Origin of the sequence: Paenibacillus sp. FSL L8-0333 (assembly GCF_037965665.1) — a bacterium.
In the GTDB taxonomy this organism is placed as follows: domain Bacteria; phylum Bacillota; class Bacilli; order Paenibacillales; family Paenibacillaceae; genus Paenibacillus_AQ; species Paenibacillus_AQ odorifer.
Window position 1 is genome coordinate 5131935 of sequence record NZ_CP150186.1, and the last position, 922746, is coordinate 6054680.

At 45.1% G+C, this 922746-nt stretch carries 766 protein-coding genes, 29 tRNA genes, 5 rRNA genes, 1 other RNA gene, 2 pseudogenes, 5 riboswitches and 5 other annotated features (2 of these 813 running past the window's edge); of the genes and pseudogenes, 173 read left to right on the forward strand and 630 right to left on the reverse strand.

Annotation, left to right across the window (positions count from 1 at the left end; genetic code table 11):
• The 3 genes from NYE72_RS22935 to NYE72_RS22945 all read right to left on the reverse strand — a co-directional run.
• Window positions 1-542: the 5' portion of a sugar ABC transporter permease gene (locus tag NYE72_RS22935; RefSeq protein WP_339210513.1), read on the reverse strand. Its footprint begins 367 nt before the window's first position; the window shows 542 of its 909 coding nt (coding positions 1-542); it begins with the start codon at window positions 540-542; the stop codon falls past the left edge of the window.
• 778 nt (window positions 543-1320) lie between these two features.
• Window positions 1321-2376 carry a LacI family DNA-binding transcriptional regulator gene (locus NYE72_RS22940; RefSeq protein ID WP_339210515.1) on the reverse strand — a complete coding sequence of 352 codons (1056 nt, stop codon included), beginning with the start codon at window positions 2374-2376 and terminating at the stop codon, window positions 1321-1323.
• Window positions 2377-2500: 124 nt separating this feature from the next.
• A complete protein-coding gene (locus NYE72_RS22945) occupies window positions 2501-3745 on the reverse strand; it encodes a hypothetical protein (RefSeq protein WP_076315991.1) in 1245 nt (414 codons plus the stop codon).
• A 384-nt stretch (window positions 3746-4129) separates the two neighbouring features.
• On the opposite strand from NYE72_RS22945, the gene NYE72_RS22950 reads away from it, so the two are divergent.
• From NYE72_RS22950 to NYE72_RS22965, 4 genes are all read left to right on the forward strand, one after another.
• Entirely contained in the window at window positions 4130-4510 is a 381-nt protein-coding gene (locus NYE72_RS22950) for a sigma factor-like helix-turn-helix DNA-binding protein (RefSeq protein ID WP_339210517.1), read from the forward strand.
• 69 nt (window positions 4511-4579) lie between these two features.
• A complete protein-coding gene (locus NYE72_RS22955) occupies window positions 4580-4789 on the forward strand; it encodes a helix-turn-helix domain-containing protein (RefSeq protein ID WP_339210520.1) in 210 nt (69 codons plus the stop codon).
• A gap of 482 nt (window positions 4790-5271) precedes the next feature.
• The gene (locus NYE72_RS22960; protein WP_339210523.1) at window positions 5272-5544 is read left to right on the forward strand and encodes a helix-turn-helix domain-containing protein; all 273 of its coding nucleotides are present in this window, start codon (window positions 5272-5274) and stop codon (window positions 5542-5544) included.
• A 77-nt stretch (window positions 5545-5621) separates the two neighbouring features.
• The gene (locus tag NYE72_RS22965; protein ID WP_339210525.1) at window positions 5622-6827 is read left to right on the forward strand and encodes a site-specific integrase; all 1206 of its coding nucleotides are present in this window, start codon (window positions 5622-5624) and stop codon (window positions 6825-6827) included.
• 168 nt (window positions 6828-6995) lie between these two features.
• On the opposite strand, the gene NYE72_RS22970 is transcribed toward NYE72_RS22965, so the two are convergent.
• The 3 genes from NYE72_RS22970 to NYE72_RS22980 form a co-directional block, all read right to left on the reverse strand.
• A tRNA-Leu gene (locus NYE72_RS22970) sits at window positions 6996-7081 on the reverse strand.
• 158 nt (window positions 7082-7239) lie between these two features.
• Entirely contained in the window at window positions 7240-7716 is a 477-nt protein-coding gene (locus tag NYE72_RS22975; RefSeq protein ID WP_052097266.1) for a WGxxGxxG-CTERM domain-containing protein, read from the reverse strand.
• A 75-nt stretch (window positions 7717-7791) separates the two neighbouring features.
• A complete protein-coding gene (locus NYE72_RS22980) occupies window positions 7792-8478 on the reverse strand; it encodes a M15 family metallopeptidase (protein WP_036683338.1) in 687 nt (228 codons plus the stop codon).
• A gap of 117 nt (window positions 8479-8595) precedes the next feature.
• Here NYE72_RS22980 and NYE72_RS22985 point away from each other — a divergent pair, with 117 nt between their 5' ends.
• A complete protein-coding gene (locus NYE72_RS22985; protein WP_169744799.1) occupies window positions 8596-8760 on the forward strand; it encodes a hypothetical protein in 165 nt (54 codons plus the stop codon).
• Here NYE72_RS22985 and NYE72_RS22990 read toward each other — a convergent pair.
• Both NYE72_RS22990 and NYE72_RS22995 read right to left on the reverse strand, forming a co-directional pair.
• On the reverse strand, window positions 8757-9092 hold the full coding sequence (locus NYE72_RS22990; RefSeq protein ID WP_036683341.1) for a YolD-like family protein: 336 nt from the start codon (window positions 9090-9092) through the stop codon (window positions 8757-8759). The two genes, NYE72_RS22985 and NYE72_RS22990, sit on opposite strands and share 4 nt — an antisense overlap.
• Before the next feature lie 207 nt (window positions 9093-9299).
• On the reverse strand, window positions 9300-9860 hold the full coding sequence (locus NYE72_RS22995) for a hypothetical protein (RefSeq protein WP_036683343.1): 561 nt from the start codon (window positions 9858-9860) through the stop codon (window positions 9300-9302).
• A gap of 117 nt (window positions 9861-9977) precedes the next feature.
• Here NYE72_RS22995 and NYE72_RS23000 point away from each other — a divergent pair, with 117 nt between their 5' ends.
• Entirely contained in the window at window positions 9978-10466 is a 489-nt protein-coding gene (locus tag NYE72_RS23000; RefSeq protein WP_036683346.1) for a PH domain-containing protein, read from the forward strand.
• A gap of 73 nt (window positions 10467-10539) precedes the next feature.
• On the opposite strand, the gene NYE72_RS23005 is transcribed toward NYE72_RS23000, so the two are convergent.
• The gene (locus NYE72_RS23005; protein WP_036683349.1) at window positions 10540-12015 is read right to left on the reverse strand and encodes a glycosyl hydrolase; all 1476 of its coding nucleotides are present in this window, start codon (window positions 12013-12015) and stop codon (window positions 10540-10542) included.
• A gap of 174 nt (window positions 12016-12189) precedes the next feature.
• Window positions 12190-12606 (reverse strand): cytidine deaminase, encoded by a 417-nt coding sequence (locus NYE72_RS23010; RefSeq protein ID WP_036683351.1) that lies wholly within the window; start codon window positions 12604-12606, stop codon window positions 12190-12192.
• 106 nt (window positions 12607-12712) lie between these two features.
• On the opposite strand from NYE72_RS23010, the gene NYE72_RS23015 reads away from it, so the two are divergent.
• Window positions 12713-13144 carry a NucA/NucB deoxyribonuclease domain-containing protein gene (locus tag NYE72_RS23015; protein ID WP_036683407.1) on the forward strand — a complete coding sequence of 144 codons (432 nt, stop codon included), beginning with the start codon at window positions 12713-12715 and terminating at the stop codon, window positions 13142-13144.
• A gap of 81 nt (window positions 13145-13225) precedes the next feature.
• Here NYE72_RS23015 and NYE72_RS23020 read toward each other — a convergent pair whose 3' ends face one another.
• Window positions 13226-13375 carry a hypothetical protein gene (locus tag NYE72_RS23020; protein WP_155288175.1) on the reverse strand — a complete coding sequence of 50 codons (150 nt, stop codon included), beginning with the start codon at window positions 13373-13375 and terminating at the stop codon, window positions 13226-13228.
• Window positions 13376-13524: 149 nt separating this feature from the next.
• Here NYE72_RS23020 and NYE72_RS23025 point away from each other — a divergent pair, with 149 nt between their 5' ends.
• The 3 genes from NYE72_RS23025 (at window position 13525) to NYE72_RS23035 (ending at window position 14644) form a co-directional block, all read left to right on the forward strand.
• Window positions 13525-13701, forward strand: coding sequence for a YjfB family protein (locus NYE72_RS23025; protein WP_076098563.1), 177 nt, complete (start codon window positions 13525-13527; stop codon window positions 13699-13701).
• A 163-nt stretch (window positions 13702-13864) separates the two neighbouring features.
• A complete protein-coding gene (locus NYE72_RS23030) occupies window positions 13865-14416 on the forward strand; it encodes an ImmA/IrrE family metallo-endopeptidase (RefSeq protein ID WP_036683410.1) in 552 nt (183 codons plus the stop codon).
• Window positions 14417-14482: 66 nt separating this feature from the next.
• Complete coding sequence (locus tag NYE72_RS23035; protein WP_155288176.1) at window positions 14483-14644, forward strand: hypothetical protein; 162 nt, start codon at window positions 14483-14485, stop codon at window positions 14642-14644.
• An 83-nt stretch (window positions 14645-14727) separates the two neighbouring features.
• Here the strand turns inward: NYE72_RS23035 and NYE72_RS23040 are convergent, their stop codons facing one another.
• On the reverse strand, window positions 14728-14874 hold the full coding sequence (locus NYE72_RS23040; RefSeq protein WP_155288177.1) for a hypothetical protein: 147 nt from the start codon (window positions 14872-14874) through the stop codon (window positions 14728-14730).
• 109 nt (window positions 14875-14983) lie between these two features.
• Between NYE72_RS23040 and NYE72_RS23045 the strand changes: the two genes are divergently transcribed.
• From NYE72_RS23045 to NYE72_RS23070, 6 genes are all read left to right on the forward strand, one after another.
• Entirely contained in the window at window positions 14984-15319 is a 336-nt protein-coding gene (locus NYE72_RS23045) for a hypothetical protein (RefSeq protein WP_036683354.1), read from the forward strand.
• A 445-nt stretch (window positions 15320-15764) separates the two neighbouring features.
• Entirely contained in the window at window positions 15765-16259 is a 495-nt protein-coding gene (locus tag NYE72_RS23050; protein WP_036683356.1) for a sigma-70 family RNA polymerase sigma factor, read from the forward strand.
• Window positions 16256-17245: a hypothetical protein gene (locus NYE72_RS23055; protein ID WP_036683358.1), complete on the forward strand. Its 990-nt coding sequence runs from the start codon at window positions 16256-16258 to the stop codon at window positions 17243-17245. The genes NYE72_RS23050 and NYE72_RS23055 overlap by 4 nt, the downstream gene beginning before the upstream one ends.
• Before the next feature lie 86 nt (window positions 17246-17331).
• Entirely contained in the window at window positions 17332-17535 is a 204-nt protein-coding gene (locus NYE72_RS23060; RefSeq protein WP_339210529.1) for a hypothetical protein, read from the forward strand.
• A gap of 555 nt (window positions 17536-18090) precedes the next feature.
• Window positions 18091-19649, forward strand: a protein-coding gene (locus NYE72_RS23065) for an IS3 family transposase (RefSeq protein ID WP_094903917.1) whose coding sequence is annotated in 2 segments (ribosomal slippage) — window positions 18091-18724 and window positions 18724-19649 — 1560 coding nt in all. Because the reading frame shifts where the segments join, the coding sequence is not laid out codon by codon here.
• Window positions 19650-19872: 223 nt separating this feature from the next.
• Complete coding sequence (locus tag NYE72_RS23070; protein ID WP_076317116.1) at window positions 19873-20547, forward strand: hypothetical protein; 675 nt, start codon at window positions 19873-19875, stop codon at window positions 20545-20547.
• Between the two features lie 288 nt (window positions 20548-20835).
• Here the strand turns inward: NYE72_RS23070 and NYE72_RS23075 are convergent, their stop codons facing one another.
• The 14 genes from NYE72_RS23075 to lspA all read right to left on the reverse strand — a co-directional run bounded on the left by NYE72_RS23075 (window position 20836) and on the right by lspA (window position 37948).
• Complete coding sequence (locus tag NYE72_RS23075; protein ID WP_076098561.1) at window positions 20836-21339, reverse strand: hypothetical protein; 504 nt, start codon at window positions 21337-21339, stop codon at window positions 20836-20838.
• Window positions 21340-22038: 699 nt separating this feature from the next.
• Window positions 22039-22112, reverse strand: a tRNA-Ile gene (locus NYE72_RS23080).
• 44 nt (window positions 22113-22156) lie between these two features.
• A tRNA-Met gene (locus NYE72_RS23085) sits at window positions 22157-22233 on the reverse strand.
• 359 nt (window positions 22234-22592) lie between these two features.
• A complete protein-coding gene (locus NYE72_RS23090) occupies window positions 22593-24080 on the reverse strand; it encodes an extracellular solute-binding protein (RefSeq protein WP_339210531.1) in 1488 nt (495 codons plus the stop codon).
• Window positions 24081-25131: 1051 nt separating this feature from the next.
• Window positions 25132-25770: an orotate phosphoribosyltransferase gene (gene pyrE, locus NYE72_RS23095; protein WP_036683370.1), complete on the reverse strand. Its 639-nt coding sequence runs from the start codon at window positions 25768-25770 to the stop codon at window positions 25132-25134.
• Entirely contained in the window at window positions 25767-26513 is a 747-nt protein-coding gene (gene pyrF, locus NYE72_RS23100; RefSeq protein WP_036683371.1) for an orotidine-5'-phosphate decarboxylase, read from the reverse strand. The genes pyrE and pyrF overlap by 4 nt, the downstream gene beginning before the upstream one ends.
• Before the next feature lie 111 nt (window positions 26514-26624).
• Window positions 26625-29852 (reverse strand): carbamoyl-phosphate synthase large subunit, encoded by a 3228-nt coding sequence (gene carB, locus NYE72_RS23105; protein ID WP_339210533.1) that lies wholly within the window; start codon window positions 29850-29852, stop codon window positions 26625-26627.
• A 1-nt stretch (window position 29853) separates the two neighbouring features.
• Window positions 29854-31035, reverse strand: coding sequence for a glutamine-hydrolyzing carbamoyl-phosphate synthase small subunit (gene carA, locus NYE72_RS23110; protein ID WP_051491286.1), 1182 nt, complete (start codon window positions 31033-31035; stop codon window positions 29854-29856).
• Window positions 31036-31150: 115 nt separating this feature from the next.
• The gene (locus tag NYE72_RS23115; RefSeq protein ID WP_339210535.1) at window positions 31151-32434 is read right to left on the reverse strand and encodes a dihydroorotase; all 1284 of its coding nucleotides are present in this window, start codon (window positions 32432-32434) and stop codon (window positions 31151-31153) included.
• 109 nt (window positions 32435-32543) lie between these two features.
• The gene (locus tag NYE72_RS23120) at window positions 32544-33449 is read right to left on the reverse strand and encodes an aspartate carbamoyltransferase catalytic subunit (protein WP_036683376.1); all 906 of its coding nucleotides are present in this window, start codon (window positions 33447-33449) and stop codon (window positions 32544-32546) included.
• Between the two features lie 4 nt (window positions 33450-33453).
• A complete protein-coding gene (gene pyrR / locus NYE72_RS23125) occupies window positions 33454-34017 on the reverse strand; it encodes a bifunctional pyr operon transcriptional regulator/uracil phosphoribosyltransferase PyrR (protein WP_036683379.1) in 564 nt (187 codons plus the stop codon).
• A gap of 995 nt (window positions 34018-35012) precedes the next feature.
• Window positions 35013-36266 carry an LL-diaminopimelate aminotransferase gene (locus NYE72_RS23130; protein WP_076141842.1) on the reverse strand — a complete coding sequence of 418 codons (1254 nt, stop codon included), beginning with the start codon at window positions 36264-36266 and terminating at the stop codon, window positions 35013-35015.
• 205 nt (window positions 36267-36471) lie between these two features.
• Window positions 36472-37443 carry an RluA family pseudouridine synthase gene (locus NYE72_RS23135; RefSeq protein ID WP_038572843.1) on the reverse strand — a complete coding sequence of 324 codons (972 nt, stop codon included), beginning with the start codon at window positions 37441-37443 and terminating at the stop codon, window positions 36472-36474.
• Window positions 37436-37948 (reverse strand): signal peptidase II, encoded by a 513-nt coding sequence (gene lspA, locus NYE72_RS23140; RefSeq protein WP_036683603.1) that lies wholly within the window; start codon window positions 37946-37948, stop codon window positions 37436-37438. Before lspA ends, NYE72_RS23135 begins: the two co-directional genes overlap by 8 nt.
• A 246-nt stretch (window positions 37949-38194) precedes the next feature.
• Between lspA and NYE72_RS23145 the strand changes: the two genes are divergently transcribed.
• A complete protein-coding gene (locus NYE72_RS23145; protein WP_036683605.1) occupies window positions 38195-38917 on the forward strand; it encodes a TraR/DksA C4-type zinc finger protein in 723 nt (240 codons plus the stop codon).
• Between the two features lie 92 nt (window positions 38918-39009).
• Here the strand turns inward: NYE72_RS23145 and NYE72_RS23150 are convergent, their stop codons facing one another.
• The 38 genes from NYE72_RS23150 to NYE72_RS23335 form a co-directional block, all read right to left on the reverse strand.
• Entirely contained in the window at window positions 39010-39306 is a 297-nt protein-coding gene (locus tag NYE72_RS23150) for a DUF5665 domain-containing protein (protein ID WP_051491300.1), read from the reverse strand.
• Between the two features lie 329 nt (window positions 39307-39635).
• Window positions 39636-42728: an isoleucine--tRNA ligase gene (ileS, locus tag NYE72_RS23155; protein ID WP_036683608.1), complete on the reverse strand. Its 3093-nt coding sequence runs from the start codon at window positions 42726-42728 to the stop codon at window positions 39636-39638.
• Window positions 42729-42756: 28 nt separating this feature from the next.
• Window positions 42757-42972, reverse strand: a complete 216-nt coding sequence (locus NYE72_RS23160; RefSeq protein WP_339210537.1) for a hypothetical protein — start codon at window positions 42970-42972, stop codon at window positions 42757-42759.
• Window positions 42973-43547: 575 nt separating this feature from the next.
• Window positions 43548-43822 (reverse strand) — a binding site (T-box leader).
• 185 nt (window positions 43823-44007) lie between these two features.
• A complete protein-coding gene (locus NYE72_RS23165) occupies window positions 44008-44520 on the reverse strand; it encodes a DivIVA domain-containing protein (RefSeq protein WP_051491297.1) in 513 nt (170 codons plus the stop codon).
• Between the two features lie 227 nt (window positions 44521-44747).
• The gene (locus tag NYE72_RS23170) at window positions 44748-45530 is read right to left on the reverse strand and encodes a YlmH/Sll1252 family protein (RefSeq protein ID WP_038572849.1); all 783 of its coding nucleotides are present in this window, start codon (window positions 45528-45530) and stop codon (window positions 44748-44750) included.
• 9 nt (window positions 45531-45539) lie between these two features.
• On the reverse strand, window positions 45540-45806 hold the full coding sequence (locus NYE72_RS23175) for a YggT family protein (RefSeq protein WP_036683616.1): 267 nt from the start codon (window positions 45804-45806) through the stop codon (window positions 45540-45542).
• A 7-nt stretch (window positions 45807-45813) separates the two neighbouring features.
• Complete coding sequence (sepF, locus tag NYE72_RS23180) at window positions 45814-46254, reverse strand: cell division protein SepF (RefSeq protein WP_036683619.1); 441 nt, start codon at window positions 46252-46254, stop codon at window positions 45814-45816.
• A gap of 11 nt (window positions 46255-46265) precedes the next feature.
• On the reverse strand, window positions 46266-46952 hold the full coding sequence (locus NYE72_RS23185; protein WP_038572851.1) for a YggS family pyridoxal phosphate-dependent enzyme: 687 nt from the start codon (window positions 46950-46952) through the stop codon (window positions 46266-46268).
• 3 nt (window positions 46953-46955) lie between these two features.
• Window positions 46956-47813, reverse strand: a complete 858-nt coding sequence (gene pgeF / locus NYE72_RS23190) for a peptidoglycan editing factor PgeF (RefSeq protein ID WP_076103786.1) — start codon at window positions 47811-47813, stop codon at window positions 46956-46958.
• 104 nt (window positions 47814-47917) lie between these two features.
• Window positions 47918-48262 carry a YlmC/YmxH family sporulation protein gene (locus NYE72_RS23195; protein WP_036683628.1) on the reverse strand — a complete coding sequence of 115 codons (345 nt, stop codon included), beginning with the start codon at window positions 48260-48262 and terminating at the stop codon, window positions 47918-47920.
• 130 nt (window positions 48263-48392) lie between these two features.
• Window positions 48393-49175 carry an RNA polymerase sporulation sigma factor SigG gene (gene sigG / locus NYE72_RS23200; protein ID WP_036683631.1) on the reverse strand — a complete coding sequence of 261 codons (783 nt, stop codon included), beginning with the start codon at window positions 49173-49175 and terminating at the stop codon, window positions 48393-48395.
• Between the two features lie 78 nt (window positions 49176-49253).
• Complete coding sequence (gene sigE, locus NYE72_RS23205; protein ID WP_036683937.1) at window positions 49254-49976, reverse strand: RNA polymerase sporulation sigma factor SigE; 723 nt, start codon at window positions 49974-49976, stop codon at window positions 49254-49256.
• Between the two features lie 92 nt (window positions 49977-50068).
• Window positions 50069-51016 (reverse strand): sigma-E processing peptidase SpoIIGA, encoded by a 948-nt coding sequence (gene spoIIGA / locus NYE72_RS23210; RefSeq protein WP_036683940.1) that lies wholly within the window; start codon window positions 51014-51016, stop codon window positions 50069-50071.
• A 269-nt stretch (window positions 51017-51285) separates the two neighbouring features.
• Window positions 51286-52407, reverse strand: a complete 1122-nt coding sequence (gene ftsZ, locus NYE72_RS23215; protein WP_076129065.1) for a cell division protein FtsZ — start codon at window positions 52405-52407, stop codon at window positions 51286-51288.
• A 61-nt stretch (window positions 52408-52468) separates the two neighbouring features.
• Window positions 52469-53731 carry a cell division protein FtsA gene (gene ftsA, locus NYE72_RS23220; RefSeq protein WP_036683637.1) on the reverse strand — a complete coding sequence of 421 codons (1263 nt, stop codon included), beginning with the start codon at window positions 53729-53731 and terminating at the stop codon, window positions 52469-52471.
• A gap of 343 nt (window positions 53732-54074) precedes the next feature.
• Entirely contained in the window at window positions 54075-54830 is a 756-nt protein-coding gene (locus NYE72_RS23225) for an FtsQ-type POTRA domain-containing protein (RefSeq protein WP_036683639.1), read from the reverse strand.
• Window positions 54831-54894: 64 nt separating this feature from the next.
• A complete protein-coding gene (gene murA, locus NYE72_RS23230) occupies window positions 54895-56178 on the reverse strand; it encodes a UDP-N-acetylglucosamine 1-carboxyvinyltransferase (protein WP_036683642.1) in 1284 nt (427 codons plus the stop codon).
• A 206-nt stretch (window positions 56179-56384) separates the two neighbouring features.
• Window positions 56385-57497, reverse strand: a complete 1113-nt coding sequence (gene murG / locus NYE72_RS23235) for an undecaprenyldiphospho-muramoylpentapeptide beta-N-acetylglucosaminyltransferase (RefSeq protein WP_036683645.1) — start codon at window positions 57495-57497, stop codon at window positions 56385-56387.
• Window positions 57498-57502: 5 nt separating this feature from the next.
• Window positions 57503-58600: a stage V sporulation protein E gene (gene spoVE, locus NYE72_RS23240; protein ID WP_036683647.1), complete on the reverse strand. Its 1098-nt coding sequence runs from the start codon at window positions 58598-58600 to the stop codon at window positions 57503-57505.
• 49 nt (window positions 58601-58649) lie between these two features.
• A complete protein-coding gene (murD, locus tag NYE72_RS23245; protein WP_076098548.1) occupies window positions 58650-60071 on the reverse strand; it encodes a UDP-N-acetylmuramoyl-L-alanine--D-glutamate ligase in 1422 nt (473 codons plus the stop codon).
• 3 nt (window positions 60072-60074) lie between these two features.
• On the reverse strand, window positions 60075-61040 hold the full coding sequence (gene mraY, locus NYE72_RS23250) for a phospho-N-acetylmuramoyl-pentapeptide-transferase (protein ID WP_036683653.1): 966 nt from the start codon (window positions 61038-61040) through the stop codon (window positions 60075-60077).
• A 21-nt stretch (window positions 61041-61061) separates the two neighbouring features.
• Window positions 61062-62468: a UDP-N-acetylmuramoyl-tripeptide--D-alanyl-D-alanine ligase gene (murF, locus tag NYE72_RS23255; protein WP_038572862.1), complete on the reverse strand. Its 1407-nt coding sequence runs from the start codon at window positions 62466-62468 to the stop codon at window positions 61062-61064.
• Window positions 62465-63952 (reverse strand): UDP-N-acetylmuramoyl-L-alanyl-D-glutamate--2,6-diaminopimelate ligase, encoded by a 1488-nt coding sequence (locus NYE72_RS23260; RefSeq protein ID WP_036683658.1) that lies wholly within the window; start codon window positions 63950-63952, stop codon window positions 62465-62467. Before NYE72_RS23260 ends, murF begins: the two co-directional genes overlap by 4 nt.
• Before the next feature lie 55 nt (window positions 63953-64007).
• Window positions 64008-65933, reverse strand: coding sequence for a stage V sporulation protein D (locus NYE72_RS23265; RefSeq protein WP_036683661.1), 1926 nt, complete (start codon window positions 65931-65933; stop codon window positions 64008-64010).
• A 79-nt stretch (window positions 65934-66012) separates the two neighbouring features.
• On the reverse strand, window positions 66013-68247 hold the full coding sequence (locus NYE72_RS23270; protein ID WP_076141838.1) for a penicillin-binding transpeptidase domain-containing protein: 2235 nt from the start codon (window positions 68245-68247) through the stop codon (window positions 66013-66015).
• A 46-nt stretch (window positions 68248-68293) separates the two neighbouring features.
• A complete protein-coding gene (locus NYE72_RS23275) occupies window positions 68294-68686 on the reverse strand; it encodes a septum formation initiator family protein (protein WP_036683668.1) in 393 nt (130 codons plus the stop codon).
• A 23-nt stretch (window positions 68687-68709) separates the two neighbouring features.
• Window positions 68710-69663, reverse strand: coding sequence for a 16S rRNA (cytosine(1402)-N(4))-methyltransferase RsmH (gene rsmH, locus NYE72_RS23280; protein ID WP_036683671.1), 954 nt, complete (start codon window positions 69661-69663; stop codon window positions 68710-68712).
• Between the two features lie 36 nt (window positions 69664-69699).
• Window positions 69700-70137 carry a division/cell wall cluster transcriptional repressor MraZ gene (mraZ, locus tag NYE72_RS23285; protein WP_036683674.1) on the reverse strand — a complete coding sequence of 146 codons (438 nt, stop codon included), beginning with the start codon at window positions 70135-70137 and terminating at the stop codon, window positions 69700-69702.
• Between the two features lie 263 nt (window positions 70138-70400).
• Complete coding sequence (locus NYE72_RS23290) at window positions 70401-71672, reverse strand: adenosylhomocysteinase (protein ID WP_170914265.1); 1272 nt, start codon at window positions 71670-71672, stop codon at window positions 70401-70403.
• A 165-nt stretch (window positions 71673-71837) separates the two neighbouring features.
• Window positions 71838-73469 (reverse strand): bacillithiol biosynthesis cysteine-adding enzyme BshC, encoded by a 1632-nt coding sequence (gene bshC, locus NYE72_RS23295; protein ID WP_036683679.1) that lies wholly within the window; start codon window positions 73467-73469, stop codon window positions 71838-71840.
• Window positions 73470-73699: 230 nt separating this feature from the next.
• Window positions 73700-74620 carry an ATP-binding cassette domain-containing protein gene (locus tag NYE72_RS23300; RefSeq protein WP_036683682.1) on the reverse strand — a complete coding sequence of 307 codons (921 nt, stop codon included), beginning with the start codon at window positions 74618-74620 and terminating at the stop codon, window positions 73700-73702.
• Window positions 74617-75612 carry an ABC transporter ATP-binding protein gene (locus NYE72_RS23305; protein ID WP_036683686.1) on the reverse strand — a complete coding sequence of 332 codons (996 nt, stop codon included), beginning with the start codon at window positions 75610-75612 and terminating at the stop codon, window positions 74617-74619. Before NYE72_RS23305 ends, NYE72_RS23300 begins: the two co-directional genes overlap by 4 nt.
• A gap of 11 nt (window positions 75613-75623) precedes the next feature.
• Window positions 75624-76559, reverse strand: a complete 936-nt coding sequence (locus tag NYE72_RS23310; protein ID WP_036683689.1) for an ABC transporter permease — start codon at window positions 76557-76559, stop codon at window positions 75624-75626.
• Between the two features lie 3 nt (window positions 76560-76562).
• A complete protein-coding gene (locus NYE72_RS23315) occupies window positions 76563-77495 on the reverse strand; it encodes an ABC transporter permease (RefSeq protein ID WP_036683691.1) in 933 nt (310 codons plus the stop codon).
• A gap of 221 nt (window positions 77496-77716) precedes the next feature.
• Window positions 77717-79426: a peptide ABC transporter substrate-binding protein gene (locus NYE72_RS23320; protein WP_036683694.1), complete on the reverse strand. Its 1710-nt coding sequence runs from the start codon at window positions 79424-79426 to the stop codon at window positions 77717-77719.
• Between the two features lie 150 nt (window positions 79427-79576).
• Window positions 79577-79963: a DUF3397 domain-containing protein gene (locus NYE72_RS23325; protein WP_036683696.1), complete on the reverse strand. Its 387-nt coding sequence runs from the start codon at window positions 79961-79963 to the stop codon at window positions 79577-79579.
• Between the two features lie 21 nt (window positions 79964-79984).
• The gene (locus tag NYE72_RS23330) at window positions 79985-80947 is read right to left on the reverse strand and encodes a 2-dehydropantoate 2-reductase (protein WP_036683699.1); all 963 of its coding nucleotides are present in this window, start codon (window positions 80945-80947) and stop codon (window positions 79985-79987) included.
• 107 nt (window positions 80948-81054) lie between these two features.
• Window positions 81055-81705: an RsfA family transcriptional regulator gene (locus tag NYE72_RS23335; RefSeq protein ID WP_036683702.1), complete on the reverse strand. Its 651-nt coding sequence runs from the start codon at window positions 81703-81705 to the stop codon at window positions 81055-81057.
• A 345-nt stretch (window positions 81706-82050) separates the two neighbouring features.
• Between NYE72_RS23335 and NYE72_RS23340 the strand changes: the two genes are divergently transcribed.
• Complete coding sequence (locus NYE72_RS23340; protein ID WP_036683705.1) at window positions 82051-82287, forward strand: DUF2626 family protein; 237 nt, start codon at window positions 82051-82053, stop codon at window positions 82285-82287.
• Between the two features lie 140 nt (window positions 82288-82427).
• Entirely contained in the window at window positions 82428-83555 is a 1128-nt protein-coding gene (locus tag NYE72_RS23345; RefSeq protein WP_235219499.1) for a hypothetical protein, read from the forward strand.
• Here NYE72_RS23345 and NYE72_RS23350 read toward each other — a convergent pair.
• Together NYE72_RS23350 and NYE72_RS23355 are read right to left on the reverse strand one after the other, a co-directional pair.
• A complete protein-coding gene (locus NYE72_RS23350; protein WP_036683707.1) occupies window positions 83547-84773 on the reverse strand; it encodes an extracellular solute-binding protein in 1227 nt (408 codons plus the stop codon). The two genes, NYE72_RS23345 and NYE72_RS23350, sit on opposite strands and share 9 nt — an antisense overlap.
• Before the next feature lie 380 nt (window positions 84774-85153).
• Window positions 85154-86485 (reverse strand): PhoH family protein, encoded by a 1332-nt coding sequence (locus NYE72_RS23355; protein ID WP_036683710.1) that lies wholly within the window; start codon window positions 86483-86485, stop codon window positions 85154-85156.
• Between the two features lie 107 nt (window positions 86486-86592).
• Here NYE72_RS23355 and NYE72_RS23360 point away from each other — a divergent pair, with 107 nt between their 5' ends.
• Entirely contained in the window at window positions 86593-87168 is a 576-nt protein-coding gene (locus NYE72_RS23360) for a YhcN/YlaJ family sporulation lipoprotein (RefSeq protein WP_036683713.1), read from the forward strand.
• A gap of 56 nt (window positions 87169-87224) precedes the next feature.
• On the opposite strand, the gene NYE72_RS23365 is transcribed toward NYE72_RS23360, so the two are convergent.
• The 6 genes from NYE72_RS23365 to NYE72_RS23390 all read right to left on the reverse strand — a co-directional run bounded on the left by NYE72_RS23365 (window position 87225) and on the right by NYE72_RS23390 (window position 92824).
• Window positions 87225-87677 (reverse strand): pyridoxamine 5'-phosphate oxidase family protein, encoded by a 453-nt coding sequence (locus NYE72_RS23365; protein WP_036683715.1) that lies wholly within the window; start codon window positions 87675-87677, stop codon window positions 87225-87227.
• Between the two features lie 101 nt (window positions 87678-87778).
• Window positions 87779-88879, reverse strand: a complete 1101-nt coding sequence (locus tag NYE72_RS23370) for an LCP family protein (RefSeq protein WP_036683718.1) — start codon at window positions 88877-88879, stop codon at window positions 87779-87781.
• A gap of 82 nt (window positions 88880-88961) precedes the next feature.
• On the reverse strand, window positions 88962-89258 hold the full coding sequence (locus NYE72_RS23375) for a YlaH-like family protein (RefSeq protein WP_036683721.1): 297 nt from the start codon (window positions 89256-89258) through the stop codon (window positions 88962-88964).
• A 129-nt stretch (window positions 89259-89387) separates the two neighbouring features.
• On the reverse strand, window positions 89388-91229 hold the full coding sequence (gene typA, locus NYE72_RS23380) for a translational GTPase TypA (protein WP_036683723.1): 1842 nt from the start codon (window positions 91227-91229) through the stop codon (window positions 89388-89390).
• Between the two features lie 205 nt (window positions 91230-91434).
• On the reverse strand, window positions 91435-91944 hold the full coding sequence (locus NYE72_RS23385; protein WP_076146036.1) for a hypothetical protein: 510 nt from the start codon (window positions 91942-91944) through the stop codon (window positions 91435-91437).
• Window positions 91945-92164: 220 nt separating this feature from the next.
• Entirely contained in the window at window positions 92165-92824 is a 660-nt protein-coding gene (locus NYE72_RS23390; RefSeq protein WP_036683728.1) for a TerC family protein, read from the reverse strand.
• Window positions 92825-92996: 172 nt separating this feature from the next.
• On the opposite strand from NYE72_RS23390, the gene NYE72_RS23395 reads away from it, so the two are divergent.
• Window positions 92997-93689, forward strand: coding sequence for a TerC family protein (locus tag NYE72_RS23395; protein WP_339210541.1), 693 nt, complete (start codon window positions 92997-92999; stop codon window positions 93687-93689).
• A 66-nt stretch (window positions 93690-93755) separates the two neighbouring features.
• Here the strand turns inward: NYE72_RS23395 and thiI are convergent, their stop codons facing one another.
• From thiI to NYE72_RS23425, 6 genes are all read right to left on the reverse strand, one after another.
• Entirely contained in the window at window positions 93756-95036 is a 1281-nt protein-coding gene (gene thiI / locus NYE72_RS23400; protein WP_256721462.1) for a tRNA uracil 4-sulfurtransferase ThiI, read from the reverse strand.
• Window positions 95037-95045: 9 nt separating this feature from the next.
• Window positions 95046-96197 (reverse strand): cysteine desulfurase family protein, encoded by a 1152-nt coding sequence (locus tag NYE72_RS23405; protein WP_339210543.1) that lies wholly within the window; start codon window positions 96195-96197, stop codon window positions 95046-95048.
• Window positions 96198-96279: 82 nt separating this feature from the next.
• A complete protein-coding gene (locus tag NYE72_RS23410; protein WP_038572880.1) occupies window positions 96280-96984 on the reverse strand; it encodes a lytic transglycosylase domain-containing protein in 705 nt (234 codons plus the stop codon).
• A 187-nt stretch (window positions 96985-97171) separates the two neighbouring features.
• Window positions 97172-97582, reverse strand: coding sequence for a hypothetical protein (locus NYE72_RS23415; RefSeq protein WP_339210545.1), 411 nt, complete (start codon window positions 97580-97582; stop codon window positions 97172-97174).
• 12 nt (window positions 97583-97594) lie between these two features.
• Complete coding sequence (locus NYE72_RS23420) at window positions 97595-97816, reverse strand: DUF1540 domain-containing protein (RefSeq protein WP_036683762.1); 222 nt, start codon at window positions 97814-97816, stop codon at window positions 97595-97597.
• A 165-nt stretch (window positions 97817-97981) separates the two neighbouring features.
• On the reverse strand, window positions 97982-98479 hold the full coding sequence (locus tag NYE72_RS23425) for a YpuI family protein (RefSeq protein ID WP_036683764.1): 498 nt from the start codon (window positions 98477-98479) through the stop codon (window positions 97982-97984).
• Window positions 98480-98795: 316 nt separating this feature from the next.
• Between NYE72_RS23425 and NYE72_RS23430 the strand changes: the two genes are divergently transcribed.
• The gene (locus NYE72_RS23430) at window positions 98796-100730 is read left to right on the forward strand and encodes a S8 family peptidase (protein WP_339210547.1); all 1935 of its coding nucleotides are present in this window, start codon (window positions 98796-98798) and stop codon (window positions 100728-100730) included.
• Between the two features lie 5 nt (window positions 100731-100735).
• On the opposite strand, the gene NYE72_RS23435 is transcribed toward NYE72_RS23430, so the two are convergent.
• Window positions 100736-102166, reverse strand: a complete 1431-nt coding sequence (locus NYE72_RS23435; RefSeq protein WP_339210549.1) for a PLP-dependent aminotransferase family protein — start codon at window positions 102164-102166, stop codon at window positions 100736-100738.
• Window positions 102167-102259: 93 nt separating this feature from the next.
• On the opposite strand from NYE72_RS23435, the gene NYE72_RS23440 reads away from it, so the two are divergent.
• Complete coding sequence (locus NYE72_RS23440) at window positions 102260-103480, forward strand: PLP-dependent aminotransferase family protein (protein ID WP_076103770.1); 1221 nt, start codon at window positions 102260-102262, stop codon at window positions 103478-103480.
• Between the two features lie 1219 nt (window positions 103481-104699).
• On the opposite strand, the gene rnpB is transcribed toward NYE72_RS23440, so the two are convergent.
• The 30 genes from rnpB to NYE72_RS23590 form a co-directional block, all read right to left on the reverse strand.
• Window positions 104700-105102, reverse strand: an RNA gene (rnpB, locus tag NYE72_RS23445) — RNase P RNA component class A.
• Between the two features lie 64 nt (window positions 105103-105166).
• A complete protein-coding gene (locus tag NYE72_RS23450; protein ID WP_339210551.1) occupies window positions 105167-106282 on the reverse strand; it encodes a Nif3-like dinuclear metal center hexameric protein in 1116 nt (371 codons plus the stop codon).
• Entirely contained in the window at window positions 106258-107028 is a 771-nt protein-coding gene (locus tag NYE72_RS23455) for a class I SAM-dependent methyltransferase (RefSeq protein WP_076098591.1), read from the reverse strand. The genes NYE72_RS23450 and NYE72_RS23455 overlap by 25 nt, the downstream gene beginning before the upstream one ends.
• 5 nt (window positions 107029-107033) lie before the next feature.
• The gene (locus NYE72_RS23460; protein ID WP_036683797.1) at window positions 107034-107858 is read right to left on the reverse strand and encodes a hypothetical protein; all 825 of its coding nucleotides are present in this window, start codon (window positions 107856-107858) and stop codon (window positions 107034-107036) included.
• A 111-nt stretch (window positions 107859-107969) separates the two neighbouring features.
• Window positions 107970-109103, reverse strand: coding sequence for an RNA polymerase sigma factor RpoD (rpoD, locus tag NYE72_RS23465; protein WP_036683799.1), 1134 nt, complete (start codon window positions 109101-109103; stop codon window positions 107970-107972).
• A 40-nt stretch (window positions 109104-109143) separates the two neighbouring features.
• Window positions 109144-110964: a DNA primase gene (dnaG, locus tag NYE72_RS23470; RefSeq protein WP_036683805.1), complete on the reverse strand. Its 1821-nt coding sequence runs from the start codon at window positions 110962-110964 to the stop codon at window positions 109144-109146.
• A 45-nt stretch (window positions 110965-111009) separates the two neighbouring features.
• Complete coding sequence (locus tag NYE72_RS23475; RefSeq protein WP_036683807.1) at window positions 111010-111483, reverse strand: DUF188 domain-containing protein; 474 nt, start codon at window positions 111481-111483, stop codon at window positions 111010-111012.
• A 162-nt stretch (window positions 111484-111645) separates the two neighbouring features.
• Window positions 111646-113721 (reverse strand): glycine--tRNA ligase subunit beta, encoded by a 2076-nt coding sequence (glyS, locus tag NYE72_RS23480; RefSeq protein WP_339210553.1) that lies wholly within the window; start codon window positions 113719-113721, stop codon window positions 111646-111648.
• Window positions 113714-114601, reverse strand: a complete 888-nt coding sequence (gene glyQ, locus NYE72_RS23485; protein ID WP_036683820.1) for a glycine--tRNA ligase subunit alpha — start codon at window positions 114599-114601, stop codon at window positions 113714-113716. The genes glyS and glyQ overlap by 8 nt, the downstream gene beginning before the upstream one ends.
• Before the next feature lie 420 nt (window positions 114602-115021).
• Window positions 115022-115777 carry a DNA repair protein RecO gene (gene recO / locus NYE72_RS23490; protein WP_036683821.1) on the reverse strand — a complete coding sequence of 252 codons (756 nt, stop codon included), beginning with the start codon at window positions 115775-115777 and terminating at the stop codon, window positions 115022-115024.
• 36 nt (window positions 115778-115813) lie between these two features.
• The gene (locus NYE72_RS23495) at window positions 115814-115957 is read right to left on the reverse strand and encodes a YqzL family protein (RefSeq protein ID WP_076098533.1); all 144 of its coding nucleotides are present in this window, start codon (window positions 115955-115957) and stop codon (window positions 115814-115816) included.
• Between the two features lie 113 nt (window positions 115958-116070).
• The gene (gene era, locus NYE72_RS23500; RefSeq protein WP_036683823.1) at window positions 116071-116964 is read right to left on the reverse strand and encodes a GTPase Era; all 894 of its coding nucleotides are present in this window, start codon (window positions 116962-116964) and stop codon (window positions 116071-116073) included.
• A gap of 674 nt (window positions 116965-117638) precedes the next feature.
• Window positions 117639-118058: a cytidine deaminase gene (locus NYE72_RS23505; protein WP_036683825.1), complete on the reverse strand. Its 420-nt coding sequence runs from the start codon at window positions 118056-118058 to the stop codon at window positions 117639-117641.
• A 305-nt stretch (window positions 118059-118363) separates the two neighbouring features.
• A complete protein-coding gene (locus NYE72_RS23510) occupies window positions 118364-118759 on the reverse strand; it encodes a diacylglycerol kinase family protein (protein WP_036683827.1) in 396 nt (131 codons plus the stop codon).
• Window positions 118759-119256: an rRNA maturation RNase YbeY gene (gene ybeY, locus NYE72_RS23515; protein ID WP_076103762.1), complete on the reverse strand. Its 498-nt coding sequence runs from the start codon at window positions 119254-119256 to the stop codon at window positions 118759-118761. The genes NYE72_RS23510 and ybeY overlap by 1 nt, the downstream gene beginning before the upstream one ends.
• Window positions 119253-121508, reverse strand: a complete 2256-nt coding sequence (locus NYE72_RS23520; protein WP_036683831.1) for an HDIG domain-containing metalloprotein — start codon at window positions 121506-121508, stop codon at window positions 119253-119255. Before NYE72_RS23520 ends, ybeY begins: the two co-directional genes overlap by 4 nt.
• A gap of 14 nt (window positions 121509-121522) precedes the next feature.
• Window positions 121523-122494: a PhoH family protein gene (locus tag NYE72_RS23525; RefSeq protein ID WP_036683834.1), complete on the reverse strand. Its 972-nt coding sequence runs from the start codon at window positions 122492-122494 to the stop codon at window positions 121523-121525.
• A gap of 15 nt (window positions 122495-122509) precedes the next feature.
• Window positions 122510-123691 carry a sporulation protein YqfD gene (gene yqfD, locus NYE72_RS23530; RefSeq protein ID WP_036683842.1) on the reverse strand — a complete coding sequence of 394 codons (1182 nt, stop codon included), beginning with the start codon at window positions 123689-123691 and terminating at the stop codon, window positions 122510-122512.
• The gene (yqfC, locus tag NYE72_RS23535; RefSeq protein ID WP_076098530.1) at window positions 123688-123981 is read right to left on the reverse strand and encodes a sporulation protein YqfC; all 294 of its coding nucleotides are present in this window, start codon (window positions 123979-123981) and stop codon (window positions 123688-123690) included. The genes yqfD and yqfC overlap by 4 nt, the downstream gene beginning before the upstream one ends.
• Window positions 123982-124153: 172 nt before the next feature.
• Window positions 124154-124732, reverse strand: a complete 579-nt coding sequence (locus tag NYE72_RS23540; RefSeq protein WP_076098529.1) for a hypothetical protein — start codon at window positions 124730-124732, stop codon at window positions 124154-124156.
• A gap of 18 nt (window positions 124733-124750) precedes the next feature.
• Complete coding sequence (gene floA / locus NYE72_RS23545; protein ID WP_036683849.1) at window positions 124751-125755, reverse strand: flotillin-like protein FloA; 1005 nt, start codon at window positions 125753-125755, stop codon at window positions 124751-124753.
• A gap of 55 nt (window positions 125756-125810) precedes the next feature.
• Window positions 125811-127196, reverse strand: a complete 1386-nt coding sequence (locus NYE72_RS23550; RefSeq protein ID WP_076141827.1) for an NfeD family protein — start codon at window positions 127194-127196, stop codon at window positions 125811-125813.
• A 118-nt stretch (window positions 127197-127314) separates the two neighbouring features.
• Window positions 127315-127758: a GatB/YqeY domain-containing protein gene (locus NYE72_RS23555; RefSeq protein ID WP_036683862.1), complete on the reverse strand. Its 444-nt coding sequence runs from the start codon at window positions 127756-127758 to the stop codon at window positions 127315-127317.
• A gap of 15 nt (window positions 127759-127773) precedes the next feature.
• Complete coding sequence (gene rpsU / locus NYE72_RS23560) at window positions 127774-127947, reverse strand: 30S ribosomal protein S21 (protein WP_036657994.1); 174 nt, start codon at window positions 127945-127947, stop codon at window positions 127774-127776.
• A gap of 139 nt (window positions 127948-128086) precedes the next feature.
• Window positions 128087-128446 carry a histidine triad nucleotide-binding protein gene (locus NYE72_RS23565; RefSeq protein WP_036683863.1) on the reverse strand — a complete coding sequence of 120 codons (360 nt, stop codon included), beginning with the start codon at window positions 128444-128446 and terminating at the stop codon, window positions 128087-128089.
• Between the two features lie 354 nt (window positions 128447-128800).
• Window positions 128801-132217, reverse strand: a complete 3417-nt coding sequence (locus NYE72_RS23570; protein ID WP_339210556.1) for an AAA family ATPase — start codon at window positions 132215-132217, stop codon at window positions 128801-128803.
• Between the two features lies 1 nt (window position 132218).
• On the reverse strand, window positions 132219-133400 hold the full coding sequence (locus tag NYE72_RS23575) for an exonuclease SbcCD subunit D (RefSeq protein WP_036683873.1): 1182 nt from the start codon (window positions 133398-133400) through the stop codon (window positions 132219-132221).
• Window positions 133401-133440: 40 nt separating this feature from the next.
• A complete protein-coding gene (gene addA / locus NYE72_RS23580; protein WP_076213986.1) occupies window positions 133441-137484 on the reverse strand; it encodes a helicase-exonuclease AddAB subunit AddA in 4044 nt (1347 codons plus the stop codon).
• Between the two features lie 2 nt (window positions 137485-137486).
• Window positions 137487-140999 (reverse strand): helicase-exonuclease AddAB subunit AddB, encoded by a 3513-nt coding sequence (addB, locus tag NYE72_RS23585; RefSeq protein WP_076103755.1) that lies wholly within the window; start codon window positions 140997-140999, stop codon window positions 137487-137489.
• 843 nt (window positions 141000-141842) lie between these two features.
• On the reverse strand, window positions 141843-143267 hold the full coding sequence (locus NYE72_RS23590; protein ID WP_076098526.1) for a class I SAM-dependent rRNA methyltransferase: 1425 nt from the start codon (window positions 143265-143267) through the stop codon (window positions 141843-141845).
• Between the two features lie 99 nt (window positions 143268-143366).
• On the opposite strand from NYE72_RS23590, the gene NYE72_RS23595 reads away from it, so the two are divergent.
• Window positions 143367-144353, forward strand: a complete 987-nt coding sequence (locus NYE72_RS23595; protein ID WP_339210559.1) for a Na/Pi symporter — start codon at window positions 143367-143369, stop codon at window positions 144351-144353.
• Between the two features lie 54 nt (window positions 144354-144407).
• Here the strand turns inward: NYE72_RS23595 and NYE72_RS23600 are convergent, their stop codons facing one another.
• From NYE72_RS23600 to NYE72_RS23615, 4 genes are all read right to left on the reverse strand, one after another.
• Window positions 144408-145238, reverse strand: coding sequence for an energy-coupling factor transporter transmembrane component T (locus tag NYE72_RS23600; RefSeq protein WP_339210560.1), 831 nt, complete (start codon window positions 145236-145238; stop codon window positions 144408-144410).
• Window positions 145235-146941, reverse strand: coding sequence for an ABC transporter ATP-binding protein (locus tag NYE72_RS23605; protein ID WP_339210562.1), 1707 nt, complete (start codon window positions 146939-146941; stop codon window positions 145235-145237). Before NYE72_RS23605 ends, NYE72_RS23600 begins: the two co-directional genes overlap by 4 nt.
• An 82-nt stretch (window positions 146942-147023) precedes the next feature.
• A complete protein-coding gene (locus tag NYE72_RS23610; RefSeq protein ID WP_036683889.1) occupies window positions 147024-147584 on the reverse strand; it encodes an ECF-type riboflavin transporter substrate-binding protein in 561 nt (186 codons plus the stop codon).
• A gap of 151 nt (window positions 147585-147735) precedes the next feature.
• On the reverse strand, window positions 147736-149961 hold the full coding sequence (locus tag NYE72_RS23615; RefSeq protein ID WP_036683896.1) for a hypothetical protein: 2226 nt from the start codon (window positions 149959-149961) through the stop codon (window positions 147736-147738).
• Window positions 149962-150170: 209 nt separating this feature from the next.
• Between NYE72_RS23615 and NYE72_RS23620 the strand changes: the two genes are divergently transcribed.
• Window positions 150171-150905, forward strand: a complete 735-nt coding sequence (locus NYE72_RS23620; RefSeq protein WP_036683898.1) for an AzlC family ABC transporter permease — start codon at window positions 150171-150173, stop codon at window positions 150903-150905.
• Window positions 150896-151222, forward strand: a complete 327-nt coding sequence (locus tag NYE72_RS23625; protein WP_036683900.1) for an AzlD domain-containing protein — start codon at window positions 150896-150898, stop codon at window positions 151220-151222. Before NYE72_RS23620 ends, NYE72_RS23625 begins: the two co-directional genes overlap by 10 nt.
• A 343-nt stretch (window positions 151223-151565) precedes the next feature.
• Here NYE72_RS23625 and mtaB read toward each other — a convergent pair whose 3' ends face one another.
• The 7 genes from mtaB to NYE72_RS23660 form a co-directional block, all read right to left on the reverse strand.
• Window positions 151566-152909, reverse strand: a complete 1344-nt coding sequence (mtaB, locus tag NYE72_RS23630; RefSeq protein WP_038572916.1) for a tRNA (N(6)-L-threonylcarbamoyladenosine(37)-C(2))-methylthiotransferase MtaB — start codon at window positions 152907-152909, stop codon at window positions 151566-151568.
• A gap of 3 nt (window positions 152910-152912) precedes the next feature.
• Window positions 152913-153677 carry an RsmE family RNA methyltransferase gene (locus NYE72_RS23635; protein ID WP_076098522.1) on the reverse strand — a complete coding sequence of 255 codons (765 nt, stop codon included), beginning with the start codon at window positions 153675-153677 and terminating at the stop codon, window positions 152913-152915.
• A 179-nt stretch (window positions 153678-153856) separates the two neighbouring features.
• Window positions 153857-154540 carry a site-2 protease family protein gene (locus NYE72_RS23640; RefSeq protein WP_036683904.1) on the reverse strand — a complete coding sequence of 228 codons (684 nt, stop codon included), beginning with the start codon at window positions 154538-154540 and terminating at the stop codon, window positions 153857-153859.
• A 2-nt stretch (window positions 154541-154542) separates the two neighbouring features.
• Complete coding sequence (gene prmA / locus NYE72_RS23645) at window positions 154543-155595, reverse strand: 50S ribosomal protein L11 methyltransferase (RefSeq protein WP_076098521.1); 1053 nt, start codon at window positions 155593-155595, stop codon at window positions 154543-154545.
• 145 nt (window positions 155596-155740) lie between these two features.
• Window positions 155741-156319, reverse strand: a complete 579-nt coding sequence (locus NYE72_RS23650; protein ID WP_038572920.1) for a DNA-3-methyladenine glycosylase I — start codon at window positions 156317-156319, stop codon at window positions 155741-155743.
• Between the two features lie 104 nt (window positions 156320-156423).
• Entirely contained in the window at window positions 156424-158100 is a 1677-nt protein-coding gene (locus tag NYE72_RS23655) for a DUF4179 domain-containing protein (RefSeq protein ID WP_339210565.1), read from the reverse strand.
• On the reverse strand, window positions 158060-158620 hold the full coding sequence (locus tag NYE72_RS23660; protein WP_036683913.1) for an RNA polymerase sigma factor: 561 nt from the start codon (window positions 158618-158620) through the stop codon (window positions 158060-158062). Before NYE72_RS23660 ends, NYE72_RS23655 begins: the two co-directional genes overlap by 41 nt.
• Window positions 158621-158774: 154 nt before the next feature.
• On the opposite strand from NYE72_RS23660, the gene NYE72_RS23665 reads away from it, so the two are divergent.
• From NYE72_RS23665 to NYE72_RS23675, 3 genes are read left to right on the forward strand one after another with little or no spacing between them, the layout of a single operon-like run.
• Entirely contained in the window at window positions 158775-158951 is a 177-nt protein-coding gene (locus NYE72_RS23665; protein WP_155986568.1) for a hypothetical protein, read from the forward strand.
• Between the two features lie 5 nt (window positions 158952-158956).
• Window positions 158957-159229 carry a hypothetical protein gene (locus NYE72_RS23670; RefSeq protein WP_051491299.1) on the forward strand — a complete coding sequence of 91 codons (273 nt, stop codon included), beginning with the start codon at window positions 158957-158959 and terminating at the stop codon, window positions 159227-159229.
• Complete coding sequence (locus NYE72_RS23675; RefSeq protein ID WP_268748658.1) at window positions 159226-159354, forward strand: hypothetical protein; 129 nt, start codon at window positions 159226-159228, stop codon at window positions 159352-159354. Before NYE72_RS23670 ends, NYE72_RS23675 begins: the two co-directional genes overlap by 4 nt.
• A gap of 87 nt (window positions 159355-159441) precedes the next feature.
• Here NYE72_RS23675 and NYE72_RS23680 read toward each other — a convergent pair whose 3' ends face one another.
• The 5 genes from NYE72_RS23680 to NYE72_RS23700 all read right to left on the reverse strand — a co-directional run bounded on the left by NYE72_RS23680 (window position 159442) and on the right by NYE72_RS23700 (window position 162141).
• Complete coding sequence (locus NYE72_RS23680) at window positions 159442-160353, reverse strand: methyl-accepting chemotaxis protein (protein WP_076098520.1); 912 nt, start codon at window positions 160351-160353, stop codon at window positions 159442-159444.
• Between the two features lie 499 nt (window positions 160354-160852).
• Complete coding sequence (locus NYE72_RS23685; RefSeq protein WP_155986569.1) at window positions 160853-161005, reverse strand: hypothetical protein; 153 nt, start codon at window positions 161003-161005, stop codon at window positions 160853-160855.
• A gap of 91 nt (window positions 161006-161096) precedes the next feature.
• Window positions 161097-161468, reverse strand: coding sequence for a hypothetical protein (locus tag NYE72_RS23690; protein ID WP_036683921.1), 372 nt, complete (start codon window positions 161466-161468; stop codon window positions 161097-161099).
• A 97-nt stretch (window positions 161469-161565) separates the two neighbouring features.
• On the reverse strand, window positions 161566-161745 hold the full coding sequence (locus NYE72_RS23695; protein ID WP_036683923.1) for a YfhD family protein: 180 nt from the start codon (window positions 161743-161745) through the stop codon (window positions 161566-161568).
• A 36-nt stretch (window positions 161746-161781) separates the two neighbouring features.
• Entirely contained in the window at window positions 161782-162141 is a 360-nt protein-coding gene (locus tag NYE72_RS23700) for a hypothetical protein (RefSeq protein WP_036683926.1), read from the reverse strand.
• A 283-nt stretch (window positions 162142-162424) separates the two neighbouring features.
• Here NYE72_RS23700 and NYE72_RS23705 point away from each other — a divergent pair, with 283 nt between their 5' ends.
• Window positions 162425-166981 (forward strand): S8 family serine peptidase, encoded by a 4557-nt coding sequence (locus NYE72_RS23705; RefSeq protein ID WP_036683929.1) that lies wholly within the window; start codon window positions 162425-162427, stop codon window positions 166979-166981.
• A gap of 1624 nt (window positions 166982-168605) precedes the next feature.
• Here the strand turns inward: NYE72_RS23705 and dnaJ are convergent.
• The 16 genes from dnaJ to gpr form a co-directional block, all read right to left on the reverse strand.
• Window positions 168606-169730 (reverse strand): molecular chaperone DnaJ, encoded by a 1125-nt coding sequence (gene dnaJ, locus NYE72_RS23710; RefSeq protein ID WP_036677487.1) that lies wholly within the window; start codon window positions 169728-169730, stop codon window positions 168606-168608.
• 253 nt (window positions 169731-169983) lie between these two features.
• On the reverse strand, window positions 169984-171831 hold the full coding sequence (dnaK, locus tag NYE72_RS23715) for a molecular chaperone DnaK (protein WP_036677488.1): 1848 nt from the start codon (window positions 171829-171831) through the stop codon (window positions 169984-169986).
• A 176-nt stretch (window positions 171832-172007) separates the two neighbouring features.
• The gene (gene grpE, locus NYE72_RS23720; protein WP_036677491.1) at window positions 172008-172589 is read right to left on the reverse strand and encodes a nucleotide exchange factor GrpE; all 582 of its coding nucleotides are present in this window, start codon (window positions 172587-172589) and stop codon (window positions 172008-172010) included.
• 48 nt (window positions 172590-172637) lie between these two features.
• Window positions 172638-173669 (reverse strand): heat-inducible transcriptional repressor HrcA, encoded by a 1032-nt coding sequence (gene hrcA, locus NYE72_RS23725; protein ID WP_036677493.1) that lies wholly within the window; start codon window positions 173667-173669, stop codon window positions 172638-172640.
• Between the two features lie 103 nt (window positions 173670-173772).
• Window positions 173773-174264, reverse strand: a complete 492-nt coding sequence (locus tag NYE72_RS23730) for an N-acetyltransferase (RefSeq protein WP_051490987.1) — start codon at window positions 174262-174264, stop codon at window positions 173773-173775.
• A 93-nt stretch (window positions 174265-174357) separates the two neighbouring features.
• On the reverse strand, window positions 174358-175530 hold the full coding sequence (gene hemW, locus NYE72_RS23735; RefSeq protein ID WP_036677494.1) for a radical SAM family heme chaperone HemW: 1173 nt from the start codon (window positions 175528-175530) through the stop codon (window positions 174358-174360).
• A 185-nt stretch (window positions 175531-175715) separates the two neighbouring features.
• Window positions 175716-177992, reverse strand: a complete 2277-nt coding sequence (locus NYE72_RS23740; RefSeq protein ID WP_076099002.1) for an FAD-dependent oxidoreductase — start codon at window positions 177990-177992, stop codon at window positions 175716-175718.
• A gap of 19 nt (window positions 177993-178011) precedes the next feature.
• The gene (locus NYE72_RS23745; RefSeq protein WP_036677500.1) at window positions 178012-178839 is read right to left on the reverse strand and encodes a carbohydrate ABC transporter permease; all 828 of its coding nucleotides are present in this window, start codon (window positions 178837-178839) and stop codon (window positions 178012-178014) included.
• A gap of 63 nt (window positions 178840-178902) precedes the next feature.
• Window positions 178903-179787: a sugar ABC transporter permease gene (locus NYE72_RS23750; RefSeq protein WP_232061438.1), complete on the reverse strand. Its 885-nt coding sequence runs from the start codon at window positions 179785-179787 to the stop codon at window positions 178903-178905.
• 91 nt (window positions 179788-179878) lie between these two features.
• Window positions 179879-181183, reverse strand: a complete 1305-nt coding sequence (locus tag NYE72_RS23755; RefSeq protein ID WP_038572941.1) for an extracellular solute-binding protein — start codon at window positions 181181-181183, stop codon at window positions 179879-179881.
• A gap of 95 nt (window positions 181184-181278) precedes the next feature.
• Window positions 181279-182046: a response regulator gene (locus NYE72_RS23760; protein ID WP_036677509.1), complete on the reverse strand. Its 768-nt coding sequence runs from the start codon at window positions 182044-182046 to the stop codon at window positions 181279-181281.
• A complete protein-coding gene (locus NYE72_RS23765) occupies window positions 182031-183836 on the reverse strand; it encodes a histidine kinase (RefSeq protein ID WP_235219398.1) in 1806 nt (601 codons plus the stop codon). Before NYE72_RS23765 ends, NYE72_RS23760 begins: the two co-directional genes overlap by 16 nt.
• Window positions 183837-183941: 105 nt before the next feature.
• On the reverse strand, window positions 183942-185756 hold the full coding sequence (gene lepA / locus NYE72_RS23770; RefSeq protein WP_036677511.1) for a translation elongation factor 4: 1815 nt from the start codon (window positions 185754-185756) through the stop codon (window positions 183942-183944).
• Window positions 185757-185896: 140 nt separating this feature from the next.
• The gene (locus NYE72_RS23775; RefSeq protein ID WP_036677514.1) at window positions 185897-186382 is read right to left on the reverse strand and encodes a hypothetical protein; all 486 of its coding nucleotides are present in this window, start codon (window positions 186380-186382) and stop codon (window positions 185897-185899) included.
• 35 nt (window positions 186383-186417) lie between these two features.
• Window positions 186418-187758, reverse strand: coding sequence for a stage II sporulation protein P (locus NYE72_RS23780; protein ID WP_036677516.1), 1341 nt, complete (start codon window positions 187756-187758; stop codon window positions 186418-186420).
• A 156-nt stretch (window positions 187759-187914) separates the two neighbouring features.
• On the reverse strand, window positions 187915-188916 hold the full coding sequence (gene gpr, locus NYE72_RS23785) for a GPR endopeptidase (RefSeq protein WP_036677518.1): 1002 nt from the start codon (window positions 188914-188916) through the stop codon (window positions 187915-187917).
• Between the two features lie 304 nt (window positions 188917-189220).
• On the opposite strand from gpr, the gene rpsT reads away from it, so the two are divergent.
• Window positions 189221-189493 (forward strand): 30S ribosomal protein S20, encoded by a 273-nt coding sequence (gene rpsT, locus NYE72_RS23790; protein ID WP_036677521.1) that lies wholly within the window; start codon window positions 189221-189223, stop codon window positions 189491-189493.
• A 158-nt stretch (window positions 189494-189651) separates the two neighbouring features.
• On the opposite strand, the gene NYE72_RS23795 is transcribed toward rpsT, so the two are convergent.
• The 6 genes from NYE72_RS23795 to NYE72_RS23820 all read right to left on the reverse strand — a co-directional run bounded on the left by NYE72_RS23795 (window position 189652) and on the right by NYE72_RS23820 (window position 194637).
• Entirely contained in the window at window positions 189652-190140 is a 489-nt protein-coding gene (locus NYE72_RS23795; protein ID WP_038572946.1) for a hypothetical protein, read from the reverse strand.
• A gap of 36 nt (window positions 190141-190176) precedes the next feature.
• Window positions 190177-191196, reverse strand: a complete 1020-nt coding sequence (gene holA / locus NYE72_RS23800; protein ID WP_036677525.1) for a DNA polymerase III subunit delta — start codon at window positions 191194-191196, stop codon at window positions 190177-190179.
• A 276-nt stretch (window positions 191197-191472) separates the two neighbouring features.
• The gene (locus NYE72_RS23805; protein ID WP_076099001.1) at window positions 191473-192735 is read right to left on the reverse strand and encodes a zf-HC2 domain-containing protein; all 1263 of its coding nucleotides are present in this window, start codon (window positions 192733-192735) and stop codon (window positions 191473-191475) included.
• Entirely contained in the window at window positions 192732-193280 is a 549-nt protein-coding gene (locus tag NYE72_RS23810) for a sigma-70 family RNA polymerase sigma factor (protein WP_036677530.1), read from the reverse strand. The genes NYE72_RS23805 and NYE72_RS23810 overlap by 4 nt, the downstream gene beginning before the upstream one ends.
• Window positions 193281-193520: 240 nt before the next feature.
• A complete protein-coding gene (locus tag NYE72_RS23815) occupies window positions 193521-193757 on the reverse strand; it encodes a hypothetical protein (protein WP_036677533.1) in 237 nt (78 codons plus the stop codon).
• A 238-nt stretch (window positions 193758-193995) separates the two neighbouring features.
• A complete protein-coding gene (locus tag NYE72_RS23820; RefSeq protein ID WP_036677536.1) occupies window positions 193996-194637 on the reverse strand; it encodes a bifunctional 2-keto-4-hydroxyglutarate aldolase/2-keto-3-deoxy-6-phosphogluconate aldolase in 642 nt (213 codons plus the stop codon).
• A 345-nt stretch (window positions 194638-194982) separates the two neighbouring features.
• On the opposite strand from NYE72_RS23820, the gene NYE72_RS23825 reads away from it, so the two are divergent.
• On the forward strand, window positions 194983-195933 hold the full coding sequence (locus NYE72_RS23825) for a sugar kinase (RefSeq protein WP_036677538.1): 951 nt from the start codon (window positions 194983-194985) through the stop codon (window positions 195931-195933).
• Between the two features lie 472 nt (window positions 195934-196405).
• On the opposite strand, the gene NYE72_RS23830 is transcribed toward NYE72_RS23825, so the two are convergent.
• The 7 genes from NYE72_RS23830 to NYE72_RS23860 form a co-directional block, all read right to left on the reverse strand.
• Window positions 196406-197422 (reverse strand): LacI family DNA-binding transcriptional regulator, encoded by a 1017-nt coding sequence (locus NYE72_RS23830; protein ID WP_038572957.1) that lies wholly within the window; start codon window positions 197420-197422, stop codon window positions 196406-196408.
• Window positions 197423-197494: 72 nt separating this feature from the next.
• On the reverse strand, window positions 197495-198613 hold the full coding sequence (locus tag NYE72_RS23835; RefSeq protein ID WP_076272404.1) for a hypothetical protein: 1119 nt from the start codon (window positions 198611-198613) through the stop codon (window positions 197495-197497).
• Window positions 198610-199149, reverse strand: coding sequence for an RNA polymerase sigma factor (locus NYE72_RS23840; protein ID WP_052097267.1), 540 nt, complete (start codon window positions 199147-199149; stop codon window positions 198610-198612). Before NYE72_RS23840 ends, NYE72_RS23835 begins: the two co-directional genes overlap by 4 nt.
• A 133-nt stretch (window positions 199150-199282) precedes the next feature.
• Complete coding sequence (locus NYE72_RS23845) at window positions 199283-201346, reverse strand: glycosyl hydrolase 115 family protein (protein WP_326046895.1); 2064 nt, start codon at window positions 201344-201346, stop codon at window positions 199283-199285.
• An 866-nt stretch (window positions 201347-202212) separates the two neighbouring features.
• Window positions 202213-204888, reverse strand: coding sequence for a ComEC/Rec2 family competence protein (locus NYE72_RS23850; protein WP_326046896.1), 2676 nt, complete (start codon window positions 204886-204888; stop codon window positions 202213-202215).
• Between the two features lie 113 nt (window positions 204889-205001).
• Window positions 205002-205520, reverse strand: a complete 519-nt coding sequence (locus tag NYE72_RS23855; protein ID WP_036677545.1) for a dCMP deaminase family protein — start codon at window positions 205518-205520, stop codon at window positions 205002-205004.
• Between the two features lie 114 nt (window positions 205521-205634).
• On the reverse strand, window positions 205635-206372 hold the full coding sequence (locus NYE72_RS23860) for a ComEA family DNA-binding protein (RefSeq protein ID WP_254924571.1): 738 nt from the start codon (window positions 206370-206372) through the stop codon (window positions 205635-205637).
• Window positions 206373-206559: 187 nt separating this feature from the next.
• Between NYE72_RS23860 and comER the strand changes: the two genes are divergently transcribed.
• Entirely contained in the window at window positions 206560-207411 is an 852-nt protein-coding gene (gene comER / locus NYE72_RS23865) for a late competence protein ComER (RefSeq protein WP_036677548.1), read from the forward strand.
• A 61-nt stretch (window positions 207412-207472) separates the two neighbouring features.
• On the opposite strand, the gene leuS is transcribed toward comER, so the two are convergent.
• The 6 genes from leuS to NYE72_RS23895 form a co-directional block, all read right to left on the reverse strand.
• Window positions 207473-209923 (reverse strand): leucine--tRNA ligase, encoded by a 2451-nt coding sequence (gene leuS, locus NYE72_RS23870; protein ID WP_339210573.1) that lies wholly within the window; start codon window positions 209921-209923, stop codon window positions 207473-207475.
• Between the two features lie 516 nt (window positions 209924-210439).
• On the reverse strand, window positions 210440-211507 hold the full coding sequence (locus tag NYE72_RS23875; protein WP_036677553.1) for an AI-2E family transporter: 1068 nt from the start codon (window positions 211505-211507) through the stop codon (window positions 210440-210442).
• A gap of 179 nt (window positions 211508-211686) precedes the next feature.
• A complete protein-coding gene (locus tag NYE72_RS23880) occupies window positions 211687-211896 on the reverse strand; it encodes a hypothetical protein (RefSeq protein ID WP_036677557.1) in 210 nt (69 codons plus the stop codon).
• A gap of 14 nt (window positions 211897-211910) precedes the next feature.
• Window positions 211911-212432 carry a PRC-barrel domain-containing protein gene (locus NYE72_RS23885; RefSeq protein WP_038572961.1) on the reverse strand — a complete coding sequence of 174 codons (522 nt, stop codon included), beginning with the start codon at window positions 212430-212432 and terminating at the stop codon, window positions 211911-211913.
• 92 nt (window positions 212433-212524) lie between these two features.
• A complete protein-coding gene (locus NYE72_RS23890) occupies window positions 212525-213676 on the reverse strand; it encodes a cysteine desulfurase family protein (RefSeq protein WP_038572963.1) in 1152 nt (383 codons plus the stop codon).
• Between the two features lie 128 nt (window positions 213677-213804).
• Window positions 213805-214260, reverse strand: a complete 456-nt coding sequence (locus tag NYE72_RS23895; protein ID WP_339210575.1) for a DUF523 domain-containing protein — start codon at window positions 214258-214260, stop codon at window positions 213805-213807.
• Window positions 214261-214416: 156 nt separating this feature from the next.
• Here NYE72_RS23895 and NYE72_RS23900 point away from each other — a divergent pair, with 156 nt between their 5' ends.
• A complete protein-coding gene (locus NYE72_RS23900; protein ID WP_339210577.1) occupies window positions 214417-215085 on the forward strand; it encodes an SOS response-associated peptidase in 669 nt (222 codons plus the stop codon).
• 113 nt (window positions 215086-215198) lie between these two features.
• Here the strand turns inward: NYE72_RS23900 and NYE72_RS23905 are convergent, their stop codons facing one another.
• From NYE72_RS23905 to NYE72_RS23915, 3 genes are all read right to left on the reverse strand, one after another.
• Window positions 215199-216296 (reverse strand): glycosyltransferase family 4 protein, encoded by a 1098-nt coding sequence (locus tag NYE72_RS23905; protein WP_036677572.1) that lies wholly within the window; start codon window positions 216294-216296, stop codon window positions 215199-215201.
• A gap of 26 nt (window positions 216297-216322) precedes the next feature.
• Window positions 216323-217531, reverse strand: coding sequence for a glycosyltransferase (locus tag NYE72_RS23910; protein ID WP_339210580.1), 1209 nt, complete (start codon window positions 217529-217531; stop codon window positions 216323-216325).
• A gap of 159 nt (window positions 217532-217690) precedes the next feature.
• Complete coding sequence (locus NYE72_RS23915; RefSeq protein WP_036677578.1) at window positions 217691-218065, reverse strand: hypothetical protein; 375 nt, start codon at window positions 218063-218065, stop codon at window positions 217691-217693.
• A gap of 167 nt (window positions 218066-218232) precedes the next feature.
• Here NYE72_RS23915 and NYE72_RS23920 point away from each other — a divergent pair, with 167 nt between their 5' ends.
• Entirely contained in the window at window positions 218233-219477 is a 1245-nt protein-coding gene (locus NYE72_RS23920; RefSeq protein WP_051490984.1) for a sialidase family protein, read from the forward strand.
• 204 nt (window positions 219478-219681) lie between these two features.
• Here NYE72_RS23920 and NYE72_RS23925 read toward each other — a convergent pair whose 3' ends face one another.
• Window positions 219682-219831 carry a hypothetical protein gene (locus tag NYE72_RS23925; RefSeq protein ID WP_155288181.1) on the reverse strand — a complete coding sequence of 50 codons (150 nt, stop codon included), beginning with the start codon at window positions 219829-219831 and terminating at the stop codon, window positions 219682-219684.
• A gap of 289 nt (window positions 219832-220120) precedes the next feature.
• On the opposite strand from NYE72_RS23925, the gene NYE72_RS23930 reads away from it, so the two are divergent.
• On the forward strand, window positions 220121-220564 hold the full coding sequence (locus NYE72_RS23930; RefSeq protein WP_036677583.1) for a carboxymuconolactone decarboxylase family protein: 444 nt from the start codon (window positions 220121-220123) through the stop codon (window positions 220562-220564).
• Between the two features lie 167 nt (window positions 220565-220731).
• Here NYE72_RS23930 and NYE72_RS23935 read toward each other — a convergent pair whose 3' ends face one another.
• Window positions 220732-221184: a MarR family transcriptional regulator gene (locus NYE72_RS23935; protein ID WP_076105880.1), complete on the reverse strand. Its 453-nt coding sequence runs from the start codon at window positions 221182-221184 to the stop codon at window positions 220732-220734.
• A gap of 128 nt (window positions 221185-221312) precedes the next feature.
• On the opposite strand from NYE72_RS23935, the gene NYE72_RS23940 reads away from it, so the two are divergent.
• The 3 genes from NYE72_RS23940 to NYE72_RS23950 are packed head-to-tail and all read left to right on the forward strand — an operon-like array spanning window position 221313 to window position 222898.
• A complete protein-coding gene (locus NYE72_RS23940) occupies window positions 221313-221759 on the forward strand; it encodes a GNAT family N-acetyltransferase (RefSeq protein WP_036677591.1) in 447 nt (148 codons plus the stop codon).
• A complete protein-coding gene (locus NYE72_RS23945) occupies window positions 221756-222400 on the forward strand; it encodes a YitT family protein (protein ID WP_036677593.1) in 645 nt (214 codons plus the stop codon). The genes NYE72_RS23940 and NYE72_RS23945 overlap by 4 nt, the downstream gene beginning before the upstream one ends.
• Before the next feature lie 42 nt (window positions 222401-222442).
• On the forward strand, window positions 222443-222898 hold the full coding sequence (locus NYE72_RS23950; RefSeq protein ID WP_339210582.1) for a GNAT family N-acetyltransferase: 456 nt from the start codon (window positions 222443-222445) through the stop codon (window positions 222896-222898).
• Window positions 222899-223090: 192 nt separating this feature from the next.
• On the opposite strand, the gene NYE72_RS23955 is transcribed toward NYE72_RS23950, so the two are convergent.
• Entirely contained in the window at window positions 223091-223510 is a 420-nt protein-coding gene (locus tag NYE72_RS23955) for an Rrf2 family transcriptional regulator (protein ID WP_036677599.1), read from the reverse strand.
• 294 nt (window positions 223511-223804) lie between these two features.
• On the opposite strand from NYE72_RS23955, the gene mnmA reads away from it, so the two are divergent.
• Window positions 223805-224926, forward strand: a complete 1122-nt coding sequence (mnmA, locus tag NYE72_RS23960) for a tRNA 2-thiouridine(34) synthase MnmA (RefSeq protein ID WP_076105478.1) — start codon at window positions 223805-223807, stop codon at window positions 224924-224926.
• A 363-nt stretch (window positions 224927-225289) separates the two neighbouring features.
• On the opposite strand, the gene NYE72_RS23965 is transcribed toward mnmA, so the two are convergent.
• The 20 genes from NYE72_RS23965 to NYE72_RS24060 all read right to left on the reverse strand — a co-directional run bounded on the left by NYE72_RS23965 (window position 225290) and on the right by NYE72_RS24060 (window position 253167).
• Window positions 225290-228274: a glycoside hydrolase family 48 protein gene (locus NYE72_RS23965; RefSeq protein WP_081384419.1), complete on the reverse strand. Its 2985-nt coding sequence runs from the start codon at window positions 228272-228274 to the stop codon at window positions 225290-225292.
• A 32-nt stretch (window positions 228275-228306) separates the two neighbouring features.
• The gene (locus NYE72_RS23970) at window positions 228307-231039 is read right to left on the reverse strand and encodes a glycoside hydrolase family 9 protein (protein ID WP_038572972.1); all 2733 of its coding nucleotides are present in this window, start codon (window positions 231037-231039) and stop codon (window positions 228307-228309) included.
• Between the two features lie 290 nt (window positions 231040-231329).
• Window positions 231330-233180: an oligopeptide ABC transporter substrate-binding protein gene (locus NYE72_RS23975; RefSeq protein WP_036677608.1), complete on the reverse strand. Its 1851-nt coding sequence runs from the start codon at window positions 233178-233180 to the stop codon at window positions 231330-231332.
• 19 nt (window positions 233181-233199) lie between these two features.
• Window positions 233200-234105 (reverse strand): ABC transporter permease, encoded by a 906-nt coding sequence (locus NYE72_RS23980; protein WP_051490985.1) that lies wholly within the window; start codon window positions 234103-234105, stop codon window positions 233200-233202.
• 27 nt (window positions 234106-234132) lie between these two features.
• Window positions 234133-235095 (reverse strand): oligopeptide ABC transporter permease, encoded by a 963-nt coding sequence (opp4B, locus tag NYE72_RS23985; protein ID WP_036677612.1) that lies wholly within the window; start codon window positions 235093-235095, stop codon window positions 234133-234135.
• Window positions 235096-235099: 4 nt separating this feature from the next.
• Complete coding sequence (locus NYE72_RS23990) at window positions 235100-236035, reverse strand: ATP-binding cassette domain-containing protein (RefSeq protein ID WP_036677615.1); 936 nt, start codon at window positions 236033-236035, stop codon at window positions 235100-235102.
• Window positions 236022-237038, reverse strand: coding sequence for an ABC transporter ATP-binding protein (locus NYE72_RS23995; RefSeq protein WP_339210585.1), 1017 nt, complete (start codon window positions 237036-237038; stop codon window positions 236022-236024). The genes NYE72_RS23990 and NYE72_RS23995 overlap by 14 nt, the downstream gene beginning before the upstream one ends.
• A gap of 380 nt (window positions 237039-237418) precedes the next feature.
• A complete protein-coding gene (locus NYE72_RS24000; protein ID WP_036677622.1) occupies window positions 237419-238723 on the reverse strand; it encodes a replication-associated recombination protein A in 1305 nt (434 codons plus the stop codon).
• Window positions 238724-239018: 295 nt separating this feature from the next.
• Entirely contained in the window at window positions 239019-239300 is a 282-nt protein-coding gene (locus tag NYE72_RS24005; protein WP_036677625.1) for a CD3324 family protein, read from the reverse strand.
• A 391-nt stretch (window positions 239301-239691) separates the two neighbouring features.
• Entirely contained in the window at window positions 239692-241875 is a 2184-nt protein-coding gene (locus NYE72_RS24010) for a UvrD-helicase domain-containing protein (protein WP_076141543.1), read from the reverse strand.
• A gap of 1059 nt (window positions 241876-242934) precedes the next feature.
• The gene (locus NYE72_RS24015) at window positions 242935-244233 is read right to left on the reverse strand and encodes an NCS2 family permease (RefSeq protein WP_339210587.1); all 1299 of its coding nucleotides are present in this window, start codon (window positions 244231-244233) and stop codon (window positions 242935-242937) included.
• Between the two features lie 238 nt (window positions 244234-244471).
• Window positions 244472-245227: a tRNA threonylcarbamoyladenosine dehydratase gene (locus tag NYE72_RS24020; RefSeq protein WP_036677632.1), complete on the reverse strand. Its 756-nt coding sequence runs from the start codon at window positions 245225-245227 to the stop codon at window positions 244472-244474.
• 61 nt (window positions 245228-245288) lie between these two features.
• Window positions 245289-247067, reverse strand: coding sequence for an aspartate--tRNA ligase (aspS, locus tag NYE72_RS24025; protein WP_326046904.1), 1779 nt, complete (start codon window positions 247065-247067; stop codon window positions 245289-245291).
• Window positions 247068-247122: 55 nt separating this feature from the next.
• Complete coding sequence (hisS, locus tag NYE72_RS24030) at window positions 247123-248376, reverse strand: histidine--tRNA ligase (protein ID WP_076098993.1); 1254 nt, start codon at window positions 248374-248376, stop codon at window positions 247123-247125.
• Window positions 248377-248568: 192 nt separating this feature from the next.
• Window positions 248569-248706: a hypothetical protein gene (locus NYE72_RS24035; protein ID WP_155288182.1), complete on the reverse strand. Its 138-nt coding sequence runs from the start codon at window positions 248704-248706 to the stop codon at window positions 248569-248571.
• Between the two features lie 367 nt (window positions 248707-249073).
• The gene (locus NYE72_RS24040) at window positions 249074-249523 is read right to left on the reverse strand and encodes a hypothetical protein (RefSeq protein WP_036677637.1); all 450 of its coding nucleotides are present in this window, start codon (window positions 249521-249523) and stop codon (window positions 249074-249076) included.
• 48 nt (window positions 249524-249571) lie between these two features.
• Window positions 249572-250081, reverse strand: a complete 510-nt coding sequence (locus NYE72_RS24045; RefSeq protein WP_036677639.1) for a type 1 glutamine amidotransferase domain-containing protein — start codon at window positions 250079-250081, stop codon at window positions 249572-249574.
• A gap of 150 nt (window positions 250082-250231) precedes the next feature.
• Entirely contained in the window at window positions 250232-250387 is a 156-nt protein-coding gene (locus NYE72_RS24050; RefSeq protein ID WP_155288183.1) for a hypothetical protein, read from the reverse strand.
• A 134-nt stretch (window positions 250388-250521) separates the two neighbouring features.
• A complete protein-coding gene (dtd, locus tag NYE72_RS24055) occupies window positions 250522-250965 on the reverse strand; it encodes a D-aminoacyl-tRNA deacylase (RefSeq protein WP_036677641.1) in 444 nt (147 codons plus the stop codon).
• A gap of 21 nt (window positions 250966-250986) precedes the next feature.
• The gene (locus NYE72_RS24060) at window positions 250987-253167 is read right to left on the reverse strand and encodes a bifunctional (p)ppGpp synthetase/guanosine-3',5'-bis(diphosphate) 3'-pyrophosphohydrolase (RefSeq protein ID WP_036677643.1); all 2181 of its coding nucleotides are present in this window, start codon (window positions 253165-253167) and stop codon (window positions 250987-250989) included.
• Window positions 253168-253480: 313 nt separating this feature from the next.
• On the opposite strand from NYE72_RS24060, the gene uraA reads away from it, so the two are divergent.
• Complete coding sequence (uraA, locus tag NYE72_RS24065) at window positions 253481-254794, forward strand: uracil permease (RefSeq protein WP_036677645.1); 1314 nt, start codon at window positions 253481-253483, stop codon at window positions 254792-254794.
• Between the two features lie 242 nt (window positions 254795-255036).
• Here the strand turns inward: uraA and NYE72_RS24070 are convergent, their stop codons facing one another.
• The 6 genes from NYE72_RS24070 to NYE72_RS24095 form a co-directional block, all read right to left on the reverse strand.
• The gene (locus tag NYE72_RS24070; protein WP_036677647.1) at window positions 255037-255555 is read right to left on the reverse strand and encodes an adenine phosphoribosyltransferase; all 519 of its coding nucleotides are present in this window, start codon (window positions 255553-255555) and stop codon (window positions 255037-255039) included.
• 144 nt (window positions 255556-255699) lie between these two features.
• Complete coding sequence (gene recJ, locus NYE72_RS24075; protein ID WP_038572989.1) at window positions 255700-258102, reverse strand: single-stranded-DNA-specific exonuclease RecJ; 2403 nt, start codon at window positions 258100-258102, stop codon at window positions 255700-255702.
• A gap of 29 nt (window positions 258103-258131) precedes the next feature.
• Window positions 258132-259082: a cation diffusion facilitator family transporter gene (locus tag NYE72_RS24080; RefSeq protein WP_036677651.1), complete on the reverse strand. Its 951-nt coding sequence runs from the start codon at window positions 259080-259082 to the stop codon at window positions 258132-258134.
• A 143-nt stretch (window positions 259083-259225) separates the two neighbouring features.
• On the reverse strand, window positions 259226-260128 hold the full coding sequence (gene secF, locus NYE72_RS24085) for a protein translocase subunit SecF (protein ID WP_052097271.1): 903 nt from the start codon (window positions 260126-260128) through the stop codon (window positions 259226-259228).
• Window positions 260118-261368, reverse strand: a complete 1251-nt coding sequence (gene secD / locus NYE72_RS24090; protein ID WP_036677653.1) for a protein translocase subunit SecD — start codon at window positions 261366-261368, stop codon at window positions 260118-260120. The genes secF and secD overlap by 11 nt, the downstream gene beginning before the upstream one ends.
• Window positions 261369-261590: 222 nt before the next feature.
• A complete protein-coding gene (locus NYE72_RS24095; protein ID WP_036677655.1) occupies window positions 261591-261842 on the reverse strand; it encodes a post-transcriptional regulator in 252 nt (83 codons plus the stop codon).
• 196 nt (window positions 261843-262038) lie between these two features.
• Here NYE72_RS24095 and spoVB point away from each other — a divergent pair, with 196 nt between their 5' ends.
• A complete protein-coding gene (gene spoVB / locus NYE72_RS24100) occupies window positions 262039-263637 on the forward strand; it encodes a stage V sporulation protein B (protein WP_339210590.1) in 1599 nt (532 codons plus the stop codon).
• 4 nt (window positions 263638-263641) lie between these two features.
• Here spoVB and NYE72_RS24105 read toward each other — a convergent pair whose 3' ends face one another.
• Window positions 263642-264406 (reverse strand): DUF421 domain-containing protein, encoded by a 765-nt coding sequence (locus NYE72_RS24105; RefSeq protein WP_036677658.1) that lies wholly within the window; start codon window positions 264404-264406, stop codon window positions 263642-263644.
• Between the two features lie 226 nt (window positions 264407-264632).
• Between NYE72_RS24105 and NYE72_RS24110 the strand changes: the two genes are divergently transcribed.
• Both NYE72_RS24110 and NYE72_RS24115 read left to right on the forward strand, forming a co-directional pair.
• Window positions 264633-265025, forward strand: coding sequence for a TIGR04086 family membrane protein (locus NYE72_RS24110; RefSeq protein ID WP_036677660.1), 393 nt, complete (start codon window positions 264633-264635; stop codon window positions 265023-265025).
• Window positions 265026-265119: 94 nt separating this feature from the next.
• Window positions 265120-265959: a phosphatase PAP2 family protein gene (locus NYE72_RS24115; RefSeq protein WP_254924631.1), complete on the forward strand. Its 840-nt coding sequence runs from the start codon at window positions 265120-265122 to the stop codon at window positions 265957-265959.
• 96 nt (window positions 265960-266055) lie between these two features.
• On the opposite strand, the gene yajC is transcribed toward NYE72_RS24115, so the two are convergent.
• The 11 genes from yajC to NYE72_RS24170 all read right to left on the reverse strand — a co-directional run bounded on the left by yajC (window position 266056) and on the right by NYE72_RS24170 (window position 278926).
• On the reverse strand, window positions 266056-266376 hold the full coding sequence (gene yajC / locus NYE72_RS24120) for a preprotein translocase subunit YajC (RefSeq protein WP_036677664.1): 321 nt from the start codon (window positions 266374-266376) through the stop codon (window positions 266056-266058).
• A 50-nt stretch (window positions 266377-266426) separates the two neighbouring features.
• Complete coding sequence (tgt, locus tag NYE72_RS24125) at window positions 266427-267563, reverse strand: tRNA guanosine(34) transglycosylase Tgt (protein WP_036677666.1); 1137 nt, start codon at window positions 267561-267563, stop codon at window positions 266427-266429.
• Window positions 267564-267584: 21 nt separating this feature from the next.
• Complete coding sequence (gene queA / locus NYE72_RS24130; RefSeq protein ID WP_094903196.1) at window positions 267585-268613, reverse strand: tRNA preQ1(34) S-adenosylmethionine ribosyltransferase-isomerase QueA; 1029 nt, start codon at window positions 268611-268613, stop codon at window positions 267585-267587.
• Between the two features lie 9 nt (window positions 268614-268622).
• Window positions 268623-270725 (reverse strand): SpoIID/LytB domain-containing protein, encoded by a 2103-nt coding sequence (locus NYE72_RS24135; protein WP_339210593.1) that lies wholly within the window; start codon window positions 270723-270725, stop codon window positions 268623-268625.
• A 32-nt stretch (window positions 270726-270757) separates the two neighbouring features.
• Window positions 270758-271765: a Holliday junction branch migration DNA helicase RuvB gene (gene ruvB, locus NYE72_RS24140; protein WP_036677672.1), complete on the reverse strand. Its 1008-nt coding sequence runs from the start codon at window positions 271763-271765 to the stop codon at window positions 270758-270760.
• A gap of 36 nt (window positions 271766-271801) precedes the next feature.
• On the reverse strand, window positions 271802-272419 hold the full coding sequence (gene ruvA / locus NYE72_RS24145; protein ID WP_036677675.1) for a Holliday junction branch migration protein RuvA: 618 nt from the start codon (window positions 272417-272419) through the stop codon (window positions 271802-271804).
• Window positions 272416-272919 carry a crossover junction endodeoxyribonuclease RuvC gene (ruvC, locus tag NYE72_RS24150; RefSeq protein WP_036677679.1) on the reverse strand — a complete coding sequence of 168 codons (504 nt, stop codon included), beginning with the start codon at window positions 272917-272919 and terminating at the stop codon, window positions 272416-272418. The genes ruvA and ruvC overlap by 4 nt, the downstream gene beginning before the upstream one ends.
• 244 nt (window positions 272920-273163) lie before the next feature.
• A complete protein-coding gene (locus tag NYE72_RS24155) occupies window positions 273164-273889 on the reverse strand; it encodes a BofC C-terminal domain-containing protein (protein ID WP_036677682.1) in 726 nt (241 codons plus the stop codon).
• 749 nt (window positions 273890-274638) lie between these two features.
• Window positions 274639-276765, reverse strand: coding sequence for a CocE/NonD family hydrolase (locus tag NYE72_RS24160; RefSeq protein ID WP_339210594.1), 2127 nt, complete (start codon window positions 276763-276765; stop codon window positions 274639-274641).
• 11 nt (window positions 276766-276776) lie between these two features.
• Entirely contained in the window at window positions 276777-277937 is a 1161-nt protein-coding gene (locus tag NYE72_RS24165) for a membrane dipeptidase (RefSeq protein WP_339210596.1), read from the reverse strand.
• 14 nt (window positions 277938-277951) lie between these two features.
• A complete protein-coding gene (locus NYE72_RS24170) occupies window positions 277952-278926 on the reverse strand; it encodes an ornithine cyclodeaminase family protein (RefSeq protein ID WP_339210598.1) in 975 nt (324 codons plus the stop codon).
• A gap of 183 nt (window positions 278927-279109) precedes the next feature.
• Here NYE72_RS24170 and NYE72_RS24175 point away from each other — a divergent pair, with 183 nt between their 5' ends.
• The 3 genes from NYE72_RS24175 to NYE72_RS24185 all read left to right on the forward strand — a co-directional run bounded on the left by NYE72_RS24175 (window position 279110) and on the right by NYE72_RS24185 (window position 282841).
• The gene (locus NYE72_RS24175) at window positions 279110-280045 is read left to right on the forward strand and encodes an aldo/keto reductase (protein ID WP_339210600.1); all 936 of its coding nucleotides are present in this window, start codon (window positions 279110-279112) and stop codon (window positions 280043-280045) included.
• 522 nt (window positions 280046-280567) lie between these two features.
• Window positions 280568-281758 carry an enoyl-ACP reductase FabV gene (gene fabV, locus NYE72_RS24180; RefSeq protein ID WP_036687496.1) on the forward strand — a complete coding sequence of 397 codons (1191 nt, stop codon included), beginning with the start codon at window positions 280568-280570 and terminating at the stop codon, window positions 281756-281758.
• Between the two features lie 162 nt (window positions 281759-281920).
• Window positions 281921-282841, forward strand: a complete 921-nt coding sequence (locus NYE72_RS24185; protein ID WP_038573011.1) for an aldo/keto reductase — start codon at window positions 281921-281923, stop codon at window positions 282839-282841.
• 208 nt (window positions 282842-283049) lie between these two features.
• Here the strand turns inward: NYE72_RS24185 and NYE72_RS24190 are convergent, their stop codons facing one another.
• Complete coding sequence (locus NYE72_RS24190) at window positions 283050-283832, reverse strand: hypothetical protein (protein WP_076225225.1); 783 nt, start codon at window positions 283830-283832, stop codon at window positions 283050-283052.
• Entirely contained in the window at window positions 283829-284770 is a 942-nt protein-coding gene (locus NYE72_RS24195) for an ABC transporter ATP-binding protein (protein ID WP_170914311.1), read from the reverse strand. The genes NYE72_RS24190 and NYE72_RS24195 overlap by 4 nt, the downstream gene beginning before the upstream one ends.
• Window positions 284771-284926: 156 nt before the next feature.
• Here NYE72_RS24195 and NYE72_RS24200 point away from each other — a divergent pair, with 156 nt between their 5' ends.
• The 3 genes from NYE72_RS24200 (at window position 284927) to NYE72_RS24210 (ending at window position 287976) form a co-directional block, all read left to right on the forward strand.
• Entirely contained in the window at window positions 284927-285664 is a 738-nt protein-coding gene (locus NYE72_RS24200; RefSeq protein WP_339210602.1) for a LytTR family DNA-binding domain-containing protein, read from the forward strand.
• Window positions 285657-286946: a sensor histidine kinase gene (locus tag NYE72_RS24205; RefSeq protein WP_076148069.1), complete on the forward strand. Its 1290-nt coding sequence runs from the start codon at window positions 285657-285659 to the stop codon at window positions 286944-286946. Before NYE72_RS24200 ends, NYE72_RS24205 begins: the two co-directional genes overlap by 8 nt.
• Before the next feature lie 544 nt (window positions 286947-287490).
• Window positions 287491-287976 carry a DUF1906 domain-containing protein gene (locus NYE72_RS24210; protein ID WP_254924658.1) on the forward strand — a complete coding sequence of 162 codons (486 nt, stop codon included), beginning with the start codon at window positions 287491-287493 and terminating at the stop codon, window positions 287974-287976.
• Window positions 287977-288340: 364 nt separating this feature from the next.
• Here the strand turns inward: NYE72_RS24210 and NYE72_RS24215 are convergent, their stop codons facing one another.
• From NYE72_RS24215 to NYE72_RS24235, 5 genes are all read right to left on the reverse strand, one after another.
• Complete coding sequence (locus NYE72_RS24215) at window positions 288341-290032, reverse strand: M56 family metallopeptidase (RefSeq protein WP_339212113.1); 1692 nt, start codon at window positions 290030-290032, stop codon at window positions 288341-288343.
• Window positions 289998-290315: a BlaI/MecI/CopY family transcriptional regulator gene (locus NYE72_RS24220; protein WP_076098984.1), complete on the reverse strand. Its 318-nt coding sequence runs from the start codon at window positions 290313-290315 to the stop codon at window positions 289998-290000. Before NYE72_RS24220 ends, NYE72_RS24215 begins: the two co-directional genes overlap by 35 nt.
• Window positions 290316-290658: 343 nt before the next feature.
• Window positions 290659-291666 (reverse strand): iron ABC transporter permease, encoded by a 1008-nt coding sequence (locus tag NYE72_RS24225; RefSeq protein WP_076098983.1) that lies wholly within the window; start codon window positions 291664-291666, stop codon window positions 290659-290661.
• The gene (locus tag NYE72_RS24230) at window positions 291663-292712 is read right to left on the reverse strand and encodes an iron ABC transporter permease (protein ID WP_094903496.1); all 1050 of its coding nucleotides are present in this window, start codon (window positions 292710-292712) and stop codon (window positions 291663-291665) included. The genes NYE72_RS24225 and NYE72_RS24230 overlap by 4 nt, the downstream gene beginning before the upstream one ends.
• A complete protein-coding gene (locus NYE72_RS24235; protein ID WP_235219551.1) occupies window positions 292699-294693 on the reverse strand; it encodes an AraC family transcriptional regulator in 1995 nt (664 codons plus the stop codon). Before NYE72_RS24235 ends, NYE72_RS24230 begins: the two co-directional genes overlap by 14 nt.
• A 642-nt stretch (window positions 294694-295335) precedes the next feature.
• Between NYE72_RS24235 and NYE72_RS24240 the strand changes: the two genes are divergently transcribed.
• Window positions 295336-295626 (forward strand): AAA family ATPase, encoded by a 291-nt coding sequence (locus tag NYE72_RS24240; RefSeq protein ID WP_076142380.1) that lies wholly within the window; start codon window positions 295336-295338, stop codon window positions 295624-295626.
• A 382-nt stretch (window positions 295627-296008) separates the two neighbouring features.
• Here NYE72_RS24240 and NYE72_RS24245 read toward each other — a convergent pair whose 3' ends face one another.
• From NYE72_RS24245 to NYE72_RS24265, 5 genes are all read right to left on the reverse strand, one after another.
• Window positions 296009-296818 (reverse strand): hypothetical protein, encoded by an 810-nt coding sequence (locus tag NYE72_RS24245; RefSeq protein WP_143766603.1) that lies wholly within the window; start codon window positions 296816-296818, stop codon window positions 296009-296011.
• A gap of 419 nt (window positions 296819-297237) precedes the next feature.
• Complete coding sequence (locus NYE72_RS24250) at window positions 297238-298383, reverse strand: hypothetical protein (RefSeq protein ID WP_076142377.1); 1146 nt, start codon at window positions 298381-298383, stop codon at window positions 297238-297240.
• A gap of 18 nt (window positions 298384-298401) precedes the next feature.
• On the reverse strand, window positions 298402-299610 hold the full coding sequence (locus NYE72_RS24255; protein ID WP_076142376.1) for a hypothetical protein: 1209 nt from the start codon (window positions 299608-299610) through the stop codon (window positions 298402-298404).
• On the reverse strand, window positions 299603-300466 hold the full coding sequence (locus tag NYE72_RS24260; RefSeq protein WP_076142375.1) for an ABC transporter ATP-binding protein: 864 nt from the start codon (window positions 300464-300466) through the stop codon (window positions 299603-299605). The genes NYE72_RS24255 and NYE72_RS24260 overlap by 8 nt, the downstream gene beginning before the upstream one ends.
• Window positions 300456-301124 carry a hypothetical protein gene (locus tag NYE72_RS24265; RefSeq protein ID WP_076142374.1) on the reverse strand — a complete coding sequence of 223 codons (669 nt, stop codon included), beginning with the start codon at window positions 301122-301124 and terminating at the stop codon, window positions 300456-300458. Before NYE72_RS24265 ends, NYE72_RS24260 begins: the two co-directional genes overlap by 11 nt.
• 461 nt (window positions 301125-301585) lie before the next feature.
• Here NYE72_RS24265 and NYE72_RS24270 point away from each other — a divergent pair, with 461 nt between their 5' ends.
• The gene (locus tag NYE72_RS24270) at window positions 301586-301852 is read left to right on the forward strand and encodes a transposase (RefSeq protein WP_076142373.1); all 267 of its coding nucleotides are present in this window, start codon (window positions 301586-301588) and stop codon (window positions 301850-301852) included.
• A 954-nt stretch (window positions 301853-302806) separates the two neighbouring features.
• Here the strand turns inward: NYE72_RS24270 and NYE72_RS24275 are convergent.
• The 39 genes from NYE72_RS24275 to NYE72_RS24465 form a co-directional block, all read right to left on the reverse strand.
• Window positions 302807-302885: transfer RNA gene (locus tag NYE72_RS24275), tRNA-Leu, on the reverse strand.
• A 19-nt stretch (window positions 302886-302904) separates the two neighbouring features.
• Window positions 302905-302981 (reverse strand) — tRNA-Arg (locus tag NYE72_RS24280).
• Window positions 302982-302991: 10 nt separating this feature from the next.
• Window positions 302992-303066 (reverse strand) — tRNA-Gly (locus tag NYE72_RS24285).
• Between the two features lie 36 nt (window positions 303067-303102).
• Window positions 303103-303175 (reverse strand) — tRNA-Lys (locus NYE72_RS24290).
• 14 nt (window positions 303176-303189) lie between these two features.
• Window positions 303190-303267: transfer RNA gene (locus tag NYE72_RS24295), tRNA-Asp, on the reverse strand.
• A gap of 25 nt (window positions 303268-303292) precedes the next feature.
• Window positions 303293-303369 (reverse strand) — tRNA-Met (locus tag NYE72_RS24300).
• An 89-nt stretch (window positions 303370-303458) separates the two neighbouring features.
• Window positions 303459-303534: transfer RNA gene (locus NYE72_RS24305), tRNA-Val, on the reverse strand.
• A gap of 89 nt (window positions 303535-303623) precedes the next feature.
• A tRNA-Glu gene (locus tag NYE72_RS24310) sits at window positions 303624-303698 on the reverse strand.
• Between the two features lie 621 nt (window positions 303699-304319).
• Window positions 304320-304436 (reverse strand): 5S ribosomal RNA (rrf, locus tag NYE72_RS24315).
• Between the two features lie 146 nt (window positions 304437-304582).
• Window positions 304583-307508 (reverse strand): 23S ribosomal RNA (locus NYE72_RS24320).
• Between the two features lie 232 nt (window positions 307509-307740).
• Window positions 307741-309298, reverse strand: a 16S ribosomal RNA gene (locus NYE72_RS24325).
• The 16S, 23S and 5S rRNA genes sit together here, the layout of an rRNA operon.
• Window positions 309299-309751: 453 nt before the next feature.
• The gene (locus tag NYE72_RS24330; RefSeq protein WP_339210606.1) at window positions 309752-311491 is read right to left on the reverse strand and encodes a LysM peptidoglycan-binding domain-containing protein; all 1740 of its coding nucleotides are present in this window, start codon (window positions 311489-311491) and stop codon (window positions 309752-309754) included.
• Window positions 311492-311795: 304 nt separating this feature from the next.
• Complete coding sequence (gene ilvE / locus NYE72_RS24335; RefSeq protein WP_036685189.1) at window positions 311796-312677, reverse strand: branched-chain-amino-acid transaminase; 882 nt, start codon at window positions 312675-312677, stop codon at window positions 311796-311798.
• Between the two features lie 4 nt (window positions 312678-312681).
• Window positions 312682-313569, reverse strand: a complete 888-nt coding sequence (gene pheA, locus NYE72_RS24340) for a prephenate dehydratase (protein ID WP_076101002.1) — start codon at window positions 313567-313569, stop codon at window positions 312682-312684.
• Window positions 313566-314543, reverse strand: coding sequence for a homoserine kinase (gene thrB, locus NYE72_RS24345; RefSeq protein ID WP_036685186.1), 978 nt, complete (start codon window positions 314541-314543; stop codon window positions 313566-313568). Before thrB ends, pheA begins: the two co-directional genes overlap by 4 nt.
• Before the next feature lie 59 nt (window positions 314544-314602).
• Window positions 314603-315889: a homoserine dehydrogenase gene (locus tag NYE72_RS24350; protein ID WP_036685184.1), complete on the reverse strand. Its 1287-nt coding sequence runs from the start codon at window positions 315887-315889 to the stop codon at window positions 314603-314605.
• Window positions 315890-315922: 33 nt separating this feature from the next.
• Window positions 315923-316360, reverse strand: coding sequence for an ACT domain-containing protein (locus NYE72_RS24355; protein WP_036685183.1), 438 nt, complete (start codon window positions 316358-316360; stop codon window positions 315923-315925).
• Between the two features lie 158 nt (window positions 316361-316518).
• Window positions 316519-317880: a hypothetical protein gene (locus NYE72_RS24360; protein WP_076101000.1), complete on the reverse strand. Its 1362-nt coding sequence runs from the start codon at window positions 317878-317880 to the stop codon at window positions 316519-316521.
• Between the two features lie 66 nt (window positions 317881-317946).
• Window positions 317947-318723 carry a hypothetical protein gene (locus NYE72_RS24365; RefSeq protein ID WP_076100998.1) on the reverse strand — a complete coding sequence of 259 codons (777 nt, stop codon included), beginning with the start codon at window positions 318721-318723 and terminating at the stop codon, window positions 317947-317949.
• 14 nt (window positions 318724-318737) lie between these two features.
• Entirely contained in the window at window positions 318738-319484 is a 747-nt protein-coding gene (locus NYE72_RS24370; protein ID WP_076100997.1) for a hypothetical protein, read from the reverse strand.
• Window positions 319485-319494: 10 nt separating this feature from the next.
• The gene (locus NYE72_RS24375; RefSeq protein WP_076100995.1) at window positions 319495-320817 is read right to left on the reverse strand and encodes an SPFH domain-containing protein; all 1323 of its coding nucleotides are present in this window, start codon (window positions 320815-320817) and stop codon (window positions 319495-319497) included.
• Between the two features lie 210 nt (window positions 320818-321027).
• A complete protein-coding gene (gene obgE / locus NYE72_RS24380; protein ID WP_036685174.1) occupies window positions 321028-322338 on the reverse strand; it encodes a GTPase ObgE in 1311 nt (436 codons plus the stop codon).
• Window positions 322339-322353: 15 nt separating this feature from the next.
• Window positions 322354-323094, reverse strand: coding sequence for a Spo0B domain-containing protein (locus NYE72_RS24385; RefSeq protein ID WP_036685172.1), 741 nt, complete (start codon window positions 323092-323094; stop codon window positions 322354-322356).
• Between the two features lie 243 nt (window positions 323095-323337).
• Window positions 323338-323649: a 50S ribosomal protein L27 gene (gene rpmA / locus NYE72_RS24390; RefSeq protein ID WP_036685171.1), complete on the reverse strand. Its 312-nt coding sequence runs from the start codon at window positions 323647-323649 to the stop codon at window positions 323338-323340.
• Between the two features lie 17 nt (window positions 323650-323666).
• Window positions 323667-324002, reverse strand: a complete 336-nt coding sequence (locus NYE72_RS24395; protein WP_036685168.1) for a ribosomal-processing cysteine protease Prp — start codon at window positions 324000-324002, stop codon at window positions 323667-323669.
• Between the two features lie 12 nt (window positions 324003-324014).
• Entirely contained in the window at window positions 324015-324326 is a 312-nt protein-coding gene (rplU, locus tag NYE72_RS24400; protein WP_036685166.1) for a 50S ribosomal protein L21, read from the reverse strand.
• A 14-nt stretch (window positions 324327-324340) separates the two neighbouring features.
• Window positions 324341-324427 (reverse strand) — a sequence feature (ribosomal protein L21 leader region).
• Complete coding sequence (locus NYE72_RS24405) at window positions 324342-324509, reverse strand: hypothetical protein (RefSeq protein ID WP_155288184.1); 168 nt, start codon at window positions 324507-324509, stop codon at window positions 324342-324344. (Overlaps the previous feature by 86 nt.)
• Complete coding sequence (locus NYE72_RS24410) at window positions 324490-325731, reverse strand: Rne/Rng family ribonuclease (RefSeq protein WP_038573035.1); 1242 nt, start codon at window positions 325729-325731, stop codon at window positions 324490-324492. The genes NYE72_RS24405 and NYE72_RS24410 overlap by 20 nt, the downstream gene beginning before the upstream one ends.
• A 54-nt stretch (window positions 325732-325785) precedes the next feature.
• Window positions 325786-326628, reverse strand: a complete 843-nt coding sequence (locus tag NYE72_RS24415; protein WP_339210609.1) for a M50 family metallopeptidase — start codon at window positions 326626-326628, stop codon at window positions 325786-325788.
• Window positions 326621-327517, reverse strand: coding sequence for a M23 family metallopeptidase (locus NYE72_RS24420; protein WP_076142055.1), 897 nt, complete (start codon window positions 327515-327517; stop codon window positions 326621-326623). Before NYE72_RS24420 ends, NYE72_RS24415 begins: the two co-directional genes overlap by 8 nt.
• 202 nt (window positions 327518-327719) lie before the next feature.
• Window positions 327720-328514: a septum site-determining protein MinD gene (gene minD, locus NYE72_RS24425; RefSeq protein ID WP_036685156.1), complete on the reverse strand. Its 795-nt coding sequence runs from the start codon at window positions 328512-328514 to the stop codon at window positions 327720-327722.
• 5 nt (window positions 328515-328519) lie between these two features.
• Complete coding sequence (minC, locus tag NYE72_RS24430) at window positions 328520-329179, reverse strand: septum site-determining protein MinC (protein WP_036685154.1); 660 nt, start codon at window positions 329177-329179, stop codon at window positions 328520-328522.
• A 79-nt stretch (window positions 329180-329258) separates the two neighbouring features.
• Complete coding sequence (mreD, locus tag NYE72_RS24435) at window positions 329259-329789, reverse strand: rod shape-determining protein MreD (protein WP_080742577.1); 531 nt, start codon at window positions 329787-329789, stop codon at window positions 329259-329261.
• Window positions 329789-330667 carry a rod shape-determining protein MreC gene (gene mreC / locus NYE72_RS24440; protein WP_036685152.1) on the reverse strand — a complete coding sequence of 293 codons (879 nt, stop codon included), beginning with the start codon at window positions 330665-330667 and terminating at the stop codon, window positions 329789-329791. The genes mreD and mreC overlap by 1 nt, the downstream gene beginning before the upstream one ends.
• A gap of 62 nt (window positions 330668-330729) precedes the next feature.
• The gene (locus NYE72_RS24445; RefSeq protein WP_036685150.1) at window positions 330730-331764 is read right to left on the reverse strand and encodes a rod shape-determining protein; all 1035 of its coding nucleotides are present in this window, start codon (window positions 331762-331764) and stop codon (window positions 330730-330732) included.
• 38 nt (window positions 331765-331802) lie between these two features.
• Window positions 331803-332492 carry a DNA repair protein RadC gene (radC, locus tag NYE72_RS24450; RefSeq protein ID WP_036685147.1) on the reverse strand — a complete coding sequence of 230 codons (690 nt, stop codon included), beginning with the start codon at window positions 332490-332492 and terminating at the stop codon, window positions 331803-331805.
• A 25-nt stretch (window positions 332493-332517) separates the two neighbouring features.
• Window positions 332518-333114, reverse strand: coding sequence for a Maf family protein (locus tag NYE72_RS24455; RefSeq protein WP_036685146.1), 597 nt, complete (start codon window positions 333112-333114; stop codon window positions 332518-332520).
• 34 nt (window positions 333115-333148) lie between these two features.
• The gene (locus NYE72_RS24460; RefSeq protein ID WP_036685144.1) at window positions 333149-333394 is read right to left on the reverse strand and encodes a DUF4321 domain-containing protein; all 246 of its coding nucleotides are present in this window, start codon (window positions 333392-333394) and stop codon (window positions 333149-333151) included.
• 199 nt (window positions 333395-333593) lie between these two features.
• The gene (locus tag NYE72_RS24465; RefSeq protein WP_076142053.1) at window positions 333594-334832 is read right to left on the reverse strand and encodes an SPOR domain-containing protein; all 1239 of its coding nucleotides are present in this window, start codon (window positions 334830-334832) and stop codon (window positions 333594-333596) included.
• A 216-nt stretch (window positions 334833-335048) separates the two neighbouring features.
• On the opposite strand from NYE72_RS24465, the gene NYE72_RS24470 reads away from it, so the two are divergent.
• Window positions 335049-336035, forward strand: a complete 987-nt coding sequence (locus NYE72_RS24470) for a diaminopimelate dehydrogenase (protein ID WP_038573038.1) — start codon at window positions 335049-335051, stop codon at window positions 336033-336035.
• A gap of 92 nt (window positions 336036-336127) precedes the next feature.
• Here the strand turns inward: NYE72_RS24470 and NYE72_RS24475 are convergent, their stop codons facing one another.
• From NYE72_RS24475 to hemB, 10 genes are all read right to left on the reverse strand, one after another.
• The gene (locus NYE72_RS24475) at window positions 336128-337315 is read right to left on the reverse strand and encodes a glycosyltransferase (protein WP_036685141.1); all 1188 of its coding nucleotides are present in this window, start codon (window positions 337313-337315) and stop codon (window positions 336128-336130) included.
• A gap of 337 nt (window positions 337316-337652) precedes the next feature.
• Complete coding sequence (locus tag NYE72_RS24480; protein ID WP_036685140.1) at window positions 337653-338810, reverse strand: GGDEF domain-containing protein; 1158 nt, start codon at window positions 338808-338810, stop codon at window positions 337653-337655.
• Window positions 338811-338843: 33 nt separating this feature from the next.
• A complete protein-coding gene (locus NYE72_RS24485) occupies window positions 338844-340010 on the reverse strand; it encodes a GGDEF domain-containing protein (RefSeq protein ID WP_036685138.1) in 1167 nt (388 codons plus the stop codon).
• Window positions 340011-340218: 208 nt separating this feature from the next.
• Entirely contained in the window at window positions 340219-341595 is a 1377-nt protein-coding gene (murC, locus tag NYE72_RS24490; protein ID WP_036685137.1) for a UDP-N-acetylmuramate--L-alanine ligase, read from the reverse strand.
• Between the two features lie 6 nt (window positions 341596-341601).
• Complete coding sequence (locus tag NYE72_RS24495) at window positions 341602-342978, reverse strand: folylpolyglutamate synthase/dihydrofolate synthase family protein (protein WP_339210611.1); 1377 nt, start codon at window positions 342976-342978, stop codon at window positions 341602-341604.
• A 5-nt stretch (window positions 342979-342983) separates the two neighbouring features.
• Window positions 342984-345683 (reverse strand): valine--tRNA ligase, encoded by a 2700-nt coding sequence (locus NYE72_RS24500; RefSeq protein ID WP_051491372.1) that lies wholly within the window; start codon window positions 345681-345683, stop codon window positions 342984-342986.
• 103 nt (window positions 345684-345786) lie between these two features.
• Window positions 345787-346070 (reverse strand) — a binding site (T-box leader).
• A gap of 194 nt (window positions 346071-346264) precedes the next feature.
• Complete coding sequence (locus NYE72_RS24505; RefSeq protein WP_339210613.1) at window positions 346265-347635, reverse strand: LysM peptidoglycan-binding domain-containing protein; 1371 nt, start codon at window positions 347633-347635, stop codon at window positions 346265-346267.
• Between the two features lie 332 nt (window positions 347636-347967).
• A complete protein-coding gene (locus NYE72_RS24510) occupies window positions 347968-348903 on the reverse strand; it encodes an RluA family pseudouridine synthase (protein WP_256717082.1) in 936 nt (311 codons plus the stop codon).
• Window positions 348900-350186: a glutamate-1-semialdehyde 2,1-aminomutase gene (gene hemL / locus NYE72_RS24515; protein ID WP_076099463.1), complete on the reverse strand. Its 1287-nt coding sequence runs from the start codon at window positions 350184-350186 to the stop codon at window positions 348900-348902. The genes NYE72_RS24510 and hemL overlap by 4 nt, the downstream gene beginning before the upstream one ends.
• A gap of 97 nt (window positions 350187-350283) precedes the next feature.
• A complete protein-coding gene (gene hemB, locus NYE72_RS24520) occupies window positions 350284-351282 on the reverse strand; it encodes a porphobilinogen synthase (RefSeq protein WP_076129402.1) in 999 nt (332 codons plus the stop codon).
• A 430-nt stretch (window positions 351283-351712) separates the two neighbouring features.
• On the opposite strand from hemB, the gene NYE72_RS24525 reads away from it, so the two are divergent.
• Window positions 351713-352162: a hypothetical protein gene (locus NYE72_RS24525; protein ID WP_143763176.1), complete on the forward strand. Its 450-nt coding sequence runs from the start codon at window positions 351713-351715 to the stop codon at window positions 352160-352162.
• Between the two features lie 58 nt (window positions 352163-352220).
• Here the strand turns inward: NYE72_RS24525 and cobA are convergent, their stop codons facing one another.
• From cobA to NYE72_RS24700, 35 genes are all read right to left on the reverse strand, one after another.
• Window positions 352221-353768 (reverse strand): uroporphyrinogen-III C-methyltransferase, encoded by a 1548-nt coding sequence (gene cobA / locus NYE72_RS24530; protein ID WP_036685196.1) that lies wholly within the window; start codon window positions 353766-353768, stop codon window positions 352221-352223.
• Between the two features lie 5 nt (window positions 353769-353773).
• Window positions 353774-354727 carry a hydroxymethylbilane synthase gene (gene hemC, locus NYE72_RS24535; RefSeq protein WP_076224600.1) on the reverse strand — a complete coding sequence of 318 codons (954 nt, stop codon included), beginning with the start codon at window positions 354725-354727 and terminating at the stop codon, window positions 353774-353776.
• Window positions 354728-355582: 855 nt separating this feature from the next.
• Window positions 355583-356230, reverse strand: a complete 648-nt coding sequence (locus NYE72_RS24540; RefSeq protein WP_076099451.1) for an NAD(P)-dependent oxidoreductase — start codon at window positions 356228-356230, stop codon at window positions 355583-355585.
• 5 nt (window positions 356231-356235) lie between these two features.
• Window positions 356236-357063 (reverse strand): cytochrome c biogenesis protein CcsA, encoded by an 828-nt coding sequence (gene ccsA, locus NYE72_RS24545; protein ID WP_036685126.1) that lies wholly within the window; start codon window positions 357061-357063, stop codon window positions 356236-356238.
• Between the two features lie 5 nt (window positions 357064-357068).
• Complete coding sequence (gene hemA, locus NYE72_RS24550) at window positions 357069-358466, reverse strand: glutamyl-tRNA reductase (protein ID WP_076099450.1); 1398 nt, start codon at window positions 358464-358466, stop codon at window positions 357069-357071.
• An 841-nt stretch (window positions 358467-359307) separates the two neighbouring features.
• Window positions 359308-359913: a YdcF family protein gene (locus NYE72_RS24555; RefSeq protein WP_339210618.1), complete on the reverse strand. Its 606-nt coding sequence runs from the start codon at window positions 359911-359913 to the stop codon at window positions 359308-359310.
• A 42-nt stretch (window positions 359914-359955) separates the two neighbouring features.
• Window positions 359956-360951, reverse strand: a complete 996-nt coding sequence (gene rfbB / locus NYE72_RS24560; RefSeq protein WP_076272789.1) for a dTDP-glucose 4,6-dehydratase — start codon at window positions 360949-360951, stop codon at window positions 359956-359958.
• Window positions 360952-360979: 28 nt separating this feature from the next.
• On the reverse strand, window positions 360980-361540 hold the full coding sequence (gene rfbC / locus NYE72_RS24565) for a dTDP-4-dehydrorhamnose 3,5-epimerase (RefSeq protein ID WP_076129409.1): 561 nt from the start codon (window positions 361538-361540) through the stop codon (window positions 360980-360982).
• Window positions 361541-361560: 20 nt separating this feature from the next.
• The gene (rfbA, locus tag NYE72_RS24570) at window positions 361561-362439 is read right to left on the reverse strand and encodes a glucose-1-phosphate thymidylyltransferase RfbA (RefSeq protein ID WP_036685112.1); all 879 of its coding nucleotides are present in this window, start codon (window positions 362437-362439) and stop codon (window positions 361561-361563) included.
• 22 nt (window positions 362440-362461) lie between these two features.
• Window positions 362462-363487: an SDR family NAD(P)-dependent oxidoreductase gene (locus tag NYE72_RS24575; RefSeq protein ID WP_076215589.1), complete on the reverse strand. Its 1026-nt coding sequence runs from the start codon at window positions 363485-363487 to the stop codon at window positions 362462-362464.
• Between the two features lie 17 nt (window positions 363488-363504).
• Window positions 363505-364860, reverse strand: a complete 1356-nt coding sequence (locus NYE72_RS24580; protein WP_111505355.1) for a UDP-glucose/GDP-mannose dehydrogenase family protein — start codon at window positions 364858-364860, stop codon at window positions 363505-363507.
• A 16-nt stretch (window positions 364861-364876) separates the two neighbouring features.
• The gene (locus NYE72_RS24585) at window positions 364877-366298 is read right to left on the reverse strand and encodes a hypothetical protein (protein ID WP_339210623.1); all 1422 of its coding nucleotides are present in this window, start codon (window positions 366296-366298) and stop codon (window positions 364877-364879) included.
• Between the two features lie 40 nt (window positions 366299-366338).
• The gene (locus tag NYE72_RS24590) at window positions 366339-367253 is read right to left on the reverse strand and encodes a glycosyltransferase (RefSeq protein ID WP_162636822.1); all 915 of its coding nucleotides are present in this window, start codon (window positions 367251-367253) and stop codon (window positions 366339-366341) included.
• Between the two features lie 71 nt (window positions 367254-367324).
• Window positions 367325-368551, reverse strand: a complete 1227-nt coding sequence (locus tag NYE72_RS24595; protein WP_162636824.1) for an O-antigen polymerase — start codon at window positions 368549-368551, stop codon at window positions 367325-367327.
• A gap of 251 nt (window positions 368552-368802) precedes the next feature.
• A complete protein-coding gene (locus NYE72_RS24600; protein WP_172628858.1) occupies window positions 368803-369906 on the reverse strand; it encodes a glycosyltransferase family 1 protein in 1104 nt (367 codons plus the stop codon).
• 13 nt (window positions 369907-369919) lie between these two features.
• Window positions 369920-370474 carry an acyltransferase gene (locus NYE72_RS24605; protein ID WP_339210628.1) on the reverse strand — a complete coding sequence of 185 codons (555 nt, stop codon included), beginning with the start codon at window positions 370472-370474 and terminating at the stop codon, window positions 369920-369922.
• A gap of 36 nt (window positions 370475-370510) precedes the next feature.
• A complete protein-coding gene (locus tag NYE72_RS24610) occupies window positions 370511-371620 on the reverse strand; it encodes a glycosyltransferase family 4 protein (protein WP_332097238.1) in 1110 nt (369 codons plus the stop codon).
• Between the two features lie 14 nt (window positions 371621-371634).
• A complete protein-coding gene (locus NYE72_RS24615; protein WP_111505365.1) occupies window positions 371635-372498 on the reverse strand; it encodes an NAD-dependent epimerase/dehydratase family protein in 864 nt (287 codons plus the stop codon).
• A 1-nt stretch (window position 372499) separates the two neighbouring features.
• Window positions 372500-373126: a sugar transferase gene (locus NYE72_RS24620; protein ID WP_038573056.1), complete on the reverse strand. Its 627-nt coding sequence runs from the start codon at window positions 373124-373126 to the stop codon at window positions 372500-372502.
• Between the two features lie 91 nt (window positions 373127-373217).
• On the reverse strand, window positions 373218-374237 hold the full coding sequence (locus NYE72_RS24625) for a stalk domain-containing protein (RefSeq protein ID WP_339210632.1): 1020 nt from the start codon (window positions 374235-374237) through the stop codon (window positions 373218-373220).
• Window positions 374238-374239: 2 nt separating this feature from the next.
• A complete protein-coding gene (locus tag NYE72_RS24630) occupies window positions 374240-374935 on the reverse strand; it encodes a hypothetical protein (protein ID WP_076148188.1) in 696 nt (231 codons plus the stop codon).
• 24 nt (window positions 374936-374959) lie between these two features.
• Window positions 374960-376792, reverse strand: coding sequence for a nucleoside-diphosphate sugar epimerase/dehydratase (locus NYE72_RS24635; RefSeq protein WP_076148190.1), 1833 nt, complete (start codon window positions 376790-376792; stop codon window positions 374960-374962).
• A 41-nt stretch (window positions 376793-376833) separates the two neighbouring features.
• A complete protein-coding gene (locus NYE72_RS24640) occupies window positions 376834-377520 on the reverse strand; it encodes a CpsD/CapB family tyrosine-protein kinase (protein ID WP_036685074.1) in 687 nt (228 codons plus the stop codon).
• The gene (locus NYE72_RS24645) at window positions 377501-378280 is read right to left on the reverse strand and encodes a Wzz/FepE/Etk N-terminal domain-containing protein (RefSeq protein ID WP_036685072.1); all 780 of its coding nucleotides are present in this window, start codon (window positions 378278-378280) and stop codon (window positions 377501-377503) included. The genes NYE72_RS24640 and NYE72_RS24645 overlap by 20 nt, the downstream gene beginning before the upstream one ends.
• Window positions 378281-378399: 119 nt before the next feature.
• Entirely contained in the window at window positions 378400-380391 is a 1992-nt protein-coding gene (locus tag NYE72_RS24650) for an S-layer homology domain-containing protein (protein ID WP_339210634.1), read from the reverse strand.
• Window positions 380392-380526: 135 nt separating this feature from the next.
• Window positions 380527-381309, reverse strand: a complete 783-nt coding sequence (locus NYE72_RS24655) for a CpsB/CapC family capsule biosynthesis tyrosine phosphatase (RefSeq protein WP_076142033.1) — start codon at window positions 381307-381309, stop codon at window positions 380527-380529.
• A gap of 104 nt (window positions 381310-381413) precedes the next feature.
• Window positions 381414-382082, reverse strand: a complete 669-nt coding sequence (yihA, locus tag NYE72_RS24660; protein ID WP_036685063.1) for a ribosome biogenesis GTP-binding protein YihA/YsxC — start codon at window positions 382080-382082, stop codon at window positions 381414-381416.
• Window positions 382083-382094: 12 nt separating this feature from the next.
• Entirely contained in the window at window positions 382095-384458 is a 2364-nt protein-coding gene (gene lon / locus NYE72_RS24665; protein WP_076099438.1) for an endopeptidase La, read from the reverse strand.
• 234 nt (window positions 384459-384692) lie between these two features.
• Entirely contained in the window at window positions 384693-386402 is a 1710-nt protein-coding gene (gene lonB / locus NYE72_RS24670; protein ID WP_076224629.1) for an ATP-dependent protease LonB, read from the reverse strand.
• A 1519-nt stretch (window positions 386403-387921) separates the two neighbouring features.
• Complete coding sequence (locus NYE72_RS24675; protein WP_076212918.1) at window positions 387922-388593, reverse strand: BlaI/MecI/CopY family transcriptional regulator; 672 nt, start codon at window positions 388591-388593, stop codon at window positions 387922-387924.
• A gap of 133 nt (window positions 388594-388726) precedes the next feature.
• On the reverse strand, window positions 388727-389854 hold the full coding sequence (gene ispG, locus NYE72_RS24680) for a flavodoxin-dependent (E)-4-hydroxy-3-methylbut-2-enyl-diphosphate synthase (RefSeq protein ID WP_036685055.1): 1128 nt from the start codon (window positions 389852-389854) through the stop codon (window positions 388727-388729).
• A gap of 112 nt (window positions 389855-389966) precedes the next feature.
• Window positions 389967-391223, reverse strand: coding sequence for an ATP-dependent protease ATP-binding subunit ClpX (gene clpX / locus NYE72_RS24685; protein WP_036685052.1), 1257 nt, complete (start codon window positions 391221-391223; stop codon window positions 389967-389969).
• Window positions 391224-391235: 12 nt separating this feature from the next.
• A complete protein-coding gene (clpP, locus tag NYE72_RS24690; protein ID WP_036685049.1) occupies window positions 391236-391826 on the reverse strand; it encodes an ATP-dependent Clp endopeptidase proteolytic subunit ClpP in 591 nt (196 codons plus the stop codon).
• Window positions 391827-392212: 386 nt separating this feature from the next.
• On the reverse strand, window positions 392213-393547 hold the full coding sequence (tig, locus tag NYE72_RS24695) for a trigger factor (RefSeq protein ID WP_036685045.1): 1335 nt from the start codon (window positions 393545-393547) through the stop codon (window positions 392213-392215).
• 98 nt (window positions 393548-393645) lie between these two features.
• Window positions 393646-394491, reverse strand: coding sequence for a hypothetical protein (locus NYE72_RS24700; protein ID WP_256715929.1), 846 nt, complete (start codon window positions 394489-394491; stop codon window positions 393646-393648).
• A gap of 279 nt (window positions 394492-394770) precedes the next feature.
• On the opposite strand from NYE72_RS24700, the gene NYE72_RS24705 reads away from it, so the two are divergent.
• Window positions 394771-394844 (forward strand) — tRNA-Arg (locus NYE72_RS24705).
• Window positions 394845-395818: 974 nt separating this feature from the next.
• Here the strand turns inward: NYE72_RS24705 and pstA are convergent.
• The 4 genes from pstA to NYE72_RS24725 all read right to left on the reverse strand — a co-directional run bounded on the left by pstA (window position 395819) and on the right by NYE72_RS24725 (window position 400078).
• Window positions 395819-396700, reverse strand: a complete 882-nt coding sequence (gene pstA, locus NYE72_RS24710) for a phosphate ABC transporter permease PstA (RefSeq protein WP_036685040.1) — start codon at window positions 396698-396700, stop codon at window positions 395819-395821.
• Window positions 396697-397644 carry a phosphate ABC transporter permease subunit PstC gene (pstC, locus tag NYE72_RS24715; RefSeq protein ID WP_036685038.1) on the reverse strand — a complete coding sequence of 316 codons (948 nt, stop codon included), beginning with the start codon at window positions 397642-397644 and terminating at the stop codon, window positions 396697-396699. Before pstC ends, pstA begins: the two co-directional genes overlap by 4 nt.
• Window positions 397645-397726: 82 nt before the next feature.
• On the reverse strand, window positions 397727-398587 hold the full coding sequence (locus NYE72_RS24720; protein ID WP_038573065.1) for a phosphate ABC transporter substrate-binding protein: 861 nt from the start codon (window positions 398585-398587) through the stop codon (window positions 397727-397729).
• Window positions 398588-398641: 54 nt separating this feature from the next.
• Entirely contained in the window at window positions 398642-400078 is a 1437-nt protein-coding gene (locus NYE72_RS24725) for a stalk domain-containing protein (protein WP_038573066.1), read from the reverse strand.
• Window positions 400079-400374: 296 nt separating this feature from the next.
• Here NYE72_RS24725 and NYE72_RS24730 point away from each other — a divergent pair, with 296 nt between their 5' ends.
• The 7 genes from NYE72_RS24730 (at window position 400375) to NYE72_RS24760 (ending at window position 407996) form a co-directional block, all read left to right on the forward strand.
• A complete protein-coding gene (locus NYE72_RS24730; protein ID WP_256718535.1) occupies window positions 400375-400503 on the forward strand; it encodes a hypothetical protein in 129 nt (42 codons plus the stop codon).
• A 336-nt stretch (window positions 400504-400839) separates the two neighbouring features.
• Window positions 400840-401037, forward strand: a complete 198-nt coding sequence (locus NYE72_RS24735; protein ID WP_038573067.1) for a hypothetical protein — start codon at window positions 400840-400842, stop codon at window positions 401035-401037.
• Between the two features lie 60 nt (window positions 401038-401097).
• Window positions 401098-401535 carry a hypothetical protein gene (locus tag NYE72_RS24740; protein ID WP_038573068.1) on the forward strand — a complete coding sequence of 146 codons (438 nt, stop codon included), beginning with the start codon at window positions 401098-401100 and terminating at the stop codon, window positions 401533-401535.
• Between the two features lie 510 nt (window positions 401536-402045).
• Window positions 402046-402777 (forward strand): ABC transporter ATP-binding protein, encoded by a 732-nt coding sequence (locus tag NYE72_RS24745; protein ID WP_339210640.1) that lies wholly within the window; start codon window positions 402046-402048, stop codon window positions 402775-402777.
• Window positions 402774-403823: an ABC transporter permease gene (locus NYE72_RS24750; protein WP_339210642.1), complete on the forward strand. Its 1050-nt coding sequence runs from the start codon at window positions 402774-402776 to the stop codon at window positions 403821-403823. The genes NYE72_RS24745 and NYE72_RS24750 overlap by 4 nt, the downstream gene beginning before the upstream one ends.
• Before the next feature lie 57 nt (window positions 403824-403880).
• Window positions 403881-404570, forward strand: coding sequence for a TetR/AcrR family transcriptional regulator (locus NYE72_RS24755; RefSeq protein ID WP_036685015.1), 690 nt, complete (start codon window positions 403881-403883; stop codon window positions 404568-404570).
• A gap of 81 nt (window positions 404571-404651) precedes the next feature.
• Window positions 404652-407996 (forward strand): SNF2 helicase associated domain-containing protein, encoded by a 3345-nt coding sequence (locus NYE72_RS24760; protein WP_339210645.1) that lies wholly within the window; start codon window positions 404652-404654, stop codon window positions 407994-407996.
• Window positions 407997-408069: 73 nt separating this feature from the next.
• On the opposite strand, the gene NYE72_RS24765 is transcribed toward NYE72_RS24760, so the two are convergent.
• The 3 genes from NYE72_RS24765 to NYE72_RS24775 form a co-directional block, all read right to left on the reverse strand.
• Window positions 408070-409488: an exosporium glycoprotein BclB-related protein gene (locus NYE72_RS24765; RefSeq protein WP_339210647.1), complete on the reverse strand. Its 1419-nt coding sequence runs from the start codon at window positions 409486-409488 to the stop codon at window positions 408070-408072.
• A 431-nt stretch (window positions 409489-409919) separates the two neighbouring features.
• Window positions 409920-412019 (reverse strand): collagen-like protein, encoded by a 2100-nt coding sequence (locus NYE72_RS24770; protein ID WP_339210648.1) that lies wholly within the window; start codon window positions 412017-412019, stop codon window positions 409920-409922.
• Window positions 412020-412064: 45 nt separating this feature from the next.
• Window positions 412065-412424 (reverse strand): hypothetical protein, encoded by a 360-nt coding sequence (locus NYE72_RS24775; RefSeq protein ID WP_076099427.1) that lies wholly within the window; start codon window positions 412422-412424, stop codon window positions 412065-412067.
• Between the two features lie 570 nt (window positions 412425-412994).
• On the opposite strand from NYE72_RS24775, the gene NYE72_RS24780 reads away from it, so the two are divergent.
• Window positions 412995-414533, forward strand: a complete 1539-nt coding sequence (locus NYE72_RS24780) for a class I SAM-dependent methyltransferase (RefSeq protein WP_339210650.1) — start codon at window positions 412995-412997, stop codon at window positions 414531-414533.
• 138 nt (window positions 414534-414671) lie between these two features.
• Here NYE72_RS24780 and NYE72_RS24785 read toward each other — a convergent pair whose 3' ends face one another.
• The 3 genes from NYE72_RS24785 to NYE72_RS24795 are packed head-to-tail and all read right to left on the reverse strand — an operon-like array spanning window position 414672 to window position 417367.
• Window positions 414672-415325 (reverse strand): acetyltransferase, encoded by a 654-nt coding sequence (locus NYE72_RS24785; RefSeq protein ID WP_339210653.1) that lies wholly within the window; start codon window positions 415323-415325, stop codon window positions 414672-414674.
• Window positions 415322-416458, reverse strand: coding sequence for an aminotransferase class I/II-fold pyridoxal phosphate-dependent enzyme (locus NYE72_RS24790; RefSeq protein WP_339210655.1), 1137 nt, complete (start codon window positions 416456-416458; stop codon window positions 415322-415324). Before NYE72_RS24790 ends, NYE72_RS24785 begins: the two co-directional genes overlap by 4 nt.
• A gap of 48 nt (window positions 416459-416506) precedes the next feature.
• Window positions 416507-417367, reverse strand: coding sequence for a glycosyltransferase family 2 protein (locus tag NYE72_RS24795; RefSeq protein ID WP_076099423.1), 861 nt, complete (start codon window positions 417365-417367; stop codon window positions 416507-416509).
• A gap of 136 nt (window positions 417368-417503) precedes the next feature.
• On the opposite strand from NYE72_RS24795, the gene NYE72_RS24800 reads away from it, so the two are divergent.
• On the forward strand, window positions 417504-419030 hold the full coding sequence (locus tag NYE72_RS24800) for a glycosyltransferase (RefSeq protein WP_339210657.1): 1527 nt from the start codon (window positions 417504-417506) through the stop codon (window positions 419028-419030).
• A 280-nt stretch (window positions 419031-419310) separates the two neighbouring features.
• Here the strand turns inward: NYE72_RS24800 and NYE72_RS24805 are convergent, their stop codons facing one another.
• From NYE72_RS24805 to NYE72_RS24815, 3 genes are all read right to left on the reverse strand, one after another.
• Window positions 419311-420363 (reverse strand): hypothetical protein, encoded by a 1053-nt coding sequence (locus tag NYE72_RS24805; RefSeq protein WP_339210659.1) that lies wholly within the window; start codon window positions 420361-420363, stop codon window positions 419311-419313.
• A 32-nt stretch (window positions 420364-420395) separates the two neighbouring features.
• On the reverse strand, window positions 420396-421211 hold the full coding sequence (locus NYE72_RS24810; RefSeq protein WP_339210661.1) for a hypothetical protein: 816 nt from the start codon (window positions 421209-421211) through the stop codon (window positions 420396-420398).
• Window positions 421212-421334: 123 nt separating this feature from the next.
• Entirely contained in the window at window positions 421335-421688 is a 354-nt protein-coding gene (locus NYE72_RS24815; protein ID WP_076297420.1) for a hypothetical protein, read from the reverse strand.
• Between the two features lie 272 nt (window positions 421689-421960).
• Window positions 421961-422179: a binding site (T-box leader), on the forward strand.
• 40 nt (window positions 422180-422219) lie between these two features.
• Here NYE72_RS24815 and argS point away from each other — a divergent pair.
• Window positions 422220-424085, forward strand: coding sequence for an arginine--tRNA ligase (argS, locus tag NYE72_RS24820; RefSeq protein WP_339210664.1), 1866 nt, complete (start codon window positions 422220-422222; stop codon window positions 424083-424085).
• A gap of 61 nt (window positions 424086-424146) precedes the next feature.
• Here the strand turns inward: argS and NYE72_RS24825 are convergent, their stop codons facing one another.
• From NYE72_RS24825 to NYE72_RS24855, 7 genes are all read right to left on the reverse strand, one after another.
• A complete protein-coding gene (locus NYE72_RS24825; RefSeq protein ID WP_339210666.1) occupies window positions 424147-427491 on the reverse strand; it encodes a cellobiose phosphorylase in 3345 nt (1114 codons plus the stop codon).
• Between the two features lie 46 nt (window positions 427492-427537).
• Window positions 427538-429706, reverse strand: a complete 2169-nt coding sequence (bglX, locus tag NYE72_RS24830; protein ID WP_036686991.1) for a beta-glucosidase BglX — start codon at window positions 429704-429706, stop codon at window positions 427538-427540.
• A 109-nt stretch (window positions 429707-429815) separates the two neighbouring features.
• Entirely contained in the window at window positions 429816-431420 is a 1605-nt protein-coding gene (locus tag NYE72_RS24835) for an extracellular solute-binding protein (RefSeq protein WP_076101011.1), read from the reverse strand.
• A 57-nt stretch (window positions 431421-431477) separates the two neighbouring features.
• Window positions 431478-432377, reverse strand: a complete 900-nt coding sequence (locus tag NYE72_RS24840) for a carbohydrate ABC transporter permease (RefSeq protein WP_036686985.1) — start codon at window positions 432375-432377, stop codon at window positions 431478-431480.
• A 17-nt stretch (window positions 432378-432394) separates the two neighbouring features.
• The gene (locus NYE72_RS24845) at window positions 432395-433318 is read right to left on the reverse strand and encodes an ABC transporter permease subunit (RefSeq protein WP_036687012.1); all 924 of its coding nucleotides are present in this window, start codon (window positions 433316-433318) and stop codon (window positions 432395-432397) included.
• Window positions 433319-433380: 62 nt separating this feature from the next.
• Window positions 433381-434130, reverse strand: coding sequence for an alpha/beta hydrolase family protein (locus NYE72_RS24850; protein WP_339210668.1), 750 nt, complete (start codon window positions 434128-434130; stop codon window positions 433381-433383).
• 24 nt (window positions 434131-434154) lie between these two features.
• Window positions 434155-435168: a LacI family DNA-binding transcriptional regulator gene (locus NYE72_RS24855; RefSeq protein ID WP_076101014.1), complete on the reverse strand. Its 1014-nt coding sequence runs from the start codon at window positions 435166-435168 to the stop codon at window positions 434155-434157.
• A gap of 444 nt (window positions 435169-435612) precedes the next feature.
• Between NYE72_RS24855 and NYE72_RS24860 the strand changes: the two genes are divergently transcribed.
• Complete coding sequence (locus tag NYE72_RS24860) at window positions 435613-436521, forward strand: serine hydrolase (RefSeq protein ID WP_339210670.1); 909 nt, start codon at window positions 435613-435615, stop codon at window positions 436519-436521.
• 1092 nt (window positions 436522-437613) lie between these two features.
• On the opposite strand, the gene NYE72_RS24865 is transcribed toward NYE72_RS24860, so the two are convergent.
• Window positions 437614-437687 (reverse strand) — tRNA-Arg (locus tag NYE72_RS24865).
• 209 nt (window positions 437688-437896) lie between these two features.
• The gene (locus tag NYE72_RS24870) at window positions 437897-438253 is read right to left on the reverse strand and encodes a hypothetical protein (RefSeq protein ID WP_036686975.1); all 357 of its coding nucleotides are present in this window, start codon (window positions 438251-438253) and stop codon (window positions 437897-437899) included.
• Window positions 438254-438397: 144 nt separating this feature from the next.
• Between NYE72_RS24870 and asnB the strand changes: the two genes are divergently transcribed.
• Window positions 438398-440242 (forward strand): asparagine synthase (glutamine-hydrolyzing), encoded by a 1845-nt coding sequence (gene asnB / locus NYE72_RS24875; protein ID WP_076099465.1) that lies wholly within the window; start codon window positions 438398-438400, stop codon window positions 440240-440242.
• 113 nt (window positions 440243-440355) lie between these two features.
• On the opposite strand, the gene NYE72_RS24880 is transcribed toward asnB, so the two are convergent.
• From NYE72_RS24880 to NYE72_RS24895, 4 genes are all read right to left on the reverse strand, one after another.
• Window positions 440356-441192, reverse strand: a complete 837-nt coding sequence (locus NYE72_RS24880) for an aldo/keto reductase (protein ID WP_076099466.1) — start codon at window positions 441190-441192, stop codon at window positions 440356-440358.
• 155 nt (window positions 441193-441347) lie between these two features.
• Window positions 441348-441803: a cupin domain-containing protein gene (locus NYE72_RS24885; RefSeq protein ID WP_036686965.1), complete on the reverse strand. Its 456-nt coding sequence runs from the start codon at window positions 441801-441803 to the stop codon at window positions 441348-441350.
• 102 nt (window positions 441804-441905) lie between these two features.
• Entirely contained in the window at window positions 441906-442841 is a 936-nt protein-coding gene (locus NYE72_RS24890; RefSeq protein ID WP_036686962.1) for an SPFH domain-containing protein, read from the reverse strand.
• A complete protein-coding gene (locus NYE72_RS24895; RefSeq protein ID WP_036686960.1) occupies window positions 442841-443275 on the reverse strand; it encodes an NfeD family protein in 435 nt (144 codons plus the stop codon). The genes NYE72_RS24890 and NYE72_RS24895 overlap by 1 nt, the downstream gene beginning before the upstream one ends.
• A 603-nt stretch (window positions 443276-443878) precedes the next feature.
• Between NYE72_RS24895 and NYE72_RS24900 the strand changes: the two genes are divergently transcribed.
• Window positions 443879-445822 carry a glycosyl hydrolase family 18 protein gene (locus NYE72_RS24900; protein WP_076099467.1) on the forward strand — a complete coding sequence of 648 codons (1944 nt, stop codon included), beginning with the start codon at window positions 443879-443881 and terminating at the stop codon, window positions 445820-445822.
• Between the two features lie 60 nt (window positions 445823-445882).
• Window positions 445883-448285 (forward strand): glycosyl hydrolase family 18 protein, encoded by a 2403-nt coding sequence (locus tag NYE72_RS24905; protein ID WP_076099468.1) that lies wholly within the window; start codon window positions 445883-445885, stop codon window positions 448283-448285.
• 412 nt (window positions 448286-448697) lie between these two features.
• Here NYE72_RS24905 and NYE72_RS24910 read toward each other — a convergent pair whose 3' ends face one another.
• From NYE72_RS24910 to NYE72_RS24920, 3 genes are all read right to left on the reverse strand, one after another.
• Complete coding sequence (locus tag NYE72_RS24910) at window positions 448698-449354, reverse strand: XTP/dITP diphosphatase (protein ID WP_038573081.1); 657 nt, start codon at window positions 449352-449354, stop codon at window positions 448698-448700.
• 1 nt (window position 449355) lies between these two features.
• Window positions 449356-450114, reverse strand: coding sequence for a ribonuclease PH (gene rph / locus NYE72_RS24915; protein ID WP_036686952.1), 759 nt, complete (start codon window positions 450112-450114; stop codon window positions 449356-449358).
• A gap of 163 nt (window positions 450115-450277) precedes the next feature.
• Window positions 450278-451411 (reverse strand): GerMN domain-containing protein, encoded by a 1134-nt coding sequence (locus NYE72_RS24920; RefSeq protein ID WP_339212114.1) that lies wholly within the window; start codon window positions 451409-451411, stop codon window positions 450278-450280.
• A 269-nt stretch (window positions 451412-451680) separates the two neighbouring features.
• On the opposite strand from NYE72_RS24920, the gene NYE72_RS24925 reads away from it, so the two are divergent.
• The gene (locus NYE72_RS24925) at window positions 451681-452289 is read left to right on the forward strand and encodes a phosphatidylglycerophosphatase A (protein WP_036686950.1); all 609 of its coding nucleotides are present in this window, start codon (window positions 451681-451683) and stop codon (window positions 452287-452289) included.
• Between the two features lie 1137 nt (window positions 452290-453426).
• Here the strand turns inward: NYE72_RS24925 and NYE72_RS24930 are convergent.
• From NYE72_RS24930 to NYE72_RS24950, 5 genes are all read right to left on the reverse strand, one after another.
• Window positions 453427-454437 carry an MBL fold metallo-hydrolase gene (locus tag NYE72_RS24930; protein WP_339210673.1) on the reverse strand — a complete coding sequence of 337 codons (1011 nt, stop codon included), beginning with the start codon at window positions 454435-454437 and terminating at the stop codon, window positions 453427-453429.
• Window positions 454438-454475: 38 nt separating this feature from the next.
• Window positions 454476-455210: a class I SAM-dependent methyltransferase gene (locus NYE72_RS24935; protein ID WP_076099469.1), complete on the reverse strand. Its 735-nt coding sequence runs from the start codon at window positions 455208-455210 to the stop codon at window positions 454476-454478.
• A gap of 151 nt (window positions 455211-455361) precedes the next feature.
• Window positions 455362-457053, reverse strand: a complete 1692-nt coding sequence (locus tag NYE72_RS24940; RefSeq protein WP_339210675.1) for an alpha-glucosidase — start codon at window positions 457051-457053, stop codon at window positions 455362-455364.
• A 71-nt stretch (window positions 457054-457124) separates the two neighbouring features.
• Window positions 457125-458780 (reverse strand): response regulator, encoded by a 1656-nt coding sequence (locus tag NYE72_RS24945; RefSeq protein ID WP_038573084.1) that lies wholly within the window; start codon window positions 458778-458780, stop codon window positions 457125-457127.
• Window positions 458781-460601, reverse strand: coding sequence for a sensor histidine kinase (locus tag NYE72_RS24950; RefSeq protein ID WP_076099471.1), 1821 nt, complete (start codon window positions 460599-460601; stop codon window positions 458781-458783).
• 238 nt (window positions 460602-460839) lie between these two features.
• Between NYE72_RS24950 and NYE72_RS24955 the strand changes: the two genes are divergently transcribed.
• From NYE72_RS24955 to NYE72_RS24965, 3 genes are all read left to right on the forward strand, one after another.
• On the forward strand, window positions 460840-462216 hold the full coding sequence (locus NYE72_RS24955) for an extracellular solute-binding protein (protein ID WP_036679562.1): 1377 nt from the start codon (window positions 460840-460842) through the stop codon (window positions 462214-462216).
• A 207-nt stretch (window positions 462217-462423) separates the two neighbouring features.
• A complete protein-coding gene (locus NYE72_RS24960; protein ID WP_036679565.1) occupies window positions 462424-463308 on the forward strand; it encodes a sugar ABC transporter permease in 885 nt (294 codons plus the stop codon).
• Between the two features lie 27 nt (window positions 463309-463335).
• On the forward strand, window positions 463336-464226 hold the full coding sequence (locus NYE72_RS24965) for a carbohydrate ABC transporter permease (RefSeq protein WP_036679567.1): 891 nt from the start codon (window positions 463336-463338) through the stop codon (window positions 464224-464226).
• Window positions 464227-464318: 92 nt separating this feature from the next.
• On the opposite strand, the gene NYE72_RS24970 is transcribed toward NYE72_RS24965, so the two are convergent.
• The 10 genes from NYE72_RS24970 to nifB all read right to left on the reverse strand — a co-directional run bounded on the left by NYE72_RS24970 (window position 464319) and on the right by nifB (window position 475252).
• Window positions 464319-465449 carry a homocysteine methyltransferase gene (locus NYE72_RS24970; protein ID WP_038573087.1) on the reverse strand — a complete coding sequence of 377 codons (1131 nt, stop codon included), beginning with the start codon at window positions 465447-465449 and terminating at the stop codon, window positions 464319-464321.
• Complete coding sequence (locus tag NYE72_RS24975; RefSeq protein WP_038573088.1) at window positions 465446-466198, reverse strand: HesA/MoeB/ThiF family protein; 753 nt, start codon at window positions 466196-466198, stop codon at window positions 465446-465448. Before NYE72_RS24975 ends, NYE72_RS24970 begins: the two co-directional genes overlap by 4 nt.
• Window positions 466199-466236: 38 nt before the next feature.
• Complete coding sequence (locus NYE72_RS24980) at window positions 466237-466803, reverse strand: DUF269 domain-containing protein (protein ID WP_038573089.1); 567 nt, start codon at window positions 466801-466803, stop codon at window positions 466237-466239.
• Window positions 466787-467191 carry a NifB/NifX family molybdenum-iron cluster-binding protein gene (locus NYE72_RS24985; protein WP_076099472.1) on the reverse strand — a complete coding sequence of 135 codons (405 nt, stop codon included), beginning with the start codon at window positions 467189-467191 and terminating at the stop codon, window positions 466787-466789. The genes NYE72_RS24980 and NYE72_RS24985 overlap by 17 nt, the downstream gene beginning before the upstream one ends.
• Window positions 467166-468494, reverse strand: a complete 1329-nt coding sequence (gene nifN / locus NYE72_RS24990; RefSeq protein WP_076099473.1) for a nitrogenase iron-molybdenum cofactor biosynthesis protein NifN — start codon at window positions 468492-468494, stop codon at window positions 467166-467168. The genes NYE72_RS24985 and nifN overlap by 26 nt, the downstream gene beginning before the upstream one ends.
• The gene (gene nifE / locus NYE72_RS24995; RefSeq protein ID WP_038573091.1) at window positions 468484-469848 is read right to left on the reverse strand and encodes a nitrogenase iron-molybdenum cofactor biosynthesis protein NifE; all 1365 of its coding nucleotides are present in this window, start codon (window positions 469846-469848) and stop codon (window positions 468484-468486) included. Before nifE ends, nifN begins: the two co-directional genes overlap by 11 nt.
• A 77-nt stretch (window positions 469849-469925) precedes the next feature.
• On the reverse strand, window positions 469926-471467 hold the full coding sequence (nifK, locus tag NYE72_RS25000) for a nitrogenase molybdenum-iron protein subunit beta (RefSeq protein WP_076099474.1): 1542 nt from the start codon (window positions 471465-471467) through the stop codon (window positions 469926-469928).
• A complete protein-coding gene (gene nifD, locus NYE72_RS25005) occupies window positions 471464-472927 on the reverse strand; it encodes a nitrogenase molybdenum-iron protein alpha chain (protein WP_036679590.1) in 1464 nt (487 codons plus the stop codon). The genes nifK and nifD overlap by 4 nt, the downstream gene beginning before the upstream one ends.
• A gap of 75 nt (window positions 472928-473002) precedes the next feature.
• A complete protein-coding gene (nifH, locus tag NYE72_RS25010; RefSeq protein ID WP_235219430.1) occupies window positions 473003-473872 on the reverse strand; it encodes a nitrogenase iron protein in 870 nt (289 codons plus the stop codon).
• 3 nt (window positions 473873-473875) lie between these two features.
• Entirely contained in the window at window positions 473876-475252 is a 1377-nt protein-coding gene (gene nifB, locus NYE72_RS25015) for a nitrogenase cofactor biosynthesis protein NifB (protein ID WP_076099475.1), read from the reverse strand.
• A gap of 662 nt (window positions 475253-475914) precedes the next feature.
• On the opposite strand from nifB, the gene NYE72_RS25020 reads away from it, so the two are divergent.
• A complete protein-coding gene (locus NYE72_RS25020; protein WP_036679597.1) occupies window positions 475915-476742 on the forward strand; it encodes a TerC family protein in 828 nt (275 codons plus the stop codon).
• Between the two features lie 78 nt (window positions 476743-476820).
• Here NYE72_RS25020 and NYE72_RS25025 read toward each other — a convergent pair whose 3' ends face one another.
• The 6 genes from NYE72_RS25025 to NYE72_RS25050 form a co-directional block, all read right to left on the reverse strand.
• Window positions 476821-478482, reverse strand: coding sequence for a response regulator (locus NYE72_RS25025; RefSeq protein WP_094902097.1), 1662 nt, complete (start codon window positions 478480-478482; stop codon window positions 476821-476823).
• Entirely contained in the window at window positions 478460-480223 is a 1764-nt protein-coding gene (locus tag NYE72_RS25030; RefSeq protein WP_339210679.1) for a histidine kinase, read from the reverse strand. Before NYE72_RS25030 ends, NYE72_RS25025 begins: the two co-directional genes overlap by 23 nt.
• A gap of 83 nt (window positions 480224-480306) precedes the next feature.
• Window positions 480307-481194 carry a carbohydrate ABC transporter permease gene (locus tag NYE72_RS25035; RefSeq protein WP_076179393.1) on the reverse strand — a complete coding sequence of 296 codons (888 nt, stop codon included), beginning with the start codon at window positions 481192-481194 and terminating at the stop codon, window positions 480307-480309.
• A gap of 19 nt (window positions 481195-481213) precedes the next feature.
• The gene (locus NYE72_RS25040; RefSeq protein ID WP_036679607.1) at window positions 481214-482119 is read right to left on the reverse strand and encodes an ABC transporter permease subunit; all 906 of its coding nucleotides are present in this window, start codon (window positions 482117-482119) and stop codon (window positions 481214-481216) included.
• Window positions 482120-482302: 183 nt separating this feature from the next.
• Window positions 482303-483955 (reverse strand): extracellular solute-binding protein, encoded by a 1653-nt coding sequence (locus NYE72_RS25045; RefSeq protein WP_076179392.1) that lies wholly within the window; start codon window positions 483953-483955, stop codon window positions 482303-482305.
• Between the two features lie 732 nt (window positions 483956-484687).
• Complete coding sequence (locus tag NYE72_RS25050; RefSeq protein ID WP_036679615.1) at window positions 484688-487060, reverse strand: YcdB/YcdC domain-containing protein; 2373 nt, start codon at window positions 487058-487060, stop codon at window positions 484688-484690.
• Between the two features lie 113 nt (window positions 487061-487173).
• Between NYE72_RS25050 and NYE72_RS25055 the strand changes: the two genes are divergently transcribed.
• Window positions 487174-488169 carry a serine hydrolase gene (locus NYE72_RS25055; RefSeq protein WP_081383658.1) on the forward strand — a complete coding sequence of 332 codons (996 nt, stop codon included), beginning with the start codon at window positions 487174-487176 and terminating at the stop codon, window positions 488167-488169.
• 148 nt (window positions 488170-488317) lie between these two features.
• Here NYE72_RS25055 and NYE72_RS25060 read toward each other — a convergent pair whose 3' ends face one another.
• From NYE72_RS25060 to NYE72_RS25175, 24 genes are all read right to left on the reverse strand, one after another.
• Window positions 488318-489094, reverse strand: a complete 777-nt coding sequence (locus NYE72_RS25060; protein ID WP_036679618.1) for a Cof-type HAD-IIB family hydrolase — start codon at window positions 489092-489094, stop codon at window positions 488318-488320.
• A gap of 131 nt (window positions 489095-489225) precedes the next feature.
• Window positions 489226-490314, reverse strand: a complete 1089-nt coding sequence (locus NYE72_RS25065; protein WP_036679744.1) for a low temperature requirement protein A — start codon at window positions 490312-490314, stop codon at window positions 489226-489228.
• 208 nt (window positions 490315-490522) lie between these two features.
• Entirely contained in the window at window positions 490523-491515 is a 993-nt protein-coding gene (locus NYE72_RS25070; RefSeq protein WP_051491074.1) for a carbohydrate ABC transporter permease, read from the reverse strand.
• A gap of 3 nt (window positions 491516-491518) precedes the next feature.
• Window positions 491519-492394 carry a sugar ABC transporter permease gene (locus NYE72_RS25075; protein WP_051491075.1) on the reverse strand — a complete coding sequence of 292 codons (876 nt, stop codon included), beginning with the start codon at window positions 492392-492394 and terminating at the stop codon, window positions 491519-491521.
• Window positions 492395-492398: 4 nt separating this feature from the next.
• Window positions 492399-494771, reverse strand: a complete 2373-nt coding sequence (locus NYE72_RS25080; RefSeq protein WP_036679621.1) for a DUF5696 domain-containing protein — start codon at window positions 494769-494771, stop codon at window positions 492399-492401.
• 18 nt (window positions 494772-494789) lie between these two features.
• Window positions 494790-495404 carry a YIP1 family protein gene (locus tag NYE72_RS25085; RefSeq protein ID WP_036679624.1) on the reverse strand — a complete coding sequence of 205 codons (615 nt, stop codon included), beginning with the start codon at window positions 495402-495404 and terminating at the stop codon, window positions 494790-494792.
• Window positions 495401-496894 carry an NHL repeat-containing protein gene (locus NYE72_RS25090; RefSeq protein WP_143766876.1) on the reverse strand — a complete coding sequence of 498 codons (1494 nt, stop codon included), beginning with the start codon at window positions 496892-496894 and terminating at the stop codon, window positions 495401-495403. The genes NYE72_RS25085 and NYE72_RS25090 overlap by 4 nt, the downstream gene beginning before the upstream one ends.
• Window positions 496895-496902: 8 nt before the next feature.
• The gene (locus NYE72_RS25095; protein ID WP_036679629.1) at window positions 496903-497763 is read right to left on the reverse strand and encodes a carbohydrate ABC transporter permease; all 861 of its coding nucleotides are present in this window, start codon (window positions 497761-497763) and stop codon (window positions 496903-496905) included.
• A 1-nt stretch (window position 497764) separates the two neighbouring features.
• A complete protein-coding gene (locus tag NYE72_RS25100) occupies window positions 497765-498730 on the reverse strand; it encodes a sugar ABC transporter permease (RefSeq protein WP_051491076.1) in 966 nt (321 codons plus the stop codon).
• A complete protein-coding gene (locus NYE72_RS25105; RefSeq protein ID WP_339210682.1) occupies window positions 498727-501657 on the reverse strand; it encodes an extracellular solute-binding protein in 2931 nt (976 codons plus the stop codon). Before NYE72_RS25105 ends, NYE72_RS25100 begins: the two co-directional genes overlap by 4 nt.
• Before the next feature lie 167 nt (window positions 501658-501824).
• A complete protein-coding gene (locus NYE72_RS25110) occupies window positions 501825-503261 on the reverse strand; it encodes an extracellular solute-binding protein (protein WP_339210685.1) in 1437 nt (478 codons plus the stop codon).
• A gap of 75 nt (window positions 503262-503336) precedes the next feature.
• On the reverse strand, window positions 503337-505916 hold the full coding sequence (locus NYE72_RS25115; protein WP_339210687.1) for an alpha-L-arabinofuranosidase C-terminal domain-containing protein: 2580 nt from the start codon (window positions 505914-505916) through the stop codon (window positions 503337-503339).
• A gap of 471 nt (window positions 505917-506387) precedes the next feature.
• Entirely contained in the window at window positions 506388-507140 is a 753-nt protein-coding gene (locus NYE72_RS25120) for an ABC transporter permease (RefSeq protein ID WP_081383954.1), read from the reverse strand.
• Window positions 507134-507910, reverse strand: coding sequence for an ABC transporter ATP-binding protein (locus tag NYE72_RS25125; RefSeq protein WP_076103674.1), 777 nt, complete (start codon window positions 507908-507910; stop codon window positions 507134-507136). Before NYE72_RS25125 ends, NYE72_RS25120 begins: the two co-directional genes overlap by 7 nt.
• Complete coding sequence (locus NYE72_RS25130) at window positions 507891-508883, reverse strand: ABC transporter substrate-binding protein (RefSeq protein ID WP_094902111.1); 993 nt, start codon at window positions 508881-508883, stop codon at window positions 507891-507893. Before NYE72_RS25130 ends, NYE72_RS25125 begins: the two co-directional genes overlap by 20 nt.
• A 235-nt stretch (window positions 508884-509118) precedes the next feature.
• Complete coding sequence (locus NYE72_RS25135; RefSeq protein WP_339210689.1) at window positions 509119-509592, reverse strand: YhcH/YjgK/YiaL family protein; 474 nt, start codon at window positions 509590-509592, stop codon at window positions 509119-509121.
• A 30-nt stretch (window positions 509593-509622) separates the two neighbouring features.
• Entirely contained in the window at window positions 509623-510477 is an 855-nt protein-coding gene (locus NYE72_RS25140; RefSeq protein ID WP_051491079.1) for a MurR/RpiR family transcriptional regulator, read from the reverse strand.
• A 23-nt stretch (window positions 510478-510500) separates the two neighbouring features.
• Window positions 510501-511379, reverse strand: a complete 879-nt coding sequence (locus NYE72_RS25145; RefSeq protein ID WP_076099487.1) for an ROK family protein — start codon at window positions 511377-511379, stop codon at window positions 510501-510503.
• Window positions 511380-511402: 23 nt separating this feature from the next.
• The gene (locus NYE72_RS25150; protein WP_036679646.1) at window positions 511403-512092 is read right to left on the reverse strand and encodes an N-acetylmannosamine-6-phosphate 2-epimerase; all 690 of its coding nucleotides are present in this window, start codon (window positions 512090-512092) and stop codon (window positions 511403-511405) included.
• Window positions 512093-512116: 24 nt separating this feature from the next.
• Window positions 512117-512959 carry a carbohydrate ABC transporter permease gene (locus NYE72_RS25155; RefSeq protein WP_080742596.1) on the reverse strand — a complete coding sequence of 281 codons (843 nt, stop codon included), beginning with the start codon at window positions 512957-512959 and terminating at the stop codon, window positions 512117-512119.
• A 13-nt stretch (window positions 512960-512972) separates the two neighbouring features.
• A complete protein-coding gene (locus NYE72_RS25160; RefSeq protein WP_036679648.1) occupies window positions 512973-513848 on the reverse strand; it encodes a sugar ABC transporter permease in 876 nt (291 codons plus the stop codon).
• 84 nt (window positions 513849-513932) lie between these two features.
• The gene (locus NYE72_RS25165) at window positions 513933-515339 is read right to left on the reverse strand and encodes an extracellular solute-binding protein (RefSeq protein WP_094902113.1); all 1407 of its coding nucleotides are present in this window, start codon (window positions 515337-515339) and stop codon (window positions 513933-513935) included.
• Between the two features lie 148 nt (window positions 515340-515487).
• A complete protein-coding gene (locus NYE72_RS25170) occupies window positions 515488-516129 on the reverse strand; it encodes an SGNH/GDSL hydrolase family protein (RefSeq protein WP_076099498.1) in 642 nt (213 codons plus the stop codon).
• 4 nt (window positions 516130-516133) lie between these two features.
• Window positions 516134-517045: a dihydrodipicolinate synthase family protein gene (locus tag NYE72_RS25175; protein WP_339210691.1), complete on the reverse strand. Its 912-nt coding sequence runs from the start codon at window positions 517043-517045 to the stop codon at window positions 516134-516136.
• Between the two features lie 506 nt (window positions 517046-517551).
• Between NYE72_RS25175 and NYE72_RS25180 the strand changes: the two genes are divergently transcribed.
• Entirely contained in the window at window positions 517552-517737 is a 186-nt protein-coding gene (locus NYE72_RS25180; RefSeq protein WP_036679656.1) for a hypothetical protein, read from the forward strand.
• A gap of 201 nt (window positions 517738-517938) precedes the next feature.
• Here NYE72_RS25180 and NYE72_RS25185 read toward each other — a convergent pair whose 3' ends face one another.
• Window positions 517939-518868, reverse strand: a complete 930-nt coding sequence (locus tag NYE72_RS25185; protein WP_076146417.1) for a phosphotransferase — start codon at window positions 518866-518868, stop codon at window positions 517939-517941.
• 248 nt (window positions 518869-519116) lie between these two features.
• Here NYE72_RS25185 and NYE72_RS25190 point away from each other — a divergent pair, with 248 nt between their 5' ends.
• The 4 genes from NYE72_RS25190 to NYE72_RS25205 all read left to right on the forward strand — a co-directional run bounded on the left by NYE72_RS25190 (window position 519117) and on the right by NYE72_RS25205 (window position 522994).
• Complete coding sequence (locus tag NYE72_RS25190) at window positions 519117-520328, forward strand: sugar efflux transporter (RefSeq protein WP_052097297.1); 1212 nt, start codon at window positions 519117-519119, stop codon at window positions 520326-520328.
• 103 nt (window positions 520329-520431) lie between these two features.
• Window positions 520432-520980, forward strand: a complete 549-nt coding sequence (locus NYE72_RS25195) for a hypothetical protein (protein WP_036679659.1) — start codon at window positions 520432-520434, stop codon at window positions 520978-520980.
• Window positions 520981-521304: 324 nt separating this feature from the next.
• Complete coding sequence (locus NYE72_RS25200; RefSeq protein ID WP_076212876.1) at window positions 521305-521838, forward strand: sigma-70 family RNA polymerase sigma factor; 534 nt, start codon at window positions 521305-521307, stop codon at window positions 521836-521838.
• Entirely contained in the window at window positions 521825-522994 is a 1170-nt protein-coding gene (locus tag NYE72_RS25205) for a DUF4179 domain-containing protein (protein WP_339210693.1), read from the forward strand. The genes NYE72_RS25200 and NYE72_RS25205 overlap by 14 nt, the downstream gene beginning before the upstream one ends.
• 121 nt (window positions 522995-523115) lie before the next feature.
• On the opposite strand, the gene NYE72_RS25210 is transcribed toward NYE72_RS25205, so the two are convergent.
• Window positions 523116-523250 (reverse strand): hypothetical protein, encoded by a 135-nt coding sequence (locus tag NYE72_RS25210; RefSeq protein ID WP_339210695.1) that lies wholly within the window; start codon window positions 523248-523250, stop codon window positions 523116-523118.
• Window positions 523251-523292: 42 nt separating this feature from the next.
• Between NYE72_RS25210 and NYE72_RS25215 the strand changes: the two genes are divergently transcribed.
• Window positions 523293-523979: a hypothetical protein gene (locus NYE72_RS25215; protein WP_339210697.1), complete on the forward strand. Its 687-nt coding sequence runs from the start codon at window positions 523293-523295 to the stop codon at window positions 523977-523979.
• A 173-nt stretch (window positions 523980-524152) separates the two neighbouring features.
• Here the strand turns inward: NYE72_RS25215 and NYE72_RS25220 are convergent, their stop codons facing one another.
• From NYE72_RS25220 to NYE72_RS25260, 9 genes are all read right to left on the reverse strand, one after another.
• On the reverse strand, window positions 524153-524617 hold the full coding sequence (locus tag NYE72_RS25220; RefSeq protein WP_036679666.1) for a hypothetical protein: 465 nt from the start codon (window positions 524615-524617) through the stop codon (window positions 524153-524155).
• Window positions 524618-524709: 92 nt separating this feature from the next.
• Window positions 524710-525609: a hypothetical protein gene (locus NYE72_RS25225; RefSeq protein WP_076146383.1), complete on the reverse strand. Its 900-nt coding sequence runs from the start codon at window positions 525607-525609 to the stop codon at window positions 524710-524712.
• A gap of 403 nt (window positions 525610-526012) precedes the next feature.
• Window positions 526013-526327: a hypothetical protein gene (locus NYE72_RS25230; protein WP_076146385.1), complete on the reverse strand. Its 315-nt coding sequence runs from the start codon at window positions 526325-526327 to the stop codon at window positions 526013-526015.
• 152 nt (window positions 526328-526479) lie between these two features.
• Complete coding sequence (locus NYE72_RS25235; protein ID WP_081390308.1) at window positions 526480-526896, reverse strand: hypothetical protein; 417 nt, start codon at window positions 526894-526896, stop codon at window positions 526480-526482.
• A gap of 32 nt (window positions 526897-526928) precedes the next feature.
• Entirely contained in the window at window positions 526929-528668 is a 1740-nt protein-coding gene (locus NYE72_RS25240) for an ABC transporter ATP-binding protein (RefSeq protein ID WP_076146388.1), read from the reverse strand.
• Window positions 528665-530446 (reverse strand): ABC transporter ATP-binding protein, encoded by a 1782-nt coding sequence (locus NYE72_RS25245; protein WP_038574818.1) that lies wholly within the window; start codon window positions 530444-530446, stop codon window positions 528665-528667. The genes NYE72_RS25240 and NYE72_RS25245 overlap by 4 nt, the downstream gene beginning before the upstream one ends.
• Before the next feature lie 175 nt (window positions 530447-530621).
• On the reverse strand, window positions 530622-531647 hold the full coding sequence (locus NYE72_RS25250) for an AraC family transcriptional regulator (protein ID WP_076146391.1): 1026 nt from the start codon (window positions 531645-531647) through the stop codon (window positions 530622-530624).
• 192 nt (window positions 531648-531839) lie between these two features.
• The gene (locus NYE72_RS25255; RefSeq protein ID WP_038573123.1) at window positions 531840-532601 is read right to left on the reverse strand and encodes a SagB/ThcOx family dehydrogenase; all 762 of its coding nucleotides are present in this window, start codon (window positions 532599-532601) and stop codon (window positions 531840-531842) included.
• 167 nt (window positions 532602-532768) lie between these two features.
• Complete coding sequence (locus NYE72_RS25260) at window positions 532769-532993, reverse strand: LuxR C-terminal-related transcriptional regulator (protein ID WP_019908812.1); 225 nt, start codon at window positions 532991-532993, stop codon at window positions 532769-532771.
• Between the two features lie 215 nt (window positions 532994-533208).
• Between NYE72_RS25260 and NYE72_RS25265 the strand changes: the two genes are divergently transcribed.
• The 8 genes from NYE72_RS25265 to nagA all read left to right on the forward strand — a co-directional run bounded on the left by NYE72_RS25265 (window position 533209) and on the right by nagA (window position 542462).
• Entirely contained in the window at window positions 533209-533376 is a 168-nt protein-coding gene (locus NYE72_RS25265) for a hypothetical protein (RefSeq protein ID WP_169744806.1), read from the forward strand.
• An 824-nt stretch (window positions 533377-534200) separates the two neighbouring features.
• Entirely contained in the window at window positions 534201-535088 is an 888-nt protein-coding gene (gene efeO, locus NYE72_RS25270) for an iron uptake system protein EfeO (protein WP_038573125.1), read from the forward strand.
• 5 nt (window positions 535089-535093) lie between these two features.
• Window positions 535094-536431 carry an iron uptake transporter deferrochelatase/peroxidase subunit gene (gene efeB, locus NYE72_RS25275; RefSeq protein WP_076141524.1) on the forward strand — a complete coding sequence of 446 codons (1338 nt, stop codon included), beginning with the start codon at window positions 535094-535096 and terminating at the stop codon, window positions 536429-536431.
• Between the two features lie 400 nt (window positions 536432-536831).
• Window positions 536832-538274 (forward strand): FTR1 family protein, encoded by a 1443-nt coding sequence (locus NYE72_RS25280; protein WP_254924636.1) that lies wholly within the window; start codon window positions 536832-536834, stop codon window positions 538272-538274.
• A 197-nt stretch (window positions 538275-538471) separates the two neighbouring features.
• Window positions 538472-539452 (forward strand): LacI family DNA-binding transcriptional regulator, encoded by a 981-nt coding sequence (locus tag NYE72_RS25285; RefSeq protein WP_076141523.1) that lies wholly within the window; start codon window positions 538472-538474, stop codon window positions 539450-539452.
• Between the two features lie 228 nt (window positions 539453-539680).
• Entirely contained in the window at window positions 539681-540559 is an 879-nt protein-coding gene (locus tag NYE72_RS25290) for a MurR/RpiR family transcriptional regulator (protein ID WP_036679688.1), read from the forward strand.
• On the forward strand, window positions 540559-541287 hold the full coding sequence (gene nagB, locus NYE72_RS25295) for a glucosamine-6-phosphate deaminase (RefSeq protein ID WP_036679689.1): 729 nt from the start codon (window positions 540559-540561) through the stop codon (window positions 541285-541287). The genes NYE72_RS25290 and nagB overlap by 1 nt, the downstream gene beginning before the upstream one ends.
• Complete coding sequence (gene nagA, locus NYE72_RS25300) at window positions 541275-542462, forward strand: N-acetylglucosamine-6-phosphate deacetylase (RefSeq protein WP_036679691.1); 1188 nt, start codon at window positions 541275-541277, stop codon at window positions 542460-542462. Before nagB ends, nagA begins: the two co-directional genes overlap by 13 nt.
• Before the next feature lie 78 nt (window positions 542463-542540).
• Here the strand turns inward: nagA and NYE72_RS25305 are convergent, their stop codons facing one another.
• Window positions 542541-543590 carry a YhcN/YlaJ family sporulation lipoprotein gene (locus NYE72_RS25305; protein ID WP_339210701.1) on the reverse strand — a complete coding sequence of 350 codons (1050 nt, stop codon included), beginning with the start codon at window positions 543588-543590 and terminating at the stop codon, window positions 542541-542543.
• Between the two features lie 201 nt (window positions 543591-543791).
• On the opposite strand from NYE72_RS25305, the gene NYE72_RS25310 reads away from it, so the two are divergent.
• On the forward strand, window positions 543792-544859 hold the full coding sequence (locus NYE72_RS25310) for a glycosyltransferase family 4 protein (RefSeq protein ID WP_036679693.1): 1068 nt from the start codon (window positions 543792-543794) through the stop codon (window positions 544857-544859).
• Between the two features lie 76 nt (window positions 544860-544935).
• Here NYE72_RS25310 and NYE72_RS25315 read toward each other — a convergent pair whose 3' ends face one another.
• From NYE72_RS25315 to wecB, 8 genes are read right to left on the reverse strand one after another with little or no spacing between them, the layout of a single operon-like run.
• Window positions 544936-545973 carry a glycosyltransferase family 4 protein gene (locus NYE72_RS25315; RefSeq protein ID WP_076146400.1) on the reverse strand — a complete coding sequence of 346 codons (1038 nt, stop codon included), beginning with the start codon at window positions 545971-545973 and terminating at the stop codon, window positions 544936-544938.
• Window positions 545970-546692, reverse strand: a complete 723-nt coding sequence (locus NYE72_RS25320) for a glycosyltransferase (protein WP_036679696.1) — start codon at window positions 546690-546692, stop codon at window positions 545970-545972. Before NYE72_RS25320 ends, NYE72_RS25315 begins: the two co-directional genes overlap by 4 nt.
• Before the next feature lie 34 nt (window positions 546693-546726).
• Complete coding sequence (locus NYE72_RS25325) at window positions 546727-547302, reverse strand: class I SAM-dependent methyltransferase (protein WP_038573134.1); 576 nt, start codon at window positions 547300-547302, stop codon at window positions 546727-546729.
• Between the two features lie 5 nt (window positions 547303-547307).
• Window positions 547308-548024: a glycosyltransferase gene (locus tag NYE72_RS25330; protein ID WP_036679699.1), complete on the reverse strand. Its 717-nt coding sequence runs from the start codon at window positions 548022-548024 to the stop codon at window positions 547308-547310.
• Window positions 548021-548992 (reverse strand): NAD-dependent epimerase/dehydratase family protein, encoded by a 972-nt coding sequence (locus tag NYE72_RS25335; RefSeq protein WP_038573136.1) that lies wholly within the window; start codon window positions 548990-548992, stop codon window positions 548021-548023. Before NYE72_RS25335 ends, NYE72_RS25330 begins: the two co-directional genes overlap by 4 nt.
• Window positions 548989-549828: an SDR family oxidoreductase gene (locus tag NYE72_RS25340; RefSeq protein ID WP_036679702.1), complete on the reverse strand. Its 840-nt coding sequence runs from the start codon at window positions 549826-549828 to the stop codon at window positions 548989-548991. The genes NYE72_RS25335 and NYE72_RS25340 overlap by 4 nt, the downstream gene beginning before the upstream one ends.
• A complete protein-coding gene (locus NYE72_RS25345) occupies window positions 549825-550811 on the reverse strand; it encodes a polysaccharide biosynthesis protein (protein ID WP_036679704.1) in 987 nt (328 codons plus the stop codon). The genes NYE72_RS25340 and NYE72_RS25345 overlap by 4 nt, the downstream gene beginning before the upstream one ends.
• Window positions 550801-551895 (reverse strand): UDP-N-acetylglucosamine 2-epimerase (non-hydrolyzing), encoded by a 1095-nt coding sequence (gene wecB / locus NYE72_RS25350; RefSeq protein ID WP_038573138.1) that lies wholly within the window; start codon window positions 551893-551895, stop codon window positions 550801-550803. Before wecB ends, NYE72_RS25345 begins: the two co-directional genes overlap by 11 nt.
• A gap of 72 nt (window positions 551896-551967) precedes the next feature.
• Between wecB and NYE72_RS25355 the strand changes: the two genes are divergently transcribed.
• The gene (locus NYE72_RS25355; RefSeq protein ID WP_339210705.1) at window positions 551968-552483 is read left to right on the forward strand and encodes a hypothetical protein; all 516 of its coding nucleotides are present in this window, start codon (window positions 551968-551970) and stop codon (window positions 552481-552483) included.
• Window positions 552484-552599: 116 nt separating this feature from the next.
• On the opposite strand, the gene NYE72_RS25360 is transcribed toward NYE72_RS25355, so the two are convergent.
• The 4 genes from NYE72_RS25360 to NYE72_RS25375 form a co-directional block, all read right to left on the reverse strand.
• Window positions 552600-554072 carry a glycosyltransferase gene (locus tag NYE72_RS25360; protein ID WP_052097299.1) on the reverse strand — a complete coding sequence of 491 codons (1473 nt, stop codon included), beginning with the start codon at window positions 554070-554072 and terminating at the stop codon, window positions 552600-552602.
• A gap of 169 nt (window positions 554073-554241) precedes the next feature.
• A complete protein-coding gene (locus NYE72_RS25365) occupies window positions 554242-554412 on the reverse strand; it encodes a hypothetical protein (RefSeq protein ID WP_155288192.1) in 171 nt (56 codons plus the stop codon).
• A gap of 53 nt (window positions 554413-554465) precedes the next feature.
• Window positions 554466-555581, reverse strand: coding sequence for a glycosyltransferase (locus NYE72_RS25370; protein ID WP_036679773.1), 1116 nt, complete (start codon window positions 555579-555581; stop codon window positions 554466-554468).
• Between the two features lie 54 nt (window positions 555582-555635).
• The gene (locus NYE72_RS25375; protein WP_038573142.1) at window positions 555636-556736 is read right to left on the reverse strand and encodes a DUF3880 domain-containing protein; all 1101 of its coding nucleotides are present in this window, start codon (window positions 556734-556736) and stop codon (window positions 555636-555638) included.
• Between the two features lie 254 nt (window positions 556737-556990).
• Between NYE72_RS25375 and NYE72_RS25380 the strand changes: the two genes are divergently transcribed.
• Complete coding sequence (locus NYE72_RS25380; protein ID WP_038573143.1) at window positions 556991-557749, forward strand: AAA family ATPase; 759 nt, start codon at window positions 556991-556993, stop codon at window positions 557747-557749.
• Between the two features lie 145 nt (window positions 557750-557894).
• Here NYE72_RS25380 and NYE72_RS25385 read toward each other — a convergent pair whose 3' ends face one another.
• The 5 genes from NYE72_RS25385 to NYE72_RS25405 all read right to left on the reverse strand — a co-directional run bounded on the left by NYE72_RS25385 (window position 557895) and on the right by NYE72_RS25405 (window position 564629).
• Window positions 557895-559310 (reverse strand): hypothetical protein, encoded by a 1416-nt coding sequence (locus NYE72_RS25385; RefSeq protein ID WP_038573145.1) that lies wholly within the window; start codon window positions 559308-559310, stop codon window positions 557895-557897.
• A gap of 8 nt (window positions 559311-559318) precedes the next feature.
• Window positions 559319-561217, reverse strand: coding sequence for an LTA synthase family protein (locus tag NYE72_RS25390; protein ID WP_038573147.1), 1899 nt, complete (start codon window positions 561215-561217; stop codon window positions 559319-559321).
• A gap of 206 nt (window positions 561218-561423) precedes the next feature.
• Window positions 561424-562593, reverse strand: a complete 1170-nt coding sequence (locus tag NYE72_RS25395) for a hypothetical protein (RefSeq protein ID WP_143761267.1) — start codon at window positions 562591-562593, stop codon at window positions 561424-561426.
• Window positions 562590-563162 carry an RNA polymerase sigma factor gene (locus tag NYE72_RS25400; RefSeq protein ID WP_038573152.1) on the reverse strand — a complete coding sequence of 191 codons (573 nt, stop codon included), beginning with the start codon at window positions 563160-563162 and terminating at the stop codon, window positions 562590-562592. The genes NYE72_RS25395 and NYE72_RS25400 overlap by 4 nt, the downstream gene beginning before the upstream one ends.
• Window positions 563163-563291: 129 nt before the next feature.
• A complete protein-coding gene (locus NYE72_RS25405; RefSeq protein WP_036679719.1) occupies window positions 563292-564629 on the reverse strand; it encodes a 5'-deoxyadenosine deaminase in 1338 nt (445 codons plus the stop codon).
• Window positions 564630-564699: 70 nt separating this feature from the next.
• A riboswitch (purine riboswitch) is annotated at window positions 564700-564798 on the reverse strand.
• A gap of 1197 nt (window positions 564799-565995) precedes the next feature.
• Between NYE72_RS25405 and NYE72_RS25410 the strand changes: the two genes are divergently transcribed.
• Together NYE72_RS25410 and NYE72_RS25415 are read left to right on the forward strand one after the other, a co-directional pair.
• Window positions 565996-566313 carry a transposase gene (locus NYE72_RS25410; RefSeq protein WP_076316116.1) on the forward strand — a complete coding sequence of 106 codons (318 nt, stop codon included), beginning with the start codon at window positions 565996-565998 and terminating at the stop codon, window positions 566311-566313.
• 11 nt (window positions 566314-566324) lie between these two features.
• Window positions 566325-567188 carry an IS3 family transposase gene (locus tag NYE72_RS25415; RefSeq protein ID WP_244886534.1) on the forward strand — a complete coding sequence of 288 codons (864 nt, stop codon included), beginning with the start codon at window positions 566325-566327 and terminating at the stop codon, window positions 567186-567188.
• A gap of 559 nt (window positions 567189-567747) precedes the next feature.
• Here the strand turns inward: NYE72_RS25415 and NYE72_RS25420 are convergent.
• From NYE72_RS25420 to NYE72_RS25440, 5 genes are all read right to left on the reverse strand, one after another.
• A complete protein-coding gene (locus NYE72_RS25420) occupies window positions 567748-568278 on the reverse strand; it encodes a GNAT family N-acetyltransferase (RefSeq protein ID WP_076142554.1) in 531 nt (176 codons plus the stop codon).
• 142 nt (window positions 568279-568420) lie between these two features.
• Window positions 568421-568861, reverse strand: coding sequence for a hypothetical protein (locus tag NYE72_RS25425; protein WP_339210708.1), 441 nt, complete (start codon window positions 568859-568861; stop codon window positions 568421-568423).
• Window positions 568842-569144, reverse strand: a complete 303-nt coding sequence (locus tag NYE72_RS25430) for a hypothetical protein (protein WP_051491084.1) — start codon at window positions 569142-569144, stop codon at window positions 568842-568844. Before NYE72_RS25430 ends, NYE72_RS25425 begins: the two co-directional genes overlap by 20 nt.
• A complete protein-coding gene (locus NYE72_RS25435; RefSeq protein ID WP_036679724.1) occupies window positions 569141-569485 on the reverse strand; it encodes a hypothetical protein in 345 nt (114 codons plus the stop codon). Before NYE72_RS25435 ends, NYE72_RS25430 begins: the two co-directional genes overlap by 4 nt.
• Before the next feature lie 24 nt (window positions 569486-569509).
• A complete protein-coding gene (locus tag NYE72_RS25440) occupies window positions 569510-569797 on the reverse strand; it encodes a hypothetical protein (RefSeq protein WP_036679726.1) in 288 nt (95 codons plus the stop codon).
• Between the two features lie 195 nt (window positions 569798-569992).
• Here NYE72_RS25440 and NYE72_RS25445 point away from each other — a divergent pair, with 195 nt between their 5' ends.
• Complete coding sequence (locus tag NYE72_RS25445) at window positions 569993-570508, forward strand: GNAT family N-acetyltransferase (RefSeq protein WP_339210710.1); 516 nt, start codon at window positions 569993-569995, stop codon at window positions 570506-570508.
• Between the two features lie 65 nt (window positions 570509-570573).
• On the opposite strand, the pseudogene NYE72_RS25450 reads toward NYE72_RS25445, so the two are convergent.
• From NYE72_RS25450 to NYE72_RS25470, 5 genes and pseudogenes are all read right to left on the reverse strand, one after another.
• Window positions 570574-571304 (reverse strand): annotated as a pseudogene (locus NYE72_RS25450) (sugar phosphate nucleotidyltransferase).
• Between the two features lie 47 nt (window positions 571305-571351).
• Entirely contained in the window at window positions 571352-572089 is a 738-nt protein-coding gene (locus NYE72_RS25455; RefSeq protein ID WP_036679731.1) for a glycosyltransferase family 2 protein, read from the reverse strand.
• Window positions 572086-573006, reverse strand: coding sequence for a glycosyltransferase (locus NYE72_RS25460; protein WP_094903705.1), 921 nt, complete (start codon window positions 573004-573006; stop codon window positions 572086-572088). The genes NYE72_RS25455 and NYE72_RS25460 overlap by 4 nt, the downstream gene beginning before the upstream one ends.
• On the reverse strand, window positions 573003-573845 hold the full coding sequence (locus NYE72_RS25465) for a glycosyltransferase (RefSeq protein ID WP_305953534.1): 843 nt from the start codon (window positions 573843-573845) through the stop codon (window positions 573003-573005). The genes NYE72_RS25460 and NYE72_RS25465 overlap by 4 nt, the downstream gene beginning before the upstream one ends.
• 632 nt (window positions 573846-574477) lie before the next feature.
• Window positions 574478-579166: a WIAG-tail domain gene (locus tag NYE72_RS25470; protein WP_038573161.1), complete on the reverse strand. Its 4689-nt coding sequence runs from the start codon at window positions 579164-579166 to the stop codon at window positions 574478-574480.
• Between the two features lie 217 nt (window positions 579167-579383).
• Here NYE72_RS25470 and NYE72_RS25475 point away from each other — a divergent pair, with 217 nt between their 5' ends.
• Together NYE72_RS25475 and asd are read left to right on the forward strand one after the other, a co-directional pair.
• Entirely contained in the window at window positions 579384-580478 is a 1095-nt protein-coding gene (locus NYE72_RS25475) for a YheC/YheD family protein (RefSeq protein ID WP_036679737.1), read from the forward strand.
• Between the two features lie 86 nt (window positions 580479-580564).
• Window positions 580565-581356: an archaetidylserine decarboxylase gene (asd, locus tag NYE72_RS25480; RefSeq protein ID WP_038573164.1), complete on the forward strand. Its 792-nt coding sequence runs from the start codon at window positions 580565-580567 to the stop codon at window positions 581354-581356.
• A 1033-nt stretch (window positions 581357-582389) separates the two neighbouring features.
• Here asd and gpmA read toward each other — a convergent pair.
• The 3 genes from gpmA to NYE72_RS25495 form a co-directional block, all read right to left on the reverse strand.
• Window positions 582390-583133 (reverse strand): 2,3-diphosphoglycerate-dependent phosphoglycerate mutase, encoded by a 744-nt coding sequence (gpmA, locus tag NYE72_RS25485; protein WP_036679780.1) that lies wholly within the window; start codon window positions 583131-583133, stop codon window positions 582390-582392.
• Between the two features lie 781 nt (window positions 583134-583914).
• Window positions 583915-584700, reverse strand: a complete 786-nt coding sequence (locus tag NYE72_RS25490) for an AraC family transcriptional regulator (RefSeq protein ID WP_036679782.1) — start codon at window positions 584698-584700, stop codon at window positions 583915-583917.
• A gap of 251 nt (window positions 584701-584951) precedes the next feature.
• Window positions 584952-586457 (reverse strand): PLP-dependent aminotransferase family protein, encoded by a 1506-nt coding sequence (locus NYE72_RS25495; RefSeq protein ID WP_339210713.1) that lies wholly within the window; start codon window positions 586455-586457, stop codon window positions 584952-584954.
• Between the two features lie 143 nt (window positions 586458-586600).
• Here NYE72_RS25495 and NYE72_RS25500 point away from each other — a divergent pair, with 143 nt between their 5' ends.
• The 3 genes from NYE72_RS25500 to NYE72_RS25510 all read left to right on the forward strand — a co-directional run bounded on the left by NYE72_RS25500 (window position 586601) and on the right by NYE72_RS25510 (window position 588901).
• The gene (locus NYE72_RS25500; protein WP_339210716.1) at window positions 586601-587218 is read left to right on the forward strand and encodes a pyridoxamine 5'-phosphate oxidase family protein; all 618 of its coding nucleotides are present in this window, start codon (window positions 586601-586603) and stop codon (window positions 587216-587218) included.
• Between the two features lie 111 nt (window positions 587219-587329).
• Window positions 587330-588631, forward strand: coding sequence for an aminotransferase class I/II-fold pyridoxal phosphate-dependent enzyme (locus NYE72_RS25505; protein ID WP_076212747.1), 1302 nt, complete (start codon window positions 587330-587332; stop codon window positions 588629-588631).
• Window positions 588632-588781: 150 nt separating this feature from the next.
• Window positions 588782-588901 (forward strand): YjcZ family sporulation protein, encoded by a 120-nt coding sequence (locus tag NYE72_RS25510; RefSeq protein WP_212592220.1) that lies wholly within the window; start codon window positions 588782-588784, stop codon window positions 588899-588901.
• A 558-nt stretch (window positions 588902-589459) separates the two neighbouring features.
• On the opposite strand, the gene NYE72_RS25515 is transcribed toward NYE72_RS25510, so the two are convergent.
• From NYE72_RS25515 to NYE72_RS25540, 6 genes are all read right to left on the reverse strand, one after another.
• Window positions 589460-597307, reverse strand: coding sequence for a glycoside hydrolase family 3 N-terminal domain-containing protein (locus NYE72_RS25515; RefSeq protein ID WP_339210718.1), 7848 nt, complete (start codon window positions 597305-597307; stop codon window positions 589460-589462).
• 263 nt (window positions 597308-597570) lie between these two features.
• On the reverse strand, window positions 597571-598791 hold the full coding sequence (locus NYE72_RS25520) for an ABC transporter permease (RefSeq protein ID WP_076103716.1): 1221 nt from the start codon (window positions 598789-598791) through the stop codon (window positions 597571-597573).
• Window position 598792: 1 nt separating this feature from the next.
• Window positions 598793-599539 carry an ABC transporter ATP-binding protein gene (locus NYE72_RS25525; protein ID WP_036679788.1) on the reverse strand — a complete coding sequence of 249 codons (747 nt, stop codon included), beginning with the start codon at window positions 599537-599539 and terminating at the stop codon, window positions 598793-598795.
• The gene (locus tag NYE72_RS25530) at window positions 599536-601044 is read right to left on the reverse strand and encodes a DEAD/DEAH box helicase (protein WP_076099367.1); all 1509 of its coding nucleotides are present in this window, start codon (window positions 601042-601044) and stop codon (window positions 599536-599538) included. Before NYE72_RS25530 ends, NYE72_RS25525 begins: the two co-directional genes overlap by 4 nt.
• 97 nt (window positions 601045-601141) lie before the next feature.
• The gene (locus NYE72_RS25535; RefSeq protein WP_036679791.1) at window positions 601142-601918 is read right to left on the reverse strand and encodes an SDR family oxidoreductase; all 777 of its coding nucleotides are present in this window, start codon (window positions 601916-601918) and stop codon (window positions 601142-601144) included.
• Window positions 601919-601946: 28 nt separating this feature from the next.
• The gene (locus NYE72_RS25540) at window positions 601947-602402 is read right to left on the reverse strand and encodes a chemotaxis protein CheX (RefSeq protein ID WP_036679793.1); all 456 of its coding nucleotides are present in this window, start codon (window positions 602400-602402) and stop codon (window positions 601947-601949) included.
• A gap of 254 nt (window positions 602403-602656) precedes the next feature.
• Between NYE72_RS25540 and NYE72_RS25545 the strand changes: the two genes are divergently transcribed.
• Window positions 602657-603559, forward strand: a complete 903-nt coding sequence (locus NYE72_RS25545; RefSeq protein ID WP_038573173.1) for a LysR family transcriptional regulator — start codon at window positions 602657-602659, stop codon at window positions 603557-603559.
• 71 nt (window positions 603560-603630) lie between these two features.
• Window positions 603631-604440 carry a histidinol-phosphatase gene (locus NYE72_RS25550; protein ID WP_339210721.1) on the forward strand — a complete coding sequence of 270 codons (810 nt, stop codon included), beginning with the start codon at window positions 603631-603633 and terminating at the stop codon, window positions 604438-604440.
• Window positions 604441-604583: 143 nt separating this feature from the next.
• Here NYE72_RS25550 and NYE72_RS25555 read toward each other — a convergent pair whose 3' ends face one another.
• The 7 genes from NYE72_RS25555 to NYE72_RS25585 all read right to left on the reverse strand — a co-directional run bounded on the left by NYE72_RS25555 (window position 604584) and on the right by NYE72_RS25585 (window position 611389).
• The gene (locus tag NYE72_RS25555; protein ID WP_254924580.1) at window positions 604584-605315 is read right to left on the reverse strand and encodes an NADPH-dependent oxidoreductase; all 732 of its coding nucleotides are present in this window, start codon (window positions 605313-605315) and stop codon (window positions 604584-604586) included.
• Window positions 605316-605525: 210 nt separating this feature from the next.
• Window positions 605526-606068, reverse strand: a complete 543-nt coding sequence (locus NYE72_RS25560; RefSeq protein ID WP_051491088.1) for a GNAT family N-acetyltransferase — start codon at window positions 606066-606068, stop codon at window positions 605526-605528.
• A gap of 38 nt (window positions 606069-606106) precedes the next feature.
• On the reverse strand, window positions 606107-607036 hold the full coding sequence (locus NYE72_RS25565) for a metallophosphoesterase (protein ID WP_081382462.1): 930 nt from the start codon (window positions 607034-607036) through the stop codon (window positions 606107-606109).
• Window positions 607037-607093: 57 nt separating this feature from the next.
• Window positions 607094-607885, reverse strand: a complete 792-nt coding sequence (locus tag NYE72_RS25570; protein WP_051491089.1) for a DUF3891 family protein — start codon at window positions 607883-607885, stop codon at window positions 607094-607096.
• A 210-nt stretch (window positions 607886-608095) separates the two neighbouring features.
• The gene (sdhB, locus tag NYE72_RS25575; RefSeq protein ID WP_036679800.1) at window positions 608096-608860 is read right to left on the reverse strand and encodes a succinate dehydrogenase iron-sulfur subunit; all 765 of its coding nucleotides are present in this window, start codon (window positions 608858-608860) and stop codon (window positions 608096-608098) included.
• Between the two features lie 75 nt (window positions 608861-608935).
• Window positions 608936-610678 (reverse strand): succinate dehydrogenase flavoprotein subunit, encoded by a 1743-nt coding sequence (gene sdhA / locus NYE72_RS25580; protein WP_036679802.1) that lies wholly within the window; start codon window positions 610676-610678, stop codon window positions 608936-608938.
• A gap of 45 nt (window positions 610679-610723) precedes the next feature.
• Window positions 610724-611389, reverse strand: coding sequence for a succinate dehydrogenase cytochrome b558 subunit (locus NYE72_RS25585; RefSeq protein ID WP_036679804.1), 666 nt, complete (start codon window positions 611387-611389; stop codon window positions 610724-610726).
• A 402-nt stretch (window positions 611390-611791) separates the two neighbouring features.
• On the opposite strand from NYE72_RS25585, the gene NYE72_RS25590 reads away from it, so the two are divergent.
• On the forward strand, window positions 611792-612694 hold the full coding sequence (locus tag NYE72_RS25590; protein WP_036679806.1) for a LysR family transcriptional regulator: 903 nt from the start codon (window positions 611792-611794) through the stop codon (window positions 612692-612694).
• A 523-nt stretch (window positions 612695-613217) separates the two neighbouring features.
• Here NYE72_RS25590 and NYE72_RS25595 read toward each other — a convergent pair.
• A complete protein-coding gene (locus NYE72_RS25595) occupies window positions 613218-613889 on the reverse strand; it encodes a TrkA family potassium uptake protein (RefSeq protein ID WP_036679808.1) in 672 nt (223 codons plus the stop codon).
• 13 nt (window positions 613890-613902) lie between these two features.
• Entirely contained in the window at window positions 613903-615261 is a 1359-nt protein-coding gene (locus NYE72_RS25600; protein WP_076206382.1) for a TrkH family potassium uptake protein, read from the reverse strand.
• Window positions 615262-615324: 63 nt separating this feature from the next.
• Window positions 615325-615500: riboswitch (cyclic di-AMP (ydaO/yuaA leader) on the reverse strand.
• Window positions 615501-615820: 320 nt separating this feature from the next.
• Here NYE72_RS25600 and NYE72_RS25605 point away from each other — a divergent pair.
• Window positions 615821-617497, forward strand: a complete 1677-nt coding sequence (locus NYE72_RS25605) for a CPBP family intramembrane glutamic endopeptidase (protein ID WP_076216153.1) — start codon at window positions 615821-615823, stop codon at window positions 617495-617497.
• Window positions 617498-617595: 98 nt separating this feature from the next.
• Here NYE72_RS25605 and uvrC read toward each other — a convergent pair whose 3' ends face one another.
• Together uvrC and trxA are read right to left on the reverse strand one after the other, a co-directional pair.
• Complete coding sequence (gene uvrC, locus NYE72_RS25610) at window positions 617596-619548, reverse strand: excinuclease ABC subunit UvrC (protein ID WP_305953825.1); 1953 nt, start codon at window positions 619546-619548, stop codon at window positions 617596-617598.
• Window positions 619549-619669: 121 nt separating this feature from the next.
• A complete protein-coding gene (gene trxA, locus NYE72_RS25615; protein WP_036679814.1) occupies window positions 619670-619987 on the reverse strand; it encodes a thioredoxin in 318 nt (105 codons plus the stop codon).
• A gap of 354 nt (window positions 619988-620341) precedes the next feature.
• Between trxA and NYE72_RS25620 the strand changes: the two genes are divergently transcribed.
• Window positions 620342-620500: a YqzM family protein gene (locus tag NYE72_RS25620; protein WP_094902239.1), complete on the forward strand. Its 159-nt coding sequence runs from the start codon at window positions 620342-620344 to the stop codon at window positions 620498-620500.
• 474 nt (window positions 620501-620974) lie between these two features.
• On the opposite strand, the gene dnaI is transcribed toward NYE72_RS25620, so the two are convergent.
• The 3 genes from dnaI to NYE72_RS25635 form a co-directional block, all read right to left on the reverse strand.
• Window positions 620975-621931 carry a primosomal protein DnaI gene (dnaI, locus tag NYE72_RS25625; RefSeq protein WP_036685219.1) on the reverse strand — a complete coding sequence of 319 codons (957 nt, stop codon included), beginning with the start codon at window positions 621929-621931 and terminating at the stop codon, window positions 620975-620977.
• An 18-nt stretch (window positions 621932-621949) separates the two neighbouring features.
• On the reverse strand, window positions 621950-623488 hold the full coding sequence (locus tag NYE72_RS25630) for a DnaD domain protein (RefSeq protein ID WP_076134189.1): 1539 nt from the start codon (window positions 623486-623488) through the stop codon (window positions 621950-621952).
• Between the two features lie 240 nt (window positions 623489-623728).
• Window positions 623729-624025, reverse strand: a complete 297-nt coding sequence (locus NYE72_RS25635) for a YuiB family protein (RefSeq protein WP_036685224.1) — start codon at window positions 624023-624025, stop codon at window positions 623729-623731.
• Between the two features lie 307 nt (window positions 624026-624332).
• Between NYE72_RS25635 and hemQ the strand changes: the two genes are divergently transcribed.
• Entirely contained in the window at window positions 624333-625091 is a 759-nt protein-coding gene (hemQ, locus tag NYE72_RS25640; protein ID WP_036685226.1) for a hydrogen peroxide-dependent heme synthase, read from the forward strand.
• A 65-nt stretch (window positions 625092-625156) separates the two neighbouring features.
• Here the strand turns inward: hemQ and NYE72_RS25645 are convergent, their stop codons facing one another.
• Together NYE72_RS25645 and NYE72_RS25650 are read right to left on the reverse strand one after the other, a co-directional pair.
• The gene (locus tag NYE72_RS25645) at window positions 625157-625435 is read right to left on the reverse strand and encodes a hypothetical protein (RefSeq protein WP_076103726.1); all 279 of its coding nucleotides are present in this window, start codon (window positions 625433-625435) and stop codon (window positions 625157-625159) included.
• A 1-nt stretch (window position 625436) separates the two neighbouring features.
• Window positions 625437-626630, reverse strand: a complete 1194-nt coding sequence (locus tag NYE72_RS25650; protein WP_036685230.1) for an NAD(P)/FAD-dependent oxidoreductase — start codon at window positions 626628-626630, stop codon at window positions 625437-625439.
• 331 nt (window positions 626631-626961) lie between these two features.
• Between NYE72_RS25650 and NYE72_RS25655 the strand changes: the two genes are divergently transcribed.
• A complete protein-coding gene (locus NYE72_RS25655; protein ID WP_036685581.1) occupies window positions 626962-627936 on the forward strand; it encodes an NAD(P)/FAD-dependent oxidoreductase in 975 nt (324 codons plus the stop codon).
• A gap of 132 nt (window positions 627937-628068) precedes the next feature.
• Here NYE72_RS25655 and sda read toward each other — a convergent pair whose 3' ends face one another.
• Together sda and NYE72_RS25665 are read right to left on the reverse strand one after the other, a co-directional pair.
• The gene (sda, locus tag NYE72_RS25660) at window positions 628069-628212 is read right to left on the reverse strand and encodes a sporulation histidine kinase inhibitor Sda (RefSeq protein WP_036685584.1); all 144 of its coding nucleotides are present in this window, start codon (window positions 628210-628212) and stop codon (window positions 628069-628071) included.
• Between the two features lie 315 nt (window positions 628213-628527).
• A complete protein-coding gene (locus tag NYE72_RS25665; RefSeq protein ID WP_339210724.1) occupies window positions 628528-629190 on the reverse strand; it encodes a YheC/YheD family protein in 663 nt (220 codons plus the stop codon).
• 333 nt (window positions 629191-629523) lie between these two features.
• Between NYE72_RS25665 and NYE72_RS25670 the strand changes: the two genes are divergently transcribed.
• Window positions 629524-629733: a hypothetical protein gene (locus NYE72_RS25670; RefSeq protein WP_036685233.1), complete on the forward strand. Its 210-nt coding sequence runs from the start codon at window positions 629524-629526 to the stop codon at window positions 629731-629733.
• Between the two features lie 463 nt (window positions 629734-630196).
• On the opposite strand, the gene NYE72_RS25675 is transcribed toward NYE72_RS25670, so the two are convergent.
• From NYE72_RS25675 to NYE72_RS25685, 3 genes are all read right to left on the reverse strand, one after another.
• A protein-coding gene (locus NYE72_RS25675) for an IS3 family transposase (protein WP_094903917.1) occupies window positions 630197-631755 on the reverse strand; the annotation gives its coding sequence in 2 pieces (ribosomal slippage) (window positions 630197-631122 and window positions 631122-631755; 1560 coding nt in all).
• 89 nt (window positions 631756-631844) lie between these two features.
• Entirely contained in the window at window positions 631845-632297 is a 453-nt protein-coding gene (locus NYE72_RS25680) for a GNAT family N-acetyltransferase (protein ID WP_036685234.1), read from the reverse strand.
• A gap of 101 nt (window positions 632298-632398) precedes the next feature.
• Window positions 632399-632758 carry an iron-sulfur cluster assembly accessory protein gene (locus NYE72_RS25685; RefSeq protein WP_036685235.1) on the reverse strand — a complete coding sequence of 120 codons (360 nt, stop codon included), beginning with the start codon at window positions 632756-632758 and terminating at the stop codon, window positions 632399-632401.
• A gap of 458 nt (window positions 632759-633216) precedes the next feature.
• Between NYE72_RS25685 and mqnE the strand changes: the two genes are divergently transcribed.
• Both mqnE and NYE72_RS25695 read left to right on the forward strand, forming a co-directional pair.
• On the forward strand, window positions 633217-634323 hold the full coding sequence (gene mqnE, locus NYE72_RS25690) for an aminofutalosine synthase MqnE (RefSeq protein WP_036685236.1): 1107 nt from the start codon (window positions 633217-633219) through the stop codon (window positions 634321-634323).
• Between the two features lie 51 nt (window positions 634324-634374).
• Window positions 634375-635436 carry an NAD(P)/FAD-dependent oxidoreductase gene (locus NYE72_RS25695; RefSeq protein ID WP_076099373.1) on the forward strand — a complete coding sequence of 354 codons (1062 nt, stop codon included), beginning with the start codon at window positions 634375-634377 and terminating at the stop codon, window positions 635434-635436.
• A 410-nt stretch (window positions 635437-635846) separates the two neighbouring features.
• On the opposite strand, the gene NYE72_RS25700 is transcribed toward NYE72_RS25695, so the two are convergent.
• A complete protein-coding gene (locus tag NYE72_RS25700; protein WP_076105303.1) occupies window positions 635847-636101 on the reverse strand; it encodes a YuzB family protein in 255 nt (84 codons plus the stop codon).
• Window positions 636102-636182: 81 nt separating this feature from the next.
• Here NYE72_RS25700 and NYE72_RS25705 point away from each other — a divergent pair, with 81 nt between their 5' ends.
• A complete protein-coding gene (locus NYE72_RS25705; RefSeq protein WP_036685249.1) occupies window positions 636183-636431 on the forward strand; it encodes a NifU family protein in 249 nt (82 codons plus the stop codon).
• Window positions 636432-636589: 158 nt separating this feature from the next.
• Here NYE72_RS25705 and NYE72_RS25710 read toward each other — a convergent pair whose 3' ends face one another.
• The 13 genes from NYE72_RS25710 to NYE72_RS25770 all read right to left on the reverse strand — a co-directional run bounded on the left by NYE72_RS25710 (window position 636590) and on the right by NYE72_RS25770 (window position 651004).
• A complete protein-coding gene (locus tag NYE72_RS25710; RefSeq protein WP_036685252.1) occupies window positions 636590-637456 on the reverse strand; it encodes a MetQ/NlpA family ABC transporter substrate-binding protein in 867 nt (288 codons plus the stop codon).
• A gap of 57 nt (window positions 637457-637513) precedes the next feature.
• A complete protein-coding gene (locus NYE72_RS25715) occupies window positions 637514-638173 on the reverse strand; it encodes a methionine ABC transporter permease (RefSeq protein WP_076141971.1) in 660 nt (219 codons plus the stop codon).
• Window positions 638173-639189 (reverse strand): methionine ABC transporter ATP-binding protein, encoded by a 1017-nt coding sequence (locus NYE72_RS25720; protein ID WP_036685258.1) that lies wholly within the window; start codon window positions 639187-639189, stop codon window positions 638173-638175. The genes NYE72_RS25715 and NYE72_RS25720 overlap by 1 nt, the downstream gene beginning before the upstream one ends.
• Window positions 639190-639291: 102 nt before the next feature.
• Window positions 639292-639427, reverse strand: a riboswitch (SAM riboswitch).
• Between the two features lie 102 nt (window positions 639428-639529).
• The gene (locus NYE72_RS25725; RefSeq protein WP_036685261.1) at window positions 639530-640264 is read right to left on the reverse strand and encodes a Cthe_2314 family HEPN domain-containing protein; all 735 of its coding nucleotides are present in this window, start codon (window positions 640262-640264) and stop codon (window positions 639530-639532) included.
• 155 nt (window positions 640265-640419) lie between these two features.
• A complete protein-coding gene (locus NYE72_RS25730; protein ID WP_326046884.1) occupies window positions 640420-641403 on the reverse strand; it encodes a COX15/CtaA family protein in 984 nt (327 codons plus the stop codon).
• A 102-nt stretch (window positions 641404-641505) separates the two neighbouring features.
• Window positions 641506-641850, reverse strand: a complete 345-nt coding sequence (locus NYE72_RS25735) for a thioredoxin family protein (RefSeq protein ID WP_036685265.1) — start codon at window positions 641848-641850, stop codon at window positions 641506-641508.
• Window positions 641851-641928: 78 nt separating this feature from the next.
• Window positions 641929-643557, reverse strand: a complete 1629-nt coding sequence (locus tag NYE72_RS25740; protein WP_038573188.1) for a polysaccharide biosynthesis protein — start codon at window positions 643555-643557, stop codon at window positions 641929-641931.
• A gap of 26 nt (window positions 643558-643583) precedes the next feature.
• Complete coding sequence (locus NYE72_RS25745; protein WP_038573189.1) at window positions 643584-644069, reverse strand: DUF456 family protein; 486 nt, start codon at window positions 644067-644069, stop codon at window positions 643584-643586.
• 58 nt (window positions 644070-644127) lie between these two features.
• Window positions 644128-644895: a Cof-type HAD-IIB family hydrolase gene (locus NYE72_RS25750; RefSeq protein ID WP_036685270.1), complete on the reverse strand. Its 768-nt coding sequence runs from the start codon at window positions 644893-644895 to the stop codon at window positions 644128-644130.
• Window positions 644896-644971: 76 nt separating this feature from the next.
• Complete coding sequence (locus tag NYE72_RS25755; protein ID WP_076105304.1) at window positions 644972-647077, reverse strand: penicillin-binding transpeptidase domain-containing protein; 2106 nt, start codon at window positions 647075-647077, stop codon at window positions 644972-644974.
• Window positions 647078-647108: 31 nt separating this feature from the next.
• Complete coding sequence (locus tag NYE72_RS25760; RefSeq protein WP_339210728.1) at window positions 647109-649184, reverse strand: penicillin-binding protein 2; 2076 nt, start codon at window positions 649182-649184, stop codon at window positions 647109-647111.
• A gap of 173 nt (window positions 649185-649357) precedes the next feature.
• Window positions 649358-650503: a transglutaminase-like domain-containing protein gene (locus NYE72_RS25765; protein ID WP_036685274.1), complete on the reverse strand. Its 1146-nt coding sequence runs from the start codon at window positions 650501-650503 to the stop codon at window positions 649358-649360.
• A gap of 63 nt (window positions 650504-650566) precedes the next feature.
• Window positions 650567-651004 (reverse strand): hypothetical protein, encoded by a 438-nt coding sequence (locus tag NYE72_RS25770; protein ID WP_036685280.1) that lies wholly within the window; start codon window positions 651002-651004, stop codon window positions 650567-650569.
• 270 nt (window positions 651005-651274) lie between these two features.
• On the opposite strand from NYE72_RS25770, the gene NYE72_RS25775 reads away from it, so the two are divergent.
• Both NYE72_RS25775 and NYE72_RS25780 read left to right on the forward strand, forming a co-directional pair.
• Window positions 651275-652462: an MFS transporter gene (locus NYE72_RS25775; protein ID WP_038573195.1), complete on the forward strand. Its 1188-nt coding sequence runs from the start codon at window positions 651275-651277 to the stop codon at window positions 652460-652462.
• Between the two features lie 133 nt (window positions 652463-652595).
• Window positions 652596-652943 carry a DNA primase gene (locus NYE72_RS25780; RefSeq protein WP_036685586.1) on the forward strand — a complete coding sequence of 116 codons (348 nt, stop codon included), beginning with the start codon at window positions 652596-652598 and terminating at the stop codon, window positions 652941-652943.
• 96 nt (window positions 652944-653039) lie between these two features.
• On the opposite strand, the gene NYE72_RS25785 is transcribed toward NYE72_RS25780, so the two are convergent.
• Together NYE72_RS25785 and cyoE are read right to left on the reverse strand one after the other, a co-directional pair.
• Complete coding sequence (locus NYE72_RS25785) at window positions 653040-653657, reverse strand: SCO family protein (protein WP_141118578.1); 618 nt, start codon at window positions 653655-653657, stop codon at window positions 653040-653042.
• Between the two features lie 23 nt (window positions 653658-653680).
• Window positions 653681-654613 carry a heme o synthase gene (cyoE, locus tag NYE72_RS25790; RefSeq protein WP_036685285.1) on the reverse strand — a complete coding sequence of 311 codons (933 nt, stop codon included), beginning with the start codon at window positions 654611-654613 and terminating at the stop codon, window positions 653681-653683.
• Between the two features lie 232 nt (window positions 654614-654845).
• Here cyoE and NYE72_RS25795 point away from each other — a divergent pair, with 232 nt between their 5' ends.
• Both NYE72_RS25795 and NYE72_RS25800 read left to right on the forward strand, forming a co-directional pair.
• The gene (locus NYE72_RS25795) at window positions 654846-655847 is read left to right on the forward strand and encodes a metal-dependent hydrolase (protein ID WP_076105306.1); all 1002 of its coding nucleotides are present in this window, start codon (window positions 654846-654848) and stop codon (window positions 655845-655847) included.
• Window positions 655848-655951: 104 nt separating this feature from the next.
• Window positions 655952-656140 carry a hypothetical protein gene (locus NYE72_RS25800; RefSeq protein WP_038573198.1) on the forward strand — a complete coding sequence of 63 codons (189 nt, stop codon included), beginning with the start codon at window positions 655952-655954 and terminating at the stop codon, window positions 656138-656140.
• 1 nt (window position 656141) lies between these two features.
• Here NYE72_RS25800 and trpS read toward each other — a convergent pair whose 3' ends face one another.
• Complete coding sequence (gene trpS / locus NYE72_RS25805) at window positions 656142-657128, reverse strand: tryptophan--tRNA ligase (RefSeq protein WP_036685592.1); 987 nt, start codon at window positions 657126-657128, stop codon at window positions 656142-656144.
• A 63-nt stretch (window positions 657129-657191) separates the two neighbouring features.
• Window positions 657192-657431: a binding site (T-box leader), on the reverse strand.
• A gap of 134 nt (window positions 657432-657565) precedes the next feature.
• Here trpS and NYE72_RS25810 point away from each other — a divergent pair.
• Together NYE72_RS25810 and NYE72_RS25815 are read left to right on the forward strand one after the other, a co-directional pair.
• Window positions 657566-658540, forward strand: coding sequence for an aldose 1-epimerase (locus NYE72_RS25810; RefSeq protein WP_076105307.1), 975 nt, complete (start codon window positions 657566-657568; stop codon window positions 658538-658540).
• A gap of 201 nt (window positions 658541-658741) precedes the next feature.
• The gene (locus NYE72_RS25815; RefSeq protein WP_036685295.1) at window positions 658742-658972 is read left to right on the forward strand and encodes an alpha/beta-type small acid-soluble spore protein; all 231 of its coding nucleotides are present in this window, start codon (window positions 658742-658744) and stop codon (window positions 658970-658972) included.
• Window positions 658973-659125: 153 nt separating this feature from the next.
• Here the strand turns inward: NYE72_RS25815 and NYE72_RS25820 are convergent, their stop codons facing one another.
• Together NYE72_RS25820 and NYE72_RS25825 are read right to left on the reverse strand one after the other, a co-directional pair.
• Window positions 659126-659536, reverse strand: coding sequence for a hypothetical protein (locus NYE72_RS25820; protein WP_036685297.1), 411 nt, complete (start codon window positions 659534-659536; stop codon window positions 659126-659128).
• A 613-nt stretch (window positions 659537-660149) separates the two neighbouring features.
• A complete protein-coding gene (locus tag NYE72_RS25825; RefSeq protein ID WP_339210730.1) occupies window positions 660150-661949 on the reverse strand; it encodes a M3 family oligoendopeptidase in 1800 nt (599 codons plus the stop codon).
• Window positions 661950-662067: 118 nt separating this feature from the next.
• Between NYE72_RS25825 and NYE72_RS25830 the strand changes: the two genes are divergently transcribed.
• Window positions 662068-662259 (forward strand): YycC family protein, encoded by a 192-nt coding sequence (locus tag NYE72_RS25830; protein WP_076105309.1) that lies wholly within the window; start codon window positions 662068-662070, stop codon window positions 662257-662259.
• Window positions 662256-662486 carry a hypothetical protein gene (locus NYE72_RS25835; protein WP_036685307.1) on the forward strand — a complete coding sequence of 77 codons (231 nt, stop codon included), beginning with the start codon at window positions 662256-662258 and terminating at the stop codon, window positions 662484-662486. The genes NYE72_RS25830 and NYE72_RS25835 overlap by 4 nt, the downstream gene beginning before the upstream one ends.
• Before the next feature lie 79 nt (window positions 662487-662565).
• Here NYE72_RS25835 and NYE72_RS25840 read toward each other — a convergent pair whose 3' ends face one another.
• Both NYE72_RS25840 and NYE72_RS25845 read right to left on the reverse strand, forming a co-directional pair.
• The gene (locus NYE72_RS25840; RefSeq protein WP_038573205.1) at window positions 662566-663282 is read right to left on the reverse strand and encodes a DUF2225 domain-containing protein; all 717 of its coding nucleotides are present in this window, start codon (window positions 663280-663282) and stop codon (window positions 662566-662568) included.
• 36 nt (window positions 663283-663318) lie between these two features.
• Window positions 663319-663702: a globin gene (locus tag NYE72_RS25845; protein ID WP_038573207.1), complete on the reverse strand. Its 384-nt coding sequence runs from the start codon at window positions 663700-663702 to the stop codon at window positions 663319-663321.
• Between the two features lie 412 nt (window positions 663703-664114).
• Here NYE72_RS25845 and ylbJ point away from each other — a divergent pair, with 412 nt between their 5' ends.
• The 4 genes from ylbJ (at window position 664115) to NYE72_RS25865 (ending at window position 669106) form a co-directional block, all read left to right on the forward strand.
• Window positions 664115-665377 (forward strand): sporulation integral membrane protein YlbJ, encoded by a 1263-nt coding sequence (gene ylbJ / locus NYE72_RS25850; protein ID WP_339210732.1) that lies wholly within the window; start codon window positions 664115-664117, stop codon window positions 665375-665377.
• Window positions 665378-665451: 74 nt separating this feature from the next.
• Window positions 665452-666255, forward strand: a complete 804-nt coding sequence (locus tag NYE72_RS25855; protein WP_076105311.1) for an NAD kinase — start codon at window positions 665452-665454, stop codon at window positions 666253-666255.
• 146 nt (window positions 666256-666401) lie between these two features.
• Window positions 666402-667586: a copper amine oxidase N-terminal domain-containing protein gene (locus NYE72_RS25860; protein WP_036685319.1), complete on the forward strand. Its 1185-nt coding sequence runs from the start codon at window positions 666402-666404 to the stop codon at window positions 667584-667586.
• Between the two features lie 80 nt (window positions 667587-667666).
• Window positions 667667-669106 (forward strand): S41 family peptidase, encoded by a 1440-nt coding sequence (locus NYE72_RS25865; RefSeq protein WP_339210734.1) that lies wholly within the window; start codon window positions 667667-667669, stop codon window positions 669104-669106.
• A gap of 588 nt (window positions 669107-669694) precedes the next feature.
• Here NYE72_RS25865 and NYE72_RS25870 read toward each other — a convergent pair.
• On the reverse strand, window positions 669695-670429 hold the full coding sequence (locus NYE72_RS25870) for a YutD family protein (RefSeq protein WP_339210736.1): 735 nt from the start codon (window positions 670427-670429) through the stop codon (window positions 669695-669697).
• Window positions 670430-670631: 202 nt separating this feature from the next.
• Window positions 670632-671537: a lipoyl synthase gene (lipA, locus tag NYE72_RS25875; protein WP_036685320.1), complete on the reverse strand. Its 906-nt coding sequence runs from the start codon at window positions 671535-671537 to the stop codon at window positions 670632-670634.
• Between the two features lie 254 nt (window positions 671538-671791).
• Here lipA and NYE72_RS25880 point away from each other — a divergent pair, with 254 nt between their 5' ends.
• Entirely contained in the window at window positions 671792-672892 is a 1101-nt protein-coding gene (locus NYE72_RS25880; RefSeq protein WP_339210738.1) for a M23 family metallopeptidase, read from the forward strand.
• A gap of 38 nt (window positions 672893-672930) precedes the next feature.
• Here the strand turns inward: NYE72_RS25880 and NYE72_RS25885 are convergent, their stop codons facing one another.
• Complete coding sequence (locus NYE72_RS25885; protein ID WP_339210740.1) at window positions 672931-674631, reverse strand: glycoside hydrolase family 13 protein; 1701 nt, start codon at window positions 674629-674631, stop codon at window positions 672931-672933.
• A 123-nt stretch (window positions 674632-674754) separates the two neighbouring features.
• On the opposite strand from NYE72_RS25885, the gene NYE72_RS25890 reads away from it, so the two are divergent.
• Window positions 674755-675783 carry a LacI family DNA-binding transcriptional regulator gene (locus NYE72_RS25890; protein WP_094903751.1) on the forward strand — a complete coding sequence of 343 codons (1029 nt, stop codon included), beginning with the start codon at window positions 674755-674757 and terminating at the stop codon, window positions 675781-675783.
• A gap of 455 nt (window positions 675784-676238) precedes the next feature.
• Here NYE72_RS25890 and NYE72_RS25895 read toward each other — a convergent pair whose 3' ends face one another.
• The 4 genes from NYE72_RS25895 to NYE72_RS25910 form a co-directional block, all read right to left on the reverse strand.
• Entirely contained in the window at window positions 676239-679262 is a 3024-nt protein-coding gene (locus NYE72_RS25895; RefSeq protein WP_339210743.1) for a carbohydrate binding domain-containing protein, read from the reverse strand.
• A gap of 243 nt (window positions 679263-679505) precedes the next feature.
• Window positions 679506-680174 carry an alpha/beta fold hydrolase gene (locus tag NYE72_RS25900; RefSeq protein WP_038573215.1) on the reverse strand — a complete coding sequence of 223 codons (669 nt, stop codon included), beginning with the start codon at window positions 680172-680174 and terminating at the stop codon, window positions 679506-679508.
• Between the two features lie 155 nt (window positions 680175-680329).
• On the reverse strand, window positions 680330-680911 hold the full coding sequence (locus NYE72_RS25905; protein ID WP_339210744.1) for a hypothetical protein: 582 nt from the start codon (window positions 680909-680911) through the stop codon (window positions 680330-680332).
• 18 nt (window positions 680912-680929) lie between these two features.
• Entirely contained in the window at window positions 680930-681466 is a 537-nt protein-coding gene (locus tag NYE72_RS25910; protein WP_076128012.1) for a hypothetical protein, read from the reverse strand.
• Between the two features lie 254 nt (window positions 681467-681720).
• On the opposite strand from NYE72_RS25910, the gene NYE72_RS25915 reads away from it, so the two are divergent.
• The 5 genes from NYE72_RS25915 (at window position 681721) to NYE72_RS25935 (ending at window position 689174) form a co-directional block, all read left to right on the forward strand.
• A complete protein-coding gene (locus NYE72_RS25915) occupies window positions 681721-682188 on the forward strand; it encodes a DUF6385 domain-containing protein (protein ID WP_076274251.1) in 468 nt (155 codons plus the stop codon).
• A 28-nt stretch (window positions 682189-682216) separates the two neighbouring features.
• Window positions 682217-683632 carry a DUF6385 domain-containing protein gene (locus NYE72_RS25920; protein WP_256718526.1) on the forward strand — a complete coding sequence of 472 codons (1416 nt, stop codon included), beginning with the start codon at window positions 682217-682219 and terminating at the stop codon, window positions 683630-683632.
• Between the two features lie 113 nt (window positions 683633-683745).
• Window positions 683746-685791 (forward strand): glycosyltransferase, encoded by a 2046-nt coding sequence (locus tag NYE72_RS25925; RefSeq protein ID WP_339210746.1) that lies wholly within the window; start codon window positions 683746-683748, stop codon window positions 685789-685791.
• Window positions 685788-687209, forward strand: coding sequence for a glycosyltransferase (locus tag NYE72_RS25930; protein ID WP_339210747.1), 1422 nt, complete (start codon window positions 685788-685790; stop codon window positions 687207-687209). The genes NYE72_RS25925 and NYE72_RS25930 overlap by 4 nt, the downstream gene beginning before the upstream one ends.
• A 15-nt stretch (window positions 687210-687224) precedes the next feature.
• Window positions 687225-689174 (forward strand): glycosyltransferase, encoded by a 1950-nt coding sequence (locus NYE72_RS25935; RefSeq protein ID WP_339210749.1) that lies wholly within the window; start codon window positions 687225-687227, stop codon window positions 689172-689174.
• A gap of 25 nt (window positions 689175-689199) precedes the next feature.
• On the opposite strand, the gene NYE72_RS25940 is transcribed toward NYE72_RS25935, so the two are convergent.
• From NYE72_RS25940 to NYE72_RS25975, 8 genes are all read right to left on the reverse strand, one after another.
• Complete coding sequence (locus tag NYE72_RS25940) at window positions 689200-689937, reverse strand: glycosyltransferase (RefSeq protein WP_339210751.1); 738 nt, start codon at window positions 689935-689937, stop codon at window positions 689200-689202.
• Window positions 689930-691132 (reverse strand): hypothetical protein, encoded by a 1203-nt coding sequence (locus NYE72_RS25945; protein ID WP_339210753.1) that lies wholly within the window; start codon window positions 691130-691132, stop codon window positions 689930-689932. The genes NYE72_RS25940 and NYE72_RS25945 overlap by 8 nt, the downstream gene beginning before the upstream one ends.
• Window positions 691129-692613, reverse strand: a complete 1485-nt coding sequence (locus NYE72_RS25950; protein WP_339210754.1) for a hypothetical protein — start codon at window positions 692611-692613, stop codon at window positions 691129-691131. Before NYE72_RS25950 ends, NYE72_RS25945 begins: the two co-directional genes overlap by 4 nt.
• 69 nt (window positions 692614-692682) lie before the next feature.
• Window positions 692683-693762 carry a sporulation protein YunB gene (gene yunB / locus NYE72_RS25955; RefSeq protein ID WP_076141798.1) on the reverse strand — a complete coding sequence of 360 codons (1080 nt, stop codon included), beginning with the start codon at window positions 693760-693762 and terminating at the stop codon, window positions 692683-692685.
• A gap of 154 nt (window positions 693763-693916) precedes the next feature.
• Window positions 693917-694528, reverse strand: a complete 612-nt coding sequence (locus NYE72_RS25960; protein WP_036685356.1) for a VTT domain-containing protein — start codon at window positions 694526-694528, stop codon at window positions 693917-693919.
• 287 nt (window positions 694529-694815) lie between these two features.
• Window positions 694816-695685 carry a glycine betaine ABC transporter substrate-binding protein gene (locus tag NYE72_RS25965; protein ID WP_038573223.1) on the reverse strand — a complete coding sequence of 290 codons (870 nt, stop codon included), beginning with the start codon at window positions 695683-695685 and terminating at the stop codon, window positions 694816-694818.
• Between the two features lie 13 nt (window positions 695686-695698).
• Window positions 695699-696532 carry a proline/glycine betaine ABC transporter permease gene (locus NYE72_RS25970; RefSeq protein WP_036685360.1) on the reverse strand — a complete coding sequence of 278 codons (834 nt, stop codon included), beginning with the start codon at window positions 696530-696532 and terminating at the stop codon, window positions 695699-695701.
• A complete protein-coding gene (locus tag NYE72_RS25975; RefSeq protein ID WP_036685362.1) occupies window positions 696532-697725 on the reverse strand; it encodes a glycine betaine/L-proline ABC transporter ATP-binding protein in 1194 nt (397 codons plus the stop codon). Before NYE72_RS25975 ends, NYE72_RS25970 begins: the two co-directional genes overlap by 1 nt.
• 256 nt (window positions 697726-697981) lie before the next feature.
• Here NYE72_RS25975 and NYE72_RS25980 point away from each other — a divergent pair, with 256 nt between their 5' ends.
• A complete protein-coding gene (locus NYE72_RS25980) occupies window positions 697982-698539 on the forward strand; it encodes a transcriptional regulator (RefSeq protein ID WP_036685364.1) in 558 nt (185 codons plus the stop codon).
• Window positions 698540-698615: 76 nt separating this feature from the next.
• Here NYE72_RS25980 and NYE72_RS25985 read toward each other — a convergent pair whose 3' ends face one another.
• Window positions 698616-703871 carry a carbohydrate binding domain-containing protein gene (locus tag NYE72_RS25985; RefSeq protein WP_339210756.1) on the reverse strand — a complete coding sequence of 1752 codons (5256 nt, stop codon included), beginning with the start codon at window positions 703869-703871 and terminating at the stop codon, window positions 698616-698618.
• Window positions 703872-704177: 306 nt separating this feature from the next.
• Here NYE72_RS25985 and NYE72_RS25990 point away from each other — a divergent pair, with 306 nt between their 5' ends.
• Window positions 704178-705194, forward strand: a complete 1017-nt coding sequence (locus NYE72_RS25990; protein ID WP_036685366.1) for a LacI family DNA-binding transcriptional regulator — start codon at window positions 704178-704180, stop codon at window positions 705192-705194.
• Between the two features lie 124 nt (window positions 705195-705318).
• On the opposite strand, the gene NYE72_RS25995 is transcribed toward NYE72_RS25990, so the two are convergent.
• The 3 genes from NYE72_RS25995 to NYE72_RS26005 form a co-directional block, all read right to left on the reverse strand.
• Complete coding sequence (locus NYE72_RS25995; protein ID WP_036685367.1) at window positions 705319-706329, reverse strand: ketoacyl-ACP synthase III; 1011 nt, start codon at window positions 706327-706329, stop codon at window positions 705319-705321.
• Between the two features lie 131 nt (window positions 706330-706460).
• Window positions 706461-707177, reverse strand: a complete 717-nt coding sequence (locus NYE72_RS26000) for a DUF3153 domain-containing protein (RefSeq protein ID WP_076141799.1) — start codon at window positions 707175-707177, stop codon at window positions 706461-706463.
• Between the two features lie 767 nt (window positions 707178-707944).
• Window positions 707945-709345 (reverse strand): MATE family efflux transporter, encoded by a 1401-nt coding sequence (locus tag NYE72_RS26005; RefSeq protein WP_076213680.1) that lies wholly within the window; start codon window positions 709343-709345, stop codon window positions 707945-707947.
• Between the two features lie 159 nt (window positions 709346-709504).
• Between NYE72_RS26005 and NYE72_RS26010 the strand changes: the two genes are divergently transcribed.
• Window positions 709505-710386, forward strand: a complete 882-nt coding sequence (locus tag NYE72_RS26010) for an AraC family transcriptional regulator (RefSeq protein ID WP_076213683.1) — start codon at window positions 709505-709507, stop codon at window positions 710384-710386.
• 75 nt (window positions 710387-710461) lie between these two features.
• Here the strand turns inward: NYE72_RS26010 and NYE72_RS26015 are convergent, their stop codons facing one another.
• The 3 genes from NYE72_RS26015 to NYE72_RS26025 form a co-directional block, all read right to left on the reverse strand.
• The gene (locus NYE72_RS26015; protein ID WP_143763133.1) at window positions 710462-712072 is read right to left on the reverse strand and encodes an extracellular solute-binding protein; all 1611 of its coding nucleotides are present in this window, start codon (window positions 712070-712072) and stop codon (window positions 710462-710464) included.
• Window positions 712073-712140: 68 nt separating this feature from the next.
• Window positions 712141-713034, reverse strand: coding sequence for a carbohydrate ABC transporter permease (locus NYE72_RS26020; protein ID WP_036685379.1), 894 nt, complete (start codon window positions 713032-713034; stop codon window positions 712141-712143).
• Window positions 713035-713045: 11 nt separating this feature from the next.
• The gene (locus tag NYE72_RS26025) at window positions 713046-713921 is read right to left on the reverse strand and encodes an ABC transporter permease subunit (protein WP_143763134.1); all 876 of its coding nucleotides are present in this window, start codon (window positions 713919-713921) and stop codon (window positions 713046-713048) included.
• Between the two features lie 503 nt (window positions 713922-714424).
• Here NYE72_RS26025 and NYE72_RS26030 point away from each other — a divergent pair.
• Window positions 714425-716659, forward strand: coding sequence for an AraC family transcriptional regulator (locus tag NYE72_RS26030; protein WP_038573230.1), 2235 nt, complete (start codon window positions 714425-714427; stop codon window positions 716657-716659).
• Between the two features lie 86 nt (window positions 716660-716745).
• Here NYE72_RS26030 and gtfA read toward each other — a convergent pair whose 3' ends face one another.
• Window positions 716746-718188 carry a sucrose phosphorylase gene (gtfA, locus tag NYE72_RS26035; protein WP_076141801.1) on the reverse strand — a complete coding sequence of 481 codons (1443 nt, stop codon included), beginning with the start codon at window positions 718186-718188 and terminating at the stop codon, window positions 716746-716748.
• Between the two features lie 374 nt (window positions 718189-718562).
• On the opposite strand from gtfA, the gene NYE72_RS26040 reads away from it, so the two are divergent.
• Both NYE72_RS26040 and NYE72_RS26045 read left to right on the forward strand, forming a co-directional pair.
• Window positions 718563-719555, forward strand: coding sequence for a LacI family DNA-binding transcriptional regulator (locus NYE72_RS26040; protein WP_036685385.1), 993 nt, complete (start codon window positions 718563-718565; stop codon window positions 719553-719555).
• A 202-nt stretch (window positions 719556-719757) separates the two neighbouring features.
• Complete coding sequence (locus NYE72_RS26045; RefSeq protein WP_339210758.1) at window positions 719758-721572, forward strand: exosporium glycoprotein BclB-related protein; 1815 nt, start codon at window positions 719758-719760, stop codon at window positions 721570-721572.
• A gap of 1247 nt (window positions 721573-722819) precedes the next feature.
• On the opposite strand, the gene NYE72_RS26050 is transcribed toward NYE72_RS26045, so the two are convergent.
• The 12 genes from NYE72_RS26050 to NYE72_RS26105 form a co-directional block, all read right to left on the reverse strand.
• A complete protein-coding gene (locus tag NYE72_RS26050; protein ID WP_036685387.1) occupies window positions 722820-723629 on the reverse strand; it encodes an alpha/beta hydrolase in 810 nt (269 codons plus the stop codon).
• 105 nt (window positions 723630-723734) lie between these two features.
• Window positions 723735-723921, reverse strand: a riboswitch (cyclic di-AMP (ydaO/yuaA leader).
• A 320-nt stretch (window positions 723922-724241) separates the two neighbouring features.
• Window positions 724242-724415 (reverse strand): hypothetical protein, encoded by a 174-nt coding sequence (locus NYE72_RS26055; RefSeq protein WP_169744809.1) that lies wholly within the window; start codon window positions 724413-724415, stop codon window positions 724242-724244.
• Between the two features lie 84 nt (window positions 724416-724499).
• Window positions 724500-725258, reverse strand: coding sequence for a Nif3-like dinuclear metal center hexameric protein (locus NYE72_RS26060; RefSeq protein WP_249267744.1), 759 nt, complete (start codon window positions 725256-725258; stop codon window positions 724500-724502).
• Window positions 725259-725318: 60 nt separating this feature from the next.
• Window positions 725319-727373 carry an alpha-glucuronidase family glycosyl hydrolase gene (locus NYE72_RS26065; RefSeq protein ID WP_339210760.1) on the reverse strand — a complete coding sequence of 685 codons (2055 nt, stop codon included), beginning with the start codon at window positions 727371-727373 and terminating at the stop codon, window positions 725319-725321.
• Window positions 727374-727455: 82 nt separating this feature from the next.
• Entirely contained in the window at window positions 727456-728475 is a 1020-nt protein-coding gene (locus NYE72_RS26070; protein WP_339210763.1) for an endo-1,4-beta-xylanase, read from the reverse strand.
• A 44-nt stretch (window positions 728476-728519) separates the two neighbouring features.
• The gene (locus tag NYE72_RS26075) at window positions 728520-730052 is read right to left on the reverse strand and encodes a glycoside hydrolase family 43 protein (protein WP_081386566.1); all 1533 of its coding nucleotides are present in this window, start codon (window positions 730050-730052) and stop codon (window positions 728520-728522) included.
• Window positions 730053-730099: 47 nt separating this feature from the next.
• Window positions 730100-731002: a carbohydrate ABC transporter permease gene (locus NYE72_RS26080; RefSeq protein WP_076098843.1), complete on the reverse strand. Its 903-nt coding sequence runs from the start codon at window positions 731000-731002 to the stop codon at window positions 730100-730102.
• Between the two features lie 59 nt (window positions 731003-731061).
• A complete protein-coding gene (locus tag NYE72_RS26085) occupies window positions 731062-732030 on the reverse strand; it encodes an ABC transporter permease subunit (protein WP_076098803.1) in 969 nt (322 codons plus the stop codon).
• 84 nt (window positions 732031-732114) lie between these two features.
• On the reverse strand, window positions 732115-733821 hold the full coding sequence (locus tag NYE72_RS26090) for a sugar ABC transporter substrate-binding protein (protein WP_076098804.1): 1707 nt from the start codon (window positions 733819-733821) through the stop codon (window positions 732115-732117).
• 115 nt (window positions 733822-733936) lie between these two features.
• Window positions 733937-735472, reverse strand: coding sequence for a response regulator (locus tag NYE72_RS26095; RefSeq protein ID WP_076104888.1), 1536 nt, complete (start codon window positions 735470-735472; stop codon window positions 733937-733939).
• Between the two features lie 17 nt (window positions 735473-735489).
• A complete protein-coding gene (locus NYE72_RS26100; RefSeq protein ID WP_036685623.1) occupies window positions 735490-737292 on the reverse strand; it encodes a sensor histidine kinase in 1803 nt (600 codons plus the stop codon).
• Window positions 737293-737311: 19 nt separating this feature from the next.
• Entirely contained in the window at window positions 737312-738850 is a 1539-nt protein-coding gene (locus NYE72_RS26105; RefSeq protein WP_076104887.1) for a response regulator, read from the reverse strand.
• A gap of 261 nt (window positions 738851-739111) precedes the next feature.
• On the opposite strand from NYE72_RS26105, the pseudogene NYE72_RS26110 reads away from it, so the two are divergent.
• Both NYE72_RS26110 and NYE72_RS26115 read left to right on the forward strand, forming a co-directional pair.
• A pseudogene (locus NYE72_RS26110) lies at window positions 739112-740313 on the forward strand (MFS transporter).
• Window positions 740306-740971 (forward strand): TetR/AcrR family transcriptional regulator, encoded by a 666-nt coding sequence (locus NYE72_RS26115; protein WP_076104885.1) that lies wholly within the window; start codon window positions 740306-740308, stop codon window positions 740969-740971. The pseudogene NYE72_RS26110 and the gene NYE72_RS26115 overlap by 8 nt, the downstream one beginning before the upstream one ends.
• Window positions 740972-741009: 38 nt before the next feature.
• Here NYE72_RS26115 and NYE72_RS26120 read toward each other — a convergent pair whose 3' ends face one another.
• From NYE72_RS26120 to NYE72_RS26160, 9 genes are all read right to left on the reverse strand, one after another.
• On the reverse strand, window positions 741010-742080 hold the full coding sequence (locus tag NYE72_RS26120) for a trifunctional transcriptional activator/DNA repair protein Ada/methylated-DNA--[protein]-cysteine S-methyltransferase (RefSeq protein ID WP_076104884.1): 1071 nt from the start codon (window positions 742078-742080) through the stop codon (window positions 741010-741012).
• Window positions 742081-742087: 7 nt separating this feature from the next.
• Window positions 742088-742876 (reverse strand): isocitrate lyase/phosphoenolpyruvate mutase family protein, encoded by a 789-nt coding sequence (locus tag NYE72_RS26125; protein ID WP_076104883.1) that lies wholly within the window; start codon window positions 742874-742876, stop codon window positions 742088-742090.
• Window positions 742877-743038: 162 nt separating this feature from the next.
• Complete coding sequence (locus tag NYE72_RS26130) at window positions 743039-743965, reverse strand: DMT family transporter (RefSeq protein ID WP_081386569.1); 927 nt, start codon at window positions 743963-743965, stop codon at window positions 743039-743041.
• Between the two features lie 208 nt (window positions 743966-744173).
• Window positions 744174-751550: a pectinesterase family protein gene (locus tag NYE72_RS26135; protein ID WP_339210766.1), complete on the reverse strand. Its 7377-nt coding sequence runs from the start codon at window positions 751548-751550 to the stop codon at window positions 744174-744176.
• An 80-nt stretch (window positions 751551-751630) separates the two neighbouring features.
• A complete protein-coding gene (locus NYE72_RS26140; RefSeq protein ID WP_076213695.1) occupies window positions 751631-753217 on the reverse strand; it encodes a glycoside hydrolase family 43 protein in 1587 nt (528 codons plus the stop codon).
• Between the two features lie 75 nt (window positions 753218-753292).
• Window positions 753293-754663 carry a glycoside hydrolase family 28 protein gene (locus NYE72_RS26145; protein ID WP_038573243.1) on the reverse strand — a complete coding sequence of 457 codons (1371 nt, stop codon included), beginning with the start codon at window positions 754661-754663 and terminating at the stop codon, window positions 753293-753295.
• A gap of 5 nt (window positions 754664-754668) precedes the next feature.
• Complete coding sequence (locus NYE72_RS26150; protein ID WP_218918661.1) at window positions 754669-755826, reverse strand: glycoside hydrolase family 88 protein; 1158 nt, start codon at window positions 755824-755826, stop codon at window positions 754669-754671.
• A gap of 94 nt (window positions 755827-755920) precedes the next feature.
• Window positions 755921-757477 carry an extracellular solute-binding protein gene (locus NYE72_RS26155; protein ID WP_038573245.1) on the reverse strand — a complete coding sequence of 519 codons (1557 nt, stop codon included), beginning with the start codon at window positions 757475-757477 and terminating at the stop codon, window positions 755921-755923.
• An 89-nt stretch (window positions 757478-757566) separates the two neighbouring features.
• Window positions 757567-758532, reverse strand: coding sequence for an ABC transporter permease subunit (locus NYE72_RS26160; RefSeq protein WP_339210769.1), 966 nt, complete (start codon window positions 758530-758532; stop codon window positions 757567-757569).
• Window positions 758533-758807: 275 nt separating this feature from the next.
• Here NYE72_RS26160 and NYE72_RS26165 point away from each other — a divergent pair, with 275 nt between their 5' ends.
• On the forward strand, window positions 758808-759692 hold the full coding sequence (locus NYE72_RS26165) for a carbohydrate ABC transporter permease (protein ID WP_036685426.1): 885 nt from the start codon (window positions 758808-758810) through the stop codon (window positions 759690-759692).
• Window positions 759693-759757: 65 nt separating this feature from the next.
• Here the strand turns inward: NYE72_RS26165 and NYE72_RS26170 are convergent, their stop codons facing one another.
• The 8 genes from NYE72_RS26170 to ascB form a co-directional block, all read right to left on the reverse strand.
• Window positions 759758-762004 (reverse strand): helix-turn-helix domain-containing protein, encoded by a 2247-nt coding sequence (locus NYE72_RS26170; protein ID WP_094901823.1) that lies wholly within the window; start codon window positions 762002-762004, stop codon window positions 759758-759760.
• A gap of 199 nt (window positions 762005-762203) precedes the next feature.
• Window positions 762204-764873, reverse strand: coding sequence for a copper amine oxidase N-terminal domain-containing protein (locus NYE72_RS26175; RefSeq protein ID WP_176462575.1), 2670 nt, complete (start codon window positions 764871-764873; stop codon window positions 762204-762206).
• A 177-nt stretch (window positions 764874-765050) separates the two neighbouring features.
• Window positions 765051-767078 carry a penicillin-binding transpeptidase domain-containing protein gene (locus tag NYE72_RS26180; RefSeq protein WP_254924551.1) on the reverse strand — a complete coding sequence of 676 codons (2028 nt, stop codon included), beginning with the start codon at window positions 767076-767078 and terminating at the stop codon, window positions 765051-765053.
• Between the two features lie 587 nt (window positions 767079-767665).
• On the reverse strand, window positions 767666-769723 hold the full coding sequence (locus NYE72_RS26185) for an iron ABC transporter permease (protein ID WP_076104898.1): 2058 nt from the start codon (window positions 769721-769723) through the stop codon (window positions 767666-767668).
• An 8-nt stretch (window positions 769724-769731) separates the two neighbouring features.
• Entirely contained in the window at window positions 769732-770754 is a 1023-nt protein-coding gene (locus NYE72_RS26190; protein WP_076104875.1) for an iron-siderophore ABC transporter substrate-binding protein, read from the reverse strand.
• A 149-nt stretch (window positions 770755-770903) separates the two neighbouring features.
• The gene (locus tag NYE72_RS26195; RefSeq protein WP_076104874.1) at window positions 770904-771743 is read right to left on the reverse strand and encodes a PRD domain-containing protein; all 840 of its coding nucleotides are present in this window, start codon (window positions 771741-771743) and stop codon (window positions 770904-770906) included.
• Between the two features lie 130 nt (window positions 771744-771873).
• The gene (locus NYE72_RS26200; RefSeq protein ID WP_076104873.1) at window positions 771874-773718 is read right to left on the reverse strand and encodes a beta-glucoside-specific PTS transporter subunit IIABC; all 1845 of its coding nucleotides are present in this window, start codon (window positions 773716-773718) and stop codon (window positions 771874-771876) included.
• Window positions 773719-774002: 284 nt separating this feature from the next.
• A complete protein-coding gene (gene ascB, locus NYE72_RS26205; protein ID WP_038573257.1) occupies window positions 774003-775415 on the reverse strand; it encodes a 6-phospho-beta-glucosidase in 1413 nt (470 codons plus the stop codon).
• A gap of 112 nt (window positions 775416-775527) precedes the next feature.
• Between ascB and NYE72_RS26210 the strand changes: the two genes are divergently transcribed.
• Together NYE72_RS26210 and NYE72_RS26215 are read left to right on the forward strand one after the other, a co-directional pair.
• Window positions 775528-776496 carry a LacI family DNA-binding transcriptional regulator gene (locus NYE72_RS26210; RefSeq protein ID WP_036685445.1) on the forward strand — a complete coding sequence of 323 codons (969 nt, stop codon included), beginning with the start codon at window positions 775528-775530 and terminating at the stop codon, window positions 776494-776496.
• Window positions 776497-776585: 89 nt separating this feature from the next.
• A complete protein-coding gene (locus tag NYE72_RS26215) occupies window positions 776586-777179 on the forward strand; it encodes a YdeI family protein (RefSeq protein WP_036685448.1) in 594 nt (197 codons plus the stop codon).
• A gap of 20 nt (window positions 777180-777199) precedes the next feature.
• Here NYE72_RS26215 and NYE72_RS26220 read toward each other — a convergent pair whose 3' ends face one another.
• On the reverse strand, window positions 777200-778111 hold the full coding sequence (locus NYE72_RS26220; RefSeq protein ID WP_076296424.1) for a LysR family transcriptional regulator: 912 nt from the start codon (window positions 778109-778111) through the stop codon (window positions 777200-777202).
• Window positions 778112-778246: 135 nt separating this feature from the next.
• Here NYE72_RS26220 and NYE72_RS26225 point away from each other — a divergent pair, with 135 nt between their 5' ends.
• The 7 genes from NYE72_RS26225 to NYE72_RS26255 all read left to right on the forward strand — a co-directional run bounded on the left by NYE72_RS26225 (window position 778247) and on the right by NYE72_RS26255 (window position 784354).
• Window positions 778247-779860 (forward strand): carboxylesterase family protein, encoded by a 1614-nt coding sequence (locus NYE72_RS26225; protein WP_076296423.1) that lies wholly within the window; start codon window positions 778247-778249, stop codon window positions 779858-779860.
• Between the two features lie 44 nt (window positions 779861-779904).
• On the forward strand, window positions 779905-780702 hold the full coding sequence (locus tag NYE72_RS26230) for a sulfite exporter TauE/SafE family protein (protein ID WP_036685644.1): 798 nt from the start codon (window positions 779905-779907) through the stop codon (window positions 780700-780702).
• A 197-nt stretch (window positions 780703-780899) separates the two neighbouring features.
• Entirely contained in the window at window positions 780900-781397 is a 498-nt protein-coding gene (locus NYE72_RS26235) for a DedA family protein (protein ID WP_076296422.1), read from the forward strand.
• A 30-nt stretch (window positions 781398-781427) separates the two neighbouring features.
• Window positions 781428-781991, forward strand: coding sequence for a methyltransferase domain-containing protein (locus tag NYE72_RS26240; RefSeq protein WP_076274643.1), 564 nt, complete (start codon window positions 781428-781430; stop codon window positions 781989-781991).
• Between the two features lie 31 nt (window positions 781992-782022).
• The gene (locus tag NYE72_RS26245; RefSeq protein WP_076296420.1) at window positions 782023-782703 is read left to right on the forward strand and encodes a response regulator transcription factor; all 681 of its coding nucleotides are present in this window, start codon (window positions 782023-782025) and stop codon (window positions 782701-782703) included.
• Between the two features lie 55 nt (window positions 782704-782758).
• On the forward strand, window positions 782759-783793 hold the full coding sequence (locus NYE72_RS26250) for a HAMP domain-containing sensor histidine kinase (RefSeq protein ID WP_143759046.1): 1035 nt from the start codon (window positions 782759-782761) through the stop codon (window positions 783791-783793).
• Between the two features lie 6 nt (window positions 783794-783799).
• A complete protein-coding gene (locus tag NYE72_RS26255) occupies window positions 783800-784354 on the forward strand; it encodes a methyltransferase domain-containing protein (RefSeq protein ID WP_081383878.1) in 555 nt (184 codons plus the stop codon).
• A gap of 182 nt (window positions 784355-784536) precedes the next feature.
• On the opposite strand, the gene NYE72_RS26260 is transcribed toward NYE72_RS26255, so the two are convergent.
• Entirely contained in the window at window positions 784537-785322 is a 786-nt protein-coding gene (locus NYE72_RS26260; RefSeq protein ID WP_038573277.1) for an RNA methyltransferase, read from the reverse strand.
• Window positions 785323-785363: 41 nt separating this feature from the next.
• Window positions 785364-786023, reverse strand: a complete 660-nt coding sequence (locus NYE72_RS26265) for a TrkA family potassium uptake protein (RefSeq protein ID WP_036685517.1) — start codon at window positions 786021-786023, stop codon at window positions 785364-785366.
• Between the two features lie 235 nt (window positions 786024-786258).
• Here NYE72_RS26265 and NYE72_RS26270 point away from each other — a divergent pair, with 235 nt between their 5' ends.
• Window positions 786259-786495 (forward strand): small acid-soluble spore protein SspI, encoded by a 237-nt coding sequence (locus NYE72_RS26270; protein ID WP_036685520.1) that lies wholly within the window; start codon window positions 786259-786261, stop codon window positions 786493-786495.
• A 100-nt stretch (window positions 786496-786595) separates the two neighbouring features.
• Here the strand turns inward: NYE72_RS26270 and NYE72_RS26275 are convergent, their stop codons facing one another.
• From NYE72_RS26275 to NYE72_RS26320, 10 genes are all read right to left on the reverse strand, one after another.
• The gene (locus NYE72_RS26275; protein WP_036685523.1) at window positions 786596-788194 is read right to left on the reverse strand and encodes a peptide chain release factor 3; all 1599 of its coding nucleotides are present in this window, start codon (window positions 788192-788194) and stop codon (window positions 786596-786598) included.
• Window positions 788195-788750: 556 nt separating this feature from the next.
• The gene (zwf, locus tag NYE72_RS26280; RefSeq protein WP_036685526.1) at window positions 788751-790301 is read right to left on the reverse strand and encodes a glucose-6-phosphate dehydrogenase; all 1551 of its coding nucleotides are present in this window, start codon (window positions 790299-790301) and stop codon (window positions 788751-788753) included.
• Window positions 790302-790506: 205 nt separating this feature from the next.
• Window positions 790507-791322, reverse strand: a complete 816-nt coding sequence (locus tag NYE72_RS26285) for a YwmB family TATA-box binding protein (protein WP_076272252.1) — start codon at window positions 791320-791322, stop codon at window positions 790507-790509.
• Between the two features lie 192 nt (window positions 791323-791514).
• Window positions 791515-792168 carry a response regulator transcription factor gene (locus NYE72_RS26290; protein WP_036685532.1) on the reverse strand — a complete coding sequence of 218 codons (654 nt, stop codon included), beginning with the start codon at window positions 792166-792168 and terminating at the stop codon, window positions 791515-791517.
• A gap of 18 nt (window positions 792169-792186) precedes the next feature.
• Window positions 792187-793221 (reverse strand): sensor histidine kinase, encoded by a 1035-nt coding sequence (locus tag NYE72_RS26295; protein WP_036685535.1) that lies wholly within the window; start codon window positions 793219-793221, stop codon window positions 792187-792189.
• A 30-nt stretch (window positions 793222-793251) separates the two neighbouring features.
• A complete protein-coding gene (gene liaF, locus NYE72_RS26300) occupies window positions 793252-793899 on the reverse strand; it encodes a cell wall-active antibiotics response protein LiaF (protein WP_036685537.1) in 648 nt (215 codons plus the stop codon).
• Between the two features lie 194 nt (window positions 793900-794093).
• Entirely contained in the window at window positions 794094-794798 is a 705-nt protein-coding gene (locus NYE72_RS26305) for a PspA/IM30 family protein (protein WP_036685540.1), read from the reverse strand.
• Window positions 794799-794801: 3 nt separating this feature from the next.
• A complete protein-coding gene (locus NYE72_RS26310) occupies window positions 794802-795269 on the reverse strand; it encodes a PspC domain-containing protein (RefSeq protein WP_036685653.1) in 468 nt (155 codons plus the stop codon).
• A 4-nt stretch (window positions 795270-795273) separates the two neighbouring features.
• Window positions 795274-795951 carry a PspA/IM30 family protein gene (locus NYE72_RS26315; protein WP_036685541.1) on the reverse strand — a complete coding sequence of 226 codons (678 nt, stop codon included), beginning with the start codon at window positions 795949-795951 and terminating at the stop codon, window positions 795274-795276.
• 44 nt (window positions 795952-795995) lie between these two features.
• Window positions 795996-796301 (reverse strand): hypothetical protein, encoded by a 306-nt coding sequence (locus NYE72_RS26320; RefSeq protein ID WP_036685544.1) that lies wholly within the window; start codon window positions 796299-796301, stop codon window positions 795996-795998.
• Window positions 796302-796718: 417 nt separating this feature from the next.
• On the opposite strand from NYE72_RS26320, the gene NYE72_RS26325 reads away from it, so the two are divergent.
• From NYE72_RS26325 to NYE72_RS26340, 4 genes are all read left to right on the forward strand, one after another.
• A complete protein-coding gene (locus NYE72_RS26325) occupies window positions 796719-797402 on the forward strand; it encodes a response regulator transcription factor (RefSeq protein ID WP_339210774.1) in 684 nt (227 codons plus the stop codon).
• Window positions 797399-798436: a HAMP domain-containing sensor histidine kinase gene (locus NYE72_RS26330; RefSeq protein ID WP_339210776.1), complete on the forward strand. Its 1038-nt coding sequence runs from the start codon at window positions 797399-797401 to the stop codon at window positions 798434-798436. The genes NYE72_RS26325 and NYE72_RS26330 overlap by 4 nt, the downstream gene beginning before the upstream one ends.
• Window positions 798437-798538: 102 nt before the next feature.
• Window positions 798539-799237: an ABC transporter ATP-binding protein gene (locus NYE72_RS26335; RefSeq protein WP_036685550.1), complete on the forward strand. Its 699-nt coding sequence runs from the start codon at window positions 798539-798541 to the stop codon at window positions 799235-799237.
• On the forward strand, window positions 799234-801768 hold the full coding sequence (locus NYE72_RS26340) for an FtsX-like permease family protein (RefSeq protein ID WP_339210779.1): 2535 nt from the start codon (window positions 799234-799236) through the stop codon (window positions 801766-801768). Before NYE72_RS26335 ends, NYE72_RS26340 begins: the two co-directional genes overlap by 4 nt.
• Window positions 801769-801857: 89 nt before the next feature.
• On the opposite strand, the gene NYE72_RS26345 is transcribed toward NYE72_RS26340, so the two are convergent.
• The 9 genes from NYE72_RS26345 to NYE72_RS26385 form a co-directional block, all read right to left on the reverse strand.
• Complete coding sequence (locus NYE72_RS26345) at window positions 801858-802688, reverse strand: MetQ/NlpA family ABC transporter substrate-binding protein (protein WP_036685556.1); 831 nt, start codon at window positions 802686-802688, stop codon at window positions 801858-801860.
• Between the two features lie 42 nt (window positions 802689-802730).
• Window positions 802731-803393: a methionine ABC transporter permease gene (locus tag NYE72_RS26350; protein ID WP_036685560.1), complete on the reverse strand. Its 663-nt coding sequence runs from the start codon at window positions 803391-803393 to the stop codon at window positions 802731-802733.
• The gene (locus NYE72_RS26355; protein ID WP_080742734.1) at window positions 803386-804147 is read right to left on the reverse strand and encodes an ATP-binding cassette domain-containing protein; all 762 of its coding nucleotides are present in this window, start codon (window positions 804145-804147) and stop codon (window positions 803386-803388) included. The genes NYE72_RS26350 and NYE72_RS26355 overlap by 8 nt, the downstream gene beginning before the upstream one ends.
• A 486-nt stretch (window positions 804148-804633) precedes the next feature.
• Window positions 804634-806031: an ADP-ribosylglycohydrolase family protein gene (locus tag NYE72_RS26360; RefSeq protein ID WP_339210781.1), complete on the reverse strand. Its 1398-nt coding sequence runs from the start codon at window positions 806029-806031 to the stop codon at window positions 804634-804636.
• A gap of 3 nt (window positions 806032-806034) precedes the next feature.
• Window positions 806035-806991: a nucleoside hydrolase gene (locus NYE72_RS26365; protein ID WP_339210784.1), complete on the reverse strand. Its 957-nt coding sequence runs from the start codon at window positions 806989-806991 to the stop codon at window positions 806035-806037.
• 40 nt (window positions 806992-807031) lie between these two features.
• Window positions 807032-807970 (reverse strand): ABC transporter permease, encoded by a 939-nt coding sequence (locus NYE72_RS26370; protein WP_036685567.1) that lies wholly within the window; start codon window positions 807968-807970, stop codon window positions 807032-807034.
• Window positions 807967-809013, reverse strand: a complete 1047-nt coding sequence (locus NYE72_RS26375) for an ABC transporter permease (RefSeq protein ID WP_036685569.1) — start codon at window positions 809011-809013, stop codon at window positions 807967-807969. Before NYE72_RS26375 ends, NYE72_RS26370 begins: the two co-directional genes overlap by 4 nt.
• Entirely contained in the window at window positions 809006-810568 is a 1563-nt protein-coding gene (locus NYE72_RS26380) for an ABC transporter ATP-binding protein (RefSeq protein WP_036685571.1), read from the reverse strand. The genes NYE72_RS26375 and NYE72_RS26380 overlap by 8 nt, the downstream gene beginning before the upstream one ends.
• Before the next feature lie 117 nt (window positions 810569-810685).
• A complete protein-coding gene (locus tag NYE72_RS26385) occupies window positions 810686-811825 on the reverse strand; it encodes a BMP family ABC transporter substrate-binding protein (protein ID WP_076272246.1) in 1140 nt (379 codons plus the stop codon).
• A gap of 329 nt (window positions 811826-812154) precedes the next feature.
• Here NYE72_RS26385 and NYE72_RS26390 point away from each other — a divergent pair, with 329 nt between their 5' ends.
• Window positions 812155-812910, forward strand: coding sequence for an AraC family transcriptional regulator (locus NYE72_RS26390; RefSeq protein ID WP_038573295.1), 756 nt, complete (start codon window positions 812155-812157; stop codon window positions 812908-812910).
• A gap of 136 nt (window positions 812911-813046) precedes the next feature.
• Here NYE72_RS26390 and NYE72_RS26395 read toward each other — a convergent pair.
• From NYE72_RS26395 to NYE72_RS26485, 19 genes are all read right to left on the reverse strand, one after another.
• Window positions 813047-813125, reverse strand: a tRNA-Leu gene (locus NYE72_RS26395).
• Between the two features lie 14 nt (window positions 813126-813139).
• Window positions 813140-813213: transfer RNA gene (locus NYE72_RS26400), tRNA-Cys, on the reverse strand.
• Between the two features lie 10 nt (window positions 813214-813223).
• Window positions 813224-813298: transfer RNA gene (locus tag NYE72_RS26405), tRNA-Gly, on the reverse strand.
• Window positions 813299-813304: 6 nt separating this feature from the next.
• A tRNA-Gln gene (locus NYE72_RS26410) sits at window positions 813305-813379 on the reverse strand.
• A 19-nt stretch (window positions 813380-813398) separates the two neighbouring features.
• Window positions 813399-813474, reverse strand: a tRNA-His gene (locus NYE72_RS26415).
• Window positions 813475-813518: 44 nt separating this feature from the next.
• Window positions 813519-813594, reverse strand: a tRNA-His gene (locus tag NYE72_RS26420).
• A 23-nt stretch (window positions 813595-813617) separates the two neighbouring features.
• Window positions 813618-813691, reverse strand: a tRNA-Trp gene (locus NYE72_RS26425).
• Between the two features lie 6 nt (window positions 813692-813697).
• Window positions 813698-813783: transfer RNA gene (locus tag NYE72_RS26430), tRNA-Tyr, on the reverse strand.
• A gap of 5 nt (window positions 813784-813788) precedes the next feature.
• Window positions 813789-813864, reverse strand: a tRNA-Thr gene (locus NYE72_RS26435).
• Between the two features lie 28 nt (window positions 813865-813892).
• Window positions 813893-813968 (reverse strand) — tRNA-Phe (locus NYE72_RS26440).
• Between the two features lie 10 nt (window positions 813969-813978).
• Window positions 813979-814056 (reverse strand) — tRNA-Asp (locus NYE72_RS26445).
• Between the two features lie 25 nt (window positions 814057-814081).
• A tRNA-Met gene (locus NYE72_RS26450) sits at window positions 814082-814158 on the reverse strand.
• Between the two features lie 17 nt (window positions 814159-814175).
• A tRNA-Val gene (locus NYE72_RS26455) sits at window positions 814176-814251 on the reverse strand.
• Between the two features lie 55 nt (window positions 814252-814306).
• Window positions 814307-814381, reverse strand: a tRNA-Glu gene (locus tag NYE72_RS26460).
• A gap of 18 nt (window positions 814382-814399) precedes the next feature.
• Window positions 814400-814492 (reverse strand) — tRNA-Ser (locus tag NYE72_RS26465).
• A gap of 3 nt (window positions 814493-814495) precedes the next feature.
• A tRNA-Asn gene (locus NYE72_RS26470) sits at window positions 814496-814571 on the reverse strand.
• 61 nt (window positions 814572-814632) lie between these two features.
• Window positions 814633-817558 (reverse strand): 23S ribosomal RNA (locus tag NYE72_RS26475).
• A 232-nt stretch (window positions 817559-817790) separates the two neighbouring features.
• Window positions 817791-819348 (reverse strand): 16S ribosomal RNA (locus NYE72_RS26480).
• 426 nt (window positions 819349-819774) lie between these two features.
• Entirely contained in the window at window positions 819775-820653 is an 879-nt protein-coding gene (locus NYE72_RS26485) for a nucleotidyltransferase-like protein (protein ID WP_036680149.1), read from the reverse strand.
• Window positions 820654-820780: 127 nt separating this feature from the next.
• On the opposite strand from NYE72_RS26485, the gene NYE72_RS26490 reads away from it, so the two are divergent.
• The gene (locus tag NYE72_RS26490; RefSeq protein WP_036680151.1) at window positions 820781-821146 is read left to right on the forward strand and encodes a DUF2614 family zinc ribbon-containing protein; all 366 of its coding nucleotides are present in this window, start codon (window positions 820781-820783) and stop codon (window positions 821144-821146) included.
• A gap of 117 nt (window positions 821147-821263) precedes the next feature.
• Here NYE72_RS26490 and NYE72_RS26495 read toward each other — a convergent pair whose 3' ends face one another.
• The 20 genes from NYE72_RS26495 to NYE72_RS26590 form a co-directional block, all read right to left on the reverse strand.
• On the reverse strand, window positions 821264-822985 hold the full coding sequence (locus tag NYE72_RS26495) for a glycosyl hydrolase family 18 protein (protein ID WP_339210786.1): 1722 nt from the start codon (window positions 822983-822985) through the stop codon (window positions 821264-821266).
• A 210-nt stretch (window positions 822986-823195) separates the two neighbouring features.
• Window positions 823196-823627, reverse strand: coding sequence for a peroxide-responsive transcriptional repressor PerR (gene perR, locus NYE72_RS26500; RefSeq protein WP_036680160.1), 432 nt, complete (start codon window positions 823625-823627; stop codon window positions 823196-823198).
• 126 nt (window positions 823628-823753) lie between these two features.
• Complete coding sequence (locus NYE72_RS26505; protein WP_339210788.1) at window positions 823754-825655, reverse strand: DUF4097 family beta strand repeat-containing protein; 1902 nt, start codon at window positions 825653-825655, stop codon at window positions 823754-823756.
• Window positions 825656-825700: 45 nt separating this feature from the next.
• Window positions 825701-826171 (reverse strand): GNAT family N-acetyltransferase, encoded by a 471-nt coding sequence (locus NYE72_RS26510; RefSeq protein WP_339210790.1) that lies wholly within the window; start codon window positions 826169-826171, stop codon window positions 825701-825703.
• A 122-nt stretch (window positions 826172-826293) separates the two neighbouring features.
• Complete coding sequence (gene gatB, locus NYE72_RS26515) at window positions 826294-827727, reverse strand: Asp-tRNA(Asn)/Glu-tRNA(Gln) amidotransferase subunit GatB (protein ID WP_339210792.1); 1434 nt, start codon at window positions 827725-827727, stop codon at window positions 826294-826296.
• Window positions 827728-827750: 23 nt separating this feature from the next.
• Window positions 827751-829208: an Asp-tRNA(Asn)/Glu-tRNA(Gln) amidotransferase subunit GatA gene (gene gatA / locus NYE72_RS26520; RefSeq protein WP_036680165.1), complete on the reverse strand. Its 1458-nt coding sequence runs from the start codon at window positions 829206-829208 to the stop codon at window positions 827751-827753.
• 27 nt (window positions 829209-829235) lie between these two features.
• Entirely contained in the window at window positions 829236-829523 is a 288-nt protein-coding gene (gatC, locus tag NYE72_RS26525) for an Asp-tRNA(Asn)/Glu-tRNA(Gln) amidotransferase subunit GatC (RefSeq protein WP_036680166.1), read from the reverse strand.
• A 156-nt stretch (window positions 829524-829679) separates the two neighbouring features.
• The gene (locus NYE72_RS26530) at window positions 829680-830852 is read right to left on the reverse strand and encodes a DUF4179 domain-containing protein (RefSeq protein ID WP_326046237.1); all 1173 of its coding nucleotides are present in this window, start codon (window positions 830850-830852) and stop codon (window positions 829680-829682) included.
• 24 nt (window positions 830853-830876) lie between these two features.
• A complete protein-coding gene (locus tag NYE72_RS26535) occupies window positions 830877-831374 on the reverse strand; it encodes a sigma-70 family RNA polymerase sigma factor (protein WP_036680329.1) in 498 nt (165 codons plus the stop codon).
• A gap of 256 nt (window positions 831375-831630) precedes the next feature.
• Window positions 831631-832014: a hypothetical protein gene (locus tag NYE72_RS26540; RefSeq protein WP_036680170.1), complete on the reverse strand. Its 384-nt coding sequence runs from the start codon at window positions 832012-832014 to the stop codon at window positions 831631-831633.
• 147 nt (window positions 832015-832161) lie between these two features.
• Window positions 832162-832932, reverse strand: a complete 771-nt coding sequence (locus NYE72_RS26545) for an ABC transporter permease subunit (RefSeq protein ID WP_326046238.1) — start codon at window positions 832930-832932, stop codon at window positions 832162-832164.
• On the reverse strand, window positions 832929-833843 hold the full coding sequence (locus NYE72_RS26550) for an ABC transporter ATP-binding protein (protein WP_038573303.1): 915 nt from the start codon (window positions 833841-833843) through the stop codon (window positions 832929-832931). The genes NYE72_RS26545 and NYE72_RS26550 overlap by 4 nt, the downstream gene beginning before the upstream one ends.
• A complete protein-coding gene (locus tag NYE72_RS26555; RefSeq protein WP_036680175.1) occupies window positions 833843-834034 on the reverse strand; it encodes a PLDc N-terminal domain-containing protein in 192 nt (63 codons plus the stop codon). The genes NYE72_RS26550 and NYE72_RS26555 overlap by 1 nt, the downstream gene beginning before the upstream one ends.
• A 52-nt stretch (window positions 834035-834086) precedes the next feature.
• Complete coding sequence (locus NYE72_RS26560; RefSeq protein ID WP_036680176.1) at window positions 834087-834302, reverse strand: hypothetical protein; 216 nt, start codon at window positions 834300-834302, stop codon at window positions 834087-834089.
• Window positions 834299-834628 (reverse strand): YxlC family protein, encoded by a 330-nt coding sequence (locus NYE72_RS26565; protein WP_036680177.1) that lies wholly within the window; start codon window positions 834626-834628, stop codon window positions 834299-834301. The genes NYE72_RS26560 and NYE72_RS26565 overlap by 4 nt, the downstream gene beginning before the upstream one ends.
• The gene (sigY, locus tag NYE72_RS26570; protein ID WP_036680178.1) at window positions 834615-835160 is read right to left on the reverse strand and encodes an RNA polymerase sigma factor SigY; all 546 of its coding nucleotides are present in this window, start codon (window positions 835158-835160) and stop codon (window positions 834615-834617) included. Before sigY ends, NYE72_RS26565 begins: the two co-directional genes overlap by 14 nt.
• A 544-nt stretch (window positions 835161-835704) precedes the next feature.
• Window positions 835705-836334, reverse strand: a complete 630-nt coding sequence (locus NYE72_RS26575; RefSeq protein ID WP_036680180.1) for an MBL fold metallo-hydrolase — start codon at window positions 836332-836334, stop codon at window positions 835705-835707.
• Between the two features lie 4 nt (window positions 836335-836338).
• Entirely contained in the window at window positions 836339-836905 is a 567-nt protein-coding gene (locus NYE72_RS26580) for a thioredoxin family protein (protein ID WP_036680182.1), read from the reverse strand.
• Window positions 836902-837516, reverse strand: coding sequence for a DedA family protein (locus tag NYE72_RS26585; protein WP_036680184.1), 615 nt, complete (start codon window positions 837514-837516; stop codon window positions 836902-836904). The genes NYE72_RS26580 and NYE72_RS26585 overlap by 4 nt, the downstream gene beginning before the upstream one ends.
• Before the next feature lie 350 nt (window positions 837517-837866).
• A complete protein-coding gene (locus NYE72_RS26590; protein WP_339210795.1) occupies window positions 837867-838625 on the reverse strand; it encodes a glucose 1-dehydrogenase in 759 nt (252 codons plus the stop codon).
• Between the two features lie 216 nt (window positions 838626-838841).
• Between NYE72_RS26590 and NYE72_RS26595 the strand changes: the two genes are divergently transcribed.
• A complete protein-coding gene (locus NYE72_RS26595; protein ID WP_051491108.1) occupies window positions 838842-839180 on the forward strand; it encodes an autorepressor SdpR family transcription factor in 339 nt (112 codons plus the stop codon).
• A complete protein-coding gene (locus NYE72_RS26600) occupies window positions 839180-839836 on the forward strand; it encodes an SdpI family protein (RefSeq protein WP_339210797.1) in 657 nt (218 codons plus the stop codon). Before NYE72_RS26595 ends, NYE72_RS26600 begins: the two co-directional genes overlap by 1 nt.
• Here NYE72_RS26600 and NYE72_RS26605 read toward each other — a convergent pair.
• From NYE72_RS26605 to yyaC, 6 genes are all read right to left on the reverse strand, one after another.
• A complete protein-coding gene (locus tag NYE72_RS26605) occupies window positions 839825-842305 on the reverse strand; it encodes an O-antigen ligase family protein (RefSeq protein ID WP_339210799.1) in 2481 nt (826 codons plus the stop codon). The two genes, NYE72_RS26600 and NYE72_RS26605, sit on opposite strands and share 12 nt — an antisense overlap.
• Before the next feature lie 1206 nt (window positions 842306-843511).
• Window positions 843512-844702, reverse strand: coding sequence for an SAM-dependent methyltransferase (locus NYE72_RS26610; RefSeq protein WP_081384002.1), 1191 nt, complete (start codon window positions 844700-844702; stop codon window positions 843512-843514).
• An 88-nt stretch (window positions 844703-844790) separates the two neighbouring features.
• Window positions 844791-845651, reverse strand: a complete 861-nt coding sequence (locus NYE72_RS26615; protein ID WP_256717908.1) for a PhzF family phenazine biosynthesis protein — start codon at window positions 845649-845651, stop codon at window positions 844791-844793.
• Window positions 845609-846280 (reverse strand): DUF6483 family protein, encoded by a 672-nt coding sequence (locus tag NYE72_RS26620; protein ID WP_036680197.1) that lies wholly within the window; start codon window positions 846278-846280, stop codon window positions 845609-845611. The genes NYE72_RS26615 and NYE72_RS26620 overlap by 43 nt, the downstream gene beginning before the upstream one ends.
• A 194-nt stretch (window positions 846281-846474) precedes the next feature.
• Window positions 846475-847281 (reverse strand): alpha/beta hydrolase, encoded by an 807-nt coding sequence (locus NYE72_RS26625; protein WP_036680199.1) that lies wholly within the window; start codon window positions 847279-847281, stop codon window positions 846475-846477.
• A 108-nt stretch (window positions 847282-847389) separates the two neighbouring features.
• Window positions 847390-847914 carry a spore protease YyaC gene (gene yyaC, locus NYE72_RS26630; RefSeq protein ID WP_249267773.1) on the reverse strand — a complete coding sequence of 175 codons (525 nt, stop codon included), beginning with the start codon at window positions 847912-847914 and terminating at the stop codon, window positions 847390-847392.
• A 144-nt stretch (window positions 847915-848058) separates the two neighbouring features.
• Here yyaC and NYE72_RS26635 point away from each other — a divergent pair, with 144 nt between their 5' ends.
• Window positions 848059-848283, forward strand: a complete 225-nt coding sequence (locus NYE72_RS26635; RefSeq protein ID WP_036680203.1) for a DUF1128 domain-containing protein — start codon at window positions 848059-848061, stop codon at window positions 848281-848283.
• 130 nt (window positions 848284-848413) lie between these two features.
• On the opposite strand, the gene NYE72_RS26640 is transcribed toward NYE72_RS26635, so the two are convergent.
• From NYE72_RS26640 to NYE72_RS26655, 4 genes are all read right to left on the reverse strand, one after another.
• Window positions 848414-849418: an asparaginase gene (locus tag NYE72_RS26640; protein ID WP_036680204.1), complete on the reverse strand. Its 1005-nt coding sequence runs from the start codon at window positions 849416-849418 to the stop codon at window positions 848414-848416.
• Between the two features lie 308 nt (window positions 849419-849726).
• Window positions 849727-850563 carry a sugar ABC transporter permease gene (locus tag NYE72_RS26645; protein ID WP_036680210.1) on the reverse strand — a complete coding sequence of 279 codons (837 nt, stop codon included), beginning with the start codon at window positions 850561-850563 and terminating at the stop codon, window positions 849727-849729.
• Window positions 850560-851867 carry a sugar ABC transporter permease gene (locus tag NYE72_RS26650; protein ID WP_076100632.1) on the reverse strand — a complete coding sequence of 436 codons (1308 nt, stop codon included), beginning with the start codon at window positions 851865-851867 and terminating at the stop codon, window positions 850560-850562. Before NYE72_RS26650 ends, NYE72_RS26645 begins: the two co-directional genes overlap by 4 nt.
• Before the next feature lie 18 nt (window positions 851868-851885).
• Window positions 851886-853232, reverse strand: a complete 1347-nt coding sequence (locus NYE72_RS26655) for a maltose ABC transporter substrate-binding protein (protein WP_076179349.1) — start codon at window positions 853230-853232, stop codon at window positions 851886-851888.
• A gap of 453 nt (window positions 853233-853685) precedes the next feature.
• Between NYE72_RS26655 and NYE72_RS26660 the strand changes: the two genes are divergently transcribed.
• From NYE72_RS26660 to NYE72_RS26670, 3 genes are all read left to right on the forward strand, one after another.
• Window positions 853686-855446: a glycoside hydrolase family 13 protein gene (locus NYE72_RS26660; protein WP_076100639.1), complete on the forward strand. Its 1761-nt coding sequence runs from the start codon at window positions 853686-853688 to the stop codon at window positions 855444-855446.
• Window positions 855447-855699: 253 nt separating this feature from the next.
• The gene (locus NYE72_RS26665; protein WP_038573324.1) at window positions 855700-856197 is read left to right on the forward strand and encodes a YtxH domain-containing protein; all 498 of its coding nucleotides are present in this window, start codon (window positions 855700-855702) and stop codon (window positions 856195-856197) included.
• A gap of 148 nt (window positions 856198-856345) precedes the next feature.
• A complete protein-coding gene (locus NYE72_RS26670; protein ID WP_036680215.1) occupies window positions 856346-856678 on the forward strand; it encodes a DUF5665 domain-containing protein in 333 nt (110 codons plus the stop codon).
• A gap of 189 nt (window positions 856679-856867) precedes the next feature.
• Here NYE72_RS26670 and NYE72_RS26675 read toward each other — a convergent pair whose 3' ends face one another.
• The 9 genes from NYE72_RS26675 to NYE72_RS26715 form a co-directional block, all read right to left on the reverse strand.
• Window positions 856868-857638 (reverse strand): sigma-70 family RNA polymerase sigma factor, encoded by a 771-nt coding sequence (locus tag NYE72_RS26675; RefSeq protein WP_036680216.1) that lies wholly within the window; start codon window positions 857636-857638, stop codon window positions 856868-856870.
• Complete coding sequence (gene rsbW, locus NYE72_RS26680) at window positions 857635-858090, reverse strand: anti-sigma B factor RsbW (RefSeq protein ID WP_036680217.1); 456 nt, start codon at window positions 858088-858090, stop codon at window positions 857635-857637. The genes NYE72_RS26675 and rsbW overlap by 4 nt, the downstream gene beginning before the upstream one ends.
• 18 nt (window positions 858091-858108) lie before the next feature.
• Window positions 858109-858447 carry an STAS domain-containing protein gene (locus NYE72_RS26685; protein WP_036680220.1) on the reverse strand — a complete coding sequence of 113 codons (339 nt, stop codon included), beginning with the start codon at window positions 858445-858447 and terminating at the stop codon, window positions 858109-858111.
• Window positions 858448-858543: 96 nt separating this feature from the next.
• Window positions 858544-860214: a response regulator gene (locus NYE72_RS26690; RefSeq protein WP_036680222.1), complete on the reverse strand. Its 1671-nt coding sequence runs from the start codon at window positions 860212-860214 to the stop codon at window positions 858544-858546.
• A 21-nt stretch (window positions 860215-860235) separates the two neighbouring features.
• Complete coding sequence (locus NYE72_RS26695) at window positions 860236-861102, reverse strand: protein-glutamate O-methyltransferase CheR (RefSeq protein ID WP_051491113.1); 867 nt, start codon at window positions 861100-861102, stop codon at window positions 860236-860238.
• Between the two features lie 79 nt (window positions 861103-861181).
• Entirely contained in the window at window positions 861182-864850 is a 3669-nt protein-coding gene (locus NYE72_RS26700) for a response regulator (RefSeq protein ID WP_036680346.1), read from the reverse strand.
• Between the two features lie 2 nt (window positions 864851-864852).
• Window positions 864853-866019: a fused response regulator/phosphatase gene (locus NYE72_RS26705; RefSeq protein WP_038573328.1), complete on the reverse strand. Its 1167-nt coding sequence runs from the start codon at window positions 866017-866019 to the stop codon at window positions 864853-864855.
• Between the two features lie 237 nt (window positions 866020-866256).
• Window positions 866257-866781 (reverse strand): hypothetical protein, encoded by a 525-nt coding sequence (locus tag NYE72_RS26710; RefSeq protein WP_051491114.1) that lies wholly within the window; start codon window positions 866779-866781, stop codon window positions 866257-866259.
• A gap of 59 nt (window positions 866782-866840) precedes the next feature.
• The gene (locus tag NYE72_RS26715; RefSeq protein WP_076146325.1) at window positions 866841-867347 is read right to left on the reverse strand and encodes a DUF948 domain-containing protein; all 507 of its coding nucleotides are present in this window, start codon (window positions 867345-867347) and stop codon (window positions 866841-866843) included.
• A gap of 189 nt (window positions 867348-867536) precedes the next feature.
• Between NYE72_RS26715 and NYE72_RS26720 the strand changes: the two genes are divergently transcribed.
• Window positions 867537-867704 (forward strand): DUF1328 domain-containing protein, encoded by a 168-nt coding sequence (locus NYE72_RS26720; RefSeq protein ID WP_036680225.1) that lies wholly within the window; start codon window positions 867537-867539, stop codon window positions 867702-867704.
• Between the two features lie 223 nt (window positions 867705-867927).
• A complete protein-coding gene (locus tag NYE72_RS26725) occupies window positions 867928-868305 on the forward strand; it encodes a hypothetical protein (RefSeq protein WP_036680226.1) in 378 nt (125 codons plus the stop codon).
• Between the two features lie 221 nt (window positions 868306-868526).
• On the opposite strand, the gene NYE72_RS26730 is transcribed toward NYE72_RS26725, so the two are convergent.
• Both NYE72_RS26730 and NYE72_RS26735 read right to left on the reverse strand, forming a co-directional pair.
• Window positions 868527-869624, reverse strand: coding sequence for an SH3 domain-containing C40 family peptidase (locus NYE72_RS26730; RefSeq protein WP_076179351.1), 1098 nt, complete (start codon window positions 869622-869624; stop codon window positions 868527-868529).
• Between the two features lie 203 nt (window positions 869625-869827).
• Complete coding sequence (locus NYE72_RS26735; RefSeq protein ID WP_076104192.1) at window positions 869828-870697, reverse strand: cation diffusion facilitator family transporter; 870 nt, start codon at window positions 870695-870697, stop codon at window positions 869828-869830.
• Window positions 870698-870830: 133 nt separating this feature from the next.
• Here NYE72_RS26735 and NYE72_RS26740 point away from each other — a divergent pair, with 133 nt between their 5' ends.
• A complete protein-coding gene (locus NYE72_RS26740; RefSeq protein WP_036680230.1) occupies window positions 870831-871016 on the forward strand; it encodes a hypothetical protein in 186 nt (61 codons plus the stop codon).
• 325 nt (window positions 871017-871341) lie between these two features.
• On the opposite strand, the gene NYE72_RS26745 is transcribed toward NYE72_RS26740, so the two are convergent.
• Both NYE72_RS26745 and NYE72_RS26750 read right to left on the reverse strand, forming a co-directional pair.
• Window positions 871342-872967, reverse strand: a complete 1626-nt coding sequence (locus NYE72_RS26745; RefSeq protein ID WP_076179352.1) for an ATP-binding cassette domain-containing protein — start codon at window positions 872965-872967, stop codon at window positions 871342-871344.
• Between the two features lie 155 nt (window positions 872968-873122).
• Entirely contained in the window at window positions 873123-874088 is a 966-nt protein-coding gene (locus NYE72_RS26750; RefSeq protein ID WP_076104191.1) for an MBL fold metallo-hydrolase, read from the reverse strand.
• Window positions 874089-874311: 223 nt separating this feature from the next.
• Between NYE72_RS26750 and NYE72_RS26755 the strand changes: the two genes are divergently transcribed.
• Window positions 874312-875448, forward strand: a complete 1137-nt coding sequence (locus tag NYE72_RS26755; protein ID WP_076142234.1) for a virulence factor — start codon at window positions 874312-874314, stop codon at window positions 875446-875448.
• A gap of 101 nt (window positions 875449-875549) precedes the next feature.
• Window positions 875550-875755: riboswitch (Lysine riboswitch) on the forward strand.
• Between the two features lie 199 nt (window positions 875756-875954).
• Window positions 875955-877436, forward strand: a complete 1482-nt coding sequence (locus NYE72_RS26760) for an amino acid permease (RefSeq protein WP_076179353.1) — start codon at window positions 875955-875957, stop codon at window positions 877434-877436.
• 108 nt (window positions 877437-877544) lie between these two features.
• On the opposite strand, the gene NYE72_RS26765 is transcribed toward NYE72_RS26760, so the two are convergent.
• The 5 genes from NYE72_RS26765 to NYE72_RS26785 all read right to left on the reverse strand — a co-directional run bounded on the left by NYE72_RS26765 (window position 877545) and on the right by NYE72_RS26785 (window position 885162).
• Complete coding sequence (locus NYE72_RS26765) at window positions 877545-878684, reverse strand: transglutaminase domain-containing protein (RefSeq protein ID WP_076179354.1); 1140 nt, start codon at window positions 878682-878684, stop codon at window positions 877545-877547.
• Window positions 878685-878823: 139 nt separating this feature from the next.
• Entirely contained in the window at window positions 878824-881196 is a 2373-nt protein-coding gene (locus NYE72_RS26770; RefSeq protein WP_076179355.1) for a glycoside hydrolase family 95 protein, read from the reverse strand.
• A 115-nt stretch (window positions 881197-881311) separates the two neighbouring features.
• The gene (locus NYE72_RS26775) at window positions 881312-883069 is read right to left on the reverse strand and encodes an ABC transporter substrate-binding protein (protein ID WP_080742630.1); all 1758 of its coding nucleotides are present in this window, start codon (window positions 883067-883069) and stop codon (window positions 881312-881314) included.
• Between the two features lie 141 nt (window positions 883070-883210).
• The gene (locus NYE72_RS26780) at window positions 883211-884116 is read right to left on the reverse strand and encodes a carbohydrate ABC transporter permease (protein WP_036680237.1); all 906 of its coding nucleotides are present in this window, start codon (window positions 884114-884116) and stop codon (window positions 883211-883213) included.
• Between the two features lie 65 nt (window positions 884117-884181).
• Entirely contained in the window at window positions 884182-885162 is a 981-nt protein-coding gene (locus tag NYE72_RS26785; RefSeq protein ID WP_036680239.1) for an ABC transporter permease subunit, read from the reverse strand.
• 742 nt (window positions 885163-885904) lie between these two features.
• Between NYE72_RS26785 and NYE72_RS26790 the strand changes: the two genes are divergently transcribed.
• Window positions 885905-886306 (forward strand): hypothetical protein, encoded by a 402-nt coding sequence (locus NYE72_RS26790; protein WP_076316837.1) that lies wholly within the window; start codon window positions 885905-885907, stop codon window positions 886304-886306.
• 78 nt (window positions 886307-886384) lie between these two features.
• On the opposite strand, the gene NYE72_RS26795 is transcribed toward NYE72_RS26790, so the two are convergent.
• The 4 genes from NYE72_RS26795 to xylA all read right to left on the reverse strand — a co-directional run bounded on the left by NYE72_RS26795 (window position 886385) and on the right by xylA (window position 892927).
• Window positions 886385-887935 (reverse strand): response regulator transcription factor, encoded by a 1551-nt coding sequence (locus tag NYE72_RS26795; protein ID WP_076185438.1) that lies wholly within the window; start codon window positions 887933-887935, stop codon window positions 886385-886387.
• The gene (locus NYE72_RS26800) at window positions 887932-889719 is read right to left on the reverse strand and encodes a sensor histidine kinase (RefSeq protein WP_076128708.1); all 1788 of its coding nucleotides are present in this window, start codon (window positions 889717-889719) and stop codon (window positions 887932-887934) included. Before NYE72_RS26800 ends, NYE72_RS26795 begins: the two co-directional genes overlap by 4 nt.
• Window positions 889720-889926: 207 nt before the next feature.
• Window positions 889927-891423 (reverse strand): xylulokinase, encoded by a 1497-nt coding sequence (gene xylB, locus NYE72_RS26805; RefSeq protein ID WP_076128710.1) that lies wholly within the window; start codon window positions 891421-891423, stop codon window positions 889927-889929.
• Window positions 891424-891610: 187 nt separating this feature from the next.
• Entirely contained in the window at window positions 891611-892927 is a 1317-nt protein-coding gene (xylA, locus tag NYE72_RS26810) for a xylose isomerase (RefSeq protein ID WP_076128712.1), read from the reverse strand.
• A 268-nt stretch (window positions 892928-893195) separates the two neighbouring features.
• On the opposite strand from xylA, the gene NYE72_RS26815 reads away from it, so the two are divergent.
• Together NYE72_RS26815 and NYE72_RS26820 are read left to right on the forward strand one after the other, a co-directional pair.
• Window positions 893196-894356: an ROK family transcriptional regulator gene (locus NYE72_RS26815; RefSeq protein WP_076179356.1), complete on the forward strand. Its 1161-nt coding sequence runs from the start codon at window positions 893196-893198 to the stop codon at window positions 894354-894356.
• A gap of 192 nt (window positions 894357-894548) precedes the next feature.
• A complete protein-coding gene (locus tag NYE72_RS26820; protein ID WP_036680251.1) occupies window positions 894549-894749 on the forward strand; it encodes a hypothetical protein in 201 nt (66 codons plus the stop codon).
• A gap of 138 nt (window positions 894750-894887) precedes the next feature.
• Here NYE72_RS26820 and NYE72_RS26825 read toward each other — a convergent pair whose 3' ends face one another.
• The 7 genes from NYE72_RS26825 to deoC form a co-directional block, all read right to left on the reverse strand.
• Window positions 894888-895121 carry a glutaredoxin family protein gene (locus NYE72_RS26825; protein ID WP_076128716.1) on the reverse strand — a complete coding sequence of 78 codons (234 nt, stop codon included), beginning with the start codon at window positions 895119-895121 and terminating at the stop codon, window positions 894888-894890.
• A 32-nt stretch (window positions 895122-895153) separates the two neighbouring features.
• The gene (gene trxB / locus NYE72_RS26830) at window positions 895154-896095 is read right to left on the reverse strand and encodes a thioredoxin-disulfide reductase (RefSeq protein ID WP_076128718.1); all 942 of its coding nucleotides are present in this window, start codon (window positions 896093-896095) and stop codon (window positions 895154-895156) included.
• A gap of 183 nt (window positions 896096-896278) precedes the next feature.
• On the reverse strand, window positions 896279-898243 hold the full coding sequence (locus NYE72_RS26835; protein ID WP_076179357.1) for a heavy metal translocating P-type ATPase: 1965 nt from the start codon (window positions 898241-898243) through the stop codon (window positions 896279-896281).
• A 324-nt stretch (window positions 898244-898567) separates the two neighbouring features.
• Window positions 898568-899707: a 3-dehydroquinate synthase gene (aroB, locus tag NYE72_RS26840; protein WP_339210804.1), complete on the reverse strand. Its 1140-nt coding sequence runs from the start codon at window positions 899705-899707 to the stop codon at window positions 898568-898570.
• Between the two features lie 817 nt (window positions 899708-900524).
• Complete coding sequence (locus tag NYE72_RS26845; protein ID WP_339210806.1) at window positions 900525-901595, reverse strand: hypothetical protein; 1071 nt, start codon at window positions 901593-901595, stop codon at window positions 900525-900527.
• 206 nt (window positions 901596-901801) lie between these two features.
• Window positions 901802-903094: a homocysteine synthase gene (locus tag NYE72_RS26850; RefSeq protein WP_339210807.1), complete on the reverse strand. Its 1293-nt coding sequence runs from the start codon at window positions 903092-903094 to the stop codon at window positions 901802-901804.
• A 311-nt stretch (window positions 903095-903405) separates the two neighbouring features.
• The gene (gene deoC, locus NYE72_RS26855; RefSeq protein WP_036680262.1) at window positions 903406-904083 is read right to left on the reverse strand and encodes a deoxyribose-phosphate aldolase; all 678 of its coding nucleotides are present in this window, start codon (window positions 904081-904083) and stop codon (window positions 903406-903408) included.
• Between the two features lie 296 nt (window positions 904084-904379).
• On the opposite strand from deoC, the gene NYE72_RS26860 reads away from it, so the two are divergent.
• The gene (locus tag NYE72_RS26860; protein ID WP_076099934.1) at window positions 904380-904721 is read left to right on the forward strand and encodes a hypothetical protein; all 342 of its coding nucleotides are present in this window, start codon (window positions 904380-904382) and stop codon (window positions 904719-904721) included.
• Between the two features lie 10 nt (window positions 904722-904731).
• On the forward strand, window positions 904732-905724 hold the full coding sequence (locus NYE72_RS26865; RefSeq protein ID WP_339210809.1) for a ketoacyl-ACP synthase III: 993 nt from the start codon (window positions 904732-904734) through the stop codon (window positions 905722-905724).
• A gap of 75 nt (window positions 905725-905799) precedes the next feature.
• Here NYE72_RS26865 and NYE72_RS26870 read toward each other — a convergent pair whose 3' ends face one another.
• The 6 genes from NYE72_RS26870 to NYE72_RS26895 all read right to left on the reverse strand — a co-directional run bounded on the left by NYE72_RS26870 (window position 905800) and on the right by NYE72_RS26895 (window position 912144).
• The gene (locus NYE72_RS26870) at window positions 905800-906633 is read right to left on the reverse strand and encodes a prohibitin family protein (RefSeq protein ID WP_036680268.1); all 834 of its coding nucleotides are present in this window, start codon (window positions 906631-906633) and stop codon (window positions 905800-905802) included.
• 105 nt (window positions 906634-906738) lie between these two features.
• Window positions 906739-907512: a hypothetical protein gene (locus NYE72_RS26875; RefSeq protein ID WP_339210811.1), complete on the reverse strand. Its 774-nt coding sequence runs from the start codon at window positions 907510-907512 to the stop codon at window positions 906739-906741.
• A 193-nt stretch (window positions 907513-907705) separates the two neighbouring features.
• On the reverse strand, window positions 907706-908704 hold the full coding sequence (locus tag NYE72_RS26880; protein ID WP_038573362.1) for an LLM class flavin-dependent oxidoreductase: 999 nt from the start codon (window positions 908702-908704) through the stop codon (window positions 907706-907708).
• Window positions 908705-908725: 21 nt separating this feature from the next.
• A complete protein-coding gene (locus tag NYE72_RS26885) occupies window positions 908726-909208 on the reverse strand; it encodes an Rrf2 family transcriptional regulator (protein WP_036680276.1) in 483 nt (160 codons plus the stop codon).
• 218 nt (window positions 909209-909426) lie between these two features.
• The gene (locus NYE72_RS26890; RefSeq protein WP_256715447.1) at window positions 909427-910806 is read right to left on the reverse strand and encodes a SulP family inorganic anion transporter; all 1380 of its coding nucleotides are present in this window, start codon (window positions 910804-910806) and stop codon (window positions 909427-909429) included.
• 261 nt (window positions 910807-911067) lie between these two features.
• A complete protein-coding gene (locus NYE72_RS26895) occupies window positions 911068-912144 on the reverse strand; it encodes a bifunctional 3-deoxy-7-phosphoheptulonate synthase/chorismate mutase (RefSeq protein ID WP_036680279.1) in 1077 nt (358 codons plus the stop codon).
• A 623-nt stretch (window positions 912145-912767) separates the two neighbouring features.
• Here NYE72_RS26895 and NYE72_RS26900 point away from each other — a divergent pair.
• Window positions 912768-913313: a glutathione peroxidase gene (locus tag NYE72_RS26900; protein ID WP_339210813.1), complete on the forward strand. Its 546-nt coding sequence runs from the start codon at window positions 912768-912770 to the stop codon at window positions 913311-913313.
• Window positions 913314-913379: 66 nt separating this feature from the next.
• On the opposite strand, the gene NYE72_RS26905 is transcribed toward NYE72_RS26900, so the two are convergent.
• From NYE72_RS26905 to NYE72_RS26940, 8 genes are all read right to left on the reverse strand, one after another.
• Window positions 913380-913721: a 4Fe-4S binding protein gene (locus NYE72_RS26905; protein WP_036680283.1), complete on the reverse strand. Its 342-nt coding sequence runs from the start codon at window positions 913719-913721 to the stop codon at window positions 913380-913382.
• On the reverse strand, window positions 913718-915328 hold the full coding sequence (locus tag NYE72_RS26910; protein ID WP_339210815.1) for an FAD-binding protein: 1611 nt from the start codon (window positions 915326-915328) through the stop codon (window positions 913718-913720). The genes NYE72_RS26905 and NYE72_RS26910 overlap by 4 nt, the downstream gene beginning before the upstream one ends.
• Window positions 915329-915487: 159 nt before the next feature.
• Entirely contained in the window at window positions 915488-916546 is a 1059-nt protein-coding gene (locus NYE72_RS26915; RefSeq protein WP_076104183.1) for an ABC transporter substrate-binding protein, read from the reverse strand.
• A 47-nt stretch (window positions 916547-916593) separates the two neighbouring features.
• A complete protein-coding gene (locus NYE72_RS26920) occupies window positions 916594-916926 on the reverse strand; it encodes a ferredoxin family protein (protein WP_036680289.1) in 333 nt (110 codons plus the stop codon).
• Complete coding sequence (locus NYE72_RS26925; protein WP_076146304.1) at window positions 916923-918530, reverse strand: FAD-binding protein; 1608 nt, start codon at window positions 918528-918530, stop codon at window positions 916923-916925. Before NYE72_RS26925 ends, NYE72_RS26920 begins: the two co-directional genes overlap by 4 nt.
• Window positions 918531-918554: 24 nt before the next feature.
• Complete coding sequence (locus NYE72_RS26930; protein ID WP_036680293.1) at window positions 918555-919442, reverse strand: ABC transporter permease; 888 nt, start codon at window positions 919440-919442, stop codon at window positions 918555-918557.
• A 35-nt stretch (window positions 919443-919477) separates the two neighbouring features.
• A complete protein-coding gene (locus NYE72_RS26935; protein WP_036680294.1) occupies window positions 919478-920281 on the reverse strand; it encodes an ABC transporter permease in 804 nt (267 codons plus the stop codon).
• A gap of 106 nt (window positions 920282-920387) precedes the next feature.
• A complete protein-coding gene (locus NYE72_RS26940; RefSeq protein WP_036680296.1) occupies window positions 920388-921164 on the reverse strand; it encodes an ABC transporter ATP-binding protein in 777 nt (258 codons plus the stop codon).
• A 326-nt stretch (window positions 921165-921490) separates the two neighbouring features.
• On the opposite strand from NYE72_RS26940, the gene NYE72_RS26945 reads away from it, so the two are divergent.
• Window positions 921491-922746, forward strand: the start of a protein-coding gene (locus tag NYE72_RS26945) for an S-layer homology domain-containing protein (RefSeq protein WP_339210818.1). 1861 nt of this gene lie beyond the right edge of the window; the window shows 1256 of its 3117 coding nt (coding positions 1-1256); it begins with the start codon at window positions 921491-921493; its stop codon lies off the right edge, out of view.

The window sequence follows — 922746 nt, forward strand, 5'->3', positions numbered from 1 at the left end:
GTGTAACCCATATACCTCCAGAAGCTGACCGATGCGAGTGAAAAATTAACAAGAGAGGTATCTCCCAGCCAGCTGTGCTGAAGCGAAGACAAGCCAGCCATTCCGAGCAGCGCATTCAGCGAGCCGTTGTTCGTATCAAATACGTACTGGAACATGAAGGCGACCGCGACACCGTTCATAATATAAGGAACAAACAGCAGAACACGGAACAGATTGCGTCCTTTGATTCGCGAGTTCAGAATCACTGCAAACAGAATTGCAACGATATTTTGAAGCACCCCGCCAAGTACATAAGGGATCTGATGAATAAATACACCAAACAAATCCGGATTGGTAAATACCTCCTTATAGTTGTCGAGTCCCAAAAAATTTACCGTCTTACTGATTCCGTCCCAATCCGTGAAGCTGAGATACAGCAGTCTTACCGCTGGATAATAAGTAAAGAGCCCCAGCAGCCCCAGCGGTATAAAAAGAAATGTGAGTAATATGAGAATTCGTTGTCTGTTATAAGAGCTTCCCATCCGCCGCACCGTCCTTCTCATTGTTCAATATCCAAAAGCGCATGCCCAATCCCCCTGGTTAATTTTAGATATCGCTTACAGTAAAAATCACTCTTCAACTATTAATAAATTTTATTCGAAAAATATTAATAAAATATAACCTCCTATATATTCTGAATTCGTCTGCTTTTAAAACTTTATCATAATCATAATATTTCTTCAACTATTTTATTTGTTTCATTAAACTAATTGATTATGTTTAATTGATTATCGAGTAGGAGAGAGCGGCAAGCCCTCGTCCTATCAAACCACCCGTACCTGCGGGTCTGAATACACGGTTCCAAAAAATTCGCTACCGTTCCGTTAAATTATCCACTCCAGCAAAATGCTCCTCCTTTCTACATCTCTCCCTTGTACGTGAGTCGAAGGTTTTTTCTCCTTCGAACATATGATTCAACAAGTTTTTCTCTGCCTTGCGGAAGGAAGGGGCGTCTTGTTCCGACGATGAACCCGGCACTTTAGCATACCCTGGCGGCTTCACTGCATCTCTTTGCCGCAAGCTCTCTTGCGGGAAATTCTGCTGTCCTTACTCTTCATAAGAACGCGCCGGTTTCCTCTCTCCTTTCGGTTCAGTCCTTCCGTAAGCTTCCTTCAGATTCCGTCTCATTGCGGACACCCTTGCCCTTAGCTAACGCTACAACCTTGCCAGCCCCACTCGGACTTTCACCTAGAGATGACGCCTATGCTGGGCGTACACAAAAAAGAGCATCTCCATTTAGGAAAAGATGCTCCTTTTCTTTTTCTATACTAAAAGCTATTTTCAGGCTAATTCGGCCCTATCAAGAATTTTGACCGTAGAACGTTCGATCAGCTTTGTTGCTAGCAAGATTTGTTCCGCCACAGTTTCAGGGTGCTTGATCCGTTCAAAAATAGTCTTAACTGCTCTTGAGCCCATTTGTTCTTTAGGCACTTGGATTGTTGTTAGCTTGGGTATCATAAATTCCGACAGCGATAAATCGTCAAATCCAATGACCGAAAAATCGTCCGGACAACGGTATCCCCATCCCATCAGATATCGCAGCAACTCAATGGCCAGCATGTCATTGGCACAGAAGAAGCCGGTAACCTGTTGTTCCGTTATGGACAAACGCAGCTTGTCCATAAATTCTGAATTCGTGTAATTCCCCCTGCCGCTAACGCCGACGCCCCGTACCCAGGTTATGCTCGCCTGGTCTCCACCGGCCGTATTATGATCGTTAACCGCTTCTTCGAATCCCCGGTCCCGCTCCCTGAAGCTCCACGCGGTCTCAATATCGCCGACAAAAGCAAGCCTGCGGTGCCCGCATTCAATCAGCTTTTTGGTGGCATTATAGGCTCCAATGTAATTATTCGCGAGAATATGGTCATGCTCCGCACTTGGCACATTCGAGTCCACCAGCACAAACGGCAGCTCTATTACTTCCAGTGCTTTCATGTATGACTCAGGAATATGCCCCAGCAGCAGCGCACCATCGGCCTTTGCCTCACTTATACTAGAAGGCAGTCCCTCTTCCGGCTCAAGCGAAATATTGATTCCGGATAGGATCATACTGAAATCGTAGGCAGAGAGCTCCTTGTCAATCCCGCGGATGATTTTCCCCCAGTATTCTATATCATCCAGATAAGCCTCAGGCATTAGCACAGCGATGTTTCCGGTCTTGGTGAATTGAGATGATTTGCGCAGCTTGTCAAAACGGTATCCCATATCCTGAGCCATTCTCCATATTTCCTCGCGGGTACTATTATTGACCGCAGGATCATTGGAGAGTGCTTTGGACACAAGAGCTTTAGACACTCCAACCTGCTCAGCAATCATCTGTAAGGTAACTTTCTTCAATTTCCATGCTCCTTACGAGTTATTTTCTTAAGCATACTGTGTCTTTAAACTTTTTTCAACACAAATACCCTTGAATGGCCGGCAGCATGTGCCGGTTCATTTCAAGGGTGCTTATCGCCTAACCTTAAATCTGAATGGTATCTTGCTGAAGCAATTTACCCTCCTGATCATACTGGCGAATATGGTTTACCAGTTCCTCTAGGTTAACCCAGGAGATCCCTACTTTTTGGTCTGCAGCACCATAGGACATAATCAGTTCGCCATTCAGTACCACTCCCCCGGTGGTAAAGAGACACGGCGTCGGATAATCGGAAGGCATTTCCCATTCTCTTTCCGCATACATAAGCCTGTCGGGACAGCGGTGTATCAAAACGGGATAGTCATTATCCCGCTCTTTAATAATCATAAAAGATTGCGTGTACCCGAATTCCACATTTTTCTTCGCATGATAAGGAACCAGCCATTCTCTTTCTCCAACCTTAATAGGCGGCCAGCTTGCTCCCACACGATTCTCCTCCCAATCAAAAACCGGAGAAGCAAGCAACCGGTGCTCTGCCTTAGGCGAAGCAAAATCCGCTATGGCTTCTGCCGCCGCCAAGTAAATAGACGGCTTCTTTACACGTTCTCCTTCCGGGAAAGGCAAAACATTCATAGGCCTGTGCAGCATTAAATACTGATGTTTATCGCCAATCTTCATTTTTTCAGGAAACAAAAATACATCCCGGTTATCACTGACATGACCTTCTGTAAGCGGACCGATATAATGAAAAGCCTGTTCATAGTTTCCGTTTTTCAGCTGCTCCAAGTCAAGTTTGTAAAGCACCGTAACGGTATCATTGGAACGTGCTGTTTTGACAAACGGGTCCTCATCGCTGGCCTGCGAGATCCACTCCGGCACATACTCAAACCGCGTTTCTACCGGCGGATCTTGATCGCTTAGCCAGTAAGGCCCTGGCGGAAATGCCCGGCAGGCAACCGTCACATAAAGCTCTCCTTCTACCGGGAAAATACGCGGGTCCTCAATGCAGCCGTTGGCATAATTCCTAACCTTATTCCCGTGAATATCTGTAATATAAAGCTCGTCCTCCTCGTAGCCAAGGTTTGGTGCCAGGGCGGGTCTCGAGAAATCCGCATCCCATGTTTTGCCCAAATCATCGCTTTTGGCATACCCTAAAAAAATGGGATAAGGATCATGGCAACCCTCTCTTCTCTTTTGTGGCCACGGGCCTGTCGCACGGAAGAGCATATGAATCGTATCCGAATCCGGATCTTTTACGATCGCAGGATTCAAGACCATTTTGTCAGCCCATGAACAACCAGGTACTGGCTCTAGGGCAGGTTTATCCAAATAACGAAATTGCGGTTTCATAAGTTCCTCCTCCATAAAGCTCGAATTCTTTACGAGAGTCACATACTATTCGTTCGTACATAACACCCACGAGCCAACTTTATCACACACTCTTAATTCTTTCAATATTTTTTAATTGTTTAATGAAACTTTTTGGTTTTTTAAAAGTATACAAATTTATCTTGTCTTTTTCCAACTTTCTTTTAGACCAATTATTGCAATTTGTTTTGTTGTAGCGTAATTATTTTAATTTTATGTTTTTTATACACACACCTGAGCTAAAAATGTGGGGTCCAATCACAAAAATTATTTGAATTGTGAAATTTTAATGTATTACATAACAAAAAGTAGCATTTATCACCTTTATTATCCATTTAAATACAAAGGTGGTGGTAAATATGGCATTTGAGACTAACAGAGAGTTGTATTTTTCTGTCGAAAAAGGATTTAGTAGCTATATTAAGTCTTGCCTTGCTCATAAAAGCAGTAAAATATTTAAAAACTATGATCAGGAAAGGATTCGCTTCAGGTCTCTCAACGATTTTAATGAAAAAGCTCTCACAAGAAAATGGATTCACAACATTAACTTCAATTTCCGAAGAAGAGAACTCTTTATTTGAAGTATTACGTTCCTTGAATTTATTAGAAAGAAGACTTATTTATTTGAAATTCCATGAGGAAAAAACAGATTGGGAAATAGCTAAAACATTAGGGGTTAGTAGACAAGCTGTAACAAAAGCAAAGAAGAAGTTGCTAAAAAAAATGAAAACAAGATTAGAATTATAACAATATCCCTTGATGTTAACTTACAAATCGCCCTTCTTTTGATCTCTAAAAATGATAGGAGATACGAATATGCGCGAAGTATATGAACTTATCGTATTATCCCAAGGCGGGGATACGCAGGCAGAAGCGGAACTTATTCAAAGATATGAAGGGTTAATAAATAAAATGTCATGGCATAACGGAATTTTTCATGAAGATTGTAAACAGCAACTAACATTAGAGTTTATTTTGGCAATTAGAAGATTCGATCTTACACGTTATATAAATATATTCACATAATTTTTAAATTTTTGGCCATTGGGTTGCCATTTTTATACCGAAACTCTATTTAAAGTTGAAAACAATTTAATTTCACAAGCATTCCCAACAATACTACTTAAGATCCTTGATAACTTCAAATTTTAATATTTCAAGCACTTTCCCCTTGTTCCATTAAAAAAGGAAGCGACTTAGCGGATACGCCACGACCCTCTGAATCAGTATCTTTAGAGGCTAGCGACACCTCCTTCCGGCTTAAATCAATCTATGGTGGATTGAATCGCAATGACCCACAAGAGGGATAATGATACTTCTGCCCGGCCAACGTAACGGTACTGGGGGCAGCTCGCTCAGTTGAGGGAGAGTCTCTGAGAATGGTCAGAGCTATGTTGTCGCATAACCATCGACAGCCTGAAATATTATTTTTTATATTTTCAAACTTTTATCAAAAGAATCATCCATTCTCATATTTTTAATTATGCTATTTTATTCATGGAGGCCTGATGATGGACTATACAGCCCTTATATCAGTGAAACAACATAAAATGTATGATCTTTTATTTCAAGACTTTCCTGATGTAGTGAATATCACTGAAATGTGTGAAATGCTTGGCGGTATTAGTAGTAAGTCTGCTTACAAACTTCTGCAAGAAGGTAAAATTAGTTATTTTAAAATTGGTCGAGTATATAAAATACCAAAAATAAACATTCTTATGTATCTTGATTTATTCATTTTCAATTTTGATCAGCCTAACTTCAACACTTTACTGCATTGAATCGCCAAGTTTATACGTGTTATACTTAGTAAGTCAATGGTAGGATCAATGCGGGCTGCTATGAAGGAGGAATATCCATGGTAGCAGGCCACCTACAAGAAAAAAAGGGCCTTTTTTACATCGTTTTAAATTGTAAAGATGAGGAAGGTAAGCGAAAACCAAAGTGGATCCCAACTGGACTTACGGTAAAAGGAAACAAAAAAAGAGCTGAGGCATTGTTGCTGGAAACACGGATGAATTGGCCTCCTCCACTAGCCGAGGAAGAAGCGATAGTTCAAAAAAACATCATTCAATCCGCTGCCGAAGAGCAAATTGATAGAGGGCCGCTTTTTTGTGATTTTATGCTTCGTTGGTTAGCAATGATGAAACACAAAGTTGAATTTATCACTTATGCTTCATACTACAATGTTGTAACTAACCATGTCATACCTTACTTTGAAAGCAAAAAACTTCTTCTCAAAGAATTGTTACCAAGTCATATTCAAGATTATTATCAGTACGAGCTTGATGAAAATGGCGTGACTACTAATACAGTCCTCCACTACCACGCTAACATACGTGCAGCACTGCAGCATGCACTTAAAACTGATCTCATCGCCACCAATCCAGCCGACAAGATCGAACGTCCAAAGAAGAACGAATTCTTCGGCAGCTTTTATAATCATCAAGAAATTAATTTTCTTTTTGATAAGGTAAAGGGCGAATTAATTGAGCTAGCAGTAATTCTCGCTGCTTTTTATGGTTTGCGGCGAAGTGAAGTGGTCGGCTTGAAATGGACTGCTATTAATTTTGAAAACAAAACCATCAGTATTAGGCACACTGTAACTCCAGTGTATTTCGAAGGACAAGAACATCTTATTGAAAAAGACCGAACTAAAAACAAATCGAGTCGACGCACTTTACCTCTCGTGCCGGCCTTTGAGGATTTGCTACTGCGGATTCGTGAACTGCAAGTTCTTAACAAAGCCATATGCGGGAACTCTTACTGTAATGATTATGATGAGTATATCTATCTAGATAAGTTAGGACAGCGAATAAAACCTGGTTATATTACTCAAAACTTTACAAGAACAATAAAGAAATTAAAAATGCGAAAAATCCGTTATCATGATCTCCGTCACAGTTGCGCAAGCCTTTTACTTTCAAATGGCATCAGCATGAAAGAAATACAGGAATGGTTGGGCCACAGCAATTATTCTACAACAGCCAACATTTACTCTCACTTGGAATACAGTTCAAAAGTATCTTCTGCATCAACAATGAGCAATGTTCTGACATTTTAACACAAAGAAAGATCGCATGACTCTCAACATATGAGAGTCATGCGATCTTCTCCTCGTTCTCTCCTTCGGAAAAAGGAGAGAACTGCAGGAGAGAACTCGATAAAAAGTTCTCTCCTAAGTCGTTTTAAAAACCAAGGTTTTTCGGAAAAAACCCTTATAAATCAAGGATGCCGAGGACGGGGGTCGAACCCGTACGGTACTCACGTACCGCAGGATTTTAAGTCCTGTGCGTCTGCCTGTTCCGCCACCCCGGCATATTATGTGTTGAAGCTTCATACGTTGTTCACATATAACGCGACAAGAAATATAATATCATGAATATCGATAACGCGCAATCCTTTTTCGAAAAAAATTATTTACAATAAAAATAACCCGTTCAGCCTAAACCGACACGGGTTATTATAGACGGGGATTATCTACGCTCGTCACTTCTGCTTCTCATTCCGGCAAGACCCAAAAGTCCAAGCAGACCGAGCCAGCCCCAGTTAGATCCTTTGTTAGTCGCAGCATTCGTTGTTGTACTAGTTGCACGGTATTTGCCGGTCTGTGTAGTGTTGGTTGCCGGGTTAACAGTGCTGTTGGTTCTGTAGTTATTGCGGGTGTCATTGTAGTTATTGGTGTTGTAGTTGTTAGGTCTGTAATTATCATCGATGCGGATCTTATCTTTCATAATGCTCTCATGCTGATTCATTGTTCCCGTGGTGCCATTCATTAGATTGCCTTCCGTATTCATCATCCGAGTGTGTTCCGCAGTGCCATCCATTCCGGTATTCGCGGCTGGGATACCGCCCAATGCTGCTGATCCAACGGCATTTGATGCATAGCTAGCTCCCATTAGACTCATTGACAGTACAGTACCGCATGCAAGGCTTGTTATCAGCTTGTTCACAGTGTTATGCCTCCCTTTAAGGTTAGTTATCACTGATAATTTCCCCTTGGACGGCACTGTCTATGCATGATGATTTTACTCTTTTACTACATTAACTGTCTTGGTCACAGCATCATAAGTAACCTTTGCTCCAAGTGCCTCAGCCAGCGCACGTATGGGCACATAGGTTATTCCGGTATCGAGAACGCCATCGGTAAGCTTACGGCCGTTTAGGTTAATGGTCACTGTAACGTCTTTGTTCACCTGATCATCCCCTCCGGTAATCTTTTTTAAAGCCTCTTTGGCTTGGTCCGTCGTTGGACGTTTACCTGCCCGAAGTTGATCTATAGTTAAACCGAAAGTCATTTGCAGATGTGAATAATCTTTAAAAGAGGTCCAGTCCCCGCCCCATTCTAATCCAAGCCGCTTAGCCTCCTGTACAACCTCTTGCCAATCCGCAGTCTTATCTTTATCACCATCACGATTGATATCCCAAGAAAGGCTAGTGCCATTCGGCAGCAAAAGCGCAAAATCAAACGCAAGACCATAATTATGATAGCTGGTACCGCCTTTAGCGTTGGTAACTATCGGCCCCGGTTTGCTTCTACCCTGCGCATACAAAGCATTTTGCTCAGCGATGGTCCGTAGACCCTGAGTAATAACGATAGGGACTCCTCTCGCATGGCTTTGCTGAATCAAAACATTCGCACCTGCCGCCAAGACAGGATGAAGCCCGACCAGACGCGCCGCGGATTTTTCCCTCAATTGCTCCAAAGTCAGCATAGAATCACCCCTTTGGTATATTCAATGATGCCGCTGTCCTATTTGCCTGTACCCCTGTCCCCCTTAGGATGATTTCCACAAAAAAGGACAAAATATTTAACGAAAGGTGGGAGACATATGGATATTCATAGCGATAGCTATAAAGTTGCAGCCCTTAGTGAACAGGAAGAAGCACTGGAAATTATTCGGAATGCTGAAGCTTCCATTGCACATCTGACCGGTAACCCTACCGTTACCTTAATCGCTTATGAGAAAAGCGAAGGCAACGGTTCTCAGCATTAAACGATGTAGACCTCGACAATATCATCCACATCGATCCACTTCCATTCCTCCGCCCACTGCAGCTTAAACTCACGCGAGTGGGTGTGAATGGAAGTCACAAAGCCACTTAACATCGTATTTTCAAAAGGTTCAAACAGAACAACTGTCACTCGTACATGACTCCGCAACGACAAAGCCAGTGTACATTCGATCTCCTCCAGCTTTTGCTCATCCAGAATAGGCTTGATGCGGCGCAGCGTCTCCCGTTCATCTCTTATAATTCTTGTCTTATGCTCCGGCAGCATCATGCGGCTGCTTTCCCACAGCCCGTTTTTTTCCAGCTTTTTGCCCATGGTAACCCCTCCCTTATAATATATCTATTCTTCTGAACACGAACGTATGTTTGTATTATATCCGCATCTTCGCATATTAATCAATAATCAGGAAAAAGATACCTTTTTGAAGGAGCGCTTTTTATCCAAAAGATGTATATCAATGTATATCCATGTAAGCGCAGCAAAAAGACGCTGACAGATAAACTGTGCAGCGCCTGATTTGATTTATTCTTGAACAACATCTCCAGATACTGAGGTAGCTTCACCTTCGGAATCTATAAGTCCAGTTGCTTCTCTTGCCTCATTAAGCTTGGAGATACCGAACAACATCGCTATATCAGCTTTTTGATTCAATTCATTAAATTGCTCAGCCGTAACATTTGCGGAATCTGCGCCCTGAGAAGCCTCTTTTTTTAAAGAATAAGCACTTTCAAAGGAAATTTTAGACTCTTCAAGCAACTTACGAATGTCTTCAGGCAAGCTGGAGGAAATTTTTACTTTCTCGGCTTGATTCGATAAATCAGTTGCGGTAATCTGGAATTGCTTAATTTTCTTCTCCAACTGCTTGTCCGTGAGTTCTCCTGCTGAATAACCCGCAATGGCTTCATTGAACTCCGCTAAAGAAGATTTTCCCGACTCTTCAAGTTTAGACATTTCATTGTAGAAGTTTTGCACAGTCTCCTGCACTTCTTCTTCCGTGGCAGGTGCCGATGAAGTTGAATTATTGCTGCAGGCGCTAAGGATGACAGTCATCATCAGCATTCCTATTAGTAAAGCTTTTTTCATTATTTATCCCTCCACTTAACAGGATAATGTCGGTTTGTGTAAAGCGCAAATGAAATATATGTAAAATGACTGTTATGTTATAATTATTTTAATTGTGATCAGAAAAGGAGGGTATTTATGCCTTATTGCACCACCTGCGGAGCGGAATACAAGCAGGGCGCTAAATTTTGTGGAGAATGTGGAACCAGCCTTAACGGTACCGCTCCAGTGACCGCCCATCGACCAGCAGAAGATAATCATGTCAATCAAGAAGTTGTGCTCTGGAAAGGCAAACCTGCCGGCATCTCAGATCGACTTAAAGGAATTATAGCTCTTAACACAACTTCATATACCATTACAAGTCAGCGCATTATGTTAAAGACCGGACTTATCGGTAAAAATGTTGAAGAAATCGAATTGCTGCGCGTACGCGATTTATCCGTGAAACAGTCAATAATGGACCGGATGCTTGGCATCGGGTCATTAACTGTATTTTCTGATGATGCCTCAGCGCCTCAGCTTCTTTTTCGAAAAATCCATGATGCCCAAACCGTCAAAGATGTTCTGCGCAAAGCCGTTCGTGACGAGAAGATCGCCAACAACATTAGCTACCGCGAACAAATTTAAGACGCTCATACGTAAAAAGGCCCCGGAAAACCGGGGCTTTTTGCTTGCGCTTGTACACTTGAAGTACTCTTTTTTAAGGAAGATAAAATGCCCCCGCTGGGATAACCCCCTTGATCTGGCTAGGACTCTCCCACTGCAAAACAACCCGGGCGTCGCCCGCATTCTCATAATACTCCACCTTTATTTCATACGGCTTACCTGCTATCAGACTTATGCTTCCTTTTCGTTCCTGGCCGCTCTGATTCACCCAACTATCAATGACTAGCCCGCCATCAATCCATACCCGTATCCCATCATCAGAGTAGGAATAAATGGTATAAATCTCGCTAAAAGCAGCCGTCAGCTTCCCACTCCACCGCACAGAAAACGCATCTACACGAATGGCAGGATCAGGCGAACCTTGTCTCCATGAAAAGTTAATATTGGCATCCGTACGCAAAAGTGCAGGTGTGCCGCTAAGCGTCATGTTATTGTAGTATTGCCCACAGAGTCCACTCTCCAGCACACTATCCCCGATAGCAGCGAAAGCGGCGGCCTCAGCAGCATACTCCTCTCGTGTGAATACCATTTTGTCGTTCATAAAAGCTTTTATCACAGCATCGGTATTCTTCTCATAGAGGAGTTTCCCCCAGGTCAGCTGATAAGACCATTTGGGCTGCGTTTTGGACAACAGTTCAGCAGACGGAAGCTCTCCATTCTCACCAATCGCAATCAGCTTGCCACGACCCAGATCCCATAAATTATCATAATGGCTAATCTTGAAATCCGCGTCATAAATGTCGAGCGCCAGCACATCTACCTTATCACTGCCCGGATAGTATTCTGCCGGCTCATCACACCACTGATTTTTTGCATTTGGACTCCAAACCCACAATAAATTATGCAGCTTATGATAATTGGTAAAACGATCGAACATAAGGTTCCACAATGCAGCGTAATTGCTCTTTTGCCCCCACCAAAACCATCCACCATTCATTTCATGATACGGCCGCCAAAGTACAGGAATCCCTGCGTCATTAAGCTTTTTCAGCGACAGGGCTATCTTATCCAGATCAGCTAACAGCGCATTATACTGGGTGGTACCTGAGGTTATATATTTATCAAAATCAGCATTGCTTAGGCTCGTATTTACATTCCCCCAAGTTGGCGCTGTCCCCGGTAATGCAGCGTGATAACACATCGTTACGATCCCGCCGGCCCTAGACCAGCGTATCGCACTGTTGACGACCCAATTCCGCTGATTGTCAATTAGAGCCTGGGACTGATTATTGATTGCGCCCAGCTCGTAGCCATGAAGCGCAGCATATTGCCCACTGGTATTTTTAAGCTTCTCCATGAGCTCGTCTGCACTTTCCAAATAATCATGTTGGCCGCTTATCACACCCTTTCCCTGCAAGTAATAGAGGGTATTCAGCAATAGCTGAGCCGAGGACGACAGTCCCGAATCCGCCGGAGCCATTTGTAATCTGCGAAAAGCCATCTGCCACTGCACATCGCCCACGAACCTTGATGCTGAATCAACCATCTGACGAATAATCCGCTGCTCCATCTATTCTCACCATCCTTTTAAATCTTTTTAAGTTATAGTATGGGGACAATAGTGACATGAACTCAGCGAATGGACATGAAGTTGTAAAATAAGTTGGGACGATATAAGGAACTGCTGAATAATTTCACGGCTCAACAAAAAAAGGAGCTCAGCGGCTCCTCATTACTTTTTTTCTTATCTCGTGTACCTTAAAGGCAATAGCTCAGTGATTTCATATTTAGCTAATCGGTCATCCTCCGATACAATTATCTTGCTGTCTATTCCGTAATCCGCAATTAACTCTCGGCACATGCCGCAGGGAGAGACTACTTTAATCTCTTTTTCCTCGCTGTCTGGATCAGAATGCCTTACCGCAACAATCGTATCAAATTCCTTATAACCTTCGGATATCGCTTTGCCAATCACCATCGCTTCTGCACAGACTGTAATCCTCCCCATGCTGGCTTCCACATGTACCGCTGTAAAAATCTCTCCTGTTTTAGTACGAAGCGCTGCACCCACATGATGACGCCCCCATTCATAACGTCTGGTAATTATATCTTCGGCAGCCGTAATAAGCGTCTGATCCTCAATGGTAATTATGTACTCCATATCCAGTTACGTCCTCCTTTATTTTACCTAATTATATTAAATCGCACTGAATTATGATATAAGATATACTATTTTAAGTGCCAAAAAAGGAGGAGCAGAATTGAAAGTGAAAAAATGGATCTCCAGTCTCATCATTGTTGCATTACTTGCTTTGGCTAGTTACTGGTTTGAACAAAACGGAGAGCCTACAGACCCCTCGTCTCCATCCAATTCGAGTGTTGTTCAGCTAACCTTCCCATCAGACCGCTATCCTGAGACCGCCAAGCATATTCAGGATGCCATTGCGAAAGGTGAATCCGCCACATGTACGATTAACCGAGAGCAGGCTGAAGAGAACCGCAAAGAGTCCTTAAAAGGGATCCCTACTAAAAAGGGATATGACCGGGATGAATGGCCAATGGCTATGTGTGAGGAAGGCGGCGTTGGTGCCGACATTGAATACATAACGCCAAGCGATAACCGCGGGGCAGGAAGCTGGGTTGGCAATCAGCTGGAGGATTATGCAGACGGAACCCGGGTGGAATTTATGTTTAAATAACGATCTGTCTGACCATCCCCAGGCAACAGAATAGCCCCACCTGGCATTCGCCAGACGGGGCTACACTTCACATCAGCTAACTTAGAATAAGCAAGCTTTAGTGATGATAACCAGCAAGATGAAAAGTACCAGGATTGCTCCTGTAGAAGTCCAAGGACTACACACCGGACCTACTGATGCTGGACTTACTACCGGACCTACGTTACAACCACAACCATGTTCCATACCCATTTTCAATTCCTCCTAATGATTAATGACTACAGCACAAGATATGTAAAAAGGAGATAAGCCGTTTGGGCGAATTGGCAAACAAATGCCAATCACCTAATGAATTGAAGGCGGACAGTCGATAAACAGGATATACACAAAGGAGGTGCAATATGGATATAGCTGCATTATCAATGGCAATGAGCCAAGCATCCTTAGCTCAAAATGTTGGGATACAGGTCATGAATATTGCCAAGAATCAGGCTGAAACCCAGAGCCAAACTATGGTGGAAATGCTGGGCAAAAGCGTTGCTCCGAATTTGGGAAAAACACTTGATATTAGTGTGTAATTGCTTTATGCTAAGGGTACATGAGAACTAACGTTCCTATGTATCCTTAGACTTTTTTTACTCTACATAGCCCTTCGGGCTTTTCTTTTGCGCATTTATGCGAACATACGATCCCATTAGTGATTTATTAGTGATTTTAAACGAGGTGAATAAGTTGGAGAACATGAAATCATATTATCAAATGACTGTGCTTGAGAAATGGACGGAGGATCTATACAAGCGATTAAATCTTCATCAGCCTTCGCAAATTTCAATATCGTATATTGCAGAGCGGCTTAATATCTGGGTTCATTATTTGGATGTGAGAAGCAAGAGCATTGAAGCGTCTGCAGGAATGTACAGCCTGTTTATCGACAACCGCCTTCCAGCCAATCTTCAACGGCTAGAGTTTCTTCATGAACTGTGTCATCTACTTCGCCATGGCAGCGATAATCAGACCTTGATGCCAGAGCATTTCACGCGAGCACAGGAGGACGAATCAGAGCGTTTTATCTTGTATGCGGCGATGCCTTACTCCATGATCTCCCGCATGACATTGCCTGAGCAACGGGAAGATGCCATCTCCTATCTTGCAGCAGAATTCCAAGTACCTGCCGAGCTGGCCTTACAGCGGATTGATCAAATCCAAAGACGTGTGTTCCAAGGGCAATTATTGGCCGTGATGGGAAGAAACGAAGAACGACTGACACATATTCGCAACGGATCACGGAGATAATAAGCTTAGTTGCAATAGTTCTCTGCATATTCATTTATGGTGGAATTTCTCGTGAGGGGGAACGACATGGAAGCCATTAAAGTAATTGAATTATTACTGACTCATCCGGATTATAATGTAGATGCAGTACACCCCGAAATCCCGGATTTTGTGGGCATTGAGACGATTGAGGTGGATCACGAAACGGGGACCTTCTCCATTTTATTGCAAGAACCCAAAGAAGACTAAAAGAGAATCATTATTCTTCATAAGTTAAAAGGCAGCAAATATAGTATGTCCCGGCAATTCTTCGTTCGCCTACGCCTGGATTACTATCGGTATTTGCTGCCTTTTTGTATTACACAACCCCAAATTAAAAACCATAAGATTTTCATCCCCGGCAGCCTCGGACTTGCCTGGTTTTCCAGCACCTTAATTCGCTGCTCCAGCTCCAGTATTTTCTCTTCTTCCTGCGTCATATTCTTACCTCCTTTCTTATTTGTACATTTACAAGATATCTATGAATGACATAATAGTCCCTGTATATTATCTTATACTATATACAAATTATCTATATGGAGGGAATTAATGAAGAAAAATACAAAATTAATCTTCATCGTTCTAATCCTTTTAATCTGTGGAATAACATCCTTAGCCCTCCACTCCTTCCGAAATCATATGAACAGAGAAGTCATTCATTATCTAATAGAGACGAGAAATTATAAGAAGGAAGATTTTTATAAAGTATACACCCAGATTGCCAAAGCTCCCCTCGTAAGTACCACGGTGATTTTTGCAGACGAACCCTACGCAAGATACTTTTATCGAAAAGAAAATGGAAGGATCTATCAATACAGCAGGGCTCCTGTTAAAGGTAATGATCCTAGCTATACATATAAACATATCGAAGAGGATCTCCAGTGAAGGAGTCACTCTATTAAAAAGACGCGTTTGTCCAGCAGTCAGCACTTGGTGCTTGGGCAAATGCGTTTTTTTTGATCTCCTCTGTTCTAAATAAGTAACCATCGTTTGCGTAGACAATATTGGCGTGCTGCTTAGCAGCTATCGGACACAGTTGATCTTATGCGTAGCATAACCCTCCATTTCGAAGTGTAACGGACCCCATCGCCTTTATTGGCATGAGCAACACCTTACAAGGCCCACTTTTTAAGGAATAGCGTCACTGGGGTCCGCGAACCTGCTCAAAAGTCTATTTATATGCAAATAACGACTTCTGAGTCCATAACCCTCTGGCGATAATTTATGAATAGGCATCATCTACTCTCAAACACAAAGAAATTTTCTCAGGAACAAAATGTGACCTAATGCCGTCCTAAATGGTGTTATAGGTAAAGGGGGGCACAGTATCATGCAGCGATCCATGACCCGGCCGGGAAATCATGTGATGAAGAGTTACGAAATCTACGCAGATATGCTTTTCCGGATCGCTTTGGTCCATCTAGGCAGCCGGCAAGATGCCGAAGAAGCCACTCAGGATACCTTCATCAAGCTAATAGAAAAAGCGCCAAAGTTCAAAGATGCCGAACATCAGAAGGCATGGCTGATCCGGGTAATCACCAATCATTGTAAAACACTACTGGGCAGAGGCTGGCGCAAGCGCGAGGTTAAGCTGGAGAGCGCTGAGCCAATTGCGGCAGACAGCCCCGAGGATTGGGCTCTGCTGCAGTTAGTTATGGCGATGCCCATGAAGTATAAAACCGTAATCCATCTTTATTATTACGAGGACTACCCCATCCAGGAGATCAGCAAGATTCTGCAGATTAGTCAGTCTGCCGTGAAAATGAGACTTCAGCGGGGACGGCAACGGTTAAAACTGGAGCTGGAAGGAGCGGAACCACAGTGAAGGAAGATCAGTTTCGAACATCATATAAGAAAGCGGTGGATTCGATGAAGCCAGGTGAAGAAATGAAAAAAGAATTGTTCGACAAAATGGAGCAGCGGCAGGAGCGGAAACGTCCGCGCAAGACGGTTTATATCGCGGCAAGTGTCGTGCTCGCCGCAGGAATCGGTCTGGCTGGGCCTAGTATATGGCAGCAGTTGAACAGTCAGAGCTCCCCGGGGCAGGTTGCCCAGGTAACTCCGGGTGTAAGCAATGCTGGCAATTCGGGCACAGCTACATCGGGCAGCATTGTCATTCCCAAGCTGAAACTGCCAGATAAGGAATTTGGCGTGAAGGCAGATATGATCGCCTTGGTCGTGTATAAAAATAATATTTACACACAGTCAGCGACTCGCATCGACGCTGCCGATGCTGCCGCTCTGCGCGGTGACAAGTTAGGACGCACTACAGGCGGCATCAACGAATGGAGCGGTAACGACGAATATATTGAGTTAGCCTCGAACATCGGCGAAACGGATCTCTATTCCGTGAAGGGCTATGATTCCAGCTTCCTGATTATGTCCTATTCGAAAATCAACGGCGAGGTATTCGCTGAACTGTATGAGCACACGAACGGCATCACCATAAACAGCGGCGCCGACCTATTCGGCAAGCTGAATCTTGAAGGCCGAGTTACTTCAGCTCAGTGGGAAAGCTTCAACAGCTGGAACAACGGCCTCCAGCAGCAGGCGCCAATCGCCAATGGCGAGGCGCTTGATGGCTTCCTGACAGCACTCCAAGCGGCTAAACCGCTGACAGCAGAGCCGCTGATCGAGCAAGGCATCTACGACAGCGAAGACCGCAAGATCATCTATCTGCAGCTGGAAGACAACGCCCGAGTAGAGCTGACGCTGTTCGGTCAAGGACTTGTACGCTACGGTCAGGCACCGGTAATCTTCGAGGTCGAATCCGGGGCATTCCAGCAGCTGTGGGACAGCATGAAACTTTAGGGATGTTGGTGGATACCCAGGGCCTGCGGTTGGGACTGCGGTTGGGATTGGGACTGTGATCGGGACTGCGAAATGCGACTAGGAGTGTGATTGGGATTGGGATTGCGATCGGGACTGCGACTAGGGCTGTGGTTGGGATCGCGATTGCGATCGGGGCTGCAACTGCGGTTGGGACTGCGGTTGAGATCGCGATTGCGATTGAGATTGCGATTGGGCCAGCGGTCGGAAGCAATTGGGTACATCGTTTCGGTCGCCTTGCTCTCCATTGGAGGAATTTAGCTGACTGCTAACAAAAACGGCGCTGCTTCCAAACCATTTCATGGTTTGGAGCAGTGCCGTTTTGTGCTTTACTGTATGGTTTATGAGCTCGCATACTAGATATGCTGGTTGCAGAGGTGAAACTACTGATTGTTCCTTTATAGGCTACTTCTCATTGTAATTTCTGCAACTACATCTGCGAGGAGCATGGCACTAACGAGCTAACGAACTAACCTCCTTCACCTCGAGCTATCGGACCTAGATGCCGCTATTTGCTGATTTTCAGCCTTTGGAGCATGGTTTCGGACTCCATGGACGCTAATGCCTAGAAAGAGACTCAAATGCGGTACTTTTTATGCCAATAGCGACTATGGGGTCCGTTAGAATTGCAAATGTGGAGAAAAACCTCTTTAAGGGTCAGCTGGGTCCGATGGGAGCCTCATACCAAAAATGCTCCCTAATCAAACGAAGTTTGGTGTTTAGTATAAGTAAGTTTGCAGCAAGAAAGAGTGCCCCAACATGATATGCTCCCCATATAGTAGACAGGTGAAATAATAAAAACCTGTCGCTGTATGGGGAGCATTTTTATGGAACAAAAGAAGTATACAGCACTGGAAAAGTTAACGATTCTCCAAGAAATTGAACGGGGCGACATTGGTTTGAAAGCTGCGGCCCGGAAGTATGGAATATCCAAAAACTCTATAGTGAAGTGGCGGCAACGTTATCAATTGTATGGATACGAAGGGCTGGAAGTCCGAAGCTACAATCGTACGTATTCTGCAGAACTTAAACTCTATGCCGTTAAGGATTATCTCGAGGGAGGATTGTCGCAAAACCAAATCATCTGCAAGTATAAGATTGCAAGTGCAACCCAACTCGCCAACTGGATTAGGAAGTATAATGGTCATAGCAACAGCTTAACAGCTCATTCAGGAGGAACTAAAGCTATGACCAAAGGACGCGTAACCACTTGGCAGGAACGGATAAATATCGTGCTGTACTGCCTTTCGAACGGAGAAGACTATGCGAAGGCGGCAAGCCATTTTCACGTGTCTTACCAACAAGTATATAGCTGGGTAAAGAAGTACGAAGCAGGTGGTGAAGAGGCATTACGAGACGGTAGAGGACGCACCAAAGCGCCTGAAGAACTTACGGAAGCAGATCGCCACAAACTCGCGATGCAAAAGCTGGAATACGAGAATGCACGCCTGCGTGCGGAGAATGCTTTTCTAAAAAAGTTAGAGGAACTCGAAAAGAGGAGGCGTTAAGAACCATTCGCCAGGTGAATATCTACCTGGCCATTCAGGCTGTTCAGCAGGAACAGTCTTGCTCCATTCGGCTTTTGTGTGACATCGCAGGGATTTCACGGTCAAGTTATTACAAATGGTTGAATCGCAAACCCAGTTTTCGAGAGGCTGACAACGAGAAACTGACAGAGGCCATGCTCCTCTTGTATGAGAAGGTGGAACGAACCTTTGGGTATCGCCAATTGACCCTGCATTTGCGCAGACAAATGGATAAATCTATTAACGCAAAGCGAGTGTACCGGCTGATGAGATGCCAAGGTATCCAGTCAGTCATCCGCAGAAAGAGAAAGAAGTATGTAGGCTCCACGCCTCAGCAGGTTGCAGAGAATGTGCTGAACCGTAATTTTGAGGCTGAAGCTCCAAACCAAAAATGGGTAACGGATGTAACGGAATTCAAATACGGCAACGGCAAGAAGGCGTATTTAAGTGCAATAAAAGATCTGTATGACAAGTCCATTGTTGCTTACGTTCTGGGTCATTCCAATAATAATTCGCTAGTTTTTAACACACTGGAATTAGCTTTGCAGGCAGCACCGGAGAGCCGAACCTTACTCCATAGCGACCGTGGTTTCCAGTATACCTCTCTGCATTTTAAGAAGATGCTGGACGATGCAGAACTGAAGCAAAGCATGTCCCGAGTAGGCTGCTGCATTGACAATTCGCCGATGGAATCCTTCTGGGGAACATTGAAATGTGAGAAGTACTACTTACATACCTACCAGACCTTTGAAGAACTCCAAACAGATATTGATACCTACATTCACTTTTATAATAACGAACGGTTACAGGCAAAACTAAACGGCCTCAGTCCCATTGAATTTAGGACTAAGGCCGCTTAAACTACTTTTATTTTTTGTGCTGTCTACTTGACGGGGTGCAGTTCAACAGCTATTTTATCGGATACTGGATAACTCTTTCTTTTTTTCTGTCCATAACAAATCTTTCATACTCCAGAGTCCTTATGTTACTAATCCTCAGTCAAATACAATTCAAATTTCCTCACTATTAAACTATTTCACATGGTAAAATAAACCTGATTTAAATAAAAGGAGAGTACATAATATGGGATTTTTCAAAGGAGTATTACAGGGTCTTCTTACAATAATAGAAGATAGAGAATATCAGAAACTTTCGGAATCAAATACTATAAAAATCGATAATAAATTAACTTATACTCCAACAGTAAACAGACAATTCGCCATCATTGAAATTAAAGGTAATAATTATCTGCATAAAGATAGCATATTGAGCATGAAATTGAGTTCAGGATTTTTATCCATTGGAAACGTTATGATAAGTCGTTCATTAGTGTCAGGAAATCTTGATATGCTTAATTTATCGCAAGATGACTTTAACAATGGCGTTAACCTATATGGAATGATTTCCGATGAACGACAGAATGTAACAGAGATAGTATGTTGCTTGAAAAATGATATTTCCTTAATTCAAGGGTACGTTCAAGAAGCACTCGCTATTAAAAAGATTGAAGCTGAAAGAAAATTCATAATTCAACAAAATGAACAACTTAGGAAAGAAGAGGAAGAAAAACGAAAAAAATCACAAAAAGAATACTTCCAAACGCATATCAAAGAAAAACAAATTATGAAATATGGAATACGTCACACTAAATGCTGGAGATGTCATGCTCCTTTAGGCACTGAGACACACCCTATTCATTATTCTTGTGGTTGGCTCCAGTGTGACTGCGGTGCATGTAAATGCAATTATCACAGATAGTAAAAGAGTATTTTCGTTTTCATCGGTTACTTCTCCTTAGTGGGTACTTGTAAACTCAACCGCGGTGACCGGGGGCTAGAGTTATTGCTGGATTAATTCTTTAGGAAGCAATTCGCCCCAAAGGCAAATCAAAAGTACGCAGTATTTAGAGCATGCTTCTACATTGTGCGTTCAGTCATTCGCGAGCATCTCCTGTTGAGCATTATAATCCGACTACTACGACATAAAAAAGGAACGCCCACCATGGACGCTCCTTTTTTTCTTATTCGTCTACAAAATTCTAGCTAGTTACGCATTTACACTTTCCGTTTTTCGATCCTGTCTTGCGTGTAATGTTTTCATCGCAAATCTTGCTATCGGCTGCGCAACCAACAGTTCAATCCAAAATGCTATACCAAAGTTTCTTGGCCAGATGTGAAGGAAATTTTTAAGTGGATCCAGGCTTATTTGTTTCGTCCCAACCCATGTGCCGATAATTGATAGTAAGATAGATAACACCGTGACATTCAATAAAGTATTCAACAGAATCCTTGCATTAAATCCATCTGTTTGTCCCATGAATTTCGGCATCACTTTCCCAACAATCGGTCCTGCAACTAATCTTACAGATAAAACTACGATCATCCACATAAACGGAATAACCTTTAGTGTATCTATATACACTTCCTTACTGAAGCCACGTTCCAACCCCACAATAATAGGGGCAATAGTGTTTACTGAAATGATTGAAATAATGAGTAAAAATAGTATACCTTCTTTTCCGTTTCTGGGCAGTCTTTTGTCTCCATGCATGTTTGTCATCTCCGTGAATAATATTTCAGATGGCAGACGTATCATGAGACATATATTTTTGGCCCAACAAAAAAGACCAATATCTCTACACACTGATTTAATAATTATAACATTTATTCAAAATGAATGTCAGAACTTCTACTAAAATTTATTAAATCCCCCTACTAACAAAGAACAGCTACCTGCATGCGCCTTAACAAGAGCGGCAGTGGCAGAGAAGTAAACTGCCGTACTCTACAAACGACACTAGAAATATTCTAGATTGGCTACAATGATAACCAGTGGTACTTTGCAAGGTTTTTCAGAATATTATTGATGGTATTAAGGAACGCTATACGCAAATCGGGGCTAAAAAAAAAGAATACGAGGACTCATACAAGGAAATTGACTTAGTATGTTGCTACTCTGGTCGGAACTATATAAAGCTAAAGGTAGCTGCTGAACGACTGGGTATGACTCCAGCGATGTTCAACGAATAATACTCACACCTACTCCCAATCATGCAAGAAGAGGCCGTTGATAAAATTGAAGCAGAACTGAATAAATACGCTGAAAAACAGCTCGAAACTGCAGAAAAATAATTCCCGTTAGCAAATCCGTTAGCAAACTCAAAATTCTGTTCTTTATCCATTCTACTTTCTTATATTGCTAAGCTTATAGACAGCAAAAAACCCTTACAAAGTAAGGGTTTTTGATAAGTGGGCCCTGAGGGACTCGAACCCCCGACCAATCGGTTATGAGCCGACCGCTCTAACCAACTGAGCTAAGGGCCCGGATCTAAAAATATCCGAATGTACAATTGCTGTTGTAATAAAATTGGTTGCGGGGGCAGGATTTGAACCTGCGACCTTCGGGTTATGAGCCCGACGAGCTACCGGGCTGCTCCACCCCGCGTCAGAAATAATATTCAAACAGCGACAATAAATAATATACAGTACAAAATGGGTCTACGTCAAGGATGAATTTGTAAAAGTTCTCAAGGCAAAAATCTAACCCCATATCTTCCTTTGCGGGATCGATAAATTTCCACAAAACTTGGGTCATGGTAGCCATAAATCCAGCCATCTTGCTCCAACCTTTTTGCTAAACAACCTGCTTGAAATCTCGTTCTGAACAGTTTCGCGAAGTATATCCAATTCATGATGCCCTCTTCTCCTTTTTGCAAATTAATCTCACGCTGCTCTGAACTTATCATGCCCAAGTTCCACAAAATAAGCCACCGGAAATCCGGTGGCCGCTACATATTCCAAAACTTAATCCCCTATAGAGTCGAAATAATATGTGGGATCTTTTTCGAGCGTACCCAGCATGGTATTCCCTTGCTTCTCCCAAGCTTTGAGGGCACTCTCCACCGTTCTTTTGCCCTGATAAACTTCTGTGAATAGTTGGCGCCCAACATCGTTAATACGGCTAATTCCAGGCTTCTGTGTTTGTAGGACGTTCACCAAAGGATCATTGGCTGGTAATGGTTTGAGCGTATAGAAGGATTCCAGATTTACTGAAGGTACCTTCGTGGTAATGTAATCCTTACGGGAAGTTAGTTCCCCGCGGGTATGAGCTTTAATTTTGGCTACCTCATTACTGTTGACGAACTTGATCAAATCCCAAGCATCTTCCTTATTAGCAGCCATAGTGTTGATAGCCATCATATTACCTACCCAAGTACCTACAGCCACTCCTGGTTTCTCCTTAAAAGTAGGTACGGTAACGAAACCCCAATCGACGGGACTGTAATTTTTAATTTTTGCTGCATTGCGGCTCACACCTGCAAGCTCATTAAGATAATCGTATTCTCCAATTACCATTGCAGCTTTTCCGGTAAGGAATAGATCCCCTTGGACAGGACTATAGGTGCTCCGTTCTGTTTCTATAAAATCCATACCGTTTAACCCAGGTGTAATTTGCTTTTTCACCAATTGGCTGTAGGTCGTCCAAGCTTGACTCCACTGTGTTTGGTTTACCTCCATCTTATGTCCCTTGTTGTCATACATAGCAAGCTCAAGCGGTGAGACATAGGTCTGCATATCCCAGAAAGGATCGCTCATATAACGGTTCATCGAAAATCCATATATACGCTTATCTTTATTTGTCGATTTCTTGGTCACCTTTTCGGCCAGCGCGAACACTTCATCCCAAGTCATTCCGTCCGTCGGATAACCTACACCAGCAGCATCAAAAATACCTTTGTTAAAATATAACGCACTCGACATAAAGGTCGGCGCTAACGCGTAAAGACTTCCTCCACCCAGCTCACGTACTCCATTTAACATTGTAGGTGCCATATTGCTTAAATCATATTGATCTCGTGCGATAAGCGGCTCCAGCGATTGCACCAGATTATGCTTCACCAAACTCTTCACCAATGTACTATCACCGACGATTACATCAACTGGCTGTGCACCGCCCATAATTGCTCGGATATTCTCCAGATTATCTGGGTTAACCTCTGGATAGGTGCTGTCAAAACGAAGCTCATTCATATTGATGGCTGGAATAATCTCAAGTTTGATTTCAGGATGCTGCAATTCATACATATCTGTAAACTGCTGACGAAAAGAAGAATCGTCCTCTCCAGACCAGAGGCTGCCAATACGTAGTACACGCTGTTCTGTAGATGGCTTAGAAGCCTCCGCCCAAGCTGTGTGCCTGCTTTCAGAAATTAAAGGCAATAGCAGTGCAGCACATACTCCAAAGCTTAACCAGCGCCGCCATAGCCTTCTATTATTATTTATATGATTCATTCTTGAACCCTCCCATAAAATACTCAATCCATCCACCTTATGAATAATTACCCATAATTCTAGTAACAGTATATAGCTTTATTCAGGAGGGGAAGTTACAGGCTGTTTAAAGTTATGCTACGATTTCTTCATATTATTTCTATAAAAAACATTCCGGGAGTTTTCTGAGGATCCTGATATGCCTTTCTACGGTAAGATAATTGCACTTTGTGCAACTATTACAGCTGTGTGTGTTGCGCTTCTCCTTTTAATTGCACTATGTGCAGTTAAAAAACGTTATTAGGAGCTTTCGGCGGATTTCTGGCGGATATAATTGCACAAAGTGCAACTATATCCGCCAGATCCTCTAAGGAAGGTTAGTTTAAGTGCACGAACTGCAACTATTCTGCGTGTGTGACGACATTGCGATGGCATCACCGGGGCAGAATATAGTATTCCAGAGTGTCAGAGTGTCAGAGCGTTCAGAGTGTAGAGCGATAACGCATAGCTGCAGAGTTTCAGAATCCCGAGTGTCAGAGCGCAATATACCAGAGCGACAGTGCGCAGGTCAGCCAAATGTCAAAATGTGAATGTGAATGCAAACACCAAAACCCTACTCTCCACTCACTCTACTTTTCCTTTTACCAATACAGCATTTGCCTTCCCTACTAACTAACCTGCTGCCTTTCCTATGACCGGCACAAATCGCCCCTTCTACGCAGGATAATTGCACTTTGTACAACTATTAAAGCCGAATGTATTATGCTTCTTCCTTTTAATTGCACTATGTGCAGTTAAAAAACGTTATTAGGTGCTTTCGGCGGATTTTTGGCGGATATAATTGCACAAAGTGCAACTATATCGCCAGATCCTCTAAGGAATGTTAGTTTAAATGCACGAACTGCAACTATTCGGCGTTTGTGACGACAGCGCAATGGAATCACCGGGGCAAAGTATAGTATTCCAGAGTGTCAGAGCACCTTTTCCTTTTAATTGCACTCGGTGCAGTTAAAAAGAAAAGCCTCCCACCAAAATGTGAGAGGCCCGTCCAATCTATACTTAAATATTTAGTTTAAACGCCAAATGCGGAAGGATCTTTTCTCCAAGATTTCAGCAGTTCCACATCTGTAGCTGCGATCTCGCCTTGTGTAAGAGCCACATCAATCAATGTGCTGTAGTTGGACAAGCTTTGTAATGGCATTTCAGCGGCAGCAAAAGCATCGACCGCACGATCCAGCTCGTAGCTGAAGATTGCCAATACAGCCAACGCTTCTGCGCCTGCTTCTTGCACAGCTTGAGCTGCTTTGATGGAGCTTCCACCAGTGGAGATCAAGTCCTCGATAACGACTACCTTTTGCCCCGGCTTAATTAGGCCTTCGATCTGATTCTGCTTGCCGTGACCTTTAGCTTTATCGCGGATATAAGCCATTGGCAGATTGAGTTTATCAGCTACCCAAGCTGCGTGAGGAATGCCTGCGGTTGCTGTACCTGCGATCACCTCTGCATCTGGATACTGGCTTTTAATAAGCTCAGCGAAGGCATCAGCAATATAGTTACGTACCTCTGGGTAAGCCATAGTCAGACGGTTATCGCAATAGATCGGGGATTTAATACCAGAGGTCCAGGTAAAAGGCTCCTGCGGTCGCAGTGCCACCGCTCCTATCGTAAGCAGATAACTTGCTACTTGTTCACTTCTATTTAATGTACTCATGCTAGGGTCATCTCCTCAATAATATTTAGTGCTGCTTGACGTGGATCAGCTGCAGTTGTAACAGGACGTCCCACCACCAGGAAGTGGCTGCCTTGCTGAATGGCTTTGCCCGGCGTCATCACCCGGGACTGGTCACCTAGGGATGCACCTGCTGGGCGGATACCAGGTGTAACTGTGCAGAATGCGGGTCCACAAGCCTCTGCGATCGCTGAGGACTCTTGTGGTGAAGCCACTACCCCATCCAGACCTGCAGCGGCTGCCAGCTTAGCGTATCTGACTACAGTATCTGCTACGTCTCCTGCGATTCCAATTTCGTTATTCATCACTTCTTGGCTCGTGCTGGTTAGCTGTGTAACTGCGATAATCAAAGGCATTTTAAGCGTAGCATTCCCATTAACTACTGAAGCAGCGCCTTCACGGGCTGCAGCCATCATTGCCGAGCCTCCAGCGGCATGTACGTTAAACATATCTACACCGAGGTTCGTAAGGCTTTCTGCCCCGCCTTTTACCGTGTTAGGAATATCATGCATTTTGACATCTGCAAATACAGAATACCCCCGAGATTTCAGTTCATTAATGAATTCCGGTCCTGCTGCATAGAAGAGCTGCATTCCCACTTTCATATAACAAGGAATCCCTTCCAGCTTGTCAATCAAGGTTCTTGCCCCAGCAACATCAGGGTAATCCAAGGCGATCATCAAGCGATTCGCCATTTCATTCCACTTTGCATCTCCCTGTCCCATAACCGTTCTCCCATCCAGTGCAGACTTAAATCCACACTCTTCATTTATTAGCCCCTAGGCATAGCGGAACGGTCTGCGTAAACGCAAACCGCCCTATGCATCTTTATGAGATTAGTTTAATTGTCCGACAAAAGCAGGCATGGACTGTGACGAGAAGTTGATCGTCTGCAGCATTCTGAGCAGTGCCGTTACTGTATCGAGTGATGTCATACATACGACGCCATTCTCAACCGCTTCACGACGGATACGGAATCCATCACGCTCTGGTGTTTTCCCTTTAGTCAGTGTATTAAAGACGAAGTTGGCTTGCCCACCACGAATCAAGTCGAGAATGTTCGGTGCACCTTCATCCAGCTTGTTCACGTTCATTACGTTGAGACCTGCTTCTTCAAGCGCTTGAGCGGTGCCTCCGGTAGCAATGATCTTGTAACCCAGCGAGTGGAAGCCTTTCATAAGCTCCACAGCTTCTGCTTTATCTTTATCTGCCACTGTAACGATGATAGCGCCAGTTGCTGGAATTTTCATTCCTGCTCCGATTAGACCTTTATACAAAGCTTTTGCATATAATTTATCGCGGCCCATAACCTCACCCGTCGATTTCATTTCAGGTCCGAGTGTTGGTTCTACTCTACGCAGCTTGGCAAAAGAGAACACCGGCACTTTAACCGATACATAATCACTTTCCGGCCATAGACCTTCTGTATAACCATCATCTTTCAGCTTGCCGCCGAGAATGATTTTGGTTGCCAGATGCGCCATTGGAATTCCAGTTACTTTACTCAAGAATGGAACCGTACGCGATGAACGCGGATTTACTTCAATTACGTACACTTCATTCTGATAGATGACGAACTGGATGTTGACCAGACCAATCGTTTTCAGTTCCTTAGCAATCTTGATTGTGATCTCAGCAATTTTTGCTTTCAGACCTTCATCCAGATATTGCGGAGGATATACAGCGATGGAGTCACCGGAGTGAACGCCTGCACGCTCAACATGCTCCATAATCCCTGGAATAACTACCGTCTCACCGTCACAAATTGCGTCTACCTCAACCTCTTTACCAAGCATGTAACGGTCAATCAATACCGGATGCTCCGGATTCACCTTAACTGCTTCTACCATGTAGCTAAGCAATTCCGCATCATTATATACAATTTCCATTGCGCGTCCACCAAGTACATAGGAAGGACGTACCAGCACCGGATATCCAAGCGATTGTGCAGTTTCTACTGCTTGATCTACGTTGATAACCGTCTTACCTTTTGGTTGGGCAATATCCAGACGAGCCAGCAAAGCTTCGAATTTCTTCCGGTCTTCAGCTTCGTCAATACTGTCTAGGCTAGTTCCGAGAATCTTAACGCCAGCCGCACTTAATGGTGCAGCAAGGTTAATGGCTGTTTGGCCTCCGAATTGTACGATAACCCCAATCGGATTCTCTTGCGCAATTACGTTCATTACATCTTCAAAGAACAAGGGTTCAAAATACAACCGGTCCGAAGTATTAAAGTCGGTAGATACAGTCTCAGGGTTATTATTGATAATAACCGCTTCATAACCTGCCTTCTGAATCGCCCATACTGCATGCACAGTGGAGTAATCGAACTCAATCCCTTGACCGATCCGGATTGGACCCGATCCAAGCACGATAACCTTTTGTTTATCGGAATGGATGACTTCATTTTCAGTCTCATAAGTAGAGTAGTAGTAAGGTGTAGAAGCTTCGAACTCAGCCGCACAGGTATCTACCATTTTGAATACAGGCGTTAATCCTCGCTCTAAACGAAGCGCGCGTACATCAGCTTCATTGATGAATTTAACGTTCGCTTGTCCTTCTGCACGAATCTCAGCAATCGCACGGTCTGTAAAACCTCTGCGTTTAGCTTGATACAGGGTTTCTGCTGATAAGCTTTCATCCCCACGGATAACCTCTTCAAAGTTGATCAATCCCTCGATCTTGGACAGGAACCACCAGTCCACGTTAGTGATATCTTGGATCTCTTGCAAGCCAAATCCGCGGCGGAAGGCTTCCGCGATCAAGAACAACCGCTCATCATCAGGTTTTGCCAGACGTTCACGCAGGACGCTTTCTTCCAAATCTTCAGCGCCCGGCAGGCGGAAACGGTGTACACCGATTTCCAGGGAACGAATTGCTTTATGAATGGACTCTTCGAAGGTACGACCGATGGCCATAACTTCTCCAGTTGCTTTCATTTGTGTGCCCAGCTTACGGTTCGCATGAATGAACTTGTCGAACGGCCAGCGTGGGATTTTGCTTACGATATAGTCAAGTGTAGGCTCGAAGCAAGCATAGGTCTGTCCAGTAACTGGATTGACGATTTCATCAAGTGTGTAACCAAGCGCGATTTTGGCAGCCATTTTGGCAATCGGATAACCGGTTGCTTTCGAAGCCAAAGCCGAAGAGCGGCTGACACGTGGATTTACTTCGATTACATAATATTGATAGCTTTGCGGATCCAGTGCGAACTGCACGTTGCAGCCACCCTCGATATTCAGCGCACGAATGATTTTGAGTGAAGCGCTGCGCAGCATTTGATATTCACGATCGGATAACGTTTGGCTAGGTGCCACAACGATACTGTCACCTGTATGCACACCTACCGGGTCGAAGTTCTCCATGTTGCAGACAACGATACAGTTGTCGTTCGCATCACGCATAACCTCGTATTCAACTTCCTTCATACCGGCAATACTTTTCTCCACCAAACATTGTCCGATCGGGCTATAACGAATACCTGCTTTGACAGTCTCAAGCAGCTCTTCTTCGTTGTCGCAGATCCCGCCGCCGGTGCCGCCAAGCGTATAAGCCGGGCGTACAATTAGAGGGAAACCAATTTCCTCAGCGAATTTCATCGCTTCATCTACTGTGGTAATAATAGTGCTCTCTGGTACAGGCTGTTCCAGTTCGCGCATCAGATCACGGAACAAATCGCGATCCTCTGCTTTTTCGATGGACTCAAGCTGGGTACCTAGAAGCTTAACATTCTCTTGCTCTAGTACTCCTGCACGAGCCAATTCTACAGCCATATTAAGACCTGTCTGTCCTCCCAAAGTTGGCAACAAGCCATCTGGGCGCTCCTGACGGATGATGCCAGTTACGAATTCAAGGGTAATCGGCTCGATATAAACTTTATCAGCCATATTGGTGTCAGTCATGATAGTCGCTGGGTTACTGTTGATCAGCACAACTTCGACGCCTTCTTCTTTCAGGGCCTGACAGGCCTGCGTTCCGGCATAGTCAAATTCTGCGGCTTGCCCGATAACAATCGGTCCAGAACCGATTACTAATATTTTTTTAAGCTTTTCATTCTTAGGCATGTTATAGAGCTCCTTTCACGGCTTCAAGCTGTTTTACTGTAGGTTTTGGCGCCGTGATTCTGGCGTTTGCCGCAAGCTGCGCCTGGCGCGAGCTTACAGGTGTGTTAGCTTTATGATCAGCGATCATCTGTAAGAAACGATCGAATAAGTAGCTGCTGTCATGAGGTCCCGGTGCTGCTTCTGGATGGTACTGTACTGAAAACGCAGGATAACGGGTATGTTTAAGTCCTTCAACGGTCTTATCATTATTATTAATGTGAGTAACCTCTAGATCCGTGCTCTTCACAGAGTCTTCATTCACTGTGTAGCCATGGTTCTGAGAAGTAATGAAGCAACGTCCGCTCTCCAATTCTTTAACCGGATGGTTACCGCCACGGTGTCCGAATTTCAGCTTCTCTGTATCCGCGCCACAAGCCAGTGCAAACAGCTGGTGACCTAAGCAGATACCGAAGATTGGGTATTCACCAAGCAATTCTGAGATCGTCTTCACTGCGTGTGGAACGTCTTTCGGGTCCCCAGGGCCGTTGGACAGCTGGATACCATCTGGATTGAGGCGACGAATCTCATCAGCAGTTACGTCATGAGGTACAACTACAACATCACAACCGCGATTGTTCAACTCGCGTAAGATACCAGCCTTCGCTCCGTAATCTACCAGCACGATGCGTTCTTTAGTTCCTGGGCTATTGTACATGCTTGGAGTAGATGTGCGTGCTACCTGATTGCGCAGTTCTTCAATTGAAGTGTCGCCCATCATTTCCATCAATTCCTCTACCCGTTTGTTAGAGGTAGTCAGGATCGCCTTCATTGTTCCGTAGTGGCGAATAATCCGCGTCAACATCCGGGTATCAATCTCGCTGATTCCAGGAATATCGTATTCTTTCAGCAGGTCGTCCACACTGTATTCTGCGCGCCAGTTACTTGGAACTTCTTCATGACGACGCACTACAAAACCGTGTACGAAAGGTCGAACAGATTCGAAATCATCCCGCGTAATCCCGTAGTTCCCGATCAATGGGTACGTCATGGTAACGATTTGTCCGCAATATGAAGGGTCAGACAGCACCTCTTGATATCCTGTAATTCCTGTGTTAAAAACAACCTCGCCTGTCTTTTCACCTTCAGCGCCAAATGCGGTACCTGTAAATAAAGTTCCGTCTTGAAGCAGCAATCTCGCCTGCATTCCCTTCCACTCCTTCATGTTCTGTAGTCTGATACGTATGCCTTGCATGCCTTCCGGAGTGTACGCGCTCAAATTGCTGATCTGTAAAGATCAGCAATTTCGCCTCACCAGTCCGCTAGTTTTTCTCAGTCCATACGGCTTTGCCGTCCACCCAAGTTTTTACTGGCCAACCCTTAAGCTTCCAGCCGCCAAAAGGTGTGTTGCGTCCTTTGCTTGCGAAGGAACCTGGGTCTACTTCTTTTTCCTGCTCCAGATCGATGAGTGTCAAATCTGCAGGAGCTCCGATCTCCATAACCCCGGTGTTCAATCTGAATACCCGTGCAGGATCGGCAGTCATTCTTTGTACTAGTAAGGATAAATCCCATTTTCCGGTTTCTACAAACGCCGTGTATAAGAGGGGGAAAGCTGTCTCGAATCCAACGATACCAAAAGGTGCCAGCTGCATTCCTTTCGCTTTCTCTTCCTCACTATGTGGCGCATGATCTGTAACAATCATATCTAGTGTGCCATCAAGCAACCCTTCGATACACGCTTCAACATCGCGGCGGGAGCGCAGCGGCGGGTTCATTTTCCAATTGGCATCCAGGTCTGGAATATCGTCTTCAGCAAGAAGCAAGTGATGCGGACATACCTCAGCAGTTACTTTAATGCCGATCTCTTTTGCTTGGCGAATCAGCCGCACCGACTGTTCAGTACTGACATGGCATACATGGTAATGAACGCCTGTCGCTTCTGCCAGCAAAATATCGCGTCCAACATGGATCGCCTCTGACTCATTCGGAATTCCTTTGAGGCCATGCTTCTTAGCAAACTCACCTTCAGCTACACAGCAGCCCTCAACCAGCGAGTTATCTTCGCAGTGAGCAATGACTGGCATATCGAGCGATGCTGCGATGTTCATTGCATCTTTCATCATTTGAGCACTTTGTACGCCCACACCGTCGTCTGTATAACCAATAGCTCCAGCTTCTTTGAGCGCCGCAAAATCCGTCAACTCACGTCCGAGCTCATTTTTCGTAATGGCTGCATAAGGAAGCACTTTAACTAGTCCTGCTTCACGCGCCTTGTCTTTCACAAATTGCACGATCTCCGGGCTATCTGTCACCGGACGAGTATTTGGCATACATGCAATGGTTGTAAATCCGCCTTTAGCAGCTGAGCGACTTCCGGTTTCCACTGTTTCCTTGTGTTCAAATCCCGGTTCACGCAAGTGCACATGCATATCAATGAGTCCCGGAATAAGCAGCTTACCTTCAGCATCAATGATCTCCGTGGCTTCTCCGATAGCTTCATTTCCGTCGATTATAGCCGAGATCACACCATCCTGTAGTTCGATGTGTTTGCGCTCAAGCAAGCCTTCCTTATTCAATACGCTGGCGTTTCTAATAATCACTGTCATGATTCTACCTTTACCCTCAGATCACAGCTGCGGGCCCTCTCGTTATTATATAATAAAAATTCATCTTTGTGTATATTTATTAGTCTCTATACGTTAGCATTCCGTAAGCTTATAGTAAAGCTCTTTCGAGAACCGCCATCCGGACCGGTACGCCATTAGACATTTGCGGGAAAATCCGCGATTGACTGCACTCTACTACTGCATCATCAATCTCTAGATTCCGGTTAACCGGAGCTGGATGCATAATGATTGTGTCTTTGGCGAGCTTAGCTGCCCGCTCTTCTGTTAGACCATAGTGGCTACGGTAATCTTCAGCAGACAGCTTAATGCCGGAAGTATGGCGCTCAAGCTGTACTCGAAGCATCATTACTACATCCGCTTTAAGAGCTTCTTCCATAGTTACGTAAGGCGCATACTCCATAAGCTCAGGAGCCTTCATATTATCCGGTGCGCAGAACTGCACCTTGGCTCCCATTTTCGTAAGCCCCCAGAGATTAGAACGCGCTACGCGGCTATGCATAATGTCCCCAATGATGGAGACTGTCAGGCCTTTTAGTTCCCCAAAGGTTTTGGTCATGGTGTATAAATCAAGCAGCGCCTGCGTAGGATGTTCATTGTTACCGTCGCCCGCATTGATAAGCGGTATGGACACCTTCTCAGCTAACTGCTGCAGCACACCTGCAGGCTTCAAACGCACAACTCCGGCATCGATCCCCATCGATTCCAGTGTGCGCACTGTATCGTAGATCGACTCCCCTTTTTCTACACTAGAAGCTGCAGCCGTAAAATTAAGTACTTGCGCACCTAGTCGTTTCTCTGCCATCTCGAAAGAGAAGCGTGTGCGTGTGCTGTTCTCAAAAAACATGTTAGAAATAAAATGGGAGTTCAAGATGGGCGTCAGCTTTTCACTTTGATTGTCCCAAAATGCTGTTCTGTCAAGCAGTTGGATAATTTCCGACCGGTCAAGCTCTTTGATTCCCAGCAGACTACGTTCCTTTACCTTGGTAAGTGTCATGATGTTATCGTTCCTCCCGGTTTGAAATAATGTAGACCTCATCTTTGCCGTCGTATTCCTTCAGCGCCACTTCAATCTGCTCGTGCTTTGAGGTAGGTACATTCTTACCGATGTAGTCCGGCCGGATCGGCAGCTCGCGGTGTCCGCGGTCAGCCAGTACTGCCAGTTGAATCATTCGTGGGCGTCCGCAATCCATCAAAGCGTCCATCGCCGCGCGGATGGTGCGTCCGGTGTAAAGTACATCATCGAACAAAATGACTTTCTGATCATGGATGCCAGCACTTCCTGAAGTAATAACAACGTTGCTCTTCACTACTGCTTCACTGCCTTCCACTTCACGGTCATCCCGGTAATGTGTGATATCCAGCTCACCGTATGGAATCTCGACGCCTTCAATCTCCTTGATGCGCTCAGCGATACGCTGTGCCAGATACACACCTCGTGTCCGAATGCCGACCAGCAGACAATTTTCGATACCTTTGTTCTTCTCCAAAATCTCATGAGCAATACGCGATAAGGCCCGGCGGATCGCCGTTTCATCCATAATGACATTTTTCTCAGTAACCATAATCTTGTCACCCTCCAGCTTGTTCGCCTATTCAAGTTCCCGGAAATCAAAAAACTCCTTGCCTATAACAGGCAAGGAGTGAAATCCGCAGATGAGGAAGATGACGGCCGCGCGCATAAAAAGACAGTTCCGTATTTACACACGGATACCTTTCTAAGAGTCGCGAACCTCGATTCACGTTACCTTGCCAGCCTCACAGGACTGAATTAAAGGCGCTATTCATTTAACAAGAATTATGACAGAACAACCCCCTCATGTCAACTTTCTCTGCCTAAACTTTTGCACTTCTCTTCCTTACTTCTATTAACAACAAGGGGAAAGCGGTACTCAGTATATCTGCATAAAAAACGAGGCTGGTCCCAAATAGCCGTTTCATCACTTTTAGGACAGCCTCGTTTATGTTCTTAACACTACTTGATGTCCAAATGGTTCAAGAGGCGCACCTAGTAATGCTCCAAATGATGCAATCGTTGAGGTACTTATATAGTAATTAGGGAATTCCTCCCTGAAATTCAGAGATTTCTGTTCATCAGACTTGTAATTAGGGAAAACTTCCCTAATTATTGACCGATTCAGTAACTAATATAGAACCCCCCCTGATTATTAGGGAGGTTTTCCCTGATTTCGTTCATTTAGAGCGAATATCGGTTAATTTCAGGGAGCTTTTCCCTAATTAGTTTAAAACCCACTCTTTACTTCACACAAACACAGAACGCATATAGCTCACCACACAAGTCCGCCACACAAGTCCACCGCACAAGTCCACCGCACAAAGTCCACCGTCACAGCTACCACAAATCATCTACTGCAAGCTGTACGAAAATCACACACAGCCATTCATCCACCACCCACCCCAATAGTACAGAACACGACACGCGGCTTATAGTCATAAGGCACAGCAACATCTACAACATTTCCTATTCCATAAAAAAGAAGCTGCCCCAAAGTAGAATTCACTACTTTTGAGACAGCCTCATTAATTTCAATAACAATGCTTAAAATTCAAATTCCACATCGCTAAGACGTCTTTGAATTTCAGAGATGACACGTCTCTCTTCCTCTTCACCTTTAGCAATAAAGGTAACGGAGAAACGAACAAACGGACCTGCATCATCCCAAGGCACAGTGGAGATCAGCTTCTCACGAATCAGGAATTGGGAGAAATCTTCACCGGATTCAAAGCGACGGCCGTCTTTGATTCCCTTAGGTGCAGCGACATACAGGAAGAAGGAACCTTTTGGCTTCTCAGCTTTAAAGCCGAGGCTGTTCAGTGCATCAACTAGCAGGTTGTGACGACGGGAGTATTTATCCGCAATCGCTTCAGTAATCTCCGGATGAGCAAGACCATAAGCCGCTGCTTTTTGAATCGCGATAAATTGGCCGGAATCGTTATTATCCTTCACATCGCTGAAAGCTTTAACCACTAGCGGATTACCAGCCACAAAACCAATTCTCCAGCCCGTCATATTGTAAGACTTAGAAAGAGAATGCAGCTCTACACCCACATCCTTTGCACCTGGAACGGAGAGGAAGCTAAGTGGCTTCAAACCGTCATAAGTCAAGGCAGCATAAGGTGCGTCATGGATAACCACTACATCGTATTTTTTCGCCCATGCAACGACCTCAGCAAAAAACTCAGGAGTGGCACTAGCGCCCGTTGGATTGTTTGGATAGTTTAGATAAAGAAGCTTAGCTTTACGAGCAATGTCTTCTGGAATTTCGTTCAAATCTGGAAGGAATTTATTCTCCTTCTTCAGCTCCACTGTAAATACTTGTCCACCCAAATATTTAGTATGTGTACCCAAGACTGGATAACCCGGCACGGTCATAATCGTGATATCACCTGGATTGATAAAACAAGATGGCAACATAGCCAGCGCAGGCTTCGATCCGATGGAGTGAACTACTTCCGTTTCTGGATCAATTCCTTCCACCCGGAAAACTTCCCGCAAATATTCAGCAGCAGCAGTCTTGAATTCGGCAATTCCGTTGTCCGCATATCCGCGGTTTTCTTCCTTCGCTGCTTCTTCAGCAAGCTTAGCTACGATACCCGCATCAGCCATCTCATCCGGCTCGCCTACGCCCATATCAATTAGTTCAATGTTAGGAAAATCCTGTTTTGCGGATGCTTTAGCACGTTTGATTTTCTCGAATTTATAAATCGAAGTGTCTTTGCCATAATTGGCACCGCCGATGCGGTCTGCAAAATTAGTCTGAATGAAGCTATCTTGGTATTGTTCAATACTCATACTGTCATCTCATCTCCTGAATATCTATTCTACTTTTAAAAGAAACGGCTTCGCCGTCCCTTGGATGGCGTATGTTTCCGGATATCCGTTTCATTATAAAAATAAGGATAAAGAATAAGGCATTACCCTTTCTTTATCCTTATGTTTTTAAATATGCCGTAAAGTAGTGTTCAATACCATAGACTAATTATCACTTCATTTGTACTTATCTGCTGCGTAGTGTGAACAGGACTTCTTCCATGTCCTCCGGAATAGGTCTGCTGAATTCTTTATATTCACCTGTGGTAGGATGAATAAATCCGAGCACCGCCGCATGCAACGCTTGTCCATTCATCGTAGTGCCCTTGCTGCGTCCATATATCGGATCGCCTACAAGTGGATGGCCAATGAACTTCATATGTACCCTGATCTGATGCGTGCGGCCAGTCTCCAGCTGCAGCTCCAGCAGTGTACAATCTCCGAAGCGTTCCATTACTGTAAAATGGGTCACGGATTTCTTGCTGTTCTTTTCGGTTACTGTGTATAGCTTGCGATCATGTGGATCTCTGCCAATCGGTGCGTCAACAGTGCCCTTATCATGCGACAAGTTGCCGTGTACGACTGCAATATATCGGCGCGTAACACTATGCTCTTTAAGCTGTGCGGCAAGTGAGGCATGACTGGCATCATTCTTAGCCACCATGATAAGACCAGAGGTATCCTTATCGATCCGATGTACAATGCCTGGACGAATCTCACCGTTAATGCCGGACAGATCCTTACAGTGATACATCAGCGCATTTACTAAGGTGCCTGACGGATGTCCCGCAGCTGGATGCACAACCATGCCCCGGGGTTTATTAATCACAATGACATCGCTGTCTTCATATACAACTTCAAGAGGAATGTTCTCCGCGATCAAATCCGTTACTTCTGCTTCAGGGACAACAACGCTAACCACGTCGCCTTCCGATAGCTTATAGTTGGCTTTCACTGGCTTGCCATTAACCGTAACGTTACCGCCGCTGATCCACAGCTGCACCTGAGAACGGGAAATTTCTTCTTCCCATGATTCCGTAATATATTTATCGATTCGCTCCCGCGCGTTCTCTGCCGAAACGGTCCATTCCGTGACGTCCCTCTCTTCTTCGCTCGTAGATGCCGCTTGGTGATTGACGTCTTTATTCAAATCATTCATTCCCTTCTCTTACTTCCTTTGCTTCTTTTACTTCTTTTATTTCTGTAATTTCTTCGCCGTTTTTAAGGTCACGAAAAGAATCCAGAAGAATCAATCCAACCCCAATGACGATACAAGAATCCGCCACATTAAAAATCGGGAAGCTATAGCTCCCAAAATTGAACAGAAGGAAATCAACAACCTCACCATTGATTATCCGGTCCAGGAAGTTACCGATAGCTCCACCCAGTACAAGCCCTAGGGCAACAGATAACAGCTTCCGCGAGTGTCTAGTCTTGTTCAAATACCAAACGATACCACTAACCACTACAACCGTAACTAGAAAGAAGAACCATTGCTGACCTTCGAGAATCCCAAAAGCAGCCCCGCGATTGCGATGAGAGGTAATCAGGAAAAAATCTCCGATAACAGAAATCTGTTCTCCGATCTCCAGACGTGTAGCAATGAGATACTTTGTCCCTTGATCCACCAAAAATACAATAAGAGCAATCAAATAGTACACCACAGAAGTTGTCACTCCGTTCTTATTTTTCCCGCTAAATGCGGTACGAATACTGTTTAAAGACTTGTATATTGTAGCACAGCCCTTAAAGAATCGTCTATTGCGGGACATCCGCTAAGTTCAATCTTGGGGACTATTTTCCAGCGGTAAAATCCCTGCTCTCCGGTCAACCTAACAGAAGAACCATTCGGTGTTATCCGGCAAGTCGGAATGATTCTTATAAAAGGTACAGAAAGGAGCTTTCTCATTATGACGCACCTGACAGTACAGCAGCTCTCAGAGCTACGTGCACGATTGGAAAAAGATCGGGATACGATTCAGCGCAGGCTTCAGAATAATGAGCATTACGGCTTAGATGAATCCATGCGGGATGGTTCCGGAGAACTTTCCGAGAATGACAACCATCCAGGAGATGCAGCCACCGATTTGTATAATCGCTCCATGGACATTTCACTGTTAGAACGGGACGAGCATGAGCTGGACGATATTGAAGCTGCTTTATCCGCTATGGATAATGGCACTTATGGGATATGCAAGGCTAGTGGTGAGCCGATCCCTTTTGAACGTTTATCTGCCATCCCTTCCACACTTTATTGTAAAGAGCACAACCCGCGGCAAAACGCACCTTTCACTCGTCCAGTGGAAGAGGAGCTGTTATCTCCACCTTTTGGACGCACCAGTCTGGATGAGCGCGACGATCAAAACGGTTTTGACGGCGAGGATGCCTGGCAGATTGTTGAAAGCTGGGGTACCTCGAATTCTCCCGCCATGGCGGAGGGCAACAATATTGATTCTTATAATGATATGGAGATTGAAGCCGATGAGCTGGAAGGCTGCGTAGAGCCTTGGGAGAACTTTATCGCCACTGATATCACGGGCAACAATCTGATTGTAGTGCCGGGACGGAGCTACCAGCGTTATTTGGACAGTGACGAGGCAACCCATAGTCTTGATCCTCTCGAGGAAGACTAAACACAGATGTCCCATACACAAAATCATTTAAACGGCGTACTGTTCCAGTTTTAAGGAATGGTTCGCTGTTTTTAATCTTAACGTTTCGATGGCTATTTGAATTCTAGCTGACGCTGTACGATCCGCACAATATCCGCAATATAATCCCCAATGATCGGTAGATTGAGCGCGCCTAGTCCCTGAAGGATATAAATAATCGTTGCCGCAAAAAAAGTAAAACCCAGTGCAATCCCAACTCCCCGAGCTGCTCCAAATAAAATATTTCTCCAAATCAACCGCCAAGGTGAATATAGCAGATCCGTATATTGATAAATTCGGGATTTTTCCAAAATATGAGCCCACTCAAAGGTCAATCGGTACATTGTATTCATTTTTTCTTCCAGCGGAATATCCTCGGGATTACGTGGATCTGCTGTTAGATACTCAGGATTAACTTCAGGAAAAGCCTTATTCTCCTTTTCCTTGTCTGGGTTATTCTTATTGCCGGATGTCTTAATGGAGATTCTCCTCTTGTTTCCCTCCACAGCTACGGCTCCTCTCATATGTCTTTCCTTCGCTACAAAGTAAACGAGCCCGGCCAAAGAGAATTCATCTCCTTAAGCTCGGGACTCGTTAGTTTTGCGCCGAAATATAAAGACTATATTTCCCGCATAAACGGAAGATCTCCGTTTACACTTATGCCGCTAGTATATGCTGTTTTGGGACAGGTAATGCAGAATTATGCTTCGATATGGATACCGATGGATTTATCACCGACTTCTACCGTCTCAAAAGCATGTTCTCCATCAAAATCAACCGTAGTCACAAGTACATTGTCTCGCAGTACATTGTCAAATGCTGTAACAGCTGCTTTTAGCTCATCGTCTAACTTCAAAGTGAGTGCGATCCGTTTCTCGATCGGCAGATCCAGACGTTTACGGTAATCTTGAACCGCACGAATGATCTCACGAACCCAGCCTTCTTGTTCAAGCTCAGGCGTGATTTCGGTATTGAGCGCAACCGTAACTCCATATCCGGAAGCTGCGGCGAAACCTGCTTTGGCTTGTTTTTCAACAAGCAGCTCTTCAGAAGTGATTACAAGCTCTTCACCTTCAGGTGTCGCAATCGCGATTGAGCCGTCTTGCACCGCTTTACGGGTAGAGTCACTATCCATAGCTTTCAGAAAGCCTTGCAGGAAGCCTACGTTTTTACCGTATTTTTTACCGGCAACCTTAAGATTCAGCTTGAGTGTGAAATCAACAAATCCGCTGTCACTGTTCTCCAGCACGATGTTCTTGATGTTGATCTCGTCTTTGATGATCTCTTCATACTCAGACAAATGGAAGTCACGGTTCATCGAAACGATCAGCTCGGACAGCGGTTGACGATTCTTAATGCCTGTTTCGTTACGTACGTTACGCGCCAGCTCAACGATCTGTCTTGCACTTTCCATATCCTCTTCCAGCTCTTTATCGATCAAGTTCTCGTCAGCAACCGGGTAGTCTGCCAAATGCACACTTTCTCCGCCGCCAAGGTTCGTGAAGATATCTTCGGACAACATCGGTGTAAATGGAGCCATCAAAGTCGCTGTCGCCAAAAGCACATGAGTCAACGTACGGTAAGCATCCAATTTATCTTCACCTAGACCACTACCCCAGAAGCGGTCACGGGAACGACGGATATACCAGTTGCTCAGCTCATCCACAAAGTTCTCAATCGCTCTAGACGTATTTACGAAGTCATTTACCGCAAGTCCTTTATCCACCAAAAGAATCAAGCTGTTCAGACGGGACAGGATCCAGCGGTCCAACTTATGTTTTGATACCTTAAAAGGATGATCGGCTGGGTCGTATCCATCGATGCCCGCATAAAGCGTTAAGAAGGCATGTGTATTCACCAGCGTATCCACTACTTTAGATTTTGTCTCACCTACAAGACCACGCGAGAAACGTTTATTATTCCACGGTGCACTGTCGGACAAAATAGCCCAACGGAATGCATCCGTGCCGTAATCGTTCATGATTTCCCAAGGATCAATAACATTGCCTTTGGATTTGGACATTTTTTGACCATTCTCATCGAGGATATGACCGTGAGCAATAACTGCTTTATATGGAGCTTTACCCTTAAACAAGGTGGATACTGCAAGCAAGCTGTAGAACCATCCGCGGGTCTGGTCGATCCCTTCACAGATCATATCTGCCGGGTACTGATCATTCAGCTTATCCTCGTTCTCAAATGGATAATGGCTTTGTGCAAAAGGCATTGAGCCACTGTCGAACCATACGTCGATCACTTCCGATGTACGAACCATCTCTGCACCTTCGCTAAACGGACTGCGCAGCTTGATCTTATCCACGAAAGGTTTATGCAGCTCGATATCTTCCGGAACATCACCAATCGCCATCGCTCTTAGCTCTTCAATGCTGTGTGGTGCAAACTCTTTGCCCGTTTCTTGACATACCCAGACGTTGAGGGGTGTACCCCAATAACGGTTACGGCTGATATTCCAGTCAACCAGTTCATCCAAGAACTTCCCGAAACGACCTTCACGTACATGCTCAGGGTACCAAGCCACACTGTTGTTGTTAGCAATCAGCTGATCTTTGATCGCTGTAGTGTTGATGAACCAGCTGTCTGTTGCGTAATACAAAAGTGGTGTATCACAGCGCCAGCAGAACGGATAGCTGTGCTCGTATTTCTCTTTACCGTAAAGCAATCCTTTTTCAGACAAAACCTTAATGATATCCAGATCGCAATCCTTAACAAAACGTCCCGCAAAATCAGAAACTACATCCGTATACTTACCGGAATTATCAACCACATTTACGAAGCTGATGCCATTCTCACGGCAAGTCTTGTAGTCATCTTCACCATGTGCTGGTGCCATGTGTACGATCCCTGTACCACTGGAATCTGTAACGAAAGAAGCACCTACGATAACATTGCTTTTCTCTGCCTTAATATATCCGAATGGAGGTGCGTAAGTTTTACCGATAAACTCGGAACCTTTATGTGTAGAAAGGACTGTGTGCTCGCCTTTCATTACTTCTTCGACCAAGTTTTTAGCAACGATGTACACACCATCTTCTTGTTGCACACGTACATAATCCATGTCCGGGTTCATAGCTAGCGCCATATGGGCTGGCAAGGTCCAAGGTGTTGTCGTCCAAGCCAATACGTAGTCTCCGCTGTCATCCAGCTTGAACTTCGCAGTTGCACTGAGATCCTTAACGGTTTTGTAGCCTTGGGCAACTTCATGCGAGCTTAATGTAGTCTGGCAGCTCGGGCAATACGGGCTAACACGGTGTCCGCGGTAAAGCAACCCGTTCTCATGCACTGTAGCCAAGATGTTCCATACACTTTCGATATAGGTGTTATCCAAGGTTACGTAAGGATTATCTAGATCTGTCCAGTATCCAATCGCTTCTGTAAATTCGCGCCATTGCTTCTCATAACCGAAGACGCTGTCTTTACATTCCTGGATGAATTTTTCTACGCCATATTCCTCAATCTCTTGTTTACCGGAGATGCCAAGCTTCTTTTGTACACCTAGTTCTACTGGCAGACCGTGTGTATCCCAGCCTGCTTTACGTACCACGCGGTAACCTTTCATTGTCTGGTAACGACCGATGAAATCCTTGATTACCCGTCCCAGCACGTGTCCGATATGCGGCGCACCGTTTGCTGTTGGCGGACCTTCATAGAATACATAGTTTGGACGTCCCTCACGGTTCTCCATGGACTTGCGGAACGTATTCTCTTCGTTCCATTTCTTCAATATGCGGACATCTCTTGCCCGCGCCTTTTCTCTGACATCTACTTTTTGCATGTGATGGTCAATCCTTTCATGGATTAGTCTATAAAGCTCTTTTCGATCCTTGGGCGATCCTGCGCAGCAGCTGCCCCTTCTTTCCGGGCACCCGAGCTGCGATCCCGTAGGGCAGCAATAGCTCGGGGGCTTCGGCGGCATTGCGCAGCAACCGCCCCTTCTTTCCGGGCACCCGAGCTGCGATCCCGTAGGGCAGCAATCGCTCGGGGCGCCATTTCGCGACCTTGCGCAGCTGGTCGCGCACCGCTCTTGCCCTGGCTCCCGAGCCGCGATCCCGTTAGGGCAGCAATCGCTCGGGGCGCCAATGAGCGACCTTGCGCAGCTGGTCGCTCACCGCTCTTGCCCTGGCTCCCGAGCCGCGATCCCGCAGGGCAGCAATCGCTCGGGGCGCCAATGAGTGACCTTGCGCAGCTGGCCGCTCACCGCTCTTGCCCTGGCACCCGAGCCGCGATCCCGTTAGGGCAGCAATCGCTCGGGGCCATACGCGACCTTGCGCAACTGGTCGCACACCGCTCTTGCCCTGGCTCCCGAGCCGCGTTCCCGCAGGGCAGCAATCGCTCGGGGCGCCATGCGCGACCTTGCGCAGCTGGTCGCACACCGCTCTTGCCGTTAAGGCCCCGCAGGCGAACCCGCCAGGGGAGCCTAAGAAGGGCCGCTCGTTCAGCCACATGAGTCCGTTCGTTTCCACCACCGTACCTATTTGCACGAGGCTTTACTTTGCGGGTGTCCAGAGGGCGGCAGCCCTTGGGGTCCCCCTTAGAAAGGGGGATTTAGGGGGATGGCCGCCCCGGAACAACAAAATAAGCGTCATCCCACCCCCAAAGGGGCGAGACGACGCTCGCGATACCACCCTAATTCTGCGCATGAGCACATCCTTAAGGGGAGTGTATTCAGCACAATCTCAGTCCTGCGCGTAAATCTTGTGCACAGGTCCGGTGTAACGTCCGGCAGACGGTTAAGCTTACGCACGATCAACGCTTCAGCTTAACTTCTAGGGGAAGATCTTCCGGCAGGGCTCGAACAATCGGCTCTCAGCAATCGCCGACTCTCTGGAGAACGTTACCTTGTCGTACTTGTCCCGTCATCGAATACATATAAACATTATACAGATATGTTCTATTTATAGACTTTTTGAATCTAAATGTCAACAGCCATTCGCCCAATCTAGCTATTAAGGACGTACTTGCGCATGGAGTTCACTTTATTATGGTCTATTTTATCGGAAAATAAAAATAGAGGGAATAGCTCCCTCTATTTAGCCAATTATCGTCTGAAACCTTTAGATGCGATGAAGAACATCATCCTTGAAGGCTACGTTCTCGCTCGCCTCACGACTCTCTAAGGCATTCCAGTCATCCTGTGATAACAGCTCCAGCTGAGCTTCCACTAATGTCCGGAAACGAGTGCGATAGATCGAAGCTTGCTTACGCAATTCTTCAGTCTCAATAGCAACCTTACGGGATTTGGATAACGCTTCGTTAATAATCCGATCGGCGTTTTTCTCCGCTTCCTTGATAATGAGCTGGGATTCCTTCTTGGAGTTGTTCTTCACATCATCCGCCGCTTCCTGAGCGACTAAGATCGTCTTCGATAAACTTTCTTCAATATTCACAAAATGATCCAGACGCTCTTGAATAGACAAAAGCTGATTCTGCAGTTCCTTGTTCTCACGGATGACGCTTTCGTAATCCTTGATCACTTGATCTAGAAATTCGTTGACCTCGTCCTCATCATAACCGCGAAGTCTCCGAGAAAACTCCTTGTTATGTATATCGAGCGGTGTTAATGGCATGCTGTGCACCTCCTAGAAATTTCGGACCTTCTTTATCTCTAAATCGCAACTAAGCGGCAGACAAAGAAGAAAGACTGTACTTCAAGTAAAGGCAGAAGGTGTTTCTGTGTTCCGCCTGCCATTTATGGTCCGCCTCTTCTTTAAAGTATCGGCGTCCAGCTTTAAAAATGTTTGATTCCCTCGAAATAATCAATTTCGACAAGTAAGACCGTATTCCTGCAAGGGATTCACACAAATTTACCAATCTGAACACGGTATCGGCCCTTTTTCGTCAAACTGCCGACCTCTAGCACCTTGAAGCGACCGAAACCTTGAATAGATACCATGTCACCATCCTTAAGACTGCAGGATGGGTCTTCCTCCACTTTCCAGTTTACCCGAACGCGTCCAGCCTTGATGGGAGCAAGAATTTTGCTTCGGCTAAGCCGTGTTACATCTGCGGCAATGCCATCCAATCGCAGGGACGCTACAGTCAAATCCATCACTTCCAGCTTAACCTCACTATTACGCAAGGCGGAAAGGGGTAATACTTCCGTACTTACCTGTATCCGGTGCACTCCAGTTAAATTCATAGCTAAATAATCTGCAATATCAGCAGCGACTACAACATGACAACCATCGTCCAGAACATGAATATCACCGATTTTGCCTCGTTTAACGCCCAGCCCCAGAATAGAACCCATGTAGTCCCCGTGCTCCAAGGCCAGAAACTTCTGCTCCCCTGAGGTTATCGCAAGCACCTTCAGCTCCATGTCTTCCTGATCCAGATCACGATAATCAGGGGCGACAAGCGCTCGCTTCCGCTCTGCCTCAGCATGTCCACCCTCCCATTTAACAATCACGTCAGGATGGCGGTTAACTAAAGTTTGCAGAATAAAACCTTGGCGGGGATCGAGAAATTCAGTTAATTTAGTCTCATGATATTCTCCAGCGTTGGTAACCCATTCAAAGGCCTTGTCCACAAATTGACGTTCATCGGGATGAAAATGCCCGTAAACTTCGTTCTTCATCACAGATGCCTAAAAAATCAAATGCAGGATAGATTTAAGTCCGCCTGCTGCGAATTCCAAGACAAGTAATGCAATGATTGGAGAGATATCAAGTGTACCGAAGAGCGGTGGAATAAACCGTCTGAAAGGTGTTAAATACGGCTCTACGAGTTTGCTTAGCAGTTCTCCAATGAAGTTATCACGAACGTTGGGTAACCAGGACATTAGCACATAGAAAATAATCATGTAAAAATAAATATTAAACAAAATATCGATAATGTAATCAATTTGAAGCAAAGCCCATTCACCTCATTCTGTTATAGTCTTGATCGTCACCTAGGATTTCTGTAATGGAGCCTTGAATTTCAACAGTATCTGGAGTGCACATAAATATATTGCCCCCAATTTTAGAGATTCCTCCCCCAAGGGCATAAACAGTTCCACTGAGAAAATCAATAATTCTCATTGCTTGATCATTGCGAACACGCTGCAGGTTAATTACTACCGTCCGATGCGAACGGAGATGATCAGCAATCTCCTGTGCCTCATCATATGAACGTGGTTCATATAATACAACCTTGACATTTTTTTGCGAATGGATACTGACAACGTTGCCCCTTTGATTTTTGCGGGTTTCTACAGGGGCCGGCTCATACTCATCCTCTTCGTGGATTTGCTCCCGCTCCACAACTTCCTCTTCCTCCTGCAAGCCCAAAAAACTCATAAATCGGTTCATAACGCTCATCACGATCCCTCCTAATGGCCTACTAACACCGTACCCAGGCGTACCCAGGTAGCTCCTTCCTGTATCGCCACTTCAAAATCATTCGACATTCCCATGGACAGCTCCGTAATCGGCTCAGGTGTCAAAGCAAGTTGATTAAGCTCATCGCGCAGCTCACGAAGTCCGCGAAATACAGGACGGGTAAGCTCTGGATCACCTTCTAAAGGTGCCATCGTCATAAGTCCAATTACCTTAACGCGGTCCAAACTAGCGATTTCACGTAAAAATCCAGGTACTGCCTCAGGTGACAGACCGAACTTCGTATCTTCGCCAGAGATATTCACTTGAAGAAACACATTCACTTCCTGATCGGCGGCAAGCGCCTTTTTGTGTAATTCTTGCGCCAGAGACATCCGGTCCAAAGAGTGTATATATTGAAATTTTCCAATAACGTCTTTAACCTTATTGGTTTGCAAATGCCCGATAAAATGCCATGTCCCTTTGTCCCCTAAAACCTTCCATTTGTGCTCAGCATCCTGCCAGCGACTCTCGGCAATATGCTCTAGTCCTGCCTCCAATACGGAGGATACCATTTCCAGAGAAACATATTTCGTCACTGCAATTACCTTGACGTCATTACGATCCCGGCCGCTTGCCGCGCAGGCACGTGCTACACGTTCCTCTACCTCAGCAATTCTCTCCTGCAGTGTTAAAGACAACTTTCAACTCTCCTTTATTCCGATCCAGCTCGTCATTCTGCCTGTAATACCGTTTTCTTTGCGATATGAAAAAAACAAATCACGATTACAGCTTGTACACCATGTTGTACATTCGATATGAGTCGGCAATATTCCTGCTTTTATCATAATGCGTCGATTCATTTCTTTCAAGTTTAGCAAGTATTTACTCTGATCAGTCTCTGAGGCTCTGTAAAGCTCCACAGCATCGAAAGTTTCTATACCCTCATTCAAGCTGCCCTCCAACTGGCGAACATGCTCCATCACATAATCATCCACCTCATAACAGCAGTCGCCAATGGATGGACCGATCGCTGCCACAATATCATGTGGATTGCTGCCGTATACCGTTTGCAGCTTATTCACCATGGCTGCGGCAATCTGAGCCACCGTCCCTTTCCAGCCTGCATGCGCAAGACCGACGACTCTACGCACGGGATCATAAAAATAAAGGGGCACACAATCCGCATAAAAAGAAGTCAACAAAACCCCGGGCACATCCGTCAGCAGACCGTCCGTGGCTTGAAATGCCGATGCTCTGTCCTGTTGTCCCCGCCCACGGTCTACTTCCCTTACCACAGCTATCTCTGCCCCATGGGTTTGTTCTCCACAGGTCCATGCTTCCGGTTTGAAATCAAGAGCTTCGACAAGCGCTCTCCGATTGCTCAGGACAGCTTCAGGAGCATCCCCAACGTGAAACGCACAATTCAGGCTGTCATAGGGCGCCTTGCTAGCCCCTCCCTGTCTACCAGTAAACCCCGCTGTAATTTCGTTATGCTCCACTCGCCACGGCTCCAGATGGAGCAGCATAAGCATTTCTTTCCCCTGCACAAACGGTTCCATTTCCTCACCTCCGCCTTAGTGTACCACATGTAAATACCCGTACAAAGTGACGCTTAAGCCAGATCGCCTAAATTCTTAAATAAAAAAACAAAAAACGCACCTAATTAATAAGTGCGCCGTTCGCTGCGATCTCCCCGCTCCAGATACATCGTTTCCCGCTCTTCCTGTCCCGGAGACATCCGTGACTCTTCAATCTTCACGAGCACTACATCGGACCCGATCTTGACTATATTCCGCCATGGAATAATCAGATCTGTCCCGCCTCCGAACAATCCCATAAACCGAGTGTATCCGGGTATAACGATGGCATCTATGACACCACGGCGCAAATCAAGCTCCAGATCACTAATCTGCCCCAGCCGCTTGCCATCTACAATGTTGATAACATCCTTCGTCTGAAAATCAGAGATTTTCATTTTTTTGGCAGACCCTTGATAATCCTCGTTCATCTCACCACCCCTGTACAATCCGACCTATAGTCCAATATATGATACGGAAGCTTGTCTACATTCATTAAAAAGAGGAGATCGCCCAAAATCCTTAACCCGGATTCTGGAATATCTCCTCATGGCTACTGCTCTAAGATTTCACGTGTTTTTGCATTTGCTGAATCGCAGATTTCTCCAAACGTGAGACCTGTGCCTGTGAAATGCCAATCTCGTCTGCGACCTCCATCTGTGTTTTCCCTTCGAAAAACCGCATGGATAAAATTCGTTTCTCCCTTTGTCCTAACTTACGCATCGCTTCACGTAATGCAATTTCTTCGATCCACGACACATCCTTATTCTTATCGTCGCTAATCTGGTCCATTACATAAATAGGATCGCCGCCGTCATGATAGATCGGCTCGAATAAGGACACTGGATCCTGAATGGCATCAAGAGCAAATACAACATCTTCCTTCGGCACACCCAGCGCTTCTGATATTTCGAATATCGTCGGTTCCCGCGAGTTCTGATTGGTCAGACTATCACGTACCTGGAGCGCCTTGTAGGCGATATCTCTGAGAGAACGTGATACCCGAATCGGGTTGTTATCACGCAGGTAACGCCGAATCTCACCGATAATCATCGGAACTGCATATGTGGAGAATTTAACGTTTTGTGATAAATCGAAATTATCAATGGCTTTCATCAGACCGATGCAACCCACCTGGAACAAATCGTCAACAAATTCTCCCCTATTATTGAACCTCTGGATAACGCTTAGAACAAGTCTAAGATTACCGTTTACCAATTTCTCTCTGGCGGATCGCTCGCCCTGCTGCTGCAGCGAAGTGAACAGTTGCCGCATTTCCACATTCGTTAGAACAGGCAGCTTAGCAGTATCCACACCGCAAATCTCGACTTTATTACGGGTCATGATGATTTACCTCCCAAGGAGAAACATTACTGTACATTATCTCCCGGGCTCGCCATTTTATTCCTTGCTAATTTCACCTTACACCATCTTGTTAAACTCCTTGCGCAGCCGCTTGATAATTCTTTTCTCCAGCCGCGAAATATAAGATTGGGAGATGCCAAGCAGATCGGCCACATCTTTTTGTGTCTTTTCTTCGCCTCCGCGCAGGCCAAATCTCAGCTCCATAATGAGTCTTTCCCGGTCACTCAGCTTTTCCAGTGCCTTTTGCAGCAGCTTGCGATCAACCTGTTCTTCTATGTTCCGATAAATGGTATCATTTTCCGTTCCTAATACGTCAGAAAGCAATAATTCATTGCCATCCCAATCAATATTAAGCGGCTCATCAAAAGAAACCTCACTCCGTGTCTTGCTGTTCCGCCGCAGATACATCAAGATTTCATTCTCTATGCAGCGGGATGCATAAGTAGCCAGTTTTATTTTTTTCTCAGGATCAAAAGTGTTCACAGCCTTAATTAAGCCAATAGCGCCAATCGAAACCAGATCCTCGATATTGATGCCGGTATTCTCAAATTTACGAGCGATATATACTACCAAGCGAAGATTGCGCTCAATCAACATCGCACGAACAGCTGCATCGCCGCTAGACAGCCGCTGAAGCAGATACTCTTCTTCTTCCCGTGTCAGCGGTGGAGGAAGTGCCTCACTCCCGCCAATATAATAGATTTCCTGACTCTTCAGCCCTAGTAGAAACAGCATGCGGTAATATTGCAGCTGCAGAGCAATTTTCCATTTGACCATTATTTGTTCCTCCTCCAAGAAGTGCACGGTTCGCGTGTGAAGCTTTCAAATCCCGCTTTCAGCCATCAGAAGTTTGGTTCAGCTAGCTTTAAAGATTAGGAAGGCAGTGCTGCATCAATAGCGCTCTCTTTTTGAGTCAAATCAGGATGTATTACAGCCCGATAGGCTCCATCCCCCGACAATGTCCCACCATCCAGCCCGATCAAGACTCTTTTACAATAAAAGATATCTTCACCAAGCTTTATCGTCACCTGATCAGGCTTCAGTGCAAGCATAAATGATGCCCCCCGGTTAACTCCCCTGTAAGGCACCAGACGCATCCTGTCCTGCCAAGCAAACGACTGCCCGTCCGTTTCTAGTAAAAGTTTGTCCGCTCCGTCCTGAGTGAGTCTACCTTTCCATGTTTCAGGCAGATGTCCCTCCCAGAGCGAAGATTCCATAACCATCACCGGTATGCGGGTCAAAGGATCACAAAGCCGGTTACCTGTGTCTAGCAGGCCGGGACAGGAAACAGTCACTCCATCAATTTCTACTACCACCTCACCGATATAGGTTTCAAGCTGCTCCCTTCTGATTCGTGAGGAGTGCACTGCCTTGAAGCAGATTAACACCAGGGGAAATACTGCAATTACAAACCAAAAACCAATCTTTAGGCGGTAAGCATGCCCTCCTGAAGCAGTGAACATAATACCATTCCAAATATCACCGGAGCTCTGCAGCAAATAGTGAATACCTACAATCCCACCAGCAGCTGCAAAGTTGATAATATAAAAAGCTCCCATAGTGCGAAGGTAGCTTTGCAGACTCCCAAAACCAAAGGCAATCCATAGCATAACCACCGACAATCCAAACTTAATGAGGAAGGTATACATGAAAGACAACTCCGGCACAAACATCATCACCACATAGAGCGCACCAACCAGAGCTGAGAGGACTAGCCGCCACCATGATATCCTCAGCTTGACCATCCAGCCTGTCAGCCACAATAGAATTCCGTCGATCACTAGATTGGCGGCGAATATCAAGTCAATATAAACAACCAGTGCATTCACCTGCCTACTATGGCGGAATCTATCCTGTAGCCAAAATGGATCAGGCTCTGTTTTTTTGGACGATATGATTAGTATAAAAAGTCTCGCTTTCAAAGTCTGTCTAAACTTGGGGGGCATTCTTAAGGTTTTTTTGTCGAGTTATAGCGCGGGAGGGTTTTATTCCTACTGAACAACATTTCACATAAAAAAAAGCACCGCATTGCCCTAGCTCTATTAGCTGGGGAATACGGTGCTTCATATCTCTTAATAAAAATATTTAATTAGTCATTGTTGCCACGATTACGGTTACGCAGGAACGTCGGAATATCTAATTGATCTGACGTATTCTGATTCCCGAACGGACGCAGATTAGCAGCGTTCTTATCCGGTGCTGCCGCTGGCTCGTTATTCGTCGAGACCGGACGGCGTCCTGGTGCTTCAGGTGATGGTTTATGTTCAAAGCCAGTAGCAATTACTGTTACTTTGATATCATCCTTCAGGCCTTCATCAATTATCGCACCAAAGATCATATTCACTTCAGGATCAGAGGCGGATGTAACAATCTCAGCCGCTTCATTGACTTCGTATAGGGAGAGGTTAGATCCTCCCGTAATATTCATGATTACGCCGCGGGCGCCTTCAATAGACGTTTCCAAGAGTGGGCTCATGATGGCTTTACGTGCTGCTTCAGACGCACGGTTCTCACCATTTGCTATACCAATTCCCATAAGCGCTGAACCGCGCTCTGTCATGATCGTCTTTACATCCGCAAAGTCAAGGTTAATCAGACCAGGAACCTTAATTAGGTCAGAGATACCTTGAACAGCCTGCCGGAGAACATTATCTGCTTCACGGAAAGCTTCCAACATCGGTGTTTTCTTATCAACGATCTCAAGCAAACGGTCATTTGGAATGACGATTAGCGTGTCGACTTTTTCTTTCAAAGCTTCGATTCCAAGCATTGCCTGGTTATAACGTTTTCTTCCTTCAAAAGTGAACGGGCGAGTAACTACACCCACAGTCAGGGCTCCACATTCTCTAGCAATTTCAGCTATAACTGGCGCCGCCCCTGTACCTGTACCGCCACCCATTCCTGCAGTAACAAATACCATATCTGCACCTTTAAGGGTATTCGAAATCAGATCACGGGATTCCTCCGCTGCTTTCTTACCGACTTCAGGGTTGGCGCCTGCACCCAAACCACGGGTCAGCTTGTCCCCAATCTGCAGCTTGTGCTCCGATTTGGCCATATGCAACGCTTGGGCGTCTGTATTAACCGTAATAAATTCTACACCCTGAACGCCGTTTTCAATCATCCGGTTGACAGCATTACTACCTCCGCCGCCCACGCCGATGACTTTTATTTGCGCCAAGCTCTCCATTTCAAAATCAAATTCTAACATATTGTTCCATCTCCCCCTCAATGTGCTTGGATGGCCGGTCCAAGTATATCTGGACTTACACTTATATAAACTCGCTAAACATATTTTTTAGACGCTCCACAAATCCGGGCTTCTGAACAGTTTCCTGACTCGGAGTGGCGTTCTGCTTGCTCCGGTTGACCGTCTTTTTGTTGCTGCTTCCACCACTGTTTCTTGCTCGGAAACTACGGACAACATTATGCAGAATACCGACACCGCCGGTAAACCCAGGGTCCCGTACACCGATATAATCCGGCACGGCGATGCGTACAGATGCAGCCAGCTCGGTCTGAGCAGCTTTCAATACACCCGGCATCGAGACAGTCCCACCTGTAAGTATATAACCTCCAGGCAGTTCACTGTAACCAAGCCGTTTAACTTCTTGACGAATCAGGTGGAATATTTCTTGCACCCTTGGCTCGATAATTGCCGCCAGATCCTCTTGGTTAAATTCCTTCTCCACGTTACTGCCAATGCGCAATACCTTGAAGACAACGTCTGAGGCTGCATCGTCAATCCATGCGCAACCATATTTAAGTTTTACCTTCTCCGCTTGATCAGTAAGTGTCCGAAGTCCGTAGGCAATATCATTGGTTACGAATTCTCCTCCGATCGGAATCGTGGAGGTTGCACTAAGAGAACCCTCTTCGTATATGGCTATTGTTGTTGAGCCCGCACCAATATCAACCAGAACAGATCCCATCGATTTCTCGTCCTTGGACAGCGCCAATCCACCAGCTCCAAGAGACATCAGCACAAGATCCTTTACCTTCAGCCCTGATTTCTCAACACAGCGTAGTAGATTATGTATTGGCGTCTTAGCACCCGTAATGATTGTTGCCTCAACTTCCAGACGAACACCAATCATTCCGCGCGGGTCTTGAATTCCTTCAAGACCATCGACGATAAATTGTTTGGGAACAACATCAATCACTTCACGCTCCGGAGGCATAGCAATGACTTCCGCAGCTTTAATTACGCGATCGATATCATCATCGCCGATTTCACGATCCTCATTCTGAACGGCCACAACACCGTGGCTGGATTGCAGGCCAATATGATTACCGGAAATGCCTACATAAACCTCTGATATTTGAATACCCACCATCTGCTCTGCATGATCTATAGCACTTTTGATCGATTGCACAGTTTGGTCGATATCTACAATCGCGCCTTTACGTATTCCTTCCGAATCAGCAGATCCAACGCCAATAATATTAAAGGTTCCATTGGTAACTTCCCCAATTATTGCCCGAACTTTGGATGTACCGATGTCCAAACTAACAATGATGTCATTGTTGCTCAAGTCCTATGGCACCTCCTGTTATAATCATAATTAATTGCATTACCTTATCCCGGTCCCGGGAAACTTCTCTGTACATATTCAACATACCTAATCCTTTCCCTCTTTTTTCTACAAATTTTTTGAACGGAATAATATTCCAACATCCCCAAATGTGAATAGTTACTCATATGTTATTGTAAAAATAGCAATTATCACAAGAAATATCGGCCTAATTGGTCATTTCAACCAAATATAGTACTATATCTCAAAAAAATCGAAGAAAAAAGAGGGATATAGCTTCTTGCCCGTAACTCCGATTGTAGCATTTTTTTAACTCTATTAGTAGGGACTATTTACCTCCACACTAATCTTGCGCAACATCTTCTTCATCGCTTTCCACCTGAAAAGGAACATATGAATCGGCTTCTAGCATTTTAATGAGTCCAGGCTGTTCAGTCTCTATAATCTGATTCAAATAGGACACCTTGCTCTTTAGCAAAGAGATGGCTGTAATCACCTCAAAACGGGATCTAGTATAGAGCTTGATCCGGTCTGGAAAAGACAAGGTTGGCGAGGGAACAATCTCAGAGATATCACTTGTCAATTCATTAGGAATGCTTGCTAATGCTTGACAAAGCTTAGCCTTATTCGGATCTTCCGGGTCCCAGTTCGTTAATATAGGTTTCTCAACAGCAATTCCAGTCTCATTAACAGGCACTGCAGCTCCACTGGACAGAATCGCCTTTAAGAGGCCTCCCTGTTCCAGTTCATAAGCTACCGCAGGGAATTCCTCAATCTTTACTGTGATCACCCCGGGGAAATTCTTCTGCACGCTGACGTCTTTAATCGTCTTAAGCTTCAGCAGAGATTCTTCCACAGCTTTAGTTGATACAGCAAAGAATTGCCCACCTATTTTAATTCCACTTTGTGAGAGTAACTCTTCACTAGTAGAATACTTGCTACCTTGAAAATCTATCACTGTAATATGGCTAATAGACGATCTGAAAAAAATCACAGCAAGAAGCGCAGTGAACAGCAGCAGCAGGATCGCCGTAATCTTACGGCTCATTTTTTTCTTAGGCTTGTCCTCTTTAAGAAGAGGTAATCGGGTTGTAGTCATTCTCATATCTCCGTAATAAGGCCCTGTCTCCTTCTCTGAGAGATCTGGAAGGAGACAGGGAGCTTTAATTGGCCAAATCAAGTGGATCCGTTACAGGCACCTTACGGCTTATACGCGCGCCAAGCTTCTGAAACAGCTTCTCTATTCCATCATAACCACGGTCAATGTGATGCGCTTGCTCAACGACCGTAGTCCCTTGTGCAGCAAGCCCGGCAATGACCAGAGCTGCACCCGCCCTCAAATCAGTAGCTTCCACAGTAGCACCATACAATCTCTGAACGCCGCGAATAAACGCACGATTCAAATCGATAGAGATGTCAGCACCCATCCGGGCCATTTCTTCCACATGTTTGAACCGTCCCTCAAACACCGTTTCCTTGATCACACTAAAACCATCGGCGAGCGACAGCAGCACCATGACCTGAGATTGCAGATCCGTCGGGAAAGAAGGATAAGGAGAGGTTACGATTCTCTCAACCGCACGCGGACGTCCCATGCAGCTGACATTAATTATATCATTGCATACTGTGATTTGAACACCAGCCCGCTTAAGCACATGAATAAGCGAAGTCAGATGCCCGGCGTTCGTATGTGTCAAGGTCACATTCCCACGTGTAGCTGCCGCAGCAATCATTACAGTTCCAGCCACTATCCGGTCTGGGATTACCTCGTACGTACAGGGATATAAGTTTTTGACACCCTGGATCGTAATGGTATCCGTGCCTGCACCGATAATCTGAGCACCCATACTATTCAAAAATTGCTGTAGATCCTGTATTTCCGGCTCTCTTGCTGCTCCCGATATCGTCGTTGTCCCCTCTGCCTTGGCGGCAGCCATCATAATATTCTCCGTGGCTCCAACACTTGGATAGTCGAGATGAATATCACTCCCTACAAGCTTTGAGCCCCGACAGGATATTCGTCCGTTGCTTTCCTCGATCTCCGCCCCCAGTGCTTTAAGACCCTGCAAATGAAGATCGATTTTACGCTCCCCGATCGCACAGCCACCAGGCTGATAGATCGTTACCTCACCAAATCTGGATAACAGCGGTCCCATTAAAAAAATGGAAGATCTCATCTGCCGCATCAAATCCTCAGGTACATGAGATGTCCCCACGGCTGACGTATCTATCGTCACCGTATCCTCTTGATGCACGCACCTGCAGCCCAGCCGATCCAAGATGTCTAGCATAGTCTCGATGTCCAGCAGCTTCGGCACATTATGCAGTGAGTGAACTCCTTCGGCCAGCAGGCTTGCCGCTAGAATCGGCAGCGCCGCATTTTTTGCTCCATGGATACGAATGGTGCCTGACAGGGGACTTCCACCCTCAATCACCAATTTGTCCAATGTATCACCTCCGAGATTACCGCTCACCCACCACAAACACTTCCGATACAAGGTCATATGAAATGTACAAGATTATCCTGCACTACCTTTCAGGTTAGGAAGTGTTCTGGGTGATTGTCACGATTATAGGATTATCCTATGTTCGTTCCTCCAAGTGTGTGACAGAGAGCTGCCAATAAGGAAAATACCTCTCAAAGGTAAATGGCTTAAGACTGTTTACCGGCTAGTCTTCGGAGTTCGTTAGTGACAATGGCAGCAGAATCCCTTTTGCCCAGTCGTTTGGAAGCCTCGGACATTTTTTGGCGTACAGCTTCAGTTCCAATGATTGCTTGCACAGCTTCATAAAGCGCCTTACCATTCAAATCCTTCTCAAGCAGCACCACAGCGGCCCCTTCGCGTTCCAGCTGTCTTGCATTCGCCTCTTGGTGATTGTTCGTCACATTAGGAGAAGGGATAAGTACAGAAGGAATACCCAGCGCTGTAATCTCAGCGAGAAAGGATGCCCCCGCCCGATTTACGATTAAGGAGGTACAAGCCAAGACCTCCGGCATATTGTGAACATAAGGTAGGACATGCAGCCAGTTCGGTGTGCTACCCAGCTTCTGACGCAATTCAGCACGGGTATCCTCAAAATAAGGCTCACCTGTAACGTAAACATAATGAACACCATTACCCTTACCCACAAATGGGGCCATTTCAATCATGGCTTTATTAATAGCCTTAGCCCCTTGACTGCCGCCAACAACCAAAACAACCGTGCTGTTATCCGGAATGCCCAGCGAGGCAAACCCCCGTTGTGGACTAGCCGTAGTAACCGTCGTTGCCCGAGGATTACCTGTGTAGATTACGTGCTTGCTCCCCGGAAAAGCAGATTCTGTCCCTTCAAAGCTTACGGCCACTGTACTCGCGTAACGACTTAAAAAACGATTTGTTAAACCAGGGATAGCATTTTGCTCATGGATCAAGGTTGGGATACCCAGCCGGGATGCAGCGTAAACGACCGGACCACATACATAACCGCCTGTACCAATTACAACATCAGGCTTAAACTCTCTTAACATTTCTTTGGAAGCCTTAACGCCCTTTAAAAAACGCATCACCGTCTTGACGTTGTCCATGGACAGCTTGCGCCGAAAGCCAGTGATGTCGATAGATTTGAAAGGGATATTCTCTTGGGGAACAAGCTTGCTCTCTAAGCCACGCGTTCCACCAATATACAGGAAGGTAGATTCACTATCTTCTGCTTCCAGTTGTCTAGCAACAGCGACTGCGGGATAGATATGACCACCCGTGCCTCCGCCGCTTAATACGATACGCATGTCTTTCACCTCGCATAACGGGATAAGTTCAATAGAATGCCCAGGGAGGTTAACATCAGTGTAAGCGAAGAACCTCCATAGCTAATCAGAGGAAGTGTGATGCCTGTTACAGGCATTAGACCGATGACCACACCAATATTAATAATGACTTGCACAGCCACCATACAGACGATGCCAACGGCCAAATAGCTTCCAAAACGGTCAGGCAGACTCATCGCCACCTTCATTCCGCGCCAGATTAGAATAAGAAACAGGATCAACACAGCCAAACCACCGATAAACCCCAGTTCCTCGGCCAATATAGAAAAAATAAAATCGGTCTGCGGCTCAGGTACATAACTGTACTTCTGCCGGCTCATTCCAAGTCCGAGACCCCCAAGCCCTCCAGGGCCAATCGCGTATAGCGACTGAATAATCTGGTAGCCTGCACCGAGGGGATCGGACCAAGGATCAAGAAAAGCGGTTATCCGCTGCAACCTGTAAGGTGCTGCGGCAACCAAAGCAACAAACCCAGCCACGCCAGCTACTCCTAGTGAGAGTAGATGTTTCATTCTTGCCCCAGCTGTAAAGACCATCATCAAGGCTGCGCCAAACATAACGGTACCTGTACCCAGATCCGGCTGGAGCATAATCAGTGCAAAGGCTGATCCGATAAGCGCTAACGGTGGAAGTAAGCCACGAGTGAAGGAGGTGATATCATACTCTTCTTTTCCCAGCCAATTCGCCAGAAATAGAATCATCCCCATCTTCATGAACTCGGAGGGCTGAATCCCGAAGGAGCTGATTCCGAGCCAGCTGCGCGCTCCCCCGCGAACTACACCAATGCCGGGAATAAGCACCATAACGAGCAGGATAAAGCAGACAATCAGTGCCGGCTTAGCCAGCTTTTTTAACACTTTGTAGTCTGTATTCGCTGTAACAAACATTGCAACAAGTCCCAGTCCTGCAAACAAAAGCTGCCTCTTTACAAAGTAAAACGAATCTCCATAATTGCGGAAGCCCAAGACAGATCCGGCGCTGTATACCATCACCATGCCGATTACCAGCAAAGAAAGAATGGGAATCAGCAACCAAATATCGGGAGCATGACGAGTTTTGTTCATCAGGAGCACACCTCTTGCATCCGTAGTAGGGGCTTATCCACCCCCCTACTTAAAGGTTATGCACCGCCTCTTTAAAAATACACCCGCGCTCTTCATAGGATGTAAACATATCCCAACTAGCACATGCAGGAGACAGGAGAACGATATCTCCTTCTTCCGCCAGAGCGGAAGCTTCCCGCACAGCTGCTTGCAGCACGGCGGCGGCGCTCTCCCCATTATCGACGGAGATAATCTGCTTTAATCCTGCCAGCTGTGCTACATTTATTAGCTTGTCCTTGGTTTGTCCTAACGCCACCAAAGCTTTGACGCGTCCGCTCAGGACAGGCAGCAGCTCCATATAATCGGAGCCACGGTCTAATCCGCCAGCGATCAATACCACCGGACGCTGAAACGATGTCAAAGCCGTAATTGTCGCTTTGGAGTTCGTTGCTTTGGAATTGTTGTAATAAGCGGCTCCAGCCTTATCAGCTACATACTCCAGGCGGTGCTCCACACCACGAAAAGAAGAAAGCACTTCGCTTAATAGAGAGGGGTCAGCTCCAGCGGCAATAGCAATTCCACAGGCAGCCAGCGCATTCCCCACATTAAAGCGACCCGGAAGAGCGATGGAATCCACATCCGCGATTATCGTTTCCTTGTCCGCAGATTCGCGATAGATAATGTGGCGCTTCAGCTCATCATCTTGCCCCGTAATATAGGACGGGCTAACAAATACTCCATGAGGCAGCTCCTCAAACAAGGAGAATGGAAGAATCGAAGCCTTCACATAGGGCACAAGTTCCCGGCAGACAGGATCATCCCAGTTCAGCACTGCTGTATCCGTAGCTAATTGATTAGCGAACAGCTTGGTTTTGGAATCCACATAATCTTTCATGCTTCCATGATAATCCAGATGAGTCTCTGCAATATTCAGCAGACAGCCTATCTTTGGCCGGAAGGTCTCCGTACCTTTGAGTTGAAAGCTGCTAAGCTCGACCACCATCCAGTTATCCTCTGTAGCCTCTTGTGCAGCCTGACAAAGAGGCGTACCAATGTTGCCCGCAACTATAGGGTTCATTCCCGCAGCTTCCAGCATATGGCCTACCCAGGTCGTCGTTGTCGTCTTGCCATTGGAGCCTGTGATGCCGATCATCGGCGCTGCACAAAGTCGATAAGCCACCTCTACCTCTGTGACCACTTCAATTCCAAGCTCAATTGCCTTTTGTACAGGGGGCGCAGAATAAGGAATGCCTGGATTTTTGATTACCAGACTTACACCTTCATGAATAAGTCCTTCCGGATGCCCGCCGCATATAACACAAATTCCCAAAGATTCCAATTCGGAAGCTTCGGGACTTTGATCTCTTTCCTTTTTGTCGTTAACCGTAACTATAGCGCCGCGTTCATGCAGCACTTTAGCCACCTGGACACCGCTTTTAGCAAGCCCAAGAACCACAACTTCTTCACCATGATACATATCTGGATGTTTCATTCTCTACAACCCCTTGCTAATAAATAGTCCCACAGCAGCCAACACCAAGCTAACCGCCCAGAACGAAATTACCACACGCCACTCCGACCAGCCACCAAGCTCAAAATGATGGTGAATCGGGCTCATTCTGAATACACGTTTGCCACGGGTTTTAAATGAAACCACTTGAATCACAACGGATAACATTTCAATTACAAAGACACCGCCTATGATGAGAAACAGCAGCTCACTCTTCGTGACAATAGCAATAGCACCTATAGCACCACCAATACCAAACGAACCCGTATCCCCCATAAACACTTTAGCAGGGTGGGCATTGAACACAAGAAAGCCTAATACAGCACCAATCATTGCCGCAGCACATACACCTGCCGCAATAGACGTAGCCTGCATTGCCACCACCGCGTATGCGGCCAAGGCAATGGCACTGACACCAGACAACAGTCCATCGACTCCATCTGTAAAATTAACGGCATTCGTCACTGCCATCATCATAATAATGATGAATGGATAATAGAACCAGCCACCCCAATCAAAGCTGAAATCAGTACCTGGTACGCTGATACTTGTACTGTGTCCGGCATAAATCAGAAGACCGCACATCAGAGCACCAACCAGCAGCTGTCCAAATAACTTTTGACGTGCTGTGAGCCCTAAGGAACGCTTAAATACAATTTTGATATAGTCATCCAAAAACCCGATCAATCCAAAACCAAGCGTAGCTACGAGCAGTACGTAAAAATCTGTATTCACCACAGAAAATTTCAGATAAGACAAGGTAAAAGCTACGATAATCACGATACCGCCCATAGTCGGCGTTCCCGCTTTCTTCAAATGGGTTTGCGGTCCGTCATCTCGCACCTGCTGTCCGAATTTCATCCTGCGCAGAAGCGGAATGAAGAGCGGAGCGGCAATGACCGCAAGGATAAAGGAAACAGCAATAGTCAATAACAATAGTTGATAATCCATGGGTACACCCCCTCCAATGATTTAGGTCTGTTGAATATCTTTATTTAGGCTCTGAAGCACTTCCTCGAGCTTCATTCCTCTTGATCCTTTAAATAGAACAATATCCTTAGCACTGCATTTCTCTAGAAGGACAGCGGTTAGTTCCGCTTTATCTGTAAAAGCTTTTACGCGCTCTTTGCCGAATTTCTCTTCTGCTGCTTTGGCAATATGAACGGATAATGGTCCGTAAGTACATACAAAATCAGTTAATGAAGGGTCAAGGTAGTAGCCTATTTCTTGATGAAATTCTACTTCCTCCGGCCCAAGTTCCAGCATGTCCCCGAGCACAGCGATTTTATTGCCACTGCATTTCATAGATTGCAGGACATCTATAGCCGCCTTCATAGAAGTAGGGCTGGCATTATAAGCATCGTTTAAAAGCGTAAGTCCGGAAGAAGTTCGAATCACTTCAATCCGCATGCCCGTCAACTTGAGCTTGCTTAGACCGTCCTTCATATTCTGCTCCGTAACCCCATAATGACGAGCAACCGCTAGTGCAGCCAGAGCGTTAACAACGTTATGCTGACCTGGCAGCGGTAATGTAAAAGCATGTTCCTTATGACGGCTTGACGTGAACGTCATGCCACCAGTATGGGACATCATCCCTGTTGGATAATCATCATTATCCTCATTTAGACCAAAACGGAAGGTTCTCATCCCTTCTGGAGCCTTAAAAGTGGACTCTTGCATTACCTCAGTCAGCAGCGGTTCGTCACCGTTATAAATCAGCAGTCCCCCCGGCTTCAGCCCCTCAGCAATCTCCAGCTTGGCGCGGGCTATTTCTTTACGTGACCCCAGCTGCAGTAAATGCGACTCGCCTACATTAGTAATTACCGCTACGTCAGGTTCAGCCAAAGAAGCCAGCAGAGCAATTTCTCCCCGCGAGCTCATCCCCATTTCAAGTACAGCGATCTCTGTATCCTCAGCCATGGATAAAATAGTAAGCGGAAGACCGATATGATTATTGAAATTCCCCGCTGTCTTGTGCACTTTGAACTGCACTTCAAGCAGAGACATAATGATATCTTTTGTTGTTGTTTTCCCGTTGCTGCCCGTAACAGCGACAACCTGCGGAGCCACTTCCTTCAGATAAGCAGCGGACAACTTCTGGAGAGCCTCCAGCGTATCTTCAACAATAATAACTCCGCCACCTTCAGGTACCGGTCCTTTATCGCGTTGCCACAAGGTTGCGCCAGCACCAGCAGCCAGTGCTGCGGCAGCATAGTGGTGACCATCGAATTTGTCTCCAGATAGAGGCACAAACAGGCAGCCGGGTGTGATCTTACGGGAGTCGGTAACGACTCCCGTAAGGGTTGTATTCATAGCTTCGACAGCAGCAGGTTCCCCTGCGCACATGGCAGCAATATTTTCAAGCGTTCTTGTAATCAATAGTTTCGGCCCCTTATAACTTCTTTAGCGACGATGCGGTCATCGAAATCATGAACCACTCCGCCAATCAGTTGATAGGTCTCATGACCTTTCCCCGCAATCAATACTACATCGCCAGGGCTTGCCATTTCAATAGCCTTCCCGATAGCTTCTCGGCGATCAACAATCATATGATACCGGTCAGAGGTGACTCCATCCTCTACTAGTCCTGCTTCTATATCCTTCAAGATTAGTTGAGGGTCCTCCGTCCGAGGGTTGTCAGAAGTTACGAATACCATGTCGCTATATCGTGCAGCGATCTTCCCCATTAATGGACGTTTCGTCCGGTCTCTGTCTCCGCCACAGCCAAACACTGTAAGCACTTTGCCGGTAGCAAATTCGCAGACCGTCTTTAATACATTCTCTAGCCCGTCTGGTGTATGTGCGTAGTCAACGATAACAGCAAATTCCTGACCTTCATCCACTGACTCCACCCGTCCAGCTACACCATCGATTGCCTCAAGACTAGTCTTGATATCAGCCAGAGAGACATCTTCCAATAAAGCAGCTGTAATCGCCGCGAGTGCATTGTAGACATTGAACTTTCCAACCATACGGAGCGAAATGTCCGTCTTCCCCTTAAACGTATCAACATGGAAAAAAGTTCCTTTTGCAGTGATCGATATTTGCGAAGCTCGGACATTAGCGTTGTTATCAATGCCATATGTAATCACTTCCGCCGCAGTTTGGGCTGCAAAATAGTGACTTGCTTCATCATCCGCGTTCAACACCGCATATTTGCGTTCTTCCTTCCACGGAGAGATCACATTTCCTAATCTGGAGAAAAAGAGCCCTTTAACCGCCCGATACTCCTCCATTGTATGATGATAATCCAGATGATCTTGGGTTAAGTTCGTAAAAATTGCCGTACGGAAGTCCGCACCCTTCACACGTCCTTGCTGAAGTGCGTGAGAGGATACTTCCATTACGCAACACTCCACACCTTTGGAAGCCATATCATGAAGGGACCGCTGCAGATCTAGCGACTCCGGAGTTGTTCCTGACATAGGGTAGCTTTTGCCGTCATAGCGCATTTGAATCGTTCCAATCAGACCTGTCTTCATATTCTGATCCTGCATAATCCGCTCAATGAGATAAGTCGTTGTTGTTTTGCCGTTTGTGCCCGTCACCCCGATCATTCTCATCCGGCTGCTAGGTGAGCCAAAGAAAGCATTCGACATGACAGACATCGCAAACCGGCAGTCATCCACAACAATCTGCGGGATATCAAGCTCCAGCTTGTGCTCACATACAATAGCCGCCGCTCCGGAGGCTACTGCTTGCGGCGCATATTTGTGCCCGTCCACGGTGTGGCCAGGCAAACAGATGAATAGATCTCCCGGGCCTACACGGCGGGAATCCGTCTGAAGATCAGTAATCTCCACATCTCCATCCCCGTATAGTTGCGAAGTAGCAAGACAAGCAGATAATTCGTTAACTTTCATAGTAATCCCTCACTCTACATTTTCGGATACGAGCTGAAACCTTATACCTTAATCATTATTCACTAGATGCTCCCATATAAATCCTGATGGTTGAGCCCTGTTCTACTCTGGCCCCAGCCTTAGGAGCTTGATTGATGACCGTATTTCCTGTGCCTGAACGTGCAAGATTAAAATTCATATTTAAATCCTCATAGATATCCTGCACCGTTGCTCCGGTAAGATCAGGTACGGTCACTATCGGAGTTTCGCCATACTTATAAGTTTTGGGAAGCTGATCACTGCGCTCCGGAACCTTCATATAGTGCAGTGAGTCTTCCAAAATATTTTGCACGATTGGAGCTGCAACCACACCCCCAAATTGAATCCCTTTCGGATTATCCACGGCAGTGTACACAACGATCTGAGGATCATCCGCTGGCGCAAAGCCAATAAAAGAAACAATGTGCTCTGTTGGAGAATAACGTCCATTTACAACCTTCTGTGCAGTACCCGTCTTGCCACCTACACGATAGCCGTCAATAAAAGCCGGCCGTCCTGTGCCTTTGGCAACCACGCTCTCAAGTGCTGCCCGCACCTTCTTGGATGTTTCCTCCGAAATGACCTGCCGCACAAGCTCTGGCTTCACCTCTGATACAGTCTCTCCCGTAACCGGGTTAACCCATGCTTTTGTTACATGTGGTTTATAGAGATTGCCACCATTGATAGCTGCGGATACCGCAGCTATCTGCTGAATAGGCGTAACCGAAACCCCTTGGCCGAAGGCTGTAGTCGAAAGCTCTACCGGACCTACTTGACTGAGCTTGAACAGAATGCCATTAGCTTCCCCATTCAGATCAATTCCCGTTTTACTGCCAAAACCAAAATCACGAATATATTTGAAAAGTGATTCTTTTCCCAGCCGTTGCCCTAAGGCGACAAACCCAGGGTTACAGGAGTTCTCAACTACCTGTAAAAAGGTTTGACTACCGTGGCCGCCCTTTTTCCAGCAGCGCAGCTTTGCGCCCGCTACCTCGATAAAACCCGGATCATAGAAATGATCGTTCTGAAGATCTACTTTACCTTCCTGCAGCGCAGCAGCCAGAGTAATGATTTTGAACGTTGAACCAGGTTCATAGGTCATCCAGATAGGCAGATTCCGGTTGTAAATCTGCGCATCATATTCCTTGTATGATGCTGGTTCATACCCCGGTCTGCTAGCCATGGCAAGTATCTCACCATTCTTCGGATTCATAGCTATAGCCCAAGCACCCTGCGCCTGATATTTTACCATAGCCTGATCCAGCTCACGTTCCATAATGGACTGGATCTGTTTATCAATCGTCAGCTCCAGATTAAGTCCGTCTTGAGGGGCAGAATATTTCTCAGATGAGCCAGGCATAAGTCTTCCGCCTGCATCAGACAAATAAGAAATATTGCCGGCTATGCCTTTGAGCAGATTGTCATATATACTCTCTACTCCTGTAATACCCTGGTTATCTATACCTGTGAAGCCTAAAATATGCGCGGCTAAATCGCCGTAAGGGTAATATCTTTTGCTATCCTCAGCGACAACGATGCCCGGCAGCTGCAAATCACGGATGCTCGCGGCAAGATCCATCGTAATTTTGCGGCCGCCGGGCTGAAGTTTCACCGACATTTCTTTTTTGGACAGCAATGTCATCAGCTTCTCCTCAGTCATCCCAAGCAGTGGAGCTAATTGCTGTGCTGTCTTTTGCTTCTCTTTTACCTGCACCGGTACTGCATACACTGTAGGTGTGGTGATATTAGAAACGAGCGGCACACCTTCACGATCCATAATTTCACCACGTTTAGCGGTAAAAGGAATATTGCGGCGCAAGGAATCTTCTACCTTCGCAGTCAATTCCTCGCCTTGAGATAATTGCACATACGCAAGACGCACGACCAGCGAACCGAATAACACTGCCAGTCCCAGCAATGTCCACAGCATTCTCCGCCGTGTTACGACTTTGGAAACCTTCATTCCGTTCTCCCCCACTTTCAACAATAGACATGAGCTCTTATCTTCATGACTATTCGGGACAAACAGGGGTTAGAACAAGCTATGTTCCGCTCTCGGAATCTGTCCCCTCATCAGCAGGCGGGGCCACGGGAATATCTTCGCCATAATCATTTAATGGCTTCATTTTCAAAGTGACCAAGGTCTTGCCATTTTGCGTTCCTACAATCTGTTCTGAGACGTAACCTTCTCCGTCTACCGCAATCTCTACTTTTAGTAGAGTTAGAATTTCAAGTGCATCACGCAGGGATTCCCCTTTTAAATCTGGAATGGTAGGCTGAGCCCCCTGCGGACTTAATAAATAGATCCGTTGCCCTGTAGCAAGCTTCGTACCTGCCTCAGGATATTGACTCTCTACAGCAGATCCTTCTCCGACCACTACATAATCGAAGCCTTGATCCAAAAGTGCTTCTCTTGCTTCCTTCATCGTCTTGTCTGTTAGATCTGGTGTAGTCCGAAGTGCGACTGTTTCAGTCTTAGCCGGCTTTTTGCTGCTGCTATCACTAGCCTCAGACGCCAGCTTAGGTACTCCCATGTATTGCAGAGACTGGGATACAATCTCTTTAAATACTGGAGCAGCTGCCTTACCGCCGCCAACCTCAACGTTCGGTTCATCAATAATGACAATAACAGCGATCTTTGGATCATCAACAGGAGCATAACCAATAAAGGAGACAAGTACTTTGGATTTCACATAATCCTTACCTTCAACCTTGATAGCCGTTCCTGTCTTTCCTGCCACGCGATAGCCGTCAATATAAGCGTTGCGGCCTGTTCCTTTTACTTGGTCAGCAACAACCTGCTCCAAATATTCACCCGTTTTCTTGGCGCTTTCCTCATCAATCACCTGACGCACTACACTAGGCTGAGTAACCTTTGTCTCACCAGTGTTAGGGTTTGTGACCTCCTTAACTACATACGGAGTCATCAACTTCCCCCCATTAGCGATAGCAGATACGGCAACGAGCTGCTGAAGTGGGGTTACTAGCACTTTTCCGTGTCCATATGCGAGTGTCGCAATTTCTATAGGACGTCCAACATTAGGGTTAACGACCCCGCTTGCTTCTCCTGGCAGATCGATTCCCGTTTTCTCATTGAAGCCAAAATCATTGATATACTGTAATAGCTTGTCCTGTCCGAGCATTTCATATAGCTTAACGAATAGAACGTTACTAGAACGTTTCACACCTTCAAGAAAACTGATTTGCCCCCATCCAGCATGATTAATATCATGCAGTGCCTTACTATATCCCTTTATCCGGATGGACCCGGACAAAAATGTCGCAACAGGATCAAAAAGCTTCTCTTCTACTGCGGCGGCAAGCGTTACAATTTTGAAGGTGGAACCAGGCTCATAAGTAGATTTAATAGCATGATTATAGAATCCTGCCCCTTCAGCCCCGGTCTTCCAAAATTCATTTGGATTATAGGTAGGCATGTTGGCTAATCCCAAAATCTCCATCGTGTTCGGATCAGCAGCAATGACACTCATACTTTTTGGCTTATATTGCGCATACGCCTTTTGCATGGCCTCTTCTATATAATGCTGGATCGTACTATCGATTGTAAGCTTGAAATTACTTCCATTTACTACTGGCTTATAGGTATCTTGTGAATCCGGCAATTTTACCCCTTGACCGTCACTTTGATAAAGCAGCTTGCCATCGGCACCCTTAAGCTCCGTATCAAAGTATTTTTCCAGTCCCATGATAGCATTGCCGTCCCTATCTGTATAACCTAAGATATGTGCAGCTAATTCATCTTTTGGATAATATCGTTTCTGCTCTCTAACAAGCCCAATACCGGTCTCTTGAATTTTATGTTCTTTACCTAGGGCTACATAAAATTCTTTCACCTTATCGGCAAGCTCCTGATCAATCTTCCAGCCTTCATTACGTATTTCACGGTTCTTGAGGTAAGCACCCGTCTTTTCGTCCTTGGCTTCAACCAGCTTACGCAGCTCATCCTCTGGTTTGCCTAGCAATTCGTGTAATCCTGTGATGACCTCTTCCCCGATGCCTTGTTGTTGAATCACTTCAGGATTCACCACCACGGTATAAGCAGGGACATCGCTAGCGAGCACACTCCCGTTACGGTCAGAAATCGTACCTCGCTCCGCTTTGATAGTTGAGGTATGTGCCCAAAGTGTGGCGGCCTTTTCCTGCCATTCCTCACCTTGCATAACTTGAATCCAGAACACTCTAACGATCAAAACAAGAAAAAAGAGGGTAATACACCCTCCTATAAACAGCGTGCGAAGTTTTATTCTTTTCAGCATAAGCGAACCTCACAACTTTTTTTATTGCGATCTTGCCAATCGCTCACTAATTATCACCTGGAGTCGTTGCCGAGCTTGCCGGAATATAGATTGTTGCATTCTCATCCGGAGACACATAACCAAGATCCCGTGCTTTTTGGGCGACTTTCTGCTCTAGATTCTGCTTTTCCATCTGATACGTAGAAATCTGCTTCTTGGCTGTTGCAATATCCTGATCTAATTTCTGAGCCTGCAAGTTCAAATCATAAATTTGGACGTAACGTGAAATCAGGGTGATCGCCACCAGAACGCATACTCCTAGCGTCAGCATATACAAAAGTTTCTCTTGCAGCGGAAGTACTCTTCGTCTGGTAACTACTTTTGTCTTCTCGCGGTAAAGGGGGTTTACCTCTTCTTTTCTTTTGGGCTGAACTGCTAAATTGCCGCGGGTATAGGCCATCTCTGACTCTCCTTTATCGTCAATTACAATTTTTCTGCAATGCGCAGCTTAGCTGAGCGGGCTCGGGTATTAAGCTCAAGCTCTTCTTCAGAAGGCACAAGCGGTTTACGATTGATTAACTTAAGCGTGCCTTTCGCGCCGCATACGCAAAACGGAAAGTCAGGCGGGCATGTACATCTGCTTAAATAGCTGCTAAAAATTTGCTTGCAAATTCGGTCTTCGAGCGAATGAAAGGTGATGACGGATACTCTGCCTCCTGGTGCAAGGCAACGTACTGCACTATGTAGCCCTTCTTCAAAAGCACCCAATTCGTCATTCACAGCAATCCTTAATCCTTGAAAGCTACGTTTAGCGGGATGCCCTCCTGTTCTTCGAGCAGCTGCCGGGATACCTTCCTTGATCAGTTCTGCTAATTCTCCTGTTGTCTCAATAGGAGCTTCTTCTCTTCTGTCTACAATTTTTCTAGCGATTCTCCGCGAGAATTTCTCTTCTCCATATTGGAAAAGAACACGGGCAATCTCCTGCTCGGACCATGTATTCACAATTTCAGCAGCCGTCAAAAGTGCTGACTGATCCATGCGCATGTCCAGCGGAGCATCATGATTGTAACTAAAGCCTCGTTCCCCTTCGTCAAACTGGGGAGAGGATACGCCAAGATCAAAGAGCACTCCATCTACTTGGGGAATACCATCTGTTTGTGGCACAAAGGGCACATCCTTAAGTACACTCTCCAGATCACGGAAGTTAGTCTTAATAGTCACAACCTTGTCTCCGTATTCCGCTAATCTTTCTTTTGCGTTCTCCAAAGCCCAATCATCTTGATCCAAACAGATTAAACGGCCTTCGCCGCTAAGCTTGGAAGCGATAAGTGAGCTGTGTCCCGCTCCACCGAGAGTGCAATCTACATAGATTCCGTCTTTTTTGATGTGCAGCCCTTCTGTCGCTTCTTCCTTAAGCACCGTGATGTGGTGAAACAAGCTGCATCCCTCCAGGACAGTATTCGTTATTGTGTTTTATAGATCAAAATTGAAATCCACCAATTTCTCAGCGATTTCGTTGAACGATTCCTCGGACTGTTCGAAGTACTGTTCCCAAAGCTCTTTGTTCCAGATTTCCACCCGGTTCGAAACGCCCAGAATGACACAGTCTTTGTCCAGTTTGGCATACTGCCGTAAATTAGCCGGCAGATTTACCCTTCCCTGCTTATCCCAAACACATTCAGTTGCACCTGAGAAAAAAAAGCGGCTAAATGCGCGGGCATCTGATTTCATCAGCGAAAGGCTTTTAAGCTTTTGTTCCATGATTGCCCATTCTTCCATGGGATAAACAAACAGGCAGGAGTCTAGGCCGCGGGTCGTCACGAAGGAGGTTCCGAGCAATTCACGGAGTTTAGCCGGAATAATGATTCGGCCTTTGTCGTCAATGCTGTGTTGATACTCTCCCATGAACATCCTTTTTCCCACCCCTAATCCCCGAATCCCCACTTTACCCCACTTTTCACCACTTAAGCATAATAGATTCGCCATTAAAAATCAAAAACCTTTTTCTGGCCAAGGAAATTTTTCCTAAATCAGATAGCTCGTTTCCCGAAAAACATTTCTCCACAGAAAAAAGCCATACAATCGGAATCTTGTCCGTTGCATGGCTTTGTTAAAAAAGTTGCTTCAGTTCAAGGTACACTGGTTAATACACTTTATTGTTATACGTTCAGTTATTAATCGTTCAAATTCCAGCTGTCCAAATAATCCACTTGTGCCGGAGTCAGGCTATCTATGTTAATGCCCAGACTTTCCAGCTTATAGCGTGCTACTTGCTCATCCAGCTCATAAGGAACATTTTCAACTTTTACGCCAATGCTCTTATAATTATCATTTACATATTTCAGCGACAGCGCCTGGAGCGCAAAGGTTGTATCCATAATTTCAGCAGGGTGACCATCAGCAGCACCCAGATTTACAAGTCTGCCTTCGGCAAGCAGATATAATTTACGTCCGTCACGAAGCTGGTACTCTTCGATATTTTTGCGAACGGTACGTTGGGATACGGATCTTTCCGACAACTCAGGCTTATTCACTTCAACGTCGAAATGGCCCGCGTTGCACATGATCGCTCCATCCTTCATCACATCATAATGTTCACCGCGAATTACATAACGGTTACCAGTTACTGTAACGAAGAAATCACCAACCTTAGCTGCTTCCAGCATTGGCATTACTTCAAAACCGTCCATATGTGCTTCAACGGCTTTAATCGCATCAACTTCTGTGACAACCACTTTTGCTCCAAGCCCTTTGGCGCGCATGGCAACACCTTTACCACACCAGCCGTAACCGACAACAACTACTGTTTTACCCGCTACGATAAGGTTGGTTGTGCGAATAATTCCATCCCATGCCGATTGGCCAGTGCCATAACGGTTATCAAACAAATATTTGCAGTAGGCATCATTAACCGCGACCATTGGGAACTTCAATACGCCTTGCTTTTGCAGAGCTTTTAGACGAATAATCCCGGTAGTTGTTTCTTCAGCACCCCCGCGAATATTCTCCATCAGATCAGGACGCTCCGAATGCAGCAATGTAGCAAAATCCCCACCGTCATCAATAATCAAGTCCGGTTTGCTCTCCAGTGCCTTGATATTAAGGGCTTTAAATTCTTCAGGAGACGGATTGTATTTAGCAAATACTGTGATTCCATCCTCCACAAGCGCTGCACATACATCATCCTGTGTAGAAAGTGGATTCGAACCTGTAATGGTTACATCTGCACCACCAGCTTTGACAACCTTCGCCAAATACGCGGTTTTAGCTTCCAAATGCAATGTAATCGAAACTTTTAGACCTTTAAATGGCTGTTCTGCTTCAAACTGCTCACGAATACGGTTCAGTACCGGCATATGCTGGCGAACCCAGTCGATTTTCAAATGCCCTTCCGGTGCGAGTGACATATCAGCCACGATACTATTTTGTTTAGATGAACTCATTATGAAACCTCCTAAAAGTTTTGTGAGCGTTACTACATTGAATCTACTTCGTACAAAACTTGCTTCGTAAGCATACGCTTTGTTTTGTGAGCGTTACTACATTGATCTACTTCGTACAAAACTCACTTCGTAAGCATAAGCTTAGTTTTGTGGAAAGCGATACTTCCATTACATATAAATGATGCGATGTGTTCCACTGTAATCCGGTTCAACCGTCATTAGCTCATCCAGCCAAGCAAGCCCGTACCGGTTCAAGTAATACATGATATTGTACACTCTTTCCTGCAGTTTACCCAGTGGCATTAATGACAGCTCGATTCGCTCCCATTGCCGGATTGCAGCTTCGTTCTGTTTTGCCATTGCATCTTGGGCTTTCGCCTGTAAAAAAGTAATCTGATCTAGAATCTTCTCTTTATTGTTATTCCCCAGCTTAAGCAGACCGGCCTGAACCGTTCCAAGCTGCTCAATCAGCGGTTCGTACATGGCGGCAAATGAGGTTTTGGTTTCTTCAAAACGGCGTTCAATCCCGAGCTCATCCTGTGCGGCCAGCCATTCATGTCTTTTATGATCCAGTCCTTGTCTTACATCCTCAAAGCTAAGTTGATATTTGTCCATATGCTTGTGCAGCGTACCTTCTACGACAGTAAAAGACATTCTAGGGATAATTAACGGCATTTCTCCCCCAATGGTCTCAAACGCACGGCGCGGAATGGCCCAGTAAGCAATCTCACCTTGACCCAGCACCGTTGCCAGAACAGGCAGCACATAATCCTGCATAAGTGGACGTGTCAGCACATTGTTGCTAAAGCGTTCCGGATGTGCCTGCACCTCCTCAAGTAATTCATCACGGGTAAAGGATACCTGACCCTTGCGATCCGTAAAGATTCCGTCCTTCTTGTGAAGCAGAAGCCGTGTACCTTCATGAATATAAAAGAGGTTAGCATTGCCAGCTGTAACATCAGCCTGAAGCTCATATCCAGCGCCCACAATATCAGAAGCAGAATTCATATACGCTGTTTCCAGTGCATCATTCTGCATAATTAGCGAAGTGAAAAATGGCTGTTCTAACTTACGTAAGTTGGGATCAGCAGAATCAAGCAGAATCAGACCAAATTTACCAAATAATGAACCCATCAGCTTGGCAAATGCATCCGTCATACTATCAGCTCTAAAAGAAGAAGTGCGAATGAATTCCATGATCTGCGGCTTAAAGTCGCTTTCCTGAAGCAGACCGTCTAACTGTTCTACTACCTGCTGCCAGCTTTCCTCTTCTACACGAATATCACTTACTGAGGAGCGTTTCTCTTCTGACTTTTCTATCTTAATCTTAGTAATCTCCTGCGTACGATTCAGTACATACGTATGATTCACTTCATCCCAGTCATGATCTTCACCTGCAATCCAGAATAAAGGAACTACAGGTCGGCCGAGTTGTTCAGCTGCTTCTTTTGCCGCCATAATGGTAGTTGCAGCTTTATATACCACTAACAGGGGTCCAGTAAATAGTCCGCTTTGCTGCCCACCTGTCACCACTAATGTCCCCGGCTGCTCTAAGAGCGCCAGCGAAGCCATCACCGCATCATGCGAATTATGCTTTTCATTATATTGTCGTAGACACCCAGCAATCTGAGTCCGGTCGGCACGAAGACTTTCTCTGCTATCTAGCCAATCGGCCCGTCTACTTCTACTTTCTTTATTGCGGAAATCCCCACCGTACAAATGACTAACCTTTTCAAAATGATCTATATAGTCGCGCGAGAGTGCAGATCCACCCTTGAGCGGTTCCGTTACAATATTCATTCGCTAGTGCCTCCAGTTCTACTAAGCAGTTATATGTAAATCCAAGTTCGTAAAAACTCTCTATGATTGTATCCAAAGTCAGGAGCCGCGTCAAAGCAAAACATGTCTTGATATCAGCAACACAGGTACAGCCAACTGTTCAATTATACTATAAAATCATTAAATAATATCCTAAATACATACAAGAGGCGAGAGCATAATGCTCCCGCCTTTGAAAACCTAAGTATAAATTATGCGAATTTTTTGCTGACAAAGTGGCCTTTAGATACTTCTACTAATTCAAAGTCACTGTCATTGGTCTTATCGTTAGCAGAATAAATAGGGCTGCCAAGCTCATCATGCAAGTGAATACGTTTTTTGTTGACTTCAATTTCCGGGTCCGGAACTGGAATAGCCGACAATAGGGATTTAGTATAAGGGTGGATAGGATTTGCATATAGCTCTTCACTTTCCGCCAACTCAACCATTTTACCCAAGTACATAACTGCTACGCGATCACTGATATGTTTAACCATGGACAGATCATGCGCGATGAAAAGATAAGTCAATCCCAGACGATCTTGCAATTCTTTAAGCAAGTTAACGACCTGAGCTTGAATGGATACGTCAAGTGCGGAAATCGGCTCATCACAAACGATGAACTTAGGATTAACCGCTAACGAACGGGCAATCCCGATACGTTGACGTTGTCCACCGGAGAATTCATGCGGATAACGGGTTGCATGGTCATGATTAAGACCAACCATATCCAGCAGTTCTTCAATCCGTTTCTTACGTTCTGCACGGCTGCCAGCCATTCCGTGAATGTCCAGTGCCTCGCCGATGATATCAGAAACCGTAAACCGCGGGTTAAGCGATGCGTACGGATCTTGGAAAATCATTTGCATGTCACGGCGCATAGCCTTCATTTGATTTCCAGGTAATTTATAAATGTCTGTACCATTATATTTCACACTTCCAGCAGTTGGCTCATACAAGCGAAGAATCGTACGTCCAGCAGTAGTCTTACCACAACCGGACTCACCTACCATCCCAAGTGTCTCGCCCTCACGGATCGTGAAGTTAATATTATCAACAGCCTTAAGAACCTTACCTTTACCTACATTAAAATATTTCTTAAGACCTTCTACCTCTATTAGGTTCTTACTCAAGAGTACTGCACCTCCTTGGCCATCGAATGCAGATTCCAGCAACGCGCCATATGCGTTTCGCTGAATTCTGTGGCGCCGGGATCGATTTGTTCGCACACATGCATCGCTTCATTGCAACGAGCAGTGAACGGACAGCCGATCGGCGGCTTGATCAGATCTGGCGGTGTGCCGATGATCGGAATAAGCGGCTCGCCTTTCTTTTGGTCCAGACGCGGCATTGAGCGCAGCAGACCTTTGGTGTATGGATGTTGTGGATTTTTAAAGATTTCCCATCTTGTTCCGGTCTCCACAACCTCACCTGCATACATTACAATCACCCGATCACACATGCCAGCAACTACGCCGAGATCATGTGTAATCAGAATAATGGAGGTACCTAGTTTTTGCTGCATCTCTCTCATAACTTCCATGATCTGCGCCTGAATGGTTACATCTAGAGCCGTTGTAGGCTCATCCGCTATCAGCAAAGCCGGACGGCAAGCTAACGCGATTGCGATCATTACACGCTGGCGCATACCGCCTGAGAATTCGTGGGGATATTGGTTAAAGCGAGCCTCCGCATTTTTGATGCCTACTAATTTCAACATCTCCATACCTTGCTTTTTCGCTTCGGCCGCTGACATTTTCTGATGTTTAATCAAAACTTCAGTGATCTGTTTGCCCACTTTGATGGTTGGGTTCAGAGAAGTCATCGGGTCTTGAAAAATCATGCCAATATCTTTACCGCGAATAGATTCCATTTCTTTCATGCTTTTGTCTAGCAGATTCTGTCCTTGAAAAATAATCTCTCCCTTTTTCACTTTAGAAGGTGGAGAAGGGATCAAACGCATAATCGATTGAGCAGTTACACTCTTACCGCTGCCGGACTCGCCGACGATGGCAACCGTTTCGCCTTTGCCAATTTCAAAATTCATACCACGGACAGCTTGTACTTCTCCGCCCTTAACAAAAAAGGAAATATGCAAATCTTTGACTTGTAAAATAGGTTCCATCCATATTCCTCCTATTTCTTCAGCTTAGGATCAAGCGCGTCACGAAGACCATCACCGAAAATGTTGAAAGAAAGCATTGTTAAGCTGATTAGGATCGCAGGGAACAAGAAGCGCCATGGATAATACAGCCAGCCGGTGAGTGAGTCATTGATCATCGATCCAAGTGAAGCAACAGGAGCTTGTACACCAAGACCCAAGAAGCTTAGGAAGGCCTCAGCAAAGATAGCATTTGGTACAGACAGTGTAATGGTTACGATAATCGGACCAACCGCGTTCGGCAGAAGGTGCTTGAACAACAGTCTCGCAGAACCAGCACCCATGGAACGGGATGCCAATACGAATTCGCGATTCTTGAGCTGCATAATTTCTCCACGTACAATCCACGACATCGTAATCCAGCCTGTAATGGTTAGAGCTAGGATGATTGTTCCAAGACTTGGCTCAAGAACGACCAAGAGCAAGATTACAACCAGCAAATATGGAATAGAATACAAAATTTCAGAGAATTTATTCATAATATTATCTACACGGCCGCCGAAGAAGCCCATAATGCCTCCGTAGATAACACCGATGAACAAGTCGATGGCTGCCGCAGCAAGACCAACGATCAAGGAGATCCGTGCACCGTACCAAGTACGAACAAAGATATCACGACCAAGATCATCCGTTCCAAACCAGTGATCGGAGGAAGGGGGCTTGTTGGTGCTCATCAAATCATTAGAATAATAGTTATATTTCGAGATAAAAGGTGCAAAAATCGCTGCAAGTACAATCAAACCCAGGATACCGAGCGCAGTCATCGCCATTTTATTTTGACGCAACCGTTGCCAAGAGTCTTTCCAAGCAGAGAGACTCTCACGCTGGATAACTTCGGCTTCTTTTTCATCCACACCGACTTTTTGAAAATCTTCCGGTTTTAGATTTAGCAAGTTATTTTCAGTAGCCACTCTTTAGCCCTCCTTTCCTCCACTTAATTTCATACGTGGGTCAATCAATACATAAGCAATATCAGTAATAAAGCGGGCAACCATGAGTAATACACCATAGAAAATGGTTATCCCCATAATAACGGTATAGTCACGGACACCAATCGCTTCCACGAACTGTTTACCAATACCCCCAACACCAAAGATCTGCTCGATAACAACCGAACCAGTTACGATGTTAGCTGTCATTGGACCCATATAAGTAACAACAGGTAGAATTCCGTTACGAAGTACATGACGGCTCAGAATAGCCATCCAGCTCAATCCCTTTGCTTTAGCCGTTTTGATATAATCCGCATTCAAAACTTCAAGCATGCTTGAACGGGTCAAGCGGGCGATAAAGGCGATCGGCTGTGCCGAGAGCGCGGCCACGGGTAAGAAATAATAGATTGGCCCTTTAAAACCTGAAACCGGTACCCAACCCAGTTTGAAAGCAAATACGTACTGCAGTAATGACGCGACTACAAAGCTCGGAACCGCAATCCCCAGAACTGCCAGCACCATAGCTGCGCTGTCAATAAACTTTCTGTGATAGAGTGCCGCCAACATGCCGAGAAATACTCCGACAATAACCGCCACAACGATTGCGACGAGTCCCAGCTTCAGCGACGCTGAAAAGGTTTGACTGATCAAATGTGATACATCTTGATTTAGGCGTTTCATTGAGACACCTAGGTCACCTTGGATAATATCACCTAAATACTTAAAATACTGATGAGAGAGCGGCTTGTCCAGACCATATTGTTCCATCAGACGTGCTTTAATTTCTGGCGGTACCTTCTTTTCAGAAGTAAACGGATCCCCCGGAATAGCTTTCATCAAGAAAAAGGTAGCTGAAATCAATACAAATAGAGAAACCAACATATAGAAAAATTTATTTGCGACATAACGAACCATCCCCATCACACCTCCTCCGACAATTTTTGATACACATAATAATGATTTTATGAAAAAAACGGATTTTTGTCTATTTTCTATATATGTTATTAATAACATTAATTAACAAATAGACAGGAGTACAAAAAAAAGGGATATATATGGAATTCCACATATATATCCCGAAGTATTCTGCAACTTCAGTCAACTAACTATTCTGTTGTAATTACTAAAGCAATATCTTAGTGCTCAAGCAAGTATCCGCGAGTCAAGTCAATTGCACCACTAAAGTCAAGAGTAACACCTTTAAGGTACTCTTTAGTCAGGGAGTTGTTAGTGTAGTAGTACAAAGGAATCAGAACCATATCTTGCTCGATGAGCAATTTTTCAGCTGCAGCAAACTTTTCTTGACGTACTGCCAAGTCAGTGCTTGTTTTAGCTTCGCTGATCAATTTGTCATACTCAGGGTTAGCGTAACCAGTATCATTGTTACCGCCACCTGTTACCCACATATCAAGGAAAGTCATTGGATCATTGTAATCCGCAGTCCAACCAGCACGAGCAACTTGGTAGTTCAGGTTTTGACGGTTTTCAATAAATACAGCCCACTCTTGGTTAACGGTTTGTACGTCGATACCAAGATTGTTTTTCCACATATCAGCAATCGCCAAAGCGATTTTCTTGTGACCTTCACTTGTGTTGTAAGTCAGGGAGAATGTAGGCAGTTTATCCATACCTTCTTCTTTCAGACCTTCAGCAAGCAATGTTTTAGCTTGTTCTAGATCTTCAGTGAAGTAGCTATCTTTAACTGCTGTACGGTATTCACCATCAGCACCAGCGATACCTGGAGGTACAAAACCGAATGCTGGGAATTGTCCACCTTGAACTACATTGTCAATCAAAGCTTGGCGGTTAAGCGCCATTGCAAGAGCTTTACGGATTTTAGCGTTTGTGAATGGTTTTTCAGTGATATTGAATTCGTAGTAGTATACGGAAGCAATACCTTTACGGCTGAATTCGTTAGGAAGTTCTTTTTGTACGATTGGAATTTGTTCTGATGGAATTTCACCAGTTGGTCCGCCCGCACGATCATATTCACCGTTCTTGTAGCTGAGCAGTTCAGTTGCACCGCTGTTTACAAGGGAGAAATCGATAGCGCTAAGTTTAATGGAATCTTTATCCCAGTATTTATCGTTTTTAGTTACAACAAGAGTTTGACCAGTAGTCCACTCAGTAAGAGTGAAAGCACCGTTAACGATCATAGAATCTTTGCTTGTTGCCCATTTAGGATTACTCTCAATGGATTTGTGTACAGGGTAATAAGTGTAGAAGGAAAGCAATCCAAGGAAGTAAGGAGTGGAGGATTCAAGAGTAACTTCAAGAGTTTTCTCATCAATCGCTTTGACACCTACTTGACTGAAATCAGTAATTTCCTTGTTGTAGTACTTTTCAGCATTTTTGATGTAGTACAATTGATAAGCGTAAGGCGCAGCAGATGCAGCAGCAGGATCGAGCACGCGTTTCCAAGCGCGAACGAAATCTTCTGTTGTTACAGGATCGCCGTTACTCCATTGTGAATCACGGAGTTTGAAAGTATATACCAGACCGTCAGCGGAAACTTCCCAGCTTTCAGCAACACCTGGTTCAGCTTGACCTGTTTCATCATTCATGCGAGTCAAACCTTCGTACATTGTTTTCAGGACAGTGTTAGCTTGGCTATCTTGCGCCAATCCTGGGTCAAATGTTGGAGGCTCAGAACTAAGGTTAATTCTCAATGTTTGGTCAGCAGCCAATTTTTCTTCTGTAGCTGCATTACCAGTTGCCGTGTTACCAGTGTTAGCATTGTTACCTTTATTGCCGCTGTTTGCATTGTTTCCGCCGCAGCCAGCAAGCACTGTGCCGATAACAAGTACTAATGCAATCATTAGCAATAGACTTTTACTCTTCTTCATCTAGCAGTTCCCCCTAAATAGAATGTGGTATATGGTTTATGATTATACAACCAGTGGTCAAAAAAATCTAGTGCAATGTTTTCAGAAAATATTTTTTTTTTAAAACTTTAAACTTTTGTGACGTTGACGCTTCACCGAAGCAGTGGAACGTTACATCGCTTGTGATATGTAGGTAATTAGCCCAACAAACATAAATAATAAATATCCGACGCTCATAAAAAAGAACGAAAGTCTCCAAACTGCCCGAAATAACCGCTTCCCATCTACCTTTCCTTTCATCCGATTTTGAGCTCCGCCAATCAGTCCAGCGGATATTAATACAATAATTAGTATAAGGTAAAACCCAAAACCGGAATTAAAGATGTTATTAAACAATGCGGAGACCGACAATAATAAAAAAAATGTGGTCACGTCCATAGCGAGCATAAAAGTTTTCTTTTTATCTTTTTTTAAGCCTTTTCCAATGAAAAAAACAATCAAAAACGGCACAATCGGAATAACGCTTAAAGTAATAACCGAATCCATCAGCAGTCCCATAGCTTCACCTCTCCCCAGAGATCATACCCCAATACCTTCTACTAATTGGCAGAGCCAGCGATTTAATGGTGCCGACACTCCAGATCGTTCTGCCATTTCTACAAGACTTCCATTGATCCAACGAATTTCTGTGGTTCTTGAAGCAAGTACATCTGCCAGCATAGATGAAATATTGCCAGACGTTAACCGGCACACCTGAAGGATGTTATCCCAAGCATCCTTATCATAAGTAATTTCACAGAAATCATACACCATTGTTGCTTCTTCAAAAACTTCCTTCATTAATTGGAGGCGTTGCTCTGAAGACAGCAGCTTCCCATTTGGAATACGCCAAATCGCCGTGAGTGGATTAATAACGGCATTGATCAAGAGCTTCCGGTAAATCATGGTATCCACTTCATTCGACAAAAAGGCTGCGAATCCTGCCATTATGAGAACTTCTATTAAATTATTCGCTTTTAAATCATTATGTATGCTATGAGCTTGTCCATCCCCTGAGCTCCATTTTCCTATCCACACCTCCCCTGCTCCTGCATGAATGACCTCAGTTAATGATTTGCGCTTCGCAGCCTCCGTAGTCACAGCTACATATAAATTGGCGTCCGGCAACAAGCCCCCCAACATCTCCATATGTCCTGTACCATTCTGAAAACATATCATATGTACTTGCTCTTCCTTAAGTAGGGATAGAAATTCAGGCAAATCATTATGTAGAGTATTCTGTTTAACCGTCACCACGATCCAATCACTCGGCTCTTCCAGATAAGCACCAGCGAACTCCCCTATTGGCGCGGATACAAACTGATCTTCCGAAATTGTTATCGGCTCGCGTTCATCCTCGTAGGTAACCGTTAAGCCATCACGCCCTAATCGTTGGCATTGTTCTACCCCTCGGCACCACAGTCTCACATCATTCCCGGCTTGGATCAATCTCCCTGCCAGCAGCAGCCCGAGTGAACCTGCACCAATTATATCAATTTTCATATAACCCTCCTGCTGATCTTAAGCACAATTTTTCTAAGTATACCAAAAACCCCGCAAATGGTGCTTAAAAAGCAGACCACTTGCGGGATTGTTAGTTAACCTATCGTTTATTCAATGCGTTCTAAATTTCCGTTACCATCCATTTTGAAACGAGTCTTCATTTCTTCTTCTTCTTCATTTAAGAAAGCAAGCCTGCGAGCACGATCCATAATCTGAATTAAAGCTTTGTAATCATCGTTGACTACCCGGTAGTCGCTTTGAGCAAGATTAACCTCTTTAGACAACCGCTCATTCTCAGATCGTAATTCTGTTAATTCATCTTCCTTCTCGCGCAGGTCTCTTTCCAGCATTTTCAGCTGACGTCCTGCTTCCTGAATCGTACCCTTCCATTGCCTTAAGAAACGAATGACCGCATCGATGGATAATGTGTTTTCACTTAATCCCTCACCGCGTCCAAATTCCTCATCGACATCACCCAGAATCAGACCAGCTACTTGCGCTCCTCTTACTGACGGCTGCTTTTTCAGGTAGCTACGCTTTTGACGCTGCCCTTTAGCAATACCGATTGCACCTTCATAACTTTTCCGAACACAACTGTTCCAGCGGAATCCGCAAGCGGCCGAAGTTCTGCCGATTTTTTCACCCACCTCTTCAAAAGCGGCAAGCTGTGTGCTGCCCTCCCGAATGTGTCGCAAAGTTACTTCTGCCAATATTAGATCATCTTCTGCACTCCAAGCGTCCTGTCTAACGGCTGTCATAAAGCCAAACCTCCTAACAACGTCATGAAATAACCATCTCCATAACCGGCAGTTCTGCCGGGTAGTGAATAGGGATAAAAGCTGCTTACTCCATTTCTATGCTTCTCATAGAGTTCATAGAATCTATTTGATACTAATTTGTATTTCCATTATCTGCGTACATCATACGCATAAAACTATAAATTCTCTTTTTTAAAGCGCTAATCACTCAGGTCAATTATAAAAATCACATTTTTTGAAGATTAGTGCATTTTTTTCAATGAATTCGTTTACACATAATTATGTTGAGGGTATAATAAATCGAAGGAATATTCGTGAGATACATACTGGAAGGGGGACTCTCTCTTGGACCGCATGTTTCGGGTATTAGGTTTTTTCACATTAGCTATTGGATTGATGGCTTTCGCCGGAGGTCTAACAGAAATGGCCTTGCTTTTCTTTTTGCAAACAGCATTTTTCGTAATACTTGGCTATATGAAATTTACTGAAAAAACTTATGTTCTTCTCTTCTGGGCATACATGATTCTGACTTTCACCGGATTTAGTTATTGGACGATCTTTCAAATGGGTCTTCCACTATAAATTGCAGTACTCTTTTGGAGCGGATGAGGTCCTTATCTTATAAGGATCACTTCCGTTTTTTTGTTTGTATGCTATTTTAGAAGGGTTAAACATATTATTAGTACATACATATATCATTTCAAAAAAAAGGTGGTGGTGTGGTGCGCTCCCGCAATTTACAAAGCCGCATGATTGCAACCATACTAATTCTCTTCTGCTGTACTTTGTTTCCGTTACAACCTGTGAAGTACTTGTCTGCCGATCCTAGCGGTGATTTTTTCAACTCTGCTATACCAGATAATGAAGAAACCCGTAAACTACTTGAACAGACCTTGTCTTCTGCAGAAATTGAACGTGAAATCATCAAGATTACAGCCGAACAAAAAGCGCTTGAACAAAAGGTAGAAAGCTTGAACAGACAAGCTACCCAGAAAAAAACAGCCATTGCTGACCAACAGGAACGGGCAGGTGCAGTTGTGCGTTCTTATTATATGGGGGATAGAGATAATCTTCTGGTCGCGTTTTTTTCAGCAAAAAGTATCAGCAGATTCCTGGCTCTGTTCGATTATTATGAGATTATTATTGGGAATGACCGTGATATTCTCTCACAATATGAAGAACAATATAAGGATTTGAAGGATACCATTCAGACTGCGAAGCGAAACTCGGAAGAGCTCGCCCGGCTGCGCACGGCTCTGGAGGAACAGCAAGTTCGGGTAAACGCGCTCAACAAGGAAATTGAGGGTGGGATTAAAAATAGCAGCGATCCTGAAAATATGAGTACTCTACTTAAAGAATTCACATTATATTGGGAGAATATCGGCCTGCACGAGGTAAAAACATATTTCAAGGCGTTATCCTCCGCAATGAATAAACTACCACAGTTTGTTCAGAATCGAGAGGGTGTACTGACTCGAAAGGGAATGACTTATGAGCTAAACTTGAAGGAAGAGGATTTGAATGAATTTTTGCAATCACAGAATTCGCTGTTTAAAGACTTCGCCTTTCATTTCAATGACGGTTCAATTACTGCCACTGGAAAAAGCGGAGCGCTAGCTCTTTCACTGACCGGTCACTACACCATTCAGGAAGAACCGATCAACGGCCTTATATTCCAAGTCGATCATATTGTATTTAATGGTCTTGAATTGCCTGACACGACAAGAAAAACGTTGGAAGAAGAATTTGACTTAGGCTTTTATCCTGGAAAAATAGTATCTTTCCTTCGTGCCACGGCAGTAGATAGCCAAGAGGGCGTCTTGCATGTTAAGCTTTCCATTTCATTTTAGACCTTCTTTTAGATATTCTTTGTAGCCTTCCGCATCTATCTGCCCTGTTAATAGTAATGATACAGCTTCAACAACCTTACTCCAGCCGCCCTGTGACTCATCCTCCGGGGCGGTTTCTTCTGTCAGCAATAGCTCAACATCGAAAGGAAGTTTGTATTTAAAAGCATGCTCCGAACGATAAAGAACATCAAGCGCCGGCAAGCTCCCCGTATTCTCCAACCAATCCAACTGAGCATCCTCTGAGGTGATAAAAGTCAGCCAATTCACAGCTTCCTTTGGACTTTGAGATTGAGCTGGAAGGGCAAAAGATCGACTGTAACAGGATTCAAACCCACCTCCGTTATTGGCAGTCAGCGCCGGAACAGCAGCAAGGGATGAATTACCATGCTTCTGCCACTCGGATAACGGTAAAGAAGCAACCGCGACACTACCTCCTTGTAGCATATCCCAGACATCTTTATTGTAGCGGCTGGTGAGATAAAAATAACTGCGGGCGTTCTGAGTCCAATTCAACACTTCTTGGTTATCTGCTAACAAGCTGCTATTCATGCTCTCCATTACCGCTGACAATCCATAAGGATTACGGGTATCCATCGCGAGTAAATATTTTCCTTGCTCTTTAAGCACATTCTGAAGCAGGATATTCCACTCTTCGAGGCTTTTGGGTAATGCATTAAAACCCAGCTCCGCCAGCCGTTGTGGGGAATAAACGAGCACGTAAGGATCTATATCTAACGGGACTCCCCAATTATATCCATTCCACTGCATCAAGGGGATCAACTGTGTTAACGGTGCACTCCCCGGAACGCTCTGATACACATCCATCGGCAATAAATATCCACGTGTGGCCCAGTCCAGTATGCTTCGTCCATCTGCCATGACTATATCCGGGCTGTCCCCGATCGTTAAATCATGCTTCAATACCTCATCGGCATCCTCAATATCCACATTGCTTAAAATAACCTTTACTCCACTTTCTAAGGTATAGCGGTTGCTAAGGAGCTCCAGTTCACTAAATTCTTCGCTATTTAACGATACTCTTATATGTAAGCTATCTATAGTTCCCTCATCTCCGGAAGAGGGATTGGTCGACTGACTTTGCGGTCTTTTCATAGGACGTGGATCGTTACTGGTACTCAATTCCATACTGGGCGACAGGCTTGTCAGCGATAGTAGTAAAATTGCAAAAAGCAGCCAATAATTTTTGCGTTTCAGCACGATTTCCCACCTTCCCTTTTGATTGGTCTCCCCTATTTTACCAAACCCTCCGGTGCTTGTCTTTAGTTTGTGAAACCGTTCTCTTTCTATTATATGGGTGAAACGCCAGAGGCATTAAAAATAGGAAGGTGATCTGACCGCCATTACAAGAAAGCTTTGGACTTCCGATCGCTGTTATCCTCAGATTTCCTGATTTAATTACCGCATCATGCGGTTAAAATCCGAGGATAAAGGCGAACGCTTCGCTTCTACAGTTCCAAACTTTCTTTCCATGGCTCTAATCACCACAACCAACTTTAAATTCCTCTGCCGTTTCCGGGCGGGCAGGAAAAAGCCGGGAGTGTTTGCTTCTCCCGGCTGAAAATTGGATTCATGAACGGCTAGAGTAGATCCGCGGCCAATTGCGCCAAGCGGGAACGTTCACCTTTTTCCAAAGTAATATGTCCGCTAATCCCTTGCTGCTTAAACTTCTCGACGATATAGCTCAGTCCGTTGCTCGCAGCATCCAGATATGGATGATCGATTTGCTCCGGATCGCCCATTAGAATGACTTTACTTCCTTCTCCCGCTCTGGAGACAATGGTCTTCACCTCATGACGGGAAAGGTTCTGCGCCTCATCAATAATAATGAACTGTGATGGGATTGAACGGCCGCGAATATAGGTTAAGGCTTCTACCTGTATACTGCCTAACCCCATTAAGATTTTATCGATATCGCCAGCTTTTTTGGTATCGAACAGGAATTCCAGATTATCATAAATAGGCTGCATCCAGGGTCTAAGCTTCTCATCCTTCTCACCGGGCAAGTAACCAATGTCCTTACCCATAGGAACAACCGGACGGGCGATAAGCAATTTTTTGTATTTATGTTCATCCTCCACTTTGAATAGTCCGGCTGCAAGCGCCAATAACGTCTTCCCTGTCCCAGCCTTACCCGTGATCGTTACGAGTGGGATTTCATCATTTAGCAGCAGCTCCAGTGCCATTCGTTGTTGAGCATTACGGGCGCTAATCCCCCAAACCGAATCATTGCCCAGATAGAGTGGCTCCAGACGTGTGGCATCACTATTCACTTTGAGAAGAGCTGATTTGCCAGTGCCAATCTCATCCTTGAGAATCACAAATTCATGAGGGTACAACGGATACGACAACGCGAGCTGTTTTACCGTCAGAGAGCGGTGACTATAATATTCATCAATCAATGCGGGATGCACCTGCAGAGATTGGTAACCAGTGTATAGTTCATTTAAGTCTCCAGTACGATCTGACAAATAATCCTCTGGCGTAATTCCAAGTACATCCGCTTTAATACGAACCAGTACATCCTTGCTCACAAGCACAACGGGACGCGGATCAGGCTTCTCATTCTCTTCATTCAAATAATTGAGCGCAACAGCCAAAATCCGATTGTCGTTAGACACCTCACCAAACATTTCCTGTACCTTCACAAAACTGCGATGGTTAAGTTCTACCTTCAGCTTGCCTCCATGCTCCAGTTCCACACCACTATGCAAATGACCTAGTTCCCGGAGTCCATCAAGCAATCGGGATACCGTACGGGCATTCCGACCGATTTCGTCAGCATTGCGCTTCTTGGAGTCGATTTCTTCCAGCACAACGGCCGGAATAACCACCTCATGCTCCTTGAAAGAGAAAATTGAATTGGGGTCGTGCAAAAGCACGTTGGTATCTAGCACAAATATCTTGTTCATATTATCCCCTCCACAGCGCCTGGTTTGATTGATCATACATAACTCTTTCCGCCAAGGGAAAAGATAAGGTACAGAAACGATTCATTGGCTGAAAGGAGTAATCACATATGAGAAAATCAATATGTCTGTTGCTGGTACTGCTGCTACTGACAAGCTGCGGTATCGCTAATAAAAAGACATCACCCTCTCCTCAGAATAAACAATCTGCGAATGCTGTAAAGGGTACGGGGAACCATGAGGTTCGGCAATTGTCCAATGATGGTGCGACTAATCCTAAAGCCACCTCAAAAGCTGGTCAAGCCGTCAATGTTAATGGAGAAAATGAAATTGCACTTAAGGATCATTTTGAACAGTTGGCCAAAAGAGTTCCCGGTGTAAATGGCGCACACTGTGTAGTCATGAACAAAGTTGCCATTGTTGGTCTTGATGTAGAAGGTTCTCTAGGCCGCTCACGTGTAGGAAGCATCAAATATTCTGTAGCAGAAGCTATCCGCAAAGACCCAAGAAGTGTACGGGCGCTTGTCACAGCGGATATGGATCTCTCCAGCAGATTAGCGGAAATGAGCCGCCATATCTCCAAGGGACATCCGATTTCCGGATTCTCATCCGAGCTGGCTGATATTATCGGACGAATCATGCCACAGCTGCCAGAGGATACCAAGCCGCAAAGAAATGCACAGTAGTGGATAAAGGACAAAAGAAGTCCTTAGAATTCAAAAAAAGCCCAGTGATATTTTCACTAGGCTTTTTTCATGGCAGCAAATACTTGTCCGTCCAACTTCTCAGCGGCACGTCCATCATAAACTTTCGCATATCTTGGGGCGGAGTCAAGCTGCGCGCCGTAAAAAAGCGCGTTGCGGACCGCTTTAATTTCAACATCAAAACAGCACATCTTAAAGGGAACATCCTCTAGCGGGTCCTGCCTTACAGCAGCACTACCGTTAATGGCATAGACAGTTCCTTCACCAAACACAGTTATAGTTATTAATGGATTAACCTTCATATTATTCACAAGTCTTGAACGATGATCAATAGCCAAACGCACAGTACTAGGACTAACAGCATAAAGCCACGAAATAGCTGTGGATGTAGGACCGCCTGTCTCCGCATCAACTGTGTTTAGAAGAACAAAGGTTTCCGATTGCAGCATCGATAGCAAAGTTTCATTCAGCTGAGCAACGGCTTCGGACATAAGTACTGGCCCCCTATGCGACGTTAATTCATTCGATTTATTATATTATAGCACAGGCTGAAACTTGCATTCAATTTTAGCTATGGAAGATATTAAGGTCCTCAAGGCGCCTCAGCAGTTGTCGAATCAGCTCCAGTGGAAATTCCTGCAATTCGATCCTGCAAGCTTTTCTTAGCGGCCTCCAACTCCTCATCATTAATATATACATATGGACTTCGCCACGTACCAGTAACCGGCTTGAATTCGATATTCTCTTTGGAAATCTTCCAATACGTCGCAATCATATCTTTGATTTGCGAATTTTCGATATCTGTCTTCATGTTACTGTCCACTGCATCAAGCACCTTGCCGATTTTCAATACGCCACCAAGCGATTGCATCTGATCCACCAGACTGTTCAGGACTTCGTTCTGGCGTTTGTTGCGATCAAAATCATCTGAAGCGTTAGTCTTAGGCTTGCAATTGGATTTACGATACCGCACATAGTCCAATGCATTTTTTCCATCCAGCTCTGCCGGACCCTTTTTCAGATTGATATTCGTGCCGTCCACAGTGTCTGTATAACACATATTTTCACTAATATTTACTTCGACTCCCCCAAGCTCGTCCACCACATCCCGGAAGCCCTGAAAATCAAGAATCGTTGTATAATCTACATCAATGTCCAAATACTTACCCATCATCGTCTTCATCTCGTCTTCAGCCAGTAGACCGGAGGATTTCTCCTTACCCTTGAAGCGAGCATAAAATTCATTAATCTTCGTTTTCTTATAGCCGCTTAGCTCCACATAGGTATCACGAGGAAGCGAAACAATGGTCGCTGATTTGGTCTTAGGATTAAGTGCTGCAACCATGATTACGTCAGTCAAATAAGACTCGTGTTTAGGTCTGTTATCCGTTCCCAGTATAAGCATCGTCAGTGGCTTTTCTGAAGCGGATTGCCCTGGAGCAACCGTACCCTCAACCCCTGCATTAAATACGCCATGCTCAAGCTTCCAATACAGATAACCGCCATAACCCAGCACGCCGAGGATCGCAATAATTAGCAAAGTTAACAATACTCTAACTAATCTGCCAAAAAAACCTCTCTTTTTCACTTTCTTTTTCGTTTTTTTCTTAGAAACACCCTTCACAGGCTGTTTTCTATTAGTAGGTTGTTGCCCGTTTGCTCTTGGAGGTAAACCGCTGTTTCTTGTACTCATAATAGAATAAAGTCCTTTTCATTTCATTTAGAATTAGAATTGCTACATTAATTAGACGATCCATAAGGTACAAAAGTTGCGATTACGATCTCTTCGCTGCTGCCGCAGCCTTTCTCTTCTGTCGAGCTTCTACTATATAACGTATCCGTACCATCAGCATTAATCCGACAGCAACCAACAGACATTGGATAATCGGAAGCTTATCATGTTGGAAAATGAGGAGCATGCCAGAGCCAATCGCCATCATTATGTAGAGCATGATTTCCTTGCCAATCGATAACTTTTGATTCACACGAAAGACTTGATTATAAACAAAAGTAAGCAATATAAAGATAACAATATAAGCGACGATTGGATGCTCAGCGAACCACACCTGCATAGATAACCGCACTCCTCCCAAATTTAAGATACGTTTACATTATATCATCAGTAGGGGAATTTTTTGTTTCTTATATTAAAAAAAGCCGCCGGATGCAATAATCCGGCGGTCTTATTCAAAAGCATGTGTTTACGCGTTGGCTTGTGCTGTTTTACGTTGTTTCTCTACACGTTCGCGTTCGCCTTTGTTCAGAATCTTTTTACGCAAACGAATGGATTTAGGTGTAATTTCACAATATTCATCATCGTTCAAATATTCAAGTGCGCCTTCCAAAGAGAAGGTGCGTGGTGTCTTCATTTTTACAGTATCATCTTTGCCTGAGGTACGCATGTTGGTAAGTGCTTTTTCCTTACAGATGTTAACGATAATATCGTTATCACGGGTATGCTCACCTACGATCATACCTTCATAAATTTCTGTACCTGCATCCAAGAAGAGAATACCACGATCCTCAACACCCACGATTCCGTATTGAGTTGTTGATCCAGTCTCACTTGCTACAAGCACACCTTGATGACGTCCGCCAACTTGACCAGCAACCAGTGGAGCATAGCTGTCAAAAGCATGGTTCATAACGCCGTAACCGCGTGTCAAAGTCAAGAAGTAAGTGTTGTAACCAATCAAACCACGTGCAGGAATCAGGAACTCCAGACGTACTTGACCCGTACCGTTGTTAATCATATTGACCATTTCGGCTTTACGAGTACCCAGACTCTCCATAACAGAGCCCATGCTTTCTTCTGGAATATCAATCATTAGACGCTCAAGCGGCTCCATTTTGACACCGTCGATTTCTTTAATGATTACTTGTGGTTTAGAAACTTGCATTTCGTAACCTTCACGACGCATATTCTCGATCAGAATACCAAGGTGAAGCTCACCGCGTCCAGAAACGATAAATGCGTCAGGACTATCAGTTTCTTCCACTCGCAAGCTCACATCTGTTTCAAGTTCTTTAAAGAGACGCTCACGTAGTTTACGGGAAGTTACCCATTTACCCTCTTTACCAGCAAAAGGACTGTTATTCACTAGGAATGTCATTTGCATGGTTGGCTCGTCAATCTTCAGAACCGGAAGTGCTTCAGGGTTTGCAGGATCAGCAATGGTCTCACCAATGTTGATGTCCTTGATCCCTGCAATAGCAACGATATCCCCTGCGCCCGCTTGCTCTGTTTCAATACGTTTCAAACCTTGGAAGCCGAACAATTTCTCGATACGTGCAGTTTTGCTCTTACCATCACGCATAATAACTGTTACAGATTGACCTTGTTTGATCACACCGCGGTTAACACGTCCAATCGCAATACGACCCAAGTATTCGTTATAATCCATCAACGTTACGAGGAATTGAAGCGGTTCTTCAACACTTTCGGTTGGAGCTGGAATATGTTCAACGATGGTTTCGTAGAGCGAAAGCATCGTTTCATCTTGTTTCTCAGGATCCATGCTTGATGTACCATTAAGAGCAGATGCATAAACAACCGGGAATTCCAATTGTTCGTCATTTGCTTCAAGTTCGATGAACAAATCGAGCACTTCATCAATAACTTCCTTAGGACGAGCAGCTGGACGGTCAATCTTGTTCACGACAACGATCGGTGTAAGTTTTTGTTCCAATGCTTTACGCAGAACGAATTTCGTTTGCGGCATGCAGCCTTCATAAGCATCAACAACCAGCAATACACCGTCAACCATTTTCATGATCCGTTCTACTTCGCCACCGAAGTCAGCATGTCCAGGTGTATCCACAATGTTGATCAAAAACTCTTTATAAGTAATTGCTGTATTTTTAGCTAGGATTGTAATTCCACGTTCCCGCTCGATATCATTAGAGTCCATAGCACGTTCTTGCAAGTGCTCATGGGCGCTGAAGATCCCCGATTGTTGAAGGAGCTGATCGACGAGTGTTGTTTTGCCATGGTCAACGTGGGCAATGATCGCAATGTTGCGAATATCTTTTCTTGAATGCATGATTTGTATCCAAATCCTCTCATTTATCAAATTAAAACTGTTAAAATTCATAGCATGTCACGGCAGTCTCACAAAAGAAGCGCCAGGCAGAAAGCCGACGCTTCAACATAACATTAATATTATAGTGAAAGTACCATGAAAAGCAAGTCTTTTTATGAAAAAACAGTTACCAATTTCCGTTTTTTTTCACAAGATCCTACAGCAATTAACTTCGGTACCATCTATTCCGGCCACGTGCTCTGCCTCGACCGGTAATCAGCCAAATTCCTGCAGCTATTAATACAATCCCGATCAGGTAGATCGCGCCGGTGCCCATAAGGTTGAAAATACAAAGTGCAAGGCTTAGTAAGCCTAATGTTACAGCAATTGCTGACAGTCCACCCGTCCGTCTTGGTTCATAGATAGAATATTCATACAAGCCCACGGCAAGACCAAGCAACAGCACAGGCCATAAGTTACTCATAAGCCCCCATCCCCAAATATTGCAAAGGCCAAACAACAAACCGTACACCGTTAATATCCCAGCAGGAACCAATACCGAGGCCGAAGCACGACGGCTGAAAAATAACATGTGCAGCACTATTCCTGGAATTAAAATCACTAGAGGCCAAAGCGCGCGGCCCAAAAATCCGAAGACGCCCAGCTTACCTAATAAAATCACGATGCCAGCAGCAACAATAAAAATTCCTAGCTGTATATCTTTCTTTGAAGACATCCTTCACCCATCCCTTCAATTTCACGTCTACCTCATTTCCTCGTCACCTTATAGCCTGAAAGCGACAGGATTCTTACTCATATATTATCCGAAACATACACAAAATGCCATCACTCCCTGTGATTAATCAGTGTCTATAAGCACTTCTGATCGCGCAAAAAAGACGGACAATTCCAATTTATGGAGATGTCCGTTTAGTATTGCCTTTTATTGCAGTTTATTAACCTGCAGATGTTTTTCTGCGTTTAATTGCTCCCGTAACCACAACTAATATGCCTAAGGCAATGGGCAAAAAGGAATGTAAGGAGGGGAATAAAAAGGAGAGCATCGTCCCTAATTTTGCATCCTGAAGCAACATATCCCCTGCTGTAAACGCCAATATATAAGCACCGATAAATACGAGCACTGGAAACCGATGCAGCCAGCCTACAATGATGCCGCTTCCCCACACTACTATCGGAATGCTAAGGGCAATCCCGATGACAATTAAAGCTAAATCTCCTTTAGCTACTCCCGCAATGGCTAGTACATTATCCAGGCTCATAATAAAGTCCGCTACAAGAATCGTTCGGATTGCTTTCCAGACTGAGGAAGATTCCCTTACTCTGAGATCCTCCTCTTCCTCCAACAGCAGCTTGAACGCTATCCATAGCAGCAGCATCCCCCCTCCAGCCTGAATATAAGGGATTTTTAATAGCAATACCGCAACAAAAGTAAGCAAACACCGCAGAACAACTGCGCCTGCTGAGCCCCACCATACCGCAGTCTTTCGGTGCTTCGCCGAAAGATCCTTGCTGGCCATTGCGATAACCATTGCATTATCTCCGCTCAGCACCAGATTGATCATCAATATTTCACCAAGGAGCAATAATGAATCCATTCGCACTTACCTCCCCGAGTCACATGTAACTACTTGTATGTTCGGAAATGACAAGCTATGCTTCCTGTCCAACTTTTTTTGAGCGTGAACGCATGTTGGCTCCTTTTTTTGCGTATACAAAACTAAGCATATTTTGCAGCTCAATCTAACAAAACTTGGGAGTGACTTCGCTTTGAATACATCCATCTGGGAGTTTATATTATCGCTGCTCAACATTATTTTTCTAGATCTTATTCTGGCGGGAGATAATGCCATTGTGATCGGACTTGCAGCGCGTAATTTACCGTCCGACACGCAAAAAGAGGCTATCGTATTTGGAACAGCAGGCGCTGTAGTGTTGCGGATCTTCGCAACGATTCTGGTCGTATGGCTGTTGAAAATCCCCTGGTTACTGCTTGCCGGAGGGATTTTACTCATTCTGATTGCCTATAAGCTGTTAACCAGTGAGAACACTTCAACAGATATCAAGGCAGGTCAAAGCTTGTGGTCCGCTGTAGGTACAATCATTTTAGCTGATGCTGCCATGGGCCTTGATAATGTGATCGCCATTGCCGGAGCTGCCAAGCATAATATCTCACTGGTTATCATAGGACTGCTGATCAGTGTTCCCATCGTGGTGTGGGGAAGTACCCTTTTTATTAAATTAATCAACAAATATCCATGGATCATTTATATTGGTTCTGCTGTCTTAGGCTTTACTGCTTCAAGTATGATGACAGATGAACATCAGCTTGCGCCATTTTTTGATCATCATCCGCTGCTCAAATATCTGTTTATAATCGTGATCATTATAGGTATCTTGGCAGCGGGACATTGGAAACGCCAATCAAAACCAGAAGAGCCTCAGGAGGGCACAATCGTCTAAACCACAAAAAACTGCCTCAGAACGTAGATTTCACTACACTCCAAGGCAGTTTTTTGGTTTATTATTTTAGAACCATTCTTCCTGTAATCCCGCCTCGACACTTACAACATCACTAGGCTTCTCATCTCCATAAGGAGTGATTAACACGGTCTCTGTGGCTTCAATCGCCGCTTCCAGAAGTTCAGAATATCCCGGAAGCGTAGCCTCTATCTTATCCACAATCCGTAAATTCGGATTTGTTGTAGGTGATTTTGGAACAAATAAAGTACAACAATCCTCATAAGGAAGGATAGACAACTCATAGGTGCCGATGTTCTTCGACAGGTCCACGATATCACTTTTGTCCATCATTACCAGCGGACGCAGAAGGGGGAGGGTTGTCGCCCGGCCAATCACGTTCATGCTTGGCAAGGTCTGGCTAGCGACTTGTCCCAGACTATCCCCGGTTACAATCGCCAATGCACCTTCGCGCTCCGCAAGCTGGGTAGTAATTCTCAGCATTGCCCGCCGCATCAGTGTAATAATCAGATTATCCTGGCCGATGCCGGTAAAGGAAGTCTGCACTTCTGTAAAGGGTACCAGATGCAGCTTGATTACACCCGCATAGCGTGACAATACTCGCGCAAGATCCACAACCTTTTGTCTAGCAAGCTCGCTTGTATAAGGATAACTGTAGAAATGCACGCACTCCACTTCAAGTCCGCGCCGCATGGATGACCAGCCTGCTACGGGACTATCAATGCCACCGGACAGCAATAACATCGCTTTTCCGTTAGTGCCTAATGGAAATCCACCTACACCGGCAATATTTTCACAGAAAATATAAGTATGTCCCTGACGAATTTCGACCCTCAGCTCTAATTCAGGCGATTTAACGTCTACGGTGAGGCCAGGATATCCTTGCAATAGTGGTGTCGCGATCAGTTTATTCATCTCAATGGAGCCGTAAGGGAACTCTTTCCATACCCGCCGAGCATTAACCTTAAATCTGGTGCCCGGAGCAGGCGCGATTATCTCCAAAAATTGACGGCTTACCGCTACAATATCCTCAAGCTCTGACTTAGAAACCTTCACTGGACTGACAGAAGCAATGCCAAAGACATTCTTCAGTGCTTGTACCAATTCAATCGCAGATTCCCCGTTCAGTTCCACGTAAATTCTTCCGAATTCCTTGCTCAGAACTACGTTTGGATAAGGCTTAATCAATTCCTTCACATGACGCAGTACGGTTTTTTCAAATCGGGTACGATTTTTGCCCTTTAAAGTAAACTCCCCAAAACGCAGGAGCAGCATATCAGCGTATTCTATACTATGGGCTCTGCCTTCTGCAGATTCCTTGTTCATCATGCTCATATGTTACTTCATTCCTCCTTCAGCAATCTTTAAAGCTTGTACCGCAGTGGTTAATGCTTGCTCAAGCGCAGAGACATCCTCATCTGTATGACTGTCGCCAAGGCTAATACGAATCCCACCTAAAGCACTGGAGACATCTTTACCCATAGACAATAACACACGACTAGGCTCAGCCAGTCGTGAGGAGCAAGCCGAGCGGGTGGAGACTACCATCCCCAGTTCCTCCAGCTTGCGGGCGAATACCTCTCCCTTCATGCCAGGGTAAGAGAAATGCACAATATGGGGAGCTCCATCCTCTCTGCTGTTTATAACAAATTCAGGAACGGTGCGCAAGAAGCGTAATAATCGATCTCGGAGTGGAACCAACTGGGCAACGAAGGGTTCGCGCTGCTCACCACTCATGCGGATAGCTTTGGAGGATGCGACAATCGCAGGTACATTTTCAGTTCCAGCGCGTTGTCCTTCTTCATGAGAGCCCCCTGTAAGCAATGGGAATAGCTTAATTCCATCTTTGATATACAGTAATCCCACTCCACGTGGGCCTCGAAGCTTATGAGGAGACAGGCTATAAAGATCCACCTGCCAATCCTTTAGATCAACTACAAGCTTACCATATCCCTGAACACCATCTACATGAAATAAGGTTCGCGGATTCACAGCTTTAATCAGCTTACCCATCTCTTTAAGCGGTTGTATCGTTCCAATCTCGTTATTGACATGCATCACACTAACAAGCACTGTGTCGCGCCGGACAGCAGCAGCTACGCGCTCAGGATCAACAACGCCAGTGCTATCGGGTGCTACAAAAGTAACCTCCCAGCCCATTCGCTGCAATTGCAGGAAACTCTCATATACAGAGGGATGCTCTATTTCTGTAGTTACCAAATGGCGGCCTCTAGTCTGATATTGCAGAGCAGCGCCTTTTATCGCCAAATTATTGCTTTCCGTTGCACCAGAAGTAAATAGAATCTCCTGCGGTTGTACAGATAAAGCAGCAGCGCATACTTCACGCGACCGTCTGATCAGCTTACCCGCTTCACTGCCCGCACGGTGTAAAGAGGAAGGGTTCGCATAATGCAGCTTCATAATTTGTTCCATCGTCTGCACCACTTCTTCATAGGGCGGTGTAGCGGCGGCATAATCCCAGTAAAGCATATGTCAAATGTCTCCTTTACTTCGTTGAGTGAACTTATTATCGAAAAAGGATCAAACGGTGTTTCCCGTTTGATCCTTTTTATTATACCGCGTATTGAGCGCGAGCGCGTTCTATTTTGAAGATATAAGACTGTGTCTCTTTTGGAAGCAGGCTAAGTTTCTCCAATAATTCCTGATCATTGGTTACTCCAAGATCTGTTACCCGTCCCGGCCCTGCGTTGTACGCTGCAAGTGCCATCTTTTCCTCTCCGCCAAAGCGTTTCAGTTGATAAGATAAATAACGTACGCCGCCATCAATGTTTTGCGCCGGATCGAACGAATCAGTAACCCCTAAGCCGCTCGCGGTGCCATCCATAAGCTGCATTAAACCTTTAGCCCCTGCCGAAGAGACCACATTAGGATTAAACGAAGATTCAGTATCAATCACTGCTTTGATCAGATCAATCGGCACGCCATATTTAGCACTCGCCTTCTGGATGAGATCATCATAGCTTGTAGGTGTAGAACCCGTTATTTCCCCGGAAATTATGTTATTGAAGGTTTCTGTTGTCCCACCTATCTGCTGCCATAACAAGCTGCTGACTGAAGTTGCATCCGGGAGAGAGGTCAAATAGCTTGAACTTTCACTACTCGTTGACATTGCCTGAAGCATTGTCGCAAATCCAGAAGCTGAAACCCCCGTTGACCGTTCATTTCCATTCGCGGAGCTAGTTTTTTCGGTTGTAGCCTTAAGGTTGATCCATTTAAGCTGCCCTAACCCGTCGGTTACAGCGGGATTGATCTGCATGCTGGCGCACTCCTTTTTTTGTCCTACTCGAATCATATATAAGGTTTCGCGTTGAAATTTCGATGAATTACGGCTTAATCTTACATTTTATCTGAGATTATTGCTATATGTTGGAATGAAAAAACAGACTTCAGACCCTGATATTTAGGTCTAAAAGCCTGTTTAGATCAAAGCCATTCAGTTCTTTTTAGCGCGCAAAGGGAATCATCACGAAGTAGCTTAGTGTCGCAACAATCCCTAAGCCCATTGCCCATGCCCCAAGCGTTTTTTGCTCTTTGACATAGGAATAATAACCAACTACGGCAGCGATGGGTCCGAGAATAAAGGACCAGATGAACAATGAGGCGATTCCCATCCCCAGTCCAACATACCCCATTATCCGGCTTCCACTATATTCCGCTTCACTGTCCTTGCGCTCTTCCACTATACGCGGGGCATCCCGTACCTGCATTGGAACCGGATTTACCTCAGCAGCGTATTCTTCGCGATGCTCTCTGTCCCGACGAGGATAGTCCACTCTCCGCGGACGAAGAATGACTTTTCTCGGAACGGATTGTTCCCGTGATGAGCTTGATTCATTATCCTTTTCTGTGTCCATTCTGGCGGCCTCCTAAGCGTTCGGCTTAAACGTCAGACAACATGTTGCAGATGATGTACTGGCATGATCGCGGTGACCTTCATTCGTCATTTCTTCAGCATATTCTTCCTTATAACCATTGCCTACGTGCTTATCGATCTCAATGACAATTTCTTCAGCCCGGCATAAATTATGCTCACCCCAATAATGACAATTGCTCACGCTACATTTTACTAATGGTTTTTCACTCGACATAATTATCACCTCGGCTTCATTATGTCCGCTCCATTTACCCGCTATTCGACAGAGTGGTTTCCAGTTGATGTATCGAGACAGGCTTTCAATCCACGCAAAAAAGGACCAGCTCATCGTCATTACAAAATGACAAAGTGCTGATCCCTTTAGATCACTATTTAGAAGTTAAACCTGATTTTGCATACGTTTCTCGGTCAAATAGTCGTTCTCATAATAAATGAGATCATCGCGAAGATCTTCATACGTTTTGGTGATTTCTAGGATGATATCACGTGCGGGACGTACTGGCTTTTTGCGGAAACGGATTGCATCCTGACCAGTATAAGCGTAACGGCCATCTTCAGAATAGCTTTCATTTTTCGGATAAAAGAAGTTGTTCACGCCATAGTGATATACATTATAAAGCGCTTTCTGTGCAAAAGATTCATCGAATGTCGCACGACGCAGCGCAACGCCTAATTTCTCATATGACATTTCCGAGAACACTAATAGATGACGAAGATCGGACAGAAAACCTTGGTAAAATTGTACAGTTTCCTCATCTCCCTCAACTACAAGCTGAGGCAATGCATGCTCATTTAGAAATACTTCCATTTTGTCGATTACCACTTTAAGTTTATCTCTCGTCGATTCACATAATTTCTGCACATTGGCTGCTGACATAGCGGTTGCTCCTCCTTATTATTCCCTGCTCTTGTAGTCAATAAAGTTAATCCTCTGAAAGAAACCGCCCTAAGGACGTATCTCTTTATTCTTGCAATATCAGGATGTGAACACAGAGAAGTCTAACCTTCTGAACAATTATTAAGAACAACATCTAATGAGGTATCTCTTACACAATCAAGAAGACAATTCGAGATACTTATTCTCTCTGATATTATCATAAAAAACGTTAGGAAGGTATCCTTTTCTAAGATGCATAAAAGATACGCTCTCTTCTAAACCTATAGACATTACATTGCATAGAGGAGCGGAAATCATGTCACGAAAAAATCTAACAGTTGCAGGTTTGGTTACAGCAGCTTTTACAGTTGGGTTACTTACCTTTGCCCTGCGGCCTGCCACTAATGGGACGACCAGAGATGCCGCTAAAGTCGCTGTTCAGAATCCGGTTGCAACTTCAGCTTTGCATTCACCTCCAAATCCCTCTCAGGAAAAAACATTAAAGAAAACCTCCTTAGGCCAGGATGTGGAGGCGACAGATCATCTGAATAGAGTCGATGTCAGTAGACATTTAACTAAACTCCTGTCTGAAACAGACGGGATGTCTTCGATTCATGATAAATCAGTGTATGCGAAACGATTGCAGCAAGACCACGGGTTTATCTCCATGCTGATGTGGATCGATTTTCGCACACAAAAGACTGAGACCTTTAAGTCATCTTTTCCAAAAGGAACCGAACAGGAGAACAAGCAGCTTCAAAAATATCTCAATACGGCAAAATCAGCAATCCACGGTCATCAATCCTATGAATCTCCAACGTTTACAATCGGTAAAGAAAAATATTACTTTATCGCTCAGCGGAACAAAGAAAAAAATGTAGGGATTATTGCACTTATCAACCAAAAGGTGCTTGGGCGTGTGGCAGACCATCAGCTGAAGAACCTGCGTCTCATTCCGTATCCTAAGGAAGGCAAATACCATGTGGAATCAGTCCATACCGATAACTTAAAGGACATTACGGTCAAGACAGGCCATGATAACGAAAATGCCAGCCATTTTTATGAGAATGAAATTGTAGTCCGTTTTCAGGGAAATGCTCCGACTCAAGGACAGCTCCAGACGATAGTCGCCGATATCCACTGCAAGCAGCCACGCAAGCTGGGATATGCCTATATCTTTCGCTCTGAGAAGATGACCTACTATCAGCTCAAATCCTATTTCACCAACAAATGGCATCCCGAATATACGGAACCTCACTATATGTATTTAACCAATGATACCATCACTAAAAACGCTGAAGGAACTGTCACTCCTAACGACATGTTATTCTCCACTTACCAATGGAACCTCCCGGCGATTGAAACCGAGCTAGGGTGGAATCTTTCCAAAGGCAGCAAAGAAGTGGTTGTGGCCGTGGTGGATACGGGAGTACAGATTAATCATCCTGATTTACAAGGTAAGCTTTTGACTGGTTATAATGCCATTACCAATGGTTCCACACCCGAGGATGATGTAGGTCACGGTACACATGTATCTGGAATCATTGGCGCACTTGTTAACAACGGGGAAGGTGTAGCTGGCATCAGCTGGTACAATAAGATCCTCCCTGTAAAAGCGCTAGATAACTCAGGTGCCGGAACGACTTATTCCGTAGCAGAAGGTATCATATGGGCAGCTGACAATGGCGCAAAGGTTATTAACTTAAGTTTAGGGAATTATGCCGACTCTCAGTTCCTCCATGATGCGATTAAATACGCCTACGACCGGGACATCGTGCTTGTGTCTGCAGCAGGCAATGATAATACAGAGCGGCCTGGATACCCTGCAGCTTATCCCGAAGTGATTGCAGTGGCTGCTACAAATGCTTCAGGGGAAAAAGCCTCCTTCTCCAACTACGGCGATTATATTGATGTCGCTGCACCCGGAGAAAGCATCGCAAGCACCTATCCGGACAGCCAATATGCCGCTTTATCCGGCACGTCGATGGCCAGTCCCCATGTCGCTGCGCTGGCGGGTTTGGTACGTTCACTGAATCCTAATCTGACGAATAAGGAAGTTATGGACCTTATGACCAAAAACGCTGTTGATCTGGGAACTTCCGGCCATGATAAATATTTTGGCTGGGGTCAGGTCGATATTTATAAAACGCTACAAGCGGCAAGCGGCAATCAAGTCCCATTGCAGCTTTTCCCTCAACATGTACGCCAGCAAATGAATCAATTAAAACAAAGAACAAATAACACCCCTTAACCGTGTCATTGCAAAAACCGGCCAAGTAAGCGCAGAAACCGCTGTAACCCTTCCTCCATTTCCGGTTCCTTCATTTGCGAATAGCAAAGACGGATGTGGCGGGAAGGCGTTTCCGCAGAGTAACAGACATCACCGGGTAAAAAAGAAATGCTCTCCTGCTCCGCCAAGTCATGCAGGCTTGCGATATCAGGAGAAGGGGGCAGCTCCAGCCAGAGATTAAGTCCTCCCTCTGGTAGAATATAGTTCACTCCAGGCGGCGCGTACAGCTTCAGAAGCTTCGCCGCCTTTTCCATACGACCACGGAGTGTAATTCGTAGCTGTGCTGCGTAGGCGTCGTATTTTTCAGCGATGAAGGGTAATACGGCCTTCTGTGTCAGCAAGGGACTTCCAAGGTCACTCGCAGATTTAGCGGCGATCAGCCGGGACAGAATATTTCCTTCTGCGGCTACACAGGCAATTCGGCAACCAGGTGCAAGTACTTTGCTAAAGCTTTTCATATAGACTACATGTCCATCGGGATCCATTGATTTAATCGCCCTAGGTGGAGGTTCATGGAAATATAAATCACTAAATGGGTCATCCTCAACAATGAGGCAACGGTAGCTGCGCGCTAATTCCAGCAGTCGTTGTCTTCTTGTGATGCTCATAGTTACGCCGCTTGGATTTTGAAAAGTAGGGATGGTATAAATTAGCTTTGGGGGTCTTTGATCACACATTTTTGTAAGAATATCCACCCGCATCCCTTCACTATCCGTAGGCACAAAAATCATCTCTGCACCTCGTCCCGCAAAAACATCAATAGCGCCAGTATAGCTAGGCGCCTCAAGATATACTGTATCTCCAGGACCAACAAATGTACGAGCCACCAGATCAATGCCTTGCTGGGTCCCGCTGGTTATCATCAAATCGGAAGAAGTTAGCGAAATCCCACGCGATTTCAAATGTTCTCTCATGACATTCCGCAGCTTAAGATCTCCCTGAAAATTTCCGTAGGTCGCCATAAGCTCCGGTTGCTCTTTGACCAAGGACGCGTAGGTGTCACCAATATCTTGAAGTGGCAGCAGCTCACTGTGGATGGCGGCTATATGAAAGGGATATTTCACTTCCGAAACATCAAAATTCCGCCAAAGCTGAGCCCGCGGCAAATAATCATCATATAAATCCTGCCAGCAACCCTCTTCTTGACGTCTATTATGGGTTGGATCGGCTACAAAGCAGCCTTTACCCTGTCTGCAGTAAATAAGTCCTCGTCTCTCAAGCATATCGTAAGCCTTGCTTACTGTAACCTGACTCACGTTCAATGTTATAGCTAGACTTCTAACGGAGGGCAGCCGGACACCTTGCTGAAGCAGTCCTGATGAGATCCGCTGACTGAGGGTTTCACTGATTTGATGGGGCAGAGTTTTGCTGCCGCTGCGATTCAAATCGATATGCATGAACCCTTCACCTCCACTGTTATATTCAACGCTTTACTGTTATACAGCACTCCTATTATGATAGCATCAAATCGAAAGGTGGAGAACTAATTTATGGATATCAAATACTCAACGGCAGCCAATCATCTAGGGTCATCAGCAGTTCGGGAGATTCTAAAAGTTACACAGGGCAATGACATCATTTCACTTGCAGGCGGGCTGCCTGGGGAGGATTTGTTTCCCTTGGAGGCCGTACGTGATGCCTATAATCGCGTGCTCTCCAGCGACACCTCAGCGCTTCAATATGGGCTTACTGAGGGTTTTACTCCACTACGTGACAAAATCGCTGAAAGGCTTACCCGTCAAGGTATCCCGGTTACAGCCTCTGAGATGGTATTGACTACAGGCTCACAGCAAGCTATAGATCTGTTATGCAAAATATTGCTGGATCCCGGCGATGCAGTTTTTGTGGAAGCGCCCACCTATTTGGCAGCACTACAGGTACTCGGTTCTTACCGGGCTGCTATTCATTCGATACCAAATGATGAACATGGCATTCTGCCGGATCAGTTGGAAGAGCAGATTCGGATACATCGGCCAAAACTGCTATACGCAGTTCCGACCTTCAACAATCCGTCTGGAGCAACCTGGAGTAAAGAACGCCGCGAGAAGGTGGTTGAAATCTGCCGCCGTTACGGTGTTCTTATTCTAGAGGACAATCCCTATGGAGAAATAACCTTTGATGAAGATAAAACTCTATATCCCCCCTCATTAGCCTCCATCGATAGAAGCTTCGGCGGGGATCATTGTGTAGTCTACACAGGGACCTTCTCCAAAATCGTCGCCCCTGCCCTGCGCACCGGCTGGATTATCGGCGATTCTGAACTAATCAAGACCATCGCCAAGGCAAAGCAAGCAGCCGATCTGCATTCCAGCACCATCGACCAGCGTGCTTTAGATGAGCTGCTGTTGCATTTTGATATTGAACAGCATATCCGCCTCATCTCAAAAGAGTATCATTCGCGTATGAAGCTCCTGTCCGCGGAGCTCAGATCACATAACTGGGAAGGAGCACATTTCCTCGAGCCAAGAGGCGGCATGTTCCTATGGCTTACCCTTTCTGAAGAGATTAACACTAAAGAATTACTCCCGCTGGCAGTGGAAAACGGAGTAGCGTTCGTACCCGGAGAGGTATTCTATTCAGCGGAGCCTCACAAAAACAAAATGCGCCTTAACTTCACGCATACGCCACCCGAACTAGTTCCTGCTGCTGTTCAACGTCTAGAGAAAGCATTGGTTCAATGGCAGCAAAATCAAAACATCGTTCGGTCGTGAATAACTGCTCATAATCAATAGCCACGATAGCTAATTAAAACGGCTTCTCCATCCTTTATTGGACGGAGAAGCCATTTTTTGTGAGCAGATTTCTGCGTCTTCACTTTTGCGCATTTGCAGAATGTTACCTTTACGCATTTCTGCAAATCAAATTTTCGCATTTCTACTTTTAGCGTTTTTGCAAATCTCATTTCGCAATTCCACATTTGTGTGTCTACACAGCTCATTTCTGATTTCCACATTTCAGCGTCTCTGTACAGCTCATTTCGTATTTTCACATTCGGCGTTTCTGCACAGCTCGTTTTGCATTTTCACATTCGCGTTTCTGCACATCTCATTTCGCATTTTCACATTCGCGTTTCTACCCTTTGCACATCATATATCCAATTCCCCACATTTCGCTTTCCGCATCACCAATTATCCTCTAGTTACTCAACACATCTACCACTCAATTAACCCCGATTTCACAGCGAAGTTACAGCCAGAGGTTACAATTGATATTTTGCTACTAACTCCAATCTTCCCGCAGAAGATTAGCCAAGCTCCGCATTGTTACAGTTTGCTAGCTACTAATCTAATTCTGGCTTCAAAGTAACTATGGAGTTCTGGAGTTCTGGAGTTCTGGAGTTCTGGAGTTCTGGAGTTCTGGAGTTCTGAGTTCTGGAGTTCTGAGTTCGGGAGTTCGGGAGGTTCGTATCGGACCCCAGCGCTCTTATTTGCATCAATTCCGCTCATTTGGTTTGCTATCGGACTCCATAGTCACTATTGGATTCAAAACGCCCGATATCCACCCTGTTTATGCCGAATAACGGCTCTCCAGTCCGAAACTCCTCCAAAAAGGCATAAAATACACAAATAGCTGCATCTCGGTCCGTTAGCATATCAGCTCATCAGCCCATCAGCCCATCAACCCATCAGCCATCAGCCATCAGCCATCAGCTCATCAACCACCAGTCATCAGCCCATCAGCTCATCAACCACCAGCCACCAGCCATCAACAATCAGCTCATCAACCACCAGTCATCAGCCCATCTGCCGCTAGCAATTCTTTTAAAAAATCCAATTTCTGCATATCACGTTACTAAACACCTGCATTTTCACGCATTCACTGCTTTATATATTTGCCTTATCCGCATTTGTCTGCAACAAAAAAGGCGGCGTAGCCGGGTTACCGGGATACGTCGCCGTTTGTATGGTGTTGTTATTATAACGTTGCAGTTAGGAAAGTTTGCCGTAAGCCGGGTTCTGTGCTCGTCGTGGTTCGATCGGGAACTACCCTCCCACCATAAGCGACAATCATCTATCTAGGCCATACATTACTGCACAGCTCCAGCGACCAACCTAGACGCGCCTCAGGCTAAGGCTGCTTATTCAGCTGCGTCTCATTAGGTCTTGCTCCAGATGGGGTTTACCAGGAACGAAGTCACCAGCGTTCCTCGGGGTCTCTTACACCTCGGTTCCATCCTTGCCTGTGCCGCCCTAAGGCGGCCATCGGCGGTCCATTTCTGTGGCACTATCCTTCAGCTCGCGCCGACTGGACGTTATCCAGCATCCTGCCTTATGGAGCCCGGACTTTCCTCCCGTGACGTCTTCACGTCACCGGCGATTGTCTGTCAAACTTTCCGAACAACATTATATATTATACAGACATCACATGTCTGGCACAAGCATTATTAAATGGCAATTTTATAGGAACTTAAATGGCTCCGTATTCACCTGCGAAGCATGTACAGCTGTATCATACTTATGCTCGGCCAGTTTTCCAGCCATCCACTCCGCTACTTTCTCTTTCATGATCTTCTCCGCATTATGTCCCGGATCAATCAGAGTGATTCCGGCGAGCGCAGCATCCTGTACTGTATGATAATCCAGATCCCCAGTAACCAGAACATCCGCACCGCGGAAAATAGCACTGTTATAATACTTTCCACCCGAGCCACCGAGAACAGCGGCTTTACGAATTGGACGGTCCAAATCACCAACAACCCGTACATGGTCTACCTTCAGACCTTTTTTTACCGTCTCCACGAATTGTCCAAGGGTTGTAGGCTCTTTGAGCTTTCCTACCCGCCCAAGTCCTAAGCTGCGGCCTTTAAGATCCATTGAATACAAATCATAGGCAACCTCTTCATAAGGATGGGCCTTAAGCATAGCCTGCACCACTTTATTGCGGATGGAGTGCGGGACGATCGTCTCAATACGAATTTCCTCGGCACGTTCCATCTTACCTTTTTCCCCGATATAAGGATCCGTGCCTTCTCCTGGAATAAAAGTACCGTATCCCTCGATATTGAAGCTGCAATGACTATAGTTGCCAATTGCCCCTGCTCCAGCATTCAGGATAGCATCCAGAACCTTCTGATGATGATCCTTCGGCACAAATACTACCAGCTTTGATAATTGCTCTGAATGAATGTCTTTGATGGGTACTCCGTTTTCTATGCCAAGAGCTTCCGCCATCCAATCATTCATTCCACCTTCGGTAACATCCAGATTCGTGTGGCTGATGTACACCGCAATGTCATTCTTGATTAATTTTTCATACATTTTGCCCGCCGGTGTGTCTGTCTGGATTCCTTGCAATGGACGGAAAATAATCGCATGATGCGCAATAATCAAATTGCAGCCTAGACGAATCGCTTCTTCAACTACCTCATCATTCACATCTAAAGCAACTAATACATTAGTTATTTCTTTTCGCAGCGTGCCCAGTTGAAGGCCGATTTTGTCCCAATCCTCAGCTAAATGCTTAGGAGCCAGTTGCTCCATATACTGAATTACTGTTTGTCCCTTGGCAAACATTGTAGCACCTCCGTAATTTCCCTGATCTGACCTTGAATCTGTTTCCGTTTATTCTCAGCAGATTCTAGTTCTGAACGTGACAACGATGTTAAAATGCCTTCCAATTTCTGAATCTCACCCTGCCACTTAGCAAAAAACACAGCATTTGGTGCTTGAAGCAACCATGGTCCCATTTGCAGCAAGGCCTCTTGCCCAAGGACCTTAGCGGAATCCCCCAAGGTTAATTCACGATATACACTTTCATTTGTAATTCCAGCGTCCGTATTTTCTGGTACAGCCGTCAATACTTCATATAGCTTCCCGTCTTCTTCCAAAATTCTCTCAGCTACGAGTACCCATTTATTATTTAATAACCAGCGGCGCAAAATATCCTCGCCTACATTCGGCTGAAGCAAAAGGGTTGTAACATCTTTTAGCTTACCTTGGCTTTGACCCCGGTCCAGAATCGCGGCAATTAATGCGCCTCCCATGCCAGCAATCGTGATACAATTGACTTCACCAGGTTCCAGAACCTCAAGGCCGTCTCCTCGGCGCACCGAGATCACCTTCCCTAGTCCAGCCTCTGCAACGCCCTTACAAGCAGCATCAAAGGGACCCGGGTTTACTTCACCTGCAATTGCAAACACAGCCTTACCGCTTTCGACAGCGGCCACAGGAAGCAAGGCATGATCGGAACCGATATCTGCTAATCTGCTTCCTTGCGGAATTTGCTCCAGCAATTGCTGAAGCCGATCTGATAATTTCACATTGTTCATGTTGCCACCCACGTTATCCATTTTTTTCGAAACCCAAACAACAAAGCTAACCCTGCTGCAATCTTTAGGATCAGCATCAATGAAATCCACTGCGGATAATCCTGTCTTAATAAAAGAGCGTCAAGCTCTGGCATGATCCAAAGCGATACTCCCACTGCAAAATAAACACTGGCAACACCCCTTACCTTATGATGCAAAAGCCAGCTTAACCATACCATCAGCACACACAATGGCAGCCATAGGAACTCCAGTTCAAATATAGAGGCTTCCGGGCTTCTTCCACCGAAGAACCCTGCATACAGTAATGCCCAAAAAGCAAAACCACAGTACTGCAACAAACCTATCCGGAGTAAAAATCCCAAAATACACCATAACAAGCCGCAGCACCCAATTAGAATAGGCCTCCAGAGCTGAGGATCCAGATCATGCAAATCAATCAGCCATAGCCCAAAACCAAGCGTTAAAACACTGCCCAGCCCCGCTAGGATAAGACTGATAACATTGTTCCGGTCCTTATAAACGGCGGAGTATCCATAACAAATAATTAATACAGATAGTGCGGTTGCAAGTTGCAAAGGCCAAGGAAAAACGCTAAAATAAAGACTAATCAAGAAAATCAAGGAAATAATTCCAAAAGAAAACAGCCAAATTTTGATGCTTCCCTGCTGTAAATTTCTCAGCGAAATTGGATTGTTATCCTTATTCGCATCCTCATCGTCATACAGATTGGTTAAGAAATCGCAATACTGCTCTGGCAGCAACCGGCTTTTTCTCCAATACTGAATCTCTTTTATAATGATGTCGCGTTTTTCCAAATTCACTGGTTCATCCTTCTTTCCAGATACACAAGGTCAACACATTTTTTACCAGCGTAAATTTCAAATAAAAGAACCTCCTGCCACTGAGCAGCAGAAGGTCCAGTTCATGAAATACTATTCAAGGAAATCCTTAAGCCGTTTACTGCGGCTAGGGTGACGAAGTTTGCGCAATGCTTTGGCTTCGATCTGGCGAATCCGTTCCCGGGTAACACCAAACACCTTGCCGACTTCTTCAAGCGTTCTTGTCCGTCCATCATCAAGGCCAAAACGCAGGCGAAGTACATTCTCTTCACGCTCCGTGAGCGTGTCCAGCACATCCTCCAGTTGTTCCTTCAGGAGTTCATAAGCCGCTGCATCCGCAGGAGCCAATGCTTCCTGATCCTCAATGAAATCTCCCAGATGAGAGTCATCTTCTTCACCAATTGGTGTTTCCAAGGATACAGGTTCTTGGGCAATCTTCATGATCTCTCTAACTTTCTCAACCGTCAGTTCCATCTCAGCCGCAATTTCCTCTGGGGAAGGTTCACGTCCCAGTTCTTGCAGCAATTGGCGAGAAACCCGAATCAGCTTGTTGATCGTTTCCACCATGTGTACAGGAATACGAATGGTACGCGCCTGATCCGCAATCGCACGAGTGATGGCCTGGCGAATCCACCAAGTAGCATACGTACTAAATTTGAATCCCTTATTATGGTCAAATTTCTCTACTGCTTTGATCAGACCCATATTACCTTCCTGAATCAGATCCAGGAACAGCATACCGCGTCCGACATAACGTTTCGCGATACTTACTACGAGACGCAGGTTCGCTTCTGCAAGACGGCGTTTAGCTTCTTCATCGCCATTCTTAATCCGCATAGCAAGCTCAACTTCATCGTCAGCCGACAACAAAGGAACGCGTCCGATTTCTTTTAGATACATACGGACAGGGTCATTAATCTTTATCCCTGGTGGCAGTGACAGATCGTCATCAAAGCTGAAATCATCGCTGTCTTTATCCTCATTATCCTCGCTTGGTCGGAGGCTGTTAACCTCTTCATCGTTCTCGTTTACAACCTCAATTCCCAAATCACTGAGTTGCTCGTAGAACTCCTCCATTTGCTCGGGGTCTTGATCAAACGGCGATAATTTCTCCATAATATCTTTGTAATTTAATGATGATCTTTTCTTACCTTGCTCAATGAGCTGATCCTTCACCTGATCCAAAGTAAATTCTGCTTCCAATTCAGTATGCTGATCGTTCGCCATAATTCGACTCCCTCCTCCCTAGGTACATCCTGTCAACATGTCATTGTCTCTCTAGGGCTATAATCTCACTTGCTATTTGTGCCGCACGCAAAAAGTCACCTGACTTTTCAGCCTGAATCATCTCTTCACGCTTCTGTTCCATTTTGCGTTGCAGTGGGTATTTCCGCACTTCACGAATACAATCATCTAGAACCTGCATATTCCAGTCCGGAGGGGTATCCATCATGGATATTGATGTCGCAGTTTTTTCCAGACGATCATCCTGAAGTGATGATAGAAACCGACTAATGCCGGGTGGTTTGCCTTGCGCGTAATAGGCATATAGATAAGCAGCAATTGCCGCATGATCAACGATGTTGAAATCTTCTCCGAGGCGTTCGCCCACATACGTGGCGGCTTCCGGGTCCTGAATCATAAAGGACAATAGACGCCGTTCCGCGACATGATAAGCGGGTAGTAAGGTCGGTGTCTGCACCTGCCCTTTTTTATGCCTACCATTATTCCACCTTTTGTCGTTATTATCCCCTTCAGGGATGTTTTTTTGCATCGATGCCCTAAGTAAATTACAATCCTGCTTCAAACTATCATATGAAAGTTCGAGTTCAGCAGCGATTTCCTTCAGATAAACCTCTCGCTCTGTTGAGGAATGCAGTGAAGCAATAACTTCTAAGGCTTCCTTGACATAGGCGATTTTGCCATCTTCCTCTAGGAGTATATGGTTTTTTTTCAGATATATAAGCTTAAATTTTATGGATGAAACTGCTGAATCAATAACCTGATCTTTAAATCTTTCTCCTCCATGCTTGGAGATAAATTCATCCGGATCCACCCCGCTTGGCAGTAAGGCGATCTTTACACGCAGGCCGCTGCCTTCAAGCATCGGAATGGCCTTCATGGCTGCTGCTTGTCCCGCCCGGTCACCGTCGTAAGACAGTATAATTTCATCAGCCAGGCTCTTCATAAGTGCCACATGACCCTCCGTCAAGGACGTTCCCATCGTTGCTACGCCGTTATGCACACCCGCTTCCCAGGATGAGATGACATCTCCGTATCCTTCAAACAGGACGATTTGTCGAGTTTTGCGAATGGATGCTTTGGACTGGTGCAAATTGTACAATATCCGGCTTTTGTTAAACAATCTACTCTCCGGAGAATTTAAATACTTAGGTTGACCCTCTCCAAGTATTCTTCCGGCGAATGCGATTACCTTGCCTGTACGGTTGGCAATCGGAAAAATAATCCGGCCACGGAAACGATCCAAATAGCCTTTGCCCTCACCGCGGGCTGACAGAAGTCCGCCTTTCTCCATTTCCGCAAGGTCAAAATTTCGTTTCTCCAAAAACTGCAGCAAAGTATCCCAGCGGTCCGGAGCATATCCGATCTGAAACTGGTCAATCATTTTATCACTGAAGTTCCGGCCTCTTAAATAGTCCATAGCGGCTTTGCCGTGTTCCGTATTCTTCAGCAAGTAATGATAGAACTTTGCCGACCATTCATAAGCTTGAATCAACCGGTCGCGTTCCGGATCAGGGGGAGACATCATACCTCCCTTACCTTCTGGAACGGGAATATCACTTTCTTCAGCCATTATTCTGACAGCTTCGGGGAAGGTTAATCCTTCGATTTCCATCCTAAATTTGATGGCATTTCCACCCATACCGCAGCCAAAGCAATGAAATACTCCCCGGTCGGGGGTAACAGTAAAGGAAGGGGTTTTCTCCGAATGGAACGGGCAGAGGCCCCATAAATATTTCCCCTGCTTGGACAAATGAACAACCTTACCGACTGTATCGACTATATCATGACGCGCAAGCACGCTTTCGATAACCTCTTCCGGAATATTGCCGTGTCCGCTAGCCACTTCAACCACCTTCATCTCTTAACAAATAAATATAATTCGCTATTGCTACACATTCTCCTGCAAAAGTATTAAAAGTTTTGTCAGTTTATGTTGAAAATAAGTTTTTTCTTCTGCCGTTATGGGTTTTGGACCCTTGGAATAATGTCCCCGTCTTCGTTCCACGGCCCTGGCATGTCTTCCCTCCAACATAAAATCCATCTTGGAATTGTCGTATTCCTGACCACGAAATGAAAGCACACTGCATCGTTTACCTAGTGCAAGTGCCGCAAGACCATAATCTTGAGTCAGTACCACATCTCCTGCAGTAATATGATTGGCAATATATAGATCGGCACTCTGATCTCCTCGATCCACCTGCACAACCGTTACACCCTCTTCAGCTTTCAGTGCATGGTCATAAGAAGATACCATAAGTACCGGAACACCAAAGGTGCGACCTACCTCAGCGATCTCTTTTTTGACCGGACAAGCATCCCCATCCACCACTATCGTTCTAGACTGGGACTTCTCCATGATCATCACCAATTTCCCGTGTAATATATATACGCCCTCTCCGCAAGAAATCCTTCTTTCTAAGCATAAATACGGAACGGATGTCAAATGACGCATTGGCACCGTTCCGTATATTTATACCCCAAACCAACATTCTATACCATAAGATTCAAATTTTCTTGATTAAAATTACCAGACAAGCTTCGCGAAATCAGCGAACGACTTGGAGTCAGCATCAATACCAGCAAGCAGAGCCAAACGGTTAGCACGCACTTGCTCGTCCTCAGCCATAACCATAACGGAATCAAAAAATGTTGTAACGGCGTCTTTTAGACCCGAAAGAATCCGAAGTGCTTCTTCGGCATTTTTTGCCGCCATAGCTTTCAGGTAAGGTGTGTGAAGCTCCTGCCATGTATTGAAAAGCTGCAATTCAGCATCTTCTTTAAGTAAAGCAGGATCAATCACTTCACTAGTTGCTTTACTTGCCAAATTACTGACACGAGTAAGCGAATCTACGGTAATCTTGAAATCTGCTTGGTCGGACACAGCAGCCATAAGAGCACGACTTCTGCCCACAACATCTACCACGTCGTCAAAACCAGCCGCTGTTACAGCGTCCACAACATCATAGCGTACATTGTCAGATAAAAGACGTTTTACACGCAGACCGAAGAACTCGTACAGGTTTATACGTAGTTCATCTCCAGAATGTTTCGTATTTCCTGAATTTTCATGAATTTCAATCGCCGCTTCAAAAATTTCGCGCAGCGTAATTGGCAATTTATGCTCAAGCACAATTTGGACAATTCCTGCAGCCTGACGGCGCAGCGCATATGGATCCTGAGATCCTGTCGGGATGATGCCGATGGAGAAGCAGCCAACAATCGTATCGATTTTGTCCGCTATGCTGACAACTGAACCTGCTTCTGTTGAAGGTACAGCATCTCCTGCAAATCGTGGCTGATAATGCTCGAAGATCGCTTTTGCCACAGTTTCAGGCTCGCCTGCTTTACGTGCATAATCTTCACCCATAGTTCCTTGCAGCTCAGGAAATTCATAAACCATTTGTGTGACAAGGTCGAATTTACAAATATCCGCAGTGCGACTTACTTCGGACACAGCAGTAGCTGACAGTCCAAGCTTCACAGCCAGACGATCAGAGATTTGGCGAATACGGCGCACCTTATCCCCTACGCTGCCCAAATCTTCATGGTAAACAATGTTCTCAAGCTTGGCTAACGCATCGTCAATCTTCATTTTTTGATCTTCTTGATAGAAGAATTTGGCATCTGATAGACGAGCACGAAGCACTTTTTCATTTCCCTTAGCGATAACATCCAAGGATTCTGCATTCCCGTTACGTACCGTTACGAAGAATGGCAGCAGTTTGCCAGCTGCATCAAAAACAGGGAAATAACGCTGATGCTCACGCATCGAGGTAATCAGCACATCCTGAGGAATCTCTAAGAAAGATGGATCAAAGGTTCCAAAGAGCACGGTTGGTGTTTCTACCAAGAACAGTACTTCTTCCAAAAGATCTTCTTTAATCGCAATTGTCCAGCTTTTCTCTTCAGCCAATTTGTTGATTTGATCCAGGATGAGCGTTTCCCGTTCCTTCACATCCACAAGTACATGCTGCGCACGCATGCTCTCCACATATTGTGCAGGCTCCGAAATTACAGTCTCTGTACCGAGAAAACGATGTCCACGGCTCACATTACCCGCTTTTACGTCCGTAATTTCCAAATCAATGATCTCTTTACCAAAAAGAGCAACCATCCAGCGAATCGGACGAACGAATTTAAAATCGTAAGCTCCCCAGCGCATATTCTTCGGGAAAGTCATCGCATTTACAATACCCAGAAGTCCTTCTGTGAGCAAAGAAGCAGTCTCTACACCCGCACTATTTTTTGTGGCATAAATATATTCCACGCCAGCTAGCTCTTTAAATGTAAATTGCTCTGGAGATACACCCTGACTGCGGGCAAATCCTAGTGCAGCTTTACTCCAGTCGCCGTTTGCATCCAACGCGATTTTGCGTGAAGGTCCTTTGACCTCTTCGCTAATATCCTCTTGCTTCTCAGCCGCGTCCTTAACAAATACAGCGAGACGACGCGGGGTAGCATATGCAGTAACTCCAGCATGGTTTATACGTGCAGAATCCAACCACTTGGACATTCTATCCTGCAGCTGTTCCATCGCAGCACGGATAAAACGTGCAGGAATTTCCTCCAGACCGATCTCAAACAGGATATCTTTAGACACGGTCAGCACCTTCTTTCTTCAGCAGCGGGAAGCCAAGCTTCTCGCGTTCCTCAAGATATGTTGCCGCTACGGAGCGGGCAAGATTACGCACACGGGTAATAAATCCAGTCCGTTCAGTTACACTAATTGCTCCACGTGCATCGAGTAGATTAAAGCTATGTGAGCATTTCAACACATAATCGTAGGCTGGGAACACAAGATGTTTCTCCATCGCTCTACGCGCTTCCTCTTCATACATGTTGAACAGCGAGAATAACATTTTTACATCCGATACTTCAAAAGTGTAGGTAGAATGCTCAAACTCCGGCTGATGAAAAACATCACCATAAGTCATACCGCTTACCCATTCAAGATCGAACACATTTTCTTTATCCTGAATGTAAGAGGCTAAGCGCTCCATACCGTAAGTGATTTCTACAGCAACAGGATTCGCTTCGATGCCACCTACCTGCTGGAAGTAAGTAAACTGAGTGATCTCCATACCGTCCAGCCATACTTCCCATCCCAGACCTGCACAGCCCAGCGACGGATTCTCCCAGTTATCCTCTACAAAACGGATGTCATGCAAGAGCGGATCAATACCGAGTGCTTTCAAGCTATCCAAATAGATCTCTTGAATGTTATCTGGTGAGGGTTTGATGATTACTTGAAATTGGTGATGCTGATACAGACGGTTCGGGTTCTCTCCATAACGACCATCGGAGGGACGACGTGAAGGCTCTACGTAAGCCACTCTCCAAGGCTCAGGACCTAGCGAGCGTAAAAAAGTCATAGGGTTCATCGTGCCGGCGCCTTTTTCTGTGTCATAAGGCTGTACGATGATACAGTTCTGTTCAGCCCAGAACTGCTGCAGTGTCAAAATCATCTGCTGGAAGTTCATAATACCGTCTCCTTCGCTTTACAAGTTTTTTACAACAGCTTGCCTAAAACTTTCTACCATGGAGGCGGCACTTTTAGCTCCTGACAGCAACAAAAAGCCCCCGCCCCCATGCCTGATTAACAGACATAGGGACGAGAGCTTAACTTATTCTCCCGCGGTTCCACCCTACTTGATTTCATACCTTGTATGAGCAAGTTTGCTGCCAAGACAAGAACGAAATCCACTTTCACTCGCCGCATCCGTACTCCCGGGTGCCATGTTCATGAACGTTGTCCCGCCAGGCTTCCACTGCCCCCAGCTCGCTGAATAACGACAATACAGTCCACTACTTTCCCGATCAATGCACGCCTCTCCCCAATTGGAGCATAACGACGATCATATAATAAACTGATCCTATAGTAACGGAAAAATCAGTTTTCGTCAAATCTTGTACTTGTCGAGCTGGTCTAGGAAACTTTGTGACTTCAGCTTTAATCCGAGTTGCACATCCATAAAGGCCCGCATAATTTTTTTCAGCTCATCCCGGCTGCTTTCCTTTACATCCACATTGCCTAGTCTAGTTAGGTCAAGTCTGGCGAATAATCGCAGCAGCTTCAACGCACGAGCAGAGACCTCCATGGCTGGAGGGTCATTATGTTTACAACTGCGGCACAGTGCTCCACCAAGGCGAGGGCTGACCAGCAGTTGATCATCCGGCTTCTCGGCACCACAAATTACACAAGAATCGAATTCAGGACCATAACCGGCTGCCTGTAAGATTTTCATTTCAAAGACATTTATGATAACGCCGGGTTCCTTGTCCTCTTCAAGTGCATTAAGACAGGCCGTAAGCTGGCGAAACCAGAAGCTTCCCGTTTCCTCATCATGCAGAACACGATCAAGCAGTTCACACGCATAAGACGCATAAGCAGCTTTGATCAAATCCTCACGGAGCGGATGGTGAGACTTCGTAATTTCGCCAGAATTCAGTGTCCCAAGTCCTCCATTATTTCTAAAAAAAACAAATTCCCCAACGGTGAACAGTTGGATCAATGCAGCATGGCGGCTTTTGACCTTCTTTGCGCCACGCACCAGAACCCCTACTTTTCCCGCGTTCTCGGTGCAAAGCGTAATAATTGCGTTCCCCTCGCCGTAGTCCATGCTGCGGATGACGATCCCTTCCACCCTGTGTAGCATGCCTCTTCCCCCAACCATTCGGCAAGCAACCAGTCCTTATTGCGCTTCTTCATCACAGGCCTTCTCTTCCTCCACTAGCTGTAATCCACTATCTTCAAGCGGATGGCCAGCTTCCTTATACAGCAGGTAAGCATCGACGTCTCCTGTCATTGCAAAATACTTCCACGAAAAGTTTCGCATTCGTATTCATCCTTTCTTGGGAAAGACGATGTCTCTTATCAAGAATTAGGATGGTGCGATGGAGCAGGTTCTATCCTTGCAATTCCTACCAAACGAGGAATAACGGAATTAACTTAAAGGTCTTTATGGAAGCCCAAATCCCGCAGAACGCGGTCCTGATTGCGCCAATCTTTTTTCACTTTTACCCATAGCTCCAGAAAAATCTTCGAACCCAGCAGGTTCTCAATATCTGTCCGAGCCCGTCTGCCGACCTCTTTCAGCATTGCCCCTTGCTTGCCGATAATAATTCCCTTTTGGGAATCACGCTCAACAAAAATAACAGCTGAAACATGTACTACTCCATTAGGCTCAACCTTCATATCTTCGATGGCTACAGCAATAGAGTGCGGCACTTCTTCACGAGTCAAATGCAGAATTTTCTCCCGGATTAATTCCGCGCAGACAAATTGCTCGGGGTGATCCGTGATTTGATCTTCCGGATAATACTGAGGGCCTTCCGGCAAGTACTTGGCAACCTGCTCTAACAGCGTGTTAACATTGCTGCCCATCTTCGCAGAAATCGGAATAATTTCGGCAAAATCATGCAGCTTGTTATATTGGGCCATAAGCGGGAGCAAAGCTTCCGGCTCTATTTTATCGATCTTGTTGAGCACCAGAATCACCGGTGTCTTCAGACCATTTAATTGCTCGGCAATGTAACGGTCTCCACCGCCCAAGCCCTCTGACGCATCCACAAGGAATAACACAGCTTCTACTTCACCCAGTGTACTCATTGCAGTCTGGTTCATGTAGTCGCCTAGCTTGGACTGTCTTTTATGAATCCCCGGTGTGTCCAGGAATACGATTTGTGAAGTGTTTGTTGTGTAAACACCATGAATTTTGTTTCTGGTTGTCTGTGGCTTATCCGACATGATGGCAATCTTCTGGCCAATGACCTGATTCATGAGTGTTGATTTACCTACGTTTGGTCTGCCGATAATTGCGACAAAGCCTGATTTGAATTTCATATTATCTTCCTTCCATACTTACCTTCTAGTTCAATCTTTTTCAATCATTCAATCTTTTTTTAAAAGCTTTTTCGCTCCCCCTGAATCTCCCTCAGCCAAGGGGGACCCCAAGGGCCGCGACCCTCTGGACACCCGAAAATAGGCGTACCCGCAACGTTCGACGGGATTAGAGGGACGGTTGTGCATGAGCGCTTTTGTCCCCTGTTGGGGACACGCTTCACTGTCGCTTATTAACACGGTTCGCATTAAGCTCACCATGGAGAAAAATTACTGAGATGCAGCTTACAAGCAGGGTTTCAAGTTACGATGGGCAAAGAATCGCTGGCGGCTTTTGCCGCGGCGCTTACCTCGTAATATTACTCTAATAACACATAGTTTGCACCAGTTTAGCCTAACTTGGTAGAACTAGAACACTTTTAATTGTATTTTGTACAACTAATTTTAGTTTGAGTTTATGTTTTGGTGCTTTAGTTGTATTCTGTGCAATTAAATCCTGTCTTAAGAGCCTAATATGGACTTTATCATAAATTTAATTGTACTATCTGCAACTAAATTCATTTTTGTGGGAAAGAGTAGCAATTTAACTGTACATTGTGCAATTAAAGTAGCAACCTTCGTCTAACTATGCCTAATTTGCCTTTATACGGGCACAGGCATTAAATCAAAACCTCATTTTATTCTGAAGCTTGTCCTTGCTTTAGATCTACGGGACCAAAAGCGCCTGGAAGCAATTCTCCCACCGTAGTCTCAACGATATCACCCTTCATGTTTCCAAGAATAACCTTCATATCTGGTGAACACAACTCAATCATTACTTGCCGGCACACACCGCAAGGTGAAACGGGGCCGTCAGAGTCAGCTACTACGGCAATTGCTTTAAAAGAACCAACAGCATGTCCATCCGCAATCGCACGGAATAATGCTGTCCGTTCCGCACAGTTGGTTGGGCCAAAAGCAGCATTTTCCACATTACAGCCGTGGTGAATATGACCATCCTGATCAAGAAGGGCAGCTCCCACTCCGAATCGGGAATATGGAATGTAAGCTTTAGCTCGTGCTTTAATCGCCTCTTGCATAAGAAGAGTAGAATCCATATTTTGTCCTCCTAAAGTTTTGTGAGTATTGACTTCGTTGATTTTTCTTCGCACAAAACTCACTTCGTAAGCATACGCTCTGTTTTGTTTATCGTAACTTCCTGTTATCACTTCAACAAAACTCACTTCGTAAACATCTAATTAGTTTCGTTTATCGTTATTTTCTCAGCATGCACTAAATTTTATCAGCGTACTTCATGAGATATATTCGGGTACATAACTCACTTCAAAATTATTCAGTAACGAAAGAGGCGGAATCGCAAAACGCGGGTCCGCCTCTCCCCTGAATTGATTTTGTATCCTGATTATGACATAAGTCCGCTAATCCAGTCCATCACAGGCTGGTAAAAAACATAGATCCCGACTAAGACAGCAAACACCGCCGTGAGAAGCACAGCTCCTGCGGCGGTATCTTTTGCTCTCTTAGCCAGTGGATGAATCTCTGGCGAGATCAGATCAACCGTCGCTTCAATTGCCGTATTGAGCAGTTCGGCAGTTAGGACAAGCGTGATCGAGAACAGCAGCAACATCCAACTGGCCAGCGGAAGTCTGAACACGGCAGCGGCAACTAGCACAACCACCGCTAAACAGCAATGCACCTTCATGTTAAGCTCGGATTTGAATGCCGACACTAAGCCTTGCGATGCAAACCGAAAAGAGTGCCAGAACTTCTTGTGCCCTACCGCCGTGTTCTTCACCATTAGCGCGTCAACCCAACCTGAGATAGTACTTTTTCTTGCTTGGACATCATTTCTGCTTCTGAGGTTTCATCCTGATGATCATATCCTAACAAATGCAGAAATCCGTGAACAAAAAGAAAACCAAGCTCTCGTTCCAGTGAATGACCGTATTCCAGCGCCTGCTCCTGCGCACGAGTTACGGAAATGATTATATCCCCAAGTACGTCTGGAACATCTTCCAGCGCCTCGCCTTCCTCTACCTCGTATATAATGTCCAGCTCGTCCTCTCCGCTTTCATTCATAGCAAAAGAAAGCACGTCCGTCGGACGGTCAATTCCCCGATATTCTAAATTCAACTCATGTATACGAGCGTTATCGACAAAAGTAAGAGCTACCTCGCCCCGATCGATCCCTTCCGCTTCACCTGCTTTTTGCAAAATACTCTCCAGCAGCGTAATGAGATCGTCCTTTATCTCGTATTCTTCTTGCTCGTTATCCCAAACGATCTCCAAACTCATGGGTTAGGTGCCCCTTCCTCTTTTTTCGGCTTACGCACATCTTCTGGGTATTCGATCCGTGAATGGAAAATTCCCATAACCGTCTCCTTCAGAGTCCGTGCAATAATATCCAATTCTTTAATCGTCAAATCACATTCGTCAAACTGATGATCATCCAGTCGACTTTTAATAATCTTCTCAATCATCGTTTCCACCTGCAGAACAGTTGGCTTACGCAATGATCTCACTGCAGCCTCGACACTGTCGGCAATCCCCACAACGGCTGCTTCCTTCGACTGGGCTTTCGGTCCAGGATAACGGAAATCTTCCTCGGTAAAATCAGCCTCGACACCTTTTTCTTCAGCCAGCTTCAGTGCCTTATGGTAAAAATAATGCAGGAACGTTGTTCCATGATGCTGCTCAGCAATGTCACGGATTGGTTTTGGCAGCTTATATTCTCGTTGCATTTCCACCCCGTCACGGGCGTGGGCAACGATGATAGATTTACTAAGCTTCGGTTCAATAGAGTCATGTGGATTTTCCATATTATTCTGATTCTCGATAAAATAAAACGGACGTTTTGTTTTGCCGATATCATGATAATACGATCCTACCCGGCATAATAAGCCATCTGCTCCAATTGCTTCCGCGGCAGCCTCCGACAGGTTACCTACCATTACACTGTGGTGATAGGTTCCCGGGGTTTCGGTAAGCAGCTTGCGCAGCAGCGGGTGGTTTGGATTAGACAATTCTACCAGCTTCAATGCTGATAGAATACCAAAGGTTGCTTCGAAGAAAGGCATTAGCCCAATCACAAGCACAGCCGTCAATAGACCCCCTGCAAAAGCAAAACCAACCGAATACAAGGTACCTACCTCTTTCCATGCCCCTCCGCCTAACAGTATCTGCATAAAAACTGTCAGACAGCCAAAAAGCGATACCATAATCCCGCCTTTAAGGAGCGTGGAGCGTTGACCCGCACGGTGAGTCGCAAAGATAGCCACGTAAGAAACCACGATGGCAAAGAAACCAAAGTTAAAATCAAAGATTGAGTTCTGCTGCACATTCAAAATAACACTCGCCAGTACACTGAATAGAATGGAGCAGAAATAGGCCAAAGGCATGTCCAGAAGCATTGCAATTAACATTGCGCCTATCGCCACTGGTGCCAGGAATCCGATATAAGATCGAACATCGGTCTGCAAAACAGCGGCCAGCCGCATAGAGATAATAGTTATAACAAATACAAGCACCAGCATCAATAGCTGAGAATTGTTGTACTTAAAGCCTGAGGTACCGCCAGAATAACGAATGAACGCAAGCAAACCGACGGAGAGCATCGCAGAGAGAATCAATAGGCCTAATTGGGGCCAGTAATTCACCTCATTGCTTAGTAGGCCATTCTCATCCAAAAGAGTGTAGAGCTCTGGAGTAATTAACTGCCCCTTAGCAACAAGCGTGTCCCCTTGCTCGATGAATACATCAGGTGTGTTCTCCCGAGCTTGTACCTTCGCTTCCTTGGTGGCATCCTCATCGTAGAACTTGTTACTTGTGATCACAAGACGTACAAGCTCCTGAACAACCTCACGCGCTGTACGCTGGCTTAGAGAACTAATACTGACCTGTTCCGCTACCTTGGCGCGAGCAGTCTGCGCATCCGTAATCTGATCATTCATCAGCCTAGTTACAATATCTCGGGCGACAGGCTTCATCTCGATAATGTCCTGAGAGGTCAGGCGCGGAATCTTAATGTAAGTCTCTTCCGGAATGACATAGGTCTGCTCTTTGATGACAGATTGCATTTCATCCAGAAGGTGATCTGAATAAGTAGCGCTGCCTCGATTGGAAGCTACGAAATTCAAGATGAAGTCGCTGGCTCTCTGCGGAATCTCATCACGATAAATCCCCGTCTTATCGCTTTGCGAAATCAGATCATCCTGATTGAGGCGATCTATCCGGTCCAGCAGTGAGGTCACAAGGTTGTCCGCCCTCATCGGGATAATTTTGTACTTGGGAGATACGCTTTCAGCCGCTTCCTCAGCCGCCTTTAACGTAGCTTTGGTGTCCTTAATTTGTTTCGGTGCCGTTATTTCCTTTGCACTGTAAGTATTCTCTTTAATATCATATTTCTTAGGTAGCAATTCTGGCGACAAGCTGAAGTAGAACACTAGTCCGAGTAACAGGAAAAGAGCATAGCGTGTCACTGCGCTATACTTCCATCCGTTGTTCGTATATACAAATCCGCTTAATTTAGATGGTTGCTTTGAAGCCATGAAGACAATCCCCTTTATTGGAGGTTTTCGGCAGAGCGGTCATAGGCAACGATAATTTTCTGCACCAGGGAATGCCGTACAACATCCTGTTCCGCGAAGTAGACAAAGCCAAGTTCTTCTATGCCGGATAAAATCGCTTTGGCTTCAATCAAACCGGATTTCTTGCCGCGGGGCAGGTCAATCTGGGTAACGTCACCTGTAATCACCATTTTGGACCCGAAGCCGAGTCGAGTCAGGAACATTTTCATTTGCTCAGGTGTGGTATTCTGTGCTTCATCCAGGATGATAAATGAATCATCCAGTGTACGTCCGCGCATATAAGCCAGCGGAGCAATCTCAATCAATCCCCGTTCAAGCGCCTTAGCCACCTGATCGGGTCCCATAACGTCGTATAACGCATCATAAAGCGGACGCAGATATGGATCTACCTTTTCTTGCAAATCCCCTGGAAGGAATCCTAGACTCTCTCCTGCTTCTACTGCGGGACGCGTAAGAACAATACGCTTAACCGAACCCTCTTTCAGTGCCGTAACTGCAAGCACCACTGCCAAGTAGGTCTTCCCCGTTCCTGCAGGACCGATTCCGAATACAATATCACGCTTCTTGATCGTTGTCACATAATGCTTCTGGCCGACCGTTTTGACACGGATAGGCTTTCCGCGAAAAGTTGTAGTAATTTCTCCTTTGAACAAATCGAGCAATTGATCAGCACGAAAATCTTTCGCCAGTTCCACAGCGTACTGCACATCACGTTCAGTAAGTATGTAACCGCTACGAATGAGGGACAGTAGCACATTAAACAATTGCCCCAGCATGTCTACTTCCCGCTCAGCTCCACGAATCGTTAGCTCAGCTTCACGCGAATCAATAATGGCGGGAATTTCACTCTCGATGATTTTTAAGAATCCATCCTGCGGGCCAAACAGCGATTGCGCTTCTCCCGCATTTTGCAAAGATATACGAATGCTTGCAGTCTGTTCTGACAAGTAGCCTCATTCTCCTCAATTGTTTACTATTGGCAGTTCTTCGGAAATTTTTTCTTCTACTTCAAAGATCACTTTCATATAAACTTTACCATTCTCTTTCTTCTCATGCAAAACTTTTTGACTTTTGATGACGCTATCAACACCATATCGAGCTAAAATATCATTCTTAGCCCGCTCAATTCCCCTCGCAACTCCGGCTTCTGGAGTTATCGTATCCTTTGTTTCATTGATCTCCATTTCTTTCTCAGTCATCAGGCCCAGCGGCAGCTCAATAGAGCGCCAAGACAGCGGATCATGCTCTGTGAGCGTCTTTGAATTCTCAAAGGCGGATTTGCCATAACCCCACAGCTGAATAGCCCATTTCCCCAACACAAGATAAGTGCGATCCTTACGCTCCCCAGTGTAGGTGCTATTTGTTGTTTTAAGAGGGACCTCGATATTGTACTCATGCCAAACCAAGCCCTTAACCTCACCCTTGGCTACCACATACTCTACATTTTCTTCGTCTCCAAGAGCACCGGAAATCAGGATATCTCCTTTTTTCACACGCGAATTACGCGCAACTACCGGTCTGCCCTGTTCCGCATATATTTCTGTTACCACCGCATCTGTTCGGCTAATTAAATGGCGCTGGCTAAGCAAAGGTTTGATGTCGGGCTGTTTAGCCTCTACAACCTGAATTTTGATGCTCGTCCCCGTCCGTTGCAGCCCTATCCAAGAAACACCCGGTAAATGGGCCAGCAGCCCCTTAGAGAGCTTGTCCGGCTCCTCCAGACGCCATATCCACTGAAAAGGGTACACCCCCTCCTGGCGAGCAGCAGCCAATATATCCTCAGAGGCAATCTTTTCATTTCCTTCGACTCTAATACTCCATACCATCGTAGATAACATAAAAAGTGTAATTCCAAACATTAAAATACCTATGCCAAAAAATTTCCTTTTCCACAGCCGTGCCATAAGAAATGGAAGTCCGCTTCTACCGGTAACGTGCATACGACAGCCTGTCTTTTTTAAAATCGGCCGGAGGACATAAAAATCATCCAGAAGCAGCTTAAGGGAAGCGCCGCCCTCAGCGGGCCTCACATCCCAAATCATGATTCCTGCTTCAGAAATGAAATTAATAAATCGCTCCACCTGAGGTCCCGTCACATGCAGTGTAACGAACCCCCGCAGTGATGACAGAGGTGGCTCCTTCATGATCTCTCCTCGCTTTCGTTATATCTGATCTCCCCGATAACGCCTTCTACAGCCAATTCCTGGCCTAGAATATTTCGGATGACAAGTCCCTCGCCTTTGATTTCAAGCGATCCTTTAGCTAACGCGAGCTTAAGCTGACCAGAGGAAAAATGCAGCACGCCGCGATGGTTCTCAATATGCAGTTCCTTATTGCCGATCAGGGTGATCCGGGGCATTTCCTGTAATAAGTCCTGTGGTAGATCCAGTACCCCGTTTGTCCATCCCCGCAGCCTGCGGCCAATACGGGTCATAAGTAGACGTTCCCCCTTCCTGCCTTCTGTACACCTTATGCGGCAACGCTTTTTTTTATGAGAAGAAGTAACAAAGGAGGACCCTTCTAGTGTGAAAAAAGCAAAAAAAGCCCCGGCAACCTATCGTAAAGATAGGAAACTGAGGCTTTATTGTTACTATGATCCGTAAATATTATCTTCGGGTAGAATGCGGCTGACGAGAACGCGGTGGTCCCAGAATCTCTGCCCAGACTACACCATTGCGCAGGTCGTCACGACTCCCTGTTCCATGTGTCTGGTCTGCCGCAGAGGGTGAGTTGGTGTTCTTAGTCTTATTTGACCTTTTGGAATCTGCACCCGCTATCCCGTCAAAAGCAGATTGAAGACGCCGCACCTCTTCTTGCATTCTTTGTGTGCGTAATTCAACTCCGTCATCGGCATGCTCCAAAGACATTCCTTCTCCAGTAGAATAATCTGGAGTTGGTATATACGCGGGTTCTGGAAAGGCAGGAGAGGCATCATACTCCCGGTTATCCTCTGACATCGACTGCCGGGAAGAGGTGTTAACAGGAGCAGGAAATCCACTGCCAGACTCCGCTTGGCGCCCTCCATCGATATCCGGGCGCTTTACCCGGCGGAGCGGAGAATCCTCTCCGCCCCCAAAAGTGGGCATCCCCCCGCGAGGAGCTCCTTTGGGCTTGTTTTTAGTTGCTTTATTCACATTGGATACGATCGCGAATATAATAACCGCAATAATATAGATCCAGCTCATGGAGATTCACATCCCCTTTTATTTATTATTGTTAGGACGGTTATTGTCGTCCTGATCATTCATTTTGCCGAGAGATCCCCGCATTTGGGTATCTGCCTCGATGTTTTTGATATTCATATAATCCATCACGCCGATTTGGCCATTTCTGAGCGCCTCAGCCATCGCCATAGGCACCTGAGATTCAGCTTCTACAACAAGAGCCTTCATCTCTACTACGCGTGCCTTCATCTCTTGCTCGTGAGCGACAGCCATCGCTCTGCGTTCTTCCGCCTTGGCTTGGGCAATACGTTTGTCCGCTTCTGCTTGCTCAGTTTGTAGATAAGCACCGATGTTCTTGCCTACATCGATATCCGCAATATCAATGGAGAGGATCTCAAAAGCAGTACCTGAATCCAGACCTTTGGACAATACCGTCCGCGAAATCAAATCCGGGTTCTCAAGGACATCTTTGTGGGAATCACTCGAACCTACTGTCGTTACAATCCCTTCACCAACACGGGCAATAATCGTTTCTTCACCCGCACCACCCACGAGACGGTCGATATTGGCACGAACAGTTACGCGCGCTTTTACCTTAACTTCAATCCCGTTCTTAGCAACAGCCGCAACAACCGGTGTCTCAATTACACGAGGGTTAACGCTCATTTGCACAGCCTGCAGCACATCACGTCCTGCAAGATCAATGGCTGCTGCGCGAGTAAATTCCAGAGGAATATCTGCACGTTGTGCTGCAATAAGCGCATTAACCACCCGGTCTACGTTACCACCTGCGAGATAGTGACTCTCCAGTTGATTAATGTTCAGTCCAAGACCTGCCTTGGTCGCTTTAATCATTGGGTTAACGATACGACTTGGGGTTACACGACGCAGTCTCATCGCCACCAGTGTAATAATACTGATTCTAACGCCCGACGCTAATGCAGAAATCCAGAGCATAACCGGGAAGAAACTTAAAAACACGCTTAATACAATAATCACCACTACCGCGATAAACAGAATAGGAATCAAAGATGCTTCACCCATACTATATAACCTCCGTAAATTTATTCTAGAACTGTTATTGGTTCCAGTGTTTACCTTATTCCTTGATTTCTTTCACAACAATCCGTCCGCCCTCTACTTTAATAATAGAGACCGGTGCATTAGCACTAATAAAACTACCTTCTGTAACAACATCCACACGTTCGCCGCCTATCATAGCCGTTCCTGATGGACGAAGCGGAGTAATACTGGTTCCTGTAGCGCCTAATAAGCTAAGCTTCTCTTCTACGGGCACAAATCCCTGATCTTTAGTAAGGCTTTCCTTCAAAATAAATCTGTTCCAGATCCCTCGTTCTTTAAAAATGACCGCAACAATTACTACAACTATAGTCGCAGCTACGAAAGAGATACCTAGACTGAGAAGTGCATGCTTATAGCTGTAAGCAGCTCGTACGACACCCGCTACAAGGCTAACAGAGCCGAGCAGCCCCAATATTCCGAAGCTAGGCACAAAGAGCTCCAGCACAAGCATGACAAGCCCAATGATAAACAAGAGCCAAGTTTCCGCTCCGGCGAATCCTGCAACATAGTTGCCGAAGAAATATAGCACAAAAGCCAATGTCCCGATAATTCCTGGCGCACCAAAGCCTGGAACAATCAGTTCAATTACAACGCCTGTAATCCCAATGAACAGCAGAATCGTCATAATAATCGGATTGGTCAGAAATTGCGACATTTTTTCCGCACCGGTATGCTCTACGCGAAAGATGTCGTCTGTAGTATATCCAAGCCAATGAATTGCTTCTTCAGGGGTATCTGTAATTTGATCAGCGTAACCAGCTTTTAAAGCTTCTTCACTAGACAAGGCAATGATTTCTCCCTGTGTCTTAGTCACACCAAGCTCTGGCTTATCCACGACCAAATTACTATCCACCATACCAGCGGCAATGTCTGGATCACGATCATTCAGAGCAGCAGCGCCAATCATTTTAGATCTCCAGTAGGATATCATTTTGGCATCATCGACTTTTTGACCATTCATGTCTACCAAAGAAGCAGAACCGATCATACTGCCCGGCTTCATGATTATTGCACCTGCATTAAGTGCTATGTAACTGCCTGCAGAAGCGGCATCACCTTTAATATAGGCAGCTGTTGGTATTTCACTCTCTCTTACCATCGTCCCAATCTCTTCTGCCGATTTCACCAGCCCTCCAGGTGTATCGACCTCTAGTAGAATAAGGACTGCTCCATAATTAGCGGCTTCTTCAAATCCTCTTTCCAAAAAGCTTTGCAAACCCCGTTCAATCTTTTGATCTACCGGAATAATAAACACGGGACCTTGTTTCAGCTCACTGTTCGTAACCCCCGGTGTTTTCGGGGCTGTCCCGTCAGCGCTTACATTCGTTGCAAAGGGTGTCAGGAGGAGTAACAGCAGGACCACAGGAATGCTAGCTAACAGTATTTTCCGTAATCTTCTCAATGATTTTACCTCCCTTCTTTAGCTTGACCCAGAACTCATAACCCTTAATACGCTGAAATTGGATTTACGTTTCATAACATAGAAAAGCACCCCTTTTACAAGGGGTGCTAGTGCTATATTATTGCAGAAATTGCAGAACCGCCTGGTTCACGAGTTTACCATCAGCGCGACCTTTGACCTTAGGCATCAGTGCGCTCATGACCTTCCCCATTTCGCTCTTCGAAGAAGCACCGGTTTCCTGGATGGTCTGCTGTACAATTACTTTAATTTCTTCTTCGGAAAGTTGCTCGGGAAGATATTTAATAATAATCTCGATTTCTGCTTTTGTACTCGCGGCAAGCTCGTCGCGACCCGCTGATTCAAATTCTTGGAGGGCATCTTTGCGCTGTTTGATTTCACGACTAAGGATATCAAGCACTTCGTTGTCGTCCAATGTTCTCTTCAGATCTATTTCAAGATACTTTATTGTAGAACGAACCATTCGAATCGTGGAGAGCGTGAACTTGTCCTTACTCTTCATCGCTTGCTTCATATCTTCGTTCAATCTCTCGCTAAGATTCATGCGTGGGTAATCCTCCTAAAACTTTCTCTTACGAGCAGCCTCAGACTTCAGCTTTTTCTTAACGCTCGGCTTTTCGTAATGTTTGCGTTTCTTCACCTCAGCCAAGACACCATCTTTTGCGATGGAACGTTTAAAGCGACGAAGTGCAGCATCAATTGTCTCGTTTTTGCGAACTTTCGTTTCAGACACAGGTTTCCCCTCCCTCCGACCATACCGTCCAAGAGCATAACACGGTTTATCAAACTCCATTATAGGTCAAACGGAAATAACGTGTCAACCTTCGTGCTATTCTTTTTTCTGGCAAGTTCTTCAACATTAAATGATTATGCTATGCGTGCGAAGCTGAGTTTCCAGTGAGAGCACCCAGCTTGGCTCCACCCAGCAGGTGATAATGAAGATGAGGCACAGCTTGTCCACTATCAGGCCCGCAATTATTGATTAAACGATAACCAGACTCAGCAATTCCAAGGTCTTTGGCGATCTGTTGGGCTACACTGTGGATTTCAGCAATTAGCGGAAGATCCTCAGGTGTAACATCATTCATTGAAGCAATGAACTTCTTGGGAATGATCAACACATGTACCGGTGCAGCCGGCTCGATGTCGTAAAATGCAAGAATACGTTCATTCTCAAATACTTTTTTGGAAGGAATAGTACCCTCAATAATTTTGCTAAACACGGTCTCCATAGAGTGCTTGCCTCCTAAAAATTGGTGAAATTCCACTTCATCATAAGATAATCATACAGGATAATCATCAATTACGAAAGCAGCAAGCAAACTCAGTATAATCAGCCCCAAACTGTATCTGTTACAGAATGAACCATTAAATAAATATATCAACACCGTTAGGCCTAAAAAAGACAAAAAAAAGAGAAACACCCTTCACAGCTTATAAAGCTGATTCGGCGGCGGACGTATGAAAAGGAGTTCATTCCCTACCATACGTCCGCCGAGGTGTTTCTAAAGTAATGTCGGCTTAGCTGTATTATAACAGCGCGTTGATACTGTATCTGTGATAAGAATCACACACATTGTAGATCTTCACATTTTTTCCAAAAGGATCCGAGATCCCCCTCCACCCTGTTCAGCAGGTACTACTACCAGCTTGCGTGGCAGTCGTGCCCGAAGCTCTGGAACATGGCTGATAATGCCGACAGACAGTTGGTCGTTATGCAGTCTTTCCAGTGAGGTAATTACCGTATCGAGCAATTCCGGATCCAGCGTACCAAAACCTTCGTCCAAAAAGAAAAATTGCAATGGATACTGCCCCCGCAGCTGAATCTGTGCCGAAAGAGCAAGTGCAAGTGACAAGGAAGTTAAGAACGTCTCTCCGCCGGAAAGCGTGGAGACCGGTCTTCTTACACCACCGTTTCCATCATCACGGATTACAAAGCCACCGCCCGAATCAACCTCCAGCGCATAACGCTGTTTGCTCAGGAAACGAAGCCGCTGAGAAGCAGACTGGCACACCTGCATCAATTGTTCCTCCGCAATATACTCAACAAAAGCATTTCCACGTAAAACCGTCTGCAATTTGGACAAATGATCCTGTAGGGAAGCATGTTCTAGCCGCTGGGCTTCAAGCTCCATCCAGCGAATATGCCGATGCCGCAGATCCTCTAGATCTCGCTCTGCACGCGCTCTTGCTTGCAGAGACATTTCATCCTCTGACTTACACGCGCTTAAGCTCTCCTGGCTAACTTGCCATTCCTCTTCACTTAAGCTGGCTCCATCAAGCTTCTCTTCAATATTGCGCAGCTGCAATGAGACTTCAGCTTCTTCAGCACGATGGGCACGTACCCGAGAAGATGAAATTTCCCGCTCTTCAGGTGCGAGAGCTGCTCCTTCAACCTCAGCGGCCGAACTAAACGGTGAAGAGGTTAAGCTTTGCTCCCACAGATGGCTTGAAGTCACATAATGCTCTCGAGCAGATTCTGCAGCCTGGCGGGTAATCGCTGCCTCCTTGATCTCATGCTGCGCTTTTTCCGCTGCCGTGAGATGTAATCGTTGGCTGGTCTCCACAGCTGCTAACAATTCCTGCAGACGACGCTCACACTCTGCTAGAAGTGGGGCAGCAGCGCGGCCATTAGTCCACTCTAGAAGACGCCGTTCTTTTTCACGCTGCAATTCTTCTTTGCCTTCCATCTGTGTATTCCACTGAGTAAGCTCTTTATCGAGTCCGGTGATAGTTTCCTGAAGATTCTGTACCGAAGCGCTTTTCTCATCCAGAAACTTGACACTGATTTCCAGTCGGGATCTAATTTCCTCAGCTTGAGCATCCTTGGCTAACAGCTCACGATAAGCTTTTTCTACCTCTTCCGGTGCCAAATCAGGGAACTGCTGTACCCAGTTCTGCCGCAAAGCGGTTAGTTGGCCACTCAGTTCCTTGGCTTTGGCGGTAAGACCTTCTACCCAGCTTCGCTCACCTTCGGCACCTGCTGCTTCTTTGAGGCATAGCTGCTGAACTTCCTGCATCGATTGCTGCCACTGTATCGCTGTACGGCGCAGTTCTCCAGACTGGCTTTTTAATGCTAAAAATGCAGCATCAAGTTCTGCCAAAGCTTTTTCATCTGGGATGGACATATCGGTAGAGGAAACCTCTGTAGTACTGACTTCTGAACCTGCCGCTGCAGGATGATTTACCGTATCAAAAGCTCCATCACCAAACACCTGCTCCAGCCAAACCAGGTCCTGCTCCCTTAAACCACGGAACATATGGCGTGCTTCCAAAGCACGTCTGGACAACACCCGAGCCTGTTGAAGCTTTGACTCCAGTTCCTGTTGCTCTAGGTTATCCTGCAATACAGCAGGGGTCGGGTGGTGTTCGCTGCCACATACAGGGCAAGGTTGTCCTGCTTCCAATTCTTTAGCCAATCCAAGCGACAGTCTGTGCAACTCATGCCCCTTGAGGGCTGCTTCCAAAGAACTGATATGTTGCTCCAGGCTTTCTGCTGCGGTGCGCGCAGCTTCTTCTGTCGCCAGCAGCTTCTCTTGATGCAGCGCCGCCTCGCGGATCAGCTGCCCGCGAGAAGCTTCCTGCTGCTCGCGACGGCCATCAGCCTCAGCGAGTCGCGCCTGCGCAGCCGCGAGTGCAGCGGCACGCTCGCGGCGCTCCTTCTCCGCCGAATCCCACTGGGATTCGGCGGAGTGCAGCCCTTGCAGTCTCTGCATCGCTTCTTGCAGAGACTGCCGCTCCTGGGAGCGGACACCGAGCGGCTGCAAGCTCTGCTGCAGCTCTTGCTGGCGCTTTTGGCCCTTGGCCAAAAGCTCACGCTCCCGGGCCATGCCCTCCCGCAGCTCCGCCAGCTTGCGGGAGGCCTCTTCGCGGCGCTCGCGCAGAGCCGCGAGTTCGCGCCGCAGGGCGCCGAGCTCGGACTCGAGCTCGAGCGCGCGGCGGTAGGTGTCGGCCCCCTGCCGGAGGGCCGGCTCTTCCGCCGCAAGCGCGGCCTGCGCAGCAGCCGCGGCCGCAGCGGCACGCGCCGCCTCCTGCTCGGCAGCGGCGGCCAGCACCTCTTGACCCTCCGCGCGGGTCAATCGGCTCTTGAAGGCTTCTTCCGCGCTTCGCCATGCTTTCAGCGCGGGAAGCCTAGCCTCGGCCTCGTCAGCTTGGCCGAGCTTCCGTTCAAGGAGGAGAATCTCCTCCTCCTTGGAAAGCAGTCCCTGCCGCTGCAATTCGCGGCGGGTCCGTTCCTCTTGCAGCTCGCGAATGCGCGTGAAACGCTCCGCGACCTGCAGCGCCGCCTCCAGCTTGCGGCGGCATTCCACAGCATGTTGGGCTGCTTGTTCGAGGCGCTCCGCCGCTGCCTCTACATCCTCTTTGCCTGCGCTGCCAAGCCCCTGCTGCTCCGCTTCGAGCGCGCGGAGCGCAGCCTCATTCTCCTTCACCCGCCGGCTAAGCTTCAACGCAAGCTGATCGCCATACTGTTCCAAATGGAACAGGCGCTGCAGCATTTGTCGGCGGTCTACGCCCCGAAGCGATAAGAATTCGGCGAATTTCCCCTGCGGCAATACAACTGCTCGCGTGAAGTCATCCATTTTGAGTCCAATATGCTCTTCCACACAACGTGTAACATCTGCGAGTTTATCCGCCATAACGTTATCCCCGTCAGGTGTGACTTCAATGAAACGGCTAATGGTGTTGCTGACTGTTTGCTCACCTGTCCGCTTGAACTTACGTTCAACACGATAACGATGTGCCCCAGCAGAGGAAGTGAGCTCGAAGGTAAACGCCACGCTGAGTGAATCCTCAGAGTGATTCATAATCCCCTGTGTCCCGTTAACGGCGCGCTCTACTTTCCCGTACATCGCCAAAGTAATAGCATCCAACAAACTGGACTTGCCGCTGCCCGTAGGTCCAAAAATCCCAAACAGCCCGGTCTCACACAGACTTTCAAAATCTATTTCCTGCATTTCTCTATAACTCTGCAATCCTGCAACTTTTAAAAAAATAGGCTTCACCTTAGTTCTCCTCTCCTTCCTCCGGCTGCTGCCGTTCTTCTTCGGTTAGCTGTAAGAACAGCTCAATCAAACGATCCTCCGGCTCCGCCCCGCCCGTCTGCCGCTGATAGAATTTACGGAACAATTCTTGTACAGGCATACGTGAACGGGAAATCTGTTCGAGCTCCAGCTCCATTTGCGGATAAATCGGACGAATATGAATGATCCCCTCACGTGATTTACGCAGGCGCTGAATATCATTCATCGACATAGCTTCACTGAGCCGAATCTCCAAATCTATAAAAGCAGAAGCATCTCTACCTTCATCCAACCAGTTATATACCTCTTGCAATCCACCCGTAGAGCTCCATCTTACAAGTGGACGCCCACAGCGTAGATAGATTTCTTCGAAGGTCGGCTCACCGCCCGGCGCGACATCAATCAGCGTCACCGACTTGGCTTGTCCTGCTTCCGAAAAGCTATATGCCAACGGGGATCCGCTATAACGGATCATCCCTTCCCCTTTAACACGCTGAGCGCGATGAAGATGGCCTAGGGCAGTATATTGCGCTCCACAGGATAAAGCAGAAGGATCTACAGTGTAAGCCCCACCCACTTGAATCGGGCGTTCCGAATCACTCTCTACACCACCCAGCACATAAATATGGCTCATCGCCAAATTTACGGTTTGTCGGGTAAATTCCCTTCCCAACAGCTGCATGAGTTTGCCTACCCGTGCGCTGTAAGCCAGTCGAAGCTCCTCTTCCCCGCTGTCCCCAGCAAGCAGCTCACCAAGACGTGCCTCTGAGGGATAGGGAAGGGCTGCGATTTTGGCAATCTCACCCGTGCGCGCAGCATGAACTGTCACTGGCTCTGAGGTTGGAAGTCCTACCAAGGTAATCCCCTGCCTTAATACAAGCGGGGAGACTGAAGATACGCGCTCCGGTTGGTCATGATTGCCGGCAATCACCACAAGGGGCCTGCCCCCTGAAGATAGCCTGGCAGCAGCCTCATAGAATAATTGCTCCGAAGCCGCTGGTGGATTAACGGAATCGTACACATCTCCCGCCATCATAATCAAATCCACCTTATGAAAATCGGCGATCTCCACCAATTCATCTATGAACTGCTCTTGCTCCTTCTGGCGGCTTCTTCCCTCCAGCGTACGGCCCAAGTGCCAATCCCCCGTATGCAATATCCGCATCTTCGTCCTCTTTCCCCGCTCCTATGCGGCAATGAATAATTTATAATTTCACAGCATGATCGCCGTCAAAAAAGTACAGCCAAATCTCGCTGATCGGTTCTCCCAAAATATCATGTAATGCCTTGCTGTATAACTCTAGCTGAAAACGATATTTTTCCTTAAGTGCTTCTAGGCCGCCCTGATGTTCTAATACAGAGTCCGTCTTATAGTCTAGCAGAATAATCCGGTCCTCTTCTCGGAACAGGCAGTCAATGACCCCTTGAATTAGCACAGCCTCACTAAAGCCTTCCTTATTGTTCTCAGGGGTAAGCTCCGAGACGGCTTCATTCATATAATCGAGCCCTCGATAAGCCTCACCTGCGGGAACCATATAACTGAATGGCATTTCTCTAAGCTTCCAAGAAGAAGCTATTAATCTACGTCCAAGTTCATTATTATAAAAAGCTTCTATCTGATCGGGAGCTACAGCCTCCACCTGCTCAGCAGTTAGAATAGCCACTCTCTGAAGTCGGGCTAAGGTTTCTTCCACAACCATAGGATCAACTGAACCCTCCAGCGGAATATGCTGCATGACTGTATGGTATGCTGTCCCGCGTTCCGCTGGGGTCAGACTGCGTTTTTCCATAAATTTCGGACGCCGCAAATGAAGACTGTCCGCACCTGCAACACTTGGACGTTTATCGTTTTCTATTGAGGTTGTAGAATTGCCTTCTTCCAGCAGATCAAAAGAGGGCTGCTCCTGTAATGACAACAACGCTTTTAACTCCGTAACAGAAGTTTTAGTCGGAATACCTGAGGCTGCCGCATACGGATAATTCCATTCCAGTCTTCTAGCAATTTCATCGCTAGTCTCTGTTTCATATATATTTACAGATTCACCCTTATGCAGTGCTTCGAGTACAGCTTGCCGTTCCTCTACCTTATCTTCAGTCTGATCCGTTGGCAGGAACGCCCCAGAATTAAGTTCGGAAGCATTTTGCACACTGATGCTCCAGTTGGAGACATCGTTGTGCAGCACCGTGGAGACGGTACCTTCTGAACCGCCCAGCTTACGAAGAATCGCCGCAGCAGGGTGCCGGATCAATGCCGGTCCAACCCAATCCAAATAGCTGCGCCCTCGGGCCAGCAGATGGTCTGCAAGCAGCAGCTCATCCCGGTTCTGTACGCTGCTCCAGCTAGCGATTTTGCGTGGCAAATCTCTTACGGTGCCCACTAGAATCATTTTATCTCTCGGACGAGTTAACGCCACATATAATACACGCATTTCCTCAGCTAATAACTCAAGCCGTGTACGCCGGTTAATAGCCAGATAAGGAAGTGTTGGGTAACTAACTCGCGTTTCCCGTTCCACAAAACGTGGCCCAAAGCCAAGCTCTTTGTGCATAAGAAATGGCGAATGCAAATCTTGTCGATTGAACTGTTTTGCCATCCCGGCTACAAAAACAACAGGGAACTCCAGACCTTTGGATTTATGGATGGTCATGATTCTGACGCCATTGCCTTCTTCACCGCCACCGCCAGCTACACCCAGATCTCCGCCATTCTCACGAAGCCGTGAAATGAACACCAGAAAACGGAACAATCCGCGTGCTGCGGTGTCATTCTCAAATTGCACAGCCCGATCATACAAAGCTTTAAGATTGTTCTGGCGCTGCGAGCCTCCAGGCAGTCCTCCAACCCATTCCAGATAGCCGCTCTCCCCATAGATACGCCAGATCAGCTCACTGAGACTACCTTGTCTAGCCGCATTTCTCCAGCTTTCCAGCTGTTCTAGGAAATGTTTAAGCTTGCGCTTCAGTTCTGGACTGATCTGCGGCAGATCTTTATCAGGTAAAACATTATTTTCGACGGTGCTTGCGGATTCAATCACATGAGCCGAGAAGAGGTCATACTCTTCTTCAGCCTCTTTTGCATCTTGCATATCCACCGCCATCTGTACTGCTTGAAAAAAAGGACCCTGACTACACATACGCACCGTAGCCAATTCTTCTTCCGTTAATCCGACCACAGGTGAACGAAGTACGCCAGCCAGCGGAATGTCCTGCTGAGGATTATCAACTATTTTTAAGAGGGAAAGTGCAATTTCCACTTCTGTAGCTTCAAAATAACCTTTATTCAGATCACCATAAGCAGGGATTCCTTCCATCCGAAGCTCTTCGATGATTAGAGGGGTCCAGATTCTTGCCGAGCGAAGCAGGATCACGATATCACCGTAAATAACCGGGCGCATAATCTTGAGTCCTTTATCGTAGATAAGCAGTGGCGATCCACCGGTCATCCCCGTCATTTGTGAAATACGCCGGGCAATTGCCCGCGCTTCCAGCTGCGCCGTCTCGCTCTCAATGGCTTCACTCTCCTGAAGTGGCGCCTCACCGTCTTCAGAGGTCTCTTCTGACTTCCCTGCTGCCGAACCACGATCAATCAATAATAACTCCGGTGCAAAAAAGATATCAGGCCCCTTCTCTGCTGCACCTGGGAAATTCGCTCCGTAAACAAGCTCAGCGCGTTCATCATAATTAATCTCCGCTACCGTCTCATTCATAATCTGCCGGAAGATCATATTCACGGCATTTACAACCTCCATGCGACTGCGAAAATTACGGGCCAGATCGATGACCGAACCGCTAGATGATTCATTAGTAATTTCAGATAGATCATCGATTTGGTGTGAGCCAAAGCTGCGGTATTTATCCAGGAATAGCCCCGGCTCCGCCAGACGGAATCGATAGATACTTTGCTTCATATCTCCGACCATAAACCGGTTACCGGGTGTTTCACGGGATATTAGCCGCACAATCTCCTCTTGCACACTATTCGTATCCTGATACTCATCCAGCAGAACCTCATCGAATTGAGCACGGTATTCCATAGCTGCATCAGAAGGCAGGGAATGACCGGGCGTAGAGTCCGGATGGCGTAGAATTTGCAGACAATAATGCTCCAAATCACTGAAGTCGACTAGACCTCTTCCTGCTTTTTCAATTCTATAACGTTCACCGAATGCTATCACTGTCTCTGCAAGCTCTGCCATCAGTGGAGCCGCTTCGTTCAGCTCTTTCAAAAAAACCTCAGGCGGACGGCCAAACAATGCTTTCTGAAGATCTAAAATACTCTTCTTCACACTGTCGCGCAGTTCCTTCACCATCTCCTGCAGTCCAGGATCTGTCGAATCCTTCTTACAAGCCTTTAATTTCCCAAAATATACTTCCATGAAAATATCATATAATTCTGCCCAAGGTCGTTCGTTTACGGCATCCTGCAGTGCATTTACCATCTCAAGATCAGCGGTTAAATTCTCAGCATAGGGTGCCGGACCGCCCGGCTGCAGTGCAATCTCCCGGCCTTGAATCAGCTGACTGGCTGCGCCCGCAAGTGTCAGCTTCGCTTCTTCAAGAATGCTCAGCACCCATGGCGTTCCACCCAGACTTTCGGTGTCTGGCAATGAGAAATCAGCTGCAGTATCACGGAGCCATTGCGCAGGCCAAGGATGGCTGCGGGCATAATCATGCAATCGCTGTATGAGCGCATGCACTGCATCATCACTGCGTTCACCACTGAACCAATCAGCGAGCTGCACAAATATACTATCCTCGCCATCCGCACCTGCTTCACCGTACTTTTCCTCCAGCAACTCTTCGAGCAGCTCCTGCCGCATCATCTCCGCTTCATGCTCATTTAATATGCGAAAACCCGGATCAATCGGAATCATTTGATAATAACGCCGGATCACTTCCAGACAGAAGGAGTGCAACGTTGTAATCGAAGCTTTGCCCAGCAGGGATAGCTGACGGCGCAAATGGTCGTTCTCCCCATTCTCCTCCAGCTCCCGATCAAGGGCTTCCCTGATCCGCTGCCGCATTTCGGCAGCCGCAGCTTTGGTAAACGTAGCTACTAATAGCCTGTCTACACTGAAGCCGTTCTCTTCCTTACTGATTTTTCGAATAATCCGTTCTACCAGCACCGCCGTCTTACCGGAACCTGCTGCCGCAGCAACGAGGATGTCATCACCGCTCTCCGCAATGGCGCGCCACTGGTCATCACTCCATATACTTCCTTCCGGTTTCGCTTCTATTTCAGCCTTCATACTCAAGGTGTAGTTCCTCCTTTGCGGGACAGCAGATCCCATATAACGTCCTTCCCTGGCTTACCCAGATTGTTATAGCTGTTGCCTTCCACAGCTTCATCGAACTGGCAGACAGGTCTAAAGGAACAGAATGTGCAGGCGGTCTCCTGCCCAATTCGGTACGGCTCAATCGCCACATCACCTTCTGTAATCCGTGTCCCGATATCCGAGATTGTCCCTCTAACGGAGGATAATAGATGACCCCACTGCTCTGGTGTAGCTACTGAAGCACTGCTATAAAAGCTGCCGTCAGCTTTTACTGCTACAGGCACGATAGAAGAATACCCTTTGTCTAAAGTGGTATCCATCAGGGAGACAACCTCACGATCTGCTGTAAGCAGTCCTTTCATCTTGAAGCGTTTCAACAGCTCTTGCTCAGCCTGTTCCTTGTTCATCCCATTGGATGAGGTCAACAACGGATCATGCACATGGAAATAAAGTGTGCCGGCTGGAAGTGCCGGCTGCCCCAGCCATTGCTCCGAATATGTTAGCAGCACATCCAAATAAGTCAGCATTTGCAGCGATAATCCATAATACACCTCATGCAGCTTGAGATCCTTTTGGCTCGATTTATAATCAATTACCCGCAGAAGAATTCCGTTCTCTCCACGGGCCATATCTACACGGTCAATCCGGCCAACAACCTCCATCACGCAGCCATTTGGCAGCGTAATCCTTAAAGGCGGCAACTCCTTATCCGGTCCAAAGTCCAGCTCCAGCCCTACTGGCTCAAAGCTGCCCCGGCGGGCATGCTCGCCCAGAATCACAGAAGCACGTCCAACAATATTCTTAAGTTTACGGGAGATGTACCCGTAACGTTTGGAGCTCATTAGGATTTCACCCTGCAACATCGGAGATAGCCGCTCTACTGTCTCACTGGCCTCACGCCGACATTCATCCGGAGACAAGCTGCCCCAGCCCCGTCCCTCTTGTTTCAGTCTTATCGCCATATCACTTAACGCAGCATGGAACAGCTGTCCAATATCAGGTGCTTGCAGCTTATATAGCTGACGCTCCTTCAGTCTTAGTCCGTAGGACGCAAAATGGGAAAATGAGCACGCAACAAATTTCTCCATCCGGGACACACTGCCCCGCAGTGTTGAGCCACCATACAATCTGAGGCTTGTGCCACGCTTTAGCTTCGTTCCCTCATTACGATAGAACAGTGAGCTTAGCAAACGTTCCAGTTGAAATTTACGATCTTCGTTCTTAGTAAACCAGTTATACACATCCCACCATAGCTCCGGAATTTCTGTCCCCTGGCGCCACTGCCGCAGCTGCATAATCAATGCGCGAAGACTCTGTTCTGGTTGACCAATGAAACCGAGATGAATAGAATTTCCGACTTCTGCCGGTAGTCCCGCAGGGGGAAGTGCTGACAAGCTATGCTCTTGAACCCTTGGGAACATTCTATGCAAATGCCGGATAACCTCAGAGGGAAGGAGAGCTTTGCCCTCATCATCTGCTGTAGCGTAGCTAATCCAGAGCTTTCGGCTTCCTGTCGTTAGCGCATTATAGATCAGAAACCGCTCGTCCAGCAGTTTACGAGAAGCGCCGGGAGCAAGCTCCATTCCAGCATTCTCTAGTACGGAGCGTTCACCTTCCGAGAGAATTCCATCTTCCTTAAACTGCGCAGGCACAACACCTTCATTAAATCCAAGCAAAAAAGCGTATTTAACCCCCGTTGGGCGAGTCCGATCCATATTGCCGACCAATACTTGATCCAGTGCGGGCGGAACTAGTCCCATTTTAAGCTCAGCAAGTCCTGTCTCTAGAACTCCGGTGAACACTTCAAACTCAAGTCTTTCATTGCCCATCATTTCTACTATCTGATCTAGCAGATCAAGTACCGCACCCCACAACTGGCTATGTTCCCTAGCCTTCTCGGGTTGGCCCTTCTCCATAGACTTAACACTGAGTTTCTCCAGCTTTCGTGCAACATCCGTCTCTTCAAGCAGCTTGTACATTGCCGTACATAGTTCAAGGCCGCTACGGCTTTTCTGGATTCGTTTCTCAAAAGCAAATAATGGTCCTGTTATACTAGCACGGCATCGTTCCATAGTAGCAAGCAGTTCATCATCCATCTGTCTGCCGCCTTCCAGCGACAAGCTAGGAATACCTTTCCATGAGCGGCCATCCGTCCAGCGATACCCTTGAATCCCACAAGCCAGCACATAGTTTTCTAAAGCATCCATATCCTCACGTGTAATACTACCGTCTAGCGGAAGCAAAAGCTCCGTCTTTACGCAACGGAATACATCCTCGTAACGCCAGCGACGACGCACTACATCCAGCGCGGAACGTATAAATTCCACTAGCGGATGATGCAGCTCATTTACCTTCTGGTCCAGAAAAAATGGCACTCCGTAATCTTGGAACAACGGTTGGATCAGCTGCTCGTAATCGCCAATATTGCGCATCAATACAGCCATTTCGCCATATTTTGCACCTTCATCACGCGCCAGTCTAGTCATTTCGCGCAGTGCTCCCTCAACCTCTGCTCTGTGCGAAACTGCGGCGCCTATGGATATAGCCTCTCTTGCCAGTTCATCCGCACCTATCCAGGCCTTCCGGCGATCATATCCCCGTTCAAGGTGAGCAAGTACTGGACTTTCTTCAAAACGCGGAAGAACCGTTGGCTCCAGCAGCTCGTCCCACACATCAATGCCCAGCTCTTCAGCTATTCCACGCAGTTTAATGTAAGTAACCGCAGTGGGGTGAAACAATTCAAGCTCATTCAACTGATCTCCATATGGGTAAGGACGATCAATTGTAAGCGAAACGGTCAGCTTCGAAGCTTGCTGCATCAATTCTCGAAGCACTACGAATTCCTGCGGAGTAAATCCATGGAATCCATCTACCCAAATCTCCGCCCCGCGAATGTAGGAGGAATCAGGAATATGCTCAGCCAGTTCTGCTAAACGATCCTCTTCATCGATATAGAGACGTGACATTTCCTTCTCTAAATCGCTGAATACCAGCTGCAAATCATCCAGCTTACCCTCAAGAATAGGACTTCTTGCAATAGCTCCTCGCATAGCGGACAACTGCTCTTCTAAATCAGTGGAACCCAAACAGCAACGCTTCATCTCCGTGTGCAGTTGGTTCAGACGTTCCACAAAACCCGGTCTGTCTGCTGAGGCACCGAACAATTTCAGTTCCTCTTTGCGACGACTGATGATTTTGTAAATTAACATTTTCTTACCTTCATCACTGATTGGCAGACTTGCACTGCCACCAGTTTCCTGCTTCACACGATAGGCAAGCCGCGAAAAACTCAGTGTCTGCGCCCGAAGGCTTCCCTTCACATTCCCTACGGTCAGAAGCCCCCGTTCTGCTCCAAAAGAACCTTGCTCTGGCACAAGAATAATAATCGGCGCACCAAGCGGTTCCTTCTCTAAGGAAGAAGAGATAGATTCCCATATTTTTGTTGTCTTGCCACTGCCCGAGCGGCCTAGTAAAAAGGTTACCGACATAAATGATAGACTCCTTCCGTAGCGGAGAAAATATATAAATTACAAGGTGAAATATCCACCTATTGATTACACTCCAATTAAAAAAGTTCAGTGATTCCTCGTCCCTTCAGTATATCATAACCACACTAATCGGAACATGTGTTTGCTAGTATTTTCTAATGTTTTACAAAGGATAACAGCTACGAGTACAAATAAAAAAAAGCAAACCTCCGGATTTTGGCGGCTTGCTTTTTAGAGTGTTTAGTTTGTTTTTAATGCCAGATGTGCAACGTTAGATTAGAGCTGCCAATGTCGGAGCATAGGGTCAATGTTAGACTGTTCGGTGTTCGGTGTTCAGTGCTCAACGTTCAGCGTCCAGCATCCAGCGTTCGTCATTCGGCATTCGGCATTCGGCGTTCAGCGTTCAGCGTTCAATACTCAACACTCAACATTAGCACTCTACGCCTATCGTTTTGTAATCCGCATTCCGCATATCATAATTCAATAAGCATCATTCGTTGTTTACCATTTAGTATTCTGCGTTCAAATTGCACATTTTCGGCTAGGCTTGTTTCATTAATTACTTACGGACCCAGAAGCCGTTATTCGTGGATTCAGTGCTGTTTTGGCAACTTTTCGGACCCCATTGACGCTATTCTTCGAAAATGTGTTGCATTACGGGTGTTTTAAGAGCAATAGCGCCTTTGGGGTCCGTAAGAATTCAATAATAGGCTGTTTACGCTAAATAGAGTCATCTGAGTCCGTTGGCAACTACTTGCCTTACAGTCGACTCACGGCCACCCTACGTCCAGCCCTTTTATCCTATTTGTTACTTGGCACTGTAAACCTTTTTGACCTTCAGGCTTATTTTTTACTCCGCACTTCAAAAATCGCAAACTTCAGATAGTGTCCTTCGTTAACGCCAAGTATTTGTGGGTGGTCTTTGCCTGCGGCCCGCCATTCCACAAGTCTCAACACCTTGCCAGCATCTTTAGCTGCATCGGCAATCGTTTCGAGGAACAGATCTGGCTGCATATGGTAAGAACAGCTTGCGGTAACCAAATAGCCGCCTTCGTTCACCAGCTTCATCCCGTGCAGATTGATATCCTTGTAACCACGGCAAGCGCCAGCTACTGCACTTTTGGTTTTGGCAAACGCCGGAGGGTCCAGGATGACTACATCCCAAGTTCTTCCTCCACCTGCCGTCATCGGCTTGGATGTGTCGGTTTTGGCTGTTTTGCCTCCGGATTTAGGATTTGCAGCAGCTGCTGCCGTCTCTGTTCCACTTGCAACTGTCGCCCGTTCAGAACGTTCCTCTAGTCCTTTAACCTGATTCCGTAAATATGCAAAAGCATCATCCACTACGAATTCAACACGATCGCTAAAGCCGTTCAGCTCCACATTCACTTTGGCACTCTCAATGGCATGCGCTGAAACATCGAGGCAGGTTACTTTTTTCGCGCCATACTTGCAGGCATGCAGCGTGAAGCTGCCCGTATGTGAGAAGCATTCCAGCACTGTCGCACCGTCCCAATAAGGGAACGTTACATGTTTACCGCTCTTATTAACTGGCAAGGTCTGTAGCGAACCCTCCTCAGTTTCAATTTCCTGTAGCGTAATGCCGCTTCGTCCTCCCCAGCCTTTCATGAGCGGAGCAATGGAAGCTCTATTCTCACGTTGGTCAAAGAAGTAACCTGTCTTCTGGCCTTCTTCAATATCAACGACCAGCTTCAGGCCATTCTCACTCACAGTTACATGCCGTGGACATTCCCCATACAGCAAACCCGTTGTCTGCTCCATACCTTCAAGCTCGCGCACACTAACATCACTGCGCTCATAGATTCCGCGCGGTGCCATAACCTGCACCAATGCTTCGACGATTTCTGCACGCCGCTTGTCCATTCCGAGCGTAAGCAGCTGCACAACCAAAATATCTCCGAATCGATCTACAATAAGCCCCGGCAAAAAGTCCGCTTCACCATAAACTAAGCGATAAGCATCCGCACCCGGAAGGAACCGATTTCTGTGTTGCAGACAATTCGCAAACCGTTCTGCAAAAAAGGCTGTGTCCATGATCGCAAGCGGTCCCTGTGATACAATTCTTACCCGAATCTGTGAGGCTGGATTGTAATATCCCACGGCCAAAAATCGGCCCTGATGATTAAGGACATCTACTAATCCCCCCGCTTCCGGATTTCCTTCTACCGATGCGACTTCACCTGCATAGACCCATGGATGGCCCTGTTCCAGTCTTTTTTTGCGATTGCGTTCTAAAATAACCGATGGCAATGACTTCAACTCCCTGTTTTTCTAAAAATGTTTTTATACATGTCCCATGCAATACATTCATATATTGGTGTACAACCCTCGTCCAAAGGAGTATGCCCTATGTTCAGTGATTTGCTGTTCCCTATCATATATGGTCTTGTTATCTTTCTAGCCGGCATGAAGCTGATGGAAACGGCGTTGTCCAAGCTAGCAGGCCCTCTATTAACTACAAGTCTAAATAGAGCTACCTCAACACCTATTAAAGGAATGATTGCCAGCAGCCTGTTGTCCGCCTTACTCCAGAGCAGTACTGCTGTAACGGTGTTGACTATCGGCATGGTCAATGCCGGCCTGCTCACCTATGCCCGCACACTTGGCATTATCTTGGGCAGCAACATCGGCACCACATTAACTACAGAATTGATCGGACTTCAGATCAATACCATGGCCACCCCCTTGCTGGCAGCCTCGCTCAGTCTGTGGGCAGCGGCAGTTATTGCAGGCGAACTGCCGCCTACATCGCGAGTGGCAGAGCTCTGCCACAAAATATCCCCGCCACTGCAATTTATCAGTCTGGCTGTATCAGGCTTCGCCCTCGTCCTATGGGGGATCGCTGTCATGCAGTCTATCGGCGGAACACTTCAGGAAAGTGGCTTATTCCTCTGGTTCCTAAAAAATGCCGCTACAAGTGCCCTATGGGGGCTCGCCGCTGGAGCGTGCCTAACAGCCCTGCTCCATAGCAGCGCTGCTGTCATAGCTATGGCTATGAGCATTGCCGCCTCGGGTGCCATGCCGCCTGAGCTAGGTATAGCCATAGTGCTAGGCGCCAACGTAGGCACCTGTGTCACAGCGGTCATTGCTTCCATCGGCGGCACGCCATCCGGCGTCTTCGTCGCTTGGTCCCATGTTGCGCTTAATGTAGGCGGTGCACTACTATTCTTGCCCATGATCGGGCTGCTACAAGCAAGTGCAGCATGGATTGGTGGAGGCCCTGCTTCACAAATCGCCCACGCCCAGACCATTTTCAACGTAGTCTGCTCACTTCTAGCACTGCCATTATGTTACCTGCCTATATGGACAAAACTGGAAAAACGTCTTCAGTCTTAGCTTAAAGGTACCGTTTTTTTATACCCCAGCTTTCCACAACTGTACTATTATACTTCAATCGAAAATATTATAAAACCGCGAACCGTCGTAAAAAGTGATCACCGTCGAGAAAATTCCAATCAGCACAAACAAAGCCAATGCAAAATAATCGTCTCTCGTGAACGGGCGACTGCTATACCAAGTTCGTTTTGTCTCAGTGCCAAAGCCGCGCAGCTCCATAGCGGTACTGATATTTTCAATTCGCTCGATACTAGTCAAAATTAGGGGCATCAGAATCGAAATGATATTTTTTAGCCGCTTAGGCAGCCTTTCTTTTCTGGAAATATCTATTCCCCTTGCTTGAGCAGAAAACGATATATTCTCATAATCTCGTTGAATATCCGGAATGTACCGTAGAGCCAGCGATACAGAATATGCAATTTTATAGTTCACTCCAACTCTGTTTAAGGATGCTGCAAATTCACTGGGATGGGTCGTTAGAAGAAACAATAGTGCCATTGGAATGACCACTGCATATTTGAGGGCAATATTGAATTGATAAAATAGCTGCTCCCAAGTTACCGTATACCGGCCTGCAATGTGCATAATATCATGACGTGTACCGTAAACACGTACGCCCTCCAAAGGAGAAAAGATAAAGATAGCTATATGATTAAGCAAAAAGAAAATCAAGATGAAATATAATACGAAAGCATAATCCTGAAATTGGACTTTGGAAATTCTAAAGGCAAGCAAACTAAATAACAGCATCACAATTAGACATCTTGTATCATATGTAATCATCCCCGTCACAGACCACACTACAAATAAAATCAACTTAGTAGCGCCGGTAAGACGGTGAATAGGTGAATCCTGCTTCGTAAAAGTTAACATTTTGGCCTTCATCCGCCTCGGCTCCTCCTATCATACGCAATGAACCTTCTAACGAACTCCTCAGGTTGTTTCAGTTCAGCTTTTACAGCTAGGGCAAAAAGCGAGGTTTCTTTCAAGTTCGCTTTTTTTACCACATCAGTATTCGTTAATATTCGCTCAGGGCTATCATCCGCAAGCTTCACGCCATCAGCTAACACTATAGCTCTATCGGCATATTCCAGCATCAAGTGCATATCATGCGTGATCATAATGACCGTCATCCCCTGCCCCCGCAGCGTCAAGAGAAATTCCATCATTTCGTTATAATGCCTGTAATCCTGAGCAGCAGTCGGCTCATCCAAAATGATCACTTCCGGCTCCAGTACCAGAATAGCGGCAATCGTAACCCGTTTCTTCTGGCCATAACTAAGCGCCGAGATAGGCCAGCTGCGAAAAACATAAAGTCCGCACACCTTCAAGACTTGATGGACACGTTCACGAACTAGCTCCTCAGAGCAACCTCGGAGTCTAAGTCCTAGAGCGACCTCGTCATATAAAAGTGTCTTAGAAATCATATGATTGGGATTTTGCATGACAAAACCGATCCGCTCTGCCCGCTCCTTAATCGTGTCCTGAGCAATATCACGCCCATGCATCCGTATTGATCCGGAAGTAGGTTTATAGAAGCCACAAATAAGCTTGGAAACTGTAGATTTTCCAGCTCCATTTCGCCCCGCTATACAGACCATCTCTCCTTTATGAACACAGAGATTGAGCTTATCTAGCACCTGCTGATTTTTTTCGTATCCAAAAGAAATATCGCTAAGCTCAAGGATGGGTGGGCTATCCAGCTTATCCTGGCGTGACTGATTGCACTCATACCAGATCTTTAGTTTATTAGAACACGCCTCCAACTCTATATCGTTCACATGCTGCGGATTCATATTTGCTGTAATCGAACATCCGGCATACTTTAAAGCCGTTAAATAGAGAGGTTCCCGAATGCCAACTTCTGAAAGTAGGGTTGTGCTCAACAGTTCTGCAGCCGGCATATCCGACACAATACGTCCTTCATGGATCACAATAATACGATCCACTGCCCGATGCAGCACCTCTTCAAGACGATGCTCGATCATAATAACGGTTTTACCTGTCTCTTTATGCACTCGATCAATAAGCTCAATCGCTTTTATACCGGTATAAGGATCTAAGCTTGCCAGCGGTTCATCAAAGAGCAGGATGTCCACATCACCTACCAGAACACCTGCCAAGGTCGTTTTTTGCTTTTGTCCACCCGATAACTCTTGAGGAGAAGAAGCCAGAAATTCGTGGATATCCACCGCTCTTGCGGCAGCCGCCACTTTACTCTTCATTTCTGTCTGCTGAACCACATGGTTCTCTAGACTGAAGGCGATATCCTCACCAACCGTTAATCCTACAAATTGTCCATCCGGGTCCTGCAATACGGTACCCACCTGATTGGACAGCTCTGCGATACTCAGATCCTTCTGCTCCTGGCCCATAATCCGTAATGAACCTGATATTTCCCCACTGTAAGCAAAAGGAATGAGACCATTAATACAATGAGTAAGTGTACTTTTCCCAGAACCTGAAGGCCCCACGATAAGTACCTTTTCCCCTTCAACAATCGTTAAGTTGATCCCCTGCAGTGTGGGTTCCTGCTGCGCCCGATATTGAAAGCTGAAATCCTTAAATTCAATCATTACTTTTTTCATCCGAGACCTTCCTCTGGGTTAATGTGAAGAGAAAAAAGCCGGTGATTTCCACCGGCTTTTTTAGCTTGGATTTGTATTCCACTCAAGCTTCTCTAGTTAAGCTGCCCTGTTTCGTTCTTGTCTTAGCATACGCAATGGCTAGTAAAGATCCGATCACTGCCACCGAAGCTATATTTAATGCACCTGCGGTCAGTCCTTGCGTAAATACTTTATTTACGGGTTCTGCATAGATCAGAATATCCAACACCGGGGCTACAAGGAACCATGCTACAGCATTCGCTGCAATCTGAGCCAGATTAAAGCGTATTATTTCCTTCCGTCCGAATTCCCCGTCATGAATAGCGATTCTAGCTACTAACAAGCCAATAACCAGCCCTACAATGCCAGATGATATGACCCAACTGAACCATGGCGATCCATAAGATATCGTATCCTTCAGGGTATGCCCGATCAGGCCTATAAATAATCCGGCAAACGGACCGTACAATAGGGAGAACAATGCCAGTAATGCGTATGTAGTCTCGATGTTAGTGTTTGGAATACCCGAAGGAATCGAGCCGAATCTCCCCAATATAACGAATAAAGCAGAACCAATACCAATCGCTACAATCGTCTTGATCGACAACACCTTTTGTTTTGCCATGTTCTCATCTCCCCCAACGCATCTATTATGTTTTATGTGATTATACATCGGAATAGTCGGAATTACTATAGAATCCAAATAAAAAAATCTGCAAAGCAACATAATGTTGGCTTTGCAGATTCATATTTGATTATTCAGATCATATTTTCTATTACTTCACTGTCACTGATACCGTAACTGTCTTGCCGCCTAGCTTTCCTTTAATGGATGTCGTTCCTTTACTCACAGCTACAATCTGACCGCTAGCAGATACTCTCGCTACAGAAGGCTTGGAGCTGGTCCATACCGCACTTCCAGTAACAACAGCAGTCTTACCAGTATCATACTGTGCAGTCACGACTACATTCTGAACGGCTCCCGGAGCCATTTTCAGTCTGCTTTCATTAACGGTTAGCTTTGTCAGTTTAGGAACTACAGTAATTTTGACACTAGCAGCAATCCCTTGGTAAGATCCTGTCAGCGTAGCAGTACCTTCTGTTACTGCTTTAACGGATGTAGCTTTAACCGTAGCAACCGCCTCATTCGAGGACTGCCAATTCATACTGCTGGAGACATTCCCCGTTTTACCATTAGAATAATAAGCCGTTACCTTTATCGCTTTAGAGCCTTTAATGTTCATTTCGATAGCAGTAGGTTCTACAACAAGCTTAGTAACCTTTTGTTCAATGGTAACTGGGATACTGATGGTTTTATTGGCGTAAGTTCCCTTTAAAGTAGCAGAACCCTTCACCAGTCCTTTGATTACCTTACCGGAAGTTGTTGTCTTGATAATTGCATTCGTACCGGTAAGCTCCCATTCCATAGTTCCAGTAGCATCAAGTTCACTGCCGTTTTCCATCACAGCTTTCACTTCAGGAACAGCCTTCTCTTCACCAGTAACAATCACCAGATTTTCTTCTGGTCCAAGCAAGACAAGGACTTTATCTTTCACTGTAACCTTTACTTCAACACTTTTTTCTCTTACAGCTGTTTTTGAAGTCGTTGGGTTTTCTGATTTTATTTTACCGATAACCTTCACAATACCTGCCGATTCAGCTACAATTTTACCGTCTTTAATGGTGGCAATCTCATCATCCGCAGAGGTCCACTCGATATCACTGCTAAGATCTAGCTTTGTTCCGTCAAGCTTTGTACCGTTTACTTTTGGAAGGCTTACGGTGTCATCTGTGTAAAGCTCCAGTTCCGTCTTGTCGGCTTCCAGTTCTGTAATCGTAGGATAAACTGTCAGCTTAAAGCTTTTATTAATTCCTCTGTACTCTGCTTTAATAACCGAAGTTCCCACTGCTTTAGCAGTCACTGCCGCGGTATCGCTACCAGGCGTAACGGTTGCCGCCAATTGGTTATCCGAAGTCCATACTGCGCTGCCTGAAATATTCGGAGTAGAATTCGCAGCATCGCGAACCTCAGCCTTAACGTTCAGGGTTTCACCCATAAACAGGAATTGATCTCCTGTAGGAGTAAGTAGTAGCGCTTCATAAGGAGCACGTACATATACGTCTACAGTTTGTGTAATCCCCAGATAGGATACTGTAATTACAGCTTTACCAGCAGACAACACTTTGATCTCGCCTTTGTCTACTGTAGCTACACTAGCACTAGAAGAGGACCATTCCGCTTTCGCTGAAATATCATTTGCGCTGGATTTTGTAGTTTCTTTAGTCTCTGCAACCAATTTCAAAGGTGCATCTCCAACTAGCATCTCTAGTTCTTTAACGATTTTGTCGTCATGTTTAAGCTCAATTTCAGAATAAGGCAATTTCACTACAGCCTTAAAGGTTGCTGTTAAGGTCTTGTATTTGGCAGTGATCGTTGCTGTACCTTCACCAGCCAAAGTGATCTTACCTTCTGCAATGGTCAATACGCTTGTGTTGGAGCTGCTCCAAGTAGTATCAGCCGTTACATCCTTAGCAGAAGTCGCTGTTTCTCCACCAATCGCATTGGCTTTGACCAGCAGTTTATCCTCATCATCACCCAATTTGTAGTTCCCTTCAGAACTATATTCGAGCTTCAGTTCTTTAACAGGATGTGCTACCTCAACTTCAATGGTAGCAAGTGCATGATTATAAGTCGCTGTAATAATAGCTTTTCCACTGTCTATCGGAGTCAGCAGGCCATTTACTACCTTTACAGCGTTTGTGTTAGAAGAATTCCATACAACTGCACCTGTCACATCTCTTTTAGATGAGGACCCTTCCACATTCGCATATACCTTAAGTTGCTTTGGCGTTTGTCCAACCGTAAGCTCTACTTTAGCTGAGCTTTCGAATTCAATCGAGTTGATATCGCCGGTCGCTGCAAAGACACTTACCGGAAAAACCGCAGTAGCTAACAATATCATGATGAGGAGCATTTTCGTCATTTTCCTGTACACAGTCATTTGTTCTCTCCCTTAGGCTATAATGTCGTTCGGTGGTTTATCCCCACACTCTTTTACTTATATCGACAATTGTACCCTAAGTGTTTACCCCCTGGCTCTATAAAGCGAAATTCGGGACTTTCAGACTAGATAATACGGTAAAGGTTGATCAAAATATTAGGAAGTAATATGCTAACTACTAAATTCTTTCTTGAAACAAGGGGGCTACGATGAGTGCAGAGAACGTCCAACTAGAAGCAATCCCGTCTCCTAAACAGGAAGATAGCTTCCTTAAAGGGGTAAAAGATTGTATTCCCACACTACTAGGCTACTTAAGCATCGGACTTGCAGCAGGCGTTGTTCAAAAGACAGCCGGACTCAGCATTGCTGAGATTGCCTTAATCAGCTTGATTCTTTACGCGGGCTCCGCTCAGTTTATAGCTGCTGGAATGATAGCCGTTAGCAGCTCGCCTGCGGCCATTATCATTACGATATTTATCGTGAATCTTCGCCATATTTTGCTTAGTGCAGCTCTTTCTCCTTATTTCCGCCATCTTTCCCCACTGAGAAATATGCTGGTTGGTTCTTTATTGACTGATGAGACCTTTGGAGTTGCCATCAATCAAGCTTTGAATAAGCAGCAAATCAGTGAAAAATGGATGCACGGTCTAAATCTCACAGCATATTTAAATTGGTTTCTTGCGAATGTAGCGGGAGCTTTTTTAGCCCAGTGGATCTCAGACCCTGATCAATTCGGTTTGCAGTTTGCCTTACCTGCGATGTTTATTGGCATTCTTGTAATTTCCATGATTGACCGTAATAAAATCAAACTAGATTTGGTTGTCGCAATCCTTGCCGTAATCATAGCAGTAGGAAGCTCTTTCCTATTCTCCAGTAGTGTTGGAGTGATTATCGCTACAGTTATTGCGTCAACGATAGGGATGGTGTTTGAAAAATGGAAGTGAGATGGGATGTATTTCTGATCATTCTAGGAGCAGCTTTTGTGACCTTTATTCCCAGGGTGGTTCCGCTTATGATCCTTAGCCGGTTTGAATTGCCAGAATGGGGAATGCGCTGGTTAAATTATGTTCCTATCTCTGTTATGGCGGCATTAATAGGTCAGGAGATATTTTTGAATGATGGAAAATTTTCGTCTTTAGCTAATAACATTGAGCTTTTTGCGGCATTGCCTACTTTTTTGGTTGCGATAAAAACCCGGAGCTTGCTAGGCACTGTACTGGCGGGGATTGTTTCAATCATGATCCTACGGATGTTTTTTTGATCCACTTCTACGCGTATGAAGTCACTATCGGACCCAGTTGACCTTATTCGCAGCAATATCCCACTTTTGGAACACTAACGGACACCATTGTCGCTATTGTCATGAAAAACACCTATTATGAACCACTTTCTGAGGAATAGCTGCACTGGGGTCCGAAACTAAGCATAAAAGGCAAAAAAATTGCAAATAACGCCATCTGGGTCCGAAAGCATCAGGAGATTGTTATGAATTGGTGGTCTAGGCAGCAGCAACTAAAAAACAGAGCAGCCCTTCCCCATTAACGGGAAAATGACTGCTCTGTTTTCTTTTTACTAATATTTATTGCTTAACGGATATTTATTGCTTAACGAACAGCCTGCTGAAGCCCAGTCTGACTAACCCCGATCAACTCGCCGCGGCATTCGTTCACGCCAGCTTCCGTTATCTTCACCTGACAAAGTTCTCCTTGGAGTGAATCTTCACCATCGAAGAACACCTGCAAATAGTTGTCGCTAAACCCATGCTGGATATTGCGGCCCGGAGCCCCTTTTGCGGCTCTTTCCGGAATAACACTTAATGTCTGACCTACAAATTTACGAGCATAAGCTATTTGCATTTCTTCTGAAAGATCAATCAGTTCCTGCACGCGTACATTTTTGATTTCTTCGTCGATCTGATTCTCCATCCGCGCTGCTGGAGTGCCCGTCCGCTTGGAGTAAGGGAATACATGCATCTCAGAGTAATTAATAGCCTTCATGAAATCGTAGCCGGCACGGAACATTTCATCGGTCTCCCCCGGGAATCCAACGATAACATCCGTAGTAATCCCGACATCTGGCATCGCCTGACGGATCAGCTGCATTTTGGCGTAATATTCTTCTGTCGTATATTTACGGCGCATTGCTTTCAGCACATCATTATGTCCGGCTTGCAGCGGGATATGCAGATGACGGCACATTTTAGAGGAACGGTTCAGCACCTCCAGCAGCTTCTCATCGATCTGGCTGGCTTCGATAGAACTGATACGTACCCGCTCCAGTCCATCCACCTTATCTAGATCCCACAGCAAATCGGCTAGACGGTAATTATCAAGATCATCACCGTAACCACCGGTATGAATACCCGTGAGAACAAATTCTTTATACCCTGCTTCTACTAATTGATGCGCCTGGGTTACGATGCTTTTGGGATCACGGCTGCGGGAAAGTCCACGTGACCATGGAATGATGCAGAATGTGCAGAAGTTGTTGCAGCCATCCTGAATCTTCATAAAAGCACGCGTCCGATCCGCAAAGCCAGGTACATCCATCTCTTCGAATTCACGTGTCTTCATAATATTACGAACAGCGTTGACTGGCTGACGTGAGGCTTCAATGTTCTTCACATGCGTCATGATCTGATCGCGGTCCTGGTTACCAATAACAAGATCGACACCAGGAATATCCAGAATCTCACCAGGAGAGGTCTGTGCATAGCAGCCAGTAACCGCCACGATAGCCTCCGGATTGCGGCGAACGGCACGACGAATCATTTGACGGCTTTTTTTGTCACCTGTATTAGTTACAGTACAAGTATTAATCAGATATACATCGGCGGGTCCCTCGAAATCGACCTGCTCGTAACCTTCATTTTTGAATAGCTGCCAGATGGCTTCGGTGTCATAAAAATTCACTTTACAACCTAAAGTATAAAATGCTACGGATGGCATCTCTTAAGCTCCTCCCATTTCTCCAGATTCATATAAAATACAAGCAGCGGCAACCATGCCCGCTGTCTCACAGCGCAGAATACGCCGTCCTAGTCCTACGGAAACCGCACCAGCTTCTTCTGCCTTTTGGCATTCCTCTGGTGTAAAGCCCCCTTCAGGACCTACCACAATCAATACCTTCCCACCAGCCTGCGGTGAAAGCGAGGATAACCAAGGGGCAACACTGCTGCGAAGCTGCAAGCCTTCTTCTTTTTCATAACAGAAATAAATTGCATCATACTCACTAAAAGTCTGGAGCAGCTGCTTCCAGGATAACGGTGAGCCTACAGCCGGAACGATGTTCCGGTGTGCCTGCTCGGCAGCTTCTTTACAAATTTTACGCCAGCGGTCCAGCCGCTTACTTTCCTTGCGTTCATCGTATTGTACAATCGTGCGCTCCGACAGAAAAGGAATAAAACCAACGGCTCCAATTTCTGTGCACTTTTGAATGACAGTTTCCATCTTATCAGCCTTGGGTAAGCTCTGAGCCACTGTGATTTTTATCCGCGGTTCATGCGTCATCTCCAGGGTTTCCAGGATATTCACTGTCACTTCCCCAATTTCGATCTGAGCAATCTCCACTAACGCTTCACGGGAGACGCCATCGCTGACAATAAGCTTGTCCCCAGCCTTACCGCGCATCACTTTGGCAATATGCCTTGCATCTTCCCCGTCAATTCTAACGTTATCTGCACCAAACTGCTCCGGTGTAACAAAATATCGCTGCATCTCTTCATCATCCTGTTCATGAATTCAGTAAGAAGAAACGGTAAAGACGCCTTAATAAAGACGTCACCCGTTTCTTAGAGAAATATAACTATGGATCAGGCGAAATTTAACTATCCTATTTTTCAACAAATTACATAATACAATGTTTAAGCAGGGTTGACCAGACTTCAGTCCCTACCTTAGCTGCCAAACATTCTTAGGAATAGCTGCACAAATGTTCTCGACATTTCACTAGCCCAGTGGCCAAGAGGATCAATGGTATAGGTTCGTAACCCTGGAATAAACAGAATTAATAAAAAGATAAATACAGCCCATTGCTCAAATTGCTGTAATTTGCCCCGAATGGAGCGAGGAGCAATATCCTCCACAATCCGGTAGCCATCCAGCGGAGGCAATGGAATCAGATTGAACAAGAATAAAAAGAAGTTCCATTGAATAAAGGTGCCAAAGAACAGATACACTGCCTCTAAAACGCGATCATTGGAGATCGACTCTAATACACCGGTTGCCGCAAGCACCCCATATATTAAAGCACCAATAATCCCTAGTAACAGGTTACTGATTGGGCCCGCAGCAGACACAATGACTCCCATCAGACGGGGGCGGCTAAAGTTATCGCGGTTTACAGGAACCGGACGCGCCCACCCGAAACCAGCAACCAGCAGCAGTAAAATACCAAAAAAATCGAAGTGTACAGCAGGGTTAAGCGTCATGCGTCCTAATAATCTAGCCGTAGGGTCACCGAACTTATTTGCGAAATAAGCATGACTGAATTCATGTACTGTAAAAGCAATTAAAATCGTAATAAGCAGAAAAGGAAGCTGATCCAAATCTACACGTATTATACTTTGCAATATATCCATTTTTACCTCTTTCCGGCTGTAAATGCCACCCAATCTTCTTCACGGGATACTTCCATAATCTCAAAGCCGGACTCTTGTAGTGCGTTAGCCACAAGCCCTTCTTTATCCTTGTAAATACCAGAGGTAATATACAAGCCTCCTGGCTGAAGTGCACGATACACATCATCCGTAAACAATACGATGATTTCTGCCAAAATATTCGCAACTACAATCTTCACTGGGAGTGTAACGCCAAGACTATCCACTGTTACTTGCTCAGCAGGTGTTCCCTCAAGAGTGTGACCCGGTCTAGCGGATGGCCACATTTCTCCAGCAGCCGTGTCAGCTACACCTTCACCGCCTAGCAAGGAGAGCAGGTCGCTTTCTTTTACCGTAATGAACTTCTCAAGTTTGTTCAGTGCTACATTCTCGCGCGCACTTTCAACAGCTACAGGGTCCAAATCTAACGCCAGCACGGATTTCGCACCGAGCAGCATCGCACCTACAGCCAATATTCCTGAACCCGTACCAACATCGATTACTTCTTCGCCGCCGCTAATATTCTTCTCGAGCGCACGCAGGCACAAAGCTGTTGTAGGGTGAGTCCCTGTACCAAATGCCATACCAGGGTCCAGCTCAATGATTGCTTCATCTGGGCGCTCAGGCGTATATTCCTCCCAAGTTGGTTTAATCGTGAGACGCTCCGATACCCTGAGCGGTTTAAAATATTGCTTCCAAGCATGCGCCCATTCGTCTTCATCTACGGTTTTCCAAGAAATCAGCGATTTGCCCGGATCAATACCGTACTCACGCAATTCTGCTACCCGTGGAGTCAGTTCTTCTATAACAGCATCCATATCCGTGGAATCGGCATAATAACCTTTGATTACCGCTTCCCCTTCTGGGATATCATTCAAGGGTTGGTCGTATAATTCACCGTAACGCGTATTCCGCTCTTTACTGAGTGTTCCGGATTCTTCAATAGAAACCCCACCCGCTCCTGCTTCATATAAAAAATTCGAAATCATTTCTTGTGCTTCTTCTGTTGTATGTATCGTCACTTCATGCCATAACATCTTTATGTGATCCTCCTAAAGTTTTGTGAGCGTTAGCTTCATTGATTGACTTCGTGCAAAACTGGCTTCGTAAGCATAGACTTAGTTTTGTGAGCATTCGCTTCATAGTATAACATTTCTTCTTGGGGTAACGCCAAACTACAGATCAACGCTCTGCTATGCCCGTGCTGCTCCTGCAAAAGCAATCGAGCGAATGATCATCTACCATCCCCGATGCCTGCATAAAAGCATAACATATGGTAGAGCCGACAAACTTCATGCCTCGCTTTTTTAATGCTTTACTCATTGCGTCAGACTGAGCCGTCGAAGCAGGGACATCCGCACGTGTCTTCCAATGGTTAATCGAAGGTGCACCCCCCACAAAACTCCAGAGATAATCTGCAAAGCTGCCTGTTTCCGCACTAATTTGCAAATATACGCTTGCATTACGAATGATAGAATCAATCTTTAAGCGATTTCTAATAATCCCGGGATCGTTCATCAGCTCAGCAATTTTCGGCTCATCATAATGCACAATCTTTTCCGGATCAAATCCATCAAATACCTCTCTGTAATGTGCCCGCTTTTTTAAGACGGTGTACCAGCTTAATCCTGCCTGCATGCCTTCGAGCATAAGTAATTCAAACAGCTTCCGGTCATCATACAGAGGTTTACCCCACTCTTCATCATGGTATGCGATATATAAAGGATCCTCATTAACCCAAGCACAGCGAGTGATTTCCATCCTTTTCTCTCCTTTACGCTAATCCTCCCTGAGTCCACTCAGCATCTACTCACTGTAAACGAAAAAAAGGGAAGAACACAAGGTTCCTCCCTAAAAAAAATTTTCTATGGCCGCAGCTGCACTCTTGTTTCTTTATCCGGATCGTCAGTCGTATAGAAGAATATATAAATAGAAGCTTCTGTACCTTTGAAACCCTTGTAAACATCAATGGCCTTATTGTTTCCATCCCCCGTGAAATTAACGGTCAGAGGTTTACCTAAAATACGCTCTTTCCCCAGTCCGATATGGGTCTGGTTAATTCCACCGAAGCGAGCATCTTCACTTTCAGTCTCTACATAAAGATCGGCACCCTGCATATAGTACGTCCATTTTACCGGATAACCACTAAGCTGCTGGATAAGCGTCTGTTTCTTATCAGATATATTCGTCAACAGAAGTGGTGTTTTTTCGTCCTTGTTAATTTTATAGCTGCCGTGCTGAGTCACCTTGTATTTAGCAACAAAGGTAATTGGCGTCTCTTCTGTGATTTCAAGGTCAACTGGCCGCTCAAAACGAAGCACTGTTAATTCCGGCTCACCTTCTGGAGATCTCCAGAAATTGCCCTCCAGCGTCTTGCCTGCTACTTCAAGAGTAGACTTTTGATACGGGAAATTGTTGCCTTTCTCTTTACTTCTAATGGCGATTCGAATTTGAGTAGGCGTCACTACCATTTTCTCCAGCGTGTAATTAGGTTCGCCCTCTTCTAGCGGCAGATTCAATGAAGTATTTATGGTTCCGCTCTCCATCTGCTTTTTGCTTAATTGAAGATCAAAAGCTAGTGGCCCCTCAACCTTTTTCTCTTGTTTCATGTACTGCAGCTTGTAATTCACTTCTCCGCTGGAAATATCAGCCGCCTTAAAATATTGCTGGGACGTATATTCCCCGTTTTCTCCCGGTGTACCGAAAGCACCTCCTGCCAGCGAATTTATGAGCGTTCCGTTTTTGTAAGCGACTATATTTGGAAAGGCCCATTCTTTTGCTTCTGGCTGATCAAAAATGATCGCTGAAGAGAATAATATTTTTTCTTGTCCTTGGGTAAAAGGTTTCACCTCTATGCTGCGCATCCCTTCCTGTCCAATAGGAAACTTTTGTGTCTCCTGCGATTGGATATCCAGCGGTAAATCTAACTCCTGTGTGCTAAAGGCTTGCAGATTATCTGCAACTAGTTGCACATTCACAGTGTCCTTTTTCGGTGTCCAATCACTCTCGAAATATCCGTTGTAATGTTGATTTTTCTCATCCCATAACACATAACTGAACTCACTGGGACCATTCGCCCCATCTGCGCCCTTCAAAGTCATTCCTTTAACATTCCAATTTTCATTTTCCAAGCGTTTTCCTACATCCAAAGTGAATAAGATAACCGTCCGATTCTCATCCACAATCGCTGTATGTAGCTTCAGAGTTACTCCATCCTGTGTCACCGACTGGTTCAGTTGTTGTCCGAGATTTTGGGCCAGCGCTGATTGAACGCCTCCTCTCCCATGGAGCAAATTATCCCAATCATAATGCACTGCCGCATATACGGGTGCCGCTGCAATAAGTACTGAAAATGAAGCAACCACAGCTATTTTACTCCAGTTTCTCCTTCTGTTCCCGCTACCATTGGCCATACGAAGTTGTAGGGGAGTCATTGTACTGTTTTCTTGCTCTAAACGTCCCCACATGCGTTCAAAATCTGGATAAGGCACGCCTTTATCTTCATTTAAACGATGCTCCAGCATATTTTCTAACTTTTTCAAAAGCTTCGCCCTCCTTTAGTTCAATTTGAACCCCAGCCTCCTGCAGGATTCTCCTCATTACCGTTAGTCCTTTATGCAGCCTAGATTTGGTCGTTCCAAGTGGAATGGACAGCAGATCCGAAATTTCAGCCAGACTGAAATCATGCATATACCTAAGTGTGAGCACCATCCTAAGTTTGATAGGGACCTGGCTCATATATTGCGCCCACTCGACCTCCGTCTCACGCTGCTCAATCTGCTGCTCCACAGCTGTTTCTGCCGTTTTATTAAAGAAATGAAGGTTGTCCGTTATCTTCTGTTGCAAGGTTCGTTTTCGTTTCAAATGATTGAGGCAATGGTTGACCGTTATTTTCATAATCCAAGCCTTGATATGCTCCACGTGCTCACGATTACTGCGAAATACGGTAATAAAGACATCCTGAGTCAAATCCTCTGCATCCGCCGCGTCATGCACCATATAGTAGCAAGTCCGGTATACATCTTTATTGTAGGTTTCAAATAACTCCCGGTTACTCTCCAAATCTTGCGCCCTCCTTTCTTGACTGAGATATCTATATGACAACCAATCCTTGGAAAAGGTTCGTTTTTCTGAGCATAAACTATCGCTACTCTTAAAGACATAGGGAAAATCAAACGGGCTTAATAATCTGAATGAAGCAAATGGAGGAAGGACAATGACTCTTTTAACTACTGGTCCGATAGAAAACAATGTTAACTCAGAAAACAACACAAGACTTACACAACAGGTCACGGTCAAAATTGCTAATGGTAGCGGTCAGATTGCTTCCACAGTTCTGATCGAAGGCTACTACATGAATGAGAAAGAATTCAATATGTATGCGATCTGCTAGATGTGATGCCAAATCAAGTAATAACTAAAAATTATTTTGCGGATTTTGATACTTTCGAATTTTTTTTCACAACTGCTAGTTTGCCAGATCATCCAATTCAACTCTCATTTTGGGGTAAAGACAGTGCAGAAAGATTAGTAGCCCCGCATCGATTAGTTACAGCAGAATTACTTGGGTATGATGGGGCAACTGGCGCGACAGGCGCTACTGGGGTGATGGGGCTAAAGGTGGGACTGGCTCTGATGGGGCGATTGGGGACACGGGAGTTACTGGAGTGACGGGAGCTACGGGCGCGACTGGAGTCACTGGCACGACTGGTGCTTCTGGTAACACCGGAGTTAACGGAGTCATCATAAATCATAGATATATGATTCCTACCTTGATTGTTAACAAAATCGGATAATACCAACAATTAAAAGGGTCTATCTCTCGCAAGTAGGAGACCGACCCTTTTTTGCTGATATTCAATCTATCAACATACATACTGCTGCTAGAGAATATCCATAACTTCACGCGCTTGTGTGTCGAGATTTTGTGCAGATGAAGCAATCTTCGAAAAATCCTCCAACGCCACCAGAACCTGCTGCTGACTATCTTCTATATTTTCTTGCACTTGATTTGTACCTATAGAGATCTTTCCAATTTCCAGCGTGATCGCATCCACACTATCCCGTACCTTTATGATCGAATCTTGTACCATGGAAGATAACTTTCTTACTTCTTTTGCCACCACCTCAAAACCTCGGCCATACTCCCCGGCATGCGCTGCCTCAATAGCAGCATTTAGGGCTAATAATTGCGTTTGCGAAGCAATATCGCGAATCGTTTGCACGATGCTATGAATCGATACAGCCTGCTTCTCAAGATTAGCTAGAGTATGTGTATTTTCTATCGATACTTCGGCGATTTTGTTGATGCTTCGTAATAATTCTTGACTGCGCTCAATACCTAAATCTGCTCTTTGATTCAAGCTGTCTGCCATCTCTTGCATCCGTTGTACAACATTACTCATGTTGCTTTGTCTTTGGGTGATATTAGTTGCTATTTTAGATACTCCGATGACTTGTTCATTGCTTTCATCAAACACTGGCATGTAGGTGGCTTCAAGCCAAACCGCATTTCCTTTCGAATCCATTCGTTCGATCTTATCCTGAAAACTCTTCCCTGTAAAAAGATCCTGCCAAAACCGTTCGTAACCTGGGCTATCTGCGAAATGTGGAAAACAGAACTCTTTATGATGCATTCCGTACATTTCATCTTTTTTATATCCCATGGAATTTGCAAAAACCTCATTCACATAAGCAACTCGGCGATCAAGGTCAAACCGGATAATGGCTAAATTTCTTTCTAAAGATCTAACAACAAGCTCATCAGTAACTCCTTGAGAGTGTACCAGCCCCATTCTAATTCCCCCTGAAAAAATTCAATACTTGATTGGTCGTAGTTAGTATATTCGAACAATTATACATCCTTAATTTGTAGTGTGATATTAGCTATTTTACTTAAAATATTTATAACATCTGCAGACGTTAATATAATTGAAAATAATGATAATTAGGGAAAACTTCCCTAATGATGTGCAAGATTCGAAGGTTGATCTATCTTTTAGGGAAATACTCCACCAAAAACTCATGAAATCAGGCTTTTTCTATCTTTTCGAGCGTTTTTCAGGGAGGTTTTCCCTAATTAATCATTTTCCAACCTCAATCATGCCGAAAATTATATCCAATTCCAACAGAAATGCATCTACAGCTACGTCGACTATGAGACGCCCAAATTCTTCTTAGCGGTAGCCTTACTTATAAGCTAAAAGCTTGCCCTAATTTAGTTCATTTTTCTGATCTCATAACAAAAAAACCCAGCTGCAAATATCAGCTAGGGTTCAACTCTCAATTTCATTTTCAAATTCTATCATTCTCAATCCCATTACTAATTTCAATTTTCAGATTCCAACCACAAAGCACTACTTCAGTCGTTCCCTCATTACGAGCACGCAGCAAAATATGGCAGTTCATCCGAATCAAATGCACTCCAGCCAGGCTGCGGTGCAGCAAGCTACGTCTACCTTCGCTTCATGCAGCAGTTGTCTGCGACCTGTGCGAATATATTCCTTCTCCCATTGTACGTACAGTCAAAAGTATCTTATTAATTGGATTTATAATCTTTTATTTTAATCCCCAAAACCATATCCTTCTGATATGCGTCAGCTTGCTTCAAACCAATAATCCTTGGGTCTGAAGGGTAGTGACGTTCAAGATATAACAAAAATGCGTGATGAAACCTAATTTCGGCATCCAATTTATTCAGTTCGTTCGGATGATTCTCTAGTTCGGTTAATTCTGCTTCCCATCGATACAAATCGCTCGCCTCAGAGCGCTCCATACGAACCTTCTCTGTCAGCTCCCGCAACTCACGATAGGCCCGTTTTACTTTTGGAGAGTACAACTGCTTCTGGTTCAAATAGGTTAATAGTGCGATCAATAAGGCTAATCCTGTCCACAAAATAACGTTATCCATCTTCTCCCCCCACACTTAAGCTCTTCGCCCTAATTATACATGCCCAAACACAAAAATACCCCACAAAGTGAGGTATCCGCCTTAGCTTTTTTAGCTGCTATTCTTTCTTCATAATCTCATTCAGCTGACGTTTGTCCGCTTCTTGTGCGCGATCCTGAGCTTCAATATCATCAAGATCGGCTTCCGCCGCCGAGAATTCTACATCCTCCGCTTTAGCTTCATATAACATTTTCAATTTCTCCGTCTTGGAGAAGATTTGTGAGTTTTCTCTATCCATTGTTCGTCTCCTTTCTTATTATTAATGAAGTGCCGATCAGACCATCCCGCCTGCTTCTTCAATTAAGCGCAGAGCCTGATCGTAGGACTCCGTATGCACAATAACCGTAAGCAAAATATCTCTCCCCGTTGGACCTCCGTTACCACCATGACTCATTCCGCTAGAGCTGGTGTCCGCAGCTGCAAGTATGCCTGTGTGTGCGTGCTCAGCAGTCATGGAGTCCATTCTGGCCACATTGCCTGTCACCGGATTTACCCCTGAGCTAAAGCTGGTACCTCCATATCTACTGAAGCGATCAATGGAAACTTCAATGGCCCGAAGTGCACGAAGCTTGCGCGCGACGCCTTCGGCTTCCTCTGGACTTTTAAAATATGCCAAAATATATCTTTCCGACATCTTATCCCCGCTCTCGCTTGAAATTCAGACATCTGTTGCATTCATTTATATTGTCTTAATTTCACTTGTTTTATGCTCTGATTTTCTTATATTCCACTTATCTACTGGGAATTCGACATTTTCCTCAACGCTTCGCTGCAATATGGTACTAAAGTTGTATATTCGATTTGAAGTTATAGCTGTAGAATAAATTTAATTTTCATAATTTTTTACATTTTATATGGAGGAGGAGAACCACAGACACATTGTAATACAAAAAATTCATTTGGGAGGATGAACTTATTTGAAACGTACCTTTAAACACTCTATTCAAAGATTTGCTATTGGAGCGGCAAGCTTCGGTCTGGCTGTGTCTGTTCTTTTTCCATCAGCTGCATTTGCGAACTCATCCCTTGAATCTTCAACCCTGGTTACGGATGTACAGTCTCAAAGTGTGACCCCTCATAACTATGCTGGAGTACTCAAAGGTTCAGCACCAGTTTCAGTGATTGTGGAATTGACTAATAAACCAGTCAGTGTGTATGTAAATGAGGCAAAAACTTATTCTTTACGATCCTCAGTCTCCTCACAACGCAGTAAAATTATCTCAGAGCATAAAAGCTTTATTTCCTCAACACAGAAAATCGATGCAAATATCGGTTTTGAATACAGTGAGATTTTTAATGGGTATTCCATTACGCTGCCAGCCAATCAAGTAAACAAGCTGTTAGAGCTTCCAGGCGTTGCCGCTATTTATCCGAATGAAGAAGTACATGCGTTAGCAGACAGTGTTGAAGTAGCGACATTACCTGTTACACGTTCCTATTCAGACAGCGGCAAGCTAATAGGCGCGGACAAACTACATGATTTAGGTTACACAGGCAAAGATGTACAGGTAGCGGTTGTCGATACTGGTATTGATAAGAATCACCCTTTGTTAAAAGATAATTATAAGGGCGGCTATGATGTATATGATCAGGATGATGATCCGGCTGAAACAGCCCCTGATGCTAACTTCCCTCCAAGAGCAGGCACTCCTTACGAAACCTCGCATGGTACACACGTTGCCGGGACAATTTTAGATGTGGCACCTGAGGTAGAATTGTATGCGTATCGCGTACTTGGTCCCTATGGATCTGGTTCCACAGCGGATGTAATTGCGGGTATTGAGAAAGCGGTCGATGACGGAGCAGATGTTATTAACCTTTCTCTAGGCTCTAGTGTCAACCAAAGCTATTCCGCGAGTTCAATCGCGATAGACAATACCGTAAAATCGGGCGTGAATGTTATTGTTGCCGCCGGTAACGCTGGACCGGATGCAGGAACACTGGGCGAACCCGCTGGTGCCCAACTCGCGCTTAGTGTTGGAGCTTCTACTACTCCGATAAATACCCCTTTCTTTGATATTGGCGATGTTAAAAAGATTCCCGGGACATTAGCCAGTTACTCCCCAGATTTAATCGATAATATTGCTGGCAGTAAGATCGTTTTCGCTGGTCTTGGAAGTCCTTCCGATTACAAAAATCTGGATGTCAAAGATAAGGTAGTGCTTGTCGATCGGGGCTCGCTGAGCTTCTCAGACAAATCTCTTAATGCCAAAGCTGCTGGTGCGAAGCTTTTGCTGATTGCCAATAATGAGCCTGGTGAAATCAGCCCCACCCTTGGTGCGCCTGGGGATTACATTCCTACCTACGGAATCAGTCAAGCCGATGGCAAAAAAATAAAAACTCAGATGGCTGCGGCTAAAGATATAATCAGTTACTATATAGCGCTTGAAGTAAATCAGTTAGCAAACTTCAGTTCTATGGGTCCGGGGATGCCCGATTATCTAATAAAACCTGATGTTGTAGCGCCCGGAGTCAATATCAACTCGACGATCCCTAGCTGGGATGGGAACTATGACCAAGCTTTCGGCTTAAAAAATGGCACTAGCATGGCAACTCCACACGTTGTAGGAGCTGTGGCTTTGTTACTGAGTAAAAACTCTGATCTGAAGCCAAATGAAATTAAAGCCCTGCTGATGAACAATGCTGATCCTATTTTTAAACGTGATGGGAATTCTTACTCCTTGTACCAACAAGGTGCAGGTTTAATTAATCTGGAGAAGTCGATAAACGCTAAATCCATTGCTAAAGTCGGTGAGATCCTTAACAGCGGTCTTCCGGGTACTGTTGAAATCCCTTATTACACAGGTTCCTTATCCTTCGGCTTACAGCCAAAGGGTGTTACCGTAACGAAAGCTGTCTATGTAGAGGACTTTAAAGGGAATGGAGAAACATACACCCTTTCCACCAAATGGCTGACAGAAGCTCCTAATGATATTAGTATTGATTTTGCACCAAACAGTGTTATCTCAGGGGTAAATCAATATGCACAATTTACACTCAATGTATCTAAAATAGCAAAAGAGGGCGCATATGAAGGCATCCTGTTACTTACCTCTGATACAGAAACCCTTCGTCTGCCATTTAACGTTGTTGTAGGTGACCAATTTAATGTAGCACCTATTAATCAGCTTTCTTTTGAAAGTCCACAAATTTCACCTAATGGTGATGGTCGCTCAGACGACACCACCTTTACCTTTTCTGTTAATGAAGAGCTGGAAAGCATAAGTTTCGTTGCCTCTTCAAAAGATGCTCCTGCAACAGTTTTAGGTGAAGTTTATGCAATCGACGAGAAGATCTATCGTGGCGTATACGAAGTTCCAAATTGGGATGGAACATTAACAGACCTGGAGACCTCCGCCAAGTCTACTTTAGCAGATGGTCACTACTACATCATTCCCGTGCTTCCCAATGGGCAACTGCTCGAGAAACAAAAGGCCGAGTTCACAATTGATACCGAGAAGCCGCTAGTTTCCGGCATCACCATTGAGGAGTATGAACGTGAAGCGCCAACCGATCCTGGCGTGGCACAAATTAGTGGTTTTATTGATGATGACCTAATGGCCTATTATATTTCTAATACAAACCCTATTGGAAACTGGTTTACCGTATATGCCGAAGGCAAACATTATGATGGGAATGCTTATAAATTTGGCGGTGTGATTGCAAATAACGGTGCCTTTACCATTGATGTTCCTGTTAACGAGGGGCTAAATGAGTACAAAGTCCATGTGGTCGATAAAGTGGGGAATGGTGCAGACGACGATGATTACGTTCAGCGGCTGCTTTATAGCACAGGGGATGGTACTTTCACAGTAACTCCGGCTCTTTCTGCATCCACCATTGAAGTAGGACAATCTGTGACCGTTGATTTAGATTATTCCGTGACAGACGAGGTTTATGGCGTCTATGGGGCTTCATTCGGTGTCATATACGATAATTCCCTTGAAACACCGGTAATCCAGCCAAGCGTACAGCTGGTTACGTATCAAGAGGAGCATTTCTCTAGTGTTCCACTTACAGAATATTCACAAACGTATGACCTTGGAGACGGCCACAAACTGACACAATATAGTGTCAATCTGTCAGGAGGTGCTTATCACGGCTCTGGCTCACTAGCCCAAATAACCTTCGAACCAGCAACAGCAGGAGATTATTCCTTTGAGCTATATGATGTTCAGATTTGGAATGATGCCACAACATCAACTATCCCATCTGGTTTGAGAACAGTAAGTGTAACTGTTAGCACACCTGAAAAACCGACACCGACACCAACGCCAACACCGACACCGACACCATCAGCAACGCCATCAGCAACGCCAGACCCAACAGAAACGCCAACACCGACACCATCACCTACGTCTTCTCCATCTTCTGAGACCTATGTATCTACAGCAACCAGCACTCCCACTCCTGGACCTTCTTTGAAATCCGGGAAGCTAGTAGAGACAGCCGATCCAGCTGGTGGTAAACCTTCAACGGTGTTTAACATCTTAGATGCTGCATTAACAAATTCGATCCAGAATGCAAAAGATAAGACTTCTGTACTTGATCTTAGCGATGTGAATTTCAATAAGTATAGCCAAGTCGTTATTACTCTTACCCCGGCGCAAGCCGAACAGTTGAAGAAATCGGAGAATGCACTCAGCCTTAACGGTAGTGGGTTCAATGTTCTTATTCCAGCGGCAACCCTTCCGGATTTCATTAGCAGCAGTGGTTTGTTGCTTACGATAAGTCTGGCTGATGCTAGCGATACAGCAGTCTTATCAGGAAGCTCAGCTGCGATCAATATTGGTTCTTCCATTCTGACCATTAAAAATGGTTGGACAACCGGAAAGCCGATTACCCTTCAGCTTAATCTAAAAGACAGCAGTCTACGTGATGCTCGAAAAACTGCCGCCTATGCAGAAACAAAGGATCATAAGTGGTCCTATCTGCAACCTGGATCTTTCTCTAAAGAAGGTATTCTACAGTTTACAGTTACTGGCGACGGCTCTTATAGCGTTGCATTCCGTAATGTAAGCTTCAAGGATATCGGCACTCACTGGGCTAAAGGCGATATCGAAGTTCTTGCTGCTCATGGTATCATTGCCGGCAAAGGAACCGATGGCAGCTTCAAGCCTACTGACACCTTAAATCAAGCGGAGCTACTAACGCTCTTCGACCGTCTACTTGGAAAAGGTGACACTTGGAATACTCGTATCAAACAAAGTGGTTCACGTGATGTGCTGACTCGCGAAGAAGCAGCTCTTATCATTGCTGAAGCTCTAGGTGCTGATCTTACAGTAGCTAAGACTCCTTTGAGCTTTAAAGATGCCGACAACATCGCTGCAGAAGCACGTAACGCCGTAGCCTATGCGGTAAGCAAAGGTTATCTCAAGGGCGTTGGCGCGGACAACTTCAATCCACAAGGTATTCTGACTCGGGCACAGGCAGCAACGATTCTGAGCCGCGTGTTCGAGGACCTACGTTCTTAAACAGTATCTAGTTGAACTCTCAAAGAAAGCCCCAGCAGCCAGATGGCTGCTGGGGCTTTCTCGCTTTAGGTCACATCTGCGGCGCATACGAGGCAACTATCGGACACAGTTGCACTTAAATGCTGGATTATGCGACATTTGCCATGCTAACGGACCCCATAGTCGCTATTAGCACGAAAAACACCAAATATAAGCGCTTTTCTGGGCAATAGCTGCACTGGAGTCCGAAACTTCGCTCAAAAGGAGAAAAATGTGCAAATAGCGCCAACTGGGTCCGTATGCCTCCAGCGTCTTCTGGGTCCTATCCACTCAGATGATTATTCTCAGCGCTATCGGACACAGTTGCACTTAAACGCTGAATTATGCGACATTTGCCATACCAACGGACCTCATAGTCGCTATTAGCACGAAAAACATCAAATATGAGCGCTTTTCTGGACAATAGCTGCACTGGAGTCCGAAACTTCGCTCAAAAGGAGAAAAATGTGCAAATAGCGTCTGCTGAGTCCGCAAGCCTCCAGCGTCTTCTGGGTCCTATCCACTCAGATGATTATTCTCAGCGCTATCGGACACAGTTGCACTTAAACGCTGAATTATGCGACATTTGCCATACCAACGGACCTCATAGTCGCTATTAGCACGAAAAACACCAAATATGAGCGCTTTTCTGGGCAATAGCTGCACTGGAGTCCGAAACTTCGCTCAAAAGGAGAAAAATGTGCAAATAGCGTCAGCTGAGTCCGCAAGCCTCCAGCGTCTTCTGGGTCCTATCCACTCAGATGATTACACTCAACGCTATCGGACTCAGTTGCACTTAAACGCTGAATTATGCGATATTTGCCATGCCATCGGACCTCATAGTCGCTATTAGCAGGAAAAACATCAAATATGAGCGCTTTTCTGGACAATAGCTGCACTGGAGTCCGAAACTTCGCTCAAAAGGAGAAAAATGTGCAAATAGCGTCAACTGGGTCCGTATGCCTCCAGCATCTTTTGGGTCCTATCCACTCAGATGATTATTCTCGGCGCTATCGGACGCAGTTGCACTTAAATGCTGGATTATGCGACATTTACCATGCCCACGTAGATAATTCAAAACAGATAGTGTGTTAAAAAAAGATGGAGACCAGTCGGGGGTTTCAAGGTTACAGGGTTCGGGGGTCGGGGTTCGGGGTCGGGGGTCGGGGTTCGGGGTTCGCGGTTCGCGGTTCGCGGTTCGCGGTTCGCGGTTCGCGGTTCGCGGTTCGCGGTTCGGGGTTCGGGGGTTCGCGGTTCGCGGTTCGCGGTTCGCGGTTCGCGGTTCGGGGTTCAGGGTTCGCGGACGGGATTCGGGTTCAGAGGTTCGGCGGGGTTTACCGGAGTTACCGGAGTTACCGGAGTTACCGGGCTTGCCGAGTTCACCACGAGCTGCCAGGCTTTTCCGGGTTTTCCGAGTTAGCCAAGCTCGCGAAATTCCCCAGGTTCCAGCATCACAGCTCCTCCAAAGAATTGCATGAGGTTAGTTAAATGGCCCTGCCCTAATCTCATGCTAAACAAAAACGCAGAGCAGCGATCCCCCAATAATGGGAGGATCGCTGCTCTGCTGTCTTTTTCTATTCATTTACTGAATGAATGAGTTAGGATATCAGTCCCCGCGAAACGCACGTTTCACACGATCAAAGAAGGACTGTTCGTGTTCATGTGTGTTTTCTCCGTTCAGAGAAGCGAACTGGCGTAGCAATTCTTTTTGCTCTTCATTGAGCTTGCTAGGTGTCACAACAATTACTCGTACATGCTGATCACCTTGGCCAGATCCGCGCAGACGCGGAACACCTTTACCTTTGAGGCGGAAGAAAGTGCCTGTTTGCGTTCCGGCAGGAATCTTCAGCTTCACTTTTTCGGTTAAGGTTGGAATTTCAATCTCATCACCAAGTGCTGCCTGTGCAAACGTAAGTGGAACCTCGCACATAATATCATCGTTCTCACGCACGAAGAAATCATGCGATTTAACACGGATAACAATATACAAGTCTCCAGCAGGACCGCCGCGTAAGCCGCCTTCGCCTTCGCCAGTCATGCGCAGCTGTGCACCGTCATCAACACCGGCAGGGATGCGCACATGGATCTTGCGTTGCTTTTTAACCTTACCCTGTCCGGCGCAAGTCGTACATTTTTCCTTAATAATCTTACCTGTACCACTGCAATGTGAACAAGGACGACGATTACGCATCTGTCCAAGCGGTGTATTCTGTACGAATTCCTGTTGTCCACTACCATGACATACGGAACAAGTCTCTGGTTTAGTGCCCGGTTTAGCCCCGGAGCCGTAGCAGGTATCGCAAGTTTCTGTACGTGGAATAGTAATATCGGTTTCTTTGCCGAATACCGCTTCCTTGAATTCAATGGTCATGGTATACTGCAAATCCCCACCGCGCTGCGGTGCGTTAGGATCACGGCGTCCGCCGCCTCCAAAGAACATATCAAAGATATCGCCAAGTCCTCCGAAGTCGCCACCACCGCCGCCTCCGAAGCCGCCCATACCTTGGTTAGGGTCAATATGGCCATATTGGTCATACCTAGCTCGCTGTTGTCCATCACTAAGAACATCATAAGCTTCTTTTACTTCCTTAAACTTAGCTTCAGCGTCATCTGCTTTATTCACGTCTGGGTGATATTGGCGCGCCAATTTCCGGTACGCTTTTTTCACCTCATCGTCTGAAGCATCTCTACTAAGGCCAAGCACTTCATAATAATCGCGTTTATCTGCCACTGCTTTCACCTCCGTGCATACATACTCAAATTCCTTATTACCTGTCAAACAAACCATTATACGATAAAACCTCAGGATCTGACCATCCAGATTCAGCGATGTTTATTCTTACAATATCAGAAGGCGCATTCGCAAAGAGTGTGCAATCTGATATTACAAAAGGAAAGTCAAAACACGGGATGACCCGGTTTTGACCTTCCCTTCTTAACTATATAAGAATTTATCAGTTTCCTATTACACTTATCGTATAAGGTTACCCTTGATTCTTATCTTCGTCAACAACCTCATAGTCAGCGTCAACTACATTATCTTTTTTAGGAGCGCCTTCAGCGGCTCCAGCGCCACCTTCAGCACCTTGCTCAGCTTGAGCAGCTTGTTCGTACAGCTTCATGGACAACTGTTGTACAATCTCAGTCAATGCTTCTGTAGCTGCATTGATTTCTTCAAGATTGTCAGTTTCAAGTGCTGCTTTAACTTTATCTTTAGCTTCATTTGCTTTTTCAACATCAGAAGCATCAGCTTTATCACCAAGATCTTTAATTACTTTTTCAGTAGAATACACGAGTTGGTCAGCACCGTTCTTCGCTTCTACCAGTTCTTTACGCTTACGGTCTTCCTCAGCGTGAAGCTCGGCATCCTTCATCATTTGTTCTACTTCTGCGTCGCTCAGGCCGCTGGAAGAAGTGATAGTGATTTTTTGGCTCTTGTTCGTGCCTTTATCTGTTGCAGATACATTTACGATACCGTTGGCATCAATATCGAAAGAAACTTCGATTTGTGGCACGCCACGTGGTGCTGGTGGAATCTCGTTCAGCATGAAGCGTCCCAGTGTCTTGTTGCCATTTGCCATTTGACGCTCACCTTGCAGCACGTGAATCTCTACGCTAGGTTGATTGTCAGCAAAGGTTGAGAATACTTGGGATTTGCTTGTAGGAATCGTAGTATTACGCTCGATCATCTTCGTGAACACGCCACCTGCAGTTTCAATACCCAGGGAAAGCGGAGTTACGTCAAGCAATACAACGTCTTTAACATCACCAGTCAATACACCCGCTTGAACAGCAGCACCAAGAGCTACTACTTCATCCGGATTCACACCTTTGTGTGGTTCTTTGCCAGTAAGCTTTTTGATAGCATCTTGTACAGCTGGGATACGTGTAGAACCACCAACCAGAACGATTCTAGTAAGGTCTGCAGGTGTCATACCAGCATCAGACAATGCTTGACGAGTTGGTCCCAAAGTACGTTCTACCAGACCAGCAGTCAGTTCATCAAATTTCGCACGAGTCAAGTTGATCTCTAAGTGCTGAGGTACGCCGTCAACCACAGTGATGAACGGAAGCGATACAGTTGTTGTCAGTACGCCTGACAATTCTTTTTTCGCTTTTTCAGCTGCATCTTTCAAACGTTGTACAGCAGATTTATCTTTGCTCAGATCAATGCCTTGCTCTTTTTTGAATTCGGATACCAGGTAATCCATAACCACTTGGTCAAAGTCGTCGCCACCCAGCTTGTTGTCGCCGCTTGTAGCTTTTACTTCGAAGAAGCCATCACCAAGTTCAAGGATGGATACGTCAAAAGTACCGCCACCAAGGTCATAGACTAGAATGGTTTGATCTTCGGATTTCTCCAGACCATATGCCAAAGCTGCTGCTGTTGGCTCGTTCACAATACGCAGAACTTCCAAACCTGCAATTTTACCTGCATCTTTGGTAGCTTGACGTTGGCTGTCATTAAAATAAGCAGGAACAGTGATAACTGCTTGAGTAACAGTTTGGCCAAGATAAGCCTCTGCATCGGATTTCAGTTTTTGCAGAATCATTGCCGAAATTTCTTGTGGGGAGTAGTCTTTACCATCAATGCTTTCTTTGTGGTTAGTACCCATGTGACGTTTAACAGAGCTGATCGTACGATCAGGGTTAGTAATCGCTTGGCGTTTAGCCGTTTCACCGACGATACGCTCGCCGTCTTTCTTAAAGCCTACAACCGAAGGGGTTGTACGCGCGCCTTCTGGGTTTGGAATTACTACGGCTTCGCCGCCTTCCATAACGGCAACGCAAGAGTTCGTGGTTCCTAAGTCAATACCGATAACTTTACTCACAATAATTTGCCTCCTCTAAAGTTATATGGAGCCTAAGCTCAATAAATTTATAAAAATATCAAAAAAATTCGATTGATAATAAAACTATCCGGGCAACAGCCTGCAATCGGATAAATAGTAGGCAAAAGCACTGCTGCTTTATGGCGAGCAGAAACTGCCCGTCCTATATAGACAGACTACATGCTGACTTTGACCATGGCCGGACGAAGAACTCTATCTTTCAGAAGATATCCTTTTTGAACCTCTTCTGTAACGATACCCTCTTCGTACTCCTCGCTCTCAACCTGCATAATAGCCTGATGGTATTCAGGATTAAAAGGCTGTCCTACTGTTTCCATAGCTGTAAGCCCCTCAGCCTTCAATACTCCATCCAGCTGACGGAAAATCATATTAACGCCCTTCGCGAAAGCTTCGGATTCAGGATTAGCTGGAGTAGTGACTAACGCACGCTCGAAATTGTCCAGCACGGAAAGCAATTCCGTCAGGAGCTTGGAGGTAGCATATTGAGCCAACTCTTCTTTTTCCTTCTGGGTACGACGACGGAAGTTATCAAAATCAGCTTGTGCACGCAGTGCACGACCTTGATATTCATCAGCAAGATCCTGTAGGCGTTTCACCTCAGCACCTGTATCTGAAGCACCTTCACTAACGTTTTCAGCTGTAAATGAGTCGGCATCTGAGACTACTTCAGCCACAGGCTCCTCATTGATCAATTCCTCTTTGAATTCATTAGAATCTTGAACTTGTTCCTTTTTCAAGTTGTCTTCACCTCCTTAAAATCATTCACGAAATCATGTTGACTCTGTTCACTTATACCAGTGCGCCAGCATCGCTGTCAAATCTCGGGATAAAATGCCCAAGATCCCCATCACTCTTGCATATTCCATACGGGTCGGCCCAAGGATTCCAATGCTTCCTAGTGCCTGCCCATCAAGTGAATAAGTGGCGGTGATCAGACTACAGTTAGCGAACGCTTCGTGATTGTTTTCTGTTCCTATTCGTACTTGAATACCTGTGCCACCCACTGTAGGGGCCAGCATTTTGAGCAGTGTCGGTGTCTCTTCCAGCAGATCAAGAATACTCTTCACCTTGTCTACGTCTTTGAACTCAGGCTGTGTCAGCATATTCGTTGCTCCGCTGAGATAGATGCGCTGCTCTTGATCGCTTTCCAGCGCGGTGTCCAGCACCTGCATTAATTCTTCATAATGTGAGATGTGACGCTGCATTTCTTCGCCAAGCTCGGAATAGAGCCGAGTCTTCAGCTTATAGAGTGGTACATTGACCAGTTTACTATTCAGTAGGTTAACCACTTTCTCCATCTCGGAAACAGAAATCTCCGGCGGAATGTTCACCGTACGATTCTCAACTTGCCCCGTACTTGTGACGATAATGGCCACAGCGGTTGTATCATCTAGTGGTAACAACTGAAAATGACGCAATGAAGTATGAAAAACCTCCGGTCCCAGCAGGATGGAAGTATAATTCGTCATATTGGAAAGAATCATCGCCGCATGTTGGATTACCTGCTCCATTGCATTTAGCTTCTCGGCAAAAAAAGCGCGGATCGTGCCCATTTCTGCCGTTTCGGCGGAATTCCACGGTACCAAATGATCCACATAATATCGGTATCCTTTATGGGAAGGAATTCTTCCCGCCGATGTATGAGGCTGCTCGAGATAACCTAAATCCTCCAGGTCAGCCATTTCATTTCGAATCGTAGCCGGACTGTATCCTACATCTCCCCGTTTAGAAATGCTGCGAGATCCTACTGGCTCTGCCGATGAAATATAATCATCCACAATTGCATTTAGTATCATTCTCTGGCGATCAGTTAACATGTTATTCCCTCCTATCGGCTGTGGCTCCGATTCGTTAGCACTCGACTCAGATGAGTGCTAACCACTAATACAAAAATACCAAACTGACATTGACGTTGTCAAGTCAGTTCAGTATCTTAAGCACTGCTATTTCATCGCAGGCATGCTGCTTTTTACAATTCACGCAATCTGTCCATACTTTTTCGGGGAAAATCTCTTTCTGGACGACTTCAAATCCATTTCTAAGAAAAAAATCAACAGCATAGGTTAGTGCCATTACCTTTGGGATTTTCTGGTTCCTAGCTTCCTCGACCAGCTTCGCCAATATCATGGAGCCTACGCCTTTACCCTTACCTTCATCATTCAAGCCAATCGAACGAATCTCTACGAGATCATTCCCGAGCTTGAAAAGTGAACCACAGCCTACGAATCTGCCTTCGATTTCAGCAACTACGAATTGATCGATCTGGCGTGTCAGCGCCTGCCGGGAACGGGGCAACATGATGCCGCGCTGTGCATACTCTTCTATCATTAGATACAATGGCTCAACGTCTTCTACCACAGCATTTCTACAAATTACCTGTGCGTCTCCCGCTGGAGACGAATGGCGAATCATTTCCGTCTTGGCAAGCACTTTGGTTCACCCCTCTGTTGATAATATGAATAAATATACAACAGAGTGAATTACAATTCAAGGGGTATTTTAAAATTAAACTTCTGTCAGGGCGCCTACAAATTCAGCAAAAACATCGTTCCCAAACAAGATTCCTTGCTTGCTGAGTCGGTAACCCCCTGCTTCTTGTTCCAACAGCCCTGCATGCAGCATTTTATGCAAGGATTTCTCGAATACTTCCTCTATTGAACGCCCGAATTGCGCCTGAAAAGCTTCATTAGAGACGCCCTCATGCATACGCAATCCGACCATCATAAAGTCTTCCATCGCTTCTGCTTCTGAGATTGGGTATGCATCCAGTCGTGGCAGCCCTTTACGTGTTGCTTCTACATATGGATTTACGCCCTTAACATTAATATGCCGCTGACGCCCCACATATCCATGTGCTCCTGCTCCTAGACCATAATAATCTTCATTACGCCAGTAGGTGATATTATGGCGGCTCTCCATTCCCGGTTTCGCGAAGTTACTGATCTCGTATTGATTGTAACCAGCTTCCTTCATAGAGGACATCAACAGGAGGTACATTTGCAATTCATCTTCTTCATTAGGAAGAGGAAGTTTGTTCTTATTAAACAGCGTGTGAAAAAGAGTATTCTCCTCCACCTTCAAGCTGTAAATAGAATAGTGGGGTAGATCCAGCTCCAACGCCTTGCGGATACTTTCGCCCAACATCTCAACAGTTTGATTAGGCAGCCCAAACATCAGGTCAACTGAAAGATTATTTAGTCCAACTGCACGTGCATTCTCTAGGCTCCGGTATACATCATCTACATTATGAATCCGGCCGATGCCTGTGAGCAGCTCGTTCTGAAATGCTTGAACGCCAAAGCTCACCCGGTTCACGCCGCCTTCTTTCATAACCGTCAGCTTGTCCAGATCCGTTGTTCCAGGGTTAGCTTCCATAGAGAACTCAATATCTTTATCCCAGTTTGGGAAATGCGTACGAACAGACTTTAAGAAATAAGCCATTTCATCAGGTTTTAAAACAGTGGGTGTGCCTCCGCCGACGAAGATCGTTTTGATAACACCCGGAGGGGTGTTCTTGACGGTCTGCTCCATCTCTCGATCCAAAGCTTCGAGATAATCCATAACTGGCTGATCCTTGAGTACATAGGAATTAAAATCACAATAAAAGCACTTATTGGTACAAAAAGGGATATGAATGTATACAGCCTCAGGGGGACGGCCATTAGTCTTCGTTGTCATTAGCTGTCTCCTTTATATAAAAATATCGTTTGAATAGTGTAATCTAAAAAACAAGAAAAGGGAAGCCTGACGGCTTCCCTTCGAGGGCGTTCAATTATAAATGAACTCTATTTTAGAATACAAGAAAGTATAAGTTTTACGTTATCCTATATATTTTGTATTTCCCGCAGAAACGGATACCGTCCCTATAAAGTCGGCAAAGCCGTTGCTTCTTGATAAATCCGCATTTCCACAAGTTCGGCATGTACTCCACCGTTAGTTTCATGAATAACGATCCGGACAGCATCTGTAAGGACAGGCTTCTCTAATCGATGAACATTCTTCCGGCGATGGTTGTCTTTGACACGGAGCATGACTTGCCACGCGCCATCAATGAGCAGCTCTACATCATAGTTCTTTACCAGTTCAGGAATCACTAGAAATGGCGTTTCATGGTGATGTAAGTTGATGAGATCTTCATTGACATCATCATTAAAGGTGAAATGAATTTCGGAGACTGGAGAAGCATCCGGGAGACGCGCCTCTACCCACTCCGATCTACCCGCGGTCATCGGCTCAGAAACCCAGCTATGCGGTCCCGCGAAAGGTCGAACATATCCATCAATGACTTTAGATGCAGCATATGCCGATGTTTCTACTGCAAAGCAGAAATGCCTGCGTACAAGTTGTTTCATGCTCCACTCTATCACCGGCTGATCTGGCTGATGATCCTCCAGCGATGAATCAACAACGGATTTAGCACCTCGCTCAAATGTAATGACACCAGTGATTGGGGTTTCTGAAATATGCAATTGAAGGTGTTCATTAGCTCGAATAATAGCGAAGATATTACATTCGCCGATTGGACTACATTTCTCCTCTTGTATCGGAACTTCAATCCATTGCTGCTCTCCAGCCTGTACTGTTATAACATCAACCTGTTTGCACTCCGCCGGCACGTAATTTTCCGCGCGTCCAGTCGTCCAGATCTCCACGGTCAGCTGCGTCTGAATACTTGCTGACACAAGCAGCCTTAACCCACGGATACTTCCTTCAACCGGAAACAAAATCCCTACATCATGAGAAAGCTCATAAGCTTCGGCTGGGCGATCCAGCAGGATACCATTCATCGTGCTGGATGCATGAATCTCGCTTTTTCTGGCGAGGTCCAGTGGATCTTCGTTACGTAATCCAATAATCGAAGCATCTTGCTTTAACATCACCTGTTGCAATTCATGCATATACTGCTCGCGAATTTCACGAGGGGTCACACCTTTGATGACGGATAAAGCGGCACCTGTTCCAGCTGCTTCACCCATGATTGCACAGGTTGCCATAACGCGTGTTGTTCCAAAAGCCACATGAGATGCACTGATATTACGACCCGCGAAGAATAGATTCCGTACATTCTTCGAATATAGCGAACCAAATGGAATATGGTAGATCCCGTCCGCATGCAGATGCTTGGAGCCACTCTCTTGTGCGTACATCCCCTGTGGTGGATGTAGATCAATTGACCAGCCACCAAATCCAATACGGTCTGCAAATTCACGCTGCGCGAGAATATCATTTTGCGTTAGAATCGTATCGCCAACAAACCGTCTGTATTCACGTTTACCCGGAATCGAGCCAACCCACTCAAGCGTCATATTCTCGGCATCAAAATGGCCCGAGTTTTTGATATAATCCCAAATCCCATAAATAACTGAGGATAACTCATCACGTATGCGTTCATTCTCATCCACCGTATCAAGCTCGCCGCCCCACTCAATCCACCAGTAGTGACAGCCTGAATCCCCACTCCGAATGACCCGGCGGATCGGGATAGAAGTTGTTGTAATATCCTTAGCGAATGAGGGTGCAACATAACGTACCGGTTTTCCAGTATCCTGTGTATAAAATAATAATGTACTGCCTAATGTAATATTATCAGGCACTTCTGGTGCCCATTCCTCATTAAATTCATGACGGGCTTCACGTCCTAATCGGAAATCCGCTCCTGCTAGGAAGCCAACTAAACCATCACCCGTACAATCGATGAAAGCATCGCTCTCGAACGTGATTAAACGCTCAGATCCCATCATCCAGCCGGTCACACTCTGAATCGTACGCTCCTCTGCCTCACCTTCCGCTTCCACTTCACGTACATCGGTATTTAGGAACAAGCTGATATTCGATTCTGCCTTCACCGCTTCGAGCAAGGTTAGATCCCATAGATATGGATTCCCTTCCGGGTTCCGGTATTGATTCTCGATGAACAGCTCACCCATAATGCCTGTCTCACGTGCATAGCGATTTACACCATGTCCTGTTGCACCACATACCCAAACCCGAACTTCTGAACTCGAGTTACCACCAAGTACAGGACGATTCTGTACCAGTGCTACCTTTAACCCAAGACGTGCTGCAGCAATCGCCGCGTTCATCCCTGCAAGTCCACCCCCGACCACTGTCACATCGGATTTAACCGTTTCTGTTCTCATGTCAGTATCCCTCCTATAGTTAGCCTTTCACAGCCGAGCTAGAAATCCCTTGAATAATATATTTCTGACCTATGAAGAAGATAACAATCATTGGAATGATCGCAGCCGACGAAGCGGCCATCATCCCGTTGTAATCCACATTGTTCTCAAGAATAAAATTCTGCAATCCAAGCGGAATGGTATATAGCTTAGGGCTCTGCAAAAATACAAGCGCATTCTCATAATCATTCCATTGCCAGGAGAAATCAAGAATAGCAAACGTAGCGATTGCCGGCTTCGCTAATGGCAGAATTAAGCGGAAAAATATTCTGTAATGCCCGGCTCCATCCAGAAAAGCAGATTCCGTGATTTCCTTAGGAATGCCCATGAAGAACTGCCGAAGCATAAATACACCGAAGATCGAGAACATGGCTGGAAGGATTAGGGCCAAGTGCGTATTGTAAATCCCAACCCAGTTAAACATGATAAACTTAGGAACAAAAAGTACCTGTGGTGGAACCATCATCATGGATAGATATATGACAAATAGGCCATCCCGCCCTTTAAACGAAGTACGTGAAAATCCGTAAGCGGCAAGGGCAGATAGAAACACAGCTCCCGCAGTTCCAATAATCGATATCTTAAGTGAATTTAAATAATACGGAACAAAATCATAACTTCCTGTCCACACCCGAATATGATTGCTCCAGTTGAGAGATGAAGGCAGCCATTCGTTAAACACCTCGGCAGGTGTCTGAAAAGACGTGCTGAGCATCCATAGAAAAGGCACAATCATAAATAGTCCTAGAACAAACATGATGATCGTTACTGGCAGCTTCACCTTCATGTTTCCTGCTTTTTCATTCATACCGCCTGCTCCTTTAATTTATGGTTTCGGGGCCTCCCGCAAAGCTCCACTTTGTGGATTCATTTAGTAATGAACCCAGCGCTTTTGGCCGATCCACTGAATGACTGTAATAACGAGAATGACGGCGAACAAGAACCATGAAATAACTGAAGCGTATCCCATATCGTAATAACTGAATGCTGTTTTATAAACGAATAGTGATAAGACCGTCGTACTTCCGCTAGGTCCTCCAGCCGTAATGGCTTGAATAATCGAGAACGATTTCATCGTCATAATTAATCCGGTAATCATTAATAAAAAAGTTGTTGGACTAACAAGAGGCCATACAATTTTCCATGTTGTTTTGAATGTGCTTGCACCATCGATCCGGGCAGCTTCTAGTTGTTCTGTCGAAATTTCCTGTAGTGCTGCTAAATATATGATCATATTGTAGCCAAGCATCAGCCAGATCTGTACGATATCAATGGCATACATTGCGGTTTCCGTATCTGCAAACCATCCTGGCGGCGATGTTATGCCAATCCAGCGAAGCAGTTCATTGATGGGTCCCTGTGAAGGCTGAAATAGCAGCATCCAGACAAATGCAACGGCTACTCCACTAGAGATATACGGTAAGAAAAACATTCCACGTAATACGCCTTTAAGATACACACTGCGGTTTAGAAATAGCGCCACAATAAAAGCGAGCACCATCGATACTGGAACCGATATCAGGAATATCACCGTATATTTGATCGAGGCATAGAAATTATCGTCATGGAACAACCGTTTGAGATTATCCAGCCCGGTAAATTGCCAATTCGGATTTGAAAATTGATAATTCGTAAACATCAGGACAAAGGAAAAGATTGCAGGAATCACAAAGAATAAGAGAATACCAATCATATTCGGGAGAATAAAAGTCATGCCGATCCAGCCTTGTCTGTCCATCCAGCTTCTCCGCTTCACGGTATCGCCGCCTTTCGTATGCTGAAAAATGGGTACACGAAAGAGAAGAACGAAGAATTCTTCCTCCTTCTCTTTTGTGCTAGCTATTTCTTTATTTCATTAACTCTTGCGAACGGGTTTGCATATTTTTCATCGTGGTATCAATATCTTGCTTATTTAAGAAGTATTTTTCATACTCTTCTTTACGTGCATCAATGGCTTGTTGAGGTACATTTAGCTGGAAGGATGGGAATTTGCCGAATACAATATTATTCATTGAATCTGTATCATATTTGTCTTCTACACCATTCAAGAGAAGGCTCATCGCTTCCTTACTGTCTACACTCTTAGAGGCTGGAATACGACCCCCGCTTGCCATTGGCAGCATACCGCCATCCGCATACCATTTTGCGAACTCCCAAGCTGCATCCAGGTTTTTGGACTTTGCATTAAGAGCAAGCATGTCACCCACACCGCCCGAATATTTATAATCCTTTTGATCCTTATTCACTTTTGGAATAGCGGCGAACGCAGTTTTGAAATCATGCGGATAGTCCTTCAAGTTGTTCGCATTTCTAAAAATAAATTCACCGGCTGCCAGCATTGCCGCTTTGCCTTGCAGGAACATGGTATCAACCGGCATTTTACTGGTCAGCTGCTCCCCATATTCCGGTGTGGATTTGTCCACGAACATCATGTTATGCAATATTTCCAGGTGCTGTTTCCAGAGATCATTCCCAAAGTTTGAGGTACCATCCGCCTGTTTCACACCCATTCCAGCCAGCGTACCGTCCATCGTTGTTGAGAAGGAGGAATCTGCCTGCAGTAATCCGTACACACCAGGCTTCGTTAGCTTCTTCGCATACTCCTCAAGATCTGACCAAGTCCAGTCCACCGCAGGAATCGGTAATCCTGCTGCATCCAGCATATCTTTGTTCAACCATACAAACGCCATGTTTTTCTTTGTAGGAATCCCATAGTACTTATCATTGATTTTCCACATTGCTGCGTCCTCGCCGATCTGGCTGTCGATGTCATAGTCTGTTTTCGTGCTTAGATCCAAGGCAACGCCTGCATCCATACGTTTCTGTAAATGAGCAAGATCGTAGTTCATGAAAAGGTCTATGTTTTGATTGGTCATCAATGCAGTGTCTAGCTTTAAGTTGCCTGCATCGTCATTTACATTACGGATATACTCGACCTGAATGTCTGGATGATCTTTATTCCAGTTATCAATTACAGCTTGAGGCCCGGCTTCGGCAGGAACTGCCCCCCACATCGTAAGCTTTATTTTCTCCTTTGCTGTTTCTCCATTTGCACTGCCCTGCGCCTCATTACTTCCACCACTCCCACAACCAGCCAGCATCGTACCTGCTAATAAGACAGAAAGCACTGCAGGATACCACTTTTTCTTCATAGATAGCTTCCCCCTTGGAAGGATTATGTGTTGTGCTCTACATCTATAACTTTATCATCAGAGCGGATTTTGGGGGATGAACTACATTTGGGAACTTATAGAACGTTTTTTGGTTCTTTACGGAATTCATTTGGCGTGACACCACACCACTTTTTGAAGATTTTTATAAAATAATTATCGTTCTCAAAGCCTACCTGCTGCCCAATCTCGCTAATCGTTAGCTTCGTTTCTGCAAGCAGCATTTTCCCAGCCTGAATACGGCGTTCTTGAATATAATTGGTCAACGTTTTCCCTGTCTTTTTCTTGAATAAGTCACTTATATAGCTGGCATCCATCCGGATCAACTCTGACATGGATTTGAGCGAGATGTCCTCAGCATAATGTTCTTCAATATAAGCTATAATTTTGTTCATCTCCACATGATCTGTCGGTCCCGTTTGTTGCTTCTCCGGAAACCATTTATCGGCTTTCTTCATCTTCACCATTCGCTCCAGCTCGGCCTGAACCTTACCCATGGTCTGCTTCAAACCTTGGAGATCTAAAGATAACTTCAAAATGTAATCCGAAGCCCCAAATACGAGCGCCTGGCGGGCGTATTCAAATTCACTCAATGCGGTCAACATTACAAACCGGCATTCGAAGCCTTCCTCTCGCGCAATTTGAAGAAGCTTCACCCCATCCATCACCGGCATATTGATATCCGTCACTACCACATCAGGCTGAAGCTCACGAATCATTTGCAAGCCTACTTCTCCATTCTCCGCCTCACCTATAATTTCAAACGGGATTCCAGCCTTTAAGAATAGCTTCCGTATACTTTTAACCGCAGGTTGTTCATCATCCACAATTAACGTTCTCCACATGTGAGCTTACCTCCATCGTAAGGTTTTGAAATAAGGAATGGAAAATGGATGATCACTTCAGTTCCTGTATCCGAAGATACAATGTCCATACCTGTCCGTTGATTCTTGAACAACAGCTCTAAGCTCTCCCTAATATTCTGAACACCGATTCCTTTACGTTTCCGTGTAGCCTTATTCAGCTGTGCTCTTTCTATCCCCATGCCGTTATCTCTAACCTGCAGGTACAGCTGTTGTCCAGTCACCTTAGCGGAGATATCAATTCTCCCTTGTTTTACTGACTGACCGAAGCCGTGAATCAAGCTATTTTCAATTAAGGGCTGCAGACAAAATTTAGGGATTAACGCGTATTGCAGCTCCTCGTTGATATCATATTGAATTTCAATCCCATGTCCAAAACGTTGCCGCTGTATCTCCATGTAAGATTCTATTAGTACGATTTCATCCTTTAACAGGATCAAATCCACTTCAGTATTTAAGGTTGTCTCCAATATTTTTCCTAGTGCAACACAAATTCCATAAATTTCATCATCATCTTTATCTAAGGCAATGCTCTTTATCGTATTCAATGTATTTAGTAGAAAATGCGGGTTCATCTGCGAAAGTAATACCTGAAACCGAACGAATTGCTTCTGTTTTTCTTCAAGCTGAAGACGCTGCAACAGCTCATTTAAATCATGAATCATTATATTGAAACTCTGAGTCAGGGCAAGAATCTCTCCCCGCCCTTGCTCGGGTAATTTCATTTTGAGATTCGTCTTAGCGGTCATTTCCATCTTCTTCTGTAGCTTCTTAAGCGGTACTGTAATCGTCGATGATATGAAATAAGTTAATAGAACAAATAGCAGCAGAATGATTCCAAATCCACCAAAAAACCGTCGTTTCTGCTTGTCTACTTCAAGAAAAAGCTGTGCTAGCTGCACCTTTTTAACAACATAGCCATTTAACTCCTCGATGTAGCTGTAGGTGTATAAGCTTTCCTCCTTCGGGTTGACAATGGATGCAGCACGCCCCGTCTGCCGCTGGTTGGCACTCTTCACAATACTCTGCGCAATATCAGACGAAAAAGCCTCATCCTTAAGGGGATTAAGCATCACTCCCCCCAAGGCATCGAGTAGAAATAAAGCCCCTTCCTGTTTACTCCCTAACGTTGATCTAGTAAACCACTCCTCATAATCGATACTTAATCTTGCATAGGCATAAATATTCAAATCATTATCACGCATAACCTCATAGAGACTAAGCATTTTCTTACTTGTTGTACTTTCCCGGACCACATTATTCTTGTCATTCGGATTCCATATATATCGATTCGTTCCTTCTCGCTTCAATGCTTGAACCCAATCCTCCGATTGGATTTCGTCGTAGCTCAAAGTTTCCTTTGGCATAAAGGAAGTGTATGCGTTTCCATGAAGGTCGATTAAAGTATAATACACCGTCGCTCCACTCATGAAGAATGTATTTTCAATCGCTCCAAACTTGTTTTCAACGAGTTTTTTTCTCGTGATTTCATCAGATTGCTCGGGATTCTTCATTATCGATAAAATCGTCGTATCTTGTTCGAGTAATGACCCTGTTTTCATCACGAGACTCATGAGATCAACAAAACCATTCTTAATACCAATAAGCTGCTCTATGTTCTTCGTTTCCGCATTATCCTGCAGCATTCGTTCTGTCTCTTTAAAGTTATATAGAACGAGTATGGCAATGGGTGTTAGTACCAACAGCAAGAAAGCTAACAAAATCCGATTCTTAAAGGTACTTGGCGTAAGTTTCAAATATAATCGCTTCACGAGGAATCCCCTCACTTTGTATGTGCTTACAATCCTTCCCCCTATTGTAATCTGCTCCTGCTCAAAAAAATAGAGCCGGGATATTCTCCCGGCTCTACCTATTTTTTACTCGTCGATCTTCAGTACTGCCATAAACGCTTCTTGTGGTACTTCTACACTACCCACTTGCTTCATGCGTTTCTTACCTTCTTTTTGCTTCTCAAGCAGCTTCCGTTTACGGGAAATATCACCGCCGTAACATTTAGCAAGTACGTTTTTGCGCATCGCCTTAACGGTTTCACGCGCAACTACCTTCGTACCCACAGAGGCTTGAATCGGCACTTCGAACATTTGACGAGGGATAATCCCACGTAATTTCTCACAAATGATACGTCCGCGGTTGTAGGCACGATCGCGGTGAACGATAAAGGACAAGGCATCGACCTGCTCATTGTTAAGCAAGATATCCATCTTGACCAGATTCGAACGACGGTATCCACAAATTTCATAGTCGTAAGAAGCATATCCTTTCGTACCGGATTTCAACTGATCAAAGAAATCATAAACGATCTCAGACAGCGGAATCTCGTACGTAATCGTTACACGATTAGTATCTAGATATTCCATATTTACGAACTCGCCGCGTTTGTTCTGGCACAGCTCCATTACAGTACCCACGAAGTCGTTAGGCACAATGATCGCTGCTTTAACATACGGCTCTTCAATGTAGTCAATCGTACCGATCTCCGGATAATGTGACGGGTTGTCGATTTGGATCATTTCGCCATTGGTCAGCATAATTCGGTAAATAACACTCGGCGCTGTTGTGATTAGTGGCAGATTGAACTCGCGCTCAATCCGCTCTTGAATGATCTCCATATGCAAGAGTCCAAGGAAACCGCAACGGAAACCAAATCCAAGCGCGCTTGAGCTTTCCGGCTCAAAGCTTAGCGAAGCATCATTTAGCTGGAGCTTCTCCAAGGCCTCACGAAGATCGTTATAATCGGAGGTCTCAATCGGATACAACCCGCAATATACCATCGGGTTGATCTTACGGTAACCCGGAAGCGGCTCAGCAGTAGGATTCTTTGCGTCAGTGACAGTATCACCGACACGGGTATCTCCAACATGCTTGATCCCAGCTACGATAAAGCCAACATCACCGATGTTCAATTCATCGACAATGGTCATACGCGGCATAAATGCGCCAACTTCAATGACCTCGAAGGTCTTCTCAGTTGCCATCATCTTAATCTTCGAACCCGCACGGATCTTCCCGTCCATTACGCGCACATAGACGATAACGCCTTTGTAAGGATCGTAGTGAGAGTCAAAGATCAATGCTTTAAGCGGCTCTTCTGAATTACCGGATGGCGCAGGAACCTGCTTCACCACCTGCTCCAGAATTTCCTTGATTCCGATACCGGCTTTGGCAGATGCCATAACCGCTTCACTGGTATCCAGCCCGATAACATCCTCAATCTCCTGCTTTACCCGGTCAGGGTCAGCGTTTGGCAAATCAATTTTGTTGAGCACAGGTAGGATTTCCAAGTTGTTATCCAGTGCTAAATACACATTGGCCAGCGTCTGTGCTTCAATTCCTTGAGCCGCATCCACGACCAGCAGTGCGCCTTCACATGCTGCAAGACTGCGGGAAACTTCATAGGTGAAATCGACGTGCCCCGGTGTATCAATCAAGTTGAGATAATACTCTACACCATCGTCTGCACGATAGGTTAAACGCACGGCTTGCAGCTTTATTGTGATACCACGTTCGCGCTCCAGATCCATCTGATCGAGTACCTGTTCCTGCATTTCACGCGTGGTTAGTGCCCCCGTGTATTCCAAAATGCGGTCAGCTAGTGTCGATTTACCATGGTCTATATGTGCAATAATCGAGAAATTGCGAATTTGTTGTTGTCTTTTCTGAACGTCAGTCATTCCTTACCCCCACAGACAGCCTGATATTAATCCACTTATTATAACAGTACAAGCTTACTCCATCAATCCCGCGCTGGCCCAAAACAAAAGAAACAGCTATACACGATCCCGTGAAATAACCGTTTCTTCTAAATTTGCTGTTAATTTTCTGCCGAAGCGAACAATGAAACTACCCAGCGGATTCCCTTCTGGGAAGCCTGCTGCAAGAGACCTGCCGTCTTATCTGCCAGAACATCGACTGTAGGCTTTTGCTCCTCAGGAATTAGAATTTGCTCCGGAGATTTCGTACTATAATCATCCACAACTTGCTGAGGAGGATCTGCGGCTGGCGTTGTATTGCTATTTTGAGGCAAAGGAGAAACAGCCGTATATGCACCTGTGACAGGATCGATTACCATTGGCACATATACATAAGTCTGCCCACCCTGTGTCACACCATTCTTTTGCAGTTGTGGCTGTGGCTGCATGCCTGTTACTTGACTGGTCTGCGTAGTCGGGCTGGCATTCCAGCCGGGTAGAATCTTAGAGACTGTTGACCCACCGCTTCCGCCGAACTGCATCCCTAAGAGGATGCCAATCCCTGCCCAAATCCCAACCATAACCAGTTTTTTTCCGAAACGCGACATGTACACCACTCCTTTTTGATCCTTGGTAATTTATTTTACGAAGCTCCGTTTGATTTCTTTGGTGTTGTAGTGGGATTCGCCACTTTTTCAGGTGCGTTCACCTTCTGAGCGTCATGACTGCTCCAGTACACATCAGCGATAGCATCTGCCAAAATATCAGCCGTCCGCTTTAATTCCTCAGCCGAGTTATCAATTCCGCCCACTTCAATCAAAACACTATTGGGAGACAGGGTCTGATTGTACTCTCCGTTGTTGCCTTTACCCGCAGCTTTTCCCCATATCCCACGAGATATTCCCGGGTAATTCTTTTCAAGCTGTTGATGAATCTTATTGGCAAACTCTTCGTTCTTCTTCCAGTCTTTATTTGCATGTCCAATGATAAAATAGACCTGTGCATAGCTTTTCCCGTCAATAACAGCTGTTGTTTTGCTATGACGCTGCGAATCACGGTGAATGTCGATAAAACTATCCATTTCCTCATTTGCGCTGAGTGCTGATTTAACCAAGATCCGGGAATATTTATAGGAAAAGTTCCAGTTATAGTCGGTGACTTTGGTCGGAAAATCTTCTTTGGCATGAACCGTACCAATCCCGAGCTGTTCCAGTCTTTTCGTAATATATGATCCTACCAGCATTACATTTTTAGTTGAAACTCCGGAGCTGGGATTTTCATTTGCTGCCCCTAACAGAGGATTGTAGGCTTCTCTAGGATGTGAATGATAGATTAGAATCCGTTTGATCGAGGTATCCTTAGTGCTGTCTGTGCCGCTTTGCGGATTACTCTTATCCGTCCCTTCCTCCGCCGCTGATGGATCAGGAGATGGTGCAACCGTCGCTTCAGGCTGCTGTGTTGTAACATCTTCTTGCTTGTCCCCTTCGTCCGGAACAGAAGTTTCCGCATCTCCACTACCCTCAGCCAGCTCATCAGTCCCAGGATGATAATCCACTGGTGCTCCTGTAGATCCACCTGAACCTTTCCGCAAAAGAAATGGATCATCCGCCGCCATCCCCGGCACTTCACGAGAGACTAGACTCTTAGGGTCACCTGGATTCACGCTGGTCAGCAACTGAAATACGAAAGAAGTTACCTTTTCACCTGAAAAAGCGGATGGCTCTTTACCCTGCGGTAAATGCGGCACCTCCATCCCCAGCAGCTCCATGAAAAAACCACTAGACAGGGAGGCGGCAAGCCCCTTCATTGAAGGAATGGGTGAAGAGCTAAGCTTCTGTCCGGCCAATCCACCAGCTCCAAGCAGCATAAAAAATACTAGTGAACCTCCGGCCAACAGCAGCATCGTTCTCCCCAGCGATAAAACATCCAGCATTTTTCCCCTTAAACGGCCGATGTTCCAAAGCTGAAACCATTTTTTATTCATTGTAGTTATTTCCTCCTCCAGCCCTCTGTAATCTCTTATACTCCAAATCTATGAGTGCAAGAGCAATACTAGAACCGAAAATGAGAGAATAGACATAAAGCCCGTACAGGATACCTTAATTCAGCATCCCGCCGGGCTTAACAAACCATAATTCAGTTAGTGGGTATAAGCGCCAACATTCTCAGGATCAACCGCATCATGTAAAGCCGCATTCAGACCACTGGCCACGATATTCGCGATCCCTTCAATAAATTCATCGATTTCCTTGGGAGTGACGATCAAATCGTGCCCCAAGGGTTCAAGCACTTCCTTCACTAATGACAAGCGTTCCTGCTCAGAGATATCGTCCAGCATCCCCATGATTTCCTTAGTATGGTTTGCTCCTTGCCCGAAGTGATTTTTCATCATCTCCAGCACATTATTTACAATAGTTGATGCATAGCAGACAGTGGGCACTCCGATTGCGATACAAGGAACACCCAGAATTTCTTGGGTTAATCCACGTCGCTTGTTGCCAATCCCCGAACCGGGATGGATCCCAATGTCCGCAATTTGAATCGTCGTATTGATACGCTCCAGTGACCGGGATGCCAACGCATCTATGGCGATAATAAGCTCAGGTTTCGTGCGATCCACGATTCCCTGCACGACCTCACTCGACTCAATTCCAGTCAGCCCAAGCACTCCAGGAGCAATAGCGCTCACCTTACGATAACCAGGGGAGATCTGATCCGGAACCAACTCATAGAACTGCCGTGTAATGAGTGAGTTCTCCACCACTAAAGGACCCAGTGAATCCGGTGTAACATTCCAGTTACCAAGACCAACAATCAACACAGATGCATCCTTGCCAATCCCAATTCTGATCAAAAAGTCCTCAAATTCGCGGGCAAAAACTTCTGCCACCTTTTGCTGCAAGCCTGTATCTCCGCCACGCAGAGCGGGTACCTCAAGGGTTACATAGTTGCCAATTGCGCGTCCTATTGCCTGTGATCCGGCAGCATTAGCTACACCAAGACGGGTCACTTTAATCCCATCAGACTCTTCCACTTCTTCGTTCACACCAGGGATTGGCGTTCGTTGTGGGCCTTGAGCCATTTCCTTTGCCTCTAACGCCAAATCGGTGCGCACAGAATATAGCTGCAGATCCGGTTCCATTGTGTACCAGCCTCCTAAAAGTTTTGTAAGCATACACTTCCATGAATTACTTCGAACAAAACTCACTTCGAAAGCAGCTGCTTAGTTTTGTAAGCATACACTTCCATGAGTTCATCCTCATTTGGCAAGCTTCTGCCTATGCTCTTTTGTCGATAGTGTGCGAGAGAAAGCCAATGTTTATGCAGGATACGGAGGTTTAATTTGAAAGCTTTAAGTATTGCTTTTTGCTACCGGTCATGCTAAACTATTTTAAGTTGTGAATCATTTGATAATGATTTCGAATGTCTTACAGGAGGTGAATGCAATGCCAAATATTAAATCCGCGGTTAAACGCGTAAACACGAACGAAAAACGCCGTGCACTGAATGCTTCCCAAAAATCCGCGCTTCGTACAGCTGTGAAAACTGCTGATGTAGCTCTGACTGGTACGGAAGTAGAAACTGCTCAAGCTGCTTTCCTAGCTGCTTCCAAAAAGCTGGACAAGGCCGTAAGTAAAGGTCTGGTTCATAAAAATGCGGCTGCCCGCAAAAAATCCCGCTTGGCGAAGAAATTGAACGCTCTTACGGCTCAAGCCTAAGACGACATTCATAATGAGCAATTGAAGAACCTGACCGCTATGCTTCATACGGTTAGGTTTTTTTGTGTCTATTAATTAATAATAAGTAGTGTTAGTTACTTTTAAGAGATGTGTGTTAAATGAAAGAAGACCACCTTAGAGAGGCGGTCTTCTTTCATTTATTTTTTCTCTTTTTTCATTTCATAATAGTTACCATCCCATAAGAAAATCATCGTTTGATCGTCTTTAACAATAAAACTGCTGCCGGGATTCGTCCAATTATTTATAGATACCGTCTTAACCGATTCCGTTTCGATCCCAAGGTCACTTAATTCATTTCTGTATTCGTTAAAATAGTCATCCTTAGTGATGTTCTCTTCCTTATATTCAGGGCTCATAATTTCATCTTTATCAAAAGATGCTTTTTCTATCGAATAAGTTACTCGCATTCCAATAAGCTTTTCATCCTCCGCTGCCGAGACAGGTGTAGAACCTACTATACTTTGTACACTCCATTCCCCAAAATAAGAAGGTGCATCTGCAGAGGTATTCGTATTCGCAGGCGAATCAGAGGCAGATCCTGACGGTGAATTAGTATCCGTTTTGCCACAGGAACTAATTAGTAGAACGAGTAAAAGCAGTGCCGAATATTGAAATATTCTTTTCATAGTCAGATCATCTCCAATACTCTTTCCCTTCTTAGCTCAGACACCTAAACGCAGCATGAACAGCTCCAGCCCTAGCACTTTGTCTATAGCCCCTGTTTTCATTTTATAATCCAGATCCGCCAATGCACTTAAGATTTGCCGCAATCGTTCACTGGAGAACTTATGGGCCTGCTCCCCAGCAAGCTTAACCGCATAAGGATGCAATCCGATCTGTGACGCAATCTGTCCCTGCGAATAACTATGTGCTGATAAATCCTTAACCTGCAAAATAATGCGGAACTGCCGCGCAACCAGCGCTGCGATCTTGATCGGTTCCTCACGCTGCTTCAGCAGCTCATATAATGTATCAAGCGCCTTATCAAGACGCAGATTAGCGATATCCTCAACAAGCGTAAACACATTTTGTTCTGTTCCACGATGTACCAGACTCTCTACGGCCCCCGCATCCACAGTGCCGCCCTTACCAGCGAATAAACAAAGCTTGTCCATCTCTGCAGATAAACCTTGCAAGCCGGTGCCTGCATTCGTTATAAGAATTTCTGCAGTGCCAGGTGCCATTACACAACCACGCTCACGAATTCCTTTTTCCACCCAGCGCAGCAGCTCTTCTGCTCCCAGCGGATTAAAGGCTAATACTGTGCCCACTGATTTGACAGTCTTCACAATTTTTTTACGCTCATCCAGCTTATCATTATTCACCATAAAGACGATCACACTGAAGTCTACAGGATGCTGCAAATAGTCACTTAAAAGATCTATACGATGCTCCAGTTTGGCATTTTCTTTGCCCGCTGTAAATAACGAGGCATCCCGCACCAGCAATAGTTTACGTTCTACCATAAATGGCACAGTCTCCGCTTCTTCTACCACAGCCTGCACCGGCGTCTCAGAGAGATCAAAGGGAATAACTGCGAAATCACGATCCTCTTTAGCAATCAGCTGTTCTTCCAGCAGTGCCGTGAATTCATTCATTCGAAATTTCTCACTGCCATATAAAACATACAACGGTGAGATCTTCCCTTGTTTGATTTCTTTTATCGCCGTTTTGGCATCCATCCCGCCACTTCCTTTTCCATTCATCTAGCCCATTTTGTCCAGAGTTCTATTGTAGCAAAAAAAACTACAAAAATGCATGCAAAAACGGAGAAACTCTGGCAGCCATGGCCAAAGCCTCTCCGTTTAAGCGGCGCATCTATATAAACGACGGAGTGCGAAGCTCTAGAAACTCCACATCCGGCGGTCATACCGATGTTCTGCAAAACCTATACTTTCTAGTTCCTGTCCTGTTGATATAGTATATTCAGAAACTTCGAAAAAAGTTCCAACCCCACTTTAATTTGTTGAAGATGAGGTTGGAGTGTTCGTTGGGGTCGCTCCAGGGGATGCAGCCGGACTTGAAGAAGCAGTAGCTGCTTCCTGTACAGTGTACACCTTGGTCACATTCACACCATCTTTTTCTGTCACGTACGTAAACTTCGAGCTGTCCGCGGACCATTCACCAGAAATCCAATTTCCTTCTAGCGGATAAGAGTTTACGGCTAACCGTTCTTCCGCTGAGCCCCCTGGCGACTTCTTATAAATTACAAGCTGCAACCCAACAAATTCTATAGCATACTGACCATCAGGAGAAGTCCAGGTCTGCACATTAGGATCTTCAGAACTGCTTAAGCTCATAACTTCCCGTCCGTAGTCATATGGAAACTTTAAAGAATCCTCCATCGGTGGAGCAGAATCGGCTGCGCTGTCTGAATTCATATCAGCAGTTTGCTCCTTATTATCCACCTTTAGCTGATTGCTACTGGCGTTGCTAGAATCTGAATTTTGAGATTTCGTGGCGACATCCTGCCTTGGCGGAGCAATCTTCTCTGTCGGCTTAGGATCTACGCTTTGAGGCGGTTCAGTGATCGACCGCCCTCCAGCTCCCGCTCCCGCATCAGCTGCATCCGCCGGTGCACTTGGCATCGAGGCAGGGTCCACTGGTCCCGTCGCTCTATCTAAAGCGGCGTTATCTTCGTTCATCTCCGGTGCATCCATCTTAAACTGCGCAGCGCCCTCGTTCTCTCCACCAGCGGCAGGTGAAGCTCCATCAGAGTTAGCAGTAATAGAAGCTTGCGATTCCATTGCTGTATCCTTAGTATCATCGCTGGCTGTTTTAGCGCTATCCTGCATCCTTTGTTCCACTTCTGCCCCAGGCATTTTATCGGGCATATTAAATATTGCGATCCCTAATAGAACGGCAGCTGCAATAGCTCCAATGCCTGTCCGTGTTGCTATAGAGGTTCCCTTGGCAGGTTTACCGCGGGAGCTTTCACGTGAAAATGGGACAACAACCGGCTCCTCAGATCTCACAGCACTTTGTTCACGACTGCTTCGATCCAATTCTGCAAGCTGAGGTAAAATAGAGTCAACCAGACTAAACGGGGGTTTCACGTCTGGCAACTGCTCCAATTCATTGGAGAGAAGTGTCAGGCGCTCAAAGACTTCCGCGCAGGAAGGACAATTATCGATATGACGGAACATTTCAATAATCTCATCTTGACTCAAATCTTTGTCTAAATAGCGGTGCATCCATTCCATCACCTCCGCGCATTTCATCCCGATACACCACCTTTCTGGTACTCCTGAAGTCTATTCTGCAGTTGCTGTCTAGCCCGAAATAAGTATGATTTCACTGTATTCAAGGGCAAATCCAGACAATCTGCAATCTCGTTGTAAGAAAAATCCTGTAAATAGCGCAGGACGATGACTGTCCGATGATGCTCGGGCAATTGATCAATTGCTTCACGTATATCCTCAGCTAAATAAGAGGATAGAACCTCACGTTCCACATTGTGTTTATCCTGAAACACCATTTCATGTTCATCAATAGAAACTGTAGGTTTAGTTCTTCTGAATTTATCAATGCAAATGTTAGTGACGATTCGCTGAACCCACGTTTTGAACTGGGCCTTCTCCTCATATGAGCCGATTTTTGTATAAACCCGGATCAAGGCTTCCTGAGATGCATCTAACGCATCTTGTTCATTATGCAAAATGTAGAAGGCCGTTTTATATACATGTCCTTCAATTTCTCGCAATAGGGTGATTAGAGCGTCGCGATCGCCCGCTTGAGCGGCTCTGATGAGTCCCTGCTCCACCACGAAGGTTCCCCCTCTCTATGCAATCTTACTGACGCGCAAGACTGCGAATTTGTTGCAACCGTGTAATTAATATTTTTAGCCAATAATTCCTACTAAGCATACAGGGGAAACAACAATCATTCAAATACTCTTTTTCACTATCTTAGTAACAAAAATGACATCAAAAGAAACGGCCTATCCCCTTGTCGGAAATGAAGCCGTCTGTCTTAAATATTACCCTCCGGAATCGGGCAAGAAACTCTATTTATAGAGCGCAATTTTGCAGAGCATGAAGACCGCGTAGTTTTCCCTAGTCTCATCATCCACCACATAGGCTTCTCCATTCTCAAATAATTGAGGGTTATTGTAATTGCGCTCTAATCTGTAGATCTGCCCTTCCGTCACCTTACAACCATGGAATGCCGACTCAATTTCTACGTACTCAGCATCATCTTCATCCGCTGCTTGATACAGCGCTTTGTCATTATAAGCAGGCATATACTCACTCCCGGCTGGATAATAGATCCTGACGTTCAGTCCATGTATCACTACTCTTCTATTATATAGTTTATTATCTTTATCCCGATTCTATACTTTCTAAAAAGCATAGAATAAAAGGAATATGGACAGCTCAAAGAAAATCAACATAAAAAGGCTGCATGGCCAACATCTGTCAGCCACACAGCCTATAAATAAAAACGCGAATCTGGATTTCAATCTCCGTTCGAACTATACATTAAATCCCTTTTATCTCTTTAAACTTCGCCACATATTGGGCAGCAAGATCGGTAATCTGATCGTATCGGCCATTCTTCGCCGGTGCAGTCAAATTCCCCCCAATGCCCACAGCCATGCAGCCGTTTGCAATCCACTTCTCCATATTGTTCAAATCCACGCCACCGGTCGGCATAATATTCACATGTGGCATAGGACCTTTAACCGCTTTTACATAATCCGGACCGAAAGCACTGCCAGGGAACAGTTTAAGCACATCCACGCCGTACTTCAACGCTTCCTTCATTTCATTTAATGTCATGCAACCAGGCATATAGGGAATGCCGTAAAGATTACACATCTTAGCTGTCTCCACTTCAAAAGAGGGACTAACGACAAACTCTGAACCTGCAAGAATGGCTATTCTAGCTGTTAATGGGTCCAAGACAGTTCCGGCGCCAATCACCGCACGACTCCCGTACTCTGCAACCAATCTCTTAATCGCCACGTCCGCGTCTGGTGTAGTAAAAGTTACCTCAATATTATTTAGACCGCCTTCTATACAAGCAACGGACATCTTAAAAGCTTCCTCAGCACTTTCTGCTCGAATAACCGCTACAACCCCGACGGATGCCACATTCTGTAATACTTTCATTTTCTTCATCAGTAGACTCCCTTTCTCTTGGACGATCATAGATAAACAGGAAATACTTTTTTAGATAAACTATTTTATTAAATTTACTAATTATTGCGTTTTGTTCTATAAGGAAATAGTAATAACAATACGATTAACAGTCAATACATTTTTATTACATCAGAGGGAAATAAGTAATAAAATCTAAGAAAAACCTTTATAAAACAAGGGTTTATGGAAACATTATTTTCTTTTTACGAAAAAAGTTTTTTGGTTAACAATCATTATTTTATTGTACAAAACCGATTTATGTGATAATTTCAAATTACAAATCATTATACTGGGATAAAATCATTACCCTAGGAGGAACTAAAAATGAGTAAACAGCTGGATGCCGTCACTTTCGGGGAGCCGATGGCGATGTTTTATGCGAATGAGGCCGGTCCTCTGCATGAAGTATTTTCGTTCTCCAAAGCATTAGCAGGTGCAGAAAGCAACGTGGCTACAGGCTTGTCGCGTTTGAATCATCCTACAGGTTATGTTACGAAGCTTGGCGAAGATAACTTTGGCACATTCATTGCTCAGGCGATGAAGAATGAGAACATTAATACGGACAATATTACTTTTACTAAAGAGTATTCAACAGGTATGCTTATCAAATCGAAAGTGGTTACCGGCGATCCAAAGGTCGAATACTTCCGCAAAAACTCCGCAGCCTCCACGCTTAGTCTGGAGGATTTTGACGAGGCCTACTTCAATTCCGCAGGACATCTGCATGTTACAAGTATCTCCGCCGCTTTGTCCAAGAACTGTCTTGAATTTTCTATTCACGCTATGGAATTTATGAAGAGTAAAGGAAAGACGATCTCTCTGGATCCTAATCTGCGTCCTAGCTTATGGCCGGATACAGAAACAATGGTGAGTACCATTAATGATCTGGCTACACGCTGCGACTGGTTCCTGCCGGGGCTCGGTGAAGGTAAAATCCTTACCGGACTGAGCACACCCGAAGAGATTGCTGACTATTACCTGGAGCGTGGCGTAAGCTTAGTCGTCATCAAGCTTGGCCCTGAAGGCGCTTACTATAAATCCTCTGCTGGGGAAGGTTACGTGGACGGATTCAAGGTGGAGCAGGTTGTTGATACGGTGGGTGCAGGTGATGGATTTGCGGTTGGCGTAATCAGTGCGATGCTGGAAAAGCTTCCGATTGCTGAGGCCGTCAAACGCGGCAATGCGATCGGTGCGTTAGCCGTCATGTCGCCAGGCGATATGGACGGACTTCCCACCCGTGAGGAACTTGCGAAGTTTATGCAACAAGAAGTCTAATAATCGCAAAAGAGCAGCGATTCTCCGTTATTGGAGGAGCGCTGCTCTGCTTTTTGGGTCGCTGATTGGCTGCTATGGCTATGCTATTGCTATTGCTATTGCTATTGCTATTGCTATTGCTATGCTTCAGCAATGTAATCACGTACCCCTGGGGCTTTCGGACCCAGAAGACGCTATTTGCGATTTTTTTACCTTTGCGGCGTAGTTTCGGACTCCAGTGACGCTATTCCTTATGAAAAAGGGCATTTAGCATGTTTTCCATGCCGATAGCTGCGATGGGGTCCGATAGTACTCCAAATATGGGATTATACTGCTTATAAGATCAGCTGAGTCCGATAGCGACTTCCTGCTCGAAAATATTACTCAATCAAACCCAAGTTTAGTGTTTAGATAAAGTTAGGTCCAATAAAAGGGGGAGTGCTCAACAAGCTAAGAAATAGCTGCTGGGCACTCCCCTTTTTATAGTTCGAACTTATTTGTAAGACTTCACCGACTGCCCTTGCTGCAAGGTCGGCGGGAAACGATATGTAATTGGAACAGAAGCTCCCTTATCCTCGATACAAGAGAGTATAATCTTGGCAGCCTGCATCCCCATCTCGTAAGCAGGCTGTCGGATTGTCGTAATGACCGGATTATATATTTGCGCGAATTCCGCATCATCTATCCCGATGACCGACAACTGTTCTGGAATAGAGATGGCATTTCGATTCGCATATTTCAGAATTTCCGCTAGTGTGATGTCGTTCGTAGCCAGCAACGCGGTCGGCGGCTCCGGCAGTGCTAATAAGTGTTCCAGCCCCGAAGCTAATTCCTCTTTGGATACACTGCAAATATACTCCTCACGCAGCGTTATGCCCGCTTCTTCCATCGCTTTTTTGTAGCCACTAATCCGCTCTTTCCGAGGGGTAATCGCATGCTCCCCAATTGGGAGGGACACCAGAGCAATCCGCTCATGACCTTGCTGTATTAGCTGCCCTACGCCTATCTTTGCCGCCATTTCATTGTCCAGCAATAGACTCTGCGTGGTGATTCCATCTACCAGACGATCCATAAAGACTAGCGGAAAATCAGCCTCTATCAGCTTGCTATAGGCAGACGGGTTATTCCCTGTAGGAAAAATAATCAGCCCGTCCACCTGACGTGCGATTAAGGTTTCTACATACTTGCTTTCTTTCTCCGCATTCTCATCCGCGTTGCATATGATCACTTGGATTCCGTGATGCTGCAGCTCATTCTCAATCGCCCGGATACATTGGATTGACAGCGTATAGTCAATATTGGCTACGATGATCCCGACCATATGCGTCCGATTCTGCTTCAGACTGCGCGCCAGACCATTCGGCTGATAATTAAGCTCCTCAATTACTGCCTCAATCCGGTTTTTCGTCGCTTCACTCATATATTTAAAACGTTTGTTCAAAAATTGGGAGACCGTACTTTTCGAAACTCCCGCTTTTTGAGCCACATCATCAATCGTTAACTTCTTCATCGCTTCGGCTCCACTCTTCTCAAAAGAAAATACTTTATCAAAAAGTATAGCTTTTATTTAGTGATTTATCTACTAGGGAGTATTGTTCATATAATCCATATAAAGCTTATTTTGCTGCTCTTCGGATAAAAAAGCCCAATTCTCATCCAGCCACCCCAATCCAGCTTTCGTAAGAATATCCGCTTTACGTTGTTCCCCACCCACTTTATAATCCATAATTAATGTTTCTCCCTTAATCTCTTTAAAACCAATTGCTGTAGCAGGTGTTGGAATGCTCATGGTCTCCATATCATAAAGTACGGTTTTCTCTTTGTACTTTTTATCCCCTGCATATTCTAAGTAACTAAGTACGAGTTGTCCATGCTCCTTATCAACAGCGATTAATGACTTGTATTCTAAAAGTGTATTATCGAAGGATGCAAGCGCTATTGGAACTACAGATTCTCCCGCCGCTGCTTTTTTAACATTAAGCATTGAAAATTTAACATCCTCATACATTCCTACACCAAGAGTCATTTTGAAGGAAATTAACAGGACGTAATCGCCTGCTCCAAAAAATCCACTCAAATATTGATACGTACTTGCCCCTCCCCCATAAAGAGGAAAAGTATAAATCCTAGTAGCCGAAGAAGCCGATAGCTCCGTCTGGTCCTTAGAGCTCAGGTAAAGAGTGAACGGTTCTGTAGGATGTGTGTACTTTGGCTTCTTGTAGTCAACCATCGGGGGTGGCGGCGACCAAAGAATTCCCGCTGTTGTCTCAACGGCATACGCTTTGCTCTTATCTCTGTTCATTGGCAAAGGCATGTAGTATTTCTTACCGCTAATCTCAAATTCTACTGGACTTGTCGGAGGCTCTAACGCTTTATCATTAGTTGCAGAACTAGAAGAAGGCAGTATGCCTGCGCCTTGTGACTGAACGGATGGCGAATGGATTGGCCCTGTGTTTTTCCATACACCCATAGGCAAGGTAAGCGCACCTATCAACAAAACCGTAGCCAGACTGGTTAGAAGCACATTTTTATTCATCCAATAACGTTTGTAACCTGAACTTTTATTCACAGCAGCCTGTTCGATCCGCATCATTAACTCAGGCGTGAAACCATCTTCAATGAAAGGTCTTTTGCCTGCTTCCGCATACCAATCCGTCTGCCCGATCATCACTGGATTACTATCATCCGCGTTGCGTTTCATTCCCTCTCCTCCTTCTGGATAGCCTCTTTAACCTTCTCTCTCGCCCGCGCGAGCCGAGATTTCACGGTTCCTTGTGCTACATTCAGCAAATCTGACATTTCGGCAATGGATAATCCATGTTGAATATCTAGCACAAGCACCTCTCTGTTCTTCTCTGGAAGGGTCATAATAATTTCCCAGATACGGTTCGCATACTGATTGCCGAGAGCTTCTTTTTCCGCAGAAGGAGCATTAACAGTAGTAGGTTGATCGCCCAAAGCTATGAATCTGCGCCAAAAGCTATTTTTGCTCCAACTGAAGGCCGTATTTCTGGTAATTGTAAGCAGCCAGGTTTTCATCGAAGATTGACCCCGGTATTTCCCAACATTCTTATACGCCTTCAAAAATACTTCTTGGCTGATATCATTTGCCTGCTCTCGACTTCTAGTTAAGAAAAAAGCATAATTCCACACATCCGAGCCATGCGCCTCCATCATTTCCCGCAAACTCATTGCGGGCGCGTACGCTGCTGTATATGGTATATCTTCGCTTAGCATGTTTCGCCTCACCCCTTGCCTAATAAGACTTTCCAAACTTGAAAAAGTTCCCTCTAAAATAAAAAAATAGGTCATTCATTAAAAAACACCACCGATGAACGTTTTAAGCGTTCACTAGTGGTGTGCGGATATTTTAAAGAGAGCTGAATTTCTCCTCCAGCCGCCGTGCAAGCTCATCGTCCGGTAACGGATTACGATGCGTATTTTCCAGATAGATATGCTTTTCAGTCTCGGGCATCAAATATTCCTTATACCATAAAAACATATCCGGACTATCCCCCTGAATCCGCAAAAATTTACGCGCTGTTTCTACATGATCTATAGTGTTGGCAATATTGGTCAACCAATCAGCCCGATAAAAATGCTTCCACTGACCGATCTCTGCCCGTAAAAGAGCCTGCTGGCCCTCCTTATAATCCCAAACCGCATGTGAAGCTTCGATAAACGCCTCTGGAAATCGCTCTTCTTGGTAACACATATACGCCTGGCAAAGAGAGGATAACCCTCTGCACCCGCTCCAATGCAGCTCAATTTGAACTAGCAGTTGAACATGCAGCCTGTTTCGCTCTTTTTCGGGTAAAAGTTCCATCACCTCTAGGCACTGCTTTCGCAGCAGATACCAGACTAGTACAACTCGCTCAGCTCGATCCCTGAACCATCGAACCTGCTCTACAAAAGGAACATCCCCTGCGGCCCAGCACAGACGTTCATCGCTCTCCGTCTTATTTTGCAGCCAATGCCCTATAATCTGCCTTGCCGGATGATGATAGAATTCATCGCCTGCGCGGTCGTCAGCATTAGGACCATATACTATGGTGTTTTTGAAGTAGCTTTTGTACAATTGGGCAATTCGCCCCTGCTGCGCTGTGTAGAAACGGTTAACGAAGGTCTGAAGCTGTTCATCAGCATCTGCTGTTCCATCCATCCACAACTTTGCTGTCAGATCTAATGTATAGAGATGAGGCAAAATATTCCCTGAATTCACCAGCAGATATTCACTAGCCCCTGCCGCAAATGCACCCTGTAATTCCTCCACTATAAAGGACGGATCCGTAGGGAATTGTGTTAGATGATTGGAGGCCTGCAAATCGTGGAAGGTGACGTGGTAATATACCCCGTTTTTGCCTTGATCTCCTGCCTCGGGTAGAGCAGGCACGCGCAGATTCAGATGGCCATGTCGTCGCGACACCATTTTGCCGTATCCGTTATCCGCCCATATTTTAATAACACCTTCTGGAACTTCGATCTTTCCCTGTTTATACAGCTCCGCAATTTCTCCGTACATCGCCATACAGCACACAGGCTGGTCCACATATTCACAGATCATATCGTATTGCTTGCGAACCACAAATGAGATCAAATCGCCCCGTTTCTCCGGAGTATCAAAAGAGGGGTCATTCTCCCAAAAAGGTTTATCGCCCTGTCCGCGGAAGGAGAGCACCCAGAGTGTTTTTTCATCTTTTTGCCGCTCGATGGCTTCTCTCCACAGCTGTTCAAACAATTCTGGATATTCTTTATAGCTAGCCTGCTTGCCCGGAAAAGCACGCAGGAACATTTGCGCGCCAAGCGGCTCCGCATGATGATGTGTGATCCACAGTCCCATATCCACCGCAAGCTGATGATGAACTCCGTCTCTCGGCAAATCCGTCCCCGGGATTACCATATTTCCACCACAGCGCAGCAGCGCTTCAAAAACAGGCTCCCATACCTCCGCCGTCGGAGGATAATCCTCCTTCCAGCCAATAAGACACACTTCATCATTCACGAACCAACCTCGGTAACGTACCTTTGGCTGAATGCTGTTGTAGTCAGAAACAGGCAGATTGATCGCATCTTTCTTAGCAGGAGGAAGCTCCGCCCAGAACCAGAAGGGATCGACACCAAGCACGTGGCGGCTGTAATGAAGCATCCCATAAATAATGCCCAATTCATCACGGCCGATAATATGCAGGACCCGATCCTCTTCACTACCTGCAAAATGCAAACAAAAACCCTCTGCCCATTCCGGGCAGCCATCATCCTGTGTTGCATAACGAATAATTACAGTAGCTGCTGCTCGTTGTAACGGAGCTTTTCCGAACACCTGCTCATGATCTCTGGCGATCATTCGCCAAGCATGTCCAATTGGATTACTACATTCCACTTGAACATCGTATACACTTTCCGCTGTGACTCTAAATTCTGCATATGTATTCACTATCGCTTCATCTCCTAATTCGCTACAAAACACGGAGGACATAAGCTTCTCACCACCGGGCTTTGAAACATAGTTTAAATAGGCATAGAGTTTACCAGAATCTTCTATCTCTATTATAAAGCGTTTACATAGATTGTGCATGCACGCGTAATAATTACTGGAGGAGGACGGCGGTTACTGGAGCTGGAGCTACTGCATTAGAGCAGTTGGTGCTAGACAGGACAACAGTTACGACAGTTACTGCAATAGAGCAGCTGGTGCTAGACAGGGACTACAGTTACTGCATTAGAGCAGGTGCTAGAACAAATGGACTGGGATCATCAGCAAGTAATCGGAATTTGGGTGGAAGTTAACATCGTTACAACGATAATATGTAACAGAGGCGCTTTGGTATGTTCATATGGAGCGTTCTATTGCACTTTGTGCAACTAAAAAAGATCTTTCCAGCTCATAAAGTGATTTAGTTGCACTTCATGCAACTATTTCTGTTCAAAATTAGAGAAATAGGCATTTTTCCAGATTCCAAGTGTACAAAGTGCAACTAAATGAAGATCCAGCTACTTTAAAGTGCGATCTATTGCACAAAGTGCAACTAAACGAGTTTTTAGGTTCTATGGTGTCTATGGGGAAGAATGCAACGGAAGGAGCTACATAGATTCTGCGATATTGATACATGATGACCTACTCTGCACTAACGCGACAGAAGGAGCTACTTGAGCTGTCTACTACCTAAATTAATTCGGATAGGAGCAACTTTGCCCGCTTACACAAACCGCAACAGTAGAAGTCCGTGTGCACTCACAAATCCCTCTTTCATACCCCAGCACTCAATCACATTACTCTACTACCTTCCTCTACTACCTTCCTTAATCCGCTCCCTCCGCCAACTTATGACGCACCATAATCCCGTCGGCCCGCACACGCATCTGAATCTCCCCCTGCTGATCCGTTCTAAAAATAGCAGCATGATTAACTTCCAAACGTTCCAATACCTCAGCTTTCGGATGACCATATAGATTATTTACTCCCGCAGAAATCACCGCAGCCGATGGATGCCAGAACTGCAGCCAAGACTCGCCTGTTGAAGTTTTGCTCCCATGGTGAGCTACTTTTAAAACGTCAATGGAAGGTCCTGCGTTAATACCCTTTTGCAGTGCTTGCTGCACAATCTCCTCCTCGGCTTCCAGATCCATATCTCCGGTAAATAGAAAATTTCTTCCGTTCATCTCTAAACGAAAAACTACAGAATCGTGGTTCTGATCCTCTAGCATTGGGATGCCATTCAGCATAGAAGAACCTGACGCTGCTCCCTCTCTATCTTGTTCCTCCGGCCATAAAAAGGACAGCTTTGTCTTATCATCCGGGGAAAGCCTCATTCCCTGATGCACGGCATACAGTTGAACATTGTTCTCCAGCGCAGTCCGCATCATCTCCATATAAGATTCACGGTCAGCGAGTGTGCCATTAAAAAGCAGTGCCGAAACCGGAATCGCCTCCATAACGGCTTGGAGTCCCCCGGCATGATCCTGATCCCCATGAGTCAAAATAATCGCGTCCAGACGGTGGATCCCACGTTTTTTAAGCAAAGGCACCAACACTTTAGCCCCTACCTCGAACGGGCTGCGGCGAATCCGCCATTCTTCTTTTTGCCCAAAATTTAACGTTCCTCCACCATCTACAAGAATATGAGCTCCTTTTGGTGTAGTGATGAGGATACTGTCGCCTTGCCCGATATCCAGATAACTAATCGTCCCTTTACCTTCCATTCTTTCTGACTGATAACCCTTGTACAGCATTAGGCCCAGTCCAACCGCAGATAGTAGAACAATCGCTCCGCTCCAACGTACAAACATAGGCGCATCCAAAAAATACTGTGCGCTCCCCGCTCCCCCAAACCCGCCGTGCTTGTTCACAGGTAAACCAATCTCAGCTAACGGCCTCGTCTCATCCTCCATATACTGCGGTGTTGCGCGGGCTTCCATTCTTAGCTTGGCAGCATACAACAGCCCGTACAACAAGACATAATACACTCCGATCCACAGCAGTGAAGGCGAGCGCCAAATCAAAACTCCACCAGCAAAACCATTGATCCATTCAACCGCATAAAAAGTAACGTTATTCAGCAGCTCCGTAATATGTGCCAAAAAAATTGCAGCATCTCCCCACAATCGTCCAAGCAGTAGCGCCAGCGTTCCTAAAGGCAATACAATAAAAGTAATAAAGGGCACAAAAACCAGATTAGCCACTAAAGACAGCAGCGAAAATTGATTAAAATAATAGATCGTCAATGGAAATGAGACCAACTGGGCAACTAGAGTCACAGAGACGGCGCTTTTAAGCCAGCGTGGCAGTGCCCTCAGCAGAGGGTCCATAAGCGGAACGTAGACCATTAATCCTAAGGTCACCAGAAATGACAACTGGAAACTGACACTGAGCAGCATGTAAGGATTCCAAATCAGCATAACCAGTGCCGCTGCAGCCAAAATATTCAGTCCATCCTTCAGCATGCCAACTCGTGCAGCGAGCAATGCAATCATACTCATTAATCCCGCACGTACGATAGACGGACCTGCACCTGTCAAAAGGACGTATATGGGAACGAGCACTAAGGTGACTGTTAGCGTGGTCTCTTTTGTCATCCGTAAGCGCCTGAATATAAATAAAAGAACACCAACATACACTGCAACATGCATGCCTGAAATGGCGAGGATATGTGTCAACCCAAGTTGTGAGAACTGCTTAAAGGTATCCGGATCGAGATCATCCTGCATCCCAATCACCAAACCCTTCATATATCCAGAGTGGCGCTCTTGAAACAGCCGATCCGTCTCTGCTCCAAGAACTGCCCGCGCTTTATCATTCCAGCGTAAGATCATTAACGGACGCCATGAATCTGGAGCCGTTGCTTGCACGTTCTCTGCCCCCTGACCCTTTAGAAGCCAGTGGATCTTCTGCGTATGTAAATAGGTTCGATAATCAAACCCTCCGTAATTCCGCGCTGTCGCTGGCTCTTCAAGTACGCCGTTTAGCGACACCTGATCCCCTCTGTGCCACTCCGCGGCAATAGCGATTTCTTGCTCGGCAAGAAGTTTGATCTGCACCATAATTAACTCCCCATGCCCCCTTTTATCTTGTTCGTCCCGCGGATCAGGCGAAGCGGCCTCTTCCTCAGTAATCAACGATAACTCTGAGAGCTTCATCGTAAAATCAACCCGGTCCCCGTCCCGTTCCACAACGGAAATAATCGTCCCCTTAGCCTCCACGGCAGTCTCATTCAACTCCGAAAATAATTTCCCCAGCACTTCAGGCAGGTGACTTACATTGCGGCCTTCATTCCATTCCCAATATCCAGCGGATATAATAATCGCCAAACAAAATACCGCCAGCTGTTTCCAGCTCATGTTCACCCAAACTCTCATACTAACCAGTAACAATAGTAATCCAGCCCCCGCCAACCACAAGCTAATCCCTGAGTATAAACACGCTGCTGCACTTCCAGTCACCCAACACACTGTAAAACTTAATAAGGGTCTCTCCTTCACGCCTCCATTCTCCTCCTTTCGCAAGATAAAAAAAGAACCTCTGCATACGCCATAAAAGCGTACGAGAGGTTCTTCCTCAAGTCATCTTATTCAATTAGGGTTGTACAATACAGCTAATCCGCTACTTTAATCATCGTTTCACTTGGCGGCTCATAATTTTCCAATTGGCGAAATACGATGCCTTTGGCAGCCATCATTGCCTCTACCTTTTCCATATCCTTACGGTAAGGACGATAATACACAATCTCCACAATACCGCTATTAGCCAGCATATTTGCACAGGTCCAGCAAGGCTCATCCGTCACATAGACGGTGCTGCCTTCCCGGTCAATCCGGTCTGTGAATAGCAAAAGATTCTGTTCCGCATGAATCGTGCGAATGCAGCGCTGTTTCTTCACCATAGTCTCTACGCCATCCACGATCTCCATCTCATATTGCTCCGAGAGCATACAACCTGCCTCTGAGCAATCAGGTACGCCCATTGGCGCCCCGTTGTACGCGGTACCAAGCAGCTTTTTGCCTTGCACCAGCACAGCACCTACATGTCGTCGTGAGCAGCGTGAACGAGTTGAGACCATACAGGCAATGTCCATGAAATAAGTATCCCAGTCTTTACGATAGGCAGTAGTCATAATCAATCTCCAAATCCTTCTAAATAGTTGTTAACTATTGTAGCACATCCCCGCAAGTTTTCACTAGGACAACGGTTGTAGCACATCCAGCGAGGCTTCAGTTCCTATTTATCTTCAAAATATTACTAATGCTTTTAACTTCTCCAGTATTTTGGGTCCTATCCCCTTCACCTTCCCCAGATCAGATAGGCTGCGAAAGGTCCCTACAAGGTTGCGGTAATCCATAATTGCCTGAGCCTTCTTTTCTCCGATGCCCGGAAGATCCATCAGCTCCTTAACACCCGCAGTATTCACATTTACTTTACCTTCCTGTGAAGCTGCTGATGCGGAAAGCTCAGTCGCCTCCTTAGCCGCAACAGCTTTATCCCCTGCCGACGTTTGCTTTCCTGCAATGTTTGGCGTTTGAACTTCTGCCCCTGTTGGTGTTTGACCTTCTGCCGTTGGTGTTTGGCCCGCTCCTTTTGCTCGCTCCCCCGCAGCGGCTGCCGTAGCTTTTTCATCTGCCGAAGTTTGGACAGCTTGTTCTGCTTGTTCTGCTTGTTCTGCTTCTTCTGCTTCTTCTGCTTGCGCAGCCTCCTTAACCTTCTCACCGTCTTCAACATTCCCAGCAGCTTCAGCCTGCCCTGCATCTTTCTCTAAATGTTGCTTATTTCCTTTCGTCTGATGACCTCCCTCACTGCCCCCAGCAGCTGGAGCGTCACCAGACTCAGCGATTCCAACAGCTTGCTCCATACCAACATTCAAAGTCTCCCACCCGGCAATCCCGGAATCGCCCTTGCTTCCCGCCGCCCAGAATAGCCCACTTCCTATTACAGCAGCAGCCACTCCGAGCACGATACTCCCTTTATTCATATCACTTTCCTCCTCACAAAAATTCTTCTTATGCCTTTTTGTGAATCTTCATACATTCCTGCGGCTGGAAACTCCTTTAATAATTCATACAAAACCTGTCATCTGTCCAAGTCTATCCTGCATACATATAACGAAGAGCATTCATGTCAGTTAGTAAAAAAGCAACGCTAGAAAGGAGGAACCACAGGTGAAAGTAGGATTTATCGGAACAGGCAGCATGGGCAGCCTGCTGATTGACGCCTTTCTTTCTTCCGGAGCCCTGAATCCGTGCGATGTACTCGCCAGCAACCGCAGTCTGAATAAACTGCTGGAGCTAGAAGATCGTCATCCCGGCATAAACTTATGCGGAAGCAATAGTGAAACAGCGACTGGAAGTGACATTGTTTTTTTATGTGTAAAACCGCTGGAATTCAAAACCTTAACAGATGAGATTGGCCCTTATCTCCGCAGCGATCAAATCGTCGTATCCATTACAAGTCCCGTTCAATTGCAACATCTGGAATCCGCTTTGCCGTCCAAAATAGCCAAGATCATCCCCAGCATTACACACTGTGTCAAAAGTGGGACATCACTGTGCATATTTGGCAGCAGGCTTAATAAAGAAGACAGGCTTGTGCTGCTGCAGCTGTTGTCTTTCATAGGTGTTCCTTTGGAAATTCAAGAGGCCCATACCCGAATCGCTTCTGATTTCTCCAGCTGCGGACCTGCGTTCTTGAGCTATTTCATTGAACGCTGGATTGAAGCTGCGGTGGAAGTTACCGGGATTGAAGAGACGTTAATCAGCCGGCTTGCAGGTGAAATGCTGCTTGGAACAGGCAAGCTGCTAACAGAAGGAGAATTCACCCCGCAAGAGCTCCAAGAACGTGTAGCTGTCCGTGGCGGGATTACCGCAGAGGCACTGAACCATCTTCGCATTAGCCTTGAGGGCGTATTCGAACGTCTCATCATGACTACGCATGATAAATACGATGAGGATGTCACCAAGCTGGATGCATTATTTGGGCATGACGGTATTATTCAAAGTCCTGTAGACCGTTAGAAAACAATAAAACCCGCAGCACGGAATTCTCCGTTGCTGCGGGCATTATTGCGTTCTTCGCTTAACCCACTACGATATTTACAAGCTTGCCAGGAACCGCAATGATCTTGCGTACGGTTTTACCTTCTACTGCTGCACTCACATTCGGGAGTGACAACGCATGAGCTTGCATCTCTTCTTGACCCATATCCTGCGGGATCAACGCGCGTTGTACGATTTTACCATTTACCTGAATAACGATTTCAACCTCAGCATCCACCGTCCATGCTTCATCATACGTTGGCCAAGCCACGTAGCTGATACTTCCTTCGTGACCGAGCAGCTGCCACAGCTCTTCAGCGATGTGAGGCGCCAGTGGTGACAACATTTGTACGAAGTGTTCAGCAGCTTCTTGGGACAAAGTTTCTTGCTTATAAGCATCGTTAATAAAAATCATCAACTGGCTAATTGAGGTATTGAAACGCAGATGCTCGAAATCATCAGTGACCTTCTTAATGGTCTTGTGCCAAGTGCGTTTGAACTCGTCAGTGCCACCGTCTGCTGTGATTTTGGTGCTCAGCTTACCATCTTCACTCACGAACAGGCGCCATACACGGGACAAGAAACGGTGAACTCCTTCTACACCCTTTTCATTCCAAGGTTTGGTTGCTTCCAGAGGGCCCATAAACATTTCATACACACGTAGTGTATCTGCACCAAAAGCTTCCACAATCTCATCAGGGTTGATGACATTTCCGCGTGATTTACTCATTTTTTCATTATTATTTCCAAGAATCATACCTTGGTTAACCAGCTTATGGAAAGGTTCTTTTGTTTCAACAACGCCGAGATCATAAAGCACCTTGTGCCAAAAACGTGCATAGAGCAAGTGAAGCACGGCATGCTCCGCTCCACCAATATACAGATCTACTGGAAGCCATGCTTTTTGCTTCTCAGGGGAGCACAGCTCTTGATCGTTTTTCGGATCAATATAACGCAGGTAATACCAGCAGCTGCCCGCCCATTGCGGCATGGTGTTCGTCTCGCGGCGAGCCTTCATGCCAGTCTCAGGATCAATAGTTTCCACCCACTCTGTTACATTCGCAAGTGGAGATTCCCCTGTACCCGAAGGTTTGATCGCATCTACATCCGGCAGTACCAGCGGCAGCTGATCAACTGGAACAGTCTTCATTGTGCCGTCTTCCAAATGCAGAATTGGAATGGGCTCTCCCCAGTAGCGTTGGCGGCTAAACAGCCAGTCACGCAGACGATAGGTTACTTTGCCTTTACCTACGCCCTTTTCTTCCAACCAAGCAATCATCTTCGCAATCGCTTCTTCATTCTTGAGTCCATTCAGGAAATCAGAATTGACATGCGGACCCTCTCCGGAATAAGCCTCTTCTTCAACGTTGCCGCCTTGAACGACTTCCACGATATTCAGGCCGAATTGTTTAGCAAATTCCCAGTCGCGTGTATCGTGACCCGGAACTGCCATGATTGCTCCCGTTCCGTAACCAGCAAGCACATAATCTGCAATCCAGATTGGCGCCTTCGCACCATTCACAGGATTAATTGCATATGCGCCTGTGAAGACACCGCTCTTCTCTTTTGCCAAATCCGTACGCTCCAGATCGCTCTTACGAGAAGCTTTTTCACGATATTCTGCCACAGCAGCACGCTGAGCTTCAGTGGTAATCACATCAACAAGCTCATGCTCTGGTGCCAGTACGCAGTAACTTGCTCCGAACAGTGTATCTGGACGTGTAGTAAACACGGTCAGGTTAGCCTCGTGACCTTCAATGTTAAAGTTCACTTCTGCACCTGTTGATTTCCCGATCCAGTTGCGCTGCATATCCTTGATGCTTTCGGACCAATCCAGTTCTTCCAGATCCTCCAGCAAACGCTCAGCGTACTCTGTAATTCTCAGAATCCATTGACGCATCGGTTTGCGCACGACCGGGTGACCGCCGCGCTCACTTTTACCATCGATAACCTCTTCGTTGGCAAGTACCGTACCCAATGCCTCACACCAGTTAACAGGTACTTCTGCTACATAAGCCAGGCCTTTGTTATACAACTGGATAAAAATCCATTGTGTCCATTTATAATAATCCGGATCTGTCGTGCTGATCTCGCGGTCCCAATCGTAGGAGAAACCCAGCGATTTGATCTGACGGCGGAAATTATCGATGTTCTTATCGGTAAAATCACGTGGATGCTGGCCGGTATCCATCGCATACTGCTCTGCCGGAAGTCCAAAAGCATCCCAGCCCATCGGATGCAATACATTGAAACCGCGCATCCGCTTGTAGCGAGAAACGATATCCGTTGCTGTGTAACCCTCTGGATGACCTACGTGCAGTCCTGCACCTGAAGGATACGGAAACATATCCAGTGCATAAAAATTGGGTTTTTCAGGATCTTCTCCTGTCTTAAAGCTTTTGTTCTCATCCCAGAACTTTTGCCATTTCGGCTCAATAGTCTGCGCCCGGTAACCACCAGCGGGTGTGCTATTTGTTTGATTGTCGCTCATTGTCTGCTCCTCCTTGGAGTGTTACTTCTTAGATTTCTTATTTCTTAACCAAGCATATACACCTTCGGTGTCCTTATAAGGACGGTAAGCGTTTATGCGGGAAATATAAGACATGAAGTATTGCGTAAAACGTATACTCTCTTATATTTACAAAAAAACCTCCCATCCCTAGCGTATTATCGCTAGGGACGAGAGGTTATAATTCCCGTGGTACCACCCTAGTTAGCGGCGAATATACTTTATTCTGCCACTCACTTTGCACCCTTTAGCGGGGGTGAGGCGACGGCGGTTCATTCATGACATCCATTATCTCTTATGGATATCCTGTAAACTTGCACCGTTACTCCGAGGTGAGTTCACTCTGTTCCGTTAACCGACTCGCACCTTAGTGTCGGCTCTCTGCAATAACGGTATAGAATTAATACTCCTCATCATCGAACAACTATATACTGAGTCATCAGTAATATTCCCCAACATTATATACAAAACTGTTATCAATAGTCAATGATTATCCCTTTATACGGGCTTTCGTTTGATTAAAAACGCCATAAAGTGTTGAATTACGACTTTTGCAGCTGCAAAGAACGGTACAGCAAGGATAAGTCCAATCATCCCTGCCAGTTCACCACCTACCAGCAATGCGAAGATAATAAGCAGCGGATGCAAATGTAGCGTCCTGCCTACGACCTGTGGAGAAATAATATTGCTCTCCACAATTTGGCATAAAGTGTTTACCACAGCAACCAGTAGAACTAATCGAAAAGAGACGGTCGAAGCCATCACAATGGCAGGTGCAGCCCCTAGAAAAGGACCCATATACGGAACAATATTAAATACTGCCACCACACTGGCGAACAGTAAGGCATAAGGCATTCCGACGATGGCATAGCCGATATAGGCAAGCACACCTATAATGATGCAGACCAGAAATTGTCCGCGAATGTAATTGCCGAGCGCAGCATCGATATCTTTTAACAAAGTAACAATAGACTTGCGGCGTGCGCGGGGCAGACAAGAGACCACCGTCCGTTCAAATACGTCAAAATCCTTCAAAATATAGAACACCAGAAACGGCACGATAAAAGCATTGAACAGCAAGTTAATCGTTGTCCCTATATTATCGAGAAAATGCGAAATCCCTTCGGCCAGACGATTCTCCAGTTGAAAAAACCAGTTGTTCATCCCCATTTCAACCCCAGGCGGTATTAGCCTTGTATTCATATGGCTCATCAGCCCCTGGGCTTGCAGTGTGATCTCAGGCAGATGTTCATTTAATTCTTCAAGCTGCTCAATAAACATCGGGATAAGGTTGATGGCGATCACGGTAATCGCCGTTAGAAACACTGCATATATAAGTAGAACAGCTACGCTACGCGGCATCTTCCGTCCGGCCAGCATACTAACCACGGGATTCAGCACATAGGAAATAATCATAGCTGCCAGAAATGGAGCGAGGATTGCCTTTAAAAATACAAAAATCCCCTGCAGCATCGGACGAAGCAACCAAACAAAATACAAAATGATCAGGGATAGCAGCACTCCGATCATCCAGCGGAACCATTTACTTTGGGACCATTGTTCCATGAGAGTACCCTCCTGCGGTAGAGCCTGGACTAGCTTCGTAAATAAGTATATGTATGGCCGCAGCAAAATAACCATCAAACACACAAAAAAGCGTCAATAACCTTGCAACTGATTTCAGCTGAAAGGAAATTGACGCTTAAGTACATAGAGCAGTCTTGCTTACAAAGCAAGATTCATAGTTAAGACGACGCATGAATTTGCGGGAAATCCTGAGTCATATCATCCCCGGAGAACAGGTCGTCCAGCGAGCTTAGTGTGCCGTCTTCTTCAACTTGATAAACCGACATTTTTTCGCCATTTACCGTCAATTCGATGAAACAGCCCCAGCAATAAAACTGGTGGGAACCGATCTTTCCGATATCTTTGGAGTTGCAGTTTGGACACTTCATATAATACATTCCACCTATCCGTTAACAATATTAATGGCTTTTTGTAGCCGTTCTTCGCTCATCGCAGGAACCATTAATGCATTCTCACCAATGGACATCTCGTCAGAACAAGGCAGCCATTTGCGGCCTTCGATCAAATCAGTGACAAGCCCGTCACTAATTTCCAGCGCTCCTATTGTGTTTCCCAACTTTTGGTCAAAATAAACATCAGATATTCGTCCGAGTATAGTTCCAGTTGTAGTTAGCACTTTCAAATCCTTAAGTTTGTTCTTTCCAAGTAGAAAAGTACAAGGTATATGATCGGCATCTATCTTATCAATCGACTCTTTATTACGAATCATGACAGCATCCTCGCCGTAGGCCACAATATCTTCCCATGCCACAAATTTCACATGGCCACCAAAAAAAGATTTGCTTTCCAGTTCAATACCCGTAATATTCCAGTTTGAATCGAGCAAAATATCGACAATTTTGCCGATTGCGTTACCCTCTTCAACTTCATATACAGCCAAGCCGATCAGATCTTGAAGTTTCATGGCTGCTCGGTCTCCTCACTTTGAGTGTAATTACGAGTTCTCAAAAAGTGAAAGCCCGAATGATCAGGATACCTACCATAGCCTAGAAGTAACTAGTCTCTGATACGCAGCCGATTCAGAATGGTTTCAACTTTTCGAGCAACGTACTCAATTTCTTCAGTAGTATTACCCAAACCCATGCTAAATCGAATCGCTGACCCTAAAATATTTTCTGGAAGCTCCATTGCTCTCAGAACATGGGATATTTCCAGTGATCCTGACGTGCAGGCTGAACCGCTTGCTGCCGCAATCCCGTCCATATCCAGGTTCATCAGCATAACATCTGTTCTAGCTCCCGGGAAGCTCAAATTCAGTATACTTGGCAAAAAATGCTCGGTATTGCCGTTAATTGAATAACTTTCCCGTCCAATCAGCGCATCCAGCTCTTCAAGTAGTCTATTGCGCAGGAGCTGCACTTTTTGTCGACGTTCTGATAGACCTGTAACTGCTATTTCAACAGCCTTGGCAAATCCAGCAGTACCTGCTAAATTTTCTGTTCCGGCTCGTCTGCCGCGCTCCTGAAGGCCACCGTGGAGTCTTGGATGCAGCGGTGCTCCACTCCGCACATAAAGGCCACCGATCCCCCCAGGTCCATTGATTTTGTGAGCTGTAAAGCTCATGTAATCTACCGGAAGCTCCCGCAGTGTGATCGGTAAGGCACCAAGAGCTTGTACAGCATCAACATGGAACAGAATACCCCGCTCTCTGGCAAACTGGCCAATTTCCTGAATCGGCTGAACGGTTCCTACCTCATTGTTGGCATACATTACACTGATTAGCACTGTGTCTTCCTGCACCGCTGCTTCTACATCTGCAACGGATACTCGGCCTGTAGAATCCACAGGAAGATAAGTAACCTTAAAGCCTTCCTTCTCCAGCTCTTCGCAGGTATGTAGCACTGCATGATGCTCTATCGCAGAGGTGATAATATGATTGCCTTTCTGGGCAACAGCAGCGACAGCTCCATAGAGTGCTAGATTGTCACTTTCGGTTCCGCCGCCAGTGAACACCCACTCTTCCGGCGAGCAGCCTAAAAAGGCGGCGATAGTATCGCGCGCCCCATTTAATATTTTCTTGGCTGAACGTCCGAACTGATGTACACTGGACGCATTTCCATATTGTTCTGTCATTATATTCAGCATGACCTTGGCCACCTCCGGATGAACCGGGGTTGATGCGGCGTGGTCCAAATAGATGGTTTTCATCATTCATTTCTCCACTTCTAGGGTATAGGAAAACAGTTCGTTTTTAAGAACTATTAAATTATACCGCGCGAGAAGTTAGTTTTCCACAAACTAAAGAACACAATATTGTAATCAATTCCCTGCACAGGCTAAGGTAATGACAGCCAATTCTCTTCAGAGGTAACTTCTATGCCGTTTTTTCTAAGTAAAGCTGCAGTCACGCCGTTCCCAGCGATCTTCTTCCCTTTGAACTCTCCGTTATAAATCATGGTGCTGCCGCAAGAAGGACTGTTTTCCTTGAGGACTACCATCGTAGCTGAAACTTCTCGAGCTTTTTCAAGCGTAATATAAGCCCCTTTTAAATATAGTTCTGTTACATCTATGCCCGATCGGTCCACTACTTTAGCCGTTCCTGCAAGCACAGCCTCACCATCCCCGCCGACAATTTCAGCTGGCTCTCTAGGCGTAGAGAATCCCCCTAATAATTCCGGACACACAGCAATAGCTTGATTCTCATTCAAAAGCTTCTGAATTTTCTCATCCAAACAATCCGTGCCATTATATCTTACCTTCATACCAGCTAAACAAGAGCTTACCAAAATCACCTATATGCACCGCTTTCTTCATTCATTGTGCTTCGTTTATAATAAGATACAACCCTTAACAGCCGTTCAAGCTAAGAAATATTTCGAGCATAACATGCTGATTACAAGCTGTAAACAAATCCAGCCTCAAAAACGACCGAATGGGAAGTGTATAAAATGTGCGGACGATATACGATAACCGTCACCATGGAAGAGCTGATGGTCAGATATTTTGCGAATGATTCAACCATTATCCACTATGCTCCAACATATAACGCAGCACCCATGCAGCAAATTCCGGCAGTCATTAACACAGGATCCAGCAATAAACTTGGGGAACTGCGCTGGGGTCTGGTTCTTTCATGGGCCAAAGATGACAAAATCGGCAGTAAAATGATCAATGCCCGGGCAGAGTCACTCCTTGAGAAGCCTTCTTTCAAGCGATTAGTAAGCTCCCGCCGCTGCATCATTCCATCTGATGGCTTCTATGAATGGAAGGTTCAGGACAATAGCAAACAACCCATGCGAATCGTGATGCGCGATGGGGGTATTTTTTCAATGGCCGGATTGTATGATATTTGGATGGACCCTGAAGGTAATAAATTAAGTACCTGCACGATTATAACGACTACCCCAAATGAACTTATGGCTGAAATCCATAACCGTATGCCAGTTATTTTGAAGCCTGAGGATGAGCCAGAATGGCTGAGCCGGGACAATCAGGACGCAACTTCGTTAATAAAGCTTCTTAAACCCTATGATCAGCATCAAATGAGAGCCTACCCGGTTTCTACTGCAGTGGGAAATGTTCGGAATAATACGAAGGAATTAATCAATGAGATATAGAAAACAATATTATTCAAATGGTAGGAATGATTATCACCCTTTTATTGACACTAATTCTGACCTCGTTGTTTATCCATGAAAAAACATCTTAACCCTGCGGATTAACCGCAGAGTTAAGACCAGCGCCGCTCAATATGAATTCTGCGTCCCATCAATTGATGATACATCTGTAGAAATCTGTCTGCATACAGCTCAGAGGATAGGTTAGTCCGGATATGCCATTCTCCATTCATCCTGATTCTGGCCCGTAGTTCTGGATCATTCATTAAGGATAGAGCAGCAACCACAGCTTCATCCAGCTGCCCTCTAGTGTATATTTTTCCAGTGTGATTGTTAATGACGAGTCTTCGAACGCCGTCTGAATCTGTAGTAAGTACAGGACAACGGCACAACATCGCCTCAGCAACCGCGTATCCAAACCCTTCCAAAATAGAGGTAGAAAGGAGCAAACCTCCCGAATCACCAATAATACTCATATAATCTGCCATTTGCTCATGAGGAATATTGGAATACGAAATCAACCGTGAAGAAATCCCCGTCTCAGCTACAAATTGATCAAAGCTTTCTTTTTGCTCTGGATCAAACAAAGTATCATCCTGAAAAATCCATAAATAAAGTTCGGGATGGATTGCCAGCAGCCTTTGCCCGATTTGCAGAAATTCCCGCCAATTCTTATTCGTTTGAATGCGTCCTACCCAGCCGAGGATAGGGAAACTTTTCGCGGGATAATTGGTATATCCAAACTGATCGCAATCGATCGGATCATCAAAACAATATTGTGGAATGGTTGGAAATCCGCCTTTGAAAAGCGCCTGCAAATGGGTTGTTTCTGGATACAGCAGTGCATCGGTGAGCCTGTAAATGCGCTCTGTAAAATTATTAACGACCTGCTCAGCTTCATCTAAGGTGCCTAAACCCTGCACTTCAAAAACAAGCGGCCCTTTATACCCAAACCCTCGAATCCGCTCTGCTAAGTTAATATCCGTACACACTACAATTAAGTCAAAAGCTTCACGAGCAAGCATTGCCCTGATCTCGTCATCGCTATTGGTAATATGCGTTTGAATGTTACGGATATTCTGCTGTCCTTTTCCATGGTGTGTATACAGTAAATGGCACTCTACACCGCGAGCATGTAACGCTTGGCAGCGAACTCGGTTCAGGGTTTGCATACCTCCACTCGGGTTATAAAAAGTGAACAAAATCTTCATTATGATCACTCATTCGCAAATTATTTTTAGGTAAAAGAGGTCTTCAACAAATCATACAGATCTGCGCTGCGAAACAGCTCATTATAATAGTGGCCTTTGGTCGATGGGACATGTCTGTGTCGAAATCCAATCAGGCTATGATCATCCGTATAGTAATTGGAAATCGTATCCCCGCCCGTAGTTACCAAAGCTTCCAGCATGTACTCAATATCGAGCGCTCCTATAAAAACTTTTGGACCTAAAACTATCGTGAATGGAGTGGATAGTTGTTCTATAGCACTGCAAATCGCGTGTGACTCCACAGCTCCAGGCAGCCAGGCGAACGCTGTCGCAGGATGAGGTATGGTTTCCAATAGAGCCGATGGCTGACGCGTAGTTGATAAATCCAACACCCGGCATTCATAATTGCTATACGTTTGTTCGTACAGATTCTCTATCCGCGTTATTTCATCCGCACAAGCATTCACTACAGGATATAGAACGGTAATCATCGCCGGAATTCCTCTGCGAAACCGTGCCTGATGGCGGGTCAAATGATAGGCATATCTCCATCTACGATGATTTTCAACCGAATGTAATTGGGCAGATACACTAAAGGTAGAATCCACACGATAATTCACCAGTTCCACCGGTATAAAGCGAATTTCACAATGTTCAGCCAGTCTCAGCCAGTAATCATAATCCTCCACCGGTTCCATTCCATAAGCTCCAACAAGCTTCGCAATCTGTGCTTTGTACATAAAAGAAACGCCAATAAGCGAGTAATCCAGCAATCTCTCTTTAGGCTGTGACTGATAATTACGCTGAGTAGCTAATTGATGTTCGTTATGAAGAAACCTTCCCTCGTTATCGATGCTTTGAAAAGAACTGTACACGATGCCTAACTCCTGTGGACCTCTAACTAGCGTCCCCCGAAGGATTTCGAGGAAACGGGGTTCATAAACATTGTCGCTGGAAACCCAACTTAGATATTGAATACTAGGCTCACTATACAAAAGATCAAAGCCGGTATTCAGTGCATGTGCTATACCCCTGTTCTGTACGTAAGAGATAACCGTTACCCTTGGATCTTCGACAATAATGGATCTCACGAGCGGTTCCATTTCTGGTGCACCATCGATCACAACAACCAGCCGAAAATTGGTAAAAGATTGGTGTAGAACAGACTGCAGAGCTTGCCGTAAGAACTCCGGCTTTTGGGTATACACAGGCATAACTACTCCTACATCCGCCATGATTTTTTACCTCTCTCTACATTGGAGTATAAAATCAGTATATTTTGATTCCTCCCATCTGACTGTGTGAATGCCCTTAAAATACTTTATTACGCCTAAAAAAGCAGCAATCGCCCTATTTCTTTCAGCGACTGCTGCTTAATGGTCTAAATATTACTATTATACAGGTATAGAAAGGGCGGTAATCTCCGTCATTTCAGATTGAAGCACCCGCTGATCGGTAACTAGATTTCCGAACTCATCCAGCCCATAAACAGAGGTGACTACTTCTGCCAAAGGATAAGGACTACTAATTTGCACCTCGTAAGCCAGATTCCCCCCAATGAAAAACTCTCTAATATCAGAACTCTTTGCAGGAACGAAATAACCTGTGACATAAAGCGGGGTAAGAGCTGGCAAGGAATATGGAACACCGAAGACTTCGACAATCATCATTGCACTCGCATTACTTGTGTTACGAACACTGACCACTACATTACTCGCTGCAGTACCAGTTGCTCTCGTATTCGTAATAAGACCTGTTGTATAAGGCATTTTCTCACTCCTCCTCTTGGTTTCTATCAACTTATTCAACAGCTAGCTTATAGTTGTGAGGCAAGAGGAGGGGTTAACACGTGGAATAATAGCCAAATAGACAGGTATACAGTTCCTTTCCCGCTTTTTTCATAACATAGATTAAAGATGAAAAAGGAGAGGTGACAATGACCAATTTCAATTTTCAGGTCACTACAGGTTTGCCACCAAAGTTTGAACCCTATGTTGCTGTGAATCTGCTTATTCCCGGGATCATGATTGCTGTAGCTGTAGACACTACAACCGGAGTTCCATTAATAGGGATGTATCGCTCGTTAGATGGCGGTGCCAACTGGTCACAAGCTTTACTGCCTCTGCCTCCAGGATTTACAGGGGCCGAAGCACCTGCTGTTGCGTACTCCTTTCCGAATACATTTGCCATTTCTGCACATGCTTTTCCAGGCGCTTCAGACGGAACAACTATATTCTATATTTCCACCAACAATGGTACTAATTTCAGCAGCCCTGTAATTGTAAGTAGCGGGTATGGAACCTACATTAATAATGACGAAACAAATATCACAATCGATGTAGGACAATCTAGCCCATATTTAGGAAATATCTATGTTTCTTACAATCATCAGTTCAATGTAGCTAACGGAGGTAACTCGACAGCTTTTCTTAGTCGATCTCGTGATAATGGAGCCACATGGGACACTCCCATCCTGCTTTCCAGTGAAGCTAATCAGGTAGAACGTCCCGATGTAGCTGTGGATTTGATAGGCAGCGTGTATGGAGCATGGATTACGACAAATCCGGAATTCCGATTTGTGATCAGAACTTCTTTGGATGGTGGAACAACGTTTGGCGCCCCTGTTCTTGTGTCCACGATCGTACCTGTGCCCATAGTCCTGCCCGTTCCCGGCTATGCTTTTCGGGTCTTAACATTTGCGAATATTTCAACCGATCGATCAGTCGGACCCTTTACCAACCGTGTGTATACCATCTGGCAGGATTTCCGCCAAGGGTACTCTGATGTATTCATGTCCATTTCAAACGACAGGGGCATGACTTGGAGCACTCCCGTTAGTATTACCGGTGCACCCGCGGGATCTCAGAACTTTTTTCCTGCGATCGATGTCGACCCTTTGACGGGCGTAGTAAATGTGATCTATTACAGCAATCAGGTTAACGGATTTTTGCTAGATGTATATGTTGCGCGATCCATTAACGGTGGACAGACATTTACCAACACTAGAATAACTAACGTTTCCTTCGATCCGAATGCTGGAGGTACAGGACCTGTAACCTTAATAGGGGATTATATTGATATCACTTCCGTTCCGCCTGGAGGATATATCGGCGTATGGACAGATACTAGTCCGGGAACACAGACTATTTTTGCGGGATATTCCGATGTAGTTATTACTTGATTGGGGCTGGCTGCCCACATCATAAAAAGTCTATTGCCGGGGATTAGGCGATAGGCTTTTTAGTGCAGGTAATGAAAAAGAAAATATTTTCATGAACTTGAACGCTGTTACGCTGAGCTTTCGCATCCGCATCATCGCCGATTCCCACTCTGGCAAGATCCATAGCATACTGGGCTTTGATATTACATATGTTCGATTTTTCAGTTAAAAAACCTTCTCTAATAAAGATCCAAAAGCATAACCAAATTCATATGTATTTCTTACCAGACTCTCCATTCCCTGAACTAATAACGTGACGCCCTTAAGCATTAGAGTAAAAATAAATATCACACCAAACATTCGAAATACTCCCATTCCTTTCTCGTGCCTCCAACGATAATTCTTGCCCATTTTAAAACACCTCATTTTGAGTATTATTATGTTAACTACGTCTCATTACGGGCTCCTATGTATTTCACATCATCCGTATAAAATCTTCTTACTAGAATACTAGATTTGGAACATTATGTATACCAATGCAGAGGTCATCGGGTGATTTCTGCCTTCTCATAAGTAAATAAGCACAAATGTTCGCATATAAAGAATAATAGTGTTAAAATAAAGTTATACTATTCCTAAACTAAAGCCTAAGGAGTCTTGCCAAATGAGTCAAAGAGTTGCCTACAATGAAGTTGCACCTGAGGGTATGAAAATCATGATGGATATGGAGATGTACACCAAAAAATCTACGATTAATCGGACTACAAGAGAACTTATCAAAATCAGAGTTTCTCAAATTAACGGATGTGCTTTCTGCATAGATATGCATACATCCGAAGCTCGTAAAATGGGTGAAACCGAACAACGAATTTATTGTTTAAATGTTTGGGAGGAATGTACTTTTTATACACCTGAAGAGAAGGTTGCTCTCGAACTATCTGAGCATATTACGCTAATCCCTTCCAAAAGAGTTCCTGATGAGCTATATAAACGAGTACGTGAACAATACGATGAGAAACAATATATTGATCTTGTACTGGTCATTAATCAAATCAACAGTTGGAACAGAATTTCTATTGCAATGGGAAATACACCCGCAGAACAATAATTACCCTCAAAGAACACCTTAGGGTGTTTTTTTTATTCTCCGCTCCGCACGTTCCACGGCTCCGTTGATATATAGATCATCACATTAACATGCCCTGCCAGTATTATCACTAGCAAGGCATTTTTTCATGCGATCGCGTTGGGTTAGTTCAATAACAATTGCTGATTTTAGTACTCTCTTTTATTTCCCTTCTTTACGTATTCCCACTCAACCTCAACATTTTTCCTAACCCTTTGCAAGAGTTGAAACAATACTTCCGTTTCTTTTTCAGATAATCCTGCTAACGCAACCAAATCGGTATGGTCCCCTTCTCTCTTCAGAAAAGAATAGGCTTGTTTACCTTTTTCAGTTGTGAATAACCTTTTTATTTTTTTGTTCGTTTCATCGTCTTTCTTTTCAATAAAACCTTGGATTTCAAGTTTCTGAATCGCACGCGCTGCTGTTGTTCGGTCCACCTTTATCATTTCCGACAGCTTTTCTTGAATAATACCTGGATTCTCATATATCCGGACCAGATATAAATACTGCCCCTTTGTAAGCTCTAATTCCTTGAACTCTATATTACTTATGGAATCTAATGCCCTCGCTATCATTCCAACTTCACGAAGTATCTCCTTCATTCAATCACCTACCAGTTCCAATAATGTTGTATTTACAACAATATTGATTATATATATACTTATAATTGTCGTTAATTCATTATGACGTTTTTCCTAAAAAAAACAAATACAGAATGGAGTAAGCAAGAATGAATCTTAAAAGAATTACACTAATCGAGGAACTTGAAGCTGCATTTTCAATAAGAAAAAAAGTATTTGTTGAGGAACAAGGCGTACCCCTTAATGATGAATTTGATGAATTCGATACGCTGAATGGAGAATGTGAGCATGTTCTCGCCTATTATGATGGGCAACCAGTTGCCACAGGAAGGATCCGCTTTCTTGATGGATTAGGTAAGTTAGAGCGTATTTGCATCCTAGAACCTTATCGTAAATTTGGAATTGGGAAAAGAATTATTTCTGCATTAGAAGAGATCGTGGTTGAAAAGGGGCATCAAAAGGTTAAATTGCACGGGCAAACTCAGGCAGAGGGGTTCTATAAGAAACTTGGTTATCGGGCTTCATCTACTGAATTTATGGAGGATGGCATCCCTCATCTTTTAATGATTAAAGATCTTTCTGCTTCAATAGAATGAAGAAGTTTAGTGTAACTACGTTTTCCATTTTCACTTGCGGAATTTTCATCTTAACCCTAGGCGTTTCACTAACAATAATCTCCGATCTTGGAGCGTCACCTTTTGATGCACTTTTAGTCGGTCTATCCCAAAATGTCGGTCTTACAGTAGGCAGTTGGGAAGTGCTGATCGCATGCCTATTGATTGGATGTAATTCATGTTTATCCAAGCAAAGACCAGAATTATTAGGGTTGGTAACTGCATTTATAGCAGGCATTGGTATCGATATGTGGCTTTTTTTGTTAAACAATCTGATCGAGCCTAATCTGTGGATCAGTAAAATCGCCTTTTATGGTTTAGGCTTAATTGCAATTGGATTAGGTACATCCATTTATTTGTACGCAAATTTCGCACCGATTCCAGTGGACCGACTAACATTAGTACTGCAAACGATAACTAGGCTTAGTATACTATTTACTAGAACAATCATTTATCTGGTTTTCTTATTTGCCGCCATTATTTTCAATGGGCCTATTGGGATTGGCACTCTACTTACCATTTGTTTAGGCGGCTTAATTCTTAATTACTTTATGCCACTTATACAGAAAGCCTTGGACCGATTGCTACAACATACAACAGCGGACTCCGCTAAAGAAATATGATATATAGAGCAAACCATAATCTTATCATTGGGAGTGAATAATATGGAGATTAGAATCGATAACTTAACCGGAACCGAAATCATAGCATTGATCAGTGAACATCTGCAGAGCATGTTTGAGCAATCCCCGCCAGAGAGTGTACATGCGTTGAATTTAGATAAATTAAAAACACCTGAAATTACCTTCTGGAGCGCCTGGGAGCAGGGCGAACTCTTAGGTTGCGGTGCTCTTAAAGACCTGGGTAGCCATCATGGTGAAATCAAATCCATGCGTACTTCTACCAAGCATCTTAGGAAGGGCATTGCATCTAAAATGCTTGCCCATATCATTAAGGAAGCTAAGCAACAAGGCTATCGGCGGCTGAGCTTAGAAACCGGATCCACTGAAGGGTTCGAAGCAGCTAGAAAATTATATGAACAATATGGATTTGAATACTGTTGTCCGTTTGCAGATTACATTGAAGACCCCTATAGTGTTTTTATGACGAAAGAATTATAAGCACTATGGAGGGGCTAACTTGACTACTAATCAATGGATACCGATTCTCGCAGCGTTCATCGGAGCCTCTTGCTGCTGGATCGCGCTCTTTAATAAGCGTAAGAACAAATAGAATCGCAGATAAAAAAAGACTCCCAAATGGGAGCCTAAACGTTGACACATTATTTTTTTGGAATATCTTTCATTCGAGGACTAAATATAGAACATGTAATTGTCAGCCAAACTCTCTTCTTTGTAGTTAATCAAATCATAAAGTGTTGTGGAATCCAGCACATCGGCAATGCTGTCACGAATACGCAACCATAAATCCCGTTTCGCTGCATCGTCCTCTTCCGTGAAGTCTACAGGAGAGATAGGGCCCTCCAGCACACGGATGATATCACCGGCAGTGATAGCGTTCGCCTCACGCGACAAAATGTATCCTCCATATGCTCCACGAATACTTTTTACAAGTCCTGCATTGCGCAAAGGAGCAATTAGTTGCTCCAGATAATGCTCGGAAAGACCATTTTTCTCAGCGATACTCTTAAGTGAAGTTGGTCCTTCACCAAATTTCAGTGCAAGCTCCATCATAATTGTTAGTCCGTAACGACCTTTGGTTGATATTTTCAAAGGGGCACCTCTTTCAGTTTAATGTCTGATTATTGTATACTATTGATTCGGCAAGTCATTTTGATTGTCATATCAAGGTATTCCGATAATTACTCTCAGTTTATGTTATCATATCCGAAGTCACAAATGAAATGGTAAACGAAACATTTTACGAGAATGTTCACCCCAGGTGGACATTTTGTTGTTTCCAGTCTCTTATTTCAGAGGTTTAGAGTAGACAGGTATGTTATAATACATTTTGAGCCGGGTGTTCCATGAATGACCGGTATTTTGGGTACAGAAATGGTGATTACGATGACAAAAGCAAAACAAGACACCCGTGTCGTCGTCGGCATGTCCGGAGGGGTCGATTCCTCCGTCACGGCGCTTCTGCTCAAGCAGCAGGGCTATGACGTCATCGGCATCTTCATGAAGAACTGGGACGATACCGACGAATTCGGAGTATGTACGGCCGAAAGCGATGCAGAGGATGTTCGCCGCGTATGCGAGCAGATTGATATTCCTTACTATACCGTTAATTTCGAGAAGGAATACTTTGATAAGGTATTTTCTTATTTTCTCGATGAATATAAGGCCGGCCGGACGCCAAATCCTGACGTCATGTGCAACCGCGAGATTAAGTTTGGAGAATTTTTGAACAAAGCTCTTCAGCTTGGTGCCGATTATGTCGCAACTGGACATTACGCACGTGTTATAGAAGAAGATGGTGTGTACAAGCTGCTCCGCGGCGTAGACAACAATAAGGATCAAACCTATTTCCTGAATGCACTGGGGCAACATCAACTCTCTAAAACAATGTTCCCTATTGGACATCTGCCGAAACCTGAAGTGCGGAGAATTGCTGAAGAAGCAGGACTTTACACTGCCAAGAAAAAAGATAGCACAGGCGTCTGCTTTATCGGCGAGCGCAACTTCCGCGAATTCCTCAGTCAATATCTCCCGGCACAAGCTGGCGATATGGTTGACATAGTAACTGGAGAGATCAAAGGCCGCCACGACGGACTTATGTATTACACGTTAGGCCAACGCCAAGGCCTTGGTATTGGTGGCTCTGGCAACGGCGAACCGTGGTTTGTAGCTGAGAAAGACCTTAGCCGCAACATTCTTTATGTAGTACAAGGAGACAAGCACCATAGCCTGTACTCCACTAGCCTGATTGCTTCCGGTGTTAACTGGATTGACGGTCAAGAGCTTGGGCAAGAGCCGCTGAAATGCACCGCCAAGTTCCGGTATCGCCAGCCAGATCAAGGCGTGACCCTTACAGCGCGTGAAGATGGAACAATAAATGTAGCCTTTGATGTTCCACAAAAAGCTATCACACCTGGTCAAGCCGTTGTCTTCTATCTCGGCGAGCAATGTCTCGGCGGCGGAACGATAGAATACGCGGAGAAGGTTGTTCCTTCAGCACAAGTGTGAATGTAAACCAAGCTTCTATAAAAGCTTGATCTACAAGTAATCGTAGTAACTCACAATATCTAACAAACGTACCAAAGCACGAAATAGTTGTATTTAATACAGCTATTTCGTGCTTTTTTATTTCTTTTTGGGTTTTAGTTGTATATTGTACAGTTAAACTGAGCTTATACCTCAATAAATACCCATATACTGATAAATAGTTGTATGAAGTGCAACTAAATTACGTTGGCGCGGCTAGGGTGTATTTTAGTTGTAAAAAATACAATTAAAATGGATATGAAGCCACATTTAGTCGCAGTCGCTAACTAGCCAATTACTAAAAAAAGCCCCAGCCAAATGGCTAGGGCTTCCCTTATTTAGACTTTAAGGCTCAAGTCCCCATGCTAGATCACCATTCAAATACAACGGCACATGATTCCATTCCGTGTACGATGTTTTGGCAGGATCATAAGAGTAGTCTCCAACCTCGTTGTAATTGCTCCAATCCGTTTTGTTGACCCGGATCTGGATATCACCCGTGTTGGCTCCCGGTGCAAGACTGCCTGCACCTGCGCCGAAGGAGATTTCTAAATAATAATCCGCTCCAGTTTTGGCAGGGTCCACCTTCACGAATGTTCCCTGTATATTACTTCCACCGATGTTAGCATAGTCAACATTAAATTGTTGAGGTTTATCGCCATCAATCGTGTAATAATACCGCAGCTTTACATCGCTAAGCGCTACAGCCGTATCCCCATTGTTAACAATTTGCAGCTGCGGGCGGAACTGATTATCTCCCGGATTGGTATCACTTGTCCGGTATTTCACCAGCAAATCTCCTTGTACCGGAATCGGCACATCAATAGGCTTGGCATGAACCTCAAGCGAATTTGGGCTCTCTCCAACCACGTTGGAAGCACTAACTACGTAGTAGTAATCCGTACCGTTAACCACTGAAGCGTCATTGTAAGTCGCCTGAGTGACAACAGCCACATCGCTGTAAGGGCCACCAGTTGTCGCAGCTCTTTTCACAGTGTAGCTAGTAGCTCCAGTTACGTTGTTCCAACTAAGATCTACAACTTTGTTACCAGCGACCACACTTGGTTTGGAAGGTGCTTTTGGAGCTACTGGCTCAGTAGGCACACTGCTGTTGATCAGTCGATCGTATTCAGCATAAGCAGTTGCCATATCTACTTGCGACCAGAAGCGATGGTAGGTAAATTCAGGGGCTCCATTGTCCCAAGTTTTAGTCACTTTATTAAAAGAAGTATTGTATTTGTCCAGCAAATATTGCCACTTGGAGTCATTCACGATATTTGGACGGATATCGGTATAGCTTGCGTATACCCCGTTTCCGCCTTTAGCTGGATCGGAAGGCACTGTAGATGAACCAGGGATCGTATTTCCTTGGCCGAATGTACCTGTCCAACCGCTTGGGAAATAGACTTCTTTAGTGAAATAGCGAGAATAATCTCCACGGCTTTCGGTAGTTGCAATACCAACTCCATCGTTATAACCCCATGCCGTGTCTAACAAAGATTTAGCCAGTACCTGAGCCTCTCCTCCCAGAGTACTGTAGCTGCCATGTTCAGCTTTGGTGCCAGCCGCATAGAAGGTAAGTGCCTTAATATAGCTGCCCAGTACACCTGTATCTTGGCTTGGACTCTTAGTTACGGCTTTCAGGTTACTGTTTGCTGCAGAACCACTGAAGCCATTCCACGTATTAGGTTGTCCTGTCCATTCCACATTACCTGGAATCCAGAACTCTCCTGGTGCAGAGACTGTTGCCACTTGTGGGTTGTCTCCTCCAAGAATTCGATTACCTTGACTGTTCAGGTAGTAACCTTCAGCATCCGTAACTGGACGTTTGTTGGCAAAGGCATAATCTTTAGACCAATCTACCCAATTTTCTATAACTTGTTTTGCCATTTGAAAGTTTTCAGATGTAGTGTCTCCGTTAGAAGCAAGGATATAGTACAGCTCTGCTACCCGCTCCACACTCCATGCCTGCATCCCGAACCAGTTATTGGATGGAGGATCGTGGTAGACTGGAGCTTCGTCATATGCCATGCCATAAAAAGTACTGGTTCCGGCTGGATAAGCCTTGTAGGCGCCTTGATAACTATTGGTCGCTCCTCCGGCAATTGCCCCTTCAGAGGACTGCAGCCAAGTATAGAATTCCAATTGACGTTTCAGAGAATTTTCCCAATCCTGTCCAGCTGTAGCTGATGACGGGATCAGACCACCATCCGAATCAGAAAGTGCGTAGGCAGCCACGACATTCTGATACCCTTGGTGGGCATGGCTCGCCCCGATTCTCCAAGCCCAGTTTCCTGTAGCTCCAAGTCCACCGCCCCATGCGGTATACCAAGCCAGAAGATATTGATTGGAATCTTTGCCAGTCCCGGCATCAGGTGTGCCGTCAGTAGCTGCACTTCCTACTTTTTGGAAGTATTTATCATACATACCGTACCGCAGGAAATCGCCCATTTTCTTAGCTTTATTCAAATACACTGTATTGTTGTAGCCGAGCTCTTTAGCCCAGTACATTGCTTGTACTGCCCGTGCATCGGCATCTGTAGCATTCGTGTAACGCCATTGAGCGGAAGGCACGTTAGCTTCTTTTGTGAACAGGCTCATGAAGCCTTCGTTTGCTTTTCCGAACGTTTTGTCATCTTGAGACGGGTGAGGGACCGCCTCCCAAACGGACTCTTGTTCACCCCGTTGGAATGTATTCACATAAGCGGCTGTATGCGTAGGATTCAGCAAGTTGCCGAAGCCGTACCAGTTGTCCACGTCTACCAGCCAGTGCATCAAGTAGGTCTGGTTGTTGCCATACGTCGCCTTCAATTCAGCATCTAGCGGATCTTTACCTGCTGCATACTGGCCACCTAGCTGACTTGGATACTGATCCGGCTGAGCATGCTCCGCTGCATACGTAGCCGGGCTGTTCGGATTGTAATAACTCATGGTTGGCTGCTCTTCCTTGCCATCACCTTCGTTAATAGGGATGATATACTTCTCCATGTTGTCCCAAGCTGATTCCAGCTTAGTCCAGTCCCCTGTGTGATAACCATAGAGTACCTCAAGCCACATCCAATAACTGTAAGCTTCTGAGGTCGTCATATGTCCGTAATCAGGGGCTTCACTCATCAAGGTCTCTACCGCATGATAAGGTACTCCTTCAGCAGAGAAATAACCATTTGCGGGGTCTTTTAGCTGCGCATATAATTGCAGAAATCGCGTCTGCTCCGTAGTAGAAGCGTGAGCAGTCTGAGGTCTAAAATTAAATAGACCGGTCATGAGTGAGAGAAACAGGACTGCGGCCATCATTACAGAAACAGGCTTCTTTATTAAGCTCAATTTCATCATCTTAGGCAAGCTCCCTCTCTTGGATATATTTATGGTTCTAAGCCCCATACAAGTGTTTCACCTTGATAAAGTGTAACTTTATTCCAATCGGCAAATGTCTGCTGAACCGCGCTGTAGGAATAATCATCCGTTTCATTGTAAGCCGTCCAGTCCGTCTTATTGGTGCGAGCCTGAATCTCGCCGCTATCTCCACCAGGCGCTACGCTTCCAGCCCCTGCACCAAAAGAAATCTCCAGATAATAATCCGCGCCCGTACTGGCGGGATTCAGCTTAACAAAACTGCCGCTTAAATTACCACTGCCCACTACAGCATAATCACAATGAAACTGTTGTGGTTTATCCCCATCCACAGTGAAATAATAACGCAGCTTCAAGCCGCTAAGTGCCACAGACTCGGTTCCTGTATTCATAATTCGGAACTGAGGGCGCAGCTGTCCATCACTGGCATTCGTATCATTCGTACGATATTGCACCTTCAAATTCCCCGTTGTGGGCTGTGTTGTTTCTTGGGGTTTGGCACTAACCTGTATAGATGGCAAGCTCTCCCCTACACTATTCGTGGCAGTGATCACATAATAATAAGTGGTTCCGTTCACCCGTCCACTATCCATGTAATCCGTTCCCATGACATTCTCAAGCACCGTATACGGGCCTCCACTCACTTCACTGCGTTTAACGGTATATTCACTAACCCCGCTAATGGCATTCCAAGTCAAATGGACAGTCCCATTACCTGCTACTGCCTGAACATTAGTCGGACGTGCAGGGACTTGAGGTTCTCCAGGTTGTCCACCACCCGCTGGAAGTTCTCCATACATGTGCACACCTGCATCAAACACCGGAATGTTCGCTGTTTTAACAGGAGTTGCTCCTTGAGCTGCCACACCTTGGAATGAAAAATCATTAGCATTATTCCAGAAGTTAGTGTTCAGCGGGGCTGCAATTCGGAATTGAATCTCCTTACGATGAGCAGATTGTCCACCCGGATAAATCAAAGTACCTGTAAAATCAACCTTAGTATAGTAGATATGGTTAGCTGCATCGTAAGGCTGAAGTGCAGACACCGTTCCACCCTGATTGTAGCCTCCCGCCGTAACCGTAATATCCTCAGGAGCATAACCAGCCGCTATCGCTTCACTAAGATCCACATAGTAGTTAAAAGACATCTCTTTACTGGCCCGTGCCGGCCAGCCCGTACGGTTATTCAGCAATGCTCGAATCTCTACGAAGTTGCTGCCACTAGCATTCACAGAGGCTTCGACAAACATCTCATCTTCACGTGTCTCTGCAGGTGGAAATTGTGCAAGCGGCTGTTGCCCTTGTCCATGCAGCAGCACCATTTTTGCAATAGCTCCTGTAAAAGCTGCATTGTAATCGGTTGCAACTTCATTCGAGACATAATCGTTAATGGAGTCGGTGTAGCTGTCTGTTTTGGACGGGCCTCCAACTAGCGCTCCGTACAAGACATGGCGATGATTTACCGGAACGGTCTGACTATCATTCCATGATCCATGTGAGGTTCGATGATGGGGATGCTGAGGAGAATTATTACCATAACCGATAACATAACTGCTGTTTCGTGGATTGTCGCCAAGCATATACGTAATTTGTCTCTCCGCGAAAGAACGCGCCGTATCTTTCTTCACCGGATCGCTCACCCAGTCCGAGTAAACGAAGGCCATAAAAGCCTGATTGGCTGCATAACGCAATGCGCCCCATTGATCCAGATGGGCTAGTCCGCCAGGTGTATAGGCAACACGGTCACTTGTTCCACCCACTCCAGTCGTCCAATACTGCATATTCCGTTCAGTGGATTGAATGAACTTGGTCTGCCCGGTGATTCGTGCCAACAGTAATTGAGCGCCATAATGCTTGTCGTCCCAAGACTGCGTCCACTGATAACCCCAGTTTCCAGCCTGATTCGTTCCCCATTGATCACTTGCTGCAATAGCCTTATTGAGATACTGCTGATCGTTAGTCGCCAAATACAACCAGACAGCCCCCCAGCTCAATTCATCCGCATAACCGCTCCAAGAATTATAATATTGTTTGGCATCGGTAATGCTGTCGGAATAGGAGCCGCGGTAAGTGTCAGCAAAATTGTAAAGCTGTTTAGCATGCAGCAGCAGCTTGTCCGCATATACGGCATCCGTATCCCTGAAAATAATGGATGCTGAAGCTAACGCTGCAGCTGTTTCTGCGGCAAGATCTGATCCGGGATGAGTGGCATCAATTTTGTAGGAAGGTCTCTGCATCTGCATGACTTCTGCGGGTCCCCACCAATTATGATCGGTTGTTCCGTTACCAACTTGTCCCCACAGCTCGTTAGGAGCGGTATGAGCTTTTACAAAATAATCGGTTGCCCAGCGAATATTGTCTAATATTTCCTCAAGCTGCCCAGACCCCTCATATCCTTGCTTGTACTCATAAACCGACCACGCCAGCATCGTCGTAGAATAAGCCATAGGCAGACCGAATTTAACGTGATCACCGGCATCATACCAACCACCAGTCAGATCATGTCCCACATCCGCCCCGTCCAAAAGACCGGAATCGCCCCGCCATTCCACCCGATTGTTATCTGGCAATTCACCAGACCGCTGGGTTTCGTAGAAATAAATAGATTTTTGAAGAACCTCCGCATAGTTGTAGTCTCCGGCCGCCGCCTCTGCTATCGCCGGTTGAAATGCAGCATTTGAACAAAATGTAAGCGTAAACAACAAACTGAACACCAGTCCTTGTTTCCTATACCTCTTGATCATTTCTACTGCCCCTCTCTTCAGTGAATGCCACAAGAAAGATTACACCTCAGTCCCGTAACACCTCCCTCACTTGAATCAGGTACCCGTCATTGCGATCATCCACTCACCTCTCTCTAAGAGCTATATTTAAGCGAAAGTTTCGCTCTCACCCAAAATATACCATATCTTTCATTAAAACACTATATTTTTACAGTAAATAATGCACAAAATATAGGAATTATTGTTAATTTAATGAAAAATAAAAAACAGCAGCTCAGGATCTCTCCGAACTGCTGTTCATTAATACCCTCTTACTGAGCTACCGCAGCTTTATCTGCAGAAACCGCAATGTCGTTATAATAGATTTCAACTCCATCACCAACAGCCCAATAATTCAGGACGCGGTTATTAACCGGCACTATTACAGCACGATAAAGTGTTGGGAATACTGGAATCTCATCAACCATAAATTGTTGCCACTCTTTATAGATTTCTTTACGTTTGTCTACATCAAATGCAGCCTCGGAGATCCCTTCGGCGAGCAAACGATCGTTCTCTGCACTCGAGTAACGCGGGAAGTTATAGATTGCATCTTTGCCATACAGACCTGATGGGTCAACGTCAATCCCTACACCCCAAGCGCCTTGGTACACATCAACAGTAGGATCATCCTCACCATTTTGACCTATGCGATCATAGAAGGTATTAAACTCTACCATTTCCAAAGTTACATTCAGACCAATCGCTTTCCAGGATTGTACATAATATTGAGCCAGCGGCTCAGCAATGTCTCCACCAGTCATCGAAATGAAATTAATCTTCAGCTCGCTGCCATCTGGATTCGTTCTAAATTCACCGTTTAGTTTGTAACCAGCGTCATCCAGGATCTTCTTAGCTGCTTCTGGATCATAAGCTACACCTGGATTGGAAGCATCATGGAATTCAGGATGGGAAGGTGGGATCAACGTAGTCGCATTCCAGCGAAGTCCATTATAAAACTTCTTACCGACAGTATCATTATCTACGGCAGCCCACATGGCTTTACGCAGATTTACATCCGCCATTTTAGCTTTAGGATCTGTTGCAACAACCTTTTTCTCTGCATCCCATTTACCAAGCTTAAAGCCTATATACGTATAAGCACGATCAACCGCACCCAGGAATTCAACGTTTGACATCTTTGCATTATCCGGGAATTGATCAATAGGGAAGGAATCCACCAAGTCAACTCCGCCAGATTTCAGTTCTTGTACAATCGTTGTTGGGTTGATAACCTTCAAAATTACTTTATCCAGTTTTGGGGCTCCGCGCCAGTAATCTTCATTCTTAACAAATACTACAGACTCACCAGGAACGATGCTCTCTACTTTAAAAGCTCCGAAGCCAATTGGCTTTTGGCGGACTTCAGGGGAAGAGGAGATTTTGGCAACATCCATGCCGCCAAAGATATGTTTGGCTAATGGATAAATCCATACGCTACCCGTTAACAAGGAAGGTGTAGATTGCTTATAAGTAATCTGCAGTTTCTTATCACCCAGCACTTTAATCCCGGATATGGTCTTGGCTTTACCGGAATGGTACTCATCCATGCCTTCAATATTAGTGAAGTCAGAACCATAACGAGGACCATCATAAGCAGGATTACCAATAACTTCATGGGCGAACAACCAGTCTTCAGCCGTTACTGGCTTACCATCCTGCCAGTTTACATTGTCGCGAATCGTAAAGGTAAACGTCCGTCCATCTTCTGCAACTTCATAAGTAGCCGCACCATCATTAGTATATACATAGTCTTTATCCCAAGTTAACAAACCTTCATCAAACCAGTTCAGAACTTGAGCATCTGGATCTCCAGAATAGAAGTTCCAGTTCAAAGTACCTTCAAATGGACTATCGGAAACAAGTCCAAATGTAATTGTCCCTCCGTCAATAGCTTCACCTTGGTTAGTCTTAACGTTACTAAAATCTTTAATGTTATAAAGTCCGTCTTCTGCCTCAGGCGCGGCCGTTGCTTCTGCAGTTGCCGCAGGTGCGCTGGCGCTAGGAGCTGCTGTTGATTCAGCCGCTTCGTTGTTGTTCTTGGAGCCGCAAGCCGCAAGAGCGAACAACATTACAAACATTAATGAAACTAGTAAAGCTTTTGAACGAATGGCTTTTCTCATTTAATCATTTCCTCCCTTATTATCCTTTTCTTTGTCTTGCGTCGGTCGCACGTTTAAGCGCTTGACCCACATTATTTATACTCAACATCAATACCAGGATCAGCAATGATGCGGGTAACCAGATCCACCATCTGAACTCAAGGGTCTGCGGATTTCTCGCATAGCTTACTAGAGTACCCAGACTGGGTGTACTTTCTGGAAAACCAAAACCTAGAAAGGATAGGCCTGATTCCAATCCAATATTAGCTGCCAGATTCAAGGTCATCGTTACGATAATGATAGAGCTTAAGTTCGGCAGAACTTGCGTGAACATAATTTTTAGATTGGAGGAGCCTAGGGTCTTAGATGCCTGAACATAATCCAATTCCTTCTCTTGCAATGTCTTGGAACGAATTAGCCTGGCAATCCCCATCCAAAGAAATGCTGTCATGATAAAGGAGAAGGTCAATGTATTGTACTTAGGCACTGCGCTGACAAAAGCTATAACAATCATTAGAAAAGGTAGAATCATGAAGAAATCCACAATACGCATCGCGACATTATCTACCGTTCCCCCAAAGTAACCTGAGACTAAACCTACCAGAATACCGATAATTCCCGTAAAAAAAGTAACCATAAAGGCAATAGACATGGAATTTCGTGTTCCTATAATTAATTGACCGAATACATCCCGTCCTCCATAATCAGTCCCCAGCCAATGCACAGCCGAAGGCTTCTCATATAGGGCGAACAAGTCAACCGTGACAATTTCTTTCTGATCTAAAAATAAGGAGATCCCATATACAGCAGCAATAATCGTAAATAGGAAAATCAATGAGATCAGTGCCAGCTTATCCCGCACCATCTCCCGCCAAACAATTTTGAAGCCCGATGGACTTTTATCAGTTTCCTGCAGCAGAGCTATCTCTGCGCTCGTCTTTGCCATTTCATTCACCCCAAAGTGTTCATCTTCTTATTTAATCCGGATACGAGGATCTACGATACTTAAAATAATGTCTGATAACAACGCACCGACGATGGAAGCAACCCCATACAGAAGAACAAGAGCTGTTACCACGCTGAAATCCCGAATCGTTATCGAACTTAGAAACAGCAAACCCATTCCTGGATAGCTGAAGATCGTTTCAACGAACACCGTACCACCGATTAGCCCAGTGATCTCATATCCAAAAAATGCAGCGATCGGCAGCAAGGAGTTTCTCAAAATATGACGATTGTATACGCGTGACTCCGAAGCCCCTTTAGCTCTAGCAGTGAGAATGAAATCTTTTTGCTTCGTATCAATGATCTCATTTCTCAGATATTGTACGGTCCCAACCGTTGCAATTAGCGCCATAGATAGCGCAGGCAGAAGCAGATGGTAGAATTTACTCCAGAAGTGACTTAGTGTACCTGGAACTTCCCCGGGACTGACACTGCCGCTGGTAGGAAACCAATGAAAATGAAATCCGAAAACCCATACCATTAAGAGTGCAAAAATAAACAACGGTGCAGCAAATCCAATATAGGTATAGCCAGTTATCAAGCGATCCAGCCACGAATCGTTATAACGTCCGCTGGTAATACCAAGCGGGATAGCAATAAGGTATGTAAGAATCAGCGTAACAATGGCCAGCCAAAGGGTATTCATCAGGCGTTGACCGATTAGCTCTGAGACCGGCATTTTGAAACGGAAGGACTGGCCGAAATCCCCTTGTATCGCTTTAGTGATCCAATCCCAGTACTGGATGTACCATGGATCATTTAAACCGAGCTTTTCTCTCATCGCATCAATGGCCGCCGGGTCAATATTCGGATCAAGCATTCCTGAAAGTGCGTCACCAGGCATCGCCTTCGCCATAAGAAAAACAAGAATACTTAATAGAACTACTTGAGGGATCATTATAAGAATTCTACGAACGATAATCTTCCACATATTCTCAACCTTTCTCAGGCAAGGCTACCAGATGAGTCTCGGAAATTGATTTTAAAGGATAAGCCATGCCTTCTTCATCAAAATAATTCCGGTGCGCTTGTTCATATTCCTTGCTTACTGATTTTCTAAACTCCGTCTGCTTTTCTCTCTGTTTCGGATCAATATCAGGAATGGCGGCAATGAGTCGTTTGGTATAAATATGCTGAGGATTGTCAAAAATATCTTTAGCAGTCCCTTGCTCCACATGTCGTCCTTTATACATAATCCCTATGTGATCGCACATATGCCTGATGATCCCGAGATCATGACTGATAAATAGAAAAGTAAGATTCAGCTCTTTTTGAATGTCCTGCATGAAGTTAAGCACTTGTGCCTGTACTGAGACATCTAGCGCAGATACCGGCTCGTCAGCAATAATAAGCTTTGGCTTGAGTGCAATTGCTCTGGCAATTCCGATCCGCTGCCGCTGGCCGCCAGAAAATTCATGCGGATATTTCAGGATGTTCTCAGGACTTAAGCCTACCTGTAAAAGCAATTCCTGCACCCGGCGTTTTTCTTCCCCTGGAGACATTTTTTCGAAATTACGCAACGGTTCTGCAATAATATCGAGTACACGCTTCTTAGGATTTAAGGAAGAGTACGGATCCTGAAAGATCATCTGAATGTCTTTGCGGACATTTCTTTGCTTACGTACACCCCTCAAGGCCAAATCTTGCCCTTCAAAAATCACGCTGCCGCTAGTAATAGAATTAAGACCTATAATCGCGCGACCCGTTGTCGTCTTTCCGGAACCAGATTCACCAACCAGACCATAGGTTTGCCCAGCTTCAATGGTAAAATTAACATTATCGACAGCCTTAACTACGCCAACTTCCCTTCGAAAAACACCGCCGTGGATCGGAAAATGTACTGCTAAATTTTTAACCTCAAGAAGTCCCATTGTGGATTGCCTCCTCGTTAGTATCAGGGAAATGGAAATTGTTATAACAGGTGCAGCGAACGAAATGTCCGGGTGCGACTTCATGCAGCTGTGGGTTCTCCTCATGCTCCGATTCAGGAATCCAAGGCGTCCGTGCCGAGAAACGGCAGCCCTTACGCGGAAGGTTTTGCAGTGGTGGAACAATCCCCTGAATCACATGCAATCTGGATTTCTCTTCTTTTGCCGTTGGAATGGAGTTTAATAAGGATCTCGTATACGGATGTTTCGGATTAGACGTCAACGTAAAAATATCTGCGATTTCGACGATTTGTCCGGCATACATCACCGCAACACGGTCAGCCATTTCGCTTACAACCCCTAAGTCATGAGTGATTAAGATAATGCCTGCTTCCATATCGTTTTTTAATTTTTTAATAAGTTCAAGGATTTGTAATTGGATAGTCACATCTAGTGCTGTAGTAGGTTCGTCGGCGATCAAAAGCTTGGGTCCATTGGCTATCGCAATGGCGATAACCACCCGCTGCCTCATGCCACCGGATAATTCGTGGGGGTACTGCTGATATGTATGCTCGGGACGGGAAATTCCAACCTTGGTCAAAAGATCAATGACCTTCTCTTTTCTCTGTTTCTTAGAAAGCTTGGAATCGTGTAGGATAAGTACTTCTTCAATCTGTGAGCCGATGATCATTAGCGGGTTTAAAGCGGATAAAGGATCTTGAAAAATCATAGACATTTCTTGGCCGCGCAGCTTGTTTAGTGCAGCAGGAGACATGGTAACGATGTCCTGGTCCTTGTATTTGATTTGTCCGTCAATTTTGGCTCTGGTGTGCAGCCCCATAATTGAAAAGGCGAGCGCACTTTTTCCTGAACCAGACTCTCCAACGATAGCCAGAATTTCATTTTTGCGAACAGACAGGGTAACATCATCAACCGCAGCATAATAGTCGTCTGCAATTCTGAACGATGTCGACAAATTTTTGATTTCTAGTAGTTCTTCGCCCATATTCATCACCCTAACGACAAGGATTTCAAAATTAACACAATGAAAATATTATGTAAATTTTGATATAAATAGTGTTGATTTTCATGAAACATTTTGAAATAACCAATGTGATGATAATTAACACCATTAAGAATACTACCAGTAGTTCAATCGGAAATAAAAATGAACATCTCGTAACTTTGTAGTTCATTTTAATTAACTTATGGTAAATTATCAATCTTTTCCTATAAAAAATTTTCAATCGATGTGATTAAAAGTAACGTAGGCAACAAAAAAACGGCTCTAGGCCGCCTTTTTTTGGGAATTATTTAGTTCGTCTGAAAGTTAAAATCTTTTGCTTTCCAGCATGAAATTGGAAGGTATTACAGTCGCTAGCTGGGTTACTGCTCCCGCCGAAGCTTTTGATTATGACGAATCTTAATCTCGTTGCCTTGCTCAGTTGCTTGATAAAAAACACGCTGAGAAATCTCCTTAGGCAAATACTCCTGCTTTACATAATGCCCCGGAAAATTGTGCGGATATTGATATCCTTCATGCCCTAACGCAGTTGCGCCTTTATAGTGCGTATCACGCAGATGCAGCGGTACCTCCGCTGATTTGATCTCATCCATACTTGCCATTGCATTGGAAATAGCCATAACCACAGCATTAGACTTCGGACTCTCCACGGCAAAAAGAATAGCTTGGGCAATGTTCAGCTTCGCCTCTGGCCAACCATTGTTTCGATAAGCATCCAGCGCACTCACCGCTTGAACCATAGCTTGGGGATTAGCCAGGCCGATATCCTCACTGCTGGCTGCAATCAGGCGCCGAATAAAAGTCATAGGGTCCATTCCAAGCTTTTCTACCGCATACAGAAACCAAAACAACGCGGCGTCGCTGGAACCGCGGATACTTTTATGAAAAGCGGATAGCACATCATACTGCGTAGATTCATCAGCCTTCACAATGGGGCGCCGAATGGATTCCTCCGCCACCTCCAGCGTAATATGAACACTTCCATCAACTTGCGGCGCGGTAGTCAGGGCTGCCAGCTCCAGCGCATTTAGTGCCCGGCGAATGTCTCCATTAGCCATAGTTGCAATATGCAACAAAGCCTCTTCATCGACCTGAAGCTCCATAAATCCAAGACCTTTATCTTTGTCCGCCAAGGCTCTGCGCATCGCGATCAGACTGTGTTCACTCGTTAATGCCTCCAGCTGAAATAAGGTGGAGCGGCTCATAAGCGCCCCATTAACATAATGGAACGGGTTCTCTGTAGTCGCTCCAATGAAGGTGATGGTCCCTTTTTCTACCGCTGGCAAAAGCGCATCCTGGCGTGAGCTATTAAATCGATGCACCTCGTCCAGGAACAGGATCGTCTTTGTGCCGTACAATGTTTGATTGTTCTGAGCTCGCTCAATAACCTCCCGTACATCCTTCACGGTAGCTTCCACCGCATTCAGACGTACGAATTCCCCTTGTGTGTGATGAGAAATAATATGCGCGAGTGTCGTCTTACCGCATCCCGGGGGACCATAGAGCAAAATCGAAGAGACTTGATCCGCCTCAATCGCTCTTCGCAGCAGCTTCCCCCGACCTATGATATGCTCTTGACCAATATATTCATCAAGATTCTCCGGTCTCATCCGGTCCGCAAGCAGCCGTCCGCCCCCGGTGTCCTCTCCGAAAGAAAATAAATCCATAACTCCACTTCCTTGCTATATTCTTGTAAAAGCTCAATATAAATCCCTCTCTATCATACCATATCACAGGGAAGGATTAGGATGTCCTGCCGGTTCAAGGTAACAGTATCAGCATAGACTTATTTTACGCCAAAATAAAAAGAGCATGATCTCGTCTTAGAAAGGCGGGAGCCATGCTCTTTTTTCAAAATATAAGAAAGTATAGGTTTCACGCTATACTTTATCCTTATGATTTCTCGCATAACGCTTACCGTCCTTATAGGGACGCCAAAGGCGTTTATGCTTGAATTGCAAGCTAGCAATTTACTGCCAGCCGCATTTTTGATATGATTTTACGAATGCTTTCTTCCGATAGATGGTACTTCTTCTGAAGTTCTGCTACGGAATCACCGCTTCGATGACAACTGAAAATTTCCTTGTTCCGGTTCGCTATTTCTTTCCTCGAACCGCTGTTCTCGCCCCATCGAACCCGCTCTTCCGTCCTCTTTGGGATGTAGAGCAGTTCACCTTGGATGTATCCCTGAAGCTCTTCGAGCAAGCCAGGGGGGAGCACATCCTTCCCATTTACATAACTCAACTTGCATTTCCTCCTTCAACAGGTGTGTCCCTATGCGTCGGTCAACTAAGTTTTTAGTTATAATCACGTCACCTGCCTCCTTTCTTCTCCTCATATTTGGAAAAATCCGTAATTTCATTATATAAAAACCTTTTGGTAGCGTCTACATTCGATTTCATAAATTTCGTTCTTATGGATAAGTGTGGTACTTCTTATGTTAGTAATAAGGAGGCCATAAGGCCTCCTCGCTTTAAGCAGGTTTCCGTCTTAAACGGAAACCACCTCGTATACTGAAATCATTTCAATCAGCCTCCTTCCAGAAGTGTTCTTGCCCGGCCGGACACTTATTATTAAGCCATACCTATGGGGGAGTTACAAGACCAAGAACAGTTATAACCATTCTCCACCAGTCTTACTCCCCCTCAGAATCGCTTCCAGCCGCCGTTTGCACATAGGAAGGAACTTCCCCATTATGGAGCAGCCACAGCTCATGGAGAGCACGTGTACAGCCGACATACATCAGCTTCGCGTCCCAAGCCGTCGCTCCGTAATGGTCTTGATCGGCATCTGCTAAGATCACTGCATCGAACTCCAAACCTTTTGATAAATAGACAGGCAGCACCGATAGCCCACCCTGATATTGCGTCATACTGCCATCAATCAGATGAATATCTTCAAAATGCTGTGACAGCTCCGCATATAGTTCTGCAGCCTCATGAAGATTTCTTGTTAGGACAGCCACCGTACGGTATTCCCTTCCTGACAGAGACTTCAGTGCAGAGGTTATTGTCCGCAAGCGAGCTTGCTCATCAGCTATCAGCTTCCCGTTATCCTCGCCGTAGGCGATCATACGCACGGGATCTCCACTACGAAACACAGGAACGGCCAGCAATGAGCTTTCCACACCTGAAGATAGAATTCCATTAGCGAAGTCTATAATTTCCATAGTAGAACGATAGCTGCGTGTCAGCGCATGATAAGCCGTGTTCTCAGGGGTAAACAACGTCTGCATCTCTTCCCACGCGTGTACGCCTTTATAGGCATGTATACCCTGCGAGAGGTCACCCAGGATCGTAAAGGAATGGCCTCGCACATATAAATCCAGAACGGCAATTTGGAAAGGTGAAAAATCCTGAGCCTCATCGATTACTACATGGTCAAAGCGAGTAACGCCCTCATCACCGTTCAAAAGATAATGGATATACAGCAGCGGAGGTAAATCCTCTTCACGTATGATGCCTTTTTTCAGCTCTTTTGCCGTTTCCTTCAGTACAGCTGCCGGAATTTCCTCAGGCGGTTCAATCGGCCAATCCTCAGGAAGTTTAGCTGCTCGGAAAATTTGCTTATAGATCGTTAATGGATCATATTTAGGCCATTTGGCACTATAAGCCTTCTCTCGCTGCGCGCCTTTTTTCTTGCGATCCTTCATAGCAGCAGCTGAAGGGCTCTTCTTCAGTTCCATCTCAATCCAGCGATGAATCCGCGCCATTACCCGTTCCTTGCGCTTAGCTGGAGGATAGGGAGCATACTCCTCATTATGCCAGCGCAAAATCATAGAACGGCGCAGCACCGCACCCTCCCACGGGCTAAAATCACCCTCAGGTACGGAGCTGCTTTCCAATAGCTTGATGCTGGACTCTATGATTCCCATCAGCACCGTGGAACCCTTGAAGCGCCCTGGTGTCTCTTCTGTAATTACCGGCATGCCGCCAGGGGTTTCGAACCAGCGGTTCATCGTCTCCGTCGCATCCTGTTCCGGCAATTCCAGTCCTAGTACATTAGCTGCCCAATCCGGAAATGTACTTTGAGCAATATTACCTACCCCGAGCTCAGGCAATACATCCGAGATGTAATCTAAAAACATCCGGTTTGGTGCAAAAATGATCATTTTTTCCGCAGAAACCTGATCCTTGTATTGATACAGCAGAAAAGCAAGCCTGTGCAGTGCAACGGTTGTTTTACCGCTTCCTGCCACGCCCTGAATGATCAGCGCTGTATTCTTGGCAGCACGGATAATCTTGTCCTGCTCCTCTTGTATGGTCGATACGATATCCCGTAGGCGATTATCCTTATTCTCCCCAAGTCGATAGACGAGAAACTCATCTGATACTATCGGTGCATCGCTTTCCCGATTGTACGTATCCGCGACCCGCTCCAGAATTTGCTTCCGAATCACGACGTTGCGTTTGAGGTATACCAGCCCCTCTATCAATCCCTCAGGAGCTTCATAGGAGGCTGGCTCGGTACCGCCGGTAAACGAATAGAACAGGCTTGCTACCGGTGCGCGCCAGTCGATGACTAGCGGACGGTCGCTTACCTGCTCACGGTCTACGCCGATTTTGCCTATATAGAGTGCCTTCCGTTCATTCTCATCATTGCCTTGAAAATCAAGCCGTCCGAAATAAGGCTCCTGCCTAAGCTTGGCAAGATCTTTGCGCTTCTGATCACGGTTCGCTTCCAGCACCTGTTCCGTATAGTCATGTCCCGTGTACACTGGTGTCTGCTGGAGCTTCTCCAGCAAAGTGTCAATTTCAGTAAGCGCTTGATTCAGCCTGTCTTCTTCCTCTTGATAGGCACTTTGAAAGTTGTCTTCCAATTTCAGTTACCTCCTAAAAGTTTATCGAGCTTAAATTTTCATGCTCCTACGTCCATTTCTCACGCAAAAGGATACCCATTGTAGCACAATCAGCACTTAAATACCAAATCTTTCAAATGATTTGACTAAACTTATAAGTTCTCCAACCTAAAACCCTTTGGTGCCCCTTAGCTCGCACAAGCGTCGAATATTTAGGACACACCAAAGGTGTTTTTGCCTTTGATTTCGGCGCTTACATACATTTAGCACGGATCAAAGGCATTTTTGCCTTTGGTTTCGGCGTACACGCACATTTAGCTCCAATCAACGGTGTTTATACCTTTGATTTCTTCGTCTATGCGCTTTTAGCTCGAATCTACGGTATTTATACCTTTGATCTCGACGTCTACGCGTATTCGGCTCCAATCAACGGTATTTATACCTTTGATTTCGACGTCTACGCGCATTTAGCTCCAATCAACGGTATTTATACCTTTGATCTCGACGTCTACGCGTATTCGGCTCGAATCTACGGTATTTATACCTTTGATTTCGACTTCTACGCGCATTTAGCTCCATTCAACGGTATTTATACCTTTGATTTCGTCGTCTACGCACATTTAGCTCCAATCAACGGTATTTATACCTTTGATTTCGACGTCTACGCGCATTTAGCTCCAATCAACGGTATTTTTCCCTTTGATTTCGTCGCCTACGCGCATTTAGCTCCATTCAACGGTATTTATACCTTTGATTTCGTCGTCTACGCACATTTAGCTCCAATCAACGGTATTTATACCTTTGATTTCGACGTCTACGCGCTTTTAGCTCGAATCTACGGTATTTATACCTTTGATCTCGACGTCTACGCGTATTCGGCTCGAATCAGCGGTATTTATACCTTTGATTTCGACGTCTACGCGCATTTAGCTCCAATCAACGGTATTTATACCTTTGATTTCGACGTCTACGCGCATTTAGCTCCAATCGACGGTATTTATACCTTTGATTTCAACGCTGGCTAATAGAGCTGATTAGTGAACAACAGTTCCCTCGTAATCAAAGAAACTGGATGCCGCACTATAGCACAGCCTGCAAAATAAAGTTAGCTACAAACAAACCAGCAATCCCATACAGCGCAGGTGGAACTTCCTTCCCTTTGCCCAGCGCCAGCTTCACAATTGGGTAGGTAATAAAACCAAAAGCCATACCATCCACAATGCTATAGGTGAATGGAATCATAACCATGATTAGAAAAGACGGGAACAGCTCGGTCAAATCACTCAAGTCCATCTCACGCACATTCTGTACCATAAGTCCGCCGATCACAATCAGGATCGGTGCGATCGCACTATCGGGAATATAGGTTAACAACGGAAGGAATAAGAAGGTCGCCCCGAATAGAAGCCCTGTCACCAGCGAGGTGAGACCCGAACGCCCGCCCGCAGCTATTCCTGCATTGGATTCTGCAGCGGCCACGACTGGACTGCTTCCGAAAAGACCCGCGGCGATATTGGCAAGCGAGAGCGCACGCAGGCTGCTTTTGAAGCGTTCTGGACGGCCTGCCATCATCGTCTGTGAGGCTACAAGACCGATATTTTCAAATACAACGATTAACAATAACAGGAATACAGCAATCCAGAACACAAGGCTCACAATACCGCTCCAGTCCATTCCGAAAAATAGGCCGCCATAACCTGAGAATACATGCCCTGAAGCTTGTTTTTCCGGTGCATGTGCAGCTCCCAGAAGATAGGCTAGTCCTGTACCAACCAGCATACTTATCAGCAGGCCGCCGTTAGTTCCCCGGATAAATAACACTAAAGCCAGCAATAAAGTCACACAGGATGTAATAACTGCAGGATCACTAAAATGTCCTATGGCAACAAAAGTAGTCTGATGGGCAATCACTATCCCGCTCTTTTGCAGCCCTATAAAAGTCAGAAACAGCCCTATACCGACTGTAATGGCATGCTGCAGGTTTTGGGGAATTGCCTCACTAAGAATACGATAAAGTGATGTGAAGGCCACGATAGCGAATAACACGCCTGTTATAACGACTACAGTAAGCGCCTCTCTCCAGTCCAGTTTCATGGAATGAACAAGCGTATAAGTGAAAAATGCGTTAATCCCCATCCCGGGAACCACGATGATAGGCGTCTTCCCGCCGAAAGCCATCAGCAGACAGCCGGTAATTGCGGTCAACAGTGTAGCCACCATTGCCGGTCTAAGCGGCATCCCCGCGTCATGGAGAATCGTCGCATTCACCATAACAATATAAACCGAAGCAAAATAGGAGAGAATCCCTGCAGCCCATTCCCGTTTCCAGTCATTCTCAGGCGCAAGCCCCACACTATTTCGCCAAAAATTCGATTTCATGTACAAAAACCTCCACTGATATTAAGTTCCGCAGGCGGATATTACCCGGATTATAAATCTTATAATCAGCCGTTCATCCCGGTTCAGCTATTATGCCTATTTATGGCCTGCTTATTGCAGAGCCCGCCTGTTAACGACAACAAAAGGGCGTACGCAGCCGGATTCCAGCTACTCGCCCTTTTGTCCATTACTCTAATCCTATATCTATAATTGAAACAGCCTCAGCTCAGCGATTCACTTACAAGCTGACGCCTCCAGCCTCAAGCAAATCACGCACGGCAACGCTGACCATGATTAGGCCGGCTACTGGTGGAACAAATGAATTGCTGGCTGGCGGTTGTTTCGCTTTACGTCGATCCGGCGCATTCTCCGGAACAATCTTGTCCGTAACATCCTGACGTGGCTTCATTGGCGGCTCCGTAGAGAAGACCACCTTCACGCCTTTCTTAATCCCATCCTTACGCAGCTTCTGGCGAATGACACGGGCAATCGGATCATACGTTGTCTTGGAAATGTCCGCTACCTGGAATCTTGTAGGATCCATTTTGTTGGCAGCGCCCATGCTTGAGATCATAGGAATTCCACGTGACAGACATTCTTTAATCAAATGGACCTTGTAGATAATCGTATCCGAGGCATCAATCACATAATCCGGTTTCAGCTTGAACAGTTCCTCATAGGTTTCTTCCGTATAGAACATGTTCAGCGCAATCGCTTCACATTCCGGATTAATCAGCTTCACGCGATCCACCATCAGTTCGGCCTTCTTTTGCCCAACCGTAGTAGTAAGTGCGTGAATCTGCCGATTCACATTGGTAATGTCGACAGAATCCTTATCAATCAGAATCAGTCTGCCGATCCCGCTACGAGCCAATGCCTCAACAGCCATACCGCCAACACCGCCGATACCAAGTACCGCTACTGTGCTGTTCTTCATAATCTCCAGACCTTCCGGTCCGATCGCCAGTTCCGTACGTGAGAACTGATGCAGCATGAGGTCAGCCTCCTTCAAAAGCTATGGCGAAGCAGAAATCTGCCTCGCCCGCTTTATTTAATTATTCTTTTTCTTTTTTTGGTTTAAGAGCCAGCTTAATATGCAGTTGCTCCAATTGTGAACCGTCTACTGCCGAAGGTGCATCCATAAGCAGATCCGTTGCACTTGCCGTTTTCGGGAATGCGATGGTTTCGCGCAGATTTGTACGACCCGCCAGCAGCATGATTAGACGATCTAAACCGAAGGCAATACCACCATGTGGAGGTGTACCATATTCGAACGCATCCATCAGGTAACCAAATTTCTCGTAAGCAACCTCATCTGAGAAGCCGAGAGCTTGGAACATTTTTTCCTGTACTTCACGTTTGTAAATCCGCATGGAGCCGCCGCCTACTTCATAACCGTTCAGAACGATATCGTAGGCTTGTGCACGAATTGCACCTGGATCTGTGTCGAACAGATGCAGATCCTCTTCACGTGGACGAGTGAACGGATGGTGTTCTGCTACATAACGTTTCTGATCTTCATCATAACCAAGCAATGGGAAGTCAGTCACCCAAGCGAACTTGAACACGTTATCGTCGATCAGACCCAGCTGACGTCCGATTTTGACACGAAGGGCACCTAGAACGTCCGCTACAACCTTTTTGGTATCAGCGGAGAACAACAGTAGGTCGCCTTCTTCAGCGCCTGTACGCTCCTTCACAGCGGCAATTTCTTCTTCAGTGAAGAATTTGACAATCGGCCCTTTGAACTCGCCGTCTTTCACTTGAATCCAAGCCAAACCTTTCGCTCCATAACGCGCAGCATAAGGTCCGAGATCATCGATTTCTTTACGAGTCCAAGTCCCACAGCCTTTAGCATTTAGACATTTCACTTCTCCGCCCTTTTCGATCACGGAAGCGAATACCTTTACGCCACTTGTGGCAACAATATCGTTCATTTCTACAAGCTCTAATCCAAAACGCAGGTCAGGTTTGTCTGAACCGTATTTGCCCATAGCCTCAGCATAAGTCAAACGTTGGAATGGAAGCTGAATATCCGCTCCTACAGTTTCTTTAAACAGACGTTGCATCAGGTTCTCCATCATGCCAAGCAGCTCATCCTGAGACAGGAATGAAGTCTCAATGTCCACTTGTGTAAATTCCGGCTGGCGGTCAGCACGCAAATCTTCATCACGGAAACAACGAGCAATTTGATAATAGCGTTCAATGCCACCCACCATCAATAGCTGCTTGTAGATTTGTGGAGATTGTGGCAATGCGAAAAATTCGCCTTCATGCACACGGCTTGGCACCAAATAATCACGCGCACCTTCCGGTGAGCTCTTAGTTAGGATTGGTGTTTCTACATCAATAAATCCTTCACTGTCAAGGAAATCGCGGAAAATCTTAGAAGCTTTCGAGCGTAGCAACAATGTTTTTTGCATTTCTGGACGACGCAGATCCAGGTAACGATATTTCAGGCGAAGAGATTCGTCTACTTCCACTCCATCTTCGATAAAGAATGGAGGAGTCTTAGCAGTGTTCAGCACTTCGATATCTGTAATTTGAACTTCAATCTCACCTGTTGGCAGATTGCGGTTAATGGTTTCTTCATCACGTTTAACCACTTTTCCTTTGACAGCCAAAACATACTCACTGCGAACCTTATCTGCAATTTGCAGTGCTTCGCCGGAGTAGTCCGGGTTGAATACAACTTGCACAATACCGCTTCTGTCACGCAGGTCAATAAAAAGTACGCCCCCAAGGTCGCGGCGGGTCTGGACCCATCCGTTTAAGGTTACCGTTTGTCCAATATGTTCTGGTGTTAATTGCCCACAGTTATGACTTCTTTGCATAATTCACCATTCCCCTTTTTATTTAAAAATACATTTCTACTTAAAAAGTCTTCTTCTATACCAACGCCTGAGCCAGCTCTTCGAGCTTCACAGTCTGCTGTTCCCCTGTGCTCATCGACTTCAGCGCAATTACACCATTCTTCAACTCGTCTTCGCCAAGAATCGCAGTATAACGTGCCGACATACGGTCAGCTGACTTCATCTGCGCCTTCATCTTCCGGCCGAGGTAGTCGCGTTCTGCCGAGAACCCTTGGCTACGCAGAAAGTATAGCTGCTTGGAGATTTCAATGTCAGCCTCTTCGCCAAGAGCTACAAAATACACATCCAGTGGCTTCGCAGTCTCCAGCTCTACCTTCTGATCCTCCAGAATAAGAAGAATACGCTCCAGCCCGATCCCAAAACCAATACCCGGTTGATCGGGTCCACCGATTTCTTCAACCAAACCGTTGTACCGGCCTCCGCCGCCTACGGTATCAATAGAGCCAATGCCAGCTGCTTTATATTCAAACGCAGTATGCGTGTAATAATCCAAACCACGTACAAGACGAGGATTAATCGTGAACTCTACACCCATAATGTCGAGATGCATCTTAACCTTCTCAAAATGAGTTATGCATTCATCATCCAAACTGTCCAAAATAGAAGGGGCATCTGTAAATTTATCCTGATCCACCTTGCAATCCAGCACACGAAGCGGATTACGCTCGATTCGACGCTGACAGTCACTACAGAGGTTATCCTTCATCGGTCTAAGGAATCCCAGCAGCTTCTCCCGGTAAGCCGCACGGCTTGATGCATTACCCACGGAATTAAGCTCCACTCTTACATTTTTAAGACCTAGATCCTTATAGAATTGATAGCCCATAGAGATTACTTCTGCATCAATAGCCGGATCCACGGCCCCAAACGCCTCAATCCCAAACTGATGGAACTGGCGATATCTTCCGGCCTGCGGACGCTCATAACGGAACATAGGTCCGATATAATACAGCTTGCTTACATCAGGTTCACCGTATAGCTTGTTCTGAACGTAAGCCCGCACGACACCAGCCGTTCCTTCTGGACGAAGAGCCAAATCACGGTCGCCTTTGTCCTTGAACGTATACATTTCGCCTTCCACAATATCCGTTGTTTCGCCTACTCCACGTTCGAATAACCCTGTGTGCTCAAACATAGGTGTGCGAATTTCCCGGTAGTTAAAACGGCGGCATAAATCTCTGGCCTTCCCCTCAATATACTGCCATTTCTCCACAGCACCCGGAAGCACGTCCTGCGTTCCTGTTGGTTTCTCGAATCTTTCTTTAGCCACAGTCTATCCCTCCTAAAAAATAACCCCTCTAAAGCTGTTCTCTTCATCTGTTTCTATTGCAGAAAAAGCAAAAAATCCCTCGCCCTGTTTTATAAAAAAACAGGGACGAGGGATTATCATAACCAATAATACACCACGTGGTACCACCCACATTCCGGATCAGTAAAAATATACTGAAGCCGCTCAAAGCGGTTAACGCCCGCCTACGCGTAAACGGCTACTGATCGCGGCAATCAACACTGCCCACTTTCGCCGTACGTTCTCGGGGAGGTCATTCATTCGCTCATCAACAGAATCCTTGCAGCCAAGCGATACCGGTTCATCATCCACTTAAGTAGATGTCATCCGAATCGACAAGGGATTCTTCTCTGGAGTTGTGGGTTCTCGAATTACTTGGTCCCGTCATCAAAACCATATGATAAAATCGTATATTGTTAATATTCTACTGAACTACTGCATTAAAGTCAAGGTAGTAAAAAGGATGCCTAGTATAAATTTTGACAGCTTCCGAGTTTTTTATTCAGCAATTATATTGTAACAAAAAAAATGACCTGCAGCCGAATGCTGCAGGTCCATCATCATATATTATTAAAAAGGGGGTCATGCCTTTATTATAAACACGCTATATTAAGGAATCATGTACGTAATATTACGATTATATTACATTCCATGAAAGCGGTTTATTTTTAATAGAATACTATTCGAATTGTTCAACATAAGCTCCTTTGCCCCGGAGGATTTCCACAACTTCATTATAATTCTCTTCTGCTATACTTAGCTCCATCACATAACGAAGTTCACTTAAATCCCCATCTTCGAGATCTCCTTCTGCCACGTTCGCACTAACCTGATCTTCATTCACACTATAATGCGTTTCAGGGTCAGCCCGAGTGTCGGAGGCGGCAATGCCAGGAACCAGCATAGCTCCAGCTGCAGGTGTGCTAGCCGTTCCAAGCGTTCCAGTTGTGCCTGCGACTACAGATGCACTATCCAGTGGAATGATTGGAAACAGAATATTACGATCATTGCCGATAGGGTCCGTGAGTGGCCAAACCTCCAAGCCATCCACCTTATAGCTAATCAATGCTGTTTTTGCGCCTTCTGCTTCATTTTCAGTTCTGAAATACGCTTGGATTTTTCTGCTCATTGCCATTACCTCCTTGGATTATAAGACTCTTATTTAAATATTGCTTATTTATTTCAGGACCTTCAATATTTCACGAACAAATGCAGGCTCATCTTTTGGTGTACGCGAAGTAATGTAATTGCGATCAACCACTACTTCCTCATCCTTAAACTCCGCGCCGGCATTCACAACATCATCCTTCAGCGGAGGATAAGAGGTAATGGTGCGTCCCTTAAGCAAGTCTGCACTGATCAGAATTTGCGGTCCGTGGCAAATAGAGGCGATAGGCTTGCCTGCTTCATTTGCTTCTTTTACAAACTTCAAAATATCGGCATTTTGCCGTAAATTCTCGGGGGAAGAACCACCCGGGATGACAATCGCGTCATAATCACTTGCTCGAACATCGGCGATCGCCTTGTCTGCTGCGTAGGAGACTTCTTTCTTTTTACCCAGCAGGGTCTCCCCTTTTTTCAAACCAATAATGTCAGCTTGATGTCCTGCCTTTATAATTTCATCATAAGGAACCTTCATTTCAGAATCTTCAAAATCATTAGCCAGTAAGAAAGCAACGTTACTCATGTGATAGTTTCTCCTCTCTGTCTTTAGCAATTAATGATGTTCTTATTATTCTTTCTTGTGGTCTATTACCCTTATGAGGATGCTTTCTAACCTTTAATCGGAAAATAGGCTTCATTCACAACACCGAAAAAGCCGCCTTTTCCACCCGCTTCAGGTACGCGGCAAGAGATTGCGGCTTCTTCCTTTGATTACTAATGGTTCGGTCTCGCCTTCTAGCTTTTTGGCTAATGCACAGGCTTCCATAGGACTCCCAGCCGGTAGTGCCGGGATACTTCTCCATACCCATGCCTTCTGTGATTGTCTCATTCTTAAACTCCCTGCCTTATGCGTGATATCTGCCTGCATTTAGTTTATCCAGCCCAAAGAAGCTCTATCCGCATAAAAAAAAGATGTCGAAAGTTAGCTCCGGCCAGAAGCAATCTTCGACATCCTCTATTTCGTTAGCTGCGGCTATCCAGAATGAGAGTAACTGGGCCCCAATTGGTCAGCGACACATCCATCATCGCTCCAAATATGCCCGTCTCCACCTGAAGACCTCCAGCTCTAAGCTCTTGATTAAAATAATCATAAAGACGCTCGGCCTCCGCAGGAGCTGCAGCTCCCATGAAATTCGGCCGTCTTCCCTTACGGCAATCTCCGTATAAAGTAAACTGGGACACTGAAAGAATAGCTCCGTTAGTATCCGTGACACTATAGTTCATTTTGCCAGCATCATCTTCAAAAATACGCAGTCCAGCTATTTTATCCGCCAAATATTTGGCATCTTTCTCCGTATCTTCATGGGTAACGCCGACAAGCAGCATCAGGCCATTGCCAATCGCTCCGGTCACTGTCTCATCCACGGTTACTTTGGCGTCCTTGCAACGCTGTACTACAACTCTCATCGCACTACTTCGCTCCTTGCCTTATTGCATGATCCGATTCACTGTATATACATCTTTGACTCGTTTCACTTTATCTACAACGGATTGCAGATGCTCCGTATTACGAATAAGGATGGTCATATGAATCATTGCCATCTTATTCTTGTCAGAGCGCCCAGTGACCGCTGAAATGTTCGTTTTGCTCTCGGACACTGCCTGCAGTACTTCATTGAGCAGTCCATTGCGATCATGGCCTGTAATCTCAATATCCACACTGTAGTTTGCTTCCATCGTGCCTTCCCATTCCACTTCAATCACTCTAGCTGCTTCTTCTCCGTCACCTTCACCCGGAATGTTAGGACAATCCTGGCGGTGTACAGATACGCCCCGGCCCCGTGTAACATAACCTACAATGTCGTCACCCGGAACCGGGTTGCAACATCGTGCAAAACGAACAAGTAAGTTTTCAATTCCTTTTACACTAACACCATTGGTAGGTTGATTACGTCTCTCGCCGGAAGACTTGATCTCTTTCATCTCTGAAGTAAGCTCCAAGTGATTAGCAGCTTCTTCCTGCTCCTTGCGCAGCTTCTCCGTCAAGCGGGAGGCAATTTGCGAAGCGGTAATCCCACCAAAACCAACGGCAGACAACATATCCTCTACATCATTAAAGGCAAATTTTTTCGCAGCTTCCAATAGTTTTTCATCAGAAATCCACTCGGAAACTTCGACATTCAGGCGCTTCAGCTCACGTTCAATCGCTTCGCGACCTTTTTCGACATTTTCCTCACGTTTTTCTTTTTTGAACCATTGCTTAATTTTGCTTCTTGCGTGAGAGGATTGTGCAATTTTGAGCCAGTCACGGCTAGGTCCGTAAGAATGCTTAGACGTCAAAATCTCAACAATATCGCCCGTCTTCAGCTTGTGATCAAGCGGCACGATCCGCCCGTTCACCTTGGAACCAATTGTACGATTGCCCACTTCTGTATGAATGCGGAACGCGAAGTCAAGAGGCACAGAACCCGCAGGAAGCTCAATAACCTCACCTTTAGGAGTAAATACAAACACCAGGTCTGAGAAAAAATCCATTTTCAGTGATTTTACGAACTCTTCGGCATCCTTAGCTTCATGCTGCAGCTCCAATATTTCGCGAAAGAAAGGCATCCGATTCTCCGGATTAGCATTATTACTGCTGCCTTCTTTGTATGCCCAGTGTGCGGCTATCCCGTATTCTGCCGTGCGGTGCATTTCCCAGGTGCGAATTTGCACCTCAGTAGGCTCTCCGCCTGGTCCTACCACAGTAGTATGCAGAGATTGATACATATTGGCTTTTGGCATAGCTATATAATCTTTAAAACGCCCCGGCATTGGCTTCCATAAGGTGTGAATAATTCCAAGGGTTGCATAACAGTCCTTGATATTATCCACAATGATACGAATGGCCAGCAGGTCATAAATTTCATTAAACTGCTTGTTTTTTGTGCTCATTTTGTTATAAACACTGTAAATATGCTTCGGGCGGCCGGAAAGATCACCTTCAATGCCCATTTCATCCAGCTTGGCACGAATACGGCCAATTACGCTGTCGATAAATTGCTCACGCTCGGCCCGCTTCTTATGCACCAGATTAGCAATCCGGTAATACTGCTGCGGGTTCAAGTAACGAAGCGCAATATCCTCCATCTCCCACTTGATCGCGGAAATCCCCAGCCGGTCAGCTACAGGACAGAAAATCTCCAACGTCTCATAAGAAATACGGCGCTGGCTCTCTTCAGATTGGTATTTTAACGTTCGCATATTATGCAGACGGTCCGCCAGTTTAATGACAATAACCCGGATATCCTGAGCCATAGCAATAAACATTTTACGGTAATTCTCGTTCTGCTGCTCTTCCTTTGAGCGAAAGCGAATGCGTTCCAGCTTCGTTAAGCCGTCAACAAGCATTGCGCAGGTATCGCCAAATTTAGCGCGGATTTGTTCCAGTGAGACCGTCGTATCTTCCACCACATCATGCAAAAGCGCTGCAACAATAGATATAACATCCATTTGCATATTGACGACAATATCTGCCACCGCCAGCGGATGCAGAATGTATGGCTCCCCCGACTTGCGGATCTGCCCGTGATGAGCCTGATCGGCAAATTCATAAGCTTCCCGGATGCGGAGAAGATCTTTATCTTTTATATAGGCGCCAGCCTTATCAATTAATCGCTCAATGCCCATTCTCGTCGTATCCGATTCCTTTCTATAATAAAATGAACCCGCAACTGTTCAAAAATCTGCAGGTTCCAATCATTTCATTTGTCCAAGCTTACTTACGCCCTTATTCAAAGTTGTCTATAATTATGAGGCTTAAGGAGGATTACGTCAACACTTGCCATCTCATGGGATTCCAGAAGTAAAAGTAATTAAATTCGGACAAATTAATAACACTTGTGAAAATGTTGTTGTAAAAAAGCCAAGTTCTATTTAATCTAGTAAAGGCGGATTTTCGCCGGACAACATAATATCAGATAAGAAAGAGGAGTGAACTCCATTGCAACGCGAAATTCAAGTTAACGAAAAACTTCCATGGGGCCCAGGCTTTCTATTAAGTCTCCAGCATTTGTTTGCCATGTTTGGCAGTACAGTGCTAGTGCCTAACTTGTTCGGGGTCGACCCTGGAATGATTTTGCTTATGAATGGTATCGGTACATTGCTGTACATTTGGATCTGTCGCGGTAAAATCCCTGCGTACCTTGGTTCCAGCTTTGCCTTTATTGCACCGGTATTATCAGTACTCAGTCGTTACCCAAATGATCACATGAAAGGATACTCGCTTGCTTTGGGTGCTTTTATCGTCACTGGTATTATATTCGTGCTCGTGGCATTGATCATTCGTTATGCAGGAACCAAATGGATTGATGTTGTTTTCCCTCCAGCAGTAATGGGAGCTATCGTAGCTACGATCGGACTTGAACTTGTACCTGTTGCCGCACGAATGGCAGGACTTATTGCTCCTGAAGGCGTTGCAGTTGCAGACTGGACGCCAGATGGCAAAACAATCGCACTTTCTATGGTGACGCTTGGTGTAACTGTAATTGGAGCTGTACTCTTCCGCGGTTTTCCAAAAATCATTCACATCCTTATTGGTATCGTCACTGGTTATGGTTTAGCATATATTTTGAAAATGGTGGATACCGCTGCTATCTCTAATGCAAAATTTTTAGCGCATCCTTCCATTGTTACTCCTTCATTTGATTGGAATGTAATATTCACTATTATCCCGGTATCATTAGTTGTTATCGTTGAGCATATTGGACATTTACTTGTAACAAGCAATATTGTCGGAAGAGACTTGGCAAAAGATCCTGGACTTGACCGCTCCCTGATGGGGAACGGGATATCTACAATTATCTCCGGTTTTATCGGTTCTACTCCAAATACAACCTACGGTGAAAATATCGGGGTTATGGCGTTGACTAAAGTATATTCGGTATATGTAATCGGCGGCGCAGCGGTGATCGCTATTCTGCTTTCATTCTCTGGTACTTTCTCCTCTGTTATCGCTAATATTCCAACCCCTGTAATGGGCGGTGTATCCCTGCTGCTGTTCGGTGTAATTGCGGCTTCCGGATTACGTATTTTCGTTGAGCAAAAAGTTGATTTTTCCAAAGCTACTAACATGATCATGGCTACGTTGGTACTCGTTGTCGGAATCAGTGGTACAACCCTTACCATGGGCAACGTTAAACTAAGTGGTATGGCGCTGGCTACAATTGTTGGTATCGTTCTGGCTCTGTTCTTCAAACTCATTGAAGTGCTCGGATTGTCTAATGAAGGCGGAGAAAGTGATAAAACTGCCCATTAATCGGTTATAAAAAATAGAATTTTAAAAAAGCTGCTCCAACGTCCATTTATGGACTTGGGCAGCTTTTTTTATTGACTCAGATACAAAACAGCAACTCTCCGCCAAAAGGCAGACAGCTGCTGTTATTATCTTACATTTTCCAATTAATGTTTAACTTCCACACTTTGCGTCTTTGCACTTTTCAGCATAATTCGAGAGCCGAATCCCCGTTTATTTCCCGGGAAAAGACAAACTTTACAAGATTAATCCTCGTAATTCACCAAGGAAAGAACTTCAACTCCAGAAAGCTTATTACGTCCAGCAAGCTCAACCAGTTCAATCAGAAAAGCAGCACCTACCACTTTACCGCCAAGCTGTTCTACAAGGTTAACCGAAGTAGCAATGGTTCCACCAGTTGCCAATAAATCATCAGCGATCAATACTTTTTGACCAGGCTTGATAGCATCCGTGTGAACAGCAAGTGTGTCCTTGCCATACTCAAGATCATAACCTACCTCTATAGTCTCATATGGAAGCTTGCCGCTTTTACGAATCGGCACAAAACCTACTCCCATCGCATAAGCAAGAGGTGCTCCAACTACGAAGCCACGTGCTTCTGGTCCAGCGATAACGTCGATTTCCAAGTGCGCTACGAGAGCTTTCAACGCGTCAATCGCTTGGCGGTAAGCCTCCCCGTCTTTAAGCAATGTGGTGATATCTTTAAAACTAATACCTTCTTTAGGGAAATCAGGAATCACACGAATACTATCTTTAAAATCCAAATTTATCATCTCCTATAAGTTTTGTTAGCATAGCTGCTTTGATTCAGATCGACAAAACTTGCTTCGTAAGCATACGTTTTGTTATATTGAGCGTTGCATTTTTATACACCGTTGGGTACGCTCAGCAGCTCATATTTGCATGGATTATGATACGCCTAAACGACGCGATAACATCCAGTCCTGTAACTCTGACAGGCTGCCCTCCATGAAGTATTGCTCCATTTCCGCCATCTGTCCCAGTCGGACAAAATGACTCGATGCTGTCAGACTTTTAGCTACTGGCTGAGTAATAAACGCCACACTTCCCTGACTTCTTTTAATAAAATCAAGCTCCTCAAACACATCAAGCATGTTGTTAAGCATGCGGATACTTAACGAGGACTGGCGGCTTAACCGCAGCAAAACTTCGTTCTCAGGTGTTGCAACTGAGGTGATCGAAGCCAACAGTTTATATAGTATTTTGAAATGATCCCGTGTCGGAGTAATAAGTCGTTCTCGGCCATCCTTGATAGAATGCAATAACGCAATATTATCAGCATTAGGGAAGGTTTCGAGCAGCGCATCCAGTTGTTCAGGAGTCTCCGGCATATCCAGTAAGCATAACAGGGAGACATGCCCTGATTCCTGAAGGGGCTCATCCTTAACAGCAGCGCTAATGCCAGCTTCTTTATCATATACCCATAAAGACATTCCTATCAATTCACTTGCAGGCGTACTACGTCCGTTCTGAAACACTGCAGCAGCTCGATACGGACCCGCACCACTATAAGGAAGAAGTAGTTCTCTAATATGTGCGGCTTGCCGTACGGCGTCAGCAGCACCACGAAGATCGAATAACTGAGCATCCTGCACAGATAAATCCTGCAGCATCAGCTGTGATTTGCGTGAGCCATTCCATTCATTGATCGACAGCTCAGCTAACACGTTGATCGTAGTACCCGCCGGTAGCAGCCTGGATAAAGCGCCTTTACCAAACGCCAAGGCTTCAATGCTGTTTTTCCCCTGCTGCAATACAATCTTCAGGTGTTTTCCATCTTGGCCCATTGTACGTGTCTCTTTCACGGTAGCCCCACGAATAATAAACTTCGGCAACGGATTAGACATTCCGAATGGTGCAAGCCTTTCCAATTCTAACGCGGTCTGCAGTGATAAATCTGAGATTGACACCTCTGCATCAGCGGAAGCAACAGGAACGAAATGCTCTGGCGTTAACACCCCGGACGCATATTCGTTTAATGCTGCAGCAAAGGCTTCTAATCCATCCCGATGCAGGCTCATTCCCGCAGCGGCTGGATGACCTCCAAAATGATCCATTAAATCAGAACAAGAAGAAAGTGCAGCGTAGATGTCAAGTCCAGGAATGGAGCGAGCAGAACCTTTGCACATTCCGGTCTCTGGATGTATATCCAGAATGATCACAGGCCGATAATAACGCTCCAGCAGTTTGGAAGCCACTATACCTACCACACCTACATTCCAGCCATGATCAGCAAGAACAATGATGTCTGGGATTTCGCCACCCTGTGTCATCTGCTCCAGCTTGGCAGTAGCCTCAACAACAATTCTTTCTACCACCAATTGGCGTTCTTTGTTAAGCAGGTCCAGCTCTCCAGCTAGCTGCTCTGCCTCAGCCGCATGCTCGGTAGTGAGGAGGGACACAGCCCGTCCAGCATGGTCCAGGCGACCACTGGCATTAATGCGCGGCGCCATGCCAAAAGCGATATTGACCGCACTCACAGTGCTCATGTTCACACCGCTGACAGCGAGTAAGGCACGAATCCCCGGGAAACTTGAATGCCGCATACTTTCCAAGCCATTTCTAACAATCTCACGGTTTTCGCCAAGCAGCGGCATTAAATCCGCAACCGTTCCTATCGCTGCAATCTCTGCCCATTCTGTGGGAGTTTCTTCCCCTAGAATAGCCTGAGCAAGCTTATAAGCCACACCTACACCCGCTAATCCTTTGAACGGATAAGGGCAGTCTGGCAGCTTGGGATTAATAAGCGTATAGGCCTCTGGCAAAAGCTCAGGGGGTTCATGGTGATCCGTAACGATCACATCGATCCCCAGTTCATTAGCGTAAGCAACCTGATGATAAGCGCTAATGCCAGTATCTACTGTAATGATTAAGGAGACACCTTGCTGTAAAGCCCAATCCAGGGCATGATTATGCAGCCCATAACCCTCATTAGAGCGGTGTGGGATATAAATATCAAAGGAAGCGCCTAAATAGCGCAGCAGATGAATCATAAGTGCTGTGCTGGACACCCCGTCGGCATCATAATCGCCATAAATAAGAATATGTTCTTCATCTTTTAAAGCCTTTCTAATTCTAGGAACCGCTTCAGCCATTCCTTTGAGTAGGAACGGATCATGCTGTTCTTCCTCACTGCCATCCATGAAGCTTAGAGCTTCATGAGGCGTGTTCATTCCTCTATTTACTAATAGTGAGGATAAGAGTGGAGAAATAGAAAGGCTCCGGGCCATATCCCTAACTGTGTCGGGATTGGCTGCCGGAGATTGCCATCTTGTTTTTGAATAAAGCAATAGAACTCACCTTTCTCTCACCTTGCAAACTACTGAAGCAACGTAGGAATATCATTATCCGGCAATTCATAATTGCTTTTGTACGGATAGCCGGGATCATAAGGAACAACGTCCATATGCACCTCACCGACATGAACAAACCGGTGCTGCAGCAGCTTCCTAGCGCATTCCGAAATATCCTGTGCTTCCATCACCGTAATCCGCGGATTCACACTGATCTTCACTTGAAGATTCACATAATTCCCTTGCTCAAGTGCCTTCAGATGTTCTACGCGAATGACGCCATGAACACGTTGCACCGTTTCAATAAAATTAGCGGCTTCCTCCGAAGGAAGCTCCTGCGCATTTTTAGTGTTAATAGAGCTAGCAATGAGTGAATAACCTTTACGAAGAATTAAAACTCCGGTTAAGAGTGCGGCAATAGGATCCATATAAGATAGAGGATGCCAATAGGTGCCACCCATGGATAACGAAATTCCGACTAATACTGTGATAGATGTATATAAGCTGAAACGATGACTATTAACATATGCAGCGTGACTGCCATCACCTATTTTTTTAAAGTAGCGATATTGATATTGAAATACAGCTTCTTTAAAAACAATAGATACTAAGACGGTTACAAACGCCAGCTGTCCGTGTGTAGATGATTTTCCATCCGTTAAGTCGCGGATTGCAGAGAATGCGATCTGCAGTCCCCCCATAAGAATAAATACCGAAAAAAGTATAGCCAACAGCGGCTCCTTAGTGCCCCGCCGTTCTTCGATCCGTTGCTTACTCTTTCTCCCTTGCTCAGAGCGCCACGGAAGAATATCCGCCAGTTTGGCTGCTGCGTCTGCTCCGGAATACAAAGCATCCCCCATTAATGCCTTGCTCCCTGAAATATAGCCAAAACTCCCCTTAGCTACTGCCAAAGTAACATCGCTAATGATCCCTGTCCAAGCAACCGTCTCGCTTTGCGGTGATCGTTCTTTATTCATACGAGGCCCTCCTTACCAATAGCAAGTAATCTCATGATGATTCAATACACATGACATGACCCTAAAGATTTCGAAAGCCGCGTCGCATTTGACGCGGCTTTCTTAAACGTATAAGAAAAGTAGAACTTCGATGCTAATTTCTTCTAACCTTTATTCGGGCTGCTCTTCACTTTAACCTTCTCACGCTTTTTAAGCACTAACCAGAGTGGACTGGCAATAAAGATGGAAGAGTAAGCTCCGAAGAGCAAGCCGATTACCATCGCAAGCGAGAACATCTTAATCGACTCGCCTCCGAACAATAACAGGAAGAACGCCGCAATGAATACGGTAAATGCGGTATAGAGAGAACGCATAAGCGTTTGAGCCACACTTTTATTCACAAGGTGTTTCAAGTCTTCATAAGTTTTCTGTTTACCAAAACGTAAATTCTCACGGATACGGTCAAAAATAACGATCGTATCATTAATGGAATAACCGATAATCGTAAGCACCGCTACAATGAAAGTCAAATCCACTTCCAAACGGAAGATAGAGAAGAGCGCGACTACGATAAAGGCATCATGGAGCAAGGCCACAATCGATGCCACGGCGAAACGCCATTCAAAACGAATACTTACATAAATAATAATCCCCAGACAAGAAATCAGAACTGCATAAATAGCATTACGTGCCAATTCTTTTGCCATTTCAGTGTCCACGGTATTAATTTCAAATGATGCTTTGTCATCCAGCTTAAGGATTTCAGCTTTTAGGGCTTCATCTTGAGCCTCATCAAGAACTTCGTCATAGCGGATATTCACACGCTGATCACCAAACGAGATCGTTGGTTCATGATCGACATCGATTGCACTAGTTGCAGTCTTAACCTGATCCAAGTTCAAATTCTTGGAAAGGGAGATGTCCACATTAGATCCAGCTTTAAAGTCAACGCTGTAATTCAGGCCAAATGTCGCCAGGAAAATCAATCCTGCTACTGTCAATGCGATAGAGAAAATATAGAAATATTTACTCAAATGTACGAAATCAAGCTCTTTCTTAAAGCGCACGGATTTCACTCTCCTTAACACCGAAGCTCTTCGGTTTGTTCAGCTTACCCGCTTTGACAAGCTGGCTAAGCAACCAGTGGGAGAAATAAAGATTCGTGGCGATACTCAGCACGATTTCTACAATCAGCACCAATGCAAAGCCTTTGACCGCACCTGTACCGAAGGCAAACATAACTGCTGCCACAATAATAGTAGTCACATTGGAGTCCATTACTGTCCGGAAAGAGGATTTATTCCCCGCTTTAACGGAGGACAGTATACTTTTTCCACTGCGCATTTCTTCCCTTATCCGTTCGTTGGTAATGATATTGGCATCGACCGCCATACCTATACCCAGAATAAATGCGGCTATACCAGGCAGCGTCAAGGTGAAGTCTGCGAAGACGAAGACCGCAATTAGCGCCCATGTATGCAAGAGCAAGGCAAAACTAGCCAAAAGACCTGGCAAACGATACATTCCGATCATGAAAATAAGGATAATCACAGAAGCCAGCAGACCTGCTCGAATCGTTTGATCAAGCGATTGCTTACCCAGGGTAGCACCCACACTTTGGGAATATTTCTCCGTCAGCTTCAGTGGCAATGCACCTAGGTTAATAGTGTCTGCAAGTTCACGTGCTTCCTTAATTGTATAGTTACCCGAAATAGAAGCACTGCCATCGGTAAGTACTGCTTGTACCGTAGGGTCAGATAATTTGTTCTCATCCAAGTAAATTGCGAGATTCTTTCCTAAGAGACGTTTAGTAATCTCTGCAAATTTGTCCTTGTCCTTAATCTTGATGCTGATGATTGGCTGATTCAGGTTATCCCGTCCAACTTCTGCAGCACCTTCAACAAAATCACTACCTACCAGTTCGATTTTGCTGTAAGTTCCCTCAGCGTCACCTTCAGCAGCACTACGGAAAGTCAGAACTGCAGGTTCCTTCATTTTTTTACGAACCTCGGCTTCATCCGTTACGCCCGCAATTTTCAAACGGATACGGTCCGTACCTTCAGTAGTTACCTCTGGTTCACTTGTTCCGAGCGCATTCGCCCGTTTTTCTAAGCTTTCCGCTGTCTTCAGCAGAGAAGCTCGGGACAATGCTGCTCCCGCTTCCATAGGCTCAGCATGATACAAAATCTCAAATCCGCCTTTCAGGTCAAGACCAAGTCTAACCTTGTCCAGCAGTCCAGGAGTAGTAAATGCCATAACGCCTGTCAAAACGAGCACGGTAATAAAAAAGCCCATTAGTCTCTTCATGCTCTAGCTAGTTCCCCTTTCATTAACTCAATATTCCTATTATAGCTACACGCGAAATGACCGTCAATTCACAGCATTGATAGAGCTATACTCACACAAAGAAACGGCCGCCCCTGCTTAAATCAGCAAGACATCCGTTTTTAATAGGAGATGTGGAGTTATTATTCTCTTACTTTACTGCTTTATCAGGCAGTTCGCAAAAAGAAATATGTGGTTTATTGTTCAGTTCAACCCCCGATAGGCCGCAATAGTCAAATAATTCATGTAACTATTGGCTTTCAAGGAATAAATGTCGTTTACCAGCTTATGTAGGGGAGGCAAGCCTTCCTTATCATAATTACGGCTGATGCAATCCCAGATATCCTTGCTGGTTACATACTCATAGCCGAGGAGCCGGAATTCTTCAGCTTTGCTGCGGCACATGGCTTCGATTTCTTCACTATGTTGATCATGATTCCACTGTTCCGATTCCACGTGTTGACACCTCCAAAGATCGCTCATGTTCGTATGCTCACCATAGATATTCGACTCTTGTTCTTCGCTTTCCTTCTTCCTTCACAAAAAGTTAAAGCTACTAAAACAAGGCATGCCGAGATAGGGGTATAGCATATCCATAAGAATAGACAAGTTCGCCAGCGTTTTATTTCATTTTGGGAAGAAGGCGTGACCTTTGAAGAAACAGAGCTTTATACAAGGAACTTTAATCTTGCTAGCCGCCGGCATCATTAATCGGATGCTTGGATTTATTCCCCGGATTGCTTTACCACGTATTATCGGAGCAGAAGGTGTGGGACTATATCAGCTCGCATATCCTTTTTTTCTCGTGCTGGTTACTGTCATTACAGGCGGGATTCCACTGGCGATAGCCAAGATGGTTGCGGAAGCAGAAGGAGAGAATCGGCCTGAAAAATCAAGGCTGATTTTACGTACTGGACTTGCCCTTAGTGTTGGACTTGCAATCTTCTTTACTTTGGTTGCTTTGGTAAGTGCCTCATGGGTCTCCAATGTTATCTTAACAGACCATCGAGTTTATTATACGTTTATTGCCATGATCCCAATGATTGGGATTGTCGCCGTATCTGCAATCTACCGCGGTTATTTCCAAGGCAAGCAGAACATGATTCCATCGGCGCTCTCCTCCATCTTCGAATCTTTAGTGCGAATATTCTTTATGCTATGGTTCTCCTGGTTGTTGCTTCCTAAGGGTATTGCTATGGCGGCGGCTGGAGCGATGTTAGGTGTGACGGTAGGAGAAATTGGCGGAATGTTAGCGATTCTGTGGCAATATTATGTCATTACTAAAAAAGATAAAAAGCAGACAAATCCGACTCCAGAGCACCCCGCTCTCGAGCCGGAGGTTATCTCATCTGATACACAAGGTGTGAAAGCCAACTCCCCCATATTACGGCGGTTACTAGGCATATCCATTCCCGTTACGGCAAGTCGGCTTGTCGGCTCTTTTTCGTATCTGCTGGAATCTATTATTACTGTGCGCAGTCTCGCCTTGGCAGGTATAGCCACCGCTGCCGCTACAGCCCAGTACGGGTCTTTACAAGGGATGGTTATTCCCTTATTGCTGCTGCCCGGGGCACTGACCTCGTCACTTGCTGTATCTCTGGTTCCTTCCATATCAGCAGCTGCCGCAAGAAAGGACTTGCCTACCATTCACAAGCGTATGCATCAAGCGTTGCGGCTTGCGCTGGTAACAGGTGCCCCATTTGCTGTTCTTATGTATATCCTGGCGGTCCCGCTTTGCAATTTGTTATATGGCAACGCGGATACAGCCCCTATGCTGAAGCTTATGGCTCCGTTCGCCTTGTTCATCTATGTTCAAGCTCCCTTACAAGCTGCGCTGCAAGCTATGGATCGACCGGGCAGGGCACTCATCAACACCTTTATTGGAGCAGTAGTCAAAATCATTCTGATTGTAATATTGGCATCCCAACCTGAATATGGAATTTACGGCGCTATCATAGCCATTATTGTGAACAGCATTTTGGTTACGTTACTACACGGATACAGTGTAGTCAGTCTCATTTCATTATCTTTAAGAGTAACCGAAACCATAAAAACCTTATGTGCAATGCTCATTATGGGAGCGGGCGTGCATTATGTATACACTTCCATTCCCATTGCAGATGTACAATGGATTCAATTTTTATTTGCCTCTGCGATAGGAATGGTCCTGTATTTTGGAATCAGTCTGTTAGCTGGCCTTATCTCACTGCGTGATTTGGACCGTCTGCCGTTTATCAAACGCAGGCTCTAAAAGGTTATCTGTTGTCCAAACGGTCGACATAAATTCTGCCCTTATGATCTATGGAGCATAGAAATACATCTTTGAAATCAGATACTCCCTTTTGGCGAATTTGAGTTCTTAGCCAAAATCTGGTTTTTCCAATCATCTCTAAATTCTGATCCTGCACCTTTCCATCCATAATCAGAGGGATTGGAAGTCCTTCATACCTGATCTTATTCTTCGGCAGTTCTATCTTACGGTTCTTGTTCCCTTTATTATCGTCACTCTTTTTATGCTCAGCAGCTGCACTGCTATTGCCTGATTGGTTAGAGGATGAACTCCCCTTCTCTTTCTCGAATACGGTTAGCTGTCCACTAGGCTCCAGGATCGCAAATTCCACGTCAGCAGGACTGGCGATGTTCTGTCCACGCAATTGCTGCAGCAGATCATCAATATTATATCTCTGCCTACGCATTTCGCCCCGGTGCAGCTTGCCTCCAGAAATGAGTATGCTCGGTTTGCCGTCCATTAAAAGTCTGAGCTTTCTGCTCTTAAGACTGAGTTGAGCCACAATTACCTGTATCAACACCAATGTTGCCATCGGAACGACTCCTTCATAGATCGGCCGATTGATATCCTCAAGCACAAATACAGCAATCTCGGCAATCATGATGGAGATCGTTAAATCAAATACAGACAGCTTACCTATTTCCCTCTTCCCCATGATGCGCATACACAGGAATATGAAGAAATACATCAGCACGGTCAAGAAAATATGGGTAGAGATATGCTGGAACATATAGCTTCGCTCCCCTCCATTCTCACCCGCAGACTTGTTTCCTCGGGTGGATTAATGTAACCCTATTCTGACCGCTCTGTGCAGGGAACATTCGGAAGCCGGCATATTAATTAATGGTAAAAAGGCTGCAATGCCCTTTCTTGTACTATTGGGGCAAGCCATCCCATACAATGAATAATAACTATGTTGATTCTTTTTTCTCAAAAAAACTTTAGGAGGTTGTACCATGTATTTAATCCGGCGCATGTTCTCGTGGAGAATAGCCAATCCTGTGTTATCTGGCCTATGTCGATCATTCCTTTGGATGCTGATGGGTGCGTTTGTCCTCTCTCTTTTGTTATGGGGCAGCAGTCTGAAGGAGCAGGATCTCTCAATGTACACATACATTGTACACGGCATAGCTGCAGCATTCGGAGGACTAACCGCCGGTCGCAGAGCCACGAGCAAAGGCTGGTATCAAGGAAGTCTTACAGGAGCATTTTATGGGATTATCGTTCTGTTAATCGGTTTTTTGGCACTGGATAGCGCACCATCTGGCGTAGATCTGCTATGGGTTCTCGCAGCTGCAGCAATTGGCGCTCTCGGCGGAATGTTTGGCGTTAATTTACAAAAAAGCTAAAATTATAATTCCATTAAATTCGAAACATTCCTTGAAAATATGTTAAACTGTGATCATCTGACTTCATTAAGAGATCAAGGAGGCTTCGATTGCTTTGTTTTACCAATCAATGAACCATATTGTTTTGTACACAGTTGCATTAGTAGTGATATTAGTATGGATTGGCTCTAAACGTAATCCAATCATGGCATTGGTTGAAATTGGGAAAGAGATGCTGCGATCTTATAAGTTTTTGTTGCTGATTGCAGGAATGTTTGGCGTATTAGCCATAAATAAATATGAACTGCAAATTGAACAAAAAATGCATCTTACCTCTGATTATACGCCGTTTATATTTGGCCTAGAGGGTCATTTTGTCCAAGCCGTTCAGGATATATTCTACAGTCCATGGTTAACACCGATCATCGTCTTTTTCTACATTTTCATGCTTCAATCCGTTCTAGCAGCTTCATTAGGGGTATATCTGTTAGATAAAAACCGGGTGATGTTATACGCAACCTGTTATGCTATTATTATCAACTATGCCTTGGCGATTCCATTCTATCTTTACTTCCCGGTAAACGAGGTTTGGTCCTATCTGCCGGCAGGCGTCAAATTTACTATGCTGGATGTATTTCCGAAATTTGAACAGGAATATAGACCGCTATCCGGTCTAAATAACTGCTTCCCGAGTCTACATACGTCCATATCTGTTACAATGGCACTTCTGGCCTTCCGTTCAGGGAACCGGCGCTGGATGGTCATCACTAGTATTTCCGCAGTTGTAATCGTCTTTGGAATCTTCTATCTGGGCATTCATTGGCTTACAGATATGATTGGTGGAACCTTGCTAGCTGTACTAGCCTCTACAGTTGGCGTTCAACTCGCCAAATTAACTTTGCGGGGACGTGAAGAATCGCTTACCGTTCCGAGCCGCGTAACAAATGTACGTTAAAGTTAAAGCTGCTAAATCTCAATAACCTTGAAGATCAAAAAAGCGGTGTCCTCTCCAATGAGAAGACACCGCTTTTTATGTACTTAAATAACAAGTCTATACTTTCTCTTCGACATCCGTAGCCACAGCGTGGCTGATGGAACCGCGATCAAAAGTCAGCTTAGTTACATCGTTGACCCGCAGAACCACGATATCATCGGAAATCTCCATGATCGTACCGTGAAGTCCTCCAATAGTAACGATTTTATCGCCCTTTTTCAGAGCTTTCAACATTGCGTTACGAGTTTTGGTCTTCTTTTGTTGCGGACGAATCAGCAAGAAGTAGAATACTACAAACATAAGGACAAAGGGACCTACCAGGCCTAGTATGCTACCTCCACCACCTGCGCCAGTTGCATATTGAAACGATTGAATCATATTTCTCCCCCCTTTCAAAGTACATTAAAGCATGACTCATAAATCAAACCCTAAAAGCCTTTAAGATTATCATATAATCCGTATTTGGCAAAAAACTCATCGCGAAAATCAAGCAGCCGATCTTCCTTGATGGCTTCACGCACTTTACGCATTAAATCCAACAAGAAGTGCAAATTGTGGTATGTCGTCAATCTAAGTCCGAAGGTTTCATCGGCTTTGATTAGATGGCGCAAATAAGCGCGGGAATAATTCCGGCATGTATAGCAATTGCACTCCGGATCAAGCGGCCCAAAATCACGGGCATACTTAGCGTTGCGTACAACGAGTCTTCCCTGACTGGTCATCGTTGTTCCATTACGGGCAATACGAGTAGGCAAGACACAGTCGAACATGTCCACTCCTCGGATTGATCCTTCCAGCAGCGCATCCGGTGAACCCACGCCCATCAAATAGCGAGGTTTGCCTTGTGGCAGCAGGGGAACTGTATAATCCAGCACTTCATACATTAGCTGCTTGGACTCTCCGACGCTGAGCCCCCCAATAGCATACCCCGGGAAATCCATGGAAGTCAAATCAGCCGCGCTCTGACGGCGCAGATCTTCATACATGCCCCCTTGCACAATAGCAAAAAGACCCTGATCGTTAGGACGAGCATGACTTTTCAGGCAACGTTCTGCCCAGCGCGTGGTGCGCTCCAGTGATTTTTTCACATAATCATACTCAGCCGGGAATGGAGGACATTCATCAAATGCCATCATTATATCTGAACCCAGGGAGTTCTGAACCTCCATCGCTACTTCCGGAGACAGGAATTTCTTATCCCCATTTAGATGGGAACGGAAATGAACTCCTTCTTCCGTAATCTTGCGCATGTCGCTTAACGAGAATACTTGAAACCCGCCGCTGTCTGTCAGAATCGGACGATCCCAGTTCATGAACTTGTGCAGTCCACCAGCTTCACGAACAATATCATGGCCTGGTCTTAGAAACAGATGGTAAGTATTGCTCAAAATAATATGGGCATCCATCTCTTTCAGCTCTTCAGGACTCATAGTCTTGACTGTAGCTTGTGTGCCGACTGGCATAAATGCTGGTGTCTCAATCACACCATGTGGAGTGTGGACTCTTCCAAGTCTGGCTCCGGATTGTTTGCACGTTTTGATGTGCTCATAAGTAATTGCTGCCATAAGTTAACCCATCCTCTTACCTTAATAAATAAACATTGCATCTCCAAAGCTAAAGAATCGGTACTTCTGCTCTATCGCTTCTTCATAAGCAGCTAGAATATGTTCCCGACCTGCCAAAGCGCTAACCAACATAACCAAAGTAGACTTTGGCAGGTGGAAATTGGTAATTAGCGCATTTACTACACTGAACTTATACCCTGGATAGATAAAAATATCCGTCCAGCCACTGCATTCCACAAGCGGACCACCTTCACATTGTCTTCCGACCGTTTCAAGTGTCCGACAAGACGTTGTGCCAACTGCAATAATACGGCCGCCTCGTGCCTTAGTAGCATTTATGGTATCTGCCGTCTCTTGAGACATTACGAAGTACTCAGAATGCATAACATGCTCTTCAACCTTCTCTACAGACATCGGACGAAAAGTACCGAGACCTACATGAAGGGTGATATAAGCGATATTTACACCCTTAGCCTCAATCTGTTCCAGCAATTCTCGGGTAAAATGAAGCCCTGCGGTAGGCGCAGCGGCCGATCCCTCATGCCGAGCATACACAGTCTGATATCGTTCACGATCATCCAGTGTTTCCTTAATATAAGGTGGCAACGGCATCGTTCCCAGCCTGTCCAGAATCTCCTGAAAAATACCCTGATATATGAAACGAAGCGTACGGCCGCCCATATCAGCTTCGTCCTCGATAACGGCACGAAGCTCATCGCTAAAGATGATCACCGCGCCTGTCTTGAGCTTTTTCCCTGGCTTTACAAGTGCTTCCCAGCGATCATCCCCAAGATTCTTCAGGAGGAGCACTTCCGCCTTAGCACCAGTATCTTCTTTCACTCCAAACAATCTCGCTGGAATGACTCTCGTATCATTTAGAACAAGCGTGTCTCCGGGATTAAAATAATCAATAATATCGGTAAAATGCCGGTGAGCCAGCTCTCCATCCTCCTTATTCACTAAAAGCAGTCTAGAAGCACTGCGATCAGCGAGAGGTGTCTGGGCAATCAATTCTTCCGGCAAATGAAAATCATAAGCATCTACATTCATGGTCTGTCTTCATTCCTTAACTATAGTAACGTTCTTATAATAGTGTTGCAATATTTGCTTGTAATCATACCCGCTGTCCGCCATGCCTTTCACGCCCCACTGCGACATGCCTAGACCATGGCCGTTGCCTTGTCCAATGAACAGAAAGCCCGAGCTGTTAGTGATCACTCTGGCTGCAGAATCTCCACCCATCACTACAGTTCCACTGCCATTTACATTAACCTTCCCCGATGCGGAAAGCACACCAGCACTCTGCGAGCTGCTAATTGTGGCGGTAGCGCCGTCAGCGCCTAATACAGTATAACTTCCGGGTGCCACAATATCAAACAAAGTACTAGGTAATCCATTAAACGCGGAGCGGAACATATCAGGATATTTCACATTCAGAGCCTGACCATTAGCTTTCACCTGAATCGCTCTTCCAGAAGGACCGCGCTGAGTAACTTGCAGGTTAGAGATGCTGGAAGGGAGCGTGCTTGTTGTTTTACCCTGCAAGCTTTTTAGAAGTTCAGCAGAGGTATACGGCCCTTTGATCCAGCTATAGCTGCCGGACTCATATACTTTATCCAGAGCCACAGCGTTCTCACCCGGATTCAGCTTTCCGACCGCACTAACACTGCTCTCAATAACTGGCAGAGGACGTATATTCACATCTTTGGTTGTAGCCGTAACTATATCGAGTCCGGCAGCAGTTTTGCTGCCCGTTAATTTAATATTATCTTCACGTGCATAACCAGAGGTACCATTCGCAAGCAGAACATAATACCACTTCTTAGCAGCAGCAGCAGCCGAAACATCTTCAACGCTTGGAACACTAGCAAATACATCGCCACCATTCGCCCAAACCTCTGAAGGGTCAGCTGTCACACCACCACTATTGGAAGAAAATACAGCCTCAACAACTTTACCACCGCTCATCAGCACTTCACCAGTAGTAGTATCTACAGCTTTGATAATGGAGGGAGCTTCAGACCCGATTCCGTTATATACCTGACTAAGAGTAGTATCTACTACATTCGCTACATCAAAACGGTTGCCTTGCGACAGCGCATAGCTGCGGGCGGCGACAGCCTGAGCTTTTAGCGCTTCTTCCGGCCAGCTGGAGGAAACCTCTCCTCCCACTACGGCATACAAGTATTGCTCCAGCGGCACTACATTAATTACAGCCAGCGATCCGCTCAAATTGCTCAGTTCCAAATTTCCGCGATATGTACGCTTGGATCTTTCCACTAACTGAATCCCAGCCTCGCTGCCTGCCGCAAGAAATTTAGCATTGCTTCCAGAAACCAGATAATGATCGGCTTGAGTTTCACTGCTAAAATCCAGCCCGGCATCCTTACGCAGTATTAATCCGGGCGAGGTGGCCACAGAAACCGTAAATTGTGGTGCCGCCGTAGACACAGCGGCCTGAACAGCTGTTAAATCACTATCGTTGGCAGCTTCGCCTACCCATACCTCTACTTGTGCACTGCCGTCGTTTCCTGCCAGAAACACCTTCCAAGCATCTAAACCAGCTGCAGTGAGGCTATTAAGCGCCACATCTGCTTCCTGCTCCGAAGAATAGCGGCCAGCTGATAAATGTTTATTGCCTTTCACCGCTGGGGTTTGGTCAGCAGGAATGCTCAGCCCTGCTTTGACTACACGGGTAAGCCCATCCTTGGCAGCTGCTTCACTAGCATAGACGCCCGTGTACAACTGATACACAGTCGCTCCATTTCTGGAGATTGCAAAAATCTGCGGTTTATCGGAGGTGGATTGGAGCTTTTTAGCTGCATCCGCTGCTGTCTGCCAGCTTGAAGCCTCCATCACCTTAACTCTATATCCGTCCAGACTTATACGAATTTGCTTCTGTCCTGGGACAGATACCAAAGGAGCACTTCCTGCTTGATCCGACAGCAAAGTAAAGCTTTGCGTTGATTGCAGTGTTACTGCTGGCACAGTGGATTTATATTTACTTCCAATATCAGCATAAAGAGCAACTCGTATCGTGCTATTAGAATCGGCATGACTGGCACCCGCAGGGATCAGGAAACTTCCTACAGCAAGCGCAGCCGCAAGCAATCCTTTGCTTAGCGGGGCGACCCCTCTCCATTTCCTCTTCGTATGCTTCATCCAGCATCCTCCTTTATAATTGTAGTGACGAACTAGTGCTGCTCCGGAGGGAGCGGAAGCCCTAAATGATGATAAGCGGCCGGGGTTACAATTCTTCCACGCGGACTCCGCTGCAAGAAACCTATCTGCAGCAGGTACGGCTCATATACGTCCTCAATCGTCTGACTTTCCTCACCAATCGTAGCTGCAATCGTATCCAGTCCTACAGGACCGCCGCGAAAGCTTGAAATCATAGCACTTAACATCTTGTGGTCAATACTGTCCAGCCCACGCGGGTCCACCTGAAGCATCTTCAATGCTTCCCCAGAAATTTCAGGAGTTATAATTCCATCTCCGCGCACTTGAGCAAAATCACGGACCCGCTTCAATAAGCGGTTGGCAATCCGCGGCGTTCCCCGCGAACGAAGTGCAATCTCTTCTGCTGCATCGCCAACAATCTCAATGCCTAGAAGATCCGCATTTCGAGATACAATGTAACTCAGCTCATCTATGTTATAGAATTCCAGGCGACTGACCACTCCGAAACGATCACGCAATGGCGCAGACAATAGTCCTGCCCGGGTTGTGGCACCTATCAGTGTGAACGGCGGCAAATCCAATCGTACCGAACGGGCACTTGGTCCTTTGCCGATCATGATATCCAGCGCGAAATCCTCCATCGCAGGATACATAACCTCCTCGACCGTGCGGTGCAAACGGTGAATCTCATCGATGAAAAGCACGTCTCCTTCCTGCAGATTCGTCAGCAGAGCGGCAAGGTCGCCTGGACGCTCTATCGCAGGGCCGGAAGTTGTTCGCAGGTTCACACCCAGCTCATTGGCGATAATATTAGCGAGCGTTGTTTTGCCGAGACCCGGAGGTCCGTACAGCAGCACATGATCCAGCGCTTCGCTTCTCATTTTGGCCGCTTCTATATATACTTTCAGGTTTTCTTTCACCTGAGTCTGGCCGATATATTCTCCCAGATAACGAGGGCGCAAGCTTAGTTCTACCGCCTGCTCGTCCATCATCAAATTCGCGGATATAATCCGGTCATCCATTTCCTATCGCTCCCTTTCTTTAGGATGTGTACGGCTTTACTTAGCTATATATAGCAGCCCTAGTGCTTTCTTCATCAGCACATCTACAGTTCCTGTTTCTGCTCCCTCTTTCTTCAAAGCGAGCCACACGCGGTCCAATTCGCTTTCGGTATAACCCAGCCCCTTAAGCGCATCCCGCGCCTCTTGCCAGGCCAATCCGTCCGTTGCCTCTTCCGTTGGCACTGCAAACAATCCCGTTTGCATTGAAGCCATACTGAGTCCGTCCAGCTTGTCCTTCAAATCAAGGATCATACGCTGTGCTGTCTTTTTGCCAATGCCCGGCAATTTCGTTAAGAACGTTATATTCTCTTGATAAATCGCTGAAATTAACTGATCCGGTGTTCCACCTGTCAGGATTCCAAGCGCAACCCTAGGACCGATGCCTGATACCTCTATCAGCTTGCGGAACAATTTTTGTTCCTCACGAGTCGGGAACCCAAATAATAGCGTAGCGTCCTCACGTGTTTGGTAATGAATATAGATCGTTACAGGTCCTTCTACTTTGGCAAAAGCATAAGGATTCGGGCAGAACACCCGGTATCCTACTCCCTGCACATCCAGCACCACATATTCCGACTCCAAATGAACAACGGGTCCTCTTAAGAAATCTATCATTTTCGCAATACCTCATTTAATTTAGAATTAAGACTGCTCGAATGGGCATGACATACCGCTACCGCCAGCGCATCCGCCACATCATCGGGTTTCGGAATCGCCGATAGCTTCAGCAGCAGCTTCACCATTTCCTGGACCTGCCGTTTCTCAGCCTTACCATAACCCACAACAGCCTGCTTTACCATCATAGGTGTATATTCCGAGACGGGGAGACCCCGCTGTACTGCAGCTAATATAGTCACACCGCGGGCCTGCGCCACTGGCAATGCTGTAGTAACGTTGCGAGCGAAAAACAGCTTTTCTATCGCCACAGCATCGGGTTTATATTTATCAATGAGCTGACCCATGCCTTCATAGACATGCAGCAGTCGTTCTTCCTCAGGCGTATGAGCCTCAGTCTGAATACAACCATATTGGACGGGGGTCAGTTTATGTCCTTCCTTATCCACAAAACCAAAGCCGACGATCGCCAGCCCCGGATCAATTCCCAAAATACGCAAACATGATCTCTCCTCTATAACAGGCAGATTATTCCACCGTTTTCATCCATTCCTCCGCCATGAAGCGAACATATGTATTCCTTCTAACCATTATAGCAAAAATCCCCCTTGCGGGAGAAAAAAAGTTTACCGTTTGCAGCGAAATGGCAACTTTAGGCCTACAGCTTAGACTCTTCCCCGTTTCATTTCACACAAAAAAGCTGCCCTCAGCCATTAATAATGACTTTTGGACAGCTTATCAAATCTATTGCTTGTTCTGCATGACATGCTCAGCAGCTTCGCGGGCATAATCACTGAAGGTAGACAGCACACTGTTGTACTCTTCAATATCCTGAACACGAATCCCCTCGTGAAGCTCTTTCCAAATATTTTCCGGCAATGAGGATTTCAGGGAACCCATATCCATTTGAAAAAAAGTCTTCAGTACCTTTTCCTGAACTGGCGGACCTTTAAACAAGGTCAAATTCCCAAACGCATCTACACCAATATAGGCTTCTTTTTTTATCATTGTCGATAAATCATTCACTTTTTGTTCCAGCCACAAATCCCCTTCTGAACTAATCCAACCGCTCCATTCAGGGTGTTCATTGATTATAGTCTTCAGCTGAAGCGGGTTCTTTACGCCTGGCAACGTCTGAATCTCTTCTCCGGACACATAGGTTGTTTTTAAATGAACGGTTCTGCTGAGCCCACTTTGGGAGATGGTTTGCAGCAGTTGTTCGTTATTTAAAGTGCCCTTCTCTTTTGCCTCATCACTGTCCTCGCCTACTTTAAAGACAGCTGCGGCTAACTCACTATCGGCACTATCCGCCCAGCTAGAATTCGTCAGCAGTCCACTGATTTCCTCAGGTACCTGCATACTGCGCCAAGCCAGTACAGTAAAAGCTATACAAGCAGCTCCTACCCAAAGCGCCTTTTTCCAACGTCTCCATCGCCGCCAAAGTTGTTTTTTTAAGCGAAACGCGTTCACGTTAATCCCTTCATTCTGGTTTTTCCCTATTGTGACCTAAGAAGGGAGCATTTATGCGCTTTTCTGTGAATAATCGACATTTCTCCAAAAATACAAGGTTAACCTTACAGTATGGTTCAAGGTTTATGGTATAAGTCTGGAAGGGCCATTCTGGGGAGAGGTTTCACATACCGGCCTTAGGTGATACCTATTTCATGACGATCGACCATTTTTTCCACCAAAACTTTTGCTTTGCCAATAGACTATTTAGTTCTTAGTGTGCTATGCCATTGGATTGGGCGTTTGGGATGGTAGCGATGTAGGCGTTCTGCGTTTGCGTGATGGGGGGATGCGTTCTGCGTTTGCGCGTTGTGCGGAGTGGATCTAAAACTAATTAGGGAAAAACTCCCTGAAAATAGCATATATTCGCTCTAAATGAACGAAATCAGGGAATTACTCCCTAATAAATAAGCTGTTTTCCTTAATTCCCGGGAATCAAACATATATTAGGGAGTTTTTCCCCAATTATATGTCTGACGACCAGAATCCAAAGAATTTCAGGGAGAAATTCCCTAATCGTTCTATAAGTGCTTTACCTTTTGCTTCATTTAAAGCTTAAGTTCGTTCTTCACTTATTATTTTACCTATGCCTCACTCGGTGCTCACTCGGTACGCCACTTGAAGCATCATTGGTCATCAAATGCTGCCTCAGCTTCAAGTGGTAATTTCTTTTACCTTTGTTCAGCATCTTCTTCGTATTAAAGTCATATTTAAGCGTTAGGAACCACCGGCAGCTTCACATGGCTCGGATACTCACGATTATGGTAGACGGTCTGCAGCACAGTAATCGCTTCTGAATCTTCATATGGATTATTACCTGTATTTGTATTAGGGAAAGCAACGAATTTGCTGGACGAAGTAACCGAGAACCGAATTCGGTGTCCAACAGCAAATCTATGGGCTATATTCGGCATGAAAATATCATATTTCTCCACCTGCCCAGGAATCAGCAGCTCAGGTGCTTCCAATCCATGACGATATTTAGCTCTGACAATATAATTGGATAACCGGATGGAGTCCCCTTGTTCATTCACATCACTAAGCGTAACTACCCAATCCGTATCCTTGCCAGTGCTGGCAGCGTAGATAACAGCAGACAGTTCTCCGGCCACAGTCAGCTCTTCCGTCAGAATATCACTAGTGTAGACAAGGATATCATTGCGCAGCTCGTATTTCCGCAAATTTTCAGGCTCTCGTTCACCGCTATCATTCATAGGATCATGAGGATTATAGACATAAGTATCTTCAGGAGAATGTTCCTCAGGCGCTGCGAGCAGTTGCCCATCCCCATGTCCTGAATTCGCTCGCCCACCGCTGGAAAGGTAGAAGGAAGAAACTGTGGCTTCGGCAGGTGTCCAATCCGCGGACGTTCTCCACTGATTTTCACCAACAACATAATAAGAGGCTCTAGGCTCCTGATCTATTCCATTTGGAATGCCTTTGAGGAAGCGGTCGAACCAGCGCAGCACAGAAACATCGTAATCATAGACTACGGCATCATTGCCGAAGCTCGCACCTTCATAGTCTCTGGCTCTGTTCGGCCCGTGCTCCCAAGCGCCCAGACGGATTTTGCGATTAGGCACATCATGTTCTGTCAGCATTCTCCAAGTCTCCGATACGCCGGCGCTATCGCCGTCATACCAGCCTGAGATGACATACATAGGCACCTGCACCTGATCTCCGCGCTCGGTAAAAGTACAGTTTTTCCAGAAATCATCATACTCGGGATGCTGGCTCCACAGATCCCATGGACCTGATGTTTTGCCAATCATTTGCTGAGGGATCTCTTTAATCGGTCTTGCATCAACGGCTGCTTCCGGATTCACCGTAATGCCTCCAAAGATATCAAAATCCGTCCGAGTACCCACAGATTGAGCAAGAGTCCAAGAGAGCAACGGCCAAGAACAAAGGGTTCCCCCTTTGCGAACGGTATCAACAAATGGAGAGCCCACATTCACTTCATCCACAACCGCCTTCAGATTCGGGTGCCCACTGGTGGCCGCCGCCACAACAACAAAGCCTAGATAGGATGCGCCCCACATGCCGACGTTGCCATCCGACCAGTCCTGAGCAATAATCCAATCAATCGTATCATAGCCATCCTCCCGTTCATTGTAAAAAGGAATCAGTTCGCCTTCCGAATCCGCCCGACCTCTAACATCCTGCGATACTACTGCATAACCTTTATTGGCCCATCTCATAAAAATCTCTTTTTTTCCGTTGCGGTCATAACATGTTCTTACGAGAATTGTTGGCAGCTTGGTTCCCGGCTTAATGCCCTCTGGTAAAAAAACATCTGTCGCCAGCCTCACTCCATCACGCATCGGAATCAGATCAGTGCCCAGATCGTTTACACCATATTCTGCCTTAGATAGAAGAGGATCATCGTAGACCACTAACGGAGTCAGCTTCTCATAACCCGCTTTAACCATAAGCTCAATACCATACCGATTCGGTGTAAGAAAAGCGATAATCTCCCCATCCAAAGTCACAATGTCCAGAGCCGTCTCTTTGCGCAGCGCCCATACTTGTGAGGTCAGTTCGCGGCCTTCAATCTGCGCCTGATACTGGATATGCTTTTGATAGATATCGCCATTACTCAGCACAACCTCATAATCTACCCACTCCGCTTTAGCATAAGCGTCTAAATGTTTGTGGATTTTTTGAAGTGGAAGCACAGTTTTGAACTGTCCATCCAGCACATTGTCTTGCATTTGCGTTCTTCTGCGCGGATCGACCTTAGCGAGCATGATCTGTTGCTCTGTAAAATGAATTTTGCCTGTATAAACACCAGAAAAGTAGACGTTAAATGTAGTTGTGTGTAAGTAGGTTGTCATCTGTTTATCCCCTATCCGCAAATTTCTTCAAATACGCGCAGCCAGTTGCCGCCCATGATCTTAGCAATATCTGCATCCGCATAACCGCGGGCAACCAAACCTCTAGTAAAGTTAATAAAATAACTATATTTCTCAAGTCCAGCAACGGTTTCTGTAGAAGGTCCGTCTCCTTTGGCAAATCCAAGCTTGGGTGCGATATGTTCTTTAAAATAAACCAATGACCAGAGTACATCGCTCATCGGCCAATCGGTTCCAATTCCGACATGATCCACGCCTACAAGCCGGATTACATATTCGATATGATCCAGCACATGGTCAATAGTTGTATGTTTAGGATCTTCATGAACAAACCAAGGCATAGCAAAAATACCAATAACTCCACCCGTCTTGGCTATCGCGATAATCTCCTCATCACTTTTACAGCGCATATGCGGATAGATCGCCTCTACACCCGTATGTGAAGCAATCACCGGAGTTGTGGAATAAGCGCAGGCATCTAATGTAGTCTGTTTCCCGCAATGCCCCGTATCTACAATGATTCCCAGCTTGTTCAAGCGTGCAATGAATCTTTTTCCGAAATTAGTGACACCGGCGTTCGATTGTTCTGCGCAGCCCGCCCCAATCTGGTTCTGATTGTTATAGGTCAATTGTAGAATTCTTAATCCGAAGTTATAAAGTACATCTAATTGATCAAGATTCGTGCCCAGACCATCCGTTTCTTGTGCTGTGATAATGCCCGCCTTATGACCATTACGCTTGGCAGCGCGTATGTCTTCGGCAGTTAAGGCTTTGATTAACCAATCTGCAGAATCGAATTGCAGCTGCACCTCTGCCATGCTTGTAATGATGCTGTCTAAGGTTTCCAAATGAAGTTCGCGGTTCCCTGCTGTAATTCCGGACTTGTACCACTCTTCCTTATACTCAGGGATCTCTCCGCTCGCAGATAGCTTTGTGATGATTTTTGCAGGCATACTGCTGTATACCATTGGCTCATCTTTATAAGGCTCACATAATTCTTTGATTCTGTCAGAGATAGAGTCTGGAATCGCGCTTGGAGATAAGGGCCCTTGAAACAGCAAATCGATAATAATGTTCTGTTCATGCAAGCGTTTAGCCCGCTCCTCCTCTTGCTCCGTCAACTTGAAATCATACAGACCTTCATAAGTGCTCATCGTGTAGTCGCTCCTTAGAATGCAATTTCAGTGCCTTTATGTAATCTAACAGCTTCACTATATATAAAATTAGCTGCTGCTAAATCCTCTATAGCCAGCCCTAATCCTTTAAAAAGAGTAATGTCAGCTGCGGACCTTCTGCCCTCGATAGTGCCGCTGATCAGCTCGCCAATCTCCCCGACAATATGATCTGCTGTGATTTTGCCTTCGTTCAGCGGGATTAAATAATCCCCAGATTCATTCTGAGCGGATTCCAGCCGATCTACATATAACTTAGCTAATTGGACGGTCTCCGAATCCAGCTCACGATCATTGGGTCTACATGCGCCGACAGCATTGATATGTACACCCGGTTTCAGCCATTCTCCCTTGAGCACAGGTTCGGTGGATGCTGTCACGGTACAAATGATATCCGCTGCGCTGACTGCCGTTTGAACTGTCTCAGCAACAATGATCTGCACATCATATTTTTGGCTCATCTCCATTTGGAAATCCTGCGCCTTTGCGAGTGTCCTGCTCCATACTTTTACCTCACGAATGGGTCGAACCCGCAACATCGCTTCCAGATGACTTTTTGCTTGTTCACCAGTTCCAAGAATAGCAAGGATCTCAGCATCCTCTCTGGCCAGATATCGGGTTGCTGCTGCACTGACTGCCGCCGTACGAATGGCTGTGATCTTTTGTCCATCCACTATAGCTTTCAGAACACCCGTAGATGAATCGAATAGGGTAACAAGACCTTGATGAGAAGGCAGGCCTGAACCATGATTGCCGGGAAATACACTGATGATTTTGGCACCAGCTACCTCTTCATGCTGCAAATAACCCGGCATTAAGCCGAGCAGATTGCTCTTTTGTAAAGGAAGTACTTGTCTCAAGCTTTGTACGGCTTGTCCAGCGGACAGAGCCTTCAACACAGATTCCATAACGGAGATGCAAGATTCCATAGCTAACAATTCAGCCACTTCATTTTGATTAATGACTAGCATAAGACGGACCTCCTTCTCCTCATCATGATTGCACGAACGCGAATATAAAATTTTTCTTACTATCATAACTTATCCGGTTTAAATATTCATGTATAAAGCTGGAAGGCAAAATTTGTCCAGACCTCAGTTATTCTCTATACTTAATATAGTACGTATTATATTTCAAGGAGCTGACTATTGATTATGGCTAATAAAATAACTTTAGGAAAAACCAATCTGCAGGTTCTCCCACTGGGTCTGGGTGCCAATGCTGTTGGCGGGCATAATTTATTTCCGGGTTTAAATGATGAAACCGGCAGAAATATTGTGCGCAGCGCTCTGGATCATGGGATTAATTTTATTGATTCCGCCTTTATTTATGGACCAGGAAGATCCGAGGAACTGATTGGCGAAGTGCTGAAGGAAAGAGGCGGCCGCGACAATGTGGTCATTGCTACTAAAGGGGCTCACGTGATTACCGGTGACAAGATTACACTCGACAACTCTCCAGCTTTTCTAAGACAGTCTGTGGAAGACAGCTTGAAACGCCTCCAGACCGATTATATTGATCTTTACTATATTCATTTTCCTGATGAAAGCACACCTAAGGACGAAGCTGTAGGTGAACTTCAGAAGCTGAAGGATGAAGGGAAGATTAGAGCGATCGGGGTGTCTAACTTCTCCATTGATCAGCTGAAAGAAGCCAACAAAGACGGTCATGTGGATGTTCTTCAATCCCATTACAATCTGCTGCATCGTGATGCGGAACAAGATTTGCTCCCTTATACGCAGGAACACGGCATTTCTTTCGTGCCCTATTTCCCACTTGCGTCGGGCCTGCTGGGCGGCAAATATAAGCAAGGCGATACATTCAGCGACATTAGAAAAAATGATCCGCTATTTCAAGGGGAGACCTTTGCCAAGAATCTGGAGAAGGTGGACAAGGTTCGTCAGATTGCCAATGCCAAAGGTGTCGAAGTCGCACATGTCGTACTTGCCTGGTATTTGACCGTACCTTCCATCGATGCGCTTATTCCGGGCGCCAAACGTCCTGAGCAAATCGTTTCCAACTTAGAGACGCTGAAGGTGCAGCTGACACCTGAAGAGATCAAAACTATAGATTCCATATTTAAGGCGTAATCTAGCCTCATTAGATTAAGGGGTTGTCCCATGGCCACGAAATGGCTGCTGGGGCAGCCCCTTTTCTGCTTTGGTTCATCGGATGATTCGGATTAGTTAGTTGGATTGCCACGATTCGTAAGATTCGTCATTTGTTCGTTTTATTTCCTTCGTACGTTCTTCGATCGACCTATCCCAGCTCCCCGCACAATCCCCTATCGGACATAGTTGACCCGTAACGCAGCATTATTGCACATTTGGAATTCCAACGGACCTCATAGCCTCTATTGGCACGAAATACACCTAATATGAACCTTTTTCTAAGCAATAACGTCTCTGGGGTCCGAAACCCTGCTGAAAAGGCGATAAATTTGCATATAAAGTCATCTGGGTCCGTAAGCGACAGCGGATGGCAGTCGATCGTAGTGGAGAGCAGTCATTCTTCTCCAATATCCTAAATTCTTTGTATTAGTAAATATTGTTTGCTATACTTTCTCTGAAGTAACATTGGACTTTAATTATTATAAAAAGGGGAATTCCTTGATGATTATTCAACCTAAAACTCGCGGATTTATATGTACAACAGCCCATCCAGAGGGATGCGCCAAACAAATACAACAACAAATTGAATATGTAAAAGCACAAAAGAAAATTGAGGGACCCGCTAATGTACTAGTCATTGGTGCTTCTACCGGATACGGACTAGCTTCCAGAATTTCAGCCGCTTTCGGTGCTGGAGCCAACACTATTGGTGTTTTCTTTGATAAAGCTGCTGAAGGTCAACGTACAGCTTCTGCTGGCTGGTACAACTCCGCAGCTTTTGAACAACAAGCAGCGCAGCTTGGACTTAAATCTCACAGCATAGTTGGCGATGCCTTCTCCGATGCTATCAAAGAAAAGACCATTGAATTGATTAAAGCTGAATATGGCACAGTTGATTTAGTTGTCTATAGTGTCGCTTCACCACGCCGCACTCATCCGGTAACAGGAGAAACCTTCTCCTCTGTCATTAAACCGGTGGGAACCGCTTATTCGAACAAAACCTTGAACTTCCACACAGGTGAAGTTTCCATGACCACTATTGAGCCTGCTTCAGAAGAGGAAGTACGTCAGACCATCGCAGTTATGGGCGGCGAAGACTGGAGAATGTGGATCGATCAGCTTCAAGCAGCTGGCGTGCTTGCCGATGGAGCTACAACCGTTGCTTACTCCTACATCGGCCCTGAAATCACTCACCCTATCTATCGCGACGGAACGATTGGTCAAGCCAAACATGATCTGGAACAAACAGCGATCCAACTGAATGATCGCCTGTCCACTCAAGGTGGACGTGCTTTTGTTTCCGTGAACAAAGCTCTGGTAACCCAATCCAGCTCCGCGATTCCTGTAGTCCCGCTTTATATCTCTGCATTGTATGAAGTAATGAAGGAAAAAGGGCTGCACGAGAACTGTATTGAACAAATGTACCGTTTATTCTCTGAGCATCTTTACAGTGGGGGCGAAGCTACTGCTGACGGGGGCTGCTTGATCCGAATTGATGACTGGGAAATGCGTGAGGATGTTCAGACTGAGGTTATGAAACGTTGGGACGAGCTGACAACCGACAATGCAGGTGAGCTTGCTGATCTTGAAGGCTACCGCCAAGATTTCTTTAACCTGTTTGGTTTTAGAACAGAGGGTGTAGACTACGAAGCTGACATTGATCCTAATGTCGACATTCCAAATATGTATTAATAACTGACCTATAGACAAATGAGGTTGTCTCTGAAGTAGTGAATTCTACTGATGAGATAACCTCTTTCTCTTTTAGACAGACATTGGCTTACCTCCCCTCTTTATGATATGGTTTGATTGAATACTGCATGTTCTACTAACATTCAAAGGAGTGAGTCACTTTTGGTTAAAAAAATTAGTGTAGCAAACGGCGCACTTGAGGTGTCACAAATTTCGCTTGGCTGTATGCGGATTGCTGATCTATCTGCAAAAGAAGCAGATACACATGTACATAGTGCCCTTGAGCTCGGAATAGACTTTTTTGACCACGCTGACATCTACGCAGCTGGCAAAGCCGAAGAAGTATTCGCAGGCGTACTGGAGAACAATCCGGGTATGCGTGATAAAATGATGATCCAAACCAAATGCGGAATCCGCAACGGTTTTTTTGATTTCTCCAAGGAACATATCCTGCAATCCGTTGAAGGCAGCCTTAAGCGCTTGAAAACAGACTATATCGACGTCCTACTGCTTCACCGGCCTGATACGCTGTTCGAGCCAGAAGAAGTCGCTGAGGCTTTTGATATTCTGGAAAGCAAAGGTATGGTCAAACACTTTGGTGTCAGCAATCAGAACCCGTTGCAAATCGAGCTGCTTAAGAAAAATGTAAAGCAACCGCTGCTGTTCAACCAGCTGCAATTGAGCATTATGGTCACTGGCATGATTGATACAGGTTTCAATGTGAATATGACTAACTCCGGTTCAGTTGTTCATGATGGCGGGATTTTGGAGTACAGTCGCCTGCATGACATGACCATTCAGCCTTGGTCGCCTTTCCAATATGGCTTCTTTGAAGGCGTATTCTTAGATAACGATAAGTTCCCTGAATTGAACGAGGTCATTAACCGCTTAGCAGCTGAAAAAGACGTAACCAATACAGCTATTGCCATCGCATGGATTCTCAGACATCCGGCAAATATGCAGCCTGTCGTTGGCACAACTAATACACAGCGCTTGCGTGATATTGCCAAAGCTTCCGATATTACTCTCACTCGGCAAGAATGGTATGAAATCTACCGTGCTGCCGGCAATGTCCTTCCATAAACACCTAAAGCCACGGGGTACGTTGATAACGTACCCCGTGGCTTTTTTACCAGAGAGATTCAATCCTCACGTTCTAGTTAAACTAGATAGACAGCGTCAAGATATTCGTATACTCACAAAAAGAACACAAAAAATTATAACTACTACCGAAATACTTAAGATCACAGTTGTTCTTTTGTTATGCTTTTTCATAATCCATCCTTCCTCTCTATAGATGCACATCTCTCTTTTCAAAAGAAATTAAAGCAACGCTCAAGCAAACCCCTATGATTACAACAGGAATTAGGATCATACGAATACCCTCGTTTAGGGTATATATCTCATGTGAATTTACAGCAGAGAATTTAAAAATTTGCGTCGTTAGCGTATTTTCAGAAATCACTCGCAGATATACATACGAAGAGTCTTTAAGATAACCACTGAGCAGAAAATCGCCAAATACAAAAACAAAAGTGGCAATTACAGCGGTAGCCGATTTTTTCATCAATACTCCTAACAACAGTACGACAGCGGAATAAGCTGCGAGATACAAAATATTGAATCCAATAGCCCCCATAGCAACGATAAACTTCCCCTCTAAGCTTTCATTTCCGATATGGGAACCCGTAACAAACGCTGCCAGCATGTACAATACATAAAAAAGACCAAAAAATTGAATTACCCACCATACTACAACTTTTAATTCGGTTAGATATTTTCCCAGCAAATATAATGACCTGCGCTGACCCGAAGCGATAATAGTTTGGACCGACCCATACTCAAATCCCTCGGTAGCAAAAAAACAAACGTAAATCGGAATGATGAAATACAGAAAAAAAGATAACTGAATGCTAGTGATTAAAGGCTCTAAAGGACCATCTATATCAAATCCTACTTGTACCCCCATCCAAACCAGTAATAAGGCACTTCCAAACAGCAAAAGAAGACTTATCCCCTTGAACATAGGATCTTTGGTTACATAATAAGCTTCAGCCTTAAGAAAATTCCTCATTCGTTACCTCCAGCAATTAGATCCATATAATAGTTCTCAAGATTTGGAGCCGACAGGTTAATCCCTTCAATATGGATGCCCTGCGTCAGAAAAAGAGACATCAGCTCTTCCAGATTTGTACTCTCTTTAGGAATTTGAATTTCTCCAGCTTCGGTGATCGTAATGGTTTCTAGTTGGAGTTCACTTTTTAAAATCTGAAGTGTCGCTGCGGGATCAGCCGTTCGAATACAGATCTTTGTTTCCGCCGTATGTAAGAGTTCCTCCGCAGAAGCTTCTTTGATTAACCTTCCTTTATGAATAAAACCGTATTGGGTCGCTAGTAGCTGCAACTCACTTAAAATATGACTGGAGATCAGTATAGTCACTCCTTGTTCTTTGGAAAGCTTCTCCAGGATCTTTCGCACTTCTACAATGCCTGACGGATCAAGACCATTAATAGGCTCGTCCAATACCAGAAATTTGGGATCGTTAAGTAGAGCAATAGCCAGACCTAAACGTTGTTTCATCCCAAGGGAGTATTCTGAGGTTAGCTTAGAACCGGCATCTGCCAGAGAAACTGCCTGCAATACTTCCGCAATTCTGCTCTTATCCTTAATCCCAAACGCACGACAATAAAACGTAAGATTTTGCTTGGCATTTAGATTAGGATAAAGCGCTGGCCTTTCAATTAGAAATCCAACCTTTCGCCTCGCCTCGTGAACAGCTTTTTTGTCCTTTTTTTCAAAAAGAGAGATTTCACCATGTGTCGGATGTACCAATCCGCCTATAATTTTCATTAATGTAGTTTTACCTGCCCCATTTTCGCCAACAAACCCATAAATATCTCCTACCCCAATTGTCATATAGACATCCTGAAGCGCAAAAGACTCTCCGTATTGTTTGCTTAAACCTCTGGCCTCAAAGATCGTTTGCGTCAAATCAAACACTCCTCTTTTCACTTTTCCACATCCTAACATGTTGCCATGGACACTACATTCAAACTGTAACAATCAAGTTAGTTAATGTAATTATTAAGAAGGATTTGTATAATGTGACTTATATGGTCGACAAATTCCCGGATATTTTGGACAATTCTTGTCGAAAGGAATGATAAAGTGATACGTATTGCTGTCTGTGATGATGACTTTCCCACTACTGAATTAATAGAGAGACTTATTCTGGAGACTCAACCTAATTTCACAAGGAAAATAGAGGTCTCGATCTTTTATTCCGGTGAAAGCTTCACTAAGGCCATTCAAGAGGCCTGCGCGTTTGATATTATTTTTATGGACATTGAAATGGCGGATATGGATGGAATAAAAGCTGGGTATGTACTGCGGGGAAATGATGAAAATGATCTAGTGCAGCTTATCTATGTCTCTAGTCATGATGAATATCATCTGCAACTCTTCGATGTTCAGCCCTCGGGATTTATCAAGAAACCTATCGATTCAGAGATATTTAAGCAAAAACTGATTTCTACGATTGAAAAAGTAATTCGCAAGCTCCAGCAAGGCAAAAAAAACTTCTTATCACTACAGCAAAAAGGAAAAGAAATTCTAATCCCCTATCGAAATATCATCTATCTGGAAAGCAACCGGCGGAGAATTATTCTTTATTCCTGCAACGATCAACATGACTACTACAGTACACTAAACGAGGAAGAGCAGAAGCTTCCGGTGAGCGATTTTGTTCGAATCCATCAATCCTACATCGTTAACTTTTACTTTATTAAAGAAATCAGTAACCAGGGAGTAATTCTCCTAAATGGCGAAGCTTTACCCATTAGTGCAAAATACAGTGCCGATTTTAAGAAAAAATATCTGAAATTCAGGGGGAGTCTTGTTGGATAATATCTTTCTGGAGGAGTTATTTTATCTAGTAACGCTTCCACTTTTACCTATCATTATTCATTACTTCTACAGGCATTGTTTCGTTAGCCGACTTACCACCAAAGCCAATCTTGTTATCGTGTACTCCCTATATTTCCTCTGTATTGTCTTTCTGCACTATAGCTCACTGCCAGGCTCAATCCTACTCACGCTCAATATTGGCCTGATTGCTCTCTTATCTTTTTTTTACAATGGAAATATCAAATGGCGGATCGTTGCCGCTCTTTTTCTGGTTGCGCTTATTACGCTTAGTGAGTTATCATTACCCCTATTTTACTCGACAAAGGGATATATTCTGAACCAGTTTCTTTCCAAGCTGCTGATGTTTATATTAGCTTTTGTATCCGTGCGCGTAGCTAAAGCCTTTGGAAATGGCGGGTTATCTAAATGGTATTGGGTTCTATTATTTATTTGCCCTTCTATAAGCACACTAGGGATCTACAGCTTCGCATCCAGCCTTTATATGCAGTCCTTCCCTACCCTTGTTCCAATCCTGTCCACAGGGCTACTCATTATAAATTTATTGATATTTATCTTATGCGACCGTATGTTAGTTATCCAATCTGCGCAGAACCAAAGTTATTTACTTGAGCAACAAAATGCTTACTATGTAAATCAATATCTTTTGACAAAAGAAATACAGGAAGAATCTTTTAAGTTCCAGCATGATATTAAAAATATTCTCATAGGTTTACGCGCAAAGGTACAATCCGGTGAAGCTGCCAATCTGAATGAGTTGGACAACTTACTGGGGCAAATAGACAACCCAATAGGCGTTAGCAATAGCGGGAATACGATTATTGATTCCATTATCAACTACAAGCAGCAGGTCGCTGAAAAGCATCAGATCCCCTTCAAGTTAGACTTGAACATCCCTGCACAGCTGACGCTCGACACCACAGTTATCAGTGTGATTTTAGGAAATGCACTGGACAATGCCATTGAAGCTTGTTGCGATAAAAGAAATGAAGAGTGCTATATAACCATACATATGCATTATCTTAATGAAAGCTTGTTCATCCGGATTCAGAATCCTTATGTGAATGAAATTCATACGAATCGTTTTGGCGACATCTGCTCCACAAAAACTAATAAATCCGGTCATGGTATAGGCTTAAAAAGTATCCAGAAGGTCGTAGAGGATAGTAATGGCTTAGTAGATATTTCATATAACAATAATCTATTTCAAGTCGAAATTGTTCTTTTTATGGTCGCCTGTAAAAAAAGGAACAGCCTATCGTAAGTACAATAGGTTGTTCTTTTTTAGTTAACAGTGAGATGAATCGAACCTCCACAGTTGGACATTAGAAAGAGAACGAAATGCACTAGGAGAAAACCAACTCTCCCCTAACAAACTTAAGCGAAATTTAATAAAAATCTCAATAAAAATGCAGATCTGTTCTTCTTTTTCTAAATTAGATTTATAAATATGCTAGTTACTCCTCAAACAATGAATCTAGCACGGTTGTACCTCATATCCAACTAAAGTCAATTGCCTCTTTTATATCTACTAATTTATTCCCCCAAGAACTTGTGAACTATTTCTCATATACTATTTTAGGTTGGCGCCAATCTTTCTCATAGAGGTCTTATGAATGCAGTTTAAAGAAATCTATCTAATAATTTGAAAGAAGGAAACCACATTGGTACTGGGTTGTGATACTGCAACAAACGTTACTTCAGCAAGATTGATGACACTTCAAAATAATAACTTTACATTTGTTGGACGATACCTGAACCGTGTAGAAGGTTCTCATGACGGACTTACAGATGCTTAGATTACACGAATTTCTAATGCTGGGCTGTTCATAGTATCCCTTTATGAAAACAAAGGTGGAACAACTGTCAGTTACTTTACGAATGCACAGGGTGTTAGTGATGCGAAAGATGCTGTGGAATTGGCAAATGACTTCGGACAAACGAATGCCACTCCGATTTATTTCGCCGTGGATCGCGATATGACCACTACTCAAATTACTGGAAATGTTGTGCCTTATTTCCAAGGGATAATGTCAGTTCTAAACAGCAGCACTCAAAATCCTAACGGTTATAAAGTGGGAATCTACGGTTCAAGAGCTGTTTGTGCCTACATCCGCGGCTCCTTCTCAGCTACGACACGTTATACTTTTATCGTCGATAATAGCTGGGCAGGGACTTTCAATGATTGGAACTTACGTCAATATAATTTTAACACCACGCTTGGCTCAGGCAACGGTCAGATTAAGATTGATTACGTAGAGTCATCTTCTCATGGAGGAGGGGGTTGGAAATAGTAACCTATTTTATTCAAATTGAGAAACAAATAGAAGGGATCCTTTAGCCTCCGAATTTTCTCACTGCTGCATGTACCGCTTGATACCCTATAATATCCTATAAGAAGTTGCATCTGTAATACAACATATTAATTCATTGGATTCATGTTATTTTTTAATCAATGAACGTTGCAAAATTGGATCCCTTACAATTCGCTAATACTCTTTTCGAATATTTCTCTCATAGGCTTCTATCCTTAGGCATACTTTAGGATAGAAGCCTTTTTGACTTTAGTTCGGGAATTAGTATTCATCGTATCTATTTTTCCATTATCTGAGATCCCATTGGACAATCAAAAAGCGGCCATTCCAATGGCCGCTTTTTTTAAGGATTTAGAAGCTTATCATAAGCTTCATCATAAACCCAAGTGATTCCTTCATCTTTACTGGTAAGATATATAGTTCCTGCCACACCGGTATCTTGATCAATTAACGAGATAGGGAACAGTCCTTCCTTTCTATTAAAGATAGGAGAAAGGGGATTTTTTTTATATTTATCAAACTTTTCTGGAAGCGATACAGCAAGCCTTTCCCAAGTTTGCCCCTGATCTTTGGTCCAATAAATTACAGGACCCTCATCCATATAATATCTGTACCCAAAAAACCCGATATCCGAACTAGAAAATCCCACGCCGGTCAAATGTTCCGAATAAATATCATTTGGATTGCCTATCTCTTTCCACGTCTTACCTCCGTCAGAGGTTTGATATACATAATTCAGCGCACTCCCAACTCCTTGTGAAGCACCACTGACCAGCCAACCATCATTTTTATTCGTGAAACCGATAAATTTTGTTTCATATCCCATTGCTCCAGGAATAGGATAGTCATTCCATGTCTGTCCCTTATCATTACTGATTAAAACATGCAGCGGCAATGATTTTCCATCTGCAAAACCATAAACAATAGCTGTTTTATCCTCGGATATAAAATAACCGGTGTTCTCTTGCCCCATTCCCAGAACCCCTCCGGTCGTATCCAACTTTAATGGCACATTTGCTTTAACATCTCCATTCCGATATGAAACAGAAACATTCCCCTCTGCATCTATGGAGTACGAATTGCCAGCATCATTAACAACAACTTGCTCCCCATCAAAGCCAATGGAATAGATCGTGCCGGGTTTGATGAATTCGGTGCCTTTTATATTAGTGCACGACGCCAACACGCTGATTACCCCGATCAAAAGCAGGACGGTATAAAATAGAGTGATGCCGTTTCGTTTTTTCTTCGTATTAAGAATAGATATAAATCGCTCTTTCATAGAAATTTCCCCTCCTGAAAAGTTAGTTGATAAAGCCAAAAAGCGGGGATCCGAATTCTGTATGACAGATAAGATAGCCTCACAATATTTTTTACGGTAAGATAAGCTTCGTGTACCCACTACCGTCTCATCACAGTAAATTTCAATTTCACGTCCTGCTTGGCGTACCATGAACCACACGAAAGGATTAAACCAATGAATTGCATGTACAATTAAGAGGAGTATCTTATATATAATGTCATGTCTCTTATAATGAACTAACTCATGCTTGAAGATAAATTCAAGCTCTTCATCGTTATATTGATCATGCGGCAAGAAGAGAATCGGCTTGTAAAAACCAACTAACATTGGATTTGGAACCTTTTCACTAATTAAAACGGTGATGGATAATTTTATTTTCATTTCTTTATAAACTTGGTTTATTTTCAATACCATCTGGTCACTTAAAAGAGAATTACTCCAACGAAGAGACTGTTTTCTGAAAAAGTAGTAACTGGTAAAATGATAAAGCAAAAAAAGTACGAACCCGGAAAACCAGAGCCAAGTTAAGATGTCCATAAGAGATGGTATATGATTTAACGATGCGGCCTGCTGAACAGGATGAGAAATCCCTGACACATCAATTTGTATGCTGTTGGAGGGAATGTCTTGAAACACTGTACTTATCTTTGAGCTATCAGGAAGCGGAATCCGTACGACATTATTGGCAAACGAAATGTTAAACGGAAGTAGCAAGCGTATAGTCAAAATCATCCATATCCAATATTTCCATTTTGCCGATTTTCCCTTCACATTCCTTATAATCCGTTTCTGAGATGGCTGCACGATAACTATTGCTCCGTCCCTCCTTTTCACAATACAGAAATCCCTTATCAACGAGTCGCGAAAGTACCGTCATTAAAGTAGCCAAAGCCCAATTTCGTTTATTACGTAATTGATCCGATATGTAGGAAGAACTCACTGGATTCCCAGTTTTCCAAATGACAAGCATAATTTCTAACTCTGCATCAGATAGCTTCTTAATTTCATTAATCATGAATCAACCTCCATATTATACAGTTGTATAACTGCTTCTATTATACAACTGTATAAATAAAATGCAAGTCATCTTTTCTTTTGTTTCTATAAATTAGAGACGTTGAAAAGTAGGAAAAGGTTTGCACTTTATAGTATCAATGCTAAATCATCGAATGCGAAGCTAACGGTATACACTAGAACTTTGGAAATAGGGTAATTCAGAAGTAGTAGTAGAGGAAAACCTAATGCTCCTATTAGAAATTTAATAAGCTCTGAAAATGAAAAAGGTCTATAAAGTCGCTTATTAAGCAATTTTATAGACCTTTTTAGTATACGGTGAGAGGAATAGAACCTATCGATATTTATTTTGAACGCATCAATAGATATAGGAAGTAAGGCACACTCAGCATTGTTACAATAATTCCTGCGGGAATATCTGACTTAAAGCTGACCGTTCGAGCAATCGTATCCGCTACAAGCAGCAATAGCGCACCAATAAGCGCTGAAGTAGGTAGAAGAACTTTGTAGTCGTGACCTACCAGCTTGCGAGCCACATGCGGACTAATCAATCCAATAAAGAAGATCGAGCCCCCGAGCGCTACACAGCCAGAAGCTATGCCTACAGCCGCAATTGCCAAGCGCAAAAATTTCTTCTTTACAGCGACTCCTAATCCTATCGAAATTTCGTTGCCTAGCACCAAGACGTTCAATGTCCTGAAATTAGAAAGAATATATGCGAATAGCAGCAATACCCAAGGTGCCAACAAGCTGATATAAGACCACTTGTCCCCCCATAAATATCCTGCTTGCCAACGCTGCGCAAACTCATACTTCTGGTCATCAAGCTTTAAAGTCAGGAATAGCGACAGCGCACTAAACCCCATATTGATTGCAACACCAGTCAAGACAAGTCGTGTAGAAGAAATCATACGACGTTTTCTATAGGCTAGAACATAGATCAGAGCTGCTGCCAGCAGACCGCCTAAGAATGCCATAGACGGCAGTAATAATGTTATAGCGGCGCCTTGAATGCTTACCGTTGAGATAATCAGCAACACCATAAGACCTGAACCTGAGCTAATACCAAGCATGCCGGGATCAGCCAGATCATTGCGCAGCAACGCCTGCATAACTGCACCTGCCAGTGCCATCCCAAATCCAACAAGTATCGCTAATACGATCCGAGGAAGACGAAACTTATAAACAACGAGATTATGCTCCTCTGGACCTTGTCCAAGCAATACTTGAAATACTTCAAGTGGATTGAGGGACACCTTTCCCATATTAAGACTAAGAATAGCTCCTGCAATAAGCAGTATTAAAAGAGATAGAATCCATATTGTAGCCTTATGCGATTTAACAACATTCATTTGAAGGCTCTCCTCTCTTTGCTCGCAATTAGCAAGAAGAAAGGAACACCAATCATTGCAAAAATAATGCCCAGTGCTGTCTCTGCCGGACGATTAATCAGCCTTCCAGCGATATCCGCTACAACCATAAGTGCGCCGCCGTAAATGGCTGATGCCGGAATAATATAACGATAATCTACACCTACAAAAAAACGCATAATATGCGGAATAATTAACCCTACAAAGCCGATTGGCCCTACAAGTGCAACAGCTACACCCGCTAGTAAAAGGACCGCAAGCGTAGCTATCATCTTAACGAGAACGATCCGTTGCCCGAAGCCTTTCGCGATCTCTTCCCCCAAGTTTAAAATAGTGATAGAGCGTGCAATGAATAGTGACAAAGCCAGTCCACCTAAGAACCAAGGTATAACTAGCCTAATTTCCACCCATGTTGCTCCAGCCACACTACCCGAAGTCCAATAAGCAAGGGCACGACCAATTCCATAGTTTAATGAGATAAATGACCCCACAGCTCCAAATAGCATTGTAATTGATATTCCAGCTAGCACCAGTCGTTGAGGTGTCATTCCTGAACGATTCAATGAAGCGGCAAGATACGTTAATCCTACTCCAAGTCCTGCGCCAATAAAGCTAACCAGCAGGGTTGTTGTCTGCAGTTGCCCTGGAAGAAAAACCAGTGTAACGGCCATTGCAAGAGCTGCTCCTGCATTCACTCCCATTAATCCGGAATCTGCTAAGGGATTTCGCGTATAGCCCTGCATAACCGCTCCTGCTACCGCGAGACACATCCCCGCAATAATATCAGCTGCTGTACGCGGAATACGAAGGGCATGAATAATCTGATGCTCGGTCAGTTCAGGATCAAAATTAAAAATCGCTGTCCATGCCATCTTCAGGCTCATGGAAGCAGAGCCAAATGAGATAGAAGCTGCTACTGAAAGTAGCAGCAGCAGTATCCCTAGGAGTAGAAACAGACCGAAATACGATTTCCCTCTTAAATCAGGGATAACGGTTGTTCTATCATCTAGCTTTCTATTTTTTTTCATACGCTGACACTAGCTTCTCAACTACAAAATCTAGCTGCTTATCAAGAGAGTAGATATCGGAATAATATGAAAAATCAAACCCAATTTCGATCAATCTACCTTCTTTGATTGCTGGAATGCTGTTCCAAATTGGATTGTCCGACAAATCATCAGCCCCATCCCATACAGAGCGGAACACGAAGTCTCCTATATACTCAGGTAACACCTCTAAGGAAACAAACCCTCCAGTAGCCTTCTCTCTGCCATCAATCTTTTTCTGAAGAATCTCTGGTGCTTTTAGCCCTAAATATTCATAAATGATCTGAGAGCCCCTTCCATAAAGCTTGCTATCGATCACCGCCATCTCTTTTTTGCCGCCTTCGATAATGGTTACTGTCTTATCCAAAATTCCAAGTTCATCAAGCTGCTGCTTGCTCTTCTCCAACTTTTCGTGGAAATTATCTAATAGAGCTTGTGCCTCCTGCTCCTTGCCAAATACCTCGCCAATCTTCATTACACGTTCATCCGTCGCCATTTTTTCATAAGGAATTGGAACGGTCGGTGCAATATCCTTAAGGATTTCGTAAGTTTCTTCTGAAGCAGCTATGATCAAGTCCGGCTTTACTGCCATAATAGCCTCTGGATTAGGCTCATACCATGAACCTAGATCTTCAATCCCCCCCAGCTCTTCTGCAAAGGCCGCTCCTTCAAAAACACTCGAAGTACCTACTGGCTTAATGCCGAGGGCCACAAGATCCCCTTGAAGGTATAACACGACAACCCTCTTTGGATTAGCTGGAACAACAATATCTCCCTTTATTGTAGAGATAGTTCTTGTCTGAGCCTCCTTATTGACATTGTCAGCTGCAATTGAATTATTTGCTGGTGATGATGTAACTTCAGAAGCTTTGGATCCATTAGAATTTGTGGCATTAGAACCAACGCTTGCAGATCCACATGCACTTAAAAGCAAGGTAAAGCTAAGCAGCATCGCTACAATAAAACTTGACGTCTTTGTTAATCTCATAGGTGAAGACCCTCCGGTTATTTCATTTTGGTAATAGTAATGATAATGATTATCATACTCAATAACATTATATCGGGAGGATATGTGCTCGCCAATGGAGAATTTGGCGGTGGTAAATGGACGATTGTCCGATGAACTCACCTGCCTGCTTTCCTTGCGGAACCGGATGGGAGATTGACCATTGTATTTACTGAACATACGACTGAAGTAATATACATCGTTATATCCAACTTCTTCTGCAATATCGCGAAGTGGAGCATCGGTACATCGTAATAGCTCTTCTGCATGTTTAAGCCGGAATCGTATCAAATATTCAATCAAGCTAAACCCCGTCTCCCCTTTAAAGCGGGTTGATAAATGACGAGGGCTGTAATTAAATTGCTCCGCTATAGATTCTAGTGATAAATTATGACGATAATGCTCCTCAATATAACGGACAACCTGCCCAATGACATCCGGTTGCCTGAGGTTAATTCCATCCTTTGTGAACTGCTTTAATAATTCATGTATAAACTGATAGAACAAGCCTTTAACTTGAATTCTTTCCAATTGGCTTCCTTGTGCCCAAAGTTGTTCCATTGCCATTAGTTGATAGTGCAGTGGTAATGGCTCCAAAGACTCGAAGCTATACTGCATCCGAAATGGATTGCTGCGTTCTAAAAGTCTTGCTAAATCCTTTCTTCCTGGCAAGGAGGCTCTATAGAATAATAAATAGTATTCAAACAACTTCCCTGTCTCTATACTTAGTCTCATGCCCTTGCCACCATGCACAATAAAGTGACGGTCTGCGTCGTAATCTATGCCGTTGAGATTCAAGCTGGCCGTACCCCGCACACAGTAGATAAATCCGCATGCTGGTAATATATAGCCTTGCAGATTGTCCCCAGGCTCCATCACAGCATGTCGAATATCAAGTACTTTAACAGCAGCATAATTCCATGCGAAAATATGATCTTCCAGCTTCATCTTTGCCATACACTCCGATCTGCTCCACAATCTATTTGAATTAATTATATTCCACAACAATGATAATGATTATCAATTAGTATTAGGTAGTTCCTCTATTTTGTCAATCGCTGTTTAGTATCATGCTTGCTTATAGCTTCGAAGTGGAGCTTCCTCAGGAATGCCTCTATCTCATTCACATATCCTCTTACATTAATCATTCTCGGTACAACTAAGTCCAATTTCTTATTCACAACTGAAGGATGTATCAAAAGTTTTCCGGCACAGGCATGAACGGAATTGTAAAAAAACAAACAAAAAAGTTCATCAGATATAGTATCTAATGAACTTTGAGTTGATTTAGTTGGTACCGGTGAGAGGACTCGAACCTCCACGGTTTCCCTCTCGATTTTAAGTCGCTCATGCTATCGGGAAGATAGCAGAAACTAAGTCAAAGAAAAGGAATCTAAAGCCCGCGAAAATCCTTGTAAGATCAAGTTTTTTTGCGGGTTCTTTCGTTAGATTTAAACGCCGCAAGGCTTCCGGGAATCTTCTCAAATAGTAGTCGCTTTTGCACAAATGAGAGAACTCGGAGAGAACTATAACAGATCAGCCCGCTCCCTATCATTGACAGATAATATCGAAGCTTTGGCTTCAGGGAGGGGAATTGATATGAGAAAAACAACAGTAAACACTATCGCTAATCAAAAAGGCAGTACAGGCAAAACCACCACCGCTTATAACCTAGCTTACGCCTTATATAATGAAGGAAAAAAGATATTACTAATTGATTTGGATCCTCAAGGGAATCTAACGATGTACTTTGGTATCGAACAACCTGATAAACTCCCTTACTCTATGTTCAACATCAAGAACGCGATGATGACGGACGAACCGCTTCCATCGCCCGAAGGGTGCATTCATTCTCAAGGTAACATTGACCTGATTCCTAAGCAACATTGAACTGTCTGTTGCCGAAATTAACCTACGGGATGAAAATGGCGGTGAAAAGACATTGACCCCTTTACTGGAACCGATGAAAGCCAACTATGACTACATCATTATAGACACGACTCCATTCACTTGGCTTACTCAATATCAATGCTTTGGTAGCACTCAACTGCTCAGATCATTGTGAAGGTAAAGAAGCGAATCAATCCACATATTCACATTGAGGGCGACTTGATGACCAGGGGCGACACCCGTACCAATTTATATAATGAAACCATTCGTCTAGTGAAAGTGTGGTGTATCATAGAAGTCAGTGGTCCGGCAAGTTTATTTTGATCAATGAAAATGGACTCTAGACTCCAAAGCGAGGAAAACTGTCGACCTGTCTTTTACGTTATTCAAAAATAATTAAGTCATCTATCTCCCCTAACGCAAAATACAAGAATCCCTTGAATTTATCAATCGTAACATTCCGTAAAATATCAGCAAAATCTTCATAATCTTTTATTACTTGAAAATTATTAAAGTAAACTTTATTCAATATCTCTGATTCGCATTCACTTCGACTTATTGGACTAAATCTATTACTGTATACATTTATCCTTAACTCCTCTTTTAACTCGTGGAAATTTACACTTTCAAGCATAAAATTTATTATCTGTTCCACATCTACCGTTATCTTATTTGGAGTCTCGTAAATATCATTGCTGCTCGTTAATTCAAATATATAGTAAATTCTAGTAGAGTCCTCATTACTAAAAAATATAATTTCAAATTTACAGTTATTTTTGACACCATAAGCTTTATCTAATAATTTGCAAATACTTATCAAGTACAATTCATTAAGAATCGTTTGTTCTTTGTTAAAAATCTTAGAAAAATAAGTACTAGAAAGTGCAACTTTTTTATCACTATTACAAAATAATTTAAATATTTGTACATCTATATTTAAATTAGATGCTATCCGTTCCAGTTCTTTGTCATGGAATTCTTGCTTTTCCACACAACCTTTTCGCTTTGTTTTTTGAGGCAAGTCAGAAATAAAAAACTCATTTTTTTCATGATTAAAAATGAAATATCTTAAATTTCCTGCTACATAAATACTACTTAAAGTCTCAAATAATTGGTCAACGTTCAAACTTTTTACGTCCTCAAGTAGGCCTATTGGTCGAGAAACAATATCTTTATTTAAATAATGAATCATTACATTGATCTTTGCCACCTCATTGTGTTTCGATAGTATTTCTTCCTCGACCTCTCTAATGGCCATTAACATTAAGTCATAATATTCATTTTTATTATTTAATATCCTCCTCATATAGTTTTCAAATTAAAAGATAAGGTTTAAACCTACTTGGTACTTCGCATTGCTCCAACTATATAAGCAATAGCAGTAATTTGTTTGTCCTCTCAAATTACTTTCTTTCTCTGTGAAAAAATCTTTGAGCATCGCCAGTATAACAAAGTGCTCTAGAACGTGAGCTAAACCGTTGTTGCTAATACCATCTTTTTCTGATCCAGCTTCGCATAAAATAAAAAATGAATACATCATCTACCTTCTTTCCGAACTTCACTTCATTTTTTTATCCTTGATGTGTTTTAACTTTATGCGTAATGCTCAATCTAAGAAGTAAACCTCATTTTATTAATCCATCTTGGCAAAAATAGTAGGAGTATAAATAAAACTGCAACAGTAATGGAAGGAACGGCAATAATTCTAGAAATACCTCCATAGGGTTCAAAACTTGTGTAATAGCTGTTGAACTTGGCTATCTGCATGGGCAGAAAATTGCCCACATAATGTTTCAGAAAGAATACCTCACTCATCTGAATGGCGTAAGATATGGCTATGGTGAATAGTAACAGGGCGTAGCCAGTGTAAATCTGTGTGACTAATACGCTGATCAATAAAGTAATCCCTGTCATCAGTGAGATTGCCACATATCCAATAACCAGGTTGATTAAAAACTGCTCGAAATAATTCACCGCAACCATTGATAAAAAAAATTGTGGACTACTTTGTATAGGCAAATCCGCACCTTGTAAACCGTACATAAAGAATATAGGCGTAATGTAAATCGCCACCGCCGCCAGATAAAGCAATAAAGAGAGCTGGAAGGCGTTGATAATCCGTATCCTACTCAGCTTACGTTTTCCAAACCTCGTGGATTTGACCAGTCCGTCCACGCCCAAGGTCTCGTCTTCATTAAAAATTGGGACCAGTAGAATGGAAATGAGAACCAGGACAATAAAAACACACTGGCTCATCCCTGAGTTAACGTTCTTCCATCCCTCGGCATAACCCATCCGGATAGGTTCGGAGAGAGAAGCCGCTGCATAATTCCCGTTGCTGATTCCTTCCCTAGAACTCCCCGCTTCCTTCTGTGCACTTTTGATGATGTCTGCCCTGTCCTGATAAAATTGTTCTGCTGAGACACCCCGTATTCCAGTCCAGTTCCAGCCATACACTTGGATAATCATATCCAAGGCTGGCAAATCTGCAACATCCGCTTTATTCCTGTCTTCTGGTAGGCTAAGTTCTCTGTATTTTTCCAAAATTTTATTAATCTCAACTTCATCCAATACCTCCGGTTGATAGAAATACCGGTATTCCGTCCCATCTGTTATCTCATATCTTGCCTGATTTAAATAACCTGTTTTGATGGTGTCTAAGTTGTAAAAGGTAAGTATCAGAAACAATGCCAACAAAAAACCGAATATGTTTATGTTTAGGATTTTACTTCTGTTTACTTTTGATAAATAGCTCATGATTTCACCTACCTTCCTCTACTGTAAATAATATCTTCTCATCCATATAGAGATACCGATTCGAGATAAGAGAATGTACACAGTACCCAGAAACAGGGCGACAAAAACATAAGGAAATACAGTATTACCCACAAAATATAATTTCTCTATGCCTATAAGATTATTGATAAAGTTCTGGGGCATGAAGACCATCACTTTTTCAATCAGCGCCCCCCTCCCCATCTGATAAGTATTTACGAGATAAAAATAAATCAGTGAAAGTGCTAATACCAGTTTCCCTCTTTTAAAAACCACTGACAAAAACAGGATAAGATGCGTCACGACAAGTGTGGAAAAGTATCCCATGGAAATATAGAGTAACCCCTCTTGAAGCTGATTCATAGAATAAAATGTAATTGTTCCGATTTGAACCGAAGAGTCCCAGCCGTGCAGCGTATACACTGCGGTAATAAACAGCAGTATGATCGCAATATACACAAAATAGGCTATCGTAGAAAACACACAAGCGGCACCAAGCTTGTAGCTGAGCAGCCTCCTCCTGCTCTCCTTGGTGGATAAGGTCACCTTGTCAATTCCTTTGCTGCTGTTTTTGGAGAATCCCTCGCATAGGATAAAGGCCAAGAACATGAAGAAAAGGTAGATCGTATTTAATAAACCTATTTTCAGGTACTCCCAGCCACTATCGTATTTGAATAAAAATGGGGTGGGTACTTTTTGCATTTTCTGGGATATGATTTCGATTTGTTTCTCTGTATAAGGAAATAGATTTTGTTCAGTGGATAAATATTCGGTAAAACTGCCCTTCCAATCTACATAAAAATTGGCGAGCTGCTCATCCGTTAAATTTAAGCTGTTATCGAGAACACGGTACTTTATATATGGAAAGTTCAGTTCCCAGTTCAGCGCATCGTGAGGAAAAGTTAATCTTTTTCCCAACTTGCGATCTGTATCCACTTCGCCTTCAATATAAGGTTTGTCCACGCTGTTTTCGTAGTTTTGTTTCATTTGTAATAAATAATCCGTCGTCATCGTGCCCTCAACCGTGCGCTCCCTTAAAATTTTCCAGCCTCCAAGACCGCTATGTATGGTTCCATCATCATCCAAGACATCTATACTCTTGGCGGTTTGAATCCAGGGGATCAGAATAATAGTGAGAAAGAGTAGGCTGATAATTACTGTATTTTTATTTAATATTTTTTTCAGTTCTAATGGAATGAAATTACGCATGGCTCCCACTCCCTAAGTAGATGTAGTAATCTTCCAGCGTGGGCTCGCATACGATTGCGCCTGATTCCTTTTCTCCCAAGTAACGGACATTAACAACGTTTTCTTCCTGCCGGATCCGTACGATCAGGTGCTTCTTTTTAAAGGAGGCCAGTCGCTCTCTGTCCATCTCCTCAGTAAATACTTTTCCTTTAATCCCGGATAACATCTTTTGCACATTACCTTGCTCTTTAATTTTCCCCTGATCTAGGATGATCACATTGGTGGTAATTGCTTCGATATCCGAAATAATGTGGGTAGAAAACAAGATGATCTTGTCCTGTCCCATTTCGCTTATGATGTTTGAAAAACGGATTCGCTCATGGGGGTCAAGCCCAGCGGTGGGCTCGTCAAAAATTAATATCTTCGGATCGTTAATAATGGCTTGGGCAATGCCCACCCGCCTTTTCATCCCTCCGGAAAAGGTTTTGACCTTTTTATTAGCAACATTCTCCAGGTTGACAAACTGTAATACCTCTGGAACTTTGTGCTTCAGTTCTTTTTTTGACAACCCCTTCAGTGCTCCCATATATTCCAGATATTCTGTTGCTGTAAACGCGGAATAAACCTCGAAATCCTGGGGAATATATCCCACAAGATTCCGGTAGTCGTCGTTCATATGGAAGATATCCTTGCCGTTAAAGGTAACCTTACCACTAGTTTGATGGTCAATTGCCACAAGAATTCTCATCAAGGTGCTTTTCCCTGCCCCATTATCTCCCAAAAGCCCATACACACCTTCAGGCAATGTAAAATTTAGTTCACTGATTGCCCGTTTCATTCCAAATGTTCTTGTTAAATTCTCCGCTTTAATTTCCATCGCTAATTTCCTCTCTCAATTGATATACGTCTCCTTCCGAGAGAACTTGCCATTCTTCTCCCGTAGACTTTCTACCTAACAGGAGGTTGGTATATTCTCCGTCCAGCTTTTTCACTTCCCATGCGAACAGATTTTCATTTTCGAATCCTGCTATGATACCTGTTTTTTCTTCCTTGTATAGAATGTTTTGGATTCTCGGATCATCAGTGTTTCCCCTAGTGCCATTGTCCGCTGGTTCGGGAAACCGATCTGAATTTTCTCTCATGTATGCATCAACTGTTTTGTAGATGCCTGTTATATCCTCGATAGAAAGAGATGGAACTTCTATTGTTGGCCTAATTGATGACTCTTTTCTTCCTTGCTCCCTATAAGTTCTTTCATTTTTTTTCCTCCCTTCATCAAGACGTTTGTCCAAGGCAATATCCTCAAAAGTCCTTTTATCATCTAGCGTTGCATCCTTTGGAGTTTCCTCATTGCCCGGACTCTTATTCTCTGACTTTACATCCTTCGGATTATTATCTAAGATAATTAAATCCTCTGAGATGGTTTTATCATCCTGTATGCTTGCATATTCTGAGTAGCTGCTTCGATTTTGGAAGTAGAGGCTTCCTCCAATCAAAATGGTTATAGTTAATACAAACATTAAGATTTTTTTCACTAAGACACCTCCATTTTTAATATGTAATTCTACATTTTATCGTTTATTTCAACTGACTTAATAAGTTTCCGTATAACTTTAATTTATCACCAACTTTCTTAATTTCCATTTTATACCTATTCTTCTTGGTACAAAGTATAGATTGAACACCTTAAAAATCTAGGTGTGTAGATCTTAAATTTTTATTAACAAATGGTTGTCAATGGTATTATGAGTAAAAGCTCCTGAATGATAGACCTTGGGATCAGTCTGTAGCCGAATTTTTTGTATGACCATTTCGCATCACTATAAAAAATTGAACAGCTTCATCCGAAAAAATCGGTAATTGAAAAGATAAAGAAAACAATAACAAGTAAAACTTCCGTTTTATTGAACTGTGGTAGTATCCCCTTCAAGTAGACACTCGAAAAAAACTACATGTTATCATGGAGATTCGAGTAACACTTGGAGGGGATATTTTTATGGCGAAAAAAGGACAAACATTTCAGATGTATACAGAAGAATTTAAATTAAAGGCGGTTAGAACCTACTTAGATGGATCATCTAGCTATACGATCATAGCTGAACAACAAGGTATCCGTAGTTGCACGCAATTGAAGGTTTGGGTGAGAAAATGGAAAAACGGAGATTCTTTCGATGAACGTAAAAATGAGGAAAAAGAGATGAAGCTTAGGAAAGGTCGCTCTTCACGTCCTTTGGTAGTGTCGAAGAAGAAAGTGACTACCTGAAAGTTCAGGTGGATATTTAAAAAAGCGGTATCCAAATCTAATAAAGGAGAAGCTCCCAGGCAGCGAGAGAACTACGCTACCCGTATCATATTACAGACCTCTTAGCGATTGCAGGGATATCACGGGCCAGTTACTACAAATGGCTAGCTACATAGACTAAGCGTCAAAACCAGGAATGACAAAAATCAAGAGATCAAGGAACACATGATGGCCATTCATTTTTCGCATCCAGATTTCGGCTATCCTCGCATTTCGACTGCCTTGTAGGGGCAAGCTTCAACGTGAATCACAAGAAAGTATGGCGAATCATGAAAGAACTATCAATCCAATCGATCATTCGAAAGAATCGAAGACAGTCTAGTTATACCCTTTCTATCGTTTTCCCGAATCGCTTAAAACGTAAATTTCATGACACAGCACCACAGCACCACAGCACCACAGCAAAAAATGGTAACGGATATTACCTATATTTCGGACGGAACTAACTTTCATTACTTATCCGTCATACAAGATCTATTCAACAACGAGATTGTCACTTTGCAATTGTCAGAACGTAACGATGTTCAACTCGTGTTGGATACGGTTACGAAGTGGACAAGAAAAAGAGACGTACATTGGAAGCCGTGCTCCATTCGGTTCAGGGCTTCCAATACACGTCTCAGGCATACAATACAGGATTAGTAGGTATTCGACATTAAAGGCAGCCACTCTCGCAAAGCTACCTCCCTCGATAATGCATGTTTCGAATCCTTCTTTTCGCATCTCAAAACAGAGAAGTTGTACCTCAAACAGTGTAATTCAAGAGCGGAAATATCACCGCTTTCAAGCAAAACTATCGGTGCGCGCTGGCAGCATAGCTTTTTCATTTGTCTACTTGATAGGGGTATGACCAATACTCAGAAATAAAAAAAACTTGTAAAATTGCTGGAAGCAATCTTACAAGTTTTTTCGATATACCGGTGAGAGGACTCGAACCTCCACGGTTTCCCTCTCGATTTTGAGTCGAGCGCGTCTGCCATTCCGCCACACCGGCAAAGTATTAAGTTAAAATATGGCGCGCCCTGAGAGATTCGAACTCCCGGCCTTTTGATTCGTAGTCAAACGCTCTATCCAGCTGAGCTAAGGGCGCAAAATTTATATGGAGCGGACGACGGGAATCGAACCCGCGACCCTCGCCTTGGCAAGGCGATGCTCTACCGCTGAGCCACGTCCGCACACGGTATGTATTGATGTCCGACTCACTAAAAAAGTGAGCCATGAAGGACTCGAACCTTCGACACCCTGATTAAAAGTCAGGTGCTCTACCAACTGAGCTAATGGCTCATAAAGCAAGAAAATGGCGGAACCGACGGGATTCGAACCCGCGGTCTCCTGCGTGACAGGCAGGCATGTTAGGCCAACTACACCACGGTTCCAGAAGAATAATTGCTTAATGAAAATTGGTTGCGGGGGCAGGATTTGAACCTGCGACCTTCGGGTTATGAGCCCGACGAGCTACCGGGCTGCTCCACCCCGCGTCAGTAAAAAAGTATTAATTCCCTTGGATTCCCCGGAAAGTATCCGGAATCCTCAGTGAAGCATTAACTTCACTTTTGGGGATGTGTTATGGTGGAGGCTGAGGGGATCGAACCCCCGACCCTCTGCTTGTAAGGCAGATGCTCTCCCAGCTGAGCTAAGCCTCCATGTAAAGAAGCAACTTAATTATCATAACATAATCAAATATGTAATGCAACCATTTTTTCTAGAAGTCTAATACTGTTTCAAGAAGAAATGGTGACCCGTATGGGATTCGAACCCATGTTACCTCCGTGAAAGGGAGGTGTCTTAACCCCTTGACCAACGGGCCGTTTTAAAAAACAAATTGTTTTGACAACAAAAAATATTATATCATGTATTATTAAGTATAGCAATACCTAAACTATTTTTTTCTTTTTACTCTTCCCTAGGTAATAGATTGATATGAAGCTTTTGAGCTATTATCTCAACGATTTCACCCGTAGTTCTATCATTCGTGTCTAGATGCTGCTTAAACACCTCGTGATCACGGCCTGTGATGCACCTGTCGATCTGCTGAGTAGCCCAAGAGTCTTTTCCTTCACCTCTAACGCTTAATCTCTTAAGCAGGGTCTCTCGGGAGGCACACAAACTAAAATGATAAAGCTCTATACCTCCATCCATTAACTTGCCGATGATTTCCCCTGCAAGAATCCGAATTCATTAGGGTCATAGGCACGATAATTATTCCATCATATTCGCTAGCTATGTTTTTCTTCGATACATTTCATATGCGGTTTGTGTCTTCCCTGAACCAAAAGCACCATTGATCCATATAATCATGATCATTTGCCTCCGTGAACTAATTTTCATTCGAAGAAATCACTCACAATGATTGCCTATCCTTATAATAAGCGGATAAATATCATACAACAAAAAGACCACTGTCGATAACTCAACAGTGGTCTTGCGTGCTTGGCAACGTCCTACTCTCCCAGGACCCTTCGGTCCAAGTACCATCGGCGCTGGAGGGCTTAACGGTCGTGTTCGGGATGGGTACGTGTGGAACCCCTCCGCTATCGCCACCAAACGGGCATTTGCGGTACAAATGCATTATTCAGGTCTCAGCATCGCCAAATGCTGAAAACAAATTCATCATCAAACAGTCACTTGGACTATATAAATCTGAGCTTGATTCCTGAAAACTGAATCCGAAACGAATTTGCATTCTAAGTATAGGATAAGCCCTCGACCGATTAGTATTGGTCAGCTCCATGCATTGCTGCACTTCCACCTCCAACCTATCTACCTCGTCGTCTTCAAGGGGTCTTACTAATTGGGAAATCTCATCTTGAGGGGGGCTTCACGCTTAGATGCTTTCAGCGCTTATCCCGTCCGTACGTAGCTACCCAGCCATGCTCCTGGCGGAACAACTGGTGCACCAGCGGTACGTCCATCCCGGTCCTCTCGTACTAAGGACAGCTCCTCTCAAATTTCCTGCGCCCACGACAGATAGGGACCGAACTGTCTCACGACGTTCTGAACCCAGCTCGCGTACCGCTTTAATGGGCGAACAGCCCAACCCTTGGGACCTACTTCAGCCCCAGGATGCGATGAGCCGACATCGAGGTGCCAAACCTCCCCGTCGATGTGGACTCTTGGGGGAGATAAGCCTGTTATCCCCAGGGTAGCTTTTATCCGTTGAGCGATGGCCCTTCCATGCGGTACCACCGGATCACTAAGTCCGACTTTCGTCCCTGCTCGACTTGTAGGTCTCGCAGTCAAGCTCCCTTATGCCTTTGCACTCTGCGAATGATTTCCAACCATTCTGAGGGAACCTTGGAACGCCTCCGTTACTCTTTAGGAGGCGACCGCCCCAGTCAAACTGCCCGCCTGACACGGTCCCCGTACCCGATAAGGGTACTAGGTTAGAACCTAGATACGATCAGGGTGGTATCCCAACGGCGCCTCCACCGAAGCTTGCGCTCCGATTTCTACGGCTCCCACCTATCCTGTACAGATCGTACCCAAATTCAATATCAAGCTGCAGTAAAGCTCCATGGGGTCTTTCCGTCTTGTCGCGGGTAACCTGCATCTTCACAGGTATTAAAATTTCACCGGATCTCTCGTTGAGACAGCGCCCAAGTCGTTACGCCATTCGTGCGGGTCAGAATTTACCTGACAAGGAATTTCGCTACCTTAGGACCGTTATAGTTACGGCCGCCGTTTACTGGGGCTTCGGTTCATAGCTTCGGGTTACCCCTAACCACTCCCCTTAACCTTCCAGCACCGGGCAGGCGTCAGCCCGTATACTTCGCCTTGCGGCTTCGCACAGACCTGTGTTTTTGCTAAACAGTCGCTTGGGCCTTTTCACTGCGGCCCCCTCGTGCTATTCACACTACCGGGGCACCCCTTCTCCCGAAGTTACGGGGTCATTTTGCCGAGTTCCTTAACGAGAGTTCTTCCGCGCGCCTTAGAATTCTCTTCTCGCCTACCTGTGTCGGTTTGCGGTACGGGCACCTTCTCCTGGCTAGAGGCTTTTCTTGGCAGTGTGAGATCATGACCTTCGCTACTATAATTTTCGCTCCCCATCACAGCCTAGCCTTAATGATGTGCGGATTTGCCTACACATCAGCCTCACTGCTTAGACGGACATCCATCAGTCCGCGTCACTACCCTCCTGCGTCACCCCATCGCTCATAGCGGATTACGGTGGTACAGTAATTTCAAACTGTTGTCCTTCGACTACGCCTTTCGGCCTCGCCTTAGGTCCCGACTTACCCTGAGCGGACGAGCCTTCCTCAGGAAACCTTGGGCTTTCGGCGGATCAGATTCTCACTGATCTTTTCGTTACTCATACCGGCATTCTCACTTGTGTAGTGTCCAGCGCTCTTTTCAGTACACCTTCAACCCCTACACAACGCTCCCCTACCCCAGATACATAGTATCTAGCCATAGCTTCGGTGGTGTGTTTAGCCCCGTTACATTTTCGGCGCAGAGTCACTCGACCAGTGAGCTATTACGCACTCTTTCAATGGTGGCTGCTTCTAAGCCAACATCCTGGTTGTCTGTGCAACTCCACATCCTTTCCCACTTAACACACACTTGGGGACCTTAGCTGATGGTCTGGGCTGTTTCCCTTTTGACAATGGATCTTAGCACTCACTGTCTGACTCCCGGCAATAAGTATATGGCATTCGGAGTTTGACTGAGCTTGGTAATCCTTGCGGACCCCGCACCCAATCAGTGCTCTACCTCCACTACTCTTATACCGAGGCTAGCCCTAAAGCTATTTCGGGGAGAACCAGCTATCTCCGAGTTCGATTGGAATTTCTCCGCTACCCCCACCTCATCCCCGCACTTTTCAACGTACGTGGGTTCGGGCCTCCAGTGCGTGTTACCGCACCTTCACCCTGGACAGGGGTAGATCACACGGTTTCGGGTCTACGTCCACATACTCATTCGCCCTATTCAGACTCGCTTTCGCTGCGGCTCCACCTTCTCGGCTTAACCTTGCATGTTAAACGTAACTCGCCGGTTCATTCTACAAAAGGCACGCCATCACCCATTAATAGGGCTCTGACTTTTTGTAAGCACACGGTTTCAGGTTCTATTTCACTCCCCTTCCGGGGTGCTTTTCACCTTTCCCTCACGGTACTGTTTCACTATCGGTCGCCAGGTAGTATTTAGCCTTAGCAGATGGTCCTGCTGGATTCATACGGGGTTTCACGTGCCCCGCACTACTCGGGATCCGTCTCGGAGAGAACACAGTTTAGGTTACAGGGCTTTTACCTCTATCGCGGGCCTTTCCAGACCTCTTCACCTACCATATTCCTTTGTAACTCCATGTGAGACGTCCCACAACCCCTAAGAGCAAGCTCTTAGGTTTAGGCTGTTCCGCGTTCGCTCGCCGCTACTGACGGAATCACTATTGTTTTCTCTTCCTCAGGGTACTTAGATGTTTCAGTTCCCCTGGTCTGCCTCTACACACCCTATGTATTCAGGTATGAGTAACTGCGAATTACCACAGCTGGGTTTCCCCATTCGGACACCCCCGGATCAAAGCTTGCTTACAGCTCCCCGAGGCAGTTTCGTTGTTCGCCACGTCCTTCGTCGGCTCCTGGCGCCTAGGCATCCTCCGTGTGCTCTTATTAGCTTAACCTTGATTCTTCCGAAGAAAAATCTCACTAATAACATTTACTTGTTTGCACAAGTTGCTAAAAGATGTTCTAAAACGCAAATTCGTTTCGGTATCCAGTTTTCAAGGATCAAGTCTTACTTGAGAGCTTAAACTCTCAAAACTGAGCAACGAGTGAGTAACAGGCCTAAACCTGAGTTGTGGAAGCTTAGCTTCCGATTTGAATGTCCTCATTGCAGAGAACGATTCTCCATAGAAAGGAGGTGATCCAGCCGCACCTTCCGATACGGCTACCTTGTTACGACTTCACCCCAATCATCTACCCCACCTTCGGCGGCTGGCTCCCTTGCGGGTTACCCCACCGACTTCGGGTGTTGTAAACTCTCGTGGTGTGACGGGCGGTGTGTACAAGACCCGGGAACGTATTCACCGCGGCATGCTGATCCGCGATTACTAGCAATTCCGACTTCATGCAGGCGAGTTGCAGCCTGCAATCCGAACTGAGACCGGCTTTGATGGGATTGGCTCCACCTCGCGGCTTCGCTTCCCGTTGTACCGGCCATTGTAGTACGTGTGTAGCCCAGGTCATAAGGGGCATGATGATTTGACGTCATCCCCACCTTCCTCCGGTTTGTCACCGGCAGTCACTCTAGAGTGCCCAGCATTACCTGCTGGCAACTAAAGTTAAGGGTTGCGCTCGTTGCGGGACTTAACCCAACATCTCACGACACGAGCTGACGACAACCATGCACCACCTGTCTCCTCTGTCCCGAAGGCCGCTGCTATCTCTAGCAGATTCAGAGGGATGTCAAGACCTGGTAAGGTTCTTCGCGTTGCTTCGAATTAAACCACATACTCCACTGCTTGTGCGGGTCCCCGTCAATTCCTTTGAGTTTCAGTCTTGCGACCGTACTCCCCAGGCGGAGTGCTTACTGTGTTAACTTCGGCACCAAGGGTATCGAAACCCCTAACACCTAGCACTCATCGTTTACGGCGTGGACTACCAGGGTATCTAATCCTGTTTGCTCCCCACGCTTTCGCGCCTCAGCGTCAGTTACAGCCCAGAAAGTCGCCTTCGCCACTGGTGTTCCTCCACATATCTACGCATTTCACCGCTACACGTGGAATTCCACTTTCCTCTTCTGTACTCAAGCCACCCAGTTTCCAGTGCGACCTCAGGTTGAGCCCAAGGTTTAAACACCAGACTTAAATAGCCGCCTGCGCGCGCTTTACGCCCAATAATTCCGGACAACGCTTGCCCCCTACGTATTACCGCGGCTGCTGGCACGTAGTTAGCCGGGGCTTTCTTCTCAGGTACCGTCACTCCGGTAGCAGTTACTCTACCGGACGTTCTTCCCTGGCAACAGAGCTTTACGATCCGAAAACCTTCATCACTCACGCGGCGTTGCTCCGTCAGGCTTTCGCCCATTGCGGAAGATTCCCTACTGCTGCCTCCCGTAGGAGTCTGGGCCGTGTCTCAGTCCCAGTGTGGCCGTTCACCCTCTCAGGTCGGCTACGCATCGTCGCCTTGGTGGGCCGTTACCCCACCAACTAGCTAATGCGCCGCAGGCCCATCCCTCAGTGACAGATTGCTCCGTCTTTCATTCTTCTCTCAGGAGAAAAAAGAAATTATCCGGTATTAGCTACCGTTTCCGGTAGTTATCCCAGTCTGAAGGGCAGGTTGCCTACGTGTTACTCACCCGTCCGCCGCTAAGTTATTTTGAAAGCAAGCTTTCAAAATAACTCCGCTCGACTTGCATGTATTAGGCACGCCGCCAGCGTTCGTCCTGAGCCAGGATCAAACTCTCCAATTAGTATTGAAAAGAGCGATATGCTCATTTTGAAACATCTGACGAGAAAATTAATTCTCTAATTTTGGATATCACTTGCGTGATTTCCTACTCACTCGTTGTTCAGTTTTCAAAGATCAAGTTCTCGTTGACGCCGTTTAATGTCTCAGCAGCAACTCTTATAATATATCATGCTTTCTGATTTATTGCAACTCTTTTTTTCAAAGTTTTTTGCAATCTAATTCAGATTAACATTCACCAACCGAAAGCTTTATAGTTCCTCTTTGCGACTGGATTTATAATGTACCATATATCCCTATATAAAAACAATACTTAAAAATTTATATTTTATAAATAAGTGCTTTTGCCCCACTTAATTTAACATCTTTTATCCCTATCTACCTATAAAAAACGTGTAGATTCTAAGGATACAGAATCTACACGTGAGTCCGGACAGCGGCTCGTTTTATAAATTTATTAGTTTGAAATCCAAGGATTTCTACGTTTTTTAGTACTCGCTGCTGAACCTTGAGATTTCGTAGCAGCTTTGCTTTTCTTGCTGCTAGGTTGACCTGAGGTCTTTGCTTTTTTGCCTGTTGCTGTTTCCTTTACTACACTCCCCTTATTCTTGAGAGAAGCGTTAGAAGTTGACTCATCAGTCTCTGTTCTAGCCGCTTCAGGAGATTCCTGCACGAACGCTTCAGGTTCTTGAATTTCCGGCACCCGATTATGCTGCGAATAATTACCTATCCCTGGATACTGCGGATTGGATGGAATATTAGAGTTATCCTGTCCGCCAAATGCTCCAAGCGTAGAAGTAGGAACCATTCCCTGATTAGGCATTCCTGCTCCATATGCAGAAAAAGCGTTTGGATTCCCATATTCAGGATAGGTGTTGTATACAGGCATGTCATATGAATAAGTTTGCACTGGTTGAATATGCACGCCTCCGCACCCACAAGTTGGCCAAGGAAGGTTCGGCGTCTGTCCTCCATATTGAGGAACAGCATACGGGGAGAAATCCCCGCCTACGTTCATGCCAGCAACATTAGCCTCCATCGGATTCCACTGTCCTGGACTCATATTAGGGGCAGCATTGGGACTCCATTGTTCTGGGCTTATGTTAGGCGCTGCATTGGGATTCCATTGTTCTGGGCTTATGTTTGGCGCGGCATTGGGATTCCACTGTTCCGGGCTTATGTTTGGCGCGGCATTGGGATTCCACTGTTCCGGGCTTATGTTTGGCGCGGCATTGGGATTCCACTGTTCTGGGCTCATATTAGAATACATATTGCCCGAAAAATAACATGGGGAAATACATTCTGGTGCATAAGCCATTGGCTGAACATAACTTGGTGCCCAGTTCATGTTCATATTAGGGCTATTTTGATATGAATCATAGAGATAAGGATTTCCTCCCAAGCCCGGGTATCCGTTGGAATTATCCCATGAGCAATCATTGTCTGCTTTCTTCTCAGCTTTAGGTGCTTCTTGTTGAGCAACCGGTTCTTGATTTGGAACCGTAATCTGAACAAATAAACTCTGCATTTCAATTTCTTGCACTGGAGCAACTTCCATTTGCATATTAGGCGCAGGATTTGGTGCAATATTTTGTGTATTAATAGGGGCGATGTTTAGCGATGGGTGTGGTGCAGAATTAGATTCAGGTGAGATATTTGTCACTGGTTTAGGTGCTGGTTTAGCTTCTGGCTTTATTTCTGGTTTGGTCTCTGGTTTGGTCTCTGGTTTAGTTTCCGGTTTAGGTGCAGGCACTACTTCAGCAGCAGGCTGTTCTTTGGGACCTGTATATTCCTTGCCACCCACTTGTGTTTTCTCTGAGGCGTTAGAAGGTGTATACCCAGGCTGTGTGGGTGAGGTATTGGATACTTTTTTAGGAATATTAACTACTTCCCCTAGCATAAGTACATTTGGATTCTTTAATTGGGGATTGGCCTCAACCATATCCTTTAAAGGAATTCCCCAGGCTTTAGATAATTTCCACAAGGTATCTCCTTGTTTAACGGTGTGCTTGTAGTAAACTTCACTGTTCTCCGGTACGGATACTGGGGCCGTAGGTATTTTTACTTTGTCTCCAATCGCTAATACGTTCGGATTACTGATCTGCGGGTTAGCTTCAATAAGTTTTTGTAACGGCACTCCGTACTTTTGCGATAATGCATACAAACTATCGCCTTGTTTGACAATGTGTATTTTCACGTAGCATTAACCTCCTAAAAGTTTTGTGGAGTATTGCTTTCTTTACAGCTACACAGCAAAACTGACTTCGAAAGCAAACACCCTTTTCATGGAACATTGCTCTCTTACAAAGTTATATGCGGTACAGCCGCCTCCTTCGTTACTACATCTTATGCAGCCCATGGGCGAATGACATCCCCGAAATAAAAAAAATCCTTTCATGATCCATGAAAAGATTAACCGGAGACTCCCGTTTTCTTCTGCATGTATGCATAAAAGGACTTCTGATGCGTATTCAATGCTATTTACGTTGTATGATTAGTCTTTATTCCCAAACCTTATAGCCATCTTTATCAACCACATTACGGAACTCTTCGAGCAGCTTCAAAGTGATTGGACCCGCTTGTCCTTCACCAATGATCCGGCCGTCAATTTCACGTGCAGCAATAACTTCAGCAGCTGTGCCAGTGAAGAACACTTCATCCGCTATATAAACATCATGCATTGTGAACGGTTCTTCTTTCAGTTTAATACCTAATTTCTCGCAGAGCTCAATAATCGCCAAACGGGTAATTCCTTCAAGGGCTCCCAAGTAACATGGAGGAGTGAAAACTACACCATTTTTGATGATGAAAATGTTATCGCCCGATCCCTCAGTAACATAACCTTGAGCGTTCATCATGATTGCTTCGTCGGCTTCTGCCAAGTTGGATTGGATTTTTACTAGGATATTGTTTAGGTAATTAAGCGATTTGATCTTTGGATTGAGTGCATCCGGAATATTGCGGCGTTGGGACACAGAAACTGCACGAAGTCCGTTCAAATACGCTTGTTCTGGGTAAATAGCCAGTTGCTCAACGATAATAATTACACTAGCTTTTGGACAACGGCGTGGATCAAGACCTAAGTTCCCTGGTCCCCGGGAGACGATCAGTCGAATATAGCCGTTACGCATGTCGTTAAGACGAATCGTTTCAGCCATAGCTTCCAGCATCTCATCATACGTTAGCGGAATGTCCAGCATGATCGATTTTGCCGAATCATACAGTCTGTCCAAATGCTCTTTACATTTAAAAATATTGCCGTTATAGATACGGATACCTTCAAAAATACCGTCTCCATACAAAAAACCGTGATCAAAAACGGATACCTTTGCATTTTCCTTCGTTACGTGTTGTCCATCCAAATAGATCCATTGCTCAGCCATGAATTTACTGCACCTCCGCTTTCTCTTCCTCATAGGTGTATGTGGGATACGAGCCCAGAATCCTTACCTGACAGCCTAAAGCACTAATTTCTTCAATAGCCCCTGGCAGCAGAACAGATTCTATCGGTTCCAGCACATCAATATAAAAATAATAAGTACCCAGCTTCTTCTTCGTTGGTCGTGATTCAATACGCGATAAATTCAGTTTCCGCCAGGAAAAAGCAGCAAGCACCTGATGCAAGGCACCTGGAAAATCCTCTGGCAGCGTTACTAGAACACTCGTCTTTACTCCTGTGCTGCTCCGCGGAAGATCTATCTTCTGTGGACCAACCAGGACAAACCGTGTGTAGTTGTTGTTGTGATCTGTAATTTGCCGATCTACAATCTCCAGCCCATGCGTAGCGGCGCCAAGAGCGGTACCGATAGCAGCCCAGCCCTTACCCGGATTGTTTTTGACGATTTCCACAGCTTCAGAGGTACTTCCGACCGACTCCAGTTCAGCCCAAGGGGCATGCTTACGAACAAATTGCATGCATTGTGCCATTGCTACTGGATGCGAAAGGATTTTTACCATCTTGGTGAAATCCTTGTTGCCGTCTGTATCTGTGAATTCCCTTGGGTTACCGATAAGATTCTGTATCGATGGAAAAATCCATTCCGTCTGCATTGGCAGATCCACTTCATTGATGAGCCAATCGATGTGAAGACTAACTGAGCCTTCAATGGTATTTTCAATCGGAATCACGCTGTAATCGGTGGTTCCACCCGCCGTAGAGAGAAATACATCGGAAATTAACTTGTGATGCACAAGCTTTACAGGTTCACCGTTAAACAAATGCAGCAGCGCTTCGTGGGATACCGAGCCCTGCGGCAATACCGCTATTGATTTCATGACCGTACTCCTTTTATCATATCCAAAAATGATACGTTTTGCATCTCGTTTATTTCGAGCAGCTCTGTAGTCACTCCAGAAGCACAAGGTGTTAACCAGCAGGTCCGAGCGGAAATGCCATGTTCCTGCATCGTATTCTTCAAGAAGGCCTCAAGCTCACTCTTGCGGGTCTCTTGGCGATCCACTAAACATAGCAGAGTCGGTCCAGCACCGCTAAGTGCGATCCCTAAAGCACCGTGTTCAGGAGCTTCTGCAAGCAGCTTCTCCATGCCCGGTATAAGCGGTGCACGATACGGCTGATGCAGGCGATCCTGCATCGCTCTGCTAAGCAGATCAAGCCGACCTGATGCCAGCGAAGCCGTCAATAGAGAGGTTCTGCTGATGTTGTACACAGCATCACTAACTGAGATTTCTGTTGGGAGCAATCCCCGCGCTTTTGTGGTTTCCAGTTCGAATTCAGGAATAACCACCAGCACCTCAAGATTTTGTGGTGGTTCTAGCCGAACATAATCTGCATGTTCACCATCCCACACAGCAGTAATAATGCCGCCAAACAAGGAGGCACCCACATTATCGGGATGTTTCTCAAGCTGGGTAGCCATATCAAATAGCTTGCCATTATCCAGCGGAGAGCCAATCATTGTGTTCGCCGCAGCCATGCCGCCAATAATAGCTGAGGCACTGCTGCCGAGTCCGCGCGTAAGGGGAATCTCCGAGTACATCGATATCGATAATTCAGGCACCGTAACGCCTGCCTCTGCAAATACCATTTGAGCGACCTTATAGAGTAAATTGCTCTTATCCTGAGCCACTCCATTCATCTCATCACCATATAGATGAAAAACAGTCTCCTCTGCTTCCTCCATCTCAATCCAGGCATATAGCGGCAAAGCCATACCTAGAGTATCGAAGCCCGGACCAAGATTGGCAGTACTAGCAGGCACTTTAACCCTAGCTCTTCCGTAAATACTCATAACAGGTACAATCTCCTTACTATGTTTTGAAATATGAAAGTATTAGTTCAGTGACGTGGTTAACCTTCCACTCGATAATGGCTCTTGATCCGGCGGATGACTTTCAGCTCCTCGAAATGGCGCAGCACTTTGTTCATGCTTGCTTTACTAGCGTTATGAGTGACAATAATGATCTCCGCATCAGGATTATTGGGATTGGCTTGCTGAACTACTGAATCCAAACTTACATCATATTCGGCAAACACTTGAGTAATCTTAGCCAATACCCCTGCTTTATCATCAACATGCAGAAGCAAAAAGTTTTTATAAAAAATAGCTTCATCACTCTTAAGCTTTTTCTGTTTGTAAGGTACTTTTTGCTTCAATCCATTAACACCTAGTTTAAGGTTCTTAATGACAGCTACCAAATCAGCTACCACTGAGGTTGCAGTTGGCATAGCGCCCGCACCCGCACCGTAGAACATAGTCTCTCCCACTGCTTCCCCGTATACGTAAACTGCGTTGAACACGCCATTGACGGAAGCCAAGGGATGACTAGCCCGAATCAAGGTTGGCTGAACACTGATGCTGAATTCTTCATCCTGACGTTCAGCGATACCTAACAGCTTAATTTCATATCCGAGACGTTTCGCAAAGGCGATATCCGCCTTACTCACCTGAGAAATCCCACTCACACTTACATCATGCAGCTCCACGTTAGTACGGAAACCTAAGGTTCCGAGAATCGCCATTTTGCGGGCTGCATCCAGTCCTTCCACATCCGAGGTTGGATCAGACTCTGCGTATCCCAGATCCTGCGCTTCTTTTAACACATCATTATAGGATGCGCCTTCTTGGCTCATTTTGGTTAGTATGTAATTAGTCGTTCCATTCACGATACCTATAATTTTCATAATCTTATCCGAGGAAAAGCCCTCGATAAGTGTGCGGATAATCGGAATGCCTCCTGCAACGCTAGCCTCATAAAAGACATCACATTGCTTCTCCTGCGCCTTAGCAAGAATCTCTGATCCGTGCAGCGCCATCAAATCCTTGTTCGCAGTTACGACATGTTTACCGCGTTCCAAAGCTTCAAGAATATATTCTTTGGTTCCCGCGATTCCACCCATAACTTCAACGATGACATCAATTTCAGGGTCACGAATCACATCCCATGGATCTGTCGTTATTTTAGCAGGATCAACCTCGATTTCGCGTGGTTTATTAGAATTATTCACAGCTATACGTTCAATGACAATTGAAGAGCCTACCTGGCTGCTTAAATCCTCTTGATTCCCTTCCACGATACGAACTACACCTGTGCCTACTGTTCCCAGGCCCAGCAACCCCACTTTAACCGGCTTCATCTGTCTCCTCCTAAAAGTTTACGAATATAGTTCCTATCCCTGTCCAACGATTAAAGCACGCTTCACTCCTGGAATCTCTTTCAGACTATCCAGCATCTCTCCGAGTTCCTCATTTAAGTGTGAAATTTCTACGGAGATCACCACATTTGCCCGCCCTTGCAGCGGAATACTCTGGTGAATCGTCAGCACATTAGCCCCATGTCCCGCTACAGAGCCTAGTACCTTGGAAAGCATTCCAGATTCGTGCTCCAAATCCATGGAAATCGTAACGATCCGCTCCCGTTCGAGCTGATGGATCAAATGAATTCCATCCTTGTATTTATAAAAAGCGCTTCGGCTTAATCCCACCTGCTCTACACCTTCATTTACGGTCTTCGCATCCCCGGCCTCAAGCAATTGTTTAACCTGCATAGTCTTAAGTACAGCATCAGGTAATATGTCCTCCCGGACCAAATAATAGCGTTCTTTCACGAACGTCCTCACCTCAAAGACTTTTGTGTTTTCTTAGTGGACATTATATCGGAAAAAGCCTGTAAATTGCAATAACTTTATCTGGATACTCTGAGGTCGGGGAGTTAGACGCAATAAAACCCCCGGATTCCCGGGGGCAGTTGGCAATCGTATGTACACTAACTGTATGGAATCGTCGTCCCGCAATAGTCACAGATTTTATCCTGCCCTGGAAGTACTCTACTCTTAGCACCGCAACTCGGACAAACGATGGATTTCGGCAGTTGGACAGGTGGTTTAGGCCTATTCTCCGGCAATGACTGCCGCCCAGATGATGGCTGGTTCTCTGATGCCGCGGAGGGCTGTGCCCGGTCAGGATGCACAAGATTGGGCGGTTGTTTATCTAAGAGCTTAACACGTCCTTCATAATAGACAAGATCAGAAGCAAGTAACCCCCATCTCACTAAATACCGTAGGTCTCTACGTACATCATCTTCACTTTGTTTCGTGATATCAGCTAAATTACCGATATGTCTAACATCATCCACTATGATCAGCATGAGATACTTCTTGCACAGAAAATCAAAGTTTTCTGTTGCGAAGGTAGCCCTCCCTGCAAAGCTGTCCGCCGGAATTATAAAGATCAAGTAGAGGACCACCAGAATGATCAATAAAGTGAACCACTTAAAATCCCCTTTGTAGGTCCCCACGGCGAAGAGGACGGCAAGTTCCATAAAAGCTCCCATACATACATGATAGAGCAATTTATAGTTAAATGATTTCCGCTCATTCTTATAATGAGTGCTTACAAAACGAAGCATCGCAAGTACAAACCCAAGCGGAGCAAACAAATAGGCAATCGCCATGATGATTCGATCAAACACTGTCCGGTCTCGCTTGTTACGATAGCGAAGGTTATTCTCAGGCGCACGCACCAGTGCTTGTGCCCGTTTAGAATAAATAAGCTTCGGCGGCAATTTTACAAATGGGTTATCTACACGTCCTTCATAATAAACAATATCTGGAGAAAGTACTCCCTGATCTTTTAAATATTCCAAAACCTCGCGGACGTTCTCTTCACTGAATCCGCGAATATCGGATAGGCTGCCGATATGCCTTATGCCGTCCACAAGAACCAATGCGATATAGTCATTGCAAAGATAGGTGAATCCCTCTCTCCATCCTACGGCCCTAACGGATAATTTAATGGCGGGAATTCTAAACAATGCGTAGGTAATCACCAGCCTGATCAAGAGTGCGACATAATCGATTTGACCGAGTAGCTTGCTAATAATGAAATAGATCGCCAATTCTACAAAGGCACCCATAAACGCATGATAAAACAGGTTAATATTGCTTGCTTTGCGCTGTCTCTTGGAATGTGTAGATAATAACCGGATGGCAGCCAATATAAAGCCAACCGGAGCAAATACATACGCAAACACAATAGTCGTATAATCAAACGCCGTCCGCTCATATTCATGCTTGTACACGGGTTTTCCCGATGTCGGCGGCTGTCTGCGTATATCCAATCCACTCATTTTGTCTTTAATCCCCTTATTTATGTAATCCTATATGCGATGCAGCTAATCTGTTGGTTGACGGCATTAATTGTACGGGATCTTCGTTCCACAGTAATCACAGCTTTTAGATTGGCTTGGGAGCACAGTATTCTGGGCTCCGCACCCCGGACAACGGATAGACTTAGGCAGTTGCGGCGGAGACTGAGGCTGCACAGGTATCTGCTGCCCCGATGCTTGGGTTCTCCCCGTTCCTTCGAAGCCCGAAGTACTTCCAGGGTAACCTTGATTAGCTGCTGATGACTCTGGCGTCTGGCGCCCTTCGGATAATGCAATATCAATATTAAGCAGCCCTTTATCCTTCAGATACTGGACATCTCTTCGTACATCACTTTCACTTTGGCCTATTCGTTCAGATATACTGCCAATATGCCGGATATTCTTATTTTGAATCAGCTCTATATAAGAAGTGTTAAGCTTAGAAAGGGTATATTTAGCTTTCGCTGTCACACTGGCCAGTATAAAAGCTGGAGTCAAAAACATGATTGCAATTAAAATAAGCGTTGATACTAATTCAGAAGTTCCAAATTCCCCATTGAGCGCACTAGAAAACATGGCAATAGAAAGTTCAACAAACCCACCAATAAATACATGCATCAGCAGGTTGAGGTTAGTCGGTCTGCGGTAATTTTTGTAATGCGTTGTCATCAAACGCAACAAGGCAAGTACAAGTCCAACTGGCATCAGCAGATAAGCAGCCGCGAGAATAACATAATCAAACCCGGTACGTTCGTATTTAAGCCGGGGAACGGCTGCATTTCCTCCCGGGAGCGGTGACGGCTCTTGTAGGTTCAAACTGTTCATGTAGTAAACTCCTCCTATTTAAGTGCCGCTAATTCACGGTTACGCCGCTGAAGTGTAGACTTTATGCTCTCTGACATCTCATTTATTTCTACCTGCCAGCCCTCATGTGGCTCTTGGGTCGCCAGCAGTAGCTTCACGTGATCATGTAACAGGGAAATCTGCTGCTGCAGAATATCCTCTGTAGCATATAAAGACGGTTCTGATATCGGATCACTGTACTTAAATTTTTCCTCCAACATATCTAGCACGTTCACTAGCTGCCCAGATTCGGAATTCTTCCAGCTACTAGCCAGCTCACTCATTTCAGTTAATTCGTTCTGATACCGCCGAAACTTTTGTAAAGACTTTTGGGCTTGCTGCTCCCCTGCCCCGGCATTCCACCCGTAAAGCCCTATCGCGGCCAAAGTGATCGCCCCTAACACAAGAATCAGCAGTTGTTCGGCTGCGTACCACAAGGCGGGTAACTCCAGCAGCCAATCGAATAATAAGGCCGATACAAATACGATGACTGCATAGATTCCCGTAATGATTGCACCGCTGATAAGAACAGGCGGAGTCTGCTGAATGCTACTTGCAGTTCGGAGCCATAAAATACAATAGCCATAGATTACACTCTCTGCTAGCAGAACCGCGGATAAAGAAATTGTGAACCGAAACAGTGAGTCGGAGAAACCTAATCCAATAAACGAGAACACTGTCAGTACTATAGCTACCGCATAAATGACGGTAATAATGTATATATATCTCCTGCTTTTGTTCATTAGGTCCTCCTTAGCCTGCTTTTGTTCCGCACTCTGCACAGAATTTTTGTCCAGCTTTCAGCTCATGTCCACAGCCGCTGCATTTAATCACCATGCTGTCTCCACAATGAGGACAGAATTTCACCCCTGGCGCTACCATAGTCCCACATTTACCGCAAGCTTTAGGCATTTCTTTTCCACAGGAGACACAAGAAGCCGCTCCCTCAGGATTATCTGCTTTACAGGATGGGCAAGGACGATAAGGATTCCCGCAACCTGGACAGAACTTAGCTCCCGCATTTAGTTCATGCCCGCATTCAAAACATTTAATCTTGTTCGCAGAGGGAGAACCTTGCGGGTTGCCTCCAAGTGCCTGCCCACAACCGCTGCAGAACCGTCCCTCTACTGGATTCATAACACCACACTTAGAGCAGGAACGCTGCTCTTGACGTATAACTGTAGTCCCTGAATCCAAGTTCATCCCTCTAGTCATACGGTTCACCATATCCATAGCGGGTCCAGCAAATCCCATTCCAAGTCCAAGCCCCATCCCGGTGTTCATCATGCCCACTCCAAGATTGCCGGGATTACCTGCCGCTTCTTCCATCGTGTCAAAACCACGCTCCTGCTGATAGGTGAATCCGATGATATCCATTTCTGCTTTTTTAGCCAAAGCTTCCTTCAAACGAATCGTTGCCGGATCATCCTCTGGAATATTGATCGAATCAATATAGAAATTATTCAGCTCAATGCCATTATCCAAGAAAGCCGAGGCTAGTCGGCCCTGAATATGTTTGGAGATCTCTGCAACATAAGCATTAATCTCCAGTATGCTGATTTGCTTGTGCACAAGGTAAGAAGAAATAAGTTCATTTATATTCGACATCAGCAGTCCGCGGAAATAACTGATAAGCGTTTCATGATCAAACTGCGGGAGTGTCCCTACGAGCTTCAGCAAGAATTTTCGCGGATCATCGATTTTTACACCAAACTGCCCAAAAGAGCGAACAGAAATCATAATTTTGTATTTAGGATCCTGAAGCTGTAAAGGCGAGCTTGTTCCCCATTTGACATTCATCGAATTCGTCTTATTCACATACCATACTTCAGCCGTAAATGGTGATTTTCCACCAAAAGGAAGATTAACGATATTGGATAAAATAGGTATATTAGCGGTACTTAGAGTGTGCCGCCCAGCTGTAAAGGAATCAAGCGCTTGTCCGCCCTTGAATAGAATCGCTTCCTGGGATTCATTAACGATTAGTTGTGTCCATGTTCCCAGCTCCTGGTTAGGATATTTCCATGCAAATATACCTGGAGGACCGTCATACTTCACCACTTCTATAATTGCCATCTGCTATTCCTTCTTTCATTATCTTATATATAAATAACGTGTATGCTCCCAAATGGGAATTAGTGTATTTCGATATTTATTGTATACGATATATATCGTGTTTTGGGTTCTTTTATTGAAAAAAATTACTGATCTCCTCACAAAAAAAGCGCCAACTATGCCATCCCTTTACAGGAAAACCATAGTTGGCGCTTCATAGTCAGCTAAATATTAATAGTAGCTGCTGTTCTCAACGAATTCGAATTCGAAATCAGCGATACGGACAATCGTTCCTTCTACAGCACCGCGTTTACGAAGCTCTGCATCTACACCCATATGACGCAAAGTCCGTGCCAGCTTGAGAATCGCATCATGTGTGCTAAGCTGCATGCGCTTCAGCATACGTTCGATACGTGGGCTTGTGACCACAAACGCCTCGTTATCCCGTGTAATAGTAAACGAATTATCCTCTTCTGCTTCCAGCTTATACACCTTACGTTCAGTAGTTTCAGCAACTTCCTCAACCACCGGCGCAACCGGAATGCTGTCGAGAATATCCGTTGCACGATATAGGAGCTCCTGAACACCCTGACGGGTAAGGGATGAAATTGGCATGATTTCTAAATCCGGCCGCACCTCAGCTACGCGTTCGCGGAAAGAAATAAGATTCTCTTCTGATTCAGGCATATCCATTTTATTCGCCGCCACAATCTGCGGACGATCGATTAGACTAGCATTGTACTGCTTCAGCTCATCATTAATTAGAACCCAATCCTCGAAGGGATCACGACCCTCAGAGCCAGACATATCAACTACATGAATGATGATACGCGTACGTTCAACGTGACGCAGGAATTCGTGACCTAGACCTATGCCTTCACTAGCTCCCTCGATTAATCCAGGCAGATCTGCCATCACAAAGCTTCGGCCATCCCCAACATCCACTACCCCTAAATTCGGTGTAATTGTTGTGAAATGGTACGCTCCGATTTTGGGCTGAGCTGCGGACACAACCGACAGCAACGTAGATTTACCCACACTCGGGAAGCCTACAAGCCCTACATCAGCCATTACCTTAAGTTCCATAACCACATAACGCTCTTGGCCTTCTTCACCGTTCTCCGCAAGCTCTGGTGCAGTATTATTAGCTGTGGCAAAACGGGTGTTACCCCGGCCTCCACGGCCTCCACGTGCAACTACAACCTGTTGTCCATGACGCGTCATATCGGCAATGATCTCTTGCGTATCATCGTCAATCAGAATGGTTCCTGGCGGAATACGAACGATCATATGATCCGCATTCGCTCCATGTTGGCTTTTGTTCCGTCCTTTAATCCCTTTGTCAGCTTTGAAGTGGCGCTGATAACGGAAATCCATCAACGTGCGCAGTCCCTCATCTACACGGAAAATAACGTCGCCTCCACGGCCTCCGTCACCACCGGCAGGACCACCCTCCGGTACATATTTCTCCCGGCGAAACGCAACGAGACCATCCCCGCCGTCACCGCCTTTAACATAAATCTTAGCTTTATCTACGAACATAAATGTTCACCTTCCTCACATTTCAAGCGGTAATCGCAGCTCTACATAAGCCCTGCTAGGCTTAAACTGCTCTGCTTTCATGATTTTTCCTTGTACTATATTATAAATTTGCCCTTTGAGCAGCTCGGGATTGCCATGCTCCCCCTCGCCTTCGAAGGAGATAAGAATGTCTCCTCCATCCTGAAAAAAGCCAAGGCGCAGCTTGCGCGTCTCCCCCTGAGGAGCCAGCCCGTTGTACTGATAAGCCCGTATGGTCTGCATAATCACTGAAGTCAGCTCATCTCCTGCTTCTGGATTTAGCTTGTCCTCTAGCTGCAGCCCTTCCTCCACCTGAACTTCCAATTCCAGACTAGACCTGTTAGTTCGGAAGGATTGGATATAGAAAACCAATGAAGGAATGCCCAACTTAGCGATACGACTATCAAGTGCTATGCGTTCCTTTATTCTTTCCACACACTCCACGGATTTATTAGGCTTTCCAAGCTGAATATATCCGTATAGAATCTGCAAATCGTTCATCCAATCATGTCGATGATGATTCAGTGTCCGAATCGCCGCCTGTTGCAGAGTGTTCTCTTGTATACGCAGCTCCCGTTCATAATGACGCTGGCTCCAGATAAAACTGAAAGCAACGATTGCCACTACCCAGATTCCGAGTAATAGACACGTCAGAAGAGAAGTATGCCAATACAAAAGACCTAAAGGAAGCATTACGGATAACATGACTGCCCAGATTGCACTTTTCCAGGATTTCATTCTTTCTCCCCGTCCCTCAGTTCGCAAAATTCATGACTTCGTTTAGATTATTTGTTTTGTTAGTATCATTTACCATTTCCTAGTATAACACACGCGTTCACTGTAGTTCACCAGAGATAATAACGAGATTTTCACATCTATCTAACCCTTCCAACTTTGCAACACAAATAATTATGAATATTCTACAAAAAAGCCTCCGGCACTCATGCCGGAGGCTTCTACTTGCTCATATGGTCCGTAAGCTTACGCTTCCAGTGCCGCTGCTACCGGAGCGACATCAACTGGGTACACGCTCACTTTTTTGCGATCGCGGCCCCAACGTTCGAACTTCACTACGCCATCCACCATTGCGAACAAAGTATCATCTTTACCGATGCCTACGTTAGTTCCTGGGTGAATTTTTGTTCCGCGTTGACGAACCAAGATGTTACCGCCGGTTACTGCTTGACCGTCAGCACGTTTCACGCCAAGACGTTTGGAATGGGAATCCCGTCCGTTTTTTGTGGAACCTACACCTTTTTTCGATGCGAACAATTGAAGATTCAATTTCAACATGTTGTCAACCTCCTTCTTTAAATATTTACTTGCTGTATTTGAATATACTTTCCGTATGATTCTGCGATATCATTCAGCATTACGACCATGGATTCAAGCAGCAATTGTACCTTCGCGGAAGTATCGAAATCTTCAACAGAACTTAATGTTCCACTTAAGAATCCGTTCTTCATGGACGTGTCCATGGAGATTCCGGTCAAGGTCTCAATCGAATTGACGGTTCCAACTGTTACAGCGGATACCCCGGCACATACGATATCTTCGCCACGCTTCGCATAACCCGCATGCCCCTTAACCTCAAAGCCAACGATAGTTCCTAGATCCGATAATCGTGTAATCCGCACGCTAATCATTAACGCACCTTCTTACGCTTGAATCTTCTCGATAGTTACTTTCGTGTACGGTTGACGATGACCTTGTTTCTTGTGGTAGTTCTTCTTAGGTTTGTATTTGTAAACTACAACCTTAGCGCCTTTACCATGTTTCTCGACTTTAGCTGTTACAGACGCGCCGCTTACTAGCGGAGTTCCTGCAGTCAGACCACCATCGTTAGAAACAGCCAATACACGGTCAAAAGTTACACTTGCGCCGTCTTCAGCTTCCAACTTTTCAATGAACAAAACGTCGCCCTCTTGGACTTTGTATTGTTTACCACCAGTTTCGATAATTGCATACATTTTACTTGCACCTCCTCATGTCTCAGACTCGCCTAGTCTAGGTGGCAGAATTCCCGTAGGAACTGCGCTTATGTACCCGATCGGAGCGGTTACAGCATGTGCAGGATCAACTGCATCAAACACATACTTGAAGATAGTATCATACTTATGACTTATCGTCAACTCATTCCAGCCATTCTCCAACTTTTCCGGTTCCCCCGCAGCACTGGCAAATCACAGGCGCAAAGCTGGCTGAATCATGCCTTGCCTTCTTTCTGGTCATCTCGAGCAGCCCGAGTCTTGTCCACCCCAAAATATGTGTTTTGGTGCGATCCTTGCAGATCACTTTCTCTAATCGCTCTGTGACCATCTTGCGGTGAAGCTCTTGTTCCATATCAATAAAATCGACAATAATGATTCCACCAGTATCGCGTAACCGGATCAAACGACCGATCTCCTCAGCTGCGAGCAAATTCGTATTGGTAACCGTTTCTTCAAGCGATGCTCCGCCAATGTATTGAGCGGTGTTGACATCAATTACGGTTAACGCCTCTGTCTCATCCCAGATCATTGTTGCTCCGCCCTCCAGCGTGATTTTGCGGCTGAAGCTCTTGAGCAATTGATCCTGAATACCATAAGCAGCGAAAATAGACTCCGCTCCATTATAAAGACAGACTGGCTTGTACCCTTCAGGAGCCATGTCGTCCAGAAAGGCTGTTGCTTCTCTAGCTGCGGCAGATGAATCAATAATCAACTGATCCCGTTGCGGATTAAAGGCATCTCTTATAAAGCGTTGGACAATACTAAGATCACGATGTAGTAAAGCGGGAGCCTCTACCGTCTGTGCTTTACGTGTAATATTCTCCCATTGGGCACGCAGAAAGGAAAGATCGCCCTCCACAGCTTCATGTGGCTCGTCCTGAGAAACTGTCCGCATGATAAGCCCTTCTTCTTTCATTCGCAGACGTTCTCCAATTCCTTTGAGACGGCTGCGCTCTGCTTCCCGGCTTATTTTTTTGGAGACACCGACGTATTCTGCAAAGGGCATGTACACCATCCAGCGCCCGGGCAACGTATAATGAGTCGTTACACGCGCGCCTTTTCCGCCGCTTGGCTCTTTCCGCACTTGAACAACAATATCCTGTCCCGGCTGCAAAAGCGTCTCGATAGAGGGCTTCACATCAGGCTGTTTATCCAAATTAGGGTGCAATACATCATCAACATATAAAAAAGCATTCTTCTTCTGTCCGATATCAACAAAAGCAGCCTGCATACCTGGAAGTACGTTAATCACACGGCCTTTGTAATAACTGCCGACCAACCCTTGCTGCTGATCGCGTTCAGCCGCGTACTCCACCAGCCTTCCGTTTTCCAGAAGAGCCATTCGGGTAATGTGCTGCGTGCAGTGAACGATCATCTGTTTCATGGCTTCACCTCTGGTTTCGTTCGTTCATTCCTTCACATTCTCTGCATAAATACACTATATTCCGAAGTAGGTTGATATTAAGCGCTGTTCCGGCACAACAGCAACAACATTTCCTTTACCGTTTAACACATAGATAAAATGATATTGATTACGTTTAAATAGACGCAATATATCATCTAAAGGTTTCGCAGATAATGCAACTATTGGACGAGCAACGCTTCCTGTTCGCAAATGATACTCATAAACAGCCTCCCGATTCATCAAAAAAGCAACAAACCGGTACGGTAAATTACGATGGTCGGTAAAATTCGAATACAGCAAAAAAGCTCCGATCATGACCATATTCAGCCTAAGGCCTCCACCCGCTCCAAGAGGCAGCAGCGCATATATAATCACAAGGACACTTGCGGCTACACTCACCCGTCCAGTCCATAACAAAGTGTAGTAATAAGGAAGCACTAAACTAATAGTGGCCTGAAGCACTTTACCTCCGTCAAGCGGCAGCACTGGCACTAGATTAAAAAGTCCAATCATGGCATTGGCATGAATAAAATAGGTCAGAAATTCCTGATTGCCATAACCGGCTTGTTGAAGTCCCAAAGCAATTACAATCATAATTCCATTTTGCAGTGGACCTGCAAGGGCTATTCCGATCTCACGACTGGCTGTAAGCCGCCCATGATCTTCAATAACAGCCACTCCGCCAAACGGAAGAAGCTGAACCGACTTAACTGTAACATCAGCCAAAAGAGCCGCAACGACATGTCCCATTTCATGAATGAAGACAATCGTAAATAAGGTGAGCAGCTCTAGAAATTGTCCCGTGATCACGGAGAATAACATAATGATCACGAACAGTGGATGTAGTGACAGTTCGATACCAAAGATCCTAATCAAACGATACCACTTCTGTAGGATCAATATAAGTCTTGTCTTTCATCACTGCGAAAAATAGTGTTGAAGCTGAGGATACGTCCTTCTCCATCATCCAACCGAGCGAATCCCCGCTCTGCACCCAGTCATCAACCTCCAGCTTGGTGCCGCTCAAATGTCCGTATTCTGCAGTGACACCACCTGAATGCTGAACAGCAATTCGAATGCCCCCTTCCAGCTCTTTAGAGATGGAGAGAATACGTCCCATGTCTATACTTTTCACCGTCACATTTAAGGTTGAATCGATTTGAGGCATAATTTCCACCCCTTTTAGCGTAGAAGCAAAAGGCTGGACAATGCTCCCAGCAATCGGCGCAGTGAGTTGATGATGAGCGGCCACTTTTTGAGCAGGCTCATCTTTATCTCCAAACATCGGAATGAACGCTGGAGCTCCGTTAAAGTTCTCCTCATACCAAACTCTCACAGCCGTGAAATCCATGTCATTGCTTAACGCATCACTAATAAAAGCTTGCATCTTATACGACCATGGCTGATGTACCGCAAAGACCCCCCACACTGCTCCAAACACAAGAACACTAGCAACAAAGCGCCGAATAAAACCGGCAGTAAAATTTGAGCCTCCACCGCCGTCATCCTCCCAGCCTCCACGACTCTTTTTCCACATCACCTCTGGATCGGGCTCTACAGAGGATTGATCCGCATTCTTAAATCCTGTTCCCCATTCCTTAAAGCTCGTACTCTTATCCGGCATAATAAATAAAGGGGGAGCCTCCGCTATTTCTAGTTCTTGAACTTCCGAAACTCCTGAGACTGCTGAGACTTCCGGGAGTTCCTCCAATAAACTACGAATACGCTCCTTGCGGCGATTCTTGATATCTGATTTCTGATCCATATTTATCCCTCCGGACGGGCTTGTTTTACTTCCATTTTATGAAGCACGGAAGTCTCTTTAGAACAAGCCCCTCCAAGACAGACCATTTAAATCCCGGAAATGCCATACATTCATATTTATTCAAAAAAAATAAGCCCCACCATAGATTTCTCTACTCGTGGGACCCGTGTATGCTTCTTATAATAGGATTGCTTAGTAAAAATTAAGCCATACCGAAAAATTTCTTAAGTTTCTTAAATGCTCCCGGTTTGCGGTCAAGCTGCATCAGGGGTACAGCATCACCTAAAATTCGGCGTGCAATATTGCGATAGGCAATAGCTGCTGACGAATCGGGATTCATAACTGTAGGTTCTCCGTTATTTGCGGCTTTAATGACTAGTTCATCATCCGGAACAATTCCGATAAGATCAATGTTCAGCACCTGTAATATATCCTCAATATCAAGCATATCCCCAGACTTCACAAGACCTGGGCGAATACGGTTTACCACCAATTTCGGCGATTCCACACTCGACTGTTCTAATAGTCCGATAATACGATCGGCATCCCGCACAGCGGCATGCTCTGGTGTGGTAACCACAATCGCTTTATCCGCACCGGCAATCGCATTGCGGAAGCCGTGCTCGATTCCTGCCGGACAATCGATCAGAACATACTCATATTCCTTCTTTAGTTCAAGAATGATATCTCTTACTTGTTCAGGAGAGACAGCCGTTTTATCCTTTGTTTGAGCTGCAGGCAGCATATACAATTCATCAAAGCGCTTGTCTTTAACGAGCGCTTGATTAAGGCGGCAACGTCCTTCCGCTACATCCACAAGATCATAAATAATACGATTCTCAAGCCCCATAACTACATCCAGATTACGCAGTCCAATGTCGGTATCGACGAGACATACTTTTTTGCCCTGCAGTGCAAGTGCGGTTCCAATGTTGGCTGTTGTGGTTGTTTTGCCAACTCCGCCTTTGCCCGAGGTTACGACTATCGCTTCTCCCATGGAGGCTACACCCCTTTAAACACATTTAAATCCTGACGTAATTTGACCAAATTATGAATCTTATCGATCTGCATAGCTCCGTTTGTTAAATATGCAAATTCCATACTGCTTTCACGGGTTTCCCATTCATCGGGCGGACGACTAATAATATCGGCAATTCGCAACTGCGTTGGAGACATTAAAGAAGCAGCTATAATTGCTTCCTCATTCCCGTCTACTCCAGCATGCGCCATCCCTCTTAGCGAACCTAGTATATAAATATCGCCTGAACAGGTTATGGTCCCCCCCGGGTTCACATCCCCCAGATATAGAAGATTTCCGTTATGGTGCAGCACCTGACCGGAACGTAGAATTCCACTCATCAAAAACAATGCGTCATTATCCTCACTGCCGGGCGCTGGAAGCGCCTCTATAGATCGAATCAACAGATTTCCCTGTCCCTTAAGAATCTCCAGCACAGCTTCCTTGTCTTCCTCAGTTACGGTACGATTGCCCAGCTTTATGTCCACATGTACAATCGGTCCAGTTAAAATATTTTGATGGCTGTGCTCCAGCTTATAGCGAAGCTCGCTCAGAAGATCTTCAAAGGGACATTTGTCGTCTAGCAGGAATATCAGGCCATCCTTGATGCCCTTAATCCTTACATGCTTGGATTTTACTGTCATATGCCTGGCCCCCTATCCTCATTCATTCGTGCCGGGCCCCTTAAATTCCTGCTTTGTATAGAAAGAAAATAGAAGCTATTTAAGCCGCTTCTTCTTTATTCGTTTCTTTCTTGATTAGCTCAAGCTGGCGCCGAACCGGTATGTAGAAGAGTAGCCCGATGGCAAAATGGAAAAGCATCGTCGGCAGCATGTGATTCAAAATCGCCCAGCTATAAGGTTCTTGATTAAGATTAAATACACTATAGATACCAAATAGTATACTATCCTCAAGTAGACTTCCAAGCAGAACCACAGTCATCATAAGGGGTAGCGGAGCACGTGGAATCTGAAATAAAAGGCCGATTAAATAAGCCGACAATCCCATCGCAAAAGAGTGTGCTCCAAGAATTCTGCCGTAAAAAACGACATCATGCAGCATTCCAAAACACAATCCCAATATAAGTGCTGTATGCCGATGATGATATATAGTCACGAACAATAACACTACAAAAACCAGATTCGGAATGATTCGCATCTGCCAAACATCTGGAATCAGCCAAGGTAAAATGGTCCCCTCCACAATAAATAAGAGGAACAGTAACAGAACAAGAACTGATCTGCGCATATTCACTATTCAGCACGCTCCTCCGTAAACACAACAATCAACTGCTTCCAGTCCTGAAATTCTGCTGAAGGCTTAATCACTGCTGTGGAGGTTAATCCAAATTCACCAACATCGACGCTTTCAACTGTGCCTATTGTCAATCCCCTTGGATACAATCCTCCAATACCGGAAGACAGAATAGTATCCTTCGCTGCAATAGGATCACCCGGAGGAATCTTAGTCATCAGCAGTCTGTTCGTCTCTGGATTATAACTCTCAATCATCCCAAAGGATTTACCCTCTTTATTTAAGGCAGTTGCCGCAATAGGCGGCTGGGAATTAGGATCATTGGTGTCCATCATTGTCATCAGCTTCACCGTGGAGGTGAAATTGCTCACCTTACTGATAACACCAACTAGACCATCCACTGAAATCACGGACATATTAGGTCTAACCCCATCTTTGGAGCCCAAATCGATAACAATCGTACTATTGCTTGGCTCTGTTGTCTGGCTAATTACCTGTGCAATACGATATTCATATTTATACAAATTTTTCTGTTCTTCAGTGAAATTCCAATTTCTCTCCAACTCGTCATTCCGCGCCTTGACGAAATTATACTGGGCTTTATCACGTGCATACTGGGCAGCCATAATTTTAAGCTGTTCATTTTCTTTAGCAAGATCACTCAGATTTCCAATATCTTCAAACAAGCCCGCTACATATCCAGCGGGCTTGTAGAACATTTTTTGCACGAAACCAGTCGAATCTCTGAGAAAGTTCTCCGGCCAGGACAAGCCTTTCCTTGTTGCCAAGCTGAAGCCCATTACCACAATGAACAGCACCAGTGTAATCAACAGAATAAACAGACGTTTATTGCTTAAGAGTTTAAACAGTTTCAACACCCTCTAACAACAGTATTTCTCCCATAACAGGGGTTGACTTACACAAGTGGTAGAACATCATCTTATCTCTTCGAACGAAGACTGGATCCGCTGCGGCTCTTGAACAAATGAATGTTCTCAAGTGCCTTACCGGTTCCAATAGCTACACAGTCCAGTGGATTCTCAGCAACAATAACCGGCATTCCCGTCTCACGTGCAAGCAGCTTATCCAAGTTGCGAAGCAAAGCTCCCCCACCTGTCAAAACAATTCCACGATCCATAATATCTGCTGCAAGCTCTGGCGGACATTTTTCCAATGTTACTTTAACCGCTTCAATAATAGCATTCACTGTGTCAGACAAAGCTTCACAGATTTCATCAGAAGTAATTGTAAGTGTTTTTGGCAGACCTGTTACGAGATCACGGCCGCGAATTTCCATGGTTTCAGCCTTTTCAAGAGGAAGGGCAGAGCCAACATCCATTTTGAGCTGCTCCGAAGTACGTTCACCGATCATCAGATTGTATTGACGTTTGATGTATTGAATGATGGACTCATCCGCTTCATCACCTGCAACACGCACTGAACGGCTAGTAACAATACCGCCGAGCGAGATTACGGCAACTTCAGTTGTACCTCCACCGATATCTACAACCATACTACCTGTAGGCTCCCATACTGGCAGATCCGCACCGATAGCAGCAGCAAAAGGCTCTTCGATAATGTAAGCTTCTCGAGCGCCAGCTTGTTTGGTAGCATCTTCTACCGCACGTTGCTCTACAGCAGTAATACCAGATGGCACGCAGACCATTACATTAGGGTGACGCTGGAACATAGAACGCTGTTTCTGTGCTTGACGAATAAAATATTTAATCATCGTAGCCGTTGTATCAAAATCAGCGATAACGCCATCTTTCATCGGGCGGATCGCACGGATATTTCCAGGAGTACGACCGATCATTTTTTTGGCGGATTCACCCACGGCTTCAATCGTCTTAGTATCAGTGTTAATGGCTACAACGGAAGGCTCTCTTACAACAACGCCCTTACCGCGTACGTAGACAAGCGTATTCGCTGTCCCCAAGTCAATTCCTAAATCTTTTGTGAAACCACCCAACATGCTAATTTCTCCTTTTCCTAAGTAAATCTACATTTATATTACATATGTCCTTTTTCTTTCAAGCTTACGAAACTGCTATCTCCGATAATTAGATGGTCCAGCACATCTATTCCGATAATCTCACCTGCCTGAAGCAATCTAGCGGTTAGGGAAATATCTTCTGGACTAGGTGTTGGATCACCACTAGGATGATTGTGCGCGCATATAATAGAGGCGCTACTGCATTTTATAGCTGCTCTGAATACCTCACGAGGATGAACGATCGAAGCATTCAGGCTGCCCATGGACAATGTTTCTTGTCCAATCACATGATTCTTCGTGTTCAGAAACAGACAGACAAAATGCTCCTTTTGCAAATAACGCAATTGCTCAGTCAGAATCTCTGCAGCGTCCCCAGGACAGCGGATAATGACCGGCATATTGAACCTGGAATTCGCAAGGCGCCTTCCCAGTTCGATGCCTGCTTTTAGTTGTACGGCCTTGGCAGGACCGATACCGTTGATTTTGGTCAGTTCTTCGATGCTAAGGTCAACTAGCCCACGCAGGCCACCGATCTTCCCCAGCATCTGCTGTGCAATATGAATAGCCGACTCGCGGCGTGTTCCCGTACGCAGCAGAATGGCTAACAACTCCGCTTGACTTAATGATTCCGCCCCATAATGCATCATGCGCTCTCTAGGTCGTTCTTCATGGGGGAGGTCCCGCAGCATAATTGGTTGCGACTCCATCCCTATCCCTCTTTCCCCAGGCTTCCTACCGGCTCAATACAGTTATACCGAACTCGGATAGCATTTCGCCAAGAAGCGACAAAGGCAATCCGACTACATTGAAATAACAGCCTTCAATTCGTTCCACCAAAATGGACCCAAGCCCTTGTATCGCATATGAGCCAGCCTTATCAGCAGGCTCTCCCGTAGCAATATAAGCAGCAATTTCCTCTTCAGTCATTGCCCTCATCGTTACGGAAGTAACACGGTGCTCCACTATAGTCTTCCCATTCGGGAGTCCGAGGCAGGCTACACCCGTGTATACCTTATGAGTTCGGCCCTGAAGTCTGGTAAGCATCGCTTTGCTGTCCAGCTTGTCCACCGGTTTGCCTAGCACAGTATTATCTAATACAACAATTGTGTCGCTTCCTATAATGACTGCGTTACGCTCTCCGGCCGCAGCTACTACGGCTTCTGCTTTTCGCAAAGCTAGACTGCGCACGATTCTCTCCGGCGTCCAATCCGGCGGTGTGCTCTCATCAGCTTCGCTGGTAATGACCTCAAAGGGCAAACCCAGTAAGGATAACAGCTCACGTCGACGCGGTGAACCTGAGGCTAGAATAATGAGTGGTGAGTTGTCCACGTTGTAAACGTCCCTTCTTGCTCAGTAACGAGAGTTACAGTCTGCGGTACAGCCATACAGCTGTAATAATACCGGCGAGACTAAGCATGCACAATTTCAAATGAATAGTGATGTCATAGGTTATGATGTCTAAATCGGCTCGCGGAGACCATTTGAGCACAGTCGATGTTGTTAGAAAAGACAGAGCCTTTACGGGCTGCAGCAGCTTGGCGATCCAGGCTCCAGCCAGCCAGCCTAGAATTAGAAATAACAGCAGTGTTCCTACATTTTTCTTCTTCATCTCAGTCTTCCCTCGCCATTTTTTGACACCCTAATTATTATACGGTGAAACGGTGATCAATACAAACGTAAAATCCCCTACGGTAATGTTTACCACCTTTTGCCCTAAAAGTTGCGGAACGATACCCCTCTCCGAAAAAAACAACAAGCCCCCAATTCCCCGGAGACTTGCTGTTATTTTGAATCCGCAATCCAAGCATTCAATTCATAGCAGACAGCAGCTGTTTTTGACTGGTCAAGAAGCTCAGCATGGATTCCTGCACTTCCCAAAGCAGGGCTTGCGCCTTGTTCTTGTTATATTCACTCAGTGCTGAAATTCCTTGGCTCATAGATTTCTCTAGCGCTGCGCAAATGCTTTTGGCTTCAGGCGTTATGCCTTGCTCCAGAGCTTTAACAGCTTCACTCCATTGGAGATGAAGATCACTCACAGCTGAGGTATTAGCTGCCGCATCCGTTTGTCCGCCACTGAGTAAAGAAGCGGATTGACTGCTTAGTTCACTGAGCAGCTGTCCACTCACCGCAAAATAACTATTCACAGCCTCCGCATTTCCGGCAAATCCTAATCGTTCCACTCCGGGAAGCTCCACCTCTCTTACATAAAGCTCAATCCCTTGATTCTTCAGACCACTGCTGAGCAGCTTAGCTTGTTCACGGTCAGAGGACATTCCGGCATATACACGATTTCCGTCAGCAGGGTCCAAGCCCGCAGCCAAGCCAGCGTCCAACAGCTCTTGTCTAGCTTGTTCCGCGCCTGCCGGCGTACTGAATACGCCATACTGCAGCAGGTAGTAGCTTTGCGCAGCCACTTGAACAGGAATACTGTTTTTGCCGGCATCATCTGTGCCCGTAACCGGCAATCCCGAGGTTCCTACACCTGCTGGATCATTAGCTCCGGAAGTCTGCCCTGAAGTAGCCAACGTATCTGTTATCCCGGTTCCTGAACTACTGTCCATGTTTCCTCCATAAAAAAAGGAAAGTGCCGCATATCCTAATAGTAGACCCGTGCCGATCGCCCCCACCACAGACAGGGATAATTTCCACCAATACGATGGGCGACGAGTATGGTATGAGCCCCCATAACCTCCCGTGTAAACCTCTGCTGATTTATCTCTGTCATCCAGTACCAAATCTGAAAGCAGATACGATTGCTGCGTATTTCTGAAATCTCTATCCTGTTCGTCCCATTCTTGCTGGCGTGGATCTACAGTTCCTGAGTAGTAGTCGTAAGCATCCTCCGGTGGTGCCTCACGCGTAGAGCGTAAATTAGGTTCATGCACCCAAGTATGCTGCTGTGCTGGACCGACCTCCTTGCGCAACTCCTCTGCATATTCTTCAGCTGTGCCCAGTCCGCCACTGGACCAGCGCTCCACTACCTGCGGTTTTGGCTTAGGCTCGTCCTTATTCACGTCAAATCGGAATGTCATTCTTCCGTTATTCAACAGTAACACCTCACCTCATCTAATCTATATGGAAATATATGATAGACAATAGAGAGATATGCTATTTTTATAGCCAAATGAATAATGAAAGTTATACGGATTCAGTTTACATTACATGTAACTTTTATATACTATATAAAAAGAGCTAAAAGTGTGCACTATACTAGTTAAGCTAGAAATAGGATTTTAGTTCATTACAGTTTAGGAGGGCTTTTTCTGAAACAAAAAATTCAAGCAGCAATTGTGGGCTACGGTAATTTAGGAAAAGGTGTACGTAAGGCTATTAACCAAAGTGAAGATATCGAGCTGGTTGCGATCTTTACGCGCAGAGAGCCTGGACAACTGGAAGCCGGTGAAACCGGTGTGAAATTCGAGCATATCTCTGCCGTCGAACAATATAAGGGAAAAGTGGATGTTATGATTCTGTGCGGAGGATCGGCTACCGACCTGCCAGAACAGACACCAGCTATTGCCCGGATGTTTAATACCGTGGACAGCTTTGACACTCATGCCAAAATCCCTGAGTTCTTTGCGACCGTTGATGCCGCAGCTAAACAAGGCGGAACACTCAGCGTAATTTCTACGGGCTGGGATCCAGGCCTGTTCTCCATGAACCGTCTGCTAGCTGAAGCTATTCTTCCACAAGGTAAAGAATATACTTTCTGGGGTAAAGGCGTCAGCCAAGGTCACTCCGATGCCATTCGCAGAGTAGAAGGCGTTAAAGGTGGCGTACAATATACGGTTCCAGTACAAGAGGTTATCGAGGCTATCCGTGCGGGTGAAACACCAGAACTTACTACTCGTGAAAAACATCTTAGAGAGTGTTTTGTAGTAGCTGAGGCAGGTGCAGATCAAGAGCGCATTCGCGAAGAAATCGTGAATATGCCGAACTATTTTGCAGATTATGATACTACGGTTACTTTCATCACTGAAGAAGAACTAGCAGCTCAGCATAGCGGTATTCCGCACGGCGGGTTTGTTATTCGCAGTGGTGTAACAGGAGAAGGCACGAAACAAATCGTTGAATTCGGCCTGAAGCTGGAGAGCAATCCTGAATTTACAGCTAGTGTGCTTGTGGCTTATGCCAGAGCTGCTCAGCGTATGAGTCAAGAAGGTCAAAGCGGAGCGCGTACTGTTTTCGATATTCCACTTGGGATGTTGTCTCCGAAATCACCAGAAGAACTGCGCCGCAACTTGCTCTAAAATCCTGTCAACAAATAACCCGCGTAGGACTTTTAATGGTCCTCGCGGGTTATTTGTTGTCCAGAGCAGCAAGCATCTTGTCAGACAACCTTCTATACAAGACTAAGAATCTTACTCTTAACATGATTCATTTCATAATTCTTTAATAAAGTCTCATGCGCACGATCCGCAATAATAGCGCCAAGCTCAGGATTTTTCAGTAAATTCAATACACTTCCAACAACCTCAACCGAGGTATTAGCCAGCAAAATATTTCGGTTATGCTCACAATTCAGCTTCTCACACATGATAGAGCTAGTAACCACCGGCGTTTTAAGCGCCCAGGATTCCAGTATATTTCTAGAAACTTCGCAGCCTTCAAGGATAGGCACCAGAACAGCTTTAGACCGTCGTATGTATTCAGTAGAGGAATTTACGGGTCCAGTGACTATGACCGATTCATCTTCCTTAATCAAAGTCATGACCTCCGGGTGAACCTCTGAGCTGATAATATAACTTTTGATATCTGGCACTTGCTCCTTAATCATGGGATAGGTTTTTTTAAAGAATACTCGGGCTGCATCTATTCCCAGTCTCATATTCATATTCCAGTGCAGCACAATTGAATTTTCTTTAGTCACAGGCTCTGCAAAAGTCTCATACTCATTCATCTTGATGAAATGGGGGACAACATGAACCTTACGGGCATCTGCAAATGATAGAGATTTGAACGCTAGTGCATCCCATTCCGAGGTTGCTAAAAGCAGACCCGTTTTATTCATTAATCGCCGTTTATTCCTACGATCCCATGCAGCATTGAGTTTATTATATGGATTCTTCCTGCTTAACTTCCCTGTCTCTCCGGAAGATCCTCCGCTTCCGTTTGCAAAACTATAGGTATCTGTGATCACACTGGCTTCTGGAAGCAAGTTCCTCACCATATCAATACATTTTCCCAATAGGACATGCGATATAAATACATGCTTATAATTATTGGAACGGCAAAGCTCCAAAATAGTGTTTTTCATATCTTTATCTATATGACTTAAATTTGAGAAATTCCGCAGTTTATGTAAGGGGCGCAACATTGGCCTCCAGGTCGTATAATCTTCGTTAATGTTATGAACCGTAAGTGCCGTCCGCTCATTTATAGACACGGTTTGGTTGGCACTTCCGTACGTCAGCAAATCTATATCAAATTTCCCAAGCAAAATCTCGAGAATACTCCCTGTTCTCATTTCTCCTTCTAGATCCTCTGCGCTTTGATTCTGGGCTGATAGGAACAGCATTCTTTCTCGCATGACTCTGGCTCCTTGTATTTTGTAATAAAAACCCCCATCTACCAACTGAAACTTTAGATGCAGTTCAATAGTAACTCATTTCACTTAAAAGTTTTGTCGATTTATAGGGGAAGTCTAAATTTTTTTAAGTTTTTTTCTGGTTCCTCAGAATTCTATTACAATTTCCCCTTATAAACCGCCGCTTTTTCTAAAAAACAGACTAACCCCCCTTTTTTCACGACATACATAATCATGAATTGCTCTATTAATAGAAGTTGTAAACGTTAGGTATTATGTACTAATCCTCTTTGCATACAAAAAAAGCGTCTCCCTCGTATAATGTCGAAAGGAAGACACTTTAGTTGTCGTAGCTTCTAACTACACAGTTCCGGCCCTTTTTCTTAGCCTGATACAATGCAATGTCACTAAGTTTGTAAAGAGTGCTCAATGAGTATCGTTCACCTGAATCCACCGTGATGACTCCAATACTTATTGTGTAAGGCAGAGGTACACCATGAATGATCGCCCCTGTAACCGCTGTGCGCATCCGCTCTGCAATCATATCACTGTTTTGTTCATCGGCTCTATGCAGCAGCACAGTGAACTCCTCACCGCCGAATCTTCCGAACAGATCGCCATTGCCAAGCTGCTGTTTTATTTTATGAGCCAGATCCTTCAGAACGTGGTCGCCGGTATTGTGGCCGTAGGTATCGTTTATACGTTTAAAGTGATCAACATCCAGCAGTAAAAAAGAATATGGCAGCTTCTTCATCGCTGAGGCAGCTATTAAAGGTCGGACACGCTGAACAAAGGATCTGCGATTCAAAATACCTGTCAGCACATCATAAGTGGCCACCCGCTCCAATTCTGTAAAGGAATCCTCTCTATATAGCAGCATGATTCCCGCAGTTCCTAAAAACATAAGCAAATAAATCCCCAGATAAAAAAATATCTGCAGCCAGTGAGAGGTCAGTGCATTCAGTCCTAACATCGAATAAAACGGTTCAAGTCCCTTGCCAACCAGCGTTAAAATCACAACACCGTACAACAATCCCATGGTTTGCTGGAGAGAGGTCTCTCTAATCTTCACAGCTAATATGTAAGCAGGTAAAGCTATGATCATAATCCCAAATAGACAAGTTGCAGCCATAACGAACCGCTCATCTGGCATAATTAAATGCAGTAGGACTACAACGACAATGGACACTCCGAACAGGATCGTATAATATCGTTCAACCCAACTCCCAAAAACCCTGAGAAGCATCAGAAGCGCTAAGCTTTCCAGCGTACCTCCAGCTAAAGCAAGCAGCATACTGATTGGAATGGGAAGTCGCGAGTCTGTGAAATCGTTCAGCAAAAGGAGAATTAAAGCTGCCAGCTGCAAATATTTTGCCGTGACAAACAAGGTAGAAGTCCGTTCCTGCGCGTAACGCAAACGATAGACAACAATAAGCAATACCGTGAATGATTGCCACATAAAGAGGCAGACCAGCAGTGTCTTGAGATCCAGATGCATGTTAGTGAATTTCACCCCCTGTATTCTCTAAGCTCAATAAATATAATTGTATCTGACCACTCGGTTTCTTCCTTCTTGTTTGGCTTGGTATAACGCTTTATCGCTCAGCTTGTACAGCTTATTTATCCAGATCTCCTGATCCGGCATGATCGTAATTACACCTATACTAACTGTATATCCTTGTGAGAGTTTTTGTGTGGACGTCTTCATTACTGCCTCTCGTAACGCTTCAGCTTTCCGGTCACAGCTAGCTTCATCAAGCCCGCAAAGTATAACTGCAAATTCCTCGCCGCCAAGCCTGCCGAATAAATCGCTGTTTTCGAGGTTGTCCTTAATCGTCAATGCGAATTCTTCCAGAACAACATCACCGGTATCATGGCCGTATGTATCATTGATTTCTTTGAAATGATCCAAATCCAGCAGCATAAACGAAAAGTACTCCTGCTCAGCAACTGCCTTCTCAAGCCGTACCTCAGCTTCCTGAAGAAATGCTCCACGGTTAAGGATTCCAGTCAGATCATCGTAGCTAGCAATTCGTTTCAGTTTTACAAAGGAATGCTCGTTAGAAAGTAGAATAAAGCCTGCGGCTCCCACAATCAATAATAAATACATCCCCAGGTAATATAAATACTGCGAAAGATTAGTTGTGAACACGTTCATCTCTGGCTCCCAGATCAGTGCAACAATCGCGCGGAGCAGCATAATCCCTGCAAAAGCGTAAAATAATATTCCGAGTATCTTCTGAAGAGGGGTGCCTTTGGGGTTCACCGTGAGGTGGTAAGCTGGATAGACAATAAAAAGTATCGACCATAGTGAGGTGCAGGCTATGCGCCAGCTGGAATGATGAAAGAAGACGGCAACAATACTAAAAGTAATCGAACTAAGTATGGAAAGCGTTATGTAATACAACTTTATCCGCTGCCCAAGGATGCCCATCATCAGCAGTAAAGCAATAATCTCCAGACAGCAGCCTAGAAGAATCAAAGCGTTGCTAAGTGGAATGGATAAAGCGCGGGGAATATGGCCCCATAATAATAATGAACACCAGAAGAGCAGCTGCACCGCCTTAGAGCGTATGAATAAGGTGGATGCCCTGTCTTTAGGAGCGCTCCTCCGGTAATTGGTTATCAGCACCAATATAAATAGGTTTCCAAAAATAAATAAATACACTAACGTTTTGATATCAAGCTGGGAGTCCATGAGTCACCACCTACACGGAAAAATTGATCCTCTACTGACAGCACTATAGCACTCAATGGCCGGTTCAGCAAATACCCTATTTATTTCATTTTTTAGAATGTACATACACCGCTTAAGTATACAAAAAAGCACTTCCCCCTGCACGGAGCTCGGGGGAAGTGCTATGGTCAAGAGAATATGAATATTCTCGTGTAGGCCTGTGTTTGTATTAACGCTTCTTCAAGCCGTCCGCCAATGCGTATCCAACCTTCCAGATATCGCCTGCGCCCATCGTAATCACCAGGTCACCTGGGGCAATACGAGGTTTCAGATCAGCAAGCACATCTTCTTTGGTTGGCAGATGTCTTGCGCCAGCGTTACTGTTCTGCACAATAAGCTCAACCAGCTTCGCAGATGTAACCCCCTCAATCTGCTTCTCACCTGCCGGAGAGTAGATGTCGGTAATAATCACTTCATCTGCTTCGCTAAAGGCGCGGCTGAAGGCATCTAGCAGGAAGAACGTACGTGTATACCGCTGAGGCTGGAATACGGCAATAATCCGTTTCCCCGTTGCCTTAGCAGCACTGATTGTCGCCTGAATTTCAGTTGGGTGATGCGCATAATCATCGATGACCAGAATGTCATCGACTTCTCCGAGCACTTGAAAACGGCGCTTCGCACCATGGAATTTCACGATCGCTTCAGCGATTTTTTCAAAAGAGATTCCTGATTTCAAACAAGCGATAACCGCAGCCATTGAGTTATACAGATTGTACTGACCTGGCACGGACAGTTCAATTTGTCCCAATACTACGCCATTATGGTTCATCGTATACGAAACCTGACGGTCGCCAAGAACGATGTCTGTTGCAATATAATCTGCTGTCTTCGACTTGATGCCGTAAGTAATCACCTTACCTGACACTTCAGGCAATAAAGAAATCACGTTCTCGTCATCTGCACACACAATCGCAGTGCCGTCTTCACGTGTCTGGTTCATAAACTGTACGTAAGCAGCCTTGAGACGGTTAAAATCTCCGCCGTAATTCTCCAAGTGATCTGCTTCCACATTCGTGACAATTCCAAGCCAAGGATGATAGTGCAAGAAAGAGCCATCGCTCTCATCCGCTTCCGCCACTACATAATCGCCTTGTCCTGCCTTTGCATTCGTACCGACATTCATAATCTCTCCGCCGATAATATACGTAGGATCAACTTCACACTCTTCCATTACAAGCGCGATCATGGAGGAGGTAGTTGTTTTACCATGCGCTCCGGCAACGGCTACCCCTTTACGTTCGTTCAATAAACGAGCCAGCATTTGTGAGCGGTGCAGAATTGGAATCTTAAGACGCTCTGCTTCCACCCATTCCACATTATCGCTGGACAAAGCCGTAGAGTACACGACCAGATCCGCACCTTTTACTTGTTCTGCTGTATGCCCAATATAAATCTTGGCACCTTTAGCAATCAATTTATCCGTCAATTCTTGGGCAGCCACATCGGAGCCCGTAACCGTATATCCCATTTCTAGCATTACTCGGGCAATCGCGCTCATACCGTAGCCGCCGATCCCTATAAAATGCACACGTTCAGTAGTATCCAACAGTCGTCACCAGCCTTTTTCAGTATCGGGTTGCTGCAAAAGTGTACCGCGCACGTCAGAAATCAAATACAGCGTACCAGATACGACGGCAAGGTCATCCTCCGCTGTAATCGACTTCAGTTGTTGCAGCGCTTTTCCCCAATTATGTTCTACTATGATTACCAAGTTTTCCTTGGCATATTTATCCCGCAGACTTTCTGCGATAACCTGCAGATGCTCCGCGTCCATTTTGTTCTGGAAATCCGGTTCGGTCAGGATGAGCGTATCCACTATAGGCAGTATATGCTTAAAGTAGGATTCATGATGCTTATTTGCCATCATTCCCATAAGTAAATTTAATTTACCGTATTTATAGAGCTGTGGCAGGCTTTTGGCAAGGCTCTCCGCGCCTTCCGGATTATGTGCTCCATCCAGTACGATCCTCGGAGATTTACTTACCTCTTCCAGCCTTCCAGCCCAAAATGCATGACGCAATCCTTCCAGAACATCTTCATCCTCTAACATGAACGCCATATACTGGCGCAAAACTTCAAGAACCATCATGGCTCCCGCCGCATTGCTAATCTGGTGTTCGCCTTTCATCACAATCCCAAGTTCAAGCGCACGGAAGGGACCCTTAAAGTTAAAGGTCTGCACATCCCCATGAATTCCAGTAGCTTCATAGCTAAAATCTTCTCCGGTAAGATAAAGAGTAGAGCGGCAAGCCGCCGCTTTCTCCTTGAGTACAGCCACGACTTCCGGTTGATTTACGCAGCTAACAACGGGTACACCGGGTTTGATAATTCCGGCCTTCTCCATTGCAATCTTCTCAAGCGTATCTCCCAAAATATCCATATGGTCATGGCCGACATTTGTAATCACCGACACGATCGGAGTAACGATGTTCGTTACATCCAGCCTTCCCCCAAGCCCAGTCTCCCATACGACAACATCCGGACAAGAAACACCCGCAAAAAATAGAATAGCCACAGCTGTAGTTACCTCAAACATCGTTGGTGAGCCAAACTCCGTTTCTGCAACTTCATGCACCAAAGGGCGCAGGATATTCACCAGCTCGACAAGAGTTTCTTCAGAAATATCCGTATTATTATATTGGAACCTGTTCGTGAACTTCGTAATATACGGAGACGTGAAGGTACCCACGGAATAGCCGCTTTGCAAAAGTGTGCTTGTCAAAAAGGCACAGGTAGAGCCTTTGCCGTTCGTACCCGCCACATGAATAAATTTCAGCCGACGGTGCGGGTTTCCCAGCTTGTCCATCAACATCTCAATTCTGTCTAAACCTGGCCGGATTCCAAACGGAATTAGGCCCTTGATCCAGTTAACCGCTTCGGTATATGTCGCAAGAGGGGCGGTGCTCCCGCCCCGATTTAGGTCATCCATGTCTCTTATCCTCTCAGCTCTGCTATGCGGGCAAGTACTTTCTCACGTTTGGCGGAGTAATCCGCCTGCTTCGCTTGCTCCTCTTCGATAACTTTTGCGGGAGCTTTGGCCACGAAGCCCTGATTGCTCAACTTTTTCTCTACGCGTTCTACTTCGCTATTCAGCGTCTGCACTTCTTTTTCCAGACGAGCGATTTCTTGTTCAATATCAATTAGCCCCGACAAAGGCAGAAGCAGTTCCGCTCCCGTTACTACAGCGGACATTACCTTGTCTGGCGTTTCCGGATTCAGACCAGCTTCGAAAGAAGAGGTATTGCAGAAACGTCCAATGTAGTTGTCGTTACGAGTAATGATGCTCAGCGTTTCTTCATTGCTCGCTTTAATAATCAATTCAACCTTCTTGCTCATCGGTACGTTCACTTCAGCACGGATATTACGAACTGCCCGGATTACATCCATCAGCAGGTTCATTTCCGCTACCGCTTGCGGGTTCTCCAGAGCAGCATCATACTCAGGCCATGCAGCCAGAGTAATTGTCTCTCCTTCATGCGGCAGATGCTGCCAGATTTCCTCCGAAATAAACGGCATAAACGGATGAATCAAGCGCATCGTGCGGTCGAGTACATAAGCAAGTACGGACTGTGTCTTCGCTTTGGCTGCGGCATCCGTTCCGTAAAGCGACAGCTTCGCGAACTCAATATACCAGTCACACAAATCGTCCCAAATGAAGTTGTACAGCTGGCGGCCGGTCTCGCCGAACTCGTACGAGTCAATTAGACGCGTAATTTCACGAGAAGTTTCGTTCAGGCGGTGCAAAATCCAACGGTCAGCCGTACTTAGCTCACCAGTAATGTCAATATTCTCGAAGCTAACTCCTTCAAGATTCATAAGGGCGAAGCGTGACGCATTCCAGATCTTATTAGCGAAATTACGCGCCTGCTCTACCTTTTCCCAGCGGAAGCGTAAATCCTGACCCGCTGTGCTGCCGGTAGAAATCATATAACGCATAGCATCTGCGCCGTACTTCTCGATAACCTCAAGCGGATCTACACCGTTGCCGAGTGATTTGGACATTTTTTGTCCTTCAGCATCCCGTACCAAACCATGCATCAATACGTCGGAGAATGGTTTCTCTCCAGTGAATTCCAGTGCCGAGAAGATCATCCGCGCTACCCAGAAATAAATAATATCGTAGCCCGTTACGAGCACATCGTTCGGATAGTAACGTTTGAAATCTGCGCTGTCTTCATTCGGCCAGCCTAGGGTTGCAAACGGCCAGAGGTTGGAGCTAAACCAAGTATCCAGAACATCCTCGTCCTGTTTCAGGTCGGTTAGGCCGCTGATCCGGCGCGCTTCTTCCTCATCATTCGCCACAACCAGCTCACCGGTAGATTCAGAATACCAAGCCGGAATACGATGTCCCCACCAAAGCTGACGGGAAATACACCAGTCGCGTACGTTTTCAATCCAGTTCAGGTAGGTTCTTTCGAACCGTTCAGGTACAAAGTTAACCCCATTACCATCCTTCTGTGCATTGATGGCAGCTTCGGCGAGCGGCTGCATCTTCACGAACCATTGTGTGGACAGGTACGGCTCAACAACCGCTCCTGAACGTTCACTGTGTCCAACTTGATGCACATGATCTTCAATGGAGATCAGAACACCCTGCTCTTTCAGATCCGCCGTGATGGCCTTACGGCATTCACTCCGGTCTTGACCTTGGTAAGGTCCTGCTTCTTCGTTCATTGTGCCGCTCTCATCCATTACGTTGATCTGCGGCAGATTATGACGTTGACCTACCTCGAAGTCATTTGGATCATGAGCTGGCGTGATCTTAACCGCACCGCTGCCAAACTCTTTATCTACATACTCGTCAGCGATAATTGGAATCTCCCGGCCGATAATCGGCAGGATCAGCGTTTTGCCAATCAGATCTTTATAACGATCATCCTCAGGATGAACAGCAACTGCCGTATCACCCAACATCGTCTCCGGACGTGTGGTCGCTACAGTGATATGTCCGCTGCCATCTTTAAGTGGGTAACGCAGATGGTACAGATGACCGTTAACTTCCTTATATTCAACCTCGATATCCGACAACGCCGTACGAGCCGCCGGGTCCCAGTTGATGATACGTTTACCGCGGTAGATCAAGCCTTTATTATAAAGCTTAACAAATACCTCGCGAACTCCCTTCGACAAACCCTCATCGAGGGTAAAACGCTCGCGAGAGTAGTCAAGGGAAAGTCCCATTTTAGCCCACTGCTCATGAATGGTGTTTGCGTATTTGTCTTTCCAATCCCACACCTGCTCCAGGAACTTCTCACGTCCGAGGTCATGTCTAGAAATCCCCTGCTCGCGCAGCTTCTGCTCTACCTTCGTTTGTGTTGCAATACCTGCGTGGTCCGTACCTGGCAACCAAAGCGTATCGAAGCCCTGCATCCGTTTGGTACGAATCAGGATATCCTGTAATGTGAAATCGAGCGCATGCCCGATGTGCAGCATTCCTGTTACGTTTGGCGGCGGGATCACAATGCTATAGGCTTGAGCATCCGGACGCTGGCCTGCACGGAAATATCCGCCCTCTGTCCAGTAGGAATACCATTTCTGTTCTGCTGCCTTCGGATCATACGTTGTTGGCATCTCGTTTTTAGATTCATTCGTAGCGGCAGCATCTGCCGCTGTTAGATGGTTTTGGTCAGCCATTCTCTGATACCTCCACTAGTTTACTTGTAGTTGCTTATAGTTGTTAATAAAGTTGCTGTATAGAGCGCACAGGTCTCTGAAAAAAACAAAAAGACCCCTCGTCTCAAAGGACGAAAGGTCATTCTTTCGCGGTACCACCTTTGTTTCGCGCCAATGAAAAATAAAACTACACTTCTTACCCAACGGATTCAGAAGCTTAGCGCGACACTCGTACAGATAACGGCTGCTACCGGCCACAACCTAACTTATCCTTCATTGATATGAAGATAAGCTCAGAAGGGCGACTCCGGGGCGACTTCGGGGGCTGTTTCCTACGGAATGTCACAGCACTTGCAATTCCGCTCTCTGAAGGGCTGACCGCCTACTCTTCCCGTTCCCAGTCTTTACTTAGATATTGCTTACTCCATAATACATTTTGAGCCCCCCCTAGTCAACCTGGATACGCCTTTGCAGCGGGACTTTAGGCTGAATTTCGACTTATTTCTTCTGAAGCATTCATTCCAACAATGAAACAGCAAAAATCCCGACCCTAATACCTGATCGGGATTCACCTATTCATTTGTGTAAGCATCACGATTCGATTACGGGATGTACAACACTTGGCCTTCCTCTACACTCTGCCCGGACAAGCGATTATACATCACCAGCTCCCGCGCACTTAGCTGATACTTCTCTGCAATGGTATCCAGTGTTTCTTCACGCTGTACAATACACAGCCGAACTTTGCGGAACATGTTAGCTCCATCCGCGCTGGCAATGAATCTGCTCTTCCATTCCGTATTATTACCAACCTCTGGAACGTCCACTGCTGCAGATGTGTTTCCTTCCGACTGCAGAGCTTCCTGCTCTTTACGGACACGACTGGAGCTTAGTAAAGAGGAGAAGGTGAGATGTTCTTTTTCCGGAACCTCTGCTTCTTTTTTACTGCCCAAGGCGATCTTAAGATCTTGTTTCTCTTCATGAGGAAGCACACTTTCCTGTGAAACAAAAACTTCGTTCGCATTCTCATGGATGGGTTCAGCATTCTCATCCTGTTCATGAAGCTCATGATTAGCCTCACTCTCAGAAGCAAATACAGGTATATCTTGATTCGCTTCTGCACTAGCCGTTGGAACAACGGTCTCTCTAGAAGCAAAAGAATATTCCTCTTCCGGCTGCTGCTTCTCTTCGCTCACATAACTTGCTTGATTCAGCTGGGACACTTCAGCTTCCTTGATCTGTGGCTCGGCTTTAAACCAGTAATCGGATAAACCCGCTTTGGCATCCTCTGCTTGTGACTCTAGACAATGTGTCCGGGCTTTTGCGCCCTTGTCCTTCTCCTGAGCGGATGAGAAATTGACTACAGGGGACGTATGAGCCGCTCCGCTTGAGACTAGTAACTCCTGTGCGTCCTCAGCCGCATCGGCCTGTTCATGTTCTTCTACAGCAACCTGTGATGCATCTTCACCAAAGGTCCACTGTGAATTTTCATAAAGGGTATCATTTTCGTGTTCTTGGTGCTCAGCAGTTGCTTCTATCACCCTGTCATCATTAACAGGAGAATAGGCGACTGTGTACTCCTCTTGCTGCCAGGCCGGTTGAGGTTGAGGATCCGTACTACCGATCCCCCGCAGCGATAGTACGCCTGTTATATTCACAGTGCGCATCGTGAGCAGATCAATATCAAAATTCTCGATCTCCACCCCAATATCTTCAATCGAGCTGACGCGTGTAAGCGGAACAGTGATTTCGACGGGAATGGCATGCTCCAGACGTTGTGTTCGGTCATCTTCACTCCGGTAAAGCCCGGTAAGCAACAGCTGACCATATAACTCGGCCCGATCCTCCCGCTGAATCACCTGAATTTCCGGAAGTAGTTCAACCTCCTCCAGCTCAGCTATTCCCGGAAGCTCTTCCGAAAGGTGAATGCGTTCGTAAATATCAAACCGCAAGCCGTGGGACTGATCAAACACGGGATATGTCCTCCTTCTTGGCATAATCTAACCCTGAGACAGGCCCAGAGCATAAGCCCAAAATGTTACTCCCCACATGTATATGCTTCAAACAGAGAGGCATGACAACTTTGGTAGTACTAACCGGACAGGATGCTAATAAATTTCATGAATTTAAGAGCTCATCAAACCTTCAGCCTGCTGATAGATGCACTACTTCGTAAGAACAAAGTATTATATGCTGCTTTTATTAATAAGACATGGATAGATGTTTTTTTTCTGAAAAAAATAGAAAAAGAACAGCAGAACCAGCTTTTGCTGATTCTACTGTTCTTTAGTTGCTTACGTATCCGTCAGGGTGCTTCAGACAGCAGCTCTCGCAGCTGCAGCATATCCTCCGGCCACGGATCGCTGACTTCCAGCTGTTCTCCGCTCCAAGGATGGCGGAAGGACAACGACTCGCCATGCAGGGCATGGCGGCCGGCAGCGCTGGAAGCCCAAATCGGGCCGCCATATAGTTCATCCCCATACAAGGGATGACCCATATGGCTGAGATGGACGCGAATCTGATGCGTCCGCCCGGTCTCCAGCTGCACATGCACCAGGCTTCCGCCATGCAGTGCCTCGCGCTCGATGATTCGCGTCACGGCAGATTGTCCGCCGGGCGAGACCCGTCTGCGCGCAGCGTGATGCCGATCGCGCCCAATCGGGGCATCGATCACCTTAAGCACAGGCGGCACTGTGCCTTCGACGATCGCGGCGTAGTGCCGTGATATGCTTTTTTCACGCATATTCTCGTCCAGAACTAACTGTGCGAACTCATTTTTCACATACATCACCGGACCCGTTGTATCTTTGTCCAAGCGGTGAATATGGCGCACAGCCACACTCTCGCCGGAAGTGATATAATGTGCAGCTACGAGGTGATCCAGAGTTACACCTGTTCCACTGCCATCTGGATGAACCGCCATCCCAGCTGGTTTATGAGCTACCAGGCAAAAATCATCCTCGTACAGCACCTCAAGCTCTTCCCATATCGGTTCAATCCCCGCTTCACGATCGGGAAAAAGTGCCAGCCGAAGCCGGTCACCTTTCCACTGAATACCTCCCTCGCGGCGTAACCGCAGATGAAGTTTCTCGGGCATGCCCACAGTTTCTAGCAGCCACTTATCAATCGTCGCCTGCGTATCCTCAGCTCCAGTAATGATTTTGCCGGGTGTTACCTCCAGCCATTCTCCACGCCGAGTCCAAGCGCCACCACCGGTTGTTTCTCCGGCTCCGATGCTCAAAGGGCCTTCAGGGCATTATAATGGCCCTCAATGGTATCATCAATATCCTGCTCACTATGTGCAGCCGATACGAACATACCCTCAAACTGTGAAGGTGGCACACTGATGCCTTGGCTCACCATATGACCAAAATAACGACGGAAAAGATCCGTGTCACTCGTCTTAGCCGTTTCAAAATTGATTACAGGTCCTTCAGTGAAGAATGGACAAACCATTGATCCTACCCGGTTGATCGTGAGCGGAATGCCAGTCTCAATTGAATTCTTTTTCAAACCCGCTTCCAGACGTGCACCCAATTGTTCCAGACGATCATATACTTCCGGGGTCAACAGCTTGAGCGTAGTATATCCGGCTGCCATCGCCAATGGATTACCACTAAGTGTGCCCGCCTGATAAATCGGTCCAGTAGGAGCGATTTGCTCCATGATCTCTCTTTTGCCGCCATAAGCACCCACTGGAAGTCCGCCGCCGATAACTTTGCCAAAACAAGTAATATCCGGAGTAATCCCGAACAAGCCTTGAGCACAGCCACGATTAACACGGAAGCCTGTCATAACCTCATCAAAAATAAGCAGCGAACCATTGTCAGAAGTTAATTTACGAAGCCCTTCCAGGAAGCCTGGAAGCGGTGGAACAACGCCCATGTTGCCGGCAATCGGCTCTACGATCACTGCGGCAATCTCATTGCCAAAACGTTCGAAAGCAATCTGAGTGGACTCCAAATCATTGTAAGGAACCGTAATGGTATTCATTGCAACGCCTTCTGGGACACCCGGGCTATCCGGCAAGCCCAATGTAGCTACACCAGAGCCAGCCTTAATAAGCAGACTATCGGCGTGACCGTGGTAGGAGCCTTCAAATTTCAAGATTTTGCTGCGCCCAGTGTAACCACGTGCCAAACGAATCGCGCTCATCGTAGCTTCCGTTCCAGAGTTAACCATGCGCACGATATCTACAGATGCCACTCGTTCAACAACAGTTTTTGCCATTTCCGTTTCGAGTAGCGTTGGAGCGCCAAAGCTTGTCCCTTTTACCGCCGTCTCCTGCAATGCCTTCACAACCTCAGGATGCGCATGACCCATAATCAGCGGACCCCATGAGAGCACATAGTCGATAAAGCTGTTGCCGTCGATATCAAAAATACGCGAACCTATCCCATGATCCACATAAATCGGAGTCAGACCTACGGATTTAAACGCCCGTACAGGGCTGTTCACCCCGCCGGGAATATATTGTTTTGCTTCATCAAAAGCCTTCCGGGACGCTTCCTCTTTACGCGCCATTGGCACATTACTCATGTATCTTCACTCCTATTCTCTTCTTGGTTACACAAGCTTGTACAAACATATATTAGCTGCCGCGATGTCGGTGTGATGAAGATTAGCCGCGCAGCCAGCGGGCTGCATCTTTTGCAAAATAAGTAATAATAATGTCCGCACCAGCGCGTTTCATGCCCGTCAGCATTTCCAGCACAACGGCTTGCTCGTCGATCCAGCCTTGTAATGCCGCTGCTTTTACCATGGAATATTCTCCACTCACATTATAAGCCACCAAAGGAAGATCAAACTGATCACGAATCGTACGAATCACATCTAGGTAAGCCAGAGCTGGCTTCACCATTAACATATCCGCGCCTTCCAACACATCGGATTCTGCTTCACGGAGCGCTTCTCGCAGATTGGCAGGGTCCATTTGATACGTTTTGCGATTCCCGAATTGTGGCGCTGAATCCGCTGCTTCGCGGAAAGGGCCATAAAATGCCGAAGCATATTTGACCGAATACGACATAATCGGCACATGCTCAAAACCGTTCTCATCAAGTCCCGCACGAATCGCGTGAACGAATCCATCCATCATGTTGGAAGGGGCGATAATATCTGCTCCAGCTTTTGCTTGGGATACCGCCGTACGAGTCAAAAGCTCCAGCGAAGCATCGTTGATAACATCGCCATGTACCACACCATTCACCGTATGCGTATGCACCATTCCACAATGTCCGTGATCCGTAAATTCACAAAGGCAGGTATCTGCAACGACCAACAGCTCTGGGTACCACTGCTTGATCAAGCGAGTAGCCTCTTGCACAATTCCATCCTCTGCAAAACCGGAAGAACCGATAGCATCCTTCGTCTCAGGAATCCCGAACAACAATACAGCCGGGATGCCTAGTGCGGCGATCTCGTCCACTTCTGCTTTTAACGTATCCAGCGAAAAATGATACACGCCCGGCATCGAGCTAATCTCATTCTTCACACCTGTTCCATAAGTCACAAAAATAGGCTGTACCATATCCAGCACATTCAGTATCGTCTCCCGCACCATGCCACGAATTCCAGCAGAACCGCGCAAACGGCGGTGACGTGTAATTGGAAAGCTCATTTGTTCATCCTCCTGAAAAATAAAATATAAAACCAAATTATGTGTCTGGCAGCAAACCACAACTAGCCGCAGCCAAGTCCAAATTAGCCGCAACCAAACCGCCGACCACTGGCTAACTGCGTATAGTTGTAGTTTGTGCAACTATTTCGATGTTTTGTCCTAATTGTAAGCTTTAGTTGCATTCTCTACAGTTATTTATTACAAAAGAGCGAAGATTCCTCATTTAGCGGATATTTAATTGTACATACTACAACTAAACTCGACTTTAGCTGATATATAGGAAATTTAATTGTATGAAGTACAACTAAAACTAAAATTCAAGCAGATCTGATCACATTAACCTACTGCATATTCTCTACATACCAGTTAGTTTACAACCAAATATTATACTCCGAACTCCATAAGTAACTACTTTCGGAGTTCAATTTATATGTTACTTGAAGGTTGCGATGTGGCACTTTTGAGCGTAGATATAACGGCGAGCAAACCAACACATGCAATTAGTAAATGTAAGCGCAGACTCAACTACCAATTCACACGTAAACCCAACTATTTAGCAACTACCAGCTCACATGTAACCACCAACTATTCAGTAACTACGAACTCACATGTAACCACCAACTATTTAGTAACTACGAACTCACATGTAACCACCAACTATTTAGTAACTACGAACTCACATGTAACCACCAACTATTTAGTAACTACGAACTCACATGTAACTACGAACTATTTAGTAACTACGAACAAAACTCTAGCCTGTAATGTAACTAATTATAAGCTGAGCGCTATATTTCTAAGCAGGCACTGCCTTTCTCCGTTGAACAGCTACTACTCTCCCCGCAGAGTAATCAGCTTCTACCTTCCCACCAGAAAGTAAGCTAAACAAGCCAAGCTCACCAGTAAACTATTGCTTCGTTCTATCCTCGATCCGAGCGCTACTGCAGCTGAGTCTCCGCATTCCAGCGGCAGAGCTCCTGCACCAAACCATCTATGGTTGCCTCTTCAGGCAAGAGTCCCGGTGTCAGTCCCGCGTCTACCGCAGTCTGCTCCGTTAACGGGCCGATGCAGGCGATTTTCACGTTTGCAAGTAGCGGGAGCGGATCTTCAAGTCCCATCCGTTTCAGGATGTGTATGAAATTACGCACGGTTGACGAGCTGGTGAAGGTTACCGCGTGTACGCGACCTTCCTCTAGCAGCTTCAACAACTCGTCGTCATCCTCACCAGTGACAACCGTCTCATAAGTATCCACGTCTGTCACCTGAAGGCCAAGCTCTCTCAGCTTGTCCGGCAGCCAGTCCCGCGCCAGATCGCCGCGCGGCAAAAGCACGTTCTGCCCCGGCAGCAGCTGGGGACCGAACGTCTCAATCAGACCTTCCGCCTGAAACTTCGCCGGAAGTTCCTCAGCGATCACCCCGCGCTGCGCCAGCGCGGCGGCTGTGCCTGGCCCCACCGCTGCAATACGCGCGCGGTGTAGCCCGCGAATGTCCGCCCCCAGCTCCGCCAAGTGGCGCCAAAAAAACTCCACGCCGTTCGGGCTAGTGAAGAATACCCAGTCGTACGATTCCAGCGCGCCAAACGCCGCTGCAATCTTCGCCTTCTTCTCTGCCCCTTCCGGCATGATCGTCTCGATCACCGGGAACTCGTAGGGTTCCCCGCCGAGTTCTTCAATTCTATCCACCAGCTCGCTTGCTTGGCTGCGAGCCCGTGTCACCACGATGCGTTTGCCGAATAACGGCATCGCCTCGACCCACTTCAGCTGCTCACGCTGCAGCACCACGTCGCCGACGACGATGACTGCCGGCGGCTGAAAATCCGCCGCCTTCACCTTCGCCTCAATATCGGCGAGGGTTCCCGTCAGCGTCTCCTGATCCGCGCGGGTGCCCCAGCGCACAAGTGCCACTGGTGTTTCTGGCGGCCGCCCGTGCTTGATCAGCTGAGCGCTGATATAACCTATTTTAGCTACGCCCATCAGAAACACTAACGTGCCTGTGGCGTTCGTTACTTTATCCCAATGTATGGAATGATCCAGTTTATCCGGACTCTCATGCCCGGTGATAATCGACAGGGAAGAGGCATGATCGCGGTGCGTAACAGGTATACCCGCATAGGCAGGTACACTGATCGCTGACGTGATGCCCGGTACGATTTCGTAATAGATCCCATTTTTGCGCAGCAGCTCCGCTTCTTCACCCACCCGGCCAAAAATCGTAGGGTCCCCACCCTTAAGCCGCACCACTGTTTTCCCCTGTAAAGCCAAATCAACTAACAATTGATTAATCTCTTCCTGCTTCATCGTGTGGCGATCCGGCAGCTTACCTACATAAATCTTCTCCCCGCCGGGTTTCATGCATTTCAGCAATCTAGGACTTGCCAAGCGATCATACACCAGCACGTCGCTTTTTTGGATACACTCGAGGCCTTTCACAGTAATCAGCTTTGCGTCCCCGGGACCTGCACCTACCAAATAAACCTTCCCCGTCAATCCACTCATCCCCTAACGTCTGACAGTATCTTCTCCGCTCCTCTTGCAATCAGCTTTTTAGCGACTTCTTCGCCGAGCTGTACCGGGTCAATCCCCGTGCAAGTTTCTTTCAAAATCGTTGAACCGTCCGGTGTTCCCACCATCCCCGTTAACGAGATTACTTTGTGCTCAGCGGTAGCAGCTTGGGCGGCTGCGTCAAGCACCGCATGAGCACCAATCGGCACTTGGCAGCCGCCATTCAGCACGCCAAGGAACGTGCGCTCCGCCGCTACCGTCAACGCCGTATCGGCATCGTTGTATAACGCCAGCAGCTTCCGCAGGTCAGCGTCATCTGCGCGGCACTGGATGCCGAGTGCACCCTGCCCTACTGCGGGCAGGCAAACCTCCGGCGGCAGGTAGGCGCTCACGCGATCCTGCCAGCCCATGCGCGACAGCCCCGCCGCTGCCAGCAGGATTGCGTCGTATTCCCCGCTCTCCAGCTTGCGCAGCCGCGAGTCAATGTTGCCGCGCACGGGCTCAATGACCAGATCAGGCCGCAGCGCAGCAAGCTGGCTGGATCGGCGTAGGCTGCTTGTGCCTACGCGTGCACCCTGAGGCAGCTCGTCTAGCGAGACGCCTCCGTTAGAGATCAAAACATCACGCGGATCGACACGCTTCGGCACAGCACCATTGATCAGCCCATCCGGTAACTCGGATGGCATATCCTTCATGCTGTGCACCGCCATGTCGATTTCTTTTTCCAGCATCGCTTGTTCGATTTCCTTCACGAACAACCCTTTGCCGCCTACCTTGGATAAAGTAACGTCAAGAATGCGGTCACCTTTGGTGACGATCTTTTTCACTTCAAAAGTAAATCCAAAACCATGCTCCTCGCTAAGTCGCTCCAAATCAGCAATCACATGTCCCGTTTGCGTCAACGCAAGCGCGCTCTGTCTACTCCCCACTATAACCTTTCGCATTGTCCATTCCTCCTGGTAACGTTCGCCTCTTACTCTTCACCACAGAACCTTGCACTAGAAATCCAAACCCAAACTAACCAATTAACTACTCTCACTCTAAAAAAGGCATTATTGCCTTTGAATTCGCTACTTCGGATGATTTCCACCAACCTGAGGCATTCTTGCCTTTCATTTGGCTCCTTCGGCGATTGTTGCTCATTTATAGGGCATTATTACCGTACATTCCGCCATCTCAGCTACTTAAGCTCTATTCAACGGGATTTATACCGTACATTCCACCCTCTAAGCTACTCCATCCCAGTTCAACGGGATTTATACCGTTCATTTCACCAAACTAGCTACTTCAACCCAATTCAACGGGATTTATACCGTTCATTTCACCATTCCAGTTACTTCAGCCCAATTCAACGGGATTTATACCGTTAATTTCACCAATCCAGTTACTTCAACCCAGTTCAACGGGATTTATACCGTACATTCCGCCATCCTAGCCACTACGAGCCAATTCAACAGTATTTATACCGCACATTCCACCCTCTATGCCACTTCAGCCGAATTCAACAGTATTTATACCGTTCATTTCACCATTCCAGTTACTTCAACCCAGTTCAACGGGATTTATACCGTTCATTTCACCAAACTAGCTACTTCAACCCAGTTCAACGGGATTTATACCGTTCATTTCACCAAACTAGCTACTTCAACCCAATTCAACAGTATTTATACCGCTCATTCCGCCATTCCATCCACTACGAGCCAATTCAGCTATTCATTATGTTTACCCAAACAACCGCTCATCACTTCATATCTTAATCTAACCCAATTTTCTAATCTTTACAGTGTCTATGCGCACTTTTACTCCAACCGCTGCTCAGCAATCCAAGCGTCCATATCCTCCGGGCTCCACGCTATGAAGGTACCCTTGCTCATCTCGTTCAACACATCCAGCGCCCCAAGCTTCCGCAAAAGCCTTCCACGAACTTCAGCAGAAGGTTCTTTTTCCTTAATCCGTGTTCGCATGGCATGCACAAAATCCAAATATGGCTCATACGCCGCATCCAGCGCTTTTTCAAGCACATTTTTGATCTTCGTTGCCGCAAGCGGGCCAGCACCCGAAGTAGATACAGCTACCGTCAAACGTCCCCTCCGAACCACTCCAGGCGTGATAAAGTTTCCCGCTTCGGCATGGCTGGCCACATTTACATGAATTCCAAGCCGTCTAGACTCCCGCGCAACCTCTTCATTAACCGCCCTATCGTTAGTGGCTGCATATACGAGAAAGGCCCCACGGAGATCTCCGGGAGCATAAGTACGGTCCATCCAGATCAGGAGACCTTTTTCAGCTAGAGAATCAAGCGAATCTGTCAAAGAAGGACTAATCACCTTAACCACCGCTCCAGCTTCCAACAGCCCACTCACCTTACGTTCAGCCACGACACCACCCCCAATAACCACACAGTGCTGCCCTTCACAATCCAGCATTATGGGTAAATAACGCGTCATGCCCCTCACTCCCCGCTCCAACCGTGAAAATCAGACCAAGAATTCAACAGAAAATTTAAGATAATAAAAGCATATCCTAAAATCGCCCAGCGAGCCATACTTACTCCACTTTTCCGCCCGGACTTCTTAAAGATAATATAAAATATGTAAATCCCAAGACCGATAAGAGTCGTTAATACTTTTAAATCCTTCAATAAAAGCGTCCGTCCCTCAGATACTATAGATAAACCAGCCACCACCAGTGATATTCCCAGCAAAGGAGTGCCCACCAAAATAGCGGTGTAAGAGTATTTATCTGTAGTCTCCAGGTTCGGCAAACGACGGATCCGGTCGCTCCATTTCTTGCTTTTGAGTCTGGTGTGCAGGAACAAGTACAATATTGCAAAAACCGTCCCTAACGTCAGTGCTGCAAAACTCATATTTGCCAAAATCACATGCATCGTCAGCCAGCCATACACCGCACTCCAAGTCTCAAGCGTATGCCCACCCGCCGTCAGCCACACCCGATTAAGCAGAAAAACACTAAACCCGGCCATACTGAGCAGCAAAATCGTAAACTCGCCTCCACGTGTAAAAGCCACCGCAAGCGAAGTCAGCACAATACTAAACGCAAACCAAAACAAGAAATCATAAGGTGTGAAAATAGGCAGGCCTTTCTCCTGAGAGAAACGAATTCCAAGTCCTGCAACTTGCAAAAGACCCACAACAACAAGAAGCCCCGTGCCTAACCGCTTCCCACCCGGACTCCTCTTAAGGCAATCCGAGAAAACAAACAGCAGGCTCAGGGCATAGACCAGCAGAGCGGCATCATATATTCCGTTCAGCAGTTGCATATTATTCACCCACCCAGCAAGCCTGCCGGAGCAAGCGCCGTCTTAGGCACAGAAAAATCAGCGCTGCCAGCCGTACGTTCTCCAGAACTAGACTCCTTAACCGAGGCAATATCTCCATCATCTGAATCGGATTTGAGCTGTTCCTGCAATGCAAAGATTTTGGAAAAATAATCAAGAGCTTCATTCCCCTGCTTACCGCCGGACAGCTCTTTAATTACATTGATCGGATCATGCATCATCTGGTTCACGATACTTTTAGTCAGACGGCGGATTACTTTCCGCTGATGCTCGTCCAGCTCGGGCAGCTTATTGAACAAACTCTCCATCGTTTCTTCATGAATCGTATTCGATTTATCCTGGAGCGCCCGGATCACCGGTCTTACCCCAAGCGTCTTGAGCCACAGCTGGAACTCATCCATTTCCTCGCTGATCATCACTTCAATCTTCGCAGCTTCACTTCGGCGCATTTCCAGATTGTTCTCCACAATGCCCTCCAGATCATCAATATCATACAAAAAAACATCCGGCACATTTGCCGCCGCAGGATCAATATCACGTGGTACAGCAATATCAATCATAAAAAGCGGCCGCGAAGGGCGGCGTTTCATAGCATGCGCTACCTTATCAGCCGTAAGCACATACCCATCTGCTCCTGTTGAGCTGATCACGATATCTACTTCATTTAGAGTTGTTAACGCATCTTCAATCGTACTCGGCTTACCCGAGAACTTCTCCGCCAATTCAATCGCACGCGACAGCGTACGGTTAGCGACAATCACTTCTGCCGCACCACTACTGTATAGATGCTTCACGGTAAGCTCGCTCATTTTGCCGGCGCCGAGAATCAGTACTTTTTTCCCAGTGAACATGCCAAAAATCCGCTTGCCCAGCTCCACAGCCGCATAACTGACAGATACTGCACTCTCGCCGATTGACGTTTCACTATGTGCTCTTTTGCCCAGCGTCACCGCTTGCTTGAACAACCGATTGAACCAAGTTCCAGTTACACCCTCAGCCTGAGCTGTGAGAAAAGAACTCCGCACCTGTCCCAGGATCTGCGTCTCCCCAATCACCATGGAATCCAGACCGCAGGTCACGCGGAACAAATGCGCAATCGCCTGTTCGTCTTCATAAATATACATATGCTGAGTAAATTGCTCGCTTTTCACACCAAACCATTGCTCCATAAAGCCGCGGATGAAATAACCAGCCATATGAAGGCGGTCCATCACCACATAAATTTCCGTACGGTTGCAAGTAGCTACTAAGACCCCTTCTAGCACACCCTTCGTCTTCATCAGTTGATGGAGCGCTGCCGGAAGGTCACTTTCCGCAAAAGCAAACTGTTCCCGAACCTCCACGGGAGCCGTACGATAATTCAGGCCAACGACGACGATGTGCATCGATAGTTCACCATCCTAGTCTCTATAAGTTACTGAAATCCAGTTATATAAATTAATATCTTACATACCGTTCACTTTCACAACATCTCAAAACACTGTGTTAAGTATATCACACGAAAATAAGACTTTTTACAGATTTTTTGAACGCTTTATGAAATCCAGATAATAATTATTATAAATAAAAAACCGTAGGTTCGCTACGGTTAGGATGAGTTATTTTTAGCTAATTTATAAGGTTGTGGAAGTGAGAATGAAATATTATGGCCTACTAGTTCTTAAAATCGTCAAAAAGTCCGTTCTCCAAAAAAAATAAGTCACTGCTAAGTGACTTAAAACTTCTCAGGTTTCTTAACTTTTATCGACGCTACTTCTCCACACCTTTTGCAAAATGTGAAGATAACTGGTGAGCCAAAAGAGAAGGCTTTCCCAATAGGCATGACGTTAGCATATCCGTTGCTCATTTCGCCTTTAGCGAATGTAGTATTCCCACATGATTTACAAACTAAATTGTCTTGACTCATGAGATCACCTCGGAAGTTGGACAAAAATATTAATTATATAGTAGACTCTACTCTTTTTAGAAGTCGCCGATGCTTAGACCAAACTTTAACCCAAACACGATTTTCATCATCTAGATAAAAACGAATATTCACTAATTTTAAAGGCGTCCATATTTCTTTAAAATAGTAATTTGGCATTTGGCGTCTCTCCCACGAGAATAATATTGATATAGTTATAAGTATAAAACTATTAAACAATATTGTTTGTCGTAATGCGCCTTAAGCCAAGATAAGAAAAAAACTGTTTTTGTCGGATTATAGTGTGAACGTTCTACAGCAGATTAGCGAAACCAGTTCTTAATCTGATCAAGGGTACTTTTTGCCTCCGGACCATTGTAACCAAAGGTGTTGCCGATCATTTTCACATATTCGTTGAACGTTGTTTCTCTACTTTTTCGGTCACTCCACCAACGTTTAGCGTTATATCCTGATGCAGAACCCACATATGTCAGCTCGATCTCCGATTTTTTGTACATACGACCAAAAAGAAATTTCACCCTCCGCATATGAAAGTCAGAGGAAACAACAATCGCAGATTTAAAACCGTATTCTTTCATTATAGGAAGAGTGTACTCGGCATTCTGATAAGTGCTATCCGCCGCGTTCTCGGTATAAATAACGTCCTGTGGTATGCCTAAAGCTAGGGCGGTTTGGATCATATCACCCGATTTACTAGTTGACTCTTTAGCATTGGAAAGAATTATATAAGGAGCATAGCCTGCTTTATATAACTCAGCTGCCTGCTCCACACGACCTTGGCCTCCGCTTAGGACGATGATGACATCTGTTTGTTTGGGAGGTTCAGATAGTGCTAAGAAGCGGCCTGCACTGAATAAACCAGTAATTAACAATAGCAAGCAAACGAAAAGGACCAATCTTTTATTCATTAAATTACCTTTTCTTTTCTTAACCGTTAAGTCGTGCATAAATCACTTATGCGATTCGTTACTAAGGATTTGTTGCCACCATTCAGCATTATCAATATACCATTGGATCGTCTGCGCAATTCCAGTCTCAAAAGTATAAGTTGGCTTCCAACCTAAATTCTCAAGTTTCGTTGGATCAATGGCGTAGCGTTTATCATGTCCTAATCTATCTGTTACAAATTCAATCAAATCTTCAGATTTCCCCAAGGTACTGATAATCGTCTTAACTACTTCAAGATTAGTTCTCTCATTATGACCACCTACATTATAAACTTCACCGCTTACTCCTTGGTGCACGACAAGGTCAATGGCCGCACAGTGATCCCAGACATGGAGCCAGTCGCGAATATTTTTCCCATCTCCATATACAGGAACCTTCTCTTCGTTTAATACTCTTGAGATGGTTAGTGGAATCAGTTTTTCAGGAAAATGATACGGGCCGTAATTATTCGAGCAGCGTGTTATGTTCATTGGTAAACCAAAGGTCTCATGATACGCACGGACTAGTAAATCAGACGCCGTTTTACTAGCACTATAAGGACTGTTAGGCTGCAAAGGTGTTTCTTCGGTAAAAAATACAGTAGGATCAAAATCGAGTTCGCCATACACTTCATCCGTAGAGACATGGAGGAATTTAGTAATGCCGAATTTTTTAGCTGCATCCAGTAGTACCTGTGTCCCCATAACATTCGTACGAACGAATATCGCAGGATCAGTAATTGAGCGATCGACATGGCTCTCCGCAGCGAAATGAACAACATAATCGAATTTTTCCAACTCAAAAAGAGACAATATTGCCTCTCGGTCAGCAATATCAGCTTGAACAAACCGATAGTTGGATTTGGACTCAATATCCTTATGCTTCGTTAGATCACCCGCATAAGTTAGCAAATCCAAATTCACAATATCATAATGCGGATATTTATCTACCATATACTGTACGAAGTTGCCTCCAATAAATCCGGCACCACCCGTAACCAGCATCTTTTGCTTACTCAATGAACGCACTCCCGATCTATTAGCTTTATTAGTTATTGTAAAAAAAATTCAAATTAGCATCTTTTAATAAAGGCGCCTTCTCATCCTTGGCAGATAATACCGGTGTAATATGAAGAGGCCATTCGATGCCAATAGAAGGATCATTCCACAGAATACCCCCATCACATTCCGGGGCATAAAGCTCATCGCACTTATACTGAACCTCTACGTCTTCTGTTAGTGTCATGAATCCATGTGCGAATCCTTTTGGGATCAGCAGTTGCTTTTTGTTCTCAGCATTCAGTTCAATGCCGAACCATTTACTATAGGTAGGACTACCTTTTCTGATATCTACGGCTACATCAAAAATAGCACCACGTGTACAACGAACCAATTTCGTCTGTGCCTTGGGATGTAATTGATAGTGCAAACCACGTAATGTTCCTTTAGTCGCAGAGTAGGATTGGTTATCTTGTACAAACTCCATATCTATTCCATGCTCTTTAAACTTAGCTCCGCTATACGTCTCCATAAACCAACCGCGGTGGTCCCCAAAAACAGCCGGTTCAACGACTAATACGCCTTGCAATAAGGTTTCTGTAATTTTCATCACTGCCACACTTTCAGTTATTAGTATTGTATTTTACCTGTAGCTACTTTCATCAAATACTGACCATACCCCGTCTTACTTAACTTCTCCCCGCAATTCCACAAGTGTTCTTTAGTAATCCATCCATTAATATATGCAATTTCCTCCGGAGCGGCGATCTTGATTCCTTGATGATCTTCAATAGTCCGAACAAAGTTAGTTGCGTCGACAAGACTTTGATGAGTTCCTGTATCTAACCAGGTGAATCCCCGACCTAGGAGTTCCACATCAAGCTCACCAAGATTTAAGTAAGCTTCATTAATGGAGGTAATCTCCAATTCTCCACGTGAAGAGACCTCAACGTTCTTAGCAATCTCAATAACTCTGTTATCATAAAAATATAGACCAGTAATTGCGTAGTTAGATTTTGGCTGTGTTGGTTTTTCTTCTACGCTTAATACTTTACCTTCTTCATTAAACTCTACCACACCGAAGCGCTCTGGATCTTGCACGTGATATCCGAACACCGTTGCTCCTTGTTGTTTAGAAGAAGCACGTTGCAACATCTTCCGCATTCCATTTCCATAGTAGATATTATCTCCAAGGATCATGGCAACTGAATCATCACCTATAAAAGATTCACCCAAAATAAAAGCCTGCGCTAAACCATCAGGACTTGGTTGAACTTTGTATTGTAATGAGATTCCAAATTGAGAACCGTCACCTAATAAACTTTCAAATCTAGGCGTGTCCTCGGGAGTTGAAATAATAAGAATTTCTTTAATACCCGCTAGCATTAATGTGGATAGTGGATAGTAAATCATTGGTTTGTCGTAAATAGGTAAAAGCTGCTTACTTGTGACCATTGTTAATGGATATAGGCGCGTACCGCTGCCGCCTGCTAGGATAATGCCTTTCATAATGTCGTAACTCCTCTTCGTATTATTTCTCTTTATAATAATCTACATACCAATTAGCAAATCTCTGTAAACCTTCTTCAATGGAAGTTTTTGGCTTAAATCCTACAGCTTGTTGTAATAAATCCGTTGATGCATATGTTGCTGGTACATCCCCTGGTTTAATAGGTTCAAATACTTTATTAAATATCACTTCTCTACCAGTAGCCTTGCTTAAACACTTTTCTAATGTTTCAATGAATACCATTAACTTTTCCGGGCTGTTATTTCCTATATTAAACACCTTATGCGGAACCGCTTCTGTCGGTGCTTTACTTAGAAGTCTCTCAATACCCTCTACAATGTCATCTACGTAAGTAAAGTCCCGATAAAGATCGTTTTTAAAATCACCATTATTAAATATTTTAATAGATTCACCAGCAAAATACTTCTGAGTAAATCCGAAATACGCCATATCTGGACGACCCATTGGACCGTAAACAGTAAAGAAACGTAGACCAGTAGTCGGTATCTTATACAGATGACTATAAGTGTGCGCCATTAGCTCATTCGACTTTTTCGTAGCTGCATAAAGCGATTCAGGATGATCCACAACATCTGATTCTTCAAAAGGAACCTTTTTATTAGATCCATAAACTGAGCTAGATGAAGCATATACAAGATGTTCAACAGGATAATTTCTACAAGCTTCAAGAATGTTAAAGAAACCTACAATATTGCTTTGAATATACACATCTGGATTCTCTATAGAGTAACGCACTCCAGCCTGAGCTGCAAGATTCACCACAATATTCGGTTTATATTCTTCGAAGATCTTTGTAATCATGTCCTTATCAGATATATCAACTTTTACGAATTCAAAACGGCTAAATAACTTTAGTTGCTCTAAGCGAACGTGTTTGAGGTTGACATCATAATAGTCATTTATATTATCAACACCGATCACTCGGCTCCCTTGCTCCAATAACCTTTTAGATAAATAAAATCCTATAAAACCAACTGCTCCAGTAATTAGATATGTTTTCGTGTGATCTACAGGTATATCGTTCAAATAGCTCGCCCCTTCAACTATCTTCCGATGGAATAATACTCCACACCAGCTTCTTTCATATCTTGAACCCCATACAAATTCCTGCCGTCATACACCAACGGCGTTCTCATTAAATCTTTATAAACTTCCGGCTCTATTGCTTTAATTTCTCCCCACTCAGTAAATACAAAACAGACATTCGCACCTTCAAGAGCTTCTTTTATGCTCTCGACATATTTGATACTGCCCTTACCATTCCTACCTTCTGGATACTCCTTAGAAAAATTCACTTTTCCTACAGGATCAAAAGCATAGATTTCTGCTCCCTGATTTAATAACAAAGGTATATTTTCTAGCGAAGCAGCTTCTCTCAAGTCATCGGTCCCAGGTTTAAATGTCAGTCCTAGCACCGCTACTTTTAGACCATTAAAGGTGATAAGTCTTTTAGATGCTTTTTTAAAAAGAATTGTCTTTTGGCTAGTATTGACATCAATAGCTGCTTTAACGGTTTTAAGCTCATATCCATTTTGTCTCGCTAAGTACTCTAGTGCCTTCGTATCCTTAGGAAAACAGCTACCTCCATAACCAATACCTGCATTTAAGAACTTGCTTCCAATGCGTTCATCAAACGACATTCCTCTTGATACATCTTGAATATCTGCTCCTACCAATTCGCAAAGATTAGCAATATCGTTCATGTAAGATATTTTCAGAGCAAGAAAATCGTTAGATGCATATTTGATCATCTCTGCAGATCTTCTTTTAACAGATACAACTGGGATATTAAACGGCTCATAGATTTTCATAAGAATATCTTCTGCCCATTTGCTCTCAGTTCCAATTATGATTCTTGCTGCTTGCAAAGTATCCCTAACAGCTGTACCTTGCGCTAAAAACTCTGGATTAGATGCTACTTCAACTCTGATGTCTCTGCCTAATCCATTACCGTTCCCAGTAAGTTTTTCTCCTTCACGAGGTAGAAAATCATGTATAAACTGCTGCACTTTATCATTTGTTCCTACAGGAACAGTAGATTTAACTACGACAAGGCAATCTTTTTCTATTGTTTCTGCTATTTGTCTTGCAACTGTAGCTATGTATGAAAGATTGGCCGATCCATCAGGCTGCTCAGGAGTTCCAACACCAATAAATATCGCATCTGCTTCTTTATAAGCTGACTTATAATCAGTAGTATATTCAAGTCTACCTGCTGCATAATTTTTTTGCATAAGTTCTTCTAAATCCGCTTCATAGATTGGTGACACACCAGATTTCATCAGCTCAACTTTGTTTTCATCAATGTCCACACAGGTTACTTGATGGCCTACTTCGGCGAAACATACGCCTGCTACTAAGCCGACGTAGCCGGTTCCTGCTACTGCAATTTTAAACATAATGCTCCTCCTTATTCTATGAATTTTTAAATAATAGCTTTGCATTTTTAATAGTACTAGAAATATCCTTGCGTTTCGCTACTAGATATACTCCGTAAGCAACCGCATATATGATAACTGCGATCCATGAGTTCAAAAACCATCCAGTTAAAATAAAAATAAATGTCATAACAACTTCCATAGATATATCCTTTAATACTGAAATCCCCAGCATTCTTGACAAAATCACCTCTGATAATATGCATTTAAATGCTATCAGAACCACTATTGATACTATTGCCATATCTAAATCCTTCAAAATAACTGTAGTTATTACAGTAATTACAATGCTTAATAATAAAGTAATCATATTTACCTTCAACATTGTTTTTTCTTTCCTTAACGTTTTAAGATAAGTATTTATTAGCAGAGACATCTTCCCTTCATACACACACATAGGAAAAATAATTGCCATGTACATTAAACTATCTGCATATTGGGGTAACCAGTTTGATAAAACAACTTTAAATGGAAAATATACTACTAAAACACCTAACAAGAAAACCATTAATAATGATCTTAGATTCGTATAAATATTCGGTAATTTTTTCTCATCAGTTCTCCGAAGTATTGGAAACATGATTATTCCTATAGCATTTACAAAAAGCATTAAAAGATTCGAGACACTTAATGTTAAAGAAACCTTTCCAAATGTAGATACATCCCAAGCTCGTTCTATACCAAAACGGACGACACCTATTATCAGCATACTGGCTATAGTTGCAAACATTAGCTTTATACCAACATTTATATTCTCTATAGTCTCAGCCCAACTGATATAAAAAGTATTAACTTTGCGAAAGACAATATCCCTACAACAATACATTGCATATAAAAGTGATATCATTTTTCCTATCAAATCAGCAACGATCATTAATTTATACTCTCTAATACCAAATACTAAAAATATCACTATTATAATGCAATAAAGTATCCTGTCTATCATTGTGATTTGAGCATACTCTTTAATCCTATTAGTTCCTTGCAAAATATATAACAGTAGAAATCTTAGGTTTACTGCTAAAAGACATATAGCTATCATGTGAAAAATAAAAATCTTATTTGCGTCCGAAAGAAATACATATGATCCAGTATATATAATGGTTGATATTATTAGCTGCAAAATAAAAAGCATATTGAATTGTGAGAAAAAAAGAGTTTTATCAAGGTCTTTGTATTCCTTTCCTCCAAACCTAAGATAAATACCATCAATCCACCCGAAATGCAGAAAGCCTACATATGAAGAATAAAATAAATACAATTGCCAGTATCCATACTCTTTTACTCCGATCAACTTTGGTATTACCAAGATGATCAGGATAGAAACTGCTAAAGATACTAGGTTGGAAACTAACGTATAGGAGAAGCCTTCAAGGAAATTTTTCAGTCTACTATTCAACTTTTCATCCCCGCATTCTGTGATTCCTTGCAATCCAAGCCTAATATTTAGAGAACAATATCAATAACTTCAAAAATAAAGTTCCTTTAAATGTTTTTCTTCTTAATTGTCGATTTAACAAAGCTTTAATCTTATAATATATAGAATTCTTATAATAAGTAATTTCTTGTAGCATCTTAAAATCTTGTAAAGATATCAAGTCTCCATAACCTTCTAAAATCTCCGAAATCATATCCGAATGAAAAAAACTGTTAGTATTTAGTTGTTTTATTTTTATTTTAAATACCTCTAATAAGGACCTCTGACTTCCGAAAACATTATTATTATGTTGTCTATAAAGAATGTATGAATTAGGATCATATATAACTCTTCCAGTAAATAAAATTATTAGTGGTACCCAAAAATCATGTGCATATTCTTTTTTTGCTTTATATCTATTAATTATTTTTTTTGCTTCTAAGTTAAATACAATTGTACATCCATGTGCAAAGCCTTGTGCTAATGCTTCAGTTTTGCTTTTAGGTAATATAGATTCTCTACCATGGAGCATTCTAATATACTTCAACTCTTTATCAACTAACTTACAATTCGAACAATACATAACTGCTATATTAACATCTGACTCAATAGTTTTTATTTGTTCAGAAGCTGCGATTAGCTTATTCGCCTCCCATACATCATCTTGGTCGGCAAATGCGTAATAATCAAATTCTCCAGACAATTCTATTAAATTTATAAAACTCGATTTGTAACCTATATTATCTCCAATTACAAACTTTAAGTTAGGTTGATTCTTTGAATATTCATAAAGAATACTAACCGTGTTATCAGTTGAACCATCATCTCTAACTAAACAATGAACATCTACTCCTCTTTGACTAAAAATACTATCAAGTTGTTCTTTGATATAATGCTGCCCGTTATATGTAGATAGCAGAACTTGAAATTTCTTCAATATGTCACCTCAATTTATAAAACGATATTAATGAATCTTAGGTCAATTCATTTCTTCCTTTTTATTTACATTCACTCATAGTGTAAAATTTTCTTCCTTGTGAAAAAGCCAATCCAAAATATCAATTGAATCCATGTTGATAGGATTGAAAAATACTTATCGTCAAAAAATTGGTTAATTAACGGAAAATATAGAATAGAAAGTACTGCAATAAAAAAAGGTTTAGTTGTTTTAGTTATTACAGCCTTTTTATAAATGAATCCATAAATCATTCCTAGAATCACTTGTATCACAAAGGCATAAATCAAGCCATAATCCGAAGTATAATAATGTAGGACTGAATATACATTTGTTACATCACCATATACATAAACGAACTCTTGAACGGTTTTTGCTGCTGTTAGATCATATCCTGCACCGTTTAATAATTCAGCAAAAAATCTAAAAGTATTAGCTCCATACAAATATTCCCGTGTAGTTTCTATCCATTGAACGAATGCTATCATCGAAGTTGAGAAGTACACTCTTAATTGTTTAATTATAAATTGCGAAGTATTACTTCTATCTTCATAGACATATTTCATATATGCAAAAACAATAAAAGTAGTAAGAATAATTGATATAAGAACTAGCAATATGACAATAATTTTTTTGTTTGAATATTTTTTAATAATAATATTGCTAAAAAACAAGGCTAATACTAACAAGAATATAATCCCTCTGTTGCCGGCTGTTAATGAAAAAAACAACGCAATAATAAAAGTGATTAGAAAATAGTTCCGATTTTTCTTGTTTGGATTATTAAAATAAACTATCCCACAAATAACAGAAAAAGATATTATAGCATTCCTTGAATATGATATAATAATTCCTTCATGAAACATTCCTGTTGCTTTTCCAATACTCAATGTTTGAAAAATATTAAACGAATAATTCCCAGTGACATACACTCCAACTTTAAAAAGAAAATATAAAAATAGAATAATCTCTACCAACATAGCAATTTTTATGAAAGATGGATTAAAGTTCAGTTTCTTTCGAGATTGCTTTTCAACAGAAAGCTCTTTCTTTTTATTCCTTACAACAAAAGAGAACCCCACTATAAAACAAAGAAGCGCTACAAAAAAAGATGAATAATAGACACTACTTAAATCGACAGTATTTCTTCTTAAAAGCAATACAAAATACATTACGGTCCAAATAGCACTAATAATAAAAGAAGGTGCAATAACATCCTTGGATTTCTGCCAAGTAAATATCGCTAATAATAAACAACCAATTATGCTTGCATATACCATTAATGTTATCCTCTCTATATATCGTACCTTGCGATTTTTATCCGTTTCCTCTTATCCCATCCTAAATCTTTTATTTTCATTTAAATTTATAGACTCAATCTTCTGATTCAAACAGAGGTACATTTATAGAATTCGAATTATCAATAACAAACAGTTTATCGATAAAGCGAATATAAGTATTGATGTTATCTTTCATATCAATATCGGGGTTATAAAAAACTACAACTCCAGCATATTTAAACAATTTCAATTCATTCACACATCTCTAAATAAAATCTTTGTAACCAGTAAGATGTTTGTTTGATATCATAACCAGATTGAATAAGCTCATTCACTAAATTTGTTCTTTTGTAATTATTACGTAAATCAAGTATTTTTCCCGCCCAATAAATAGAAGACTCATTTAATGAAATAAATTCAACAATTCCAGAAATATTCGTATCTTTAGGAATAGTGTCAGCTACAACACAAAACAATCCAGAAGCCTGCGCTTCGATTACTACAATACCTAATCCTTCATATAATGATGGAAATACAAAAGCATCCATTGCTTGCATAAGTTTTGGCACATCAGAACTAACACCGACAAAAATAATGTTATTTAAAATCCCCAGTTTAGAGGATTTTTCTTTAATATATTCTATTTCTGCACCATCACCTACAAGCATTAATTTAGCGCTAGGTTCATTCTTATATACTTCGTAAAATACTTCAACTAAGAATTCATGATTTTTAGTCGGATGGAATCTTCCAACGTGCCCAATAACAAAATTATTTGAAATATTATATTCCTCTCTAATTTGGTGTCTTATTTCATTACTAAAAATAAATTTTTTAGTATCAATAGCATTTTTAAATACAAAAAAATTTTTCTTGCTCAATATTTTTTTCCCAAATAACCATTCTCCTGCTTCTTTTGAACAAGCAAAGAAATAATCTGCAAAATATCTGATTGGATACTGCATTATATTTTTCACTACGGCTGATAATCCTTTACCAGAGGAAGTACTGTGACTATGTGATATGGTTTTTAATCTGTACATTTTAGCAATTTTCAAATAAATAGAAGCTGTACTTCTTACGTGCCCATGTATAATTCTATATTCGGAATGATCTTTAAAAAACTTATTCCACGCTTTCAAATACCACGTAATATTCCACCCTTTAAAACTAGGAAGAACATGTATTTTCCCACCTAATGCTGTTATTTCATCAGCGAAAAAAAGTTCGTTTTCTCTATCGATAATAAAATCAAATTGTATTTTCGTTTTGTCAATGTTTCTATATAGATTCATTACCATAGCTTGAGAACCGCCATTGTTCAAGCTACCTATCACATGTAAAATTCTAATCATAAATTGATTCCACCTACTTATGTGTAAATACAGTCGTCTCTCTTTTTTGAACAATAGTCTGATTGCTAGAGTAATTACCTTTAATAATAGATCCAGCTCCTACAACACAATTATCACCAATTGTAGTTCCTCTTAATATAACGACATTTGCACCAATCCAAACGTTATTTCCAATTTCAACTGAAGTAGTTTTATAGAGATTTTTTTTAAATCCATTTTCACTTTGATAATCATGATCATGATCATAAATCAAAGTATTAGGACCAAACCGCACATTTTCTCCAATAGATATCCTTTTGTGACTTACTATCATACAATTATGATTAATAAATGTGTTCTTTCCAATTATTATTTCCGCTCCTGATCTAGCGCGTATTTTTGTTCCACTTTTTATATTTATCTTTCTACCTAACGTAATTGAAGCTTTTCTTCCAATTTCTAATTCCGTAAATGGAGAAACCAGATTAAATAGGGTGAACTTGAAATTTTTTATGTGAAAAAGTTTTATTAAACTAAACTTAATAAATGAAAATACTAAAGAAACTATAGCTCTTGCATACTTTTTCATTTTACCTCCAACTTAAAACAAGGATTAATACATTCTTCAAACAATCTCTTCGATTTTATCCATATAAGCTTCTATAACTATCTTTCGATCAAATTCCTTTTCTACTTTCAATCTAGACTCACTTGCCATTTGTAATTTTTCAGCATATGATAAGCCAATAAACTTTTCAATTTTTCCCACTAGATCTTCAGAGTCTTTTGCCTTGAAAGTAAACCCATTAATTCCTTCATTTATAGTTTCCCGACAACCTGGAATATCAGAAGCTATCAAAGCACGTCCTGTAGCTGCTGTCTCCAATAAGACATTTGATAAACCTTCTCCACCATGAGAAGCTTGAATTATACAATGGGATTGCTCTATAAATGGCTTTACATCTGATTGATACCCTAAGTAGCGTATGTATCCTTTTTTGCTGTAGTCTTCAATTATTTCATTGTAATGTTGATGAGTTGATTCAATAAAACCAATAACACTAAAGATAGTCTCTGGATATTTCTCTTTTATAATCTTAGCAGCTTCTAAATATTGATCTATTCCTTTGTCCTTCATAATTCTCCCAATAAAAATAAAGGTGATTGCCTGGTCTTCTGGTGGAAAGGGTTTAACTTCAAAGTCTTTCAAATTAACTCCTGATCCTGGAATTAATTCATGATTACTTGTAATAGTGTTACTCTCTAATAAAGTATTTCTATCCTCAGTATTTTGAAAAAATACACAATATGACTTTTTCAAACTAACTTTGTAGAGAATTGATAAAAACTTTTTCAAGACTGGATTTTGATTAAATCCACTTCCTAATCCAGTAATATTGTTAATACATGGTATTTCCAGCAATCTACAAGCTAATCCACCATAAAGATTAGGTTTTATAGTATAGGTAAGGACTACATCCGGGTTTACTTCCCTAAGAATTCGCATGTAGTGTACAATAAGCTGAAAATCAGAAACGGGATTAGTCCCTCTTCTGTCCACTTTTGTCTCTAAGAACTTACATCCCCAACTCACCATGATTTCTACTTTTTCGTCCTCCGGAAGCGAAATGTAAACTTCATATCCTTCCTTCAGTAAATTTTGTATTAACTCTTTACGAAAATTGTAAATTACGAAACCATGATTTCCTAGTAGCAAAACTTTTTTCTTAATCAATTCTCTTCACCTAATTACATACTTATTTTTATAGATTCTTCAAAGTCGACAACACAGTACTCAAATGATGGGGAAATTGCACGATCATAAACTTTATTACCAAAAATCTTGTTAATCGTGTTTATTTTATATGATAATCCTTTCAGAATAGGATTGAAAAATTTCGTAAACACAATTTTCCTGTCCATTTCTAAAGCCATTATTCTAATAATTTCGGATGTGCTTACATAATCTTTATTTTGCGGAAAAAATATACCTTCCAATGATTTATCAACAGCTATTCTAAGAAATTCACATAAATTATTTATAAAGATCATACTTCTTTGGTTTATTATATTTGGAAAAATAGGTGATTTTTCAGTTAATTGCTTTAGTCTAGGAAAGTTCCCTTTACAATTAGGACCATACACCATTGGTGTTCTGACACAAACTGTTTTAAAATTGGTATTGTTTAATTTTGCAATTCCAATATCAGCTTCCAACTTGCTCCTACCATAAAAATCAATTGGGGTAGGCAAAGAATCCTGAGTAACTATTTTATCCTCACCTATTTTGCTATCTGCCCCATAAATAATCATACTACTCATAAAAATAAACTGCTTAACGTGTTCTTGTTTTGCTTTCTCCGCAACTTCAATCGCCAAATCGCGGTTAACTTTATAATATTGCTGCTCCTTACTTGGGTCCGTAGATACATGAGCAATTCCAGCAACATGGAGTACTACATCATAAATTGAAAAATCATGTCCCTTCCATTCCGTGCCTCTAACCGATAGCTCCACAACTTCGTATTGATCTGGCCATTGTTCCAGCCACTTTATAAAATTTGTACCCACATAACTACCTTTACCAGTTATTAATATCTTTCGTTTACTCATCTTATAAAGTTACTCCTTTAGTAGAAGACACTTCCTGTTTTGTTGTTCCTTCTTTTACACCATCAGACTTCAAAACACTTAGAATCGTCATAAAAAATACCTTTATATCAAACTTAAAAGAAAGGCTTGCAACATATTCTCCATCCAGACTCGCCTTCTTCTCAATAGGCAACTCATCTCGACCATTAATCTGAGCCCATCCAGTCAACCCAGGTTTGATATCATTAGCTCCATATTTATCACGTTCAGCAATCAAATCATATTGATTCCATAATGCAGGACGAGGTCCCACGATACTCATTTCACCTTTTAGGATATTGATAATCTGAGGTAATTCATCCAAGCTTGTTTTTCTTAGGAACTTGCCTACTTTAGTAATGAAGAAATCAGGATCTTCCAGTAGATGAGTTGGCATGTCTTGTGGTGTGTCTGTTCGCATTGTTCTAAATTTTAGTATGTAGAATTCGGATTTATTTTTGCCTAAACGTTTTTGTTTAAATAATATAGGGCCTTTGGAAGTTGTCTTAATTGCGATCGCAATGATTAAAAAGACTGGCCATAACACTAGCATCCCAATTAAAGCTAATAGAAAATCTATGGTTTGTTTCGTGTAAACATAAGGTCTCATAAGTTCACCTGATCCTTTTAGTTACTATTTCTCCATATATGTAGATCATCTCTATGCCAAATGAGCATAGAGATGATATCTTACTACTCTCTTAATCCGCCATTCCCGCAGCCAAATCTTTACCCAACTGAAGCTGTGATTCAAATTCACTTTTATATTGACTAATAATTTCTGTACTGTAGCCATTGCTGTTCAGTTTTTGTTCAGCATCAGCAACTATGCTATTGAAGCTAGCAGTGAATGAGGCTAGTTGTTGTACCCCTTTAGCTTTAATACTTTTTTTACTCGCCTCATCTGTTGCTCCAACATATTCAAACGCAATACTCATTAATGTAGATTGGCTTTGATTTTTAAGCGCCGTAAGTTTGGCTTCTGTATCACTGGTGATAGTTTCATATGAAACCTTTCCAGTTCCCGCAGAACCCCCACCTATTGCACCAGTTGAATCCGTTGGCACTGGTGTCGCTACTGGAGATGGATCCTTACCATTGTTTGTCGATCCATTAGTGGCTTGTTCCTGATAAGCCTTGGAAGCTGCAGTAACGGTCTTCGTCTTCTGATCCCAGCTAATGTTATGACCTACAGATTCCGATAAAAAACGTAGGGGTACATATAAGGAACCATTCAGGATGAAGCTGGATTGACCTGTAGGCAAAGCCTTGGTTGCACCGTTAAATACATAACTTGCCTTAACTTGATTGAGGGCAATATTCTTCGCTGCTGCTGAAGTACTATTCCCGTTCGTTGCATTCATTAGGTATTCTTTAATCACAACTAGCTCTGAGCTGCTAGGCTCTGCAACTGTAACTTTAACGTTTTTAGCATCCCAAGCCACACTCTTCTGCAAAGCATATGACATAAACCGTAATGGAACATACGTTGTATTGTTGTACATGAATACATACTGACCTGCGGGTGGCTGAATACTCACGCCGTCAAAAATCAAATTCACGTTCATACTTTGCACTTTAATAGTATTATTTGCAGCCTTAGGCGTTACACTTGTTACTGCCGCTGCTGATACTGATATAGGTGCGGATGCTGTTAAGGGTGCTAAACCAATTGAAGCAATTAACGATAAAGCCATGACTGATAATGTTGCTTTAGACATATTTATTCACTTCCCTTTTCTTTCGCTTTTAATTGTTCTTCTTCAGCTATAATTTGGTCACGTGACTTCCCTTGACTAACACCATACTTCTTAGCAATCTGAGAAAGCTCATTGTATTGCTCTTCGGATACTTTACCAAGAATTATACTGCGTGCTTCCCGCTTTTCATCAAGCGTTAAGCCACCCTTTGCCAAATCTTTAAGACGATTAATATCCGATACACTAAGCTGACCAAGCACAATAGAAGCGACATCTGCTTTGTCTTTAATCGTTACATTTTCTTGAATTTGCTTAGCTTTATCCGTGGAGACCTGTGCTGTATAACCATCTGAAGAGCCATCTTTTTGTTCTGATGATGGAGCTTTGGTCGGTTCACTAGTAGTAGAAGCTGTTGTTTCTCCACTAGGTTTATCGTTATTATTAGTACTTTGATTACTACTTCCCTCATCATTTACTGGTGGGGTAGAAGGTACCGCAGACTTTACAGGTTCGACATTACTATCATCAACTGTATCAGTTGGTGCTGTTCCTTGATCTTGACCACCAACATTATCCTCAGACTCCAGATCAAAACCATCTGCCATTGAATTCATCAGCTTATCGACAGCATAATTCGCGGCGAACAAGCCACCAACACCCAGCACTACAATAACTGACAGCGTCCATAAAAGGATCTTTTTCCATCGTTTGTTGAACACTTTATACCCTCCTTTATGAATTACTTAGCTAATAGCAACTTGGGCAACGGGCTGCATCGGTACAATCTGATTGATAATTTCGCGTATGACTTCTGGTTCCTCAGCGAGAACACGTTCCAATCGTTTAAACTCCAGTTCTAACTGATTCAGACTTATAACATTAGGTCTACCAATGAAAATTCTTCCATGATCTGTAGAGCCTAAATTCTCTTCATCTGTAAGTAACTCTTCATATAACTTCTCACCCTCACGAATACCGGAGAAATGAATATCAATGTCCTTATAGGGTTCATATCCAGAGAGCGTAATTAAGTCTTCCGCCAACGTTAGAATCTTAACCGGCTCTCCCATATCCAGAATGAACACTTCTCCGCCTTTGGCGAAAGAACCAGATTGGATGACAAGCTGAACAGCTTCCGGAATCGTCATGAAATAACGCACCATTTCTGGATGAGTGACAGTGACTGGCCCCCCGGCAGCGATCTGCTGCTTAAAGGCTGGAATTACACTGCCGCGACTGCCAAGAACATTCCCAAAACGCACAGCAGAAAACTTCGTTTGACTTGTAGTGTGCAGGCTCTGCACATACATTTCCGCAATTCGTTTAGTAGCACCCATTACACTAGTTGGGTTAACGGCCTTATCAGAAGAGATCATTACGAATCTCTCGGCACCATATTTATCTGCACAATCCGCAACATTTTTGGTGCCGAAAACATTATTTTTAATAGCTTCCGAAGGATTACGCTCCATTAAAGGAACGTGTTTATGTGCTGCTGCGTGAAAGACTACATGCGGTCTATGGCCACTGAATATGTCCATCATCCGACTACGATCCTGTACATCTGCTATCACAGTCACAATGTTTAACTCTGGAAAACACTTACGAAGCTCCATTTCAATTGTGTAAATACTGTTCTCACCGTGCCCAAGTAACATTAGCTTGTCTGGACCAAAAGGAGCAATCTGCCGGCATAACTCTGAACCAATAGAGCCCCCAGCTCCTGTAACTAACACCGTCTTATGATGTACATAACCTAAAATACTGTTCAAATCAGCTACGATCGGTTCACGACCTAATAAATCTTCTACGCTAACATCCCGAAGTTTCTTAACTGATATTTTTCCAGCGATCAGATCATTAAGAGCCGGTATAATCTTCAGCTTTGCTCCAGTCTTTTTGGCAAGATTAATAATTTCAGAAATCTCAGTACGTGAAACAGAGGGCATGGCGATGATAATCTCATGAATTTCTCTTTCTTTCACAATAGCTGGGATTGCATAACGATTTCCAATTACAGGAACACCCATAATGTACATATGGTATTTATTCGCATTATCATCAATGAAACCGACTAATTTGGTATGCGCAAAAGAGGGGCCCATCATTTCCCGAGCAATTAATATCCCACAATCACCAGCACCTACAATTAGTGTATGGGTCTTAGTGTCTTTGTAATTGATTCGATCATTATGAAGTACTCTCCACAAAAATCGGACTCCACCTACTAATAAAAGAATAGTCTCCATCGACCGAACTTCTATGGCAAGAGGTACTCTATCCGGCAAAATTAGATATGCCAGTGCAAATGAAAATAAAGACCCTACTACAATAGCTTTAGAAACCGATATAATTTCACCGATGCTGGCATATTGCCACATTCTTCGGTAAAGACCGAAGTATATAAGGCTTCCACCAAATGCAAATGTTGCAATCAAACCAAATTGCAGCATCTGTACAACGTATTCCTGAAGAGCATGGTTAGGGTACCGAAACAAATAAGATGTCACAATACTGAACCAAATGATCGCAAGATCAATGAAGAACAAAAGAATCACTCTAGATTTCGCTGTCATTTTCAGTGCCTCCAAAAATAACATTTTTAATTATGAATAAATCAATTTCCATAGTAGTAGTAATAGTACCCTTCACTAGCTTTACGTTTTACATTATTGAGAACAACGCCGAGCATTTTTGCACCTACACGATCTAGATTAGCTTTAGCTTTTACTGCGATATCGCGTTTCACCTTACCATAACTGACAACCATAATAACGCCATCACTCTTCGAGGCCACAATTTGTGCATCCGTAACCGCTAATAATGGTGGAGTATCAATAAGAATGACATCATACCGCTGACGCAAATCCTGTAAAAGAGTGCTCATCCGATTAGATGCCATCATTTCCGCTGGGTTGGGCGGGATTGGTCCAGAGGTCATAATTGAAAGATTATTAACACCGGAGTCTTGGACAGTGTCCTCAAGAACTGCCTGTTGAGACAGTAGGGAGGATAAACCAAAACGGTTGCTTAGTGTAAAAGTCTTATGTGCCGTCGGCTTCCGCAAATCGGCATCAATCAACAACACTCTTTTATCTGCTTGTGCGTAAGCTGCCGCCAGGTTAGCAGATACCGTAGATTTACCTTCTTCCGGTCCGGATGAAGTGACCATAATCACTTGAATAGTCTGATCTACAGAAGAAAAATCAATATTCGTGCGCAATGCGCGAAACGCTTCAGAGACAGGAGAGCGTGGGTTCGTAACGGTGATCAGATGGCGTTGTTTATTTGGAAGCTGTGACATGTTCGAGGTCCCCCGCCTTTCTGGATGATTGTTTCTGTGTTTGTGCGGCACCTTGCTTGCTTTCATCTTGACCCAATCTTGTAATCATAGCTATGGTAGGCAAACCAAGATACTTCTCAATATCAGCTTCTGTCTTCAGGGTATCATCCATATATTCCAGCAGGAAGGCAATCCCTAATCCAATCATCAAAGAGACGATAAAAGCAATAGCCATGTTCAGTAAAACATTTGGTTCTACCGGCCGTGGCTCAACAGTTGGATTCACTTTAGCTTCATTCAGAATCGATACATTTTCCACATTAAATAGACTTGGAATTTCTTCCTTGAACACAAGTGAAATGGCATTCACGATTTCAGCAGCCCGCTGATAAGAATTATCTCGAACGACAAGTGTCATCACCTGCGTATTATTTACGGAACTCACATTAACCTTTTTTAATAGCTCTTCCGCAGTGATATTGAATTGCGGATAATCCTTTGTAACAATATCAAGAATGGCCGGAGTCTTAATAATTTCCTTATACGTATTAATTAATTGAATATTGGTATTAATCTGGTTTAAATCAAGCTGCCCCACCGCTGACTGCGTCGGTGTTTGGTTAACGATAATCTTCGTGGATGCCTCATATACCGGGTTTTTAATATACAGACTATATACACCAGCAATACCGCACACCAATACAACTATGCTGAAAATGAGCCATAGTCTCTTCCTGACGATCTGAAAATAATCGCGAAGATCCAATTCTTGTGATGACAAGTGAAATTACCCCCAAGCTATTTCTGAAATATTTCGATGCCTGTTCAAATCTTCCCTATTTGCAAAAAAATCGCCTCCTCTCACCTACATGAGAGGAGGCTGTATACTATAAGTTTTATTTACTTGAAGTTAATAGTACGGTAGATAATTACTGCTGCTTCAGCACGGGTAGCTGTATCGTTCGGGTTGAACTTGCCAGCATTTCCGATAACCAGGTTGTGGCTTGCTGCAAACGCTACGCCATCTCTTAGGGATGCACTGATCTTAGCAGCATCAGAGAATTTGCTGATTGCAGTAGAATCCGTTTTTGCATCAGGATTGATAGATTTCAACGCACGGGAGATCATTGTTGCCATTTCTGCACGTGTAATAGTTGCATTAGGATCAAATTTGGCCGCACTGCGTCCAGTGATAATCCCTTTTTCTGCTGCAACTGCTACATATGGTGCATACCAAGCAGTTGAACTTACATCGCTAAAGCTTTGTACAGCAGAGTTGTTTTCCAGGTTAAGCGCACGAATCAACATTTTGGAGAACTCAGCACGAGTTACGTTATTCTTCGGTGCAAATTTACCTGCTCCAACTCCTTCAATCGCACCTTTAGCAGCTACGACTTGAATTTGTCTACCAGCCCATGCTTGTACAGCAGCAATATCATTAAAGGAGACTTTATTCTCAAGTACTGCATAAGAAGAGAATGTATCACGTGGTTCTACGATGAAATCTCCATCAAGAACTCCACCTTGGAATTGCAGGTCGCCGTATACAAGCTTACCAACAGAAAGCAATTCTTTATCAAGACCATCAGTATTCTTAAGTGGCAATTTGATAGTAATTGGTTGTTTAAATGTGCTTTGTACTACACCGTTCACACTAAGTGTGAATTCATACACATCCGAAGCCAATTTCAGCTTGGTAACGGAAGTTACAACTTCTGGTTTAGCTGTAGTTACTGTCAATGAAATCGCTGTGCTGAATTGGCTTACAGGAATCGTTACAGTTACACCGTTGAAAGTAACGGCGATATTCGCAATACCTTTAGCTTTTGCAGCTTCAATAATGGCTTGGGAAAGTGGAACTTCAACTGTAGTAGCGTTTACTGTTCCCAGATTCAGGGTCAAAGTAAGACCAGTTTTACCAGGGTTCGCTGCAACTAGTTTATCAAATTCTTTAATAACATCAGCGTCAACCAATTTCAAGGTTGCTTTACCGTCAACAATGCTTACGAGCTTAGATACGTCATAGATTCCTGGAGTTTGAACAGGAGCTACAGGCGTTGTAACACTTCCATTCCCGCTTCCACTACTACCATTACCATTGCCGTTGCCATTACCGTTGCCATTATCGCCTATTCCGTAGGCTTTAATATAAGCAAATGCAAGTGATTTCGCCGCAGGTTTCGCGGATTTAATATTATTGTTCAGGTTTTTCAGTGTTTCTTTCACATCACTAGCAGTAACTCCAAGCTTGTCCAACGCTTGACTTACTGTGAGTGCTCCTGTTCCTGTTGTATGGCTCAATACTTTCGCAATAGCTTCATTCAGCAAAGTATCGTAACCGGATTCGGATGTGAGAATTGCCAACAAATCTGAAGTGGACTTGCTGCTTACCAAATCACGAAGTTCTGTTTCAATACTGCTCAAGAATTCAGCAACACTATCAACAGTAAGTCCAGACACACCCGCTTTAGCTGCAATTTTGCTTACCAAAGCAATGTTTTTGTCATCGTTACGGATCACTTGGATTCCGGAGAAATCATTGCCATAGACGTCGTAGACTACACTAGTAACGCTTTGGAACAATTTAAGTGAGGTTGTTTTTTCTTCTGGCTCCAAAGCAAGCTTTTCCAGAATTGGAGCAAAAATCTTTCCGAAGGATTCCTCATCCAGTGCTGCAACCTCAGTCTTCAAATTGTAGAGATAAACTGCATCTGTTGCGGTCAATTGTTTGTAAACAGCAAGAACCTTATCCTTAACTGCTGTACTGCTACTAACTGTAGCCGCAGATGCTGTACCTACTGCTCCAAGGCTTCCCAACGGAAGACCCGCTACGGATGCTGCTACCATACTTGCTGCTAATGTTGATACTACTAGTTTCTTTTTCAAAGTCACTAAATATCCACCTCTTCTTATGTATTAAAATACTGTACTACCATAGACCTAGAACAATTCGCCCAAATGCTACGCTATTACGAATAGCATTAAATCACCCAATAAAACCCATTCTACCACTATAAGGTAGATTAGTCAGCCCTTTCGGAAAAAAAATCCAAACAATTTTTGTCGGTTTCTCCTTGTTTGTACGTGTTTTCCATGAATAACCTCGCCATTGGTCATAATTTGCTGAGCATTGCCGCGAACATAGTCACGCAGCTCAGGGCCTAATTCTTTCTCCATAACCACATAAGCAGCGTTTAATCCAAAAGGACGATGAACACTGTCATGTGCATCAGAGGCCAACACATGTACTGCATTTCTACGGCATAGCTCCAGCGACAATTTCTGTAGCTTATTCCCGAAAACGCCTGCAAGACTCTGTGCGGTTACCTGCCCAAGTGATCCTAGCTCTATCAATCTCTCTAGTTTAGAAGGATCAGCAGCTATTTCAGCATTGCGCTCCGGATGGGCGATGACCGGAACGAACCCTTGAATGATCAGCTCGTGGCAGATTTCTTCCATGTTACGTGGTACTCGTGAAGAAGGCATTTCCAGTAAAATATACCGCGAATCTGCAAGACTCAGCAGTTCCCCCCGCTCCAGATCATTCAGCAGCTCCCCGTAGATACGGATCTCTTGACCTGGAAGAACAAGCAGTGGATTACCAGCCTGACGAAGTCTCTCATTCATCAACTCCACAGCTTCTTTAATCTTGGGGGCGTTATTCATATATTGACCGTTGGCATGATGTGGCGTGGCGATGACTGAAGTAATCCCTTCTCTGTGGGCGTCTTGCGCCATGGCAAGAGCAGCTTCCCAATCAGAGGCTCCGTCATCCAAAAAGGGTAAGATGTGGCAGTGAATATCTATCATATGTTATCTATCGGTCCTTTTCCATAGAAATTTTAGTTTTATCAACAAAAAAATACAACCATTCCCACCAGGAATGGTTGCTTGATTGTAAATGAGTTCATATCTTACGCTTCGGTTGACTCCTCTTGCTGAGATTCATTTGCTATCATTTCAGCATCCTCTGAATCCGGAGATTCATTCTCAGAAGGGCGAATATACCCATCAATTAAGCCCCAAAGCTCGTCTTTGCCGAGACCAATTTCCGAGGAGAATGGAATAAAATTATCCCCTGGCAGCACGCCTAGCTCCTGCTTCATGGTCTTGATATGCTTTTGCCAGCGTGTCTTAGGAATTTTATCCGCTTTGGTCGCTACAACACACATAGGAAGATCATAATGCTTCAACCAGTCGAACATCATCTTATCATTGCTGGTAGGTGAATGCCGCAGGTCCACAATAAGCAGAACAAGCTTCAACGTATCGCGCTCAGAGAGGTATTTCTCAACCATTTTACCCCACACCGCGCGTTGCGTCTTGGAAACCTTGGCATACCCGTAACCTGGAAAGTCAACAAAATACATGCTGTCTTCATTGATACGGTAATAGTTCATGTGTTGTGTCTTACCAGGCGTGGAGCTTGTCCGAGCCAGATTCTTACGGTTAATCATTCGGTTAATGAGGGAAGACTTCCCCACATTGGAACGCCCTGCCAGAGCAACCTCTGGCAAGGAATCATCAGGGTACTGATCAGGGCCTACGGCACTGATAATAAATTCGGCAATATTAACTTTCATAGGACTTCCTTTCTAATGCACACTACTCGGTGGCTCACTGCTAATTTCATTATGATGCTCAACTAACGCATGATGCAAGACCTGATCCATATTAGATACCGGTACGAACTCAACATCATTACGTACGCTCTCAGGAATATCTTTCAAATCCCGTTCATTGTCTTTGGGAAGAAGGATCTTTTTATATCCAGCTCGGTGAGCCGCAAGGGATTTCTCTTTCAATCCACCAATTGGCAGTACACGTCCCCGCAAGGTGATTTCACCTGTCATCGCCACATCCTTCGAAACATAACGTTTCGTGAGCGCGGAGATCAATGCGGTTGCAATCGTAATCCCTGCAGACGGACCATCCTTCGGAATTGCACCTTCCGGGATATGGATATGAATATCAATCTTCTCATAAAAATCGGGCTGGAGCCCCAGCTCCTCCGCCTTCGAACGAGTATAGCTGAATGCGGCCTGTGCCGACTCCTTCATTACATCGCCCAGCTGTCCGGTGAGGGTTAGTTTACCTGTTCCCTGCACAACCGTAACTTCGATCAGCAGTGTATCCCCACCGACCTCAGTCCAAGCCAACCCAGTGACGGTACCAATCTGATCTTCAAGCTCGGCCATACCGTAACGATATTTGGAAGCCCCAAGATAATCCTTGATGTCGTCAGGAAGAATGATCACTTTCTCTTTTTCCTCAGACACGATTTGTTTCGCAGCTTTGCGGCATAATGCTGCAATCTGCTGCTCCAAATTACGCACACCGGATTCACGGGTATATTCGCGGACAATGCGTAATAAGCTATCGTCTTCGATAATCAGTTGATCTTCTGCAAGACCGTGGTTTTTCTTCTGCTTAGGCAATAGATAACGGCTGCCGATTTGCAGTTTCTCCAGTTCCGTATAACCTGGAATGAACAGCATTTCCATCCGATCCAGCAAAGGACGCGGAATATTATGCACTACGTTCGCTGTTGTTACAAACATTACGTTCGACAAGTCGAACGGCAGTTCTACAAAATGATCACTAAACGTGTTGTTTTGTTCTGGATCCAGCACCTCAAGCAGCGCTGAAGATGGATCTCCACGGAAATCCGCAGCCATCTTATCGATTTCATCCAATAGGATAACCGGATTAATCGTACCCGCCGTCTTCATGCCTTGGATAATCCGGCCCGGCATCGCACCTACATAAGTCCGGCGATGACCTCGAATCTCCGCCTCATCACGTACACCACCTAACGAGATACGGACGAACTTGCGGTTCAGCGAGCGGGCGATGGAACGAGCCAGTGAGGTTTTGCCCACACCTGGAGGACCTACAAGACATAGAATAGGACCCTTAAGCTTCTTAACCAGCTGCTGAACGGCCAAATATTCCAATACCCGTTCCTTTGGTTTTTCCAAACCGTAGTGATCCTCATCAAGTACCTGCTCGGCCTTTTTGATGTCAAGATCATCCTCTGTCTGTTCACTCCAAGGGAGACTGAGCAGCCAATCTACATAGTTGCGAATGACGCCGCCTTCCGCAGAGCTGACTGGCATTTTTTCCAGACGATCGATTTCTTTCTCCATCTTTTCCTTCACACGTTCTGGAACATTTTTCTCTTCCATTAGCGTCCGCAGCTCTTCCGCTTCTCCTACCCGGCCTTCCTTCTCGCCGAGCTCTTTCTGGATCGCTTTCATTTGCTCACGCAAATAATATTCCTTCTGCGTCTTTTCCATTTGTTTTTTGACACGTTGATTGATCTTACGTTCAAGCTCCAGCACTTCACGCTCATTATTAAGAATATCAAGAAGCTTCTCCAACCGTTTACTAACATCAATCGTCTCAAGAATTTCTTGCTTATCCTTAATTTTTAGCGATAAATGACTCGTAATGACATCCGCAAGTCGACCAGGCTCTTCTATATCGGATACAGCAGCGAGGGTCTCTGGGGTCACTTTTTTGGATAACGTAATATAGTGTTCGAACTGATTGAGTACTGTACGCATCAGCGCGTCACATTCTTGATCGCTATCTACATCTTCCGGCAGCTCACGCGCCATAACCTCATAGTACTCATCATTATCGATATAATTAATAATTTCGGCCCGTTCTACACCTTCAACCAGTACACGTATCGTACCGTTTGGAAGCTTCAACATTTGCCGCACATTGGCGACAGTACCGACCCGAAAAATATCGTCCTGACCTGGCTCTTCAATATTCACTTCCGACTGGGAACAAAGAAGAATCAAATTATCTTCAACCATAGCTTTCTCTAACGCCCGAACTGACTTCTCACGGCCCACATCCAAGTGAAGAACCATGCTTGGGTACACAAGAAGCCCTCTTAGCGGCAATAAAGGAAAACGACGACCTTTTGTTTTATTTGTCATCATCGCTTTCGCACCTCCCATGGCTCTCAATTAATCTCATATGCATTCATTCTAACAAAAGCAGCCCCAAAACACCAACAGAGTCCTTAGATTTCAAGAAGAACCGACTTGCTTTTCCTTAAATAGAGACAACGTTTCTTGTAGCATTTAAAAAGGAAGCAGCAGAATTGCCTGCAGCCTCCTTTATTTTACAGCGACAAATCTCACCTTATTCTTCGAATTAGGGATCAATTTTGTTTAACCCTTTGCAGATTCACCAGCGGCATCGGCCTTTAGGAGTGAGGGTGCTGCAGAGAACAGCTCTCCAGCAACTGCAGGCAGCCTTACATCTGCTGTATCGGCACCGAACAGGTGACGGAACACCTCTTCTACTGTTTCCATTGGAATAACGCGTAATGGCGCAAGGTCAGCGAAGAGAGACTGCCAGTTTTCTTTTGGAATAAGCACTGTAGTGGCTCCAGCTTGAAAAGCAGCTTCCACTTTGGCAATTACACCACCCACTGGCTTGACTCGTCCATGGATGCCTATCTCACCTGTGATCGCTACAGTGTTATCCACGGGAAGTCCACGAATAGCAGATACGATTGCTACTGCCATCGCCACCCCTGCCGAAGGCCCGTCAATCGGTGTTCCACCTGGAAAATTCACATGTAGATCATAACGATCGGGCTCCAGATTCATCGTACGCAGTACGGTCAATACATTCTCAACCGAGCCCTTTGCCATACTTTTTCTCCGAATCGTGCGGGAGCCTCCACCGATCTCTTCTTCATCCACCACACCTGTCACGTTCAGTCTGCCCTGGCCGTTCACAGCAGGCGCTGCGGAGACTTCGATTTCGAGCAGAGTACCCATCCCCGGTCCATACACGGCAAGACCATTGACTAATCCAATCTGCGGTGCCGAAGGAATCTTGCGTTCCGTACGCAGCGGAAGCTGGCTGCTGCCCGCTACCCATTCCACATCAGCAGCATTTAGTGTATCTCTCTGTTCAGTTAAAGCTAATCCGGCAGCCAGTTGAATCATATTAACTGCTTCCCGGCCGTTGGTTGCATACTGCTGCACCACAGTGACAGCTTCCGGACTTGGTTTAAGCCCGATTTTCTGTATCGCGTCACGCGCGATGACGGCAATCTCATCCGGCAGCAGCGGGCGGAAATAAATCTCCATGCAGCGCGAACGCAATGCAGGTGAAATCTCATCCGGAGAACGCGTAGTAGCGCCAACTAGCCGGAAATCAGCAGGCAATCCATTTTGAAAAATATCATGAATATAAGCCGGAGTATTATTATCCTCCGAATTATAATAAGCGCTCTCTAGCAGTACCTTCCGGTCCTCAAGCACTTTAAGCAGCTTATTCATCTGAATGGGGTGAAGCTCTCCTATCTCATCCAGAAAAAGAATCCCGCCATGCGCCTTAGTCACCGCTCCCGGTTTCGGCTGTGGCACGCCCGCCACCCCCATGGCTCCTGCACCCTGATAAATAGGATCATGCACGGATCCGATCAACGGGTCAGCAATACCACGCTCATCAAAACGAGCGGTTGTGGCATCAATCTCTGTGAATTTGGCGTCACTTTTAAAAGGAGAAAGCACATTCTTTTTCGCCTCTTCCATGACAACACGCGCTGCCGCAGTCTTGCCGACTCCCGGCGGACCATAAATAATCACATGCTGCGGATTAGCGCTGCAAAGTGCGGCTTTCAGGGCGCGCAGCCCATCCTTTTGCCCGACAATATCTCCAATAGAAGCCGGACGTGTTTTCTCCGACAATGGTTTAGTTAATGTAATCATCCGCATTTTCCGTAACTTGTCCAGTTCCTTGCGCGACTCTCGTTCTACCGCTGACTTATTTGTCTTCTGACCCCGCAGCAGATTCCAAAAGTATACGCCGATAACCAGCGCGAAAAAGAGCTGCACGATCATCACAACTATACTTAATTCCATAGGTCATCCTCCTGTTTCGTTCAGTCTACCTTTCCACCCTTGGCTACTATTAGGTAGTATAGCCGTTTCGGTAATTAGTAAACGCGAATTTGCGGATTTGTTGAATTGTTGCAGTAGGATAGACTCTGATAATTAACTATAAGGGCAATAATGAGTGTGGGGAGTGCAAATGTAGCTTATGTAAATTTTAAAAAGGAGATTGTTGAGGTGGTTAGAAAGGAGATTGGAGAAGAAGGAATGCGGAGGAGTGCGGAAGTAAAGGAGGAATGAAGAGGAATGAAGGTTGAATGATGGAGAGCTTAATGGGAATGGAATTGAGGAACTGTGGTGATATATCGAGCCGTTGAACTTAGTAACTGAGGATCGTGATCGATGCTATGTAGGGTGAGGAACCTAATTCTGCGACTTTACGGCTAAAGGTGAGGGAGTTGGGAGTTTCCTGAAGATGTTAGTTAGTTGAGTTCGTCGAGGTACTTTTAGAAGCTGAGTTACTCTAGAAACTGAGTCAACTGGGACGGTGAGCTACTTCTAGAGGTTGAGTCAGCTGGGAATGGTGAGCTACTTCTAGAGGCTAAGTCAGCTGGGCACGGTGAGTTACTTCTAGAGGCTAAGTCAGCTGGGCACGGTGAGTTACTTCTAGAGGCTAAGTCAGCTGGGCACGGTGAGCTACTTCTAGAGGTTGAGTCAGCTGGGAATGGTGAGCTACTTCTAGAGGCTAAGTCAGCTGGACACGGTGAGTTACTTCTAGAGGCTAAGTCAGCTGGACACGGTGAGTTACTTCTAGAGGCTAAGTCAGCTGGGCACGGTGAGTTACTTCTAAGACGCAGAGTTAACTTAGTTTGCTGAACGTATGAGTTTTTATCTTCTATGTTCGTAGAAACAACCTATTTAGTACAAAATCTAAGTATCATTGGTACCCAGCCAAATAATTAGGGAAATACTCCCTATTTATCAGTGATTCACGACCTTTCAACTGCTAATTAGGGAAATACTCCCTGATTATCGGTCAAATCACACATAAATGAGGGAAATGCTCCTTTTATTAGGGAGTTTTTCCCTAAAAAGCTTGATTTCGAGCCATAATCGGCTTATTTCAGGGAGAATTTCCCTAATTGTTGCGTTTTACTTCATAACGGACTTCACATCAAGCTCCTTCACATACCTTCTTTTTCAAATTCCCACCTTCAGCAAAAGTCATGGCCAAAATTGTTACGCCTATATGATCAGTCCCATCAAACTACTTCAGCTACACCTGCTCCATCAGCCACTTTTACTACTTTATCCATTTCAACATTAGCTACGTCATCTACACCAGTTACATCAGCTACAATAGCACCAACAACTCCATAAGTTCCACCAGATACATCAATTACATAGGCTAAACTGTTACATTAATTACTCCTACATAAACTACTTCAATAATATAGCCTCCATCAGCCATTAGCCACCAGCCACCAGCCACCAGCCACCAGCCACCAGCCACCAGCCACCAGCCACCAGCCACCAGCCTTTACAATTATCAATCCCAGTAATAAAGAACATCACGAGCCAGCTTATACTCAACATTTTTGACGCCGATTCCCCTCTTCACAGGGGTAAGCCAGCCTTTTTCACAGAGATTCTTTAGCATCATGCGTACTGTTTTGGGATCTAGCGTGAAATAATCAGCGACTTCTTTAGGGCGTATCACCCCAGCTTGACGCACCACTAAACGCATGATTTCCTTCTCAGCGATTAGCAATCTGCCACGCGGTGCATCTACAATTTGGTAGCGGCTTAGCGCCAAACGCAGCAGTGTAACACATAACTCAGGGCGCTGTTCAACATCATCATAGGCAAATGAAATTACTTGATAACCCATTCCGTACAGAAAAGTTTCACGATTTAGCTCATTACAATACTTCAGCCTATCCATGTCTCTTACATGAGCTGCATACCCTTTAATCTCAAACAAGAGCTTGATCGGCCCCGGCAAAAAAGCAAAATCAGCAAAATAAGCCCGTCTCTGTAAATCCAGCACCTCATACTCCGGATGAAGATCATTGAAGTCACCACGAAGCGGCCACCAGACGTTCTGCAAAAATAATTTTTCTGCGTGGCCATGACCTCTCTCCAGCCTCCCCCGCCGTTCGCCCGTTCTGTTTGCAAGATGATGCGCAATAAATTTTTCATGGGCTTGTTCATAGTTCATGTTTACTCATCCCTTCCTCCAAAATAAGAATAAACGCAAAAAAAACGCCCCATGGGCCCCGGATTTACCGGAGCTGCACAGGGCGTTCTTCGCCACGTATTATTAACGAATTATATATTCGTAAAAGACCAAGTTACTTCGACTGCACCGGAGGTGCAAGGTTAGCGTGCGCGCGGCCTGGGATTTCGCCTGTTGCCTCGTAAGCCACCACGATCGCATCGATTTCCTTTTTCAGCTCGTTCACGAGTTCAGCTTCAGGCACTTTACGGATCATTTGTCCGTAACGGAAAAGCAAACCTTCCCCACGAGCACCAGCAATACCGATATCTGCTTCACGTGCCTCACCAGGACCATTAACAGCACAGCCAAGGACAGAAACTTTAATAGGCACCTTAAGCTTCGAAATGTATTCTTCCACCTCATTAGCGATGGAGAAAAGATCGATATCCAGTCGTCCGCAAGTCGGACAAGAGATCAGCGTCGCCGCGTTAGAGATCAGACCAAACGTCTTCAGCAGCTCACGCGCCACCTTAACCTCTTCAACCGGATCGGCACTAAGCGAGATACGCAGGGTGCTGCCGATGCCCATAGAGAGCAGTGCACCGATACCAGCGGAGCTTTTCACTGTACCCGCAAACAATGTGCCGGATTCTGTAATCCCCAAGTGTAGCGGATAAGGAATGACTTCCGCAGCCTGACGATAAGCTTCGATGGCCATTGGCACATCTGATGCTTTTAGAGAGACGATAATGTCGTGGAAATCCAGTTCCTCCAGAATACCAATATGGTATAACGCACTTTCTACCATGGCTTCTGGGGTTGGGTATCCGTATTTCTCCAAAAGGTGATTCTCCAAAGAACCGGCGTTTACACCAATCCGAATCGGAATTCCTTTTTCTTTACATGCTTTAACTACCGCTTCTACCTTTTCGCGACGACCAATGTTCCCCGGATTAATCCGTACCTTATCGATGCCGTTCTCAATAGCCATCAACGCTAGCTTATAGTTGAAATGAATATCCGCTACGAGTGGGATATGAATCTGTTTCTTGATCTCCTTGATTGCGGCAGCCGCCTCTTCATTGTTGACAGTTACGCGTACCAGCTGGCAGCCTGCTTCCTCAAGCCGCAATATTTCAGCTACAGTAGCCTCCACATCAGCGGTTTTGGTTGTACACATGCTTTGAATCGCAACCTCGTTGTTTCCCCCAATAATGAGCCCGCCAACATTGACAGGACGGGTTTGGTGTCTCAAGAACATGATTTTTCTCCCCCATAACGCCAAAGCTCCACCCCTTCGCTCCCGCTAATGTGAAGCGGGATAAGCGGAAGAAAGGTGGAGACTGTGACATGTATTGTTAAGGAAAAGCGGCTTACGCGCTTTCCTCTTTCTTCTTGTCTTTCTTAAGGTTGAGCTCAGGCAAAGCTTTCTCCTGAACGACCTGTTCCGTGATCACACAATCTTTAATATCATCGCGTGAAGGAACTTCATACATCACATCGAGCATGATGCTCTCAATAATCGCGCGCAGTCCACGGGCTCCCGTATTACGTTTGATCGCTTCCTTGGCAATTGCTTCGAGTGCCAATGGTTCGAATTTCAACGCTACGTTGTCCATTTCCAGTAGCTTGATATATTGCTTAGTGAGAGCATTTTTAGGCTCGGAAAGGATACGGACAAGCGTATTCTCATCAAGCGGCTCTAAAGTCGAGATGACTGGCAGACGGCCTACAAATTCAGGAATAAGACCGAATTTGAGCAAATCTTCAGGCAATACCATCGACAAATATTCGCCAGGCTTTAGATCCTTTTGTCCTTCAACTGCTGCGTTGAAGCCAATGATTTTTTTACCGATACGGCGTTTAATCATTTGCTCCAGACCGTCAAAGGCACCGCCAACGATGAACAGGATGTTCGTCGTGTCGATCTGAATAAACTCCTGGTGAGGGTGCTTACGTCCGCCCTGCGGAGGCACAGAAGCAACAGTTCCTTCCAGAATCTTCAGAAGCGCCTGCTGTACACCTTCGCCGGAAACGTCACGAGTTATGGACGGATTCTCGGATTTACGTGCTACTTTATCAATTTCATCAATATAGATAATGCCGCGTTCGGCTTTCTCCACATCGTAATCTGCAGCTTGAATGAGTTTGAGCAGAATGTTCTCAACATCCTCGCCGACATAACCAGCTTCCGTCAGGGAAGTAGCGTCTGCAATAGCAAAAGGAACGTTGATAATCTTCGCCATCGTTTGTGCTAACAAGGTTTTACCAGAACCTGTTGGACCAAGCAAAAGGATATTACTCTTCGTCAGTTCAACATCTTCGATCTTGCTTTGGCTGTTCACACGCTTGTAGTGGTTATATACCGCTACAGAAAGAGATTTCTTCGCTTGCTCTTGACCGATTACATATTGATCCAAAATATCGCGAATTTCCTTTGGTTTTGGAATATCCTTCAGATCAAGCTCTTCCTCATGACCGAGCTCTTCTTCCACAATTTCCGTGCAAAGCTCGATACATTCGTCACATATATAAACGCCCGGTCCTGCTACAAGCTTACGAACCTGCTCTTGTGATTTACCGCAAAAAGAACATTTCAATTGCCCTTTTTCATCATTAAATTTAAACATCTAACCACCCCTTTAAGATTTCATCGGTGAAGAAAGAACTTGGTCAATAAGCCCGTATTCCTTGGCTTCTTCCGCGCTCATGAAGTTATCGCGGTCTGTGTCCCGTTCGATTTTTTCAAGGGGCTGACCTGTGCGATCTACATAGATTTGATTCAGCTTCTGTTTCGTCTTAAGGATCCAGTCAGTGTGAATCCAAATATCAGACGCTTGACCCTGAACACCGCCGAGCGGTTGATGAATCATAACTTCGCTGTTGGTCAGCGCATATCTTTTGCCCGGAGCCCCAGCTGTTAGAAGGAGCGATCCCATGCTTGCTGCCATCCCTACACAAATGGTTGAAACATCCGGTTTGATATATTGCATCGTATCGTATATACCCATGCCGGCTGTTACTGAACCACCGGGTGAGTTGAGGTACAAGTGAATGTCCTTCTCGGGATCATCTGCTGCCAAAAACAGCAATTGAGCAATAACCAGATTGGCGACATCATCGTCAATCGCACTGCTTAAGAAAATGATGCGATCCTTGAGCAATCTGGAATAGATATCGTATGAACGTTCTCCACGACTTGTTGATTCCACAACCATTGGTACCAGACTCATGCCACCAACCTCTTTTCTCTGTACAGATTAGTCTTATCGTTTCAGAAATATTTTAACACGTTCAAGGCGCGATGTCATTTTTTCACTACAGTCGACTGTCTGCTGCTTGTGAATTGTGACGTTACTACCCCTATTACCTTATTGCCATACGTTCATACGGATACCTATGTAGTCACATATATTTGCGGCCGAGGATAAAAATAAGGCACGTAACGAAACTTACGTGCCTTATCATATCTGTATGGAGGCCGTGTAACTTGGCCGTTCTAGGTAGTGTCAAGCTAAAACGCCTTCGGCGTCCTTTTGAGGACGGTAAGCGTTTATGCGAGAATTATAAGAATAAAGTATAAAGTGAAACTTATACCTTCTTATAATTTTAAAATATCCTACTCAGCTTTAGTGTCTTCAGCAGCTGGTGCTTCTTCTACTGCTTCAACTTCTACACTATTGCTAACAAGGAAATCAATGGTTTTACGCAACGAAAGCTCTTCGCTCAAGCTGCCCAGTGAACCGTTAGCTGCCAAGATGCTGCGGATTTCTTCTGGAGTACGTTTGTAAGCTTCAGCCATAGTAGCCAACTCTTCGTTAACTTCTTCTTCGGAAACTTCAATGTTCTCTTGTTTTGCGATAACTTCCAATACCAGGTTGTTGCGAACGCGTTTTTCAGCATCGCCTTTCATTTGGTTCTGCAAGTCTTCACGAGTTTGGCCGGAGAAGCTAAGGAACATATCCATGTTCATGCCTTGTTGACGAAGACGAGTGTCGAAGTCACGAACCATGTTCTCAACTTCACTGTTGATCATAGCTTCAGGGATTTCAACTTCAGCGTTAGCTGCTGCTTTATCAACAACTGCATTCTCACGAAGGCCTTTCAGTTCTTCCTCTTTACGGGATTCGAGCTGAGCTTTCAGATCTGCTTTGTACTCATCCAAAGTTTCGAATTCACTTACATCTTTAGCGAACTCATCATCGAGTGCAGGAAGTTGTTTGCGTTTGATTTCGTGCAGCTTCACTTTGAATACTGCTTTTTTACCCGCAAGGTTCTCTGCATGGTATTCATCAGGGAAAGTAACTTCAACATCTTTGAAATCTCCAGTAGCCATTCCTACCACTTGCTCTTCGAATCCAGGAATGAAGGAGTTGCTGCCAAGCTCAAGAGAGTGACGTTCAGCTTTTCCGCCTTCAAACGGTACATCATCTACATATCCGTCAAAATCGATTACAGCGATGTCGCCGTTAGCTGCTGCTTCTTCTTCAACTACTACAAGCTCAGCATGACGTTCTTGCAGACGAGCAAGTTCAGCACTCAACTCTTCTTCAGTCACTTCAGCTTTTTGTACTGGAACTTCCAGACCTTTGTAATCGCCGAGCTTCACTTCAGGTTTAACCGTGATCTTCGCTTTGAAGATAAAGGATTGACCTTTAGCAAATTGCTCAATATCAACTTCAGGACGGTCTACAGGGAAGATGTCAGTTTGTTCAACTGCTTCACCGTAAGCTTCAGGAAGAAGAATGTCGATTGCATCTTGGTACAAGCTTTCTACACCAAAACGGGATTCAAAGATCGGCCGAGGTACTTTACCTTTACGGAAGCCTGGTACGTTAGCTTTTTTAACGACTTTGTTAAAAGCTTTATCAAGTGCTGCTGTTACGCGTTCTGCGTCTACTTCTACTTCAAGAACTCCAAGGTTCTTCTCTATTTTTTCCCATGTTGCTTTCATATTATACTTTTCCCTCCAAAATATAGGTTCACAAGTTTACTTCAAATAATGATACAATCCACGCACAGAATAACCATTATATTATATACAACATTACTTTATTTATCAAGTAGAGAAGTCTTTACAAAACCCTTGAGAGCACGATAAGCTCCCTCAAATTGAAAGCGCATGCCGTCTGTGATGCCATACATTCCACGTGTCTCTTCCTCTTGTCGGGAGCCGTTTAAACTTTCAGAAACAAATTGGTGCAAAGCTCCTGCCCAAATATCCAGCAAAACGTCTTCGCCTTCCAGCAATTTCCGATATTCGTCCGACCCATAAATCGACATGATGAACTGACCCCAGAGCTCTTGTGCAAAATAATACAGCGTAGGCTCATGCACCTCTGCCTGCTCGGCTACCCGCTCCAGCACATGACTCACCTCCGGAGGAAAATCCTCCGTCTGCAGTGGCACGCTCTCGATCTCTACGAGTACCGTTTCATGTCCGCGAATCAGCTTCACTGTTCCCTGCATCCCACGCCGCTTAAGCGTCTGCAAGGTCCGAAATTGCAGCAGTGGATGAACATTATCCCCCTGCAACCAAGTGGTCAGCTCCTCGTCAACGCCGCCACCTTCCAGATAGGATAGCTGCTCTAGTGCAAGTATTGTCGCCTCAGACAGAGGTTCATTCATCACCCGCTGCAGCAGCTTTTTGGGATACCCCGCATCCTCGTTCATTTTGGATTTGGCCAAAAAGCGGGCCATATCCTCTTCCCTTAAATCTTCGTCTTCGGGGTGAACAGTTCCCTCCGCATCTCCATTCTGGGACGCGTAAGGAAATGCCGTTTCGAGCCATTCCAGCAGGGACCGCCATTCCTCGTAATTTCGCTCTTCCTGTCCTTGACACTGCAGCAAAAAACGAAGCAGCTCCATCGCTTCCCCGTAGCGTTCACTTTCCAGCATCACCGTCAGCTGGATTTGATAATAGTCCAGTGTCTTGGGGAACAGGACGATATTCTCTTTGGTGGCGGGGGAATCCGAATGTTTAATGAGGGCACCTCCTTATGTCTACTTATGTGAATGGAATCCTAACCATTATAAAAGTTATTAATACCTTAAGCTTCTTCCGAAACTTAATAATTGTAGATTATAGCATACCCCGTACTCTTTTTAAAAAACAGCTTGAAAAAGATCATCCCATATGATATGATAATTCCTGCTTGCTTTTCTGCCAGCAACCATGTCCCGGTAGCTCAGCTGGATAGAGCATGCGCCTTCTAAGCGCACGGTCGGGGGTTCGAATCCCTTCCGGGACGTCATATAGAAACAGCCTTCCTTCGGGAAGGCTGTTTCTATTTTCAGGGGAAGGGTTGGGCGGAGCTCAGGGAGTCACTACTGGGACGAATAGACGACTGAACGACTGAGCTTAAGATTCGCGGCTCTGGATTACCCGAGTTTCAGAGATTAATGGAGCTTGGATTCGAAGCTCAGAACCTGATGAAAACTTAGCCTCGTCGGAGCTCAGGGTCCGATAAAGCTTAGCATTCGAAACTTAGAATTTGGTGAAAACCTGGGCCTCGTCGGGCTATGAGTCGATGGAGCTTAACTTTTGATGCTCGCTCGGACTTGGTCACACTTAGAACTCATTGGGGCTCAGGGTTCTGTGAAGCTTAGCAATCGATGATCAGTTTCTATGAGTCAGTACCACATCATACCCCGCCGCATTAGAACATTACGGCTGCTTTTCCGGAGAAACGCAGCTACATGCTATCTAATTGCATTTTCTGCAACTAAAAGTACCCTTTTACCTCCAAAAATCGCTTTAATTGCATTTCATACACTTATATTCTCAGATTTACGCCTAGAATGGTCTTTTCACCATTTTTAACTGCACAAAGTACAATTAAACCCAAACAAACCTATCACCATCAAAAATAAGTGCATAAAGTGCAATTAAAAACCACTCTTATCACCACTACTCATCACTTATTACTCACCAACCACCAATCATTACACACTACTCACTACTCACTACTCATTACTCACCACACATTACTCACTACTCATCGAATATTAATCTTCACATTCCCATTTCTGATTTTTAAATCTGGGAACATTTTTAGCTCTCTATAAGCGTGGCCAATCTAATTACTCAAAAGACACGCGCATTAGCAATATTATCGAAGGATGAGACTATCCTACTTATTTAATCGGGAATAAAAAAACTGTTCACGGCGTTTTCTTCCGCCGAGAGACAGTTTTTTATGCATGTTCTTCCTTTATAAGCGAATCAGCGCCCTTTGCGGCGATTTCCAAGCCAGAGCGGAAAACGGAAGGCAAAGTTAATAAACAGAACTACAAATACGAGTACGGCTGCTGATTTGTCAGCGATTTGCCGCGCATCTTCTACAATTGCTTCAGATTGTACATACCATAGATGCACTGCCAGGGTTTCTCCCGGCGAGAACAGATTAAAGTCCCACATTTCGCCCGAGGTACTGAGGCCAGCGGTAAGGATAATAACCGCAGACTCCCCGAAGGCGCGCCCAGCAACGAGACAAATCCCAGTAACAATGGCTGACATTGCAACGGGTAGAACTACTGTGCGGATCACATGGAATTTAGTCATGCCCAGTGCATATCCAGCTTCACGCATCTCCCCAGGAACAGCACGAACCGCTTCCTCCGTCACACGTGCAAGCATAGGCAGATTCAAAAGCGCCAAGCTTACCCCACCGCCAAGAATCGTCAGGCCGATTCCAAAATATTCAGCAAATATCGCAAGTCCAAGCATACCAAATACAATTGAAGGAACCGAAGAGAGAGCTTCTACACATATACGCAGGCCGCCTGTAAAAGCATTATCCGGAGCATACTCCGCCATATAAATCCCCGCACCTAAACCGATAGGGACGGAAATAAGCAGCGAGATGAACAAAATATAAAAAGAGTTGAAAAGTACAGGACCGATCCCGCCACCAACGTCAATCTCTTCAGGCTGTTTGATCAGGAAATCAGGCCGCAGCGCTGGCAGACCTTTACTAAGAATCGTGAAGAGCAGCCAGAAGATTAGCAGCATGACTAAAGCCCCAAGCGTATAAAACCCAATAGTCGCGAGCTTATTGCGTCTCTGAGCACGCGCTGTATGCTTTGTACTTGCGAATCCGTTCACGCTGCATCCCTCCTTTTTCTACCCAGCACGCGGATGATCAGAATCAGTACAAAGGAAATCACCAGCAGAAGAAAGGCCATCATATGGAGGGCATAATTCCAGGTTGACTCAAACTCTACATTCGAGATTTGCATAACGATGTTACTAGTCAAGACCGAAGCAGGTGTAAATAAGGTTTTCGCCAACTGTGGTGTGTTTCCGATAACCATAACTACAGCCATTGTCTCCCCCACAGCACGAGTCATCCCGAGGATGACCGCGGAGATAATTCCTCTGCTAGCCGCAGGTAAAACAACACGCATAATGACTTGCAGACGGGTAGATCCAAGAGCGTACGCAGCATCCCGATATTTGCGTGGGACAGCGACGATAGCATCATCACTGATTCGACAAATCGTTGGCAGGACCATTAATGCGAGTACGAGGGCCGCAGCCAGCAAACCATCACCCAAGCTCTCCCCACTAACTCTACGCAGGAAAGGAAGTAATACCGTTAAGCCTAAATAACCATATACTATAGAAGGAATACCAACGAGCAGATCGAGCACCGGGCGAATGAAGGTCTTCATCCACTTCGGAGCAATCTCCGCACAGAGCACGGCCATGCCTACCGAAATAGGAACTGCGATCAGCAGGGTCAAAGCTGTCAGTGAAAGTGTATTTACAATGAAGGCAGCAGCCCCAAAGGAGTCCTCTTCAGGCGTCCAGTTAAACGAAAAGAAAAAGTCCGCAGGCGAGAGATGACCAAACAGAAGCAGCGCCGTTTTGCCGATAAATAGGATTACAAGTCCAAGCACGAAACAAAGTGCAAGAATGCTGAATAAGAAATAAAAGCGGAATAATCGGTTGCTAAACATATGTCTACTGTGACGTTTGGAGTTGGCGCTAACTTCTGTAACGCCCTCCTTAACCTTAGTTGCCAGGTTGTGGACTGGTGCCCCCATACTTTCCCTCCTGTAAGCGGCCAACCCCGTATCAAAATCGGGGCTGGCCGCTGTTACCGTTCAATATGATCTTCAAATGTTATTAACCCTTCATTGCTGCGATCGGAATGAATTTAAGCTTTTTCAGAGAACCTTGTTGGAACTTTTTGCTTTGTACGTATTCGATAAATTCTTTAGTTGCACCAGTAGGCTGGCCTTTAGTCATGTAGTAACCATAAGCCCAAATCTTATAAGAACCGTTAATTACGTTGTCTGTAGTAGCTGCGATACCGTTGTGTTTCACTGCTTTTACGTCGCCACTTACATAAACAAGGTCGATATAACCGATGGAGTTAGGAGTAGTTCCTACTGCTGTTTTCATGTCGCCGGATGAACCTGTTTCTTTGTAGTTCTTAGCTTTTTTAACGATATCTCCGCCATCCAAAGCTTTAGCCTGATAGTTAACGCGGGTACCAGAACCGAATGAGCGAGTGATGACAACGATATCTGCATCTGCGCCGCCTACTTCTTTCCAGTTGGTGATTTTACCAGCGAAAATACCTTTAAGCTGTTCTGTTGTAAGGTTATCTACACCCACATTTTTGTTCACGATCGTGGCAAAAGGAATGACAGCCACTTTGTTCGCTACCTGTCCGTCAAAAGCTTTGAAACCTGGTACGTCGATGCTAGCATCCCAGTCGCAAGCGCCGATATCAGCGATGCCTTTTTTTACAGCTTGTGGTCCAGTTACAGAGCCTTTACCAGATGCTGCGATTTTCACTTTAGGGTGCAGCTTTTGGAATTCTTTTGCCGCTTGCAACGTCAATGGAAGAAGTGCGGTCGAACCGTTAACGGTGATTTTGCCACTAAGTGAATCTGCTGCTGCTGCAATCCCTGCAAAAGATGCGGTTACCGCGATTACGGCTGTTAAAGCCGTTACTGTTAATTTCTTGAAGATTTTCATTGTACTATTTTCTCCTCTCGGCTCTAGGCCGTTAAAATATGTTTGAAATAATAATTATTTAGTCAGTTGCAGCCCTTTACCGCCTTGGATAACCCATACGCTGTCGCCGCTCACAATCGCAAGCTTGCTTCCGTCTTTAGATACAGATACTTCAGATACATCTTCAGCCGTACGGAACAATTCGGTCTTTGCACCACTACCATCGATAGAATAGATCACTGTGCTTCCGTCTGCCGTAGTACCTGCTACTACCAAACCATTGCTAACGCCAGTGGACCAATTCACTTCGATATCAAGTGCAATATTAGTGCTGGTTGCGTCCGCTTTTACAAGCTTCAGGGTATTCTTCGCATTGCCGTCTGCATCTGCGCTCAGGTATGCCACATTTCCATCAGCCAAAATCTCTGGGTAAAGCTTGTTATCTGCTGTAGTTGTTAGTGCAGCTGGTTTAGCATCTTTTGTAGCCAAATCAAGCTTGTAAAGCTGCTCTCCTGCCGAGCTAAAGTCAACCGTAAGAGAATCTTCTGTGCTGTCTGCATCATTTTTAGCAACACCCGTCAAATTAACGATATAAACGGCGCTTTTTTCGTCAGCAGAAATACGCAGTTCGGATTTATTCTCAACCTTGTCAGCCAATACGGATTTAACATCACCAGTCTCTACTGAGATTTTAGCGATTTTTTCTTGCTTGTCTCCTTGGATGAAATAAATGCTTTTCCCATCTTTGGACCAAACCAGATCTGTCTTCACACTATTGTCGGTGCCTAGTGTTTTAACAGCTCCGCTAGACAAATTAATCAGATTCAGCAAACCTTTCTCATCATTAAAAGCTCCCCACTGTTGATCCGGCGATACTGCAAAGTCTACTGCACTGTCATTTGACGAAAACACTTCATAGTTACCTGGTTCTGTACTGAATTTGATAAGCTGAGTAGTTTCAGCATCACTTTTGTTCGCAATCAGGTTGCCAGCTGCCGTCCAGTGCAAAGTATCAAACAAACCTTCAGGACGTGCAAAGCTCAAAATCGTGCTAGCATCAGCGTCCAGCTCTCCACCTAATGCAGTAACTAACTTAGTAAGCTCTACATAGGTTTTACCGTTATAAAATACTGGAGCCACTGTGAACGATTCGGAATTACCATCTACTTGATAGCTCTTTGAGCCTGTTTTGAGTTGAACATTATGTAGTCCTTTGCTGTCGTTAAGTTCAAACCCGCTTGTTCCCAGTACTACCTTAGCCCCAATTTCTCCAGCTACCTGAGTCAGCGAGTAAAGCTTGTAACCACTGCTGTTAATGGTGTTAAACACAATCGGCGTTCCGTTTACATTCCAAGTAGTTGTACCTTCTTTAACTGCTGTTGCAGCAGCGACTTGATTGGTAGCTACAGATTTTACATTACTGCCGGTGCTAGCTGCAGATACACTTCCAACGCCTACTGTTGCAAGAAGTGCTGAAGCCAACGTTGCGCTAATCCATTTACTGTTTTTCAATTAGATTCACCCTTTTCGTATAGGTAACTGCTAATGTCATTTTCGTCTACAATTGTCAATTCTGTTGCAGAGGAATGTAATGGAAATATTAACTAGTATTCTTTTTTTAAAAAAACCAGGTATATTAGCTCATTTAACAATTTTCTTGATCTAAACCAAATGAACTAAGCAACAAAAACAGCCTCTTTTCGTAAAAAGGTGCTCGGTGCAGCTGCCTTATTTAGTTGGAGAATTGTTTGGGATCTTGGGGTGACGTAGGGACTAATTTGATATTGCAGGCGCGTGGAGGGAACTTGTTGCTGAGGTGGGTGGGTGGAGTATATTGCGGAGGCAGCTTGGGTGTGCGGGGAAGCTTGTTGCTAAGGACGATGGACACTTGGAGTATATTGCGGAGTTCGCTTGGAGTGTGGGGGGAAGCTTATTGAGGAGGTCGCTGGGCCACGTGGAGTATATTGCGGAGGTCGCTTGGGTGCGTGGGGGAAGCTTATTGAGGAGGTCGATGGGCACGTGGAGTATATTTCGGAGGTCGCTTGGAGTGTAGGGGAAGCTTGTTGCTGAGGTCGATGGGCACGTGGAGTATATTGCGGAGGTCGCTTGGAGTGTGGGGAACGTATTACGGCGGTCGCTTGGCGCGTGGGGGAAGCTTGTTGCTGAGGTCGATGGGCACGTTGAGTATATTTCGGAGGTCGCTTGGAGTGTAGGGGAAGCTTGTTGCTGAGGTCGATGGGCACGTGGAGTATATTACGGAGGTCGCTTGGAGTGTGGGGAACGTATTACGGTGGTCGATGGGCACGTGGAGTATATTTCGGAGGTCGCTTGGTGCGTGGGAGAGCCTTGTTGCTGAGATCGATGGGCACATGGAGTATATTGCGGAGGTCGCTTGGAGTGTGGGGAACGTATTACGGTGGTCGCTTGGCGCGTGGGGGAAGCTTGTTATGTGGCTGCTGCTTACAATTTAAAAACTAACTGGTCTGTTGTGGCGCATTCTGCGTAAGGATCATCGTAGGAGATTCGGCTGATTGTACGGGATTTATACCGTTCTTTTGAACTTTAGCGGGATAGACCTCATTGTAAGGGATTTATACCGTTCTTTTACTAACTTTAGCGGGATTGAGCTCACTGTACGGGATTTATACTGTTCTTTTGCTAACTTTAGCGGGATTGAGCTCATTGTGCGGGATTTATACCGTTCTTTTGCTAACTTTAGCGGGATTGAGCTCATTGTGCGGGATTTATACCGTTCTTTTGCTAACTTTAGCGGGGTTGAGCTCATTGTACGGGATTTATACCGTTCTTTTACTGACTTCAGCGGGATTGGGCTCATTGTACGGGATTTATACCGTTCTTTTGCTAATTTTAGCGGGATTGAGCTCATCGTACGGGATTTATACCGTTCTTTTGCTAACTTCATCGGGATTGAGCTCATTGTACGGGATTTATACCGTTCTTTTGCTTGATTTATCTAGATCATGCTTATTTAGTGGCATTTATGCCCTTCTTTTATCTGGTTTAGGTAAACCCGTGCTATTTTGAGGCATTTATGCCTTTCTTTTAGCTGATTTAAGTGGATCGACGCCATTTAGGGGCATTTATGCCTTTCTATTACCTAGTTTAGGTGGACTGGCGCTTTTTAGTGGCACTTTTGCCTTTCATTCAAATCATCTCTATATACATAGTAAAAGGACAAGTTGAATTAACAAACCTCAATTGGGATTAAGCTAATACTGTGGGATACATTTGTATAAAATATATGGTTTACAATTCCTAACTTTTGATACAAGATAATGAGTGAGTACTCACTCATTATCTTATCAGAGTGTACAGAGCAGTATAATTCAGGAATATCTCAACACCTTCTACACCATCACCATCACCATCACCATCACCATCACCATCACCATCACCTTATCAGCAACATCTTCAACTCAAGCAAGTATCCCTGAACATTCAGAATCGAGGAGATAAAAATGGGTTCAGAGGTTCCAGTTATTTCAGTGAGCCATGTCGGGAAAGCGTTTGGAGAGAAACAGGTGCTCGAGGATATTTCGCTTCAAGTGGAACGTGCGGAAACCTTTGGCATACTAGGGCCATCCGGCTCAGGAAAAACAACATTTGTAAAGCTGCTTACTGGTATCGATGAGGTAACTTCCGGCGAGGTGAAGATACTTGGCGTGACAATGCCGAAGCTGACTATGCTGCAACAGATTGGGTATATGGCCCAGTCTGATGCCTTATACACGGAGCTTAGCGCGAAGGAGAATCTGGAGTTTTTTGCAGCGCTATATGGTCTAAAGGGGGAGCAACGCTCCAAACGCATCACAGCCGTAATGGAGATCGTTAATTTACAAGATCATTTGCGAAAAAGAGTAGACCAATACTCCGGCGGGATGAAACGCCGCTTATCATTGGCGATCGCGCTGCTGCATGAACCGCCGCTGCTTATTCTTGATGAACCTACAGTTGGTATAGACCCGGTGCTGCGGCTATCCATCTGGAAAGAACTAAAAGCTCTGAACCAGAAAGGCACCACTATTGTGCTGACCACGCATGTCATGGATGAGGCTGAAAAATGTGACCGGCTCGGAATGATCCGTGATGGCAAGCTACTTGCCGCCGACACGCCTGCCGGACTGCTGCAAGCCACCGGTTCAGCTTCTATTGAAGAAGCCTTTTTATATTTTGGAGGTGTGCGTTCATGAGAATCCGAGCAATCACCTTAAGGATTTTGCGGCAATTTATTCATGATAAAAGAACGATGGCGTTAATGTTCATTGCACCACTCCTCGTTCTAAGCTTAATGAGCTTGGTCTTCAACGGTGACGCCTATGAACCAAAAATCGGTGTGTCCGGTGTACCGCTAAATATGTCAGCTGCGTTAAAAGAACAAAATGCCACCATCAAAGAATATGCCAGCGTAGAGCTGGGAAATGAAGCTTTAGTAGAAGGGAAAATTGACGCTTTGATCACTTTGAACGGAACCGCCGGAGATTCGCAAGTTACGCCTCAAGTGCTGTTAGAAGGTAGCAACCCTACAGCCAACAAGGCAGTAATCATGACGCTTCAACAAATCTCCCAGAAGCTTCTTCCAAGCACAAAGGAACAATTACAGCCGCAGATCAGCTATCTTTACGGTTCTGAGAATATGAAGACGATCGACCGTTTCGGTCCCATTATGATTGGCGTATTTGTTTTCTTTTTCGTATTCTTGATTGCAGGTGTATCCTTCTTAAGGGAACGAACCACAGGCACTCTTGAACGCCTACTTTCGACTCCATTAAAAAGATGGGAGATTGTGCTCGGGTATGTATGTGGTTTCGGCATATTTACCGTTTTTCAGGCGCTATTGATCTCATGGTATTCCATACAGATTCTTGGCATTATGATGACAGGCAGCTTTGGTTACGTATTGCTGATCACATTACTCCTATCGATGACAGCGCTGACGTTGGGCACACTGCTGTCGGCTTTTGCAGCCAATGAGTTGCAGATGATTCAGTTCATTCCGCTCATTATAGTGCCACAAATCTTCCTCAGTGGATTATTCCCGCTCGATACCCTTCCACTGTGGCTCCAGCGCGTTGGCCTCGCTACACCGATCTATTACGGATCAGAAGCTCTGATGGACATTATGGTCCGTGGCAAAGGATGGAGCGCAATTGCACTGGATGTCTATGTACTAATAGGATTTTCGCTGCTATTTATGCTGCTGAATGTATTGGCACTGCGCAAACATCGCAAAATGTAATTTCACAAAAGCTATTATCATTGAAACAAAATGAATCAAGCATGGAGGGTTATTGTAATGAAAGAGCAAGTTTCTACGGAACAAAATATAGAAGAGCAGTGGATAGAAGAGCTGCTGACCCTTGGCAAAGACGAGAAACTGACACCGAAGCAGATTTCTATTCTACAAGCGGCGATTGAGGTATTTTCCGAAAAAGGATACTCTGCGACTTCAACGAGTGAAATTTCTCAGAAAGCGGGCGTGGCGGAGGGAACGATTTTTCGCTATTACAAGACTAAAAATGATCTGCTGCTTGCCATAGTAGGTCCTACCATGAGTCGCATGCTTGCGCCTTTTGTGCTGCGGAATTTCAACGGCGTGCTCGATATGCCCTACGACAGCTTCGAAGAGTTCCTGAGGGCATTTATGATCAATCGGCTGGATTTCGCCCGCAAGAATTTTAAAATTCTTAAGATTCTTATTCAGGAGATTCCTTTTCAGCCAACAGTTAGAGCTCAGTTTGTAGAGAATATTCTTAGCAAAATACTGGAGCGCGTGATTGATATTGTTGAACATTTTAAAGAAAAGGGTGAAATCATCGAGGTGCCTACACCCACACTTATACGCTTCACACTCTCATCTGTCGTAGGTTATTTGATGAATCGCTTGCTGCTGCAGCCAGATAAGGACTGGAATGATGAGGAAGAAATCAACCTGACGATCGCTTTTATCATGCATGGAATAAGTAAAACAACACCCCCTATTTGATGCGCACGCCCGTTCTGTTATCATAAGTACTATATTAAATTCGGACTTTTCAAGATCAAGTTATGAGGAAGGAATTATGTTATGGGCTTTAGTGTATCAGAACGGGTAATCAAACTGCTGTGCGGCAAGTCTATTTTTGAAAAAGGATTAGCTTATTACCAAACTGAAAGTGTCGATATAATTGAAGTTGAAGAATACAATGTCTCCATTCCAGATTTGCCCCGCTCTCGATATGAAGCCATAGTTCAGGGGGCGATCGACTATGAAGTTATAGTGGTCATTGATATTGATGGGGATGTCCAGGCAGAGTGTAATTGTCCAGCCTACTCCCATGGCGGGCCATTCTGTAAACATATCGCGGCTGTGCTAATCAACGTTGACGCCCTTAAAAATGGCCAAGATCGTTCAGAGCTTACCGGAGCTTCGCACCTGTCTTCTATAGAAGATACTGAGATTCTAACCCCACGTATTTTTACAGATACTGCGCGAGACAACGGGGGAAAGTCCAGAGATCAACAGCTCGTGAGCAGCCTACTGGGGATGTTCGGCAACCATACACCGCGTCCTAGCGGTACGGGGGCTTTTGTAGATAACAGACTTCCTCTAAATATAGAGTTTACATGCAAGCCATTCACCTATAGTTATAGCCACACCATGCTGGGTATAGAAATGAAAGTCGGTCCAAAACGTCTATATATTGTTCAGAAAATAAGAGGATTTCTAGAAAGTGTACACCGCGGAGAATCCTTTGAATTCACGAAACATTTTATCTATGATCCTGCCATTTACAGCTTTCGGAAGGAAGATAATGTTGTTCTACAGAAGCTGATTGATATTGTATTAAATGAAAAAATGTACCGTGATAACGTCACTCCTTACTCACCTTATGGGGGGAGTATTGGGGGAGATCGGTTGCTGGCCGTCCCTCCTTTTTTCTGGGAGTCGCTTCAGCCTGCGCTTTCAGAGGTCTCTTCGGTATTTTTGCAACAAGAAGAGATGCTGTACGAAGGCATCCATGTGTCTAATGAGGCACCTCCACTCAGCTTTGAATTTGAACAGGCAGAAGAGGACGGATATCATCTGGATATTCAAGGACTTGAGCAGATTTCTGTCTTAGAAGATTACGGGATGGTACTATCGGAAGGTAAGTTGCTGAAGCTATCCCCTCAAGAATGTATACGCCTTGCTGAAATGAAAAAAATGCTGGATTCCTCCCGCCGAAATGGTATCGATATTGCCCCCGAGCAAATGGAGTCTTTTATGGACAAGGTTATTCCTGGTCTGAAAAAGCTGGGCAACGTCCATATCGCCGACTCCATTGCGGATCGGATTGTTCAACATAGGCTTATCGCGAGACTTTATCTGGATCGTGTAAGAGATCGGCTGCTCGCCGGACTAGAGTTCCAATATGGTGACATTGTGATCAACCCTTTAGATGAAAAAGCCCATGTTCGCGGGACGAATTTGATTCTTTTACGAGACGGGGAGGGAGAAGCTCGCATTCTGGAGCTGATGGAGCACGAATCTTTCGCTAAAACCGAAGGCGGATTTATTATGACAGACGAAGAGGGCGAATACGATTTTTTGTACCATACCATTCCGCTGCTGGAACCGCTACTTTCGGTTTATGCGACCTCCGCAGTCAAAGCAAGACTGTTCACGAGCACTACACCCCCAAAGGTGAGCATTAGTTGGAATGAAAAGACGGACTGGCTTGATTTTAAATTCGATATGGGCGGGATTCCAGAAGCTGAGATTGTTATGGTTCTGAAATCCCTGCAGGAAAAACGCAGATACTACCGCTTGCCTGATGGAGCCCTGCTACCGCTGGAGAGCGAGGAGCTTCAAGAAATCATTACCTTTATGAATGATATAGGCATCCGGGAAGGTGAGATCAAAGGGGTGGAATTTTCTCTGCCCGTTGTTCGCGGGTTACATTTGACCTCCACGGATGCTAAGAGTGACTCCATTAAGCTGGGCAGATCCTTTAAAAGGTTACTTGCGAACATGCGGAATCCTGAGAATCTTGATTTCCCTATACCTGACAGTCTGGTTCCTGTGCTAAGGGATTATCAACAGTATGGGTTTCAGTGGCTGAAGACGTTGGCCCATTACCGCTTTGGTGGTATTTTGGCGGATGATATGGGGTTAGGCAAAACGCTGCAAAGTATCGCTTTTCTCCTGTCAGAACTTCCCGAGATCCGCCAGAATGGACTGCCTGCCCTAATTGTCGCTCCTGCGTCTCTCACTTATAACTGGCTTAATGAGCTTAAAAAATTCACGCCAGAGATCAAAGCTGTCATTGCAGACGGTAGTCTAATTGAGCGCGGGCGGATTTTAAAAAATACAGCGAAAGCTGATGTAATCATCACCTCTTATCCGTTGCTCCGCAGAGATGTTCAGCTGTATGCTAAAAAGTCTTTTCATACCCTGATTCTCGATGAAGCACAAACTATAAAAAACCATACTACACAGACAGCCCAAGCTGTAATGGCGCTTCAAGCCCGGCACCGTTTTGCACTTACGGGTACTCCCGTGGAGAATGCGTTGGAAGATTTATGGTCCATTTTCGGCACCGTGTTCCCTGGGTTGTTTCCAGGCAAAAAAGCTTTTCATGATTTACCAAGAGAAACGGTTGCGAAGCGGGCTCGTCCCTTTTTGCTGCGGCGCTTAAAGAGTGATGTGTTAAAGGAACTTCCGGACAAAATCGAATCCGTACAAGCATGTGAACTGCTGCCGGAGCAAAAAAAGTTATATGTAGCTTATCTCGCCCGTTTGAAAAAAGAGGCGCTTAAGCATTTGACCCAAGATAGTTTCGGCAATAATAATCGGATCAAAGTTCTGGCGGGACTAACTCGTCTGCGCCAGTTGTGCTGCCACCCTGCTCTTTTTGTCGATGGATATGAAGGAAGCTCTGCTAAATTCGAGCAGCTGCTCGAAATCATAGAAGAATGTCGCAGTTCGGGTAAACGTATGTTAGTATTCTCACAATTCACAGAGATGCTGGGCCTGATTGGGCGTGAACTAGGATATCAGGGCATTCCATACTTTTATTTAGATGGTCAAACGCCTGTTTCTCAACGAGTAGATTTATGTAATAAATTTAATGAAGGAGAGCGGGATATTTTCTTAATCTCCTTAAAGGCCGGCGGGACCGGGCTCAACTTAACTGGGGCAGATACTGTAATCCTTTACGATTTATGGTGGAACCCTGCCATCGAGCAGCAAGCAGCGGATCGGGCTCACCGGATCGGACAGAAAAATGTAGTACAAGTAATTCGTCTCGTCACCCAAGGCACCGTAGAGGACAAGATGTATGAGCTGCAGAAGAAGAAAAAGAACTTGATCGATGAGGTCATCCAGCCAGGTCAGGAAAGCTTGTCTACCCTCACAGAGCAAGACATCCGGGAGATTCTGATGATCTAAATAACAATGTTTGAGAAAAAATCAGGGATATCCTGCAGCCTCTATGGCTATCGGGATATCCCTTTTCTTCAGATTATGCAATTGTAACTCCTGCACTAGCGTAGCCAGCAACAGTAGTTGCAACGTCAATGCCAGCCGTGACCGTCGAAGTGAAGACCAACAACAAGCGTTCTCCCACAGTTACAGGAATGCTTAAGCCTGTGGTATTACCACTGCTAATAGTTCCAAGAGCAATTAATCCTGTAAGCGGAGGACTTAACGTAACTAAAGCCCCAGGTACTGCTGTGAAGGTATTGTTAGGTGTAGTAGATCTGTATAATTGAGCCGTGATTGTTACCGTAGAACCCACCAAACTAACGGAAGATGTCGCACTGAAATAGGCTGCCATAGACGTAAGCGTTCCTGTTCTAGGAACCGAGAACGCAAAGTTCAGCAAGGTTCCAGCCGCTCCAGTAAGATCTATAGTACCGCCTGTAATACTGATATTGGTCGCACTGCTACCAAAACCAACTGCACTTGAAGTATTCAAAAGACCCCCTAATACAGTGGTCATAGCAACTGGAAGTCCAGAAGAATATGGAATGATTGCGCCTGCGCCAGCAGCACCTGTTGCTCCGGTTACACCAGCACTTCCTGTCGCTCCGGTTACACCAGCACTTCCTGTCGCTCCCGTTACGCCAGCACCTGTCGCTCCCGTTACGCCAGCACTTCCTGTCGCTCCCGTTGCTCCAGCGCTTCCTGTTGCTCCCGTTGCTCCAGCGGTTCCTGTCGCTCCGGTTACACCAGCAGTTCCTGTTGCTCCCGTTACGCCAGCAGTTCCTGTTGCTCCCGTTGCTCCAGCGCTTCCTGTTGCTCCCGTTGCTCCAGTACTTCCTGTCGCTCCCGTTACGCCAGTACTTCCTGTCGCTCCCGTTACGCCAGTACTTCCTGTCGCTCCCGTGGCTCCGACGCTTCCTGTAGCTCCGGTTACGCCAGCACCTGTGGCTCCGGTTACGCCAGCACCTGTTGCTCCCGTTGCTCCAGCACTTCCTGTTGCTCCCGTTGCTCCGACGCTTCCTGTCGCTCCGGTTACGCCAGCACCTGTTGCTCCCGTTGCACCAACGCTCCCTGTAGCCCCAGTAGCACCTGTAATTCCTATATTTTCTCCATATAATTCAGAGTAGACAAGGCGATGAGCAGTCACTAGTTGGCCTGTGCTGCTTTTTCCCCAAACTGAAATTTGAATGGGATCATCAATCATAGTAGGTGTTGTGAATAAAAATTCAAGTGAATCAAAGTTTGCATAATAGTCATTAGTAATTACTTGATTAGGAGCTACATTAACCAGCTCACTTACATATAAAGTTCTTGTCCCATTCATATAATAACCTTCGACTTGAACCGTTGACGGAGTGTCATCGCTCTGATTAACAATTTTAAGAGTAATAAGCTGAGTAGGTCTTACGCCGCCTACCAGATTATTTTCTATGGGACCAGTAGATAGTTGACTCAATTTTCAACACCTCATTTTTTATGAAATTATAATACTCGTATTATTTGAATTTCGAAAATCAACTCACCTGAACAAAACTATCCTCAAGAGTTTCGTATAAACTAGGGTTTTATCTATAATCATTCCTCCCACCTGCTCTAAGTTGATAATCTATGAGCCTACAAATCAGTTCATATTTTTTGGCTCTTTATAGTATTATTCTTATTTTGAATTAAGGTGTGGACATCCATTTAAAAACTACCAATATATTTTAGAAACATTGAAGTCGCTTGAATTTTCATAATGGTAGTACAGTAAGATATAATTCTAAAAAACATTTTTTCGCTCCAGTCGACTCGCGACATATCCTTAACAAAAATAGAGATAACCCGGAAAGCCATACTAATAGCTACCGAGTTACCCCTATTGTATACATCTAACTTAGAGATAATTTAAGTTAATTCATGAATAGACCATACAATCCCTGATGTGTTGGCACCACCCAGATTCAAATTTAAGGTCAAGCCATTCGCTACATAGAACAATCCAATAACATCCCCAGCCGTCAGTGAAAATTCTCCAGCTAGCGTTACTGTTCCGCTTCCTAATATTGCTCTTAAACTCAATACAAGCGCAACATTCACGTCCAGTATAGGGAACAAACCAGTTATTAAGTTTGTTGCTATAGGGGTAGTTCTCTGAACTACGAAAGCAGGATTGACTCCTGCCCCAAGACTTATCGAAAGCGCAGCCGTTGTGGAATAGTTGATGGTCGCTTCAATAGAATATCTGCCTGTTGTTGGAACTGTGTAATTACCCGAAACTGGATTGAAGGACGGACTAGTAAAAGAAGGAGAAGTCACAGTCCATCCCGTAAGTTGAGAAGAAGCAGCAACTGCCAAAGATGACAGACGTGCAGAAAATCCCTCAGCTTGAACGTTCGGTCCGGTTGCTCCTGTTGCTCCTGTTGCCCCTGCTATCCCCGTTGCTCCAGTTTCTCCAGTTACACCTGTTACCCCGGTCACTCCAGCTACTCCTGTTGCTCCGGTTACTCCGGTTGCCCCTGCTACCCCAGTTGCTCCATTTGCACCAGTCGCACCTGTTGCTCCAGACACTCCCGTTGCTCCATTTGCTCCTGTAGCACCCGTTGCGCCAGTTGCTCCATCTGCTCCGGTCGCTCCTGTTACCCCCGTTGCTCCGGTCTCTCCTGCTCCGGTCGCCCCTGTTGCACCTGTTACTCCATCGGCTCCTGTTGCTCCAGTCACTCCTGCCCCGGTAGCTCCCCTTGCTCCATCTGCTCCTGTTGCTCCAGTCGCACCTGTTACTCCAGCCGCTCCCGTCGCTCCAGCCGCTCCCGTTGCTCCAGTCACTCCTGCCCCGGTTGCTCCTGTTGCCCCCGTTACACCTGTTACTCCGGCCGCTCCCGTTACTCCGGCCGCTCCTGTTGCTCCAGTCTCTCCTGCTCCAGCCGCTCCCGTTGCTCCAGTCGCTCCAGTTGCTCCATCTGCTCCTGTAGCTCCGGTCTCTCCTGCTCCAGTCACACCTGTTACTCCATCCGCTCCAGTCGCTCCAGTTGCTCCATCCGCTCCAGTTGCTCCAGTCCCACCAGTTGCTCCATCTGCTCCTGTTGCTCCAGCCGCTCCTGTTGCTCCAGTCGCTCCAGTTGCTCCAGTCCCACCAGTTGCTCCGTCTGCTCCTGTAGCTCCAGTCACTCCTGCCCCGGTTGCTCCTGTTGCCCCCGTTACACCTGTTACTCCGGCCGCTCCCGTTACTCCGGCCGCTCCTGTTGCTCCAGTCACTCCTGCCCCGGTCGCTCCCGTTGCTCCATCCGCTCCAGTTGCTCCAGTCCCACCAGTTGCTCCATCTGCTCCTGTTGCTCCAGCCGCTCCTGTTGCTCCAGTCGCACCAGTTGCTCCATCGCCTCCAGTTGCTCCAGTCACTCCTGCTCCGGTGGCTCCTGTAGCACCCGTTACTCCATCCGCTCCAGTTGCTCCACCTGCTCCTGTAGCTCCGGTCTCTCCTGCTCCTGTAGCACCCGTTACTCCATCCGCTCCAGTTGCACCAGTCGCACCTGTTACTCCATCGGCTCCAGTTGCTCCAGTCACTCCTGCCCCGGTAGCTCCCCTTGCTCCATCCGCTCCAGTTGCACCAGTCGCCCCAGTTGCTCCATCTGCTCCTGTCGCGCCAGTTATACCTTGCGTTGCACCAAGTAACTCTGTATGCACAAGTCGATGAGCAGTCACGATTTGGCCAACGCTATTTTTTCCCCAGACTGAGATTTGAATCGGATCATCTACCAGACTTGTAGTTGTAAATATAAATTCGAACGCTTCAAAATCAGCATAATAATCACGTGTTATGACTTCATTAGGTGCTACATTTACCAGCTCACTTACATATAAAGTTCTTGTCCCATCCATATAGTATCCTTGAACAAGAGCCATTGATGAATCAACGTCACTTCGGTTATCAATTTTGACAGTGACATGTTGAGTAGGTCTTACACCCCCTACCATACTATTGTCTATCGGTCCGGTAGATAAATAACTCAATTCCTCATCACTCCTTTAACGTTAACTGTTTCACTAAAAAAATTATTAAATTAATACTGCCTGCTTCTCCCATGCAACTATGCGATGAGGATCTACCAATGCTCCGGAATTCTGTTTTCCCCAGACTGAAATCCCAATCTCTGCTTCAACTTCTTCTACTGTTGTAAACACAAATTCAAATGCGTCTAAGTCGGCAAAATAGTTCTTAGTTAAGACTTGATTGGGTGCTAGATTTACTGTTTCATTCACATACATCGTTCTTACTACATCTAATACAAAACCTTGAATTACAAGGTTATAAGGATTGATAGCATCGCGATTTACTATGTTCACTGTTACGATTTGTGTCTCTCTAACTCCCATAAAAGAACTGTTATCTATAGGTCCTGTTGTATATATTGCCATCTTTTTTGTTCCTCCCCTCTATTACAAATTGAAAGTTTAGTACGGCAACATTAGTTCTATGATTCGAAATGATTAGCTATATACTGCTCTATACAGCTCTATACAGAAATATTCGTAGCTTAAAGTTACGTGTGGACGTTTTTACATAGAATTGTCAGATTTTTTTATTGAAGAACTCATTTCCTATACCCGCAATCTACTAAACTGTTAATTTACATGCTGTATACATTAGACAAGCAAGCTCAAAATCCACTGTTATTGTATCGCTATCCTTACAACGTTGCCGGAAGAAAGCAGCGCTGTTAAGATATACTGACTTTTGCAATCAATCAAAAGATGTGCCTTATAGCTAAACCAGAACATGTCTTCAGAGCTATTCTTCACTTATATTAATTTTCATGTCACAAAAATCCTCAGACGGAATAGAATAATTAGATAAATTCTTTTGAAGTACATCTTTCCAAAAAACTTCTAAAAAATGTGTAGCTCACCTATAAAAAGGTGTACTGCTCAGGTTGGTGAAGCTAGACAGGTTGTACAACAATTGTCTGGATCATGAGGGGGTAAATAATGATTAACAGGAATAGTTTGTTTCAAAGAATTATGGAAATACAAACTGATTCTTCCTTACATGATTTTGGAGGGGGGAGCCCTCTGAATAAATGTTATGTTATGGCATACTTAATCAAGAAATTCGACCTTAAGAATTATGTGGAGATTGGTGTTTATAAAGGAAGAAGTATCTTTTCTGTATCACAAGCTATTAAAGATAATACTGGAACTGCTTATGGAATAGACCCCTATGAGCTCAGTGAAGCCATGCAATACAATATTGATGAAAACTTAAGAGATCAAGTAAATCACTTTGTTGAAAAATTAAATTTCGAAGATCTATATATAAATTTTATTTTAAAGCGAGAAGCATTTGGACTTAAAAATGTAATTGAATTAATCAGAAAAACCTCATCCGAAGCTGTTATAGATTTACAACATATCGAAATTGATATGCTCCATATAGATGGCAATCATGAATATAAGCATGTTCTTGAGGATCTCACCAATTATGCTCCGCTTATTAAAGACGGGGGATTCATTGTTTTTGATGATATCCATTGGGATTCAGTAAGACAATGCTATGACGATATTAAACAGGATTATATTGTTTTATTCGAAACGATGTATTATGGAATTCTAATGAAAAAAGAAAAAACTCAAAAAAATGTAGACCTTGCAAATTTAACCTCAAAAAAGCTAAAAAGTCTTTATACTAAGCTTCGTAATATTGAACAACAAATACAAAAAAAGAAACCTACGGTTAACGTAGGTGTTCTTGCATATAACCATGAAAAATATATTCTACAATGTCTTCAATCTATAGTGACTCAAAAAGGTGACTTTAATTTAAAAATCGTTATCTGTGACGATAAATCGACAGACAAAACAGCCGAGTATATCGAGTCGTTTATTAAAAGCTCTCCGATTCCTAATGGAGTAAACCTTGTATTCTTAAAGGGTGAAGAAAATGTGGGAATGGTTAAGAATTTACAACGCCTATTGGAAGCTTGCCACGGGAGTGACTTTTTAGCATTAATCGATGGTGATGATTATTGGAATGAAGAACATAGGCTGCAAGAGCACATAGACTTCTTAGGAAGCCATCCAGAATGTGCACTTTCGTTTGATAGTATTATTTTATATTGGGAGAACCAAGGTGTATTTGGACCTCATCCCTTACAGCACGCTAAAACTAAAGAGATTTATACTACTGTAGATATCATTCAGTCTAATATAATCGGAAACATCTCCTGTTGTTTTTACGATGCGAGCTACCTGAATCAAATCCCAGATGATCTATTTACCTCCTCCTTTGTTGGGGATTGGATATTAAATATATTCTATTCTCAGTTTGGAGACATCGGTTATATTAATAAACCTATGACCGTTTATAGAAAGCACGATGATGGGATTTGGACTGGAAATAAGACATTTAATCAATTTGAGAAGAAGAAATATCTAATTGAAAGTGTAGATAAATGTAACCAGCTTTTAGATTTTCTTTATGATGAAGAGTTTACTAAAGTGAAAAATCAACTACCAAGATATCTTTGAATCTACCTAACACTTTAAACCAGTGATATGACCATAGGCATATCTCAAATCTAAGAGATATGCCTATGAAACACATTCAGGTGCACATCACCGGATCGATTGTATCGTGAGAAATTTGTCCGAGAAGATCAAATGCCCCTAAGGTTCAAAATAAGTTGAGTTAAATCTTTTCTTAACGACTGCAGGGATACCAGCAACCAAAGTAAAATCGGGAACGTCGTCTTTGACAAACGCTCCTCCACCAATCGTAGACCAACAACCAATATGGCGTTTCTCACGGACCGAAGCAGCGATACCAATATAAGCGCCTTCATCAATGGTTACATTACCAGCTACATTAACACCAGGAGATATAGTTACGAAATCACTAATTATTACATCATGACTGAGACTAACGCCTTGGTTAATAATAACATGCTGACCGATCCTGATATTTCCAGATAAGATAGCCCCTTGAAAGATCATACTTCCTTCTCCGATGATGTTACTTTGAGAGATTCGAACATGGGGATGTATCAAAGGGGATGCAATACGGAATCCTGATTGGATGGTTTCATGAACGAATCTTTTTTTCAAACTCGTATCACCCACCCCGGCGCATACTAGCTCTACCTCGTTTTTTAATAGCTCAATATCAACCAAAGTTCCCAGAACGGGAACGCCATCGACAATCCGGCCTTTGAACTCAGGTCGTTCGTCTAAAAATCCCATTACCTGAACGTCTAATTCTTCGCATAACCAGTTAATCTCTCTGGCATGACCACCAGATCCCCAAATGACTAGTTTTCTCATCGGTTAGCTTCTCCCAAGTTTCCAAGAAATTTAGTAATTCTTCGAATCTTAACCTCATCCAGTTCCTCCCACAAGGGTAAGCTGACAATGTGTTTGGCGGTATATTCGGTAACCTTCACGGATGCTCTGGGATAACCTTGGAATTGCTTATGTTGATGACATGCCGGAGAAAAGTAGGTTCTGGCTTCAATGGAGTTAGAGGATAACCTTTCGACTACTTCACTGTTGCTTTGGGACTCCGGACTGAGGATAGAAATAAATTGATGAACAACAGATCCTTGTGATTTATGCATGGACCAGCCTTGTTCAAATAAACCTTCTTTGTCCAGTTCTTGAAGATACATTTCATAAATTGCCTTTCGATTCTCCTGTATGGAGGGGAATTGATCTAGAGTAGCTAAGGCAATAGCTGCGGTGTACTCCGACATCTTACTGTTTAACCCTTGGATAACGGACTCTCTGTTGCTGGAGAAGCCAAAATTCCCTGCTTGACGTATTCGCTTAATAAGCTCCTGGTCCATACTGTAGACCAATCCACCTTCTCCAATTCCGAATGATTTGGTGGCATGAAAGCTGAACACTATCGCTCCTCCGAAGCCTTTGCCAAAATGAGTGGCCTCCTCTAAGGTTTTAGTGCCAAAACTAGAAGCAGCATCAATAACTACTGGAACACCTTGCTGCATTAGCCTATTATATAACGATAAATCTATGGCTGTACCAAATGTGGCATAAGGAACAATAACCGCAACCTCATCTCCAAGCTGTTTGACGGTATGTTCTAATTGCTCCCTATTCATTTGTAAGTTGTCCGGTTCAATGTCTAGGAAATAAGGTTCAAGTCCACACCATTGTGCGGCAAGGGGGGTGGCAGCAAAAGTGAAGCTTGGCATAATTGCATATTTTCCTTTGGAGCGCTTGGATTGAGAAATTGCTACCATAAGTCCGACAGTAGCATTATGAACGGTCACAGCGGAACCGGTCCCTCCGAACATTTCCGTAATGACACGTTCTTCAAATAGGTCGTTTAAGGGTCCATAATTAGAATAGATTCGGGTTGCCTCAATCTTCTCATAGTAAGTAAGAAATTGTTCTTTTTTTACTAAGTTAGGTCGTAAAAAGGGGATTTCAAACATGAACGGACCCTCCTTCATTTGTAACAATTAAATCTAAGATAGGAGTTTCTATAAGGTTGTTAATATCATTTCAATTCGCTTGATATCATTAAAAAATTGATGATGATCTTTTACACGATTAAGATAAGAATGGAGTGCAGCTTTATATAAATCATTTGTCTCTAGAAATCCATCATCTCTAGCGGCGATAATAATATCCAACCATTCAGAGAATACATTAGGACCAAGTGTTTGATTATTTTGATTAGGATGTATGCGGAAATAGCTTAGAGGTTCTGGAATATACACTGCTTTTCCTTTGGATAGTAAGTTTAACCAAGAGGCTAAATCATTGAGAAGAGAATACTGTTTTCCTGAATACACTCCAAATCGATCGATAAGATCGGCTTTTTTGAATAATACCGTTGTAGGTTCACCTATTACATTTAAGCAACGACTTAATGCAATATTTGCAAGCTGCTTACCGTCCATGATCCTTGTTTCTTGATATAACCTATTCGTTGCATAGAGAGGAGGGATAATTACACCTGATTCATTAATCGTTTGTCGGTATGAGGTAACCAGCGTAATGTTTTCAAATTCTCGAAAATAGCAGATCATCTTTGCAATTTTTTCTTTATGAAATACATCATCATCCATTAAGTAATTGATATATTCCCCGGATGCCAAGTTATAGCACTTATGCCAATTTTCAAGAAAAAGATTTTTTTCATTTTTGAAATATTTTATTTGAGGAAACGCATTTAAATAGGGAACTAGCATCTCTTGTACATTATTATTCGAGCTATCATCACAGATGACGATTTCTATATTCGGATAGGTCTGTTCGAGTACACTATCAATGGCGATTTGAAGCGTATGCGGTCGGTTATAAGCAGGTATTACTACACTCACTAAAGGGTATTTCACATGAATCCACCTTTCTAATTCGGCAATGTGGATTTTTTTCATTTGCTAACATACACATAAACACTCCCATATATATATTAATGAGGCATCGAAATGATGATAAAAATGTCTTCACAACTAGTAAAGGGGAATGTTCATGTCACTCGATTTCACTCCATTATTGACAGCTCATCTTTTTGTAGCTGATACGGTGTTAAAGAAAGAGCTTGAAAGGTTTGTAGAGAGAATGGAAGAAAGCCATATTACCGTAAATCAGTATGCAGCAGGCCATCCTTTACAAGAGACTTTTTTCCAAGGACCTCACATCTATATTTCTTTGGGTGAGGGTTGGGGCGCGTTTAGTGCTCTTATTGAATTGCCTAAGCATGAAAAAAAACGCTGGTTGCACTTTCATTCACCTAACGAAATTCAGCCTGAACATTTATTTTTCTGCTGGCTCAAAGCTACAGACCCTCTCCCAGAGAATCGGATGATTCCTCCAACTCGTTTTTCATCAGGCACACCCTTAATATCCGTATTTACTGCCGCCTACAGATCCAAAGAGAAAATTGATCGGCCTTATCAATCCTTATTGAAACAGACATATACAAATTGGGAATGGGTAATCGTAGATGATTCCGGTGATGATGATGAGACATATAGACAATATTTACTTCCACTAAATGACTATCGTGTTCGCAGATATCGTCAAGACTCACGTAATGGTTATATCGGGGCAAATAAAAGGTATGCTGCAGGGCTATGCAAAGGAGAAATATTAGTAGAAGTCGATCATGATGATGAGCTGACAGCTGAATGCCTTGAGAAAATCGTCAGTGCGTTTAAGCAAAATCCAGATTGTGGATTTGTATATGGGGATTGTGCCGAGGTGTTTGCAGAAAGTAACTATGCGCATTGGTACGGTTGGGACTGCGGCTTTGGTTACAGTATTCATTACCGGGTCTGGCTGCATGACATGAACCGCTGGCAAAATGCTCAGAAACATACAACTATTAACGGGAAGACCATTTCTCACCTTGTCGGTTTGCCTAATCACCCTCGTGCTTGGACAAGAGATTGCTACCATCTAATCGGAGGACATCGAGATGAATTATTGGTAGCAGATGATTACGACATGCTGGTACGTACATTTCTTTGTACTAAAATTGTACAGATCCCTGATTTGTTATACATCCAATATCGCAATGAACATGGGAATAATACCACTTTTTTAAGGAATAAACAGATTCAAATTCTGGTTCGGCAATTAAAGAGAGCATACAATCAAAGAATTACAATGAGATTAATCGAGCTTGATTTACCGGAAAAAATACCGTATAACCGCATATGGGAGACCTCCGTTAATGATCCTGCCCGGAAATCTGCACATGTGATTCATGAGGATTCTTCCCGTTACTCAATACTGTTTCCGATTCCATATAGTTGTCCTGAAGAGCACATCCAATTAATGAAAACACTCCAAAGGGCTGTTGAAAACAATTTTAGGAACACAGAGATAGTGGTTGTTGGAAGAATTCCGGAGGAAGTTGAAATCTATGCCTCTAAAGCTCCTACCGGTGCCATTCGATGGTGGCCGATGCAGCAAAAGGATTCACTCGAAACTTGTATACAATATGCCAAATACATTGCTTCGTGTAAGGAAAAGGTGGTTGTATTACCGTAAGCCGGAGCCTGTGTTTGGCGATATAAAGAATAACCGTGGTTTTAAGAGATCCCTACTTCATCGCTTACCAAAAGTAAGTATAGAGGTCGGGTGGCTTTCTCTTGCCCACAATCTACTAAAGAAGGCTTCAGTGAACGCAAAAAAAAACACGAAGGAGCTAAGCATCTACAAACCGCTTAGCTCCTTCGTCCATTCGTATTTCAGTAATGTTTGGCACTTAGGTTATTCCAAAGATACTTTTGGGACAGCCCCATTAAAGTACACCATTAACTTGAATCCCTCAGGATCTATTATAACACTGTAGGTCCTTGAGGTCCTTGATCACCTTGTGGTCCTTGATCACCTTGCGGTCCTTGTACGCCTTGAGGCCCTTGATCACCTTGAGGTCCTTGATCACCTTGTGGTCCTTGATCACCTTGTGGTCCTTGTACGCCTTGTGGTCCTTGATCACCTTGTGGTCCTTGTACGCCTTGAGGCCCTTGATCTCCTTGTGGTCCTTGTACGCCTTGAGGCCCTTGATCTCCTTGTGGTCCTTGTACGCCTTGAGGCCCTTGATCTCCTTGTGGTCCTTGATCACCTTGTGGTCCTTGTACGCCTTGAGGCCCTTGATCACCTTGTGGTCCTTGATCACCTTGTGGTCCTTGTACGCCTTGTGGTCCTTGATCTCCTTGTGGTCCTTGTACGCCTTGAGGTCCTTGATCACCTTGTGGTCCTTGTACGCCTTGAGGTCCTTGATCACCTTGCGGTCCTTGTACGCCTTGAGGTCCTTGATCACCTTGTGGTCCTTGTACGCCTTGAGGTCCTTGATCACCTTGCGGTCCTTGTACGCCTTGAGGTCCTTGATCACCTTGCGGTCCTTGTACGCCTTGAGGTCCTTGATCACCTTGTGGTCCTTGTACGCCTTGAGGTCCTTGATCACCTTGCGGTCCTTGTACGCCTTGAGGTCCTTGATCTCCTTGCGGTCCTTGTACGCCTTGAGGTCCTTGATCACCTTGTGGTCCTTGATCACCTTGCGGTCCTTGTACGCCTTGAGGTCCTTGATCACCTTGTGGTCCTTGATCACCTTGCGGTCCTTGTACGCCTTGAGGCCCTTGATCACCTTGAGGTCCTTGATCACCTTGTGGTCCTTGTACGCCTTGAGGTCCTTGATCACCTTGTGGTCCTTGTACGCCTTGAGGTCCTTGATCACCTTGTGGTCCTTGATCACCTTGCGGTCCTTGTACGCCTTGAGGTCCTTGATCACCTTGTGGTCCTTGTACGCCTTGAGGTCCTTGATCACCTTGTGGTCCTTGATCACCTTGCGGTCCTTGTACGCCTTGAGGTCCTTGATCACCTTGTGGTCCTTGTACGCCTTGAGGTCCTTGATCAGCCTTGAGGTCCTTGATCACCTTGTGGTCCTTGTACGCCTTGAGGTCCTTGATCACCTTGTGGTCCTTGATCACCTTGCGGTCCTTGTACGCCTTGAGGTCCTTGATCACCTTGCGGTCCTTGATCACCCTGTGGTCCTTGATCTCCCTGTGGTCCTTGATCTCCCTGTGGTCCTTGATCACCTTGTGGTCCTTGTACGCCTTGAGGTCCTTGATCACCTTGTGGTCCTTGTACGCCTTGAGGTCCTTGATCACCCTGTGGTCCTTGATCACCCTGTGGTCCTTGATCACCTTGCGGTCCTTGGTCCCCTTGAAGTCCTTGGTCACCTTGCGGTCCTTGATCACCTTGCGGTCCTTGTACGCCTTGAGGTCCTTGATCACCTTGCGGTCCTTGGTCCCCTTGAGGCCCTTGAGGTCCTTGGTCTCCTTGCGGTCCAGTATCACCCTGAGGGCCTGCGATCTCGGTTCCTAAAAGTTCATCAGAGACTAATCGATGGGCAGGCACGAATTCCCCAGCAGCATTTTTACCCCATACAGAAATTTGTGTTTCATTCTCAGCTGGTCCACTTATGGTAAAGACAAACTCTATTGCATCGAAATTAGCGAAATAGCTTCTAGATAATACTTCATTAGGACCTATGGTTACTAATTCTTGTACATATAATATTCTGGTACCATTTAAATGAAAGCCCTCGATAACAACATTAGAAAAATTCACAGGATCACGATTATCCAGTTTGATTAACACGGTTTGAGTGGGCCTAACACCACTAACCGGATCATTAGCAATAGGTCCTGTTGATAGTACTGCCATTACGGCACTCCCTCCTTTCTGGAAAATACAGTTAATCAAGATTTCTTGTTAAACTGCTCTTTTTTATAATATGTTTCAACTATCTAATAAGAATGTGGTTATTACCCTGCATATATGTTGAATTTATGTTTCTGACTGCTCCTCTGCAACAACTCGTTGAACATCGATAATTGCACCACTTTCATTTCTCCCCCAAACTGAAACCTCAGTGCTTATTTCAGCAAAACCGTCTGTGGTGAACACGAATTCATATGCATCAAAGTCTGCTCCAAAATTTCTCGTAATAACTTCATTGGGTGCAATAGATATTTCTTCTAGTACGTAGAGTGTTCTGAGACTGTTTAATTTGTAACCTTGAATATGAACAGAAGAAAAATTGATAGAATCACGGTTTACAATTTTGATAATAACCGTTTTAATTGTTCTGACACCACTAACAGGATCATTTGCAATGGGTCCTGTTGATAATACTGCCATTGAGCTATTCCCTCCTTTATTAAGTATTTTTCAAAAATTCAGATTAAAAAAATACAAAATTTAAAATTGGGAAAAGGTTAATAATTCCCCTTCTATTGTATTAATGATTGGTTTCATTTGATTGTTTGAATGCCCAAAAATTTTATATTGATTTAGCTATGATTTGATAGTTTTTGAGACTTCTAAATCCCTGCAAGATGCTCAAGGAAATTGGGATTAGCTCCACCACCCTTGCTTTTTTCGAAATATTAGTTATACTGATAAAAATTATTCAAGCATCGATGAGCGGGAGAGTAGTTAACGAGATCTAGTCCTCAGCGAGCCGGGAGAGTGTAAGCCGGTACAGATTCCTTTAATGAAGCGCACCCGTGAGATGGACTTCTGAATCTTAGTAGGAAGTCCCGGCTGAAGGCCGTTATCCCGTAAGGTGGCTGAACAACTTGTTCAGCAACGAGAGTGGTACCGCGAGCGCTAAAGCCCTCGTCTCTTTTGAGACGAGGGCTTTTTTGTATTTTCAAAGGAGGGTATACCATGTTAAATCAAATCATCAAAGACGGAATCGAGCACAGTGTACACCGTGTATTCAATACTTTAGGAGCTGACTATCCAGAGGACATTGCCATTCTGATCGAACAGCCAGCAAATCTAGAACATGGTGATTATTCATGTAATATCGCTATGCAGCTAGCCAAAACTCTACGTAAATCCCCAATGGTCATAGCAGAATTAGTGAAAGCAGAACTTCAATTCAAAGGGCGTTTCGCCGGTCTATTGCAAAAAGTTGAAGTCGCTGCTCCCGGATTTATCAATTTGTATATGAATTGGCAAAGCTGGTCTGAACATTCCTTTGAACTGCCTGCCAGCACTGGGGAAAAAGTCATCATCGAGCACACTTCTATCAACCCCAACAAAGCCGCTCATGTAGGTCATCTAAGAAACGCCTGTATTGGCGATACTCTAGTCAGAATTATGAAAAGAACTGGGTATAACGTAGAGGTCCATAACTACATTGATGATCTCGGCAATCAGCTGGCGGATACAGTTGTTGGATTATTAAATATACCTTTAGAAGGGGAACATCAACGTTTCGGTGATTTTTGCTGGGATCTTTATGCCAAAGTGAACAAAGAATATGCGCTGAACCCTGAGATGACACACAAGCGCACAGATATACTGCACTCCCTTGAACAAGGTGGCGGCAATGAAGCCTGGCTGGGCAACCTTGTAGCTGAACGTATCGTTAGAGAGCATGTAGAGGAAATGAAACATTTTGGGATTTATTATGATTTGCTGGTATGGGAGAGCAGTATTTTAAAAGAGGGATTTTGGGCAGCCGCAGCTGAGCTACTGAAGCAGACAGCCGTTTTTGTACAAGAGACTGAAGGTAAACTCGCAGGCTGCTGGGTGCTGAAGCAAGGAACAGAGGCTAACATTGGAGCGGATTCAGAGGAGCATCATCTCGATAAGGTGCTGGTGCGTTCGAATGGGATTTTAACGTATACAGCCAAAGATATTGCCTATCATCTCTGGAAATTTGGTCTTTTAACCAAAGATTTCTCCTATAGCGAATTCTCGTCCGGTTTATGGACAACAGGATTAACTGGAACCCAAGAGTCTTATGGGCAGGCGGACAGAGTCATCAATGTGATTGATTACAGACAGGAATATCCACAACAGATGGTTAAGCAAGCCTTAGGGGCACTAGGTTATAACGAGCAAGCAGACAAAATCCATCATGTGAGTTATGGTGTTGTATCTCTTAGTCCCGCCTCGGCTGCCGAGCTGGGTATAGATATTTCAGAAGGCAAATCTTCTTATGCTATGTCCGGACGACAGGGAATCGGGATTAAGGTAAGCGATCTGGTGGAACTCATGGAACAGAACATCGAATACTCACGTTCCGATAAAGACGGCCTCTCCAGCCGAATGATTGCCACTGCTGCGATTCGCTACTATCTGCTACGGTTTAATTTAGGAACGGAAATCGTGTTTGATTTCAAACAGGCTACCGAAATATCCGGCAATACCGGAGTTTATCTGATGTATACTTTTGCGCGTGCGACAAGCGTTTTGAGTAAAGCTACGATCCCAATCCTTACAGCTGCCGCACAGCTTCAGTTCCCTTCCAAATTGGAAAAAGCAGAGCTTGCGCTGCTAAGACAGCTAAGCCTCTGGCCGAAGATATTACATTCAGCAAGTATAGAGTTAACGCCAAATACGCTCTGCACTTACGCCCATACCCTAGCTACCCTGTTCAACAACTTCTATTCTGTATGTCCAATTCTAAAAGGCGATTCAGCCACGATCGAATTCCGCCTCTGGCTCACTTCAAGATTCAAGGACATCTTGGGAGATGTGCTCGAAGTGCTTGGGTTACCGACACCGAGCCGAATGTAAAAAACACAAAAAAAGGGCAATCTCCGCGCTTAACGCGGAGATTGCCCTTCTATATATAATGTTACTTATAAATCTCTATCACATTTCCAGCTTCCGTGCTGAGACGGTCAAAGTCCGCACGCTTGATGCGAACACCACCGCTACGATAGCGGTTAGGTGTACCTTCTGTTTGCACTTCCGTACCGTTGATAGTAATTCGACTGATCTCACGACCTGTAAGATGATAGATAAAATCTACCTTAGTGCCTGCATATTCAAAGCTAAAGTGCATTCCATCCAGCGATTCCGGCAGAATCGGGTCAACAATTAAGTCTCCACCTTCCGTACGGATCCCCAGTGCATTCGAGATTAACTGGTTCATATAGATCCCAGGACCGCTGGAATAGATTCTCCAGCCACCTTTAACAGCTACGTCACCATTGCGCAGTTTATCGAAATTCTCCTGTGCCTCATAACGGGTGTTAAATTTACCATCCGAGCTACTGAAATAGGAGTTAGCTTGACGTAGTTCAGCGTTTGGCACCACATCGCGGATTCCGATCGGATTAATCGCTGCCAGACCCTTCCAGACCTGATCGGTTTTACCGAGCTTGGCCATAGCCTCTACATAACGGATATGTGCATGCACATACTGAAGTCCAATTTCCCGGCCAAAGTTAGCCGCTTGCTCCGCACGTTTGAAATGAGTGCTGACCCCGCCAACATATTGAGCTGGACGATTCATCAGACGTACACCGTCAGGGCAGAATAGTTTATCCTGAATGACATCATAGTGTGCTTCGGCCTGTTCCGGAGTAAGCAGCTCACTGATCATACTGCGCGTCATTGGCAGCAGACGGTACTGGATACCTGTTTCTGTGTCACTTGGGTGCACCATAAGCTTAATCTGCTCAGGGTCCTCCATATACAGGAAGCCAGGAATCACTTCGGATTGAAGCATATGAGTATGGAAATCCTTACGGATTCCTTCCACCATCGCCTTCAGTTCCTCTGCCTCAGCTTGATCAACTGAACGAAGTACCTCTGAGAACTGATTAAGTGTCTGATAGGTAAGCGCCACTGTCCAGCTGCTAACCATATACTGCTTCAGCTGTGGATTTGCAGGCTGGAGTGTATCATCCCAGTCTCCATCACCGTAAGAAGACAGATGTGTGTCATGCAGGAAATGATCCTTAATATAAGCAATTTCCTTCCGCGCATGATCCAGCAACGTCGCTTTTTCTTCTGTAAAGTCAAAGCTGTGCTTACGGGTATACGGCACTGTTGCTCCCAAGATGCTGTAATCCTGAGTTACTGCCAAGTAGTCTCCAAGCACCTTAAGCGGCCACACAATAATATCTCCATGGCTCTCTTCTTGTTGTATCTTCGTGTATTTATCAAACATGAACCATTGTGGCCAGTTGCCATCATCTTCATATTGATGACTATACAGCGTCAGCAAAATTTCACGAACCTGTTCGTATTTTTGCGTAGCCATGAAATATTCCACAGGTCCCTGACATACATCCCGTGTTCCCCAAGCAGCGCCACCATATTGCTCTAAACCATGTGGAACCGAATAGTGAACCAGCATGTTATGTGTGTACCACCAAGTCAGAGCATTAACCTTAAACAGTTCACCTTCTGTTCCGTCCCCAAGCGTCAGGCGGAAGCCATTCATCACACCAGCATAAAATGCGCGATAAGCAGAAATCTCTTCCTCAGCTGAACGATTTCTTGGAGCAAGTGACTTACCATCCAGAAGGCCTTGAATATTCAAGGTCCATTCACTGCTGGCAGACAGCTCCAGTACTGCTAACGGTGCTTCAGTTGGTTGAACAGGAGAGACAAGTCTACCTTCATCCTGCAGAGTTAACTCCGCACCCTGTACCTGTAATTTATACTGTAAGTCAGGATATTCACCAGCACTTAGTGCGCTTCTGTCAGCCGAGAAGATTACTGCTCCACCTTCTTGCTTAGATTGATATGGAAGCTCGTATTCGTTAACGTTCATGGTGATTTGATTAGTGACTAAATAACGATAAGCTCGTCCGCTTTCCGAACGCACATTCAGGAATATCTCTGGCGAATCTTCGGTGGTGTAGTTCGTAATAATGAAGCATTCACCATCTGTTCTGTAATACCAACGAGCATAGTTGAAACCAACCTCAAATAGAGAAGGCATGGTCAGCAAACGATATTCACCGTTCCACTCTACATAAATGCGTTGTCCTGAAGCTTTTGGAATGTTAAGCGCATTTCTTGGATTGGACATTAGCTTGTTAAAATTGGTATTTCCAATTACCACCTGGGAGTTAAAGATCCCGTACATATATGAAGTTGTTGTGATGACCTTATCATTAAGCCGAGCGTTATCCCCACTCATCAGGATATGGCCGTGTGGCCGTTCTACGCGCATTTCTTTCTCTTTTAATACTACGTGCTCATAATTCTCCGTGAAAAAGGAAAGTAGTGTGTCTCCTTCTCTCTCCTCCTGATAACGAACCGGAAACAAGACCTCGATCTCTTTCTCTGTCAGCGAATCTGCAGCCAGCGGTGCTCCCAGCTCCTTCGAGAAGAAAGAACGTTCAAGTGCTGCTTCAGCTTCTAAAGGTAAATCTTTAACAGCATCCCAAGCCGCAGCAATATCATTAGCAAATTCTAACGCAGTGATCGCTTCTGGATGATCTTGCTTAAACAATCCGTAGAACACAAACCGTGTTTCCCCGCTCAGCTTCACCCGTTCCGATTGCAGCGCAGTATATGCGAATTCATATTGATAGATTTCATTACTTAATTGCTCACGACCCAAGCTCTCTGGTTGGTTGGTTTCTTTATAGGACAGTCCAAAGAATTGAAAACCATCTGTTGAGAAGCTCGTTGCCTTGGTAAGTGAACCCTGTTGCAGATATGGGAATTTCCCGCCCTGTGGCTGATTCTGTCTAGAGCAAACAACGTACCCTTTGGATTGATCCTCAAATACCGCATGATCGATATACTGTGACAAGTAAGCTTCATTACTGCGGACAGCGGCGATATCAGCAATCCCTACATCCTGTCCGTACACGAGATCTACCTCTGCATTTTGTCCAGTAAGCTTCACATCCCAGAACCAAGTTCCTCCTGCAGTAGGGGTGAAAATAACTTGATATTCTATATTTTCCGCAGTACCTTCCCAAACCAAACGGTTTCCAGCCTTACGTACAGTGCTTGAAGAATGAATGCCAAGCAAAGGAATGGCTTGAATGTTTCCATCATTGTGCACTCGCAAATATAGATTGGATAATGAGCCGTCCACAATGCTTGGCAGCAATTGATTGATCATTGTCCGTTCGTAAAGGACTTGGAACAAGTCCCCGCTGTTTGTAAAAGTGAAGGATAGATCCCCGGCGTTTAAACGGATGTTAGTATTCAAATTAGTAGTCATATTTTACACTTCCTCCATTACGGCGTTACTGCCGTATATATTCTACTTATGCTAATGTTAAGCAAAAATCCCGTTCTTTAACCTCATTGCTGTTCGAACCGACGAATAATTTAAATCGTCCCGGATCACTGCTAAAGCTTAGATCGCTATGATAATAACGAAGCTGCTGTTCGGTAAGGGTAAAGGTCACTTCACGACTTTCCCCTGGTGAGAGGTTGATTTTGGCAAAATCCTTCAGTTCCTTCATTGGTCTGACGACCTCTCCGGAAATGTCTCGGATATACAGCTGCACTACCTCTTCCCCATCTACTTCTCCAGTATTGGTCACCGTAACGGTTATTTCAATAGGCTGATTTTCAGTCATGATTTCACCGGACAGAATTGGTTCACTATAGCTAAATGTCGTATAGCTTAGTCCAAAACCAAATGGCAAAAGCGGCTCATTAGGAATATCCAGATATTGCGAGACATAACGTTTGTCGGCACCCGGAGCATGAAGTGGGCGTCCAGTGTTGAAATGATTGTAATAGACTGGAATCTGCCCAACGGATACCGGGAAAGACATCGTTAATCTTCCTGAAGGATTCTCATCTCCATAAAGTAGACTGGCAATTGCCGCTCCGCCTTCACTGCCCGGGAACCAGGCTTCCAGAATAGCATCTGCATGCTCGTACACACCGGCCAAGTCTAGTGGACGTCCATTAAATAACACCACCACGATAGGCTTATTCAGCTGTTTCAGACGTTGTAAAAGCTCAAGCTGAGCTTCCGGCAAACGGATATCTGAACGGCTGCCCGCTTCTCCACTCATCTCTGAATGTTCACCAAGCGCCAGTACAATCACATCAGCTTGCTTAGCAGCCGCTTCCGCCTCCAGCCACTGTTCCTCTGTAAAGCTATCGACTCCAGAACCTTCTGCAACAGTAATCTTACCTGCACCTGCGCGAGCTTGAAGTGCCGGTGCAAGACGGCTTGCCTCTTCCGTTGAACCCAACCACGACCACGGTCCAAGAATATCTCCGCTAGTAGCAAACGGTCCAATTAGCGCAATCCGTTGCTCTGCAGCAAGCGGCAGAACCTGATCATTCTTGAGCAGTACGCAGGATTTAGCCGCCAACTCACGCGCCGCATTTCGATGATCTTCACAGAAGATTACCTCACGCTCTTTCTCGACGTCAGCTCCGCGGAACGGATGCTCGAACAAGCCCAATCTTTGCTTCAATTTCAAAATACGAAGCACAGCTTCATCTATAATCTTTTCATCTACTTGCCCATCTGCAACAAGCGCCGGAAGCTGATGAACGTAACAAGCCGTCATCATCTCGATGTCTACACCAGCTTTGATGGCTTTAAGTGCTGCCTCAGCCTCATCCTCGGCGACACCATGTGGGATCAGTTCCTTCACTGCACCCCAATCCGAAATCAATACGCCATCAAATCCCCATTCTTCACGAAGCAACTGGCGAAGCAGCTTGACGTTGCCGCTTATCGGAATCCCATCAATCGTATTAAATGAAGTCATAACCATTTCTGCACCTTCATCCAGTGCTGCACGATAGGCCGGCAGATAATATTCACGCAGCTGCCGTTCCGATAAATCCACCGTATTATAATCGCGGCCGCCTTCGGATAGACCATAGGCAGCAAAGTGCTTGATACAAGCCGCCAGACGATCCACATCACCAGTCAAGTCGCTTCCTTGAAATCCGCGCACAAACGCACGGGCAAACCTACCATTCAAATATGGATCTTCTCCTGTAGATTCCATTACTCTTCCCCAACGCGGGTCCCGTACAAGATCCGCCATTGGCGCATAAGTAACGTGCACACCGGAGACTGCCGCTTCTTTAGCCGCAATCTCGGCGCTCAGCTCTGCGCGATCCATATCCCAAGAGCAGCCAATTGCCAGCGGGACCGGAAAAATCGTCTTGAAGCCATGCACAATATCCGCCATCATCAGCAAGGGAATGCCCAATCTATTTTTGCGTAAATGGGCTTCCTGAACCGCAATGACTTGCGCTGCACCTGATAGACCAAGTACAGAGCCGCTGCTCTCGATCATGTGGTCCGTAATTCCCATGGATGCCATAGGGCCAGTGATTTGTCCTCCATCCTCTGCCCCTTCATAGAAATTAGCGGCTAGCTGCTGCAATTGTGCAATCTTTTCTTCAAGCGTCATCTGGTTCAACAAGGTAGTCAGTTGCTGCTCATTCATTTCAAATCCTCCATTGTTCAATTCTGCCGATGCCTATGAATGGAAAAACCCGTGTGCAAGAATTGCACGCGGGTCCTGTAGGTTCATTCCTACATGCATAGGGCGAAAGCTATTTTTTTAGATTGTTTAGTTCATCTAGAACCGGCTGAACGAGGGATTGTTTGCTCTTAACCCATTCTTTCCAGTTCGTCTCTAGATCGCCTGGTTTCAAAATCAGGTTAGTGTATTCTGTAGCATAGTCAAAGGAAGCCTGATTTTTAGCCTTGGAATCATACAACTGGTAATCCCAGTCATATTCAGCCGTTGCTTTGTCTTTTAACGCAAGCTCAGCTTTTTCTTTGAACAGTTCTACAGAACGATCGCGATATTCTTTTTTGATCGCAGGGTTCACGACACTAAAGTCATCCGCCAAGACATACAGTCCTTCAAAACGGTTCGGATATTTCTTATCCAATGTTGTTCCTTCAGGGAGCAGGCTGATTAATTCGCCATTTTCGCCTTTTTTCCAATCTGTTCCTTCAAAGCCCAAGTTAACGGTCAATTGACCTTCTTTACTTGTTGTATATTCCATGAAGTCCATAATCCGTTCAAACTTCTCTTTGCTAATATCTGGCGAGAAGATTACAGCAGACCAGAAGTTAACTTGATCGAGGTTACGATATTTACCGTCATCGCCAAGTACAATAGCTGTGTGCACTAGGTCATCACTATTTACACCTAGGTTATCTTTCATTTTAACGTCCATGTCTTTTCTGTAAGAAGCCAAACCACCTAGACTCGTAATACCGGAAACACCGTTAACTGTGAACTTTTGGCCAGATTCGCCATTTTTCCAAGTATAAAACTCAGGGTGCAGTAATCCTTCTTTATAAGTAGTTTGAAGTTCTTTCAGTGCCGCTAATGTTTCATCGTTGGCTGGACCCCATTGGTATTTGCCATCTGCATCTTTATAGAATGCTGACTCTACTCTGGAGTGCACGCTATTAGCCATTACAATATTAGTCAAAGCATCGTTGATGTCATAAGAAATAGGAATGAGTTTATCTCCTACCTTGCCAGGGTCCTTCTCTTTAAGCAATCTAGCAAATTCCATCAGTTCTGTAGTAGTGTAGGCATCCTTCAATTCAAAACCAACGGCTTTAGCCCAGTCAGAACGCAGAGCAATTACTCCGATTTGGTTAATGAGCGGATCTGCCGGCTTGTTCTCAAAGTATACCGGTCTTGGCAGAACATAAGTGCCACCTACCGCTTTCTCCAATTCATCGCCAAGTCCTGTCAGCTTATAAGCGGCTGCCACATTCGGCCAGCGTTCTTTCCAGTCATCTGGCAGCTTGTACAGCAGCCCTTGATCAATGTAATTAAGCGCATCACCGTGAACATAGTTCCAGCTTGCTACGTCAGGAAGATCACCAGAGTTAATCCACAGGCGCAGCTTCTCAGCCCATGAATCCCATTCAATATAGTTGTAATCCCATTTAATATTGAACTTATCCGTAAAATATTTATGATACACGTTATCAAAATCAGATTCTGTTGTCTTAATGGTACTGGCTAACGAAATCTTCAACTCATCTTTATATCCATCTGTTGGATTGCCTGAATTTCCGCTATTAGCATTGTTGTCTGAGCTTGAGCATGCTGCCAACATGATTGGAGTAAGACATAAAACACCGGCAAGGATTGACTTTACAGATTTTCTTTTTAAAATATTCATTTTGTCCTCCTTAAATTGTGTGACTGACCCTCTTTTATATGGATAAATCATAAACCACTAGGTCTTGATAGCCCCTGTAAGTACCCCTTTGGCAAAGTGCTTTTGGAGCATTGGGAAGAAACACATAATAGGAACCATGGTAACGAATACTGCCGCCATTTTCATACCCATGGAGAATGATTGTTTACCCACTGCGTCAACACTTGTGGCATTCGATGCATTCACTTGGGCTTCCATAATGATAGATCGCAACACGTTCTGCAGTGGCATCTGATCCGCTTTCCGCAGGAAGATCATGGCGTCATACCACCCATTCCAGAAGGCTACTCCGTAAAACAATGTGATGGTAGCTACGATTGGAGCAGATAATGGCAGGACTACAGAGAACAGGATTCTCCATTCCCCAGCACCATCAAGTCGCGCAGATTCCATCAGGGACTCAGGCAGACTGCTAAAATAGTTCGACATCAGAATCAGGTTAAACGCACTGAAGCTTCCAGCCAGAATAACTGACCAAAGGTTGCCTGTCAGATGCAGATCCTTCATCACCAGATACAAAGGTACAATCCCGCCATTAAAAATCATTGTGAACAGGACAAGCATAAAAATCAGCTTTTTACCCGGGAATTTATTGCGGCTAAGGCCGTAAGCCATACTTGTCGTTAAGAACAAGCTAAGCGGGAGTCCTAAGATTAAGATCTTAAAGGTATTCCAATACCCTGTCCCGATCCGCCCATCAGCAAAGAGTGCCCGATAGGATTCCAGTGTTGGGTTCTTCGGAAATAACATCATAGGGTTATCAGCGTATTCTTTTTGCGTAGAAAAAGAAATCATAATGACATTCCAGAATGGAATAAGAATGGCCAAAGCTCCCACACTCAGAATTACGAAAATCACATAATCCATAGCGGTCATTTTTTTATGGTCTTGCATAATTGTCAGCTTTTTTTTACTCATACATTTGCACTCCTTTCTTACCGGAATAAACCGTCTCCGCCCATAAGTTTGGCAGCTCTATCTGCCAGAATCAGCAGAATCATATTAACAAGTGAACGGAACAAACTGACTGCAGTGGAGAATGAAAAGTCTGTTGAAGACTGGAACGTGATTCGGTAGATATACACATCTAGTACTTCTGAGACGTTTTTCGTTGCAGCGTTGCTCAAGTTAAAGATTTGGTCAAATCCAGATGACATCAGGCCACCGACGGAAAGGATAAACATAATCGTAATCGTCGGAAGAATGTTAGGCAGAGTAATGCGGAACATTTGCTGCAAGCGTGTGGCACCATCAATCTGTGCGGATTCATATTGGTCTGTATCAATACCAGAAATAGCGGCCATAAAAATAATGGCTCCCCAACCTGCTGATTTCCAGATATCCGTAAGATACAACATCGGAACGAACATTTTTTCAGAACCTAGGAAGTTAATGCCTGTCCCGCCAAACATTTGAATGAGGCTGTTGACCAGACCATCATAGGAAAGCACATTGATAACAACCCCGGATACTACGATCCATGACAGGAAGTTCGGAAATGTGAACACCGTCTGTAAAGCTTTTTTGTAACGATTCATGCGCAGTTCATTCAGCAGCAAGGCCAATATGATTGGAAAAGGGAACTGAATAATCAGCTTACCGATGTTAATGGTTAACGTTCTCCATACGGCGTCAATAAAAGCTGGGTCACGGAACACATAGGTGAAATTCTCGAATCCGCTCCATGGGCTGCCCCAAATTCCTAAATTCGCTTTAAAATCTTTAAAAGCCAGAGATAGACCACCCATCGGCAGATAAGCGAATAGGAAAAGCCACACTAGTCCAGGAAGCACCAGAGTATAGACCATTCTGTTCTTCCAGACTTCCCTTAGGAACAGTTGGAATCTGCTGTCGTTCATTTTTTTAGCCGGTATTGCAACTTCGGATTTCAATTTGCATCTCCTCACTCTGCTTATGTCTTTTAGTTGTACAAGAAATCAAAGGCTGTCTTCAGATGTTCCTCCCAGAATCGCCATTCATGAGTTCCAGGGGTCTCAACATACTGAAATTCATAAGGGGTCGTCTCCAGATAAGCTGCAAATTCCCGATTCATCTCCACAAACGGATCTTCCGAACCACAGCAAGTCAGAATCGAAGGCAGGTTACGTCTATCGTCGACCAATTTAGCGGCTAAAGCGTACAGATCCTGATCCGGCTTAATTTGTAAGCGTTTTCCAAAAGTACCCGCCATCTCCCTCGCCATGTCCTTGGACATTTGCGGATCGTTTAATCGTTTCTGGAGATCGGTAACTCCTGATAACGAAACCACTTTGCTATAACGCTCGGGATAGGTAAGTGCACATTTCAGAGCGCCATACCCGCCCATCGATAAACCAGCGATATACGTCTTCTGCGGATTATCATCCAACCTCATCATTCGGCCACAAAGCTCGGGAAGCTCATGGGTCACATAGTGGAAGTAATCCAGTCCGTACTCCATGTCTGTATAATAGCTCCTGTTTACTTGGGGCATTATGACTGTGCAACCATATTGACTTGCATACTGCTCAATAGTAGTCATCCTGTGCCAAGTACTGGCGTTATCACCAGCACCATGCAGCAGGTAGAGCGTTCCTCCAGACATGTTGCCTGAATCGACGGGGGAGATAATACTGATGGTCGTTGTCATTCTCAAAGTAGGAGAGCCTGTCTCAACTGTTAATAATGCCATGAGTTATCTCCTTTTCGTTCTTATTCATTTGTTTATTTTCTTGCAAGATCCCCGCTTAACCAGTACGGATTCGAATACCATATGTTTGTTTTGCGAATCACCTGTGATCAGGTCAAACAAAATTTCAACACTGGCCTTCGCCATATCCACTCCGGGTTGGCTGATCGTATCCAGAGATGGATGATAATATTCTGCCATTTCAATCCCGTCGAATCCGATAATCGAAACATCATTTGGAATTGATAAGCCCAAAGACAATAACGCCTTAGCAGCCCCAATGGCAATCGTATCTGATGCAGCAAAAACAGCAGTGATATCTTTTTTCTTATTGAGCAGACGTTTGGTAGCTGTAAAGCCAGAGCTTGGACTATATTCACAATCCTCTACCATTGAAGGGTCGTACTCAATTCCATGCTCCTCAAGCGCTTTGATATATCCCATAAGCCGCCGGTTGCCTGTCGTATTTTGTACCAGAGGAAATCTGGCCAAAAAGCAGATATTGCGATGTCCTAATGAGATTAAATAGCTGACAGCCTTATAAGATTCCTGAAGATCATCAATGATCACGCTTGAAAAAACAGCAGGATCGACTTCTTTTGTAGTCGTGATGGTAGTCAGAACAAATGGAACTTTTAATTGTTTGAATTTATCTTCGGAATGATCATACGTTCCGCCCATAAAAACTACGCCATATAGATTTTTTTCTTTTACAAGCTGTAGAGCGATATCGATCTCATCTACTCCATCTTCTACATGCTGGATCATTAGCGGACATCCCCGCAGGTTCACCTGGCGTTCAACTTCCTTGATCATGTCTGCAAAAAACGGGTTTGAGATCCCTTTTACCATTAGCGCTATGGTATTGGATCGCGTTTTTTTCAAGTTGCTCGCATTACCGTTTGGAATATAGTTATGTTCTCTAACAACCGCCATTACTTTAGCTCTAGTTGTATCGCTTACAACACCGCTATTATTGATTACTCTGGAGACTGTGGCGATACCCACGCCTGATAGCCTTGCAATATCTTTGATATTCATATTTACCTTGCTCCACTCCTATGATGAGTCCCCCCTTCACCCGATGAAAATCAGGTTGTGGAAACGCATGAAATGATGGGAAACGTTTCCCATGACATCATTTTGAGTCCTTAGCGTGTTTTTTCCGCTTACTTCGTCCATTATGAACAGGTAATTTTTATAAGTCAACTAAAAACACAAAAAAAATTGTGATTCATCACTTTTTATTTGGTTAAAATTACAATAAGTCTATAGTTACTCAATCTATAAATTAGAAATAATTGGTATTTATATGTCAATCAATAGTTCTCCTTGTTTTATTGACTTTAAAATAAGAATGGAATACCATCAATTTAGCGATTTTCATCGTTTTAACAGAAAACGTTTCCACTCGTTTTTCTAGTTTTTCTTTTTGTCACTTCGCTATCCTAGCTAGGAATATCAAGAGAAAGAAGGACTCTTTTTATGTTGAACATGGCTCAATTCGCAGCTACGGCTCGTGAACGAAACCTCAATATCTTCAATGTTCGTGTGCTTCAAAACGGAAACCTTGTGGGAAAACTGGATCTCACGGAGGATATTCGGCGCTTGCAGCATTCCGTCAGCAAGTCTTTTACTTCTATGGCAGTAGGTCTTGCCATTGATGAAGGGAAGCTGACACTGGAAACAACGCTTAAAGATGTTTTTCCGGAGTATGTCTCTCCTCTTAAACAAACACCTCCTTCCATGCAGCCCGGAGATATAACTTTGTTCGATTTACTGCGAATGAGTACAGGGCACGATTCCCCTCCATTTTGGGCTGAAGAGAGATTAGCCTTGAAGGATAAAAATTGGGTGCAGCATTATTTATCTCTGACTTTAGACAGAGCTCCCGGAGAGAAATTTACATACAGCAGCGGAGATACCATTATGATCTCTGCAATGGTGCAAGCCCGCATCGGGCAAACCGTAAAGGATTATCTGGTACCTCGTTTGTTTGCACCTCTGGGTATAAACAATGTGGATTGGGAAACAACACCTCAAGGGATCACCCTTGGCTGTGCCGGACTTCAGATTAACACGGAAGAGTTAAGCCGGTTTGGACAGCTGCTTTTACAGCAAGGAAAGTGGCAGGGCCAGCAACTGATCCCCGCAGCATGGATCGATTTTGTTACACAAAAACAGATCGACAATGATGGAAACGGCGACTGGGGAGAAGGATACGGCTGCCAATTCTGGCTCTGCTCCCACGACGCTTACCGTGCCGATGGCGCTCATGGACAATTCTGTCTTGTGGTGCCGGACGCTCAAGCAGTCATTGCAATTAACAGCATGGAAGATAACATGCAGGGAATCCTGGACACCGTCTGGGAGGAAATCTGGCCGCTTCTTTAGGAGCGGCCTTTTTATGGCTTGAGGTTAGCGTGCGCATAATGGGTAATTTACATTCTTCGGCGATTAGTACATAACACCGCCAAGTAACCAGCACTTGCTGTTGCTGAGGAGGCTCGCGGACTCAGATGACCTTATTTGCTCATTTATCGCCTTTTGAGATACGTTTCGGACTCCACTGCAGCTATTCTTGAGAAAGTGGCTCATTCGGGGCACGTTTGGCACCAATAGCGACGATGGAGTCCGATAACATCGAAAATCCCACACTTTTCAGCATTTAAGGTCATCTGGGTCCGATAGCAGCTGGGTATGTGCAAATATGGTCTAGATGTTCGAAGTTTGATGTTCAACGATGATTAGTAGCTAAACACGCCCAAGCGTTCACACCAATCGATGCTCAAACCGTAAGTCCCCACCATCAAACTCGCCATGCAGTCAACAACAATAGATGCACAACACCAAGTAACCAGCATTACTCAGACCGAGGAGGCTCGCGGACTCAGATGACCTTATTTGCTCATTTATCGCCTTTTGAGCAACGTTTCGGACTCCAGTGCAGCTATTCCTGAGAAAGCGGCTCTTTTGGGGCACGTTTGATACCAATAGCGACGATGGAGTCCGATAACATCGAAAATTCCGTACTTTTCTGCATTTAAGGTCCTCTGGGTCCGATAGCTGCTGCATATGTGCAAAATAAGTAACTCAACACACCAGTAACCAGCACTTTCTGTTGCTGAGGAGGCTTGCGGACTCAGATGACCTTATTTGCTCATTTATCGCCTTTTGAGCAACGTTTCGGACTCCAGCGCAGCTATTGCTGAGAAAGTGGCTCTTTTGGGGCACGTTTGATACCAATAGCGATAATGGAGTCCGATAACATCGAAAATCCCACACTTTTCAGCATTTAAGGTCCTCTGAGTCCGATAGCTGCTGCGTATGTACAAATGTGATCTAGTCGTTTGAAGTTTAATGTTCAACGATGACTCGAATTTCGACGTTTAGTTCAAGAAGGAAGACAAAGGTATCCCGTGTGTGACCTCGAACTAAAACTCGCGCACGCAAAAACAGCCTTCCCGAAGGAAGGCTGTTAATTGACGTCCCGGAAGGGATTCGAACCCCTGACCGTGCGCTTAGAAGGCGCATGCTCTATCCAGCTGAGCTACCGGGACATATAAGAAATAAATACTATGTATTGACGCAACGATATTTATTATACCTTATTCAGCGGATTTTTCAAGTCAAAACAACTTAGAAAAATAATAAAAGAGTTTTCGGTGCGGTTTTTTTACACGTCAGTATAACCACAGGAAATGAAAAGAACGGCATTTCTGCCGTCCTTTTCAGCGATTCCAGTGTACACTTTACAAGCCTTCGTTATTTACTCCAGCTTTCGAAAACGCTTCTCCAGCTGCTTTTTCAAATCCCCAAAAGTGAGTAATTCTCTTTGAAACTTGGAATGCTCATCTTCTGGCGACATGAAGTTGCTGCCTGTAAATGCACTCGAGGTCACATCTTGAAAAGCGTCATGCATATTGTTATCAAACCAATCGGTAGAGGTATCAGCATCATTAGTCAGAATACGGACAATCTCATATCCCTCTTCACGCCGATCCTCAACGATATACACCAAAAGCGCAGGATCACTAACAGCACCCGGCAAAACACCCACTTCTGCACAAGGCGCACCATCGTACTCCATCATTCTGCGAATTTTGGCGTCTTTAATATAATACACCTGTCATCCTTCCCTCCTGGCAAATTCCCCTCTCCCCTAGTGTTCGGATAAGGACATACATTTTATGCCTTCCTTCGGCATATATCTGTATTACTTGGCAAAAAAGTAAGGACAACAATCGCACAAAAGAGAGGATGAACCATCATGTGCGGAATAACCGGATTTATCCAGTGGCGCGGAGATCTCACTCAGCACTCGCAGCTGCTGGTCAAAATGACTGAAACTTTAGCAAACCGCGGCCCCGATGCAGCCGGAACCTGGATCTCAGGCCCCTGTGCTTTCGGTCACCGCAGACTTAGCGTTATCGATCCGGAGAACGGTGCCCAGCCCATGATCACCCGCCATGAGGAACAGGTATACGCGATTGTTTACAACGGCGAATTATATAACGCCCTCGAACTCAAACAAGAACTTAAGCAGCGAGGGCATCAATTCCGCACCCAGTGCGATACAGAAGTGCTGCTGCATTCCTATATCGAATGGGGGCCGGATTGCGCAGAAAAACTCAATGGGATCTTTGCTTTTGCAGTATGGGACGGTCTTCGCGACCAAGTCTTTTTTGCACGTGACCGTTTAGGTGTGAAACCCCTGTTCTATAGCAAGGTTGATGATGTGCTAGTTTTTGGCTCAGAGCCTAAAGCGTTGCTGCAGCATCCTAAGGTACAACCAATCGTGGGTCCTGAAGGTCTCGCAGAAATCTTCATCATCGGTCCAGCGCGTACACCGGGTCATGGTGTTTATAAGGATATGCAAGAGCTTCGTCCAGGTCATGCTATGATCTATAGCCGTGAAGGTCTGCGCAGTTATGCCTATTGGAAGCTGGAGAGCGCAAAGCATACTGACAATGAAGCAGAGACAGCCGCTAAGGTACGTGAACTGCTCCAAGATACACTCGAACGCCAACTGGTCTCAGACGTCCCTGTTTGCTCTCTTTTGTCGGGAGGGTTGGATTCCAGTGCGCTGACGGCACTTGCAGTGGATTACTACAACCGGAATGGTCAGGGACAAGTGGATACTTATTCCGTAGACTATGTAGATAACGACAAACATTTCAAAAGTCATACTTTCCAGCCGGGAGCAGATGGGCCGTGGATTAAACGAATGGTCGATGAATTGAATACAAACCACCACTACATCTCGTTCGATACCCCGGAGCTTGTAGAAGCGCTGGATAATGCTTTGTACACTAGGGATTTACCAGGGATGACCGATGTAGACTCTTCTTTGTACTTATTTTGCCGGGAGATTAAAAAGAACGCGACAGTAGCTATTTCCGGTGAAGCTGCGGATGAGATTTTTGGCGGATACCCTTGGTTCCACCGTGAGGAAATGCTCTCCTCAGGCACTTTTCCTTGGTCAGTTGCTCCGAAAATGCGTGCAAGTCTACTTTCCCCAGAAATTAACGAGTGGATTCGTCCACTGGAATATTTGGGTGACAGATATAGCGATGCGGTGGCTGAAGTTCCGAAGTTGGATGGAGAAACGGGAAAACAAGCACAAATGCGCGTAATGTCCTATCTGAATATCACCCGCTTCATGCCTACTCTGCTAGACCGTAAAGACCGAATGAGCATGGGTGCAGGGCTAGAGGTACGTGTTCCTTATTGTGATCACCGACTCGTTCAATATGTATTTAATATTCCGTGGGAAATCAAAAATCTGGGGGGCCGTGAAAAAGGGATTTTACGTAAATCTCTTGAAGGCATTCTTCCAGACGATGTGCTCTACCGCAAAAAAAGCCCTTACCCCAAAACTCATAATCCTGCCTATTTAAATGCGGTACGAACTCAGGTATTAAACATTCTGGATGACTCTACTTCACCCATACTTCCATTAATTGATGCTGCCAAAATCCGTGAGATCGCCGCTTCTCCGGAATCCTCAACCAATCTGCCTTGGTTCGGCCAGCTCATGTCCGGTCCTCAGCTGTTTGCTTACCTCGCCCAAGTGGATCTCTGGCTGCGTAAATATAACGTCTCCATCCAATAAGCGCGTAGAGAACTGAGATAATCGACAAGCCAAACAGCAAGTCCCCGTATCCGGTGACTTGCTGTTTGGCTTGTATTTGCAATAATTACTCTACGATCTTATCTGAACGATCCTTAAAAGTTAAAGTTGTCCGGGTCCGGGCCAAATCGATGGTCTTTGTTCAAGCCCTCGATAGTTTTGACATCCTCATCACTAAGCGTAAAGTCAAAGAATCCCGCATTCTCCTTGATTCGATCCGCATGTACGGATTTAGGTATCGTAATGACACCTTGCTGCAAATCCCAGCGAAGTACAATTTGAGCAGGGGTCTTGCCATACTTCTCAGCCAGCTCGTTTAAGAGCGGTAGATCAAGATTCCCTTGCATTAATGGACTCCATGCTTCAAGCTGAATGCTCTGTTCATTGGCATATTTCAGCAGCTCACGCTGAGTCAACAGCGGATGGAATTCCACCTGATTCACCACTGGTACCACTCCGGTATCCTCGATGATATCTTTCAGATGATGAACCTGAAAATTGCTCACGCCGATAGATTTGATGAGGCCCTCTTTTTGCAGATGAATTAAGGCCTTCCATGTCTCACGATATTTTCCTGCCACCGGCCAGTGTATGAGATACAGATCTAGATAGTCCAGACCTAGCTTGCGCCGGCTATCCTCGAACGCTTTTAGCGTAGACTCATAACCTTGATCAGGATTTCGTACTTTAGTCGTAATAAACAGCTCATCCCGGGCCACTCCACAATCACGAATAGCTTGTCCTACGCCTTCTTCGTTATTGTATCCGGCTGCCGTATCAATACTTCGATATCCTAATTCCACTGCGGTTTTGACCGCATGAATAACCTCTTCGCCATCTTTAGTCTTATACACGCCAAGACCCAGCCACGGCATGGTCACCCCATCATTTAAAGTAGGACCACCCGAGAACGGTGCATTCAATTCACTCATCACTTAACCCTCCAAGCTTATTGTTATTTCGTTAAACATACTTAACCTTTTTACCCACTTAAGAAGCAAACGCTACCATAAAAAGTATAGCAGATGGCTTCATCATTCCCCAAATCCTTATAAAAAAACGGAGGCGTAAGCGCCCCCGCTCTTCTTTATTTCTCAATTAGTTTGAAATCATCAAAATGGAATTCAGGAGAAACAATACAGGATACCAGCGTCGGCTCTTTGCCTAACGAACGCGCGGCCTGCCATACTCCCGCTGGAACAACCACTTGTGGCTGCTGGCCTGCAGCAATATCGAGACCCAGAATAACTTCCTGCACATCCTCAGGCTTATCTCCATTACCTCCGAGACTAAGCACGATTGGACTACCGGAATGCCACAACCAAACTTCATCGGACAATACAGTATGCCAATCAGATTGTTCGCCTTCGTGAAGCAGAAAATAAATTGAAGATGCCGAATGACGTGATCCAGAATAGCTATCGCCTAACACTTCCTGCGAAATTTCAAATTCCGAATTCCAAAGTCTTTTGTACCAACCACCCTCAACGTGAGGCTGTAATCCAAGCAGTTCAACTAGCGGTGAAATTTCTTTTTGCGTCACAGTAGCTTCTCTCCTTCAAAGTTAGCATGAACAACAATAGCTTCATATGCATAAGGTTGTTTTTGCTTTTTACTTTAACGGAATAAGCTCGAATTGTAAAATCTATTTACTGTCCTTGCTCGCTTTGAAGACTTCCGCAATCGCTCCAAGACTTCCCAGCGTTTCAACAGCGCTAGTTGGCAAGAACACTTTATTAGCAGGGCCTTTGGCAATCTCAGCCAGAGCCTCGAAGGAACGATAAGCCAGCACCTGCTCATCCAGACCTGCTGAACGAATCAGCTCAATGCGTGATTTTTCTGCTTCTGCCACGGCTTGAATCGCTTTAGCCTCACCGTGTGCTTCCAGTTCCTGCGCCTGCCGTGAACCCTCTGCTTGACGGATACGCGCTTCTTTATCGCCTTCTGCTTTTAGAATCTTACTCTGTTTATCCCCTTCAGCGCGTAGGATCATATCCTGCTTGGCAGCTTCCGCTTCCAAAACAATGGCACGTTTGCTCCGCTCTGCTTTCATCTGCTTATCCATCGCTTCCTGAATATCCAACGGCGGTTTGATATCGATAACTTCCACACGCTCGATTCGCACGCCCCACTTCTCAGTAGCTTCATCGAGGGCAAGACGGATATCCGTCGAAATCTTTTCCCGTCCAGACAAGGTCTCATCCAATTCCAGCTTACCGATGATTTGCCGCATCGTTGCCGTCGAAATGTTTCTTACCCCATAGACATAATCAGAAATACCATAAGTAGCTTCCTCTGGTCCAACCACCTGGTAGAAAATAATCGTATCAATCTGCACCTGCACGTTATCCTTTGTAATTACCGTTTGCGGAGGTACATTTGCTTGTTGAATCCGTAAATCATGGTAGGTGCGCACCTGATCAATTACAGGAATCAGAATGTTCAGCCCCGGTGTCAGCAGACGATTAAATTTACCGAGCCTTTCCACTACGCCTACCCGCTGCTGTGGTACGATTTTGACTGTTAATGCCACAAAAACTACGACCACTACAATAATAATTGCGATAATTGCCCATTGCATTAGTTCATTTCCCCCCATCGTTCTACTTCGATAATCGTCGTGCCTCTTTTCACTACTCTTACAACCTCATCCTTGCCCAGAGACTGTTCAGAGGTCGCGCTCCACGTATCTCCGCCTACCTTCACTTGCCCGTAACGTCCCTGCTCTATCGGCTCAACAACTACTCCTTGCCTACCGATGATTTCTGTACCTGTATCCTTGAACCCACGTGAATGGCGAAATCTAGAAACCAGTGGTTTCGAGAATATAGTCAGACCAAGTGCGACCAGTGATCCAAGGACCACCTGAAACAAAATGGCTTCGGGAACAATCAGCGACACCAAACCTGCGGCCAAAGCACCAATACTAAGCCACAATAAATAAAAAGTAAGCGTCATCATCTCTACAACAAACAGGACACCGGCTGCGATCAGCCAAAACACCCACACAACCATCGGTGAGCCCACCACCTTCCGTATGATACTACTATAACGAAAAGAAACATCGATGCGTTGCATAGTTCCATAAAAAAATATTTCAGACATGTATATAATTTATATTCATTACATCGGTGGTTATGTGTTTCTTCATGAGTTTCTTGATAAAAGGCGAGTATACAAATCCAAAAGGGTTCACTTTTTGACAAGTCACTATAAATTAGAAAATTCTCCCCCTATATCACCTGATTTTATCCCTAGCGCAATTGCAAGCTATGCTTGAGAATAAGAGTTACCATCACCCATTTATATCTAATTCATCCTAATTATCCAACTTCCAAACATCCTCCTCTATTCATTCAAACCATACACAGCATGTTACATCTTTTAAAATCAATGGAAACAGCAGCACACAAAAAGCATAAAAGAAAGCGCTTACTGATTGGGTAAGGCTTGATTTGGACCGCTGCTTTTTTGCTGCTGAATCTACGAATTGAACTTCAATAGAATGATAGGGACGCCAAGGGTGATGGTGCACTACAACCGACGGGAGGTGAAGGTCAGGACATCTTGCCGAAAAGAATTTCGAACTACACTTTGAATCTAGGAGGTAGAAATTCAATGATCTTCACGAAAAAAGCTTCACGCAAAACCTTTGCAATTGCGATGATCGCCGCGCTTGTTCTGACACTCTTTTCCACCCTGGGTGGCAGTCCCAAAACAGCCAACGCCGCACAGGATTACAAACTGGTTGGTTATTACGCTTCATGGGCCGCTTACGGGCGTGCTTACAATGTAACAGATATCGATCCTACCAAAATGAATGTCATTAACTACGCTTTTGCGGATATTTGTTGGAATGGCATTCATGGCAATCCCGACCCCACCGGCCCTAATCCGGTGACCTGGTCTTGCCAGAATGAACAAGGCCAAGCCATCAGCGTTCCGAACGGTACGATTGTTCTTGGTGACCCTTGGATTGACACTGGAAAAAGCTTCGGGGATGACAAATGGGATGATCCCATCAAAGGTAACCTGAAGCAGCTATGGAAGCTGAAGGAAAAGAACCCGAACCTGAAGACCCTAATCTCCGTTGGGGGCTGGACCTGGTCGAACCGTTTCTCGGATGTAGCTGCGACAGCTGCGACCCGTGAGGTTTTTGCCAATTCCGCGGTTGATTTTATTCAAAAATACAAGATGGACGGCGTGGATCTCGACTGGGAATATCCAGTAAGTGGTGGACTCGCAGGCAATAGCTACCGTCCTGAAGATAAAGAAAACTATGTACTGCTGCTGCAAAAAGTTCGCGAAAAGCTAAATGCAGCCGGCGCGGCGGATGGAAAAACCTATCTGCTGACCATTGCTTCCGGGGCAGGCCCAACGTATATCAACAACAATAACCTGGCCGGCATTGCTTCCGTTGTCGACTGGATCAATATTATGACCTATGACTTTAATGGGAGCTGGAACACCACCACCGGACATAATGCTCCGTTGTACTATGATCCCGCAGCTTCCGCTTCGGGCTTAACCGAACCGCAAAATTTTAACATCGATAAAGCGGTAACCTCCTATCTTGCGAATGGTGTACCTGCGAACAAGCTTGTACTTGGCATGGCTTTTTACGGTCGTGGTTGGGGCGGAGCTCCGGCTTCAGGAAACGGCCAATATCAGGTATCCGCTGGCATCTCACCAACAGGAACATGGGAAAAAGGCAGCTATGATTTCTATGATCTCGAAGCTAATTATATCAACAAAAACGGCTATACCCGCTATTGGAATGATACATCCAAAGTGCCTTATCTCTATAATCCAACAAATCAAACCTTTATCAGCTATGACGACGTAGAATCCTTTGGCCACAAGATCAGCTACCTGAAGTCCAAGGGTCTTGCAGGTGTCATGTTCTGGGAAACAAGTGGTGACCGGAACAAAACACTAACCAATAAACTAAACGCCGATCTTGGTGGCGGAGTGGTGCAGCCGACACCGACACCATCCACATCACCAACACCTACGGCAACTCCAACTCCTACGGCAACAGCAACGCCAACGCCAACTGCAACCGTGACGCCAACCCCAACGCCTACACCGGGACAATGTTCGGCAGCGGCCTGGGGTGCAACAACCGTATACACTGGCGGACAGCGTGTCTCCTACAATGGCTCAGTCTATGAAGCCAAGTGGTGGACGCAAGGGGATCGTCCTGATCTTAGCGGACCTGATGGGGTCTGGAAATTCATCAGCGTATGCGGAACAGCGACACCAACGCCAACTGCAACTGTGGTCCCAACTTTAACACCTACGGTAGTACCAACGCCTACCGCAACCGTTGCACCTACGCCTACTGTCGCGCCAACGCCAACTGCAACCGTTGCACCTACGCCAACTCCTTTGCCTACCGCTACACCTACTTCGGAAGGGTCTAGCTGGGGAACAGGCGTTGCGTACAAAACAGGTGATGTCGTCGCCTACAACGGAAAAACATATACCTGCTTGCAGCCCCACACTTCACTTCAGGGCTGGGAGCCAGCCACCACACCTGCTCTTTGGAAGCTCAATTAAAGTCATGCAGGAAGCAGCGTTCCCTAAATAACATTATCCCCCCTTGGAGGTATATTAAATATGATTGCAAAAGCACGTGCTAAGCGCAAAATATCCATAAGTTACCTTGCTGCGCTAATGAGCCTAATCGTTCTGGTTCCACTTTACACCGGGACAGGTGCATCCTTACCAGTGGCCCATGCAACGGAAACAACACCTTCCGCTCCCGCTCCAGCAGCTGACCATCCTCGCAAAATCGTTGCTTACTTCCCAGAGTGGGGCGATCAGGAGAACAAAGGATTTTACACCGTAGACAAAATTCCGTGGGATAAAATTACCCATATTAACTACGCCTTCGCCAAGGTAAATCCTCAAACGAACAAGATTGATCTCATGGACCGTACAGCTGCAATCGAAAAAGACTATCCCGGTCAGCTGACTACCCTGCCTTTTAAGGGGCATTTTAACCAACTGATCAAGTACAAACAGCTCTATCCTGATGTACGCACCCTGATTTCTGTTGGCGGCTGGTCGGGTTCCGGAGGATTCTTCAACATGGCGAATTCGGAAGCCGGGCGAGAAGCTTTTGCCAATAGTGTTGTGGATTTTCTGCGTACCTATCAGTTCAACGGAGTGGACATCGATTGGGAGTACCCTTCTGGCACTGGGCAGTCCGGTAATCCTAACGATTTTGCCGTGGCAGAACCGCTGCGTACAGTTAATTACAACAACTACGTTCTTCTTATGAAAAAACTTCGCGAAAAGCTCGATCTGGCAGGTTCACAAGACAATCAGAAATATGATCTGACCATTGCGGCCACCGCCTCTTCCTGGATTCTTGGGGGCATGAAGCTTGGGGAAGCCAATCAGTATTTAGACTGGGCGAACCTTATGACCTATGATTTCCATGGTGCGTGGAATGGTTATGTAGGGCCGCATTCTGCACTGTACCCGGATTCCCGCGATACTGAAACTGCTGCGCTGGGTACTCCGGTTCTGAATACCGACTGGGCGGTCCGATACTATCTCGGTACGCTTCCTCCGGAAAAAATCGTGATCGGAGTTCCTTATTATTCACGAGGCTGGAAAAATGTGAATGGAGGCATCAACAATACCGGCCTTTACGGCACAGCTCCGACAACCGGTGGGGGAGCAGATGGCCAATACGGCATCTGGAATGATCCCGCACCAGAGCAGCCTGCTGGTGCAAATCCAATCTGGCATGTGCTAAATCTGCTCAAAGATCCAGCGAATAAACGTTACTTCGATCCTGTTACCAAAACACCGTACTTGTTCAACGCAGACAAGAAGGTTTTTCTTACGTATGAAGATAAGGAATCTCTAGGCTACAAGCTGGATTACATTAAACAAAAAGGCTTGGGAGGCATGATGTTCTGGGAATTAACGGGCGATTACTCTGAGCAGAGCGATGGCACTTATACGTACGGCAATTCTCTGACCGATTTTGCCTATGATCAGCTGAAGACAGCCTCGCCGCCGGGCGGAGCTCCTAAGCCGCAGTTGCCTGAACCTAAAAACTTCAACCTCAGCTTCAGCGGCGCTTATGATCATCCGAACTATACCTATTCATTAAAAATAACGAACAACACCGGTGCGGATATTCCCGGTGGCTGGAAGCTGGAATTCGACCTGCCAACAACTACAACCCTAACCTCGGCATGGGGAGCCGGTAGCGTTGAGCAAATCTCCACGGCCTGGGATTTCAACCGCTACCGTATTACAGGCACAGCTACTCAAACTATTGCGAATGGAGCTTCACTTGAAATTCCGGGTATGATGAAGCTGAATTTTTCAGGCGGTCCACAGCGAATCACCCTGAACGGAAACTCGTCCCAACAGGAATACGATAAACTGTACGGAGGCATTACGCCAACACCAACACCGTCTGCATCACCGACAGCAACACCTACTCCGACGACTACACCAACAGCAACACCAACGGCAACACCTACAACAACACCGACTCCGACGGCAACCGTGACGCCAACGCCAACTGTAGCGCCAACACCTACTCCTACGCCGGGACAATGCTCGGCAGCGACCTGGAATGCGGCAACCGCATATACTGGCGGACAACGTGTTTCCTACAACGGCTCAATCTATGAAGCCAAGTGGTGGACACAAGGCGATCGTCCCGATCTTAGCGGACCGGACGGTGTCTGGAAATACATCAGCGTATGTGAAACAGCAACGTCTACACCAACGGCAACTGTAGCTCCAACGGTAACACCGACTTTGACACCAACGGTGGCACCGACGCCTACAGCAACCGTAACACCCACGCAAACTCCATTACCGACTGCTACACCTACTTCGGGAGGTTCTAGCTGGGTAACAGGAGTTGCTTATAAAGTAGGTGATGTCGTTGCCTACAGTGGAAAAACGTATACCTGCTTGCAGCCTCACACTTCACTTCAGGGGTGGGAGCCAGCTTCTACACCTGCTCTTTGGAAGCTGATATAATCGGGTGCTCTCTTTGATTCCAACAAGAAGATTGTCCCATTACAAGGAGAACATCCCATTATTAGTGCAGAGTCATACTCATTCTCTGGGGCTTACGTTAAGGACCCAGTTGACGTTATTTACAAATTTCAAGCCTTTGGAGCTATGTTTCGGACTCCAGTGCTGCTATTCCTTATGAAATGCTTCTTTTGGGGTGTTTTTCGTGCCCATAGCGACTTTGGGGTCCAGTAGAATCTCAATTATCGGAAATAGCTACGTTTAAGGTCAGCTGTGTCCGGGTGGCAGCTTCATACGGGTAAATGTGTTAGAATCGAACGAAGTTTGAGGCTTAGTTCAAAGGGAAGGTATAAAAAACGGGGGTGCCCAGCAGCCATTTCGCGGCTTTTGGACACCCCCACTTTTATAAAAAACTCTATTCCGGCGATAGGCCGCCTTCAGCCGCCAGTTTCTTCTCCAGCTTCGCCGTCAGCAGTCGCAGTGCAGTTCCTCGATGGCTGATCTGCTGCTTCTCTTCCAGCGTAAGCTCGGCCATAGTTTTTTCATGTTCCGACAGGTAGAATAGCGGGTCGTAACCGAAACCACCGGCACCTGATGGTTCTGAAGTAATCCAACCTTCGACCGCACCTTCTGCGGTTAGCTCCTGCTTGGAAACTGGATCGTACAGCGATAAAGTACAGACGAACCTAGCCGTGCTCAGCAAAGGCTGATCTGTGTCTTCCCCCTGTTTCAATCTCTCTAGCTCGCTAAGCAGCTTTAGGTTATTTTCCCCATCCGTAGCATCTTCACCTGCAAAACGTGCAGAGTACACACCAGGTCTGCCATCCAAAGCATCTACACAAAGACCCGAATCATCAGCGAGTACCGGAATTCCAAGTGCGTCACCTACGGCTTTGGATTTTTTAAATGCGTTTTCTGCAAAAGTAGCTCCGTCTTCTACCACATCGGGCAGATGCGGATAGTCATACATACTCTTAACTGTCAGGCCCAGCGGGGCAAAAGCGTGCTCGAATTCGCGCACCTTCCCCTTATTCTTCGTAGCGACAATGAGAATATTGCCCGTGGAATTCATGTTACACCTCTTGGCCCGGCTGGCCGGAAGGGATTTTCAGAGCAATCGCTCCGAGCGCTTCTTTTTGTGCGGCAATCAGTTCATAAATCCCTTTCTCACCTAGACCCAACAAAAGATCCAGCTCTTGACGCGAGAATGGTCTTTCTTCGCCAGTTCCTTGTACCTCAACAAAAGCACCGCCGCCGGTCATGACTACATTCATATCCACTTTGGCTTTGGAATCCTCTTCATAATTCAGATCGAGCAGTGTTTTATCCCCTACAACACCTACACTAATTGCTCCCAAAAAGTCTGTTATAGGAAAAACAGCCAGCTTGTGCTGTAGTGCAATTTTATTAATAGCAAATGCCATGGCAACAAAAGCGCCTGTTATCGAAGCCGTCCGAGTTCCCCCATCCGCCTGAATCACATCACAATCCAGCGTAATGCTGCGTTCACCTAACGCTTGTAAATTCACCACGGAGCGAAGCGCACGGCCGATCAGCCGTTGGATTTCCATTGTACGTCCGGTAAGTTTACCGCGTGCAGCTTCACGTTGATTACGGGACTGAGTGGCCCGAGGAAGCATCGAATATTCAGCAGTTACCCAGCCTTTTCCTTGTCCTTTAAGAAACGGAGGCACTTTTTCCTCTACAGTAGCCGTACAAATAACTTTGGTGTCTCCCATCTCAATGATCACGGAGCCCTCAGCATATTTATTCGTTTGGGTCGTTATTGTCAGCGGCCGTAATTGGTCGTCAGTTCGCCCGTTTGATCTCATCTTTTCTGCCTCCTACATCGTATAGCTAATAGTTTAGTGTGAGTCCCGTTTCCCTGTTGTTCATTGCGGCAGTTCACCGTTCGGGACGTTACGTCTTTTTGAGCAACTTTTATTCTACCAAAGAGGAGGCACAAAAGCATCTTTTAAACCTTAGAAGGTCATTCTATAACGGGAGCTCGTTCAAAAATTCAGGTGCAGAAACAGGTTTGCTATAATCCACATTGTCAGTGTCAGTAATCGATTGTTTGCCGTTCAAACGAATTTGAACCAGAGCATCTTCCGTATTTTGCGCAACAGTCAGAACAACCGATTCCAGCAATTCGGCAGGAACTTCCTTCCCATCTGCGAACATATCGTCAGTCAAGGATACAGTAACAACACCGTTTTGTCCGGCTTCAACCGAATCAAGTGATGTGCCCTGTGTCATAACCATTTCCAGACCGTCTCCGGATTCAGGTCCCGCAATCAGTTCATTGATAGCAGCAGTCAGCTGTTCTTGCCCTGCGGGTACAAAGCGCGTAACCGGAACATAATATTGGATACCGTCAGGAGATGTTGTGGAAAAATAAACAGTAACCGCACTAGAGTTCATCAAAGATGGACCTTGTTTAGGCAGGTTAATGCCCATTGTGCGGGACAGCGGGCGATCCAGCGGAGTACCTTGAAGCGGCATTTCCGTAAGCTTTTTACCATCTACCCAGAACTGTACACCTTTAATGTCATCTTGACCGGTCAGCGTCCAAGTGATCGCTTCAAGGATTTTGCGTTCATCCGCAGCATCGTAGTTGTTAAATTCCGAATTGAACTCAACAACTGCCAGATTCGACTTGTCTACCGTAATGCTTTGCACCTCAGTTCCAGCTGGTAGAATGCCTTGGAAGCCTTCTGGCAATGAGGACGCATATTCTCCCTTATTCACTAATGCCATTAAAGAGTTCTTGAGCGTGCTGGAATCTTTGCTTTTTGGCAGATTTAGCGACACTGGAGCGAGTAAGCCGTTTCCATCTTCCAAATATACGGTCGTCCGGTCACCGGAAGCCGTTGTTTTATCCGTTGCTTTAGCGGTTTTGGTGCTGTCCTTAACAGCTCTTTGTGCATCATCCTGAGCCACTGGACCAAATACACCTGAATCCAAAGTGTTATTTCCCTCTGTCTGTAGCATCTGCGCTTCAACCTCAGGTGGCGGAGCATCAATCGATGCTGATTCCGAACCGAACAAGCCACAACCGGACAGTGCCAGTGGAACTGCGAGTAGGCAGACCGCGGAAATCCCGCGGATTTGTTGCATTGTTTTCATCATTTATTACCCCTTTCAAGGTTAGATAGCATTTGTACTGCTATGTATACGAGACCTTTGTCCAAAAAATAACAACTGCTTATCCTAAATTGTTGGAAAAGCCTGTGTACTTTATTTTCAGGTTGGGTTGGATCTAGATTTTAATTCACATAGACTCCGCTTTCTGGACAAATACTTCTTCTAAACGTACAATCTGAGATAACACCAGCGCTTAACATCATGCTAACGAACGTTGTAATGCAAAGACTTAACTTACGAGGTGACTAATCATGGCTGATGAACCAATCGCAAAAATACCTTACAGTCTGAACAGCAAGGCAGTCGCAGATGCGACCAAAGTGTGGTTGAATAAGCGTGGAGTGAACCTGCAGGAAATCGCAGAGCTCGTTATGTTTCTGCAAAAAAAATATTATCCAAACTTAACAATGGAAGAGTGTGTCCATAACGTTGAGATGGTACTCAGCAAACGGGAAGTGCAAAATGCAGTACTTACGGGCATTCAATTGGACATGCTCGCGGAGGAGGGGAAGTTGTTTCCGCCGCTTCAGGATATGATCGAAAATGATGAGGGATTATACGGAGTGGATGAGATTCTGGCTTTCTCCATCGTAAATGTATACGGCAGCATTGGCTTCACCAACTATGGTTATGTGGACAAGCTTAAGCCAGGCGTTCTTGAACGGTTGAACGACAAAAACACCGGGCAGATCCACACCTTTCTCGACGATATCGTCGGAGCTGTAGCCGCTGCAGCTAGTAGCCGAATCGCACACCGTAAGCAAGCAGAGCGTGAGATAGACCTCGAACTTCCGCATTCACCTGAGGATCGCGAAGAAGCTGCAAGGAAACTTGCAGAACATGAAAAACAACCGGAGTAACCGGTGTTTTGGGTACACTCTGAGAATTAAAAAGCGATTGTTTCGTAGCCCTTGCGGGTTATGAGACAATCGCTTTTTTTGAGGTTGGGTTGGGTTGGGTTGGGTTGGATTGGGTTGGGGACCGTTTTAGGGAAAATCTCCCTAAAAAATACCGAAAATCGTTCAAAACCTAAGGTATTAGGGAATTCTTCCCTAATAACTCTACGAAAACCTTAATTTATAGCTACATTCGTAGAATATTAGGGAGAAATTCCCTAATATCCGCTCTACACCTCAACAATCCTCAAAAAACAGGGAGGAATTCCCCAATTAGTCAATACCAACACTTAGTTACTCGACAAGATGTGTTTCTACCCACGAATAGCGGCATCTGAGTCCGAATGATCTGTGTGACGCATAAGTAAAGTAATCAAATGTTAGTTGGTAATGCGATCGGACTCAGGTGACCCTATTTCCATAAAACACCCTTGATTTAGTCACTTTCGGACTCCAGAGTCGCTATTCACTCAAAAATGACCAATAACTACCCTCTGCACTAGCAATAACGCCTCTCCGGTCCGATACTAACCTCAAAAGCCCCAAAACCCACGAATAGCGGCATCTGAGTCCGAATGATCTGTGTGACGCATAAGTAAAGTAATCAAATGTTAGTTGGTAATGCGTTCGGACTCAGGTGACACTATACTCACAATCCCCTTAGATTTGGACACTTTCGGACTCCAGAGTCGCTATTCACTCAAAAATGACCAATAACTACCCTCTGCACTAGCAATAACGCCTCTCCGGTCCGATACTAACCTCAAAAGCCCCAAAACTCACGAATAGCTGCATCTGAGTCCGAATGACCTGTGTAACGCGTAAGCAAAGTAATCAAATGTTAGTCCAAATGATCAGCCTAACGCATGAGTATGTAATCAAAGGTTAGTTTGGTATGCGATCGGACTGAGGAGCTCAATATTCATATAAATAGCACCGAATTATACTCTCTCCTTAGTCACTAAAACCAAAACCCAAAAAAAGAGCAGTCCCAATAACACAGGACTGCTCTGTACCTCTACTTGATCATAACCTTCACATCTCAATTCATTTCATCAATCATCATTCATCACTCATCACTCTTCGAGCCCGCTAGAAACTCTAACTAACATGGTCTCCAGCACTTTGAGATGCTGCAAATAATATAGCACCGTCCGCCTCTATCATCACTGCCCGCTCCCGGCGCATCAGCTCCGCTAAATGCGCCAGTGTCTCACTCATCGCAAAGCGCATCTGGTGAACGGTGGTTACCCGGCTGCGAAACAGAATTTCGCAGACTGCGAAGCCGCTCAGCGGGCCGTTTGCGAGCAAGGCTGCCGTGGTATCCAGCCGCTCCTCATGATGAGCGAGCAGGCTGCTGACCCGGTGCGTGAAGCCCGTGAACGGTTCCCGATGGCCCGGGAACGCCATGCTGACCGGATAGCTGCCCAGCTCCCGCAGCCCCTGAAGAAACGTCTGCAGCGGCTGTGGATCGCTGCCTGGAAGCAGGCTGACATTGGGCGAAATCTGCGGCAGCACAGCATCGCCGCAGATCATTTGCCCGCTGCCCGCATGATACAAGCTCACATGTCCCGGTGCATGTCCGCCGGTTACAATCAATTGCCATTCACGGCCCCCCATCCCGAAAGGCTCTACCTCATTCAGATAAGTTACAACCGGCTGCGGCTCCACTTGCGTGTCAAAGCTCTCCAAATGCGCTTTAATTCCACTCGACCATTCTTCCGACATTCCGTGTCCGATGAAATATAACGGCAAAACTTCATTGATATCCGTGTCACTGCCCCACATCAACATCGCTTCGGCATGAGCACGTTCAGTCATCCATACCTTACATCCGGTCTGTAACTGCAACCATCCCGCCAATCCATAATGATCGGGATGATGATGTGTTACGACGATATCCCGCACGTCCTTCCACGACAATCCCAGCTCCTGCAGGATCGCCTGCCAGCATTTCTCTGTCTCCGGACTACGCGGACCGGGATCGATAATAGTAATTCTGCCATCTTCATCGGGTAGAATATAGCTGTTCACTTGACGAAGCGGCGAGTCCATGGGCACCGAGACCTGAAGAATGTTCTCGTCCCATGAAGTGATATCCGCCTTAGACATGGTGAGATCACCGCCTTTGAATCTTTTTCCTGATACCATTACGATCGAATTCCACTAAAAATCATCCGCGTGGAGCTTTCTGCATTATAAACCTCATCTTCATAGCTGCCATGCACAGCTTCGAGCTGTAAACCCGCTTCCTCGATCATCCCGCTGAATTTCTCCAAGGAATACAGCTTCACACGTTCATGATATTGGCGAGGTGTAGAATCATTTTTAGAGGTTAAAATGATGTCCTTCTTCACGTACCCATCCTCGATCCGCCGCGACTCATCAATCAGATTTTTTCCATCCTCGCGGGTAGAATGCGGCACCAGATGACGAATCACATACGCAGGATTCAGATAATCAATAACAAACTTGCCACCCGGCTTCAACATCCGATAGATTTCACGCAAAACCTTTACCTGCTCCTCATCCTCTTCAAAATAACCAAAGGAAGTGAATAGATTAACCACAGCATCGAAACCTCCAGTTAACGGTAGGTCACGCATGTCAGAACGCAGCCAAGTTACCTGCTCCGCTCCTGTTTGAGATCTTGCCTCACGCAGCAATACCTCTGATAAGTCCACTCCAGTTACCTCGTACCCTGCTTCCGCAAGCGCCAGTGAATGACGTCCCATCCCACAACATAAATCCAGCACTTTGGAGCCTGGCGGTAGTCCCAGCCACGAGATCATTCGTTCAACTTCTTTACGAGCTCCACCAAAGTCTCGATGTTTGTATACGACCAGATAATCCTCTCCGAAGCTCTTTTCATACCATTCAGTCATGTTGTCTCTCCTCCCACAGGCGTCTTCCTGTAACTCCACTCTATGTATGTTAATGTATCGCCATTGTACAGTCTTTTACTCACAAACTCAAAGAAGAGTTGTCACAGTGAGCGTTCAGCCCCTTCATGACAACTCATTCCTACAGCTTCCTTTACACAAGCTGCTGCAAATATACTCGTGCTTCATAAGGTCGAAGTTTAAGCGGTTGGATCTGCTCATCTTTTTCCACGGAATAATTAGAAATTAACAGCTCTATATTTTCTGGTTGGAACTCTGCTGGCCATTCGAATACAGGCTCTCCATCATAAAAATTCAGAATAACCAGCAGCCGCTGATCTTCCAATGTCCGGGTATACGCATATATCTCTGTATGCTCTGCAAGCAACAACTCGTAGGCTCCATAAACGATGACTTTATGTTTTTTTCTCAGGGCAATCAGCTGTTTATAGTAGTTGTAGATGGAATCGGCATCTTTAATCGCGTTGCCAGCGTTGATCTCCATATAGTTGGAATTCACTTCGATCCAAGGAGTCCCCGTCGTAAAACCACCTGCGTGACCATCGTCCCACTGCATCGGGGTGCGGGCATTATCCCGGCTTTTATGATGAATGGCAGACATAATCTGCTCTTCTGGAACGCCGTTTTTTCGCTTTTCCTCATAATAATTAAGCGTCTCTACATCCCGGTAATCATCAATGGATTCGAAACAGACATTCGTCATTCCAATTTCTTCGCCTTGATAAATATAAGGTGTGCCTTCCAGCATGTGAATGAAGGTCGCCAGCATTTTAGCCGAAGGAATCCGGTAAAAAAGGTCGTTCCCAAACCGGGACACTGCGCGCGGCTGGTCATGGTTGCAGAGATAATTCGCATTCCAGCCTTTGTCATGCAGAACCGTCTGCCAATTACTCATAATCTTTTTCAGCTCCAGTAGACTCCATGGGACGACATCCCATTTTCCACTACCTGCCGAAGCGGCATCCAGAAACATATGCTCAAACTGAAAAGTCATATTCAGCTCCCGGCGACCATCACCTACGTAATCTAGCGCCTGCTCCGGTCCAAGTCCTGAGGTCTCTCCTACCGTCATAATATCGTAGAAATAAAGCACTTTATCATATAAATTCTGTAGCAGGGTATGCACATCTGCCAGATTGGAGAACATTCCATAAGCCCGTACGGTAGGTGTTCCACCTGGATTATCCGCATCCGGGTAACCTTTCGTCTTCACGATATGTGCAATGGCATCAAAGCGAAATCCGTCCACACCCTTCTTCAGCCACCATTCCACCATCTCATGCAGCTTATCAATGACCACGGGATTCTCCCAGTTCAGATCAGGCTGATATTTGGAATAGAGGTGAAGGTAATATTCATCGGTCCGCGGATCAAGCTCCCACACCGAGCCACTGAAATAAGACTCCCAGTTATTCGGGGGACCTCCATTTTTTCCTTTTCGCCAAATATAGTAGTCCCGTTTCGGATTATCCTTCGACGATCTGGATTCAACAAACCATGGGTGCTCATGTGACGTATGGTTCAGAACCAAATCCATCATCAGCTTCATCCCACGTGCGTGCATCTCCCTCAGCAAATGGTCAAAATCATCCATCGTGCCAAATTCCTTCATAATGTCACAGTAATCACTGATATCATAACCGTTATCATGGTTTGGCGATTTATAAATAGGGCAGACCCAAATCACGTCTACACCTAAATCCTGCAAATAATCCAGTCTGGATATGATTCCTTGCAAGTCTCCAATCCCATCTCCGTTACTATCCATGAAGCTAATCGGATAAATTTGGTACACGACACTTTCTTTCCACCATTTCGGGTTCATTTCTCGGTTACCTCCTATTTAGCTATATGTAGAGTTTAACCACACAAAGCCTAGTAGATAACAATTTGCTCCTACTTCCCTAGTCCCTTTTGATATTGTGAGGGCGTAAGTCCGGTCCATTTCTTAAAAGTAGCACTGAAGTGGCGTTCTTCCCCGTAGCCTACTAACTTTGCAACAGCGTACATTTTTAAGTTTTGGCGGAGCAGCTTTTTTGCCTCTTCTACCCGGTATTGATGCAAATAATCGAGAAAATTCACACCCAGCTCCTGGCGGAACAGTGAACTTAAATAAGTATTAGATACATAAGCTTCCTTCGCAACATATTCCAGAGACAGATTGGTATTATATTTGTTACGGATGATCTCGAGCGCTGTAACTACTGTTCGATGCAGAGGGCGATGTTTAGAAAAAGCCTCCACCACATTCTGCATGATCTTATTCAGGATCGTAGACAATTCTTCCAGCGTCTCGATCTGTGGTGCCTGCTCCATCCAATTGACCAAATGCTGCTTCCATTCGAATCCGGCTACTTGTTTTTCCTGCGCAAGCCTCTTAAGGCGAACGACAAAAGCTGTTGCCCGAATATTCACCTCCTGCTTGAGGCATCCGGGGTTTCCGCGAAAACGTTCCAGCCATTGCTCCAGCAGATCGAGGGCAAGCTCATTACTTCCTGCACCGACTGCCACAAGCATCTCATCCTCCAGCACATTTAATTCAGGATCATCTAAAATCCCGATCTCCTGTGCGCCACCCCCAATAACTCCCGAGCCTTCTGTATAAAAATAAACGCCGCCTTTCCCGTTCAGAAAGCGGGATTCCATGGCCTGAAGCGCTTCTTTATAAGACAGGTGAGCTTCCGAAATATCCGCACGACAGGAGCCTACAGCAATACTGATTGACAGCTTGAGGTATTTCTCCAGATTGCTTTGCAGCATCCCGATTTGCTCTTTTAAATAGATGGGGGTTCGGTAAGACTTGCGGGAATCCGTTCCAGCTAAACCACTGCCGATCCAGAGCAGGAGATTGCCATCATGAAAGGTCTCGATTTTTCCTTTATAGATAGGAGACAAGGTTTCACTAATAATATTTAGGGCCGCGTAACGCAAAAGTACAAAATCCTGCCCAGACCCACCGGCAGAGGGAGGATCAAAATCAAAGCTGACCAGCCCAATCTGCGGACCTTCGTGGCTAATAGCCATAGCTAACTCACCGATCAGCTCCTGCCGCCGCTCCAGCGGAACCGGAGGATGATGAATCCATTGGGACAGCACTTGGCTTTTGACAAGCGGTGCATTTTTATGCCAGGAACGATCTCTTTTTAGCTGCTCATTCTCCTGACAACGCTGCCTTTCAATTAGCTCCTTAGCCTTTAGTACCGTCTTCAGAATTTCTTCCGGCCGGCACGGCTTCAGCACATAATCGACAACCCCCAGCGCAATCGCTTGTTTCGCATAAGAGAACTCATTGTATCCAGATAAAATAATCGAGCGAAAGTCGTAACCGCGACGCCGTCCAGCTTCGATTAGCTCCAGACCATTCATCTGCGGCATGCGGATATCCGTTAACAATAAATCCGGCTGTTCAGACTCCATCAGAGCCAGCGCTTCACTTCCGTTCCCCGCCTCGCCCATTACCTCAATCTGATGCGAATTCCAGTCAATCATATTGACGATACCCTCACGGATGGTGTCTTCGTCTTCAGCAATCAGCAGCTTCAGCTTCATCATTTAGGGACCCTCCACAGTGATATGAATGATAATACGTGTGCCTGCTCCTTCTACACTCTCTACTTGCAATGAGGCTCCGTCAAAAAACAAAGCTAAACGTTCCTGTACATTCGAGAGTGCAAACCCCGAACGTCCAGCATTCTCCTCTTCCTCCGAAATAGAGCTTCCTCTCGCTAAACGCTGATGTAGCTCCTGAAGTCTTTCCGGCGTGATTCCCACCCCGTTATCTTGAACCTCGAGTACAATAGTTCTATCTTTGCGGAAGGCGCGAATCGAGATTAGCCCACTTCCAGCCAGTGGCTCGATCCCATGAATCACTGCATTTTCCGCCAGTGGCTGGAGCAGCAGCTTCGGAACTGTGAAATCCTTGATACTCTCATCCAAGGCAATTTCGAACTCAAAACGTTCTCGAAACCGATTTTTTTGCAGGAACAAATAATTCGTCACAAGCTCTACTTCCTGTTCTAATGTAAACGTATCCCGCCCATCATTTAAGCTCAGCCGGAATACTTGAGAAAGCGAATAGACCATATCCGCTATTTCTTTGTCGCCCTTCTTCTCAGCTTCCCAACAAATCGTATTCAGCGTGTTATATAAAAAGTGCGGCCTGATCTGTGCCTGAAGCGTTTTCAATTCTGCTTCCTGCTGCTTCAGTTTGGAGGCATATACATCATTGATGAGCGATTTGATCCGCTGCACCATTAGATTATAACCATGGCCCAAGAGACCAATCTCATCATTTCCTTCAAAAAATACGCGCTGCGTGAAATCCCCTGTCTGCAATCTGCGCATGGAGCGGGAAAGCTTTTTCAGCGGTTTCGTTATTGAGGCGGCGGCGAGCCAGGTAACCATTAAGCTAACTGCTAAGCACAGAAAAGCGATCGTCACCGTGACCTGTGAAATCTGTCCCAGCTCTTTGACAAGCTGCCGTTTGGAATGCACCACCACTACATACCAACCCGTCGTTTCTGACTGCAGATGCGAGACAATCCACTGTTTGTGATCCGCTGTAGACTCCAGCCTCTCCTTTAGGCTCAACTTAGGATCGCTGTCCGCAAAATACGGAAGATCAAGATCTCTTTTGCCGATCCAGCTCTTGTTAGAAGCCGTAATGATGAGCCCGTCTCGATCTACCACAAACATATCTACATCATCTTCAGAGTTGTCTAGATATTGGCTTCCAATCTTACCAGCATCGACCCCGATCACCGCAAGCCCTGCCGGTTTTAAAGTATATACATTCTTGATAATTCTGGAAAGTACAATCTTATGATAATGATCACCAACAAATATGCCATCCGTGGGTCTGGACAATCCAAAGGTTGGACTACCTGCGGCTTCAACGGCTTCCTTGTAGTACGAGGTTTGGATAAAGTTAGAGAACTTCATGCCAGTTGTCAATCCGGCTTGGTTCGCAGCAAAAGGCTCCGCCCCGTTATTCTGGTCTTCCAAAGAGTATAGAATCAGGGATTGAATCGAGTTGCCAGCGACCATCAGGTTGGTGACCGTTTTAAATACGGAATTTCGTTCTTTTTGTGCTTCTGACGACACTAAGAGCCGCTGCACACTTTCATCCAGAAAGAGTGTATTGGAAAAAGAAATCATTCCCCTCACCATCTCATCAATCTGCTCTGCTGTTTTTCGGGTCAGGTGATCCTGTGACTGTTTCATTTTCTCCACCACCTGCTGCGAAGAGATCTGATAGGAGTTCCACCCCATAGCGAATATAGTCACGAGAAGCAGCGGCACAAACCATAATAACAGCTTAAACTGGAGCGGAAGATGGCGATAACGGCTTAATAAGCGGATGTTTCGATTCATGAGAACCACCTTCATGTATAATCAATAAATGTGTAAACCAAGTATAACTGAAATCATTAAACCCTGAACCAGCTTTTTACAATCACTGAAAAATACCTACATAGTTCTTAAATATGGACCATGTTTCTATCGGTCATAAACTCTTAAGATGGGGATGCAAGAAGAAACGACATTGTCGTCCTCGTTTGATGACAGCCGTTCTCGTGGAAATATATCTCATAAAAAAGGTGGGTTTTTGATGAAAGGTAAAGGAATAAAGCTAGCACTTATGAGTCTAATGCTACCAGCTCTGCTCGCAGGCTGCGGTGGCGGAAATAACAATGCGAAAGCTACCAATGCACCTACAAATGACAAGGCCGAAGCTACTGCCGAAGCAACAGCAAGTGCAGGGGAAAATACACCCGCCGAAAAAATCACACTGAAGTTCTTCACCGCGCTCGCGGATCGGGCAAATGGTTCAGGTAAGGTAGAGCAAGACATTATCGATGCTTACATGAAAGAGAACCCTAACGTCAAGATTGAAGTGGAAGCGCTTCAAGATGAGCCTTACAAATCAAAAATCAAAGTGTATGCCTCCAGCAATCAGCTGCCTGATATCATTCAAGCCTGGGGTCAGCCCTCCTTCCTGAGTCCGCTGCTGGATAACGATCTGCTGCTTGAACTGAACAGCGCTGACTTCGAAGGTAATCAGTTTGTGTCCGGATCCATGGACGGCTTCAGTAAAGATGGTAAACTTTACGGCTTGCCGCGTGGTGCCGACTACATGGTCATGTACTATAACAAAAAAATATTCGCTGACAACGGCATCGAGGTTCCAAAAACCACAGATGATTTGCTTGCCGCCGTCAAAACACTTCGTGCCAAGAAAATTAACCCGATCGCTATGAATGGTATGGACGCTTGGACACTGCCTATCTGGTATGAATTTGTAGCCCAACGTCAGACTGGCGATTTCAATACAATGGATGAAGCTGTTGCGCGTAAAATATCCTTTACAGATCCTAGTCTCGTTGCAGCCGCAACTGAAATGCAGCAATTTGCCGATGCTAAAGGTTTTGCCGATGGCTGGCTGACTGCCGATTACGGTGCTGCACGCAACTTGTTCGGACAAGGGCAAGCTGCCATGTTCTTTATGGGCGCTTGGGAGTCGGGTCTGGCAACAGACGAGAACTTCTCTGAAGAATTCCGCAATAACGTAGGTGCTTTCGCTTTCCCAGCTTCAGATAAAGGTAAAGCAACCGATGATGCCGCTTGGTATGGTGGCGGATATGCAGTCAGCAAAAATTCCAAACATGCTGAAGCCGCTGTTGATTTTTTGAAATATTTCTTCGCTCCAGAGCATTGGTCTAAAATGCTATGGCAAGCCGGCGCGGGTACACCTGCGCAGCAATTCGATCAATTCCTAACGGGTAACGAAACCCAGCTGCAAAAAGAATTGATTGAAGTATTCAGCTCCATGACCTCTTCCAGCGGTACTCCACTGCAGGATGTGGGTGACGATGAGTTCAAGCAAAAGGTAATGGAGGCGCATCAAAGCCTGCTTTCTGATGCAATTACCCCTGAGGAATTCGCCAAAGCACTGGATGCTGCATCCGATAAATTCGCTGGTAAATAAACCAGAGAACTACAAAAAACATGAACCTTAGCGCTCCTGAAGTAACCTAATAGATGGCAGTGCGCAAACCCCGGCTTCCCCCAGAGGCCGGGGTTTTGTTTTCGAAAAAATGTATACACCGATCTGAAATTTACGGCATGTTCCGGTGCCTGGCTTCCCGTTACGATGGTAATAGATAGATTACTCTTTAAAAGGACGGAGATTTCCATGCACAGAGTGTTAAGCGACAAAAAAGCGATATTCTTACTCATCGCACCTGGACTGTTCCTATTTGCTTTTATGATCTGCATCCCTATCTTCATGAGCGCTTATTACGGTTCTACGGATTGGGGCGGAATCGGCAAATACAATTTCATCGGCTTTGATAACTACCGTGAAATTCTATTTCATGACAAAGTGTTCTGGAGATCGCTAGTCAATGCCCTGCTCCTGACCGCCGCCACTGTATTTTTACAACATCCCTTTGCCATTCTCATGGGGATATTCCTAACCAATTCCGGCAAATACGAAAAAATATTCCGGACGATCTTTTTTATCCCCGCTGTAATTTCCGTCGTCGTTACAGCCAAGCTGTGGACCGGAATTTTCCATCCAAACTACGGACTGCTCAACAAGCTGCTAAGCGGAGTTGGATTGGATGCACTTACGCATGATTGGCTCGGTGATCCAAAGACGGCCATCTGGTGCATCATCATTGTTGTTATGTGGCAAGGCTTTGGGTATGCACTGCTGCTGTATTATTCAGGTCTGCAAGGCATTCCGGAAGATTTAAGCGAAGCCGCAAGAATCGACGGCGCCAACAACTTCACCCTCTACACGCGTATCATCATTCCGCTGCTTTCGCCGATGATGCGGGTTGCCATCATCATTGCCGTCACCACCTGCCTTAAGCAAATGGAAACCGTATTCTTAATGACCAACGGTGGCCCTGCAAATAGCACACAGTTCCTAGGGAACTATCTGTACAAAACTGCCTTCTCATCATCGCTATACGGTTATGGTAATGCCATTTCGATTCTGTTTATTGTGTTCTGCCTGATCCTAACCGTTATCCTCAACAAGATTTTAAAGAAAGATATCGGAGAATTTTAAAGAAACCCTGTAACCGGAGGAAATCCTATGAATAATTCCTTATCGCCTGCCGCTTCACCCCCTAAGCTAAACCTTCACAAACAAGAACGCAGAAAGCCTACAACGGGCAAAATCCTAATGATGGTGTTCCTGTGTATCATCGCGTTGATTCAGTTATTTCCGCTTATTTGGTTGATCGATTATTCCCTGCTCAAGAGCGGTGAGTTCTTTGGAAGCTCATTTCTGAAATGGCCCTCTCCACCCCAGTGGGAGAACTATCGAAACGCTTTTACCTACGGGCGTGTGCCACGTTATTTTGCCAACAGTCTTATCATTACAGTGATTACTGTTATGCTCTCTGCGCTGGTGTCCCTGATGATGGGATATGCGTTTACCCGGATGAAATGGAAGCTAAGTGGCATCGTCCTCTCTCTAATCATGTTAGGCATGATCATTCCCATTCACGCCACATTGCTGCCAAACTTCATTCTGTTTAACAAGCTTGGGATGCTGAACAATATGTACACATTGATTTTGCCTTACTCAGCCATTGTCATCCCCATGAGTGTCCTGATTATGACCGGGTTCCTGGAGACCATCCCACGGGCTATTGAAGAGTCCGCCGTTATTGATGGCAGTGGCATTTACGGGTTAATCTTCCGTATCATCCTGCCCATCACCAAACCGGCGCTGGCAACCATCTGTGTACTCAATTTCATCAGCACTTGGAATGAATTCATTATGGCGAACACCTTCCTCACCTCGGAAGATCTTAAGACGATTCCCTTCTCCATTATGAAATTCACTGGTGAGTATTCATCCAACTATGGTGCACAGTTCGCGGTTATGACGATCATCGCCATCCCAACCATCCTGATCTACCTGCTCTTCACAGAACAGATGACCAAGGGAATTACCGCCGGGGCGGTTAAGGGCTAACACAATAAACTTAATCATAACAACATAAAAAGGCTGACAAGACAGGTTTCGTACCCGTCTTGTCAGCCTTTATTCATTCTTACTGATATCTCTTACGGTCGTTGCCAATCCTCCCTCAGCCATTCAACCAAGAGGAGCTCTGGCACATTCACTTTATTAACTTCGGCATAATCTCTCACCCGTTCCAGCAAACGTCCCGCGGTTCCCGCACTAACCTCTAAACCATGTGCGTTCAGAACATGCATGATTCCACCACTTCCGGAATGTTTACCTAATACAAAATGATGTGCTCTCCCCACCTCAGTGGGATCAAAGGTCTGGTAGGTGGCTGTTTCTTTCAGCAAACCGTCAACATGTATCCCAGATTCATGTGTGAAGGCGAGTGATCCGACGATTGGTTTGGCATCGCCGACACTTCGGCCCGAGGCTGCGATCACCCTATCCGCCACCCCCTTCAGACACTCTGGACGCACGCTGCTCTCCCCGCCATAAAGATAACGCCAAGCCATCACTACTTCTTCCAATGCTGCATTCCCGGTGCGTTCACCAATCCCTGCCACCGTAGTGCTTGCCCAGACCGCACCCGCGGCAATACCGCTAAGTGTGTTTGCAGCAGCAAGACCAAAATCATTGTGGCAGTGTACCTCAAGCTCTACATCTGCAGGAACAGCACTAAGTAATGTGCTTACCCGCTCTGCCATTTGACCCGGATGATGAGCAGATACCGTATCTGCATAACGGAACCAACGAATGCCTTCTTTATATAATGTATTTACCAGTTCAACCAAGTACTCCATACTCGCCCTTGAAGAGTCCTCCATCCCCACCGACACAGTCATTCCTAGCCGTTGACCATATTCCGTCGCATGCAGTAATCTTGTCAGACCTTTGGCAGGTGTTAAACCTAGCTTACCTTGTAATTGAATTTCCGAGACAGGGATCGATACATGACTCCAGTTCACACCCGTCGCCCACGCTTTGTCGATATCACTTTCCAAAGCCCGATTCCAGGTCATCATCTTCATAGGAAGACCTAAATCAGCGATAGCCGCAATATCTTCTTGCTCTTGCTTGCCCATGGCAGGAATTCCTACCTCTGCTTGCTCCACTCCGCATTCCGACAGCAACCTTGCGATTTCCAGCTTTTCTTCCCTCGTGAATGAAACTCCAGCCGCCTGTTCACCATCCCTAAGTGTCGTGTCACATAGCCTGAGACTTTTCACGGTTTACCTTCCTCTCCGCAGCAAGTGCAATTCGGATTACGGGTAATATGGACGCTGTAACAGGCGAAGTCGAGTGAATTGAAGCGATGCATTACGCCCGCATAAGTCGTCCCTACCCTTGTAACCCATTTTACGGCTTCCAACGCAGCCAGACAACCCGCAATTCCGGAGGTTGCTCCCAATACTGGAAAGCCAAACGGTTCCCATTCTGGATTCACATCCGGATAAAGACACTCTAAGCAAGGGGTTTCACCAGGTATAACCGTTGTTAGTGAAATCTCAAATCCATACATCGCCGCCTCTACCATTGGCGTGCCGGTTTCTACACATAGGCGGTTCAACGCATATCTTTCCGGAAAATCATACCGTGCATCAATCACTATATTGGCTTGCTCTACCCAAGGTTTTGCCATATTGTATTCAATCTTCGAATTATATCCTTCAATTTCAACATTTGGATTCAGACGTTTTAGCTGCTGAATTGCTGTGCTCATCCTTTCCATACCCAAATGATCACTGTCCATCAAAATCTGTCGATTTAAATCTGGAGGCACAATGTTTCCTTCATGCGCCAAGATCAGCTTGCCGATTCCGGCAGCAGCTAGATAAAGTGCGGCAGTGCCTCCAAGCCCACCAATTCCAGCAATCATCACTGTAGCTTCTTTTAGCGCTTTCTGCCCGCCTTCTCCAAGCAGCTTCAATTGGCGTGCGTATCGTTCCAGTTCGGTGCCGCCTACAAGCTGCTCCATTTTGCTCCCTCCCTGTGGCTGAGCTGCATCATTGGAATCTAACCCTCCAGACCATCCGTTCCATAGAGAGCTGTCATTTCATTAAATTTATCCATAAAGGCCAGCCCTTCTTCTACACAAGCAACGCCGTAGCGAATTACTTTATCCTCCGAGGTAAAAGGAAACGGAAAACCTGCTCTCAAGCTTTTTAACACAAGAATAATCCGATCACTATATAAAAGAGCACGCCCAAATCCTTCCCCATTTATTTCAGAAGAGCTCTGAACCAGAACCCCACTTTTCTCCTCGATCACGCCCGCCACCGCCTGAAACAAGAGAGGAACCTGCAAACGGACCTTTGGAGAAACCGCGCAGTTAAAATCAGATTTGTTCTTGTCTTCAGGGGAAGCGAGAAACAATCGTTCGATCTTCTTCTGTGGTGAAAGAGAAGCATGCCTTCCAAAAAAGTCTTCTGTATCAAGCAATTGACATAACCGGCGTATGAGCATCTCTGCTATATCTTTATCCAGCTTTTTCTCCGTGGTTCGACAACGGCGTTTTAATACTGCCGCTTCCGGAGCAACCCGGCCCATTAATGCAGCACTCTCATTAGCTATGGGATCCATCTACACTCGCCCCTTCCGCTTCATTTTCAGCATGTAATACCTTGGCTAGCCACATCGGTGGTTTGCCCTGTAGCATTTCAACAATCCGCTTCACTTGCTCATCAATAGGACTGCCTGGTGGAACCTTTACCGGCATAATTTTACGACGTGTGACTCTTGCCGCTGCTGAGGCTCCAATCTGCATGATGAATATTAGCGTGCAATCCTCTACCACCTCCAGACGACTCTCTATTTTGCCTGCTTCATCCTGATTGAGAATCGTTGGCAGTTTACGAAGACCTATAAGCTCCCCGCCACCTTTGGTAACTTTATAAATTGCGAACATCGGACTCTGCCCAAAATGGGCATTCACTCTAATTCCATCAACTGTAGCGAATGCTACTTTCACGATGTTCCTCCTCCCTTCGCATTAACAGGTTCGCCGCTTTATTCGTCCACTCCATCGCTCCCCGATACCCTACAGAGGTGGCCATATAAGCACCAAGCTCATTCCAAACGGGAAATCCAGCCGCCATAAATGCTGCATCTAACCGCGCCGCTCCATTTATCCCATGTGAGTTACCGATCCATAAATCTGCACCTTTACCCAAAAACTCAACATCATCCAGATCACCGACCCATACCTCTCGTTCCATCTCAACCACCAAAGGAGTTTCATAGGAGGTGACCAGGACCTTTTGCTCCACCCCTAGCTCTTCGAGCCAAGAAGATACGGTATACAAATGATCTGGCTCCAGCGCGACAAGTGCAGACATCCCCGCAAATTGAAAATGAGCATCCAGCATGCTATCCAATAAATTCTCCCGTTGCCAGCAATAACGAAGCTGTACCGGCTCCCCGCTAATTTGATGCAGGAATTGCAAAATATCATCCGTTGCTTTAAGCCCCATCGCACTCTCGAATACTTTGTAGGGAGTTCCCAGCGCATTATGCAGTCTTCTAGCTGGACGCTCCATACTTCCGCCGATGGCAATGGTTAGACCCGAATGCAAGCTTTGCAGCATCGAATCCAGAGGCACCCCACCTCTTGTCAGCGGTGAAAATCCTGTCAGCAGATGCCCAGACAAAGAGGTCGAAATATCAGGTACAGCGATTACCTCAAAACCGAAGGAGGATATCATTTCTTTCAGCTCCATCACATCACCCGGCGTCAGAAACGATCCCGGCAAGAGGGTAATCTGACGTGTATTTACACTCCTTGAACCCCGATGGCCTACCTGCTGGATCATCTCATCAAGCATTGCCTCCACGGTAGAGCTGAACCCCGATTCCAATGAACCACGAAAGTCTGGTAAGGTGACGGAAAAAGCAAGCCCACCCCGCATGTTCCGCTCCCTTTTATAGGTCTTGAGCATGGATTGATAATCCACTCCTGCCACATCCGTCAGCTCAGTCCCAATAATGCCTATAATGTCTGGTCGGTGTTTACTGAGTATGGTATTTAGAGCTTCCTCTAAATTACGATTCGCATCAAAGATTACATCCATCTCCTGCAAAGCAGAGGTCTGTACGGCTATAGGCTCACGAAAATGCCGGGTAAGCAGTGCCTTCGGAAATGCGGAACAACCTTGCGCACCATGCACAATAGGCAATGCCTTGTAGCAACCCTGAAATGCCATTACGGAACCAAGGGATTGGCCTATTTTCATTGGATTAACCGAAGTCGGTTTACTCCTTTTGTTAACGGTCATAGGAAGGTTCCTCCTTATCCCAGGGAGCGGCACTGGCAGCCAGCTTCCAGATTGGATTAGCAAGAGAATACGTCAGCTCCTTAGCCAGCCTTAGTAAACCTTCGTAACCAGCATAGGCCTTGTGTCTTTCTTGATTAATATCGATAAACGGAATCTGCTCTTTCATTGCCACATACATATTCCGTCCGCCAGCAATCATAATATCTGCCTTACGATCCCGGACGGTTTTGATAATTCGGCTTGCCCCGCCCTCCGGAATATATTCGGTGTCATCACCAACACGATCCGCTATACGCCGTACATCATCTTCCGTGCTTTTGTTCGTGCCTACACCTACCACCTGAACGCCTAACTCCTTCAGTGCGGAAATAATCGACCAGCTTTTTACTCCACCCGTATAGAGAACTGCTTTCTTTCCTTTAAGCAGCTTGCGGTAGGGCCGCAGCTCCTGAATCAGTCTGTTTTCCTCTCGTTCCGTCAACCGATCCACACGCCGCTCCATCTCACGGTCATTCAGCAAATAAGCCATTTGACGTAAGGAATAAGTTGTCTCTTTGGCCCCATAGAAGGAGCCTTCGAAATAGGGAATGTGGTATCTTGCCTCCATTTCTTTTGCCAGACCTAACAATGCACGGCTGCACACAACCATATTCACTTTTGCATGATGTGCCCATGTAATTTCCTTATATCTTGCATCCCCTGTAATTCTGGACATTAGCGTAATTCCAACACTCTTCATTAATTTCTCGATATCCCACATTTCACCCGCGATATTGTACTCTCCAATCAAATTCACACCTAAAGGAATCTCAATCTCTGGTTCACCTGTGCCAATGACATATTGTAGCAGCGCTTCACCAGCCAGCCGATTTCCAAGATTCTTACTGCCTACGAATCCGGGACTGTTCACGGGGATCACAGGAAGCCCCAATCTGCCTGCCGCTTCCTTGCATACCGCATCCAAATCCTCGCCAATCAATGCTGTCACACAGGTCGCATATACAAATATTGCCGGAGGCATAAAGCGCCCGGCAATATAGTCGATACTATCTTTCAGTTTCTTTTCTCCGCCAAAAATAATGTCGTTATCGTTGAGATCTGTAGTAAATCCGTATTGTGAAAGTGATGGCCCGCTTGACAAAGCCCCTCTACTTTCCCAGCTATTCCCGGCACAAGCAGCCGGCCCATGGACGAGATGCGCAGCATCCATAATCGGCAGCAGCGTGATTTGGGCTCCGTCGAAGGAGCAGCCCCCAGCCGCTTCGCCCGGCTTGGGGCGTGGACATGGCTTCGATTTCGGAGTTAAGCTCCCGCAAGCTTGCGCGTCGAATACATCGTTTCTGATGGACTCCATCGTACCACCTCCCGTAACTGAATACTCCTTACTCTTAAAATGCTCAATTATTCAGTGTCACTACGATAAATATTGGACTAACGAACAAGATCGTGGTTGAAGCCAGATGAATCCTCATCCAATCCCTGCAGGATTGTATTTACTATAGTAGTTAACAAGTTCAAGGCACCTTGATAACCGATAATCGGATAACGATGCAGATGATGGCGATCAAAGACAGGGAAGCCTACACGGATCAAAGGAACGTCGGCATCTTTGGCAGCAAATTTAAGATGAGAGCTTCCAATGGCCAGATCCACAGGATCATCAATCAGCAGCGAGCGCATATGCCACAAATCATTTCCGATATGAACCGTTGTTTCTGCTCCGTAGGGACTGGCAGCAAGCAGAGCTTTCGCTTCTTCTTTAAATCCGTTTTCCCCATTGGAGCACACAATATGAATAGGCTCTATACCGACTTCCAGACAGAATTCAATCAGGCCGATCAGCAAATCCGGATCGCCAACTAAAGCCACTCGTTTGCCATGCAGATAAGGGTGGCTATCGAGTAAAGCATCCACTACCCGGCCACGTTCTTCCACAAGCTCAGGCGGAATGGGCAATCCCGTTAATTCACTGATAGACTCTATTAGCCGATCTGTCGCATTAATGCCCAGTGGAGTCGACATCGCAACGGTCTGTTGTTTCCATGTGCTGCTGATGTATTCCAATGTTTTTTTGACAGAATATTTCTGAAGTGATAGAGTTCCCAACGCATTAGCTGCCTTCGGCACATCTGCCAGCTTCGTTCCCCCATAATAATAGGAATATTCTCCTGTAGCCGGGGAATCAAAATTGCTGCTGTGGTCACCAAGGAAGGTGTAGCCTGTATCAAACGCGGCAAGGATTTTTCGAATTTCCGCAAAATTCCCCGTATAAGGCTCAAACCCTAAAATGACATTCAGCTTCTCTCCAGTTCCCTCTCCACTGCCAGGGGTAGCTTCAATCCCAGAGCGGATGAACAAGGTACTGAGGATGGACTTTAACATGGAATCGTAACCTGTAATATGTGATCCGGAAAAACTTGGCGTGTTGGCGTAGGGCACTGGAATTTCGTTCGAAATTGCACCCTTCTGGCGGGCATTGGATATAAAAGCCTGCAGATCATCCCCTATAACCTCAGCCATACATGTAGTGGATACAGCTATCATCTCTGGCTTATAGAGCGCCACACTATTTTCAAGACCATCAATAAGATTGTTCATCCCTCCGAACACCGCACCATCTTCTGTCATAGAGGAAGAAACCGCGGGGGTTGGCTCCTTGAAATGACGGCTCAAATGACTACGAAAATACGCAGTGCAGCCTTGGGAGCCATGTATAAACGGCAGAGTTTTTTCGAATCCCAGCGCAGCCATCAAGGCTCCTAGGGGCTGGCATGCTTTATGAGGATTAACTACCAGTGAGGTGCGAGCAAAATTCTTATCCTTATATTCAGACGACTTCGAGTAGGCTAATGCTTCCGCTGTCTCTTGCTCACTGCAGGGTGCCTCGAATGCTTTTTTCCCTTCACGTTGCTTCACATAGGGTTCAGTTTGAAATAATGTATTGTAATCCGGGATCTCCAGTTTGTCCTTCATACGCCCGCCTCCTTTTTAGGGAGTGATCCTGTTTTCCCTGAATTGATCAAGCTCCACACTGGGCTGTTAATGGTCATGTCCATGTCCTTAGCAAAAATCTTAAACCCGTCATAGCCATGGTAAGGACCACTATAATCCCAAGAGTGCATTTGCCGGAAAGGAATACCCATCTTGTGATACACATATTTCTCCTTCACACCCGAGCCCATCAGATCAATATCAAGTCTTTGCGCAAGCTCTTCCAGCTCGTAAGCGGTTGGATCATCGTAGATAATAGTGCCTTCCGGCAGTTCAGGGAATGTTTTCTCGTAATCATCCTTGTGAGCGAACTCATAACCTGTGCCCACTACCTCCATACCCAGATCCTCATAAGCCCCCAGTGTATGGCGGGCACGTAATCCGCCTACCAGCAGCATGACCTTTTTACCTTCCAGCCGGGGTTTAAATTTAGAGATAATCGCCTCCATTTGTGGCGTGTATTTAGCGATGACTTTCTCGCAATTTTCCTGAATATACTCATCAAACCTTGCGGCGATGGCTCGAAGGCTTTCAGCTGTTTTGGTCGGCCCGAAAAAGTTGTATTCCAGCCAAGGAATCCCATATGCTTTCTCCATCGTCGTTACCATATAGTTCATGGAGCGATGACAGTGAATCAGATTGAGCTTCGCCTTATGCGCGATCGCCAATTCATTGATGGTTCCATCCCCAGACCACTGCGCAATAACACGCAGACCCATTTCCTCCAGTAAAATGCGTGAAGCCCAAGCGTCCCCACCGATGTTATAATCTCCGATAATATTAATATCGTAAGGACCACATTCCGCAAGCTCCTTCTTCCCCATCAGAAAATCACGGATCGCATCGTTAGCAATATGATGACCCAAGGATTGGCTAACCCCACGGAATCCTTCACAACGAACGGGAATGATCGGGAGACCTAGCTCGATAGACATTTTTTTGGACACCGCTTCAATATCGTCTCCGATTAGCCCCACAGGACACTCTGATTGGATCGAAATTCCTTTAGCCAGTGGGAACATTTCTTTAATTTCACGGCAAATGACTTCAAGCTTCTTGTCACCGCCAAATACAATATCTGTCTCCTGAAAATCACTCGTCACCTGCATAGCCGTAAAATTATCAATGCCCAGTGTTCCGTTGGCATAATTCCGTCTTGTTCCCCAGCTATATTGCCCACAACCTACAGGACCATGGCTGATATGCACCATATCCTTGATCGGGCCCCAGACCACGCCCTTCGAACCGGCATAAGCACATCCTCTTTGGGTCATAACCCCCGGACGGGACTTCATATTCGATTTGATGGCGCATTTGCCACAGTTTATTAACTCTTCATTATTGATTTCAAAATGCTTCTGACGATCCTTCCGTGCCTTTTCCGGGTAAACCTCAAGAATCTCTTCGAGCATCTTTTGGTTATCTTCGATATTCAGCCCCATTCTGAATCCTCCTCATCCCTTAGAGTGATCCGGTGAACAGCCGTCTCTCCACTCCTGTTCACCGGACGAACCTAATTATTGGCCAGATGCCTTCAGCTTTTTCAGCGCCGTCTCTTCATCCTCAATCACACCAAATTCCATGAGTAAATCCTCCAGCTCTTCCATAGAAATCGGGGTCGGGATTGTCATCATATTGTTATTCAGGATCTTTTCTGCCAAAATCTCATATTCTCTCGCTTGCTGATGATGAGGATTATATTGGGCTACGGTCATTCTTCTCAGCTCTGCATGCTGAACCACATTATTCCGCGGGACAAAATGGATCATTTGCGTATTCAAACGGCGTGCCAGCTCCATAATGAGCTCATCCTCACGGTCCGTATTACGACTGTTGCAGATCAGACCGCCCAATCTTACGCCACCGCTGTTGGCATACTTTAGAATTCCGCGCGCAATGTTATTGGCCGCATACATAGCCATCATTTCCCCGGAGCATACGATATAAATTTCCTGTGCTTTATTCTCACGGATCGGCATTGCAAATCCACCACATACCACGTCACCAAGTACGTCATAGGATACAAAATCCAATCCTTCATAAGCCCCTTGCTGCTCCAAAAAATTAATCGCTGTAATAATCCCGCGGCCGGCACAACCCACACCCGGTTCAGGTCCACCGCACTCCACATTAAGAATGTCGCCATATCCCAACTGAACTACATCCTCAAGCTCCAAATCCTCAACCGTTCCTCTTTCAGCTGCCAATTGGAGCACTGAATTCTGAGCTTTGGTGTTCAGAATCAGCCGTGTGGAGTCCGCTTTAGGATCACAGCCTACGATCATTGTTTTTTGACCAAATTTAGTGGCGAGCTGCGCCAAAGTGTTCTGCGAAGTTGTGGATTTACCGATACCGCCCTTACCGTAAAAAGCAATTTGTCTCATCATTCATCATCCCTTCGAAATCGATATATTTTCAAAATAAGAGCTGATCTTCACACTTTCGAGAATCACATCCTGTATTTCACCTTTACGCACCAGAGGCAATACCCCGGCTTTATTTAAGCTGGCGCGAGGGACATCGCCAATGCCAGAGCAGAGCAATATTTGACAGTCCTGTAATATAGAAATAATTTCTTGTAGCGTGGTATTCTTATCCCCATTACAATCCGCTTTACCGTGGCAATAGGCCTGAATCTTTCGGACACCTAGCAGCTTCACGCTTACTCCATCTGTTTCATAAACCATGAACTCTGTCGCGTGGCCAAAATGTTGATTGACCTTATCCCCACCACGTGTAGCAACAGCGACTTTGGTGGTGTGCTGCCCTTGCTGGAAAGAGTTCTGCCTTAGCTCTTTGGCTTTGACACGCTGACGGATTTTGGCATCGAGTTCACGTTGAAAGAGCGCTCTAGCTTGCTCATTTATAACTGGATTTTCATCCATCTTTTCTAATATAAAATCCTGATTACGATCCTGACCTAGCAGCCCAATGGCATCAGCACGGCATTGTCGACAATGGCGCATGACCTTCATTCCTTCGCGCCCAAGCACTTCCTGCAGGTTGTGCAGTTCTTTAGGACGCGGCGCCTTGCGCCCATCCCGTTCATACTGACTTCCCGGTGCGATAATTAAAGGCGTCACATTATGCAGAGTTGCCCCGAGCGCTTTAACTGTTCGCGATACTTCAGGGAGATGATGATCATTGACCCCTGGAATCATAACGGAATTAACTTTAACAAGAATACCTTGCTGTGCCAGCAGCTCCAAACCTTGAAGCTGGCGGCTGATCAGCAGCTCCGCTGCTTCTTGTCCTTCGTACCGGACCCCTTCGTCAACAACCCATGGATAAATTTCACGGCCCACATTGGGATCAATGGCATTGATGGTGATCGTGACATGACGGATACCTAGCGCTAGTATGGCGTCTACATGCCTGTAAAGGGTCAATCCATTAGTACTCAGGCAAAGGGTAACATCAGGGATCTGCCGCTTGACTCGTTCGAACGTGTCAAAGGTTCGTTCTGGATTCGCCAGCGGATCACCCGGACCTGCAATCCCAACTACCGACAGTTGCATCAGCTGTGCGGCTACACCTTTCACTTTTCTTTCAGCTTGCTCTGGAGTTAGCACTTCACTAACTACACCAGGCCTGCTTTCATTCACACAATCGAATTTTCGGTTGCAGTAATTACATTGAATGTTACAGGCGGGAGCAACCGGGATGTGCATCCTAGCAAAAAAACGATGAGCTTCCTCGCTGTAGCAGGGATGGCGGCTGAGCTCCTCCTCTGCTTCAATGGATAACCTCGATGACGTCTGCGGCATTTCCCCACCTCCTAAAAGTTTTATGCAGCATGAACTTCTAGTACTTCTTCGCAGTAAAACTCACTTCAACAGAACAACTGATGTAATTTTAGTTAACACAAACCATGTTCGATTGCTTTGATTAGTTTCATCATATTTTCATCAACCTACATCGTCAATCGAGTTTTTCCTTTTTAAGTCCTGTTTTTCCTTATGTTTGCAGTTTCGTCATATTAAATGTTAGTTTATATAACCTAAATGTATCATGTTTCCGTTTCCATTTTTATTCAATCTCTGTTGATTTCCGTCATCATGTCATGTTTCTGGCCATTTTAATGATTCTTAAAAGATAGAATCCATTTATTTCTGCAACTTTTATTGACAATGACTTTCATCTCGTATATGATCTCTTTAGGCAAGAACACATTGAATAATCTTAAAAATTTAATATATCCCGTAAAGGGGAGTAGCTGTTAAATAAAGTCGTCAATACGAGAATATGAGGATATTCTCCGGCTTTATTGGCAATTCACATTGTTAGCGAGACCTTTACCAATCAGGTTAGACCTTTATTCCAAAGGCTAATCTGTTTGGTAAAGGTCTTTTTTATATAAATTTGGTTAAAATGGTAGGGTAGATATCTTTTGGTAGATATTTGCATTCAAAAAGGGAGGACAACAGTAATGGATTGGGGATTATTATTAGAGTACGGTTGGGTATTGCTTGTTCTGGTAGCACTAGAGGGACTACTCGCCGCAGATAACGCATTGGTATTGGCAATTATGGTTAAGCACCTTCCTGATGAGGAAAGAAAAAAAGCGCTGTTTTACGGATTAGCGGGGGCCTTCGTGTTCCGATTCGGTTCGCTATTTGTCATCTCCTATCTGGTCGATATCTGGCAAGTACAAGCCATCGGCGCGATTTATTTATTATTTATCGCGGGTAATCATATTTTCCGAAAACTGTTGTTTAAGAAGCCCGTCACAGATGAAGCTGCTGAAAGCGGCACTGACGGTGCGGTCAATAAAAAGAAATCCAGCTTTTGGTTTACTGTTCTGAAGGTAGAAGTTGCTGACATCGCCTTCGCGGTCGATTCCATCCTAGCCGCAGTTGCACTCGCGGTTGCTCTTCCTGCAAGTGGTCTTCCAAAAATCGGAGGCCTCGATGGCGGACAATTCCTCGTCATCTTTGCCGGTGGATTTATCGGTCTGGTCATTATGCGTTTCGCAGCTTCCTTCTTCGTTAAGCTGCTGCATTCCCGTCCAGGACTTGAAATTGCAGCCTTCTTTATCGTAGGTTGGGTGGGTGTTAAGCTCTCAGTCATTACATTGGCGCACCCTTCACTTGGTGTTCTGTCCGAAGATTTCGCTCATAGTACCTGGTGGAAAGCCACCTTCTACGTTGTGCTTGTACTCATCGCTGTAATCGGCTGGTTTATGAGTAGCCACAAGGTTGAAGAGAATGTTGGCGAGAATCCGGTTAGAGAAGTAGACAAACAACTCGGTAAATAATCGTTAAAATACAGCCACAAACAATACCCCGTAAGATGCACCTTCTGAACAGGTGTGCGTCTTTCGGGGTATTGTTATTTATCCTCGTTTTTGCTCTCGATATTCCTGCGGCGTACAGCCAACGGTTTTTTTGAAGAATCGAAAAAAATAGTGCTGATCACTAAACCCGAGCTGGCCGGAGATCTCGTGCATTTTTAGAGCAGTTCCAAGCAGCAGCTCCTTACTCAGCTCCACTTTTTTCTCCAGAATATAATCAGAAATCCCCTTCCCTGTCGTTCTTTTATACCAGCGTGACAGATAGGACGGATTAAGTGAGACTTCCTGCGCAATCCGGGTTAAGGACAAATCATCGGCCAGATGGGATTTAATATATTGGTGGATCATGGACAGGATATTCGATTCATCATGTTTATAGGTAGCGCTTCTGTTCGAGATAATCCATTCAAAGAACGTGTGATAAAAAGAGATGACGTCCGACCAGTGTGTATTGATATTAAAATATAACATACGTGATAAATTCATACCGCTATGGGCTTTTTCCGTTAAACCTAACTCTTGTAAGGTCTGCAGCAGGGTGTTACTGATCCCAGACATTAATCTTAATCTCAAAAAAGGATCCTCCGGCCCACCTTCCCCCGAGAGCTCCACCCATTTGCGAAAAGATGTGCCCCAATCGAGATCACCTTCAAGCAGCCGTTGTTTTAAATAGTCGAGCAGTAGTTCCGCTGTTGCATTTCGATTATGCATAGAACCTGGACTTGGGCTCAGTTCCTTGGTATTTATCCTCAGCAGCTTTTCCATCCCAAGTCCGGGGCTATCAAAAATGGCTAATCGTAAACGGTTCAAGGCATAGTTCAGCTCATGCCAATGCACTTCCTGATCACTGGCGATAATAGACACAGATAGTTGCAGACATTTGCCACAGGCTTGCTGAACGGATTCCATTGTTCCGTGGACGAAGCGGAGCGTTTTTAACCAGAGCTCTTCTTCCTTAATTGAGGATACAATCTCGATCTTAGGCTGAACAAAACAAGCTATCGTTCCCGGATCCAGATCCACAGCCTTAACTTCAACCTTGTCGCTGAGCAGCTCCTCCGCAATATTGGCTACCGCATAACGAATTAAACTCCGGTCTGAAGCCGTTTCATAATTTCGCCAAGCCTCCATCCGCAGAATAATAGGCAGGACGGGTCCATCCGCTTTGAACGGGAGCTGAATGGCGTCGAATTCAACCTGCAAGCTCTGCCGGTCTATCCGTTCGGTGCGTCTTAGAATATCGTGTAATAATTGCTGCTGTAACTGGGGCAGAGCACGCGGGAGCTTATCGCGAAGCCATTGGCTTTTATAGAAATAATCCTCTTCTGAAGATATTTTCTCCAAAGTCAGCTCCACAGCGGCACGAATTTTATCCATCCCCTCTGTCTTCAATAAATAGTCAACTACACATGGATTTCGGATCGCCTGATGGGCAAAATCGAATTCATTATGTCCTGTCAGCAGAATTACTTTACAACGCGGCCAGCGGTCGACAATTTCCTGAATTAACGCCATCCCATCCATACCTGGCATACAGATGTCACTAAGCACAATATCTATTTTTACGGTATTAAGCCAATCTATGGCATGATCCGCTGAATGAACCTTTATGATCTCTAAATCTTTAAAATCTGCCTTTACAAAAAATTCGTACAGCCCATCCAAAATATTAGGCTCATCATCAACTATCATCATTCGTTGCATCCTGCACGTCCCCTTTAAGCGGTAAATTGACTCTTACACAAAGCCCGCCCAAACAACTTCTCTCTGCCTGCAAGCCATAAGGAGAACCAAATTTGATCCTCAATCTCTGATTTACATTTAATAAACCTGTGATCTCCCCCTGAATGGCATTCTGCTCGGAGAACTGGCGCTGCAAGAGATTTAACTTGTCCTCACTAAGCGAGTCACCGTTATCTTCTATTATAATAGTCAGCGTATGCTCAACTTTTTCATAACTCATTTTTAATAGGCCATTGCTGCTTTTTTGCTTAAGCCCATGCTCGAATACATTTTCAATAATGGGCTGCAGGAGGACCCGTGGGACTTTGATGTCCCGGCAATCCGCTGCAATCTCATCTACTTCAGCTCTAATTCTCGCGCCAAAACGAATCCGTTGTATAGCCAGATAGACCAAAGCATGCTCCTGCTCTTGCTGCAAAGTAACCTCCTGGGCGGAATCCCGGGTCATGTACCGAAAATATTGCCCTAAATAATCAGAGAACTCCTTGATCAGCTCTACATTTTCCACCTCAGCCATCTGTTTTATGCTAAATAGACTGTTGTAGAGAAAATGAGGCGTGATCTGCGATTGTAAATGTTTAAGCTCCGCTTCCCCTGTCCGGATACGCTGCACGTAGTTCTCATCAATTAGTGTATTTAAATGCTTAAGCATCTCATTGAAACGAGAATATAGATACCCAAACTCATCCCTGCGGGAGTGAGTAATAAAGATCCCCGTCTGCCCCTGCTCCGCTTTCTTAAACCCTCTGATAAGAATAGACATCGGTCGATGAATCATCCTGTACGTCCATAAAGAGAACAAGATAATGATCACTATCGAGACAACGAACAACAGCCACAGCAGCAATGAGTACACATGAATCGGCTTCATGAGCACCGTGTTGGGAATATTTGCGGTCAGCCTAAAGTTATTGCTGTGATCGTAGAGCGAATAATAAAAAGAGTCATCATAACGATACCGCTGCACACTTACAGTCTCTTCACTATTTAGTGGTTTCTCTATGGGGAACAACCTGGGCTTCTGGTCAGAAGTTGATATCACATAATCGTTATTGCCGAAGGCCAACGTAATATCGCTCCCCCCTGATACAGCAAATTCTTTCAAACGCAACTCAAGCTCAGGCGAGGAAAGCTTCACTCCCAGCAAAAAATTAGGTGAAAGATTGCGATCCAGGTTATAGGGATTACTGCGCAGTAAATACAACTCGTCTTCGTATTTAGATAAAGCGCCCTTAAGATTGCCCATAGTGGCCAGCAGACTTTGCCATTCCTCATTGGTGACATCCCTAACCCCCACCACAGCGCTAACCCGCTTATTAATTTCCGGTACATAATACACAACATCACTAATATAAGGACTGGTTTCTTTGATTTGTTTTAGCTTGGTGTATATATTGTTCAGATTAGAATCCACTTCGTACCGGCTCATAATTGGAATACGGGTACTGAAGGTAGCCAGCGTTTCATCCTGAGAGTACTCCGTGACTAAGCCCGTTATCCGTTGCAGCTCAAATTCAAGATGGCTATAGTAAAAATGAACCTTCGATTCGTTCGCCCTCTCCACTTCAGCTTGCATTTGGTTGGAGCTATAGTAGGTAATAGATATACTCAGCGCACAGAGTGGAAGCATGACCAATAGGAAAGCTCCGATCAGCTTGATCACAATGGAATCGGGGTTCCACCCGATGGAGAATGATTTCATTGGAATTTTCTCCCTCTTCTATCGAATAATAATAAAGAAGGAGCCATGTTCAGGCTCCTTCTTATATTTAGGTCCAGTCCAGTTTAACCCTTTACACTACCCACGACTAGTCCATGCACAAAATATCTTTGCAGGAACGGATAAATCGCCAGGATCGGAATGATAGACAAGAAGATCTGGGAGGCTTGCGTTGTACGGTCTGAGATTTGATTTAATAACGCAGCTTGTTCAAAAGTAATATTTTCAGTCTGGATCGATACCTGCTGAAGTATGGATTGTAAATAGGTGGCCAGCGGATAATGTTCCGGGCTTCTCATATAAATCATACCATCGAACCATGCATTCCAGTGCCCCACCAAAGCGAACAACGTAATGGTCGCAATACTTGGCATAGATACCGGCAGATACACACTCCATAACGTACGTAAGTGTCCTGCGCCATCCATCCATGCGGCTTCCTCCAATTCTTTTGGCAAACCTCTGAAGAAATTGAGCATAAGCAGAACATTAAAGATCGGCACCGCGCCCGGTATAACAAGCGCCCAGATGCTATCCAGCAGCCCCATTTCTTTTACAATTAAATAGCCAGGAATCAGACCCCCACTGAAGAGCATCGTGAACACAAAAACCCAGGCATACACGGTCCGTGAGCGGAAGGACTTTGCCTCTTTAGACAATGGATAAGCTACTAGAATCGTAAACAACAGGTTAACGGATACGCCAAGCACTACCCGGAGCAGACTAGTTCCGAAGGAGTGAATGAACTGGTTGTTCTGAAGGATATATTTATAGGAAGAAAGTGTGAATTCCACAGGCCAGAAGGTTACGCTACCCGCGTTAACAGCTGCGCTGGAGCTAAAGGAGATCGCCAGAATGTTCACGATCGGAAAAAGACAAAGCACTGCGAGCAAAGTCAGAAATACATAATTGCAGCGGAGAAACCAACGATAAGCAGTTGAAGTATGGTGCATTTAGTCCACTCCTTTCTCTCTAAAAAATCCGATATTTAGCAAAACGATACGCCAGATAGTAACCCAGCCCGATAAATACGAAGGAAACTACAGATTTTATCAATCCTAATGCGGTCGATACAGAGTACTGAGCATCCTGAAGACCAATTCGGTAAATCATCGTGTCCAAAATATCGCCTGATTCATACACTAGCGGATTGTACAGATTGAACACTTGGTCAAATCCCCCGTTCAGGACGTTGCCAAGGCTGAGCGTCAGCATCAGGATCATAATCGGGCGAATGCCCGGAAGCGTAATATGCCAGGTCTGCTTCCATCTTCCGGCACCATCGATTACAGCAGCTTCATAAAGAGAGGAGTCAATGCTGGTTAAAGCCGCCAAATAAATGATCGTCCCGAATCCAAACTCCTTCCATTGATCTGTGATCACTAGTACGTATGGGAACCAGCTATTGTCGGCTAGAAATTGAATAGGCTGCATGCCTAGTGCTTTTAAAAGCATATTGACAATCCCGCTGCTCGGAGACAGTACATCTACGATAATCCCACCCAAGATAACCCATGAGAAAAAGTGCGGCATATAAATAATCGTCTGAATTGAACGTTTGAAGCCGTTTACACGAACCTCATTAAGCAATAAAGCCGCTATAACTGGCACGGTCAGGCCAGCAATAATTTTCATGACGGAGATAAATACAGTATTCCATACGACCTGTCCAAAACCGGGAAGCTCAAACAAATAACGAAAGTTTTCGAGCCCTGTCCAGTTCATATTCTTAAACCCTGAAATCGGGGAAAAATTCTGGAAGGCAATTACAAGGCCAGCCATCGGAATATAACTGAAAATAATGATCACTATTAAGGCAGGTAAAATCATTAAATGGAGCGGAATATTACGTAGAAATTGCTTAGTATTAAAGTGCATATGCTTTCTCCTCCTTCTATCTCAATTATAGAGCAGCCCCAAATTGCCTTAATAGTGTAGCGTATTGACTTTAAGTATCTTTTGTTGACCTGGTTATCGAACCGAATAGCTGTTCAGCCAAAAAAAGAACTGCCCGTTTGTCATTATCATGACTAGGGGCAGTCCTCTTCTGCGTCGTTTTTACTAGTTAGCTTTTACGATATCATTTACTTCTTTCGTAATTTGATCTCCACCGAGCTTTTTCCAGTTGGCTACGAATTTGTCGAATTCATCGATAGGAAGACTTCCGTAAATGATTTTGACAAAGGTCTCTGCACGCAGTTTATCCAAGGTAGCCGCTTTGCTGTTCATCGTTTTGGTTGGGGCATAAATGAACTCGTTCATCAACACCAAGTCATTGTCGCGGTAGTGTTTGATAACCGATTGTGAGCTAAGCGGCCCAAAGATCCGTTCCATATGCCATTTATCAAGATCTCCGCCGCGGTAGCTTTGAATATCATCATAGAATAGTTTAGCTTCAAGTCCCATGTTTGAGGTATCCCCCGATTCAAGGGCTTTTTCCACTTCATCCTGTGCCTTTACATTTTTGTTCGGTGGCAGGTTGGATACAACCGCGTTTTGGAAGCCCAGACCTGTGTCCCCGTTCAAATATTTTGCCCGTTCTGTTTTAGCGGACTCCCCAAACATTTTCTCTGCTTGGAAGTTAAGCAGCTTGATCAATGCCTCCGGATGCTCGTAGCCCTTACGGACCGCGAATACGCCACCAATTGTAAGATGGTTTTGAGTTTTGGCAGGTTGGTCATCAATAGATTGTACTGGATAAGGCACCCAGTTAACATTTTGATCTTTTTTAATCATGTCCTTTACTTGGAAAGGTGCCCATTGCGGCAAAAATAACATACCGGATTTACCAGCATTCACATCCTCCATCGCTTTGGCAAAGTCTTTTACCCCAAACTCTGGATCAATGACTCCTTCTTTATACAATCTTTGCAGCTCCGCAAGTCCAGCCTTTACCTCCGGTTGAATCGTACCATTCACAACCTCGCCATCGGCATTTTTGATCCAAGTTTCCAGGTAGGCATGGTACCCGAGAAGAAACGCATTGATTGGCAAGTCCTTGTTCAACGAAATGCCGTAAGTGTCCTGTTTGCCATTTCCGTCTGGATCTTTAAATGTAAAGTCTTCTGCAATCTTAATAATATCCTGCATGGATGTTGGTTCTGCCAGACCCAGCTTGTCCATCCAGTCTTTTCGAATCCATATCATATCAGAGGAATCCAGCGAACCCGGGAAGCTTACCATCGCCATCAGTTTTCCATCTTTCGTAACCGGCTTTAGTCCTGCTCCGTCTTCTTCAGCGTAATATTCTTTGACAAGATCCGAAGCATATTTATCAAACACCCCGGTCAAATCCTCCAACATGCCAGCTTCATAAAGCTGCTCGAATTGCACCGTGGACACCTTTAACAAATCAGGCAAATCGCCGCTCGCCAAGGTAACGTTCATTTTATCGTTATAGTTGGCATCAGCCACAATCCAGTCATAGGACACTTTAATCCCAAGTTCTTCCTCGTATCCTCTGGTCCAGATGTTATTGGAATGTGTATCGCCCTGCGCCAACGTCTCTTTGCCTGTTTCGTTCATCGTGGAGCGAAGTTTGATCGGCGGATCATATTTGGTTAAAGGACCGCCTTCCATTTCCGTTTGCGCACTAGTGTTTCCCTCTGCGGAACTACTACTGTTTCCACTATTATTGCTGGAGCAACCACTGAAAACTAATGATAAAACAATGGCCGATGCCATTAAAGGCAAGCCTTTAATCTTACTTTTCATCTATTGAACCTCCCTTATTTTCTATATCCTAATTGTAAGAAGAAAGCGTTAACACAGCGAGTGTGAACCGTTTACATTCGGTATCTTTTCTTTACCTATTCATGTTCGCCTAACAAAGCTCCGCTTTAGGGTCACTCTGATTATCATAATACTGTGAGATTGTTAGTGTCTATGTATTGGTAATTAATTACACAAAAAAGAGGCTGATCCTTATGCTACCCCTTAAGAATCTTAGCCATCAAGATTACCTATATAGTGAGCCGTCGGTACATAGTGTAGGAGGTATGGACTGAGGATTGCGTTGAGGATTGCCCTGAGGATAAATTCAACGTTGAATTCAGCATTGAATTACGCGGCATTACGCGGCATTACGCGTTTAATTGTATTTAGTACACTTATAATGCATCAAATCACTCAGCCAAAGGATATAAGTGTATTTCGTACACTTATATTCTTGCTTTTCTCGCCGATAGGTGAATTCTCTAGTTTTTAGTTGCAGAGAATGCAATTAAAGATACACATTCACCTTTTGCATAAGAAATAACTGTATAGAATGCAGTTATTTCGCGGATTCCAGCAAGAATCGGCGCACAAAAAAAATGCTGGGTGGAGACCGAAAACTGCATCTGCCAGATAGAGATGCTTTAGTCAATCCGCCGCGCTGCAAACTAAAAAACCAGGCAGCGCTTCTCCAATCGTCGGAGAATCGCTGCCTGGCTGTCTTTTTAACACTTATTGACCTATGATCTGATCAGTCTTTCCTTGCAGCTCCACTAGCTTCATGATCACCGAAGCCGCCAGCGCTTTTGTTACATTCTGCTGCGGATTAAACTTGCCGTTGTCATCCTTTAAGAGTCCCAATTTCACAACAAGAGCCACCGCCCCCTTATTGTTTATAGCTGAGCTATCACTAAACTGACTTACAGTCACATCTTTATCAAGATAAGCTGTAAGTTTATTGTATTTCAAGAAATTAGCCAGATGAACAGCAAGCTGTTCCCGGGTTAACTTACTCTCTACTTGCAGGCTTTCATCCTTATTGATCCATTTACGATCTGCTGCAAAAATAACAGCGTCATAATATGAATTCTCTGGCTTCACGCCTGCTACAGTTTTCCGTTCATTATTATTATAATAATTGGTGAAATTTGGGCTAGAAGCTTTGGCAAGATAGGTTAACCAATCACCGACAGTTATTTCTTGATCCGGGTTCACTTTGCCATCGGCATCCGGTGTAATCACATGGTGGTTTACCAATTCTGATAATTCTCGCTCTGCTGTATGGCCTTTGATATCCGTTGCAGATAGTTGAGCATCCTGCTGACCGAGATAATCATAGACCGCAATCCATTTTCCAGTGACTGCATCCAAAACCTGATTCAATCCGTTAGATTCATCAAAGGTTGTATCATATACCAGCTTCACCTTCGGTGCGACATAGTTTCTATAAGTATTATATCCGCCAACCTGAGTATACTTCAGCTTAGTCTGATATTTAGGTTTATAACTTTCGAGCGCTTCTTTCTTGGAAATTGTTGCATCAGGCGATAATGTGATTTCATCGATACTGCTTATCCGATTCCCCATATAAGAAGTCAGTCTGCCGTAAAGATCCAAGCTTACCGTAATGGTGCTGCCACTCACAGGAATTCCTTGATGATATCTAATAAACTGATATCCATATCCTGATCCGTCTGAAGTCAAACTCGAATTATCCCCGTATTCTACCAGCTTTAGCTTCTGGCTCGCCTGAGGATATAGACTATTAATTATACTAAGCGCTTTCACCTTCGCTTCAGCCTCACTAAGCTTCTTACCTCCAGCAGGTGCCGGCTCTTCCTTCTTCTTATCCTGAATAGCACCATAAGCTTGAACCTGGTACTGCAATACTTCACCGGTCTTTGCATCGATCTCGGCAGAGGATTGCTCTGGAAAGCCAGCACCAATGTAACGATCATTTCCATTACTGCCCCAGTATAGCTGCCAGATTTTTCGATCTGAATCCTGATAGTCATTTCTCAAGGTTTGCGAGATCAATTTACGGTCTGCTGGAATATAAGCAACCTTCTCTACAAGTTGTGCTGCTTCTTTTGCAGAAAGCTCTGTACTAGAACTTCTTGCCTGAAAAACATCCTTACTCTTCGCTACTTCTGAATACACGACTGAGGTGGATACGGATTCTTTTCCTTCATAATCTATCCGCTTGCCCGTTAATGCATCGATAGGATATAGAGACTGATCTATTGGACGCCAGCCTAGAATCCAGTTGTTAGGTTTTCCGTTCTTATAAATAGGAATGTAAAATAGGCCCACATCAAACTGTTCCGCAAATTGCTTCTGTGCTTGCTCCAAGGTAATCTTGGGCTGTGCAGACGGGTACTCAAGCCCTTGAGAAGACTTAGAGAATTGCGTTACATTTCCGTTACCATCCACAACTATGTTAATGCTGTCCGATCCAGAAGGAATACCATTCTTCAGAATACTGAAGTTATACCCATATTGAACAGGACCGAATAATGATTCCGAAAAATAACTATAACCGACATTCTCATTTAATTGCAGCTCACTGCTCTTAACTGATGAGGCTGCCTTAGCCACAAAAGTCTTGGCGATCTCCAATGCCTGAGTCTGCGATACTTTCGGTGGATAATAGGACTCGTTCTTTTCCTGCGAGAATGAGAGATAGGTATTGATGATATCACCATTAATGGCGTCTACCTCACTGCTAAAACCATATCCCATATTCCCTTCTTGAACCTGCCACTGAATATGCCAGATCATTTGATTTGCTGGTGCTGGGTAGCTTTGGTTAGATCCCAGTTGAACATTGTTTACAGTTGCATCTTTTAGGGATGGGAATAGTTCTTTTAACTTTGCAATGGCTTGCTCCTGCGTGAATTTCACTTTTGTAGGATCAGCCTCAGAGTTCGTAGTCGTAGCTGGAGCCGCTGATTGCGTACTAACCTGCGTTACGGAAGTGTTGCTGCTAACAGATATAGAATCGGCTGCGGCTAAGCCAGGGGGTAAGAGTAACGCGAGTGCAACTGAAGTGATCAATACCGTTTTAGCCGTTTGATGAACAAAAAGAGTACTATTGCTTTTCAAAAGAATTCATCCTCCTCTAACACGTGATTCATATTATTATACAGATATTTTCTTGTATTTTCCATAATTATTTAACGACAGGAAATTACGACATTTTGGTGATGTGAGCTATAATGGTAAACAGTTGCAGCTTTAATTCATCTAGAAAGGGGGTCACCAACATTACTGACTGGAACCTTCAGCCGCTTATTGACGGTATTACTAGCCTAGACATTCGCAGTTGTCTAATCGTTCAACATGGAGAAACCATACTGGAGCATTACCGTGATCCACAAATCGCTGCAGAGCTTGGCAAAATCAACTCGTGCACCAAAAGCGTACTTTCTGCCTTAGTTTGCATAGCCATAGATAAACTAATCATTCCACCTCCAGACACACCTATTTCTTTATTTTTTCCTTCATTAAAAGAAGATCGTGACCCACGTAAAAGAGAGATCACTATCGAACACTTATTAACGATGACCGGAGGCTTTAACTGGACAGAGTTCGGTGGGCAGAATTCTTTTCCGGCCATGACTAAAACCGCGGACTGGATAAAATACGTGCTTGCACAGCCATTAGCTCATACACCAGGAACCGTGATGACCTATAACTCAGGCTCCTCCCAGCTTTTGTCCGCAATCCTGCGTGATTGTTCTGGACAAGCGGTTGCAGAATTTGCCGAAGACCAGCTGTTTCAACCGCTTGGTATTCAAAGCTATCACTGGGAGAGCGATCCGCAAGGCATACATACCGGTGGGTTCGGACTTCATCTGAAGCCAGAGGATATGCTGAAATTCGGCTTACTTTATTTGCAGGAGGGACGCTGGAAGAATCAGCAGATCCTTTTTTCGGATACAATTCAGCAATCCACTCGCCCTTACGTTGAAGCCAATCATCCGCAAAAAGGATTCTACGGCTGGCATTGGTGGGTATCCCAGTTCAATGCAGGTTCAGAGCAGCAGCCGAACGAGATCCCTTATTATTTTGCACTCGGCTTCAAAGGGCAGCATATTATTGTAGTTCCTGCTTACGAGCTGGTTGCCGTTATCACCGCGGATAAGTACAAAAAAGGCTCTCCTGCAAATGTTTTCGGCCGGTTTATTGTACCTGCTCTTCTAGGGCAGTAAGAACCAGGAATCACATGCAGTTCTATGTGTGGATACCACACAATCCATAAAGCAGCCACAGCCATAGACTGATAAAGTCTTGGGCTGTCGCTGTTTGATTTGAACGAAAGATCGTTCTCAATTTTTCATCAATTAGTTTGCTGCAAGCTTAAATGACACCAAATTTCTTTAATGCGTAGGCTATCCCGCCTTCACTTGTTTTTTTTGTAACAAAATCCGCTTTTTGTTTTAACTGTTCCGCACCATTTCCCATCGCAATTCCCAATCCCACATACTCCAACATGTCGATATCATTTCCACCATCACCAAACGCGATAGCTTCTGACCTGCAAATATTCAGATAATTCAGCACTTGTTTAATCGCAATTGATTTAGAAACTTTTGTTTCTTCAAGCACATTCATAACGTATCCGTGAAAACGTTCGAACCGTAATTCAGGAAATCTATCTTGGAATTTTTGCGCTTCATTTTCGTCCGCATACAAGCATATACAGTAAACCTCCTCTGGCAGAGCGCTCATTTTTTCGGGATATTGTGTAAGACTCAAAGTCTCCATTAATGCCTTCATAACGCGCTCATCCTCGGAACCCATTCCGTTCATAGTTATAAGTTCGGTTAAATAGGACATGCCATGTCCGTTTAACTCAGCAAAAGCCGAGACATCCCGCACGGTTTCTGTTGAAAGCATTGATTTATAGATAACGTTATCCTTACATTTGATAAGCGCACCGTTAGCAGAAATAAAGGTATCAATGCCCATAGACTTGAACTCTTCACATAAGTTATGCGGTCTCCCTGTTGCAACTACGACTTTAATTCCTCTCTCTATCAACTTCTCAATTGCTTCTATCGTGCTAAGCGGGATGCTTCTATCAATTTCACTTACTAGAGTACCGTCCACATCAAAAAATACAATCTTATACATATTATGAAATAAGCCTCCCCGTTCGAACGTAACTAGATAGATTATATTTCATGGGATCTAAAACAAGAAGGAAGCCGATCACATGGATCGGCTTCCTTCTTGTTTTCTTATTCAGCTTCGGCACAACAAACTTACGTCGTTAATTTTGCATATACCACAAAAAATAACATCATTTCACCAATGATCAGGTAATTAGGTATAAGGAACAACAAATCTACTGCGAAAAAAACACCAAGTAAACCTAATAATAACGCCAAATGGAATATCCCTAACCGTTGCTGTATACGTCTATATTTATGGAAGACCAGTGAGGTAGAGAAGAAGTAAAGCAGGACCGATCCAAAAATAAAACACACCATAAATATATAATTTAATTGATCTAAAAATAACAGTTGGATCGAAGCTGCAATCATACTCAAGGATACATAAATAAATAAATGTCCATAAATTATGGTTTGCCCGGCAGTCTCTATAGTTTTGTCCACTTTCTTTTCAACATTATCAAAATATTGCCACCACATAGCTATAATTAATAGAAAAGTTAATAATGCAAATACAATAGATTGCCACGTCCAGTGGCTAGACTGTAAAACCGCAAGGATACTGACCACTGATTCCCCAAGCAGAATAAGCGTAAACAACGAGAAGCGTTCTAATAAATGATGAGTATTGATCGGACTTTTCACCAAGTATTTCCGACCGACTAATGGAAGCAAAATGTCTACAGTAATTCCCGCATACAAAACTACATAACGCATCCAAGAGTCAAAGAAAAGTGATAAAGAAGAGATCACTAATCCAATCCAAAATCTGCTTCCCAGATACCGGGCAGTGCCCTTTCTATCATCCTCTTCATTCTTATTTACCGTAAGATATTGAATGGCTGTCATAGCTCTTAAACCAACATAACCTATTAAGAATGGCATATAATATTGATCAAAGTTAACCGATAAGCTCGCCGTCATTATTAATACAAAAAATAATTGTAGAATCAGAAATATCCGATGTGAAAAGATGTCTTGCCCAAACCGATTTACAAAAAGCGATTGCCCTACCCAGGCCCACCAGATCGGAACAAATATCAAGATAAATTTAGATAAGTATTCAAGTGGGATTTTACCCGCCTCTACATGCAATAGGACATGGCTCGCTTTTGAAACTGCTGCTACAAAAAGCAGATCATAAAATAGCTCCAGCCAAGTAACTTTCTTCTCAGCAATGGATGCTGTACTGTGCTCAAATCCCGATGTGCGTTTATTCATCGTCTGACTCCCTTGGTTTGGATGTGTATTTCTAATACAGTTTATCGAATACTTATCCATCTTAACCGAATTGATATACTAATTTGAAGCCCCTTTGCCTAAAATAAAACCAGCAAGCCCCCACATACGGGAGGCTTACTGGTTTTTTCTGACTAGAGCTTTGTTCTTATTCCCCGGCAATACCGGAGCGTTCCACACTTTCTACGAAATGACGCTGTACGAACAAATACAGAATCAGAATTGGCAGAATAGTTAGAATACACGCCGCCATAACCTGATTCAGTCCAGTTGGGGCCATCCCAATAGAACCCGAAGTCATTTGCGACATCGTCTCCGCTGCCTGATTATTGGAACCATAAAACATCGCTAATCGCTGCGACAGATTATAGAAATCCGGTGTTGTTAAATACGTATTCGGTTCAAAGCTGTCATTCCAGTGCCATACCACAGAGAATAAGAATACGATCAGCATTGCGGGCTTGGCGATAGGAAACATGATTTTCCAGTACGTTCTGAATGCGCCTGCACCGTCGATACGTGCTGCTTCCTCCAACACTTTAGGCATTCCGCGGTAGAACTGAATAAAGATCAGTACAAATAATGCCCCCTTCAACCCGTGCCCAAACATAGAAGGAACCACAAACGGCAAATGTGTATTAATCCACCCCAAGTCACTAAAGAACAAATACAGTGGCACAACAATCGTCTGCGGTGGAACTAGAAAAGTAAACAGCAGCAGAACGAAACACACTGCGTAGCCTGGAAAACGGTATCTGGCAAAGCCATAACCGATTAAGGAACAGCTTAAGATTTGCAGAACCGCACTCCCGAAGGAAATAATCGCACTATTTGCGAACCCGGCCCAGAATTTTAGCGAATCCCATGCCAGAAAATAGTTGCCAAAACTAATCTTTTTCGGAAGCCATTGCACTGTGGCATCGGCCACGTCTGTTACTTGCATCATGGATTTGGATACCATGTATAACAAGGGATATAGGAATACGAACGTTAAGCTGAGAATAACCAAGTAATAAAAAGCGATATTCAGCACCTGAAGCGAACGTTTCACGACCCTGTCCAGCTTGCCGCTTGCTTTTAGACGAGTTGTCAGATGTTCCATGTTCGTTGTCCGAACCTGCTTTACGGATTCCTTCAACATTTTCTACTTCCTCCCTTCGGTGGCACCGAGCGACTTGCTGAATAACAGGAAGACCAAACCCAGAACCAAGAAAATAAACACAAAATAAATCCAACCCATCGCTGAGCCATATCCAAAATCATTATTCTTAAAGACGACATTCAAAATATGACTCATGATTTGATTATCTGCCTTCGTGAATGAGCTGACGATACTAAACAATGTGTTTACGAGCATCATCGGCATAATCATCGGGAAGGTGATTTTCCAAAAGCTTTCCCACGCGGTTGCTCCATCACATTTGGCCGCTTCATACAGTGAAACAGAAATCGTCTGTAACCCCGCTAGAAAAATCAGAATTTGCACGCCAGAATCCCACATCACCAGCGTTAAAGATTCTGCATATTTCAGCAAAGACTTCAGAATGTCGCCGGGGATAAAGTTATGGAGCTTATCATATAAATCCTGATTATAAAAAATCGGTAAATTTGCGGCACCCTGATCCATCAATTTGCCCAGGATCGCCCCTGAAGCAATGATGACCGGCAAAAAGAACACGCCACGGAAAAAGGTTTTTCCTACGAGTCCGCGATTTAGCAGAATCGCACAAAAGAGCGAAAAGATAAGAATTAACGGAACCTGAGTCACCGTCGACACCATCGTCGATTTGAGCAGAGGCAAGAAATTAACATCTGTAGTAAAAGCGGCGCGATAATGCTCCATCCCAACAAAAGTGGCCAGTAAGCCACCTTTGCTCACTTGGAGATCCTGAAAGGAATAATGCAAGGAACGGCCCAGCGGAACAGCCATAAACACCAGAAATCCGACCAGCCACAGGCCGATGAAGGAATATCCTTCAACGAAATAACGCGCTCGCATCGATAGCTTTGATTTTTTCACTTCATCATCCTCCTGTTACCGCATAGCTGAATGCCTCGACGGTCTGACCAGACACGTCAACAGACTGCTCATTATAGTTGACTATAATGCTCACACCGTTTGCATAAGTCGTCCGAAAGACCTTACTTTGCAGCTGCTCATGATTCGTCATTTGCTGGTTACTAATGCTGTCATAGACCTCTTTCAATGCGAGATAATTCTGTACAGAAGGTGCCAGCCAGTTCTCAAGACTAGAACTGAACAGCCGGTCTGCCATGGTTCTCTGAAGATCGCTAGTCGGAGCATAAGTTAATTCATAACTTGGAAGGGCTCCATATTCCAGCGCCCGTAAGGTTTGGTTACGGGAATCATCGTACAGATTAACCGGGCTTGCTGTATAAGGCACTAAGCCGTGTAACACTAGTTGATAGAAAGGAATCGCCCGATCTGTATAGACAAATTGACTGGAGTCGAGCGGCACTTGATCAATCCGGTTCACATGTCCTAATGTATAGGCAAAACCATAATCTACTGCCGTGTTAAGCTCACCCTTACGGAAGTTATCCAATGCATTAACATAAGTATCTTCTGTAAGCTGGCGGTCCGTATTGGATTTATTATCCTCATCGGAGTATAGCAAGCTTCCAAAGTGTTCAAACTGTACACCCTTCACACCCAAATCCTGGAACTTGCTCAGCTCAGCATTACTGCGTTTTGCGATAACACTAGGTTTCATTAAATAGAAATAATCATCCGTATTCCACCGGGTAGAGAGATAATAAACGTACTGCTTCAAGACTTCACGATTAATGCCGCGCACAGCATCTCTGCTTGCCTTCACGCTGTTGCTATCTTGGTAAGGTTTCACGTAGTTAGCTTTCAAATAAAGATTTACGCCCTTGCCTGCGGCATATTCCTGAAGCTCTTTAAGTCCCTTTTTACCTCCCAGCTTCTTTTCAACCGGAAATTGTTCTGGCTGGTTTCCGTATAAACCATTTTTGGACCATCCCTCGATCGTAATCTCTAGCTGAGTAACACCCTCTGCCTGATATTGATCAATCATGTCCTTGATTTGTTTAAACGTAGCTGCTTCTATAAAAGTTGAACCGATGACTTCATCACGAGAAATCCCACCGAGCACTTGAAGATACAATGGCGTGTTCTCAAGAACTACTTCCTTGACCTTTTTCTCTTCCATTAAGTAATTACGGTATTCCTTCGCCATCCCAACGTAGTTAGCTTCCTCGCCTTGGAGTAGAACATAACGTACGCTACGATCGGTTTTGATCATCTCACCCTGATAATAAGGAATTTGGCCGGAATTGCCGACAAAAATAACATCATCCTTGCGCAGGGTAAATTCACTTGATGCTCTATAAAGCGAAATAGCGCGAATGCCTGATGGAACACCGTTTATTTTAGCGTCGGTATCTCCCTTAGTAACAATTGCTAAATATCCGGTGTCTCCCTGATAGATCCCAAACACTGGCAAAGCGATGGCTTTTTTAAGAGGTGCCGCCTTTTGCCAAGAGTTATCCGTAATTTCATGATTTTGTTTCACGAAGGTTTCGTCCCCGCCGTAAATGTACTCAGAATAACCTTTCAAATAAACGGGATGTTCTTTACGAAACTCCAGCAATGCCCCTGAACCATCTGGAAGCATCATTGCCCCCTCTGCATCTTCTCTAGCCGCATGAAAAAATGGCAGAACCTCCAGACTCGTGAATTTCGCATTCCCCTCTTCCTTCAAATACTCCTGTGGAATGGAAGCCTCAAATCCATTAGCCGTCAGTCTGTACTCCAGAGCAAAAGAAAGCTTCAGGCTAATAAAAGCAAACTCCGCGCGGACGACATCTTGCTCAATCGTTACGGTAACCGTGGAGTCCTCATCTTTAAGTGGGTAGACCTGTGTAATGTCAGCCCCCTGTGTGTATCTTGCATAAATCGGTGCGGTCGTGTATTTCTTAATATTTGGCATGGCTGTTCGCTCCAGCTGTGGAGATCCAAGCCACTCCTTGTTTGTGATTTTGTCTGTGATGCGAAGATTTCCCGATTTCTCATCTACATACAAAATATAGCGTTCGTTCTCCAGTGCTTTTGTTCCAGGCGTGACCGGCTGCAGCTCAACCTTCTGAACAGGTGCTGCTACGACGGCTGGAGTCTGCTCTTCTGCAGGAACCGCAGTCTCCTTTTCTTGCACGGCTGGGGTCTGTTCTTCAGCTGGTTCAGTTACCACCGTTGTTTCCTCTTGCCCAACCTCTTTACCTTCTTCAGCCTGAACAGACTGCGCAGCGATGGACGGATCGGCGGAACTGTGTAGGGGTTGAACATTTATCACTGCGAACAGCATCATCACAACAATACAGAGAATGCCCCGCACTTTAACTTTTTTTCTCATCGTGTTACCTTTCCCTCCTTACGCGCGCAATCTCAATTCTTTGAGCAGATCGACAATAAATGAAACAAATTGATTGGAAATACCAAATAGCAAAATGCCTACAAACCAGATAATGGCGATCCCTATTACACTGATTATGGTGATAAAAATAACCTTGCGAATCTCAAAATCATGCAGGATCTTCACCTTCATTAAAATCAACCAAGCCACCCAAAGAATCACAAACTTGTGCAGCAGATTGAAGGTTGAAGCCTCATCCAGCGAAAGGACCAACGTTAACAGTGTGACTGGAAGGATAAAGAGCATGTATGGAACAAGGGCAAAGGCACTGCCCACAAAAATCTCTTTGAATTTCCCCTCACCATCCATAATCGTACTGACACCCCAGTTCGAGACACACCAGGTCAACCAAGGAACGATAAGCCAAATAAACTCATGAAACATAGAGATTTCATGCGGCTCTCTAGTTTGAAAAGCATACCCTGTAATCAGAATCGAGATCATTCGTGCCACAAAGGTCAGTAGAACGATGGCAATCCCCTGTATCCAGCGGATACGCTGCTTTCCTTGAATATCGTTATAGAACTGATAGGGATGAACTACAACCTGATGAATCATTCGCAAAGTGTTCATCCAATCTCCCCCTTTGCCGGATCCAATACTGCCTTATTTCCTCTATACAGCCAGGCATGGAATCTCCGGTATAATCTCGGCGCACTCCAGAACAGTACTAAAAACAGTCCAATTCCGCCGGCGAAGAAATAAGTAAAGTGCTCCCGGATATACAATTTACGATATTCGCGGAAAGCGGATGAATAGTCAGCTTTGGAATTTGAAAGCTTGAAATAGCTCATAGATTCCTTATATTGCTCTGCTTTATAAAGCGCTTTGCCGATAGCCTGATAAGCCATATCATAATTAGCATTCAGCCGCAGTACCTCTTGCCATAAGGATTGCGCTTCGTCATAGCTGCCATCTACATATAGCAAAGATGCCTGATGAACCAAATCCGCAAACGGCGTGGTCCGGAAGCGATCGATTCTGCCCCGTCCTTTATCCACTACATAGATCAGGCCATCAGCGGTTTGATCTACGGCGGAAGGAGTCACGAAGAGTCCATTCTGATCCCCAATCCCGCCAAAGCTGAATAACAAATTCCCCAGCTTGTCATATTGAAAGACTTTACTGGACTGCAAATCCAGCGCGGTTATAAATCCGTTCTTATCAATACTGATCCCCATAAAGGAAGCCATACTGAATGGACCCTCGGAGTAATAATCACCGTACCAGCGTTTACCAATGTTCAGAGTATCTACGCCTACCGGTGATAACCGTTTGATCTGGTTGTACTCTTCGCCCAAGGTTGTGCTGTAGATAAACCCTTCTTCATCCAGATCCACGTTCGAGAACTCAGAAGGTTTAACGGTCGCCAGCTGGTTCTGCTGTTCTTTAGTAGCCACCAGCTTAATTAAGAGACGTGTCCAGGAGAAGCCTACATGATTCGCCCCATAGAACCCCTTGAACTTACCGCCTGAGTCAATTTGCAGCAAACCCTGCGTGTTACCATCGCTCACCACATACATATAATCACGCTTATCTACGACTAATTTAGAAGGTGAATAAGAGAAATTAGCACCCAGTAATGGGCTATCAGGCTTTAGAAACTCTTTTACGAACTTGCCATTTTTATCAAAAATAGCAATACGCGCGTTTTTTGTATCTGCTACATATACCGTTCCATCCTCTTTCACGAATACACCCTTCGGCTCTTGCAGCTTGCCGCTGCCTTCTGTATCGCCGATCAGATTTAGCAGACGACCGTCCTTATCCATATGAACAATACGGCTGTTGCCCGTGTCTACTACGTAGAGTGAATCGTCATCACTAATAAAGAGAGATTCCGGATTTTTGAAGGACCCCGTATCTGTTCCTGTTGGATCGATAGAAGAATCGTAGAGATAACCATTAATCGAGTGGACCTCATTGCCGGACTGATTCCACGTATACCCCTCATATGGGGCTTCACCAGCTAGCGCCTGCCCTGGAAGCAGCAGCACTGGCAGTGTCAGCGTCACCAGTAGCCCTGTTAACAGCATTTTTTTCATATTACGTCCTATCATCATGACTCCCCCTATTCCTTCAGCCCCGAATGGGCCATTGTCTGAAGCACCATCCGCTGCGTTAATATAAAGACAAGAATAGTCGGGAGAATCATCAAGAAGCTTGCTGCTGCCAAAGTGCCTACCCTAGCAACGACTCCGGCTCCACCACTGATAGTTTGGATGGCAAGCGGCAATGTCTTCATTTCCTGAACAGTCGTATAGACCATTGAAGGATACGGATCATTCCAAGCAGAAATGAAGCTAAATAAAGCAAAAGTCGAAATCGCCGGCTTAAGCATTGGCATCACAACCACCCAGAATACCTTCCATTCGGAAGCACCGTCTATACGGGCTGCCTCTAATAAAGCGTCTGGAAGCTGCCGCAGGAACTGGGTCATAAGGAACATTCCCATGGGTGCAGCCAGATAAGGTAAGATCATTGCAAAATACGAATTCATTAATCCGCTGCGGCTAATCAGCAAATATTGCGGAATTTGCAATACTAAGGGTGAGAACATCAGCGCCGCCACAATCATACTAAAGATAGCGCTTTTAAATGGCATATTGTGCTTGGCAAGCGGATAAGCCGCCATTGCTGAAATTAAGACACCCCCGACCACAATCCCTGATGTAACGACCACACTATTGAAAATAAACCGTGAGAACGGCACCGCCGAGGTTCCGGTAATTAACAGCAAATCACGAAAGTTCACCAACGTCGGATTCACTACGAAAAACCGTGGTGGGAACAGGAATAGTTCGCTTGTTGGTTTTAAAGCAGTCACTGCCATATAGACAAGTGGCAGCAGCATAATTAGGCCAAACACCGTTAAGAACAGATACAAAAAGATGCCTCCATAGTCAATACGCCGTAAATTTATTTTGTGCATCCTAATCCCTCCCCAGCACTTTGAAGATGAGACGGTTGAGCCCAAGCATCAAAGCGAACAGTAATACAGCAATCGCTGACGCATATCCCATCTCAAAGCGGATAAATGCGTAGTCGAACAGATGCGCCATAATCGTATGGCCTGCATAAAGGGGACTCGGAAATCCAACAAGCCGCATACTGACATCAAATACGGTAAGCGAACCGACCACCTGCATCACCGCACCGAATAACAGCTGCGGTTTGACGCATGGAATCGTAATGTACCAAAGCTCCTGCCAGCGGTACTTGACCCCATCAATTGAGCCAGCTTCATATAAATCGGTCGGTACATTTTGAAGTCCGGCCAGAAAAGCAAGGAAACCTACCCCCATACTCATCCATAAGGAAACTATGATGATCACCGGTACGATCGAATCTACATTTTGTAGAAATAAATAAGGTTCATTGATAATCCCCAGCTGAATGAGCCAGTGATTGAGCAACCCCTTGCGGTCGCCGGCGAACAAATACAACCAAACCACGGACATTGCTACTGCACTTGTAATCGATGGCACATAGTAGCATAGAGTATAGAAAAAGCGGAACTTCTGCGGAATCTGGCTAATCAGCCAGGCCAGCAAAAAGGCCATAATATAACCTATCGGACCTGTAATAATGGCAAATTTCAGCGTAATCCCAACAGCTTTAAGAAAGATATCATCGTCTACAAACAACAGCTTATAGTTAGAGAAGCCAATGAATCTCGGTGTCTCAATAATGTTGTAATAGCTGAAGCTTAGAACGACGGACATGATAATAGGAACAATAGTAAAAACGGTGAACAGAATCAGGAAAGGGGCCAAGAAATAATAGGAAACTTTATTTTTCTTGATATCTAACCAAAGCTGAGTCCATTTCCCGGGAGTTTTCGTCGGCTGCATCTGTACGGCTTCGTTCTGTACCGGTGTAATTATTTCACTACTCATTTCTGACCTCCTTCCTCTTTGGCGCTTGAAGTCTGGGAAGTTTCAATTCCGAACTCTTCGCGTTTCTTACTAAGCTCTTTATTGATTTCACGTACACCTTGCTCCATCGCCTCCCGCGGGAATTTACCGTTGAGCACAATTTCATTCCAGATGTTGGCGATATGCCGGGTCGTGTAATATCCTCCAAGCACCACTTCGCGCTCTTTAAACCACTCCCACTGTTCCATAATGGCGTCGATATCATCCTGCTGCCACGGCAGACGTTTGAGTGCTTCAACATTGGCTGTATTCCAACGAGCTTCAACACCCAGCAAAGACTCAAGCTCTGAGCCGAAGTTCTCCTGTGCATCCGCACTGGTCCACCATTTCAGGAACTCCCAAGATTCTTCTTTCATATCCGTATCCTTAAAAATAATTCCTGTCTGTGCAAGCCCGCCTGTAGAACGGTTAATCTGTCCATCTGCTTGTTCAATACCCGGCATTGGTTTCATGCCCCACCAGCCTGTCAATTCAGGTGCGGCAGTAGATAACAGAATGTATGTGGAATAATCAGCAACGCCGATTGGCATCTCTCCAGAACGGAAACGGTTATAGAAATCCGCTTGTTTCTGCAGCTTGTAGTTCGTAAAGAGTCCCGTCCACATTTTCATAGCTGTCAGTGCTTCTGGTGAATTCAGATCAGACAACATCCCATTATTCTTATAGAAATCCCCGCCATACTGGAATAAGAACGGCGCAAACTCATTAATTGCTAGACTTGGATTGTTCGGGGCATGTGGATAATAGAAGTCCATCCCGTTTTGTTGCAGCACAGGAATCAGTTCCATAACCTCTTGCCACGTATCCGGAATATCCTTCTCGCTAATGCCCAGCTGTGCCATAATATCTTTCCGGTAAAAGAGCATCGTGAAGTTCTGATTCTCCGGCAATGCGAAGTCTCCGTTATCATACTTATAAGGAATCAGTGCACCCGCTCTGAAACGTTCAGCAACCTCTTGATAATCTGAGAATTCATTCAGATTCACGAGTGAATTCCGCACCGCGAAGTCAATCGGCACTTCACCCTCAACCCCCAGTGCCACATCGGGAGCAAGTCCGGCAGTATTGGCTAATAACAGAATCTGCTTCTGATCCGCTGCAAGCGTAGGAATAATATTGACGTTCACCTTGATGCCCGTGTTTGGTGTAAAGTCCTCATCCACCATTTGCTTAATGATCTCCGCCCAATCACGTCCACGTGAGATCCAGACATCCAGCACCTTTTCATTTTTGTACGTATTTCCTATGCCGCTGTAATCCTTTGTAAAAGAACTAAAGAAGTCATACGTCATCGTCCCTACACGGGTATACCAAGGAGCCGCGTCTTTAGGCCATGGCTGATCTTCCGACTTCACTTCAATATAGTCCATTACAATACTCTGCTTCATTAATCCGTTGACCCATAAGCCAAGTGATGACTGCAGGTCCGTAAATTGCTGAAGACGACCTGGAATACTTGAGGTATCCTTCGCCATTTCAAGGAACCGGTCACGTGCTTCATAAAGCGTACTCAGCTCAGAGCTTCCATCAGCAACGCCAAAAGCATACATATCCTGCACAGCATCATCCAACGTCCGCGCCATCAAATGTAAACGTGGCACAAGATTAGGAATGTTCTGCTCCAGCTGCCAATCCCCGTTTGGATCAGGGTTCGTTCCCGTTACCTGCGTGATTTCACGTCCCAAAAGAGACATTTTATGTGTAGTGTTCAGCACAGCTTCAATCATTCCGCCAACGCCCGATACTTGAACTTCCATCCGCAACGTATGCTTACCTTGTTCTAGATAAAAGAAGTACTCTCCATCCTCATTCCCTAGCTTGTTTACTTGCCATTCCGCTTTGTAAGGGAATTTCAAGGCATTCAGCTCTTGGAACGGTACCTCGCCATCAATCATAATCCGGCGTTCCACCGGTATCCCGTTTAGGAACCACTGGCCGTAACGAATTGCGATATTGTAGAGCCCTGACTCAGGAATCTCGAAATCCCATTCCGCCCATTGTCCACCCGTACGCCACCCGACACCCCCAAAACTATTAAGCACAATAGCATCTTTGTTAAAAGGTTCGGTGAGTGGCTCCCGGTCCTCGATCCGCTTCAGCGTTGGATCTGAACGAAGGGAGGATTCTTCTGCCTGAATTTTGATCACTTGATTCTGAACAGGCTTGTAACCCTTATTCTCATACTCCTGCTTCACTTCCGCATAAGTCGGGAGCGGTTCTGGAGAAAATATTCTCAGTTCACTAAGTGCGGCCGGCTCTCGGATGGCTTCCAGCTTCACCGTATGCTCCCCTTTGGTCAGATAAAAGCGAAAGGGATCCGCAGTTCTGGCCTCGGCATCTCGAAACTCCCGATATTGCCAGCCTGTTACCTCTTCCCGCTTGGGATTAAATTCATTCCCTTGATTGTCCAGCCATGGCTCTGCACTTTCCTTCCACATCCGCTGGAATTCCATTTTTTTTACTTGAGAGAATAAATACTCCCCATCAATCTTTACGCTTCGAATGATCGAGGATCGTTTACCAGGAAGGGCATAATACTCCATCCCCATCTGATACAACCCATCTGCCGGAACCGTAAATGTATATTCCACCCAGCTATCCTCTGCTTTAAGCGCTAGTACCTTGCCGGGTTTTCCACCAAGATCCGTCATTACCTCTGTACCTTCAGAACTAATGGCCTTATAATCCGCCGAAGGAATAGCAAGCGTAAAATCCGATGAGTCCTTTGCTCCATCCTGTTGTTTTTCCTCGTAATAGCTTAAGTAAGAGGCTTCGAGTTTTGAATTCACACTATCGCTTTCTAAAATAGAGCTTTCATCAACATCCGCATAAACGGGGATGCCATCCATCGCTGAATTATCAAACCCTCGTGATTGATTCCACCACACTAGGGAGACTCCTAAAAGTACCAGTAACAACAAACTAATCTTATATTTTCGCAGTATGCGTAACACGCATCGGTCTCCTCCCATCTTTACGGGCCTCTCGGACTTAAGTGAATACAAGCAGGGCAGCTCTGGCAATTGCAGGCTGCCCCTCCTGTTATTAGATTTCCTTACGGCTGCATTCCCATTGCCTTTTTAAAGGCAGCAATTTCTTTGGAAGCTTGCTTCAAGACATCATCACCAATTTTTTGAATAGCCGTCTTGGAATCTGTGTTCTTAGCCAGTGCATCACCGATCGCGGCTATAAAGATTTCCCAGCCCTTGTTATCTACTGGTGTAAGGTGTTTGACTGGAATATCGTTGCTTAATTGCTCATATAGTTTAAATTCCTCTTGCCCACCCAGATATTCATTTTTAGTGTTTGCGTACCAATCAAGACTGGAAATATCCTTGTAACCCGGCTGAATGGAATGTTTTGTCCAAATTTTCCAAGCATTTTCACTTCTCATGCTCCACTGAATGTAAGCCCATGCCGCTTCTTTATTTTTGCTTTGCGAAGGGATAACAAAGCTTGATCCGCCCATTCCCACGTTAATTCCTATTGGCAACCGGGTTACCTTCCATTTTCCGGCAAGCTCAGGGAATGTTTCTTGAAGTCCGCGTGCTCCGAATGAACCCGATACGACACCAACCAAATCACCTTTTAGAACTAGCTGTTTACCTTCGTCTGAGCCATAACCGATATGAGGTGCCCAGCCCAGCTGTTGTCCACGTTTTGTAATATCAAGAACCTTCACCATTTTGTCCGTATTACGTGTCCAGTTCATATCCTTATCAAAGTAGCCGACTTCATCTCCTGCCCATACGATCGGGCCATCGCTCCACTCCATGAAATATTTACCGTTAGCTTTCAAAATTTGAGCCAGGTTCAAGAGATTCTCTTCATCTTGCATGTATTCGCCAAGCTCAGCAGGATCACTTGGCAATCCAAGCTCTTCAAAAATGTCTGCACGGTAGTAATAAACCCCCGGTGTCATATCCCAAGGCATACCAAGCAGCTGTGAGCTGTCTGGTGTCATCCAACGCTCCCAGTTATATGGAACAACCAGATCTTTATATTTTCCAGCGTTATAAGGCTCTTCCAAAAGATTCTCCAGCACATTGCCCGCCATATAGCGATTCAACTGGTACATTTCTACTTCTGCTACGTCCGGTGCCCCGCTACCTGCGGCGATTGTCGTTTGCAGCTTGTCATGCAGGTCGCCAAAGGGCATAACTACCGTCTTCAACTTGATTCCAGGATATTCAGCCATAAATGCAGCGCCGACTTCCTCGAACACTTTTTCATTAAAGGCCCAAACGGTAACCTCACCTTGAATATCTTTGCTTGGCAGGTCGTTGGCAGGATCTACTGCTTCCGTGCCCTCAGTAGCTGTTGCATTGGTTGGTTCACTAGCATTATTAGTTTTTTCAGTGTTCTTTTTACCGTTGTTAGATGCATTTTTATTCGTCGTTGAGCTTCCAGCGCTGCTACAGGCTGACAGAATAAGCACAAAAACCATTAACATACATACGACTAAACTGCTCGTTTTTCTTTTCGAACTCATAACCTAACCTCCCTCTTAAATTGAACAAATAAATGCTTGTTTATAGTGAAGGAGTGAACCTCCCTCCGTGACCGGCTATTTCCCCCCTTCCTTTAGTCTTAACACGGTCACGGAATATTTCGGGAATTCAAACTCCAGACTACCTTTGTCTACACTTACCTTTTGAGTTACAGGTGCCACCTTGTCAGGTTCAGCGAAGCTATTCTCAGCATTTAAATCGTCCGACTGAAGTACGGTAGCTGTTCCTTCCAGGCTTGATGTGGCAAGTCCGGTAAAAGAAACATCCGTGCGCTGAGCAGTGTCACCCGCATTAACGACTTTAACGATCAACTCACCTGTGGCAAGATCACGGCTCGCAGTTTGGAACAGCGGCCCTGCTGGACTTTCATCGTTCACCTCTTGTATAAGCTCATCGTCGAGATAGAGCCGGATATTAGCACCTGATAATTCAATGCGGATATCGTACAATTTCCCAGTCTCAATCCTTACAGGAACCGTTCTTCCGATGACTGCTCTTGTTCCACCTACTGATTTTTCAATCGCGCTCTGCGTATTTCCCCAGCCGCCAAGATTCCACCAATAGAAGTTACCTTCATCTTTAGAGCCGAACATAATGAGCATGCCTTCTGCTCCGCCAGTCTTTTTCGCCTTAAGAGAAAGTGTATAATCACTCCATGAAGTCTCACCGGCAACTGCACGAATATCAATATCATTAGAAGTCTGCTTAAAAGTACCCTTGGATTGTTCCCAGTCCCCATTGTTTAGAGTCCAGGCTCCGGAATCCTTCTTGAAATGATCTTCAAAAAGAACGTCATCACCTTTCGCTACTCGTACATCGCTGTACTCTACCTGGGTGGCCCAAGTCCCCAAACCAATTCCACCTTGAATGGATTGCTTACCGGAGGTTTCTTCTTGACCTAGAGCCACAAGTGAGGTTGGAAGAACTACATCCCCCTTATTACTTCCGAACATCTGCTGCACATGATAAGAAGGTGTTCCGTAGCTAGTCGATGAATCAAACACAATAGCGTCCGGGTTCCAAGTACGATCCTTCGTATTCACAAACAACGGGGCATAAGAGGACATTTTCACGATATCAGAATTCCGTTCCATGCCCATCATAAAAGCCGCCTCGCCGATTGCAGCGTTCAGATTGCCTTCTCCAGCGCCCTTGGTCACCGCATACTCACCAACATAAATCTCAGGACCACTGCGGTCATAAGTATCGTATCTGTTCGAGTTGCTGAGGAACCATTCAGAGGTTTCATAGTAATGCTCATCAACCATTTCGATAGGCTCCCCTTCAACTGCCGCATTGGCAATGAGATGAATCTCTGGATACTTCTCTTTAATTGCCTTATAAAACAAGCCATAACGCTTAATATATTCACTCATCTGGAAATTGTTTTCGTTACCAATCTCTACATATTTCATATTAAAAGGCTCCGGATGACCATTGGCGGCTCTTTGTGCCCCCCATTTGCTAGTAACCGGTCCGTTGGCATATTCAATGGCGTCCAGCGCATCTTGTATCCATGGCTGAATTTCACTGACTGGAACGGTATTCTGCTTGGCTATAGGATCTCCGTTATGTGAAATCCCGATATAAGCTACATATAATGGTTCCGCTTTCAGATCTTCGGCCCATTGCAGATATTCGTGAAAGCCCAGCCCATCTGAGGAGCGGTAATCCCAATATCCCTTATGACCGGGACGCGTTTCAATCGGACCAATGGTGTTCTTCCATTGATAAGCATCAGTTGGCGTTTTCCCTTCCACAAAACATCCCCCCGGAAAACGAACGAATGCGGGTTTCATCGCAGCTACCTTTTCAGCCAAATCGATGCGAAGCCCATTCTCCCTGTTGTTCCAAGTCTCAGGAAACAAAGACACCATATCGAGATAAACAGTCCCTACATTGGCAGCAGAGATTACAATTCGTGCGTTTGCTACAGTACCTGTAGAAGTCAGTGTGTATGTATATGGATGCCATCCTTCTTTTAACTTATCAACGGTCTGTTCTGCATATAGCTCTTTGCCATCCGGGCTTTCTAACGTTATACGCAGTGGCATAATGTTCCCTGGCTCTGGCCGCGCATAGAAAGACAACTTGTAACTGGCATCCTTCGTCAAAGCGATCCCCCAGTAACCGTTATTCACAGCAGATACCGAACCGCCCTCGGCAGCAGATGATACTGTTAAAGCCATTGCCTGGGTCTGAGCATCGTTCAAAAGCTTAGTGCCGGTCAGAGCAAGCTTCCCTTTACTGCCTCCTTCTTCATGAATCCACCAATTGAACAATGTGACCGAACTATCCTCAAAGGAACGATTGGAAATCAGCTCTGCATATAGCCCTCCATCTCCCGCATGATTAATCTCTTCGAAAAAGGCTCCGTACAACATCGGGCTGATCTTAGCTCCCGGATTTTCCGTATCCACGGTCAACGTATACGCGGGTCCACTACTTGTATTAGCTGCTGTCGCCGGTGGAACAGTTTCCTTTCCAGCTTCACCCGTTGCTTCTACGGCAGATTCCTTAGACTGAGACAGTGGCGCGGGGTTTTCTCCCTTAGAAGCCCAATAATACGTCAGACCGCCAACTACAATCACGAAAATCAGCACCGTAAGCCATAGTTTTCGTCCATATTTATTCAAAGATATTTACCCCCAACTTTTTATTAGCATTTTCATTTTCTTATGAAGCGAACAAATCCTTCCATTCGTAAAAACTTAAAATCATTCCGTAAAATCTAAATGAATCCGTTTCCATTGATAAAATACCATACTAAAATCTGGTTGTAAATAAATTAAACTAAACCTTTTTATACTTTTATGAATATAATTTCCAATAGATTTGCAAGAAATCAAGAGATTTATTAGTTTTTTTAAAATAAATTCCCTCTTTTCATCTCACCATCTTTATATTCCTCTAAAATAAACGGGGGTTTACAGCTATAAGTAAGTTTATTTTTCATTTTTTCCTCCATTTATTTTACTGTTTTATTTTTCCATTCAAATAATAATGAAATTAAAATTAATTTTATTCTCACCAAAAAATCATATAAAAAAAGCTCCCCTTTGCCTAAACTCGGGCAAAGGAAAGCTATAGTTATATCTCAACTAAATTTAATTCCGCCACTTCATAAACTTGTAATCAAGAAAATCAACAAGCAAGAAGAGAATAAAACCGACCAAACTGAACAACATAATTCCCGCATACATCTCCGGATAATCTAATCTTAACCACGCATCCATGATGAAAAAGCCCATGCCGTGCTCTGTTCCATAAATCTCCGTAAAAAACAGTACAGATATCGCTGTCCCTAGCGAAATACGAATCGTACTCAGAATCACTGACAATGCACCCGGCAGTGTCACATGCCAGAACTTCTGCACAGCGCTGGCACCTATACTAGTTAAGACATCATAGGTATTGTCCGGAATAGCCTTAACCCCATCCCTTACAGAGATGATGATCTGAAACAATAGAATCAGCATGATCATTAGGATTTTGGACGTTTCCCCAAGCCCGAAGAACAGCATCACTACTGGAAGCAGGGCAATTTTGGGAACCGGATAGGTCAAGTAAACCACAGGGTCCAGCAGTTTGTTCCAGGTCAACGAACGTCCCATTAGAAGACCTATGAGCAGTCCAATAATTAACGCCAGCACCACACCCGCAAAAATTCTGAACAAGCTATACCCCACATTTATAGCAATATCCTGCGCCCCTAACTGAAACATCGCTTTATATACAGCAAAGGGACTTGGCAAAATCGAATGATTCATAAGTAAAAATGCGATATACCAGACTACATTCATACAGACAAATACAAATAGAAGCCTTACTAGATGATGAAGTCGACGTTTGTTTACCATATCTCCTGCATCACCTTTCTAATCCGCTTAGTCTGCTCAAAGAAATCTACACTGTCCCGCTTATCCTCATGCTTCATATGAAACACCAACTGATTATCAATAATCTCAGGTGTAGTTTCTTTGTTGGAAGGCATGACAATAATCTTTTGCCCCAGCAGAATCGCTTCTTCCACATCATGAGTGACAAATAACGTAGTCGTAGGGTTAGCCAGCCAGTTATCTAAAAAGAGGACCTGCAGCGTTTCCCTTGTTATCGCATCGAGTGCAGAGAATGGCTCGTCCAGCAACAGAATAGTAGGCAAAATGGCAAAAGCTCTGGCAATCGCCACTCTTTGCTGCTGGCCTCCACTAAGGGATAAGGGATAACGTTCTGCTAAATCAGAGATCCCCATCGACGAAATCCACTGCTTAATCTGCGTCTCCCGTTCTTGCTTGGATGAACTTGCCGTATGCGTAATCTTCATCGCTATCTGAATATTATCATGTACAGTCTTCCAAGGAAGAAGCCCGTAGTTCTGCGGCACCAGCCCGATTAACGTTTCTTTCTCATGCACAGATTTCTCATTAAAAAGAATGTGTCCCTGATAGCTAGGCAGCAAGCCCGCAATCGCCCGTAATAAAGTTGATTTCCCGCTGCCGGAGGGTCCGATAATGGTGTAAATCCCGTGCTCCGGCAAAGTTAAATCTACCTGACCCAAGGCCAATTGTCCGCTCTTATATTCTACTTTCAGATCCTTTATAACGAGTCCTTTATTTCTTGAATTGGACATCAGAAATCACATCTTCGGCCGAGATATTTTTGCTGAGCAAACCTTTTTCCCGTGCCCAAGCAAATGCGGCCTCTACTTCCTTCACATCCACTTGATAAGCTGGTACATAATCTGGTACCTTGATTTCATCTTTTAATGTTTCCGGATATCCTACTTCTTTGATTACAAGATCGATATATTCGGATTGCTCATGGGATTTCATATAAGCTACTGCTTCATCATATGCAGCATACATACTACGGATAGCCTCTGCTTTGGCATCAATTGCAGTTTGCGGGAAAGCTAAAACGAACGGATTTACTCCCGCAGTTAGCGTTGAGCTCAGTACACGCAACCCTGAGGTTTTGCCCATAGTTACAAAAGGTTCCGGCAAAATAGCCGCATCCGCCTTATTATTCTTAAGCAATTCTAAACGGGTCGGAATCTGTGGAACCTCTGTGACTGTAATATCATCTTCGGTCAGGCCCGCTTGTTTCAGCATCATTGCCACTGTATATTGTGTGGAGGTATTTTTGGACAAAATCACGGTTTTACCCTTCAAATCCTTCACATCCTGGATGGATTCATTTCCAGTCAGCAAATCAAACTCTCCAAAAGTTGTACTGGCGATCTTCACATCCAGTCCAGCCTCATTGTAAATGGAGATCGCAACCAGGTCAGCGCTTAGACCATCCAGCTTGCCTGCTTGAAAAGCTACATCCCGATCTTTGGCGCTTTTAAATGTTTGGATATCCAGCTCCACACCGTGGTTTTTATCGAAACCTTGTTCATGTGCGATGATAAAAGGAATAGCATCAATCGAGGGCAATAAACCTAGCGACAAGGAGGTAACTTCTTTTGCAGCCTCTGGAGCAGCTCCCTCTGACGATTCTGTATTTGTATTATTTTTCGAACCACAACCGACTGCAAGTGCAGCGATGACAACAACCATCATAGATAACAACAACATTCTCTTTAGACCTTTATTCTTCATTTAACTCTCCTGCCTCCATTATTCTTTCTATAGTGTAATTCTCTGTAATATTCTTTGCTCACTCATAAATGTGCATGCAAAAAAATCCTTAAGCTCTACAAAAAAAGCTTTAGGCATGTTAAGTTTACCACCAATCTTTATATTTTGTATATTTATAAATTTAGATATAAGTAAATAGAAGCGACGCAAAAAAGCTGACAGCGGAATGGTTCCGCTACCAGCCTCAATTTCAATGTTATGGAGTTAGTAGATTTGTGTGGATTTTAATGACAGCTTTTTTAATCTGCTGCCCCGGTTGACCCATACCCGGTCTGTGAACATCATGAGGGAAAAAGACCGCGAACATGCCAGGCTTCAAAGATAACAATATTTCATCTGCTGATGGGGGATAAAGCGCATATTCTCCTTCGGCATCGTAAAGCTTAATGGGTTCGATCCCTTCTTGCAGGGTTGCCCAGCCAATCGTTTCTTCACCTTCGATCAGATAATGCACATCAATATAGGCCTCATGCTTCTCTGCGACTTGTTCCTCCAGCGATTTTGCCTCAAGAGCCATAATCGAAGCATACATTTCGTTCCCGCGAATTTCGATTCGTCCAAGATCAGGATCATGTTGTAAGATTACTTTCAATTCCTCGATAGCCTCAACAATGACAGGATTCTCATACTTGATATGCTCTTCCCAAGATGACAAAGAACCTAAGATCATAGCTTTCCATTCCCCTCACATCTTAATGTACTAAACCAGTTTCTCACTGACTGCTGAAGCTGTTGTTTCTTTATTAATTATGGATTGCTCACTAGTCTTCTTGAAATATTCTACATATAAAATATCAAGCAGATAGAGCTGCGATATCTTTGCAGATAATGAACCCCCTTGCAGCGGTCCTTCATTAGCACCACATAGCAGGGTCAGATCGGAGTACGAGGTTAGCGGTGACTTTTCAAACCTAGTAATGGATATTACTTTGGCTCCTCTTTCCTTTGCTTTTCTCGCAACCTCAATGCTATCCTTGGTCGAGCCGGAATAAGAAATCACAACTGCGACATCCCGGTTAGACATCAGTGCTGCCGACATCATCTGCAGATGTGAATCCATTAAACATTCCGTTTTGTTCGTAATGCGCATAAATTTAATTTTGGCTTCCATAGCTGTGACTAGAGAAGAGCCCACACCGAAAAATAATACACGTTCTGCATTAATCAAATACTCAATAGCCTCACTGATCTTCTGTATATCAATTAAATTATAGGTCTCGTTGAGTGCACTTACATTCGTGGTCAGCACTTTAGAAGCAACAGCTTCAATCGTATCATCCATCAGAATTTGATCGGTAAGCTGCGGGATCTCATTCTCCACAGTGATGCTATGTGCCAATGCGATCTTGAACTCTTGATACCCTTTATAACTTAAAGATTTGCAAAATCGAAATATACTTGATTCCCCAACATCACATGCATCTGCAAGATCAGTAATCGACATGTAGACTACACTTCTCGTGTTCTCCAGTACGTAGTCCGCTACCTTCTTCTCCGTATTCGTCAAATTATTGTATTTAGAATGAATTGAAGAAAAAATACTGATTGTCCGCAAAAAAGCCCCTCCTTTTCAATAAATTAATGTACGAATAAGGAGGAAGCTCCCAGCAGACCTGCCTTATTCCCTAATGAGGCTTTAACAATTCTCACTCCCGCAAAGCTTTCCATAAGCAAAGACTTCGTTCGTTCTTCTACCCTTCGAACCAAATCTTCTTGTTCCATTACGCCGCCACCAATAATAATCGCGGATGGATTGAAGATATGCGTGATAGAAGCTAAACCAACAGCCACTTCAGTAATCCATAGATCTAAAATACGTTCAAGCTGCTCATTTCCGCTCTGTATTTTATCAAATAAGGCTTTTCCATCCGTGCATTCGGGATCTGCCAGTTGAGCCATCTTGACTAAAGCTGTGGTTGAAGCGTGTTTTTCATAATATGGCAGTCCTTCTACTCCGGATGTGGCCGACAATGGGTGAGTAAAGATATGGCCAAATTCAGCCGCTACCCCATTAGCCCCTTTGTAGATTTGGCGATTAATGACGATTGCACCGCCAATGCCTGTGCCAAAGGTTAGACATAAGAAATTGTTAAAGCTCTGAGCAGCTCCATAATAAGCTTCGCCTAATGCAGCTGAATTCACATCGTTCTCTACCATAACAGGTTTATGAAAATGATGGGTGACAATATCCTTAATTTTCATTCCAGTATATCTAGGTATATTTTCGTTAGCATAGACAATAAATCCTTCTTCTGCATTAACTTGGCCCGCGGTGCTTATGGCAATGGCATCAAAATGATCGTATTCTGCAATCTTTTCCAGCATTCTTGAGATTACATGAGGTCCCCCCAAGTAGCTTTCTGTTGCATACTCCTTGAAGTCATGTACATTCCCCTGTTTATCGCATATACACATCTTGGTATTGGTACCGCCAACATCTACGGCTACAATCCTCATTTCCATCTACCCTCTCTGGCGTTCTACTGAATAGCGTTCACAAACCGTTTCGTAATCTCCATCGGTCTCGTGATCGCAGAGCCAACCACTGCTGAATACACACCTAAATCAAACATGGTCTTTAATTCTTCAGGAGTGGAAACCCCACCTTCAGCTATAACGGGAACAGAGAAGTTGTTGACGATTTGTTGAACCAATTCAAAATCTGGCAAGTTGCGCCCTTTAGTAGCCTCTGTATAACCGCTCAAGGTAGTTCCAATCAGATCAAATCCCAGCTCAACAGCCTTCGCAGCTTCCGCAAATGTAGAACAATCCGCCATAAACAGTTGATCTTTGTAAGTCTCTTTTAAAAGTGGAAAAAGTTCAGAAATGGTAGATCCATCCGGGCGAATACGGTCTGTAGCATCCATAGCAATGATATCTACCCCTTCGCGGTACAGCTCATCGACTTCCTTTTGAGTGGGTGTAATAAAGACTTCAGAGCCTTCATACACCTTTTTGATTATCCCAATGATCGGCAGATTCACTTGCTTTTTGATTTCTTGAATATCCGCTACGCTGTTTGCCCGAATTCCAGAAGCCCCGCCTAAGTAAGCAGCATAAGCCATTCTCCCCATAATAAACGGGCTATGCAGCGGTTCTTCTGGTAAGGCTTGACTGGAGACGACTAATTTATGTTTTATTTTTTTAAGTACATTATTTTCAGTATTCATCAGTAACCCACTCCACATTTTTATTTATTCTTTAACTGCTCCTGCCGTAATCCCATTGGTGAAGAACCGTTGGAATAACATGAACACTAGCAACATCGGAATTGCAGCGATGGTAGCTCCGGCCATTTTATAAGCGAAATTAGGATTCAAATCCTGCATTAAGGTCGCAGTACCAACCATTAATGTTTTCATTTTGTTCTCTTGGCCTATAACCAGCTGCCACAAGTAATCATTCCAGACTTGCACGAAATTCAGAATAAATAAGGCTCCAATACCAGGTTTGACAATAGGCAGCATGATGCGTGTGAAGATTCTCCATTCATTTGCACCATCTATTCTCCCGGCTTCTCTTAAGGCATTAGGGGTTAAATCGAAGAATCCCTTTAATAGGAACACTCCAAATGCACCCGCCACGTTCGGCCAAATCATACCGTTATAACTATTTACCATTCCAAATTGTTGGGTGATCCGGAATAAGGGTACAATCATAATTTCTTTAGGAATCATCAAGCTTGATATAAAGATAATGAAGATTATATTTTTACCTTTAAAATTAATCTTTGAGAATGCATAGGCGGCCATAGAGCCTACAACAATAACCAAAATAGTAGAAACACCTGATACATAAATACTATTAAACGTCCATCTTAAAGCCGGCTGGTTCTGAAATACATCCACATAGTTGGAGAATGTAATCGATTTGGGCCACCAGTCTGGAGGCATCTTCACAACATCCGAGCTGTTCTTGAGTGAACTTGTGAATAACCAATATAGTGGAAAAAGATTAAGGAGTGCGAAGAGGATAATGATCACATTCGATATCACATCAAACTTCTCTCTCTTTTTCTTGTTTTTAATCTTCGACATGTTGTATTCCCCCTCACTTCACCTTAATCATGCTTCGTAGCTGTGGCACAGACAATATCAATGTAATCACGAACATGATAACCCCTACCGCAGAAGCCACGCCGAGTTGGTTATATTTAAAGGCATTATTATAAAGGTAGTACATCAGTGTTACGGAGGAATTGTTCGGTCCGCCACCGGTCAGTAACTGAATGACTACAAAGATTTTTAATACGGCAATAATATTGATAATCGTAATATAAGTTGTTGTAGGTCCTACCGAAGGAATCAGGATCTTTGATATCACTTGCCATCTGCTAGCACCGTCGATTTCGGCTGCTTCAAAAAGCTCTTTCGAGACACCAATCATTGCAGCTATATACAGAATAATTGCCTGGCCCACGTTAGTTGCGAAGGTTACAAATATCACGACTGGCAGAACCGTCTTTGGATTTCCCAGCAGATTAATCGTCCCTAGCCCCATATCTTTATATAGATAAGAGATAAGTCCGTTAGCCGGATTCAGCAAAAAGCTCCAGACCATACTCATAACCACCATGGACACCATTACCGGGATATAATAACTTCCTCTAATAAAGGAAACGTACTTAGCATTCTTATCAAATACCGCAGAGGCTACGAACAATGCAAACCCCACTGTAAGTAGAACGATAAATATTACGAACACAACGGTGTTGATGGTAGCCTTAAAAAATACCGGATCATTAAACAATGTGGTGTAATTGGCAAAACCCACAAATTTCTCACTGTCATAATTAATCTGGTATAGACTCAGCCGCATCCCTTCTAAGATCGGATAGACAAGAAAGGCTAAGAATACTATCATCTGAGGTAAAATAAACAGATAACCTGTAATATTCTCTTTTAGGTAATTACTACGTAGTTTCATATCGTTTACCTTTCTAATTAACAGCCCCAGAGTCTCTTCAGACCCTAAAGGCTGTCAATCGTGTATTGTTTATCTGGTCTTAGATTATTGGAAAATTACAGAGCCAGCTTTATTGGTCTCAATCACCTTGTTGCCACTTGCCTGATAATCTTGCACAAACTGTTCCGGTGTCTTAGCTCCCATGTAAAGTGCTTGTAGCTCTGGATATAAAACCTCTCTTAATTGGCTGTATCCTGGAACGTTGCCTGTGAAGTTGAACAAATATTTAGAGTTGGCATCGTAAGCTGCAAACAGTGGATTCTCCGCTTTAAGTGCTTCGGCTACAGAACTTCTTACAGGAATACCATTCTTAGAGGATTTAACTAACTCAGGATCGCTTGAGAAGAACTTCACGAAATCTTTAGCTACTTCAGTCTTCTTAGCATCTTTGGACTTGAATACACTAGCGCCTACTACATAAGTAAAGGATAGAGGATCTCCGCTTTCCGACGGAATATTAGCAAGTCTCATATCAAATTTCGCCGCCGTACCATCCGCCATATTAGCTTTCGTACCATTAAACAGAATCGGGTTAGTGAAACTGATCGCTAATTGCTGATTTTGGAACATAGCATTGGCATCATTAGAAGAAACAGATTCTGCTCCTGGATTTGTATATCCGCCGTCATATAGGTTTTTCAGCCAAGTTGCAGCTTTAACTCCGTTCTCATCGTTCAGGACAATGTTGCCTTGATCATCAAAGAACTTATTGCCGAACATTCTCATATAGGCAAGGTTCCATGTATCGCCCTGATTATTTACAGCGAATAATGCCATTGGATATGCATTCGAATACTTATCCTTCGGCAGATTGTTTTTCAGACCCTCAAGAATTTGTTGATATTCATCCAAGTTCCAAGTTTTGATTTCGGATTCTTCACCCACAAACTTTTCTAAGCCTGCTGCTTTAAACATATCCGCGTTGTAAACCAAGGTGCCTGGGTTGTGCTGGAATGGATAGAAATAAATATCTTCTCCGAACGTTACAGCGTCCCAGTAGTTTTGAGCAATATCGCTTTTCGCGTCTTCATCAATGATGTCGGTCAAAGGAACCAATGCTCCACGGTGAACGTAATCCCCCATCGGGAATACACTCTCAAAGAACACATCTGGAGGTGTTCCTCCGCTTAAGTTAACGTTAAGCAATTGATCGCGCTGATCTCCAGCAATGACCTCTATTTGAATATCCGCATCATATTTATCATATTGTGCTTTGAATTTCTCAGCGGCGTGCTTTAGGAAGCTATCATAGTCCGCGCCTGCCTCCGTGGCATCCACAACACCCTTCCACTGTGGAGTCAGCCATACTCTGATCCCCACTTTTTCCTTCCCAGATGCAGAAGAATTATCGGATGTATTAGAGCTAGCAGCATTGTTACCTGAGCAACCTGAAATTAAAGAAATAATCACCATTAGCACAACCATTGTCGAGAGTAAACGTTTTTTCTTCATTTATAAACCTCCCTAAAAGTTTTGTGAGCATTATCTTCTGTGAATCGCTTCGTACAAAACTCGCTTCGAAAGCATACGCTTAAAGTTTTGTGAGCATTTTCTTCTCTGAATCACTTCGTACGAAACTCGCTTCGAAAGCATAGAACCCTTAATTTAAAATCCGTCTGGCATGGTATTGCACCAAATCGGCCATGTTGCGATGTCCTCGCGGATCAAGATGCATATAATCAATTTCATTCATCGATACATGATCTCTGGAGTCTATAAAGTGGATACCAGTTTCCGTTAGTAACGCTGCAAGATGCTCAGCGAGCTCCATAGACTTCTCACTACATCCGCTACCCATTGGTTTGCCAATAGGGGTATGAATATACTCTGCTCCAATCGGAGGGGGCGCGATTACTAGAACCTCTGGAGCCTTCCCCTCGGGTCCTGCACCGCTATCTTTAGCTTTAAGAGCCAACCTAACAATACCTTGTGCGATGTTATAAGAAGTTAGTCCAAACCTTTCTTTTGTATCATTGGTCCCAAGCATGATCACAACCAAGTCTAATGGCGAATGTGACATCAGGCAGGGATAGATATAGGAGATTCCAGAAAGTCCTTCAAATAGAGGGTCCTCACTGACACTTGTTCTGCCGGGAAGCCCTTCTTCGATCATTCGGTAGGCGTCACCCAATTCTGTATGAAGAATTCCCGTCCAACGAATATCATCCTTAAATCTGCGGTCTGTCTCTGCGTCGTAGCCCCAAGTATTAGAATCGCCAAAGCATACGATGGATTTCTTCATTATCTTAACCGCAATATCTTTCAATAGCTTGATCAATCAATTTCATAATGTCTGCGATCGGACCAGCATCCTCAGCGGCTACTGCCTCAAGCGGTGCTCTTACGCTGCCAATGCTTACGCCTCTTAATTTTAGAATCTCTTTTATACCGGCATACATGGCACCTTTGAGCGAACAAAGGGCGATGATAATATCGTTGATATCGCTTTGGATTTGTCCAGCTTCTTCGAACTTACCAGCCTTAACAAATTCATTTGCTTGCAGGAACAGCTCAGGCATAACCGCATAGGTTCCACCGATTCCCGCATCCGCTCCCATGATTCTTCCCGCAACATATTGTTCATCCGGTCCATTAAATACCACTACATCTTTTCCACCCACTCTTTTGAATCTTTCAATATCCATAGTCGGCATGGAGGAGTTCTTCACACCAATCACCTTTTTGTTCGCAAGCAGCTTCTCGAATAGGGAAGGAGTCAGTGTATATCCAGTAGTCTGAGGAATGTTGTAGATAATGAAGCTAAGAGGGGTTGCCTCCATAATCTCGCTCCAATATTTATAGACTGCACTATCAGGTAATTTAAAATATATAGGCGGGATTGCGGATAATGCATCATACCCTAAGGTTGCAGCATGTTTCGCTAACTCAATACTATCTCTAGTGGAAGGGGCACCCACGTGGGCAATCAATGTCATTTTACCTTTCAGGTTACTAGCTACGTAGCTTAGTACCGCTTTGCGTTCGTCGAGACTCTGGTAAATACATTCTCCTGAGCTGCCTCCCACATATACACCTTGAACTCCTTTTTCAAATAAGTAATCACATAAAGCATGCGTCCGGGATTCCGAAATATTTCCTTGATCGTCATAGCAGGCATAAAAGGCAGGTATAATTCCGTGGAACTTTGTGAGTGTCATTGTTAATCCCCCTTAAGTTGTGAGCGGTTTCTTTTCTACATAAACAAAATATCATTATATTTTGGTTTTGTAAATTATTTTCTCTATTTTTAGAAAAATAAAATTTATTTCCACCAATCTTATTTATGATTAGCACAATAATGGTTTTCAGTGCAACTCGCAGCTAATAATCATTTATTTTTCCATATTCATTAGAAAATAATCCTGTAAATATTCCACCCTAAATTTATTTCTTCAGGGTAGTATTTGTTGGATATACGGATGTAAAAAAATTTAAAAAGTGGTACTAATGAGTATCCTTTCAGCTTCACTAAAAATGTCTCCTACAGGGAGACACTTCTCTCCAGATGAAGCACAAAACCTAAATAACACACAATGTTCACTGAATAATCTGTGTTTTTCAGACGGACACACCTTTTAAAAAATGGAGTTTAGGATTATAATGAAAGCGTAAACAAAGAACTACAAAATCTATTTTGTTTCTTCGCCAAAGGAGGCTGGAGGAAATGCTAGCAGGACTTAAGGAACTTAAAAATTGGGTGACAGAAAACTGGAATCCAACATTGAATACAGGTAATGAGGACTACCGGAAAATGGAGTACTCCGTGGAGCGTCATCTGCACACTCCGCAATCTCCGAAACCACTTAGCTATGAAGAAGAGGCTCGCATCAAGACCGTTAAATTTCATTAACTAACCCTTTCAGATAAAGATTGATTCATAACGAAGACATCAGACCGCCAGATCCGGAAGCAATTCCAGTGGATGCGGTCTTTTATTATGCCTTGTAGTTGTATAACGAAAAAACCTCCCCCACCCTAAAGGGTGAAGAAGGCTAATAGGTTACTTTCGAGGACATGGCAGTAGGTTATCAATCCAAACGCCTTGTTTAGTTCATCCTTCGATAAACCTCAGCGCGCGTTCCGATTGATAATCAGCTAGGCCTTGGGCGAATTGTTGGTCAGGAAATCCTCTATGCAGCAGCTTTAATCCACCTGAAGTTAAGGAGACATGATGGTGGAATTGATAAAATAACAGCCTATCATGATCCAGAGCATCGTTCTTTAAGTACCGATAGAAATCCCCAAATCTCATCTGTAAAAAACTATGCTCATGCTCAATGTCATAGTACATTGCCCCTTCAATATCTATCAGAAAGGGCTCCAGTTTATCATTAACCATAACATGGTCAGGTCCCAGCTCCCCGTGAATAAACCCATATTGCTGTCTGGGTTGAATTTTTGATTCAAGCTCGTACAACTTATCGAGCAGTTTGCTTTGATTAGACCTGATCTTCTCAATATGTTGGGAGGCATAGGCTAGCTGCACTTTCGCATTTTCCATTTGTAATAAATGACATTCGCTCATGCTGCTCTCGTTAGCATTTGCTTTCCCAAAAACATGCCTCTCGTTGGTATGCATAGCAGTAAGCATTTCCCCCACACGCTGAAAAACTTTATCTTGAACACGTGAATCGGGATGATAAAAATAGGTTTCTGCCATTCTTCCATCTATATATTCAACTAGAGCATAATCGAAAGAGTAACGATCTCTTTCCTTATTCAGATCATAAAGAGCAGGGGTCTGAACTCCATGTTGTGTTAAGTACCTGTTATTTAATTCGAATAAATGACTTCCATAGGATTGTTCATTTATATCTTCATTTGCTTTTTCTTCTTTAAAATAATTCATCGAAAGATCCCACACATACAAAACGCAGGAAAATCCATTACTGCACTCAATCTTGTAGACCACCTTTTGTGCACCGCCATGCATGCGCGAAACACGAGCAACGAAATAGCTGCTGCCAAAAACCCTACTAATATAATCCTGTAAGTCAGCCTTATCGAGATGACAAGTAACGTCCATTAACAACACTCCATTTATTAGGTTTTGCCGGCTTCACAATAGTAAATAAAATCCAGCCGAAAGTATAGACTTATTCTTTCCGATCAATTATGATGTTGAATAAGGTCTTGAAAAAAACAAGCATACAAAAAGCCGTTGGAATCAATTTCAACGGCTTTTTTTTATGAAATATCTAAACAAATATAGAGGAGTACTTTCACAACATGTTCAAACGACTAACTGCACTATTTTCGATTCCCTCTTATGGCTTACTCTTTTTATGCATGTTACTGCAGGGGATGGGGATTTCACTCAGCGCACCCTTTTTATCCATTTATTTTACGGAACAGCTTGGAGTATCTGTCGGGCTGTTTGGTGTTTTTCTGGCCACCACGTTAATTGCCGGAATATGGATCAGTACACTAATCGGGAGACGCTCTGACCTTGGCTTAAATCGAAGAAACATTTACCTTGTCTCCACGCTCTGTAATGCCCTTGCTTATAGCGGATACTTGCTCATTGGGGATTTTACGATCTTATTCATTTACATGATTGTGTTCACCGCACTCGGTGCACCAGGGATGCCTCAATTGTTCGCCATAGCTAGAGAAGCAGTGAATAAGAGCGATTTTACGGATACTGCGTTTGCAAATTCTACCTTGCGTTCTGCTTTCTCTCTCGGCTTTATTACAGGTCCTTTAATCGGTACTCTGCTAATTGCTGCTGTTGGGTTTAAGGGGATTTTCTCGGGCACCATTGGAGTATTCCTGCTGGTTGCCTTACTTATTTCACTATTCCTGAAATCAAATACAGAAGTGAAAAGCAGTACTGCAGAAGTAAAAGTAAAAAGTTTCCGGTTGGGTCAGAACCGTAATGTTCTGCTTCCTTTTCTGATTATGATACTCATGTATGTAGCCCACTGGACGAGTAGCATCAATACTGCCCTCTTTATCACCAACAATCTAGGGGGAACAACAAGCGATGTCGGTTTAGTCAGCAGTATTTGTGCTGCGCTGGAAATTCCTTTTATGATCATGCTGGGACTACTCAGTGCGAAATACAGTAACCGAATCCTGATGATGTGCGGAGCCATTTTCGGAGGAGCTTATTATCTCGTTGTCATTACTTCAGGCGCGATGTGGCAAATGCTTGCAGCCCAAATTTTGCTTGCCTTTTTTGTTGCCGTTATTTCAGCGATTGGCATTAGCTACATTCAGGATCTGCTTCCAAACATGCCTGGGTATGCATCCACGCTCTACTCTAATTCATCCACGATCGGCAGACTGATTGGCAGTCTTGTTGGCGGGTTATTAGCTAGTGTTGTTGGGTACCGGTATTCATTTGTGCTCTGTTTCATACTCGTCATTATTTCTACAATCATGCTTGCGGTAAGCGGACGTTACTCTGTAGATGATCCACAAAAACTAGCGATTTAATCTAGCGGTTTAATCCGCTTTTTCGGGCTTCATTCAGCCCTTAAAATTTCTCCATATCTTCTCGCGACTTACTAACATATCCTCAAAAAAAGGTGGGGGTTAGATGTTAAAAACTATTGCAAGAATGGTCATGTTGATGTCTTTAATCTTTCTGGCAGCATGTGGAGGGGACGTTAAACCAATCGAGGAGCCGAGCATAGGAGCAAATACGCCAACCCAAAGTTCAGCGATTAGTACGCAGAAGCCGCAAAACACAGAACCTAAGCAGCCAAATGAAGCCAGCTTTAAAGCAGAATTGTCGATAAATCTGAAATCATATTCAGATCAATTGACAGAAAATGATCTTCCCGCACTTGAAGTGCTGGAAAAAAACCTAACTGCTTTGGTTGAGCATGACCACACACTTTATCAATCCGGGTTCGTAAACAAAAAACTAGCAGATGCTATGGAGCCTTATTATGACGAACATTATCAGTACAAATTCACAGACATCGAAAGCATCGATTCCATGTTACCCAACGAACATCAGGTGAATATAACGGTAATCGGACAACGCTTGGATATGGCAGCAAAGACAGTTGAAAATGTAAAAATGCTATACGCTATTCGGCCAAACGATCAAGGGGAATGGGTCATTTATATTATTGATTGATTGACTGACTGACTAGCTTATGAAAAATCGTCGTCCGATTCCTGACAGGGAATTTGAACGGCGATTTTTTTGTGAAAAAAACCAATTTCTCACCTTGCTAGCTCAGTTACACATTAATCGTTCGGAAGAGCACCGTGAAATGCCTTCCCATTATGCGAAGGATACCCTGCTACTAGCTACAGACAGCAAAAGTAATCTTCATCCTTTGCGAGATGCGGAGAATGGAATCATGTTTGTGGTAACCTTCTAGCTATCTACCCGATCTAATATTTAAGTAACGTTACGAACATCCTAAGACTTCTAGTCAAGAAAGCAGGTAAATCTTTGCATATAGATCCTATTGTCGTCAAAGCCAAAGCTGGGGACCCTGAAGCATTCGTGAAGTTGATGCAGGAGATAGAGTTACCTTTATACAGAACTGCAAGGTCCATCGTCAACAAAGAAGAAGATTGTGCAGATGCCCTGCAGGAGACGATGCTAAAAGCCTTTAAGAACATCCATACACTCAGAGAGCCCGCTTTTTTCAAAACGTGGATCTTCCGGATTCTGATTAATGAATGCAATAAAATGCTCAAAAACAACGCAAGAGCCCTCCCTTATGGAGAGCTTCCCGAAGTCCCTTCCACTTCCAAGGATTATGAGAAAATCGAATTATGGGATGCCGTTCAACATCTTGAGGAGAACCTCCGGATTGTCATTCACCTTCATTACCTACAGGACATGCCGATCCGTCAAATTTCCGACATTCTCGAAATTTCTACGGTTGCCGTGAAGACCCGGCTGCATCGCGCCCGCAAAAAGCTAAAGCATTCATCTCAATTCAATCAAGAAATGGAGTTGCGACATGGTAAACACTAAGTTAGAAGAACAATTAAAGAACTGCCAAAGCTTACTTCCCGATCAGTTATCGGATATTGCCCGCTCCAAGCTGAATGAGACTTACCAAATCATCAGGGAGACCGATAATTCTATTTCCCCCATTCAGAGAAAGATAGATGTATCAAGAACTTTTAATAAATGGTGGGTTTCCACTGCAGCCGCTGCAATCCTGGGAGTTACACTCCTTGCTTCCGGCTTTGTATCGCCCGCAATGGCTGATGCACTCAAGCAAATTCCGGTTCTGGGACAAATCTATTCATTATGGGGCGAAAAAAACTTAGATCCCGGTGTTCAACAAGCCGAGGATTTCATCACAAACGTAAACCAAAGCGTGACCCATGGCGATGTGACGATGAATATCCCAACATTGTTATTTGACGGAACCCGAATTCTTATGAACCTAACCACTCCTGGAAACCGTCTGGCTTCGGAGCCCAATTCGCCGCCTTCCGATGCCAATAAAGGGGCGGTGGATAAGTTTGAGGTTCTCTATAAAGGCCAACCTCTGCTCTGGAGTTACGAACACATGGATGGTGAGACTGCTTCCAGCATAATGGTTCAGGTTTTGAACACTTATTATGAGCCGAGCACAACAACACAGACTGTCCAGTTCCCTGATCAGTTTGACTTGACTGTAAATATAACGTTAAAGGGTTACGATGTCCCGTTCGAATTCGTTCTGCCTGTTACCACATCAACGCCTGTTACCGCCCTAACTTCAGAGGAGACCAAGCATCACGATAACATTAACTTGCAGATCAGTAAGGTAGAAATCACCCCAATCACAACACAGGTATCCATTGAGTACAAAACCAAACCGGGCCAGAGCGTAAAAGAAATGCTCGCTTCTATCCCTTCGAAATATAAGGGTGCTAACGGGGGCGTCATCGCTCTTCAATTTGACATTGTGGATGAACGTGGCGTTCAACTGAAGCCTGTCGGTGCTCACCCCGTAAGCGAATCTTATAATGTTCATTTTGAACCCTTCAAGACTATACCGAGTACCGTAACCATCAAACCGTACTTAGTCGTTTCCGAAGGTCAAGCCCCAGCTGGGACTAAAGGACTGTGGGAAGACAACAATATGGTCAAGGAATATATCCCTGAGTTGGAGACTGTACTTTCGGTCCAATAGTTCATTTGTAAAAGGGACCTTATTTTCTAGGATGAAAAGGGAATGCAAAACTACAAAAGACGAAGCCATAATAGGCTTCGTCTTTTATTTAGATGACTTCAGGTAGGTTCAATCCAATAAGTTATTCTGATGAAGCCAGCTTCGATAATTTGTCGGCGATATCTTCAGCTTGTAACAAGGAGGAGTATGAATCTGCTGCAAAATATTTTTCCATATCAATCTCAATAATTCGATTGTTTTTGACCGCATCCAACATCTTCCATGTTTTGTCAAATGATAGGTGGCTTGTCGAACACATTTGAATGGATCAAATCTGATGCCCCCGGAGAGTCTCCAACCAAGTCGATATAGCCAAGCCACCTCAGCTCTTATCTGCGGGATTTATCCCGTACATTTCACTATTCCAGCTACCTCAGCTCTTTTCTACGGGATTTATACCGTACATTCCAGCATCTCAGCTACCTCAGCTCTTTTCTACGGGATTTATACCGTACATTCCACTATTCCAGCTACCTCAGCTCTTTTCTACGGGATTTATACCGTACATTCCACTATTCCAGCTACCTCAGCTCTTTTCTACGGGATTTATCCCGTACATTCCAGCATCTCAGCCACCTCAACTCATTTGTACGGGATTTATACCGTACATTCCAGCATCTCAGCCACCTCAACTCATTTGTACGGGATTTATACCGTACATTCTACCGTTCCAGCCACCTCAGCTCTTTTCTACGGGATTTATACCGTACATTCCAGCATCTCAGCCACCTCAGCTCTTTTCTACGGGATTTATACCGTACATTCCAGCATCTCAGCCACCTCAACTCATTTCTACGGGATTTATCCCGTACATTCCAGCATCTCAGCCACCTCAACTCATTTCTACGGGATTTATCCCGTACATTTCACTATTCCAGCTACCTCAGCTCTTATCTGCGGGATTTATACCGTACATTCCAGCATCTCAGCTACTCATGCAAAATAATTGTGAAGTAGGCACGCTACTCCAGTTTTCGTTGCTCTATATAATAAATTCGGCCTCTTGAATGGGAGTCCATTCCCATAGATAACCTACGCAAATTATCTATACCGAAAAGATTTAGGGCCATCCTTTTATAGGATGGCCCTCTCATTGATTAAGTTGCAATTTTGCTTACCTTAATACTCTCCTTTAATTACAAAAAACGAACCCCGAATTGTTCCAGCTAGCTTGGACTTCTGCCTAGCAAACTTAAACTTCTCTTCTAGCTCCTTTGGGATTTCCATCCCCTCAGAAAGCTTAAAACCAACGGCCCGCTTCTTAGGGTCATCAACCGTATACATAACGTTGACCGCAAGGCCATCCTCATAAAAGACATAGGCATATTTAATATTTTCCACTTGAAAACGCGACGTTTCTAAAAGATTGGCCGCAAACTCAATATCACGTTCTTCTTTTAAAATTCGGTTCACATAATCAAGGGTCTCCTGGCTTTCGCTGGCTTGTACAACCGTAAATTCATGCTTGTATTTGTTCATAAAGTAACGGGCCTCATTAGCACGCAAACCAGCAAGCGCATCTACTACAGGAGAAGACTCTAAACCAACCGTAGACACATTTTTAAAATCAACGATATAGGACATTTCCATCTCTCCTTTTCTCTCATTATTCCCAAAAAAACTTATCGTTACTTAGGATACAGTTCGCGTGCTGTCTGTAACGGCAAGTTTCTGTGTTAACTGCTGTGCTCTTTTTCTATTAAAGTGACCATCTCACGCTTCCACTTTTCTCGCTCCTGTGGCGGTATCGGCTCCCCTTTGTCATACAGAAATCTAATCATATAGAACCCATCCTTCGTAAGCAGGCTGGTAACAAGTTCATGCTCTAATACATTATTGTTCATCAACTGCGTCTCCACTACAGAGCTATTATCAGTCTGATGCAATACTTGAGCGGTCAATAAGGTCTCTTGAGAGATATAATCCGCTGTATGCTTCTCTACAGAAGATGCCTCTATCTTATCAAAATAATTAATCGTGAACGTATGCGAAGGTTCGTACCGATGGTATTCTCCTAGCGGATAATATCCGATAAATTGACTGTTACTGTAGACATGGAATGTTGCAGGTACATAGCTATTAAGCTGAAAATACGGGATGAATCGCACAATACCTGAATTGATCTCTTCTCCAGGAGGAATGACCGCATCCACACCACTAAGGAAATCACCCTTCTTATCTACAAAAATCGTGCTATAAGGGCTGTACCTCGTAATCCAAATTGAACCATTCTCCTTCACAGCCTCAACGTAATAACTGATAATTTGATTTCTTTTTTCCTCACGTTCATCGGCGGGGTTGATACAGGTATGAATATGCTTCCGAGTGTATGTAAAGACTGCTTTAGTAGCATCCATTGACAGCAATTCAAATTCGAGAATTTCAGATTTTATATTATAGATTTGAAATGTCATCATTAATTGAAAGTGATTTAAAAAGGACATTCCCCTCTTATCTGGATGAAATCTTTTGCTCAAACCTTCTTCATCCTTATCCATATAAGCCTGCTCCAAGCCTTCAACCAGGGCCTGCAGTTCCTCTTTTGTGATGCCTTTATTTTTCTTAAAGAAAAACATGTCTTCTCTCCCCTCATCATCAGTCTACTTCCAATTACTTACTCCTATTTATTATACGGGCACACCTGTGTACTTTTCTAGTTATGAAGAAACCATCCCTGACAAAGGAATGGTTTCTTTGAGCAGGTATACCTCTCGGTCATCCCTACATTTTAAAATGTTTACGAACTAACCTAAATTGTTCTTCTACGCTCATGTTTGGTGTTCTTTCTATAGTTTTGATGTCCACCTGTCCACCTTAGTGCAAGCGTTCTTTATTTCATTGGAGAACTTAATCATAGATTTATTACTGTGTTTCTCAATCTCCGTATCGGATGTATAAAAACATATCATTCTCTCTTCCGGGATAAAAGGTAATATAAATTCAGGCATTATTCCCAAATCTATTAGGATTGGTTGGTCATCAGGTAAACTTCAGCAAGTCAATAATAAAGAATTCCATCATCTCTTCGACCACTTGAAATAACCATTGGCAATGTTCATCTACAGGTTTATTAAACCACTTATTCCAATCTAAACTAGGATTAGGGAATTGAAGGGCAGGATATTCAACAGGGCTAGAGAATGGTCTATATTTTAAGAGATCATCCCCTAATGTTTGAAAACCTAATTCCTCTACAAACTTCTTGGTCATAGTAGTCTTTCCAGCACAAGGTCCACCATTTAGCCAATATACATGTTTTAATTGTTCTTTCAAATAATTATTATTTATCTTCATCCAACACACCCCGTTTATATTTAAAAAGCTTACTCTGACACGTTGGTTGTGAGGGGTTGGCGGATTCTTATCTTTCTAGACAAAAAAAGCCTTCCCCACCCAAAAGGGTGAAGAAAGCTTAAATGTGTATCCCCAAAATATGGGCAGCTATATTAGATTTTCGTACCCGAGGGTGCCTTAGCCAACTGCTCCTCCAGCCACCTTATCGCCTCAGCCTCTCCGGAGAAAGAACCTCCGGGGCAGCCATAGGTTCTTTTAGTGGACAACGCTGTAACTGGCTTGTAGACAGCAAGCAACTTAGCATTCTGCATTACGACCGCGATGCCTGAACAATATTGGGCGATTTCCCGCTTGTTCATCTTGCACCAGTTCATATACAGCTGTGTGACCGCACGCTCTGGACGTGTGTTTTTCTCAGCAGAATGCACCATCAGCAGGCCGAAGGCAGATCGGCGCGTGAGCAGCTCTTCCCAATAAGCGATATATTCTTCTACTGTCTCCTGATCAAACGCCTCCCCCAAACTAAGGCTTATGATCGGCCAAGCGGATTCATCCTTTGTTATAGGCATACGTTTCCCTCCTAAAATGTGCTGAGCATTGCCTAAGATGTGATGCGGAATCCGACGGATTGCTGTTGCAGCTTCCAGAGCCGGTCGTACGATCCGCCGCGCAACAGTAGGGCTTCATGTCGTCCCTGCTCGACCAGCCGACCGTCTTCCAGTACGATAATGTTGTCCGCACCGCGTATGGTTTTCAGCCGGTGAGCGATAACAATGACGGTCCTGCCCGTAATCAACGCATCAATTCCTTTCTGGATTTCGGCCTCATTCTGCGGGTCAAGCGATGCAGTAGCTTCATCCAACAGCACAATTGGAGCGTTCTTGAGAATCGCACGGGCAATGGAGATCCGCTGCTTCTCCCCTCCGGAGAGCGTGCTTCCGCCTTCGCCTACCGGCGTATCATAACCAAGCGGTAATTTCATGATGAAATCATGGCAGTGAGCCATTTCCGCTGCCTGCTGAATATCCCGCTGCGACGCCCCCGGCCGCCCAAAAGCAATATTGTTCCCAATGGTATCTTGAAACAGGTACACATCCTGAAACACCACCGATACGGATCCTAGCAGATGTTCTGGATCAATCTCCTTGATGTTGCGCCCACCTAGCAGAACACTCCCTTTTTCAGGATCATAGAAACGTGAGATCAGGCGCAGCACTGTACTCTTGCCGCTGCCTGACGGACCCACAATTGCAGTCAGTGAACCTTGCGGCATTTCCAGACTTAAATTTTTGAGAACAGGCTCTCCTCCATAGCTGAAGGTTACATTGTCAAACCTAATGGTGCTGCTTTTAGGAAGAGGACTCGTAGCACCTGTCATTACCGGCTGGCGCAGCAGGTCTACTATACGTTCACCCGCTTGTTCGTTGTAGCGGAATTCGGCATAATTGGCTAGCGCCGTGGTCAATGGATCATAGATTCGTGTGCCGACAATAAGGAATACTGCCAACTGCAAAATACCGAGCTCCCCGCCTAATAATAGATGAACACCTACGTATATCATTAAGGTCAGCCCCGCACGGAGAAGAGCCATAGCGGTTAGAATAACCGGACCGAACATCCCTTCCAGCTTCACACTTTCCTTCATCAAAGTTTTAAAAGAGTTATCCAGACGGACAAATCGTTCTCCTGTCAGATTATAGGCCTTCATCACCCGTATGCCGTTCAAGTATTCTTGCAATCGGTTCGCAGCGTTCAGCTTGGCCTTCATATGATCCGCTCCGAGTCTCCGCCGAAGCTTGCCCGATATATACATGATCAGAAGAGCAACCGGCAGCGCTACGAACATGGAAATCGCCATCCGCCAGTCCAGAAACAGTAAACCAGCAAGTGCAAATATCGGCAGTACAAAAGCCCCCGCAAGCTGTGGCAGCAGATGTGAAATGCCCGTCTCAACGAGCGTGAAATCACCCATCATCATATTGGCTAAATCACCTGGGTCCCGGCGAGTCAGGTAACCCAGCGGAAGCTTCCGCAGATGTTCTGCTAATTCCGCACGTCCCTGTGCAGCAACATTGTATGCCCCGCGGTAAGCGGTACGATAGGCGGGAATCTCACTCAGGAACATCAGCACCATGACGGCGACAAGCCCTGCGCAGATCCACCAAAGGCGTTCTGTCTGAAGTTCTGCGCCCACAGTAATATAAGGAGCAAAAATCAACCGCACCGCCTCAATTACAAGCGCGAACGGAAGCACACTAACTAGATTAGCCAGCAAGGAAAAAAGTACAGGCTTCAGCAACTGCTGCGGTTTGCCGGCAGTAATATTATGCAATACCTTCATAGCTGATCCCCTCCTTTTTCCATATGCCAATCTCCGGCGTCACTGTAGGCATGCCACATTTTGGCGTAAAGCCCGTCCGCCTCAATCAAACCTGCGTGCTCTCCACGTTCCACGATTTCTCCATCCCTCAGCACCAGAATTTGTGCAGCTTCACGTATAGAGGAGAGTCGGTGAGCAATGACAATAACCGTCTTGCCGCGCATAAGCTCCGTAAGTGCTAACTGCATATGAAACTCATTTTCCGGGTCGGCAAAAGCAGTCGCTTCGTCGAGCACGAGCACTGGTGCATTTTTGAGAATAGCCCGAGCTACCGCAATGCGCTGCTCCTCACCACCCGAGAGATAGACACCGCCTTCACCAATTAACGTATCGTATCCCTGCGGCAGCCGAGTAATGAACTCGTCGCATTGTGCCGCTCTGGCTGCAGCCTGGACTTCCTCCAGAGTCGCTCCCGGTTTGCCGACAGCAATATTCTCATACAAAGTGTCATAGAACAGGAAGGTTTCCTGAAATACAAAAGCAACTGTATTCATTAATTCATGGATTGCCATATGGCGAATATCGACTCCACCGATACGGATCGCACCCACTTGCGGGTCCCAGAACCGCGGCACCAAGCTGGCCACCGTCGATTTTCCCGAACCTGACGGCCCTACCAGCGCTGTAACCTTCCCTTGTTCTGCACGGAATGAGACTTCGCTGAGCGCCGCTGCAGTCCCTGCATCTTCACTGTAGGAGAAGGTTACATCCACAAATTCAACGTCAAAAGTATGCGGGGATAGCGGTTCTGCTATTTCTGATACAGGCTGCTGTGCCAAGAGACGGTCCATCCGCTCCACGCCTTCGCCAATATCCCGAGTGCTTGAAGCCAGCAGAAGTAGCTTGTAGAGCGGAGATGAAACGCCGGGCGCCATAATTAGAAAGAACAGCAGCACAAGCGCAAAAGACATGGAATCCGGTCGGCCGCTTAGCATGAAGATGCCCACCGGCAAAATAAAGGTAAACGGTGACGCCAGCAATGTTTTGAATAAGATATAACCTGTTTGATAACGGTCCGTATACTCCAGACAATAATCGCGGTAGCTGGTCATATCACTGTAGAACTTTCTGAAAGAATGCACCGTCTGCCCGAACACCTTAACCGCCGGCATCCCCCGTACATACTGCACCGCCGAAGTATTGATCTGCTCCAACGAATCATGATACTGCTTCACACTGGCCTTGCCTCTGCTGCTCATCATAAGCGCTGACTGCACACCTAATCCTATAATTATCGGCAGCAGGCAAGCTACCGCCAACGGCGGACTAAGCCAAAACATCGCCACGATCATCAGCACCGTAGAAGCCAGCACGCTGACTAAATCGGGAAGCTGATGCGCTACGAAATTTTCCACCTTGTCGACATTCTGCTCTAGCGTTTTCTTGACCACGCCAGTTGATGTCCCATTCAGGAAACCGAGCGGCAATCTGCCCAAATGCTCGGTCATTCGCACACGCAAATTATATTGAATTCGAAAAGCCGCAATATGCGAGCACATAATACCACAATACGAAGTCACCAGCCCTCCGATTAACCCTCCAAGTGCAATCCACCCCCAGCGGATCATATACGTACCGTCGACCTGTCCAGGCGATGAAGCATGGCGCAGCAGCTCTGCCAAAATGAAATAAACAGACAAAAACGGAATCAGCATTAATACAGCGCTGACAGATGACAATATTCCGGACAAGAGCAGCAAACCTCGCTTCTCTCCGGCGATCTCCAGCAGCCTTGGCATGCCGGTTTTGGTTTTACTCACAGCTGTTCCCCCACTCTTGGTAATTACGCACAAAAAAAAGTGCACTGAGAATGATTCTCTGTGCACTAGTGTATAGGAACGTTGTTCACGATTGCTACCGTTTAAGGGATTATAATTAACCAAAACAGGAGCATCTGTGCAGGAGGATACGGACTTACAACTTAATACCGAAGAGACTCTGCCTGCCGCTGATCAGATATTCTCCTGGACGCACACCGAACTTTTTGCGGAAGGCTGCCGAGAAATGACTCACATTACCGTATCCAACCCTGGAGGCTGCTTCACTTACAGTCATACTCCCTTGTTCCAGCAGCTGCTGCGCTCTCTGCATCCGTTGTTCGATAACGTAAGCATGCACGGTATAACCAAACATTTCCTTAAAGCCCTTTTTCAGCTTAAACTCATTGAGGCATATAATGCGAGAAAGGCCTGCAAGCGTTGGCGGGTGCAAATAATCACGCTGCAAAATCTCCTTAGCGAGCCGCAGGCTCTCCATATCCTCTCTGGACAGCTTGACCGAGCACGGAATCCGCTCTGCTTCATATAAAGATTCATTGAGATAAACAGCCATTAGCTCCAGCATTTTGCCCTCCAGATAAAGTTCACGCATGCCATGGCTATAGGAACAATCCGCAATCTGCGACAGAATGAAGCGGATGGATGGTGTGATGTTATTTTTTCCAAAAAACAAACCCGCACCAGCTCCAATGCGAAGCCGTGTATCTTCGGTCAGACCACTGGTCATCCGCTCAAATTGTGCCGGGCTCATATCTATGCTGATGAATCGGTACCCCGCCCCACTCAGGTATGTGCAGTTTTCACTTCTTACCCCGCCATGAAACAGCGCAATTTCTCCCGTATCTATAATAAAATAGTCCGATTTCAGCGAAGTCCCCCACTCAATGCCATGCCCTATGCAGAAAGCCAGCTCCGTACGCGGAGTGCTAAAATTGCCCTTTGCTTCGATATCCCGATTAAACCGGAGATTAAAATCTGTCATCTGGATATACCCATGGCTAAGCAGGCTGCGGCAACTGCCTTCCCCTATTTCGACTGGGGGTTTAATCTCAAAATGAGCCCCATTAAAACGGTAATTATAATCTACCCCTTCACATGTAAGCGTCTTATGGGCATCAATCGTTTCTGCTTCTTTCAGTCCATTGCTTCGCTCCATGCTCATCCCTGCTTCCTCTTACTTTGGGTTAATTATATATGCAATGAGAATGATTATCAATTAAACATTACGATTTCCTCTTCGTTCAAACTGAGCAGTTGGGCAAATAAGCTGGAATATAAACAAAAAACCTTCCCCACCCCGAAGGGTGAAAAAGGCTTACACGCATCACTTCAAAGACATATCTAGCATTCCTAGCTATTCTCGTTTCTTGCCAACTGCACCAAGATAGATAACAAATTCTTCATCGCCGTCTAATTCTAAAATCTCATCTATCAACTTTTGATCATAGATTCCAATTGCGCAAGCACCTGCACCGATGGATTCGCTGGCTAAATAAAGGTTCTGGCAGACATGTCCAACATCGATGAGGATTTTTTTGTGAGCAGAAATATCGTACTTCCATTCGGAGCGGTAGGGTGTGGTACTCCAGGCAAACAATACAGAAGCCTTTTTGGCAAAGTTAGGGACAAAGGGCTGATCCAAAGTAATAGCATCAATCTTTTGTTCAAGTTGATCTAATTCAAACATAAATAAGAGCTTATGTTCCACAGGCAGATATCTGTAGATCCCTTGCCCAATACCCTCTACCCGCATAATCATTAAATAGGTTTCAAAGGTGTGCGTCGCCCCACTGCAGGGTACAGTCCGCAGCGTAAGTCCGTTCTTATTCATACCGCTAATCCCTTGGGTAGCCCATAATAAATAGGATAACTCCTCCAGACTCATAGTTTCCTCAGAATAGAACCGTGTACTTCTTCTTTGATCTATACAATCAAAAATATTTTCTTTACTCACAACGTCTTTGCTGACCTTGGGCAAATCAATAATTAGTGAATCTGAATCAAATGGCTTAACAATTGGCGGTTGTGCAATTCCCTTGATCTTATCTGTTTTGATATGTTTGAATTCATGAAAATTGGATTTCAGAAAATTTCTTTGTTGTTCATATCTGGTCATAACAGATCCTCCTGAACTACCTTAATATCTCTAATTTATCATGTCATAAAAATCATACGGTGATCTAACTCACTCTTCAGTTGCTTTTGGTGCGTAAACAAAAAACCTCCCTTTGCCCCGAAGAGCAAAAGAAGGCTTAAACGCGTCACTTCCGAAGACATGGCCAGCTATATTTTCAGCTCCCCAAGCTTGATCAGCTCGACAACCGCTTGTGAACGGCCTTTAACGTTTAGTTTTTGCATTACATTGGAAATGTGGTTTCGAACTGTTTTTTCGCTGATAAATAATAAGCCAGCGATATCACGAGTCGTTTTGTCCTGCACGAGAAGCTCAAAAACTTCGCGCTCACGATGAGTCAACAGAAATTTGCTGTGGTGTTCGTTCCCCTTCAATGGTGTCACCCCTCCTTGCCCTGGGTTTGTTTGGTATAACAAGGTAAAGGGATACAGTCAAAACATATTATGTATTGTTGATGTTAATGGTGCTGTAACAATTATAAAATGGGCTTAGTTCATTCAAATGCAAAATCCTGAAATTTTCATGAATAAGAACATCTTTTTTCAGGGCAAACTACGGTTTGTTGTTCCTTATTAAAGGAGGTGTATGTATGAGCCATTCAAAAAACAATCAACCCACCAAAGCAGAAGTACAAACAACGAAATTAAACAAATTACCACTCGTAGGTAAATTCGAACCTGAATTTTCTGCAGAGGAAGCTGCAGAAGTGTTCGAAAACCAACCCTCTGCCGATCATGAATCCCATAATGAACGATAAAAAGCAGATGACCTTTGATCTTATTCTTAAGCAGATCAAACCTTCAAAGAATGGGACTGTCGCATTAACAGCTTAATTAACTATAAATGAGACGGTTCGCTTCATTTAAACATCGTAAACAATATAGAGCAGCGATTCGCCATTAATGGGAATCGCTGCTTTATGTTGTGGACCGTCGGCTGCCCGCTCCAATAGTGTATTCATCAGCCCCAACTGAGGCTTTCGGACCCAGATGGCGTTATTTGCAAATTTGTCGTCTTTTGAGCGAAGTTTCGGACTCCAGTGACGCTATTCCTTAGAAACAGGCCCATATTCGGTACTTTTCAAGTCAATAGTGACTATGCGGTCCGATAGCGACTCAAATAACGAATAATGCTGCATTTAGTGTCATCTGAGTCCTTTAGTTACTGCGTATGCCCAAAGATCAACTTGTCGGTTACTGCTGACTACGCATAAACGTTCTCTGAGGCGGTTACTGCTGCGTACGCATAAAGGTTCGCTGGGGCCTTTACTGCTGCGTACGCGCAAAGGTTCGCTGGGGCTAGAGCTGAGTTCGTTGTTGCTGAATATGCGAAGAGAATAGTTGGGCCGATTACATAGTACTGTGTACGTTCGCTGGGTCGGTTACTATTCTGCTTTTTCAATTGTAATCGGATACATTACCACAAACCATACTCCCAACCCTGGGAGTTTTTTTGTCGGGCAATTATTACAATGAGATACATCACATTTTTATATTGACAGTAATTGTATACGGACTTATGATAAGTCCAGCATAATTGATAACGATTATCATTTAGATATAAAAAAGGGGTGTTTTTTTAATGAAATTTACTTATGCGGTGCCTGCAGGTCTGCTTGCAGCCTCCATACTATTTACCGGATGTACCAATAACAACAATTCTACAAATACTGCTGCTAACAGCACTACAGCCACCACTGCACCGGAGACTGCTACGGCTACCACTGCACCGGAGACTGCCACCGCTGACTTTACGTCAGCTATAGATTCATATCGTACATACGTCATCCAGCAATGTGATGAATTTGTGAAGCAAACAGAGAGTTTCACCAACGCTGTAAAAGAGGACAAGATTGATGAGGCTAAGGCGCTCTACGCTCCTGCCCGCATGTATTATGAACGGATTGAGCCTATTGCAGAAGCACTTGGCGATTTGGACCCAAATATCGATGCCCGGGAAAATGATGTAGATGCGGCAGAGTGGCGCGGTTTCCACAAGCTTGAGAAAGCACTCTGGCAGGACAATACAACTAAAGATATGACAGAAGTTGCTGACCAATTGTTGAAGGATGCACAGCTGTTACGTGCGAAAGTTGAGACCGTTGAGATCGACGCGAATCTGCTCGTAACTGGTGCTGTTGAGCTTTTAAATGAAGTCTCCTCCTCCAAAGTAACCGGAGAGGAAGAACGTTACTCGCACACAGACCTGTATGATTTCGTCGCAAACGTTGAGGGCGCGCAAAAGATATACGAGCTGTTAAAACCAGAACTAGCTAAAAAGGATGCCGATCTTGAAAAAACCATTGGTGAACGATTCGCTGCCTTGCAAGCTGAGCTTGCCCCTTTCAAATCCGGAGATGGATATGTTTCCTATGAAGAGCTGAAAGAAGATGAAGTACGTAAACTGAGTCAGAATTTGGACGCCTTGGCTGAGCCATTGTCCAACATGGGAACTATTCTAGGAGTGTGACCCTCATGAATAAACATAACAAGTTCACTGGAGTACCAGGTAATCCTGAAAGTCCCCCTCTTAATGATCAATCGAAGAATGAGCCTATATTTGGTAAAAAATTAAGCCGCCGCGATATGCTGCGGCTTACTGGCGCCACTGGCCTTGGTCTTTTGTTAGGGGGCGGAGGTGTCGGTGGAATTATAGCTGCGCGTAATGCTGTAGCTGAGCCAACGAAAGCCGCAGAAGGTGATTCCAGTTCCATTCCTTTTTATGGGAGCCATCAGGCGGGAATTTTGACACCTGCACAAAACTTTATTTATTTTGCTGCCTTTGATTTCACCACAACCAAACTGGCCGATGTGAAAAAACTAATGCAAGCATGGACCACTGCCGCTGCCGCTCTTACTACTGGCGAGCTTATTGGTGACGTAAATGACAATCCCAATCTTCCGCCCTCAGACACCGGGGAAGCGGACGGGCTAAACCCTGCACGGTGTACGCTGACCTTTGGTGTTGGCCCTTCCTTTTTTGATGAAAGATTCGGCTTAGCTTCGAAACGCCCAGCCCTATTGGCCGATCTTCCGGCATTTGCGGGTGACAATCTTGATCCGAAATGGTGTGGCGGGGATATTTGTGTGCAAGCCTGTGCCGATGATCTGCAGGTTGCATTTCATGCGATCCGCAATCTGGCTCGTATTGCCCGGGGGACTGCTGTACTACGCTGGACACAGGAAGGTTTTCAACGCACTGGAGCAGCGGATCCCAAGGGGGCTACGCCACGCAATCTTTTGGGTTTCAAAGACGGCACGGGCAATCCCGATACAACTGATAACGCTGAAATGAACAAAGTGGTCTGGAACAGCAGCAGTGACGGTCCTTCTTGGATGAGCGGCGGCACTTATATGGCGGTACGCCGGGTGCGTCTGCGTATTGAAGTCTGGGATCGGTCTTCGCTAAGTGATCAGGAGGCTACCTTCGGGCGTTATCGTCACACCGGAGCTCCACTCGGAGCTAAGGATGAATTCGATGAGTTGGATCTTTCAGCGGCGGACGCTTTCGGGAAACCTGTCATTCCGGCGAATTCACACTCCGCATTGGCGCATGGTGACGGTACAGTCAAAATGCTGCGCCGCTCCTACTCTTTTTCCAGCGGTTTGGATGTCACCACGGGCCAGCTTGATGCAGGTTTGTTATTCATAAGCTTTCAACGTGATTTAATGAAACAATTCGTTGCCATTCAGCAGCGCCTCTCTAAGACTGATCTCCTGAACGAATATATGACTCACACCGGCAGCGCGGTATTTGCCTGCTTCCCGGGTATCCGCAGTGGCGGCTTTATCGGGGAAACACTACTAAGCTAAATTTATGGCTGTCCATTATTGAAGGGGGATTATCCCGATGTTATCTCTTACGCATCCTAAACGGCAAATGCCAAAGGTTGCCTTGCTGATTCTTTTTGGCTTTTTGTGTATGCTTTTGCTCTCCAGCCCCGCGGGGGCGGAGGGCGATGGCACGGTCGACGAGCTCCTGCCGCCGGTCGGCAGCGCGCTCGTCGAAGCCGGCCAGAGCCGCTGGGACGCGGCCGCCGCCGATGTAGAAGTGTTCGCTGCGCTGTGGCGCACCGCGAACACAGGCACGCCGGACCCGGCACTCGCCGGTCCGGCTGCTGCCGTTGACGCCGCGCTTGCAGACGCGGCGAAAGCCCTTGCGGCGGGCGGCGGCGAGCCCGCCAAAACCGCACTGTCCACGCTCGCGAGAAGCGTGGACGCGTACGTCACCGCCGCCTCCGGCACGGTCGGCGGTGACACTGGAGCCGCCGGACGCGAGACGGCGGCGAAGCTTTTGCCCGCGGCGGAACGCACGCGGGATGCGGCGCGCAGCGCCGACTGGAGCGCGGCAGCGGCAGCGTACCGCGACATCGTCAGCGGATGGAAGCCGGCGGAGCGCAACATCCGGGCGGACGATTCCGCCGTCTACAGCCTGCTGGAGACGCGAATAAGCCTGCTGCGGATTGCGCTGCAGGCTGAACCGCTCCGTGAGGCGTCGGCGAAATCGGAAGCAGAAGCACTATATCAGCTGCTGGCTGATTACAGTGAAGGCAAAACCATTGACGCTGGGGACACTTCCAGTGAACCAGCTTCTATAGAGGGATTAATCAACTACCTGAACAAAGCATCCTCCGCTGCCAAAGACAATAACAGCACAGAGGCCGCTAACATCATGGAGCAATTCATCGTAGCCTGGCCTTCTGCCGAAGGGCAAGTCCAGATCGCCTCACCAACAGTCTACAACAATATCGAAAACGAGAGTGCGGCTGTCACAGGTTACCTGCTCTCAAATCCACCTAAACTGGATCAAGCTTTAACCATCATGGACAATATGCTTAGTGAACTAACGCCTTTGGCTGGTGAGACCACTTATAATGCTTGGGATGCCGCTTTGATTCTGTTGCGCGAAGGACTTGAGGCTATTCTCGTCTTGTCAGCTCTTCTTGCTTACCTGAAACGTGATGGCAACGCCAAAGCGCAAAAATGGATCTGGTCCGGTGCAGCTGTCGGCCTCACCGCAAGTATCGGATTGGCTGTTGTGCTCACTTATACCATTTCTCGGGCAGCTTCCGGGGGAGCGCGGGAGATGATTGAAGGGATTACTGGTCTTGTCGCGGTAGTTATGATGCTCACCATCGGACGCTGGTTGCATAGCAAATCAAACACTGCGAACTGGAACAACTACGTGGGTAGGCAAGTTGATGGCGCGCTGGCCAAAGGAAACCTTTGGTCACTGTCCTCCGTTGCAGCGCTTGCGATTTTACGTGAAGGTGCAGAGACTACTATTTTTTATGTGGGCATGGCTCCATCCATCAAGCTGTCTCAATTACTGCTTGGGATTGGATGTGCTCTGATTATTCTTGGTATTGTAGGTTATGCAATGATTGCCTTGAGTGCAAAATTACCGATTGCCGCCTTCTTCCGTACAGCTACAATTCTTATTTATTACCTAGTATTCCGCTTTCTTGGGGAGAGCATTCACTCGCTTCAGGTCGCTGGCAAACTTCCTGCGCATGTACAAGAGGGCTTGCCTTCAATTAACTGGCTTGGCATGTATCCAACTTGGGAAACCTTGCTTCCACAGCTGCTTGTCCTGCTGTTTATTGTGTGGGAGCTGCTTCGGAACAGATCGCCAAAAGCTTCACGAACAGCTTAGTTTTATTAATACAATAGATCTACCGGTCCGTCACGCCCTTGTGGTTACGCCGGTTTAGTCCGGTAATCTCTTGCATTTACAGTCTAATTTATGAAATGGATTCCATAGCAAGCTTTTTATTTGGGAGGTTATTTGCGGACAATATGATAAAATAAAATGACTATACACAAGCACCAAAGGGAGGCTGTTGTACTCTAATGGCTAATATTAAAGAAATTGCCCGTATGGCTGGTGTTTCCGTGACAACAGTCTCGCGGGTGCTCAATAATCACCCTTATGTAAGTGAAGTCAAACGAACCGCAGTTCTAACTACAATTGAAAAATTAAACTACACGCGTAATATGAACGCTGTGCATCTGATCACTGGGCGGACTCAAGCTATAGCTGTTATTATTCCGTATACCAACTTATTTTATTTCTCAGTCATTATAGCAGGCTTGGCTCAAGAAGCACTGCTGGCTCAATACCGGCTCGTTCTGTGCCAAACCGATTATCGTACTGAAGAAGAAATTAAGGTGCTTGAGATGCTGCGCAATAAAGAAATTGACGGTGTGGTTATGGTCTCTTCAACAATGAGCTCAGAAGCTATTGAAGAATATACAGCTTATGGCCCTATTGTGGTATGTCAGGATAGAGGAGAACGCCAATTTTCTTCTGTATATATTGAGCATTATTCTGCTTTTCGCAGCGGCCTTCAATATTTGAATGATAAAGGTTACCGCCATATTGGCTACTGTGAAGGAAGACCATACGGCAGCAGCAGCTCTATCCGACAAATTGCCTTTAGAGACTTTCTGGCGGCTACAGATCATCCTTACATTGATGAATGGATGATCTATAACTGTGTGACCGAAGAGGACGGTGCCCGCGTACTACACCAACTGCTGCAGATGAAGAATCGTCCTGATGCCCTGATTATTTCAGCAGGCGATCATATAGCGGCTGGTTTAATCATCGAAGCTTGGAAAAAGGGTATCCGCATTCCTGAGGATCTGGCCGTCATCGGATTTGATGATCAGCCTATCGGCCGAACGTTAGGTCTGACCACTGTAGATAATCAGTTAACTGAAATGGGCATATCCGCTTTTCGGATTATCTATGATCAGATCCAGCGAAATGATGGACAACCCGTTCACCGCAAGCTTGAGTACCGTATTATAGAACGCAATACAGTATAGCATCCCTTTTATCTTATATCTCCGTAATTACATCATTTAACGGTCCACTTTGCAGCCTTCTGCGAGTAGGCCGTTTTTTATTTTTGCATATTCCCCTCAAGTATTCATTTTTATCCCTTGCTTCCGAATGGAATTTGTTTTATCCTAAGTATGAAAATAATTTTCTACATTTAGTTAATAATTATAAAAATAATTTCAATACCCCATTGAAACGAGGTGGATGAATGGATGTCCCCAATACTGCATGCACTCGAGCATGAGAAGGCCAAGCTCTCTCAAATGGAACGAAAGCTGGCTGAACGAATTCTCTCCTCACCAGGCGAAATCGTTCATATGGGCATTACAGAATTAGCAGAACAATGCGGAATAAGCCCGGCAACGATCACACGTTTCTGTAAGGTGCTTCATTTTAAAGGCTTCCCCGACTTCAAGGTGAAGCTGGCAGCAGAAATTGCTCATAGTGATGCCGCGCCGCAGGATGGTGGCTCTTCTTATCAAGATATTGTAGCAGGCAACCCACTCTCCGTGATTGTGGAAGCGATGCAGACGAACCATCTGACCTCCATCAGGGACACTACTTCCCTGTTAGATCTGGAGCGACTGCAGGCAGCAGTTAATTTATTGTGCCAAGCACGCCGCGTTGATCTATACGGGATGGCGACCTCTTCCATTGTTGCTCAGGATTTCTATCAGAAGCTGATCCGCATAGGCGTAAATTGCACTGCTTTTGCTGATTCCCATATGCAGATTACCTCTGCTTCATCACTCTCCGAAGGTGATGTCGTGTTCGCAGTATCCTATTCGGGAGAGACTCCCGAGACCATTGATGCCTTGATGTGTGCGAAGGCTAGCGGAGCAAGCACTATCGCACTAACCTCTTATGGCAGCAGCACCTTGGCTACTCTGGCGGATATCCCCCTATTCTCCTCATCTTTGGAGAAAGGTATGCGCCGGGGAGACATGGCCTCACGCATAGCTCAGCTTCACATCATTGATATTTTGTTCACTGGAATGGTCAGCACCCGTTTTGGGGATTTTATTCCTAGACTGGAGCAATCTTATCTCAATGTCCAACAATACCGAAACAAACGAGGAGGACAATCCTAATGAATATTCTAAAGTTCCATAGTGATGAAGATTTCGTACAAACGGGTGCGAATCTTATCGCCAGCCTACTGCAAAGCAATCCTAAAGCCGTGCTCGGTCTTGCGACCGGAAGCTCCCCAGTTGGTGTTTATGCCAAATTGGTTGAAATGCACCAAAAAGGACTTGTGAGTTTCTCTAAAGCAACTTCCTTTAATCTGGATGAGTATATCGGCTTGCCTGTCGACCATCCACAGAGCTATCGCAGTTTCATGAACGAGCAATTATTTAACCATATAGATATTGATCCAGGACAGACACATATCCCTAACGGAAACGCAGCGGATATGGAAGCAGAATGCCTTGCATACGATAAAATGCTGGAAGAAAACGGACCCGTTGACTTGCAGATTCTCGGTATTGGCAGCAACGGCCACATTGGATTCAACGAACCCGATGCTAACCTCAGCAGCAAAACCCATGTCGTTGACCTGCTTGATGATACCCGGGAAGCGAATGCCAGATTCTTCGACAGTTTGGACGAGGTACCTCGGCAAGCGATTACAATGGGCATTGGAGGCATCCTAAAAGCACGCCAAATTCTCTTATTAGTTCGTGGTGCCGGCAAAGCTGAAGCCATCCGCAATGCTGTTGAAGGCCCGATTACAACCCAATGCCCTGCATCCTTGCTGCAGAGCCATCCAAATGTAATCGTTCTCGTAGATGAAGGAGCAGGCAAATGGCTGAAATAAATAAAGAACTAGAACAGTTGCTGTTCGGTAAGGTACTGACTCCCCAAGGTTTAATTGAGCATGGTGTGATTGCCGTATCTGGAGAGCAGATCCACTATGCTGGCGATGCGGCTTGGCTCCCAGAGCGTTACGCTCATTGGCCTGCCAGTGGTCAAGCAACGGATCTTCTGATCCCCGGATTTGTAGATGTACATGTTCATGGTGGAGCTGGCCACGACTTTATGTACAGTGATACTGAATCGCTGAATGCCATCACTAAGTTCCATAGTTCCCAAGGAACAACAACAATGCTGGCTACAACCATGACCGCTTCCAAGTCTGCTATTGACCAAGTATTCTCCGAAGTCAGCGCTTATCGTGCTGCTGAAATGCCTTACACACAAATTGCAGGCATGCATCTGGAAGGACCCTTCATCAGCCCGAAATGGTCCGGCGCACAAAATCCAGAGCATATTGTTCCTGCCAATATTGAGTGGCTAGCACAATGGGAGAACGATTATCCAGGAATGATCCGGCAAGTCACGCTTGCTCCGGAACGTGAAGGTGCCCTCGAAGCTATTCTCTGGCTGCGCAAGCACGGTATAACTGCAGCGCTCGGGCATACGGATGCTTCCTTTGAAGAGGTTATTGCCGCAGCAGATGCTGGACTTAACCAAGCTGTGCATATGTTCAATGCGATGACACCCCTACATCACCGTAAACCTGGAGCGGCTGGAGCTATTTTGTTCGATAAACGCATTCGCGCAGAGATTATAGCCGACGGGATTCATGTTCATCCCGCAGCCATTTCTATATTGACCCGTCTCAAGAAAGAGAACAATTTATTACTGATTACTGATGCCATGTCTGCAACTGGACTTAGTGATGGTGAATATACAATTGGTGATTTACCTGTACTCGTTCAAGATGGCATCGCCACCCTTAAAGATAATCCTGCTGCTCTAGCTGGAAGCACACTAACGATGATTCGCGGCTTCCGTTATCTGATCCAAGAGGTAGGACTCAGCTTGGAAGAAGCCTCCCGTGCTGCAAGCCTTACGCCAGCGGCGTCCATTGGAATGGAGCGTAGCATTGGTTCCTTGGAGGCTGGAAAACGCGGCGATATCCTGCGCCTTGATGCTGAATTTAATATTTGCGGCGTATGGATCGGCGGACGTCCAATCACCACTTCATAAAATTAGCTCCAAACAAAAAAGCAACAATTCTCTCCAGATGGTGAGATTGTTGCTTTTTTATTTAGATCACAATAATCATTAATAATTACGTGTTGGGAAAATTCGTTCAACCATGGTACGGAATTCATCCACAAATCCTTTTATCGGATGACCAGCACGAGCCTCTTCAGCATAAACATTAGCGCGTTCCACGAAGTCAGGATTTGCTGATACGTATACATCCTTAATTCTCGCATCATGTTTTTTAACTTCTGCAGCAATTTTATCTTTAATTGCTTTGGTAACTGTTTCTGTTTCTCTTGTATTTATGGTGTTATTTGTGTTATTTGAGTTATTCGTGCTATTGGTGTTGTACATATGCGTCGAATTACTTCTGTAATTCGTGTCATGGGTACTAGGAGTGGTACTGCGCATGCCCATGCCCATTCCAGTTCCCATACCTTTTCCCATCCCCATATCTACATCATGTTTCGAGCCATCGCTGTTCAGCAGAGGACCATTATTATAAGTATGGTTTCTTGTCGTACCTGTTCCCATAGTACCTGTACCTGTACCTGTACCTGTACCCAACATACCCGCTCCCAAATTACCCATACCATTGATTCCATTTCTGGTTGCCGGTCCAGTACTTGTTGTACCAGGAACTGTATTTACAGTACCTCTTAAGGCTCCGTTCATACCATTTGTTACGGCTCCAGTATCATTCATTCCATCACGGCCAATTTTTACTCTTCCTGTACCAGACATTACGCCAGTCGGTCCATAATTGTGAGGAGTGGTTGAAGATTTTGCCCGATACGATGGAGTCCCTTTGGCACGCAAGCCAGCAGTTGCATCATTTAAAGTTACTGCTACATACGCGCTTTTACCTGCAAGCATTACATTCGCTGAACGGACTTCAGGCATAGCAGCAATCCGGTCTGCAAGCTCCTGACTAACTTCCATCTTAGTGATGTTATGCGTGCCACCGCGTACGGAATTTACACCAATACGCCCATCATCTACTCCCCGGACACTATTGGTTTGCACATTAGATTTTTCTGCCGTATTGGTTCCACACCCTGTAATACTCACCAAGCCGAGAAGCAATGCAGCTGAGACTGACATACTGATCTTGGATCGCAACATGAATTCATCCTCCATCTCTAATGTTGTATGTGTGCAGTGTACGATCGTTAGGATGACCTTCTGAAGAACAAGCTATCCTGAAAGGATTTGGAACTATGCCACTTTGACCGTCACCCGCGAGTGCAGATCGGCGTATCTTATAAACAGTAAGCCATATCTCAACAAGTCGGTATTGCTCCGCAAAAGTCAGGAGGCTTGTGCATGAAAGTTCTATTTACGTTTTATGTACCGAGTGGCGGGGTGGAGACATTAAATAAGCTGCGATGTGAAAGTCTCCAGCGAAGTGGGATCGAATGCCATGTTTTATATCTAATGCCGGGTTCAGGCCAGAATACGACCAATTTTCCGGTATTTGTCTCATCTTCAGATGAAGAAATTAAAAATTTGCTGGATACCCATAATTACGATGCTATTATTGTTACATCAGATTATTTATTACTGAAACGTCTGCGTGAACTCGGTTACCGCGGTATTATGATATACGAATCTCAAGGCCTTGGAAAACGCAGTCATGCGGAAACTCTGATCAGAGATGCTGTCCCTTATTTACGTTCTTATTGTAATGCGGTACTAATCCCGCCAACCGATCATTTGTTGGAGCTGTTTATTGAAATCTGTCCCTGGCTGCATCGTTATGTAATTCCGAATATTGTTGATGTCCAGTCCTTTCAGCATATCCCTGCTGAACCTCCGGCTAATCCGGTTATCGCTTGGGTAGGCCGGCTAGAGAGCAATAAAAATTGGCGGGAATACTTGAGAATCGCCCATGAAATTCGCCTTTATAAACCAGATCTTCATTTGTGGATGTTCCATGATCCTAATTTAGCCGCAGAGGATCAAAAACAATCCTTTCAGGAGGAGCTACACGCCTTAGGGCTGAATGATCGTCTAAGTACTTTTACCAATATTCCTAATCATGTAATGCCGATTTATTATTCCTCGATAGCCAATTCTGGTGGATTCCTGTTAGCCACCTCCATTACAGAAGGATTTGGATATGCTGTTGCCGAAGCGATTTGCTGCACTTGTCCAGTACTTAGTACAGATTCCGATGGTGTCAGATCCTTTATTGTTCATAATGTCACGGGTAAATTTTACCCGCTTGGCAATATTCCAACTGCCGTCAACGAAGGACTGGAGCTTATGAACAATATTCCTCTGCGAGAGGGTCTCCGTCAGCAAGGAAGAGGATATATGGTCTCACGCTTCGGAACCGAGAAGTATGCGCAGTCTTTTCGTGAAATGATGAATTCATATGCCATCTTCTAACCGAAATCAAGCAAAAAAACCTTCAAGCCACTTCTCAAGTGGTACTGAAGGTTTTTTATATTTTAAGGACATATTACTAAGAGTTCCTCGCTACGATCTCAAACAGTGCATTCTGAAACAATTGTGTGCTTTTTTCCCAAGTGAAATGCTGTGAATCCTGCTCCCCCTTACGAGCCAGCCGCTGGCGTAAATCCGGGTCTTTAATTAAGGTTATGATATCATCCGCGAGCCGATTCTCAAACCGGTAGGACATTAAGCAGTTGTGGCCATGCCTGCCATATTCCATATTCCCACCGGAGTAAACAGTAACGAGTGCTGCTCCACAACGCATAGCCTCGATGCCTGGTAGCGATCCCGTATCATACGTACTTGAGCTTACAAAAATATCACTCTCACTATAATGGTAACAAAGTTCAGTATCATTTGCAGGAGTCCTTATATGATATCGTTCATCCATTAATAAAGTTTGCAGTGTAGTCGACTCAGCAAATTCACCAGGAGGAATAATCAAATAAAGTTCAACTTCTGGATGAAGTCTTCTGACCCGATTTAACTGTTCAAGTAAATAATCTTGTTCACGATGACCTGAGAATCCTCCCTCCGGCTTTCGCATAACCGCGGAAACTACAAGCTTATTTTCAGGTTCACGAATGTTCAGGTTTCTAAAAACAGGATTCACACCAATGGGCACGATTGTCCCCTTAATGCCATGATTCATCTGGACGATTTCTTGCTGCCAGCGGGAAAGTACGAGCAGATTGCTGGTTAAACTATAAGATGCAAAAGAACGGCTATTGTCAGGTAAAAAAGTGGGCTCGTAGCAAAGTGCTAAGCGAATATGAATCCCTTTCCCCTCATTACTTGCCTGCTGCGATACCTCGACTGTGGTATAAAAGTTGGAGACAATCACGTCCCCCACTGGAAAATCGTTGGCCGACAAATCATCATCTGCCGCATAACGCAATTCACAATTTATCTCGTATTCAACGACACCATCGCTGGGCAAGAGGATCGTAATTTCATGACCGATCTCTGACAGACGATTAGCCAGTTCTGCCAGCATCCGTTGTGCTCCGCCCCTAGATAGAGTTAGAACAGGAAATATTAATTTCATTCCCCTCTCTCCTTTAGCAGCAGATGCGATAGAACCCCGTGATGTTTTGCTTGTACCAGTTCTATCTCTCTTTTCTGCGCCTCACTATGAATCACTGAGCCCATCTCTTGATGCACTCGATAATCAAGCTGCGGATGCTCAATATAAGACCAGCTAAAATGCGGTAAAATACGCAGCCATAAATCATAATCTTGAGTATATAACAACATTTCATCGAACGTTCCTACAGCACGAAATATATCCATATGAAGAAGAACTGTACTCCCATTCACCGGACAACCCAACATCATAGTCTCAATAAAATGGGCCCTGCTGCTAAAAAGCATACTTACCGTATCTGAGATCCGTTCTCCCTGCTCATTTATATAATAATAGGCTGTATAGTTAAATAAAGTGCCCGTACTTTTGAGCTTTTCTATTTGGTTTTTGATTTTATCCGGGTGAAATTGATCATCTGCACTGAGCCAGGCAAAATACGTTCCGGTAGCCACTTCTATCCCTTTGTTCAAAGCAGAGGCCGTCCCGCCATTATCCTTTTGTATATAAATGATCCTGTCACGGAAGGGAGTCAACTTCTCCAGCCATAGGGTAGAACCGTCGTCGACTACAATGAGTTCTATATTCGGATAGCTTTGATTCAAGACACTTTGGATGGCGAGATCCACATACGAACAGTTATAAAATGGGATGATCACCGATACTTTAGGTTCTTCACTCATACGCGCTCACCTCCTTCACCCGGAGCTCAACTTTTTATACTGTTTTACAAGCAAGCAAGGCATCTACTGGTGCATGGTCTTCACCGAACGCTTCTCGAAACGATGGGTTTTGGGCATGATGGAAGCCTTTCAGTACCGTTACCTCATACCCCAGTGCAATAAAATCCTCCGGCTCCCATCCGCTCCGGTGCTTTTGATAATGCTCCCCCTGCAAATGATAATGATCCATACCCTCCTGTGGAAAAAAGCCCCGAGGGGTAAATACAACTACTCGGTTATTGGCGATTCTTTCGGCCATCCCGAGCAGTGTCTTCGCTTCATTTTTATTAAAGTGCTCTATTGAATCAATAAAGGTAACCGCTGAAAATGTTTTGGGGAGGAACAATTTATCCATATGACTGGCATCTGCATGTACCGGAATAATATGAGGTGCCTTATATTGACGATGCAGCAGGTACGGCCTGTGAATTTCTAATCCAAGCACTACTGCGGCTTCATATCGTTCAAGCAGGGTACCGGTGCCGCTGCCGATATCCAGAATACTCTCGCAGAATTTCAACTGTTCCAGTAAGACTGGCAGAAAGTCATTCACTTCAATTTCCCGGTACATTACCTTCAGCCCCCCATAGAAGAAATCAAGTGCTGCAGCGAATTCTTGTAGCGGGCATTGGTCGCAGCTGCCTCTGCCATAATTACATCAAAATATTTGATCGTTCCCATGCCATCATGAGTCCGGTAAGCTGTAAGTGATTGATTCAACATCACAGGTGGATATCCGTTCAGAATGGCGCGGAACCATAAGTCATAATCATGTGTGTAAGGAAGTGATTCATCAAAAAGCCCTATGGCTCCAAACACCTCTCGTTTAAACATCACCGTACAGCCATTAATGGGATTACCGTGTAAAAAACAACGTAAGTAATCCAGGTGACTAGGAAACAATGGCGCAGCATTCAGCTGAACCAGCTGCGATTGAGCGTTAATATAATTAAAGTTGGTATAGGAGATTAACAAGTGGTTCTGCTCCATGAACAGAACCTGATTGTTGATCTTATCCCGATAAAATAAATCGTCTGAACTAAGCCAGACCACATAGTCCCCTGTTGCATTCAAAATGCCGTGATTCAGTGCGGAGGCGGTTCCCCCGTTGCCTTTGCCCAAATAATGAATTCGGGAGAGATACGGTGTAATTAGATTGCTATGAGCGTGCGAGCCGTCATCGACAATAATGATCTCGTAAGGTTCCCAAGACTGGGAGAGCGCACTTTGCAGGGCGTGTTCAATATAAGGACAATTATAAAAAGGAATCACTACCGAAACCTTCGGTCTCATAACAACCTCCCCTCCCCGTTAACTCGGTAATAATTCAAAATATCCATTAACGATTGGCTAAGCCCAATCTCCGGACGCCAGCCCAGTGAAGACACATCAGCCTCAGGGGTTGATGCTTCTGAATGAACCTTCTTATCCGCTGTGGCTGCGATCTCTGAAATAGCCCGTTCAGCATCTGCAGGTCCCCAGTCCATTGGCACTGGTCCTACAGAATGACTGAGCAGCTGCTCCGCGATCTCCCCGAGTTCCCGCTGCTTCCCCGAATCGATGCGATAGATGGTTCCATTTGTACCTTTACGCAAAATGTAGTCATAAGCTCTAACGGCATCTCTAACATCTAAAAAATCACGCAGCGCATAACGAGAAGAGAGCTTAAATGGAGGTATTTCCTCATCTGGCTGGACTTCACTTCGAACAATGTGCTGTGCTAATAAAGAGCAGAAGCCGGTGGAAGGACCGGGACCAATCAGATTACACGGCTCAGCCAGCAGAATCGGCTGTTTAAATAAGGTGCCCCATGCGAGGGACACCAGCTCTTCTATTGTTTTGCTAAGGCTATACGGGTGTGGTGGCCCAGCCACCACACCCGGTTTGAACTTAAGTCTGGAGCCTGCCACTAGAATCCGACTGCTCGGCAAGCTTCGCATTGCCTCTAGTAAATATAAGGTGGCCATCACATTTGTCTCCATATAAAGCAAGGGATTAAGCCATGACTCGGGTACGGAGTTCTTCCCAGCCAAATGAAGGACAGCGTCCGGCGCAGTTTGCTTGATCATCTCAGCTACTGCTTTCCGGTCACTTAAATCACAAACATATATCTTTACTCCTTCTGGAAAAAGAGTGGAGGCAGCTGTCGATTGCGGCCGCAATACAGCGATAACCTCAGCCCCTCCTGCCGAAAATAATCGAACCGCATGTTGCCCGGTGAATCCACCGGCTCCGGTAATCAGAAGTCTTTGCCCTGTCATAAATACATCTCTGACTGTTTCATCCAGTCAGCCAGTTCCTGCAGCATTAAAGGATATGAAGGCAGCGGCAAGAGGAAATCCGCTCTTGTATTCACTAGTGTACGATCCTGAATATGTTCATCCTCAGGGATGATCTCCACATTTTCTTTATGAAAAGCCGCCTGAATATGCTGAAGCAGCTCATATTTACTTACTGGCTCTGGATGCGCTAAATGGATCAGCCCCGATACGGAGGAATCCAGCATTACATCCACTGCTTTGGCTAATTGGAGCGTTGTGACCCCGTTCCACATCACCCGCCGGTATCCTGAAACTTTACCACTCTGCGCCAGGAACCAATCCATCAGACCAATACCGCCTGAGCGGATTTCGGGGCCAATAATGGAAGTGCGAATCGTAAGATGCCCGGGTTTTTGCACCTCACCGAGGCTTTTCGAAATTGCATATACAGAGGTTCCATCAGGAGCATCCTCTTCGGTGTACCCTCCGCGTGTTCCTTCGAACACGCAGTCGGTACTGATATGGATGAGCCTTGCCTGAACATCCTCCGCCTTTCGCCACAAGTGATGAGGGAGAAAGCCATTCACGTGGTAAGCCCCAATTTTGTCACGCTCCGCGAATTGATTGAGAACCCCCATTGCATTGATAATGCAATGAGGGGAAACGATATCGACCAGCTTCTCAACTCCGGCTATATCGTTCGCATCTACATACAGCCCGCCAAGATCGCTCTTATCCCGGGTTGTATGGAAGACGTGATGCTTGCCCTGGCGGCGAAAATAATCCGCCAGCATATGCCCCGCCATACCGTTTCCACCTAGGATAAGCAGCTTCATTGCAGGAACCCTCCCCGGATCAAGATGCTTTTGATCTCTTCCCGATCCATCAGATTCGTCTCTGAACTGAAGCTATTGAAAGAGACATGAGGATAAGCGCTATAATGTGCCTTTAATTCCGGCATGTTCAGCGTAGGGAGAATTACTAGATACTGTTCATCGTAGACAACGGTAGTTAAGCTTTCGAAATCGCTCATCAGAATCTCGTGGATTTTCTCCCCCGGACGAATCCCGGTCTCGACAATACTCACATTGGACTCTCCGGAAGCTTCAATCAGCACCTCAGCAAGATCGATAATTCGGCAGGTAGGCATAGTCATGACGAAGATTTCTCCACCCAAGCTAACCTCAGAAGCTTTAAATAATAATGTAATAGCATCGCGTAGGGTAAAAAAGAAGCGGGTCATTTTCATATCCGTAATGCGTACCTGACCCTTATCCTTAATCTGCTTCATGAACAAATGCACGACGCTGCCGTTCGTTCCGAGCACATTACCTCCGCGTACAGTAACGAACCGGGTGTTTGAGCCAATCAGATTGGCATAAACGAACAATTTTTCCCCGATCGCTTTGGTCATTCCATAGAAGTTGGATGGGTTCGCAGCCTTATCGGTAGAGATGTAAATTGCTTTTTCAACGCCATTTACAATGGCAGCTTCGATCACATTTTGAGTTCCCACTACATTGGTTTTGAGTGCTTCATAAGGCTGATCTTCACAGACTGGAACATGTTTGAGCGCCGCCAGATGAAAGATGTAATCAACGCCACGGCAGGCTGCAATCAGCGCATCCTTGTCACGGATATCGCCAATGATAAAGCTGAGACGTTGATCTTCAAACTCCCGGCTCATCGCCACTTGAGCGGATTCACTGCGGGAGAATACGATGATTTCCTTAGGATTTTGTGGCAGAAGTTGCCTAATCAGCTCATGCCCCCAGGAACCAGTTCCGCCTGTGACCACAATCCTTTTATTATTGAACATGCAGGTTCCCTCCAAGCAAGAATTTAACTACCTTGACCGAAACATCCGGAGTCATGTATCCTTCCGGTGCCTCCCAATCCCGATTGAGCGCCGTCATCAGCTTGACGCTGCGAAGAATACTTTTCTGATCTACACCTGAGACTACATTGCTGCCACAATCCACTGTTTCTGGACGTTCCGTCGTTCTGCGAATCGTAACTGTTGGCACTTTCATCAAGCAGCATTCCTCCTGTACAGTCCCGCTGTCGGTGATGGCACATAAGGCGTGCTGTTCCAAATAGACAAAATCAAAAAATCCGAAAGGTTCATGAAATTCAACTAGTGGGTTCATTGGAAGGGAAAATTGCTCGGTAAGTTTGGAGCGAGTGCGAGGATGAATGCTGCATATTAAACGAATTCCAAAATGCTCAGCCACTGCGTTAAGACCCGACATAATTTGTACAAGGGACTCTGGATCGTCTACATTCTCAGCACGGTGGGCCGTGACTAGAAAATACTGTCCTGAGGTAAGCTTCAGCTGCTCCAGAATGTCGCTAGTTTGGATTTTGTGCTCAAAATGGGTCATGACCTCATGGATCGGATTTCCTGTTAACACGATACGCCTGCTGGGGAAACCTTCGCTGATTAGATGTCTTTTGCTCTGCTGCGTATAAGGCATATTAATGGTCGAAACGGCGTCGATGACACGGCGGTTTTTCTCTTCTGGTACTTGGAGGTCATAGCAACGGTTGCCCGCTTCCATATGCACCACCGGAATTCCCATACGTTCAGCCAAAATCGCGCATAACGCGCTGTTCGTATCGCCCAGAAGCAAGATACGATCTGGCTGTTCTTTTAGTAAAATGCTTTCTAACCCTCCGAACATGGCGGCAAGCTGACCGCCTAGTCCTGCTTGTTTATCCTGCAGCACATAATCCGGTGCCCGCAGTCCCAGCTCAGCAAAGAAAATGCCGCTGAGACTGGCGGTGAAGTTCTGGCCTGTATGCACCAGGATGTGCCGCTCAGCATGTTCGTCGAGAAGCGGAATGATTACACTGAGGCGAATGATTTCAGGCCTCGTGCCTAAAATCGTCATGATCTTCATGAGTTCACTCCCCTGCCTGTTTAATTATGGTCTGACTTGGCTCAGTCAGCGGACTGTGCTCTGGTTGCTGGATTGAGCTCTTTAAACGGGATTTTTACCGTTCATTGCGCTCAAGTTGCTGGATTGAGCTCATTTAGCGGGACTTATACCGTTCATTTGGCTCAGATTGCTGGATTGAGCTCATTTAGCGGGATTTATACCGTTCATTTGGCTCAGATTGCTGGATTGAGCTCATTTAGCGGGAAATGTACCGTTCATTTGGCTCAGGTTGCTGGATTGAGCTCTTTAAACGGGATTTTTACCGTTCATTGCGCTCAAGTTGCTGGATTGAGCTCTTTTTGCGGGAAATGTACCGTTCATTTGGCTCAGGTTGCTGGATTGAGCTCTTTAAACGGGATTTTTTACCGTTCATTGCGCTCAAGTTGCTGGATTGAGCTCTTTTTGCGGGAAATGTACCGTTCATTTGGCTCAGGTTGCTGGATTGAGCTCATTTTGCGGGAAATGTACCGTTCATTTAGCTCAAGTTGCTGGATTGAGCTCTTTTTGCGGGATTTTTTACCGTTCATTGCGCTCAAGTTGCTGGATTGAGCACTTTTTGCGGGAAATGTACCGTTCATTTGGCTCAGGTTGCTGGATTGAGCTCAATGAAGAGCATTTTTATCTCTCTTTGTACTCAGCTTGCCACTTCGCTGCAATCGAGGCATTTACGCCGCGCGCCGCCGTCCACCGCGGCGGGCCCGGCGGCGCTTGCCCCCGGCGGTGCTGCGCCGCCGGGCAGAACCTTTACGCCGCTTGCGAGCAACGCGGCGCAAAACCAACGGGCGCCCGCTTCGCCGGCGCGCCCGGGCTTTGCCGCGCCGCTTGCGGGCGACGCGGCTTGGCAGGCCCTTGCTTCGCGGCGGCAAAGCCGGCGACGCTGCGGGTAAGTCAGGCTGGACAGCGGGTGGTTCCACCACCACCACGCTGTCAGCCTCGCGCACCGCGGGTGCGCTGCAATAGCGGAGGTTCCACATCTCCGCAAGACCCTGCAGGCGGCTCCGATAAGCCGCCGGACCATAGACGGCGTCGACGCGCTCCCGCGCTTGACTGCCTATAGTTAACGCCATTCCTGGCTGCGCCAGCATGACGTTGACTCTTTCTGCCAGCGCGGAAATGTCCGATGCTGGCACGAGATTTTCGCCGCAGCCCGCTGCGTGCAGAATTTCTCGTAAGCCCCCAGAGTCGTAAGCGACCACGGGTTTTCCAAAAGCCATTCCTTCCAGAGCAGTCATGCCGAAGCCTTCGCGGATCAGACTAGGAACCACTAGCACATCCATGGCGCAATAAGCGGATGGAAGGCATTCAGCATAACCAACAAATTTAAACCGGGTGTACAGTCCCTCAAGCTTCACCTTGCGGACACAACGCTCATAGTAGCTTTTATCACCAGCAGACCCAATGACAACAAATTTCGAGCTTGGATGAACCGCGTGCACAAGCACAGCCATTTTCACAAAATGTTCTAGCCCTTTTTCCTTGTTGATAAAAGAAGAAATATAACCGACCAGCTGTTCATGCGGTTTAACCCGCAATTCCCGCCGCCGTTCGCTCCGAAGCTTGCTCCAAGCCTCAATCATCATCTCTTTATCATTCCAAGAGGGAGGCAGCTGGATCACTTTTTCCGCTCTCACGTCCTCTGGAAAGCAAGCTGCAGCTGTTTGTGAAATAGCTAATATCTCATCACTATTCCGATGAATCAGCCCTACACTAATAGGTGTATATTCATTGTCTGTTATCGTCTCTGATATTTTCCATATCACCGGAATGCCCAGTGACTTTGCAGCCATTGCTGGCAGAGCATGCACACAGGTACTTGTAATAACAAACGCCGGGCGCAGGGAATTCAGCCAGTCTGTTAACTCGTGATACTCCCTGCTTTCCTGGAATTTCTGAGCATCTGCCTCCAACCCTGCATAAGGAGTGTACATTCCATATAAAAGAGGAATCGAAAGCAACTGTACACTTATTCCACAGCTTCGAGCCTGAGAAGTCAGCTTGCCGTCCTGAGGTGCAACGAGAATACAATTAAAGTACGGAGAAAGCTCCTGAGCGAAAAACAACAATAGCTTCTCCGCTCCCGTAATACTGCGTGTATTGGATACATGTGAAAAGAGGACGATTGTAGCTTTGTCAGCCATGGCGTTTCGGCGCTCCCTAACGAGGGGCCTGGAGCAGCCATTCACCTCCTTAAAAAATTTACAAACTTTCGCTAAATTCTATCCTTCGCAGTAAAACTCTCTTAGAAGATAGTCGCTCCTGTGACTCGCAACATCGCTTCCGCTTAGCTCTAGAATCTCGTCAGTCAATTCACTTCGCTCCCGAGCTTCGCCCCTTCGCTTCCACTCTGCTCTCGAATCTAGCCAGTCGCTTCCGCTCCGCTATACAAGCCCGCTCCAGACGTTGCTTCTTTTCATCAGGCCACAGGCATAAGCTGAGGTTCGGTTCTACAGTATATCGAGGAAAAACAGATGCCGGCACGACACCTGTCCCCTGGTAAGCGCACATTTCCATTCCATTTTCGGGCATATGACCTAGCCGTAAATTACTGTTAACAGCTGGTGTATACGTTTAGTGTAGGTGTGATCCTTAAGCGTCCGTTCAAAAGCGCGCAGGGCTATCGCACGACGTTCTTCCTCATGAGTCAGGTAATAACGGATTTTATCCATCATTTCTTGAGGGCTTGCAAAAGTCTCAATTTCTTCACCAGGTTTGTAAAAGGATCCCATATCATCTCTGGCATCCACTAATTGCAGCGTACCCGTTGCCGCGATTTCAAAAGTACGCGGATTAGGAGATACCGCCGGAATCGAAAGCGTATTGTTGTTCACTACTTCATCAATGTGCGAGCGGTGGAGGTTGATGACGATTTTGGATCCGCTGTAAGCTACCGCGGTTTCTTGTGGTGACATCCATTTGCCGATCTCAATTCGATCTCCATAAAGCGCTGCTTCAGGCAGACGATCCCACCAGATGCCATTAATCACCGTGTTATAGTTCATCAAATCCGGAAGAATCTCACGGAAGAAATTAACCCGGTTCCAATAGGCAGAGCCAATAAAACTAACTTCGCGATTCAATGGTGAACGTGTTGTAGTTGGACGGTAATGCTCGCGGTGAGCGGCAAAAGGAAGATAATGAACTTCAGGGCAGCCAAGTCCCTTATAAAAATCAATACAATTACGCTCAAGTGTGAACACAAAATCGTAATGCGCCACAATTTTAACTGTAAAATCAGTGTAATAAGGATCATCTGTAAGCCAAATGGCTGTCTTAATCCCGCTAGCCCGAAGAACGGAGATCTGCTCAAGCGGTAAATCCATACCGTCCAGCACAAGTACCAGATCCGGTCTTTGAGCGGCGGCTAACTCCACTAAGTTTTGACGTACATCTGTTATCGTGACTTGTGCGGTTAATTTTTGCAGCGCGTAGAGGACTGCATCGTCTAATGGAGAGTAGGGATATCCTTTACCAGAAGCCACATACATTACATGAATATTCCGTACAGGAAATACTTCTTCTGGCCGACCATCCAAAATCGCAAGCCGCCCCCGTAAATATCCCTCATCATATCCGCCCTTAAAACCACTCAGACGACCACGAAGCTTTTCTTCCTCTGGAGGTGTCAGAGGTAGCGGTGGTGCAGGCATAATAAATTCATTGTTGTTCATCATCATCCTCGCTCCTTTGTCCCGTTATAGATTTCATACACTTGAAGCAATCACATTCAGCAAATGAGGCAAACGCGCAGTGAATGTATGGTTGCGCATGGTTGTCTGTAGTCCCCGTAAAGCGTAAATTCGGCGCTCTTTTTCATGCTTCAGATAGTACTCAATCTTCTCCTGCAATTCCTTAGCAGAGCCAAAAGTATCCAAGTCATAACCTGGTCGATAATAATTGCCCAGATCCTCACGAACATCCGTAAGCTGCATAGTACCGCAGGCACTGATCTCATAAGTACGCGGATTGATAGAGCGTGATGGTAAACGGAAGCTATTCCGGTTATCCTGCCCCTCCTCCCACGGACGGTGAATATTAATGACTAGCTTTGCGCCACTGTAATAGTTCGCAGTTTCCTCAGGCGGGATAAAGCCATTCCTAATAAAAGGGGCAAGCTGGTCATAAGTCGCAAGCCGTTCCCAGAACCCCCCAGCGATCAGCACCTTCTTATCCTTTAGATAGGGGGCAAGTTCATCAAACAGCGCTGTCCGATTATGAAATGCATTGCCAATAAACACAATGTCGTACTTATACTGCGGTGCCGTACGGCGTGGATAGAACATCTTTGGATTGACGCAAAGCGGTAAATAATGAACGGATGGAACCCCAAAGGATTGATAAAACTCCACACAACCGAGCTCATGCGTAAAGACGTGATCATAATGCCGGCAAATCACTGAAGTATCCTCTGTAAAATAAGGATCATCCACAAACCAGATCGCAGTCCGAATGCCCAGCTTTCTGATTTCTGTAATCTGTTCTAAATGATTTTCCGGAAAAACATGCAGTCCATTCATAACCAGCACTGCCCCGGGCATCTCCCGAGCCGCGGTCTCCAGCATAGCTTCTGGAGTGCTTATCACAAGCTCACTTACAAGCTGCTGAAGCGCCTCAATTACCCCAGTATCGATTGCATGGAACCCTTGAGGAACATACATTAGCTTAAATGGCCGACAGGCTTCGACCTCTACAGTACTCCGACGCTGCACAGCCTCACACATGCCGAGACGATATCCTTCGTGATAACCGTCGCGATAATCTCGCGGACGCTTGTGTTTTCTCCTTTTTGCTTTCACGGCCTTCACCCTGCCCCGTTGTATTCTCAAGACAGTATAACTATATGCGGAGTCAGCACTCGCCTCATGGACATCTGTCATTACTAGAACTAAATTGGCAGATGTACCCTGTCTTTTGCCCGGCTTGCCCGAACCCCGTCAAGATTTCATCCACTCGCTGGATGCTGTTATACTATAAAGGTCTAGCTAGAGGCACTAAACTTGTCATCTCTGTCCAATCTGTCCGAAGATGATTATTTTTTGAAATTCACAAGGGGGGAACTATGAATAACACCACGTTGTATTTGCGACACGCGGAGCTGCTGCGTGATCTGGTGCCATCCTTTCAAACCTATCCTTTTCATCTGCCTGCTGTTCGAACGCTGGATCGCCTGACTTTTCAAAAACCAGTGACCTTTCTTGTTGGAGAGAACGGCACGGGCAAATCAACCTTGTTAGAGGGAATTGCTGCTGCTTGGGGCTTTAACCCTGAGGGTGGAACGCTAAACTTTTCTTTTAACACTCGTTCCTCGCATTCGAATCTTTATGAGTATTTTAGAATTGCTAGAGGGGTTAGACGGCCGAAGGACGGCTTTTTTCTACGTGCGGAGAGTTACTATAATGTGGCTTCTTATATTGATGAGTTGGATGAACAACCCGGTGGCCCACCGATCAAAGACTCCTACGGAGGCAAATCTCTGCATGAGCAGTCCCACGGAGAGTCTTTTTTAGCTACATTCGTTCACCGTTTCGGCGGCCGCGGTCTTTATATCCTCGACGAGCCTGAAGCAGCGCTTTCCCCCTTACGTCAAATGTCTCTGCTGGTGCGTATGCATGAGCTGGTCGGGCAGGATTCACAATTTATTATTGCTACCCATTCGCCGATTCTGATGTCCTATCCCGGTGCTGAAATTTTTCTCTTGGAGGGAGAGGGGATACGTTCCGTCGCCTTGGAGGAAACTGAACATTATACCGTGACCAAAGCGTTTATGAACGATCGTCAAGGGATGCTGCGTGAGTTATTTGAGGATGAACAAGCATAAACGCCTTCGACGGCTATAAGGACGGTAAGCGTTTAAGCGAGAAATATAAGGATAATTTACAATATGGAACATATAAATTCTTATATTTTAATAAAAACAGCAAGTCTCCATAATCGGAAACTTGCTGTTTGATTTGTTCCATAAGCTAACGTCTTACAAATCCCACTACCTTGTGAACAATCCACCCAAACATGACCACGACCATCATATCGAAGCACACATTAAAGAGGAATAAATGCTTGCCAATATCAGCCCTTCCGTCTCCCAGAATCGGAACCAAAAAGGAGAAAATCCCTATTAGCCCTAGCAGCATCAGCAGCTCGCCGGCAATTTTGCCGCGAATATCTCTGCTGCGGAAATACTGGAACAAGGCTCCCGCAAAATACACCAGATAGAATATGGAGAGAAATCCGAGCGTATGCGGAATATGTTTATTTTTGAATTGGCTCCATCCACTGTAAGTATAGGATAATGCACCTGCTGGTTTATTCTCGCTTTTCTCGTAGTTTCCTAGATAATACGGGCGAATCGCCATGCTGTTACTCGCAGCGTATTTCATATTATCTATCAACCGGTCCGGATGCTTCAGATAGAAGAACAACACATCTTTATGAGATACACGGTCATAGAAGTCCGGAACCAGCGAAGGATCATCCTGCTTAATCGCTGTATCGGTCTGAAAATAATTCGTACCCGCCAGTACCTCCAGCCGCTCCGGTAATCCGAGATCCTGCAAGTCTCCCTTCACATCCGGCGATTCGTTTAAAATCCCAAAAAACACCGTTTGATACAGATTAATATGCTTCAGATCTTTTGGCGCTGCCACATACAAAACGATGGATACAAGAAAGATGGCAATCGAAAAACGTAAAGCCAGCTTCCTCCATTTGCCCTCTCCGTCAAGCATCATAAACCGCAAGAAAATCAGAGCAAAGGCAATCCCAATCGGTGCATTCTGGATTTTGGAGGTGACCAGAAACAGAATCGCGATAAAAAACAAAGTTAATCCTTTAGTGGTTGGCTTCTCTTGGCTGGTTAATCTTAATCCTAATGCAAATGTCAGCAGCATAAACACCAGCGACACCGGTTCTCCAAACAAGGAGTTGAAATAGGCCACATACCCGATATCGTAAAATACAAATAAGATAGCTGCTCCCAGCAGCAGCCCTGTAACATAAGAGCCACGAGCATTATACTTCACCAGCAGCCAAGTTGCCGCCAGTAAAAGAAGCCCATAAACTGCACCCAGCAAACGAACATCAAAAAAGCTGCCATGGATGAGCCCGCCGATCAACCTCGGCACAAGCACTATAAAAATCTGTGAGGAAGGATAAAAGCCCCTAAACAAATCCTCATACGCAAAACGAGAATGGCTAAAGCTGAAAAACTGATCGGCATACGATGCAGCAGTATCGTAGTAGTTCAGACCGATGGTATTCATCATACGCAGAAAATCTCCATTATCGGCAACACCAATAAATGGCCCTACGAATAGCAAATAAATAATGATACCGCAGCCGGCAAGGCCTACGAGATACTCCGGTTTCCAGAACTTTTTCATGATTCCCCCTATCTCTGTGGTAACAGCTTCACATATTCGTCGGACAAATTCATTAGCTTCAAAATATAATCATAATCAGTCTGATATTTTGTAAAATCCGATACTGGCTTAAGCGTATCCAGCGACACAGCTTCACCATCAGCAAAATCTCTACCAGGCACATAGAGAATATCATCATTAAAAAATGAACCGGAAGGTAAATAATACCGCATCCCTAACACGTTACGATCAATGTTCAAGAGGTCATGACCAAATGCTGTATAACCTTCTTCCCTTAAAGAAACCCCCAATAGGTTAGCTATTGTAGGAAGAATATCCAACTGTCCACCTGTTCGCTCTACTACCTTCCCTTGCTCCATTCCTGGTACATGTACAATCAATGGAATATTAAAGCGGCTGATCCGGGAATCGTATGGAATCCCCAGTGCACTTTCCACTTGCTCCGGTGGAACATCCTGCGGCTGCAAGCCAAAATGATCACCATACATCACCAGCACAGTGTTATCCCACATTCCGTTTTTCTTCAAACCCTCTATTAAAGTTCCAATGGCATAATCAGTATAGTTAATAGCAGTCAAATAATCGCCAAGCATCGTGTTTTTCAACTCATCAGGCACTGAGATCTTCTTAAAAGAGTCCGGAATTTGGAAGGGATGATGGCTGGATGCCGTCACCATTTGTGCGTAGAAAGGAGTTCCTTTCTTCTGCAATTCTGCCATTTTCTCGACACCCGTAATATAAAGCTGTTCATCGGAAGCACCAAACGCATTAAAATGATCATTAGTAAAATAATCTTTGTCATAATAACCGTTAAAGCCAAGCGCTGGATATAGCTCGTTCCGATTCCAAAAGCCTACTTGATTCACGTGAAAGGTGTACGCCTCATATCCTTTATCTCTCAGCAGACGTGGTAGGCTCGGCAGTTCTCTGTCCCCGAATCCAGTGGACATTGCCAACGTCCCGATTGGATAAATCGACGTGTTGCTCATAAATTCAGCGTCAGAAGTATTGCCCGGACCAATCTGTTGGTAGACATGGGGGAAGTAAAATCCCTCATCTGCCAACTTGTTCAACACTGGAGTCAGCTCTTGACCCTTCAGGGATTGATGCAACGGGAAGTTTTGAAAAGCTTCCATTTGAATGACAATTACATTTTTGCCCTTTTGCGAGCCGAAATACTCAGGTGCTGTGCCCGCGGCCTTACTACTATAAGGATAGGAAGCTTGCAGCTCATCAATCTTCGCGATTGTATCCTTAATATCTCCGGTTCCAATGAGATTGTTATCTTCCTTGACCTTGATTGCGGCAACGACCTCATAATTCAGGAATCCGGCACTTTCTGCCTGCACAAGTTCATTTGTAATTCCCCGCGCAGAATTGACAGAATTGGCCGAAAAAGCAAAACCTCCAAGAATAGCCACCAGAATCACCATCATATGTGCCAATCGTGTGTTCCGGGAGCTGAATCGCTCACGCTCATGCGGATAGGCTTTTCCATGCTTCCATCTGCGGATCAAGACATAGATCACCATGATCACAAGATCAGCGAAAAATAAATAATCAATAGTCTGTATCGTTGATTCTACGCTTGCCTTCACTTGAAATACCTGATTCAGTTCATATAAAGCCAGATACGTCGGAACAGAACCAAAGTGATTGAAATATACACTGGCTGCGAACAGCAGCAGCGATAATATCCCGTTAAATGTCCAATAGACGGCTGTTCTCACCCGCGAAGGAGTAATGACCGTCAGAATCCCCATGATGAAGAGGACTGGAGCAACATCTGCTGCAATCCACTCCCAAGCAATTCTATCAAAGAACAGCACTCTTAGCAGGAGCAGCTTCAACCATAGCAGCAGGACAACAATATAGAACTGAGCTCGATTCGGCCCGTGCTTTTTCACGTTTTAATCCCCTCTTACCTTTTCATTTGTTCTGATTATGAAATCTATTCATCTTTTCTGTAAAATATCAGATTGTTCTAGTATAACAATACTTACTTTTTTTATCAAAAATGTGCACCGTTCGCTCCCACTACAAATAGGGAAACCCCACGCCTTTTCGGCTGTGGAACCTCCCTATTTAAGCCTATTATGTTATGCCCTTCAATCTAAGACTGGCTTGCTGGCGAATCCTCTTTCACCTTCCAGATCGTTAAATCACTATCATAATATACAGTGATCTCAGGACTGCCAAGCTTATGAAAGGTGAGATTCCCGGGCTCCTGATCTCTTTTAAGCAAGCTATATTCGCCCACATCAGCAACGCTAAATATCTTAGTCAGCAGAGGCGCGGCCTTCTCACGTAGACGATCCCCATCAATTAGAGACAGCTCACGGTCTAATACCGTTAGTTGTTTGGGATCTGTTTTATCACTAGCACGAGGATTTGTATCACTAATCTGCTCAATCCTTCTAGTAACAGTATCGAGCGTAACCGAAACCTTTGATCCGTATTGCAGCGTAAGTCTATCCTGATCCTTGTCCATAGCCCGAAATACTAAACTAAGCTCTTCATCACCTCCGTTACCTCTCAACACCTTCAATGCCTCTTCCCCAGCTTGACGCGTCTCTTCTGATACCGCCGAGGCCTCAAGCGTGGCTGATGCGTAATCGAATTCACCATTTACAAATCCGATACGCCATTTCTCCGCCCTAAAGTTATTTTCAATTTTCACGCTAGAATGTTGTGTAGCATCATATTCAACATATCTGAGCACATCATAAGCTGAATCATTCGCATAACCCAGTTTGCCCTTGATCTCTTCCGCACGGGTTTTCATTTCAGCGTCGATCTCTGCAGTTGTCAGCATCGCGCTCATCTTCGTTTGCACCAGTTCTCCTGTCTCATAATCGATCCAGATATATGCGGAGTCCTCATCTTTCTGGTAAGAGTAAAATATCTGCTGTTGCTCCTTAAGCCATTCCCGGTGATCTAGCGGATAAGTCTTTCCAAGTAAACTCTGCATCACCTGATCTGCGTTCCGCTGTAGCTCAGCCTCCGTGAAATGCGACGAAACCTCAGTTTGCGCAGGGTTGCTTGATTCATTACCAAGGAACCTTCCGTTCAGAAAGAATATGCCTAAGCCCAACAGTACAATAAAACTTGCCACAGCCCACATTTGCACAGATAGTCTTTTTCCTGAAAAAGATTTCGTTCCCTGTTGATCTTCTTGAATTCGGCGAATGACGTTGTCTGCATGCCTCATAGTAAACTTTTCATTTCCAAAAGGTCCTTTTCGGGCCTGAGCATACCATTCCGGTTGATGATCCTCCATCATTCTACCCCCTTTAATTTGTTCTGAATTTTTTGCCGCGCTCGGTGCAATCTTGATTTTACCGTTCCGTGACTCAAGTTCATCAGTTCAGCTATTTCTTTTATAGAGAGCTCATATTTCAAATCCAGGACCAATATTTCGCGCAGCTTGGGAGACAATGCCATAATTAGATCCCATATCTCACCAATGGACTGATTACCCAAATACTCCATCTCCGCAGATCGGGCTATACCAAGAGGTTCAATAGTTTTTTCCCGCTGCTCCACATCAACCGTGGACAATGGCTGTACACCACCCCATAAGCCCGAACGAAAAAAGCGCGATTTCCGGTGCGAAAAAACAGTATTCCTGGCAATCGTAAGCAACCATGCTTTAAATGAAGAATTCCCCCGGTACGTGCCAATCCGGTAATAACATTTAATGAATACTTCTTGGGCCAGATCATCGGCCTGTTCAGAATTTTTGGTAAGATAATAGATATAATTCCATATATCCTCTCCGTAACGGCTCATGATTTCTCTTAATTGCTGTTCATTCATCGTCTCGCTATGCTGAAGACCTTCCAGTTCCAATTAGCTTCACCTCACTTAATACGACCTCATAAAAGGCACTTTAGTTCCCTTATGTTCATATTTTCTCATAAAAAAACAGGGGGTCCAGTGATCCCCTGCAAATAAAGATATCCGAATCGCCCTCTCTCCTCAAACGATCGAGGTATGCGTAAGTAATCTTTTAATAGAACGGTTAGCTTCATTTAGTACAATTTCTTTATCCACAGTCTTTAGCAAACCTCTTTCCATCACGATCTCCCCGTCGATTATCGTTGTCTCCACATCTGCCCGCGTAGCGGAATATACAATTCTAGAGATGGGATCTACGTCGTAAGAGGGGAAGGTATGAAAATTGTAGAGATTCAGGAGCACTAGATCTGCTTTTTTGCCTACCTCGATACTCCCGATCTTATCCTCCATCCCTACGGCCTTCGCCCCACCAATAGTAGCCATACGGAATACACTGCGGGCATCCATGGTTGTGGGTCCGTGATGAGGCTTTTGAATAATCGCCGCCAATCGCATCTCATTAAACATATCCAGATTGTTATTGCATGGAGCGCCATCCGCTCCCAGACTAAGAGAAACATGCTCATGAAGCATCCCTGGTGTGTCCGCAATTCCGGAGGCCAATTTCAGATTGGAACCCGGGCAATGACTTACATGCACCCCTCGATCCCGCAAAATCCGCCGCTCCTCAGCATCCAGCCACACGCAATGCGCCAGTATAAGCCGTTCATTGGCTAATCCTAGATGATCCAGATAGACGATGTTACGCATGCCAGTCATGGCCTGCACAATCTCAATTTCCCCTAAATTCTCAGACGCATGAGTATGCACCTTCACATCGTATCTTGCGGACAGATCCCGCACCTCGGTTAATAAAGGCTCTGTACAGGAAATCACAAAACGTGGAGAAAATGCATACTGAATCCGGCCGTTTCCATAACCATTCCATTTTTCCAGTAAATCGACACTTTCCTGCAAAGAAGATGCGGTATCCTCCTGCAGCGCCTCAGGCACATCTCCCCCTTTTTGATCCATCATCACCTTGCCGGACAAGGCCCGGATTCCACTTTTAGCTATAGCCTGAAACGCAAAATCCGTATGATGGACAGTCTCCATATCCACAATCGTCGTCGTGCCGCTGGTGATCAGTTCGCCGATGCCAAGCATAGCCGAATAATAAAGGGATTCTTCATCATGCGCGGCCTCTAATGGCCAGATTCGTTTGCGCAGCCAATCCATCAGCTCCAGATCGTCCCCTTTACCACGGAATAACGTCTGGCATAGATGAATATGAGTTTGGATAAAACCCGGAATTAATGTACGGTTCGTAGCATCAATGATCTTCTCGTCACCCTGCGGGATCAGGCCAGTGCCGATTTCAACGATGAGATCATCCTTAATCCGGACATCCCCGTGTAAAATTTCCTCTTGCTTGTTCATCGTAATGATTTCGGCATTTTTGATCAAAATATTTCCCATAGCCCTTCTCCCCCTCATTGAGTTAATTCCAGCACAACTTCACGCTTGTAACACAAAAAGGCCACAAAAATATGCCTGAGCATATTTTCGTAGCCAGAAATTTACGGTTCCCGGTAGAGACCCTTAAACCAATTATTAAGGATATACGAAAAAAAGACTATTCATTTGTAATTTGAATAGTCCAATAATAATCTAAAGACAGGTTACATGTCAATATACATGACACACAATATTGATTATGTATTTTAAATAGTGATTTATAAAAGGAAATCAGTATTACATGTTATTTTAAATAACACATAATACTTTTTGATCACGATTATTCTGTTTGAAAAGATTTGTGATTACGCTACCTTGTGAATCGTGTCATATTTACTGTCATAAAAACATAGAAAATAAGCTATCCGAGAGCTATTTCATGGCTTAAGAGACAGCCGTTTCGTACGATTAGGTCGACCATTTCGAATGATTAGATCAGCCATTTCGGACAATCTCTGCTTACTCTAACGCCTTGTGGTAAACCGCTGTGCGCATATAGCGCGGTATGGCAGACTGGTCAGAGCCCGCTAGTGCACGCCTAGCTCTATTCATCTAACTGACCTATGCCTTCCCTACTGCTACTCAACTGCTACTTCTGCACTGCTACGGCTACTACACTACTCCTACTTCCGCACTTCTGCGTTCCCCTTGTGCCTATTCCACTGCTACGTCTGGAGCTTCTGCTTCTGCTTCTGCTTCTGCTTCTGCTTCTACTGATCTCGCTACGTCCACACCACAGGCGAGTCATAATCCTCCCAAGTACTTTCGGACCCAGATGACGCTATTTGCACATTTATCACCTTTTGATCAGGGTTTCGGACTCCAGTGACACTATTTCCTCGTTACAGGTCCAAATGCAGTGTGTTTTATACCAATAGCTGCTCTGGAGTCCGATAGCACCCCAATTGTGGGAAAATTCCACGTTTAAGTTCATCTGGGTCCGTTACTGTCGAGTCATACTCTGCCACTGTTACTTTCGGACCCAGATGACGCTATTTGCACATTTATCACCTTTTGATCAGGGTTTCGGACTCCAGTGACACCATTTCCTCGTTACAGGTCCAAATGCAGTGTGTTTTATACCAATAGCTGCTCTGGAGTCCGATAGCATCCCAAATGTGGGGAAATGCTACGTTTAAGGTCATCTGGGTCCGTTACTGTCGAGTCATACTCAGCCACTGATGCTTAAGGACCCAGATGACGCTATTTGCACATTTATCGCCTTTTGAGCAAGATTTCGGACTCCAGTGGCGCTATTTGAAGCTAGAATAAAAAGTGGACAGTAGTTAACAGACTGGCGATAATGAGTCCACGGAGGTGTGTTCACATGGGAGAACATCGACAACGGTACAACGAAGAATTTAAAAAACAGACAGTGCAGTTCATTCAAGAGCAAACAAAGACAGTGGGCGACTTGGCGGAAGAGCTCAACATCCCAAAAAGTACCCTGCATCAATGGATGAGCCAGTATCGAGAACTAAAAAATGAACCGGCAGCTAGCGTGGATCGAGTACGGGAACTCGAGGCACAGTTGAAAGAAATGAAACGTCAACTTCAAGAAAAAGATAACAAGATTGCCGATGTGGAAGAGGAATTAGCGATCGTAAAAAAAGCAGTGCACATCTTCAGCAAACCAAGGAACTGAGATTCCAGTTTATTGAAAAACATCGCTCCGAGTTTCTCTTGGAGAAGATGTGCATGACCCTACATGTGTCACGGAGCGGGTACTACAAGTGGCGGACAGAAAAAACCAGTACGCATATGCTTCGTAAGGCTGCGATAATGAAGCGAATTCAGTATCATTTTGCAGACCATCAAAAGCGGTATGGGAGTCCGAAGATCACCCGCCTGTTGCATCAAGAAGGTTATACCGTTACCGAACGCACGGTGAGTGTGTACATGCGACATATGAAGCTTCGCTCCATTGTCTCCAAAACGTATCGCGTACAGACCACCGACTCCAATCATGACCATCCGATTGCCCCGAATACGCTGAACCAGCAATTTAAAATACTCAAACCCAATTCAGTATGGGTTACCGACATTACGTACATTCCTTGCCGGGGAGGGCGCTTGTACCTGGCTAGTGTGATGGACCTTTGCACGCGTGAAATCGTGGGGTGGCGCTTGGAGGACCATATGGAAACTAGCTTAATTTCGGGCGCCTTACAAGATGCTTACGAAGCTAAACAACCGGAAAAGGGTCTATTACATCACTCCGATAGAGGTTCTCAATATACTTCTCATGAATATACGAAGCAGTTGAAAGCGTATGGCATGGAGTCCAGCATGAGCCGCAGAGGTAACTGTTATGATAACGCCTGTATCGAGTCGTGGCACAGCATTTTGAAAAAGGAGCTCATTTATTGTAATCCACGATTCAAAACTAAGGAGCAAGCCTACCAGACACTTTTTCAATATATTGAGTTTTATTATAACCGCAAGCGAATGCATGGCGCGCTGGGGTATCTTTCTCCAGTTCGTTTTGCTGAGCAATTGACTAGAATGTCTGTTGCGTGACTGTCCACTTTCTTGACAGAGGTCCAATTCCCTCGTTACAGGCCCATATGCAGTGTGTTTTATACCAATAGCTGCTCTGGAGTCCGATAGCATTCCAAATGTGGTGAAATGCCACGTTTAAGGTCTGCTGGGTCCGTTACTGTCGAGTCACACTCAGCCACTGATGCTTTCGGACCCAGATGACGCTATTTGCACATTTATCGCCTTTTGAGCAAGATTTCGGACTCCAGTGGCGCTATTCCCTCGTTACAGGCCCATATGCAGTGTGTTTTATACCAATAGCTGCTCTGGAGTCCGATAGCATTCCAAATGTGGGGAAATTCCGCATTTAAGGTCTGCTGGGTCCGTTACTGTCGAGTCACACTCAGCCACTGATGCTTTCGGACTCCAATGACGCTATTTGCACACTTATCGCCTTTTGAGCAGGGTTTCCGTAAGCGCAAATTGCTACCTAATCAAACAAAGTTTTTGTTTAGAAAACGGTGTTATTTCCACAAAAAGAGGATATCTCAGTAGCCATTAGATGGCTCATGAGATATCCTCTGGTTCTCTCGCTATGTTAAGCTTCCGAATTCCCGTGTTTTTCTAGAACCTTCTCGAACACCGGAAAATTAGCGGTACGCCCTGGAAAAGTTACCTCACCCCTGAGGTCATAACCCAGCTTGGGATATAGGGCGAGTGCCCCAGTGTTCTTAGCATATGTGTCCAGACGGATACTTGAATAACCATTCTGGCGAGCATGTTCTTCTGCATAAGTGCTAAGACGGCGTGCAATTCCCTTTCCTTGAACTTCAGGATGCACAGCCAATCTATGCATAATTAAATGAGGCCCTTGCGTTTCTGTCCAGTCAATCTTCCCATACTGCTCGGATTGGTGCTCGTCCAACACTAGAATGCCGGCCACCGCATTGTTCTCCTCACATACCCATAGATTGCCACGTTCAATATCAAGGGAGATGATCTCCCGGTTCGGATAATGCTCGTCCCACTGATCGCTGCCACCTGCTTGCATCACCTGTACGCATTTGGCAATCAGCTCCATAATTTCATCAATCTCATCTTTGCGTGCTCTGCGAATCTCAGTATCCATGAATCATCCCTGCCTTCATCTTAACCTCATATTATTTTCACTTTCATTATGAAGTTTATCACATCGGCAGCGCAGCAAACCAGTCCGCACGAAAACCCCAAGACCCGCTCACGGGCGGAGCGGATCTTGTCATCTGTGTCCCCTAGCTGAATTCCAGCTTATGCCCGTCCTCGAAGCCCTTGGCGAAACCGGCGTCGAACCCCACGTTGTATGCTTCGGTGTAGCCCTGTTGAAAGGCGTCTGCCGGGGGCGTTTCCGGCGAAACGCCCAGCTTCGGGGGGAGCGGAATTACCTGTGGAGCAGGCGGAGCCTCGCTCACGGGTACCACAAGCACCGGTGGCTGTGAAACCCTTACTTTACGAACAAGCTTACGACGAAGTCTTCTTTTCTTGCGTAGCAATAGGACTTTTTTCGACTTCCCATAACGAGCAGTTTTCCGGGCAAGAACTCTGCGGGTTTTACGGGCTAGCCCTTTACGAACTTTTGCTTTCCGCGAGAGCAGCAATGTGCGTCTACGGGTTCTGCCTGAACGTAGCGTTCTGCGGCTTTTCTTCTTCATGCTTCTACTCCTCCTGTGCTCCATGTTCTCTGGAGGTTCCTACGGCGTATGCCTTACTCAGCCATGGCGCAGCAGGAATTCCCCGTTTAGGACGATGTAGTGAAATCCCGGACATCATCCGGCACATCGCACTCTGATACCCACTTAAAATCCTGATATTGTCGCTCAATTTGCGGGCCGTCAACTCAGATTGCTCCGTCAATTCGGCGATGCTCTCCAAGATGGCCGCCAAAGCAGCCTGACTGCGCGAAATGGAGCGAATCATCTCCAGCTTGACGGCATGTTCAGAGAGACGGTCCCCGCTCATTTGCTGTCTTCTCCAAAACTAAAGCCATCACCTGACATGTCTCCAAAACCTTCCCCGCCACCATCGTCTTCGCCACTGCCCAGCACTGCTTTTAAATTGCTGTAGAGTCCGTTCTCCAGTTTGGTCAGCCCTTCGACCATCTCCACGATGACCTCGTGTATAGAGAGGGACTCCTTCAGTTGCTCACTGTGGGAATCAAAGGCTCTAGCGTGGATATGATGCTGTGCCCACTGCTTTACCTTTTCAGCTTCAACCGCCTTAGCTTCCAGAATCAACGCAACGTTCCACTGGATGGCGGCGGTGGACTCCAGCATTTGCAGATAAGCCTTTTCTCTGCTCATCTTCCGCCTCCCGCTCCTATAGCGTTACTCTTCTTCTTGACCGTTCAATTCCTTAATCACTCTGCCTACCCCATCAGCCATCGCTTCTTCCAGATCTGCAAGTGCATTCAAGTAAGCAATAATATTCTTGTTTACCTGAGTTGAGCTTTCGATCATCCCGCTGATCCCATCAAAATCAGGCTCCGCATCTGGCAGATCGTGGACAATTTGCGACATACGGACAGCCACATGGCGCTCAGCGTCTAGAATCCGCGCCATCTGTTCATGCGTATGGGCCATGTGCTGCAGGACTTTAGTTATTTTACTCTGCACCTTCATGTCTCCTTTGCTCAAACGCCCTGCTACAGCATATGCGGCAGGAGCCGTTACGGTGCCGGGGATCCTCGACAAGTTAAGGCTCTATAAGTGACTGGATGACATAAAGATTACGTTATTGCTAAGTACATTTAAAAGGATTAAAATGTGAAATGCGCAATCCTGAGTTTACCAATGATTGGTGGGGAATATATGAAGCTTGAAAGCCAGCGGATCGATCTAATACCTTTAACTGCCCCAGAACTCTCACTAGCAATAGATAACTATTCGGAGCTACAGCAACAATTAGGCTTAGCTGCCATCAGTGCGGCGCTTGATGATGAAATGCAATATGCTATGCAGATCAGGCTAAAAAAGGTGCAGCAGGACCCCGACCATTACCTATGGTTAACGAACTGGGCCATCGTCCATCGGGAAGATCAATGTATTATAGGATTCATTATCCTTAAAGGTTACCCGAATGAGAAAGGCGAGGTTATTATAGGATATGGGATTGATGAGAAATATAGAAGAAAAGGGTATGCAACAGAGGCACTACGCACAATTACTGCATGGATTTTCTCCCATCCCCAAGCTGTCTATGTAATCGCTGACACTGAAAAAGATAATACAGCCTCCCACAAAGTATTGGAGAGTCTAGGCTCTGAGAGATACAAAGAAACTGAGGATTTAATCTGGTGGAGGATTTCCAAACCCCGAGCCCTCTGAGTAACGCGTGATTTCAAAGCCCTTGCGGCTATCTATAGCAAGATTACAACAAAAAAAGCACTGCCTTATGGCAGTGCATCCTTTAACTTTTCCCCCGCCTCGTGCAAAGACTGGAACGTCCCCGCATCACTCCACCAATCCTTAAGCACATCATAACTAAGTCTGCGATCAGCGGCGTATATATTATTTACATCGGTAATCTCCAGCTCCCCCTTTTGGAAGGTGATACCCGCCGGATGATATCAAATACAGCTTCATCGTACATATAAATACCAGTTACACAATAATTGGTCTTCGGATGCTCCGGCTTTTCTTCGATATAAGCAATCCATGCCGCATCTTGACTGTCAAACACAGGTACACCGTATCTGCGCGCGTCCTCCACCGGCTTCAGCAACACCTTTGCAGTGCCCTCTGGCTGACGAAGATAACTCTCCACATAAGGCTTCAGATCATCCATAAAAAGATTATCCCCGAGCAATACAACAAATCGTTCCCCCGGGAAAATGAACCCTTCTGCTAAATCAAGAGCCTCGGCAATGCCTCCGGCAGCTTCCTGAATTTTATAGGTCAGAGATACACCAAATGCAGCACCGCTACCTAAAAAATCCGTGTACAGGCCAGCAGACTGCTTGCTTATGACCAGAAGAATGTCGGTAATTCCTGCCCGGCGAAGCCGGTCTATGCCGTAACAGACCATAGGATATTTGCCGACCGGAAGCAAATGTTTGTTCATAAGCCGGGTCAGCGGTTGAAGTCTAGATCCTGTTCCGCCCGCCAGTATGACTCCTTTCACTTACTTTCCTCCTCTTTATCTACGTCCTTTGCCTTCGGATCTGCACTTCATATGAAATTTATAGGGTCTACATTCCATTTATCTATAAAAATCTTGCGATTTCGTTCCACCAGTTCTTGCAGTCCGGTATTGTAAACTTGCTTGAAACTTGCACTTCCTTCATGGTGCACCAAGCAATCCCCGGCGATAAGCAACCGATATCCCTTTATCCTGGTACGGTAACAATAATCATCATCTTCGTAATGTCCAGGTGAGAATCTCTCATCCAGTAGACCTACGGAAGTAAGCAGCTCTCTTTTGAATAAAAAACATAATCCTACCAGCCGTCTCGTCTCCAACCATTTCTGGGGATTTGGAAGGTTCGCCCTCTCAGCAGCCTGATGAAAATCTATCAGACCTTCATAATCAGTCTTCACCTGTTGACGTCCACTAGCATAGTTTGTGACTGGCCCAACAATACCAACATCAGGAGCACTATATAGAGCTCTCTTCAGATTAGTTAACCATCCTTGAGATACCACTACATCGTTATTCAGCAGCAGTAATTCATCACCTGAAGCTAGCTGTAGCCCCATATTGCATGCAGCTGGAAAGCCGCGATTGTCAGGCAATGAAATAAACGTTATATGATTCGCACGGCAATAAGTGTCTGTTCCGTCCGTTGAAGCATTGTCCACTACGATAATCTCATAAGGCGGCGGAGTGTAGGCAAGAATAGATTCCACACAGGCCCTCAGCAAGGGCAGCGCATTGTAGGTTGGAATAATAATACTCGTCAGCGTCATATGCGATTCCTCCAAGCGGCTACCTGTCTGCGGTACTCGCGCTGAGTCTCACTACTTAGCAGACCGCCAGCTTTTCGCCGGGAAAGAACCTCATGTAGAGCCTCAGCATGATCTCCTATGATCAGTTTTTCCACAGCATTTCCAACCCCTGTATTTGCCTTGCGCAGCCGATTATGTTTAATAACATTTACCGTCCCAGCCTTCTCCACCCGTAACTTTTCTAATACAGAACGAGCTTGGGCTTTAGGTGGAACCATTAATTCACGGTAGCCTATGGTCTCAAGCGCATGCCGCGAAAGCGCATGAGGAACAGCTGTCATAGAGCTAACCCCGAGATCGTACCTATCCAGAGCATAATTCAGAAACAGTTTGCTGCGGGTGACATCATCACATAATCCAAAAGAAGGCATCAGTGAGTCTAAATCATTAAGAGCTACATCAATCCCACGATCTACAGCCGCCGTGAATGAAACGAGCTGAGAGGCCGGAATGACCATATCTCCATCCAGAAAAAGCAATATATCCCCGCGACTCAGCTTCGCACCGATAGCCCGACCCACATCATGTCCGACAGACTCTGGGCAGTGTACTACAATGGCTTGACGATGTTGTCTAGAAATAGGAAAAGAGTTATCACTGCAGCCATTAAGTACGACGATAATTTCTGCAGGTTCAAGCCGTGCAACCTGATGCAGCAGACGTGACAAGGTCTGCTCCTCATTACGCGCGGAGATAATGACTGACAAAGTCCCGCGTAACTTCGGTAACTTCAGAGTCTCCTTGCCTGCCTTCGATTGCCGAGACAGAAGCGGGCGAGTAGCAGCGTTGCCTTTTACAGAGCGATTGGCTGACCTGTGACGGATTGGGCGTTTCTTTGCCGTTCGAGCTGCTGTGCCTCGTAAAGTTGCAACCATCATCTCACCATCTCTCTGCGCCGGGCTCCGTCGCCAAAGCCCGCTCTGATCCCCCGATGTTCCAGCAACAGGGATACAGCCTCCATATGATCCGCTGTAATCAACTGCTGCAATGGATCTTTGCCGTCTTCCTTGCGCCTTACCGCATTCAATTTCCCTACAGGCACTTTGTGAGCGGCTACCACATGCAGTCCACTAAGAATTGCCTGGGCATGCGCCAGTGGAGGACGTGATAATGAATCGCTCCCTAAAATATCAAGTGCTCTGCGGCTGATTGCGTGCGGAACTGCCGTCATCGAACATCCCTTCAGATCTGGACGGCCAAGCAGAATATTCAGTGCATGTTTAGACAGCACCACCGGATGGGGGGACAGCTTCCGGACCGGACCGGAATAATCATTAAGCGCTATGTCCACTCCACCACTAACAGCAGTGACGTAAGGACGCAGCCCCGAAGCAGGTATCACCAAATCTCCATCTGTAAACAATAGGATTTCTCCCTTGGCTGCCTCAGCTCCCACACTACGGCCAGCGTCGTGTCCAAGCGGCAACTCATAGGAAATAACACGCGCACCTAGCGATTGTGCAATCCCTGCCGTTTGATCAGTGGATCCATTCACGACCACAATTACCTCGCAGCGCGGATGGACCCCTCTGGCTCCAGATATCACTCCCGCAATGGTCTGAGCTTCATTCATGGCTGGAATAATAACCGAAACATAGGGATTAGGATGGTTAACTATAGGGACTACAGCGACTTGCCGCACTGGGCGTGAAGTCCGCCGCTTCATCCGAGAGACCCGCCGTCCTGTGCGGCGGGCAGAAGTTCGTTTGGGCTTCATGCTCATCCACCTTCCTTACAGAGCCAATTCTTCAGGCTGAGGGTTACATCACAGTTTATGTACTACAACGCACAGGGTAACGGCAATTGTCTCCTGTCGTTCTGAAAACAGGACAAATGTACTCCCCACCACACTTCCGCTTAGATACATTGCGCATAGCCAGCTGCCGCGGACACAATCTGTGGCGGTAACGAACGCAGATTGTGTCCGCGGCAGGGCGATTAGGTTAGGACAGTATCGGACAAAACCGAATCTGCAGCGGATGTTTAGACATTAGCGCTATCGGACACAGTTGCTCCTATTCGCCGCATTATCACACTTTTAGATTATTAACGGACTCCGTAGCAGCTATTGGCATGAAAAGAACTCAATAATGCTCTATTTCTATACAATTGCTTCACTAGAGTCCTAAACCAGCCTTAAAAAACGACAAACCTGCAAATAACGCCATCTGGGTCCGTAAGTAGCAGCGGATGTTTAGACTACCAGGCTATCGGACAGAGCCGCAGCCACAGCGAATGTTTAGAACCCGGCGATGCTGACATGTACCGTTCCCCCCCAAAAAAACAGAGCAGCGATCTCCAATAAGGAGATTCGCTACTCTGCTATTTTTAAGAGGAACTGCTTAAGGTTCAATCAAATACGCGATCATCTGCTGCCGGCTTAGCTAAGGGAGCGCCTATAGCAATCCAAGAGATAACCCCATAGAAATGCGGAGTCTCGCGCAACCGTACTACTTGAATCACTGCTTCTCCATTGGCTCTGCTCTTTAAGGAAGCGTAGAAGTAAGGCTGATTGGTCATGGCAACAAGCACATAACCCGTATGCCCAAAGCTCTCATCAAACGATACGGTCACCTCTACACTCTCTGCATCCCCATTGAACATAAATGCTGTCATTCCAAACTGCTGTAGTGCTTCTCGCTTCCCAGCTGTTTGAATCGGACTGAAGGACAGATGATCTGTATTTACAGAGTTCGGTGCCAGATGAGTCCCGTTTACTGCACCTGGGGAAATATGATATTCCTGAACACTCTCTTCTTCCAGATGGCGGGCTTGAATCGCAAACGAAGAGATTTTGGATGCAACTACCGCTTCATCCTGAAGCTCTGTTGTCCCTACTGCACCTTCTGTCAGATGAGCGGACTCGATACTGCCTTCCTTCAGCTTAGCTCCGTTGATACTGCCATCCGGGAGCAGTGCTGAGCTGCGTGTTTCATCCGCAAGATGCTCTAATTTGATGATGCCAGGCTGCAAATGCCGATCTGCCACGATCTTGTCAGCAAGATGCTCTCCGTAAACACTCCATGGTTGTAAATGTGAAGAACTCACGGAGCCTTCGGCGAGTTTTTCTTCAGTAATACTGCCATCTGGCAACAAATCCGCACTGCGTACCTCTTCTGCCAAATGCTTCAGGGTGATGCTGTCCGATCGAATATGGCGGCCTTCCACCGCATCCCCGGCCAAATGACCTCCAGAGACGCTGCCTTGGGCCAAATGGAAAGACTGGATCGTTCCGACTTCAATCTTCTCGCCTGTAATACTGCCTTCCGGCAATAAATCAGCGCTGCGCACTTCTTCTGCCAAATGATTCAGAGTAATGCTTCCAGCACGGATATGGCGGCTATCTACCGCATTCCCCCCTAAGTGTCCCCCATAGACACTGCCAGGAGCCAAGTGGTAGGCAGTAATAGATCCACCCTCCAACTTTTTACCGGTAATGCTGCCATCCGGCAGTAACTCGGAGCTGCGTACCTCATCCGCTAGATGTGCTAGCTTGATCTCACCTTTTCCAATATGGAGACCTTCTACTGCAGACGGACTCAGATGAGTTCTATCCACACTGCCAGGCACTAGATGAATTGCTTCTACGGAGGCTTCCGCCAGCTTCTCCCCAGTAATGCTTCCGTCTGGCAGCAGTTCGGAGCTGCGTACCTCATCCGCCAGATGTGCTAGCTTGATCTCACCTTCTCCAATATGGCGTCCTTCTATTGCAGACGGACTCAGATGAGTTCCCTCCACGCTTTCAGGTACAAGGTGATTCGAATTTATGGATGCTTCCGCCAGTTTCTCCCCAGTAATGCTACCGTCTGGCAGCAAATTGGAGCTGCGTGTTTCTTCGGCCAAATGAGCCAGCGTGATCTCACCATATCGGATATGACGTCCTTCTATTGTGTCCGGACTCAAATGACTGCCATCTACGCTTCCAGGCACCAGATGATTAGAATTTACGGATTCTTCCGCCAACTTCTCCCGAGTGATGCTACCGTCTGGCAGCAAGTCAGCGCTACGTGTTTCTTCGGCCAGATGAGCTAACGTAATCTCACCTTTTCCAATATGGCGCCCTTCGACAGAACCTGAACTTAGATGAACGCCTTCCACACTGCCAGGTACTAGATGATTTGAATTTACGGAAGCATGTGCCAGCTTTACTCCAGAAATACTACCGTCTGGCAGCAATTTAGAGCTGCGTGTTTCTTTTGCCAAATGAGCCAGCGTGATCTCACCGTATCGGATATGACGGCCTTCTACTGTGTCTGGGCCTAAATGGCTGCCATCCACACTGCCAGGCACTAGGTGAATAGAACTTACGGATTCCTCCGCCAGCTTCTCTCTAGTAATACTACCGTCTGGCAGCAGATCAGCGCTTCGGGTTTCATCGGCGAGATGAGCCAGGGTAATCTCACCTTTTCCAATATGACGTCCTTCGACGGAACCTGAACTCAGATGTCCGCCTTCCACACTTCCAAACACTAAATGAATAGAATCCACGGATGCTCCCGCCAGCTTCTTCCCGGTAATACTGCCTTCAGGCAGCAAGTCGGAGGTATATGCATCTGCAGCCAGATGAGCAAGCGTGACCTCACCCGGTAGGATATGTCGACCTTCGACAGAACCCGAATTCAAATGGCTTCCGTTCACACTTCCAGGCAGGAGATGGTTGGAATCTACCGATCCTTCAGCCAGCTTCTCCCCAGTTATGCAGCCGTCTGGCAGCAACTCAGAGCTACGTACCTCTTCCGCCAGATGAGCCAGCGTGATTTCACCAGGTAGGATATGACGACCTTCAATCGTATCGGTACACAAATGGCTGCCGTCTACACTACCAGGTGAAAGATGCTGAGAATCCACGGCACCTTTTACCAGCTTAGAGCTATTAATACTGCCCTCTTGGATTTGAACCGCAGAAATAGAATTCGGAAGGATATGACCATTCCCTATAGACAACGGCCGGATATGCGCCCCACTGACACTGCCGGGATTCAAATGTCTACTTTGAACGGCACTTTCGCTTATGGTTTTCGAACTTACAGCATTTACCGACAAATGCTCAGCATGAACTGCTGACGCTGCCAGTTTACTGGATTCTATGCTGCCGTCTGCAAGCTTAGCCGAAGTGACTGCTAAATCACTGATTTTATCCGTTGAGACACTTTCCGGTGAAAGCTTCAACGAGGTCACTGCATGATCGGCCAGATGATGAGGCTGCACAGCTCCTGCTGCCAGGTGAATTTCTCTCACCGCAGCGGAAGCCAGCTTATCTCCTGAAACTGAGCCCGATTGAATCGCAGCGGAAGTCACACTATTTTCACCAAGATGTCTTCGTTCCACGGCTCCCGTGGCCAAATGATCCTTATTTACCACAGCATCCTGCAATACACGGCCGCTCACACTGGCATCCGCCAGATGCTTTTCCTCCACTGTACAAAAAGCGATATGTTCACCACTGACTACTTCACGCGCAATCGTGCTCCCAATCACTGCACCTGCTGCCAGCTTAGCTGCATTTACACTTCCATCTGCCAACTTGGCAGAAGTAACGCTCTGTGCACGAAGATGCTCCCCGCCCACAGATTCTGAAGCCAGCTGTTCTCCAGTCACAGCACCGGAAGATAAATGTTGAGTCTGAATAGCTTCTTCCTTAAGCTGCTCCGAGCCGACCGCTTCCGCCGCTATATGCGAATGATTCACTGCTTCGCGTTCCAGATGAATAGAAGTTATGGCTTGCATAGCAATTTGCGGTCCGCGAATGGCGGATTTTGCAATATGTCTTGTGGTCACTGCTTCGTCTGCCAGCTTATGTGGGAGAATGCTTTGGTCAGCAATTTTGGACGAGGTTACCGCTTGCTCCACTAACTGTGCAGTTCCTACTGCACCCTCAGCCAGCTTTAAAAAAGAGATGCTGCGGTCAGCCAAATGCCGACTCGATATTTCGCCATCACCGATATGATTACCATTCACACTTTCTGGGCTTAAATGGACGCTTCTCACGACATCTGCACCAAGTTGCTTAGAGCCTATAGCTCCATCAGCTAAATGCCCGCCTTCGATAATACCCGACTGCAGCTGTTCCTTACCGATCAATTTGCTGGCAAGCTGATCAGAACCGATCGCTCCCGGGGCCAGATGTCTGGCGGTTATCAAAGCGTCGCTAAGATGGCGGCCTTCAATAACAGCATCCGCTAGCTTTGAACTGCTGATTTCACCATCAGCAATTTTATCGCCAGATACCGCTGCATCGGCCAGCTTGGAACGGTCAACACTGCCGTTAGCTAGGTGGCGACTTGTGATGCTGCTGCTTCCTATTTTGTCACTAGTAACGGCTCCATCTTCCAGTAAATCCGCAGTAATAATCAAATCGCTTAAATGGCGGCTCTCAATGGCTTTATCTGCAATTTGACCGCCGCCTATAATCCGATCAGCCAGCTTCTCTGGACTAATACTGCCATTTTTCAGCTTCTCTCCACTAATCGAATGATCCAGCAGCTTACCGCCACTAACGCTTCCTTCTGCTAAATGCTCGCCCACAATCGATTCTGGTGCGATTTTTGCAGAAGTGACTGCCTTGTCCGCGATATTAATACTCTGTACAGCGTAATCTTGCAGCCAAGGTGTACCAATAATGCCGAACTTTAGCTTAGAACCGTCAATGGTACGTGGAGCGATTTTGGCTCCGGTCACCGCTGCATCCGAAAGATCATCTGTATAAACGGGCTGAAAACGTTCTTTCTCTGGAGGAGCGAACCATACGGTTTCAGGAAGATTATCCGCCTGTTTCTGAAGCTGCGCTTCCTCTATAAGCTCCGGCTCCAATTGTAGAACTGGAGCAGAAGTTGGCTCCTCTAGAACGACTTCAGCTATTGCTCCCCCACTTACCTGAACTTCCGCGATCTCTGCTTCACTGACTCCGTCACTGTTATTCCCCGAGCTTCTAGAGCTGCTTTTGGTATCCAGCATACTCAGTTCCTCTTTATTGGGATTATCTACAAAATAGAGTCGTTTCTGTGGACTGCGCGGCTGCTTTTTTTTGGAACCCCTCACAAGCAGTCTCCTCCTTCCATCTAATGTTTCTCCTAGGCATCATATGCAGCGGTATGGGCTTATGACACCCTTTTGCGAAGAGGCCTTCATAAGATTATGTATAAAAAAAGGCATCTGCCTTCGCGCATTCGTCCACCCTGACACGCGGGTACAAACATACTATGACAAGAGTAGAAAAAGCAGGGATCATGTAACCGATGAAACAGGAGGAACAAACATGGGGCATAAGCTCGTTGGAATATTACTAAATGCCGATATGCACCGGGGCGTTCCCCGGCTAAAAACAGGACAGGAGTCTCTATCCAACTATGAAGAGGCCGCGGCGGCATACGGTTTAGTCCCTTGCTTCCTGAAGCTCGCGGACATCGATACGGACACTGGCTTTAGTGCCGCCTATATAAAGGGAGCCAACGGATATAAAAGCGTAGTTGTTCCTACGCCTGCTGTTATCCATAACCGGGCAATATACAGCAAAAACAGCCCGGGGATGCAGCGTCTGTTGAAGCACTATCCCCTGATTTTCAATACATGTAATCGATACGGCAAAGATGAGATCCATCAGCTGCTTGAAAAAAATACGGAGCTTCGCGAATATTTACCCGTAACAACGAGAGTCTCAGGCCTAAAAGAAATGATGAATCTTTATCCCGATCTGATTCTTAAACCTTGCCGTGGAAGTATAGGGAATGGGGTCATGCGGCTGGTCCGCAAGGGATCTCAGCGTTGGACCTTGAGCTACCTCTCCCCCTCGATGCAGCGCTGGAGAAATATTCCCGTAAATCAGGCGGCGTTGCCACAAGCGCTCCGCGCACGCCTAACCTCCGTGCCTTATCTTGTACAAGAACGTATTCCCCTTGCTGAGATTGGAGGACGTCCCTTTGATCTACGCGTCACCGTTCAGCGCGGCTGGGGAGGAGATTGGCAGGTCACTGGGCTCTTCGCCAAACTGGCTGCCCCAGGGGGCTTTGTCTCCAATATAGCCCGCGGAGGAGAAGCGTTAAGCTCCTCCTTGGCGCTAGAAAAAGCCTTTTCAAGATCCACAGCGGCCCACATCCGTATGTCTGTCGAAATACTTAGCCTTGCAATCGCACGGTGTCTGGAGCAAGACCTTCCCGGACTGGCCGATATCGGACTGGATATAGGCATTACTAAGGACGGACGACTCTTCTTCATAGAATGTAACGGTCGCGACCAACGCTACGGATTTCATAAAGCCGGCCTTACGGAAATTTGGAAAGACAGCTATCGCAGACCTATGGGATACGCGCGTTTTTTAATAGAAACGAACAGTACGGTATATAACAGTTATTGATTTGTCTCCTATTCTATGTCAATATAATGCAGAGCAGAGACGACCCGTATACAACCGTACTGCTGCATTATGGAAGGGAGATGGGCATGGTAAAACAATTGCTACGGCTGATGACCGAGCTATCCTCACACCGGTGGCTTTCACGGTTAATGGGATCTTTTTCTCATAGTAGAATCAGCCGTTTTCTTATCCCGGCATTTATTAAGACTTATCAAATCCCCTCCGCTCAAGCGGAGAAAAATCCTGGAGAATATCTCACTCTTAATGAGTTTTTCAGCCGCCGGCTGAAGCCGGGCATGCGGCCTATTGCAACCGATGCTGACGCTTTGGTTAGTCCCGTAGACGCAACGATTACTGCTATGGGTGACATTACCGCCGGTACGATTATGAATGTAAAAGGGCAGGATTATAAGATCGAGGATCTCCTTAATCACTCCCCGCATCTGGAGCTGTACAAGAAGGGTTTTTTCTTCGTTCTTTATTTGAGTCCTACCGATTATCACCGGATTCACTCTCCCCTTACCGGACAAAAGGTGGAGAGCGATTATATTCGCGGACGGGCCTATCCTGTCAACGATTTCGGAATGCGACATATGAAGGGTGTCCTGAACCGCAACGAACGTCTCATTACGTATATTGCCGGGAGTTACGGGGAAACCGCGGTAGTAAAGGTAGGCGCAATGAACGTCAGCAGCATCCGTTATACGGATGCTACGGCTGCCGAGTGGCAAATAGGCGATGATCTGGCTTATTTTGAGTTTGGCTCCACCGTAGTGCTGCTCACGGAAAGCGGTACCTTTACCCCGAGACCCAAGCTTGAGGTCGACTCGAAGGTAAAAATGGGCGAACTACTGGGAACGTTGCATCGACCTTTGTAGGGAGAGTTGGGCGAATGTCAAAAATTAGAGGGTGCCTCAAAAGCCATGAAATGGCTGCTGGGTGCCCTCTTCTTTTTGAGACTTAGTGTGGAGCACAGTTGCGGACACGAACCCTCTAGCTATCGTATACCTATCGTTAGCTATCGGACCCAGCTGACCTTATACGCGGATTTTTCACACATTTGCGATTCTATCGGACTCCAACGCAGCTATTGGCACCAAAAACGCCTTATTTGCGCTAGATCTTAGGCAATAGCGGCGCTGGAGTCCGAAACTCCGCTCAAATGGCGATAAATGGGCAAATAGCGGCTGCTGAGTCCGTAAGCATTTGCAGAGCGTTGGTCGAGGTTGGTCGAGCGTTAGTTGAGGATGGTCGAGATAGTGGAGGGCTGGTCGAGATAGTGGAGGGCTGGTCGAGCGTTAGTGGAAGGTGAACGCTCGGCGCTATCGGACCCAGCTGACCTTATACGCGGATTTTTGACACATTTGCGATTCTATCGGACTCCACCGCAGCTATTGGCACCAAAAACGCCTTATTAGAGTCGATTCTTAGGCAATAGCGGCGCTGGAGTCCGAAACTCCGCTCAAATGGCGATAAATGGGCAAATAGCGGCTGCTGAGTCCGTAAGCATTTGCTAGAGCGTTGGTCGAGGTTGGTCGAAAGTTAGTTAAGGGCTGGCCGAGAGTTAGTGGAGGGATGGTCAAGAGTTAGTTGAGGATTTGAGGGCTAGTGGAGCGTTGGTCGAGGATCTACGGAGCGTTGGTCGACGGTTAACATTCAACGCTTTCGCACCCAGCTGACCTTATACGCGCCATTTTCGCACATTTGATTGGTCACAAACACACTAATAGCAAAAAGGACAGCCCCGAGGCTGTCCTTTTATCTTTTCATGTAACCCACCTAATACGCCTGTTACGCTTATTAACCTGCTACGCCCTAATGTGATTATTACGCCGCCTGTTTTGCTTACTATACCTGTACACCCGTTATACTCAATACACCTGCTACGCCTATACGCTTATTACACGCCCATTACACATGTCCCTGCTTAGCAACATCAAGCGCCTTGGCCGCTACCTGTTCCGGATCTCCTAGATAAAAGCGACTGATAGGATTCATGTCCTCATCCAGTTTGTACACGAGCGGTACTCCGGTAGGAATATTGAGCTCCAGCAATGCCGCTTCATCAATATCCTCCATAAATTTAATCAATGCACGCAGCGTATTGCCGTGGGCTGAGATAAGCACCCGTTCTTTTTTACGCAAAAGAGGTACGATCCGGTTTCCCCAGAAATCGCCTACACGATGTACAGTGTCCTCCAGGCTCTCGCCACGCGGGATATCTTCCGGACGAACACCGCTGTAGCGAATATCGTTTCTGGCATACCTAGGATCATCAAGCTCCAGCAACGGGGGTCTCACCGATAAACTCCGCCGCCAGATATGCAGCTGCTCATCTCCATATTTTAGCGCTGTCTCGCTTTTACTTAATCCCTGCAATGCCCCGTAATGGCGTTCATTCAATTTCCAAGACTTTTGCACGGGTATCCACAGCAAATCCATCTCTTCCAGTACATAGTTAAGAGTTTTAATCGAGCGTTTGAGTACCGAAGCAAAAGCCAGATCAAATGTATACCCAGCGTCCTTCAACAGCTTGCCAGCAGTCTTTGCCTCTTGGATACCCTTCTCAGTTAAATCCGGGTCACTCCAGCCTGTGAACAAATTCTGTACATTGTACTGGCTCTCACCATGACGTATTAGTACGATTTCGTACATTTTCTCTCTCTCCTTCCAACTATGGACCTTATATATTCTACCGACGAACAACATTATGCGAAACGTATCGCGGAAAGCTCTCACCTTAGTAATAACCCAATCGTAGAAATAAATATCTACCGCTACCTCATAGTTAGACCAATTAAACATCCTCAAAGGTACGTGAATGAGGCGTGCATGGACCGTGAACGGCGTGTAGATAGTGCGGTACATGAGCTTACGCTTCATTGCAGAATGTGCAACAGAAAATCTTAACTCTCACTTGAAAATACATTACATTGTACTTCGCGCAATAGATTATCGTGATGATCTCTAGAAAGGCTGCTTCTCCTGAATTTGAATGTGAGATGTGCAACAGAATTCAAATCCGACTGCTTTTAGACTCAATCCCATTGTACAAAATACAACGTGAGGCACGATGTAATGTCCATCAGTTACTCTAGTCTTCGACTTAAGTTCATTATATATATCAATTTCTAACAACACAAAAAAACCGGATGCCTCATGGCCCCGGCTATTTATATTTTTAGTCATATCATGCGATTGTATGCTTGCTTGTTCCGTTTAGAACCAGCTGTCCACGACAAAAGCGTTCGCCTGCTTTAACCGTTTTAAGCGGTTTCTAAAAATACCTCCGCCTCCACTCTTACAATCCGTGTTGCAGATTCTGCGTCTGATGATCATGCCAAGAGTCTCCTTCCAAGAAGTTATGTAAATTCTCTGTAAACTAAACTGCAAAGTATTTACCCTTGGTTGAACAAACTGAAACAAAAAAAGTGAATCAGCGGATCTCAGATGGACTTTTTCCGGTATATTGCTTGAACTGGCGGCTGAAAAAGAAAATGTCACGATATCCGAGCGCATCTGCGACCTCAGTAACATTCATTCCTGCGTACAGCAGTAAATGCTGCGCACGCTCAATCCGGGCTCGGATGACATAAGACTGCACAGAAGAGCCCGTAAGCTCCTTAAACTTAATTGAAAAGTACCGAGGCGAAAGCCCCGCACGAGCAGCAAGATCCTCTACACGATGTGCAATCCCCGGATGCTGGCTCACATAGTTCGCTATTTCGTGAATGATTTCTGTCAAATGGTTGCTAACATAACGTTCTACTGGCTTCACACGGTCCTCCCTCAGCAGATGAATCATCAGCTGCTTCAGTACAAGCTGCCCTTCTTCCTCAGCGGCGTAAGTATCCACCAGAAATAGTCGAACGTACCTAGCAAGCAGATGTTCAAATTCAACGGTTTCTGTAAGCTCACGATAGGGCAGCGGAATATCCGTCACCTCTTCGGAGACATCAAAATGAATATATGTAAGTACAAGTGGCTTTTGCGGATTATGTGTAGCACTAGTATGGTCACCCGGACGAAAAAGGAAGCAGCTTCCCTTACCTACTTGAAAGGGTTCATCGTTACGCACAACCGTCCCTTCCCCGCTCCATACATAAAATAAATCATAATTTTGCAGCGACTTCTCTCTTTTTTGCCATTTCCAGCCCGGCTCGCATACAATCTTAGCCAGAGCCGGTAAAATAACAAAAGAGGACGGCGATGCATGCAGCATAACGTTCCCTCCTAAAAGTTTTGTTAGCATAAACTACCTTGAACCACTTCGCAAAACTTGCTTCGTAAGCATCCGCTTTGTTTTGTTAGCAAAACTTGCCTCGTAAACATTCGCTTAGTATTGTCAGCAAAATCTGCTCTGACTTCGCAGCGTCCATATAGTTTTGTTTAGCTTAATCTACTCCGAGTTTCTTCGTCAAAATTCGTAAGTATTCGCTTAGTTTTGCATTTCATCTTCTTTATCATACCTTGTCATGTTGCATTTTGTACATCTTCCCACGCCAGATGCAGGCTTGTTATCCCTTCCTCCAGCTCCTCGGCATTCAGATGGGCAAAAGAAAAACAAGCGGCCGGTGCTCCCGGTGATAGCTGATATAACGCGGCATCTCTAAAATCCGTGTCGCGCCTAAGCGCTGCCGCTCGGAAAGCAACAAACTCTTCACTGCTGCGCAGCCAGCGGGCATATACATGCAAGCCCGCATCACCAGGCAGCAGCTCGAAGAGCTCCTTAAGCCGTTCCGACAGCAGCGTCCTGAGGATGCGTCCGCGTTCACCATAGATGCGTGTCATCCGGCGCAGATGACGGCCATAGCCGCCTGTATTCATGAACCGCGCCAAGGCACGCTGCTCCAGCAGCCCTACCGGCAAGGGCTCATATAGCGCCTTGGCGGCGATAGTCGGCTTTACCAGAGAGGGCGGAAGCACTGCAAAGCCTAGCCGCAGGCCCGAAAACATCGTGTTTGAAAAGGAGCCTACATACACGACCCGCTCTTCGCGATCCAGTGCTTTTAAGGGCTCAATAGGACGCCCAGCCCAACGGAACTCACTGTCATAATCATCTTCAATGATTACTGCATTATGCCGCTGCGCCCATTCCAACAAGGTCCGTCGTCGTTCCAAAGGCAGTACCACACCCGTAGGAAATTGACGGCTCGGCGTAACAAACAACAGCCGGGCATCCCAATCCTCCGGAATAAGGCCGTTGCCATCCAGCTTCCCTGCCAGCAATCGGCCTCCAGTGATCTCTACGGCTCGCCGGATCCCGTGAAAGCCCGGGTCCTCTACGACCGCTGAGCCCCCTGCATCCAGCAGCAGCTGCGTCAAAATAACGATGCCTTGCATCGAACCGCTGAACAATACGATATGCTCTGCATCCGCGCGAATCCCGCGGGTAATCCGCAGATGTGCAGCGATAGCTTTCCGAAGTCCTTCATCGCCTTGAGGTGGACAAGTGCTTTGCAGCAATCCACCTTCCTTCCCTCCGGCATAAGAGAGCGCACTGCGCCATTCGGAGTAAGGAAAATGTTCCATCCGCATACCCCTACTCTGGAAGCTCACTGCTTTCTTATTACTCTTTTCATAAAAGGGTATCGGGCGCGCAAGCAGCCGCTTTCCCCATGCTGAAATAGGAATCGTAGTCTCGATTTCACAATCTCCTCCAGCAGCATCTGTGGCTTCACCCAAAGCCTGATTCTCACCGTCACTGCGACTGGCAGCTGAAGCAAAGCTATCTTCCGATACGAATGTCCCCCGCCCCGTTTCAGTCCTTACATACCCATCAGCGAGCAACATTTCATACACCTGCGAGACCGATCCGCGCGACAGCTCATAGTGCTTAGCAAGACTTCGTGTAGACGGCAACGGAGTGCCTCCCGGAAGTGTTCCTTCCAATATTCCTGCGCGGAGCGCGTGATATAACGCTAAATATTTGTAGCGGTGTATCGCCAGATATTGATCGTATGCCAGCGTGATATTCATCGTTATCCTCCTTGACCAGCAAGTGGTCCATTAAAAACTATCTTAATTGGTCCTTTTTAATTGTCAACCACTCTACTATTCTTTAAAGAACAATTACATTGGAGCAGACGCTCTAGACTAAAAAGAAAGAGGACGTGATCCCTATGCGCAGAAAAGAATTTAAAGTAGATCAGGAGGAAGAATTGGTCTCTTTTCTAAACGGAATGAGTTTTGGTTTTCTCGGGACAAGCGATGAACAGGGGCAACCGCGGGTGACACCGCTGAATTTTGTGTATACAGATAGTTGTTTCTATTTCCATGGCAGTCATGCTGGTGGCAAAATGAAGTCGATCCGCAATCAGCAGAAGGTCTGCTTTACGGTAGCGGATGAGTATGCTCTTATCCCGTCTTATTTTAGCGATCCCGAGCTGGCATGCCCTGCAACCGCCTATTTTAAAAGTGTGACCGCCTACGGCACAGCCGAACCTGTCGAAGACATTAATGAAAAAGCCAGCGTACTCTCCTTATTTATGAAAAAGCTCCAGCCCGAGGGGGGGTATGATTCCATCGATGCAGAGGACCCTAGATACCGTCCCCGTCTAAAGGGAGTTGCCGTTGTGCGCATTACCCCCGAGGAGATCACTGCGAAGTTTAAGTTTGGGCAAAACCTAAAAGAAGAAGAGCGCTCCGGCATCATTTCCGGCCTGTCCGAAAGAAATAATCCACGGGATGAAGAAACGATAGAAATGATGAAAAAATACTGCCCTTTCCACGCCGAATGATATTTTTTAAAAATCGTATCTTTCCAAGTGACGGTTGCAATTGGCGGTGATATAATGTTAGGCAATGTTAACAGTATGTTATCCCCAAAGAACCCTGGAAGGATGAAACTGATGAATCCACTAGCTGGACAATTAAACGAAAGTATCAAAGCAGGAAATGAACATGTGTATGATATGCTCTCTACGCTTGGCAAAGAGATTTACTTCCCAAAAGAGGGCATCCTGAGCCAATCCGCTGAAGCAGGAGCTCACGCCAAGAAATACAACGCAACTATCGGTATTGCTACTGAAGGTGGCGTACCTATGCACCTCGGCGTCATTCAGGATAAACTCTCCGCTTACAGTCCTAAGGATCTTTATAGTTACGCCCCTCCGGCAGGTAAACCAGAGCTGCGTACTGTATGGCGTGAAAAGATGCTGCGCGAAAATCCATCGCTAGAAGGTAAAACCATCAGCAATCCCGTTGTAACCAATGCCCTGACTCACGGGCTTAGCATTGTCGCTGACCTCTTCGCAGAGCCAGGTGACGCGATTATCTACCCGGACAAGAACTGGGAGAACTACGAATTAACCTTCGGAATCCGCCGCCATGGGGAGACCGTTAACTATCCGCTGTTCACAGAAGAAATGACTTTCAACAGTGCAGGTCTGGAAGACGCGCTGCTCGCTCAAAAAGAACGCGGCAAAGCGATTGTGCTGCTGAACTTCCCTAACAATCCTACCGGATATACTCCAGGAATTAAGGAAGGCGATAAGATCGTCGCAGCTATCCTTCGTGCGGCTGAGGAAGGCATCAACGTTGTTGTTGTAAGTGATGATGCATACTTCGGGTTATTCTTTGAGGATTCACTAAAAGAATCGCTGTTCGGCAAACTGGCTCATCTGCATCCTCGTGTGCTTCCAATCAAGATTGACGGTGCGACCAAAGAAGAATTTGTCTGGGGCTTCCGTGTGGGTTTCATCACTTATGCCTCGGAGGACAAAGACCTGCTGGCAGCATTGGAGCAAAAAACACTAGGTATCATCCGTGCCACCATTTCCAGCGGTGCGCATCCTTCGCAAACCTTCGTACTAGACGCCTTGAAGTCGCCGGAATTCGAAGCACAGAAGGAAGAGAAGTTCCAGATCATGAAAGGCCGTGCGAATAAAGTAAAAGCACTGCTCGATAGCGGTAAATACGGCGAGGATGTATGGACGTATTATCCTTTTAACTCCGGTTACTTTATGTGTCTGAAGCTGCACACAGTTGCGGCTGAAGAGCTCCGGCTTCACCTGATTCATAATTACGGACTAGGCACTATTGCTTTGGGTGAAACTGATCTACGTATTGCCTTCTCATGTATCGAAGAGGAACAGCTCGAAGATCTTTTCGATCTTGTATACGCAGGTGTTCGCGATTTAGAAAAAGCCTAACTGAACTTTATATAGCTTACAATCAGCTCCGTTTTCATGGAGCTGATTTTTTTTGTACACGACTCCGACATTGGCCTATACACGCCCCTCTCTCCGCACATACAATACGATGTACTCAAGTACAACACACACACCGAAAGGGGAATGAACATGAGCGAAGAAGTTAGAGGCGGATATGGATGTTGTGGAGGTGGCCCATTCACTAGCACTGGCGCCATCCTGGTTCTCTTTATCTTGCTGGTTATCATCAGCCGTTCACTTTTTGTCTAACCATTAATGACAGTCTCGGGAGAGAGCTTTAAGCTCTTTCCTATTTTCAATCCCTTTTTTTTACAATAGACGTGGGTGTCCAGTAGGTCATGATAATGGCTGCTGTGACGTCCACGTCTTTTTTTATTCCACCTTGGTCTAAGCACCAACCGCACCAACCTTCGTTACCCCAGATCACATTTGCCCGCACAAAGCAGCTATCGGACACCCCTGACCCTAAAGGCAGTATAATCCCATATTTTACTTACTTACGGACCCCAAAGCCGTTATTAGCATGCCAAACCCCAAATATGAACCTCTTCATAGGGAATAACGCCACTGGTGTCCGAATTTCCCCGATAAAGGTTATATATTTGCAAATAACGTCTGCGGGGTCCGTAAGCCTCCGGGGATAATTATGATCGGCGGCGGAGTTGCAGGCTTAATGTAGATCTAGCTAATGCGAACTTCTAAACTTAGATACTCACCCAATAACCACACCTAAAAAAGGCTGTCGCAAACGTAGAAAATCTACGGATGCGACAGCCCAAAAGCTAAAGTATCTTTACAACTGATGTATTACAGATTGTACAGGTTGTAGATCAAGACCGCTGCCTCTGCACGGGTGGTAACACCTTGTGGATGAATCCGCAAGCCGTCTCCCTTGATCAGGCCAGCACGTATTAGTGCTGCCACACTGTCACGTGCAAATGCTGATACTTGCTGGCTATCCGTGAAACTGGACATTGAAGCTCCGTTGCCGGCTGGAAGCTGTCTGCCGGCTGCTGCAATCGCTTTTGCAGCCAGTGTCATCATTTCCTGCCGCGTAACAGAAGCGTTAGGATCAAAGCTTCCATCTGGACGACCAGTGGTGATCCCCAACTGCTTCGCCATAGCCAACGCTTCATATCTGTAATCGCCAGGCTGCACATCTGTGAAGCTTTCTGCACTATCTCCTTCCAAGCCAAACGCTTTTATAAGCAGGAGCACAAAATCTCCCCGCTTCACTTCCGCTTGAGGCACAAATTGATCCTCTGTCATTCCGTTGATGATGCCTTTAGAGCCAAGCACCTCAATCGCATTGCGGGCCCACTCAAATTTGCCGATATCCCGGAATGTCTTCTCCGTAAAGGTGATACTGTACGTACCAGAGAGAATTCCTGTAAAGGAAACCATCCCCGTAGCAGCGTTATATCTGCCACTTGGAACAACCGTTAGAATCCCCAACGAATTCAGACTATGAATCGTTATATGTCCTTCTTTACCACGTTCTTCTGATTGTGGAGTATACGGCAGGGACACCTTAACCCGCATGTCAGAACTGTTCCATACGGCTTCCTTGCCATTGATAGTTACGCTCAGTTTAAATTCTGGGCGAGAATCTGAATCCACCTTGGTTATCGTAATTACCCATGGGGTTCCTGCCTCTTTTGCCGCTTGTTTCAGCAGACTACCTGGCAGCTCCAGCACACCAAATTCAGTATGAACGACCAATGAAGTCTTATCATCTGCAAAGATTATACCGTTTGGCAATTGCAGCTCATAACCCTTAGCTTTAGCTACTGCCGGTATATCAACAGTAACCGCTGAAGTTGCTCCACTTAAGCCTGCTGTAGCAGCCTTTTTCAAGCTTTCCAGGTCTATACTTGCTCTTGCCGCACCGGTATTACTGTTCAGCACTGGTGCTGCTGTAAGGATGGTGCTGCCTGTTACACTGCCTGCATTTCCGCTTGAATCCCCCCCTGTTGTTCCGCTGTTGCCACCACCTGAGGTACCCCCGCTTCCGGAAGTTGGTGCTGTCGTTGGCTGAGTAGTCGGTTCAGAGGTTGGACTTGGGGTTGGTTCAGGCGTTGCTGTTGGTGTAGGTGTTGGTGTTGGTTCAGGTTTATCCGCAGAAACGATATATTCAAAACTGGAAATATCACTTGGCTTCCAGCCCTCTTTTACAGCAATCGCCTTAATCGTCTTGCTCTTGCCTACATAAATCACTCCACTATACAGTTCGCTGGCTGCTGTAGGTACAGTGCCATCCAACGTGTAGTGAATAGACGCTCCAGCTGTAGCTGTAGTTAACTTCACAGCAACCTGCCCTGTATAAGTTCCCCCGGCAGGATCAGCCTGCGGTGCTGACACCGTCTTCATATCAACCGCTCCGCTGATCACATACGTGAATGGAGCTACAAAACTGTTCTCCATGCCCTCTTTTACCGCTATCGTACGAAGAACTGTGACTCCTGCTGCGTCAATAGTTCCGGTATAAAGTGGACTGTCTGCTGTAGGCAACGACCCATCGGTTGTGTAATGAATCTCTGCTCCTGATGTCGCTGTAGTAAGGCTGATCGTTTGTAATCCGCTGTAAGCTCCCGGTTTCAAAGAAGAAACAGGTAAGGAAGTCTTTGAATGAATCGGCTGCTCTCCTTCTTCCGTCCGTTCAAGCGTGAACCAATCTAGATTGGCACCGTCATTATTGAAGTTCATCCGTACTACCTGTTTTCCTTGCGCAAGTTGTACGACACCACTCGCCAGCGTGTAATTCGACCAGCCACCTGTAGTAGGCATAGGCACTGTCGAGAGTTTTGTACCATTTACAGATAGCGTAGTGCTTACTCCGCCTTGTGCTGTAGCATACCGATATACGATTTTATAAAATCCGGCTTCAGTAATATCAAGCATATAATCCATAGAACCACCTGCAACGGTAAACCCGACATTTCTAAAATCCAGCACATCGCCAGTCATGGTACTCTGAATTCCATTGGGTGTAGCATCGTAATAATTCTCGGCTTCCACTTTCAAAGAACCAGTGCCATCCATGATTACTTCAGTATAAGGTTCTATTTTAATACCACTAAGCTCGTATCCTGCTGATCCAGCTTGCAGGCGCAGCTTCTGTTCACCAGCCTTCAATTGAAGAACGGTGCGTATGCCAACGGTTTGCGAGTAAAGATTCGGCACATCAACGGTTCTTAATGTCTTCCCATCCTCCGTTTTATAAATAATGCCCTTAGGAGCACCATTCGCGGAAGTCACGGTAAGCGTAAAAGTATAGTTTCCATCCTGCGGCACATTTACCCAGTAATCAATGCTGTCTCCAGCATCAATGCCGGTCAGCTTCGCTCCACTGCCTTGGCCGCTGACTGTGATACCTTGCAGCTGGTAGAATTGATCCAGTGCGTTCAAACTTGTGACTTCTATAGGTGCTGTAGCACTAGTTGTTCCTAAGAGCTTAACCTCCGCACGCAGCACGCCACCACTTGAATCGGCATAAGCATTTGCAGGCACATTCACGGTAAGCTGCAAATCACTATAATACGGGGTATGATCATTCCATGCCAGCGTCAGCTTCACATGGGTAGGGTCAAGTAAGGCAGCTGCCCCAATACTTACATGCCCCTGATCCTTACCTGGGCCCGAGACAGAAATGCTCTGAATGGCATCAGGATTAAATGTCCCTCCTGTAAGGCTGACTACCAATTCATTCCCGTTCACTTGATATGGAAGAGTACTCGGAGAAAGACTAATGCTCTCTTCGTCGTTGATTGCTGTAACTATAAGTGGCAATTTCAGAACATGGACGCTGCCAAAAGACTGATTTGATTCTGTCTGATACACATCAGCGGTAACCGTAAGCGTACGATCAGTGTCGAAATCAATAGCTCGCGTCCCCGCTAATACGACCTTCGCTGTATAATCATCCACCCGGTATACGCTATCCACAACCGTACCTTCGTAACCTTCAATAGACCAATAAGCGGTGTCCAGGTCAGGTGCATATTTGTCATTTACTAGCTTGACGATAACTTCTGCACCCTCCTCATTTCCTTCTACCAAAGCAGTCTCCGATTGAAGCCCGGGTCCGATCGTAAGCGACTGCAGATGAAATCCTGTTCCATTTACCTTCATGGTCAGCGTCTGCTCCCCGGCAGGCAAGGTTACTGTTCCATTAGCTATTTGCCAATTGGACCATCCCCCCGTCTTCGTCAAAGCATAAGTCGCTGCCGTTACCGTTGCTCCATCCTCTCCCGTCAGCAGTTCCAGCTCTGCATCATCCTGATTAGTAGCATAGGAGATCAGGAGTGGGTAGGTACCGCTGGCAGGTACATTAATCTTGTACTTCACCCAATCGCCGGGGTCAGTATAACCCACTGCACCACCCGTTACTAATACACCTGAAGCTGTCGTGTAGTCTTGCCCTTGAAGCACACCAGGAAGCTCATGTGATCCGGAAGGCGCTTGGCGTAAAACTAATGAACGGATATTATAACCGTTCCCGTTCGTCTTCAAGGTGAGCTTGTGAATGCCCTTGTTCAGAGAGATCAAGGATTGATAATCTGCAAAATCGGTCATACTCTCCGTCTGCTGCACAATTGGAAGCGTAGCAATGACCTTACCATCTTCACTAATCTCCACCGATTTTCCGGCGCCATCGCTGAATTGAGCGGCATGCTTAAATTGAAGTGAATATTCACCGCTCTCTTTAACATCAATCACATAGTCGAAGGTGGACGAGGCGTCTGGCGAGAACCCGCCAATATAACCCTGCTCATTCACAGTGTAAACCCCTTGCGCTTCTTCAAAATCAACAGCATTCACTACACCCGGCACCGTCTGTATACCATTCAGACGTTCCCAGCTATAAGTGCCCACTGATTTCGCCGGCAGCACAGCACTAATTTGCGCACCGTCCACTAGCAATTTGAACGGCTGTGGATCCGACGTCTGGTTGATCACTACCGTCACAATCTCTTTTCCATCCGGACTAGCAAAAGCTACGTTCGTTACAGTGCTGCTTGAGCCGTAGTCACTATCAATCCGCACGTACCCCGGTTTAACGAATTTCGTAAATTGGCCCATCAGATAATATTCTGGCAGCAGCCAGTAATGGTTACGGTCTCCCGAATCCTGCACAATCGGGGTTGGGTCTGGCGTTCCGGTCCACTGATGGGAGGCAATATCACTGTCCAGCATCGCTACCCAGGAGTTATAGCTGCGGGCCCAATTACGGAAATATTGAGCAATGCGGTCTGCGCCTGAGGTACCCCAGACTGCGCGTTCGGTCAAATATACATTTTTGTCAGGATAGAGATTATGGAGCTGGGTCATCAGACCAAGGTCACCGCCATAATCATGAAAAGCAGTTCCGTCCACCGCATCGTAGGCACCTAATTCAGGATTGCCTAGGATTTGTGCTGGATAGGCCATCGTGTCACCAGGATTATGATCAAATGTCCACAGCTTCACGTCTTTGAAACCATGTTCATCTAATTCCTTCCGCAGCAGTTTAGCCAGCTGGGCTTCTTGCTCCCACGGCATTTTGGTGCTTGGATATTCAATTTCCAGCAAAGGTTCATTCTGCAAGGTCAGACCTTCAAAGGTAATTCCCAGCTTCTCGTACTCCTGTACGAATTTAAGATAATATTTGGCCAGTACAGGCAGATATTCATCCTTCACTTGGCCTTTGATCATACTGTCTGTAGTCTTCATCCAACCCGGCGGGCTCCAAGGTGAGGCAAAAAACTTAATGTCCGGATTGATGTTTTGAATTTTTTTAACCGTGCTGATGATATGGTAGTCAATGTCCTTTTGGATGGAGAAATGCTCCAAATTAATGTCGGTTTGTCCTGGAGGCATATCATCGTAGGTATAAAATTGTTTATCTGTAAAGTCAGCCGTCCCAATCGTCAACCGGAGCATACTCATTCCGATCCCTGATACAGGATCAATCATTTTCCGCAGCAATTCCTCCTGCTTCGCCGCAGACATCTTCGCCAGATTATTAACCGTCGATTCCTCCATGGAGGTACCGATCCCTAGAATAGATTGATATTTCCGGTCAGGATCAATATGGATCTCTGTACCTGCCTTCACGTCAGGAACCACAATATCCAGCTTCGCCTGCTCTTCCAGCTTCAAATCACCCTCTTGATAACGGTCAGCATAATACCATTTCCGATCGGAAGGATCTCGCTCACTCGATACCCAGGAGCTAACTACATCTGACTTAATAACATGTTTAGTGCTTTCCCCGCCATCTCCGGGATTTGATGGATCTACAGGCACATCACCTGTTCGAGTGAAGCTCACCCAGTTCAGGTTGATATCCCCACCGGTAAATTCCAGACGGATCTTTTGCAATCCTGCCTTCTTAAACACAACATTTTCTACAGCTTTCGTCTGCCAATTCTGCCAGCCACCTGTTGAGGTCACGCTTAATGTTCCTAGCTTGGTTCCCTCTGCTGATTTGATGTTGATGCCTGTAGTGCCACTATTAACGGAATAGCGGAAATCGGCTTGATACGTACCTGCTTGCTCCACATTCACGTTATATTCGAGCCACTGTCCAGCCGAGGTATAGCCGACATCGAGACCGCCACCTATATCCTGCGTATTTTCAGTTTGCAGTCCTGCGCTTTTGTTCAAAAAGTCCTCTGCCTCAATTTTGCCGGGAACCGGCAGTGAAGGAATCTCTGGAGCTTCCGGATCGACAGGAGCAGTTGGAAGCTTTGGTGTTTTCTCATTTTTGGTCAAGCCATATCCTGTTTTGAACAACACATTAGTACTGTTATTGTCTGCCGGATAATTGTTCAAAGCGAATGGCCAACGAATTGGATTTTTGCCTACAAAATCCTTAGTACCAAATAACACATCAGCTACTCCAGCACCCTCTGTACCTGGTAGCCAAGCTGCCACAAGCCCATCCCAATCTTCCACTTGGCTGGCTATCGTCATTGGACGTCCAGACACCAATACAACGATAAGCGGAATATTAGGATCAGCAGCACGTATATTCGCAAGTGTCGCCAGATCCTGCTCATCCAGATTCAAGCTGGTCCGGTCGCCATCGGTCTCGGCGTAAGGTGTCTCACCGATAACTGCGATCGCTGCATCATAACCCGCAGCCCCACGCCCATTAAGGTTATATGTGACCGTTGTAGAAGCAGGAACAGCCTCCTTTATCCCTTCGAGAATCGTCGTGCCTTCAGTTATATTGCCCGACTTCCCTTGCCAAGTGATCGACCAACCACCGGCTTGGTTACCGATATTATTAGCGTTTTTACCCGCTACGAATATTTTATCCATCCCGCTTAATTGCGATAGAATTGGACTTCCATTTACCTCATCGTTCTTCAAAAGAACAAGCGACTCCGCCACAGCTTGGCGGGCTAATTTGCGGCTTTCTGCTGAGCCAAATGCACTCAACAGATCCGGTTCGCTTTTGGGATGCTCGAACAATCCTGAAGCGATTTTGACATGCAGGATACGTTCTGCCGCATCATCTATGCGCTCAGTAGTAATTTTACCTTCGCCTACAAGTTCTGTGATGTACTTAATCGTATCCTTCCAAACGGTCGGCATCATGAACATATCGACTCCGGCGTTTACGGACACATACAGCTGGTTCTTCAACCCGCTAACTGCTTTGCCCTCGCTATCCACTGTGATTTGCTGCACAGCGTTATAATCCGAAATCACGAAACCGGTAAAGCCAAGCCCGCCATTTTTCTTGTCACCCTTCAAAACATCGGTCAGTAAATGTTTATGGGCATGCATTTTAAGACCTTGGATGCTGTGATAGGAGGCCATAACCGTCTGCACCCCTGCGTCTACAGCTGCTTTATAAATTTTCAAATCCTTATCCATGATCTCTTGCTCGGTATATTTAGTGATGTTGCCTTGATTTACACCATTATCCGTATAACCTTCACCTAGATAATGTTTTGCAGTTGCCGTGATTGTATCTGTCCCTGCCAATGCAGCAGCAGTCCGTCCTTGCAGACCAAACACATAAGCCGCACCTAGTTCTGCTGAAATATCCTGTTTATCACTAAAACCTTCATAGGTTCTACCCCATCTTGCATTATGAGGGGAAGCTATCGTTGGGGCAAATGTCCAGTTCGCTCCTGTTGCGGCTACTTCCTTAGCAGCAGCTGCACCAATAAGCTCAGTCAATGCGGGATCATTAGCAGCCCCTAGGCCAATATTATGCGGAAAAAGCGTTGCGCCTTTGACATTGTTATGTCCATGTACCGCATCCACCCCATAGAGCAGCGGAATGCCTAATCTGGTAGACAATGCACCATCCTGATAGCTATCTATCAAGTCTCTCCAGTTATCGCGGGTACTGTCACTTTCTTTTCCGTTAGGGAATGAGCCTCCCCCGCTGAGTACAGAGCCAAGAGCATATTTCTGTACCTCCTCAGGAGTGACGGCAGCTCTTTCTGCTTGAACCATCTGCCCAATCTTCTCTTCCAGCGTCATTCGGGATAATAGATCCGCAGTGCGCTCCTCCACACTTTTTGTGGGATCATAGTACACTGGAACTCCTGCGGCATCCGCTGCGGCCCGTGGTATACCCGCCTCAAGCACATTCAAGAATAAGGATGATAGTAAAAGCGCCACCATGAATATTGATAATCTTCTTTTCACGCCTGAATCCTCCCCCAATACTGTTTTGTTGGTACGGATGACTACGCCTATGAATGGAAGCGTATACATGATGTAAGATACAGGCTTATTATGCTGGAGCCATCTGGTAAAAGACATACAGCATTTTTTAAATACTCTGTTCCGTTTTTGCAAATTTAAGGACTTGCCCGGCTCAAATTATGCTTCCAGCAAAAAAAAGGCTCTCTCATTCGTAGAATTTCTCTACTGTGAGACAGCCTTTTTATTGTGACTATGAAATTGCTTTACAAATCGTCATCATCCGATCGTGCCGATTTACGGGACAAGTATCCTTTAAACAGAAAGACTACCACAACACCTGCCGCTAAGGTAAAGAGCACTGGCATCAGACGGTCACCTATGGAAGCTAAGAAAGGTAATCCAAGAATCAATGCCACAACCAGATGCGCACGGAATACAAATTGTGTCGTGTTGTCCGCCTTACTGCCTTCAGGAAAAGGATACACTGTCAGCCAAAAAGACTCGCTATGCAATTTGCGGAGTGCCGACAATTGAACACCAATGATGAACAGGAAGAACAAATAAATTCCGGTGCCAAAGTAACTATCACGGTTCCACCAATTCAGCAGCAGAGCCAGCACCGATATCCGCATAATGATTCCAAAGATATCGCCCCGGGCAAAGCTTTTGGTTAGCAGATACCGATAAGCAGTATCCTTACGCCAAGGCAGTTTAGCGCCCCATTTGGAAAGATAACGGCGGGAATACACCCGTTGCTCACGGCCCGGTACATCCACGAACCAGCCCAGAACCATCAGCGCACGTGCACCTTGATTGTTTTCCATGGCGATCAGTCTTTCCCATGGCACAGCGTGACGTCCGGGCACAGACAGTGCAGCAAGATAGGCTGCTGCCAATAACACCATAAATATCAGGCTCGGGCCGGCAGGCTGCCACAGCCAAGCGGCAATAATCAAACCTCCAACTGCCCAGCGCAAGAAAGCAAACACACCTGCCATCGGACGTGACAGCATAGCTATCTCTTTCCATAATCCATAGCTCGCGATCAGCTTCACAGCAATCAGGATCAACACTGTAAATAAAAGTCGCTTGGGAGAATCATCTGTACGTATGTACAACGGCCAAAGGGTGATCAGTACAAATAACAAACGAATGATCTTCCACACGTTTCCACTGACCCAGGAGGGTGCAAAATATTCCTTCATGCGGTGACCCTGAGGCAGCAGAAAGATCGTATCCGGGGTCTGCAAATAGGTTCGGAAGCCGCTATGCACTGTCGCAGGCAACAGTAATGCTAACATAATCCAGCGAATGGGAATGCCTTCAGGTACATTTTGTAGCAGCGATGTATACCAAGCAGAGAAGACAATCAACACGAACAGGAAGACCATGGCTACGCCGCTTTGAATGATATATCCCACATAAGGAAGCATGCTTCCCATGAATCGACCGCGCCGCGTGCGCCGCAGCTCTTTCAAATCCATATTATTTCCCTCCCTGAACCAGCTCGTAGAACAGCTGCTCCAAAGTCAGCCCCTGATGCCCGGCAGTTGCCGCTATTTCCGCCAACGTACCCTGTGCAATCACCTTACCTTTATGCAATACAATAAAACGGTCGCAATAATTCTCTATTGTGGAAAGAATATGAGAGCTTAACAGAATCGACGATCCAGAGTTCTTTAGATCCATCATGAAATCAAGCAAGGAGCGGATACCTAGCGGATCCAATCCTAAAAAGGGCTCGTCGATGACATATAATGCAGGTCGTGCAACGAAAGCGCACATGATCATAACCTTCTGTTTCATCCCTTTGGATAGATGGGTCGATAGGGTGTCCATCTTATCCTCCATATGGAACAGCTTGGCAAGATGCGAGGTGCGGGATTCATAATCCTTTTGATCTACCCCATAAGCTCTGGCAGTAAATTCAACATGCTCACGAACCGTCATTTCGTCATACAGTAGCGGCGATTCCGGTACAAAAGACAACGCATTATTGTATCCAACGGGATCTTCAGCACGCGTCTTGCCCTGTACGGTGATATCGCCCTTATGGGGCGACATCAATCCTAGAATATGCTTCATCGTCGTACTTTTTCCTGCTCCGTTTAAACCAATCAAACCAACCATTTCGCCAGGCTGCACCTGAAGTGCAATATCATGCAGCACTGGCTTATTCAGGCTGTACCCACCACTGAGACCCGTAATTTGCAATACGGGAGCATTATTCATTGACCGTCACCTCTCGGAGTTTTGTCTTTCAACCACTTTGGAGCTCCTTTATTTTTACGGTTCTTCTCACGTTCCGCATTGCTGCTGCGTTTGCTCCGTGCAGGAGTCGCATCTCCGCGTGCTCCCGCAGAAGGATTCGCGCTGCGCTGTGGATCGCGCTGTTGTTCTCCGCTTGTTGTTTCACTTGTGTTAATCGTAGCCATTCTTTTGGCAGGCGGTGTACCTGCTCCAACGGCTGGCGACTGAACATTGGAGGCTCCAGATGTGCTTACAGGCGGCTTGCCGCTGCGTGGAGCGGATCCATCACGGCGTTGCCCACTGCCTTCACTACTCCGTCCCCGTCCATTGTGCAAAGCGCTGCGCGCTTCATCTGCTGCAAGCACCTTACCACCGACCATCTCCCGCTCCTCAAGCGCAATATCCAATTCGCGGGCGAATTTCCGCATGATAAAGGTCTGTTGCTCTGTAACAATTGTTACAGATAAGCCGCGGCGTCCCATCCGTCCGGTACGGCCTGCACGGTGTACATAATGTTCAGAATCAAAAGCAGGATCGTAGCTAACTACCAAAGAAAGATTCTCAATATCCAGTCCTCTGGCAGCTACGTCACTGGCAACAAGCACACGAAATTTGCCTTCCCGGAAACCTTTTAATACATTGCTGCGCGTTACCTTATCGGCATCTCCGTAAAGTGCTGCCGCAGTAAGCCCAAGATGATTCAGCTTAGCCTCAACCTCGGCAATATCGTCTGTAGCATTCACGAACACAATCGCTTTATCGGGATTGTAATGGCGAATCACCCGGCGCAGCATGTCCATTTTGTTACGCTCTTCAGCAACAACATAATGATGCTCCAAACTTTCAGCAGTCATTACACCTGGAGCAATCCCAACCTCTGCCGGGTTCTTCATTTCACGATTAGCCAGCGCTTTCGTCTCTGGTCCGATCGTTGCCGACAGCATAACAAGCTGGCGTGAACGCAGCGCACTGCTGACAATTTTTGTGACTTCGCCGGCTCCGCTAAGCTGGAACATTTGGTCCGCCTCATCCAGAACAATAGTACTGACTTCATGCATCTTCAATTTACGAAGTCCAATCAGCTCGCGGATCCGCCCAGGTGTTCCCACAACTAGCTGTGGATGCTCACGCAGCTTGTCAATCTGGCGTTTGATTGCGGCGCCGCCAATAAGACCCATAACTCGGATTCCGCGCTGTTCGCCATAACGCTCCGCCTCGCGTAAGATTTGCATCGCCAGCTCCTGTGTAGGGGCGAGCACCAGCTTTTGGACCACCTTCTGCTCCGGATTAATCGTTTGAAGCAGCGGCAATAGATAGGCCAGCGTCTTACCCGTTCCAGTCTGGGAAGCTGCAATAACATCTCTTCCCTCTAGTAGAAGCGGTATTGTCTGCTCTTGTACCGGGGATGGAGCGTTAATGCCGAATTCCGACAACCGGGCAATGAGGTCTTCCTGAATGCCGATAGCCGCAAAAGAAGCTTTATTCATAAGTGTAATTCATCCTTTTCGCTTGAGATAATATCTTCATTATATGCCAAAAAGGCCTCTCCACCAAATGGAAGGCCAATAAAGCTGACAACAGGGTCTATTTTCTGTTCATCGCATTATAAGTAAGCTTGTCCGCCAGGCGAGGAAACAGCCCGTAAAGCCGTATGCCAAACCCTGCCAGACCCGGAAGATCGAGCTCTTCTTTGCCGGTCTCCATAACCTTAACGATCTTGGAAGATACATGCTCTGGGGTCATCATCATCCGGGCTACACTCTTCTCATAATTGCCAGACGGGTCAGCCGTTTTGAAAAAATCGGTGGCGATAGGCCCCGGGTTCACAGCCGAGACGATAATTCCACTCTTCCGCAGCTCCTGACGGAGCGCATTTGTGAATCCGAGAACAGCATGTTTGGTAGCTGTGTAGGCTACGGATTTGGCTGTGCCTATCTTCCCTGCCATGGAAGCCACATTTACAATCTGGCCGCTTCCCCGCTCCAGCATATGTGGAACAACAGCCTTCGTGCACCGGACAATCCCCATGTAGTTAACATCCATCATATCGTCAAATTCATGAGGCTCCATCTCCGTAAAAGCAGCAAATTTGCCGTACCCTGCGTTATTTAGCAAAATATCAATTCTGCCATATGCGGCCAAAATTTGTGCGAAGGTCTTTTGAACACCTTCAGCATCTGTTACGTCACAGGTGTACAGTCCAAAAACGCCCGGGATACCGGCCGCTGTTTCTTTCAGCTTCGCTTCAGAACGTGCTACCAGGACGGGGATTGCCCCCTTTTTACTAAGCATCTGTGCTGTTAATGCACCAATGCCGCTTGACGCTCCTGTAATCACAACAACCTTATCTTTGAGTACCATGAAAAGTATTTCAGCTCCTAACTCTTGCCTAAGAGATCATCACCTGAATATCCATCTCTCCAACCCCATCCATCAACAACGGAATACTAAGCGCTTTACGAGGCATAAAAGACATGCTTTCCATCTTCATAATCTGAGGAGGACTTATATCCACCGAAACACCTTGATTATATAGAATGGTACTGGCATTCCCACTGATCATATTGCTCAGCTCTGAAATCGCACTTTGACCCATCTCATCCATCTCGGTGATCACAAAGCCACCCATCATAATCGATACCATTCGCAAGGCTACCTGCTCCGCGATACCAAATATAATATTTCCGCTCAGTTGGCCTGTCATCCCTACTTGAATCCATATATGATTATCGATCAGTTCAATTTCTTTAATGCCTAAACTCCCCGTAGAAGGCGAGACCTGAATTACTTGTTCTATAACAGTCCGTGCAGACTCTAGAAACGGATTAATTACTTCTGCTTTCATGAATGTCTAGTCTCCCCCTTTATCGTGCTTTGGTCATATACCAAAAGTCCCAAGCAATATGGATATATTATACTTTATATATCGGCACAATTCAGCAAAAATTAATGCATATGTCGAATTCAAACCCAAGATAGTTTACGCAGCAACATTGCTCTGCCGGGTATTATCTCCTATAATTTAAACAAATGCCAACGTGGAACGTAAGATATTAACGCAATTACACATCCAATTCGATGGTCCAAAGGAGGTATTCCATGAACATCAGCCAGCTGGAGACACTAATAACAATTTCCAAAACGATGAGCTTTCGCAAGGCCGGAGAACTGCTTAATCTGACCCAACCAGCGGTTTCAGCACAGATTAAGAGCCTTGAAGAAGAGTTCAAGACTCAGCTGGTTGACCGAAACCAGCCTGTTACATTAACGGATAGAGGGACTGTCTTTCTGGAGCATGCGGAACAAATAGTGAGGATTGTCGAGGAACTTAAGGAACGGCTTGCAGATCTTGATGAAAATCCCCAAGGTCATATAGTTCTAGGCACAACTACCTCAATCGCCATTCAAATTTTACCGCGTATTCTATCTTATTTTAAAGACCAGTTCCCCCATATCAAAACATCAATTTCTTCTATGTCCTCATCACAAATTTATCAGCATGTCGAAAACGGCATTGTTGATGTCGGCATCGGTTATTTAATTGGACGTAGCCCGGGCATGTCTACTTCCATTTTGTATTATGATACCTTCGAACTGGTGGTCTCTCCCAGACACCCTCTCGCTCAAGTGAAGACCGCTGGGATAGAAGCCTTAAGCAAGACCCCGCTGATTCTGCTCTCACCAGATACAGTGGGCCGTAAATTTGCAGATGAGGTTCTGAACAAACATGGCATTCAACCTCAGGTCATTATGGAGCTGACCAGCAGCGAGGAAGTGAAACGGATGGTCGAGCTCGATTTGGGCGCCGCCATTATTTCCAAGCAGTCAGTTACCGCTGAGGTTCGAGCCGGCACCCTCAAAATCGTGCCAATTATTGAGCTGGAAGTCACCCATCCTGTTGGCGTGATCACAAAATCAGGCAAATACGTAAACTCTGCTATGAGGCAGTTCCTAAGCGATCTTAAAGGCATGCCAGAAACCCAATTTATCGGGTCTGAATAAATCCCAACCACAAAGTGGAACCGATTACTTCTGAGCTGATTGCATAACCTTGTTTAAAGGAGATGTTCTTGATGAAATTTGATTTACACACCCATCATTTCCGCTGTGGCCATGCTGACGGAACGATTAGGGATTATATCGAAGCTGGGATTGCCGCTGGATTGGGCGTTATAGGTATTTCCGATCATACTCCTTATTTCGGAGATCCATCCGATCAGGCTTTTCCCAAAATCGCAATGGCTAAATCCGAATTTGCTAATTATGTAGATGATATTCTCTCCCTCAAAAAAGAGTACGAAGGCGTTATCGACGTACTGTTAGGCATTGAATCAGATTACTTCCCCGAACATGCTGAGATATACCGCAAGACATTATCGGCCTACCCATTTGATTATGTGATTGGATCGGTACATAGTGTTGGTGGAGTCAGCATTTTTAACAAAGGGCGCTGGAAAAACCTTAGCAAAAATGAGAAGATCCGCGTGAAGTCTGAATATTACCGGTTGATTGCTGATTCCGCACGCAGTGGTATGTTCCAAATACTCGGACACATTGATGCGATGAAGGGAAATTATCCTGCTTTTTCCGAAATTCCTGCACCTCAGCCGATTGACGATTGTCTGCGTGTAATCAGTGAATGTGGCGTGGCCATCGAAATCAATACCTCAGGTGGAACTAAGCTGGTCGGCGGCTGGTATCCCTCTGAAGATATTCTGGAGCGGGCACTACATTTTGGCGTAGAGGTTAGTTTCGGTTCGGATGCACATAAGCCGTCCCGGGTCGCTGAGGATCGTGATGCGGTAGCTGCACAGCTCAAAGCAATAGGCTTTACACACTGGGTTTATTACAAGCAGCGCCAAAAAGTCAAAGTTTCTCTGTAATCAAGCCTAAACGCCTTCAATGTTCCTGTAAGGACGGTAAGCGTTTAAGCGAGAAATTAAATAATGCACCAAGCGTTATTGGTTTAGGGGCAGGGTTCACCCTCCGTTAAACCAATCTCAGCTTGGTGCATCTTTTTGTTTATTTACAGATTATCACAGCTAAAACCTTGTTGTTTCAGCGTACGTTTCGCATCTCCATATTCCGGGTTGATATCATAAAAATGAGCAATCGTACTGGTCCAATCTCTCTCCGTCATCCCCTGCTGCTGCAAGAATTCACGGTGGGTTTGATTATACGCCTCCAGGAGGCCTTGTACGTCCGGATTGTATTGCTCCTCATGAAATATAGCTTCCAGTGGCAGCCGCGGCTTCTGAGAAACCTCCTCCGCTGGGTATCCCACGCATAGGCCGACGACAGGGAATACGTACTCCGGCAGCTTCAGCAGTTCAATCACACCCGCTGTGTTGCGGCGCACACCCCCAATAGGAATGATGCCCAGTCCCATGGATTCCGCCGCTGCAATCGCGTTAGACAATGAGATTCCCACATCTGTAGCTCCAACCAAAAGTGCATCCACATCTTTCACGGCTTCAAAAGACTTGCCTTCCAGCTCACTAGCTACTTTAGCTCTATAAAAATCCATGCAAAATACCAAAAAAACCGGTGCTGCCGCTACATGCTTCTGATTTCCGCACAAAACTGAAAGCTGCTGCTTACGCGCAGGATCTTTGATGGCGATTATCGATACCTGCTGTCCATGAACCCATGACGGTGCGGCTTGAGCCGATTCAATCATAATTTGTAGCTTCTCTGGCTCCACAGGCTGGTCTGAATATTGCCGGAAAGAACGATGATTTTTTAATGTTTGTACCACTTCATTCAAAATGTTACGCCTCCTTGGTCATTCCACTCCATAGTATGTTAATCATAAACGATCGGATTCGGTACTGCCAATCACTTACGCTACTCTTTTCAATCAAAAAAAATGGACCCGAATCATCGGGTCCCAAAGCAGTATATTTTTAAAAGGGGGTCATGTACTTAGTTTAACCGCACACTGTTAGAGTTTGATAACGGCATTATTTCATTTGTGTAACAATGTGAATACTTTCATTACATCGTCCAAGGAGCCGACTTTGGGCATCACCCGCTCCAGCTTCATACCGTTCTTGAGCATCACACGTTCCGATCTAATATTATCTCCTGTGCAGCGTCCTTCGATCCTTGTTATCCCAAGGGTATGAACACTATAGTTCAAAAACAAACCCACGGCCTCCGTCGCCAGCCCGCATCCCCACCATGCCGGGTCCAGCATATATCCTAAGGTAGCTGTGCCCTCACGGCGGTTCCAATTCTGCAAAGCCACTATACCGATCAACCGCTGCTGCCCCTTTAAATAGATCCCGGCATGCAGCGCACAAGGATCGAAGGCAAATAACATCCGGTTTACCAGCTTCTCCACCTGGGCAGATGCTGATCCAGGGCCGGAGCGTACTAGAATATGGCGCTGCACATCTGGATGGGAGAGCAGCTGCCGCAAAGCTAAAACATCCTCAGGCATGATCAGCCTCAGATCAACTGCTAAACCATGTTGTGTCTCTAACAACACTGCTCCATAGGTGCTCATCTTCTCTCCCCTTCCGTGCAGCTAAAATTCCAGCCTAATCAGCTCATGGACCGATGCAGCGTCAGAACCGTTAATTCTGGCCTACACAATAACCGAAAAGGCATGTATGTCTCTCCAAACCCTCTATTCACATACACAGGCATGGCTTTGTCTTCTGTATAATACAATCCATTTATGTATTTAAGAGATCCATAAGGTGTAAATGGCGCACCTATAAAGGGCAGGCGAATTTGTCCGCCATGACTGTGCCCGGAAAGCTGTAGATCAAATGAATAGGCCTGTGCGGTATCCGCATAATCCGGCTCATGCATCAAAAGGACGTTAAAGGTTCCTTCAGGAACACCAGTAATTGCTTTCGCTGGGTCGGGTTTACCGTGTAACAGATCATCCAGACCCGTAACCGCCATGACTGCCCCGCCTCTTTTTAGAAGGTAGGATTTATTCCTCAGCACCCGGAAGCCCGCAGACTCCAGCAGCTCGGTAACCAGCTGGGTATTCTTGTAATCATGATTGCCTAATATCGCAAATTTACCCAATGGCGCACTTAACGCTGCCAGCACCGGTACGGCTTCAACAAGATCCTCAGGATCGCTGTCCACAATGTCACCCGTGAAGCAAATAAGATCCGGTTCAGCTTTGCTTATATGTTTAGCGAGTCGGGCCAGATCCCTGGCATCCTTATTAAATCCGAGATGCGTATCACTGAAATGAACAAGCTTCATCCCTGAAAAAGCGGAAGGAAGCTCCTTAAAACGCAAGTCCAGCTTAGTGACCTCAATCCAGTTCGGCTCCCCCTGCCATGCATATCCGCTTGTAAGCAATCCTGCGCCGATTACAGCAGCCGCACTCCGAGTCAGGAACTGCCGGCGGGTAATTGTAGACTCGCTACCAGAACGCCCCTTAGAGGGGTCCTTGTGGATCTTATCGCCATTCTTATTGGGAGAAGCCCCAGACGATTGTATCTTCATAGGGAGATTCTCCTTTCTTTACCTTTTCCCCGAAAAACAGACGGTCCAAATAATAACTTATATATTATTTCGGGCAGTTAGAACAATCCGGCATTCTTCTTCCGGAGTTTCGCTGTAAGCGCGTGCAATCCCTTTTTTTGCGATTTCTGATTTTTGAACTCGTCTCAGCATAAATGCTACTTCCAGGTTTTTTACAAAAGGAAACGGTTCAAGCATTAACGTTGACTTATCCTGCCACTCCGCTGTGATGACACGACCTGACGTAAAACTGAAATCTTCAGTGCCTGAGAACCCTTCACGCCACCATGGATGCTCCTCTGATTTCGGACACCCCGGCTCATTTAAGGCCAAATACAAGGACAGATCATCGCAAAATTCTAAAAGGCGGGCATCATAATACAGCTCATCTTCTCCGATAGGCTTAGAAGCTTCAAGTTCCCGATGGATACGTGCTCTGCGTTCCTCTTCATGTTCTTGATATAACGTTAGTTCTGGATAATCGAGTCCCGAAATCTTAATAAGCCGCTCAAAATGCAAGCTGCACAGCAACGCTCCGTACGGTGTGTGTTCCTCGATCTCATCTAATCCACGCTTATAAAAGGTCAACTTAGGCACTACAGGAAAATCAATAAAGGTGTAGGGTGCTTGCTCCGCATCATTCCAGAAAGGGGTCTCATCGAGATCAATCCAACCCCTATCATGCTGGGCTACTGCCCACAGTACCTCTTCCCGGCGTCCTTCAGTTGGCACATGCTGCTCTTTGAACCCAATGGCCAGCTCTCCGGCAAGTTTCCCGTGATCATGCTGCTTAACCATTACAATTGCTCCATCTTGCTCCCGACAAATCACGATTATTCCTCCTTGTTCCACAGCTAACATTACGTTAACAATGGATATTATAGCATAAATTGGTCAATATTCTGAACTTGCTCCAGCCCTGCAAGACTTTCCCGCCTCAAGCAGATAAGAGAGTCTTAACAACATAAAAAAAGCTACCCCCAGCGAATGGAATCCACTTTGAGGATAGCTCAATAGATAAACATTTGGCGGTACTATTAATTACACACCTAACCAACGTTTGAACATATGCTTCGTTGTTTGCTTGTTTATTTCTGCAATAGATGTCGTAAGAGGAATCCCCTTTGGACAAGCGCGTACACAGTTCTGTGAGTTACCACAGCCATCGATCCCGCCATCCTCCATAAGAGCGTCCAATCTTTCGTCAGCGTTCATTTCACCTGTAGGGTGAGCATTGAACAGACGTACTTGAGAAATGGCTGCCGGTCCGATGAAATCCGTCTTTTCGTTGACATTCGGACAAGCCTCCAAACATACGCCACAGGTCATACATTTGGATAATTCATAGGCCCACTGCCGTTTTTTCTCCGGCATCCGCGGTCCCGGTCCAAGATCGTACGTACCGTCAATCGGAATCCATGCTTTCACCCTTTTTAGCGCATTGAACATCCGGGTACGGTCAATGACTAAGTCACGCACCACCGGAAATGTCTTCATAGGCTCAATGCGTACAGGCTGCTCCAGATTGTCTATAAGTGCAGCGCAGGCTTGGCGGGGTTTGCCATTAATCACCATGGAGCAAGCTCCGCACACTTCTTCTAAACAGTTGGAATCCCAGCATACGGGAACTGTGCTGTCACCTTTGGCATTCACAGGGTTACGCTGAATTTCCATCAAAGCACTGATCACATTCATACCTGGACGATAAGGAAGTTCAAATTCCTCGACATACGATGAACTTTGTGGATCGTCCTGGCGGGTGATGATAAACTTTACGTTTTTGGGAGCTGCAGCTGTTTCCGCCATAATGGTTCCCTCCTCAAATTGCCTGATTTTATTTCATGAAGCTTGCCTCGCAAGCTATTCTGTTACTGGAAAGCATTAATCCTTCGAATAATCGCGTACCCGTGGAGGAATCAGCGAGACATCCACTTCATCGTAGGAGATTTGTGGACCCTCTGCAGTCCAGGCTGCTTTTGTGGTCTTCAAGAACTCCTCATCATTACGATTCGGGAATTCCGGTTTGTAATGTGCACCACGGCTCTCATTCCGCATAAGCGCTCCAAGTGTCATCGCTTCGGACAGCTCCAGCATATTCCAGAGCTGGCGAGTGAAGGCCACACCTTGGTTATTCCAGCGCGATGCATCATTCATATTGATCTTGCGATAACGCTCCTTAAGCTCTTTGATTTTGCCAATGGTCGCTTCCAGCTTCGGATTGTGCCGCACCACGGTCATATTGGCGGTCATCCATTCGCCCAGTTCCTTGTGAATCACATAAGCATTCTCTGTACCTGACATCGCTAACAGAGATTCATATTTGTCCGTTTGCTTTTTGTGGAAGCTATCGAATACGGAAGAAGAGATATCCTGCGATGATTTCTTCAGGCCTTTAATGTATTCAACAGCCTTTGGTCCTGCGACCATACCGCCGTAAATAGCAGATACCAGTGAGTTGGCGCCTAGACGGTTCGCTCCATGATATTGATATTCACATTCTCCGGCAGCAAAAAGACCAGGAACGTTCGTCATTTGATTGTAATCAACCCACATGCCGCCCATAGAATAGTGCACAGCCGGGAAGATCTTCATTGGTATTTTACGGGGATCATCCCCCATGAATTTTTCGTAAATTTCAATAATCCCGCCAAGCTTCACGTCCAGCTCTTTCGGATCCTTGTGAGAGAGGTCCAAATACACCATGTTCTCGCCATTAATGCCCAGCCCTTGATCCACACACACATTAAAAATCTCACGTGTAGCAATATCTCGCGGCACCAAGTTACCGTAGGACGGATATTTTTCTTCGAGGAAATACCACGGTTTCCCGTCTTTATAAGTCCAGATACGGCCGCCCTCGCCACGTGCCGATTCCGACATCAGGCGGAGCTTGTCATCTCCCGGAATAGCGGTTGGGTGAATCTGGATAAATTCTCCGTTGGCATAATGTACGCCCTGTTGGTACACCGCACTTGCGGCTGTCCCTGTATTAATAACGGAGTTCGTTGTTTTGCCAAAAATAATACCCGGCCCGCCGCTTGCCAAAATAACAGCATCCGCAGGAAAAGTCTCAATCTCCATCGTCTTAAGATTCTGGGCACTGATGCCGCGGCATACACCTTCGTCGTCGATAATAGCCGAAAGGAACTCCCAGTTCTCGCGTTTAGTTACGAGACCTTCAGATTCCCACCGGCGCACCTGCTCATCCAACGCGTACAGCAGCTGTTGGCCTGTTGTCGCGCCGGCAAAAGCTGTACGGTGCCGCTTCGTTCCGCCGAAACGACGGAAATCGAGCAGACCTTCCGGTGTGCGGTTGAACATAACGCCCATCCGGTCCATAAGGTGAATGATACCTGGCGCAGCTTCACACATCGCCTTAACGGGCGGCTGATTCGCCAAAAAGTCACCGCCATAGACAGTGTCGTCAAAATGCTCCCAAGGGGAGTCGCCCTCACCTTTTGTATTTACCGCGCCATTGATGCCGCCTTGCGCGCATACGGAGTGTGATCTTTTTACAGGAACTAATGAGAATAAATGGACATGCGCACCAGCTTCCGCTGCCTTGATGGTAGCCATCAAGCCGGCCAGACCGCCGCCCACGATAATGATATCGGATGTTGCCATGATAGTTCACTCCTTTTATCGAAAATATCAGAAAGGATTCTTAAATTAAATGAAGGTCTTTATGGACTGGGCAATAGTTGCTGCAGTTTGAAATTCACTGTCACGGAAAGTAACCAGCGAAATCAGGAACATGAACGTTACTAAGACAAATATGCCAAGACAGAGGTAAGAAGATACCCGCTGTGCACGAGGACCGACGGTAATTCCCCAGCTGATTAAGAAAGACCAGAGACCGTTCGAGAAGTGGAAGCATGCAGCAACGATACCGATAATATACAGTGTCAGCAGAAGTGGCTGAGTCACGATATCATGCATGAGACCGCCTAATTCTTCGTGCTCCACATTACCCACTGCCACCTGAACCCGTGTTTGGAACAAGTGCCAGACGATAAAGATAAAGGTAACAATACCTGTAATCCGTTGCAGGGTATAACGCCAGTTTCTTTCAATGTTGAAACGGTTCAAGTTCGGCTTGGATTGATACGCAATATAAAGTCCGTATACCCCATGGTACAGCAGAGGAAGCCATATACCGAACAATTCCAGGAAGAAGACGAGCGGTAAGCTGTTCAGCCATAACACGCTGTCAGTGAAACCGGAAGCGCCACCCTCTACAGCCGCAAAATTCGTCATCATGTGCTCAATGAAGAAGGCTCCAAGTGGGATAACGCCTAGCAAGGAATGAATCTTTCTGGAATAAAATCCTTTCATACAAAGTAACCCCTTTCCGATTAAAACAGCGTTTTCATTAATGGGTATTCACCGCCGGAACTACATTTGACACAGGATAACGTTGACAATCCAATGACATAATTCCTTAATTTACCGTTATCCTAGAGTTTACCGGACTTAGTTTTATTTTTCACAAAATGTGAATATCTTGTGTCACTTTTCATGTTACTCTTTTTTCGCTTATAAGGGAATTGCAATCTAATTATTAAACGTTATACAATAAACGCATAAGAATAGATTTTATATGATAATAATTCTCATTTAGCGAAACAACATTTTCCGACATAACCTGATTTTCCTTATGTAATAAGAACAGTTACTCTTACGGCTATGAATTTCATCACTACTGATCGTACATCGCATTAGGAGAGGAACTCAATTATGTTTGACGATTTAGATGTTTTTGCAGCAGTTGTGGAACATTCCAGCTTAAACCGGGCCTCACGCCAGCTCAATCTATCCCAGCCCGCCTTGTCTCGCAAAATTTCTAAACTCGAGGAACGTCTGGGGGTCGCACTGTTTAATCGTTATGGCAAACGACTGGAGTTAACCGAGGTTGGGCGTCTCACTTATTCCTATGCGCTTGAACAACGGCAGCAGCGTTCCAAGTTTCTGGAAGCCCTTTCTAAATTCAAAGAGGGGGAGCCAAGGCTTGTCACCTTGGGGGCTAGTCTTACCTCACTGCAGACCACGCTTCCGCCGCTGGTTAACGCTTATATGGACAAATATCCGACCGCAGAGCTGAAGCTGATTACAGGCCGAACGCATGAGATCGTATCCTCAGTTAGTGAGGGGAAATCAGATGTAGGTCTGATCGCTTCCTCTATTCAAGAACCCGGGTTACGCTGCATTTCTCTGTTTGAGGATCAATTGCGACTGGTCGTCTCAGAGCAGCATCCTTTAAATTTATCTTCCAAGCTAACCATGGATAATCTATCCCGGCTGCCTATGATTCTCTTCTCAAAGGGTACCTGGTACCGGCGCCTGACGGACGATCTATTCCAGCGCTGCGGGATTGATCCCGATGTGCGCATGGAGATTGACTCCTTCGAAGCCATCGTGCGGCTGCTTCCGACTGTCAAAGCGGCTGCGTTGCTGCCAAAGTCTTATCTGCGTCCAGAGCTGCTGAACGGCGGCGGACTGGTGTCCTTACATATCAAGGAGCTGGAGCAGACTCAACGGACCACCTGCCTGATTTACCGTGACGATGGAAGCATGAGCACGGCGGCTCGCAGTCTGGTGCAAGTAACCGAAGAGATGTTTCTGACAGAACGTGAGCAGTAAAGCCGGACCAAATGAATCAAGGGGCGCACCTATTGATCTCCAAATGAGGCAATAAGTGAAGCACTTATTGCGTAATTAGGGAATTTCTCCCTGAAATTTAGAGATTTCTGTTCAGCAGACTTATAATTAGGGAAAACTTCCCTAATTTTCGGCTGATTGAGTAACTAATAAAGGAATCCCACTGTTTATTAGGGAGGAATTCCCTAATGTCGTTCATTTAGAGCGAATAGCGGCTATTTTTAGGGAGGTTTTCCCTAATTAGTTACACCCACTCTGTACATCGTACAAACAAAGAACGCATATCGCCCATATTCCACCGTCACAGATACCACAAATCATCTACTACAGCCGTACGAATATCACACCTAACAACTCGTCAACCGCACAAACCAATATATTAGAACACTACGCGTGGTCTATAGCCATATGGCATAGTGAAATCCATTACTTTTCCTACTCTTTACTCCATAAAAAAGAAGCTGCCCCCAAGTAGAATTCACTACTTTTGAGTCAGCTTCTTTTCCTATGATTCTTGGTTCACAACTTCACTCTCAAAACGGTCAATACTTTCATTAGGACCAATGAGTACCATAACATCGCCTTCACTTAAATAATCATGGGCAGTTGGAGCGACGATTATTCCACTTTCCCTATTCAGGGCAACAATACTGCAGCCATATTTAGCTCTTGTATTTAAATCAGACAAGCTTCTGCCGTTCATGCAGGACGGTACGGTCAGCTCGACAATTTTATAATCCTTGGACAGTTCAATATAATCCAGCAAATTGGGCGTCACCAGCTGGTGTGCCACACGAATCCCCATATCCCGCTCCGGAAAAATAACCCGATCAACCCCCAGCCGCGACAGTGCGCGGCCATGAAGGATGGAGATTGCCTTAGCCACCACTTGCTTGACTCCAATTTCCTTCAACAAAATGGCCGCCAGAATGCTTCTCTCCATATTGTCACCAATCGCAACAATCCCACAATCAAAGTTCCGTACACCAAGCGAGCGCATAATTCCCTCATCTGTAGCATCTGCTACTACCGTATGCGTCAGTTGATCGCTCATTTCCTCCACGCGTTCTTCATGGTGGTCAATGCCGAGCACCTCGTAGCCCATTTCCATCAGCTCAAGCGCCAGGCTTGAACCGAAGCGACCTAAGCCGATTACTACAAATTGCTGTGCTTTCATTTCTAATTAACTCCTATCCAATAATTATTTTACCTTCCGGATACTTATACAGTGGTTTACCCTGTTTTGGACCGAGTGCATACGCTAAGGTTAGTGGACCCAGCCGACCTGCAAACATCGTCAGACAGAGTAGAATCTTACCGATCGCTGACAGTTCCGGAGTTAGCCCCATAGTCAGTCCTACCGTAGCAAAGGCGGAGGTCGTCTCAAACAAGATTGCCAAGAAATTACTGTCTTCAGTTGTGGAGAGTATCATCGACACAGAGGCGATTAACAACAAAGCCAGCAGCGTGATCGTTAATGCCTTGTAGATGCGCTCCTGAGCCAACCGATAACGGAACAACACAACATCTTCCCGTCCACGCAGCATAGCAATTACAGCACCAATCATCATCGTAAAGGTTGTTGTCTTGATCCCGCCGCCCGTTGAGCCCGGAGAAGCACCAATAAACATAAGAATCACTATAAAAAATTGTGTAGCCTGCCGAAGTCCAGCAATATCTACTGTGTTCGCGCCAGCCGTACGGGGAGACACGGATTGAAAGAAGGCCGATAATATTTTACCGCCAAAATTCAGTGAACCTAGGGTACGAGTGTTAGTAAACTCGAATATAAAAATAACCAGAGCTCCGATCAGAATCAGCCCTGTGCTGGTGGACAGGACAACTTTACTATGTAGAGACAGCCTGCGGGTTACCCGAAACTCCACCAGATCTGACATTACAATAAAACCAATCCCGCCGGAGACAATCAGAAACATCACAATAATATTCACAAGCGGATCATATACATAATCAGTTAAACTGCGAAAATCCCCAAAAATATCGAACCCCGCATTATTAAACATAGACACCGCATGAAATATGCCATAATAAATCGCTTTTCCCAGTGGCATATCAAAAGCCCAGCGAATAGACAGCAGCAAAGCGGCACAGCCTTCTATGACAAGAGAATATATGAGGACTCTTCGGATCAGCCGCACAATTCCTTCCATAGAGCCTTGATTCATGGCTTCCTGTAGGATTAGCCTGTCCCGCAAAGATATTTTACGCTTTAACACCAGTGAAAATAGAGTGGCCATGGTCATAAACCCTAAGCCGCCGATCTGGATTAGGATCATAATTACGGTTTTCCCAAAAATCGTGAACGAAGTTCCGGTATCCAGCACAACAAGCCCTGTTACACAGGTTGCCGAAGTTGAAGTAAATAATGCATCAATAAATTTCACGGAATTCCCGCTTGTGCTTGAGATGGGGAGCATAAGCAGCAAGGCCCCTATCAAAATAATCGATGCAAAACCCAGCACCAGTATCTGCGGCGGCGAGAGCTTCAGAAACTTAAATTCAGAAATCCTGCGAAACTGTGAAGCCATTTGCTCACCTTCTTATCAAAAATTCCAACAAAAAAAGCACTGGAAAACCAATGCTGACTTGGTTCCTGCAGTAAATTAGCCTACGAGGTTAGCTGACGGATTCGGACTATGCAGGCTGCCCTATTCGTTCCTAGAACGAAATTCACCCCTGATGAAAGTGCCATTTATCGTGTACACTCCACTTTTCATCACTTCTTATGGTTCCCCCGTTTTCACCAGAAATTCGGCTACTATACAATTGCATACAAATTATATACGTTATTTAGTGAATTCACAAAGACACAATTAATGCTCATTCACATGAAAAAATGCGGTTTAAAGAGACTGCATCAAATGGAGTACCTTTTCTCATCACTTTTCCGTGTTTTCCCTGCAATTACACCGATTCTCACCATTCGTACACAAATGAACACGATAAAATTCATGGTATAAATTCACATGACTATTCTATACTATCTCTATTACCCATAAAAAGAACATATAATGTTTTTTGTAACCAGCCAGGCACTAATACTATAATGGAACATAACATTGTCAGTACATAACAAGGAGGCGTTACATGAATCCCGTCGGCCAGCCCCTACAGCAACGTGCCCTCTCCAAGAGGCTCATCATCTCGGGCATTATCGGTCTTATTCTATTTATTATGTTTCAGATTTCCCCTTCGCTGCTAAGCAGCTCTACAGGGGAAGATACCACCGTTATTAGCAAGGCAGAAGCCCGTGACCAAGCCGTATTATTCGCAGAACAAAAGCTCAATTACACCGAAGCACCAAACGATCAATGGAATGTACTTTACGAGACGGACTCTTCCTTTTATGGTTATATGTCTCGCGAGAAGCTTGTGGAGGACTACACCAAGAAAAAATTGGATCAAAAATATCCTTTTGATGTCTTTCGTGCAACGCTTACTCCGTCAGCGGATCAAGAGCCGCAAATCATCGTTGACCTCAATATGTATACCGGCGAGATTGTCGCTTTCTCAAAGGCTGCAAAAGTTGCCTCCGAAGAGGGGTCTGGCATTGCTTCCGTTGGTGCAAAAGAGGACAAGGGAGCTGACCTCACTCTAGCGCAGAAGGAGAATCTTGCTCGTCCTTGGCTTCAGGAATGGGAAGTAAATCCTGCCAAGCTACAAATTGAATCGAATACAGGAAGCCATGGGCTGGTGTATACGGATAGCACTGTTCAGGTCGGCGAATCCTTATTGCACTATTATTTTGATTTCAGTGGAGAGCAGGTCTCCAGCTTTAATGCCGGATTCACTGCACCGGCTTGGCATACCTCCTACGTACAAGGACAGACCTCTTTAGCGGAAAAGCTGACATTATTCGGTTACGGTATACCCACACTGATTTTAGGAATTCTGGCACTCGTCTACAGTATTCTTAGAAGAGAGCATACTTCCTTTAAACGTGGGGTATTCCTAAGCTCAGCCTATTTTGTAATCATGATGATCAGCACCTATAATATGCTGCCTGAATCAACAGGCGAAGGGCTAGAAGCACAGATTACCTCTGTCATTATGTTTATCATTTATGCTTTATACAGCCTGCTGATGTCCTCCTTGCTTTACTTCTCTTTAGTGGGCGGCAATGGCCTATGGCGAAAAGAGGGAGGCATGAACCCTTGGCCCCGCGCCAAAGAGCCCGGCTATGGACAATATGTGTTGGATAGTATCCGGGCTGGATACATGTGGGCTTTCGTTCTGCTAGGGGTGCAGACGGTTATGTTCATCATATTATCGTTTACCTTGCACAATTGGTCTACTACAGACGCCACCCAGTCTCCTTATAACATGAGATATGCTTGGCTTCTGCCTATCGTCGCATGGCTCGCTGGTTTATCTGAGGAAGCCATTTATCGCTTTTTCGGAATCCCTATGCTGAAAAAGGTGTTCCGGAACACTTTCGTCGCTTGCTTGATCACCACGCTGGTTTGGGCGTTTGGCCATACGTTATATCCGATCTATCCCATCAGCTCCCGTCCGATTGAGCTGACCGTAATCGGGCTGCTGTTCAGTTATATTTTCCTTCGTTACGGATTTATTGCTGTCATGTTCAGCCACGTCGTGTTTGACAGCATCCTGATGGGCGCTACGCTGATCTTTATGAAGGAGAGCGTAAATGTAGGCGCGGGTATCTTCGCGATTATTATGCCGTTCATAGTCGCTTACATCGTCTATCGATTTAATCCACCACAGAAACCTAAGCCGGTGGAGCCTTCTTCTTTGATTTAAGAAAATAAAATAGTGTACATCCTATAACCAAATTAAAAAAAGGGCATCATAGCAGCTTTAGTCGCTGCTGTGATACCCTTTTTCTTTTGTCATCATTGCTATGAGGTTGGCTCTTCGTCCTTGAGCGCATCAAGAATTTGTCTTGCCAGCTTTTCTCCAATAGAAAGTGTACGGAAATCATCCACGGAGGCTTCTTTAATTTTCTTAAGCGATCCGAAATGCTTAAGCAACGCTTTACGGCGCTTCTCACCTATACCAGGTATAGAATCCAGCTTGGAGGTAACCATGGACTTCCCGCGCTGTTCACGGTGGAAGGTGATCGCGAACCTATGGACCTCATCCTGAATCCGTTGCAAAAGGTAAAATTCCTGACTGTCCCGGGCTAGCGCGACAGGTTCTGGCGGATCTCCAACCAAAAGCTGAGCCGTCTTATGCTTATCATCCTTAACAAGGCCGCAGACCGGAATGAATAATCCCAGCTCATTCTCCAGAATATCAATAGCAGAGGAGATTTGCCCTTTCCCGCCATCGACCACGATAAGATCCGGTATCGGAAGATTCTCCTTCAATACCCGTTCATATCGCCGCCGAATGACCTCGCGCATCGTTCCATAATCATCCGCACCCACTACCGTACGAACCTTATATTTACGATACTCTTTTCGTGCAGGCTTGCCATCAATGAAGACAACCATCGCTGAGACCGGGTTAGTCCCCTGAATGTTCGAGTTATCGAACGCCTCAATGCGGCTCAAGCGTTCAAGACCCAAGCTCTCACCTAAGCTGATCGCTGCTCCAGAGGTACGCTCTTCATCCCGTTCAATCAGCCGGAATTTCTCGTCGATAGCCACTCTTGCATTTTGACAGGCCATGCCAACCATCTGCTTCTTAAGACCGCGTTGTGGCACAAGCACCTTAATGCCCAGCCACTCCTGCAGAATGGAGGCGCCGCCGGCGGCATCCACGATCCCAGCTGCAGCAGCTTCCTCCTCCGCCGTCGCACGTGCCTCAGCCTCTTCAGCCGATTCAGGAGTATCTTCACCCTGTTGTAAATCCGCTTCTGCTGGAGCAGCTATCGTGATCTCAGGTTTAGCCTCTTTATTAGCCAGAGACTCCTCATCGAGCACATCCGGCAGCAGAATCTCCTGCGGCAAAGCGGGATTATCACTGTAATACTGCGTCACATAAGACATAAAGTCACTGTAGGCTTCACCATAGAACGGGAACACGGAGGAATGGCGCTGAATCATCTTCCCTTGTCTCATGTACAGAATCTGTACACACATCCATCCCTTGTCTACAGCATAACCAAATACGTCCCGGTCCTTAGTATCTGTAGTGTTGATCTTCTGCTTCTCCATCAATGCATCGATATGGATAATCTGATCCCGCAGTTCCTTCGCCCGCTCAAAATATAACTCCTCAGCAGCTTCTTGCATTTTTTGCTGTAAATCCTTTTTAACCGCCTCATGACCTCCGCCTAGAAAAGCAGCGATATCCTGCGTAATCTGCTCATACTCGGATTTCTGAACCTCCTTCTCACACGGTGCCAGACACTGGCCCATGTGATAGTAAAGACAGACCTCCTTTGGCATCACACCGCATTTACGAAGCGGGTACATACGATCTAGGAGCTTTTTTGTCTGCTGAGCAGCATAAGCATTAGGATAAGGGCCAAAATATTTTGCTTTATCTTTAATCACCCGGCGTGTAACCTCAAGGCGCGGGTGAGTTTCATTCGTTATTTTTATATAAGGAAACGTCTTGTCGTCTTTCAAAAGCACATTATAACGCGGCATATGTTTCTTAATCAGATTACACTCTAGAATGAGCGCTTCCATGTTACTGGACGTAACGATGTATTCGAAATCAGCAATATTAGCGACAAGCCGCTGCGTTTTACCATTATGACTGCCTGTAAAATAAGACCGCACCCGATTCTTGAGTACCTTCGCTTTGCCCACATAAATAATAGTGCCTTCCTGATTCTTCATCAGATAGCAGCCAGGCAGATCGGGTAGTAGTGCCAGTTTATTGCGGATATTGTCCAAAATGATCCCCTCCAGCTAAATTGGACCCATGATTAGTTGGCATTCAGCACACAAAACGCCTCCGGAATGAACCGAAGGCGCTGAGTGGCAGGGCCGAGGCCCGAACAGTAGCATCTATCAATTATTGATGTTTTGCTACGATATTTTTCAGGGATTCTTTGGAGTTCAGTCCCACAACTTTATCTACCGGTTGACCATCTTTGAAGAAGATCAGAGTTGGGATACTCATAACACCAAAACGGGAAGCCGTTTCCGGATTCTCATCCACATTCAATTTTGCAATTTTCACGTCGTCTCCCAGCTCTGTGGACAATTCATCCAAGATTGGAGCGAGCATTTTACAAGGACCACACCAAGGAGCCCAGAAGTCTACTACTACAGTACCTTGACCTTCCACTTCGTTACTGAAGGATTGGTCAGACACGTTCACGATAGCCATGATATTGTTCCTCCTTTAAGTTTTGCGAAGCATCACGCACATCTTAAGCCAAAGCTTAGTTCATGGAAGCTGCTCCGAAATATGAGTTAATAAATTGTTTCATGTAATATGATAACCAAATTACCACTTACCGACACATTACAAGTATAACATATCTTTATGGGATATGTGAAATATCACTCGCAATTATATTGCCTTCAATGTATTTTTTTTGCGTACTCTTTTCTTTACAACCTCCCCAGCATTTCGGTATACTTAAAGAAAGCGCATTAATTGTCAATGACTTATTTCATAAAACTAATGTCAATTTGCATCTAACAATACAGGGCTTGTCCCTGTAAGGAGGCAGAAACTATGGATGTTAACGCGCAAGTACGGGACCCACGAGAACATATCAACGAAGAACCCCGCAATGATCTTGGGGATTTAATGACCGGATTTTTCGGAATGACCACGTTTATGACGGTTGTCTTTTTCGGAATGGTCATCCTTAAATTCATTCTCTCGGAGTAAAGGAATCATCGCACAATAAAAAGAAGTTGTCTCAAAAGTAGTGAATGCTACTTATGGGACGGCTTCTTTTTTTGAGAATAATGAGGGAAAACCTCCCTGATTATAGCCGATATTTGCTATAAATGAACGGAATCAGGGAATTCCTCCCTAATAATCGGGAGAATATCTATTTTCGCTGACGAATCAGTTCATTTTTAGGGAGATATTCCCTAATTAGTAGTCTAATGAGCAGAAACCTCTGAATTTTAGGGAGGTATTCCCTAATTATCGATCAGAGTGAGTATGCCCGCCAGATGTTGCAACCGGAAAGTGTGTTTGGACAATTAAAGTACACTCAAGACTTCCGACGATCCTGCTTCGCAGCATGGAAAAAGCGGCGTTTGAGTTCGAATAACTAAAAAAACGAAGAGCAGCGATCCTCCAATAAAAGGGGAATCACTGCTCTTTTAAATTTTACATTATGAATATTCCAGCTTATCTATTGGCCCCTCGCTGATTCTCCCCATGCAGTGGAAGCACATCCACAAAAGGAGCAATGCGATCCATTAGTCGTTGGCCTTTATAGACCTCTTCACCATCTTTGCTCGTAAAGCTAAGATGTTTCTCCAAGCCATCCAATGGATAATTCGAGGTATAGAAGGTTGGTTTGCGGTTCATCCGATAATTCAAGATCGCCCCAAGTACATGATCACGAGCCCAAGGATTCAAATTTTCCGCACCAATGTCATCAAAAATAAGCAAATCACAGTTTTTCATCGTATCGACAGTTTCCTTCATTTTCTGGCCATCCATCATGATCGATTTCAAGTCCTCTATAAAGTCTGGCATGTATACGATCACTCCGGTATATCCAGCAACAGCAAGCTCATGCAGCAAATAACACATCAAAAAAGTTTTGCCTGTTCCGAAAGAGCCATGTAAATAAATGCCGCGTGAAGTCAGGCCTTCCTCTTTAACACTGGTGATATAATCAAATATTTTATTCACAGCCGAGACCCGACGCGGGTCTTTGCCCATAATATCTATCTCATCATAACCGCCGTTAAGTACACGCTCGTCCACATAAAAGCTACGAATACGTTTGCGGATATTATCCTGATTATCTTGTGCCACTTTAAGTCGGCATGCCGTCTTGCGTTCATATAGATCCACTGAACCATTCACAGTTTCTACCGTTAGTTTACTATAATGGCCAGGAAAATCATTTGGACACTTCTCTAGTCCTGGGCAGTTCGCACAGTTTCGGCTTTCCTCTACATATTGATACAGGCGACTCATATGAAGCCGCAGTCGTGATTCGTCCAGCTCAGGATGTTCGGACTGTAATGCCTTCACAAGTGGATGATTGAATAACCCCTGTTCAAGATCGCGTTGACGCTGCCGTAGAGTTGGATTGTTGATCGAACGAAGTACATCGCCCATAGACTCCATTGTTCCACCTCTCTTTCATTAAGGCGTTTGCGATACGCCTTTTTTCTTACTAGCCTTAATTTCTGCCGCTTTCTTCATCATCGCCGCGAATTCCTCTTCCGATACTGTTCCGGCACTTCCATCATCCAGCACAATCGGAATTTCCGGTTTATTGGATCGGCCTGTATTTTTGGCATAAGAACGTGATCGTGTACCTCCAGCAGTATTAGCCGTTGTCCCCTTGCCCTTCACTTTGGACTGATCTCTAATATATCTTACAGCCTTCTCATAGGTGTTCACTTGTTTAACCAGCATATTGGAGGCGATAGCCTCTACAAAATTGCGGTTCATCCGCTGTTCTCCACCCGAAGCTACCATAGTCATTAAATAATGAATGAGTACATTAATTACTTCACCGCTCAGCTTATAGTTCAGATCTATTTTCTCGAACATATCCATCAGATGGCTGGGCACTGCACCCGGGAAAAAGGTTTGTAGCAGTCTTGTATAAGGTTCGTTACGCAGCATCATATTATATTGGTGAATGTCGCATTTGGACAAAAATTGTGGCGGTACTTCTACATAATACTCCATCTCAACTGATTGCTCTGGTGGTGCTATAGAATCATCATTCTCTTCGGTCGCACTGGACCGGATGGAAACAACTTTTGCAGCCGCAATTTCACGTTTTTCCTGTCGTTTCATATCTTGCCTGAAATGTTGGCTCGCTTTATATTGCAACGCATCCAGCATTACCTCGCCCTCCGGTGAGAACACTCCATCCTCATCCAGCAAACGACATAAATCCTGCGGACTCAGTTCGTATTTATGAGCAACATAGTTAATTACACCCATTTGAGTATGGTCGAAGCGCAGTTTTTCTACATGAGCCCGATTCACAGACTCCCGTGGAAAACGCAAAATAATGTCACTATATCCGATTGCCTGCTCTCCGGATTCAAGCGTGCCGGGCTGTCGAACAGAGGCTACCTCTGCCAAAGCTTGCTCCAACTCATAATCAATGACATGTGTATTAAGTTGAAAAATATCATAAAAAGGCACGGAAATATTCTCTTTGCCTATAGATCTGCGACTCCACTCTTCCGGCTCGCGATTCCAGAACTGTTCCCGTAAGGACAGCACAGCAAATTTGCCAATCTTATCACGTAACAGCAAGGTTAAATGCTGAGTGGCAAAAAAGTCGGCTGGCGATAGCGGCGGCATTAGCTCATATTCATATAAATAATCATCTGTTTCCGGCACATAGATTCGACAGGTCTGCAACAGACCCACTGCTTCTAACCGGGAAGCCTGATCAATTAAATATTTGCGGCCTTTCTCATTGGGTTCAACACCCAAAGTCATAAATAGCCTGCGCTGTTGCTCCACTCCAGAATAGCCAATGCTATCTGCTGGCACATGTTCAACCAGCAAGCGATAGAAACTGATTGCAAAGGCTCCCACCATAGGTTGATATACAGAGCTAAGCATACGTCCATCTATAACACTAAGACCAAATTCGCGGGAAACGCAGTACCGATGATGTTCGGTGAAATGATGTAAGTTACTCATCCGCATCTACGGATACCCCCTTGTTTACACGAATTCATACAGGATTCTATTCTATCACAAATTAACATAGCGAAAATGTAAATAAAATCCCAATTTCGACTCTTTTCGCAATATAATCAACTTCTTCTTACGAATATCTACCTCTATTAAACAAGAAGAAACGGCTTCGCCGTCCTCTAAAGAGGAAGGTATCCCGTTTCTCGCAGAAATATAAGACTGATTCATAACATAGGCTCTTTCGAATCTTTAAAACATCTTGTAACCGCCAAAGCGCAGCTTTTGAATGGTCCATCCACTAAGTATAGCACCTGCAAGACCAGCGACACCTGTAAGATAATCAACAAAGTGGAAACTGGAGAGATGCTCCCAGAGCGACATCGCGTTTCTATCCCAAATAGAATAGATTACGACGGGTAGAATAATAAGTACGAATAGATAAGCGGGGAACCAGGTTGTCTTCATTAACATGTTAAGAATAAAGCCGATACCAAACATCATCACAAAGAATAAAACGGCTAGGATAAACACTGGAATAAATCCCATCTTACCGTCTCCACCCCTTTCTATAAAGAAGCGCACATCTTTTACAAGCTAGTAGTAAGTTTACTAGAAAAAATGTCACGAAGCAATGAACTTTATTCAAATTCACGCACTAATTCGCACACTTACAGGATGCCTCCGTTTGCTCTTGGCGGCTTGATTGCGATACAATGCAAGTAGATTAATCAGATCATACATAGCCTATGAAGCAGATGCTTCGTAAGACTAAGTTTATGCTTCAATTGCGAGTTTTACGCGATGTTATTTTGGGCGAGGCTTATGCTTCGTAAAACTTTTAAGGAGTGAGATCATGATCGAAGCCGCTTTGACACTGGAAGGCTGGTATGCACTGCATGACTTCCGCTCTCTGAACTGGACCGCTTGGACGGCAGCAGATGATGAAGAACGTGCCGTTGCCCTGGAAGAACTACATGCTTTTATGCAGGAATGGAGCCCTGTTGAGGAAGCTAAAGAAGGCAGCACCGCAGTATACTCCATAGTGGGCCAAAAGGCCGATTTTGTAATGATGTTTTTGCGCGAAAGCCTAGAAGCTTTGAACCAACTTGAGACCGCCTTTAACAAAATCGCTTTTGCTCAATATACAACCAAAGCTTATTCATATGTAAGTATTGTTGAATTAAGCAACTACGCTGCTGGTGGCAGTGGTAGCGACGGCAGCGATCCAATGCAGAATCCGCATGTTGCCGCACGGCTAAAGCCTATTTTACCGCAAGCGAAACACATCTGTTTCTATCCTATGAACAAAAAACGCGAGCTTGCCGATAACTGGTACATGCTTGATATGGACAAACGCCGGGAACTCATGGCTTCACACGGGTTAATTGGACGTTCATATGCAGGCAAAGTGAAGCAAATTATCACCGGCTCCGTCGGTTTTGATGACTGGGAATGGGGCGTGACTCTGTTCGCTGAAGATGCACTGCAATTCAAAAAGCTGGTATACGAAATGCGTTTTGACGAAGTAAGTGCTCGTTACGGCGAATTCGGACCTTTTTATGTCGGCAATCTGCTGACTGAAGAATCTTTTGAAGAAATGCTCAAGCTGTAATAACAAAAAAGGGTGTGTCTCCAGTTCGTATGGAGACACACCCTTTTTATTACCATATTATTAGATTAAGACACCGAAGTTCCTGAATCCTCATCTTCGTTATCCTCTTCATCTTCACGTAAACTTTCCAGATATTCAGCCGTGGCCCGATCCCGAGCGCGCCCTTTATCCTTCAGGCGTTCGATACCAGGGAGAATGAGCAGATCAATTTCCTTCTGAACGATATAAGCCAGATCATACTGGTTCTGATCCTCCAGATAAGATCCAACCTCTATCAGTCCGTTATAACGGTCCAATTCTTCCCGAGTCAGCAGTCCGCGTACCTGTACGCTGCAATGGCGCATCTTATAAGAATCTTCCTTTTTTCAGAACCAGCGGAATTCCGCCGATAATGAACAAGTAGCGCATATCTACAACTTTTTTCAACTGAGCTGCAGTCCAGCCCTTGTAAGTTTTGCTGCCTACTACAGCGATTCCTTGGCCTTTGCCTAGGGAAGCCACGGTTCCTTTATTGCTGAATGCGAATTTCTTCGGCTGTTGATTGCGGATTGCCGCTACCAAATTATGCGCACAGCATTCACCCTGCTGCATAGCAATTTGAGCGGTTGGCGGGTAAGGGCGTCCTTCCGGATTAATCATAAGGGAGCCATCACCAATAATGAAGATATTCTCTTGGCCCGGTGCACGTAGATATTCATCTACCTTCACGCGCCCACGCATAGCTTCAAATCCGGCAGCCTCAATAAGACGATTGCCACGGATTCCGCCTGTCCAAATAATTGTGGAGGCTTTGATTTCTTCGCCTGATGCCAGAATCACCCCGTTTGGCAGACACTCCTTGATCGCAACCCCCATCTTGAAGGTAACTCCCTTTTTGGTGAGCAAGTCCATCGCATACTCAACAAGCTCAGGAGCAAAACCAGGCAGTGCTGTCGGAGCAGCCTCTACGTTATATATATTAACCATACTTGGATCAACGTCATATTCTTTACACAGTCCAGGGATACGGTCAGCTAATTCAGCTACAAATTCGATACCGCTAAAGCCAGCACCACCGACAACAAAATTAATATGCTCCTGAGCATTGTTCTCGTTCTTGTACTTAGCGAATTGATATTCAATATGCTCGCGAATTAAACGAACGGAATTGATGCTCCGGATTGTCAGTGCGTATTTATCAAGTCCAGGAATACCAAATGTTTCAGGCTCTCCACCTAAAGCAATGACAAGATAATCGTACGATAGGGTACCATCCTCCAAAATAATCTTTTTCTGCTGAGTACGAATTTCCTGAACAGATGACTTCACGAGGTCGATCTTGAATTCATCGATTAGTTTCGAAATGGACACCCGAGTGTGTTCAATACTGTCCGTACCCGCGGCAGGCATATGTAGATGGGTAGTAAAATAGTGGTACTCGTGACGGTTTACAAGCGTGACATCCGCTTCATTATAATTCAAAGCCTTCTGCAAGCGCTGTGCGGTCAAAATACCCCCATAGCCCGCGCCTAAGATAACGATTTTGGGAATACTACTCATGTTCCGGCTCCTTCCAAGAGGTAAATCTGTCTTTGTATTTTTTATTGAAACAATGTACGGTCCTTTTTGTGAATTTATACACTTATATTTAGAAGAAATTCCAATCAAACTTGAAGCATTTCTAAATTGACCATATCCATTGTAAACCTTAGTGTAGCATTAATCAAACATTAAAATACTAAAAAACGTCACACTTTTATTGACTTCTAAAGTCTTTCTTTGCAGGTATGTGTCACAATGATTATAATAAGTAGGTACACAAGTATGGCAAAATGAATATATCAACTCGGAGGTGTAATATCCCGTGACCCAAGAGCAATCCAGCGTTCCTATGAGCGACCTTTTAATCATAGGTGGCGGGCCAGCTGGCATGTTTGCCGCATTTTACGGCGGAATGCGTCAGGCATCAGTAACCCTTATTGAAAGTATGCCCCAATTGGGGGGACAACTTGCTGCCCTTTATCCAGAAAAATACATTTATGATGTGGCAGGTTTTCCAAAAGTAACAGCACAAGAATTGGTCGACAACCTGTCTCGGCAAATGGATATGTTCCAATCCAATATCCGGCTGGAGGAGAAAGTGATTTCTGTTCAAAAACGGGACGAACGTCATTTTGTGGTTACAACCGATGTAGCCGAATACCACAGTAAGGCGATCATCATTACAGCTGGTGTAGGTGCATTTGAACCTCGTCGTTTGGAATTACCCAACGCTGGACGTTTTGAAAAAGCAAACCTCCATTATTTTGTAAATGATCTAAATGCCTTTAAAGATAAAAAAGTTCTGATCAGCGGTGGCGGTGACTCTGCAGTTGACTGGGCACTCATGCTGGAACCCATCGCTGAACAGGTAACCCTGATTCACCGCCGGGATAAATTCCGTGCGCATGAACATAGCGTTGAGAACCTGATGGCTTCCAAGGTTAACGTAGTTACCCCTACTGAAATTACAGAGCTGCATGGTGAAGAGTTCATTACTAAGGTTACATTGTCAAATATCAAGACCAAAGAAACTCAAGAAATTGAAGTGGACAGCGTTATTGTTAACTTCGGATTCATCTCTTCCCTAGGTCCTATTGCCGAATGGGGTATTGAGATTGAGGGGAACTCCATTGTTGTTGACTCGCGTATGGAAACAAGTATTCCAGGCATATTTGCTGCCGGCGATATCACAACTTATCCTGGTAAGCTGAAGCTGATTGCTGTAGGATTTGGCGAAGCTCCAACGGCTGTGAATAATGCTAAGGTGTACATTGATCCAGAAGCCAAGCTTTCACCGGGTCACAGCAGTAATATGAAACTCTAAATCTATTAACACAATAAAAAAGGGTATTCTTACAGGCCTGTTGATAACAGCCTGTGAGGATACCCTTTTATGTTTGTTTGTGCCTCGCGGTTTTATATATGTAGCCTGCTACAAAGTTATCCTTTGCGCTTTTTAATGAAGAACCGCATGTACTGGAGAGTGTAAGTTTCGTTTGCGAATTTCAACGAGTAGAAGAGCGATGAAATCATGCTCTAGTTGCAGCTCTATTGCTCTATGGTAAGAGTCAAGCAGCATCTCATCCGACAATTCAACCATAAACTTCATCTACCTTTCCTTTATTTGGATCTGAATCTATCATATCAAACTATCATTTTTCGAACAAGCGTTCGCGTTATCCACAAGTACATGTGGAAATCCTGTGTATAAAATGTGTGTAAGCGTTATAAAGGTACTAGCTACACAGTGGACTATGGGGATAATAGTTATACACAGGATTGAACCACTTGTATACAGCTAAAAATATATTTTTATTGTAAATAAATTACAATGTTATTTACCCCAAAAGAACGCAACTAAACGCAATTTTATCTTACTACTCTATTATCGTCAATTCTTAAAATAATTGTTAATTTATTGAGGTCTTGTATTAACCTCCAGAATCCATATTTTCCCTGAATAATCTACAGCATAATCAAAGCCCAGCTCACCTATTCCCGGAAAATGCCGTTCCATAATTCCGATACATACATGGGTTAGTCTCCGCATTTCTGCTTTCTTCGCTGAAGCTTTAATCCGCGGCAACGATCTACGAAGTCCTTCACGACATGATAGCATCGTTCCCCCTTTACAAAGATTGGTCACGAACAGACCTGGCCGAGCCAATCTACCTACCATGGAGCGAAATTCCCAAACATCACCATTTTTAACTACTTTGACCCGATAATCAATAGGCCGCCCGCCGATTCTCGCCAGGGAAATCCCTTGTTGAATCAAATATCTGCGTCTTGCTTTCACAGTATTAAGCGCACGTCTCATGGATCCAAAATCCTTGTAAATTCGAGTTCTGTCCATATAGGTGAATCCATAACCGCAACTATCCCGAAAAACTTTGATTACACCGTAACCTCCGCCACCCACAATAGGTTTAATGACAACATTTCCATATTTACGAAGCATTGCCAGGAGCGTTTCTGCCCTGTACCCCCTCGTCATTGGGATATAGGGTGCAACCCGAGCATCGGTCAGCAACGCCTCTGTCTTCAGCCACTTACTGGCCAATTGTCTTCCTGCCATCGTCCTTTCCCTCCCTTCACAATCCAGCCTACCCTATACATTACTCAGAGAAGGTCTCGCCCTCTTGTATGATTGTCCGTGTAAGATGCCGCTCTTAGCAAAAAGGGCTTAGTGTTTAGCACAGCATCAGTCGACAGCGACAGGGTACAACCGCGGATTTTGTAGATTCAGTTCTCAAGAAATTCGACATCATTATCTTAATGGATGAGTTCACTATAACTAGAATAATCTTCAAAATCGTTGTATTATTAATAGCGGTTACATTTTCAATTTCTACTATTATAGTGAGTACTAACAGAATCACTAAAAAGCACAGCGCGGGGAGGGCTCAGAATGGCACAGTTTTTTGAGGTTTTATATTGGGTGGCTATGCTTGGGATGTCCATTGTATTGGCTGGAACGACTATACTGATCTGCGCCATCGGCTTTAAATTTATTAAAGACAAACGCAGAGCACTGGGTACGGGCTGTATCGCCTTCTCCCTTGGAGCTGCAGCGCTCATCGTATTTATGATTAATTACAAGTTTATTATTCCAGCCTAATGTACGCAGGGACTGCCTATAAGCAGCTTATTTCTATGAACAGACGGTCCGACCATCGCAAAAAACAACAGAGCAGCGATTCTCCAGTTATGTGGAGAATCGCTGCTCTGTGTTTTTAATCAATAGCTATCTGCTTCAACAGTGTCGTTAACCCATAAGCGTTTCGGACCCAGATGACGTTATTTGCAGATTTTCAACCTTTTAGGCGTCGTTTCGGACTCCAGTGACACTATTGCTTAAAAAGAGCTTCATATTTACTGATTTTCATAGCAATAGCGGCAATGCGGTCCATTGGCACCACAAATATGGGGAAATGCGGCGTTTAGGGTCATCTGTGTCCGATACAAGGTTCGCGATACATGGTTTGCTTCCTATGTAAAAGAATAAAGAGCTACCCCAGTGCACATTAAATGGCTTCTGAACTGCACCCCGTCAAGTAGACAGCACAAAAAATAAAAGTAGTTTAAGCGGCCTTAGTCCTAAATTCAATGGGACTGAGGCCGTTTAGTTTTGCCTGTAACCGTTCGTTATTATAAAAGTGAATGTAGGTATCAATATCTGTTTGGAGTTCTTCAAAGGTCTGGTAGGTATGTAAGTAGTACTTCTCACATTTCAATGTTCCCCAGAAGGATTCCATCGGCGAATTGTCAATGCAGCAGCCTACTCGGGACATGCTTTGCTTCAGTTCTGCATCGTCCAGCATCTTCTTAAAATGCAGAGAGGTATACTGGAAACCACGGTCGCTATGGAGTAAGGTTCGGCTCTCCGGTGCTGCCTGCAAAGCTAATTCCAGTGTGTTAAAAACTAGCGAATTATTATTGGAATGACCCAGAACGTAAGCAACAATGGACTTGTCATACAGATCTTTTATTGCACTTAAATACGCCTTCTTGCCGTTGCCGTATTTGAATTCCGTTACATCCGTTACCCATTTTTGGTTTGGAGCTTCAGCCTCAAAATTACGGTTCAGCACATTCTCTGCAACCTGCTGAGGCGTGGAGCCTACATACTTCTTTCTCTTTCTGCGGATGACTGACTGGATACCTTGGCATCTCATCAGCCGGTACACTCGCTTTGCGTTAATAGATTTATCCATTTGTCTGCGCAAATGCAGGGTCAATTGGCGATACCCAAAGGTTCGTTCCACCTTCTCATACAAGAGGAGCATGGCCTCTGTCAGTTTCTCGTTGTCAGCCTCTCGAAAACTGGGTTTGCGATTCAACCATTTGTAATAACTTGACCGTGAAATCCCTGCGATGTCACACAAAAGCCGAATGGAGCAAGACTGTTCCTGCTGAACAGCCTGAATGGCCAGGTAGATATTCACCTGGCGAATGGTTCTTAACGCCTCCTCTTTTCGAGTTCCTCTAACTTTTTTAGAAAAGCATTCTCCGCACGCAGGCGTGCATTCTCGTATTCCAGCTTTTGCATCGCGAGTTTGTGGCGATCTGCTTCCGTAAGTTCTTCAGGCGCTTTGGTGCGTCCTCTACCGTCTCGTAATGCCTCTTCACCACCTGCTTCGTACTTCTTTACCCAGCTATATACTTGTTGGTAAGACACGTGAAAATGGCTTGCCGCCTTCGCATAGTCTTCTCCGTTCGAAAGGCAGTACAGCACGATATTTATCCGTTCCTGCCAAGTGGTTACGCGTCCTTTGGTCATAGCTTTAGTTCCTCCTGAATGAGCTGTTAAGCTGTTGCTATGACCATTATACTTCCTAATCCAGTTGGCGAGTTGGGTTGCACTTGCAATCTTATACTTGCAGATGATTTGGTTTTGCGACAATCCTCCCTCGAGATAATCCTTAACGGCATAGAGTTTAAGTTCTGCAGAATACGTACGATTGTAGCTTCGGACTTCCAGCCCTTCGTATCCATACAATTGATAACGTTGCCGCCACTTCACTATAGAGTTTTTGGATATTCCATACTTCCGGGCCGCAGCTTTCAAACCAATGTCGCCCCGTTCAATTTCTTGGAGAATCGTTAACTTTTCCAGTGCTGTATACTTCTTTTGTTCCATAAAAATGCTCCCCATACAGCGACAGGTTTTTATTATTTCACCTGTCTACTATATGGGGAGCATATCATTCTGAGAAACTCCCCTTTTACTCATAAATCTAGCGACAGGCGTATCATATCTATGACTTGAATCCCATTTTCAAAGATCTCTTCGCTGTAATGCCTAATAAAAAAGTCTCTATCAATTCCGGTGATTCTGAATCCGCATTTCTGATAAAGTGCCAATTGTCCAACGCTCGAATTTCCTGTGCCAATTTCAATGGTTTTTGCCCCAAGCAGCTTGGCATTCTGAATCGCATGGTTCAGCAGCTGTTTTCCTATACCTTGTCCGTGTTTATTTTCGTCGACGGCGATATTAACAATCTCTACAGTCTCCGGTCTTGTCTGCAGCACAACGTAGACTCCGATGATACTGTTATCTACCTCAGCCACACAACATAACCCTCTTCGTAAATATCCGTTAACTAAGCTCTCCGAAGGATCTGCTAATAGAAGTAATTCTAATGGAGGCTGTTCACCAGCTTTTAATTTTCTGATTTCCATTTCCGAACTCCTTGTGATGATTTTTGTCATTGAGAATAAAAAAAACTCCAAGCCTGTGTTGTTAGAATCCAACACGGGGCTTGGAGCCGTGATTGCTGCTATTAGCAAGGCTCTTCGTTAGGTTTCCCTGCATCCGTAGCTGTACGGAAGCTTGAGCCGCAGCCACAGGTTGCAGTAGCATTAGGGTTGTTGATGGTGAAGCCACCCGTCATGCCGGATTCTTCAAAGTCGATTTCGAGACCATCCAGGTAACGAAGGTTCTCCTTCTCCACAACCACTTTCATGTCTTGAATGTCCATATATACGTCCTGATCGGTTTCATTATCATCAAAGCCCATAGCGTACGAGAATCCACTGCAACCGCCGGGCGTTACTCCAATACGGAGGAACATGTTCGGTACTTCTTGTTCAGCAAGCATCGCCTTTAATTGTTCTGCTGCTTTTTCACTAATATTAATCATGATCTCATCCTCCTACAAATTCGTCTCACTTCATAAGCGGAAACTTATGTTTAAGGGGCCTTCCGGCCAAAAGTTATTTCTTAAAAATATAAGAAAGTATAAGTGTTGCACCTATTCTTTATGTCTTATATTTCTCGCTCAAACGCTTATCACCTTTATAAGGATGCCAATGACGTTTATGCTTGATAAATTCAGTATAACCGACTATTCCGTTACCCTCAAGTCACAACTGCCTTAGGCATGACCCTTCACAGCAAAAAACACCATCAATATCAAGCTGTTGATACCCTTAGGAGAGTAGGTTTATAATAGGGAAGGCACTCTAAGTAAAAATTCGGAAATTTGTCACGGAGGCAAGCTCGCCTCTTTCTTTTTTAGAATGAACAGCTACCACTTGGGTACGTCTGGAATTTATCTTCGAGCAATCTGCTCGTAAACTTTCAGGAGGAAATCATAATATGTCTACTCTTTTTACTCCCCACACGGATGCCCGAATGGCGAACATTATTGATAAGGTTCGCAGCGGCGAAAGATTGAATTTGGAAGATGGCGTTTATTTATATCAAAGCAACGATTTACTTACCATTGGCCAGCTAGCGAATGAAGTCAATATCGCCAAGAATCACAACCGGGTATATTTTATCGAAAACATGAGTCTATATTTCACCAATGTTTGCGAATCGCACTGTGCATTCTGCAATTTCCGCAAAGATGATGGAGAAGAGGGAGCCTATACCCTTTCCGGTCAGGAAATGGTGCAATATGTCGAACAACATATCCACCCAGGCGTACGCGAATTCCACATTGTTGGTGGCCATAACGACAAGGTTCCCTTCCAATATTATGTGGATTCTTTAAAAGCTTTGAACGAACGTTTTCCTGAGGTTACCTTAAAAGCCTACACTGCCGCTGAAATTGATTTCTTTACCCGTATTAGCGGTTTGAGTATTCGTGAGGTACTGGAACAATTGCGTGCTGCTGGACTTAAAACACTCACCGGTGGTGGCGCAGAGATATTATCCGACCAATATCGTAAAAAAATGCGTGTAGACAAAGCTAATGTGGAAGAATATCTGGAAGTCCATCGGACAGCACATCAGCTTGGGATGAAGACCCATACCACTATGCTGTACGGCTCCATTGAATCTCACGAAGACCGTATCCGCCATATGATGCAAATCCGTGATTTGCAGGACGAAACCAATGGCTTTATGGTATTCATTCCATTGTCCATGCAGCCTAAGAATAAAAACGCTGGCATCATGCGCCGCAACTCTGCTTATGAGGATCTGAAGACCATTGCGATCAGCAGATTGATGTTGGACAATTTCGATCACATCAAAGCGTACTTCATTAACATTGGCCCTCAGCTTACTCAAGTTGCGCTGAACTTCGGTGCATCAGACGTGCATGGCACAATTCTAAAAGAACGGATCAGCCACGCGGCTGGCGCCTTAACACCGGAAGGTCTGACTCGCGACGAATTGATCTGGCTAGTGAAAGGTGCTGGACGAATTCCTGTCGAACGTGACACTTTCTATAATGAGGTTAAGGTATACGAATAAGAAGACTACCTGAGATTTGTTATCCCATATTGGAAAGGAAGTTCGGTCAGCATGAGAACAATACTCGTTCTTGGCGGTGGCTACGGCGGCCTAGCCTTAATTCAAGAATTACTCAATAATCATCTTCCTCATGATGTTGAAATTATCTTAATTGACCGAATGCCTTATCAAGGAATCAAAACGGAATATTATGCGCTCGCCGCAGGTACCGTAACTGATTATCACCTGCGCATTCATTTTCCGGTTCACCCCCGGCTTACTGTCCGGTACGGTGAAGTGAGTTCCATTGATTTGGAGAGCAAAATAGTCAGTATGGAATCCGGTGAGATTGTATCTTATGATCTCCTAGCCATTGCTCTTGGCTGTACCGATAATTACCACAACATCCCTGGTGCTGATCAATATACCTGCAGCATCCAGACCTTTGCTGGTACTCGGGAAACCTACCGCCGTTTAAATGATGTGAAGCCTTACGGAACGATAAACATCGTAGGTGGAGGATTAAGCGGTGTTGAATTAGCCGCAGAGCTTCGGGAGAGCCGTCCAGACCTTAACATTGCTATTCTGGATCGCGGTGAACGTGTTTTGTCTGCCTTTCCGGCAAAGCTGTCACAGTACGTAGAGGAATGGTTTCATCACCATCAGGTGCAAACGCTCGGACGAATCTCTGTATCTCATGTAGAGAAGGATTCGATTTTTAACGGTACCGAGGAAATCCTTTCAGATGTGACAGTATGGACCGCAGGAATTCAACCTGTAAAAGTAGTTCAAGATTTGAATGTGTCGAAGGACCGCGGTGGACGGATTATGCTGGATGAGTATTATCGTATACCGGATTATCCTGAGGTATATGTGATTGGTGACTGTGCCAGTCTGCCATTTGCACCAAGCGCACAAGCCGCTGGAGCACAGGGTGAGCAGGTAGCTCAGGTTATTCAAGCCACCTGGCGCGGTGAGACTCCTAAGCTTCATCCTATTCGCCTGAAGGGTACTTTAGGGTCACTAGGCAAAAAAGCAGGATTCGGACTTATGGGACAACGCTCCGTCAAAGGACGGGTTCCCCGCATCCTCAAGAGCGGAGTGCTCTGGATGTCGAAACGCACTTTAGGATAAGCCTAAGATTGGTTCATAAGTATTCAACGAAGCTACTCTCAGATAAACACGAGAGTAGCTTTCTTACGTTATTGGTGCGTATACCCTACGGACTCAGATATCCTTATTCGCAAATTTTTAGCCTTTGGAGGAGAGTTTCGGACTCCAGTGAAGTTATTGCTTATAATGAGGTTCATTTATGCTGTTTTTCAGGTGAATAGTGACTATGGGGTCCGATAGCAATCCAAATGTAGGAAAATACTCAATATAAGGTCGCCTGAGTCCGGTGGCACCTTCACGGTAGCACCTGCACTCTCCAATATGTTGCCTAATCGATCAAATTGGTGGATTTTGTTCAAGTAAGGTTCCAAAAAGAGGGAGCACTCCATAATTTAGATTATGAAGTGCTCCCTCTTTTTTTCTCGAGAAATTTAGTCAAGATCTATATTAAACCAAGCCTCAAGCTCTTTGATCTTGGCCTCAATTTTCTCTTCTAGCTCTACAACAGTGTCTGCTGCAATAATGTCACCTTCAACCATGGCGAAAGGCATTAAATAACACTCTCCACAATTGTTCAGACATCCGTATTCAATGACATCATAATCCGGATTTTCCTCCAGCTTATGCATTAGCTTGTCTGTTCCGTGACCCATGTTGCTGGAACAAAATTCAATAATTGGTCTCATGATGATCTCCCTATTCCGCCTAACCATTTTATTTTTTAACTTTTTGTACTATAATGAACTTACGAAAGGAGTGATTGAGAAATGAGTGAGAATGCACAAAGCACCGAAATGTATGATGAAGTACTAGAAGTGCTGGATAAGCTTCGTCCGTTCCTGCAGCGCGATGGCGGTGACGTAGAACTGGTCGATGTGGAAGACGGCATCGTTAAGTTGAAACTTATGGGTGCCTGCGGCAGCTGCCCAAGCTCCACGATCACCTTGAAAGCCGGGATTGAACGCGCCCTCCTTGAAGAAGTAGAAGGCGTTGAAGAAGTAGTTCAAGTATTCTAAATCCCGTTCAATAACCCTCCCGATTCTCCTGTGAAGGAGATCGGGATTTTCTTATTATAGAGGATTTAACATTCTCTCACAACCTTAGAACATAAAACCCGCAAGCCAACTTGGCTGCGGGTTCTTGTTATGACTATAGACGAATTTAGCTTAATTCCTTAAAACGCTGGAATGATCGCACCTTCGTACTTTTCTTCAATGAAAGCTTTAGCTTCTGGAGAATTCAGGGCAGCAACCAGCTTTTTGATGGCTTCGGAATCTTTATTGTCTTGACGGGTTACCAAAATGTTAGCATAAGGGGAATCTACACCCTCGATGAACAGCGCATCTTTAGTTGGCACAAGACCAGCGTCTAGTGCAAAGTTCGTGTTGATCAAAGCAAGGTCTACCTCATCCAGTTGACGTGGGAGCATAGCCGCTTCCAACTCAATGATGTCGAGGTTTTTCTTGTTTTCAGTGATATCTGCTTTCGTTGCAGCAATGTTTGTATCATCTTTCAAGGTAATCAGACCATTTTTTGCAAGTAGGATTAGTGCACGGCCACCGTTAGTAGCATCGTTCGGAATGGCAACTTTTGCACCATCAGCCAACTCATCGATCGATTTGATTTTTTTGGAATAAGCTCCAAAAGGCTCAACGTGAACGGATGCAACGGAGACCAGATCTGTTTTATTATTTTTGTTTTGGTCATCCAGATACGGTTGGTGTTGGAAAAAGTTAGCGTCTAACTCCTTCTCATCAAGCTGCACGTTAGGTTGAATATAGTCAGTGAATTCTTTAATTTCAAGGGTAATTCCATCTTTTTCAAGCAATGGAGCAATAGCCTTCAAAATTTCAGCATGAGGCACAGGTGAGGCACCAATAACCAGTTTCACAGGATCTTTAGTAGGTTCACTTGTTGCTTCTGCATTTGGTGCTGTTGTAGCAGCCGAGCTCCCAGCATTATTAGATGCATTGTTGTTACCGCAAGCCGCAAGCACCGCAACCAGTGTCAGGCTAAAAAATGTAAGTAGTACTTTTTTCATTGTAAATCCCCCTCTAATCTATATTTTGTATTGAATAAGGATATATATGGATGTACCTTATTTCCGTGTGTAATGTTTTACGAGTCGGTCACCGGCCATTTGTAGCAATTGCACCAGTACGACAATAAATAATATAGAAACAATCATAATCTCCGTCTCATAGCGGTGGTAGCCGTAACGAATCGCCAAGTCACCTAATCCGCCGCCCCCAACCATACCAGCCATTGCTGTATAGGAGACCAGTGTAACCAGTGTGATCGTAACTCCAGCTAGCAGACCTGGACGAGCTTCTGGCAAAAGAACACGCATAACGATTTGGTTCGTCGATGCTCCCATACCTTGTGCGGCTTCGATGACTCCGCGGTCTACCTCTCTTAACGACGTCTCTACCAAGCGGGCAAAAAACGGAGCTGCACCAATCACCAGAGGTGGAATCGTACCGAGTACACCAATGGAGGTTCCAACAACGGCTTTGCTGAAAGGAATTAGAGCCACCATCAAAATGATAAAGGGTACGGAACGTAGGATATTTACAAGTAATGATAAGACCGAGTAAGTTACTCTGATTACTATACTATTCGATTTCCCCCATAAATACAATAGAATTCCGAGTGGTAAACCAAGAATAATTGTGAACAATCCGGAAAAAAATATCATTTTTATAGTAGCAACCGTAGCATCGATCATTTCTTGCCAATTTAGATCTGCAAAATTCATTACGAAATCACCTCCACATCAAGGCCTTGAGCAATTAGTCTGGAGATCGTTACAGCAATCGCCTCAGCTGGCCCTTCAAACCGCACAATCATCTGTCCATAAGGCACATCTTTAATCGTTGAGATGGTACCATGTAAGATTGCAAAGCTCACACCCGTATCACGCACGACATCGGATAGTGCCGAGCCGTAAGTTTTTTCTCCGAAAAAAGTAATTTTGACAGCTTGAGAGTTATCCCCGGCAGCAGCATCAAGCGCCACTCGAAGAGGTCCTTCATTCTGTGTCTCACTGCGGATGAAATCGCGTGTAACCTCATGCTGCGGCTTGAGAAATACCTCTGTAACTTTGCCTTGTTCAACAATCCCACCACCATGTATGACCGCGACACGGTCGCAGATGCTCTGGATTACATGCATTTCATGTGTGATCAGCACAATGGTCAAATGGAATCTTTTATTAATATCAAGCAGCAGCTTAAGAATGGAATCCGTTGTCTGGGGATCAAGCGCAGAAGTGGCCTCGTCACACAGCAGTACATCAGGGTCACTGGCTAGTGCCCGGGCGATGCCGACCCGCTGCTTTTGTCCTCCAGATAACTGAGAAGGATACTTATCTGTATGTTCTTCAAGCCCAACTAGAGCGAGCAGATCTTTCACTTTTGTATCAATAGCTGTTCTAGATGTACCTGCAAGTCGCAGTGGAAAGGCAATATTATCATACACAGTCGCCGAAGAAAGCAAATTGAAATGTTGAAAAATCATCCCAATCTTGCGCCGCTGTTCCTGTAATTGACCTTGGTTAAGGCTAGTTAGTTCAACACCGTCTACCCAGACCTCACCTTCTGTCGGACGTTCCAACAGATTAATGCAACGGATCAATGTACTTTTCCCCGCTCCAGAGTGGCCGATGACTCCGAATATTTCACCTTTCTCGATGGACAGATTCAATCCAGAAAGCGCTGTTGCCGCATTACTCCCTTTTCCATAAACCTTTGTTATCCCTTTTAGATTAATCAACTCTCGTCGCCCCCCCTTTATATTTCACTTATTCTATACAAAAAAACCTCCAACGATCGATGCAGATCGCAAGAGGCTCTGTGGGTTTATTAAGACAATGCCTTCTCATCTGCCAACGACCGCAACCTGCGCCATTGTAGGAATTAGCACCATGACATTTGTACAACGCTTCCCGCGCTGGATACAAATCGGTTGCCGGGCTTCATCGGGCCTATCCCTCCGCCGCTCTCGATAAGATAAAGTTATGAAATTATATTTTTTCTGAAATCGTACATACTTTAATGCAAGCATAAGTATAGTGAGTTTATCGATTTTTGTCAAAAGGAAATATATTGAACGATTACGATTTTATGCTCTTTGCCTTGCTTATTTCCTTACGCAGCTGTTCATTGCTGTAGCTGAATGCCGCGATTAATGTCTTACAGTTCATTTCGAGCGATTGTTTTAAATCCTCAAGATGGCTATCCAGATCCTCGAGCTGAATTTTGTCATGCAGACCTTGGTGCCGCTGCCACAAATCATCCTGCATTTCAGAATTCATATAATGAATTTCAGCATTTCTGCGCTTGCGTAAATTCTCCAATGGATCGCGGTAGGAGTTCTTGATCTGTTCCAGTTGATCCGCTAATGCAGGATGCACATTCAATAATTGAAGCTGACGCAGCACTGTAAAGTAAGAAAAGTGCGTTTTTAATTTGGATGTTTTGAGATCATAAAAATGATTCAGTACCGTCCCAAGCTTGTCCAGAAGAGAGAAAACCCGGATAAAGCCATCTTTATAAAAATAAACATAACGTGCATAATCGCCCTGTTCCACCGGTGTCATATCATCCATATAACCCGCAATCACTAATTTCCGGTAAAAAGCGGCCGCGAACCAACTTTGCTCCAGTTCATCCAGAGAGGAAATCAGCCCACGTGTCCAAATCTCCAGCTTGCGGTATTCATGGTCATTATCCTCATGGGCACTCATTTCCTTGCGCAGCAATGCTGCAAAAGTGGCCATATTCTCCATCGCATCAGCCAACACACCACTGTTCTTTCGAGGCGGCTCTCCAAGTAATACCCGCAGCATATCCCAGTCCTCCTAAAGTTTTGTTCAGCGTCTGCTTCCATGGACTGCTTCGTACAAAACTCGCGACGTAAGCATCGGCCAATCAGCTCCACGATATACCGATTTCCACTTTATTATTCCGCGGGTGAAGCGCCTCTATCCACGGAGGGAATGTTCTACCAAGGCGGTGGAATCATTGGGTTCGTTACATTTTTTCCAGACACGACACTACCCGCACGATTTAGCTGCCAGACTCTTACACTCATATAACATAAGACACCAAACAAACTGGCAATCAGCAAAATATGAGCCAAAGCGGCAAATATGTACAATCTTTCATTATCTAGGGTGTAAACCACAGCCGCCCCACTAAACACCTGCATCAAGCATAACAGCACTGCAGCTACACCTAGCGCTCTAAGCTCTGGATAATCCTTATGCTTCCAAAATGCTAAATGCCCAAGCAGCGCAGTAAGCATGAATAAGAGCAAAGCCGCAATCCGATGCGTAAAAACAACACCTACACCTCCGGAAAGCTCCGGAACCCATTCTCCATTACAAAGCGGCCAACCCGAACACCCGCCCTGTGAATCCGTATGACTTACAAAGGCTCCAATATACACGACAATATAAGAATAGATGGCAGTAAAACAAGTTAAATTGCGAAAAGCCTTACTTACGGGTTTCTTTTGAGCTTCCAATGTATGATCATATTCGCGCGATTCATGCCATCTCTTGGTTCCAAGAGCCAACATCATAGCGCTCGAAAAGGCGATCAAAGAAAAACCCATATGCAGCGCCATTACAGCAGCAGATTGAGATCTAATTACTGCAAGCGCTCCCATACCACCTTGAACGATGACGAATAATAAAGTCATAAATGCATAGCCCAGCAAATCGCGCCGAGTACGGGCATAACGCCAAAAAGCAAACATCGAGGCAAGTGAGAATAACCCTGCCAAACCGCTAAACAAGCGATGGGTGTATTCAATCATCGAGCCTATAGTATAAGCCGGAATTAATTTCCCATGACAGAGCGGCCATTCATTTCCGCATTCCAAGCCCGATCCAGTCTTCGTCACTACCGCTCCTCCGAGTACAGCGAGGAACATGATAAGGCAAGTAAGATAACTAAGCCATTTCAACTGATTTGTCGTCAAAAATATCACCCGCAGTTTTTAGTAATGAAGAAGCAGCCAGACTTATATTTCAAAAAACCACCGCTTTTGCACAAACAGGCGAAAGCGGTGGTTCCTTAGGAATTACTTTTGAAGGCTTTGATGCACTTGGACCGCTTTATCAAGGAAATTTTCAATCTCTTCACGGGATTTGCGCAATTTATTAACGAATCTAACCAATTCCCGTCCATCCGAATATGCGACGAAGCTTGGAATACCCATAATATTTTGTTCTTGGCTAACATCGCCCACGGCATCAACATCTACCTCAACCAGTGTAAGGCGGTCTGCATAAGCCTGCTCTACCTCTGGGATAAAAGGATCGATAAATTTGCAATCCGAGCACCAGTCAGCCTTGAAGATGGCCACTGTTAATCGAGGTGATTGAATGGCTACCTGAAATTCAGCAGGAGAACTAATTTTGTCCATGATTTACTCAGTCCCTTCTTCAATATCTGTCTATTTTCTACTCTTTAAGTGAAGCAAAATGCAGGGTAGAAGTCAAACCTATTCTCTCATACGAACACGTGCAGGCTGTAACTTCATCAGCGGATTCAATAATTTTTGCAGCGCCCGCGGATAACTGGAGATTTCCTGTTTAGTCAGCACGCCCAGCACAATAAGCAGTACTAGATAAATAACAACAACTGCTGCTCCTACAACAAGACAAGTGATCAGAAACGCCAAACGTGCCGGCATCAGATCTGTTAACAGAATCCCAGCCTCATTCAAGCCATAACCAATCCCGCCGGACACAAGTACCGCAATCGCGAAACCGCCCCAACGTTTGCCCATAATTTCAAAAGGCACGATCGATTTCAGCATGCGTAAGTTAAGCAAAGTAATGACCACGAAACAAAGTGCTGTTGCACCGATGATTCCGTAGATGCCAAATACCTTACTAAGTAATAAGCTCGCCACTAATTTTACAATAATACCCGCTAACACATAATACATGGAAATTCGCGATTTGCCCATACCTAACAAAATAGAGTTCGTTGTCATCATCGTAATCTGAAAGATCGTTCCTAAAGTAAGCATGGCTACGATACCACTGCCATCTAAACTGGCGAACAATAATCCATTTACAGAATAAGCAGCTGCTACAAGCGCCAATACAATCGGCATCCCTGTCAAAATAGAAATCCGCAGAGCAAGCGTTATCTGCTTTTTCAAATGCCCCTCATCACGGCGGGCATAGGCAGCCGAAATGATCGGAATCAATGAAGTTCCAAGTGCGATAGCTAGAACAGGTGGAATGCCCGCTACACTCTGAGCACGATTGGATAAAATACCTAGCGCTGAAGTGGCACTATCCCTACCTATCTGATCAATCAATAATCGTACCGTAAGAGAAGTGTCAATTACATTCACAACCGGAATCGTAAGGGAAGACAGCACAATGGGAATAGACAGTGTAAAAATATCCTTGTAGATACCCCAAATCGGTAATTTTTGAGCAGTATCATAATTCAATCCTAATTGCTTGTCCTCACGGCGAAGTTTGACTGCAAAATAAATCATTACGCCAAACGCCGCAATACTACCGATCACGCTACCAAAGGATGCTCCCGCAGCAATTGTAGTGTTGCTATAACCTTGATGTAATAAAATATAAGCCAGCAAAATAGCGGTCAGTACGCGAGCGAATTGCTCCACGATCTGAGAAATCCCACCTGCCATCATATTGTTGCGGCCTTGAAAATATCCACGCATCATCGCTATTGCCGGAAAAAGAAGCAGGGCAGGCGCAATAGCTTTTATCGCCATCGCCGATTCAGGGACATCAGCAATATGAGTTGCATAAAATGGAGCCCCTATGTACAGCAAGACAGTCATAAACACCCCTGCTGCCACTGAAAACAGCAGTGCAGCATGATACACTTGTCTCGCCTCTTCAGGACGATTCAAGGCGTATCGTTCAGAGACCATTTTGCTGAGTGTACTTGGAATCCCAGCGGTGGCTACGGTTAGAAGCATTAAATAGATATTGTTAGAAACTCCGAACGATGCTCTCCCCACACCGTCAAAGATATGGTCCAGCGGCACACGCTGGACAAGCCCGAGTACCCTTGCCACCAAAGCTGCAGCAGCAAGGATAAGCGTGCCTTTAACAAAAGACTCTTTCTTGGACAAACTCTTTCCCCTTCTTCACTGTTAAATTAAAACCGGGCGACCCATATAAAAAAGAGGACGACCATAATTACCTGCAACACGATTTTGACCAAGGTGCTGCTAAATAAGCCGAGTATGGAGCCAACACTTACCTTAGCAGCTTTAGAAGGTGAAGATCCCACGATCAATTCTCCAATAAAAGCCCCTAGAAATGGTCCAATGATAAGACCAAAAGCCGGGATAACAAAAGGTCCCAAGATCAGCCCGATCGTGCTCCCGATAATCGATGAACGTGAGCCGCCAAATTTTTTGACACCCCACGCTCCTACAACATAATCAGCAACAAAAAGAACTACAACAATCAGTGTTTGAATAATCCAGAACCAAACCCCAAAGGGCTCAAAAGAAAAGAACCAGCCGTATACAAAAAAGGCAAGATAGATCGCTAACGCACCCGGCAGTATGGGATACACAGCCCCTGCCAATCCTACAGCAAACAAAACAATGATAAGAATCCAACCCAGGATCGTCAATTCCTTAACCTCCTACTAGCATAATGCTCCATGGATTCACTTCGCAGTACTGCTTTTATTATTTGCTGCCTACAGAGGCTGCAGCTTCGGTAAAGATATACTTTTGGATGACCTCGGCAATCCCGTCTTGATTATTGGTCGCCACCACAACATCAGCCTCTTGTTTAACCGTCTTTTGCGCGTTGCCCATGGCAACCCCAAGTCCAGCCTGCTGGATCGCCGCCAGATCGTTAAGGCTGTCGCCCACAGCTACAACTTGTGACATTTCTATTCCCAGCAGCTTGCAGACTTCCTTTATTCCTGCTGCCTTATTCACGCCTAGAGGATTAATCTCCAGATTGTGCGGAGAAGAGTTCGTAATCTCCAGTCCACCCATATCTTGAAGACGAAGCAACAGCTTATGGCGAAGCTCATCATCTTCAGTGTGATAACCGAACTTAAGCCATTCTCTACCCGTTACATCCCCATCCCAGTTATCCTGTTTGAGAACTTCGTCCAGAGAATAAGCCCAGAACCAGATGTCATCTGCTTTTGCAAGATCATACATTTCTTGTACCAGCTTGGGATCCATTAGCGATCTCCGGTATATTTCATGTGGCGCTCTCCACACCTCACTGCCGTTCACAGTGATCATCGGTGTCTCTAAACCTAGCTGCTCTGCATAGGGTAAGGCACTTACAAATGCCCGGCCTGTCGACAGACAGACATGAACGCCTGCGTTGACCGCCTTTTGAATCCATTCCACCGTTGTGGGTGTAATTATCTGTTCATCATTCAGTAGGGTTCCATCCATATCCAATGCAAGCAGGCGGTATTTGGCAATCATTTGCCACCCCTCCATTCTTGTATGCTCTCTATTGAGAAGCTGTTTATTTTTTTAAATCTTAGCCATAGGGTCAGAGTTACTCGGTACCTGTAGTCTCTCCCTCCTTCGCATTATCATTAGTATTATTGCCAGACTGGAGACTTTTCTTTGGAACTCCATCAAGCCCATATTCCCAATCATAGGCATCAAATATTTTACGTGCGACTGGTGCCGCACTTTGTGAACCAAAGCCACCTTCAGGGATTACAACCGCCACAGCCAACTTAGGATTATTACGTGGAGCATATGCAATAAATACCCCATTATCGCGAATTTCACCCTTAGCTACTTGCTGAGAGGTTCCCGTCTTACGGGCAAAGTCATAAGGGAAATCAGAAAAAGCACTAACTTCACTTCGCATCCCCTGCTTAATTTCATTCCAGTAGGACTTATCGAAGTTTGTTACTTCATCAAGCACCTCACGTTTAAATTCTTTGATTATATTTCCATCTGCATCAGTAATCTTGCTAACCAGTTGAGGTTTAATCCGCTGTCCTTCATTAGCAAGTGTAGTAACATACTGTGCAAGCTGCATTACTGTATAACTTCCTTGTTGTCCGAAAGAGGCATAGACCAGTGCGGACTGCGCACTACCAGCAGCTTCTATATTGGTATAGTTTCTTTGACCCAAGAATTCATTAGGCAGGTCAATTCCCGTAGATACACCAAGGCCGAACTCTTTCATATAGACATCCCAGATGTCTATCCCTTTGCTTTTATATTTGTCATACAATCTTTTACCGACCATATCGACCATAAATGCATTCGAGGATTTCTCAATGGCTCTAGCAGGATCCAAAGAACCATATACGTGGTTAGAAGAGTTTCTTACCTTCGTTTCATGCCCAGACTTACCAAAAGTCGCAAAACCTCTATCCTGATAATAAGAAGAAGTTGAAAACAACCCTTCATTCAGGCCCACGAGTACACTCAAAGGTTTAATCGTTGAACCTAGAAGCAGTACAGATCTTAGTCCGTTCCCTGAGGTTCCCGAAGAAATAGGAGTGATCGTACCGTTCTGATAATTATCCATAATACTGTTCCAGACATCTGAAGACAAAGAACCTGATGTCCAAACATTCGTATCATAGTCAGGCATACTCGCCATAGCGACAATATTACCAGTATCCACTTCCATCGCTACTGCATATCCCGTTAAAGCATTCGGATGCGTTCTGCCTTGTACGGTATTAGAGTGCAACCATTTGAGCTGATCTGTTATCGCCTGTTCTGTCTTCATCTGAACGTTCTTATTAATTGTTGTCCAGATGTCATTTCCTTTGACAGGCGGAACGACACGCTCAATTTTCTCCGCCATATTCTGTGGATTGACGGAAATTTCCTGATAGCCGTTTTGCCCGCGAAGCTCACGCTGATATTTCAGCTCCAGCCCATCGAATCCAACAAATTCATCATCCTTATACGTTAGCCCTGGCTCCGGATTGTTTTTCATAGCACTAAGAATGTTTTTATAAATATTAAGACTGTTCGCGGATTTGAAGGGTTTGATATAACCAATCGTCTGTACAGCAACCGTATCTTTATCGTAATGACGAATGCTCTCCTCGACAATCTCAAGCCCCGGATATTCTCCTTTATGCTCCATGAAATAAGCTACTTCTTCAGTAGTCAGATCAGCCTTAATTCGCCGTGCCATAAAGCCAAGTGATTTACGAAAATATAAATCCAGCGCATCAATTACATCTTTCTCCGTCATCTTCTCTGCATTTGGATTACCATATTTATTGAAATCAGCTACCAGCTTGGCTGCCAAGGCATCAGACTTGGCCTTAGCCTCTGGGGTCAGCGTTGTTTTACCGGTGACTTTATCTGTTTCCTTAGCCGTATACTCTTTATTGAGCGTGATATACAGCGATTGAACAGGTGTGGAATAAGCTAGCTTCTCACCGCCTGCAGCGTATATAACCCCTCTCATGGAAGCTAACGGTACATTTTTAGTATCTCTACTCGTCTCTACCTCAGTTAAAGTTGGACCTTCCACGAACTGCAGGACAGCTAGCCGGATGATGATTACGCAAAATATAACGAACGTGCTAAAGAAAAACACGTTGAGTCGCAGGCCAATGGAACTTTTGCTGCTGGTCTCGTCAGGAGGTGAGGCCTGCTTACGGAAAAAACTCACAGTTTTTCTCTCCTTTTTCTCTAATTTAAGCTTATTGTTCTTGAACGGGATCTGCCACAGGAGGAATATTCTTCTTTGGAACCCCATCCAGCCCATATTCCCAATCATAAGCATCAAAAATCTTACGGGCAACCGGAGCTGCACTATTGGAGCCAAAGCCGCCCTCCGGAATCACAACCGCTACAGCCAGTTTCGGATTCTCACGTGGAGCAAAGGCAATAAAAACCCCGTTATCACGGTTTATATTTTTTCTATCCGTTTTTTCAGAGGTTCCTGTCTTACGGGCAAAATCATAAGGAAAATCGTCAAAAGCACTAACTTTACTGCTCATTCCCTTTTTGATTTCTCTCCAGAACGATTTATCAAAGGTTACTTTATTAAGCACTTCTTTTTTAAATTCCTTAACCACCTTACCTTGCGCATCCGTAATCTTACTTACAAGCTGTGGTTTAATTCGCACACCTTCATTTGCAAGTGTAGTAGCATACTGGGCAAGCTGTAATGTAGTATAACTGCCTTGCTGGCCAAAAGATGCGTAGACGAGCGCGGCCTGCGAGCTCCCTGCAGCCTTGAAATCTGTATAGTTAATCTGACCTGGTGATTCACCGGGAAGACCACTTTGTGTTGACACACCCAGTCCGAACTTTTTCATATATTGGTCCCAGACCTCTACGCCTTTATCTCCCAGGTATTTCTTATAAAGTTGCTTTCCGACCATATCCACCATAAATACGTTAGAGGATTGCTTGATAGCATCAGCCGGATACAGTTTTCCATAGACATGACCTGATGAATTTCTAACCGATGATTTATCATCCTTACCGAAATAGGTAATCCCCACATCTGGATAAGTGCTCGAGGTGCTAAAAAATCCTTCATTTAAACCAATTAATACACTTAACGGTTTGATGGTCGATCCCATGAATACAAGAGAGCTAAAATCATGACCCGATCTCCCGGAAGAATTCGAGGTAATAGTACCATTCAGATGATTGTTCATAATTTTATTCCAGACGGATGTAGGCAACGAGTCCTTTGTCCATACATTCGAATCGTAATCCGGCATACTCGCCATAGCGACAACATTACCAGTCTCTACTTCCATTGCTACTGCATAACCTGTTAAAGCATCAGGATGAGTTTCGCCTTGAACAGCATTGGTGTGCAGCCATTTAATCTGATCCAAAATAGCCTGTTCAGTCTTCATCTGAACATTCTTATTAATAGTCATCCAAATATTATTGCCTTTTACAGGGGGAACGGTCTGTTCTACCTTCTCCGCCATATTTTGAGGAGTGACCGAAATGACCTGATAACCATTTTCTCCGCGCAGTTCGCGTTGATACTGCATTTCCAGACCATCAAATCCTACATATTCTTCCGTTTTATACATAAGTCCCGGTGAAGAATTGTCTTTCATTGCACTACGAATATTTTTGTACATCGCTATGTCTTCGGTTGATTTAAAAGGTTTGCCAAAACCCACCGTCTGCACAGCTACCGTATCTTTATCGTAGTGGCGTACACTTTCTTCCACAATGGTAATACCTGGATATTCATCCTTGTGTTCCATGAAATAAGCTATTTCTTCTGAAGTTAGCCCTGCTTTTATACGACGCGGTACATAACCCAGATACTTTTTAAAGTCCAGATCAAGTAAATCCAGCACGTCCTGCTGCGTTAACTTGGGGGCATCTGCACTTCCATATTTCTCAAACTCCGCTACTAATCTTGCTGCAAGGTCATTAGACTTATTTTTCGCTTTTTCCGTTAGTGAGGTTTCACCCGTTACTTTATCGGTAGTTTTAGCTGTATATTCCTTATTTAGGGTAAGATAGAGCGACTCAACAGGTGTAGAATAGGCTATCTGCTCACCCCCGGCAGCAAAAATAATCCCTCGCATGGCTGCCAGCGGAACAAACTTCGTATCCCGTTTAATCTCTTCTTCTGTCAGCAAAGCTCCCTCAGTAAACTGCAAACCTGCAAGACGCACAATAATGATACAAAAAATAAAAAAAGTGCCAAAGAAAAACAGATTCAATCTCAGACCTACAGAATGTTTCGAAGATTTCCCGTCCGCAGGCGGGAGCTGCTTCCCAAAGCTCACCAGCTTTCTTCCCTTCTATATAAAAATAATGTCTGAATTGCCTTAGCCAGCGACATTGCTCTTATAATGAAGGTGATTTCTAAGAAGCTGATTGTGAGCATTGCACTCGCATTTATGTTAGAGCAGTTGGTATGAGTTTATTGTACCACACGGAAGGAGTGCGGCGCCCTCACTCAGAGTGCGTTCTCCCTAATATGCGTATCGTCAAAATCCTTCGGATTAAACCAATCTCCGCTGCTCGCCCAAGTGGGATCCAATGGAATCCAAGCTTGCCGGTCACTTATATAAACTTCATTCCAGGCATGTGCGCCATACCCGCCTCGACCATCATAGCCTTGCCCCGTTACAACGCGCACCTGTAACCCTTGAGAGCGGGCCATAACAGCGTAAAGACGGGCATAATCAATACATACCCCTATGCGTGTGTCGAAGGTATCCTGCGGGGTCTGTTCATGCCAAATTCTATTTTTTTCATAATTTTCCGCTTTGGCGTAATCATAAGTTACTCGTGTTCCTACCCAATCATACAGTAGTCTGGCTTTCTTCTCGTCTCCTTGCGCTTGTCCAATAATATCTTCAGCAGCTCCCACAATATCTTGTGGAATGTCATGATCGATAACTTCATATTTTCTGCGCAGAATATCATTCATCTCAGCTGCAACGGTCTTCGTCAGAATAGGCAGCTTTTTCTGCACTGTCTCCCCAACAAAGGGTTCAAATACAGCGGCAGCGCTTTGACTGTAGATCGGAGAAGATTCCACATAACGGCTAAATTGACTTTCTGGATTTAGGCCAACACAAATGAAGAGAGCGAGCACAATAATTAAACCACGAGTCAAGCCTATAATTAATCCTATGATAGCTCCACCCATACGGCTTACTTGCGTAATCTTTCTGTCCTTAAATGTCTTGGTGCGCCGTAGCTGGTGGAATGGAAGCAGCATAGACAACAATCCCAGAAGCATGCGAATTAAGATATAAGAGAGCAATAACAACAATAGAAACCGCACCAGCGGCGATTCCGCCAGCACAGACACAGCCGTATAATAAATTTGCTGCCACTGGGTCAGCTGTTTATCAGGCAGACTTATTCCTGCTGCCCAAGTCTGAACATGAGGATTGAGATACGCCGCAGCAGGAATGGCCAGCACCAAAGAAGCTATTGTAAACAGTCCTGTTCCCAGCAGACCGAATAATCTTCCGGTAGCACTTGAGAACCCTCTGCTCCAGCCTTGCAATAGTGAAAAGACTACTACCAGCAGGAGGGCGATGGAGATGATATTTGCATCACTCAGACTAGTCAACCAACCGTTTATCATATCCAATCTCCCCTTTCAGCCGCCCGCTTGCTTGTTTTTGATAATCATTTAAACTGAGGCCGTTTATTGATGTTTCCGAGCTTCCTCGATAAATGTTTGTGTGGTATCTGTAATACTCCACTTCCCAAGACTAACTCCGCGGAAAGTAACCTCTACCTTATCTTCACCAGTAGTACCTTTCACTTCAATATTCGGAGTTGTGATCGTAAATGTTCCGTCACCATTTGAAGTGTACTTCGCATCCTGCGCCTCTTTAAGCATGACCTCTTGTGCTTCCTTCTTCAGCGTGCTTACCGTTCCATCTGCCACCTTATTCACAGCGTTACCAATTTGGTCCATTGTCACACCACTATAGATGAATAGACCTACAACGATAATAATGACAATCGCCCATTTCAACATCGTTTTGACCAAATTAACAACCGCGAACAACAGAACAAGCGCAATAACAATAACTAACCAATTCTCTCTAATAAACTGTGACCACACCTCTGGATCCATCAACCTCACAACACCCCTATCGCCTAGTTTCGTCCTAAGGATTATCTCCTCCATAGACATGACGCCAATATTAATTATTATACATGAATGCCCATCATAATTCATGGTTCCACAGCCAGAGAAAGGTATACCTGCTTACAGGAATTAAAAAAGCGGTATAAGCCCTCTCTGTCCCACGTAAAGTACAAGTAGTTGCTTAAATTTGATCTTCTTAAAATACGCCTTCCTGCATTAACCTTTATTGTAGGTGGCTCTCGGAGGTGTTTCCCTGTGAAAACTGCGCTATGGCTGTACCTGTTTCTTTTTCTGGCGTTTTTTGATTTACATGCACAGTATCCTATTCTAACGCCCTTTGCCATCTCTCTTGGTGCGGGACCCGCCTTTATTGGCTGGATGATGGGCATGTATTCGTTGACCCATCTTCCTGGCAATTTGCTCGCAGGCGTACTCGTCGATCGTAATGGCAGCCGCCGCTACATCGTCTTTAGCCTTGTTACTGCGGGAGCCATTCTATTGCTGCAGGCTCACGCTCAGCTTCCGTGGCATTTGCTGATGCTACGAGCAGCAAGCGGGTTCGCGCTCGCCTTCCTCTCTCCGGCGTGCATGACCTTGCTGGCTTCATTATCATCTGATGCCACTGAGCAGGGGAAATATATGTCCGGACATGGTATCGTTCATACCTTAGCTTCAGTGGTATCCCCAGCAGCGGGTGCCTTTATCGTAGCTAAAGCTGGCTATTCCGGCACCTTCACCACATTGGGATGGTTGCTTATCGCTACAGGAATCATGGCTTTTTTCAGTGTACCGGCGCCTGCCCGGCGTTTAGTACGCCCTGTAAACTCAGCAGCACCTCCTTTAAAAAATCAGGATCTTCCTTCGGTCCCTATATCCGATCCCAATCCAGTTTCCAAACGTTATTATCTGCTGCCTTTTTTCGTTTCTTGTTCACAAGGGGTTCTGTTCTTTGAGCTTCCTCTATCTCAGACCGGAAGTAATAGCATTGTTTCCACAGGTATTCTTTTATCGCTCCTTAGCTTAGGGGCTTTGGTAACACTCAGTTTGTTCTTCCTGAACCGCTTTTCCCCAGGAGGAAGAATAGCCGTGGCCTTGCTAGGAATGGCCCTTTGTTTTTTTGCGCTCGCCTCACTTCACAGCATTCCCGCTTCCGTTATTCTCTTTATGCTGGGTGCAGCCAAAGGAATATTATTTCCTGCAATGGCTTCGCTCTTTATTAGTCTAGGTGGACCAGGACGTATGGGACGCACCTTCTCCATGCAGTCGATAGCCATGTCACTAGGTGCATTCGCAGGGCCTGTGGCCGCAGGACAACTAAGAGACGTTGTTTCGCCTTATTTCATTGCCTTTCTATTGCTGATGGTTGCACTATTACTGCTTCCGCCAAAAAATTCAGCCAAGCTGTCCACCTACTCTTCCAAATGGAATGGGCGGGCCGCATGATTTATTGTTTTTACGACATTTCCCGGGGAATGAAGATTTTCCTGTAGAAACAGTTGTTAAAACTGCTCCTCCTTCGGTAAACTATAATGAGTCTGAAAGTTCAGGCTTCATTTCCGGAGGTGATTGTCAGCAAATGTCCATTACGATTATTGTCGAAGGCAAAAACGATCGCAGCAGATTACGACGCGTGCTGGTACCGGAAGTCGAAATCCTCTGTACCTTTGGTACATTAAATACGCTCAAACTCGAGTCCCTGCGACAAAAAGTAGGAGATGGAGAAGTATATCTTTATATGGATAACGACAGTTCAGGCAAAAAAATACGCGGGATTCTCCGCGATGCCTTTCCCGATGCTGGTCACATCTATACGCGCCGGGGTTATGCCGGAGTGGAGGGCACTCCAGATGAATACAATATTAATCAGCTTGAAAAAGCGGGTCTGGAAGAGTTCATCATTTACCCTGAACCCATTCCTTTTTGATTCGCGATATATTGCCTAAGAAATTAAAAACGCCTTTTTCGTTATCCCTTCAATAAACGGGATTCGAAAAAGGCGTTTCTGTTATGCGGTTATGTTCTATTCACGAGCCAATTCATTCAGCCTATCGGCAAGAAATTCAGGCGTTACGTTATCCGTATCTCCTGCGTCATACAATGCACGGAGACGATTGTCTCGATCAACCAATGCTATGCGATTGGCATGTACGAAATTTTCTTTACTATTCCCTGCAATTAGTACTTTAAAAGAATCAGTTGCCAGCTTACGAATCACTTCCTGATCCCCCCGTAAGAAGTACCAACCCTTATAATCTGCCTGGAAACGGTCCGCAAAGGTCTTAATGGCTTCACGTGTATCATTCTCTGGATCAAAAGAAATGGAGACGAACGCCGTATCTTTTCCAAAGTTGCCCTCGTCAACCAGAATCTTCTGTGTCTGGGATAACAGGAACGTAGTTATAGGACATACATCCGGACATTGCGTGAAAAAAAAGTATACCAGCCGTGCCTTACCTTGTGTATCAGCCAGAGTAATCTGGTCTCCATCCACATTTTCAAGTGAAAAGTCCTGCACTTCTCCGATTACCGGCAGTTTTTCTTTTCCTAAATTCAAAGAATTAACTGCCAGATAACCAGCCATTACCAAAGCAAGCAATAGTAGAATCCAGGTCCATTTATAACGCTTAAAGGTCTGCACGGACAATAATACCCTCCCTCTTCTTAACCGTGAATCGTATTTAATACAAGTACGATCAAACTTACCGTTAGGTAGTTAATGGAGAAGAGGAAGTTCTTCTTCGCCCAGACTTCGTCATCTTTTGCTGCAAAGCCCATCAAGGTTATGATTAACCAAGCCAGGGACAGCGCTGTTGAAATCACCAGATAAAAAATGCCTGCATAATCGTAGGCGTACATTAACACTGGAATAGGCAGTAACAGTGCTACATAAGGAATCATTTGAAACTTCGTACGACGTGTTCCTTTGACTACAGGCAGCAGTGGGAAACCTGCGGCTCTATATTCTTCTTTACGTCTAATCCCGAGCGCCCAGAAATGGGGAGGTTGCCACAGAAACAACATCGCAAACATCAGCCAAGCCCCTAGATCAACTGTTCCCGTAACTGCAACGTAGCCAATTACCGGTGGCATAGCTCCAGAGATCGCACCTACTGAAGTGCTCCATGTTGATGTCCGTTTCAACCAAAGGGTGTATACTACAACGTAAACGAACATCCCTACAATCCCGAACAGACCGGCTAAAACTCCGGAAAAAGCAAACAGCACAATCAAACCCGCAATCCCAAGCCCAATAGCATACAGCAATACGGTTTTGGGTTTCAATCGTCCTGTAGGAAGCCCACGATCGCGCGTTCTTTCCATCTTCATATCCAGATCACGGTCGAAATAGTTATTAAAAACACAGGCCGAAGCCATAACCAGCATTGTACCGAGCAGAGTCAGAACTAATCTGCCGTATTGAACATCCCAACCTGAAGCCAGCCAATATCCTGCAAAGGCAGCGATGAGGTTAGATCGGATAATACCGGGTTTTGTTACGGTAATGAAATCACGCCAACTTGCACCTTCCGGTGGAGATTTTGCAGACATAGCTGCAGAATCGGAAGAAGCTTGAAATGTTATATGATTATCCACACCAAATGATCCTCCTTCTAAACAAACTTCTAACGTTCTAGCCGAAGCACTAAATAGACTTCGCTGTTAACTTTATCATATCAAACCCGAGGAGACTTTGACAGTCATGGCACAGTATGTTCATGAATTTGACAATTACGTGACAATATTTATTTTCAGCCCCTTAATAACCTAAGCCGTATTTGGGTAATTATTAATAATGTACTTCCGAACAACAAAGGAGAACTGACCAATGGACACCGCTACACATTTAGTTATGGGCATAGGGTTAGCCGGACTTTCTTTCGTCGATCCCGTCGTTGCTTCTGACCCTAAACTGGCCGGGGCCGTTATGCTGGCAACGATTTTAGGCTCACAGGCTCCTGATGCCGATACCGCATTACGACTAAAGGACAATGCAATATATATTCGTAATCACCGTGGAATCACACACTCCTTGCCTTTTCTAATTTTGTGGCCCGCTCTGATTGCCCTAGTCTTAGGGCCTCTGTTTGGATTTACTGATTTGGCAGCTTTAAGCCATGTTGCACTCTGGGGTTTCATAGGTGTAGGCGTGCACGTCTTCTCTGATCTGTTTAACACCTATGGAACTCAGGCGGCCCGTCCATTCACTGAGAAATGGATCGCCTGGAATATCATCCACATTTTCGATCCATTTATTTTTGGCAGCCATATCGCAGCTATTCTGCTCTGGATCACTGGGATTGTTCCGCCTAAACCTTTATTTATTACGCTTTATGCCTGTACCATTCTTTATTATATTTGGAGAACGATTGTTCATGCCCGCCTTACACGAAACATCAAGCTTAAAGATATACACCATACTGCTGGCGAACGTTATATTGTAATCCCTACAATTTCACTTAAACGCTGGAACGTAGTTAAAGTGAAAAAAGACGGCAGTTATGACGTTGGGCAGCTACTGAACAACCGTCTGGAATGGTTCAAACATGCGGTCTGCTCGAATCATCCCGCTGTGGAAATATCCAAGTCGCATCCAGATATTCAGTCCTTTTTATATTTCACCTCTTATGCGGTGGCCGAAGTGGAGGAGCTTCCTTCAGGATATATGGTGCGCTGGGGAGACGTTCGTTATTTACACCGCAAACAATACCCTTTTGTGGCTGTATTAGTTATGGATAACCAATATAAACCTTTAAATACTTATGTAGGCTGGCTTAGCAGCGATAAGCTCGACAAACGATTTTCCATCGACCCTGGTTCTTTACGATGAAACTGTAGACTTACTGAGAGAACTATTCTATAATCACAAAAAATCCCGGAGTATTTATAATACTCCGGGATTCATTTTAGCAGACACGGAAAGGAAGGCTCTTAATGGGTAAAGGACTCTCACTTTGGTTCGCTTGTTCTTCTATTCTTATTCTCACTGCCGCTTCAATCGCGATCAGCTATAGCTTCTGGCTAGCACTTCTGCTTGGTTTTCTCTGCGTATTGAATATTGGCTGGGGATTTATCCTCAAAGCCAGAATTAGACGCAAACAGGAAAGTTTAAGCTCTGATTAGATTAACGAGCTGGCAGAAAGCCCATCCGCTCTTTTACGCCATTCAATGTCTCAGCTGCAACAATACGTGCGCGTTCAGCACCTTCGGCAAGAATATCAGTGATCGCACCTGAACTGCGAATTTCATGATATCTTTGTTGCAAAGGCTCAAGTGTGGACACAACCACTTCCCCAAGATCCTTCTTAAAGCCACCATACATTTGTCCCTCATAACGATCGGCAATTTGCTGGAGGGACATTCCAGAACATTCCGAGTAAATACTCATCAAGTTACTAATCTCTGGCTTATTAGCCGGATCAAAGATAACTTCACGTCCAGAATCAGTCGTTGCGCGGCTGATTTTTTTACGGATCACATCCGGCGAATCCAACAGGGCAATATAGCTGCCTGCATTTGGGCTGCTCTTGCTCATTTTTTTAGTGCCATCATCCAGAGACATAATGCGTGCGCCCACTTCAGGGATATACGGTTCAGGAATCGTAAAGAATTCGCCAAAACGGTTATTAAATCGGCCAGCTAAATCACGGGTCAACTCCAAGTGCTGCTTCTGATCTTCACCTACTGGCACAAGATCCGCATTATAAACAAGAATATCTGCTGCCATTAAAGAAGGATATACGAATAGGCCCGCGCCAACCGAATCCTTACCTGATGATTTATCTTTGAACTGTGTCATACGCTCAAGCTCGCCCATTGCCGTTAGCGTAGTCATGATCCAACCCAATTCCGCATGCTGAGGCACATGGGACTGCATATATACATTCGAACGCACAGGATCAATTCCTGCCGCGATAAAGAGTGCAGCTACAGCTTCAGACTGCTCACGCAGTGCCGCAGGATCTTGAGCAACGGTGATCGCATGCATATCGACAACCATAAAGAAACATTGATGATCGTCTTGCAGCTTCACAAAATTTTTCAGCGCTCCGATATAGTTACCCAAAGTTAGAGAACCGCTCGGTTGTATGCCTGACATTACTTTTTTCAACATAATATAGACCTCCGTTAGATGTGATTTCCAATTTCCGAGAACGCAAAAAAAGCCTCATCCGCAAGGGACGTGAGACCGTGGTGCCACCCTTATTCGCTGCTAAACCTTTGTATAGTCAAAAGGAAACAGCCTTAGTCTTCCGTTAACGGGGAAGATCCGGCCGGTCTACTAGGGTATCTTGCTCCCGTTCAAGCGCGGCGCTCAGGGGTCCATTCATCAAGAGTGTCCTACCGGTTCGCATCAACCACCGGCTTTCTGAAGGTACACTTCCTGCCTACTTGTCCCCGTCATCACATTCTCATCATAATTTAATGCCTTCATCATAGAACCATAAAGAGAAGTTGTCAAATCACTTAACCACTTCCGTATAAATCTGTTATGATAAGGTTATCCATGTTCTATTCGATTACAGTTACGATAAAGGAGCATATCTCATGAAACAGGTGACCAAAGGGCAGTGGGGCGGTTATGATACTTATATTTTGCACAGCCGCGAACTGGAAGTCACGCTTTTGCCGCGACTAGGAAACAACGTGATTTCATTGTTTGATGTAAAGGAACAACGGGAAATTCTGCGGCGGCCTGATGAAAGCGATCAAGCTTTCTTTATGCAAAAACCTTACCATTTTGGCATCCCGCTCTTAATTCCACCCGGAAGAATTCGTAAAGGAAAATTTCAATTCGAGGGTACAAGTTATCAATTTGACCAGAATACCGCTGGTGACAATCATATCCATGGTCTACACCGGACTCAATCCTGGTGTGTCAGCGATATTGAAGAAGACGAGGACGGTTGTGCAGTCACTACTGAATTCCTTACTGAAGATGATCCACACTGGATGGAGCAATTTCCCATTCCACTCAAATTCGAAATGACATTCAGGCTTCAGGATGCCCGGCTCAGCCAGACTTTAAAGGTTACAAATCTCGGCGATCATCGTATTCCCTTTGGGATCGGTTATCACACCTGGTTTATGATCGATGGAGAACCTGAACGCTGGAATCTCAAATTGCCCGTAAACAGCATTTATGAACTAAACGATGAATTGCTCCCTAGCGGCAATCTAATTCCACTCGGTGATCTAGAGTCTCTAAATTCTGGAATTAACCTACAGGGAACTAATTTTGATACCGCTCTGCGTATTGGTGACAAGCAGCCCGTAGAAGCATTGTTATTACGCGATGATGGTTATGGTCTTCGTTATACGGCCGACGAGAATCTTTTTCGCCACTGGGTCCTGTATACCAAAGGACCAGCCGATCAATTTCTGTGCATCGAACCTTATACCTGGCTCCCGGATGCTCCTAACGTTTCCGACGATCCTTCCTTCACTGGCTTGCTGAAGGTAGAACCAGGTCAAAGCCTTGAGCTGTCCACTATGCTGGAAATGATCTATCCCGAGAATTAAAGCAGATATACATTATATCGGTCTTCCCTTGCGTTTACGTAAGAGAAGGCCGATTTTTTGTGCGAGCTTAGTTATTTAGGCTTTCCTACCCTTACTTTTAATCGACTAATAATTACCATCCTTAAAACCTTTCGATAGCATGCATGAATTAGCCTCTTAGCGCTCATACTATCTTCACAACGGGCGAAGGAGGTGACACACATGGGTCAAGCAGGTCAAGGTCGTAGCAGCCGTTCCAATAACCTTGTAGTTCCTCAAGCAAATGCAGCGTTGCAACAATTGAAATATGAAGCAGCACAAGAGCTTGGAGTAACGATCCCAGCTGACGGTTATTACGGGAACTACACTTCCCGCGAAACTGGTTCTTTGGGAGGTTACATCACTAAACGTCTAGTACAACTGGCAGAACAACAACTGTCCGGTCGTCAGTAACATCGTTATCTTAAGTGTTTTATCCGGCTGAGGTCTTAAAAAGCCCATTGCCGACTAGCTTTCAAACCTCTCACACTTCTTCCAGAAGCTGTGGGAGGTTTTTCTAATTTATACCCTATAATCCGAGCTGCATGCAATCTTTATGTAAAACGTTTAACTTAAAAATTGATCAGCACTCTCGGCGTAAGCATTACGGGGAGATCGAATCATCAGATTCGCCATATTATAATTGGACTCCAGCGTAGCATCTACGATTAGCTTTCCCTGTCTTATAGCGAATTCATAGCTGATCTCACCATGAGTCCAGCGCCGTTTGTATTTCAGACTCTCCAGTGCCATTAGACGAAAAGAAGACTGCTGACTCTCCGTTATTCCTTCCTTTACTTCTGTGAATCCACCACCCCGACCGGCTAGAGGGTGATGACGTATGCCGAATTTGCCAATGGTATTATTTCGTATTTGCACAAATACCGTACCGGAAGATAGTCCCGATAATTCCTCTTGCAGTTCCCTAAACACCAAATCCATCTGTCTTGCTAATGATAGCTGTTCTGTCTTAAGCATATCTTTCCTCCTAAAAGTTTTGTGAGCTTAGCTTCTTCGAGTTCACTTCGTCTTTTATAAATCGAACCCTAAATATTTAGGCTAAGGATCCGTCGCTACTGCGGGGAATGTTTGGACTTCCAGCCGCTGTTGTCTCCAAATTTCTTGAATTCTTACGCGTACAGCGGGTGAAATTCGGAGACAAAGGCGGTCGCTCCCGCTCTTACAGTTCCAAAATTCCCCTCCGCCACTCCTTCCCCTTTTCCCAAGTTTCTGGTTCGATTTATATTGTTTGTGAGCTTAGCTACTTCGAGTTTACTTCGTACAAATCGGCTTAGTAAGCGCTTACTTAAGCTTTTTGAGCTAAGCTCATTAGTCTTCCTTGCAAGCCTTATATAAGGCTCAAGGCTCATTATAGACCCCTTAAATACGTCAAACAACATTATTCTACAAAATTGGGTTATTATCCCTAGTAATGCGCAAAATTCATAGATCATTCGTATATTAATTTTTATAAAACGGGAGTTTTCGACATTTAACCATTAAAAAAAGACCCCTTAACCGGGGTCTTTGCGTGTTCACACTGAAATTTCGTTATTTTTAGCGCACTGAAATTTGTCTTATTTTAGACATTTCATGCTAAATGCTCAGTCATCTCCAAGAACTCGTTGATATCAGCCACGATCAAATCTGTAGCCCCTTGCCAGAAATCTGGCTTAGTCAGATCCACACCCAAATGTTTGAGCACCAAATCCTCCAATGTCATCACGCCGGTATCCTGCAACAAGCTATCATATTTGTCTGCAAAAGAAGCTCCCTCTTGTAATGCCAGACGATATAAGCCTGTACTGAACATATAACCAACAGTGTACGGGAAATTATAGAAAGGTACATCTGTGATATAGAAATGCAGCTTCGACGCCCAGAAGTGAGGATGGTATTCAGAAAGCACACCACAGAAAGCTTCTTTCTGTGCTTCCACCATCAGAGCAGACAGTTCCTCAGCATTTACAAGGCCTTCCTTACGTTTTTCATAAAAGCGAGTCTCGAACAAGAATCGAGCGTGAATGTTCATAAAGAATGCCACACTGTTCTGTATCTTCGTTTCAAGCAGTGCCAGCTTCTCCTCTGCATTGCCCGCAGCTTTAACCTGAGCATCAGATACAATCACTTCTGCAAAGGTTGAAGCGGTCTCTGCAACGTTCATTGCATAATTCTGATTAAATACAGGTTGATCATCAAGCAAGTAGGAATGATAGGCATGTCCCAGCTCATGGGCCAATGTTGAAACATTGGAAGGTGTGCCGCTGTAGGTCATGAATATCCGTGATTCTTTGCTCTCAGGGAAGGAAGTACAGAATCCACCAGGACGTTTGCCATTACGATCCTCAACCTCGATCCAGTTATTATCAAAGGCACGCTCTGCAAACTCAGCCATCTTAGGACTAAATTTACGGAACTGTGTGACGATATCCTTCGCAGCTTGATCATAAGGGATTTTGCCGGAGGATTTGCCTACGGGAGCTTCGACATCGACCCATGAGAGGGAATCCAACCCCAGCAGCTTGGCTTTGCGCTGAAGGTAGGACACGAGTACAGGTTTGCTCTTCGTAATTACGTCCCACATCGTATTTAAGGTGTCCTGTGTCATACGATTGATGCTGAGCGGATCTTTTAGAACATCGTCCCAGCCTCTGCCCTTATAGAGCTTCAGGCGGAAGCCTGCTAAGTGATTTAAAGTATCTGCGCAATTATCTGCCGCTTCAGTCCAAGCCTCTTCCCATTTATGGAACATCGCTTGACGCACTTTTGGATCTGGATCATCCAGCTTATTAAAAGCTTGACCTGCAGAAAGCAGCTTTATTCCTTCTTCATCCTCAAATGGGATCTTGATTGAGCTTACAATCGTATCATAGTGTCCGCTCCATCCATGATATCCGTCAACAGCTAATTCCAACGCTAAACTTTCCAGCTCAGGGCTCATCTTCTCACGGGCCAAATCACGGCTCTCGCTCAGTACGAACGTTAAAGGAGCAATCTCTGGACGAGCCATCCACTCAGCCCATACCTTGTCCGTAGTCTGACGCAGTACATTGCTAAATTGCGAGCTGATCCCTTCGAATCCGGCGCGCATGCTTGTCACTTTGGCTGCCAGTCTTACCGCACCCTTGTCCATCTGATTCTGAGCGCCTAGACAGTCTGCGAAGGAAGTGACCTCCACAAGTCTTCCTGAACAGCTCTGAAGCAATGCTATAACCTCATCCAATGCTTTTGTTGACGCAACATCCGTTGGTGCCACAGCATCCTTCACAAAGCCCTGTAAAGATAAAATATCTTTTTCAAGCTTGCTCAAGAAACCTTCTAGCTCTGCAGACGAAGCCCCCCCCGGAAAAATAGTATCCAGTTCCCAAGTCAGTGATAACGGTTGTTTCATTTGTACTCACCATTCCTTTGCTTTCATTTGACTTTCTTTGTAATTGTCTTAACACCATGGTAAAGTGAATAACGATATCTGAACATTTATAGCCGATAAACTTTAGGAGGGCATTCATATGAAGCCACTACAAATTTCACCGGAAACAGCCATTACGTTATCCAAGCAACTAGGCGTTCCTTTGGAACACTTGATGCATATGCCCCAACATATTTTACTACAAAAAATAGCGGAGCTATCCAAAAAACAAAATCCCCCACAAACTGAGGGCGAAAATGAAGAGACTCCTTCTGGGAAGGACTCACAATGATTCCTTTTAGTCATACCTGGCCTTATGACATCATTCTAGGCGATATGTATGTGCAATACTGTCCATTCTGCAACTCAGAGAATGTGCTTCTGCCTATGAAGCCAAAAGAATTACAAATCGTTCGTGACGGCAAGAAAAAACTGCTTGTCTTCCCCTGCTGCAGCGCCAGTCCTACAGTTATAGATAATGACGGCGATTACCTTTTGTTCGATCGAGCTGTCAGATAAGCAAATCCTAACATTTTCTTTCTACAAAGCGCAGAGGAGAATTAAATTCTCTTCTGCGCTTTTTGTTGTTCGCAAATCGTTATGAACTTGAAGACAAGCCTTCGACATCAACCTCAACCTCTACAGCCTCAGCACGCATTTGCTCCCGTAAAATAACCCACTGCTCACGTGCCGCTCGAATCATCGCCGCATCCATAATCTTCTGATCATTAATCAGACGGGAGAACCACATCACAGCCACTGAGTATTCTCCGATGCGCCGATTAAGTTCGCCGATCAGGTACATGAGCCGGGCATCATTGCCGGCAATGCCATCTTTTTCATAGACCTTAACATACTCGTCCAAAGAATAACGTAAAAAACGCTTCTCCTGCTCAGTCTCCCCTTGGTAGCGATAGAGCCAAGCAATGTGATGCAGCAGACTTGCAATAATCCGATCTTTATCGTTAATACTCTGAGCACATAAAAGCGCCAGCTTATAGGTCTCGAGCGCAGTTTCCCAGTCTCTTTTCTCCCCAAAGTCTCGGCTCTTCCAGCGTTTCCCTACCTGCTCATTAAATGCCTTACGCTGACGTTCCGTCAGCTTGTCAGCCGAATTTTCTGTGGAGGCAAACCCGCAATTGGGGCAGACCCGTACAACATAATAATCCGGATTCTCATTTTTATAATACGCGCAGAAATCAGCATCACGCCGAATAGCCTTTTTTAGACTAGGACGTACCCGCGAGGTTGAAAATTCATTTTCACAGTTGCAACACTTGACCTTAATAGAATATAGGGGTATTAACTCTGTCAAGTACTCTCATTCCTTTCAGGATCAACCTGTCCCTTGTTATTCCTGGGGCATGTTAACAAAATGATGTGCAGGACCTGCAAGGCGGCTAAGCACGAATGAACGCAGTGGTTCTTCGACTCCAGTCTCCACCAGTGCCTCTTTCATACATTGTAGCCACTCATCAGCACGTTCTGGTGTAATAGGAATATGCATATGCCTTGCTCTCATCATGGGATGTCCATGTAATTCCGAATAAAGCGGACCCCCGCCAAAAAACTGTGTCAGGAATTGATATTGCTTCTCCAGAACTGGAGTAATATCTTCAGGGAACAAGGGTCCCAGCTGCGGATGAAGCTGTACCTTGGCATAGAACACTTCCACCAACCGATGTAGTGCTTCAGCCCCCCCTAGATTGTCATATATACTCTCATTTGGATTCATTGAGGTTACCAGCCTTCTTCCATATTAATGAAACGTTACTTATTTTATTATACCAAAGATAAGCATAACACGGATATCCGTCGAAAGTGCTCTCTAAACTACAGAAAAAAGGCGCTAAACTATAGTTCAGCGCCTGAAGAGTAAGGTTAGTAGGTCCTAAATTCCTCATCACCAGGAGGGACGAGAGAGACCCGGATTACATATACAAAAGCACAAACGAGAACTCCGGCTATAACGCTCATCGCCATCACTCCATCCCATTTAATCGTGTAACAGAGGGTGCATTTATTTATTACATAATATCATAATTCCTGCGAAAAAGCACAGATAATTGTAACCGCTTTCTCCATTTTTTTGTGCTGTTTGTCCCTCTTTTTGCATACATCTAACCATAGACCAGGAGGCGTTAATTATGACTTTTAAAAAGATTGGCGGCCCGCTGCTGGGATTCATATTGGCTGGTTGTATGCTGCTGATGTTACTTCATCCTGAAGCATCTCTTGCCGCAGCCTTACGTGGCCTGGCCATCTGGTGGGACGTGCTCTTCCCTTCACTGTTTCCCTTCTTCGTCATTTCTGAAATCATGCTAGGCTTAGGCATTGTCCATCTCTTCGGCGCTTTACTTGATCCACTGATGCGCCCCCTCTTCGGTATACCTGGCAGCGGTGGTTTTGTCGCGGCCATGGGATATGTATCAGGATATCCCGTTGGAGCCAAATTAACCGCTAAGCTGCGGGAGCAGAAGCTGATCAGCAGAATCGAAGGTGAACGCCTTGTAGCATTTACAACCTCCTCCGATCCTATTTTTCTACTAGGGGCGGTATCCGTTGGGTTCTTTCGCGATGCTTCTTTGGGGCTAATATTGGCACTAGCCCACTACGGAAGTGGCTTAATGGTTGGTCTCCTAATGTCATTTCATGGACGTAAGGAACAAAAGACTCCCACCCAAGACCTAACAAAAAGTAGTTCTGACACCCCCTCTGCTCCAGCAAAACAAGGATTCGGCAGAATACATGCCGCACTCCTTGCGATGTCCGAAGCCCGGCGCAAGGATGGACGGAGCTTCGGGGAACTGTTAAAAGGAGCGATCCAATCCTCGCTACAGCTTATTATTGTCGTAGGGGGTCTGGTTGTATTCTTCAACGTGCTAATGGAGCTGCTTGCCCGTGCCGGAATCCTGCCCTCACTATTTAGCCTGGCCGGATCTCTCGTCTCCCTTGTTGGAGGGCCTCCCGAATTAGCTCAGGCCTTGATCAGCGGATTGTTCGAGGTCACCATAGGTGCTCGTTCTGCTGGTGAAGCCGCTTCTTCCATCCCGCTTCAATTCAAGGTCGCAGCAGCTGCCTTTATTCTCTCTTGGGGCGGATTATCTGTACATGCCCAAGTCGCCAGTATTTTGAACGGTACCGGGCTGCGTTATCTGCCGTTCTTAACTGCACGACTAATACATGCCATACTCGCAGCAGGTCTCGTGGTGGTGCTATGGAAGCCTGTGATGGGATCAGGATTGTCTTCTGCCTGGGTCTCTCTGCCTGCCTCCACTGCCTTTACACCATCAGCCTCAGGTGTCACTGCCAGTCTAGCTCTACTGAGTCTTATACTAGCCGCTGCTCTTCTAGTGTCACTGCTTATCCCTGCCTTTATGGCAATGCTCCGATTGATGCGCCGAAGTTGATTACATATTGTGTTCCGGGGCAAGATTGATTATGATCGGTGTATGACGGAATTATATAAAGGAGCTTGTACATCTTGAGATATTATGTTCTGGACCGCGGTGATGAGCTGTCAATCAAACTTGCCGAGCAATTTCACAAGCTGGCGGCGGAGCGGGATTTGCAACTGGATGCCGAGTCTCCGGAAATCGTCATCTCGATAGGTGGAGACGGCACAATGCTGCACGCTTTTCATACCTTTATCGACCAGATTCCCAACTTAGCCTTTGTAGGTGTGCACACAGGACACCTCGGCTTCTATGCGGACTGGCAAGCAGAAGAGCTGCCCACCTTAATCGATTATATGTGCGGAACCGGTGAATCTGAGCCGCAGAAACCGCGTATTGTGAAATATCCATTAATAGAGCTGGAGATTCACAAAAAATCGGGATCTTCGTCTCACATTGCCCTCAACGAATTTACCCTTAAAGGGGTGGATGGAACTATAATGATCCAAATCGACATCAACGATGTCACCTTCGAAATGTTCCGGGGCGATGGACTTTGTATTTCAACTCCCTCTGGCAGTACAGCTTATAACAAAAGCCTAGGGGGCGCTATGGTTCACCCTTCAATAGAAGCGCTGCAGATTGCCGAAATCGCGTCTATTAACAACCGTGTATTCCGGACAATGGGCTCGCCGCTACTACTGCCAAAGCATCATCATTGTGACATTTTTTCATGTAAAGACCAGCGTTTGCTGCTCACCGTAGATCATAACAACATTCCTGTTGATGACCTGATTTCAGTACGCTGTCAAGTTTCAGACAAAAAAGTCAGCTTCGCAAGATATCGTCCGTTTCCATTCTGGAACCGTGTCCGTGAAGCTTTCTTAGTCTGAGATCAGGGGATCAAAAAGCTGGAGATTTCAATATCTCCGGCTCTTTTTGGTGTGACAAAACTAACACCAATTGATAGACATAGAGAGAAATCAAATGGTATAATGAGGCTATTTTACAAAGAGTTACATAAAAGGAGAGAGTACTGTTGAAAAAATTATTATCCCTCTTGAGCATAAGTCTTCTGGCCCTGATACTGGCGGTCCCGGCTTTTGCTGCTTCAAAACCGATTGATGTTTATATCAACGGCAGTAAGGTTTCCTTTACCGCAGGAACCCCTTACTTAGCGAACAATTCTGTACTTGTCCCTTTCCGGGTCATCTTCGAAAAGCTTGGACTGCAGGTGCTTTGGGATGCCAAGACTGGAACAGTAACAGGTAAAAGTTCAAATCTGGCGATCAGCCTGAAAATTGGCAGCAACCGTGCAACCGTTAACGGAACCGTGAAAAAACTGACCACCGCACCAGTCTCCTCAGCTGGCACTACATACATTCCTTTACGTTTTATCGCAGAGGCAACCGGAGGCACAGCCGTCTGGAATTCAACCAGCAGAAGCGTGCAAATTACCACCCCAGTATCCAAAGATAAGGACGAAGCAGCGATTACAGCATTAATCCGTTTGTCTAATAAGTATTTTAATGAAGAAAAAGCAATTAGCTTCTATTCCCTTATGGATTCAGAATCCTCTAATGCGGAGTCAGTGGCGGATCTCAATGCATCCTTTGAGATTTTTGATATAAAAAATACTATTGAAAGTTTGGAAATCATTGATATTACAGGCGATGACGCTACTGTTTATACATTGGAAAGCTCTCGCCGGACAGGTGGGGCTTATACGCCAGATACAGAGGACGAATACATGTATACACTTGTCCGCAAGAATGGAAGCTGGAAAATATCATCTGTGGAATCCCAAAGCTCCGTGATACTGCTGACTCGTGAACAAGCTCTAAAAACAGCAGCTAACATTCCTCAAAATGATGCGGATGCCATCAAAGGTAATATCACCAAATATTATCAAGCTATGAATGAACAAAATCCGGCGGCTGTTCTTTCCACCATGACTTCATACGGAGAAGAATATGATACCTCCCTTAAGGAAGATCTGGAAGATTTCTTTACTTCATACGACGTCACTTATACTCCAAGCGTTTCAAATATCTACTATTTTAGCGCCAAAGAAGCAGCTATTTATGTGGAAAACAAAGAGAAAGATGCCAGTGAAGAGGAAACTTTTGAGCAAGGCACTATCTTCATTTTATCCAAGTCGGATAGCGGGGTATGGACTACTGATAACACCTATAGCGTTTACTATAAACTTGTGAAATCCTAAAACCATACGTCACAGAAAGTTAATTCGTGCAGTGTATACTTTCTTATCTTATAAATTATATAAAAAGGGCGTATGATTCCATGAAATCCAATAAAGTAATAAGTGCACTTCTAGGCAGCTGTCTGGCTTTATCCCTAACTTTTGCTCCAGTAGTTTCTGCTGCCGATGCCGCTCAGGCATCTACAGATAACCGTGATCTTATCAATGAAGTCATGAATATTCTGGAGAACTATAACCTCTCCGGTGTAGATAAGGATACTTTGATTCGTGGAGCCATTGACGGCATGGTGAACACCCTGGATGATCCTTATAGCCAATACTTCAATACCGAGGAAGCGGCACAATTTGAACATGATGTTGATCTGGAATACGTTGGTATTGGTGTTAGATTGCAATATACCGCAACAGAACTCTACATCGAAGACATAACACCCGGTTCGCCTGCAGAACAAGCAGGTCTGAAACGCGGTGATACGATAGTCAAAATTAACGGAATCCCCGTTGAAGAGACCGAAGGAGACGAGTTAAGCGGAGCCGCAGGCACCAAGGTCACTCTGCAGGTGCTCCGGAATGGAGTGACTAAATCATTTCGTGTAACCCGAAATGAAATCAGCTCGACTTCTGTTACCGGAACTATTGTTGGACAGAAGATAGCCTACATCACACTGAGTGGTTTCACACAGAATTCCGATGAAGAATTTGCCGCTATGCTGAAAAAGATGCGTGCAGCAGGTATGAAATCGATGGTGCTTGATTTGCGTGACAACTTAGGCGGCTATATGGATTCGGCATACAACATTGTCTCCAATTTCATGGATAAAGGCATCATGATGTATACCTCCGATCAAACCGGAGCACTTACTCCAGTAACGATTGCCAGTGGCAGCAAAATAGGCGTACCCGTCGTTATTCTAACGAATGAGTACACTGCCAGCGCTTCTGAGGCGCTTACTGGCGCATTACGCGACAATAAGCTCGCTACCGTCGTAGGCACTCGTTCTTTCGGCAAAGCACGTATTCAGAGCCTGCTTCCAATGTCCAATGGAGACATGCTGAAGCTGACTACGCAGAAATACCTAACTCCAAATAAAGAAGACTTTAATCACATCGGGCTTGCACCGGATATTGAGGTTAAAGGCAAAACTGCGCAGCTGATTACCGCTCTACAGATTGCAGGAATGAAAAGCATTGAGGTTTCCGGTGATCATCATATCTTGAATGTCAACGGGGTTGCCTTTGCTGGTAATGTGGGTCTAATAAAGCAAGGAGATAAGACTTATGCTTCTTCGCTCGTACTAGGTGCACTGATCGAAGGCGACATCACATGGGATGCCAAGAACAAAAAAGTCATCGTAACGAACGGGACAGGTAAAGCGACCGGCTTTACGTTGTCCTCCAAAGAGGCGCTTTCTCAGAACGGCGAGACCTTCATTGAATTAAATGCCTTTAAGAAGAAGTTCCCTGCGCTTGTATGGAGTTACAATGCAACACAGAAACAATTGAAATTATCTGTAAAATAGATCCTTAATCTAGCTAATCATTAAGCTGCTGAATCAAGCAACCATGAGTAAAAACAGGAGTTGTCACATAAGCCATGAAATGGCCGTTGGGACAACTCCTGTTTTTTGTTTAGTTTGATAATATTTGCACCTACGAAACATCTGTAGCACCTATCGGACATGGATGACCCTAATCGCAATATTAATCCATATTTGTTATGCTATCGGACCCCATAGTCGCTATTGGTATAAAAGACACCATAATTACTCCCCTCTTTCTAACGAATAGCATCATTGGAGTCCGAAACCCTGCTCAAAAGGCTAAAAATTCGCACATAACGGCATCTGGGTCCTTAAGCCTCGGGGGATGATGAAACTGCTGGATCAAGCAGCCAACGACTAATAGCATAGAGCAGCAGAGCAACACAGAGTAGCAGAAACACTGAGCAGCACAGCAACACTGAGCAACACACAGCAACACTGAGCAACACACAGCAACACTGAGCAGCGATCTCCAAGTACCGGGAGAAACGCTGCTCTGCTATTTTTTATAAGAAAAAAAGCTGGCTCATTCGTAGAAGGACTCTACTTATGGTTCAGCTTTCATCATTAAGGTTGTGAATTTTCTATGTTTTGATTGTTCTGGTTGTTTTGATTATTTTGATTGTTTTGATTGTTCTGGTTGTTTTGAGCGCTTTGAGGTTTTGGTGTGTTTTGGGGCTTCTGAGACTGACCTTGTGGCGGTCTGCCTTGGAAATCCTTTTTGGATTTCTTGCCCTGTGAATCCTTGCCCCGGTGATTTCGGCTCTGATGTTCTCTCACAGGTCTATCCTTCGCCATATTGTCCTTAGAAGAAGTCATCTCTTTAAATGCCAATGAGTGATTCGAGCCTTGCTTAGAGGATGTTTCTTTAGCAGAAAACTCTTTATCTGCAGCCGCTTCATCACTAGCTTCCGATTCTTGCTCCAAGGCCTCTTCATCACTCGGCTCCGGTAATTCTTTGATCAAAATATCCTTGAACATGCCTTCTTGTGGTACCTCTTTCAATTTATGCAGCACAAAATAAGCGCACCCAAAATTGCAGTATTCATTAATATAATCAACCATACCCGAAATCGCTGTATCCCGATTCACCTTAGGATGGTTGTCCCGGTAAAAACCTTTCAAACGCAACTGACTGTAACCCCAGTCACCGATAATATAGTCGTATCTTTCCAGCACCTCGCTATATCTCCCGCGAAATGCCTCCGGATTCCAACCATCCTTATGATCCAACATAAGTTCATAGCCTTTTCCGCCTATTACGATCAAAGCTTTTGCCGCCTGCCTTTCTTTGGGAATCATGACGTTGATTATACCGCCATCTATGTGGAATATTGGGCTTTCGGTCGCTGTTCTCGAACCGCTCCTACAGCTCCAATATTCCCCTCCAATGACGCAAATCAACGATTTTTATGGGTAACCTAAGAGCAGAGATTTCAGAACGCTGTCGCTCTTCCTCCTCTTACTAACATTCTCCGTGAATTAAACCACAGAAAAGCAATAATTAGCTAGAAGAAACCGCACGCTCCTCGCGAGCTTGAGCTGCAGACTTCACCTGCTCATGCGCATGATAAGAGCTGCGAACTAGCGGGCCTGATTCCACATGGCTGAAGCCACGCTTCATTCCCTCTTCCTTCAACAGTGCAAATTCCTCCGGTGGATAATATTTCTCGACATTTAAATGTTTTGGAGTGGGTTGCAAATATTGTCCTAAAGTCAATATATCACAATTTACGGCTCGCAAATCATCCATTGCTTGTAAAATCTCATTCCACTCTTCACCGACACCAAGCATGATACTCGATTTGGTTGGAATATTGGGTTTCATTTCCTTGGCTCTGCGCAGCAATTCCAAGGAACGAGGGTACTTCGCTTTAGCCCGTACACGATCTGACATCCGTTCCACGGTCTCAATATTATGATTAAGAATGTCTGGATTACTGTTCATGACAATCTCAAGACTATTCCGGTCTCCTAAAAAGTCTGGAATAAGCACTTCAACACTACATAACGGAAGGCGTTTACGAATCGCCGCGACCGTCTCAGCAAAAATCTGAGCGCCACCATCCGCAAGATCATCGCGGGCCACACTAGTCACCACACAGTGACGAAGATTCATTTTCTCTGCAGCTTCAGCTACACGTTCAGGCTCCTGCAGGTCCAGTTCTGTAGGCATCCCTGTATTTACTGCACAAAAACGGCATGCGCGTGTACAAATATCACCTAAAATCATGAAGGTAGCCGTACGGTTTGCCCAGCATTCATAAATATTCGGACACCTAGCTTCTTCACATACGGTATGTAAAGTTTTGGAACGCATCATGCTTTTGATTTCCTGATAGTTGTCACCGGTAGTTAGCTTAATCTTAATCCAATCCGGTTTAGGTTGCTTTGCTGTTTTATTAGACAAAATGATAAACCCCGCTTCCTCCTGAATGTGATGCTGCAGATGAAAGTTGCTGCCTCATATTATAACATGTGCGATTTACAATTGCCTGTTTTTGTGAAATATGCAGGGTGTATCATCTGGAGTTTCCAGCGAGATTTTTCTGGTACCTTTAGACAAGAACGGATAAAAAGTAGTATTTTGCACCAATCTATAAAAAAGCTTCATCCGAAGTGACTACATTCAATTTAATGCCCGGACAAAAGGAGGCTGTTATCTTGCTGGCCCTATTTAAAAATATTAAAAACCGGAGAACCCTGTTATGCCTGTCCGCGGCCGCTATCCTTTGGGGTGGTTTAAACCTTCCCGTTGCAGCAGCTGTAGCGCGGCCTACTATCCAACCGGTGATGAGCAGCGGGGATCCCGCTAGTGCTAGCAAAGAAGCGCAATGGTCTGGCCGTAGACAGATTTATGAGCAAATGAGCGCAGCTACTGGTATCCCTTGGTTTAGGTTCGCAGCCATTGATCAATATGAACGCACGCTCGCCAAAAAGGGAGCCTCAGGGCAGCCTGTCTCCACGCGCCTTACAGCGATAATAATCCCGGCACCAGTATGGGCTGGTCCACTTAACCCGGATCAAGGGGATACTTCCCCGAAATCCATTAGCTTCTTTGATGGTTTTGGCAGTGATGGCTCAGGAGACGGCATTGCTGATCCAGAGAATGATGCGGACGTTCTGTATAGTATGGCTAGACACTTATTGAAGTATGGACAATCCGCTAGTGATTTCAGTATCGGGGTCTGGGAGTATTATCACAATGGCCGCGCCTCGCAGCGCATTACCCAGTTCGCGAAGTTATATGAACATTTTGGACGGCTGGACCTATCCGGCAATGCCTTCCCGCTTCCCCTAAGTAACCTTTATTCTTATCGTAGCACTTGGGGTACTGGAAGAAGCTGGGGCGGAGCACGTATCCATGAAGGAACAGATTTATTTGCACCTCAAGGAGTGCCAGTACGAAGCACCTGCTTTGGCTTAGTAGAGACAAAAGGCTGGAACCGGTACGGTGGCTGGAGAATTGGCATTCGCGATATCGAGAACCGTTACCATTATTACGCTCATCTATCTGGATATAACAAAACCATTTCTCGCGGAGATATAGTCACCCCCGGTGAGATTATTGGCTGGGTAGGCAGCTCGGGTTACGGCAATCCCGGTACACAAGGAAAATTTCCTCCACATCTACATTTTGGCATTTACCGCGATCGCGGAATTACCGAATGGGCTTTTGATCCGTTTCCGTTACTGAAACAATGGGAGAAACAGGAATATAGAGACTTAAAGAACAAAAGAAGCAAAAGAAGTGCTGTAAATTAGAATAAGGTCCCTTTCCTTAGAGAGGGGCCTTTTCTTTTTTAATACAACATCAAACAGCCAAAAGGTTCAATGCTGACCGTAAGCTTATTATTATTTTTAAAAGTTGCTCCAGACAATAAATCAGTTAATTCGTTCTTATCAGCTCGATATGGGCTAAGCTCTAGTTGGTACGGGTTTGGAGAATTATTGATAATCAGCCCTATCTTCTCGTGCTCCACACCTCGTATGTAGCCAAACACATTACGAACTTCATCAGTAAACCAAGGACGAAACGAACCTTTGCGCAGAACTTCATGGCTTTTTCTCAGAGAAATCAATTGTTGATACCACTTATGCAGCACTGCATTCTGAGCTTGTTCTTGCCATATCATAGCTTTTCTACAGTGGGGGTCTGTCGCCCCTTCCATCCCAACCTCATCCCCGTAATAGATCATTGGAATACCGATATAGGTCATCTGGAAAAAAACAGCCAGCATCATACGTTCAACAGCGGTACTCACGTGGTCCCAACCACGCCCACCTTCTTTACATGCCGTAAGAAACCGCAGGGTATCATGGCTGCCAAGCAACTGAAACATTGCCGAATTCGCCTGGTCATTATACAATGCCTCCTGATGGAGCAATTGCTCCATAAAGCGAACTGGCCCCGTAGATTGTTCCGCAAAAAATTCCAACACTGCATCACGAAGCACATAATTCATCCCTCCATCGAACTGATCCCCTCTAAGCCATGGCCCAGAAGCATGCATAATCTCACCGATCAGCAGGATTTCAGGATATTCAGATTTGAGCTCTTGCCGAAACCGGGACCAAAAACGCGGATTAACTTCATTGGCCACATCCAGACGCCAGCCGTCAATCCCTGTCTCGCGCACCCAATACTTCGCAACCTCAATCATGTAATTCGCCGTATCCGGATTGTCCATGTTCAGCTTTGGCATATGCGCTTCAGCTTTGGCAAACGTTTCATAATTGGGTACAGGCGTCTGCGTAACCGGAAAGGAATGAATGAAGAACCAATCTTTATACGGAGATAGCTCTCCTTTTGCCAACACATCTTTAAACGCGAAAAAGCGGTCTCCCGAATGATTAAACACAGCGTCTAAAATCACTTTGATTCCATGCCTGTGTGCCTGGCTGACCAGCGCCTTCAATCCTTCCATATCCCCAAATACTGGATCAACCTTATAGTAATCGGAGGTATTATACTTATGCTCTGAAGGAGACTCAAATACAGGCGTCATATAAACAACGTTTACTCCTAACTGTTGCAAGTAGGGCATTTTGTCAGAAATGCCTTGTAAGGTCCCTTCGTTATAACTACTAGGATAGATTTGATAGGTTACTGCATCCATGCTCCATGAAGGTAACTTCAACGCCTCAGAATGATGGAGATATGCATATTGAAAAGAACCCGCACGTTCGCGGTTCTCCGACGCCCCTCTCTCTCCATACCAGACATATTCACCCGCAGGATTAGTTACATGGAATAGATATCTGCATTTTTTCGTAGGGTTCTCAATGACCGCTTCATGTATCTCATAAACACCTGCCGACCCAATCCGCTCCATCTGCAAAGGAACTTCATGCCCCGGAGAATCATAACGGTCTGAGTAGATGACGGTACAGGATAATTGCTGTCCAGCTTGCGTGAACAGTCTGAGCTTCAAGATGCCCGTACCCACAGGATAGGCAAACGGATCTTCACTTGTATGATATAAAAACCATGTATGAGGCATAACTTCCAAACTCCTTTTTTATGCTTTTATCTTTAAATCTATGAGACTCTTTGTGATTAGAGAGACTGCTAAATTTGTGTTATTATGGTTACAAATACCGTTCCGGATTATGAGGGGAAGACAATGAAAGTAACCATATCTGATATTGCCAAAGCAGCCAATGTGGCTAAATCTACTGTATCCAAAGTATTAAACGATTCCCCAAAAATATCACAGAAAACGAAACACAAGGTTCGCGAAATTATGAAGCAGATGAACTATACACCAAGCAGTATCGCTACTGGATTAGCCAGACAAAGCAGCTGTAATATTGGTCTCCTGGTCGATATGTCCAAGGAAAGTGAATTTCTAAACCAGTTTTTCTACAACATCATCGGTGGAATAGAAAGTGTAATTGCGCCTTTAAAATACGAGCTGACTATTTCCAATGTGCAGCACAGTAGTCCGGAAGGACATTTTCTAAATAGACTTGTATTCAGCAAACGTGTCGACGGAATCATAGCGAATAACTCCGTACTTACGGAAGAGCTTTGCGAAGAACTGAACCGCTTGGAGTTTCCCTACATCTCCATCGGCGAAATTATGACTCCCGGAAGCTGGGTCGATTTCGATAATGAAGCAGGCGGCGGCATGCTGACCTCACATTTAATAAAGCAGGGGTATTCCAAAATAGCCTTCATAGGCGGGCAGCAGCAGGAAAAGATTTATACCCATCGTCTGAGTGGATATTTGCAAGCATTGCAGCAAGCAGATCTTGCGGATCAGCAGCAATGGATTATCAATTGTAAGGCTGATGAACATGAGAGCTATCATGCTGCACTTGAGCTTCTACAGAGCGAAGATCGACCAGACTCCGTAGTATGCATGAACAGCTATGTTGCCTTCGGGGTGCTTCAAGCTGCAAAATCACTGGATATTCATGTTCCATCACAGCTCGGCATCGCAGCTTTTGATGAATATCCTCTGTCCCGTTATACTACGCCACCTCTAACCTCTCTGAATATCGACACGTTCCAGCTGGGGGTATCTTCAGGCGAGCTGCTGATGCAACGCATTCGTAATAACAACATGCCTACCGGGCATTTGCTTCTCGAGCCAGAACTCATTCCCCGTGAGTCAACCATGAGATCCCAGTTCCCGGCGGGAACTTAGTGAGGAGGCAGAAGCTTGGTTGCGCTGAGTGCTGATTCGGCTTGATTGTCTGGAGTAACTAACTGAGCTTGATTGAGCTTGTGTAGCTGACTGAGCTTTATTGCGCTGAGTGCTGATTCGGCTTGATTGTCTGGAGTAACTGCTTTAGCTTGATCGAATTTGAGTAGCTAAAATGGCTACATCGGATTTAATTGCATTTTGTGCAATAGAAATCCTTATAAGATGGGTAACATTCGATTTAATTGCACTTTGTGCAGTCAAAACTCGTGAAATCGGCAAAAAACAGCCTTTTTCCTGAATTCTACTGTACAAAATACAGTTAAATCTTTCTACCAGCTTCAAACAGAAAGTCTAATTGTACTTTCTGCAATTAAAAAGCTTCATACTGCTTACCAAGGAGCGGCCCCATACGGGAGCCGCTCCTTGTTGTGTTTAAACTGTAGATATTATGAAGCTTATAGATCCTTCCAGCGCTGAACCGTCAGATTTACGGTTTGTGTACCGCCTGATGGCGTAAGAGTTCGATTGGAAAGATCCGATCCATTCGAATTCACCTCCACATTAGTCCAAGCGCCTCGTGTAACTTTGTATTGAATTGCTGTTCCCGCCGGTAGACTTAGTGTGATGGAGTAAATACCATCACTGCCCTTCGTCAGTTGGTAGTTCGGATCTGCCACATTCCAGCTATTGAAGGAACCGGAGAGATAAACGGGACCACTCACAGGAGTAGACGCAGGAACAGTTACTCGGAATGTAACACTATCCGCTTGTGGTTCTCCTGCGGTGATGTTGCCATTCACCATACTCCAGGTGCCCGCAGCAAAATGATAGTTATTGCCGCCATTGTTATCCCATGTGCCACTGCCATTATTAAAGGCTGCGGTCAGCCCAGCTGCCGTGCCCAGCTGAATCGTAACCGCCTTATATCCTGTAAAAGCAGAAGCTTGGAGCTGCTCGCCTGGAGACGTCGTCCAGACCGTTGAACCATCGAGCTTATAATGGATATAAGAGCTGCTATAAGCCGCATTCTTATAATAGATCGTTGCCGTGCTGCCGACAGGTGTTGCCGTTGGCGTTGGTGTAGGCGTTACGGTCGGTGTCGGAGTTGGCGTTACGGTCGGTGTCGGCGTTACCGTTGGCGTCGGTGTTGGCGTTGGTGTTGCTGTTGGTGTTACGGTTGGCGTCGGTGTCGGCGTTACCGTCGGTGTAGGCGTTACAGTTGGTGATGGTGTCGGCGTTACCGTTGGTGTCGGCGTCACTGGTCCACCCGATTGAATATTGCCAGTTGGTGTATAAGTCCAGGTGCCGGCACTAAATAAATAGTTGCTGCCCCCGTTACTGTCCCAAGTACCGCTGCCATTGTTAAAGCAAGCTTCAAGCTGGCTGGCTGAGCCGATATTAATCGTTATTTTGTTGTAGCCTGCTACATCAGAGACAGGTATCGCCACACCTGGTGATGTCGTCCAAGTTCCTCCTACAGGGCGATAATGAATATAAGGCGAGGTATAGCCCTGCTTATAGTAAATAGTGACACTGTTCCCCGCTGGTGTTGTCACTGAAGCAATCGCGCTAAGGAGGGATAGATTGCCTGCTGCATCCATTGCTTTTACCGTATAGTCATACGTAGTACTGGCGGATAATCCGTTATCCGTATATGAAGTAGTTGCGGATGTACCCACTTTGACGCCGTTGCGATAAATTTCATATCCGGTCACACCTACATTGTCGGTGGAAGCGGTCCAGCTTACTAAAGCACTGGATGCATTTTGAACAGTTGCGGTCACGTTAGTTGGTACAGTTGGAGCCACTGTATCTGTAGGAAGCTGTTGTTTTGCATAGATTTTGGCTGCATTTGCACCCACGGTTACAGTGATCTGCTTGCCAGTTGCTCCACCCGATTGTACAGTTACCGTATCCGAAGTGTTCAACTGGTTATAAAGAACCGTCCCGACTGCCAAGCTGCTCTCTGCACGCAGTGGAATGGTAACGGTCTGCGAGCCGCTGGATTTATTACTAAATACGGAGATAACTTCCTGCCCCAGATTAGTTCCAGTGTCGATACGACGTGAAAAAGCATATAAGTTCTGTGCAGACCACATTTCACGTTGAGTGCCTGTACGGAGTGCCGGATTATTTTTCCGAATCTCATTAAGTTTGGCTACGTGCTTGTAGGTGCTGGCATTCTCATTAAAATAATTCTCTAATACATTGCCGTTTGCATCCCGTTTCACCATGGACCAGCGGTTCCAGGTATCGGCGATGCCTCCCGTCATAATCTGTCCATTACCATTGCCTTTGTTCTGTTCCGTACCTTGGAAGACTACGGGTGTTCCACGCACTGTAAAAATAAAAGTCAAAGCGTTCTGCAGCTTATCTACGCTTCCTCCAGCTTCTGTGAGAAAACGATTGCGGTCATGATTGTCGATAAAGGTAACCATGTGATTGGCATTTCCGTTGTAGTAGGAATCCTGTGCCAAGGTGCTTTTAATATTGGAGTCAAAAGACTGCCCATATGCGAAGCTATTTAGAACGGAGAAGAACATTGGGAAATCAAGCATGCCCCACTCCTTGTTGTTGCCGACCCAGCGTGAGACAAATTCAGCATTGCCGTCAAAATTCTCGCCAAAGGTATTAACCCCCAGATAATTTTGCAGTTCACCAATATCAGTCGGCTTCATCAGCTTGGCTGCGTCTACACGCGCACCATCTGCTCCTGTATAGTCAAACCAGCCTTTAATCGAATCAAATACGGCTTTTTTAGCAGCAGGGACATCGAAGTCAATGTCATCCAGTCCGCCTAGATCATGATTTTCTAAGTAATCCTGTGCCCATTGATCGTATCTTCCGTCTGCCAAAGACCAGTTGATATCTCCATTATGGTGATACCAAGCCGGGTTATTGAAAGGAGCTGCTGGCTGCAGACTAGGGATATCATAGTAGGCTTGGGTACCCAGCATATAATCCCCGATATGGTTCGGCACAACGTCGATCACCACCTTGATGCCAACCGCATGTGCGGAATCCACTAACTCCTTCAGCTTCTCCTTTGTACCAAAGTAGGGATTGGCTGCGTTAGGGTCCTTAACGTTGTACCCGTGATACGCTGTATTTTTACCGCTGCCATTGTTCTCCCGATTCGTCATTTGCGGCTCCGCCACTGGGGAAATCCAGATCGCGGTGTACCCCATATTTTTAATATAAGACAGCTTGTCGATCACCCCTTGCCAATCTCCGCCTTTCATATAACGGAAATCTTCTTCAGAGTTCTCGCCATAGCGAATTGCCGCTCCCGTAGCATTGTTGGAAGAGTCCCCGTCATTAAACCGGTCAACCATAATCTGATAAATGGTATCATTCTCGTTAATCGTACCGATGCTGGCCGCATCTGCCTGTTGTGGCGCTAATATGAATAAATTAATCACAGTAGAAAGAAGAATAGATGTAATCAGAACGGGCACGTACCATAACTTACGTTTCATCGCGCGCATCTCCCTCTCTTATTAAAGCGTATTCATAACACACTAAAACCTACTTCTTGGATTAAAAACGACCTTTCCAGCGATGTTTTTGGCATAGAAACAAACGAATTTTAGGGAAACCGGTTTCCCTACTAAAAATTACCATGACACCAGACGCGTTGTCAAGCCTTAAAATTGAAATGCACAACAAAAAAAGAGCTCCTATTTCGGAAGCTCTTGGGGTTGAATATTTAGTGTTTGAGTTCAACGTCCTGTACTCTGAATAAACTGCAAGACTTCATTCATAATTCGGTCCTTCTCTTCACAATGGCACACCATATGACCACTGTTGTCGACCATCAGCACCTGTTTTTGGGTCGCCTTGATCATATGATGACGTAGGTAATCGGCGCTTCTAGTCTTCACTAGATGATCCCGTTTCCCTTGCACGATCAGGGTTGGAGTCTCAATATGCGGATAAACAGAAAAGCTTTCACGAACCAGTCGCTGGAACTCTCGAGTTGCTTTTGGAGGCGTTGAACTGAATTTACTAATATAAGTTTTTAGCATGGAAAAGCTCGCAAGGGTCTTAATAATTTCTACAGGATTCAGCGGAAACACAGGGGTAGACAACAAAGTGAGAGATTTAATCCAAGGTTTATAGCGCACTGAAAGATGTGAAGCAATAAGAGCACCGGTTGAAAAACCGATCAGATGAACTCCGTCATTTGTCTTTAACAGCTCTGTTAATTCATCCTCAGCACTTTGCTGCCAATCATGTCGATCCGAATGCAGTAAATCATTCCTGCTGCCCCCGTGCCCCTTTAGGGTAAATGTTCTGGAACGATAATTATGCTGCTCCATAAACTGGGACAAGGGAGAGATTTCATGCTCACCTCCGGTAAAGCCATGAATAAATAAACAACTTTCCATAATTGTCCCTCTTTTCACATTCCAAACTGAATTCCATCTTTATTGTATAATGCCAATCCCCTTTATTTTCTATTCATTCCAACCTTCTATGTAAAACCTTAACCAAATGATGTCAAGGTTCACCACCGTTATAGGTTCAAAATAAAATATATATTCTATTGTTCCCACCAAAGAAGACCGAGTGCAGAAGTAATCGTTAAACCTACGGCCGAGCTAGATGAAGTTACGTTAGCACAAATAGCAGTCCCCGGCGGAACGATGATGCTGCCCGTAAAGTTCTGTGAGAAAGCGCCTGGGGCTAATTGATAATTGTAAAGCGTCGTCCCCCCGCTAATTGCCGCTGTTGAAGATTGAACGGTCATCGCACTTGTAGCCGCGCTTCCGAGATTATTATTTGTTGGTGTCAAGGTTGCAGGAGAGGTTAACGTCCCCCCTTTGACAATTGTAAAGCTTCCAGACATAGCCGATAGCAGAGAAGATCCGCCGATACTGCCGCTTATACGAGATATATATACGGTTTTTCCGCTGCCAGCAGCATTACTAATCCGAATAGAAGTAATTGCAGAAATAAGACTAAGTACGACCAAACTAGACACGGATGTGCTGGTAGAATACAAGACCGCAGCCTTCGAAGCACTTATTTCAGGTGGCGCGCTGATATCCGGAGATTGGAAGGTATTGACCATATCCACATAAAGAGGTTGATCATTGTCGTTAAACACATATTGATTAGGCATGATTATCCCCTCCCAGTTCTAATATTCCCACCAGCTGATAGATGTTGTCGCTGCTGAAGTTCCCGATGCAATCGTGATGGACGTGGTTATGGAATTTCCGGGAGGAACAACGATTTGTCCAGTAAAGTCAACAATGACGGGACCCGCTGCCAGTAATAAAGATACTAGAGTGGCCGGACCTCCCGTAGGGGCAGCAGTCGAGGTTCTGGCCGTCATCACACTGGTTAACGCACTTCCAAAATTAAAATTTATCGGTGTAACGGTGGTTCCGGTGACCGTAGCGTTCCGAAGTAGAGATAACGTAACCGCAGCTGTTGCCGAGCTAGCTGCAACACGGGATACATACAATGTACGTCCGCTGCCTGCCGGATTACTAATCTGAACAACTAACGGTGCAGCAGTCGTTACCGTAGAAGTAAAAGGGATTCCAAACAATAGCCCCGCCTTAGCCGCTCCTCCCTCCGGAGCTGAATCTATACCAGGTGCAACATACGTGTTGACTTGTTCTGTAAAGAGTGGCTGGCTACTCTGATTAAATACTGAATCGTTTGGCATGCGCTATCCTCCCCGTACTTGAGCTTATCTTATTTTATGCCGCTCTAAGTAGCAGGTTGTTTGGGAAGGTGCGTATTTTTGCTTTTGCAGCCCAATCACCTCTTATTTTTCACCATATATTATTATCACCATTCGAATGGCTAAGGATTGTCCCTAACGGTTCGCGGCTTATTGGACTGCGGTTTATTGATGCTCAGGGCTCAAACGACGGTTAGGGTCCTTTTATGGATAGGGTTCCAGAAAACCCGTAGGAGGTGAATGAAATCCATAACGGTCTGGAACTAGAAAAGCGCAGCAAAATAAAACACACAAAAAAACAGGGGAATCGCTCTAGAAATCCGCAACCTTTTCCACCTCCAAATGGTCGAAGAAAGCGCCGTAAGGTCACGATCAGTCCTTTATTTTCCGAGCATCAATTTATCGGATTCCCCGTGTCCAGCTCCATTTCGCCTCTGCCTTGGCAAAAAAGCGGAACTAAAACGATGATCTCTTACGCAGTTATGAACCAAGGAGACCACCCTGTTAGCGTCCGCTTGGAGATTAGTCCGAACAGTCTTGATTCTTTTATAGATTCAGAAGAGATCGTGGCCGCAAAAGAAATGAAGGTGCTAGTGCCAAGCAGATTTTTAAAGTGGACTCGGATATCCGCCTCCACGCAACAGCCAACGGGTTTAGGCAAAATTGATGTATACGTCCAAGCCCAGTCTATAGGTATGAGTTAACAATTTTATAAGAGAGGGACGAGGAATTTTGCCTAACTACAGCTCTTTTCAAGCTAATCCCGATAATCTACGAACGCTTATTTTTGGCCGGGATGCCTCGCTGATTGATCATCCGCTTACTACAGATCCAGGCGGAAATCTAACGACAATTATCCTAGATGGTACGATTTCCAATATACTCGGAGCTACCATCACTGCGGGTACTTTGTCCTCAGCAGGAACAGTTACTAACATTCTTAACGGGACTATCACTAGCGTACTCGGGGCTACCATCACAGCGGGTACCTTATCTTCCGCAGGTACGGTTACCAACATTCTTAACGGGACTATTACTAGCGTACTCGGAGCTACCATCACAGCTGGTACTTTGTCCTCCGCAGGAACCATTACTAACATTCTCGATGGCACGATTACCAGCGTGCTCGGAGCTACGATCACGGCTGGTACCTTGTCCTCCGCAGGAACCATTACTAACATTCTCGATGGCACGATTACCAGCGTGCTGGGAGCTACGATCACTGCCGGTACTATTACTAGTGTACTAGGCGCAACCATTACCGCTGGTACTTTGTCCTCAGCAGGAACAGTTACCAATATCCTTAATGGGACCATTACTAGTGTGCTAGGAGCTACAATCACTGCGGGTACCTTGTCTTCCGCAGGTACCATTACTAACATTCTCGATGGCACGATTACCAGCGTGCTCGGAGCTACGATCACTGCCGGTACTATTACTAGTGTACTAGGCGCAACCATTACCGCTGGTACTTTGTCTTCAGCAGGAACAGTTACCAATATCCTTAACGGGACCATTACCAGCGTGCTCGGAGCCACCATTACGGCTGGTACTTTGTCTTCCGCAGGTACGGTCACCAACCTCTTAAACGGGACCATTACCAGCGTGCTCGGAGCTACGATCACTGCGGGTACTCTGTCCTCAGCAGGTACCATTACTAACATTCTCGAAGGCACGATTACTAACGTACTTGGAGCCACCATCACAGCTGGTACTTTGTCTTCTGCAGGTACGGTCACCAACCTCTTAAACGGCACCATTACCAGCGTGCTCGGAGCCACCATTACAGCCGGTACACTCAGTAGTGTGACCTCTATTTCACAACGCAGCTTTATCGAACAGACGACGACGGGTATTGCAACTGCTAATGCCTATACTCCACTGCCAGCAGTGACTACGAGCGTATTGGGGACCTATTCCTTTTTCATCAATAACACTGGAGCTAACCCAGTCAACACACGAGTTGAAATCAGTGCTGACGGAACGAACTATTTCGTCGATACCACAGGAGATAATCCTTTAGCAGCAGGTTCTATCGATGTCATAGTTCCGGCCAGATTCCTGAAATATACACGCTTATCCTATCAATCAACGAATGCAGGAGCCGCCTCAACAATCAATGTAAGTTTCAACGCACAGGGAACGTAATGCAGAGGCCCATCATATGTTGTAACGAAAGAGTGCATGGATATCCATGTGCTTTTTCTTTTGATAGCAAAAGCTGATTTCTACTTCTACATATGTAACAAGGAGGAAACAACGTGAACAATATTACGCTTGGCGTCCACCTCATCGTTAACAATGAAGCTGATCTTCTGCCCCACTGTCTCACAAGCGTAGCAGGTGTTGACGAGATTGTAGTCATAGATACAGGCTCTACTGACGAATCCATAGCTATTTCCCAAGCGCACGGGGCTAGAGTATTCCAACGGGAATGGACAGAAAACTTTGCTGCAGCGCGTAACGAAGGCCTCGATCAGGCGGATACCGATTGGATTCTAGTCCTTGATGCCGATGAACGCCTGCAAACTCCACTTCCGGAACTCCGCAGCCTCCTGCAAAACACGCAAGCTCAGGCTTTTACAGTAAACATTGATAATTGGCTTGGCGTTCGGCCTGAAGATAAGGTAAAGCACAGTGCGGTTCGTTTATTCCGAAATGGACAGGGTTATCGATATAGCGGAAGAATTCATGAAGGAATTGACGCTGCAATCCTTAAATCACATAACAGCTCGGCGATTGAGCATAGTGATATTGAAATTGAACACTTCGGATATATGCCGGAAATCATGGCACGAAAAAATAAAATCAAACGCAATGAACAGCTGCTGCGACTCGCTTTAGCCGAACAACCGGAAGATCCTTTTCACTCGTATAATTTAGCAGTCACCTGCTGTCAGGACGGTCGTCTTCTGGAAGCAGAGACATTACTTCGCCAGACCCTTCACCATGTGCCACTTGAAGCTTCCTACCGTCCTACGATGATTAGAGATCTCTGTAAAATTTATCTGGCTCAAGGAAAAACCAATATCATAGATCCCTTGCTGTTGCCTGAATTGGAGCGTTATGAGGATTACTCTGACCTGCATTTTTTATTAGGCCAATCTTTGGAGAGTCAAGGTTTGTTAGAACGTGCTTTTCAAGCTTATCAGCGTGCAGCATCCATTTCTGGAGATCAGGTTAATCAAAAATATGTATCTGAGCAAGGGATGAACACCTTCCGCCCACTTTATCGACTAGGATTAATCTCAGAGCGGCTTGAGCTTCAGGAGGACGCTGCGAGATTCTACCACCGTGCGCTTCAACACCACTCTTTATATAGGCCTGCCTTGCAGGGAATAGCTTCTGCTTTTCAACGCTTAGCTGTAACCGATGAGGAGATTGCCACCTTGCTGATACAACTCGTCCCCCCAACTAATGCTGCCCAACGAGCTGCGATTATTGACAGTTTATTTGCGATAAATGCTAATGAGGCCATCACTAACTTATCCCGAGACACTTTTCCCTTGGAATTAGAGACGGCAAATTGGATGATCTCTTCGCTCATCATTACCGGCAAGCTGGAAGACGCCTATACAACGATAAGACAAATGGCCTCCTTAGCTACGCAAGATAACCATGATTTAGAATATCTGAAAAAGTGGGCTACCCTCTGGGCTATTTGCTCTTGGTCGCTTTTTGGAGAATTCCACAATGACCTGCTAACCTATGTACCAGACGAACTTCGCTTCGGACTGCAATACATTCAGAAGTGCCACCAGCAACAAAAGGTAGATCCCGTCGAAGCAGAGGTAGATCCATTAACATTACATTCCTCATTCATTTCAGATTTGATCGAACAATCAGTAAAACTACACCAGCCCGCGTTAAGCGAAGCTTTGGTAAATTTGTTCCCTACCTTTCGGTCTGAATTAGCCGCAGCATTATATAAAGAAGGGAATAGGAATGCGGCAGGCGAGCATTTTATCAGGTTAGTTAGCGATCAAGCGGCTGATGCGAAGGTTCTTTTTTATATAGGTGAGATGGTCTTTGACAAGGGGCATTACACGGAAGCCAGTGAATGGTTTCAACAAGCGCTGGAGCAAATGCCTGAGCATGAGGCTGCCCGAGTGGGTTTAGCACTCTGTTACCTTCAGCAAGCGAAGCTTAGCATGGAGGATGCTCTGAACAGCTTGGATGCAGCTAACGTCCACGGTCCACTGCAAACGGATATTGGTGCCATCCATAAATCCATCTTTTTACTAAATCGTACACCGTGGCACACACAGTGGAGCTTCCGCCAGAGCGAGGGGAGGGCAGCCAAATGAACATGCCAAGCCAAAAACCTCTGATTTCGCTATGCATGATCGTTAAGAACGAAGCAGATAGCTTAAGCCAATGTTTAAAAAGCGTACGTGGTGTCGCCGATGAGATCATAGTAGTCGACACTGGCTCTACCGACTCCACGCTACAAATTGCTCTAAGCTTTGGAGCTAAAGTTGTTCACCATCCTTGGAATGGCGATTTTGCCGCTGCCCGCAACGCGGGTCTTCAGCAAGCCCACGGACAATGGATTCTCATTCTGGATGGAGATGAGGAACTGGATGCGAAAAGTAAGGGGGAGCTGTTGCTGTGTGCGGAGCATTTGGAGTATGAAGCTTTTTTTCTGCGCATTCATAATCATAAAGGTTTAACCGCAGCTTCACAGACCATTACTGTTAATCCGATTATCCGCCTATTCCGTAACCGCCCGCAGTACCGTTTCAGCGGCATCATCCACGAACAGATTGCAGAAACGATCGTAAAAGCTACACCCAAAGCAGCTATGCATTTAAGCACCGTAGTCATCCATCATTACGGTTATGCAGACGGCGTAGTAGCAAAAAAAGATAAGATCAAACGAAATGTAGAGCTGCTCAAGGAACAGCTAAAGTTAAATCCCAATGACCCCTTTCACCATTTCAATATGGCTGTTGAATATATGCGGCTTAGTGAATATCAACCGGCTCTAGAGCATATCAAAAGATCACTTAACGAAGCTCCGCCCGACACAAGTTACGTTCATCTGCTGCACAAATATCAAATCCGCTGCCTGGCAGAATTAAAAGATTTCAACGCGGCGCTGGAAGCTTGCGACTTAGGGATAACCCTACATCCAGATTATCCTGACTTGGCTCATATCAAAGGTGTGCTGCTGTTTCAAATGGGAGCCCTAGCTGAGGCCAAAACAGCATTGCTGCAAGCCTTAGTCATTGGAGAAGCCCCTTCCGGTTACCATACCGAGTCTGGATTCGGATCTTATTTGACATTTTATTTGCTGGGACAGTTATGCGAAGAAATAGGCGATCAGACCGAGGCCTGTGCCTGTTATACCAAAGCTGCTCAGCTTCATCCCGATCCAACGCCCATTATAACCCGACTGATCCGAGCCTTAAAATGTGCTGAGCGCGAAAATGAAATTTCGGGCTGGCTTCACGCTCATCTACCCGAATACACAGCTGCTAAAAGCGGACTTCTCTTAGATTTATTGCAGATTGAGGGATGTGATAAGGCAGCAAAACAGCTGATGAAGACCACAGGGCAGCCCTCATCTAATGACTCGTTATTCAACCCAGCCTATCACCCAGGGCGTTCGGAGCTTTTGTTGGCGGATCGTCTGCTTGCCTCCCTCTCTTCTTCAACCCCCTATTCTCCAGCGGCTAAAAGAGTGCGGCTCGCACTTCCACTGCCCAGAGTTTCAGATTAGGAAGGACGTATTCCTATGACCACACCGGATATTACACTTTGCATGATCATTAAGAACGAGGCAAACCATCTGGAGAAATGCTTATCCTCTGTGTGCGGGCTAGTATCTGAGATTATCATTGCGGATACAGGTTCAGAGGATAACAGTAAAGAAATCGCTCAGAGGTTCGGTGCAAAGATTATCGACATTCCTTGGGAAAATGATTTTACCAAAGCTCGGAATATAAGCCTAGAGTATGCAACTTCTGCTTGGGTTCTGGTGCTGGATGCCGATGAGGCTGTAGATCATTGGAGTGAGAATCTGCTCCAGCCCTTGCTTGGTGCCGAGTATATTCATGGGTATTGGCTGCCCATTATCCACTATGTCGGTGATATACCTGAAGCGGATTTTGTTACAGATCATGTCTGTCGATTATTCAGAAATGACAAAAGAATTATTTTTCGCGGAAGTATTCATGAGGAGATTGCCAGCAGCATTTGGGAGCTTCCAGCGGGGGAGATCGCTTATGCAGATTTGCGTATTTTGCACTACGGATATTTAGAAGATGAATTGATGCGTAAAAATAAATATAACCGCAATTTAGCACTTATCAACAACGGTCTGCGGCTTCAACCAAACCATCTTTTTCTTCGTTATGCGTTAGGGGCAGAGTATTATCAGCAGGGACAATATAAAGAAGCGGCAGAGATCCTCCTTCCGCTGCTCACCTCCACTCCAGCCCCTTCCGGTTATGTCTCAGATATTTACCTTAAGACGGCTTACGCCTTACAACTATGTGGCCGAAAGCAGGAAGCTGAGGAAGTTTTTCGTACGGGGAGCGGTCTTTTTCCCGATTTCACGGATTTATTAGAAAGCTATGCCCTCCTGTTACTGGAACAAGGGAAGCTCAGCTCAGCCAAGCACTACTTGGAGCAAGCACTTCAGAGCGGGAATACAGCACATAAATACCCTTCTTCCTCGGGCAGTGGAACGTATCGAACAGAACTACTAGCCGGGAGAGTGTGTGAGAAGTTATACCAATACCCGGATGCGTGGAGACATTACGAGGCTTCCATACAACATAAGCCTGATTATACCGAAGCGTGGAAAGAATTTGTCCCACTAAGCCTTTTTTCTGGGGAGAAGGTGATGCTACGAGCATTGACCCACAACCATCTGCACTCTTTATCCCCTGATACTTTGAGTCATCTTCTGCCCGCAGCGCTCAATGCCCGCGATCCGGAATGGCAAGCTGAGCTTTCTACAGCCAGCCAGTTACCCTTATCTGTTCAGGTTGCATTGCAGGCGATTCTGGAAATAAACAATCAACCGGAACATCTTCAGACACTCGCACCGCTTGAACAGCTGCTTCATGATCCTTCCCATCTTTCCAACCGATCCTTTGTACTTGGCTACCTGTGGGCTTTCTCTTGCCGTATTGGAGATACTGAGTCTGCCATGCGCTGGCTTGTCTGTCTATTGCCTTACAGACCGGGGATTTTATCGATCCATCATCTTTTAGCGGGGAATTATAGGCTTAAAGCTGATCTTTCGGATCTCAACTATGCAGCACAATTGCTGCTTCAGACTGGTGCTTGGAATAGTTTATTAGCACTTTATCGGCATTCGCAAGGTTCTTCCTTTCAATGGTCCAGTCTGCCGCAGCCTTTACTTTACGGTTTACTCGAAGCCCCCACCTCCATAAAAAAACAATGGTGCTCTATTTATGTCAGCAAGTCTCCTCAATATCAAACGCCTGCGGACTGTACCGAGTGGCAATTATACGCTGCGATAGCCTACTCCTGCGGAGAGGTGCCCATCCTTCATATAGAAGATGAAGCCGCTTTGCGTAGAGTCGGGGGGGCTACCGCAGCCGTGAGCCTCGCTTATTACAAGCTGCAGCTCGCAGCAGAAGTTTATCCGCAAGGGATACCGTCAGCTCATATCTCTTCTGCGCTGCTTCTGAGATCTGCCAGCCGGACTTAGCCGGTTGGCAGGGCAGATGCGGATTTCAATGCTCCTCTTGCCATTCTACCAGATGGGGCTGCTCATCAAGGATAGATTCGTACTGCTCCAGACTACCCCAGCGCCCCTCTGGATCAAGCTCCAGGTAACGCGAGTATTTTCGCCGAAGCTCCTCAGGGGATATCGCCCAACCATAATGTTTCACACGCAGCTCGGTAAGAAAACCCGGCAATACCGAATAAGAGAGCGGAAGCCTTGGCACATGATGATCCATTTTCGGAAAAAAATAATGAAAGTTCGGCAAATAGCGGACTAGTGTACGGGTATGCTTCGTGTGGATATTCCAATGCTCATCTTCACGGTAATGTGTGGTGCCGCCCCAAAAATCAAATAATCGGAAGGATACCCAGTCATACACATCCTGATCGATGAGTCGCCTCATCTCCCGTTTAGCAGACTCTTCATAGAACTCATCGGCGTCCACAGACAGCAGCCAATCCGGATTCGTAGATACCGCCAGCTCCCACAATGTTTGCCGCAGCTCCCATTCACGGTTAAACAAAGAGCTTTGCAGGGTTACGAGCTTCTTAACTTTGGCAAAAGAGAGACATAACTGAGCCGTATTATCTGTACTTCCATTATCCACGATCACAATATCATCCACGAACTCACTTAATTCCTCCAGCACCTGCTCTAAATACCTTCCGGCTTCGTTCCTAACCTGCATTATAGCAGTCAGACGATTGCCAGATGTTTTGCGGAGTGGCCCTCTATGACTACTCATCCTCCACTCTCCTTCTCAATCGTCTTACAGCCTCTTCGAGATCTGCCATCTCTGACAAAAGTGGCCATGCCTGATTGTCTTGCCCTCCCGCATTTAAAAAGCTGCGGATGGCCTCGTGCCGCCTGCCATACAGCAAGTGTATGGTGCCTTCCATGGCTTCATCCACATTTTCTTGCTCATGTTGCAGCTCTATTGCCTTTTCCCATTGAAAAGTCCGCACATAATTTTGCACCAGCAACGCTTTTGCCTCGGAAGAAGTTAGCGGGCTTAAAATTCTTACCGCCGCTGCCTCATCCTCATTCCGGTGGAACAACTCCGCGCGAACCAGTTCATCCTGCCCGGAATGGAGCCAGCCCTCCATCCTTTCTACTGCTTGCTTCTCCTCTGCGGTAAATGCTGTAATCGCAAATTGGCGGACTGCCGTTTCCAGATTCCCTGTCTTGGCTTCTATTGCAGAAAAAAAACGGAAGTGTGAAATAAGGCAATCCAAATATTCATACAGCACCATTAACTCAAAGGATTGCGCCAGATATCGATTCGCTGTGGAGTCCCCAAGCAAATACAAATAAGATGCTGCCAAATAATGTACAACAGGCTGGTTGGGCAGCTTGGCGCACATCGAGGTATAATAATCCGCCCTAAGCTGGAGTTGAATCCTAAACCAGTCCGTAGCAAGGAGGGGCTCCTCCTGCCATAAGTTCTCAATCGCCTTACTCCACAACACTTCATAATCTGTCAGAAAATAAATCCGCTCGCGCTGAAATACAACTCCATAGGATTCCTGCTGATCCCCGTCGAGATAAATAACACTCTCCCTGCACAAGCTCTGCTCCAGATAGATCCGTTCTGACCGGGTTCCTACTAGATCAGCCTTTGCTCCAAGCAAGCCGCTGTATTTATCCCATAAGACCTTATTTTCTTCTTCCGGAAAGCGCTCTAACAAAGCCACTATATATCCTGCTTGCAAAGAAAGAACCTCGGGCAGCCAATAAGGAGAGGAGACCAGAAATGTGTACTCCCTCGCCTTGAGAGTATGAATATCCGCGATCATTACCGGCTTGATCTGGCTGTTAATCTGCTGCTCAAGAGTCATTCTTCCGGCAAAACAAACCTCTTCCCGCTCGGGAAGAAGATCCAACAGTCTTTTATATTCGTATTCCTCCCAGGAGCCTCTGCTCAGAATTAAATATTTCATGAGTGCGCCTCCCTGCCCCTGCTGCTATCTGCTTTCTTCCCCTGCGGTTCGGACAAATCCCCCACATAACCTATAGTTAGTGAAGCTTCAGGGTGAAGCTGCAATTGGTGCGAAGTGGACGCCTTACAGGTAATCACTCCAGGCACATTCCCGCCTTTATGAGCAACTCGCTCTAGCGGAAAAACAATTCCCGAAGGGTCTCCCTTAAGCAAATGCCCCACCTCTTCGTCCATATCCGTAGATAAACTAACGATCAGATCCGCGGAACCTTGGGTGATCGCCTTCACTACCCGTTCAACGTAATATTTCTCATACCTGATAGAGTCTGATAAATACACAGTTATCTCACTCTCAAATAATGCAGATGCATTCTTCAAAGCCCGCAGCCAAGCCTCTTGACCACGAACTGTAATCACTACATCCTGTTCATTTACTGGCAAGCCGGAAGCTGTGTTCATCCAGCTGTCCTTGATCCAGATCCAGCGAATATTCTTGTAGCTCTGCTGCTCCTGTGTAGCTGCCCATTCCTGCGGAAGATGGTCCCCATTCCCATCCTCTTCACAATAAACAATCGCCGTCACTAATGGCGTTGCCAAGGTTGCCTTACCGAGTGGAATAACAGGTTGTGTTGATTGTAAGAATCCATTCTGCGGTACAAGATGTTCTTCGTCTTCTAAGACATCTTCCAGCGCCCATTTTGTACTGTACGCCCGCCAGCCATCCGCAAGTGTTGGTCCGTTCAGCCTACTCTGGCCTCTATCAAGTGAATGTATAGCATGAACATACACAGCATCACTTAGCGCCAGCTTAGCTCCAGACTGCCGCGCTCGAAGACACCAATCGGCAATCATAAGAGGCCGCGCATGAAGCGAGGTGTCCAACCCTCCAATACGCTGAAGCAGCTCTTTAGAGAACAGGAGGCAAGAACCCGTTAGTACATCCATCTCTCGCCATTCTCCTTGGTGCCGGCTAAGACTATAGCTCACATGCGCAGCAAACTCATCATAGGTGCCGAAGTGAAGACGTTTCTTCCCTTCCCCTCTTTCGGTTGAAGAGCGAGGGGCAACCACCTTAACAGAAGCGTCATCAAAAGGAACCCACAATAGCTCATTTAGCCAGCCAGACGATACCATGGTCGAATCTTCAAGTAAAACCGCGAAACTGGTTTCGATCTGTGCCAGAGCCTGGTTAGGCATGTACTCCTCTTTCTCATAAGGAACAAAGAGAATCGACTGCTCCTGTGAGAACTGTCCGGCTAATGTATCCATAGAAAAATCAGGAGTCATTGCCACAGCAATAATGCGCACAGACTCTCCAGAATGGAGCAGCAGCAAGGGTAAGCAAGCCGCGGCACAATCCGGGCGGCTTAGCTCAACTACAAGGGTGATCCCATCTATACTCGGCAGTGGAAGTAGTCCCGTGCGTTCCAAGAACCCATACCTTCCCGCCAAGCGTTCCACATTCAGAGATTCTTGCGACATTAGGATTCACGCTCCATTTATTAAAGCTGTTCTACCTATAGTCTATGAGCGCTGAAGCGCGATATCCCCTTAATTTCCTCCGCCCGCTCCTTTATCTTCTTCCGTATGGTCTGCACCCGTACTCGCGGGATCAGTTGCCGCTGGAGACGGGTTGTTATCTTTCTGACTGTTGCTGGAGGTATCCTTACCCTGATCCACTGCTCCACTCTTATCCCCACCTACAGCTGGAGCAGGAATAGCAATTCCCGGAGCACTGCTGCCGTTCGCCCCCACAGGTTGACCTTGATTATCGTAGTAATACATAGGTACATCTCCAACAACCATCAGATAAGACACAGGAATTTCTGTATCCACTACCTGCGGCTCCATATCAAAAGGAATGACGACTGCAACCTCTGTCACAATATGAATATATACCTCGACCAGAATCATATTGATCCCAGCGTTTTGCTGGCGAGTACTGAGTTCAACCTTAACCGCACCTTGTGGTTCAATCTTGATCGGAATATCGGGTCCATAAGAAGCGATAAGGGGACTGCCCAGCGCCTGCCCCAGCGGAATATATTCTGTTCGATTATGCAATTCCTGCAGCGTAGACTGAATGACCTGTGCCGCTTGCGAAGTAATACGCATATGCTCCGCGTAGTTGAGCATGAACCCTGATATTTTCCCGTTCTTATCCGTCTTCCAATCAATTAGCTCTTCCGCATTCCCTCCATTCGCAACCTGAGAGGTAATCGCCTTATTAATCGATTCCGTAGCGATTTGCTTCACACGTATTTGTGCTAAATGCAGGATGGGCGGCTTCATATGCAGCTCCACATAGCGAAGTGACTGCAGCACCAGCACAAGTATTACTAAAGATGCTATCAGCCAAAATTTGCGTCGGCTTCTTGGCTTATGTGTTTTTCCGCCTGCAACCGTTACCTTACTCTCTGGCCGGCTGGATAACCTAAAGCGGCCTTTGCTACGTTTGGCTTCAAAGCGCGTACGCTGCGGCCTAACCGCTGCCCGGCTGGGTTTTGACTTGAATGCGGAGCTTCTTGCTGAGAATCTCCGATTCGTGTCCCCATTTATTTTTGGCAGCCGAAAATGGCCTAGATCAGGTATTCTCAGCCTTCGGTTCCCCCATTTTTTCAATCTGCCCATTGCAATAGTCCCTCCCGCCTTACGCAGAGGTCAAGCCACCTCCACTTAATTTAAGGTATTCGCTAAGAGGACAAAAAAGAAGAACGTTCCCTCCGGCAAACTACGCCTGAAGAAACGTTCTTCATCCTTTAGATCATGAACTGGGAATATGATATTAGTGCATTCTGCTCCGCTTATCCTCCTGCAAATGGTCCCAATGACGCCGAATAAAGATACCAATGAGAATAGCAATAAACACCGCATACCAGGTAAGATAACCATTCCATTCTTCACGCGGAACAATTAAAGTTGATCCAATCGTACCGAATAACCATATATAAGATAAATTACCAAGCACGGTTCCCCATATAAAGGATGAGGCTTTAATCGGTGAAACAGCAGACATGAAATTGATTACATTGTTCGGAATAATCGGAATCGTACGCAATAGTACCAGCGTCCAAATCCCGTATCGATCCAAGTAACGTTGCCATTTATCATAGCGCTTCAGTTTGGTTCTCCATTTTCGGTCAAACCAGTTATACAGATATCTCCGAATAAGAAAATACATCAGTATTCCGCCTAGATTGCAGGCCAGCCAACTGATCAGCATGCCTCCAATTACGTTAAAAACAGAGACATGCAGCACGATCAAAATTACGAATGGAAAAAATCCTAATATACTCTGCAAAAGTGCGAGCGGGATGGTCACGAATAAAATAGATGGCCCGCTAAGGCCCAGCGTTTGCAGCAGCCAATCAATCCAGGTATTTATGGTCTCTGTCATGAAGCAGTCTCCTCTCTTGACTCCTTGCAGCAGCTGCCTCCTGATTTACTTTGACAAAGCATAAGTCTAAGTGTGTAAACTAGGTATCCATTCTTATTGAAATATAAGCACAGTACATTAAGAGCTTGTAATACTTTGCTTATATTCCCAAGAAAAACACCCCTTACGGGGTGTTTTATTGAATGAGCTTGCTTATGAAGTGTAATGTGTAAAGAACAGTAGTTAGCGTACAAGTTACATTTTTGTTTCCATTTATTCTTCACATCATAACACAGTTTTTAATTTACTTACAATTCTATACCTGCAACCCAAGCATTCACTTTATCCGGATTGCTCTCAACCCAAGTTTTAGCGGCTTCTTCTGGTGACTTACCACCCTGAACCTCAATCATTACTTTAGCCATATCTTCCGCTGTCCATTCGAATTGATCCAGGAATTTGTAGACATTCGGCATGTCATCTTTCAGACCTTGGCGGACCATCGTGTGGATCTGTTCATCCGCACCATAAACCCCTTTTGGATCTTCCAGATACTTCAGATCCATATTGGCGAACATCCAGTGTGGTGTCCAACCTGTAACAACGATTGGCTCGTTGTTGTCATAAGCCTTTTGCAGTTCCTGAGCCATCGCTGCGGATGAGCTTTCAAGAAGTGTGTAATCGCTAAGATCATATTCCGCAATAGCCTTTTCTGTGGTTGTCATAATGCCAGCACCTGGCTCAATGCCGATAATGCGATTGTTCAGCTTTGCTGCCATATCACTGTTCTTCAAGTCTTCAATAGAATTAATATCCATATAGGCTGGAACAGCCAAGCCAACCTTAGTTCCGTTTAAATTCGCACCCAAATCTTCAATTTTTGCACCATACTTTTCTAGATAAGCCGCATGGGTACTTGGCAGCCAAGCTGCAACCATTCCATCCGCACTACCGTCTGCAACCCCAGCCCACATTGGGCCAGCATCTACCTGCAGCATTTCAACGGTAGCTCCAAGCTTAGTTTCAAGTACTTCCTTTACTACATAAGTACTCGCAATTTCCGAATCCCATGCTACATATGCTAATTTTACCTTCTCTTTACTTGATGAAGAACATCCAGCAATAACAGCAATCATCATAATAACTAACAGGAATACCCCTATATTTTTCTTCTTCATTTATTTAAAACTCCTATCTTTGTTTTGGTTTTAGTGCGTTCTGTGTCAAACGGTCCAGCAGAATGGCAATAATAACGATCGCAATCCCTGCTTCGAATCCGTCTCCTGTCTTAGCCTGTGATACCGCACGGTATACATAGGCACCCACGCCCTGTGCACCAATCATCGATGAGATAACAACCATTGACAGTGACAACATAATTGTCTGGTTCACACCTGCCATAATTGTTGGTAAAGCGATTGGAAGCTGCAATTTAACTAATTTCTGAGTAGGTGTCGATCCGAAAGCATCTGCTGCCTCCACCAGTTCCTCCGAAACCTGACGAATTCCGAGATTGGTCAAGCGAATCGTTGGCGGAATTGCAAAAATAATCGAAGCTATAACCCCTGGAACTACGCCCAGTGAGAAAAAGGATACCGCTGGCAATAAATATACAAAAGCCGGCATCGTCTGCATAAAGTCCAAAATAGGCGTAACTATATTTCTAACGGTATTTCTCTGCGCACATAAAATACCAATCGGCACACCAATTACTACAGCCAATATCGAGGCGGTTAGAACAAGGGCCAAGGACTGCATAGAAGGTCCCCATAATCCCAGATTATCAATCAGAAGCAGCCCAATGACCGCAAATAGTGCCATGCGCCATTTACCGATCCAATAAGACAAAGCTGCAATAATCACGATAAGTACTAGTGCTGGCAGGAAGGTAAGTGCATTTTCAATGCCAGCCACCATACCACCGATAATCGAATGGATGAAGTCAAACAGGGGCCCACAATAAGTCGTCAGCCAATTTTCCAACCACTCGAGTGCCTTTCCCAAAGGCAGTTTAGGAATGTCCATTATAATCCTCCTTCCGGTACCGCGTTGCCGGCGAGTGCGGAAAGAACGGCTCCTTTAATCACAATACCCTTCAATTTATCCGCTTCATCTACGACGGCTACAGGCAAATGTGTCTCAGATATTAATTCAAAGAAATCATTGAGTAGCGTTTCCGGTTGTACACGTGGGATTTCTCTCCGCGTTACTTCCAGAATAGATTTATTATCATTCAGTGCCTTAAGGGCATCCTCAGCTGTAATAACACCCAGAAGCTTATTTTCCTTGTCCACTACATATAGACTGAATATACCACTGTCACGCATTAATTGAAGCGCTACCCGAGGCCCGCGTTCAGGTCTGACTGTTTCCGGCTGACGCATTACATGAGCTGCAGTCAACACCTTGGACAAGTCCACATCCTCCACGAATCGCTCTACATATTTATTGGCAGGTTGGATGAGGATTTCTTCCGGTGTACCAATTTGCACAATGACTCCGTCCTTCATCAGTGCGATCCGATCTCCAATCCGCAAAGCTTCGTCTAGATCATGAGTGATGAACACGATGGTTTTCTTCACTCTGGCCTGTAATTCCAGCAGCTCTTGCTGCATGTCTTTACGAATAAGCGGATCCAGTGCACTAAATGCCTCATCCATAAGCAGGATATCCGGGTCGTTGGCAAGGCCCCGTGCCAGTCCAACACGCTGCTGCATCCCTCCACTGAGTTGATCAGGACGATGATTCTCCCAACCTTTCAGACCTACCAGATGCAAAGCTTCCGTTGCCAGTTCAGTTCTTTTCTTTTTATCTACGCCCTGAACTTCAAGTCCGTATGCTGCATTCTCCAGTACGCTTCGATGTGGAAATAATGCGAACTTCTGAAACACCATACCGATGTTCTTCCGTCTGAATTGGCGCAGCTGCTCCGGATTCATTTTCACAACATCTTTCCCTTTAAAAAGAACTTGCCCCCCTGTAGGCTCAATCAAGCGGTTCAACAAACGAACCAGCGTCGACTTACCGCTGCCGGACAAACCCATAATGACGAATATTTCTCCTTCTTCAATGCTGAATTCGGCTTTGTTGACTCCGACTGTCAACTTCAATTCCTGAGCAATTTTTTCCTTCGACATCCCTTGCTCTAATAAAGGAATCGCGCGTCCCGCATCATGACCGAATACTTTGGTTAGTTGTTTCACCTCTATAATAGCCATGCCGTCCTCCTTCTCCCGAAATGTTATCCGGGTTTAGTTCACTTATAGTAGTTTACCGGACTATTGAAAATTCATGCAAACACCATATACGGATAAAATTTAGTGTACAGTTTTAACTTTACGAACTTTATGTATGGAATACTCTGTTTTACGCCAAATTCCTTTCTTCATGAATTCTTTACTTATGGAGGGGGATTTGATTACAATACATTGTATAAGGTTGCAGTCTATCGACCTATTCCTCAGGAGGGACATCATGAACGATTTAGAAGGGCTTACGCCCGAACAAATAGAGAAGATTAGTAAAGCCCGTGAACGTGTGATCGATTCTATCGGCAAAAACATGGATCTGTATGGCATTACCTTGTCTATTGGACATTTATACGGTTATATGTACTTCAATCAAGGTCCAGTGACACTGGATGAACTCAGCAAAACAATGGGAATGAGTAAAACGTCCATGAGTACGGGAGTCCGTACCCTTCTAGATCTGAAAATGATCGACAAAGTATGGGGGAGAGGGACGCGCAAAGACTTGTTCACCACTGTGCCTGACTGGCATCAGAACTTCAGTGATTACTTCTCTATTAAATGGAGAAAAGCCGTCGAAGGTAATATGATCTCACTAGCGAAATCACTTGCAGAAATTAACGATATGAAAAAAGAGTATAGTGACGATAGTAAACTTATGCAGCTCTTAAATACAGATGAAGAAAAAATAACTGAATCCATTAACTACTACCGCTGGTTGCTGAAACTAATAGAATCTTTTGAGAGTGGCAAAATTTTTGAATTTATCCCTAAAGAAACTTAAATCTAACCCACAAAAAACACACACAAAAAAAACGACAGTGCTCCTGTAAAAAGGAAAACACTGCCGTTTTTTTCGTTTACCCTTCGATCAAGCTTACATCATCCAAATAAATTGTACTGCCCGCGCTAATTTCACTATTCGTCTCCGTACCGTTCCCATCTATAAGCCCTAGCAAAAATACCAGATGAACACCTGCGTCTGTTGCCCCATTCATCGTAAATGTGTAGCTGTATTCGTCCATATTTTGGGTCAAGGCTACAAGCTCAGCTTCCATATATTTGGTGTAATCCCCGCCTTTATGCTCCACAGCTACCTGAATATTGCGGTTTACTGTAGAACGAGCTTTAAACTTCAAGGTGTACGTTTTTCCCTGAACAAGCTTCAGATTTTCGTAATCCACCTGTGCGCTAAAAGGGGCTTGCCCGGTACCTGTTAAGTTGATAGCAAATTCCCCCTCTTGAACAGAGGCAGATCCGATTCCGTCAAAGTACTGGCTCCAGCCCGTTGCATCTACATCGAAGGTTCCATTATCCAGCGTACCGCTTGGCGGTATTACTGGTGGACCCCCTTGTACCTCCCTGACCACAATATCGTCAAAAGAAATCGTATGCGGCGTACTGTTAGCCGCAGGATCAGCGCCCAGCGTTTTGCCAATCAGATAATTAAGCTTCAGCGGATTGCTGTTCGACACCGTAAATTGTGCTGAATAAGTAGCCCAATCCGCATGAATATCAAACTTAGCTTGTGCGGAAGCAGCTGAAGTATTGGAGTATTCTAACACAATTTGCCGCGGAACCGTTGATTTCGCCTTGAAGCTCACCTCATACGTTTTTCCGCCCTCCAGTGGAATACCCTCTTGGAAAAATTGTGTATGCCACGCTTCCCATCCGGCCGACGTAATCAGGATTTCAGCTACGCCATCCTTCACATTAAACGCGGAGACGCCACCTTCTCCGGACCAGGTAGTCCAGCCCGTCTTATCGCTGCCAAACGAACCATTGATGACTAGATTGTTATCATTAGCTAGAATAGTCTGCGTGACAGTTGCAGTAACATAATGTTCAGCCTCAACAGTAATGGCATAACTTCCTTCGGCCGGAAATACTGCTGCTTCAATTGTGATTTTTCCCGGTTCAATAGTGTACTGCTCTGCATTAAGTATTGTACCGTTAACCTTTACCGCCATGATTTGATTCCGCCAATTTGCATTGTCGATAAAAGTAAGCTCAATCGGCTGCGAAACTCTGTTATTGCTGCTGTCGCTTAGCAGCTCCTGCGGTTTGGCCGGTGCATTTTTGATCTCAAATTTCACATTGTCAATGATAATATCATGGTTTTGAGGAATACTAATCCCCTCAACCTTCCCAAGCAGGAATTTTAGAGACAATGTATCCTTGCTTCCTTGCCGGAATTCGAATCTGTAATGATTCGTCTCCGGCGTTACCTCCACGATATTGCTGAACGAGGCCTGATACGTACCATTTTCTACGTTCACCCCGATTTTGCGGATTACGGTTGAACTGGCGTCAAATTCAACCACATAATCCATTCCAGCAGCAGCTTTCAAGTTGTTCTGAAACAACATTACAGAATACGCCTGACTGCCGGTATTCGTAATGCTAAATTTCGCTGCTCCATCTGCAACCGTAGCGCTGCTCTGACCACCCTGCTCTGTCAACAGGCGGTCCCAGGCGCTAAACCCAAAGTTAAATTCACCATTCAAGAGTGGGTAGTATATTAGCGATGGATCAAAATAGAAGCTAGTACGCAGCATCTGGAAATTATCCAGAATGACTGTATCCGCAGCACCGTTTAACAGTAATACGAATTGTCCTTCATGATCGGTTGCACCTGCAAGATTGATAAAGGTAGCTTTAATTTTTTGCTCACCTTCGCTTAAGTTAACCGGTTGTTCTGCCTGTACACTGCCGTCTTTCCCTAGTAGTTGAACCGTTCCTGTGCGTGCAGAGGAGACTGAAGCATTGAACGTAACCTCATAGTCCTGCCCTTGAATGAGCTGAATTCCCTTCTGAAGTAACCGAACCTCACCATTTTCACTGCCGCCAATCTGCAGCTTTAACTGGCCATTGTCATTAACGCTTGATTCTACCATGGCACCACCAGTTGCTTCCGTATGCCAATAACTCATCCGATTGGGTTCCCCAATATCGAAAGTACCATTGTACAGATGATTACCGTTGGCCAGCGGTTCCTTCACACTATCATGCGGGAATTGAATATTCTCAATCTCTTCTAATCTGACATTACCAAACCATACCGGTGAAGTATTGGTACCCACGTTGAACTCGACGCGTGCAGCAATATCTGAGTTTTCCTTCATTTGAAACATCGTCTCGTAATGGGTCATCGCTGAAGTTAGATCTACCTTAAGCGATGGAGAATACGCTGCAAATCCACGAGATTCTCCACCTGTTAACCGGACGCTCATACTGCGGGACATATCGGTTTTGGCATCGAAGCTGAGTTTATAGAACCTGCCTTTAGCTATAGATACGATAGCTTGGGGTTGAATCGAATAAAAATTGCCGCCACCACTGCTGATATCTACCTTCACATAATTGCGCTCCCCAATAGGAACGGTAGAAACCGTAGCTTCAGCCCCTGCTTCTTTATAAAGTACCCAATGTGCGGTATTCGGGATTCCCATACCGTCATCCCCCGGCACCTGCTCCGAATAATTGTTGTTATAGACCATGTTGCCGTCTGCCAGTGCAAGCTTGGAGCCTTCTGGATAGGCTTCCTTCTCCAGTGTAACTGGAATAGGCTCGCGGTACTCACGACCTGTCAGCTCATAGACTCTAACGTAATCGATCTCCATCGATTTTGGAAATACGGTTTCGCTAGTCGGATCACCATCAAAGTTACCACCTACGGCCAGATTCATCAGCAAGTGGAACTTCTGATTAAACGGCGCTGGATACACATTATTGGCAGGCTGCCCATTGCTGATGCTATACCAGTCATTTTTGGTCGAATATAATTCACCATCCACATACCAGCGAATTTCGCCCGGCTCCCACTCAATAGAGTACGTATGGAACTGCTCAATCGTAGCGTTATCCGGAAATACATACTCTTTGCCGGAGTATACATTGTTCGGCGCCATACCGCCGTAATGAATCGTCCCCGCTACCGTGTTTGGACGACTGCCCCAGCCTTCCATAATATCAAGCTCACCGGAAGCAGCCCAAGTCCCGTACACATCGTTCTCCGGCAGCATCCAGATCGCCGGCCAGTACCCTTTTCCAGTAGGTGCTTTGGCCCGAATTTCAAATTTGCCATATTTTTTACTAAACAACCCTTTAGTCTTAATCCGTGTAGAAGTATATTGTTTGCCAGCTTTTTCTTCTTTGTGGGCCGTAATGATCAGGTTACCGTCCTGTTCCTTTACATTCTTCTCATCGTTGGTATACCACTGCTTCTCATTGTTTCCCCAACCTGGATTGTTGTATTGCGAACCATCTCCAAGGTCATAGGTCCACTTTGTAGCATCAATGTCTCCATCATCAAACTCATCCCCCCACACCAGTGTCCACGGATCAGTGGTCGGTGTTGGTGTTGGTGTTGGTGTTGGTGTTGGTGTTGGTGTTGGTGTTGGTGTTGGTGTTGGTGTCGGTGTCGGTGTCGGTGTCGGTGTCGGTGTCGGTGTTTCGGTTGGTGTTGGTGTCGCTGTTGGTGTCGGTGTTTCGGTTGGTGTTGGCGTTGCTGTTGGTGTCGGTGTTTCGGTTGGTGTTGGCGTTGCTGTTGGTGTCGGTGTTTCGGTTGGTGTTGGCGTTGCTGTTGGTGTCGGTGTTTCGGTTGGTGTTGGCGTTGCTGTTGGTGTCGGTGTTTCGGTTGGTGTTGGCGTTTCGGTTGGTGTAGCAGTGGCCGTAGGTGCCGCCGTTGCTTCAGGTGTGGCGCTTGGCGTCGTTATTGGACCTACATTCCCCGAACTGCTTGGCGCTGAGCTTGCTATTGGCAATGTTGTTTTGCCAGTGTTTCCTTTTTTCAATGCTACACCGCCAATCGTCACTCCATCGGCTTTGTTATCTATTGTGGTTACGCTTCCGCTGCCTTGAATTGCTGTAGCTCCAGCGCTCGCAGATAGGATTAGTGCCGCCACTTGTGAATTGTTCACCAATGTTAAATGGGTCGGACTTCCCAGAGTAAGGCTGCCGACAGTTCCAAGGATTCTTAACAAAGAACCGCTGACTGCTGAGTCTGCCGAACGAACCGCTCCAAATGTTCCGCGAAGCGAAATATTGTGAGGAACGACATCCATCTCAACATCCCCAAACCCTGCCCCGGTAAGATCGCTGCTTTCTTCCAAGATTGACCCAGATAGCAGCTGCACAGTACCCACAGCTGTCGACCCGCTGGCATAAATCCGAACCTTACCATTAGGCTTGGCTACTTGAAGCAGTCCAAGAGAAGTATGGTGTAAGCCGATACTTTGCTCGCCGCCTCCCCGTACAAAAGTAGTCCCTGTTACCTTTACACCTTCAAGCTTTGCATTCCCTTCAGCTATCCCCTCGGTTAGATAAAGATTACCTTGGATGACCGTGTCTTTAAGAATCACATCAGCCCGATTAATGACTACATTGCCCTTTACTGTTCCTAGTGAAGTCTCTCCTGATTTCAGGAGGAGTCCCGAAACCATTCGATCAGCCAACTGAGCTAACTCTGCACGGGTGATCCCACCATCAGGCTTAAACAAACCTCCAGGATAACCTTTTACATAACCTGCACTCGATAGAACGGCTATTGCTTTTGCGGTTTCATCGCTGACTCCGTTCAGATCGGTGAATGCTGTTGTACTGCTTTTGTCTGCATTGAAACGAAACACTGTCTCCAATGCTAACGCTGCCTCCGCGCGCGAAAGTGCTTTTGAAGGATAAATATTGTTCTTCTGATCACTGCTTAAATAACCAGCTGCAATCCCTTTGGCTATATCATTTTTATACCAGTCTGTGGTCTGGACATCAGCGGGAACCTTATCCGATTGCTCCTGATAATTAAATATACGATTCATAATAGCTGCGAATTCTGCCTTCGTGACTTCCTTACCCGGACGAAACGACCCGTCGTCATATCCGCTTATGATCCCATTTGTGCTCCAACGCTGTAATGGGCCTGCGGCCCAATGATTTGGAGATACATCGGTAAACGCTTTCAATCCATTGATTGGTTCATTTTCCACTTTCGTTGCCGCTGAATCAGGTGAGTTTTCCTTTAACGCCTCTGCCGCTGAAGCATTCATGCTCCCAACCGGTGATAGCAGCCCGGTGACAAGGAGCATAGCAGCAAGTGCTGCTGTGAAATTCCTTTTCATCCTAAACATCACTCCTCGAATTTCGTAATATTCGTAATTCAAGCGAAAAATCGAAATCGGTTTCGACAATGCTATTGTTGCTTAGTTTTCTATTTTTGTAAAGATGTAATTTTGAATTTTTTTACATAGATTATTTTGGAGTAAATCTGCATAGTGAAATATATATTTGACTTGTTTCGGCAATAATAATAGACTGAAAACAATTGAATTTTCATTCACCCTATTCATAATAACTCGCAAATAACCGCTCTAGAACAGTCTTTTTCTCAAATTTCAACGATTTAGCGGAGGGTGGCATTATTAACTATGAATATCAAAATGATTGCCGAAATGGCCGGCGTTTCTGTCTCGACTGTTTCGAAAATTATGAACAATTACAGTGATGTTTCCGAAAAGACCAAGCAAAGAGTTTTGGAAATCATCGAACAAACCGGATATTCACCTTCCAACTCCGCCAAGACACTCGCAACTAAGAAGTCGAATCTGATCGGGGTTATTTTTGCTGGCGAGCTTAATGTCGAATTTACACATCCCTTTTTCGTAGAAGTGCTAAATTCTTTTAAAAAGCAGATGGGCGTTCTGGGCTACGATCTCATTTTCTTTTCCAACGAGAAATTCATCAGCAGCGGCGATTATTTCGCTCGATCTGTTCATTTTAATGTGGATGGATGTGTCATTATTTCCGGGCAAAAGATGGAGCCTACCATCCGCGATCTGGATATGAGCAGTATTCCTTGTATCGGGGTCGACCTTGAGCTAAAGGGCAAAAAATCCGGCTTTGTGATGTCAGATAACTTTCAGGTTTCTTCCAAGGTCGTGGAGCATTTTTATCTGCTTGGCTATAGAGAACTTGGATTTATCGGAAGTGCAGCGGATTCAGATATTTCTAACCTGCGGGAATCCGGATATGTCAAAGCTATTGAAAGCTTCGGCCTCACTTTGAACCGTCAGTGGTTTGTTCATGGCGACGATTTCTTTGAGCCCAGCGGTTATACGGCTATGCAGCAATTAATTCAAGCTGGAAATTTACCAAAAGCCATTTTTGCGGCTTCTGATTTGCTGGCTCTGGGAGCCATCCGGGCTTTGAAAGAACACGGTCTCAGCGTTCCTGAAGATATTGCCATTATCGGATGTGACGACATTGAAGCCTGTAAATATACAAGTCCAAAACTGTCGACCATCCGCCAGAACAAAGAACGGCTTGGCATCCTCGCTGCCCATATGCTCTATGACTTGATTAACAATCAGTCTGGCGGTGGATCATTTGTAGTGGAGCCTGTGCTTATTGTGCGTGAATCCTGTGGCAGTCAATTAAATACTTAGTTAATCAACAAAAAAAGACAACTTATGTAAGCGGGTTTCCGCAAACGGCGTTGTCTTTTTATTGATTATCGAAAATGTTTCGTTATCTATCTTCATTGGTCTCTAGCTGGCCGAACTCCACCTCTTAATATGGAGTAGGTATCCCTACCTGATGATCCAAATTCAACTCAATCAATTGTCCTGCCTGGGTTAATCCGGCACCAAAACCATACATCAGGATCTTTTGTCCATTTTGTACCTTGCCCTCGCGGATGCCCAAATCGAGTGCTAAAGGAATCGTGGCAGCAGATGTATTGCCGAAATTCACAAGACTGTGCAGCACCTGCTCCAGCGGATAATTTAATCGCTCGCAAATTGGCTCAATCATCCGCATATTAGCGCTGTGTGGAATAAACCAGTCTACTTCCTCCAGACCTACCTCCGCTTTTTCTAGCAGCTGTTGCACACCTAAAGGAACCGTTCTGACCGCCCAGCGAAACACTTCTCGTCCGTTCTGTACCAGCATTTGTGTATCTACCAGCTCAATATTGTTTACAGTATGGGCAAGCCCCGTACGGTAAACATGATGTGCCCCACCGCCATCACTTGCCAGCTGGAAGCCTAAAAATCCCGTCGTCTGCTCATCACTTTCCACAAGCACTGCTCCAGCGCCATCCCCAAAAAGAATACATGTACTGCGGTCAGTATAATCCGTAATCTTGGAGATCGTATCCGCACCAATAACCAGTACCTTGCGATGCATTCCTGAAGCCACATAACTGTGAGCAGTATGCAGTGCATAGACAAAACCTGCGCATGCTGCACTCAAATCCATAGCACCAGCAGTCTGCGGAATGTTAAAACGATTTTGAATCAAAGAAGCTACTGAGGGAAAGGAAAAGTCAGGTGTACTCGTAGCTACCAGGACCATATCGACATCCTGAACGCTTTTTCCATAACGAGTCATAAGATCCTGCACAGCTGCTGCACATAAATCACTTGTATACTCATCCTGCCGACTAATTCGGCGCTCACGGATTCCGGTCCGTTGCACAATCCATTCATTATTTGTATCTACGATCTGCTCCAGATCGGCATTAGTCAGTCTTTTGGCTGGGACATAGGTTCCGATAGCGGTAATTTTTGCACCTGTCATTCCAATCACCTCTTCAATTAGTATCTGATATTAGTACTTGGTACTAATTATAACTCTGTGCCTGCTAAAAAGTAAAGAAGGCCGGTAAAGCATCCTAGCTTCCCGGCACTTCCGTAACTTTACGAACCCACTTAGAAACGTTTTCTATTACGCTGCTTTCTTTTTCTGACGAACAATATAATCGCAGTTACAACAACCACCACTAAAATGATAAGCACAATCACGATATTCCATACATTAGGCACATAAACCTGCATTTGAATTGGCTCTGTATCCGCTAGTGTAACATTCCAAGTAAGGGTTCTGCCGTCCTCCACATTTGCATTATTGTCTCCATATAGATCCACAGGTAACGTTAATTTAAAGTCGAAAGCCATGTTTTGCAAAAAAGCCCGAATAATCGGCTTCGATAAACTGAGCGATCCCATATTATCCATTATGGTGTCTATGTAGCTATTAAATTTGGGCTTCGCCTCAACGTCATATTTGGTATAAAACCAATTATCTTTGGTATCTAATTTCAGGTCCACAATATCCAAGTCACCAGAGAGTGCTTTCATATCCTCAAAAGAGGCATAAGATTTCACGAATTCATAGACTGTAGATTTTCCATCTTGGCTTTTCTCTAGCTCAATCCCCTGATCCTTAAGTTTGTTTACCAGAGCATCTTCCATTTTTCCGCTAATCAACGCTTCTGCACGCGAATTCACTTTCATGTTCACTGCAATATCTACGCTTCCATTCTTATTCACTGTGACATGAGCAGTGCCTTTAGAACAGCCTGATAATAGTACAAGCATTAAGAGCAGCCCTAGTAACGAAAACCCTCTCCATTTTGACAACAACATTTCCCTCAAACCCTTCAGTAACATGTATTTATATAACGGCTACCCATTCTATAAAGGCTAACTCATTTATATCATAGAATCAAACTCTATATGAATGAATAATCAAATTTGAGAACCGTCAAACTTAAACTTTATACGCGCATAAAAAAGAGGCCCTCACAGAAGTAATCATTTCTACTCATGAGGTAACCTCTTTCATAAAAACAGCACACGTAATGTTACTTCGAACGCTAGTTGTTCACACGATGCTCAATGTTACTTGGAGTGCCTATTGTTACTCAAGATGCTCATTGTTACTTGGAGTGCTCGACGTTACTCGGGATGCTCAATATTATTCGGAGTGCTTATTGTCGCTTGGGTGCACGGTGTTACTTGGACTTTCAAAGTCGCTTTCGGACTCCAGAGCCGTTATTTCCGCACAAACGTCTCTTTTCATAAGCTATCGGACTCCAGCGTCACTATTGGTGCAAAACGCCCCCATTAGGAGCCATTTTACGAGGAATAGCGCCCCTCCAGTCCGAAACTACCCGCAAAAGGCCCTGAACCGGCAAATAGCGGCATCTGAGTCCGAAAGCACAACGCCAGCCAGCCAGCCAGCCCGCAACCGCCTTACTACCGTCCTCCCGCAACCGCCCAACTACCGCTCTCCTGCAGCCGCCCTACTACCGCTTACTCCGCCCTACTGCCGCAACAAACACTACTCAACAAACAACGTCCGACTCTAAAACCACTCCATTGCCCATCAAGCTAGGCTTATAGAGTCCCGCTTATGTGGTTAACGAGGTGCTTCTTTTCCCGGCTCCATGTAGTGAAGCATTCTCTTCACTCAAGCCGATATCCGCTTGGCGGAGAACCTTTCGCCCCCTCCAGCGCGCCAGAACAAGCAAGCCTCTCACCAATTCGTCGGCTATCATACAACAATAGATACCCATAAGTCCCCAGCCGACGCTGATTCCTAACCAATAGGAGCAGCCCACGCCAATGAGGGACATAGACACGATGGAAGTATACATCGTATAACGCGTATCCCCGATAGCGTTCAGCGCGTTGCCGAGGGCCATATTCAGCATTTTGGAGGGCTGGAGCAATAGATTTAGAGCTAACAAAGAAACCCCGATCGCAATAATCTTCGGATCAGATGTGAAATAACCGAGCAGCTGTTTTCCGAACAGGAATAGTAACAGCATGTTAGCTGACACAATGCTCAAACCAATAAAGAGTGTACGATACGCACTGCGATAAGCTTCTTTCAATTTGCCTGCTCCAAATAAATGAGCAATCTGTATCTGCCCCGCCAGCGCAAAAGCATAACCAAGTGTGAAGCAAAAGGACTCCAAGGTATTAAGATACGTGCGTGCTGCTAACGCTTCGGCTCCAAGTGCAGCCAGAAAGGAATATACAATAAGCTGGGAGAATACCCAACAGGAAGAATTGATCCCGAGAGGCCAGGCAATCTTCAAAATTTGCTTGAACAGCTTGCCATTGAATATGCGGAAATCTCTAAGTCTAACCTTGATCTCGAAAGAACGCCGGAATAAGGAGTAGAGAATAATCACTCCGACCAGTCTACTGATAATACTGGAGATCGCGATGCCCGCAAGGCCTAGCTGAGGCAGACCGAATACACCAAATATAAAAATATAGTTCAGAATTATATGAATCACGTTGATAATGATCCCTGTGTACATCGGTCCTTTGGTATTCCCTGTGTTGCGGATAGCGGTACCGAGGGAAGCGATCATCCCGACCATAAAAAGTCCACCGCCGACGTAGGAGATATAGACATTGGAAAGTGACAATAGCTCAGGTGCTATATTTAGAACCCCACCAATAGGGCCCGCATAGAAAAACAACACAATACTCACGACAATCCCCAACACGAGGCTAACCGATACTCCCATAATAGCAATCGTGCGTGCTTCACCAAAACGTTTGGAGCCCATTCTCTGTGCGATCAGAATCCCCGCTCCACCCGCAAATGTTGTAAAAAGCGTGGTCAATGCACCGAACAATTGATTGGAAATGCCGACTACGGCGACTGCATCATCAGAGATACGGCTGACCATTAATGTATCTACCGTACCCAGCAGAGTCTGTAGAAATACCTCTATAAATATAGGCCAAGCCAATACCCAGAGTCCAAAACCCTGTCTTTCTTTTTTCACTATACAAACCCTCCTCGTAAACCATGCCTACAGACTTAGCCTAAAAAATAACATCTTTATTCATTAGGTCAGACTAAATTATAGATGATATACTTTGGATGATGGTACAGATTTCAAACCAATTATTACATTATTCCAACCTCACTAAAAGGAGCTTCTGACATGAACATCTTGAACTTCACCGTTCCTCCGTTGCTGTACTACATTGTAAGCGGATTCCATACTTTCTCCCCCGGCCATTATCATATGAGCCGCCATAATACCCGGGTGTTCGATTTGCTTGTAGTTAAACAAGGCTGTTTATATATGAGTGAAGGCGGCCTCCCCTTTCAAGTAAAAGCGGGTCAGGCGCTCTTGCTTCGTCCAGACAGCCATCATTTCAGTACGGACAGCTGCAAGGAATCCACCTCTTATTATTGGCTGCATTTTCAAACGGTAGGTGAATGGAATATGACCGAGGATACGGCTGCTGCGCTTGAGAGGGACAACGTCAAAATAGAGAACTCCCTGCAATCTGACGAATTTGATATCCGACCGTTTAGCTTACGCCTGCCTCAGTATACGACTCTGCTGCAGCCGTCCAAGATAGAAGAGCTGCTCTCACAGCTGAATCAGCTTGTGCCTAATTCCCATTTAAGCGATACTCCATTTCAGCAGCAGCTGTTGTTTCAGGAGGTTATTCAGCAGTTATCCGCCTCCCTCAGCCATGAGCGCCCCTCGCCCTCCAAAACATGTGCAGAGCAAGCGGCCTCCTATTTACGCAGCCATTTTCGTGAGCACATCACTGCGCAACAGCTAGGGGAAAGCCTAAGCTTTCACCCTGTATATATCGCTCGTTGCATGAAGAAGGAATACGGCTGTGCGCCGATGGAATATCTGCTGCATTATCGAATTCAGCAAAGTAAACTTTTGCTGATGCAGACCAGCTACACGATTGCCCGTATAGCCGAGGAAGTCGGCTTCAATCAGGCCCCTTACTTCAGCTCCAGCTTTATTCGAATAGAAGGGACCACTCCGCGGGAATTCCGCCAACGCTTTTCGTAGATCCTGAAGACTCTAAAAAACACAAAAAAAAGGATGCTCCCCATTTGGCTTAGGGAACATCCCTTGCTACTTTTATTATTTCAAACCCTTCTCCTGCACATAAGCGTCCCATTGCTTGATATATTCGGTCTGGATTTTCTCAAGGCCTGCTTGCTTAGCCTTTTCCATAAAGGTGGTTAAACCCGCATCAACATCCTCTACTAATCCAGCTTGCAATGGATACAGGTATTGCTTTTCCACCTGCTCTAGTGCTGCTTTTTCCGCCTGATAGGAGGTATAATCCTCAGCAAAACCTGTGAAAATATCCGGTTTCTGAATTTTGTCGAGCTCAGCGAAGATTTCCTTCACGCCGTCATAGGATTTATCAAACAACATGAACTCCGGATTCCGCCAAGCCCAGCCATTCATTCCCTCGCGTGTAAAACCGTTTGTTGAAGCATCACCAATAAGTTCATAGTAGCCGTTCGCATCAATTTTATAGTTCTTTCCTTCCACACCGTATTGTGTGAGTTGGTTGTAACGTTTATCCATGACCATCTTTTCATAGAAGGCCAGCGCACGTTCAGGGTTCTTGCTGCTCTTCGGAATGGCGAAACCATTATGAATAGGATGAACAGGTGTTGCATAACCAATGGTATTGCCATAAGGATAGTAACCTAGATCCCAATCCGGATGTGCTGCTTTCACCTTCATCAACGTATCGTTGAAGCGAGTCGGATTATCTCCAAAGATGCTTGCTGCCTTGCCCGCGATAATCGGCGCCTGGATGGTATCCTTCAAGTTCAGGACGTTTTTGGAAATCAATCCGTTTTCCTGCCAGCGTCTCATCGTCAGCAGCTCTTCTTTATGTTCCTCCGAGCCCCAATAGAGATAAGCTTTTGAAGGATCATCGTACTTAATACCAATACCGTAAGGCAGCGGACTTCCGACCTGTGCGGTAAGTGTTGAATATACATCATGAATGTTACCTCTTACATCACTGTTAAAAGAAGCCGGCGACATCTGCGGTTCATTTTTCTTGATTCCTTCCATGTATGCTTCATAGCTAGCCAGATCTGTCGGCTGAGGCAGATTGTATTTCTTGCGCAGATCCTCACGCCATACGAAGCCATTCGTTACATACTCCTTATAAGTCGCAGGAACGGTGTAAATCTTGCCATCAATCTTCACGGCATCCCACATTTCCTGTGGTACGAATTGCTGGAGTTCTGGGGCAGCTTTTGGCAGCAGATCATCTATAGCCAAAAAAGCTCCCTTTTTCGCATAAGCCTGATATTGTGTCCAGTCCGCAGTGAAGATCAAATCGATCGATTGGCCCGACGACAGCAGCAGCTTATATTTCTGATCCCAATCTGTCCAGGTTGTATAATTGAATTTAACGGTTGCATTCAGATCCTCTTCAGCCATTTTGTTAATTTCGGCTTCAATGCTTGAGAGATCCTTCGGCGCATCGCCTAGCATATAGAATTGCAGCTCGACCTTTTTGGAAGTGTCCAGTCCGGTCTTCTCCTCAGTAACTGCGTTCGTACTTTGTGCTGTGTTTCCTCCGCTATTGCTCTCTTTTACCGCCGAATTGTCTCCGTTTGCAGAATTAGAATTCCCCCCGCAGCCTGCCAGCAGCGTCAAGCCCAATACTGACGTAAGCAGAATAGACATGCGTTTGCCCTGTTGTTTATTCATCTGAATCCTCCCTTTTCACTATGCTTCTATGTTAGCCGACTGTACCTTAACCCGGTAGTGGGCAGGTTGCGGTTCTAACCTTTCACAGCGCCGATGGTTAGGCCTTTGACAAAATAACGCTGAACGAACGGGTACAGAAAAAGAATAGGTCCCGTCACGACAATTGCCATCGCCATTTTGGTAGACTCAGCAGGGACCTCCGTAGCCAGTGACACCCCGGTTCCCGCCCCCATCTGTGCGATAAACTGTGCTGAATTAATAACATTGTACAGATAGAACTGCAGCTGATATTTATGCGTATCATTGATGAACAGTGAAGAGGTGAACCAGTCATTCCAGTAATACAAAGCCAGAAACAAACCGACTGTAGCGATGCCCGGCATGGAAAGCTTGAGTACAATCTGCCAGTAAATCCGGAAATCACCAGCCCCGTCTATTTTGCCAGAATCGAATAATTCCTCAGGAACTGCAGATTTGATGAAGTTTTTCATTAAAATGATCAAAAATGGCGTCATCAGACCTGGAAGCACCAGTACCGCATAGGAATCCAGCAGACCGAGGTATTTCGTAATCATGATGTACCACGGGACAAGTCCTCCCCCAAACAAAGTCGTAAAGTATATATAGAAGGAAAAGCTATTTCGATATTTGAAATCTTTACGCGCCAGTACATAACCGGCCATAGTCATGAAAAAAAGTCCCATTACCGTTCCAATCGCAGTTGTGCTGACTGTGACCGCATATGCCCGCAGCACCTCATCCGGGAAGATGAATACCGTCTTGTAGCCCTCCAGTGAGAACTGTGCCGGAATCAGATGATAGCCATCGCGGATAATGGACTCATTGCTGGTCAAAGACGCAGAGATAATTAGCAAAAAGGGCAGCAGGCAAGCGATCGACAGGCCAATAATGACCACATAGGCAATCCAATGAAGCATTCGCGTATATTTATCCTTTTGAATTTTCATTCCTTATCCTCCTAGAACAGGGCGTAGTCATCGTTTATTTTGCGGATTATATAGTTGACCGTCATAATGAGGACGAAGCCGAACAGGGATTGATAAACCCCGGCAGCCGTTGCCATGCCCACATCAAAGGTTACTTTAAGCGAACGGTATACATAGGTATCAAGGATATCCGTCGTATTGTAGAGCAGCCCGTTATTGCCTATTAATTGATAGAAAAGATCAAACTGGCCCTTCATAATACTGCCGAGCGCAAAGAGCAGCAGCACCACAAAGGTTGATTTCAGCATCGGCAGCGTTATATACCAAATCCGCTGGAAAATATTAGCGCCATCAATTTTGGCCGCTTCATAATATTCGTCACTAATCCCCGTAATCGCCGCCAGATAAATCACCATGCTGTAGCCAAGATTTTTCCATAGATAAAAGATAATGATCAGAAAGATCCATGCCCAAGGTTTACTGTAAACGTCGACCGGATCAAGGCCAAATTGGGTAAGTATTGTATTCAAGAAACCGCTGTCATAATTAAACAAGTTGTAGACAATTACACTGAGAATTACAAAAGATACGAAGTAAGGCAAAAACATTACCGATTGGCTAATCTTTTTAAACCATTTTCCATTGAGCTCACTCAGCAGGATCGCACAGACAATTGCCAGCACATTCCCTAGTACAATAAAAGCAATATTGTATCCTATCGTGTTCATCGTGAGCTTCACCAGCGTACCGGATCTCCAGAGGAACTCGAAATTCTGCAACCCGACAAACTTGGAATTGAACATACTGCTGTTGAAGTCGAATTGAGTGAACGCATAATAAATGCCTACCATTGGAAAATAGGAATTCACCAGAAAAAAGACCAAGGTGGGCAGCAGCATCAGAAACATTACCCGATTGTGCACCAGCTCATACAACAATCCTTTCTTCTTTCTTGTCGTTCGTAAGCGTGCTCTACCATCAGCCTGGATGCCAAGTTCGACGTTTGAAATTCCTTTGGATGAGGTTTGGCTCAAGATCTCTCACTCCCCTTAATATAGAAACTGCATAATTCCACTATAGGGGGATTCTTCTGAACACAGAAGTGAAGCTTACAAGCCTTACTGCACAAACTGGCGAAACAGGAACTGAACAATCAGGATGTTTATGTAAAAGTCTTCGGAGACCCACAGAGCTTCTCAAGCTTCGCTAACCCCGTATAATCCTTGTAGAAAAGGCTGTTTTGTACATGAATATTTAATTTGTTCACTCCCTTCAGATTGGAAAAATGCAGGATTATAAGGTTGCTCCACTGTTCCGTTCACTCTTGGGGACTTATAATAAAGGAACTTCATAATATGAATTCATCCAGAGTCTTGTCCGAGTAAGTCATATGATGATCAGGGGGGACGGTATGAAGAATAATGATCTACGGAGAAAAAGACTACTGTATGGCAAGCTGCTCACTACCATAACCCTGTGCATATCGTTAACCCTTCTTATCTCTACTTTTGTTTACTATACGTACTACATCGGTGTCGAGAAGACGCAAACCTTCCGCTCCGATCTAAGGGACCTGACCCAGACCGGCAAAAAAGTAGTCAACATGGCTGAAGTCGCGCAAACGCTTTCATTTCAACTGTATCGAACCAGCACGATTTCTCATCTGTTGTTCTACAACAAGCCTTCTATTTATGAGGTAACCGCAGCGATGTCCGATCTCGGAAACTACTTAAATTCCATGCCCTATATTGAATCCATCTATGTATATAATCCGAATAATGACACGGTTTATATTTCGGCAGCACAGGGCCAGAATGGCGTATTCACCACCCGCGAACTGGTGGACACTGAAATTATTCAGATGCTGAATCATTATCAGGATTACAAAACATTCACGCCGATTCCGCGAACCTATTCCATAAATGAACCTGAGAAGAAAACCATCTCAGTCTATACTTACCTCTGCTATGATGCCATCAATTGGGACCGCTCTATTAACTCTGCGGTTATTGTTAACATATCCGCGGCTTGGATCAATAAAGAACTGGCTAACGGCAATACACCCGGTAGTGGCAGTACCTACATTTTAGATGACCAAGGCCGTTTTCTGTCGGGGAATAAGCTGACACTGGAGAAGCTCTCCGGGGATGAAAACAGTTGGCTGGAGCATCAAGTAAAAGCACGCTCTGCCGGCTATTTCACTGCCCCTTTTAGAGGGAATAAATCACTGGTGTCCTATACTTCGCCCGATTCGCTTGGCTGGCAATATGTGCGCATTACTCCTTATGAGGTGATTACTGAACAGACCAATCATATCCGCAATACTACACTTCTGATTTCTATAATTATTCTATTGTTCGGTCTTGTTATTTCTAGAGTACTGTCCAAACGGCTTTATCTGCCGATTGATTCGATCGTAAGCCGAATGAATACCCTTGAGGCGGATAAGCGCAACAGCATGTTCACGATCAGGCAGAATTCATTACGCAATCTGGTGCTTGGCATTAAATCTCCTCATAACAACCGGCAAAATGATGTTCAACAGCTGGGTATTTCTTTTAATTTAAACGAGGGCTACCGGCTAGTATTACTACGCATTGATGAGTACGAAGCTCTGCGAAAGGAACGAGGCTCTTATCTCCTTCCGTACAAGTTTGCCATCATGAATATTGCCTCAGAGATCTGTGGACAGACTTATCAGGTGGAAACTGTAGATATGAATGACGATAGCGTGGTCATGTTGCTTAGCAGCATGACCTCCACTGAACATCTGGATACCGAGCTGATTGAAGTGCTACTGCGGCAGATCCGCGTGGCCTGCTGTGATTATCTAAAAATCGGACTGTCGTTAGTGTACAGCCCCATCAGTGATAATCCAGATGTACTAAACCGGCTGTACAGTCAGGCCAGAGAAGCTTCCAAACATAGACTGTTTTATGGTCATGGCAGCTTGATCAATGCTGAGCGCATTAGCGAGCTTCAGAACAATCTTTACTCCTATCCGGCTGACAGCGAGAAAAAGCTGGTCGATGCGCTCACAAGTGGCAGAACAGACGAAGCCCGCAGTCACTTCTCCGAAATGGTACGTGAAATGGAGCAATATCCCTATCATGTGCTGGAACTTACTGTTTCAAGGGTGACGCTAACGATTAAACGAATCGTCGATAACATCAAGAAGCTTAGTCCTACCTCCACCGAAGGGATGATGGTGATGCCTTCGCTTGAACAGTATGAAACGATAGAAGAATTTGAAGCGGCTTTTTACCAGCTTTTCGATCATATTCAGGAATTCCAAGCGGATAAGCGCAGCTCCAAGCAAAGCGATCTAATCCGGCAAATCAACCAAACCATTCAGCAATCTTACATGGACCCTTGCCTAAGTCTGAACCAAATCGCGGATGAACTTAATATGTCTCCGATTTATGTCAGCAGACTTTATAAGCAGCAGACCCTAACCACTATTGTGGATGTCATTATGGAGGTACGGATGAAGGAAGTATGCCGCCTGCTTGTAGAGAGTGATTTGTCGGTATCGGATATTGCTGAAGTAACTGGCTTCACCAGCAGTTCTTATCTCCACCGGATGTTCAAACGCAACTTCAGCCTTACACCAATTGAATTCAGACGGACCAAAAACAGTTCATAACATGAATCACCTATCCCCCAAAAAGAAGGGTGTTCCAGCAGCCATTAACCCAGCCTTTGGAACACCCATCGATATCCTATGAAATATTAAAATACCTTCGCAATATTTGCTTCATTCTCACCTGCAAGAATGGTGTATTCTTTGGTCAACAGATTCGCTTCAAGCTTCGCCACACTGTTCTCATTTTTCCAAGTGATGTTCAGCTCATTCTCACTACCTTGTTCAATCTTGATCTCACCATCAAAAGCTGGACAGCTATTTCTGAATTTTAACAATGCGAACAGCTTTTGAACAACAGGACGTTGTACCTCAGCAGCAATTTCATCTTTAGAATAATAATGGCGGTTAATATTGCGTCCTTCTTTTGTGCTTTCGAGCAGCTCAATATCATTCTCGCCAGCCAATAGACCTACATAATAAATCTGTGGAATACCAGGGGCGAAGCACTGAATAGCTCTGGCCAAAAGATATGCCTGATCATCATTGCCAAGTGCAGAATAATAAGTGCAGTTAATTTGATAAATATCCAGATTATTATAAGCGGCGGAGCTATATTTTTTCTTAACATTCGCTCCTTGGCTATATAGGCTTTCTCTGGTCATTTCAGCTTCTTCGTCGGTCATCAGGTCCTTAACATCCACTACGCCGATGCCGTCATGCGTATCCAGGGTAGTGAATTGTTTTCTCGGACAGATCTCCAGCCAATGCGCAAGCCGATTTACTTGTCCACTATACAGAGCATGTAATACCAACATTGGCAGGGCAAAATCATAGACATAATAATCCTTGTCTGCAATCTTCAATTGAATGCTGTAATGCTCATGGATTTCCGGAAGAACAGTTACACCATAAGGTTCTACTACTTCTTTAGACAAATTCAACATTTCCCAAATATCCGGTTCTACGAAAAAGCAGTTGGTACCGATCTTTTTGTTGGCATAGGCAAAAGCGTCAAGCCGGATAATCGATGCTCCTTTATCAGCAAGAAAGGTCAGATTGTCTTTCACGAATTTCTTCGTAGTTTCCGTAGTCACGTCCAGATCAATCTGCTGCTCATCAAACGTACACCAAACCTTTTCCTTCGTCCCATCTTTAAAAGTAACCTCTACGTATGGCGCCCGCGGTTTACGTTTATAAATTAAATCCACATCAACCTCAGTTGGTTCACCGTTAGGCCAGAAATCCTTGTAACGAATGAATAAATCCTTATATTCCGATTCATCCTTCTTCTCAAGGAAATCTTGAAAGTATGGAGACTGCTGTGAAATGTGATTGATCATGAAATCATACATCATGTAGAACTTCTGGCTCATCTGTTCAATTTCCGCCCAGTCGCCAAAAGCTGAGTCAACCTTGGTGTAATCCATCGGGGCAAATCCCCGGTCGCCCGAAGAGGGGTAAAACGGCAATAAATGAACCCCACCCACGACTCCTTGCAAGTGTGTATCCAGTACTTCGTTTAGTTCTTTTAAATTGTTTCCCATGCTATCTGCGTAAGTGATAAGCATAGCTTCATTTTTAATCTGCATATTGGAGTTCTCCTTCTATTTCAATTTATACACTCTTGCTTCATAAGTCAGAGAAATCATCAAACTAATGTAATTTAATGAAAGCGTTCTCCTAAGAATCCTGTTCCTCCCTAGATGAACGTTTATTCAAAACCAATTTTATAGATGCGCAAATAATATGTCAAACGTTTTCATATAATTATATTCATATAATATAGACAAAATTATTGATATTTAATATTATACCTGAATATTTTGTGGTAACGTATAACATACCTATTATAACTATCAAAAACAATCTATGCTTTTACAATTGTTAGTCTTGATTAGTGTCAACAATCCAAGAAACGTTGTAGAATATAGATTAGAGCATTTTATGAAACGGGGATGAGGGTATGGCAAGTATTAAAGATGTTGCCAAGGAAGCGGGCGTTGCTGTAGCTACCGTGTCCAGAGTAATGAACAACCGGGGATATATCAGCAAAGAGACGCGTAAAAAAGTTGAACAAGCGATGGACGCCTTAGATTATCATCCTAATCAAATCGCCAGAGCCTTACAGAAGAATCAATCCTTTTTTATTGGGATTATTGTTCCAGATTCGAACCACCCTTTCTTTTCCGATCTCATCAAGTATGTTGAAATGAGTGCTAATGAAAAAAACTATAAATTGCTAATATGCAATTCTCTTGACGATCCTGAGAAAGAAGCCAACTATATTAGCATGCTTCGCCAGAATCAAGTAGATGGCATTATCATGTGCAGCCACACCATGAATATTGAAAGCTATAAAAAGGTCCCTTTCCCTATTGTCTCTTTTGACCGTTTTATTTCCTCCAACATTCCTTGTGTGGGATCGGATAATTACCGCGGTGGTGAGCTAGCTACCGAACATTTGATACAGCTGGGCTGTAAACGGTTGCTACATATCTCCGGCCCGCTAGATCTGGATATTCTAGCGAATCGTCGTCGGGATGCTTTTGTCATCACTAGTATGAAACATGGTGTAACCTACGATATTATCGAAGGTGCGCACAATAAGCTTACCTTTGATTATTTTTGGTCCTTTGTCACCGAAAATATCTCTCCAGCCCAACTTCGAGAATATGATGGAGTATTTTGCAGTAATGATATTGTGGCTTATGCTTTATACATTTATGCTGAACAGCAAGGCATTCGAGTGCCCGAGCAACTGAAAATCATCGGTTATGATTACCACAGCTTTACCCGCATGCTTCAGAGTCCTAAATTGACTACCATTATGCAACCTAGTGATCGGATCGGGGTCATGCTGACCAATACTCTCCTGCAAATGATCGAAAGTGCTGACGGAGAGCTAATCAACAACACTACTGTAGACGTAACTCTTATTAAAGGAGAGACTACTTAACGTATCTATTAAAAAGGTAGACTACCGTAATTAGCGGTGGCCTGCCTTTTTTTTGTATTGCTTCATTAATAACGACTTTCAGGAATAACGGCTTTCAGGGCAATTATTGTAACAACTTCCGCTTCTCAGAATATGCTGATTGGGCAGGTTCCCATTTTTTAAAGGAATGAACAGGAGAAGTTCAAGGAGGAGATATAGAAATATGCCTGATTACAGACCATTTAAGGGCGATGCTATCCTAAACAAGCATGGAAGGATCAGCAGTCCTATTAGAAAGAGGGAGTGTAACGCACTATTAAAAATAGTCACTGATCTCTCTGCAGTGGTACCCCCCGTACTTACGAATCCCACAACACTTCATATTGTCAATCTCCAAAGAGTGTTAAGAGAGCTATTGGAATTCTTGCATACTTCTAAGTTATGCAGCCCTTTTAGAACTGAGCTACTTTCTGTAGTAGAGATAACCATTGTATCGACCGAAGTCAGTCCCTTCTCAGTCGTAAGCGTTGGCACTAATCTTCAACTGCTATTAGCTGAGTTATTATCTTTTATTCTCGCCACGAAGATTGACCCTAATTGCAAAGATCAGCTGATTATTCAGATCAGACATATTCAGGCTTCTATTACACAAGCAATTGGATTACCTATTAAAGGTGTGACTGGACCTTCAGGGCCACAGGGGCCACAGGGACCTCAGGGGCTGCAAGGGTCTCAGGGGGTTCCGGGAGCAACGGGAACTACAGGGGCAGGGCTGCAGGGAATTGTTGCTTTTAATCCTGCACTAAGCCCTACTTATCCTGCCGGTCAAGTAGTAACCTTCAATGGCAGTACCTATATAGCTACTGTTGCGGGACCAACGGGAACACCTGGAAGTTCACCAGATTATTTATTAATTGCTGGGGGCTCCACAGGCCCCCAAGGACCTCAAGGACCTCAAGGAACACCGGGACTTCAAGGACCTCAGGGGCCGCAAGGGGTAGGGCTGCAAGGGATTGTAATCTTTAATCCTGCACAAAGTCCTACTTATCCAGCAGGTCAAGTAGTAACCTTCAATGGCAGCACCTATATTGCTACCGTTTCAGGACCTACTGGAATACCCGGGAGTTCACCAGATTACTTGTTAATCGCTGGTGGCGCGATGGGACCTCAAGGACCACAGGGTGTGCAGGGGATTCAAGGGCCAACAGGTGCGCAAGGACCAGCGGGTCCAGGCGTCGGAGCGACTGGAGCGACTGGCTCGACTGGGGCTGCAGGCTTGGCAGGCCCTGCTGGTGCAACGGGCGCGACTGGCGACCCCGGCGCGGTCGGCGTTGCCGGAGCTACGGGTGCAACGGGTGCGACTGGTGATCCCGGCGCGGTCGGCGTTGCCGGAGCTACGGGTGCAACGGGTGCGACTGGTGATCCCGGTGCGGTCGGCGTTGCCGGAGCTACGGGTGCAACGGGTGATCCCGGCGCGGTTGGAGCTACTGGCATTACCGGAGTCACTGGTGCAACCGGTAACGGTGCAATTATTCCACTGGCATCCGGAGGACCTATTATTATGACCACGGTTTTAGGTGGTTTGGTTGGAACAACAAGCCTTGTAGGCTTCGGAAGTTCAGCCACAGGCATTTCTCTTGTTGGCGGTAATATTGATTTAACAGGTACTCTCCTTGGACCGCTTATCAACTTTGCATTCTCGACTCCTCGTGCAGGAGTGATAACATCCCTTGCTGCTTATTTCAGTAATACCATAGCTTTATCGCTGCTTGGTACTACAATAAATGTAACAGCACAGTTGTACCAATCGGCCACACCAAATAACACATTTACTGCTATTCCAGGGGCATTAGTAGCGCTCCCACCTATCACAGGTACTATTAATCTAGGAACTTTTGTCAATGGAATTACAAATGATATCAATTTTGCTGTAACACCACAGACACGTCTGCTTATGGTATTCTCAGCCACTGCTACAGGCCTCACCCTTGTAAATACAGTCACTGGTTATGCAAGTGCTGGCTTTACGATTGTATAATCATTAAAACAAATTCAAAAAAAGGCATCTGCCATTCCTTCTAAGGAGTGATAGATGCTTTTTTGGTAATATACGGTACACTTACTTGATCTTTCGGACTCAAATGCCGCTATTCGTTAATTTATCCCTGTTTAGAGAGATCATCGGACCTGAGAGGCGCTATTGGGCAGAAATGGTGCTCAATAGCGTCTATTTTGTACAAATAACGCCTATGGGGTCCAATAGCAACTCAAAAATAGGAAAATGTTGCAAATAAGAGCGCTTGAGTCCGATAGTCTGTCAATGTCACTCCCCGCTCTTCTTCTCTCCTACTCATGTCCGGAGGCTGAATCCCTATTACCGAAACCTTCCTTTCCTTTGGTCTCGATCAGGAGCTGCAGATACGCTGCTTACTTCACCTCCTTCTATACACTTACAATCACTACTTAGAGTCTACTGTTTCTTTCCCACGTCGGATGAGCTGCTTACTATGCCTCCCTCTATACACTTACCTTCACTACTTAGGTCTACCGTACTCTCCCACGTCGGATGAGCTGCTTACTACGCCTCCTTCTATACACTTACCTTCACTACTTAGGGTCTACCGTTCTTTCCCACGTCTGATGCGCTGCTTACTACGCCTCCCTCCATACACTTACCTTCACTACTTAGGGTCTACTGTTCTTTCCCACGTCGGGTGAGCTGCTTACTACGCCCCTTCTATACTCTTACCTTCACTACTTAGAGTCTACTGTTCTTTCCCACGTCGGGTGAGCTATATTTGATGCTGTGGTAGGGTAGGGACATTAAGTGGCGTTCTAGGTACAATATGCTTGTAAATGTTCAACATCCACCGGTTAGTAAAATACCAAAGGCTGGCTCATTCGTAGATTTCACTACTGATGAGCCAGCCTTTAGTTAGATATCCATTATATTAGGGAAATCCTCCCTAATATTCATCGATAATCGCTTTAAAATAAGGTTTTTAGGGAATTTATCCCTAAAAATTCATACAAATACCCATTTATGGCTAAAAACATCCTATTATTAGGGAAGTTTTCCCTAATTCACGTTCTAGGAGCCATAATTCCCTTCACTTTAGGGAGAATTTCCTTAATCCACGTTCTAGGAGCCATAATCACCTTCACTTTAGGGAGAATTTCCCTAAAGTTCTACCCAGAAAGACGTCCCATAGCCAGCTCATTCCCCCTGGCTATGGGACGCCCTTTTCCACATAAACGCTTCGCTTGTAAAGGTCTCCCTATAGATCAGCTAATCTGCTGACTGCCCTGCTGCTTCTCTAAGAAACGTTGAAGAATCGCATTGAATTGCTCCGGCTGGCATAGATTACTTGGATCTAATGCGTTCGGAATAATCGCCAACTGCGCATGTGGCAGCTGAGACACCATTTCCTTCATACAATTCACTCCAAATTCATTAAAGTCCCCTACAATACATAAAGCAGGACGTTTAAAAGCCTTTAAGCATCTGGTGTAATCAACATGGCTTGTAGCCAGTCTTTGCCGATATAGCTCCCGGGGACGTTTGTCCAGCAGCCCTCTTCTAATCTCATTGTAGGCCAGACTCCAGCGCTCTCGGTACATCATCCGAATCGAAGGCAACACCAGCTCGCTTGGGAGATAATACATTAGCAAACTGCAATATGCTGCCATAGTTTGTATTTTCCCTACAATTGTTGATCCGTGAGTCCTACAGAAGCTATCCGCGACCACAATGGCTTTCACACGCTCAGGATATTGTTTGGCAATATGCTGAACGACTAAGCCACCATAGGCGATTCCTACAAAAACTGCTTCACGAATACCTAGGTCATTCAACAGCATAATCAAATCCAGACATTGCGTCTCAATAATCTCATGTGGGGCCTCCAGCAGTTTACCAGACTTGCCATTCCCCCGTAAATCGCACAAAATCACTTTATATTTATCGGAAAAATACTCCAGCTGTGGTTTGAACATACTGTGTGTTAATCCATGTCCATGGATAAACACAACCGGAGTGCCAGTTCCATTGATTTCATAATAGAGCGAAGTTCCGTTCAGTTTAGCGATAGGCAAAGGTAACACCTCTTTCATAATAAATTCTACGTCTATATCTGCTTAAAAACGCAGCAAAAAACCACAGAGGGATTCTCTGTGGCTATTCATCACTAAACACGCCATTCATCCTCTCTCCATACGCTTACGAGGTTAGCTGTCGGATTCGGGCAGTGAGAGTTGCCCTACCTGCAGGGATGCATGTTATGCACCCGGAACAGGATTCACCCCATAACCAGTGCCGACTCTCACATCGGCTGCCAGTTGTTGGTTCCCCCGCTTTCCAGAAACGGAAATTAAGCGGATTGCTTATGTAATTGTAAATTTAAGATAATTGTCAGTTCTGAGATGAATCATACTCTTGTAAGGTTTGCTTGTAAAGGAGGGCTCTGGTCAAAATAATGTTGAAAGCAATGCTTTTCATTTCATATTGAGCATACTCTTCATTTTCTCTTTCTTTTGCTCTTGTTTACTCGTTTTATTTAAGAAAATGGCTCTGAACCAAGCCAAACGGAGGTTAAAACACCAGTACTTTCTATATAAAGGCCATCCTTTTCACTGGAGATATGAAAAAAGCTAAGCAGAATCAGAGGTATTCCCCTGTCCACTTAGCTTCCTCTTACAATACTATGGCTACAAAAGATCGGCGTTTTTCAATGCATGCTCCCAGCTTGGAAAAAAGAACAGCGCACTTCTCATAAGCTCAGGATCGCTCTGCTTTACTTGTTTTTTACTGATCGAGCTTCCGTCGCTTTGCAGCTTTTTGATCCGACTTAATACTTCATCAGCCTCCAAAGGAATTTCCATTGAAACACTCCTTTCTCAGTGACCTGTTTCCCTTCATTTTCTCCATAATATGTTTATTTATTCCGTACTCTTTATTTCCCCAGATTAAACCATCTGATAGATGGGTTGTTCAGCAATGAACCGGTTAGGAAGCATGGGATATTTGTCTGCTAAGATTTCAGCTAAATATTTCATTCCCGGCGCTTCACTCTCCGCATGACCTAACATGATGAGCGCTTTAGATCTGCCTTGGTGCCCTGCATCCCGCACATATTCCGGAGTCTCCCACTCTGGTCCCTCTCCAGCAATAATTAAATCAAGATTGTGATCATTAAAATGCGGAATAGCCATCGTCCCGCCTCCTCTGTAACCTACTAATATCCCTACGCGTTTGCAGGACAGAGACAGGTCACCGGCAGCGCGTACATAAGAGATCCCTAGCTTACTTTTAATATATTGAGCAGCTTCCAGTACAGTCATAGCAGGAATATTGAGAATCGTAGCAGCTGCTTGCTGCTCTTCCACGTATGCGGACCAATCTAGTTCTTGCAGTAAACCCACCATAATTCCATCCGGCTTTTGCCGATGCCAATAATCATGATAACGAAAAATAGCAATTTGGGAATGTTCGATCAGACTTTTTTTCGCATGATAAACCGGATCACCTTCTAACCACTCGCTCGCCGCATGATGGCTATAAAATACACCTTCATGCGTGATCAGCAAATTGGCTCCTAACGCTATTGCTTGCTCCACAACATTTTGTGTGGCAGAGAAGGCCGTAATAATCCCTGTGACTTCAGTTTCCGGTTCCCCTGGGTTCAGAATATCGACAGTGCCTTCTACCTGTTCCACAGTTCCCATTAAATCTTCCAGAATCGCTCTAATCGTGAGGCTCACTATCATCATCCCTCGATTCGAAATCTAATAAATCTTTCTGCCTTTAAGATCCTCAATTCCGCTCTTGCGGTAAAAATACGTATTGATCCGATCTCTCCATTCCTGCGCATGCTCTGCTTGCTCTTCAAGACGTTGCTTCACTTGCATATACAATCCACTATCCACGCTGCCTTCAAGTGATTCCCATGTCGCTAGAAGCTGTGCAGCCTGCTCAGCCCCCTCAAAATGAGTATCGTAGATATGCTGAATAATAGTTTGCCCCGATTGCAGAACATACGTGTATGGAACATGATGAAAGAACAGCAACAGCTCTTCCGGACAAGACGCTAGATTCTCATAATTTGATGCATTAAGCCCCATATACTGTCCGCTATAACCCGTTCCCGATTTGACTGAACGATCCACACCAATGCCCTTATGATCCGCATAATGGTACGTTCCCCACTTGGCGTATTCATACCCATCCACATTCGGCCCATAATGATGATCCGGATTAACCATCCAACCCACACCTAATGGAGCTGTGTAAGATTCGTAAATCCTCCATGAGTCCATCAACATCCCGCGAATAGCAGCCACTAGACCTTCATCAGTGCCAAAGGTAAGCCGAATCCATTCCTCAGCTATTTCTTTTGCCGTCAGCTCCGGATTCCAAATTAATCTTCCATATCCATACAGATTAGCTTGAGCTAACCCATGCCCCGTCCAGTTCATGTCATCTCCAACATTAGTTACAGCAGCCACACCATTATACTTATTTCCCCACACCGATCCGTCCACAATATGTTTCACAAGCGTAGTTTGCCCTCTGGCATAAGTATTGAAATCAAGGACTTCTTTCCACTGTGGAACAAGATAACAGAGATGCCGCTGCTGCCCCGTATATTCTTGAGCAATCTGAAACTCCATCAGATGATTGGTATGTTCCAGTGCGCCAAACAGCGGAGATACCGGTTCTCTGACTTGAAAATCCATCGGTCCATTCTTGATTTGCAGCACTACATTATCATTAAATCGGCCATCCAATGGTTTGAAATGATCATATGCCGCTCTGGCCCGATCTGTCTTACGGTCACGCCAATCCTGCTTGCAGTTATATACGAAACAACGCCAAATCACGATTCCGCCAAACGGCTCCAGTGCTTCTCCCAGCATGTTGGCGCCATCTGCATGGTCACGTCCGTAAGTGAATGGTCCTGGTCGATTTTCTGAATCCGCTTTGACCACAAACCCGCCAAAATCAGGTATCGCTCGATAAACCTCACTAGCCTTATCTTTCCACCATTTCCGCACCGCTGGGTCCAGAGGATCAGCTGTGTCCAATGCTCCGATCTGTATCGGGCTGGCGAAGTTAGCACTGAGGAATAGCTTAATCCCGTATACGCGGAATATTCCTGCAATCAACGCGATATCAGGCAAATATTGCTCCGTTATAAATAGAGATTCAAGCTCATGAACATTCACATTGTTAATCGAAATCGCGTTGATCCCCACAGAGGACATTAATCTGGCATAATCACGTAGCCGCTTTGTATCGTTAAGAAATTGATTGGACTCGTAAAAAAAGGAGCGTCCAGCATAGCCACGTTCAATACTGCCATCAAAATTATCCCAGTGATTAATCATTCGCAGGCCGTTCACCGGATTCATAGATAAATCTAGAGCGTCTATCTCGCTTTCTGTTCCTATCAGCCGTAAAAGATGGAATACACCATACAAAATTCCAACAGACGTTAAAGCACCGATAGCGATACATCGCTCAGTAGCGTTTGTACGTATAAGGAAACCTTCAGGACCTAGTGAATCGGTTCGCTCTCCTCCGAATACTCTACCAATTAACGGATTCCCCCCTTGGAAGGTTCCTATAACGATACACGGTCCTTCTGGTTGCGCTGTGAGCAGTGGCGCTTTGCCCAGCATAGAGGTCATCCCCTGTATGAATTCCGCGGCTGCTGCCTGAATCGTCTCGTTGTCCTCCGTTACAACCAACTCACCACACCAATTTAAATATTGATTGTATAGAGATCCAGATTTCAGCTTGCCATAGTTGAGCCAAGCCTCATAAGCGGTATTTGTCATGTATATTCCTCCCGTATAAATAACCCGCCCTGGATTAAAAAGGACGGGTTCAAAATTCGCAGACTTGAGCAGATTACCCGCTCTATAATTTGGTGACAGCGTTAAGCAATTGATGATAAGCCGGCTTAGGATTATGCTGCTCATCGAATAGAAATGGCCAATTTTTCCGTCCCCGAACAGGGAAGCCGTCCAGCCATGTATAGTCATCCGCTGCTCCCCAGAAAGTGACTGAGCTAATCACGTCGCGGTATTCTTTCAACAGAGCAAACATCGCTTCATACCGCTCTGCCTGCAGCTCGAGCAGTTCGGCAGGTGCAACCTTTAAATCCATGCGTTTGTCATCGAAACGGAACATGGATACATCCAGCTCTGTCAATTGGAGCTGAAGCCCTAAAGATGCATACTTCTCAATAGCAGCGCGTATATCGTCTAAGCTCGGATCGTATAAATTCCAGTGTGCTTGCAATCCGACGCCATGGATCGGCACTCCTTGTTCCAACAGCGACTTCACCATTTTATAGATTTTATCGCGCTTAAGGGGATTAGACTCGTTATAGTCGTTGTAGAATAATAAAGCCTTAGGATCGGCTTCATGAGCATATTCAAACGCTTTGCCGATAAACTCCGGTCCGACAATGTCCAGCCACTTTGACCGGCGAAGAAGTTCTTCTCCTTCATCTGCAATAACTTCATTTACAACATCCCAAGCATAGATATCTTCCTTGTAACGCCCAACCACGGTCTGAATATGTGATTTGAGCCGTGCAAGCAATGCCTCTTTGCTTACAGGCCCACCCTTCTTATCCTCAAACAACCAGTCCGTAGTCTGGTTGTGCCAGACTAAAGTATGCCCGCGCATAACCATATGATATTTTCGGGCGAAGGCAACCAACTCATCTGCTAGCTTAAAGTTATAAATATCTTCAAGCGGATGCAGACTTTCAAACTTCATCTCATTCTCAGCGGTAATGCTATTGAAATGATAGGCGAGCAAGTGCTCCTGTGATTGAATCGTCAACGGGTTAACGGCTGCGCCAATTTTGTAATCCTCAGCAAATATTGTTTTTAGTGCAGGTTCTGTGTAATCACTAGCTTGTCTCAACAAGTTCCCTCCTGACAAACGCATTTATATCAGTATTCGAATAATTAAGACTGATAATCGAACCAATCGAAGTAGGCAGGCACCTCAGCTACCTTGCCATGACCTGTTGCATATAATCCGATAAGTACACCCGTAAATCCATTTCCTTTTACAGCTTGAGGGGATAATGGATACGCTGCTGCTGTTGATAGCTTATTCCACTCCTGCCCATCCAAAGAATACAGGAAGCTGTATTCGGTAAGCTCAGCCTTAACTTTCAAATAAATTCGCTCGGCAGTAGTTGGAACCTCTGCCGCTGTATGGGTTACTCCATCCATGGTCACATGAGCTGTAATCACTCTTTGGCCGTTTTTTTGAACAAGTCCAATTTCATAATGAGCGTTCTCATCTAATCTGGCGCAAAGTCCAGCCTCCACATCAGCAATAGATGAAGCCATTTCAAGCAGTGTGCTCCATTCTGCTGAAGTATGCTGCTGTCTTCTGCCTACAAAAGCCACTTGGCCTACTTCACTGAGACCTTTCGGTTGTCCTCGAAGAGATAACCATCCCTGCCGTTCGTTTAAGGACCAGCTTCCCTCAGCCGGATTCCGCAGAAAGGCTAATCCCAGCGGCAATACATGTTCATCAAAATCATATCTTCCACTAGTCTCAGGTTTTGGTGATTGACCAGGTACACGTGAAACCTTCATTTCCAGTCCGACAGTGTCTTCATTATTATCGATCATCGGCCATCCGTCTTCAGTCCAGCTTACGGGAGCAAGGAAAGTCTCTCTTCCAAGCACAGTAAATTTTGCATCTACTAGTCTTACTCCAAGGAATACGGCCCACCAATCCCCGTTACGATCCTCAATCAAATCGGCATGCCCTAAATACTGAATGGGATTGTCAGTACCGCTGTGCGTCAATATCGGATGCGGCAATCGTTCAAACGGTCCATAAGGAGAGGAGCTGCGGCCAATGATCTCCCGATGTTCCTTAGCCGTTCCTCCTGAAGCCGTCATGATATAGTACATTCCATTTATTTTGTACAAATGGGGTCCTTCCGTCCAAGGTCCGCCATCCCCAGTCCAGATGACAACAGGTTCTGTTAATGCTGCTCCCGTAGCGATATCTATCTCATATTGGATGGCATGGGAGTCATAATCTGCCCCCTGCTGGGTGGTTACATATACTTTTCCATCCTCATCAAACATTAGAGAAGGGTCAATTCCTCCATAAGGAATACTAATCGGATCTGACCACGGACCCGCAGGGTCCGTAGCCGTAACATAGAAATTTCCTTTCCCGTGTACTTCGGTCGTTATCATGTAAAACGTTCCTTCATGATACCGGATCGTTGGGGCAAATATCCCTCCAGAGCTCTTGCTTTTACGAGTATCCAGCTGACTTACACGATTGAGCACATGACCTATTTGTGTCCAGTGAATCAAATCCTGACTATGAAAAATAGGTACGCCAGGGAAATACTCAAAGGAGCTGCAAACTAAATAGTAGTCATCCCCTGCCCGAGTGATACTTGGATCAGGATAGAAGCCTGGAAGTATCGGATTCGTGTATGTGATTGAAGATGGGGTCATAATTTAACAGACAACCTTCCTATTACTTAATAGTGATTGCAAGCTCCTTATTCCTTCACGCTTCCTACGTTCATTCCAACTACAAAATATTTCTGCATGAATGGATAAACTAGCAAAATTGGAACCGAAGCAACAATAGTAACGGCTGCACGAATGGACTTTGGAGTAACCATTGACCCCGCTGACTCAGCAGTTACCCCTGCCCCGTTAGCTACACTTGCGTTACTATTCGCATTCATACTAGATGATATTAATTTCATTAATTCATACTGCAATGTACTCAAGTGTTGGCGGGAAGAAGTGTAGATAAAAGCATCAAACCATGAGTTCCATGCACCTACCGCGACAAAAAGGGCGATGGTAGCAAGAACAGGCTTACACAAAGGGAAAACTACTTTCATGAAAATCTTGAATTCCCCTGCACCGTCGATTCTCGCGGATTCCATAAGACTTTCATGCAAGCCGCCAATGTAAGTACGGATGACGATCATATTAAATGCACTTATCATAGTCGGTATTACATATACCCAAAACGTATTAATCAAATGAAGATCCTTAATTAGGAAATAGTTCGGAATCAGACCCGCATTAAAATACATGGTTAGGACGAAAATAAAGGTAATCTGTTTGCGGAAAACATATTCTTTCCGGCTTAAAGTATAAGCAAGCATTGTGGTCAAAAATAGATTCAGGATCGTAGATATCACTGTTCGTGCTACCGAAATCCAAAAAGCAGGAATAATTGTACCAGAGGCAAAAACTGCCTTGTAGTTTTGTATGGTCCACTCTCTAGGCCATAGATAAATGCCGCCACGGATGGTATCATTCCCCGCATTAAAGGAGACTGCTATAGTATTCAGGAATGGATACAAGGTAACAATAACTAGACAAACCATAAATATAGTATTGAAGGTGCCGAACACTACGGGTTCGAACCCCAAATTTCTCATCCGTTTTCCAGCATTGCTTTTTGGAGATTTTTGAGGAATCAATTGAGTTTTTTCCATGATTATAACAGCCTCTCTTCCCCTAGCCGCTTCGAAGTCCAGTTAGCTAATAGCAGCAACGTTACACTTACGACTGTTTTAAATATACCACCCGCAGTGGCTAAGGAATAATTCCCTTGCCCAATCCCGTATTTCAATACAAATATATCAATCGTATCCGACCAGTCTACAGTAAGCCCGTTCCCTAATAAGTACGGAACCTCAAATCCGACATCCAGTACATGTCCTATGGACATTATCATCAGGATTACAATGGTTGGTCTAATTCCCGGCAATGTTACATTGAACATTTTTTTGTACCGGTTAGCCCCATCAATCTCAGCAGCCTCATATAAAGCTGGATCTATAGAAGCAATAGCAGCCAAGTAGATGATAGTACTCCATCCAACCTCTTTCCAGACGGTTGAAGCACCCACAATACCCCAGAAATACTTCCCTTCACTCAACCAAAGAATCGGTGAATCAATAAGATGTAATTTCATGAGTACGATGTTGATAATCCCGTCGTTAACCGAGAGGGAGACACCTACAATCCCTGTTACAATAATCCAAGAGAGGAAGTGAGGCAAGTAGGATATGGTCTGCACGGTTCTTTTCCAAAATACGTTTTTGATTTCATTAAGAAGTAAGGCCAATGTTATCGCGGTTATAAATCCTAGAAAGAAATTAATTAATCCCATAGCCAGTGTGTTTCGCAGTACCCTTAAAAAGGTATCGTCCGTAAATAGAAACTTGAAGTGTTTCAAGCCAACCCACGTTTGTTCGCCAAAAGCCTTAGCTGGTTTATAATCCTGAAAAGCCATGGTCCATCCCCAGACGGGTACATAAGCAAATAATATAATATAAAGCAGCAATGGAACCGACATCCAAATTAGCTGTTTCTGATTCTTAATCAAGGTCATAGTAATCGGTTGCTTCTTTTTTCTTTTAGGATGCCGGTTAACTTTTTTTCCCGTTAAAATCTCATCCATATATTTTCTCCCCACATCATCCATATATTTCAGAAAGTGGTTGGCTAATAAGCCACCACTTTCTGATTTTTAAGCAAGCTCTAACTATTTAACACTCCAAGTATCAAATCTCCATTTAAGCTGTTCATTGATTCTGTCTTCGTAGGCTTTGATATCCGCTTTATTAAGTTCTTTAACAAATTCAGCCCAAACTTTATCGAAATCGGAAGGACTAGCCAAGATTGCTTTTGGCAAGAACTTGGTTTTAACTTCTCCCATCTTCGTATCGGCAATTTTTGCTGGAGAATTTTCAACAAGATCTATGGACCAAGCAGGGTAAGCTACTGGGTTCGGTCCAGGCTTACTGAAGAAATCTACATAACTGTTGAATCCATATGCGTCGAGGACTTCCTTGTCAAACGCTTCCAATCCTGCCTTATATTCTTCTGGTTGGGCTGCCGCATCCGTTGAGTTACCGTCTGCAAAGTACCCTTGCATTTTCGGAGCGGTAGCATACCAAGCTTCTGCTTTGTTACTCAGCTTCCATGTAGCATCAACTGCGTTATCCCGTTGTTCTTGGGTTCTCATAAAGCGGCCGTTTTCCACAATATAATCTTCGCCTTCAATACCCCAAGTGAGAGTTCTTTGCCAATCTTCTTGAATCAATGTGTCCATCAGTTTAAGGATTCTCACTGGATCCTTAGCATTGACAGTGATCCCGAATCCATTATTCAAGTTAAGCGCAGGGCGATCCAGATAATAATCTTTGGTGTTGGTATCATACACAAGAGGCAGACCTACATAAGTTCTCATATCTTTCTCTTGTGTCTTGAGTGAATCTTCTGCTTTACCAAAGTTCCAGTGCTGATCAAACATTCCCAGAACGGCTCCGCTGGACAATTTAGCTAAATATTGGTCATAATCCATTGTAAATGCTTCTTTATCAATAATACCCAATGCATTCATATCATTAAGCTTCTTGTAGTACTGCTTAGCATAGTCTTTATCCGCAAAGACTTCTGCCACGTTATCATTAACCACTACTCCGCCATCATTAGGATGCCCGATCAGATGCTGAGGAGCATTAAACAATCCCCAGTTTCTCCAGTCTTTGTTATGAATCTCAAACCCAACTGTTGGTTGTCCATCAATGGTTGGATTCTTCTCTTTATACTTAACGATAAGATCGAAATACTCATCCAAAGTTTTAACCACTGGATAGCCAGCATCTTTAAGTACAGCTTTCTGAATCCAGAAAGCTGGGCCAGAGTAATAGGTTGAATTCACATCACCGTTATACGCACCATAGTTTGGAAGTGTATAAATATGTCCATCATTTGGATCCTTCATCATGTTCCAGTAAGCTGCGTAATGCGCTTTCAAATTTGGAGCGTGTTCTTCAATCAAGTCCTCGAGAGGAATAAATGCACCTGCTGCCGTCAGTTGGGTATTAGAACTCATTAGATCTGGATAATCCGAACCGGCAATCATAACGCCAAGCTTCTGTTTAAGATCTCCTGCCAAGAATTCGAAATTGAATGAGGCGCCTGTTTTTTCTTTAATCATTTTATAAATTTTATTATCTGGTGTTGGTTGCTGGCCTGCTTCTCCAAGAAAGATACTAATTTCGAAAGGTTCAATCTTATCAGAATCTGTTCCTGCTGCAGTTGAAGTGGCTGTTTCTGCTGGTTTGTCTTCCCCCTTAGCCGTCGTATTGTTGCTGTTATTTCCTCCGCACCCTGCTAAGGTAAAGCTTAGGGATAACACAGCAATCAGACTAAGTTTCCATTTGGATATTAACTTGCCCCCCATAAAGCACCTCCATATATTTGTTGGTGTAACAATGTTGTAAGCCCTTACAAGTTAAATTATAGAGGTGATAATCTTCTGAAAATACGCCAGAATTAAAGATGTACCCCCAAAAAGTTTAGGTATTAGTGTTTTTAAATTCGTTAGGACTCATATGTAGCTTTTTTTCAAATTGCTTGAGGAACTGACTATAATTGCCATAGCCCACTTTCTCAGCGATTTCACTATTTTTTAACTTATTTTGTTGAAGTAAATGTACTGCCTCTTTTATTCGGAGGTTATGCAGCTGTTCATTGAAGTTAATTCCGTTCTTCTTGATCAATAATTGTCCCAGATATACCGGGTGCAGGAAAAACACCTCTGATAGCCTCTTAATGGTAAGACATTCGCGAAAATGCTCTTCAATATAATTGTTAATCTCCTGAACAATCCCCTGTGATCTTAGGTTTTGTTCCTTAAGAAGGATATCAATACTGGCCTCGCCGCAGAATAGCAAATTACGCATTAAGTCCGTCAAGGTGATCATTGAGTCTAACATCGCGGGGATTCTAATTTGATTAGATAAGGAGGACTCATGAACTTCACTGGCTTCCGAGGTAAACTCAATAATCTTATACATCATATGAATAACAATTTTCTTCACAACCTCTGGAGCGATGCGCTGTTCCCGGAAACTGCGGGCTGCCGAGTTCACAGCTTGGCTAAAGCCTGCGGAGTCCAGGGTGTTAATCGGTCTTATCAAGTCATCCATCAGTTGAATTTGATCATAATGATAACTGAAGGGACTATCCTTAATCTCTTGATAACTCAGGACCTCTGCATTTTCAGGATAATAAAAATAATACATTAATGCTTCTTTCGCCGTTCGGTAACTGTTCCCGATCTGAAGCAAGGAGCCTACGCCAGCGCCAGCTGCAATATACAAAGCTTGTTTAGGGTGTTCATTCAGCAAGGGAGTTGCGATCTGATCGATCACAGCTCCCTCAGTGGACAATGAATGGTATCCGTATACGATTCCAAAACAATGACTCTCCAGATCCATCAGAAACATCGAATCTTTATCGGTTAGGAGGGCTGAGGCTTGCTCTCTGATCTCTGTATATAAAACCGGCTCTGTCTGTATCAGACAAATATTCCAATGGCTTTTCCCTTCCGATAATCGGTTAAGTACCTCCTGATTCGACTGCTCAGCTTTCTCATGCAGTATTCCTTTCAGGAGAGAAACAGCCTCCTCCGCGGAGGCTATTTGATTTAAACTGCGCTTCTGAGCTTCCTGCTCCAGCTCCTGATAAATCTCCAGTAATTCTTCTGCCGCTTCTTCTGGAAAAACTGGCTTCATCAGATAATGATTAATTCCATAGTGTATAGCTGTCTTGGCATATTCAAACTCACTATAACCACTTAGTATGGCAAACTTAATCTCCTTAATCTCAGCTCGTTGCCAAGCTGCGACCATCTCCAGCCCATTCATTAGCGGCATATTAACATCCGTAATTACAAGATCTGGTTCGAGCTGTTTCATTAACTCCAGCCCCTCTTTGCCATTGCTGGAGGTTCCACATACCTCAAAGCCAAGCTCCTGCCAATCAATCCATAGCTGCATCGCTTCAAGCGCACTAGGCTCATCATCGATCAACAATACTTTGTATTTCATAGGGGGTCCCTCACTTTCTAGCTATTCTTCCGTTCCAGGAGTTTTAATGGAATATCAAAAGTGACAATGGTCCCTTCATCCGGAACGCTGCTGATATCAAAACGGACCTGATCTTCATAATACAATTCTAATCGGCGGTACACGTTGCGGATTCCGATATTCGTTCCCGAAGACGCTTCATTTTGAACATTACCTAATAATTCTTGCAGCTTCTCTGGCTCTATCCCTTTACCGTTATCAGAGACGGTAACTTTTAAGCGTCCCTCCTCCACTAACGTCTTCACTTTTATCACACCAAGTCCCTCTATGGCCTGTAGACCATGTTTGCAGGAATTCTCAACGAGCGGCTGCATGCTTAGCTTGGGAATCTTATATTGAAGCGACTGCTCATCGATCTCAAATTGATAATCAAATTTATCCCGGAACCGGAATTTTTCAATTTTTAAATACATCTCGATGAAAGTCATTTCTTCTTCCAGAGTGACGAGATCTTCTTTCCAGCTCAGCAGCCGTCTAAGTAATTTGGATAAACTCTTAATAATATCTGTAACATCCGAATAATTATTTTTAGTACAGACCACCAAAATGGCATTTAACGTATTAAACAGAAAATGCGGATTCATCTGGCTTTGCAGAAAATTCAGTTCAGCTCTTACTCTTTCCATCTCCAGATTATTTTTTTGAATCTCCAGTTTATATACATCATTGATCAAGGAATTAATGGTAGTGGTCATCCTGTTAAAATTACGGATCAGTCCCCCGATCTCATCCTGGCCTTCATCGATTCGAATCAGCTCAAATTTCTCATTGGATACTTTCTGCATATGTCTGGATAACCGTTTCACCCGATAATTATAGGATCTTAACATCACATATAAAAAAGCGGTGGTGATTAGCGTGACAATGGACGCCAGAATCCCTGCATAAATCCGAATCTCCATTATCGCTTGGGTAATACGCTCACCTTGTGTAATTCCTATTATCCGCCAGCCCTTTATATAACTAGCTCCGCCGACGGGTACAATATGAACGTCCTCCTTGCGCTCATCATCCTGCAGCTTGAACACGGGATAAGGTTCCGCGGTGCCTCTTTGATAGCCGCTTTGTGCAGACATAATAATCTCGTCCTGCTCGTTAACTAAATAAAGACTCAAGTAATCTTTTTCTCTGATAATCACGTCATATATTTTACTGAGATCCAAATCAATTCTAAGCAGCTTTTCAAACTTATTGTATGAGCTGTAAGCGTCCATTCGCTCAATAACACTCAAATAAGGCGCTGTAGAAATCACACTAGAGGTATCACTCATATGATAAGCGGCAAGAAACAGATGTTTATCCGCAGCCTTCGACTGCTTATACCATTCACTATTCATTACCTTTTCATTGATGACCTGATAGTTGCTGCCGGAAACAATGGAATCATTGTTCGTAAATACAGTAATCCGTTCAATCTGATTATTCACCGGCATATAGCTGTTCATGCGGTCTCTCAGCTGTTCATCAAAAGTGTCATAAAATTCAATAGAGTTCCCATACGTCCGCTCAAGCAATTCATACAGGTTCTTATCGGCAGAAAGCGTATAGCTGACAGCTACCCCACCTTCAATGAAATCATGAATGTCCTTTCGGGCTCTTTCTAAAGATATTTCCAGGTTCTGCTGCTCTCTCGATTTGATCAGATCGGAAATCCGATCCAAAAAAACAAGGTTAATAATAATGATAGGGAGAAGAACACCTATGATATAAATAAGGGAAAATTTATAATTCAAGGGAATATCATTCACTACTTTTCTAAATCTGAATTTTTTTCTCTCCATATGAAACACCTTGCTTCCCCTAGAGCTGTTGGTTCTTATTCTCATTTTTATACACGGATGGTACTACCCCTACAAGCAACTTAAACTTATCTATAAAATAATCAGTGTTAGAGAATCCCACCTGCACCGCTATATCCGATATCTTTAGCTGTGTTCGTTTCAGCAGACTTTTCGCCTCTTCAATCCGTTTGGCATTTAGGTATTCACTAAAGCCCTGACCCGTTTGCTTTCTGAACAGTTGTCCCAAATAGGTAGAATTAATATGAAATTGTTGTGCCAAATCCTGAAGCTTTAATTTATTCCGAAATTCACGATCCACATACTGAATAACCTTGTAAATCGTATTTCGTTCATTCTGCTGCTCTAATTCAGACAGATAGACGGCAGCCCGTTCACACAGACTTTGTACATAACGGCTTAATATAAAATAATCACTAAGCTCACCTAGATTTCCGTATTCTTGCTGAAGCTTAATCATAATCGTATCCGGGTCTCCATTCATTTGAGCTATAATTCTACAGATCGTAAGCTCTAAATGGGCCACTTTTGCTTTTACAACTTCAAGGGTCAGCAGATTCTCGACGAAAGCAGTGAACGCTTCTTTTACACAAGGCTGGATCTGTTCCGTATCATTCGTTTGGACCTTATGCAGCAGCTGTCTGAAATGATCCTCATGAGGTTCTTCCTTTTTCAGGTTTCTAAGCTCACTATAATAAAAGACCCCTCTTTTCTGCTGGTGCGTTTTTCGTTTCCATACCTCAAGTGCCTGCCTATAAATCTCTCGAATAGAGCTCACCCCGACCATTCTGCTGCTAAGTGCTAGAAAGACCAGCTCCTGTGATTGTTCAGTGAGATCTGAATGCATCTGGTTGACGATAGTCTCCAGGCTCTCATTGCCGATAGAAGCAGACTGAAGAATGATCCCCGCTCTTCCCGATCCGTCTTGAAAGAAGCAGAAGTGTTCCTCGGAAAAATAATCACTTATCTGCGGTTGGAATGGATTCGTAGAGGAGGCGGGTTCGATAAGAATACACATTAACTCTGCATCCGCTTGAAGCTTCAAGGTGTTTCGGGTTAGAAGCTCTAAATTTTCGTTATACTCCCCTTGGATCAGGCGGTTGATGATATTATTTACGATAAAAAATTGCTTTTTATCAAACTCCTCATTGGAAGCGATTTCATTTTGGATTATTGGAGTGATCCTGCTTAATAAAGCCTCTATTTCTTCATCATCAATGGGTTTTAATAAATATTCATTTACCCGCTGGCGCAATGCCGTACGTGCATACTTGAAATCATCATATCCAGACAAAATCACAAATTTAGGAGGTTTCTCCATCACCTCATTCAACTTTGTAATAAGCTCAAGACCGTTAATTACAGGCATATTAATATCCGTAAGAACCAGTTCCGGTTTATTCTCCTGGATAAGCCTCATCGCATCCGTGCCGTTTTGAGCTTCACCACAAACTTCATAACCGAATTTTCCCCAGTCGATCATCGTCCTTAGCCCCTCAAGAACCCAGGGTTCATCGTCCACGATCAGAACCTTAAGCATGATGTTCGCTCCAATCTTATTAAGATAAGCCCGCGCTTTACACCAAAATATATAGATCATGCTATCATACTTGGATAATGATGTGAATTCATAAATTTTCCTTCTTTTGTTTAAAACAGTACTTTTTTTACTTGAAAAAACATACTAAAAACAGCGTATCCTAAATTTCAGACACACCTTTACAAGGGCCCATCATTCCATTATTATAGTTTACATCGAGTAAACCTTTACACAGTGTAAACTATATGGGAGGGCTATGATATGAGCAGCTTATCTAAGTCTGCTAGATTTCCACTTTTCATTCTGATGTTGAATCTATTTATCGCTTTATTGGGGCAAGGTATGGTCATTCCCATTCTACCTGAATATCTGAAACTGTTTAATGCGTCAGGGGCTGCCGCCGGATATCTTATTGCGGCTTTTGGAGCAGCACAGTTTATTTTTTCACCTATAGGGGGACAGCTCTCGGATAAATGGGGCCGAAAATCAATGATCATTTCCGGAATGTTTTTAACCGTCCTTTCAGATCTGATATTTGCTGTATCTACGACATTGCCCCTACTTTACATCGCTAGATTTATTGGGGGTATAGGTATCGGAATCATGGTCCCTTCCAATATGGCCTATGTCGCTGATATCACCACCCATGAAACCCGTGCAAAAGGTATGGGGTACTTGGGGGCTTCCATGAATTTGGGTATGGTACTTGGTCCAGGGTTAGGCGGGATTATCGCTGGGTTTGGAATACGGGTGCCTTATTTTTTTGCGGGTGGACTTGGGCTTATCGCTACGATACTTTGTTTTTATATGCCAGAGACACTACCAAAGGAAAAACGGAAATCCGTTAACAAACAGGACCCTCGGGAATCATTCGTAATCAAATCGTAAATTCATTCCGGACGCCCTATTTCCGCTATCTTCTGCTCATTCTGATCATGACATTTGGTCTGATGAATTATGAAACGGTGTACGCCCTTTTTGTGGAACAAAAATACGGTTTTGATGCAACGAAAATCTCAATCATTATTACGGTTGGTGCTATTATAGGCATTATTGTGCAGATCTGGCTGCTTGATCATCTGATTAAGAGACTTGGCGAGATAAAGCTTATACGTATATCATTGGTGATGACCGCTATAACCTTATTGTTGATGATATTCAAGATCAATTTAGGTTATTTATTAGTTGTATCAGGTTTATTTTTTGCTTTTAATGCTTTTTTGCGCCCCACAGTAAGTACATTGATTGCCAATTCAGCTGGCGATCGGCAAGGATATGCTGCCGGATTAAATACAACGTACACCAGTATAGGAAACATACTTGGACCCATTTTAGCGGGATTGATGTTTGACAAACATATTAATATTCCCTATATTTTTGGGGCAATTATCCTGGCATCTGCCTTTTTCATCACCTTACAAAAACCAAAAAAAGAGCAAGAAAGGAGTGTCGCCCATGACTGAGAACTGGCACCAGAATTTAAAAAACAAAAACCGGGAAGAATTAATTGCTGCGGCGAAGGATCTTTTTATGAAGCAAAGCTTTCTCAAAGTTAATATTAAGGATGTCTGCGACGTGGCTGGTGTAAGCCGGGTTACCTTTTATAAGCATTTCCAGTCCATGAACGAACTGATTTTTGAGGTCCAGATGGAAATTCTGGAGAGCATGACCCAATTTGTTAGAAGCGCACCTTCTTCAATTGAAATGAATGGTAAGCAAATGCTTGCTTCGATGCTTAATGCTTGGATTGATTATGCCCGGCAACACCCAGGTTACATCAAATTCATTCTTCTATTCGATTTGCATTTTGAAGCCTATGATTACAGTAAAGAACTCAAAGAAAAGTACAAAGATTTTGTGATGCGGGGAAAAGAACGACATTTCTTAATGGATGCTCTGGAGGCCGGAGTTAAAGATGGATCGTTAAAATTTGATACAGAACCCTTATCCACTGCTCATTTCATCTTCACGTCTATGATGGGTTTATTACAGAAAATGAGCCTGATTTCCAAAGACGATTTCAACAACGAACTTCAGGATATTCAAATTGCTAACCGATTTGTGGACATGTTAGTTCAGTATTTAAGTACAGAAAGTGATGAATCTCCTGCCTTGAAGTAAGGGGATCCATCACATTCTACGTAATAGAGAGGAGTAGTTTAAATGAAATTATTCTTATTTAAGGAGCGGTTAGACTCATGTTTGATTAACCATTCTTTTCTGGCAAGCCCGCCTCCATAGCCACCCAATTCACCATTGCTGTTTATCACTCGATGACATGGAACCAAGATTGAGAGTTGATTGGTACCATTCGCCCTTGCTACAGCGCGGCAAGCAGAGGGATTATTGATTTTCTCTGCAAGCTCCCTATAAGAAGCTGTCTGTCCCAGAGGTATTTTCCGGAGTTCATTCCACACCTTTTGCTGAAAGTCTGAGCCCAGATAACGAACCGGCGTTGTAAATTCCGTAAGTTCACCTGTGAAATACAGCTTCAATTCCTCCTCAATTTGGTGAAGGACGGCTACCTTTTCAGGTAATATAGTTGCATTTAAGCGAGTGCGTAATCTTTTGATTTCATTTTCAAGACCCTTGCGATCCACAAATTCCAGCAGTAAAAGACTCTCTTCATCGGAGATGGCCAGCATGGAACCCAATATCGTTTCTATCCAAGTACAGTACAGCACTTTAATCTGCTTGGAATGATTCGGGACAGTCCCCATCGTTCGTGAAAAGGCATCCCTAAACCCATTGCTCGAATCGTACCCGCTTTCCAGTTGTGCGTTAATGATTGAATCCCCATTCCTAATATGTTTGAATGCCAGTCCTAAACGTCTAGAACGTGCATATTCGATAAAGGTCATCCCGAATTGTTTCTTAAATTGGCGGCGTGCCGTGTTTGCACTAATAGACAGCTCATCAAAATCTTTATCTGTCCATTTTCGTTCCGGATTGCTCTCAATAGCTTCTACAAGCAGCTTTACTTCAGGAGACATTTTTGTTGGATTGGATAACGGCTGACACCTTTTACATGGTCTATATGATGCTAATAAGGCTTCCTTGGCTGTAGCAAAAAACTCACAATTTTCTTTTAATGGCTTTTTAGCGGGACAAGTTGGCCTACACATGATCCCCGTTGTCTTCACTCCTACAAAAAATACGCCCTCATAATTCGAGTTTTTCTCGACCAGCATCTTATAATATTTATTGATATCCTGCTCATTAGTTATCATAGTATGGTTAGCTCATTTCTAAATAAAGTCCTGAGGCGTCAAGCGTTTGCCGGGCATTTTCCTGAAGATTATGTTGTGCCTGAAAGAAACTACGCGGGCCATAGCTAATACGTTTCACGCCAATTTTTTGCAATTCATGATTTGAAAGCATACCGTCCATAACCATGATATTCACAGGCAGTGGCGATTTTTTGACAAATTGTTCAATCAAGCTTGGATCAGCGAGCCCCGGTATAAAAATCCCATCCGCTCCAGCGTCAGCATAAGCATAGGTACGTTCTATAGCTTGATTCACTAGATCCATCGAATGTTCCTTATCCTTGAAAAAAATATCCGTTCTAGCGTTAATAAACACACGCTTTTGCAGTTTGGAGGCTACTTGTTGTATGGTTTTGATCCTACGGCTTTGTTCGCTGGTCTCCCATAGTTCATTGTTAGGATGATTTACAATCTGATCTTCAAAATTGATACCACAGATGTCTAATTGAAATAACTGCTCCATGTTATGCGCTAAAGTATCCTCATCTATAGCATATCCACCTTCGATGTCTACGGTCAATGGAACCGCTACTCGTTCGGCAATCTTTGAAATCATCCAAAGCATAAGCTCAAATGTAAGCTGTTCACCATCCGAATATCCCCACGCTTCCGCCATGGAATAGCTGCTAGTTGCTACCGCCTTTGATCCAGCTTGCTCTATTGCTTTAGCTGAGGCTACATCCCAGCAGTTGTACAGGATCAGTGGATTTTTTTGATCATGCAGCGTTTTAAAATAGTCATAGTTTTTACTGTTCATAAGTGGTCATCTCCATTTAGTTAAGAATAGAACCACTATATATTAGACATCCATTATCGATACCAGAAAAATTAACACCAATCTTTTTTTCCACAAAAAAAACACCGATAGATAATCTAATCCTCTCAGGATCAGATCATACCATCGATGTCAGTTTGCCGATTAAAGTTCTACCTTACGGAGTGATTGTTTTGGTGATGGTTTGGATGACTTATTCCCTGTCCCCATCGGTAGGATTTGTGGAGCTGCGATCCCGATCAGAACTACGATAATCCCGATCCAGCGAAGTAATGATACCTCTTCTTGCAGAACTAACACGGAGGCTACTACAGCTGCCGGTAACTCCGCTGCCCCTAAAATCGCGCCTAGACCTGAACCCAGCTTCGGAACCCCGATCGAAAAGAACAGAACTGGAATTACGATGCCCAACAAACCTAGAGGTAGGCCGTATTTCCAAAGCCCATCGGTAATCGCACCGTCATATAAAAACGAAGGAGAAAAAACAGTCATAATAATAACCATTGCACTAGTGGTCATATACAAGCTTTTATTAACGGCAGGTACCTGCGTAGCTACTCTTCCACTCACAAAAATATAGAAGGCAAACGACACGGCTGACATTAAGCCAAAAACCACACCAGTGGTCGTGATTCCACCTACACTCGGCTCAAGGATGCCCCCCGCTAATACCGTACCAATTAGAAGGATAACCATCGAAATCACTTTTTCCCGACTAGGAAGTTTTCGATCTACAACCGCCTCCAGAATTACACCGATCCAAGTAAATTGGAATAACAGTACAATCGCAATCGAAGCAGGCAATTGTTCAACGGCGAAGCCATAAAATATGCCAGTTAAACTGATAGTGATCCCAGCGGCTAATAATTTCCCGCCTGTTTTTAGCCCTAATTTCTTTCGGGAAAATAATAAGACCAGCAAGAGCAGCATACACCATCCAAAAAAGTATTGTGATCCTACCAATTGTTTCATTCTAAAGCCATCGTTCATTCCAAGCTTGACGATCGTAGAGAGTGAGCCATAACTACAAGCACCTAAAAAAACTAGTAAAGCATATTTGAATAACTTCATATTCATCGTAAACCTCTTCCCTTTCTCTTGAGCAAGCTCATTAACATAATAAAGCCCCTTGTCATCGAAATGACAAGGGGCGATTGAAACCAAAGAATACATCTTTGACAAAATTCCGCCACTCCATCCACTGGATAGAGTTTGGTTTATTTACTTGTAACAACTCCAATCATAATATGATAAATCACACAGGGTGTCAACTTGAAATTTAAGGATTTAGCTGGAACAATCGATAGACAATAACAGCTGCCTGAGCACGAGTTGTATTGGCTTTAGGTGCAAAGTTATCTTTGCCTACACCTTGAATAATCTTTGCTCCGCTCATGAATTGTACAGCCTCACGAGCGTAGGATGAAACGTCAGCGGCATCATTGAAACTCACTGGCTGGTCCACTCCCACGACCGTAAGTTTAGCGAGTTGTGCTGCACGATAAGCCATCAACGCCATTTCCTCACGGCTAATCGTTTCATTAGCACCGAAGGTTCCATCGGATCTGCCCTGAATAATTCCTAGCTGCTGAGCAGCAGCAACGGAGCTGTAGTACCAAGCCTCCAGCGAAACATCCTTAAATGTACTTGCCGCATTACCTTCCTCTAGCTCTAATGCAAGCATCAGCATCTTTAGGAACTGTGCCCGAGTTACATTCAGCTGTGGCCCGAAGTTATGATCTCCGGTGCCATTCAGAATGTCTCTGGCGGCAAGGGCTTGAATGCTATTTTGTGCCCAGCCTAGTCCAGCGATATCCTTAAAGGAATTTTCCGCATATCCTACTGCGAATTTGCTGGAATTGTCTGGTCTGAAGATGATCTTGCCAGTTGTAGGATTAAACTGGGAGTTTCTAACCACCTCTACAGTCCCGTCTTCACGGATTTGGTAGGCTACTATTTGTTCTACACCTGAAGTTGTCTTTGGTTTGTAATCCCGTTCAACCTTCAGTCCACGCCCAAAGCTGTCAAACTGTTTGCCATCAACAAAGAACTTAAACTCATAAATATCCCCGACATCCGTCTGAAGCGACAGTGTATTCGCGTCAACTTTGCCAACTACAAGCTTAACGCTTGCGGCGTCAGATCCTGCCATCGCAAGAAGCAGGTCAGCATTTATTCGGAACGTAGACAATCCCATGTCTATTTCCAAAAGTTGAATTGCTTTTGCTCCCGCTCCAGCCAACTCACGAGCTGGCAAGGTCAGTTCAACCACCGAGCTGGCAGAGGATGGCTTCACTGTGATTCTCAATACTCCATTCTGCATTGAGCCAATTGCTTGTTGCAGAATCGTCGAGGATACCTCTGCAATAGCTTTACCATTCACATCCGCTGTCACGGAAAGAGTAACTCCATCTGCGTTCACAGTTGGTTCCGGTTGTTTCACTGGTTTGACTGTCGTTGAAGATGAAGTACCGCCCGATTCTGAAACCTGCGATTCTGCCTTAATCTCAATGGACATCGTACCTACAACACCGGAGTCATCTTTAGCTGTCGCTCTCACCGTTACTTTGCCTGCTGCAATTGCAGTGAGCAAGCCGGTATCCGTAATAGTTGCTCGCTCAGTAGCTGATCCATCCTCATTCACTACTGACCAGGTCACTGCTGGATCGGATGCATGGTCCGGCAGGATTACAGCTGCCATTTGCAGGGTTTGCCCTGACTTGATTTCGCTCACATTATCTTTGGAGGAGACTTTTATCTCCATGACGGATATAGGAATGACATGAACAACCGATTGTGCCTCATGCAGGATGTCAAAATCAACATCTGTGTTGGATCCTCGGAAAGAAATAAATCCAAGCGGCACGGCGATTTCACGGTTTGTCTTCTTCGCTTTGAAGATGATTTCTAAGAATTCCGCATCATCGGTCAGGATATTTCCTGCCTCCGTTCCAGCTACACTAACTGTTATTAGACCTGGACTGTCCTCATTAATATGAGTGATGCTGAATCCGTCTGGCAAGGTCTGAGCGGATATGAATTCCACACCAGATACGTCATATGCCATGGTAAAGTCTACAGCATACACTTCCTTGTAGACGGAGGTAGTAACATTTGTAAGCCCTACACGGTAAGTGAAATCCTGTCCTGCCACCACTGTGACCGGTCCGTTCAGCGTTGCAGCGGGCAGATTACGGGCAATCTCATCTTGTCCGCTGATATTAATCTCTAGGCTTCCGGATACTCCACTTCCATCTAGAGCTCGCGCAGTTACTTGTACGCTACCGTTCTTTCTAGCTGTCAGCAAGCCCTTCTCATTAATAACCGCTTTATCCGTAGAGGTTATCCCATCTGCTTCAGTTACCGTCCAGATAACTTTAGGATTCGTCGCATTCTCTGGAAGCACAGAGGCTTGCAGCTGCAAGGCACCGCCCTTCGACTCAATGCTGCTAATTCCATCTTTACCCGTTACAGTAATTGAAGAGACATGTACCGCAGGTATCTGCTCTTGACCCACTAAGATCTTGGATTGCTGTGGATTCCAGCCATCACTTCCACCAAGCACAGCTTCAATCGTATAGGCAGCTGCCTCTTCTGCTGTTAATTGTTTGGACCAGCTGTAACGTGAAGCTGCATTAGCACCCTCTCCGTAACTTAAAAACTCAGAGAACCGTGCAGTTTTGGAACGACCTTCATACCATTCATGCCAGCCAGTAGCACGAATATGAGCTCCCATCTCCGTGTTAATGAAGGTAGAGCTGCCATATTCTCTCCATGGCCGGCCCAAATCAACGGTTCCAGCAGCAACGCCCTCACTGGCAGTTAGTCGATTATTGATGAACACATAACCAGGCTTACCCGTTGCCGTGGAAGGCGCAGTAACATAGCCAGCACCCGCACTTTGAATCACATTATTCTCGAATACAGCAGCGGAATTACCAAAGATAAAGTCCACTGTACCTTCAATATGGCTATCGACGAAATAAGCTCTTCCCTTGTCTGCGAACAGGGTATCCTGATATCCAAGAAGTTTAACATTTCTGTACACTCCCCGGTCTCCTTCAGCATATAAAGCGACTGCCTGACCGGCATCCCGCCCAGCACTGTTCTCAACCGTCATGTTCTCCAGTGTGAAATCAGTTGCCGCAACCTTTAATGTATAGCTGCCGCTGGTGCCCATTTCTTTACCATCTGAGCCAATGGTTTTCGCGGAGTCACCGTTAATAAGTACGGTACCTTCCCGGCTCTCACCGATGATACTAATATTCATCTTACTAGAAGGTACAAGCACCTTCTCCTTATACGTGCCGTTCTTCACTTTAATAATCGTGGTTAGGGCACTATTATCAGGTGCTGCTTGAATAGCGTCATTAATCGTTTTATAATCTCCTGTCCCATTCTGAGCAACAATAATGACAGGAGCTGGAATTCCCTTGACCATCTCGGATGGAAGACTGGCACCCTTATCACCGATGGCGATTACCGCATATTGATAGGCAGTCCCGTTGCTCAAGCCTTTATCGGTATAATCTGTTGCTTCGATGCCGTCGGCCACGACCGCATAGCTGCCACCGCTCTCCGAGCGTAGAATTTGATAGCTGCTAGCTCCATCAGCTACATTCCAAGTCAGATGGATATCAGTGTTGCCAGGCTCAACGCTAACTCCTTGTGGAGCCTGCGGCTGGCCGGAATTCTTGTATGGAACCGCTGGGGTAGCAGCTGAATCTAGACTACTACGGGTACCGCTTATTGCTTTGACTTTGTAATAATACGGTGTTCCGTTTACGAGCCCAGCATCAGTAAAGCTTGTGTCTGATAAATCAGACCCGAGCACTTCATAAGGACCATTCGCCGATGAGGCACGTTTGACAATGTACTGGCTCGCCTCCTCAATCGCTGGCCAGCTTAGTTTCATTACACTGTCACCAGCTTCCGTGGAAACGACAGGTGTTCCCAAAGGAGATTCCGGAGTAGCTTCAACAGGCGCTGATTCTTTTCCCTCCCCGGCCACATTTGTTGCAGCTACGACGTAACGGTAGGTTTGCCCGTTGGCCAAACCTCCGACGCGGTAAGTTGTGCCGGTGATTTCTTTTGCCACGAGTTCATAGCTACCTGAAGTCTCATTCCACTTCTTGATGCTGTAGCTGGCTGCATTCTCCACAGCTTTCCAACTGAGATCCAGTTGTGCATTCCGACTTACAGCCGCAAACGATTCTGGCGCAGGCAATTTCACCGCCAAAGCGGATGGGGTAATACTAATTTCATTGGAATTTCCCGATTCACCAGTGGGCGCCGTCGCCGAGATAACATAATAATAGGTAGTTTCGTTGGTAACTTCATTATCAATATATGATGTCTCTGTAATAGCATTGGCAATAGTCTCATAAGGCCCCCCGCTCTTAAGACTTCTCTTAACATTGTAGGAAGTTGCGCCTTCAAGAGCAGGCCATGATAGCTGGGCTGCTTGGTTTCCTGGAAGCCCAGTCAGTCCAAGCGGTGTTTCAATGGGCTCAACATAGATCTTTAAATTGTCTAAGTAATAATTTCCTGAGCCGCCGCCCGGTGTCTTGGACAAGATACGCCCAATGCCGTAGCTGGCGAAATTCGTGGTTGTGAACGGAAAAGAGCCAGCAGGCTGATCATCGATATATACATCCACTTTATCGTTGTTCACATCCACCTTTAGCTTCAGGTTGTACCATTGTTTTAGGGAATAAGAGCTCATCAGTTGATGATACTGGCTGCTCCCCCTGCTCATGGTTAGCGTATATTTACCTGTAGCTTCAGGAAGCGTTGGCTTTCTGCTCTCAATGGAGAATGCCGTTTTGCTTCCATCTGTACTCTGGGCCTGCAGGAACACCGAGGTTCCCGATTCTGTCGCAAACATAAAGTCAGTGTCAATAACCAGTGCACCTGTAATTGGCGCAAATTTACGGATAAACTGCACGCTGCCGTTCGCACCATCGAACACATTCAACACTTGATCTGACGTATTCCCTTTACTGTCAGACGGTGTGGGAGATACAATAACCTTTTGAATTTCAGTCTGTGGATTTGGAGTTACATCATAATACTCTGGTGTCACACCTACGGCAACCTGCTCGAAGTCTTCATCCACATAATAGACATTACCTGCTTCACCTTCAGCTGTAGCGCTGGCCTCATCGGAATCAAAGCTTTCACCAAGCTCATTCACCGCGCTGACCACGTAATAATAAGTTTTTCCGGAGCTGAGTCCGGAATCAGTATACAAGCTATCTTTAATTTCAGTATTAATCGTTTTGTAGGGACCGCCGGAAACCTCGCTACGTTTAACACTATACGACTTGGCAGAAGCAACGTCCTCCCAATTCAACTTCACTTTCTCTTCACCGGCTGTGGCTGTAAGTCCACGGGGTGCGGCAGGAAACTGATCACTAAGCGGTTTCAGCTCCACCTCACTGAAGACAGACGCATTATAACGATTAACCTCGTTATCTACCTTAGCAGCATCGGCTGCAAGACCAAAATAAACCGTATCATTCAGGTCAAGCTTCACCGTGCCTACCTTGCTCCATGTTACTTTATCCGGCGATACCAGACCTGTCACTTCGTTACCAAGACGAACCAGCTTCACCCAATAAGGTGTATTGATGAAACTGTCCGGTTCTGTTTTTACCACCTTGGCTCCTGTGGTGGAGCGGGTAATCATAACTCCCTTCTTGCCATATTTGACATAAGGGATTGCCAGCATCGTCATTTTAGAATTGTCATTGAGATCATCACGAATCATGACACCTGCTTTGGCATAATCATCAGTTCCCGTTACGGAGTCGATTCTAGCAATAATTTCACCATTGCCTGTCAGGGTTTGATAAGCAAACTGAAAGTTATCAACAGCAGTTTCGCTCTCCGATGTAGCTCCGATAAGTCCAGCCGATTTGAGCGTAATTTTCCCGCTATCTGGATGAAGTGTAGTCACTCCCGCTATCCCTGGACCACCAACATCCACTGAAGTCCACGGAAGAACGGATCCAGAGGTGTTGACATGTATAGCTACGTTATCGGATTGTGTCTTAAGCCCTTTATTGTCTATAGCCTGAACAACAAGATAATAGGTACCATCCTGCACATTGTTCCAATTGAAACTATAAGGTGCTGTGGTAGCTTCGTCTTGCTTCACACCATTAACGATAAATTCCACCTTAGCAATACCATCGCTATCACTGGCAGAAGCTGTAACATTCACCTCGCTGCCTGACTCTATGATTTGGTTATTCACAGGATAATTGATAGCGGTTACAGGATTGTCCGTATGCTCATTCCCTGATTTCCCTAACACAATGAGATCATTCAGATACACTTCTAAATTTGTATATCCCTCCGAAGATAACGTCGACTTCTTGCCATCCTCAGGATCGGTAGGATCTAGTCCATTAGCAATCTCCCAGCTATCATCCATACCGTCATGATCCATGTCGATTACATTGGAAGCTGTCTCTGTATAGTCTGGGTAACCGCCTATTTCAATAGGTGAATTAATATGCTGTCCAGTGCGATTCTTCACATCATTAATGACACGCGCATCGTAAGCATCACGTCTTGGCAAAGTGGCACCAGCATCAGCCATTACATTTGCGTAGGCTTCCTCCGCCGACACTGCCGTATAGGGGTTAGGCATCTTTGCCGGCTCCGCAAGCTTAGAGATATTCGAATACTTTTGCACACCCTTCCAGTTGTCTTCGGTAACCTTCGGATTACCATCCATGATGTTCCCATCTATAAACAACCGGGTTTCTGGAGACACTTCCCCAAACAATTGATTTTTTACACTGGTGTAGGTGTTTGGACCATTTTTATAATAATTGTTAGTGATATTATATCGATAATCTTCTGCTCCCCCACCATAGGTCGAAGCGAATCCCCAGTTATAGATAACGTTATTAGACATTTCCGTCAGGTCCACCAATTTGGTCACCGTCGGCAAACGGGGGTTGCGGCTGGTGCTATGAGCAATCAGATTGTGAAGGAAACTGGCATTTTTGCCACCCCAGATTCCTCCGTAGCCGTGACGTCCCTTCTGGTGAGTCGTCATCAGCATACTTTCAGCGGATATCGACCATTGTACGGTAGTATTCTCGTTGTCATACAGACTGACCACTTCATCCACCGACCAGCTGAATGAGCTATGATCGATAATGAGATCCTTATGGTACCTTGATCCAAAAGCATCATCTTCACTAGCTACCCGGTCGCCTAACCGGAAACGCATATAGCGCATAATAATATTGTCAGCTTCAACAGAGGTTGTGTAGTCGGCAATTGTAATTCCGTCACCTGGAGCCGTTTGCCCGGCAATCGTCAGATTTGAGCCGGTAATCTTGAGGGATTCCTTCAGATGGATGGTTCCCCCCACTCGAAAAACAATGGTCCGATTACTTTGACTTACCGCATCGCGGAAGGAGCCGGGGATCGGAGTTTCCTTGATACCATAATCAGCCAACGTCGTCACTTCATACACAGGTTGAGCTCTTCCGCCGGTTACATATTTGCCGCCGCCTTCCGCACCCGGAAAGGCAGGAAGCGCTTCCAAAGAAGCGGCCTCGACACCACCAAATGGCATACATGTTGCAAGAAGACTCGCGACCAGCGCCCCAGATAACCATTTTTTCTTCATACAAGACCTCCTAATATCTATTGGAATAAGAAGGGGGCCCTGTCCTCAGAGCAACCCCTTCCTTAGTAAAGCCGTGTGTATTATTCCTTGCCCTGATAACGGAAATATGCGAAATCAGCACTGCTGCCACCGAACTGCTGCATATCATGCGCCGCAATGCCAACAAAGTTCCCAGTGAAGCCTCCCGATAAAAAGCTGATATTCTGCGGATCGCCAAGTGGCTTCCACTCCGTATCGTCACCCTTAAGATAAACAAATTGCCCAGTCACTTCCTGCACCTCAACCGCGATCCGCAGTGTCTCCCCTGCATTTAGTTCAATCATTACAGGCTCCGCAGTGAATTCATCCCGCTGACAGCGCATTAACCGCAGCACCTTGCCACGTCCTTCTTCATGGCTGATATACGCATAAAGATAGTTATCTTCATTCAGGTATAACAGTAGTCCTGCCATCTGCAGATAAGTATTCGGTTCATATTCAAGCGCTGTTTCGGCGCGGAAGCTTATATCCGTCTGGCGAATAGCCAGAATATGATGCTCAAACAGACTCTGCACGGATTCCCCGGCCCTGATTCTTAACCAGCCCGGTCTTTCAGCAAGGGAACACCAGCTTTCATTCCTAGGAATCCGCAGTGTATTCCAGTTCTTTTTCAATTCCGGGCCGTTAAAATCATCCTCGAATTCAAGCGTCCGCACTTGTTTCAGGACCTTCGTTCCTTTAGGTGCTGGTACCTTGAGCTGTGGCGCATTTCCGCCTGAGGTTAGTCTTAACCAGCCCTCCTCATTCCAGTGCACCTGCTGAACGGCAGTCTCTCTCCCCAGTATGGCGTATTCGCCTTCCAGGGGGCGGGTACACAAATGGGCCATATACCATTCACCTTCTGGTGTCTCTACCAGACTTCCATGGCCGGCACATTGAAGCGGCAGCTCGGGATTATCCCGTGAGGTCAACATCGGATTGAGCGGATCCACCTCATACGGACCCAGCAGCGCCTTGGAGCGCGCTACGGTTACGGCATGCCCCGATCCAGTGCCACCTTCTGCCGTAATTAAGTAGTAATAACCTCCCCGCTTGTAAATATGCGGCGCTTCCGTCTTCTTCAGCGGCGTGCAATCAAAGATTTTCACAGGTTCACCTATTAATTGGCATTGCTCTGGATCGTACTCCTGAATTACAATTCCGCAGGACTTGTTGCCTTCCGTAATCCGGTAATCCCACAGCTCATTCAGCAGCCATTTGCGCCCATCCTCATCATGGTACAGAGATGGATCAAACCCGCTGCTATTCAGGTATACCGGGTCAGACCAAGGTCCCTCAATATCCTCCGCAGTGATCAGATAGTTATGACAATCTTTAAAAGGCCTTTTAGTGCTCTTAACATCGGTATAAATCAGATAAAACAAACCGTCATAATAGCTAAGCTGTGGAGCCCAGATACTGCAATTTTTCGGATTTCCCCGCAGATCCACCTGATGAGTCAGAATATCTGTGCAATGCTCCCAGTCTGCTAAGTCCGCTGATTGATACACCCTTACACCGGGCAGCCATTCAAAAGAAGAAACAGCAATATAATACATCTCCCCCGCTCTTACAATACAAGGGTCAGGATTGAAGCCTTTTAATATGGGATTGTGAATAATTCCAGTCTGAATATTATCTGTAATCATCTTCATACTCCTTCCTATTTCCATACATCCGCACCCTTCACCCTAAGCAAACCTGCAGTCTATCCTGTTCAATTATCAATCTGCCTGCTCACTTAGATCTTCCTGTGACGGGACAACGGTCACCTGCTGCACTAACTCTTCCACTTTACGGGTGTTTCTCGATTGGCAACCGGTGATATCTACCGTTTCTCCATTTTCAATATAAAAAGCCGGTCCCTCATGATTCTCGATCGTCACTTGGCGGAAGCGGATATCTCTTACGTTGCCAAGATAGAACCCACGGTTGTTCATATCCTGGATTCCTGACATCATGGCTGGACGACCAGGGATTGCATTCTCTGCCATGGAAATATCAATATCGGAAAAGGTAATTTCTGAAATGTATTGCTCCGCAAGGCCGTAAAGAAAACCTGCAGCAGCATGAACATTCCGAGCAGTAATATTAGCAAAATGAATCCGTCGGAAGCAGGGGGTCTCCTCCGTCACCGGATAAGGATTCTTGTCCCATACGTATTTGTCCTTACCACGTGGTCCGCAGAAATAATAAAGATTAAGAATAAACGGACAGATCACGTCCTCCATCACGATATTACTGACACGAATATCTTCGACAACACCTCCGCGCCCGCGTCTGGACTTCAGCCGAATTCCGCGGTCTGTCTGCTTGAACACGCAATTGCTGATCACGATATTACGGATATCTCCGCTCATTTCGCTTCCCAGCACCACACCGCCGTGACCATGAATCATCGTGCAGTTAGTTATCGTGATATTCTCACAGGCAACCCGCTCCTTCGTATCCTCCGTCCCTGCTTTAATGGCGATGCAGTCATCACCCACATCGATATTGCAGTTGCTGATGCGGACATTCACACAGGACTCTGGGTCAATGCCGTCTGTATTAGGCGAATCCGCCGGATTATAGATCGACAGATTATCAATCGTAACGTCATGGCAACAGATAGGATTCACAGTCCAGCTTGGGGAGTTCACGAGTGTCAGATCTCTAAGCGTGACTCTACGGCAGTTGTCGAAGCTGATAAGCTTCGGGCGAGGATACAGCAGTGAATCAGGAGAATTCCGATGTTTATCCCACCAAGGTGCGCCCCTTCCATCCAGCTTGCCTGCACCTGTAACCGATACATTCTCTAGATTTATTCCAAAAATACATGAAGCATGGACGTTCTGTTTCACACCCTCCCAACGGGAATCCACCACCGGATAATCGTTAGGATTAGAGCTGAAGCTAAGCTCAGCTCCAGGACTGAGCTTCAGCTCAATATTGCTTTTCATGAAGATAGCACCCGTCTGATAGTGCCCGGAAGGAACATATACTGTTCCTCCCCCTGCCTCGCTTGCCGCATGAATGGCACGGGCTATAGCTTCCGTTGAAGGCTCTGGACTATTAGGATGTGCTCCGTAGTCATTTATATTGTAGATAGACATGCGCTTCACTCGCTCCCTTTCGTCGCGTCAGGACGCTGCAAATATTCATATTCTCCGCAAGCCAGGAGGAATGCGCCAAGCCCCTTCTGATCATTGGTAACGATCGGTTCACTGATATAATAGGCGTAAGTACCATCTCTCCGGTCCTCACCACCGAGTCCTGCGACCTGGCAGTTTTTATTCAGGTTAACCCAGCCATTTTGGGTTTCCAGCACAAATTCCGCAATAAGACCTTGATAAGCACGGTCAAGAGTCTCGAACCAACTATCATCGAGTACACCGATCCGAATGCCCTTAGCCATTGCATAGGTGATCATGCTAGAAGCGGAAGCCTCCAAATAATTGCCTTTACGGCCGCCCATGTTTACAACCTGATACCATACTCCAGCATCAGCATCCTGAACCTGACGAAGCGCTGTCAGCGTATCTGTCAGAATACGTGCCAAGATCTCGTAATCCGCGTGTTCCTTAGGGAGCATGCCGAGTACATCCACTAGCGCCATCACATACCAGCCCAGCGAACGCCCCCAAAAGTTCGGAGACAACCCCGTTTCAGGATCGCACCACGGCTGTACCCGCTTTTCATCCCATGCGTGAAACAGGAGACCCGTCTCAGCATCCTTAGTATGACGCTCGCACAGAATAAATTGCCGGGTCACATCGTCCAGACCCTTGCCGCCTTCATACTCAAGTAAATACTCCAGATAGAAAGGAGAGCCCATATACAAGCCATCCAGCCAAATCTGATAAGGATATACATTCTTATGCCAAAACGCACCTTCCGAGGTTCGAGGATGCGTTGTTATCTGCTTTCTTAATAAATCTGCAGCCATTTTATATTTCGCTAACCCAGTTTCTTTATGGAGCACAAACAGGATCTTCCCGTTATTTAAGTGATCAATATTATGTTCGCTCAGGCGATACCCCTTCACAGAGCCGTCTTCCTCAATAAAATAATCCATATTATCTTTGATGAATTGATAATATTTAACCTGCCCGGTCTGTCTCCACAGCAGCTCAAAACCCTTCAAGATGACTCCATAATCATAAGACCATTTTCCATGATATCCGTTATCCTCATATAATCTTGGCGTTCGCTCCATAATCGAATCTGCCATTCGAACACCCCAGCCCATACTCCTAAGTGCATTGTTGTCTTTCATTTTTTCCTCCTGTTTGAATAGATATGGTCCTAAACGCAGCCTCCCCATTTAGGACCCATCTACTATTTTCTTAGAATATAGTCTGTAGTACTTCTTAAGGATTTACAGCTTTATAAGCAGCTTCATATTCAGTAATGATTTTGCTGCCGCCGGATTTCTTCCACTTTTCAACCTCAGCTTTAAATCCGTTCAAATCAATTTTGCCAAGAATATATTTATAAGTGGCATCTGTCATAATCTTCTGCAATTCAGATCCTTGAGTAGAATAGGTCTCAGATTCCAGAGAGTAAGCAGGATTCAGTACAGCATATTTAGCATTCTCAACGATCAGCTTATCAGCTTCAACTTTGAGTGGATCAGCATCATGGATAATGAACCCATTCTCTAATGGACGAGATGCCGAAAATGGCTGAACTTCTTGCTTCCAGAGATCCGTATCCTTAATCGTAACCGCTTGTTCTCCATCAATTGTGTAGTGAACATCCTTAATACCGTAGGTCATCAAGCCATAGACATCTTCATTCATAAGATCATTAACAAATTTCAGGATCCGTCTTAACTCATTTTCATCCTTAACTTCGGATTTCGGGAAAGACAGCAGTCCCCCAATTCCGTTATTACCAGCCCAGATGGCACGATCTGCTTCATTGCCAGTGGAAGTGATATCGTTAACCATAACCAAATCCATGCCATCCTGTATGCCCTTAGACAGATTTAGCAGGTTCTTGCTGTCAAACAAGGCACCCACATAAATTCCAGCCTTTCCTTGCGCAAAATTCTGCTGCTGATCTGTTTTAGCCGTCACAGCAAAATCCTGATTGATATACCCACCATCATAAAGAGTCTTCATATAATCCATGGTTTTAACATAAGCCTCTGTATCGAACTCAGGTGTCATTTTACCCGCATCGTCAACGCTCCAATAGTTCGGTGTTCCAAAGTATGAGCCCAACGTCTTAAATGCTCCATATACAAGATCGCTGCGGTCCATGAAGCCTGTGGTATCCTTCTTGCCATTACCATCAGGGTCTTTTTCGGTAAACGCTTTCGCAACTTCCATCAACTCATCTGTTGTTTTTGGAACCTGCAGTCCAAGCTTATCCAGCCAATCTTTACGGATAACAACGCCGTTTCTAGCCAAGGACTTCTGGAAAGGAACCCCGTACAGCTTACCTGCAATCGATGCCGATGTACGTGTATCCTGTGAAATTTTAGCCAAATTCGGGAACTCATCAAGATAAGGACTTACTTCCCAGAACATACCGGCCTTCAGTGCATTACGTACAGAAGAGTTATCAAGAATAGTCAGGGTAACGATGTCCGCTAGGGAATTCGATGCTAACGAAGTATTAATACGTTCTTCTTTGGAAGGATCCGGAATCCATGAGAATTCAATCTCTGTATTCGTTAATTCTTCAATTTTTTCCAGAATAGGACCCGTTGGTGTTGTAGACGTTTGTAAAATGTTCAGCCAGCTAATCTTTGCTTTAGCATCTAGCACATCTGCAGGTGCAGCAGTTGTTTTAGCCGTTGAATTCGTTCCCCCATTTGAAGAATTTGACTCCTTCGCGTTATTGCCTCCTCCGCATGCAGTGAGTACTAACCCGCTACACAACATTAAGGCTGCAATTTTTTTGTAATTGCGATTCATCAACATTACCCCTTTTACTAATGTATTTGTTGTTGTATCTTCCACCTCTGCCCTTAAGGCAGAGGTAAGAATTCAGCATACTGTGAAGCCTAGTAAACACCATCTTCGCCGATTTTTTTAGCTAACTTGTTCGACAGCATTACGAGAATCAAGCCAACCACACCCTTGAACAGACCTACTGTGGTACTGAAACTCAATTGTCCGTTCTTTAAACCAGCTGTATAGATATAGGTATCGAAAATTTCTCCAACTTCGCGGTTCAAGGAATTGATCAGCAAGTACATATGCTCAAAGCCCAGATCCAGCGTGTGGCCAATCTTCAGAATAAGCAAGGTAATAATGATTGGACGAATCGCCGGCAGGGTGATATGCCATGTTTTGCGCAATCTTGCCGCTCCATCCATCTCAGCTGCTTCATATAACTGCGTATCCACTACGGTAATGGCTGCCAAATAAATAATGGTTGACCAACCAATTTCTTTCCAAATGATCTGTCCGATATACACGGTACGCAACCACTCGGGAGAAGTCAAAAAGCTGATCTTCTGCATCCCAAAGGCCGCCAACATCTCATTCAGCACCCCTCCATCCACATTCATAAATACATAGGAAATGGAGACGATGATAACCCATGACATGAAATGGGGGATATAAATAATCGTTTGAATGGTGCTCTTAAATAACTTGTGCTGAACTTCGTTAAGCATCAGCGCCACTATAATAGGTAGCGGGAAGAAAATAAAAATGTTTAATGCAAACAAGATAAGTGTATTACTCAATAGCATAAAGAAGGTAGGTTCTGTAAACAATCGGACGAAATGCTTAAACCCAACCCACGGGCTATCTGCTATACCCAGAAACGGCTGATAGTCCTGAAATGCAATGATAAGACCGCCCATAGGCAGGTACTTAAAAATAACAAAATACAAAAATCCCGGGAGTATCATTAGATACAATAACTTGTTTCTTTTTAAACTCAGCCAGCTAGGCCCCGTTCGCTTTTTTCTTACTGGATTAACTTTCGTGTTCAGCATGGTGACGTTTGCCTCTTTCACCTGATCGGCCTCCTTGATCGCGTTTCTTTACGATTCCCAGATTACGATCATTCGTCCATTACGTATATAATCATCAGATACTGATACTCCAAGAACCCTACAGCTATAAGGTTTTCCAGACCCGTGCATCTTATAGTGATTACTACAATACATAAAGATCATCTATGCCTTATCACGCTTTTTCCTCCCAAAACAAAGCCCAAGCTAATGATTATATACGGAATAACAGACCCCTGTTAAAGTTTCAATGAAACGATTACAAGGAGGATATCTGCATGTCGCAATCATCTTTTAAAAAAGAAACTATGGGTAGCCGGCTGTTTACTATTGTAAATACCACACTGCTTACACTCATTGCCCTAGCCTGTCTTTTACCCTTTGTCAATGTGTTTGCCAGTTCCTTTGCTTCAACACAGGAGGTAGTAGAAAAAAGCTTCATCCTGTTCCCGACGACATTCTCTTTGGATGCTTACCGTTATATACTGTCAACGCCTACTATCTTTAAAGGGCTTGGCGTATCCATCGGTGTAACCTTAGTGGGTACAGTTGTTAGTATGGTTCTTACCTCTTTAATGGCTTATGGATTATCTAGAAAATATCTGTACGGAAGAGATTTTATCAATTTCGTAATCGTGTTCTCCATGCTCTTCAGCGGAGGGATGATCCCTACTTTCCTAGTAGTTAAATATTTCGGGTTAATCGATTCCTACTGGTCCATGATCATGCCTGTTGCGATCAATGCTTTTAACCTGATCATTATGCGCAACTTCTTCCAGGCGCTGCCGGAAGGGCTAGAGGAATCAGCCAAGATTGACGGCTCTAATGATTTTGGTGTATTTTTCAAAATCATGCTTCCGCTGGCGATGCCATCTATCGCGACCCTCTCCTTGTTCTACGGGGTAGCTTACTGGAATACTTATATGAGTGCAGTTTTATATATGACGGACTCCACAAAGTGGCCTATACAAGTCCTGCTGCGCCAAATTGTTATCGTCGCCAGCGGGATGCAGGGAGATAATGCTTCTGTTGATATTATCCCACCTGCTCAAACCATCAAGATGGCGGTTATCGTAGTCGCAACCGTTCCAATGCTGCTCGCCTATCCTTTCGTACAAAAACACTTCACCAAAGGAGCCCTGCTGGGTTCTGTAAAAGGCTAAAACATTGCAGCTATACAAAACAGCCAGCCCCGGTCTCCCGGGGCTGGCTGTTTGTGTTCAGCGCCTTACTTCTCCTGTTTCTGGGTTCGGTATGCACCTGGTGTTACATGTTCTTTTTTACGGAAGGATCGAATAAAGTTCTGCGGATTATGGTACTGCAGCCTTTCAGCAATTTCTTTAATGGTCATATCCGTTTCTACAAGCCACTTCTTAGCCATTTCCAGGCGATAGTTCATTAGATATTCGCTAAACGTCATCCCGTACTCTTTTTTGAAAATACTGCTTAAATAGTTCGGACTGTAATGAAGGCGATCACCGATTAATTCTAACGTTAAGTCCTGATCAAATTCTGAGCGGACAATCACCGCAATTTTATCAGATAAAAGGCGGAACTGACGGTCTGTCTTCTCCTTAACACTGGTCACCATCGGATGAATAACTTCTTTGACCAAAATGCGTTCGATCTCTTCCGGATTACGGATGTCTAACAATCGGTGGTACAACGTAGAATTGTCCTCTGTCAGCAGAACCTCTACACCCAGCAGCTGCTCCAGCTGAATCAGATTGTTGACGAAACGTATTAATGTGACTTCGAAATTCAAAGGATTCTTACTGTGCTTCATCATTTCCCCGAGTAATGGATACAGAGAACAGGAGACTTGTTCTTCATCTCCAATCCGAATCGCGTCAAATAACTGGGACTCAAACTCAGACGGATAATGCAGTAGAACTGGACCCGAGATTACCTTCGATATATCCTCATAGAAAATGATGGACTCTTTTCCCAGATTTAAACGATGGTGCAGCGCCTGCTTACTCATCTCACAAGCTTCCTTACTAAATAATAAATTATCGTAAAAATTGCTTATTCCAACACTAACGGATAGTTTCAGGATTTCTCTAGCTGTTCGAATAATTATCTTCGCATAGTCCAGTGCTATTCTCCGGTTCTCCTGTTCATTCGCTCCCTCAAAAATCAGGATGGTCGCTTGTGTACGGTCATTTAATAGGATAGGAATCATCCGCTTCTCCTGCGGAATCAGCTCTTCCACCAGTTTGTTGACCGCCACAAGCAGAAGGTCCTTGTCGCTAGCCTGCCGTTCCCCATAGTTATCCAGCTGTATCAGCAGCGTTGCATACACCGAATTCTGTGACAGCTCATAACCGAAACGAGGCAAACCTTGATTCAGCTCTTCTTGAGATATCCGGCTACGAAATAGATTTAGAATAAACTGAGTTTCCAACTTAGGCATCTCAGACTCAATGAGACCCTCTAGGCTTTCTTTCTCCGATAAGATGGTATCAATCGAATTAATAATCCAGTCTACCTCATTCTTGGGCTCTAGCTCTGCATTGGCAGGTAATAATCGGCGCTGAATCTGCCGGAATGGCTTGGTGAAATACAAAGAGATAACGTAAGCGACTACCGCAATCAACAATGTAATAAGCAGTACCATCATCACAATCCCGAATCGGGTTGTCTTTAGTGCATCTGAAATTTCTGATTTATCCAAAAGAGTTACGTAAATCCAATTATTATAAGAAGATTTAGCATAAATAGCTTTTATCGATTGGTGATCAGCCCGCTCCATGGCAATCGTCCCCAATTGCCCCCCGCCTCCGGCAACATTAGTAATATGGCTAAGCTGATTACTAGTCAGCAGGGACTTCCCGGTTTCCGACTCATATAAAAGCTCACCCTCCCGGTTAAGAATAAACACTGGTGTGTTTCCTTCGGTCTGAAGGGTGCTCTGCAAGGTCTGAAGTGATATATCAGATAAGGCAATCGCCTGTTTGGTCTGTGAGAATACCGGCAGGGTATTTACAAAGCGGATGCCTTTATCCGTCTTAACCCAAAATAAACCCCGGCTACGGTTATTGATATAGCTCTCATAAAGTGTCCTGCTCTCTTCTTCCGTTAAATGTGAAAGCTTCCCATTAGAAATCTGCCATTTCTGCTCCAAACTGATTAGAGAATAATTAACAAAATCCATCCCCATACTGGCAATGTAGTTAAGCTGGGAATTAATCTCGCGATACTCCTCAAAATCCTGCTCCGTGATCGGATTCTGCACAACCTCTCTGAAGGAACTGGTGGTACTGTAAGTATTAAAAGCGTATTCGATGGTCTGAATTTTCTGTTCCAGAGTGTTTTTAATTTGGGTAATTAAACTCTGTTTATCATCCGCTACTCTCTCATTTACCGAATTAATCGTCGTCAGATAAATATAGCCACCGAAGCTAATAACCAGGCCAATCCCCAGCACTAGAATAGGAACAAAAATCTTGTAGAATATCCTGCCTTTTTTCATGATAGACTCCTTAAGCATGTAATTATTTTCAATTATAGCGCTTCCAATAGGTTAAACCAAATGTTTTAAATGTGTATAATCGCAACCCTATTTTTATTAAAAATAGAAAACAAAAAAACAAGGCAAAAAAACGCTTCATCAAGCCCAGTGCTCAATGAAGGTTTTTTGCCTTATATTATAATGCCTTTATTCCTTATTCTTATATTTCAATCTCTTCCGTTGAATCCGAAAGACCACCACTCTGCACGCCATTATTATTGGCTACCGCAAGAACATATACTTTATATTTAACACCTTTAACAATTAATGCACCATTAACATCTCTTCTCGAGGCTACAATTGTAGGATTCGTTCCGTTAGGCGTTATCGACGTATAATACGAGGATTTCACCTCAATTGCTTCCGCTGAACCAAAACCTTGTTTGGATGGAACCACCAGAATTCGATATTCCGAAATGTTAGACTCGTTAGAGGAACGGTTGAAACTTACTAGTATTTTACCCTCATCCACACTGTACGTTACATTGGTGACAGAGGTTACCGGCAGCTTAGTGGATAAAGTTATGGCATTCGACTCTGAGGACAACACATTAGTGCCTGAGTACTTGCCGCTGCCAATCGTTAACACATACACTCTGTAACTGATTCCACTCTTTATTAAATTTCCGTTTACGTCTCTGGCTGAAGAATCCAAGACTTGACTGGTGTTATTTCCAGAAGTGCCTACCGCTGTGTAATTGGAGCTAGAAACAGCATTTGCCTGGGTTAAACTAAAGCTGCTGTAATAGGAAGTAGGTACAATCAGGATTCGATACTGGCTAATGTACGTTTCATCCGTGGCATGGTTAAAGGATACTTTTAAATCCCGACCGTCTTCGTAATCATTAACGTCCCTTACATCCAAGCTCGAAATAGGAGCCAATTTGTAATCTACATTCAACGTAATTAAAGGTGAACCAGAAGAAAGAACATTGCTGCCCGAGTAATTCCCGCTTCCGACTGTTAAAACATATACTCTGTAATTGATTCCACTCTTTATCAGGTTACCGCGCACGTCCCTTGATGACGAGGTTAACACTTGATTGGTGCTGGATCCTGTGGTGCTCACTGCTGTGTAGTTGGAACTGTACACATTATTGGCGTCAGATAAACTGAAGCTGTTGTAATAGGAAGTAGGTACAACCAGGATTCGATACTGGCTAATATACGTTTCATTCGTAGCGTGGTCAAAGGATACTCTTAAATCCCGGCCATCATCATAGTCATTTACGTCGCTTACATCCAAATTGTAGACAGCACTCACATTGTAGTCAACAGCCAACGTAATTAATGTTGAATCCGTTGAGAGAATGTTGGTGCCCAAATTCTTCCCGCTTCCAATCGTTAACACATACACTCTGTAAGGTGTTCCATTCTTAATCAAATTACCACGCACGTCTCTTGCAGATGAGGCTAACACTTGACTGGTGCTAGATCCTGTTGTGCTCACCGTTGTGTAGTAAGAGCTGGAGACATTATTCGCCTCAGATAAACTAAAGTTGTTGGAATAAGCTGTAGGCACAACTAGAATCCGGTACTGGCTGATATACGTTTCATCTGTAGCGTGGTTAAAGGATACTTTTAAATCCCGGCCATCTCCAAAGTCACTAACGTCGCTTACACTTAAATTAGAAACATTGACCGAGGACAGCGTAATCGCAGATGAGGCAGCAGACAATAAATTATTGGCTGTATTACTGCCACTATCTACCCCCATAACAAACACACGGTAACCAACTCCCGTCTTAATGAGGGCACCATCCACATCCCTCGCTCCAGACGATAAGATCTGGGTAATATTGGAGCCTGTTTTGTTGACCTGTGTGTAATTTGAACTGCTAACAGCATTTGCTGCCGCCAAATTAAAAGAAGAATAATTAGTAGCTTTGACTACAAATATCCGGTAAGAACTCACCTTGGATTCATCCGATACCTTATTAAAACTTACGGCTAAATCGCGGCCATCACTATAATCGCTCACATCACTTACTTGTACATTACTTGGGGCAACGACTACGGTATTAGTATTAAGCGATATAGTCGCAGAACTATACGAAAGAGCGCTGGTATTATTGCCTTTACCCACTGCGAAAACATAAGCTACATAGGTCTGATTACCTTTAATGAGGTCACCATCAACATCCCTTGAATTTGCGGTCATTCTAATCGTAGGATTAGTGCCTCTAGCTAAAACAGTAGAATAATTGGCGGATGTAACCTTTTGTGCAGATGAGATATTAAAAGTGCTCCAAGCCTTTACAATCATTACCCGGTAATGATCCACAAGAGCTTCATTAGAAGATTGGGTGAAGCTGACCTGAAGATCACGGCCGTCACCGTTATCACTTACATCCTTCAACTGTACATTCGATGCCGGATTTACAGTTCCAGTTTTACCGCCGGAAGTCGTTATGGTCACTACTTTGGTGCTTGGGTTCCAACCCACATCATGACCCAGTGCCTCACTGACAAACCGTGTAGGAACCATCGTTCTCCCTTTCAAATTCTGACCAGGCACATCTAGAGTTACAGCTTTATTGTTAATCGTGGCTGTCTTTGAGCCAATCTTTAACATAATCGTTGTATCATCTTTAGTTGCTGTTACAGTTTGTGTTTTCTGATTCCACTTGATAGAGGCATTAAAGGCTTCAAAAATTGCCCGTAAGGGTACCATTGTCCGTCCATTCACCATCACCGGTGCTTGATCTGTGGACAATCGAACCCCGTCAATAAAAATACTGATGGGCGCAGTAGCAGCTTTCACTGAAGATTGAAACATCATCGGCAAAACTAATAAGCCCACTAAAATAGAAATCCATAACTTCTTCACAGATTCACCCTCCTGGAATGACGAATACATTTTTTCCCTACCCCTTTGACGCTCATACTAGGATAAAAGTTTCACGCTTTATGGTTACAATATTTTAATCTGGAACCCGTTCCTTTCATCCGCCACAAACCGCTCTGTAAAAAGAAAAAGAAAGCGCAGTTTGCGCTCTCCTTTTGGTTATTCGTTGATACTTTTATCCACATTTTTCTTCGGAATTCCATCCAATCCGTACTCCCAATCATAAGCATCAAAAATTTTTCTCGCTACAGGTGCTGCACTACTAGATCCAAATCCGCCTTCAGGAATAACTACAGCTACAGCAAGTTTTGGATTTTCACGTGGTGCAAAAGCTATAAACACTCCGTTATCACGGTTTATGTTTTTACTATCCGTCTGTTGTGAAGTCCCTGTTTTACGTGCAAAATCATAGGGGAAATCACCGAAGGCACTTTTAACGTCACTGTTCATCCCTTTCTTTATCTCCCGCCAATAGGATTTATCGAAAGTAGTCACTTCATCAAGCACTTCCCGTTTGAATTCTTTGATAACTTTACCTTTGGAGTCCGTGATCTTGCTTACTAGCTGTGGTTTGATTCGTTGCCCTTCATTGGCTAGTGTAGCCGCATATTGCGCCAACTGTAGAACGGTATAACGTCCCTGCTGCCCAAAAGAAGCATAAACAAGTGCCGACTGAACTGAACCCGCTTTAGCTTCAGCTTTATAATTTAAATCACCCAAGTATTCCCTTGGTAAACCTATCCCTGTTGGAACACCCAGACCGAATTCTTTCATATATGTGTCCCATACCCCAATGCCCTTAGACTTGTATTTTTCGTACAATTTTTTCCCGATCATATCAACCATATATACGTTTGAAGATTTTTCAATGGCTGTATAAGGGTACAAAGAGCCGTATACATGATTGGATGAGTTCCTTACATTCGTCTCATGTCCTTCTCTACCAAATGAGGTGATCCCCTTATCTTGATAAGTAGAAGAAGTACTTATAAAGCCCTCTTTTAAGCCAATTAACACACTCAATGGTTTTATAGTCGAACCGAGCAGCACGGTAGATTCAAAATTATGCCCTGATCTTCCCGATGAGTATGGAGTTATCGTTCCATTTTGGTAATGCTTTTCAATTTTTTTATACACCTCTGGAGAGATCGAACCCGTAGCCCAGTTGTTGGTATCATAGTCAGGCATGCTTGCCATAGCAATAACATTACCTGTATCCACTTCCATGGCTACAGCGTAACCTGTTAAAGCATCAGGATGTGTTTCTCCCTGAACGGTGTGTGAATGCAACCACTGAATCTGATCTTTAATGGCTTCTTCGGTCTTTAGCTGAATTTTTTTATTAAGGGTAGTCCAGATAGTGCTTCCTTTGACCGGGGGTTCAATACTGACAATTTTTTCTGCCATATTCTGCGGATCTACGGAAACTTCCTTATAACCATTCTGTCCCCGAAGCTCCTTCTGGTATTGCAGCTCCAAGCCATCAAAGCCTACTAGCTCATCCTCTTTATAGTTAAGTCCAGGGTTCTGGTTATTTTTCATCGCCTGAAGTACATCCTTATAAAGATCTAAACTAGTAGAGGATTTGAAAAATTTCACGTAGCCAACAGCTTGTACAGCCACCGTATCGGTATCATAATGCCTGCTGCTTTCCTCTATCACTTCAAGGTTTGGATATTCGTTTTTGTGTTCTAAAAAATAAGCGATTTCTTTCTTAGTTAAACCTGATTTAATTCTTCGCGCTACATAACCAGAGAGTTTTTTTGAATATAAATCCATAGACTCAAGGATCTCTTCTGTGGTTAGTTTTTTCTCATTAGGATCACCATAAGTTTCGAAGGCTTCTGCTAACTTGCTGGCGAGTGCCTTTGATTTATTATTTGCCTCAGCAGTTAAGGTAACTTTTTTCGTAGTTTTATCTGTTTTTGTTGCGGTATATTCCTTATCCAAAGTAAGGTACAAAGATTGAACGGGCGTTGAGTATGCCAATTTCTCACCATCAGCAGCGAGGATATTCCCTCTCAGTGCCGATAATGCCACTATTTTCGTATCCCGGTTAGCCTCAGCTTCAGATAACGTAGGTCCTTCGACAAATTGCAAGACCGCAAGGCGTAGGATAATCACACAAAAAATAATAAAAGTGCTAAAGAAAAAAATATTGATTCTTAATTCGCCAGAGTTGTTAATAGTTTTGCTTCCGTCTTGTACACTTTTTCTGTCGAAAAGCCTCACATAATCCCACTCCTTATTTCCAAAATTCTACAGCATAAGATTAAAGTATAAACTAGCAAACGAAAATATACAAAATTAAGAATAATAGTTAAATAATTGTTCACAAATCGATAATATCCAATTAAAAAAGCAGCTTTCCCCAGTATGGGAGAATCGCTGCTTTTTGTTTATGGGCGTTGGTGGCCTGCACCAATAAATTGTCATCATTCGCCGAGGCTTAAGGACTCAGATGACGTTATATGCGGATTTTTAGCCTTTGGAGCTTGGTTTCGGACTCCAGTGACGTTACTCCTTAGGAAGAGGGGCAAATTAAGCACTTTTCATGCCAATTGCGACTATGCGGTCCGTTGTCACTTCAAATGCGAGATAAAGCTGCGTTTAAGGTCAGCTATGTCCGATAGCTGTAGCGTAAGCGAAAATCTTAATCGAATGAAACGAAGTTTGAGGTGTTCTAGATGGAGTAAGCTCAAATTAATCAGGGGGTGCCCCAGCAGCTATTTTTACAGCTGATGGGACACCCCCTGATTTTTCCATAGCAAAATCTACACTTTTCTAACCTGTGACCGGTACATTAAAAACAAGAAATACGGAGCCCCAATCAGCATAATAATAAGGCCTGAAGGGATTTCTTTCGGCGCCATTATGGTTCTTCCGAGCGTATCGGCAATAACGAGCATCAAGCCGCCAAGTAACCCTGACAAAACAATGGATCGTCTCGTATGATGACCAATCATCATCCGCACCGCATGCGGCGCCATGAGTCCAAGGAACCCTATTGTTCCTACACTTGCAACGGCTCCCGCTGCAAGCAAAACACCGATAATCATAGCCCAAAGCCGCGTTCCTCGAACCGGCAAGCCCAATCCTGTTGAACTCTCGTCGCCAAATGCCAACAAATCGCATTTCCGTCCCAAATAGTATGCAATCGGTACAAGTACAAGCAGGAATACAAATAGGATGTAAAATTGATTCCAGCTTCGTCCATAAGTCGAACCGGTTAACCAAATTAAGGAGCTACTGCTCCATAAACTTCCTTTGACGATCATAACCTGGATTCCCGCAGAGGCAATAGCCGAGACTGCGATTCCAAGCAAGATCAGAACCGATGGATTCAAGGACCTGCGCCAGGCCATAAAAAAGACAAAAGCAGCAGCCAGTGCCCCACCCACGATTGCGGCAAGCGGAACTGCAAATACCGTCAATGCTGGCCAAACGGTCATTACGGCCAAAGCACCAAAGCCAGCCCCTGAGGTCACACCAATAATAGAAGCATCTGCCAGTGGATTTCGAACAGCACTCTGAATCAATACACCACTGATTGCAAGTGCGATCCCTCCTGCAGCCGCTACGAGTGTACGGGGAAGCCGTAAATTCAGCAGGACGGAATAGGATTGATCCCCCCTATGGAACAGGCTGCTTAGCAATTCACTGATCGGTATTTTTGTTCCCCCAAACGATAAGCTTACGAGGATAATAACAATGAGCAGCACGGTCATAACTATAGCCGTCGGCACAAAGCGCAGACGCAGCCCCGCCCCACCGATGCTCATCGATGATTGGCCAGAGCCTGAGCCCGATATATTTTTCATCTTGGTGAGTACCAGCCAAATGAGCCACGGGGCTCCAATAATCGCCATAACTGCACCAACAGGCATTTCACCCACACTGCTTCGCACTACACGCGCAAGCGTATCCGCTGCCGTGATGAGCAGTGCTCCCCACAATGCGCTTGCAGGAATGAGCAGGCGATGTTTGCGGATCCCGCTAAGCCGGACAAGATGGGGAGCCACTAAGCCGACGAAGCCAATCGGTCCAACCACGCTGACTACAACCGCAGCCATTAATACCGATAGGCCAAGACCCGTCGCCCGAATTAGCCCTACTCGCTGTCCAAGTGAACGGGCAGTTGACTCATCGAGCTCCAGCGCATCAAATTGTCTGCCGGCAAATATCGCTGCCAATAGCAGCACTACGACAAAAGGCCAGGCATATATAACACCGTCCCAATCCAACTGGATTAGGGAACCAGAACCCCATAAAAACAGATTTTGTGTTTCAGTTCTTTTAAAAATATGTATGGCCGATGTAAACGCTCCGAGCACCATGGAGACGATCATACCTGATAAAGCCAGCCGAACAGGTGTGGCTGCCTTGCCTCCACTCAGTAAATAAGCGGCTAAAGCAGCAAGCAGTCCCCCTGCAACTGCCAGCAAAAATGGGAATTCATGCTGCAAAGCAGGAAAAGCTACCATACCAAGAACGACCATAAAGTATGCCCCGGCATTAATCCCAAGTGTATCTGAGGAAGCAAGCGGGTTTTTCGTTATAGTTTGCAATAATGCGCCAGCCACAGCCAGAGCAGCCCCGGCCAGCAGACCAATAACTGTACGTGGCATGCGGATACCCCAGAGCAGATTATGTTCCATTATATCTTGGCGATTCAGCAAGCCATCTATTACAGTAGCTGCAGGGATCTTGGCTTCCCCAAAGCCTAAACTTAAAACGAACAGAATGAAGAGGACGGCAAAGCCGCCCCCAAATATTCCAATGATCCGCCAGTTCATTCCGATAGAGGCTTCTTTGCTACTCTTTTCGTTCATAACCGCACTCATTTCGTTAATGTATTTACAACTTCATCCACGATAACTTTGGAGGAGATCGGACCGCCGAACACCCAAGTAGTACTGCTCAATCCGAAGGTGCGATTCTCTTTTACAAAGTTAAGGCCATTCCAAACGGAATTATCCTTCAGTTCTTTCGTGAAAATATTATCATCCTCTTGGACGATGTAGATCAGATTTGTATCCTGAACCGCAGGTAATGCTTCAACTGTAGAGGTGCTGAATCCGTAAACCTCGAAATTTTCGGGTTTCCAGTCGTTTTTCAGACCGATCCGATCCAAAGTTTGTACCGCAAGTGAATTATCTGTAAAAAGACGCATCGTTGCTGCATTCTGGTAGCTGTATGCTTGTGTCAGTACATAGTTCAAGCCTTCCTTACCTGCATCAGCCAGCTTTGCTTTTGCGTCTGTATAATGTGCATCCAAATCAGCAAGAACCTTATCGGCTTCTGCAGTTTTGCCTACTGCCGCTGCAATCGTTTTGAAAGTATCTTCCATCAGCGTGTACTGATTGCCTTCTCCTTCATTCGGATACAAGCCGAAAATCAGTGTTGGAGCGATACTTTTAAGTTGATCATAAATTCCTTCGTGCCCACCCGTATTGGCAATAATCAGATCAGGCTTTAATGAAGCAATCGTCTCCAGATCTGGCTCGTCACGGGAACCAACATCAGTCACATTTGCATCAAGCGGTGCTTCAGAAGTCACATACAGCTTATAGTTTTCGTTATCTGCATTACCTACTGGCTGCACTCCCAGTGCAATAACATCCTCCGTAAAGGTCCATTCCAATACCACAACTCTTTGCGCAGGTTTGTCCAGCGTAATCTCACCTTTAGAATCCTTTAATACAATAGGACCGCTTGTAGATTCACTGCCCGCGTTTTCAGCAGCTGGTTTATCAGTTGCTCCCGCGTTCGATGTTGAACTGTTCTTTTGGTTAGTACCACAACCTGATACGACCAATATAATAGCAATAACCATAAATAAACTAATTAACCTTTTGTGCATTTGCTTTATCCCCCTGGATTCAACGTTCGAAGTTGATTCCATGATAACTGTTATCAATCTATTGATAATGATTATCACAGAAAACATATTAGTAATCTTATACGCGATTCTCCCGAAAGTCAAAGTTAAAATTTAATGCTTAACCGTCCCTACTCCATGATCTGGTTTGTAATTCTTTCAATGTGTATGGTCAGATACAGCATTTCATCATTTGTTAACTCACGATTGTATGTTTTATCAATATAGATTTTAATTTTCTCAACGCTTGCGAAAGCTTCCTTATACTGCTCCTTTACCAAAATAAATAAGCCATTCTCATTATCAGGAGGTGGAGTACCGTTGATGAGACGTTGTGCAAAAAATTTCAAATGAGTGATAAAACGGTAATAAGCAAGGGACTCCTCATCGTACTCTAGCCTGAAATGGCGCTTCACGATATTTAGGATGTCGTTCATGATCTTGGTGATATTCACCATGTTAGGCATCTCTTCATTTAGTTCAGCATTCACCAGATGGAGAGCAATATGTCCAGCCTCATCTTCGGGAAGTCTGACTCCGAGCTTGGAATGTATAATTTGAAGCGCAGCTTTCCCAACCTCATATTCTTCTTTATAGAATCTTTTGATTTCCCAAAGCATGGCGTTTTTAATCTTCATCCCTTTTGAGAATCTCTCCAGCGCAAAACTGATATGATCTGTCAGACTAACATAAATACTGTCATCCAGCATTTTACCGAGCTGCAGTTTGGCGAAGTTGATAATCTCTTCTGAGAGCTCCATGTGCTCGATTGGAATCTCAGAAAGCAGCGTTTTTAGCTTATCTGAAAGTTTTTGATTGCTTAAAGTGAATATCTTTTCAATTTTATCTTCTTCTAAAAAGTCTCCACGTTTTTTCTTAAAGGCCAGTCCTCTTCCCATGACTACTAGTTCAAAATTTTGGTCATCTATGACAGTAACAACATTGTTGTTTAACACTTTTTCGATCCGCATATTACAGCTCCTTACCTTTTCATTTTACAAAGCTAGCTCTTTTTTTATAGTATTCTATAATAAAAAATCGATCTCTAAGTAGCAGTACTAAGAGATCGATTCCATTCATACCTTATGACTCTTCAATAGATCACACTACAACAGTCAGCAGATCTTCACCCGGTGTAATAGCTGTTTTATTGGTACCAATCACATCACTATAATTAGCCGTATTGGTAATAATTATCGGCGTTGTGCATTGATAACCTTCATTTTTTATTTGTTCAAAATCAAATTCAATCAATAGGTCACCCTGTGTAACTGTTGCTCCTTCTTGCACCTTCACATCAAAGTATTTACCTTTTAGCTTCACGGTTTCTATACCGATATGAATCAGGACCTCAACACCCTCATCCGATACTACCGCAATACAATGACCTGTTCTGAAAATAGTGGATACAACTCCACTTACCGGTGAATAAAGCTTGCCTTCTGTGGGTTCAATTGCAATCCCCTTGCCCATTGCTTCAGAAGCAAAGGCAGCATCATCTACTGAGGTTAAAGGGATTACATTACCAGCCAGAGGGCTTACAACGGTTGAACTTTTCACGGCGTGAGAAAGGATAACCTCGCTTTTTTCAGTATTCGTTTTTTCTTCTACAATATTCACTTTCTTTTTATCTTCATAACCAAATACCATGGTAATTACCATAGCCAATACAATGGTCACACCTGCTATAATCGCTTGAACGGCCAGCGGAGAGAATGCGGGAAGACTTAATACGCTCACAAATGCGAATACTTCCATCTTCACTTTGAAAAGACCACTAAGTGCTCCACCTACACCGCCCGCAATAGTTACATAAATGAAAGTCCGTTTGTAACGAGTCAGCAATCCGTAAATAATAGGTTCTGTCACACCTGAAAGCGCGCCTGGTATAAATGTACTGCCGGCCAATGTTTTCAACTGTTTGTCTTTTGTTTTCAGGAAGATCCCCAACGCTACACCCAGCTGAGCGAAGATGGCCATGCCGGCCATTGCATATATCGGATCTCCACCCTTAGCAATGTTCTCAAGAATAATTGGCACAAGTCCCCAGTGCAATCCGAGGACAGTCAAATATGTCCAAGCTATTCCCACAATTGCCCCTGTAACAATACCGCTTTTCGTACTAAGGAACAAAATAGCGTCTCCAATTAAATTCCCTACATTCACGCCAAACGGTCCGAACGCTAAAATAGTTAACGGTACAATCACAATCAAACATATCATAGGGACTAAGAACATCTGCAAATCCTTGTGTATAAACTTTCTTAGCTGCTTATCCAATAAAGCGTATATACAGATGGCAATAAAAATCGGAAACACGCTTGATGAATAGTCCGAAATTACTAAAGGAATACCTAAAAAATGTGGAGATTCAACACTTGCTAATCCCGTAATATTAGGCTCAAGTAAGGCCGCGCCGATACTACCACCCACATAAGCATTCACGCCCAGCCTAATCGATAACGTAATCCCTAAGAAAATGGGTAGAAAATAAAACACGGCATTACTAGCGCCCGCTAATACTTTATAAGTTTCGCTATCCGCACTTAGAACATGTAACGAAGCCAGTACAGTTAATAGCGCTTTCAACATACCCGCACCTGCTAAAGCACCAATCAGAGGCGAGAAGCTTCTGGAAATAACATCAAAAATCAGAGTCCCTATGGGTTTCTTTACCTTGTTCTCGCCAGAGTCACTGTTAGGGGATATGGATTTGGCAATTTCTTTATACACATCAGCAACATGGGTACCCACTATAACTTGAAACTGTCCCCCTTTGCTAACTACCCCAATAATCCCTTTCATTTTCTCCAAATTTTCTTTATCAGCTTTTTGCTCATCGTTAAGTGTGAATCTTAGTCGCGTGGCACAATGAATCACATTGTTAATATTCTTCTCCCCACCGACAGATTGGATAATGTCTTTACTTAGCTGTTCATAACTCATTTTTATACACCCCTTTGTAACAGATCAATTAATCACGGATATCAGGGAACACAAAAAAACCTAAATCACATCTATGTACGAGAGAGATTATCCCCGTAAACATAAATGAAACTTAGGTTTTGCCTGCTATGCAGTAGCAATCCTGATATCCGATTAATTTATTATTTACAAATTAACATGTTCAATTAATGATGTCAACAATAAACCAGGGTCTGTATAATATTGGATAACAAAAAAAGAGCCCTGATAGATCAAGAATATCTTGATTATCAGGACTCTTTTTATTAGAACAGGCTTTGTCCGTTCGATTCGATTACTTCTTTGTACCAGTGGAAGGACTTCTTACGGTATCTCTCCAGTGTACCTGAACCATCATCATGACGATCTACATAAATGAAGCCATAACGTTTCTTCAGCTCGGCGCTTGTTGCGCTAACCAAGTCGATGCAGCCCCAGCTCGTATACCCCATAACTTCCACGCCATCGGCAATAGCTTCTGCTACTTGAACCAAATGATCTCGCAAATAATTGATCCGGTAATCGTCGTTTACTATCTTCTCACCGTTCCCGTCTACAACCAGCTGATCGACGGCGCCAAGGCCATTTTCCACGATAAATAGCGGTTTTTGGTATCGGTCATAGAACATATTCATCACATAACGCAAGCCCTGCGGATCGATCTGCCAACCCCATTCGCTCGCTTCCAGATATGGATTCGCTACCCCGCCCAGCAGATTTCCTTCTCCTCTGATCTGTTTCTCCGGATCGGCCGTTTCACATGTGCTCATATAGTAACTGAAAGATATGAAATCCACGGTATGCTTCAGAATTTCTTCGTCCCCTGGCTCAAAATGAATGTGGATTCCATTTTCCTTAAAGAACCGTTTCATATATCCTGGATAGTAACCTCTGCTATGAACATCCGCGAAAAACATATTTTTGTGATCGCTTTGCATCGCCTTGATCAAATCGTCCGGATGCGGAGTGAGCGGATAAATTGGCATGCTCAGCACCATACAGCCTATTTTGAAATCAGGATTGATCTCATGACCGATCTTCACCGCCAAAGCACTTGCAATGAACTCATGGTGAATGGCCTGATACAGATCCTGCTTACTCAATTTCTCCAATGGAGTATTGATTCCGCCACTCATAAATGGGAACTCTAGGATAGAATTGATCTCGTTGAAGGTCAGCCAGTATTTAACCTTATTCTTGTAACGATTAAAGATCGTTCTCACATATCGCTCGTAAAAATCCACCATCTTACGGTTAACCCATCCATCATACTCTCGTGCCAAATGCAGCGGGGTCTCATAATGGGAGATAGTAACTAGCGGCTCAATGCCGTATTTATGACACTCATCAAATAGATCATCGTAGAACTGCAAGCCTTGTTCATTCGGCTCCGGCTCGTCCCCTTTCGGAAAAATCCGGGACCAGGCAATAGACGTCCGGAATACTTTAAAGCCCATTTCCGCAAACAGCTTAATATCTTCTTTATACCGGTGATAGAAATCGATACCAATCAACTTCATGTTATCGTCGGTAGGAACTTCTGTAGGCGCAGACTTAATGCCATGCGGCATGACATCTTGAGTAGACCAGCCTTTGCCATCATCCTGATATGCCCCTTCAAGCTGGTTAGCGGCTACAGCCCCACCCCATAGGAATCCTTCTGGAAATTGTAAGTTCATATTTCTTCCCGCCTTTGCTATTGTGATAGTATAGGTTTACTGCTCTAATCCGAATCCTAAACCTTGGAACGCGTTACATGTCAAGGATTAATCTTGCAAAGGAGATAAGCCGATGTCCACACTTGACGAAATTGCTAAGCTGTCGGGCTTTTCCAAAGCTACGGTATCCCGAGTCCTGAACGATTCTCCCCATGTCAGCAAGGAAACTAGGGAGAAAATTCTCGCCATTATGAAAGAGACGGACTATGTTCCCAATCGGAATGCCATATCTTTATCCAAAGGCCAAACCCAGCAAATCGGCATGATTACCTTAGACCTAAACGAGCTTATTTTGTGCTTCATGAACAGCTTCGTCGAAATCTCCGGCCGTTACGGGTATCAGACGATTATTTATACCACCGGCGGAGATAAGCAAAAGGAACTTCAGGCTTTCGAGGATCTCAAACAGAAAAGAGTCGACGCCCTGCTTATTCTGACCGCTGTTAACGATAAAAATGTCATAACTTCCTACTGCAAATACGGCCCGATTGTGTCCTGGCAACGCATGGACCATCCTGAAATACCGTCAGTTGCCATGAACCAATATGACGGATATGCACTCGCTCTAGAGCATTTGATAGAGCGGGGTTATACGCGTATCGCTAATGCTTTTGGCCGCCCAAGCAGCATAAATACCCAGAGTAGACGACTAGCTTATGAGCAAATCATGGCCAAATATAATCTTCCCATCGTTGAGAAATGGTATTACTCCACGATTTATGGAATCCCTGACGGAGAGCAATTGGTGCGAACCCTAATAGGACAACCAGATCAGCCGGATGCCATTCTGTGCTCCAATGATTTGGTGGCGGTGGGCGTTCTGAGCGAAGCACGTAGACAGCAGCTGGATGTGCCCCGTGATCTAGCCATCATTGGTTTTGATAATTCGGAGCTGTCACAGACACTCGGAATTACCACTGTTCGGAATCCGATTGCGGGACAGGCGGAGAACGCCTTTCTTCTGCTGGCTCCAACCCTGCTTGGATTAGATATGGAGCTGCAGCCCCTATCGTTCCAACTGATCGAACGGGAGACAACATAGGTTGCCCATTCCCAGAAGATTACGACTGTACATTCCATAAAAAAATAATAAAATTGTATTGAAAATTATGATGAAGATGGGTGTTTTTTATGACAAATAATAAATTGAATCCTAGGGTTGATAAATTCTTAAGTAAAGCGAAACAATGGAGGGAAGAATATGAGCAGTTGAGAACGATCGTGCTTGATTGCGGGCTGACCGAAGATTATAAGTGGATGCATCCATGTTACACATTTGATGATAAAAACATAGTATTAATTCATGGATTTAAAGAATATTGTGCACTTCTCTTTCACAAAGGTGCCTTGTTACAGGATCCCAATGGGATTCTAATTCAACAAACAGAAAATGTGCAGGCAGCGCGCCAAATTCGGTTTACGAATGTGCAACAAATCGTTGAAATGGAAGCTGTTCTGAAAGCCTACATTCAAAATGCCATAGAAGTTGAAAAAGCGGGTTTGGAAGTCGAATTAAAAAAGAAAGAGGATTACCTCATTCCTGAAGAGCTTCAGACTAAATTCGCTGAACTTCCTGGCTTAAAAACTGCTTTTGAAGCCTTAACGCCTGGACGGCAAAACGCATATATTTATCATTTTTCTCAAGCCAAACAATCCAAAACCCGCGTATCACGAATTGAAAAATTCATCCCGCAAATCCTTGAGGGTAAGGGATTAAATGATTAGCGTTGCTGACAATGAGTCAATTAAGCCTTAAGGTTTATTGGCTCTTTTTTTATTTTGTCTTCTTTTAACTGCTTGTAATAATCCTCAACAAAGGCCTTGAACTTTTTAGCGACATTAGTCATGTATCGGTTGGTATACCATGAGATTTCAATGGTGCGGGTACTTATGGGTTCTTCAATGGGAAGAAGTACCACTGAGGATCCTTGAGAACCACCCCAAGTTACAGCGGGGATAAAAGAAACCCCTAGTCCCGAACGGACTAGACTGCGTACCATCGAAGGCTCATCGCATTCATAAATGATACGCGGAGCAAATCCGGCGGCGTGACATAGAGAATCCGTCGTTTCGCGCAGCTGCTTGCCTATTTTCAAACTGATAAAACCATCTTCCGCGAGTTCAATCAGACGTACACTTTTGCGGGTAGCGAGCCTGTGCTCATTAGGAACCGCCAGCATGATTTCTTCCGTTAATACCGGTGTGGACGCTGTTCCTGGAATCTTGAGCGGAGTAGAAGAAATACACAAATCAAAAGCCGGATAACGTGAGATCTCCTGATCCTGCTGCAATAGCTTAAATTGAGCTTCCGGGTACTTCTGACGAAATAATGTGATCATATCCGGAAGCAAATAGGAACCCGCCTGGATAAAAATCACCACAGTTCCTGTCGGTCTCTCAGACAAGTCCAATAGCTCTGTTTTCCCCTCCTCTAACGTTTGTAGGGCTGAATCAACTTTCACAAGAAACCGCTTCCCATATTCATTTAATCGAATGTATTTTCCTGTGCGATCAAACAATTTGACGTTTAATTCGCCCTCAAGATTTTTGATCATTTTACTTATAGCCGGCTGTGAGATTTGGAGTATTTCGGCTGCCCGGGTCATATTCTCAAGCTTTGCAACCGTTTGAAAGTACCGAAGCGAAAGTAAATCCAACGAAACCACCCTCTTCTATAACCTTAGAGTTATGTATTTTATATATAATAATATATTTTTCATCATCATAGCAGAACACTATAATAAAGAGAATTAAAAATACATAAGAATCTGCAGGAGAAAGGGGAACTATAAATGAGCACACGAGAACCAATGGAAGAAATTATTACAATCTCCAGCGGTCAGCTTAAGGGCATACGTCTGCCAGAACTTGGGGCGATCGCATGGTTAGGAATTCCTTATGCGGAACCCCCTATAGATAAGCTCAGATGGAAGGCACCACGTGAGATAGAACCTTGGACAGGTGTATTGCCTGCAAGCCATTTTAATAATAGCAGTGTCCAATTCATTCAAGGGGACCCTGGCGGCAGTGAAGATTGCCTCTTTTTGAATATTTGGCGACCGGATCATGCCGAGGCAGGCTTACCCGTATTCGTCTTCCTCCACGGCGGCGGAAATATTGGGGGTTCGGGACGGGATTTTCAAGGTGGAGAATTGGCGTGTAAGACAAATAGTATAGTGGTTACAGTGAACTACCGTTTAGGACCAATGGGATTTTTCCGGCATCCCTCACTCCGAACCGGGGACCCCTTGGATGACTCGGGAAATTACGGTCTCCTCGATGTTCTTCATGCGCTAAAATGGCTGCACAAAAACATTATTTGCTTTGGGGCGAATCCAGGAAATATAACATTAGGGGGCCAGTCTGCAGGTGCAAGAAATGCATTAGCTGCTTACCTTTCTCCGCTAGGCAGAGGGCTCTTCCATAAGCTTTTTATTATGAGTGGAGGTTTAACGACGGCTGCTACGAAGCAAAGCGAAGAAAAAGCAGACGACATTTTAACGGAGTTATTAATAAAAACAGGAATAGCCAGCACTCAAGATGAGGCAAGAGAATGGATTTCCACACAATCTGCGGATAAGATTTCCGACTTCCTATATCGTCAGAATGCCTTTCACTTTGTCGAAATCATTCGTGAGACGGGGCTTCAGATGGCTGCTTTTCCCCATTTGATCGAAGATGGCACGGTCATTCCTATTGGTGGCTTCGACAATCTAAATAACCGCGATCACCCTTCCCTGCCGATCATCCTTGGGAGCACTGCCAGCGAATTCTCCGAGTTCACTTTAGGGGATACTCATTTCTTCTCCCTAGTGCAAAAGGAAGAGTTAGCCGGAAATATGGAAGAAAAGAAGCTCTATGAAGCAGCAGTCCAATATGGGAGCGATCTGTATGCAGAATTTAATGTAGAGCAGACTACAGAGATATTATTAAGTGCGATCCCGGAGATGCCCATCTATGCTTACCGGTTCGCCTGGGGATTAAGAGACGGAGTGATCGATCCTTACATCCGTTTTCTTATTGGTGCCCCGCATGGTGCAGACATCCCCTTCTATACAGGTGACTTTTCCGGTGTCCAGGAAAGATTCCCTGCGGGAGTAATTTCCGAGCATAACGAGCCTGGGCGTAACATGCTTTCTTCCCTAATGAGGGACTATTTACGGCATTTCTTATATACCGGTAATCCTAATGCTGAGGGACAACCTACTTGGCAACGATACACCCCTAATCCCCGGTCTGCGGAAATTCTCTGGTTAGATGCTAGCCTGGATCAAACTATTGTTCAATCCGTCTGCAAACTTGTAAAAAAAGATATCCTGTCCCAAATGGACAATGATCCCCGTTTAGCAGCAGAACAGCGCATTTGGCTAAAAAACAATTTATTTGCGGGACGTTTTTTCTGGTAAGATAAATGATTGTAGAATTCACGCAGAGGAAGGAACATGCTGTTGTGCTAACTTACTTACTGCTCTTAGTCATCGGGCTAGCAGCTGGCATTTCCGGTTCATTGGTCGGACTTGGCGGCGGGTTCATCGTTGTGCCTGCGTTGGCTTTCCTTTTTCCTGATATGGAGCCTTCACATCTGGCTGGAACATCAATGGCGATGCTGCTTTTCAACTCCATCTCAAGCACTTATGTGTATGCAAAGCAGAAGAGAATCGATTATCAAGCAGCGCTCACCTTTGCCGCCGTCTCGATTCCGGGTTCAGTAATAGGTGCACTCTTTACCAAGCAAATGGGCGGGAGAATGTTTTTCGTAAGCTTCGGGATTTTCTTAATCCTTGTCGCTTTATTGCTCTTGTTCAAGCCGAACAAACCCTTCCATTGGCCTTTCAAACCAACCGTAAAGCGAAGCTTTTCCGATAATAGCGGTGCTCATTTCGAATATGCTTATCATATGCCTACCGGCATAATCATCAGTTTTCTTGTTGGCTTTGTAGCAAGCCTATTTGGGATTGGCGGCGGGAGTCTTATGGTTCCGACAATGACCTTACTTCTCGGCTTTGCCCCCCATATCGCTGTTGCAACTTCTATGCTTCAAATTTTCCTGTCAGCTATCGTAAGCACCACAACACATGCCTTTTTATTGAATGTTGAATGGTTTATGGTGTTAGCCCTAGCACCTGGCGCAATTATCGGCGGTCAAATTGGCGCACGACTGGCAAAACGCCTTCCTGCCAAGCTGCTTCTAAAGCTATTAGCCGTTTTTCTCATCATCGTTTCGCTTCGTTTGATGATGAAAGGTTAGGTCATTATGTAAAAAGTCCTGATGGATCATGAGTTTCTTGATCCTCAGGACTTTTTTATTGTGACTGTGGGAGTGATTCCTTGGCTAATTCTATCGAATTGTAAGTCTCTTCAGGATTTCTTTAGAATTCCCCCACCTAATTCCTCAGTTTTTTTAGTTAAGATTTCTGTATTGAAGTAAGCGAAGGAGGCGGCATATTGGCCAGTAATACCATTTTAGAGCTAATCAATCAGTATGGTTATCTGATTTTTTATCTTGCTTTCACGCTAGGCCCTTTTGGAATTCCAATTCCTAATGAAATTACGATCCTCACCGGAGTTACCCTAAGCCACATGGGGATTATCAATTTCTGGATGACTTATTTCTGCATTTTGTCAGGGTTATTAACGGCCTTTACGGTTGCCTACTTTGCAGGTAAATTCTTTGGGCAAAAGCTGAAGTGCAAATTTGAAGCTAATAGACATTTTAAAAAAGCAGAGCAGATTCTAAAAAAACGAGGGCGTACAGCTATGTATATCGGCATGTTTATTCCAGTTGTACGTTACATCATTCCCATGTTGATCGGGCTCAGCGGTACAAGCTATAAACGATTCGCCCTTATTTCATATCCCAGTGCTTTAAGTTGGACCTTACTGTTCTTTTTTGTAGGAACATACTTTGGAGATCACATCCTATCAAAATTAATAAACATCTAAATTAATTCTAAAATTATGGAGGAATTCCAAATGAGCTTCAATGAAAAACTCTTATTTTTAAGAAGTTTTATTCATGATCCAAAACAGGTAGGCAGTGTTACCCCGAGTTCCCGGTTTCTGGCACACAGCATGGTTAACCAAGCCTCTTGGCATGAAGTTAAAGCAGTCGCTGAACTTGGATCAGGTACAGGTGCAATCACCCGTGTAATCAATACTAAGGTAACTAGTACAACGAAAGTGTTACTATTTGAGATGGATAAAACCATGAGGCATAACCTGAAGACAAACTATCCGGATTTCTCCTGTTATCATAATGCTGCTAGTTTAGTAGAATCAATTAAAAGTTCACATATTCATCAGTTAGATTGTATTTTTAGTGGGCTGCCCTTTTTCAATTTTGAGCCCGAATTAAGAAGTACATTGGTTGAACAGATCTACCAATCCCTTAAACCTGAGGGATTATTTATCGCCTTTCAGTATTCACTTCAAATGAAGAAGCAACTCTCCGAATATTTTAATATTGATACAATAAAATATGTGCCATTTAATTTCCCTCCCGCTTTCGTCTACGTCTGTCGTAAAAGGGAAACATAATAAAATAAATATAGAAGAGGGGCAGCGTCCATTGAATACAATTCTTGTTGCAGATGATGATTCTGAAATTCGAGATGTGATTCATGTTTACTTAAGGAATGAAGGTTACCATGTGCTTGAAGCCGCAGATGGTCAAGAAGCGTTGAGTACAATACAAACAACACCCATTCAACTGGTTATCCTAGATGTGATGATGCCTCAAATGGATGGTATCACAGCCTGTCTCAAAATTAGGGCAATATCAAATATCCCAATTATTATGCTCTCAGCCAAGCAAGAGGACATTGATAAAATCACAGGTCTAACTACCGGGGCAGATGATTACATGATCAAACCGTTTAATCCACTGGAACTACTGGCCCGTGTAAAAGCTCAGTTACGGCGCCAGTCCTTAATTGGAAAGGAAGAATTCAACTCTCTGCTTATAATTAAAAACCTGATCATAGATAAAAGTAAACATTCCGTAAAGTTAAATGGAATTGAAGTTTCATTAACTCCACTAGAGTTTGCGATTTTAACCCTGCTTGCAAGCCGGCCTGGGCAAGTTTATAGTTCGGAGCAAATTTACGAGAGTGTATGGAAAGAGCCTTACGGATATTCTGACAATACCGTAATGGTTCATATTCGTAACTTAAGAGAAAAATTAGAGGAAAATCCAAGAGAACCTCTGTATATTAAGACAGTCTGGGGAGTTGGTTACAAAGTTGATTAAAACCATACGAAATCTACAAATAAATAAACGCATTCAGTCCAATATTTTAATCAGGATGGTGTTGAGTTTCATAATTACCATTGCGATAAATACCTCACTTAGCATCTTGTTCTTTCATTTTGGAAATGCAACAAAATTGGATTGGGTGTTCAATTTTCTTGCCTACCTTCTTACTCCGATGTTTTTCATTATTTTCGTTATTACATTTTTTACATTGACCCGGCGAATCGTCAAAGATTTAATTGCGCTGGAACAAGGACTTCAAATTATATCCGAAGGTGATTTGAGTTATCGGGTAAATGTTGTTCGCCAAGATGAACTAGGACTGGTGGCTTTGAACATCAACCGGATGGCAGAGCGCTTAGAGCAACAGATCATCAAGGAACGCGAAATAGAAAAATCCAAGATGGAGATGATCACGGGGATTTCACACGACTTACGCACCCCTCTTACAAGTATTATCGGGTATATTGAGCTTTTACGTACAGAATCGTACCAAGATAAAAAAGAATATACACGTTTTATTCAAAACACCTATAACAAGGCGCTTCATTTGAAGAAACTCCTCGATGATTTGTTTGAATATACCCGACTTAATTCGGCTGACTCCCGTTTAAATCTGGAGAGAATCGATTTGTCGCAGCTTTTGAATCAATTGCTATTCGAATTCGAACCGATCGCTCAAGAAAACAATGTCCACCTTATAAAAGATATAGATAAGAGTCCAATCATCACCTTAATCGACAGTGAGAAAATAGCCAGAGCCATAGATAATCTACTTATGAACGCCTTAAAATATTCCATCAGCCCGGGAAGCATTAGCATACGAATTACAACCGATTCTGAACACTGTACCATTGAGATTGAAAATAAAGGGACTCCCCTCTCACAGGATCAAGAAAACCGTCTATTTGAACGATTTTATAAGGTTGACCACTCAAGAAAAAGTCAGGGAATTCAAACCGGGGCAGGACTTGGTCTTTCGATAGCTAGGAATATTGCTGAGTTGCACAAGGGTACTTTAACGCTTAAACACACTCATGACGTCTTCACATTCCAACTGAGATTGCCTTTCGGAGAGGATTACTAATTGATTATGTCTGAATACTTACTTTTCTTACAAGGCTTCCTCAAAGATCCAAAGCGGGTAGGAAATATTCTACCCAGTTCACCATTATTAGCCGATAAAATAGTTCAGTCTGTACAATGGCATAATGTAAATGCCGTTGCAGAGCTTGGAGCTGGTACAGGTGCTATTACACGTCTCATGACATCACAATTAAAGAATTCTACAAAAGTGCTTTTGTTTGAGCGGAATAAAAAAATGAGAGAACACTTAAAAGCAATTTATCCGGAATGCATTTTCCATTCCAACGCTAGCTACTTACTCAAGAAATTGAATCAGGAAGGCATCCGTGAGTTAGATTGCATAATTTGCGGATTACCATTTTTTAATTTTTCAAGTGAAATGCGTGACAAAATCCTACATCAGATTGTTAAGTCACTTAAACCAGGCGGAATTTTAGTTGCATATCAGCACTCGCTGCACATGAAAAAAAGATGGGCTAAACAACTACTTATTGAGAAAATTGAATTTGTGCCTTACACTTTTCCTCCAACATTCGTATATATTTGTCGTAAAAAAGAATGACATATGAATATTCGAAAAATAGTAATTTCTAAAGAATATATAAGTATTGAGAATGGAAATGGCCAGGCCAATATGCAGCCAATACTGTTGCAAGATTATAAAAAAAGTCCTGATGATCAAGATTATCTTGATTATCAGGACTGGATTTACTGCGAGAAAACTACGTTCCAAACGGTGACAATTTATCCCCGCTGTCTCATTCCCTCAAACAGCAATATCGTCGCCGCCATTGCGGCGTTCAGCGATTCCGCGCGGCCTGCCATCGGGATGATGATACTCTTGTCCACGAGACGCGCCGTTTCCGGTGAGATGCCTTTACCCTCGCTGCCAATCAGCAGCCACTGGGTGCCGTGGAAATCGTGCTCATAGCACGATTCTTCGCCCTGCAGCGAAGTGCTCACCAGCAGCGCCCCATTTTCCCGGGCCTGTGGCAAAATCTCACTTAACTCTCCCTCCACCACCGGAAGATGGAACATCGAGCCCATCGTGGACCGGATGGTCTTTGGATTATAGAGGTCGGCACAGCCTTGTCCGAGGATCACGCCGTCTGCTCCCGCTGCATCCGCGCTGCGGATAATGGTGCCGACATTGCCGGGATCCTGCACGCCGTCCAGCACAACCACGAGGCTATCCTTCTTCGCTAGGATAGCTTCTACAGCCTGCTGTTCCTTCCGCACGATGGCAAACACAGGCTGCGGCGTATTGGTGCTGCTGCATTTTGAGATGATCGCCGCCGAGACACCAATCACTTCCATTCCCTGAACGGCCTGAAGCAGCCCCTTAAGTTCAGCTGGCATTCCCTTGTCGAGGTCATAAGCAAGGCATTCCACATCTGCTTCAGCCAGCAGTGCTTCCTGAACCAGATGAACGCCCTCTACGATATATTTACGAGCCTTGTCACGGTGCTTTTTCTCCTGTAACCCGGCCCACTCTTTAACCCGCGTATTTTGCGGAGACATGATTTCCATAAAGTCTTCCTTTCTTCTGCCTTGCCATTTATTCTTTGTTCCTACTGATACGCCATCTCCAGCTTCGTCAAATTATCCTTATGCCCAACAATAACAAGGATATCGCCATCGATCAGGCGATCCTCTGCACGGGGAGAGATGTTCATTTCTTCACCTTGGCGGATGGCCATTACGTTGCAGCCAAATCTTGCGCGGATGTCGAGCTCCTGTAGATTTTTTCCGAGCATCGGTCCGGATACCTTCATATCCAGAATACTGTAGTCCGGCGACAGCTCAATATAATCCAATATATTAGGCGAAGCAAGATGATGCGCAACCCGCATTCCCATATCCCGTTCAGGATAAATCACCTTGTCCGCACCAATTTTGCTTAATACTTTGCCGTGCAGTTCACCTTTGGCTTTTGCCAGAATTGCAGGCACACCCAGGTCTTTTAGAATAAGTGTTGTCAGGATGCTAGCTTGAATGTCCTCGCCAATGGCTACAACCACCACATCAAAATTGCGAATACCAAGGGCACGCAGCGCCTCCTCATCCGTGGAATCTGCAGATACGGCATGAGTTACAATACTTGAAATCTCCTGTGTTCGCTGCTCGTCAGCATCAATCGCAAGTACATCAAACCCCATGCCGCTGAGCGCCTTAGCAACACTAGATCCGAAACGCCCCATACCGATGACGGCATATTGTTTTTTGGCCATGTCTATGTACCTCCCGTAGCATTCTATATCTCAAACAGTATAGCATAAGCCAAGAAGAAACGTCATTGCCGTCCTTTATGGATGACAACCGTTTCTCGTAGAAATATAAGGATGATATATATGTGTCAAACTTATACTATCTTATATTTGGACAAAAACTTGAATTTCCAGTTCCTTTGCAGGGCACATTATAACGAGGTCAATATCACTATATTTTCAAAAAAGGAGGTACATTATGCCCGTTACCATTGACTTGCGCCAGGCGATTCTTCATAAAGTGCACGGTCAATCTGAAGAGGATTTACGTCACATGATTGAAGGCTCTGTGGACGGTCCGGAGGCAGCACTCCCGGGACTTGGCGCCGTGTTCGAAATGATCTGGAAGGATTTAGACCCCGCTAAGCAAGATAGGTTGGTTACCATGCTGCATGATCACCTGGAGACCATTACCCCTGGGAATATCACATCGTAAACTGACCGCAACTAGTCAAAAACCTCCGCTCACCATGGTGTAACTTCACCTATGGAGGCGGAGGTTTTATTTTAACATTCAGAAAGTTATAGCGTCCTAATTATAGTAATGCTTTTGGAGCCATTTCCAGGAATTTAGCTGTCGGGTTCTTATCCATCGCTGTCCGCATAGCATATTCGTTCTCGAACAACACGACAAAATTGCCCTTCTTATCCGTCACCAACGTTGAGTTGATTCTGAATTTGCTCGCATCCGGCTTAGTATCATCTACGATCCAACGTGCAAACTGGTATGGCATTCTCTGCAACTGAACATCCACACCATATTCACCCTTCATGCGGTACTCAAACACTTCAAACTGCAGTTGTCCAACTACACCAAGCAAAATATCGTCAAAGTTGACCGTGCGGAACACCTGGATCATGCCCTCTTCAGTCAGCTGATCGACACCCTTCTGGAACTGCTTCGATTTCAACGCATTTTTAATACTCACTTTAGCAAAAATCTCTGGTGAGAACGTTGGCAGCTCATCGAATTCCATATCTCCTGCTTGGCTCAATGTATCACCAATTCTAAAAATACCTGGATCAAACAGACCGATGATATCTCCCGGATAAGCTTCCTCTACGATATCGCGGTCTTGCGCCAAAAATTGCTGCGGTTGCGCCAGCTTGATATCTTTACCGGCACGTACATGCTTCACGCTCATACCCCGTTCGAATTTCCCGGACACAATACGCAGAAAAGCAATCCGGTCACGGTGAGCCGGGTTCATATTCGCTTGAATTTTGAACACATAACCAGTGAATTTCTCATTCGTTGGTTCTACTACCCCTGTAGTACTGCGGCGTGGTTCAGGCTTCGGTGCCAGATCCAAGAAATTATCGAGGAAAGTCTGTACGCCAAAATTGTTGATCGCACTGCCAAAGAACACAGGTGTGAGTTCACCACTTAATACTTTTTCATAGTCAAAAGCATCGCCTGCTACATCCAGCAGCTCCAGATCCTGACACAGTTGATCATGCAGATACTCTCCAGCCATTTCACGAATGATTGGATCACGGTATCCGTCAACCTTTTGAACCTTGATTATGGAGTGATCGTCACCTTGGAACAGCTCTACCTGATTTTTCATCCGGTCATATACGCCGCATAGCTCACGTCCACTACCGATCGGCCAGTTCATTGGCACAGAACGAATACCAAGAACCTGCTCCAGCTCTTCCATCAGATCAAACGGGCTACGTCCTTCACGGTCCAGCTTGTTAATAAAGGTGAAAATCGGAATGCCCCGTTTAGCACATACCTGAAACAGTTTGGTAGTTTGGGCTTCCACACCTTTTGCCACGTCAATAAGCATGACCGCACTATCCGCTGCAGTTAGGGTACGATAGGTGTCCTCACTGAAGTCTTGGTGACCCGGTGTATCCAAAATGTTCACGCGATGATTCAAATAATCAAACTGCATTACGGAAGACGTTACAGAAATCCCCCGCTGCTTCTCAATTTCCATCCAGTCACTCGTCGCATGTTTATTCGCTTTACGGGCCTTAACCGTTCCCGCCAGACGGATCGCGCCACCGAATAACAGCAGTTTCTCCGTTAAAGTTGTTTTACCCGCATCCGGGTGGGAAATGATCGCAAAGGTTCTGCGTCTATCCACTTCCTTTTGCAGCTTCTGATCTATTGCTTTGTTCATTACACATATCCCTTCATATATAAAATTCCTGCTTCTGCTTCAATTACACTGGGGTTCATCAAATCGGTGCTCTGCTCATTGTTCATACCCCTTCATTTCTGAATGAATAGCTCTTAGGTCTAGCTCCAGTCCGCTTCAAGTGAAAGCATCCTCTAAAGTATATCAAAATCCGGCAGACATTATCTACTAAAAAGCGCGTGCCGCAAAATATCTCCCGAATGGTCTGGATTATGATCCCCACATATCATTGCTCAAAAAAATAGATGTATTTCCTACACTTACTTGAAGTATTAGCATTTTCATTAGCCTTTAGTTGCATTTGATGCAATTAAAATTAAGTTGTGCACGCTTTTCCGCCTTATCCGGTGATTATAGTTGCAGAAAATACATCTAAAAGACTAATCATAACGAGATAAGCGATTTTAATTGTACAAAGTGCAGTTATTAGAAAAGTGCCCAGATCCCCCAAACACCGTCTGAAGTCCAATCTTTTAGATCTTAGCATTACAAAAAATCTCCCTGCATCCTCTGCAGGGAGATAGCATTAACTCAAGGTTTAGTTATTCTTCAGCCAAACCACATTATCTTCATCTTGGCCGTTTACAGGCCACCAATGGAAACCTTCTTTAGCAAGCAGTTCATCTGCTTCCACTGGACCCCAAGAGCCAGCAGGATAAGAAGATAAGTCGCTAGACTCTTCGCTCCATGCTTTCGCAATACGATCCACGAACGACCATGCCGAGGATACCTCATCCCAACGAGTGAAATAAGTTGAATCTCCGCGTGCCGCATCATGTAGCAAGCGCTCATATGCTTCCGGAGAATTGATTCCAACCAGGCAGCTCTGACAGAAGTCCATAGCCAGCGGTTGAATCTCAGACTCGGAACCCGGTTTCTTGGCATTAATCTTTACGTAAATGCCTTCCATTGGGTTCACACGGATTACAAGGAGGTTAGGCTCAAGTTTATGCTTTTGTCCCAAATAAACGTTGGTTGGCATACCTTTGAACTCAACTACCACTTCCGTCGTCTTCACCGGGAGACGTTTACCTGTACGGATGTAGAAAGGAACTCCAGCCCAGCGGAAGTTATCTACAAATACACGGGCAGCAAAATACGTCTCTGTATTCGACTCAGGATCAACCTTATCTTCCTGACGGTAAGCAGGAAGGGTTTTGCCTTGGTGTAAGCCTTGAATATATTGTGCTCTTACGACATTCTCACGAACCTCATCAGATGTCGCATAAGGACGAAGGGAACGAAGTACCTTCACTTTCTCATCACGAATATCTTCTGCGAGCAGACGGCTTGGTGGTTCCATAGCAATCATAGTCAGTAGTTGCAGTATATGATTCTGGCCCATGTCCCGTAAGGCTCCCGCATGGTCATAGTAACCACCGCGTTCTTCTACACCTACGGTTTCGCCAAGTGTAATTTGAATATTGGCAATATGTTTATTATTCCAGAGCGGTTCGAAAAAAGCATTAGCAAAACGAATCACTTCGATATTCTGTACCATTTCTTTACCAAGATAGTGGTCAATCCGGTAAATTTCCTCTTCTTTGAAGACCTGACGAATCTGTTCGTTCAGCTGTTCAGCCGACTCCAGATTATAGCCAAAAGGCTTCTCAATTACGAGGCGATTCCAACCCGTACTATCCAGCATCCCGCCAGCTTTAAGGTTGAAGGAGACACTGCCGAATAATTCAGGCGCCAGCGCAAGATAGAACATCCGATTGCCCGGAATACTGAATTTCTCTTCAAGAACTTCAGTTTGTGCTCTTAGCTCGCGGAAACCATCAATATTGTTTATGTCCAGAGATTTGTATTCGAAATGCTGTACAAATTCATTCCATTCGCTCTCTTCTCCCGCTTTGTAACGGCAGAATTCAAGGATGGATTCCTTCACATCACTTCTAAATTCTTCCTGAGTACGCGGGCGCCGCGCCACGCCAATTACCGCAAAATCTTGTGCCAGCTTACCTTCACGGTACAAGCTGTAAATCGCCGGGAAAAGCTTACGCCGGGCTAAGTCTCCGGTTGCCCCAAAGATAAAAAAGACAGCACCGGGTGTGTGCAGTGCATCAAGGGTTTGATTTTCAGCCATGGCTCCTCATCTTTCTGTATGTAATATAGTTTATTGACATGCTCAGCGTCGAAACTAATATAAGGTGAATAACGACGTTATGTCATTTTAGCATATTCCTAAAAAGGATGCTATCACATTCCTGACAGATACTCTCGGGATTTCGCAAATTTCAATTAATATTTCTTATTATTAACTATATCTGCGCTTATATAAGAGAAAAATGTCAATATTCGATGGTTATTAAAGGAAAGCCTATAGTTACGCGGTTTGTCCCCTTCTGATCTTCATGATGCACTGCGATTTGGGCAGAAACTGACTGATTTCCACTCATCACAGAGCGATTCAAATTAGGAATCGAGTACGTACGGCTAACCGTTGAGATATCCTTGTAGCTTTCTCCTCCGGTCACAGCTTCAAACCGGTCATGCATCAATGACTCCGTCTGTGCTAGAACTTTTTCAGGTGCTCCCTGTTCTTGCGCGCTTCCTTGAAGGGATACATTCCATTCGGCCTTAATTTTATTCTGTTCAAGAATCATACTTACTTCACGAGCAGCCGCTTGAAAGCCAGCTTCATTTTGCAGATCAGCCGTATCTAACGTTACAATCACATAACTGTTTCCTGCACTAAGCTCACTCCAAAATAAGGAGAGCCGCGATTCATATGGTTTTACAGCTTCTGTACGATAAGTCATATGTCCATCTTCCTCAGTACCTGACGGTACATTCAATCCGAGACTTGTGCTTAACTTAGCAACTTCGGCAGACAGATCCGCGTAATTGCTGCTTTCTCCCTGCCACTTTAACACTAGACGCAGCGGTGAACCAGAAACCGTCGTTTCTTTTCCAAGATCTATTAAACTCCCAAGAGCATGATTTAGTTCGGCTCCTGTTGAAGCTTGGTTAACGCCCTCATCAAGAACGGTTGAATTCGCTTTAACACTTTGCAGATTAACTAGCAGAGCCGCAGCGCAGCACACGATTATCATTATAAAAAAAGTCCCTTTTTTTGTTCCGTTGTTCAGCTTCATCTTCCGCATATGTCATTCTCCCTTCGAACCTCTCTAGCAATCTACTAGACAGTATGTTCGAATTAGGAGATTCTATACCTGAAATATTCCCACAAAGAGAGGGATTTGTTTCAAGGCGTACTCAGATACTTTGCGGAGGCCCCAAAACTACTTTCTTATATTATAAAAAAAGACTGAAGCAGAGGCTTCAGTCCTTTGTTGTTATTCAGCTAGTCCATTTTTATATGCATAAATTGCTGCTTGGGTCCGGTCTTCCACGCCCAGCTTCGCGAGAATATTCGTTACATGAAATTTCACAGTTTTGATTCCAATAATTAGTTGATCAGCAATATCCTGATTCGATTTACCCTGCGCCAACAGACGTAATACTTCCATCTCGCGCTCCGTAAGCTCTTTATAAGCAGGTGATTCTCCTTTTGCATTGTTTCGAAAACGGTTCATCATTTTAGAGGCCACCTGTGACTCGAGCACGGACTGTCCTCTTGCCGCAGCGCGGATCGCATCCGCCACTTCACTAGCCCGCGAAGTCTTCAGCAGATAACTAAAGGCACCCGCTTCAATAACAGGATACATCTTTTCATCATCCAAATAGCTTGTAAGAACAATAACTTTGATCTCTGGGTATTGCTTCATCAGCTGTTTAGTCGTTTCTATGCCATCCATCCCATCCATTACGAGATCCATTAAGACCACATCGGGATTGTACTCTTGAGCCAGCCGAATACCTTCTTCTCCACTTCCAGCCTCACCTACGACCTCAATTCCATCCTCGGTACCTAAAACAGCTGCTAGCCCGATCCGTACCATCTCATGATCATCTACGAGTAGTACTTTAATTGCTTCCTCCATCTCCATGGTTACTCTTTCCTCCTATTATTCATTGACTAACGGAACGGTAATTTCAATACGCATCCCTTTACCCGGAGCGGTAATGAACTGAATGGAGCCTCCGATTTCATTAATCCGCTCCTGCATGTTCGACAAACCATAGGAAGCTTGTTTGGTGTCGTCCATCTCAAAGCCGATCCCATCATCACGCAACGTCAAGCGAACTGTATCTCCCCGTCTATGCAGCCGGATTTCTATTTTTTCTGCTTTCGCATGACGAAGTGTATTAGAAATCGCCTCTTGGACGATACGGAACAAGTGATTCTCTACCCCTTTTAACAGCTGAACATCAGGGTCCATCTCAAATACAATTTCGATCGGTACCTTGACCTTAAGCTCCTTGATCAATTCCTGCAGACCTTGTTCGAGTCCCTTTCCTTCCAAATAAACAGGTCTCAAATGCAGCAGCAACGCCCTCATCTCCGATTGGGCTACGGCAGACATTTCTTCTATAAGCGCAATTTGCCGCTGGGCTTTATCGAAATCTTTCTCCAACGTCCGGCCTACCGCCGTGGCAGTCATGGAGATTGCAAATAGCTGCTGGGAAACAGCGTCGTGCAGTTCACGCGCAAGCCGCTGCCGTTCCTCCATAATAGCAGATACCCGCGCCTGCTCCGCAAGCTTCGCGTTATTCGTGGACAACCGCTGCAGCGTCGTCACTTGATTCTCCCATTTGCCGCTAATCCGGCCAAGCTGTTCTCCGAGCCTTCCCAGCTCATCATCACCTAGATCCGGCATGGACAGCGTCAAATTTCCCTTTTCCCATAATACGAGGGTCTGCCTAAGACGTTCCAACTGTCGCTTCACACGGAAGCTCTGATAAAAGCCATAACCAATCCCAAAACCCATAGGCAGAAGAATTAGGGTGACGGCTGTCCGCACGCCAAATTTCCAGCTTTCAAAAGGCTTCAAATATCCATATGTATACATGACATACATTATCACAAGCAGCATGACAAAAGAGAACAGAGCCCCCTCACCCATGCTGCGTGATATCATGTTTTTGTTCTTTTTTTCCATACGGGGACTCTCCCTTCTCTATCAAGCTTATCAGGATAAACGTACATCTAGATCTCCCATTAAATAAGAAACACTAAATTTCACTTTGTATTCACTGCTGTCATAATTGGCTGATTTCCAATTCAGACGGTTTAACATTCCTGTATCCCGCTGGTTGCCGAATTCAATGGACCCAAAGAGCACAAAAGCTTCAATTTCCACGCCGTAATCATCGGACAGGTTAATGTCCATATCGCCAAAAATCCCTTGAAACAGCATGACCGTTTCCTTATGATCCGCCATAGCTAATGAAAGATCCACATCGGCCTCACCCAGTACATGCCAAGAGCTAAGGCTGTGCATCACCCAAGGTGAGCGGTCCCAGTCAAATCTGGATGAAAAGTTCTGCTTCTGCATAAACCCTTCCTTGCGCTGCACTCTTTTGGATTTGGTGAAAAACATCCCAAGTGAGATTAAGCAAATCCCCAGCACGAGCACCAAATGGTCCAGCAAAAGCAATACAGCACCTATCCCGAGCAGTTTATAGCCCTGCTTTACTTTGCCTGATGTCGTACGGTAGACGCCCAGCAGCAGGAACAGAAGCGCGACAATGGAGAAAAAGCCGAGCCATCTACCAAAAATCATCATGCAGCCAACAGCAATCAGTCCGATGGCAATCAAACGGTTTCGTTTATCCATTTCGCACCTCCTAAAAGTTTTGCGAAGCAAAACTCATTTTATAATATCGGATAGATATCCGTCACTATGAGGAATATTATCACCGTTAAATATTATAGCTAGCCGCTATAAAAGCCATATCGGTATGGAGATCCATACCGTATGGCTTCTTCTTGTCCAGCATATCATATCCGTCCAAGTTTTAGGAACAGGATTTATTGTTCTTTTTTGTTTAGAGAAGGAGCCGCAGGTGTATCATTCAGCTTGTTTTTCAGTAGCGCCAATTGCTCATCCACTTTCAGTTGCTTCTCAACATCAACGGGTTTGCTATAAGCAGCGGATGGGCTGTAAGGTGCACGCATTACATCTGCTTCAGCCTCAAGCTGCATAATTTTCTCTTCCATCCGGTGGAATCCGAGTGATGCACTGCCACTTTCAATGGAATGTACACTGCTGATTTGCGACATTTGTTTTTTGGCTTTAGCCATTTGAGCACGGGATACAAGCTCATTACGTTTGTTGCGCAGCTTGTAGAACTCATCCTTCATGTCATGCAGTTGTTGCACCAATTCCTTAGCGTGTACTTCAGCTTGTGCGTGAAGATCACTGTATTCCACTTGCTTTTGGTCAAAGTAGATTTTTTCTTCCAACAGCTTGCGAGTTACTTCTTCTTGGCCATTTTTCAGTGCCAGTTCAGCTTGTGATCCACGTTGTGCAGACATTTTTGCTGCTTCTTCCACACGTTGCTTCATACGGCGTTCGTTAGCCATTTGTTTAGCAACTGTTACTTCCGCTTCGTGAATCTCAGCCTCCATATCGCGCAGATATTGGTTAAGCATTACGATTGGGTCCTCTACCTTATCCAACAAGTCATTTACCGACGCTTTTGTCATATCTTTAATTCTTTGAAATACTCCCATGATTTACAATTCCCCTTTCTCATATTTAGACAGTTTTTGTTTGAGTTCTTCTACTTCTTTTTGCAAAGCCTTCTTCTCAATATCCTTCATCATCGCATCCAAACCGGAGTCCGGTGCGGAATAAGCGTTGTTCTTCTCAAAATTAGGATTGTAATTTGGCTGGCGTCCATAAGGTCCATATCCGCCAGTAGCTTGTGGTCCGTGTCCATGTTCCGGTCTGCCTGAGTAGGGTCCGCCGTATGGGCCACCCGGTGCCCCAGGCCCTGGTCCAAAAGGATTATAATGCGTCGGTTCCTTAGGAATGACCATTGCTGCAATGAAGTATACCGGAATCACCGCACCACCTGTGAACGGAATGCTGACCAGTAATAGAATCCGGAATAACGTGGAATCAATACCGAGTGTCTCAGATAATCCACCTGCAAGACCCGTCATCACTTTATCTCTAGTTGAACGATACAATCGACTCATAGCGTTACTCCTTTCCACCATTGTTCAGTTTCTCCTTTAGGCGAGCCATTTCTCTTTCGAGTACGGTCGCTACGGTCTCACCCGCTTGCACCGCATATTCCTGTCCCATGCGCCGCAAATCACGCAAGCTCTTTGCTTCTAATTCCCAATCCGACATCTGATCTTCCAGACGTCCGAACATTTTGGGAACATCACCACCATTGCCATAAGCACTGGCTCTTTGATTCATGCGTTGCTGCAATCGCAGCGACTCCATTCGTGCCGAATAATACTGACGTTTGCTGTACACCGTTTGATACTCTATTTTCAGCTCATTCAGCTGTGCTTCAAGTTCAAACAAGGATTGCTTGCTCTGTTCTAGCAGCCCGCTGTATTGCTCCAGTTTTTCCTCGTGAATGATTTTTTCTTGTAAAGCCAGCTTCGCGAGATGATCCTCGCCTGCTTTCAGTGCCAACAACGCCTGTTCTTCACGTTTGTTTCTCATGGCAGTTGCTTGGTTCACTTGCTGCTGCAATTGCTTCGTGTGGGAAGCATATTGCTGGTACAGCCTTTCAGCTTCACTGATTTCCTCACGGGTTGAATGTAGAAATTGATCAATTAGTTTCACGGGATCTTGGCTTTGCTCCAGACGTTCATTTAGATTAGCTACAGTAATATCCCTCATGCGACGAAAAACACTCATGATCTCCTGCTCCCTCCCTGCTTCTTGTTTAAGTACATTGCTTCTTAATAAGTACCATTATTACTTCTGCCCTTTAATGCTGATACGCCCCAGACGATCAACGCCACTCCTAGAAGTGGTCCAATGATCCAGGAAAGCTTCGCGATCAGGGACATCACACCAATGAACATCAGCACCCAACCGATAATCTTGCGTCCGCTCTTAATCCCGTAGTACCCGAGAACAACCAGCAATACCGGGAAAAGTAATCTGAACATTCCGTGGATCAGAGGAAGCGCAATGCCGAGCAGCATAACCGCACCAATCACAATCAATACAACCGCTAATCCGTTTCCTTGTCTTCTTTGCATTTTTTCTCACCGCCTTTCGTTGTCCTTAACCTTATAGCCTTATTCTAGGGTAAATCGCAGACTTTCAAAACAGACCAACGACGGTTTTTAGTACTGGACCTTAGTCGAGGTAGCTGTACGACTACAGACCACTGTTGGGCTAGTTGTAGGTCATAACCAACCTTTTCACATATAAAAAGGGGATGCGCCCCCATCGAAAATTGAAAGGACACCACCCTACATAGGTGATGTCCTTTTGAACTTTCCTTTATGGTTTAACTATGTGGCTCTTTATCAAAAAACCTCGCTCCGTAATCTTTCAATAATAGTATTCTTAGATATGAAGCCCACTTTCAAGTGCCTACTAAATAAAAATCTCGCTTTCGAATAAATCCCGAGAATGTATAATGATCAAATAAGAAACAAAGGAGAATTACTATGAACATACTGATCGTTGAGGACGACCGTAGTTTAAATAAAGGGATCGCTCTCACTCTTTCTCAAAACAATGTTGTGATCCATCAAGCCTACGATATTGCCGCGGCGGAGCATATCTTCGCAGTTAACCCTATTGATCTCATCATTCTGGACATCAATCTGCCAGACGGCAGTGGGCTGGATTATTGCGAGCAACTTCGCAAGACCTCACGCGTACCCATTATTTTCCTCACCGCCAATGATATGGAGTCCGACATTATCACCGGTTTTGCATTGGGGGGCGATGACTATATCACCAAACCATTCAGCCTAATGGTGCTTCGCGCCAGAGTAATGGCAGTACTCAGAAGAACGGAATCGCAAGGGACTGGAAAAATAACATTGGGTCCGTTAGAACTCGATTTTGAGAAACTGGAGTACAGCAAAAACAAACAATCGCTCCAGCTGAGCAAAACTGAGCAAAAGCTGCTGCGGCTGCTGGTGACGAATACGGGCAATATTTTGACCCGAGAACAGCTGATAGACAAGATCTGGAGCAAGGATGCCGAATTTGTGGATGAAAACGCATTGACAGTAGCCATCAAACGGCTGCGTGCTAAACTTGAGGATGACCCGGCAGCGCCTAAATATATCAAGACCATTTACGGACTTGGATACATGTGGACTGAAAGGCAAAAACCATGAAAACCAATAGCCCACCTGCTAATTTCAAGCAAATTCATAGGCTCTTTTTACTGATCATCCTTATACTAGTGGCCTGTTTTATCGGCAGTATAATGTTTCTGTACGGGTTCGACCCCACTCTGCTCCAACTGACTTCTCTATTCATCATCTGTATATTAGCGACAGGAGCCGTATGGGTCTGGTTATGGAACCGTCAGATCACAATCTATATACAGACCTTGGATACAGCGATTGAGCGGGCTATACATGACCAGCCGCCACTCACTAACTATGAAGAAACCGCTCTGTCTTCGATGGAACATAAACTAAAGCGGTATATAGGGATGGCTAAGGCGAATGAACGAAATATTCAAACAGAGAAAAACAAAATAAAAGAGCTGATCTCGGATATCTCCCATCAAACCAAGACCCCCCTCTCTAATATCATGGTATTCAGTCAGTTGCTGGAAGAGATGCCCGGACTAAATGAGAATGTCCGGCACTACATACAGCATATTAAAGCGCAGTCAGATAAGTTGGATTGGCTGATCCAGTCTCTAATCAAATTATCACGTTTGGAAACAGGAATGATCTCCCTACAGCAGATTGAGGCGAAACCGCTCATACAAACTCTGACGCAGGCTTTATCCCAGATTTATGCACAAGCTGAAAACAAACAAATTACGATCAATATTGACTGCGGGACACACATCTTAGCCTGCCACGATGTCAAATGGACAAGTGAAGCGCTATTCAACCTGCTCGAGAATGCTGTGAAGTACACGCCGCATAGCGGACAAATCTCCGTTCTTGCTGAAAGCAATGAGATGTTCACCTGTATTCACCTTACCGATACTGGGCTTGGAATCCCCAACGAAGAAATCCCTCACATCTTTAAGCGGTTTTACCGAGGGAAGCAAGCGCGTGAATTCGAAGGGGTCGGCATCGGGTTGTTTTTGTCCAGAGAGATTATCACGGCGCAAGGCGGCCATATCAACGTCATTTCTGAAACTGGAAAAGGTACAACTTTCTCTGTTTACCTGCCCCAGCGCTGAAATAGAATGTGTCATTATGGTCAGAATTCAGACACTCTCCTGTCAGATTGATTTGCTACCCTTAAATTATGGACAAACAGATCTCATTGGAGGGGAAGAGTTATGCCGATTCTACAGACTGAAAATTTAAAAAAACACTATGGAAAGGTGGGCTCAAGCGTTAAGGCTTTGGACGGCATATCACTGTCAGTGGAAAAAGGGGAGTTTGTCGCCATTGTCGGCACTAGCGGCAGCGGCAAAAGTACCCTTCTCCATATGCTTGGCGGATTAGATCGGGCAACAGAGGGCAAGGTTTACGTGGACGGGAACGATATTTTTGCGATGAGTGATGAGAAGCTGACCATTTTTCGGCGCAGATCGGTGGGGTTTGTTTTTCAGAACTACAATTTGGTACCCATACTAAATGTGCGGGAGAATATTGTGCTGCCCATTGAACTGGACGGTGGCAAAGTTGACGAAACTTATCTTGATCTGATCATCCGCACTTTAGGCTTGCAGGAAAAGATGAATACTCTACCTTCTAATCTGTCTGGCGGACAGCAGCAACGGGTGGCAATAGCCAGAGCATTGGCGACCAAACCTTCAATCATCTTAGCAGATGAACCTACAGGTAATCTGGACAGCAAAACAAGCCAAGAAGTGCTGATTTTACTTAAACAGATGAGCGAAAAATTCAACCAAACCATTGTGATGATCACACACAATGAACAAATCGCTCAAACTGCTGACCGTATTATCCGTATTGAAGATGGCATCATTTTCACTGGACAACCCCGTAGCTCCGGAGTGAGCCAGCCATGATCAGCACGAATAACCATAAGACTATTGCTACTTTAGCCAAAAAAAGCCTCAAAGCCAACCGTGCTCGCAATTTCACTATCATCTGTGCCATCGTACTGACTACGCTTTTGATCACCACCGTGTTTACCTTGGCGCTCAGTATTAACAAATCGATGCAACGCGCACAAATGCAGACTACTGGCAGCGATTATCATGGAAGCTTCAAATATCTGAATCCTGCCGAGTTTGAGAAGCTGAAGAATCACCCATCCATCAAAGAGTATGGCGTTTTTCTTAAGGTTGGCGATATAAGCACCAGTCTGTTCAAGAATAACCGGGTAGAGGTCCTTCGAATTGACGAGAATTATGCCAAACACGGATTTATCAACTTTATAGCTGGCGGACTGCCCTCCCAAGAGAATGAAATCGTCCTAAATACTTGGGCGCTTGACTTGCTTGGAGCAAAACATGAGTTAGGCCAGACTGTGAAGCTGGATATAGACATTGGTGAAAAAGTCATAAGCCAAGACTTTAAGCTCTCCGGGTATTACGAAACCGATCAAAATTTGGCGATGTCAGGATTAGCTTTTGTATCCGAAGCATTTACACAGAAGAACATTTCCCATATTGACCCGGATATCTCTGAGGCAACGGGTTCTTATGTAAACACCGCAGGTCTAGGGGTGATGTTTAACAATTCTTATAATATTGAACAGAAGGTACAAAAGATTTTGACGGACACCGGCCTGGATGTACCTTATGGTGTCAATCCGGCTTATACAAGTGTGTCTCTCTCCGATAATCTAATGAATATCATTCCTTATGCAGTTGTCATTCTTATCACCATGCTGAGCGGCTATTTACTAATCTACAATATCTTTTTTATTTCCGTCGTGCGGGATGTCAAATTTTATGGCCTGCTAAAGACCATCGGTACCACACCCCGACAACTAAAAAAGATCATCTCCATTCAGGCCCGCTCACTTTATCTAGTCGCATTGCCTTTTGGATTGGGGTTGGGATATCTGCTAGGTCTGCTGATTCTCCCTATGACCTCCTCATTTTTAAACGGTTCTACTGATAATGTCTATTCTGCTAGCCCGTGGATATTTATTGGTGCAGCAGCATTCTCGTTTATGACCGTATGGATCGCCGCAAGCAAACCGGGCCGGATGGCTTCGCGAACCTCGCCGGTAGAGGCTGTAAAATTTGCCGGAGTCAGCAGCGGCGGAAAACGGAACGCCAAAAAATCAAAACATGGCGCAAAACTTCACAACATGGCGTTCTCCAACCTGTTCAGAAGCAAAAAGAAGCTGATCCTGATGCTCTCTTCACTCTCCTTGAGTATCATCTTGTTCAGTACCATTTTCACAGTAATTTCCTCACTGGATGTGAACAAATATCTGGCTTCCTTTATCTCCGGTGATTTTTTGGTTCAGAATGAAGTGTTAGTCAGTATTACAGGGCCTCGAGACGGTGATCCATACAAGCTTTCAGAGGATTTCGCCAACAATCTAAGTAAAATTGACGGTGTAGAAAGTGTTGATAAGGTTTACCACAGATATGTTCCATCTCCTGTCGATGATGCTGTCCGGGCTATTTTGGAGCCAATGGCAGCTGCTGATCCACATCCCTATCTTCTCTCCACTTTAGATAAGAGGGGGGTGATCTACAATAATTTATATGGATTAGATCCGGGCTGGTTTGATCTTGTGGACAAGGATATTATTGAAGGGGAGTTTAACAGGCAGAAGTTTGCTTCAGGAAAATATGCGGTCATAGCTGAGGCCATGTTTATAGAAGAAGATAGCTACCGCGCCTATTATCATCCTGGAGATACAGTCACTTTCGAGAAGTCGGGTAAATCTTATGAAGTGATGGCAGTAGTAAAAAATGATGCAGTATATGCTGCCACAACAAAATCTTTCTCTTTGTTAGGGTACAACGTCTTCCTCCCTGCTTCGGAGCTGCATAAGGAAATGCCGCAAGGTACAGATCCAGCCAATATTGTTTCAGCCACACTTCATGTCGATCCAGCTAAAATGGATTTAGTAGAACAAGCTGCCAAGGCTCTAACAGATTCGACAAATGAATTATCCTTGAAATCCAGGGAGGATTATAAAGATGAGCTCGGTGGATTCATTCGCATTTTTCAAACCGTGGGGTATGGGCTTAGCCTGGTCATTGCTCTAATCGGGGTGCTGAATTATATCAACACTGTACTCACCGGGGTAGTCTCACGCCGCAATGAATTTGCCATGCTGGAGAGTATTGGCATGACCAAAAAGCAGCTAAAACGTATGCTGATCCTTGAAGGATTATACACCGTTTTGCTAACCGTCCTCATAACCTCAACATTAGGTGTATTGCTGACCTATAACCTTTCCAAAAGCATCACGGATAATATGGCCTTTATGGTATTTCAGATGAGTTGGCTGCCGTTTATCCTCACCGTTCCTATTTTGTTAATTCTCGCTTACACAGTGACACTGAGAGCCTATAAAACGTTATCCCAAGCATCCATAGTGGAACGGCTGAGAGAAGCCGAGTAATGTAAGACACACCTAAATAGTCCTATTACAAAAAGGGCAGCCCGGTAAATATCGCCGGGCTGCCCTTTTTTTATAGATCCATATTCAGCTTATTTAAACGCAGGCAACGCAATATCCGCGTAATTATCCTCAAGGAACTTCTTCACTTCAGGACCGCTGATCCGTTTAGCCAGCTTTTGAATGGCGTCAGAATCCTTGTTGTCTTCACGTGCCACCAAAGTAATTGTGAATTCGGAATCTTCGCCTTCCGTAATCAGCGCATCTTTCTTCGGTGTCAATCCTAGTGGGCTCGCATAAGCCGGAGTCATGGCTACTAAATCGCCATCATCAAGCATACGGGCCAGCATTAGGAGATCGACTTCTTCAAACTTGAATTTTTTTGGATTCTCAGTAATGTCTGCTTGTGTGGCTTGAATGCCTACGCCTTCTTTTAGCTTAATAAGATCAGCTGCAGCGAACATTTGCAATGAACGACCGATGTTAGATGGATCATTAGCCATTACAAGCGTAGCCCCTTCAGGAAGATCAGCTATAGTCTTGTAACGTTTGGAGTATCCGCCATAAATAGCGTCATAGACAGGCTGTACCTCTACCAGATTAGAGCCTTTGCTTTCATTATATTGCTTCATATAAGGAACGTGTTGGAAAAAGTTAGCGTCTACCTCTTTATTAGCTAAAGCCTCATTAGGCTGCACATTGTCAGAGAGAACAACGATCTCCAGATCAATGCCATCTTCCTTAAGGAGCGGCTTCACAATATCCAGAATTTCTGTCATAGGTGGGATCAGTGTAGCGATCTTTAATTTGGTTAACTCATCATTACTACCTTTTGCAGCATTATTCTCGGCTGCTTTATTAGAGCCACAACCCGCTACGACCAATACCATTAATGTAAGCACAAGTATCATTGATTTTTTCATTAGTACTACTAACCCCCAGTTTATATATTGAACTATTTTGTATTAACGCTTATCCAACAGCCTTGCGATAGTCCCCCCAGTGAACTGAACCAATTGGACCAATACAATCATCACTAGAATGGCATAGATCATCACTTCCGTCTCAAAACGCTGATAACCATAACGGATAGCGAAATCACCAACCCCTCCCCCACCAACAACTCCCATCACGGTCGAGAAGGAGATAAAACTAATTGTAGAAGTAGTAAGTCCAAGGACTAGACCCGAACGAGCTTCCACGTACAAAAATTTAAAGATCAAGCCCAGCTTCGAGGCTCCCATCGATAATGCTGCTTCAATGACCCCTTTAGGAACCTCCAGCAACGACTGCTCCACTAACCGAGCATAATAGGCAATAGCGATTATAGATAATGGAACCGCTGCTGCAATCGTCCCAATGGCGGTCCCGACCAGGAAACGAGTGACTGGAATTAGCGCAACGACCAGCAGCAGGAACGGAAACGAGCGGATAATATTAACGATACTGTTGAGCACCAGAGACAACGTTGTATTCTCATAAAGCTGCCCTTTTCGGAAAAAAAACAACAAGGTGCCCAGTGGAAGCCCCAGCAGCACTGCCGCTCCAACAGAAATACCAACCATCACAAAGGTTTCACCGATCGAATCCCACATCTGTGCCTGATATTGAAGTACACTATCAAACATGATCTTCCCCCGCTTTACCAAGAATCTGATCGCGGTATGTCCCGGCGCTGGCTGCTGCTGGACGGAATTCACCGTCTTCACGAGAGAACGAATCTACAATGCACCCTTTTTCCATCACCGATACATGAGTACATATGCTTTTGACAACATCCATCTCATGCGTAACAATGACAACCGTTACTCCAAGACTTGAATTCACATGCTTCAGCACGTTCAAGATATCTGTAGTGGTTCCTGGGTCCAGAGAGGACGTTGGCTCGTCACATAGCAATATTCCCGGACTGTTCGCTAGCGCGCGGGCAATCGCAACACGCTGACGTTGTCCTCCGCTGAGCTGTGCAGGATATTGTTTTGCCTTATCTGCCAGTCCAACAAAATCCAGACACTCCTTCACACGTTTCATTCGTTCATGCTTTGGGACATCTGCCAGCTCCAGCGGGATCGAAACATTCCGCTCTACTGTGACGTTATAAACAAGATTAAATTGTTGAAAGATCATTCCAATCTTTTGCCTTGCTTTACGCAGTGCTTTACTAGGCATTTCGGTCAGGTTGTGGCCATCTACAGTAACCGTTCCCTGATCCGGCTGTTCCAGAAGATTCATCAGTCGCAGCAGCGTAGATTTCCCCGCACCACTCTCACCAATGATCCCGTGAATGGATCCCTGCTTTACCTCCAGCGATACCTCATCCACAGCCTGATAGATGCCTTCCTTCAGCTTGAACCCTTTACTTACCCGACTCAGCGACAGTATTAGAAGCTCCCCCTTCCTTTCCCTTATATAATGAACCTCCATGAAGTGAGACATTGTATTACAATTTTCTAAAATCTGTTTTATTAAAAATCTCCTTAAATAATAAGACATTTCTTCTGCTGTGTCATCATTTTTATTTAAATGATATACCAGGAAGTTTGATAAAAACCTAAAAACCCTTTATACCGGGCTCTTTTTACACATTTATTAACAAAATAAAAAGGGTTAGCAAAGGTAATCCTTCCCTCTTGAAATCATGATTCTCCTATTGCCCCACCACTAAACGCTCCACTGTTAATATAGCCATATTTGGTTTTTTTAAGTGTATGAAATGCAGTTAAAGCTACATTTGGTTCGTTGGAGTGTGATTTAAAGACCTGCTGTTACGCAAAAAAGGATGTCTAAGCCAATAGCTTAAGACATCCCATAATTCATATAGTAATCCCTGAATCCCTGATCTATCGAGTCCCATACTCGCTAAATCTTTTATGCCTTCTCGCCAAGCTCTCTGCGAATCTTCAAGAACACTTGGTAGCTGCGTTCCGCACATTCCGAAATCGCAATCGGATGAAATCCGGGCAGATCCGCATATAACGTATCGTGAAGCGGTTCAATCCATGAAGCCGGCAACTTACTTGCTCCAAGCTTCGCTCCCATAATTGAGCCCACAGTTGCCCCGTTACAGTCTGTATCCATTCCACCGTATACGGAAGTGACGACTGTTTTTTCAAAATCATTCCCGCCATAAACAAGCGACGCAGCTACAAGAGCAGCATTATTATTTGTATGGACCGCATCATAGTGGCTAAAAGTATCCCAAATGTTACGAACCAACTCCCGCTCACTTTTGGCCTTCTGCGCAATATCTATCCCCCGCAAAACATCACTGGCCAGACGACTGGTACGCGGAATCTCGCTAAGGCCAATCTCTAGGATCCGTTCATTATCCTTCTCTGCAAAAGCTGCCGATATCATCGCCGCATTAAACATCTCACCGTAGATGCCATTTTTCACATGTGAAAATGTAGCATCACGCCAGCCTAATTCTGCCGCAAGCTCAGGATAACCTGCTGCACCATAAGCCAGTCCATCTGCGCGTATAGCGGCACCAATCCACTCGCGGTAAGGGTTTAAGTGCATCCGCACTCTTTCCTGCCGCACCAGCCAATCCGCAGGCTTCTCGCCATGCAGATGAGAGGTCTCCTGCGCAAAATTCATATATGACTGTGTCTCCGCCGTGCACACCTGACTATATGTTAAATGTGTATGCCACAGCTTTCCGATATCCCAAGAATCCCAGTTCAGACCTTTCTGTTCCAGCAGCATAAGACCCAGGACAGTGTAACGAATATCGTCATCGCTTTCCATATACTTGATCGTCTCGCGGGTACTGGCATGTGTCCATTCGCTTAAGCCAAGACCATATTCAGCCTCTGCCCGTGAATGCCCAGGTGTGTAGCCAGTAATAGGCCAGGCGTCCGCATCCTGAAACCATAGCTCAATATTCTCCCAGCCCGGACGGCCATCTTTCCCATAGAGATAGTCCCAATACTCCAGCGGTTTCCCAAGTGCGCAGCCGACACTTCTACCGAGCCAGGCTCCATAGAACTTATCTCTCCATTCCGCCTCACTCCAGTCCGCCTCAAGCTTACGTGGGCCTTCTGGACGTAGATGACGAATCTCCTCCAGAGAGGATGGCTCTTGATACGGAAAATCCTCACTGATCGTAAGCTCCATTAGCTCATTGTATACCTGCATCAGCTTGAGCTCATCGGCACCAGCAGCCGCTAGCTTATCCGCGAACCCATCAATCTCGCAACCTTCTTCTCCACGCTGAGCGATTTCAAACTGCACGGTCTCTTGAAGTCTCTCCCATCCTGCCATAAGCTACTTCCCTTCAGCCGCTAGCAGCAGCTCTTGATCAAGCTTTTCCAGTGAATCAAAGATCAGCTTCATAAATGCTTCCCGGTCAACTCCCACCAATACTTGCACATTCGCTGGACGATCCGTCTTCTTCCGTCTGTCTGCAACTGTCATTCCCCGCGTCAGCTTGCCTTCTGTCTCCACCGTTACATATAGATGCTCAAATTCAAATAGTTCCGGATGCAGCAGCCAGGCAACAGCACATGGATCATGCAGCGCACTGCCGACATAGCCCATTTTTTTACCGTAAATCGAATAGAAATCCAGCAATTCTCCGACCATTGTAGACACTGGTCCCCGCTCTTTCAATGCTAGGATCTCATCTTCAAAAATAGCAGCCTTATCGGTCACATCCAGACCACTCATTATGATCGGAATCCCCGACTCAAACACAATACGGGCTGCTTCAGGATCTACATAGATATTAAACTCCGCAGTAGAGGTGACATTCCCATAAGAGATACCTCCGCCCATTAGTGAAATTTTTTCAATTCTGTCTTTAATCTCTGGATAAGCCGTGATTAGCAGTGCGATATTTGTTAAAGGAGCCATCGGCACGAGCGTAATCTTCTCCTCTGAAGAACGGATGATATTCAGCATAAACTCCACAGCACCCTGCTCTACAGGGCGGAATTTACTTGGGGGCAAAAGCGGCCCATCCATGCCCGATTCACCATGCGCTTCCTCACCTGTAACAAGCTTGCCGAACAGTGGGCCAGCAGCCCCTTTAGCTACAGGAATGTCAGCATTCACGAAGCTGATCACCTTCAGGGCGTTATCCGTGATTTTATCTAAAATTTGGTTTCCACCAACCGTTGTAATCCCGCGCAGATCTAACTTCTCCGAATTTGCTATGGCAAGCAGTATCGCTATTGCGTCATCATGCCCTGGATCGCAGTCAATAATAATAGGTGTTGGCATAGTTACTCACTCCTTGTCTGTGTATCAATCATTTCAATCGCTATTTAACTAGCGGGCTTTTAAGTTTTTTATTCTTTTTTCGTGTCTCAGATACTGCGTAGATCACAAGTCCAATTACTGTGGCTACATAAGGAAGAGTAGCGATTAGCTCCGCAGGAATCTTCAACACCTGTAGCGCATTCGACAATGCATCTGCAGTACCAAATAATAAAGAGGTCAACGCCGTGCCTACGGTCGTACTTCTTCCCATCGACTCAGCGGCAATGGCAATCCAGCCCCGGCCAGCGATCATATCGCGGGTAAACAGTGACAAATACCCCATCGACATATAAGCACCGCCTAAACCGGCAAAAAATCCGCTAAGCAGCAAAGCCATATACTGTATTTTCACAACACTTACACCCACGGATTGAGCCGCATGTGGATTTTCGCCCACTGAACGAATGCGCAGTCCAAGCGGTGTACGATTTAATAGATAGTAGACAACAAACACAGCCAATATAGAAACATACGTCAGAATGTGATGCCCCGATAAAATAGGTCCAAGCACCGGGATATCCTTCAACAAAGGAATCTGGACACTAGGCAAAACTTTACTCGCCAGAGAAGTGGAAGAACCCTTGTCGCCACTAAGCAGATAGAGGATAAACACAGTTCCTCCCGAAGCGAACATATTAATGGCCACACCCCCGAGAATGATATGTGTTTTGAATTTCAGGGTGAAAAAAGCTAATATTCCAGCGATCAATGTTCCAGACAGCACCGCCCCAAGCAGACCTACCCACGCGCTATGCGTATAGCTGCTTATGATGACACCCGCTAAAGCGGCAACAAGCATGATGCCCTCCATCCCAATGTTAATGATCCCTGCACGGTTGGAGATGAGTGCGCCGAGCGCGGCGAACAGAATCGGAGTCGTCACGCGAAGGACAGAGAACGCAAAGTCAGTTGTAAAAATTACATCAAACAAACTATTCACGCTTCCTTCGCCTCCTTCAAGAGCATCCGATTTTTCCAGAACTTCAGAAATTGCTCAGCCGAAATCAGAAGAATGATAATTGCCTGTATAATTGAGATCATCTCTGAAGGTACATCAGACAGACGCGCCATCATGTCAGCCCCAATTCGAATGTACGCTAGGAACAATGCAGAGCCGATTACGGACAGCGGATTATTTTTGGCTAACATCGCTACAAGGGCACCATCCAAACCATAACCAGGCAGTGACGTCCATTGGAAACGGTTATACATCCCCAGCACTTCTACGGAACCCCCCATACCTGCGATAAAACCTGCAATCAAGTGAACGAGAATAATAACCTTGGCTGTCTTCATACCGGAATAACGGGCAAAGTCCCGGTTGATGCCTGTCATGCGCAGCTCATATCCCCATTTCGTTTTGTATAGGAATAAATGAGCTGCAATAATAAGCACGATAACGATAATAAGACCGGTATGAATCCGGGTGCCCGAGACCATTTTACTCAGCAGTGCCGTTTTCTCGAATTTGTAGGATACATTGGCAAAAGCTTTAGCATCACGTAGATGATAGTTCAGTAGGTATAGCCCTACTCCGAACAAAATATTATTGAACATTAAGGATGTAACCAACTCATTAGCATTCCATTTTGCCTTCAGAATACCAGGTATTGCCGAGAGCAACGCTCCTACAATTGAACCTGCAGCAATAGCTACCATCGGATGCAGCCAGCCGTCCAACGTTAAATGAATAGCCAATACGGAAGTTACAACACCGGAGAAATAGAAAATCCCTTCAGCTCCCAGGTTGAACATATTGGCTCGAAACAACAAGGATACTGCCAACCCAGTGAACATGAGCGGAATCGCCATCTCAATCACATTACCAATATGACCTTTACTGGATAACGGCTCTAATAGGAATATACCAATCGTCTTCACAGGCTGATTACTGACCAAAGAGATAATCAGAAAGGCAATAGCGAGTGCAATAACGATTACCGCCGATGTCCGAATGTACTCAAAATATTTAACTTTAAACATGATTTACGGCCCTCCCGATGTGCTCCTCGTCCTGTCGATGAATCCCCAGCATATAAAGACCTAATTCTTCCTCACTAACCTTAGATGGCTCCTCGAAAAAGGCAACAATCTTACCCTCGTACATTACTAACAGACTATCGCTGATCTCCAAGATCTCATTCAAATCTGCCGACACTAGCAAAATCGCGCAATCGTCTGAACGTAATTCCAACAACTTTTGATGTATGAACTGGGCTGCGCCTATATCCACACCCCGTGTCGGCTGTTCTGCAATAAGCAACTGCGGTTCAGTCGAACACTCTCTAGCTACGACTACCTTCTGCATGTTACCACCTGACAACATTCCTATGGGCTGAGAAGGTCCTGAACAGCGGACTTTAAATTCCTCTACAAGGGATACTGCTAGCTTGGCAATTCGTGAGCCATTCAAAAAAAGACCTTTATTCATTGCTTTTGTACGATACTGAGTAGATAGCAGATTATCAGCTATACTTGCCTCACTAGCGATCCCTTGCCGCATCCGATCCTCCGGTATATAGGAAACGCCTAGCTTACGAATATCCAAAATATCCGATTCACGGATATCCTTTCCCTTCACTAGTACAGAGCCCTGACTTGAGACACCTCTCAAGCTACCTGTAAGGGCTTCAATGAGCTGTGTCTGCCCGTTGCCTTCTACACCAGCAATCCCAACGATCTGCCCACCACGTACCGCAAAATTGATATCCGACAATAATGCTTTGCCATCTGCATCATTCACACTGAGTCCCTGCACCGTTAGTACTGGCTCACTAACAGCCAGAATCTCTTTGTCATATTTCAGCACGACGTCTCTGCCGACCATTAGTCGCGAGATTTCCTGTTCTGTCACATCCTGTGTTTGAAAAACACCTTCACTACGGCCGCTGCGCATAATCGTAATTCTGTCGCAAATCGCTTTGACTTCCTTTAATTTGTGCGAAATAAAAACTATCGTATGACCCTGTTCCCTTAATTGCTTAAGCTCGCGGAACAATTCCTCTGTTTCCTGTGGAGTCAACACCGCAGTCGGCTCATCAAGCACCAGAATTTTCGCACCACGCAGCAGCGCCTTAAGAATCTCAACCTTTTGCTTCATCCCAACTGTAAGATCCTCTACTTTTGCTTTAGGATCCACGGCCAGATTGTATTTCCTTGCGGTCTCTTCCGTCATGCGCACAGCCTCGGCATAATTAATGCCAACTCCTCTGCGCGGCTCCATACCCAGCACCATATTCTCTGCCACCGTAAAAGAAGGTACCAACATGAAATGCTGATGGACCATGCCGATGCCTCTATCAATGGCGTCCTGAGCGGATTGCAGCTTTACTTTTTCACCCTTGATATAGATCTCGCCTTCACTTGGCTCTTCCATGCCGAACATAATCTTCATTAAAGTCGATTTACCAGCACCGTTCTCACCTGCAATCGCATGTATTTCTCCCTCACGTAAAGAAAAATGCACGTCTTTATTTGCAACGACGCCATTGGGATATACCTTGGTAATTCCCCGCATTTCCAGCAGAGCTTTGTACATAGGTCTCAACGCCTTTCAACTTGGAGGTCTGCAAAAATATACAGCTGGAATTCCCCTGACTAGAAGAATCTCCAACTGTAGGTTTATCTCTATAGAGCTGATCTTAAGATTTAAAGCTTAAGGCTTAACTGCGTTACGAATAGCTTCTACCTCTGCGGTTTCCATCCCCATCGCATTATCCACTTTAATTTCTTTATTGATCAGCTTTTGCTTCACTTCTTCAACCTTGGCCTGAAGATCAGCCGGGAATACATTTTTATAAATATCATTCTCAGCAATACCTACACCATCATCTACAAAGCTCAACACATCACGTTTGCCCATTTCTAGCGTTCCCTCTTGCAATCTCTTCACTGCACCTAGAATAGCCGTATCAATCTTTTTAATAGATGAAGTAACGATTAGATTTGCTTTTTCACTATCCGTATCGTTAATCAACATTGCCTGATCGGAGTCTACACCGATTGCATATTTTTTCTTCTCTTTAGCTGCGTCAAAGATCCCAAGACCTGTACCCCCAGCCACGTTAAAAATAACATCCACACCGGAGTTATATTGAATTAGAGACAGCTCCTTACCTTTTGCCGGGTTAACAAAATCACCAGCGTACGACACAGCCACTTTTACATCAGGATCAACGTACTGAGCACCTTGAATGTAACCGACCAAGAAAGCATTAATCCCCGGAATATCCATACCGCCCACAAACCCAATCACATTCTCAGGGGTAGCATTCGGCATATCCGATTGTGTAGCTAATGCTGCTACGGCACCTGCCAAGAAAGATACTTCATTTGTCGCATAAGACATGTTGTACATGTTATCTGGTGCTTCATCGATGTCGGTATCATAATTAATGAATTTTTTGTCTGGATACAATTCTGCCGTTGCATTAAACATCTCTGTAATTTCAGAACCGCCAGAAATAATTACATCCCAATCCTCGGAAGCGATATCGTTAAATGTAGGCTCCCATTTCGTTTTATCAACGCCCATTTCAACAACCTTTGTTACTGCACCTAGTTCATTCTTAACCTTTTGCAAGCCGTTATTAGCGGAATCAAAAAATGATTTATCCCCAAGTGTCCCCGGAATCAGCAATACAACCTTGAGTTTATCCCCTGAACCTGTTTCTCCACCCTCAGCAGCGTTTGATCCAGTATTCGCAGAAGAACCGTTATTGGACGTGTTATTCCCACATGCTGTGACCAGAACCATCACCATTAATAACAACAAAGAAAGAACTTTTTTATTCATTACTCTATTCCACCCCTAATTTTAGTTAGTTAGTAATCCGGCAGAATCCCCATCTTCACCCATTGTATAATTCACGGTTCAAATGGAAATTCTCTTTTTTCCAAATAAAGTATCATTAAAAGTAATAAATTTAACGTTTAGGCTCAAAAATAGCAATAAAAATACCATTATTATTAATAATCCGCTTTATTTCCGAACGAGATGGCCAGTCAGGTTGCGAACTTTCGGATTTATTGATACGATCATAACAAATATTATTAAAAATAATTATATGATTTCGGTCATAGTTTTGTACGATTCGGCTAAAACATAAGTATTGGAGGATCATCATGGATCGTGTTCTATATATTGTAAGTGCCACACATGAGCTAAATACTTATATCCCTCCACACCAGCATGAATGCTACGAACTGGTCTATTATTTACAGGGGGTAGGGACAACCAATGTTGGCCCACGAAGTTACCATTTTCGCTCCTCTTCTTTCGCGCTTGTGCCACCCAATCATAAACATGACGAGCACCACCGTGAGGATGCAAATGTATTATTTGTAGGCTTCCACTCGGAACACCCTAATATGAGTAATCTGCTCGGCGTATATGAAGATGATAAAGATCAGACCGTTCTTCAAATCCTGCTGCGAATGAAAGCAGAGTTTACACGTAAGCAAGACGGATTCTCTGAGCTTCTAAACCTACAAATGAGCGAGATTACCGTCCATCTTATGAGGCTTCTTAGTGCCTCTGGATATCAATCCCCATCAGAAGATCGAGTACAATATGTCCTTAATTATATGAATGAGCATTATCGCCATAAATTGTCCGTCGAAACACTATCAGAAATGTCCGGATATAGCTACGATCGTTTTCGCCATCTATTTAAAGAACGTTTCGGGTCTTCACCCCTGCGGTATTTGCTGTTAAAACGCCTGGATTATGCAAAATCTCTATTACGTCATACTCAGATGCAAATCTCTGAAGTATCTGCTGCTGCAGGTTTTGTGAACGATGCCCAATTCTGCAATATGTTTAAACGAGAAATAGGTCATACCCCGCGAGCATTCCGCATTAATAATCAATCAGGTTAATCACTAATCAGATTAAAAAAAGCCGTTGAAATAGAGAAACTCTCTATTCAACGGCTTAATCCTGTAAAACTAAGAACATAAAGAAAAAAGGTTAGTAAGATTGCTTATAAAAGCATTCTTACTAACCTTTTTAAGATACCGGCGAGAGGACTCGAACCTCCACGGTTTCCCACTCGATTTTGAGTCGAGCGCGTCTGCCATTCCGCCACGCCGGCACATATGAACTAAATGGAGGCGCCACCCAGATTTGAACTGGGGATAAAGCTTTTGCAGAGCTTTGCCTTACCACTTGGCTATGGCGCCATGTAAATTTTGGAGCGGACGACGGGAATCGAACCCGCGACCCTCGCCTTGGCAAGGCGATGCTCTACCGCTGAGCCACGTCCGCATAAAATGGCTGGGGATATAGGATTCGAACCTATGAGTGACGGAGTCAAAGTCCGTTGCCTTACCGCTTGGCTAATCCCCAATAACATTTTAAAGTAAAATGGGGCGACTGATGGGTCTCGAACCCACGAATGCCGGAACCACAATCCGGTGCGTTAACCCCTTCGCCACAGTCGCCATATTAAGTTGATATTGTTGCCATTATTCATTTTTAAAGAAAATGGGGCGGCCGATGGGTCTCGAACCCACGAATGCCGGAACCACAATCCGGTGCGTTAACCCCTTCGCCACGGCCGCCATATTAAACTTTAGAAAGAACTTGGCAGGGGCAGCAGGAATTGAACCCACACCAACGGTTTTGGAGACCGTTGTTCTACCTTTAAACTATGCCCCTAAAAACTGGTGGAGGATGATGGATTCGAACCACCGAACACTTACGTGAGCAGATTTACAGTCTGATGCGTTTGGCCACTTCGCTAATCCTCCAAGGATGGTGCCGGCGAGAGGACTTGAACCCCCAACCTACTGATTACAAGTCAGTTGCTCTACCAATTGAGCTACACCGGCATGGCACTCATTCTTTTGTGATGATAAATGGTGGCTCGGGACGGAATCGAACCGCCGACACGAGGATTTTCAGTCCTCTGCTCTACCGACTGAGCTACCGAGCCATGATGAAAATGGCGGAACCGACGGGATTCGAACCCGCGATCTCCTGCGTGACAGGCAGGCATGTTAGGCCAACTACACCACGGTTCCAAAAGATATAATTGCTTAAGTTAATTGGTTGCGGGGGCAGGATTTGAACCTGCGGCCTTCGGGTTATGAGCCCGACGAGCTACCGGGCTGCTCCACCCCGCGTCAGTAAAAATATGTTATGGTGGAGGCTGAGGGGATCGAACCCCCGACCCTCTGCTTGTAAGGCAGATGCTCTCCCAGCTGAGCTAAGCCTCCATAAACAACAATTGTTATTGTACCAAAGTCCACTAGGATAAATCAAGTGAAAATTTGGTGACCCGTATGGGATTCGAACCCATGTTACCTCCGTGAAAGGGAGGTGTCTTAACCCCTTGACCAACGGGCCATACTAATTAAAAATTTGTGGCGGAGAGAGAGGGATTCGAACCCTCGAGACGCTTGTGGCGCCTACACGATTTCCAATCGTGCTCCTTCGGCCAAACTCGGACACCTCTCCATATGGCTCCCCGAACAGGACTCGAACCTGTGACAACTCGATTAACAGTCGAGTGCTCTACCAACTGAGCTATCAGGGAATATTCATACCAAGCTTAATCGCCTGAAAACTGAATCCGAAACGAATCTGCATTCTAAGTATAGGATAAGCCCTCGACCGATTAGTATTGGTCAGCTCCATGCATTGCTGCACTTCCACCTCCAACCTATCTACCTCGTCGTCTTCAAGGGGTCTTACTAATTGGGAAATCTCATCTTGAGGGGGGCTTCACGCTTAGATGCTTTCAGCGCTTATCCCGTCCGTACGTAGCTACCCAGCCATGCTCCTGGCGGAACAACTGGTGCACCAGCGGTACGTCCATCCCGGTCCTCTCGTACTAAGGACAGCTCCTCTCAAATTTCCTGCGCCCACGACAGATAGGGACCGAACTGTCTCACGACGTTCTGAACCCAGCTCGCGTACCGCTTTAATGGGCGAACAGCCCAACCCTTGGGACCTACTTCAGCCCCAGGATGCGATGAGCCGACATCGAGGTGCCAAACCTCCCCGTCGATGTGGACTCTTGGGGGAGATAAGCCTGTTATCCCCAGGGTAGCTTTTATCCGTTGAGCGATGGCCCTTCCATGCGGTACCACCGGATCACTAAGTCCGACTTTCGTCCCTGCTCGACTTGTAGGTCTCGCAGTCAAGCTCCCTTATGCCTTTGCACTCTGCGAATGATTTCCAACCATTCTGAGGGAACCTTGGAACGCCTCCGTTACTCTTTAGGAGGCGACCGCCCCAGTCAAACTGCCCGCCTGACACGGTCCCCGTACCCGATTAGGGTACTAGGTTAGAACCTAGATACGATCAGGGTGGTATCCCAACGGCGCCTCCACCGAAGCTTGCGCTCCGATTTCTACGGCTCCCACCTATCCTGTACAGATCGTACCCAAATTCAATATCAAGCTGCAGTAAAGCTCCATGGGGTCTTTCCGTCTTGTCGCGGGTAACCTGCATCTTCACAGGTATTAAAATTTCACCGGATCTCTCGTTGAGACAGCGCCCAAGTCGTTACGCCATTCGTGCGGGTCAGAATTTACCTGACAAGGAATTTCGCTACCTTAGGACCGTTATAGTTACGGCCGCCGTTTACTGGGGCTTCGGTTCATAGCTTCGGGTTACCCCTAACCACTCCCCTTAACCTTCCAGCACCGGGCAGGCGTCAGCCCGTATACTTCGCCTTGCGGCTTCGCACAGACCTGTGTTTTTGCTAAACAGTCGCTTGGGCCTTTTCACTGCGGCCCCCTCGTGCTATTCACACTACCGGGGCACCCCTTCTCCCGAAGTTACGGGGTCATTTTGCCGAGTTCCTTAACGAGAGTTCTTCCGCGCGCCTTAGAATTCTCTTCTCGCCTACCTGTGTCGGTTTGCGGTACGGGCACCTTCTCCTGGCTAGAGGCTTTTCTTGGCAGTGTGAGATCATGACCTTCGCTACTATAATTTTCGCTCCCCATCACAGCCCAGCCTTAACGATGTGCGGATTTGCCTACACATCAGCCTCACTGCTTAGACGGACATCCATCAGTCCGCGTCACTACCCTCCTGCGTCACCCCATCGCTCATAGCGGATTACGGTGGTACAGTAATTTCAAACTGTTGTCCTTCGACTACGCCTTTCGGCCTCGCCTTAGGTCCCGACTTACCCTGAGCGGACGAGCCTTCCTCAGGAAACCTTGGGCTTTCGGCGGATCAGATTCTCACTGATCTTTTCGTTACTCATACCGGCATTCTCACTTGTGTAGTGTCCAGCGCTCTTTTCAGTACACCTTCAACCCCTACACAACGCTCCCCTACCCCAGATACATAGTATCTAGCCATAGCTTCGGTGGTGTGTTTAGCCCCGTTACATTTTCGGCGCAGAGTCACTCGACCAGTGAGCTATTACGCACTCTTTCAATGGTGGCTGCTTCTAAGCCAACATCCTGGTTGTCTGTGCAACTCCACATCCTTTCCCACTTAACACACACTTGGGGACCTTAGCTGATGGTCTGGGCTGTTTCCCTTTTGACAATGGATCTTAGCACTCACTGTCTGACTCCCGGCAATAAGTATATGGCATTCGGAGTTTGACTGAGCTTGGTAATCCTTGCGGACCCCGCACCCAATCAGTGCTCTACCTCCACTACTCTTATACCGAGGCTAGCCCTAAAGCTATTTCGGGGAGAACCAGCTATCTCCGAGTTCGATTGGAATTTCTCCGCTACCCCCACCTCATCCCCGCACTTTTCAACGTACGTGGGTTCGGGCCTCCAGTGCGTGTTACCGCACCTTCACCCTGGACAGGGGTAGATCACACGGTTTCGGGTCTACGTCCACATACTCATTCGCCCTATTCAGACTCGCTTTCGCTGCGGCTCCACCTTCTCGGCTTAACCTTGCATGTTAAACGTAACTCGCCGGTTCATTCTACAAAAGGCACGCCATCACCCATAGATCGGGCTCTGACTTTTTGTAAGCACACGGTTTCAGGTTCTATTTCACTCCCCTTCCGGGGTGCTTTTCACCTTTCCCTCACGGTACTGTTTCACTATCGGTCGCCAGGTAGTATTTAGCCTTAGCAGATGGTCCTGCTGGATTCATACGGGGTTTCACGTGCCCCGCACTACTCGGGATCCGTCTCGGAGAGAACACAGTTTAGGCTACAGGGCTTTTACCTCTATCGCGGGCCTTTCCAGACCTCTTCACCTACCATATTCCTTTGTAACTCCATGTGAGACGTCCCACAACCCCTAAGAGCAAGCTCTTAGGTTTAGGCTGTTCCGCGTTCGCTCGCCGCTACTGACGGAATCACTATTGTTTTCTCTTCCTCAGGGTACTTAGATGTTTCAGTTCCCCTGGTCTGCCTCTACACACCCTATGTATTCAGGTATGAGTAACTGCGAATTACCACAGCTGGGTTTCCCCATTCGGACACCCCCGGATCAAAGCTTGCTTACAGCTCCCCGAGGCAGTTTCGTTGTTCGCCACGTCCTTCGTCGGCTCCTGGCGCCTAGGCATCCTCCGTGTGCTCTTATTAGCTTAACCTTGATTCTTCCGAAGAAAAATCTCACTAATAACATTTACTTGTTTGCACAAGTTGCTAAAAGATGTTCTAAAACGCAAATTCGTTTCGGTATCCAGTTTTCAAGGATCAAGTCTTACTTGAGAGCTTAAACTCTCAAAACTGAGCAACGAGTGAGTAACAGGCCTAAACCTGAGTTTTGGAAGCTAAGCTTCCGATTTGAATGTTCTCATTGCAGAGAACGATTCTCCATAGAAAGGAGGTGATCCAGCCGCACCTTCCGATACGGCTACCTTGTTACGACTTCACCCCAATCATCTACCCCACCTTCGGCGGCTGGCTCCCTTGCGGGTTACCCCACCGACTTCGGGTGTTGTAAACTCTCGTGGTGTGACGGGCGGTGTGTACAAGACCCGGGAACGTATTCACCGCGGCATGCTGATCCGCGATTACTAGCAATTCCGACTTCATGCAGGCGAGTTGCAGCCTGCAATCCGAACTGAGACCGGCTTTGATGGGATTGGCTCCACCTCGCGGCTTCGCTTCCCGTTGTACCGGCCATTGTAGTACGTGTGTAGCCCAGGTCATAAGGGGCATGATGATTTGACGTCATCCCCACCTTCCTCCGGTTTGTCACCGGCAGTCACTCTAGAGTGCCCAGCATTACCTGCTGGCAACTAAAGTTAAGGGTTGCGCTCGTTGCGGGACTTAACCCAACATCTCACGACACGAGCTGACGACAACCATGCACCACCTGTCTCCTCTGTCCCGAAGGCCGCTGCTATCTCTAGCAGATTCAGAGGGATGTCAAGACCTGGTAAGGTTCTTCGCGTTGCTTCGAATTAAACCACATACTCCACTGCTTGTGCGGGTCCCCGTCAATTCCTTTGAGTTTCAGTCTTGCGACCGTACTCCCCAGGCGGAGTGCTTACTGTGTTAACTTCGGCACCAAGGGTATCGAAACCCCTAACACCTAGCACTCATCGTTTACGGCGTGGACTACCAGGGTATCTAATCCTGTTTGCTCCCCACGCTTTCGCGCCTCAGCGTCAGTTACAGCCCAGAAAGTCGCCTTCGCCACTGGTGTTCCTCCACATATCTACGCATTTCACCGCTACACGTGGAATTCCACTTTCCTCTTCTGTACTCAAGCCACCCAGTTTCCAGTGCGACCTCAGGTTGAGCCCAAGGTTTAAACACCAGACTTAAATAGCCGCCTGCGCGCGCTTTACGCCCAATAATTCCGGACAACGCTTGCCCCCTACGTATTACCGCGGCTGCTGGCACGTAGTTAGCCGGGGCTTTCTTCTCAGGTACCGTCACTCCGATAGCAGTTACTCTACCGGACGTTCTTCCCTGGCAACAGAGCTTTACGATCCGAAAACCTTCATCACTCACGCGGCGTTGCTCCGTCAGGCTTTCGCCCATTGCGGAAGATTCCCTACTGCTGCCTCCCGTAGGAGTCTGGGCCGTGTCTCAGTCCCAGTGTGGCCGTTCACCCTCTCAGGTCGGCTACGCATCGTCGCCTTGGTGGGCCGTTACCCCACCAACTAGCTAATGCGCCGCAGGCCCATCCCTCAGTGACAGATTGCTCCGTCTTTCATTCTTCTCTCAGGAGAAAAAAGAAATTATCCGGTATTAGCTACCGTTTCCGGTAGTTATCCCAGTCTGAAGGGCAGGTTGCCTACGTGTTACTCACCCGTCCGCCGCTAAGTTATTTTGAAAGCAAGCTTTCAAAATAACTCCGCTCGACTTGCATGTATTAGGCACGCCGCCAGCGTTCGTCCTGAGCCAGGATCAAACTCTCCAATTAGTATTGAAAAGAGCGATATGCTCATTTTGAAACATCTGACGAGAAAATTAATTCTCTAATTTTGGATTTCACTTACGTGATTTCCTACTCACTCGTTGTTCAGTTTTCAAAGATCAAGCCGTTTATTTCGTCGATGTGTTGTTCAGCAGCGACCTTTATAATATATCACAGCACCCTCGTTTTAGTCAACCTTTTTTTTAATTTCTTTTTTCGGTTGTCTTTCGAATGTTTTCGAAAGCACATCTCTGTGTCAGAGGGACGAGTTATAATTTAACACATGAACAAGGAAAGAGTCAACCATTAATTTTTCTGAATAAATATGAGCGTTTCATATTAGTAAACAAATAAAAAAGAGAGTGCTCAGCCTCTCCCTATCCTTGCTCATCTCTCTATAATTAAACATCTTCTACTGTATCTAATTCATCTCTATAATGTATAGCGGATCGCATGCCCTTCTCCCTCGTGAACATCAGCCCAAGATGTAATCTCTCGGATTAGCGAACGAGAAACCAGCTTTCGTAAAACAAGGGGTAGTTCAGACTCTAATTGACTCAGACCTGAATGCTGCAGTAATTCTTTAATGCTCCATGCTTCCTTACGGCTATTCAAAATATTAAAGAGCAATAGACAACAGTCCGTCATTTTGGACATAATCCCAAATTCACATGCAAGAAGCACAAGCTCCACACGTTGCTCTAAGGTCTCAGTACTGACCGTTAACTCCTCATAAAGTTTATGAACAGAGGTATTCATGCTTTTAACCTGCTCCCAAATAGCTGGCTCGGGGAAAGCACCCACTTCACTCACTTCTATTCTTGCCCAATGATATAAGGCTATCAATACACAGTTGTAAGCATCCATAATAAAGCCAGCCTCTATATAGCGCTTGGATTTCACATACATATGCAAAAAGCGGGCAAACTCCATAAATGCGACCCGTTCCTTGATCGGTCCTTCAAATTGCAATATCTCGCTGCGCATTTCCTCGAGTATTCCCTTGGGGTCCCAGATCACTTCCCCCCTCATCAAACTGATAAGAAGTTCGTTATTATCCCCTGCCATAACAGCCTGCTCCAAAGCAAATAGGCCGATATGGACTGACTGGGTCCGTTGGTCACCGGCAATGGTATGGCGAACAATATGCTCTCTATCCTGTTCTTCATGCAATACTAACACTATCATATCAAAATCTTGAAGAAGTGCGCTTTGAAACGGAATATCCCCATTCTGCCGCAAAACGACCGCTCCTAAAACATTCTCATCAAACGTTTCTCCACTCAACAAAGTTACATTGGACAGTTCCATGCTTCCCTCCATTAAATTTGGCGATTTTGCGTCCAGTCAGTTATAATTCAGTTATAATTATTATTCTACATATGAAAGACAGTTCCTTCTGGACAACCCAACTATATTTAGTTAGGAGCAAACACTCATGAAGTTTAAAACGGCTAAGATCAACGCTTTTCGCACATGGGGATTACTGCTCACAATGCTCGGAATGGGACTTATGGTTTTGGGTACAGCGGGCATCGTGTTTTGGGGCTCAACTGGAAAAGTATTCGCTGGAATCGGTCTTGTAATCGGTTTAATCTCAATGATGGCAAGTCTTGCAATCTATTTCTGGGCTGGGATGCTGTCAACTAGCGCAGTCCAACTGGAATGCCCTGAATGTCACAAGCTGACCAAAATGCTGGGCAAAACAGACCGCTGTATGTTCTGCCATACCATCCTTACTATGGATCCAGCTGAGGCCAATATTACTGCGGAACAACTTAAGAGTCAGCAGCTTAATCAATAAAACACATCTTACAGAAGCTTATTACTAGCGATTTATAATGCAATCAAACATTTGCTTAATACAACAAAGGGGCCCCCGTATTGGGAGCCCCTTTGTTTATTATGAATGAAATAATAATTACTTATGAATTCCTTGTAATGCCTCCCATGCAGACAGATTACTAAAGCTGCGATTCCATGAACCGATGCCACCAAGCCCTAAAGACTTAGCAAGCTCAACTCTAGCTTTTAAGGAAACATTGTCTTCGATCCATATTTTTTTAAGAGCGCCATCTTCCTTATACTCAACGTAATTCTGCCCAGCTGCCTTATCAAAGGTTGGGGTTAGCTTCTTCTCTTTAATAATTTTTTCAACGGCATTCATACTAACCGATTTAGAGCTTACTTTGGTCTTGCCATCCACCTGGGCCTCAGTCCAAATTCTAGTATACAGTGGAATCCCTAGAATCAGCTTCTCAGGCGGCACATCGTCTTCCTCTATGATCCGGCTTAACGAGCTTTCTACCCACGGCAGAGACGCAACAGAGCCCGCTACAGGACTAGCAGCCCAATGCTCGTCATAAGCCATAACAATAAGATAATCAACTACTGAATTAAGAGCCCTACGATCAAGGAATGCTGACCACATCTCACTGTTGGATTTAGGGGTTACGTCTATGGAGACGATTAAGTTTTTGGCTTGAGCCATAGGTTTTAGCTCTCGCATAAATTGTGTAACATTCTCCCCGTCTTTCGTATATACATTCTCAAAGTCAATATTAATTCCATCCAGCTTGTATAAATCTGAATACTCGAGGATCTGTACGATCGCGTTCATCCGCTTCTCATAGCTCGACAATGCCTCAGTGGTTATGTCTGGTTCAAAGCTATTGCTGAGCAGCCCCCATACTTCCAAACCGCGCTCATGGGCCCACTGCACATACGTACTATCAGCCTGACTGCGCACATTCCCATCACCATCTATGATACTGAACCAAGTCGGGCTAGCCACGTTAACGCCCGGTAGCTCACCGAATGTACTTGGGTCAGGTTTGCGTTGATAAACAGCTTCCCAATACAAATTCACTGACTTCCCTTTCCAGCTTCGTTCTGCCCGTGAGGGAGTGGTGCTTTTGGGTTCCACTGTCTTTTGACCGTCTGAGATAATATCACTGGCCTTGGCATAACCCGCATAACCGCTGCTTAACTGCACATACAGCCAGTCCTCATTTTCCTTATTCCAAATACTCACGATGGCACCTGGGGACATATCGGCCACGATGGGTGCGTGAATCGACGCTTCGCTGCGAAGAGCGACTGTCTTATCTCCCGCTTCACCTTTCACTTTCCCCAGAGGTACAGTCTCCCCTGCTGTCATTAACAGCACAGCCCCGGTGGTCGTATCCTCTTCAATTTCAAATCCATAAAGGTCCTCTAATACATCTGCAGGAAGATAGGTTATCTTCTCCTTAACTTCAGGTGCCAGCCGCAGCTGCTGCGGACGATTGTTCAGACTAGCATCGGTTTTATCCTCTTGCATATATAGAAGTTCACTTTCCGTTGATAGGATGACCGATTTAGTCTTTTCTTCATAACGAATAGAGGAGTCCACATGTTCCTGCAGTAATGGTAAAGGCAAAAGCATGCTATCACCGGTCCCTGATGCGGAATATCCTGTTAGCTCTCCTTTTACGAAGATAGGATGTTCTAGGCCTTTCCAGTCTGGATCGATGTGCTGGCGATTTGGCAATACAAAAAACACAACCCAATAAGCTGCTGCCGCAATGAGCAAAAGTCCAAAAAAGCGTCGGAAAAGACCTCCGCGCTTTTTAACGCGTTTTTGTCTATATCTTCTGTCCAAAATATATCCTCCAAATACTAGATGATTTTAAGTTAAGTCTAACAATACGATTATAACATCCACTTGGTTCCGGATAACCAGTATAAGTTAGTCATTTTCACTATATTTTGTTATTTTTAAAAAAATAAAAACGTGAGTCCTCCGCTTTCGGATTTCACACGTTTATTGTGTAGCTTGGCTATACGCCCTTGAGTACTGTAGTATTCTGTCTTATTGTTGCTTCTCTCTGCAACATTTGCAAACTCCATGCAATTCCATACGCAAACCCGTAATTTTGAAGCCCGTTTCCTGCTCCGCATGTATCTCTACATCATGAAGCGATGGATAACTAAAATCTTCAATCTTACCGCATAGCTGACAGATGACATGATAATGATCAGATACATTGGCATCAAAACGACTGGAACTATCCCCGTAGGTCAACTCGCGAACCATGCCGGCTTCCATAAACATCTTGAGATTATTATATACAGTTGCAACGCTCATGCTCGGAAATTTCGGCTCTAGCGCCCGGTATATATCGTCAGCTGTAGGATGATTCATTGCTTCCATCAAATACGTAAGAATCGCATGACGCTGGGGCGTTATACGGACACCTGTTGTCTTTAATTGTTCCAGTGCATGTTGTACTCCACTCCCCATTACTGTCACCGCCTTTTGAATTTAAAAATAAAAGAAGTACTTCTTAAGATTGTAAGACTGGTTTTTCAATGTTGTCAACGAAGTCTATACATTATATTTATTATTATATAAGAAAAATTACTTTTTTCAATATTTCCTAACATTTAGATTGCTATTTCCTTCAACATGAAGCTTGAACTCACCGGTCCCCACTTCACCTGATACTTTTTTCTTATCAATTGTAAGTTCAGGCAAATCTGAAGTAATATCACCATATCCACTGGAACCATTCACTGTATAGTTGCTTAACACTGGCAAATACAATTGAATATCACCAACTGCGCTATAAATATCCCAGTCTCCAGCGACATCTGAAGAGCGAACATCAATGGTACCATTTAGAGATTCCGCATGTAACTTGGATCTGGCTCCATCAACCTCTAAATTACCGTTTTTGGTAGTAATATCGATATCATTGCTATTTCCGATCGCACTAATATTGCCGACAGCCGTCGATAATTTCAAAGCACCGGTAACATCCCAAGCATTCATATTGCCACCGCTCGTCGTTAAATCAACGCTGCCTTGAACAGATCTGGCACGGACAGCTCCATTCAGTGTTTTTCCCTTAACATTACCAAAGATACGATGAAGGATCAGCTCTCCATTCCCCGTTTCCAGAGAAATGTCTTCAATGGCTTCTACATTCTGCAATGTGATCCCGCCATTCATGGTGCGAACATCGAGGTTAAAGCGGCGATCCTCCGGCAAGTAAATGTCTAAATCCATGCGTGGCTGGCGTTTGCCGGATTCTCCATAAGCCTTGCTATTTGAGGTGATTTTTATGTTGGGCCCTTCAACAACGTCCACAAAGGACTGTTCTGATATAGCTTCAGCCATCGGCCCATCCAACTGATCTACCCAAACTGTCGTCGTAATTTGAATATTATCCACCGGAGCACGGTGTAATAAAATATCACCATTAATACTATCAATAGATATTTTGGCTGTATTTAATTCCACCGGAACAATTAGCGGGGCTTTCTGATATTTGCTGCCTTTAGCCTCACCATAGTCCACTGCTGCTGCCGTCAGGTTTAGACTGACATTTTTCCATAGATATAAATAATGTTCTTGCTCTGCAACAATAAATACACTCGCAGCTAGCAATATAGCGGATAAAAGCCCACGTAAATCCAATCTGATTCTGGTTCCCTTGGCTGAACGGTTAGAGAAGATAAACATCAGCAGGAACTCAATCCCCCATAACACCGGGATGACTGGCCACCACTTCAAGAGCAGGAGCATATAGTCAGTTCCCTCTCTCCAATCCAAAAACAAAGGAACAGAAATAGCTATCAGCAATACAGAAGCCGTATATCTTCCTACGCGTCGCTTGCGAGGTTCATTGTCTTTACGCTGCACAACTGCTCTGGCAATTTCTCTAGCTCCTATAAATAAGCCACCGCATACTATAATGACAGATACAGCCATTTCAGCATAATGTTCAATAAAGAACTGGAGCCATGTTGGTTTTTGCCGGAACAGAATAAGCAGGGCGCCCCCTAATAGCAGTATGAGCCCAAAGGATATCCCAGGCTCGCTGACGATACTACGACGCTTAGGAGCCACGTTTGCTTTGGTCACAGGGATATCAAGCTCATGATCCTCTGGGAAGCGAAGAAGCCTATCCGCTGATTGCAATACGTCATACACGTTATAAAAATAGATCGCCGGAATAATGAGCGCAAGTATAATAAGTAGTGGAACATTAATCTGCATCCCGATGGATGAGAAATACAATAAAGCTGAGATATCCAAAAGAATTAGAAAGATGAAGGTGATCCCTTTTCGGAGAAGCCCAAAATACAAATGCCCCGTCCCAGGGATGAGAGCTGCCAGCAGTCCAGCGATAAATTTACGTTTGCGGTGGCGCCGCTTCGGACGCGGAGGAATAATCCTCTTCTGTATCTCATTCTCCTTAGTCTCTATATCAACAGAATCTTGCAGTTCTTCCTGCTCTGGGAGCATTGCAGAGTCATGTTTCATTTTGGACTCCTCCTTTCGTAAATAGTTGTCTATGAATATCTTTTTTCAAAGAGAACCACTCCGATGAAATTCAATCAATTCAACTCCTGGAGCGACTTCCTCCACACCGGTGGGCATAAAGCCATATTTACTGTACAACGAAACGGCGGGTGTATTCTTTTTGCCTGTCGACACAATGAATTGCTCCATCCCTGCAAAATGCTCAAATACATATTCCAAAAGATGGCTAGCAATACCTCTGCGAAAAAAGTCCTGCCCCACCATCATTCGTGTAATCGTCAATTTGCCAGAAGATTCTTCCTCTACAGCAACAGCACCCATTAGTTCCTCATCTTTATCGAAGCAGCCATAAAAATCCTCTTTAGAGCTGCTCAGCATTTCTCTCGTCTCCATCAAAGGTGGAATTTCACGAAAGCCGATTAGTTCAGCTTCCAGTCTATAGGCCTTATGCTGAAGACTCCATAATTCATTAACGGTGCTTTCATCCTGCAGATTTAGCTTGTTAATTGTATTCATCCTAACCAGTCCCCTTATATGCCGCTAAGGGCCTGCCGTTGCCGACAAGCCCTTAGCTTATTACATAAGTATATTACCCCAAGTATAAACGCCTTCGGCGTCCTTTTATGGACGACAAGCGTTTAGCTGCTCAATACCTCGATGAGAAGTTTATTAGCAAGACCCGGATTCGCCTTACCTTTACTTTCTTTCATAACTTGTCCGACCAGGAAGCCGATTGCTTTCTGTTTACCTGCTTTATAATCTTCCACAGATTGCGGATTGGCGGCTACGACTGCTTCCACAATCCCTTTAATAGCACCTTCATCGCTGATCTGCACCAGACCTTTTTCCTCAACGATAACAGCTGGCAGTTTACCGCTCTCTAGCATTTCTTTAAATACTGTTTTAGCGATTTTGCTGCTGATGGTTCCGGCTGCAATCAGTCCGATCATCTCGCCTAGCCCTTGTGGTGTAATTTGTACCTGCGACAACTCCAGATTATTACCATTCAAATAGGCAAGCAAGTCACCCATAATCCAGTTAGCTACAGCCTTGGCATCCTGCGTATAGGCAAGACATCCTTCGAAAAAGTCCGCTAACAGTTTAGAGGATGTAATAACGCCTGCATCATAAGATGTCAGGCCCAGTTCCTCGCTATAACGAGCTTTCCGTGCATCCGGAAGTTCTGGAATCGTTGAACGAATGGATTCTTTCCAAGCATCATCAATATGCAGAACGATCAAGTCCGGGTCCGGGAAGTAACGATAATCATGCGCTTCTTCTTTCCCGCGCATCGATAATGTTTTCCCTTGTGCTTCATCCCAGCGGCGAGTCTCTTGCACAACAACTCCACCATCATCCAGGATCTCAGCCTGACGATATTGCTCATACTCCAGTCCACGCAATACACCGCGGAAGGAGTTCATGTTCTTAAGCTCTGCTCTAATGCCGAATTCCTCTTGTCCTTCTGGGCGTAGACTGATGTTCGCGTCACAGCGCATCGATCCTTCTTCCATCTTGACATCGGATACGTCACAATACTGCATAATCGCACGGATTTTCTCCAGATAAGCACGAGCTTCCTCAGGAGAGCGCAGATCAGGCTCGGATACGATTTCGATAAGCGGTGTTCCCACCCGGTTAAAATCGACAAGCGAGGCAAAACCGCCATCTACGTGCGTAAGCTTACCTGCATCCTCTTCCAAATGAAGACGAGTAATGCCGATCCGTTTGGTCTCTCCATTAACTTCAATGTCGATCCAACCGTTCAGCCCGATAGGCTGATCAAATTGTGAAATCTGATAAGCTTTTGGTGAATCCGGGTAAAAATAGTTCTTGCGGTCGAATTTGCTAACATCACCAATGGTGCAATTCAGCGCCATCGCTGCTTTCATAGCGTATTCTACCGCTTGTTTGTTGAGCACTGGCAATACGCCGGGGTGACCCAAGCAGACAGGACAGGTATGAGTGTTAGGTGGGGCTCCAAATTCAGTGGAGCATCCGCAAAAGATTTTGGAGTTGGTATGAAGCTCTACGTGAACTTCCAAGCCGATGACCGTTTCGTATTTAGACATAAGTAATCCCATTCCCTCCTTTACTACAGCTGTGGACGCTGCTTGTGATGATCTGTATTTTGTTCAAAGGCATGAGCGACACGCAGAATCGTGCTCTCGTCAAATTCCTTACCGATAATTTGCAGACCTACAGGCATGCCTTCCGCAAAACCACACGGAACGCTCACAGCAGGAATACCCGCCAAGCTTACAGGAATCGTGAGAATATCGTTCAGATACATGGTCAGCGGATCTTCAGTCTGTGAGCCCAATTTGAATGCTGTCGTTGGCGCTGTTGGCCCGATGACCACATCATATTTTTTAAAGATGTCATCAAAGTCCTGTTTAATCAAAGTGCGTACCTTTTGTGCTTTTAAATAGTAAGCATCGTAATACCCGGAGCTGAGTGCATAAGTACCCAACATAATACGGCGTTTGACCTCAGGGCCAAAGCCGCGGCTGCGGGAATTAAGATATAGATCAAGCAATCCTCCGCCTTCATCTACACGTGCGCCATAACGCACACCGTCAAAACGCGCAAGGTTAGATGAAGCTTCCGAAGAGGACAGCAAATAATAAGCTGCTACTGCGTATTCCGTATGCGGTAATGATACTTCCTCCCAGACAGCACCCATTCCTTCCAGCACTTTAAGTGCAGACAAGACTGTCTCACGCACAGAAGCATCGACACCTGCTCCCAAATATTCCTTAGGTACAGCAATGCGAAGTCCGGAAACATCACCAGTCAGTGAACTCAAATAATCAGGAATTTCTACTTTAGCAGAAGTAGAGTCTTGGGCATCATAACCAGCAATCGCTTGAAGCACATAGGCAGAATCCTCTACATTACGTGTTAATGGTCCTATCTGATCGAGTGAGGATGCAAAGGCTACCAGCCCGTAACGTGATACAAGACCGTAAGTAGGTTTGAGACCTACAACACCACAATAGGAAGCTGGCTGGCGGATGGAACCCCCAGTATCCGAACCTAGTGAGAAGAACACTTCGCCCGCAGCTACTGCTGCAGCAGATCCGCCACTGGAACCGCCCGGCACACGTTCTAAATCCCAAGGATTGCGTACAGGACCAAAGCTTGAATTCTCATTAGATCCGCCCATTGCGAATTCATCCATATTTAATTTACCGATTGTTACGGCATCTGCCTGCTGCAATTTAGAAGCTACAGTAGCGTTATAAATCGGCTGGAAATCGCTCAAAAATTGGCTGGCACAAGTTGTGCGCAGGCCTTTAGTTACAATATTATCCTTGATTCCGGCAGGAAGACCAAATAGCAATCCACGTGCTGCTCCGGATGCCAGTTTATCGTCCAAAGCGCGTGCTGTCGCACGTGCGCCCTCCTCGTTCAAGGTCAAAAATGCATTTACGTTCTTATCCCGCTCAGCGATAATCGCCAGCGATTCTTCAGTCAGTTCACTGACCGATACCTCTTTAGCAGTTAACATGCGGTGTACTTCAGGCAATCGATTTTGAAACAGGCTCAAGATTCTTCCCCCTTTCTAATTATGTAGTTATTCCAAAACAGCTGGAACCTTGAAATGTCCGTCTTCATCATCTGGAGCGTTAAGAAGTGCTTCCTCTTGCGTAAGGCTATCCTTCACAACATCCTCCCGCATTACATTGCTGACTTGCAGCACATGCGTGGTCGGCTTTACATTCTCCGTATCTAGCTCATTTAATTTCTCGGCATATTGTAAAATAGCATTCATTTGTTCTGTAAAGGTTGCCTCTTCTTCCGGGCTCAGCTGCAGACGAGCCAGCTTGGCCACATGCTGCACATCTTTAACGGTAATGCTCATAAGAAAAATCCCTCCTGTTTAAAGGGCTAAAGCGCCCGGATAACGTTTTTAATTATATTGTAGAAGCTTGGACAATTCAATGATGGGCTGTAAAACAAACGCTCCTTTATCAAAGTGAAGGGGATTCCTACACATTTTAAAGGAGCGTATCGTTCATCAATATATAGGGATTGTCATTTCCAGCTGCGGAATATATTCGACTGCCGGGTATCCATTATTGTCTAGCAAATTTCGTTTTCCACTACCCTCTCCAGTATATTTGTAGAAAAAGGTTTTGATTGTCAGTGCTTTTACATCCTTGGGCAGCGGTACAATATTAACATCCTCTTTAAGACTATAATGGATTGTGTCATCTATCTTTTTCGAATCCGACCAACCATTGCTGCCGTTTACATATTGCAACAGGTTACCTTTATCATCATAGACTTCATAATTTAATGCCAGGTTATTGGTATCTGTCAGATAAGTATAAGGAATACCCTCGAGGGCTACAGCACTCATCCGTATTTGTGTAGTTGCCGGAGTCTGTGTAATCTTCTCCACTGTGGTCGTTACATCATTGTAAGTTTGACTGATTCCGGGTTGCTGAACAATATTATGACTCGTATCCTTTTTTACAGGAATTTCAATTTGAAAATCATCATCGATTCCGGACAGACGACCTTTTACTGTCATTTGGAACTGCTCTGGTAAAGTAATGCCTCCCTCATCATAGGATTTCTCTGAAAATTGCAAAATCAACGATTGTTCATCTACTCCCGGAGAAAGGATAAGGCCAATATTGTGTTTAAAAGAATCCTCTTCTTCCTCCCCAGCAGCGTTTAAAGGCTGTCCATCAATAAATACCTGCAAATCCTGAATGTCTCCACTGAATATTCCCTCTTCATCTTCACCTTCAAGTTTCAATGCTACAGAAAGCCGTGTGCCGTCATATATAACTTCATTAGCACGGATAATAACATCTTGAACCTGATCACTGGTATCAACTGCAGTCGTTAAGCCTTGGCGACTCGCCGCTTGAAGTCCCATATCACCTGCGAGCTCAAAAATACTATTGACTAACGGAATACGTTCCAGCGACCTAGCCAATGCGGGAGAAGTAAAGCAGCTTCCAAGCACGATAACCCCCAAAACAAGAGCTGCCCCGAAGCCAAGCGCTGTCCTCTTAACATTACGAAATTTGTGCGTGGATCTCTTTATCTTCACATGATCCAGCATTGTATACGTATCCTCTTGACGTTGGCGAATCATAGAGGGAAGCTCATTTGCCGGGAGGATGTCCATATCTTTCAAAAGCAATTCAAGCTCTTGCGCTGTTCTCTTCTTCATCTGTTCCATCCTTTCTAAATATCATTAGAATCCATTCAATAAGTTTTTTCTTGCTCTGTAGAGGCGCGATTTGACTGCCGTTTCGGAAATATTCAGAAGATCGGCAATTTGCTTAACGGGCATGTCCTGAAAATAATGCAGCGATATCACGGTCTGGAGCGAAGTATCCAATCGTTCCACTGCTTCCCGCAGCTCAATTTTCTCATATTCTGCACCGGAGGAATGGCATTCCAAAGCAGTAAGGGGATCTCCAAACTCCACAATATTTGTCCGCTTGCGTTGGAGCTTATGACATTCGTTTATAAGGATGCGAAGCATCCATGTCTTGAAAAATTCTGGTTGCCGCAATCCATGGATAGACCGGTAAGCCTTTAGGGTGGCTTCCTGCATGGCATCTGCACATTCCTCGTCCCTGCCCAAAATAGATCGGGCCATGCCGTACATTTCAGGTTCAATCTGCCGGCATAGCTGGATAAACGCTTCTTTATCGCCATTTCTCGCTTTTTGAACAGCGGTTATCATCTTCACTTGAGGTTCTCCTTTATTTAAGTTAAAACGCCTATACCGCAGATCTGCATTCTCGTATTCGGCTCTCAATAATTTAGATACATAAAACAGGAGATTGGTTGTATACCAAAAAAATAAAAAACAAACTTTCGAAAACTATAAAGAAGGAATAAAAGAAAAGATTTTGAAAATGATGTGTAAATTCAGAGGATTAATGTGGGGGAAATACTTTTTATGACAAAACAAAAAAGCCGGCTTGCGCCGGCCTTCCTTAAATCCAAGCTCGAAGATTCACTTGTTTGATGAAATCCGCTTGGGACATGCTTTCGCTTGACGTTGATTCCGTCTCTTCTATATCCATATCTTCACCGTTCATCAAATGATGGAACAGCTTCTCATTGTACGTGGACAAAGCGTAATCAATCAACGCTTCATGCGTTGCTCTTTCAGCCTCAGCTACTAATAAATGTTCTTCCGCCTCAATGTCCTCAGCCGGAACATAAAAGTTCCTATTCGCCTCTGGTACACGAATAACATAGTCAAACGCATTATCGGGATTGCGGTCGTAAGCAATTAGGTAGCCGTATTCCCCGATAGGAAGACTCTGCTCGAAAGCGTCCGCAACAATGACAATCTTCTCTCCTAAACGCAGCATCGCCCTACCTCCTAACCCCAAAATCTTTCAAGATTTTGCTTGTTTCAACAGTCTACTAAAAAAAGATAGAACTGTCTAGTTGAAGGCTGGCCGATCCTACAAATTCTATGAAAATATACTATATTTAATAAAAACATAACTTAAGTTTCAAGCGGTTAAGTTATTCTTCCTTGTCAAAAGTGCAGCACCCACTAAACAAATCAAGATCAAAATAGCTGCTGAAAGATAGGGTCCAACCCTGAATCCTTCTCCAGCCATAAGGATTTCAGCCGACAACCCGGCAAGCCCCGCAGGTGCCCATTCAAACCATGAAGGCAATAAGTTTTGGCCTAATGATAATGCTGCCATTAGCACCAATGCTAAAAAAGCGGCAACTGGGGATTTTAAAAACCCACTAAACAACAACGTAGCTGAGACAGCACATAACAGCCACAATCCATATACTCCAGCAGCTGCGATGACATCTCCCCAAGATAGTGAACCAATCAACTGCTCCGTGTAGTAAGCAGCGCCCGCTGCACCTAATCCTAGAGCAACGATCAACAGGGTCAGCTGTGCTGCCCATTTAGCCAACACTATTGCGGCTGGAGAAACCGGCCTTACCAGAATTAATTCCATAGTTCCGCTATAGCGCTCACCAGCTAAAACATTCATCGCGCCAAGCGCCAATACTAACATTCCGATTGTTCCGTACTGTCCCAAAGATTGCGCCATCACAGCTGCGGCACTCGGTATTTCATACCCCTCTAGGAGACCTGGAGGAACATCACCTGAAGCTTTTAATATTTCCGGCAAATAATAAGTAGTTAACGGCTGCATAATGCCTAATAGGATAAAAACGACAGGTATCCAGATTAACTTATAACTGCGAGCCATTTCGAGCATTTCTTTGCGATAAAGGACCCAGGCGCTTCTCATACTCCCACCACCTTCATAAATAAATCCTCTAACGTGGAAGAACCCGCTTCAAATTGCAGTAATGGAATTTCGAGCTGCGCCGCTTCTTGCAGAATCGTCCAACGGGCCATGTCTACATCGTTGACATTAAAAATGGCATGATCTCCGAACAACTGAGTCTCCAGTACAAACGGTTTGGCAGCAAGAGACTCCAGCCACTGAATAGCTTTTTCTTGCTTCTCCGTACGTAAACGAATAACAGGAAGGCTATATTGTGAACGAAGCTGTGATAAAGATCCCTTCTCAGCAATCAAGCCTTGATTCATTAAAATAATATCATCGCAAATTTCTTCTGCATCATGCAGCACATGTGTAGAAAAAACTACAGTTGTCTCTTCACGTATTTCCCGCACCAGTCCCATTACTTCTCTGCGGCCAATCGGATCAAGTGCAGATACAGGCTCATCAAGCAATAACAGACGAGGCCGATGCACAAGCGCCTGAGCCAGACCCAGCCGCTGCTTCATCCCGCCGGAGTATCCACCAATCCGGCGACGAGCATCACCTTTAAGCCCTACACGCTCGAGCGATTCCAATGCCCTGCTGGTTGCGTCTTTAGTTCCCATTCCACTAAGCTTTGCAGCGAAAACAACATACTCATGTCCAGTCATCCACCCATAAAAAGCTGGAGACTGTGGCACATATCCTAATCCTCTGCGATATTCGGCTCCAGGACGGCTCCCCTCAAATGAAATCATGCCAGAGGTGGGTTCAAGCAGCCCTGCCAGCATACGAAGTGTGGTCGTTTTCCCAGCACCGTTAGGCCCCAATAAAGCGACGCACCGTCCTTTCTCAATTTCAAAGCTTATATCATTTACGGAAATATGCGCCCCATAGCTTTTGCGCAAATTCATAACTTGAAGGAGTGACATCAGACATCTTTCCTTCCTATTGTGAAATAAGCTACGCTACCTAATATATTTCCGCAAATAATGATAATAATCCACATCCATTTTGGGCCACGAACGTTATCCGCTTTGGCCAGTGATATCAGTCCAATAATTGCAAGCAAAGCCTGAAGAATAATTAACGGCATGATTAAACCCCATTTTACCTCTTCCATGAAGTACCACTCCTTGTAATAGGATGAAAGGAACGAGCTTCTTACTAAAGCTTTACAACTGCTTCTTCCTTCTACGTCGGTCAGGAAGTATGACAACGAGTAAATAGACTAATGCTGGGGACGGAACTGTAGTAATCGCCCACAATCCCCAGAACCAAGCTTTTTTTCCGCGCCGTCTTGCATCCCGGAACAGTAAGGTCCCTTGCAGCATTAATGCTACTGCTATGCCAAACCACAACCAAAGAGGCACATCCTGTAGCTCATTCATTCTTGTACACCTTCTCTATTTCTTCTGATCCTGGCGATCCCTAAGCCACCCAGTCCTACAACAGGAATGATCGCCTGGATAATCCAATAGATCATGGGTGCAGAAGTGAGAATGGATAGAAATGCGCAGATCAGGATTAATGAGACCCCCCAGAATAACAGTAGTTCTTTACGTTCCCTTCTCTTTCTGTGCACAGCTGCATCAGCCATTAACCACTCCAGTTCCTGTAACGAAGGTGGGGTGATGTCATCATATTGCGCATCCAAACGCTCAAGCTCTTCAGTAAGCTTGTGCAAATACAGTTCTGGCTCCTTATCCTTCTCCATCCTCATTCAGCTCCTTTCGCAATTGGTTAAGACCAAGGGATACACGCGATTTGACCGTGCCTGAAGGAATTTGCATGATCACACCGATTTCTTCATAGCTATAGCCATAATAATGCTTCAGCAGCACAGCTACCCTCTGAGCAGAGGGTAGCTTGGAGATGGAATCGAGTACTTCACTCCATTCTTCCCCCCTGCTTTCAAACCGCCAACGAATCGAACGGGTGCCCTGGGCCTGTTGTTCCCGTTTCTTCCAATCTGCCTCACGTTTCCAGCGCCGCTTTCGATCGATGAATATTCTGGTAGCTATGGTGATTAACCAAGAGGAGAACGAAGAAGAACCGTTATAGGTATTGATTTTTTCCATACATCTGACCATCGTGTCCTGTACAAGATCCTCTGCCAGTAACGGGTCCATAGTCACTTTAAGTAAATATTTGAACAAAAAAGTATAATGTTCTCGCAGCAGTGAAGACAGTGCTGAAGTATCTCCCTGCTGTGCCTGCCTGATTTTCTCCAGCGCCTGATCGCTCATCTGCCCCTCCATTCAGGATTAGTTCTTATTTGTAATACGATTATGTATAGTGATTCGTTCATTCCGTTTTAATTTTATTTTTTGAGCTCCCAGAGCTTACGCCGCCATGGCTGAAGCAATCCTGCTTCTGCTGGAAAATGCCAAAAAAGAGGCGTTCTTCTGGGCTCGCCTCCTGAAACCACTGGTATTCTCCCATCCTTATTCTCAGATTGTATGTCCCTGCGTTCTATGGAAGTACAAAAACCTCCCCTTCCAGAACATTCTGAAAAACATCGGCATTTACTGCTGCAAAAACTAGTCCATTTCTCCTTGGAGTCATACCATCCGTAATCCAACGGGTAATACATATTCTTCTCCAATCTATTTCCCCCCATGCTTTTAAACCTATATGTAGACAAAAAAAGAACGCAAACCGGGATTAATTCCGCAGTCTGCGTGCTTCGCGAGGTTAATGTTACATTTAATTAACAATAGTGTAGTCCTTTTGTATCCCTTTGTCTATCAAAAATTCCCCGATTCTTGTCAGTTCTACTAGAATGACTGTTTATTGAGGAATATAAGGGTTACGAACTTTTTCAAAACCGATAGTTGTTCGTGAGCCGTGACCTGGATAAACCTTCACTTCATCATCCATTTTGTACAGCTTGCCACGAATAGAATCGAACAAATCACGTTCTCTGCCACCAGGCAAATCGGTGCGCCCAACTCCCATCTTAAACAGTACATCTCCAGAGAATAAATCATTCCCGCATAGGAAGCTGACACTGCCCGGAGAGTGCCCAGGTGTGTGGTACACCCGGAAGGTATGTCCGATGAATTGCAGAACTTGTCCTTCTGCCAGATCATACTCTGCAGGATCTGTAGTCAGAGGAGGTGAAATATCAGGCCACATCAATGAACCATTCAGCTTAGGGCTGCTGAGCCATTCACTTTCTAGTGGATGTAAATAAACAGGACATTTCTTAGCTTTACGAATTTCGTCTACGCCGCCCATATGGTCAAAGTGCGCATGCGTTAGCAAAATAGCCTCGATCTCCATCCCTTCGATACTCCGCACTAATGCCGCAGGATTCATGCCGGGATCAATAATGATTCCCTTCGTTGGATCCGCACCTGTCAGCAAGTAGGCATTGGTCTGAAGCGGACCTAAATTAAACGAACGTATATTTAGCATCGGTCTAGAATCCGGAAATCAGACTACGCAGCTCTTTTGCGATAACTGCCTGTGATTCCGTTCCTTCCCCATAAGCTTGCCCCATAGCCTTACGTACTTCTGCGATTTTGCTGTCGTAATCAGCAGCCTCACGATCAGGATTCTCACGTTTGAACTCTCTCATTAGGCTCTGCACATGCTCTGGACGAGGACCCCAATGTCCAAGCACGTATCCGCCGGTATCCGCAAAGATCACAATCGGAACAGATCTTCCGCCCATGGTCAAGAATTCATCCATAAGCTCCTGATTCTCTTCCAAAATGAATACCTCTGTCTTCATTCCGGCAGTCTCCAAAATACGGAAAACCGCAGGGACATTACGTACTACATCTCCACACCAATCAGCGGCAAGGATAAGTACCCGCAAATCGTCACGATGGTTCAGACTTTCGAAATATTCCTTGTCGCTCTCATCTTCCCAAGAAAACTTCTCATACCAGGATTCAAAAGCCTGCTGGTTCTTCGTCATGCTTTCTACAAATTGGCGCGGTGTAAGACCTTTTCCAAATTTATGAGCTACATTCGGTTTCATTTTGCAGTCCCTCTCTTCTTGGATTTAAACCACTTATACACAAAATAAATGATGATTAGTGCTAACGCTACAAGAATAATTTCGTTGGTGTACTTAGCTGCTACTTCGTCAATATCTTCCCACTTATTCCCCAATGTCATACCGAGATATACAAACAAAGCACTCCATGGAATAACAGCAAGTGTAGTCAATAAAGTGAACTTACCTAAAGGCATACGAGAAATCCCCGCTGGAACGGAAATGGCATGGCGAACAACGGGAATAAAGCGTGCCGTAAAGATTACGCCTGTCCCATATTTATTGAACCACTCTTCCGAATGATCAATATGCTTCTTTTGGATAAGAATATATTTCCCGTATTTCTCCAGTACAGGCCTGCCCCCATAACGGCCAATCCAATATACAAAGATCTGGGCAATCACTCCGCCTATCGTACCAAACAATACTGCGCCGAAAAAATTAATATCTCCACTCCATACCAAGAAACCACCGAAAGCCAATACAATTTCACTCGGAATAACTTCAATCATCAGTCCGATCATAATCCCAAAATAACCAAGACTCTGAATCCATTCAAATAATGTCGAGATCAGATCAGAAATAAAATGCAAACGTGCTCCTCCTCCCTTTTCCGCAGAATATGGCTACATGTATCAAGCTAATCGCCTTTGGCATCTTTTTAAGACGCTAAGCGTTTAAGCGAGTGAAATATAAGAACATAAAAGCATAGATACTAATCTTATACTTTCTTATATTTTTAAAAGCTTTGCCGCTCTGCTATATTTTCCAGTTTCTCTTAGCCTATTCTAGCACAAGCAACCTTATCACTTCTACTTACGTGGCAAGCAGCTTCCATCTTCCAATCCACACTTAAAAAGAGTTTGAGTAACAGGCATAAACAAAAAAGGTGAACAAATTCCACCAATAAAGGGAAAATGAACACCTTTTTATCTGCGCTCAATTAATAAGCCATCCAACCGGCATCAGCCGTTATCACCGACCCATTCAAAAAGCTTGCAGCATCTGAAGCCAAAAATAAGGCTACCGAAGCAATCTCACTGCTTTCCCCTGTCCGTGGCATCGAAGCCATTCCTTCGCCCGCTTTTTGACTCCCAAAAGGGCTTGGATTAGACAGATCAATATTTGTCTTTACTCCGCCCGGCGCTATGGCATTACAGCGAATTCCAAGCTTAGCGTATTGAAATCCTATATTTTTGGTCATCCCGATTACAGCATGCTTAGAGGAAGTATAAGCCACTCCCGCACGCGAGCCCGCTAAGCCGCCAATAGAGGCTACATTGATGATACATCCGCTTTCCTGTGCCATAAAAATCGGCAAAACCTTACGAATGGCTCTCATCGGACCGGTTACGTTGACCGCAAGCACCTGCTCCCACATGTCATCAGTGATCTCGTGCGCTGGCGTCATTTTATCCATAATACCGGCATTGTTAACAAGGATATGAAGGCCTCCGAACTGTGTGGTTGCGGCATCAATCATTCGCTGTGTGTCCTCTTCCTTCGAGACATCGGCCTTTACGGGATAGACCACTCCGTGTCCCTCACCCTTTTCCGCCTTTTTGGCTACCGCTTCTACATTCGCCAGATGGATGTCCACAGCAATCACTTTAGCCCCCTGTTGGGCAAAAAGAAGAGCAATCGCTTCTCCAATCCCCGATCCTGCACCTGTAACAATTGCGACTTTATTGGTTAGTATCATATATCTGCTCCTCTGCATCGTATGTTCGGTGCATCAAGGAATGCATGCCCATCGTTAGTATTAACAGGAGTCGGCTTTGGACGGCAGTTAATTTTAAAGATTCGGTGACACTTTTACACACGCTATTGCTAAGTGAATACTGCATTGACAGCTATGAAAGTGAAGAGCTATTATATATTTAGATAATTATTTAAATATCGAAAGGCAGGGTGGAATATGAATGAATCCTTTAAAGCACTAGCTGATCCTACCCGTCGCCAAATCATTCGGTTACTAAGGGAGAAAGATCGAACCGCAGGTGAAATCGCAGATTTTTTCAACATGTCTAAGCCAAGCATTTCTCACCATCTGAATGCGCTGAAGCATGCCGATCTGGTACAGGATGAGCGAAAAGGACAATTTATTATGTACTCGCTAAACACCACAGTCCTCGAAGAGGTTCTCGGTTGGTTATTGGAGCTCACTGGGACAGGAAAGCAAACGGAGACGGAGAGTAAATCACTGGACGGCAAGCAGCAACGTCAGGATATCGATTCCAAAAAGGAGGCGGATTAATGATGAAAGATTTCAAATGGAGATGGCAGGATACCCTAATAGTAGTATTAGGTTTAGCTACATTAGCCTACGCTCTGATCAATTACAGCAAGCTGCCGCAGGAGTTACCAGCACAGTTTGGAATTACGGGTAAGGTCAACAGATACTGGGACAAAAATATTGCTATTTTTGTGTTCGGAATCTTAGGGATTGTGCTCCCGCTAATCATGCAGTTCACACGCAGCATCGATCCTAAGCGGGAAAATTACAAAAAATTCGAAAACGCCTATGCCATGAGCAGACTTGCTATTGGGGTGCTTTTTAATCTAATGCTGGTGCTGTCGATTGCTTACGGTCTAGGTAAAGATATAAACGTTGGGAAGATCGCCATAGGCGCTGTTGGAATAATGTTCATTGCTCTCGGCAACTACATGCCACAGGTAAAAGATAATTACTTGTTTGGGGTTCGTACAGCCTGGACGCTCGCCAACCCTGAGGTATGGCGAAAAACACATCGCCTATCCGGGATAATGTGGATGCTCGGTGGCCTACTTATTTTTGCAGGAGCCTTTTTGAGCGGAGCCTTGTCTCAGCTTCTTATTATTACGGCACTCGTACTTGCAATTATCGTGCCCATTCTCTACTCCTGGATGATTTCACGTCCGCTAAAATCGTAAAGCCAACATACTAAGCCGTCGACTCAAGTCGTCGGCTTGTTCTGTCATTTGGAACTCACGGTCATTATGTTGCCCTCCTTTATTAGCCTCCTCTTCTGCCAACCTTCTATATTCCAGAAGAAGTTCATTCCCAGAGGCGACGCAGACTAGGCCTTCCTTTCGCTTTCCTTCTGCAAGCTTTTTTTGCCCCATAAGAAGCATCCCTTCAATCGCCTTCACCCACTTGGCATTGTTGTACTTATCCAGCCTAAGGCTCTGGCCTATCCAATATAACGCTGCCCCCGGATGGTCACTGCTCATCCATCGTTCAGCCAGCTCCCAGCTTAAGCTGGCATTCTCGGGAGAATACAACAGACTCTGCCGAAGCAGACTCACGCTCTGTTCACCCGAGAGCAGCCTAGATAATACTATAGCCGTTCGAGGTGACTGGGGATTCCACGCCAGCGATTGCTCTAGCAACTCTACCTTCACCGAAGGACTCACCGATATAATCGCTTGTCGATAGAACTTCTCTCCTTGAGCGGCGTGAAAAGATAGCACCCCCAGCATAAGCGAAAAACAACATGCCGCAGTTCCGATTAGTCGGCGAAGACGGATTTGGGGCGGATTCTTGGATGTAGGGTAAACTATTAGCGGATTCACAGGTGTAGTGACATTGGTGAGCGGGTTCGTGGATGTGGAGTGAGCGATTAGTGGATTCACAGGTGTAGTGACATTGGTGAGCGGGTTCGTGGATGTGGAGTGAGCGATTAGTGGATTCGCTGGTGTAGTGACATTGGTGAGCGGGTTCGTGGATGTGGAGTGAGTTGGCAGCTTGGTCTCAGACTGAGGGTGGGTAGACGCAGATTGATGTTTCTGCTTATGCTCAGCCAGAGCAATCGCTGGCAGCCAGAATAGCAGCAGCCAAAATAATCCATAGCTCCAATCAAAATCGACGACGCTGTGCAAGACGATGACCAGAAACGGCGGCAGCAACCGCGGCGATTTAGTAGCCAGCAGCCAGCCTGCTGCCAACAGCATAAGGAGTATGGCTGCAAGACCAACGAATCCTAAGTTCAACAGGATGTCGAGGTATCCATTATGCACCTGGCTGCCCACATAAGGGCGAGATTGGGCGGCAAGGTATGAATGCCGCCAAGTCTCACCCCCACGTCCCAGCCAAGGTGCCTCTGCCGCTAGCCGCCAGGCGTCGCGGTAGAACAGCCCGCGCGCGGATACCGTCGATGACGGTCCGGTGATCCGCTCGCGCACGTGCAGGAGGACGGCGATCCCCGCCGCCGTCCAACCTGCCGCCGCCAATGCCAGCATGGCGGCTCGGGCAGTGCCCGCCGCGCCGCGCTGGCGGCGGCACAGCCATAGGCCGGCTAGCAGCGCGCCGGCCCAGTGCCCGGCCAGCAACAGCAGGCCGGGCACTGGCTCTACCGCCAACCCGGCACGGGCCAGTTGGCGGTAGAGTAGCGCCGCGGCGGCCACGGGCGCAGCGCCAGCAGCAAGAAGCGGCGCGATTAGCTGCCGCTTCCAGAGCAAGACGGCGGCGCAGGCGCAAGCCGCCGTCAGCCATGCGCCGCGCGACTCGGTGAGGAGCAGCGCGGCGGTGTACGGGAACAGCGGCAGCAAGCGCAGCAGCGCGGCGGTCGTGCTTCCCGCTTTTCCCTGCTCCGCTTCTACGCCTTCTTCCCCTCTGCTCCTCCGTTCCTCATCTGCGCACTCCATCCCCAGCCCAACACTTCTTGCCTCCAACATATTCGCGCTCTTTTTTGGATCCCCATAATAAACAGCAACAGCAAATAGCCGTTCCAGCAGAAAAACAGCCATCACAGCACCAAAAGCATTCGGATATTCCATCAATCCTGCTAATCTAACCCCTGTGGCGCTCACTTCTGCTGAATTGCTGTAAGCCACAGCGAAAGGCAACTTTACCACTCCACACACAGCCAATAAAGCGCTCAGGCATAAAGTCATACCCAGCATAGACCAAATTACATTTAAAATCCGGCGTCCCACCAGGTTCACCGCACAAAAACAAACCAATATTGCAAAGCTAGCATACAAGCCCCACCGCAGCATTTCATTCATAGTTCCCTGGGAAGAAAGTGGCCCGCACATCCAATGAATCACATAAAGCGATAGAATAATTAAAGGGACGCTTAATAATATTCTTAACGCTCTATTTTCTCCACTAACTTGACCAACTTCACTAACTTCACTAACCCCATTGACTCCCGTAAAACCTCTTACTGCACCTGCACCTACTCCTCCCCCACTTTTTCTCCATGCACCAACCCCAACAAGATAATAAAGCGAGCACGCACAACACAGCACAAACCATAAGGTTAGAAAGGGATACATCTCCTCAGTAAAAAACAACCCCCGCAACAAACAAGCACCCACACCAGCCGCTATCACTAAGCCTCCACAAATATATGCAATTGATGATTCCAGATTCCGGTCTTTTTTAAAACGCCACATTTAGATACCCCTGTACTCGTTAATTTATCTCTATCCTTTCCACATTTCCCTTATACAAGACTAGAACGCAAAAAGACGATACCTCTCCACAAAGGAGCGGTACCGTCCTAACCATTAGATCGCACTAGCTGTACTATCCGAATTCTCATTCAAAAAAGCTATATAGTTGTAAAAAGTACAACTAATCCCGTGCTTTCGCTGCTTACTTCCACTTTAATTGCACTTAGTGCAACTATTTTTCAAGAATCCCGCCGTATGGGGAGTATTGTTCGTTTTTAAGTGTACAAAGTGCAACTAAATCACTAAAACGCAGCTTCAGAGCATATTTAGTTGCACAAAGTACAACTAAACCAACTCACCATTAGATCGCACTAGCCGTACCGTCCTCATCATTGGATCGCACTCACTGCACCATCCTAACCATTTGATCTCACTAGCTGTACTATCCGAATTCCCATTCAAAAAAGCTATATAGTTGTAAAAAGTACAACTAATCCCGTGCTTTCGCTGCTTACTTCCACTTTAATTGCACTTAGTGCAACTATTTTTCAAGAATCCCGCGGTATGGGGAGTATTGTTCGTTTTTAAGTGTACAAAGTGCAACTAAATCACTAAAACGCAGCTTCAGAGCATATTTAGTTGCACAAAGTACAACTAAACCAACTCACCATTAGATCGCACTAGCCGTACCGTCCTCATCATTGAATCGCACTCACTGCACCATCCTAACCATTAGATCGCACTAGCTGTACTATCTGAATTCCCATCCAAAAAAAGCTATACAGTTGTAAAAAGTACAACTAATCCCGTGCTTTCACCGCTTACTTCCACTTTAATTGTACTTTGTGCAACTGTTTTTCGAGAATCCCACCATATGCGGAGTATTGTTCGTTTTTAAGTGTACAAAGTGCAACTAAATCACTAAAACGCAGCTTCTGAGCATATTTAGTTGCACAAAGTACAACTAAACCAACTCGCCATTAGATCGCACTAGCTGCACCGTCCTAACCATTAGATCACACTAGCCGTACCGTCCTAACCATTTGATCGCACTAGCTGTACTATCCAATTTCCCATTAAAAAAGCTATATAGTTGTAAAAAGTACAACTGATCGAATAGCCTGCACCTATAAGTGCCCATTCTACAGTACTACCGTTCTACCATGCTACAGTCCTACCGTTTTACGCTCTCTACCTTAATATCCTCTACCCTTCTACCGAACTCCCAGTGGGAAGCAGATCAGCGCATACGCGTTCGAGGTAGGGTTTTGCTCCCAGAAAATCGCGGAATGCGGTGTATTCGCGCCATTTGACGGAGTTGTCCCCGGCTGAACTCTTAACGGCACGAATCAAAATGTTCTTCGGCGTATTCTCCAGATCGATGAATTCCAGCAGCTGGCTGCTATAGCCCATCATGTCGAGCAATTTGGCGCGAATGGCATCTGTAGCCAAGGCAGAAAAACGCTCTTTCAGTATGCCATGCGAAAGCATAGGGCTCATTACTTCATTTTCGATTTGTGCGAATAATTCATGCTGGCAGCAAGGCACAGATAAAATTACAGACGCTCCCCAACGTACTGCTTTTTCAAGGGCAGCATCGGTAGCTGTGTCGCAAGCATGAAGTGTGATCACCATGTCTACTTGCTCCAGCTCATTGTACTCAGCAATGTCACCCACGAAGAACTTCAAGTGATCATAACCGATTTTGGCAGCAAGTTCGTTACAATGCTCAATCACATCTGCTTTTAAATCTAATCCAATGATATTAAGCTCCCGCTTCTTGCGAACGGTCAGATAGTGATACAGTGCAAAGGTCAAATATGATTTTCCACAACCAAAATCCACAATCGTCAAGGGTCGGCCGGTTGGCAGATCGGCAAGCACGTCCTCTACCATCTCCAGAAAACGATTGATCTGCCGAAATTTATCATATCTTTTGGCTAGCACTTTGCCTTCTTTGTTCATGATGCCAAGCTCCACCAGAAATGGCACAGGCTCTCCATCCTCCAGCACATAACGTTTGCGGCGGTTGTGAGCTAGATCCGGCTCTTCTTTTTTACTTGGAGACTTAGTTAGGATTGATACTTTGAATTTTTTGCTAATAAGCACCTGATAATCGGCTTCTACTGTACACAACAAGCCTTGCCGATATGTTTCTCTAAATAAAAGAGATATCTCTTCCGCCGCCAATTCTGCGGGTACGTTGCGATGTTCTACCTTTGTACCAATATAGGACGCAAACTGATAATGCAGCTTACCCTTTAGTTCAACAGGTTTAACCTGCACCTTGGTACAATTTTCGCCTTTATAACGCACTTGACTTAGGGTAGCCGTAATCAAAGTACGGTCGTTAATTAGTTGTTCAATTAGAGCTGTTAAAGATTCCACAACGCACATCTCACTTTCGGGATTAAAAATGGAGAATCTATGTCTCCTAACCATCATCGTTCATTATATCACGTGTTAACAAGGGTCGTTCCTTGTTCTAGCAGGGCTTAACATGCAGCTCTCCACTAACTATAGTTAATGCTCGCCCAGACATCTTAATCTGGTCTTTACTTACCTCTAACTGAAGCAAACCTCCACGTTTCGAAGCTTGATAAGCGGTCAACTGCGTACGATTGAGTCTATCCGCCCAAAAAGGTGCCAGTGCAGTATGCGCTGAGCCTGTTACCGGATCCTCATTCACTCCTACCTTCGGCGCAAAAAAACGTGATACACAATCAATACCTTCGATAGAGCTTTCTGCGGTAACCGCGAAGCCTCTCCCTTCAAGCCCGGATAAAGCTCCGAAGTCAGGGCTGAGTTCGCGAACCCGTGCTTCCTGATCCAGTCGTACAAGCACATTGTCAGCATATCGCATAGTTTCCACCACATTCGCTTCTGCAATACCAAGCGCTGCTGCGAGACCTGAAATTACAGGAGAGGGTTGAAGCTGATAAGGCGGGAAGTACAGTGAGATCAAATCTCCTGAACGAGAAGCTCTGAGCAACCCACTGCGTGTATAGAACCTTGCTTCCATATCAGGAGCTAGCAGTCCCCTCTCCCATAATACATGTGCACTTGCTAGAGTCCCATGACCACATAGCTTGACCTCAACTTTAGGTGTAAACCAGCGCAGGCGATATCCATCTTCCTCTGGCCAGAGAAAAGCTGTCTCTGACAAGTTCATTTCCGCTGCTGTCTTCTGCATATAACCTTGATCGACGGGATGCTCCAGTAAACATACCGCCGCAGGGTTGCCTGAATAAGCCTGTTCTGCAAAAGCATCGATAATATATAAAGGGATATTCATCGTATTCATCAGGTTCCTGATTCCTTTCGTATCGCTGTTATCCTGCCCCACTCTTTTAACCCCTGCTCTACTTCCTCCAGAGGAAGAGTACCTTGTTCCAATTCTGCAGATGACTTGAGCAGCAGTCGATTGTATAGCTTATCCCCTTCTATTACAACATTTTCTCCCTGCTCCCACAGCCGGTAGAGGCTGTCCTCCGCTTTACTATATCGCCCTACCGACTCCATATACTCCATCAGTAGCCGCTCCGTTTTAGCCGGGAGCCGATAGGCCTGCACATCCTGCAAGAGTTCATCCATTTCCTGAGTCATATGCAGCAGCTCCCGGTCTGCACCGTGAAGATCCGCGTACAAATATAAATGTAAGGCTCTCATACTTCTAAATAATGCTGCATCCTTATCGCCATTTGCGGCATAAATACTGCCTTCTTCCTTCAGCAGTTTGGCCAGACCTTGAAGCTTATCGGACTCAACCACACCGCCAAAACGAAACATATCTATGATATCTTCTACAGATAGTGAATTTAAAAGACGTGAATTCAGCGGAAAATGCCGGTTCAACAGCTCATCGATTTCCCATAAAGCTTCTGTCGTCTTCCGTTCCTGCTTCAGAGTAAGTACCTTGGCAACCATCGCCGTCATATCTTCGATCATCCGGACAATATAGTCTCTTCGAAACATGCACATCCTCCTTTTCCGTACTGTGGTAGCAAAAACTACAGGACTCATACCACTTAAATTATTCTATTGATTTATCTTAAACCATTGCCGAATTCTATGCCAGTTAAGGAGAATACCAGATCATTAGATAGCCCTAAAAGAAAGAGGCAGCACACGCCAGAATGGCGCCGTGCTGCCTCTTTGTAGAAGATTTTTTATACGCGGCTATTATCTAAAACGGAAGCCTGGACAAAATCCTTAATGATCTCGGCTAACCGTTCAGGAGCTTCAAAAAGACTCATGTGGCCTGCACCCGATATCGTTGCTTGCGTTACATTTGGCTTATCCGCAGTAAAGGTTCGTTCAGCAGGAATCAATCCATCCTGCTCGCCAGCAACAAGCAATACCGGCAACGTAGTGGCCGTAATTACATCCCGTCGATCTGGACGCTCACGCATCGCCAGTGCAGCTCCTGCTGCTCCTTGTGGAGGCGTTTTGTAGCCGATTTCTTTAGCGCGCTCCAGCAGCTGTGGGGATGCAGAAGCGGTTGCTTCAGCAAACAAGCCTGGTACGAAGCTGTCTACGAAAGGAGTAATCCCTTCATTTTGAATCGCGCTGACACTCTTCAGTCGTTTTTCCTTAGCTTCTTCACTATCTGGATAAGCAGTAGAATGAATTAATCCAAAGCCTTTCAATCGAGAAGCATAACGCTGAGCAAACGATAGCGTAATATATCCGCCAAGCGAATGACCAAGCATGATGCATTCAGCAATCTCCAGCGAATCTAACAGACCCAGAACATCATCTGCCATTTGTTCAATACTATAAGGTCCTAGTGGAGCTTCCGAAGCTCCGTGACCACGTAAATCGGGAGCAATCACTCGGTAGCCGCTGCTTAAGACAGGAATGACTTGTTCCCAATATTCAGCGCTTCCACAAAAGCCATGCAGCAATACAATAACTTCGCCTTTCCCCTGATCACTGTAGCATATATTGCTTCCGTCACAACGAACTCTTTCCATGGCTGCTTCCCTCTTTCTAGAATACTAAGATAATGTGTCTAATATCTATTATTAAGCAAAACAGCCCGCCTTGAAACGGACAGCTTATTTTTAAGTGCCCAATGGGTACTACTGGAGTCCGAATCCTTTTGCTGCCGCTATAGCGATATGTTCTGCCATAACCATCACTCTATGCAGTGGAGTAGTCTGCAGCGTCCGATAAGGTTTCGGGCCATTCATATCTACAACGGCCGCCAAACTATAGTGACCTACGGCTGGAAGATTTGCCCCCACCGATTGTGCAGGCAGCAGTGGCTCACTCGAAACGAAGTAATATCCAAGCGCGATCGGAGGGCCCAGACAAGCATCTACCGCAACTACAATATGCCCGGAGGGAATCTCAGCCACTCTGGCCACCAAATTATCTGCATCGCAAGGAGACGGCAACGTACCGATTACATGTCGGAAGCCATGTTCCACAAGTTTGCTGCCCGTCAACGGACCGAGTGCATCTCCTGTAGATCGATCTGTTCCGATACAAAGAAACGTGACTTCCTCGGCGGAATGCAGAGCAGCTATTTCCATGAAAAAGGACACCAGTCCAGCATCGTCCATTTTAATGCGTTTTCCGCTTCCCTGTTCTCTGATTGCCAATACATTTGCTCCCTTCGATGATATTTTTTGATTTCATGCCTTTAATTTAACATGATTTCAGTGAACCCGACAAAAAAATGGTGGTCAAGCTGCCAAACATGGTAAAATACATGAATCAGTATACAGAGAGGATGTTTTAACCTAATGGATTTAACAAAGCCTAGTCAGGAAAATGTTGAGTATATGATCGAGGCTATCAAAAACAAATTAAAAATGGCCAGTGCTGCGGCGATGCAAGCCTCCGCTTTTTCAGTAGATCATTATGAAGATATCTATGATGTATATGAGGTAGCCATGGGCAGCGACAGACTGAGTATTTCTCAGGTGGAAGCACTCGTCTCCGAACTCGGCCGTCTACGTCATAAATAATAGTTCTCCCTATACAAGAAGAAACGATGTTGCCGTCCTTTAAAGATGACCACCGCTTCTCGTAGAAAAAAGCCCTTCGCTGCGTATCCAGAAGATGGATTCGTAGTCGAAGGGCTCTTTTTATATGATCCTACTTTATGAAATTAAGCTTGAACTCGGTATCCGCATGGCCTACTCGTGTACCCCCGTCATTGTAAATCACGCCTGAAAATGCATTGCGCAGCTTTTCCAAGGTATTTTTCTGACTATAACCAATTTGGTTTAAAATTCCCTGTACAATAAGTCCCCACTCTTCTTCCGACCCATCCAGAATCTTGAAGGCAATCCCCAGTCGCTCACGGCGTAAACCGAAGCAATACACACCCTTAAATCCACCTTTAGCAATAATATTATCATCTTCCAAAAGAATAGAATCAAGGCGACCAGATCCAGAAACCATCTCCGGATAAGCATTCATTGCCGTTGTAATAGTAGTAACCGCTTTGCGAGTAGCTTCATCTGCAATCAAATCCGGATTGGCTAATTTCAAATAGGCTGTCGCCAAGGCGGTCAGAGGCAGAGCAAATACCGGAAGTCCACATCCGTCCGTACCTAAACCGATGCTGTCTGGGGCCACACCAGCCATATAAGCAATGGTGTCGATAATCTCACGCTGCACCGTTTGCTCCGGCTGTGAGTATTCTTCAAGCGGCAAACCTTTGAGCTTACTGTAAGCTAAGATGCCCATGTGCTTGCCCGCACAGTTATGATAGAACTTTCTTTTGCCCGCACCACGAATGGCGTTCTCCCTGCTGGAATAATCCAGCGGGTAACTCGTTGCACAGATCATTTGTTGCTCATCGATGCCAATCTTGGAGGATATGCTCTCTAGCGCAGCAACATGGTAGCTCTCTCCCCGATGAGAGGCGGTCATCAGGGCAACCTCTGCGGGAGTAAAGCCGTAATGCTCCACGATCCCCCCACGTACGCCTGGAATAGCCTGAAGGGGTTTAGCAGCTGAACGGGTGAACGATACAAATTCCGGGTCACCTGCATACCCCATTAAATTTCCATTCTCTCCTACGATGGCAATATGCCCACTATGGACACATTCCAGCAAATCCGCCCGATACTCTCGTACTAATACGGTTTCCAAAATATCTCTCCTCTTTTCTCTAGATGCTCTATAACTCACAAGGACTTATTAGTATTCACATTTAATAAATGCTAGAAAATAACCCCGTGCTCCGGGGATTTTTGAGTACTCCACAAACTCCCTTAAGTGTTGGTTCCATGAGGAATTCTACTCCTATTTTCATTATTCTTCAATCCTGTCCACACCAAGAAGATTATAGAAACCGGATAAAATATAAAAAACCGCTTCCTTCTCAGAACCTTGATCTCTGAGTAGAAAGCGGTTTTTATCGAATTCAGCGTAGCTTCACAAGGGTAGCGCAGTTCGCCTTATCCTTTGCTTGCACCTGCGGTAAGGCCATCCACCAAGAAACGCTGTAGGAAAATGAACAGCAGCGTGACTGGGAGAGCGACCAATACCGCTCCGGCAGCGAACAACGTAAACTCGGTTGAGTTGCTCTGGTTCACCATCCGGTAAAGCCCAACGGCGAGCGTTCTTGTATCCTCCGTGCGCAATACAAGGTCGGCGAATATAAAATCCACAAAGCAGCCGTTGAAAATCATAAGGCTGGCATAGGTGAGCATCGGCTTAGATAACGGGATCATGATAGAAAGGAATACTTTCATATGGCTCGCCCCATCCATTCGCGCAGCATCTTCCAAGCTTTTAGGAATCGTATCAAAAAAACCTTTAGCCACAAAAACATTCGTGATAATAGCGCCGCTACTGTATACGAGCACAAGTGCCCAATGAGAATTCAGTAGCCCAAGTGTGTTCAGCAGCACGTAAACTGCAATCATAGCCATAAATCCCGGAAACATCTGCAGAACTAGGAGCGCGGTTAGTGTAGTTTTTCTGCCCGTAAATCGATAACGAGAAATGGCGTACGAAGTCAGCAGCAGCAAAAAGGTGCCGAGCAGCGTAGACAACGCCGCAATCTTTAGCGTATTCATGAACCATAACAAATATTTAGTTTGCTCAAACAGTTCCTTGTAATGAACAAAGGTAAAATTCTTAGGAATCAATGAGTCACTGAACAAACTGTTTCCTGTTTTGAACGAAGACATAATAATCCAGAAGGCTGGGAAAAGACTAATAAAACTGAGCACAATCAGCAATAAATGGCTTCCAAACGTTTTTAACGCTTCCGTCAGTCTTAGCTTCATGCAATCATATCCTCCTCTTTAAAGGATCGCGTCCGCCGGTAGCTCCAGATGGAGAATGTCGCGACCATCAGGAAGATGACAATCCCGATGACAGAAGCAAAGCTATACTGCGACTGGTTCAGCGCCAGTTTATAAAGCCAAGTCACCAGCAAGTCAGTGTGGCCCGCGTACTGGTAGTTGGGATTAACCGGTTCTCCGTTAGTCATTAGATAAATGACATTAAAGCTGTTAATGTTGCCGGCAAACTGCATAATCAGGATAGGTGCGGTTGCGAACAATACCATGGGCAGCGTAATCATGCGGAATTTATAAAATGACCCAGCACCGTCTACTTCTGCCGCTTCATACATATCCTTCGGAATTGTTGTCAGCACCCCGAAGGCCAGAATCATGGTCACCGGAATGCCGATCCACATATTAGCCAGAATTACAGTGACCTTAGCCCAGAAAGGATTGGTTAGCCAGGCCACACCCTCCAGTCCCAAGGCTCTTAAATAACTATTGATCGGTCCGAATTGATTATTGAACATATTGCGCATGACGAGCAGAGAAATCATATTGGGAATAGCGAACGGAACGATCAGAAGTGTGCGCCAAAGCTTTTTGCAACGGACACGGGGCTGGTGAATAAGTACTGCAATGAGCACACCTCCAATGTAAGTCGTCGCAGTAGCAATAACCGCCCAGATCAAGGTCCAAGTCAGCACTCCACCGAAGGTGGAACTCCAGACATCCAGACTAAGCATTTTATTAAAATTACCGAAACCCACCCAGTCTACCAGATGTGCTGGCGGTAAAATCGGGTCGGCATAGTTCGTAAACGCCAGTAGCACCGAAAAAACAAGTGGTAATATCGTCAGAAAAACCACAGCCACAAAGGGAATCGCGAGGACAAGATAGGCAAAATTCCTCCGCCCCATAGCTCTGAGCGATTCAGCGAATGAATGAATGGGCTCTTTCCGGTCCCGTGCAGCTCCAACTAGGAATGCATCTCTGATGTTCAGTAAATGAAAAGCTGTATAAAAGAGCAGCGCCAGCAATGCCATTAGCCCATTGATCATCATAAAAATGGAGTGGTCGCCTTCCACCATCCGGGTTAATTTGCCTACCTTGACCATACGGCTTGGAAATTCCCCAAGCGTAATTAAGCCATGCAAATGTCCCATCAGATCATTAGCAATATAGAAGATTCCAGCAGACCCCACCAGCAGGAATACCAATCCTTTCAGCCACTGCCGGTTGTAGAACTGGCCCAGTCCCGGAATAATAGCCGAGAGTAACGCTGCGCCTGTTTTTTTCCTCATGGTTAAATCACCTGCCCTTTACTTCGACTCCAGATCGGCCTGAATCGTGGTTACAGTCTTATCCAGCGTCTGTTTAACATCAAGATTCGAGTCGTTCCACAGGGACACAAACGCTGCTTTTAGGGGTTCCCAGACGGATTTGATTTCTGAAACGGAAGGCATTGGAACGGAATTTTGGAATTGCTCGAAGAATCCGCCAATAATAGGGTCATCTTTGATTTCCGGCGCTTCTCCAGCCTCTATACTCGCAGGAATCGCTCCCGTCATCTCAAAGTTCTTAAGCTGGTTCTCCTTGTTGCTTGCAAAATGTGCGAACAAACGGCCTGCGACCGGATATTCCGTATATGAGTTAACATAATACGATTTGACACCGGAGAAAGAAAGACTGTCTTGACCGTCAGGTCCCTTTGGAAGAGGAGCCACACCCAGGTTAACATTTTCCTTAAACGCCGCTATGGACCATGGCCCATCGATATTCATCGCCAGCTTACCTTCTTGGAATAATTGGGTTTTCACGTCATAAGTGATATCTCCTGCATTCAAAGGCAGAATTTTTTTGAGGCTCTGCAGAAACGTAAATCCTTTGATAGTGCCCTCATTGTTCAATCCAATATCCTTGAAATTCGTATTGTTGTCTCCGTAAATATATCCGCCGAAGCTGCCAATAAACGGATAGCTGTAATATCCGACGAATTCCCACATGATTGCGAATTTGTTTTCCTTCGGATTGTTGTACGTATCTGCAAAAGCAATCACATCATCCCACGTTTTAGGAGCGTCAGGAATCAGGTCCTTGTTGTAGAACAGCGCATAGGTTTCCACCGATTTAGGATAACCGTAAAGAATGCCATCATAAGACGATGCCTGAACGGCTGTTGCCACCATCGTTGATTTGGTTTCTTCCTCAAAAACATCGTTTGGCAAAAGCAGCCCTGCTTTTACGGCTTGCCCGATCTGGTCATGGGGCAGAGTCAACACATCTGCAGCAAGTTTAGACGGACCATCCGTCGCCAGTCTTGCGCCTTGATCGCCACCCGCCATTTCCTCAACCGTGACGGGAACACCATATTCTTTTTCGAAATCAGCAGCTACCTGCTTCATGTATTCAAGCTGCTCCTTGGCTTCCCAGACCATAAGTTTGGCCCCTGCTTCTGGCTTCATTTCCTCATCAGTGGTTTTCTCTTCGGTATTTGTCTCATTTGTGGTTCCCCCCGGCTCGTTCACTGCGGAATTCGGACTCGAATTCGGCTTTGATGCGGAGTTCCCATTGCCAGAACCGCATGCGGTGACCGTCAAAGTTAACAGCAGGCATAGGACTAAACTAAATGTTACCGCTTGCATTTTGGAACGTTTACTCTTCTTCATTTGCTCATCTCCCCTTCGATCATGAGTGATTAAACCTAACCCGCATTGAAAAAAAGCATATAAAAAAAGGTACAACCTCATTTGCACAAAGTGCCGAGGTTGTACCTTTGCAGGTAACAGTGCCTTTAATTTGAATGCGTGTTATGAAAAATCAAGTTCGTTCGCCCTCATTCTATAATATCCATAATTTTGATTGCAATCAGGGTATAAGTCCAAACAAGACGGTTTAACAAAGTTTATCTTATCTTTTCTCTTATTTTCTCTTTATTCCTACCACATACTAAATATTCCATATTGTAAATTATTGTGAAATAACCTCTTGCTTTGCTCTTGAGGGTTATGGTAAGATGCAGACAAATTTAAAGGCAATGAAACCGCCAAGGGTTCAACCTCTGAAAATCATGAGGTTGGCCCTTTTTTGCGTTTACATGCCCGAAGGGATGGAAAATGAGTATGATTCAACCGGAAGCCGTTTATCACCGTATGGGACAAAATTGGTCATATGCCTACGATGAGTCTACACTTCATATTCGCCTAAGAACTAAGCGGGACAACGTATCACAGATCGACCTTTTCTGTGGAGATAAATTTGGCTGGGACAAAACGCATGAGGTCATTCCAATGCAGCGCCTCGCTTCTGACGGCTTGTTCGATTACTGGCAAGCCTCCGTCCGTCCTGTTTACCGCAGACTCGCGTATTACTTTGCGCTTTATAACAAAGACGAAGTCCTTTATTTTTTGGAAAAAGGATTTTATCCAGAGCCACCTGCTGTTGTATATGAGGGTCTGTTCGACTTTCCATTTTTGAATCGTGAAGATGTGCACTCCCCTCCATCTTGGGTGAAAGATGCAGTATTTTATCAAATATTCCCGGAGCGTTTCGCGAATGGTGATCCCACCAACGATCCGACAGATGTACTCGAATGGGGCGGCACACCGAGTCCTCGGAATTTCTTCGGAGGAGACTTGCAGGGTGTACTAGATCATTTGGATTATCTCTGTGAATTGGGCATCAATGCTATATATTTTAATCCTCTATTTGCGGCAACCACCAATCATAAATACGATACAGAAGATTATTACTTGGTCGATCCTCATTTTGGCACCAACACATTGCTGAAAGAGTTTGTGGACTCCTGTCATTCCAAAGGCATCCGTGTCATCCTGGACGGTGTCTTTAATCATTGCGGCCATACCTTCCCGCCGTTTGTTGATCTGCTCGCGAACGGGCAATCTTCGCGTTATGCCGATTGGTTCCATGTACGCGAGTGGCCGCCACAGGTCATCGACGGAATTCCCACCTATGACACATTTGCATTCGAGCCTATCATGCCTAAATTCAACACTGAGAATCCTGAAGTCATAGAATATCTACTGAATGCAGGCCGCTATTGGATCGAGGAAATCGGTATAGACGGCTGGCGGCTTGATGTCGCAAATGAAGTCTCACATTCGTTCTGGCGGCAATTCCGCAGTACGATCAAAAGCGTTAATCCAGAGGCCTATCTCGTAGGAGAAATCATGCATGATTCCTTGCCGTGGCTGCTTGGCGATCAGTTTGACGCCGTTATGAATTACCCGCTAACGAATATTCAAATTAATTTTTTCGCCCACGGACAGATCAATGCTGCACAATTCTCTCAGTTGGTTGCTACTATGCTAGCGAATTATCCGCAACAAATTACGGAAGCCGCCTTTAATCTGCTAGACAGCCATGATACAGTTCGTTTCCTGACACTTTGTGGCGGTGACATCAGGAAGTTAAAGCTGGCCGTTTTGTTCCAGATGACCTTTCAGGGAGCACCCTGTATTTATTATGGCGATGAAATCGGCATGGATGGCGGATACGACCCGGACAACCGAAAATGCATGGAGTGGGACTCCCAGAAACAGAATCAAGAATTGCTCGAATACTATCGCTGGACGATCAGCCTTCGTAAATCTCATCCCGCATTCCGGAGCAGTGGATTTAAAGCGCTGGAGATTCCGGGTTATCCAAAGCTGCTTGTATATGAGCGGTGGGACAAACAAAGCCGATTCATAATCGTATTGAATAATGAAGATGTTATGGCCGATGTCATCATTCCTGTAACCGGGGCAGACATGATATGGGTAAACCTAAAGACGCAGAAGCGGACTGAATCCTCCACATCCCAGCTGTATCTGAATCTGCCTGAATTCGGCTATGCGGTACTCCAAGCCGTTAATGATTAATCCGTAACATTCTAAATTCAATCGTAGAAGGATGGAGACATATGCTGCATATCACAGCCTGTCTTCGCCCTTCTTTTTGCGCATAAACAAATGTTGATAAAGTCTCAAAAACGCGGTTTATATGACCTAAAGCCATCTAGGTTACCGTATCCTCCCTTAACCTCCCGTAATCTCCCCCTTGCTCTTCAACTGTTTCAGCCCATACGCCAAAGTTTATATACGAAGTAAGATAAATTATAAGGAGTGATTGGTGATGAGTAACGTAGAACATGAAGTAGAGAACGGAAGCAGCTTATTAAAAGGTATCTTTATTGGTAGCTTAATTGGTGCCGCAGCAGCCCTGCTATTTGCACCAAAGCCTGGCCGTGAAATGCGCAGTGATCTGTCAGATAAACTTTCTCTAGCTACAGACAAGACCAAAGAAGTTGCTGGTGCCGTAACTGACAAAACCAAAGCTATTGCGACAACAGTTGGCGAAAAAGCAACCGATTTGGCTAGTACGGTATCAGATAAAGCCTCTGATATCTATACCACTGTCAGTGACAGCAAACAACAGATTGCCGCCACTCTTCAAGAGGCTGGAAGTAAAATTGGTGACACTGTAAGTGAAGCCTCAAGCAATGTAAGCTCGGATGTTAAAGACGCCTCTAAAGACGTAGCTGATGAAGCCAAAGCATCCTCTAAAGAGGTTGCCAATCAGGCTAAGGATGCGAAAGAGGATGTAAAATCCTCCTATAAATCCAATTACTAATCTGCGGCATCATACAGCTATCACTTTAACAAACAACAGCCAGCTGACCGCAGCTGGCTGTTGTTTAGTTATACCTTTATTCACATCAGCAGATACAACTAGACATTCAATTAATGCCCGTTAGGGCTATAGAAAGCAGGGATGGCGCATGGCAGATTCAAATAACCAAACAAAACCTTATGAAATTGATGAACATCCTTTCGAGTTGCGACATGAAGTGAAACGCTTAAACAGTCGTCTTGATAAGATCGCTCACTCACTGGAAAAATCAGAATTCAAGGACATTCTCGACAACTATTCAGATCCGAAAAAAAGAATCATCACAAACCTGATGGCCGGTATATCTCGGGGACTTGGACTATCTCTCGGAACATTTGTAGTCCTTGGTTTATTAGGCTACATTCTTAGTCTTTTTCTTAATGTTCCAGTAATCGGAGAGTATCTTGGCGAAATTAAAAAATACATTGATGCTAATAGCTAACCGCAAGACTATCGATCTATTCCCCAACTATCGACCGCTTCCCCCGCTTGTCCGTCTAATCCTCTAGGTTGGACGGACAAGCGGGGGAATAAGTCTACAATAGTATACAAATAAAGGACATGCGGGTCTCCAGTCAGCGGAGAGAGGCATGTCCTTATCGTCGAAAATGTATACTACCCATACAGGAACTCAATAGGAAGAGTTGGCCATAATCTGCTTTAACTTCTCAGTGGCCCGCTTCTGTATGCGTGAAACGCTCATCTGTGATACCCCCAGCTTCTGGGCGATCGCCCGCTGGGATTGTCCATCTTGGAACGCTAACAGCAGCACCTGCTGCTCCTGTTCCTTCAATTGACCTAGTGCTTGTTGCAAATCCATACGTTTCTCTACGGTCTCGTAATCATTTGCGTCAGAGCTGATCAGCTCGCCTAGTGTAGCTCCTGTCTCCTCTTGAGAAAGGGGCGAGTCTAGGGAGACGTAATGATAACATTCTCTGCCCGCCAGTACTTCTACAGTTTCTTCAACAGACAAATCAAGATAATGAGCAATCTCATCCACCGCAGGCGAACGTTCCAGCTTCACTGTTAGTTCGTCAATCGCGTGTTGAACAAGTGCCCCCTTTTCTTTAATCCGTCTAGGTACCTGTATGTACCAAGATTTATCACGTAGGAAATTCTTCATATGTCCAATCATGCTTTTCATCGCATAGGGCTCAAAAGGGATTCCAAGGCTAATATCATATTGCTGTAATAACCGGATGAGCGCCATTTGCCCGACCTGATATAAATCCTCATACAAGTCGGGGCGGTTGCGGGAAATTTTTCCAGCAGCCATTTTTACCATAGGCTCATATTTCTGTATCAGCACTGTTGCGCGTTCATTATCCTTAGTCTGCTGATATTCCCAAATTTGGGTGACTGCTTCATTCATGGACTCGGGGGGAGTCACCTTATCACTCATACCTTTTCCTCGCTAAAGTTAAGGTGCTTCTTCAAAGTTACTACCGTCCCTCTTCCGGCCTCACTTACGACGCTCACGTCATCCATCAACGCTTGCATTAAGTAGAACCCTAAACCGCCGACCTGAACGTCACTCAACTCTTTATCATGCAGTGTCATACGCTCACTGGACGAGTCTTCCAAACCGTCAAAGCTCTCCCCCTCGTCTTTGACTGTAATGGATAAGGCACTTTCACCCACCTCAAAGATTACATCAACCATTCCGTCTTGTTGTCCATAGGCGTACAATACTGAATTGTTACACGCCTCTGATACAGCTACCTTCATATCTTCAATATCTTCGTAGGTGAAGCCCATTTTTGAAGCAATACCATATAAATTTAACCTAACAATATCCACATACTCTGCGCTAGCCGGCAGCTGAAGAATTACTTTTTGCACATCATCACTCATTCTTTGTTCTATCCTTTCCTAGTGGGAATTCTCTTGGGAGGCAAAAAACTTGGTAATACCAGTCATGTCAAACAGCTTCTGAATTTGGGGAGGAACATCCTCAACCATAAACTTAACGTCCATACCTTGTCTTGATTTCAGGATCGAAAGTAGAATACCAATACCCGTGCTATCGATGTATTTTAATTCTTTAAGATTTATTACTAAATCATGCTTCGTATCACCTACAAGCGGCTCCATTACCAAACGGAAATCGGAAGCAACGGATAGATCAAGTTCACCATTCAGGAAAACCGTACATACATTTTCTTTTGTCTCTGTCTTAGCGTGAAACTTATTACTTTTATGCGTGTTCATAGACGATCTCTCCTGATAAATATTTTCTATATTAATAACCTCATAGTCCTACCTTTGAAACAAATAACATTAAAATATAAACTAGTAAATCTTGGGTTAGGCCTGAAAAATAGATGTATCTGGTTCAACCATCCGATTATCGCTGCTAGAATACCGAGAGATAATCTGCTTAATACTGCTCATCTTAAGTGGCTTGCTGATATAGTCATCCATTCCTGAGGCTTTACAGCGATTCTGAATGCCATCCATGACATTCGCAGTCATTGCAATAATAATAGTCTTCTCAGCCGCCGGACCGCCTTCCCGACGGATTTGGGCGGTTGCCTCCAGGCCATCCATTACTGGCATTTGGAGATCCATAAAGATAAAATCATAGGGCTGCTTAAGCGCCATTTGCACAGCCTGTTTCCCGTCCTCAGCCATATCAGCTTCATAGCCGAGCTTATCTAGCATGCTAACCATCAGACGCTGATTGATAGGATGGTCATCTACAACAAGAATTCGGCTTCTGCTCTCCTGATTAAGAAGAAGATGAGGCGATTCCTCTTCTTGATAACCTCCTGTCAAATCTTCTCCAGGTACGGATGCTTGAATCGTAAAAATAAAGGTAGCTCCTTTTTGCTCCATGGATTCTACCCGTATTTCTCCGCCCATCATGCCTACAAGGGATTTACATATGGCTAAACCAAGCCCTGTCCCCCCGTATTTCCGTGTCATTGAAGAATCCAGCTGTGAGAACGGTTGGAATAATCGGTCGCATTTCTCTGGAGAAATACCAATCCCTGTATCCATGACCGTAAACTCGACTTCTACCTTGTGCCCAGATGTTTCTTTGATGGAAGCGACTAAATAGACACCGCCCTGATTTGTAAATTTAACTGCGTTAGCAATCAGATTAATTAATACTTGGCGTAGACGAGCCATATCTCCATATAAAAGTCTAGGCAACTTCTGATCGATAAAATAAGCGAGCTCCAGGTTCTTTTTTCCCGCTTCCACCGAAAAGAGGCTGAACACCTCTTGAATACATGTGCGAAGTTCGAACAGCTGCTCTTCGATTTCCATTTTACCGGATTCCATTTTGGTGAAATCAAGAATATCGTTTATAACCGTAATCAACGTGTCTGCACTTTTCCGAATGATCTCGGAATACTCCTTCTGCTCAGGAGCAAGGTCAGTCTCCATTAATAAATCAATCATACCCACTACGCCATTCATTGGTGTACGAATCTCATGACTCATCATAGCCAGAAATTCCGACTTCGCTTTGGAGGCGATCTCCGCCTCTTCCTTAGCCTTTACGAGCTCACTATTTATGATTTCCAGCTCTTTCGTCTTTTGCTGCAGCAGCATGGTCTGAGTCTGATGTTTTTTGCTCGTAATATACATCTCGACAAAACCTTGTATCTTAGACTTCAGAATTTGTGGAATGAAGGGTTTAACCATATAATCAATAGCCCCTGCAGAATAGCCCGCGAATAAATGCTCCGCTTCCTTACTATTCGCAGAGATAAAGATAATCGGAATTTCCTTTGTTTTTTCTCTGGCTTTAATCAACTTTGCGGTCTCGATCCCATCCATACCTGGCATCTGCACGTCCAGTACGATGACAGCAAAATCATACCTTAACAAACACCGCAGCGCTTCTTCGCCGGAGGTGGCTTTGACTAGCTCATAATGCTGGCTTTCAAGTACCGCCTCCAGCGCCAGCAGATTTTCAGGACGGTCATCTACTAGTAGTATATGAATTGGTTCTTGAAACCCCATAGGACCACCCTCCTTCATGCGTTATTTTATGTTACGGTATATTTTCTCTACTCTGTCCAAAGACTCATAACAATCGCTGTACTTCGTAAAGTGAATGGATTCTTTAGAGCCTAGAACAAGTATTCCAAAACGACTTAAACTTTCATGAAACAAGCCGTGTACATGATCACGCAGCTCATCATTGAAATAGATCATCACATTGCGGCAGAAAATAACATTAAACTCATTAAAAGAAGTATCTGTAGCTAAGTTATGCTCAGCGAATATAATGTTTTTGCGTAAATATGGCTGTAAAATAACCGAGTTATACTTCGCTGTATAGTATTCAGAGAATGCCCGGGTACCTCCCGCCTCCAAATAATTCTTAGTGTATTGCTTCATTCTACTAATATCATAGACGCCTTCTTTAGCCTGCTGTAAAGAACGCTCATTCATATCTGTGGCATAAATCCGAGCCTTATCGTAAAGCCCTTCTTCATGAAGCAGGATGGCCATAGAGTATACTTCTTCACCAGTGGAGCATCCAGCATGCCAGATACGAATATAGGGATAAGTCCTCAACAACGGAACTACCTTCTGGCGAAACGTTAAAAATAACCCCGGGTCCCTAAACATTTCGGTAACCGGAATGGAGAGACTATAGACAAATCGTTCAAAACAGGCGCGATCATGCAGCACCTTTTCTTGCAGCGCGGATATGCTGTGTACATTCTCCGCATGCACATGATGCCAGATACGCCGCTTCAAAGAAGGCAACGCATAATTCCGGAAATCATACCCATATAAACGGTGTACTCCATCAAGGAGCAGCTCGATCTCAATTTGCTCCAACTCGTCACTTCCTACCATAACGGGCTGCTCCTCATATCCGTGTTCTATCGCTTTCATTGTTATCCCGACTCCCTTATTAACACACCGTGATTCTAGTCATGTTAGTTCTTAAAAAGGTATTACCCCAAATTTGAGTTTACGAATACAACCAGACACGCATTAACGAAAGAAGTTGACCTGTTGCGATCGGTTTCTTCATATAATCAGAAGCTCCCGCTTCAATACATTTGGCGCGATCCTCTTTCATTGCTTTGGCGGTAAGCGCAATAATAGGCAGTTTCTGATATTGCGGCATTTCACGGATTCGGCGCATAGCTTCATATCCGTCCATTTCCGGCATCATCATATCCATAAGCACGAGATCAAAATCTTCTTGCTCTACCAGCATTTCCAGCGCTTCACGTCCGTTCTCCGCAAACTTCACTTCCATGTGGTATTCTTCCAGTACACTAGAGAGTGCAAAAACATTACGAATATCATCATCGACGAGCAGTATTTTCTTCCCTTCGAATAACTCTTCCTTGTTATGCAGCTTCTGCAAAATTTTACGTTTATCTTCCGGAAGATTAGCTTCTACCCGGTGCAAGAACAACGTTGTCTCATCCAGTAGTCGTTCCGGAGAACGAACATCCTTGATAATTATGGATTCAGCATACTTGCGGAGCTGTGTCTCTTCTTTGCTATCTAAATCCTTACCTGTATAAATAATAATAGGAAGATCGTTTAATTCCTCATCATCACGAATCTGATCCAGCAGTTCAAAGCCGTTCATATCCCCAAGCATAAGATCCAGAACCATACAATCATATCTCTGCTTGCGCAGCTCCATCAGTGCCTCATTGCCGGTTGATACCGCGGTAATAGCTACATCATCATGACCAATCAATTCCATAATGGAACGACGTTGAATCTCATCATCTTCTACAATCAGAAGGTACTTCACAGTGCTGGACGTATAGTTCTCAATTTGTGAGAAAGCCCGCTCCAATGCTTCTCTTGAAGATGGTTTTCTTAGATATGCCATAGCTCCCATCATCAATCCTTGCTTCACTTCATCGTTCACTGAGATAACATGAACAGGAATGTGACGGGTCTGAGATGCACTTTTCAGCTCTCTAAGAATGGTCCAGCCGTCCATTACAGGCAGCTGTATATCGAGAATAATCGCATCTGGCAAATAAGTTTTTGCCATCTGCAGTCCAATATCGCCTTGAAGCGCTACTAAGCCTTTAAATCTGCGACCACGAGCCATGTCTAGCAAAATTTTCGCAAAGCTTTCATCATCTTCAATAATAAGCAGGACTTTGTCATTCGCCGTCAAATTGTCACGGTCATCCTCAATTGTCAGTTGTGGAAGGGGTACGTTAACGGCTGCTGGCACTAAGGTTGGAAGCATGTCTCCAATATATTCATCATATGTTGAATCCTCTTTGGACACAGCAGCTTCTATTTCTGCAGGTTGTTTACTGTAATTTGCCTTCACCGGCAAATACAAAGTGAAGGTACTGCCTTGCCCCTCACGGGATTCGAGCACAATAGCTCCACCCATTATACGAACCAATTCACGGCTGATCGACAATCCCAGGCCCGTGCCTCCATATTTACGGCTGGTTGTTCCGTCTACTTGCTGGAAGGCTTCGAATACAATATCTGTTTTGTCAGCCGGAATACCAATGCCACTGTCCTTCACAGCAATAGCAATATATTCATTATCACTCGGCAGATTTAGTGGCAAGAGATTAGTATCTGCCGGGCTAACTGAAAACTCGATAAAACCTTCGGTTGTAAATTTAAAGGCATTGGAAAGCAGATTTCTTAAGACCTGCTTCAACCGATGACTATCGGCAATTACGCTATCTGGCAGCGGCTCGTTAAAGGCTATCCGTAAGGAGAGTCCTTTTTTGAGCGCCTGTGGAGCAAAATTCTGCTTCACAAAGCTTTTCAGCTCAGTCAGTTTAATTTCTTCATGATTCAGTTCCATTTTTCCTGCATCAACCTTGGACAGGTCTAAAATTTCATCAATCATCTTAAGCAGGTCAGCACCTGACATATAAATCGTATGGGCAAATTCAACCTGCTTCTCCGTTAAATTACCATCCTTGTTCTCGGTAAGCAGCTGGGACAAGATCAGCAGACTGTTGAGCGGCGTCCGCAATTCATGGGACATGTTCGCCATAAATTCTGATTTATACTTACTAGTCACGGATAATTGCATAGCCTGTTTCTCTAGCTGAACCTTAGCATGCTCAATTTCATCTTTTTTCTCCTCAACCTCCTGCACTTGCTCCTCTAGTGCACGAGTCTTGGCGACGAGTTCCGTATTGTAATGTTCCAGTTCCTCCTGCTGACGTTGCAGCAGTTCTTCTGAACGCTTAAGTGCGTCCGTCTGCTCTTCCAAGTTCTCATTGGAACGACGCAGTTCTTCTTGCTGAGTCTGCAGCTCTTCTGACTGACATTGCAGTTCTTCCGTAAGTGCTTGTGACTCACGCAGTAATTTCTCTACAATCAGACGACGACTAATATTATTGAAAATAATGCTTAAATTATTCGCAAGTTGTTGCAGCAAATCATTTTTCAGACTGCTAAATGGCTGGAATGAAGCGAATTCTACTACACCGAGCAGCTCGTCTTCAAAAATAAGCGGATGAATGGAAATATATCCTGGCTGTGAATCCACAAAGCCGGATTTCACGGAGATATAATCTTCAGGAGCCCGCTCCAATCTGATTGGGTGCATATCAAGCGCACTTTGTCCTACGAGTCCTTCTCCAATCACAAAACCTTCCTTTGGTTTCTTATCGCTATCTACTGCATAATAACCACTGCTTCGCAGAAAATCGGGACGGTTAGCATCCTTTAAATATACTGCCCCAAACTGGGCTCCCAGCACAGGGGTGAACTCGTTGATAAAGGTCTGTGAGACCTGATCCAATGAGCTAACCCCCCGGAGAAGTTCTGTCACCTGAGCAACATTTGCATTCAGCCAGGATTGATCATTCTGCGCCTGTGCATAGGCCTGTTCCATTTGCTGTTTCTCTTCAAGATCTAAAGCCATTTTCTTAAAGACAAGGGCAACCTCACCAATCTCATCTTTAGAAGTAACCTTGATGCGCCTTATAGCCCGAATTCTGCCGTTGCCGAAGCTGGTAATCATCATCGAAACGACGTTAAGCCCCCGCGTAATGCTTGGAATGATCCATAGAACAACTCCAAGTCCAAGTAGTAGACCCACAATCATCATCAAGATGACCATCTGAGTAGAGCTTTGATAGGCATCTTTAGCTTTTGCGCTCTCTTCATTCATAATAAAGGCATTATAATCAGAGAGACTGTTCAGAGCGTTTAATACCGCATTCTGAATCGCTTGTCCCTCTGTGTTAGAATACGTGCTGGCATTCTGGAAATAACCAGCTGATAGCAGCTTCAATATTTTTTCCTGATAATTTAGATAGATCGTATAAGAATCATCAATTTGAGTAACGATCTGCATCTCTTCAGCGCTAGTCATTGATTCTTTTATTTTGTCGTAGTGCTCATTCGCCTTAGCTATTTTTTTATCAATCTCTTTTTTTTGTGATTCTACCGTTGATGTATCAGCGCTTAACATGGTCGTCGTTAATATTCGCGCCATATCATTCACTTCTCCACGCATACCTGAAGAAGAACGCCCCTTCATATATCTATCCTGGTAACCCTCAAGCTGACCATTCATATAATCCAAACGATCGTATCCAATCATAGTAAGTGCCAGCATAATCGCCAGCATCGCACTAAAACCAATTAAGAGTTTAGCCTTTATTTTCATCCTCATTCTGTTCCCTTCTTCAGTGAGATCCACACTATACATTTGTCATCGTCACGCTCTTTAGGAACATCAGCATTGAAAAAAGCAGCCCGTATAGTTTCTTCCTTCCATTCATGCTCAACATTTAAATGCTTAATCATGAACTTCAGCTGCTCTTCCTGTTCACCCTCAACCAGCTCCAGCAGACCATCTGTATAGAGAACCAAATGCCCTTCATCTTCGTAGGTCAAGCTCTGAGGCTGAATATCAATCCGTTCAAACAGGCCTACAGGGTGACAATTACTTTCCAGCAAGACCGGAGTCTTAGCTGTGCCCTCAAAAAACAGCGCAGGTGGATGCCCAGCGTTAACATAGTCAATACGCTTTATACGAGTGTCAATCACAAGATAAATCGTCGTAAAATAGTATTGAATCAGCTTTTTCTCAATATAAAGTTGGTTAAACCTTCGATTGAGTTCCTGAATTACCTTTTCCGGCTCTACATAGGTAGTTACCGTATCCTTTAATACTGACGCAAGGAACATGCAAAAAAGAGATGATGATATACCGTGTCCCATAATGTCTAGGAGGATTACGCCATATCGGCCATCACCAAGGGGATACCACGCATATAAATCACCCGCCAATTCAGAGGAAGGCTGATAGATAGCATGCACCTCGAAATTCTCTTCCTGCAGCGGCAGGCTGAGTACAGCATTCTGCACAAGCGCAGCCAGTCTCAACTCCTCCTGGATTCGCTGATCCCGTTCTTTATGCCAATCTTTCTCACGTTTCAACCGCAGAGCAAGCCGAATCCGGGCCATTAGCTCCACTTTATTAATAGGTTTCGTAACATAATCTACTGCACCTGCATCCAGCGCTTCGGCCAATTTCTTAGAATCGCCTACAGCTGTAACCATTATTATTGGAATATCCTTAAGATGTTCGTATTGCTGCACAACACGACATGCTTCAATCCCATCCATTTCTGGCATCATCATATCCAGTAAAATCAGATCAATATCTGACATCCGGGGACGTCCATCTTCACTCCCAGAACCGATTCCAAGCCGTTCCAACATCTCTTTGGCAGAAGATGCGGTTACGAAATTTCGGTAATCTTCTTTTTTCAGGATTTCACGGATAATGATAACATTAGTCGGATTGTCATCCACGATTAAGATTCTCATCATCTTCACCTCACACGAATAGTATTACGACCGTAAAATTCTGCAAACCTACTAACTATATCATACGCTATTTTACAGTGTTATTTCTATTTTCATAATATGTAAATATAGTCATAGGATCAATTTACGTATTCAGCAAAGTAACCTCCAGCCCCACTATACCTAGTGGTTCTGGAGGTTACTCTATTCTAAAGACAGCCTATGTTTATTAACCAATTTGCTCAAATATGAAACACATTAGGAAGAAATACTATCAAATAAATCAATTCCTTCAAATTCACCAGCCAAATTTCGATATATTTTGAGTGCATTATTCCCTCTCATATATACATCCCCATCTTCAGCTATAAAATACGGTTTGCCCAAAGTATCTTGCAAATTATCTCTTACAGGATCGATTTCTACACCATCTACATGTAAACCAAACTGCCGTGCTTGCGGAGGTGAAACATGTACATAAAGTACCATCCCCTCGCCCACACCCACTGTCACATCTGCGTAGTGGTACTCCACCGTCTCTTGTAATGGATCATTTGTCACCGCAAGTGGATTGCCTTTGGCCAGAAACATTTCTTCCTTTGTGGCATATAAAGCAACACCTTGCAGAGAATCAAAGTCATTGATATATGGACTGGATTCTGAAGCATGTTCAAATGCGAGAACCGACTTAGGTTGTTCAATAAAAGTAGCGATAGGCGCCAACTGTGGAGACGCATCAAAGTATGGGAAAAGAAGACCAAATAAAAGGATCATCATGTTCATGTTGTGTCCCACCTTTCTTATCTGCAGCCACCGATTACAGAAGCTTTACTATCTTATGCTTAATGACGAAATTTCTTCCAAAGAGTTGCAGCTACGTCTACACCTTTTAGCACTGTAGCTATTTTTCCCGGTGACTTCTCAGTATAAATGGCATCATAGGAGTTAACAGTACGTTCTTCAGCAGGAGTTAGAGGAGCTTCTTTTATAGATACTTCCTTACTTTTCTCCTTCAGCTCACGCGATTTACGATATTTCTCGATCACTGTGACTGACACTTGTTTGACTGTTAAGGTTAGCTCATTCATAACATCACCCAGATTCTTAACAGAATCGATGACTGGGTCAATCTTCTGAATCTTATGCTGTACATCGGCAGTGATTTCATTTGCGTGTCTGACCGTCGTTTTCACTTCATAAGTAAGCTCATCCATCGTCTTCTGTACTTCCACCAAGGTTTGGCTGACTTTGTCGAGTGAATCCTTTGCCGACTTTAAGGTTTTAATTAAAAAGAAAACAAGTACTGCAAATGCAATTGCGACGAGAGCTACACTAAGTTCAATGATCATATTCATAACCCCTTCCATATCTCATAAATATCGGCTAATCAGCCTTGTATACTGCATAGTTACCCCTGCTCCCATAAGCCGAAACATCTTGTCGAGCGTTGTCAAGAGTCCCTCTTCCCTTTTGTTTCAAAATCAAAGTCCCCGTTTATACAATGACTACATTAATCAAAAAAGGATAGGTGATATGTAATGTTAAAATGGTCCGCAATACTACTTGTAGTCGCAGTAATCGCCGGAATCTTTGGTTTCTTCAACCTTGTAGCCGCCGCCGCTGGTCTTGCTAAGATCCTGTTCTTCGTCTTCCTGGTTCTGTTTGTAATTTCTCTCTTCACGGGACGCAGAGGTAGATCTATGTAGTAGCCCCTCATTTTAATGGTGTGACTGTCGTATCCCTCCCATATCTATCCATATATCTTATTCATCATGCAGAAAGTATAGGTCATTCCTGCACGGATGTCACTTGAGAAAATAAGAAATGTTGGATGGGTGGTTCATCACGCATCATTTACGTTTACTAGCATATTAGCAAACAGCGCTTTTGGAAAAAAATACATCCAACCCCTACTAGGAGGAACCAAACATGAAAAAAATCGCCAGCCTTACAGTAGCCTTAGGTCTTATGGCTTCCATTGCTGCTACAGCTTCAGCAGCTGAAGTAACTAACACTACTACGGATCCTGCAACCGTAACTGGAAGCACTTACAGCAATTCTTTTGAAACAATTATCACTCCAGCGGATATGATTCCAGCAACACCACAAATAGTGCTGACCGAGAAAACACCTTTCTACTTTTCCGTCGGAGGTATAATTCCAGCAGGCTGGCTTGGCGTTCAGACTCTTGATACAACAGGTGAAGTTATTTCGGACACTTGGGGTAATGAATGGAGAGAAATCTACACTTGGCTAGGAAAAGCATGGGTTAAGGTTCCTGTAACAGCCAATGTGATCTTACCTTAATTATCAATATGCGAAAAAAGGGTGTCCCAAGAGCCAGAAAAATGGCCGTTGGTACTGCCCTTTTTTTATGTGGAGAGTGCATATTCTGAACAGATAAAACAGGAAGAGCTACCCCCTCAGTAGAGAATTCTACTAAAAGGATAGCTCTCTTGCGCGTACGCCCGCCATCGTTCACCCGTCACAAACATGCGATGCTGTCGCTTCCTGCATTTTTCATATATTTAGCGAATGACCGAACCTCCGTAGAGAAAACGATTCATCCAAGAAGCGCTTAGTTTATCTACTCTTACCCCGCCTGAAGCTACGGAATAAGTTTGTAGAACTTGTCCATCTCCTAGATACATAGCAACATGCGATATTCTAGCTGTAGATTTGTCGATTCCCTCATAAGCAGAAGCAGAATTCCCCTTATAATCCATAAAGAACATTAAGTCGCCGCGCTTCAAATTGGAAATAGACGTAACCATCGTACTATTCGACTTCACCCAATCTCCTTGTTGACGGGAATCCGCCGGCAGTTTGAGATTCGCAGCATCCATAAAAATTTGCCGGATGAAGTCCGAGCAGTCAAAGGTTCTTGTATCATTTCTGCTGGAGCCATACTCATAAGGCGTTCCTAGATATCCCATGCCTGCAGCAATTACCCGTTCGATTTGGGCTGAAGCCCCCGGTGTTGTTATAGGCGGATTGGGTGTAGGTGTAGGTGTAGGTGTAGGTGTAGGTGTAGGCGTTGGTGTAGGCGTTACCGTTCCAGATCCCCCACCGTTTCCTGAAAGTGTACTATATTGATCACTTGAACTTATATATCCGATGCTACCATCCGCCGCTTTAACTTGATACCAGTAACTGTTAGGCTGTGCCAGAACTTCTACTTTTTCTCCCTTATTCAAAAGCTTCATTACTTTTCCGCTTGTTGAAGGTGAAACCCGAAGATTCACACCATACTTAATGGTGCCAGTTTGTGCCGATGGTGTCGTTACTGAAGCAGAGGATACGCTGATATACTTATCTCCTGCACTTGTATAACCCACTGAACCATCAGCCGTTTTTACTTGATACCAATAGCTGTTAGGCTGCGAAAGGATCTGCACTTGATCTCCCTTTTGCAAGTACTTCACTATTTCTCCGTCAGTAGAAGGGGTGCTGCGAAGGCGAACACTAGCCTCGATCACACCTGTTTGAACGGCTGAAGCTGCTGTAACTGAATTAGATGAACTTGAGGCTGCCGCTGCTTGTCCAGGAGCAGATACTCCTAAACCTGCAACAATTGCAGCAGATACTAACAAAGATGCTGTAATTTGCTTATGTGATTTGATCATACGTTCCCCCAAATTCCATGATGAGATTTCAATAAAGGATTGTACTACATTATTCCTTTATGCCCTCATTATAGGCTTGCCCGGGATTTGGAACATGCTCCAAATTTCACATATAATCATGCCACTTTATGGTAACATACAGGTCTAAAGTCTTGATTTCTCCTTGAATATGTGTGTTTTTTCCTTAATATAGCATTTTTAATTTATTTTTTAGGTTCCACGTGCACCTGCACATTCATAATATTATGCATTTTGCTCATTCTTTCTTCGATGGAATCACTTATTTCATGACCTTCCGTCACAGAAATATTCGCATCCACCTCCACTACAACATCCACATGCACATGATTACCATGAACCCGTGCCTTCACATCTTTAATCTCTTCTACTCCCGGCGTTCGAGCAATCGTACTGCGTAGATCCATCAATTTATCTTCATCAAAGCCATCGGTAAGCCGATAGGTCGAATCACGAAAAATATCCCAAGCAGTCTTGGAGATAATGAGTCCGACAAGAACAGCCGCTGCGGAATCAATCCATGGCAATCCAAACTGTGCGCCTACAATCCCAACTGCGGCTCCAACACTGACCATAGCATCAGAAAAATTATCCTTAGCCGCTGCCATAAGTGCCCCACTGTTAATTTGCTTGGCCAGTCTTTTGTTATATATATATACCCCCATCATAGCCACTGCACATACAATAGCCACCCCTGCCGACAAGAGCTGTGGCGTTTCTTTTGTACGATCGAAAAAGGACCGCACCGCCTCTACAATCACTTGAATGCCCACTACCGCCATGATAAAAGAAGCCAACAACGCCGCTACGGTCTCTGCGCGGAAATGCCCATAAGCGTGGTCAGAGTCAGGTGGCTTCCGCGAAATCCGTAAACCCACCAGCACAGCTATGGATGCCACGATATCTGTTAAATTGTTGACCCCGTCCGCTACGAGTGCGCTAGATGCAAATAAATAACCGCAAACCAGCTTGAATGATGATAGGATGAGGTAAGCCGCTATGCTAACCCAAGCTCCTCGTTCCCCTTTACGTATATCTTCGTAAATATCAGTCATCTTGGCTCCCCCTCTTTTTCCCCGATTATTTAAAATACGGAAAAGAATTCTTTCAATTATTCTTGCCCTTGTGGCAGCATTTAAAAACAATTAGAATAAAGTGTAAGGACTTGCTTCGAAGGAGGTTATCATAATGAGCGAAAGCAACGATAAAGGAAAAATCAACTTAGCGGAAGCTATCCGTAAAAAACTGGAGCAGAAGAAACAACAATCTTCCTCCAAACCTGGATCCACATTTCAGGCTGGTTCCGCCAAACCGCTAAAAAGCCAAAATAACAAAAAGCCTAACAACCAACGCCGTCGTACTGGCGGATCTTAGTATTTACTTATATTTAAACATAAACGGCTGCGAATCCCTCGGGGAAACGCAGCCGTTTATACGTTCGTCCTGCCTGATAGGATGGATTAGAACTCTTCAAATTCATAACTGATTCTCTTTATTGTACGATTAGTCAGCTGAAAACATGCGCTTTGGAAAACTCAAGGGCTAAAGACTCCCGTCTTAGAAGCCCCGCGTATACTCCCCGTAGAATTCTACTTGTTAATAACTTTTCAAAATCGAAATTATAAAGACAGCTACCCTGATCCTAAAAGGATTAGAGTAGCTGCTTCATGGGTTCCTTCCGCATAGCGGAAATTAAATATTATACTTCTACAGGATACATGCGCTGGCGCATTTCCTTAATTTCTGGATTCTCCAAATATTCATCGTAGCTCATGGAGCGGTCAATTACACCTGTAGGTGTAATCTCGATGATGCGGTTAGCAATGGTTTGGATGAACTGATGGTCATGGGAAGTGAATAGAATCGTGCCATCGAAATCGATCAGCCCGTTATTCAGTGCCGTGATGGATTCCAGATCCAAGTGGTTGGTTGGTTCATCGAACACAAGCACGTTTGCGCCGTTGAGCATCATTTTGGCCAGCATACAGCGAACCTTCTCGCCCCCGGACAGCACGCTTGCTTTCTTCAGTGCTTCTTCTCCGGCGAACAACATACGGCCCAAGAATCCACGCAGGAAAGTTTCGTCCTGATCTTTAGAATACTGGCGTAGCCATTCTACAAGATTCATTTCTACACCATCGAAATAGCTGGAGTTGTCTTTCGGGAAATACGCTTGAGTTGTAGTTACTCCCCATGTATATTCCCCCGTATCCGCTTCTTGCTCACCCATGATCACATCAAACAGCAGTGATTTAGGCTGGGAGTAAGGGCCCACAAAAGCAATCTTATCCCCTTTGTTTACTACAAAGCTGATTTCATCAAGAAGCTTTTCACCTTCAACCGCTTTGGACAAACCGCTGACTGTCAGCAATTGTTTACCCGCTTCACGTTCAGGTTTGAAGTTGAGGAACGGATATTTACGGTTGGACGGACGAATATCGTCCAGTGTAATTTTCTCAAGTTGTTTCTTACGTGATGTCGCTTGTTTAGACTTGGAAGCATTGGCCGAGAAACGCTGGATAAATGCCTGCAATTCCTTGATTTTATCTTCCTTCTTCTTGTTCGAATCACGCTGCAAAGCTTGCGCAAGCTGACTGGACTCATACCAGAAGTCGTAGTTGCCGACGTACATTTGGATTTTGCCAAAATCAATATCCGCAATATGCGTACATACTTTATTCAGGAAGTGACGGTCATGGGATACGACGATAACAGTACCTTCATAGTCCATGAGGAAGTTCTCTAACCAGCCAATAGATTCGAGATCCAAGTGGTTGGTAGGCTCATCTAGCAGCAGGTTATTTGGACGGCCAAACAAGGCTTGCGCCAAGAGTACCCGTACCTTTTCATTGCCGCTCAGTTCGGCCATTTTTTTGTCATGCAGTTCACGCATAATTCCGAGACCAATCAGCATGGCAGCTGCATCTGGCTCAGCATCCCAGCCGTTAAGCTCAGCGAACTCACCTTCAAGCTCCCCTGCACGCAGGCCATCCGCTTCTGTGAAATCAGACTTCGCATAAAGCGCGTCCTTTTCTTTCATAATTTCATAAAGACGTGTATGACCCATAATTACGGTCTCAAGTACTGGGAATTCATCATACTCAAAATGGTTCTGTTTGAGTACTGCGAGACGTTCGCCTGGTGTAACATGTACCTCACCGGTATTTGCTTCGATCTCACCAGACAGAATTTTCAGAAAGGTTGATTTACCGGCACCATTGGCGCCAATCAAACCGTAGCAGTTACCAGGGGTGAATTTTATGTTTACATCTTCAAAGAGAGCGCGTTTTCCGTAGCGGAGTGTTACGCCGCTTGTGCTAATCATTACGCATTACCATCCTTTTCACTTAGGGTTTCGGCTCATTATAGCATAAATAGAGAGCAAAAAGCCCGTAAAATAGCCTTTTCAGCTGTTCTCTCCAATACTAAAGTTATTCCAGCTGCTGTACAGAGGTCGCCAGTAAGGAGGAATTTTTTCAATTATTGTCCAGTTATGCGATTCTCGGGTTGTATAACAAGCGTTTCACCATAACTGAGCGTACGGATTCTTTCTTCAGAAATACCTTGTTTAAGCCGGGCACTTTCCATCCGATCCAGCGCTTCCCGGGCCGTATCATCAGCAAGTCTATAGGTGCCGTAATGCATCGGAATCATGGTCTCCGCTCCAACATCTACAAATGCTTGTATAGCCTCTTCAGGGGTTACATGCTGCGAGGTCATGAACCACTCCGGTTCATAAGCTCCAATCGGCATGAGTGCAACATGAAGCTTATAGCGGCTCCCAATCTCCTTAAAACCCGGAAAATAACCGCTATCTCCTGCGAAATACAGGTTTGGGGGCAGCTTGTCGCTATCCGATTCGATCGGCTGCAGAATATATCCTCCCCAATGCGAAGTATTCGTGTCCCAAGGCGTTCTCCGCGTCCAGTGCTGAGTCGGCACGAAGGTAAGCTTAATTTTACCTAGCGTATTTTCCTGCCACCATTCCATTTCTATGCAGTTGCGAAATCCTTTGCGGAGCATCTTTCGTTTCAAGCCTATAGGAACAACAAGGGTTGTCCCTGCTCTATATAATTTACGGATAGAAGCCATATGCAAGTGGTCATAATGAGAGTGCGAGATCAGAATCAGGTCAATGGGAGGCACTTCGCTGAGCGGAATCCCGGGTTGCCCCAATCTTTTCTCAAAGCCTAGTCTTCTCGCCCAGATTGGATCAGTAATGATATTCATCCCTTCATATTGAAGAAAAAACGTTGAATGCCCAATCCACGTAATGGTAGTCTCCAGCCGATTCTCCGCCAGATAAGCTAACCTCGGTGGCGTACTTGGCACTACATATGAATAATCTTTTTTCTTCCGTCGACGTTCCTCCCGCCACTTACGAAACTCTTTAAGTGTTTTATCGGTACTCACATTGTCGAGGTTATTGTAGCGAAATTTAACCATAGAGCACCTCATCTTTAGAAGTTTGCCGAGCACGCTTTACTTTAGCGAATATAATACAACTATATTGAACGGCAGAGTATTTTGCAAAATATACAAGTTACTTGGTAAGGGTGCGCCCTTTTTCCGCAAAATATCTAAGCACCCTTTTGTGTTTCACGCCAGAAATGAGATAATATGTGTATAAAGTATGGCGGTGCATATACCGTTCAAGGGGGAGCTACGTATGAAGATTACTTTTATTGAACCGACTCCAAGTCCAAATACGATGAAGCTTCATTTGGACGAAAGTCTGGAACCTGGAATCCGCAGAACCTATACACCAGAAAGTGAACGTTCCGCACCTGCCTGGGCACGCGAAATGTTAACGATACCGGGCGTTATTAGCATCTATCATGCTGCTGACTTTGCAGCGCTCGAACGCAAGGGCAATGCGGATTGGGCAGCGATTCTAAGAGAAGTCCAGAACCGCTTCGGCAACAGCGAAGGCTTAATTGACGATTGGAATCTTGCCGATGAGAACGCTGGCGCTCATTTCGGCGAAGCCCAAGTCTTCGTCCAGATGTTCCGCGGAATTCCGCTGCAAATCCGCGTTAAGACCGGCGCGAATGAAGAGCGCATCTCCTTAGCAAACCGCTTCACGAAGGCGGTTATGGATGTGGCTAGCGCCGTGATGATTAAAGAGCGTAAGCTCACTGATTACGGCGTGCGTTATGGCGAGCCCGCGGAGATTGCACGCGAGGTGGAGCAAGAGGTCGAAGCGGCGTATCCGCAGGAACGCCTCGACTCTCTCGTGCAGCAAGCCATTGCGCACGGCGCCGAAGGCGAGTTCGTCGAGCAGAGACGAACCCGCAGTCAGGATGAGCTGCTGCGAGACCTGAAGCATGAGGATTGGCGCGTGCGCTACGCCGCGCTGGAGGATCTTACGCCGACGGCGGAGCTCCTGCCGGAGCTTAAGGCGGCGCTGCACGATCCCAAGCTGCATATTCGCAGGCTTGCGGTCGTGTATCTAGGCGACCTTCGCACGCCCGAAGCGATGGAGCTGCTCTATGAGGCGATGGCAGACAGCGCGCCAGCCGTGAGACGTACGGCAGGCGATACGCTGTCCGACATCGGCGATCCTGCCGCCACGCCAGTGATGACGGCGGCACTGACAGATAAGAGCAAGCTTGTCCGCTGGCGCGCAGCTCGTTTCCTCTATGAGGTGGGCACATCCGATGCCCAAGAAGCGCTGTCGGTTGCGGCGGAAGATCCGGAATTCGAGGTTGGACTTCAGGCTAAAATGGCTTTGGAACGTATCGCTTCCGGTGAAGCAGCGGCGGGTACCGTTTGGCAGCAAATGTCAGAGCGTCGTCGCAGCTAACATTCCCTACCGGATTTTGTCATTGCTTGACTTGCGAACTTGCTTTATACTAATTCCTGTTGTTTATAAATGAATGAAGTAAAGATAGCCTCGTCATACTAAGATGAGGTAGAGGTCGCGGATATAAAGAGTACGCGCGTGGAGACGTTAGAGCCGTCTATGAATCGCGTCGAAAGGAATATCTGCCGAAGTCTGCACTGTCGCTCTTACAGCGGTGCAGGCTGGGGCCGTTGCCGAAAGGCACGGAACTGTCACATTGTATAACCTGCATAAGCAGCAGGTCATAATGTGTTGCGCTATCTTCACAGGGAGTATGATGCGGAGCTGTATAGATGGAAACCGCAGATATAGTCTGCGGTTTCTTTGCGTTTACAGAATTTGTATATTTAGTGTTTCCCCATAACCTTATGGAGACCACCAAATACACTCTCCCGCTCTGCGGGAGGAAGCAGCTCAGCACTCCCCGTTCATGAATTGAAAGATTAGATCATAAGGAGTGTCAAATCATGCAGGGCAAGCAGCAAAATCTAGCACAAGGCAACGTAAGTAACCCGCCTGAGCTAAAAAAATCATTTAAAGCAAGGCATTTGACTATGATTGCGCTTGGAGGATCTATTGGTACTGGACTCTTCCTGGCCAGTGGTGGCGCTATCGCTTCAGCCGGACCCGGTGGTGCACTTCTAGCCTATACGGCTGTTGGTGTTATGGTTTATTTCCTCATGACCAGTCTGGGAGAGCTCGCTACCTATTTACCGGATTCCGGCTCATTCAGCACTTACGGCACGCGTTTCGTCAGCCCCGCTTTTGGGTTCGCCATCGGCTGGAACTTCTGGTATAACTGGGCGGTTACGATTGCAGCAGAATTGTCTGCCGCCACCGTCATTATTAAATATTGGTTCCCGGACAGTCCCTCCTTTCTCTGGAGTCTCGTGTTCCTGCTGCTGATGTTCGGTCTTAATTTCCTGTCTGCTCGTGGATACGGAGAATCAGAATATTGGTTTGCCATTATCAAAATTATTACTGTTATCGCCTTCCTTATTGTCGGAGTTTTGATGATTTTCGGAATCATGGGCGGAAAAGCCGTAGGCTTCAGCAATTTCCAGATCGGGGGCAGCTCGTTCCACGGTGGCTTCTTCGCTTTCGTCGGTGTCTTTATGGCTGCGGGATTCTCCTTCCAAGGCACCGAGCTAATCGGTGTTGCAGCAGGTGAGAGTGAGAACCCTCGCCGTAACGTACCTATTGCTATTCGCCAAGTCTTCTGGCGTATATTAATCTTTTATATCCTCGCTATACTAGTAATCGGAATGCTGATTCCTTACACGAATCCAGATCTGCTGCGCGGTGGTATTGATGATATCGGAGTCAGTCCGTTTACGATCGTATTTAATAAAGCAGGACTTGCTATTGCCGCATCCGTCATGAATGCTGTCATTCTCAGCTCCGTATTGTCAGCCGGGAACTCGGGAATGTACGCCTCCACCCGCGTCCTGTACGCTATGGCTAAGGATGGAATGGCTCCACGTGCTCTAGGCAAGCTTAATCGCCGCGGTGTTCCTGTTGGTGCTTTGCTCGTGACCACAGCCGTGGGTATGTTAGCCTTTTTAGCATCATTCTTTGGTGATGGTGCTGTATACAACTGGTTGCTTAATGCTTCCGGTATGTGTGGATTTATTAACTGGCTCGGCATCGCTGTCTGCCATTATCGTTTCAGACGCGCCTTTATAGCTCAAGGTCATTCCCTTGATGAGCTGCCTTACCGGGCTAGATGGTTCCCGTTTGGGCCTATATTTGCCTTAGTACTTTGTACGGTAGCCATCCTTGGCCAGAATATGGGTGCCTTCTCAGGTGGAAACATCGACTGGTACGGTATTGCCGTTTCCTATATCAGCCTGCCATTATTCGTCTTGATTTGGGCCGGCTATCGCTTCTTCCGCAAGAGTAATATTATTCCTTTGGATAAATGCGATCTTAGTACTCACCCAGAATAAATAGACTCCTCAAAAAGGGATATCCAGAAGCCTGAAAGGCTGCGGGATATCCCTTTTTATATAAATCAATCTAGTATATTCAACTCCTGATTTTACTTAGCCCTTTGCCTATTCCCAAGTCACATACACTTTTAGATCACCCGTATTATCAAAAGAAGTGCTAGAATAAGACACTTCCTCTAGTCCAAGTTTATATAACTCCTGTAGATCATTCTTCAGCTGGGTTCCACTACCGTCATAACGGAATAATAAAGATCCCTCTCCTGAAGCGACAGCCTTATTCGCCAGCTGAATTAAATCTGCTGCTGAACGTACAATCCGTTCCTCGGCATACAGCTCATAATTAAGGTCCTTCTGAAGTTGCTTATACACCCCGGCGCTCTGTCCTCCACGCTCTACAAGTGCTGCCAAGGTCTTATAATAGGCAACCGAGGCTGCCGGATAAGACTTCGTCCAGCTATGGTCCTGACGCATTTGGGCATCAGTCTTCAAGTAATACGCGGTGCTTACTACGCCGGCTTTATCAGGTGTCGGGTCATCCCAAGTTGTGTCGAGATGATACCATCTCCCTTCGAGCAGCACTAGATTCCAAGCATGAGACTGGCTGCGTCCTCCCGGCTGTTTTGCAGTGCCCTCAACGATTTTATTACTGAATCCCGCTTCCTTGAGCAGCTTATAGGTCAACAGCGAATACCCTTGGCAAACGGCACTGCCACTCTTCAGGCCTTCATAAGCCGTATATTTACGATAAGAGGTATCATACTTCAGACGCAGCACCACCCAGTCGTGGATAGCCTTAACCTTCTGATGATTATTCATGCCCGGTGTAATGATCTTCTTGAGCGTTGCCTTTACTTCTTTATTCACAAAAGCGGTCTGCTCCAGCGTTTCCAAGTATTTCACTTCTACCGTAACCTTTACAGAGCTTTTGCTCCCTCGATAAGTGTATCCGTAGCTGTCTATGATGTAATACAAATAGGGATCGCTATTCATCGCTTGATCTAGACCCGTTTGTATCTGTGTTTTTAAATTCGAGGTTTTCCCCTCATAAGTAAAAGTGATAGTCTCTCTACGATTATTCATCGCACCGGTTAGCTTCTGGGCAATTTCACTCACAGAACGAACGGTCGGTGAAGTCGTGGCCGCATAAGCATGCCCCCAGGTCCAATACAATGTCGGGGGAATGGCTGCGCAAATAATCACTCCTCCAAGAATGACTTTTGCCAACGTGAAGCGTTTTTTCCACATAATTATTCTGATCCTCCGGCTCCTACAGACTTATTCAAAACCCTCCATTTAATAGATAATGAAGACTTGGGCAAAAAAAGACTGTTCTCTGTAGAATAATTCTACTCTGAGAACAGCCTCTAAGCCAGATCAATATGAATTATTTCTTTAGGGGTGTAATGAGATAGGTCTCTCCTATTACTGTTTCAAATTCCAGCCCCGCTCCTTCAATCTGTGTACCATCAGGTTTTTGAATGAGCAAAGGCTGGTGTTGAACAATTCTGCAGGATCGGCCATGAGTCGAGGTAACCTCTGCCCTAGTTAAACAGCCCCCGCTCCATTCTATAGTCATGACAAAGCCACCACGTGCCACCAACCCTTTCACGCTGCCTTCAGACCATTCCTCTGGAAGAGCAGGTAATAGTTCCAGACCCTCCTGATGACTCTGCAAAAGCATTTCTGCTATTCCGGCTGTAGTGCCGAAGTTTCCATCAATCTGAAACGGAGGATGATTTCCGAACAGGTTCGGCAAACTGGAATCTTGCAAAATGCGACGTAGACAGCTAACCGCACTCTCGCCATCCTTCAGACGCGCATAAAGATTAAGCAACCATGCTGCGCTCCAGCCTGTATGGCCACCTCCGTGTTCTATGCGTTTCTTCAGTGTTAAGGCTGCCGCCTCCGCTAGCTCTGGTGTGGAGGAAGGGCTAATTACGTTCCCAGGGTACAGGTCATACAAATGAGAAACATGACGATGCCCAGGCTCTTGTTCAGCAAAATCCTCATTCCATTCGCGGACAGTTCCGTCCGGTGCGATCCCTTGGTGGGCAAGCTGTTTCTGTTTCTGCATAAGCTCCTGACGCAGCTCTACATCGGTATTTAAAATGTCAGCAGCCTGAATGCAGTGCTTGAACAACTCAGCGATAAGCGATAAATCCATAGCTGAGCCAGCCGAGACACTGCATGGTGTGCCGTCAGCAGTCAGAAATACATTCTCTGGCGAGGTAGACAAACCTGTCGTCCATCTTCCATCAGGCAGCTCTACTAGCCAATCCAGACAAAACAATGCGGCTCCCTTTAGTATGGGATAAGCTGTGCGCAAATAGTCCTCATCTGGACGAAAAGCGTAACGCTCCCATAGATGGCGAGAGAGCCATACCCCGCCCATCGGCCAAAAAGCCCACATCGCCTTACCGTCTGATGGAGAAGTCATCCGCCACAAATCGGTATTATGGTGTACTGTCCAGCCACGTGCGGCATAATGAATACTCGCTGTACGGCTGCCAGCCACGCTAAGCTCCGTGATAAAATCTATTAAAGGTTCATGGCATTCGCCCAATCCGCATAACTCGGCTGGCCAATAATTCATTTCGGTGTTGATATTTGTCGTATAATTGCTGTTCCATGGTGGCTGAATATAGGGATTCCAAATACCCTGCAGATTCAGAGCTTGCGTCCCCGGCCGTGAGCCAGCAATCATCAGGTAGCGGCCATACTGGAACAGCAACGCTTCCAGTTCAGGATCTGCCTGTCCTTCGCGGTATTGTACCAGGCGCTCATCAGTCGGAAGCTCTCCTCGGGAAGCAGCAGATGCAAGCGTCAACTCCACACGGTGGAACAAGGATTGATGATCCTCTAAGTGGCGTTGCTTAAGCTCTGCGTATCCTTTAGAGGCTGAAGCTAACTGCACTAGGCACAACTCCGCTGGCAGCTTGCCACCGCTTCCCGGCATCCGGTCATACCCGGCATAATCGGTTGCCGCAGCCAGACGAAGGGTAATGGAGTGCGCGCCAGAAATCAACAGCGAGCCGTTCTCCGCTACACAAGTCCCACCTTCCGTCTGGATCTCCATAACCGCAGCAAAACTTATGCCAAGCCCTTCTTCATATAATACGGCACGCGGGTGATCCCCTACGTAGTTATCAGCCACATGCGACGGGGCACGGCCAGTCATAATCAGCATGCCATCCGGAGTAATCTCCGAGTTGAAAGGATGTGGTGATGCCAGATCCGCCCAGAAATCTGGGAGAGTAGCTTGGCCCTCCCCCCCCTCAGCACGGATATGAAGAGCTATAATGTCATCCGGTCTGCTGGCCAATACTTCACGTACGATCCTTACACCACCGGCAGTATAGGTTACCGTAGCCAACGCCTGATCCAGATCAAGCTCTCTCCGGTAATCCTCTACAGGACCTGCAAAATTAAACTTCAATCGCAAATCTCCAAGCGGTTGATAGGATTCCGTCCGGCTGCCTAACATTTTGGCGTCCACCAGTGCTTCTGCTTCCTTGTATTTCCCCTCTGCAACTAGCTGTTTAGCTGGAGCCAAATGCCGCAGTGCCTCATAGTTGGCTTTATCCCGCGGGAAACCTGACCATAGAGTGTCTTCATTTAATTGAATCCGTTCTTCTTCGATTCCACCAAAGACCATGCCGCCCAGCCTCCCGTTACCTACGGGCAGCGCCTCTTCCCATACAGCCGCCGGCTGCTTGTACCATAACTCATGCCGTCCGGAGTTCTTGCTCTCTCCCATGTATATTCCTCCTGTCCTGTTATTACCGGTGAAAAGCAATCAGCGGGAGGCCCGGACTTTCGTTCGGACTTCCCGCCATCTTCATGCTTTTATTGGATTAGACGAAATTTAATAATTAATCATTCCAAAGTTTCACGCGTTGTTTAACCAGCTCTTCACGCAAATCTTCAGCTTTCGTTACACCAGCTTTATCAAGCTCAGCCATGTAAGCATCCCAAACTTTATCGAAATCAGCTGGTTTAGACAAGATTGCTTCTGGGATCCGTTTCCAACTGATATCCTTCAGCTTGTTGTCAAGAACGACAATTTCGCTATCCCCAGGAATCGTGATGTTCCATGCCGCGCCCCAAGGTTTAACTTTGAACTCATCTTCACTTGGGAAGAGGTCTTTCCAAGTTGTTGCTTTGTAAGCAGCAAGTGTTTCTTTTTCAACCGCATTGTAACCTACAGTTACTTGCTCAGGGAAACGAGTTGTGTAGTAGTTACCAGATGGATCCAATACACCGTCGCCATAGTGAGCGCTCAGCAATGCATAGTTTGATCCGACATTACCCAAACCAGTTTCTTTTTGGAAGTTGGTAGTGTCATTATATTTACGGTCGTTCACATCTTCAGGAATGACACGTTTGCCATCAACAACATTGTAGTGTTTGCCTTCAATACCCCAGTTAACCAATACTTGACCTTCGTCGGAAGCTAGGTAGTCCAGGAATTTAATCGCACGAACTGGATCTTTAGCATCTACGCTGATCCCAATTCCGTTACCACCCATGAAGCCTGTAGGCCAGAAGGAGGTTTCTTTGTACTCCTCAGACAAGGTTACAGGATAGTGTCCATAGCCTTGATCCAGCTTGCCTTCAGCTTTCAATGCTCTTTCTCCATCGCCATAACCCCAGTCTTGGTCAATCAAACCAATAACGCGGCCGGTAGCAATTTTAGCTTTGTACTGATCATACTTTTGAACGAAACTTTCTGGATCAAGCAATCCGATATCGTTCATGTGGTTGAGCCAGCGGAAATATTCTTTTTCAGCCGGACGACGGAAGTGATAAGTTACTTCTTGGGTGTCGATATCAATCGCATATTCACCATCGTCAGGAGAACCAGTAGTAATAAATGCTGGGTTAGTTACTGTAATGTACATGTACCAATCATCTGCATTCAGAGTCAGGCCGATGTTTTTGTTACCATTTTCATCCGTAGGATGTTTTTCCAGGTAAGCCTTGATTACGTTCTCATAATCTTGAACAGTTTTGATTGCAGGATATCCAGCTTCTTTAACAGCACGGTGCTGTAGTTCAAATCCGCCACCAGCATCAAAATATTTGTTGTCCACACCTGCATAGGTAGGGATGGCATAAATCGCGTGATCATCGTCACTGTAACGTGAACGTTTCATGCCTTCTTCGCCCAATACTTTTTTGATATTCGGAGCATATTTTTCAATCAGGTCTGTTAGATCAAGCATTGCGCCTGCATCCACCAGCTTACTGACATCAGTCTTAGCACTGATCAAATCCGGATATTCGCCGCTCGCTGCGATCAAGGCTACTTTTTGTTGAGGATCACCAACTGCATATTCAGCATTTAGGGTTACTCCCGTTTTTTCCGTAATCACTTTACCAACTTCATCTTGCATACCTGTCCAGTTCGGGTTAGGGTCTGCACTGAAGAAGGTCATCGTGAGCGGGGAAATATCCTCAGCCGCATTGGTCGCATTTCCAGCATTAGTTGCATTGCCGCCTGTATTTCCAGCTGCAGCATTACCATTGTTGCCATTGTTACCGCCGCAGCCTGCAAGCACACCGAGCAGCATAATAGAAGTGAGCGTTAATGCCGTAGCTTTGGCTTTTATCTTTCTATTACTTCCCATTAAATAAACCCTCCTTAAAATTGTTTATCTATCGTATCACAGGTGAAGACCTGTTAATACTTTACCCAGCTTGCCAAAAGAAAACGGATACACAATAGGTTTTAAGCATAGGGGAGACTAAGCTCCCCCGTTAAACTGTGATTAACTCTTCACAGCACCAAGTGTCATACCTTTAACAAAATACTTCTGAATGAACGGATAAACCAACAGAATCGGTACGGTTACGACAATCGTAATCGCCATTTTGAGCGACTCCGGCGAGACCTGATTGGAAGCCAGCGAAGCAATGTTGGAGCGGTAGTCGCCTCCGTTACCACTGGTTGTGGTCTGTAGAACCTTCATCAATTCAAACTGTAATGTGGTTAAGTTAGGGCTTGAACCATTGTACAGATAAGTATCCAACCAAGCATTCCATTGACCTACTGCTAGGAACAGCGCAATTGTTGCTAACGCTGGTTTCATCAGTGGCAAAATGACCCGGAAGTAGATAGTAAAGTCATTGGCTCCATCCAGCTTCGCTGATTCCTGCAGCGCATAAGGCAGACCGTCGATAAAGGAGCGGATAACGAAAACGTTAAAAGCACTGACCAATCCAGGTAGGACATAAACTGCAAAGCTGTTCATCATATGCAGATCCTTGATCAGCATGTATATAGGAATCATTCCTCCAGAGATATACATGGTCATTGCCAAGAATGTGGAAACGAATTTACGGCCTGCAAAGTCAGGGCGGCTGATCGTAAACGCCAGCATCGAGGCACTGATCAGTCCGAATAAAGTTCCAACAACTGTCCGTAAAGCGGATATTTTAAACCCGGTGATTAATCCCGAGAAGGTGAAGATTTTCAAGTAATTGTCCCAAGTAAACTGGCGGGGATAGATGGTCACTCCACCGCGCACACTATCCACTGAATCATTCAGTGAGATGGCAAGCACGTTCAAAAACGGATAAATCGTGATTACAACCACAAACAGGATTACAAAATATACAAAGAAATCAAAGATCCTGTCTGACCATGACTTTCTGGTGATAGCTGATTCTCCCACGGTAACGCTCTCCTTTCATGAAAAGGGCAATTTGCTGCCACGATTGGGTTGAAGGGCCCTCTGTGTTACAGAAGGCTCTCTTTTGTTGTACGTTTAAAGATTCCATTAATCGTAAACAGTAGAATTACACTGATCACTGAGTTGAATATATTGATCGCAGTACCGTAGGAATATCTCGCCATGCCCAGTCCGTATTTCAGTGAATACAAGTCTAGCACTTGAGAATAGTCGGTAACGAGGTTGTTTCCGAGCAAGAATTGCTTCTCAAAGCCGATATTGAGCAAATTACCAATCGACATAATAAGTAGTACAGTAATTGTTGGGCGAATCCCCGGAAGTGTAATATGCCATACCTGACGCAGCCTGCTGGCACCGTCTACCCGGGCTGCTTCGTACAATTCAGGCCCAATACCTGCGATAGCTGCAAGGTAGATGATGGCATTCCATCCGGTCTCTTTCCAAATATCCGATAAGGTAACGATTCCCCAGAAAAGATGGCCCTGGGCCATAAACTGGATAGGTGCGTCTATGAATCCTATTCCTAACAAGATATCGTTTACAATACCATTTTCACCAGATAACATTTTAGTTACAATCCCTGCTGCAACCACCCATGATACAAAGTGGGGCAAATACGAGACTGTTTGAGCAAATCGTTTAAAGAAGCCGAGACGCACTTCATTGAGCAATATTGCAAACGTTATCGGAAAGATAAGGCCTGCGACCAAGCCCATTCCACTCATCGCTAGCGTATTACGCAGCGCCAGAAGGAATTGCGAGTCACTGAACAGTGTCTTAAAGTGTTCAAAACCTACCCATTCTTGTTCAAAAAAGCCACGTGCGGGCTTGTACTTTTGAAAAGCCATCGTCCAGCCCCATAACGGGAGATAACTGAAGACGAATGCCCAGATCACAAAAGGTATCGACATCATCCATAAGTACTTTTGATTCTTAAAGCTTCTCCAAAACCGTCCTCCTGAAGCAGGCTTTTTGTTGCGTGTTCGGGTATCCGGCGGGATTTGAGAAGTTACTGTGTCCGCTTTCATAAAGCCCCTCCTCTCTATGTCTATATTCTAAATCTCTGTAAGCGATTGCAGTACCCTATAAATTCGACCTAAAATCAGGTGAAAATTAGAGATTTAGAGCCAAAATAAAGCGGATACATCGTTGAAAACACTGAAAACAAACATGAATTTACTGAAAATAAAATTAAGTGAAATTATTTGATTTCATAAATCAATACGATACTTAATCCCCTGTCTATTTCACACAATTAATACTTCATCCCATAATTAAAAAACGCCCCGAGCTAACGTTCTATAAGTGAACGTGGCCGGAAGCGAAGGCGCGGACTGAAATGACCTTATTTAAGCAAATTGCACATCTTATTGGGTTAGGCGGACTATAAAGACCTTATTCACTTAAAAAACCACCTTTTGGAGAACATTTGCAGCTAATAACGTACATGGAGTCCGATAAATCGAAATTGGACTCGAAATAGCCCAAATAACGACTCTGGAGTCCGTCATACCCGCGAATGAAAACTATAATATGCTCTCAGATGAGGCGTAACAAGTATACCCGTAACCCCTGCCCTGCTCCTCAACGAAAACCTCCGTATGGTTCAATTAAAATTAATTACTTTAATATCATCTTATCTAGAAAATATCACCTGATACATCAGTACTTCAACTATTTCAGATACATATTCCTTATACGCACATGCCGAGTCGACATTATCTGTTGTACCTGCAATTTCTTTTCCTAAAGGAGGGTAATAGGAGAGCAATGAAAAACAAAAACATCAAGACATTATTATTGATTATCGCCGCAGTATTATTGACACTAAATTTATTTCAATTCAATAACAACGTAAGCCATAACAGATTAATGAATAGGCTGGACCTGAATCTGACATCAGAACTCGACGGTCTAAGAGTGGAATTAGAACGATACTCAACACCAAGCATTCTTGCTGTAGAGCAAGCGAGTAAAATTGCTGCCCTTTCGACGTATTCAACATTAGGGTTCGATTATGGATATACCTTGGAAACCAGAATACATGACAAATATGTACAAAATGAACCTTTTAAAGAGATGGATCAAATTCAAGAGTTACTTCTGGCCCTTCAAAAGGACCCTGCAAATCAAGAATTGCAACAAAGATTAGATTTATTATTAGTGAAGTAGCTTTAATGTAAGAAAAAAAGCCACAGCTAAAGCTCAGGTTATACCTGAACTGCAACTGTGGCTTTTTGGGCTTCTATTTTAGATGTTTTTGCGAAAAGAACTTGGGGAGAGTCCTACATATTTACGGAACTTGGCGTTGAAGTAATCGGGGTTCATGTACCCAACTTTCTCGGCCACCTCATATACTTTCATGCCTTGCGCTAGGAATTGCTTCGCCTTCTCAATCCGCACTTTGTCCACATACGTATTGAAGTATTCCCCGGTAGTGTTCTTGAACATTTTACCTAGATATGCGCTGTTGTAATTAAATAACTCAGATAAGGTCTCAAGCTTAAGGTTCTCATTGTAACGGCGGTTGATTAGCTCCGTAATTTTTTTGATCTCATTCCCTTTGCTGCCACTGGACATTTGATCGGCGATCTCCGCCATGAAATTAACGGCCTGCTCTTGCAGGTCTGCCAGATAATGACTATGGTAGAGCTCACCGATCGGCGGGGAATGCTTAGCGGCATTGCTGCGAATCTCTGGATAGACCGGTTCGAGACGGGCCAACACCGTACTGAGAATCCGCACAAATGTATCTTTGATCTGCTGCTCCTCACTGCCCGCAGCCAGTAGCTCCGCACAGATCGTATCCACCAGCGGTTCAATGGCCGCGCGGCTTCCGGTTTCAACAGCAAGCATTAGGCGGCTCTCCGCATCCTGCCCTTCTTCGGTGTACGCCTCCGCCACTCCAGGAAACAACATACCGGAGAGATCGGCGCTGATCAGAATCCCTTTGCGGTAAAAGAATGCCCGGCGCAGCAGTTCACGCGCCACTTGAAAAGACTGTGCCGCCTCTTCTGGTCCAGCTACAGGGCCTCCCGTTGCTGCGCTGAAGTTGTATCCCTCGCGGCAAATTAAGGACGCAAGCTCTTCCATCAGCCGCTCCTGTTCCTGCTTTCCTGGCAGCGGCTCTTGCAGCAGGAATCCAATATATGGCGGCATCGTGAAAAACATCCGCTCTTCACTGCTGCCAAAATACTGTTCTACCGCGGCCTTAACGGCCCGCTCCCCTTCCTCACTACCGCCCGCAGGCGCGAGTAATTCGAGTAGGATCACTTCGACACGGTCTGATTTAAGACCCAGTGCTGCCGCCTGCTTAGCAGGATCATTCTCCCCCTCCTCCGCAGTTGAAGGCTGCAGCAATGTACGCAGCAGGCTTTCGCGATTACGGGCAGGCTCCTCTTCATTCCAGCGGCTAAAGCGATCTTCCTGAGCGATCGTGACTCTGAGTTCCTCCAAATAGTTGATTAGCTCTTCCTCATCCACCGGCTTCAGTAAATAGCCGTCAATGCGGTAAGAAATGGCTCGTTTGGCATACTCAAAATCCGCATGACCACTTAAAATCAGCACATGGCTGGTCGAGCCTTCCTCGCGCAGCTCACCGATTAACTCCAGCCCGTCCATACCAGGCATGCGGATATCCACCACAATCAGTTCCGGATAAAAAATATGATATTTCTCCTGAGCTTGCAAGCCGTTGGCGGCCGTAGCCACCACCGTATACCCTAGCTCTTCCCAAGGGATTAGAGCCCGAAGGCCTTCCCGCAGCTTTGGCTCATCATCAACAATCAATACTTTGATCATAGATTTATGTCCTCCATTGGAATACGAAACGTAATAGATGTTCCTTCATTCATCCGGCTTTCGATATTCAGTCCATATTCAACACCGTAGGATAACTTCAAACGGTCGTGTACATTGCGCAGCCCGATGCGTGCCTCTTCCTGCTCATCACGAACCTCAAGGGTATAACGGATCTGCTCCAGCTTGTCCGGAGTGATCCCGGCTCCATTATCGGTAATGGTAAAGACCGCATGATTCTGCTCACGCTTGATATTCACCGTAACCATTGCTCCATCCATCGTGTTGTCTAACCCATGAATCACCGCATTTTCCACAAGCGGCTGCACAATCAGCGGCGGGATGTAGAGTGATTCGACGGCAGGGTCTACAATAAATTGATATTTCAAACGATCCTCATAACGGAATTGCTGAATATCCAAATAACAACGAACCACTTCAAGCTCCTGGCTAAGCAAAATTTTACTTCGGCCTACCTCCAGATTACTGCGCATCATTTTGCCAAGAAGACGCACTACCCGTGCAATCTCCACTTGCCCTTTCATATGGGCCTCCATACGAATAGATTCCAGCGCATTGAACAAGAAATGAGGATTGATCTGGCTTGCCAGCATTTTAAAACGGATATCATTCTGTTTCTGTTCCAGCAGACTGTTCTGGTCATTAGATTCCTGTACCTCGTACATCAAATCGTTAATACTCCGTACCATAGAATTGAACTGACGAGCTAACAGGGCAATTTCATCTTTGCCATCAATTTTTAATGAAGTGTCAAAATCACCCGTACTAACGCGGTTAATATGTCTGCTTAACTGCAATAATCGACGTGAAAATAATGAAGAGAAACTATATATGATTAAAAAGGCCAATAAAACGCTTACGGCAATCACGGTAATCGAAAGCTTAATCACCCGATTAGGTTCTTTGACTATACTATCAATAGAAAAAACAGAAATAATTCGCAGGGCGTTACGGCTGGCTTGTGGTTTAAGTTCTTCTATCACTATTTTGGAGGCTTCACCATCTACTTCTGCCTCATAGCTCCCGCTTCCTTGCCCCAAAAGCTTTGTATCAAAAGAAACATCTGCCAGTTTCTTTCCTGTCCGATCGCTCCGGTTCGCAGCAATGATATTATCCTGATCATCCACGATCATGGTATCAAATGATTCCTGGCTCAGAATTGAGGTTAGCTGGTGACTGTTTACATTAATAACGAGCACGCCAATTTTACTGGAGCCCTCCAGCTCGATTTTGCGGACAAGACTTAAATAATTCCGCTGATCACGCTCATCCTCTATATATTCCCAACCGACGAGGCTATCGTACCGCTGTGCTCTCTGATACCACTGGCTCTCCTTAATGGCAGACGAAGGATTGATCAGCTCCCAGTTGTTAAGCAGCGTAGCATTATCAGTGTATAAACGTATGTTGGATATGTCTTTATATAATCTTAGGTATTCACGCATATCAGTGTAATCCCGATAAGCCTCAACCACATCATAAGTGCTTACATACTGGCGTATGGCGAGTTTTTTCAGCCGGGCATCATTGGACAATCGATACGCTATATCTTGCGATACACCGATGACTTCTTCTGTTCTTTTTTTTACCCGATCTACGTTAATTGAAGCTTGCTCCAGTGCGTTCTCAAACGCCATGGTCCTCATCTCAATCGTAAGATAACCACCTACCAGTAATACCGGTAAAAGTGTAGTCAGTAAAAAAGCAAGCAGCAGCTTATTGCGGATTTTGATGTCATTCAGCACCTTAACAAACCATTGAAACATGGCCTTTCGCCCCCCGAAACCTTCACTATCTCATGTACAGGCTGCCACTACCTTGGAGATATTCCATACTTTACAGAAGAAAAATGAAAACGGCAACATTTTTGAATATTGCCGTTCATCACCTCTATAAAGAAGATGGTCTTTAAAAAGGCCTTCCGCCAGATGCGAAAGACCTTTTTTATATCAGACAGATTGATAAATGGCGTTTTATTGGCGATATGCAGCCAGCTTGTTATTCAATTCGCGGGTCTGGCCGTAAACTTCCTGATAGAGGTTGAATAGACCATCATAGATTGCCGTTTGTTTCGGATCTGGTTTATAAACATCAGCAGGACGGATAAACGCTTCTGCACATTCCGCAAGGGATGTGAACCATCCGCTTCCATAAGCCGCCAGCATAGCTGCTCCCATTGCCGGACCCTGTTCACTTTCCAGCTTCACGATGGATGCATTGAAAATATCAGCCTGCATTTGCAGCCAAGCCTCATTTTTAGCTCCACCACCAATTGCAATGATCTCTGTAATCTCTTTGCCTGACTCACGTACAATCTCAATGGATTCACGCAGTGAGAAGGTAATGCCTTCTAATACTGCACGTGTAAAATGCGTCAACGTATGCCCTGAATCCATACCAATAAAGCTTCCGCGAATATTCGCATCTGGATGTGGTGTACGTTCTCCTACAATATAAGGTGTGAATAACAGGCCGCCGCTGCCAGCTGGAATAGAGGAAACTCCGCTTAACAGCTCATCAAAGCTTTTGTCCGCCGCAAAGGTTTCTTTGAACCACGTAAGGCTATGACCAGCAGCTAGTGTAACCCCCATAATATAGTAGGCATCTTTTTCACCATGGTTAAAGAAATGGACTTTGCCTTCGAGATTCAAATCTTTATTGCTTTCATAAGAAAGAACTACACCAGATGTACCAATACTGCACATGGTCCGGCCTTCTCCCAATACACCCGCTCCGAGCGCGCCACAAGCATTATCTGCACCACCAGCAAATACCTTTGTTGAAGATAAAAGACCTGACGCTTCAGCAATGTCCGGCAATAAAGTTCCAGTCTGTTCAAAGGATTCTACCAATCTAGGACAAAGAGAAAGCGGAAGTTCAAAAGCCTCTGCGATTTCTGCACTCCATTCTTTAGAACCTACATCCAATAGCAACGTTCCGGCAGCATCGGAGTAATCCATTGCATAATCACCCGTCAACCGATAACGAACATAATCTTTTGGCAGCAGGAACTGATGCGCCTGTGATAATACTTCTGGTTCATTCTCTTGAACCCACAGAATCTTAGGCAGTGTAAAACCTTCCAATGCTTTGTTTCTGGCGATATCGATCAACTTCGTTCCAAGCGTCTTCTCAATCTTACGGCATTGTGCAGTAGTACGGGTATCATTCCAAAGAATAGCTGGACGCAGCACTTGCCCTTCTTTATCTACCAGTACCAATCCGTGCATTTGTCCGGAGAAACTTAGACCGTCTACTTGAGACGGGTCTATGCCTGATACTTCAATCAGACGGCGCAGGCTGACCAGCGTGCCCTTTACCCAATCTTCAGGATTTTGCTCACTCCAGTTCGGTTGGGGTCTGCTTAGCGGGTAGGACTCGGAATGCTCAAAAGCCACCTTCCCCTGCGGGTCCACTAGAACAGTCTTCACTGCACTAGTCCCCAAATCAACACCTATAACGTATTTCATTTTTGACCTCCTAAAAGTTTTGTTAGCATAGACTTCATTGAATTACTTCGAGCAAAACTTACTTCGTAAGCATCTTGCTTAGTTTTTACTACAAAAAGGGGGCTGCCGAAGAATGCTCTCTTCAGCAACCCCCGTTGCATTTGTTCAAACTCGACTCAAAGCCTAAGCTTCAAGCTCCCTATAAGGACTACTCAGCCAAGATGTATTGGTTAAGGGTAGCTCTCAGGTATTCTTGACGTCCGGATTGGTTAGGACGTGGGTTCTCATTGTTCAAAGCATATTCAGCCAAAGAAGCCAATGTTGCTTTACCGGAAACGATGTCTGCACCAACGCCTTCTGTGAAGCTGCTGTAGCGTTTGTCAATGAAATCTTCGAATACGCGATCTTCGATCAATTTAGCAGCAACTTTCAAGCCTTTTGCGTAAGTATCCATACCAGCGATGTGTGCCAAGAACAGATCTTGTGGCTCGAAGGAAGGACGACGTACTTTAGCGTCGAAGTTAATTCCGCCTTTGCCAAGACCGTCATTCTTCAATACTTCATAAAGAGTAAGTGTTGCATCGTAGATGTTTACTGGGAATTCATCAGTATCCCAACCAAGCAGTGTATCCCCTTGGTTAGCGTCAAGTGATCCAAGCATGCCATTAATACGAGCTACACGAAGTTCATGTTCAAAAGTATGACCTGCAAGCGTAGCGTGGTTAGCTTCAAGGTTCAGCTTGAAGTGCTTGTCGAGGTTGTATTTTTGTAAGAACGAAATTGTTGTTGCTGCATCGAAATCATATTGATGTTTAGTAGGCTCTTTTGGTTTAGGTTCGATCAGGAATTGACCATCAAAACCAATTTCCTTAGCGTAATCTACAGCCATGCTGAACAGACGTGCAATGTTATCTTGTTCAAGACCCATATCTGTATTCAGCAATTCTTCGTAACCTTCACGGCCGCCCCAGAATACATAGTTGCTTGCGCCCAGACGTTTACCAACTTCCAGACCTTTCTTCACTTGTGCTGCTGCATGTGCGAAAACATCAGCGTTAGGTGTAGAACCTGCACCGTGCATATAACGCGGGTTAGTGAACATATTAGCTGTATTCCACAGCAATTTCTTGCCGGAAGTCTTCATGCCTTGTTCAAGGATATCAACAATAGTGTCGATGTTGCTGTAGAACTCACGCAAAGATGCGCCTTCTGGTGCGATATCTACATCATGGAAGCAGAAGTAAGGCAGATCCATCTTGTCCATAAATTCGAATGCTGCTTCAGCGCGAGCTTTAGCTTTATCAAGACCACTCAATTTGTCCCAGCTGCGAATTGCAGTTTCAGCGCCAAACGGATCAGAACCGCCAGCAGTTAATGTATGCCAATAAGCCATTGCAAATTTCAGATGTTCCTCCATAGTTTTGCCGGCTACGACTTCTTTAGGATTGTAGAATTTAAATGCATAAGGGTTGGTGGAACGGCTTCCCTCGTAAGAGATTTTGTTCACTGTCTCAAAATAAGCCATTGTGTAATCCTCCTCATATTGTGCTACGCTAGCAAGCGTTTACAGCATCATCTTAACACATCTTTTTGACTTTGTATATTGGTTAAACAAAGTTTTTTTATAAAATTTCCGCCTCTTTAAGTCTCCCTTGCCTATCCGTTTAATATTCAAAAAATCCAACAAACATAGATTTCCTCTTTTCTGCCGATGTATTGCAATTTCCAGCACATCACTCTAGACTAAGTGGCATACAACAAAAGGGAACTATGCTAAAAAGGATGTGTGATTCGTGAAGGTTACCGGAGATCAGGCGCTGGTCAAAAAAATCAATAAATCGATCGTACTACATACTATTCGAAGGAACTCTCCGCTCTCGCGCGCCAAGGTTTCAGAGATGACCGGACTGAATAAAGCTACCGTATCCAATCTGGTGGCTGAGCTATGCGCTCAAGAATTAGTGACTGAAGTTGGACCAGGTCAATCCAGTGGCGGACGTAAGCCGCTAATGCTGCATTTTAACAGCATGGCTGGCAGTGTAATCGGTATAGAGCTACGGGTGAAGCAACTGACAGCCGTCTTATGTGATTTAAGTGGTGGCATTCTTTTCGAAAGCGATTTCTCCCTGGACAATCATGCTCTGCCTTATGTACTGGAACGGATGAAAAAAACAATTTCAGACTTGATTGATAAAGCACCTGAATCCCCGTACGGTATCGTCGGCATCGGAGTAGGTGTCCCCGGGATGGTGGATGAGAACGGGGTTGTTCTTTTTGCTCCCAACCTTGGCTGGGAAATGGTCGACCTGCGGGGTATTTTGGAGGCGGAATTCGCGGTTCCAGTCACTATTGATAACGAAGCTAACGCAGGTGCACAAGGTGAACTGAACTTTGGGGCGGCAAAAGATGTTAGACATCTGCTCTATATCAGTGCGGGTTCAGGGATCGGATCCGGTATTATTATTGGCGGAGAGCTGTACAAAGGTGCAAGAGGATATGCCGGCGAGACCGGACATATGACGATTGAAGCACAAGGCAAGCCGTGCAGTTGTGGGAGCCGTGGCTGTTGGGAGCTATATGCCTCGGAGAAAACCTATGACCATTCCGAGTTCTCCCTCCCTGCTCATACCACACAAGAACTGGTCCGTTATGCAGCCGCTGGACAAGAAGACGCCTTGCGCCACTTCTCATCTATGGGTGAATATCTCGGCATCGGAGTAACGAATCTAATCAATAGCTTTAATCCAGAGCTGATTGTCATCGGTGGAGCCTTATCCGAAGCAGAAGCCTGGTTAGGGGAGCCCCTTCGCCGGGTTGTAGCCGAGCGTACACTTCCTTATCATAAGCAGCAGCTCGAGATTACCTTCTCCAAGCTGGGCAGCCGAGGCACGATGATAGGCGCGGGGTTCTCTGCAGTTATGCATTTTCTAGGCGATATTCGGGTGACCGTTTAATGTAGTCTAATGGACAACGTTTTGCGGGACAGTTTCACGGGTGAAATTCAAGAGCGGATAGAATTGACGTAAAATTGCCGCATTTAGGTGGATCAAAAGTGCAGTAAAAGCAACTTAAATCCTATATAATAAAGGATAAGTTAGTGTGACATTTATCACTACAACCCCTTTTTTGAAATGGAGAGCGAGTCCATGACCTATGTTGATACGTCTGATATCTCGGCACAGATGTTCATCACTGTGTTGCTTTTTCTGCTCATTATTGCCCCTTTGATCAGTCTCGGTGTGCTCCGTTTTTTTCAAGCCAAAAAGAAATCAGGATTCATTCTGATCGGCAGCGGTGTTGCTGTATACGTCCTATTTCAGATCATTACCTCTTTCACTCAAGCTTAAATTGAACTTTGCGATTTACATCATAAAAAATAGCCTGCGCATATTAGCGTCAGGCTATTTTTGTATACTTAGACCACAAAAAGATCACCTCCAAAATGGAAGCGACCTTTTGCAATTTCCTCACAGAAATATATTTAATTAAACAGTCGCCAATGCTTTGTCGAACTGAGTTTTATTCATCCCCACGATTTTGTGCTCACCAATTACAGTTACAGGAACAGCTCTCATTCCCATATCCCAAACCTGCTGCGCGTAATCATCATTCTGCTCAATATTACGCTCTTCATAGGCTACGCCTTTTTCACTCAAAAAGCTCTTCACCTGACGGCAATGTGGACAATTTGTTGATGTATATACAATTACATTTTCCATCATTAGACCTCCTATGGAAGATTACAGTTATGTTACAGAATAACCGCGCTATGTTCCAGACTTTCAATGTATTTCTCAGCATCCATAGCTGCCATACATCCACTGCCTGCTGCCGTAATTGCTTGTCTATAACGGGTATCCTGCACATCACCACAAGCGAATACGCCTGGGATATTAGTTTCAGAAGTACCTGGGTTAGTCATGATATAACCTTCAGTATTAGTTGTGATTTGTCCACCCAAAAATGCAGTGTTAGGATGGTGGCCAATCGCCACAAACACTCCGCTTGCTTCAATGATTTCTTCTTGTCCGGTCTCATTGTTCAGCACTTTTAGTCCACTCACGCCTTTGTCTCCAGAAGTTACTTCCAGAGGAGTACGATTCAGGCTCCAAGCTACTTTAACATTATCGCGAACGCGATCCTGCATGATCTTGGAAGCACGTAGCTCTTCACGACGGTGTACCAGCGTTACTTTGGAGGCAAAACGAGTCAAGAAACCCGCTTCCTCAAGCGCAGAATCTCCACCGCCAACAACCACGATCTCTTTATTACGGAAGAAGAATCCATCACAGGTAGCACAGGTGCTTACACCGCGTCCCACATTATCCTGCTCGCCTGGGATACCGAGGTATTTTGCCGTAGCGCCAGTCGAAATGATCAGGGTATCCGTCGTAAGAACACCCAATCCTTCAACATTAAGCTTAAAAGGACGCTCTCCAAGTTCTACACTGTTCACCCAACCCGTACGGAATTCCGCACCAAAACGTTCAGCTTGTTTACGCATATTATCCATTAAGTCTGGACCCATAATTCCATCAGGAAATCCCGGGAAATTCTCCACTTCTGTAGTGGTGGTCAATTGTCCGCCAGGTTGAGGTCCTTCGATTACTAGTGGGTTCAAATTGGCACGAGCCAAGTAGATAGCAGCAGTCAACCCCGCCGGTCCGGTTCCAACAATTATTGATTTATACATATCTATATCCTCCTTGAGTTAGACGGCAGTGACGTCGCTTCTTATTTAAAATAATTATAATGTAGTCTTAATTATGCTAACTGAAAGCAAAAATGTCAATAAGCCAGACTCCCTCAGGGAAAAATCATTTGTGAACAATTTAATTTTTGACAATAAATAATACACAGTAACATCACTGAACTCTTACCGCAACAATCGCAGCCCATTAAGAATAACCAATATCGTACTGCCTTCATGACCGATCACGCCAAAAGGAAGGGCGATGCCCTGCACAAAGTTACTGATCATCAGAACCGCGATTACTGTTACAGCAAAAATCATATTTTGCTTCACAATACGCTGTGAGCGCCGTGCCAATGAAATGGTCGAGGCGATCTCTTCAATATTATCATTCATAAGCACTACATCGGCGATCTCAAGCGCTGCACCACTGCCTTTCATGCCCATTCCCATACCAACAGTCGCTGTAGCCAGAGCAGGCGCATCATTCACACCGTCACCCACCATCACAACATTACCGTGCTCTTCACGAAGCGCCTTAATATGCTTTACTTTATCCTCTGGTAAAAGGTCGGCAAATACTAAATCTACTCCGGTTGAAGCCGCAATAACTTTTGCTGTAGCTTCCCGGTCACCCGTAAGCATAGCCACTTTAATCCCCAGCTCCTGCAGCTTCCGCACTGCGGCTTCTGCTTGTGGGCGAACTGTATCCTGCAATGCAATCATACCTGCGATATGCTCACCGTCCAAAATAATGGAGACAGTCTTCCCCTCTTCCGCCAACTGCTGCCGTTTAGTTCTCCAGAATGCAAGCTCAGAACTTATCGCAGACGAAGTCAGCTCATCCAGTAAATTGGACTTTCCAATTTTCCAGAGATGCCCGTCAACTTGACCTTCAATTCCCCAGCCAGTGATGGTTTTACTTTCCTGCACTCCCCACAGCTCCAGATATTCTTCCTCAGCTTTACGCACAATGGCTTCCGCCAATGGATGGCGTGACATATGCTCAATGGATGCGCTAATCGCCAGTAATTCTTCCCGGTTGTAGCCTTCAGCTGCAATAAAGTCTGTCACCTGCGGAGTTCCCTCTGTAAGGGTTCCTGTCTTATCAAAAGCTACAACAGAGGTCCGGGCCATATTTTCGAGGTGGACCCCGCCTTTAAATAAAATCCCTTTTCGTGCACTTTTGGAAATGGCCGACAGCATCGCAGGCATAATCGATGAGACCAACGCACAAGGCGAGGCTACTACAAGAAAAACCATCGCTTTATAAAAGGTTGCGCTCCAGCTCCAGTCCAGCAAAAAGGGTGGAAGGAAAATAAGAGCCACAGTCGAGGCAACGACTACCCGTGCATAGATGGCTTCCAGTCTTTTAATGAATCGCTGTGAGTTTGGAACATCCGACTCTGCTTCTTCTACCATCTTAATGATCTTGGAAAAAAGTGTGTTCTCTGCTGATTTCGTTACTTCAATATAAAGCGGACCTTCTCCATTGACCGTACCTGCGAATACTTCGCTGCCGGCACATTTTTCAACAGGCACTGACTCTCCTGTAATGGAAGCCTGATCTACTGCCGATTCTCCTCTGTACACCTTGCCATCTGCAGGAATAAGATCCCCTGGACGTACAAGCAACAGATCTCCAATTACTAACTGATCAATAGCTACCTCGTTCATGCTTCCTTTTTCAATCCGCATGGCTGTGGCAGGTTTCAAGGCCATAAGTGAGGAAATATCCTTCTTACTCCGTTCCATCGTATAGCTCTCTAAAGCTCCACTAAGCGCAAAAATAAAGATGAGCATAGCACCTTCATTCCAGTACCCAATGGTAGCTGCGCCTAGTGCGGCCGCAATCATCAGCAGGTTCACATCGAGATCACGTTCTTTGACGAGCGTCTCAATGCCTTCTTTGGCTTTGTTCCAGCCACCAATGGTATACGAAATAACATAAAGTACTATAGAGAAAACTTCTGACCAGCTGCCCATAGCCCAAGCAAAAAGCATAAGTACTCCGCTGCCAAGCGCAGCCTGCATCTCGGAGTTGCTGAGCATGGCTCTCAGATCGAACCGGCGTTTTGGAGCGCCTGGTTTCTTCATGCTGCCGGAGATTGAGGTTTGCTGGGGTAAATGTTTTGATGTTGCTTGCATAATAATCACCATCCTGAAAGTTTTGTGTAGGATTACTTCATTGACTTCTCTTCGCAACAAAACTTGCTTCGGGAGCATACGTTTTGTTTTGTCTAAATGATAATGAGAGCCATTCTTAAGACCCCTAAAATGACACATGCTGCCCCGGCTTAGCCGGGACAGCATGAATGATAACTATGAGTAGTGAGAATGATAATCATTGTTGCAACAGTACAACTATATTTCCTTAGTGCAACTTATATTTTAATAATACCACCTTGAACGAAAAAGTAAACCCTACCTTCTAGGCTATTTGTCATAAATTTAAACTAACGTTTTCCTCTCTTAGCTGCGTATTTTATTTAAAAGCTCGGATAGGAATTGCTCTTCGACTGGCGTCGAATAAGCTCCACCTTCAAAAGACTTCATCGCTCCAATTCCAGCTTGGAACACAAACCGTATACGCCCTTTGCGAACCTTTTTATCCGTATACATCTTATCAATCAGCATTCTATTTGTAATGGTTGCTGGTATTTCAGTCGGAAGTCCCGCCTTCTTCAACAAAGCAATCACACGCTGAGTTTGGTCAGCCGTTACATACCCCAACTGCTCTGCCAGCTGCACCTGAACGGCGAGTCCAATCGCAATAGCCTCACCATGTAATAATTCATAACTACTTAATGCCTCTAACGCCCGGCCAGCAGTATGCCCCAGATTTAGAATTTGGCGCAGGTTGCTCTCCAGTTCATCCTTTTCCACCACGCTATACTTGATCTCACAATTATGAAAAGCAATCCGTTCGCAAACCTCTCGATCTAATACAAGTTCGCCTTCTGAGGAGACCACTCGCTCCATATTCTGTTCAAGAAACTCAAAAAAATCAGCATCCGCGATGCAGGCATGTTTGATTGTTTCAGCCAACCCACTACGAAGCTCACGTACCGGAAGCGTTCTCCAAGTGGCTAGGTCAATGTAGACCTTTTTAGGCTGATGAAAAACACCAATTAGATTGGTTGCAACCGGTGTATTCACGCCCGTTTTACCACCAATAGAAGCATCCGCTGCTGCTAAAAGGGTAGTTGCATAGTTCAAACTTGGCACTCCCCGACCAAATGTTCCAGCCAAAAAACCTGCCAAATCCGTTACCGCTCCACCTCCTATGGCAAGGATACAGCAATCTCGTCCGTAAGAACGGCTTAATAGCCGGTCCTCCAGCTGTGCCTTCGTTTCTCGGGTTTTAGACTTCTCTCCAGCAGGGAAAGAAAATAACTCCGCTTGAAAATCATTCTGATGCAGTTGTTCCAGCAAGGCTTGTCCATACAGGGCTTCAACTTTTGAATCTGTAATAATCGCGAATTTGCTTACATTCTCGACAATTCCATGTTTCAAATCCTCGATCAGAGCGCCAAAAAGACCTTCCCCAATCTCAATATCGTAAGAATGATCTACGACCTTTTGCAGGCCAACTCTAAAATTTGTAGACATCTACAGCACCCCTATTCAGCAAGATGCTAATAAAATTCGAGCCTTCACTGTCATTATCCTGTTTATGTAAAATGTAAGGAGAAGCTGGGAACGTATGTGGATGTCCTAAAACTAATGTTGTCTGTAGCTACTGGTGATAGTAGAAAGGATCGGTGCAGATTAGTTTGAGTGCGGGGGTTGAGTACGGAGGTTGAGCGCAAAGTATGAATACGACACGAGTGATGAACGTATGATGCAAGTTGCTCGCGTATGTTGCTACTATCGGACTCAGCTGACCCTAATCGCTGATTTTAAACACATTTGGTATTCTAACGGACTCCATTGCAGCTATTGACCTGAAAAGCACCAAATATGTACCTCTTCCTAACGAATAGTGTCTCTGGTGTCCGAAACCATGCTTAAAAAGCTAAAATCAGGCAAATAGCGTCATCTGGGTCCTTAAGCATCGGGGGGCGGAGGAGTGCGGAGGTTAGTGCCTAGTTTGAGTGTTGATTAGTCTAAGTGCAGAGGTGCACGATTAGTTTAAGTGCGGAGGTTGAGTGCGGTGTTTGGGCACATGGTATGAGTACCCGGTATGAGTACGGCGTTTAAATGCAAAGCATGAGTGCAGATTAGTTTAAGTACGGAGGTTGAGTACAGTATTGAGCACGGAGGTTGAGTATAGTGATTGAGTAAAGGGATATATGTACGCTGTTGAAGCAGGCCGCTAACGACCAAAAAAACAAAGCAACGATTCTCCGATAACCGGATAATCGCTGCTCTGAAGTCTTTTTTCGATTCTTATATGAACTGCACCGTATCGTTCATCAGAAAAAGCTTACTGCCTTCCCCCGGCGGCAGTATCCAGCGTTTCTCGCTGCCTGGCGATCCAGATCAGGCAGGCCGCTCTCAGCAGCGCTTCGGTCCGCTGACCGGCGCTGCAAAAGATCCCGCTGAGCCCGATCTGATACAGATCGGCCAAAGCCGACGCCGCCGGTGTCCCCGCGGCGAGCACCACCGCCGCCGGCTTCACGCTCGTCACGGCGGCAAAGATCTTCCCCGCCGCCAGGGCGAATTCCTCCGCGGCGGTCTCTTCCGGCGCGTGTTCGCCCGCCGCGCCGTCCAGCACTAGGAAATCGGCGATACGCGCGATTTCCGCAGCGGCGACAGGCTCCACATCGGGCGCGATCAGCGCCCCGATGCGGCATGCCGCCGCATAAGCGTGGCCGAGTGTCTGATCGGCCACGTCTTCGATGAATTCGCGCTTCGCGGCGAATTCGGCTGCGCTTGCGGTGTAGGCGACCAGCAGGTCAAGGCGGCAATCGCCGCCTTGCCGCTGGCTCTCCGCCACCGCAGCGAACAGCGCTTCGAGCTGAGCGTCCTGAAGCGCGGCAAGCTTGGCGGGCTGCGCCACCGCAAGTGACTCTGGATGCAGCAGGGTGACCGCTGCCCATTCGCCATCCGGCGATTCGAGCAGTTCGGCAGCAGCTGCGCGCAGACGATAAGAGATTCGCTGCAGAATCCGGGCTGCTTGCAGTTCATCCTCGCTAGATAACCAGTTCTCATAAAGACAGAACAGCTCTGGTTCCAGCAGCCATTCCTCACTCCTTATCAAACAAGGGCCCGCTTGAGCAGTCCTTGTTCCTTCCCGTCCAGCAAGACGTTCTTCTCTTCCTTCACGCAGCACTAGGAATGTCGATGGTTCCCCCGGCCGCTTAAAATAAGACCGCTTCAAAGGCTCAATGACATCCCTCTGCTCTACTCCAGCGATAAATTCTGCGGCAGCCGAGGCTACGGACCCAGCTTGGCTCATTTCCATTCCCACAGTCCGATCACCAGCCTTATACATGAACTTGAACGGGCGCTCTTCACTACTCCGCAAACCATCCTGCTGACGTTCACCCTTCATCCTCGCACCCACCCTTTATCTTTGGATTGCTGCCGGTATGCCAAGCTATATAACATAAGCGACCGACATTTCATTACCTCACTTATAAATACGGGAGCCACACCTGAAATATGCAAGCGTTGCCAAATCCGATGAATATTCCAACTTTTTTACGCAACAAAAAAAGCATCACCGCAGAGCGGTAATGCTTTTCGAAATATAAACTTCTATTGTTGACTGGCTGCAATAGCTTGCTCCAGATCATAGATAATATCATCAATGGATTCCGTCCCGATCGACAAACGCAGCAATTCCGGCGTTACTCCGGCTGTGATTTGCTCTTCATCCGACAGTTGTGCATGTGTTGTGCTTGCTGGGTGGATGATCAATGACTTGGAATCACCGACATTCGCTAAATGAGAGAACAGCTTCACATTCTCAATCAATTTACGTCCCGCAGCACTTCCACCTTTAATACCGAAAGTTAGGATCGCTCCTTGGCCTTTAGGCAAATACTTTTGCGCTAATTCATGAGATGGATGCGTAGGAAGTCCCGAATAACTTACCCATTCCACATCGGAGTGTGCCTCCAAATATTGCGCTACCTTCAGCGCATTCTGGCTATGACGTTCCATCCGCAAATGAAGAGTCTCCAGACCTTGCAGCAGCATCCAAGAGTTGAACGGAGAAATCGCCGCCCCTAAATCGCGAAGCAATTGAACGCGGGCTTTAATAATATAAGCAATCGGGCCCACCGCTTCCGTATAAACCACTCCATGATAGCTTGGATCTGGCTCCGTAAGACCTGGGAATTTACCGCTTCCCTTCCAATCAAATTTACCACCGTCAACAATAATCCCACCAATGGATGTACCATGTCCACCGATGAATTTGGTTGCTGAATGGACAACAATGTCCGCGCCATGCTCAATGGGACGCAATAAATATGGACTTGGGAACGTATTGTCTACGATGAGAGGAATCCCATGTTCATGGGCAATCGCTGCAACTGCCGCAATATCCAGAACATTTCCCTGTGGATTGCCGATTGTTTCTGCATACAAAGCTTTGGTCTTATCTGTAATCGCAGCACGGAAGTTCTCAGGATTATCCGAATCTACGAAATGAACCTTAATACCAAGCTTAGGCAGTGTTGTCGAGAAAAGATTATAAGTTCCGCCATACAGGCTTGCAGCAGATACAATTTCATCCCCAGCGCCGGCAATATTTAGAATGGAAAAGGAAATAGCCGCTGCCCCGGAAGCTGTAGCAAGCGCACCTGCCCCACCTTCAAGTGCCGCCACGCGCTGTTCAAATACATCCGTAGTTGGGTTCATCAGCCGAGTATAAATATTACCGAATTCTTTTAGCGCGAACAGATCCGCTGCATGATCAGCATCACGGAACCCGTAGGAAGTGGTCTGATAAAGCGGTACAGCACGTGAGAAAGTAGTTGGATCAATTTCCTGGCCTGCATGAACAGCCAAAGTTTCAAACGACAGCTTGCGATCTTCTGACATAGGTATTTCCTCCCCTATAATTAAGTATAGAAATGATTAACAATTTTGAATTGTACTCATTCTCTCACAAACCACATCATTTGAAAAGAAAAAAATCTCATTATTCCGGTGTGAATTATTGTACTTTGGTCAAATGCTTCTGCTAGTGTTCTCTACCTACTGGATAACGCTTTCAATATAAATTAATAAAAACCTCAACCTTATGTATAAAACACAATTCCTAATCAAACTGATCGGTTAATAGCTTGAATCAGGACAGCGGCGATTGAGCTTGTCCTCCTCACTCGCCGCTTCCGATTCAGCCCCTCGGCTTAGTAATTGCTTTGGCTTGTTTCGCCTTTAGCAATCGCTACACCACCACTAGTTCCAATACGGCTTGCACCTGCTTGTACCATTACATGTGCATCTTCTGCACTACGTACACCACCGGAAGCTTTTACACCGATATTAGGTCCAACTGTAGCACGCATAAGCGCGATATCTTCTTTCGTTGCCCCGCCTGTAGAGAATCCAGTGGATGTTTTTACGTAATCTGCTCCAGCCTCAACAGATAGCTTGCAGGCACGAACTTTTTCTTCTTCCGTTAACAGACAAGCCTCAATGATGACTTTTGTCAGTGCTTTGCCACGAGCTGCATCTACAACGGCTGCAATATCACGTTTAACCAGCTCATCGTTGCCATCTTTTAATGCTCCGATATTGATGACCATGTCCACCTCGCCAGCACCTTTAGCGATAGCATCGGTAGTCTCGAATGCTTTGCTCTCTGTTGTCGATGATCCCAGCGGGAAGCCGATAACTGTACATACTTTAACCTCAGGCGTATCTTTCAGCACTTCATGGGCAGTAGCTACCCAAGCAGGGTTTACGCAGACAGAAGCAAACTTATAAGTTTTAGCTTCCTCCGCCAATTTAATAATGTCTTCTTTCCGTGCATCTGCTTTAAGCAGTGTATGATCAATAATCCCCGATAGTGTAATTTCGCTCATTTTATTATTCCTCCATGATTTGGATAGTAGTTTTTTTCATCTCTGTAATCATACCAATAGAACTCTGCTTTGCAAAGCAAACAGGGTGAGCATGCCTACCTCAAACCTTAATTTGTGCAGATTTTATGGATTTTAAGTAGTTTATCATTCCCTAAATTATCTTTTTAAAAAAATAAAGGTTTAATCCCCTAAACTTTCCCAATTAAAAATACGATAATAGTCTTAGATAAATAGGTTTTTTTATCCTATTCATCAAAATTTTTCTTAGATAATACTTAGGAGGAGATTAATCAAAAATGGGAAACTTCAATTTCGCCACAAATGCTGCAGATCAAAAACTGAATGTACAAGTCGAAGGAACTATGTCGCCAGAAGATGCAGGACGTTTCATTAATGAGTACAACCAAATCATAAGTGCATTCGACCCGAAACAATATGAGATCATCCTAGATTGCAAGACATTGAATGTATCCTCAAAGGACACACTTCCCATGCTTGAGCAATGCTACATACTGTATAAACAATCCGGATTTAAAAAAGTAACCTTTATTATTGCCAAAAGCCCTGTCCTAAAAATGCAGCTAAGCCGAGTGGCACGGGCTACGAAATTAGAAAATTACGAAATTATTGAAGCATAGGAGGCGCCACTTGGGACATATAGCGATTCGCCAAGCTGCTTATTACCACCCAGAGCATATCGTAGATAACGAATATTATCTGAAGCATTTTCAGAGTATAGGCAAGGACATCAAACGATTCCTAGAAGTCATGGGTCGCGACCGGAGATACATCGTAAAAGAACAGGGTGAAAATGCCCTGACGATGGGATTAAAGGCTGCCCAAAAAGTGCTTAGCGAAGCGAATTTGCAAGGTGAGGATATGGACATGATCATGTTCGCTTCACAGACGCCAGAGTACACCTATCCTACCAATGCACTTCTACTACACCGTATGCTTCAAGGTAAACACCGGACCATTACGCAGGATTCCAATGCTAACTGCGCAGGAATGGTATCTGCCGTGGAGCAGACAAGTCGTTATATGCAAGCCAATCCCAGCATCAGGTACGCACTCGTCGTAGGAAGCGACTACAGTTCAGTGAACTGCAATACAGATGATGAAATTACTTACCCTAACTTTGGGGACGCCGCAGCAGCAGTGATTCTGGAGCGCAGCAACGAGCATGCAGGCTTCATAGATTCCCTTTATTACACCGATTCTGAGGGCTCCGAGAATATTATGTTCCCGGCCTGCGGCCTGTCGAATATTTATCAAGAGGGTATGACCCCAGAGCAGATTCGAATACGGTGGACCCCTTTTGACGGTACTGTGTGTGTAGACGCAGCTATAGCGGATATGAAAGAGCTTCTCTCACGCAACGGTCTGACTACGGACGATATCTCTGCATTCTGTCTTTCACAATTCTCACTGAAAAATATCGAGCTCATCCAAATCGGACTCGGACTAACCGCAGAGAAGTTCATTTATGTAGGCGACGAGTTCGGCTATACAGCCACAAGCAGTCCTTTTATCGCCTTTCAACGCGGAGTCGAGGACGGACGAATCAAACGTGGCGATTATGTCTTCTTTTGGTCAGTTGGCGCTGGCTGGCAAATTCCTACGATGCTTTATCAATATTAATAGTATAAAAAGCCCTACTTCTATAGAAGTAGGGCTTTTTCATCAAAGGAAATAAATCAGAAACCCAATAATGAATTATTTAGTCAGGGATTGAACATCCACAAAAGGTGTGGCTCCCCCTGTTACAGATGGCAGCACGCCGTTCCATTTTTCCAGCGCTTTCTCCTGAACCTCAATTTGCTTCAGCTGCACCAGCTCAGGTGTAACCTCTTGCTTCTTAAGTCTTAAAGATTCAGCCTCTGCTTGCGCCTGGGCGATTTTTTGCTTCGCTTCAATTTCAATCCGCCGGAGATCATTTTCGGCCTTCAATGCCTGCTGCTGGGCGACCTGCTTTGCTTCAATCGACTGGTTAAATGCCTCCGAGAATTTAAAGTTAACGATGTTAATATCGTTGACGATCAGGTCATATTTTGCCAGCCTAGCGGTTAAGTGCTCACTAATCTCACTCGACACTACATCACGACGCGTAATCAAATCCTCTGCTGGATATTTGGCTGTCACTTCTTTAACGATTTCTTGAATGGCCGGATTGATAATTACACTATCAAAATTACCTCCGATATTGTTCATCAGATTAAAGGCGGAAGCCTTATTTACGGAATAGTTCACCGCCACATGTGTGGACACGGGCTGAAGATCCTTTGAAGAGGCTGAAGTATCGGTCTCCGCCTTCGTTACCTGTGTATTGACCTGAATCACCGTTTGGATAAACGGAATTTTAAAATGAATGCCGGGTGACAATGTATTGTCATTTAATTTACCAAAGGTTTTGTACAAACCTACATGCCCATATTCCACTGATACGAAAGAATTCGCGCCAATCAACAATACAATGAGCACCGCTGCAATCCCGCTGACTATTTTTCCCGGGCGCAGCTGTTTCAATTTCGGATTCATTTGCATATTCATCCAATACCCCTCCTAGATTATGGATAATCATTCAAGCTTAACCGTCTATACGGAGGTTTGGGGTAAATGGTCGCAGGAAATATTTCAACAGCAGTGGTCATGGCGTTACCGCTCTGGGATCAGTCCTTCTACGGTCAACCGAAATCTTCTGCTCTGCTTGTCCCCGATATTAGAAGCTTCATATATTCCTTCATCCGTTAGCACCACGGAGTCTGCCTTTAAAGCATCATTAACGTATGTTACCTCAGCGTGATCAATATTCCAGCGATAAATATAGGCACTCATCGGACTTCCATGTGCGGCTACCCCTTCAAAGGATCCATCCTGATCAACATCCAGTTCTTTGGAATGTCCGGTATCTATTTGCAGCAAACCCGAGGGGTTACCGCTCTCGTCGATTAAATAATAGTTACTGTGCGAGTTATTTGCTCCTAGTCCTCCGGTGATTTTCAGCACCTTTTCGCTAAACAACCGCACTACTTCTACCTTGATATCCTCCGGTTGACGATAATTATAAGTTCCTATCGCCCCTAGACTGTATTGTCCTTTGGAAGTAGAAGTTCTGGCATACACATAGTCTTCGTCACTAGCCATCGTATACACACTCACTTTGACTCCTCCGAAATCCTCCAGCTTCTTCTCTGCAATCAAAGTAGCGCCTGTGGGGGGAGCACTTAGTTGAGAGACTATGGGCATTGTATCCACCAGCCTCCACTCCAGCTTAATGAGGTTAGCAGCGGTGTCTGTTGGCTTCGGTCTTGCGGTGTGGTAGTAGTCACCCGATTGAAGGGGGGATGGGTCAACCTGATGTTGGCAACCTGCAAGCAGATTCATTAGAAGCAAGGCTGTCAGCGTAATGGATTTATGTAAAGGAAACATCTCTTGATCACTTCCTAGCCTCTTTTTATAATTTAATCTTTCATTAATCATAGATGAAGTTAGGAATTCAAATGTTACTTTTAGGAGGCGGTAGGGTTAATTTATTGTCTTTTGAGGGTATGCATCGATCAAAAAGCTAAATTGGCATACAAAAAACCCGCATGAAATGCGGGTTAAGGTTAGCTATCAAGAATCAAGAGCCTAGCAGTTCACGCGCCAGTAGTCGGTAAACCTCTAGCCGTTTCTCCTGCGAATGTGGGATGCTGCATATCATTGCTTCTTGGAATCCATATTGTGCTTGTTCTTCTTGCAAACGTACGGCGATGTCTTTAACCGCACCAACCAAATGAATCTTGCGCCCTTCCTTGATTGACATCCGGTCAATTTCCGATAACGAAATGTTCTGAGCTTCTTCTGGTGTCAGCACCTGAGTAATCCGGCCCTTACTCATCATCAACCGAAAAATATCCTGCGGTAACGCTTCATACTCAGCTTCTTCCTTCGTTTCTGCTGTGGTCACCATATAGGATACACTGATCTCTGGTTTGTCCATAAAGATAGAAGGCTGGTAGTTATTCCGGTAATGGTCCAAGATCTCATTACTCATCGCACCATTAAAAAATTGTGCAAAGGAGTATCCGACTCCCATTTGTGCAGCTTTTCGCGCACTATTGCCGCTCGAGCCTAACAACCATACTTCAGGGAGCGCCACCTTCGTTGGAGCAGCGAGATTTTTGGCATATAGCTCATCTTCCGGAATCTGATCACTAAGCAGTTGCATGGTAATGCCAAGCTTGTCATACATATTATGCAGCATTAACTCACGGCCTTCAGATAAAGCGTACATGGCGCTTGTATCGCCACCAGGAGCTCGTCCCACACCGAAATCAATTCTCCCCGGGGAAAAAGCACTTAACGTTTTAAATACTTCCGCCAGCTTAAGAGGAGAATAATGCATCATCATTACACCGCCGGTGCCGATTCGAATACGGTTGGTCTTGGCGGCTAAACGGGCAGCCGTTACTTCCGGAGCTGAGCTAGCAAAAGTATTTCCGCCATGGTGCTCTGCCATCCACATTCTGCTATATCCCAGCTCATCTGCTAAAATAGCCAGTTCTTCTGCTTTATTCAGGGCACCTTCCGCTGTGTTACCGCTTGTCACGGGTGCCTGATCCAATACGCTTAATCTCATGCGAATACATCCCTTCTTTGGTTAGATGACCATTTTATTGCTGACCCATTCCTCTAAGACTGCAATCTTATCTTTAAAGCGTTCAGCACGCATTTCCTCCGACAACGAAGCAATAGTCTCTCGCTTTAATACTGCTTTCCAAGAGGATTCAGCTTCTTCCATCAGATTCGTTAACAGGCAGCAGCTGTCTTCTTTTTCTAAATCCAACATGTCTACCAGAATCCCATTCGATGAATACAGCGACTGCTGGCCTTCCACCGCGAGGTAAACGTCATATACACGAATATCTTCAGGGCTTTTCTTTAATTTAAAACCGCCTTTAATGCCAGGAACAGACGTGATGATGTCTGCGGTTACCAGCTTTCTTAACAGTTTCTGAAAATAGGTCGCCGATGCTCCGAGCTGCTGGCTAATCGCTTCCCCAGACAACACCGCCTTATCCGGCAGCATGTTGAGTAGAACCAGTGCATATACCGACTGTTCTACCCCTGTTTTCATATGCATGTACAGCACCTCGATTTACGTAAATAGCTTGATTCAAACTGTAGATAATACCGTCCGCGTATAAAGCGGATAAACATTATCCACTTTATACTTTATATTATTTTAAATCCAAAGTAAAACCTTGCTGGCCTTTTCTTTCAGAAAATATCTGCTATAAAAAAAAGATCACGCACATAGCGCAATCTTTTTTGAGGGTATCCGTTATTTTTTTGTATGTCCTACTGTAATGATAATCCCACCCGCTGAACCAGCTGTGAGCTCTGGTCATTAAGTCCTGTAATGGTGACTTTTTTTCCATGCTCGGCGTATTTGCTCATCGTCTTCGCTATGGCATGGACAGCGGATTGGTCCCACACATGGGAGTGTGAAAAATCGATAATAATATGATCAGGATCGCTTTCGTAGGCGAATTCATGAATGAAGTGGCTTGTCGTGCCGAAGAACAGCTGGCCGGAAACCGCATATGTCTTGGAAGAGGTTGCTTCCTGAACAGTTAGGCGGATCGAAGCTATTTTCCAAGCAAACGTTAAAGCACTTAGCAGAACCCCAAACAAAACCCCAATAGAAAGGTTGTCTGTAACCACCACGGTGACCACCGTCACAATCATAACCAGCGCATCGCTTAGCGGAACACGGGTTAAAGTTTTGAGTGAGCCCCATTCAAAGGTGCTGATACAGACCATTATCATTACGCCGACGAGCGCGCCCATCGGGATCTGCTTCACCACATCTCCAAGTACGATAATTAGGAATAATAAAAAGATTCCTGACACAAACGTGGACAGACGCGTGCGTCCTCCTGACTTCATGTTAACCATCGATTGGCCAATCATCGCACAGCCTGCCATCCCTCCGAAAAAACCAGTGACTACATTTGCAAGCCCCTGTCCCTTCGCCTCTCTGTTCTTATCACTACCTGTGCCCGTAATATCGTCTATTAAGGTGGCAGTCATCAGTGATTCCAATAGCCCAACTACGGCCAGTGAAAGTGAATATGGCAAAATAATAAGCAGAGTATCCAGCGTGAACGGGATTTGCGGGAGATGGAATAGTGGCAAAGTTGCTGTAATATTCCCCATATCGCCTACGGTTCTTACGTCCAGATGAAGAGCGATGCTAAGAACAGAAACGATAACGATCGCTACAAGTGCTGAAGGTACGGCTTTGGTAAACCGAGGAACCATGTAGATAATAAGCAAGGTCAGAGCTACCAGTCCGTACATCACCCAGCCTTGTCCTTTAAAATGGGTAAGCTGTGCCATAAAAATCAGTATCGCCAGCGCGTTGACAAACCCTGTCATGACCGGCTGTGGCAAAAACGTGATAAACCGCCCCAGCTTTAGCATCCCCATCAATATCTGAAACACACCAGCCAGTACAGTTGCCGCGAACAGATACTCTATTCCGTGTTCTAGTACGAGACTTCCGACTAACAGAGCCATAGCTCCCGTAGCCGCCGAGATCATTCCGGGTCTGCCCCCGGCAAGTGCCGTTACAATCGCAATACAAAAAGAGGCATATAAACCAACCATCGGACTTACTCCCGCCAGGATCGAAAAAGCGATCGCTTCAGGAATCAGCGCAACGGCTACGGTCATCCCCGATAAAATATCGGTTCGAGTGTTAGAAAACCACCCATTATTTAAGGTAAGCTGCTTCAAAATCTATTTTCCTCCTGTGACTATTAAAATGTGTGGATCTTTTGTCAGAAAAGACCCGGGGCCGGTGCAACGCTAATGTTGCTTATTGTACTCGACCCACCTTCACCTTCACAAAAAGATTAGTTAGACTTGTAAGCGCTTATACACCTCATTTTCTAGCGAATCCTTAAAATATCATGCAAATTCTATATTTCTAGATTACCGGTACAATCCGGAAGCTTTCACTTCATTAAAGAAGGTGTTGAATTCATCAATGTTCAGCTGCTGAGCGGCATCAGACAATGCGGTTGCAGGATCAGGATGCACTTCCACCATAATGCCATCAGCTCCAGCTGCGAGTGCGGCTTTCGCACATGGAATAAGGATGTCTTTGCGGCCTGTCGAGTGAGTTACATCAACCAATACTGGCAAATGGCATTCCTGTTTGAGAATTGGCACTGCTGAGATATCAAGCGTGTTGCGGGTCGCTTTTTCATAGGTGCGAATTCCACGTTCAATCAGCATGATCTGTGTGTTTCCACGAGACATGATGTATTCCGCTGCATGGATGAATTCATCGAGTGTGGCAGCCAATCCACGTTTCAGCAGCACCGGCTTGTCGACTTCTCCGACCGCTTTTAGCAGCTCGAAATTATGCATATTACGTGCACCGATCTGGATGATATCCACATAATCAAGCGACTCTTCAATATGTCTTGGATCTACAATTTCGCTGATGGTCAGCAGTCCATATTCATTTGCTGCTTCTCGTAATATTCTTAAACCGTCCATTCCCAGCCCTTGAAAATCATAAGGTGAAGTCCGAGGCTTGAAGGCACCGCCACGCATTACACGTACTCCGGCTTTTTGCAGGGCGGCAGCTACGGTGCGAGTCTGCAGTTCACTTTCCACGGAGCAAGGACCGGCTACCATCAGTGAAGAAGCACCACCAACCGTCACATCTCCCGGCAGAACAATCACTGTATCCTCTTTGTGACTCTTGCGGGCTACCAGTAAAGTTTTTTTATGATCATCTGTTTGTAAGTCCAGAGAAGCTGAGAAAATTTGTTTGAAGAGGCTACGGATCGTCCCGTTAGTGAAAGGGCCTTTGTTGCTCGCTACGAGCTTATCCAGCATCTGTTTTTCCCGTTCTGGATCAAATTTAGGGACACCTTGTTTTTCTTTAACTACTCCAATCTCCTGAACAATCTTAGCCCGCTCGGAGATCAGCTCCAGCAATTGCCCATTAATTTCATCCAGACGACCTCTAAGAACATCCAATTCCACGTTACTCATTACCCTTCCACTCCCTCTTTTTGTTATAATTTGGAACGCAAAAAGGCCCCCCGTCGCAAGGGACGAGGAGCCGTGGTACCACCCTTATTTAGAATTAACCCGAATACTAGCACAAAGGAATAGAATCTCATGTTCCCCTGACTAAGAATTAATTCTGTCTTTCACCCGGTAACGCGGGGCGCGGGCCTCCCTACTCATACCTGCCACAACCTGTGACAAACTACTTCAGGGGCCGACTCGGAAGTGAACTTCGGCATTAATCGTCTCATGAGGGTGCTCTCAGTCTCCGGCACGCCTTCCCTGTTAAGATCCGCTATAATGCTTACTCTCTTCGTCATAGTCCTTATCTATGTCAGCGCGGCTTTTGCGCTGGTTTCTGCTATCTTAATCAAAAAACGTTCCCGATGCAAGATAATAATGGAACGCAGAGTAGCTTTAACGCAATAAATTTTTTTGACTGATCCATACCCATTATCTATCCTATTCCAACCTGGCAATTACGGTTCCAATTCCTTCAAGCTGTATTGTTTGACAGCGATAATTGAATTGTTTACAATTTAATTATTATAAATATTTCCTGTTCTTTTTCAAAAAGCATAGATAACTGAAGGGATGTAGCAGCCATGAGCATTTATCAATATTCAGCACGCAGTATTCGGGGAAAAGATATCGAGCTAGAGCAATACAAAGGTAAAGTACTACTGATAGTGAACACAGCAAGTAAGTGCGGATTTACCCACCAATATTCAGATCTGCAAAAGCTTTATGAGCGGTACGAGGAACGTGGCCTCCAAATTCTCGGCTTTCCTTCCAATCAATTTGGAGAGCAAGAACCCGGCAGCAATGAAGAGGTTAATGTATTTTGCCAAATCAATTACGGGGTAACCTTCCCACTCTTTGAAAAGGTTGACGTAAAAGGCGAAGCTAAACACCCTCTTTTCGCCTACCTAACAGAACAGGCTGGATTTGAAGGGTTCGATATCAACCATTCTTCAGGAAAGCTGCTGCAAAGCATGCTTGAAGACAAAGATCCAGAGGCTCTGAACAATGACGAAATCAAGTGGAACTTCACTAAATTCCTGATTGATCGCGAAGGCAATGTTGTCACTAGATTCGAATCTACGGTGGACCCGCTGGATATTGAACCAGCTATCGAAGCCCTGCTGTAAGTTTCTAATATATGAAAAATCCGCCTAGCTTTCGGGCGGATTTTTTGGGTTTAAGCCTCTGCTTATTCATGTACGGTACTGCTCGGTAAACACTTCAAAATAAGGAGTCGTATCCCTCTCCGCCATCGAGCCATTCGCACCTGGTCCCCAGCCGATTTCAGCACGCCAGCTTCCCAACGCGCCTGACTGGATTAACGCCTCCTCATTTACACCGATCAGCTGATCCGCCTGTGGTGCCACGTATAAAGCATCTACAGGACAATAAGCTTCACACATGAAACAGGTCTGGCAATCTTCCTGACGGGCAATGACCGGAATCTTCCCCTGCATTTCGAATACGTTCGTCGGACATACTTTCGTACACAGCTTACAACCAACACAACGCTCCAAGCTGATTAATTCGATCATATCGCTTGCCCCTCCTTCAGCGCATTCAGTTCATGAGCATGGGGCACAGCCTCTGTACTGATGCTTATATGTTGAATACCGGATAAGATTAGCCGGTGAGTCTGGCGCGGATCAAGCTCCGGATATTCCGCTAGCTTTTGCAGTCCGCGGGTCTCTTTCCGGGCGAGTGCCGCGGTGTACATCCACCTGCCGACCGCGAGCATAGCCGCGGCTTCACGCGATTGCACGATGCCCTGAACGCTGGCAGGAGCCTGCCCGTTCAAATAGGGCATCAAGGCATTCAGCCGCTTCAAGGCTGAAGAAATGCCTAGCTCGCTGCGGAAATAATTGATCTGCAGCGGCAAGATTTCACGCTGGATTGCCGCGATTAGCGGCTTCACCTCCAGCGTTTCCGAGGCATCGGCGCCAGCCGCCAGCCCGTAGCGTCCCGCTGCGGTCAGCTTGCGGCTGTTCGCCTGTCCTCGGCAGGACAGCGCATGCTGCGCGGCTCCCTGTCCAGCCCAGCTTCCGCTGCACATGGCCCAGGAAGCGTTATAAGCCCCGCCGCCGGAGATAGCGCCGGTCACTTTCTCGCGAGATGCGGCATCTCCGGCCGCATAGAGTCCGGGCACGGTCGTCTGGCAATCCGTGCCGCTCAAGCGCAGACCCCCAGTGCCGCGCATCGTGCCCTCATAGCGCAGGGTGAGCGGGAATTTCTGCTTAAACGCATCAATTCCCGCCCGCTCCAGCGGCATAAAGAAAATCGGATGCGCTTTGCGCAGAAAATCCTGTTTCTCCGCGGTGTCTGCCAGATCCAGCGAAGCGTAAACCGGACCCTTCAGCATCAGCTCAGGAATGCTGCCAAAGGTCCGGTCCCCTCTATGCAACGGATGACCGTCCGCATCATAAAGGGTGGCCCAAGCCAGCATGCGGCCACGTGTTACGGTTCCGTCCGCAAAGCTTGGCGCGTATTGGCGGCTGAATTCCATGCCCGAAAGATCAGCTCCCACCTCTGCGGACATCAACAATCCTTCCCCTGTCAGCACGTTGCAACCAAGGCCTTTGCTGAGAAAAGCACAACCTCCGGTAGCCATCACAACGGCATTTGCCTTCACTTCCCAGGACTCTCCTGTCAGGCGGTTGATCCCACGCGCTCCACCAACACCGTGTTCATCGTGAAGAAGTTCCAGCGCTGGTGACTGATCAAGAATTGTGACCCCTGCTTTGCGCACAACTTTTCGCATAATCCGCATATATTCTGGTCCATGGAGATGGGTACGCAGTGAGTTTCCTTCTTCATCCTTCGGAAACGGATACCCCCACTGCTCCACTTGAGCCAGGTTCTGCTCTACCTGATCCAGCACCCGGTGAATCCAAGCATTCTCCGATAAATATCCGCCGGCCTTAAGTCTGGCTTGCACTGCCTGCTCCCGCAGCTCGGCAATGGGAGGGATCACGAGCAATGTTGTTCCACCCGGTGCAGTTGCGCCACTTGTGCCCAAGTAGCCCTTATCCGCCAGGACTACCTTTGCACCTTGCGAGGCTGCACTCCATGCCGACCACGCCCCAGCAGGACCTCCGCCAAGCACGAGGACATCCACTGTCATTTCCTTCTTAAGCTGCGACATCTTTTTTCCTCCTACACCATTAGCTGAGTTAGTTGAACTTAAAAATCACTAAAGGGAGGAGTGGCGGAGTGGCGGCCGAAAATCCAAACATTCACCGCAGTCACTCAATTACCTTTATAGAAGAATCTTAAGTTCGTTTAAAGCAGCCTTTAAGCAACTTTATTTCAACTGCCAATCGCTAATATTGAAGTCTTTTTTCGCTAACTTCTCTTCGACGAGGAAGTTTTTGGTACCTTCCAGCAGCTTTATTCCTTCATCAGTGAACGCAGTATCCTTGATATCACTAATCGGATTCACTTGCTTCGCCAGCTCAGGCGTTGTATCTCCGATTTCAGCCAGAAATTGATAATACTCATCCTCATGCTGCTTCAAGTCTGCCAAGGCCTTCTCTCTAGCTTCGTTCCATGCCTTCGGAAAATCAGGGAATTTCGCCAGATAATCCTCAGACACAACTGTTGCGCTAGAACCAAGCAGATTCGGGTGCTTCGAGGCATCATCTAAGTGAGTGTAGCCTTGGTCAATCAGCTTCAGCGCAGGAACGCCTAGATTTGTTGTAGCATCTACATCTCCACGGGCTAAAGCTGCGGTAGCATCAGGAATGAGCATATGCACGAGTTTGTAGTCGGTTACTCCTTCTTCCTGTAGTAATCCAACAACATAGCGGTGCATGAAGGAGCCCTTTTGAATTGCGATAGTCTTACCTTGCAAATCTTTCACCGTCTTGGGCCCATCCTTCTTGCCGATCAAATAACCGATCGTGTTCGCGGAAGATTGTGAAATCAGACGGGTCTTGGCTCCAGAAGCGTAGGCAATAATAGCAGGTGTATCTCCAAGGCTGCCGATATCCAGCCGACCACTAATCAAGGATTCTGTCTGATCCGGACCGTTTGGAAAGCCAGTAAGCTTCACTTCAGTAATGCCGTATTTCTTCAACTCTTCTTGAATAATCCCTTTATAAAAGCCCCAACCCTCTGCGCCGCCAGGCACATTCAATTTGTTGGAACCGATAAACCCAAAGTTCAATACCGCTGGAACATTGCTCGTGGCCTCTTCTCCCGCCTTCTCCGTATTTGATCCCCCGGAGGCAGATGCTCCATTGCCGCCCGTATTATTTCCGCAAGCCTGAAGCACCAGCATGGCCATCATAATTGTAGTTAAAAGTGCAAAACGAATCTTCCTTGAACGTTTCCCTTGAATCTCTCTGTACGCTTGTTTCATTGTTTCTCCCCCTAGGTTTATGCTATTTATTTAAATCTTAATCAAGCTCAGAACCCTGCCCTCGACGCCAATTTATACATAAAGTCATGGCTTGCTACCGGCTGCCTGCCCTTACCCCAGCCTACTTTTTCACGATAACCGCCAAGTAGTCCCTGCTCCTGAAGTTCCGCTTCTGTCACACCAATAATATTCTCAGAGTCTGGTGCAACGTAGAGAGCATCGACAGGACAATACAGCTCACACATAAAGCAAGTCTGGCAATCGCTCTGCCGGGCAATAACAGGAATGCCATCCTCTACCCGTTCGAAAACATTAGTCGGGCAGACAGATACACATTGGTTGCACTCTACACATCTGGCAGCGCTGATCACCTCAATCACGATAGAACACCCTCCTTAGCCACGGCTTCCGTCTTCACCCATACCTGATCTAATCCGCCACTGATCAAGCGATGATGCTGGCCATGATCTGTATCCTTGAAATCCTCACGCTTATGCATGCCTCTCGTCTCTGTACGAGCAAGTGCAGAATTGTACATCCAGCGGGCTGTTGCGGTCATGGCTTCGGCTTCACGTGCCTTGACCCCTTCTGGTGTGCGTTGAATTTCGCGGCTTCGTTGCTCTTTCCACAATCCATCCAGACGATCTAGTGCAGAAGTCAGCCCTTGTTCTGTCCGGAACAAATTGATGTCATACGGTTTCACCTCAGCCTGTACAGCAGACACATACTCTGCCGTTTGGGCCGCCACTCCCGGCTTCACTTCCTGATGCACCAGTGGTGATGATGATAAGCCGACTGGACTACGCTGCGCAGCGTGCGACCCCAGACTCTGTGCATAGACAGCAGCTCCTTCACCAGCAAAAGAACCTGAAGACATCGCCCACGCCGCATTATGGCTGCCTCCGCCAGTAAAACCTCCGCAAATCAGCTCGCGGGTAGCAGCATCTCCTGCCGCGTAAAGTCCGGGAACACCTGTGCCGCAGCTTTCATCTGTAATATGGATGCCACCCGTCCCCCGAACCGTGCCTTCGAGCCGCAAAGTAACCGGAAACGCATCCTTGAACGGATCAATTCCCTGGCGGTCAAAAGGAAGGAAAAAGTTCGTCTGCGCCACCCGCAGCAGCGGTCTTAAATCCTCTGGTGCCCCATCCAGCTTGGCGTACACCTGATTACCTGCCAACAGATTCCGGGCAATTACAGAACGGCCTTTCTTGGAACCGGCTCCCTCCACAATGCTTCCATCCTCATAATAAAAGCTGGCATAGCTGTAATACGCCGTCTTGGTCACCGAAGAGAACGTAGGGCAGATCGCATAGGCATTGGAGAATTCCATGCCGGACAGATTCGCCCCAGCCTCAGCAGCGAAGAGATAGCCATCTCCGGTCAACACGTTGCAGCCAAGTGCCTTGCTTAGGAAGGCGCAGCCTCCGGTAGCAATGACGACTGCTCCTGCCTGAACAGTCCAGGTTTCTCCACTCTGAGTATGAACTCCAGCCGCTCCAGCTACGCCATGCTCATCCGCCAGGAGTTCCAAAGCTGGGCTGTGATCTAGAATTTTAACGCCTGCCTTTTTCACCAGCCTACGCATTAATTTCATATATTCCGGTCCTTGCAGACTTCTTCGGAATTGATTGCCCTGCTCATCTACAGGGAATGGATAACCGGAAACACCCAGCTTGTTCATATTGGCATAGGTTTGATCCAGCACCCGGTCCATCCAGCGAGATTCAGCCAGCTGACCGCCAAGCGCATAACGACTTGCTTTTGCCTCTTTCCGGAGCTTCTCATCCGGTTTCACATACCAGACCCCCGTTCCCGACGGTGCCGTTGCCCCACTTGAACCGCAGTACCCTTTATCTGCAAGGATTACTTTGGCCCCCTTCGCCGATGCAGTAAGGGCTGCCCACGTTCCTGCCGGACCTCCTCCGATAACGAGCACGTCTGCCACCAAATTCACCGATCCTTTTTTCACCGATCCACTCATATGTTCAAGACCTCCTCAGTTTGTTTAGCCTTCGTAACTATCGCGCCAGAACAGGAACTTTCGTTCAATAATCCGGAACAAGGAATCGATCAGCTTACCGACAATTGCGAAAATAATAATGCCTACGAATACAACCTCCGTATTAGAGTTCTGCTTCGCCTCATTGATAAGAAACCCAATACCTGACTGTGATCCAATAAGCTCTGCTACAACCAAACCAATCCAAGCAACAGCCAGCGACAACCTTAGCCCTAACAAAATTCCGGGCAGCGCCGCCGGGAGTATAAGCCTGCGCAGCTTCTGATAAGGACTGAATCCTAATACCCGAGCTACTTCGAACAATTTATTGTCCACATTGCGGATGCCCATAAACGTATTAATATAGAGCGGAAAAAAAGAGCCTGTCATAATGATCACAACTTTAGATATCTCTCCAAACCCGAACCAGAGAATAATGAGCGGTGCTATAGCCAAATGGGGAACAAGCCTAAGCACTTGTACGCTAGGATCGAGTACATATTCCACACTGCGGAACAAGCCAGTCAGTACGCCGAATAGAAGACCCAACACACCTCCAATAAGAAATCCGATGCCCGCCCTACCCATGCTGACACCCAGATGATGAGTTAACTCTCCAGTAACCAACAAGTCGGTAAAAGCTCTTGCAATCGAAAGCGGAGTCGGCAAAAAGGTTGCTGAGACCAGCCCCGTACTCCCTGCCAGCTGCCAAAGGACTAACGTCACCACCGGGATAATTGCACCCATTCCCCAATCAGAGAGCAAGGGTTTCCATGCAACTTGTATTGCGGGTTTCTTCGGTGTCTTCTTGGATAAAGGAGCTGTGCCGCTGCTATCCAGCGTTTCTCTGGCTCTTTTAGTATTTTTGATAATAGCTTCTACTCCATCGCTCATGGTGCATCCCCCTTTTGTTTAATGAGCGTTCAAGGTTATCCGCGATAACTGTCTTGCCATCTCAACAACCGTCGTTCAATGTAACGGACAATGGAATCACTCAACAATCCAGCTACGGCAAAAATAATAATTCCCACGAACACCACTGGAGTGTCCGCGAATTGACGCGCATCGGACATCATGTATCCAATACCTGAGGTAGATGCAATAAGCTCTGCCACTACTAACCCCAGCCAAGAAAGCCCTAGAGAGAGACGAACTCCAAGAATAATGTTCGGCAGCGCTGCTGGAAGTACTAACCTGCCAATCTGCTTCAACCGGCTGAAGCCAAGTACCCGGGAAACTTCAAATAGCTTGTTATCCACGCCGCGAATTCCCATGAACGTATTAATATAAAGTGGAAAAAAAGCTCCCTTAGCAATCAATAGCACCTTCGACTCCTCACCGATCCCGAACCATAAAATGAACAGCGGTACTACCGCCAGACTGGGAATCATACGGATCATTTGCAAGGAGGGATCTAACAGCTTCTCCGATCTACGGAACAGACCTACGAGAAGTCCTAACAGCAGACCCAGTCCACCACCTAGCAGGAATCCAGAAAAAGCTCTGATCAAGCTGATCCTAAAGTTCGGCCACAAATCGCCTGAAGCCGCTAAAGTTACAAAAGATTCCGCAATCGTATACGGCGTAGGGAACAGCATCTCCGAGATCATTCCATAATGCCCGAGCGTCTGCCACAGAATCAGCACACTGCCCGGCAGCAAAAGACCAAGTCCTAGTGTTGCCACCTTTCCGGGTCTTCCGGAAGTTCTTATGGCTACAGCCCGATTTGTCATACTTTGAACCCACCTTTTTTCAGCTTTACAATCACTTTAAATAAACAGAAAGAGACCCTCGAATAGTAATGCCTTCGAAAGTCTCCATGGGTATGGTCGACCTATTTTATATTCCGGCTCCGTCTGTAAGCTCTAGCTCATCTACCTTTTCAAAATAATTCAACACCTTCAAACGCAGCTCTTGAAAGGAGGTCGTTGTTTTTTTCCGTGGATACGGTAAATCTATCGGTACAATTTTACGTATTTTCCCGGGACGCGGCTCTAGAATCACTACCCGATTCCCCAAGAACACAGCCTCATCAATATCATGCGTCACAAAAATCATGGTTGTTTGGTTAGCCCGCCAAATGTCCAGCAATACCGTCTGCATATGGGCTCGAGTGAATGCATCCAGTGCACCAAACGGTTCGTCCAGCAGCAGTATTTTCGGATTGCGCAGAAGTGCACGAGCTATTGCTACCCGCTGGGCCATCCCTCCCGACAACTCGCGGGGATAAGATTTCTCAAATCCATTTAGCTTCACCAGATCAATCAATTCATCGACCTTCCGCCTAACCTCCTTGTTCCCTAGCGGTAAATCAGAGGCAATATTCTTCTCAACGGTAAGCCAGGGAAAGAGGCGATGCTCCTGAAAAATAAAACCCTTATCGATCCCAGGACCCCCAATCTCTGCCCCTTCCAGGGTGACACTGCCAGTGTACCCGCTATCCAGACCGGCTACGATGCGTAATAATGTACTTTTTCCACAGCCGCTGGGGCCGATGACTGTAATAAATTCGCCCTCCTGTACATGGAGATCTACATTATGGAGTGCTTGAACATGACCACCGGCAGACTCAAAACGTTTATTTAGGTTCGAAATAGACAGCAACGCTTCTCCCACCTTGACCCCTCCTTTAATCTGTATGGACAAAAAAACAGAGGCATTGCGTTTTTACATTCGCAATACCTCTGTAGGAACAGTCGGCAATCATTATTCAAAGTAAATCAATTGGAATTATAATATTTAAAATATCATCGATTTTATAAGCTGTCAACAAAAAACAAGCCCTTTTATGGAACAGAAGTGGAGTTTTTTCTAGTTCATAAGTTAGAAAAGCAATGAATTAAATCACTTTTAGTAGGATGAAAGTATTAAAAAACCTCACTTTTGCGTCGATATAATGAAGTAAGCTTATGACAAATTGGTTCTAAGGAAGGGGCTTTTGCTTGAAAAGCATATCATTAAAATGGGGAGCAACACTTGTTGCCCTTAACACCTTGTTCGGTGGTACTCTCTATGCATCTGCAGCTGAAATCACTCCACCGTTCTCCGATTTAACCGAAATACAACAGACGAAAAGTGCCGCAATCCTCGAGGCTGCTCGTCTAGGCTTGCTTAAAGGCGATCCCAACGGACAATTCAGACCCACTGCGACAATGACTCGCCAAGAGCTGGCAGCCATTTTAGCGAAGACCTTAAAGCTAGATTCCTCAGTAAACTCCACTTCTTCCTTTAGAGACGTATCTGATTCCAGTTGGAGTGTGTCCGCTATTGAGGCTGTTAAAAAGGCAGGATTTATGGAGGGTGATCTTACAGGTGATTTTAATCCATCCAGACCTGTAACTAGAGAAGAGCTTGCAGTTATATTTGTACGTGCCATCCGCGGAACTGGAGCGCAAGGCGGACAGGCCAACAAGGTTAATGACGAATCCACAATCAGCAATTGGGCAAAAGAGTATACCGATGTCGCATTACGTCTTAAACTTATAGACTCTCCCGAAGATATGTTCAGCCCCAAAGGTACTGTTCAGCGGCAGGATATGGCTTCTTTTCTGCTGAATATTTTTAAAGAAGAACAACAAACTGCAACGATCGACAATATAGATGGAGATTTCGTAACGATCAATGGCACGCCTTACCTCATTGAAGGTAAACTCAAAGAATTAATGGGTGATAACAACCATGATGCTTTAAGAGGAGCTGTCCTTAAGTTCAATTCTTTGAATCGTCATGTGGACGGTTTGCAGGAGCTTGAAATTGTACAAAAAGGGGTTCAACTAAATACCTCCGGCTTACCCTCCGGTTCTTTGCTCAATATTTCTGGAAATGATGTTGTTATTAAAGGCAATGTTACCGGTGATTTGAAGATTAAAAATGGCGTTTCGAGTATAACTTTTCAGGGCCAAATTGGGCAGATCATTGTGGATTCTATAACTCCAGTTACTATTCATGGTAGCGGTTCCCTGCAAACCTTAAAAATAGTTGAAGGCGGCGCTAAGATCACCATCGATCCCTCCTTGTCTATTCAAAATCTGCAGTTGCCTGGCAACAGTCTGCCTTCACATTTCATAACAAATTACACAGCCATTCAAGATAATATCCAAACGGTTCAAAATACATCTGGAGCCGTTGCTCCTGCGTATACTTCGTCCACGTCTGCTAACGCCGCCGTGAGCGATCCGACTCCTAAGCCTAATCCGGC

What these genes read in the sequence shown, in the direction of transcription:
- NYE72_RS22945 (WP_076315991.1), bottom strand. Translation starts at nt 3,745, where the DNA reads ATGAAACCGCAATTTCGTTATTTGGATAAACCTGCCCTAGAGCCAGTA.
- NYE72_RS22955 (WP_339210520.1), top strand. Translation starts at nt 4,580, where the DNA reads ATGCGCGAAGTATATGAACTTATCGTATTATCCCAAGGCGGGGATACG.
- NYE72_RS22960 (WP_339210523.1), top strand. Translation starts at nt 5,272, where the DNA reads ATGATGGACTATACAGCCCTTATATCAGTGAAACAACATAAAATGTAT.
- NYE72_RS22965 (WP_339210525.1), top strand. Translation starts at nt 5,622, where the DNA reads ATGGTAGCAGGCCACCTACAAGAAAAAAAGGGCCTTTTTTACATCGTT.
- NYE72_RS22980 (WP_036683338.1), bottom strand. Translation starts at nt 8,478, where the DNA reads ATGCTGACTTTGGAGCAATTGAGGGAAAAATCCGCGGCGCGTCTGGTC.
- NYE72_RS22985 (WP_169744799.1), top strand. Translation starts at nt 8,596, where the DNA reads ATGGATATTCATAGCGATAGCTATAAAGTTGCAGCCCTTAGTGAACAG.
- NYE72_RS22990 (WP_036683341.1), bottom strand. Translation starts at nt 9,092, where the DNA reads ATGGGCAAAAAGCTGGAAAAAAACGGGCTGTGGGAAAGCAGCCGCATG.
- NYE72_RS22995 (WP_036683343.1), bottom strand. Translation starts at nt 9,860, where the DNA reads ATGAAAAAAGCTTTACTAATAGGAATGCTGATGATGACTGTCATCCTT.
- NYE72_RS23000 (WP_036683346.1), top strand. Translation starts at nt 9,978, where the DNA reads ATGCCTTATTGCACCACCTGCGGAGCGGAATACAAGCAGGGCGCTAAA.
- NYE72_RS23005 (WP_036683349.1), bottom strand. Translation starts at nt 12,015, where the DNA reads ATGGAGCAGCGGATTATTCGTCAGATGGTTGATTCAGCATCAAGGTTC.
- NYE72_RS23010 (WP_036683351.1), bottom strand. Translation starts at nt 12,606, where the DNA reads ATGGAGTACATAATTACCATTGAGGATCAGACGCTTATTACGGCTGCC.
- NYE72_RS23020 (WP_155288175.1), bottom strand. Translation starts at nt 13,375, where the DNA reads ATGGGTATGGAACATGGTTGTGGTTGTAACGTAGGTCCGGTAGTAAGT.
- NYE72_RS23025 (WP_076098563.1), top strand. Translation starts at nt 13,525, where the DNA reads ATGGATATAGCTGCATTATCAATGGCAATGAGCCAAGCATCCTTAGCT.
- NYE72_RS23030 (WP_036683410.1), top strand. Translation starts at nt 13,865, where the DNA reads ATGAAATCATATTATCAAATGACTGTGCTTGAGAAATGGACGGAGGAT.
- NYE72_RS23035 (WP_155288176.1), top strand. Translation starts at nt 14,483, where the DNA reads ATGGAAGCCATTAAAGTAATTGAATTATTACTGACTCATCCGGATTAT.
- NYE72_RS23040 (WP_155288177.1), bottom strand. Translation starts at nt 14,874, where the DNA reads ATGACGCAGGAAGAAGAGAAAATACTGGAGCTGGAGCAGCGAATTAAG.
- NYE72_RS23045 (WP_036683354.1), top strand. Translation starts at nt 14,984, where the DNA reads ATGAAGAAAAATACAAAATTAATCTTCATCGTTCTAATCCTTTTAATC.
- NYE72_RS23050 (WP_036683356.1), top strand. Translation starts at nt 15,765, where the DNA reads ATGCAGCGATCCATGACCCGGCCGGGAAATCATGTGATGAAGAGTTAC.
- NYE72_RS23070 (WP_076317116.1), top strand. Translation starts at nt 19,873, where the DNA reads ATGGGATTTTTCAAAGGAGTATTACAGGGTCTTCTTACAATAATAGAA.
- NYE72_RS23075 (WP_076098561.1), bottom strand. Translation starts at nt 21,339, where the DNA reads ATGCATGGAGACAAAAGACTGCCCAGAAACGGAAAAGAAGGTATACTA.
- NYE72_RS23090 (WP_339210531.1), bottom strand. Translation starts at nt 24,080, where the DNA reads ATGAATCATATAAATAATAATAGAAGGCTATGGCGGCGCTGGTTAAGC.
- pyrE (WP_036683370.1), bottom strand. Translation starts at nt 25,770, where the DNA reads ATGAGTACATTAAATAGAAGTGAACAAGTAGCAAGTTATCTGCTTACG.
- pyrF (WP_036683371.1), bottom strand. Translation starts at nt 26,513, where the DNA reads ATGGGACAGGGAGATGCAAAGTGGAATGAAATGGCGAATCGCTTGATG.
- carB (WP_339210533.1), bottom strand. Translation starts at nt 29,852, where the DNA reads ATGCCTAAGAATGAAAAGCTTAAAAAAATATTAGTAATCGGTTCTGGA.
- carA (WP_051491286.1), bottom strand. Translation starts at nt 31,035, where the DNA reads ATGCAGGCGAGATTGCTGCTTCAAGACGGAACTTTATTTACAGGTACC.
- NYE72_RS23115 (WP_339210535.1), bottom strand. Translation starts at nt 32,434, where the DNA reads ATGACAGTGATTATTAGAAACGCCAGCGTATTGAATAAGGAAGGCTTG.
- NYE72_RS23120 (WP_036683376.1), bottom strand. Translation starts at nt 33,449, where the DNA reads ATGACACTTACCAAGGTAAAGGAACGTAGTCTGCTGGGAATCAAAGAG.
- pyrR (WP_036683379.1), bottom strand. Translation starts at nt 34,017, where the DNA reads ATGGTTACTGAGAAAAATGTCATTATGGATGAAACGGCGATCCGCCGG.
- NYE72_RS23130 (WP_076141842.1), bottom strand. Translation starts at nt 36,266, where the DNA reads ATGAGTATTGAACAATACCAAGATAGCTTCATTCAGACTAATTTTGCA.
- NYE72_RS23135 (WP_038572843.1), bottom strand. Translation starts at nt 37,443, where the DNA reads ATGAATGATTTGAATAAAGACGTCAATCACCAAGCGGCATCTACGAGC.
- NYE72_RS23145 (WP_036683605.1), top strand. Translation starts at nt 38,195, where the DNA reads ATGACGCACCTGACAGTACAGCAGCTCTCAGAGCTACGTGCACGATTG.
- ileS (WP_036683608.1), bottom strand. Translation starts at nt 42,728, where the DNA reads ATGCAAAAAGTAGATGTCAGAGAAAAGGCGCGGGCAAGAGATGTCCGC.
- NYE72_RS23165 (WP_051491297.1), bottom strand. Translation starts at nt 44,520, where the DNA reads ATGCCATTAACACCGCTCGATATACATAACAAGGAGTTTTCTCGGAGA.
- NYE72_RS23170 (WP_038572849.1), bottom strand. Translation starts at nt 45,530, where the DNA reads ATGAAGAACGAAGTTTACGGGCATTTTCATCCCGATGAACGTCAATTT.
- sepF (WP_036683619.1), bottom strand. Translation starts at nt 46,254, where the DNA reads ATGAGCGTTATGAACCGATTTATGAGTTTTTTGGGCTTGCAGGAGGAA.
- pgeF (WP_076103786.1), bottom strand. Translation starts at nt 47,813, where the DNA reads ATGGAACCGTTTGTGCAGGGGAAAGAAATGCTTATGCTGCTCCATCTG.
- NYE72_RS23195 (WP_036683628.1), bottom strand. Translation starts at nt 48,262, where the DNA reads ATGAACGAGGATTATCAAGGGTCTGCCAAAAAAATGAAAATCTCTGAT.
- sigG (WP_036683631.1), bottom strand. Translation starts at nt 49,175, where the DNA reads ATGACCCGTAATAAAGTCGAGATTTGCGGTGTGGATACTGCTAAGCTG.
- ftsZ (WP_076129065.1), bottom strand. Translation starts at nt 52,407, where the DNA reads ATGTTAGAATTTGATTTTGAAATGGAGAGCTTGGCGCAAATAAAAGTC.
- NYE72_RS23225 (WP_036683639.1), bottom strand. Translation starts at nt 54,830, where the DNA reads ATGACTACAACCCGATTACCTCTTCTTAAAGAGGACAAGCCTAAGAAA.
- murG (WP_036683645.1), bottom strand. Translation starts at nt 57,497, where the DNA reads ATGCGTATCGTATTAAGCGGCGGAGGCACGGGTGGTCATATCTATCCC.
- spoVE (WP_036683647.1), bottom strand. Translation starts at nt 58,600, where the DNA reads ATGAACAAAACTCGTCATGCTCCCGATATTTGGTTGCTGATTCCCATT.
- murD (WP_076098548.1), bottom strand. Translation starts at nt 60,071, where the DNA reads ATGAAACATCCAGATATGTATCATGGTGAAGAAGTTGTGGTTCTTGGG.
- mraY (WP_036683653.1), bottom strand. Translation starts at nt 61,040, where the DNA reads ATGGATTATCAACTATTGTTATTGACTATTGCTGTTTCCTTTATCCTT.
- NYE72_RS23260 (WP_036683658.1), bottom strand. Translation starts at nt 63,952, where the DNA reads ATGAAAGTTAACGAATTATCTGCTTGTCTTGCTACTTCGCAACTATAC.
- NYE72_RS23265 (WP_036683661.1), bottom strand. Translation starts at nt 65,933, where the DNA reads ATGAAGGTTTCCAAAGTCGTAACACGGCGGAGAATGCTGTGGACATTG.
- NYE72_RS23270 (WP_076141838.1), bottom strand. Translation starts at nt 68,247, where the DNA reads ATGCTGAAAAGAATAAAACTTCGCACGCTGTTTATAGGAGGGTGTATT.
- NYE72_RS23275 (WP_036683668.1), bottom strand. Translation starts at nt 68,686, where the DNA reads ATGGCCTATACCCGCGGCAATTTAGCAGTTCAGCCCAAAAGAAAAGAA.
- mraZ (WP_036683674.1), bottom strand. Translation starts at nt 70,137, where the DNA reads ATGTTCATGGGAGAGTATCAACACAGCATTGACGACAAAGGCCGAATC.
- bshC (WP_036683679.1), bottom strand. Translation starts at nt 73,469, where the DNA reads ATGAATATTGTAACGGAACCGCTCAAGGGTGGATCTGCACTCTCGCGC.
- NYE72_RS23305 (WP_036683686.1), bottom strand. Translation starts at nt 75,612, where the DNA reads ATGGAACCTATTTTACAAGTCAAAGATTTGCATATTTCCTTTTTTGTT.
- NYE72_RS23315 (WP_036683691.1), bottom strand. Translation starts at nt 77,495, where the DNA reads ATGGTTCGTTATGTCGCAAATAAATTTTTCTATATGTTGGTTTCTCTA.
- NYE72_RS23320 (WP_036683694.1), bottom strand. Translation starts at nt 79,426, where the DNA reads ATGAAGAAGAGTAAAAGTCTATTGCTAATGATTGCATTAGTACTTGTT.
- NYE72_RS23325 (WP_036683696.1), bottom strand. Translation starts at nt 79,963, where the DNA reads ATGGGACTGCTGATGGATTCGGTTATTACTTTAAGCGTTATTCCGATT.
- NYE72_RS23330 (WP_036683699.1), bottom strand. Translation starts at nt 80,947, where the DNA reads ATGAAAATTGATATAATTGGTGCAGGTTCACTCGGGCTGCTGCTGGCA.
- NYE72_RS23335 (WP_036683702.1), bottom strand. Translation starts at nt 81,705, where the DNA reads ATGACAGCCGTTAGACAGGACGCTTGGAGTGCAGAAGATGATCTAATA.
- NYE72_RS23355 (WP_036683710.1), bottom strand. Translation starts at nt 86,485, where the DNA reads ATGAACAAGATATTTGTGCTAGATACCAACGTGCTTTTGCACGACCCC.
- NYE72_RS23360 (WP_036683713.1), top strand. Translation starts at nt 86,593, where the DNA reads ATGAGAAAATCAATATGTCTGTTGCTGGTACTGCTGCTACTGACAAGC.
- NYE72_RS23365 (WP_036683715.1), bottom strand. Translation starts at nt 87,677, where the DNA reads ATGTCCGAAGCCGTTGCTCAGCTGAATGAAACTTTGCTATCGATGCTG.
- NYE72_RS23370 (WP_036683718.1), bottom strand. Translation starts at nt 88,879, where the DNA reads ATGAGTACAAGAAACAGCGGTTTACCTCCAAGAGCAAACGGGCAACAA.
- NYE72_RS23375 (WP_036683721.1), bottom strand. Translation starts at nt 89,258, where the DNA reads ATGCAGGTGTGGTTCGCTGAGCATCCAATCGTCGCTTATATTGTTATC.
- typA (WP_036683723.1), bottom strand. Translation starts at nt 91,229, where the DNA reads ATGCATTCAAGAAAAGATATTCGCAACATTGCGATCATTGCCCACGTT.
- NYE72_RS23385 (WP_076146036.1), bottom strand. Translation starts at nt 91,944, where the DNA reads ATGTCTTCAAAGAAAGATATACAGCTAGGAATTTTTATTGTTGCTGCT.
- NYE72_RS23390 (WP_036683728.1), bottom strand. Translation starts at nt 92,824, where the DNA reads ATGGATTCATTATTGCTCCTTGGTGAAATATTGATGATCAATCTGGTG.
- thiI (WP_256721462.1), bottom strand. Translation starts at nt 95,036, where the DNA reads ATGATGAACAAGGAATCTGCAGAAGGCAGAGCCCATAGTATAGAATAC.
- NYE72_RS23405 (WP_339210543.1), bottom strand. Translation starts at nt 96,197, where the DNA reads ATGCTTTACTGGGATTATGCCGCCGCTACACCGCCCTATGAAGAAGTG.
- NYE72_RS23410 (WP_038572880.1), bottom strand. Translation starts at nt 96,984, where the DNA reads ATGCAGATCAATCCCGCTGTAACCGACGGGTTAGGGCAGCTTAAATGG.
- NYE72_RS23415 (WP_339210545.1), bottom strand. Translation starts at nt 97,582, where the DNA reads ATGGACACAGAAAAGGATAATGAATCAAGCTCATCACGGGAACAATCC.
- NYE72_RS23420 (WP_036683762.1), bottom strand. Translation starts at nt 97,816, where the DNA reads ATGTCGAGTGAAAAACCATTAGTAAAATGTAGCGTGAGCAATTGTCAT.
- NYE72_RS23425 (WP_036683764.1), bottom strand. Translation starts at nt 98,479, where the DNA reads ATGTCAGCAGCCAATGTGCAGAAATTATGTGAATCGACGAGAGATAAA.
- NYE72_RS23430 (WP_339210547.1), top strand. Translation starts at nt 98,796, where the DNA reads ATGTCACGAAAAAATCTAACAGTTGCAGGTTTGGTTACAGCAGCTTTT.
- NYE72_RS23435 (WP_339210549.1), bottom strand. Translation starts at nt 102,166, where the DNA reads ATGCATATCGATTTGAATCGCAGCGGCAGCAAAACTCTGCCCCATCAA.
- NYE72_RS23440 (WP_076103770.1), top strand. Translation starts at nt 102,260, where the DNA reads ATGGATATCAAATACTCAACGGCAGCCAATCATCTAGGGTCATCAGCA.
- NYE72_RS23450 (WP_339210551.1), bottom strand. Translation starts at nt 106,282, where the DNA reads ATGTTTGCCAAGGGACAAACAGTAATTCAGTATATGGAGCAACTGGCT.
- rpoD (WP_036683799.1), bottom strand. Translation starts at nt 109,103, where the DNA reads ATGGCGAACGATCAGCATACTGAATTGGAAGCAGAATTTACTTTGGAT.
- NYE72_RS23475 (WP_036683807.1), bottom strand. Translation starts at nt 111,483, where the DNA reads ATGATCATGGAGAAGTCCCAGTCTAGAACGATAGTGGTGGATGGGGAT.
- glyQ (WP_036683820.1), bottom strand. Translation starts at nt 114,601, where the DNA reads ATGAACTTCCAGCAGATGATTTTGACACTGCAGCAGTTCTGGGCTGAA.
- recO (WP_036683821.1), bottom strand. Translation starts at nt 115,777, where the DNA reads ATGCTACACAGGGTGGAAGGGATCGTCATCCGCAGCATGGACTACGGC.
- NYE72_RS23495 (WP_076098533.1), bottom strand. Translation starts at nt 115,957, where the DNA reads ATGCGAAACTTTTCGTGGAAGTATTTTGCAATGACAGGAGACGTCGAT.
- era (WP_036683823.1), bottom strand. Translation starts at nt 116,964, where the DNA reads ATGAAATTCAAATCAGGCTTTGTCGCAATTATCGGCAGACCAAACGTA.
- NYE72_RS23505 (WP_036683825.1), bottom strand. Translation starts at nt 118,058, where the DNA reads ATGGATTCTACTCTTCTTATGCAAGAGGCGATTAAAGCACGAGCTAAA.
- NYE72_RS23510 (WP_036683827.1), bottom strand. Translation starts at nt 118,759, where the DNA reads ATGGTGAAGAACACGGCGGTAGGGCACAAGAAGTTCTGGCACTCTTTT.
- ybeY (WP_076103762.1), bottom strand. Translation starts at nt 119,256, where the DNA reads ATGAGTTTGGAGATCGTTTGGGATAACGAGCAAGAAGAATACGAGATA.
- NYE72_RS23520 (WP_036683831.1), bottom strand. Translation starts at nt 121,508, where the DNA reads ATGGCTTCAAAGCAACCATCTAAATTAAGCGGATTTGTATATACGAAC.
- yqfD (WP_036683842.1), bottom strand. Translation starts at nt 123,691, where the DNA reads ATGAAGGAGCCACCTCTGTCATCACTGCGGGGGTTCGTTACACTGCAT.
- yqfC (WP_076098530.1), bottom strand. Translation starts at nt 123,981, where the DNA reads ATGACCCGTATTGGCCGCAGGCTGCGGGGATGGACAAACGGGGTACTG.
- NYE72_RS23540 (WP_076098529.1), bottom strand. Translation starts at nt 124,732, where the DNA reads ATGAGCTGGATCTATATTATTGCGGTTATTATATTCGCGATCGTATCC.
- floA (WP_036683849.1), bottom strand. Translation starts at nt 125,755, where the DNA reads ATGGGTGAAGCATCTTTGATTCCTATTCTGTTTATCGCGGTAGTGGTG.
- NYE72_RS23555 (WP_036683862.1), bottom strand. Translation starts at nt 127,758, where the DNA reads ATGAATCTTAGCGAGAGATTGAACGAAGATATGAAGCAAGCGATGAAG.
- NYE72_RS23565 (WP_036683863.1), bottom strand. Translation starts at nt 128,446, where the DNA reads ATGGAGACCGTGTTTAGCAAAATTATTGAGGGTACTATTCCTTCCAAA.
- NYE72_RS23575 (WP_036683873.1), bottom strand. Translation starts at nt 133,400, where the DNA reads ATGCGGATATTGCATACGGGGGATTGGCACTTGGGCCGTACGCTGGAG.
- addA (WP_076213986.1), bottom strand. Translation starts at nt 137,484, where the DNA reads ATGAAGGCTGAAATAGAAGCGAAACCGGAAGGAAGTATATGGAGTGAT.
- addB (WP_076103755.1), bottom strand. Translation starts at nt 140,999, where the DNA reads ATGTCGGTAACCTTTTTACTAGGCCGCTCGGGCAGTGGCAAGACAACA.
- NYE72_RS23595 (WP_339210559.1), top strand. Translation starts at nt 143,367, where the DNA reads ATGTTCAGTGATTTGCTGTTCCCTATCATATATGGTCTTGTTATCTTT.
- NYE72_RS23600 (WP_339210560.1), bottom strand. Translation starts at nt 145,238, where the DNA reads ATGAAGGCCAAAATGTTAACTTTTACGAAGCAGGATTCACCTATTCAC.
- NYE72_RS23605 (WP_339210562.1), bottom strand. Translation starts at nt 146,941, where the DNA reads ATGAAAAAAGTAATGATTGAATTTAAGGATTTCAGCTTTCAATATCGG.
- NYE72_RS23610 (WP_036683889.1), bottom strand. Translation starts at nt 147,584, where the DNA reads ATGGCAAAACAAAAGGTGTTGTCGATCAAGACGATTGTAGCGATTGGT.
- NYE72_RS23615 (WP_036683896.1), bottom strand. Translation starts at nt 149,961, where the DNA reads ATGACTGTGTACAGGAAAATGACGAAAATGCTCCTCATCATGATATTG.
- NYE72_RS23620 (WP_036683898.1), top strand. Translation starts at nt 150,171, where the DNA reads ATGAGTGCAGAGAACGTCCAACTAGAAGCAATCCCGTCTCCTAAACAG.
- NYE72_RS23625 (WP_036683900.1), top strand. Translation starts at nt 150,896, where the DNA reads ATGGAAGTGAGATGGGATGTATTTCTGATCATTCTAGGAGCAGCTTTT.
- mtaB (WP_038572916.1), bottom strand. Translation starts at nt 152,909, where the DNA reads ATGCCATCCGTAGCATTTTATACTTTAGGTTGTAAAGTGAATTTTTAT.
- NYE72_RS23635 (WP_076098522.1), bottom strand. Translation starts at nt 153,677, where the DNA reads ATGCAGCGATATTTTGTTACACCGGAGCAGTTTGGTGCAGATAACGTT.
- NYE72_RS23640 (WP_036683904.1), bottom strand. Translation starts at nt 154,540, where the DNA reads ATGGATATATTGCAAAGTATAATACGTGTAGATTTGGATCAGCTTCCT.
- prmA (WP_076098521.1), bottom strand. Translation starts at nt 155,595, where the DNA reads ATGTTATGGCATGAAGTGACGATACATACAACAGAAGAAGCACAAGAA.
- NYE72_RS23650 (WP_038572920.1), bottom strand. Translation starts at nt 156,319, where the DNA reads ATGGAAATCACTCGCTGTGCTTGGGTTAATGAGGATCCTTTATATATC.
- NYE72_RS23665 (WP_155986568.1), top strand. Translation starts at nt 158,775, where the DNA reads ATGACTCTTTTAACTACTGGTCCGATAGAAAACAATGTTAACTCAGAA.
- NYE72_RS23670 (WP_051491299.1), top strand. Translation starts at nt 158,957, where the DNA reads ATGCCAAATCAAGTAATAACTAAAAATTATTTTGCGGATTTTGATACT.
- NYE72_RS23680 (WP_076098520.1), bottom strand. Translation starts at nt 160,353, where the DNA reads ATGGGGCTGGTACACTCTCAAGGAGTTACTGATGAGCTTGTTGTTAGA.
- NYE72_RS23690 (WP_036683921.1), bottom strand. Translation starts at nt 161,468, where the DNA reads ATGGATAACGTTATTTTGTGGACAGGATTAGCCTTATTGATCGCACTA.
- NYE72_RS23695 (WP_036683923.1), bottom strand. Translation starts at nt 161,745, where the DNA reads ATGGATAGAGAAAACTCACAAATCTTCTCCAAGACGGAGAAATTGAAA.
- NYE72_RS23700 (WP_036683926.1), bottom strand. Translation starts at nt 162,141, where the DNA reads ATGTCGGAAAGATATATTTTGGCATATTTTAAAAGTCCAGAGGAAGCC.
- hrcA (WP_036677493.1), bottom strand. Translation starts at nt 173,669, where the DNA reads ATGTTAACTGATCGCCAGAGAATGATACTAAATGCAATTGTGGATGAT.
- NYE72_RS23730 (WP_051490987.1), bottom strand. Translation starts at nt 174,264, where the DNA reads ATGATTCGCCATTCGTCTCCAGCGGGAGACGCACAGGTAATTTGTAGA.
- hemW (WP_036677494.1), bottom strand. Translation starts at nt 175,530, where the DNA reads ATGACAACGAAGACTAATGGCCGTCCCCCTGAGGCTGTATACATTCAT.
- NYE72_RS23740 (WP_076099002.1), bottom strand. Translation starts at nt 177,992, where the DNA reads ATGAGAACAGAAACGGTTAAATCCGATGTGACAGTGGTCGGGGGTGGA.
- NYE72_RS23745 (WP_036677500.1), bottom strand. Translation starts at nt 178,839, where the DNA reads ATGAATGAAAAAGCAGGAAACATGAAGGTGAAGCTGCCAGTAACGATC.
- NYE72_RS23755 (WP_038572941.1), bottom strand. Translation starts at nt 181,183, where the DNA reads ATGAAGAAAAAGTGGTATCCTGCAGTGCTTTCTGTCTTATTAGCAGGT.
- NYE72_RS23760 (WP_036677509.1), bottom strand. Translation starts at nt 182,046, where the DNA reads ATGTGGAGAACGTTAATTGTGGATGATGAACAACCTGCGGTTAAAAGT.
- lepA (WP_036677511.1), bottom strand. Translation starts at nt 185,756, where the DNA reads ATGACTGACGTTCAGAAAAGACAACAACAAATTCGCAATTTCTCGATT.
- NYE72_RS23775 (WP_036677514.1), bottom strand. Translation starts at nt 186,382, where the DNA reads ATGTCGCGTTTCGGAAAAAAACTGGTTATGGTTGGGATTTGGGCAGGG.
- NYE72_RS23780 (WP_036677516.1), bottom strand. Translation starts at nt 187,758, where the DNA reads ATGAATAAAAAATGGTTTCAGCTTTGGAACATCGGCCGTTTAAGGGGA.
- gpr (WP_036677518.1), bottom strand. Translation starts at nt 188,916, where the DNA reads ATGGAACCGGATCTGCAGCTATATTCTGTGCGCACCGATTTGGCGTTA.
- rpsT (WP_036677521.1), top strand. Translation starts at nt 189,221, where the DNA reads ATGCCAAATATTAAATCCGCGGTTAAACGCGTAAACACGAACGAAAAA.
- NYE72_RS23795 (WP_038572946.1), bottom strand. Translation starts at nt 190,140, where the DNA reads ATGAAAAGAATATTTCAATATTCGGCACTGCTTTTACTCGTTCTACTA.
- holA (WP_036677525.1), bottom strand. Translation starts at nt 191,196, where the DNA reads ATGGATGCCAAAACGGCGATAAAAGAAATCAAACAAGGGAAGATCTCA.
- NYE72_RS23805 (WP_076099001.1), bottom strand. Translation starts at nt 192,735, where the DNA reads ATGAAATGCGCGGAGGTGATGGAATGGATGCACCGCTATTTAGACAAA.
- NYE72_RS23815 (WP_036677533.1), bottom strand. Translation starts at nt 193,757, where the DNA reads ATGCCTGCTTATAATGACAAAGCGCTGTATCAAGCAGCGGATGAAGAT.
- NYE72_RS23820 (WP_036677536.1), bottom strand. Translation starts at nt 194,637, where the DNA reads ATGAAGAAAATGAAAGTATTACAGAATGTGGCATCCGTCGGGGTTGTA.
- NYE72_RS23825 (WP_036677538.1), top strand. Translation starts at nt 194,983, where the DNA reads ATGAGTAAACAGCTGGATGCCGTCACTTTCGGGGAGCCGATGGCGATG.
- NYE72_RS23830 (WP_038572957.1), bottom strand. Translation starts at nt 197,422, where the DNA reads ATGAAGAAGTTAACGATTGATGATGTGGCTCAAAAAGCGGGAGTTTCG.
- NYE72_RS23835 (WP_076272404.1), bottom strand. Translation starts at nt 198,613, where the DNA reads ATGAAACGCAACGCGGATGATAGTAATCCAGTGATGATCGGGCAGACG.
- NYE72_RS23840 (WP_052097267.1), bottom strand. Translation starts at nt 199,149, where the DNA reads ATGCTAAGCGAAGATATACCATATACAGCAGCGTACGCGCCCGCAATG.
- NYE72_RS23855 (WP_036677545.1), bottom strand. Translation starts at nt 205,520, where the DNA reads ATGACTACTGCCTATCGTAAAGACTGGGATACTTATTTCATGGACATT.
- NYE72_RS23860 (WP_254924571.1), bottom strand. Translation starts at nt 206,372, where the DNA reads ATGAATAAAGGGAGTATCGTGCTCGGAGTGGCTGCTGCTGTAATAGGA.
- leuS (WP_339210573.1), bottom strand. Translation starts at nt 209,923, where the DNA reads ATGAGCGACAATCAAACAAATAGCACACCCGCTGGTGGTTACCGGGCG.
- NYE72_RS23875 (WP_036677553.1), bottom strand. Translation starts at nt 211,507, where the DNA reads ATGGAACAATGGTCCCAAAGTAAATGGTTCCGCTGGATGATCGGAGTG.
- NYE72_RS23880 (WP_036677557.1), bottom strand. Translation starts at nt 211,896, where the DNA reads ATGAAGTGTCCAAACTGCAACTCCAAAGATATCGGAAAGATCGGTTCC.
- NYE72_RS23885 (WP_038572961.1), bottom strand. Translation starts at nt 212,432, where the DNA reads ATGAAACTTCAAGATCTGATCGGCTTGGCTGTATATGAAGTTGAAGAG.
- NYE72_RS23890 (WP_038572963.1), bottom strand. Translation starts at nt 213,676, where the DNA reads ATGAAAACCATCTATTTGGACCACGCCGCATCAACCCCGGTTCATCCG.
- NYE72_RS23900 (WP_339210577.1), top strand. Translation starts at nt 214,417, where the DNA reads ATGTGCGGACGATATACGATAACCGTCACCATGGAAGAGCTGATGGTC.
- NYE72_RS23905 (WP_036677572.1), bottom strand. Translation starts at nt 216,296, where the DNA reads ATGAAGATTTTGTTCACTTTTTATAACCCGAGTGGAGGTATGCAAACC.
- NYE72_RS23910 (WP_339210580.1), bottom strand. Translation starts at nt 217,531, where the DNA reads ATGGCGGATGTAGGAGTAGTTATGCCTGTGTATACCCAAAAGCCGGAG.
- NYE72_RS23915 (WP_036677578.1), bottom strand. Translation starts at nt 218,065, where the DNA reads ATGCCTTATACAACAGGTCTTATTACGAATACGAGAGCAACTGGTACT.
- NYE72_RS23920 (WP_051490984.1), top strand. Translation starts at nt 218,233, where the DNA reads ATGACCAATTTCAATTTTCAGGTCACTACAGGTTTGCCACCAAAGTTT.
- NYE72_RS23925 (WP_155288181.1), bottom strand. Translation starts at nt 219,831, where the DNA reads ATGGGAGTATTTCGAATGTTTGGTGTGATATTTATTTTTACTCTAATG.
- NYE72_RS23930 (WP_036677583.1), top strand. Translation starts at nt 220,121, where the DNA reads ATGAGTCAAAGAGTTGCCTACAATGAAGTTGCACCTGAGGGTATGAAA.
- NYE72_RS23935 (WP_076105880.1), bottom strand. Translation starts at nt 221,184, where the DNA reads ATGAAGGAGATACTTCGTGAAGTTGGAATGATAGCGAGGGCATTAGAT.
- NYE72_RS23940 (WP_036677591.1), top strand. Translation starts at nt 221,313, where the DNA reads ATGAATCTTAAAAGAATTACACTAATCGAGGAACTTGAAGCTGCATTT.
- NYE72_RS23945 (WP_036677593.1), top strand. Translation starts at nt 221,756, where the DNA reads ATGAAGAAGTTTAGTGTAACTACGTTTTCCATTTTCACTTGCGGAATT.
- NYE72_RS23950 (WP_339210582.1), top strand. Translation starts at nt 222,443, where the DNA reads ATGGAGATTAGAATCGATAACTTAACCGGAACCGAAATCATAGCATTG.
- mnmA (WP_076105478.1), top strand. Translation starts at nt 223,805, where the DNA reads ATGACAAAAGCAAAACAAGACACCCGTGTCGTCGTCGGCATGTCCGGA.
- NYE72_RS23965 (WP_081384419.1), bottom strand. Translation starts at nt 228,274, where the DNA reads ATGAAATTGAGCTTAATAAAGAAGCCTGTTTCTGTAATGATGGCCGCA.
- NYE72_RS23970 (WP_038572972.1), bottom strand. Translation starts at nt 231,039, where the DNA reads ATGATCAAGAGGTATAGGAAACAAGGACTGGTGTTCAGTTTGTTGTTT.
- NYE72_RS23975 (WP_036677608.1), bottom strand. Translation starts at nt 233,180, where the DNA reads ATGAGAAAAGCCATTCGTTCAAAAGCTTTACTAGTTTCATTAATGTTT.
- NYE72_RS23980 (WP_051490985.1), bottom strand. Translation starts at nt 234,105, where the DNA reads ATGGCAAAGACGAGCGCAGAGATAGCTCTGCTGCAGGAAACTGATAAA.
- opp4B (WP_036677612.1), bottom strand. Translation starts at nt 235,095, where the DNA reads ATGTGGAAGATTATCGTTCGTAGAATTCTTATAATGATCCCTCAAGTA.
- NYE72_RS23990 (WP_036677615.1), bottom strand. Translation starts at nt 236,035, where the DNA reads ATGGGACTTCTTGAGGTTAAAAATTTAGCAGTACATTTTCCGATCCAC.
- NYE72_RS23995 (WP_339210585.1), bottom strand. Translation starts at nt 237,038, where the DNA reads ATGGGCGAAGAACTACTAGAAATCAAAAATTTGTCGACATCGTTCAGA.
- NYE72_RS24000 (WP_036677622.1), bottom strand. Translation starts at nt 238,723, where the DNA reads ATGGATTTATTTTCTTTCGGAGAGGACACCGGGGGCGGACGGCTGCTT.
- NYE72_RS24015 (WP_339210587.1), bottom strand. Translation starts at nt 244,233, where the DNA reads ATGAAATCGAATTTTTGGCGAAATAGTGTGGGGCTTGCGCCTGAGAAT.
- NYE72_RS24020 (WP_036677632.1), bottom strand. Translation starts at nt 245,227, where the DNA reads ATGCTGCATCAGTTCTCACGTACGGAACTGGCGATCGGACCGGAAGGT.
- aspS (WP_326046904.1), bottom strand. Translation starts at nt 247,067, where the DNA reads ATGCAAAGAAGTCATAACTGTGGGCAATTAACACCAGAACATATTGGA.
- NYE72_RS24040 (WP_036677637.1), bottom strand. Translation starts at nt 249,523, where the DNA reads ATGAGCAGAAAAATCCAAGCGTATTTCAGAACTGAAAATGAAGCAGAA.
- NYE72_RS24045 (WP_036677639.1), bottom strand. Translation starts at nt 250,081, where the DNA reads ATGAGTAACGTTGCTTTCTTACTGGCTAATGATTTTGAAGATTCTGAA.
- NYE72_RS24050 (WP_155288183.1), bottom strand. Translation starts at nt 250,387, where the DNA reads ATGAGACAATCACAGAAGGCATGGGTATGGAGAAGTATCCCGGCACTA.
- dtd (WP_036677641.1), bottom strand. Translation starts at nt 250,965, where the DNA reads ATGAGAGTTGTAGTACAGCGTTGCAAGGACGCCAAAGTAACCGTGGAT.
- NYE72_RS24060 (WP_036677643.1), bottom strand. Translation starts at nt 253,167, where the DNA reads ATGGGCATTGAGCGATTAATTGATAAGGCTGGCGCCTATATAAAAGAT.
- NYE72_RS24080 (WP_036677651.1), bottom strand. Translation starts at nt 259,082, where the DNA reads ATGAATAAAGAACGATCACCGCAAAGCGAGACGGTTGCTTGGACAGGG.
- secD (WP_036677653.1), bottom strand. Translation starts at nt 261,368, where the DNA reads ATGAAGAGACTAATGGGCTTTTTTATTACCGTGCTCGTTTTGACAGGC.
- NYE72_RS24105 (WP_036677658.1), bottom strand. Translation starts at nt 264,406, where the DNA reads ATGTTCCAGCATATCTCTACCCATATTTTCTTGACCGTGCTGATGTAT.
- NYE72_RS24110 (WP_036677660.1), top strand. Translation starts at nt 264,633, where the DNA reads ATGTATTTAATCCGGCGCATGTTCTCGTGGAGAATAGCCAATCCTGTG.
- yajC (WP_036677664.1), bottom strand. Translation starts at nt 266,376, where the DNA reads ATGATTCAATCGTTTCAATATGCAACTGGCGCAGGTGGTGGAGGTAGC.
- tgt (WP_036677666.1), bottom strand. Translation starts at nt 267,563, where the DNA reads ATGGCAGCAATTACTTATGAGCACATCAAAACGTGCAAACAATCCGGA.
- queA (WP_094903196.1), bottom strand. Translation starts at nt 268,613, where the DNA reads ATGAATGTAGATGCTTATGATTTTCATTTGCCGGAAGAATTGATTGCC.
- NYE72_RS24135 (WP_339210593.1), bottom strand. Translation starts at nt 270,725, where the DNA reads ATGAAGCATACGAAGAGGAAATGGAGAGGGGTCGCCCCGCTAAGCAAA.
- ruvB (WP_036677672.1), bottom strand. Translation starts at nt 271,765, where the DNA reads ATGGATGACCGGATTATATCCGCGAATTTGATGATGGACGAGCAGGCG.
- ruvA (WP_036677675.1), bottom strand. Translation starts at nt 272,419, where the DNA reads ATGATAGATTTCTTAAGAGGACCCGTTGTTCATTTGGAGTCGGAATAT.
- NYE72_RS24160 (WP_339210594.1), bottom strand. Translation starts at nt 276,765, where the DNA reads ATGACAACCTACTTACACACAACTACATTTAACGTCTACTTTTCTGGT.
- NYE72_RS24165 (WP_339210596.1), bottom strand. Translation starts at nt 277,937, where the DNA reads ATGAGCACTTATGAAGGTCTGTATGATTTCAAGTTGACGGAGCAAGAG.
- NYE72_RS24170 (WP_339210598.1), bottom strand. Translation starts at nt 278,926, where the DNA reads ATGCTAGTCATTAATCAAAATGAAGTGGCTGAATTGTTAGCTATGGAA.
- NYE72_RS24175 (WP_339210600.1), top strand. Translation starts at nt 279,110, where the DNA reads ATGGCTAATAAAATAACTTTAGGAAAAACCAATCTGCAGGTTCTCCCA.
- fabV (WP_036687496.1), top strand. Translation starts at nt 280,568, where the DNA reads ATGATTATTCAACCTAAAACTCGCGGATTTATATGTACAACAGCCCAT.
- NYE72_RS24190 (WP_076225225.1), bottom strand. Translation starts at nt 283,832, where the DNA reads ATGAGGAATTTTCTTAAGGCTGAAGCTTATTATGTAACCAAAGATCCT.
- NYE72_RS24215 (WP_339212113.1), bottom strand. Translation starts at nt 290,032, where the DNA reads ATGATTTTGACTATACGCTTGCTACTTCCGTTTAACATTTCGTTTGCC.
- NYE72_RS24220 (WP_076098984.1), bottom strand. Translation starts at nt 290,315, where the DNA reads ATGATTAATGAAATTAAGAAGCTATCTGATGCAGAGTTAGAAATTATG.
- NYE72_RS24225 (WP_076098983.1), bottom strand. Translation starts at nt 291,666, where the DNA reads ATGAATGTTGTTAAATCGCATAAGGCTACAATATGGATTCTATCTCTT.
- NYE72_RS24230 (WP_094903496.1), bottom strand. Translation starts at nt 292,712, where the DNA reads ATGAAAAAAAATAGAAAGCTAGATGATAGAACAACCGTTATCCCTGAT.
- NYE72_RS24235 (WP_235219551.1), bottom strand. Translation starts at nt 294,693, where the DNA reads ATGGCAAAGATGAAGCTGGAAGATCATATTTTCGCATGGAATTATGCT.
- NYE72_RS24240 (WP_076142380.1), top strand. Translation starts at nt 295,336, where the DNA reads ATGAGAAAAACAACAGTAAACACTATCGCTAATCAAAAAGGCAGTACA.
- NYE72_RS24245 (WP_143766603.1), bottom strand. Translation starts at nt 296,818, where the DNA reads ATGATTCATTATTTAAATAAAGATATTGTTTCTCGACCAATAGGCCTA.
- NYE72_RS24250 (WP_076142377.1), bottom strand. Translation starts at nt 298,383, where the DNA reads ATGAGCTATTTATCAAAAGTAAACAGAAGTAAAATCCTAAACATAAAC.
- NYE72_RS24255 (WP_076142376.1), bottom strand. Translation starts at nt 299,610, where the DNA reads ATGCGTAATTTCATTCCATTAGAACTGAAAAAAATATTAAATAAAAAT.
- NYE72_RS24260 (WP_076142375.1), bottom strand. Translation starts at nt 300,466, where the DNA reads ATGGAAATTAAAGCGGAGAATTTAACAAGAACATTTGGAATGAAACGG.
- NYE72_RS24270 (WP_076142373.1), top strand. Translation starts at nt 301,586, where the DNA reads ATGGCGAAAAAAGGACAAACATTTCAGATGTATACAGAAGAATTTAAA.
- ilvE (WP_036685189.1), bottom strand. Translation starts at nt 312,677, where the DNA reads ATGGCTGAGCAATGGATCTATTTGGATGGACAACACGTAACGAAGGAA.
- pheA (WP_076101002.1), bottom strand. Translation starts at nt 313,569, where the DNA reads ATGAAATCAATAGCGGTATTGCCGCAGGGCTCGGTATCCCACGAAGCG.
- thrB (WP_036685186.1), bottom strand. Translation starts at nt 314,543, where the DNA reads ATGAGTATTTACGGAAGAGCTAGGGTTAAAGTGCCTGCTAGTACTGCC.
- NYE72_RS24350 (WP_036685184.1), bottom strand. Translation starts at nt 315,889, where the DNA reads ATGAAGCCGGTTAAAGTGGGGTTGCTGGGCCTGGGAACAGTAGGCACA.
- NYE72_RS24360 (WP_076101000.1), bottom strand. Translation starts at nt 317,880, where the DNA reads ATGAGTGGATTGGATATACGCAGACAGCCGCCGACATCGGGAAAACCC.
- NYE72_RS24365 (WP_076100998.1), bottom strand. Translation starts at nt 318,723, where the DNA reads ATGAACAGTTTGAACCTACAAGAGCCGTCACCGCTCCCGGGAGGAAAT.
- NYE72_RS24370 (WP_076100997.1), bottom strand. Translation starts at nt 319,484, where the DNA reads ATGAACAAAAGCAGGAGATATATATACATTATTACCGTCATTTATGCG.
- NYE72_RS24375 (WP_076100995.1), bottom strand. Translation starts at nt 320,817, where the DNA reads ATGGCAATTATAGAAGTGGTGAAGTATGACGGTCCTCCAGGTATATTT.
- obgE (WP_036685174.1), bottom strand. Translation starts at nt 322,338, where the DNA reads ATGTTCGTAGATAAAGCTAAGATTTATGTTAAAGGCGGTGACGGCGGG.
- NYE72_RS24385 (WP_036685172.1), bottom strand. Translation starts at nt 323,094, where the DNA reads ATGAAATCCTGGAAAAGTGCAATCTGGGCAGTCATGTTATCCGTAATG.
- rpmA (WP_036685171.1), bottom strand. Translation starts at nt 323,649, where the DNA reads ATGTTGAAATTGAATCTTCAATTGTTCGCATCGAAAAAAGGTGTAGGT.
- NYE72_RS24395 (WP_036685168.1), bottom strand. Translation starts at nt 324,002, where the DNA reads ATGATTAGCGTGCGGATTACACGATTATCGGATCTAGGAACTATCGTT.
- rplU (WP_036685166.1), bottom strand. Translation starts at nt 324,326, where the DNA reads ATGTATGCAATTATCGAAACTGGTGGTAAACAATACAAAGTCCAAGAG.
- NYE72_RS24410 (WP_038573035.1), bottom strand. Translation starts at nt 325,731, where the DNA reads ATGAAACAGATGATCGTTCACTGCACGCAGCACATTACCCGAATGGCT.
- NYE72_RS24420 (WP_076142055.1), bottom strand. Translation starts at nt 327,517, where the DNA reads ATGGATCAGAAATCAGATATCAAGAATCGCCGCAAGGAGCGTATTCGT.
- minD (WP_036685156.1), bottom strand. Translation starts at nt 328,514, where the DNA reads ATGGGAGAAGCGATAGTCGTAACCTCGGGCAAAGGCGGAGTTGGCAAA.
- minC (WP_036685154.1), bottom strand. Translation starts at nt 329,179, where the DNA reads ATGACAGTAAAATCCAAGCATGTAAGGATTAAGGGCATCAAGGATGGC.
- NYE72_RS24445 (WP_036685150.1), bottom strand. Translation starts at nt 331,764, where the DNA reads ATGTTGGGTGGTTTCACAAAAGATTTAGGAATTGACTTGGGGACAGCG.
- radC (WP_036685147.1), bottom strand. Translation starts at nt 332,492, where the DNA reads ATGGAGTCGCAACCAATTATGCTGCGGGACCTCCCCCATGAAGAACGA.
- NYE72_RS24460 (WP_036685144.1), bottom strand. Translation starts at nt 333,394, where the DNA reads ATGAAGAAGAAAAATGTAGGAACACTGCTGTTATTTCTAATTCTAGGC.
- NYE72_RS24475 (WP_036685141.1), bottom strand. Translation starts at nt 337,315, where the DNA reads ATGCGAGAAAGAATGCTGTTCCTATCAGCCCAGAATCAAAGCGCAGAG.
- NYE72_RS24480 (WP_036685140.1), bottom strand. Translation starts at nt 338,810, where the DNA reads ATGCATCTGGATCTCAAGACACTGCTGGTCTGCCTCTTTATGTGGCAA.
- NYE72_RS24485 (WP_036685138.1), bottom strand. Translation starts at nt 340,010, where the DNA reads ATGGACTCCCAGCTTGATATCAAAACGTTAGTGTATTTATTTATTTTT.
- NYE72_RS24495 (WP_339210611.1), bottom strand. Translation starts at nt 342,978, where the DNA reads ATGGATGACCTAAATCGGGGCGGGAGCACCGCCCCTCTTGCGACATAT.
- NYE72_RS24500 (WP_051491372.1), bottom strand. Translation starts at nt 345,683, where the DNA reads ATGGCTGACCAAAACCATCTAACAGCGGCAGATGCTGCCGCTACGAAT.
- hemL (WP_076099463.1), bottom strand. Translation starts at nt 350,186, where the DNA reads ATGGCGCGTAAAGAGGAAGCGTCCCGGAAGGCTTTTGATGAAGCAAAA.
- hemB (WP_076129402.1), bottom strand. Translation starts at nt 351,282, where the DNA reads ATGAGCTTTCCAATTACACGTCACCGCCGTTTGCGCGGTTCTGCTGGA.
- NYE72_RS24525 (WP_143763176.1), top strand. Translation starts at nt 351,713, where the DNA reads ATGTTACTTGAAGGTTGCGATGTGGCACTTTTGAGCGTAGATATAACG.
- hemC (WP_076224600.1), bottom strand. Translation starts at nt 354,727, where the DNA reads ATGCGAAAGGTTATAGTGGGGAGTAGACAGAGCGCGCTTGCGTTGACG.
- NYE72_RS24540 (WP_076099451.1), bottom strand. Translation starts at nt 356,230, where the DNA reads ATGACGCGTTATTTACCCATAATGCTGGATTGTGAAGGGCAGCACTGT.
- ccsA (WP_036685126.1), bottom strand. Translation starts at nt 357,063, where the DNA reads ATGCAACTGCTGAACGGAATATATGATGCCGCTCTGCTGGTCTATGCC.
- hemA (WP_076099450.1), bottom strand. Translation starts at nt 358,466, where the DNA reads ATGCACATCGTCGTCGTTGGCCTGAATTATCGTACGGCTCCCGTGGAG.
- NYE72_RS24555 (WP_339210618.1), bottom strand. Translation starts at nt 359,913, where the DNA reads ATGAATAAAAGATTGGTCCTTTTCGTTTGCTTGCTATTGTTAATTACT.
- rfbC (WP_076129409.1), bottom strand. Translation starts at nt 361,540, where the DNA reads ATGAAAATTACAGAAACCTTATTGCAAGGCGTATTAGTCGTTGAACCG.
- rfbA (WP_036685112.1), bottom strand. Translation starts at nt 362,439, where the DNA reads ATGAAAGGCATTATCCTAGCAGGCGGCAGCGGTACGCGCCTATATCCA.
- NYE72_RS24580 (WP_111505355.1), bottom strand. Translation starts at nt 364,860, where the DNA reads ATGTTTAAAATTGCAGTAGCAGGAACCGGCTACGTCGGCTTAGTAGCA.
- NYE72_RS24595 (WP_162636824.1), bottom strand. Translation starts at nt 368,551, where the DNA reads ATGGTATATGCAAGCATAATTGGTTGTTTATTATTAGCGATATTTACT.
- NYE72_RS24600 (WP_172628858.1), bottom strand. Translation starts at nt 369,906, where the DNA reads ATGATTAGAATTTTACATGTGATAGGTAGCTTGAACAATGGCGGTTCT.
- NYE72_RS24605 (WP_339210628.1), bottom strand. Translation starts at nt 370,474, where the DNA reads ATGAAAAAGTATGCAAGAGCTATAGTTTCTTTAGTATTTTCATTTATT.
- NYE72_RS24615 (WP_111505365.1), bottom strand. Translation starts at nt 372,498, where the DNA reads ATGAGTAAACGAAAGATATTAATAACTGGTAAAGGTAGTTATGTGGGT.
- NYE72_RS24620 (WP_038573056.1), bottom strand. Translation starts at nt 373,126, where the DNA reads ATGAGACCTTATGTTTACACGAAACAAACCATAGATTTTCTATTAGCT.
- NYE72_RS24625 (WP_339210632.1), bottom strand. Translation starts at nt 374,237, where the DNA reads ATGTCTAAAGCAACATTATCAGTCATGGCTTTATCGTTAATTGCTTCA.
- NYE72_RS24635 (WP_076148190.1), bottom strand. Translation starts at nt 376,792, where the DNA reads ATGACAGCGAAATCTAGAGTGATTCTTTTGTTCTTCATTGATCTTGCG.
- NYE72_RS24640 (WP_036685074.1), bottom strand. Translation starts at nt 377,520, where the DNA reads ATGTCACAGCTTCCAAATAAACAACGCCATCTGATCACCGTTACGAAC.
- NYE72_RS24655 (WP_076142033.1), bottom strand. Translation starts at nt 381,309, where the DNA reads ATGATAGATATTCACTGCCACATCTTACCCTTTTTGGATGACGGAGCC.
- yihA (WP_036685063.1), bottom strand. Translation starts at nt 382,082, where the DNA reads ATGAAAGTTAATATTGCCGAATTTATTATCAGTGCCGTAGGCCCTGAT.
- lon (WP_076099438.1), bottom strand. Translation starts at nt 384,458, where the DNA reads ATGATGACAAATAAAACAAAAGGTCGTCGTTTTCCTTTATTGCCGCTA.
- lonB (WP_076224629.1), bottom strand. Translation starts at nt 386,402, where the DNA reads ATGGAATTAAGTATAGTTGTGATGATCGTGCAGCTCTTTTTCGCGCTG.
- NYE72_RS24675 (WP_076212918.1), bottom strand. Translation starts at nt 388,593, where the DNA reads ATGAACTATGAACAAGCCCATGAAAAATTTATTGCGCATCATCTTGCA.
- ispG (WP_036685055.1), bottom strand. Translation starts at nt 389,854, where the DNA reads ATGTTCTTGAGACACCAAACCCGTCCTGTCAATGTTGGCGGGCTCATT.
- clpX (WP_036685052.1), bottom strand. Translation starts at nt 391,223, where the DNA reads ATGTTTAAATTTAATGATGAAAAAGGGCAATTGAAATGTTCTTTTTGC.
- clpP (WP_036685049.1), bottom strand. Translation starts at nt 391,826, where the DNA reads ATGAGTCTGGTACCAATGGTTGTGGAATCAACAAGTCGTGGAGAACGT.
- tig (WP_036685045.1), bottom strand. Translation starts at nt 393,547, where the DNA reads ATGAAAGCAACATGGGAAAAAATAGAGAAGAACCTTGGAGTTCTTGAA.
- NYE72_RS24700 (WP_256715929.1), bottom strand. Translation starts at nt 394,491, where the DNA reads ATGCTGGAAAGTGAACGCTACGGGGAAGCGATGGAGCTGCTTCGTTTT.
- pstC (WP_036685038.1), bottom strand. Translation starts at nt 397,644, where the DNA reads ATGGGGGCACCAGTCCACAACCTGGCAACTAAGGTTAAGGAGGGCGTT.
- NYE72_RS24720 (WP_038573065.1), bottom strand. Translation starts at nt 398,587, where the DNA reads ATGAAAATCTTCAAGAAATTAACAGTAACGGCTTTAACAGCCGTAATC.
- NYE72_RS24745 (WP_339210640.1), top strand. Translation starts at nt 402,046, where the DNA reads ATGGGTTCAGAGGTTCCAGTTATTTCAGTGAGCCATGTCGGGAAAGCG.
- NYE72_RS24750 (WP_339210642.1), top strand. Translation starts at nt 402,774, where the DNA reads ATGAGAATCCGAGCAATCACCTTAAGGATTTTGCGGCAATTTATTCAT.
- NYE72_RS24755 (WP_036685015.1), top strand. Translation starts at nt 403,881, where the DNA reads ATGAAAGAGCAAGTTTCTACGGAACAAAATATAGAAGAGCAGTGGATA.
- NYE72_RS24760 (WP_339210645.1), top strand. Translation starts at nt 404,652, where the DNA reads ATGGGCTTTAGTGTATCAGAACGGGTAATCAAACTGCTGTGCGGCAAG.
- NYE72_RS24775 (WP_076099427.1), bottom strand. Translation starts at nt 412,424, where the DNA reads ATGGCAATATATACAACAGGACCTATAGATAACAGTTCTTTTATGGGA.
- NYE72_RS24780 (WP_339210650.1), top strand. Translation starts at nt 412,995, where the DNA reads ATGATTAACAGGAATAGTTTGTTTCAAAGAATTATGGAAATACAAACT.
- NYE72_RS24785 (WP_339210653.1), bottom strand. Translation starts at nt 415,325, where the DNA reads ATGAGAAAACTAGTCATTTGGGGATCTGGTGGTCATGCCAGAGAGATT.
- NYE72_RS24790 (WP_339210655.1), bottom strand. Translation starts at nt 416,458, where the DNA reads ATGTTTGAAATCCCCTTTTTACGACCTAACTTAGTAAAAAAAGAACAA.
- NYE72_RS24800 (WP_339210657.1), top strand. Translation starts at nt 417,504, where the DNA reads ATGTCACTCGATTTCACTCCATTATTGACAGCTCATCTTTTTGTAGCT.
- NYE72_RS24810 (WP_339210661.1), bottom strand. Translation starts at nt 421,211, where the DNA reads ATGGCAGTACTATCAACAGGACCTATTGCTAATGATCCGGTTAGTGGT.
- NYE72_RS24815 (WP_076297420.1), bottom strand. Translation starts at nt 421,688, where the DNA reads ATGGCAGTATTATCAACAGGACCCATTGCAAATGATCCTGTTAGTGGT.
- argS (WP_339210664.1), top strand. Translation starts at nt 422,220, where the DNA reads ATGTTAAATCAAATCATCAAAGACGGAATCGAGCACAGTGTACACCGT.
- NYE72_RS24825 (WP_339210666.1), bottom strand. Translation starts at nt 427,491, where the DNA reads ATGACTACTAATTTGAATACTAACATCCGTTTAAACGCCGGGGATCTA.
- bglX (WP_036686991.1), bottom strand. Translation starts at nt 429,706, where the DNA reads ATGAATGAGCAGCAACTGACTACCTTGTTGAACCAGATGACGCTTGAA.
- NYE72_RS24835 (WP_076101011.1), bottom strand. Translation starts at nt 431,420, where the DNA reads ATGAATATTTTAAAAAGAAAATCTGTAAAGTCAATCCTTGCCGGTGTT.
- NYE72_RS24840 (WP_036686985.1), bottom strand. Translation starts at nt 432,377, where the DNA reads ATGAGTAAAAAAAAGCTGACAATTATGCAAGACCATAAAAAAATGACC.
- NYE72_RS24845 (WP_036687012.1), bottom strand. Translation starts at nt 433,318, where the DNA reads ATGAACGACAGCAGATTCCAACTGTTCCTAAGGGAAGTCTGGAAGAAC.
- NYE72_RS24850 (WP_339210668.1), bottom strand. Translation starts at nt 434,130, where the DNA reads ATGGCATTATTAACAGTTGAGACAGGCTCTCCTACTTTGAGAATGACA.
- NYE72_RS24855 (WP_076101014.1), bottom strand. Translation starts at nt 435,168, where the DNA reads ATGAATATCAAAGATATTGCAAGGCTATCAGGCGTGGGTATCGCCACA.
- NYE72_RS24860 (WP_339210670.1), top strand. Translation starts at nt 435,613, where the DNA reads ATGTTGAACATGGCTCAATTCGCAGCTACGGCTCGTGAACGAAACCTC.
- asnB (WP_076099465.1), top strand. Translation starts at nt 438,398, where the DNA reads ATGTGCGGAATAACCGGATTTATCCAGTGGCGCGGAGATCTCACTCAG.
- NYE72_RS24880 (WP_076099466.1), bottom strand. Translation starts at nt 441,192, where the DNA reads ATGAGTGAATTGAATGCACCGTTCTCGGGTGGTCCTACTTTAAATGAT.
- NYE72_RS24890 (WP_036686962.1), bottom strand. Translation starts at nt 442,841, where the DNA reads ATGCAATGGGCAATTATCGCAATTATTATTGTAGTGGTCGTAGTTTTT.
- NYE72_RS24895 (WP_036686960.1), bottom strand. Translation starts at nt 443,275, where the DNA reads ATGGTTGTGTGGGTGTTTTGGCTGATCGCAGCCGGTGTCCTGTTTGTT.
- NYE72_RS24900 (WP_076099467.1), top strand. Translation starts at nt 443,879, where the DNA reads ATGATCTTCACGAAAAAAGCTTCACGCAAAACCTTTGCAATTGCGATG.
- NYE72_RS24905 (WP_076099468.1), top strand. Translation starts at nt 445,883, where the DNA reads ATGATTGCAAAAGCACGTGCTAAGCGCAAAATATCCATAAGTTACCTT.
- NYE72_RS24910 (WP_038573081.1), bottom strand. Translation starts at nt 449,354, where the DNA reads ATGAATTCCACGGGCAATATTCTCATTGTCGCTACGAAGAATAAGGGG.
- rph (WP_036686952.1), bottom strand. Translation starts at nt 450,114, where the DNA reads ATGAGATCAAACGGGCGAACTGACGACCAATTACGGCCGCTGACAATA.
- NYE72_RS24920 (WP_339212114.1), bottom strand. Translation starts at nt 451,411, where the DNA reads ATGAAAACAATGCAACAAATCCGCGGGATTTCCGCGGTCTGCCTACTC.
- NYE72_RS24925 (WP_036686950.1), top strand. Translation starts at nt 451,681, where the DNA reads ATGGCTGATGAACCAATCGCAAAAATACCTTACAGTCTGAACAGCAAG.
- NYE72_RS24930 (WP_339210673.1), bottom strand. Translation starts at nt 454,437, where the DNA reads ATGTCTAAGGCGGATATCACTTCATGGGACGAGAACATTCTTCAGGTC.
- NYE72_RS24935 (WP_076099469.1), bottom strand. Translation starts at nt 455,210, where the DNA reads ATGACTGAATGGTATGAAAAGAGCTTCGGAGAGGATTATCTGGTCGTA.
- NYE72_RS24940 (WP_339210675.1), bottom strand. Translation starts at nt 457,053, where the DNA reads ATGAACCCGAAATGGTGGAAAGAAAGTGTCGTGTACCAAATTTATCCG.
- NYE72_RS24945 (WP_038573084.1), bottom strand. Translation starts at nt 458,780, where the DNA reads ATGATGAAGCTGAAGCTGCTGATTGCTGAAGACGAAGACACCATCCGT.
- NYE72_RS24950 (WP_076099471.1), bottom strand. Translation starts at nt 460,601, where the DNA reads ATGAATCGAAACATCCGCTTATTAAGCCGTTATCGCCATCTTCCGCTC.
- NYE72_RS24955 (WP_036679562.1), top strand. Translation starts at nt 460,840, where the DNA reads ATGAAAGGTAAAGGAATAAAGCTAGCACTTATGAGTCTAATGCTACCA.
- NYE72_RS24960 (WP_036679565.1), top strand. Translation starts at nt 462,424, where the DNA reads ATGCACAGAGTGTTAAGCGACAAAAAAGCGATATTCTTACTCATCGCA.
- NYE72_RS24965 (WP_036679567.1), top strand. Translation starts at nt 463,336, where the DNA reads ATGAATAATTCCTTATCGCCTGCCGCTTCACCCCCTAAGCTAAACCTT.
- NYE72_RS24975 (WP_038573088.1), bottom strand. Translation starts at nt 466,198, where the DNA reads ATGGAGCAGCTTGTAGGCGGCACCGAACTGGAACGATACGCACGCCAA.
- NYE72_RS24980 (WP_038573089.1), bottom strand. Translation starts at nt 466,803, where the DNA reads ATGGATCCCATAGCTAATGAGAGTGCTGCATTAATGGGCCGGGTTGCT.
- nifN (WP_076099473.1), bottom strand. Translation starts at nt 468,494, where the DNA reads ATGACCGTTAACAAAAGGAGTAAACCGACTTCGGTTAATCCAATGAAA.
- nifE (WP_038573091.1), bottom strand. Translation starts at nt 469,848, where the DNA reads ATGGAGTCCATCAGAAACGATGTATTCGACGCGCAAGCTTGCGGGAGC.
- nifK (WP_076099474.1), bottom strand. Translation starts at nt 471,467, where the DNA reads ATGAAGGACAAACTGGAGATCCCGGATTACAATACATTATTTCAAACT.
- nifD (WP_036679590.1), bottom strand. Translation starts at nt 472,927, where the DNA reads ATGGGGCTGAATATCGAAGATAACCAAAAGATGCTCGAAGAGATTCTT.
- nifH (WP_235219430.1), bottom strand. Translation starts at nt 473,872, where the DNA reads ATGATGAGACAAATTGCTTTTTACGGTAAGGGCGGTATCGGTAAATCC.
- nifB (WP_076099475.1), bottom strand. Translation starts at nt 475,252, where the DNA reads ATGCCGCAGACGTCATCGAGGTTATCCATTGAAGCAGAGGAGGAGCTC.
- NYE72_RS25020 (WP_036679597.1), top strand. Translation starts at nt 475,915, where the DNA reads ATGGATTGGGGATTATTATTAGAGTACGGTTGGGTATTGCTTGTTCTG.
- NYE72_RS25025 (WP_094902097.1), bottom strand. Translation starts at nt 478,482, where the DNA reads ATGCAACGAATGATGATAGTTGATGATGAGCCTAATATTTTGGATGGG.
- NYE72_RS25030 (WP_339210679.1), bottom strand. Translation starts at nt 480,223, where the DNA reads ATGAAATCATTCTCCATCGGGTGGAACCCCGATTCCATTGTGATCAAG.
- NYE72_RS25035 (WP_076179393.1), bottom strand. Translation starts at nt 481,194, where the DNA reads ATGCACCATACTTCAACTGCTTATCGTTGGTTTCTCCGCTGCAATTAT.
- NYE72_RS25040 (WP_036679607.1), bottom strand. Translation starts at nt 482,119, where the DNA reads ATGCACTTTAATACTAAGCAATTTCTACGTAATATTCCGCTCCATTTA.
- NYE72_RS25045 (WP_076179392.1), bottom strand. Translation starts at nt 483,955, where the DNA reads ATGAAAAGTAAGATTAAAGGCTTGCCTTTAATGGCATCGGCCATTGTT.
- NYE72_RS25055 (WP_081383658.1), top strand. Translation starts at nt 487,174, where the DNA reads ATGGTAAACAGTTGCAGCTTTAATTCATCTAGAAAGGGGGTCACCAAC.
- NYE72_RS25060 (WP_036679618.1), bottom strand. Translation starts at nt 489,094, where the DNA reads ATGTATAAGATTGTATTTTTTGATGTGGACGGTACTCTAGTAAGTGAA.
- NYE72_RS25070 (WP_051491074.1), bottom strand. Translation starts at nt 491,515, where the DNA reads ATGTTGAAGGAATCCGTAAAGCAGGTTCGGACAACGAACATGGAACAT.
- NYE72_RS25080 (WP_036679621.1), bottom strand. Translation starts at nt 494,771, where the DNA reads ATGAGAAAAAAAGTTAAAGTGCGGGGCATTCTCTGTATTGTTGTGATG.
- NYE72_RS25085 (WP_036679624.1), bottom strand. Translation starts at nt 495,404, where the DNA reads ATGAACACTTTGCGAATGATTCATCAGGTTGTAGTTCATCCCTATCAG.
- NYE72_RS25090 (WP_143766876.1), bottom strand. Translation starts at nt 496,894, where the DNA reads ATGATGATAGGACGTAATATGAAAAAAATGCTGTTAACAGGGCTACTG.
- NYE72_RS25095 (WP_036679629.1), bottom strand. Translation starts at nt 497,763, where the DNA reads ATGCACAAAATAAATTTACGGCGTATTGACTATGGAGGCATCTTTTTG.
- NYE72_RS25100 (WP_051491076.1), bottom strand. Translation starts at nt 498,730, where the DNA reads ATGAGTAGTGAAATAATTACACCGGTACAGAACGAAGCCGTACAGATG.
- NYE72_RS25110 (WP_339210685.1), bottom strand. Translation starts at nt 503,261, where the DNA reads ATGAGTTCGAAAAGAAAAACGAGCAGTTTAGTCGTATGTATGTTAATG.
- NYE72_RS25120 (WP_081383954.1), bottom strand. Translation starts at nt 507,140, where the DNA reads ATGGTAAACAAACGTCGACTTCATCATCTAGTAAGGCTTCTATTTGTA.
- NYE72_RS25125 (WP_076103674.1), bottom strand. Translation starts at nt 507,910, where the DNA reads ATGTCCAATTCAAGAAATAAAGGACTCGTTATAAAGGATCTGAAAGTA.
- NYE72_RS25130 (WP_094902111.1), bottom strand. Translation starts at nt 508,883, where the DNA reads ATGAAGAATAAAGGTCTAAAGAGAATGTTGTTGTTATCTATGATGGTT.
- NYE72_RS25135 (WP_339210689.1), bottom strand. Translation starts at nt 509,592, where the DNA reads ATGATCTTAGGTTCTTTGTCATCTTGGGAAGAGCATATCAAGTATGAG.
- NYE72_RS25145 (WP_076099487.1), bottom strand. Translation starts at nt 511,379, where the DNA reads ATGAGGATTGTAGCCGTAGATGTTGGCGGTACCAATACCAAGATGTGT.
- NYE72_RS25150 (WP_036679646.1), bottom strand. Translation starts at nt 512,092, where the DNA reads ATGAATACTGAAAATAATGTACTTAAAAAAATAAAACATAAATTAGTC.
- NYE72_RS25155 (WP_080742596.1), bottom strand. Translation starts at nt 512,959, where the DNA reads ATGTCGAAGATTAAAAACAAGAAAAAGAGAGAGAAGTTTGATGTGATA.
- NYE72_RS25160 (WP_036679648.1), bottom strand. Translation starts at nt 513,848, where the DNA reads ATGAAACTACGTAGTAATTACCTAAAAGAGAATATTACAGGTTATCTG.
- NYE72_RS25165 (WP_094902113.1), bottom strand. Translation starts at nt 515,339, where the DNA reads ATGAAGAAAAAACGTTTACTCTCGACAATGGTTGTGCTAATGGTGATT.
- NYE72_RS25170 (WP_076099498.1), bottom strand. Translation starts at nt 516,129, where the DNA reads ATGAAGAAATCCATCGTATGCTTTGGCGATTCTAATACTTGGGGCTAC.
- NYE72_RS25175 (WP_339210691.1), bottom strand. Translation starts at nt 517,045, where the DNA reads ATGACACTCACAAAGTTCCACGGAATTATACCTGCCTTTTATGCCTGC.
- NYE72_RS25180 (WP_036679656.1), top strand. Translation starts at nt 517,552, where the DNA reads ATGCTAGCAGGACTTAAGGAACTTAAAAATTGGGTGACAGAAAACTGG.
- NYE72_RS25190 (WP_052097297.1), top strand. Translation starts at nt 519,117, where the DNA reads ATGTTCAAACGACTAACTGCACTATTTTCGATTCCCTCTTATGGCTTA.
- NYE72_RS25195 (WP_036679659.1), top strand. Translation starts at nt 520,432, where the DNA reads ATGTTAAAAACTATTGCAAGAATGGTCATGTTGATGTCTTTAATCTTT.
- NYE72_RS25205 (WP_339210693.1), top strand. Translation starts at nt 521,825, where the DNA reads ATGGTAAACACTAAGTTAGAAGAACAATTAAAGAACTGCCAAAGCTTA.
- NYE72_RS25210 (WP_339210695.1), bottom strand. Translation starts at nt 523,250, where the DNA reads ATGTTGGATGCGGTCAAAAACAATCGAATTATTGAGATTGATATGGAA.
- NYE72_RS25220 (WP_036679666.1), bottom strand. Translation starts at nt 524,617, where the DNA reads ATGTCCTATATCGTTGATTTTAAAAATGTGTCTACGGTTGGTTTAGAG.
- NYE72_RS25225 (WP_076146383.1), bottom strand. Translation starts at nt 525,609, where the DNA reads ATGTTTTTCTTTAAGAAAAATAAAGGCATCACAAAAGAGGAACTGCAG.
- NYE72_RS25230 (WP_076146385.1), bottom strand. Translation starts at nt 526,327, where the DNA reads ATGAAGATAAATAATAATTATTTGAAAGAACAATTAAAACATGTATAT.
- NYE72_RS25235 (WP_081390308.1), bottom strand. Translation starts at nt 526,896, where the DNA reads ATGCCTATAACAAAGGATGAATCCGCTTGGCCGATCATAAGCCTTAGT.
- NYE72_RS25240 (WP_076146388.1), bottom strand. Translation starts at nt 528,668, where the DNA reads ATGAAGGTATTGCATAATATTACTGCCGGCAAACCGCAGCAGTTGCTG.
- NYE72_RS25245 (WP_038574818.1), bottom strand. Translation starts at nt 530,446, where the DNA reads ATGCCAAGGCTGCTGGAGATCGCCGGAGAGAAGCGAGGTTTGCTGCTC.
- NYE72_RS25250 (WP_076146391.1), bottom strand. Translation starts at nt 531,647, where the DNA reads ATGAGCATGGAGCGAAGCAATGGACTGAAAGAAGCAGAAACGATTGAT.
- NYE72_RS25255 (WP_038573123.1), bottom strand. Translation starts at nt 532,601, where the DNA reads ATGACCAGATATGAACAACAAAGAAATTTTCTGAAATCCAATTTTCAT.
- NYE72_RS25265 (WP_169744806.1), top strand. Translation starts at nt 533,209, where the DNA reads ATGAGCCATTCAAAAAACAATCAACCCACCAAAGCAGAAGTACAAACA.
- efeO (WP_038573125.1), top strand. Translation starts at nt 534,201, where the DNA reads ATGAAATTTACTTATGCGGTGCCTGCAGGTCTGCTTGCAGCCTCCATA.
- efeB (WP_076141524.1), top strand. Translation starts at nt 535,094, where the DNA reads ATGAATAAACATAACAAGTTCACTGGAGTACCAGGTAATCCTGAAAGT.
- NYE72_RS25285 (WP_076141523.1), top strand. Translation starts at nt 538,472, where the DNA reads ATGGCTAATATTAAAGAAATTGCCCGTATGGCTGGTGTTTCCGTGACA.
- NYE72_RS25290 (WP_036679688.1), top strand. Translation starts at nt 539,681, where the DNA reads ATGTCCCCAATACTGCATGCACTCGAGCATGAGAAGGCCAAGCTCTCT.
- nagB (WP_036679689.1), top strand. Translation starts at nt 540,559, where the DNA reads ATGAATATTCTAAAGTTCCATAGTGATGAAGATTTCGTACAAACGGGT.
- nagA (WP_036679691.1), top strand. Translation starts at nt 541,275, where the DNA reads ATGGCTGAAATAAATAAAGAACTAGAACAGTTGCTGTTCGGTAAGGTA.
- NYE72_RS25305 (WP_339210701.1), bottom strand. Translation starts at nt 543,590, where the DNA reads ATGTTGCGATCCAAGATCAGTATGTCAGTCTCAGCTGCATTGCTTCTC.
- NYE72_RS25310 (WP_036679693.1), top strand. Translation starts at nt 543,792, where the DNA reads ATGAAAGTTCTATTTACGTTTTATGTACCGAGTGGCGGGGTGGAGACA.
- NYE72_RS25315 (WP_076146400.1), bottom strand. Translation starts at nt 545,973, where the DNA reads ATGAAATTAATATTTCCTGTTCTAACTCTATCTAGGGGCGGAGCACAA.
- NYE72_RS25320 (WP_036679696.1), bottom strand. Translation starts at nt 546,692, where the DNA reads ATGAGTGAAGAACCTAAAGTATCGGTGATCATCCCATTTTATAACTGT.
- NYE72_RS25325 (WP_038573134.1), bottom strand. Translation starts at nt 547,302, where the DNA reads ATGTACCGGGAAATTGAAGTGAATGACTTTCTGCCAGTCTTACTGGAA.
- NYE72_RS25330 (WP_036679699.1), bottom strand. Translation starts at nt 548,024, where the DNA reads ATGAGACCGAAGGTTTCGGTAGTGATTCCTTTTTATAATTGTCCTTAT.
- NYE72_RS25335 (WP_038573136.1), bottom strand. Translation starts at nt 548,992, where the DNA reads ATGACAGGGCAAAGACTTCTGATTACCGGAGCCGGTGGATTCACCGGG.
- NYE72_RS25340 (WP_036679702.1), bottom strand. Translation starts at nt 549,828, where the DNA reads ATGAAGCTGCTTATCCTAGGTGGAAACGGTATGGCGGGGCATATGCTG.
- NYE72_RS25345 (WP_036679704.1), bottom strand. Translation starts at nt 550,811, where the DNA reads ATGTTCAATAATAAAAGGATTGTGGTCACAGGCGGAACTGGTTCCTGG.
- wecB (WP_038573138.1), bottom strand. Translation starts at nt 551,895, where the DNA reads ATGAAGATCATGACGATTTTAGGCACGAGGCCTGAAATCATTCGCCTC.
- NYE72_RS25360 (WP_052097299.1), bottom strand. Translation starts at nt 554,072, where the DNA reads ATGGCTGACAAAGCTACAATCGTCCTCTTTTCACATGTATCCAATACA.
- NYE72_RS25370 (WP_036679773.1), bottom strand. Translation starts at nt 555,581, where the DNA reads ATGCCTGCACCACCGCTACCTCTGACACCTCCAGAGGAAGAAAAGCTT.
- NYE72_RS25380 (WP_038573143.1), top strand. Translation starts at nt 556,991, where the DNA reads ATGAATAACACCACGTTGTATTTGCGACACGCGGAGCTGCTGCGTGAT.
- NYE72_RS25385 (WP_038573145.1), bottom strand. Translation starts at nt 559,310, where the DNA reads ATGAAAAAGTTCTGGAAACCGGAGTATCTCGTAGGCCTTGCCGGCTGC.
- NYE72_RS25395 (WP_143761267.1), bottom strand. Translation starts at nt 562,593, where the DNA reads ATGATGGAGGATCATCAACCGGAATGGTATGCTCAGGCCCGAAAAGGA.
- NYE72_RS25405 (WP_036679719.1), bottom strand. Translation starts at nt 564,629, where the DNA reads ATGGGAAATATTTTGATCAAAAATGCCGAAATCATTACGATGAACAAG.
- NYE72_RS25410 (WP_076316116.1), top strand. Translation starts at nt 565,996, where the DNA reads ATGGGAGAACATCGACAACGGTACAACGAAGAATTTAAAAAACAGACA.
- NYE72_RS25420 (WP_076142554.1), bottom strand. Translation starts at nt 568,278, where the DNA reads ATGGATACTGAGATTCGCAGAGCACGCAAAGATGAGATTGATGAAATT.
- NYE72_RS25425 (WP_339210708.1), bottom strand. Translation starts at nt 568,861, where the DNA reads ATGGAGCACAGGAGGAGTAGAAGCATGAAGAAGAAAAGCCGCAGAACG.
- NYE72_RS25430 (WP_051491084.1), bottom strand. Translation starts at nt 569,144, where the DNA reads ATGAGCGGGGACCGTCTCTCTGAACATGCCGTCAAGCTGGAGATGATT.
- NYE72_RS25435 (WP_036679724.1), bottom strand. Translation starts at nt 569,485, where the DNA reads ATGAGCAGAGAAAAGGCTTATCTGCAAATGCTGGAGTCCACCGCCGCC.
- NYE72_RS25445 (WP_339210710.1), top strand. Translation starts at nt 569,993, where the DNA reads ATGAAGCTTGAAAGCCAGCGGATCGATCTAATACCTTTAACTGCCCCA.
- NYE72_RS25455 (WP_036679731.1), bottom strand. Translation starts at nt 572,089, where the DNA reads ATGACGCTGACGAGTATTATTATTCCAACCTACAATGCGCTGCCCTTG.
- NYE72_RS25460 (WP_094903705.1), bottom strand. Translation starts at nt 573,006, where the DNA reads ATGATGGTTGCAACTTTACGAGGCACAGCAGCTCGAACGGCAAAGAAA.
- NYE72_RS25465 (WP_305953534.1), bottom strand. Translation starts at nt 573,845, where the DNA reads ATGAAGCCCAAACGAACTTCTGCCCGCCGCACAGGACGGCGGGTCTCT.
- NYE72_RS25475 (WP_036679737.1), top strand. Translation starts at nt 579,384, where the DNA reads ATGGGGCATAAGCTCGTTGGAATATTACTAAATGCCGATATGCACCGG.
- asd (WP_038573164.1), top strand. Translation starts at nt 580,565, where the DNA reads ATGGTAAAACAATTGCTACGGCTGATGACCGAGCTATCCTCACACCGG.
- gpmA (WP_036679780.1), bottom strand. Translation starts at nt 583,133, where the DNA reads ATGTACGAAATCGTACTAATACGTCATGGTGAGAGCCAGTACAATGTA.
- NYE72_RS25490 (WP_036679782.1), bottom strand. Translation starts at nt 584,700, where the DNA reads ATGCTGCATGCATCGCCGTCCTCTTTTGTTATTTTACCGGCTCTGGCT.
- NYE72_RS25495 (WP_339210713.1), bottom strand. Translation starts at nt 586,457, where the DNA reads ATGAATATCACGCTGGCATACGATCAATATCTGGCGATACACCGCTAC.
- NYE72_RS25500 (WP_339210716.1), top strand. Translation starts at nt 586,601, where the DNA reads ATGCGCAGAAAAGAATTTAAAGTAGATCAGGAGGAAGAATTGGTCTCT.
- NYE72_RS25505 (WP_076212747.1), top strand. Translation starts at nt 587,330, where the DNA reads ATGAATCCACTAGCTGGACAATTAAACGAAAGTATCAAAGCAGGAAAT.
- NYE72_RS25510 (WP_212592220.1), top strand. Translation starts at nt 588,782, where the DNA reads ATGAGCGAAGAAGTTAGAGGCGGATATGGATGTTGTGGAGGTGGCCCA.
- NYE72_RS25520 (WP_076103716.1), bottom strand. Translation starts at nt 598,791, where the DNA reads ATGGATTTGAAAGAGCTGCGGCGCACGCGGCGCGGTCGATTCATGGGA.
- NYE72_RS25525 (WP_036679788.1), bottom strand. Translation starts at nt 599,539, where the DNA reads ATGAATAATGCTCCCGTATTGCAAATTACGGGTCTCAGTGGTGGGTAC.
- NYE72_RS25530 (WP_076099367.1), bottom strand. Translation starts at nt 601,044, where the DNA reads ATGAATAAAGCTTCTTTTGCGGCTATCGGCATTCAGGAAGACCTCATT.
- NYE72_RS25535 (WP_036679791.1), bottom strand. Translation starts at nt 601,918, where the DNA reads ATGGTACTCAAAGATAAGGTTGTTGTGATTACAGGAGCGTCAAGCGGC.
- NYE72_RS25540 (WP_036679793.1), bottom strand. Translation starts at nt 602,402, where the DNA reads ATGAAAGCAGAAGTAATTAATCCGTTTCTAGAGTCTGCACGGACTGTT.
- NYE72_RS25545 (WP_038573173.1), top strand. Translation starts at nt 602,657, where the DNA reads ATGAACATCAGCCAGCTGGAGACACTAATAACAATTTCCAAAACGATG.
- NYE72_RS25550 (WP_339210721.1), top strand. Translation starts at nt 603,631, where the DNA reads ATGAAATTTGATTTACACACCCATCATTTCCGCTGTGGCCATGCTGAC.
- NYE72_RS25560 (WP_051491088.1), bottom strand. Translation starts at nt 606,068, where the DNA reads ATGAGCACCTATGGAGCAGTGTTGTTAGAGACACAACATGGTTTAGCA.
- NYE72_RS25565 (WP_081382462.1), bottom strand. Translation starts at nt 607,036, where the DNA reads ATGAAGATACAATCGTCTGGGGCTTCTCCCAATAAGAATGGCGATAAG.
- sdhB (WP_036679800.1), bottom strand. Translation starts at nt 608,860, where the DNA reads ATGGCGGAAACAGCTGCAGCTCCCAAAAACGTAAAGTTTATCATCACC.
- sdhA (WP_036679802.1), bottom strand. Translation starts at nt 610,678, where the DNA reads ATGGCAACATCCGATATCATTATCGTGGGCGGCGGTCTGGCCGGCTTG.
- NYE72_RS25585 (WP_036679804.1), bottom strand. Translation starts at nt 611,389, where the DNA reads ATGAAAGGATTTTATTCCAGAAAGATTCATTCCTTGCTAGGCGTTATC.
- NYE72_RS25590 (WP_036679806.1), top strand. Translation starts at nt 611,792, where the DNA reads ATGTTTGACGATTTAGATGTTTTTGCAGCAGTTGTGGAACATTCCAGC.
- NYE72_RS25595 (WP_036679808.1), bottom strand. Translation starts at nt 613,889, where the DNA reads ATGAAAGCACAGCAATTTGTAGTAATCGGCTTAGGTCGCTTCGGTTCA.
- NYE72_RS25600 (WP_076206382.1), bottom strand. Translation starts at nt 615,261, where the DNA reads ATGGCTTCACAGTTTCGCAGGATTTCTGAATTTAAGTTTCTGAAGCTC.
- NYE72_RS25605 (WP_076216153.1), top strand. Translation starts at nt 615,821, where the DNA reads ATGAATCCCGTCGGCCAGCCCCTACAGCAACGTGCCCTCTCCAAGAGG.
- trxA (WP_036679814.1), bottom strand. Translation starts at nt 619,987, where the DNA reads ATGGCTATCGTGAACGTGTCTGACCAATCCTTCAGTAACGAAGTGGAA.
- NYE72_RS25620 (WP_094902239.1), top strand. Translation starts at nt 620,342, where the DNA reads ATGGATGTTAACGCGCAAGTACGGGACCCACGAGAACATATCAACGAA.
- dnaI (WP_036685219.1), bottom strand. Translation starts at nt 621,931, where the DNA reads ATGGAGTCTATGGGCGATGTACTTCGTTCGATCAACAATCCAACTCTA.
- NYE72_RS25630 (WP_076134189.1), bottom strand. Translation starts at nt 623,488, where the DNA reads ATGCGGATGAGTAACTTACATCATTTCACCGAACATCATCGGTACTGC.
- NYE72_RS25635 (WP_036685224.1), bottom strand. Translation starts at nt 624,025, where the DNA reads ATGGGATTTATTCCAGTGTTTATCCTAGCCGTTTTATTCTTTGTGATG.
- hemQ (WP_036685226.1), top strand. Translation starts at nt 624,333, where the DNA reads ATGATCGAAGCCGCTTTGACACTGGAAGGCTGGTATGCACTGCATGAC.
- NYE72_RS25645 (WP_076103726.1), bottom strand. Translation starts at nt 625,435, where the DNA reads ATGCGCCATTGCAGCGTACAGGTACGCGGACTGCTGACTCGGGAAGAA.
- NYE72_RS25650 (WP_036685230.1), bottom strand. Translation starts at nt 626,630, where the DNA reads ATGAGTAGTATTCCCAAAATCGTTATCTTAGGCGCGGGCTATGGGGGT.
- NYE72_RS25655 (WP_036685581.1), top strand. Translation starts at nt 626,962, where the DNA reads ATGAGCGACCTTTTAATCATAGGTGGCGGGCCAGCTGGCATGTTTGCC.
- sda (WP_036685584.1), bottom strand. Translation starts at nt 628,212, where the DNA reads ATGGTTGAATTGTCGGATGAGATGCTGCTTGACTCTTACCATAGAGCA.
- NYE72_RS25665 (WP_339210724.1), bottom strand. Translation starts at nt 629,190, where the DNA reads ATGGCAGGAAGACAATTGGCCAGTAAGTGGCTGAAGACAGAGGCGTTG.
- NYE72_RS25670 (WP_036685233.1), top strand. Translation starts at nt 629,524, where the DNA reads ATGGCACAGTTTTTTGAGGTTTTATATTGGGTGGCTATGCTTGGGATG.
- NYE72_RS25680 (WP_036685234.1), bottom strand. Translation starts at nt 632,297, where the DNA reads ATGGAAATCAGAAAATTAAAAGCTGGTGAACAGCCTCCATTAGAATTA.
- NYE72_RS25685 (WP_036685235.1), bottom strand. Translation starts at nt 632,758, where the DNA reads ATGATTAATATTAGTGAAAAAGCAGCAGAACAATTAAAGGCGATGCTT.
- mqnE (WP_036685236.1), top strand. Translation starts at nt 633,217, where the DNA reads ATGTCTACTCTTTTTACTCCCCACACGGATGCCCGAATGGCGAACATT.
- NYE72_RS25695 (WP_076099373.1), top strand. Translation starts at nt 634,375, where the DNA reads ATGAGAACAATACTCGTTCTTGGCGGTGGCTACGGCGGCCTAGCCTTA.
- NYE72_RS25700 (WP_076105303.1), bottom strand. Translation starts at nt 636,101, where the DNA reads ATGAGACCAATTATTGAATTTTGTTCCAGCAACATGGGTCACGGAACA.
- NYE72_RS25705 (WP_036685249.1), top strand. Translation starts at nt 636,183, where the DNA reads ATGAGTGAGAATGCACAAAGCACCGAAATGTATGATGAAGTACTAGAA.
- NYE72_RS25710 (WP_036685252.1), bottom strand. Translation starts at nt 637,456, where the DNA reads ATGAAAAAAGTACTACTTACATTTTTTAGCCTGACACTGGTTGCGGTG.
- NYE72_RS25715 (WP_076141971.1), bottom strand. Translation starts at nt 638,173, where the DNA reads ATGAATTTTGCAGATCTAAATTGGCAAGAAATGATCGATGCTACGGTT.
- NYE72_RS25725 (WP_036685261.1), bottom strand. Translation starts at nt 640,264, where the DNA reads ATGCTGCGGGTATTACTTGGAGAGCCGCCTCGAAAGAACAGTGGTGTG.
- NYE72_RS25735 (WP_036685265.1), bottom strand. Translation starts at nt 641,850, where the DNA reads ATGGACAAAATTAGTTCTCCTGCTGAATTTCAGGTAGCCATTCAATCA.
- NYE72_RS25750 (WP_036685270.1), bottom strand. Translation starts at nt 644,895, where the DNA reads ATGATTGCCAAATACCGCCTGCTTGCATTGGATATGGATGGAACCCTA.
- NYE72_RS25765 (WP_036685274.1), bottom strand. Translation starts at nt 650,503, where the DNA reads ATGATAAACGGTTGGTTGACTAGTCTGAGTGATGCAAATATCATCTCC.
- NYE72_RS25770 (WP_036685280.1), bottom strand. Translation starts at nt 651,004, where the DNA reads ATGGATCCAGAGGTGTGGTCACAGTTTATTAGAGAGAATTGGTTAGTT.
- NYE72_RS25780 (WP_036685586.1), top strand. Translation starts at nt 652,596, where the DNA reads ATGTCCATTACGATTATTGTCGAAGGCAAAAACGATCGCAGCAGATTA.
- NYE72_RS25795 (WP_076105306.1), top strand. Translation starts at nt 654,846, where the DNA reads ATGGACACCGCTACACATTTAGTTATGGGCATAGGGTTAGCCGGACTT.
- NYE72_RS25800 (WP_038573198.1), top strand. Translation starts at nt 655,952, where the DNA reads ATGGGTAAAGGACTCTCACTTTGGTTCGCTTGTTCTTCTATTCTTATT.
- NYE72_RS25810 (WP_076105307.1), top strand. Translation starts at nt 657,566, where the DNA reads ATGAAACAGGTGACCAAAGGGCAGTGGGGCGGTTATGATACTTATATT.
- NYE72_RS25815 (WP_036685295.1), top strand. Translation starts at nt 658,742, where the DNA reads ATGGGTCAAGCAGGTCAAGGTCGTAGCAGCCGTTCCAATAACCTTGTA.
- NYE72_RS25820 (WP_036685297.1), bottom strand. Translation starts at nt 659,536, where the DNA reads ATGCTTAAGACAGAACAGCTATCATTAGCAAGACAGATGGATTTGGTG.
- NYE72_RS25825 (WP_339210730.1), bottom strand. Translation starts at nt 661,949, where the DNA reads ATGAAACAACCGTTATCACTGACTTGGGAACTGGATACTATTTTTCCG.
- NYE72_RS25830 (WP_076105309.1), top strand. Translation starts at nt 662,068, where the DNA reads ATGAAGCCACTACAAATTTCACCGGAAACAGCCATTACGTTATCCAAG.
- NYE72_RS25835 (WP_036685307.1), top strand. Translation starts at nt 662,256, where the DNA reads ATGATTCCTTTTAGTCATACCTGGCCTTATGACATCATTCTAGGCGAT.
- NYE72_RS25845 (WP_038573207.1), bottom strand. Translation starts at nt 663,702, where the DNA reads ATGAATCCAAATGAGAGTATATATGACAATCTAGGGGGGGCTGAAGCA.
- ylbJ (WP_339210732.1), top strand. Translation starts at nt 664,115, where the DNA reads ATGACTTTTAAAAAGATTGGCGGCCCGCTGCTGGGATTCATATTGGCT.
- NYE72_RS25865 (WP_339210734.1), top strand. Translation starts at nt 667,667, where the DNA reads ATGAAATCCAATAAAGTAATAAGTGCACTTCTAGGCAGCTGTCTGGCT.
- NYE72_RS25870 (WP_339210736.1), bottom strand. Translation starts at nt 670,429, where the DNA reads ATGATTCCCAAAGAAAGGCAGGCGGCAAAAGCTTTGATCGTAATAGGC.
- NYE72_RS25885 (WP_339210740.1), bottom strand. Translation starts at nt 674,631, where the DNA reads ATGCCTCATACATGGTTTTTATATCATACAAGTGAAGATCCGTTTGCC.
- NYE72_RS25890 (WP_094903751.1), top strand. Translation starts at nt 674,755, where the DNA reads ATGAAAGTAACCATATCTGATATTGCCAAAGCAGCCAATGTGGCTAAA.
- NYE72_RS25895 (WP_339210743.1), bottom strand. Translation starts at nt 679,262, where the DNA reads ATGAAACGTAAGTTATGGTACGTGCCCGTTCTGATTACATCTATTCTT.
- NYE72_RS25900 (WP_038573215.1), bottom strand. Translation starts at nt 680,174, where the DNA reads ATGGAAAGTTGTTTATTTATTCATGGCTTTACCGGAGGTGAGCATGAA.
- NYE72_RS25905 (WP_339210744.1), bottom strand. Translation starts at nt 680,911, where the DNA reads ATGCCTAATCAATATGTGTTTAACGACAATGATCAACCTCTTTATGTG.
- NYE72_RS25910 (WP_076128012.1), bottom strand. Translation starts at nt 681,466, where the DNA reads ATGCCAAACGATTCAGTATTTAATCAGAGTAGCCAGCCACTCTTTACA.
- NYE72_RS25930 (WP_339210747.1), top strand. Translation starts at nt 685,788, where the DNA reads ATGAACATGCCAAGCCAAAAACCTCTGATTTCGCTATGCATGATCGTT.
- NYE72_RS25935 (WP_339210749.1), top strand. Translation starts at nt 687,225, where the DNA reads ATGACCACACCGGATATTACACTTTGCATGATCATTAAGAACGAGGCA.
- NYE72_RS25940 (WP_339210751.1), bottom strand. Translation starts at nt 689,937, where the DNA reads ATGAGTAGTCATAGAGGGCCACTCCGCAAAACATCTGGCAATCGTCTG.
- NYE72_RS25945 (WP_339210753.1), bottom strand. Translation starts at nt 691,132, where the DNA reads ATGAAATATTTAATTCTGAGCAGAGGCTCCTGGGAGGAATACGAATAT.
- NYE72_RS25950 (WP_339210754.1), bottom strand. Translation starts at nt 692,613, where the DNA reads ATGTCGCAAGAATCTCTGAATGTGGAACGCTTGGCGGGAAGGTATGGG.
- yunB (WP_076141798.1), bottom strand. Translation starts at nt 693,762, where the DNA reads ATGGGCAGATTGAAAAAATGGGGGAACCGAAGGCTGAGAATACCTGAT.
- NYE72_RS25960 (WP_036685356.1), bottom strand. Translation starts at nt 694,528, where the DNA reads ATGACAGAGACCATAAATACCTGGATTGATTGGCTGCTGCAAACGCTG.
- NYE72_RS25965 (WP_038573223.1), bottom strand. Translation starts at nt 695,685, where the DNA reads ATGAAGAAGAAAAATATAGGGGTATTCCTGTTAGTTATTATGATGATT.
- NYE72_RS25970 (WP_036685360.1), bottom strand. Translation starts at nt 696,532, where the DNA reads ATGGACATTCCTAAACTGCCTTTGGGAAAGGCACTCGAGTGGTTGGAA.
- NYE72_RS25975 (WP_036685362.1), bottom strand. Translation starts at nt 697,725, where the DNA reads ATGGCTATTATAGAGGTGAAACAACTAACCAAAGTATTCGGTCATGAT.
- NYE72_RS25980 (WP_036685364.1), top strand. Translation starts at nt 697,982, where the DNA reads ATGAACGATTTAGAAGGGCTTACGCCCGAACAAATAGAGAAGATTAGT.
- NYE72_RS25985 (WP_339210756.1), bottom strand. Translation starts at nt 703,871, where the DNA reads ATGAAAAGGAATTTCACAGCAGCACTTGCTGCTATGCTCCTTGTCACC.
- NYE72_RS25990 (WP_036685366.1), top strand. Translation starts at nt 704,178, where the DNA reads ATGAATATCAAAATGATTGCCGAAATGGCCGGCGTTTCTGTCTCGACT.
- NYE72_RS25995 (WP_036685367.1), bottom strand. Translation starts at nt 706,329, where the DNA reads ATGACAGGTGCAAAAATTACCGCTATCGGAACCTATGTCCCAGCCAAA.
- NYE72_RS26000 (WP_076141799.1), bottom strand. Translation starts at nt 707,177, where the DNA reads ATGTTGTTGTCAAAATGGAGAGGGTTTTCGTTACTAGGGCTGCTCTTA.
- NYE72_RS26010 (WP_076213683.1), top strand. Translation starts at nt 709,505, where the DNA reads ATGAACATCTTGAACTTCACCGTTCCTCCGTTGCTGTACTACATTGTA.
- NYE72_RS26020 (WP_036685379.1), bottom strand. Translation starts at nt 713,034, where the DNA reads ATGAAAATTCAAAAGGATAAATATACGCGAATGCTTCATTGGATTGCC.
- NYE72_RS26025 (WP_143763134.1), bottom strand. Translation starts at nt 713,921, where the DNA reads ATGTTTCTGATGCTGCTGCCCACCTTGGTCTTTTTTCTGGTGAATTCC.
- NYE72_RS26030 (WP_038573230.1), top strand. Translation starts at nt 714,425, where the DNA reads ATGAAGAATAATGATCTACGGAGAAAAAGACTACTGTATGGCAAGCTG.
- gtfA (WP_076141801.1), bottom strand. Translation starts at nt 718,188, where the DNA reads ATGCAGATTAAAAATGAAGCTATGCTTATCACTTACGCAGATAGCATG.
- NYE72_RS26040 (WP_036685385.1), top strand. Translation starts at nt 718,563, where the DNA reads ATGGCAAGTATTAAAGATGTTGCCAAGGAAGCGGGCGTTGCTGTAGCT.
- NYE72_RS26045 (WP_339210758.1), top strand. Translation starts at nt 719,758, where the DNA reads ATGCCTGATTACAGACCATTTAAGGGCGATGCTATCCTAAACAAGCAT.
- NYE72_RS26055 (WP_169744809.1), bottom strand. Translation starts at nt 724,415, where the DNA reads ATGGAAATTCCTTTGGAGGCTGATGAAGTATTAAGTCGGATCAAAAAG.
- NYE72_RS26060 (WP_249267744.1), bottom strand. Translation starts at nt 725,258, where the DNA reads ATGGGAACTGTGGAACAGGTAGAAGGCACTGTCGATATTCTGAACCCA.
- NYE72_RS26065 (WP_339210760.1), bottom strand. Translation starts at nt 727,373, where the DNA reads ATGACAAATACCGCTTATGAGGCTTGGCTCAACTATGGCAAGCTGAAA.
- NYE72_RS26075 (WP_081386566.1), bottom strand. Translation starts at nt 730,052, where the DNA reads ATGACCCCATCTTCAATCACATACACGAATCCGATACTTCCAGGCTTC.
- NYE72_RS26080 (WP_076098843.1), bottom strand. Translation starts at nt 731,002, where the DNA reads ATGAGAAATTTGGGGTTCGAACCCGTAGTGTTCGGCACCTTCAATACT.
- NYE72_RS26085 (WP_076098803.1), bottom strand. Translation starts at nt 732,030, where the DNA reads ATGGATGAGATTTTAACGGGAAAAAAAGTTAACCGGCATCCTAAAAGA.
- NYE72_RS26090 (WP_076098804.1), bottom strand. Translation starts at nt 733,821, where the DNA reads ATGGGGGGCAAGTTAATATCCAAATGGAAACTTAGTCTGATTGCTGTG.
- NYE72_RS26095 (WP_076104888.1), bottom strand. Translation starts at nt 735,472, where the DNA reads ATGAAATACAAAGTATTGTTGATCGATGATGAGCCTAGTGCGCTTGAA.
- NYE72_RS26100 (WP_036685623.1), bottom strand. Translation starts at nt 737,292, where the DNA reads ATGGAGAGAAAAAAATTCAGATTTAGAAAAGTAGTGAATGATATTCCC.
- NYE72_RS26105 (WP_076104887.1), bottom strand. Translation starts at nt 738,850, where the DNA reads ATGCTTAAGGTTCTGATCGTGGACGATGAACCCTGGGTTCTTGAGGGG.
- NYE72_RS26115 (WP_076104885.1), top strand. Translation starts at nt 740,306, where the DNA reads ATGACTGAGAACTGGCACCAGAATTTAAAAAACAAAAACCGGGAAGAA.
- NYE72_RS26120 (WP_076104884.1), bottom strand. Translation starts at nt 742,080, where the DNA reads ATGATAACTAATGAGCAGGATATCAATAAATATTATAAGATGCTGGTC.
- NYE72_RS26125 (WP_076104883.1), bottom strand. Translation starts at nt 742,876, where the DNA reads ATGAACAGTAAAAACTATGACTATTTTAAAACGCTGCATGATCAAAAA.
- NYE72_RS26130 (WP_081386569.1), bottom strand. Translation starts at nt 743,965, where the DNA reads ATGAAGTTATTCAAATATGCTTTACTAGTTTTTTTAGGTGCTTGTAGT.
- NYE72_RS26135 (WP_339210766.1), bottom strand. Translation starts at nt 751,550, where the DNA reads ATGAAGAAAAAATGGTTATCTGGGGCGCTGGTCGCGAGTCTTCTTGCA.
- NYE72_RS26140 (WP_076213695.1), bottom strand. Translation starts at nt 753,217, where the DNA reads ATGATTACAGATAATATTCAGACTGGAATTATTCACAATCCCATATTA.
- NYE72_RS26145 (WP_038573243.1), bottom strand. Translation starts at nt 754,663, where the DNA reads ATGTCTATCTACAATATAAATGACTACGGAGCACATCCTAATAGTCCA.
- NYE72_RS26150 (WP_218918661.1), bottom strand. Translation starts at nt 755,826, where the DNA reads ATGAAAGACAACAATGCACTTAGGAGTATGGGCTGGGGTGTTCGAATG.
- NYE72_RS26155 (WP_038573245.1), bottom strand. Translation starts at nt 757,477, where the DNA reads ATGAATCGCAATTACAAAAAAATTGCAGCCTTAATGTTGTGTAGCGGG.
- NYE72_RS26165 (WP_036685426.1), top strand. Translation starts at nt 758,808, where the DNA reads ATGTCGCAATCATCTTTTAAAAAAGAAACTATGGGTAGCCGGCTGTTT.
- NYE72_RS26170 (WP_094901823.1), bottom strand. Translation starts at nt 762,004, where the DNA reads ATGAAAAAAGGCAGGATATTCTACAAGATTTTTGTTCCTATTCTAGTG.
- NYE72_RS26185 (WP_076104898.1), bottom strand. Translation starts at nt 769,723, where the DNA reads ATGAACGAAAAGAGTAGCAAAGAAGCCTCTATCGGAATGAACTGGCGG.
- NYE72_RS26190 (WP_076104875.1), bottom strand. Translation starts at nt 770,754, where the DNA reads ATGCACAAAAGGTTAATTAGTTTATTTATGGTTATTGCTATTATATTG.
- NYE72_RS26195 (WP_076104874.1), bottom strand. Translation starts at nt 771,743, where the DNA reads ATGCGGATCGAAAAAGTGTTAAACAACAATGTTGTTACTGTCATAGAT.
- NYE72_RS26200 (WP_076104873.1), bottom strand. Translation starts at nt 773,718, where the DNA reads ATGAGTTATGAACAGCTAAGTAAAGACATTATCCAATCTGTCGGTGGG.
- ascB (WP_038573257.1), bottom strand. Translation starts at nt 775,415, where the DNA reads ATGAACTTACAATTTCCAGAAGGATTCCTATGGGGTGGGGCTGTAGCC.
- NYE72_RS26210 (WP_036685445.1), top strand. Translation starts at nt 775,528, where the DNA reads ATGTCCACACTTGACGAAATTGCTAAGCTGTCGGGCTTTTCCAAAGCT.
- NYE72_RS26215 (WP_036685448.1), top strand. Translation starts at nt 776,586, where the DNA reads ATGACAAATAATAAATTGAATCCTAGGGTTGATAAATTCTTAAGTAAA.
- NYE72_RS26225 (WP_076296423.1), top strand. Translation starts at nt 778,247, where the DNA reads ATGAGCACACGAGAACCAATGGAAGAAATTATTACAATCTCCAGCGGT.
- NYE72_RS26240 (WP_076274643.1), top strand. Translation starts at nt 781,428, where the DNA reads ATGAGCTTCAATGAAAAACTCTTATTTTTAAGAAGTTTTATTCATGAT.
- NYE72_RS26250 (WP_143759046.1), top strand. Translation starts at nt 782,759, where the DNA reads ATGGTGTTGAGTTTCATAATTACCATTGCGATAAATACCTCACTTAGC.
- NYE72_RS26255 (WP_081383878.1), top strand. Translation starts at nt 783,800, where the DNA reads ATGTCTGAATACTTACTTTTCTTACAAGGCTTCCTCAAAGATCCAAAG.
- NYE72_RS26260 (WP_038573277.1), bottom strand. Translation starts at nt 785,322, where the DNA reads ATGGAAATCATGTCTCCGCAAAATACGCGGGTTAAAGAGTGGGCCGGG.
- NYE72_RS26265 (WP_036685517.1), bottom strand. Translation starts at nt 786,023, where the DNA reads ATGGCCAAAAAACAATATGCCGTCATCGGTATGGGGCGTTTCGGATCT.
- NYE72_RS26270 (WP_036685520.1), top strand. Translation starts at nt 786,259, where the DNA reads ATGCCCGTTACCATTGACTTGCGCCAGGCGATTCTTCATAAAGTGCAC.
- NYE72_RS26275 (WP_036685523.1), bottom strand. Translation starts at nt 788,194, where the DNA reads ATGAACAAAGCAATAGATCAGAAGCTGCAAAAGGAAGTGGATAGACGC.
- zwf (WP_036685526.1), bottom strand. Translation starts at nt 790,301, where the DNA reads ATGGCTGAAAATCAAACCCTTGATGCACTGCACACACCCGGTGCTGTC.
- NYE72_RS26285 (WP_076272252.1), bottom strand. Translation starts at nt 791,322, where the DNA reads ATGCGGAAGATGAAGCTGAACAACGGAACAAAAAAAGGGACTTTTTTT.
- NYE72_RS26290 (WP_036685532.1), bottom strand. Translation starts at nt 792,168, where the DNA reads ATGGAGATGGAGGAAGCAATTAAAGTACTACTCGTAGATGATCATGAG.
- NYE72_RS26295 (WP_036685535.1), bottom strand. Translation starts at nt 793,221, where the DNA reads ATGGAAAAAAAGAACAAAAACATGATATCACGCAGCATGGGTGAGGGG.
- liaF (WP_036685537.1), bottom strand. Translation starts at nt 793,899, where the DNA reads ATGGATAAACGAAACCGTTTGATTGCCATCGGACTGATTGCTGTTGGC.
- NYE72_RS26305 (WP_036685540.1), bottom strand. Translation starts at nt 794,798, where the DNA reads ATGGGAGTATTTCAAAGAATTAAAGATATGACAAAAGCGTCGGTAAAT.
- NYE72_RS26310 (WP_036685653.1), bottom strand. Translation starts at nt 795,269, where the DNA reads ATGAGTCGATTGTATCGTTCAACTAGAGATAAAGTGATGACGGGTCTT.
- NYE72_RS26315 (WP_036685541.1), bottom strand. Translation starts at nt 795,951, where the DNA reads ATGAGTGTTTTTCGTCGCATGAGGGATATTACTGTAGCTAATCTAAAT.
- NYE72_RS26320 (WP_036685544.1), bottom strand. Translation starts at nt 796,301, where the DNA reads ATGCAAAGAAGACAAGGAAACGGATTAGCGGTTGTATTGATTGTGATT.
- NYE72_RS26325 (WP_339210774.1), top strand. Translation starts at nt 796,719, where the DNA reads ATGAACATACTGATCGTTGAGGACGACCGTAGTTTAAATAAAGGGATC.
- NYE72_RS26330 (WP_339210776.1), top strand. Translation starts at nt 797,399, where the DNA reads ATGAAAACCAATAGCCCACCTGCTAATTTCAAGCAAATTCATAGGCTC.
- NYE72_RS26335 (WP_036685550.1), top strand. Translation starts at nt 798,539, where the DNA reads ATGCCGATTCTACAGACTGAAAATTTAAAAAAACACTATGGAAAGGTG.
- NYE72_RS26340 (WP_339210779.1), top strand. Translation starts at nt 799,234, where the DNA reads ATGATCAGCACGAATAACCATAAGACTATTGCTACTTTAGCCAAAAAA.
- NYE72_RS26345 (WP_036685556.1), bottom strand. Translation starts at nt 802,688, where the DNA reads ATGAAAAAATCAATGATACTTGTGCTTACATTAATGGTATTGGTCGTA.
- NYE72_RS26350 (WP_036685560.1), bottom strand. Translation starts at nt 803,393, where the DNA reads ATGTTTGATAGTGTACTTCAATATCAGGCACAGATGTGGGATTCGATC.
- NYE72_RS26360 (WP_339210781.1), bottom strand. Translation starts at nt 806,031, where the DNA reads ATGGCAGGATGGGAGAGACTTCAAGAGACCGTGCAGTTTGAAATCGCT.
- NYE72_RS26365 (WP_339210784.1), bottom strand. Translation starts at nt 806,991, where the DNA reads ATGCCAACACCTATTATTATTGACTGCGATCCAGGGCATGATGACGCA.
- NYE72_RS26375 (WP_036685569.1), bottom strand. Translation starts at nt 809,013, where the DNA reads ATGTTTAAAGTTAAATATTTTGAGTACATTCGGACATCGGCGGTAATC.
- NYE72_RS26380 (WP_036685571.1), bottom strand. Translation starts at nt 810,568, where the DNA reads ATGTACAAAGCTCTGCTGGAAATGCGGGGAATTACCAAGGTATATCCC.
- NYE72_RS26385 (WP_076272246.1), bottom strand. Translation starts at nt 811,825, where the DNA reads ATGAATAAAAAAGTTCTTTCTTTGTTGTTATTAATGGTGATGGTTCTG.
- NYE72_RS26390 (WP_038573295.1), top strand. Translation starts at nt 812,155, where the DNA reads ATGGATCGTGTTCTATATATTGTAAGTGCCACACATGAGCTAAATACT.
- NYE72_RS26485 (WP_036680149.1), bottom strand. Translation starts at nt 820,653, where the DNA reads ATGGAACTGTCCAATGTAACTTTGTTGAGTGGAGAAACGTTTGATGAG.
- NYE72_RS26490 (WP_036680151.1), top strand. Translation starts at nt 820,781, where the DNA reads ATGAAGTTTAAAACGGCTAAGATCAACGCTTTTCGCACATGGGGATTA.
- perR (WP_036680160.1), bottom strand. Translation starts at nt 823,627, where the DNA reads ATGGGGAGTGGAGTACAACATGCACTGGAACAATTAAAGACAACAGGT.
- NYE72_RS26505 (WP_339210788.1), bottom strand. Translation starts at nt 825,655, where the DNA reads ATGAAACATGACTCTGCAATGCTCCCAGAGCAGGAAGAACTGCAAGAT.
- NYE72_RS26510 (WP_339210790.1), bottom strand. Translation starts at nt 826,171, where the DNA reads ATGAATACAATTAACAAGCTAAATCTGCAGGATGAAAGCACCGTTAAT.
- gatB (WP_339210792.1), bottom strand. Translation starts at nt 827,727, where the DNA reads ATGTCTAAATACGAAACGGTCATCGGCTTGGAAGTTCACGTAGAGCTT.
- gatC (WP_036680166.1), bottom strand. Translation starts at nt 829,523, where the DNA reads ATGAGCATTACCGTTAAAGATGTGCAGCATGTGGCCAAGCTGGCTCGT.
- NYE72_RS26530 (WP_326046237.1), bottom strand. Translation starts at nt 830,852, where the DNA reads ATGAAGAAGAGAACAGCGCAAGAGCTTGAATTGCTTTTGAAAGATATG.
- NYE72_RS26535 (WP_036680329.1), bottom strand. Translation starts at nt 831,374, where the DNA reads ATGATAACCGCTGTTCAAAAAGCGAGAAATGGCGATAAAGAAGCGTTT.
- NYE72_RS26540 (WP_036680170.1), bottom strand. Translation starts at nt 832,014, where the DNA reads ATGCTGCGTTTAGGAGAGAAGATTGTCATTGTTGCGGACGCTTTCGAG.
- NYE72_RS26545 (WP_326046238.1), bottom strand. Translation starts at nt 832,932, where the DNA reads ATGAGAAGCGCCTGGGTCCTTTATCGCAAAGAAATGCTCGAAATGGCT.
- NYE72_RS26550 (WP_038573303.1), bottom strand. Translation starts at nt 833,843, where the DNA reads ATGTCACTCCTTCAAGTTATGAATTTGCGCAAAAGCTATGGGGCGCAT.
- NYE72_RS26555 (WP_036680175.1), bottom strand. Translation starts at nt 834,034, where the DNA reads ATGGAAGAGGTAAAATGGGGTTTAATCATGCCGTTAATTATTCTTCAG.
- NYE72_RS26560 (WP_036680176.1), bottom strand. Translation starts at nt 834,302, where the DNA reads ATGAATGAGCTACAGGATGTGCCTCTTTGGTTGTGGTTTGGCATAGCA.
- NYE72_RS26565 (WP_036680177.1), bottom strand. Translation starts at nt 834,628, where the DNA reads ATGGAGAAGGATAAGGAGCCAGAACTGTATTTGCACAAGCTTACTGAA.
- sigY (WP_036680178.1), bottom strand. Translation starts at nt 835,160, where the DNA reads ATGAGCGATCAGGCGCTGGAGAAAATCAGGCAGGCACAGCAGGGAGAT.
- NYE72_RS26575 (WP_036680180.1), bottom strand. Translation starts at nt 836,334, where the DNA reads ATGCTAAATATACGTTCGTTTAATTTAGGTCCGCTTCAGACCAATGCC.
- NYE72_RS26580 (WP_036680182.1), bottom strand. Translation starts at nt 836,905, where the DNA reads ATGAAACCGAATGTAGCTCATAAATTTGGAAAAGGTCTTACACCGCGC.
- NYE72_RS26590 (WP_339210795.1), bottom strand. Translation starts at nt 838,625, where the DNA reads ATGATACTAACCAATAAAGTCGCAATTGTTACAGGTGCAGGATCGGGG.
- NYE72_RS26595 (WP_051491108.1), top strand. Translation starts at nt 838,842, where the DNA reads ATGAATGAATCCTTTAAAGCACTAGCTGATCCTACCCGTCGCCAAATC.
- NYE72_RS26600 (WP_339210797.1), top strand. Translation starts at nt 839,180, where the DNA reads ATGATGAAAGATTTCAAATGGAGATGGCAGGATACCCTAATAGTAGTA.
- NYE72_RS26605 (WP_339210799.1), bottom strand. Translation starts at nt 842,305, where the DNA reads ATGTGGCGTTTTAAAAAAGACCGGAATCTGGAATCATCAATTGCATAT.
- NYE72_RS26610 (WP_081384002.1), bottom strand. Translation starts at nt 844,702, where the DNA reads ATGTGCGTTGTGGAATCTTTAACAGCTCTAATTGAACAACTAATTAAC.
- NYE72_RS26620 (WP_036680197.1), bottom strand. Translation starts at nt 846,280, where the DNA reads ATGTTTCGAAGAGACTATATTGTCCGGATGATCGAAGATATGACGGCG.
- NYE72_RS26625 (WP_036680199.1), bottom strand. Translation starts at nt 847,281, where the DNA reads ATGGAAAGAGTTCGTTGTGACGGAAGCAATATATGCTACAGTGATCAG.
- NYE72_RS26635 (WP_036680203.1), top strand. Translation starts at nt 848,059, where the DNA reads ATGGATTTAACAAAGCCTAGTCAGGAAAATGTTGAGTATATGATCGAG.
- NYE72_RS26645 (WP_036680210.1), bottom strand. Translation starts at nt 850,563, where the DNA reads ATGAAGCTAAGACTGACGGAAGCGTTAAAAACGTTTGGAAGCCATTTA.
- NYE72_RS26650 (WP_076100632.1), bottom strand. Translation starts at nt 851,867, where the DNA reads ATGAGGAAAAAAACAGGCGCAGCGTTACTCTCGGCTATTATTCCGGGA.
- NYE72_RS26655 (WP_076179349.1), bottom strand. Translation starts at nt 853,232, where the DNA reads ATGAAGAAGAGTAAACGTTCCAAAATGCAAGCGGTAACATTTAGTTTA.
- NYE72_RS26660 (WP_076100639.1), top strand. Translation starts at nt 853,686, where the DNA reads ATGATTCAACCGGAAGCCGTTTATCACCGTATGGGACAAAATTGGTCA.
- NYE72_RS26665 (WP_038573324.1), top strand. Translation starts at nt 855,700, where the DNA reads ATGAGTAACGTAGAACATGAAGTAGAGAACGGAAGCAGCTTATTAAAA.
- NYE72_RS26670 (WP_036680215.1), top strand. Translation starts at nt 856,346, where the DNA reads ATGGCAGATTCAAATAACCAAACAAAACCTTATGAAATTGATGAACAT.
- NYE72_RS26675 (WP_036680216.1), bottom strand. Translation starts at nt 857,638, where the DNA reads ATGAGTGATAAGGTGACTCCCCCCGAGTCCATGAATGAAGCAGTCACC.
- rsbW (WP_036680217.1), bottom strand. Translation starts at nt 858,090, where the DNA reads ATGAGTGATGATGTGCAAAAAGTAATTCTTCAGCTGCCGGCTAGCGCA.
- NYE72_RS26685 (WP_036680220.1), bottom strand. Translation starts at nt 858,447, where the DNA reads ATGAACACGCATAAAAGTAATAAGTTTCACGCTAAGACAGAGACAAAA.
- NYE72_RS26690 (WP_036680222.1), bottom strand. Translation starts at nt 860,214, where the DNA reads ATGGGGTTTCAAGAACCAATTCATATACTACTAGTAGATGACCGTCCT.
- NYE72_RS26695 (WP_051491113.1), bottom strand. Translation starts at nt 861,102, where the DNA reads ATGAAAGCGATAGAACACGGATATGAGGAGCAGCCCGTTATGGTAGGA.
- NYE72_RS26700 (WP_036680346.1), bottom strand. Translation starts at nt 864,850, where the DNA reads ATGAAAATAAAGGCTAAACTCTTAATTGGTTTTAGTGCGATGCTGGCG.
- NYE72_RS26705 (WP_038573328.1), bottom strand. Translation starts at nt 866,019, where the DNA reads ATGAGAATCTTAATCGTGGATGACAATCCGACTAATGTTATCATTATC.
- NYE72_RS26710 (WP_051491114.1), bottom strand. Translation starts at nt 866,781, where the DNA reads ATGAACATGATGATCCTTTTATTTGGTCTTCTTTTCCCATACTTTGAT.
- NYE72_RS26715 (WP_076146325.1), bottom strand. Translation starts at nt 867,347, where the DNA reads ATGATCATTGAACTTAGTGTAGCTCTCGTCGCAATTGCATTTGCAGTA.
- NYE72_RS26720 (WP_036680225.1), top strand. Translation starts at nt 867,537, where the DNA reads ATGTTAAAATGGTCCGCAATACTACTTGTAGTCGCAGTAATCGCCGGA.
- NYE72_RS26725 (WP_036680226.1), top strand. Translation starts at nt 867,928, where the DNA reads ATGAAAAAAATCGCCAGCCTTACAGTAGCCTTAGGTCTTATGGCTTCC.
- NYE72_RS26730 (WP_076179351.1), bottom strand. Translation starts at nt 869,624, where the DNA reads ATGATCAAATCACATAAGCAAATTACAGCATCTTTGTTAGTATCTGCT.
- NYE72_RS26735 (WP_076104192.1), bottom strand. Translation starts at nt 870,697, where the DNA reads ATGACTGATATTTACGAAGATATACGTAAAGGGGAACGAGGAGCTTGG.
- NYE72_RS26740 (WP_036680230.1), top strand. Translation starts at nt 870,831, where the DNA reads ATGAGCGAAAGCAACGATAAAGGAAAAATCAACTTAGCGGAAGCTATC.
- NYE72_RS26745 (WP_076179352.1), bottom strand. Translation starts at nt 872,967, where the DNA reads ATGATTAGCACAAGCGGCGTAACACTCCGCTACGGAAAACGCGCTCTC.
- NYE72_RS26750 (WP_076104191.1), bottom strand. Translation starts at nt 874,088, where the DNA reads ATGGTTAAATTTCGCTACAATAACCTCGACAATGTGAGTACCGATAAA.
- NYE72_RS26755 (WP_076142234.1), top strand. Translation starts at nt 874,312, where the DNA reads ATGAAGATTACTTTTATTGAACCGACTCCAAGTCCAAATACGATGAAG.
- NYE72_RS26760 (WP_076179353.1), top strand. Translation starts at nt 875,955, where the DNA reads ATGCAGGGCAAGCAGCAAAATCTAGCACAAGGCAACGTAAGTAACCCG.
- NYE72_RS26765 (WP_076179354.1), bottom strand. Translation starts at nt 878,684, where the DNA reads ATGTGGAAAAAACGCTTCACGTTGGCAAAAGTCATTCTTGGAGGAGTG.
- NYE72_RS26770 (WP_076179355.1), bottom strand. Translation starts at nt 881,196, where the DNA reads ATGGGAGAGAGCAAGAACTCCGGACGGCATGAGTTATGGTACAAGCAG.
- NYE72_RS26775 (WP_080742630.1), bottom strand. Translation starts at nt 883,069, where the DNA reads ATGGGAAGTAATAGAAAGATAAAAGCCAAAGCTACGGCATTAACGCTC.
- NYE72_RS26785 (WP_036680239.1), bottom strand. Translation starts at nt 885,162, where the DNA reads ATGAAAGCGGACACAGTAACTTCTCAAATCCCGCCGGATACCCGAACA.
- NYE72_RS26790 (WP_076316837.1), top strand. Translation starts at nt 885,905, where the DNA reads ATGAAAAACAAAAACATCAAGACATTATTATTGATTATCGCCGCAGTA.
- NYE72_RS26795 (WP_076185438.1), bottom strand. Translation starts at nt 887,935, where the DNA reads ATGATCAAAGTATTGATTGTTGATGATGAGCCAAAGCTGCGGGAAGGC.
- NYE72_RS26800 (WP_076128708.1), bottom strand. Translation starts at nt 889,719, where the DNA reads ATGTTTCAATGGTTTGTTAAGGTGCTGAATGACATCAAAATCCGCAAT.
- xylB (WP_076128710.1), bottom strand. Translation starts at nt 891,423, where the DNA reads ATGAAATACGTTATAGGTGTTGATTTGGGGACTAGTGCAGTGAAGACT.
- xylA (WP_076128712.1), bottom strand. Translation starts at nt 892,927, where the DNA reads ATGGCTTATTTTGAGACAGTGAACAAAATCTCTTACGAGGGAAGCCGT.
- NYE72_RS26820 (WP_036680251.1), top strand. Translation starts at nt 894,549, where the DNA reads ATGACCTATGTTGATACGTCTGATATCTCGGCACAGATGTTCATCACT.
- NYE72_RS26825 (WP_076128716.1), bottom strand. Translation starts at nt 895,121, where the DNA reads ATGGAAAATGTAATTGTATATACATCAACAAATTGTCCACATTGCCGT.
- trxB (WP_076128718.1), bottom strand. Translation starts at nt 896,095, where the DNA reads ATGTATAAATCAATAATTGTTGGAACCGGACCGGCGGGGTTGACTGCT.
- NYE72_RS26835 (WP_076179357.1), bottom strand. Translation starts at nt 898,243, where the DNA reads ATGCAAGCAACATCAAAACATTTACCCCAGCAAACCTCAATCTCCGGC.
- aroB (WP_339210804.1), bottom strand. Translation starts at nt 899,707, where the DNA reads ATGTCTACAAATTTTAGAGTTGGCCTGCAAAAGGTCGTAGATCATTCT.
- NYE72_RS26845 (WP_339210806.1), bottom strand. Translation starts at nt 901,595, where the DNA reads ATGAAGGGTGAACGTCAGCAGGATGGTTTGCGGAGTAGTGAAGAGCGC.
- NYE72_RS26850 (WP_339210807.1), bottom strand. Translation starts at nt 903,094, where the DNA reads ATGTCAGAAGATCGCAAGCTGTCGTTTGAAACTTTGGCTGTTCATGCA.
- deoC (WP_036680262.1), bottom strand. Translation starts at nt 904,083, where the DNA reads ATGAGCGAAATTACACTATCGGGGATTATTGATCATACACTGCTTAAA.
- NYE72_RS26860 (WP_076099934.1), top strand. Translation starts at nt 904,380, where the DNA reads ATGGGAAACTTCAATTTCGCCACAAATGCTGCAGATCAAAAACTGAAT.
- NYE72_RS26870 (WP_036680268.1), bottom strand. Translation starts at nt 906,633, where the DNA reads ATGAATATGCAAATGAATCCGAAATTGAAACAGCTGCGCCCGGGAAAA.
- NYE72_RS26875 (WP_339210811.1), bottom strand. Translation starts at nt 907,512, where the DNA reads ATGTTTCCTTTACATAAATCCATTACGCTGACAGCCTTGCTTCTAATG.
- NYE72_RS26880 (WP_038573362.1), bottom strand. Translation starts at nt 908,704, where the DNA reads ATGAGATTAAGCGTATTGGATCAGGCACCCGTGACAAGCGGTAACACA.
- NYE72_RS26885 (WP_036680276.1), bottom strand. Translation starts at nt 909,208, where the DNA reads ATGCATATGAAAACAGGGGTAGAACAGTCGGTATATGCACTGGTTCTA.
- NYE72_RS26890 (WP_256715447.1), bottom strand. Translation starts at nt 910,806, where the DNA reads ATGACCGTAGCCGTTGCGCTGATTCCTGAAGCGATCGCTTTTTCGATC.
- NYE72_RS26895 (WP_036680279.1), bottom strand. Translation starts at nt 912,144, where the DNA reads ATGAGTAACGTGGAATTGGATGTTCTTAGAGGTCGTCTGGATGAAATT.
- NYE72_RS26900 (WP_339210813.1), top strand. Translation starts at nt 912,768, where the DNA reads ATGAGCATTTATCAATATTCAGCACGCAGTATTCGGGGAAAAGATATC.
- NYE72_RS26905 (WP_036680283.1), bottom strand. Translation starts at nt 913,721, where the DNA reads ATGATCGAATTAATCAGCTTGGAGCGTTGTGTTGGTTGTAAGCTGTGT.
- NYE72_RS26910 (WP_339210815.1), bottom strand. Translation starts at nt 915,328, where the DNA reads ATGTCGCAGCTTAAGAAGGAAATGACAGTGGATGTCCTCGTGCTTGGC.
- NYE72_RS26915 (WP_076104183.1), bottom strand. Translation starts at nt 916,546, where the DNA reads ATGAAACAAGCGTACAGAGAGATTCAAGGGAAACGTTCAAGGAAGATT.
- NYE72_RS26925 (WP_076146304.1), bottom strand. Translation starts at nt 918,530, where the DNA reads ATGAGTGGATCGGTGAAAAAAGGATCGGTGAATTTGGTGGCAGACGTG.
- NYE72_RS26930 (WP_036680293.1), bottom strand. Translation starts at nt 919,442, where the DNA reads ATGAGCGATGGAGTAGAAGCTATTATCAAAAATACTAAAAGAGCCAGA.
- NYE72_RS26935 (WP_036680294.1), bottom strand. Translation starts at nt 920,281, where the DNA reads ATGACAAATCGGGCTGTAGCCATAAGAACTTCCGGAAGACCCGGAAAG.